Annotated in this window: 837 protein-coding genes, 3 tRNA genes, 1 other RNA gene, 17 pseudogenes, 2 riboswitches and 4 other annotated features (1 of these 864 running past the window's edge); of the genes and pseudogenes, 147 read left to right on the top strand and 711 right to left on the bottom strand. The window is 45.5% G+C overall.

The annotated features are described in order from the left end of the window. Window positions 1-48: 48 nt before the first annotated feature. The 25 genes from NSQ58_RS14615 to metH all read right to left on the bottom strand — a co-directional run bounded on the left by NSQ58_RS14615 (window position 49) and on the right by metH (window position 26,849). A complete protein-coding gene (locus NSQ58_RS14615; RefSeq protein ID WP_341057637.1) occupies window positions 49-1,110 on the bottom strand; it encodes a ThiF family adenylyltransferase in 1,062 nt (353 codons plus the stop codon). After that, a complete protein-coding gene (locus NSQ58_RS14610; RefSeq protein ID WP_076159169.1) occupies window positions 1,107-1,874 on the bottom strand; it encodes a thiazole synthase in 768 nt (255 codons plus the stop codon). Before NSQ58_RS14610 ends, NSQ58_RS14615 begins: the two co-directional genes overlap by 4 nt. A gap of 2 nt (window positions 1,875-1,876) precedes the next feature. Beyond that, a complete protein-coding gene (gene thiS / locus NSQ58_RS14605) occupies window positions 1,877-2,080 on the bottom strand; it encodes a sulfur carrier protein ThiS (protein ID WP_013310519.1) in 204 nt (67 codons plus the stop codon). Beyond that, entirely contained in the window at window positions 2,077-3,225 is a 1,149-nt protein-coding gene (gene thiO, locus NSQ58_RS14600) for a glycine oxidase ThiO (RefSeq protein ID WP_339200236.1), read from the bottom strand. The genes thiS and thiO overlap by 4 nt, the downstream gene beginning before the upstream one ends. A gap of 64 nt (window positions 3,226-3,289) precedes the next feature. Then, complete coding sequence (locus NSQ58_RS14595; RefSeq protein ID WP_053325602.1) at window positions 3,290-3,883, bottom strand: thiamine phosphate synthase; 594 nt, start codon at window positions 3,881-3,883, stop codon at window positions 3,290-3,292. Window positions 3,884-4,147: 264 nt separating this feature from the next. Next, a riboswitch (TPP riboswitch) is annotated at window positions 4,148-4,256 on the bottom strand. Between the two features lie 93 nt (window positions 4,257-4,349). Beyond that, a complete protein-coding gene (locus NSQ58_RS14590; protein WP_023988981.1) occupies window positions 4,350-5,903 on the bottom strand; it encodes an ABC-F family ATP-binding cassette domain-containing protein in 1,554 nt (517 codons plus the stop codon). Between the two features lie 183 nt (window positions 5,904-6,086). Then, on the bottom strand, window positions 6,087-7,076 hold the full coding sequence (locus tag NSQ58_RS14585; RefSeq protein WP_053325603.1) for a hypothetical protein: 990 nt from the start codon (window positions 7,074-7,076) through the stop codon (window positions 6,087-6,089). Then, window positions 7,063-7,617, bottom strand: a complete 555-nt coding sequence (locus NSQ58_RS14580; protein WP_053325604.1) for a hypothetical protein — start codon at window positions 7,615-7,617, stop codon at window positions 7,063-7,065. Before NSQ58_RS14580 ends, NSQ58_RS14585 begins: the two co-directional genes overlap by 14 nt. A 1-nt stretch (window position 7,618) precedes the next feature. Next, the gene (locus NSQ58_RS14575; RefSeq protein WP_341057636.1) at window positions 7,619-8,014 is read right to left on the bottom strand and encodes a hypothetical protein; all 396 of its coding nucleotides are present in this window, start codon (window positions 8,012-8,014) and stop codon (window positions 7,619-7,621) included. Between the two features lie 40 nt (window positions 8,015-8,054). Further along, complete coding sequence (locus tag NSQ58_RS14570; RefSeq protein ID WP_023988985.1) at window positions 8,055-8,534, bottom strand: hypothetical protein; 480 nt, start codon at window positions 8,532-8,534, stop codon at window positions 8,055-8,057. 51 nt (window positions 8,535-8,585) lie between these two features. Next, a complete protein-coding gene (locus tag NSQ58_RS14565; protein ID WP_341057635.1) occupies window positions 8,586-10,670 on the bottom strand; it encodes a hypothetical protein in 2,085 nt (694 codons plus the stop codon). After that, complete coding sequence (locus NSQ58_RS14560) at window positions 10,660-12,495, bottom strand: ATPase, T2SS/T4P/T4SS family (protein ID WP_341057634.1); 1,836 nt, start codon at window positions 12,493-12,495, stop codon at window positions 10,660-10,662. Before NSQ58_RS14560 ends, NSQ58_RS14565 begins: the two co-directional genes overlap by 11 nt. Continuing rightward, on the bottom strand, window positions 12,496-13,353 hold the full coding sequence (locus NSQ58_RS14555) for a hypothetical protein (RefSeq protein ID WP_028541720.1): 858 nt from the start codon (window positions 13,351-13,353) through the stop codon (window positions 12,496-12,498). It abuts the gene before it with no gap. Beyond that, window positions 13,350-14,063, bottom strand: coding sequence for a hypothetical protein (locus NSQ58_RS14550; protein WP_028541721.1), 714 nt, complete (start codon window positions 14,061-14,063; stop codon window positions 13,350-13,352). Before NSQ58_RS14550 ends, NSQ58_RS14555 begins: the two co-directional genes overlap by 4 nt. A gap of 22 nt (window positions 14,064-14,085) precedes the next feature. Beyond that, window positions 14,086-15,072: an SAF domain-containing protein gene (locus tag NSQ58_RS14545; protein ID WP_028541722.1), complete on the bottom strand. Its 987-nt coding sequence runs from the start codon at window positions 15,070-15,072 to the stop codon at window positions 14,086-14,088. 39 nt (window positions 15,073-15,111) lie between these two features. Beyond that, window positions 15,112-16,605 carry a serine/threonine-protein kinase gene (locus NSQ58_RS14540; protein WP_341057792.1) on the bottom strand — a complete coding sequence of 498 codons (1,494 nt, stop codon included), beginning with the start codon at window positions 16,603-16,605 and terminating at the stop codon, window positions 15,112-15,114. A 181-nt stretch (window positions 16,606-16,786) separates the two neighbouring features. After that, the gene (locus tag NSQ58_RS14535; RefSeq protein ID WP_075155058.1) at window positions 16,787-17,845 is read right to left on the bottom strand and encodes an SAM-dependent methyltransferase; all 1,059 of its coding nucleotides are present in this window, start codon (window positions 17,843-17,845) and stop codon (window positions 16,787-16,789) included. 22 nt (window positions 17,846-17,867) lie between these two features. After that, window positions 17,868-18,641, bottom strand: a complete 774-nt coding sequence (locus tag NSQ58_RS14530) for an ABC transporter ATP-binding protein (protein WP_341057633.1) — start codon at window positions 18,639-18,641, stop codon at window positions 17,868-17,870. Then, window positions 18,638-18,952: a thioredoxin family protein gene (locus NSQ58_RS14525; protein ID WP_341057632.1), complete on the bottom strand. Its 315-nt coding sequence runs from the start codon at window positions 18,950-18,952 to the stop codon at window positions 18,638-18,640. Before NSQ58_RS14525 ends, NSQ58_RS14530 begins: the two co-directional genes overlap by 4 nt. Beyond that, a complete protein-coding gene (locus tag NSQ58_RS14520) occupies window positions 18,949-19,287 on the bottom strand; it encodes a cyclic-phosphate processing receiver domain-containing protein (protein ID WP_025724126.1) in 339 nt (112 codons plus the stop codon). The genes NSQ58_RS14525 and NSQ58_RS14520 overlap by 4 nt, the downstream gene beginning before the upstream one ends. 72 nt (window positions 19,288-19,359) lie before the next feature. Further along, on the bottom strand, window positions 19,360-20,208 hold the full coding sequence (locus NSQ58_RS14515) for a deoxyribonuclease IV (RefSeq protein ID WP_341057789.1): 849 nt from the start codon (window positions 20,206-20,208) through the stop codon (window positions 19,360-19,362). Then, the gene (locus NSQ58_RS14510) at window positions 20,198-21,016 is read right to left on the bottom strand and encodes an Fpg/Nei family DNA glycosylase (RefSeq protein WP_028541727.1); all 819 of its coding nucleotides are present in this window, start codon (window positions 21,014-21,016) and stop codon (window positions 20,198-20,200) included. Before NSQ58_RS14510 ends, NSQ58_RS14515 begins: the two co-directional genes overlap by 11 nt. Window positions 21,017-21,086: 70 nt before the next feature. Beyond that, complete coding sequence (locus NSQ58_RS14505; protein ID WP_341057631.1) at window positions 21,087-21,935, bottom strand: TIGR01457 family HAD-type hydrolase; 849 nt, start codon at window positions 21,933-21,935, stop codon at window positions 21,087-21,089. Window positions 21,936-22,399: 464 nt separating this feature from the next. Next, a complete protein-coding gene (gene rnz, locus NSQ58_RS14500; RefSeq protein WP_076295952.1) occupies window positions 22,400-23,329 on the bottom strand; it encodes a ribonuclease Z in 930 nt (309 codons plus the stop codon). 79 nt (window positions 23,330-23,408) lie between these two features. Then, window positions 23,409-26,849, bottom strand: a complete 3,441-nt coding sequence (metH, locus tag NSQ58_RS14495; RefSeq protein ID WP_068942630.1) for a methionine synthase — start codon at window positions 26,847-26,849, stop codon at window positions 23,409-23,411. 283 nt (window positions 26,850-27,132) lie between these two features. On the opposite strand from metH, the gene NSQ58_RS14490 reads away from it, so the two are divergent. Next, window positions 27,133-27,675 (top strand): 1,2-dihydroxy-3-keto-5-methylthiopentene dioxygenase, encoded by a 543-nt coding sequence (locus tag NSQ58_RS14490; RefSeq protein WP_023989001.1) that lies wholly within the window; start codon window positions 27,133-27,135, stop codon window positions 27,673-27,675. Between the two features lie 99 nt (window positions 27,676-27,774). Here NSQ58_RS14490 and NSQ58_RS14485 read toward each other — a convergent pair whose 3' ends face one another. From NSQ58_RS14485 to NSQ58_RS14470, 4 genes are all read right to left on the bottom strand, one after another. After that, entirely contained in the window at window positions 27,775-28,569 is a 795-nt protein-coding gene (locus NSQ58_RS14485) for an HAD family hydrolase (RefSeq protein ID WP_023989002.1), read from the bottom strand. A 155-nt stretch (window positions 28,570-28,724) separates the two neighbouring features. After that, window positions 28,725-29,234 carry a hypothetical protein gene (locus NSQ58_RS14480; protein WP_023989003.1) on the bottom strand — a complete coding sequence of 170 codons (510 nt, stop codon included), beginning with the start codon at window positions 29,232-29,234 and terminating at the stop codon, window positions 28,725-28,727. 120 nt (window positions 29,235-29,354) lie between these two features. Then, entirely contained in the window at window positions 29,355-29,561 is a 207-nt protein-coding gene (locus NSQ58_RS14475) for a DUF896 domain-containing protein (protein WP_013310543.1), read from the bottom strand. A gap of 108 nt (window positions 29,562-29,669) precedes the next feature. After that, on the bottom strand, window positions 29,670-30,038 hold the full coding sequence (locus NSQ58_RS14470; protein ID WP_034095187.1) for a LysM peptidoglycan-binding domain-containing protein: 369 nt from the start codon (window positions 30,036-30,038) through the stop codon (window positions 29,670-29,672). A 188-nt stretch (window positions 30,039-30,226) separates the two neighbouring features. Here NSQ58_RS14470 and lexA point away from each other — a divergent pair, with 188 nt between their 5' ends. The 5 genes from lexA to NSQ58_RS14445 all read left to right on the top strand — a co-directional run bounded on the left by lexA (window position 30,227) and on the right by NSQ58_RS14445 (window position 33,207). Beyond that, window positions 30,227-30,853, top strand: a complete 627-nt coding sequence (gene lexA, locus NSQ58_RS14465) for a transcriptional repressor LexA (protein ID WP_013310545.1) — start codon at window positions 30,227-30,229, stop codon at window positions 30,851-30,853. A 279-nt stretch (window positions 30,854-31,132) separates the two neighbouring features. After that, window positions 31,133-31,435, top strand: a complete 303-nt coding sequence (locus NSQ58_RS14460) for a hypothetical protein (protein WP_341057629.1) — start codon at window positions 31,133-31,135, stop codon at window positions 31,433-31,435. 236 nt (window positions 31,436-31,671) lie between these two features. Beyond that, window positions 31,672-31,836 (top strand): hypothetical protein, encoded by a 165-nt coding sequence (locus NSQ58_RS14455; RefSeq protein WP_013310546.1) that lies wholly within the window; start codon window positions 31,672-31,674, stop codon window positions 31,834-31,836. A 40-nt stretch (window positions 31,837-31,876) separates the two neighbouring features. After that, on the top strand, window positions 31,877-32,017 hold the full coding sequence (locus NSQ58_RS14450) for a hypothetical protein (protein ID WP_167348633.1): 141 nt from the start codon (window positions 31,877-31,879) through the stop codon (window positions 32,015-32,017). Window positions 32,018-32,715: 698 nt separating this feature from the next. Beyond that, entirely contained in the window at window positions 32,716-33,207 is a 492-nt protein-coding gene (locus NSQ58_RS14445) for a PLAT/LH2 domain-containing protein (protein WP_023989006.1), read from the top strand. An 855-nt stretch (window positions 33,208-34,062) separates the two neighbouring features. Here the strand turns inward: NSQ58_RS14445 and NSQ58_RS14440 are convergent. From NSQ58_RS14440 to NSQ58_RS14415, 5 genes and pseudogenes are all read right to left on the bottom strand, one after another. Then, window positions 34,063-34,170, bottom strand: coding sequence for a hypothetical protein (locus NSQ58_RS14440; protein ID WP_023989007.1), 108 nt, complete (start codon window positions 34,168-34,170; stop codon window positions 34,063-34,065). Window positions 34,171-35,119: 949 nt separating this feature from the next. Continuing rightward, the gene (locus NSQ58_RS14430; RefSeq protein ID WP_023989009.1) at window positions 35,120-35,389 is read right to left on the bottom strand and encodes a CPCC family cysteine-rich protein; all 270 of its coding nucleotides are present in this window, start codon (window positions 35,387-35,389) and stop codon (window positions 35,120-35,122) included. A gap of 498 nt (window positions 35,390-35,887) precedes the next feature. Then, window positions 35,888-36,271 (bottom strand): hypothetical protein, encoded by a 384-nt coding sequence (locus NSQ58_RS14425; RefSeq protein ID WP_181016554.1) that lies wholly within the window; start codon window positions 36,269-36,271, stop codon window positions 35,888-35,890. A gap of 12 nt (window positions 36,272-36,283) precedes the next feature. Continuing rightward, window positions 36,284-37,426, bottom strand: a complete 1,143-nt coding sequence (locus NSQ58_RS14420) for a hypothetical protein (RefSeq protein WP_341057628.1) — start codon at window positions 37,424-37,426, stop codon at window positions 36,284-36,286. Window positions 37,427-37,578: 152 nt separating this feature from the next. Next, window positions 37,579-37,825: pseudogene (locus NSQ58_RS14415) on the bottom strand (YolD-like family protein). 884 nt (window positions 37,826-38,709) lie between these two features. Here NSQ58_RS14415 and NSQ58_RS14410 point away from each other — a divergent pair. Next, window positions 38,710-39,042, top strand: coding sequence for a hypothetical protein (locus tag NSQ58_RS14410; protein WP_023989013.1), 333 nt, complete (start codon window positions 38,710-38,712; stop codon window positions 39,040-39,042). A gap of 57 nt (window positions 39,043-39,099) precedes the next feature. Here the strand turns inward: NSQ58_RS14410 and NSQ58_RS14405 are convergent. The 10 genes and pseudogenes from NSQ58_RS14405 to NSQ58_RS14365 form a co-directional block, all read right to left on the bottom strand. Further along, window positions 39,100-39,384 (bottom strand): annotated as a pseudogene (locus NSQ58_RS14405) (Ig-like domain-containing protein); the annotation flags it as partial. A gap of 33 nt (window positions 39,385-39,417) precedes the next feature. Further along, window positions 39,418-39,669, bottom strand: a pseudogene (locus NSQ58_RS26775) (hypothetical protein); the annotation flags it as partial. Continuing rightward, the gene (locus tag NSQ58_RS14395; protein WP_341057627.1) at window positions 39,666-40,022 is read right to left on the bottom strand and encodes a kelch repeat-containing protein; all 357 of its coding nucleotides are present in this window, start codon (window positions 40,020-40,022) and stop codon (window positions 39,666-39,668) included. The pseudogene NSQ58_RS26775 and the gene NSQ58_RS14395, both read right to left, overlap by 4 nt. Continuing rightward, window positions 39,928-40,134 (bottom strand): kelch repeat-containing protein, encoded by a 207-nt coding sequence (locus NSQ58_RS26770; RefSeq protein ID WP_413630573.1) that lies wholly within the window; start codon window positions 40,132-40,134, stop codon window positions 39,928-39,930. Before NSQ58_RS26770 ends, NSQ58_RS14395 begins: the two co-directional genes overlap by 95 nt. A gap of 51 nt (window positions 40,135-40,185) precedes the next feature. Next, window positions 40,186-40,395, bottom strand: a complete 210-nt coding sequence (locus NSQ58_RS14390) for a hypothetical protein (RefSeq protein WP_068942639.1) — start codon at window positions 40,393-40,395, stop codon at window positions 40,186-40,188. A gap of 274 nt (window positions 40,396-40,669) precedes the next feature. Next, on the bottom strand, window positions 40,670-41,152 hold the full coding sequence (locus NSQ58_RS14385) for a hypothetical protein (protein WP_341057626.1): 483 nt from the start codon (window positions 41,150-41,152) through the stop codon (window positions 40,670-40,672). Between the two features lie 168 nt (window positions 41,153-41,320). Then, window positions 41,321-41,443 (bottom strand): hypothetical protein, encoded by a 123-nt coding sequence (locus NSQ58_RS14380; protein ID WP_256026491.1) that lies wholly within the window; start codon window positions 41,441-41,443, stop codon window positions 41,321-41,323. 112 nt (window positions 41,444-41,555) lie between these two features. Beyond that, complete coding sequence (locus NSQ58_RS14375; protein ID WP_445671670.1) at window positions 41,556-43,004, bottom strand: 6-phospho-beta-glucosidase; 1,449 nt, start codon at window positions 43,002-43,004, stop codon at window positions 41,556-41,558. 22 nt (window positions 43,005-43,026) lie between these two features. Beyond that, entirely contained in the window at window positions 43,027-43,452 is a 426-nt protein-coding gene (locus NSQ58_RS14370; protein WP_081819223.1) for a PTS sugar transporter subunit IIA, read from the bottom strand. A gap of 117 nt (window positions 43,453-43,569) precedes the next feature. Beyond that, window positions 43,570-43,707 (bottom strand): annotated as a pseudogene (locus NSQ58_RS14365) (PTS transporter subunit EIIB); the annotation flags it as partial. A 668-nt stretch (window positions 43,708-44,375) separates the two neighbouring features. Between NSQ58_RS14365 and NSQ58_RS14360 the strand changes: the two are divergent. Together NSQ58_RS14360 and NSQ58_RS14355 are read left to right on the top strand one after the other, a co-directional pair. Then, entirely contained in the window at window positions 44,376-45,281 is a 906-nt protein-coding gene (locus NSQ58_RS14360; RefSeq protein ID WP_341057624.1) for an EamA family transporter, read from the top strand. A 980-nt stretch (window positions 45,282-46,261) separates the two neighbouring features. Continuing rightward, a complete protein-coding gene (locus NSQ58_RS14355; protein WP_071558646.1) occupies window positions 46,262-46,507 on the top strand; it encodes an IS3 family transposase in 246 nt (81 codons plus the stop codon). 561 nt (window positions 46,508-47,068) lie between these two features. Here NSQ58_RS14355 and NSQ58_RS14350 read toward each other — a convergent pair. After that, a complete protein-coding gene (locus tag NSQ58_RS14350; protein WP_341057623.1) occupies window positions 47,069-47,848 on the bottom strand; it encodes a collagen-like protein in 780 nt (259 codons plus the stop codon). Between the two features lie 482 nt (window positions 47,849-48,330). Here NSQ58_RS14350 and NSQ58_RS14345 point away from each other — a divergent pair, with 482 nt between their 5' ends. Next, a complete protein-coding gene (locus tag NSQ58_RS14345) occupies window positions 48,331-48,888 on the top strand; it encodes a MepB family protein (protein ID WP_076264861.1) in 558 nt (185 codons plus the stop codon). Window positions 48,889-49,004: 116 nt separating this feature from the next. Here the strand turns inward: NSQ58_RS14345 and NSQ58_RS26765 are convergent, their stop codons facing one another. The 5 genes and pseudogenes from NSQ58_RS26765 to NSQ58_RS14325 form a co-directional block, all read right to left on the bottom strand. Continuing rightward, the gene (locus NSQ58_RS26765; protein WP_370671133.1) at window positions 49,005-49,229 is read right to left on the bottom strand and encodes a DNA methyltransferase; all 225 of its coding nucleotides are present in this window, start codon (window positions 49,227-49,229) and stop codon (window positions 49,005-49,007) included. Continuing rightward, window positions 49,183-49,401, bottom strand: coding sequence for a hypothetical protein (locus tag NSQ58_RS26760; protein WP_023989025.1), 219 nt, complete (start codon window positions 49,399-49,401; stop codon window positions 49,183-49,185). The genes NSQ58_RS26765 and NSQ58_RS26760 overlap by 47 nt, the downstream gene beginning before the upstream one ends. A gap of 404 nt (window positions 49,402-49,805) precedes the next feature. Further along, window positions 49,806-50,261 (bottom strand): DinB family protein, encoded by a 456-nt coding sequence (locus NSQ58_RS14335; RefSeq protein WP_023989026.1) that lies wholly within the window; start codon window positions 50,259-50,261, stop codon window positions 49,806-49,808. Window positions 50,262-50,317: 56 nt separating this feature from the next. Further along, window positions 50,318-50,575 carry a YdcF family protein gene (locus NSQ58_RS14330; RefSeq protein WP_075154283.1) on the bottom strand — a complete coding sequence of 86 codons (258 nt, stop codon included), beginning with the start codon at window positions 50,573-50,575 and terminating at the stop codon, window positions 50,318-50,320. A 282-nt stretch (window positions 50,576-50,857) separates the two neighbouring features. Next, a pseudogene (locus NSQ58_RS14325) lies at window positions 50,858-51,496 on the bottom strand (hypothetical protein). 135 nt (window positions 51,497-51,631) lie between these two features. Between NSQ58_RS14325 and NSQ58_RS14320 the strand changes: the two are divergent. Further along, on the top strand, window positions 51,632-51,958 hold the full coding sequence (locus NSQ58_RS14320; RefSeq protein ID WP_023989029.1) for a hypothetical protein: 327 nt from the start codon (window positions 51,632-51,634) through the stop codon (window positions 51,956-51,958). A 61-nt stretch (window positions 51,959-52,019) separates the two neighbouring features. Here NSQ58_RS14320 and NSQ58_RS14315 read toward each other — a convergent pair whose 3' ends face one another. The 4 genes from NSQ58_RS14315 to NSQ58_RS14300 all read right to left on the bottom strand — a co-directional run bounded on the left by NSQ58_RS14315 (window position 52,020) and on the right by NSQ58_RS14300 (window position 53,501). Next, window positions 52,020-52,145 (bottom strand): hypothetical protein, encoded by a 126-nt coding sequence (locus tag NSQ58_RS14315; RefSeq protein WP_341057622.1) that lies wholly within the window; start codon window positions 52,143-52,145, stop codon window positions 52,020-52,022. 170 nt (window positions 52,146-52,315) lie between these two features. Then, window positions 52,316-52,486: a hypothetical protein gene (locus NSQ58_RS14310; RefSeq protein WP_155613684.1), complete on the bottom strand. Its 171-nt coding sequence runs from the start codon at window positions 52,484-52,486 to the stop codon at window positions 52,316-52,318. A gap of 418 nt (window positions 52,487-52,904) precedes the next feature. Next, the gene (locus tag NSQ58_RS14305; RefSeq protein ID WP_341057621.1) at window positions 52,905-53,180 is read right to left on the bottom strand and encodes a hypothetical protein; all 276 of its coding nucleotides are present in this window, start codon (window positions 53,178-53,180) and stop codon (window positions 52,905-52,907) included. A 123-nt stretch (window positions 53,181-53,303) separates the two neighbouring features. After that, window positions 53,304-53,501, bottom strand: coding sequence for a hypothetical protein (locus NSQ58_RS14300; protein ID WP_341057619.1), 198 nt, complete (start codon window positions 53,499-53,501; stop codon window positions 53,304-53,306). A 471-nt stretch (window positions 53,502-53,972) separates the two neighbouring features. Here NSQ58_RS14300 and NSQ58_RS14295 point away from each other — a divergent pair, with 471 nt between their 5' ends. Both NSQ58_RS14295 and NSQ58_RS14290 read left to right on the top strand, forming a co-directional pair. Beyond that, window positions 53,973-54,407: a hypothetical protein gene (locus tag NSQ58_RS14295; RefSeq protein ID WP_023989036.1), complete on the top strand. Its 435-nt coding sequence runs from the start codon at window positions 53,973-53,975 to the stop codon at window positions 54,405-54,407. Beyond that, window positions 54,391-54,747, top strand: coding sequence for a DUF6199 family natural product biosynthesis protein (locus NSQ58_RS14290; RefSeq protein WP_254664506.1), 357 nt, complete (start codon window positions 54,391-54,393; stop codon window positions 54,745-54,747). The genes NSQ58_RS14295 and NSQ58_RS14290 overlap by 17 nt, the downstream gene beginning before the upstream one ends. A 229-nt stretch (window positions 54,748-54,976) precedes the next feature. Here the strand turns inward: NSQ58_RS14290 and NSQ58_RS14285 are convergent. From NSQ58_RS14285 to NSQ58_RS14205, 17 genes and pseudogenes are all read right to left on the bottom strand, one after another. Further along, window positions 54,977-55,111, bottom strand: a pseudogene (locus tag NSQ58_RS14285) (DNA polymerase III subunit beta); the annotation flags it as partial. Between the two features lie 215 nt (window positions 55,112-55,326). Continuing rightward, entirely contained in the window at window positions 55,327-56,655 is a 1,329-nt protein-coding gene (gene glnA, locus NSQ58_RS14280; RefSeq protein WP_013310575.1) for a type I glutamate--ammonia ligase, read from the bottom strand. Between the two features lie 117 nt (window positions 56,656-56,772). Beyond that, window positions 56,773-57,186, bottom strand: a complete 414-nt coding sequence (locus tag NSQ58_RS14275; RefSeq protein WP_007430683.1) for a MerR family transcriptional regulator — start codon at window positions 57,184-57,186, stop codon at window positions 56,773-56,775. Between the two features lie 83 nt (window positions 57,187-57,269). Continuing rightward, on the bottom strand, window positions 57,270-58,523 hold the full coding sequence (locus tag NSQ58_RS14270; RefSeq protein ID WP_053325618.1) for a methionine gamma-lyase family protein: 1,254 nt from the start codon (window positions 58,521-58,523) through the stop codon (window positions 57,270-57,272). Window positions 58,524-58,634: 111 nt separating this feature from the next. Then, complete coding sequence (hflX, locus tag NSQ58_RS14265) at window positions 58,635-59,921, bottom strand: GTPase HflX (RefSeq protein ID WP_264453672.1); 1,287 nt, start codon at window positions 59,919-59,921, stop codon at window positions 58,635-58,637. Window positions 59,922-60,034: 113 nt separating this feature from the next. Further along, window positions 60,035-61,018, bottom strand: coding sequence for an AAA family ATPase (locus tag NSQ58_RS14260; RefSeq protein ID WP_025718768.1), 984 nt, complete (start codon window positions 61,016-61,018; stop codon window positions 60,035-60,037). Between the two features lie 115 nt (window positions 61,019-61,133). Continuing rightward, window positions 61,134-61,829 (bottom strand): YdcF family protein, encoded by a 696-nt coding sequence (locus NSQ58_RS14255; protein ID WP_339200253.1) that lies wholly within the window; start codon window positions 61,827-61,829, stop codon window positions 61,134-61,136. Then, on the bottom strand, window positions 61,826-62,383 hold the full coding sequence (locus tag NSQ58_RS14250) for a DUF402 domain-containing protein (protein ID WP_013310580.1): 558 nt from the start codon (window positions 62,381-62,383) through the stop codon (window positions 61,826-61,828). Before NSQ58_RS14250 ends, NSQ58_RS14255 begins: the two co-directional genes overlap by 4 nt. Before the next feature lie 164 nt (window positions 62,384-62,547). Continuing rightward, a complete protein-coding gene (locus tag NSQ58_RS14245; protein WP_339200254.1) occupies window positions 62,548-65,208 on the bottom strand; it encodes a PBP1A family penicillin-binding protein in 2,661 nt (886 codons plus the stop codon). A 190-nt stretch (window positions 65,209-65,398) separates the two neighbouring features. Further along, entirely contained in the window at window positions 65,399-65,644 is a 246-nt protein-coding gene (hfq, locus tag NSQ58_RS14240) for an RNA chaperone Hfq (RefSeq protein WP_023989043.1), read from the bottom strand. Between the two features lie 20 nt (window positions 65,645-65,664). After that, on the bottom strand, window positions 65,665-66,645 hold the full coding sequence (miaA, locus tag NSQ58_RS14235) for a tRNA (adenosine(37)-N6)-dimethylallyltransferase MiaA (RefSeq protein ID WP_220025261.1): 981 nt from the start codon (window positions 66,643-66,645) through the stop codon (window positions 65,665-65,667). Further along, a complete protein-coding gene (locus NSQ58_RS14230; protein WP_339200255.1) occupies window positions 66,629-67,480 on the bottom strand; it encodes a class I SAM-dependent methyltransferase in 852 nt (283 codons plus the stop codon). The genes miaA and NSQ58_RS14230 overlap by 17 nt, the downstream gene beginning before the upstream one ends. A gap of 12 nt (window positions 67,481-67,492) precedes the next feature. Beyond that, on the bottom strand, window positions 67,493-69,667 hold the full coding sequence (mutL, locus tag NSQ58_RS14225; RefSeq protein WP_339200257.1) for a DNA mismatch repair endonuclease MutL: 2,175 nt from the start codon (window positions 69,665-69,667) through the stop codon (window positions 67,493-67,495). Window positions 69,668-69,730: 63 nt separating this feature from the next. After that, window positions 69,731-72,550, bottom strand: coding sequence for a DNA mismatch repair protein MutS (gene mutS, locus NSQ58_RS14220; RefSeq protein WP_339200258.1), 2,820 nt, complete (start codon window positions 72,548-72,550; stop codon window positions 69,731-69,733). Between the two features lie 110 nt (window positions 72,551-72,660). Beyond that, window positions 72,661-73,896: a putative amidoligase domain-containing protein gene (locus NSQ58_RS14215; RefSeq protein ID WP_339200259.1), complete on the bottom strand. Its 1,236-nt coding sequence runs from the start codon at window positions 73,894-73,896 to the stop codon at window positions 72,661-72,663. Between the two features lie 121 nt (window positions 73,897-74,017). Beyond that, the gene (locus tag NSQ58_RS14210) at window positions 74,018-74,575 is read right to left on the bottom strand and encodes an outer spore coat protein CotE (RefSeq protein WP_013310588.1); all 558 of its coding nucleotides are present in this window, start codon (window positions 74,573-74,575) and stop codon (window positions 74,018-74,020) included. 126 nt (window positions 74,576-74,701) lie between these two features. Continuing rightward, entirely contained in the window at window positions 74,702-75,598 is an 897-nt protein-coding gene (locus tag NSQ58_RS14205) for a LysR family transcriptional regulator (protein WP_341057615.1), read from the bottom strand. A 115-nt stretch (window positions 75,599-75,713) separates the two neighbouring features. Here NSQ58_RS14205 and NSQ58_RS14200 point away from each other — a divergent pair, with 115 nt between their 5' ends. Next, on the top strand, window positions 75,714-77,030 hold the full coding sequence (locus NSQ58_RS14200) for an amino acid permease (RefSeq protein WP_341057614.1): 1,317 nt from the start codon (window positions 75,714-75,716) through the stop codon (window positions 77,028-77,030). Window positions 77,031-77,052: 22 nt separating this feature from the next. Here NSQ58_RS14200 and NSQ58_RS14195 read toward each other — a convergent pair whose 3' ends face one another. The 5 genes from NSQ58_RS14195 to NSQ58_RS14175 form a co-directional block, all read right to left on the bottom strand. Beyond that, the gene (locus tag NSQ58_RS14195) at window positions 77,053-78,009 is read right to left on the bottom strand and encodes an aromatic acid exporter family protein (RefSeq protein WP_023989050.1); all 957 of its coding nucleotides are present in this window, start codon (window positions 78,007-78,009) and stop codon (window positions 77,053-77,055) included. 117 nt (window positions 78,010-78,126) lie between these two features. Further along, window positions 78,127-78,960, bottom strand: coding sequence for an ABC transporter permease (locus NSQ58_RS14190; protein WP_013310592.1), 834 nt, complete (start codon window positions 78,958-78,960; stop codon window positions 78,127-78,129). 8 nt (window positions 78,961-78,968) lie between these two features. Next, entirely contained in the window at window positions 78,969-79,781 is an 813-nt protein-coding gene (locus NSQ58_RS14185; protein WP_023989052.1) for an ABC transporter ATP-binding protein, read from the bottom strand. Next, window positions 79,778-80,869 (bottom strand): ABC transporter substrate-binding protein, encoded by a 1,092-nt coding sequence (locus NSQ58_RS14180; RefSeq protein WP_341057613.1) that lies wholly within the window; start codon window positions 80,867-80,869, stop codon window positions 79,778-79,780. Before NSQ58_RS14180 ends, NSQ58_RS14185 begins: the two co-directional genes overlap by 4 nt. A gap of 146 nt (window positions 80,870-81,015) precedes the next feature. Beyond that, a complete protein-coding gene (locus NSQ58_RS14175) occupies window positions 81,016-82,533 on the bottom strand; it encodes a carboxypeptidase M32 (protein ID WP_028540702.1) in 1,518 nt (505 codons plus the stop codon). 173 nt (window positions 82,534-82,706) lie between these two features. Here NSQ58_RS14175 and NSQ58_RS14170 point away from each other — a divergent pair, with 173 nt between their 5' ends. The 4 genes from NSQ58_RS14170 to NSQ58_RS14155 all read left to right on the top strand — a co-directional run bounded on the left by NSQ58_RS14170 (window position 82,707) and on the right by NSQ58_RS14155 (window position 84,985). Further along, window positions 82,707-83,270, top strand: coding sequence for a beta-class carbonic anhydrase (locus NSQ58_RS14170; protein WP_023989055.1), 564 nt, complete (start codon window positions 82,707-82,709; stop codon window positions 83,268-83,270). Between the two features lie 250 nt (window positions 83,271-83,520). Next, window positions 83,521-84,093 carry a PadR family transcriptional regulator gene (locus NSQ58_RS14165; RefSeq protein ID WP_028540701.1) on the top strand — a complete coding sequence of 191 codons (573 nt, stop codon included), beginning with the start codon at window positions 83,521-83,523 and terminating at the stop codon, window positions 84,091-84,093. Window positions 84,094-84,247: 154 nt separating this feature from the next. Further along, window positions 84,248-84,703 (top strand): hypothetical protein, encoded by a 456-nt coding sequence (locus NSQ58_RS14160; protein ID WP_023989057.1) that lies wholly within the window; start codon window positions 84,248-84,250, stop codon window positions 84,701-84,703. Between the two features lie 3 nt (window positions 84,704-84,706). Next, entirely contained in the window at window positions 84,707-84,985 is a 279-nt protein-coding gene (locus NSQ58_RS14155; RefSeq protein ID WP_013310599.1) for a YxcD family protein, read from the top strand. Between the two features lie 147 nt (window positions 84,986-85,132). Here the strand turns inward: NSQ58_RS14155 and NSQ58_RS14150 are convergent, their stop codons facing one another. The 11 genes and pseudogenes from NSQ58_RS14150 to NSQ58_RS14100 form a co-directional block, all read right to left on the bottom strand. Further along, window positions 85,133-86,047, bottom strand: a complete 915-nt coding sequence (locus NSQ58_RS14150) for an STM4011 family radical SAM protein (protein WP_341057612.1) — start codon at window positions 86,045-86,047, stop codon at window positions 85,133-85,135. Continuing rightward, window positions 86,044-87,462: an STM4012 family radical SAM protein gene (locus NSQ58_RS14145; RefSeq protein WP_341057610.1), complete on the bottom strand. Its 1,419-nt coding sequence runs from the start codon at window positions 87,460-87,462 to the stop codon at window positions 86,044-86,046. Before NSQ58_RS14145 ends, NSQ58_RS14150 begins: the two co-directional genes overlap by 4 nt. 69 nt (window positions 87,463-87,531) lie before the next feature. After that, window positions 87,532-88,314: an STM4013/SEN3800 family hydrolase gene (locus tag NSQ58_RS14140; RefSeq protein WP_023989060.1), complete on the bottom strand. Its 783-nt coding sequence runs from the start codon at window positions 88,312-88,314 to the stop codon at window positions 87,532-87,534. Then, window positions 88,307-89,647, bottom strand: coding sequence for an STM4014 family protein (locus NSQ58_RS14135; protein WP_023989061.1), 1,341 nt, complete (start codon window positions 89,645-89,647; stop codon window positions 88,307-88,309). Before NSQ58_RS14135 ends, NSQ58_RS14140 begins: the two co-directional genes overlap by 8 nt. Before the next feature lie 66 nt (window positions 89,648-89,713). Beyond that, the gene (locus tag NSQ58_RS14130; protein WP_023989062.1) at window positions 89,714-90,556 is read right to left on the bottom strand and encodes an STM4015 family protein; all 843 of its coding nucleotides are present in this window, start codon (window positions 90,554-90,556) and stop codon (window positions 89,714-89,716) included. A 222-nt stretch (window positions 90,557-90,778) separates the two neighbouring features. Then, entirely contained in the window at window positions 90,779-92,245 is a 1,467-nt protein-coding gene (locus NSQ58_RS14125; protein ID WP_023989063.1) for an efflux RND transporter periplasmic adaptor subunit, read from the bottom strand. Window positions 92,246-92,313: 68 nt separating this feature from the next. Beyond that, window positions 92,314-93,831 carry a DHA2 family efflux MFS transporter permease subunit gene (locus tag NSQ58_RS14120; RefSeq protein ID WP_023989064.1) on the bottom strand — a complete coding sequence of 506 codons (1,518 nt, stop codon included), beginning with the start codon at window positions 93,829-93,831 and terminating at the stop codon, window positions 92,314-92,316. A gap of 15 nt (window positions 93,832-93,846) precedes the next feature. Further along, window positions 93,847-94,500 carry an HlyD family secretion protein gene (locus NSQ58_RS14115; RefSeq protein ID WP_023989065.1) on the bottom strand — a complete coding sequence of 218 codons (654 nt, stop codon included), beginning with the start codon at window positions 94,498-94,500 and terminating at the stop codon, window positions 93,847-93,849. A gap of 357 nt (window positions 94,501-94,857) precedes the next feature. After that, window positions 94,858-95,670: a hypothetical protein gene (locus tag NSQ58_RS14110; protein ID WP_053325630.1), complete on the bottom strand. Its 813-nt coding sequence runs from the start codon at window positions 95,668-95,670 to the stop codon at window positions 94,858-94,860. Between the two features lie 20 nt (window positions 95,671-95,690). After that, complete coding sequence (locus NSQ58_RS14105; RefSeq protein WP_034095047.1) at window positions 95,691-96,149, bottom strand: flavodoxin; 459 nt, start codon at window positions 96,147-96,149, stop codon at window positions 95,691-95,693. Window positions 96,150-96,256: 107 nt separating this feature from the next. Beyond that, window positions 96,257-96,400 (bottom strand): annotated as a pseudogene (locus NSQ58_RS14100) (hypothetical protein); the annotation flags it as partial. 364 nt (window positions 96,401-96,764) lie between these two features. Here NSQ58_RS14100 and NSQ58_RS14095 point away from each other — a divergent pair. Both NSQ58_RS14095 and NSQ58_RS14090 read left to right on the top strand, forming a co-directional pair. Then, a complete protein-coding gene (locus NSQ58_RS14095) occupies window positions 96,765-97,628 on the top strand; it encodes a class I SAM-dependent methyltransferase (RefSeq protein ID WP_028540694.1) in 864 nt (287 codons plus the stop codon). Between the two features lie 9 nt (window positions 97,629-97,637). Beyond that, window positions 97,638-98,384, top strand: a complete 747-nt coding sequence (locus NSQ58_RS14090; RefSeq protein ID WP_023989069.1) for an RluA family pseudouridine synthase — start codon at window positions 97,638-97,640, stop codon at window positions 98,382-98,384. Between the two features lie 137 nt (window positions 98,385-98,521). On the opposite strand, the gene NSQ58_RS14085 is transcribed toward NSQ58_RS14090, so the two are convergent. The 22 genes from NSQ58_RS14085 to leuC form a co-directional block, all read right to left on the bottom strand. After that, window positions 98,522-100,024, bottom strand: a complete 1,503-nt coding sequence (locus NSQ58_RS14085) for a DHA2 family efflux MFS transporter permease subunit (RefSeq protein WP_028540693.1) — start codon at window positions 100,022-100,024, stop codon at window positions 98,522-98,524. Next, complete coding sequence (locus NSQ58_RS14080) at window positions 100,008-100,493, bottom strand: MarR family winged helix-turn-helix transcriptional regulator (RefSeq protein ID WP_023989070.1); 486 nt, start codon at window positions 100,491-100,493, stop codon at window positions 100,008-100,010. The genes NSQ58_RS14085 and NSQ58_RS14080 overlap by 17 nt, the downstream gene beginning before the upstream one ends. A 288-nt stretch (window positions 100,494-100,781) precedes the next feature. Continuing rightward, on the bottom strand, window positions 100,782-101,252 hold the full coding sequence (locus tag NSQ58_RS14075) for a MarR family winged helix-turn-helix transcriptional regulator (protein WP_013310615.1): 471 nt from the start codon (window positions 101,250-101,252) through the stop codon (window positions 100,782-100,784). 275 nt (window positions 101,253-101,527) lie between these two features. Further along, the gene (gyrA, locus tag NSQ58_RS14070; protein WP_341057609.1) at window positions 101,528-103,990 is read right to left on the bottom strand and encodes a DNA gyrase subunit A; all 2,463 of its coding nucleotides are present in this window, start codon (window positions 103,988-103,990) and stop codon (window positions 101,528-101,530) included. Window positions 103,991-104,012: 22 nt separating this feature from the next. Further along, window positions 104,013-105,992, bottom strand: a complete 1,980-nt coding sequence (parE, locus tag NSQ58_RS14065) for a DNA topoisomerase IV subunit B (protein ID WP_341057608.1) — start codon at window positions 105,990-105,992, stop codon at window positions 104,013-104,015. A gap of 98 nt (window positions 105,993-106,090) precedes the next feature. Continuing rightward, window positions 106,091-107,080, bottom strand: coding sequence for an ABC transporter permease (locus NSQ58_RS14060; protein WP_023989072.1), 990 nt, complete (start codon window positions 107,078-107,080; stop codon window positions 106,091-106,093). Beyond that, window positions 107,073-108,149, bottom strand: coding sequence for an ABC transporter ATP-binding protein (locus NSQ58_RS14055; protein WP_053325634.1), 1,077 nt, complete (start codon window positions 108,147-108,149; stop codon window positions 107,073-107,075). The genes NSQ58_RS14060 and NSQ58_RS14055 overlap by 8 nt, the downstream gene beginning before the upstream one ends. Next, complete coding sequence (locus tag NSQ58_RS14050) at window positions 108,149-109,096, bottom strand: GDSL-type esterase/lipase family protein (RefSeq protein WP_053325635.1); 948 nt, start codon at window positions 109,094-109,096, stop codon at window positions 108,149-108,151. Before NSQ58_RS14050 ends, NSQ58_RS14055 begins: the two co-directional genes overlap by 1 nt. 175 nt (window positions 109,097-109,271) lie before the next feature. After that, complete coding sequence (locus NSQ58_RS14045; RefSeq protein ID WP_076159244.1) at window positions 109,272-109,952, bottom strand: TIGR00266 family protein; 681 nt, start codon at window positions 109,950-109,952, stop codon at window positions 109,272-109,274. Between the two features lie 227 nt (window positions 109,953-110,179). Next, complete coding sequence (locus tag NSQ58_RS14040; RefSeq protein ID WP_341057607.1) at window positions 110,180-110,920, bottom strand: CAP domain-containing protein; 741 nt, start codon at window positions 110,918-110,920, stop codon at window positions 110,180-110,182. Window positions 110,921-111,127: 207 nt separating this feature from the next. Further along, window positions 111,128-111,589, bottom strand: a complete 462-nt coding sequence (locus NSQ58_RS14035) for a GNAT family N-acetyltransferase (RefSeq protein ID WP_013310623.1) — start codon at window positions 111,587-111,589, stop codon at window positions 111,128-111,130. Next, window positions 111,582-112,766: a formate-dependent phosphoribosylglycinamide formyltransferase gene (purT, locus tag NSQ58_RS14030; protein WP_341057606.1), complete on the bottom strand. Its 1,185-nt coding sequence runs from the start codon at window positions 112,764-112,766 to the stop codon at window positions 111,582-111,584. Before purT ends, NSQ58_RS14035 begins: the two co-directional genes overlap by 8 nt. 129 nt (window positions 112,767-112,895) lie before the next feature. After that, window positions 112,896-114,734, bottom strand: a complete 1,839-nt coding sequence (locus NSQ58_RS14025; RefSeq protein ID WP_068942685.1) for an ABC transporter ATP-binding protein — start codon at window positions 114,732-114,734, stop codon at window positions 112,896-112,898. Beyond that, window positions 114,731-116,506, bottom strand: a complete 1,776-nt coding sequence (locus NSQ58_RS14020) for an ABC transporter ATP-binding protein (protein ID WP_341057605.1) — start codon at window positions 116,504-116,506, stop codon at window positions 114,731-114,733. Before NSQ58_RS14020 ends, NSQ58_RS14025 begins: the two co-directional genes overlap by 4 nt. A 263-nt stretch (window positions 116,507-116,769) precedes the next feature. Then, the gene (locus NSQ58_RS14015; protein ID WP_341057604.1) at window positions 116,770-120,432 is read right to left on the bottom strand and encodes a dynamin family protein; all 3,663 of its coding nucleotides are present in this window, start codon (window positions 120,430-120,432) and stop codon (window positions 116,770-116,772) included. A 482-nt stretch (window positions 120,433-120,914) separates the two neighbouring features. Further along, entirely contained in the window at window positions 120,915-121,187 is a 273-nt protein-coding gene (locus NSQ58_RS14010) for a hypothetical protein (RefSeq protein WP_013310628.1), read from the bottom strand. A 56-nt stretch (window positions 121,188-121,243) separates the two neighbouring features. After that, window positions 121,244-121,918, bottom strand: a complete 675-nt coding sequence (nth, locus tag NSQ58_RS14005; RefSeq protein ID WP_023989081.1) for an endonuclease III — start codon at window positions 121,916-121,918, stop codon at window positions 121,244-121,246. Window positions 121,919-122,131: 213 nt separating this feature from the next. Beyond that, entirely contained in the window at window positions 122,132-122,782 is a 651-nt protein-coding gene (locus NSQ58_RS14000) for a GerMN domain-containing protein (RefSeq protein WP_023989082.1), read from the bottom strand. 45 nt (window positions 122,783-122,827) lie between these two features. Next, a complete protein-coding gene (locus tag NSQ58_RS13995; protein WP_023989083.1) occupies window positions 122,828-124,327 on the bottom strand; it encodes an N-acetylmuramoyl-L-alanine amidase family protein in 1,500 nt (499 codons plus the stop codon). Between the two features lie 293 nt (window positions 124,328-124,620). Continuing rightward, window positions 124,621-126,195, bottom strand: a complete 1,575-nt coding sequence (locus NSQ58_RS13990) for an N-acetylmuramoyl-L-alanine amidase family protein (protein WP_068942691.1) — start codon at window positions 126,193-126,195, stop codon at window positions 124,621-124,623. A 232-nt stretch (window positions 126,196-126,427) separates the two neighbouring features. After that, on the bottom strand, window positions 126,428-127,030 hold the full coding sequence (leuD, locus tag NSQ58_RS13985) for a 3-isopropylmalate dehydratase small subunit (RefSeq protein WP_013310633.1): 603 nt from the start codon (window positions 127,028-127,030) through the stop codon (window positions 126,428-126,430). Between the two features lie 20 nt (window positions 127,031-127,050). Continuing rightward, window positions 127,051-128,475 carry a 3-isopropylmalate dehydratase large subunit gene (gene leuC / locus NSQ58_RS13980; RefSeq protein ID WP_013310634.1) on the bottom strand — a complete coding sequence of 475 codons (1,425 nt, stop codon included), beginning with the start codon at window positions 128,473-128,475 and terminating at the stop codon, window positions 127,051-127,053. 604 nt (window positions 128,476-129,079) lie between these two features. Here leuC and NSQ58_RS13975 point away from each other — a divergent pair. Beyond that, the gene (locus NSQ58_RS13975; RefSeq protein WP_226887761.1) at window positions 129,080-130,558 is read left to right on the top strand and encodes an FAD-binding protein; all 1,479 of its coding nucleotides are present in this window, start codon (window positions 129,080-129,082) and stop codon (window positions 130,556-130,558) included. A 234-nt stretch (window positions 130,559-130,792) separates the two neighbouring features. Here NSQ58_RS13975 and NSQ58_RS13970 read toward each other — a convergent pair whose 3' ends face one another. Then, complete coding sequence (locus tag NSQ58_RS13970; RefSeq protein ID WP_196233322.1) at window positions 130,793-130,900, bottom strand: sporulation protein YjcZ; 108 nt, start codon at window positions 130,898-130,900, stop codon at window positions 130,793-130,795. 576 nt (window positions 130,901-131,476) lie between these two features. On the opposite strand from NSQ58_RS13970, the gene NSQ58_RS13965 reads away from it, so the two are divergent. Beyond that, a complete protein-coding gene (locus tag NSQ58_RS13965; protein ID WP_341057603.1) occupies window positions 131,477-132,478 on the top strand; it encodes a discoidin domain-containing protein in 1,002 nt (333 codons plus the stop codon). A gap of 412 nt (window positions 132,479-132,890) precedes the next feature. Here NSQ58_RS13965 and NSQ58_RS13960 read toward each other — a convergent pair whose 3' ends face one another. Continuing rightward, window positions 132,891-134,309 (bottom strand): helix-turn-helix transcriptional regulator, encoded by a 1,419-nt coding sequence (locus NSQ58_RS13960; RefSeq protein ID WP_053325639.1) that lies wholly within the window; start codon window positions 134,307-134,309, stop codon window positions 132,891-132,893. Window positions 134,310-134,628: 319 nt separating this feature from the next. Here NSQ58_RS13960 and NSQ58_RS13955 point away from each other — a divergent pair, with 319 nt between their 5' ends. After that, on the top strand, window positions 134,629-135,054 hold the full coding sequence (locus tag NSQ58_RS13955; RefSeq protein WP_023989095.1) for a MaoC family dehydratase: 426 nt from the start codon (window positions 134,629-134,631) through the stop codon (window positions 135,052-135,054). Between the two features lie 68 nt (window positions 135,055-135,122). Here NSQ58_RS13955 and NSQ58_RS13950 read toward each other — a convergent pair whose 3' ends face one another. Continuing rightward, window positions 135,123-136,175 carry a ketopantoate reductase family protein gene (locus tag NSQ58_RS13950; RefSeq protein WP_053325640.1) on the bottom strand — a complete coding sequence of 351 codons (1,053 nt, stop codon included), beginning with the start codon at window positions 136,173-136,175 and terminating at the stop codon, window positions 135,123-135,125. A gap of 202 nt (window positions 136,176-136,377) precedes the next feature. On the opposite strand from NSQ58_RS13950, the gene NSQ58_RS13945 reads away from it, so the two are divergent. From NSQ58_RS13945 to hydF, 8 genes are all read left to right on the top strand, one after another. After that, window positions 136,378-136,932, top strand: a complete 555-nt coding sequence (locus tag NSQ58_RS13945) for a TetR/AcrR family transcriptional regulator (protein WP_341057602.1) — start codon at window positions 136,378-136,380, stop codon at window positions 136,930-136,932. 624 nt (window positions 136,933-137,556) lie between these two features. After that, on the top strand, window positions 137,557-137,922 hold the full coding sequence (locus NSQ58_RS13940; protein WP_013310644.1) for a hypothetical protein: 366 nt from the start codon (window positions 137,557-137,559) through the stop codon (window positions 137,920-137,922). Window positions 137,923-138,049: 127 nt separating this feature from the next. Then, a complete protein-coding gene (fdhF, locus tag NSQ58_RS13935) occupies window positions 138,050-140,212 on the top strand; it encodes a formate dehydrogenase subunit alpha (RefSeq protein ID WP_028540678.1) in 2,163 nt (720 codons plus the stop codon). Continuing rightward, on the top strand, window positions 140,209-140,859 hold the full coding sequence (locus NSQ58_RS13930) for a 4Fe-4S dicluster domain-containing protein (protein WP_279832833.1): 651 nt from the start codon (window positions 140,209-140,211) through the stop codon (window positions 140,857-140,859). Before fdhF (NSQ58_RS13935) ends, NSQ58_RS13930 begins: the two co-directional genes overlap by 4 nt. Before the next feature lie 32 nt (window positions 140,860-140,891). After that, window positions 140,892-142,397: a [FeFe] hydrogenase, group A gene (locus NSQ58_RS13925; RefSeq protein WP_341057601.1), complete on the top strand. Its 1,506-nt coding sequence runs from the start codon at window positions 140,892-140,894 to the stop codon at window positions 142,395-142,397. A 65-nt stretch (window positions 142,398-142,462) separates the two neighbouring features. Beyond that, complete coding sequence (locus NSQ58_RS13920) at window positions 142,463-143,053, top strand: 4Fe-4S dicluster domain-containing protein (RefSeq protein WP_028540676.1); 591 nt, start codon at window positions 142,463-142,465, stop codon at window positions 143,051-143,053. After that, on the top strand, window positions 143,050-144,498 hold the full coding sequence (locus NSQ58_RS13915) for an aspartate ammonia-lyase (RefSeq protein WP_341057599.1): 1,449 nt from the start codon (window positions 143,050-143,052) through the stop codon (window positions 144,496-144,498). Before NSQ58_RS13920 ends, NSQ58_RS13915 begins: the two co-directional genes overlap by 4 nt. After that, on the top strand, window positions 144,485-145,738 hold the full coding sequence (gene hydF / locus NSQ58_RS13910; RefSeq protein WP_053325645.1) for a [FeFe] hydrogenase H-cluster maturation GTPase HydF: 1,254 nt from the start codon (window positions 144,485-144,487) through the stop codon (window positions 145,736-145,738). Before NSQ58_RS13915 ends, hydF begins: the two co-directional genes overlap by 14 nt. Window positions 145,739-145,885: 147 nt before the next feature. Here the strand turns inward: hydF and hydG are convergent, their stop codons facing one another. From hydG to NSQ58_RS13860, 10 genes are all read right to left on the bottom strand, one after another. Further along, entirely contained in the window at window positions 145,886-147,298 is a 1,413-nt protein-coding gene (hydG, locus tag NSQ58_RS13905; protein ID WP_013310651.1) for a [FeFe] hydrogenase H-cluster radical SAM maturase HydG, read from the bottom strand. A 49-nt stretch (window positions 147,299-147,347) separates the two neighbouring features. Then, window positions 147,348-148,400 (bottom strand): [FeFe] hydrogenase H-cluster radical SAM maturase HydE, encoded by a 1,053-nt coding sequence (gene hydE, locus NSQ58_RS13900; protein ID WP_257791715.1) that lies wholly within the window; start codon window positions 148,398-148,400, stop codon window positions 147,348-147,350. A gap of 256 nt (window positions 148,401-148,656) precedes the next feature. Beyond that, window positions 148,657-150,273: an alkaline phosphatase gene (locus NSQ58_RS13895; protein ID WP_338532503.1), complete on the bottom strand. Its 1,617-nt coding sequence runs from the start codon at window positions 150,271-150,273 to the stop codon at window positions 148,657-148,659. A gap of 117 nt (window positions 150,274-150,390) precedes the next feature. After that, complete coding sequence (locus NSQ58_RS13890; RefSeq protein ID WP_341057598.1) at window positions 150,391-151,530, bottom strand: amidohydrolase family protein; 1,140 nt, start codon at window positions 151,528-151,530, stop codon at window positions 150,391-150,393. Then, on the bottom strand, window positions 151,520-152,590 hold the full coding sequence (locus tag NSQ58_RS13885) for a pyridoxal-phosphate-dependent aminotransferase family protein (protein WP_028540671.1): 1,071 nt from the start codon (window positions 152,588-152,590) through the stop codon (window positions 151,520-151,522). The genes NSQ58_RS13890 and NSQ58_RS13885 overlap by 11 nt, the downstream gene beginning before the upstream one ends. Further along, the gene (locus NSQ58_RS13880) at window positions 152,577-153,359 is read right to left on the bottom strand and encodes an ABC transporter ATP-binding protein (RefSeq protein ID WP_341057597.1); all 783 of its coding nucleotides are present in this window, start codon (window positions 153,357-153,359) and stop codon (window positions 152,577-152,579) included. The genes NSQ58_RS13885 and NSQ58_RS13880 overlap by 14 nt, the downstream gene beginning before the upstream one ends. After that, a complete protein-coding gene (locus NSQ58_RS13875) occupies window positions 153,356-154,129 on the bottom strand; it encodes an ABC transporter ATP-binding protein (RefSeq protein ID WP_048481509.1) in 774 nt (257 codons plus the stop codon). The genes NSQ58_RS13880 and NSQ58_RS13875 overlap by 4 nt, the downstream gene beginning before the upstream one ends. Next, a complete protein-coding gene (locus tag NSQ58_RS13870) occupies window positions 154,114-154,980 on the bottom strand; it encodes an ABC transporter permease (RefSeq protein WP_023989108.1) in 867 nt (288 codons plus the stop codon). Before NSQ58_RS13870 ends, NSQ58_RS13875 begins: the two co-directional genes overlap by 16 nt. Then, complete coding sequence (locus tag NSQ58_RS13865; protein WP_226887757.1) at window positions 154,977-155,975, bottom strand: ABC transporter permease; 999 nt, start codon at window positions 155,973-155,975, stop codon at window positions 154,977-154,979. Before NSQ58_RS13865 ends, NSQ58_RS13870 begins: the two co-directional genes overlap by 4 nt. A gap of 4 nt (window positions 155,976-155,979) precedes the next feature. Continuing rightward, the gene (locus tag NSQ58_RS13860; protein WP_023989110.1) at window positions 155,980-157,581 is read right to left on the bottom strand and encodes an ABC transporter substrate-binding protein; all 1,602 of its coding nucleotides are present in this window, start codon (window positions 157,579-157,581) and stop codon (window positions 155,980-155,982) included. A 274-nt stretch (window positions 157,582-157,855) separates the two neighbouring features. Here NSQ58_RS13860 and NSQ58_RS13855 point away from each other — a divergent pair, with 274 nt between their 5' ends. Beyond that, window positions 157,856-158,773 carry a LysR family transcriptional regulator gene (locus NSQ58_RS13855; protein WP_025723122.1) on the top strand — a complete coding sequence of 306 codons (918 nt, stop codon included), beginning with the start codon at window positions 157,856-157,858 and terminating at the stop codon, window positions 158,771-158,773. Window positions 158,774-159,112: 339 nt separating this feature from the next. Here NSQ58_RS13855 and NSQ58_RS13850 read toward each other — a convergent pair whose 3' ends face one another. The 5 genes from NSQ58_RS13850 to NSQ58_RS13830 form a co-directional block, all read right to left on the bottom strand. Continuing rightward, complete coding sequence (locus NSQ58_RS13850) at window positions 159,113-159,253, bottom strand: hypothetical protein (RefSeq protein ID WP_023989112.1); 141 nt, start codon at window positions 159,251-159,253, stop codon at window positions 159,113-159,115. 82 nt (window positions 159,254-159,335) lie between these two features. Then, the gene (locus NSQ58_RS13845) at window positions 159,336-160,136 is read right to left on the bottom strand and encodes a hypothetical protein (protein ID WP_341057596.1); all 801 of its coding nucleotides are present in this window, start codon (window positions 160,134-160,136) and stop codon (window positions 159,336-159,338) included. Between the two features lie 71 nt (window positions 160,137-160,207). Next, on the bottom strand, window positions 160,208-160,627 hold the full coding sequence (locus tag NSQ58_RS13840; protein ID WP_341057595.1) for a hypothetical protein: 420 nt from the start codon (window positions 160,625-160,627) through the stop codon (window positions 160,208-160,210). A gap of 234 nt (window positions 160,628-160,861) precedes the next feature. After that, window positions 160,862-162,142 (bottom strand): helix-turn-helix domain-containing protein, encoded by a 1,281-nt coding sequence (locus NSQ58_RS13835; RefSeq protein WP_023989115.1) that lies wholly within the window; start codon window positions 162,140-162,142, stop codon window positions 160,862-160,864. A 22-nt stretch (window positions 162,143-162,164) separates the two neighbouring features. Further along, window positions 162,165-162,983, bottom strand: a complete 819-nt coding sequence (locus tag NSQ58_RS13830; protein ID WP_023989116.1) for a carbon-nitrogen family hydrolase — start codon at window positions 162,981-162,983, stop codon at window positions 162,165-162,167. 176 nt (window positions 162,984-163,159) lie between these two features. On the opposite strand from NSQ58_RS13830, the gene NSQ58_RS13825 reads away from it, so the two are divergent. The 7 genes from NSQ58_RS13825 (at window position 163,160) to NSQ58_RS13795 (ending at window position 170,538) form a co-directional block, all read left to right on the top strand. Then, window positions 163,160-164,341: a pyridoxal phosphate-dependent aminotransferase gene (locus tag NSQ58_RS13825; protein ID WP_068941622.1), complete on the top strand. Its 1,182-nt coding sequence runs from the start codon at window positions 163,160-163,162 to the stop codon at window positions 164,339-164,341. Between the two features lie 241 nt (window positions 164,342-164,582). After that, entirely contained in the window at window positions 164,583-165,788 is a 1,206-nt protein-coding gene (gene proB / locus NSQ58_RS13820) for a glutamate 5-kinase (protein WP_028540662.1), read from the top strand. A gap of 12 nt (window positions 165,789-165,800) precedes the next feature. Continuing rightward, a complete protein-coding gene (locus NSQ58_RS13815; RefSeq protein WP_023989118.1) occupies window positions 165,801-167,093 on the top strand; it encodes a glutamate-5-semialdehyde dehydrogenase in 1,293 nt (430 codons plus the stop codon). A gap of 39 nt (window positions 167,094-167,132) precedes the next feature. Continuing rightward, on the top strand, window positions 167,133-167,999 hold the full coding sequence (gene proC, locus NSQ58_RS13810; protein WP_076159285.1) for a pyrroline-5-carboxylate reductase: 867 nt from the start codon (window positions 167,133-167,135) through the stop codon (window positions 167,997-167,999). After that, window positions 167,996-169,207, top strand: a complete 1,212-nt coding sequence (locus tag NSQ58_RS13805) for a 2,3-diketo-5-methylthiopentyl-1-phosphate enolase (RefSeq protein ID WP_076159288.1) — start codon at window positions 167,996-167,998, stop codon at window positions 169,205-169,207. Before proC ends, NSQ58_RS13805 begins: the two co-directional genes overlap by 4 nt. Next, complete coding sequence (locus tag NSQ58_RS13800) at window positions 169,204-169,881, top strand: 2-hydroxy-3-keto-5-methylthiopentenyl-1-phosphate phosphatase (protein WP_028540658.1); 678 nt, start codon at window positions 169,204-169,206, stop codon at window positions 169,879-169,881. The genes NSQ58_RS13805 and NSQ58_RS13800 overlap by 4 nt, the downstream gene beginning before the upstream one ends. Further along, on the top strand, window positions 169,882-170,538 hold the full coding sequence (locus NSQ58_RS13795) for a methylthioribulose 1-phosphate dehydratase (RefSeq protein ID WP_023989122.1): 657 nt from the start codon (window positions 169,882-169,884) through the stop codon (window positions 170,536-170,538). Between the two features lie 202 nt (window positions 170,539-170,740). On the opposite strand, the gene NSQ58_RS13790 is transcribed toward NSQ58_RS13795, so the two are convergent. The 27 genes from NSQ58_RS13790 to NSQ58_RS13660 all read right to left on the bottom strand — a co-directional run bounded on the left by NSQ58_RS13790 (window position 170,741) and on the right by NSQ58_RS13660 (window position 197,250). Next, complete coding sequence (locus NSQ58_RS13790; RefSeq protein WP_028540656.1) at window positions 170,741-171,352, bottom strand: flavin reductase family protein; 612 nt, start codon at window positions 171,350-171,352, stop codon at window positions 170,741-170,743. Between the two features lie 164 nt (window positions 171,353-171,516). Continuing rightward, window positions 171,517-172,299: a hypothetical protein gene (locus tag NSQ58_RS13785; RefSeq protein ID WP_028540655.1), complete on the bottom strand. Its 783-nt coding sequence runs from the start codon at window positions 172,297-172,299 to the stop codon at window positions 171,517-171,519. Window position 172,300: 1 nt separating this feature from the next. Next, window positions 172,301-173,566 (bottom strand): multi-tm2 domain protein, encoded by a 1,266-nt coding sequence (locus NSQ58_RS13780; protein WP_103744916.1) that lies wholly within the window; start codon window positions 173,564-173,566, stop codon window positions 172,301-172,303. A 92-nt stretch (window positions 173,567-173,658) separates the two neighbouring features. Next, window positions 173,659-174,129, bottom strand: a complete 471-nt coding sequence (locus tag NSQ58_RS13775) for a hypothetical protein (protein WP_023989126.1) — start codon at window positions 174,127-174,129, stop codon at window positions 173,659-173,661. Further along, window positions 174,126-174,758: an RNA polymerase sigma factor gene (locus NSQ58_RS13770; protein ID WP_341057593.1), complete on the bottom strand. Its 633-nt coding sequence runs from the start codon at window positions 174,756-174,758 to the stop codon at window positions 174,126-174,128. The genes NSQ58_RS13775 and NSQ58_RS13770 overlap by 4 nt, the downstream gene beginning before the upstream one ends. Before the next feature lie 179 nt (window positions 174,759-174,937). Continuing rightward, on the bottom strand, window positions 174,938-175,666 hold the full coding sequence (locus tag NSQ58_RS13765) for a DnaD domain-containing protein (protein WP_023989128.1): 729 nt from the start codon (window positions 175,664-175,666) through the stop codon (window positions 174,938-174,940). A 3-nt stretch (window positions 175,667-175,669) separates the two neighbouring features. Continuing rightward, window positions 175,670-176,965 (bottom strand): asparagine--tRNA ligase, encoded by a 1,296-nt coding sequence (asnS, locus tag NSQ58_RS13760; RefSeq protein WP_013310674.1) that lies wholly within the window; start codon window positions 176,963-176,965, stop codon window positions 175,670-175,672. Between the two features lie 132 nt (window positions 176,966-177,097). Next, a complete protein-coding gene (locus tag NSQ58_RS13755) occupies window positions 177,098-178,294 on the bottom strand; it encodes an acetate/propionate family kinase (protein WP_023989129.1) in 1,197 nt (398 codons plus the stop codon). Beyond that, complete coding sequence (locus tag NSQ58_RS13750) at window positions 178,291-179,163, bottom strand: 3-hydroxyacyl-CoA dehydrogenase family protein (RefSeq protein WP_023989130.1); 873 nt, start codon at window positions 179,161-179,163, stop codon at window positions 178,291-178,293. Before NSQ58_RS13750 ends, NSQ58_RS13755 begins: the two co-directional genes overlap by 4 nt. 136 nt (window positions 179,164-179,299) lie before the next feature. Further along, window positions 179,300-180,802, bottom strand: coding sequence for an AAA family ATPase (locus NSQ58_RS13745; protein WP_053325659.1), 1,503 nt, complete (start codon window positions 180,800-180,802; stop codon window positions 179,300-179,302). Beyond that, on the bottom strand, window positions 180,795-181,328 hold the full coding sequence (locus NSQ58_RS13740) for a hypothetical protein (protein WP_053325660.1): 534 nt from the start codon (window positions 181,326-181,328) through the stop codon (window positions 180,795-180,797). Before NSQ58_RS13740 ends, NSQ58_RS13745 begins: the two co-directional genes overlap by 8 nt. Before the next feature lie 446 nt (window positions 181,329-181,774). Further along, window positions 181,775-182,299 carry a cell wall elongation regulator TseB-like domain-containing protein gene (locus NSQ58_RS13735; protein WP_076159301.1) on the bottom strand — a complete coding sequence of 175 codons (525 nt, stop codon included), beginning with the start codon at window positions 182,297-182,299 and terminating at the stop codon, window positions 181,775-181,777. Window positions 182,300-182,336: 37 nt separating this feature from the next. Further along, the gene (locus NSQ58_RS13730; protein WP_053325662.1) at window positions 182,337-183,638 is read right to left on the bottom strand and encodes an amidohydrolase; all 1,302 of its coding nucleotides are present in this window, start codon (window positions 183,636-183,638) and stop codon (window positions 182,337-182,339) included. Further along, entirely contained in the window at window positions 183,625-184,278 is a 654-nt protein-coding gene (locus NSQ58_RS13725) for a redox-sensing transcriptional repressor Rex (RefSeq protein ID WP_013310684.1), read from the bottom strand. The genes NSQ58_RS13730 and NSQ58_RS13725 overlap by 14 nt, the downstream gene beginning before the upstream one ends. A 44-nt stretch (window positions 184,279-184,322) precedes the next feature. Beyond that, window positions 184,323-187,190 carry an ATP-dependent DNA helicase DinG gene (gene dinG, locus NSQ58_RS13720; protein ID WP_053325663.1) on the bottom strand — a complete coding sequence of 956 codons (2,868 nt, stop codon included), beginning with the start codon at window positions 187,188-187,190 and terminating at the stop codon, window positions 184,323-184,325. A gap of 157 nt (window positions 187,191-187,347) precedes the next feature. Further along, the gene (locus NSQ58_RS13715) at window positions 187,348-187,980 is read right to left on the bottom strand and encodes a tetratricopeptide repeat protein (RefSeq protein ID WP_023989137.1); all 633 of its coding nucleotides are present in this window, start codon (window positions 187,978-187,980) and stop codon (window positions 187,348-187,350) included. 82 nt (window positions 187,981-188,062) lie between these two features. Continuing rightward, window positions 188,063-188,446, bottom strand: coding sequence for an aspartate 1-decarboxylase (gene panD / locus NSQ58_RS13710; protein WP_013371641.1), 384 nt, complete (start codon window positions 188,444-188,446; stop codon window positions 188,063-188,065). Further along, window positions 188,439-189,377 (bottom strand): pantoate--beta-alanine ligase, encoded by a 939-nt coding sequence (panC, locus tag NSQ58_RS13705; protein ID WP_023989138.1) that lies wholly within the window; start codon window positions 189,375-189,377, stop codon window positions 188,439-188,441. Before panC ends, panD begins: the two co-directional genes overlap by 8 nt. Next, window positions 189,374-190,273: a 3-methyl-2-oxobutanoate hydroxymethyltransferase gene (gene panB / locus NSQ58_RS13700; RefSeq protein WP_341057589.1), complete on the bottom strand. Its 900-nt coding sequence runs from the start codon at window positions 190,271-190,273 to the stop codon at window positions 189,374-189,376. The genes panC and panB overlap by 4 nt, the downstream gene beginning before the upstream one ends. 345 nt (window positions 190,274-190,618) lie before the next feature. After that, complete coding sequence (locus NSQ58_RS13695) at window positions 190,619-191,593, bottom strand: biotin--[acetyl-CoA-carboxylase] ligase (protein WP_053325664.1); 975 nt, start codon at window positions 191,591-191,593, stop codon at window positions 190,619-190,621. Beyond that, a complete protein-coding gene (locus NSQ58_RS13690; protein WP_053325665.1) occupies window positions 191,586-192,908 on the bottom strand; it encodes a CCA tRNA nucleotidyltransferase in 1,323 nt (440 codons plus the stop codon). Before NSQ58_RS13690 ends, NSQ58_RS13695 begins: the two co-directional genes overlap by 8 nt. Before the next feature lie 55 nt (window positions 192,909-192,963). Next, window positions 192,964-194,127 (bottom strand): N-acetyl-alpha-D-glucosaminyl L-malate synthase BshA, encoded by a 1,164-nt coding sequence (bshA, locus tag NSQ58_RS13685; protein WP_023989143.1) that lies wholly within the window; start codon window positions 194,125-194,127, stop codon window positions 192,964-192,966. Between the two features lie 206 nt (window positions 194,128-194,333). Beyond that, window positions 194,334-195,026 (bottom strand): bacillithiol biosynthesis deacetylase BshB1, encoded by a 693-nt coding sequence (gene bshB1, locus NSQ58_RS13680; protein WP_023989144.1) that lies wholly within the window; start codon window positions 195,024-195,026, stop codon window positions 194,334-194,336. Then, a complete protein-coding gene (mgsA, locus tag NSQ58_RS13675) occupies window positions 195,023-195,460 on the bottom strand; it encodes a methylglyoxal synthase (protein WP_023989145.1) in 438 nt (145 codons plus the stop codon). The genes bshB1 and mgsA overlap by 4 nt, the downstream gene beginning before the upstream one ends. Before the next feature lie 56 nt (window positions 195,461-195,516). After that, window positions 195,517-196,320, bottom strand: a complete 804-nt coding sequence (gene dapB / locus NSQ58_RS13670) for a 4-hydroxy-tetrahydrodipicolinate reductase (RefSeq protein WP_076295289.1) — start codon at window positions 196,318-196,320, stop codon at window positions 195,517-195,519. A 31-nt stretch (window positions 196,321-196,351) separates the two neighbouring features. Continuing rightward, window positions 196,352-196,870, bottom strand: a complete 519-nt coding sequence (locus tag NSQ58_RS13665) for a tetratricopeptide repeat protein (RefSeq protein ID WP_013310696.1) — start codon at window positions 196,868-196,870, stop codon at window positions 196,352-196,354. Window positions 196,871-196,920: 50 nt separating this feature from the next. Then, window positions 196,921-197,250 (bottom strand): nucleotide pyrophosphohydrolase, encoded by a 330-nt coding sequence (locus tag NSQ58_RS13660; protein ID WP_023989148.1) that lies wholly within the window; start codon window positions 197,248-197,250, stop codon window positions 196,921-196,923. A gap of 214 nt (window positions 197,251-197,464) precedes the next feature. Here NSQ58_RS13660 and NSQ58_RS13655 point away from each other — a divergent pair, with 214 nt between their 5' ends. Continuing rightward, complete coding sequence (locus NSQ58_RS13655; protein ID WP_023989149.1) at window positions 197,465-198,334, top strand: YitT family protein; 870 nt, start codon at window positions 197,465-197,467, stop codon at window positions 198,332-198,334. A gap of 77 nt (window positions 198,335-198,411) precedes the next feature. Here the strand turns inward: NSQ58_RS13655 and NSQ58_RS13650 are convergent, their stop codons facing one another. The 30 genes from NSQ58_RS13650 to mtrB all read right to left on the bottom strand — a co-directional run bounded on the left by NSQ58_RS13650 (window position 198,412) and on the right by mtrB (window position 224,711). After that, on the bottom strand, window positions 198,412-199,257 hold the full coding sequence (locus NSQ58_RS13650; RefSeq protein ID WP_023989150.1) for a sporulation protein YpjB: 846 nt from the start codon (window positions 199,255-199,257) through the stop codon (window positions 198,412-198,414). Window positions 199,258-199,337: 80 nt separating this feature from the next. Then, window positions 199,338-200,234, bottom strand: a complete 897-nt coding sequence (locus tag NSQ58_RS13645) for a GNAT family N-acetyltransferase (RefSeq protein ID WP_341057587.1) — start codon at window positions 200,232-200,234, stop codon at window positions 199,338-199,340. Window positions 200,235-200,236: 2 nt separating this feature from the next. Then, window positions 200,237-200,881 (bottom strand): DUF1405 domain-containing protein, encoded by a 645-nt coding sequence (locus NSQ58_RS13640; protein WP_341057585.1) that lies wholly within the window; start codon window positions 200,879-200,881, stop codon window positions 200,237-200,239. Between the two features lie 173 nt (window positions 200,882-201,054). Beyond that, window positions 201,055-201,234, bottom strand: coding sequence for an IDEAL domain-containing protein (locus NSQ58_RS13635; protein WP_013371655.1), 180 nt, complete (start codon window positions 201,232-201,234; stop codon window positions 201,055-201,057). 22 nt (window positions 201,235-201,256) lie between these two features. Then, on the bottom strand, window positions 201,257-201,763 hold the full coding sequence (locus NSQ58_RS13630) for a gamma carbonic anhydrase family protein (RefSeq protein WP_023989153.1): 507 nt from the start codon (window positions 201,761-201,763) through the stop codon (window positions 201,257-201,259). 52 nt (window positions 201,764-201,815) lie between these two features. After that, window positions 201,816-202,925: a hypothetical protein gene (locus NSQ58_RS13625; RefSeq protein WP_023989154.1), complete on the bottom strand. Its 1,110-nt coding sequence runs from the start codon at window positions 202,923-202,925 to the stop codon at window positions 201,816-201,818. 165 nt (window positions 202,926-203,090) lie between these two features. Beyond that, complete coding sequence (locus NSQ58_RS13620) at window positions 203,091-203,693, bottom strand: histidine phosphatase family protein (protein WP_023989155.1); 603 nt, start codon at window positions 203,691-203,693, stop codon at window positions 203,091-203,093. Window positions 203,694-203,761: 68 nt separating this feature from the next. Next, complete coding sequence (locus tag NSQ58_RS13615; RefSeq protein ID WP_341057584.1) at window positions 203,762-204,388, bottom strand: anti-sigma factor; 627 nt, start codon at window positions 204,386-204,388, stop codon at window positions 203,762-203,764. Then, window positions 204,385-204,981 (bottom strand): RNA polymerase sigma factor, encoded by a 597-nt coding sequence (locus tag NSQ58_RS13610; protein ID WP_013310707.1) that lies wholly within the window; start codon window positions 204,979-204,981, stop codon window positions 204,385-204,387. The genes NSQ58_RS13615 and NSQ58_RS13610 overlap by 4 nt, the downstream gene beginning before the upstream one ends. A gap of 809 nt (window positions 204,982-205,790) precedes the next feature. Beyond that, the gene (locus NSQ58_RS13605) at window positions 205,791-206,879 is read right to left on the bottom strand and encodes a prephenate dehydrogenase (RefSeq protein ID WP_068941606.1); all 1,089 of its coding nucleotides are present in this window, start codon (window positions 206,877-206,879) and stop codon (window positions 205,791-205,793) included. A gap of 26 nt (window positions 206,880-206,905) precedes the next feature. After that, complete coding sequence (gene hisC, locus NSQ58_RS13600) at window positions 206,906-208,009, bottom strand: histidinol-phosphate transaminase (RefSeq protein ID WP_341057582.1); 1,104 nt, start codon at window positions 208,007-208,009, stop codon at window positions 206,906-206,908. A 57-nt stretch (window positions 208,010-208,066) separates the two neighbouring features. Further along, a complete protein-coding gene (trpA, locus tag NSQ58_RS13595) occupies window positions 208,067-208,873 on the bottom strand; it encodes a tryptophan synthase subunit alpha (protein WP_023989161.1) in 807 nt (268 codons plus the stop codon). Beyond that, complete coding sequence (trpB, locus tag NSQ58_RS13590; RefSeq protein WP_013310713.1) at window positions 208,870-210,066, bottom strand: tryptophan synthase subunit beta; 1,197 nt, start codon at window positions 210,064-210,066, stop codon at window positions 208,870-208,872. The genes trpA and trpB overlap by 4 nt, the downstream gene beginning before the upstream one ends. Continuing rightward, a complete protein-coding gene (locus NSQ58_RS13585; protein ID WP_341057581.1) occupies window positions 210,063-210,734 on the bottom strand; it encodes a phosphoribosylanthranilate isomerase in 672 nt (223 codons plus the stop codon). Before NSQ58_RS13585 ends, trpB begins: the two co-directional genes overlap by 4 nt. Beyond that, the gene (trpC, locus tag NSQ58_RS13580; protein WP_341057580.1) at window positions 210,731-211,525 is read right to left on the bottom strand and encodes an indole-3-glycerol phosphate synthase TrpC; all 795 of its coding nucleotides are present in this window, start codon (window positions 211,523-211,525) and stop codon (window positions 210,731-210,733) included. The genes NSQ58_RS13585 and trpC overlap by 4 nt, the downstream gene beginning before the upstream one ends. Beyond that, window positions 211,515-212,561, bottom strand: coding sequence for an anthranilate phosphoribosyltransferase (gene trpD / locus NSQ58_RS13575; protein ID WP_075154393.1), 1,047 nt, complete (start codon window positions 212,559-212,561; stop codon window positions 211,515-211,517). Before trpD ends, trpC begins: the two co-directional genes overlap by 11 nt. A gap of 34 nt (window positions 212,562-212,595) precedes the next feature. Further along, complete coding sequence (gene trpE / locus NSQ58_RS13570) at window positions 212,596-214,146, bottom strand: anthranilate synthase component I (RefSeq protein WP_028540639.1); 1,551 nt, start codon at window positions 214,144-214,146, stop codon at window positions 212,596-212,598. A 386-nt stretch (window positions 214,147-214,532) separates the two neighbouring features. Then, complete coding sequence (aroH, locus tag NSQ58_RS13565; protein ID WP_013310718.1) at window positions 214,533-214,907, bottom strand: chorismate mutase; 375 nt, start codon at window positions 214,905-214,907, stop codon at window positions 214,533-214,535. Window positions 214,908-214,909: 2 nt separating this feature from the next. Continuing rightward, the gene (gene aroB / locus NSQ58_RS13560) at window positions 214,910-216,004 is read right to left on the bottom strand and encodes a 3-dehydroquinate synthase (protein ID WP_076264841.1); all 1,095 of its coding nucleotides are present in this window, start codon (window positions 216,002-216,004) and stop codon (window positions 214,910-214,912) included. Between the two features lies 1 nt (window position 216,005). Further along, on the bottom strand, window positions 216,006-217,175 hold the full coding sequence (gene aroC, locus NSQ58_RS13555) for a chorismate synthase (protein ID WP_028540638.1): 1,170 nt from the start codon (window positions 217,173-217,175) through the stop codon (window positions 216,006-216,008). 228 nt (window positions 217,176-217,403) lie between these two features. After that, window positions 217,404-218,204, bottom strand: a complete 801-nt coding sequence (locus NSQ58_RS13550) for a CheR family methyltransferase (RefSeq protein WP_023989169.1) — start codon at window positions 218,202-218,204, stop codon at window positions 217,404-217,406. A gap of 30 nt (window positions 218,205-218,234) precedes the next feature. Further along, window positions 218,235-218,678, bottom strand: a complete 444-nt coding sequence (gene ndk, locus NSQ58_RS13545) for a nucleoside-diphosphate kinase (RefSeq protein ID WP_023989170.1) — start codon at window positions 218,676-218,678, stop codon at window positions 218,235-218,237. 110 nt (window positions 218,679-218,788) lie between these two features. Further along, window positions 218,789-219,763: a polyprenyl synthetase family protein gene (locus NSQ58_RS13540; RefSeq protein ID WP_013310723.1), complete on the bottom strand. Its 975-nt coding sequence runs from the start codon at window positions 219,761-219,763 to the stop codon at window positions 218,789-218,791. Continuing rightward, window positions 219,760-220,626: a menaquinone biosynthetic enzyme MqnA/MqnD family protein gene (locus tag NSQ58_RS13535; protein WP_279832730.1), complete on the bottom strand. Its 867-nt coding sequence runs from the start codon at window positions 220,624-220,626 to the stop codon at window positions 219,760-219,762. Before NSQ58_RS13535 ends, NSQ58_RS13540 begins: the two co-directional genes overlap by 4 nt. Beyond that, on the bottom strand, window positions 220,583-221,242 hold the full coding sequence (locus NSQ58_RS13530; RefSeq protein WP_013310725.1) for a UbiX family flavin prenyltransferase: 660 nt from the start codon (window positions 221,240-221,242) through the stop codon (window positions 220,583-220,585). The genes NSQ58_RS13535 and NSQ58_RS13530 overlap by 44 nt, the downstream gene beginning before the upstream one ends. After that, window positions 221,242-222,114 carry a UbiA-like polyprenyltransferase gene (locus tag NSQ58_RS13525; RefSeq protein ID WP_028540635.1) on the bottom strand — a complete coding sequence of 291 codons (873 nt, stop codon included), beginning with the start codon at window positions 222,112-222,114 and terminating at the stop codon, window positions 221,242-221,244. Before NSQ58_RS13525 ends, NSQ58_RS13530 begins: the two co-directional genes overlap by 1 nt. After that, window positions 222,107-222,835 (bottom strand): demethylmenaquinone methyltransferase, encoded by a 729-nt coding sequence (locus NSQ58_RS13520; RefSeq protein WP_023989173.1) that lies wholly within the window; start codon window positions 222,833-222,835, stop codon window positions 222,107-222,109. The genes NSQ58_RS13525 and NSQ58_RS13520 overlap by 8 nt, the downstream gene beginning before the upstream one ends. 9 nt (window positions 222,836-222,844) lie before the next feature. Next, entirely contained in the window at window positions 222,845-223,714 is an 870-nt protein-coding gene (locus NSQ58_RS13515) for a heptaprenyl diphosphate synthase component 1 (protein WP_023989174.1), read from the bottom strand. A 116-nt stretch (window positions 223,715-223,830) separates the two neighbouring features. Further along, a complete protein-coding gene (locus NSQ58_RS13510; RefSeq protein WP_023989175.1) occupies window positions 223,831-224,382 on the bottom strand; it encodes a hypothetical protein in 552 nt (183 codons plus the stop codon). A gap of 98 nt (window positions 224,383-224,480) precedes the next feature. After that, window positions 224,481-224,711, bottom strand: coding sequence for a trp RNA-binding attenuation protein MtrB (gene mtrB / locus NSQ58_RS13505; protein ID WP_013310730.1), 231 nt, complete (start codon window positions 224,709-224,711; stop codon window positions 224,481-224,483). A gap of 37 nt (window positions 224,712-224,748) precedes the next feature. Between mtrB and NSQ58_RS13500 the strand changes: the two genes are divergently transcribed. Further along, window positions 224,749-225,042 carry a hypothetical protein gene (locus NSQ58_RS13500; protein ID WP_034095056.1) on the top strand — a complete coding sequence of 98 codons (294 nt, stop codon included), beginning with the start codon at window positions 224,749-224,751 and terminating at the stop codon, window positions 225,040-225,042. Between the two features lie 71 nt (window positions 225,043-225,113). On the opposite strand, the gene NSQ58_RS13495 is transcribed toward NSQ58_RS13500, so the two are convergent. The 5 genes from NSQ58_RS13495 to NSQ58_RS13475 form a co-directional block, all read right to left on the bottom strand. Continuing rightward, window positions 225,114-225,386 (bottom strand): HU family DNA-binding protein, encoded by a 273-nt coding sequence (locus NSQ58_RS13495; protein ID WP_013310732.1) that lies wholly within the window; start codon window positions 225,384-225,386, stop codon window positions 225,114-225,116. Between the two features lie 247 nt (window positions 225,387-225,633). After that, window positions 225,634-226,620 carry an ABC transporter permease gene (locus NSQ58_RS13490; RefSeq protein WP_013310733.1) on the bottom strand — a complete coding sequence of 329 codons (987 nt, stop codon included), beginning with the start codon at window positions 226,618-226,620 and terminating at the stop codon, window positions 225,634-225,636. Beyond that, the gene (locus NSQ58_RS13485; RefSeq protein WP_254347450.1) at window positions 226,617-228,134 is read right to left on the bottom strand and encodes a sugar ABC transporter ATP-binding protein; all 1,518 of its coding nucleotides are present in this window, start codon (window positions 228,132-228,134) and stop codon (window positions 226,617-226,619) included. Before NSQ58_RS13485 ends, NSQ58_RS13490 begins: the two co-directional genes overlap by 4 nt. A gap of 66 nt (window positions 228,135-228,200) precedes the next feature. Continuing rightward, window positions 228,201-229,316, bottom strand: coding sequence for a sugar ABC transporter substrate-binding protein (locus NSQ58_RS13480; protein WP_013310735.1), 1,116 nt, complete (start codon window positions 229,314-229,316; stop codon window positions 228,201-228,203). A 334-nt stretch (window positions 229,317-229,650) separates the two neighbouring features. Continuing rightward, window positions 229,651-230,583, bottom strand: coding sequence for a zinc-binding dehydrogenase (locus tag NSQ58_RS13475; RefSeq protein ID WP_341057575.1), 933 nt, complete (start codon window positions 230,581-230,583; stop codon window positions 229,651-229,653). Window positions 230,584-230,714: 131 nt separating this feature from the next. Here NSQ58_RS13475 and NSQ58_RS13470 point away from each other — a divergent pair, with 131 nt between their 5' ends. Beyond that, on the top strand, window positions 230,715-231,626 hold the full coding sequence (locus NSQ58_RS13470) for an MmyB family transcriptional regulator (protein ID WP_341057573.1): 912 nt from the start codon (window positions 230,715-230,717) through the stop codon (window positions 231,624-231,626). A gap of 330 nt (window positions 231,627-231,956) precedes the next feature. On the opposite strand, the gene spoIVA is transcribed toward NSQ58_RS13470, so the two are convergent. The 15 genes from spoIVA to NSQ58_RS13395 form a co-directional block, all read right to left on the bottom strand. Then, on the bottom strand, window positions 231,957-233,435 hold the full coding sequence (gene spoIVA / locus NSQ58_RS13465; protein ID WP_023989182.1) for a stage IV sporulation protein A: 1,479 nt from the start codon (window positions 233,433-233,435) through the stop codon (window positions 231,957-231,959). 420 nt (window positions 233,436-233,855) lie between these two features. Then, window positions 233,856-234,206, bottom strand: coding sequence for a 2Fe-2S iron-sulfur cluster-binding protein (locus NSQ58_RS13460; protein WP_028540631.1), 351 nt, complete (start codon window positions 234,204-234,206; stop codon window positions 233,856-233,858). Between the two features lie 39 nt (window positions 234,207-234,245). Beyond that, window positions 234,246-234,896 (bottom strand): hypothetical protein, encoded by a 651-nt coding sequence (locus NSQ58_RS13455; protein ID WP_068941592.1) that lies wholly within the window; start codon window positions 234,894-234,896, stop codon window positions 234,246-234,248. Window positions 234,897-235,074: 178 nt separating this feature from the next. Next, complete coding sequence (locus NSQ58_RS13450) at window positions 235,075-235,350, bottom strand: stage VI sporulation protein F (RefSeq protein ID WP_013310741.1); 276 nt, start codon at window positions 235,348-235,350, stop codon at window positions 235,075-235,077. A gap of 165 nt (window positions 235,351-235,515) precedes the next feature. Continuing rightward, on the bottom strand, window positions 235,516-236,556 hold the full coding sequence (locus NSQ58_RS13445) for an NAD(P)H-dependent glycerol-3-phosphate dehydrogenase (protein WP_023989185.1): 1,041 nt from the start codon (window positions 236,554-236,556) through the stop codon (window positions 235,516-235,518). Beyond that, window positions 236,549-237,157 carry a glycerol-3-phosphate 1-O-acyltransferase PlsY gene (gene plsY, locus NSQ58_RS13440; RefSeq protein WP_025723065.1) on the bottom strand — a complete coding sequence of 203 codons (609 nt, stop codon included), beginning with the start codon at window positions 237,155-237,157 and terminating at the stop codon, window positions 236,549-236,551. The genes NSQ58_RS13445 and plsY overlap by 8 nt, the downstream gene beginning before the upstream one ends. Window positions 237,158-237,168: 11 nt before the next feature. Then, on the bottom strand, window positions 237,169-238,491 hold the full coding sequence (gene der / locus NSQ58_RS13435) for a ribosome biogenesis GTPase Der (protein ID WP_013310744.1): 1,323 nt from the start codon (window positions 238,489-238,491) through the stop codon (window positions 237,169-237,171). Window positions 238,492-238,638: 147 nt separating this feature from the next. Next, the gene (gene rpsA, locus NSQ58_RS13430; protein ID WP_013371699.1) at window positions 238,639-239,865 is read right to left on the bottom strand and encodes a 30S ribosomal protein S1; all 1,227 of its coding nucleotides are present in this window, start codon (window positions 239,863-239,865) and stop codon (window positions 238,639-238,641) included. Between the two features lie 120 nt (window positions 239,866-239,985). Further along, window positions 239,986-240,579, bottom strand: a complete 594-nt coding sequence (locus NSQ58_RS13425; protein ID WP_069079974.1) for a lysophospholipid acyltransferase family protein — start codon at window positions 240,577-240,579, stop codon at window positions 239,986-239,988. Then, window positions 240,576-241,283: a (d)CMP kinase gene (cmk, locus tag NSQ58_RS13420; RefSeq protein ID WP_023989187.1), complete on the bottom strand. Its 708-nt coding sequence runs from the start codon at window positions 241,281-241,283 to the stop codon at window positions 240,576-240,578. Before cmk ends, NSQ58_RS13425 begins: the two co-directional genes overlap by 4 nt. A 128-nt stretch (window positions 241,284-241,411) precedes the next feature. Then, window positions 241,412-242,071, bottom strand: coding sequence for a flagellar brake protein (locus tag NSQ58_RS13415; protein WP_023989188.1), 660 nt, complete (start codon window positions 242,069-242,071; stop codon window positions 241,412-241,414). Between the two features lie 165 nt (window positions 242,072-242,236). After that, complete coding sequence (gene ypeB, locus NSQ58_RS13410) at window positions 242,237-243,622, bottom strand: germination protein YpeB (RefSeq protein WP_023989189.1); 1,386 nt, start codon at window positions 243,620-243,622, stop codon at window positions 242,237-242,239. A 264-nt stretch (window positions 243,623-243,886) separates the two neighbouring features. After that, window positions 243,887-244,582 (bottom strand): glutamic-type intramembrane protease PrsW, encoded by a 696-nt coding sequence (gene prsW, locus NSQ58_RS13405; protein ID WP_023989190.1) that lies wholly within the window; start codon window positions 244,580-244,582, stop codon window positions 243,887-243,889. Window positions 244,583-244,668: 86 nt separating this feature from the next. Beyond that, entirely contained in the window at window positions 244,669-245,283 is a 615-nt protein-coding gene (locus NSQ58_RS13400; RefSeq protein ID WP_013310751.1) for a genetic competence negative regulator, read from the bottom strand. A 197-nt stretch (window positions 245,284-245,480) separates the two neighbouring features. Further along, window positions 245,481-245,858: a hypothetical protein gene (locus NSQ58_RS13395; RefSeq protein ID WP_023989191.1), complete on the bottom strand. Its 378-nt coding sequence runs from the start codon at window positions 245,856-245,858 to the stop codon at window positions 245,481-245,483. Between the two features lie 94 nt (window positions 245,859-245,952). Between NSQ58_RS13395 and NSQ58_RS13390 the strand changes: the two genes are divergently transcribed. Next, complete coding sequence (locus NSQ58_RS13390; protein WP_075154396.1) at window positions 245,953-246,885, top strand: polysaccharide deacetylase family protein; 933 nt, start codon at window positions 245,953-245,955, stop codon at window positions 246,883-246,885. A gap of 140 nt (window positions 246,886-247,025) precedes the next feature. Here the strand turns inward: NSQ58_RS13390 and NSQ58_RS13385 are convergent, their stop codons facing one another. Further along, window positions 247,026-247,367 (bottom strand): hypothetical protein, encoded by a 342-nt coding sequence (locus NSQ58_RS13385; RefSeq protein ID WP_023989193.1) that lies wholly within the window; start codon window positions 247,365-247,367, stop codon window positions 247,026-247,028. Continuing rightward, entirely contained in the window at window positions 247,364-247,951 is a 588-nt protein-coding gene (locus NSQ58_RS13380; protein ID WP_025723057.1) for a type II CAAX endopeptidase family protein, read from the bottom strand. Before NSQ58_RS13380 ends, NSQ58_RS13385 begins: the two co-directional genes overlap by 4 nt. Before the next feature lie 185 nt (window positions 247,952-248,136). Beyond that, window positions 248,137-248,386 (top strand) — a binding site (T-box leader). A 261-nt stretch (window positions 248,387-248,647) separates the two neighbouring features. Between NSQ58_RS13380 and serA the strand changes: the two genes are divergently transcribed. Beyond that, window positions 248,648-250,240 carry a phosphoglycerate dehydrogenase gene (gene serA / locus NSQ58_RS13375; protein ID WP_028540623.1) on the top strand — a complete coding sequence of 531 codons (1,593 nt, stop codon included), beginning with the start codon at window positions 248,648-248,650 and terminating at the stop codon, window positions 250,238-250,240. 214 nt (window positions 250,241-250,454) lie between these two features. On the opposite strand, the gene NSQ58_RS13370 is transcribed toward serA, so the two are convergent. The 6 genes from NSQ58_RS13370 to NSQ58_RS13345 form a co-directional block, all read right to left on the bottom strand. Then, window positions 250,455-251,897, bottom strand: a complete 1,443-nt coding sequence (locus NSQ58_RS13370) for an ATP-binding protein (protein WP_023989196.1) — start codon at window positions 251,895-251,897, stop codon at window positions 250,455-250,457. A gap of 1 nt (window position 251,898) precedes the next feature. Further along, window positions 251,899-252,615: a response regulator transcription factor gene (locus tag NSQ58_RS13365; protein WP_013310758.1), complete on the bottom strand. Its 717-nt coding sequence runs from the start codon at window positions 252,613-252,615 to the stop codon at window positions 251,899-251,901. A gap of 109 nt (window positions 252,616-252,724) precedes the next feature. Continuing rightward, window positions 252,725-253,483: a pseudouridine synthase gene (locus tag NSQ58_RS13360; protein WP_013310759.1), complete on the bottom strand. Its 759-nt coding sequence runs from the start codon at window positions 253,481-253,483 to the stop codon at window positions 252,725-252,727. A gap of 78 nt (window positions 253,484-253,561) precedes the next feature. Next, the gene (locus tag NSQ58_RS13355; protein WP_023989198.1) at window positions 253,562-254,092 is read right to left on the bottom strand and encodes a spore maturation protein; all 531 of its coding nucleotides are present in this window, start codon (window positions 254,090-254,092) and stop codon (window positions 253,562-253,564) included. 7 nt (window positions 254,093-254,099) lie between these two features. Further along, window positions 254,100-254,843 carry a nucleoside recognition domain-containing protein gene (locus NSQ58_RS13350; RefSeq protein WP_068941584.1) on the bottom strand — a complete coding sequence of 248 codons (744 nt, stop codon included), beginning with the start codon at window positions 254,841-254,843 and terminating at the stop codon, window positions 254,100-254,102. Between the two features lie 57 nt (window positions 254,844-254,900). Further along, complete coding sequence (locus tag NSQ58_RS13345; RefSeq protein WP_075154397.1) at window positions 254,901-256,163, bottom strand: D-alanyl-D-alanine carboxypeptidase family protein; 1,263 nt, start codon at window positions 256,161-256,163, stop codon at window positions 254,901-254,903. Between the two features lie 208 nt (window positions 256,164-256,371). On the opposite strand from NSQ58_RS13345, the gene NSQ58_RS13340 reads away from it, so the two are divergent. Then, a complete protein-coding gene (locus tag NSQ58_RS13340; protein ID WP_023989201.1) occupies window positions 256,372-257,094 on the top strand; it encodes a protein-glutamine gamma-glutamyltransferase in 723 nt (240 codons plus the stop codon). A 91-nt stretch (window positions 257,095-257,185) separates the two neighbouring features. On the opposite strand, the gene ytfJ is transcribed toward NSQ58_RS13340, so the two are convergent. The 20 genes from ytfJ to NSQ58_RS13240 form a co-directional block, all read right to left on the bottom strand. Next, window positions 257,186-257,677, bottom strand: coding sequence for a GerW family sporulation protein (gene ytfJ / locus NSQ58_RS13335; protein WP_023989202.1), 492 nt, complete (start codon window positions 257,675-257,677; stop codon window positions 257,186-257,188). A gap of 129 nt (window positions 257,678-257,806) precedes the next feature. Continuing rightward, window positions 257,807-258,520: a DUF2953 domain-containing protein gene (locus NSQ58_RS13330; protein WP_023989203.1), complete on the bottom strand. Its 714-nt coding sequence runs from the start codon at window positions 258,518-258,520 to the stop codon at window positions 257,807-257,809. Window positions 258,521-258,686: 166 nt separating this feature from the next. Continuing rightward, window positions 258,687-259,298 (bottom strand): SMC-Scp complex subunit ScpB, encoded by a 612-nt coding sequence (gene scpB / locus NSQ58_RS13325; RefSeq protein WP_068941582.1) that lies wholly within the window; start codon window positions 259,296-259,298, stop codon window positions 258,687-258,689. After that, window positions 259,267-260,061: a segregation and condensation protein A gene (locus NSQ58_RS13320; protein ID WP_034095057.1), complete on the bottom strand. Its 795-nt coding sequence runs from the start codon at window positions 260,059-260,061 to the stop codon at window positions 259,267-259,269. The genes scpB and NSQ58_RS13320 overlap by 32 nt, the downstream gene beginning before the upstream one ends. A 172-nt stretch (window positions 260,062-260,233) precedes the next feature. Next, window positions 260,234-260,698: a 6,7-dimethyl-8-ribityllumazine synthase gene (gene ribH, locus NSQ58_RS13315; RefSeq protein ID WP_023989205.1), complete on the bottom strand. Its 465-nt coding sequence runs from the start codon at window positions 260,696-260,698 to the stop codon at window positions 260,234-260,236. Between the two features lie 79 nt (window positions 260,699-260,777). Continuing rightward, entirely contained in the window at window positions 260,778-261,461 is a 684-nt protein-coding gene (gene ribB, locus NSQ58_RS13310; RefSeq protein WP_075154398.1) for a 3,4-dihydroxy-2-butanone-4-phosphate synthase, read from the bottom strand. 60 nt (window positions 261,462-261,521) lie between these two features. After that, window positions 261,522-262,187 carry a riboflavin synthase gene (gene ribE, locus NSQ58_RS13305; protein ID WP_075154399.1) on the bottom strand — a complete coding sequence of 222 codons (666 nt, stop codon included), beginning with the start codon at window positions 262,185-262,187 and terminating at the stop codon, window positions 261,522-261,524. Window positions 262,188-262,518: 331 nt separating this feature from the next. After that, a riboswitch (FMN riboswitch) is annotated at window positions 262,519-262,692 on the bottom strand. A 68-nt stretch (window positions 262,693-262,760) separates the two neighbouring features. Further along, window positions 262,761-263,228 carry an IDEAL domain-containing protein gene (locus NSQ58_RS13300; protein WP_013310772.1) on the bottom strand — a complete coding sequence of 156 codons (468 nt, stop codon included), beginning with the start codon at window positions 263,226-263,228 and terminating at the stop codon, window positions 262,761-262,763. A 220-nt stretch (window positions 263,229-263,448) separates the two neighbouring features. Further along, complete coding sequence (locus NSQ58_RS13295) at window positions 263,449-265,737, bottom strand: thiamine pyrophosphate-dependent enzyme (protein ID WP_069079982.1); 2,289 nt, start codon at window positions 265,735-265,737, stop codon at window positions 263,449-263,451. After that, on the bottom strand, window positions 265,737-266,750 hold the full coding sequence (locus tag NSQ58_RS13290; RefSeq protein ID WP_023989209.1) for a 2-oxoacid:acceptor oxidoreductase family protein: 1,014 nt from the start codon (window positions 266,748-266,750) through the stop codon (window positions 265,737-265,739). The genes NSQ58_RS13295 and NSQ58_RS13290 overlap by 1 nt, the downstream gene beginning before the upstream one ends. 251 nt (window positions 266,751-267,001) lie before the next feature. After that, window positions 267,002-267,436, bottom strand: a complete 435-nt coding sequence (locus tag NSQ58_RS13285; protein ID WP_013310775.1) for a peptidylprolyl isomerase — start codon at window positions 267,434-267,436, stop codon at window positions 267,002-267,004. 163 nt (window positions 267,437-267,599) lie between these two features. Beyond that, the gene (gene lysA, locus NSQ58_RS13280) at window positions 267,600-268,967 is read right to left on the bottom strand and encodes a diaminopimelate decarboxylase (RefSeq protein WP_013310776.1); all 1,368 of its coding nucleotides are present in this window, start codon (window positions 268,965-268,967) and stop codon (window positions 267,600-267,602) included. Between the two features lie 110 nt (window positions 268,968-269,077). Next, the gene (locus NSQ58_RS13275; protein WP_028540616.1) at window positions 269,078-270,772 is read right to left on the bottom strand and encodes a spore germination protein; all 1,695 of its coding nucleotides are present in this window, start codon (window positions 270,770-270,772) and stop codon (window positions 269,078-269,080) included. A 26-nt stretch (window positions 270,773-270,798) separates the two neighbouring features. Continuing rightward, window positions 270,799-271,221, bottom strand: a complete 423-nt coding sequence (locus NSQ58_RS13270; RefSeq protein WP_023989211.1) for a stage V sporulation protein AB — start codon at window positions 271,219-271,221, stop codon at window positions 270,799-270,801. Next, window positions 271,218-271,871 carry a stage V sporulation protein AA gene (locus NSQ58_RS13265; RefSeq protein ID WP_013310779.1) on the bottom strand — a complete coding sequence of 218 codons (654 nt, stop codon included), beginning with the start codon at window positions 271,869-271,871 and terminating at the stop codon, window positions 271,218-271,220. Before NSQ58_RS13265 ends, NSQ58_RS13270 begins: the two co-directional genes overlap by 4 nt. A gap of 176 nt (window positions 271,872-272,047) precedes the next feature. Further along, complete coding sequence (gene sigF / locus NSQ58_RS13260) at window positions 272,048-272,803, bottom strand: RNA polymerase sporulation sigma factor SigF (protein WP_023989213.1); 756 nt, start codon at window positions 272,801-272,803, stop codon at window positions 272,048-272,050. 11 nt (window positions 272,804-272,814) lie between these two features. Next, the gene (gene spoIIAB / locus NSQ58_RS13255) at window positions 272,815-273,270 is read right to left on the bottom strand and encodes an anti-sigma F factor (RefSeq protein WP_023989214.1); all 456 of its coding nucleotides are present in this window, start codon (window positions 273,268-273,270) and stop codon (window positions 272,815-272,817) included. Continuing rightward, window positions 273,267-273,620: an anti-sigma F factor antagonist gene (gene spoIIAA / locus NSQ58_RS13250; RefSeq protein WP_013310782.1), complete on the bottom strand. Its 354-nt coding sequence runs from the start codon at window positions 273,618-273,620 to the stop codon at window positions 273,267-273,269. The genes spoIIAB and spoIIAA overlap by 4 nt, the downstream gene beginning before the upstream one ends. A gap of 96 nt (window positions 273,621-273,716) precedes the next feature. After that, window positions 273,717-274,910, bottom strand: a complete 1,194-nt coding sequence (locus NSQ58_RS13245; protein WP_068941575.1) for a D-alanyl-D-alanine carboxypeptidase family protein — start codon at window positions 274,908-274,910, stop codon at window positions 273,717-273,719. A gap of 213 nt (window positions 274,911-275,123) precedes the next feature. Next, window positions 275,124-276,767 carry a glycosyl hydrolase family 28-related protein gene (locus tag NSQ58_RS13240; protein WP_341057571.1) on the bottom strand — a complete coding sequence of 548 codons (1,644 nt, stop codon included), beginning with the start codon at window positions 276,765-276,767 and terminating at the stop codon, window positions 275,124-275,126. 205 nt (window positions 276,768-276,972) lie between these two features. Between NSQ58_RS13240 and NSQ58_RS13235 the strand changes: the two genes are divergently transcribed. Continuing rightward, the gene (locus tag NSQ58_RS13235; RefSeq protein ID WP_028540613.1) at window positions 276,973-278,184 is read left to right on the top strand and encodes an O-antigen ligase family protein; all 1,212 of its coding nucleotides are present in this window, start codon (window positions 276,973-276,975) and stop codon (window positions 278,182-278,184) included. A 123-nt stretch (window positions 278,185-278,307) separates the two neighbouring features. Here NSQ58_RS13235 and NSQ58_RS13230 read toward each other — a convergent pair whose 3' ends face one another. The 7 genes from NSQ58_RS13230 to NSQ58_RS13200 form a co-directional block, all read right to left on the bottom strand. Continuing rightward, window positions 278,308-279,132: a purine-nucleoside phosphorylase gene (locus NSQ58_RS13230; protein WP_023989218.1), complete on the bottom strand. Its 825-nt coding sequence runs from the start codon at window positions 279,130-279,132 to the stop codon at window positions 278,308-278,310. Between the two features lie 72 nt (window positions 279,133-279,204). Beyond that, window positions 279,205-280,149 (bottom strand): site-specific tyrosine recombinase XerD, encoded by a 945-nt coding sequence (xerD, locus tag NSQ58_RS13225; RefSeq protein WP_023989219.1) that lies wholly within the window; start codon window positions 280,147-280,149, stop codon window positions 279,205-279,207. 105 nt (window positions 280,150-280,254) lie between these two features. Next, window positions 280,255-280,497: a YqzK family protein gene (locus tag NSQ58_RS13220; protein ID WP_023989220.1), complete on the bottom strand. Its 243-nt coding sequence runs from the start codon at window positions 280,495-280,497 to the stop codon at window positions 280,255-280,257. Window positions 280,498-280,663: 166 nt separating this feature from the next. Beyond that, complete coding sequence (gene fur, locus NSQ58_RS13215) at window positions 280,664-281,161, bottom strand: ferric iron uptake transcriptional regulator (RefSeq protein WP_023989221.1); 498 nt, start codon at window positions 281,159-281,161, stop codon at window positions 280,664-280,666. 99 nt (window positions 281,162-281,260) lie between these two features. Next, a complete protein-coding gene (spoIIM, locus tag NSQ58_RS13210; protein WP_023989222.1) occupies window positions 281,261-281,914 on the bottom strand; it encodes a stage II sporulation protein M in 654 nt (217 codons plus the stop codon). 188 nt (window positions 281,915-282,102) lie between these two features. Beyond that, complete coding sequence (locus tag NSQ58_RS13205) at window positions 282,103-283,299, bottom strand: endonuclease Q family protein (protein WP_341057785.1); 1,197 nt, start codon at window positions 283,297-283,299, stop codon at window positions 282,103-282,105. A gap of 4 nt (window positions 283,300-283,303) precedes the next feature. Beyond that, the gene (locus NSQ58_RS13200; protein ID WP_341057570.1) at window positions 283,304-283,915 is read right to left on the bottom strand and encodes an NUDIX hydrolase; all 612 of its coding nucleotides are present in this window, start codon (window positions 283,913-283,915) and stop codon (window positions 283,304-283,306) included. A gap of 125 nt (window positions 283,916-284,040) precedes the next feature. Here NSQ58_RS13200 and mciZ point away from each other — a divergent pair, with 125 nt between their 5' ends. Beyond that, a complete protein-coding gene (gene mciZ / locus NSQ58_RS13195; RefSeq protein ID WP_076159536.1) occupies window positions 284,041-284,184 on the top strand; it encodes a Z-ring formation inhibitor MciZ in 144 nt (47 codons plus the stop codon). 71 nt (window positions 284,185-284,255) lie between these two features. Here the strand turns inward: mciZ and NSQ58_RS13190 are convergent, their stop codons facing one another. Next, the gene (locus tag NSQ58_RS13190; RefSeq protein ID WP_279832650.1) at window positions 284,256-285,389 is read right to left on the bottom strand and encodes a tripeptidase T; all 1,134 of its coding nucleotides are present in this window, start codon (window positions 285,387-285,389) and stop codon (window positions 284,256-284,258) included. An 85-nt stretch (window positions 285,390-285,474) separates the two neighbouring features. Between NSQ58_RS13190 and prli42 the strand changes: the two genes are divergently transcribed. Then, complete coding sequence (gene prli42, locus NSQ58_RS13185) at window positions 285,475-285,579, top strand: stressosome-associated protein Prli42 (protein ID WP_023989226.1); 105 nt, start codon at window positions 285,475-285,477, stop codon at window positions 285,577-285,579. A gap of 121 nt (window positions 285,580-285,700) precedes the next feature. Here prli42 and lipB read toward each other — a convergent pair whose 3' ends face one another. From lipB to NSQ58_RS13155, 6 genes are all read right to left on the bottom strand, one after another. Continuing rightward, the gene (lipB, locus tag NSQ58_RS13180; protein WP_068941567.1) at window positions 285,701-286,399 is read right to left on the bottom strand and encodes a lipoyl(octanoyl) transferase LipB; all 699 of its coding nucleotides are present in this window, start codon (window positions 286,397-286,399) and stop codon (window positions 285,701-285,703) included. 45 nt (window positions 286,400-286,444) lie between these two features. Beyond that, the gene (locus NSQ58_RS13175; protein ID WP_053325691.1) at window positions 286,445-287,836 is read right to left on the bottom strand and encodes a dihydrolipoamide acetyltransferase family protein; all 1,392 of its coding nucleotides are present in this window, start codon (window positions 287,834-287,836) and stop codon (window positions 286,445-286,447) included. An 88-nt stretch (window positions 287,837-287,924) separates the two neighbouring features. Further along, complete coding sequence (locus tag NSQ58_RS13170) at window positions 287,925-288,911, bottom strand: alpha-ketoacid dehydrogenase subunit beta (RefSeq protein ID WP_013310796.1); 987 nt, start codon at window positions 288,909-288,911, stop codon at window positions 287,925-287,927. 2 nt (window positions 288,912-288,913) lie between these two features. Next, window positions 288,914-289,942 carry a thiamine pyrophosphate-dependent dehydrogenase E1 component subunit alpha gene (locus tag NSQ58_RS13165; RefSeq protein ID WP_023989229.1) on the bottom strand — a complete coding sequence of 343 codons (1,029 nt, stop codon included), beginning with the start codon at window positions 289,940-289,942 and terminating at the stop codon, window positions 288,914-288,916. A 140-nt stretch (window positions 289,943-290,082) separates the two neighbouring features. Beyond that, the gene (lpdA, locus tag NSQ58_RS13160; protein WP_028540605.1) at window positions 290,083-291,504 is read right to left on the bottom strand and encodes a dihydrolipoyl dehydrogenase; all 1,422 of its coding nucleotides are present in this window, start codon (window positions 291,502-291,504) and stop codon (window positions 290,083-290,085) included. 126 nt (window positions 291,505-291,630) lie between these two features. Continuing rightward, window positions 291,631-291,864, bottom strand: a complete 234-nt coding sequence (locus NSQ58_RS13155; RefSeq protein ID WP_341057569.1) for a hypothetical protein — start codon at window positions 291,862-291,864, stop codon at window positions 291,631-291,633. A 207-nt stretch (window positions 291,865-292,071) separates the two neighbouring features. Here NSQ58_RS13155 and NSQ58_RS13150 point away from each other — a divergent pair, with 207 nt between their 5' ends. Then, window positions 292,072-292,668, top strand: a complete 597-nt coding sequence (locus tag NSQ58_RS13150) for a thymidine kinase (RefSeq protein ID WP_023989232.1) — start codon at window positions 292,072-292,074, stop codon at window positions 292,666-292,668. 171 nt (window positions 292,669-292,839) lie between these two features. Continuing rightward, complete coding sequence (locus NSQ58_RS13145; RefSeq protein ID WP_023989233.1) at window positions 292,840-293,616, top strand: sporulation protein; 777 nt, start codon at window positions 292,840-292,842, stop codon at window positions 293,614-293,616. A 108-nt stretch (window positions 293,617-293,724) separates the two neighbouring features. Here the strand turns inward: NSQ58_RS13145 and NSQ58_RS13140 are convergent, their stop codons facing one another. The 33 genes from NSQ58_RS13140 to NSQ58_RS12980 form a co-directional block, all read right to left on the bottom strand. Next, window positions 293,725-294,129: a hypothetical protein gene (locus NSQ58_RS13140; protein WP_341057568.1), complete on the bottom strand. Its 405-nt coding sequence runs from the start codon at window positions 294,127-294,129 to the stop codon at window positions 293,725-293,727. 350 nt (window positions 294,130-294,479) lie between these two features. After that, entirely contained in the window at window positions 294,480-295,034 is a 555-nt protein-coding gene (locus NSQ58_RS13135; RefSeq protein WP_341057566.1) for a hypothetical protein, read from the bottom strand. 112 nt (window positions 295,035-295,146) lie between these two features. Beyond that, window positions 295,147-296,847, bottom strand: coding sequence for a methyl-accepting chemotaxis protein (locus NSQ58_RS13130; protein WP_076159524.1), 1,701 nt, complete (start codon window positions 296,845-296,847; stop codon window positions 295,147-295,149). 299 nt (window positions 296,848-297,146) lie between these two features. Then, complete coding sequence (locus NSQ58_RS13125) at window positions 297,147-297,896, bottom strand: class I SAM-dependent methyltransferase (RefSeq protein WP_068941555.1); 750 nt, start codon at window positions 297,894-297,896, stop codon at window positions 297,147-297,149. A gap of 526 nt (window positions 297,897-298,422) precedes the next feature. Further along, window positions 298,423-299,226: a sporulation transcription factor Spo0A gene (gene spo0A, locus NSQ58_RS13120; protein ID WP_023989239.1), complete on the bottom strand. Its 804-nt coding sequence runs from the start codon at window positions 299,224-299,226 to the stop codon at window positions 298,423-298,425. Window positions 299,227-299,442: 216 nt separating this feature from the next. Then, window positions 299,443-300,603, bottom strand: a complete 1,161-nt coding sequence (gene spoIVB / locus NSQ58_RS13115; RefSeq protein WP_023989240.1) for a SpoIVB peptidase — start codon at window positions 300,601-300,603, stop codon at window positions 299,443-299,445. Between the two features lie 123 nt (window positions 300,604-300,726). After that, window positions 300,727-302,445, bottom strand: a complete 1,719-nt coding sequence (gene recN / locus NSQ58_RS13110; protein ID WP_023989241.1) for a DNA repair protein RecN — start codon at window positions 302,443-302,445, stop codon at window positions 300,727-300,729. A gap of 58 nt (window positions 302,446-302,503) precedes the next feature. Next, on the bottom strand, window positions 302,504-302,953 hold the full coding sequence (ahrC, locus tag NSQ58_RS13105) for a transcriptional regulator AhrC/ArgR (RefSeq protein ID WP_013310809.1): 450 nt from the start codon (window positions 302,951-302,953) through the stop codon (window positions 302,504-302,506). 16 nt (window positions 302,954-302,969) lie between these two features. Further along, window positions 302,970-303,446, bottom strand: a complete 477-nt coding sequence (locus NSQ58_RS13100; RefSeq protein WP_028540597.1) for a hypothetical protein — start codon at window positions 303,444-303,446, stop codon at window positions 302,970-302,972. A 155-nt stretch (window positions 303,447-303,601) separates the two neighbouring features. Then, window positions 303,602-304,453, bottom strand: coding sequence for a TlyA family RNA methyltransferase (locus tag NSQ58_RS13095; protein ID WP_023989243.1), 852 nt, complete (start codon window positions 304,451-304,453; stop codon window positions 303,602-303,604). Window positions 304,454-304,529: 76 nt separating this feature from the next. Further along, a complete protein-coding gene (gene dxs, locus NSQ58_RS13090; RefSeq protein ID WP_023989244.1) occupies window positions 304,530-306,428 on the bottom strand; it encodes a 1-deoxy-D-xylulose-5-phosphate synthase in 1,899 nt (632 codons plus the stop codon). A 107-nt stretch (window positions 306,429-306,535) separates the two neighbouring features. Next, entirely contained in the window at window positions 306,536-307,459 is a 924-nt protein-coding gene (locus NSQ58_RS13085) for a polyprenyl synthetase family protein (RefSeq protein ID WP_068941553.1), read from the bottom strand. Beyond that, complete coding sequence (gene xseB / locus NSQ58_RS13080; protein WP_013310814.1) at window positions 307,431-307,691, bottom strand: exodeoxyribonuclease VII small subunit; 261 nt, start codon at window positions 307,689-307,691, stop codon at window positions 307,431-307,433. The genes NSQ58_RS13085 and xseB overlap by 29 nt, the downstream gene beginning before the upstream one ends. Beyond that, window positions 307,681-309,045: an exodeoxyribonuclease VII large subunit gene (gene xseA, locus NSQ58_RS13075; RefSeq protein WP_341057565.1), complete on the bottom strand. Its 1,365-nt coding sequence runs from the start codon at window positions 309,043-309,045 to the stop codon at window positions 307,681-307,683. Before xseA ends, xseB begins: the two co-directional genes overlap by 11 nt. 12 nt (window positions 309,046-309,057) lie before the next feature. Continuing rightward, entirely contained in the window at window positions 309,058-309,915 is an 858-nt protein-coding gene (gene folD / locus NSQ58_RS13070) for a bifunctional methylenetetrahydrofolate dehydrogenase/methenyltetrahydrofolate cyclohydrolase FolD (RefSeq protein WP_071558532.1), read from the bottom strand. 37 nt (window positions 309,916-309,952) lie between these two features. Further along, complete coding sequence (nusB, locus tag NSQ58_RS13065) at window positions 309,953-310,402, bottom strand: transcription antitermination factor NusB (RefSeq protein ID WP_013310817.1); 450 nt, start codon at window positions 310,400-310,402, stop codon at window positions 309,953-309,955. Between the two features lie 135 nt (window positions 310,403-310,537). After that, window positions 310,538-310,771, bottom strand: coding sequence for a DUF2273 domain-containing protein (locus NSQ58_RS13060; RefSeq protein WP_023989248.1), 234 nt, complete (start codon window positions 310,769-310,771; stop codon window positions 310,538-310,540). Between the two features lie 15 nt (window positions 310,772-310,786). After that, a complete protein-coding gene (gene amaP / locus NSQ58_RS13055) occupies window positions 310,787-311,326 on the bottom strand; it encodes an alkaline shock response membrane anchor protein AmaP (protein WP_013310819.1) in 540 nt (179 codons plus the stop codon). A 73-nt stretch (window positions 311,327-311,399) separates the two neighbouring features. Continuing rightward, window positions 311,400-311,813: an Asp23/Gls24 family envelope stress response protein gene (locus NSQ58_RS13050; RefSeq protein WP_028540595.1), complete on the bottom strand. Its 414-nt coding sequence runs from the start codon at window positions 311,811-311,813 to the stop codon at window positions 311,400-311,402. Window positions 311,814-311,938: 125 nt separating this feature from the next. Further along, complete coding sequence (gene accC / locus NSQ58_RS13045; protein ID WP_023989250.1) at window positions 311,939-313,282, bottom strand: acetyl-CoA carboxylase biotin carboxylase subunit; 1,344 nt, start codon at window positions 313,280-313,282, stop codon at window positions 311,939-311,941. Between the two features lie 61 nt (window positions 313,283-313,343). After that, entirely contained in the window at window positions 313,344-313,835 is a 492-nt protein-coding gene (gene accB, locus NSQ58_RS13040; RefSeq protein ID WP_023989251.1) for an acetyl-CoA carboxylase biotin carboxyl carrier protein, read from the bottom strand. Window positions 313,836-313,973: 138 nt separating this feature from the next. Next, window positions 313,974-314,798: a SpoIIIAH-like family protein gene (locus tag NSQ58_RS13035; protein ID WP_023989252.1), complete on the bottom strand. Its 825-nt coding sequence runs from the start codon at window positions 314,796-314,798 to the stop codon at window positions 313,974-313,976. A gap of 62 nt (window positions 314,799-314,860) precedes the next feature. After that, on the bottom strand, window positions 314,861-315,502 hold the full coding sequence (gene spoIIIAG / locus NSQ58_RS13030; protein ID WP_023989253.1) for a stage III sporulation protein AG: 642 nt from the start codon (window positions 315,500-315,502) through the stop codon (window positions 314,861-314,863). A gap of 16 nt (window positions 315,503-315,518) precedes the next feature. Beyond that, complete coding sequence (gene spoIIIAF, locus NSQ58_RS13025; RefSeq protein WP_023989254.1) at window positions 315,519-316,289, bottom strand: stage III sporulation protein AF; 771 nt, start codon at window positions 316,287-316,289, stop codon at window positions 315,519-315,521. A 39-nt stretch (window positions 316,290-316,328) separates the two neighbouring features. Further along, complete coding sequence (gene spoIIIAE / locus NSQ58_RS13020) at window positions 316,329-317,519, bottom strand: stage III sporulation protein AE (RefSeq protein WP_023989255.1); 1,191 nt, start codon at window positions 317,517-317,519, stop codon at window positions 316,329-316,331. 12 nt (window positions 317,520-317,531) lie between these two features. Beyond that, window positions 317,532-317,921, bottom strand: a complete 390-nt coding sequence (gene spoIIIAD, locus NSQ58_RS13015; protein WP_013310826.1) for a stage III sporulation protein AD — start codon at window positions 317,919-317,921, stop codon at window positions 317,532-317,534. Window positions 317,922-317,929: 8 nt separating this feature from the next. After that, window positions 317,930-318,133 (bottom strand): stage III sporulation protein AC, encoded by a 204-nt coding sequence (gene spoIIIAC, locus NSQ58_RS13010; protein ID WP_010345636.1) that lies wholly within the window; start codon window positions 318,131-318,133, stop codon window positions 317,930-317,932. Between the two features lie 12 nt (window positions 318,134-318,145). After that, window positions 318,146-318,664 (bottom strand): stage III sporulation protein SpoIIIAB, encoded by a 519-nt coding sequence (spoIIIAB, locus tag NSQ58_RS13005; RefSeq protein ID WP_023989256.1) that lies wholly within the window; start codon window positions 318,662-318,664, stop codon window positions 318,146-318,148. Beyond that, window positions 318,657-319,652, bottom strand: coding sequence for a stage III sporulation protein AA (gene spoIIIAA / locus NSQ58_RS13000; protein ID WP_053325697.1), 996 nt, complete (start codon window positions 319,650-319,652; stop codon window positions 318,657-318,659). The genes spoIIIAB and spoIIIAA overlap by 8 nt, the downstream gene beginning before the upstream one ends. 411 nt (window positions 319,653-320,063) lie before the next feature. Beyond that, a complete protein-coding gene (locus NSQ58_RS12995) occupies window positions 320,064-321,317 on the bottom strand; it encodes an aspartate kinase (protein WP_341057563.1) in 1,254 nt (417 codons plus the stop codon). Between the two features lie 197 nt (window positions 321,318-321,514). Then, complete coding sequence (gene efp, locus NSQ58_RS12990; RefSeq protein WP_023989259.1) at window positions 321,515-322,072, bottom strand: elongation factor P; 558 nt, start codon at window positions 322,070-322,072, stop codon at window positions 321,515-321,517. Between the two features lie 33 nt (window positions 322,073-322,105). Then, window positions 322,106-323,179 (bottom strand): M24 family metallopeptidase, encoded by a 1,074-nt coding sequence (locus NSQ58_RS12985; RefSeq protein WP_053325698.1) that lies wholly within the window; start codon window positions 323,177-323,179, stop codon window positions 322,106-322,108. Window positions 323,180-323,260: 81 nt separating this feature from the next. Further along, the gene (locus tag NSQ58_RS12980) at window positions 323,261-323,842 is read right to left on the bottom strand and encodes a YqhR family membrane protein (protein ID WP_023989261.1); all 582 of its coding nucleotides are present in this window, start codon (window positions 323,840-323,842) and stop codon (window positions 323,261-323,263) included. Between the two features lie 285 nt (window positions 323,843-324,127). Here NSQ58_RS12980 and NSQ58_RS12975 point away from each other — a divergent pair, with 285 nt between their 5' ends. The 3 genes from NSQ58_RS12975 (at window position 324,128) to NSQ58_RS12965 (ending at window position 326,700) form a co-directional block, all read left to right on the top strand. Beyond that, on the top strand, window positions 324,128-325,129 hold the full coding sequence (locus NSQ58_RS12975) for an ABC transporter substrate-binding protein (protein ID WP_341057562.1): 1,002 nt from the start codon (window positions 324,128-324,130) through the stop codon (window positions 325,127-325,129). A gap of 250 nt (window positions 325,130-325,379) precedes the next feature. Next, entirely contained in the window at window positions 325,380-326,372 is a 993-nt protein-coding gene (locus tag NSQ58_RS12970; protein WP_028540591.1) for a DUF1385 domain-containing protein, read from the top strand. A gap of 7 nt (window positions 326,373-326,379) precedes the next feature. Further along, window positions 326,380-326,700 carry a hypothetical protein gene (locus NSQ58_RS12965; protein ID WP_023989265.1) on the top strand — a complete coding sequence of 107 codons (321 nt, stop codon included), beginning with the start codon at window positions 326,380-326,382 and terminating at the stop codon, window positions 326,698-326,700. A 117-nt stretch (window positions 326,701-326,817) separates the two neighbouring features. Here NSQ58_RS12965 and NSQ58_RS12960 read toward each other — a convergent pair whose 3' ends face one another. The 3 genes from NSQ58_RS12960 to mntR form a co-directional block, all read right to left on the bottom strand. Further along, window positions 326,818-327,807: a patatin-like phospholipase family protein gene (locus tag NSQ58_RS12960; RefSeq protein ID WP_023989266.1), complete on the bottom strand. Its 990-nt coding sequence runs from the start codon at window positions 327,805-327,807 to the stop codon at window positions 326,818-326,820. A 95-nt stretch (window positions 327,808-327,902) separates the two neighbouring features. Next, complete coding sequence (locus tag NSQ58_RS12955; RefSeq protein ID WP_341057561.1) at window positions 327,903-329,645, bottom strand: family 10 glycosylhydrolase; 1,743 nt, start codon at window positions 329,643-329,645, stop codon at window positions 327,903-327,905. A gap of 136 nt (window positions 329,646-329,781) precedes the next feature. After that, window positions 329,782-330,207 carry a transcriptional regulator MntR gene (gene mntR / locus NSQ58_RS12950; RefSeq protein WP_007430946.1) on the bottom strand — a complete coding sequence of 142 codons (426 nt, stop codon included), beginning with the start codon at window positions 330,205-330,207 and terminating at the stop codon, window positions 329,782-329,784. A gap of 252 nt (window positions 330,208-330,459) precedes the next feature. Here mntR and splB point away from each other — a divergent pair, with 252 nt between their 5' ends. Then, window positions 330,460-331,524 carry a spore photoproduct lyase gene (gene splB / locus NSQ58_RS12945; RefSeq protein WP_023989268.1) on the top strand — a complete coding sequence of 355 codons (1,065 nt, stop codon included), beginning with the start codon at window positions 330,460-330,462 and terminating at the stop codon, window positions 331,522-331,524. On the opposite strand, the gene NSQ58_RS12940 is transcribed toward splB, so the two are convergent. The 8 genes from NSQ58_RS12940 to adhE form a co-directional block, all read right to left on the bottom strand. Next, window positions 331,517-332,233, bottom strand: coding sequence for a cytochrome c biogenesis CcdA family protein (locus NSQ58_RS12940; RefSeq protein ID WP_023989269.1), 717 nt, complete (start codon window positions 332,231-332,233; stop codon window positions 331,517-331,519). The two genes, splB and NSQ58_RS12940, sit on opposite strands and share 8 nt — an antisense overlap. Before the next feature lie 157 nt (window positions 332,234-332,390). After that, window positions 332,391-334,409 (bottom strand): methionine--tRNA ligase, encoded by a 2,019-nt coding sequence (metG, locus tag NSQ58_RS12935; protein WP_339200314.1) that lies wholly within the window; start codon window positions 334,407-334,409, stop codon window positions 332,391-332,393. A 412-nt stretch (window positions 334,410-334,821) separates the two neighbouring features. After that, complete coding sequence (yidD, locus tag NSQ58_RS12930; RefSeq protein WP_023989271.1) at window positions 334,822-335,112, bottom strand: membrane protein insertion efficiency factor YidD; 291 nt, start codon at window positions 335,110-335,112, stop codon at window positions 334,822-334,824. Window position 335,113: 1 nt separating this feature from the next. Beyond that, a complete protein-coding gene (locus tag NSQ58_RS12925) occupies window positions 335,114-335,605 on the bottom strand; it encodes a Fur family transcriptional regulator (RefSeq protein ID WP_013310843.1) in 492 nt (163 codons plus the stop codon). Window positions 335,606-335,858: 253 nt separating this feature from the next. Further along, window positions 335,859-338,081, bottom strand: a complete 2,223-nt coding sequence (locus tag NSQ58_RS12920; protein WP_028540587.1) for a copper amine oxidase N-terminal domain-containing protein — start codon at window positions 338,079-338,081, stop codon at window positions 335,859-335,861. Between the two features lie 219 nt (window positions 338,082-338,300). After that, on the bottom strand, window positions 338,301-339,059 hold the full coding sequence (gene pflA, locus NSQ58_RS12915; protein ID WP_013310845.1) for a pyruvate formate-lyase-activating protein: 759 nt from the start codon (window positions 339,057-339,059) through the stop codon (window positions 338,301-338,303). Between the two features lie 51 nt (window positions 339,060-339,110). Continuing rightward, window positions 339,111-341,372, bottom strand: coding sequence for a formate C-acetyltransferase (pflB, locus tag NSQ58_RS12910; protein ID WP_025722256.1), 2,262 nt, complete (start codon window positions 341,370-341,372; stop codon window positions 339,111-339,113). Between the two features lie 328 nt (window positions 341,373-341,700). Then, window positions 341,701-344,313 carry a bifunctional acetaldehyde-CoA/alcohol dehydrogenase gene (gene adhE / locus NSQ58_RS12905; protein WP_023989274.1) on the bottom strand — a complete coding sequence of 871 codons (2,613 nt, stop codon included), beginning with the start codon at window positions 344,311-344,313 and terminating at the stop codon, window positions 341,701-341,703. A 258-nt stretch (window positions 344,314-344,571) separates the two neighbouring features. Here adhE and NSQ58_RS12900 point away from each other — a divergent pair, with 258 nt between their 5' ends. Next, complete coding sequence (locus tag NSQ58_RS12900; protein ID WP_013310849.1) at window positions 344,572-345,288, top strand: Crp/Fnr family transcriptional regulator; 717 nt, start codon at window positions 344,572-344,574, stop codon at window positions 345,286-345,288. A 139-nt stretch (window positions 345,289-345,427) separates the two neighbouring features. On the opposite strand, the gene NSQ58_RS12895 is transcribed toward NSQ58_RS12900, so the two are convergent. Further along, window positions 345,428-346,195 carry a DODA-type extradiol aromatic ring-opening family dioxygenase gene (locus NSQ58_RS12895; protein WP_075154407.1) on the bottom strand — a complete coding sequence of 256 codons (768 nt, stop codon included), beginning with the start codon at window positions 346,193-346,195 and terminating at the stop codon, window positions 345,428-345,430. A gap of 317 nt (window positions 346,196-346,512) precedes the next feature. Between NSQ58_RS12895 and NSQ58_RS12890 the strand changes: the two genes are divergently transcribed. Then, window positions 346,513-346,812, top strand: a complete 300-nt coding sequence (locus NSQ58_RS12890) for a hypothetical protein (protein WP_226887755.1) — start codon at window positions 346,513-346,515, stop codon at window positions 346,810-346,812. A 125-nt stretch (window positions 346,813-346,937) separates the two neighbouring features. On the opposite strand, the gene NSQ58_RS12885 is transcribed toward NSQ58_RS12890, so the two are convergent. The 7 genes and pseudogenes from NSQ58_RS12885 to NSQ58_RS12855 form a co-directional block, all read right to left on the bottom strand. Next, window positions 346,938-347,282 (bottom strand): winged helix-turn-helix transcriptional regulator, encoded by a 345-nt coding sequence (locus NSQ58_RS12885; protein WP_013371810.1) that lies wholly within the window; start codon window positions 347,280-347,282, stop codon window positions 346,938-346,940. Between the two features lie 246 nt (window positions 347,283-347,528). After that, window positions 347,529-348,260: a ThuA domain-containing protein gene (locus NSQ58_RS12880; protein ID WP_023989276.1), complete on the bottom strand. Its 732-nt coding sequence runs from the start codon at window positions 348,258-348,260 to the stop codon at window positions 347,529-347,531. Between the two features lie 20 nt (window positions 348,261-348,280). Next, window positions 348,281-349,249 carry a sugar phosphate isomerase/epimerase family protein gene (locus NSQ58_RS12875; protein ID WP_013310854.1) on the bottom strand — a complete coding sequence of 323 codons (969 nt, stop codon included), beginning with the start codon at window positions 349,247-349,249 and terminating at the stop codon, window positions 348,281-348,283. Window positions 349,250-349,326: 77 nt separating this feature from the next. Further along, entirely contained in the window at window positions 349,327-350,409 is a 1,083-nt protein-coding gene (locus NSQ58_RS12870) for a Gfo/Idh/MocA family protein (protein WP_013310855.1), read from the bottom strand. Further along, the gene (locus tag NSQ58_RS12865) at window positions 350,402-351,169 is read right to left on the bottom strand and encodes a sugar phosphate isomerase/epimerase family protein (RefSeq protein ID WP_023989277.1); all 768 of its coding nucleotides are present in this window, start codon (window positions 351,167-351,169) and stop codon (window positions 350,402-350,404) included. The genes NSQ58_RS12870 and NSQ58_RS12865 overlap by 8 nt, the downstream gene beginning before the upstream one ends. 18 nt (window positions 351,170-351,187) lie before the next feature. After that, entirely contained in the window at window positions 351,188-351,358 is a 171-nt protein-coding gene (locus NSQ58_RS12860) for a hypothetical protein (RefSeq protein ID WP_023989278.1), read from the bottom strand. 2 nt (window positions 351,359-351,360) lie between these two features. Further along, window positions 351,361-351,654 (bottom strand): annotated as a pseudogene (locus tag NSQ58_RS12855) (Gfo/Idh/MocA family protein); the annotation flags it as partial. Window positions 351,655-351,820: 166 nt separating this feature from the next. Between NSQ58_RS12855 and NSQ58_RS12850 the strand changes: the two are divergent. Then, window positions 351,821-352,639 carry an AraC family transcriptional regulator gene (locus NSQ58_RS12850; RefSeq protein ID WP_023989280.1) on the top strand — a complete coding sequence of 273 codons (819 nt, stop codon included), beginning with the start codon at window positions 351,821-351,823 and terminating at the stop codon, window positions 352,637-352,639. Between the two features lie 85 nt (window positions 352,640-352,724). On the opposite strand, the gene NSQ58_RS12845 is transcribed toward NSQ58_RS12850, so the two are convergent. The 5 genes from NSQ58_RS12845 to NSQ58_RS12825 all read right to left on the bottom strand — a co-directional run bounded on the left by NSQ58_RS12845 (window position 352,725) and on the right by NSQ58_RS12825 (window position 357,095). Further along, a complete protein-coding gene (locus NSQ58_RS12845) occupies window positions 352,725-354,209 on the bottom strand; it encodes an alpha-N-arabinofuranosidase (RefSeq protein ID WP_341057560.1) in 1,485 nt (494 codons plus the stop codon). Window positions 354,210-354,529: 320 nt separating this feature from the next. Continuing rightward, the gene (locus NSQ58_RS12840; RefSeq protein WP_023989282.1) at window positions 354,530-354,808 is read right to left on the bottom strand and encodes a hypothetical protein; all 279 of its coding nucleotides are present in this window, start codon (window positions 354,806-354,808) and stop codon (window positions 354,530-354,532) included. Window positions 354,809-354,904: 96 nt separating this feature from the next. Beyond that, entirely contained in the window at window positions 354,905-355,225 is a 321-nt protein-coding gene (locus tag NSQ58_RS12835; protein ID WP_023989283.1) for a hypothetical protein, read from the bottom strand. A gap of 72 nt (window positions 355,226-355,297) precedes the next feature. After that, window positions 355,298-356,242 (bottom strand): Gfo/Idh/MocA family protein, encoded by a 945-nt coding sequence (locus NSQ58_RS12830; RefSeq protein ID WP_053325706.1) that lies wholly within the window; start codon window positions 356,240-356,242, stop codon window positions 355,298-355,300. 163 nt (window positions 356,243-356,405) lie between these two features. Further along, on the bottom strand, window positions 356,406-357,095 hold the full coding sequence (locus NSQ58_RS12825; protein ID WP_023989285.1) for a TerC family protein: 690 nt from the start codon (window positions 357,093-357,095) through the stop codon (window positions 356,406-356,408). A 351-nt stretch (window positions 357,096-357,446) separates the two neighbouring features. On the opposite strand from NSQ58_RS12825, the gene NSQ58_RS12820 reads away from it, so the two are divergent. Together NSQ58_RS12820 and msrA are read left to right on the top strand one after the other, a co-directional pair. Continuing rightward, window positions 357,447-358,064: a TVP38/TMEM64 family protein gene (locus tag NSQ58_RS12820; RefSeq protein WP_023989286.1), complete on the top strand. Its 618-nt coding sequence runs from the start codon at window positions 357,447-357,449 to the stop codon at window positions 358,062-358,064. A gap of 170 nt (window positions 358,065-358,234) precedes the next feature. Then, entirely contained in the window at window positions 358,235-359,206 is a 972-nt protein-coding gene (msrA, locus tag NSQ58_RS12815; RefSeq protein ID WP_023989287.1) for a peptide-methionine (S)-S-oxide reductase MsrA, read from the top strand. A 105-nt stretch (window positions 359,207-359,311) separates the two neighbouring features. On the opposite strand, the gene NSQ58_RS12810 is transcribed toward msrA, so the two are convergent. Beyond that, entirely contained in the window at window positions 359,312-360,115 is an 804-nt protein-coding gene (locus NSQ58_RS12810) for a lipid II flippase Amj family protein (RefSeq protein ID WP_023989288.1), read from the bottom strand. A 151-nt stretch (window positions 360,116-360,266) separates the two neighbouring features. Between NSQ58_RS12810 and NSQ58_RS12805 the strand changes: the two genes are divergently transcribed. Next, window positions 360,267-360,656: a DUF2188 domain-containing protein gene (locus NSQ58_RS12805; RefSeq protein WP_341057558.1), complete on the top strand. Its 390-nt coding sequence runs from the start codon at window positions 360,267-360,269 to the stop codon at window positions 360,654-360,656. Window positions 360,657-360,722: 66 nt separating this feature from the next. On the opposite strand, the gene NSQ58_RS12800 is transcribed toward NSQ58_RS12805, so the two are convergent. Continuing rightward, entirely contained in the window at window positions 360,723-361,427 is a 705-nt protein-coding gene (locus tag NSQ58_RS12800; RefSeq protein ID WP_023989290.1) for a YitT family protein, read from the bottom strand. 463 nt (window positions 361,428-361,890) lie between these two features. Next, a pseudogene (locus NSQ58_RS12795) lies at window positions 361,891-362,780 on the bottom strand (DMT family transporter). A 307-nt stretch (window positions 362,781-363,087) separates the two neighbouring features. Here NSQ58_RS12795 and NSQ58_RS12790 point away from each other — a divergent pair. The 5 genes and pseudogenes from NSQ58_RS12790 (at window position 363,088) to NSQ58_RS12765 (ending at window position 367,378) form a co-directional block, all read left to right on the top strand. Continuing rightward, window positions 363,088-363,489: a hypothetical protein gene (locus tag NSQ58_RS12790; protein ID WP_023989292.1), complete on the top strand. Its 402-nt coding sequence runs from the start codon at window positions 363,088-363,090 to the stop codon at window positions 363,487-363,489. A 223-nt stretch (window positions 363,490-363,712) separates the two neighbouring features. Continuing rightward, complete coding sequence (locus NSQ58_RS12785; RefSeq protein WP_341057556.1) at window positions 363,713-364,405, top strand: spore germination protein; 693 nt, start codon at window positions 363,713-363,715, stop codon at window positions 364,403-364,405. 32 nt (window positions 364,406-364,437) lie between these two features. Next, a complete protein-coding gene (locus NSQ58_RS12780; protein WP_445671669.1) occupies window positions 364,438-365,178 on the top strand; it encodes a spore germination protein in 741 nt (246 codons plus the stop codon). Next, a pseudogene (locus tag NSQ58_RS12770) lies at window positions 365,171-366,369 on the top strand (GerAB/ArcD/ProY family transporter). The gene NSQ58_RS12780 and the pseudogene NSQ58_RS12770 overlap by 8 nt, the downstream one beginning before the upstream one ends. Continuing rightward, entirely contained in the window at window positions 366,257-367,378 is a 1,122-nt protein-coding gene (locus NSQ58_RS12765; RefSeq protein WP_023989293.1) for a Ger(x)C family spore germination protein, read from the top strand. The pseudogene NSQ58_RS12770 and the gene NSQ58_RS12765 overlap by 113 nt, the downstream one beginning before the upstream one ends. 14 nt (window positions 367,379-367,392) lie before the next feature. On the opposite strand, the gene NSQ58_RS12760 is transcribed toward NSQ58_RS12765, so the two are convergent. Further along, window positions 367,393-369,918, bottom strand: a complete 2,526-nt coding sequence (locus tag NSQ58_RS12760; protein ID WP_341057552.1) for a transglycosylase domain-containing protein — start codon at window positions 369,916-369,918, stop codon at window positions 367,393-367,395. Window positions 369,919-370,134: 216 nt separating this feature from the next. On the opposite strand from NSQ58_RS12760, the gene NSQ58_RS12755 reads away from it, so the two are divergent. Beyond that, window positions 370,135-371,403, top strand: coding sequence for a DNA polymerase IV (locus tag NSQ58_RS12755; RefSeq protein WP_341057551.1), 1,269 nt, complete (start codon window positions 370,135-370,137; stop codon window positions 371,401-371,403). Between the two features lie 149 nt (window positions 371,404-371,552). Here NSQ58_RS12755 and NSQ58_RS12750 read toward each other — a convergent pair whose 3' ends face one another. The 4 genes from NSQ58_RS12750 to NSQ58_RS12735 all read right to left on the bottom strand — a co-directional run bounded on the left by NSQ58_RS12750 (window position 371,553) and on the right by NSQ58_RS12735 (window position 376,704). Beyond that, window positions 371,553-371,840, bottom strand: coding sequence for a stage VI sporulation protein F (locus NSQ58_RS12750; RefSeq protein WP_013310877.1), 288 nt, complete (start codon window positions 371,838-371,840; stop codon window positions 371,553-371,555). A gap of 110 nt (window positions 371,841-371,950) precedes the next feature. Further along, on the bottom strand, window positions 371,951-373,999 hold the full coding sequence (gene recG / locus NSQ58_RS12745) for an ATP-dependent DNA helicase RecG (protein ID WP_069080003.1): 2,049 nt from the start codon (window positions 373,997-373,999) through the stop codon (window positions 371,951-371,953). Between the two features lies 1 nt (window position 374,000). After that, window positions 374,001-374,870: a DegV family protein gene (locus NSQ58_RS12740; protein ID WP_316243917.1), complete on the bottom strand. Its 870-nt coding sequence runs from the start codon at window positions 374,868-374,870 to the stop codon at window positions 374,001-374,003. Window positions 374,871-374,919: 49 nt separating this feature from the next. After that, on the bottom strand, window positions 374,920-376,704 hold the full coding sequence (locus NSQ58_RS12735) for a DAK2 domain-containing protein (RefSeq protein ID WP_076159465.1): 1,785 nt from the start codon (window positions 376,702-376,704) through the stop codon (window positions 374,920-374,922). A gap of 509 nt (window positions 376,705-377,213) precedes the next feature. Between NSQ58_RS12735 and rpmB the strand changes: the two genes are divergently transcribed. Next, complete coding sequence (gene rpmB / locus NSQ58_RS12730) at window positions 377,214-377,402, top strand: 50S ribosomal protein L28 (protein WP_013310881.1); 189 nt, start codon at window positions 377,214-377,216, stop codon at window positions 377,400-377,402. 224 nt (window positions 377,403-377,626) lie between these two features. Here the strand turns inward: rpmB and spoVM are convergent, their stop codons facing one another. The 19 genes from spoVM to NSQ58_RS12635 all read right to left on the bottom strand — a co-directional run bounded on the left by spoVM (window position 377,627) and on the right by NSQ58_RS12635 (window position 400,188). Next, window positions 377,627-377,707, bottom strand: a complete 81-nt coding sequence (spoVM, locus tag NSQ58_RS12725) for a stage V sporulation protein SpoVM (protein ID WP_010345573.1) — start codon at window positions 377,705-377,707, stop codon at window positions 377,627-377,629. 390 nt (window positions 377,708-378,097) lie between these two features. After that, window positions 378,098-378,766, bottom strand: a complete 669-nt coding sequence (gene rpe, locus NSQ58_RS12720; RefSeq protein ID WP_023989299.1) for a ribulose-phosphate 3-epimerase — start codon at window positions 378,764-378,766, stop codon at window positions 378,098-378,100. 4 nt (window positions 378,767-378,770) lie between these two features. Further along, window positions 378,771-379,688, bottom strand: a complete 918-nt coding sequence (gene rsgA / locus NSQ58_RS12715; protein WP_023989300.1) for a ribosome small subunit-dependent GTPase A — start codon at window positions 379,686-379,688, stop codon at window positions 378,771-378,773. Window positions 379,689-379,761: 73 nt separating this feature from the next. Further along, the gene (gene pknB, locus NSQ58_RS12710; protein WP_071558518.1) at window positions 379,762-382,032 is read right to left on the bottom strand and encodes a Stk1 family PASTA domain-containing Ser/Thr kinase; all 2,271 of its coding nucleotides are present in this window, start codon (window positions 382,030-382,032) and stop codon (window positions 379,762-379,764) included. Continuing rightward, on the bottom strand, window positions 382,029-382,805 hold the full coding sequence (locus NSQ58_RS12705; protein ID WP_025723490.1) for a Stp1/IreP family PP2C-type Ser/Thr phosphatase: 777 nt from the start codon (window positions 382,803-382,805) through the stop codon (window positions 382,029-382,031). The genes pknB and NSQ58_RS12705 overlap by 4 nt, the downstream gene beginning before the upstream one ends. Before the next feature lie 6 nt (window positions 382,806-382,811). Continuing rightward, window positions 382,812-383,852, bottom strand: coding sequence for a 23S rRNA (adenine(2503)-C(2))-methyltransferase RlmN (rlmN, locus tag NSQ58_RS12700; RefSeq protein ID WP_013310887.1), 1,041 nt, complete (start codon window positions 383,850-383,852; stop codon window positions 382,812-382,814). Between the two features lie 187 nt (window positions 383,853-384,039). Next, window positions 384,040-385,455, bottom strand: a complete 1,416-nt coding sequence (gene rsmB, locus NSQ58_RS12695; protein ID WP_076264817.1) for a 16S rRNA (cytosine(967)-C(5))-methyltransferase RsmB — start codon at window positions 385,453-385,455, stop codon at window positions 384,040-384,042. After that, on the bottom strand, window positions 385,452-386,411 hold the full coding sequence (fmt, locus tag NSQ58_RS12690) for a methionyl-tRNA formyltransferase (protein ID WP_028540562.1): 960 nt from the start codon (window positions 386,409-386,411) through the stop codon (window positions 385,452-385,454). The genes rsmB and fmt overlap by 4 nt, the downstream gene beginning before the upstream one ends. A gap of 6 nt (window positions 386,412-386,417) precedes the next feature. Further along, a complete protein-coding gene (gene def, locus NSQ58_RS12685; RefSeq protein WP_013310890.1) occupies window positions 386,418-386,915 on the bottom strand; it encodes a peptide deformylase in 498 nt (165 codons plus the stop codon). A gap of 132 nt (window positions 386,916-387,047) precedes the next feature. Beyond that, window positions 387,048-389,624, bottom strand: coding sequence for a primosomal protein N' (gene priA, locus NSQ58_RS12680; RefSeq protein ID WP_028540561.1), 2,577 nt, complete (start codon window positions 389,622-389,624; stop codon window positions 387,048-387,050). Further along, the gene (coaBC, locus tag NSQ58_RS12675; RefSeq protein WP_316243918.1) at window positions 389,624-390,928 is read right to left on the bottom strand and encodes a bifunctional phosphopantothenoylcysteine decarboxylase/phosphopantothenate--cysteine ligase CoaBC; all 1,305 of its coding nucleotides are present in this window, start codon (window positions 390,926-390,928) and stop codon (window positions 389,624-389,626) included. Before coaBC ends, priA begins: the two co-directional genes overlap by 1 nt. Window positions 390,929-391,018: 90 nt before the next feature. Further along, window positions 391,019-391,222 carry a DNA-directed RNA polymerase subunit omega gene (gene rpoZ, locus NSQ58_RS12670; protein WP_013310893.1) on the bottom strand — a complete coding sequence of 68 codons (204 nt, stop codon included), beginning with the start codon at window positions 391,220-391,222 and terminating at the stop codon, window positions 391,019-391,021. Window positions 391,223-391,344: 122 nt separating this feature from the next. After that, entirely contained in the window at window positions 391,345-391,917 is a 573-nt protein-coding gene (gene gmk, locus NSQ58_RS12665; protein ID WP_013310894.1) for a guanylate kinase, read from the bottom strand. Window positions 391,918-391,931: 14 nt separating this feature from the next. Beyond that, the gene (gene remA, locus NSQ58_RS12660; protein WP_005548256.1) at window positions 391,932-392,192 is read right to left on the bottom strand and encodes an extracellular matrix/biofilm regulator RemA; all 261 of its coding nucleotides are present in this window, start codon (window positions 392,190-392,192) and stop codon (window positions 391,932-391,934) included. 56 nt (window positions 392,193-392,248) lie between these two features. Continuing rightward, window positions 392,249-393,136, bottom strand: coding sequence for a YicC/YloC family endoribonuclease (locus NSQ58_RS12655; protein ID WP_013310895.1), 888 nt, complete (start codon window positions 393,134-393,136; stop codon window positions 392,249-392,251). Window positions 393,137-393,171: 35 nt separating this feature from the next. Next, window positions 393,172-395,058, bottom strand: a complete 1,887-nt coding sequence (locus tag NSQ58_RS12650) for a bifunctional homocysteine S-methyltransferase/methylenetetrahydrofolate reductase (protein ID WP_028540559.1) — start codon at window positions 395,056-395,058, stop codon at window positions 393,172-393,174. A gap of 155 nt (window positions 395,059-395,213) precedes the next feature. Then, a complete protein-coding gene (locus NSQ58_RS12645) occupies window positions 395,214-396,239 on the bottom strand; it encodes a hypothetical protein (RefSeq protein ID WP_023989310.1) in 1,026 nt (341 codons plus the stop codon). A gap of 207 nt (window positions 396,240-396,446) precedes the next feature. Then, window positions 396,447-397,280 carry a diaminopimelate epimerase gene (dapF, locus tag NSQ58_RS12640; protein ID WP_076264816.1) on the bottom strand — a complete coding sequence of 278 codons (834 nt, stop codon included), beginning with the start codon at window positions 397,278-397,280 and terminating at the stop codon, window positions 396,447-396,449. Window positions 397,281-397,389: 109 nt separating this feature from the next. Further along, window positions 397,390-400,188, bottom strand: coding sequence for a calcium-translocating P-type ATPase, SERCA-type (locus NSQ58_RS12635; protein WP_341057550.1), 2,799 nt, complete (start codon window positions 400,186-400,188; stop codon window positions 397,390-397,392). A gap of 229 nt (window positions 400,189-400,417) precedes the next feature. On the opposite strand from NSQ58_RS12635, the gene NSQ58_RS12630 reads away from it, so the two are divergent. Then, complete coding sequence (locus tag NSQ58_RS12630; protein ID WP_053325718.1) at window positions 400,418-402,163, top strand: Rqc2 family fibronectin-binding protein; 1,746 nt, start codon at window positions 400,418-400,420, stop codon at window positions 402,161-402,163. A 92-nt stretch (window positions 402,164-402,255) separates the two neighbouring features. On the opposite strand, the gene NSQ58_RS12625 is transcribed toward NSQ58_RS12630, so the two are convergent. From NSQ58_RS12625 to NSQ58_RS12585, 9 genes are all read right to left on the bottom strand, one after another. Next, on the bottom strand, window positions 402,256-403,125 hold the full coding sequence (locus NSQ58_RS12625) for a PHP domain-containing protein (RefSeq protein WP_254347472.1): 870 nt from the start codon (window positions 403,123-403,125) through the stop codon (window positions 402,256-402,258). Continuing rightward, complete coding sequence (locus NSQ58_RS12620) at window positions 403,125-404,081, bottom strand: selenium metabolism-associated LysR family transcriptional regulator (RefSeq protein WP_254347473.1); 957 nt, start codon at window positions 404,079-404,081, stop codon at window positions 403,125-403,127. The genes NSQ58_RS12625 and NSQ58_RS12620 overlap by 1 nt, the downstream gene beginning before the upstream one ends. Before the next feature lie 209 nt (window positions 404,082-404,290). After that, on the bottom strand, window positions 404,291-404,728 hold the full coding sequence (locus NSQ58_RS12615; protein ID WP_023989315.1) for a hypothetical protein: 438 nt from the start codon (window positions 404,726-404,728) through the stop codon (window positions 404,291-404,293). Between the two features lie 230 nt (window positions 404,729-404,958). Further along, window positions 404,959-405,219: a YlbG family protein gene (locus tag NSQ58_RS12610; RefSeq protein ID WP_023989316.1), complete on the bottom strand. Its 261-nt coding sequence runs from the start codon at window positions 405,217-405,219 to the stop codon at window positions 404,959-404,961. 39 nt (window positions 405,220-405,258) lie between these two features. Then, window positions 405,259-405,699, bottom strand: coding sequence for a YlbF family regulator (locus NSQ58_RS12605; RefSeq protein ID WP_013310906.1), 441 nt, complete (start codon window positions 405,697-405,699; stop codon window positions 405,259-405,261). A 108-nt stretch (window positions 405,700-405,807) separates the two neighbouring features. Next, window positions 405,808-407,832 (bottom strand): helicase-associated domain-containing protein, encoded by a 2,025-nt coding sequence (locus tag NSQ58_RS12600; protein ID WP_069080009.1) that lies wholly within the window; start codon window positions 407,830-407,832, stop codon window positions 405,808-405,810. 6 nt (window positions 407,833-407,838) lie between these two features. Beyond that, entirely contained in the window at window positions 407,839-409,662 is a 1,824-nt protein-coding gene (locus NSQ58_RS12595) for a DNA repair helicase XPB (RefSeq protein WP_076159447.1), read from the bottom strand. Between the two features lie 176 nt (window positions 409,663-409,838). Further along, entirely contained in the window at window positions 409,839-410,267 is a 429-nt protein-coding gene (locus NSQ58_RS12590; RefSeq protein ID WP_023989320.1) for a CBS domain-containing protein, read from the bottom strand. A gap of 84 nt (window positions 410,268-410,351) precedes the next feature. Further along, window positions 410,352-411,557, bottom strand: a complete 1,206-nt coding sequence (locus NSQ58_RS12585) for a M20 metallopeptidase family protein (protein WP_316243923.1) — start codon at window positions 411,555-411,557, stop codon at window positions 410,352-410,354. Between the two features lie 251 nt (window positions 411,558-411,808). On the opposite strand from NSQ58_RS12585, the gene ftsW reads away from it, so the two are divergent. Continuing rightward, the gene (gene ftsW, locus NSQ58_RS12580) at window positions 411,809-413,068 is read left to right on the top strand and encodes a putative lipid II flippase FtsW (protein ID WP_023989322.1); all 1,260 of its coding nucleotides are present in this window, start codon (window positions 411,809-411,811) and stop codon (window positions 413,066-413,068) included. 226 nt (window positions 413,069-413,294) lie between these two features. Here ftsW and NSQ58_RS12575 read toward each other — a convergent pair whose 3' ends face one another. Further along, entirely contained in the window at window positions 413,295-413,660 is a 366-nt protein-coding gene (locus NSQ58_RS12575; protein ID WP_013310912.1) for an Asp23/Gls24 family envelope stress response protein, read from the bottom strand. Between the two features lie 192 nt (window positions 413,661-413,852). Between NSQ58_RS12575 and cax the strand changes: the two genes are divergently transcribed. Next, window positions 413,853-414,923: a calcium/proton exchanger gene (gene cax, locus NSQ58_RS12570; RefSeq protein ID WP_028540551.1), complete on the top strand. Its 1,071-nt coding sequence runs from the start codon at window positions 413,853-413,855 to the stop codon at window positions 414,921-414,923. Between the two features lie 141 nt (window positions 414,924-415,064). Here the strand turns inward: cax and NSQ58_RS12565 are convergent, their stop codons facing one another. From NSQ58_RS12565 to NSQ58_RS12545, 5 genes are all read right to left on the bottom strand, one after another. Continuing rightward, window positions 415,065-415,355 (bottom strand): YlaN family protein, encoded by a 291-nt coding sequence (locus tag NSQ58_RS12565; protein ID WP_007431028.1) that lies wholly within the window; start codon window positions 415,353-415,355, stop codon window positions 415,065-415,067. Window positions 415,356-415,496: 141 nt separating this feature from the next. Then, on the bottom strand, window positions 415,497-415,739 hold the full coding sequence (locus NSQ58_RS12560; protein ID WP_013310915.1) for an HPr family phosphocarrier protein: 243 nt from the start codon (window positions 415,737-415,739) through the stop codon (window positions 415,497-415,499). Window positions 415,740-415,828: 89 nt separating this feature from the next. Beyond that, a complete protein-coding gene (locus NSQ58_RS12555) occupies window positions 415,829-416,944 on the bottom strand; it encodes an aminopeptidase (protein WP_013310916.1) in 1,116 nt (371 codons plus the stop codon). Window positions 416,945-417,020: 76 nt separating this feature from the next. After that, window positions 417,021-417,872 (bottom strand): hypothetical protein, encoded by an 852-nt coding sequence (locus NSQ58_RS12550; protein WP_023989325.1) that lies wholly within the window; start codon window positions 417,870-417,872, stop codon window positions 417,021-417,023. 195 nt (window positions 417,873-418,067) lie between these two features. Then, complete coding sequence (locus NSQ58_RS12545; protein WP_341057546.1) at window positions 418,068-420,053, bottom strand: sensor domain-containing diguanylate cyclase; 1,986 nt, start codon at window positions 420,051-420,053, stop codon at window positions 418,068-418,070. Between the two features lie 436 nt (window positions 420,054-420,489). Between NSQ58_RS12545 and rpsD the strand changes: the two genes are divergently transcribed. After that, window positions 420,490-421,089 carry a 30S ribosomal protein S4 gene (gene rpsD / locus NSQ58_RS12540; protein ID WP_025723468.1) on the top strand — a complete coding sequence of 200 codons (600 nt, stop codon included), beginning with the start codon at window positions 420,490-420,492 and terminating at the stop codon, window positions 421,087-421,089. Window positions 421,090-421,168: 79 nt separating this feature from the next. On the opposite strand, the gene NSQ58_RS12535 is transcribed toward rpsD, so the two are convergent. Together NSQ58_RS12535 and tyrS are read right to left on the bottom strand one after the other, a co-directional pair. Then, window positions 421,169-422,038, bottom strand: coding sequence for an AraC family transcriptional regulator (locus tag NSQ58_RS12535; protein WP_316243926.1), 870 nt, complete (start codon window positions 422,036-422,038; stop codon window positions 421,169-421,171). A gap of 201 nt (window positions 422,039-422,239) precedes the next feature. Beyond that, on the bottom strand, window positions 422,240-423,493 hold the full coding sequence (gene tyrS, locus NSQ58_RS12530) for a tyrosine--tRNA ligase (RefSeq protein ID WP_013310921.1): 1,254 nt from the start codon (window positions 423,491-423,493) through the stop codon (window positions 422,240-422,242). 66 nt (window positions 423,494-423,559) lie between these two features. Next, window positions 423,560-423,826, bottom strand: a binding site (T-box leader). A 135-nt stretch (window positions 423,827-423,961) separates the two neighbouring features. Between tyrS and NSQ58_RS12525 the strand changes: the two genes are divergently transcribed. Continuing rightward, the gene (locus NSQ58_RS12525; protein ID WP_023989330.1) at window positions 423,962-426,985 is read left to right on the top strand and encodes a penicillin-binding protein 1A; all 3,024 of its coding nucleotides are present in this window, start codon (window positions 423,962-423,964) and stop codon (window positions 426,983-426,985) included. A gap of 123 nt (window positions 426,986-427,108) precedes the next feature. Here NSQ58_RS12525 and acsA read toward each other — a convergent pair whose 3' ends face one another. Further along, the gene (gene acsA, locus NSQ58_RS12520; RefSeq protein ID WP_028540545.1) at window positions 427,109-428,824 is read right to left on the bottom strand and encodes an acetate--CoA ligase; all 1,716 of its coding nucleotides are present in this window, start codon (window positions 428,822-428,824) and stop codon (window positions 427,109-427,111) included. Window positions 428,825-429,070: 246 nt separating this feature from the next. On the opposite strand from acsA, the gene NSQ58_RS12515 reads away from it, so the two are divergent. Then, window positions 429,071-429,703, top strand: a complete 633-nt coding sequence (locus tag NSQ58_RS12515) for a GNAT family N-acetyltransferase (RefSeq protein WP_028540544.1) — start codon at window positions 429,071-429,073, stop codon at window positions 429,701-429,703. A gap of 12 nt (window positions 429,704-429,715) precedes the next feature. Here NSQ58_RS12515 and NSQ58_RS12510 read toward each other — a convergent pair whose 3' ends face one another. The 4 genes from NSQ58_RS12510 to NSQ58_RS12495 form a co-directional block, all read right to left on the bottom strand. Continuing rightward, a complete protein-coding gene (locus NSQ58_RS12510) occupies window positions 429,716-430,414 on the bottom strand; it encodes a 5'-methylthioadenosine/adenosylhomocysteine nucleosidase (RefSeq protein WP_341057543.1) in 699 nt (232 codons plus the stop codon). Window positions 430,415-430,528: 114 nt separating this feature from the next. Further along, the gene (gene ccpA / locus NSQ58_RS12505) at window positions 430,529-431,536 is read right to left on the bottom strand and encodes a catabolite control protein A (protein ID WP_023989333.1); all 1,008 of its coding nucleotides are present in this window, start codon (window positions 431,534-431,536) and stop codon (window positions 430,529-430,531) included. A 107-nt stretch (window positions 431,537-431,643) separates the two neighbouring features. Next, window positions 431,644-431,985, bottom strand: a complete 342-nt coding sequence (gene ytxJ, locus NSQ58_RS12500) for a bacillithiol system redox-active protein YtxJ (RefSeq protein WP_013310927.1) — start codon at window positions 431,983-431,985, stop codon at window positions 431,644-431,646. Between the two features lie 101 nt (window positions 431,986-432,086). Continuing rightward, entirely contained in the window at window positions 432,087-432,533 is a 447-nt protein-coding gene (locus NSQ58_RS12495; RefSeq protein ID WP_023989334.1) for a hypothetical protein, read from the bottom strand. Between the two features lie 338 nt (window positions 432,534-432,871). Here NSQ58_RS12495 and NSQ58_RS12490 point away from each other — a divergent pair, with 338 nt between their 5' ends. Then, window positions 432,872-433,408 carry a type 1 glutamine amidotransferase domain-containing protein gene (locus NSQ58_RS12490; protein WP_053325723.1) on the top strand — a complete coding sequence of 179 codons (537 nt, stop codon included), beginning with the start codon at window positions 432,872-432,874 and terminating at the stop codon, window positions 433,406-433,408. 187 nt (window positions 433,409-433,595) lie between these two features. On the opposite strand, the gene ptsP is transcribed toward NSQ58_RS12490, so the two are convergent. The 4 genes from ptsP to aroA all read right to left on the bottom strand — a co-directional run bounded on the left by ptsP (window position 433,596) and on the right by aroA (window position 439,282). Next, window positions 433,596-435,341 carry a phosphoenolpyruvate--protein phosphotransferase gene (gene ptsP / locus NSQ58_RS12485; RefSeq protein ID WP_023989336.1) on the bottom strand — a complete coding sequence of 582 codons (1,746 nt, stop codon included), beginning with the start codon at window positions 435,339-435,341 and terminating at the stop codon, window positions 433,596-433,598. Further along, on the bottom strand, window positions 435,338-437,221 hold the full coding sequence (locus NSQ58_RS12480; RefSeq protein WP_023989337.1) for a glucose PTS transporter subunit IIA: 1,884 nt from the start codon (window positions 437,219-437,221) through the stop codon (window positions 435,338-435,340). Before NSQ58_RS12480 ends, ptsP begins: the two co-directional genes overlap by 4 nt. 300 nt (window positions 437,222-437,521) lie before the next feature. Next, entirely contained in the window at window positions 437,522-437,956 is a 435-nt protein-coding gene (locus NSQ58_RS12475) for a CoA-binding protein (protein ID WP_013310932.1), read from the bottom strand. A 33-nt stretch (window positions 437,957-437,989) separates the two neighbouring features. Then, window positions 437,990-439,282, bottom strand: a complete 1,293-nt coding sequence (gene aroA, locus NSQ58_RS12470) for a 3-phosphoshikimate 1-carboxyvinyltransferase (protein ID WP_028540541.1) — start codon at window positions 439,280-439,282, stop codon at window positions 437,990-437,992. Window positions 439,283-439,551: 269 nt separating this feature from the next. Between aroA and NSQ58_RS12465 the strand changes: the two genes are divergently transcribed. Beyond that, window positions 439,552-439,857, top strand: coding sequence for a rhodanese-like domain-containing protein (locus NSQ58_RS12465; protein ID WP_010345522.1), 306 nt, complete (start codon window positions 439,552-439,554; stop codon window positions 439,855-439,857). A 246-nt stretch (window positions 439,858-440,103) separates the two neighbouring features. Here NSQ58_RS12465 and gndA read toward each other — a convergent pair whose 3' ends face one another. Both gndA and NSQ58_RS12455 read right to left on the bottom strand, forming a co-directional pair. Continuing rightward, window positions 440,104-441,510, bottom strand: a complete 1,407-nt coding sequence (gndA, locus tag NSQ58_RS12460) for an NADP-dependent phosphogluconate dehydrogenase (protein ID WP_013310934.1) — start codon at window positions 441,508-441,510, stop codon at window positions 440,104-440,106. 173 nt (window positions 441,511-441,683) lie between these two features. Then, a complete protein-coding gene (locus NSQ58_RS12455) occupies window positions 441,684-442,283 on the bottom strand; it encodes a hypothetical protein (protein WP_023989339.1) in 600 nt (199 codons plus the stop codon). A gap of 279 nt (window positions 442,284-442,562) precedes the next feature. On the opposite strand from NSQ58_RS12455, the gene NSQ58_RS12450 reads away from it, so the two are divergent. Further along, a complete protein-coding gene (locus NSQ58_RS12450) occupies window positions 442,563-443,195 on the top strand; it encodes a YktB family protein (RefSeq protein ID WP_316243928.1) in 633 nt (210 codons plus the stop codon). Window positions 443,196-443,220: 25 nt separating this feature from the next. On the opposite strand, the gene NSQ58_RS12445 is transcribed toward NSQ58_RS12450, so the two are convergent. After that, entirely contained in the window at window positions 443,221-444,504 is a 1,284-nt protein-coding gene (locus tag NSQ58_RS12445; RefSeq protein ID WP_071558511.1) for an MFS transporter, read from the bottom strand. Between the two features lie 187 nt (window positions 444,505-444,691). Between NSQ58_RS12445 and NSQ58_RS12440 the strand changes: the two genes are divergently transcribed. Beyond that, a complete protein-coding gene (locus NSQ58_RS12440) occupies window positions 444,692-446,167 on the top strand; it encodes an aminotransferase class I/II-fold pyridoxal phosphate-dependent enzyme (RefSeq protein WP_013310938.1) in 1,476 nt (491 codons plus the stop codon). 106 nt (window positions 446,168-446,273) lie between these two features. Here NSQ58_RS12440 and NSQ58_RS12435 read toward each other — a convergent pair whose 3' ends face one another. Both NSQ58_RS12435 and NSQ58_RS12430 read right to left on the bottom strand, forming a co-directional pair. Then, entirely contained in the window at window positions 446,274-446,579 is a 306-nt protein-coding gene (locus tag NSQ58_RS12435; protein WP_007431055.1) for a DUF1292 domain-containing protein, read from the bottom strand. 79 nt (window positions 446,580-446,658) lie between these two features. Then, window positions 446,659-447,216, bottom strand: a complete 558-nt coding sequence (locus NSQ58_RS12430) for a hypothetical protein (RefSeq protein ID WP_023989343.1) — start codon at window positions 447,214-447,216, stop codon at window positions 446,659-446,661. 201 nt (window positions 447,217-447,417) lie between these two features. On the opposite strand from NSQ58_RS12430, the gene NSQ58_RS12425 reads away from it, so the two are divergent. Continuing rightward, window positions 447,418-448,176, top strand: a complete 759-nt coding sequence (locus NSQ58_RS12425) for an MBL fold metallo-hydrolase (protein WP_076264810.1) — start codon at window positions 447,418-447,420, stop codon at window positions 448,174-448,176. A gap of 122 nt (window positions 448,177-448,298) precedes the next feature. Here NSQ58_RS12425 and NSQ58_RS12420 read toward each other — a convergent pair whose 3' ends face one another. Together NSQ58_RS12420 and NSQ58_RS12415 are read right to left on the bottom strand one after the other, a co-directional pair. Further along, window positions 448,299-448,535 (bottom strand): DUF3892 domain-containing protein, encoded by a 237-nt coding sequence (locus tag NSQ58_RS12420; RefSeq protein ID WP_023989345.1) that lies wholly within the window; start codon window positions 448,533-448,535, stop codon window positions 448,299-448,301. Between the two features lie 90 nt (window positions 448,536-448,625). Next, window positions 448,626-449,069: a GNAT family N-acetyltransferase gene (locus tag NSQ58_RS12415; RefSeq protein WP_023989346.1), complete on the bottom strand. Its 444-nt coding sequence runs from the start codon at window positions 449,067-449,069 to the stop codon at window positions 448,626-448,628. 141 nt (window positions 449,070-449,210) lie between these two features. On the opposite strand from NSQ58_RS12415, the gene NSQ58_RS12410 reads away from it, so the two are divergent. Then, window positions 449,211-449,282 (top strand) — tRNA-Val (locus NSQ58_RS12410). Between the two features lie 292 nt (window positions 449,283-449,574). On the opposite strand, the gene nirD is transcribed toward NSQ58_RS12410, so the two are convergent. Both nirD and nirB (NSQ58_RS12400) read right to left on the bottom strand, forming a co-directional pair. Then, entirely contained in the window at window positions 449,575-449,904 is a 330-nt protein-coding gene (nirD, locus tag NSQ58_RS12405; RefSeq protein WP_341057537.1) for a nitrite reductase small subunit NirD, read from the bottom strand. A 12-nt stretch (window positions 449,905-449,916) separates the two neighbouring features. Next, the gene (gene nirB / locus NSQ58_RS12400; RefSeq protein ID WP_341057536.1) at window positions 449,917-452,349 is read right to left on the bottom strand and encodes a nitrite reductase large subunit NirB; all 2,433 of its coding nucleotides are present in this window, start codon (window positions 452,347-452,349) and stop codon (window positions 449,917-449,919) included. Between the two features lie 446 nt (window positions 452,350-452,795). Here nirB (NSQ58_RS12400) and NSQ58_RS12395 point away from each other — a divergent pair, with 446 nt between their 5' ends. Together NSQ58_RS12395 and NSQ58_RS12390 are read left to right on the top strand one after the other, a co-directional pair. After that, complete coding sequence (locus tag NSQ58_RS12395; protein WP_023989349.1) at window positions 452,796-453,398, top strand: ANTAR domain-containing response regulator; 603 nt, start codon at window positions 452,796-452,798, stop codon at window positions 453,396-453,398. Between the two features lie 19 nt (window positions 453,399-453,417). Beyond that, the gene (locus NSQ58_RS12390) at window positions 453,418-454,491 is read left to right on the top strand and encodes an anthranilate phosphoribosyltransferase (protein ID WP_341057534.1); all 1,074 of its coding nucleotides are present in this window, start codon (window positions 453,418-453,420) and stop codon (window positions 454,489-454,491) included. Window positions 454,492-454,617: 126 nt separating this feature from the next. Here the strand turns inward: NSQ58_RS12390 and nasC are convergent, their stop codons facing one another. After that, window positions 454,618-456,798 carry an assimilatory nitrate reductase catalytic subunit NasC gene (gene nasC / locus NSQ58_RS12385; RefSeq protein WP_341057532.1) on the bottom strand — a complete coding sequence of 727 codons (2,181 nt, stop codon included), beginning with the start codon at window positions 456,796-456,798 and terminating at the stop codon, window positions 454,618-454,620. A gap of 86 nt (window positions 456,799-456,884) precedes the next feature. Next, complete coding sequence (gene nirB / locus NSQ58_RS12380) at window positions 456,885-459,059, bottom strand: nitrite reductase large subunit NirB (protein ID WP_341057530.1); 2,175 nt, start codon at window positions 459,057-459,059, stop codon at window positions 456,885-456,887. Window positions 459,060-459,478: 419 nt separating this feature from the next. Between nirB (NSQ58_RS12380) and NSQ58_RS12375 the strand changes: the two genes are divergently transcribed. The 4 genes from NSQ58_RS12375 (at window position 459,479) to NSQ58_RS12360 (ending at window position 465,966) form a co-directional block, all read left to right on the top strand. Further along, complete coding sequence (locus NSQ58_RS12375; RefSeq protein WP_076159425.1) at window positions 459,479-460,720, top strand: nitrate/nitrite transporter; 1,242 nt, start codon at window positions 459,479-459,481, stop codon at window positions 460,718-460,720. Window positions 460,721-461,100: 380 nt separating this feature from the next. Then, a complete protein-coding gene (locus tag NSQ58_RS12370) occupies window positions 461,101-462,819 on the top strand; it encodes an NAD-dependent malic enzyme (protein WP_023989354.1) in 1,719 nt (572 codons plus the stop codon). 98 nt (window positions 462,820-462,917) lie between these two features. Next, entirely contained in the window at window positions 462,918-463,877 is a 960-nt protein-coding gene (locus NSQ58_RS12365; protein WP_025718424.1) for an AEC family transporter, read from the top strand. A 325-nt stretch (window positions 463,878-464,202) separates the two neighbouring features. After that, window positions 464,203-465,966, top strand: coding sequence for a methyl-accepting chemotaxis protein (locus NSQ58_RS12360; RefSeq protein WP_023989356.1), 1,764 nt, complete (start codon window positions 464,203-464,205; stop codon window positions 465,964-465,966). 97 nt (window positions 465,967-466,063) lie between these two features. Here the strand turns inward: NSQ58_RS12360 and NSQ58_RS12355 are convergent, their stop codons facing one another. The 7 genes from NSQ58_RS12355 to NSQ58_RS12325 all read right to left on the bottom strand — a co-directional run bounded on the left by NSQ58_RS12355 (window position 466,064) and on the right by NSQ58_RS12325 (window position 476,616). Next, entirely contained in the window at window positions 466,064-467,116 is a 1,053-nt protein-coding gene (locus NSQ58_RS12355) for a glycoside hydrolase family 53 protein (RefSeq protein WP_341057529.1), read from the bottom strand. A 102-nt stretch (window positions 467,117-467,218) separates the two neighbouring features. Next, entirely contained in the window at window positions 467,219-469,306 is a 2,088-nt protein-coding gene (locus NSQ58_RS12350; protein WP_341057528.1) for a beta-galactosidase, read from the bottom strand. Window positions 469,307-469,334: 28 nt separating this feature from the next. Continuing rightward, the gene (locus tag NSQ58_RS12345; RefSeq protein ID WP_023989359.1) at window positions 469,335-470,213 is read right to left on the bottom strand and encodes a carbohydrate ABC transporter permease; all 879 of its coding nucleotides are present in this window, start codon (window positions 470,211-470,213) and stop codon (window positions 469,335-469,337) included. A gap of 27 nt (window positions 470,214-470,240) precedes the next feature. Continuing rightward, a complete protein-coding gene (locus NSQ58_RS12340; protein WP_025718416.1) occupies window positions 470,241-471,131 on the bottom strand; it encodes an ABC transporter permease in 891 nt (296 codons plus the stop codon). A 245-nt stretch (window positions 471,132-471,376) separates the two neighbouring features. Further along, complete coding sequence (locus NSQ58_RS12335) at window positions 471,377-473,059, bottom strand: extracellular solute-binding protein (RefSeq protein ID WP_028540528.1); 1,683 nt, start codon at window positions 473,057-473,059, stop codon at window positions 471,377-471,379. A 136-nt stretch (window positions 473,060-473,195) separates the two neighbouring features. Beyond that, entirely contained in the window at window positions 473,196-474,821 is a 1,626-nt protein-coding gene (locus NSQ58_RS12330) for a response regulator transcription factor (RefSeq protein ID WP_071558506.1), read from the bottom strand. Beyond that, window positions 474,796-476,616 (bottom strand): sensor histidine kinase, encoded by a 1,821-nt coding sequence (locus tag NSQ58_RS12325; protein ID WP_068941464.1) that lies wholly within the window; start codon window positions 476,614-476,616, stop codon window positions 474,796-474,798. The genes NSQ58_RS12330 and NSQ58_RS12325 overlap by 26 nt, the downstream gene beginning before the upstream one ends. A gap of 114 nt (window positions 476,617-476,730) precedes the next feature. Between NSQ58_RS12325 and NSQ58_RS12320 the strand changes: the two genes are divergently transcribed. Further along, window positions 476,731-476,883 (top strand): hypothetical protein, encoded by a 153-nt coding sequence (locus tag NSQ58_RS12320; protein ID WP_023989363.1) that lies wholly within the window; start codon window positions 476,731-476,733, stop codon window positions 476,881-476,883. A 5-nt stretch (window positions 476,884-476,888) separates the two neighbouring features. Here NSQ58_RS12320 and NSQ58_RS12315 read toward each other — a convergent pair whose 3' ends face one another. Beyond that, window positions 476,889-477,326, bottom strand: a complete 438-nt coding sequence (locus tag NSQ58_RS12315) for a NucA/NucB deoxyribonuclease domain-containing protein (RefSeq protein ID WP_023989364.1) — start codon at window positions 477,324-477,326, stop codon at window positions 476,889-476,891. A gap of 140 nt (window positions 477,327-477,466) precedes the next feature. On the opposite strand from NSQ58_RS12315, the gene NSQ58_RS12310 reads away from it, so the two are divergent. Together NSQ58_RS12310 and NSQ58_RS12305 are read left to right on the top strand one after the other, a co-directional pair. Further along, window positions 477,467-477,661 (top strand): hypothetical protein, encoded by a 195-nt coding sequence (locus NSQ58_RS12310; RefSeq protein WP_013310963.1) that lies wholly within the window; start codon window positions 477,467-477,469, stop codon window positions 477,659-477,661. 387 nt (window positions 477,662-478,048) lie between these two features. Further along, window positions 478,049-478,351 carry a hypothetical protein gene (locus NSQ58_RS12305; protein WP_013310964.1) on the top strand — a complete coding sequence of 101 codons (303 nt, stop codon included), beginning with the start codon at window positions 478,049-478,051 and terminating at the stop codon, window positions 478,349-478,351. A gap of 69 nt (window positions 478,352-478,420) precedes the next feature. On the opposite strand, the gene NSQ58_RS12300 is transcribed toward NSQ58_RS12305, so the two are convergent. The 11 genes from NSQ58_RS12300 to NSQ58_RS12250 all read right to left on the bottom strand — a co-directional run bounded on the left by NSQ58_RS12300 (window position 478,421) and on the right by NSQ58_RS12250 (window position 490,651). Further along, window positions 478,421-480,307, bottom strand: coding sequence for an Ig-like domain-containing protein (locus tag NSQ58_RS12300; protein ID WP_341057527.1), 1,887 nt, complete (start codon window positions 480,305-480,307; stop codon window positions 478,421-478,423). A gap of 120 nt (window positions 480,308-480,427) precedes the next feature. Continuing rightward, a complete protein-coding gene (locus tag NSQ58_RS12295) occupies window positions 480,428-480,850 on the bottom strand; it encodes a hypothetical protein (protein ID WP_023989366.1) in 423 nt (140 codons plus the stop codon). Between the two features lie 16 nt (window positions 480,851-480,866). After that, on the bottom strand, window positions 480,867-481,535 hold the full coding sequence (locus NSQ58_RS12290) for a uracil-DNA glycosylase (RefSeq protein ID WP_341057525.1): 669 nt from the start codon (window positions 481,533-481,535) through the stop codon (window positions 480,867-480,869). A gap of 274 nt (window positions 481,536-481,809) precedes the next feature. Further along, window positions 481,810-482,469, bottom strand: a complete 660-nt coding sequence (locus tag NSQ58_RS12285; protein WP_341057523.1) for an S-layer homology domain-containing protein — start codon at window positions 482,467-482,469, stop codon at window positions 481,810-481,812. Between the two features lie 123 nt (window positions 482,470-482,592). Continuing rightward, the gene (locus NSQ58_RS12280; protein WP_254347484.1) at window positions 482,593-483,879 is read right to left on the bottom strand and encodes an apiosidase-like domain-containing protein; all 1,287 of its coding nucleotides are present in this window, start codon (window positions 483,877-483,879) and stop codon (window positions 482,593-482,595) included. 71 nt (window positions 483,880-483,950) lie between these two features. Then, on the bottom strand, window positions 483,951-485,255 hold the full coding sequence (locus NSQ58_RS12275) for a PTS sugar transporter subunit IIC (protein ID WP_341057521.1): 1,305 nt from the start codon (window positions 485,253-485,255) through the stop codon (window positions 483,951-483,953). A gap of 45 nt (window positions 485,256-485,300) precedes the next feature. Next, a complete protein-coding gene (locus tag NSQ58_RS12270) occupies window positions 485,301-486,710 on the bottom strand; it encodes a glycoside hydrolase family 1 protein (protein WP_341057519.1) in 1,410 nt (469 codons plus the stop codon). A 44-nt stretch (window positions 486,711-486,754) separates the two neighbouring features. Beyond that, on the bottom strand, window positions 486,755-487,054 hold the full coding sequence (locus NSQ58_RS12265; protein ID WP_023989371.1) for a PTS sugar transporter subunit IIB: 300 nt from the start codon (window positions 487,052-487,054) through the stop codon (window positions 486,755-486,757). After that, window positions 487,051-487,410, bottom strand: coding sequence for a PTS lactose/cellobiose transporter subunit IIA (locus NSQ58_RS12260; RefSeq protein ID WP_023989372.1), 360 nt, complete (start codon window positions 487,408-487,410; stop codon window positions 487,051-487,053). Before NSQ58_RS12260 ends, NSQ58_RS12265 begins: the two co-directional genes overlap by 4 nt. A 178-nt stretch (window positions 487,411-487,588) precedes the next feature. After that, entirely contained in the window at window positions 487,589-489,538 is a 1,950-nt protein-coding gene (locus tag NSQ58_RS12255; RefSeq protein WP_028540520.1) for a BglG family transcription antiterminator, read from the bottom strand. A 42-nt stretch (window positions 489,539-489,580) separates the two neighbouring features. Next, a complete protein-coding gene (locus NSQ58_RS12250; RefSeq protein WP_023989374.1) occupies window positions 489,581-490,651 on the bottom strand; it encodes a LacI family DNA-binding transcriptional regulator in 1,071 nt (356 codons plus the stop codon). A 311-nt stretch (window positions 490,652-490,962) separates the two neighbouring features. On the opposite strand from NSQ58_RS12250, the gene NSQ58_RS12245 reads away from it, so the two are divergent. The 4 genes from NSQ58_RS12245 to glpK are packed head-to-tail and all read left to right on the top strand — an operon-like array spanning window position 490,963 to window position 495,794. After that, the gene (locus NSQ58_RS12245; RefSeq protein ID WP_068941454.1) at window positions 490,963-492,426 is read left to right on the top strand and encodes an L-fucose/L-arabinose isomerase family protein; all 1,464 of its coding nucleotides are present in this window, start codon (window positions 490,963-490,965) and stop codon (window positions 492,424-492,426) included. A 54-nt stretch (window positions 492,427-492,480) separates the two neighbouring features. Continuing rightward, window positions 492,481-493,326: a transketolase gene (locus tag NSQ58_RS12240; protein ID WP_025718384.1), complete on the top strand. Its 846-nt coding sequence runs from the start codon at window positions 492,481-492,483 to the stop codon at window positions 493,324-493,326. A gap of 2 nt (window positions 493,327-493,328) precedes the next feature. Beyond that, window positions 493,329-494,264, top strand: a complete 936-nt coding sequence (locus tag NSQ58_RS12235; RefSeq protein WP_076264801.1) for a transketolase family protein — start codon at window positions 493,329-493,331, stop codon at window positions 494,262-494,264. A gap of 12 nt (window positions 494,265-494,276) precedes the next feature. Continuing rightward, entirely contained in the window at window positions 494,277-495,794 is a 1,518-nt protein-coding gene (gene glpK, locus NSQ58_RS12230; protein WP_076264800.1) for a glycerol kinase GlpK, read from the top strand. 86 nt (window positions 495,795-495,880) lie between these two features. On the opposite strand, the pseudogene NSQ58_RS12225 reads toward glpK, so the two are convergent. Continuing rightward, a pseudogene (locus tag NSQ58_RS12225) lies at window positions 495,881-496,758 on the bottom strand (LysR family transcriptional regulator). A gap of 91 nt (window positions 496,759-496,849) precedes the next feature. Between NSQ58_RS12225 and NSQ58_RS12220 the strand changes: the two are divergent. Together NSQ58_RS12220 and NSQ58_RS12215 are read left to right on the top strand one after the other, a co-directional pair. After that, window positions 496,850-497,104, top strand: a complete 255-nt coding sequence (locus NSQ58_RS12220) for an MFS transporter (RefSeq protein WP_076264799.1) — start codon at window positions 496,850-496,852, stop codon at window positions 497,102-497,104. Between the two features lie 10 nt (window positions 497,105-497,114). Further along, the gene (locus tag NSQ58_RS12215) at window positions 497,115-497,297 is read left to right on the top strand and encodes a hypothetical protein (protein ID WP_175405281.1); all 183 of its coding nucleotides are present in this window, start codon (window positions 497,115-497,117) and stop codon (window positions 497,295-497,297) included. Window positions 497,298-497,466: 169 nt separating this feature from the next. On the opposite strand, the gene NSQ58_RS12210 is transcribed toward NSQ58_RS12215, so the two are convergent. Next, complete coding sequence (locus NSQ58_RS12210; protein ID WP_341057516.1) at window positions 497,467-499,527, bottom strand: glycosyl hydrolase 115 family protein; 2,061 nt, start codon at window positions 499,525-499,527, stop codon at window positions 497,467-497,469. A gap of 256 nt (window positions 499,528-499,783) precedes the next feature. Here NSQ58_RS12210 and NSQ58_RS12205 point away from each other — a divergent pair, with 256 nt between their 5' ends. Further along, window positions 499,784-501,727, top strand: coding sequence for a serine hydrolase domain-containing protein (locus NSQ58_RS12205; RefSeq protein ID WP_071558499.1), 1,944 nt, complete (start codon window positions 499,784-499,786; stop codon window positions 501,725-501,727). 185 nt (window positions 501,728-501,912) lie between these two features. Here NSQ58_RS12205 and aspS read toward each other — a convergent pair whose 3' ends face one another. The 20 genes and pseudogenes from aspS to NSQ58_RS12105 form a co-directional block, all read right to left on the bottom strand. Further along, on the bottom strand, window positions 501,913-503,682 hold the full coding sequence (aspS, locus tag NSQ58_RS12200; protein ID WP_069080030.1) for an aspartate--tRNA ligase: 1,770 nt from the start codon (window positions 503,680-503,682) through the stop codon (window positions 501,913-501,915). A gap of 64 nt (window positions 503,683-503,746) precedes the next feature. Further along, window positions 503,747-506,020, bottom strand: coding sequence for an ACP S-malonyltransferase (fabD, locus tag NSQ58_RS12195; protein WP_023989384.1), 2,274 nt, complete (start codon window positions 506,018-506,020; stop codon window positions 503,747-503,749). Between the two features lie 31 nt (window positions 506,021-506,051). Continuing rightward, window positions 506,052-507,005 carry an acyltransferase domain-containing protein gene (locus tag NSQ58_RS12190; RefSeq protein ID WP_076264798.1) on the bottom strand — a complete coding sequence of 318 codons (954 nt, stop codon included), beginning with the start codon at window positions 507,003-507,005 and terminating at the stop codon, window positions 506,052-506,054. Between the two features lie 61 nt (window positions 507,006-507,066). Then, window positions 507,067-507,942 (bottom strand): SDR family NAD(P)-dependent oxidoreductase, encoded by an 876-nt coding sequence (locus NSQ58_RS12185; protein WP_025718361.1) that lies wholly within the window; start codon window positions 507,940-507,942, stop codon window positions 507,067-507,069. Between the two features lie 60 nt (window positions 507,943-508,002). Further along, the gene (locus NSQ58_RS12180) at window positions 508,003-516,879 is read right to left on the bottom strand and encodes a type I polyketide synthase (protein WP_341057514.1); all 8,877 of its coding nucleotides are present in this window, start codon (window positions 516,877-516,879) and stop codon (window positions 508,003-508,005) included. 31 nt (window positions 516,880-516,910) lie between these two features. Beyond that, window positions 516,911-530,296, bottom strand: coding sequence for an SDR family NAD(P)-dependent oxidoreductase (locus NSQ58_RS12175; RefSeq protein WP_341057513.1), 13,386 nt, complete (start codon window positions 530,294-530,296; stop codon window positions 516,911-516,913). A 50-nt stretch (window positions 530,297-530,346) separates the two neighbouring features. Continuing rightward, window positions 530,347-550,035, bottom strand: a complete 19,689-nt coding sequence (locus NSQ58_RS12170; protein WP_341057511.1) for an SDR family NAD(P)-dependent oxidoreductase — start codon at window positions 550,033-550,035, stop codon at window positions 530,347-530,349. Next, entirely contained in the window at window positions 550,019-561,157 is an 11,139-nt protein-coding gene (locus NSQ58_RS12165) for an amino acid adenylation domain-containing protein (protein WP_341057510.1), read from the bottom strand. Before NSQ58_RS12165 ends, NSQ58_RS12170 begins: the two co-directional genes overlap by 17 nt. 221 nt (window positions 561,158-561,378) lie before the next feature. Next, entirely contained in the window at window positions 561,379-562,128 is a 750-nt protein-coding gene (locus NSQ58_RS12160; protein ID WP_023989389.1) for a polyketide synthase, read from the bottom strand. A 45-nt stretch (window positions 562,129-562,173) separates the two neighbouring features. Further along, window positions 562,174-562,935, bottom strand: a complete 762-nt coding sequence (locus tag NSQ58_RS12155; RefSeq protein WP_023989390.1) for an enoyl-CoA hydratase/isomerase — start codon at window positions 562,933-562,935, stop codon at window positions 562,174-562,176. Beyond that, a complete protein-coding gene (locus NSQ58_RS12150) occupies window positions 562,932-564,194 on the bottom strand; it encodes a hydroxymethylglutaryl-CoA synthase family protein (protein ID WP_023989391.1) in 1,263 nt (420 codons plus the stop codon). Before NSQ58_RS12150 ends, NSQ58_RS12155 begins: the two co-directional genes overlap by 4 nt. A 15-nt stretch (window positions 564,195-564,209) precedes the next feature. After that, entirely contained in the window at window positions 564,210-565,448 is a 1,239-nt protein-coding gene (locus tag NSQ58_RS12145) for a beta-ketoacyl synthase N-terminal-like domain-containing protein (RefSeq protein WP_028540509.1), read from the bottom strand. Next, window positions 565,445-565,684 (bottom strand): acyl carrier protein, encoded by a 240-nt coding sequence (locus NSQ58_RS12140; protein WP_013310983.1) that lies wholly within the window; start codon window positions 565,682-565,684, stop codon window positions 565,445-565,447. Before NSQ58_RS12140 ends, NSQ58_RS12145 begins: the two co-directional genes overlap by 4 nt. 49 nt (window positions 565,685-565,733) lie before the next feature. Next, complete coding sequence (locus NSQ58_RS12135; protein ID WP_028540508.1) at window positions 565,734-566,486, bottom strand: 4'-phosphopantetheinyl transferase family protein; 753 nt, start codon at window positions 566,484-566,486, stop codon at window positions 565,734-565,736. A 141-nt stretch (window positions 566,487-566,627) separates the two neighbouring features. Further along, entirely contained in the window at window positions 566,628-567,149 is a 522-nt protein-coding gene (gene loaP / locus NSQ58_RS12130) for an antiterminator LoaP (RefSeq protein WP_023989394.1), read from the bottom strand. A 496-nt stretch (window positions 567,150-567,645) separates the two neighbouring features. After that, window positions 567,646-568,323, bottom strand: a complete 678-nt coding sequence (locus NSQ58_RS12125; RefSeq protein WP_028540507.1) for an MBL fold metallo-hydrolase — start codon at window positions 568,321-568,323, stop codon at window positions 567,646-567,648. A gap of 881 nt (window positions 568,324-569,204) precedes the next feature. Beyond that, window positions 569,205-569,939: a hypothetical protein gene (locus NSQ58_RS12120; RefSeq protein ID WP_341057509.1), complete on the bottom strand. Its 735-nt coding sequence runs from the start codon at window positions 569,937-569,939 to the stop codon at window positions 569,205-569,207. A 20-nt stretch (window positions 569,940-569,959) separates the two neighbouring features. Beyond that, window positions 569,960-571,432 (bottom strand): NUDIX domain-containing protein, encoded by a 1,473-nt coding sequence (locus NSQ58_RS12115; RefSeq protein WP_341057508.1) that lies wholly within the window; start codon window positions 571,430-571,432, stop codon window positions 569,960-569,962. 26 nt (window positions 571,433-571,458) lie between these two features. Further along, window positions 571,459-572,526 carry a thermonuclease family protein gene (locus NSQ58_RS12110; protein ID WP_341057506.1) on the bottom strand — a complete coding sequence of 356 codons (1,068 nt, stop codon included), beginning with the start codon at window positions 572,524-572,526 and terminating at the stop codon, window positions 571,459-571,461. A 113-nt stretch (window positions 572,527-572,639) separates the two neighbouring features. Continuing rightward, window positions 572,640-572,974: pseudogene (locus NSQ58_RS12105) on the bottom strand (YolD-like family protein). A gap of 155 nt (window positions 572,975-573,129) precedes the next feature. On the opposite strand from NSQ58_RS12105, the gene NSQ58_RS12100 reads away from it, so the two are divergent. Continuing rightward, window positions 573,130-573,606 (top strand): DUF3862 domain-containing protein, encoded by a 477-nt coding sequence (locus tag NSQ58_RS12100; protein ID WP_341057505.1) that lies wholly within the window; start codon window positions 573,130-573,132, stop codon window positions 573,604-573,606. Between the two features lie 27 nt (window positions 573,607-573,633). On the opposite strand, the gene NSQ58_RS12095 is transcribed toward NSQ58_RS12100, so the two are convergent. Both NSQ58_RS12095 and NSQ58_RS26755 read right to left on the bottom strand, forming a co-directional pair. Continuing rightward, window positions 573,634-573,906: a hypothetical protein gene (locus NSQ58_RS12095; RefSeq protein WP_341057504.1), complete on the bottom strand. Its 273-nt coding sequence runs from the start codon at window positions 573,904-573,906 to the stop codon at window positions 573,634-573,636. Between the two features lie 78 nt (window positions 573,907-573,984). Then, window positions 573,985-574,068 carry a helix-turn-helix domain-containing protein gene (locus NSQ58_RS26755; RefSeq protein ID WP_445671674.1) on the bottom strand — a complete coding sequence of 28 codons (84 nt, stop codon included), beginning with the start codon at window positions 574,066-574,068 and terminating at the stop codon, window positions 573,985-573,987. A 2-nt stretch (window positions 574,069-574,070) separates the two neighbouring features. On the opposite strand from NSQ58_RS26755, the pseudogene NSQ58_RS12090 reads away from it, so the two are divergent. After that, window positions 574,071-574,271: pseudogene (locus tag NSQ58_RS12090) on the top strand (ATP-dependent DNA ligase); the annotation flags it as partial. A gap of 42 nt (window positions 574,272-574,313) precedes the next feature. On the opposite strand, the gene NSQ58_RS12085 reads toward NSQ58_RS12090, so the two are convergent. Together NSQ58_RS12085 and NSQ58_RS12080 are read right to left on the bottom strand one after the other, a co-directional pair. Continuing rightward, entirely contained in the window at window positions 574,314-575,573 is a 1,260-nt protein-coding gene (locus tag NSQ58_RS12085) for a Kelch repeat-containing protein (RefSeq protein WP_341057503.1), read from the bottom strand. 172 nt (window positions 575,574-575,745) lie between these two features. Next, a complete protein-coding gene (locus NSQ58_RS12080) occupies window positions 575,746-576,192 on the bottom strand; it encodes a NucA/NucB deoxyribonuclease domain-containing protein (protein WP_341057502.1) in 447 nt (148 codons plus the stop codon). A gap of 408 nt (window positions 576,193-576,600) precedes the next feature. Between NSQ58_RS12080 and NSQ58_RS12075 the strand changes: the two genes are divergently transcribed. After that, window positions 576,601-577,065, top strand: coding sequence for a hypothetical protein (locus NSQ58_RS12075; RefSeq protein ID WP_339200424.1), 465 nt, complete (start codon window positions 576,601-576,603; stop codon window positions 577,063-577,065). A gap of 453 nt (window positions 577,066-577,518) precedes the next feature. On the opposite strand, the gene NSQ58_RS12070 is transcribed toward NSQ58_RS12075, so the two are convergent. The 10 genes from NSQ58_RS12070 to NSQ58_RS12025 all read right to left on the bottom strand — a co-directional run bounded on the left by NSQ58_RS12070 (window position 577,519) and on the right by NSQ58_RS12025 (window position 585,301). Next, window positions 577,519-578,079, bottom strand: coding sequence for a phage holin, LLH family (locus NSQ58_RS12070; protein ID WP_341057501.1), 561 nt, complete (start codon window positions 578,077-578,079; stop codon window positions 577,519-577,521). A gap of 14 nt (window positions 578,080-578,093) precedes the next feature. Further along, window positions 578,094-579,014 (bottom strand): peptidoglycan recognition protein family protein, encoded by a 921-nt coding sequence (locus NSQ58_RS12065; RefSeq protein ID WP_341057499.1) that lies wholly within the window; start codon window positions 579,012-579,014, stop codon window positions 578,094-578,096. Window positions 579,015-579,017: 3 nt separating this feature from the next. Beyond that, on the bottom strand, window positions 579,018-579,419 hold the full coding sequence (locus NSQ58_RS12060) for a hypothetical protein (RefSeq protein WP_226000880.1): 402 nt from the start codon (window positions 579,417-579,419) through the stop codon (window positions 579,018-579,020). A 22-nt stretch (window positions 579,420-579,441) separates the two neighbouring features. Continuing rightward, window positions 579,442-579,663: a hypothetical protein gene (locus tag NSQ58_RS12055; protein WP_279832338.1), complete on the bottom strand. Its 222-nt coding sequence runs from the start codon at window positions 579,661-579,663 to the stop codon at window positions 579,442-579,444. A 57-nt stretch (window positions 579,664-579,720) separates the two neighbouring features. Then, on the bottom strand, window positions 579,721-580,074 hold the full coding sequence (locus NSQ58_RS12050; RefSeq protein ID WP_076158327.1) for a hypothetical protein: 354 nt from the start codon (window positions 580,072-580,074) through the stop codon (window positions 579,721-579,723). A 29-nt stretch (window positions 580,075-580,103) separates the two neighbouring features. Beyond that, a complete protein-coding gene (locus tag NSQ58_RS12045) occupies window positions 580,104-580,892 on the bottom strand; it encodes a BRO family protein (protein ID WP_279832335.1) in 789 nt (262 codons plus the stop codon). 183 nt (window positions 580,893-581,075) lie between these two features. After that, window positions 581,076-583,601 carry a hypothetical protein gene (locus NSQ58_RS12040; RefSeq protein WP_341057496.1) on the bottom strand — a complete coding sequence of 842 codons (2,526 nt, stop codon included), beginning with the start codon at window positions 583,599-583,601 and terminating at the stop codon, window positions 581,076-581,078. A 410-nt stretch (window positions 583,602-584,011) separates the two neighbouring features. After that, entirely contained in the window at window positions 584,012-584,671 is a 660-nt protein-coding gene (locus NSQ58_RS12035; RefSeq protein ID WP_341057495.1) for a Rha family transcriptional regulator, read from the bottom strand. After that, window positions 584,668-584,820 (bottom strand): hypothetical protein, encoded by a 153-nt coding sequence (locus NSQ58_RS12030; protein WP_341057494.1) that lies wholly within the window; start codon window positions 584,818-584,820, stop codon window positions 584,668-584,670. Before NSQ58_RS12030 ends, NSQ58_RS12035 begins: the two co-directional genes overlap by 4 nt. Window positions 584,821-585,037: 217 nt before the next feature. After that, on the bottom strand, window positions 585,038-585,301 hold the full coding sequence (locus NSQ58_RS12025) for a helix-turn-helix domain-containing protein (RefSeq protein WP_341057492.1): 264 nt from the start codon (window positions 585,299-585,301) through the stop codon (window positions 585,038-585,040). Between the two features lie 102 nt (window positions 585,302-585,403). Between NSQ58_RS12025 and NSQ58_RS12020 the strand changes: the two genes are divergently transcribed. Beyond that, a complete protein-coding gene (locus tag NSQ58_RS12020; RefSeq protein ID WP_341057779.1) occupies window positions 585,404-585,964 on the top strand; it encodes a helix-turn-helix domain-containing protein in 561 nt (186 codons plus the stop codon). Window positions 585,965-586,119: 155 nt separating this feature from the next. Here NSQ58_RS12020 and NSQ58_RS12015 read toward each other — a convergent pair whose 3' ends face one another. From NSQ58_RS12015 to NSQ58_RS11925, 19 genes are all read right to left on the bottom strand, one after another. After that, window positions 586,120-586,689, bottom strand: coding sequence for a 2,' 3'-cyclic nucleotide 2'-phosphodiesterase (locus NSQ58_RS12015; RefSeq protein WP_076264646.1), 570 nt, complete (start codon window positions 586,687-586,689; stop codon window positions 586,120-586,122). A gap of 64 nt (window positions 586,690-586,753) precedes the next feature. Continuing rightward, the gene (locus tag NSQ58_RS12010) at window positions 586,754-588,898 is read right to left on the bottom strand and encodes a phage tail protein (protein WP_341057491.1); all 2,145 of its coding nucleotides are present in this window, start codon (window positions 588,896-588,898) and stop codon (window positions 586,754-586,756) included. A 12-nt stretch (window positions 588,899-588,910) separates the two neighbouring features. Then, a complete protein-coding gene (locus NSQ58_RS12005; RefSeq protein ID WP_341057490.1) occupies window positions 588,911-589,549 on the bottom strand; it encodes a phage distal tail protein in 639 nt (212 codons plus the stop codon). Between the two features lie 15 nt (window positions 589,550-589,564). Continuing rightward, window positions 589,565-590,932: a right-handed parallel beta-helix repeat-containing protein gene (locus tag NSQ58_RS12000; RefSeq protein ID WP_341057489.1), complete on the bottom strand. Its 1,368-nt coding sequence runs from the start codon at window positions 590,930-590,932 to the stop codon at window positions 589,565-589,567. 9 nt (window positions 590,933-590,941) lie between these two features. Next, window positions 590,942-591,352: a phage tail fiber protein gene (locus tag NSQ58_RS11995; RefSeq protein ID WP_341057488.1), complete on the bottom strand. Its 411-nt coding sequence runs from the start codon at window positions 591,350-591,352 to the stop codon at window positions 590,942-590,944. Window positions 591,353-591,364: 12 nt separating this feature from the next. Then, complete coding sequence (locus tag NSQ58_RS11990; protein WP_341057487.1) at window positions 591,365-591,919, bottom strand: phage tail domain-containing protein; 555 nt, start codon at window positions 591,917-591,919, stop codon at window positions 591,365-591,367. Further along, window positions 591,920-597,322: a phage tail tape measure protein gene (locus NSQ58_RS11985; RefSeq protein ID WP_341057486.1), complete on the bottom strand. Its 5,403-nt coding sequence runs from the start codon at window positions 597,320-597,322 to the stop codon at window positions 591,920-591,922. It lies immediately after the preceding gene. A 376-nt stretch (window positions 597,323-597,698) separates the two neighbouring features. Further along, window positions 597,699-598,058: a hypothetical protein gene (locus tag NSQ58_RS11980; RefSeq protein ID WP_341057484.1), complete on the bottom strand. Its 360-nt coding sequence runs from the start codon at window positions 598,056-598,058 to the stop codon at window positions 597,699-597,701. A gap of 64 nt (window positions 598,059-598,122) precedes the next feature. Beyond that, window positions 598,123-598,911 (bottom strand): hypothetical protein, encoded by a 789-nt coding sequence (locus NSQ58_RS11975; RefSeq protein ID WP_341057483.1) that lies wholly within the window; start codon window positions 598,909-598,911, stop codon window positions 598,123-598,125. A gap of 45 nt (window positions 598,912-598,956) precedes the next feature. Further along, a complete protein-coding gene (locus NSQ58_RS11970) occupies window positions 598,957-599,403 on the bottom strand; it encodes a hypothetical protein (protein WP_341057482.1) in 447 nt (148 codons plus the stop codon). A 10-nt stretch (window positions 599,404-599,413) separates the two neighbouring features. Beyond that, on the bottom strand, window positions 599,414-599,848 hold the full coding sequence (locus NSQ58_RS11965; RefSeq protein WP_076294656.1) for a hypothetical protein: 435 nt from the start codon (window positions 599,846-599,848) through the stop codon (window positions 599,414-599,416). Then, window positions 599,845-600,423 (bottom strand): hypothetical protein, encoded by a 579-nt coding sequence (locus tag NSQ58_RS11960; RefSeq protein WP_341057480.1) that lies wholly within the window; start codon window positions 600,421-600,423, stop codon window positions 599,845-599,847. Before NSQ58_RS11960 ends, NSQ58_RS11965 begins: the two co-directional genes overlap by 4 nt. After that, complete coding sequence (locus NSQ58_RS11955) at window positions 600,420-600,995, bottom strand: hypothetical protein (protein WP_076158383.1); 576 nt, start codon at window positions 600,993-600,995, stop codon at window positions 600,420-600,422. The genes NSQ58_RS11960 and NSQ58_RS11955 overlap by 4 nt, the downstream gene beginning before the upstream one ends. Beyond that, a complete protein-coding gene (locus NSQ58_RS11950; protein WP_279832290.1) occupies window positions 600,995-601,429 on the bottom strand; it encodes a hypothetical protein in 435 nt (144 codons plus the stop codon). The genes NSQ58_RS11955 and NSQ58_RS11950 overlap by 1 nt, the downstream gene beginning before the upstream one ends. Next, window positions 601,419-601,805 (bottom strand): hypothetical protein, encoded by a 387-nt coding sequence (locus NSQ58_RS11945; protein ID WP_341057479.1) that lies wholly within the window; start codon window positions 601,803-601,805, stop codon window positions 601,419-601,421. The genes NSQ58_RS11950 and NSQ58_RS11945 overlap by 11 nt, the downstream gene beginning before the upstream one ends. A gap of 17 nt (window positions 601,806-601,822) precedes the next feature. Next, entirely contained in the window at window positions 601,823-602,836 is a 1,014-nt protein-coding gene (locus NSQ58_RS11940; RefSeq protein ID WP_279832284.1) for a major capsid protein, read from the bottom strand. Between the two features lie 15 nt (window positions 602,837-602,851). Further along, on the bottom strand, window positions 602,852-603,232 hold the full coding sequence (locus NSQ58_RS11935; protein ID WP_279832281.1) for a head decoration protein: 381 nt from the start codon (window positions 603,230-603,232) through the stop codon (window positions 602,852-602,854). A gap of 2 nt (window positions 603,233-603,234) precedes the next feature. Then, the gene (locus NSQ58_RS11930; protein WP_279832279.1) at window positions 603,235-604,515 is read right to left on the bottom strand and encodes a hypothetical protein; all 1,281 of its coding nucleotides are present in this window, start codon (window positions 604,513-604,515) and stop codon (window positions 603,235-603,237) included. Window positions 604,516-604,520: 5 nt separating this feature from the next. Then, window positions 604,521-605,981 (bottom strand): hypothetical protein, encoded by a 1,461-nt coding sequence (locus tag NSQ58_RS11925; protein WP_341057477.1) that lies wholly within the window; start codon window positions 605,979-605,981, stop codon window positions 604,521-604,523. A 310-nt stretch (window positions 605,982-606,291) separates the two neighbouring features. Here NSQ58_RS11925 and NSQ58_RS11920 point away from each other — a divergent pair, with 310 nt between their 5' ends. Then, window positions 606,292-606,867, top strand: a complete 576-nt coding sequence (locus NSQ58_RS11920; protein ID WP_341057475.1) for a hypothetical protein — start codon at window positions 606,292-606,294, stop codon at window positions 606,865-606,867. Window positions 606,868-607,032: 165 nt separating this feature from the next. On the opposite strand, the gene NSQ58_RS11915 is transcribed toward NSQ58_RS11920, so the two are convergent. From NSQ58_RS11915 to NSQ58_RS11880, 8 genes are all read right to left on the bottom strand, one after another. Continuing rightward, window positions 607,033-607,275 (bottom strand): hypothetical protein, encoded by a 243-nt coding sequence (locus NSQ58_RS11915; RefSeq protein WP_341057474.1) that lies wholly within the window; start codon window positions 607,273-607,275, stop codon window positions 607,033-607,035. Between the two features lie 241 nt (window positions 607,276-607,516). After that, window positions 607,517-608,260: a hypothetical protein gene (locus NSQ58_RS11910; protein WP_341057473.1), complete on the bottom strand. Its 744-nt coding sequence runs from the start codon at window positions 608,258-608,260 to the stop codon at window positions 607,517-607,519. Between the two features lie 617 nt (window positions 608,261-608,877). Then, entirely contained in the window at window positions 608,878-610,578 is a 1,701-nt protein-coding gene (locus NSQ58_RS11905; RefSeq protein WP_341057472.1) for a P-loop NTPase fold protein, read from the bottom strand. 490 nt (window positions 610,579-611,068) lie between these two features. Then, window positions 611,069-612,526 (bottom strand): DEAD/DEAH box helicase family protein, encoded by a 1,458-nt coding sequence (locus NSQ58_RS11900; protein WP_341057471.1) that lies wholly within the window; start codon window positions 612,524-612,526, stop codon window positions 611,069-611,071. Next, window positions 612,462-613,751 (bottom strand): terminase small subunit, encoded by a 1,290-nt coding sequence (locus tag NSQ58_RS11895; RefSeq protein WP_341057469.1) that lies wholly within the window; start codon window positions 613,749-613,751, stop codon window positions 612,462-612,464. Before NSQ58_RS11895 ends, NSQ58_RS11900 begins: the two co-directional genes overlap by 65 nt. 73 nt (window positions 613,752-613,824) lie before the next feature. After that, window positions 613,825-614,064, bottom strand: coding sequence for a hypothetical protein (locus NSQ58_RS11890; protein WP_279832263.1), 240 nt, complete (start codon window positions 614,062-614,064; stop codon window positions 613,825-613,827). A 386-nt stretch (window positions 614,065-614,450) separates the two neighbouring features. Beyond that, entirely contained in the window at window positions 614,451-614,708 is a 258-nt protein-coding gene (locus NSQ58_RS11885) for a hypothetical protein (RefSeq protein ID WP_076158417.1), read from the bottom strand. 132 nt (window positions 614,709-614,840) lie between these two features. Then, window positions 614,841-615,482, bottom strand: coding sequence for a hypothetical protein (locus NSQ58_RS11880; RefSeq protein WP_418026237.1), 642 nt, complete (start codon window positions 615,480-615,482; stop codon window positions 614,841-614,843). Window positions 615,483-615,615: 133 nt separating this feature from the next. Between NSQ58_RS11880 and NSQ58_RS11875 the strand changes: the two genes are divergently transcribed. Then, window positions 615,616-615,942, top strand: a complete 327-nt coding sequence (locus tag NSQ58_RS11875; protein WP_013310570.1) for a hypothetical protein — start codon at window positions 615,616-615,618, stop codon at window positions 615,940-615,942. Between the two features lie 278 nt (window positions 615,943-616,220). Here the strand turns inward: NSQ58_RS11875 and NSQ58_RS11870 are convergent, their stop codons facing one another. The 13 genes from NSQ58_RS11870 to NSQ58_RS11810 all read right to left on the bottom strand — a co-directional run bounded on the left by NSQ58_RS11870 (window position 616,221) and on the right by NSQ58_RS11810 (window position 621,414). Beyond that, complete coding sequence (locus NSQ58_RS11870) at window positions 616,221-616,754, bottom strand: hypothetical protein (RefSeq protein ID WP_341057467.1); 534 nt, start codon at window positions 616,752-616,754, stop codon at window positions 616,221-616,223. Then, window positions 616,751-616,954 (bottom strand): hypothetical protein, encoded by a 204-nt coding sequence (locus NSQ58_RS11865; protein WP_341057466.1) that lies wholly within the window; start codon window positions 616,952-616,954, stop codon window positions 616,751-616,753. The genes NSQ58_RS11870 and NSQ58_RS11865 overlap by 4 nt, the downstream gene beginning before the upstream one ends. 156 nt (window positions 616,955-617,110) lie before the next feature. Further along, the gene (locus NSQ58_RS11860; RefSeq protein ID WP_341057465.1) at window positions 617,111-617,461 is read right to left on the bottom strand and encodes a hypothetical protein; all 351 of its coding nucleotides are present in this window, start codon (window positions 617,459-617,461) and stop codon (window positions 617,111-617,113) included. Between the two features lie 45 nt (window positions 617,462-617,506). Next, on the bottom strand, window positions 617,507-618,052 hold the full coding sequence (locus tag NSQ58_RS11855; RefSeq protein ID WP_341057464.1) for a hypothetical protein: 546 nt from the start codon (window positions 618,050-618,052) through the stop codon (window positions 617,507-617,509). Then, window positions 618,045-618,272 (bottom strand): DUF7167 family protein, encoded by a 228-nt coding sequence (locus NSQ58_RS11850; RefSeq protein ID WP_341057463.1) that lies wholly within the window; start codon window positions 618,270-618,272, stop codon window positions 618,045-618,047. The genes NSQ58_RS11855 and NSQ58_RS11850 overlap by 8 nt, the downstream gene beginning before the upstream one ends. After that, window positions 618,262-618,672: a YopX family protein gene (locus NSQ58_RS11845; RefSeq protein ID WP_341057462.1), complete on the bottom strand. Its 411-nt coding sequence runs from the start codon at window positions 618,670-618,672 to the stop codon at window positions 618,262-618,264. Before NSQ58_RS11845 ends, NSQ58_RS11850 begins: the two co-directional genes overlap by 11 nt. Before the next feature lie 48 nt (window positions 618,673-618,720). Continuing rightward, window positions 618,721-619,098: a hypothetical protein gene (locus tag NSQ58_RS11840; protein ID WP_341057461.1), complete on the bottom strand. Its 378-nt coding sequence runs from the start codon at window positions 619,096-619,098 to the stop codon at window positions 618,721-618,723. Between the two features lie 50 nt (window positions 619,099-619,148). Further along, on the bottom strand, window positions 619,149-619,607 hold the full coding sequence (locus tag NSQ58_RS11835) for a hypothetical protein (protein ID WP_341057459.1): 459 nt from the start codon (window positions 619,605-619,607) through the stop codon (window positions 619,149-619,151). 55 nt (window positions 619,608-619,662) lie between these two features. Further along, window positions 619,663-619,962, bottom strand: a complete 300-nt coding sequence (locus tag NSQ58_RS11830; RefSeq protein WP_341057458.1) for a hypothetical protein — start codon at window positions 619,960-619,962, stop codon at window positions 619,663-619,665. An 85-nt stretch (window positions 619,963-620,047) separates the two neighbouring features. Continuing rightward, complete coding sequence (locus NSQ58_RS11825) at window positions 620,048-620,269, bottom strand: hypothetical protein (RefSeq protein ID WP_053324978.1); 222 nt, start codon at window positions 620,267-620,269, stop codon at window positions 620,048-620,050. Between the two features lie 33 nt (window positions 620,270-620,302). Beyond that, window positions 620,303-620,974 carry an HNH endonuclease gene (locus NSQ58_RS11820; protein WP_341057457.1) on the bottom strand — a complete coding sequence of 224 codons (672 nt, stop codon included), beginning with the start codon at window positions 620,972-620,974 and terminating at the stop codon, window positions 620,303-620,305. 72 nt (window positions 620,975-621,046) lie between these two features. Next, complete coding sequence (locus NSQ58_RS11815) at window positions 621,047-621,229, bottom strand: hypothetical protein (protein WP_076295332.1); 183 nt, start codon at window positions 621,227-621,229, stop codon at window positions 621,047-621,049. Beyond that, a complete protein-coding gene (locus tag NSQ58_RS11810; protein ID WP_076295331.1) occupies window positions 621,226-621,414 on the bottom strand; it encodes a hypothetical protein in 189 nt (62 codons plus the stop codon). The genes NSQ58_RS11815 and NSQ58_RS11810 overlap by 4 nt, the downstream gene beginning before the upstream one ends. Before the next feature lie 429 nt (window positions 621,415-621,843). Between NSQ58_RS11810 and NSQ58_RS11805 the strand changes: the two genes are divergently transcribed. After that, window positions 621,844-622,071, top strand: coding sequence for a helix-turn-helix domain-containing protein (locus NSQ58_RS11805; RefSeq protein WP_076295330.1), 228 nt, complete (start codon window positions 621,844-621,846; stop codon window positions 622,069-622,071). A 28-nt stretch (window positions 622,072-622,099) separates the two neighbouring features. On the opposite strand, the gene NSQ58_RS11800 is transcribed toward NSQ58_RS11805, so the two are convergent. From NSQ58_RS11800 to NSQ58_RS11745, 12 genes are all read right to left on the bottom strand, one after another. Continuing rightward, window positions 622,100-622,327 (bottom strand): hypothetical protein, encoded by a 228-nt coding sequence (locus tag NSQ58_RS11800; protein ID WP_076295329.1) that lies wholly within the window; start codon window positions 622,325-622,327, stop codon window positions 622,100-622,102. Beyond that, on the bottom strand, window positions 622,324-622,638 hold the full coding sequence (locus tag NSQ58_RS11795) for a hypothetical protein (RefSeq protein ID WP_179085381.1): 315 nt from the start codon (window positions 622,636-622,638) through the stop codon (window positions 622,324-622,326). The genes NSQ58_RS11800 and NSQ58_RS11795 overlap by 4 nt, the downstream gene beginning before the upstream one ends. Continuing rightward, window positions 622,589-623,107 (bottom strand): DUF1064 domain-containing protein, encoded by a 519-nt coding sequence (locus NSQ58_RS11790; protein WP_341057455.1) that lies wholly within the window; start codon window positions 623,105-623,107, stop codon window positions 622,589-622,591. The genes NSQ58_RS11795 and NSQ58_RS11790 overlap by 50 nt, the downstream gene beginning before the upstream one ends. Next, window positions 623,107-624,237, bottom strand: coding sequence for a DNA polymerase III subunit beta (dnaN, locus tag NSQ58_RS11785; RefSeq protein ID WP_341057454.1), 1,131 nt, complete (start codon window positions 624,235-624,237; stop codon window positions 623,107-623,109). The genes NSQ58_RS11790 and dnaN overlap by 1 nt, the downstream gene beginning before the upstream one ends. Before the next feature lie 116 nt (window positions 624,238-624,353). Then, window positions 624,354-625,310 (bottom strand): primosomal protein DnaI, encoded by a 957-nt coding sequence (gene dnaI / locus NSQ58_RS11780; protein ID WP_341057453.1) that lies wholly within the window; start codon window positions 625,308-625,310, stop codon window positions 624,354-624,356. 6 nt (window positions 625,311-625,316) lie between these two features. Next, window positions 625,317-626,327: a phage replisome organizer N-terminal domain-containing protein gene (locus NSQ58_RS11775; RefSeq protein WP_341057452.1), complete on the bottom strand. Its 1,011-nt coding sequence runs from the start codon at window positions 626,325-626,327 to the stop codon at window positions 625,317-625,319. A gap of 34 nt (window positions 626,328-626,361) precedes the next feature. Continuing rightward, window positions 626,362-626,769, bottom strand: coding sequence for a hypothetical protein (locus NSQ58_RS11770; RefSeq protein ID WP_341057451.1), 408 nt, complete (start codon window positions 626,767-626,769; stop codon window positions 626,362-626,364). Window positions 626,770-626,801: 32 nt separating this feature from the next. Then, the gene (locus tag NSQ58_RS11765; RefSeq protein ID WP_076295322.1) at window positions 626,802-627,473 is read right to left on the bottom strand and encodes a hypothetical protein; all 672 of its coding nucleotides are present in this window, start codon (window positions 627,471-627,473) and stop codon (window positions 626,802-626,804) included. Window positions 627,474-627,533: 60 nt separating this feature from the next. Beyond that, a complete protein-coding gene (locus NSQ58_RS11760; protein ID WP_264453482.1) occupies window positions 627,534-627,917 on the bottom strand; it encodes a hypothetical protein in 384 nt (127 codons plus the stop codon). Between the two features lie 5 nt (window positions 627,918-627,922). Beyond that, window positions 627,923-628,291 (bottom strand): hypothetical protein, encoded by a 369-nt coding sequence (locus NSQ58_RS11755; protein ID WP_341057450.1) that lies wholly within the window; start codon window positions 628,289-628,291, stop codon window positions 627,923-627,925. Window positions 628,292-628,396: 105 nt separating this feature from the next. After that, window positions 628,397-628,828, bottom strand: a complete 432-nt coding sequence (locus NSQ58_RS11750) for an ORF6C domain-containing protein (protein ID WP_341057449.1) — start codon at window positions 628,826-628,828, stop codon at window positions 628,397-628,399. Next, window positions 628,809-629,948, bottom strand: a complete 1,140-nt coding sequence (locus NSQ58_RS11745; RefSeq protein WP_341057448.1) for a ParB N-terminal domain-containing protein — start codon at window positions 629,946-629,948, stop codon at window positions 628,809-628,811. The genes NSQ58_RS11750 and NSQ58_RS11745 overlap by 20 nt, the downstream gene beginning before the upstream one ends. Before the next feature lie 83 nt (window positions 629,949-630,031). Here NSQ58_RS11745 and NSQ58_RS11740 point away from each other — a divergent pair, with 83 nt between their 5' ends. After that, window positions 630,032-630,418: a DUF2513 domain-containing protein gene (locus NSQ58_RS11740; RefSeq protein WP_068942303.1), complete on the top strand. Its 387-nt coding sequence runs from the start codon at window positions 630,032-630,034 to the stop codon at window positions 630,416-630,418. A gap of 228 nt (window positions 630,419-630,646) precedes the next feature. On the opposite strand, the gene NSQ58_RS11735 is transcribed toward NSQ58_RS11740, so the two are convergent. The 3 genes from NSQ58_RS11735 to NSQ58_RS11725 form a co-directional block, all read right to left on the bottom strand. Then, window positions 630,647-630,955 carry a hypothetical protein gene (locus NSQ58_RS11735; RefSeq protein WP_068942307.1) on the bottom strand — a complete coding sequence of 103 codons (309 nt, stop codon included), beginning with the start codon at window positions 630,953-630,955 and terminating at the stop codon, window positions 630,647-630,649. Between the two features lie 21 nt (window positions 630,956-630,976). Continuing rightward, window positions 630,977-631,258: a helix-turn-helix domain-containing protein gene (locus NSQ58_RS11730; protein ID WP_279834919.1), complete on the bottom strand. Its 282-nt coding sequence runs from the start codon at window positions 631,256-631,258 to the stop codon at window positions 630,977-630,979. Window positions 631,259-631,389: 131 nt separating this feature from the next. Beyond that, the gene (locus NSQ58_RS11725) at window positions 631,390-631,587 is read right to left on the bottom strand and encodes a helix-turn-helix transcriptional regulator (RefSeq protein WP_076158515.1); all 198 of its coding nucleotides are present in this window, start codon (window positions 631,585-631,587) and stop codon (window positions 631,390-631,392) included. A 101-nt stretch (window positions 631,588-631,688) separates the two neighbouring features. Between NSQ58_RS11725 and NSQ58_RS11720 the strand changes: the two genes are divergently transcribed. The 3 genes from NSQ58_RS11720 (at window position 631,689) to NSQ58_RS11710 (ending at window position 633,935) form a co-directional block, all read left to right on the top strand. Next, a complete protein-coding gene (locus NSQ58_RS11720) occupies window positions 631,689-632,117 on the top strand; it encodes a helix-turn-helix transcriptional regulator (protein ID WP_076158520.1) in 429 nt (142 codons plus the stop codon). Window positions 632,118-632,135: 18 nt separating this feature from the next. After that, a complete protein-coding gene (locus NSQ58_RS11715) occupies window positions 632,136-632,549 on the top strand; it encodes an ImmA/IrrE family metallo-endopeptidase (protein ID WP_254664495.1) in 414 nt (137 codons plus the stop codon). A 75-nt stretch (window positions 632,550-632,624) separates the two neighbouring features. After that, a complete protein-coding gene (locus NSQ58_RS11710) occupies window positions 632,625-633,935 on the top strand; it encodes a tyrosine-type recombinase/integrase (RefSeq protein ID WP_341057444.1) in 1,311 nt (436 codons plus the stop codon). Window positions 633,936-634,011: 76 nt separating this feature from the next. Here the strand turns inward: NSQ58_RS11710 and NSQ58_RS11705 are convergent. Then, a tRNA-Leu gene (locus NSQ58_RS11705) sits at window positions 634,012-634,097 on the bottom strand. 246 nt (window positions 634,098-634,343) lie between these two features. Between NSQ58_RS11705 and NSQ58_RS11700 the strand changes: the two genes are divergently transcribed. Both NSQ58_RS11700 and NSQ58_RS11695 read left to right on the top strand, forming a co-directional pair. Next, window positions 634,344-634,502, top strand: coding sequence for a hypothetical protein (locus NSQ58_RS11700; protein WP_013311032.1), 159 nt, complete (start codon window positions 634,344-634,346; stop codon window positions 634,500-634,502). 130 nt (window positions 634,503-634,632) lie between these two features. Beyond that, window positions 634,633-634,821: a hypothetical protein gene (locus NSQ58_RS11695; RefSeq protein WP_023989396.1), complete on the top strand. Its 189-nt coding sequence runs from the start codon at window positions 634,633-634,635 to the stop codon at window positions 634,819-634,821. Window positions 634,822-634,897: 76 nt separating this feature from the next. On the opposite strand, the gene NSQ58_RS11690 is transcribed toward NSQ58_RS11695, so the two are convergent. The 3 genes from NSQ58_RS11690 to NSQ58_RS11680 form a co-directional block, all read right to left on the bottom strand. Further along, the gene (locus tag NSQ58_RS11690) at window positions 634,898-635,050 is read right to left on the bottom strand and encodes a hypothetical protein (protein ID WP_023989397.1); all 153 of its coding nucleotides are present in this window, start codon (window positions 635,048-635,050) and stop codon (window positions 634,898-634,900) included. Between the two features lie 95 nt (window positions 635,051-635,145). Next, the gene (locus NSQ58_RS11685; protein ID WP_023989398.1) at window positions 635,146-635,472 is read right to left on the bottom strand and encodes a YnfA family protein; all 327 of its coding nucleotides are present in this window, start codon (window positions 635,470-635,472) and stop codon (window positions 635,146-635,148) included. A 52-nt stretch (window positions 635,473-635,524) separates the two neighbouring features. Continuing rightward, window positions 635,525-635,707: a hypothetical protein gene (locus NSQ58_RS11680; protein WP_023989399.1), complete on the bottom strand. Its 183-nt coding sequence runs from the start codon at window positions 635,705-635,707 to the stop codon at window positions 635,525-635,527. A gap of 353 nt (window positions 635,708-636,060) precedes the next feature. Here NSQ58_RS11680 and NSQ58_RS11675 point away from each other — a divergent pair, with 353 nt between their 5' ends. Both NSQ58_RS11675 and NSQ58_RS11670 read left to right on the top strand, forming a co-directional pair. Next, complete coding sequence (locus NSQ58_RS11675) at window positions 636,061-636,339, top strand: hypothetical protein (protein ID WP_028540506.1); 279 nt, start codon at window positions 636,061-636,063, stop codon at window positions 636,337-636,339. Window positions 636,340-636,370: 31 nt separating this feature from the next. Continuing rightward, entirely contained in the window at window positions 636,371-637,402 is a 1,032-nt protein-coding gene (locus NSQ58_RS11670) for a glycosyl hydrolase (protein WP_023989401.1), read from the top strand. 71 nt (window positions 637,403-637,473) lie between these two features. Here the strand turns inward: NSQ58_RS11670 and NSQ58_RS11665 are convergent, their stop codons facing one another. The 6 genes from NSQ58_RS11665 to NSQ58_RS11640 all read right to left on the bottom strand — a co-directional run bounded on the left by NSQ58_RS11665 (window position 637,474) and on the right by NSQ58_RS11640 (window position 642,068). Then, the gene (locus NSQ58_RS11665; protein ID WP_013311038.1) at window positions 637,474-637,689 is read right to left on the bottom strand and encodes a hypothetical protein; all 216 of its coding nucleotides are present in this window, start codon (window positions 637,687-637,689) and stop codon (window positions 637,474-637,476) included. 186 nt (window positions 637,690-637,875) lie between these two features. After that, window positions 637,876-638,979 (bottom strand): glycerol dehydrogenase, encoded by a 1,104-nt coding sequence (locus tag NSQ58_RS11660; RefSeq protein ID WP_023989402.1) that lies wholly within the window; start codon window positions 638,977-638,979, stop codon window positions 637,876-637,878. A gap of 133 nt (window positions 638,980-639,112) precedes the next feature. Continuing rightward, window positions 639,113-639,661: a GNAT family N-acetyltransferase gene (locus NSQ58_RS11655; RefSeq protein ID WP_279834936.1), complete on the bottom strand. Its 549-nt coding sequence runs from the start codon at window positions 639,659-639,661 to the stop codon at window positions 639,113-639,115. Between the two features lie 200 nt (window positions 639,662-639,861). Beyond that, window positions 639,862-640,848 carry a ketoacyl-ACP synthase III gene (locus NSQ58_RS11650; protein ID WP_053325753.1) on the bottom strand — a complete coding sequence of 329 codons (987 nt, stop codon included), beginning with the start codon at window positions 640,846-640,848 and terminating at the stop codon, window positions 639,862-639,864. A 31-nt stretch (window positions 640,849-640,879) separates the two neighbouring features. Further along, window positions 640,880-641,230, bottom strand: a complete 351-nt coding sequence (locus NSQ58_RS11645) for a hypothetical protein (RefSeq protein ID WP_013311042.1) — start codon at window positions 641,228-641,230, stop codon at window positions 640,880-640,882. A 184-nt stretch (window positions 641,231-641,414) separates the two neighbouring features. Then, window positions 641,415-642,068: a cell wall hydrolase gene (locus NSQ58_RS11640; RefSeq protein ID WP_069080406.1), complete on the bottom strand. Its 654-nt coding sequence runs from the start codon at window positions 642,066-642,068 to the stop codon at window positions 641,415-641,417. Window positions 642,069-642,525: 457 nt separating this feature from the next. Between NSQ58_RS11640 and NSQ58_RS11635 the strand changes: the two genes are divergently transcribed. Both NSQ58_RS11635 and NSQ58_RS11630 read left to right on the top strand, forming a co-directional pair. After that, window positions 642,526-643,191, top strand: coding sequence for a cupin domain-containing protein (locus NSQ58_RS11635; RefSeq protein WP_023989406.1), 666 nt, complete (start codon window positions 642,526-642,528; stop codon window positions 643,189-643,191). Between the two features lie 112 nt (window positions 643,192-643,303). Further along, window positions 643,304-643,534, top strand: coding sequence for a hypothetical protein (locus NSQ58_RS11630; protein ID WP_028540505.1), 231 nt, complete (start codon window positions 643,304-643,306; stop codon window positions 643,532-643,534). Between the two features lie 189 nt (window positions 643,535-643,723). On the opposite strand, the gene NSQ58_RS11625 is transcribed toward NSQ58_RS11630, so the two are convergent. After that, a complete protein-coding gene (locus NSQ58_RS11625; protein WP_013371969.1) occupies window positions 643,724-643,852 on the bottom strand; it encodes a hypothetical protein in 129 nt (42 codons plus the stop codon). Between the two features lie 168 nt (window positions 643,853-644,020). Between NSQ58_RS11625 and NSQ58_RS11620 the strand changes: the two genes are divergently transcribed. Continuing rightward, window positions 644,021-644,287 carry a DUF2642 domain-containing protein gene (locus tag NSQ58_RS11620; RefSeq protein ID WP_025719729.1) on the top strand — a complete coding sequence of 89 codons (267 nt, stop codon included), beginning with the start codon at window positions 644,021-644,023 and terminating at the stop codon, window positions 644,285-644,287. A 71-nt stretch (window positions 644,288-644,358) separates the two neighbouring features. Here the strand turns inward: NSQ58_RS11620 and NSQ58_RS11615 are convergent, their stop codons facing one another. Together NSQ58_RS11615 and NSQ58_RS11610 are read right to left on the bottom strand one after the other, a co-directional pair. Next, window positions 644,359-645,903: a GH25 family lysozyme gene (locus NSQ58_RS11615; RefSeq protein ID WP_023989409.1), complete on the bottom strand. Its 1,545-nt coding sequence runs from the start codon at window positions 645,901-645,903 to the stop codon at window positions 644,359-644,361. A 239-nt stretch (window positions 645,904-646,142) separates the two neighbouring features. After that, a complete protein-coding gene (locus tag NSQ58_RS11610) occupies window positions 646,143-647,168 on the bottom strand; it encodes a YeiH family protein (protein ID WP_069080405.1) in 1,026 nt (341 codons plus the stop codon). Between the two features lie 118 nt (window positions 647,169-647,286). Here NSQ58_RS11610 and NSQ58_RS11605 point away from each other — a divergent pair, with 118 nt between their 5' ends. Continuing rightward, window positions 647,287-648,174 (top strand): LysR family transcriptional regulator, encoded by an 888-nt coding sequence (locus NSQ58_RS11605; RefSeq protein WP_076158527.1) that lies wholly within the window; start codon window positions 647,287-647,289, stop codon window positions 648,172-648,174. Between the two features lie 64 nt (window positions 648,175-648,238). Here the strand turns inward: NSQ58_RS11605 and NSQ58_RS11600 are convergent, their stop codons facing one another. The 7 genes from NSQ58_RS11600 to NSQ58_RS11570 form a co-directional block, all read right to left on the bottom strand. Next, on the bottom strand, window positions 648,239-649,816 hold the full coding sequence (locus NSQ58_RS11600; RefSeq protein WP_076158530.1) for a glycoside hydrolase family 43 protein: 1,578 nt from the start codon (window positions 649,814-649,816) through the stop codon (window positions 648,239-648,241). A gap of 16 nt (window positions 649,817-649,832) precedes the next feature. Beyond that, the gene (locus tag NSQ58_RS11595; protein WP_023989413.1) at window positions 649,833-650,789 is read right to left on the bottom strand and encodes a pectinesterase family protein; all 957 of its coding nucleotides are present in this window, start codon (window positions 650,787-650,789) and stop codon (window positions 649,833-649,835) included. A 25-nt stretch (window positions 650,790-650,814) separates the two neighbouring features. Beyond that, complete coding sequence (locus tag NSQ58_RS11590; protein WP_023989414.1) at window positions 650,815-651,699, bottom strand: dienelactone hydrolase family protein; 885 nt, start codon at window positions 651,697-651,699, stop codon at window positions 650,815-650,817. A gap of 23 nt (window positions 651,700-651,722) precedes the next feature. After that, window positions 651,723-653,084 (bottom strand): glycoside hydrolase family 28 protein, encoded by a 1,362-nt coding sequence (locus NSQ58_RS11585; RefSeq protein ID WP_340858372.1) that lies wholly within the window; start codon window positions 653,082-653,084, stop codon window positions 651,723-651,725. Window positions 653,085-653,218: 134 nt separating this feature from the next. Further along, the gene (locus NSQ58_RS11580; protein WP_028540499.1) at window positions 653,219-654,739 is read right to left on the bottom strand and encodes an extracellular solute-binding protein; all 1,521 of its coding nucleotides are present in this window, start codon (window positions 654,737-654,739) and stop codon (window positions 653,219-653,221) included. 28 nt (window positions 654,740-654,767) lie between these two features. After that, window positions 654,768-655,391, bottom strand: a complete 624-nt coding sequence (locus NSQ58_RS11575) for a YesL family protein (protein WP_209942853.1) — start codon at window positions 655,389-655,391, stop codon at window positions 654,768-654,770. A 21-nt stretch (window positions 655,392-655,412) separates the two neighbouring features. Next, window positions 655,413-656,372, bottom strand: coding sequence for an ABC transporter permease (locus tag NSQ58_RS11570; protein ID WP_023989418.1), 960 nt, complete (start codon window positions 656,370-656,372; stop codon window positions 655,413-655,415). 269 nt (window positions 656,373-656,641) lie between these two features. Between NSQ58_RS11570 and NSQ58_RS11565 the strand changes: the two genes are divergently transcribed. Further along, window positions 656,642-657,541: a carbohydrate ABC transporter permease gene (locus NSQ58_RS11565; RefSeq protein WP_028540498.1), complete on the top strand. Its 900-nt coding sequence runs from the start codon at window positions 656,642-656,644 to the stop codon at window positions 657,539-657,541. Here the strand turns inward: NSQ58_RS11565 and NSQ58_RS11560 are convergent. Further along, complete coding sequence (locus NSQ58_RS11560; protein WP_341057437.1) at window positions 657,538-659,799, bottom strand: helix-turn-helix domain-containing protein; 2,262 nt, start codon at window positions 659,797-659,799, stop codon at window positions 657,538-657,540. The two genes, NSQ58_RS11565 and NSQ58_RS11560, sit on opposite strands and share 4 nt — an antisense overlap. Window positions 659,800-659,967: 168 nt before the next feature. Between NSQ58_RS11560 and NSQ58_RS11555 the strand changes: the two genes are divergently transcribed. Together NSQ58_RS11555 and NSQ58_RS11550 are read left to right on the top strand one after the other, a co-directional pair. Further along, window positions 659,968-661,464 (top strand): GDSL-type esterase/lipase family protein, encoded by a 1,497-nt coding sequence (locus NSQ58_RS11555; protein ID WP_341057435.1) that lies wholly within the window; start codon window positions 659,968-659,970, stop codon window positions 661,462-661,464. A gap of 283 nt (window positions 661,465-661,747) precedes the next feature. Next, window positions 661,748-662,080 (top strand): hypothetical protein, encoded by a 333-nt coding sequence (locus NSQ58_RS11550; RefSeq protein ID WP_028540495.1) that lies wholly within the window; start codon window positions 661,748-661,750, stop codon window positions 662,078-662,080. 209 nt (window positions 662,081-662,289) lie between these two features. Here the strand turns inward: NSQ58_RS11550 and NSQ58_RS11545 are convergent, their stop codons facing one another. Then, window positions 662,290-662,829 carry a GNAT family N-acetyltransferase gene (locus NSQ58_RS11545; protein WP_160790490.1) on the bottom strand — a complete coding sequence of 180 codons (540 nt, stop codon included), beginning with the start codon at window positions 662,827-662,829 and terminating at the stop codon, window positions 662,290-662,292. Between the two features lie 752 nt (window positions 662,830-663,581). Between NSQ58_RS11545 and NSQ58_RS11540 the strand changes: the two are divergent. Beyond that, a pseudogene (locus tag NSQ58_RS11540) lies at window positions 663,582-663,782 on the top strand (uridine kinase); the annotation flags it as partial. 101 nt (window positions 663,783-663,883) lie between these two features. On the opposite strand, the gene NSQ58_RS11535 reads toward NSQ58_RS11540, so the two are convergent. The 11 genes from NSQ58_RS11535 to lspA all read right to left on the bottom strand — a co-directional run bounded on the left by NSQ58_RS11535 (window position 663,884) and on the right by lspA (window position 675,136). Further along, window positions 663,884-663,957 (bottom strand) — tRNA-Ile (locus NSQ58_RS11535). 124 nt (window positions 663,958-664,081) lie between these two features. Then, complete coding sequence (locus tag NSQ58_RS11530; RefSeq protein WP_014282411.1) at window positions 664,082-664,246, bottom strand: hypothetical protein; 165 nt, start codon at window positions 664,244-664,246, stop codon at window positions 664,082-664,084. 146 nt (window positions 664,247-664,392) lie between these two features. Next, on the bottom strand, window positions 664,393-665,034 hold the full coding sequence (pyrE, locus tag NSQ58_RS11525) for an orotate phosphoribosyltransferase (protein ID WP_013311063.1): 642 nt from the start codon (window positions 665,032-665,034) through the stop codon (window positions 664,393-664,395). Next, window positions 665,031-665,825, bottom strand: a complete 795-nt coding sequence (pyrF, locus tag NSQ58_RS11520; protein WP_081327469.1) for an orotidine-5'-phosphate decarboxylase — start codon at window positions 665,823-665,825, stop codon at window positions 665,031-665,033. The genes pyrE and pyrF overlap by 4 nt, the downstream gene beginning before the upstream one ends. 67 nt (window positions 665,826-665,892) lie before the next feature. Next, window positions 665,893-669,108: a carbamoyl-phosphate synthase large subunit gene (gene carB / locus NSQ58_RS11515; protein WP_341057432.1), complete on the bottom strand. Its 3,216-nt coding sequence runs from the start codon at window positions 669,106-669,108 to the stop codon at window positions 665,893-665,895. 1 nt (window position 669,109) lies between these two features. After that, complete coding sequence (gene carA / locus NSQ58_RS11510; protein ID WP_075154448.1) at window positions 669,110-670,246, bottom strand: glutamine-hydrolyzing carbamoyl-phosphate synthase small subunit; 1,137 nt, start codon at window positions 670,244-670,246, stop codon at window positions 669,110-669,112. Between the two features lie 61 nt (window positions 670,247-670,307). Beyond that, window positions 670,308-671,630 (bottom strand): dihydroorotase, encoded by a 1,323-nt coding sequence (locus NSQ58_RS11505; protein WP_341057430.1) that lies wholly within the window; start codon window positions 671,628-671,630, stop codon window positions 670,308-670,310. 59 nt (window positions 671,631-671,689) lie between these two features. Next, window positions 671,690-672,604 (bottom strand): aspartate carbamoyltransferase catalytic subunit, encoded by a 915-nt coding sequence (locus tag NSQ58_RS11500; protein ID WP_023989427.1) that lies wholly within the window; start codon window positions 672,602-672,604, stop codon window positions 671,690-671,692. Beyond that, entirely contained in the window at window positions 672,601-673,167 is a 567-nt protein-coding gene (gene pyrR, locus NSQ58_RS11495) for a bifunctional pyr operon transcriptional regulator/uracil phosphoribosyltransferase PyrR (RefSeq protein ID WP_023989428.1), read from the bottom strand. Before pyrR ends, NSQ58_RS11500 begins: the two co-directional genes overlap by 4 nt. 504 nt (window positions 673,168-673,671) lie before the next feature. Beyond that, window positions 673,672-674,643 (bottom strand): RluA family pseudouridine synthase, encoded by a 972-nt coding sequence (locus NSQ58_RS11490; protein ID WP_023989429.1) that lies wholly within the window; start codon window positions 674,641-674,643, stop codon window positions 673,672-673,674. Between the two features lies 1 nt (window position 674,644). Then, a complete protein-coding gene (lspA, locus tag NSQ58_RS11485; RefSeq protein ID WP_023989430.1) occupies window positions 674,645-675,136 on the bottom strand; it encodes a signal peptidase II in 492 nt (163 codons plus the stop codon). 235 nt (window positions 675,137-675,371) lie between these two features. Here lspA and NSQ58_RS11480 point away from each other — a divergent pair, with 235 nt between their 5' ends. Beyond that, entirely contained in the window at window positions 675,372-676,106 is a 735-nt protein-coding gene (locus tag NSQ58_RS11480) for a TraR/DksA C4-type zinc finger protein (RefSeq protein WP_341057429.1), read from the top strand. A 22-nt stretch (window positions 676,107-676,128) separates the two neighbouring features. Here NSQ58_RS11480 and NSQ58_RS11475 read toward each other — a convergent pair whose 3' ends face one another. The 37 genes from NSQ58_RS11475 to NSQ58_RS11295 all read right to left on the bottom strand — a co-directional run bounded on the left by NSQ58_RS11475 (window position 676,129) and on the right by NSQ58_RS11295 (window position 717,617). Next, on the bottom strand, window positions 676,129-676,521 hold the full coding sequence (locus NSQ58_RS11475) for a DUF5665 domain-containing protein (protein WP_341057428.1): 393 nt from the start codon (window positions 676,519-676,521) through the stop codon (window positions 676,129-676,131). Window positions 676,522-676,660: 139 nt separating this feature from the next. Next, window positions 676,661-679,750, bottom strand: a complete 3,090-nt coding sequence (gene ileS, locus NSQ58_RS11470) for an isoleucine--tRNA ligase (RefSeq protein ID WP_341057427.1) — start codon at window positions 679,748-679,750, stop codon at window positions 676,661-676,663. A gap of 79 nt (window positions 679,751-679,829) precedes the next feature. Further along, window positions 679,830-680,111: a binding site (T-box leader), on the bottom strand. A 168-nt stretch (window positions 680,112-680,279) separates the two neighbouring features. Continuing rightward, complete coding sequence (locus NSQ58_RS11465; RefSeq protein ID WP_023989434.1) at window positions 680,280-680,789, bottom strand: DivIVA domain-containing protein; 510 nt, start codon at window positions 680,787-680,789, stop codon at window positions 680,280-680,282. Window positions 680,790-680,961: 172 nt separating this feature from the next. Beyond that, window positions 680,962-681,744 (bottom strand): YlmH family RNA-binding protein, encoded by a 783-nt coding sequence (locus tag NSQ58_RS11460; protein WP_068942336.1) that lies wholly within the window; start codon window positions 681,742-681,744, stop codon window positions 680,962-680,964. Between the two features lie 8 nt (window positions 681,745-681,752). Further along, on the bottom strand, window positions 681,753-682,010 hold the full coding sequence (locus NSQ58_RS11455; protein ID WP_023989436.1) for a YggT family protein: 258 nt from the start codon (window positions 682,008-682,010) through the stop codon (window positions 681,753-681,755). Window positions 682,011-682,017: 7 nt separating this feature from the next. Next, the gene (locus NSQ58_RS11450; RefSeq protein ID WP_023989437.1) at window positions 682,018-682,470 is read right to left on the bottom strand and encodes a cell division protein SepF; all 453 of its coding nucleotides are present in this window, start codon (window positions 682,468-682,470) and stop codon (window positions 682,018-682,020) included. Then, window positions 682,461-683,162: a YggS family pyridoxal phosphate-dependent enzyme gene (locus NSQ58_RS11445; protein WP_053325766.1), complete on the bottom strand. Its 702-nt coding sequence runs from the start codon at window positions 683,160-683,162 to the stop codon at window positions 682,461-682,463. The genes NSQ58_RS11450 and NSQ58_RS11445 overlap by 10 nt, the downstream gene beginning before the upstream one ends. Before the next feature lie 8 nt (window positions 683,163-683,170). Continuing rightward, on the bottom strand, window positions 683,171-684,055 hold the full coding sequence (gene pgeF, locus NSQ58_RS11440) for a peptidoglycan editing factor PgeF (protein ID WP_341057426.1): 885 nt from the start codon (window positions 684,053-684,055) through the stop codon (window positions 683,171-683,173). 82 nt (window positions 684,056-684,137) lie between these two features. Next, window positions 684,138-684,476 (bottom strand): YlmC/YmxH family sporulation protein, encoded by a 339-nt coding sequence (locus tag NSQ58_RS11435; protein WP_028540485.1) that lies wholly within the window; start codon window positions 684,474-684,476, stop codon window positions 684,138-684,140. Between the two features lie 118 nt (window positions 684,477-684,594). Next, window positions 684,595-685,377 (bottom strand): RNA polymerase sporulation sigma factor SigG, encoded by a 783-nt coding sequence (gene sigG / locus NSQ58_RS11430; protein WP_007431182.1) that lies wholly within the window; start codon window positions 685,375-685,377, stop codon window positions 684,595-684,597. A 96-nt stretch (window positions 685,378-685,473) separates the two neighbouring features. Further along, entirely contained in the window at window positions 685,474-686,214 is a 741-nt protein-coding gene (gene sigE, locus NSQ58_RS11425; protein WP_175405300.1) for an RNA polymerase sporulation sigma factor SigE, read from the bottom strand. Between the two features lie 105 nt (window positions 686,215-686,319). Next, on the bottom strand, window positions 686,320-687,306 hold the full coding sequence (spoIIGA, locus tag NSQ58_RS11420; RefSeq protein WP_341057425.1) for a sigma-E processing peptidase SpoIIGA: 987 nt from the start codon (window positions 687,304-687,306) through the stop codon (window positions 686,320-686,322). Between the two features lie 188 nt (window positions 687,307-687,494). Next, the gene (gene ftsZ, locus NSQ58_RS11415) at window positions 687,495-688,619 is read right to left on the bottom strand and encodes a cell division protein FtsZ (RefSeq protein WP_013311084.1); all 1,125 of its coding nucleotides are present in this window, start codon (window positions 688,617-688,619) and stop codon (window positions 687,495-687,497) included. A 67-nt stretch (window positions 688,620-688,686) separates the two neighbouring features. Then, complete coding sequence (gene ftsA / locus NSQ58_RS11410; RefSeq protein ID WP_013311085.1) at window positions 688,687-689,958, bottom strand: cell division protein FtsA; 1,272 nt, start codon at window positions 689,956-689,958, stop codon at window positions 688,687-688,689. A gap of 199 nt (window positions 689,959-690,157) precedes the next feature. After that, the gene (locus tag NSQ58_RS11405; RefSeq protein WP_341057424.1) at window positions 690,158-690,922 is read right to left on the bottom strand and encodes a cell division protein FtsQ/DivIB; all 765 of its coding nucleotides are present in this window, start codon (window positions 690,920-690,922) and stop codon (window positions 690,158-690,160) included. Window positions 690,923-690,978: 56 nt separating this feature from the next. Then, window positions 690,979-692,289 (bottom strand): UDP-N-acetylglucosamine 1-carboxyvinyltransferase, encoded by a 1,311-nt coding sequence (murA, locus tag NSQ58_RS11400; RefSeq protein WP_175405301.1) that lies wholly within the window; start codon window positions 692,287-692,289, stop codon window positions 690,979-690,981. Further along, a complete protein-coding gene (gene murB, locus NSQ58_RS11395; RefSeq protein WP_023989446.1) occupies window positions 692,279-693,184 on the bottom strand; it encodes a UDP-N-acetylmuramate dehydrogenase in 906 nt (301 codons plus the stop codon). Before murB ends, murA begins: the two co-directional genes overlap by 11 nt. Before the next feature lie 146 nt (window positions 693,185-693,330). Then, the gene (gene murG, locus NSQ58_RS11390) at window positions 693,331-694,440 is read right to left on the bottom strand and encodes an undecaprenyldiphospho-muramoylpentapeptide beta-N-acetylglucosaminyltransferase (protein ID WP_069080394.1); all 1,110 of its coding nucleotides are present in this window, start codon (window positions 694,438-694,440) and stop codon (window positions 693,331-693,333) included. Window positions 694,441-694,446: 6 nt separating this feature from the next. Continuing rightward, a complete protein-coding gene (gene spoVE / locus NSQ58_RS11385) occupies window positions 694,447-695,544 on the bottom strand; it encodes a stage V sporulation protein E (protein WP_023989448.1) in 1,098 nt (365 codons plus the stop codon). A 49-nt stretch (window positions 695,545-695,593) separates the two neighbouring features. Further along, window positions 695,594-697,015, bottom strand: coding sequence for a UDP-N-acetylmuramoyl-L-alanine--D-glutamate ligase (murD, locus tag NSQ58_RS11380; RefSeq protein WP_028540480.1), 1,422 nt, complete (start codon window positions 697,013-697,015; stop codon window positions 695,594-695,596). A 4-nt stretch (window positions 697,016-697,019) separates the two neighbouring features. After that, window positions 697,020-697,988 (bottom strand): phospho-N-acetylmuramoyl-pentapeptide-transferase, encoded by a 969-nt coding sequence (gene mraY, locus NSQ58_RS11375; protein WP_013311092.1) that lies wholly within the window; start codon window positions 697,986-697,988, stop codon window positions 697,020-697,022. A 22-nt stretch (window positions 697,989-698,010) separates the two neighbouring features. Beyond that, window positions 698,011-699,414: a UDP-N-acetylmuramoyl-tripeptide--D-alanyl-D-alanine ligase gene (locus tag NSQ58_RS11370; RefSeq protein ID WP_071558482.1), complete on the bottom strand. Its 1,404-nt coding sequence runs from the start codon at window positions 699,412-699,414 to the stop codon at window positions 698,011-698,013. Continuing rightward, entirely contained in the window at window positions 699,414-700,901 is a 1,488-nt protein-coding gene (locus tag NSQ58_RS11365) for a UDP-N-acetylmuramoyl-L-alanyl-D-glutamate--2,6-diaminopimelate ligase (protein ID WP_341057421.1), read from the bottom strand. The genes NSQ58_RS11370 and NSQ58_RS11365 overlap by 1 nt, the downstream gene beginning before the upstream one ends. Window positions 700,902-700,956: 55 nt before the next feature. After that, window positions 700,957-702,873, bottom strand: coding sequence for a stage V sporulation protein D (locus NSQ58_RS11360; RefSeq protein WP_043882263.1), 1,917 nt, complete (start codon window positions 702,871-702,873; stop codon window positions 700,957-700,959). A gap of 81 nt (window positions 702,874-702,954) precedes the next feature. Continuing rightward, the gene (locus NSQ58_RS11355; RefSeq protein WP_069080391.1) at window positions 702,955-705,309 is read right to left on the bottom strand and encodes a penicillin-binding transpeptidase domain-containing protein; all 2,355 of its coding nucleotides are present in this window, start codon (window positions 705,307-705,309) and stop codon (window positions 702,955-702,957) included. A gap of 61 nt (window positions 705,310-705,370) precedes the next feature. Next, the gene (locus NSQ58_RS11350) at window positions 705,371-705,751 is read right to left on the bottom strand and encodes a hypothetical protein (RefSeq protein ID WP_025721604.1); all 381 of its coding nucleotides are present in this window, start codon (window positions 705,749-705,751) and stop codon (window positions 705,371-705,373) included. A 24-nt stretch (window positions 705,752-705,775) separates the two neighbouring features. Continuing rightward, a complete protein-coding gene (rsmH, locus tag NSQ58_RS11345; protein WP_023989455.1) occupies window positions 705,776-706,726 on the bottom strand; it encodes a 16S rRNA (cytosine(1402)-N(4))-methyltransferase RsmH in 951 nt (316 codons plus the stop codon). A gap of 17 nt (window positions 706,727-706,743) precedes the next feature. Then, window positions 706,744-707,181, bottom strand: a complete 438-nt coding sequence (gene mraZ / locus NSQ58_RS11340) for a division/cell wall cluster transcriptional repressor MraZ (protein WP_013311099.1) — start codon at window positions 707,179-707,181, stop codon at window positions 706,744-706,746. Between the two features lie 332 nt (window positions 707,182-707,513). Beyond that, entirely contained in the window at window positions 707,514-708,779 is a 1,266-nt protein-coding gene (locus NSQ58_RS11335) for an adenosylhomocysteinase (protein WP_013311100.1), read from the bottom strand. A 64-nt stretch (window positions 708,780-708,843) separates the two neighbouring features. Next, window positions 708,844-710,475: a bacillithiol biosynthesis cysteine-adding enzyme BshC gene (gene bshC / locus NSQ58_RS11330; protein ID WP_341057419.1), complete on the bottom strand. Its 1,632-nt coding sequence runs from the start codon at window positions 710,473-710,475 to the stop codon at window positions 708,844-708,846. Between the two features lie 122 nt (window positions 710,476-710,597). Then, the gene (locus tag NSQ58_RS11325) at window positions 710,598-711,536 is read right to left on the bottom strand and encodes an ABC transporter ATP-binding protein (protein ID WP_013311102.1); all 939 of its coding nucleotides are present in this window, start codon (window positions 711,534-711,536) and stop codon (window positions 710,598-710,600) included. 11 nt (window positions 711,537-711,547) lie between these two features. Next, the gene (locus tag NSQ58_RS11320; RefSeq protein ID WP_013311103.1) at window positions 711,548-712,498 is read right to left on the bottom strand and encodes an ABC transporter permease; all 951 of its coding nucleotides are present in this window, start codon (window positions 712,496-712,498) and stop codon (window positions 711,548-711,550) included. A gap of 4 nt (window positions 712,499-712,502) precedes the next feature. Next, the gene (locus NSQ58_RS11315) at window positions 712,503-713,435 is read right to left on the bottom strand and encodes an ABC transporter permease (protein ID WP_023989458.1); all 933 of its coding nucleotides are present in this window, start codon (window positions 713,433-713,435) and stop codon (window positions 712,503-712,505) included. A gap of 197 nt (window positions 713,436-713,632) precedes the next feature. Then, window positions 713,633-715,333 carry a peptide ABC transporter substrate-binding protein gene (locus tag NSQ58_RS11310; protein ID WP_069080390.1) on the bottom strand — a complete coding sequence of 567 codons (1,701 nt, stop codon included), beginning with the start codon at window positions 715,331-715,333 and terminating at the stop codon, window positions 713,633-713,635. A 153-nt stretch (window positions 715,334-715,486) separates the two neighbouring features. Further along, on the bottom strand, window positions 715,487-715,876 hold the full coding sequence (locus NSQ58_RS11305) for a DUF3397 domain-containing protein (protein ID WP_013311106.1): 390 nt from the start codon (window positions 715,874-715,876) through the stop codon (window positions 715,487-715,489). A 4-nt stretch (window positions 715,877-715,880) separates the two neighbouring features. Next, a complete protein-coding gene (locus NSQ58_RS11300; RefSeq protein ID WP_341057418.1) occupies window positions 715,881-716,840 on the bottom strand; it encodes a ketopantoate reductase family protein in 960 nt (319 codons plus the stop codon). A 126-nt stretch (window positions 716,841-716,966) separates the two neighbouring features. Beyond that, window positions 716,967-717,617, bottom strand: a complete 651-nt coding sequence (locus NSQ58_RS11295) for an RsfA family transcriptional regulator (protein ID WP_013311108.1) — start codon at window positions 717,615-717,617, stop codon at window positions 716,967-716,969. Window positions 717,618-717,914: 297 nt separating this feature from the next. Between NSQ58_RS11295 and NSQ58_RS11290 the strand changes: the two genes are divergently transcribed. After that, complete coding sequence (locus NSQ58_RS11290; protein ID WP_341057417.1) at window positions 717,915-719,000, top strand: hypothetical protein; 1,086 nt, start codon at window positions 717,915-717,917, stop codon at window positions 718,998-719,000. A 100-nt stretch (window positions 719,001-719,100) separates the two neighbouring features. Here NSQ58_RS11290 and NSQ58_RS11285 read toward each other — a convergent pair whose 3' ends face one another. From NSQ58_RS11285 to NSQ58_RS11265, 5 genes are all read right to left on the bottom strand, one after another. Continuing rightward, window positions 719,101-720,432 (bottom strand): PhoH family protein, encoded by a 1,332-nt coding sequence (locus NSQ58_RS11285; RefSeq protein WP_023989462.1) that lies wholly within the window; start codon window positions 720,430-720,432, stop codon window positions 719,101-719,103. 299 nt (window positions 720,433-720,731) lie between these two features. After that, entirely contained in the window at window positions 720,732-721,793 is a 1,062-nt protein-coding gene (locus NSQ58_RS11280) for an LCP family protein (protein ID WP_023989463.1), read from the bottom strand. Between the two features lie 125 nt (window positions 721,794-721,918). Beyond that, entirely contained in the window at window positions 721,919-723,760 is a 1,842-nt protein-coding gene (gene typA / locus NSQ58_RS11275; protein WP_013311112.1) for a translational GTPase TypA, read from the bottom strand. A gap of 290 nt (window positions 723,761-724,050) precedes the next feature. Next, on the bottom strand, window positions 724,051-724,542 hold the full coding sequence (locus NSQ58_RS11270; RefSeq protein WP_023989464.1) for a LiaF transmembrane domain-containing protein: 492 nt from the start codon (window positions 724,540-724,542) through the stop codon (window positions 724,051-724,053). Window positions 724,543-724,636: 94 nt separating this feature from the next. Continuing rightward, a complete protein-coding gene (locus tag NSQ58_RS11265; RefSeq protein WP_023989465.1) occupies window positions 724,637-725,296 on the bottom strand; it encodes a TerC family protein in 660 nt (219 codons plus the stop codon). Between the two features lie 217 nt (window positions 725,297-725,513). Here NSQ58_RS11265 and NSQ58_RS11260 point away from each other — a divergent pair, with 217 nt between their 5' ends. Then, entirely contained in the window at window positions 725,514-726,209 is a 696-nt protein-coding gene (locus tag NSQ58_RS11260; RefSeq protein ID WP_025722107.1) for a TerC family protein, read from the top strand. A 73-nt stretch (window positions 726,210-726,282) separates the two neighbouring features. Here the strand turns inward: NSQ58_RS11260 and thiI are convergent, their stop codons facing one another. The 6 genes from thiI to NSQ58_RS11230 all read right to left on the bottom strand — a co-directional run bounded on the left by thiI (window position 726,283) and on the right by NSQ58_RS11230 (window position 731,091). Then, window positions 726,283-727,509: a tRNA uracil 4-sulfurtransferase ThiI gene (gene thiI / locus NSQ58_RS11255; protein WP_341057415.1), complete on the bottom strand. Its 1,227-nt coding sequence runs from the start codon at window positions 727,507-727,509 to the stop codon at window positions 726,283-726,285. 1 nt (window position 727,510) lies between these two features. Continuing rightward, window positions 727,511-728,659: a cysteine desulfurase family protein gene (locus NSQ58_RS11250; RefSeq protein ID WP_341057414.1), complete on the bottom strand. Its 1,149-nt coding sequence runs from the start codon at window positions 728,657-728,659 to the stop codon at window positions 727,511-727,513. Between the two features lie 158 nt (window positions 728,660-728,817). Beyond that, window positions 728,818-729,510, bottom strand: coding sequence for a lytic transglycosylase domain-containing protein (locus NSQ58_RS11245; protein ID WP_023989469.1), 693 nt, complete (start codon window positions 729,508-729,510; stop codon window positions 728,818-728,820). 222 nt (window positions 729,511-729,732) lie between these two features. Next, complete coding sequence (locus tag NSQ58_RS11240) at window positions 729,733-730,125, bottom strand: hypothetical protein (RefSeq protein ID WP_341057413.1); 393 nt, start codon at window positions 730,123-730,125, stop codon at window positions 729,733-729,735. Window positions 730,126-730,169: 44 nt separating this feature from the next. Beyond that, window positions 730,170-730,397, bottom strand: coding sequence for a DUF1540 domain-containing protein (locus tag NSQ58_RS11235; RefSeq protein WP_013311120.1), 228 nt, complete (start codon window positions 730,395-730,397; stop codon window positions 730,170-730,172). Between the two features lie 187 nt (window positions 730,398-730,584). Beyond that, window positions 730,585-731,091, bottom strand: coding sequence for a YpuI family protein (locus tag NSQ58_RS11230; protein WP_013311121.1), 507 nt, complete (start codon window positions 731,089-731,091; stop codon window positions 730,585-730,587). A gap of 185 nt (window positions 731,092-731,276) precedes the next feature. Between NSQ58_RS11230 and NSQ58_RS11225 the strand changes: the two genes are divergently transcribed. After that, a complete protein-coding gene (locus NSQ58_RS11225; protein ID WP_341057412.1) occupies window positions 731,277-733,157 on the top strand; it encodes a S8 family peptidase in 1,881 nt (626 codons plus the stop codon). 57 nt (window positions 733,158-733,214) lie between these two features. Here NSQ58_RS11225 and NSQ58_RS11220 read toward each other — a convergent pair whose 3' ends face one another. Next, window positions 733,215-733,445 (bottom strand): hypothetical protein, encoded by a 231-nt coding sequence (locus NSQ58_RS11220; RefSeq protein WP_071558470.1) that lies wholly within the window; start codon window positions 733,443-733,445, stop codon window positions 733,215-733,217. An 88-nt stretch (window positions 733,446-733,533) separates the two neighbouring features. Next, complete coding sequence (gene pdxR / locus NSQ58_RS11215) at window positions 733,534-735,009, bottom strand: MocR-like pyridoxine biosynthesis transcription factor PdxR (protein ID WP_053325778.1); 1,476 nt, start codon at window positions 735,007-735,009, stop codon at window positions 733,534-733,536. Window positions 735,010-735,125: 116 nt separating this feature from the next. Between pdxR and NSQ58_RS11210 the strand changes: the two genes are divergently transcribed. Continuing rightward, window positions 735,126-736,343, top strand: a complete 1,218-nt coding sequence (locus tag NSQ58_RS11210) for an aminotransferase-like domain-containing protein (protein ID WP_341057411.1) — start codon at window positions 735,126-735,128, stop codon at window positions 736,341-736,343. A gap of 418 nt (window positions 736,344-736,761) precedes the next feature. Here NSQ58_RS11210 and rnpB read toward each other — a convergent pair. The 12 genes from rnpB to NSQ58_RS11150 form a co-directional block, all read right to left on the bottom strand. After that, an RNA gene (rnpB, locus tag NSQ58_RS11205) (RNase P RNA component class A) lies at window positions 736,762-737,160 on the bottom strand. Window positions 737,161-737,262: 102 nt separating this feature from the next. Continuing rightward, the gene (locus tag NSQ58_RS11200) at window positions 737,263-738,378 is read right to left on the bottom strand and encodes a Nif3-like dinuclear metal center hexameric protein (RefSeq protein WP_341057410.1); all 1,116 of its coding nucleotides are present in this window, start codon (window positions 738,376-738,378) and stop codon (window positions 737,263-737,265) included. Then, on the bottom strand, window positions 738,354-739,115 hold the full coding sequence (locus tag NSQ58_RS11195; protein WP_341057409.1) for a tRNA (adenine(22)-N(1))-methyltransferase: 762 nt from the start codon (window positions 739,113-739,115) through the stop codon (window positions 738,354-738,356). Before NSQ58_RS11195 ends, NSQ58_RS11200 begins: the two co-directional genes overlap by 25 nt. Further along, the gene (locus tag NSQ58_RS11190) at window positions 739,112-739,951 is read right to left on the bottom strand and encodes a hypothetical protein (RefSeq protein ID WP_341057408.1); all 840 of its coding nucleotides are present in this window, start codon (window positions 739,949-739,951) and stop codon (window positions 739,112-739,114) included. Before NSQ58_RS11190 ends, NSQ58_RS11195 begins: the two co-directional genes overlap by 4 nt. Window positions 739,952-740,038: 87 nt before the next feature. After that, a complete protein-coding gene (gene rpoD / locus NSQ58_RS11185; RefSeq protein ID WP_007431230.1) occupies window positions 740,039-741,172 on the bottom strand; it encodes an RNA polymerase sigma factor RpoD in 1,134 nt (377 codons plus the stop codon). A gap of 43 nt (window positions 741,173-741,215) precedes the next feature. Further along, window positions 741,216-743,090 carry a DNA primase gene (dnaG, locus tag NSQ58_RS11180; RefSeq protein ID WP_341057407.1) on the bottom strand — a complete coding sequence of 625 codons (1,875 nt, stop codon included), beginning with the start codon at window positions 743,088-743,090 and terminating at the stop codon, window positions 741,216-741,218. Beyond that, window positions 743,083-743,559: a YaiI/YqxD family protein gene (locus NSQ58_RS11175; RefSeq protein WP_013311130.1), complete on the bottom strand. Its 477-nt coding sequence runs from the start codon at window positions 743,557-743,559 to the stop codon at window positions 743,083-743,085. Before NSQ58_RS11175 ends, dnaG begins: the two co-directional genes overlap by 8 nt. Window positions 743,560-743,680: 121 nt before the next feature. Further along, window positions 743,681-745,756, bottom strand: a complete 2,076-nt coding sequence (glyS, locus tag NSQ58_RS11170) for a glycine--tRNA ligase subunit beta (protein WP_071558468.1) — start codon at window positions 745,754-745,756, stop codon at window positions 743,681-743,683. Then, the gene (glyQ, locus tag NSQ58_RS11165; RefSeq protein WP_023989480.1) at window positions 745,749-746,636 is read right to left on the bottom strand and encodes a glycine--tRNA ligase subunit alpha; all 888 of its coding nucleotides are present in this window, start codon (window positions 746,634-746,636) and stop codon (window positions 745,749-745,751) included. Before glyQ ends, glyS begins: the two co-directional genes overlap by 8 nt. Before the next feature lie 117 nt (window positions 746,637-746,753). Beyond that, window positions 746,754-746,900: a hypothetical protein gene (locus NSQ58_RS11160; RefSeq protein ID WP_155613687.1), complete on the bottom strand. Its 147-nt coding sequence runs from the start codon at window positions 746,898-746,900 to the stop codon at window positions 746,754-746,756. A 136-nt stretch (window positions 746,901-747,036) separates the two neighbouring features. Next, a complete protein-coding gene (gene recO, locus NSQ58_RS11155) occupies window positions 747,037-747,789 on the bottom strand; it encodes a DNA repair protein RecO (protein WP_023989481.1) in 753 nt (250 codons plus the stop codon). A gap of 42 nt (window positions 747,790-747,831) precedes the next feature. Beyond that, a complete protein-coding gene (locus NSQ58_RS11150) occupies window positions 747,832-747,969 on the bottom strand; it encodes a YqzL family protein (protein WP_013372137.1) in 138 nt (45 codons plus the stop codon). A 75-nt stretch (window positions 747,970-748,044) separates the two neighbouring features. Here NSQ58_RS11150 and NSQ58_RS11145 point away from each other — a divergent pair, with 75 nt between their 5' ends. Then, entirely contained in the window at window positions 748,045-748,191 is a 147-nt protein-coding gene (locus NSQ58_RS11145; protein WP_023989483.1) for a hypothetical protein, read from the top strand. 174 nt (window positions 748,192-748,365) lie between these two features. On the opposite strand, the gene era is transcribed toward NSQ58_RS11145, so the two are convergent. The 21 genes from era to NSQ58_RS11040 form a co-directional block, all read right to left on the bottom strand. Further along, complete coding sequence (era, locus tag NSQ58_RS11140; RefSeq protein WP_013311134.1) at window positions 748,366-749,268, bottom strand: GTPase Era; 903 nt, start codon at window positions 749,266-749,268, stop codon at window positions 748,366-748,368. A gap of 49 nt (window positions 749,269-749,317) precedes the next feature. After that, window positions 749,318-749,692: a diacylglycerol kinase family protein gene (locus NSQ58_RS11135; RefSeq protein WP_023989484.1), complete on the bottom strand. Its 375-nt coding sequence runs from the start codon at window positions 749,690-749,692 to the stop codon at window positions 749,318-749,320. Then, window positions 749,692-750,189, bottom strand: coding sequence for an rRNA maturation RNase YbeY (gene ybeY / locus NSQ58_RS11130; protein ID WP_023989485.1), 498 nt, complete (start codon window positions 750,187-750,189; stop codon window positions 749,692-749,694). Before ybeY ends, NSQ58_RS11135 begins: the two co-directional genes overlap by 1 nt. A gap of 55 nt (window positions 750,190-750,244) precedes the next feature. Beyond that, window positions 750,245-752,491: an HD family phosphohydrolase gene (locus NSQ58_RS11125; protein WP_209942901.1), complete on the bottom strand. Its 2,247-nt coding sequence runs from the start codon at window positions 752,489-752,491 to the stop codon at window positions 750,245-750,247. Window positions 752,492-752,586: 95 nt separating this feature from the next. After that, entirely contained in the window at window positions 752,587-753,558 is a 972-nt protein-coding gene (locus tag NSQ58_RS11120; RefSeq protein WP_013311138.1) for a PhoH family protein, read from the bottom strand. A gap of 6 nt (window positions 753,559-753,564) precedes the next feature. Further along, window positions 753,565-754,758, bottom strand: coding sequence for a sporulation protein YqfD (gene yqfD / locus NSQ58_RS11115; RefSeq protein ID WP_028540459.1), 1,194 nt, complete (start codon window positions 754,756-754,758; stop codon window positions 753,565-753,567). Next, window positions 754,755-755,048 (bottom strand): sporulation protein YqfC, encoded by a 294-nt coding sequence (gene yqfC, locus NSQ58_RS11110; protein WP_023989488.1) that lies wholly within the window; start codon window positions 755,046-755,048, stop codon window positions 754,755-754,757. Before yqfC ends, yqfD begins: the two co-directional genes overlap by 4 nt. Window positions 755,049-755,429: 381 nt before the next feature. Further along, a complete protein-coding gene (locus NSQ58_RS11105; protein WP_023989489.1) occupies window positions 755,430-756,839 on the bottom strand; it encodes an amino acid permease in 1,410 nt (469 codons plus the stop codon). Between the two features lie 419 nt (window positions 756,840-757,258). Beyond that, window positions 757,259-757,837 (bottom strand): hypothetical protein, encoded by a 579-nt coding sequence (locus NSQ58_RS11100; protein WP_023989490.1) that lies wholly within the window; start codon window positions 757,835-757,837, stop codon window positions 757,259-757,261. 44 nt (window positions 757,838-757,881) lie between these two features. Then, window positions 757,882-758,883: a flotillin-like protein FloA gene (gene floA, locus NSQ58_RS11095; RefSeq protein ID WP_341057406.1), complete on the bottom strand. Its 1,002-nt coding sequence runs from the start codon at window positions 758,881-758,883 to the stop codon at window positions 757,882-757,884. A gap of 43 nt (window positions 758,884-758,926) precedes the next feature. Beyond that, window positions 758,927-760,294, bottom strand: a complete 1,368-nt coding sequence (locus NSQ58_RS11090) for an NfeD family protein (protein WP_341057405.1) — start codon at window positions 760,292-760,294, stop codon at window positions 758,927-758,929. 280 nt (window positions 760,295-760,574) lie between these two features. Beyond that, window positions 760,575-761,018 (bottom strand): GatB/YqeY domain-containing protein, encoded by a 444-nt coding sequence (locus NSQ58_RS11085; RefSeq protein WP_013311146.1) that lies wholly within the window; start codon window positions 761,016-761,018, stop codon window positions 760,575-760,577. A gap of 16 nt (window positions 761,019-761,034) precedes the next feature. Continuing rightward, a complete protein-coding gene (gene rpsU, locus NSQ58_RS11080; protein ID WP_005547957.1) occupies window positions 761,035-761,208 on the bottom strand; it encodes a 30S ribosomal protein S21 in 174 nt (57 codons plus the stop codon). Window positions 761,209-761,379: 171 nt separating this feature from the next. Further along, the gene (locus tag NSQ58_RS11075) at window positions 761,380-761,739 is read right to left on the bottom strand and encodes a histidine triad nucleotide-binding protein (protein ID WP_053325787.1); all 360 of its coding nucleotides are present in this window, start codon (window positions 761,737-761,739) and stop codon (window positions 761,380-761,382) included. Between the two features lie 162 nt (window positions 761,740-761,901). After that, entirely contained in the window at window positions 761,902-763,245 is a 1,344-nt protein-coding gene (locus NSQ58_RS11070; protein ID WP_341057400.1) for an aminotransferase-like domain-containing protein, read from the bottom strand. A 328-nt stretch (window positions 763,246-763,573) separates the two neighbouring features. Further along, a complete protein-coding gene (locus NSQ58_RS11065) occupies window positions 763,574-763,984 on the bottom strand; it encodes a hypothetical protein (protein ID WP_068942383.1) in 411 nt (136 codons plus the stop codon). Window positions 763,985-764,245: 261 nt separating this feature from the next. Beyond that, a complete protein-coding gene (locus NSQ58_RS11060) occupies window positions 764,246-767,641 on the bottom strand; it encodes an SMC family ATPase (RefSeq protein WP_341057399.1) in 3,396 nt (1,131 codons plus the stop codon). Further along, window positions 767,638-768,822: an exonuclease SbcCD subunit D gene (locus NSQ58_RS11055; protein ID WP_053325790.1), complete on the bottom strand. Its 1,185-nt coding sequence runs from the start codon at window positions 768,820-768,822 to the stop codon at window positions 767,638-767,640. The genes NSQ58_RS11060 and NSQ58_RS11055 overlap by 4 nt, the downstream gene beginning before the upstream one ends. Before the next feature lie 28 nt (window positions 768,823-768,850). After that, the gene (gene addA, locus NSQ58_RS11050) at window positions 768,851-772,870 is read right to left on the bottom strand and encodes a helicase-exonuclease AddAB subunit AddA (RefSeq protein ID WP_341057396.1); all 4,020 of its coding nucleotides are present in this window, start codon (window positions 772,868-772,870) and stop codon (window positions 768,851-768,853) included. Further along, window positions 772,867-776,433 (bottom strand): helicase-exonuclease AddAB subunit AddB, encoded by a 3,567-nt coding sequence (gene addB / locus NSQ58_RS11045; RefSeq protein WP_341057395.1) that lies wholly within the window; start codon window positions 776,431-776,433, stop codon window positions 772,867-772,869. The genes addA and addB overlap by 4 nt, the downstream gene beginning before the upstream one ends. A 237-nt stretch (window positions 776,434-776,670) precedes the next feature. Further along, the gene (locus NSQ58_RS11040; RefSeq protein WP_341057394.1) at window positions 776,671-778,050 is read right to left on the bottom strand and encodes a class I SAM-dependent rRNA methyltransferase; all 1,380 of its coding nucleotides are present in this window, start codon (window positions 778,048-778,050) and stop codon (window positions 776,671-776,673) included. A gap of 143 nt (window positions 778,051-778,193) precedes the next feature. On the opposite strand from NSQ58_RS11040, the gene NSQ58_RS11035 reads away from it, so the two are divergent. Then, window positions 778,194-779,216: a Na/Pi symporter gene (locus NSQ58_RS11035; protein ID WP_160789763.1), complete on the top strand. Its 1,023-nt coding sequence runs from the start codon at window positions 778,194-778,196 to the stop codon at window positions 779,214-779,216. On the opposite strand, the gene NSQ58_RS11030 is transcribed toward NSQ58_RS11035, so the two are convergent. From NSQ58_RS11030 to prmA, 5 genes are all read right to left on the bottom strand, one after another. Beyond that, window positions 779,206-779,640 carry an NUDIX hydrolase gene (locus NSQ58_RS11030; protein ID WP_053325794.1) on the bottom strand — a complete coding sequence of 145 codons (435 nt, stop codon included), beginning with the start codon at window positions 779,638-779,640 and terminating at the stop codon, window positions 779,206-779,208. The two genes, NSQ58_RS11035 and NSQ58_RS11030, sit on opposite strands and share 11 nt — an antisense overlap. Before the next feature lie 104 nt (window positions 779,641-779,744). Beyond that, window positions 779,745-781,088, bottom strand: a complete 1,344-nt coding sequence (gene mtaB, locus NSQ58_RS11025) for a tRNA (N(6)-L-threonylcarbamoyladenosine(37)-C(2))-methylthiotransferase MtaB (RefSeq protein WP_053325795.1) — start codon at window positions 781,086-781,088, stop codon at window positions 779,745-779,747. 1 nt (window position 781,089) lies between these two features. Next, complete coding sequence (locus tag NSQ58_RS11020; RefSeq protein ID WP_023989503.1) at window positions 781,090-781,854, bottom strand: 16S rRNA (uracil(1498)-N(3))-methyltransferase; 765 nt, start codon at window positions 781,852-781,854, stop codon at window positions 781,090-781,092. Between the two features lie 188 nt (window positions 781,855-782,042). After that, complete coding sequence (locus tag NSQ58_RS11015; protein ID WP_023989504.1) at window positions 782,043-782,735, bottom strand: site-2 protease family protein; 693 nt, start codon at window positions 782,733-782,735, stop codon at window positions 782,043-782,045. Between the two features lie 2 nt (window positions 782,736-782,737). After that, the gene (gene prmA / locus NSQ58_RS11010) at window positions 782,738-783,703 is read right to left on the bottom strand and encodes a 50S ribosomal protein L11 methyltransferase (protein ID WP_341057392.1); all 966 of its coding nucleotides are present in this window, start codon (window positions 783,701-783,703) and stop codon (window positions 782,738-782,740) included. 195 nt (window positions 783,704-783,898) lie between these two features. Between prmA and NSQ58_RS11005 the strand changes: the two genes are divergently transcribed. Then, a complete protein-coding gene (locus NSQ58_RS11005) occupies window positions 783,899-784,318 on the top strand; it encodes a hypothetical protein (protein ID WP_341057391.1) in 420 nt (139 codons plus the stop codon). 85 nt (window positions 784,319-784,403) lie between these two features. Here the strand turns inward: NSQ58_RS11005 and NSQ58_RS11000 are convergent, their stop codons facing one another. The 10 genes from NSQ58_RS11000 to hrcA form a co-directional block, all read right to left on the bottom strand. Further along, window positions 784,404-784,589: a YfhD family protein gene (locus NSQ58_RS11000; protein WP_023989507.1), complete on the bottom strand. Its 186-nt coding sequence runs from the start codon at window positions 784,587-784,589 to the stop codon at window positions 784,404-784,406. A 24-nt stretch (window positions 784,590-784,613) separates the two neighbouring features. Then, window positions 784,614-784,988 (bottom strand): hypothetical protein, encoded by a 375-nt coding sequence (locus NSQ58_RS10995; RefSeq protein WP_013311164.1) that lies wholly within the window; start codon window positions 784,986-784,988, stop codon window positions 784,614-784,616. A 179-nt stretch (window positions 784,989-785,167) separates the two neighbouring features. Further along, window positions 785,168-786,364 (bottom strand): NAD(P)-dependent malic enzyme, encoded by a 1,197-nt coding sequence (locus tag NSQ58_RS10990; protein ID WP_071558462.1) that lies wholly within the window; start codon window positions 786,362-786,364, stop codon window positions 785,168-785,170. Between the two features lie 62 nt (window positions 786,365-786,426). Then, a complete protein-coding gene (locus NSQ58_RS10985; protein WP_023989508.1) occupies window positions 786,427-787,773 on the bottom strand; it encodes a 2-hydroxycarboxylate transporter family protein in 1,347 nt (448 codons plus the stop codon). A gap of 121 nt (window positions 787,774-787,894) precedes the next feature. Then, window positions 787,895-788,602, bottom strand: a complete 708-nt coding sequence (gene dcuR / locus NSQ58_RS10980; protein WP_053325797.1) for a two-component system response regulator DcuR — start codon at window positions 788,600-788,602, stop codon at window positions 787,895-787,897. Beyond that, on the bottom strand, window positions 788,595-790,250 hold the full coding sequence (dcuS, locus tag NSQ58_RS10975) for a DcuS/MalK family sensor histidine kinase (RefSeq protein WP_071558461.1): 1,656 nt from the start codon (window positions 790,248-790,250) through the stop codon (window positions 788,595-788,597). Before dcuS ends, dcuR begins: the two co-directional genes overlap by 8 nt. A 155-nt stretch (window positions 790,251-790,405) precedes the next feature. After that, entirely contained in the window at window positions 790,406-791,536 is a 1,131-nt protein-coding gene (gene dnaJ / locus NSQ58_RS10970) for a molecular chaperone DnaJ (protein ID WP_023989511.1), read from the bottom strand. A 247-nt stretch (window positions 791,537-791,783) separates the two neighbouring features. Next, on the bottom strand, window positions 791,784-793,628 hold the full coding sequence (gene dnaK, locus NSQ58_RS10965; protein WP_068942392.1) for a molecular chaperone DnaK: 1,845 nt from the start codon (window positions 793,626-793,628) through the stop codon (window positions 791,784-791,786). A gap of 87 nt (window positions 793,629-793,715) precedes the next feature. After that, window positions 793,716-794,288, bottom strand: coding sequence for a nucleotide exchange factor GrpE (gene grpE / locus NSQ58_RS10960; RefSeq protein WP_013311172.1), 573 nt, complete (start codon window positions 794,286-794,288; stop codon window positions 793,716-793,718). Between the two features lie 121 nt (window positions 794,289-794,409). Continuing rightward, entirely contained in the window at window positions 794,410-795,441 is a 1,032-nt protein-coding gene (hrcA, locus tag NSQ58_RS10955) for a heat-inducible transcriptional repressor HrcA (protein ID WP_013372178.1), read from the bottom strand. A gap of 327 nt (window positions 795,442-795,768) precedes the next feature. On the opposite strand from hrcA, the gene NSQ58_RS10950 reads away from it, so the two are divergent. Beyond that, window positions 795,769-796,335 carry a hypothetical protein gene (locus NSQ58_RS10950; protein ID WP_341057389.1) on the top strand — a complete coding sequence of 189 codons (567 nt, stop codon included), beginning with the start codon at window positions 795,769-795,771 and terminating at the stop codon, window positions 796,333-796,335. Between the two features lie 82 nt (window positions 796,336-796,417). On the opposite strand, the gene NSQ58_RS10945 is transcribed toward NSQ58_RS10950, so the two are convergent. From NSQ58_RS10945 to gpr, 6 genes are all read right to left on the bottom strand, one after another. Further along, window positions 796,418-796,894 carry an N-acetyltransferase gene (locus NSQ58_RS10945; RefSeq protein WP_013311174.1) on the bottom strand — a complete coding sequence of 159 codons (477 nt, stop codon included), beginning with the start codon at window positions 796,892-796,894 and terminating at the stop codon, window positions 796,418-796,420. 164 nt (window positions 796,895-797,058) lie between these two features. Continuing rightward, window positions 797,059-798,246 carry a radical SAM family heme chaperone HemW gene (gene hemW / locus NSQ58_RS10940; RefSeq protein ID WP_053325799.1) on the bottom strand — a complete coding sequence of 396 codons (1,188 nt, stop codon included), beginning with the start codon at window positions 798,244-798,246 and terminating at the stop codon, window positions 797,059-797,061. Between the two features lie 409 nt (window positions 798,247-798,655). Beyond that, window positions 798,656-800,470 carry a translation elongation factor 4 gene (lepA, locus tag NSQ58_RS10935; RefSeq protein WP_023989515.1) on the bottom strand — a complete coding sequence of 605 codons (1,815 nt, stop codon included), beginning with the start codon at window positions 800,468-800,470 and terminating at the stop codon, window positions 798,656-798,658. Window positions 800,471-800,541: 71 nt separating this feature from the next. Next, complete coding sequence (locus NSQ58_RS10930) at window positions 800,542-801,054, bottom strand: hypothetical protein (RefSeq protein WP_023989516.1); 513 nt, start codon at window positions 801,052-801,054, stop codon at window positions 800,542-800,544. A 28-nt stretch (window positions 801,055-801,082) separates the two neighbouring features. Continuing rightward, window positions 801,083-802,342 (bottom strand): stage II sporulation protein P, encoded by a 1,260-nt coding sequence (locus NSQ58_RS10925; protein WP_023989517.1) that lies wholly within the window; start codon window positions 802,340-802,342, stop codon window positions 801,083-801,085. Window positions 802,343-802,568: 226 nt separating this feature from the next. Continuing rightward, window positions 802,569-803,570: a GPR endopeptidase gene (gene gpr / locus NSQ58_RS10920; RefSeq protein ID WP_023989518.1), complete on the bottom strand. Its 1,002-nt coding sequence runs from the start codon at window positions 803,568-803,570 to the stop codon at window positions 802,569-802,571. Window positions 803,571-803,768: 198 nt separating this feature from the next. On the opposite strand from gpr, the gene rpsT reads away from it, so the two are divergent. Beyond that, window positions 803,769-804,041 carry a 30S ribosomal protein S20 gene (gene rpsT / locus NSQ58_RS10915; protein WP_013311181.1) on the top strand — a complete coding sequence of 91 codons (273 nt, stop codon included), beginning with the start codon at window positions 803,769-803,771 and terminating at the stop codon, window positions 804,039-804,041. 141 nt (window positions 804,042-804,182) lie between these two features. On the opposite strand, the gene holA is transcribed toward rpsT, so the two are convergent. The 8 genes from holA to NSQ58_RS10875 form a co-directional block, all read right to left on the bottom strand. Next, window positions 804,183-805,214, bottom strand: coding sequence for a DNA polymerase III subunit delta (gene holA, locus NSQ58_RS10910; protein WP_013311182.1), 1,032 nt, complete (start codon window positions 805,212-805,214; stop codon window positions 804,183-804,185). 213 nt (window positions 805,215-805,427) lie between these two features. Continuing rightward, on the bottom strand, window positions 805,428-806,882 hold the full coding sequence (locus tag NSQ58_RS10905) for an anti-sigma factor (RefSeq protein WP_341057386.1): 1,455 nt from the start codon (window positions 806,880-806,882) through the stop codon (window positions 805,428-805,430). Next, the gene (locus NSQ58_RS10900) at window positions 806,879-807,427 is read right to left on the bottom strand and encodes an RNA polymerase sigma factor (protein ID WP_023989520.1); all 549 of its coding nucleotides are present in this window, start codon (window positions 807,425-807,427) and stop codon (window positions 806,879-806,881) included. The genes NSQ58_RS10905 and NSQ58_RS10900 overlap by 4 nt, the downstream gene beginning before the upstream one ends. Before the next feature lie 228 nt (window positions 807,428-807,655). After that, window positions 807,656-808,645 (bottom strand): iron-hydroxamate ABC transporter substrate-binding protein, encoded by a 990-nt coding sequence (locus NSQ58_RS10895; protein ID WP_341057384.1) that lies wholly within the window; start codon window positions 808,643-808,645, stop codon window positions 807,656-807,658. 169 nt (window positions 808,646-808,814) lie between these two features. Continuing rightward, complete coding sequence (locus tag NSQ58_RS10890; RefSeq protein ID WP_341057774.1) at window positions 808,815-811,352, bottom strand: DNA internalization-related competence protein ComEC/Rec2; 2,538 nt, start codon at window positions 811,350-811,352, stop codon at window positions 808,815-808,817. Further along, window positions 811,282-811,434 carry a hypothetical protein gene (locus NSQ58_RS10885; protein ID WP_252508906.1) on the bottom strand — a complete coding sequence of 51 codons (153 nt, stop codon included), beginning with the start codon at window positions 811,432-811,434 and terminating at the stop codon, window positions 811,282-811,284. Before NSQ58_RS10885 ends, NSQ58_RS10890 begins: the two co-directional genes overlap by 71 nt. Before the next feature lie 179 nt (window positions 811,435-811,613). Next, window positions 811,614-812,132, bottom strand: a complete 519-nt coding sequence (locus NSQ58_RS10880) for a deoxycytidylate deaminase (RefSeq protein ID WP_025723414.1) — start codon at window positions 812,130-812,132, stop codon at window positions 811,614-811,616. A gap of 88 nt (window positions 812,133-812,220) precedes the next feature. Then, entirely contained in the window at window positions 812,221-812,868 is a 648-nt protein-coding gene (locus NSQ58_RS10875; RefSeq protein WP_341057382.1) for a ComEA family DNA-binding protein, read from the bottom strand. A gap of 295 nt (window positions 812,869-813,163) precedes the next feature. Between NSQ58_RS10875 and comER the strand changes: the two genes are divergently transcribed. Next, on the top strand, window positions 813,164-814,009 hold the full coding sequence (comER, locus tag NSQ58_RS10870; protein ID WP_028540440.1) for a late competence protein ComER: 846 nt from the start codon (window positions 813,164-813,166) through the stop codon (window positions 814,007-814,009). On the opposite strand, the gene leuS is transcribed toward comER, so the two are convergent. Continuing rightward, on the bottom strand, window positions 813,990-816,428 hold the full coding sequence (gene leuS, locus NSQ58_RS10865) for a leucine--tRNA ligase (RefSeq protein WP_341057381.1): 2,439 nt from the start codon (window positions 816,426-816,428) through the stop codon (window positions 813,990-813,992). The genes comER and leuS overlap by 20 nt on opposite strands. A 61-nt stretch (window positions 816,429-816,489) precedes the next feature. Continuing rightward, window positions 816,490-816,747 (bottom strand) — a binding site (T-box leader). A 184-nt stretch (window positions 816,748-816,931) separates the two neighbouring features. Here leuS and NSQ58_RS10860 point away from each other — a divergent pair. After that, window positions 816,932-817,321: a tautomerase family protein gene (locus NSQ58_RS10860; RefSeq protein ID WP_028540439.1), complete on the top strand. Its 390-nt coding sequence runs from the start codon at window positions 816,932-816,934 to the stop codon at window positions 817,319-817,321. A 72-nt stretch (window positions 817,322-817,393) separates the two neighbouring features. Here NSQ58_RS10860 and NSQ58_RS10855 read toward each other — a convergent pair whose 3' ends face one another. From NSQ58_RS10855 to spoVAC, 15 genes are all read right to left on the bottom strand, one after another. Then, the gene (locus NSQ58_RS10855) at window positions 817,394-818,167 is read right to left on the bottom strand and encodes a class I SAM-dependent DNA methyltransferase (protein WP_023989528.1); all 774 of its coding nucleotides are present in this window, start codon (window positions 818,165-818,167) and stop codon (window positions 817,394-817,396) included. Between the two features lie 3 nt (window positions 818,168-818,170). After that, on the bottom strand, window positions 818,171-819,079 hold the full coding sequence (locus tag NSQ58_RS10850; RefSeq protein ID WP_023989529.1) for a CvfB family protein: 909 nt from the start codon (window positions 819,077-819,079) through the stop codon (window positions 818,171-818,173). Continuing rightward, a complete protein-coding gene (gene rsfS / locus NSQ58_RS10845) occupies window positions 819,076-819,423 on the bottom strand; it encodes a ribosome silencing factor (RefSeq protein WP_013311194.1) in 348 nt (115 codons plus the stop codon). Before rsfS ends, NSQ58_RS10850 begins: the two co-directional genes overlap by 4 nt. Beyond that, window positions 819,420-820,016: a bis(5'-nucleosyl)-tetraphosphatase (symmetrical) YqeK gene (yqeK, locus tag NSQ58_RS10840; protein WP_341057380.1), complete on the bottom strand. Its 597-nt coding sequence runs from the start codon at window positions 820,014-820,016 to the stop codon at window positions 819,420-819,422. The genes rsfS and yqeK overlap by 4 nt, the downstream gene beginning before the upstream one ends. Then, window positions 820,000-820,590 (bottom strand): nicotinate-nucleotide adenylyltransferase, encoded by a 591-nt coding sequence (gene nadD, locus NSQ58_RS10835; RefSeq protein ID WP_023989531.1) that lies wholly within the window; start codon window positions 820,588-820,590, stop codon window positions 820,000-820,002. Before nadD ends, yqeK begins: the two co-directional genes overlap by 17 nt. A gap of 17 nt (window positions 820,591-820,607) precedes the next feature. After that, window positions 820,608-820,904 (bottom strand): ribosome assembly RNA-binding protein YhbY, encoded by a 297-nt coding sequence (gene yhbY, locus NSQ58_RS10830; RefSeq protein ID WP_013311197.1) that lies wholly within the window; start codon window positions 820,902-820,904, stop codon window positions 820,608-820,610. A gap of 68 nt (window positions 820,905-820,972) precedes the next feature. After that, a complete protein-coding gene (gene aroE, locus NSQ58_RS10825; protein ID WP_023989532.1) occupies window positions 820,973-821,842 on the bottom strand; it encodes a shikimate dehydrogenase in 870 nt (289 codons plus the stop codon). 105 nt (window positions 821,843-821,947) lie between these two features. Then, on the bottom strand, window positions 821,948-823,075 hold the full coding sequence (gene yqeH, locus NSQ58_RS10820) for a ribosome biogenesis GTPase YqeH (protein WP_023989533.1): 1,128 nt from the start codon (window positions 823,073-823,075) through the stop codon (window positions 821,948-821,950). Beyond that, window positions 823,068-823,598: a YqeG family HAD IIIA-type phosphatase gene (locus NSQ58_RS10815; protein WP_013311200.1), complete on the bottom strand. Its 531-nt coding sequence runs from the start codon at window positions 823,596-823,598 to the stop codon at window positions 823,068-823,070. Before NSQ58_RS10815 ends, yqeH begins: the two co-directional genes overlap by 8 nt. 146 nt (window positions 823,599-823,744) lie before the next feature. Next, window positions 823,745-825,991: a transglutaminase TgpA family protein gene (locus tag NSQ58_RS10810; RefSeq protein WP_023989534.1), complete on the bottom strand. Its 2,247-nt coding sequence runs from the start codon at window positions 825,989-825,991 to the stop codon at window positions 823,745-823,747. Beyond that, the gene (locus tag NSQ58_RS10805; protein WP_028540433.1) at window positions 825,988-827,235 is read right to left on the bottom strand and encodes a DUF58 domain-containing protein; all 1,248 of its coding nucleotides are present in this window, start codon (window positions 827,233-827,235) and stop codon (window positions 825,988-825,990) included. The genes NSQ58_RS10810 and NSQ58_RS10805 overlap by 4 nt, the downstream gene beginning before the upstream one ends. A 3-nt stretch (window positions 827,236-827,238) precedes the next feature. Next, window positions 827,239-828,198: an AAA family ATPase gene (locus NSQ58_RS10800; protein WP_028540432.1), complete on the bottom strand. Its 960-nt coding sequence runs from the start codon at window positions 828,196-828,198 to the stop codon at window positions 827,239-827,241. Window positions 828,199-828,410: 212 nt separating this feature from the next. Next, complete coding sequence (spoVAE, locus tag NSQ58_RS10795) at window positions 828,411-828,767, bottom strand: stage V sporulation protein AE (RefSeq protein ID WP_013311204.1); 357 nt, start codon at window positions 828,765-828,767, stop codon at window positions 828,411-828,413. Next, window positions 828,764-829,786, bottom strand: coding sequence for a stage V sporulation protein AD (gene spoVAD, locus NSQ58_RS10790; protein ID WP_023989537.1), 1,023 nt, complete (start codon window positions 829,784-829,786; stop codon window positions 828,764-828,766). The genes spoVAE and spoVAD overlap by 4 nt, the downstream gene beginning before the upstream one ends. Continuing rightward, window positions 829,783-830,289 carry a stage V sporulation protein AC gene (spoVAC, locus tag NSQ58_RS10785; RefSeq protein ID WP_023989538.1) on the bottom strand — a complete coding sequence of 169 codons (507 nt, stop codon included), beginning with the start codon at window positions 830,287-830,289 and terminating at the stop codon, window positions 829,783-829,785. The genes spoVAD and spoVAC overlap by 4 nt, the downstream gene beginning before the upstream one ends. Window positions 830,290-830,474: 185 nt before the next feature. On the opposite strand from spoVAC, the gene NSQ58_RS10780 reads away from it, so the two are divergent. Further along, window positions 830,475-831,554, top strand: coding sequence for a M42 family metallopeptidase (locus NSQ58_RS10780; protein WP_341057379.1), 1,080 nt, complete (start codon window positions 830,475-830,477; stop codon window positions 831,552-831,554). A 99-nt stretch (window positions 831,555-831,653) separates the two neighbouring features. On the opposite strand, the gene NSQ58_RS10775 is transcribed toward NSQ58_RS10780, so the two are convergent. After that, complete coding sequence (locus tag NSQ58_RS10775) at window positions 831,654-832,370, bottom strand: metal-dependent hydrolase (protein WP_069080368.1); 717 nt, start codon at window positions 832,368-832,370, stop codon at window positions 831,654-831,656. A gap of 438 nt (window positions 832,371-832,808) precedes the next feature. Between NSQ58_RS10775 and NSQ58_RS10770 the strand changes: the two genes are divergently transcribed. Next, on the top strand, window positions 832,809-833,522 hold the full coding sequence (locus tag NSQ58_RS10770) for an expansin EXLX1 family cellulose-binding protein (protein WP_023989541.1): 714 nt from the start codon (window positions 832,809-832,811) through the stop codon (window positions 833,520-833,522). Window positions 833,523-833,746: 224 nt separating this feature from the next. Beyond that, complete coding sequence (locus tag NSQ58_RS10765) at window positions 833,747-836,008, top strand: helix-turn-helix domain-containing protein (protein ID WP_053325806.1); 2,262 nt, start codon at window positions 833,747-833,749, stop codon at window positions 836,006-836,008. A 125-nt stretch (window positions 836,009-836,133) separates the two neighbouring features. Here NSQ58_RS10765 and NSQ58_RS10760 read toward each other — a convergent pair whose 3' ends face one another. From NSQ58_RS10760 to NSQ58_RS10740, 5 genes are all read right to left on the bottom strand, one after another. Continuing rightward, window positions 836,134-837,675 carry an extracellular solute-binding protein gene (locus NSQ58_RS10760; RefSeq protein WP_023989543.1) on the bottom strand — a complete coding sequence of 514 codons (1,542 nt, stop codon included), beginning with the start codon at window positions 837,673-837,675 and terminating at the stop codon, window positions 836,134-836,136. Window positions 837,676-837,786: 111 nt separating this feature from the next. Continuing rightward, a complete protein-coding gene (locus NSQ58_RS10755; protein ID WP_013311212.1) occupies window positions 837,787-838,680 on the bottom strand; it encodes a carbohydrate ABC transporter permease in 894 nt (297 codons plus the stop codon). An 18-nt stretch (window positions 838,681-838,698) separates the two neighbouring features. Continuing rightward, complete coding sequence (locus NSQ58_RS10750) at window positions 838,699-839,694, bottom strand: ABC transporter permease (RefSeq protein WP_023989544.1); 996 nt, start codon at window positions 839,692-839,694, stop codon at window positions 838,699-838,701. 234 nt (window positions 839,695-839,928) lie between these two features. Beyond that, entirely contained in the window at window positions 839,929-840,705 is a 777-nt protein-coding gene (locus NSQ58_RS10745) for an NAD-dependent epimerase/dehydratase family protein (protein ID WP_028540428.1), read from the bottom strand. A gap of 229 nt (window positions 840,706-840,934) precedes the next feature. Next, complete coding sequence (locus NSQ58_RS10740; protein ID WP_028540427.1) at window positions 840,935-841,822, bottom strand: DMT family transporter; 888 nt, start codon at window positions 841,820-841,822, stop codon at window positions 840,935-840,937. Between the two features lie 217 nt (window positions 841,823-842,039). Between NSQ58_RS10740 and NSQ58_RS10735 the strand changes: the two genes are divergently transcribed. After that, window positions 842,040-842,789, top strand: coding sequence for a YdcF family protein (locus tag NSQ58_RS10735; protein WP_068942413.1), 750 nt, complete (start codon window positions 842,040-842,042; stop codon window positions 842,787-842,789). A gap of 102 nt (window positions 842,790-842,891) precedes the next feature. On the opposite strand, the gene NSQ58_RS10730 is transcribed toward NSQ58_RS10735, so the two are convergent. Together NSQ58_RS10730 and NSQ58_RS10725 are read right to left on the bottom strand one after the other, a co-directional pair. Further along, window positions 842,892-843,353, bottom strand: coding sequence for a DUF523 domain-containing protein (locus tag NSQ58_RS10730; protein WP_068942415.1), 462 nt, complete (start codon window positions 843,351-843,353; stop codon window positions 842,892-842,894). Between the two features lie 321 nt (window positions 843,354-843,674). Then, window positions 843,675-843,821 (bottom strand): annotated as a pseudogene (locus NSQ58_RS10725) (sigma factor); the annotation flags it as partial. Between the two features lie 203 nt (window positions 843,822-844,024). Between NSQ58_RS10725 and NSQ58_RS10720 the strand changes: the two are divergent. Both NSQ58_RS10720 and NSQ58_RS10715 read left to right on the top strand, forming a co-directional pair. Next, window positions 844,025-844,654: a TetR/AcrR family transcriptional regulator gene (locus tag NSQ58_RS10720; protein ID WP_341057378.1), complete on the top strand. Its 630-nt coding sequence runs from the start codon at window positions 844,025-844,027 to the stop codon at window positions 844,652-844,654. Beyond that, window positions 844,651-845,625 carry an alpha/beta hydrolase gene (locus NSQ58_RS10715; RefSeq protein ID WP_076295475.1) on the top strand — a complete coding sequence of 325 codons (975 nt, stop codon included), beginning with the start codon at window positions 844,651-844,653 and terminating at the stop codon, window positions 845,623-845,625. Before NSQ58_RS10720 ends, NSQ58_RS10715 begins: the two co-directional genes overlap by 4 nt. A 600-nt stretch (window positions 845,626-846,225) precedes the next feature. On the opposite strand, the gene sigK is transcribed toward NSQ58_RS10715, so the two are convergent. Together sigK and NSQ58_RS10705 are read right to left on the bottom strand one after the other, a co-directional pair. Continuing rightward, entirely contained in the window at window positions 846,226-846,927 is a 702-nt protein-coding gene (gene sigK, locus NSQ58_RS10710) for an RNA polymerase sporulation sigma factor SigK (protein WP_013311218.1), read from the bottom strand. Window positions 846,928-847,209: 282 nt separating this feature from the next. Next, on the bottom strand, window positions 847,210-847,539 hold the full coding sequence (locus tag NSQ58_RS10705) for a hypothetical protein (protein ID WP_226887735.1): 330 nt from the start codon (window positions 847,537-847,539) through the stop codon (window positions 847,210-847,212). A gap of 146 nt (window positions 847,540-847,685) precedes the next feature. Between NSQ58_RS10705 and NSQ58_RS10700 the strand changes: the two genes are divergently transcribed. Then, window positions 847,686-848,195 (top strand): discoidin domain-containing protein, encoded by a 510-nt coding sequence (locus NSQ58_RS10700; RefSeq protein WP_023989553.1) that lies wholly within the window; start codon window positions 847,686-847,688, stop codon window positions 848,193-848,195. A gap of 55 nt (window positions 848,196-848,250) precedes the next feature. Here NSQ58_RS10700 and NSQ58_RS10695 read toward each other — a convergent pair whose 3' ends face one another. The 4 genes from NSQ58_RS10695 to NSQ58_RS10680 all read right to left on the bottom strand — a co-directional run bounded on the left by NSQ58_RS10695 (window position 848,251) and on the right by NSQ58_RS10680 (window position 857,346). Continuing rightward, window positions 848,251-852,837 (bottom strand): fibronectin type III domain-containing protein, encoded by a 4,587-nt coding sequence (locus tag NSQ58_RS10695; RefSeq protein ID WP_341057377.1) that lies wholly within the window; start codon window positions 852,835-852,837, stop codon window positions 848,251-848,253. Between the two features lie 193 nt (window positions 852,838-853,030). After that, on the bottom strand, window positions 853,031-853,909 hold the full coding sequence (locus NSQ58_RS10690; protein ID WP_023989555.1) for a hypothetical protein: 879 nt from the start codon (window positions 853,907-853,909) through the stop codon (window positions 853,031-853,033). Between the two features lie 213 nt (window positions 853,910-854,122). Next, complete coding sequence (locus NSQ58_RS10685) at window positions 854,123-855,592, bottom strand: hypothetical protein (RefSeq protein WP_023989556.1); 1,470 nt, start codon at window positions 855,590-855,592, stop codon at window positions 854,123-854,125. 272 nt (window positions 855,593-855,864) lie between these two features. Further along, complete coding sequence (locus NSQ58_RS10680; RefSeq protein ID WP_341057376.1) at window positions 855,865-857,346, bottom strand: Ig-like domain-containing protein; 1,482 nt, start codon at window positions 857,344-857,346, stop codon at window positions 855,865-855,867. A gap of 307 nt (window positions 857,347-857,653) precedes the next feature. On the opposite strand from NSQ58_RS10680, the gene NSQ58_RS10675 reads away from it, so the two are divergent. Continuing rightward, complete coding sequence (locus NSQ58_RS10675; RefSeq protein WP_023989558.1) at window positions 857,654-858,142, top strand: hypothetical protein; 489 nt, start codon at window positions 857,654-857,656, stop codon at window positions 858,140-858,142. 58 nt (window positions 858,143-858,200) lie between these two features. On the opposite strand, the gene NSQ58_RS10670 is transcribed toward NSQ58_RS10675, so the two are convergent. The 3 genes from NSQ58_RS10670 to NSQ58_RS10660 are packed head-to-tail and all read right to left on the bottom strand — an operon-like array spanning window position 858,201 to window position 860,234. Next, the gene (locus NSQ58_RS10670) at window positions 858,201-859,031 is read right to left on the bottom strand and encodes a siderophore biosynthesis protein (RefSeq protein WP_341057374.1); all 831 of its coding nucleotides are present in this window, start codon (window positions 859,029-859,031) and stop codon (window positions 858,201-858,203) included. A gap of 10 nt (window positions 859,032-859,041) precedes the next feature. Continuing rightward, a complete protein-coding gene (locus NSQ58_RS10665; protein WP_339200562.1) occupies window positions 859,042-859,494 on the bottom strand; it encodes an AAA family ATPase in 453 nt (150 codons plus the stop codon). A 2-nt stretch (window positions 859,495-859,496) separates the two neighbouring features. Further along, on the bottom strand, window positions 859,497-860,234 hold the full coding sequence (locus tag NSQ58_RS10660) for a tRNA(His) guanylyltransferase Thg1 family protein (protein WP_341057372.1): 738 nt from the start codon (window positions 860,232-860,234) through the stop codon (window positions 859,497-859,499). A gap of 247 nt (window positions 860,235-860,481) precedes the next feature. On the opposite strand from NSQ58_RS10660, the gene NSQ58_RS10655 reads away from it, so the two are divergent. Then, window positions 860,482-860,910 carry a DUF4395 domain-containing protein gene (locus NSQ58_RS10655; RefSeq protein WP_043882279.1) on the top strand — a complete coding sequence of 143 codons (429 nt, stop codon included), beginning with the start codon at window positions 860,482-860,484 and terminating at the stop codon, window positions 860,908-860,910. Window positions 860,911-861,020: 110 nt separating this feature from the next. Here the strand turns inward: NSQ58_RS10655 and NSQ58_RS10650 are convergent, their stop codons facing one another. Continuing rightward, entirely contained in the window at window positions 861,021-861,368 is a 348-nt protein-coding gene (locus NSQ58_RS10650; protein ID WP_013311231.1) for a DUF2294 domain-containing protein, read from the bottom strand. A 119-nt stretch (window positions 861,369-861,487) separates the two neighbouring features. Then, entirely contained in the window at window positions 861,488-861,916 is a 429-nt protein-coding gene (locus tag NSQ58_RS10645; RefSeq protein WP_341057368.1) for a MarR family winged helix-turn-helix transcriptional regulator, read from the bottom strand. Window positions 861,917-862,072: 156 nt separating this feature from the next. On the opposite strand from NSQ58_RS10645, the gene NSQ58_RS10640 reads away from it, so the two are divergent. Next, window positions 862,073-863,383, top strand: a complete 1,311-nt coding sequence (locus NSQ58_RS10640) for an amidohydrolase family protein (protein WP_023989563.1) — start codon at window positions 862,073-862,075, stop codon at window positions 863,381-863,383. A 234-nt stretch (window positions 863,384-863,617) separates the two neighbouring features. Here NSQ58_RS10640 and NSQ58_RS10635 read toward each other — a convergent pair whose 3' ends face one another. The 8 genes from NSQ58_RS10635 to moaA form a co-directional block, all read right to left on the bottom strand. Next, a complete protein-coding gene (locus NSQ58_RS10635; protein ID WP_341057366.1) occupies window positions 863,618-865,153 on the bottom strand; it encodes a right-handed parallel beta-helix repeat-containing protein in 1,536 nt (511 codons plus the stop codon). 243 nt (window positions 865,154-865,396) lie between these two features. Next, window positions 865,397-866,062 (bottom strand): molybdate ABC transporter permease subunit, encoded by a 666-nt coding sequence (modB, locus tag NSQ58_RS10630; RefSeq protein WP_023989564.1) that lies wholly within the window; start codon window positions 866,060-866,062, stop codon window positions 865,397-865,399. Between the two features lie 27 nt (window positions 866,063-866,089). Next, complete coding sequence (modA, locus tag NSQ58_RS10625; protein ID WP_069080357.1) at window positions 866,090-866,911, bottom strand: molybdate ABC transporter substrate-binding protein; 822 nt, start codon at window positions 866,909-866,911, stop codon at window positions 866,090-866,092. 103 nt (window positions 866,912-867,014) lie between these two features. Then, window positions 867,015-868,100 (bottom strand): thiazole biosynthesis adenylyltransferase ThiF, encoded by a 1,086-nt coding sequence (locus NSQ58_RS10620; protein WP_338532664.1) that lies wholly within the window; start codon window positions 868,098-868,100, stop codon window positions 867,015-867,017. Window positions 868,101-868,162: 62 nt separating this feature from the next. Then, entirely contained in the window at window positions 868,163-868,894 is a 732-nt protein-coding gene (locus NSQ58_RS10615) for a molybdenum cofactor biosynthesis protein MoaE (RefSeq protein ID WP_341057363.1), read from the bottom strand. A 55-nt stretch (window positions 868,895-868,949) separates the two neighbouring features. Beyond that, window positions 868,950-869,198, bottom strand: a complete 249-nt coding sequence (locus tag NSQ58_RS10610) for a MoaD/ThiS family protein (protein ID WP_028542528.1) — start codon at window positions 869,196-869,198, stop codon at window positions 868,950-868,952. A 133-nt stretch (window positions 869,199-869,331) separates the two neighbouring features. After that, window positions 869,332-870,144, bottom strand: a complete 813-nt coding sequence (gene fdhD / locus NSQ58_RS10605; RefSeq protein ID WP_023989569.1) for a formate dehydrogenase accessory sulfurtransferase FdhD — start codon at window positions 870,142-870,144, stop codon at window positions 869,332-869,334. Between the two features lie 40 nt (window positions 870,145-870,184). Continuing rightward, window positions 870,185-871,198 (bottom strand): GTP 3',8-cyclase MoaA, encoded by a 1,014-nt coding sequence (gene moaA, locus NSQ58_RS10600; RefSeq protein WP_341057360.1) that lies wholly within the window; start codon window positions 871,196-871,198, stop codon window positions 870,185-870,187. Between the two features lie 640 nt (window positions 871,199-871,838). On the opposite strand from moaA, the gene fdhF (NSQ58_RS10595) reads away from it, so the two are divergent. Both fdhF (NSQ58_RS10595) and NSQ58_RS10590 read left to right on the top strand, forming a co-directional pair. Beyond that, a complete protein-coding gene (gene fdhF, locus NSQ58_RS10595; protein ID WP_341057358.1) occupies window positions 871,839-874,781 on the top strand; it encodes a formate dehydrogenase subunit alpha in 2,943 nt (980 codons plus the stop codon). Between the two features lie 12 nt (window positions 874,782-874,793). Continuing rightward, window positions 874,794-875,276: a DUF1641 domain-containing protein gene (locus tag NSQ58_RS10590; protein ID WP_023989572.1), complete on the top strand. Its 483-nt coding sequence runs from the start codon at window positions 874,794-874,796 to the stop codon at window positions 875,274-875,276. Window positions 875,277-875,358: 82 nt separating this feature from the next. Here the strand turns inward: NSQ58_RS10590 and NSQ58_RS10585 are convergent, their stop codons facing one another. From NSQ58_RS10585 to NSQ58_RS10560, 6 genes are all read right to left on the bottom strand, one after another. Beyond that, on the bottom strand, window positions 875,359-875,712 hold the full coding sequence (locus NSQ58_RS10585) for a hypothetical protein (RefSeq protein ID WP_013311244.1): 354 nt from the start codon (window positions 875,710-875,712) through the stop codon (window positions 875,359-875,361). A gap of 140 nt (window positions 875,713-875,852) precedes the next feature. Next, window positions 875,853-876,854, bottom strand: coding sequence for a 2-keto-3-deoxygluconate transporter (gene kdgT / locus NSQ58_RS10580; RefSeq protein WP_028542532.1), 1,002 nt, complete (start codon window positions 876,852-876,854; stop codon window positions 875,853-875,855). Between the two features lie 48 nt (window positions 876,855-876,902). Next, window positions 876,903-877,910, bottom strand: coding sequence for a tripartite tricarboxylate transporter substrate binding protein (locus NSQ58_RS10575; protein ID WP_023989574.1), 1,008 nt, complete (start codon window positions 877,908-877,910; stop codon window positions 876,903-876,905). A 129-nt stretch (window positions 877,911-878,039) separates the two neighbouring features. Next, the gene (locus NSQ58_RS10570) at window positions 878,040-880,481 is read right to left on the bottom strand and encodes an AraC family transcriptional regulator (RefSeq protein ID WP_081047523.1); all 2,442 of its coding nucleotides are present in this window, start codon (window positions 880,479-880,481) and stop codon (window positions 878,040-878,042) included. Between the two features lie 206 nt (window positions 880,482-880,687). Beyond that, complete coding sequence (locus tag NSQ58_RS10565) at window positions 880,688-882,352, bottom strand: methyl-accepting chemotaxis protein (RefSeq protein ID WP_028542534.1); 1,665 nt, start codon at window positions 882,350-882,352, stop codon at window positions 880,688-880,690. Between the two features lie 27 nt (window positions 882,353-882,379). Beyond that, complete coding sequence (locus tag NSQ58_RS10560; protein ID WP_069080350.1) at window positions 882,380-883,384, bottom strand: BMP family lipoprotein; 1,005 nt, start codon at window positions 883,382-883,384, stop codon at window positions 882,380-882,382. 284 nt (window positions 883,385-883,668) lie between these two features. Between NSQ58_RS10560 and NSQ58_RS10555 the strand changes: the two genes are divergently transcribed. After that, window positions 883,669-886,845 carry a bifunctional cytochrome P450/NADPH--P450 reductase gene (locus NSQ58_RS10555; protein ID WP_340959274.1) on the top strand — a complete coding sequence of 1,059 codons (3,177 nt, stop codon included), beginning with the start codon at window positions 883,669-883,671 and terminating at the stop codon, window positions 886,843-886,845. 94 nt (window positions 886,846-886,939) lie between these two features. Here the strand turns inward: NSQ58_RS10555 and NSQ58_RS10550 are convergent, their stop codons facing one another. The 6 genes from NSQ58_RS10550 to NSQ58_RS10525 form a co-directional block, all read right to left on the bottom strand. Then, complete coding sequence (locus tag NSQ58_RS10550) at window positions 886,940-887,527, bottom strand: restriction endonuclease (RefSeq protein WP_023989579.1); 588 nt, start codon at window positions 887,525-887,527, stop codon at window positions 886,940-886,942. 174 nt (window positions 887,528-887,701) lie between these two features. Continuing rightward, window positions 887,702-889,111, bottom strand: coding sequence for an aspartate ammonia-lyase (gene aspA / locus NSQ58_RS10545; RefSeq protein ID WP_013311251.1), 1,410 nt, complete (start codon window positions 889,109-889,111; stop codon window positions 887,702-887,704). A gap of 199 nt (window positions 889,112-889,310) precedes the next feature. Next, complete coding sequence (locus tag NSQ58_RS10540) at window positions 889,311-889,841, bottom strand: GNAT family N-acetyltransferase (protein ID WP_316243994.1); 531 nt, start codon at window positions 889,839-889,841, stop codon at window positions 889,311-889,313. A 109-nt stretch (window positions 889,842-889,950) separates the two neighbouring features. Then, a complete protein-coding gene (locus NSQ58_RS10535) occupies window positions 889,951-890,352 on the bottom strand; it encodes a VOC family protein (protein WP_023989581.1) in 402 nt (133 codons plus the stop codon). A gap of 115 nt (window positions 890,353-890,467) precedes the next feature. Further along, window positions 890,468-892,753: an S-layer homology domain-containing protein gene (locus NSQ58_RS10530; protein ID WP_341057351.1), complete on the bottom strand. Its 2,286-nt coding sequence runs from the start codon at window positions 892,751-892,753 to the stop codon at window positions 890,468-890,470. Next, window positions 892,743-893,870: a hypothetical protein gene (locus tag NSQ58_RS10525; protein WP_341057350.1), complete on the bottom strand. Its 1,128-nt coding sequence runs from the start codon at window positions 893,868-893,870 to the stop codon at window positions 892,743-892,745. Before NSQ58_RS10525 ends, NSQ58_RS10530 begins: the two co-directional genes overlap by 11 nt. 303 nt (window positions 893,871-894,173) lie before the next feature. Here NSQ58_RS10525 and NSQ58_RS10520 point away from each other — a divergent pair, with 303 nt between their 5' ends. After that, window positions 894,174-895,337, top strand: coding sequence for an aminotransferase A (locus tag NSQ58_RS10520; RefSeq protein WP_341057349.1), 1,164 nt, complete (start codon window positions 894,174-894,176; stop codon window positions 895,335-895,337). Window positions 895,338-895,853: 516 nt separating this feature from the next. Here the strand turns inward: NSQ58_RS10520 and NSQ58_RS10515 are convergent. From NSQ58_RS10515 to NSQ58_RS10485, 7 genes are all read right to left on the bottom strand, one after another. After that, a complete protein-coding gene (locus tag NSQ58_RS10515) occupies window positions 895,854-896,927 on the bottom strand; it encodes an ABC transporter substrate-binding protein (RefSeq protein WP_341057348.1) in 1,074 nt (357 codons plus the stop codon). Continuing rightward, the gene (locus NSQ58_RS10510; RefSeq protein ID WP_023989585.1) at window positions 896,924-897,745 is read right to left on the bottom strand and encodes an ABC transporter permease; all 822 of its coding nucleotides are present in this window, start codon (window positions 897,743-897,745) and stop codon (window positions 896,924-896,926) included. Before NSQ58_RS10510 ends, NSQ58_RS10515 begins: the two co-directional genes overlap by 4 nt. Beyond that, window positions 897,735-898,547: an ABC transporter permease gene (locus tag NSQ58_RS10505; RefSeq protein WP_023989586.1), complete on the bottom strand. Its 813-nt coding sequence runs from the start codon at window positions 898,545-898,547 to the stop codon at window positions 897,735-897,737. The genes NSQ58_RS10510 and NSQ58_RS10505 overlap by 11 nt, the downstream gene beginning before the upstream one ends. Then, window positions 898,537-899,646, bottom strand: a complete 1,110-nt coding sequence (locus NSQ58_RS10500; protein WP_028542542.1) for an ABC transporter ATP-binding protein — start codon at window positions 899,644-899,646, stop codon at window positions 898,537-898,539. Before NSQ58_RS10500 ends, NSQ58_RS10505 begins: the two co-directional genes overlap by 11 nt. A 75-nt stretch (window positions 899,647-899,721) precedes the next feature. After that, the gene (locus NSQ58_RS10495; protein ID WP_023989588.1) at window positions 899,722-900,858 is read right to left on the bottom strand and encodes an N-acetyldiaminopimelate deacetylase; all 1,137 of its coding nucleotides are present in this window, start codon (window positions 900,856-900,858) and stop codon (window positions 899,722-899,724) included. A 181-nt stretch (window positions 900,859-901,039) separates the two neighbouring features. Continuing rightward, window positions 901,040-901,753 carry a 2,3,4,5-tetrahydropyridine-2,6-dicarboxylate N-acetyltransferase gene (gene dapD, locus NSQ58_RS10490; RefSeq protein WP_076264709.1) on the bottom strand — a complete coding sequence of 238 codons (714 nt, stop codon included), beginning with the start codon at window positions 901,751-901,753 and terminating at the stop codon, window positions 901,040-901,042. Between the two features lie 212 nt (window positions 901,754-901,965). Next, window positions 901,966-902,874, bottom strand: coding sequence for a hypothetical protein (locus NSQ58_RS10485; protein ID WP_341057347.1), 909 nt, complete (start codon window positions 902,872-902,874; stop codon window positions 901,966-901,968). Window positions 902,875-903,107: 233 nt separating this feature from the next. Here NSQ58_RS10485 and NSQ58_RS10480 point away from each other — a divergent pair, with 233 nt between their 5' ends. Both NSQ58_RS10480 and NSQ58_RS10475 read left to right on the top strand, forming a co-directional pair. Next, entirely contained in the window at window positions 903,108-904,052 is a 945-nt protein-coding gene (locus NSQ58_RS10480; protein ID WP_190297661.1) for a DMT family transporter, read from the top strand. A 75-nt stretch (window positions 904,053-904,127) separates the two neighbouring features. Further along, window positions 904,128-904,991, top strand: coding sequence for a sulfurtransferase (locus tag NSQ58_RS10475; protein ID WP_075154534.1), 864 nt, complete (start codon window positions 904,128-904,130; stop codon window positions 904,989-904,991). Between the two features lie 161 nt (window positions 904,992-905,152). Here NSQ58_RS10475 and NSQ58_RS10470 read toward each other — a convergent pair whose 3' ends face one another. The 21 genes and pseudogenes from NSQ58_RS10470 to NSQ58_RS10370 all read right to left on the bottom strand — a co-directional run bounded on the left by NSQ58_RS10470 (window position 905,153) and on the right by NSQ58_RS10370 (window position 917,938). Next, complete coding sequence (locus NSQ58_RS10470) at window positions 905,153-905,779, bottom strand: class I SAM-dependent methyltransferase (RefSeq protein ID WP_341057345.1); 627 nt, start codon at window positions 905,777-905,779, stop codon at window positions 905,153-905,155. A 21-nt stretch (window positions 905,780-905,800) separates the two neighbouring features. Beyond that, complete coding sequence (locus NSQ58_RS10465; RefSeq protein WP_061829686.1) at window positions 905,801-906,256, bottom strand: DinB family protein; 456 nt, start codon at window positions 906,254-906,256, stop codon at window positions 905,801-905,803. A 235-nt stretch (window positions 906,257-906,491) separates the two neighbouring features. After that, window positions 906,492-907,046 carry a hypothetical protein gene (locus NSQ58_RS10460; protein WP_075154537.1) on the bottom strand — a complete coding sequence of 185 codons (555 nt, stop codon included), beginning with the start codon at window positions 907,044-907,046 and terminating at the stop codon, window positions 906,492-906,494. Window positions 907,047-907,184: 138 nt separating this feature from the next. Then, window positions 907,185-907,415, bottom strand: a pseudogene (locus NSQ58_RS10455) (methyltransferase); the annotation flags it as partial. Window positions 907,416-907,530: 115 nt separating this feature from the next. Beyond that, window positions 907,531-907,665, bottom strand: a complete 135-nt coding sequence (locus NSQ58_RS10450; protein WP_256703474.1) for a hypothetical protein — start codon at window positions 907,663-907,665, stop codon at window positions 907,531-907,533. A 211-nt stretch (window positions 907,666-907,876) separates the two neighbouring features. Continuing rightward, window positions 907,877-908,314 carry a protein export chaperone secb gene (locus NSQ58_RS10445; RefSeq protein ID WP_341057343.1) on the bottom strand — a complete coding sequence of 146 codons (438 nt, stop codon included), beginning with the start codon at window positions 908,312-908,314 and terminating at the stop codon, window positions 907,877-907,879. 70 nt (window positions 908,315-908,384) lie between these two features. After that, window positions 908,385-909,008 (bottom strand): hypothetical protein, encoded by a 624-nt coding sequence (locus NSQ58_RS10440; protein WP_341057341.1) that lies wholly within the window; start codon window positions 909,006-909,008, stop codon window positions 908,385-908,387. 309 nt (window positions 909,009-909,317) lie between these two features. Further along, the gene (locus NSQ58_RS10435; RefSeq protein ID WP_341057340.1) at window positions 909,318-909,713 is read right to left on the bottom strand and encodes a GNAT family N-acetyltransferase; all 396 of its coding nucleotides are present in this window, start codon (window positions 909,711-909,713) and stop codon (window positions 909,318-909,320) included. A 172-nt stretch (window positions 909,714-909,885) separates the two neighbouring features. Further along, the gene (locus tag NSQ58_RS10430) at window positions 909,886-910,335 is read right to left on the bottom strand and encodes a hypothetical protein (protein WP_341057338.1); all 450 of its coding nucleotides are present in this window, start codon (window positions 910,333-910,335) and stop codon (window positions 909,886-909,888) included. Between the two features lie 150 nt (window positions 910,336-910,485). Further along, the gene (locus NSQ58_RS10425) at window positions 910,486-911,115 is read right to left on the bottom strand and encodes a hypothetical protein (protein ID WP_068942471.1); all 630 of its coding nucleotides are present in this window, start codon (window positions 911,113-911,115) and stop codon (window positions 910,486-910,488) included. Window positions 911,116-911,295: 180 nt separating this feature from the next. After that, entirely contained in the window at window positions 911,296-911,577 is a 282-nt protein-coding gene (locus tag NSQ58_RS10420; RefSeq protein ID WP_068942473.1) for a hypothetical protein, read from the bottom strand. Between the two features lie 294 nt (window positions 911,578-911,871). After that, a complete protein-coding gene (locus NSQ58_RS10415; RefSeq protein ID WP_226887736.1) occupies window positions 911,872-912,456 on the bottom strand; it encodes a hypothetical protein in 585 nt (194 codons plus the stop codon). A 176-nt stretch (window positions 912,457-912,632) separates the two neighbouring features. Next, complete coding sequence (locus tag NSQ58_RS10410) at window positions 912,633-913,076, bottom strand: oxidoreductase (RefSeq protein WP_258296607.1); 444 nt, start codon at window positions 913,074-913,076, stop codon at window positions 912,633-912,635. A 228-nt stretch (window positions 913,077-913,304) separates the two neighbouring features. Then, window positions 913,305-913,841 carry a hypothetical protein gene (locus NSQ58_RS10405; RefSeq protein WP_075154541.1) on the bottom strand — a complete coding sequence of 179 codons (537 nt, stop codon included), beginning with the start codon at window positions 913,839-913,841 and terminating at the stop codon, window positions 913,305-913,307. Between the two features lie 196 nt (window positions 913,842-914,037). Beyond that, window positions 914,038-914,568, bottom strand: coding sequence for a hypothetical protein (locus NSQ58_RS10400; RefSeq protein ID WP_341057336.1), 531 nt, complete (start codon window positions 914,566-914,568; stop codon window positions 914,038-914,040). A gap of 194 nt (window positions 914,569-914,762) precedes the next feature. Further along, window positions 914,763-915,237: pseudogene (locus NSQ58_RS10395) on the bottom strand (hypothetical protein). A gap of 190 nt (window positions 915,238-915,427) precedes the next feature. Next, window positions 915,428-915,778 (bottom strand): helix-turn-helix domain-containing protein, encoded by a 351-nt coding sequence (locus NSQ58_RS10390; protein ID WP_068942485.1) that lies wholly within the window; start codon window positions 915,776-915,778, stop codon window positions 915,428-915,430. A gap of 172 nt (window positions 915,779-915,950) precedes the next feature. Next, window positions 915,951-916,364 carry a GNAT family N-acetyltransferase gene (locus NSQ58_RS10385; RefSeq protein ID WP_068942487.1) on the bottom strand — a complete coding sequence of 138 codons (414 nt, stop codon included), beginning with the start codon at window positions 916,362-916,364 and terminating at the stop codon, window positions 915,951-915,953. Between the two features lie 89 nt (window positions 916,365-916,453). Beyond that, on the bottom strand, window positions 916,454-916,903 hold the full coding sequence (locus NSQ58_RS10380; RefSeq protein WP_341057333.1) for a GNAT family N-acetyltransferase: 450 nt from the start codon (window positions 916,901-916,903) through the stop codon (window positions 916,454-916,456). Window positions 916,904-917,027: 124 nt separating this feature from the next. Next, a complete protein-coding gene (locus NSQ58_RS10375; protein ID WP_254347545.1) occupies window positions 917,028-917,240 on the bottom strand; it encodes a hypothetical protein in 213 nt (70 codons plus the stop codon). A 185-nt stretch (window positions 917,241-917,425) separates the two neighbouring features. Next, window positions 917,426-917,938 carry a TetR/AcrR family transcriptional regulator gene (locus NSQ58_RS10370; RefSeq protein ID WP_341057330.1) on the bottom strand — a complete coding sequence of 171 codons (513 nt, stop codon included), beginning with the start codon at window positions 917,936-917,938 and terminating at the stop codon, window positions 917,426-917,428. 239 nt (window positions 917,939-918,177) lie between these two features. Between NSQ58_RS10370 and NSQ58_RS10365 the strand changes: the two genes are divergently transcribed. Continuing rightward, a complete protein-coding gene (locus NSQ58_RS10365) occupies window positions 918,178-918,927 on the top strand; it encodes an SDR family oxidoreductase (protein ID WP_341057329.1) in 750 nt (249 codons plus the stop codon). Between the two features lie 367 nt (window positions 918,928-919,294). On the opposite strand, the gene NSQ58_RS10360 is transcribed toward NSQ58_RS10365, so the two are convergent. From NSQ58_RS10360 to NSQ58_RS10335, 6 genes are all read right to left on the bottom strand, one after another. Then, complete coding sequence (locus tag NSQ58_RS10360; RefSeq protein ID WP_209943032.1) at window positions 919,295-919,684, bottom strand: hypothetical protein; 390 nt, start codon at window positions 919,682-919,684, stop codon at window positions 919,295-919,297. A gap of 174 nt (window positions 919,685-919,858) precedes the next feature. After that, a complete protein-coding gene (locus NSQ58_RS10355) occupies window positions 919,859-920,323 on the bottom strand; it encodes a hypothetical protein (RefSeq protein WP_068942497.1) in 465 nt (154 codons plus the stop codon). A gap of 173 nt (window positions 920,324-920,496) precedes the next feature. Next, window positions 920,497-921,078: a hypothetical protein gene (locus tag NSQ58_RS10350; RefSeq protein WP_341057327.1), complete on the bottom strand. Its 582-nt coding sequence runs from the start codon at window positions 921,076-921,078 to the stop codon at window positions 920,497-920,499. A 186-nt stretch (window positions 921,079-921,264) separates the two neighbouring features. Beyond that, complete coding sequence (locus NSQ58_RS10345) at window positions 921,265-921,840, bottom strand: GNAT family N-acetyltransferase (protein WP_341057326.1); 576 nt, start codon at window positions 921,838-921,840, stop codon at window positions 921,265-921,267. Between the two features lie 233 nt (window positions 921,841-922,073). Beyond that, entirely contained in the window at window positions 922,074-922,442 is a 369-nt protein-coding gene (locus tag NSQ58_RS10340; RefSeq protein WP_165149845.1) for a hypothetical protein, read from the bottom strand. A 192-nt stretch (window positions 922,443-922,634) separates the two neighbouring features. Further along, a protein-coding gene (locus tag NSQ58_RS10335; protein WP_040103232.1) for a hypothetical protein crosses the window boundary here: on the bottom strand, window positions 922,635-922,746 show its final stretch. 260 nt of this gene lie beyond the right edge of the window; only the last 112 of its 372 coding nucleotides appear in the window; the start codon falls outside the window, past its right edge; its stop codon occupies window positions 922,635-922,637.

Genomic DNA, 922,746 nt, shown 5'->3' with positions numbered 1-922,746 from the left:
AAAAAGCAGAAAATCATTCTCCAAAGAATGGCTTTCTGCTTTTATGGTTTAACCCAAATAGCGATGATACAGACTTCTTGCTTTTGCCACGTCCTTTGTCCCATGGATCAACGCTCTGCCATCTGCAAAAACAACCAAGCGATGCTCGCTTGTACTAAAGGAAACCAAAAACGGATTCTGCTCTACTTCTCCTTCTCCCAAAGAAGCAAATCTATCTGCTATTTCCGCAAGATTCAGATGTGTCGGGTTTGCTGGTCTAATTTGAACGGTATCCCTGCCGCACAAAACATCTGTTTTCTGCCGATGAGAGGCCGACAAGTAGGGATACGTCGGTTGGTTGCCGCAAGAAGGACAATTCTCCTTTTTAACGCTATCTACTGCTATCGCTACATACTCATTTTTCCACAAATCAAACGAAAGCAGCTTTCCTCTCAAATCTTCTGGATATCCACCCAGAAGTTTGAAAGCTTCCGTAGTTTGGTTAGCCGTGACCATCTGTACGGCCTGCGGAATAATCCCGGCGCTATCACAGGTTTCACCACCAAACGGCACAGTTCCCAGCAGACAGTGAAGACAAGGCGTTTGACCCGGTAAAATGGTGTAGGTTACACCATAGCTGCCCACACATCCCCCATAAATCCAAGGAATCCGATGCTTTAGTGCCATGTCATTCATAAGAAGTCGGGTATCGAAATTATCGGTTGCATCCATTACGAGATCTACCCCCTGGATCAACTCTTCCAGCTCTTCCACCCTAACATCCAGTACATGTGCATGTATAACCGTTTCCGAATTAATATCCTTTAATCTTCGCTGAGCAGCTACTGCTTTGGGACATCTTTGCGCAGCATCACTTTCCTGAAAAAGCTGTTGGCGCTGCAAATTGCTCCATTCCACATAGTCCCGGTCTACGAGGCTCACTGTACCTACGCCCCCGCGAACAAGTGTTTCCGCAATACCTGTGCCTAGCGCTCCAACACCTATGATTAATACGTGAGAGGAAGCAAGCCGACGTTGTCCTGTCGGTCCAAAGGGTGTGAATCTTTCTTGTCTGGAATAACGGTCACTTGGATGTGTTCCTCCTGCACCGGATTTGTCAGATACCTTCATGCCTGAATCATGCCTTCTGTCGGACTGCTCGCTGAAGCGTAACGTTTTACAGGAATCATCCCCGCCTCAAAACCATATCTTCCAGCACGAACAGCCAGTTTCATGGCCTCAGCCATTTTTACTGGGTTCTTCGCTCCTGATACGGCTGTGTTCAACAAAACAGCATCTGCCCCCAACTGCATAGCCATTGCCGCGTCACTGGGTGAGCGAATACCCGCATCGACAATAACCGGGACCTCCGCCTGTTCAATAATTAGCTCTAATGAAAACGGATTGAGCAAACCATGTCCTGTACCAATCGGTGAAGCTCCAGGCATAACGGCGTGTACTCCAAGCTCTTGTAGCCTCTTGGCTAGAATCACATCGTCCGATATGTAGGGCAGCACGATAAAGCCTTCTTCTAACAGCTTTTCACTAGCTTTCAACGTTTCAAAAGGGTCAGGCAGCAGTGTCTTGCTATCCCCAATGACTTCCACCTTAATCATATCGCACAAGCCGGAGGCTTTTGCCAATTGGGCAATACGAATGGCCTCCTCTGCTGTTGTAGCCCCTGCTGTGTTGGGAAGAAGTGTATATCGGCTCAAATCCAGCATATCGAGAAAATGCTGCTTATCCCGTTCCTCCAAGTTCAATCTCCGTACAGCAAACGTCAATATTTCCGTCTCAGCAGCCTCTACGGCTTGGGATTGGATATCCAGATCAGTGAATTTTCCTGTTCCCAACAACAACCTTGAGGTAAAAGATGCTTTTCCAATGGTTAACATGATCAACCGCCTCCCACAAAATGTACAATCTCTAGGCAATCTCCATCCTTCAGTACTGCTTCATCATGATCTTCACGGGTCAATATACGCCGATTCAGCTCTACCACTACAGTTTTCACCTTTACATCAAGCTCATGTAGCAATTGATCCACATGAGTGATTCGATTAGAAAAGGTCAGGCTCTGGCCGTTAATCGTCAGCTTCATAAGCTTTCCTCCTTGAGGAGCTCAGAAGAAAATCTACTTATCCCAAGTTCAGCTGCACCAGCCCCATTAAGCATAGCTGCCAGCGCACGCCCGGTAGCATCACTCAGCAGGACACCGTTGCGATAATGCCCGACGGCAGCATATACGCCCTCGACCCCAGGGACAGTGCCTATAAAAGGATGACCTGATGCGGCCTGCGGACGTAAGCCCGCCCAAGTGCGTATAAAAGAAGCTTCACGGACGCGCGGCAGCCAAGCAGAGGCACGTGCCAGCAACCCCTCCAAGCCTCCTACGGTCACCTCTTCGTCATATTGATGCGGAAGGCTCGTTGCCCCAATCCAAAGCTCGTTATTCTGTTTAGGCACGAGGTAAATATCATCAGCATAAATGGTGTATTCTAACGGGTGATCCTTCAAGGAGACCGCTACCGCTTCGCCCTTGACCGGATAAAGTGGATATTCAAATCCAACCTGCGCTAGCAATTTCATGCTATCCAAGCCTCCAGCAATAATGACCTGATCGCAGGAAAAAAAGCCACTATGTGTTCGAACACCGCAAACTCGACCATTCTGTATGACCAGTTGCTCTGCCTGTGTACCAGACCATACCGTTGCCCCCAGCACCGCAGCAGCACCTGCATAAGCACGGCAAAGCTGGACAGGAGCCACTTGTGTCTCCTTTGAACGATATATTGCCCCGATCGCTTGTTCATCCAAACCTGGAATTCGTCGGGCCAATTCCCTCGCATCCCACCAGATAGGACAATCATCCTCTCGCGTTTTAGCAGCTTTCCAGCGTTTTTGGCCTTCAGTTTCCGTACGGAAAGGGGTCACAAATCCTTCTGTACGGAATTCCACCGAAATACCCGACAAACGCTCCAGATCACAGACAAGCTCAGGGAATGCGTCTCGACTTATGCGAGCAAATCGTGCCAGCTCAGAGTCGGTGAACTCTTCACTTTCCGCTGCCAGCATTCCAACCGCTGCTCCTGAGGCTCCCTCACCCGGGATCAATCGTTCCAGCAAGATCGTACTTCTTCCCTCCTTGGCCACATGATAAGCAATGGAACTGCCGATGACACCTCCACCTATGACCAAGCATTCAGCGTGTCCTATCGCTCTTGCCTCTGTGTGTATCTTTGGCATTTGTTTCGTGTCTCCTCTCCATAAACCATTCTGCTTTCAGCTTGCCTCTACTCTCGTTTTCTCGCTACAGGCTGTGAACTACAAGATCTGCCATTCGCCTATATTCCATCGCAGCTGCAACGGGCGACTCAGCCTTCCATATACCAGACATCACCGCAATTCCGCTTGCTCCGGCCCTATAAAGCTCCGGGATATGGTGCGGTTGTATGCCGCCCAGCGCGATCACCGGAATGTTCGACAGCCTGCAAATATGTTCAAGCTGAGCTAAACCCCGCGGTACAATACCGGGCTTACAATGGGTCTCATATACGTGACCATAAAGTACATAGTCCGCTCCTGCCCGCTCGGCAGTCTGCGCCTCCTCCAAGGAATGCACAGATACTCCACAGCGTGTACCCTTTGGAAGCAGGCTTTTCACATCCGCTACAGGTAATCCATTAGCTGGTAGCTGGACGGCTCCAACCAAAGTAAGTAAAGCTACATCCACACGATCATTTACTACAATTTGTTGCAAAGAAACTCCCTGCTCCACCATGCTGCGAGTCAAAGAAAGCAATGCAGAGGCACCATTCTGTTTTAAACGCGCGTGTACATAATGAACATACGGACAAATCACAGCAGCCACTTGGGCTGCTTGTGCAAAAGTGCCCTTTTCCATCGAAATTGCGTGTAATTCGATTTTGTCTTCACCTCACATTGGACTAATGGATCTAAGCTTAGTCAGCCACGTCTACCAGCAGTAATGAAAGGGGATTGTATGTGAATCGTCTACGGAAGCTCGAACAACTTAAAGTGAACGAAACGCAAAAAAACCACTTCCCCAAGGAAGTGGTTTAACGAACGTCCAATAATCGAACGGACAATGATATCCGTATACGTGTATCGTCCCACGCACAAACAAAAATAAGATGGTGTTGCCTTGTTTGTACGGCGCTCACTTCCCTACGCTGGCATAACCCAGATCAGGTGCAAAGGGTCCGAAATCCATTTATTCCGTCTCAGCCGCATGGGCGGCTCCCCTAGTGTGACTATTTTATTGTATAAGCTAAAGATAGCTTAGCATATTTTCCTAATTCTGCAAACCCCACTTCGTGTGAAATATGCAGAATTGGATTTAGTTGATGTTAGTTAACTTTACTTGACCACTCTTCCACATTCCACGTTTTGGTTACCCAATCCTCGTAAAAGTCCGGTTCGTGAGATACAAGCAATACGGTCCCTTTGTATTCCTTCAAGGCACGTTTCAGCTCATCCTTAGCTTTAACATCCAAGTGGTTGGTAGGCTCATCGAACAGTACCCAGTTGCTTTCACGCATTAACAGTTTGCAAAGACGGACTTTAGCCTGTTCTCCACCACTGAGCGCAGATAGCGGACGCGTGATATGCTCATTCTTTAAACCGCAACGCGCCAAATGCGCTCGTACTTCATGCTGGTTCAAATGTGGGAATTCATTCCACACATCGTCAATCGGTGTAATTTTCTCCGCCTTTACTTCCTGCTCAAAATAAGCGGGCTGCAAAAAATCACCTTGATAGGTTTTTCCACTGATTGGCGGTATTTTTCCCAATATGGTTTTGAGCAATGTCGATTTACCGACACCGTTGTAGCCAACAATAGCAATCTTTTCGCCACGTTCAATCGTCATGGACATTTTAGGCAAAAGGGCATGCGTATAACCAATCTCAAAATCAATACCCTCAAATACCGTCTTTCCGCTTGCACGTGCTTCTTTGAATTGAAAGGTTGGCTTCGCAGCTTCTTCAGGCTTATCTATACGTTCGATCCGATCAAGTTGCTTTTCACGGCTCTTTGCTCGGCCTGATGTAGAGGCACGCGCTTTATTACGCTGAATAAAATCTTCCTGTTTCTTAATAAAGTCCTGTTGCTTCTCATAAGCATCAATATGCTGAGCTTTGTTCAGATCCGCCATTTCAAGAAACTTTTCATAGTTAGCTGAATAACGGGTCATCTTGGCAAATTCAAGATGGTAAATAACATTAACGACCTGGTTCATAAACTCAGTATCATGTGAAATAAGAATAAAAGCATAGGGATAATCCTTCAAATAGCGCGTAAGCCATTCAATATGCTCTACATCCAAATAGTTGGTAGGCTCATCCAGCAGCAGGACATTTGGCTTTTCCAACAGCAACTTAGCAAGAAGCACCTTTGTCCGTTGCCCACCGCTAAGTGCAGATACATCCCGATCCAGTCCTATGGCCGACAGACCTAGTCCATTCGCCATTTCTTCAACCTTCACATCAATGAGGTAAAAATCCCCCATATCCAGTTGCTCCTGAATTTCACCCATCTGTTCCAGCAGCACTTCCAACTCTTCAGGAGAAGCATCCCCCATCTTGTCAGTAATCTGCATCATTTCCTTTTCCAATTCCAACAGAGGAAGAAAAGCGTCTTTCAAAACATCACGTACCGTTTTGCCCGGTGTCAGCTTGGTATGCTGATCCAGATAGCCGTAACGTACACGTGGAGTCCATTCCACTTTACCCTCATCCTTAAGCAATTTTCCAGTCAGAATGTTCATGAGTGTCGATTTACCGACACCGTTAGCTCCTACCAAACCTACACGTTCCCCCGCAAGCAATCGAAAGGAAACATTTTTAAATAATGCGCGGTCCCCAAAGTTGTGAGATACATTTTCTACAGTCAATAAACTCATAAGCTGTTTTTGGCTCCTTATTGTCATCGGCGCTGCCGACTGTTCTTATTTCATATGCATTTCGTTTCTTTCAAAGCTTTATTGTAGCACATTCTGCAACCATATCGGAATATGGAAAACAGCGATTTTTAAGGTTTTTGATATGGATCTGCCTAAAAAAAGAAAAACCACCCATGAAGGTGATTATTTTAAGCCATTATAACATTTGTACTCAAAGTATCCCGCAGCTGCTGCAGATTTTTCATCCGCAAAACGTTCACTCGCTTTAAAGGGAGCTGGACATGAATCTCTATAAAAATATTTCATCCCAGTATCTGGTTCTATGCCGCCTATAATGTCTTGCTTTCTAACGACTCTCCCACCACCAAATCCATAGTTATTGTAATACCTGTCTCCGACCGGAATGCCTTGGATAAACGCGATCAGACCCACATCATCTACTGTGTTGTACCACTCCTCTTGCGGAATGAGCGGTAGCGTGAACGTATAAGTTATGCCGTTACGTGCAGCTTTTTCGTTATGGACATTAATAATTCGCGCCAGGTCCTCTTGGACGCTGCGAACGATGGTGGAACGACGTATTTGCTCAAAAGTTTCTGAATTATTCAGTAAAGATATAGGGGTCTGGTCCTGAAGTTCCTTTTGAAAGCCCTCCACCCACCTGTGATTCCGCGCATCATATGCGTGCACATAATTATCCAAGGTGAACCCCACACTGTTGCCTACTGAATCAACATAGGCATATGGCTTTTTTTCGCTCCATTTGGGACCTATGGCAGCTTGTCCATGCTCGTCGGTATAGGCTTCTGAAGTGAACGCATAATAACCGTCATAATCTAGAATTACAATGGCTGGTATGTAATCCAATAATGCACGTTGTGCTACTATATCCCCATCAATGCCTACATTAAGAAAAAGGGTGTGCAGGAACGTGTGCAGCGCTGCTTCTTTATCTACACGAAAAAACTTATCCGATCCGTATCCGGCCTCGCGTTCTTGACGTTCATTCTGTGAGAGCATAACCCCCGCATCCTGAACTGCGGTACGGAGAGCCGACGTATATTTCATTTCTAGCTGCTGCACTTCACGCTGATTCTGGACCCGTAAGTCACTAACTACACCAAAGGGCAAAAACAAAAGTATAAATATGACTGCAAAATCAGTAATCTTCATTCAGAACCATGCCCCCGTAAGAAGCTGTAACTGCCGGCTTTCCGCTATCTGCCCCACCGAGAAGCCATGATTTGTACAAGTCCGCAGGAGTCCGATTCGTATTATGTAGCCGGACCGTAAAATAATCCCCGGCCATCAAGGTATACCGACGTAGCTGATCTGATTTTGGCTGCTGATTGTCAGGAAACAGTACAGGTAAGATTTGCGGATTATAGTACCCATCATATACAGTTTCATAATTGCCCAGAAAACTGTCTGGCTTCGCGGCATCTGCATAGTCCGGTACATACTTTTTGTGCATATGCTCCAAGTCAACTTCGTAGATATTGCCTGTCAATTCCAGATCACGCATAAAATCGTTATACATCGTCGGTGTAATGTAACCTTTGGTTCTTACCATATCAACAAAACGTACAGTTGAATGATATGTATTTAACCCGGATATATCATCCTGCCGTTCAGCAGCTTGAGCTGCGGGTACGATGTACAAAAGCAATACAGCGAGCAGTGCCCCCAACAGCTTGGATATTGTTTGAACCACTTCATTCCTCCTCCAATTTCTCAAAACGTACAGATGTTATGTCCCCATTCCCATTACGCTGTGGGTATATGGAATATAAAGAAGAAGCATCCAAGGTCGATACATCAGGCTCAAACGGTTCAGAATACGCATCGTACTCTGTTCCGTCGACATCAATCGAAATCCCCTCCTGTAAGTTCATGCGAATTGCCTGCATTACCTGAGTTCCTTTTATCCGTTCCGGCAACCCCACCCCAGCAGTACGGGCTATTCGCCCTTCAGAATGCTCCTCCTGCTGTGATCTTAATTCCAGTGCACCATCCAGCTGGCTGGACAAGTCTGCTGCCGTTACACATGCGGTTATGAACAGAATAACTGACACACCAAGCCGCAGCATGCTTGAAGCGTGATCAGACATACTCTCATCCCCCCTATGATTATTATCTTTACTGTAGTGCTTAGGACTGGGTAAACAACAATCCACGGACAACGTTCGATTTGTCCTTGACGATTTCAGCCTTGAATTTGCCACTTGGATTTACGTATTCATTCTCTTTCTCATTAAGCGTATTCGTGATTTTCCCAGTCTTATCACTGCCGCCATTCACGGCGCCATACTGTTCACTGTCTGGGCTAATGTTCAGAGCATTACCGTACCACTGGCCTGCCATATTTTTGCCGGTTTTAATCTGAATGCCGAATTGGTCCTTCCCCTGAAACTTCCGCAGCGCATTGGTCACCTGGGAACCGCTAATGGTTGTGCCATCATATACCGTAAAAGAGGCTTGCGACAATTCGGTCTGGATATCAGCAAAATTGTTTTGTGCCGTTTTAGTCGCCTCCTGGGCTGAAATAAACAGTATAACTACAATCGTAATTAGAGCGATGGTCAAAAATATCCCAGCGGCTACCTTTAAAGCTGTTGATGCGTTATTCATTGTTTTTCTCTCCTCAGCTTGTTATTTTGTATTAGTCATAATAGAACTTTTTTACTGAATTTTTTGTATTTGCTCATAATAGTTATCCATTTGAACAAAGCTCATACCGATCAACGGAATCACCAAATATAAAAAGATAAGACCATACATCGGGGCAAAACCAATCATCCTTCCCCAGATAGCCTTGCTGTCTATTATTTTTTCATACTCCTGTTTTCTTTGTTCGAAATAGTAGGACATATGGGATTCCAAATCATCGAAGGCCTCTCGAATCGTAATTTTACCCAAAGACAAATGGAGCTTGTCCACTAGACGTTGAAATTCCGGCAAAGGTGCCTCTTCTTTTAGCAAGTCGAGAGCTGCCTCTGGCCCGTGTTCATAATGAAGCAAACATTTTTGCAGAGGTCTTTTGAATATAACTGAAAATCTGTTCAGCCACTCCAATATCTCCTCGACAGACATTCGTTCCATAACCCGTAAAATGGAAATAACCGTTTGAAATTGATACACCTCATGCCTCATATCCAACCGACGCATTTTTCGTTGCAAATATAATAAAAGCATAGGCATTTGATAGGCTACATACCCAACAATCAAACTAATCAGTACTTCCCACCACTTGATGTATTCATCATTCCAATCTTTCAGCTTTTGGAGGATACGCCGAGTATTTGTGGATAGCTGTTCAGGAGTAGCAGTTCCATTAGCATTATGCTCTAAAACAACGTACGTTTGTTCGTATGTGCTGTTCGCCCTCATGTTCAGCGAATGCATGATTTTGCGATCAATCTCACTCTGCTTCGAAGCTTCTTTTTGCTCCACCGGACTTAAACGTCCAAACATTTGACCTGATTGTACTGGGGCGTGAAGGATATGCGTTTTCTCAGCTTCATGTAAAAAAAATATCGTACTGATGCTGAGCACCAATCCTACGATAAAAAGAGCCATTCTGCGTATGTAGAGCCACTCCAGCTTAACCTCCGCACCACTTTCCTTTAATAGACGGGTTATTTGGAAATAAGAAGACATATGCTGACGCGGAATTAAAGAATCCACCACATTACGAATGATGGGAAAACGGTATAGCTTCTGCTCCCAAACCCTCCGGCCTCTGCCCGCACGATATCCTGTCTCATCGGTCTGTTGCAGTTTCTGTAACAGGAAATAAGATACGATTATCACAATATAAACGGACAATTTCGTTATATAACCCAATTTTCCCTGATAAAACTCATCCATGGATGGAAAGCTGGATCTCGCCCATGTCTCGATTGGGGTCGTAAAGAAAACAGGTGCCAGTGCGATCACGTTTAGACTTTTTAACAGATAGTCCAGTTTATTTCTTCGCAGCAACTCCAACTGGATTTCGCGTGCGAGACTGCCGAGCCCCTTCAAATAAATGGAGCCCCCCTCATCAACCCGGTCACCAAACTCCATTACCATATATGAGATACCGGCAAAAGCTTTTAAAAATCGATTAGGAGCCGACTCATAGTATCTTTCCAATGCTTCGTGCGGATCAACATCTGTTAGCGCCTCATGGATGAGTCGTGCGTGTCTCCCAGCCTCTGCCTCCGCTAAATCGGCCGCTTCGGATATGGCTTCCTCCACCATACCGTGCTGATGGTAATAATGACGTACATTGGCGAATAATTCGATCATCTGTGCAAGTAGCCTTTTTTCCATCCGGCTAATGGCCATATCCAAAATAAGACTGTTGATTACCACTCCGCATAAAACAGCCAATATAGCAAACTCTATTCCTGGCTTCATCATGACCAGCACAACGCCACTGCAAGTAAAAGCCCCCCAGATGAACAGCGTCATCTTCATGGTCTGTAGGCGAAGCTTGTACTCATCGTAGGCATGCTGACCAGCTAGTCGCTTACGTACACTTGTGATGTATCCAGATAAAAAAGGCACCTTCATACACAGCGTGTACAACTTATGCAGTAAGGCTTGCAGCTCACGTTGAAGTACCGCTTTTCCTTTGCGACCTTCCTGAACAGAATGAATTCGTCCTCTGCGAACTGCATGACTACTTCGCTTACGCAACCCCCACAAAACTATATATAGAAGCGCAAAGCCACCACCTGATATTAGTAAAATCCATAATAAAATTTCTTTAAGACTCATAGTCTTCCTCCCAATAGCGGGTCAAAAAACTGCGGAAATCTCTGGCATCCTTTACATTCATCTGCTCACACATTTCTTTTGCACTTTTGGCAGTAAGGGGCTCCATCGGTATATAGCTTCCGTTCCGATATTCCATAATGTGGCGATAACTATAGCTCGTTGAAACATTGGAGCCTGCATCCGTATGATCCGGGTCACGCGGCACACATTCTGTGATCCGTTCGATGTAGCGTCGCCCTTCCGCATCACGTTTGAGATGCACATCAAAGTTAATGACATGAACTACCTGTTCCTCAGCGATGCCTTCATGCTGAAATACTCCTGTTTTGAGCAATGAATTACGAAGTGAAAACACGAGATCACGAAATGTTTTGGCATGATGAGTAAAAATGGTGAACAGACTGGCAACCTGCGACATTTGAATCATCCAAGCAGCTACTTCATCACTTGCTACTTCGCCTAGGATATTAACGGTTCCATCTGTTTTTTTCTGCAAGTCAAGCCCTTGTTGTCCTGAAATATGGTCCGTTTCTCGAAAGGTAAGAATGTTACGGCGACTGTAAATGCTGCGTAGATGCAGTTCAAAGGCCATTTCTTGAACACGAAGCGTATACGAAGCATAAATATGCTTGACCATCGCCATTAACAACGTCGTCTTACCTGAACCCTGCGCGCCTGTAATAGCAGTAATCCGGCTGCCTTTCATTAAATAAGAAAGTAACTGGATTGGAAAATCAGCATTCTGTCCCTTAATTAACTGTTCCAGCGATGCGCTTTGAATATCGAATTTACGGACAAAGAAAGCCCACGATTCTGAGAAAGGAGGGCGCACCACCACTACCCGTGACCCATCCTTCATTTCGTTGACCTTATAACCATTCGCTTCGGAAAGCTGTCCCGGGTAATTGTATTTATAAATATTTTGGCACACCCTTTTAAGTTCACGCTCAGATCCGAAGGAAAGGAACGAAAGATGGATAGTTTTACCTTTATAAAAGATCCATACGCTCTCATAACCATTGGCAGTAGGCGCAGATGTTTGTTCAAATACATACCTATCCGAAGGCCAGTCTGATGATGCAGGAATCCCACCTTCCGGCATACCACTGACGCCCCCACTTACACCGTCGATCCGCTGGTCACGAATATCATCAATGACGGAAAAGCCTTTGTAATGCTGATAAATCCGCTGGACAATAATATCCACTTTCTCCAAAAAGGAAAGAGGGCGGTACTCACAGTCATAGATATAACGAATATCCTCTGCGGTAACAAGATAACTTCCATCTTCTTCACCTTGCTGTGAATACCTCATTTCGGCCAAGTCATAAGTATCCAGTAAACGTGATAGTGCATCAGCGCCAAACTTCTGCTGGTATTGGTAAAATATAATTTCGAATTGATCCTGTATGCTAAACAACTCAGGTCGGGAGAATGGCATAACAATATCGACAATTTTCTCGTTTAAGCCGTAACCGTTAATCAGAAGCTCAGCCATCAGATTTTTAACAAAACGTTTATCACCCATGCTGCCATTGGCACAGTCCTTTAACGCCCTGCGTAGTTCCGCCCTTTGATGGATACGCCGTCTATATTCCTCTTCATGCAATCCGGCATCCGCCATCTGGCTATGACTTAGTTCATGAAGTGCATTTTTGATATACTCTATTAATGTTTCGAATGTGGCATCTTCGTTCTTTTTTTCTACCCGAAGGGTTGAATGTCGCGAGTGAAGATTCCCTCGGTATTTAACAATAATCAGTACGATGCACATCAGTACTATACAGGTAAGAATCAATCCGTTGATCATTTGAGCGGACAGCATTTAAGCGCCCCTCTCCAAAGCCTTGAGCCGAAGATCGGACTCTGCCGCCTCCAGAATAGCTTTGCCGATATGCCGTATACTCTGCGCCCATCTCACGGGCATAAAAAGCTTGCGGTGCTGCTCTTTTCCACTTCGCACCTCACGCTGCACATGGCCGATCACATCCCTGCGGTTCCATGCGTCCATAAATCCGGTGCTATAAGGGACTGTATACAAAGCACCTTTGTAGCCATATCTCCTGCGAATATTCGTTTCATTCACTTGAGAATGCACATCATATTTCCCAAGTACAATCAATAAGGGTAACGATGAATAGGTAGATAACGGAGACACAGATTCAAAATAAGCGTCTAACTCTCGCATATTCTGAGTGAGTGAAAGAACGGCCAGTTTGGCTCGTGCACATGCTTCATGCTGTACAGCCCCCCACCCTGCTCCACTTCCTGCATCAATCAGCGTTAAATCATAATATTGATTCGCTGTATCTATTACTGCCCGTACAAGCCCTGGAGATAGTAACGGCGGTGCAGCTCCAAAGCTGGAGGTTCCCTCAAGTACATCCAAAGTATGTTCGAGTACAGGCGTCGTATAATTACGAATATTTTCTTTAGACAGTGTCCCTCGCAGAACTAAACGTGCGGCAGCATCCCAGCCCCCTTCCTGAAGCTGTAGGGTTGGATCGTCCATACCATACTCTTGTATAGGTAATCCTGATTCAATACCGGTATATTTACGACCCAAATGAGTCAATAATAGTCTTCCTCGATATAGATTGCCTATGGTAATTGCTATTGCTGCCGCCAAAGAGCTACTTCCACTAGCCCCTTTAATGGGGCTCCAAAACAAAATGGTACTCATGCTCTACTCCTTTCCGCACGCTTTAGCGCACGACGACTCACTTTTAATTCCCAACTCATCCATTCCCCAATACAACGGCATAATTGTTTCTTATACATTCTGGATAGCGGTTTTAGTAGTAGCTGTTTTTTATGCTCATTTTCCAGTTTCAGAGCAAGCAGCCCCTCATCCCATGGCAGTACATATGGCTCTTGCTGCCAAGAAGCTGGGAAATGGTTCATGTATTCCCACAAGTACGGCTCCTCCACACCACAATCCACAGCCTGTAAAAAAAGCTTGTGAAATACAAGATCTTTAGGAAATTCAGGTTGACTGAATAAATGCTCAAGCCAATTCTGTCCGTTATGCATTAGCATGCGGCTATAATCACTGACCCAAACTCGCAGTTCTGCCCTTTTCCAAACAGAAATTGGGCAAAAATCAGGTAACTCTACATCCAAAATAACAATGTCATAAGCCTGCTCTGCCTTCTGATCAGCCGTCATACCTATATGCAGGTCTTCCCATGCTGTAAATCCAATTGCTACATCAAAACCACTAAACTGCGTAATGGGAAGTGGTTTGTCAAGCATCCCTATGCTATACCGATACCGTCCCCGCAACGTAGCATCTACAAGCAGTACCTGTTGGCCGGAAGCTGCTAATATGCTGCTGATGTATAACAAGGTATCGCTTTTGTCACAAAGCCCGGCAAATATCCATGTTTTCATACTTCCGTTCCTTTTCTCTCATTTATTTGGCATACGGATCAGAGCTTCCGTCCTGCGTCAGAATCTTTGTTTGTTCTTGATGATCCTGCTCGTTCTCATATTCATTTCTTGTATCATCAATTCCGCTTGCTGGGTTTTCTATAGTAGCACCCGCATGCTGAGCTGCAATTTCCTCACTCAGACTCCTTTCCACAGGTGTTGAAATCACACTGTTTGATGAATTAATTGCATTTTCAAGGGAATCCCGCAGCTGCTTGGACAGCTTTTGTTCAGCAATGTGTATCAAATTTGGATCACTATTCATTAACGCTAACACCTGCGCATTAGGCGGATAGGTCGGGATTGCTTTGGGCTGAAATTGGGGATCGACATATGTCAGAGCATAAATGGATGCTTTATGCAGATAGGCATCAACAATCGCGCTCGAAAGCGATAATATTTCCTGCTCATTCAAAGTGACCCAGACAATTGGACCTTCCAGTCGGGAAATCTTCTTTTTGGATAATAGAATGTAATCCTGACCTGTTGGAAATTGAATGCGAATATCCACTTCGTCCCCCGACTTCAGGCTGTTGGGTAGTACCACCACCTTTAGCTCACGGTTGCGTAAATCTTTAGGTATGGGTTCATCAGCAGTTATCATAGCCGATGTAAGCACAGATCCTTTTTTAAGCTCAATCTTGGCTGTGGTTCCGGAAACTTCACTTTTATCTGCCAGCAAATTTGATGGAGCCTGAGAACCGGGAACTTTAATTCCCTTCAAATCATTAGATGCAATCTGTTCACCTGGAGAAATGTCACGGACAACCACCCAGCCTTTTTTCGCGGTTCGTTGCTCCTGTTCATACACTTTCCATTTCAGTTCTGCCTCTACCTCAGCCTGTTTCCTAACCTCATTCATTTGATGGATATTAACCATAAGGTAGCCGGCAAAGATAATGCCAACAATCCCAGCGCCAATGCAACCGGCGTATAGTTTTTGTTTACTGCTTTTTCTTAGCTTGGACACACAACTTCTCCCCTGCCTCTTTTGATATATACCTTCTATCTAGCGCCGTCGCTTAAGGAATACGAAGCGTCTTCTCCGGGTATCTGGAATGACTCCGCGAAACAGCTCGTCCAACACCTGATCCATCTCATCATCCGGTTCGAAGGGGTCTGAGTGGAACGGTAGAGCAAATACTTTATCGTGATCCAGCTCCTTACGAAGCCTGCGGGCCGCCTCCGAGGTTGCCAATGGCAAGCAGTAATTCCATTTGTGCTGTGGATGGCGCTGAAGAGATCGGGCTAACCCTGCTATATCCTGAACTCTCCATTCGGCCCCTGAGCCAACGACGAGCGGATAATCGGCTCTCAAGAATTCTTCCAGTCGTTCATTGTCCTGCCCACTCCCCAGGTCCAGTACGATAAATCTATAGGAACCACCCAACAAAGAAATGACATCCGCACGAGATGTTTGTCGCCAGTAATGTACTCCATCGACTTCAAAACGCCGACTTGAACTCGATTGTCCAACAGATGTGCCTTCTACGACTTCTTGAAGTCGGGCAAATGCTTTGGCTGTGCTGTGCAGCTCAACCAAAGCTACGGAGCGGGACCTTCGAGCCAGATAGTGGCTCACCGCAATTGCTGTATGCGTAGCACCGGAGCCGGCAGATACACCCAGTACAGCCACTACCCTTGTACCTGCATAATCCATTGAGGCATCATTAACGGATATTCCTTGTTGAGCAGGCTGAAAATCAGCACTGCGCCGCAGTTCTCCAATGACCTCCCCGGCAGATTGAAATCGTTCCTCAGGATGCTGACGCAGCAGTTTTCGAATCACTGGGATCAAATGGCGGGGCAATTCTCCGCGAATATACCCTTCTACTCCCGCAGTCCACTCGCTATATTTGCCTCCTGTACAAAGATACAATAGCAGCGCTCCCAAACTGTATAAGTCTGAACGAGCATCCGTCTGACCAGCTCCATATTGCTCCGGAGCAGCGAAGCCCACTGTGCCCAGCTTTACCGTATCTTGATCCAGCTCAGCCTTATAGCTCCTCGCTATTCCAAAATCAATCAGTATAAATTCCATTTCCGGAGTCAGCATAATATTCGTTGGTTTCAGATCCCGGTAAATGACTGGCGGTTGACGGGTATGCAAATAGTCCAACACATCCAGTACCTGCAAAGCGAATGGGACGATTTGCTCCTGTGGAATATAGCCTTGGTAGCCCTTCATGTATGCTTCCAGCGTAATTCCTTCGATGTAATCCATGACCAGATATATCGCACCAGATGGAGGATGCTCAAAAAAATCAACAATTCTCGGTAAACGTGGATGGCTTAGCGAAATCAGCATCTCTGCCTCCGTGCGTACAAGCTTCATAACTTGTGGCCCGGCAACCGACTCCTTCACCGCCCATTGCTTGCCTGGCAGTTTTAAATCCTCTGCCATGAACACACGGCTCATTCCTCCCGAACCCAATGTGCGAACAATACGGTACCGCTCACCGATAATTGATCCGAATTCCAACTGTGATGGTTGCTTCATTATTCTCCTACCTCCTTTCTCAAGCAGACAACGCAAAAAAGGGAAAGCTGCCGCAAAATCAAATTTCCATGTCGTCATGAAAACCGTTTTCGCGGGATGCTTTCCCTTGATTTAAACGTGATTATTATTTTTTAAGGAACAATTTGGATTTATTATATAGCACACCTGTATCCATTGTAAAGTATTATTTTCCATACTTGATCATGTACAGGGTGATCTCATCTCGGTTATGGAATAGCTGCTTAGCTCGCTGAATCTGCATGCCGGACTCTTCAAATGAAGCAATTACATCATGAATGAGCGCCAAGGGCTTTTTATGCATTAGCTTGACCGTAACGATAGCAGTACCACCACTTCGCAAACTATATAGTAAATCAGTAACGAGCCTTGCCATTTGCTTAGGACTCCAGCTCATATCACAAACCAGCAGATCGAACGAATTCTCTTTAAATTTGACTTCACTTGCATTTTTACGCAAAAAAGTCAGATTGGCGTACTTCATCAGTGATGGCTCCATCTTTGCCGGATCAACCGCTGTAACTTTCAGTCCCCGTTCCAGTAAGAAGGAAGTCCATCCACCCGGTGCTGCCCCAATATCCAGTCCCTGATGGAAAGCGGCAAAATCTATGCCGAACGTTGCTTCTGCTTCCAATAGCTTGAATTTGGCACGAGAAATTTGTCCATCTTCTTTTTGAAAACGAACCGCGCCTCCGCTCCAATCCGATAGATTGTCCTCAGGACGCGATACACCTGCATACCACGTATCTGTATCTGCAAAAACGGACACAATAACATCGGCGCCTTGTACTGTCTGCTCCATAGGTAGATCACTTAATTGTTCACTCAAAGCCTGCTTGAGCGCACCTGCGCTTTCAATCCAACTGCTATTAGATCCTTTGCGCACTTGTAAAGAAACACGTTGATCAATCAGTTCCTTGCGGTTACGGATGAATGCAACCAGACGCTCCTGTACCTGAACCAGGTCCGTTCCTTCTTCCTGAAAATGAACAGGAAATAAGTGACGTAAAAACATCGGCGGCTGACCTGTAATTGTCCTCACTGCCTCAATTTCTTCCGCAGGTAATGTAGCCAGAAAAATTTCACCAGGTAAAAGCATCGTGCTTTTAACAGAGCCAAATATTCTTCTAAGCTCCTCTTGAGCATAGGGTGCAAAACCGTGATTGGCTGTACAAACAAATCTTGATGATGACAAAGTAGATTCACTTTGTTCATCTGTACTGATATATAGTTCCTCCAAAATAACATTACCCTCCAGTGCACACCCGAATCCAGGGGCGTTCTCCATCCCAATCCAGCTCAACCGGAACTTCATATGTGTGCATAATCAATTCTTTCGTTAAAACTTCCTTTTTCGGGCCAGCTGCTGCGACCTTACCATCACGAATCAATGCAACATGCGTAAAGAGGGGGACAATCTCCTCAATGTGATGAGTCACATAGACCACTGATAACTCCCGCTTGCGGAGCCGATCAATCTCGACCAGCATTTTTTCCCGCTCAAATAGATCCAACCCGGCACAAGGCTCGTCCATAATTAGCAGACGAGGTTCTGCCATCAGTGAGCGGGCCAGCATCACCTTTTTACGTTCTCCTTGAGATAACGTCCCCAGCGGGTGATGAATCAAGTCCCCTAAATTCATACCCTTCAGCAAAGATATGGCCTTTTCTTTTGCCTCTGTCGGAATTTCCTGATAGAAGCGCAAAAAAGCATACGCACCTGTAGCGACCACTTCCCAAACGGGATCTTTTAGCGCCAGCTTTTCCAACAAAGTCTGGCTGATATATCCGATTTGTTTGCGAACTTCCCGCACATCACATTGACCATACATTTGCCCAAGCACTTCAATCGTACCACGACTTGGAAACATATACCCTGTCATCATTTCCAGCAATGTTGTTTTACCGGAACCATTGCGACCCAGAATAGCCCAATGTTCACCTTCTCGTATGTCCAGGCTTACATCGTCCAAAATCCGTCTTTCTTCCCGCTGCAACGTAATGCTCTTCATGGATATCATTCCATCACGCTCCTTATTTTGCTCAGCAAGTGTTCTACAGATTCCATTTTGTAGATGATTTCAGGATTTTTGTTTTCACCATTATATATAATAAGCGCGGGAACACTGGATATCCGGTACTCCTGTACCAGTTCAGGAATATAGTTAATGTTGCTCTGCACCACTGCATCTTCAGGGAGCAAATACTCTGCTACCTCCAGCATTTTACGGGCAGCCGCGCATGTTCCACACATGGGAGTGTACACAAACAAAGCCAGCTTGCATCCCTCCCATATGGCACGGCGCACCTCTTTTTGTCCGATCTCTTTCATCGTTCAGACCCTTTTCTGATCTCTCGCATACGTTCCTCTGGTATGGGCCCGTTATGCACGGTGACTCCCTCTGGCTTATTCGCATAGAGTAGCTCGTACATGGCTCGCCGCCCCTCTGGACTGGAGGAATGCAAGTAAATTTCACGTGGATATAACCGTTTCCCTGCGATAGCAGCAGCCACATCCTTTCCCGTAGGCTGACCTGGACCCAAATCATAATCTAGCGATAGTATTGAAATAGGGTATTCATGAAGTAGCAGCAGACACTCATCCGCATCTCTTGCCAGCTTAAAGCCCGGAGGACAAGGCCGATAATCGTCCATAAACAAATACATCAACTTCTCCTCCTTTTTCCCATAAATGCAAGCTCACAAGCCTCAAAGATAGTTATTACCAATCAGACCGATTTACTCCCAGCTTAGAATCATTTGAATATCCTCCTGATGTGTCCCATCAGGTCCCGTCCCACTCTCCAAAACGATAGGAATACCTCTTACAGCATCCTGATCTGTCATCCAACGCATTCCTTGAGTACCAATGTAGCCTTGTCCCACACGGGCATGTCTGTCTTTTTTAGAGCCATATGGGTATTGAGAATCGTTCAAATGAACTCCGCACAGAGCTGACCAATAGCCGAGACGATTCCCTTTTTCGATCAAAGCCTCGTCCATTCCACCGTTCCATAATCCCGCTGCATACGCATGACAAGTGTCCAAGCAAAAGCCGATACTGTCAGGATTCTGGCACAACTGACGGATTTGCACCATTTCCTCAAGCGTGGTTCCCATGGGCCCGTGATCCCCCGCCTGATTTTCAATCAATATTTTAGCTTTTCCTTGCCAGCCTTCCAGCACATCATTAAAACAGTTAATAATGTTACGATAGCCCTCTAGTGGGTCTGACGAATGCATATGCCCAAAATGAACGACGATCCCTTTTGACCCACAGGCTTCAGCAATATCCAGATCATTGCGTAATGAAGCAATCGTCAGCTCATAAAGTTCCTGGCCACGCTCGGACCCATTAGCCGGATTAACGGGATATGGCGAATGAGCAATGGATTGAAGCTGGTGCTCTAAACAGTAAGCGTTGCAAGCAGCAGCATCAGTAGCACTCCATTCCTTCAGCCTAAGACTACGAGGATTTTTCGAGAAATATTGAAATGAACGTCCCCCCTGCTCTCGCGCACGCATAGCGGCTTTGGAAAAGCCACCACGCGTACTCACATGGGAGCCGATGAGCAATTTAGGCATCATGCTGCTGTACCGGGCAATAAAATGCTTTTTTCCCCGCCAGTTCAACCCTTACAATTTTTCCGCCACTTGGAGATTCTTCTCCTTCGCGGTCATATACTCGACACTGATGATCAAATCCACCTGTTAGCGTGTCCCCCTCCATTAGAGGCATTTCCATGTACCCGCCTTCCGCAGTAGCTTCACGTAGTACGGATTGAGTGGCATGATATAGCTTTTCCACTTTTTCTGGCGACTGCACAATGTTTTGTACTTTGGAACCCGGTGTAAATCCGGCGATATAAGCAATTTCGTCCGAATAACAATTGCCAATACCCGAAAAAATCTGCTGATTCACCAGCGTTGTTTTCAAAATCCCCCGGCGTCCCTTCAGCCGTGCTGTAAACTTTTCCAATGTCATGCGGCGGTCTAACGGATCAGGTCCCAGGTCTGACAAAGCCTCCTCTGTTTCTTTAGCCGTCAGCAAGTGCAGATAACCTAAGCGCAGTCCGATAAAATAAAGCTTTAATCCACTAAAATCTAATTCGATCTGAACTGTACGATCTGGACGCTGCTCCTCCGTTCCCAGATATAACAGTCCTCCCAACATCAGATGAAGTACGAGCCGCCCGCCCGTGTTTAAATGAAAAATCAAATGCTTGCCTCGACGCTCTAAATATACAACGGTCGTTCCCAGCAATTGCTTCTCAAACGTTTCCACTTCAGTATTAATGGACTTTTCACGGCTAACCGTCACTCCAGTAATCGGAATGTCCAAAATTTGTTTTGATAATAAGATTCTGTAGTTTTCCATTTCAGGAAGTTCCGGCATATCAACATCTTTCCTTTCGTAGCTACATAGCTTTTAATTCTCGCAAGTTTTGTAAGACATATACTTTCTATTATTTCAGCTCTTCTTTCATCCAGTCCTGCAGTTCAGCGAGATTTTCAAACATCAGGTCAGGTTTCACTCCAACGGTACGCACATGTTCATCCATATTAGCGCGGGTCGTCACGCCCGACAGGATCAGAGCTGTTTTACAACCTGCTGCTGCACCTGCCGCAATATCTGTAAGCATATTATCGCCCACAACCAGAGCTTCATCCGCCCTAATGTTTAAGCGGTTCAGCGCATAGTTCATCAATACGCTTGAAGGCTTACCGATGACAATAGGCTTTACCTGTGAAGCCGCTTCAATTGCAGCTCCAATCGTACCTGCACCTGGCGTTAGCCCATCATGTGAAGGCAATTGGAGATCCGGGTTTGTCAAAATAAAAGTTGCTCCTTCCCGAATCCAACGCATGGCAGCGGCCAGCGCATCATATGTAAATTGACGATCTATCCCCTGCACCACATAATCAGGATGGTTCTCAACAAGCTGCAAACCGGCTCCTGTGAGTGCATCGCGTAATCCTGTTTCACCAATACAATAGACACGAGCTCCAGGACTTTGCTGTGCAACATATTGTGCAGCTGCTAACGCCGAAGTATATACTTCATGGCTGGCCGCTTCAATTCCCATACCAACCAAATGCTCAGCCACCAATTCGGGTGTACGTGAAGCATTGTTTGTAACATAAGCATAAGGTATCTGGTCTGTACGCAATCGGGATATGAACAGATCCGCACCCTTGATCATCCGATTTCCATGATAAAGTGTTCCATCCAGATCAATTAGTAACGATTTTATCGCAATCCCCTCCCCCACTTCAAATCCATTCACATCAGAGCATTGAAAATTATAATTCATCCCATGAACGATGTTCTCCTTCTTATTTAACCACCTTAATTATTCAGGTCATAAAATAATCGGCCGTCTCCATTCATCTCATCTATCTTAAGTCAAAAATGCTTATGAAGTCCATGAATTGCTGGTAAACCCTCCAAAATGGCGCCATTCCTCGCTAAAAGCCGTCGCTTTCACATGACATAAGTTCACTTCTTCGTCGAAATCCATCGAAGGAGCTATTTCCTCAAAGGAAATCTCCTGTATTTCCTGGTCATACTCAAGAAATAGAATCCTTTAAATTCGATATATAGAAACTCGAATATGACACGCCTCTATATGTGGTAGAACAAATTCATCCCCCACCACCGTGTACGGGTTCTCATCTCTTGTCGCATCCTGCGCTTTCCCGGAAAATAATTTGGGTGAAAAACAAAGGCACCGGGGCAAGCCCCGGCACCCATGAACATATCTTCTCCAATCGTTTATTAACCGATATCGGGTACCGGTAACAACACATGCTGCTCCGCAAGCAATGAATTGGGAAATATGCTTCGCGCTTCCTCCAGCAATGGCTGAAGCTGCTCCTGATCTTTATACCTAGAACTAAAATGCGTCATGATTAGCTGACCCGCACCTGCGGCTTTTGCAGCTTCCGCTGCTTGAAGCGCCGTACTATGATGATACTCGTATGCTGTATCTGACAGTTCATGCAGAAAAGTGGCTTCATGAACGACGACAGTTGCATCTTGAGCCAGCACTACCGTATTCGGACAAGGTCTCGTATCCCCTAAAATCGTGATAATACGCCCTTTTTTCGGCGAACCCAGTACATCCTGAGGATGCAAAATAACTCCACCTTCTACCTCCACGCTTTCCCCACGCTTTAACTTACCGTACACCGGGCCGGGCTTAATACCATATCGCTCCAACAGCTCTTGGTTAAGCTTACCGGGCTTATCCATCTCTACAACTCGGTAGCCATAGCTGTCGATCCGATGATCCAGTAAAGCTGACTCCACCCGGAATTGACCGTCATCAAACAGAACCCCGCCCGTATGCTCTACAATATGTAGTTGGTAATTGATACGCGATTGGCTGATCCCTAAAGATAGCTCGATATATTGCTGGATTCCAGGCGGTCCATATACCGTCAGTGGTGTCGTTCCCCCCTGATACGCCCTGCTCGACAGCAGTCCCGGCAGACCAAAAAGATGATCCCCATGCAAATGGGTGATAAATATTTTTTCAAGTCTGCTTAGTTTGAGCGGCGAACGCAATACCTCTTGTTGAGTGCCTTCGCCGCAGTCGAACAGCCACATGCTTCTTCGTTCTTCCAGCAAACGAAGAGCGATGGACGTTACATTTCGCTGAATCGTAGGCACCCCTGCATTTGTACCGAGAAAATAAAATTCCATAACATTAACCTTCTTCCTGCTGACCAGCAAAAAACCTCCGAAGCTCGGAGGGTATTTGCTATCCTATCTGATAAAGGTGTTAAACCTTTTCGACGTTAAAATACTGCGCCTGAGGGTGGCTGAACACCATGGCTGATACAGAAGCCTCCGGTTCCATCATAAACCCTTCCGTCAGCTCAACGCCAATATCCTCAGGTTTTAACAACTGGAACAACGGCCCCTGATCCTCCAGATCTGGACATGCCGGATAGCCAAAGGATACCCGTATGCCTTGATATCTGGCACCGTGTCGCTGTTTCATTGTCATATCGGCAGGGTCTGGGAACCCCCAGCTATCCCTGATAATATGGTGAAGCCGTTCCGCTAACCCTTCTGCTACTTCGAGTGCTACCGCTTGAAGTGCATGCGAGCGCAGATAATCCCCTTTATCTTTCCACCGGGTAGATATCTGCTGAATCCCATGACCAGCTGTAACGACCATGAAACCTACATAGTCCATGACCCCGGATTCCACTGATTTCAAGAAATCAGCCAGACATAGATAAGGCTCTACCTGCTGGCGCGGGAATGTAAATGTGTGCAGTACCTTGCTCACATCCGACGGATCATAGATCAGAATTTGATTTCCTTGGGACTGCGCTGGAAAGAAACGATACATAGCATGTGCCTGGATGATTCCGTCCGTCACAGCTTCAAACATGATGCTGTCCACGGTTTCCTTCAACTGAATCGCTTTCGGATCTTCCGAAGCCAGCAGCTGCTCAACATTGCCTTTTAAACCAAGATGATGCCCCATTAGCATTTGCATATTCACGTAAGGCAAAATATAATTCAGTGGATAATTACGCAGTACATGACGATCCGTATCTGGTGGAATATAGACGGGCAGATCCTGAGCAATGTTAGAGCGCACAGCTCGAGTGAGCTTAGGGAGCGGCTTAGCTTCCACGACTATTGCCGCTTCAGCCTCCCGCTCAGCCTCCATGTCCTCAGCCATTTTTTTGCGGGACTCAGGATTCATAAGCTTGTTGGCAATATCCAGCCCATCCATAGCATCCTTTGCATAGGCAACCAGACCATCATACTCAGGACGGATACGATTTTTAGTGAACTTACGTGTTAAAGCAGCTCCACCAACCATTATTGGAATATCAATATTCGCATTTTTCAAATCCTGTGCGGTCAGCACCATTTGTTGTGCCGATTTAACAAGCAGTCCGGATAAGCCAATCATATCGGCCTTTTCTTCACGGTAAGCCTCAATAATGCGTTCTGGTGGTACTTTTATACCCAGATTCACGATATGGTAACCATTGTTGGATAGAATAATCTCCACCAGATTCTTACCAATGTCATGCACATCACCTTTGACTGTAGCCAACAAAATCTTACCTTTTACTGAGGATTCATTCTTCTCCATGAACGGCTCTAAATAGGCTACGGACGCCTTCATCACTTCAGCGCTTTGCAGCACCTCCGCAACAATCAGTTCGTTATTGTTAAACAGTCGTCCTACTTCCTCCATCCCCTTCATCAGCGGGCCGTTAATAATCTCCAGCGAAGAATATTTCACGAGCGCTTGCTCCAGATCCGGAATGAGTCCCTCCTTACTTCCCTCGACTACATAGGAAGCCAGTCGTTCTTCGAGCGAAAGGTTTGATATCTTTTCTTTTTTCTCCACTTTCTTGTTACGGAAAGCTGCTACAAAAGCGGATAAAGTATCGTCATTTGTTTTATAGATCAAGTCTTCCGCAAGTTTCCGCTCATGCTCTGGAATGGATGCATAACGTTCAAGCTTCTCAGTGTTTACAATCGCATAGTCCAGACCTGCTTTGGTGCATTCATATAAATAGACGGAATTGAGCACTTCACGACCCGCTTCCGGCAAACCAAAAGATACGTTACTGATGCCCAGGATGGTATGCACCCCGGGAAGCGCTTCTTTAATAATGCGAATGCCCTCAATGGTTTCCTTAGCTGAACCGATATATTGCTCATCACCTGTTCCTACTGGGAATACGAGCGTATCAAAAATTAGATCCTCCGCTGCCAAACCGTAACGGTTCACCAACAGATCATAAGAACGTTTAGCTACCTCAAGCTTATCCTCACGTGAAATAGCCTGTCCGCGTTCATCAATTGTTCCAACAACAACAGCGGCGCCGTACTTATGAATAAGAGGAGCCATTTTCTCAAATTTCTCTTCACCATCCTCCAAATTAATGGAGTTAATTATTGCCTTGCCTTGCGAATATTGAAGTGCTTTATCAATGACTTTAATATCCGTGGTATCAATCACCAAAGGTACCTTTACCTTGTTTACAACCAGTTTCAAAAATGCTTCCATATCCGTCATTTCATCGCGATCCGGGTCCTGCACACAAATATCAATGACATGCGCTCCGCTTTTTACCTGAGCACGGGCAATTTCAGATGCCTCTTCATATTTGCCTTCCACGATCAAACGCTTGAATTTGCGGGAGCCCAGAACATTCGTTCGCTCACCAACCATATACGGACGATTGTCCTGTTCAATATATACAGGCTCAATGCCCGATACGGCAGGAGGATGATGACCTACCAGCGGACGCGGCTCAAACTGCGCCATACTTTCACTCATAACTCGAATATGCTCAGGCGTGGTACCACAACAACCCCCAGCAATATTCAACCAGCCTTTTTCAGCGAAAGCAGCCATTTTACGTGCTAATGAATCAGGCGATTCATGGTATTGGCCATTTTCATCGGGCAAGCCAGCATTTGGATAACAGCTAATAGCTGCAGAGGACATTTCAGACAGAGAGCGAATATGATCACGCATAAACTCTGGACCTGTAGCACAATTCAATCCAATCGAAATTGGGTGCAAGTGTTCCAGTGATATGCAAAAGGATTCGATATTTTGTCCGGCCAACGTCGTTCCCATAGGCTCAATCGTGCCTGAAATCATTAGCGGAAGCTCGATACCTGTCTGCTCAAAAGCTTGCCGAATTCCGATGCTTCCAGCTTTGACGTTAAGCGTATCCTGTGAGGTCTCCAATAGCAGTACATCGACCCCGCCTTCAATAAGCGCCAAGGCCTGCTCTTGATAGCTTTCAATCAGTTCAGCAAATGTAACCCCACCTGTGACAGACAAGGTTTTCGTGGTTGGGCCCATAGCTCCTACTACAAAACGAGGCTTGTCCGCAGTGCTGTATTTATCCACCGCGTTACGCGCCAGTTTGGCCGCCACCAGATTAATTTCACGGGCACGTTCTGGTATATCGTAATCCGCCAAAACGACGGATGTTGCTCCAAATGTATTCGTTTCAATTAGATCTGCTCCGGCCTTCAAGTATGCTTCATGAATCCCTTGAATGACATCCGGTCTCGTTAAGACCAGCATTTCATTACAGCCCTCCAGCTCTTCCCCACCAAAATCATCGGGGGAAAGGTCTTCCTGTTGAATCATGGTGCCCATGGCCCCATCAAGAAGGAGTATTCTTCGTTGTAATGCATCCTGCAAGCTAACTTTATCCAAATTTCTTCACCCCCGCAAAACGTTAAATCCTAGTTTAGCAGAAACCGTATCATTTAGATAGATTGAAGTAAAAACATACGTTTTATACAGGTTGTTCTTTGTAAAAATGACTTCTCTTATCCATTTTTATAGTTTGTAGCATTATAGAGCGTACTTAACCCTGTATCCTTTAGCTATGGTCATTTGCATTATAAAATGTTGAAATCCTGTATTGTACAACGTTTCAAGACATGGTATTCTTTATACAACATTAATCCAAGTGGAAAAGAGGGAATATATATATATGGCCGAAATCTTAATACGTAATACCAATGAACGAATTAGCGGTGAAGAACAAGTACGTGAATTTCTGGAGAGTCACGAGATATTGTATGAACATTGGGATGCTTCCAAATTGTCTGGGGAGCTGCAAGAAAACTTTACCTTAACAGATGATCAAAAGGCCGCTGTTCTCAAAACATTTGAACCCGAAATCAAGGATTTAGCCGCACGTCGCGGATATAAAATATGGGACGTTATCACTTTATCTGAAGCAACGCCGAATTTGAACGAGCTGCTGGCCAAGTTTGAGCAAATTCACACCCACACCGAGGATGAAATCCGTGCCATTGTCGCTGGTAAAGGCATCTTCATCATTAAAGGCCCAGAAGAGATCGGCTATTTTAACGTAGAGCTTTCACCGGGGGACGTTATCTCCGTACCTGAAAATATACCTCACTTCTTCACTTTAATGGAGAATCAAAAGATCGTCGCAATCCGCTTGTTCATCGAAGAAAATGGCTGGATTGCCGAACCGTATGAAGATCCAACCTTCATTAAAGCATAATTACGAATTTATCCTTGTGTGAATAAAAAAACTCCCTCTGCTCTGTAACAATAGCGAAGGGAGTTTTCTTAATACTCGTTTCTAAAGACTATTGATTTCTTACTTTAACGATTGAATAATTCCGTCCAATTCAGACAGATGCTTGATTTGGAACTTCGGCTTGATCTCTGTGGTATTCGTTTTAGTGTTTCGGTTCACCCAGACCGAGTGTACACCTGCTGCCAACGCTCCTTGAATATCAGTCGTCAGTTTATCTCCTACCATTAAAGCATGTTCAGGCTCAATACCAAGAAGCCCCAAAGCATGCTGGAATATAGACGGATCAGGCTTGCCTCGACCAAATGAACCTGAAATGACAACATGATCAAAGAAAGGAGCTAATTGAGGAACTCCATCCAGTTTCTCCTGTTGTAGATCAGGGGAGCCATTTGTCAGCAATAACAGCTTGTAATGTCCCTTCAATTGTTCTAGAATCTCGAACGTTTCTTCATATACATGTGGACGCGCGCGTCTTTCCGAAGCAAATTGGGTAGCCAGCTTTTCCGCCAACTTCTCATTATCTATCCCTAGTTGCTGGAGTCCTCTGCGCCATGATTCCTTTCGATAAACAGGGGCCAACTGTTCCAATTGGCGGAATTCAGGTTGCTCACCTGCTGTAAAATTCGCCCACAATCCTTCAAACGGATTAATGCCGATCATTTGAGTAAAACTAAAGGTTTCATAGGATTCATACAAAGCGCGTGCTTCCTTACGTACGGCTTCCTCCAGAGTTTTTGGATCAACGCCTGCTTCACGGGAGCCTGTTTGACACGCTGCATCAAATGCCTCTTCTACACTACGTTCATCCCACAAAAGGGTATCATCAAGATCAAACATTACCGCCTGAATCGTCATCTGAATTATCCACTCTCTTTCCACAGTATATGTACGCCTATTTGCTTGATTAAGCATTTGAATCGTTATGTGTGCCCATATTAAGCAAGCGGCCGCAGCATGTTATATGAAATAACATCATACGGCCTTTGTTACAGAGCTACAGGCTAAATCAGTTATTTCTTGTCTACCTGTATCTGATTGGATAGCGCAAACTTCTCAAGTCGCTCTGCAATGGCATCCGTGTCATAGCGACCTAATGATTTTGTGAAAATAAAATTACCACCCTTACCTTTTCTTTCAACGGTTACGTAACCCTTTTCAATCTTGATGGCTTTCATGTCCCCTGCCGTCATTGGACGTTCTCTACCACCTTTCAGCATATAGAGAGTATCCTTTCCCACTTTCAAATAAGGACGACGGATGAAAAAGATAACAGCCAGCATCAAGTACAGGCCGAATACAAGCCAATCCATCCCTCGCATACCGGTCTTAGTCAAAAAGTAACTCATAAGCATGTACAATACAGAAAGACCAGCCAGCATAATTGGCACAGTAATGTTACGGCCACGGAAAATATCCATTGTAGAACCTGCGCCGCTAATGGTTTGAATGCCTTGCTTTTTGCGCGATTTATTTAAATGCGCTGTGTTTTTGCGTACTTTTCTTTCAAATGATCGGGCCATCTCTCAATTCCTTCCCAGATATATTACATTAAAACAATTGCCTCAAAGCTGATCTATATAGATACCATAAAAGGTACCTAAAACAAAAGGCAAATTGCAGGCTTGGGCACTTTAACAACATTAATGCTTCAGCCCGTCATTTCCTTTCGATGTATCATCGTCCACAAATTCAATCGTCTCAAGCTGCTGCCGAAAATTACGGCGAATGTTACCTAAATAAATTTCCCGAAGATTGGCGCGCTCTGTGGCTTCCTCTTCCGTCAAACCCTCGGATTTTGCTTTGCGCGCTAATTCATTAATGCGCTGTACCAAGCTGTCTATATCCAAATTGTGTCCCCTCCATAAAAGCAAAGATATAATACACTTTGACATGTAGAAAAGAGCTTGTCAAGGCTCCCGTATTACGCTCCCTGACAAGCTCTAATAGTCTATAGATCAGAAGTTAGGAAGCTTGAGTACCTGACCTGCCTGCACTCCCCGATCCTCCAAACCGTTAATCCGCACAATTCCTTCTATATATACCCGTGTATCCATTCGTTCCGGTTTATGATTTGCGGCAATCTCCCACAACGTATCCCCAGGTTGTACGGTCAGTTTAGTCACTTCTTCCTTGGAAGCTGAAGGTGCCGCGAAAACTGTAAGTACACCTGCCCCTGCAATCCAAGCAACAATCACTATAATAAGAAGCTTAAGTAAAAGAGTATTGGTAATAATCTGCATAAAACGTGCCCTACCCTCTTTTCGAGTCTCCTGTAAATTTTCTAAATTCATCGGAAAAATACTTTGATAAGTGCTATATTTCATCATTGGCTGTGTCCTCCAAACGTTTGTTCTTATGTTTTCACAATATAACACGAACATTTGTTTTGTTCAATAGAAAAGAGAACAAAAGTTCGTAATTATTTTTAGGGATTATTTAGAACTTATGTTTGTACGAACGGAGGTTCTATGCTATAATTTTCCCAAACGTTACTAAATGGGGTTGATACGGTATGTCTAAGATTTCGAGCCGCCAGCAGGCCATTCTTGAATTTATCCGCAATGAAGTGCGTCTAAAGGGATACCCCCCTTCTGTACGCGAAATAGGCGAGGCTGTCGGATTAGCCTCCAGTTCTACGGTTCATGGTCATTTGGATCGTTTAGAGAAAAAAGGACTCATTCGCCGCGATCCTACAAAACCACGGGCTATTGAGTTACTCGGTCAAGACGAATCGGATAACAGCAACTTGATTAATTACTCCATTAGTCGTGTCCCCGTCGTCGGCAAAGTAACTGCTGGCCTTCCTATTACGGCGACAGAAAATATTGAAGATTACTTTCCTCTTCCCCAACACTTTGTTGGTGAGGATAAAATATTCATGTTATCTGTTGTAGGCGAAAGCATGATTGAAGCTGGTATTGCTAACGGAGACTATGTAATCGTACGTCAGCAGCAGACCGCTGATAATGGTGATATTGTTGTAGCTATGACAGATGAAGACGAAGCTACAGTTAAAACCTTCTACAAAGAAAAGGATCATATCCGGCTTCAACCTGAAAATCCAGCCTTTGAACCGCTTCGCCTGACACACGTCAGCATTTTGGGCAAGGTTGTAGGACTCTTCCGGGACTTCCACTGATTTCTCGTTCTTTCTTCCCCGTTATTCTATCCACTAATACAAAACCGGCTGCCTAGGGCAAGCCGGTTTTGTATTGCTATTATGTTTATTATGTATCTCACAACTATTTCATTTCAGCAACCTATCCCTATTTTTTCTACTAAAAATCAGCCTCCTCATCTCAAATAATCCCCCACTGACCTTGAGCAGCTATACTGTCATGGGCAAAACTAATAGATCTTTCTTTGTTTTAGATAAATATGGTATATTAATTACTTATAGCTCTGTAGGAGGAATTAAATGAAAAAAATTATAATTTCAGCGTTTGTTGTGATATTTATCGCCATAAGCTGTGTAGTTCCAACAATGGATCATTTGAATGCAAAAGAGAACTCCCACATAACAACCTATGACCATATTAAGTATATACAAATACTTATCCATTTCAGGTATTTAGAAAAGCAACTCGAAGCTGTAATTTTCGAAAGAAATAATTATCCAGAAGACAGCCAAGAATATAAACAGCTCTCTGAACAACTGAATCATATTCTTGCTCAAGAGGCGTACTACGAGAAAAAACTTAACACTCTTAATAGTAAATAATTTTCATACTAACTGCCTATTATCTTTATCTACACTATTAGACTCATGCCGACCTGCCTGTAACATTCTCCTGCAACGTAAAGTTGAAAAGGCGAAGACAGGTTCGCATGAGTTTTTTTATTATCCATTAGGAATATAGGTACTAGCTTCTTTTTGCTTTTAATAGATTTATGCTGATACATTACTATCACAATTGACATATGTATATAGCAGAACTAAGCAAAGGAGATATGCAGATGATCAGAAATAGAGTTAAAACGTATAAGCATCGCATCGGGAAAAACAGATATCTGGTCGTTAAAGTCTTTCAAGCCGCAGCTGCTAAAACAGGAAGCGGAAATGCACTAGCAACCAATGCCTTGAATATCAAAATTTCCAAGCGTAAGCATAAACGCCACTAAGATTTAACCGTACCTTCATTTCTTGAAGGGAGGTGATATTATGAGCAGAAGACATTGCAAACGTGATTTAAGAAGAAGAAGATTAAACATCCGTTCCACTCAAAGAGCCATTGCGCGTGCAAGAGGTAACGCACTGGCTGTTAATCTGTTTAGCGTAAATGATAGACAACGCAGACGTTAATAAACGTTTTCAAGCAAAAGCGGGAAGGATTCTTCCTGCTTTTTTTGTGTTAAACGATACACCCAACTCCTAAATCCCATAGAACTGCTAAATTCAGTTGCCTTCCTTTTAAATACCATACATATTCAACTATGCTTTCCACTGGTTAAAACAGAAGCGAAATGGTACCCAGTCAAAAGCAGCAGCATTCTTGACTCAAATACTTTGTGTACAACTGACCACACCTATAGCCCTCAAACTTGCTTCAGCTTTTTTCACTTAAGTATTCCGGCTGTATATCCGTCCATGGTTTGTACGTTGCTGCATTGTTTGCTCAATTTTTTATTTTAAAACTTTATAAGGCCCCACTTGCCCACCACCGTATTCCACAAACTCCATCATATCCTACTCAACGGCTGGACTACAGATGCTCTTATCTGACTTAATGCAGCTGAAAACAATTCGATATTGGATCAACACTTCATATGTATGATTCATGTTGATCAACTCGACAATTCATTCTGGATAAGCGCTAAAAATCCTTCTCTAAATAATCATACCCTTACATGATTATTTAGAAAGCTAATATCCGACACATAAAGATAAAATACAACAAACAAAGACAAGAAAAAATTTCTCTTCACAACCAATGAACTATGTACAAATACATTACACATGTATAACATTAAATACAAATACTAGAAAGGTGGTAACAATTAATGAAAAAAGTATCTTTACTAGCATCAGTAGCAATGCTAATCTCATCTGTAGCTTTTGCTGCACCTTCTTTTGCAGATCAGGTCACAAGTGACACTTATAGTTCATTACAAGACTCAAATAGAAGTATAGAGTCTGTTACGCCTTTTGCTAATGTTGAATATGTCGTTACTGTAAATACGGCCAATCTCAAAGATGCCGGAACAGACTCGAACATCTCTATAACTCTGTATGGTTCTAATGGAGATTATGCTACCGCTACACTCAATGGTAGCTTTGAACAAGGAGATTCCGATACAACAAGAATCAGCACTAGTAACCTAGGTGACATCAGAAAAATTACTATTAGAACTGATGGATCTGGGTATAAACCAGGTTGGAAAATCGCTAATGTCAAAATATCTGGAAACGGGAAAACTTTCTCATTTGCAGGTCCTAACCGTTGGCTTGGTGACGGCGGTTCCGCAGATTCCGAAACACTTTTTCCATCCTAAAACAAATATTCATACAAAAGACTCTGTCGATATTTGGATAGAGTCTTTTAGTTTTGGATGAATAATCCTACTAAAATTGTATCGCCGTAATTATAACCCCATCTCAAGAATCAATTTTAAGAATAAACTCACTAATGGGAAAATGTTATGTAATTTTGCTATATAAACAAAAGCTAAGAAATGGCCGCTGGAAAAATATATTGAATCTACTAAGAAAATCATAGCTTTAAAAAGAATTCAAGCATCAAATCACAACACCTAATTTTTTCGATTTAGCATGTCTCTTTTAGTCTCAATACTTTTAAGTTGATCATGTACATTTTCGAATATTGGATTATTATTTCCATCTACCTGACTTAGCGTAGCTGCGAACAGTTCGGTATTCTACTTTACCAATTTGTACTTATGATCAACAGTTACATTACTCTCTTGTATTTTCACAATAATCTCATCCCCAATAGCCGCCAGTGAAAGCAATTAACCCTCAAGCCAATTCTCTTATCATAGGATACCTCCAAAGTATAATAAATCTTCTAAATACTATACTGAAAGATGTGTCAAAGTATCGTGCGTATTATCGCAAATAAAAGACTCATACCAGTTATTGTTGCAAACTAATAAGGCCCTATCTGAGATTAAATTTAGGTATTAGGAAGGATTGTACCCATTCAATGAAACATTCCCCTTCTTACAAAATACAATAAGCGCAAATCTATTATGGCAGGAAATCCACCAAGTATTCGCCAAAAGAGAAGCGAATACTGTAGCTATTGCCAAATAGCTTATGCGCTCATTGAGTTCAACTATTTGCCATCCATGAGTGAAGTGGTATTATCCAACAGTTCTTTTCACGAATTAAACCCAAAGTGATTTAGTGATGATAACTAAGAGAATAAAGAGCACTAAAATTGCCGCTGTAGAAGTCCATACACCGCCGCCACCTGCACCTTCATATGCACCCATGTCTTAAACCTCCTTTATTTGTCGTTCACCTTAATATATGTATAAATACGTTCAGTGATAGGGCATGCAGGTAAACAAAACAAAGGCTCACACCCAGATAAACCGGTAGAGCCTAATAATCTTTATAAAAGAATTAATTTCAAGATGATTACCAACAAAATGAAGAGTGCCAAGACAGCAGCTATCGATGTCCAAATCTTCCCGGCCGTCTCTTCGTAGCCTCTTTCTATTCCTCTCACACGTAACGCCTCCTTTGTTTACTCCACAGGCTATGCGAGGTCTTGTTTATGGGATGGACTTCTAGGAAAATAAAAACACTTTACCAGCGTATCCAGCAAGGTGCCACTGATGAAGAACTTTTACTATTGCCACAACTAAAGAACAACAAGAAGGACTCCTACAGCATTTAGCTGATAGAGTCCTTCTTTATATCTGCCTTAATTCAATTTAATTGCATTGAGTTATGGCTTCGAGTATATATTTTTCACTCCTCAAGACTCAATTAATGAATTCTACTATATTCCAAAACAATAAACATCCCGTCAGCGCATGCCAGTAGGGTATCACCCATTCTTTCGGATTATGCAACGGTTTGGTGATATTTCAAAAGAATTTATGTAAGGTCAGGCTGCTCGCCTTACGATATTAAACGTACTGTCCAGTTCCAAGTACCTTGGCTTGTTACTTTGATCTTATCCCCAACGATAAAAAAGGCCGTATTTGTGGTGGAATCCCCGAAGAAGCCCTTGTACCACTCTTTGCCTGGCTAATCGATTAAACCCTTCGGCGCGTTCCAGTGCCACCCCACATATCTATATTTGCTCCTTCAAAAACTTCAAGAAAATTCCTCTTAACATTAGATGGCAAGTATAAAGTAAAAAAAAAAGTCCCAGCTAGGTGCCGAGACTTATTTAATTAATAGAAATTCAATTTTGAACTAACGTTCCAGTTAGTTATAGGGTTCCCAGTTCGTATCGCGTATATCTTTATCTGAGGCTTTTCTCACAAACTCTATGCATTTTTCTTCGCAAGCGCCAAATACTTTATAATTTTGCTGGCCCTGTCTTAAAGATACTATGTTTGCCCCACCATCATAATCAGGATCTGCAAACTGAATACCATCATCTTCCCAAAAACAAATTTCACAAATATCATAGGTTCCAGGCGGTTCATCGTTTAAGGTTTTGTAACCACAGCAAGGACAAGTATATTTTCCCACCGCTATAAGACCTCTCCTTATTATGTATCTATTTTTTTGTTCCGTTAGCCAGTTAAGTGAGTCCTTCATTACTTGTAATTTAAGGAGATAGGAAGATCTCTTTCGGATAAATCGCTTTAAACATCAATATATCGGTCTGTATATCCTGTCTGTATCTGTATCAATCACATAACCAACCTCTGTGTCATCTTCAAAACGCAATCGATTAAAATTATGAAGTCGACAAAATATATCAGGTAAATCTCTAATATTAAGAGTTATCATTTTTGCTTGTATATACTTTTGATATAGTTCTTCTTGTGTGCATTGGTGACCAGTAATCAAATTTTGAAAAAAGTAACCTTCAATTTTAATAATCATAAAATCACCACTGGTGGTTAACCATTCTTTATAAATTTAGAATACTTACATAACAATTACTCAACTAAAGCGCATGTTAACTTAACCTTAGTGAACAAATTAAAGCTCCCTTTCTACCACATTTGCTTATGATAACTTCTATTTTTCCATTAATTTATTAAATATCTCTCTATCTTTGGAAGTAAAGTCGGAAATCCGTTTCTTTTGCTCGTACGTGTTGGTACTTGAATCCAATTTAATGAAGCCTTTTTCACCAATCAAATACACAATATTTTTTTTCATCTTATATGACACAATATTATCAACAGCATTTTCCAGTGGATCAGCAAGATGATTATAAAGTATTAAAGGGTCGTGTGGCCCCCCTCTGAAAATTTGAAAAGTCCCGTCACCAAAATATTCTACGGTATCTTTGCCTGATGGGTATTTATACTTCGTATTATCCCCAGAATTCACCAGGAAAATTAGAGTAGTAGTTGTAACTAGTATAGCTATCAAGATAAAGATGTATCTGTGCTTCATCCAATTCACACCTCACTTCCAAGCTTTTCTTGTATCAGTTACTGTAACATAAGATGTATACTCTTTGAGCGTTCCCCATGATTCCATTAAATTTGTTAGATTGGCCGCAGCCCAACCGAGTTTGTTGTGCCCAGTAAACATTTGTTTAAAATTATACTCGAAATTATATATATCATAATATATTGTAGTAATTTTCCATTGCCCGTTAACGTAATTTCCATTTATTTTATAATACATGTTGTGAAAAGCATTATATAAATCTCTATCACTTTCTAATCCCTCAGATCCATTATATGAAAAACTTTTAACTTTATTAGCATTAGCTTTTTTGACTGCGGCATTAACTATTGCGATGTGCTCTTTAGATTTTTTAACTTGCTGCGCCTCATATGACCACTCGTTAAAGTGTACATGTCCTGGTTTGTAATCAAGTGAATGCTGAAGTAAATTGGCTGTGATGTCTCCGTACTTCTTTCGAGCTATAGGAACAGCTACTAATGTAAATGCTTTACGATCAGGATAATGTATTACAGTGTCTGTCGAATCTTTTACCTTCTCTACGCCTCGCACCCAAGTCTTTTCTAGTTCTACCAGAGGATTTTCAAACGGAAAAGTATTATTTCCTGCACACACTAACATATTCTTACTGTATGCGCCTTCCAGTACTTTTTGCGAGACATCAGGCTGATCCTGTTCTCTTGTTTCCTTAGGTTCTAACTGAGGAGTGTACTGAATTTTTCCCAATTGATCTTCTTTTTGTTTTAAAACAAGTTCAAACTCAAGAATCTTTTTGCTGGTATCAATCTGTTCTTGATACTTATCTACATAAGCGTGTGTAAACGTAATATCACGGATCGCGTTTTCATTTCTCACGACTTGGATGTTACATTTTCGATAGTAGTCCTCACTATCAGGTTTATATTCTGCGTTTGCCCATGTGTACAGCATGTTGGAATTATCCGCATTGTATATAACTGAAGGAAGCGAATGAAGCGGAATTTTGCTTCGAATATGTAGCGAATGAGCCAAGTTTGTAGACTTAGCTGAAAGGTTTATGGAACTATTATTCTTATAAGTAAAGCCAGTGATCTCACCTTTTATAAACTCGATTGGTTCAACACCGGATTTGCGTTCTATTCTTAATGAAATGCTCATTGAGATAATCTCCTCTATTAATTCAATCTATTTTCGCAGGAAAAATTTATGAAAAATAATTTCCAAATATTAATATATACGAAAAATATTAAATAGTAAACATATTTTAACTTGGTAAAGGACGTAAAAAAGACCCGGTTACCTAGGGCCTTTTATGTACTTGCAGAAATAATATCCTCCAACTTAATCCAGCTAAAATCATCCTCACCGCGTGACAGCCGTACGTGAGTTGTAGGAATCTATTAGCGCTTGCTCGATTAGCTGCACTTCCTGATCATCCAACTCTGGCTTGCCGCGCCGTTGACGGTCTTTCATGAGCTTTAGATACGCTTCCTTATGTTCCAGTATGAAGATGCAGCTGCTTTCCCATAATCCATTACCTTCGAGTCTTTTTGACATGTATGTAGCCTCCTGATGTGTTATGCACAAATTATATTCTGAGTACAAAAAATAAACTCCCGATCATTGGAGGTTTAATACCGTATAATGCCTATTTCCAGACGAGGAAAATGTAATGATCTTTTGGTCACCATCCCAGCCCTCTATGATTACAATATAGAGCGCATATCGCTCTTGTTGTCCCCTTCTTCCCAAAGCCAGCAACCGCGCGCCTTTATGTCCACTACACTGCTACCTGTCTTTATCTCCAGTTCCATCATGTTGGGCACCCGTCTTCGCTCAGCAGAATTATTGTAGAGTATTGGAGTAGCGTTCGATATCAGGTAACAAAGCGTTCAACTTCTTTGTTACCCAGCGTTTCCGTATACTATACAGATCAGAACAACGAACGACGAAAGCGGACACAACTATTATGCAACAATAGCGGAATAGACGGTTGCCAAAGTTACACTAAACTTTTGCAGAAGTTTACGATGGCGCACGTAAAGCCATGGAAAGAATATGGGGGCGATATTCCTGAGCCAATAGGATAAGACAAGAACAGCAGTAAATTTAATGTGTGTATTCCTAAAAGCCTACTCGTCCAATGTCAAAAGGGGCTACTGCCGAAAATTCTCCCTTGAACCAGCATTGCCTTTACAAATTGAGCAAATGAGGGATTTACAATAAAGTTCGGACCTCCCCCCCATTAACCCAGCCTAAACAGACGTATCGCAGTTCGTGCCAACCTCAAACGGCAGGTCATTCACCCCATTGGTGCCAAGATGCCAAAGGCTGAGGATAGCTGCGAGTTCCCAAAAAACAGTGTTCAATAAAGCGTACAATCGCAGCACGTTAGTTACATTTAACTAATCAGGAAATTATCCAAGTAGGAGGAAATAACCATGGCATTTGAAGGTTATAGAGAAGACAAGCGAGAACATTGGTTTGACTGGCCATTCCCCTTGTCGGTATCAATACTGTATGTGGATGCGGATGTAGATCTAGATGTAGATGAAACAGAAACGAAATGGTACCTCATTGACGAACAAGAAAAACACTTGATCCGAATTAGGGATGAAAAACAAATTGAACTGCTTCATCACTGCATGTATGGAGTCTTGTTAAATGACGAGAAGATCAACTGGATTATTGATAAAAATGGCGGTAGATTTACCTATCATGATGGTGTGGAAGATTATATCAAATCCCAGAAAGAATACCTTGATACATTATAAGAGGCGTGAACAGTTAAAAGCTCTACCGACCAATTAAGGTTAGCAGAGCTTTTAAATTTATTTAGAATATTCACTTACTTCAAATGTTAGGATACGATCATATAGCATGTAATCCTTTCGGCTGCTGAATGGACCTTTATTATTATCGTGTTTATTAATAGCGTATGAAGCCGATCCAGAACCAGCCTGCTTGCCCTCATACCATGAGATAAAGTCATTAACCTCTTTCATGCTTAGGTCAAACTCCTTTTCCAAACCAGTTGTCATAGTAACCACCAGAATTGCACGGTCCCCAGTTGGTAGAGATGGATCAGTTGGTTCGGGAGTTGGTGCCGGCTCAGGTGTGGAACCGTCAATCTTCCCGAATATTTCTATAGTATTAACCGGAGAATTAGCCAATGTACTCTGACTTCCTCCAATAACGTAAATTTGTCCACCTAATGTTATAGCCCCAGCCCCACTTCTGGCTTGCTTTAAGCTAGCCTCAGGAGACCATTTATTCTGTTCAAATTCAAAGGATTCTACTGTATTAAGTTCATAACTACGTCCACCTGCTTCAGTTTTTCCAGCAATAGCAAATATTTTATTGGAATAAATGACAGCTTGGGCCCCTCCACGTGCTGTCAAAAGATTGGGTTTAGTTGACCAGTATCGTTATCGGGATCACATTCAAGAAATGTGTTTAGTGAGACATTTGAATTATTATCAATATGTCTACCTGCTACAAGATAGATTTTGTCCTTATGTACAACTGCAGAGGAACCATGAAGTGTATTCGGCATAGGTTTCTTCGTTGACCAGCTGTCGGAAGCCGGATCATATACTTGGACAGTAGCAACTGAACGCGTATTTGTTGTCATCCCACCAAACACATAAATCTTTCCCTTATACAAAACACTTGTCAACGAACCTAAAGCCAGCCTGCGGCATAGCTTTCCTAACACTCCATGTATCTGTCTGGGTATTGTAAACTTCAACATTATTTACTGAGGAGCCTCCTGTCCAGCTAAAGGCATTACCTGTATAGCCACCAATAACATAAATATCATTTCTATAAACAACGGAAGTTGCTGTAGAACGAGCCGTAGGCATGCTACTTCCTGAGGCCCATATATTATTTTTCGGCTCATAAATTTGAACATCCTAATATGGGTTTGATCCTGAAGAACCACCGAAAATATATATCTTGCCATTCAATTCAGAAACAGCACTTACCGCCTTAGGATTTTCTATAGTCGTTTTAATCGACCATTCATCGCTTACAGCTTCTGCTTTTACCTCTATAGCTGACATATTCAAGAACACTATCACTACAATTAAAATGCTCCATAATGCTTTAATTTTACTTATCACTCGATCTCTTCCTAGCAATATATTGAACTATTACCAATATAAATCATTCTTAAAAACCTGTCTAAACATAAACTTGCTGATCTTTAAATATAATCTAAATATTTTCATATTTATTTTTTATTGGGTATAAAAAAGACTCAGCCAGTACCTGGTTGAGCCTTTCACATCTACTCTAATTCAAACTGGTCAACGAAAAATCTCTGCCGACCAATTGTGGTTAGCAGAGATTTCTGTTTTATTTGAGCATTCACTTACCTCAAACGTTAAGGATTTTTTAATATTTAATTATAGCTGATCCTGCTTTAGCCCACTCTTTTGATTCTAATTGAATCCATCCATATACTTTTGAATCAGAGTTGATCTTTTGTTTTATCAGAGAAAGGTTCTCATAGCTACTGGAACCGTAAAGACTCCCTGTTTTTGGTGCAATTTTTACTGATAACGTATTTTCTATACTCGGTGTATTTTCATCACTTGTCCAGACCAAACGATTATAATAATTAGCATTAAAAGGATTTTCCAAACCATTAATTGAAAATTTCACTTTTTTCCCTGTAACTGATACATCTGTATATGCCGTGTCATCTTTAAATTTTACTGATTGTGATAAAACTATTTCTTGATTTGTGAAATTTTTGTAAGTGTCAAGCGTTACAGTTGCTGCATCTGCAGAAGCTGACAACGGAGCAATAACTGAAAACAAGAGAGCGATTGTGGAAAAACATAAAGTAGCTTTCCTTCCTAATTTCATTCTCATTTTTTTGTCCTCTCCTTCTTTTAATACTCATTAATAAACATACAGCTTAATGACTGTCAAAGTAAGGGGAGCTTTGTCTGACATGAAAAATACACATTTGATTAAGTCTCCTTTTTCGCGTCCACTCTAAATTCAAACTGCTCACGAAAGAAATAAGATCCGTTAATCTTAATTAACTCCGGTGTAATCTTCTCCAACTGCGCCGTAGTCCACAATATCTATCAAATCCTCGCCCAACGGTTGTATTACACCAAAGCCACTAAACTTGGTGATATAAACAAACAAATTCAATAAACAATATTTTTCACCCTAACTAAAGAAAAGAACATCAGTGTCTGATGCCCTTTCAATTTGCAGCAGTTTCAAAAATTTAAGATTATGCGGTCCATTACAGATAAAGTGATTATTTCTGAAAGTACTTTGTTCCATTACTCGCAATGACGTCTTTGTACCAATGAAAACTTTTCTTTCTAATTCTTCTAAGCGTGCCAGAACCGTCATTGTTTTTGTCCACATAGATGTAACCATACCGCTTCTTCATTTCGCCGGTACCGTTACTCACAAGATCAATCGGCCCCCAACTTGTGTACCCTATAATATCAACCCCATCTTTTATTGCTTCAGCAATCTCTGCAAAGTGAAGATCCAAATACGAGATGCGGTAATCGTCTTCAATGGTATCGTTGTCCATAAGAGTATCTTGCGCACCAAGTCCGTTCTCAACGATAAACAATGGTTTGTTGTACCTTTCATGCAACTGGTTGCAGGTAATACGCATGCCTTTTGGATCAATCGTCCATCCCCACTCGGAAGTTTCCAAGTAAGGATTGATTACGGAACCAAACACATTCCTATCCGTAAAATTTTTCAGAATTTCAGGATTAGCACTGGTACAACGGCTCGAATAATAGCTGAAACCGATGTAATCCACAGTATATGTCTTCAAAATCTCCAAATCTTCAGACTCAAGCTGTAGCTGAATTCCATTCTCGATGAAAAAGCGTTTGGCATAACCGGGATACTCCCCTTCGGACTGCACATCAATCAAGAAGTATGAATCACGCTCCATTTTCATTACTTCCCAGTAATCTTCCGGATTGCTACTGTATGGATACACATTTCCAGCCGCCAACATACATCCCATCATGGCGTTAGGAATAATTTCATGACAAGCCTTGACTGCTAGTGCACTTGCAACCAGTTCATGATGCGCTGCTTGATACAGAACTTGTTGTTTGTCCTCGCCTTCTTCAAAAATAATGCCCGCTCCTGTATAAGGAAGATGCAATAACATATTAATTTCATTGAATGTCATCCAGTATTTCACTTTATTTTTATAGCGTTCAAACAGTGTTTTAGAGTATTTTTCAAATAGTTTAATCATGATTCGGTTTTTCCAGCCGCCATACGTTTTCGCCAAGTTCACGGGTAAATCAAAGTGACAAATCGTAACGACAGGCTCAATATTGTACTTCAGAAGTTCATCAAACACGTCATCGTAAAATTGCAATCCTGCTTCATTTGGAGTTATATCGTCACCATTGGGAAAGATACGGGCCCAGGAGATCGACATTCGAAATGATTTGAAACCCATTTCAGCAAAAAGCGCGATATCCTCTTTATAACGATGATAAAAATCGATAGCTTCATGTGAAGGATAAAACTCGCCTTCCTCGGGTACAAATGAATTTAAGTTGCCAGTCGAAACCTGATTACGTTTGGGCCCCGTCGGCATCAAATCAATGGTCGTCAGTCCCTTACCATCAGCCAGGTAAGCTCCCTCAATTTGATTCGCAGCTGTAGCTCCACCCCACAGAAAATTATCCGGGAATTTAGTGATTTCATTAAACATTTTCACGTACCTCCCTATTTTTCTATACATATACTTTGATTAATTGTTCTTTTTCATTAACCATGTCATTTTTGGTCCCTACAATGACATCACTGACCTGAACACGATCACCATCCTTAACAAATGCATTGAAATGCTGACCTTTTAACTGAACCGTATCTTGTCCGATATGAATGAGTATTTCTACCCCGTCATCACTAATGAGACCAATGGCATGTTTAGTACGGTAAATCGTTTGTACAATGCCGTTCACTGGGGAAACGACACGTCCATTCGTGGGGCGGATGGCTATCCCTTTCCCCATATGCTCTCCTGCAAAAGTCTCGTCTTTAATATCTTGGAGTCTAACAACAGTACCGGTCATCGGACTAACAATTTCAAATGGTTGGTCATTCAATTGACTTATGTTGGGAATGGGTTCTTGTTTGTCGCCCATATTTGTTGACATTGTTTCTGTTGGATCTTTAAAACCAATGAAGTAGATCAAGACAATTGATACGTCCCAGATGTTTCAGTAATCCAACCGAAAGCAAAAACAGTTCATTGAATCCTTTAATCATTCCTGTCGCAGCCATTCCGTTTTGGACAATCCTTCGTCCTTCAATTGAAAGCGCAATCGTGTTACACAATGAACAATTCTGGTAACGCTTTCAATACCGCCAACTCGAGACAAAATCTCCTTGGCCAACTGGTCATAGTTCATGAATACTCTTCCTCTCTGGCTGTGACTTTGCATCAAAATAACTGAATAGCTGCCCCGTGCATAGATCTTAGGCAACATCACCATGCTGGAAGTTTAGCGATCCAGGTTTTGCCCTGCGACGGTTACAATCCTGTAAGGCTGTGTTAGCGATTTCCGATTTGTCACAGGCCTCAAATTTTGTGAAAGTTAGCTGAAGGTACGTCTTTTCTGGCCAGAAATGGTATTGCCTGATTGAACAGTCACAATCCAGTTGATGTACAAGCTCCCTTTGCGGACAATAATAAAACACTCTTTTTTGAAAATGCAAGGTTTTTTCCTCAGGAATTTAACTTGTAGAGAGAAATCCACATGAACATTCTTACATTTCATATATGAAGTAATTTTGGCCCAAATATTCAAAAAATAATTTGGGCTTGATTGCTATTTAATCACATTACTTTGTATTTAACTGTTACTGTCGCTTTGACCTACTTTAGATTTCATCCTGATTCTCTCCGAATCAGATTATTGACAAGAACAAACCTTTGCTTTTATACTGATACCGAAATGAACGAAATACTAAAACCCGATGGATGTGGATTTTTCTAGAGAGTCATCTCTATTTTCGCCACACGAATGCCTTTACGCATTTGTGTGGCTTTTTTGTATTCAAAAAAGGAGGATTGTTCATGAAGTTGTGGCATTATGCAGTTATTGTTTTCTTGGGAGGTTGTTGTTACGGCATACTTTCCACATTTGTTAAACTGGCATATAGCGCTGGTTTTTCAACACCAGAGGTAACTGGTGTGCAGTATTTCTTTGGTGCAGTTTTGAGCTGGATGTTTGTAATTTTTGTAAAAAAGAAAAACCTTACGTACAAGCAGGTTACAAAACTCCTTCTATCCGGAATTCCATTTGGACTGACAGGTATGTTTTATTATCAATCGCTACAGACCATAAATGCTTCCCTAGCTATCGTCCTTTTATTTCAGTTTGTTTGGATTGGGACACTATACGAATGGGTTCTCCAGAAGAAAAAACCAACCAGGGGTAAACTTATCTCGATTGGAATACTGCTCATCGGCTCGGTTTTGGCGGCAAACATTTTTTCTCAAGGTGATCTCTCGCTCTCGTGGCAAGGAACGATTTGGGGGCTATTGGCTGCTTCAACATTCGCTTTATTTGTTTTCCTCAGTGGTGCTGTTGCGAAAGAAACTTCGCCCATACTGAAAAGCGCCCTTCTTTCAACCGGAGCTGTTATTACTGTTTTTGTGGTATTTCCGCCAACCTTCTTATTTAACCTCGATGTGCTGACAGGATTGAGTCCTTTTGGATTAGTCCTCGGGGTATTCGGAGTAGTGCTGCCTCCGCTTTTGTACTCCATAGGTATGCCACATATTGGTTCAGGAATGGGTACAATTATGACTGCATCTGAATTACCCATGGCCGTTATTATGTCTTCTCTTGTATTAGAAGAATTTGTAGGCTGGTCTCAATGGATCGGTGTTATCATCATTTTATGCGGCATCGCATTTAGCAACATAAGACACAGAGGATCAAGACCACAGACTTTAGTTAAGAAGAACACAGTATAACAAGATATCTATAATTTTAATAGGTTAAATGGACAATGATTTCAGAATAAGATTTGAAGGATTTACAACGCTGTGTAAAATGCGGGACTTTTAACGCTCATCCCAGATTTCAAAATCATAGTCTTAGAAGATTCACCCGCTCTGTTCAAACAAAAAAGGACCTATCGGTCCTTTTTGAATATATGGCTAAACCTGTTTTTCATGTTTGAAAGGTTAAATTTTTTTTTCGCAGGATTAGATTCCTCAGTTTCAAATATAGCTCCCCAAATTTTCCAAACTCGTATGTTTTCTGTTTTTATTATCAAGCATAATCAAATTATCTTTAGGCTGATTAAGCTCCTCTTTTAGACTCTTAGCCTCATTATTATGCTCAATGAAAGTTGCTTCGATGAAGTGAAGCTCGTTAAATATTTTGTTCTTGTCATTTTTGTAAACTTCAAAGATTTGTTCAATATTTGGAAAGTATACATCATCATTTTCTGTTAATCCGATAGTCCTTGGGATTCGCTTGTTTAAATCATGGATTGCTTCAGGTATACGCCAGATCCATGTATTCTTGCCGATCCCGGTTTCCTTTTCTAAGAGAAGATAAGTAAGTTAATGGTCTAGAGGAAAAACGAGGCAAAGCAAAAGGGCCAGGCATCGGCAGACCTCGAACACGACCCGAATATCCGGAGGTCAAGCTGAAACGCCTCGAAGCGGAAAATGAAATGCTAAAAAGGCTCTTGCAAATGTGAAAGGAGGAATGGATGCTGTACCCAAGAGTAAAAAGTTTGCGGTGATCCAAGAATTGCTTAGTAAGGGACATAGCATCGTGCTACTATGGTAAGAAAGTAGCCTACGTTGTTTCTGGCAATCATCTGAACCGGGAGTTTAAGGCTGACCAGCCGAATCAAAAGTGGGTAACGGACATCACTTACCTCATGTTCAATGAACAGAGACTCTCCTTTCCGCGATTCAGGATCTTCTTAACAACGTAATTGTTGCCTACCAGATCAGCCGCAGAAAGATTTGAGCCTGGTGTTAGATACGGTGAAAAAGGCAAGGAAGCCACAGGACGCGCGAGGTCTTACTGCATAGCGACCAAGGATTTCAATATACCTCTCGCCTCAGCTCAACAGGTGGAGCATGCCATCCAGAAGTATATCCATTTCTACAACCATGAACGCTTTCAAGAGAAACTAAACAACCTGACTCCTTATGAGTACAGGACTCAGGCTGCTTAATTATTGCTTTTTGATAGCTGTCTGCTTGACAGGGGTCACTTCATGATTGCGGATGCTTCTTAATTTACTTTGCGAAGAAACCAAGATCAGATAGCGACTTGATGCAATGCCTAAACTTTAGGCCAATCGACCTCGGCCCGTTCTTCTGTAGCTTCCCATTTTTCGCGACCAATCGAAAAAGAAAATTTATATTGATTGCCGCTCATGAGTTGTCGTTTCTGACGGATCAAAGCAATAGTTCCTATTTTGTCACAACAAAAAAAGAAGGTAGGAAAAGTTTCCTGACCTTCTTAGCATCCATATTTCTATGTCTGAATAATATCATTGCTTTTTACCATGTTACTACGGATTTTCCATTTTAACTTTAAAGATAGGCTTTGGAGTAGTGGTAATGTTTAATGGATCTTATTACTACCACTACGTTCTCTTGCCATGCTACACAATCCCCCCCATAAATACGTCTGCTTACTATGAGTGTAATTAGACAAACTGACGATATGAAATCGTACAGTCTTTTCTAAAGCGGCTACATATAATGTTCTATATATCATTAAGAATGGCTTAAATAGTCAACTTTAATATAGTAAGAGTAGTATTGGTAAAGTTATGAAGTTGGGCTGGGGTTGCATTTGCATTTACTAATTGAATAGTTGTAGGAACGACCCCTACAGTAATAATGACTTCTGCCGAAGTTGGTCCGCCACCGTTACCCGTGAAAGGAACTGGGGTAACAGGGAATCCATTTACGGTAAGGTTAAAGTCAGCATTGCCTTGGTTATGAATTGTAAAATCTATTAGATAGCTCCCCGTTTCGTTGATTGTTATCGTTGGAGATGGAGGAGTGAAAGTAAATGCACCACCAACATTAGCCAAAACTCCAGTAAAGGTAATTGGTGAGTTACCCGGAACTGTGTCAGTTCCCGTACCAGGATCTGCTCGGAAAACACTTAAGAAGTCTGATATCCCGGCGCCAGCAGGCCCTGTTGCCCCCGTTGCTCCTGCTGGTCCTACCACCCCTACCGTTCCCGCTGGTCCTGCTGGTCCTATCGCTCCTGCCGGTCCCACTGGTCCTGCTGGACCTACTGCTCCTGCTGGTCCTGTTGGTCCAGGAATTCCTTGAAAACCTTGTAGCCCTTGCTGGCCTTGAGCGCCTGGAACTCCCTGTGGACCCGGCAGTCCCTGTGGTCCCTGAGGTCCTTGAGGTCCTTGAGGTCCTTGAGGTCCTTGAGGTCCTCGGATCCCTTTAACAATAACTTTCGGTAAAACTTTGACTTTTTTAACTACACATCTTCTAAATTTTCTCCGATGCATTTTCTTTTGCCAATAATAATGTCGAAACATATTTAATGATCACCTCCAAAGTCTAGTCAAATTAGTTTATTGTGCAATTAACCAAAAAGATTGGGCTGTTGACTTCATCTTGGGAAAATAGGCATAGGTCTGACTCTATCGTGTTAGCATTATTACAGCTCATCCTTCTGAAGCTTATATCCAGTTCAATCAACCGATCCAGATTCTGCACTATCTGCATTTTTATATTTCTAGCCTGTAGGTCTTTGACCCACTGAGCTATACCAGCCTTAACAATCTTTCGGTACTATACCATTGATCAAGGATACCCTCGACGAACTCTATTTCGCGCTGTAGTAGTGTCTCTTGCTATTCGTTGTCTGTCCCATTGTCATTGGGGAGACGTTCACACGTCTCCCTTTTTATTTATACTAGGCAGAATATACACAAACTTGTGAACCATCTGCGGTTACATTAATATAGTGAATGCTACGTTAAACAACGGTTTTATATATGGGGGAGAATAAATAACAATGGTTAACAAAGAAATATCTTCTGGTGACCAAAATTCTTGGACAGCATCTGATAAGATTCATACCGACCTGCTTGCCGCTAAAGTTTCAGTTTATAATCCTTGCAATTTTAAATGTACTGGACCAATTCCAGAAAAACAAAACTCTGACTATGGGGCCTACTTCTTTAATTTAAATGCCCACTCTATACGATTCCGTATTGCAAAGACAACTCCAAAAAAGATCGGGCAATTTGTGACTATATATAAGAGAATTGGGGATGGACCAATACAACCCTATGACGTATCAGATCCAATCGACTTTTTGGTTATTAGTGCACGTAAAGACAGTAGCTTGGGGCAATTTGTATTCCCAAAATCCATTCTGATTAAACATAAAATATTATCTAACAAAGGTGAAGGTGGTAAAAGAGCAATACGTATTTATCCACCATGGGACACGCCTACAAGCCTCCAGGCTCAAAAAACTCAGACATGGCAGTTAAAGTATTTTCTTAACATACCTGTAAACGAACCAATAGACATTTCTCGTGCAAACGTACTTTACGATTTAGAATAATGTGTTGCAACATTAGAAAGACGTACCGGCTCCATGCCGGTTGCCAGCTGATATCGCATTTTAATCACATCACAAAATACCGGGTCCAGTTCCATGGTCCTGCAACAGCGGTCAAGCTAATCACAGGCCATAAGGGTAGAGCCGCTGCCGCCAAAGAAATTGACAACTACGCCACTAAGCTGGCTACTATTCATAATGGGAATAGCTAGTAGATCAAGGGGCATCTGAGTGGGGTGAACATACTTATTTACATTGCCCCGTGAAACTTCCCATACTGTCCTAGGCAGCGGTTCCTCAACAGGAAGACCAGCCTTCCATACCGTAGTCTGTGTTCCGATCACCGTATCGGGCTGGAGCCTTGCTTTTCAGATGAGCGTAAAAGATCGGCTCATGTTTAAAACGATACTGTGCCCAACCAAAGGAAGCAGCATTCATAGCATCCTCAAATTTTCTTTCTACAATAACAAAAGTATGTTTCTTAGTAGAAACAAAAGCCTGATGAACAAGTGTCATCAGGCTTTGCTAAAATCAGGACGGCTGCTTTGGTTTAAATAGAGAGCGGTATTATGGTAAAGAAATATTTGAAAAGTTAAAGACAGGAGAACATATTTATAAGGGTTTAACGTACATATTTTTAGAATATTAAAAAAAATATAAATCGCAAATATTGGATTTTGGTACACAACTTTATTGTATATCGCACAGGGGAAAATAATTGTAGTTGACTCGCTAGTACACAACTTTATTGTTCGAAGAAAACTCCATAAAATAAGTTTTAGACTGACCTTAGAAATTAGAACAGCGACAACCAAGGATGAAAAAATAAAGGTCCTAGACTGTCGCTGTTCCATTAAACTAACGTGTCCCGTTAGTTCAATACCAATCCCATTCCGAGTAATGGTGATTATTAGGCCCTGTTAGAGCCTCGCGAACGTGATGTAATCGACTTGGGCAGGCTCTGCCGATTCGATCCGAAGTGCCCGGTTGATCTGCCCCCGGTGATATTGCCCATGTAAGAGGACCTGCGACAGGATGTCCCGTACGGACGTTCGGAACGGAACCCCGCTCTGGTTCGCATAGTCGATCATCTCGTCCAACTCGGATTCCTCGAACCCTTCGATATAGACGCGATATTGCTCGGCGTTTTCTTCGAACATCGTCCGGATCGCCGTCAGGTCTTCCGCTTCCTCCCACAACGAATATTGCGCGCTGCCCTTGCCCTGCAATCGGGACAGCCAGACTCGTTCCGCGACCGCGACATGCCGAACCAGCTTCAGAAGGTCCTTGTTCTTCACCTCACTCTTCTCAAGCACGTCCAAGATGCGTTCGTCCGCCCAGTACAGGTGGTCCATCATGCACTTGATCGTCTTCATTTCGGTTCCCCCCTCTTCGTTTCATCGATTACTTGAACCTACTGTTATTCGTTAGTTTAATCATTTGAATGAACTAAAACAACCTTTTTTGGATGAATTCCTTGTTGCTGTAACACTTCCAAGGAGAAACGTACATTTTCAAAGGTATTAGTTGCTTTATCTTCTTTAAGTAATGATTCTGAAGGTACTCCTAACGCTACCCCGACATTTTTTAGAAACTCCCATTCGGTTGTTTCTACATGAAGGGTCGTACCACCAGAAGGTAGAATAAATTGAGCGATACCGCTATGGTACAATGTTGCGACTCTTTCCATTAATTGTGGATGACTTGCTTCTGGAATTAATATAATGTCTGACTGTTCCAACTCCGTTTAGAAAAACATAAAATTACTAATACATTCAAAGGGGAATGACATATGAAGAACTCCTCAGTATTAACGCCTCTGGAATCCGGTATTTTCGAAGTATTCAAAGACTATCTATTCTCTTTTTGGTTAAATTTTCCTTACCGTTAGCTTAATGAAACATCGTAAGACTATTACTTTATTTTCTTCTGACACCTCAATAAAGACCGCAAAGGCTTAAGCCCTTACGGTCTAATTTAATTCTGGCATCCTAAGTCCGATTTCACCTTCCTTGTTGCGGCCCCGACCATAGTCAATAACCACAAAATCCAAAGTCCGATTAATTTTAAGACTGTTTGCTATATTTACAATCGCTCGTCGTCGTTTAACTGCAAATGTCGTGGCTGAGATACTAGGCACATCTTTTCTGTATCCCTTCTCCATATACTGCTGGGCCTTGAGGTATTTTTTACCGTCTATGAACAGCAGCTTAGCAGCAAGTCCCTCGTGTGGATCCCTCATGTTGTTTACGGCGAAGCGGACATTGTTTGTGATGAATTGATAGAATTTGTAATTCATATGCCGTTTGTCCTTTAGGATTACAGCGTTTGCTGTTACACCTGCCGTTAACTCCTGACCTGACTCTCGTTTTGCAATTGCCCCCTCGGCGGAAAGTAACTCATACGCATACATTCCGTTTTCAATCTACTGGAGAGCAAACTCATAGTTTTTGATCACCTCGATCATATCAACATACTTACTAAGAAGCCACTTTGTTTTTCGAATATCTTCCTGCTCAATGTCCGAAAAAAAGTTTACCTGGATTATCTTTTGTGTATCAGAAGACTCATCTTCAAGACTATTAACTATACACATTTGATCGTCATTCATCGTTTATCATTCCTTTATATAATGTGATAATTTGGTGAAATCGTTATTTTTGGTAGATATATGTAAATCAAAACACTATAATTACCTTACACCATAGTTTGCATACGAAGAAAACAAACTAAGGAGGCTTTACTTTTGAGAAAATCTATTATTGCTTTGGCTGCTGGCACAGTTCTTCTTGGGGCATTGTCTGTACCGTCTTTAGGTTTTGCAGAACAAGCCCCAACTTCAGCAAATATTTCTTCTCAGTCACCATATGATCCGCCTCAAGGGAACAAAAAATGGGTAAGTGGCATCAGAGGTGCAACAGTTAAAGAGGATATGAAATCGACAGTTCCAACTCAAAAATTTTACATGACAGGAGGATTTGGAGGAAATATTAATTTATATAAATGGCAACAAAAAGGCAACAACAAAGTATGCCCATTATATCAAGGCTACATTTACAAAATATTCCCTTAATAATAAAACTAACTTTAAAGTAAGCACTTTTTTTCAAAGGTGCTTACTTTTTTCATCGTTATTATTTGCCATATTTAATCCTCACCTCGCTTGCCGGCACAGTCTCAATCAACATATACCTATCTACTTGTAATACACCTATAAACAACAGTACAGCAGCTAATATAGTGGTATATGCGCGTATCATGTGGCATCCTCCTTGACCGCCGCATTCGCAAACACTTTAGATAACTCGATATTAATACACGCTTTGCCCTCTGCGTTCGGTGCATTAAAATAATCAGTCCACAGCTGGAAGGCTTTCATGAGTGACCCGTTTAGTCTGGCTATCTCTGCATCCTTTGTTGTATTAGGGATTCAGATTCCTTTTGAGTATCGACGAGTACCTTTATGTTTCCTTTCAATAATTTCATTTTCGGTGTTCGAAAAATACAACCGTTTTTCTATATCATCTACCCAACTTTTTTCTTTTTCGGCTTCCAGTATCCAGTAATCCATTCGCTTTTCCCAGTCTGGTTTATCTGTCATTGTTGTTCCTCCCCCAGCATTCGTCGTCTTCATCGTCTCCTATAAGATGTTCTGAGCAGCACGGACATAGACGATTGTAACAATCCTCGCATCGCCAAGTAGCCCGCGATTCAGGAGAATCCATCGCTTTCCACTCACTATAGGTTAATCTTCATCGCGATTGTTTCCCGTCGTATGAGTACCACAGTGTATGCATTCTCCTGTCACCCAATCGTCGTCTTCGAAATTTCAGTTCTTCTTCTTTTCGATCAATCTCTATATGCAGTTCTGACCAAAATAATCCTTCTGCCAAAATGCGAAAATCTTCTCCTTGCAAGTCTTCTGTGTCTTCTTGTTTTTCCTTTTCTGATTTGATCAAGTCCATGATCGAATATTCGTGTCCGTCTTGGAAGAAGCGACGCAGTCCGCTTCCTGCTCATTATTCACTACGATTTTCATCTATATATTCTCCCTTTGGTGCCGTGTGACCGACACCCTGTATAGGCTTAATATTCAAATCACGATATCTTATCCCATGTTCAATGGGGCTGCTGCCTAATTCTTCATGTTCATCATCACATTCCCGACAGCAAGCAAACTCCCCATCGTATAACCTGCCTGTAAGTTTTTCTCTAGCTTCGCTTATCGGCTTTCCGCAGTTGGCACATCTGGACTTACCATCTTGTTTAATAGCCGATATCGGCCACAGATTCATATCTATCATCCTTCCAACGTTCCTGGGTGAGCGTATTGTATTGGTGGTTACTCCCTACCCCATCCACGTAAAACCGCTCTATGTAGCGTTTGAGGTGTATTACCCCACTGTGCTTATCGCTCATTATAGGTATATTTGTCTAATATCTATGTCAATCAGTTCTAATCCCCCTAATTCTTCTATTTCTTGTGGGGTTATGATCATATTGGGCTTTTCAGACCGAATCTGCGCTCCGATCTCACGCATTCTATTCCCTTCGTATTCTCCTAGATATACCAACTGTCTCACCGCTACTGTTTCATACACTTTGTATTTACTCACGGGTTATCTCTCCTTTGGTATAGGGGATGCATTGTGTCTCTCTCCTTTATGGAAAGTTGCTCCTCCTTCTTGTCCCCTATGGGTTCAAAACTTTTTAATGCAATACTCCAAAATACTTTCATGGCATTGGCTTTGTATAAACGGTCTTCGCATCTTCATATGTCAGGCGAAAATATGCACTTTTCTCATCCCATCCGCCTCGTTTCGTAGCTAACCCTTTAGCAACAAGATCATTCCAAACCGATCGACCGTGTCACAGTAAAAATTGTTTTTGTCGGCTTCATGTTGTAGTTAAGCACAAAGCGTGCTCACACTCTCCAACTGTTTCTCGCTAAGTTCCATCTTGTATCCTTCCTCTCTACCCTTCGGGGCCGATAATGACGCAATACACCGCATTAGCTTAGAGGCATATCCACCAAGCCCTCAACACTGAATATCTTCTGCATAAACTATCAAAAAGGAGATGAGATAATGACTAGATTGTTAGATGCTCGAACATCTCAAAATGCAAGCTATGGTAATACAATCTCAATTCCCTTGCCAGCCAATACTCCTGTAGCCATTGCAGAGCTTGGCTTAGACGTGACGGGCGCTGGGGAAAATATGCGTGTACAATTATCTGGGATTGCTGAGCTTTCATTTCCCACTACTCCACCATTTGACTCCGTTATTGCTATTTCTATTGTTAGAGGCACTCTCGACTCTCCTGTTGCTTATGCCCTTTACTCTGTTAGTGTCTCCGAGGCAAATCCCAACGCTGTGCAGGTCGTCACCATTAATGCTTCCGATTACAATGTCCCTCTACCACCATCAAATGAATTGGTGTATACCTTATATCTATTTTGCACAGCGGATGCCACCCGAATAGGAATAGAAAGTTTTAACGCGGTTGCCTATTCAGATTAAAATTACACCTTCAGATGGAGGGCAAAGCCCTCTTATTTTTCTTCTATCCGTCCTTGAGGGACGATACTTTCCATCTGTCGTTCTTTTTTGGTATAGTTTACTTAAAGGGGCTGATCCAATGGGATTCATGCTTATTCTTATTGCGATTATTTTTTTCTCGCTTGGTATTTTAAGTAAACGAAATCCCACCTGGGGATGGCGTGCAAACGAAGCCTGGAAGATCAAAGGTGACTCAGAACCAAGTGATGCTTACATTGATGACATGAAATTTAGAGGCTCTGTATCGATTCTCTTTGGGTTCTTCTTTTTAACATGTGGACTTTTGGTTATATTCCTGTAAGTTCTACTATCTGTTTTCAATCCTCAAATTACCCACATCCATAAGGCACTTGCTGTTTGGCGGCGACTCCCAAAATGTCACTGCTCACGTTTTCAAAAACAGAAATCTGTCTCCTATCCATAGCTTTCAGCAATCGAACTTCCTTAATCTTCAAAGATCAGTCTGCCGCTGTAGTAAGTAGTAAAAATCATTTTTCTCGCATAGTATTTACTCATCTAACCAGCCCCCTTTAAAGAAGAACAATGTAGAAACTCGACTCATCACTTTGGAGTGTGAGTAGCTTAGAAGAGCCAGTATACCCGAGTGTAATGACTTCGTTTTCTAAGACTTTCAAGGCATCCAACACATATTTTGCATTCAACGTTAGTTTGAAATTTTTTCACAGCCTACGTTTATGCACACATTTCCAAAAATAGAGATGAATAGCATGGAGAAATATGAGTCTTTTACCGAGGGTCTATTTCAATAATATTTTTTGTGGGGAGATTATGGGGGAGAACTAATTAGTCTCAAATGACGGATGGATTACACACACAAAAAAAAATCCCTCAACGCTTAGAGCGCCAAGGGATTCCCATTTTAGTAAAGAGTCAGATATTGATCACGTTCCCATTGATGCACTTGGGTGCGATACATATCCCATTCAATTTCCTTAAGCTCATAGAAGTAGGCCAGAGCATGGTCGCCCAGTGCGTCAGAGATAACTTCGCTCCGAATAAGCTCAGACAAAGCTTCTTTCAAGTCTGCAGGCAGACTTGGAATGCCTTCTTCAATCCGCTCTTCCTCAGACATTACGTAAATGTTACGATCAATAGGAGCTGGCAGAGCCAACTGACGTTTGATACCATCCAAACCAGCTCTCAGCATCACTGCCAAGGCCAAATAAGGATTCGCTGCCGGGTCAGGGTTACGAACTTCGACGCGAGTACTCAGACCACGAGATGCGGGAATCCGAATCATTGGACTGCGATTGCTTGCAGACCAAGCCACATAACAAGGCGCTTCATAACCTGGTACGAGACGTTTGTAGGAATTTACCGTTGGATTCGTGATCGCTGCCATTGCACGTGCATGTTTAAGAATACCAGCCATATAGTGGCGGGCCGTCTGGCTTAATCCGAGTTCATCCGTTTCATCATAAAATACATTTTCATTATCCTTAAACAAGGATTGATTGCAGTGCATACCGGAGCCATTTACACCAAACAAAGGTTTTGGCATAAAGGTAGCATGCAAACCATGCTGACGAGCAATCGTCTTAACAACGAGCTTGAACGTTTGAATCTGGTCGGCAGCTTTAATTGCATCTGCATATTTAAAGTCAATCTCATGCTGACCAGGTGCAACTTCATGATGAGATGCTTCAATTTCGAAGCCCATCTCTTCAAGCTTAAGTACAATTTCACGACGGCAGTTTTCACCTAGATCCATCGGAGCCAGGTCAAAATACCCGCCTTGGTCATTCAGTTCTGTAGTTGGCTCGCCTTTTTCATCCGTTTTGAACAAGAAGAATTCAGGCTCTGGTCCGACATTCATCGAAGTATATCCCAACTCTTCTGCTTCCTTAAGTACACGTTTCAAGATCCCCCGCGGGTCGCCTGCAAACGGAACTCCGTCCGGCTTGTAAATATCGCAGATCAAACGGGCTACACGATCCGAGGTTACCCAAGGGAATACAACCCAAGTGTCCAAATCCGGATATAAATACATATCAGATTCTTCAATACGCACATAACCTTCTATGGAAGAACCGTCAAACATCATTTTATTATCCAATGCTTTTTCCAGTTGACTAACCGGAATTTCAACGTTCTTAATAGTGCCCAGCAAATCTGTAAATTGCAAACGAATAAAACGAACATTTTCTTCTTTCGCAATCCGAAGGATATCTTCTCTGCTATAACTCACTCTAACCTCTCCCTTTCTGTAACCACTATATACGAATCGGTTGTTATATAAATTACTTAAATGATGAGACCGGGTTTTAAAGTAAAGCGACCTTATGCCAAGAGGTAAGTCAAAGCATTATCTCTTATTGAAGAACCGTGATAATTCGCCTTGGATCAGGGATACCTGTCCTGGTCTTTTGCCTGCAACAAGTTGTTGTTTCAGCAAGCGGTGAAGCTGAGTATCGGACATTTCACGGCGTTTGACTTCCGTATCTGCTGTAATAACCGTAGCTTCCTCCGATTCCTTGGTAACCGGATTCATGACTTGTTTAATTCCCGCAATGTTAACACCCTTCTCGATCAACGCCTTAATTTCAAGCAGACGCTCTACGTCATTAAAAGAAAAAAGACGTTGGTTTCCCGATGTACGGGCAGGAACTATCAAGTTATGCTGTTCATAATAACGAATCTGACGTGCTGACAAGTCCGTTAGCTTCATGACAATACCTATTGGAAATAAGGCCATATTTCTGCGAATTTCGTCGCCCATTTGTCATCAACCTTCCAGTGATCTATTATTCACCTTATTGTACATTTAGCTGATGCAAAGTGTCAATGACATGTTAGAAAAACTCACAATAATTTACGTTCTTTCATCGTTTGCAGAGCCATAAGCACTCCAAATTTAACATGAGAGTAGGTTAAGCCCCCTTGCATGTAACCAATATAAGGCTCACGAATCGGAGCATCTGCGGATAGTTCCAAACTTCCCCCTTGTATGAACGTACCTGCAGCCATGATAACTGGATGCTCATAACCCGGCATATCCCACGGCTCCGGCACCACATGGCTATCCACGGCAGCCGCACGCTGAATGCCCTGTACAAAAGCAATTAGATGCTCTGGTCCACTAAAAGAAATAGCCTGAATCAAATCTGTACGCTCTTCATGCCAGGCAGGTTTGGTCTCAAATCCCATCTCCTCAAAGACCGCAGCTGCGAATACGCTCCCTTTAACCGCTTGCCCAACCAGTGTTGGAGCAAGGAATAGTCCCTGAAATATGCCTCGTGTAGTACCTAGCATGGCACCTACTTCTCCACCGATTCCAGGTGCAGTTAATCGGTAGGATGCTAGCTCTACATACTTTTGTTTGCCGGAGATATATCCACCCGTTTCTGCAATGCCACCACCGGGATTTTTAATCAACGAACCTGCCATCAAATCGACACCTACCTGAGTAGGTTCCAGCTTCTCGGTAAATTCACCGTAGCAATTGTCAACAAAGACAATGACGTCAGGTTTTATTTCCTTCACACGTGCTGTCATTTCTTCAATATCTGCTACACTAAACGAAGCTCTCCAATCATAACCGCGTGAACGCTGAATACCGATCACTTTGGTATTGGCATGGATCGCAGCCTCCACCGCTTCCCAGTCCACTTTACCTTCCTCTGTCAGTGCGGTTTCTCCATAAGTAACACCAAAATCCTGCAAAGATCCTGTTCCATCGCCGGGCTTACCAATCACTTTGTGGAGGGTATCATAAGGTCTCCCAGTAATGTACAACAGTTCATCCCCTGGACGCAGCACACCAAATAAAGCAGTGGCAATTGTATGAGTACCCGAGGCAAAATGCGGACGCACCAACGCTGCCTCCGCACCGAACACATCCGCATAGACTTCTTCCAGCACCTCACGTCCCCGGTCATTGTAAGCATATCCCGTAGAACCCGCAAAGTGAAAATCGCTCACTTGCTTCCGCTGGAATGCCTGAATTACCTTCCACTGATTTGAATCTACAATATGATCTATGTGCTGTATACGTTCTTGTATTTTATGTTCTGCAGTTTCCTGAATTTTCTGAATTTCTGGACTAAAAACTACCATTTACCTTCTTGACCCTCTCTCTTACGCAGCCTTAAGCTATTCATGTTATATTATTGTTCACTTTGAACGATGAGCATTTTCATTTTATTGACCCAAAAACATCATTAGATGTTAACCTTCTGTGAACTCGCTAAGTGCATGACCGTACTTTTCGTACTCGCCTCTTTGAATCTCAACCTCATAAATGACATCATTGCCATCATACTCTGTCAGCAGTACATCTCCGATTCGATAAAGCACCGAGGTTAAATCTCCACGTTCCGCGGGAATGCGAAATCTCAGCGTATCCCCACTCAGATGCTCTTGAATCAGTTCACGAATGCGCAGCAAATCCCCTTCATCAAAAGCACTAATTTTCAAATAGCCCTCCCCAGAAGGAAGCATTTCCAGTTGCTCAGGGGTACAGGCATCTTTTTTGTTAAATAATACGATCTGAGGCTTGTCCGCAGCCCCTAGCTGCTGCAAGATCGTCTCTACAACTTTCATCTGTTCGTCTCGCATATCCGAGGAAGCGTCCACGACATGCAAAATGAGATGAGCCTCATTCGCCTCCTCCAAAGTAGCCCGGAAGGAAGCAACCAAATCATGAGGAAGATTTTGGATAAAACCAACTGTATCCGTAAGAATAATTTCTTTTCCACTCGGTAGCTCCATTGTTCTGGAGGTAGGATCCAGCGTCGCAAACAGTTGGTTCTCAATATATACATCGGCTGCTGTCAGTTGCTTCAACAGCGTCGATTTGCCCGCATTGGTATAGCCAACAAGTGCAACCTGAACAATACCGCTCTTTTGTCTGCGCTCCCTGTGCAAATACCGGTGACGAGTCACTTCCTCCAGTTGGCGTTTCAGATCACTGATTCGGTCACGAATATGACGACGGTCTGTCTCCAGCTTGCTTTCACCAGGACCACGTGTTCCGATTCCGCCACCGAGACGCGAGAGATTTTTGCCATGTCCAGACAAACGGGGGAGTAAATATGACAACTGCGCCAGTTCAACCTGAATAATACCTTCCCGTGTTTTTGCACGTTGAGCAAAAATGTCCAGAATCAACTGTGTCCGGTCAATAATTTTGAGATCCAGACTTTCTTCCAGATTCCGTACTTGGGCCCCCGAGAGCTCCTGATCAAAAATAGCTGTATTCGCTCCCAATTCTTCAGCAACTGCACGCAATTCCTCTACTTTTCCTTTGCCAATAAACCATTTTGAATCCTTGGCTTCCTTATTCTGTGTCAGGACGCTCAGTACTTCAACTCCCGCTGTCTCAGCCAATTTCACCAGCTCATCCAACGAGTATTCCGTATTGATGCCAGATCGTTTGACTTCATCCGTAATCAGACTGACCAGTACCGCCTTGTCCTGCATTTCAGTTTGTGTATCATGAGTGGAGTTCGCCATATTGTTTGCTCCTTTATTTTCATGTCAACTCTCGAACAGAGACCGACCTGATGTTCAGGCCGGCCCCCGTTCGATGTCATACCATTCGATGTGATTCAGATTCCTATTATCGCCTATCTTTTGTCCATTTTCAAATCCTCTGGACGCAGCGTCATCAATTCCTGCTTGCCGGGTTGCCCGCTCCGGTACTGATTGAGCAACCTGACAGCTTGGTGCCGAATCGCTTTTTCAATCACGTTACGAACATAGCGTGCATTACTAAATGCATGAAGACTGTCATTACGCTCGTTTAGCAAATGCTCCTTCATTTTAATTATGGACTGAGGCATGAGAATATAATCCCGCTCCTTGGCCATCATCTCGGAAATTTGGATAAGCTGATCTACAGTATAATCAGGAAAATCCAACTGGATTGGAAAGCGAGAAGGAAGACCAGGATTCGTTCGTAAAAAAAAGTCCATTTCTCCCGAGTATCCAGCGAGAATCAAAATAAATTGATTTTTTTGGTCTTCCATGGACTTTACCAAGGTATCAATCGCTTCTTTTCCAAAATCCTTTTCCCCTCCGCGTGCCAAACTGTAAGCCTCATCAATGAACAACACGCCGCCAAGAGATTTCTTTACCAGATCTCGCGTTTTCTGTGCAGTGTGCCCAATATACTCACCGACCAGATCAGCCCTCTCCACCTCAATCAGATGACCTTTGCTCAGTACCCCCATTTTTTGCAGCATTTTAGCGATAATGCGGGCTACTGTCGTTTTCCCCGTACCTGGATTTCCTTTGAAAATCATGTGATATACGTGTGCATTGCTCAACAATCCCGCATCCGTGCGCATATGGGCGATTTGCAAAAAGGCATATACCTCAAATACCAGGTCTTTGATGTTATCCAAGCCGACGAGATGATCGAGTTCTTTCTGAATTTCCTGATAAAGACTGAGATACTGCGGTAGCGCCTGTGACTTGGTTGAAGCCACTGCTTCCGTCTCGTCCACAGTCACCGAAGCTATCGGCTCCGGGCTACGCAGCACGACATTAATTTGTCTGGAAGGTCTCTCCTCCGACCGCTTGCCCGCGGCGATTCCCCGTCCGTTCATGCATCCATCACCTCAACATTTCTTCAGGCACAGCTTACCCTATTAATGTATTCGGTCTGGCATGTCCTTATTAGCATAAAAGCAACGGGAACGTGCACAAAGCCTTTTCTTAAATTCAGGCAACCCAAGTTTGAGCGCTGATCCACCACCGTTGCAGCGTCCATTTAGCGTATGCCAATACTTCTCTTGATTGATGAATTGGCATATTCAGCACTTTGGATTCCGTCAGAGCCATCTGAGGATGATCAAAATTCAAGAATTGAGCAATCTCCATCGCCCGAGGGCCATGATAGCTATGTGTAATGATCACGGTGGAGGTCCATCCATATTCCTTCATAATGCGCTGGCTATAGAGCAGATTTTCGTAAGTACTGGTCGCATGGTTTTCCAACACAATATGCTGTACAGAGACCCCTTTACCTACCAAATAGCGTTGCATGCCCTCAGCCTCCGTATACGGAAAATCTGGTTTATCCAGTCCCCCACTTACAATTAGACGCTGTACCGTCCCGTTGCGGTATAAGTGCAGGGCTTCTTCCAGCCTTTCCTTCAATCCAGGGCTGGGCTCAGCTCCCCACATAGAAGCACCTAGTACGATACCAATTTGCACTTGCTGGAGCGGAGTGGTAGAGGCAGCCGTATTCATGTTCCACACTCGGATACCTGCCCATACCAATCCGACCAAAATGAAAATCATCAAACAAAGTACAAGACGCTTGGATACCATAGATATTTTCTTAAGGCGACTCTGCCTGCTTTTCAACTCAGGACGTTTGGGCCCAGTGTCTTTAATCCACTGCAAAACTTTCACCGTTCTCTCTTGAAATCACCGTTGTGAAACCATTCTGCCCGGTGTTTCAGTGACATTTTAAAATAGGGGAACACGTGGGCATCTATCTGATGTAACACATCAGCCGCTGTACGGTTAGCCAATTCTGCCTCTTGCGTTGAGATATGCCCCCGTTGTAACGCCTCCTCCAATTCATCCTCATCCACTAGGAAGATTTCACCGTTTTTAAGCACCACAACATCTAAATACAAATCGTCAAACCAAGGGACTCCTTGATCGGTCACACCCTGATTTCGGCAGGTATCAATATACCATTCAACGATTTGCTCCCGATTATCAAACATAGCAGTCACCACGTAGTGCTCACCTTTTGGATAATATTGCAGCCAGGAATATCCTTTATCGGCTATGCAAAACGTATGACCACCGTAACTTTTCCATAACGGCTCCTTGAGACTCAAAATTGTATACAGGGTCACATATCCTGTAAACGCGTCACTTTCTACATACCGGCAAGCAAACTTGCGATTGGTGATTCTGCGCCAGTTGGCCCGGTCTCCGAATTTGCGCTTCATAAATGATGTTCCTCTCCAACATTGGTAAAACCAGCTTACCATATTTAAACTGTACACTCAAAAAGAACCCCTTTAAAACAGCAAAAAAGGTATTCTCAGACCAGTTCACGGACTGAGAATACCTTTGATTTGAAACAAATTCAACTTGCATAAAGCAATACTTGCTAATTCCGATTGTGACGTCCACGATTGGAGTTCGAATGACCGTTGGAATTGCCTTCTTGAGTCCCATCCGTTGTGACTTCAGTCGTAGATGCATCCGTGTTTTCTGGATTTACCATAGTATCTTCATCAGAAATACCTGCATCCGGTGTAGTAGTCTGACCATTTCCCTGATTAGTATCGTTTCCATTGCCGGAATTACCACTATTGTTACCTGTGCCTCCAGCACCATTCCCATTAGTATCCCCAGGAGATGCCGGAACCTGACCTAAGCCATTATTGTTATTGATACCGCCAGGAGTTGTATTTCCCTGATCTGTACCGTTTTGTCCGTCTGTAGCCCCGCCATTATCCGGTAAGGTTCCATTCTCGTTTGGATCAGTCCCTGGCTGTGGATCAACCGGAGTAGTCTCTGCCGGAATTTCCACACGGATCGTATTAGAAGCCTCGGATTCTTTACCATCCGCCCCATAAGCTACTACATAATATTCATACGTGTTTCCAGCTATAGGAGACGTGTCTTCACCACTCGTGCCCTTCATAGCCTCCATGATTGCCGCAAAGCCTGTATCGGAAGTCCCTTTGCGATACACGCGGTATTGTACATTATCCCCCGTAGCCGCAGTCCAAGATAACGATACAATTTGGGTGTCCTGACTATAAGACCCGCTCAGTCCGCTCGGAGCGGTAGCCTGAACCGGCTCTTCTGGCTTCTGCTCAACTGGTGGTTCATATCCCTTCGGCTCGCTGAATTGCGTAACCGGGTGTCCCTTGAGAGCTTCACCCATGACCCTTCCGAAAAAGGCTGCCGACTGCCCACTGTAGTTTCTCAGCATATGCTTGCTGTCCGGCTTGTCATAACCCATCCATACCGCTCCGGTATATTCCGGTGTATAACCGACAAACCAGATGTCCCGGTTACCACTGTTACCGCTAATCCCACTTTGGGTCGTACCCGTTTTACCAGCTACAGGCCAGTCAATACGTGCTTTGCGACCTGTACCGCTATTGACTACATTTTGCATCATTTGTGTCATTTCATAAGCCGTTTTTTCACTCATTACAGATTTAGTTTCCTCTTCATGAGTATAAACAACTTGATCATCACTATTGTTAATTTGCTTAATAGAATAAGCTTTTTGGAATTGTCCTTTATTAGCAAAAGCGCTGTACGCCTGCGCCATTTCAAGGGTATTCGTTCCTTTGCTTAATCCACCCAATGCGATAGCAAGTGAGTGATCATTTTTGTCCATCGGAATTCCTACGCTCTCGGCAAATTGAACCCCTTTTTCCACACCGATTTGATTCAGCAACCATACAGGCGGAATATTTTCAGATTTCGTAATGGCGTCGAGCATGCTGATGGTCGACGAGTAACCATGCAAGTTTTTCGGACTGTATCCGTTAAAACTCTGGCGTTCGTTACTCAAAGGGGTATCCATCGTAAACTTACCGGATTCAAGAGCTGGCGCATAGGCTACAATCGGCTTAAAGGCCGATCCTGGCTGTCTGCGGCTCTGTGTCGCACGATTGAAGGTTCCCTTTTTGTAATCCCGTCCGGGTGCCATCGCGGCAATTCCACCTGTCTGGTTGTTAATAATGACCATCGAGGCTTGAACAGGCTGATCGTCCGGACTTTTTTCGAACATGTCATCATCTGCCATCGCCTGATCCAGCGCATTTTGAGCCTGGGCATCCATTGTGGTATGAATTTTATAACCACCAATAATCAGATCATTACCGCTAACTCCTGGCAACGCATCCTCTGCCTCATCCATGACGTATTCCATAAAATTTTGATACTTTTGAACTTTTTCCGGCTGTTTGTAATCGTAATTTACAGCCTTGGCCTCTTCCATCTCCTGCTTTCCAATCATTCCCTGCTCAAACATCAGCTGGAGAACCACAGCACGCCGGGCCTTTGAGTTTTCTGGGTTACTAATCGGATTATACTTGGATGGCCCTTTTGGAATAGCTGCCAGTGTAGCGACCTGCCACAATTTTAATTTATTCAAATCCGTTTGCCCAAAATAGCCTTCCGACGCTGCCTTAATTCCAGAATACGAGCGTCCAAACCAAATCCGGTTCAGGTAGAGTGTAATAATTTCATCTTTAGTCAAATTCCGCTCCAGCGCCATTGCGATGGATACCTCTGTCGCTTTACGGAAAAAGGTTTTGTCACGTGTCAAAAACAAGTTTTTGGCCAGCTGCTGAGTCAGCGTACTGCCACCCTCCACTGCCGAACGGGCCACGATATCCTTAACGGCTGCCCGGCCGATAGACCAAATATCAACCCCTTGATGCTCCATAAAACGCTTATCCTCGGTTGCGATAAATGCTTTTTTGAGCAGCGGTGGAATTTCTTCACTTTTGACAGGATCGCTTTTTTGCACAGACAACTCACCCATGAGCACACCGTTGCGGTCATAAACCTTCGATGTCTCGTTCACTGTAATTTTGTCCTTGTTGGCTTTGTAAATTTTTTCGCCATTAACCATGACAAATAAGTATCCACCAAGTGCGCAAAATATGGCTAACGCCGCTGTAATAAATAGCGTCCACCCCACTCGCTTACCTGTTATTTTCTTTTTCTTGCCCTTCGGCTTCTCTTTAGATGTGTTTCTATTGCGATTGCCGGATCTGGACAATGAATCGTTTGGCATTCCCCTGACTCCCTTTCGCGAATAATCATATGATACCTAACATAAGCTTAAAGCTTGCTGTCGGCAGCATGAAAGTAAACGGAATGAAAAGAACAACCCTGATCAGGTTGCTCCCGGTCACATTCCTATACAGTTAGACGAGACGGGCGCCTGAAAAGTTTCATGAACCCGGGCGACCGTCAAGCCGTAATCAGTTATCGCTAGCGTTATCCTGTTGCTGTACAAGCGATACATTGCGTTGCGGTGTAAAGGTGGAGATGGCATGCTTGTAAATCAGCTGTTGCTTTCCATCCGAGTCGATAACAATCGTAAAATTGTCAAATGCTTTAATCGTCCCTCGCACCTGAAATCCATTGATGAGGTATACCGTTACAGGTATAGAATCCTTGCGCAATTGATTCAGAAACGTATCTTGGATATTAATGGACTTGTTCATTTTAGCCGTACCCCCAATAATCATTTGGATTGTTTTGAAGTATATTCAAGGTCTGTCCGGAACTTTCCTGCTATAATTTCGTGTATTCGGGCTGCATGAGCAGAAAAATTTCCGAAATCAGTGACATCTACCCACTGGATATCCTTCATATGGCGAAACCACGAGAGCTGTCGCTTCGCAAAATGACGCGTATCCCGTTTTAGCCAAGTCACCGCCTCTTCCAAAGACACTTCTCCCCGCAGGTAGGAGGATATCTCTTTATAGCCTAGACCTTGCATGGAGATGGCATCGCTTCGCACTCCCCGTTCCATTAAGGAGGTTACCTCAGCAACAAGCCCTTGATCGAGCATCCCGTCAATTCGGTCTTCAATACGTTTATATAGCATTTGCCTATCCATTGTCAAACCTACAATGCAGAGTTGGTAGGGAGATTCCTTTTTTTGACTGGCAAGTTGAGAGCTAAGTGTCGTTCCGCTAACATGGTAAATTTCCAGTGCCCGAACGACACGACGACGATCATTAGGATGCAAACGAAGTGCACTTTCGGGATCAACCGCCTGTAGTCGCGCATGAAGCGCCTCAGCTCCAAACTGTTCGGCATAGTCAAGCTGTTCCTGACGAAAAGCTTCGTCAGCCCCTACCTCGGAAAACTGGTATTCATAGCAGACTGATTCTACATATAAACCTGTTCCGCCTACGATAAACGGTAGCTTTCCTCTAGATTGAATATCAGGTATGAGACGACGACAGTCTTCCTGAAATTGGGCTACTGAATATGGGTATTCAGGCTCATGAATATCAATTAAATGGTGCTTGATTCCTTCCATTTCCTGTTCGGAAATTTTGGCGGTTCCAACGTCCATATGACGGTATACCTGCATGGAATCCCCGGAAATAATTTCTGCGTCAAATTGTCGAGCCATCTCGATGCTTAGTTTCGTCTTGCCAACCGCAGTCGGGCCAACAAGAACAAGTAGTTTAGGCTTAGGTGCCACTGTCAATATCAATCACTCCGTACACTGTTTTCGTTGTGCCCCGCTGCTCCACACGGAAGCCGAGACGGGCAAATTCCCCGCTACCCCGTTTTTCTTTTAATACAATTGTTTTTCGTGCAATCCGTTTCGCATGAATAATACTTTCCTCACTCAACGCGTCTGGGTTAGCCAACCCTCTCAATGGACCGATTGCGCTGGAATCGAGCAACGGATCACGGAACATGGGGTCAAAATAAATAATATCTATACTGCGATCCGGCAAACTACACAAATAGTCCAAATGATGACCAAAACGAACGTCAATGTTGGAAAAGGCCTGATCTACTTCAGCGTTGCCGGAACGGTAATGCCTCATTCCATCCTTGATTAAAGCATAGACGGGGAAAGAACTCTCCACAGCCGTGACTTGTCCAGAGCTTCCCGTTCCAATTGAAAATAGAAGAGAATCCGTACCAAGTCCTGCGGTGCAATCCAGCACAGTATCACCCGGGACGATCCGGGCAGCCGTCAACATCGGGTCAGGTTCACCCTTTAATACTCGTTTGGCGCGAATGAAGCCCATACTCGGGTGAAAAACCATCGGTGATTGTTCTGGACTAATCAGCCTCACTCCGCCCTGCACCAGAACCAACGCTTGACGGACTCTGTGAGCCGCAATTAGCTTAGCTACCGATATGCCACGACGAGGGGCATACAGCACCCCTAACTCGGCTGCAAGCAGCTTCGCTCGCTCCATAACCTCTGCCGAGGGGGAATCCCCTGTCGTGACCAGTAATTCGACTTGCTTCTCCCGTAGCCTCGACCGCTCTTCTTCTTCACGGTTTTCCCGATCCTGCAACATATATATACTCCCTTACATTACTCTTTTAAACAGCTTCTCTAAATCATATGTGGAAAAGGAAACCACAATAGGTCGCCCATGAGGGCAAGTATATGGTTGTTTGCATGCTGCCAAACGCTCTAGCAGCACGATAGCCTGTCGGTCAGTCAGCTTCTGGTTTGCTTTAATCGAAGCCCGGCAGGAGCACATGATTGAGGCTGCTTCCCGCAGCTTAGCAAGATCAATGGCTCTTTCCTCCAGCACCCATCCGGCCATTTCCTCAATGACATCCGCTTCTTCCCCTTGGGGAAGCCAGTACGGGTAAGAGCTGACACGGAAGGTTTGACCGCCAAAATGCTCCAAATACACCCCCGCCTGTTCAAACCAGTGCAGCCTTGTTTTCAACTTTTCCGTCTCGGAAGGCGTAAAATCCAGTGTAATTGGCAGTAGCAGTTCCTGCGATACTGACGCAGGATTGCCGAATTTTTCATAATAAAATTCATAATTCACCCGTTCATGCGCGGCATGTTGATCAATTAAATACAAGCCCTGGTCGTTCTGCGCAATCAGATATGTCCCATGGTGCTGACCGATTAAATTCAGTTCAGGAAAAGTGGGCAACTCTGGAGCTTCTCCCGACACCGCTGCCAATTGCTCGGCATCTAGGCGTTGCTGGCGCGGCTTCTGATCCGCGAAATGACGGGAATCCGTAGCGTGTCCCGCAATCGGCGGCATAGAAGATGGGTAAGCAGCAGAAGCAGCCGTTTCCTGTATCCCTCCACTGTATAAGGAAGATGTGCCTATTGCGGCACTATCTCCTTCGGACGACTGTACAGTCGCTCCATCAGGGAGCGGCACGTCCCCTCCAACTTCACTCCCGCTGTTTTCTTCTACAAAATCTGCATCCAGTTCATCATCACTAATACTTTTACCTGAAAGGTTGTTTGCCCGTCCAATGACTGAGAGGCTATCCCTGCTCGGACGTTGCTCACGCTCCTGGCTACCTCTGTTATTCTCTTCGTTTCTGTTCAAGTAATTGGATTGGCGCGGTACCTGGCTCTCCGGCGAAGTCACGGAAAGTGGCAGTGCTCCCCCCCGGTCTTTGCCGGAAGGAGCATCCCCTTCCGCACCATTTCCCTTCGAGAAGTGAAACTGCTCCTGCACAAACGAGCCACTGTCCTTGCCACCGATCTCGCGCTTGACTGCCTTCGGAATCAGCACTTGCTGCCCTAAAACAGCTTTTACCGAATCTTCAACCAGCTGAAACAGTTCAGCTTCTTTGCTGAACCTTACCTCCAGCTTGGCAGGATGAACGTTAACATCCACCAAAGAAGGATGCATTTCCAGTTGGATCACAGCCAGCGGAAAACGATTGATCGGCAACAAGGTATGATACGCCTTGAGCAACGCCTGATTGAGCCCGTAGCTTCGCACAAAACGTCCATTCACTACCGTCGAGATCGCATTTCGATTTGATCTCGTCCACTCTGGACGGCTGACATAGCCGCTAATTCGATAATCGAGGCTCTCTCCTTCCAGCAGCAGCATGGATTTCGCCGCAGAAGTTCCGTAAATAGCAGCAATCACCTGCAGCAAATCACCATTACCCAGCGTTTGCAGCAATGTATTGCCATTATGCCGCAATGTGAAGGCTACTTCTGGATGCGAAAGCGCCATTCGATACAATACATCCGAAATGTGTCCCAGCTCGGTCTGGATTGTTTTCATATATTTCAGCCGTGCAGGTGTATTATAAAACAGCTCCCGTACGGTAAAATCCGTCCCTTGTCTACTAGCAGCATCCTCGTGAAGCAACAGCTTACCGCCCTCAATCACTAATTTACGGGCACGTCCGTCATCTCCGGCTGCTGTAAGCAACTCTACTTTCGATACAGCCGCAATACTTGGCAACGCCTCTCCTCGGAAGCCGAGACTTGTGATCTGAAACAGGTCGCGACCATGTCCAATTTTGCTTGTCGCGTGCCGATAGAATGCCGTCTCCACATCTTCAGGCTCAATGCCACTTCCATTATCCGTCACCCGGATACTTTGCAGGCCGCCCTCTTCTACCCATACGTCCACCCGCGTACCGCCTGCATCAATCGCATTTTCCACCAGCTCCTTCACGACGGAGGCTGGACGTTCTACGACCTCACCGGCAGCAATCTGGTTCGCAATATGTTCATCCAGTACCCGAATTTTAGACATCCTTTTAACCTCCTCCTGACTTCAAAGTGTGATGAAAAATAAGAATAATGTCACTTATTTTAACTACAGGCCATTGGCCTTGTTTTTAAGATCATTTAATAGCTGCATTGCCTGTAAAGGAGTCATATTCATGACATCAGCATTTTTCACCTTGCGCAAAATTTGGCGCACAATCGGATTAGCCTCTACTGTCTCTGCGTGTGGCTTGGAGGCGGCAAGCTCCTGCTCTCCGAAAATGGACAGCTGTACCACTTCGGTTGCTCCTTGCTCCAACGTGCTGAAAGTTTCCACCGTCTGCAGAGTATCTTCTTTTACCAGGGTGGCCTGCTGTGATAAAGACTGAGCTGATGATGCAGTTTCTCCGCTTTCTCGCAATGTCTGGCCTGAATTATATTCGGTCAAAGAAGAAATATCTTCTGTCCCTGAAACTGTACGAAGATCAGTCCCTTCCTTCCCTCCTACTACTGTCTCGGTACCTGCCGTTACTTGAGCCGCTGCCTGTTCAAAACCATTCAGCAGTCCATTCGCTCGCTCAATAATGTTATTGGGCAAACCTGCAAGCCGAGCACAATAAATACCATAGCTACTGCTAGCCGCTCCCGGTATGAGCTTGCGCAAGAAATTCACCTTGTCGCCGCTTTCCTGCACAGCCATAGAGTAATTTCGCAGCGAAGACAGGCCTTGCTCCAAATGCGCCAGCTCATGGAAATGCGTGGATACCAGTGCCTTACAGCCGATCGTGTCATGGACAAATTCGATGACTGCCTGTGCAATTGCCATTCCTTCACTGGTGGACGTACCTCGTCCCAGTTCATCAATAATGATCAAGCTTCGCGGAGTTGCCTTGTCCGTCATTACTTGGATATCTGCCATTTCGACCATAAACGTACTCTGCCCGCCGATGAGATCATCCGCCGCGCCGATCCGTGTGAAAATGCGATCCAGCATTGGCACCTTGGCACGTGCAGCAGGGACAAAGCAGCCAATTTGAGCCATAATTGCAATAAGTGCAACCTGACGCATATACGTACTTTTCCCAGCCATGTTCGGCCCAGTGATAAGTAGAATATGCGCATCGGCTTCCTCCAACACCGTGCTGTTTGCGATAAAACCGCCATCTTTCATTACGGCTTCCACCACGGGATGGCGCCCCTGCTCGACTACGAAATCATATCCTGTAGTCAGCTCAGGTTTCACAAATCCCCGTTCCGAGCTAACCGAAGCCAGCGACTGATACACGTCAATTTCAGCAACTTGTTCTGCCAGCTTTTGCAAACGTGGAATTTCAGCGTTCAGTTTACTGCGAAGCTCGGTGAAAAGCGTGTACTCCAGATCAACCATTTTATCCTCGGCTTCCAGAATTAGAGATTCCTTTTCCTTCAACTCCGGTGTAATATACCGTTCCGCATTCGCTAGCGTCTGTTTGCGTTCATATCGACCTTCTGGTAATGAAGCCAAATTGGATTTGGTCACTTCGATATAATAACCAAATACTTTGTTGTATCCAATCTTAAGTGACCGAATGCCGGTTGCTGCACGTTCCTTGGCCTCTAGCTCAGCGATCCAACGCTTACCGTTCACACTCGCCTCGCGCAGTTCGTCCAGACGCTGATGGTAGCCTTCCTTAATAAGACCTCCATCCCTTACGGAAATCGGCGGTTCATCCGCCACCGCTTCCTCAATCAACGCACACAGGTCTGTACAGCTATCCAGCATTTGTGCAATTCGTCTCAGCGTCTTCGAAGGAGATTCAGCGCACAATTCGCGTAAAGACGGAATTCGGGCCAGCGACAGCTTGAGGGCGATCAGATCACGTGCATTAGCACTGCCAAAGGCGATCCGTCCAACCAGACGCTCCAGATCATAAATCTCTTTAAGCTGAGCACGTACATCCTCTCGGAAAATAAACTGGTGATATAGCTTGTCCACCGCCTCCAAGCGCTCCTCAATAAGACTGCTGCTCAACAACGGCTTGTCAATCCAACGACGCAACAGACGCGCTCCCATGGATGTCTCTGTGCGATCCAACAGCCACAGCAGCGAGCCTTTCTTGGAGCGTTCACGTACCGTCTCCACCAGTTCCAGATTCCGGCGGGTAAATGGATCCAGAATCATAAAATGGTTTGGCTCATATACCGAGATTTGGGTCAATTGGCCTAACGATCTTTTTTGCGTTTCATTCAAATAGGAAATCAGGCGCGATACGCACCGTCTACGTTCCTCCGTAAGCCTTGCCCATGTGGCTTCGCCAAATTGATCCCGAACCAGATCATCCTTGGATTTGTCCCAAGCCGTATACACAACGCGCCGTCCAACGGGGGACATACGGGATGTCACAAAATCGAGCAGATGACCATCCCCCAACATTTCGGAAGGCTCATAAATGTTAATTTCATCTAGTAGCCATTCTTTCGAATCAGGCACAGAGGTCACATACAATTCACCTGTTGACAAGTCGCACGCCGCAAGTGCCAGCATCCCGTCCGTCTCTGTGACACATACCATGTAGTTGTTGGATTTGTCGCCCAGCACCTTGCCTTCCATTACCGTACCCGGGGTCACAACGCGGACAATATCCCGCCGCACCATCCCCTTCGTAGCTGAGGCTTCCTCCATTTGCTCACATATAGCCACTTTATAACCCTTCTCAATGAGGCGCTGTATGTAATTTTCCGCTGAATGATAAGGCACGCCGCACATCGGAATTTTTTCCGTGGCGCCACCCTCACGACCCGTAAGTGTAATTTCCAGCTCCTTGGATGCAAGAATTGCATCATCGAAAAACATCTCGTAAAAATCTCCCAGACGGAAAAATAAAAATGCATCTTTAGCCTGCTCTTTTATGGATAAATACTGCTCAATCATCGGTGTATATTTGGACATACCGTTTACTAACCCCCACACTTTGTTCCGTTTAAACTTATAATTATCTCTCATTATATCAAAAATGACAGTCGATAACATGAAACCATTCCTGGTGTCGACACTTGATTTTACGTAAGCTTCCAATACGGGCGCAAATCCCGTGATTCATCCCACTGTTTCCCCTTGCGGAGGCTGTCCAGCAATGGCGCTACATAAGCTTCATATTGCGAGTATATTTCCAGTGAAACCATGTCCAAAATTAGAGGTTCCATATACTCCTTAAGGACAAGTTGATTTCCTTCATAAAAGGCTCTGTGAGCCTCCTCCTCACCCAGCGGCCTACGTTGCAAACGCGGATATTGAGAGGCAATGAGAAACGCCATTCCAATCACACCTTTCGCCAGCTGTGGCGAGATAAGAAAACTGGGCAGTGTACGATATTCAAAGCCTCCATACGACTGACGGCGAAAATCACCTAAATTGCCATAATGCGGTCTGCGCCGAGCCGCACGCTTGTCTTCCAGTAGCGCTAAAGGCAGTGCCAAATAGTTATCCAGTGCCCGTAGCAAGGCACCGTTTAGCGAAACCCCGCTGAAATGCAGATGTCCGCCCAGCGGAAAACCCGGTTGCGGCATCCCCCCTGCCTGCCAGATGAGTGTGCGGTCGGCAATGCGCCGGGCTGCTGTTGCAAAAGCTTGACGCAGGTGCTTCAGCAGATGGGCCGGATCTCCACTCGGCGCAGGGCGAAGCTCAGCGACTGGATACAGTGTTCGTCCTCGACGAGTAACAGCATCGCAGCCGGCTATGCCGAGACGACCCAAATATCTTGAGGCCGGAACGACCCGTCCCTCGGGCATACGAACCAGCACAAATTCAGGGTCCATTCCGATGAGCAGTCGATCTCTCCCTCGTTGCGCTGAAAGATTCTCACCCTCAACATCCCCTTCGCGCGCAGCAATTTCATATAGCGTGGCCAAACGTCTATCGTTCAGCCATGGCTGTGCTGAGATTTCGCGCACCTGACAGTTGCGCTCCCCCAGCGGCGTCAGTACCACCTCACCACTGTCCAAACCCAGGGTGTACAACGCACGTACAGCCAGCCGCTCCATCCGGACATAGAGCGGTGAGTGTTGATCCAGTTCAGACAGATCGTATGCGCGGACTTTGGATGGGCCTTCGATGGCACGTCTACGAATTTCCAACACTCGCAGTTGATGGATTTGCACCGCGTAGCCTATCGCAAAATCTGCTATACTGCTATCCATCCACTGCACCGCTATGCCTGAACGCTCCAGTCTACGCTTTTTTTCATCATTTGGCATCTGTCTGAAGCGTATGAGCGACTGTCCCGGCTGCTGCATCATATTCCCCCCTACGGACTACGTACGGATTTCAACCCACAATAACAAAAAAGGAGGGCCTTTGCCCCCTGCGCAGAATCAGCCGGCGCAAAGAGTAAAGCGGCCCTCTTTTTGGTTACTTCTGTCAGAGCTCGTCGTCAATGAGGTCGGGGTCGAGCTCCTCATAGTCCCCCTCTTCCGCTCCAAAATCAAAGTCTTTGTCAAAATCATCGCTGCTACCATTCGGGAATACTTCTACAACAATCTTCGTTTCCGCCACCAGCTCCACCGCAAATTCCCGCTCGACCCGGATCATTACGCTGCCACCTCCAGAAGACACACTGGCCTCGACGCAACTCGGCTCCTGTGTAGCTTCGGCGGATACTTCCACTGTAGACGCCCGGTGCTTCGGATCAAGATACGAGAGCGGCACATTTTCCACGTACGACACCGTTTCCTTGGCCACATCGGTCTGCGAGTTTTTATCGTATGAGTACCAAATATTGATATCATACGTCCCGACGACCTCAATGCCGTCCCCCGCCGCCACAGCTTCATACTGGTGGTTAATAATCCATGCCCCTAAAATGCTCGTCGGATTATTCGGCGGAGTTACGGTATGGGTTACGGTAGAGAATCTGCGACCTTTACCACAGATCGCTTTGGTAATAATCTCTCTACGATTTTTATGACTTAATGCCATTCTTGAACCTCCTCCATACAATCAATCATTCCATACATATGTATGCAGGTTGTGGGCGAATGTTGAGTGAATAGGCGAAAAGGAAAAAATATTATTTGTATAAGCATATGCCGCGATGGCTTGAACTCATGCACGCCAATGTGTTACATGCTGCTCAACGATCTGTAAAAATTCACTAAGAGCCGGGGATTTCCACTTTTTCGTGTGATAGGCGACCTGAGTAGCCACCTGCTGTTCACTGTCATCCCAGGTTAAACGCGCCATTTTACCTTCTCGCAGCTCGTTTTGTACCGTTACCAGCGGAAGCAGCGCGATACCCAATCCAGCCATGACACACTGCTTGATGGCTTCAATACTCCAAAATTCCAGGCTAGGGTCTGAAAAAATACCGTGTTTATTCAAATACTGCTCAAAAAGGATACGGTACGTACATCCTGCCTCCGTATGCAAAATGGTTTCGTCTTTCAAGTCAGCAGGCTCTACCCGGGTATAGGTAACCAGCGAATGCTTAAGTGGAGCAACCAAGGCCATCGGCTCATGAATAAGCGTGGTGACATTCAGTTCTCTATCCTCCGTCTCAGGCTGAAGCAAAAAAGCCAAATCCAGCTCACCGGAGCGGATCAAATCGCGTAATTCCCAGCATTCGCCGGGTTTAAGGACAATTTTAACCTTCGGATACCGTTCTCTGTACTCACGGATCAGACTCGGTAGACGAAAAGCGGCCAGAGACTCTGGTGCTCCTATTTTCAGCGTGCCTGCCAATTCCGTTTCTGAACGAAGCGCATCCTTGGCCATAGCATGCATCTTGGAAATTTCCTGCGCATAGGGCAGCAAACGTCGTCCAGCATCCGTCAGCATGATTTTCTTGCCAATGCGATCAAAAAGCGGCGTACCCAACTCTGCCTCCAGCGTTTGAATTTGAGCAGTGATACTCGACTGTGCATAATCCAGTATACGCGCTGCTCGCGTAAAACTGCCTGCCTCAACTACATTTAAAAAGGTAAACAAATGCCGCGATTCCATAATCCGCTCCTTCAATCGGTTTTTCCGATGCAAGCAATCGTTATATTCCGTTTTTCCGATAGATTGATTATCTGATAAGCTGGAGAAAATAACAAGAGAAAGAAGGCTTTTCTGCATGACAAATGAAAGTAAACTTCAATCCACCATTGGTCTTCCACAGGCCATTGCACTCTATATCGGAGCTGTACTGGGTTCGGGGATATTGATTGTGCCTGGACTTGCCGCCCAAATGGCGGGACCGGCATCGCTGCTGGCATGGGGCTTTATGACCCTGCTCATCCTGCCAATGGCACTTTCCATGGGTCTTCTATCCGCCAAATTTCCGAATGCGGGAGGGGTATCGCATTTTGTCACGTTGGCCTTTTCACCACGTGCTGGTGCTTATATCGGGTGGTTTTTTCTTATGTCGGTTCCGATTGGGGCACCTGTTGCCGCACTCACTGGAGCTGGCTATATGACCGCAGCCATGGGCTGGGGAGAGGAAAGCCGCATGATGTTAGCCGCTGCTATGTTGGCGGTGGGCCTGATCATCAATTGGATCGGCATGAAGGTCGCGGGACGTATTCAGATCGCTGTCGTCATAGCTATCGTTGCCGTCCTCATATTCGCCATTGCCGCAGCACTTCCTCAGATGGAAACAGTCCATTTCACCCCGTTTGTTCCACATGGCTGGTTCCCTGTCGGTCAAGCGGCCGCGATTCTGTTCTGGTGCTTCATCGGTTGGGAGGCTGTGTCCCATATGTCAGAGGAATTCACCAATCCCCAGAGAGCAGCCGTTAAAGGCGTGACCATTGCAGCCGTCATTGTTGGTTTGCTTTATTTCTTAACTGCGCTGGCTACTGTGGGCACACAAAGTTACCTTGCAGGGGATTCGGATGCTTCGCTCGTATGGGTGATTAGTCGGGCTATCGGGCCATGGGGCGCGATAATTGCAGGCTTGACAAGTATCTTTATTTGTACCGCTACTATTATTGCTTATGTTGGTGCCGCTTCACGTGTCGCTTATGCTTTATCCCGGCAAGGACAGGCCTTTCGCTGGATGGGCATGTTATCCCAACGATTCCATACCCCTATCGGTGGCATTGCTTTTCTTAGCGTCTGCTTCGTGATCATTATGGTGTTGTACGGTAGTGGTACTGTTTCACTCACTAACCTGATCCAGTTCCCGAACGCCACCTTTATTCTGACCTATCTAGGCGGTTGTGCAGCAGGAATTAAGCTTCTGCGTGGTAGTCGCTGGGGCGTTGCCATTAGTTGGATATCGTTCATCTCTACGGCGATCGTTTTCCCCTTTGTCGGATGGGCTATGCTGTACCCTTGCCTGATCACCGCTGTCTTATGGATCACAGACCGAATTCGGCACAAACGGACTTTGAGTCATCCGGCTTCTACCATCACTGAACAAGAAAAGGCTACTGTCCGTCATGGATAGTAGCCGCTCAAGGCCTTTTACTCTAATTTTTCACTGGAGTAGGGGCCTTGTCCTTTTTCGCAATTTTCAAATACTGATGAAGCTCATGTGTAAGCTGCAATAATGCCGAACGAATCTCAAATTCCTCCCGGGTTGCGGGAAGCTCCATTGCTTTAAATTCTTCACGAACCTGCTCCAGCAGCTTCTCAGTCTGTCCCGTATAATGTCCAGCCAAAACGTCATTGCTAAGCTGGTCGAACAGCTCGGCCAGAAGCTTGGCCTGCGGCATATGCTGATACATTTGTGCGATCAACTGCATCATGTTTTGGATCGAATCCAGCTGCTCTTTTCGCATATAAAAATACACATTCCAACCCTCTTGGGGACGAAGCATCTGATTTTCCAAGGAACGCCCCGCCTCAGTGACCCCTTTGGCTATCACGCTGTTCGCTTCAATAACTTCCTTGCCATCCCATATGTATGCTGGACTACGCAGCGTATTGGCCATATTTCTGAATATAACAGAAAATGTCCGATCCACTTCCTGCCGAATTTGTTGCATTGTATTATCAGAACCCGGCATATAGGCTAAATTGACAATCATCGCGGAACCCAGTCCAATCACTAGCAGAGCTAGCTGGGTCAGCAGTACCTCCATATCAATCACGCCGCCGCTGAATACACGAAAAACCACGACCGAGCCGGTGACGATCCCTTCTTTAAAGCCCACCCGTACAATGACTGGAAACGCCGTTAAAATATATAATGCTAGTACCCAATCATGAAATCCGAATACCACAAACAAAACACAAGCAAAAAGAAGCCCCACGACGGATGCAAAAAATCTCGCCGAAATGGTACGGAGACTTCTCTTGCGTGTGACATCCACCCCCAAAATCGCTAAAAGCCCTGCTGAGGTGGCTCCATGAATGCCAAAACCCTCCGCAATAAGTACGGCCATTAATGCGGCAATAGCCGTTTTAATCGTACGAAAGCCCATGAAAAAATTCTGTCCTCTCTAGATGAAATCTGTTTCCACATTTTCATAAATATTAAGTATTTCATTTTCATGGTACTTTATTTTCACGTTTTACACAAATGTTCAGAAATTTTATTATTACCGATGAGGACGACCGGAAAGCAGACGATGCTCCACATACACGACCGCCTGATACATCAGTGTAGCTACGACAGCAATGATCAACAAACTGGACATAACCAGCGTGAAATTGAACACCTGAAAACCATAGATAATCAAATAGCCTAAGCCGTTTTTGGCCACCAGAAATTCACCAACTATCACGCCAACCCATGCCATACCGACATTCACTTTCAGCGTAGAGACGATTGCAGGAAAGGATGCAGGTAAAATCACCTTTTGAAACGTATCCCGGCGTGATCCGCCAAACGTACGAACCACTTTGATCAGATTCGAATCAACTTCCTGAAAGCTGTTGTATACGACTAGTGTCGTAATAATGACCGTAATGGAGAGGGTTGTCATTAGGATAGCAGTAAATCCCGCCCCAAACATGACGATAAAAATTGGACCTAGCGCCACCTTAGGCATACTGTTGAACACGACCATATAGGGATCAAGCACCCTCGACAAAAACGGTGACCACCAAATAAGTACAGCCAGCAACGTACCTAACAGTGTACCGAGTAAAAACCCCGCCATCGTTTCTCCCACGGTGACACCTACATGTCCCCATAATTCACCACTGACCGCATCCTTACCGATCTGGGTGAAAATTTTGCTCGGATAGCTGAACAACAGTACATCAATCCACTTCAAACGGCCTGCAATTTCCCATAGCACAAACAAAAGCAGTAAAATAGCTGTCTGTACACCTGTCACTAACCATCGCTGCGAACGCCTGCTGCGTAAATACGCCTGATGTAGTCCTTGAATCCAACGTTGCTCAAGCTGATCCGCTTCGTCCTTCATACGTTAACTCACTCCTTTGCTCCCGAAGCCTCCAGTTCACCCCATATTTCATGAAAAAGCTCATTAAAACCCGGCTGCTCGCGTGCATAAAAAGGCTGAGCTTTTCGGATGCAATCCGGAATCTCGAAGGTACGTCGGACATGACCAGGATTTCGACCCATCACTATAATCCGGTCACTGACCGCAATGGCCTCGGCCAAATCATGTGTGACTAAAATAGCCGTCTTTCTCCGCTCGCGCAAGGTTTCCGCAATCAGATCTTCCAGCTGTAGCTTGGTTTGATAATCCAGCGCGGAGAAAGGCTCATCCAGCAGCAGCAGCCCCGGATTGGTCGCCAGCGTCCGTACCAGCGCCACGCGCTGACGCATTCCCCCAGACAGCTGGGACGGATGCAGATGCTCCTTCCCTCCTAGACCCATGCCTTCCAGCAACAGCCGTGTCCGCTCACGCGCAGCTTCATCCACTCTATTGCCTAGCTCCAAACCCAACAATGCGTTATCCATTATCGTCCGCCACGGGAACAGATAATCCTGCTGCAGCATGTAACCGACCTCTGGACTCGGACCACTTACCGGCTGACCTTGCAGCATGACTTGGCCTGCCGCTGGACGCAGTAGCCCCGCGATCATGGACAGGATCGTCGTTTTGCCGCAGCCGCTTGGACCAACCAAACTGACAAACTCCCCTGTCTCTACAGAAAAATCAATATTCTCAACCGCCAGCGAAGCTTCACGATCCGTTACATAGACATGCGTCACTTTCTCCATTCTCACCATCGGGATGGTCGCGTCCGAAGTGAGGCCACTCCGTTCCTCCATCATGACGAACCTCCAGCACCGACACCTGCATCCGTAGATTCAGTTGTGCTCTTTTTCACAGGCGGTTCAGTATTCCCGGTAGAGTTTGATGAAATCGCTTGTTGTGCAAAGCTTGGGTTCACTAGCTTATCTAGTACAACCGGACTTTTAAGCTCCCCTGCCGAGGTCATGACATCCTGTAAGTTCTTCCATTCCTTTTCCTCAATCATCGGGTTCAAAGCATAGGTACTCTGTTCCTTATATCGTTTGATACTACTCGTCAAAACAGCTAAATCTGTATCTTTAAAATAGGGCGTGATTGCTTCAGCAATCTGTTCAGGTGAATGCGTAGCAATCCACTGTTGTGCCCGATATACAGCATTTGTAAATTTCTGTGCAGCCTCGCTATTTGTGTTCAGGTAGCTTTGCTTAGCCATATATACCGTATACGGCAACTCGCCGCTCTCCACACCGATAGAGGCAACTACCCGTCCACGGCCTTCCTTTTCAAAAATAGATGCCTGTGGCTCAAACAGCTGCACATAATCCCCTGTACCGGAGCCGAAAGCAGAGGCAACATTAGCAAAATCAATATTTTGAATCAGCTTCAGATCCTTATGAGGATCAATGCCGTGTTTGCGAAGCGTAAATTCAAGTGACATTTGCGGCATTCCGCCCTTGCGTTGCCCCAAAAAGTTTTGTCCTTTCAGCTTTTCCCATTCAAAGCTATCCTGCGTTTGACGGGCAAATAAAAAGGTACCATCCTTCTGTGTCAGTTGGGCAAAATTAATGATAGGGTCCTCTGCTCCTTGCTGATACACATAAATAGATGTTTCCGCGCCGATCAGCGCGATATCTGCCTGATTGGACAATAACGCCGTCATCGCCTTGTCACCCCCGGGAATCGTTGCGAGTTGGACATTCAGTCCCTCCTGAGCAAACATCCCCTGGCTCAAGGCTACATACTGCGGCGCATAAAAGACCGTACGGGCTACCTCGCCCAGTCTGATCTCAATCGTCTGCTCCCCTCCTTTAGGGGTGCACCCACTGAGCAACAGTAATCCGAGTAGTGCCGCAGCCACCACAGCTTTGAAACGAGCGCCGTTTTTCATCCTTGTTCCCTCCCCACCTTTTTACATCGGTTGACTTCATATATTGTTATGCGACTGTCGTTATAATGGTTAATCGCACAAAAAAAACCCGCGTTCGCCTAGGAACGCGGGGTAGATGCATATATGATTATTTTATAGTTTCTAAATTACAGCTTGTATATGGAGGTATATTTCTCTTCCAGATAGTCGGCGAGATAATCCGGGTTCAGCTCCTCACCTGTAATGGCTACAATCAATTCGGATGGCGTCCGACTCTTGCCGTAACGGTAAATACGTTCGGTCAGCCATTGCTTGATCGGCTCAAGTTCCCCAGCAGCAATTAATTCATCCAGATTGGGCAACTCTTTGCGTAATGTCGCCAAAATTTGCGCTGCATACATATTGCCAAGCGAGTAGGAAGCAAAATAACCAAAATCACCACCGGACCAGTGAACGTCTTGAAGTACGCCCAGTCCGTCATTCGGTGGTAGAAGCCCCAGGTAGTCCTTATATTTCGCATTCCACACCTCGGGGAGACGCTTCACATCCAGCTTTTCATTAAACAGCATTTTTTCAATTTCATAACGGATAATGATATGTAAATTATATGTTAGCTCATCCGCTTCAATACGAATCAGTGAATTTTCCACACGGTTGACTGCCCGGTAGAATTGCTCTGCCGTAACCTTCGCCAAACGATCAGGAAAATGCTGTTGCAAATCATCGTAATACCGATCCCAAAAAGCACGACTGCGTCCGATTTTATTTTCCCACAAGCGCGACTGGGATTCATGAATCCCCATAGAGGTTCCTCCAGACAGTAGTGATCCTGCCAGCTCTGGAGCAATATTTTGTTCGTACAGCGCATGGCCTCCTTCATGCAACGAACTGAAAATAGCGCTGGTTACATCATCTTGCAGATAATGAGTTGTTATACGCACATCACCTGGATTTAATCCTGTTGCGAAAGGATGTACACTCTCATCCAAACGACCTGCGTCAAAGTCATACCCCATCTGTCCTAAAATGAACAGGCTGAACTTCTCCTGCTGCTTCACATCAAACACACCATCTAAAAAGCTCTTATCCGGCTGGTTCGATGAAGCCTGAATTTTAGACAATAGGGGCACAAGGCGCTTTTTGAGACGATCAAACACAGCATCCAGCTTTTCAACCGTCATCCCCGGCTCATATTGATCCAAAAGCGTGTCATACTCTGTATCCTTAACACCCCAGTAGCCGATAAACTCACGCTTCATGTCGACGATTTTAGACAAGTACGGTTCAAATCCGGCAAAATCGCTATGTTCCTTTGCGTCCTCCCACTTGCTCTCTGCCTGTGCTGCAAGAATGCTATACTGCCGATATCGGTCTGCCGGAACCGAACGATTCAGTTCATAATTTTTACGGCATTCCTCCACCAATCTGCGATCATTATCCTCCAGTTGCTTCAGCTTGTCTTCTGGGGCAAAAAATTGCAGCAATTGTCCCATTTCATCCGAGATCATCAGCTTGAACATTTCAGTGGACAGCATACCTAACGTCTCCGACCGAATGTCAACGCCCTTTCGCGGGGCACCAGTCCGTAAATCCCAGTGCAGCAGACCTACTGCTTCGCCATAACTACTAATTTTGTGTGCAAGCTCCTTTAAAGCCGTCAATTGATCCAACGTCTGTTGCGCCATATTTGAGGTCACCTCTTTAACTTAAAATGGTTAAAACTTTACAATACCTATACTTGATGATACTTATATTAAAAAGTATAATCAACACACAACATGTACGACCAGCTCCTAAGACCTGAAATAAACGTTGGGCTGTACATATCAAACTTTATGAGAATCTGGAGGGAACAATCGTGGATCACATCAAAGACATTTTAGAGTACAATCGTGTTTTCGTAGAAAACAAAGAATACGAGGCCTATAGAACGGGCAAGTTCCCCAATAAAAAAATGGTCATTATCACCTGTATGGATACACGGCTAACAGAGTTACTCCCTAAAGCCATGAACCTGCGTAATGGTGATGTGAAAATCATCAAAAATGCGGGTGCGATTATTTCACAGCCCTTTGGAAGCGTAATGCGCAGTGTACTAGTCGCCCTGTATGAGCTGGGAGCAGACGAAGTAGTGGTCGTGGGCCATTATGAATGCGGCATGGCTGCATTAAATGCAGACCACATGGTCAATGAAATGCTCGATCGCGGAATTTCTCAGGAAGTGCTGAATACATTAGAAAATTCAGGAATTAAGCTAAATAAATGGTTGAAAGGTTTTGACAACATTGAAGAAGGGGTAAAAACTACCGTGAAGCTTATTAAAAATCACCCGCTTCTCCCCCCTAATGCCCCCGTTCACGGCATGGTTATTCATCCAGATACAGGAGCGTTAACGCTTGTCGTTGACGGGAATGAACAGTAAATAGGATACGCTTCGGCAGAAAGTTACTAGGTAGTTTAAGCTCGTACATACGAGCTTAAACTACCCTTTTTTATGAAAAAAAGCGCATATACGTGGAAAATGACAGGAGCCAATTTTGGCTAACCTGTGAACGACCTGTCTGAAAGTTGTCAAACCATACAGTTTCAGTGTACACTTTTCATGAAGCTGCAGAATACCTGCCGCAGTGCTGTTACAACCGTTACTATGATGGATGAAGGAGATAAGATCTATGAATTTACTATCGTATGGTCTGTTGGGGCTTCTCGCAAGAGAGGAATCCTCCGGCTATGATCTGATGTTGCGTATCCAGCCTTTTTGGCAGGCCAAGCACAGTCAGATCTATCCGCTACTGGCCCGTATGGAGGGCAAGGAACTACTAGCCTCCCGTTGGATTCAGCAGTCCGACAAGCCTGATAAGAAAATGTATACCATTACCGACAAGGGAATCCATATGCTTCAGCAATGGTCCCAGGAAGCGTTAGCTGCTCCGGTTACACGGGATGAATTAAGTCTTCGACTGTTCTGTCTTTGGTTGACAGACAAAAGTAGTGCCAATCGTATGCTGGAGGAACGCAAACGTCATTTTATTCAGAAAATCCAGCATCTAGAGGATATTCTGAACAACATTCCCGCAGAGAATTTACATTTTGGCAGTAAAAACTTTGGTGACTATATTTTAGTACAAAAAGGGCTTTTGAATGCTAAAGCAGGTCTGGAATGGTGCCAAATGGTTCTGCACATGCTGCTTGCCGGTGATGTCAGTGTGGACACTAATCCGTTTGCACTTAAGCCGCAAAGCTGAATGCTTTTGCTAATCCATGCATAGGATTTAAGGAACGTTATTATTTAATTTTTTAAAAATTAAAATTCTTCGAAACCCTTTTCCATGCCATTCGTATTACTAGTAAGCGGTTGTTTGACCTATAAAACAATTTACTAAGGGGGATTATATTTACATGAAAAAAACATTCACTTTGAAAAATATGATGATGCTGATGATGGCTTTTACCCTATTCATTGCTATGATCGCACCATCTACTGCTGACGCAAGGCGAGGCGGCGGGTTTAAATCCGGGCCTAAATCGTACCAATCTACACCAAGCAAGGCGAATGACAGCAATGGCATCAATAAGTCAGATAGCGGAACCAAGTCAGGGGCAACTGCCGGTAATACAAGCAGAACTGGTGGATTCCTTGGCGGTGGCGGCGGATTCCTGAAAGGTATGATGCTGGGCGGTTTGGCAGGTATGCTCTTCGGTGGATTGTTCGGTAACATGGGCGCATTAGGCAGCTTGCTTGGCCTTGCCGTTAACGTTCTCGCCATTTATGTCCTGATCATGGCCGGAGTAGGTATCTACCGTGCTATTAAAAATCGTCGCAGACCAGATGATTCCCGCGGAGGACGTTACTAAGCTATGATTTTGAGTATGGATGAGATTGTCAACGCTATTTGCTTGCATATGGCTGAGCGCAAAGGTGTCCAGCCCACTGATGTGACAGTAGAATTAAGCTGGGAAGAGGATACAGGTTATTCAGCAGAAGTCCATGTACAGGGCCGCAGTCAATATCTGGTGGAAGCCAATATGATTGAAGCAATTCTGAGATACCTATATTCCGAATACAATATTCGTGCCTATCGTGAACAAATCAGATTGGATCTGGATGAAGAAATTACTGCTATTGTCCAAACTTGATTATTTCGCATAAGATCGTTGCACAAACTTATTATAAAACGGAAGAACCGACCTTTGCTTGAGGGCAAGGGTCGGTTCTTTTTTGTTGCTCGTTTCTCTAGTAGATCAAGGTGCTATAGTATTACATATAGACGTGGACGTCCCTTGCTATATGGATTCATTTGCTCTATGAATAGCCTGTCTGCCAAATGATGGAACTGGAGCTACCTGTACCCGCGGCACCCTTTCGAGTAAGCCACTACCGTACATTTCCCGAAACGGCTGCTCTTCCATATGAATATAGCCTATATAGCAGCCGCATTCTTTCATTCGGCACGGACGTTTGCCACTCAGACCCTCAAGACCATCCCTGTATAAGTGTCCAAGCACCCGTCGATCCTGATAGCAGTGTTTTACTCTTCCGTCACCCTGGACATAAAATACATCTTCACCGGCGCGACATCCCCGCCCCTGACTGCTATAATCCTTTAAATTCCATTGAAAATAGGGGTCTATCGCAGTTAATTCAGTAACCTCAGCATCTGTATAATAATGTGGACGATCCTTGTAGGCGTTGATCCACAAATAAACATCCCTTGGAAGTTGCGATCGCAAGGAACGAATAGCCGGAAATGCCTGTCTTAACCCGACGGTACCGACACTATAGGATATACCAAGTTCATATAGCTTTATAGCCTGCGATATAAAAACTTGCTCTTTCGTCTCTCCAGGGTGATATGTAGCCCACAGCGCAGCAGTCTCCGGGTTCAGTTCTTGCGTCCAATCCAGCTTAGTCGATAGATTCGTCTGTACCGCCACTTTTTCCACATGCGCCATGTGGGAAAACTCAATCATGGTCTTGCGATACCAGGAATGAATTAAGGCTTCTCCATACGGATTAAAAAAAATAGAGAGACGATGCCCCAAAGCGCCCTGTTCCCGTACCCAATCAGCAAAACGTTCCAACTGGGCCCGATCCTTGTTCAACGTTTCCCGACTATCAACGTTTTTACTGAACGGGCAGTAAGGACAAGCATAGTTGCAAGAGGTCAACGAACCACGATAATATAAGGTCGCTCTCATGCGCCTACATATCCTTCCATGCGCTCACGTACTGACGTGGAGATCATCCAGTCCCCAATCGCATCGGAATAGGCCATTCCTTCCTCTGTAAGTCGCAGCGTACCCTCCTCGACGACAGCCATACCAGATTCCAGCAGCAACGACATTCCTGTAAAATCGTCCGACAGGGATACACCGAAGCGCTCTGCATAGGCCGATAGCTCCAAACCTTCACGATGAAGAAGCGCCTTTAAGATAAAGCGTCGCTTACTCTCATCCACATTTAAAATAAAGCCGTAGTCAGCCAGATCATGACGTTCCGCAGCAACATAATCTGCGATAATACTACGCGTAGCTGCTGCACTAACACCATAACGGCTAGCATAGTGGACATTGCGTGTATAGGAGCGTGCACCACACCCAAGACCGGCCATACCTTCCTCCTGACAACTATAGGGCAAAAGCTCTTTGCTGGATATACCATCATTTTTAGCAAAACGGCGCATGGAATATTGTACATATCCTGCCTGTTTGAGCTGTTCACGCGCCACTTCATACAAAGTAAGGCGAATATCATGATCCAGCCCGGTATAGCCTGGCTTTAAAATCGTATTTTCTCGAATATATAACGGGTAAAGAAAAATCTCTCCTGGCGAGTAAGACAGTGCTTCCTCTAAAGAATACAGCCAGGTTTCCACCGTTTGACCAGGCAGGCCATAGATCAGATCCACGTTCAGCAAAGGAAAGTTGTATTCCACCAGCCGCTCAAGTGCTTCTCTAACAAGTTTTGGCTTCTGAGGTCGGTATATGGCGGCACTTTCAGATTCCACAAAGCTCTGAATTCCCATGCTGACACGATCTGTCCCGCGGCGCTTGAGCACCTCCAACCTATCCTCAGTCACAGTATCGGGAGAGGTTTCCACCGAAATAGAAGCTCGTTTAGGGTCCAGTCCCATTATATTTTCCGCAATGTCAAACAAGCGCTCCACCAAAGGAGCCTCCAGTAAGGTCGGTGTACCGCCGCCAATCGCAAAACGCGAAAAAGGCCGACGGCCCATAATTGGTGCCCATTGCTTGGCTTGTCTTTCTAGCGCATCCACATACTCCTTATGTACATCCAGACGCTTGTCCGGCAAAGTGAAGAGGTTACAAAATCCACAGCGAGCCGCGCAAAATGGAATATGCATATACAAAAAATAGCTTTCTAACTCCTCCTTCTCCCACAACTCCTGCAATGAGAGCGGTGTATCAAACGGACGATAGGCCGTTTTATGTGGGTAAGAGTACAGATAGGAGCGATAGGGAGCTTCACGGATCGTGCGTGCCCATTCAACAGGAGTTTCAGGCCACTGAAACCTAGACGGTGTTAAGTTTGTATCTATCTCCGAGGCTGCCGCACCCGTTGGATGCGAGTGATTCAGATTCATGGCTTTCATTTCTGCTCCTCCCTCGCGCTGGATTGATTTCTTGATATTTTACCAGTGCAATCTATATTTCTATTTGCTCTATAATATAAATTCGCGGTAAGGCACATTCCAGACTACCTCATGCGCCAGACGATGTCCTTCATAGCCGTCTTCCCCATAAGCTGTACCATGATCGGAAAAAACCATACAAAACGTTTTACCCCGATTTCGTAAGGCATCAAACAAACGTCCAAGTTCACCATCCACATACCGTAAGGCTGCCCGTTGAGACTCCACTGAATCTTTAGCAGAGCCCTTCACAAAATAATGATTAGGCCCATGAATCGCTGATACATTCAGAAACAAAAACAAGCGCTGCGACGGGTCTGTATTCCCCAACAGTTTCAGAGCATGATTCACCTGATTCTCCGTCGAACGAGGGTTGGTAACGCCAAAGTTCATACGCCAGTAGCTTTCTTGAAAATATCCAGGCAGCACCTTCGCAAGCTTATTTTTCTTCGTGAAAAAAATAACGCCGCCGATACAGATGGTCCGATAACCTTCACCCTCTAGCCCGGACACAATATCCGGGGCATCGAACAGCCAGGTATGTGGATGCGTACGCAGTCCCGTATCCTTTGTGTGAAACAGTCGGATATGTGAAGTCTTATCCGTATTCGCCGGAGTCGGCAAAAATCCGCCAAAAAAAGCATGATGTGCAGCATAGGTAAAGCTACCCGGTGTATGGCGTTTTTCCCACGAGCCGGAGCCGCACAAATTCGGACAATTCTCTTCCTCCAGCTTTGCTACATCATAACGCAGGGTATCCAGCGTAATCATGACAATATCATGAGAGCCGACAATTTGGTTCATATCAGTCATATCTGTCTTTCCTTTCCCTAACCACGCTCCTATTAGCTAGGTGCTGCATTTCCCATTCATACGGATTCCAACCCTGATGTTCAACCCGGTACAGCAAATCACCGAACGGATTAACATCCAACACATAGGGACGACCCCCATGAGCCGGAACCAGCACATCCAGTCCAGCAACCATAGAGGCTGGAAAAACACTCATAGCAGCTTTCGCAGTAAGCTGGACCGATTCCACCGTACTCTGTGGTAATCCGGCTTCCTTCAGCGAGAGCCGCTCATTACGCAAATGCAAATTCGTAATGGGACTATGGCTCAAACGCAAAACCGCATGGCAAGCTTCTGATCCGCACACGAGTTGACGCACATCATAAACACGCCCGTTCAGGGTCGCTTTGGGAATCCAGCGCTCCACATGTACCCCTTCCAGGCATAGCCAGTTAAGGATAGCATGAATGTCCTGCTTATTCGTATAACGACGCAATCGTCCGGCATTATAATACACGCGCTGTCCGCGTATGATTTCCGTTCCAATCGTGGTCACCGCCAGTTCCGCGTGTGTATGGGGATGTACCTGATAGGCCATGACACCAGAAGCACCGGACCCACAAAATATTTTCACAAATACGCGGTGAAACCCGCTCTCCTTCATTGCCGTGTGCAGATCATCAACATCACGAAATGCACCACCTGAAGATGCAAGTACTGGCGGGACCCTTATGTCTGCCTTGCCTAAATCGGCGCTACAACGCCGTTTGTCGAACATTACGGCCACTTCCGCCGGATCATTCATCCAGTGTGACGAGGGCCAGAGCAGAGCCACTTCATCCCGCAGCCAGGCCAGCAGACGGCAATAGCCCCGGAACCATTGTGCCGGGTGCCAAATACGACCGTGCTGCTCCTGCAGACGTCGCGCTTCTGCCGCCGATATACCTGTGCCTCGTGTCCATTCGGGCCATGGCAACAGAGAATCGTCTCCCTCAACATCCGAGGCGCCCAGAGCAATCAACTCACGCTCTACCTCAAAGTTTTCGCCCGGTGCATCCAGACGAAGCAGCGGACCACTGTCCATCTGCCCCGCCAGTAACTGATCAATGCTCTCTTGCACAAAAGAACTGCCATTCACGCTATCCTGCGTAGCTCGTGCAGCTATTCGCAACATCAGCTCGCTCAGACCTTGTTTCTGCCGAATAGCTTCCAGCACATTCTTATAGGAAACCTCCAGAGCGGGCGGAAGCTTTAATCTGCTTCGCGCCTCCTGCAGCCCGGTAGTTCGACGATTCCCCGGATTACCGAACAAGATAAACGGCTCGCTGACATTACAGTCTGACATCCTAACCATAGAGCCGCCTCACTTTAGATCATTTTAATTTTGAAAACAGTCCGTTTTAGAAATCCATTTAACAAATTACTCAGTCAGTGATGGATAGCGCCAATCATCTTCCTCATCCGCTTCTTGTTGATCTTCCACGTTCACAGATAGACCCGAGCTTTTCCAACGTTGCATCATTTCACTAGACATATAATGATAGCTCAAATCCAGATGCTTCAGCCCTTTTATACTTTCACTAGCCAGCAGCGCTTCTGCACCTTTATCAGACAACGTACCTTGTGAGAGATCCAGCACTTCCAGCTGTCCAATCACAGGGGCATTAGCTGCTGCAATTGCAATTTCATCCTGTATTTCACTATCTTTGAGTCCCAAGTATGTAAGTTTGGGAAAAGGATTGCTGTCCAAGAACGGCAAAATATCATTGAGGTTACCGTCAAAACCATAGTCCTCGACACCCAAATACAGTTCCAGCTTGCGCAGTTCAGGCAGTTCGGCATTACGTATTTGCTGAAGAACCCTCGCAGGCAGGCCACCACAGATAATAACCAATTCCTGAAGATGGCTATGACGAAGCGGCTCCAAGCTCAGGTCCTGGCTTCCTTTGATATGAAAGGACTCCAATGCTGGAAACGCTTCTAACAACGGGGACAGATTCGTCTGGTTAATCCATGAAACCTCACACTCATCATATTCCATATCACCAATAAACAGTTTGCGTATCTTAGGGAATTGATCTTTGAGCTTCACTAACACTGGGATAAAATCCTCTGGTGAACTTTCATAGGCGCCGCCCCAATCTCCAATGATGAGATCAGTAATTTGCGCGCTCTCCGGCTTGGCTGCCAGTTCCTCAATAGATTTAGCCATCGTTTGGCCATTCTCATAAGCTTCATAATCCACTACCAATTTCACTTCCATCTTACAATTCCTCCGATCGCTTGTCTGAGATCTCGTAAACTATCTATTTCCAATTTAGTCTATCCTATTCTACCAATGTTCGTCAAAAATAGTCCCGCTTCGACATCAATCCTATGTAAAATGTGCTCAATGAAATAAAAACAAGACAGCCCGCTAAGCAGGCTGTCTTGCATATTCACAATAAACTTCTACTATTATATAGTACGTGAGTTTAGAGCCAAATTATTGGCTAATTGTAATCGGTGAGTTATCGGACAGCAATGCCAGATTATTCACGATCACATTCTCCTCATTGCTCAAACCACTGGTAACGAGTGTTTGGGAACCTGCCGTCTGAACAGTCTTCACTTCCTTACGTTTCGCATGGTCTCCGTTTACAACATATACATATTCTTTTCCTTGATCCTTTTGAACTGCCGCAGTAGGAACCACAATGCCTTCTTGTGCATTGGCAGCGACAAAGCTGATATCAGCCAACATACCGGATTTCAGTTTCGTGTCTGGATTCGCTACTGAGATTTTTACAGGATAGCCTTTTCCACTTGCATCCAACGGGCTTACATTTTTAACTGTACCTGTTGTTACAATGTTGGAAGCTGCAACACGAACCTGTACCTTGTCACCTGCTTTTACATTGTTGATCTGTTCCGCTGGAACATAGATCAAAGTATTGACTGTACTCAGATTAGCGATGACCAGTGCAGGAGACTGAGCGGATACCATTTCGCCCACTTCTGCATTTTTCGTACCCACAATACCATTGATCGGTGATGTAACAACGGTGTCATCCAATGCATCCTGAGCAATGTTCACATTCAGCTGAGCCTGCTTAAAAGATTGTTGGCTGGACTCGATAACCGCAGTATTTTGAGATACTTTGAGCTGATTTTGCGCATTACTGTAACCGCTATTGGCATTACTATAGCTATTTTTTGCTGAATCATAGCTGTTGCGAGCTGTAGTTAGGGCCTTCTGCGCAGCTACCAACTGATCTTGCGCATTAGCCTGAGCATTTTGTGCATTATTGTAAGCCGCTTCCGCATTCACAACTGCTGTTTTGGCTTGTTCTAATTGTGCTTGGGTACTCGCACCTGCATCAAATAGACTTTGTGTACGTGTTACATTTTTCTGTGCATCTGCCAAAGCTTGCTGCGTTTGTTTCACCGTATTGGCTGCTGAGGAGACACCATGTGTTGCTTGTTCTACGGCTGTAGTGGCTTGATTAATAGCCCCCTGTGCCTGATTGATTGCGCTTTGGGATTGAATCACGCCGCTCTTGGACTGCACTAAGCCCGAGTTTGCTTGAACCATCGTAGATTCGTGGGATGCTTGAGCGGTGCTTACTCCGGCTGCTGCCGCAGCTGCTGCGGCGCGGGCTTTCGCAACATTATTCCGCATGTCCTTATCATCAAGCTTGAACAGTACTTGACCCTTTTTAACCTCGGTGCCAATATCCACAGGCAGTTCAACCACTTTGCCGCCCACTTTAGGCACGATGTTCACCGTCTCCGAAGGTGTTACGGTTCCTGTATAAATATTTCCCTGTCCGATAATTCCCTGCTGTGCTTGGCTGATTTTAACCGGAACGACCATATCCTGAGCCGCCCCGCTATTACTGGAGCAGCCTGCCAGCACTGCGCCGCCGAGCACTAAAGCCGCTAATGTACTTTCTACTCTCAATATTTTCATGATAATTCCCTTTCTTTCTGTCCGTGGAAATAATGTAAGCCATCCAGTCGTATTTTATAGTTCTTTGGTTATGCTTCCGGCTGTGTCTTTGCTTTCTTCCTCTGAATAAACAAAAAGATTAGTGGAATCGTGCAAAACAGCGGTATGGATGAAATGAGGAACGTATCCCCAATTCCTCTTGATGTAGCATCCAGTGTGATTAAACTACTTATGGATGACATCCATGAGCTGCCCAATGTCGCTTGTAGCGTATGAGCCGAGTCTGGTGTAATGGACTCCGAAATTTGCTGGGCATGAGCAGCCGAACGGCTTTGCATAATGGCGGTTAGCACCGCAATCGCCATAGATGCAGCCACAGTACGTACCAGATTGGACGCTGTAGACGCATTGGCTACCTTGCTAGGATGAACGGCATTCATGCCGACCGTGGACAATGGCATCATGCAAATACCAATTCCCAGACCCCGTAATGCCATTACGGTTTCCAACCAGGCATGCGAAGTATCTGGCGTAAGCTGGTGAAGATGATAGGTCATAAAGCTGGTTAGCGTCAGGCCCACAAGTCCCAAAGGCACAATGCCGAACTTATCGAACAGCTTCCCGGCAATAGGCATCATAGCCGCCATGGCAATGGCCTGTGGAATGAGGATAATACCGGTATCAATCGGTGACACACGCTGGATATTTTGCAAAAACAACGGTGTTAGGAACGTTCCTCCGTACATCCCCATCATGACCAGACTGGAAGCAATGACACTAATCGTATATTTTGAATTCTTGAATAATGAGATTTCAATTACCGCATTATCCTTGCCGCTTTCTACATAGATCAGAAAAACAAGTGCCCAGAAAGCAACAAACAGCAAGGATACAATTCCAAAAGAAGTCCAGCCATCACGCTGTCCGTTTGTCAGTGCGTACAAAAGTGTTCCGGCACAAGTTGCGGCCAGCAAAAAGCCCGGTAGATCAAACGGCTTCGGCTCTACTTTAGGCGGTTCTTTGATTAGAAGAATAACCATTAAAATTGCAAATAAAGCAACTGGCACACTGACAATAAACAAGAACCGCCAGTTAAACCACTCAATTAAATATCCGCTGAGCGTAGGCCCTACAGCCGGCGCTGCCATTGCGGCGATCCCCCATATACCAAGGGACATACCGATTTGTTCACGCGGCATAATTTTGTAAATAATCGTCATACTCAGCGGCATAATAACACCACCGCCCAGACCAGCCAGCACCCGTGCTGCGATCAGGGAAGAATCACTCCATGCAAAAATACATATTCCCGTTCCCAGCGAAAACACGCTGAGCGCAAGAATCAAAAACTTTTTGTATCCGAGGCGCTGCTCCATATATCCGGTAATCGGTACAATTACACCAGATGCAAGCGTGTAACCTGTAATAACCCACTGAATACGTGTCGTCGTAGATCCTAAATCCGTCGTCAATCTAGGAATGGCGACATTGATCAGACTGTTGTTCAGAATGGCGACAAAGGCGCCTAAAACGATAGCGAAAAAGGCAAGCCAGCGTTCTTTGGAAGAATCTGTCGAAGGAGCAGCAGCAATATCATTGGCAGCCACATGGACCCCTCCTTTTTAAGGTGTATGAATTTTTACTTCCACGTTCGTTCCAGGGATAAGCTTCATATCCTTCGGCTTGTTCACAGCAATCTCTACAGGCACACGCTGAGTCACCTTGTTAAAGTTACCACTTGTGTTCACTGCAGGAACGAGTGAGAACACGGCGTTGGAGGCTTCGCCCACTTTACGAACTTTACCCTGAATCACCTGGTCACCTGCTGCATCAAGCGTAATATCAACAAGCTGTCCTGGTTTAATACGGTTAATATCGGTTTCTTCAATGTTCGTGGATACGTACAAGCTGTTCATATCCACCATAGTTGCAACAGCACTACCCGGCGATCCGATTTCATGCTCTTTCGAATAAATCTTAATAACGGTTCCGTTGATCGGCGCGCGCAGTACGGACTTGCTGATCATACTCGCATCCAGCCCCGATACATCCTGCTCGGCAATCGGTTCGTTACGCTGAACAACATCTCCTTCTTCCACATCAATGTGGCTAATTTCTCCGGAGATTTGCGGCATTACCTTATATTGATCGGCTTGAATGCGCGCATCGTCACTTTTAACAAAGTGTGTTGCCTGATACCAATAATAGTAGCCAATAGCTCCACCGCTCAGAATGAGCAGTACAATGAGGATTGGCAATACAGTTTTCTTACTCACTTCTTCCACCCCTGTTGTCCAAAAAATTTTATTATTCAACGCTAATATTTTAAAATTGAAATATTAGGCCATTAAACCAAATAGAGAACGTAAATAAACACATGGCAACATTCCATGCAAAAGACAGGACTAACTTTATGTACATAGGACAATCTGATCCATGATCCACAAACCGTCTTTTTATATTTAAATATTTTCATATAACTATTGTACATTGAAATATTATAGATATATTTATCTATTCAGGCAACATAAATTTTCAGTTTTTTCATAATTTTTTTTCATAAAAAAGAGCCTTGTTTCCAAGGCTCTTTCACGAAAAGGGATAGTTTACAATTAAAGGGTTACACAGTAACGTTATGAGAAAGGCGTAGGTACAGCTGACCGTTGTTTGCAGTTTTTCGCCCCCTGCCCTTCCTTCGTGTTCCTATTCATTCTATTCCCTTGAGAAGCTTGCTTTTCCATGCAACCCCCGCAACGGCAGCGTTCTGTTGTCCCATGTACATACTCTTTGGAATCCCGTAATAGCAGCACGTAATCCAGAGATTGCTGTAAAGAAGAAGGTCCCGGAATGAAACGGACCTTCTTGCCTTCTAGCAGACAATATACCTCAATAAGCTGAGGAAGAGCTCCAAATGCATAATAACAAAATACATTTGTCATATGTTGGAACGTACTAATAACGTTAGGGTTATAGTCAACGATGTACTTTTGAATGAGCAGGGAATCTGCTTCTGCTGATAGTTGCCAAGCAGCCTGAACAATAAGCGAAATATTGACCTCTAACTCAGGCACAGACGTACAAAATTGTTCATACAGCATTACAGGTACCAGCAAGTCATTATTTAAGCCACAAATTTTTGACAACTCACCTGACACTTTATTTTTGACATCCCAATAATGGAACAAAGATTCAAAGCTGTCTGACTGCTTGGGCCACCATTTCTCCAGCACATACTGGACAGGGACTTCCCGCCGCACTTCTACTTCCATTCCAAAGTATTCGTTCAGCGCATGCCCTATTGCATATTGAACCCGTTGCCGCCAATTCCAACCCTCACGCCCTCTTTTCCTCTGTGATTGACGAATTGGCTGTGGAGTTCTCCACATCTCCTCAAGCTGATAGTCGTGCAGAAGAGGAAAGGCGCTTAAGCCATCGCTATTGCGCATACCTATCCCTCACTCTCTTCTCAGGACACCCCAATACCCGCCTGTGCAAATTGTCTTCCGTAAGCTCGGCAATTCTCCTTATCATCATCCAATGGATTAAATTCAATCTTCAGACTCTCCTGAATGACCGATGCGCCGCGTTCTTTGACTTTTTCCTCTACCAAGTCCACTGCGCCACAGAATTGCGTATAAGATGTATCTCCACTGCCAAATACTGCGGTCTTTTTACCAGACAAATCAAGCTCGTCTAGTTCCTCGTAAAAATCCAAAAATTCATCAGGAAGCTCACCATCTCCCCATGTATATACACCCAGTAGGAACCCGTCATATGCGAGCAGTTCTTGCGCGCTGCAATCATACGAAGCCTTCAACTCCGCCTCGTGCCCTGCCTGACGGACGCCCTCGGCGATCAATTCCGCGATTTCCTCTGTATTACCTGTCAAACTGGCATAAGCAATCATGATTTTACCCAAGTTCATCCCTCACCTTTATTTGAAATATGGGATGCTTTCACTCCCTGTTACTCAAATAATATTTGATAATGATTCTCATTGTCAAATGTTAATTTCAAAAACTAGGTTTAATCTTATGGAAATATACGCAAAACAGCCGCATTACATGCGGCTATTGGCAGATAAACTCTATGGATAAACAAATTATTAGTTACAACATAGGTCATTACCTTATAATGCGCTCCGCCAACATGAATCCACGCTTCGGCAGAAGCTTCGAACGAAGGCTTCGTCTACCACAAAACGCTGGCTACAGGTAGTTTAGGCAGTTTGTGTTTAATTAAGTGGAACTTCAGCTGTGTTGATAAAAAAATATTATGTACGTACAATACAATCCGTTTTTCATTATTATGATAAAAAACGGATGGTTGTACGTACAAGTGGGATTGATTTCATTTTAATATGGAAGCGCTATAATTACAAGTACATCCTAGAAAAAATATTTTGGACCATTTGACTACTTACTTATTTATGTAATCATTCGATTGTTGCTGAGGTTTGTTGTACAATAGACTCCATATGGGGATTTCTGTGCAGCTTGCTGCCTGAATCCTGAATTGACTGCTGAAGGATGGATTGTACATGTATGTAGCACAAGAATGGAAAGACTATGAAGTAATGGATACAGGCGGTGGTGAAAAACTGGAACGTTGGGGTGATATTGTCCTGCGTCGTCCCGATCCGCAAATCATATGGCCTTTGGCCCAGGAAACAGCCGAATGGCGTAATGTTCATGGACATTACCACCGTAGTTCCTCCGGTGGTGGCAACTGGGATATGAAAAAACCTATCCCCGAGCGCTGGACAATTAGCTATGGACCGCTTAAATTCCACATTAAACCGACCAGCTTCAAGCATACCGGTCTTTTTCCAGAGCAAGCAGCGAACTGGAGCTGGATGATGGATAAAATCAAAGGCGCAGGCAGACCAATTTCCGTACTGAACCTGTTTGCATACACGGGAGGAGCCACGACTGCTGCTGCGTATGCTGGAGCTAGTGTAGTTCACGTGGATGCCGCCAAAGGCATGGTGCAGTGGGCAAAGGAAAACGTTCAATTGTCCGGTCTGGCTGACCGTCCGGTACGCTTCATTACGGACGACGTATTCAAGTTCGTGCAACGAGAACAACGTCGGGGCAACCGTTATGATGCCATTATTATGGACCCTCCTTCTTACGGACGCGGACCAAACGGAGAAACTTGGAAGCTTGAAGAAAGCTTATACCCGTTTCTCGAATCCTGCATGAGCATTATTTCAGATCAACCGCTGTTCATGCTGATTAACTCTTATACTACAGGTATTTCGCCTACTGTATTGCGCAACATGCTGAGCATGACCATGCAACAAAAGTACGGCGGCCAAATTAGCGCTGGTGAAATTGGATTGCCGATCACACGCTCGGGATTGAATTTGCCTTGTGGTATTCTCGGACGCTGGGAGGCTTAAATTCCTCTTATGACTCAAAATGAACTTACCCGGCATGAGCATGCACAGCCGAATATTCCTGTCCTCTATGAGGACAATCATGTTTTGGCGGTTGTAAAGCCTGTCAATGTTCCAACGCAAGAGGATGCCAGTGGTGATCCTGATCTGTTGTCTTTACTCAAGGAAGATCTAAAAATTAGACACAATAAGCCTGGTAACGTTTTTTTGGGTTTAGTTCACAGACTGGATCGGCCTGTAGGTGGAGCCATGATTTTTGCTAAGACGTCCAAAGCTGCTTCTCGCCTGTCTGAGTCGGTTCGAAGTCGTCATTTTCACAAACTGTATACAGCAGTTCTGAATGGCGTTCCTACGGCCCCACAGGGCCGTCTAACCCATTATCTGCTAAAGGATAGCCGTACCAACACGGTTCAAGCGGTTCGGCCTGGCACGGCTGGTGCGAAGGAAGCCATTTTGGAGTACCGCATGATCGGACAAGCAGATGGACTCAGTCTCGTGCAGATTAAGTTGCACACCGGACGCTCACACCAAATTCGTGTGCAAATGCAGGCGATCGGCTGTCCCCTCTACGGTGACCAAAAATATGGCGGTAATCTGAGCCGGCCCGGTCAACAGCTCGCGCTCTGGTCCTTACTCGCTGGAGCACCGCATCCGGTTAGCAAGGACGATATGAGATTTCACTCGTTACCTCCAGTCCAATTTCCATGGAATGAATGGCCCCGGTCGCTTTATGAGAACATGATTACGTCTGAAATTTGAACCGGAAAGCCCTGCCCTATCTGGATATCAACATCTTCAACCCCATTTGCACAAAGAACCTGCAACGCATGTAAACAAACATGCATTGCAGGTTCTTTTTTTTGCAGAAAATTAAATTAATGCGTCATCCCATCCTTTTATGACGAGGAAGCCACGGACTGCCCCTTCTTGCTGTTTACCAGCTGTTGACGGGGATGGGCGTTTTGTGCATTCGTATTTTTGATGAAAAACGCTAAAATCAGAGCGGCCACACTCAACACTGTTGCAATGATAAAAGCCGAGTTAATCCCATAAATTGTAGCTTGGTTGCCTGCAGCCAGCATCCCCGCTTTATCTGTCACGGTCAGTCCCTCAGATGTAACAATCGATGTCAAACGGTTGCTGCTCTGTGTTGACATCACTGTCACCAGAATTGCCGTCCCAATCGAGCCAGAAATCATACGCAGCGTGTTACTCATCGCCGTACCATGTGCATTCAATCGTTGCGGAAGCTGATTCAACCCGGCTGTTTGGATCGGCATCATCAGCAACGACATCCCGAACATCCGCACCGTATAATTAATTAACAGTGTCATATAGGTGGTTGTTTCGGTCAACCGTGTAAATTCCCAAGTCGTTATAGCCATGATCAGCAAGCCAATTACAGACAACCAGCGTGCTCCGATTCGGTCAAAAATAGCCCCCGTTACAGGAGACATGAGCCCCATCAGAATCGCTCCCGGTAACATTAGCATACCGGACTGGAGCGGTGTAAACCCCCGAATATTTTGCAAATAAATCGGAAGCAATATCATACCGGCGTACAAAGCCATCGTCACAATCACGTTAATGATTGTCGTCAAGCTGTACACATCGTATTTAAAGATACGGAACTCCAGCATAGGCTCATCTGCCTTCAGTTGGCGAACAATAAACAAAATAAGCGCAATAGTCCCAACGATAAGCGTAGACAGGACCGGAATACTTCCCCAACCCGATGTTCCTGCATCACTAAAGCCGTATAATATTCCACCGAAACCGAGCGTAGACAAAATGATGCCGGGAATGTCCAGCTTTGGCTTGGACTGCTCCGTTACATTTTTCAGAAAAATAAATCCGATCACAATCGAAATCACTGAAATCGGCAGGATGATCCAGAACAAAACCCGCCAGTCATAATGCTGTACTATATAACCGGATAAGGTTGGCCCAATGGCTGGAGCAAAACCCATCGCAATCCCCAAGGTTCCCATCGCCCGGCCACGACGCTCTATTGGGTAGATGTTCAAGATAACCACCATCATTAAGGGCATCATGATACCTGCTCCCGCGGCCTGAATAAGCCGACCGATCAGCAATATGCTGAAGCTTGGAGCTACAGCACATAACAGCGTGCCTATTGAAAAAATAGTCATCGCGCTAATAAACAATTTACGAGTGGAGAAACGGGCAATCAAGAACGCGGTCACCGGGATCAATACCCCATTCACGAGCATAAAGCCCGTACTAAGCCACTGAGCTATATTGGCATCTATATTCAAATCACTCATCATTTTCGGTAAAGCCACACTGATCAACGTCTGATTTAATATCGCTACAATCGCGCCAATCAACAGAGCGGCCACAATGGGTGCTCTGCGTACATTACCTGGTAGTGTCATTTGAGGACTGCTCAAGTTGATTCATTCCCTTCGGTGTTAATTTCATGATCATTTGTTTATGGATATCCAGGACCATCTCTAGCTGCTCCTTCGGGATGTCCAGAATGGGCAAGACGCGCTCCATCCACATGGCGTCTACTTTTTGCATGATATCTTTTCCTTCTGGCGTAAGCGTCAGCACTAAGGATCTACGGTCATGCTCATGCCGTCCGCGAGCAATATATCCCGCCTTGGTCAAGCGGTCAACTACCCCACTCATAGAGCTGCTTCCCACATGCGCTATGTCTGCCAGCTCGGATAATCCGATGTTGGGGCGTTTATTCAGAATTGCCAAAGCCATATGCTGAATGGCCGTCAGATCCAAATGCTGCTCCTCATTCCAGAAGGAATAAAATATCGTTTTGTTAACCTCCCTTACCGATTGAATAATCCGGTACACCTCAAGTCTGTCTTCCTCTCTATCACTCACTGGAACCATCCTTCTTTCTAATATCCAATTGACAATCCATATACATATACATATACATATACATATACATATACTAGAAACTATTTGCATACGAAATGTTATTTATTCATAACTATTATTTTATCATCTCTTATGTAAATGTCAACATTCACCCAAATATCACCTATACTTCAACACAAAAAAGCGCGGTATGAATACCACGATAGGTATTTACATCCGCGCACTCCTACTTACCTTAAAATGATAATCTGCTGCGTACAGCTACTTTTCATGTAGCCGCCATTCTAGTTATTCTGCTCGCTCTATTGGTTCCTTTACTCCCTCAGCCTCACTTGTCATTACTGAAGTTTTCGCCTTCGTTGTAATTTTCCCCAACAAATAAACCAGCAAATTTTGATTGTGCTGAGAAATTCGGTTTAGTGCAGAACCCAGAAAATCATCCCGGATTCGCAATCCACGCTCTACTTCTTCTCTCCCTTGATCCGAGATAACAATCCATACAATTCTACGGTCCTTTACGTCTCTGAAACGGGTGACCAGTCGATTCCGCTCCATCCGATCCAGCAGCATCGTAACCGCGGCTGGTGTGGTGGCGAGATATGGGATTAGTTGAGACGGTTTCATACGGCCGTATTCGTTCAAAACCTCCAGCACCGTAAGTTGAGCTTCCGTTAGTGATGGAGCCAGCTGCTGCTCCATATGAACCTTATAATCCTTAGCCATTCTGGACCAGATTTTCGCAAATTCGGTCGTTTGCATTTTGCCTCACTCCTTTAAATAACAGGGTCAGTAAAAGCATCAAAGTTACCGTATGGGCCACCGTCCGGATTGTATTTCATCACATTAAATTTTCGCCATTCAGCCCCGGTTTCCTGCCGTTTTTGGAGCACGAAATGAAAAGGGGAAGGAAGTCTCACTTCGGTTTTGAAGGCTGGTCAGGGTTCGACAGCATGACGGCAAAAAGGTCCTCATTCGTGCCGGAATGGCATGAGAGGACCTCTCTTTTTCGAGCTAAAAAGCGCTTGACTTTCCTATTATTCTATGGGCTGAGAAGCTTGCGGCTCACTACGCAGCAGCACATTCACAATTTCGTCCTTCTTCTCCACTGGAGCTAGCAGCTTGCCTGTATCCTTTCGGTCGGTCAAAGGGGCCTTTTCCGAAAGGAAGGACATCGTTTGTCCTTCTGCTGTGATTGCAAATAATTGAACAGCTTCACGGCAATAGAAGGCAGCCACGATTCGAGTTCCATTCGAACGTACTCGTTTGCCTTCCTTGAACTCAAAGGTGGTGATACCTTTGCCGCCTCTTCCCTGTGTAGGATAATCCAGCAGAAGCGTACGCTTACCATAACCGGACTCGGTCAGCACCAACACTTCTCCTTCATCCTCTTCTACCCACAACGCCGCGATAATTTCATCGCCTTCGGCTAGCTGTATACCTTTGACACCAGCCGAGACGCGCCCCATCGCATTAACCTCTTGCTCCTTGAAGCGTATACTCATACCCGCGCGGGTAATCAGCATAATATCCTGGGTACCCTCGCTTAACGTTACCGATAACACCTCATCGTCCCCTGCTACTTTGCAGGCGGCTACGGCACTGGAACGTTTTGTAGCATATTCTTTTAATTCTGTACGCTTTACTTGGCCCTTCTTTGTTACAAATACCAGGCTTTTTCCTATTTCCTCGATGTTTTTGAGCGGAATAACACTTACGATACGATCTTCCTTCGATAACGGAATAACGTTGACAATTGGTGTGCCCGGCTCTTTCCACTTATACTCTGGCACCTGATGTACAGGCAATAAAAAGTATTGTCCACGCTGGGTGAAGACGAGCAATATGTCCAGCGTATTCACATCAAGCAATTGGGTAACGTAATCCCCTTCTTTAACACCAGAACTTGAACGTTCCCCGCCTGAACGAGTGAATGACAACATACTTGTGCGTTTCACATAGCCATCTTTCGAGAGTGTCAGCAGCACATCCTCTGCTCCCACCATGACTTCCAGGTTCACCTTAATCTCTTCTACCTCGCCCTGGATATCTGAACGACGGTCAATGCCGTACTTTTCGCGAATTTCCAACAGTTCCTTGCGAATCAGGCTGATCAGCTTGCGATCACTTTCCAGAATAGAACGATATTGCGCGATTTTTTTCTGGATGTCCCCCAGTTCTTTTTCAAGCGTGGTGATTTCCAGATTGGTGAGACGGTACAACTGCAAAGTCAAAATAGAATCTGCCTGACGTTCGCTAAAACCAAACATCCATTGCAAATTATTTTGCGCGTCCTGGCGATTTTTGGAAGCTTTAATGGCTGCAATGACCTCATCCAGAATGTTCAGCGCCTTGACCAAACCTTCCAGCACATGGGCACGATCCTCTGCCTTTTCCAGTTCATACTGGATACGGTGAGTGACAACTTCGCGTTGATGGGCGATATACGCTTCCAAAATGGACTTTAGCCCAAGCTGATGTGGCGCTTTGTTCACAATAGCTACCATGTTGAAGTTATATGCCACCTGTAGGTCGGTTTTTTTCAGCAAATAAGCTAAAATCCCTTCCGCATCGGCTTCCTTCTTCAGCTCCACAACAATGCGCAAACCATTTCGTCCGCTTTCGTCACGAACCTCGGCAATCCCTTCCACCTTTTTCTCCAGACGGATATTCTCCATGGCGGTTACGAGCCTTGATTTGACGATCTGGTATGGGATTTCGGTAATGACTAGCTGCTGCTTACCTCCGCGCAAGGACTGAATTTCCGTTTTGGAACGAATATAAATACGTCCTTTTCCCGTACGGTAAGCGTCCTTGATGCCTTCGCCACCCATAATGAGTCCGCCAGTCGGGAAATCAGGACCTTTGATAAAGGTCATAATCTCTTCCAGCTCAATCTCTGGCTTTTCCATCACCGCAATGCTGGCATCAATAACTTCGCGTAAACTATGTGTAGGGATCTCTGTCGCAAATCCCGCCGAGATCCCACTGGAACCGTTCACCAACAAATTTGGATAACGAGACGGCAACACAACGGGCTCTTTGGCCGAGTTATCAAAATTGTCCTTGAACAAAACCGTACGCTTTTCAATATCGCGCAGCATTTCCATTGCGATCGGAGACAAGCGAGCCTCCGTATAACGCATAGCTGCCGCCGGATCATCATCCTGGGAGCCCCAGTTACCGTGACCGTCCACCAGCACGTGACTCATTTTCCAAGGCTGCGCCATCCGTACCATGCCGTCGTATATCGACGAGTCACCGTGGGGGTGGTAATTACCCATAACGTCCCCAACGGTTTTGGCCGATTTACGATATGCTTTATCCGGCGTATTGCCCGAATCGTACATTGCATAAAGAATACGACGTTGTACGGGTTTTAATCCGTCCCGTACGTCGGGTATCGCCCGATCCTGAATAATATATTTGGAATATCGGCCAAAGCGGTCACCGACCACTTCCTCCAGAAAAGCTGGCAAAAACTGCTCCGATAAGCTCATGTATACACCTCTTTTGATAGCACTACTCTACGTATTCCGTAAAATCTACGTTTTCCACGATCCAGCGCTTGCGCGGATCCACCTTATCACCCATCAAAGTGGACACCCTGCGTTCAGCCTTGGCTGCATCCTCTATCTGAACGCGTAGCAAGGTGCGTGAATCGGGATTCATCGTTGTTTCCCATAACTGATCAGGGTTCATTTCCCCAAGTCCTTTATAGCGCTGAAGCTCAAAATTTCGTCCAAATTCTTTTAAATAATTATCAAGCTGCTCGTCAGTCCAAGCATAACGCACCGTTTCGAGCTTACCCGACTTTCGAGTTATTTTATACAATGGCGGTTGAGCAATAAATATGCGTCCTGCATCAATAAGCTCTTTCATGTACCGATAAAAGAACGTCAACAACAGCACTTGAATGTGCGCACCATCTGTATCTGCATCGGTCATAATGATGATTTTGGAATAATTGCTGTCTTCCAGCGAAAACTCTGTTCCTACTCCCGCACCAATAGCTGCTGTAATAGCACGGTACTCATCATTCTTCATAATATCCGCCAGTTTGGATTTTTCCGGATTCATCGGCTTGCCCTTTAGCGGCAATATGGCCTGAATTTTGGAATCCCGTCCCTGCTTGGCTGATCCTCCAGCCGAATCGCCTTCCACAATAAACAACTCATTACGTGTAAAATCCTTGGACTGCGCAGGCGACAATTTACCATTCAAATTGGAACTTTCACTGCGTTTTTTGCCGGAACGCATTTCATCCCGAGCTTTACGTGCAGCTTCACGCGCTCTGGATGCTTGAACTGCCTTCTTGATCAAAGTTTGTGCTATCTGCGGATTTTCTTCCAAAAAACGCTGCATCTGCTCAGATACGATGGCATCCACTGTACTCCGTGCCGAAGCGCTTCCCAGCTGATCCTTTGTCTGGCCGACAAATTCAACCTCAGCCATCTTGACACTGATTACAGCCATCATGCCCTCACGTAGATCGTTGCCCTCCAAGTTTTTATCCTTTTCTTTCAACATCACCGTTTTCCGGGCATAGTCGTTCATGACACGAGTGTAAGCGGTTTTGAATCCCGTTTCATGCGTACCTCCTCCACGTGTCGGAATGGAGTTAACGAACGAAGCAATCGTCTCTGTATAACCAGCATTGTACTGGATGGCAATCTCTACTTCAATGTCTTCTTTCTCGGCATTAAAGTGAATAACGTCATGCAGCACATCCTTGCCCTCATTCAGAAAAGCAACAAACTGACTTGCGCCACCCTCATAAAAATACTCATCTGACTTTCCGCTGCGTTCGTCTTTAAGTTGAATACGAAGGCCCGAATTTAGAAAAGCAATTTCCTGAAGGCGCTCAGCCAACGTATCGTAGTTAAAATGAATGCCTGCCTGAAAAACACGAATATCCGGTTTAAATGTAATTTTCGAGCCCGTCTTGTTAGTATTGCCCAGCACTTCAAGGCCTGTGGTCGGTTCCCCGACATGCTCCACGCCCTTCTTGTCCTGCCAATATTCAAACCGCTGACGGTGAATCTTGCCGTCCCGGTAAATTTCTACTTCAAGCCATTCCGAAAGAGCGTTCGTTACAGACGCACCTACACCGTGCAGACCCCCGGATTTTTTATATCCCGAACCGCCAAACTTACCTCCGGCGTGCAAAATGGTGAATACAACCTGAGGCGTAGGAATTCCCGTTTTGTGCATTCCCGTAGGAATACCGCGCCCGTTGTCTGATACTGTAACGGAACCGTCCTTATGGATTGTAATATCAATGCGAGAGCAAAACTTGGCGAGATGTTCATCCACCGCGTTGTCTACAATTTCCCATACCAAATGATGCAGCCCCGAAGAACTGGTGCTCCCGATGTACATGCCCGGCCGTTTGCGAACTGCCACAAGCCCTTCGAGCACTTGAATGTCGTCCGCGCCATATTCCGAAGCTCCGCTTTGTGTGCCGGACACTCCCGCAGACAAGTCGATTTTGTCGACCATTCATGCTCCCCCTTTGTCTAATCGTAACCGTGTTTTGCCTTATTCTTGATGATTTTCACCAAAAATGCAAACAGATGTTTTCTTTTACCTTGTCCATTTTAATTCAATATATCCCGTTTCGTAAAGACGGCGAATGAAACAATCAATGCCGCAGCCCCCCAAATGCCCAGTACAGCTAAAGAAAAGGGTAAGGTCATTCCCTCAATGGGGGCGGGGCTTCCAGATAAATAATCGGTTAATTCGAGGTTAACCATAAATAAATATTTAGCACTCTGCCAAGATGAAGCCATGTTTGTCAAAATAGTGCCCGAAATAAGTGCAGCCATCATGACCACGATACTTGCCGCCGTACTTCGTACCAGTACAGATACCATGAAGGCTAACGAAGCTACCACAAGACTGACGAACCAGATCAATCCGGCTTGCAGCATCAGATAATGCCATTGTGGAATCGCGTGTACAGCAGACAAATCCACCGTCGATCCAACAATTTGAAATCCGGTAAATACCGGAACATTAAAACCGCGAAAACCAAAAAACAAGCCTGATATCAGATAGCTAATTACAAATACAGCTAAAATGATGAGCGAGACGAACATATACAATGTCAGCAGCTTGCTCAGCAGTATTTTCCACCGCCTGACTGGGCGAGTCAGCAACATTTTTATCGTGCCTGTCGTCCGTTCTCCAGAAACCAAGTCGGAGGCAATGGCCATAATCAACAGCGGAACGAACAGATTAATGGAATTATCCATAAACTCTCTGGTAAAGGTGACACCACTCGGCTCATTAGGATTCACATCATTTTCCAAATAATATTGCATCTGCTGCACAAAGACCCGACGGTAGGTCTTCCATTCCTCGGGAACCCGGTCACTTCCCAGCGAGTTTTGATTATCGGTAATCGCCTGACGCAGTTCGAGTCGCCAATCATTGCCGAATTTTTCGCGATTGTTTTCTGCCACTTTCATCTGAGCGTACGTAAAAATCGGCACAAGCACAAGTAAAACAAGTAAAATGACATAAAATCGTTTCTTCTTGATAATTTTGAGCGTTTCATTTTGTACGAGCGGTAAAATGTTATTCAAGTATCTCACCTTCCGTCATTTTCAGGAATAGCTGCTCCAGTGTAGGATTGATTTTGGTTACACCTTTAACGGAAATACCGGAAGCCGTCATTTGTGTCACCAGCTCCGCAATATGCTCTTCATCCATTTCTGTAAAAATTGCATCGGCTCCGCTGCCTGCCACAATGCTGTCATCAATTAATTCATCGGCGTTCGTAATTATTTGCACATGCGGAGAATTTTGCAATATGGCAAGACCCTGATCACGAGGCTCCAGTTGCCATACTGCCATGTGCGAGTGCGTATCAACCAATTCCCGCACACCACCTACAGCTAGCACCTTTCCCCGACTTATAATTGCCACCCGATCACATAGCAGCTGGATTTCGCTGAGCAAATGGCTGGAAACAAATACAGCCATGCCTTCTGCCGCTAGCAAACGGATAAAAGCTCTCATTTCCTTGATCCCCTTGGGGTCTAACCCGTTCGTCGGTTCATCCAAAATGAGCAATTTCGGTCTACCAAGCAAGGCTTGGGCTATACCAAGACGCTGGCGCATTCCGAGAGAATACGTACTTACTTTATCATGGATACGGCGATCGAGCCGAACCAGCTCAACGACTTCGCGGATACGCGGCTCGTCTACACCAGGCTGCATACGGGCAAAATGCTCTAAATTCTCCCACCCTGTCAGGTAGCTGTACACCTCTGGATTTTCCACAATAGAACCAATATGCCGCAAAGCCTGCTCAGGGTCACGATTTACATTATGTCCACAGACAGTAATCGTCCCTTCCGTAGGCTTAATTAAATCGACCAGCATACGAATAGTCGTCGTTTTTCCAGCCCCATTAGGACCGAGAAATCCGAAAATTTCACCCGCACGAACGTCGAATGTTACATCATGAATGATCATTTTGCGTTTGATACGTTTCTTAACGTGCTGAACAGAGAGAACTGTTTCGTTATTGCTTCTGTCTCTGCCTGCGCTGCCAACCTGATTGGCGGAATGGAAACTGGACACTGCATCCCTTGATGTCGGATTTTGGGTTATTCCAGCCCCGGTCTTGTCAGCAGATTGGATGCTCATTACTTGTTCCCTCCCTTTTTCACTTCAGCGGGTTGGCTACTTGTAGACTGTTGTTCATTATCCACTTTATCGGCATCCTTCGTGGTTGCAACTGCAAACCCTTGCGCGATACGTTCAGCGATTGCCTGATAGCCCTGTCCGTTTGGATGAAAATGATCGGAAGATAAATAGACAGGCAAATTTTGCTGGAACAAATCGAAAGTTGGAACCAGCGTCATATTGCTGTTTTGGTTGGTAATTGCCATGGCAGCCAGATTCCATTCTGTGACCACAAGATTACCGGGAATTTTCATTTCCTGCAGATCACTGAATGGATTATATAATCCGACATAGATAATTTTAGCATTCGGATTGATTTTCCCTACCTTTGTCAGCACTTTTTGCAGACGTTTGGCGGCATCAGGCACAGCTTTACGCAAACCACTGAGTGTAGGTGGCTCTTTGCCAGTTTGGGCAGCCTGAGCCCCCTGAAATAAATCATTTCCGCCAATCGAGACAATAATGACGTTAGCCTTTTTCAACACATAAGAAACACCAGGCTCATCCAGCTTGGTCAATAGTCCTTGAGTCGTCAGTCCATTAATCCCCAGATTATTTATGAGCTGAGCCTTATGGCCTTCCTGATTATTTAACAAGCTCACCGACCGACGCACAAAACCACTTCCGGAGTCATCCCCTGTGCCTTTGGCTAGCGAATCTCCAATGGCAGCTACCCGAAACTCTCCCGTCTGATTTGTAGCGGATGGCGCAGTTTGTGTCTGCGATGAACCGGAATGCACAGGTTGAGTGCTAACCATTGGCTCTGGAGCCGTGATACTTTGTACTGCTGTAATAAATCCGTACAATAATAGCAATGTGGCGGCAATGGAAACGGAACCGACAGACCGCCAAATCCATTTTGATGAATTCACTCGTGTTCCCTCCTGATAGCTTAGTGAAATAAACATAAGGCTTCTCATATCATTTTGCAAATAAACCGTTCGGAATAAAAGCGCAATAAATGCTTAGAGTCACACATAATTTCCCATGAACATGCAAAAAAAGGATGGCAAATGGCCACCCTTATATTATACTTTCTTGTGCGAATAGTTTATCCTCTCAACTCTAATCAGACGAACCAAACTATTTACTATCAGGGATGAAACTTTTGATCCATTGTCCAAAACTGCCTGGATTTCGACTTTGAATCAGTACCGTCCCTTCACCGCGAAAGCGGCATACAAGCGCTTCTCCACTCGTTACGCTGGACAACCAGCCTTTAGATGCTTTTTCAATTTTATAATCCATATAATCCGGCCATGCCACCAGATGAGCATTATCAATAATACGCTCCTCTCCTGGCGCGATGTAAATGGGATGAATGGCTCCATAAGAGGACAGGAATACCGTACCTCGACCACTGATTTCTACGATAAAAAAACCTTCACCGGAGAATAAACCTTTCATCAGGTTTTGCATTTTGGTGCTTACCTCAATGCCTTCCGTACAAGCCAGAAAACCGTCCTTTTGGACCAACAGTCTATACGTGCCATCCAGTTCCACCGCTTGTACATCACCTATACTGGCAGGGGCTAACAACACTTCAGCCGGTCCCCGGGCTGCCCTCAGTTCTTGAAAAAAGAATTTTTCTCCGCTCAGCATTCTGCCTAAACCACGTAACAGTCCACCGTCTACCGTCCCCTTTATATCTACACTGGAAGACATGGAAACCATCGCTCCCATTTCCGCTTTAATCATTTCCCCGGGGTTCAACTGCACCTTGAGCATAGCAAAGGCACCTTCATGCACGATTTCGTAGCTCATTTGTTCACCTGGCTTTCCATAAGTAGTCTGCAATCCATTCAACTTGCTGCTATCATACTATAAATACGTCCCTTATGTCTTTTCTGGTATAAAGCAATGGTTATGCCACTGGAGGAATAAGAGACACCAAAAGACCCGCTGAACGTGTCAGCGGGTCTCCAGATTAACGTCACGTCACTATCTTTTCGTAGCAGCGACATGACGTTGTGAACGTATTTACGATCATCTTAGTTACGTGTGAACTCTTGTACCCAATATCCATTGTAGTAAGCCACACCAATTTGTGTATATTCTGCCTTCAAAATATTCTCACGGTGTCCCTGGCTGTTCATCCAGGCTTTCATCACTTCTTGTGGTGTTTTTTGTCCCATGGCAATATTCTCACCCGCATACGTATAAGTTACACCGAATTTTTTCATCATATCAAATGGTGAACCATAGGTCGGAGATGTATGGGAAAAGTAATTGTTCGTACTCATATCCTTCGCCTTGACTAAGGCTACTTCTGTAAGCTTCGCATTCGATGCGAGGGGCTTCAGACCTTTTTGACTGCGCTCGTTATTTACAAGCTTTACAACCTCAGCTGCAAATTGGGACTTGCTCAGTTGTGCATCCGATCCTGCTGACTGACCCGCGCCTGAGTTTGTGCTTTGTTCTTGGGTCTGTTGCTTGTTACTAGACTGCGAAGCCTTTTGGCTACCCTGTTTGGTTGTTGCTTGTTTACCGGATGAAGGATTTGCTGTTTTGTTTTTAGCCTTGTCCTTTTCAGAAACATCCTTAATTACGGTCTTTGTTATCGTAGTCGTCCCGTTGGACATATTGACGGTATATCCGTTATTTTGAAACCATTGTTGCAGTTGGGCAGTCAAATCGTCAGCTGGTGAAGCTGATGCCGGAACGATGAATCCTGCGGATAAAATGGCGCTTAGACTTCCCATCACCAGTGTTTTTTTCAACATATTCTTCATTTCGTCATCTCCTTGTTGTATAAATGCCTTGGTGTGAACGCGTCTGGTTACAACTTTGTAATCTTTACTCTAGCAGTATATCATGTTTTATAGAAGGATCAATGGTATAAAAGTTGGAAAAAAATAGCCCCGCTCGGAATTGACCCATGCGGAACTAAGTTAAAAGTAGTGAGGCTTTAAGTATTAGATTGTCTTGTTATAGGCTGATTATCTAAGCTTTTTGCTGAAACGGTAGCCTTGCTTTTCAAAGCCGATTCGATTGTAGAATGCTCGGGCCTCTACTTGTTTGATGCGGTTATTCGCTCCGGTAATGAATAAATGATAGCATCCTTGCGCACGTCCCCACTCCTCACCACAAGCCACCAGGCGCTTGCCAATGCCCTCGCCGCGATACTCCCCGCTCACGACCAGCATGGTGATTTGTACGGCAGGATCAGGATAAGCCAAGCTTTGAGCCGTATGCATGCCGATTACTCCGACAACACGACCATCCATTTCTGCAACCATCATATTCGCTTGACTGTCCTCCCGCGTTGTTCCCATAACTTCTTTCATTACACCACAAGTCATCGGGTATCCGACTTCTCTTAGTAGTCCAGTTACGGCTTCGCAATCGCCAAGCTCTACGGAACGAATTGTCAGTACTGGAATCATCACATTGTTAGACATGATTTACCTCCACTTTCAGCATATTAGCAGCTTCTTTGGCCGTCTTCCGTGCTGTTTCCACATCTTCTGCAGCGCTAAGCGCTACAGCCATCCGGCGTCCCGGCTTGGTTTCAGGCTTCCCGAACACTCGCACCTGTGTCCGGGGTAGCAATAATGCATCATGCAGACCGCTTATTACGAAATCCCGCGTAGCCACTTCTGCCTTCAAGGTAGCTGAAGCTCCTGGTGTTAGCAGCGTGACGGATGGCACCGGGAATCCGAGAATGGCCCGCACGTGAAGCGCAAATTCCGACAAATCCTGCGTGATCATGGTCACCATTCCTGTATCATGCGGACGAGGGGATACTTCACTGAATATGACGCCATCAGCTGTTAAAAACAGCTCTACGCCAAACAATCCGTAACCACCCAGTTCATCCGTAATCGTACGGGCAATGTTCTCCGCCTCCGAAAGCTGCTTGTCCGTCATGCCATGAGGCTGCCAGGATTCGACATAATCCCCATCTTTCTGAATGTGGCCAATCGGTGGGCAAAAAGTCGTACCCGAAACCGATCTGACGGTCAATAAGGTAATTTCGCTCTCAAACGGGACAAAAGCTTCAACAATGACACGTGTTGTTTTGGCACGCGCGCCTTCCAGCGCCGTATTCCAGCAGGATTCTGCATCTTCGAGTGCCCGGCATACAGACTGCCCTTTACCCGACGAACTCATCAAAGGCTTGACCACACATGGCGTGCCCAGCTCATGAACCGCCGACCGCAACTGGTCAAAATTATCTGCAAAACGATAGGCAGCAGTCCGAAGCTGTAATTTCTCGGCAGCCAGCCTGCGAATACCTTCCCGGTCCATCGTAAGACGGGCGGCACGGGCCGTTGGTACTACGTGAAATCCTTCTTGCTCTAATTCTTCCAAAGCACCCGTAGCAATAGCTTCGATTTCAGGTACAATTATGTCGGGCTTTTCCTTACGAATTAGTGCCTTCAACGCCTCAGCATCCTGCATATCCAGACAGTGAGAGCGATGGGCCACCTGCATTGCTGGAGCCAGTTCATAGCGATCTACCGCAATACATTCCACGCCAAGCCGCTGAGCTTCAATAATGACTTCTTTTCCCAATTCGCCGCTACCCAGCAGCAGCATCTTCTTAGCTTTGGCAGAAAAAGGAGCACCCCACATCTTGAACTCTTCCCCCTCTGACGAAATTGCTCTGATCTCTTTTCATCTTTATTTTCAGGGTTTAGCTCCAAGAATGCAATAGTGCTCGGCATTTAAATTTACAAAAAACGCGATTTTTTGATCTTTTTTTTACAAAAATCTGAACTGTGCTTCCACCAGCCCCCGATATATTCCATGTTTTTTCATCAATTGTTCATGATTACCACTTTCTTGGATTTCCCCATGATCCAGTACAACGATATGATCAGCATTCCGGATGGTGGACAAACGGTGAGCGACCATAAAAGAAGTTCTGCCTTCCAGTAAAACCTGAAGAGCCTCCTGAATTTTCAACTCCGTTTCCGTATCAATACTGGCTGTTGCTTCATCCAGAATAAGAATTCTTGGATTTGCCAGCAAGGCACGAGCAAAGGATAAGAGCTGTCGCTGGCCCATGGACAACATTCCCCCCCGCTCCTCTACCTCTGTTTCATAGCCAGCTGGCAAGTGAACAATGAACTCGTGAGCATTGACCGCCTTGGCAGCCGCTTCAATTTCCTCATCCGTTGCATCCAATCGGCCAAATCGGATATTATCGCGTATCGTCCCCGAAAAAATAAATGTATCCTGTAGCACGATGCTAATCTGGCTTCGCAAGCTCTCCACCGTGACATCACGCACATCATGACCGTCAATCGTAAGCCGCCCTGACGTAATGTCATAAAAACGGCTTAGCAGATTAATAATTGTACTTTTACCTGATCCGGTATGACCCACAAGCGCTATAGATTGGCCCGCCTCGACAGAAAGATTAATACCTTTAAGCGCCTGACGTCCCTTTTCATATTCAAAAATGACCTTTTCAAATTGGATATCGCCCCGAATGGACGGCAAGGCTTTTGCTCCCGGTTTGTTTGCAATATTCGGCTGTTCATCCATAAACTCAAAAATTCGTTCTGACGAAGCCATCGCAACCAGTAACTGATTATACATTTGGCCCAGTCGATTAATCGGTTCCCAAAAGTTCCCAACATAGTTAGCAAACGCAACCAGTAATCCCACCGTAAGCTGATCTGTCTGAATTAAATGCGCTCCAAACCAGAACAGCACAAGCGTACCAAATCCTCCGGTAATATCAATAAGTGGGCCAAAGACCTGATTCATGGCAGAAGCCTTATCCCACGATTTTTTGCTAGAGCTGTTCATGTCGTCGAAATAAGCCATGTTTTCCTGCTCCTGCGTATACGCTTGTGTCACACGAATCCCCTGAATGGACTCATTCAAATGAGAGTTGATACGTGAGTTCTTCATACGCACTTCTTGCCAAGCACGGCGGATGCGTACGCGCAGCTTGGTCGAGATCAAAAACATGATCGGAACGGTCACAATTACCGCCAAACCGAGCTTCCAGTTAATAAGCAGCAAAATGACAATAATTCCGATAAGCTGTACGCAGTCAATCAGGACATTCACTGCACCGTTCGTAAAAAGATCCTGTAGCGAGTTAATGTCATTTGTCACGCGCACTAATACAGAACCTGCTGGTCTCTTATCAAAAAAGTTAAAGGATAGCTTTTGAATATGCTTGAATAAATCTTCACGCAAATCGTAAATAACCCGTTGACCGATAATATTGGTGAATTTAATGCGGTATGTGCTGGCTGCCCATTGAATTAAATATAACAAGAGCACGGCACCCGTGATGAGCAGCAGTAACTTTACGCTGGGCAGTGCAGGCCATGCGGGAGCAATTGCCTTATCAATGGCCAGACTGATCAAATAAGGAACGGTCAGCTTGGTAATGGTGCCGAGAATCATCATGACCAGAAGGATCGGCAGAATCTGACGGGCATAAGGCTTCATGTATGCCAGCAAACGTTTGAATTCTGACCAGTTAAACGGTTTGTCAATGACATCATCATCTTGATAGACAAAGCGTTCATTCGTTGGCTTTTTTAACGGTTTGACTTTTTCTGCGGGTATATTCATGGTCTCACCTGCCCTTCGGATACACCGTCTGGAGCCTGAGCTATGTAATCGGCGTATTGAATATGATACACATCCTGATATGGACCTGGAGTAGCAATGAGCTGTTCATGTGTTCCACGCTGGACGATTCGTCCTTCCTCAAGCACCACAATCTCATTGGCATGACGAAGTGAAGAGATTCGATGAGCAATTATAAATGTTGTTCGACCACGCATAACCTCTTGAAAACCGGTCTGTATTTCATGCTCTGTCTCCATATCAACCGCACTGGTAGCATCATCCAGTACCAGAATTTTCGGATTTTTGAGTAGTGCGCGCGCGATGGCGATCCGTTGTTTCTGCCCTCCGGACAGTCCCAATCCACGTTCTCCGACGACAGTGTCATATCCCAGCGGTAGTTCAGTTATGAATTCATGTGCCTGAGCCAGTTTGGAAACGCGTATGATGTCATCCATACTGACATGACTTAATCCATATGAAATATTGTTGCGTATAGAGGACGAAAACAAAAACGTCTCCTGAAACACGGAAGAAATTTGAGCACGTAAATCGCGAATCTTCAAGTGACGTATATCCTTGCCATCCAACTTGATACTTCCTGCATTCACATTATAAGCGCGCATGAGTAATTGAATAATGGTAGACTTCCCTGACCCCGTTCCGCCTAAAATTCCAATGACTGATCCCGGAGGTGCGTCTAAATTGATGTCAACAACAGCAGGGAGCTTATTTCCGTAAGCAAAGGTAACATGTTCAAACGTAACATGTCCTTCCACCTGATCGGCATCGAGTTTAAGTGCTCCGGCTTCATCGGTTACATCTATGGACTGATTTAGCAGTTCCAAGACCCTTTCACCAGAAGCTTTGGACTGCGTATAGTTATTGATATGAAAGCCAATGCTCCAGATGGGGCCGATAATATACCAAATTAAGCTAAAGAAAGCGACGAGCTGCCCCAAGGTCATTGACTTCTGAATGACCAGATACCCCCCCATGCCCAACAGCAGGACCACACTGACAGAAGCTATCAGTTCCATTGCGGGGAAGAACCGACTCCATAAGGAAGCAGCCTGAATTTGATTACTTTTGTATTGCTCATTACGTACTGAAAATTTCTCAACTTCATATGATTCGCGGGCAAAAGATTTGACGGTTCGCACACCTGTTATATTTTCTTGGACCGCTGTCGTCAAGGCGCTAAGGGCAATCCGCATTTCCTGAAAGGTGGGATGAATCCGGGATTCAAACTTGAATGTGACGAAGAGTAGCAATGGCATGCTGATCATCGTAATGAGGGTGAGCTGCCAGTTAATATACAGCATCATCATAGAGCCGAATACGACCATCAGTATCACATTGAGGAGTTGGGCAAAACCAAACCCGATAAAGTTACGAATTGCCTCCAAATCACCAGTCAGTCGGGACATGAGATCCCCCGTTTTGGCAGTGTCATAATATCTGAAGGACAGAAATTGCAGCTTTTCGTAACAAGCATTGCGGAGTCGGTACGCCAAGTAGTTACCTAGCCGTCCACCAAAAAAACCATGTAAAAATTGCATGAACCCTTTGATGATGACTACTCCCAGCACAGTCAGAGCCAGCGCCGGGACTTTCCCGAAGTCACCGGGGATGATAGCGTTATCAATTAGCCTTTGGAGCAGGTTCGGATACACCAGTCCCAGGGCCGTCGCTATCGCAAGGCATAAAATAGAAAGAAACAGATAGTGTCTCCTCTCGCGAAAAAAAACTTGCAGTTGCCTGAGCACTTCCATGTCAATGTCCCTCCATTAGTTGCACGACGTTGTTATATGGCTTAGTGAAGTTTACCATTCGCTTTCCAAGGGGGCAAAGAGGATAACAAGCCGTATTCAGGCAGGTTATCAATTGGTGGGTGATTAGACAAATTAAATCGCTTTCTTATTATTGAATATGGCTATTTACTCAGTATTGCTTTCTTTTTGGAGCATGCATAAAACACCGGGTTGTCCCACAACCCGGTGTCCTGAACTTAAATAAATGGTGTACTTATTTATCTTTACTCCAAAGCCGCAATCTTGCCAGCAAGCTCTTCCCAAACCTGTGGCTGCTCACCGCCCATAAGGGCATGCTCCATGCCACGAGTCGTCTCCAGCATTTGCTCTCGAAGCTGAGCTTTCTGCCACATTTGTTCCTCCTGCATCAGCGTAACGTAAAAAGAAGACATTCGTTCTCGTTGCTGATCCACAGCTTCCCCGATTCGCTGGCGTAATATCGGCTCCAGTTTGGTTTGTAGATTCGCTCGCCCAGTTCCTTCAAAAAATAGCTTTGGATTTTTAAAGCTATTCCAATAGTCCTTCCAATGAATAGACTCCTGCAGGGAAATTTCATTCAGCTCGGGAACAGCCCAGTTTCTGGATTCAGGAATCGTACAATCTAGTCCTTGCAACTGGTGGTTCATGTGTTCTACGCACTGTTGTATAGTCTTGTGTACCAAAATTTGGCCCGTTTTTTCCAGCCGGAGTGTGGTTGCCAGCAATTCCTGAGACAGCTCCAGTTCGATTAAACGCATCAGCTCACGACCACAAGATGCAAAAGCCGAACGAAGATCACCTACTCCTTCACGCAGAACAGATGGATGAAAAGCCTCTGCCATAAATTCTCCAGTCCGATAGGACAGCCTTTGACGTACATGATACAGCAATTCATCGGTTTCACCCGATAACACAGATGCACCGTTGCTGTCAGTCAGGCCTAGGAGCGTATGCTCCAATTCTCCACGGATGCGAGTTAATCGCTCTAATCGAATCTCACGTTCTTCCTCGCTATACCGGGCATCGGTTGCATGTTGCTCTATGCGGTTCCGCAGCCGACCCAGTTCCTGCATAGCAGAAGCAATGGACAAACCTGCCAGCTCTTCGGCTGCAAATGCTGAAAAATCATCTTCAAATGCATCAAAACGTGAAGCTGAACGCAGCGAAGCCTCTCCCTGTTCGGCAGCTTCCAACGCCAGCATACTGGAAAGCGGATAAATACGTGGTTTTCGGATTCCATTCGCCTGTAGTTGTTCCTGTACATGCCGGGTAACAGAATGCAGTTCTTCTTCAGAAGAAGCCAGATCTGATGCATTAACTATAAAAAACGTCTGATCCAGCGCCAAGGTCTCTTTAACTCGACCTAGTTGGTTCAGGAACTGGCGATCACCTTGCGTAAACGCATGGTTATAATAGGTGACAAATACAAGAGCGTCCGCATGCTTCATATAGTTGAAAGTCACGCCTGTGTGTCGTGCATTCACAGAATCCGCTCCTGGCGTATCCACTAGCACGATGCCCTGACGGGTCAGAGCGCAATCATAATAAAGGTCGATATGCTCCACAAAGCATGATTTGTGCTCAGACGCAACAAAATCCCGATACTGCTCTAAATCCACCTGAAGCTGTTGTCCCAGCAAGCTTTCAGCTTCTTCCCATCCGGCTGCGGCAGCCTTCAAAAAACTATAATGAGGCCTACCCGCAGGATGGATGCCTTCCGGAGATAAAGCATGAACGGCTTCTTGCCAGCCCGCTGCCGCGGGTTCCCCCAATCCTAATAACCGAAATGAGTATTTAAGATCTTCCCGCAACGCGTCCACTGGTTTCATATGGACGTCAGCCGTGGCATGGCGCTCAGCACTTGCAGGCGCCATTATGCGGTTAATCGCCGCTGTCGTTGGATGCGGCGATACGGGCAACACAGCTTCACCCAGCAAAGCGTTGGCGAAGCTGGATTTCCCAGCGCTGAACGCTCCAAACAGCGCCAGCGTAAACTGCCCGCCCTCCAGCGCAGCGGCGCGGGCATGTAAATCCCGTACCGCCGCTTGCATGGCAGGGTACGGGCTTACCAGGGCAGCGGCAGCCTTCAATCGGGCCGCTGCTGCATCCAGCCGCGTGCGGCGGCCTCCGGCGGCAGGCTGTGCTGACGCCGTTCCTGCTAGCGGCTGCGCCGATGCGTTGCGCGAGCCAGCGATGTCAGAACGCGCAACGCCCGTTGGTGCCGCAGCTGGCGGGGCAGCAGCGGCGGTATCGGACGCCGGTGCAAGCGCGTCCGCACGGGGCAAGCCGCCTGGCGCGGACGCCTGCGGCAGCAAGCTGCGCAGCAGGCTGGCGTGCGAAGCCGAGGCCTGCACGCGGGTGCTGTAGCGGCTCGCCGCGTCCGCCTGCGCCAGCAGCGCAGTGCGTGCATCCGCGAGAGCCGCGCGGCGGGCTTCGGCTCGCACTGCAAGCTGGGCCAGCAGCTGGTCTACCAGCGTTAGCGCCTTACGGCGACAATCGGCGGTCACAGCAGCGCGTAGATCCTTGCAATAGTTCAACGTATACTCCGGCGACAACGCATTTTCCTTCACCGTCTGCTCTACCAGTTGCCGGTCCGTCACAGGGCGGATGTCATCCAGCTCCTGCTCCATCGCAGCGGACCACAAACCCTGACTGTCACCCCAAGACCTCAGTAGCTCCCGTACATGGGGAAGCAATTGTCCCTCCACCTGATCAGTCAGCATTCCTGCCAGCCGTTCCAAGCGGCTTTCCTTTTCTCGCTCAGTCTTTCCTCCTGCAAACCATATTCCTGTTTTGAAGCCCGGCTTGCGGCTCTCTAAGTATTCGCCTGCGGCTTCACGTAGCTCCGCTGGCGTCAAATGTGCGTGTTCCAGTAAATGATCCAGCTCTTGACGCAGTCGTTTACGCTCCTGCTCCGGAAGCACCTTCCAGTGTTCATCTTCTTGCTGCAAGGTTTTCTGCTCTATATCCAGGCGCAAAATGGCTTCTTCTCCACCTGCTTCTTTTAACAGTGTGTTCAGTTCCTCTTCTTCAGCTGCCTGCACAGTCTCCACATGTTGCTCTACCAAATGATGCATAGAGGACACTAAACTGTATGCCAAAAGCTCTGTTTTTCGCTCCAGCAAATTCGGAATCAGGTACGTCAACTGTTTCCACTGGTTCCATGGATGATTCTGCTCCTTCAAGGAAGTAAAGAGGATATCCGTATAATGAACCTGCCAGGCATGAAAGCTGGTCTCCACCTCATTACGATAACGTGTAAATGAAAGCTCTCGCTCCCGGTGTTTATCGATTTGATTGATGATCAAATATAATGGCTTGCCCCAATCCGACAAACTTTTGGCAAAGGACAAATTATTTTCAGATTGGACATGATTGTAATCCATCACATAAAAAACAATATCTGCCCAATGTAAAGCAGAATGTGTCGCCAGCGCATGTCCGTGGTCTGTGGAATCTACGCCTGGTGTATCCAGCAGCACTCCTCCGCTAGATAATATCGGAACATCCTCCCACACTTGAACCGATTCATAGGCTCCACCATTTTTACAATACTCAGCAAGCTCGGACAGGGAGGCTTCCATGCTTTCCGGCTCTGGATTTTCCGCTGATTTGGCTGGATGAATGAGCGCTCTCGGACGTCCATAACGGATGGACACTACATTAGCGCTCGTAGGCACCGGTCCAGACGGCAGCACAGTTTTACCACACAGGCTGTTAATCAAGCTCGATTTACCCGCTGAAAAATGTCCACAAAAGGCAATGGTCAGCTCCTGCGCATATGCTTTTTCCAGCAGATCACCTATCGCCTTCGCTCCCGCTTCATCCTCGGCTTTACGCAATGTACTCTGTATCTGTTCTATCGTATCCAACCACTTTCCCGCATCTCCTGTAATCGTTTGCATCATAAGCTACGGTTCCACTCCTTATCACTTGTCTGCACCAAATAGCTATATTGTAGCATTCCTAAGCCGTTGTGAGAATCATCACATCAAAAAAACTAAACAGCGCTCCCCTCCAGTACTTGGCATTAGGGAACGCTGTTTTCGTACATGATAATAATAAGTTCATTTTATTCTGTTCAAAACGGATCATTAAAAATAAATATTTAGGCAACCGAATGCAATTCATCAAAGCTCTCAAAGAGCACCGACGAAGCAAGATATGTATACAACGGGTGAGCCTGCTCATCACGTACATTCACCTTTTAGAACATGGGGAACGCGACACCATAATTCAGGGTCAAAATGTATGCACACTTCATTGGAACGAGGCTCTATCCATATCAGGATGGTCTGCAAGGTTCGTGTATATATGCGCCTTCGGGCTGGTTAAACCAGCCGAGCCGCCTACACCGGAACATGCAACGCATGTCGTCCGCGAATTGAACTTAATTGGCTGCAGTCTCAAGCACTGGCAGCAAAATTTCAAATACTTGACCATGCTGTAAAATCGTAATCCCACGGGATTTGTCCTTCATTACGACCACTTCTGGCTTTTGTGACATACGCTCCAGATAATGTTCAGGTACATCACCGGAATGACTAACTGTGATTCCCTCAAGCTCGCGCTCTTCGTTTTCAGCAAATTCTGTTGTTACAATTTGCTCAAAAATATCAGAGAACGCTTCAAAATTGTCTGTATATACCGAAATGCACTTCATACTCTTCATCCTTTTCTACACATAAATGGTTAAACCCTCTGTTACTCTGTGGGTCTTTAAGCTCTACGTTCCTTATCTTTTCTGATAAGAGACGTTTTCATACGTTTCTTGCCTTCCCTGCACACATCAAGTAACGGACATACCTGACATTGAGGATTTTGAGCTTTACAATGGTAGCGTCCGAAAAAAATAAGCCTGTGGTGGGTCAAAGACCATTCATCCCTAGGTACCCTCTTCATCAGCTTTTTTTCCACCTCAAGCACTGAATCATCCCACCCTGCAAAACCGAGCCGTTTGGAAATACGCTCTACATGCGTATCTACCGCAATAGCCGGTACATTAAAAGCAGTAGATACTACGACGTTAGCCGTCTTACGGCCAACACCGGGTAGCTTAACCAGTTGATCGTGCTCCGAAGGTATCTCTCCCCCGTACTGGTCTATTAAAATACGACAGAGGTTATGAATATGCTTGGCCTTGTTTCGGTACAAGCCGATTCTGCGAATATCCTGCTCCAGTTCCTCAAGAGGAACAGCCAAATAATCCTCAGGTGACTTGTATTTTTGAAACAGGTCTGCCGTTACTTTATTGACCATCTGATCGGAGCATTGAGCAGACAATAACACGGCGATCGTTAATTCAAAAGCATTGTCATGGTTCAACTCACAATGGGCATCCGGAAACATCGTACCGATGGTGTCCAATATATGACGTGCGGTTGCTGCATTCACGGAAATCCTACCTCCTACCAAAAAAAACGTCTTGATACGGGATAGCCCGCATCAAGACGGTCACTCTAAATAATCATCCGGAAAGAAACGAATACTATTTGTGCATGACTGCCTGCATAGGCGAGAAATACACTCCTATATTATCATTATCTGTCACAGATTGCACGTGAAAAGTGTGTAAATCTCCAAGAAATTTTCATACTGTCTGATCGGTTAGCGGCTCATGGGATGATCCAAATCTACATGTCCCATTAAGGACTCTAAAGATTGACCATCTACGAGCAAATCCAGCGTTTTGACTTCCTTGAATTGGAACATCGTTTTCTTCAAGGCATCGATAGCTAATTCCTCGCCACCAGCTCCCAATCGAGCCTCGTCCGGCAGAGAAATATCAAAAGTCAATGCACCGTTATCTAATTTGATCTTATGCACGGAAATTTTCTCGGACCACAACGGGATAAGAGCAGAATCCCCACTCTTTTGCAGAGCTTCAAACGCTTTTTGCAATTTTTCCAGCTCGCTTGGATAGGTAATTTCCTTTTTCTGTTCTTTCAAGCCGTTCTCTTGTGTATCCGTATAGTACACCGTAATCTGCTGTGTTTGTCGATCTCCTGAATTTTCCGTGTCCGTCTTGGTCTTTGTAGGCTCTGTTGACGGAGATGCAGGTGTTTGACTCGCCCCATTATTTTCAGCAGATTGAGCCGAAGGTTCAGGAGTCGTCTGTTCAGGTGTACTATTTTGTGCATTCGAAGTTTGTGTTTCCTGAGATGGAGTCGCAGGAGCCGTTGTTTGCTTAGAGGCACACCCTGCACCTGCAATGGCAAACAGTGCCAGCAGACCTGCAATTACGATTTTCTTGTTCATATGTCCCCCTCCTTGCTTGACGTTGACAAGCGATTTGTTGAAGATCTATTTTACGTCGAGATACTCTGTGATTCCATCTGCAATCCCTTGAGCTACCCGGTTTTGAAAATCTTCATCAAACAGTGTGGCTTCCTCTTTTGCATTACTCAGATATCCTACTTCAAGCAATACGGCTGGCATAGTCGTTTCCCGAATTACATGGAAATTGCCATAACGAATGCCTCGGTCTGTCAGACCCGTCGCAGGAGCAAAGTACTTATGCATAACGTTAGCGAACGCTTTGCTTGCACTACGCTGGTAATACGTCTCTGTACCGTTGGAGGCTGAGCTACCGCTGCTGTTAGCATGAATGGACACGAACACGTTAGCATTAAGGTTTTCAGCTACTTTTACGCGCTGTTTAAGCTCCAAGAATGTATCATCACTGCGTGTCAGCACAACCTCAAGCTTGGGGTTCTGCTTTAATATGCTTTCTACTTTCAGAGCCATAGCTAAGTTGAAGGTCTTTTCATAATTTTTTCTTGAAACACCAACTGCTCCAGAATCTTTTGCTCCATGGCCAGCATCAATAACAACGACCTTTTTACCATTGCTGTTAGTTGGTGATGTCTGCGTGTCATCCGGCTGTGAGCCATCTGGTAACGTTGCGTCTGGCGTGGTATTCACAGAATCTTTGGAAGCCAGATCGACGATAACACGATTCGAACCATCATTATATGCGGTATAATTCATGGCATGTTTCAAATCAATAACAACGCGCACCGTTGAAGGTTCCTTTTGGAATAAAGCATAACGGATACCGGACACATCCGCTTCATTCTCAATGTCCAGCGAACCATTTAAGTTGCTATCCAGCTTTTGCTGCTCTCCGAAATTGTCAGCAAACGCAGTCGCTGGCAAATCCACCACTACCCGATCAGGGCCTGCCATCGTAAACGCTTTCGGCTTGACGGCACTGGCTGTTGTGATGGTTAAACGGTTTTGGCTGAAACTAACTCCCTGCACCTGTGTAACACCTGAGTTCGCATTATTCGTTGGTGCAGTAACACTACCAGTACCTGTACTGTTATTTCCGGACTTGGGAGGTGTAAATTCCCCGTTTCCAGACCCGCTACTGCGGGTATATAATTTTACGGACTTGGAGCTGCTGTCCCATTTTACGTCCAGTCCCATTTGCTCGCCGATAAAACGAAGCGGTACAAGGGCATAATTGGAACGCAGCAGAGGCGAAGCATCCAGACTAATGTCGCTTCCATTGACAGTCGCCGTCTTACTTCCGATTATCATTCGGATCGAGGTACTGTCTTTCTCAATCGTTATGGTTCGCGCCTGCTGCTTCCACGTCACGTCATATCCCAAATTTTCAGAAATTACGCGTAGCGGGACCATTGTACTTCCGCCAATTACTTGTGCCTTAGCACCACTAGGGACACTTAACTGTTGATCGTCGAGATAGATTTGTGTTCCACTCGAAGCCGCATGTCCATAACCCGGAACCGCCCACATGAAGACAAATAATAACAACAAAAAACCAAATTTCTTCATTCGTCACCCTTCCATTCATAATTTTTTTGCCACATGCTCCGGTGCGGCGACCTGATATACGCGCTTATGTAATATCAGACAACCTTATAGACGTTATCTCACACCAAAAGTTGCGAATATATTCCATCATAACAGAAATATACGTGCCAAAGAACTATTTTTGTCGAATTTTGACTAAAAATATAGATCATTCGCTTTCCGTCAAAAGTCACAGCCAAAAAAACTAAAAAAGCTACTTTTCACCCCATGAATTTTCATTAAAAGGTGGAAAGTAGCTTTTATTGTAAACATCCTTAGTTAAGTGATTCAGTTGCTCCTGTGCCTGTTCCAAGATACTCCTTCAACCCATCGACAATACCTTCGGCGATCTTTTCCTGTGTTTCTTCTGTGAACATGGCTGCTTCATTTGATAAATTACTAAGGTAGCCACATTCCAGCAATACAGCGGGCATTTGTGATTTTCTCGTCACCACATGGTTTGCCACCCTGATGCCATTATCCTTAAATCCGGTAGCCGCTACAAGATATTTATGCATCGCCTTTGCCAGTGCCAAACTGTCCTGGCGTGCATAATAGGTTTCAGAGCCATTGGTTTTTCCTTTATCTGAAGCTAGCATACTATTACCATGAATGGATACAAACACGCTTGCCTGTTGACTATTAGCCAGTTGTGGTCGTTCATCCAGCGTGGGATACGTATCTCCATTGCGAGTCAATACGATTTGAATGTCAGGATCATTTTGTAGAAGCTGCTCGACCTTTAACGCTACCGCCAATGTAAATTCCTTCTCATGTCGCCCAGTCACACTACCTGCCCCAGGGTCCTTGCCACCATGTCCGGGATCAATGACAACGATTCGCCGTCCTTCGACATTCGTTGGTGTTACCACTACCGGATTCACACTACGCTCACGCAATTGAAGGGTGATATCGCCTAGGCCATTGGTTAAAAGGTCGTAATCACGTGCTTGATTTAAAGCAATGACAATGCGTACGCCCCCATTTTGTCCATCTGTGGGAGCAAATCTAATTTCCTGCACATCCTCACTGTCACTATTCGTCAACGCCCGCGTGCCATCGGTGCGAATCGGGAACGGCTGAAGAAAATCAGTCGCCAGTGAAGCCCCGGGTAAATCTACAACAATACGATCATTCCCCGTCATTTTGGATACTTTAGGGGTAACATCTTTGTTCAGAGAAATCTTTAACGTTTCACCCTCAAAAGTAATATTTTGTACAAGCAACGCATTTGCTGTGGTCTGTTCTGTATTTTGCTGCTTGGCTGGTGAAGATGCGGCTTCAGTATGCTTGTCTGCTTCAACTGGATTTATTGTCGTCGCTGTTGCTGAAGACGTTTTATTGGTGCTTGTTGTACTCTGTGTTGACGTTTGCGACGATGGTTGGGATTGAGACTGTTTACTCACTTGTTGAGTTACAGCCTTTTGACTGAGATTAACGGATTTACTTTTATTATTCCAATCTACTTTTAGCCCCATTTGCTCCCCAACAAAACGCAATGGGACCATGGTCGAGCTTCCCCGAAGCACAGGAGGTGCATCCAGACTAACTGTTTTTCCATTCACATCAGCCGATGTACGGCCTACATACATGGACATATCGGTACTATTTTTTTGAATTGAGATTTTATAGGATTGTGGTTCCCACTTGAATTGATATCCAAGCTGCTCCCCAACCACCCTTAGCGGTACCATGATTTTTCCATTGACCATTTCAGGCTTGGCATCTGCAGGCGCTTCCACCCTTTTGCCATCTAAAAACAAATCTGCTCCAGCCGCATTCGCATGAGGGGAGGACGGCCACAACCAAATCAGGATAGCCGCTAGTATCACCCAACCATATTTCTTCATTCTCATTCCCCTAACTTATATATGTATTTTTTGGTATTTCTCACAGACACAGTCCTTCAATCATTTTACATTTACAATACCATGCTGAGTCGAACCGTCAACCCCTTATTTTCCAATTTATTTTTTGAGCATGATAAAAGCCCGCAGGCAAAAGTAATGCCAGTACGGGCTTTCTGTCTAACAAATGAGCTAGCTATATGACTACGTATTGAAACTGAACTGGGAATTAACCCTATGCGCCTTGTTTCGCAGCACGTTTTTGTTCATAAGCCAGAATTTCAGATTCATGCTGGAGTGTCAGGCCAATATCGTCCAAGCCTTGCAGCAGGAACTGGCGGCGATGTTCATCCAAATCGAATTCAATTTTCAGACCATAATCGTCAGTGATCGTTTTATCATTCAGGTCGATGTTTAATTGGTAGTTATCATGCTGCGCCGTGCGCTGAAACAATTCCTCTACTTGCTCTTCAGACAGCTTGATCGGCAATATACCGTTTTTAAAACAGTTATTATAGAAGATATCCGCATAAGACGGAGCAATTACGCAACGAAACCCATAGTCCATAATCGCCCACGGCGCATGCTCACGTGAGGAGCCACAGCCAAAGTTAGCGCGAGAGATCAGCACAGACGCCCCTGCATAACGAGGCTTGTTCGGTTCAAATTCAGGATTGATATTGCCCGCTTCATCAAACCGCCACTCGTAGAACAGAAACTGTCCAAAGCCCGTACGTTCAATTCGTTTCAAAAACTGCTTAGGAATAATAGCATCTGTATCCACATTCACCCGATCCACAGGTGCTACAATTCCTTTTAATGTTGTGAAAGCTTCCATCGTAATTCCTCCTCTGTATCCTAGCGGACTACTTCTTCCTGCTTGAATTTCCAATCCCGTACATCAACAAAATGTCCATGAATCGCCGCAGCGGCTGCCATTGCTGGAGATACCAGATGAGTCCGTCCTCCGCGTCCCTGACGACCTTCAAAGTTACGATTAGAAGTCGATGCACAACGCTGTCCCGGTTGCAGTACGTCTGGATTCATCGCAAGACACATACTGCATCCCGCTTCACGCCACTCAAATCCTGCTTCTGTAAAAATGACGTCCAGCCCTTCTTCTTCAGCCTGAATTTTCACACGCCCCGAACCTGGTACGACGATGGCCGTTACTTTGTCAGAAACCTTGTAACCTTTGGCAACCTCAGCGGCTGCACGCAAATCTTCAATCCGCCCATTGGTGCAGGAGCCGATAAACACATAATCAATCGCAATATCCGTGATCGGAGTACCTGGCTTCAAATCCATATATTCAAGCGCTTTTTCAGCTGCTTTACGTTCGTTTTCGGTTGGCAGTTCTGCCGGAATCGGTACGGTTGAGGAAATATCTGTACCCATCCCCGGGCTGGTGCCCCAGGTTACTTGCGGAATCAAAGCATCTACGTCAAACTCCAGCACGACATCAAACTCAGCGCCTTCATCTGTGACAAGCTCTTTCCACTCAGCAACCGCTTGCTCGAAAGCAGCTCCTTGTGCTACATGTTGACGTCCACGCAAGTAATTGAAGGTGGTTTCGTCCGGTGCAATCATTCCTGCTCTGGCTCCGCCTTCAATAGACATGTTACACACAGTCATGCGCTCTTCCATGCTCAATTCGCGGATAGATTCACCTGTGTACTCAATAACATAACCTGTGGCGAAATCTGTACCGTATTTGGCAATGACACCCAAAATCATGTCCTTTGCTGTCACACCAGGTTTGCGGCGGCCTACAAAGCGAACTTCCATCGTTTTGGCTTTAGCTTGCTGGAGACATTGTGTTGCCATTACGTGCTCTACCTCACTGGTTCCGATACCAAAAGCGAGTGCTCCGAACGCCCCGTGTGTGGAGGTATGGCTATCACCACAAACAATCGTTTTGCCCGGATGAGTCAGACCAAGTTCAGGCCCCATAACGTGAACGACACCTTGATCCACCGTATCCAGATCATACAGTGTAACACCGAAATCACGGCAATTTTGAGTTAATGTATCAATCTGCTGCTTGGAAATCGGGTCCGTAATATTGTAACGGTCCTTAGTCGGCACGTTATGATCCATCGTTGCAAACGTAAGCTCTGGACGACGTACCTGACGTCCGCTAAGACGTAATCCCTCAAACGCCTGCGGCGATGTTACCTCATGTACGAGGTGAAGATCAATGTACAAAATACTCGGCTTTCCCGCTTCCTGATAGATGACATGGTTATCCCAAATTTTCTCGAACATGGTCTTTTTACTCATCATTATTCACCCCTGTGTTTTTCGAACCTAGTGGAGAGAAGCTAACGGCTCTCTCTTGAATGTCAACAATATACCACGGGATGTTTGATTGGTCTAAGATATGATATCTATAGAAGTGATAGGTTAAGGCTATAAGGATGGATACTATGAACTCTGTCGCCTTTTCTAAGGTACTGCCAGTTATTACATTAAGGATTTGTTTGAATATTCATACTGCGAAAGCTGAGTCAATTATATATTCTCAGATAATGTTGACAATATAAGGAATAAACTTGTACAATTAGGAAAATATTTTTTTGGATTCCATTCTTCGTTGGTAACAAGGATATTGGAAATCGTAATAAGAATCATCTTAGCGATTGCTATAATGGTTCTTTTTTTCCTCTACTTTTGCAAAACTGTTCGTATTTGATTTTGTTAGCTCTTAATAACTATATAAAGTATAAAACGAAATATAGTTATATAATTTGATATAAATTACAGGCAATTAACAACGGAGCAAGAATTTTATGAATATCATCATGATGCGTTTTGTTGCAACAAATAGAAAACTGACTACGAGATTCAGCCGAAGATAACATTCACATCCTAAAAGGGAGTTGGAATGATGAAACAAAATGGAATATCCGTTGAAAACTACACTCCAATTTTGATTGTCGGTACGGGGATCTCAGGGCTTACTGCTGCTTATTATTTGTCGAAAAATAATATTAAGTACACGATTGTAACAAAAAAGAATGCACCCAAACAAAGCAACTCCTTTCTTTCAGCCGCAAATACTCGGGTTCCATCAGAGAATGAAGTTAACAATATTATTAATCTTACTATTGATAAATGTGGAGCAGATCGATCAGTAATTGAAGCGCTATATAGGAATTCCAACATAATTATAAATTTCTTCAAAGAATTAGGAATTCCTTATGAGAAAACATCCTTTGGTATCATGCCTGAATGTTTGATTAAATCACATGGGGGAAAGAAATTAATCAATTGTTTGTTACAACATATTGAACAACCGATGTGTAATAAAATTTTGATTCATTTGGAAAAGTACGATCAAGGAATTATCGCAATATTTTATGACACACAATCAGATCAATTTATCAGAATATTTACAAATTATTTGGTATTAGCTACGGGAGGATATGCAGGACAATTCTGTTTCAATGATAATTCGCCGGGTTCAACTGGTGAAACGCTTATCTTAGCTAAAAAAATAGGTGCAAGATTAAAGGGAATGTCTACAGTAATGTGTCATCCTTGGTCTATATATAACGGAAGGCAAATTTTATTGGGCGGGGTTGTATCTTTGAGTCAAGGGAAAATAATAGATGAGGATGGAGTTCAATTATTAAAAGATAAGTATATTTGTGATGCAATTGCTCGAGATGATTACCACGAGATGATTGATGAGATTTTAAAATTCCAACTTGAATGTATCAAACAAAAAAAAGACATGTACTTGGATATGAGCCATGCTGATGAAAATGTTTTAAATGAAAAATTCAAAAAATATGGATTTAGTCCTAAGGTAGTTAAAAATAAAAGAATTAAAATTACACCAACGATGCACTATTCTTCAGGAGGAATCGAAATCAACGCTAATGCTGAGGCTATAAACTTGAATCGTGTTTTTGCTACTGGAGAAGCTCAATTTAATGGTGATCTTGGTATAGGAAGAATCCCTGGGCAAGCATTCGCATCGGGGATCGTTTTTGGTAAATTAATTGCGGACAAAATAGCTAATGAAGGTGTTTTCAATACTCAATATCAAACTTCATTTAAAGATCCACCTGAAACGATGCATCTGTATTCAAAAGAAAATAATGACTTTCCGATTGAAGAGTTTCAGAAAAAGTTGTCAACTCTAATGATGGATTTGATCGCTTCCAATCCACCTGTGGTTTCTCTATCATTCCTTAGAAAAAAAATACAAGAAAGTCAAAACATCATATTAAGTAGAGCAAGAGGATCAGGAAAACGATACGAGGATATTTTAACATTGTCTTTTGGATATTTTGTTGCAATGGAAATTATAGAAGATCTTGAAGCAAAGTCAGGCTTGTTGAGTATCCAAAAATAGGATAAAAAGAGTCGCCTTTTTGGCTAATGGAAAGCACCACGCAACCATTCCAAAAAGAGGCGACCCTCATGGATTAGCCTAGGGCCGAACGGCGAACCTTATAGATTCCTTAGGAACTGATGTGGCTATGCTTAAGAAATTAAATTCAGCACGCTTTAGTCATTATGACCAAAAGGATAAAAAGCACAGGGCTAAGCAGCAATTCGAAAAAATGCCGGTGGAGCTTAAGAATCTTTATAAATGAATTAATTTCAAGATGATTACCAGCAAAATGAACAATGCCAATACAGCAGCTATCGATGTCCAAACTCTTCCGGTGATTCCCTCGTAGTCTCTTTTCATTTCCCCCACACGTAACGCCTCCTTTACTTTAGGGTACTATACTCCATAGGCTATGCGAGGTCTTGGTTAAAGGAAGGGCTTCTTAACAAAAAAAAGCTCCGCCGACCATTTAAGGTCAGCTGAGCTTTTTGATTTATTTAGTGTATTCACTTACTTCAAATATAATCTAAATATTGGCATATTTATTTTTTATGGGTATAAGAAGACTCAATCGTCTGCTAACCAGTGGCGTCTCCCATCCTTATTTCACAATAAATCCCACTTTTGTTCCATCTACATATTTATAACTGATGACTTACCCGTGATCCTGCTCCCCTGTTATCACTTGGACTTATGACACCTCCAAAGTATATTAAATCTTCTTAATACTATATTGCGAGGCGTTCGAAGTATCACATGTGTTGCCGCAAAACAAAAAAGTCTACCAGTTATAGAGCGGCAGAGATAGACATTATTATTCTAAAAAATTAAATCCACAATTAAACTTATATTTGAATATATAGACATTAATGTTTAGACATTCCTCTTTAACTTTTGTAAGCTTTCTAAGCAAATAAAACAAAAAGGGGCTTTAACATGAAAAAAATATTTTTTTCTTTACTATCTATCTTTCTATTAACATCAGTGTTTGCAAGTTCTTCTTTCGCTAGCTCAAGTGAGGAAACAAACCTAATCCCTATGATGACTTCCAATACAACTCCTTCCGGCATTGCAAGTGCAAGTTCTGCTTGGAGTAATGGTCATCAACCATACAGTGTGTTTGATAGAAACCCTACTGATTATGGTTGGGCAACAACTACAAATTCTAAGACTGGCTGGATTGCTTATGAATTTGAAAATCCTGTAGTTGTCAACAAATATGTATTGACTGCACGTGCATCTAATCTAAACGAATCGCCAAAAGAGTGGACGTTCGAAGGATCGGACGGTGTTTCATGGGTCATTCTCGATACACAAATAAATGTTACTAACTGGAACCAAAAAGAGAGAAAAGAATTTTCATTTACCAATGAAACAAAATATAAAAAATACCGTTTGAATATCACTAGTAATAATGGTAATTCTTTATTTTCACTTGGGGCCTTTGAGATGTACAATAATTTGCCTGTAACACCAACACCAGATCCGTCAACAACACCTGGTTCGTCTACAACACCTGGTTCGTCCACAACACCTGGTTCGTCTACAACACCTGGTTCGCCTACAACACCTGGTTCGTCTACAACACCTGGTTCGCCTACAACACCTGGTTCGTCTACAACACCTGGTTCGTCTACAACACCTGGTTCGTCTACAACACCTGGTTCGTCTGATTCAGATGGTTCCTCACAACCAACTGGTGACCGCGCTATTCTGACTGTAACCATGGATAATGGGTTTGACAAAGAATTCGATCTGAGCAAAAAAGAATTGAATGCTTTCATCGCTTGGTATGACGCAAAGGATGCTGGTAGAGGTTCTTCATTCTTTGCCATTGATAAGCACAATAACAACAAAGGACCATTCAGCAGCCGTAAGGAATATGTAATATTCAACAAAATACTCACCTTTGAAGTAAGCGAGTATTCAACTAAATAAACAAAAGAAGGGCTCTTTCGCGGCTACAAACCGTTGGAGTCCTTTTTTTCATCTACTCTAAATTCAAACTGTTCTATAATAAAGAAGACTCCACAGGCCAATTAAGAGATTAATCCCCTTACTGTAAAAGCATTACTTTAGATTTATTCATTATAAAAATATCGGTGAATTATGTTAATAAGGATAAGTGACTTGGGTAATTATGTAAATACTTATACTTATATGTATGGTTCATGCTGATCACATCAAGATAGTTATTCTGTGGTATGTGTGGTAATTCCCGCACTGAAGAAAGCTCTGCTAGCCTTATGGTCGGCAGAGCTTTCTTTTGCTTTAGAATCCCCCAATTTGTACAAGGGTCTGAATAAGCTGATCATGAATGTGAGCGGGTACGGTTATAAAAAATAAAAAGCTACTCGCAACGATTAACAATGCCATTTTTTTCAACATTACTTAACCACACCTTTTCAATTAGATTGGAGAACTCTGTTTTGATTTCAGGAGTCGCATGGACTTGGAAACGCATAAACAGACCAATACAATTTATAAAGTAAGTTTCATTACTTATTATATGTGACTTTACCATTGCATACATCAAGTATTTAAAGCCATCACTGTATTTCACCCGATGTAAATAATAATGAGCCATTTCGTAACCAAACCATGCGAAATAGTCTGGTATTACTTGTTGGGTATATATATCAGATGATGTTGGGAGTTGAGCAAATGAATTAATATTCGTTTCAAAACGTGAAAGGACATCATCCACATCTATTTCATATCGGTTAGCCGCTATCATAACGTTTAACAGCTTTGAGAGTTTCTCATTTTCGTTAGCAGTTGATGTTGCTGCAATATATTCAACATAATCTTGAAGCACACTAACATCTCCAGACAGGAGCTTATTAACGTACGTGTTACCTTCTGCCCACTGACTGAACAAGTTTACCCAGTGTTGAGTATCTTCGTCAGTCTCTTTGACCCAATCTAAATCCGCATAGGCGTATGTATACTGTAGAGCTTGTTGATAATCACCTTGGGCTTCACAAACACTAGCACACAACAAATCGGCGTAAGCAATGTATCCAAATAACGGCCCTCTGGTTTCCTTTTCATGCTCGCTGTTCTTTCGACTCTTCTGCTGATGCTTTATGGAATATTGTACTTCCGCTTTCCCTCTCATTTGCCTTGCCATTTCTTCAACCTTGTCCCACTTACGCAAAGACCTGTACACGTTCGCCAAATCCTTCAATGCGTCAAGTTGGTCCATTTCATCCAGACGTTCAATGTAAGGCTCGAACAATGTAGCTGCCTTGAGATTACGGCTTTGATCGTCACCAACCTGAATCGTGAACATTCGATACTGACAGGTCGCCAATCGTTCAGAATGTTGGTACTTCTCCGTTTCAGCTACACCCTTATAGAACAGCAATGCAGCATCATGTCGTCCCTGTGCTATTAGCACTTCTGCCATATCAAATAGTTTAGGCGAATAGAGTAGGTTGTCCATAATGGTCCCCACCACTCGACGGATCGCATCCAGCTTGTCCAATTCCGCACAACGATACAAAAATGGCTCTATTCGTCTCATATTCGGGGGGGTATCGATGATGTAGTTTTCTATAAATAGGTCGTAAAAGTAGCCTTCTGGTAAACCCATAGCCTCGGTAATGCGATCTATCTGGTTAACAGACATAGATTTATTGCCTGACACTATGCTACTTACTATCCCCCTATTCATGCCTGCTATATGCCCAAACTCCATCATGCTCAAACCTTCTTGTTTAAGATATTGTTCCAATTCTGCTCTAATCGTGGGTGTAATTTTCATGGATAAACCACCCTCCATACAGAAGTACCAATATTTATATATTATTGCATTCTATTGTTGTCCATAATTTAACAGTTGTCAATAATTTTTATTGATTTGCAACACTTACATTGATCTGACTGTACAAAAGTACGGAGGGTTACTTGCTGAGATAGACTCTTTAAATTAGTTTTGTTGCTATAACGCTACGGATTTTAAAGGGAAATATTAAGTTGTAGACTGACAATACGTCATTAAGCTAACAGGCAGTTTAACTTGATTGGTGATATTATGCTACTCTAATATAAATAAGCAAATAATTGAATCAAGAGGTGCAATAATGCGATTTCATGAATTTTATATCGGACAAGTATTTAAAACCAAGTCTTTAAAATTAACTAATGAGGATATCACCAGATTTGCAAGGGAGTTTGACCCGCAATATATGCATTTAGATGAAGAGAAAGCATTGCAAGGTAGATTTAATGGAATTATCGCTTCAGGAATTCAAACATTAGCTGTTTCTTTTAAGCTTTGGGTTGAAACAGGCAGTTACGGTGATGAGGTTATTGCTGGAACGGCTATGAATAATATTAAATTTATCAAACCAGTGTATCCAGGCGACGAATTGTACACTATTGTTGAAGTGATTGGAGTAAAAGAGAAGCGGAATGAAACAGGACTCGTTACTGTATTGCTGTCGACTTTCAACAACAAAGAGGAGAAAGTTTTTGAAGGGGATTTATCCGTTCTGGTTAAACAATAAAGCTTTATAAAAAATCAATTGATAATGGTTTGAAGAGGTCCATGCATTCTAGCACGGACCTCTTCTCTTTATTTTAACGTGGCTTGACTTGCGGCTTCATGTTCAGCCACACGTTGCAGTAATTCCTTCAAAGCCTTCATTTGGCGACCTTGACGTTGCCCTTCTACAACTGAATTTCGCATAGATTCTACATCCTGAGTCCGCACTTTACCACCATGATGAAAACGATTGAACGCTTGATAATCTAACGGAAGCATATCTCGTTCCATTTTAAGATGTATTTTCGCCGTCATGCGTGACCCCATCATTAAACCCATGATTTTACCGACAACACCATGCTTTGGTAGAGTTGCTATTTCACCTTGTGCTCGGCAAGCAAGTTGCCAAAGTTCTTTATTGGCTACAACGGTCGAGAAGTTAGGCCAGCCTAAAATATCGCAAGCGGCGTATACAGGAAAGCCGACACTTGAGAAAATATTGAACATCGCCGGGCTTACTTGACCACAACGTGAAACTTTAGAGCGATTGTACAGTGTGATAAATTGCTTTGCTACCACTTTATTATTGGTCTCGACTTGAAACCCAACGCCGTTTGTCGGGTGTTTGTAACAGACAATGGCTTGGGCAATCTGATTTGGATCCGTTGGTTTGTGTACAGGCAAAATAGCGTTGGATTGATGACTTAGCGTACCCAGTATTCCTCTTAGCAACTGGTCTTCCGGAATTCGCATAACCTGAAGATAATGTTCACGAATGCCACTTCCAAACCCACACATAATCACGGTAGTTGCAGAATCACGTACGATATCACCCATTTGGGATAACATATCTATGCCTTCTGATGTTCGACTAGCATTTCCGTCCAATGTAATAATAATAAATTGATATTGCTGAGGTTTTATTTCTTCTAGATCTTCAATGACATTAAAATCGCTAAAATTTTTCAATGTAGCATCATCATAGCAATATAGTTTTTGTGGAGAATCGAATGTTGCTTTTCGTCCTTTTCGCACAAGAAAGGTAATATCAGTACCGGATAAGTGAAGGTGGTATCCAACAGAAAACCCTACAGCTCCTGCGCCCACAATGAGTATTTTGGGTTTGTTTGAGTTGGTTTTCATGTTTTATTTACTCTCCTTGTATGATTGAAATACATTATATTTTTTAATCATTATCATCAAATGAACATGTGTTGATTTAATGTCGCGATGTAAGTATAATCTACTCATCTCTGCAATCACAATAATCAATACATGAGTTAGTGTTATGAATTCAACAGTTCAGCTTGAGTTTGTTGAAAAGATGAAAAAAGAGGGGTAACATATGGTTGGAGTCAAGAATAATAGAAGAACTAAATATACGATCGATCTCATTAAAGAGAGTTTCCTCAGTCTATTAGAAACAAAAAAATTGCCTCAAATAACGGTTACTGAAATATGTAAACAGGCAGATATCAACCGTGGCACTTTCTATCTGCACTACAAAGATCCTTATGAACTATTTGAAGTAATGCAACATGAATTTAATCGAGAAATAATGGAAACGTTACAAGAAAGAGACAGTCCCTGCGCAACAGAAGAATCAATGATCAACCTATTGAACATCATTCGAGATAAGAAAACGATGTATAAAATCTTAATTTCGGAGACAGGAAAAAATGATTTTTTATCACAAGTCTTGCTTGAAGATCATGTGCAAAGAAATGGAGAAGAACCAAACAGGAAGGAACCATGTACAATGGACTATTCTTTCACTTACATGGTTCACGGTTCCATTGGAGTCATTAATCAATGGCTCGAGTTAAATGGTAAGGAAAGCCCGCAAACGATTGCCCATATCATTTCTTCCCTGGGTCATCAGAATATTAAGTTTAAATGAGTCGCTAATATAGCGGCTTTTTTTATTCCAACTAAACATTAACATATGACTTCTATTCTAAATGTAGCTCCTGCGAGTGCTGCTTCTCTTGCAGCGTCAAACCAAAGCTTTTCTCGATAAAAGCATCAATGCTGCCATATTTTTTCTGCTTTACCGTAACTAAAGTACAGGCGGCACTGTACAGTTTCAGGTTTCGACTTGACGGATCGAATGATGCGTTGCAATCATATAAATGAATAATTTACTAAAAACCTCTGAGATTCGCACTGTGCTATTTTAGTATAGAGGGCTTTGAGAATGCCATTTACTAATCTCAGCCCATAGCTTGTTATTCAACTGCTTTTGTATTGGATCTGGACAAACAACGCGATGGAACGAGAAGCATCATACAAACCATAGAGGTATAGTTGCTTCAAGAGCGGTCTAATCTATGTAAAATTTTGGTTCAGTGTAATGAATTTCACATCTTTCCGGGTCAACCTGTTCTACCATAGAAGGGTGATACGCCGTGCTGGGCAGACCACTTTGGTCGGGACGGTTACGTCTTGTTCTAAACCAGCTACACAGGCTGTCTGGCATGCGCGGCAAGTACGCCTTTATTTTGATTCGAAGCGGAGTGTCCAGATGTTGAATACCGAATTGGAATACCGTGAGCGCATCAGGAAGTTGGCCGTGTGTATTGTCAAGCACTACCGGGGAAAAGGACCGGACAACGTCAAGGTTTCACTGGATTCGCCGCTCCGGATTACGGTAGAAATTCGAGGTACATTGTCTAATTTGTCCGAAATTCTCGTTCATGAAGGGGCTGAGGACAAGGTCAGGGAATATTGGGACGTCCTTCGTCCCTATCTAGAAAAGGAGTTTATGAACGAAGCCGAAAAAACACTCGGCAGTCCCTTCACTTATACTTGGGAGGTCTGCCCCTCCGTCCATGGAGACGGACACATTATCATTACTCTAGAACTACAACACATACACCGGTTGGATTAGCGGGAAGGAGCTTGTCTCCTCGCTCGCGGATAAGCCAGTACAGGATGCAGCGTAAAGCGGCATTTTTGTATTGGCTTTTTTTATGTTACGAGTTTCATCTATTTCATATAAAAGAGGTGCTGCACTTATGGCAGACAAGGTATTGACCGTATGTCCCTACTGCGGGAGCGGTTGTCAGCTTCATTTGCTGGTGGAAAAAGGACAGGTAATTGGCGCAGAGCCGGCTGGTGGTCGTACGAATGAAGGAACACTGTGTCTGAAAGGACACTATGGATGGGATTTTTTGAATGACCCGCAAATTCTGACTGCACGCTTGCGCAAACCCATGATTCGCAAAAATGGAGTAATGGAGGAAGTGGAGTGGAAAGAAGCCATTCAATATACTGCCGAACGGCTGTCAGCAATTAAGGAAAAATACGGACCCGACTCCATTATGGGAACGGGCTCCGCACGCGGTCCGGGAAATGAAGCCAATTATGTCATGCAAAAGTTCATGCGGGCGGTCATTGGCACGAACAATATTGACCATTGCGCTCGTGTATGCCACGGCCCTTCTGTGGCAGGTTTGACTTACTCGCTCGGAGATGGAGCTATGTCCAACTCTATTCCTGAAATTGAACACTCTGATCTCATTTTCGTATTTGGATATAATGCACCCGAAACACATCCGATCGTCGCAAGACGCATTGTAGCTGCCAAGCAAAGAGGCGCCAAAATTATTGTATGCGATCCGCGCATGACCGAAACAGCTCGTATTTCGAATATGTGGCTACCCTTAAAGGGCGGTTCGAACATGGCTTTGGTGAACGCTTTTGGTCATGTACTTGTGCATGAAGGACTGTACGACAAACGATATGTTGAAGCAAACACAGAAGGCTTTGCCGAATACGTAGACAGCATTAAAAAATATACTCCCGAATATGCGGAAGGCATTACGGGGGTCAAGGCGGCCGATATCCGGGCGGCTATGAGGGAATATGCAAAGGCCCCTACCGCTACAATTTTGTACGGAATGGGCGTATGTCAATTTTCACAGGCCGTTGATGTGGTAAAGGGGCTTGCTTCCCTTGCACTGTTGACTGGAAATCTGGGCAAGCCGAATGTGGGAATCGGACCTGTACGGGGACAAAACAATGTACAGGGTTCCTGCGACATGGGTGCTTTGCCGAATGTGTATCCTGGCTATCAGGATGTAACAGATAACACAGCTCGCAAAAAGTTTGAAAAAGCATGGGGTGTTGAGCTGCCACGTAAAAAAGGCTATCCACTTACGGAGGTACCACACCTCATTCTGAAGGAGAACAAGCTGAAAGCTTATTACATTTTCGGCGAGGACCCTGTACAAAGTGATCCGAACGCCGCCGAGTTGCGTGAAGCCCTAGACCAATTGGAATTTGTCGTGGTTCAGGATATTTTCATGAACAAAACAGCGTTGCACGCCGATGTCATCCTCCCTTCTACTGCCTGGGGCGAGCATGACGGTGTATATTCTTCGGCAGATCGGGGCTTTCAGCGCATCCGTAAGGCCGTTGAGCCACAGGGTGATGTTAAGCCAGACTGGGCCATTATTAGCGAGGTTGCTACCGCCATGGGCTATCCTATGTCCTATGCAAACACAGAAGAAATTTGGGATGAAATGCGCAGTCTCAGCCCATTATTCTCCGGTGCCAGCTACCAAAAAATGGAGCAGCAAGGCGGCGTGCAATGGCCCTGCCCTACTGAGGATCATCCAGGTACACCGTATTTATATAAAGGAAATCAATTTTCGACACCTAGTGGCAAAGGCAGATTATTCGCCTGCGAATGGCGTCCACCACAAGAACAACCGGATGCAAAATACCCGCTTGTCTTGTCCACAGTCCGTGAGGTAGGTCACTATTCCGTTCGTACCATGACTGGCAATTGCCGCGCGCTGCGCCAGTTGTCTGATGAGCCTGGCTTTATTCAGATTAGCCCAGAAGACGGAGCAGATCTGAATATTCTGGATGGCGAAATTGTTGCCATATCCTCCCGTCGGGGACGCATCATGGCACGGGCACAAATCAGTGACCGTGTGCAACAAGGTGCGACCTACATGACCTATCACTGGTGGGTTGGAGCATGCAACGAGCTGACCGCTGATTTTCTCGATCCGGTATCCAAAACCCCGGAATTAAAATACTGTGCCATCCGTCTGGAGCGGATCGCCGACCAAGCGCAGGCCGAACGTGATGTACATGAATCGTACCAACGGATTCGCAGACAGATGAACGTCCAGGAAGCTGTTTTGGCTGATAAGGTGACGAGATGAGCGGCACAGGGAATATGATGCACCGTCTGACAGATTACCGGTCAGCTTCGACGAGTAGAATGGGAGCAGCCAGTAGAACAAGCGCTGTTGCTTCTTCTTTTGTAGTCGCAGACGCCGGACAGTGCATCGGTTGCAAAGCCTGTGAAATGGCGTGCTTCGCCGTTCACAGTCAGGCTAACGGCATAGGAGCTTCGGTCGGAACCGTCAGCGTACCTGTTGTACCCAAGGTGTATGTTGTACGTACAGGGGATATGTATGTGCCGGTGCAATGCCGGCATTGCGAAAATGCCCCCTGCGCACATGCCTGTCCGGTGCAAGCCATTCGTCAGGAGGACGGCGTCGTCATGATTGATGAGGAGCGATGTATCGGCTGTACCTCCTGTGTTTTGGCCTGCCCCTTCGGGGCAATTGAGGTGTCTCCGGTCTACCGGGCAGGACACGTTGTAACGCAGTCCGGCCTGACTCACCGTGCAAATCGAGTCGCCCTTCCCCGCACCGCAGCAAGCAAATGCGATCTGTGCGCGGAAACAGAGAACGGACAGCCTGCATGTGTAGAGGCCTGCCCGAATCATGTCCTACGGCTGGCCAAAGGTATATCCGACTCACCTCCAGAGCCTCGGCGGGAAGTCTTTTTCCCACGCCTATAAGGTCAAAATCAGCCGCAGAAAGGTAGAAAACCATGTCAACCACAATAGACAAGATCTCTTCGCCTCCTTGTATGAAGACGACTGATTGCACAGACCCTGTCATTCATATTGACCCTACGCTCTGCACAGGATGCAGACGTTGTGCTGGGGTTTGTCCAGTAGATGCCATAGAGGGATTGCCCGGAGAACCGCAAACCGTTAATGCAGACCGATGTGTTATTTGCGGTCAATGTGTACAAATATGCAGCGTATACGCATCTGACTGGGCAGGTTCATCTCCACAGGAAGGCGCCGCTAGACGGCTGGAACGTATCCAAGAACGCGATATGCCTTCCGACATCAGAGAGCCGCTATTCGCTGCCTATTATAGCTACAACTTGAATAAGGTAGCCGATATGATGACCAAACCTGGACAGTTTCGGATCGTCCAATGTGCTCCGGCCATTCGTGTTTCACTCGCGGAGGAATTTGGAATGCCGTTCGGCACCTTGACGCCTGGGAAAATGGCTGCTGCTTTACGCCGCCTTGGCTTCGACCGGGTATACGACACCAACTTTGGAGCTGACGTGACCATCATGGAGGAAGGCACTGAATTGATTCGTCGCGTGACCGAAGGCGGTCCCTTACCCATGTTCACATCCTGCTGTCCAGCATGGGTCCGATTTGCAGAAATAGAATATCCCGATCTGCTAGACCATCTATCCAGCTGCAAATCTCCGATGCAAATGTTAGGAGCGCTAATCAAATCTTATGGCGCACAACTGGACGAGGTGGAACCTGCGAATATATACAGCGTTGCCATCATGCCCTGTACCTGTAAACAATTTGAATGCGATCGTCCCGAAATGGAATCTGACGGTTACCGTGATGTGGATGAGGTACTGACCACACGTGAACTTGCATACTGGATCAAGCAGCGCGGAATTGATTTTGCAAACCTGCCTGATGAAGAATTCGATTCACCGTTAGGGCAATATTCAGGTGCAGGCTCCATTTTTGGAGTCACCGGAGGAGTCATGGAAGCTGCCATCCGTACAGGTTACGAGCTGCTGACAAATGAAAAACTGCCGAAGCTCCAGCTCGATTTTGTACGTGGTGAGGAAGGCATTCGAGTAGCTGAGGTTCAGGTAGGCAAGCTGCAGCTCAAGGTAGCGGTCGTCGCCGGGCTACAACATGCCTATCAGCTACTGGATCGTGTCCAGGCGGGCGAATGTGATTATCATTTTATTGAGGTGATGGGCTGCCCTGCTGGATGTATCAGCGGAGGGGGACAACCCAAGCTCATGTTAGAAAAGCAACGAATTGAAGCTTATCGGGCACGTAAATCCTCCATCTATGGACATGATGCTGCACACCAGGTACGAAAATCGCATGAGAACCCTCACATCATCAAACTTTATGATGAATTTCTAGGTGAGCCGCTGGGTCATGTGTCGCATCATCTGCTGCACACCACCTTCCAACAACGGGGGCCCGGCAAGCAAAGCCGCAGCAACACTATTTCCACCAAAGGGGATGCGGATTACTCCATTCATTAATACATTAAGTTATTTTTATGCTGTATACATTATTTTTGTCGTAAGTTAGAGAGGAGTCGAATTGTATGAACCGTTTTGTTTTAGCTGATCCCGATCAATGTATCGGCTGTCGTACCTGTGAAATCGCATGTGTCATCGCACATTCAGCGGAGAACCCTTTTATCTCGCCGGATGATGAGTTTCATTTTCACCCTCGTCTGAAGGTTATCAAATCATTTGGGGTCACTGCACCCGTTCAGTGTCGTCACTGTGAGGATGCTCCATGCGCCAACGCTTGTCCGAACGGCTCTATTACGAACGCAGATGGCTGCATTCTCATTAATAGCGAAAGCTGCATTGGCTGTAAAACCTGCATGATCGCCTGCCCTTACGGCGCGATTAACATGGTACCCGAGTATCGAAACGGGCAGCCTGTCGTGCAGGATGGATTGTATACCAATATGTCAGGACGCTTGCAACCCAAAGAGCGCATGATTGCCAGCAAATGTGATTTATGCGAAGGCGTGGACGGCGGTCCGGCCTGTATTGGTAAATGTCCAACACAAGCCCTCAAGCTGGTCGAGCCAGATCTGGTTCATGCCCGGGTTGAAGAAAAACGCGCTGCAAGTGCACGTCAGCTACTGCATATGACACGCATTCCGGCAACGGGTCTATGACCGAAGGTTTCCCTCTGTCTACAAATACGCGAACCGAACGGGATGCGCTAGGAGAGATGGAAATTCCCGCAGATGCCTTTTACGGTATTCACACCGCACGCGCGATGAACAATTTTGCGGTCAGTGGCAGACCCGTGAACCAAAACCTGATCCACGCTCTTGTGTTGGTAAAAAAAGTAGCCGCTCAAGTGAATGGTGAGCAGAAACGGCTCCCTGCCCAACGGGCCTCTGCCATTGTAAATGCCTGCGACGAAATACTCGCCGGGAGGCACCAACATATGTTTACCGTGGATGCCATGCAAGGCGGCGCAGGCACCAGTACCCATATGAATGTAAATGAGGTCATTGCTAATTTGGCCATCGTACAGCTAGGAGGCAGACCAGGGCAGTATGAGATTATACATCCTCTGGATGATGTGAACTGCTGCCAGTCTACGAATGATGTCTATCCCACAGCGCTACGAATTGCAGCAATACGGCTGCTTCGGCCTTTATGTGACACGATGTCTTCGTTACAGGATGCTTTACAGCACAAAGAAACGGAATATGCTGACCTGCTCAAACTAGGCCGCACTCAGCTAATGGATGCCCTGCCCATGATGGCCGGGCAGGGCTTTGGTGCCTACGCAAAGGCTATAGCGCGCGACCGCTGGCGTCTCTATAAAGCTGAAGAGCGGCTGCGGGAAATCCCTATTGGAGGCACGGCGATTGGCACAGGTATGAACGCGCCCCGCGCTTACAGCTATCGGATGGTCGAAAAGCTGGCGGATGAGACTGGTTTTGGACTGAGTCGCAGCGACCACCCGATGGACCCGATTCAAAATATGGATGTCTTTGTGGAGGTGTCCGGTCTACTCAAATCAGCCGCCGTGAATCTGTACAAAATATCTGGCGATTTTCGCCTACTGGCCTCTGGTCCTTTCGGTGGTATTGGCGAATACACGCTGCCTCCAGTTCAGGCCGGATCCTCTATTATGCCTGGCAAGGTCAATCCGGTAATAGCTGAAATGGCAGGACTAACAGCCATGCGTGTGATAGCCGAAGATGCGGCTATCACTATGGCCGCTGCCTCCGGTCAGTTGGAACTAAACGCATTCCTGCCGCTGATTGCCGAATCGCTGCTGGAATCGCTACATATTCTGAACAGCGCGGTTCGACTATTCGAGGAAAGATGCGTACGCGACCTGATCGTGCGTGAGGAACGCTGCACTACAAATCTGCGTAACTCAGCCGTGATGGCTTCTGCGCTGGTCGCGGAGCTTGGCTATGATGAAGCTGCCTCCATTGCATCTGCAGCCATTGTGCAAGGTCGCACACCAGAGGATATTGCAGAAGATCGCGGCCTACTGACCCGTTCGAGGATTGACCAATTATGCCATCCCTATACAGTAACCAAACCCGGAATTCCGGGGCAGGAAGAAGGAACTCACCATGGGAATGAATGATACCCCTCGTAGCAACCGACCACATATTGTCCTGCTCGGTCGCCGCAACGCAGGCAAATCCAGCATTCTGAACACCCTGACGGGTCAGCCCGTCGCTGTGGTATCTCCTGTAGGAGGAACGACCACGGACCCAGTTTTCAAACCGATGGAGCTGCTCCCAGCGGGTCCCATTGTTCTGGTGGATACCGCCGGACTGGACGATGAGGGTGAGGTCGGGGAGCTGCGCCGCAACAAAACGCTAGAAATACTTAATAGTACAGACTTGGCCTTGCTCGTTATCGACGCCACCGTTGGAGTCGGACCATTCGAGCATGAGCTACTCGAAAAGCTCCGCAACAAAAAGATTCCTGTTATTGGGGTATTGAATAAGGTAGATACCCTTACTGAATCAGATAAAACGGCTACAAAGCTGGCAACTGAATTGGATCTCACCCTAATTCCTTTCAGTGCATCTTTGCTCCGGGGAGACACGGAACTGAAAAAGGCTATCACGAATACTCTCCCCCAAAACGAGGATCGTTTCCGTATCGTCGGTGACCTGTTGTCACCCGGCGATGTTGTTGTGCTGGTCGTCCCAATCGACAAAGCTGCACCAAAAGGCCGATTGATCCTGCCACAGCAGCAAACAATCCGCGATACACTAGAGAGCGATGCCATCGCCGTAGTGACCAAAGAACATGAACTACGATTGACGCTGGAGAGATTGGGACGCAAGCCTCGCTTGGTCATTACCGATTCACAGGTTTTTATGAAAGTAGCGGCCGACACGCCCAAGGATGTGCCTCTCACCTCTTTTTCCATCCTGTTTGCCCGTCATAAAGGCGATCTGGACGAACTGGTACGAGGTGCAAGAGCCATTGATCGCCTCAAGGATGGAGACCGTGTACTCATTGCCGAAGCCTGCACTCACCAATGCCAATCTGACGATATTGGTCGAGTGAAAATTCCCCGCTGGCTCCGCCAAACGATAGGCAAACGTCTCATCATCGAGCATGCATCCGGCTCCAGCTTCCCTGATGATCTGAGCGAATATGCACTGGTTATTCATTGCGGTGCATGCATGCTCAATCGGCGTACGATGCTTCATCGAATGTCGGAAACGAAAGCTGCCGGAGTGCCGATTGTGAACTATGGTATTTTCATCGCTTATGTACAGGGGGTCTTTCCCCGTGCTATTGAATGCTTCCCATCTGCTATGCTGGCATGGGAGCAAGCTGTAGAAGCCGGCAGTTATTCCTAAAAGACCTCATCTCATCATTAATATTTTTTTCCAGACGCACAAAAGCAGTCGCGCTGATTCCAACGCGACTGCTTTTTATTTTCAAGTTCTATTATAAATCATGAGAATTTTCATAGTGTGAAATGATACTACGAATAATATAAATTGCTAAAAATACAAATCACGTTCGCCTGCTTCCAGTCGCTCCAGTCTGTCAAGCGTCAAACGGCGCGTCGATTCACGTGGTATACGCTCCAAATTCTCTCGCAGAGCGGCAGCTCCCAGTTCACGCGCCTCCTCATCCCCATAATCCAGCAGATATTCTTGGAAGGTTAGCAGCGAATTCGGCTGGCACACATTATGAATTTGTCCTGATTTGGCAAGCTCCATGAAACGATCTCCAGTTCGCCCCTCACGGTAGCAAGCTGTGCAGTAGCTCGGCATATATCCACCACGGCACAAACTTTTAATAATTTCCGATGGTGAGCGATGATCCCCTACCTCAAATTGAGGCTTATCATCAGTTTCCTGTTTTGCATATGCCCCTACGCCTGTAGCTGAACCTGCACTAATCTGCGACACGCCTAGACCAATGACGCGGTCCCTATATTCCGGCTCCTCGCGTGTGGACAGGATCATACCAGCATAAGGGACAGCCAGTCGAAGAACGGATACAATTTTCATAAAATCCTCATCGTTGACCAGGTACGGATATCGCTCCAGGTCTACATTTTCAGCCGGACGCAATCGTGGAACTGAAACCGTATGAGGGCCACACCCAAAGGCTTCTTCCAAGTGCTCGGCATGTTTCAGCATCGCTACGGTTTCATAACGGAAATCATACAGACCGTACAACACACCGATCCCCACATCATCTATACCCGCACGCATGGCTCTGTCCATTGCGGTGGTGTGCCAATCAAAGTCCCGCTTTGGTCCCTGCAGGTGGAATTTACGATAGCTTTCCCGATGATACGTTTCCTGAAATAAAATATACGTACCAATGCCCACCTCTGCCAGCTTCCGATAGTCCTCCTCGGTTGTGGATGCAATATTCACATTGATCCGCCGAATGCTGCCGTTATCTACCTTGACCTCATAGATCTGGCGCAGACAATCGACGATATAGTCAATGGGACAATGGACTGGGTCTTCCCCCGCTTCCAGCACGAGCCGCTTGTGTCCCAGTTCTTGAAGCACTCTAACCTCCTCCACCAATTCCTCCGGTGTCAGACGGCTACGAGTAAAGCTGTCATTGGTATGTTTATAACCACAATATTCGCAGTTATTCACGCAGTGGTTGCTTACATATAAAGGGGCGAACAGCACAATCCGGTTGCCATAAATTTGTTCTTTGACTGCTCTCGAAGATTTGAACATCTCTTCCAATAATTCAGGATCATCCACATGCAAAAGAGCCGCCGCTTCACTCGCACTCAGTCCCCGGCAGGCTCTCCCCTTTTCTAAAATTTCTAAAATACGGTGTCGATCTGTTGCCTCTTGTTTCCCCTGCTCCACTGCTGCCATAATCTCTGCTTCATTAATAAAATCCGCCGACACTTTCTCCCGTACTCCACTCACGTATACCCATCTCCTTATTTATGGTTACTGCAATGTTTCCGTTATGGCCTCACAAAGTTTCCTGTCTCATAAGCTGTCGTTGCACCCTCAAACTATCGCCACGCCCCATATCGACTTCAAATCCTGCTCCACGGATTCGCAGCTCCAAGCAATGTCGACATTGGGCAGACTCATCGCCCAAACATATTTTATTCTCATAAATCGCATACTTAGGTCTCACCGCTAGTGGCGACAAATTGGGCATCACCACATTGGCCCCTGCCTGAAGCGCCTTCTCCCTGCCTTGGGGATGAATCGTTCCCATTGCCGTGGACGCCGGAATAAGTGCATCTGGAACGACCAATCGGGATAACGAAATAATATCGAGTGCCTTTTCCATACTCCCCTGACTGGCATCCCGAAGCGGCGTGTTGCTATGCGGTAAAAAGGGGCCAATCCCGATCATATCTGGTGATAGGCTGTGCAGATAGACCAAATCGTCTGCTAATTCACTATTCGTTTGTCCTGGTAACCCCACCATACATCCGGCCCCGATCTGAAAGCCGATTCGTTGCAAAGCCAGCAGACGGCTGCGCCTGCTTTCCATCGTCATCGTCGGATGCAGCTTGGCGTACAAACGGGGGGAAGCTGTCTCATGCCGCAGCAAAAAACGGTCCGCGCCCGCCTCGTATAATTGCTCATAAGTTTCATCATCCCGTTCACCGATGGACAGTGTAACCGCCACATCCGCAAAACGGCTTTTAATTTCGCGAATCAATTTCGTCAGCCGTGCTGCTGTAAACCAGTAATCTTCCCCACTTTGCAGCACAAAGGTCCGATAACCGAGTTCATACCCCTCCGCACAACAGGCCAGAATTTCTTCTGGCTGCAAACGGTAACGATCTGCCTGTTTATTCGAAGCGCGCAGCCCACAGTACATGCAGTCCTGACGACATATACTGGAGAATTCAATTAATCCCCGTAAAAAAACACCTTTGCCATAGCGCTCCAATTTGGTGCGAGCTGCCAGGTGGCGCAGTTGAGCCCGAAGCGTTGGCTCATCATCCAGACGTGTCAGCAGCTCCATCATTTCCGTATGCGTCCATTCCTTGCCGTCAGCCAGACGCAGTAATAATTCGTCCGTGACTCATCCCTTCTTCCCTCGTCCATCCGGACTTCACATCATCAGCGGCTTGTACCGTACATGTATTATTCTAGCAATATCGGAGAGGATGTAACGTGATTAGTTTCACAAAAAATCCCATTTTATAAAAACCTCCTCCAACTTCTGCCCCAAAAAATACACATTTATATCAACACACAAAAAAGCTGTCTCTTCCTCTAATGGAAGAAACAGCCCTTGTCGATGGTTCTGCTTATTACTGAATCAAATCAATCGCCTGCTGGGGTACAAAATAATCAACGCCGTTAAATACAACTACACCGTTGAGCGTGGTATTTTTACCATTCAGCGTAGCGACATTTTTGTATACCGGAAGCTCCAGCTTGTTACTGCCTTTGGTCACTGTAATAACTTTCGTGTCCGCAGAAAACTTGGCTCCTTTAGCTTCAAAAGCGGCTTTTGCAGGAATAAAAAGCTGCTTGCTGACCGTATCCAAATCCAGTCCAAGTACACGTGTCATATATTTATTCACATCAGTATTGTCGATTACACCGGTTGGACGGTCTCCGTTCGGCGCATACGTGTACAACACGACATCGCCTCCTGTATGTCCGCCTGTAGTCCAGCCAATATTCGCACGTTTGCTAATGATCGGTCCGACAGCATAGTTCATGCTTCCTTCTTTGGCATCCTTAATGGTTTTTACTTCTTCGTCTGTCAAATCGGTGATGCCAAAATATGTGGAAAGCACCTCTTTAATATTGCTGCGATCTGCATTCAGCTTGGCTTCCAAGCCCTCACCCGTCAGCTTCGCTTTTTTCAGCGGGTCTATAAAAGAAGCTAAAGGTGTTTTGTCATAATTGCTAGTTGTATCGCTGCTACCAATCGTCAATCCACCGTTTCCGTGGTCTGTCACTGCTACGACGACTGTATTTTGGTTTTGTTTGGCGTAATCCACAGCAACTTTCACTGCATCGTCAAACGAAAGCACGTCACTAATAATTCCGGTTGGATCATTTGCATGGGCGGCCCAATCCACCTTACTGCCTTCTACCATTAAGAAGAAGCCTTTATCGTTTTTGGACAACACATCAATGGCTTTCGATGTCATTTCTGCCAGACTAGGTTCCTTGGATGCATCGCGATCCAGGTTATACGCAAGGGCTTCAGGAGAAAAGCTGCCCCAGAGCTTGCTGGAGGTCGAATTTTTCAACCCTTCAGGTGTCGTGACAAAGTCATAACCCTGGTCTTTAATTTGGGCTACCAAATCTTGGCCATCTTTACGCCCTGCTGCCTCCAAAAACTTGCCGCCTCCACCTAACACTACATCAACCCCGTTGTAGGCTTGCTGCATGCTGAGTGCATCATAATTTTTACGATCAGGATAATGTGCGGTAAAATCAGCTGGTGTCGCATGCATAATCTCCGAAGTCGCAATAATTCCAGTCGATTTCCCTGCCAGCTTGGAAGCCTCAAGAATGGAAGCTACAGGCTTTTTGGCGTCACCCGCTGCAATGGGTTGTTGTCCGGGCATTGTCGCTTCATCAGGAAGGACACCTACATACCCAGTATGAGATTTATGTCCTGTGGCAAAAGCAGTACCCGCTGGAGCAGAATCGGCAATTGGAGCATCCGCAGAATGCGTACGCACCATGCCGCTTGCCATGCTGTCTAACGTTAAGGAAGATCCTTTGTACCATCTAGCCAGTGCAGTGGCGTCATTAGCCATACCGTCTGGAATCAAAATAATTACGTTTTTAATCGACGTGTCCTTTTCGACTGCCATCGCCGTCCCAACGCTTACTGCTAGCATCATAGTCGCTACGAGTGCTGCCACCGATTTTTTCGTATGTATCCCCCAACATTTTAGCATTCAATTTCCTCCCAGACACTTTATTGTACAATCAGAACTAAGTCTAATCATACTTTGTCAGGAGAATGTTAAGGGGATTGTCTAACTATATTAAAGATGCTCTCTGGAGTATTGGTCTCACTCAAATTGTCCCTGAATTACCGATACGATACTTTCACGGAGTGCTTTGGCGTTTTGTGACTTATACGGATCAGCATTAAAAAGGATTGTATCTGCTGTGTAGTTTTCTTTTATACGTCCCAATCTGTCCCCATATCCCAAAATTTCAGCGGCGAACTCCGTGGCAGCCTGCCAGGCCTCTTTTCGAGTTAATCCACAGTCTATGAGTGTGTCTAATTCCTCAAGGTTACGTCCATGTAACGAAGGTGTGGCAAAATCTGTACCGAACGCAATTCGTACGCCTGCTCTTTTGGCATAGCTAACGGCTTTAGGGTGGGCTTCGGCGGCGCGGGCGGCACGATCACAAATTTCCCTGTCGAGTGAAAGAACTCCAGACGGGTCTGCAGCAATACGATAGATGGAAGCAGTAGGCACAAAGGCTGTCCTGGATTGCGCAAGCCGGTTGGCTTGATCCTCGGTCAAATACATTCCATGCTCTATAGATTCCACTCCAGCGTCAATAGACCAATCCACAGTAGGTCCACCCCAGGTATGAACCATGACTTTTATGTTGCGTGCATGGGCGCTACGCACAATAAAAGAGAATTCTTCCTCAGAAAAAATCGGGTTCAGCACTGTATCTGGCGACGAGCCTAGTCCCCCCGTTGCAAGAATTTTAATCCAGCTTGCCCCGCAATCAATAATTTCTGTTACCCGCCGTTCCAAATGCTTAAGACCTCGTGCGTCTCCGGCTCCGAGCATATCACCACTGGTATAAACTCTTAAAGGCTGGCTATAATGCTGACCTATATGCTTCACCGTACTTGGCAAAAGCCCACCTGCATCACGCACTGAAGTCACTCCAGCCTGGAAAGTAGCCTCAAAGGCTTGCGCCTGCATCACTTCGATCTCCAGTTCATCGCGCTTCTCCTGGTCAGTATGATTAAAATCCGTCCATGCCAAATGCGTATGAAGATCAATTACGCCGGGGCTAATCCATAAGTCGCCATCTGGACCATTTTGTTGAGTATGCGAGGATAAGGACTCTGCAATGGACGAAAAACGACCATTGGTGATTGTTATATCAAATCGTTTCCCATCAATCCCCGCCACAAATATATTTTTATAGGTTAACTCTTTTTGAATTTTATTTTCCATCTTCATTCCCCCAAATTAACCTTTGGGCGGCAAGCGCATGATAAGGGTCTTGATGTACAAGCTCAGCAAGCGTTTGGATAGCTTCTTCAACGCTTTGTTGATTTGCCTTCGCCCCAAAATGGTTAATGCGTAAGAGTTTATTATGCAATTCTCCATCTCCGGGTGCGACAATGCCTATGGGCTGTTCGATATTGAAATTACCGCCTTGAGGAATCCGAACCGTTGTAGTCAACGTTGAGTAGCTATCTTTATTCCGCTGCCACGGTTCAAGGCCCAAGGCTTTAATGCCAGCAATTGCAGCAGATGTAGTTAAGCGATGGCGGCGGTTGACTGCTTCCAGACCTTCTTCTTCAATAAGCTTTAATGACTCTATAAGCGCACGGGCTTCCAAAACAGGGATGTTGGCAGGAACTCGCACGGGCGTCACATGATTAGGGGAACGCTTTAAGTCAAGCAAAGACAGTATGGAATTGCGCGGCGCATTTTTGTTGGAGGCCAGAAACTCCCAGCCACGGGGAGAAATCCCCACAGCGCTGATCCCGTTAGGCCCGGATAGTGCTTTTTGCGCCCCCACAGCTACAAAATCAATTCCCCACTCGTCCATGAGCACCGGTTCGCCCCCGATTGCAGAAACTGAATCTATCACGGTTATAATGTTTGATCTACGCGCAAGCTCCATGATTTCCCTTGTTGGATTAGAGCCTCCTGTGACCACTTCCGCCTGCACAAAAGAAAGCGCACATGGGTTATATCGCTCAATCGCTGCGGCGACTTCATCTACAGTTACCACATCATCAAAAGATGTTTTGAGTTCGATGACTTCTGCTCCGCCACGCGCAAGCCAGTTACCAAAAATCGTTCCATATGGACCTGTCACAATGTTTAGAATTTTACGGTCGGGCGCAGATATGCCTGCTGCTATGGCTTCAATTCCCAGGATCGCCTCGCCCGGTATGATTACCGGGGATTCTTGGGTGGACAGGAGTTTGGAGAGCAAGTTAGTTAGCGTATCAAACTCCGATATTGTAAGAGGTACAAATCCTTTATTATTTTGACTCATAAATACCTCCTGCAGAATGGGATATTGGCATTTTAGGAACAGCGGACAAAAGCTCACGGCTATAAGGCGTTTCAGGACGAGAAAAGAATTTCTCCTTGGGGTTGATCTCAACCAGCTTCCCCTGCCGCATTACAGCAACAATATCGCTTATGGCATTTATAACTCCCAAGTCATGAGAGATAAAAAGCATCGTAAGATTAAGCTCCGATTTGAGTGTGCTCAACAGTTCAAGCATACTCCGTTGTACCGAAACATCCAGTGCGCTCGTTGGTTCATCTGCGATAAGTATGCTTGGCTCAACGCTTAATGCGCGGGCAATTGCTATCCGCTGACGCTGACCGCCGGAAAATTCGTGAGGGAATCTGCCAAGGGCGCTTTCATCGATGTGAACACGTGTAAGCAGTTCCCTACATCTCTTGTCCACTTGAGCTCGGTCAACAATCTTGTGAAAAAGTAAGGCTTCAGCAAGGATTTGCCTGATCGTATGCTTTGGATTTAGCGAGGAATCCGGGTTTTGAAAAACCATTTGTATTCTTTTATGCTGCTCCCGGCTCCGTCGCTTGCCCAGTACCTGAGAACCCAGCATGATCCGGCCCTCATCCGGGGCGATCAGCCCGGCTATTACCCGCGCGAGGGTAGACTTTCCTGAACCCGATTCTCCCACAAGACCAAGCGTGGTACGCTCCTGCAGCTCCAGGCTTACTTGATCAAGCGCGGTGAATTTACCATAAGCAACCGTTATATTTTCTATCCGCAAGGCTGTTTTCATAAATCCGCGCTCCTTTCAAGATCCGGGAGAGGAAGCACTGAGCTTATCAGCAACTGTGTATACGGATTTTGCGGGTTTTGTAAAAGGGGCAAAGTGTCTCCCCGCTCTATGATTCTTCCCTCTTTCATAACGCAAAGCTTTGAGCACATCGAAGCAGCTACGGCAAGATTGTGCGTAACAAACACCATGGCAAAACCCAACTCCTTTTGAAGACGTGAAATAACGTCAAGTATTTGCCGTTGAACCGTTACGTCAAGCGCAGTTGTTGGCTCATCACAAAGAAGGATGCCCGGCTTGCACGCCAAAGCCATCGCAATAACAATACGTTGACACTGGCCGCCTGAAAGCTGGCGGGGGTAACGGTCAGTATGCTTTAAGGAATCGGGAAGACCGAGCATTTCAAGCAGTTCCAAAGCTATTGTGCGCGCGACCTTCCGACTCACCTTCTGCCTGTAGTACACAACCTCGGCAAGCTGCCGGGCCACCGGGCAGAGAGGGTCAAGTGCCCTTATCGGGTCTTGAAAAATCATTGCGCATCTGCCATTGCTCCTAATATGCCCGCCAACTTGTTCAATACCGGAGGGAAGCAACCCTATGATGGAGCGAAGCGTGAGCGATTTTCCAGATCCGGATTCCCCCACAAGTCCTATACTTTCGCCCGCTTCAACTTTGAGACTCACATTAGTGACCAATTTATGATTCGATTGCGTCGCGAGCGACAAATTTTCCACTTCTAAAATTGGATTCATAGCATTCATTTTCTTCTCCATATATCTGCTAGCCCATCGCCCACAAGGGATAAGGCTATCCCTGTATATACTACCGCAAAGCCTGGGATTGCTGAAAGCCACCACTTAGTAGATATAAAGGGCTGCCCATCAGAAATCATAGTTCCCCAATCCGGAGTTGGCGGCGCAATGCCGATACCTAGATAGCCTAGCGTAACAATGGCTACAAGCAGAACAGCCATGTCCGTCATAAGCACTACCACCGCTTGCGGTAACACATTCGGCAGAAGATGGCGCAGTATGATTTTAATATCCGGGATTCCCAGAGTTTTTGCAGCGGCTATCCATTCCTGCTTGCGAAACGATGCGCTAAGACCCTTGACCACGCGCGCGTATACAATCCAGCCAACCAGGACAAATGTAATGTATATCCCCTGTTCACCCGTACCGCTTGCAAACGCCACTATAATTACAATCAAATAAAAAGGGAACGCAATAAACGTATCGGTCAAAAGCGTGATAACCGTATCTACCCATTTACCATAATACCCGGCAAGCATTCCCAGAAACACCCCCATACAAAAAGGGATGATCTCCGCCAGCACCATAATCTTCAAATCAGTCCGTGCGGCATAGATCAGCCGTGTAAACAAATCACGCCCCAGTTGATCGGTTCCCAGCCAGTGTTCGAAGGACGGGGGTTGTAAAGTTGCCGAAATATTTTGATCAGAAGGCTGGTAGGGGCTAATAACCGGTGCGAACACTGCAATACCTATGAGTAACGCAAACATAATACTGCCCCATAAAAGAGATGGAGTATTTAGTATTTTTCCCCAAGAGCGGTTGCTATGACCCGCCTTCTGAATCTGAAGATCTAATTGCGTGCGTTTCATTGTTCTCCTTTCGTCCTGGGATCAAGATACCCAGAAGCAACCTCAATCACGAAGCCGATGATGACCACAGATATCGCACAATAAAGAGCAATCCCCTGTATAACAGGAAAATCCCGGTTTGAAATGGCTGAAAATAACAGGCTTCCGATACCCTTGAGGCCAAAAACCTGTTCAATTACCAACGTGCCGCCCATCAGGTAGGCAATGTTTACGCCAAGCAGCATAAGAGCGGGAAGAGCGGAATTGCGCAGGACATGCTTTACCAATATAACCCGGCCGGGGATTCCCGCTGCCTTCAAGGTTACAACAAAATCAGATTCCAGCACTTCCAGCATCTGCGCTCTTAAAGAACGAACAAGCGAGGGAATTTGCGACAATCCGACAGTGATCGCAGGAAGGGCGAGACTGTACAAGATTCCAAGCCAGCCCTCGCCGACTCCCCCAACGGGGAACCAGCGAAGCCGAACGCTAAATACCAGAATCAGTAGCAGTCCAACCCAAAAAATCGGCATACCGAGCGTTACAGCAGGCAAGATGCGTATAATGTGGTCAAGCAGTCCGTCTTTATGTGTTGCCGCAAGGGTGGCCAGCACCAGCGAAACAATGATGGAAAAAAGACAGGTCATTGCAATGAGCAGCAGCGTCACAGGGGCCCGCTCTGCAATCAACTCTCTTGAAGAAGTCTCAAAAACAATCGAAACGCCGGTATCACCGTGTGTAAAGAAATTGTGCACAAAGCCTATAAACTGCTCCCAAAGAGAACGATCCAGCCCCAACCTATGGCGCATACTCTCAATAGCCTCAGCTGTGGCGTATTCCCCCAGAATCATTTTGGCGGGGTCTCCCGGCACCAGCCTTATGATGAAGAAGACTGCCACCACCACACAGATGACTACTGATGCCGCTCTTATCATAGCGCGCACAAGCCATTTGTGTGGGGAAGTTAGATTTGCAGACAATCCGGCAGACTTTTTAAATAAATTGTGGGCCGTCAAGGATCTAATTACCTTTCACACGTACATCTTCAAAACGAGCACTGTTATTGGGAAGCACGACCAGGCCATCAATGGAAGAACGAACACCTTTCAGAATATCCGGATAATAAAGCGGGATGTAAGGTACCTCGTCTGCAAGGATTTGTTGAAGCTTGGCGTAAATTCCCGCACGTTCTTCCCCATCAGGTGTTTTTTGCCCCTCGTGCAGGAGCTTGGTAACTTCATTGTTCGTGTAATGAGTCCAGTACGACTTGCTAAAGCCTTCCGGGTCTGTCTGGAAAGCGAGGATCGAGTTGGCTTCTGGAGAATCCGCCTGTCCGCTGTTGATCATTGCCGAAAAGTCATAGGCAAAGAAACGCTCGCGAAATGAGGCCAACTCAACAGATTCGATTTGAATGTCTATGCCGATCGTTTTGGCGGCCGCCTGAATAATCTGTGCCTCCTGAGTTCTTGAGTTGTTACCAGAGGCAATGAGCAATTTTGTAGAAAACCCATTAGGGAACTTTGATTTTGCAAGCTCTGCTTTGGCAGCGTTCGTATCAAAGCTGAGCGCTTTAATCGTATCGTTCGTGTTGTAGGGAATGGCTGGCGGCAAAAGCGAATTGGCTGGCTTTGCGAAACCAAAGGTAACCGCATTGGTCAATCCATTACGGTCAAGTGCCAACGCCAACGCACGGCGAACGTGCACATCCGAAAAATGCTCGTCCAGGGTATTGAAGAACAATTGCTCTGTCACCCAGCTTCCATTGGTCGCCACTTTGGTATCAGTTCCTTGTTTTAATTCATTTACATTTTCAAGAGCTACAGACTCAATAGCGTCTATCGCGCCAGCCTTCAGCTGGTTAATCGCTTGGCTGTCATCTTCAATGAGCTTGTAGACAAGTTCATCGATATATGGCTTGCCTTTCTGCCAATAGTATTTATTTTTGCTGAAAGTAAGATCACCGGCAGAATCCCATTTCTTAACGACGAAGGGACCGGTACCGACCGGATTCTTAAAGAATTCTTTTTCCGAGACACCGCCAAAATCCTTTGGAAGGATGCCATTGGAGAAATTTGAGAGTTCAGAAATAAACGGCGTATACGGCGCTTTAAGCTTAATTACAAGTGTTTTTTCATCTTGAGCCGAAAGCGAAGCCACCTGTGCCGCTATTGCAAGAGGACCTCCTACATTCAAATGACGCTGAATTGAAAAAACCGCGTCCTCGGCAGTAACTCCTTTGCCGTCTGAAAATTTCAAGCCATCGCGTAAAACAAAAGTATAGGTTAATCCATTCGCGCTAATATTGTGCGACGCCGCAAGCCAATCCACAATTTTTCCATCACCGTTAAAGGCAACCAGCGGCTCAAATACTTTGTCGATAGCAAAAGCATTATTTGATGTAATCTGATTATGCAAATCAAACGAGGTTACGGAAGCCGGGCGGCCATATGTAAAGGTTCCCCCTTCCGCGGGTTGATCAGCGGTTGTGCTTGGGTTAGTTGCGTTTGTATTTTTATCTGCATCATTTTTGGAGCCGGAGCATCCTGCCACGAGAACCAATAAAAGAAATGCTAAAGATCCAACCAAAAACGGTTTCCTAAAAGATACAATAAGTTTGGACATCTCATTTTCCCCTTTTCTCCAATAAAACATATTGTTTTAATATGAATAATATTATGGATGAACCCATTTGCCATGTCAAACAGAATTAAATACCATAATTTATAAAATCAAAGATAAAAGTAAACATAGGGATTTTCCAGCTTGTGAACACATGGAGTTCATATGGGATTGGGAATTTCATTATATTATTGTATAATCAGTCTATGAAGTAATAGGTAAAGCTTATAAGACGACAACCATTATAAAAGCGTATATAAAAGGGGTTTAAAACTCGATGGAATTCAGACAACTTCAATACACCCTGCAAATTGCAGCGGAAAAAAACTTCTCACGCGCAGCAGAAAAACTGCATATTGCTCAGCCCTCTTTGAGCCAACAATTGTCCAAACTGGAAAAAGAACTTGGGGTACTTCTATTTCAACGCAACACCAGCACGGTGGAATTAACACATGCAGGAGCAAGCTTTGTGGAAAAGGCAAAAAAAATAGTCGATGCAGTTGAGCAGCTCCGGCAGGAAATGGACGACATTTCTCAACTGCGAAAAGGGAAGGTTGTGGTTGGCAGTATGCCCATCACAGGTTCTCATTTGCTGCCGCATGTGCTGCCTGTATTCAAGAAAGCTCATCCGGACATTGAAATCGTGTTGGTCGAGGATTCATCCATGAATTTGGAGAAAAAAACTGCCAGTGGGGATACAGATCTCAGCCTGCTATCTCTTCCATTAGTAGAACCTACACTTTCCTATGTGCCGATCGGTGAAGAGTGGATTGATCTTGCCGTTCCTCCAGGTCACCCCCTAGCCCTGCGTAAAAACGGAGACCATCCGCAGCCTGTGCATATGGAAGAACTGAAAGATGAGCCTTTTGTCGTTCTGAAAAAAGGGCAAGGCTTTCGCAAGCTGACGATGGATTTGTGTCATCAAGCTGGCTTTGAACCCAATGTGGTGTTTGAGAGCACTAATATGGAGACGCTCCAATCGCTTGTAGCGACAGGTATGGGAGTGACACTCGTCCCCCGTTTTATCGCCCGGGCCGCCAGCAGCGAGTTTGTTCCAGCATTATTGCCACTCGCCGAACCTACCCCTAGCCGTACCCTAGCCATTGCCTACCGAAACGGACGTTATTTGTCTAAAGCTGCCGAAGCCTTTATTGATACCTTCCGAGAAACGGTCGAGCAACTTTCTCAAAAGTAGCTTCGAATGTGAAAAGGACCGTCTTCCTCCTCAGCCAAAGCCAGAGAAGAAGACGGTCCCGGGGCTTCGCCCCTATGCTTTCAATACTTCATTTACTTTACGGGTTCGATTACACTGTTGCGATGTTGCTTCCATCTGTCTTTAACGAACCACATTTCATGTTCATTTGAATTTCATGTCAGCCTCGCCTGATTACTTTACGCTTGCTCGGAAACTCCACTTTATCCATCCCGCATCACTTCTTTCCTTAAGGTCTCTAGCCTTGGTCTCCCAAGAATGTCCTACCTCAGTTCCAATGTGCTGTGTGATCCCAAAGTGCCTGTCCTCGCCTTTTTGTGATCAGGGTCTCCCTAAATCTGGTGGACTTTTATCCTGATCATAGCCCATTTCATAATTGTTTCCGACAACCTGTCTATTTAAGCCTCTCGGCCGTGACAGGCCATCCCTATTCGCCAGTTCGGATCTACTTTGGTTATCCATCGTTATTAACCTCCTGGTGTCGGGATACTATTATAATACACCTATGGGCTGTATCTGAAACAGGTATCAGAAAACTTTTTTATTATCGAGAAGAACCAAATGCTTGCTGTACCTCGGCTTCACTCACTTGTGTTTTAAAGACCAATTTCGAAGGATCTTGAGGTGAATAAATGACCTCTATAATACTTCCCTGCTGCAGCTTGGATAGTTGGGAAGAAAAAACAACCTTTTGCGTGGTTACATTAAATGTATCGCCGTTGTTTTTCGTAACACTCAGCGTAAATTGAAGCTTAATTTTATTAGGTCCTGCTTCCCCCATGGGTGTAACATCCAGCACCTTCGCATATGCCTGCTTACCGGTTTTGGCAATTTCCATCAGCTCAGGCGATACGCCCTGCTTGACCATTTGCTCATTCATTAACGCTTGTAAATCCGTCTGCGACACCTGCCCTTTCAGGTCAAGTCCTACTTTCAGTTTATCTTTCTCCGATACGACCAACGGAATGATCGAGCCTGGCTGAAATTGAGCCATGGAAGTCAAAGGAATAATCGTCGTCAAAGCAGTATCATATTTGTCTTCTCCATGTTTGGTTACGGTCAACCCGAGCTTTACCTGCGGCTGATTGTTTACATAAGTCCCTGTTAGCTGAACACTTGTAATAATCCCAACCCCAGGAACACCCTTCTTAACCTTACCGCCTTCAAAAAACACACCTAAAATTCCAGGTAGAAAAATAAGCGCAAAGCCTATATAAATTAACGGCCTATACCACGGGGCATCCATAATCACAAATGGATCATCCCATAAATAGTTAGCCAAAAATGGTGAGAAGCCTACACCAAACACCATAAGTACCCCGATAATACTCAAAAATCCTTTCATCCTCCAAAACCCCTTTTTCAATCATCTGTTCAAATTATATGTCAGCAAGAAAGGTGAAACGACCTGCTCATTTACACTGTCACCAGACCCATATAAATCAGCTCCGATGGATTTACCGGATTGCTCCCCAGACCCACCGTATCTCCAGGTCGCGGAATTTGCAGCTTGGATACGAGCGTTTCCAACGTTTTTGGATATCGATTACCGTTTACTTCTGTCACATCTAGCATTAGCACCACAATCGGATCAAAATTCACGAGCTTCCCGGTATCTGTTACCGAAATAACAACCGCAGTCGCCGACATCGACAAACTACTGTTAGCTGCCGTTTGAGCTTGTCTTGCCGAGTTTAGGCTTTGGTTAATCTGTTCCCGATGCTCTTTGGGTACCAAGCCTTTCATAAATAATCCTGACAGGCCTTTATTCATCAGTTGATCTGCTTGTTCTATCGCATCCTGCTGTTTTTTCTTTTTCCCGAATAAGTTCATCATGTGGTTGCACCTCGTATTTTGTATTGTCGTACCTTATGAATTCAGTATAGAAGACGGTATCTGACATCACAATACGTTTTGGCGCATACAAAAAAACCGGAAAAACAGGAGCTTTAACCTGTACTTTTCCGGTTTATTTTGAACTCTGGGACGGTTCACACAAAATTTTGCGCACTTTGGAGTATTCTTTTGCACGCTCATCCGATAGTTTTGTGAAAAGCGAATGATTTCAGGTTATTTTTTTCGTAAAAGATAGACCAGTTTGCGATAATAAGCCGATGATTCTTTATAACGACGACTGTCCTCAGACACAACAGCCAGCGTTTCATATAATTGTTCAAGCCGTGCTGGATGCTGGATAGCTTCAAAATAAGGCAAGCATTGCAAGGCATGCGTCCAAAAGGCATCCTGATTCCCTTGCGCAAGCGCAAGCTGGCTTTCATAAAAATCAAGTCCCATTTGCTGATCTATTGTCAGATTGGTTTGGCGAAGCTGATCCAAATGCTGTGACAGCAGCCCCCAGTTTTTCCAGGTAAATGCGATTTCACAACGATATATCAGCGTAACGGGCAGTATCATCTGCTGCATTTCCTCCCGCTCCCGGCTCACCAGCGCTTCAAAACGTGCTACTTCCTCCAAAGCCTTATCCAGCTCGCCAATCGATGTTAGCATAATAATCCGGTTGTTCAGGATGGTCGTGAGCATATCTGGTGCATTTTCCAAATACACCAAATTGGCCTCAGCCATAGACAACGTTAACAGTGCTTCCTGTACAGAACCCATGGCGAAACAATATCCGCTGTAAGCCACATACAGGCCCGTCAAACGGTGAAAAAGCCGATCATCATATACCCTGCGCATCGTCTGCTCGAATACCTGCTTCGCCTGATCAAATTGCTTGACCTGAATACAGGCCTCCATCATAATGTTTTGCGCATTCAGCCAGTTTTCCGTCCCCTCTTCCACCAGACGGCTTAGCTGCTTAACGTTATTCAGCACATCATAATAATGGTTTTTCGAGCGGAAATACTGGATTTTATAAAATAATATTGCTTTTTTTAGCGGTGCGGGCAGCTCCACCTCATCCGAGCGACCAAACTTCTCCAAATAAAAATTCAAATAGGTTTGATGTAAATATTCATAGGCCGTTGGGTCATTTAATTGCTGATAATAAACGGCCTTCATCAAATAAGTCGTCATTTCCACCACAAGCGAATCGTTGCGATCCTCCAGTAGATCCACATAGCTTTCCGTGGCAGGATTAGCCAGCTTGGACAGCTCTGTGAAAATCTTATCCGCTGTAGTCAGCGTCTCTTCATCCTCTGCCGCTGCACGCAAGAGGTAGGAGGGATTTACACCTAAACGCCCAGCAATTTGCTCGGCCAAATCCTCTGCCAACGGGTAACGGTCAGCCAGTATATTTGCGAAATGTGCTGGTGTCACCAGCCCGTCTACCAGCTCTTTACGGGACAGATTTTTCTTTTTACACAAAAATTCAATGCGTTCCTTAAGCATGGAGTATTCCTTTCTACACTGATTATCGGTCATACAGTGAGGGACGCCGATCTTCAAACACCGGAATACGACCACGTACGTCCTGCACTAAGGCAGACTCAATCGTTCCTGTGATGATCCCCTCCTGCTCTCCGCCCTCAGCAATGATTTCTCCCCATGGATCAATAATAAGCGAATGCCCGAAGAAATCAGTATCTCCACTGCGACCTACCCGGTTACAAGCAATAACATACATTTGATTTTCTATAGCACGTGCGGTTAGCAAGGTACGCCAGTGATGAAGCCGGGGATGAGGCCATTCTGCGGGTACGATCAGCAAATTTGCGCCCGACAGGGCCAAACTACGGGCTAGTTCAGGAAAACGAATATCATAGCAGATCGACGCACCTGCCCGAATCCCGCCATCCAGTGCGAATAAAACCTTTTCTTCGCCAGGCTGCAAATATTTTTCTTCATCCATAAGTCGGAATAGATGAATCTTGGAATACGAAGCAACCTCTCTGCCTGTTCGGTCAAAAACGAGCATCGTATTATACACATGACCGTCGCTTTTTTTCTCTGCGATCGACCCAGCTACTACGTTCACTGCATGGGTGGCAGCGAATGCTGCTATCCATGCCCGAGTCTCCGTCCCTTCCTTGTCCGCCAGCTCATGAATGCGATCTAAGGCATAGCCTGTGTTCCACATTTCCGGCAGGACAATCAGATCCGGCTTCAGTTCGACTTTCATCGCTTGTTCCATTAAAGCTCGGATATGACTGCGGTTTTCCGGGGGATTTCCTATCTCTATGTGAGCTTGTATGAGTGCAACACTGAACGGCTGAGCTTCCTGATACGTCAAAATCCTTCATCCTCCTTGTGAGCCAGAGCTTCCCGCGACCCATTGTCCGGTATTTTCCCCCATCATAGCCCGATCAGTCTGGATTACGCAACCATGCAAGCTTAATTCCCCCTATACAACTCGGTAAAATCGTGATAGATTATTTCTTAAACTATTCCAAAAGGTCGTGTGAATTGATGACTCATTTTTCTATTCCCTCCGCTGACGTCATGAAACAGTTACCCACTCAATTTTTTGCCACACTTGTACAAAATGTAAACCGTGAAATCGCGGCGGGGCATGATGTCATTAATCTTGGACAGGGGAACCCCGACACTCCCACTCCTTCTCATATTGTAAAAGCTTTGCAGGAATCAGCGGATAATCCGCTGTATCATAAATATTCGCCATTTCGTGGTTACAGCTTTCTCAAGGAAGCCGTTGCCCAGCGCTATCAGGAGGATTACGGTGTGACGCTCAACCCTGAAACCGAGGTCGCCATCCTGTTTGGCGGAAAAACGGGTTTGGTTCAGCTGCCGCAAGTCTTACTCAATCCCGGGGATGTGTGTCTCGTCCCTGATCCCGGCTACCCGGACTACTGGTCTGGTGTAGCCTTGGCTAAAGCGGAAATGTCTTTTCTCCCATTAAAAGAAGAGAACCGTTTTCTGCCCGATTATGAAGCCATTTCCGAGGAAGACCGCCGCCGCGCCAAGTTAATGTTCCTTAACTATCCGAATAATCCAACCTCGGCAACGGCTCCACTTTCCTTTTACGAGGATACAGTTGAATTCGCGCAACGTAACGGTATTGTAGTTGCCAGTGATTTCGCCTATGGCGCTATTGGATTTGATGGCGAACGTCCGGTAAGCTTCCTACAGGCTGAGGGTGCTAAAGAGGTGGGGATTGAGTTCTATACCTTGTCCAAAACGTACAATATGGCGGGCTGGCGTGTTGGTTTCGCGCTCGGTAATGCCGAAATCATCTCGATGATTAATCTCCTACAGGATCATATTTATGTAAGCTTGTTTGGCGGCATTCAGGCAGCGGCGGCGACAGCCTTGACGGCCTCGCAGAACTGCGTAGGCGAGCTGGTAGCCCGCTATGAATCACGCCGTAACGCTTTTTATGATGCACTTGGGCAAATAGGCTGGAAGGCGACCCGCCCAAGCGGCTCCTTTTTCAGTTGGTTGCCTGTGCCGCAGGGCTATACTTCCACTTCTTTTGCCGATCTGTTGTTGCGGGAAGCCAAGGTGGCTGTCGCTCCAGGGATTGGCTTCGGGAGTGGCGGCGAAGGATATGTGCGAGCGGGACTGCTGAGCTCAGAAGCTCGACTGACCGAGGCAGCTGATCGAATTGGCAAGCTAAACCTGTTTGGTTAAGCCGTATTTTCCAGCTACAACTTCTTTGCCAAACCTGGTCTTTTCGTGGTATTCTGTATCCAATATCATTTAGCGCGTTGAAGGGACTATTAAGAGAGACTCGGTCCTGTTCAGAGAGTAAATTCCGATAGGCTGCAAGAATTTACCTGGACTCTCTCCCAACTCCTATCCCCGAGCGCCCTGCGCAATCAGGCGGTCCCTGCCGTTAACAGGTTTCAAGTGGGATGATCATGAATCATCAATGAAGGTGGTACCGCGGAAGCACAAACTTTCGTCCTTTGCATACAAAGGATGGAAGTTTTTTTGCATTAAAAAGAGTAAAATTAAGGAAGTGGACGTCTTGTCAACACGAATCGTCATTAAAATCGGAAGCAGCTCTCTAACTGGAGTGGAAGGTGGCTTGAATCGGGAAGCCATCGCTTATTTTGCCCGGGAAATCAGCTTGCTACGTGCAAAAGGTCATGAAGTGCTGCTGGTTACATCAGGTGCAGTAGCCGCCGGATTCAGAGAGATTGGGTACCCGTTTCGCCCTAAGCTACTACATGAAAAGCAAGCGGCAGCGGCTGTTGGCCAAGCCCTTCTCATGCAGGCCTATGAGCAGGCTTTTAAAGATTTTGACCTAGTGATCGCGCAGGTTCTACTGACCCGTAGTGACTTTTTGAGCCGCAAACGGATGAATAATGCCGGAATGACCGTAGAAGAATTGCTGCGCCAGCAGGTTATCCCGATCTTCAACGAAAATGATACTGTATCGATTGACGAATTGAAATTCGGCGATAATGATATGCTGTCCGCGCTGGTTGCCAATCTGGTCAAAGCGCAGCATCTAATTATCATTACGGACACCGATGGCGTATATACGGCAGATCCGCGCAAGCATCCGAATGCCGTACGTTTTGAACGTATCGAGGAAATTACAGAGGAGATTTATGCATTAGCTGGAGGTTCTGGATCATCTGTAGGTACTGGCGGCATGCGATCCAAGATCGAAGCTGCCAAAGTCGCTACACGCGGCGGTGTGCCTGTATATGTGGGACGTGTAAGCGCGAATGGCGATCTAAACGCAGCCGTCGAAGGACACGGACCGGGAACTTATTTTGACACTCACCTCTCTTCACTTCCGATGAAAAAACAGTGGCTTGGATTTATGTCCACCCCTCTGGGCGCGGTGCATGTAGACGAAGGGGCCGAGGAAGCGTTGGTTCACGGAGGACACAGTCTACTTCCGGTTGGCGTACGACGTGTCGAGGGCAGCTTTCATGCCGGAGATGTCGTTGAGGTGCTCGGACCGGAAAATAAAGTTTTAGGACGCGGCATCGTCAATTATGACGATGAACAGCTCAGAATTGTACAAGGATTATCCAGCGGCGAGGTTGTGGGCAAAATCGGTCCCATTCACCGGCTTGAGGTGATCCACAGGGATGAATGGATTACATTATGTATGTAGGGAGGCCGTAACATGAGTGATTTAACGACTAACACAGCTACAACCGAGGAGAATCAGTTTAGCGAAGTACGAACCAAAGCCAATCTTGCCAAAAAAAGTGCCGGGGTCATGAACCGCCTGACTACAGCACAGAAAAACGAAGCATTGCTTGCTATGGCTGAAGCTCTAGTAAATCATACTGAAGAGCTGATTGCAGCAAACCATAATGACCTGAAACATGGACGGGAACAGGGAACATCCGAGTCGCTGCTCGACCGCCTCAAGCTGACCGAGGACCGAATCGGAGCTATTGCCGAAGGATTACGCCAAATTGTGGCACTGCCTGACCCGGTCGGCGACACCCTTGAGCAAATTGAACGTCCAAACGGTCTGAGAATTGAGAAGATACGTGTGCCGCTGGGTGTCATCGGCATTATATATGAAGCGCGTCCAAATGTAACCGTGGATGCTGCGGGCCTGTGCTTGAAAACAGGCAATCCGGTTGTGCTACGCGGTGGTTCAGCCGCCCTCTTCTCCAACCGCAAGATTATCGAAGTACTCCAGCAGGCACTAGACGCAACAGCTGTGCCACGCGAGGCGCTTCAACTTGTTGAAGATTCAGACCGTGCCTCGGTCAACGAAATGCTCACCTTGAACGGCTTGCTGGATGTAATTATTCCACGCGGCGGGCGTTCACTCATTCAAAATGTTGTTCAGAACGCTACCGTACCTGTCATCGAAACCGGAGCTGGTGTATGCCATACCTTTTTGGACGCTACAGCGGATGCAGCAATGGCCGAAGCGATTACACTGAATGCCAAGGTGCAAAGACCGTCCGTGTGTAACTCGATGGAAACATTGCTCGTACACTCGGATTATGCAAAAGCACACTTAACAGGATTGGCAGAACGCTTTCGTGATGCGGGGGTTGAGCTACGCGGCTGTGCACGCACACGAGAATTGGCCCCTTGGGCTATTCCTGTTACAGAAGAGGATTACGGCACCGAATATAATGATTACATTATGAACATCAAGGTCGTAAACAATTTGGACGAAGTACTGGAGCATATTGCCCGTTACGGTACAATGCATTCTGAGTGTATTGTCACCGAGGACAAAGCCCATGTCGAGCGTTTTCTGCAAGAAGTGGACGCGGCAGCCGTGTATCACAATGCATCCACTCGCTTCACGGATGGCTTCGAGTTTGGGTTTGGTGCCGAGATCGGAATCAGCACACAAAAATTACATGCCCGCGGCCCAATGGGATTGCCTGCCTTGACTTCAACCAAATATCGCGTGTACGGTACTGGACAAATCAGGGAATAATAACATAAATCAATCTGTATCCTTGGAGGTTATGAATCTATGTGTGAATCACAAACAAAAGTTTTAATTAATGAGCAAATTACATTTTTCGGGGCAGGATCAATGGCAGAGGCTATTATTCGCGGAATGACGGCTCGTTCTGTCGTCAAACGTAGTGGTATTACCGTCATCAACCGCAGTAATCAGGCTCGCCTTGAGGAACTTCAAAAGCGATATGGAGTCTTGTTCCAAACCGAGGATGCCGCCAAAACCGAGCTTCTGCGTCGTTCTCCGGTCATTGTGCTTGCCATGAAGCCCAAGGATGCTGCACAAGCACTTGGGCAGCTCGGCCCACTTCTGTCTGATGAGCAGCTGATTATTTCGGTAATCGCAGGATTGTCCATTCGTACGATGCAAACGTTGCTGGGTCGCAAGCAGCCGATCGCACGGACGATGCCCAATACATCCAGCTCGATTGGGCTGGGAGCCACAGGCATTAGCTTTTCCAAGGAAATCAGCGAAAACCAGCGTAAAAACGTGCTTACGATGTTCGAATCTGTAGGTACGGTAACGGTTATAGAAGAAGAGAAAATGGATGTTTTGACCGGGATATCTGGAAGCGGCCCTGCTTATGTCTACTACCTGATGGAAGCCATGATTGCCGGGGGAATCCGTGGTGGCTTGACCCCTGAGCAAGCGCACGAACTAACGGTGCAAACCGCGCTTGGAGCGGCACGCATGGTGCAGCAAACCGGAGAGGAGCCTTCTGCCCTTCGCCACAAAATCATGTCTCCTAATGGCTCTACGGTAGCTGCATTGGAAATGCTGGACAAAGGTGACTTCTACGAAACGGTGATTGCGGCGGTGCAGCGGTGCGCTGAACGATCCCGCGAGATGGGAGCTGTACTCAAGGAGGGAATTGAATGAGCTATTGCTTGGCGACCTACCGGGTATACGATGACAAAGCCGATTTTAACCAAAAGGCCCAATCTATTGCCATCGGCATGACGGTGGGCAGCTGGACTGAGCTCCCGCAAGCCAAACGGGACGCGATGCAAAAGCATCTTGGCTCGGTTCATTCTGTGGATATTCACGATGGAGGTCCCGGTAAACGGTACGCCGACCTGACCATCGCTTACCCGGATGTCAACTTCAGCCGGGATATCCCCGCACTGCTGGTCACAGTCTTCGGCAAAATTTCGATGGACGGCCGAATTAAGCTAACGAAGCTGGGTTTCTCGGAAGCATTCCGCTCTGCTTTTCCGGGACCGAAATTCGGTATCAGTGGCTTGCGCGAGCAGCTTGGCGTGTATGATCGTCCCCTGCTCATGAGCATTTTCAAATCTGTAATTGGCCTCAATTTGGACGAACTTCGTGAACAGTTTACCCGGCAGGCTCTCGGTGGCGTTGATCTGATCAAGGACGACGAGATCTTGTTTGAAAACGCGCTGACGCCGATTGAAAAACGTGTCGAAGCCTGCATCAAAGCCGCCGAAGCGGCTGAGCGTGAAACCGGTAAAAAGCTGCTGTATGCCGCTAATTTAACGGGGCCGACCTCGCAGCTTAAGACGCAAGCTCTCAAGGCCATTGATGCGGGTGCCAACGCGTTACTGTTTAACGTGTTGGCCTACGGTTACGATGTGCTACATGAACTTAGTAGCGATCCTGCCGTCTCGGTGCCGATTGCAGCCCATCCTTCGTTGGCGGGAGCTGCTTATCCATCGCCGCATTATGGTATTTCGGCGTCCGTCCTACTCGGTCAGCTTATGCGGCTGGCTGGCGCTGACCTCGTCCTCTTCCCTTCTCCCTACGGCTCAGTGACGATGCCGCGTGAGGAAAACATGGCGATCCGCGATGAGCTGATCACCCCTGATCTACCGCTGAAGGCCAGTATGCCGGTCCCTTCCGCAGGGATTCACCCGGGCCTCGTGCCGTTAATTGTACGTGACTTTGGTACTGACGTTGTTGTCAACGCTGGGGGCGGGATTCACGGTCATCCGCTGGGTACAGAAGCTGGTGGGCGCGCCTTTGTGCAGGCGATTGAAGCGGTACAGCAAAATGTCCCTCTGGCAGAATACGCCCGTACTCACCCCGAGCTGCAATCTGCGCTCGACACATGGGGAGGTGAACGATGAGCACAGCGAAGAAGCCCGTCATTTTTTGCGATTTTGACGGGACAATTACGAACAGCGACAATATTGTCGCCATTATGAAGCATTTTCAACCTACAGGCTGTGAGCCCATCATGCATCAGATCGTAAATGGGCATACATCCATTCGTGAAGGCGTAGGTGCGATGTTTGCCCTCATGCCTTCGGAGCAAAAGGACGAAATTATCTCATATGTACTTGGACAAGCTGGTATACGCGAGGGCTTTGCACGCTTTTTGGGCTATGTACGAGAGCAGCAGATTCAATTTTTCGTCACCAGTGGCGGCATTGATTTTTTTATTGATCCATTGCTAAAACCCTTCGATATTCCACACGACCACGTCTATTGCAACGGAGCGGATTTTTCCGGGGATCGCATCCAGATTACTTGGCCGCATCCATGTGAGGAACCGTGTACAAATGATTGTGGCATGTGTAAAACGACTGTGATTCGTCAATACCCTTCCGAACAATACGAACGGATTTTGATCGGCGACAGCCTGACCGATTTTGAAGGAGCTAAAATTGCCGATCTTGTGTACTCCCGTTCGCATCTGACTTTAAAGTGTCAAGAGCTTGGCGTACCACATGTACCCTTTGAAACATTTGATGACATTATCGAGGATTTAAAGCAAAAACAGGAGCAAGGGGTGCTGTAAATGAGTTTTAACTTGGCAGACATTTCATTGGAAGAAAAACGCCGCGCACTGGAAGAACTCGCTGATGTCAAAGAACTATTCGCATCTCGCAACTGGTTCCCCGGCACGAGCGGCAATTTGTCGATCCGAATTGGTGACTTTCATCCCGAACAATTTTATTTTGCAGTCACCGCCAGCGGCAAGGATAAAACCAAGCGTACTCCGGAAGATTTTCTATTCGTAGACCAGTACGGAAAAGCGGCAGAAGCGACAAACCTCAAGCCAAGCGCAGAGACGCTTATACATTGTGAAATTTACCGCCTAACAGGCTGCGGAGCCGTTTTTCATGTGCATACCGTGTTTAACAATCTGATTTCCGAATATTACGGTGAGCAAGGCGCTGTACCTATCCAAGGTATTGAGCTGATCAAGGCTTTTAACATTTGGAAAGAAAATGCTGCCATTGATATTCCTGTGCTGCCTAATTACGCGGATATTGCCTCGATTGCCAAGCTCGTACCTGGTGTGCTGAATGATCAGGTGCCTGGAATTTTATTGCGTAACCACGGCATTTATGCGTGGGGCCGTGATGTATTTGAGGCTAAAAAGCATTTGGAGGCGTTTGAATTTTTGTTTGAAACGACCTATCGCTCCCTGCTGCTGAAAACTTTGAAGTAAATAAACTCATAAATATCAAAGATGCGTATCCTTATTTGTAAAAGTGGTCATTGAATATCGAGAACGGAGCCTAAGCGATAGCACAGGAACGTTCTCTTTTTTTATAATAAGGGTATTTCTATTCTACTAGCGACATAAAAGGAAATATGATGAATAAGAATCCTCCTGATATAATTTTGGATATGCTGTAAAAAAACGCCCCCTATTGGGGACGCTCCAGCGTGAATTGCTCTCCTAGCTTCGCATAGTTGTTCCCAGCCAAACGACTTACTGGACGCAACTCCTTAGCAATCACATACGTATTTTGATACGCTTCCTCGGACAAATGATACTGCACTACGCGTCCGATTAACAGATCACAGGCAGGTGTGTCCTCCTGACCTCCCAACGGTATAACCTGTTCCAGAATACATTCCATACGTATTTTCGCTTCTGCCACACCGGGAACTTCGATTTTTGTACTTTTGACCGGGGTAAGGCCTGCCAGTGTAACCTCACTCTCCTGCGGCAACAGACGGGAAGCCGTCACATTCACCGCTCCCACATTGTCCTCGTCTGTGATATGTACGACAAAAGCCTTATGCTCCATCGCATTACGTGCTGTATCTTTGGGTACTCCATCAACACGTTGTACGGATACAGACAGCAGTGGCGGTTCAGAAGCTACGATGGAAAAATAACTGAACGGCGCACCATTCAGCACCCCTTCGCTGCTCAAAGTCGTTACAAAGGCTACCGGCCTTGGGATGATACTTCCGGTCAACAGCTTATAATTTTCACGCCCTGTAAGCGTGTCAGGATTCAACGAAATCATTTTTCTCCCTCATTTCCGATTACAATCGCTATTCGACTGCACATCATCAAGTTTCGCCTGATAAGCAAATGCACCATTAGTTAGCGACATGGATGACATCTCAGGCTTCCCTTTCAGTATCGCGTGAATGATACGAAATGTAAAGTTGGAGCCGGAAGATCTCCCTATTTTTCAATTATATTTCCTCGGCTATCGCGCACAGTAACCGTAATTCCCTCAGGTACAGCAATCGTAACATCAAGCTGCTGCTGAGTCTGCATAAACCGTGTCGGAATTTGACCCAGTAATACATACAAGGTATCGCCGATTTGCTTGGTCTGATATAAATCTTGCCCCTTTATTTCGTCCTCTTTGCCTGTGTATACATAACTCCCGAACACATGCACCTCCGGTGAGGTGGTTGCATCAATTTTGACCGCATAAGGATCTTCTCCCTGTACAATCACCTTGGTCACTCCGGCAGGCAGTTTTTCATGCCAGTCTGGGAGAAGCCTTGTTTCCTGAACCGAACTCATTATTTCTCTGACTTGCGGAGTGATCCCCAATGAACTGACCAAGGCAAATCCGATACAGCAAAAAACCAATACCGCCGTAATAAACATACTGAATAAATCATAACGAATGCGCTCACGCGTCCCTTTCCAAGCAGTATACATTAAAATTTCCAACCCCAGCAAAACAAAAACGACAGGCCACCAGGTCAAAGCCTGGTCCAGTATGCCCGCTCCCCAAAACTTGGAGGCAAACGTTATGCCCCCCAGCAGGACGAGGAAAAGTCCCATTGACAGCCTTCCGACTTTCCACACCCCTGCCGGAGCGTTTGACGCTTTAGAGGAACTATTTTTGTTAGACGATGTACCAAATATACCTGTGGAGCCTCCTCCATCGCCATGAGGATGATGGGCTCCCTTAAAGGGAGCCTCACTCTTTGAAAACTCAGTATCCATTCTATTGCTTCTCCTTTACTCGTTTAGATTTGGAATTCCCAATCATCATCCAAATACCACCGCCAATCAACAATAAGGATACGATAATCGTCCGTAGATACATGTCAACCAAATTATAAATCTCTCCATTCGGAAACAGACGATCCAGAGTAGGAACTAGTACGTTGATTAAGATGTAATAGGCGCCCAGCAATAGCAACCCCAAGCCTACCCAGCGGTGATATTGTGCAAACATACCGATCACAGGCTTGTCGATCAGCGGCTCCCGTCCATAACGGCTTACTTGCTGCAACGCATCAAAAAAGCTGTAAAACCAAACCACCGGAATCAGGAACAAAAAGAGTGAAAGATATAGCACGTCCAGTACATAGATGCCTCCTAAAAACAGAAGCATAAGCTGGAGTCCACGCTTTTGCAAACCGATATACATATGTCCAGCACCGGGAAATACCGATAAAATGGTAGCCAGCATTTTACTCCGCCGTCCCTCGACTCTTCCATGCTCCAGTTCCTCAAACAAAGTCCGGTCCTGAAGCATTTCTCCCGCTTGTTTGCGATGTACATGCTGCACCGCATCAAACATGCAATACAGCCAAATGATCGGCAGCACGCCCGCAAACGCCAAAAATCCGGATTCGTTTGTAATGCTGGTAATAAAAACGAGGATCGCTCCAAAGCCAAAGAAAGATAGCAGAAAAGACAAACCACGCTGCATCAGCCCCAAATGAAGGTGTCCCAATCCAGGAATGAACGACAGCAAAATCGTAAAAAAGCGTTCATTCTCCGATCCTTTTTGAAAAGCAGGTGATCCTGCCATACCATAGTGTCCTTGTTGATAATGGTTATAGCCCGGGCCATATCCCATTCCTGCTCCCGGTGCATCCACATCCGCGTCTGTTGCCCCCTCCGGTACCTCTCCCGTTGAACCAGCATGTCCATAAGGCCCACTTTGCGAGTAATAACCATATGGATTGGGTCCTGCATGTGGGGGATATGGAACAGCAGCTGCACGAGGATCATAACGTAATAAGCTAATAATGATATGCAGCATACTCAGCCCCCAAAAAAGAGCGGCAACAAACATACTGGCCAATAAAGGTAATTCGTCTCTTGAAACCACTGAAAAAAATAATCCTCCCGCCAGACATCCGAAAAACAAAATGGTGTATACAAACGCATTGGCTTTTCTGGTCCAGTAATAGTGACCAACACCGGGAATGATGTTCAATAGAAATGCCAAGAGCTTGCTTCTTTCCGTATAAGGCATCGCTACACTTCCTTTCTATTTATGGGATTTGATAAAGTCCCCATTTGAAGGTTGTTGTTTGAGTTTTTTCATCTCAGCCTTTATCCGATGATTTAGGGCTTTAATTTATCGAGCCAGGTTGTTGTAGCTCGCATGACCTCTTCACTGTAAGAAACGCGTTCTTTTGGAGGAATCGGCTTTCCATCTGTTTGCGGCATCATTTTGTCAAAGGCTCCACTGGACAATAAGATCAACGTTAGGCTTGCGGCGACAACGTAGTGAAACACAGGTTTTTCAAACCAGCGGCGTTTTTTAAACAGAACTTGATTCGGTTCAGCTTCTATCTCGGGAAGAACGGCCATTACCTGATCTGTGAAGCGCTCCGTATCCATCCAGGCAGAATAATCTTTCATAGTTGACTCCAGTTGCTCCAGTGCGACAAGATATAGCATCAGCGCCTGTTCGTCTTCCAGCAGGAGCTTTTCCAGCCGGGCAGACTCCTCTATCGTGCAAGTTCCTGCAATGTAAGCATGCCAGTCATTCGATTTCCCTTCAATCCACGGTTTATCCTGTTGGTCAGTCATTGCCATTCCTCCTCCTTCCAGTGGTTTCGAATCCATAGCCGCGCCCGATAGAGCCTCGACTCTACTGTTTTTAAAGCTACCTGCGTCTCTTCTGCAATTTGGTCGTAGGTTTTGCCCTGCATATAATAGGCTTGAATAATATCCCGATGTTGCTGGGGCAACTGGGCGATTTTTTGCGATAGTTCTTCAATTTGCTCCTCGCGAATGAGACGAGCCAGCACATCCTCATCCCGGGAAGGGAGCTGTACAAGGGATTGTGCGACGTCTATAAGCTCTGCGGGTCGTCTGTCCTGTTTGCGCTTAATATCCAGCGCTTTGTGGAGCGCAATTCGGCTCAACCACGTTTTAAATCCTTCGTTCCGGTACTGGGGGAGAGACTTGTACACCTGAACGAATGCCTCCTGCGCGGCATCTTCTGCTTCCTTGCTGTCATGCAGTACCGAATAGGCGACATGAAATACATGCTTGCTGTACAGCTCTACGATCTCACGGAACGCCTGCCGGTCACCGGACCGTATTCGTTCAATGATTCTCTCTATATCAATGACGCTCTCCCCCTTCCCAATACTATAGACGCCAGGAAATTTCCTTCCCCTGCATATTTTTAAAAAAATATTTAAAAAGGACACACCCTCCTGACGGAATGGTGTGTCCTCTATCATTAAAGCCTATTTACTCGCTTTCATTTCGGCTTAGTTCACGCGCACAGGCGATATTCCAGATTGTTCTCATTGCACATTAGCCAATTTGCAGTGACAACCTCGATACATAAGTCTACTGCTTAGCCTAAAAGGCTTAGACCGATATATCAATTGCGTCCGCCACCACGGAATCGCTGGGCGTATTCTTTGGCATCCTGTGCATTACGAACACGGTTTCGGCTCCACTCCAGCAAAATACGGTCTATATACCGGAAATGTACCTTCCCTGCAAATACCGCTTCCTTCAAAGCCAGCAAAATCAGCTCCTCGGGATACCGATCCTGATCCACCCAGCTGGTGATCGTCTCGTATTCCATCGGTGACAATGGTCGCCCGAATTCTTTCTCAAAAATCGTAAACAAATTCCGTTCTTCTGTAAGCGGGGATTCTGCTATTCCATTCAGTAAATCCGGCTTTCCAGCAAACAAAATGTCATCTTCATCGTGCTGCTCGTTACGCTCAGCGATCATACATTCTGCCAACTTACGATACAGCCCCGTCAAATTGTAACGTTCGAATTGTACGGATGAGCTGCGGTCTTCTACGGAATCGATTCTCAAAAATCCTTCTTTCATGAGCTTACTGAAATAGAGTGCGATTTCGTTCGCAGTACATCCGATGCGGGTCTGCAATTGTTCCCATGTCGGAAATTCATTACGTTCCGCTTGTTTAAAGGCAAGCAACTGCATCAGTAGCAGCATTTCAGCATCTGTCAGCCGAAGTGTCCGATAATGCTTGAGCAGGGCATAGGGAATCTGGACCATTCCGGCTTCCATAGCAAAGGCTACTCCCTCCGCCCATTCTGCCGCTGATGTCTTGTCGAATGATCCGGTCATCGGTTACGGATACAAACGATACAGCATACGTGGGAACGGAATCGTTTCACGTACATGATCGAGTCCACAAATCCATGCTACTGTACGCTCCAGGCCCAGACCAAAGCCGGAATGCGGAACGGTACCATAGGTGCGTAGATCCATATACCATTGGTAGGCTTCACGAGCCAAGTTATGCTCGTTAAAACGTTCTTCCATCAATGCTGGATCATCAATCCGTTGGGAACCCCCGATAATTTCACCATAGCCTTCAGGAGCGATCATATCGGCACACAGAACAACCTCTGGACGGGTTGGGTCTGGTTTCATATAGAATGCCTTAATGTGAGTTGGCCAATGTGTAATGAACACAGGTTTGTTATATCTTTCAGCAATCGCCGTTTCATGAGGAGCACCAAAGTCTTCGCCCCATGGGATATCGAAACCTTCACCTTGAAGGAAGGCAATCGCCTCATCATACGTAATACGTGGAAATTCGCCTTGAATTTGCTCCAGCTTCGAAACATCGCGTCCGATTGTTTCAAGCTCCTTCGCACAGTTTTTCAGGACAGATTGCACGATATGGCTTACAAACTGCTCCTGAACGCGCAAGGATTCTTCATGATCCACAAAAGCCATCTCAGGCTCGATCATCCAGAACTCAATCAGGTGACGACGTGTTTTGGACTTTTCCGCACGGAAAGTTGGACCAAAGGAATACACTTTGCCCAGCGCCATTGCCGCGGCTTCCATATACAACTGTCCGCTTTGTGTCAAATACGCATCTTCATCAAAATATTTAATGTGGAACAACTCTGTTGTACCTTCTGCAGAGGAAGGAGTCAAAATAGGTGGGTCCACCTTCGTAAAGCCGTTGCCGTTAAAGAATTCCTGTACAGCACGGATAATTTCCGCCCGTACGATCAGAACAGCACGTTGCTTGGCGGAACGCAGCCACAAGTGACGATGATCCATCAGGAAATCTACACCATGCTCTTTGGGTGTAATCGGGTAGTTTTCGGTCAAATGAATAATTTCAATGCCTGTAACCGTTAATTCAAAGCCCGATTGGCTACGCGGTTCTTCACGCACCACTCCAGTAACGTAAAGGGAGCTCTCTTGAGTCAAGGATTTGGCGTCATTCCAAATATCCTCGGACACTTCGCTTTTCACGATAACCCCTTGAATATACCCGCTACCATCGCGCAGTTGCAGGAACTGAATTTTACCACTAGATCGTTTATTGTTTACCCAAGCGCCGATTGTAACCGTTTCCCCTACATGGCGGCCCACTTGGGCAATCGTACTTTTATTCGTCATGACCGTCTCTCTCCTCTTAACCGAAAATCAAACAGCCCTTCCCCCTGGGTCAGGCTGTTTGCTCTCGCTGTTTGGTGCATGCGGAACTCAAACAATAGTCCGCATGCATAAAGTTTACACTTTCGAACCGAACTACTGAACCAGACGGAACGTGTCGCGGGCAATAACCAGTTCTTCGTTCGTTGGAATGATCAGTACTTCTACCTTTGAATTTGCAGTTGTAATCCGACGAGGCTCGCCAGAACGAATAGCATTCAACGATTCATCCAGCTCGATACCGAGGAATGTCAATTGCTCCAACACTCTCTTACGCAGAACAATGGAGTTCTCGCCTACACCTGCTGTAAATGCAATTACGTCTACCCCGTTCATTGCGGCAGCATACGATCCAATGTATTTGCGCAGACGGTATTCATACATTTCGAATGCCAATGTAGAATTAGCTTCGCCTTTTTCCATACCTTCTGTGATTTCACGCATGTCACTGCTGATACCAGAGATAGCTAAAAGTCCACTATGCTTGTTCAACATGGAATTGACTTCATTGACAGTCAATTCTTCTTTGTTCATGACATAAGGTACGATTGCTGGGTCCAAATCACCACTACGAGTACCCATCATAAGACCTTCCAATGGAGTCATACCCATGGAAGTATCAACAGACAAACCGCCTTGAACTGCTGTTACACTACCACCATTACCGATATGACAAGTGATAATCTTCAGGTCTTCCAAAGGACGACCAAGGAATTTGGCGGCTTCCTTACTTACAAAATCATGGGAAGTGCCGTGGGCACCGTAACGACGAACCTTATACTTATTGTACAACACTCTTGGAATGGCGTACATATAAGCTTTTTCAGGCATCGTTTGATGGAACGAGGTATCAAATACCACAACCTGTGGTACATCTGGCATATTCAATTCAGCCGCTTTAATCCCCATCATGGAAGCAGGGTTATGCAGTGGCGCCAGGTCAAACAAGCGACGGATTTCACTCTTCGCTTCAGGCGTTACAACTGCTGACTGTTTGAAGATTTCGCCTCCATGAACCACACGATGGCCCACAGCCTGAATTTCACTAGTACTGGAGATTACACCATGTTCAGCATCTGTGAGTACGTTCAGCACTTTACGGATGGCTGTAGTATGTTCCAAAATCTCGCTAACTTCAGTGTATTCTTCTTTATTGGTTGGCTTATGCGTCAGAATGGAGGAATCCATACCGATGCGCTCTACCAATCCTTTTGCCAGAACGGACTCGTCCGTCATATCATACAATTGGTATTTCAGGGAAGAACTCCCTGCATTGATTACGAGAATTTTCATATCCGGTCACCATCCTTGTCGTACTTAAAGAAGCCTTCGCCCGATTTCACGCCCAGATTACCTGCACGCACCATTTTCTTCAGTACGATGGACGGACGATATTTCAATTCGCCGAATTCACGGAACATACGCTCCAGAGCAGCCAAAACGGAATCCAGACCAAAGCGGTCAGCCATTTCCAAAGGGCCGCTTTGGAAGTTATATCCGATTCGCATAGCGTCATCGATATCATCAGCGGAAGCCACGCCTTCTTGAAGTACATGGGCCGCTTCGTTAATCAGCAGACAGATAATCCGGCTTGTTACGAATCCAGGAGATTCATAAATCATGACTCCTTTTTTCTCCACTATCTCTTCCACGAACATTTTAGTGTTTTCAAATGTATCGTCCGAAGTTTTCAAACCACGAATAATTTCTACAAGATCAATACGGGATACTGGATAAATAAAGTGCATACCAATAACACGCTCAGGATACTTGGTCGAGCTAGCAAGCTCGGTCAGGCTCAGCGTGGATGTATTACTTGCAAGAATAATATTGCTTGGACACACATGGTCTAGCTCTTGGAACACTGCTTTCTTCTCGTCCAGATTCTCTGTAATAGTCTCAATGACCATATCACAGCTGCCGAGCTCCGCTAAATGGATTACTTTTTGAATACGGGATAAGATCAATTTTTTCTCAGCTTGAGTAATTGCCCACTTTTCCAGTTGTTTGTCCAGACTCGTTTCAATCATATTGTAGGCGTAGTCTAGTTTCTCTGGTGTCTGCTCTACCAGCAGCACATCGATTCCTTTGGACGCGAGCATTTCAGAAATCCCCTGTCCCATAGTGCCGCCGCCGATGACGCCGATTTTTTTAAATTGCATGATTCTTTACTCCACCCTTTCCTGGTCACTCTCATATATTGTATCCTTCTTTGTCGAAAAATACATGTTTATGTCCCAATAGATAATAATATCTTAGCACGGACTAAAAGTAAAAAAAAATAACCAGCATAAAAAATTATGCTGGTAATAAAGCATTTTCACTAAATTGACATCTAAATTGGTCTCCAGACAGAGTTTCTTCCTTCATCAGGATGTCAAGTGAGTTGTCGAACACAGGACGATGCTTTTCCAGCAGCTCCAAAGTTCGGGTATGCAGGTCAGCCATAATCTCGCCATTTTCCCGCATGAGTTCTTCTTTGGTTACCATTTCCATGTTAATAATGCCAAGTGAAGTCAAACCGGAAGTCATCATCGTATGGACAATGTTCAACGCTTGCTCAAAATCATTACTTGAGCCGGTACTGCGACCGCCATAGTACATTTCTTCCGCCGTAGCCCCTGCGAGCGAGATCATAATTTGCTCCTCCAGGAACTGCTTGGTGTATAAATAATGCTCTTGCTGTGGATTGTGGCGCACATATCCAAGCGCTTTTCCACGAGGGCTGAGTGCTACCTGGCTTACGCTACCGGGACGAACAATTTCGGCCATAATAGCATGTCCTAGTTCATGAATCGCTACACGTTTTTTCTCTTCCAAGGTCGATTCCCGATCTGTCTTTTCACCCATCATCACTTTATCAATTGCCATCGACAGATGCTTCTGCGCAATCATTTTCTGATCCTGTCTCATCGCGTAGATTGCCGCTTCATTCATCACGCTCTCCAGCTGTGCGCCGGAAAACCCGTAAGATTCCTCAGCAATTTTGTCCAGATTCGCATCTTCCTGAATCGGTTTGTTTTTGGCATGAATTTTTAGAATATGAAGACGGCCCTTCTTGTCAGGCAGATCCACTTGAATATGACGGTCAAAACGCCCTGGACGCGTTAAGGCGCTGTCCAGCATTTCTTTACGGTTTGTTGCCGCAATGATCAAAATCCGCGGTGTATCTGCCGAATAAATACCATCCATTTCTGTCAGTAACTGATTCAAAGTCTGATCATATTCTCGTTGCTGTCCACCCTCACGTTTACCACCAATTACATCAATTTCGTCAATAAAAATAATTGCATTTTCCTTCTTTTCCTTGGATGCACGAGTACGCGCCTCCCGAAACAACTCACGGACACGACCTGCTCCAACACCAACGTACATTTCAACAAATTCACTACCTGAGGCTGCAACAAATACAGAATTAGTGTAGTGTGCCGCTGCCTTCGCCATCAGCGTTTTTCCTGTTCCCGGAGGACCAGTGAGCAAAACGCCTTTTAATGGACGGATACCAAACTTGGAAATTTCATCATGTCGATTCAAAAAATCCAGGGCCTCGCGCAGTTCCTGCTTAGCGCTTTCTTGCCCACCGATTTCCTCAAAAGTCAGCTTGTCCGGACCATTTTTTTTACGTTTACGCTCTTGCCCAGCACCTACGGCCAAACCGCCACGCGCATGCATAAGCATTAACAAGCCGCTGAACATCACGCCAGCAACCAGAAGAGGGATAATATTTACCCCAATAAAAACGAGAAATATAATGGTTACCGGCACAATGCCGATTAATATTTCCTTAATCCATCTAGGCATTAGGCCATACCCCCATTTGCTGAGATTGACGTGGCAAAACGATAAACTTGGTCGCTTTACCTTCGCTGAGTCGGATATAGACATTGTTCGAATCCATGTCGGTATCAGCTTTGATACCCGTCTTTTTCTTTTTCATCTGCTCAACTGTAGATGAAATTTGAGTATACTTTTTATTTTCCATCGCTTCGGCCACAGGAAACATAGCCTCAGACCACCATTGATTCAGTGCTGAATTGGAACGATCTGCGATATCCAACTTAATGGTGCGGCTGCCAATGATGGATTGTCCTTTTTGCTTAACCACATCGACCAATCTGGCCACATCCGCCTGCGGTTTGAGATCTAGTTTCAATACAACCTGATCCTGTTTAATATCTATTTGAGCGCTTGTCACGCCTGGATATTGAGATACCAGTTTTTCCAGAGGACTTTGCATTGTAACCTGACGGTAAATGAACCATCCCCCAAATAGCAGCAAAGCTGCCAAAACTGCCGCCACAACGATAGGAACTACACGCAATTTCAAACAACATCCTCCTCTCAAAATGTAAAACCCAGAAGAAACGGGACGAATGTCAACAAACAACCAAATTGCATGATCTTATAGTGATCAGCAATTCTTTTTTCTATCATTTTTGTCTATCACTTATAAAATATAGTATATCATAACGTATATCTAATATCGAAGGCAATGTGTGGAGGAGTTGTGATGAGGCAAAATCTTTGGTTATGGTGGAGGCGAGACGCTGCGTGTAGGATTTGATCTTACGATCGCTGTTGCCCGCCACAAAGATGAATTTGACCTAGGAGAGAAGATGGATAGGTAAAGATGCTTCACTGGCTTTCAGCCAGCTTTACGGCATAGCAAAACTAAAAGACGTAAATACGAATTTCATCGTATTTACGTCTTTTTCTTGAGCTTTTAATCATTTACTAGTCATTCATTCCACATTTGCCAATCCTCACACCAGCTCAGTTATTGGGCAAAGTATATTTCACACCCGTCGCTACCCCATCTGAGAAACGATAAAAGGTGTAGTAATGATGACTTCCATCATCGTAAAACAACTGCCACACATATTCGCCATTGAACACACTCGGCTGAAGCCTTACAATTTTTGCACCTGGAAGCTGCTGCTGAATTATTGCCGTCATTTTTTGCTCATCGACTCCGTTCTTCAGCAACTCGGTGTGAACACCGCTATTATCTGCGGCAGGTACGTTAGGTTGTCCTTCCACTTTTTGAAAAGGAACCCACACCATTATATTTTCATTCTGTGCATTTTTCCCTTGAACCACCCAATATACCTGATCCCACACAGACTTCCATGTTTGAGTCGTGCTAACCAGACCAGCTGATTGCTTGGCCTTAATGATAGCGGCATTTTTCTCAGCCACCTGGTCTTGAGTAACATAGGAATAATACCAGAAAATGCTGACCAGGATCAGTATCACGGCCAAAATGGCGACCGCTATCCATTTTTTCTTATTTTTCAAACCTGTGCTTCCTCTCTAAGGGGATGTGACACCTAAATTAGCGCGACAGCAGCCCTTCAAAGGCGGCTTGTGCCTCATGTTTGATACGTTCCTCGTCCATAGTCAGGCATTCGCCGTTTTTCACAACCTGGCGACCGTCTACCCACACATGAGCCACGTCCTTGGCGCTTGCAGAGTATACCGCATGGGAAATAAGATCTGTACGCGGCAAGAAATGTGCCTGATTCAGATCCAACGCGATAAAGTCAGCCTTGTTGCCCGCTGCCAACGCTCCTACTTCTTTTAAACCAATCGACTTTGCACCGTATTCTGTTGCCAGACGCAGCGCTTCACTTGCAGGAACTGCCGTAGGGTCACCGGATACACCCTTGTGAATAAGTGCCGCCAGACGCATTTCCTCGAACATATCCAGGTTATTATTGCTGGCAGGACCATCCGTTCCGAGAGAAACAGTAACCCCTGCACGCAGCAATTCAGGCACTCTTGCCACACCACTTGCCAGCTTCAAGTTGCTACCCGGATTATGCGAAACCGCTACACCACGTTCAGCCAGTAAAGCTATTTCTTCGTCGTTCAAATGAACGCCATGGGCAATAAGCGAAGGACGGGAGAAAAAGCCAAGCTTATCCAAATGTGCAACTGGACGCAAACCGTAGTCGCGTACGTTTTGCTCCACTTCGGCGATCGTCTCAGACATGTGCGTATGCAGTGGCAAGTCCAGATCATGCGCAGCTTGTACGAATTTTTCAATAAACGCAGGTGGACATGTGTATGGCGCGTGCGGAGACATCATCGTTGTAATACGCCCGTCTGCTTTACCATGCCAGTTACGCGCAAAAGTCACGGCCTCAGCCAGCTTGATTCGCTGTTCTTCTTCCGAGCAAAGTCCAATTGCTCCACGCATCAGACTTGCACGAATACCTGACTCTTCAGCTACACGAGCCACCTCATCCATATGATCGTACATATCCAGGAAGGTCGTTGTTCCACCTTTCAGCATTTCCAGCACAGACAAGGACGTACCCCAGTACACGTCCGTAGATGTAAACTTGGCTTCCATAGGCCACATTTTCTCCTGAAGCCATACTTGAAGTGCCAAGTCATCTCCATGCCCACGCAGCAGAGACATCGCCGCATGACCATGAGTATTAATCAGACCAGGTAAAAACAATAGCCCCTTACCATCGATCGCTTCCGTCTCTTCCTCACCCGCAGGCAAAGTTTCGCCAATATAAGTAATACGGCTATCCTCCACAATCATAAAACCATGGACTACCCCAGCTTCTGATCCATTTACGGCAAAAGAGCCGTTTTTAATCATCCATTTATTCACTGTCATATTGTGTTTCTTCCTTTCCGTCCTCCAAATAATAAGCGAGGCTAAGCAAATCAGTTGTAAAGTCTGTGGCATGAATCCGAATGTTGGCCGGTGCCTTGAGAGTAGTCGGTGCAAAGTTCAGGATCGCTCCAATTCCGCTCTCAATAAGCCTGTCAGCCACGTGCTGTGCTTCAAAATCAGGTACGGTAATAATCCCGATTCGAATGTTTTTTTCTTTCACAGTCGCTTCCAGTTCATCCATCGGTTGAACGACCAATGTATTGATCTTGGTCCCTACCTTATCCGGAAACGCATCAAATACTGCGACAATCTTCATATTGTCTTTTAAATAAGCGTTATAATTCGAAAGGGCTTGCCCCAGATTACCCGCACCGACCAATACGACATTAATTTGCTGGTCGATTTTCAGGATATGGCGTATTTTCTCAATTAGATAAGAAACATCATAACCGATACCCTTCCGACCAAAATCTCCAAAATAGGCGAGATCTTTACGGATTTGGGCCGGGTTCAAATCTAGCCTCTGTCCCAACTCTTGAGAAGAGACCGTAGCCACCTCCCGTTTGTGAAGTGCATTCAGATAACGTAAATATACGGGTAACCTCCGTACGACAGCCTCTGAAATTTTATCTGATTTCATACTTGCTCCCCCTAATTGTAACGAACATACTTAGTGTCCGTCCGTTATGCCTCTGTCTCCGGGGCGGATTGGAGCCATTCGGCGATGCGGGGCACCATTTGCTCCGATGGCATATGCTCCATTTTTGGTCCCGGTAACGAGTACAAAAAGTGCTTTCCGTAATAGGATTCGATCACACGCGTATCGTAAACGATAACGACCCCGTGGTCGCTCGCTGTACGTACTAACCGACCAAATCCCTGTTTGAAGCGAATGACCGCTTGTGGTACAGACAGCTTCATAAATGGATTCTTCTTCTGCTGCTGAAGCAGCTCGCTTTTTGCCTCCAGCAACGGGTGATTCGGCGGTTGAAACGGCAAGCGAACAATGGCCAGACAAGTCAGAGCCTTTCCTGGAATATCGACGCCTTCCCAGAAGCTGCTGGTTCCCAGCAATACAGAAGCTTTGGCTTCCTGAAAACGGCGGGTTAGCTTGCTGCGACTCCCACTGTCCACACCTTGTCCCAGCACAGTAATTTCGCTGGATGCTAAGGCCTCTTTGAGCGGCTCATACACTTGCCGGAGCATCCGATAGGAAGTAAACAGAACGAGCATTCTCCCCCGCGTCGCCTGAGCAGTCGCTCCTAGAGAGCTAACGAGCATATCTACAAAGTGTGCATCTCCTACACTGCCCTTCACGCTTGGGAAATCCCGTGGAATGACCAGCAACACCTGATCCCTGTAATTAAAGGGTGACGGGAGCTGCGAAGTCATCAGCCGCTCTTGATCTGCGGCCTCCTGCAAGCCGAGCTGATCGATCATGTACTGAAACGACTTATCTACCGATAAGGTAGCAGACGTCAGAATAATGCTTCTTTTTTTGTCAAAAAACATTTCTTTCAACTGGCGGCTCACATCGACGGGCACCGCATAAAATTGCAATGATTTACTACGGAATTGCCCACTCGCTTCGAGCCAGTATACGGTTGTTTCATCATCGAGTCGGATAAAAAAGCGCAAATTTTCTCGGATTCCCGCCAAATCCTTGAGCAGACCCGTGATATCTGTAATAAGGCTATCTGCCGCATAATCGTCATGTTCTTCCTTGACGTCCAGCATCAGCTTGTCGCCCTTACGCAAAATTTCGCTCATCGTTACATATAGCTGATTTTCCAAAGCACCCGCCTGATCCCACTTTGCAGGCTTGGCCGAAGGTTTGAGACGGGAAGAAAACTGTCCTGTTTCACCCGGTGTCGCATCGCTTCGCTCTGGCAACATGCCAAACAGCTTGTCGCTTAGCAGGTCCCAAGTTTCCTTAACCTCTAACACGAGCGGATACATCTGGTCGATGGTTGAAGCCCAATCCGCCGACTTCTCGTGCCCCGATTTTGCCAACTGTTGACGAAGTGAAGGCAGTTGTCCATTCTTGCTGTCTTTGAACAGTCGCGTCAGTGTATGCACGAGTGTGAAATATTTCATATGCATACCTAGGTGCTTACCAGCTACTTCCTCCAGGTGATGGGCTTCATCAATCACCAGATGTTCATAGCTCGGCAACAACTGGTGACTGGCTTTGACGTCTGTGAACAACTTAGAGTGATTCGTAATAACGACATCCGCTATCCCTGCTTCATGGCGTGCACGATGATAATAACATTTGCGGAACCATGGACAAGAACGACCAAGACAGGACTCTGAATCACTCGCCACCGTTTCCCAGAAATCCCCTCCACGGTTGCTCAGATTCAGTTCTTCATCATCACCGGTTTCTGTTAGCGTCAACCAGACGATCATCTGAGCCGCTGTAATTAAGTCTTCCTTCGGTGTCGCGAAGTCTCTTCTGTTTATTTTATGTTCAAACTTACGCAGACACAAATAATGTCCCCGACCCTTGAAAATAGCAGCCCGGAACGGAAACGGAATCACCTTGGTCAGCATAGGAATGTCGCGCTCGCGTAATTGCTCCTGCAGGTTGATCGTATGTGTACTTACCATAACGCGCTGTCCTTTTTTTACACTGTGATACAGCGATGGGAGCAAATAACCGAGAGACTTTCCTGTTCCTGTACCTGCTTCGATCAGCAGATGCTTGTCTTCACTCAGTGCCTGATTTACACCCTCAATCATCTGTATCTGCGCCTCGCGCTCCTCATATTGGCTCAAGGATGAACGCAAATTGTCCCGCACATCATCCATGTACTCCTCAAAGGAAACACCTGAAAGTGGATTCGGGTCATCTTCTCTACGCGGTGCAGCTAGCTCCGTCCAATCTTCCACTTTTAGCGCAAGCTGACGAAAAAACTGATGTCCCTCCAAATCCTGAATAGGATCAAGCTCTTTCTCTTCACGCACCCCATCAAGAAACCATCCAAGGTCACTGTCTTCCTCTGCAAACAAATCACTAAGCCGCTGTATCGTTATCAGAGGTAATGCTTGAAGCTCACCCAGACACTTTAAAAACACCTCAGCCGTAGCCAACGCGTCGCTGTCTGCTTGGTGAGGGCGATCATGCGCCAGCCCGAACTCAGAAGACACAAAACCCAACTGATACGAAGATAGCGATGGAAACATAATTTTCAGAAAATCCATTGTATCCAAGATTCTTCCGCTAAACGGTAAATATCCGCACCGATCCAGAGCGTTTTGCAAAAAATTAAAATCAAACGCCACATTATGACCGACCAGCACAACATCGTCCAGCATAGGCACGAGCTCCATCATCATTTCTTCAAGTGCAGGAGCATCCTTGACGTCATCGTCTGTAATTCCGGTCAATCCAGTGATAAAAGGTGGAATAGATCTGCCAGGGTTCACATAAGAGCCGTAAACACGGGAAATGCTGTTATCATGATCTATAATTGCAAGTCCGACTTGAATGATGTCATCCGCGGACTGGGTGCCTGTCGTTTCAAAATCCAATACCGCAAATTTCATTCGGGCTTAATCCTTTCTTATGACACTTACAAAAATAATAACTCTATATATTAGCATAGCAGAAGATCGCCTGTTTGGAAATTAAGACAGCCAAAAAAGACGATGCACACGCCGCCTGAGGAGGTGGGCATGCATCGTCTTACTCGGTGTCTGACAACTACATCCAGGTCATCATGGAGCTGTCGTATCGAAGCATTTCGGTACCGGACAAACAGGCTTCCATATTGTGCAGCGGCTCGGGTAACGCAGGATCGAACTGATGTGCGAGAGCAAAACATTTTTGCGCCTCCTCTACGTCAGCCTGCTTTGCCAACAGACAGCCTAGCGCATTATAGATGACCGCCTTTAGTCCTGCCTGCTCAGTCAGGTCCAGCACCTTCTGAAAATGGCATACAGCCTCTGCTGGATCATCCAGTTGAAAATAGGCCATTCCCATATACATGCGACTCTGCCAGCTGTTCGGAAAATGCTGTAGTACCTGCTCAAATTGTTGGATCGCCTCAGGGTACATAAGTAATCGATAATACCCTTGCCCCCGATTAAAAGCTGGCAGCTCTTTTTCAGGCAGCTCAGTGTCAGACATATCGGTCTCTGCGGAAAATCCGGCCGCACGCAAGCAAACCATTTTTTCCTCAAAGGCCAGCCACTCATCCATAATTCCGTCACTCATTCTCCGCAGCAGACTCCAGTGCTGTAGCAGCTCCTGCCTGCGGGAGCCCTGGGCTGATGGGTAATGCTTCACGATATCATCTAACATGCTGTTCATTTCTGCGAATACATGCTGGAACATGTGCATCCCGCCCTTATGAAAGATGGATTAATACACTCACATTTTTCGCTTAAAAGACGGGTTTCATCCGCACTCCCATTCATTACATGATCGTCGCGTGTACTTCTTTGTTCATCGTTTGGGCTGGTTTATTATGTTCATCAACAAATACCACTGTTGGTTTGTATGTTTTGGCCTCTTCATTCGACATGGAAGCATAGGAAATAATAATGACTGTATCACCAGGCTGCACCAAACGGGCTGCCGCACCGTTGAGACAGATCACTCCGCTCCCACGCGGTCCGGGGATAACATAGGTTTCCAGTCGAGCTCCATTGTTATTGTTTACAATTTGAACCTTTTCATTCTCCAACAGATCCGATGTCTCCATGAGATCTTCATCTATAGTGATACTCCCCACATAGTTCAGGTTAGCTTCCGTAACGGTAGCGCGGTGAATTTTGGATTTCATCATGGTTCTAAACATGGGAAAGCACCTCCGCCTTCTGTATTCTTATATTGTCAATCAGTCGGGTATTGCCAAATTTCACAGCCAGCGCTACGATGACGTCTTCCTGAACATCACATAGCCGTTGCTCGGGAAGAAGGGGCTCCAGACCGGGAAAAGTTAATATTTCAATGTAATCAATGTCTGCTAAAGGAGAGGAAGTAATGGTGGACTCCACCATTTGATGTAGCTGACGAATCGTAATTGTGTTTGTTACAATATCTTCGCTCACTTCTTGCACCTTACGCAGTGACTGGGACAGCACCAACGCCTGCTCGCGCTGTTCTGCACTTAAATACACATTACGGGAGCTGAGGGCCAAACCATCCGCCTCTCTGACGATGGGACAAGGTACGATAGTCACGTTCATATTGAGATCAGTCACCATCTGCTGGAGCACAGCAACCTGCTGCGCGTCCTTCATTCCAAAAAAGGCCAAATCAGGACCTATCATGTTAAAAAGCTTGGCTACCACCGTAGTCACACCATCAAAATGGCCGGGACGGGAGGCACCGCACAAGCGATCTGTCAAAGCGGATACACGAATTTTGGTTTGGGTTGGTTGTGGATACATTTCTGCTACAGTTGGCAAAAATACAATATCCACGCCCTCGCGCCGTGCTACCTCCAAATCACGAGCTTCATCGCGGGGGTAGCTTTCCAGATCTTCATTCGGTCCAAATTGAATCGGATTTACGAAAATGCTAAGCACCACCGTATCTGCCATTTCACGCGCCTTGTGCATCAAGCTCGCATGTCCTTCATGCAGGTATCCCATTGTTGGTACAAAGCCGACTTTATGTTGCTGTAAAGAAGCAGAATCGTTTATTGTTTTTGCTCCGTTTGTCCCAAGCTGCCGACGTTCAGCAATAATCTTGCGCAGCTGAGCCACTTCTCTTACGATGATCATGACCGAGATTCCACCTTTTCCTTAGCTTGTTCCTGTGTCTGTCCTTTTGCCTTACCGTATAGGGATTCCACAACGCGGTCATCCGCGCTGAACACATGCTCTGCGGCCGGAAATGCCCGCCCTTTCACATCACTCACATACTGCTCAATGCTGCTGCGGATCAAGCCGCCTACATCGGCATAGGTTTTAACAAAGCGTTTGCTGAAATAAGGCGATGCGTACTGAATCAGATCGTGATAAACAAGTACCTGACCGTCACATCCACGTCCAGCACCAATTCCAATGGTTGGAATGGAAAGCTCTTTAGAAATCGCTGTTGCCACTTCCTCAGTTACCAATTCCAGTACAACGCCAAAAGCACCCGCCTGCTCCAGCGTCTTGGCGTCCGCCATCAACCGGCGTGCGTCCGCTTCGTCCTTGCCTTGAATGCGATAGCCGCCAATTTGATTAACCGATTGCGGAGTAAGCCCGATATGTCCCAATACAGGCACACCTGCCTGAACAGTTGCTTTTACGACATCGGCAATTTCAGCTCCGCCCTCCAATTTAACAGCATGCACATGTCCTTCCTGCATCAGACGGCGGATGCCCTGAAGACTTTCTGATACGCTGCTGTGATATGTCATAAAAGGCATGTCCGCTACGATAAATGTATGTTCCGCGCCTCTTGCGACTGCCCGGGAATGGTACACGATATCATCCAAGGTTACAGGGATGGTTGAATCGTAACCAAGAACTACGTTACCCAGCGAGTCACCTACGAGAATCATGTCAATTCCCGCCTCCTCGGCTATTTTAGCCGATGGATAATCATAGGCGGTCAGCATACTGAGCGGAATGCCCTCTTGCTTCATTTTTTTCATTTTCACAATATTCAGTGCTTGTTTTCCTGCCATTGCGAATGGCTCCCTTCCATCTTTTTTTGGCACAAAAAATAACCTTTTATGAACGCCTGTACATCTGCGTCATCAAAAGGTCCGAACAGCCAAAAAAGACACTCATTTTGAGATCGTCCCTTCTGTCTCGGTCCTGTTCGGCTCAGAGCAGAATCCAACGTAACCTTCAAATGAAGTTATGATGGTCTTACAAACTTGCTAAAGTAGAGCATGTGCCCCTGGAGTGCAGCTCGGACCGTCCGATGCCGCCTCCTGCACAGTATAACAAAAAACATCAGCTTTTTCACGTGAAGTTTTGCACAGAGAATAGAACGATTTCGGTCGTTTTCATAGCTAAGGTCGCTTCTATAATTGTATATCCCCTGAAATGACCTGAATTCGCTCTCCCTGATCCGTTTCTATCACGAGTGCCCCGGAAGGGTCCAAGCCAACAGCTGTACCTTCTACAGTTATCCCTTGTCCGGTATGTGCCCGTACACTACGGTTCATAGTCACGGACAAAGCCTCCCACAGCATGGCTATAGGCTGGAACCCCTGCTCGGCATACAACTTACTTAGCTGTTCCATCTCTTCCAGCACTGAGGCAATCAGCACAGTACGGTCAATTTCACGCTCTGCTTCTATTTTCAATGACGTTCCCACCTGCGATAACTCTTCCGGGTAATCTTCTTTATTCAAATTTACGTCAATGCCGATCCCTGCAATACAATAGCGAACCCGTTGATCCTCTGTTGCAGATTCCAACAGAATACCGGATACTTTGCGACCATGAATCAGCAGATCGTTTGGCCATTTGATACCAGCCTCCACACCCGTCAGCCGACGAATGGCTCTACACACTGCTACACCTGTAAGTAGCGTTAGCTGGGGGGTAAAAGCCAAAGGCTGGGTAGGGCGCAACACAATGCTCAACCAGACTCCTTTGCCACGAGGTGAATACCACTTCCGCCCCAGACGTCCCCGACCTGCCGTTTGTTCCTCTGCAAGCACTACTGTCCCCTCTGGCGCGCCCTCTTCTGCCAAACGCATGGCATCCTGCTGAGTGGATACCGTCGAATCCAGTACAACGATACGCTGGCCAAACGATTGGGTATTTAATATATCGGCCAATTTGGAGACTTCTAGCCGATCCGGTCGGGATATCAACCGATAGCCCCGACGCGAGGAGGCATCAATATTGTAGCCCAACTCACGCAGTTTGTTGATCTGCTTCCATACTGCTGTTCGGCTAACCGAGAGCCGTCGGCTGATTTCCTCCCCTGATACGTAATCGGATGTACCTTCCTCCAGTATGCCTAACAATCTTTCATGATTATTCACTACTCATCACCCGTTTCGCTTCCTGAAGCAATGTTTCTGTTTCATTCGGAATATCTCCACAGGCAACAGCTTGTAAAAGCTGTTCCATCATCTGACCCAGCCAAGGTCCGCCTGGTCGATTCATCTCCTGAACCAGTTCATTTCCTGTAATATTTAAATCTTTGATACGAACGACTACAGCCTGCTTTGTCCACAAGCTTGCCAGTTCGGCTGTTTTCGCCACATGCTTTTCTACCCATGGCGGTAATCCGCGGAATGAAGCAGGCAGTGTATTGTAAAGATCAAGCCAGTCTGAAGCTGTATCCTTTCCCAGTCTAATTAGCAGTCGAATCCAGCTACGACGCAGTGCCTCATCGTTGATAATGTCAGACTCCTCCGTAACGGAGTCGCCAGCTATGACACTAGTACTGTAGATTAATTCGGTCTCCCATTCCAGCAAATGAACCAGCCGAAGTCGTACCGCGTTGGAGAAGGTCCAAGCTCTTAGTAGCTCGTCAGCTACCTCTGAGGTAAGTCTACAAGACATTAAGAGCAGGCCCCACCGCAGTTCTTCTTGCAGTTGAACGATCCCCTTGAGCGCTTGTGCTTCACATTGCTCCCAGGGAACCGGAACCTTCGTACAGCCGAGCAATCCGCTACGCCCCAGCATCTCCAACCCACGTAAAGGGTCAGGGCCCGCCAGCATCTTTTCCAGCTCGACCCGCACACGTTCCATGGCTATGTAACGAAGTCCCTCTCTGCGCCGAATCATACCTTTCCAGGTGTTGAATGCAACGCGGAACCGAAATACAGAGGCAAAACGGATGCAACGCAGCATCCGCAACCCGTCCTCCTCAAAGCGTTCCTCGGCTCGGCCTACACAACGAACGAGAGCAGCTCGTAAATCGGCTTCTCCCCCAAACGGGTCCACCCGCTCTCCGTGTTCTGCCATCGCAATCGCATTCATAGTAAAATCCCGTCGCATCAGATCCTCACGGATATCCTTCACGAAGGCAACTTCCGTTGGACGGCGGTGATCGGCATAACCGCTTTCCGTACGAAAAGTGGTCACCTCGAACGCATGACCACCCTGCATGACCGTAACCGTCCCATGCTGAATCCCTGTCGGAATGACGTGAGGGAATAGCGCTATGACCTGTTCAGGCTCAGCCGAAGTGGTCAAATCCATATCATGAATAGCTCGTCCTAATAGCTCATCCCGCACACAACCACCGACCCAGTAAGCTTCGTGTCCTGCTGCTGTTAGTGTATGTATGACCTCTCTACCATGAAGAGCCATCTCTTGGTCAGCATATTGCCAAGTATTTGTATTCACAGGGTTTCCCCCTTTGCAAGTATTCAATATAAAAAACGGACGCGAGTCCGCCCCCTTAAACGCTGATCGGTTTAAGATCCGGCACCTCGCGTCCCAACACACGGTAATATATCTCTTCATATTGACGGGTAATCAGCTTATCACAGAAAACTGTACGGGCGCGTGTCAGACACGCTTCACGGAAACGTTCCGCCATCGCTTCATCGGACAACAGCTCTACTGCATAATCAGCCATTGCCTCCGTATTACCGATTTCAGCAAGATACCCTGTAGTTCCATGCACAACGAGTTCAGGTACTCCCCCTGCCTGAGAACCGATAGTCGGCACTCCACAGGCCATTGCTTCCAGCGCAACCAGACCAAAACTTTCTTTTTCCGAGGGAAGCAGCAGTACATCTGCCATAGAAATCACTTCTGCGATCTGATCCTGCTTACCTAAAAAGAAGACCTTATCTTGCAGACCTAAAGTCTCGATTTTGCAACGGATTTTTGGAAGATCCGGTCCTTCCCCCACCAACAGAAGCTTCGCAGGTACTTTACGTTGCACTCTTTCAAATATATCCAACACATCTCCCACCCTTTTGACAGGACGGAAATTGGAAATATGCATCATTATTTTTTCATGCGGTTGGGCAAAATCACTTCTAAGCGCAGCGGCATCTCGTGGATAATATACCCGTTTATCTACAAAATTGTAGGTTAAATCAATAGGCCGTGTAATTTCCAACGCATCTATCGTCTCCCGAATCAAATCCTTGGAAACTGCTGTCACAGCGTCACTTTTGTTAATAGCCAGCCGAATCAGGTCCTTCAACGACTCATCCTGTGCCAACACGGTAATGTCCGTACCATGCAAGGTGGTTACCACCTTCAGATGATCACCCACCATTTCCTTCGCCAAGTAAGCGCATACTGCATGTGGTACCGCATAATGAACATGGAGTACGTCCAAATTCTTCATTTGTGCGACTTGGGCCATTTTGGTCGCCAGTGACAAATCATATGGCGGATATCTAAACACGTAATAATCGTTAACTTCAACCTCATGATAAAAAATATTTTTTTGAAACGCCCCGCCTAATCTGAACGGAATGCTATTGGCAATAAAATGGACCTCGTGCCCTTTTTCTGCCAGCAACTTACCCAACTCAGTAGCCACTACGCCGGAGCCACCCAGCGACGGGTAACAGGTAATTCCAATTTTCAGTTTGTCATTCAAGCTAAGCTGCCTCCTTCCGCCCATCAGTGATAACTTTTCTGCCGATTTATTTTAACATTCTGCAAAATGCTCAAGTATAGAATTCTTATGTCAGGATTTTGCAAAATTCGATTCCAATCGCTCCGAAGTACAAGATATAGACAAACTAAACCATTTCGATCTATATCTTATCATTGGAAGTCGCTTATTGGATTTTTGCAAAATCCTTATGTGAATAGCTTAACCAGGTATGGCGTTTTGGACGCAAAGCCTTCTGCATACGAAATCAGTTTGCGCTGACCCAACAACGAGTCGCGAGCTTTTACGCGTTCTACATATCCCTGATTTAATGGTGTGGATACTGTATCCTTTCCAGGCGTTGCCTGAAATTGCGAAGCATAACTCAACAACGACTGTTCCTTGGCTTCATAATGCTCGGTAATATCCACAATCAAATCCGTTCTGCCAATATCATTAATAAAATAAAAATATAATTGCTCTACCTGTACCGCAGGATTTTCTGGCATAAAACGTCGCAACTTGGCGTTAAATACCGCTTCCTCCACCAACTTGCTGCACATGACATGGTCTGGATGCCGATCCTCCCAATAAGGAGCGAATACAACTTTCGGTGCATGGCGTCGAATTTCTGCTGTAACTGCAGCTACATGTTCAGGAGTCACATTTAATCCACGATCAGGCAGACCCAAATTCGTACGCACAGCAAGCCCGAGCACTTTCGAAGCATGTTCAGCTTCTGACATACGAGTATCCACATCACCATTGGATGACATTTCAGCCCGCGTCAAATCGCACACGCCCACCTTTAAACCAGCGGCTGTATGCTTGGCAATCGTGCCACCCATTCCTATTTCTGCATCGTCGGCATGGGCTCCGAAAATCAGGATGTCCAGCGTCATTTTACATCACCCTGCTGGTCAATGCCCGGTTTATATTTATGTACCAGCTCACGCCAAGCAAAATCGCCACGGTCTAGTGCTTTGACCAGTATTTCAGCAGTTGCAACGTTAGTTGCCAAAGGGATCCCCTGCACGTCACACAAACGTAACAAGGCGCTAATGTCCGGCTCATGCGGTTGTGCCATGAGCGGATCACGCAAGAATATAATCAAGTCCATGTCATTTTGCGCAACCATAGCCCCGATTTGCTGATCTCCTCCAAGCGGCCCGGACATGAAACGGTGAATTTGAAGCTTGGTTTGCTCCATAATGCGCAGACCTGTTGTACCTGTTGAAAATAATTGGTGATCTGTAAAAACATGCTCATAGGCCGTTATGAAATTCACCATTTCATCCTTTTTTCGGTCATGCGCTATAAATGCAATCTTTAACATTCAAAGTTCCTCCTGCCTCATTCTATAATTTCATTCGTCAAATCATTCGCGTATTCTTAATCGATGTAATGCTCAAATCCATATACAAGCCCTGGCTGCTCCATGACCTTCTGAATACCGATTTTAACACCAGGCATATAGCCCGCCCGTTCATAAGAATCCTGACGAATTTTCAGAGATTGTCCAAATCCTCCGAATATAACTTCTTGCTGTGCGAACACACCGGGAAGACGGACACTGTGGACACGGAACCCTTGATAGTAACCCCCCCGTGATCCTTCTAACGTTTCTTCCTCTTCCGGGTTACCCTGTCGTAACTCTTCACGCTGTTCGGCGATCAGCTCTGCGGTCTTAATGGCTGTGCCCGATGGCGCGTCCAATTTTTGGTCACCATGATATTCGATGATTTCCAGATGTGGGAAGTATTTCGCTGCCTGAGCCGCAAACCGCATCATCAAAATGACTCCAATCGAAAAGTTTGGCGCGATCAGACCGCCAATCTGCTGCTCACGACACTGCTTGTCCAGTTCATCAATCTGTTCGGGGGTAAACCCTGTCGTTCCGATAACCGGACGAACTCCATGCTTGATAGCAAGCGCTGTATGTGCGTACGCAAAACGCGGCCCCGTAAAATCGACCATGACATCCGCTCGACTATCCAGTAATGCCTGCTCCACATCCTCCACAATAGCGATACCCGCTTCCGGTAGTCCGACGAGAAGGCCGGCATCACTGCCGGCATGTGTTCTGTTCACTGCGGCCACAAGCTGTAGTTCCTCATCCTGAAGAACCAATTTGATAACTTCACGGCCCATACGCCCTGCTGCTCCTACAACAGCCACTTTTATTGGTTCTGACATATCCCTACAACTCCTTATGCATCCATTTGTGTTAGATCTGTTCATTCATCTGCTGGCATAACTTCTTCATGAGGTTGGCAAGCTGCACATTGTGAGGAAACAGTGCAGCCGCCTCACGAGCAGCCTGCACAGCCAGCTTATACTCATTCAATTCGTCATAAATCAATGCGAGCAGCAAAAAAGCATCCCCACATAACGGATCGAGGGCTATTGCTCGTTCCAGTAGTAAAATCGCATCCTGACGCACCTGTGGCGTAGCTCTGTCGACATCCAGCATTTTTCTGGCCTTCTCCGTATGCTGCCTGGCTTCCTGTGCATGCAGATGGAGAACATATTCATCCTGCTGTGGAGCGAGACGAACCGCATGCTCTGCATATGCAAGAGCCTGCTCCAAACGACCACTGCGAGCATAGGTAACCGAGCACCGGAAATAATGCTCCGCATGATCAGGCTGGGCTGAAATTGCTTTTTCAAACCATTCCACGGCCTGCTCAAAATCGTTCTGCAAAATGCACTGATAAGCTTTCTGAACGTATTCCTCCGCCTTCATGACACTGCACCTCCGGGTAACCGGTTTGGTACAGCATATGTACAAAACGCCTAATCGGTGTCCTTTTTAGTCCAACGATTCGCGTCACGCGTGTTAAATTTTTGCATGACCTTATCATGAGCCTCGGTCAAATTTATACCTAGTGAGTTCGCAAAGCAAACTGTGATGAACAAAATGTCCCCCAGCTCCAGCTCAATGGAATTGTCCGCCTCATCCGTTTTTTTCGGTTTCTCGCCAAAGGAGTGATTAACTTCCCTCGCCAGTTCCCCGACTTCCTCAGACATCCGGGCCAACATCGCCAAAGGGCTAAAATACCCTTCCTTAAATTGAGATATATACTGGTCTACCTCACGTTGAATTTCATCTAATGATTTTTCCATGAAACACGCAATCCCCCCATGTGCAGGTTTATTCATATGTTATCGTAAAGCACATTTTAAAACAAATTTTTTTTAATTGTGTACTTATGATCCCAACTTACAGTCATCAGTCTTTTAAAGCTACCGTAAAAAGGTATACTACATATAAGGAGCTGCGATTTAGCAAAATCAGCATGAAGTCGTTCTTCCTTAAACTGCTACTGCGAGGGATTATATGAAGATATCCAAGTCCATGGAACAGCTTAAAATGATTTTATCCATTGTGCTCGGGACCGCCATTTATGCATTCGGTCTGCTTTATTTTATTATACCCAGTAAACTGATGGAAGGAGGTATTACAGGGATCACCCTGCTGCTTAATTATGCTTTTTCGATTTCACCCTCTCTCTCCACATTACTTCTGAACATTCCTTTATTTTTAATTGGTTGGAAAATGCTTGGGGGCAAGCAAATTCTATATACAGGGGTAGGTATCGGGTCGCTCACTTTTTTTCTGTGGTTATTTGAAAAAATGATTCATTTCGGATGGATGGGAACGTTTCAGACTGAACACGATTTTATACTTTCTTCATTATATGCAGGGGTTACGCTTGGGGCCGGGTTAGGTATTGTGTTCCGCTTTGGCGGCACCACGGGCGGCTCGGATATTATCGCTCGTATTCTAAACCGGAAGTTTGGCTGGAGTATGGGAAGGATTCTGCTGGTCATTGATATTGTCATTATCGGTGCTTCACTACTTTACATACCAAAAGAAAAAATTCTATATACATTAGTCGCCGTGTTCATCGCGTCCAAGATTATTGATTTTATACAAGAAGGGGCCTATTCCGCCAGAGCCTTTATGATTATCAGCGACCACACGATGGACATTGCGGATATTATTATTAGGGACATGGATCGCGGAGTTACTATTATTCCGGCTGTAGGTGCATTTTCCAAGCAGGCCAAGCATGTTGCCTATTGTGTCGTGCCTCGTCAGGAAATACGACGTTTGCACCAAATTGTTAAATCGGTTGATCCACGGGCGTTTATTATCATACAGGATGTGCATGATGTACATGGAGAGGGGTTCAAAGAGGAATAGCCCGGAAATCCGGGCGATGGGCTAACCTATATGGATGGCTCAGCAGCCAACGACGCGAATGTTTGAATTTTGCATCGTTATCCAGAGAGACCAGCTCGATATTTACGATAACCTGCATAGACCAGCGCCAGCAGAACAATCATGCCGATTGCCAATTCTGCCCGGCGCTCACTTTCACGCGGGATAAATGGCGCCAGGGCAGTGGCGTCTTTTTCACGTCCAAACAAGGCATTAAACGTCGGATTCCCCTGATCCAACGCCCCTCTAATCGCTGAGGCATCTGCATTTTGCTGATCCCCCAAACCTTTGACGTAGGAAATCCATGAATCAGCCCGGACAACTTCACTTGTTCTGCCATGAATCAATGCTGCTGTACGGATCGTCTCATAGTGGTCCTCCAGCACTGCGGCTCCAGCTTTGAAACCCTTCATGTTACCTTTAGCAAACTGGCTGTTCAAGCCACTAACATCTTCTTTTAAAATCTTATAATACTGCTGCCATAAAGGCTGACGCGGATGTGCAAGCGCATCGGTCGCAAGTCGTAAATTGGCCGCAGCCTTCACCCACTCATCCGGTGATGCTTGGACGGACTGTGTAGCTTGCTGCACCTCAAGGATGCTGCCGGACAAAGCATGAATGGCCTCTACAGATAACGCTGCCTGCACCTGTCCGGTGCCAAACCATCGACTCACCTCGGCTACATCCGCGCGCGCTTTTTCAATGTTCCCGTCCATGACATCCCGGTACAGTATCGCAGCTGCATGATCTAGTTCCTCAATTTCTTTTGTATTTCCTATGGGTTTTGACTGATCACGCGCTTCTGCCACACCTGGAGGGACGCAGACAGATAGCAGCAGGACCATAGATAAAACAACACTCGAAACAATACGTATCATAATTTGAAACGCCTGACCCCTAAACATGGGACATCCCTCCTCACCTTACTGTATGGCAAGGTTACCGGGACTAGAACTTGCTTTAGGACGAATCGTTTGAAGCCGGGTTATGCCCGGGACAAAATAGGAAACATTCGTTGGTTTTCTTTACATGTGTTTTGATCTTTAGTTTTATAAAATAGCGTCGTATCTTCCTGTTTCAACAGAGAAATATTGCAGCCTTCCTGTTCTCTTGGTGTAAAGCCAAAAACAACCTTCTTCGTTTCTTGTTTCGTTACCGCTGACAGTATGATATCCATAGGAATTTCGCCCGTTCCATAAATATCGTAACAATTCATCGTATCCCCTTCAAAATCTGCAACCACAATCGTATCGTATTGAGGTATATACCAAAATTTATCATTAAAAAACGAGATGGCATAGAATAAGACCAGCCATTCACTACTTTTCGCAGCAAAAAGTGAATACGGATTTAATCTAGCACTTTTATTTTTCAGTAAATTTAAATCCGACTGCTCTTCCATGTTCAATTTCTCAACTTTAATGTCTACGTTGTTTGCGGTTACTTTCCGGTTTAATTGATATTCTTGTACCGAAACAAACCCGAATTTAGGGTAAAAATTCTTCACACTATCATTTGCGAACAAATACATAGCATCACAGTTGCCCTGCCAATCTTCTAATACACGTTCTATTAAAAACCGGCTCAACCCTTGATTTCTATAGTTGGTATCCGTCATTACAGTTCCGATTTGGATATACTTTCTTATTTCACCCGACAAACAAAAATCCATCAGACTTATAGATACATTCGCCACAACAGCCTCCCCATCTAAAAGTACGTAAGGGATATATTTATCATTCCAAAAGCCCAATTGATACCAAGCCTCAAAATCAAAACCAAAGCTTTGTTTGGCTAATTGATTAAAGCTCTTTCTTATTTTAAGATCATCACGGATTCCTTTTTTAAATATATATTCTTTTTGGTTTATAACAATATTCATCTCTATTTCTCCACTTCTACTCCCATTCGATTGCGCCCAAACATGGCAAGCCATGTCGCTATGATACTGACAAGGGTCAGCATATAGGTAAAAGCGCGCACTTGCGGTACATCATCCGTTAGCGTCTTCGGAAGATACGGATATATGCCAAATGTATAATCCATCGTATCATTTAACAATGTCCAGAGTGCAGCTAGGCATAAAGCAGTCCATTTGCAGGTGAAAAAACGCACGAACAGTAACACTTCGACCGCCATTGCCGTGTGAGATGCCACCAGCATCCAATCCTGCCATATCATGTGTCCCCCCTGCGCGACTCCCCAAAAAATAATAGCCGAAGCCCAGATGCCATATTTTACACTCGTGACAACAGCCAACGCCTCCATGATCTGCCGAATGACCTTTAAGCTCTTAAGACGCGGAGGATAGAGCAAAAATGCTATAGAGATCGTAAAAAACAGACTCGCCGTCGGACTATCAGGCACAAATACAATCTGCCACAACGGGTGATAATTTAGTGTATATTCCAACTGTCCCCCATACCATATGTACCCATACACTGTTCCCAGCAAATTACACCAGAACAGCAGCCACAAAAAAGGCCGGCTCGTCAAGAACGACCGGCTCCACAAATAAGATAACGACACGTCCTTCATCCTCCGTTCATACGACAGTTACCTTGTACAGGCTCCATCCTACAAAGACTATATCATATCCAAGCGTATCAAAAAAACCTGACCGCCGCTACAGTCAGGTTTGATGATTATAATCTCGAACTAACGATTTGTCTGAAATCCAACTTAGGGTTCCTAAAATTGTTCTAACTCATTGCTTTCAGCTCATCCGTAAGATGACGAAAAGCTACTTCATCTCCGGAGGCTAGCGCCTCATCAATATCCTTGTAGAGTTTTTCACTCCGGTGTTTACGTAATGCCTCGTCCAAAACCATCTCAGCAGACAGGCCCAACATTACTTCATAAGTAACCTTCATTTTATCCATAGGATGCACCTCCAACATGAGTTTAAGAGATCCTATATTCTTTTCCTTTCGCCACATAGCTGAGTGCCGTTCGTGACATCCGCTGCAAATCTGCATCTGTCAATTCGCGCACCACTTTGGCAGGTGTACCGAGAGAAAGAGTATAGGGTGGTATTTTGGTATTTTCCGTAACGACCGACCCTGCTCCTATTAAAGCATATTCACCAAGCTCCGCTCCGTTGAGTACAATGGCCCCCATACCGATTAAAGTGCCTTTGCCTACCGTACAACCGTGGATTATTGCAGCATGACCTACCGAAATGTCATCCGCCAGCAACAGGGGCTGATCCGTGTTCACATGTCCCACGACACCGTCCTGAATATTGCAGCGTTCACCGATGATGATAGGCGCCATATCTCCGCGCAGTACGGCATTAAACCATACAGAGGAATCTTGACCGATCGTTACTTTTCCGACAATTTTTGCTCCTTCTGCCATATAGACAGATGAATGGAGCTGTGGCATGTTTCCGTTATAGTGAATCAGCATCAACTTCACCCTCTCATTTTGGGTGAAATTCTATCAACATGTGTGCTGCTTGTCAATGGAGCCGTATACCCGAGTCGTTCCGCCCAATGCGGCACTCTCCCGCCAACTTCAGCCCCCAGGCCGTCATCTGTACAGATGGTCCTGTCGAATGATCACCCTGACGAAGCATACCCAAGTGAAGCATCATTCGTATAATCCTCTGATCAAAGACCGAACGGGGCGTATCATAGTAAAACGGTCGAATCAGTGGGCCGATATGTACAAAAAGCGACTCTGAGGACGTCCAAGGCCTGGCACATTCTCCAATCCAGTAGACTAGAGAGAGCAAATTAGGAACGGCTCCTTTATACAATCTTAACCAAAACCTGAATAGCTGTATCATTTCCTGCTCAATTGTATGCTCCTGATGCGCTTCTCCCTTTGCTGTCAGCACAACTTGGTCCCCTTTCTCCTCAATGTACTTGGAGTGACGGGCATAATCATACAGTAGTGCCATTCGGTCTGGATAAAACTTAAAAGAGGAGCCATACCCGAAACGCCATCCTCCCTTACCCAAAAGCGGCTCCGCAATGTGCAAATGCTCCATCAGCTGCTGCTGATTGCGACGATACCAAGCTCCCTCGGGATTTAGCGGAACCTCATGCTGCCCCATGTATTGAAGGAAAAGTCGTAAATCCTCTGCCAGCAGATGCCCTTCATCCCGGTACGACGACGGTTCGCTCACCCGGGTCATTCCGCTTTGGAAGTCATGTACCATAACACGTCGAAAGCGCTCCTTCATATCCAACGGAATTTGGAACAAATACCTCGTATTGTGCGTCGAACCATTGAACAACCAGCCACTAGAACGCAGACGGGTCACAATATCCCTTGGCCGCTCACCAGGACTTTCGTCCTCCTCAACAGACTGTTTGGCTATTGCAACCAATTCCTCCATGCTGAAATACGGTCGGTCATCGAACAGCAGCGCGTTCAAAAACCTTACCTCTGACAACCTCAGCTCCTTGACCTGCGTCTCAAAAAAACTACTGCTGCCGAGCTTCGTCAAAATCCCCTGGATCAACTCATGCTTGGAATTAGGTTTACAGTCACAATCGTAATACACCGCGATTCTGTTCAAATGCACAATATCCGCAAATGTCAGCATATCCGCCAGATTCATTGTTCCATCGCCTCGTCACTGGACTGTCATCCGGAATTGATTCTTACCTGTTGTACCCACAGCTTTGACGGATTGTTCAGACTCTAAACCTCTTTTTTGCAAAGGTATAATTAAAAAACAAAAAAGACCACGACTTCTACGATAAGTAGAAGCCTTGGTCTTTTACTAACTTTTTGAGTTACAGTCACTTTTCTCTTGCAAATGCTTCGTGCAATTATACAAAAGTGGTGCCCAATCCATATCCTCACGCTGGAGTACGCTAAGTGACAAATTGCCGATTCGTTCCGTGAATTTTTCCTGATACAGAGCCTTATACAAATTAGCCAAAAAACCGCCGTGGGAAACGACCAGCAGATTCTTGTCCCGATTTCCCGTCCAAATGGCCTCCATAAAAGCTAGCCCACGAAGCTGAAGATCCGCATCGCTTTCCTGCCCTAGATCCAGCAGATGCCAGTCGACTCCCCACTTCTCTTCACGCTCGGCCTGTGTCATGCCCTCGACCTGACCATAAGCACGTTCTCTTAGTCGATCATCAGGCTCTAACAACGGGAGATGCAGAGCAGAAGCAATAATCTCCCCAGTCTCTTTCGCTCTGGAGAGACTACTTGTAATAAGCCCGTCCCAATGATAAGGCTCTTCCTTTAATCGTTCTGCTAGCAGGCGTGCCTGTCTGCGCCCTTCCTCATTCAACGGAATATCACTGTGGCCCTGGATTTTCCCTACCGCGTTCCAATCCGTCAATCCATGTCTGATCAAGCCAATAAGCATCGTGTCGTTTCCTCCGCTGTTTTGTTATTCAGTCATTGTTATGAATTCATATTGGACCAGCTGTCCTGCTAATTTCTGACCCTTCTCGCCCGATGGATCCAGCCCAGAGAAAATAAAGCAAGCGCAAGTGCCAATACAGACAACAGCATCCAGTATTGCGGATAAGTAGGAACAATGCTAGCAACCAGCGGGTCCATAATGCCACTATTCACATCTTTAATGTGGTATTGATATTGTCGAGATGTACTTGTAGTTTCCAACAGGCCTGTCGGTAAAATACCAGTGTCCATGACAGGAGCTGCTTGAGGGGGATTTTCCTGAGAGGAGCTTCCATTCCAGTTCAAAAACAAAAAGCTGCATAAAAATACGGCCAAGAAGCCGGCGATCCATACAGACATATACTTACGGGCTGCTGGGTTCACACGCGCACGTCGATGCTCGCCCGGAACAAGCCACGGTGATTCTTCATAAATTCGATCCATGACCCTGCGATTCATTGCCTCTAGCTTATCATCTGTTATTTCAAAGGAAATATCACGAATGGCGGATCGATTTTCTTTTGACAAATCCAACTCTTTTTCTTCCGAACCATGCTCCCACCCAGCAGACGAGCTTTTGGCCCGTCTGCGCTCCGAGTCTTGTTTCGATACATTTTTGCCTGTAGCGAACAAATCCTCAGTGTCCCTGGATTTCATTGGCTGCTCATCCCTTCGTTTTCCTCATAGAGAGGCTCAAAAAAATAAGGCTCCAACTGCGTCTTCACACTGGTTCTTGCCCGGAAAAGCAATGACTTCACCGCACTGACCGTCTGTCCTAAAATAGTCGCAATCTCCTGATAATCTAATTGCTCATATTCACGTAAAATCAGCGCAGATCGCTGCTTCTCAGGCAATCTATTGATCGCTTCACGAACCATCTCTACCTTCTCGCCGCGAAGGACAGCCTGCTCCGGAATTACATCCGATGGAGCTACCGGTACATAACCGCTCTCCTCCAATGGAACCTGACCGCTACGGTGCTTGCGAAGCTCACTTAGCACCGTATTGCGTGCAATTGTATATAACCAAGTGGAGAACGATGCGTCTACCTCGCGAAAAGAGTGCAGGCTCCGATACGCTTTATAAAACGTTTCTGAGCATAAGTCCTCAGCAATCATTTCCAGGTTCGAACTTTTCAGCATATGATAAACAAAAGCTAAAATTTTACGTTGGTGCCGCCTCATTAATTCTGAATAAACCTCAACATTACCTTGTTTGATTTCCTGAATCATCTGGGAATCTGTCATCATCCGAGTGAGACCCTCCTCGCCCATACATGTGCTGTTTTCCCGTTCGATTCTGTCTATATATACCGAACAGGTCAAAAAAAGTTGCGCACTCTGCGCAAATGGATGAAACAGCATCATGGAACATTTGTTATTTTCTTACCCTATGTAGTGCCAACATTAACGGTGCTATCCCCAACAATATTCAACATCCAAAATGGACTTACCCATTGTACCACAAAATGACCGCCAGTAAAAAAGTCCAAAATCCCCACGATTTCCATCAATGCCTCCCTAACGCTGGCAACTAATTCATTTATACAGCTTTTCAATGGATTTTAAATTTTTTCAAGATTAAATGACTAACCGATTGAAAGTGTTCTTTTCAAATGCACCAATAAGGATAAATACACAAAAAGAAAACGCTTTAAAAAAATATTGACAAAATGAAAACGTATACATATAATGAAAGTACAGTATGGTTTCTCTCCACTCCTATCCTACTCAGCTACTTCACTAAAAGTAGCTACCACCCGGGGCTTTACCCGGGTGGTCTTTTTTTTATTCAAAAAAAGGAGCTTTAAAAAAAGCGGACGAAGAAACCTTCGTCCGCTCTAGATCTTTTCTACTACTTCACTCCCAGAAAGTGTGTGTTGCTTTATAGGCGGTCAGTAGCGCAGAGGTTCATTTGAATCTGGAGAAGCGGAGCGTTCGCCTTTGCCGCCGGATTTTCCCATTAAAGAATCTGATCGAAAAAAATCCGGCGGCAACAGCGATCGTAAGATCAAATGAATCGCGAAGCGGCCTCCTTAACGAACATCTCACTTTCCTTCCTATACCACCACTTTATAGCCCATCGAATCCAGCAGAGTCTTAGCACGCTCCCAATCCTGCTCTTGACGGAAGGAAAGCCGCATGATGCCTGGGACATCCTCCCGGCTTTCAATGATTTGCATATTGCTCAGATTAATGCTGTGATTACCGAGTTCCATAGCAATTCGCCCGATAATCCCTGGGGTATCCGGTACATCAATATACAGATCAAACGTGGAGACGATGACTCCTTTGCGACGCTCTGGCAGTTCACTGCGGAAGTGCCCAGCTGTCAAAAACTCGTCAGCTATTCCCTCACCGTCTTGTATTCTCAGTAAATGGGTAAAACGCTCAATCTGTCCGTTCCATTCTTCCAACAGACCTAGTAAAACTTCACGATTGCTCAGTAAAATGTCCCGCCACACAACCGGATCACTAGAGGCTATCCGTGTAATATCACGGAACCCACCGGCAGCCAATGTACGGTACAACGGATTTTCATCATTGTGCTTTCGCACCTGATTCACCAGCGCCGCTGCAATAATGTGCGGAAGATGGCTAATCGCGCCGACAATGTCATCGTGCATATCAGGTTGGACACGCACAACATGAGCACTAGTATATTTTAACAAACGTTCCAGTGAACTGTATGCTTCCTCTGGCACACCCTCTGCCGGGGAAAGCACATAATATGCGTTTTCAAACAGCAACGCGGAAGCAGCCTTTACACCGGAACGCTCTGAACCGGCCATTGGATGACCACCGATAAAGTAAGCGTTGCGCAAAGAAATTTCTGATGCTTTCTTGGCAATTGCCGATTTCGTGCTGCCTACATCAGTGATAATACAACCCGCTTTAAGCGGTAACTTGCTTAACAGTTCGAGATAATGCTCCAGTAAGCCCACAGGTACGCATAAAAAAATAAAATCGGCATCCGCTGCCGCTTCTTCAACCGAGAGAGTCGCGGTGTCCACGACACCACGGCTTAACATCGGTTCCATCAGTTCAGGGAGATGAGCATGGCCGACAACAGTAATATTCGGCTTCCCTTTAAAACAAAGTGCGAGGGACCCACCAATCAGTCCCACGCCGAAAATGGCAATCTTCATCAATTATCAAATCCCATCTGCGGAAATTATAGGCGTACTTTCGCCGCTTCCGCCCCCAGGACCTGTTCCAGCGCACGAATAAACAACTCATTTTGCGGCTGTGATCCAACCGACACCCTAATATATGTCGGATATTTGTGATGACCTGCGCGAATAATCACACCTTTACGAAGCAACTCCTGGAATACTTCACCGGATGGACGACGTCCATCCAGCATAATAAAATTACCATGTGCCGGGAAAGACTCCAGTCCCAGACGCTTCAGCTCATTTTGCAAATAAGCTCTGCCCTCTGCATTACGATCCCGGCATTCTTGAACAAATTCCTGATCTTCCAAGGCAGCAATGGCCGCAGCCTGTGCTACCCGTGATGTATTAAACGGTTCACGAACCTGATTTATCAAGCGAATGATTGACTCAGCTCCCATACCATAACCAATGCGCAACGAAGCAAGCCCATAGATTTTGGAGAAGGTGCGTAGTACAACCAGGTTTTCATACGCTGGCAACAAACGAATGCCGTCGGGATACGAGCGATCCGTCACAAACTCGGCGTAGGCTTCATCCAGTACAACCATGATATGCTTTGGTACTTGGTCCAAAAACGCAATCAGCTCTGCTTCGGGTACAATCGTGCCCGTCGGGTTATTTGGATTACAGATCCAAATAATTTTCGTACGGTCATTGATGTGGGACAGCATAGCATCCAGATCATGTACACCGTCACGCAAAGGCACCTCAACTGCAACCGCTCCCTCAATTTCTACGTTACTTTTGTATACGGAAAATGTCTGATCGGCCATAATGCTTTCTTCCCCGGGAAGGAGAAAAGCACGCGTAATCAACGCAATTATTTCGTCAGATCCGCAGCCATAGATAAACTGTTCCTCTTTTAAACCCGTCCGTTTAGCTAGTGCCTGTGTCAAAGCTACGGCACTTCCGTCAGGATATACACTAATGTTAGCAAACTCCTGCTGAATGGCCTGCAACACTTTGGGAGAGCTACCATACGGATTCTCGTTCGAGGCGAGCTTGATGACTTCATCGAGTCCCAGCTCACGTTTTACGTCTTCAATCGGTTTACCGGGCTGATATACTGGCAAATGTACAATATGCGGTTTAGGTTGCATGCCCCTACCTCCTCTATCCAATCAGAACATATTTATTACTTTCTATTTTGACAGCCATTACTGCTTTAATTGTGCCACAAAATTATGAATTTGCAAAAGACCTTCTTGCCTGCGCGCAGAATCATTCAGCAATGGAATGGCTTCTTCCACCTGACGTACAATAGCACTGCCGACCACAACTCCATCGCAAATGTTTGAAAACCGGGCTACCTGCTCTTGAGTAGAGATCCCAAAGCCGACCGCTACCGGAATATCCGTATGCCGTTTGACCTGCGCGATAAAGCCCTCTATACCTTCAAAAAAGGAAGCTCTTTCCCCGGTTACACCCAGCGAGGATACACAGTATACAAATCCTCGGGCCTGACGGACAATTCGCTCGATCCGCTGTTCAGAAGTTGGAGCCACCAGAGGAATCAGATGCACACCCACCTCTGCTGCCCGTCCTCCCAGCTCCTCCGCTTCCTCAAGCGGAAGGTCCGGAATAATCAGACCGCTGATACCGTGCTCCTGCAAGCCTGCGAAGAAAGCATCCATACCCATCTGTAATACAGGGTTATAATACGTGAACAGAATAAAAGGCAGGCTTGAACCTGCCGCCCTAGCCAGAGAAGCTGTCTCCATGCACGTGCGGATGGAAATTTGCCGTTTCAGTGCACGCTCAGACGCGCGCTGAATTACAGGACCGTCAGCCAGCGGGTCGGAATAGGGTACACCCAGTTCCAATATGTCAGCTCCGGCCGACTCTAACTGCCGAATGATCTCTATTGTAGTATCCACATCCGGGTCACCTACCGTCAGAAAAGGAATTAATGCCGTTTTGCCTTCATTTTTAAGGCGACCAAACGCCTGATCAATTAAATTCATGACGGATTTCCTCCCAAATACTTGATAATGGAGTCCACATCTTTATCCCCGCGTCCAGACAAACAAATGACGATAATATCATCTGCCGTCAACGTAGGTGCCAGCTTGACGACCTGTGCAACTGCATGTGCCGACTCTAATGCAGGAAGTATTCCTTCGGTACGGCAGAGAAGCTGAAGCGCATCCAGCGCTTCCTGATCGGTAATCGGAACATACTTGGCCCGCTCAATATCTTTCAGGTATGAATGCTCCGGTCCAACACCTGGATAATCCAGTCCAGCCGAGATGGAATGCGCAGGCTGCACTTGTCCGTACTCATCCTGAAGCAGATAACTCATAGATCCTTGGAAGACCCCTTGTGTTCCCTTGGTCATTGTAGCTGCATGGAATTCCGTTTCGACACCTTTTCCAGCGGCCTCCACGCCAATCAAAGCGACGCCCTGATCCTCAATAAAAGGATAAAACATGCCGATGGCATTGCTTCCGCCACCGATCGCTGCCACGATGACATCCGGAAGTCTGCCTTCCTTCTCTAGGATCTGGCGACGTGTTTCATCACCAATCACACGTTGGAAGTCCCGCACCATCATCGGATACGGATGCGGGCCGACAGCTGAACCCAAAATATAGAACGTATCATGGACATGGCTGACCCAGTAACGCAAAGCTTCATTCCCGGCATCCTTAAGTGTACGTGTACCCGATGTCACCGGAATGACCTCTGCACCCAAAAGCTGCATCCGAAAGACGTTCAGCTGCTGGCGCACAGTATCCTCTTCGCCCATAAACACCTTGCATTCCAATCCGAGCAACGCAGCCACAGTCGCTGTCGCGACACCATGCTGTCCTGCGCCTGTCTCAGCAATGACCTTCTGTTTACCCATACGCTTCGCCAACAAACCCTGAGCTAATGCATTATTGATTTTGTGGGCACCGGTATGATTTAAATCTTCGCGCTTCAAGTAAATTTTAGCCCCGCCCAAATGCTGACTCAGACGCTCCGCATGATAAAGCGGCGTTTCCCGACCAGAATAGTCCTTTAGGAGCCCGTTCAACTCTGCTTTAAACTCGGGATCATCCGCGTACTTACGGTAGGATTCCTCCAATTCAATCAGTGCGTTCATCAACGTTTCCGGTACAAAACGTCCTCCAAATGTTCCAAAACGTCCGTTGTTATCAGGTAATTGTGTCATGCCTGCTTCACCCTTTCTACGAATGCTGTGATTTTTGCAATGTCCTTGACTCCGTTCGTCTCTACACCGCTGGATACATCCAGCCCATCGGGATGATACTCATGAACTAGCTTTTCCGCATTATCGGCAGTCAGCCCGCCGGCTACAAACAAAGGAATTCCATGTTGATGAGTCCAAGCCTGATAGGCAGGAATTCGATCCCACGCAAACGTTTTTCCGGAGCCGCCACCATACAGGGGATCGTATGTATCCAGCAGTAAAGCGTCAATTGCCCCGACATAGGCATCCAATTCGTCCGCCGAGCGTTCTAGCTGTCCTTGACTGTCCACAGACCATGCCTTGAATACCTGTATACCAAAATGCTCCCTGATCTCCCGACAGCGCTGCGGACTTTCCTGCCCATGCAGCTGTATGACATCCAAGGGTGCTTTCTCCATCACATCATTTAACAGTGCATCACCAGGGTTCACAAATACACCCACGCTGCGCGGTCTGCTGCCTGAGGTCCATTCATCCAATACGCAAAGCAGCTCTCCAGCCTGTACGCCGTCAATCCGGCGCTTGCTGTCGGCAAACACAAAACCTATATAATCGACCGGTAAGTTTATCATAGATTTTAGCACTTCAACGCTTTGAAGTCCACAAATTTTTACGCCCGTTTTGTTCATGCTTTAACCCCGTCCATCAATTCGGCTACAGCCTGTCCTACATCTTCCTTGCGCATCAGATGCTCCCCCACCAGGATACCGTGTGCACCTACCGAATGCAGATACTTAACATCTTCCGGTCCCGCAATTCCGCTCTCACTGATGAACGTAATCCCTTTAGGAATTAGTGAGATCAGCTCCTCTGTCGTCTGGAGACGAGTCTCGAATGTCCGCAGATTTCGGTTATTTACACCAATCAAGGTTGCTGTCCCCAGCTCCAGCACCGCTTTAAGCTCCTCGCTGTCATGCACCTCTACCAATGCGTCCAGCCCGAGGTCCTTGGCGATCTGTAAAAAGGACCCTAATACACGCGGTTCCAGGATAGCGGCAATCAACAGCACCGCATCCGCTCCCAGCAGACGAGCTTCATATATTTGCTGTTCATCAATGATAAAATCCTTTCGCAGCAGCGGAATCTTCACCTGATCGCGAATTTGCTGTAAATATTCAGGGCTCCCCTGAAAATACGTCACATCTGTCAGTACAGAAATGCAATCCGCTCCTGCTCCCTCATATGCACGTGCAATGTCCACAGGATGGAAATCCGGTCGAATCAACCCTTTGGATGGGGAAGCCTTCTTCACCTCAGCAATCAGTCCGAGCGGACGGTTGCGTCCGCTCGCGATCGCATTTTCGAATCCTCTCGTCGCAGGTAAATCAGCAATTAATCGTTCAGCTTCACTTATTTGAAAATGCTTCTTAAGCTGCTCCACTTCTTGTCGCTTCGTCACCACAATTTTATCAAGATACATATTGATATTCCCCCGTTGCCTGTATTAATTGATCCAGCTTGGAGAGTGCCAGTCCCGAGTCAATGGCTTCTGCCGCTCGTGCTACTCCGTCCGTCAAGGTGTCTGCTGCCCCTGATACATAAATGCACGCTCCTGCATTCGCTAGCACAACATCCCGATAAGCTCCATGCTCTCCGTTCAAAATTCGTCGTATGATATCTGCGTTAACCTGTGCGTCGCCACCCAGCACCTGATCGAGAGAATGCGTCTGCAAGCCCAGATCCGACGGATGAAGCTCGAACGTGCGAACCTTGCCGTCCTTCAGCTCGGATACTCGTGTCGCAGCTGAAATACTAATTTCATCTAGCCCATCCAGACTACTGACAACCATGGCCCGTTTGGAGCCAAGCTGGTTCAATACCTCGGCAATGACTTCCGTTTTGTTGGCGTCATAAATGCCCAACAGCTGCCGATCCGCACCAGCCGGATTCGTCAATGGACCAAGCATATTAAATACCGTCCGTACACCCAGCTCGCGACGCGGCGCGGCGGCATGCTTCATAGACGGATGATACAGCTGCGCGAATAAAAAGCAGATGCCGATTCGGTCCAGACATGACCTAGCCTGATCACTCGTCAAATGAATGTTGACTCCCAATGCCTCCAGGACATCAGCGCTCCCAGCACGGCCACTTGCAGAACGATTGCCATGCTTTGCTACCCGCACTGACACCGAAGCTGCGATGATCGCGGATATCGTGGAAATATTAAACTTGTGAATACCCGAACCTCCAGTGCCACATGTGTCCAGCAAACGACCACTACCTTCTTCAGCTTGCACTGGACTAGCGTAGCTACGCATAGCCTCGGCAAAACCAGTGATTTCATCTACCGTTTCCCCTTTGAGGCGAAGAGCCGTCAGCAGCCCGCCAATTTGCGCCTGTGTAGCACTTCCACTCATAATCTGTTCCATTACGCTACGGGCCTCCGTACGCGAAAGATGCTGTCCCTCAATGATCCGGCTTAACCCCACTTGCATCATGTCATGTCGTTCCATTGTCGTCTCCTCCTCAAAATCAGATTTTTGTGTGTTACGGAGTATACAAATAATCCTGGTTGATGACGCTGTTATAGGGCTGTGTCGTTGCCGGGAACATCACTTCTGCCGTGCGGATTGCCTTCAGCAATGCCTTTGCTTTGTTTACCGTCTCCTGATACTCGCTTTCCGGAACCGAGTCCCACACAATTCCAGCGCCTGCCTGGACATAGGCCCGGTTCTTTTTAAACACAATCGTGCGAATCGTAATGCAAGCGTCCATATTGCCCGAGAAGCCCAAATATCCAATCGCCCCTGCATAGGGTCCGCGTGCTTCCCGCTCCAACTCAGCAATAATCTCCATGGCCCGTAGCTTCGGAGCCCCCGATACAGTGCCAGCTGGCAGACAAGACAGGAAGGCATCGAAGAAATCTTTGTCCTCACGTAGCTCACCCGACACATTGGAAACAATGTGCATGACATGGGAATAGCGTTCAATTTCCATAAACGTATCGCATTTGACTGTGCCAAACTGTGATACACGGCCCAAATCATTTCTTCCCAAATCGACCAGCATCAGATGTTCTGCACGCTCTTTTTCATCGTTTAACAGTTCTTCAGCAAGTGCCGCATCTTCTGTCTCCGTTACCCCACGCGGTCTCGTTCCTGCAATAGGACGGGTTTCTACCCGGCCGTTTTCCACCTTGACGAGTGCCTCAGGCGAGGTACCTACGATGATCTCGTCATCCATTTTCAAATAATACATATATGGCGACGGGTTCATCGTGCGCAGCACGCGGTATACCTGTAAAGGAGAGGCCTCTGTATCAATGTGAAAACGCTGGGATAGTACAACCTGAAAAATATCACCGGAGCGGATATACTCCTTTGCCTGCTCTACGTTTGATATAAATTGTTCCTTCGTCATATTGGATTGGATCTCACCTAGTTCCACATCATCAGGAATGGAAGCCGATCCTAATCGCTCAGGCGGGGTCTGCTTGCGCAGATACTGCGCCGTTTCCTCCAACCTGCGTTCCACATCAGCATAAGCAGCACGAATGTCCTCATCGCGAAACCCTTCGCCTATATGAACATTGCCGACCAGCAAAATTTGCTGTTTCACATGATCAAAGACAATTACTTGATCGCAGAACATAAAACGAATATCATCCATATTCAAATCATCTACCGAATGCTCTGGCAGCTTTTCATAGTATTGAAGCAAGTCATATCCAAAAAATCCGATAGCCCCGCCTGTAAATGGAGGCATTTCTTTCAGTTTCGGACTACGGTATTTACGAAGCAATGCTTTGAGCGCTTCAATCGGCTTGTCGTTTAATATTTGCCGTTTACCGTGTTGCTCCAATATCAAACGTCCTTTTTTACCCGAGACCATTAGGAACGGGTCTGTACCGATGAATGAATGTCGCGCCCACTGTTCGCCTCCCTCTACACTCTCTAGCAGAAAGGCACGGTCCCGCTCGGCATACCGACGGAAAATCCGAATCGGCGTCTCCATATCAGCCAGCACTTTTTTGTACACAGGAATCAGGTTAAATTCACTCGCCATCGTTATCACTTGCTCCACATGCGGCGTTAACATGAGATCACTTCCTTTCCAAATTGGCGCAGAACCAAAGGAGAGAATATAAAAAAGCCTCTACCGGTAAGGTAGAGGCTGTCAGTTATCGAAATTATAAGAATGCTCCATATGTAAAATGACTACAGCAAATAGATAAGTATACACTCATCCCTTTTGTATAACCGCACAGGTTGCCTCAAATAAGCTTCTCTGTAGAAGAATATCTCTTCATAGACAAAAGCTTACCCGCTACCGCCGATCTCTGTAATCTCATATGGAATTGGCTAAGGCTGCACTCTTCTCATCTCAACTCTGTCTCTGGCTAACTCTACTCTACTTAACTCTGCTACACACACTATATCTCATGGGATGTTACTTTGGCAACCATCAACTTTAAAAACGGGCACTTATTTCCCTTGGGAAGCCAGATCCGGTCTTAACGCCTGTGCTCCGTTCAAATATACATGTTTAATTTCCCGCTGGGATTTATCGGTGTTCACCTGTACCATCAAACGGATGCACTTGGGTAAACTGCCTGCCACAGGAATTTCTAATGCACACATGAGCGGAACCATATCCCAGCCATCAAGCTGACGAATGGCCTTGGCTGGAAAGGCAGTATCCAGGTCATGGGTCACCGTAATCCATACGTTACTAATATCCTCTGGCTGAATTTCATTGTAGGATACAATTTCCTCCAGTAGTTGGCATGTTGCTTCCAAAATTTCGTTTTCTTCATTATTCACTACGGTCGTCGCGCCACGAATTCCCCGATTGTACATCGTTACGCCCCCTCTTTTAACTGTTCAATAACTCGTCGGATGTAAGAGACGGAAATATCCTTCACAACCTCCACGTGCCCGATGCTACGTGGGACGACAAAAGTAATGCTGCCTTCTTTGAACTTTTTGTCATGCATCATCGCGTCCAGCAGCCGATCTGTATCGAGATGTGACGGAAGGGAGGTCGGTAGCCGTAGCGAAGACAACATATCCTTCGTTTCATCTACCAAAGAAGGATCCGCCCCCAGCTTCACGCCCAAAAGTGCGGAGCCGACCATACCAATAGAAATGGCTTCCCCGTGTAAAAACTCACCATATCCCGCAATGGCTTCAATCGCATGACCAATCGTATGACCTAGATTTAGAATAGCGCGCAAATCATTTTCTCGTTCATCACGCGACACCACTTCGGCTTTTACGGAACACCCCTTTTCCAGTCCGTACTCCAGGGCTGCCGCATCTAGCGCAAGCAAATCAGTCGCATGGTCACGGCACCACTGGGCGAAATCAGCATCCCAGATCAAGCCATGCTTGATCATTTCAGCAAGCCCCGCAGATACCTCACGAGGAGGTAAGGTAGACAACGAATCTACGTCATATAACACAAGTTCCGGTTGATGGAAGGCTCCTATCATATTCTTCGCCAAAGGATGGTTGATGCCGACCTTACCGCCCACGCTACTATCATGGGCAAGGATCGTAGTGGGGATCTGTACAAACTTGACACCTCTCATATAAGAAGCTGCCACAAATCCAGCCAAATCACCCACCACACCACCACCAAGTGCAATAACGGCTGAATTGCGATCCAAACCGCCCTCAATGGCTGCTGTTATGACCTGCTCAAATACAGCAAGCGACTTGGAGGTTTCACCTGGCTTAACGACAAAGGACACTGTCTTGTAGCCAGATGCCTGAAGATTGCTCTCCAATGTTGCCAAGTAGAATCCCGCTACATTTTCGTCAGAAACAATCAACAACGGGCTTTTTTGCGCAATTCCTCGTTCCTTCAACAACTCTCCGGCTCGATGTAACAGCCCTCGTCCGATATGAATAGGATAAGAACGTTCGCCAAGTTGTACCGTCAGCGTACTCATCTTAGTACCGCCCCAGTTGTTCTTCGTAGGATGCAATATTCGCGCGAATCTCTTCAATCGAATCCCCACCGAATTTTTCTAGCAAAGCTTTCGCAATCTCCCAAGCTACGACATGCTCCATGACTACGCTTGCCGCTGGCACTGCACATGCATCCGAACGCTCAACCTGTGCGGTGAACGCTTCCTTTGTATCAATGTCGACGCTTTGCAACGGCTTGTAGAGTGTGGGAATCGGCTTCATTACGCCACGAACCACAACTGGCATTCCATTCGTCATACCACCCTCAAAACCACCCAAACGATTGGTACGACGGTGATATCCACGTTCCTCATCATATAGAATCTCGTCATGCACCTGTGAACCGCGCAATTCCCCTGCTTCAAAGCCGATGCCAATTTCCACGCCTTTAAATGCATTAATCGACATGACGCCTTGTGCGATACGTGCATCCAGTTTCCGATCATACTGTACATGACTGCCCAGACCAATCGGAACACCTTCTACAATACACTCCACTACCCCACCGACTGAATCACCTTCTTGCTTGATCAGATCAATGTATGCTTCCATTTTCTTTTCGGTTTCTGGATCGGTTACTCTCACCGAGGAGGCTTCTGTCACGGCAATCAGCTCATCAATCGGCAAATCACGGTAAGGAGCTTCGATTTCCCCAATACGGATGACCTGACCTGCCACCTTGATTCCGAACTCAGCCAGCAATTGACGGGCCAAACCGCCGCATGCCACACGAATTGCTGTTTCACGTGCACTGGAGCGCTCCAGCACGTTACGAAGGTCCTTCAGGTTGTATTTCATTCCGCCATTCAAATCCGCATGACCCGGACGTGGCCGGTGAACCCGACGCTTGTCTTCATCACTGCCTTCAATAGGCTCAATATTCATAATGTTCTGCCAGTGCTTCCAATCGTTATTTTCCACAACCAGCGCAATCGGTGCACCTGTGGTATAGCCGTGACGTACGCCTCCGGCAATCTTCGCCGTATCTTTTTCAATCTGCATACGCCGACCCCGTCCATACCCTTTCTGACGACGGTGCAGCTGAAAATTCAATTCCTCAAAATCCAATTTTAAATTGCTCGGCATACCCTCTACAATGGCAGTTAGCTGGGGACCATGCGTTTCCCCCGCGGTTAAATAACGTAAACTCATGACGCGTTCCCCCTTTAAACTGTTAAACTGTGCATCGCTAAAATCTTTAACTGTGCTTCATTATAGTATACGCACCTTTCTTTGACAAGAAAAGCCACGTGTATGCAGATAAACAAAAACACGCCTCTTAGCCAAAGGGGCTAAAGGACGTGCTTTGCTGATAAGCCAACCATCAATTACTCAAGGATATAAATAAGTTCCTACAAACTTTGGATGATATATGCAGGCTTATGCTTTTTTGCGATAAAAAAAGGTTTCCGTCGATTCCAGACCATATTGGTTAGGAGAAAAGATTTGCTCTGTACTACCGACAAATAACACACCGCCGGGACGAAGACTGGCTGCAAACTTTTGATACAACGTATGTTTTGCCTCTTCTGTAAAATAAATCATTACATTTCGACAGATAATGAGATCATAACCATCCTCAAACCGATCCAGCAGCAAGTTTTGCTTTTGAAATTTCACGGCTTGTTTCAAACGGTCATCAATTCGATACATCGCACCATCCGGCTTAAAATATTTGCTAGCCACCTGCTCAGGTACATCCTTGAGCGAACGCTCCAAATATTTGCCTTCCTTGGCTTTTGCCAATGCACCGTCATCAATGTCGGAAGCTGTAATGGAACAATTTCCTAAAATCCCTTTACCGTCGAGAACCATAGCCAGGCTATAAGGCTCTTCACCAGTCGAGCAGGCAGCACTCCACAGCTTAAGCTTCTGCTTCCCCACAAGCAGCTGTGGCAAGATTGTATCTCGCAGCACTTCCCACCGATTGGGATTTCGCCAAAATTCCGAAACATTGATCGTCATTCGATCCAGAAATTCATAGAATAGAGGTTTTTCCTTCATCATGGCATCATAAAAAGAAACAAAACTGGGAAACCCGTTTTTGTTGCGAAGCGTAGTTAACCGCCTTTTCATCTGTGCTTCTTTGTATTGTGCAAGATCAATACCTGTGCTGTCCTTGATTTTGCGGATAAACGCTGTGTAATCGGGGTCCGTCTGACCCAGTTCCATATCCGTCATGCTACCATCCTTCTTCATACGTAATTTAACTTACATCCAGGTCGCCACACTTTTTTCATACCGAATGGATTCTTCCGGCATGAAAAAATTTGCAATCTCGCGCTCTGCGCTCTCCGGTGAATCTGAACCATGAATGAGGTTAAACGGTGTATGTGCTGCAAAGTCTCCACGAATTGTGCCCGGAAGAGCTTCAGTTACTTGTGTTTTACCAATCAACAAGCGGGAAAGCGTAACGATGTTATCCCCTTCCCATACCATAGCAAACACAGGGCCTGATGTGATAAAACCTACAAGCTCTTCAAAAAAAGGCTTGCCCACATGCTCCGCATAATGCCGTTCTGCCTGTTCTCTAGATACTTGCACAAGCTTGCCAGCCGTCATTTTGAAGCCTTTGTCTTCCAGTCGACTGATGATACGTCCAATCAATCCACGTTGTACACCATCCGGTTTAACCATCAAAAAAGTACGATCCATCGGCTCACTCCCAATCCAATCTAATGTATTTATACAGTACTAAACTGTATTGTAACAGAAAGCTTGGAACCGGTTAAAGCATTTTGTCACAGCAAACCCAAAACACAACTTTAGTAGGAGCGGCGTGTTACAAAATGAGCAATATCGCGTAGCGTCTTTTTTGTTTTGACATCTGGTAGTAAGTCCAGCGCGTTTAGCGCTTTATTAATATATCGGTCGGCGAGAATTTCAGCTTTAGCGATTCCTTCACTTTTTTTGATCATATCCACCGCTTTGCGTGCGTCTCCTTGCCCATCTCCATCCTGAATGCGGCGGATTTCAGCCAGTAGATCGGCACGCAACTCAGGCTGTTCAAGCGCATAAATCACCGGAAGCGTAATATTCCCCTGTCTCATATCGCTGCCCGGCGGCTTGCCAATCTTTTTTTCCGTGCCACACAGATCAAGCAGATCATCCTGAATTTGAAAAGCCATACCTACGTTATAGCCATAGCTGTACAGCAGGGAATTGACACTTTCTCGTGCCCCTGCAGCCATAGCTCCCAGCTGGCAACTAACCGCAATCAACAATGCCGTTTTTCGCCGTATGCGAAGCAAATAATTCCGCACACTCTGATCCACATTAAAAAAATCACGAATTTGTTCCATTTCACCAATGGACATCTGCACCAGCGCTTTAGACAGTACCCGGTGAATGTCGGGATTCGGCAGTCCAGCAGCAATAGACAGCGCACGTGCATATATGTAGTCTCCGGTGTACATAGCCACCCGATTGTCCCATTTGGACTTCACGGTGGGTTGACCGCGTCTCATTTCCGCATCGTCAATCACATCGTCGTGAACGAGAGAGGCAGAATGAATCAGTTCCAGAGGTACCGCTATACGCTTGAGCTTGTCCAGATCATATTCTCCAAACTTGCCTCCCAGCAATACAAATACGGGACGCAAACGCTTGCCCCCTGCTTTAAGCAGATGAAGCGACGTATCATTAATCAACGGCTCCGTACTGTCGATACTGCGATACAACTCTTCTTCTATAAAGTTCATATCCTTCTTTAATAAACCGAACAAATCCAATCGTTTCATTCTTTCACCCGTGTCAGCGTATTGTCACTCCAGAGAAGCGGCTTCACTCGTCGGTCAAGCAGCCCCAGTTCATGCGCATACTGAAAATAAAGCTCTAAACCTTGTTGTTGCTTCTCTCCAAAATCATAACACAGATTAGTAAAGTAGCGCTCCCAATAATCTCGCAGACCTCCAATTTCCTCGCATGCTTCAGAAATAACAGGCGTCAGGTCCGACAGACTATGCTGCTTGCTTGCGCGGAACGCACTTGCAATTTCAGCCACCGCCGCAGGATTTTGAGCAGCAACAGCACGTCGTACTGCCCATACAGCAAAAGTCATACTATAGCCCGTCCAGCGCTTCCACTCTTCTCCGAGGTCCGTAACATACAGACCTTCGCTTCGCCAAGATGCCTTAATCGCGTGATCTCCAATCAGTAGCCCTGCATCTGCCTGTTCCAGCATCAAGTCAAGATCCGGTTCACAGTCAAAATAGGAAGGCTGACCTTCCCATGCCTTTTGCATCAAAATTTTCAACAAATTCACGGATGTAGCAGACGTATTCGTTAGTGCAATGGTTCCGTTTTTGATTTCGTCCAGCGGCTTGCGTGAAAATAGTAAAATGGATTGCACAGGACCATCTGCACTGACGGATAAATCCGGCAACAATAGCATTTCCTCAGCACCCGATGCATACGCAAATGAGGACATCGCACTGATATCCAAACTCCCATTCAGCATACCTCGATTCAATTCAGCCGGAACTTTAGAAACCATCTCCGCCGAATGGAGAAGCTCAGAAGGATTAAAATAATGAAAAATAGGCCAAGCGTTTGTATATTTAATTTTTCCGATTGTGATTGTCTTGGTGTCCGGCGTCGGCATCGGAATCCCCCCATCTCGTAAACAGTTGATGTTCTATACGCAAGCTGTCCAATACTTTGCCTACGAGGAACAGCACAATATCATCCAGCGTCTTCGGATGAAAGTAAAAAGCCGGCATAGCCGGAATCATTTTGACGCCGAGTCTCGCAAGCTTAAGCATGTTTTCCAAATGAATGGCATGTAGAGGCGTTTCACGAGGCACAAGGATCAGCGGACGACCTTCCTTCATCATCACGTCCGCTGCTCTCGCCATAAGGTTATCGGACGAGCCGTGTGCTACTGCTGACAACGTCCCCATCGAGCATGGCATAATAATCATCGCATCCACCAAATAAGAGCCGCTCGCAATCGAAGCTCCAATATCTGTGAACGGATGGTATACAAGAGAACCGGGACGGCCTCCGAATTGTTCATTCAAAGCCCCTTCCCGGTCAGTCACATTCCAGCCCAACTCCTCTTTCAATACCCGCCAGCCAGCATTGGAAACGATCAGGTGAACTGTGTATTGCAAGTCCAGCAAAGTCTCTACCAGTCGCACACCATAAATGCTTCCGCTCGCGCCTGTAATGCCAATAACGATTCGTTTGCCTTGATGTCCGCTCACCTGATTATTCATTAGTATTGACGCACCACCAAATCAATCAGTGTAAAGGCAAACACGACAGTGCTAAGTACACCGTTCATAGTAAAGAATGCCGTCTGCAAACGACTCAAATCTTTTGGAGATACGATATAGTGTTCATAAAATAAAATAATGTACGAAATAATCATGCCCGCCAGATACCACCAGCTTAAATCTGCAATAAAGAACAGTACAATAAATCCGATTGCCGTAATGACGTGGAATGCCCGAGCGATGTTCAACGCACCTGCTACACCAAAACGGGCAGGAATAGAATAAACTCCTTCGTTTTGGTCAAAATCTATATCCTGACAAGCATAAATTACATCAAATCCCGCCGTCCAAAATGCAATCGTGAGATATAGTACGATTGCAGTCAAATCTATTTGTCCCGTTACTGCAACCCACGCGCCGAGTGGCGCCAAACCAATGGTCAGACCAAGCACAATATGGCAAAGCCAAGTGAAACGCTTGGTGTAAGAATAAAAAACGAGCATAAAAAAGGCCAGCGGGAACAGCTTGAACGCCAGCGGACTTAACTTGAATGATGCCCAGAATAACAACACCAAACTGACGATAATGAAAATCACCACTTCGCTCGATTTGAGCAACCCCGCCGGGATAGCGCGTCCTGCTGTGCGCGGATTTTTCCCGTCAATCACCCGGTCAATCATACGATTGAAGCCAAAAGCCGCGCTACGTGCGCCAACCATAGCTAGCAGAATCCAGCCGATCTGCGGCCAAGAGGGAAGGTTGCCTGTCACGATAACAGACCCCAATACAGCCCCCATGAATGCAAATGGGAGCGCAAATAACGTATGTTCAATTTTAATCATTTCCAAAAAAATAGCAATTTTCTTAAACATGCTGACTCTCCTTGATTCCAATGTGCAATGCCGCAATGCCTCCGGTGAGAGAATGAGCCTGAACATCCTTCAATCCGACTTCACGGAAGATGCCAGCCAACTCATCCCTTCCTGGAAAAAGCGCCAACGAATCAGGGAGCCATTTATACTGCTCATAACGTTTGGCGAACAATTTGCCGAGCATGGGCAAGATGTGTTGAAAATATGTGTAGTAAATTCCCTTGAACGGCTGCCAAGTAGGTTTGGACAATTCCAAACATACGACCTGCCCGCCAGGTTTGACGACTCGTTGCATCTCCTGTAACACGTGGCGCAGATCAGGCACGTTGCGCAGACCGAAACCAATCGTCGCATAATCAAATGAATTATCTTCAAAAGGTAGTTCCATCGCGTTGCCCTGAACAAGCTTAATTTGCTTTTCACGGGATTCTGATGTAATCTTACGCTCGCCAACATTGAGCATGTTCTGACTAAAATCGAGTCCTACGATGTGACCACTTTCACTTGCTCGTGCCATCGCAAGCGTCCAGTCACATGTACCACAGCAAAGATCAATTGCCGTATCGCCGCGATGCATGTTCATTTTTTTCATCGTAAATTTCCGCCAAGCCTTATGTCTGCGAAAGCTCAGTATATCGTTCATCAAATCGTATTTACCTGCTATGCTTTCAAACACGCCATGAACGAATTGCTCTTTCGGCTTGGTGTCGCTTGATCCCATCACGTTCACCTAACCTTCCCTCACAACTGGGTGCGGACTATTTAGCAGCTTCAGGAAAGGCTCAAGCATGCGTTCAAATTCCTCGATCCCCGTATTTTGATCATCTGACAGGATCTGCCGGATGTGTGTAACAGCCGTGCGAAGCTTGTCCAGTATCGCATCCTCGGCTTTGTATTTCAGAACAAGCTTACGCCATGCTTCAGTGTCAGTACCACTCTCTGAAAGCAATGCCTGCTCGTTCCGGTCCCCGTTACCATAAATATGCCAGAACATATATCCGAAACGGGACTTGTCCGGTTCTGTCCGCTTGCCCCATTCCTCCACCAAGGTGTCACAGAGGGCAAATTTGTTGAGAAGCTGCTTCCAAATTTCCTGATCCTGTTCTGCTACAAGTGAAGTGAATGATAAAAAAAGCTCCTTTTTGAAACGAACCATCTGAGTTAAATACTGAGTTGCATCCAATCGGAATTGCTTCATCCCCCAGTACAGACTCATTTTCCCTGCGTTCACTTCACATACAGCATCACTCAGCTTCGAAATGGCCGTGATGCGGCCTGCCAGTGCAAGTAGCTGATAGAAACGACTGCTAAAATAGTCCCCAGCTAACACTTTCAGCTGTCTGGAACGCATCTCCTTCGGGCTCCGTATACCCGATAAAGTATCAATCATATCATGCGTATCCAGCCCCATCTGCACAAGTGAGGTTACCAATGCGTACAGTTCGTCCTCACTGGCATGCAGCTCCTGCGCATTCCGGTTCAAAAACACAAACATCAAACGGGTACGGCTGTCAGGAAAAGCCGGCATTTCCGTATGTTGTTGAATCATGTCGTATTCCACATATTTCCTTGCTAATTGGGGTACGCGATACGGTTTCATCCTAAGCCTCCGAGACATGACTTTCTGCTATATTCAAATAATTGCAATGCCTTATATTATATCACAATTTAAAATGATTCGCGACTAAAGTACTGTAGGTCCACCGGCAGAAACATCTAATCTGTATATACACCGTTAAACCTGTTTTGCCACATGGGCGTTACTGTAATGCGGAAACGGGACTTCAAATCCTCTGGCAATTCCGCGCCTTCCCGGCTTCTCAGCTGTTCCAATGCCTCGTTCGTCCACTCGTTCCGGCGTATATCGGATGCAAGCAGCAGATGACGTTCTCCTGACCATTCGTCCTGTGTCACCACCCGAAGCAGCAATTGCCGTACATTCGTCGTTCCGTAAAAGCTAAAAGCGGCAAGCTCCGCCATGTTTTGATAAATCTCTAGTGGGGCAGTTTCTTCCTTGGACAGCTTGACATCCAGGGTCAGGACTGAATGTTCCCAGCTTGCGCTTGCAATCGGTGTGGTCAACGGCAGCTCATTCAGCGTATCCACCAGATTGTCATCCGACAGCAGCACCCGTTGCTGAGGCGAAATCGTCGCCTGTGTCTCGCGAACTGCTGCGGTTCCTGAGTCCAGCACCTGTAAGGACGGCAGCAACACAGCTGCTGCGATGGTTATGAGAATGGAGCCACCGAATACAATCCAAGGTTTCATCAGAGCCTCCCCTGACCTCTACCTCATAATGTGGGTTTGCTACGGTAAAGGTCCTCACTCTCATTCTACAACAAAAAAAAGCAGGCTATGCCTGCATTTTAATCCTCCGTATCTACTACCCCGTGCTTGGTCATCACAACGGCTTTGCCGCGAATTTTAATAGCAGAAGTATGATCCGTAAATTGGACGATCAGTACTTCGCCCTTGTCCAATTTTTCTGAATGATGCAAGCGTGTATCCTGACCTCTGGTCAGACCAAAAACCTGACATCCGTTGCTTTTCGCTTTAATTACGACGTACTCACTACTACCCGTCACGTTATCTTCCATGTCCTTTTCCTCCCTGAGAGCCGAAGCTATACTTTTTATGATGGAGATTCAAGCTTGTTTTGTCAACTACATGCTTCCTTCGCTACCTGCAACAATTAGCGTGTCCCGAGCCATACTATCCGTGCAGTCCCATCCATTAAAGAAAGGAACGGATTTGATGAAAAACTATCTTCCCGCCAATCTCAGTCCTGCCCAAATCGAACGACTTCAACAGCTGGAGCATGAATTTGCTGAGCTAACAGGTGAACCCCTAGTGCTGATCGCTTATGCCTCGCGAAACGGCAGAACAGCTTCCTCTTCTCCAGTCCATAGCACCTCTACCACGAAGTAAACAGGACAAAAAGAAAAGGCCGTGAATCAAATTCACGGTCTTTTCAGCGCATTGGGAATATGTAAGAAATCTTATTTAATTCCGTCTTTGAGCGCTTTACCCGGTTTAAATGCCGGAATTTTGCTCGCAGGGATTTCGATTTCTTCTCCTGTTTGCGGGTTACGTCCTTTACGTGCGGAACGTTCACGAACCTCAAAGTTCCCGAAACCTACCAGTTGCACCTTATCTCCGCTTTGCAGCGCTCCAGAGATCGCCTCAAATACTGCATCGATTGCTTTGGTTACGTCCTTTTTGGACAATTCAGTGCTTTCAGAAACCTGATTGATCAAATCCGTTTTATTCATAATATTCACCTCCCAATTCAAGTGTAGTCCAGCATTAAGGTTATCGGTGTTAATGACCGATATGAGGTCGCCTGTATAAAATAACCCGGGCGGCGTACTGCCTTCCATAATGTTATCATCTGTTTCCGTTTCGTCGTTAAATATACATAGAATATACCTAACCTCCGCAATATAGGCCGAAACTGGCGTTTTATGGCACCCTTCTTGCGTGGAACAAGGTTTATAGTAATACAGTCCACAGACAATTTCAAGTACGACGACGGTTTAACACGTAAAAAGTAACGGCCAGCGCAAGTACCAGCACTACTCCTTTGACAATATCATGGGCAAAATATTGCACATTCATCATCGTTAGTCCATTAACCAACACACCGATCAACACTGCACCAATAAATGTACCAATGACATTGGGTTTACCAGCACCAAAGACCGAAAAACCGACGAATACTGCAGCTACCGCCTCCATGAGCAAGGGGGACCCCGCGTCAATTTGGCCTGAGCCTACTCGCGAGGCATACAAAATACCGGCAATCGCCGCAAATACGCCTGAAGCAACATAGGCTAGAGTACGGACTTTTTTTACCCGTATGCCCGACAGACGAGCAGCTTCCTCATTTCCACCCGTTACATACATTTGACGCCCATGCTTTGTATAGGTCAAGAAAACATGCACCGCTGCCACAGCCAGCAACAGTAAAATAACTGAAATCGGGATACCCAACCATTTACCTTGCCCCAGCAAAAGAAATGCAGGAGATATCTCCCCCGGCGCCTTGCTGCCATCGGGAAACTGCATATGATTGTATATGGTATAGCCCTGGGCGTACGTTTTGTGAATCCCGCTTACAATATACATGATTGCAAGGGTTGCGAGCAAATCAGGAATACGCAGTTTAATAATCAGTAATGAATTCAACAGTCCTACCAAAGCACCGACAACCAGAGACACAATAATGACCACCGCAACAGGCTGCTCATACCAGACCATCAAAGAAGCTGAAACGACCGTTGTCAAAGATACTGTAGCTCCCACCGATAGGTCAAAACCGTCCACAATAAGTGACAACGTCACACCAATGGCAACGAAAGTCACAATGGCAATTGAGCCAAGAATGTCCATTAAATTATCATACGTCCAGAAATAAGGTAATGTAGATGAAAAAAACGCTAACACACCTATAATGACAACTACGGCACCGTAACGAAATGAGACGTTTAACCATTTTTCCTTCATGAATGCACCTCTTCACCGCCGCTGGCATACAACAGAAGCTGTTCCTGTTCCACTTCGCCCCGCGCAAATTCCTTTATAATTTTTCCATCATACATCACTGCAATCCGATCACCAATGCCAATCCCTTCAGCAAATTCACAGGTTAGATAAATGATCGCTTTTCCTTGCTCCGCCAACTCGCCAATGATACGGAAAATATCACTTTTTGCCCCTATATCTACACCCTTGGTTGGCTCGTCAAAAACAAATACATCCGCTCCAGAATGCAACCATTTCCCAATCGCAACTTTTTGCTGATTCCCACCACTTAAATATTTAACATTCTGGCGGAGCGATGGCGTCTTAATACCGAGAGAGGCGACAATTCCATTACCGTTATTTCGTTCTTTACGCCGACTGATGAAACCAAGGACACTCAGTTTGCCCAAAAGCGGAAGGCTGAGGTTTCTTTCCACACTCTCCTCAATTAATACCCCCTGCTTACGCCGCTCCTCGGGTATGGACACAATTCCTTGAGCTACCGCGTCCGCTGGCTCTCTCAATCGAATGGAGCGACCTTTAAAGGTCAACTCTCCCTTATCCGGCTTGTCTGCTCCTGTAAGAAGTCTTGACAGCTCTGTCTTGCCTGCACCAACCAAACCCACAATAGAGAGAATTTCACCACATCGGACTTGTAAATCAATGCCGTGCACTCGTAATCCTTTGTGAAGCCCTTTCGCTTCCAATACCGTTTCACCAATCGGTACCTCTGTTTTTGGGAACTCCTCTTCAAATGTTTTCCCAAGCATATGCGTAACGATGTCGCCTACACTTAAATCAGAGGCAGGCCCCGTGAACACGCGCTCACCATCACGCATCACTGTAACATGGTCACTGTGTTCGATAACCTCCGGCAATCGGTGTGTGATGAGGATACATGCAACTCCCTCATCCTTGAGTGTATGGATTGTGCGGAACAAACGTCGCGTTTCTTCCTCGCTGAGCGGCGCCGTAGGCTCATCAAAAATGATGGTATTTGCTTGCTGTGTCAGAATGCGTGCAATAAGCACAAGCTGTTTTTCTGCCAACGTCAATTCAGACACATATCGTCTTACGTCAATATCTACCTCCAGACGTGCTAATGCCTCACGCGCTCGTCTGCGCATAGAACCCGGTGCAGCCCACCATCGACCATCAGGTGCAGACAAATCGTCCATTACAATATTTTCAGCGACAGTTAACTGAGGTACAAGCGCTGAATCGACCTCCTGATACACACAGTGAATTCCCGCTCTTTTGGCCTCCCACGGTGAACTAATGTTCAGTTCCTTCCCACCAACTACGATAGCTCCCTGATCGGAACGATACGCACCGGACAAAATCTTCATCAATGTGCTTTTCCCTGCCCCGTTGGCGCCCAGCAGAGCGTGAATTTCGCCACCCTGCACCGTAAAATCCACGGCTCGCAGCGCATCTACACCAGCAAACTGTTTGCTGATTTTTTTCATTTCCAATGTATATACTTGTGAACTCATGGTGCCCCCTCACGCCTGCTTATGATAAAAGCGCGCCGAAGCGCGCCTTTGCGTTATGCAAACATTTTATTTGGACGTTTCATATTCCTTCATCCAATCCTTATAGCCCTGCTCGCTTTGGCCCCATCCCTTCACATATTGGGACAGCTCGGATGTGGAAATTTGCTTATCTGGCAGCGCTTCGCGTTGCACATATACAGCCTTCAGTACAACTTTCTCCTCCGGATTATCCCCATGCAACTTCTGATATGCATAGCGCACTTGTACGCGCCCGATATCTGTTGGATCTACGGCTGCCGAGGCCACCCAAGGATTTTTCGGGTCCTGGATCATTTGCAAGTCCTCGTCGCTCATGTCAATGCCGTAGACTTTAATTTCCGTACGTCCCGCTTGTTGGATGGCACGGGCTGCACCTTTGGCAAACTCATCCCACGCCGCCCAGACGGCTGTAATTTCGCCCTTAGGATATTGCTTTAATACAGCTTCCATTTTGGCTTGCGTATCCAACGCAGGATTCTGAGCCGAACCAAAAGTCGCAATTTCTTTAATATCTGGATTGGATTTCAAAAATGCACCATAAGCAACCTGACGACGTTCCATCGGTGCAAATCCGGCAACCCATACTTTCACAATGTTGCCTTTGCCACCGATATCCTTTTTCATTTGCTCCAGCGTCAGCTCAGCCATGCTTTGGTCATCCTGTGAGAGCACTACCGCACCCGGAACATTGACGGCAGCATCAAACACGATAACCGGAATATTGCGGGAAATTGCCTTTTTCAGCCCTGTCTCCAGCAATGCATCACCGTGATCAGTCAAAATGACATCAAATTGCTGGTTAATCGCACTATCAAGCAGAGAAGCCATTTTAGCCTTATCGTTATCTGCCACAAACTTAGTCAGCGTACCGCCAAATTTCTTAACTTCCTCTTCCACACCTTGAACATACTGTTGCGAAAATGTGCCCGTGTTAAACTCCATGATCAACGCAACCCGTTTACCCTTTAGATTTAAATTGTCCGTTTTTCCGTTTGTTGTATTCGATCCTGCAGTGCTTGTCCCTTGAGTGCCGCTCTCTGTCTTCGGCACGCCACATGCAGTGACCAGCAAAACCAGCACCAGTAGCATGATAGCCCCCAGCCCTAGCTTTTTGTTTCTTTGGAGCTCTTTTTGGATATTCATGATTTCATTTCCCCCTCGTTCAATCCACAAAATAATTCAAATTTGATACTTAATATATCGCTTTAAACCAAGTATGTAAATAGGTTTTATGAAATATAGAAAAAATTCCGACTACATATGACAAAATACGACAATTCCAAAAAAAAAATTAAACAACCGCCCCCGATTGAATAACGGGGAACGGTTGCTGCATAGAGGTGTCTTTTTAGTTCTCTATTTGACAGGGTACGCCACAGGGTCGATTTTTGCTTATGCTTAAAATGTGAACATCATGAGCGGAGACTAGCCTGGAGATACAATCTCCTTGTCATTTTCAATATGAGGACGCTCCCATCTAACTTATTTGGAGCACTGCTTTACCAGAAAACTTCCGATCTATCAGTTGTTGAGCAATAGTTCCAATTTCCTTCCACGATGCCTCCACTTCGATCCTTGGTACTAACTGGCCTTTTGAAACAAGCTCACCTAGTAATTTCAGATCTTCCGCTGGCGAATAGCGATTTATCTCCTCACCTAGAAAGAAGCTGTACAAGGTCCTACCCCCTAAGCCCCTGATATTAATCGTTGCGTAAGGTGAGGACGAATGTCCCATGGATACACAAATCCCTTCTGGCACAAGCTGAGGTAGTAATGCAGCTAGCGTATCACCACCTACTGAATCCAAAATTAGATGATAAGGTCCAAATGTATCAACCGATGAAATCGCCGTATCTCCAACGATAACCTCATTAGCACCAGCCTCTTGAACAAGTAGAGCTTTTTCCTTGGTTCTGGCTACACCTACTGTAAAAGCTCCTGATTGCGCTGCTAGCTGGTGTGCAAAAATCCCCACTCCGCCAGTCGAGCCAGTTATCAATATTCGCTTACCGAGCAGCATTCCTCCTTTTCTAAGCGTATAGAGCGCTGACAGACCGGCTACCGGTAAAGTAGCAGCCTGGGCGAAGGTAATATCATCGGGAAATTCAGCCAGTAATGAAGTAGGGGCAGCAACTTGTTCGGCCCATGCTCCCATTTGGAGAAGGCCTACCACACGGCTTCCTTGTTTCGGACCCGTGCCATCTTTGGCCTGCTCGATGACAATCCCAGCAAAATCCCAGCCTGGTCTGATCTGTCTTCCATTATTCCTTGCATCTACAACTTCACCCCGATTAAGAGAGAAGGCCTGTACTTGAACGATCGCTTCCCAAGGCTGGGCCTGTGGGGCGACAGCTTCCTTTATCGCGAAATATCCTGAAGCAAACGGATCTGTTACAATTGCACGAATCATACGATCTCCTCCATGATTATCATTGAGAACCTCTTGTAAATAGCTCACCTTTTTCACAATGTAGTATACTGTAGGGAATCATCTGCACCAAGTGTAGAACTACACCTCATTATGAAAAGGATTGAAAAAGGATGACCATGCACAAGGACGAGGACTTCCAATATAAACCATTAAAAATCGTATTGGGAGAGATTGAAGCTGTTCGCATGAAACGTCAACGGGAATATACTGAGCTATCTCACCCGTTATTGAAACGATTTACTCAGCAGGAGCTTAATGATGAGGCATGTCCTACGTATAAAAATCTATTGGTTGGACGGTCTCGTCGAATACCGGATCGGCAAACGATGATCCATATTGCTGAGTATCTGGAGTGCACTTCAGATGAGCGCAATGATCTTCTCCTCGCCGCTGATTATCTTCCGATCCATTACGAATTGGAGGGACGGTCTCTGGAGCTGGCTCTGGAGCAAGCGCAGCAGATCATGAGTAATTTGCCATTTCCGGCAATGATCGTTACTCATACCTTAGATATCAAGGGGTTAAATGAGCCGTTTCGCCATTTATTTGATATCCCCTCCGATTCTTTTATGAATGGAAAACTGAATAAAGTTGATTTTCATTTTAACTCCGATTTTTCCATTCGTCCCCGTTCTACCTTCGATGCTGAGTCGTTCGAAGAGTGGGAGTCTCATGCTATTTACGGGATACAAGCTTTCAAAAGATATAACATGTTTTCCCGATACGACCATTGGTATAAAAAGTTAATTGACAGATTTCGAAAATACGACGATCTTAATAAATATTGGAGTATGCAGCCAAAGGACTCATCAAATGAAGTTGAGCACTCTAAAATCATTTTGGCCAGAATGGGAGCCATGGCCGATTTAGTCCCCATTCGCTACAAGCAAATTCATCTTTCTGTAAGCAGCCACATGTATCCTGGAATTGAAGTGTACTTACCGATTGACGAACCTGGACGCAGAGTATTTGAATATTTGGGGTGTCCTGCCGAATGCCAGAACAACGCTTTTAATAAATAGCCAGTCAATTGCTATATCGATTATAAGAATCGTTCATTGCAAATTAAATAAGCCTCGGTGCTACGTTGGAAGAGACCAAATATGAAAATGACTACCAGGGTAATCACGTTGTGAAACTCATTAATCGGATTGTTACATTTGAACCTAAATCCCGCTAGGAGAAACGAAAAGCTCAATAAAAACAGAGGTAGTCTAGGACTTTATTTTCTCGTCCATGGCTACCCCTGTCTGGTTTTAGAAGTCAGTCTAATATTTTGTTTTTGCGAACCATAGAGAGCCAATTGCTCTCCACGGTATTTCTCATATACATTTTTTGGGTGTGGCTTAGCCTTAAAGAATAATAGCAATGAGACCGCCGGATCCTTCATTAATGATACGACCCAGCGTTTCCTGCAGCTTATAGCGTGCATTGTCCGGCATCATAGCGATTTTACCCTGAATGCCTTCCCGTACAATGGAATGCAGCGAACGTCCGAAAATGTCTGACTCCCAAATTTTGATTGGGTCATTCTCAAAATCCTGCATCAGATAGCGCATAAGCTCCTCACTTTGCTTCTCTGTTCCGATAATCGGAGCAAATTCCGATTCCACATCCACACGGATCATGTGTATAGAAGGTGCTGTTGCCTTGAGCCGCACACCAAACCTTGTGCCCTGACGAATCAACTGCGGATCGTCTAGTGCCATTTCGGACAACGACGGCGCTGCAATGCCATATCCCGTTGTCTTGACCATTTCCAGCGCCTCGGCGAAGCGGTCGTACTCCCGTTTGGCATGGGCAAAATCCTGCATCATTTGCAGCAAATGATCCTTGCCGCGAATCTCTACCCCGACGACTTCGACCAAAATCTGGTCATATAGCTCATCGGGAGCATACAGATCAATTTCAGCTACGCCCTGCCCCATATTCATCCCGCTCAATCCGGCCCTGTCGATGAATTCATATTCCATAAACTGGCCAACCACTCGATCTACATCACGCAGACGTCGAATATCTTTAACCGTATCGCGAACGGAATTTTCATAATTGCTACGCAGCCAGTGCTCTTCGTTCAGTACCATGACCCAGCTCGGCAGGTTTACATTCACCTCATGCACCGGAAATTCATACAATACTTCACGAAGTACGCCTGTAACATCATCTTCCGTCATAGTCGCCGCGCTGAGTGTCATAACTGGTATATCGTACTTGGCAGCCAGCTCACTGCGAAGCTGGAGTGTTTCATCACTGCGCGGATGCGTGGAGTTGATAACCAAAACAAATGGCTTGCCAACTTCCTTCAACTCCTCAATGACGCGTTCCTCCGACTCTACATAAGAGCTGCGCGGGATTTCCGCAATCGTGCCGTCTGTAGTGACTACCACACCGAGCGTCGAATGCTCCTGAATAACCTTGCGTGTACCAATTTCCGCCGCTTCCTGAAAAGGAATGGGTTCTTCGAACCATGGTGTGGAGATCATCCTCGGACCATTTTCATCCTCGTACCCTTTTGCTCCTTCTACTGCATATCCTACACAGTCAACCAGACGTACATTCACGTCCAGTCCTTCCGTTACTTTGATCTGGACGGCATTATTCGGTACAAATTTAGGCTCCGTCGTCATGATCGTCTTGCCTGCCGCACTTTGCGGCAACTCGTCTACGGCGCGGGCACGGTCCGCCTCACTTGTAATGTTCGGCAGAACAATCGTCTCCATAAACCGCTTGATAAACGTTGATTTTCCTGTTCGGACTGCGCCGACGACCCCAAGATAAATGTCTCCTCCGGTGCGTTCGGCAATGTCTTTAAAAATGTCCACTTTCTCCATTGAAATCCCCTCCTCAAAAGTCTCCGAAGGAAAAATGCTTAAAGAGCATCCGCTTCGTGTTCAACCAACTGCTTGATCCCAGATGCGGCAGAACAGCCTTTAAAATGCCCGGAAGTCGTCCGCCGCCGAGATTCAGGAGACTGATGGAATCGGCGAAACGGCGTAAACTCGTACATGCATTTGGACTGATACCATCATATGTATCCCCTCCGTAAAATATGTTTAGTTTTTTAAAAAATAGATTACGACACAGCGATCATTGCAGAAACGATATTTTACGTTTGGGTCCACTCACCTAATATATGCGGGGCAAGACTCTCCCATGACTTCGTCGCTAGACTAAATAAAAAAAGGATGTTTCTCCTGACCGTTTAGAGTCGTCGGAAACCATCCTTTTTTATTCTCCTGATATAATCGGCATTACCACAGTTCATCATCCATCGCCTGACGCTCCAGTTGCCGCCTGATAGCCGCCTTAAGCCTATCCTCCGGTACGGTTACCTGCATATCGCCTTGGACACGCGCCTGGCAGGATAAGCGTATTCCTTCATCCAGTAAAGGTCCCAGCTTACGCTGCTCTGCATCGCTGGGTTGGCCTGCGAATTCAGCCCATTCCGGTGATATCTGTACCTTACACATCAGACAGGCTGCTTTTCCGTCACAACGAGTGGGAATATATACACCCGCTTTACGGGCAGCCTGAAGCAATGACGTACCCTGACCGACCTGTACGCGCCTGCCTGACGGCTTGAACATAATCTGCACATTCATGAACGGTCCTCCAGTCGTCTTTCTCCTAACACACACAGCTTATACTTCATTGCCCATCAGGATGACGGAGTGCAACTCTGGCCAAGGCAGAAGTTCTGCAAGCTTGTCCAATTGCTCCTCATTCCAAATATTACTGACTAGTAGCTGCTTCAGTACAATGATATGACGTCGCGGGTCGCGCTTCATAACATCTGCAATCGCTTTATATCGGTCGGGTCGATTTCGCAATATATTGAATAAAAGTTCATGACTGAGCGGCATCAGACGCAGTGAAGCACTCCCCAGCTCAAGCTGAACCCCAGCCGACCAAAGTAGTCGCTCGATCTCTAAGCGGTATAACGCTCCGCCACATAATACCTCAAATCCCCCCACCAACTCGACTGGAAAACCCTCCAAGTCATAGTGGCTCAGCAATGAAACGTAAGAGCCGCTACGGTCAACCTGCTGTCGATCTATACTCATACCCAGGGGGTGCGCATGGAGCTGCTTTGCAGCATGAATATCCGCATAAATATCAATGTCCCGAGGCAGGCGATCCAGTTCAACTTCTTGCACAAGTAGTGAACAGCTCCCCCCCAGCATCCACGGAACCGACACTTTTGACCAGCTCTCAGCCAAGCTACTCAGCGCAACTGCCAGATTGTGAGGAAGCCTGTCTACTAACACTGATGATATTGCCTCCTTCAACATCGTTTCCTCCTTTGCTGTCTTTCCTTCCGTTTCCTGATGGGCATCATTATAACATGTTCGACAGGGCAGTTCGATATTTTGTGTACTGAAAAAGAGGTTAGCTGCTCCAAAATATAAAAAAAACCGCGAACCTTCCCGGTTCACGGTGAATAATACTAACCGGCGTGCGGCCAGCGGTCTATTTTTTCATCATCATTTTCATCAACGCTTCCATATTGGAAGGATTCATTCCGCTCTTTTTGACGGCACCAACGATATCCCTTACTGTATCTTCCGACACCGGAATGTTGGCCATCGCAGACACCTGCTTGATAAGCTGACGCAGTTGCGCTTCGCTTTGAAGCGTGTCCGCCTTTACCGTGCCTGCCAGCTTTTTCACTGCATTTTCGGATATGTTTTTGCCACCTTTTTTGTTAATGGCCTTCAATGCATCTTTCGGAAAGTTTTTATTCACAATCTCCCCTCCTCCGCCATTGCTCAACTCAGTCTATGAGTGGCGGAGACAAAAGGTGATTAAGCGTACATAAGACATGCCAAACGCCTAACTAAAAAAGGCTATCTCATTATAGAAAAAATCTACCATGAGACAGCCTTTATATTATTAAAGCTCATCCGACCCTTAAGAATGCCATTGCTCCCAAGTTTGAAGTGGCATGACTTCCATCTCGGTCTTAGGATCGCGACCCATCAGCGCCTCAACGGCCTTACGGACGTCACGTCCTTCAAACAGTACTCCATACAGCACCTCTGTAATAGGCATCTGAACACCTAATTTTTGAGAGATGGCGTATGCAGCTTTTGTCGTTCGAATACCTTCTACGACCATGCCCATCGATTCTAGCACAGCATCAAGCTGCTGGCCCTGTCCCAATAGGGACCCTGCACGCCAGTTGCGACTGTGACGACTCGTTGCAGTGACCACTAGATCGCCAATACCAGCCAGGCCGGCAAAGGTTAATGGATTAGCACCCATCTCAACTCCGGCACGGGTAATTTCAGCCAATCCACGAGTCAATAAAGCCGCTTTGGCATTATCACCGAAACCAAGTCCGTCTGACATTCCCGCACCCAATGCGATAATGTTTTTTAGCGCCCCGGACAGTTCCACGCCGAGCAAATCACGGTTTGTATAGACGCGGAAATAGGAGTTCATGAACAGCCCCTGTGCGGCCTGTGCAGCCTTCTCATTGGAGGAAGCTACAACGACCGTTGTAGGACACTTCTTCACCACTTCTTCCGCATGACTCGGACCAGACAGCACGGCAATATCGCCCTCCGCGACTTCCAGTTCTTCCGAGATCACCGTGGACATACGTTTAAGCGTTTCAGTTTCAAAACCTTTAATGGCATGCACTACCAGCATATCCTTGCTAAAATGAGCTTTCAGACTACGTGCTACCTGACGAGCAGCAGCCGAAGGAGATACGATAATCACTGCTCTAGCACCAGATACCGCAGTCTGCATGTCAGTTGTAGCTGAAATGCGATCAGACAAAATGGAGCCTGGTAAATAATGCTCATTCGTATGCTTCTCATTGATTTCAGCTGCTTGCTGCTCGTTTCTCGTCCAGACAGAGACATTGTTGTTATTGGCCGCAAGAACGGAAGCCAGGGCTGTTCCCCAACTCCCCGCGACCAGCACAGCTATTTTCTCAGACAAGACGATCTCCTCCTTTGGAGCCAAGCTTATTCTCATTCCCCCGTACCAGCTTGACTATGTTGGTACGGTGTCTCCACACAGCGAACAGACAAATGATTAGAGCCGTCCAGAATAACGGCCATGCATAACCAAGCACGAGTAATATCCAGGGGGTCAAAATGACAAAAATGAGCGATCCCAAGGATACGTAACGCGTCATTACGATTGCAAGTATCGCAATGATTCCGGCATATAGTGCGGGCAGTAAGGCAAGCGATGCCAATACACCAATAGCAGTCGCAATACCTTTTCCTCCACGGAAGTGAAAATATACCGGCCAGTTATGGCCCGCAATCGCCGCAATGCCGCACAAACCCGGTACCCAGGATGATTGTCCACCTAACCAGTGCCCTATTAGCACTGCAATAACCCCTTTAAGTACGTCCAGCAGCAGCACCAGAATAGCTGGGCCTTTTCCAAGCACACGCAGCGTATTCGTCGCACCGGCATTGCCGCTTCCATGCTGGCGAATGTCGATTCCTTTTAATTTTCCATACAGCAAACTAAAGCTGACAGAGCCAAGCAAGTAACTGAGTACGATGGCAACGATTTGTAAAATCAACCTATTCGCTCCTAACTTTCGTCAGACTTGCGCCGTGTAAAGATACGAATTGGAGTTCCTTCAAAATTGAAGGCGGCGCGAATTTTGTTCTCCAGATAACGCTCATACGAGAAGTGCATTATTTCTGGATCGTTTACGAATACAACCATCGTAGGCGGCTTAACAGCAACCTGGGTCACATAGTTAATGCGCAGACGACGTCCCTTGTCTGTTGGTGGAGGATTGATGGCAACCGCATCGGAAATTACATCATTCAGCAAATGTGTCTGAATACGCAACACATGCTGCTGCGCCACATGCTGTACAACAGGAAGCAGCTTTTGCAGGCGTTGCTTCGTTTTTGCAGACAAGAACACAATCGGAGCATATGTCATAAACAGAAAGTGATCGCGAATTTTCGTTTCAAACTGGTGCATCGTTTTATCGTCCTTGTCCACGACATCCCATTTGTTAACGACAAACAGTGATGCTTTACCCGCTTCATAAGCATAGCCAGCAATGTGCTTATCCTGCTCAATAATGCCTTCCTCGCCGTTAATAACGACCAGTACAACATCTGCACGCTCAATGGCACGCATGGCACGCATTACACTATATTTTTCGGTCGTTTCATAAACTTTACCACGTTTACGCATACCTGCCGTATCAATCAGCACATACTTTTGACCGTCTTTTTCAAAAGGTGTATCAATTGCATCACGCGTCGTGCCTGCAATGTCACTAACGATAACCCGTTCTTCTCCCAAAATGGCGTTAACCAGTGAAGATTTACCTACATTTGGGCGGCCGATCAAGGCAACACGAATAACGTCTTCATCATAGTGATCTTCTTCCAGCTCAGGCAAATTGGACGTAATGGCATCTAACAAGTCGCCTATCCCTGTTCCATGACTACCAGAAACAGCGATTGGATCACCAAATCCATAAGAATAAAACTCATAAATCAGATCGGCGCGACTGAGGTTGTCCACCTTGTTGACAGCTACGATGATCGGTTTACCCGAACGATATAGCATTTGAGCTACCTCTTCATCTGACTGTGTAATTCCTGCTTTCGCATCACTCATGAATACAATTACATCTGCTTCTTCTATTGCAAGTTCGGCCTGCATACGGATGGATTTTAAAATGACATCCTCACCATCAATCTCAATGCCGCCGGTGTCAATAATACTGAAGGATTTACCATTCCACTCCGATATACCGTATATACGGTCACGAGTGATTCCGGGTTTATCTTCCACGATGGACAAACGATCCCCGATAATCCGATTAAAAATAGTGGACTTACCCACATTCGGACGACCAACGATAGCCACAACGGGTCTTGCCATAAATTCACTCCTCCTGTCAATTCTTCCGCTATCATCATAGCAAAAAACATACCTATTGGCGATATGGTCACGTAACAACAATCGGCGAACCCTCTGGGTCCGCCGATGGTGTACGTTATGCTTATTATAAAATGTATTGATTTAAACTCATTTAAATTTGTTCAGCTTATCGCCAAAACGCTCGCCGAGCGTAATGCTCAGACCGGAATTATTGAGGGAAACGTTAGGATTATTCAGTTCCTCACGAGGTGCACGAGATGCACGTGGTGCTCTTTCTGCTTTAGGAGCAGCTTCAGGAGCTTCCTCAGTTTCTTTAATGCTCAGGCTAACACGTTTTTCGGAAGGATTCATTTCAAGAATTTTAACTTTCACTTCTTGTCCTTCTTCCAGAACTTCTTGTGGAGTTCCAATGTGTTTGTGGGAAATTTGGGAAATATGAACCAAACCTTCCACGCCAGGAGCGATTTCAACGAATGCGCCGAAGTTAACCAGACGTTTTACAACACCTGTTACGATGTCATTGTTGTTGAATTGTCCAGCAGCCGATTCCCAAGGACCAGGCTGTGCAGCTTTCATGCTCAGGCTGATTTTTCCTTTTTCAGGATCTACTTTCAAGACTTTCACTTTTACTTGATCTCCTTCAGAAACTGCATCAGAAGGCTTATCGACATGAGTCCAAGCAATTTCAGATACGTGAACCAGACCGTCCACGCCGCCAACATCTACGAAAGCACCGAACTGTGTAAGACGTTGAACCGTACCTACGATTTCTTGACCTTCTTTCAGCTCAGCCATTACTTTAAGCTTGTTGGCTTCGAATTCTGCTTCCAGAACGTCTTTTTGAGAAAGGATCACTTTGTTATTTTCACGATCCAGTTCTTTTACAACAACACGCAATGTGCGGCCTTTGTAATCACTGAAATCTTCAACGAAGTGACGTTCTACCATGGATGCAGGGATGAATCCGCGCAGACCTACGTCTACCACGATGCCACCTTTAACGACATCATTTACAACGACTTCAAATACTTCTTTGCTTTCGAACAGTTGCTCCAACTTTTCCCAAGCATTTTCACTGTCGATTGCACGTTTGGACAGAACAAGTTTTTCTTTGCCATCGTCGATGCTGATAATTCTAGCTTCAACCTCTTGGCCTACTTGTACTGCTTCTTCTGCGTTATCCAGACCAGAAGACAACTCGCGAATTGGAATAACTCCATCGTATTTATATCCAATGCTTACTACCGCTTGGTTATCTTCCAATTTCACGATTGTACCCTTAACGGTGTCACCTTTTTTCAGGGAGACGATTTGATCGAGCTCGTCTTGATTTGCCGCTTCAGCAGCTTCTTGATTTTTAATTTCTTCCGACATGTCAATACCCTCCTCAATTCAAAAAAAACCATTTATTTAAACCTGCGCATGGCAGAGTTCAAAACATAAATAAACTTTTGTTCTAGTTTTCCGAGCTTAGACACAATTCATGCAAGCCTTTCAGTTATTCGTAGGCTTACCCGTTTCCTTCATCGTGCGAATACGAGACATAATTGCTTCTGTTGCCAGTTCAAGCGGATCTCCTGCGATATCGGCACCCTTTTGGTAAGCGTCCAAATTGACAGGTTTACCGTATAACACTTTCGTTTTACGGAAAAGCTTGTAATCACCAATGATGGCGACCGGAACGGCAGCCGCTCCACTGCGTAGCGCAAAGCTTGCAGCACCCTTTTTACCGATTCCCCCAGCTCCTCTGGAGCCTTCGGGAAAGATCCCCATAACCTTACCGTCACGCAAAATGTTCAATGCCAGCTTAATGGATTCCTTACTTACACCACCGCGTTTGACTGGAAAAGCTCCCAGTTTCCCAATTAGTGGACCTAGTACAGGAACATTAAACAGCTCGGCTTTTGCCATAAAGTGAACCTTTCGCTTCAACAAAATACCGACTGTAGGAGGGTCAAGATTACTAATATGATTAGAACACAACAGTACTCCGCCCTCGGCAGGAACATTTTCCCTGCCTACCGCCTCAAGTCTAAACAGAACGCGGTAAATGAGACGCAAAATACTGGCGCATACAGTATATATCATTGGCTGATCTCTCCATCCTTCTCCGTTAAGCAATAAGATACGATCGTATCAACGACATCCTGAATGCCCATATGGGTCGTATCGAGCACGATGGCGTCCTCACTGCAACGAAGCGGGGATACCTCCCTCTCCTCGTCAAGCTTGTCACGTGCCGCAATGTCACGTTCTAGCTGCTCCAGAGTGATATCATCAGTTTCGCTCAGTTCTTTAAAACGGCGAGAGGCACGTTCCTGAACACTTGCGGTCATGAACACCTTGACTTCCGCATCGGGAAGTACAGTTGTTCCAATATCGCGACCATCCATAACGACACCCTTGCGTGCAGCCATTTCACGCTGGTTTTCAGTCAAACGTGTACGTAAACCAGCAATACTTGAATACTGTGACACGTTGCTAGTCACTTCCATCGAACGGATCACAGTGGTTACATCTTCCCCGTTACAATAAACCTTTTGGCCTGTGGGGTCCGGTACTAATTCAATCACCAGCTCAGGTACATGCTGAAGCACTTTTTGTACATTTTCTGCAGGAATTTCCTTACACATCATGTACCACGTTGCTGCTCGGTACATGGCGCCGGTATCTACATATACATAAGAAAGTGCTTTCGCCACCAGGCGGGCCACTGTACTTTTCCCTGCACCAGCAGGTCCATCAATGGCTACATTTATTTTGTTACTTGAAGATACATGTTGCCTTGCCAACAGGGAATTCCTCCTAACCTAACCTCAAGAAAAAAGCAGGCATTGCCTGCGACGTGAAAATTATACCACACATTTATAGGCGATGCAAAATAAGCGACAGGTTACTAAAAAAGAAAAATTTCGGATGATTAAGATTTTTCCCGGAATTCCAGCTGCCGTTCAAAACAATATTTAATCAGTTTTTGGCGCTCCTGATCAGCAATTTTCTCATATTTCAGCATAATGAGTCTGCGGCCGTTTTCCATCTGCTGAATACGTACAATTTCAGATTGGAACGGAACATGCTCTTGAGTTCCGTTTTTATAAGGGACCAAAATCCAGCAAGATAATGATTCTCCTTCTTCAAGATGATGAGCTCCCTGGGTCTGAAAAGAAACGCCTCCGCCTCCCACATCATGCGTCTCTGCTACAAATCTGGACTCGTTCTCACCATGCTTTACCGCAATTTCCAAGTTGGCCTTAACCCGAAGAAAGTTTCGGCGCTGAATTTTGCTGATGCTGTCTGGAGCAGGTTTGTGGATGCGAACCATCCGGAGGATATCCTCTTTAAAACCCGTAACGTGGGTATTGAAATAATTTTTAATACCTCCCTCGCTCATAAAAAATATAGACAGCTCTTCCCCTAGAAACAATTTTTTCAAGTGTCCACTTGTTTGTGACATAGGAATTTCAATTAGAAAGTTCTGTGACTCCTCTTCCGCAATACGAGACTTAAATTCAAAAATCTCGTCCTTATGGTCAGTACCAGCCACTTGTATGTATAACACATCATTAATTTTGGGAAACAAATGATCCACCATCCTTGTCCATTAAAAGCTCTAATTAAGGTATATAATACCACGACTTTATGCCTATATTAAGCATTATATTTGTTCGAGCTATGACTAAAGCACAAAAAACCTCCTTCATGAAGGAGGTTTAGAGTGACTATTGATTCATTTTCATGTAATCAACTACGCATTACTTGCAGTAACCTGAGGTTCATCTGAATCTTTAACCTCTTCAATCGTTTCTTCCATCCCTGTATTGGCGTTAATGTATATCCGGTAAACGGAACCATTGATTTTACCACCAAATTCATAACACAGAACTTCATTCGAAAGTTCATTTTCAATTAAGGCTTTACGGTGGTAAGTTTCACGAAACTCAGGATTCAATTTTGCTCGTGCTGCATTCAAATTCAATTTCGCTTGCGGAATGCGGCGGAGATGACTATGCTCATACACATAATCACTGGATTGAAAACCGATCACTTGTCCGTTATCAAGGCCTGATCTGACTGTGATTTTTTCTGGATAGATAATCACGTCCCCTTGTTGGCTCGCAAATGTAATGTTAGCTAAATTCCCGCTTTCATCATATGCAACTGGCTTCATTCCTTTGTAACCTTTTTGTTCAAGGTATTCACTAGCATAGCGAATCGCTTCATTACGTGTTGCTTTTTTAGGACCTACTGCCCTCATGTCATGATAAGAAATAAGCTTGCCGCCTTTTTTCGTGAAATCCATACTGGCCACGGGTTGCTTCTTATTTAGCAGGGTAGCTGTATAAGATGCCCATTCCGTTCCTTTACCGTTTTCGTTCACACGAATCTGACTTTCCGGTTTTCCTGTAAATTCAGCGGCATTTCGTTTAATTTGTTCTGCATTCACTGCCGGGAGACTCAATTTTTTCACAGAGCGTTTATCATAGATGCTGGCTACAGACGGTCCCCAATCCAGCTCCTTGTAGTTTTCCACCTTTTTGTCCACGGTTTTAAAGCCATCAATAATGGTATTGTCCTTCGGCCCAGTTTGAGAACCTGCCGCCATATCTACATCCATCCATCGCAAATTTTTACTAAGGACCTTTTGCTGCACTTCCTGCATGTTTTTCGAAATTTCTTTGGAATTGTTATATAACGTTTTCAGGTTCGAAATTTCTTTCTCGTTTAAAGGCTCGTGATCCAGATCACGAACAGCGGTCTGATACGAAAATGCGGATAGATGTGACAGCAAATCCTTGGCATGATTAAAAGGCATTACATTGAGAGGCAACTGATTAACCTCATTTTGGGCCTCACTTGCAATCCTCCACACGTTCATCAAACATTTGCGGTGCATCGAGTGTGAAGTGTTATGGACAGCAACCGCGTTACCGAGTTGAGAATGCAACTGATCCATATGAAACGACAAATCGTGAAACGCACGCTGGTATTGATTTTCCGCTTTAATCGACATGTTATCTGCCTGAAGAGACACCTCTTTTCTCATCTGGCTTTGCTGATAACCCCACACAAATGCTCCTATCATCATCAGGGTAACCACCGGGAACAATACGGCACTAAGTCGCTTATACATATTGGGAGTCTCCTTTCTTCAAGTACACTACCGATAGTGTGACAAGAAGAAAGCTCTCTTATGCATGCTTTTCCATGACTTCAACAATAAACTCACAGTTATCGCAAATGCAGCGCTTAAAGCCGGTCTGAATCTGTCCTTGCTCTATGCGTCCTCTTAGCACAAAGCGTTCCCCGCATCTTTTACAATGAATTCTTACTTTTATGCGCAAAAAAAGACACCTCTTTCTCTAACAGGTTTGTCAGATCAGTGTGTCCCATTTCGTTACATATTAACCTTTTCTTCCCGCTTTAACAAGCGAAAAGGAGAACGGTTATTGGCTCGACTAATCTTCGCCATTCCCCCATACCATAGAAATGCCATCAGTGGAATGATAAACCAGATCCAGTCATGCGAAAATTTCGTCAAAATCAAATCGTATACTCCGTGCCAGAACCATGGAAGCACCAATGACAGCAACAACATGTATTTGCTCCTCAAGCCCTTTGAAAACTTGGCCTTCCCCATGTAGTAGCCCATCATTACGCCAAACATCGCATGACCGGATACCGGTAGCAATGATCGCATCAGCATCATGCTAATCGAAGCATGCCCCGCCCAGGCATATAACAGATTTTCAACCGTTGCAAATCCGAGTGAGACTGCGGCTGCATACAAAATACCATCATAAGGCTCGTCGAACTCGGTATGATTATAGATGATGTGATACAACAGAAACCATTTAAAAAACTCTTCCACTCCGGCTGAAATGCCGAATACCTGGATTAACGTGTGATCCCCTAGCCAAAGCAGCAGCCCGCGTTGAAAAATCATGACAGGAAGAACCACCAAAAAGCCGAGCAAAAACACTTTAATAACCATGTGCAGTGGCTCCGAATCATACCTGTCCTTCAAGTAAAAATACATCAATAAGGCGAGACCCGGCGCTGTGGCTGCCGCTAAAACCGAAAACAGAAGCACCGATCATCCCTCCATAAAAATGAGTCGGCCCTGCTTTCAGCGCAGAGCCGACAAATTCACTTCGATATCACTTTCAATAGAACGAATCAAGAACGGCTGTCAAAATGAGTGCAGATGACAGCAACTGCCTGTTCAGGAATGACCAGCTTGCCGTACTCTTCCAACATAGCTGGTGTAACGGATGAGCCTTCTCCAAATTCAGCAAGAACCGCGATTAAAGCCGCAAGCTTGGACTCCTCTACTTCTTCTGGTTCCAAATGCAGAATCCATTTTCCTCTATAATGATACAGCTTACCTGCTTCCGTAGTGTTGCTACGAAGCATATGAGCCGCTTCTATGAGAACTTCGAAATCGCTAAACGCGTAAACGATGGAATCGCTATGCTCCAGCGTGACTTCCATTTCGTAGACTTCTTCTGGAAGCTCCTCATCGGGACCCGAACCATACTGTTGATGGTCATATTTTCCCCGGGTGACGATAACAACCATTCCTTGAGCAGGAAGCGCAAAGACTTCGACAGCTAACGGTCCCGTGGCGTCGAAGCCCAGTTCACTGTATGCCTGATCCATCATTTCGGTAAACAGCTCATGAACTCTTGGAATTTCTTGCCACATATCGTCTTTTTGAATACCGCGTTCGCTCAAATCGTCAAAGGTAAGGAAAATCCGTATCTTGTCCTGACTTAATCTTTCTATTTTCATACTGGACCCTCCTCCTGGCAGCCGAGTGTTATTAACAGATTATGATGCAATTATGATGCCTGTGATGAAAATGGTTCTATGTAATCATGTTATCATTTTATAATCGTAAATGCACGCAATAAAAAGATAAAAAAAAGAATCATTTGAACGGCTTTTACAAAAAAGCCGCAAAATGATTCGGAATAAAGGTTTCTGGGTTACAATCCCGGTACGGCTGTATGAGTTTCTTTCAAAATTTGCTCGACCTCACGTTTAACATCGGGACTTGTGCTGATGAAGTCTTTAATCAACTTCATATTCTCTTCTTTGTTCTTGGCAGTATGGGCGTTATGAGCGGTTTTATCTGTTTGTAAATGATGGTCTTGATCCTTATGGGTGTCTTCTTTATTGAGCGTTATCTCGCCCATTCCGGGGAATGCCGCGTCCATCATTTTAGTACGGGCTTTCTGCACTAAATTGCCGCCTTTTTTTCCACCCATGTCCATAGATAAGCCCAACATGTTGCGGTTGCGGGAGATCAAAGAGCTTGCGACAGCGCCCAAGACGATTCCCAGGAAAAATGAAGATGTTTTCACAATTAGAACCTCCCTTTGTGGTAGAATCAAGCATAGTGTTCGTCAGTAGTGACAAACTCATACGGTATAAAATACAGGAAGGTGAGATGAAATAATGGGTACAAAAACAGCAGCCATTTTGTTCACCGCATGTCTGCTGCTTAGTGCTTGCACTGCAACCAAGCCGGAATCTGCGGCAACAAGCAACCAGCAGGATTCGGCAGCGTCTGACTCAAGTAACAGCGCTAAAGATCAGAGCAACGTCTCTTCCCCAAAAAGCAGCAGTAAGCAAGCAGGCAGTGATGATCATAACTCAGCGGGTAAAACCAATGCACAAAATGATAAAACCAGCGAAAGCAACGAAACAGGAGCTGCGACATCTGCAACATCTGCAACTACCAATAACAAAATGTATCACTTGGATAAAGCCTACAATGTAATCCCTAACCAACAAGGTACCGAAAAAAAAGTCGTGTTACTGACCTTTGATGATGGTCCTAAGGAAGCAGCCATGATTAACAAAATCATAGATGTACTGGACAAACACAAAGCGAAAGCAATTTTCTTCGTAAACGGTTACCGTGTAAAAGAGCATCCTGAGTTGCTCAAGCTTATCCATGACCGTGGGCAGCCCATCGGCAACCATAGCTGGGATCACATCGTGCTGAAGAATAAATCTGAGCCCGAGGTCAAAAAACAGATTGAAACAGTACAAAAAGCTGTTAAGGACATTACAGGACAAGCCCCAGTATTCTTCCGTCCCCCTCATGGTGCAGGCGGAGACGTAGGTCGCAAGGTCGCTAAGGAAAACGGTCTCCTATACATGACATGGTCCGTCGGTTCTCTGGACTGGACAATGAAAAAGTATCAGCCTAATAAAACGGAGGCACTCCTCAAAAACGTAACAGAACAACTTCATCCAGGCAGCAATATTTTGATGCATGAACTGCCATGGACAGCTGAGGCGCTGGACAGTATATTGACGCGTCTTGAGCAAAAGGGTTACCAATTTGTCGATCCGCAAGGCATTGAGGTTCCTGCCAGCTAATAGACACTTGCGTATACTCCGGATTAACTATAGAAGATGCAATAAAGGCCTCCATTCTCCGCTATTCATGCGGAGATGGAGGCCTTTACCGTATCATTACGCGCCTTGACCTAAGCACAGACGTCCATAATAACTTTATATTACCAAAGCATTTCACTGATGGGTGGTGCACCCTTGATGCCCCACCACAGTAACGCTGCAGTAATCAGCACAAAAAGAGTGCTCAAAAAATTTAAAAACCACTTACTTACCCGAATACGGCGGGAAGGAAACATTTCCGCCCGCGTTCGATACTCACTGGCAGGAGTGTCATTCTCCATCGTCACAGCAACTTCTGGTGCAGCGGCAACGTGAGCCAATTCTGGCACGGGCCGTGAAGCACGGGAGCGAACTGGTTTAGATTTTGACCTGTCCTCCTCCTTGCCTTTGCGACCATTTCGACGGCTACCATAGGTCTGCACTCTGCTAAGTTCCTGATTCATTCTTCATACCTCCGAAAACGTAACGCTAAACCAGATATAAGGTCAATCACAAAATGACAAATGATCGGTGCCCACAGACTACCGGTCTGCACATATATGTAGCCCAATCCATAACTGCTAAGAAAAACCCAGCCAGTGGGAATCCAATGCCGTAAATATCGGATATGAATCACCGCAAACAAAATGCTTGTCCAATAAGGACCAAAGCTGTACTGAATCGCACCTCTGAACAAGAGTTCCTCACAGATGGAGACGATAGCTGCTATACAAATAATATGCCAAACCGGACGATTTTGAAACAGCATTTGGTTAATACCACCGTCATCCATAGCATCCTCAGGCATAATCCGGGATAGCAACAGATCCACAAGTAACATAGCGGCGGCCAAGCCCAATCCCCACCATAAGACGTGCAGAGTGTTCGGCAATGCAAATAGTTCTAACACATTTCTTTTCTGAAAAATAATCCAGATTGCGCCAATCAGCAGGGTCAGGCCCTGAGTTAGATACAAATTGTAAAGCAGCAAGCGGTCATTCAATTCATGAATTTGCGCTCTTTTCCATTTCACTTTAAGCTTTTTCATAGTTAGTTAGTCCTCTGCATAGTCTTCTTTAGCATCATAGCCAAAAAGTCGGACGGATTCAAGAAGACTTAAATCTTAATTTTCCGCATTCTGTAGCTATATATCTAGCCGGCTATCCACACATGTCGCATGTCCTATTGACATGCCCATGTAAGCCATGATACATTATGAAAAAATTATTAGCGACAACAACAATGATGGAGAAAAGGTATTGATTTCGTCCTCAGAGAACCGGTGCTTGGGTGGAAGCCGGTGACGAAGTAACTACTTTCAGCGCTCCTGAGTTATTGCACCGAGGTCTGGGGAATATTTCCCGGCATTAGATGCAATCGGCAGAAAACCGTTATCCTTTCGGTCATTTTATGACCGCTGAAGGCAGTCCATTGCGAAATGGCTGCGAATTAGGGTGGTACCACGATAACTCTCGTCCCTTACTATGGAGATAGTATGTGATTCGGGAGTTTTTTTGATGCCCGAAAACCGCAAAGTGTCTCCGCATAAGACTTTTGGTCGTTAGTTTGGTGCATAATGCTATTCCATCCCTTTTCTGCGTCAATGCGTTATCACACTAGTATTTCACACCGCTCTCCTGTACTTTTAGAAGCATTTCAAGTTTTTTCATGTTCTTTATGGAATGTATTTCAGTTTGAAGTACATCCTGTCCATAAAAGAAGTTAACTTTGAGGAGGAAACCAAATGTTTAAAGTGTTAGTATCCGATCCGATCAGTGACCTGGGCATCCAGCAACTGATGGATGCAGACGATGTCACGGTGGACAAGAACACAGGTCTCAGCGAGGATGAATTGGTTCAAATTATTGGTGATTATGACGCGTTACTCGTTCGAAGCCAAACTCGGGTAACCGAACGAATCATGACGGCAGGTAAGAACCTCAAGGTTGTAGGGCGAGCTGGGGTCGGAGTGGACAATATCGACCTTGAAGCAGCAACACAGCGCGGGATTATCGTTATTAACGCTCCTGACGGCAACACGATTACGACATGTGAGCACACTTTTGCGATGATGATGGCTCTAGCACGTCATATTCCACAGGCGTATGCCAAAACCATTGGCGGTACATGGGATCGTAAAACATTCCTCGGTGTCGAACTGCGTAACAAAACACTTGGAGTCCTCGGCATGGGACGTATCGGCAGTGAGGTGGCTAAACGTGCCAAAGCATTTGGCATGAGCATCCTCGGCTATGATCCATTTCTAACGGAAGAACGCGCTGAGAAGCTGGGCATTAAGCTGGCGAGCGTGGACGAAATTATCCGCAACGCAGATTTTATGACCGTACACACACCATTAACACCGGAAACGAAACATATGATTGCTCGTCCACAGTTTGAAGTGATGAAAAAAGGAATGCGCATCATCAACTGTGCCCGGGGCGGAGTTATCGATGAAATGGCTCTTGTTGAAGCCATTGATGAAGGTATCGTTGCCGGTGCAGCCTTTGACGTATTCGAGTCAGAGCCGCCAGCACAGGATCACCCATTCCTGAGTCATCCGAAAATTATCGTCACACCACATCTGGGTGCCTCAACTGTCGAAGCTCAGGAGAATGTAGCTATCGATGTGTCCGAGCAAGTGCTGCATATTTTGCGTGATGAGCCTTTTAAAAATGCGGTCAACATGCCTCCAGTACCATCCAACGTCATGACGCAATTGCAGCCATATTTCTCGCTTGGAGAGAAGCTGGGCAGCTTTGCCGCTCAGATCACGAATCAGGCTGTACGTGAAATTCAGGTAGATTACGCTGGTGATTTGTCCTCTGTGGATACACAGCCGCTGACACGTTATATTTTGAAAGGTGTACTTAGCCGTCATCTGGGCAGCGATGTGAACATTGTAAACTCTGTACATCTGGCCAAAACACGTGACATCCATCTTGTCGTGTCTCAGGCGCCCGCCACCAAGGGATTTACCAACCTGATTACCGTTACACTCAAAACCCAGAGCGGCGAAGAGCAACGTGTATCTGGCACCCTGCTGGCAGGCTATGGCGAACGTATTGTTCGGTTGAACCAGTTCCCAGTAGATGTGGCACCGGAAGCTCATTTCCTGCTCATCTCCCACAATGATAAACCAGGCATTATCGGTCGTGTCGGCACCTTGCTTGGGGAGAACGGCGTCAATATCGCTTCCATGCAAGTAGGGCGTAAAATTGTCGGCGGAGAAGCCATCATGATCTTGACCGTCGATAAAGCCGTGCCTAAAGATGTGCTGGTTCAACTCGTTGGTTTGCCAGAACTAAATACTGCCCAAGAAGTAGTGCTAGATTAGTTCCAGACAGTATTGAGAAGTCCAAGGTTTATAATAAAGAGAGGCGCCTGGCTACCAGGCGTCTTTTTCTTATACCGTTATCTATCATGAGAGCAATTATCTTGAAACAGGATGTTCCACGTTGAACAAGATAAATGTTGATTTTTCAACAAAAAGCACCCTCTTCCGAGGATGCCTGCAAACCGGGGTATATCAGTTGGGGCTTATAAGCCTGTTACAGACCCAGCTTTGTTTTGTTGGAGATCGGCAGCAAAATAGTAAATTCCGTCCCTTCCCCCAATGCGCTGGCAGCAGAGACAGAGCCTCCGTGAGCCTCTACAATATTCTTGACAATAGCAAGCCCCAAACCAGTCCCTTTATCCTCACCACGTACTCTGGCCTTATCTGCCTTGTAGAAGCGGTCGAAAATATAAGGTAGATCCTCGCTGGCAATGCCTACACCTTCATCCTTAATCCGAATACGGATTAACTCATGCCGTTCTCCCAAAATTCGATCCGCCGCAATAGTAACCTTTTTCCCGCCGGGTGTATGTCTGAATGCATTATCCAGCAAATTGGTCAATACCTGCTCCAGTCGGTCTTCATCTGCCTCAGGCAGCAGCAAACGTTGGCCTTGCTCATGGTAATCGAGTGTCAGTCCCTGTTCCTTCGAACGTACCGTAAATTTACGATGAACACGCTCGATCAGCTCATTCACATCCACTTCCTGTCGGTGCATGTCTGTATGACCAGCCTCCATTCGGGCCAGATCAAGCAGATCTTTGACTAATCTTCCCATGCGTAATGATTCATCATGGATGACCTGTACCAGCTCCTCGGATTCTTCAGGTGAACCCGCCATACCATCCAGCAACGCCTCGCTGTAGCCCTGCATCATAGATAAAGGTGTACGGATTTCATGAGAGACGTTGGCCACAAAATCACTCCGCATCTTCTCAAGCTTCACTTCTTCCGTAATATCTCTAAGCACAGCTACTGCACCGCGGATTGCATTATCCGTATACAGAGGCGCCATCTGCACCGACCAGGAGCCCTTCTTGACATGGATATAGTCTCCGACATCCTCTCCCCTGTCCATAACGGTATGGAACAGAGACTGCAAAGGCTCAGGTACAGAAGCTCCAAACTCCTCCAGATCACGCTCCTGCCACTCCAGCTTTTTCCAGATATCCAACAGACTTTGTGCCGGCGGATTCGTCAAGATGATTTGTCCGCTTCTGTCGAAGGTGATTACTGCATCAGACATGCTTCGCAGTACACTGGATAAATGGTTTTTTTCCTCATTCAGACTGCGGATCGTTGCTTCCAGTTCCGTAGACATATGATTAAAAGTTTTCGCCAGTTCTCCAATTTCATCACTAGTCACCAGCGAAAGCCGAGTATCATACCTTCCCTCACGAATCGCATTCGCCGCCTGAATCAACAGCTGCATAGGCTGTGTGATTTTAGTAAAAAGGAATAGGGCAAAAAAGGTCGTCAATAAAAATCCGACAATGCATGTATAGGTGAACAAATGCTTGATTTCCGTCGATTCATACGCCGCAAAATTTCTGTTGATGTACGGCAATAAAAAAAGCCCTAGAAAAATAAGCACAGAGCCTACAAGACAAATGATGGTGATCCACAGCTTGCCCACCAGCGATCTCCAGAAGTTCACGTTATTTTGGAACCTCCAGCTTATAACCTACGCCCCACACGGTCGTAATCATAGCCGCTGCCTCTGGCGATACCTTATTCAGCTTTTCACGAAGCCGTTTCACATGCGTATCCACAGTGCGCAGATCACCAAAAAATTCGTAATTCCAAACGTCTTTCAGCAGTTCTTCGCGCGAGAAGACTTTATCTGGTGACACCGCCAAATAATGCAACAGCTCGTACTCTTTAGGCGTGAGACTGATTTCAATTCCACCCGCAGTTACCCGGTGCGCATCATGCTCAATGATAAGATTCGGAAAAACAATACTATTGCTTGGTACCGCCTCTTTCGTTAAAAAGGCAGTTTCCGACGAACGGCGTAAAATCGCCTTCACCCGGTAAATGACTTCTCGCGGGCTAAAGGGCTTAACCACATAATCATCGGCTCCGACTTCAAAGCCTTGTACACGGTTCACTTCCTCGCCTTTGGCAGTCAGCATAATCACAGGTGTAGCTTTGGTCTGACGCAGCCGTGTACATACCTCAATTCCATCCATCCCCGGAAGCATTACATCGAGCAAAATAATGCTGTAATCGCTTGCAGTCGCTTTTTGGAGGGCAATCTCACCATCCTCAGCTTCGTCAATTACATATCCTTCTTTTTCCAGATACATCCGCAGAAGGCGGCGAATGCGTTCTTCATCGTCTACAATTAATATGCGGTTGCTTTGTTCTGACATATTCCCAGCCCCTTCGCTAAAAAAAGCATTCTCTCTATTTTACTATTTTCCTGTGCTTGGTCAAACTTTACTCTCATCCAACAGTCTCTTTACACCAAAAAGGCCGGGGTTATGACCCCCGTCCTGTCCGTTTCTTTTTCGTGTTGTCTGATTTGGCAAGTTGAATGAGACGGTTGATTTCGTCCTTAGTTAGGGGTCTGGTCAGACCGCGCTTCAAGTTTTGTAGCAAAAGATCTCCGAAGGCAATCCGCTTGAGTCTGATGACTGGGTGTGAAATGGCCTCAAACATCCGTCTTACCTGGCGATTTCTGCCTTCATAAATGGTAATCTGGATCACAGACTCCTTACCATTCGGATCTACATCTTTATATTCTACCTCGGCTGGTGCAGTAATTCCATCTTCCAGCACGATTCCTTTTTTCAGCTTGTCCAGCTCAGTACCATGCGGAACGCCTTTGACTGTTGCCACATATGTCTTGGGCACATGATGCTTGGGATGGGTGAGCAGATTGGCGAACTCGCCATCATTGGTAAGCAACAGCAGTCCTTCGGTGTCGTAATCGAGACGTCCTACCGGATATACGCGTTCCTTAACGCCTTTCAGATAGTCTGACACAATTTTACGGCCTTCCGGATCGGAAGCACTCGTAATAACTCCTTTAGGTTTGTTCATCATCAGATAGATTTTTTTCTCGGTTTTGATCGGGCGTCCCTTTACCGTAATCATATCTTGATCAGGGTCTGCCTTCGTTCCCAGTTCAGTTACGATAACCCCGTTCACTTCCACGCTACCCGCCTGAATAAGCTCCTCACATTTACGTCTGGAAGCTACACCAGCTTGGGCCAATATTTTCTGCAATCTTTCCATGTTCGCTAATTCACCTCATGCTAATGATACCCATCCATGAGCAAAATCACAACCCCCGTTCAAAAAACGATACAGAAATTAAAATATAAGCAGGCAAATCGCAATGGCTGCCACAAAACCAACCACATCTGAAAATAGTCCTACCTTCAAAGCATACCGTCCATTGCGGATACCTACCGCACCAAAATATACAGTTAGCACATACAGCGTCGTGTCTGTGCTGCCCTGAATCGTTGAAGCGATCCGACCGATCATGGAATCCGGGCCATAGGTGCGAATTAGATCCGTCGTAAACGCAAGTGAACCAGTGCCCGTCAATGGACGAAGCAAGCCTAAAGGCAATACCTCACCGGGGACGCCCCAGTGCTTAATCCATGGCGTTACCCAGGAGATCAAATAGTCCAAAGCGCCGGATGCTCGAAAAATGCTAATCGCCACCATCATGCCTACGAGATGAGGAATAATGCTGATGGCGGTAGAAAAGCCGTCTTTAGCTCCATCCACAAAAGAATCGTAGACAGGCACCTTTTTGGCATATGCATATAAAGGAATAAAAGCGAGAATAACCGGGATAGCCCAAGTTGATACGAGGTTAATAAAATAAAGCATGCCTCCCTCATCCTTTCCAAGTGGTGTCCCTGCCCTTGGCAGCCGTGATTCCCGTTCGCGGAACGGCAGGTGAAGATACGGACGACGTTGTTGAAGAGGCAGCAGATGTTGATGCTGGTGAGGTGAGTGGCGCCAAGGATGTCTGGGACGGCGGAATCGCTGGAGGACGGCGGCGCAATTCTCGACTACGGTACCAACGGTCCGCCGCAATTGCGGCAAAGGTGGCTATTGCGGTCGCTACCAGTGTTGTACCGACGATTTCTGCCGGATGTGCGGAATGAAAATTAAGCCGTATCGCGATCAACGTCGTAGGAATAAGCGTAATACTGGCTGTATTCAGGGCGAGCAGCGTACACATGGCTGGTGTGGCGGTTTGCTTATCTGGATTGAGCGTCTGCAACTCTTGCATCGCCTTGATTCCCATCGGTGTGGCTGCATTCCCCAGACCCAGCAGATTGGCGCTCATATTGGACAAAATGTAACCCATAGCGGGATGATTACGCGGAACATCAGGGAAGAGAAAGGCAACCAAAGGAGAAAGCAGCTTGGATATTTTCTGTAAGAGCCCGCCATCTTCAGCCAGCCTCATCATGCCCATCCAAAACACCAGCACACTTATCAGTCCAAAGCACACTGTAACCCCCGTAGTTGCCCCGTCAAAAGCCGCTTTCGTCACCACCTCAATATTTCCCTGCGCGGCAGCAAATACAAATCCAATACAAATCAAAGCCACCCATATGAGATGAATCATGGCTGATTCCTCCTTTACCCAATGATGTGACACGTGCAGCTCTATTTCCTGCTTGCCCTAGGCTCCAAACAAATTTTTAAGAATTTCGTTCCATCTGCTCGTCCAACCTCGTTGCTGAGTATTGTTCGCAGGATCTTGTGCAGTTGGAGCCTCCTGCCGTGGCCGTACGGTACTTTGAGCAGGCAGCTTACTCCCTTTTTCATACACAGGAACGGAACCAATAAGTTCACCATCCAATAGGAATTCGACCCGTCCTCGTAAGCCAAAAGATATGTCCGCTCTGTCTACAGAGGCGGAATTTTTATACAACACTAGTCTTTTGTGCAACTGGGTCTTCTCACTATCATGTAAAGGATATGCAAAGCTTGTACCTGTTAATAGTGGGTAACCATCGATAGGTTGCTGCTTGTCCGTAATCGGAATGAGCGGATAATATCGAAATCCGTAATCAAGCATACGGGCATGATCGTTCCAATCGTCCCCGTCATTCAAGGTAACAGCAGCGAGCTGGCGACCGTCCCGTGTGGCCGAACTGACCAGACAGCGAAACGCTTTTTTGGTAAAGCCTGTTTTCACCCCGTCAGCTCCCTCATACAGCCGCAGCATTTTGTTTTTGTTGTGCCATGAGTAGTCCCAAGAATCGTTGGGATTCGGTGCTTTTTTCAGTTCTGTTTTTACGATACGGGCAAAAGTTGGATTATGCAGCGCATAAGCAGTAAGCCGGGCCATATCATTGGCTGAGGAATAATGTCCCTCGGCATCCAGCCCGTGCGGATTAGCAAAATGTGTATGGCTTAGCCCAAGCTGAACCGCCTTGTCATTCATCAAATGGACAAATCCCTCTTCTGTCCCCCCCACATGCTCAGCAATGGCAGAAGCGGCATCATTACCAGAACGGAGCATTAAGCCGTACAGCATATTTTCCAGCGACATTTGTTCACCCATTTGTAGAAAAAGCGAGGACCCTTCTTTGGCATACGCCGTTGGACTCACCTTCACCCGGTCCTGCAAGCGTCCATGTTCAATGGCCACGATCGCTGTCATAATTTTGGTCAGGCTGGCAATACGTAGCTCCCGGTCACCCTCGGTAGAATAAATGATTCTTCCTGATGTGACATCAATTAAAGAAGCAGCCTGTGCATGGGTTCCTAATGCGGGCGGTGCTGCTTCTGTTTTTATCGCTCCCCGAACGGGCTGCGGACTTAGCAACGTAAGCGGCAATGACGAAATAAGCAGAAGTACCAGCGGCAAAACAAATGCGCGTGCCTTATTCAAGAAATGGCTGTGGTCCGCGTGGATGTGTTGCTTTTTTTTAAACATTTGGATTCCTCCGGTTTTGAGCAAGTCTTGTACCATTCTATGTCCAAGCTGTTCAAAGTATGTCCACCTTTATAACAGAAAATTCCTTTACAGGACAGCCATTAGCTGCTCCTTTTTCGCTTTCTTTCTACACAAACTAAGCAACATCCCTTCCTGAATACATATATATTAGTTACTAAACGTTAAATATGGATCGAGGGGTTATAACATGCAGCGACTACAGTTTGAAATGATTTTAAGATCGCGGATTGTAGAGTCCGCAGAAGCATTACACCGTAGTGGTGTATCCTTTGCCACGTTTTCTACCGCACGTTGCAACCAGCAATTTTGGGATTTAACGGAAAAAGGTGGCTTTCAGATCAAAGCAGGTGTCACACCGGCACAGGGGATCAGAGATATCTTTTTAAACGGACATCAATACGCTTTTGAATGTGCAACAGCTATGGTTATTGTGCTGTACAAAGGAGTGCTGGATTCCATTTTGGAAAGTGAGTTTAATCGGATTTTTGCAGATATGCTGCTGTATGACTGGCACTATGACAGCGACCTCAGGCTCATACAGCAGGAAGGAAGTCATAAAGCGGCTCCTGGCGATATTCTGTATTTCAACAATCCGGATGTGTCGTCTGAAACATTGGAATGGAAAGGAGAAAATGTCGTTAAGCTGAAGGAAGACTTGTTTTATGGACATGGGATTGGCATCTTGCCGGCGAAGGGTATAATCGATTCCCTGAATCAACATCGTCGACCGGAAGCCACGGTATCTGCTTATTTGACGGATGAAGTGATCTATCCGGACTTCATCTACCTATCCCAGTTTGCTGCCGAAGGAAATCGAAAAAATGAAATCTCGCTGCATACTTTGTATCAACAGGAATACAGTCACCATATACATACTGTCATTGGGAGAAGGCAGTATATTCGGGGATAGGGCCAAGTACAAGCAGAAAAGAAGGTATTCCTTAGCCTATACTCGGCTTTGGGATACCTTCCTGAGAGAACGCTTTTAATTTCAATAACTTTTACAAGTAAGCCGGGCCAGAATTACTGTGATCCGTAGCAACATCTACAGGTACCTGTGGGGGTGGAGTCTGCAAGTTGCCGCCTGCGTTCTGGAAGATAGACTGAACCTTATCAATCAGGTATGGCGTGGAGTCAATGAGCTTCTCAATCAGATGCGTTTGATTGTCCAATGGAACGATTTGTGCCCCCTGTTTGCCAACAACCAGAAAAGCAATGGGATGAATAGATACACCACCACCGCTACCGCCTCCAAAAGGATGCCCTTCCTTCCCGCTATGATTACCCGACGCCGAGGAAGTATGAAGTGCCTCTTCGTCTACGTTAAAATCACTTCCTCCGGCAGCGAAACCAAATCCTACCTTACTGATTGGCAAAATAACGGAACCATCGGGTGTTTCCACTGCGTCTCCTACAATCGTATTCACATCTACCATGGCTTTGATGTTTTCCATTGCGGTTTGCATGAGCCCTTGAATCGGGTGATCTGACATGATTTATTCCTCCTCTGCTTATCTCAAGCGTAGACTGCCTTTTCTTTCGCTATTGTGCGCAGGGGTTCAAGGAAATATGTATGTCATTCGATAGTTCAGAAAGGATTGAGTCTCACCTCACTCCACTGTTTAACTTTCACTGGTAGCTTGAGGATCCTCAGTTTTTTTGGAAAAAACCCGTTTCCACGCCTCCGGTCCACCCGGAACGCGCCATATGCGGTAAGCTAACATGAGCATAGAGAAAATCAAATAACCAAGCGACATATTTGCTTCACAGGTCAAGGTGGTAGTAAAACGCAAGCGATCCACCCAATAGGGCACGACAAACAGCTTCGGGATACAGTCCACACGTACAAAGCTGGTAGCAAAACCGATCAAGGTCGTTTTCAATCCCCATAAAATACCGGTTGAGGTAGCTGTATAAGCCGCATCAGCAAGACTTATATTGGTAGACCATTCCATTTTGGACAACGTCACATGCGCCAAGGTATGTCGCAACCATCGCTGTAAGGATTTCGTTCCCTTGAGCAAAACCCGGATATCATGTATAAATTGCTTGATTTTTTCTGTATCAATATTTCCGCTATCTACGGAAGCATCCGTTTTATGTATGTTTTTATTGCGGTCAAGCCGATAGAGAAGCCCTTTTTTTAAACCTGTTACGAGAATGGCCGGAATATCGTAATTCATTTTAATCATCCCGTATAGAAATCTGATCTCTAGATGCGCCCGATCATCATTGTCATGTTTGGCAATATCCAGCTTCAATCGAATACGAGAGAGCAGAATAGCCAGCACAAGTAATATAACGACGATGATGGCGATACTGATCCATTTCCACACTGGCGAGTCCTCCCTACCTTTTTGCTATAGATATCATGGCAAAAATAGTATGACCGTTCGCCGGAAAATCATGCATCTTAAAATACCAACAGCCAGCCCCCAACTACGTGAGGACTGGCTGTCTGTTTGAGCTTTACATAAGTGAGCCGCAAGATCCGGAGCAACTTTATTGGGATTCAAGATCTAGATCGTTGGCCGCAGGCAGGCTGCTCTCCAGACGCTCGAACAATAATTGAGTCTCTTCCTCCAAATTGTCCGAATCCTCGAACAACTCCGGTTGCGGTAGATCTGCCAAAGAGCCCAGACCGAAATAATCCAAAAATGATTTCGTCGTTCCGTACAATATTGGCCGTCCGATGGCTTCAGCTCGACCTTTCTCTTCAATGAGCTCCTTGTTGACCAGTGTATGTATGGCCCGCTCGGATTTGACACCCCGAATCTCTTCGATTTCAACTCTTGTAATGGGCTGGCGGTAGGCAACAATGGCCAGCGTCTCCAAAGCAGCTTGAGACAGTGAGGCACGTGCCGGAGAGTATGCGAGCTTTTCAAAGTAAGGTGCATGTTCGGATAAAGTTGCAAGCTGATAATGACCGGCAATACGGACAAGTTGCAAGCCCCTTCCCCCCTGCTCCATGTCCTGCTTCATATCTTCCAAGCACTGTTCAACCAGCTCTTGCTGCTGCTCTACAATGTCGGCGATCTGCTTGGTGGACAACCCTTCCTCTCCTGCGAGAAACAGCAGTCCCTCAATAATTGATTTCAGCTTCAGATAATCCATTAACCCGTAAATCCCCTCTCCACTCCATTACAATATCATCGAAAAGCTTCTCCTGATAACAGAAAATTTGTTTCATTTTCATCAGTTCAAGGATAGCCAAAAAGGTCACAACCACCTCATGCCGATACATATCCTCATGCATCAGCTTGGAGAACAGTAGCCGTCCTCCGTTCCCCAGCATCTCTAACGCCCCGATAACTTGCCGGATACGGTCCTTAACTGAAATTTCGTCTCGATGAACACGGGTTACCGTCGTACGTCGTTCTGCTTTGCGCAAAGCACGCTGAAAGGCCGCGACCAAATCGCTTGCATGCAGCCCATGCACCGGATTTGCGGGTTCAGTGGGCAGGAATGCGCTTAGATCTTCTGGCTCCTTGCCATAAATTAGACTCCGCTCCCACTCACGTTCACTTAGATGGCGAGCAATCCCTTTATATTTACGATACTCCACCAGCTTGCGGACCAGTTCCTCACGTGGATCATAATCCTCTTCCTCATAAAAATCCAAATCGTCATATTCCATCACAGGTGGCTTGGGAAGCAACAATTTACTCTTAATAGATAAGAGCGTCGCCGCCATCACCAGAAACTCGCTCGTAATGTCCAGTTCCAGCTCCTGCATACTGTGCAAAAAAGCCATATACTGATCAGTAATATCGCTAATCGGGATATCCTGAATGTCGATCTCGGCTTTATCAATCAGATGCAACAGTAGATCCAGCGGACCCTCGAATGTTTCCAGCTTGTAGTTTACGACTGTCAATGTGCTTCCCCCTGCCTTACTCCAATCATCATTCAACAATACCTTTCCCTATAGCACTTATGCTCTACGTTATCAATCCCTCTTTCTGTAGTATATACGTCATCGCCTTGCTTAACAATCCAATCCCTTTTCACCTTGCAGTTTATTCCGTTCTATTCAGCTATTCCTATAATTAAAATTGCTTGCCGAGATTGGCCATTTCAATCGCAGCCAATGCAGAATCCCAACCTTTATTACCAGCCTTCGTACCTGCTCGTTCAATAGCCTGTTCAATGTTTTCTGTCGTCACTACCCCAAAAATAACGGGTACTCCCGTTTTCAGACTGCTTGCTGCCACACCCTTGGCCACTTCATTGCAGACGATATCATAATGTGAAGTAGAACCACGGATGACCGTACCCAGCGTAATTACGGCATCATATTTGCCGCTTGCAGCCATTTTTTGTGCAATCAGTGAAATTTCAAATGCACCCGGAACCCAGGCTACATCAATTTCATCTTCCTGCGCACCATGTCGTTGAAGTGCGTCAATTGCGCCGCTTAACAGCTTGCTCGTAATAAACTCATTAAATCTGCCCACCACAATACCATATTTTAAACCGTTTGATACGAGATTACCTTCTAGAAAACGTGCCATGTTTAATCAACCTCTCTTAGTTTAATTATTTAGGGACTTCGGATAATACTTCAGATTTACTTGGAACCGAGATGTATTTTTACAATGACAAACGACGACGGTAGGCCACCAAATGCTGAATACTGATCAGCTTCAATTGATGTCGCTTGGCGACCACTGCCAGATCAGGCAGGCGGGCCATTGAGCCATCTTCCTTTATAATTTCGCAAATGACCCCAGCAGGCTTGAAGCCACTGAGTCGGGCCAGATCAACAGCCGCTTCAGTGTGACCAGCACGCTGCAAGACACCACCATCGCGAGCAATCAGCGGGAACATGTGACCAGGCTTGCGGAAATCACTTCCTGTGACTGCTTCGTCTGCCAAGGCGCGTACAGTCAAGGAGCGCTCGGCCGCTGAAATACCCGTTGTTGTCTCCATATGATCTACCGATACCGTAAAGGCAGTACCGTGGAAATCTGTATTTTGCTCTACCATAGGATGCAATTCCAAAGCCTCGGCTCTTTGTCGTGTGATTGGCACACAGACCAACCCGCGACCTTCTGTAATCATGAAATTAATGACCTCAGGCGACGCTTTTTCAGCCAAAGCGATAAAATCGCCTTCATTTTCGCGCTGTTCATCATCCACTACAATAACGACTTTACCGTTTTTTAAATCCTCCAACGCTTCTTCGATGGAATCCAAACGAATCTCTTCGTCATGTTCCAACTCGCCATGCTCTATGACGTTCGCCATTGCACTTGTTTGGCTACCTCTATCCATAACACTTTCCTCCTTATGTCTTGTGCCACGAATGCTCCTAAACAGGCTTACCATTCAAAATCAGGCAAAGCCGTGTTTCGCCAAATAGTCCAAACTGAGAGGAGCTTCTTCTACTCTCTCCGCCTCCGCTGAACCTCTGTAATTTAAAAGCTGTTCTACATATTTGCCCAAAATATCACATTCGATATTGACGGTATCCCCCTCACGTTTGGCTTGTAAGGCCGTTTCGGATAAAGTGTGGGGAATAATAGATACGGCAAAGGTATCTCCCGTACGCTGTGCGACTGTGAGGCTGATACCATCAATTGTGATTGACCCTTTGAGTAGAATATATTTAAATAATGTTTGATTTTTAGGCTCAACTTCGAACACAACTGCATTCTGGTCTGATGTCACCCCGCGAATCGTTCCCGTCCCGTCCACATGTCCTTGCACGATGTGTCCTCCGAACCTTCCACTCGCCGCCATTGCTCGCTCCAGATTGACTCGGCTGCCGGATCTCAACTCTTTCAGATTAGTGCTGCGAAAGGTTTCCGGCATCACATCAACCTTAAAGTCTTTCGAACCAATCCGTATCGCCGTCAGGCAAACGCCATTCACCGAGACACTGTCTCCTATTTTCAAATCGCCCAACACCACGGAACCCGAAATCCCCAGCACCATCGCTTCACCGCTTTTGGATATAGTTTGAATGCGACCCACTTCCTCAACTAATCCGGTAAACATGCCTTCACTCCTTTCCACTACATTTCAGTTTATCCCTAATTCATCAGCTATAAGCGCAAAAAACCCCCAGTTCGGATTCAATCCGTCATGGGGGTGATGAGAGTCACATTTGTAGTATACAAGCGCAGTTCATATGCATCTTAAGACGACATGAAATCATAGGTTTGCCAATAGAAAGCATGACTGAGGATACAACCAAATACGCTCAGAACACCCATCAAAAAGAAAGCTTAAGAAAGCTATCGCCCGATGCTATCCTACAACGAAATAAGTCGTACGCACAATTGGGTATGCTAAAAATCGGCACATGTCACGTCATGCACATGCGCTTCGTATCCTTCTCCCATCCAGACTATACTGTCGGTCCCGGATTTGCACCAGGTCCACCTTCTGCTGATCATTCAGCATCCGGGTCACGGACTAAGCCATGCTGTTTCTCACAAAAACGATCCACAAACATGTCATCACCGCCGGTGGGGAATTTCGCCCCGCCCCGAAGGATCTTGCTCTTATTTAATTGAATTAACATTAAACTTGTTACGTATATTAGCACCGACTTCTAAAAAAAGCAAGTTATCTAATAGAAGCGCCTGCTTTGGTTTTGACATATTGGCTGGAGAGTTCTTCAAACCAGGTTTTATCATTCATATGAAGCGCCAAGTCAATCAGATCGGCCAGCTCCTCGACTCCCAACTCTGTTGCATGATCAAAGGTAATTACGGCTGAAGCAACAGGTCCCCGCCCTTCCTCAGAACATGCTTCATAATCCAGTCGTACATCAACATGTCCGTCAATAAACTCGCATTTCAGAAAATAAATAATTTCGCACATTAAAATGGGGCGTACCTGTGTTTCTAACACGCAATCCATCACCTTGGCAGAATAGTGCTGGTTCGTCAGCGTGAATTTGTGTTCTGTCGCTGCTAGCGATGCCCGTCCAAAATCGTCTGTAAACTTTAGTTCTACTGGCTTGATGTTCATAACCTTAGGGATCTGCTTCTTTATAATTTCGATTATTTCAACTGTATTCAGCTTAATCATTACCTGCACCTCATTGCATCTTAAAATTCAGAAGAAAACTTTTTAACGTGCCTCTTATAGGCCTCCACTCCTATATCGGAAATCATTACCTGTTTTTTTATGCTTCAACCCATAAACGACAAAAAAGATTCTTTGCACAATAAGCGCAAAGAATCTTGATCGAACCACTACAGTAACAGCGGCTAACAGTGCTAATCGATGATTATGCAAAAAAACAGAATTATAGCTCTGAAATTTCATGTTTCTTTTTCAGGGTAGTCCAGCGACGCTCAATCTCCTGCTCAAAGGTAGCCAGCGTAGCCTCCTCCTTGAGAAGATGCTTCGTTTTACCCATTAATTTCAACCATTCTGCAGCTGGAATCCGTTTTCCCTTGTCTTCCGGATTATACGTAATCGTCGTACTGCCTTGCTCGATTTCGTACAAAGGAAAGAAACAGGACTCGACTGCGGCGCCCACAATGCTGGTGCCCAGTCTGTCTTCGGATTTCCAATTCAGCGGGCAGGCGCACAGGATCTTACCATAGGCCGTACCCACGTTGTTCGCATACCATTGAGCTTTGGCTGCTTTACGCAGCATATCCTGCGGATGACTTTCAGCTGCTGTAAAAGCATACGGAATGTTACAAGCAGCCATGATTTGCACGGTATCCTTGTGATGCCCTTGCTTTCCTTTTTGCATTTTCCCTACACCCGACGTACTGGTCATGTGACCGAGCGGAGTGGAGTACGATTGCTGTGAACCTGTATTCATGTACCCTTCGTTATCATATTCCAACATGATCAGCTTATGATTACGCAGAGCCGCACCAATCGCAGAACCCATACCAATATCCATCCCACCGTCACCACTGATCATGATAAAGGTCGGATCGTCCGACATCTCAATTTCATTGCGGCGCTTCATTTCCATATAAGCTTCCAGCGCTCCCGAAAGTGTAGCGGCCCCGTTTTGAAAAAGATTGTGGATCATCGGTTGTTTGTGTGATGTATATGGATACCCTGTCGTCGTCACATATACGCAGCCTGTCTGGAACAGCACGACAATATCCCCTTCAATACCTTTGAAAAACAGTTCCAGCGCAGACAATGCCCCACATCCTGGGCAAGCCCCGTGACCTGGTGTAAGACGGCGTGGTTTGGTCGTCAACGATCGCAGGGGTGGTACCTTGACTTTGAGCTTCCCGGTCGCCTCGTCCGGCGTAACCTGAATCAGACCCGTACGGTATGCATTGCCACGTGGCGGTTGCATAACTTGCGGCATCACCTTGTCCGGTGAACCCGGATTAATTCCGTAATAATCAAAGGGCTTCTCGGCTCGTCCGGCCTCTGCCGCCTCAATCGCAAGCTGGAAGAACGCCTCTGCATCTTCCGCATAAAAATCCTTGCCGCCCAAGCCAAATATACGACTCAACACGAGTGTCCGGTTCAGCGGGTCCTCCTGCAAGGCCGCTTTAATTTCATGCGTTAAATTACCGCCGTCTGCCCCATACGAATCTGCACGTTCACCTACCAGCAGCGCCTTGACATCGCGTAATGCTTCCCGCAGTTGTGCGGCTGGGAACGGTCGGATGATATTCGGACGTATCACACCAGCTTTAATCCCGCGCGCGCGGAGTTGATCCGCCACATCCTTGGCCGATTCAGCCGCCGAATTCAACAGGAATACCGCGACCTCAGCATCCTCCATATGATACAGATCCAAAATCGGGTATTCCCGACCGGATAAAGCGGCATATTCTGCTGCTACCTGCTCATATACTCCTTCTGACAGCTTCAGTGCTTCAGATAGCTGAACATGATTATTCGTCAGGTCATCACCGTTCATATGCGCACCCACGGTAACAGGATGTTCAAAATCCGTAATATTCGGATAATTCAAGTTCGGGTTAGGACCTACAAAACCGCGCACGGTCTCAGCATCGGCAAAATATTGCACTTTACGTTTTTGATGGGACGTATAAAAACCGTCATATGCGACCATTACAGGCAGCCGAACATCGCTATGCTCTGCGATTTTTAGTGCCATGATGTTCATATCATACACAGCCTGTGGTGTACTTGCCGTCAAAATGACCCAGCCTGTATTCAAACCATAGTACAGGTCCGAATGATCCCCGCGAATATCCAGGGGACCACTAACAGCTCGTGTCACCAGATTCATAACCATTGGAAAACGGGTACCTGACTGAACAGGTAACTGCTCCAGCATGTACAGGAAACCTTGCGAACTAGTGGCGTTCACAACCCTCGCTCCCGCTGCGGCAGCTCCATAACAAATCCCTGCCGATCCGTGTTCTCCGTCTGCTGCAACCAGCTTAATATTATGCTGACCTCTCGTTCTCATCTGATCCAGATACTGCGCTACCTCGGTAGATGGAGTAATCGGGAAATATCCCATCATATGATAATTAATCTGCGCAGCCGCCGTAGCTGCCATTTCATTACCGGATTCGAACGTTGTCACTTGCGCGGCGCCTGTCTGTTTGAGTTCTTCCTCCAGTTTTGCCATTACGCACGCCCTCCTTCATATGCCGGAAATTGGTGGGCAACTCGATTCTGTTCCGCCCATCCCCATTGTTCGCGACGCGAGCTTAATGCCCCTGACGGGCAAATATCTACACATTTCAGACATCCTTTGCAATACTGGTAATCAATTCCTTGCAAAAATGGCATCATTCTTCCGCGTTTGTCTGCTTGCTCTTCCCATACAAAACAGTAATCCGGGCAAATCGAATCACACTTGGCACAATGGGTACATTTATCAGCTTCATATTCAGGCACATACCCCTGACGTGAACCACTAACATCTCTCGTCATGCTGTTTCCCTGAGTTGCAATAACGCCCCCCAGTAGTTGGGTTTCGTATCCCAGCAATGGCTGCGGACGTTCAAAAACCCGATCCTCTGCGTCATCAGTAACTGGATATACGTGCAGTTCCATTTCATCATAACCACGGTTAAACGTACGCAGATTAGGTTCCACTAACAGTGGATTTTTCTTTTCAAAGGTACTGCGTATAACCGATCTCATCGCTTCCGGGTCCAGGAAATCACAGACACGGAACAAGGCACCGAGCATGGACGTATTTAGTTTGGTTCGCTCTTCCAGTGCGATGCCCATCGCATCCACCACCGCTAATGTACCGGATACCAGTCCCAAATCAGCCCGTATTTCTTCTGCTGGACGCGTGGAATTAACCACTACAATCCCATCCGCTGGCAGTCCGCTGATTACATTTACCGTTTTGTATAACGTTTCATGGAAAATGCCTACCACATGCGGTTGCTCAATCGGACTGTGATCCCGAATATCGACCTCCGGCTCACAGAAGCGGACGAAGCTTTTAACCGGAGTTCCCTTTTTTTCCGAACCATAGGACGAAAAATTTGAAGCATTCAGCCCCAGACCAAGCACCCCGGTTTCGGCCAACATTTTGCCAGCCAGATTAGCGCCGAGTCCACCAATGGATTCCAGCCGGATTTCAAAAAATCCGAGTCGATTTGTGCGCGTTAAAATAGACAATGTGATAAGCCCCCTTCTTTTCCAATCCTTACTGAGTTTGAATACTCATATAAAATAAATGGAAAATGCATTCTTATGAGAAGGCTATCACAACACTTACTTTTCGAATGTGATCTTACGCACTGTAATGCCTACGTGATTGCGAAAATCAATAAACCGTCAAACAAAAGACAACAAAAGCCGCCCTGTCCAAAGACAGAACGGCTTAGGTGCAACGCTATTTAAAAAAGATCATGTAATTAACGGTAAAATTACACGTCAAATACTTTAACCTCTTTCATTTTGTCGCCTTGTTTTACAGCATCAATGAATTCCATACCTTTGGTTACTTTACCAAATACAGTATGTACTCCATCTAAATGTGGTTGTGGAGCGTAGCAGATAAAGAATTGGCTGCCACCTGTGTTGCGACCTGCATGAGCCATGGACAGAACGCCTTTGGCATGCTTTGTTGTATTCGTAGCTGTTTCACAGTCAATCGTGTAACCAGGACCGCCTGTACCGTTACCGATTGGACAACCACCTTGAGCCACAAAGCCCGGAATGACACGGTGGAAGCTCAAACCGTTGTAATAACCGCTGTTTGCCAGCTTTTCAAAGTTAGCAACGGTGTTTGGAGCTTCTTCTGGGAAAAAGTCAATTTCGACGATACCGCCGTTTTCAAGATCTATTCTACCTTTTTTCATTGTTTGTATCTCCTTTTCAACCTGTTTTGAGAACTAAATAACATCAAGTTCCAGTTTACTATGAATTGCCGCGCTTAGCAAAGTCTTGTCCAAAAAAAAAGGGCCATTGTCCCCGGTGTATTATTACCGACTCAATGGCCTGCTTGATCTTACAATGCTAAAATCAGGACGAAACCGTAATCTTGGCGTTAGGCTGAACCGCCGGACTGGCTTGATCACGAATCAAGCGCTGTGGCACAACATCGTTGCGTACGATATCCTCGTAGGTTTCCCGACGCACCACCAACTCGGCCTCACCGTTGTTGACAAATACAACTGCTGGTCGACGTATTCGGTTATAATTACTCGCCATGGAGTAATTGTAGGCTCCGGTTGAGGCAACAGCGAGCAAGTCGCCGCTATTTATACGAGGCAGCTCTACATCCCAAATAAGCATATCGCCGCTTTCGCAGCATTTGCCCGCAATGGACACCGTCTCTTCGTTCGTATCCTGCGCTCGATTAGCCAGCATCGCTTCATACTTGGCCTGATACAGTGCAGGACGTGGATTATCTGTCATCCCGCCATCTACCGAGACATATTTACGTACCTGCGGAATATCCTTGATGCTCCCTACCGTATATAAGGTCGTGCCTGAATCGCCTACAATACTGCGTCCCGGCTCAATCCAAATTTCTGGAAGTTCATCGTAAAGTCCTGAAAAATAGGTTTTCACCGCTTCGCCGATAGCCTGCACATAGGTGGATACTTTCAGCGGTGTGTCCTCCTCTGTGTAGCGAATGCCAAATCCCCCACCCAGATTAATCACTTTGAAAGAAAACTGAAGCTGTTCTTTAATTTCTCTGGAAAAAGCTGCAACCCGTTCAGCAGCCATTTGAAAGCCATTCACTTCGAAAATTTGCGAACCGATATGAGAATGTACCCCTAACAGGTTAAGATGGTCCAGCTCGATAGCCTGTTCCACTGCTTGGCGTGCTGTACCATTCCCAATGTCAAAGCCAAATTTCGAATCTTCTTGACCTGTGGCCATATATTCATGCGTATGCGCCTCAACCCCTGGTGTAACACGCAGTAAGATATTCACCTGCTGTTCTTTCTCGGAGGCAAGGGCCTGCAACAAATGCAACTCCATTTCGCTATCAACGACGAAGCAGCCAATTTGCGCATCTAACGCCATTTCAATTTCTTCCGGTGTTTTGTTATTGCCGTGAAAATGGATTCGCTCTGCCGGGAACCCTGCTTGTAGCGCAGTAAACAATTCTCCACTGGAAACTACGTCAAGCGACATTCCTTCTTCAGCAGCTAAAGCACACATCGCCATAACACAAAACGCTTTGCTTGCATAAGCAACTTGAAACTTCAATCCAGTTTCACGAAAAGCTTCTATGAATTCCCGGCAGCGCCGGCGGACTAACTGTTCGTCAACAATATATAGCGGCGTGCCAAAACGCTCTTTCAAAAGCGTTGTATCACAACCGCCGATCTCCAAATGTCCATTGCTGTTAATTTTACTGCTTCCATGCAAATACATGTTCTGGCGCCTCTCTTTCTGGAACAAGCTAGTCATATTCCATCGAATGTTTACACCAGTATAGCAAAAAAAACATCAAGAACAATGGATTTTTATGCAGATCATTTATATTAATGCTCCTGTCCATTGCCTGAGTTCGAATCTGTGTCGGCATCCGTATGGGGCATACGCGTATTGTCCCTCGTTTTGTTAGATGACGGGCGGTTAGGCGCATCTAGTACAGGCATACGGAACAAGATGGAAGCTAACGCTTTGGCATTAAAAGGAATGAACGGCCACAAATACGAAGAATTATATGACCGATGCAGCGTCAGCATCAAAATGATCAGTGTCGTACCCACGACAAAGCCCGGTACGTGAAAAATTGCAACAGCAACCAGCAGGAATAGTCGAATCAGTCTATTCGCTAACCCCAGCTCATAGCTCGGTGTTGCGAACATTCCTATGGCAGCGACAGCCATATACAGCACGACCTCATTCACGAAAAGTCCCGTCTTAACCGCTATATCACCGACCAGAATCGCTGCGATCAAGCCCATAGCGGAAGCCAGTGGTGTCGGAGTATGCACAGCCGCCATTCGCATTAGATCGACCCCTAGTTCTACAATGATAAACTGGGCAATCAGCGGAAGATGTGCTTCCTTTTGAGGACCAATAAAATCAAGAAACGCCGGTTTTAATTCTGGATTGATGACCATTAGCAGCCACATCGGAAGCAGAAACATCGAGGCGAATATACCTATAAAACGTACCCACCGCAAATAACTTCCCATAAAAGCGGTTTGCCGATTCTCTTCTGCATGCTGACACAAGTCAAAAAAAGTGGTAGGCAAAATCATCACGCTGGGTGAGGTATCGACGAAAATAACGAGCCTTCCTTCCATGATATGCGATGCCACGACATCTGGTCGCTCCGAATATCGTACTAATGGATATGGATTCCAACCTTTATTGATAATCGTCTCCTCTAATTGCTTGTCGGCCAGCGGAATACCATCCAAATTAACATTTTTAATTTTATCTCGTACAGTATCCACCATCACCTTATCCACAATATCGTCAATGTAACCCAAACATACGTCTGTTCGGGTTCGACGTCCGACCTGCATAGCCTCAAATTTAAGCCCTGGGTCGCGCAAACGCCGGCGCACCAGACCTACATTTGTAAGCATTGTTTCAGTAAACCCGTCGCGAGCACCGCGCACAACCCGCTCCAAAGAAGGTTCCTCCGGATTACGCACCGGGTAATTACGAGTATCCAGAATAAGGGAAAAACGCTCGCCTTCCATGAAAAAGGCACTCAGTCCCGTCAGCACCTTGTTAATGACCACAGACATCTTATCCGTCTTCTCCACCTGAATATGTGGAATAAAATTTTCAAAATACGCTTGTAGTCCATCCGAAGAGAGATCATCCGGCGTCAGATAGGTGAGCCGCTTTAGCACTTCAAGCATGATCTGATCCTTCGCAAAGGAATTTAGGAACAGATATCCAGTATGACGCCCACCCAGTGTCATTTCCCTGAATACGACATCAAAGGTCTCCCCCAAACCTAATACTGTTTCAAGTGTATTCTTATTATCCTTCATCCTCGGCGATATATCATCTTCGGCCTGCCAGTAGCGAACGGACTCCTCTACGTTATCAGACCGCTCACTCTCTTTTTTGTGTTTAAAACGTGCTGATTCCTGCGCCTGCTTTTTCTGCCATGGACTCAACTCTTCTCCGCCGGTATGGTTTTCCTTTCCAATTCCCCCGTCTTCTTGATGCTGCTCCTGATGCTCTTGATCCGCTCTGTGATCCATATCCCTTGCCCCCTTCGCTTTCGTTGTTAACGGTTGTATACAAACCAGTCAAATAAGGAACCCGTCACCTTGCCAAGCACCATTGCCATCAACAGACCGAGCATATACACGGTCATGTGGAGTCGCTTGGCGAGTATAGGCAGGAGATTCAATACCTCCGTTAGAGCCGCGGCGAGCAAGCCAATAAACACTCCGCAAAATAACCCAGGTATCCATGTAAATATGCCCGGTAGTGGCAAGCAAATGTTCCAAAAATCGACCACAGTTCCCAGTACTGAGCCTACAATCATTGCCTTTTCGTATGCACGTGATTTTTTATACGTACGGGTAAGTTGTGCTAATCGCGGCATGATATCCAGCACAATAAAAAAAGCAATTACACCGCTACCCACCGCAAGGCCCCCAGCAATACCTAAAATAATCTGAAGTGCAGCCTGTACAAATATCATGGTTTCTTATCCTTTGTCTGCAGACGGGCCATCTTTTCATATTCCTCTGCCACAACATACTGATCCACATTTTCCTGATACAGATACATTTCCACCTCCAGCGGCGTCGGCTCCTCGTTCCAATTTTTCTTGAACAAGTGATTAAAAAAAACGATCATGCCAAAGCCGATGCCGATCGAGTAAGCAATTTGAAACAGGTACGGATGCTCATCCTTATGTCCCGTAATCATCTCCACAATCCGAACCTGTACCTCCATCATGCTAACGTCGGCATGAAAATTCATAATTGTCAGCGCAGAGCCAAAAAACAGAAGCACCCATACCAAAACAAACAGTATTTTGGACGGCTTACGGGGTTTCTCCACAAGTTCCACAAGTACATGCGGCTTCCCAAGAGATTCAACTACGACCCCCGGAATATGATCTCTAATTTTTGCTATAATCTGCAGCATGTCTATCAGTATCAGATTACCGTCCTGGTGCTGCGGCCGCTTGAGAACAAGCTCAAGCAAATCCTTTTCCCATTCAGGATTAGTCAGCAGTTGGGCTACATCACCCAAATGTAAATCCTGCCCTTGTATCATGCGGACACGGCTGCGGAGCCGCAAGTAGACAATAGGAGCTACTGTAGGAGCCGGACTATGAGTCATCCGATCCCCTCCTTATCCTCGTAATTATCGATTAGTATGGAACGAAGCAAGGAAACCTATTCTGTGTATTGTCTTTTATCCCACGCAAAAAAGAGTACCCCTTGCCATTAAAATGGCTTTGGAATACCCTTTAGTAATACGTAAGCATAAGGATGTCACTAAGATCCTGACTGTTATTATTGGGCAATCTGATCGCGGATCAGTTGTAAAATCTTTTTTTCCAGCCGTGATACCTGCACCTGAGAAATACCAAGCCGACTTGCAACCTCTGATTGAGTCTGATCCCGGTAGTAGCGCAGGTACACAATCAACCGCTCCCGCTCAGATAGTCCGCCAATGGCCTCATTGAGTGCCAGCTTGTCGAACCATCTTTCCTGTGATTCGTCAGCAATCTGATCCATAAGTGTAATCGGATCACCGTCATTTTCGAACACCGTTTCGTGAATTGAAGTAGGCGGCTTATTGGCCTCCTGCGCAAAAACAACATCCTCCGGTGTCACTCCCAGCTCATCAGCAACTTCCTTGACTGTAGGCAGGCGGTTGAGTCGTTTGGATAGCTCGTCCTTCATTTTGCGGACCTTATTGGCCGTTTCCTTCAAGGAACGGCTAACCTTGAGTGTACCGTCATCACGCAGAAACCGTTGAATCTCACCGATAATCATCGGTACTGCATATGTTGAAAATTTGACTTCGTAGCTGAGATCGAATTTATCCACCGATTTTAACAAGCCGATGCAACCAATTTGAAAAAGATCGTCAGGTTCATACCCCCGGTTCATAAAGCGCTGCACGACAGACCAGACGAGCCGGATATTACTATTGACCAGTGTCTCACGAGCCTCATTATCACCAGATTGACTCAGTGCAATAAGCCGCTTGACTTCCGCATCCTCCAAATAGCTGTGCGAAGTTTTTTTTCCTCCTGCTTCCATAGGATCAACTCCTAATTATATAAAGCTTTCTTGGATTCAATCCTTTTCTTCATCCGGACCGACGTGCCTCCGCCCGGCTCACTGACTGCTTCAAACTCATCCATGAAATTTTCCATAATCGTAAAGCCCATGCCGGAGCGTTCCAATTCAGGTTTGGACGTATATAGAGGTTGCTTGGCTAGCTCTATATCCTCAATTCCTCGCCCTGCGTCCTCAACAACCAACGTGATCACGTCCGCTTCAATCCCGACTTTGATCGTTACGACACCTGACGGATCGCTGTCATAACCGTGAATAATACTGTTTGTCACCGCTTCAGACACCACGGTTTTCAAATCGCTTAGCTCATCCATTGTGGGATCAAGCCTGGAAATAAAGGCCGCGACAGCCACACGAGCAAATGCTTCATTCTCCGATTTGGCAGCAAACTGCAAGCTCATGAAATTGTTTCCCGTGCCTTCTCTCATGACACAACCTCCAGTTCCGTGAGCGCATTTCCCTCGTTGTCATATATGGGCATGATTTTGAACAGCCCTGACATATCCAGCAGTCGGTGTACTGGCGGATTGACATCACAGACTGCCATTTTTCCGCCCTTTTGCTTGATCAGTTTGTACCGTCCCAAGATAACGCCAAGGCCGGAGCTATCCATAAACTGAAGATTCTTCAGGCTGAGCACAATATGCTCGCATTGCCGGCGCTGAATCGCCTCGTCCATTTGCATACGGACCATGTCCGACGTATGGTGATCAAGCTCACCAGACAGCCTTACAATCAGTACCCCCCGGTGATGCTCCATTTCAATTTGCAGGTTCATGCTTACTCACTCTCCTCCCGGTCTTGGACAAGGATTTCTACGTAGCCGCAGACGATTCCTGCCCTCCGACAAAACTAGAAGAAAACCCCGTAAAATCTACAAAGAAAATAGGTTCGACATGGTACGTTTAAACAATTTCCACCATCCGGCCTTTTCGATAGCCACAGGCGAAGTGATATTAAACTCCTTAAGCTGTTGTCCATCCTGATAGACGACCAGCTTACCGATTGGGTCACCAGCCCGGACAGGAGCTTTGAGGCTTGGGGCCAGTTGCAATTCATGACGCAACGTTTGTTTGTTGCCACCTTTTTTCACCAGTACACTGTAAGAACGGTCAGCCTGAATTTTCAGCTCTGGCAATACGCCTTTTTCAACTTTTACGCTGCCCAGCAATTCACCCGGCTTGTATATGGATTTCATTGTATATTGAGAAAATGCATAGTCGAACATGGAAGATACTTCATTGTTGCGTATCTTCGTATTTGGCTCCCCGAGCACCACAGCTACGACACGCAAGCCATCACGCTTCGCAGTAGCGGAAAGACAGAACTTTGCTTCTGCCGTATAGCCTGTTTTCAGCCCGTCTGCTCCAGTATAGAAACGGACAAGCTTATTCGTATTCACCAGCCAAAAGGGTTTGACTGAGGATTTGCGCAAATAGTCCTGATAGGCTCCCGTATATTTCGTAATTTGCGGGTATTTCAACAACTCTCGGCTCATAACCGCAATATCATGCGCAGAAGAATAGTGATTCTCTACGGGTAAACCGTTGCAATTGGCAAAATGCGTATCCTTGAGCCCGAGCTGTTGCACCTTCGCATTCATCATCTCGACAAAAGCCTGTTCAGATCCTGCAATTTTCTCAGCCATCGCCACAGAGGCGTCGTTGCCGGAAGCCATTGCAATTCCCTTCAGCATCTCATCGACCGTCATTTCTTCACCGGGCTCCAAGAAAATTTGCGAGCCTCCCATTGAAGACGCATATTCGCTGGCCCGAACTTTATCGGTCAGCTTGAGCTTGCCATCTTGAATAGCCTCCATTGTCAGCAACATCGTCATAATCTTGGTGATGCTCGCTGGAGGAAGCTTTTCACGACTGTTTTTTTCATAGATGACTGTGCCCGTATCTGCATCCATCAGGATCGCCGAGAGAGCCTCGGGAGCCAGCTCAGCCGCTGATCCCTCTTTGGGTTTGCTTTCAGGTCTGCTTTCTTCGGCCCAACCGCCGACAGGGACGGCAGTCAAGGCTACCAGACAAGCCAGGATGAACGCCACCACTTTTTTCTTCACAATCGGTTCCCTCCTCAACATATTGGCGTAAAGCACCGGAGCCCATTTACTTACCCCTCCGGCCTATTCGCGTGCTGCTAACCATTGTCGTCAGAATGAAAGAAAAATATTCCATATGAATAAAAACATCAAATAGCACCAAGCTGAGTCAGCATGGTGCGCATTTTCCAATATATAAAATGACAGAACATCTATCGTCTGTGAAATAATTGTTTAAATTCGGCTTATAGTGAGATATGTGATTCCTCCACCGGGTAGAATATCCATCGTATTTTGACTGAACACCCGTATATCAATAAAAGAATTCGCTTCCAATCTAAGTTCCATAGCTCCACTCAATGCACTATAGTTCAGTCCGCCAATTACCCTATCATCGAGATACGCATAGGCGGAACTTCCGGTAAGCTGCTCATCATTCAGGTGAAGTGCCAGCCGTGTGCGATTGCCATCCACTTGGGGATCGGTCGAAATGTAGACTTGTATTCTGTATTTCCCAGCTCGCTTGGCTCGCCATCGGCTATTCACCGCATCGAATTCGATCAGCTCATCATGGTTGATTTGATTAAACTTCACCTTCTGCCAGCTACCTGCGGGAAGATTTTGCCTTGCTCCCAGGTAGGCTTTAACAAAGGTTTCGTCCAAATGCTCAATCCCGTTGTTTGAGTATTTCTCGACAAGCAGCAAAGCCTGCCCTGTCCCATTATTCTCGCCATAACGATTATTGCTATAGCTAAAATCCAAATGTGAGCGAAGTGTCACCTGCTGTGTGGAAGAGCTACCAGAGAAAGAAATAAGCTTCTTTAGATTACGGGGATAACCTCCCACCTCGTCCACCAAAACTTTTTTGCCAATGACCACATCCACAAAATAGTTACATACGGATTGGGTGTCATCGAATTTGTCCGCTATCGCTAAAATAGAGTCACGCAAAGCCACATTTTTTGTTTCTTTGGTAGCCCCAATTTGAATAAAAGAAGGCACTGTCATCTTATGCTCTCTGCTTAGTCCCTCAAACCAGCAACCTATAAATTCAGCGTTCATAAAATCATTAATTAGAATGGGAATATCTTTGGAGCTTCCATCCTTAATGTGCTGGCTAGCCAAAAATCTGGCCCCATTGGAGCTATTCAGATCCAATGCCGTATCGTTCCCCAATGTAAAAAGCGCTATGCTAGTAAACTGTGAACTTCTGTTCTGCAAGTGAATCCCTGTTTTATTGTAATTAATCTCCGTGCATTTAAATAAATTCACATCACTTTCATAGCCCCAAAAAGCCGTTTCAAAATGCTCAATTAGGACGTTATCCAGGACAACTCCGCCACCCTTCCAATCCTGAATACCCAAAGTACCTTTGCCATAATATCCACGCTTCACTGACTGCGAAAACGGATTATTTAATGTGCCTATGTCAGCCCCCTCGTACCGGATCGATAAGTCATGAAACTGCACATTTTGATATCCGCTAAACGATGGTAAACTTTCATCTCCAATTTGAAAACAAGGACCCGTACCATAATATTCAATCGACGTAACACCTTTGCCTTGTCGGTATCTGCCCTTATGAATGCCAAAAATGCGCACACCCTGCTTGCGAATCTGTAAGGTAGAGGTTATTTTGTATCGTCCACTGGGGATGTGAAGAATGGAATAATCGGGGGTCTTATTAATCAATTCCTGCAAAGCTGCCGTGTCATCCTGAATACCATCACCAGCAGCTCCAAACCAGCTTACGTTTACACTGCGTTCAATGAATTCTTTTTCAATGGTTTTAAAATTTTCATTTAATTGCTGCGGCGTTAACTCTTTGCCCGTACCACTCAAATTCAACTTCAAACGGTCTGTAAAATGATCCGCCACCCGAACACCCCCATGTTTAAAAACGTAAATAGTTCCTTTTTTGACCAAGCCGAAGAATTCTTCATTTTCTTAGCATGGACTGAGTATATGCACAAGAGGGCTTGCTCTAGGCTTGAGAAAAATGAAAATAAATATTTTATTATTATTGTACAAGAAGATACGTTTTGTATATTATAGATACATAATGTATCCAGGTGGTGAAATCGTGAAACATGTACTTACAGTAGCTGGTTTACTGGCTTTTTCGATTCCTTATGCTTGTCAGGGTTTGTCCCCCAGAGTTATCACGATTTCCGTGCTTATCCTGTTGTTCAGCTATACCATGCTACTACCTTCACTCAAGTCATTGATCGCAACCTTAGCCGACAATCCGTTACTGACTCTACTCACGCTGTACATCGCTGCCTCCTGCTTATGGGCTGAACAAGAACAGACCTCTTCCTTGCTGATGGTTCTCAAATTCCTTGCCTTCTCTACCTTTGGGCTCTATTTGGTCACCCATTATACAACTCAGGGCTGCATTCGCCTCTTAGTCGTTACGTTAAGTATTTTGAGCATACTCAATCTACTCGCCGTTTTGCTCGTTCCCTCCTTTGCCATTCATGGTGGAGTAGAACATACTGGGCTATGGAAGGGCATCTCTGGTCATAAAAATACACTTGGAACTCTCTCTCTGTTAAGTTTTGTTTCACATGTCATTTATTTTTTCAGGGGTAAACGTAAAGTTTTGCATATTGGCTTTATCTTACTCAATGCCCTATTGCTCATCGAGTGCCAATCTACCACCTCTTTGGTACTGACATCTTCGCTCTTCGTATTTATATTGTTTATACTGCTATTCAAGAGAATCCGAAGCATTGCGTTGCGCGGTTTCTTCATTAGCTGTTCCTGCTTGCTCGTTCTTTTGGGTTTGGTACTCACCTTTACTTATGGAGATGCGATTGCGTCGGAATTCGGAAAAACAACGACCTTAACTGGAAGAACGGAAATCTGGCAGGGGATTGGTGGTGCTATTCAGAGCCATTACTGGTTCGGACATGGTTACGGCTCCTACTGGGCAGCCCGACCCAGTATCTATGCGAACGGCATCCGATTTGATCTGACAAGCAGCCATAGCGGTTTCCGTGATCTGTGGATCGATGTGGGCCTTACAGGACTACTGGCAACAATTACACTCGCCATAACAACTTTATTTAAATTCAGAATTGGCAAAGCAGATATGTATACATGGCTGACGGCAGTGGTTTTTTTCCTATTTATCGTATTGAACAATATAACGGACAGCCGTTTCCTGAACTCGCTAGCCATTTACTGGATCATTTTTATGGTTATTGTGATCAAGGTGCAAGAACGACATAAACTGGCTGTAGCAGAAAAGGCGAATTCAACTGCATTGAGCACACCCCCTCTTCATTAGGAGATCATACTCAGCTCAACCGTTGATGTAAAAAAGAACCCCATATCCACGCCATCAAAAGGCGATCGGATATGGGGTTCTTGGGATATATGTCCACCGCTTCGGTTGAACATGATCCCCAATCTACATTTGTGGAATAATCGCTAGCACAAGTTTTAAAAATTGCTCACGTACTTTCTCTGCCGTCTCCATCACTTCACCATGGGACAAAGGCTGATCCAGAATGCCTGCGGCCATATTCGTGATACAGGAGAAGCCCAGTACCTCAATACCTGCATGACGGGCTACAATAACCTCAGATACGGTCGACATACCCACCGCATCTGCACCCAGTGTACGCAGCATAACGATTTCAGCAGGCGTTTCATAGTTAGGCCCCAGCAATCCAGCATATACACCTTCTTGCAGACTGAAGCCCTGTTGGTTAGCCGTTTGCTTGGCAATTTCACGCAAGCGGCGGCTGTACGCCTCCGACATGTCTGGAAAACGAACGCCTAGACCAGCATCGTTCGGTCCGATCAATGGATTTTGTCCTGTCAGATTAAGATGATCCGAGATGACCATCAGATCGCCTGCTTCGTAGGAAGTGTTTACACCACCTGCTGCATTCGTCACCAGCAGACTTTGAATCCCCAATTGCTTCATCACCCGAACTGGGAAAGCCGTCAGCTGCGGGCCATATCCCTCATACATATGAAAGCGCCCTTTCATCATGACGACAGCGCGACCTTCAATCGTGCCTAACAGTAATTCTCCCTCGTGACCTTCTACCGTCGATACAGGAAAATGGGGAATATCCTGATAAGGAATACTAATTCCATCCTGAATTAAATCGGCCAGAATACCGAGACCTGATCCCAGAATAAGACCAATCTCTGGACGTATTCCGCTCTTGGCACGGATATAATCTGCTGCTTCCTGAATTGTAGATTGGTTGGCTGTTGACATTAATATCTCTCCTGACTTGTACAATCGTAAAGTTATAGTCATTATCACATTTTCTATGAAAGCAAAGTATCGTTACGTTCGATCTTTGCTTTCATGAGAAGTGCGGTTGCCGCCGTGCGGGTGATGCTTTTCATATACTTCCTTCATATTCCGTCTGGCCGTCTGCGCATATACCTGCGTCGTTGACAGATCAGCATGACCCAGCATTTCCTGTACAGAGCGTAAGTCCGCTCCGCCCTCCAGCATATGTACCGCAAAGGAATGCCGCAACGTGTGGGGCGTGATATCCTCGCTTATGCCTGCTTCCTGGCCGTACTTCTTAATCATTTTCCAGAAGCCCTGTCTACTGAGACGCTGACCAGATACGTTCAGGAACATGGCTTCCTGCTCTACCTGAGCTTCTTCACCCTGCCCGGATCTCAGCAATAGTAGACGCTGCTCGTCCATGTAGACTTGTGCCCACTGTGATGCCTCACGGCTGATCGGTACAACACGCTCCTTGCCTGCCTCGCCGCCACAGTGCACAAAGCGCAGATCGGTGCGGACATCACCCACGTTTAGGGCAATCAGCTCCGATACACGAATGCCCGTCGCATATAGCAACTCCAGCATCGCCTTGTCTCGCACCCCTTGCGGGGCAGTCACATCCGGCGCGTCCAGCAAACGCTCTATCTCATCCTGCGTTAGCACCGAGGGCTTCTTTTTAGTCGCTTTGGGCAGCTCCAGCAGAACGGACGGATCATGGATCGTAATTCCCTCCCGAATAAGAAAATGAAAAAAGGAGCGAATGGAGGCGACGCTACGTGATATCGTCGCCGCAGCTTTTCCCTGTTCCTTCAAACGGCCCAAATACAGTACCAGATGTGACCGTTGAACGTTATCCGGCTGCTCAATACCACAGCTTTCTGCAAACTCGGCAAACTGCTGTACGTCCCGTTGATACGCTTCCAATGTGCTGCGCGACAAGCCCTTTTCCTCTTCCATATATTGAACGAAAGGTTGAATGTACATTTTCATGAGTTCCAAAAGTCTCCTTGTTCTGCATACAGCGGTTCAGTCTCAGCCTCTGCTTCTTCGTGTGCTGCGTTCATATCATAAGCTCATCAAGACCGATTACTTAGACTATTCACCATACCAGTAAAAGAAACGTAAACGTTCCAACACTGCTATTCGATGCTCGGACCCTTCATTTACTTTTTGCCCGCCAAATACCTTAACTGCATGTCCTTCCGGTATTCGGTAATGATCTACAGGTGTTATCCAATCTGTAAACAGCCTGAGGCTATAAAAGAACATACATGCCAGCACCCCGAACAATATTACCAAACGCAGCCATTTTAGTCCTCTCCGCAACGATAGTACCATGTGAATCAGCCGCCTTTTCCCCAGAATATAGTCCCTATTAGGACTCTCTATGGAAGGGTATGACAAGCTATTCCTTTTTATACCACTTAATCTCGAACAACAGATTCCTAACCAAAAAAGCTCTCCCGAACGCATCTTCGTCGGTGAGAGCTTGGGTAGTCAGCTTTTAGTCCTGAGATTTGTGTTTTCTGGATTTGCCCAAAGATTTCTGAGCCGTCGTATCGTTCTTCGCCTTACAACGATAACAGATACCGTGGAAGTCCAAACGATGATCCACTACGGTAAAATTATATTCCCGTTCCAGACGCTCCTCCAATGGTCCAAGCCAATCTTCCAGTATTTCATCTACACTGCCACACTGCACACATATCAAATGGTGATGGTGATGTTTGGTTGTATCGCCGCGCAAATCATAACGCGCAACGCCATCACCAAAATTAATTTTCTCCACGACATGCAGTTCACTTAGCAGTTCTAGGGTACGGTATACGGTTGCCAGACCGATTTCGGGAGCTTTCTCTTTGACGAGCATAAATACATCTTCCGCACTCAGATGATCATCTTCGTTCTCAAGTAAAACTCTGACGGTGGCTTCCCGCTGAGGCGTTAGTTTGTAGCCCTGGGATTGCAGCTGCTGCTTAATTTTTTCGATCCGTGCTTCCATGTGTCTCCCTCCCCCTGCAAAGCTACTGCCTACTGCACTTTTTTCACTCCTATTATTATAGGGGGTCTATACAAATAAAGTCAAACATTTTGAAACGGATCAAGATGATACGGAAGCTGTCAGCATAGGAGTGACCCATTGCATCATAACCGGGGTGATCCAAGTTTCAAAGGACGCGCTACCGATAAGAAGCACCATCATCACAGCAGTCAATCCTGCATAAGACAGCAACGGACGCAGCATCCCGTCTGACGGCCGGGTAGCGAGTATTTTGGTTTTGATCATATGGATGGAAAAAGTCATCGCAGCCACGCTGCAGACGAGCAGTACCGGAATGACGAGCAGGTTATGGGGAGCAACTGAAACCAAAGAAAATAGCAGTCCTTTCCACGAATATTGCCCCACCATATAACCTACTGAAAATCCGATTAGCACACCCTTGAGGAAATTCAATACAAGAATGCCCGGTAGACCAATAACCGAAAGGCCACACACCCAAATTAGGCCGACCCATTTCAGATGTAAAGATACGCTATCCCAAAAGGTCGAAGCCGCCTGCGAATCAGCGAAGCCCTGTTCGTTTTGATTGACTGTTACAAAAAAATCCTTCAGGTAACGGGACAAATCCTGTAACTGCTCCAGCGAGAGTGCGTTTACCATAAGTGCGCCAAAGACGACTCCCACCAGAAACAGCACAGCCAAGAAAACATAATACGGCGTCTGATCTTTTAACGTATGACGAAACCATTGCATCGGCGTCCTGCCCCTTTCATCTGCTTGTTTGTCCAAAAAACAACCGTAATCCGACGGCTGATGGCTAGAAATGGGGCAGCTTTCACTGCAGATCAAGCATCACGAATGATGTGCCAAGCCAGCGGCATAGATAATTTATGGTTATGAACAAGCAGACGCTGATATGCCTTTAGAGGGACAAGACTTTACTAGGACTTAGCTATTTTGCCGTATGTTCCACCACCACCGGATACAAGCGACAGTCTCCCCTCACGTGAAAGCACAATTTGCTCTGCCAGCACTTTTCCGACGACTGCTGCTAACTCCTCCTGTGTAACCTCATGTAAAATATTCATTTCTGTTCCAAATGCAGCCAATAGCTGGTTCAGCTTGGCTTTACCCAGACCTGGAATAAACTCCAGGGGAATCTGGTAAATGTACGGCGGACGATGGGAAGGAATCATGGGCTGTTCACGGTCAGCAATGCTCCATATTCGATCCAGCACACCTCTCACCAGCTTGGTATGACCACAGTCAGGACAACGTTCATCCGCCATCTGTTGCTCGTCAATAATCGTACCGCAGCTTTGACAGTAAGAACGATGGTATTTGCCCAGTTTCGGATTTAATCCGTAGTTGGCACGCACCCGTCGTCCTTCCCGCCGCTCCAAAGCCATTCTGAATTCATCAAAACACGGCTTTGCCAGTGATAATTTGTTGTATTCTCGTCCGATTTTCCCAAGTGAATGGGCATCTGAATTCGTGAGAAAGCTGAAGCGATCCAGTTCCGAAATCAAACCGGCCATAGATGAATCTGCGCTCAGCCCCAGCTCCACCCCGCTAACGAGCTCCATATCCAGCAGTTCCTCCATACGGGCCGCTGAGCTGCCGTATATGCCCTTATGAGGAGTAAACACGTGCGCAGGCACCATAATGCCTCCACGTCCGTAAATTTGCTGCTGCAACTCGCGTGGCGGCGCATAGATTCGTTGTGAGCTAAGATTAACATTTTTCATATGCCGGGCCAGCCATTGGGTAAAATCCTCCATCGCCGCCAGATCTGGAAAATAGGCCAGTACGTGCGCCTCAGGGCGACCTTCAGCACGTATTTCCAGCTCCGTGCCAAGGAGAATAACCGTATCCCGGTAAGCGATACCGCCGCCGCTGATTTCCTTCATTTCACCCGTATGTAAATAGGTACGAATATCCTCCTGTACATTAAGTGCATGGCAGTCAATGATACCGATCAGCCCAATTCCTTTACGACCGGAGGCTTCCTTAGCTATGTTGGCAAAGGTCAGATCGCGGCTGCCACTAATTTTGATCGGATTTCCCTTCTCTGTTCTGCCAATATGAATATGCAAGTCTGCAAAGTAGTCGTTAAGTTCTACTATATTTTCATCCATCCGCTTAGAAGCTCCCTGTATGTTGGCGGTGTTGCCACGCATAGACGGCCAGAATCGTTTTGGCATCACTAATCCGTCCTTCACGAATGAGCGTCTGTGCTTCTTCCAGCGTCACCTCAAACAACTCCAGAAATTCATCCTCATCCGGTTCCATCTCACCTAACTCCAGTTCTTCGGCAACATACAGATGAATGATTTCATCCGCAAAGCCAGGAGAGGTATAAAAGGAGTGCAGCAGCTTCAGCGACTTGGCAGTATAACCTGTCTCTTCTCTCAGCTCACGCCCCGCTGCTTCCATCGGATCTTCACCCCGCTCTAGCTTACCTGCAGGAATTTCTACCTCACAGCGCCCCATCGCCTGTCTGTACTGGTCCACGACCAGCATTTTTCCTTCATGTAGAGCCAAAACAGCCACCGCCCCTGGATGCTTTACGATCTCACGCTTTCCAGTGGAGCCGTCGGGAAGCTCTACCGTGTCTACCTGTAATGTAATGACCTTTCCCTCAAAAATAGACTGTGTGGACACGGTCTTTTCCTCCAGCGCAGGATTGGAATAAGGCTTGCGATGTGCATCGTTTGTTGGATTGTTCAATTGTCCGTTCGTTTGCTCGTTCATCGGTAAGTTTCCTCCTTCATATCTATCTTTCTTTATTAATTATCACCAAAGTTAGTCTAACTTGTCCACTTTGTACATATGCTGGTGGTAGAATAACAAACTTCCTGTCATGAGGAGATGCAGAAATGAAAAGCTACCGTACTGAAAGCACCCTCCATATCGTTGGTAAAGCCTGGCAGATTCAAGCACTTTTGCGTCAGTGGCAAAAGGAACACGGACCTACCGCCACCATCGCTTCGCTAGCTGTTCCAAAAAAGGTTCAGGTCTAAAGACGAAGGAACGCTGTTCCTGTCTTTAACCTGAACCTTTTTTCAGTATGTTGCAAGTGTATGATACAAGTTTATTTTGTGGTTTCTTGAATCAGAGCTATGACAACTTCAGCAACCTTCACCAGGTCATCGGCCTTGATTTTTTCCTCTGTTGTATGGATGTTCTGGTAGCCCACAGCCAAATTCACCGTTGGAATTCCAAGCCCGTTGAATACATTAGCATCTGAGCCACCACCGGAATGGAAGGTCGACGTTGCCAGTCCCAGTCCTTGAATTGCACGCTGCGCAACCTGTACAACTTCGTCATGCTCCGTAAAGCTGAATGCTGGATAGATGACTTCACTGCGGAACTCTCCCTGTGCACCAAATTCGCGTGTGGTGGTTTCCAGCGCTTCACGCATATGCTGGATTTGATGATTAACCTTTTCCTGCACAATACTACGTGCCTCTGCACGGATCAATACAAAATCGCATACCACATTCGTCGCGCCGCCGCCCTCGAAACTGCCGATGTTAGCGGTCGTTTCCTTATCAATCCGTCCTAGTTTCATTTTAGAAATGGCTTTAGAAGCGACCTGAATGGCACTAATGCCATCTTCGGGATTTACCCCCGCATGAGCGGACTTCCCAGTTATCTTCATTTCAATACGTGCCTGCGTTGGGGCAGCTATACAAATAGAGCCAACTTCACCATTCGAATCCAAAGCATATCCGAAATCAGAATCTAGCACTTCCGGCTTCATCGCCCGTGCACCCATTAAACCAGATTCCTCGCCAGCTGTAATCACGAACTGGATTTGACCATGGGGAATATTCTGCTCGCGCACGACACGAATCGCCTCGAACAAAGCAGCAATTCCCGCCTTGTCGTCAGAACCCAGAATCGTTGAACCGTCACTACGAATCCAGCCATCCTCACCCAACTGTGGCTTAATGCCTTTACCCGGAGTAACGGTATCCATATGGCAGGTGAAAAATAATTTGGGTGCTTTCTCCACACCTTCCGCTTTCCAGGTGACGATCAGATTGCCTGAACCATGTCCGGTTCTTTCACGAGAATCGTCTTCCATTACTTCCAGCCCGAGTGCATTAAACTTTTCTTTTAGAACACGTGATATTTCCTGCTCATTTTTCGTTTCACTATCCACCTGTACGAGTTCCATAAATTCCTGTACGATTCGGTCTTTTACTACTTTTACTGTCATTAAACTTTCCTCTCTTTCCCGATTACGCTACAATACGGATAGATGTTCTTATCTATGACTTAAACCTATCCTAAAGGAGTTACACATGTCGAACAAAAAATGGGTTCGTTTTTTCGTCTACATTATGCTCGCAGCTATGATTGGTTCTACGCTGTTCATGGTAATTGAGCCGTTTATTATGCCACTATAATAACTATACCGCTCAAGGTATCCGGCTGCTCTAAGGCACTATTGAAGCCTTGAGTGGACGAGCTGTTACGTAAAGCAAACAGGCGGGCTTTCGTGTACATACACAATAGCCCGCCTTACCTTTATTGGAAAGAATGCGTTTGCCATTGCGCAGCAAATGAAAATTGCTGTTCAAAGAACGGTACAATTTCCTTCGCAATCTGCTCCACCGACATAGGCTTCTGTATGCAGTCCTCCAATGATGTCACACCGTATTCCTGAATTCCGCACGGGACAATGCCCTCAAAGCCCTCATGCTGTATCCCTGATTTGATGTTAAAGGCAAAGCCATGGCTGGTTACGAAGCCCCGACGGTGCTTACACTTGTTGAATTTGACGCCAATGGCCGCAATTTTTAGATTCCCGATCCATACCCCCGTATATTCAGGCTTACGGCTTCCCTCAACCCCATAAGATGCCAACAACTGGATGATCACTTCTTCCAGACTTCGAAGGTATCCGTGCAGATTCAGCGCCTCCCGGTTGCCGAGCATAAGTAGAGGATATCCGACAAGCTGCCCCGGCCCATGATATGTAATGTCTCCCCCACGGTCAATCTGAAAGACGCTGATTCCCTGCTCCTTCAGTTGCTCTGGTGTAAGGAGCAAATGTTCAGGATGCCGCTGAGATCCAATCGTATAGGTCGGCGGATGCTGGAGAAGCATAAGCGTTTCTCTTGCCTCTCCCGCATCCAGCTTTCCCACAATCTCCTTCTGGACATCCCATGCATGGGCATATTCCATCCTATTCGTATAGGTTACATCAAGCGGTCGTCTGTTCACGGCCTATCACTTCCTCTCCGTACATTTCCCCCACTGTTCGGATGATTAGTACAGCTTCGTATCCAAAGTGTAGCCTTCTAGATTTTCTTTAACCCGTTGCAGGAATCGTCCGCAAATCACTCCGTCCAAAATGCGATGATCCAGCGACAAGCACAGATTAGCCATCGAGCGAACCGCAATCATATCATCAATAACCACTGGTCTTTTAACAATGGATTCAAAGGTAAGAATTGCAGCCTGCGGATAGTTAATTACCGGATAAGATAAAATCGAACCAAAGGAGCCTGTGTTGTTTACAGTGAACGTTCCGCCTTGCATGTCGTCCAGTTTGAGCGTGCCTTCCCGGGTTTTACGTGCCAAATCGTCAATTTCACGAGCTAATCCAGCAATATTTTTCTGGTCCGCTTTTTTAATAACAGGAGTAAGAACGGAGTCCTCTGTACCCACGGCTAGCGAAATATTGATATCTCTTTTGACGATAATTTTGTCCACAGCCCACACCGAATTCATGATCGGATATTCTTTGATTGCATTCACGACTGCTTTCATGAGGAAAGCCAGATACGTAATATTAATGCCTTCTTTTTGCTTGAACTCGTTTTTGATCTTGTTGCGGAGCATTACCAGGTTGGTCACATCCACCTCAATCGTCGTCCATGCATGTGGAATTTCGGAAACGCTTTGTCGCATATTGCGAGCAATTGCACTGCGAATGGGTGTAACATCAATAAAATACTCGGATCTGTTATTGTTGCCACCCTCAACTTCGATCACAGGAGCCTTTGGAGCCTCCGTCAAATGAATCCCACTGTTACGAACCGGAATAGCAGGGTCCATATTTTGAATCGGTGTGCTGTGCTGAGTGGCAGACTGCTGTCTTCCTGCAAAAGGAGATCCTTGTCCTGATGTTGTCGCAGTCGGCTGTCCAGATACTCCAGTGGGAGCAGAACCGCCCTGCTGCACATAATTCAGCACGTCTTTGCGGGTAATTCTTCCCCCCATGCCCGTGCCTGGTACTTGGCTTAAGTCGACATTATGCTCAGCAGCCAGGGTTTGCACCGCTGGGGAAAAACGTCCTCTCATGGACTGGTCCGATCCAGCACTCTGCTGAGATTGTGTTTGTACGGTACTTTGAGATGCTGGTGCAACAGGTGTCGCTCCTGTTGCCGCCGAAGGTGCAGTCGACTTCGTCTGGATACGGCAAATTAAATCGCCTACCGCTACTGTCTGACCTTCCTCTGCCAACAGATCACCCATAATGCCGTCCAATGTGGATGGGATTTCTGCATTCACTTTATCTGTAATAACCTCGCAAATCGGCTCGAATTGCTCTACCGTTTCACCAGGTTGTTTGAGCCATTTGGCAATTGTCGCCGATACGAGCGATTCTGCCAATTGTGGCATGGTCACGTCGTTCCATTGTGTTTGGTCTGACATTTTTTCAACTCCTTAACATCATAGGAGGGCGCGTTTTACCGCTGCCCCCGCTATACTTTTGGAATGCTTTCGTCCAATCTAGCTTTTATTAATACATTGCAAGACGGCGCATGGCTTCCTTAACTTTATCCTTGTTTAACATATAAAACTTCTCCATCGGTGGACTGATCGGCATGGCTGGTACATCAGGAGCACATAGACGCTCAATCGGCGCATCCAGCTCGAACAGACACTCCTCATTAATAATTGCCGATACCTCGGCACCGATGCCGCCCGTTTTGTTGTCCTCATGCACGATTAATACCTTACCTGTATGTCGTGCAGCCTCAATAATGGCTTCGCGGTCCAGCGGTTGGAGTGTGCGCAAATCCACAACATGTGCGGTAATGCCCTCTTCCTTCTCCAATTCCTCAGCAGCCTGCATGACAAAATGCAAAGGCTGGCTATATCCGATGACCGTAATATCGTCACCCTCACGTAATAGATTAGCCTTGCCAATCGGAACGATATAATCATCCTCAGGCACTTCACCCTTGATCAGCTTGTAGGATTTTTTATTTTCAAAAAACAGCACTGGATCAGGGTCACGAATGGCTGCTTTCAGCAATCCTTTTGCGTCATAAGGTGTAAATGGAGCAACAATTTTCAAACCCGGCGTACCAAAAAAGATAGATTCTGGACACTGAGAGTGATACAAACCACCAAAGATACCACCACCGATTGGCGCGCGGATTACCACAGGACAGTTCCAATCGTTGTTAGAGCGGTAACGGATTTTAGCTGCTTCACTAATAATCTGATTTGTCGCCGGAAGCATGAAGTCCGAATATTGCATTTCGGCAATCGGCTTCATTCCGTACATGGCTGCACCAATCGCAACCCCGGCAATAGCAGACTCAGCCAATGGCGTATCCATGACACGTTGCTCACCGAATTGGTCCATAAGCCCCTTTGTCGTTGTAAAGACGCCGCCCTTCACCCCGACATCCTCACCTAATACAAAAACCGTTTCATCCTGCTCCATCTCTTCTTTCATGGCAAGACGAATCGCATCAATATATTCCATAATCGCCATTGTTACCGGCCCTCCCCATCGCTATCTGCATACACATGCAGCAGCGTATCTTCGGGCTTTGGAAAAGGCGCTTTATCTGCATATTCAATCGCTTCCTTGACTTCGAGCAGCAGCTCAGCCGACAGATCCGCATCCTTGGCCTCATCCCAAATGCCGCATTCAATCAAGTAGTTTTTCATACGGGCTACGCCATCCTTGGCCCAGTTCTCATCCACTTCCTCCTTGGTCCGGTAAGCCAGATCATTATCCGAGGTGGAGTGAGGAGACAGACGGTACATCATGGCTTCGATCAGCGTAGGACCTTCACCGCGGACAGCACGTTCCCGTGCTTCCTTCACCGCCGCATATACCGCCAACGCATCATTACCATCGACTCGAATCCCTGGAAAACCATATCCCAAAGCACGGTCGCTTACCTTGCCTGCCAACTGTTTATGAATCGGAACCGATATCGCATATTGATTGTTCTCGCACATAATGATGACTGGCAGCTTCTGTACACCAGCAAAGTTACAGCCTTCGTGAAAATCTCCCTGATTGCTGGAGCCTTCCCCAAACGTAACAAACGAAACAAAATCCTTTTTCTGCATTTTGGCAGCCAAAGCTACACCTACTGCATGCGGAACCTGTGTCGTTACTGGGCTGGAGCCAGTCACAATACGCAGCCGTTTACTACCAAAATGTCCTGGCATCTGACGACCACCGCTATTGGGATCATCTGCCTTGGCAAATGCCGACAGCATTAGTTCGCGCGGCGTCATTCCTACCGCAAGCACGAATCCATAATCCCGATAATAGGGAAGAAAATAGTCCTTTTCCCGGTCAAGGCCGAAAGCTGCACCTACTTGTGCCGCCTCCTGTCCAATGCCAGAAACGTGGAAATTAATTTTCCCTGCCCGTTGCAGGAGCATGTTGCGCTCGTCAAATCTTCTTGCGAGCAACATATATCTGTACATATCAATAACTTGTCCGTGAGTAAGTCCCAGCTGTTCATGTCTGAAGCCAGCGTCTACAGCGCCTTTAGAACTCATTGAGGCACCTCCTTAAGTGTCAAACATCCTACTTCCAGTACCTAGTACCATCTTGTCTTAAAACCTGGTACTAAACTCTGGCTAACCCCATTATAATCCTTTTCTCCCCAAAAAGAAAAGCACCGATTTATTTGAAACGTTTATATGCCAATCGCCTGTCCATCAACGGCCAACATCGCTTCTCCCAAAATCTCCGACAACGTCGGATGCGGATGAATAAGTTGTCCGACTTCCCATGGCGTAGCATCCAGCAGTTGCGCAAGAGCGGCCTCGCTGATCAGATCCGTCACATGCGTACCGATCATATGTACACCGAGAATATCATTGGTCTTCTCGTCGGCCACTACTTTGACGAAGCCGTCCCGACTGCCGTATACTAGCGATTTTCCGATAGCTTGAAAAGGGAACTTCCCTGTCTTCACCTGATGTCCACGCTCACGGGCTTCTTGCTCCGTTAAGCCGACGCTCGCGGCTTCAGGACGTGTATAAATACACCGCGGAATCAGATGGTTAGGTACACTGTGAAACTCTTCGCCCGCCATATGATGAACCGCCTGCAAACCTTCATGGCTCGCCGCATGCGCCAGTTGTAAGCCGCCGATGCAATCTCCAATGGCGTAAATATGTGGTTCATTCGTCTGCAAATGCTCATTAACCGAGATAAAGCCACGCTCTACGCGGATATCCGTATTTTCCAGCCCGATATTTTCCACATTTGCCTGACGCCCTACAGAAATGAGCAATTTGGAAGCGCTGAGGGTTTCGGTTTCTTCCCCTTTTTGCACCTCAATCTGTACGCCTTCCTCATCTTTGCCGTATGTTTTAGCCAGCACTTGTGAACCCGTCAGCACCTTGACACCACGCTTGGTTAACAAGCGCTGCATTTCACGCGAAACGTCTTCGTCTTCCGTGGGAATAAGTCGATTCGCGGCTTCAACCACCGTAACCTCCACGCCAAAATCATTTAGCATGGAAGCCCACTCTACGCCAATAACACCACCGCCCACGATAATCAGGGATGCTGGTAGCTCCTCCATAGTTAACGCTTCGTCACTGCTCAGGATAAATTCGCCATCTGGCTCCAGTCCGGACAGCACACGCGGGCGTGATCCCGTTGCGATAATGAGATGTGTAGGAACAATCGTTTCCATCTCACCATCTTCTAGTTCCACAGCAACTGCCCCGCTTTTTGGAGAAAATATAGACGGCCCAATCACGCGTCCCTTACCGCTCAGCACCGTAATTTTATTTTTACGCATCAAAAATTGAACGCCTTGATGCAGTTGCTCCACAACGGCTTCCTTACGCTCCTGAACCTTAGGAAATACAAGCTGTGCTCCCGATGTCTCAATACCGTATTGTGCACTTTCCTTAATCGTCGCATATACTTCCGCACTGCGCAGCAAGGCTTTACTCGGAATGCAACCACGGTGCAGACAGGTTCCGCCAAGCTTGTCCTTTTCGATGATAACCACTTCCTTGCCTAGCTGGGCGGCACGAATGGCTGCTACATACCCCCCGGTTCCTCCACCCAAAATAGCGACATCACAATGTATAGTCATGTTTCTCCTCCATTAACAATTGATTATATATAGCTTATTGTACTCTCTTTATTTCACTGTACAAAATATAGCATTTAGGCATAGGCTACAAAAAAGATAACCCTTTAATCCAGATATCTTTCCATATCATTCATACAGCGCATCTCGTAATTTAGTAGACATCCTTGGACTTTGTGCTGATTTGGCTCGCAGCGCCTTGCGAAATGATTCATTTTGCTTGCGCAGAAAGCTCAGCTCTGTCTCCAGCTCAGTGATGAGTTCTAGAGCTTGCGGGCTGATCAGCCCTTGCTCCAGTAATGCTCCTTTTTTGGCACTATAATCCGTATTTTTTTCGTCCATGCCTTTCACTCTTCCCTTCATTCCACTACGCTTCACCATATCATGCCAGAGGCGGCAGAGCAATGACGACCACATTTACGTTTTAGGAATAGACATACACAACATGTCGAAAAACAATATATTTTCTCTAGTCTGTATGCGGCTGGTTATGGTAATCTATAATGGCGTTTTCTTTCGGAGAAGAAGATTTACAGTGTTATGTACATGTTACAGAGAGGGGAATTCGCTTTGCCTACAGGACGAATTACGATTATTACAGGCCCCATGTTCAGTGAAAAATCCGGCGAATTGATTCGCCGCTGTCAAAAACTAATCCAATACGGGCATCGTAAAGTGGTCGCTTACAAACCCGCTGAAGATAACCGCTATGCCGAGGACGAAATAGTAAGCCGGATCGGATATCGGCTGCCCGCTATCTCTATCCCCAGAAAACTCACAGATGAGCTCGTTCAGCGTATTTTACAAGAAACAAAAGATGCCGACGTGGTTGCCTTTGACGAAGTCCAGTTTTTCAGTCGTCATATTATGTCGCTTGTACAAGAGCTAGCTTATTGCGGCAAGCATGTAATTGCCGATGGGCTGAATCTGGATTATCGAGGCAAGGAGTTCGGCTATGTCGGTGGTCTACTCGCCATGGCGGATGATATCGAGAAGCTGACTTCCTTTTGCGCTGTATGCGGTAGCTCGGAAGCAGTATTTACGCAACGTATGGTAAATGGTAAACCTTCCACTGTAGGACCTATTGTGATGATCGGTGACTCTGAGGCTTATGAGCCTCGCTGTCGAAATTGCTTTATACCTCCTCATAAAGTGAACTGCGATTAGTAGACAGATAGATCGACAAGCTGCAATATGCCTACGTGAGTACCAGTTACTTTTTTCTTGCATTTTTTTGGAACGATTCGAACCATTGCCCCGTATATCCGGTTAAGCTGTACAAGTTTTTAGTTTTCGTTTGTATATCATGACCATGAGGTTATCTGGGGGGACGGAATAATGAGTTTTTTCAACAAAATCTTAGCAAGCGCAGGAATCGGTTCAGCTAAAGTCGATACACTGGTAGATCAAGCCGTATATGTGCCTGGGGAAGAACTTAGTGGCATCATGCGCATCAAAGGCGGCAAAATTGATCAGGAAATCGGCAAAATTGACATTGAGCTCAAGACTGAATATATCGTGGAGCACGATGATAAAAAAACTACCACCACCTGCTGCATTGCACGGATCAAGGTATCAGATGGCTTTCATCTACAGCAAGGACAGGAGCTTGAAATTCCTTTTTCCTTCAGATTGCCGTTGGAAACTCCTGTTACTCACGCCAAACAGCCCGTCTGGCTGGAAACAGCATTAGATATTGGCATGGCTTTGGACCCAACCGATCGTGATTCACTCAAAATCGAGCCACATCCCTATATGAATACAGTCTTTGAGGCGGTTCACCTGTTGGGCTTCCGATTCCGTTCCTCCACCTGCGAACGTCACCCTAAGCTGGGACGCGGTGTTCCGTACGTACAGGAATTTGAATTTACGCCCGGATCAGAGTATGCACGTGATATCGAGGAGCTGGAGCTGATTATGCAGTTGGAACCCGAGGGTGTGCATGTGCTTGTAGAAGTAGACCGCAGGGGCAGAGGGTTATCTGGTTGGCTGGAGACTGCCTTTGATATGGATGAGCGTCATGCCTGGTTGAGCTTAAGCCGAGAAGAGCTATCCTATGGACCAGATCACATAGCAGATGCGCTTGAGGAATTGATTGACAGGCAAATTAGATAACAATGTAAAGCACAAACAAAAAAACTCCTAACCAATTTACTGCATCGGTTGGGAGTTTTTATTAATTATAAGAATTTTTTAATGATGGTCCTCAATCGTCTGTATAAACTAAAGTGGCAACATATCCTGTCTTTCCGCCTTATGCTTACACTCTTTACACACCCCGTACAGCGAACCATTGTCATCCGCATAGAAGGTTAATTTGTCTTCTTTTTTACAAAAGGAGCATTTTTGCTTGCCTGTACCCTGGATAGAGTCAGACAGTCCAAATCCAGTTGGGGCCTGAATACCTGCTGCTTTTGCATTCGCGCGTGAACCGGAAGACACTTTAGACTTAGGTTCATTTCCGGTGCGGGATTGTCGAGCGGACTTACGAGGACGAAATTCAACGACATTACTGCCCCGCTGTTCATTCACTTGTTTGTTGCTGCTGCGACTACGCCTTGCTTTAACAATCCAACCCAACGCCACCAACAACACGCCGAAGAACACCCAAGTCAGACTATTCCACATGCTCTCATCCCCGCCTTTGCTTTAGAATTAATTGGGTTAATACCACTAGCCCGTTCAATGCGATGACTTAGCCTATAGCTTTATTCATTGAAATATACCCGTTATACAGCCTCTGTGCTGTTCATCCGATTGTCTACCCATATAAAAATCGTACCCTCCATTGCAACATCCGACTCGCCTCTAAGCAAGAAATTGAGCATGTTAGATAAATCATCTTTTCCTGAGGGGTACATTGATCCGTTTTACAAATTGTACATCATCCTTTTGAAAAACGATAATATCCCCTCTATGAAGATCGTTCTCCTTATCATAGCCCAATGGTGAGAATAAAAATGGCCCAGATGGCTACATTACTCCCCTTGATAATAAAAATCAATGAATCTTTTCGTCAACGGATTAAACTTATCAAAGCGTTTGCGATGCGGTAAAAAACCTGACTTATGTACTTGTTCTGCTAGTGTTTCTACATGTTCGAATCGCTTGAAAAAGGGCAACGCAAAAGCGTAGATATCTTCAACGATCTCTTGGATCACTCGTTCTCTTTCTGCTTCTGTGGACACAAGGTAATCCCTGTTTTCCGTATATTTCTTGGTCAGAGCAATCAATTCACTGTGAAAACAAGCCCCAGTACTATACTTCTTTTTTATTTTTTTGGATTCTACGACAATATAAACTTTTAATGCACCATATTTAGTCGCACCAAAACTAATTTCAAATATAAATTCCTTGGTTTCTTTTTTCAAAACTTTTCTGCTTTTCAGATATTTAAAATCACTCAAAAATGGTGTAGCTATAATTTTGTCTATCGCTAACTGACGTAGTTCACTTGCTTTAAGTTCAGTCTTATTATCCATCATGTCACTCCAACCCAAAGAATTTCCCACCATTATATCATATCTTTCCAATTACAGATTCCTCATATCTACACCCTTTAATCACAATATATTAATAAAAAAGAAAAAAGCCGCTCACAATAGAGCAGCTAGTTCCTCTTAAACATAAAAAGCAGTATACGAATTATACTTTGAATTTACCAATTTGCCCTTGCAGATCCTCTGCCATCGTAGACAGGTTTCTTGCAGATGAAGCAATTTCCTCCATGGACGCCAGCTGTTCCTGAGTTGCGGCAGATACGTGTTGTGTCCCTGCTGCGGCTTCCTCAGCAATCGCTGAAATTTGTCTGACAAAACCAACAATCTCATCTGTACTTGCAGACATTTGTTCTGATCCGGCAGAAACCTCTTCAATTTCACTGGCCACTTTATTTACGGTTTCCTGAATTAGTTCAAAGGATGCGCCTGCATTTTGTACAACTTCACGACCTGTCATGACATCCTTCCCGTTAGACGCTACCGCCTCAATAGCATGGGTAGTATCCTTTTGAATCAATCCCACTAGCTCCGTAATTTGTTGAGCTGAATGAGCCGATTGTTCAGCCAACTTGCGAACTTCGCCTGCAACTACAGCAAATCCGCGACCATGTTCTCCTGCACGGGCCGCTTCAATCGCAGCGTTCAAGGCAAGAAGGTTGGTCTGACTAGAAATATTGGTGATAACATCAATGATCTTGCCAATTTCGTCTGAGCGCTCTCCCAATCCAGCCATGAGATCTGCCAATCCATTCATCGAATCATTCACGGCATTCATCTGCGTAACTGCCTGTTGAATCATCTGGTTACCTTCAGCCGATTTATGGGCCGCATCTTGCGCAGATGCGAATACATTTTGCGCGCGGATGGCGATTTGCTCAACACCGATAGACATTTCCTCAATAGCTTGGGACGATTTCGTCACCATATCTACCTGATCTCCTGTTCCAGTAGCTACTTCTTGCACCGTTTCGGTTATTTGTGCAGAAGCTTGGCTATTTTGCTCTGCGCTGGCCGTCAATTCTTCTGAGGAAGTGGTTACCAACTCAGTCGTCTTACTCACAGATTGAATCAGTTGACGAAGGTTCTCAACCATGACATTGAAGGAATGTGCCAACGTACTGATCTCGTCCTTGCCCTTCACAATGATAGCTTCACTTGTAAGATCACCCGATGCAATACTTTCAGCAGCACGACTGATCCGCAAGATAGGTTTAGAAATAATTTGGGCTATGATGATTGCCATGATCAATGCTAATATAACGGCTGCTATACTCAAAACGATGACCAATTGTCTCCCTGAAATAAAGTTGTCAACAGCTTCTTTCGTAGTCTGTTTAGATCCATCTGCATTCAATTTAATGAGCTGACTGATCATATCGTTTGAACTATACCATAACTTATAGGACTCTTGATGAAGGATGCTTGATTGAGCATAATCATTGGCTTTACCTGCTTCGATCACTTCAGGCAACTTAGCCAAATACTCCGTATAATTTTTGGAGAATTCTTCGTACATTTCGCGTTCTTTAGGGGTAGCAATTAATTTTTCGTATGTTTTGCGGCCGTCCTCGACCTTTTTTAAAACCTTATCATATTCGGCCTGAACCTTCTCCATTTCCTCTGGGTCACGTTCTACAATAATGTTTAATGAAATCCGCTCTACATCAGATACATCACCATTTAGTGTTCCCAGTATGGTCACACTTGGCATCCAATGGCTATCAATTGCCATCGAAGTGTCACCTAGGTTTTTCATTTTTGAGATAGATACTGTACTAATCACGATCAGCAGGATTATTACCGCAAGAAAACCCAATATCAATTTTGTTCGAATGTTAAATTTCATATATTCGCTCCTCAGTTCTCTTTATATTAGATACTATATCGACAAGAAACGACACTTTGTTTATATCAAAATTAAAGAGAAATTCAGAACTGTTTACAAAAGGAAAATTTCCCTTCGTGATGGTTGGTGCAACTGATTCAGGTTTATTTTATAACCTCGTGGAGAGCATTATGTTTTAGAATCCCCAACAATTGTATCGTCATATAGCGAGGGAGATGCTGAAAATCTTTATTCACTTATTCCATCAAACTTATAAGTTCTAAAAAAAGGATACCCAGAAACGGGTATCCCTTTATGTTTTACTTCCTAGCAATCACCATAAATCGTTCTGAATTTGTTCTTATTCCTATTTCGGTTTGATTGTCCACAATAAATTGTTGGAGTATTTGAAAATCAATTTCTTTTTCTCCGAAGTTAGGAATAATTGGAGTGTGTTTCAAGAGGAATATTAAGTCTGCAGGAGTCTGATAATATTCGTTTGCATTGAATTCAAATGACTGTATATCGTTAAAGCCCGCATCACTTAATTCGGTAATATATTTAGCTTTTAACGAGTCTTTCTTAGCACCCCATGCCTGTCCTCTTCCAAACGCTTCTTTAATATTTAATTTGTCGTTTTCGCTTACTTGCTGTGTCAGGAACATACCACCCTTTACTAACACCTTTGCTATTTCTTTTGCATAAAAACATGAATGTCGAGAAGAGGTTACATTAAAGAAGTTCTCAGGAAAATTCAGATTTTCAGCATCCATCTGGAGAAAACGAACATTTGCTATGTCTGATTCAGCAGAATTCTTGGTTGCTGTTTCAATCATTCCGGTGGAATGGTCAATCCCAACTAGAAGTAATGCAGAATCTGCTATTGATAAAATTGCTTCCCCGCCGCCAGTACCGATATCAAGCAATATATCCGACTTCTTGCATGTCTTCGCCACTTCATTGTAGAAGTCCCATTTTACTCCTTTGGAGATACATTTCACATTGCTGAAATCCCATCCGTTGATTTTTCCAACCTTATCATAAAACTCTTTATATTCTATTGAATTCATTTTTCTTCCACCTTCCAATTAAGGATAAAAACTACGAGTTAGCAGACCGATATCATTCAGAATTTTAGTTTTTGTAGCCAAAAGGATAGACTTCTCCCTTGACGGCTGGTACGCGTTTTTTCCAGCCCGGAAACTAAATACCTCGAACAATACGGAATGACATCCGATTCACCTCATTTGAAAGATTGTTTTAATTATATTTCTTATAGAGCTTGTCGATCAAGCAATAGTTCAATAACAATTCCAACTCTCTCCCTTGGTAGAACGACGACTGATAGCAATGAAATGACGATAATTGAAGAAAACTTTAAATTGTCCAGTTGAAATTGAAAATCGTTCATAAAAAATACCGCTCCTTTACTGGTTCTTGGAAGAACCAATAAAAAGGCGGTATTAGTTTTCTACTATTCAGAAGTTTATCGGTAATCTGGGCGGCTGTTTTGGAGATTAGAAGCCATCCCTGCAATTATCATTGATAAACGTCAAACCCCAAAAATCCCTTGCTTCATCAATCATTCTGACTCTTTCAGGACACCTTATTCTCAATCCGCAGCTTATCTGCCACCATCGCTATGAATTCACTATTGGTTGGTTTGGACTTACTGATATTAATGGTGTAACCAAACAGATGTGAAATGCTGTCGATATTTCCTCGGGTCCATGCTACCTCGATAGCATGACGAATGGCGCGTTCTACGCGAGATGCCGTCGTTTTGAACTTTTCGGCGATTGCCGGATATAATGTTTTGGTGATGGCTCCCAAGATTTCGATATTATTGTACACCATCGTAATGGCTTCGCGTAAATATTGATAGCCCTTGATGTGAGCTGGTACACCAATTTCATGTATGATGGCCGTGATACTGGCATCCAGGTTTTTCGTCTTACCCATAGGTACTACGTTGGACCGCATGGATGAAATGGTTACCGGACTGCTGCTAACTAACTGCGGTCCCACCAATTGGCGAACACGGTTAGCCAGCACTTCCATGTCAAACGGCTTCAAAATATAATAAGATGCCCCGAGCTGTACGGCCCTTTGTGTAATATTTTCTTGACCGAATGCAGTCAGCATAATGATTTTCGGCTGTGGAGTCAGGTTCATTTCTCTCAAACGCTCCAACACACCGAGACCATCCAGGTGAGGCATAATAATATCTAAAATAAGTACATCAGGTATGTTGCGGGATTCTGCGATGCGTTGGAGCACTTCTTCGCCGTTATAGGCGATTCCCGTAACTTCCATATCCTCCTGATCGGAAATATATTCAGCAAGCAAATTCGTAAATTCCCGGTTGTCATCAGCCAACAATACCTCAATTTTTTGCAATGTACTTCCTCCTCATTGAGTGATATTCCATTGTGATATCTGTTTACAGTATATAAATATTTCTTGTCGGAGTATATGATTTCGACATCGAATTATGAATTCCTTCTGTCGAAAATTATTTTTATTTATTTTTTTTAGAGTTTCTATTATAATTGATTCTTTATCTTGCAATTATGAGTTATTCCTCTGCTTTTCGACAAAAAAATCTTAAGGCCACTAGCTCGCCTTAAGATTAGAAGATGATTTCAAGCTTACGTTATTCTGCATGATTCCTGCATCGCGCAGCATCCATTCGATAAAACAACCGTAACCTGATTTAGGATCATTCACAAATACATGTGTCACAGCCCCGATAAGCTTACCATTTTGGATAATCGGACTACCGCTCATTCCTTGCACGATTCCCCCGGTCTTATCCAGTAGCTTTGGATCTACAATGCGTATCACAAGTCCTTTGGTTGCTGGTTTGTCCTGCTGAGAGATGTGTACAATTTCCGCCTGAAACCGCTGAATTTGTTGACCTTCCAGCACAGTTAAAATTTCTGCCGGTCCTTCTTTTACTTCATTCGCAAGAGCCACTGGAATAGGAGTCGAATACAATCCATATTGCGGCTCATCTGACATTTTCCCAAAGATTCCGAAATTCGTATTTCGTTCAATATTTCCTAATACCCGATGATCTTTGAGAAAATGAGCGCGTTTTTCTCCTGGTTCCCCACTTTGGCTTTTCGCAATTGACGTCACATTGGATTGCACAATCTCTCCGCTCCCCACGACAATAGGGGTTTGGGTATTCATATCGGTAATTACGTGACCCAAGGCCCCGTATACACCCTGGTCCGGTGCGTAAAACGTTAATGTACCTACACCTGCAGCCGAGTCCCTAATATACAACCCAAGCCGCCACGCTTTATCATCTTGATCATATGCTGGTGTTAACTTGGTGGAAATGGTCTGCTCCCCTCGACAAAGCGTGATGTCGAGCGGTTTTTTGTTCTTACCTGCTTCGTCTACTGCCTCAGCAACCCTTGCCAGGCTATTGAGTGGCTTGCCGTTCATGTGTGTAATTCGATCCCCTAGGCGAATCCCTGCTGTTTCACCAGGTGACACCTTACGATCATTACTTTCCTGAATGATATGGTGACCGACGACAAGCACTCCTGAAGATTTTACTTTGACCCCAATCGTCTGCCCCCCCGGGTATACTTTTAAATCGGGGACTACACTTTCTTGGGTTGTCCTCATGCTTTTAGAGCCGAACAAATCCAAAGAAGCTTGTGGAGGCAGCGCTGCTTGCACATACTGAGCGTTACCGATAGAACACATAAGAAAAACAAGCAAAAGACCGAGCAATTTGATCCTGGAGTAAAAATTCAATGGCTGTCACGCTCCCTTTGCTTCTTTCGCTTGACGAGTAAAGGTGGTCGCCAATTGCGTACCTATAAGGTAACCTTGCCCCCAGGCTTTTATAACTGTTAAACATTACGCCAGCCGCTCTTTTCAGGCTTTCTTTCCTTCCGCCAAATTCAGCATTTCCTGTGCGTGATGCAATGTTTTTTCGGTAATTTCCACGCCGCCCAGCATCCGTGCCAATTCCTTGACACGCCCGTCCTCCGTAAGTCCCTCAATTTGAGTCATGGTCCGTCCATCATGAACATTTTTCTCAATAAGGTACTGATGATCTGCCATACATGCCACCTGTGGCAAATGAGTAATGGAAAACACCTGACAAACGGAAGATAAACGATATAGCTTCTCGGCAATGGATTGAGCTGCACGACCACTCACCCCGGTATCCACCTCGTCAAAAATGAGTACTGGAATTTGATCATGACGCGCAAAAATACTTTTCATCGCCAACATGATACGTGATAGCTCACCGCCTGAAGCGATCTTACCAAGTGGACGTAGTGGCTCACCTGGATTGGGGGAAATAAGAAATTCCGCATTATCTATGCCTTGCTTGGTAGGTCTTACCTTCAGACCTTTATACTCATATCCGCGTGGATCTTCAATTGGATCAATGCGCACCTTGAGTGACGTTCTTTCCATCTGCAGGTCTTTTAACTCCTGCTCCACTTGCTCTGCAAGCTCTTCAGCACAAATTTCACGTGCTTCTGTAAGCTCTTCCGAAATCTCCAGCAAATCGGAAAGCAACTCATCCCGTTTTGCAATGAGCTGCTCCAGCCGCTCATCTTTATTTTCCAGCAGATCGGTTTCCTGCTCAATACGGCTATAGTATTCCAAAATCTGCTCTATACTATCACCATATTTTCGCTGTAATCCGGTAATTTGATTCAAACGTTGCTCCACTTCATGCAGCTTGCCTGGATTAAATTCAATATCCTCACGATAAGAACGTAATTGGAATGCTGCGTCCTCTAACTGGTAAAAAGCAGACTGAATCTGCTCCGCAATGGGCTGAAGGCTTTTGCTGTCATAGCTTTGGACATCGTTCAATCTAGACAATACGTTATTGATCGTATCCAGCCCACCTCTGCCGCTTAGCAGTTCGTATGCTCCTGATATCCCATCCATCATTTTCTCACTATGGGATAGCTTGACCCGTTCCTCTGCCAATAATTCATCTTCTCCCAATTTCAACTCCGCCGCAGCGATCTCTTCTAATTGAAATCGGTACATATCCAAAAGCTGATAAGCCTTTTGACTGGAGCTTTGCAGTTCTCTTACTTCTTTTTCCGCTTTGACAAAAGCATTGTAACGCTCACGGTAAAGCGTTTTGACTGGACCGATCACCGAATCACCGAACGTATCCAGCAGCGCCAGATGGCGATCTGCACGTAGCAGGCTTTGATGCTCATGTTGCCCGTGGATATTGACGAGCTGCTCACCTACCTCACGCAGCATCGTTAAATTAACCATCTGACCGTTAATTCGAGAAGAGCTTTTCCCCTGAACCGTAAGTTCGCGACGAATCAGCAAATGCTCCTCCGCATTGGCCTTAATCCCTTGTTCCTCAAGTGTTTTCCAAACTGGATGTTTTACCGGCAGCTCAAACAAGGCTTCCATCTCTGCTTTATCACAACCGTAACGCACTAGATCAGCAGAGCCCCTACCGCCTGCAATCAGGCCAAGCGCATCGATAATAATGGATTTACCAGCACCTGTTTCCCCGCTCAAGACATGAAACCCTTTATAAAAATGAACATCGACGGCCTCTACGACCGCCAAATTCCGTATAGACAAAGTGACCAGCATCGTTCTTTCACCTCTATGATGTACAAATTAAAACGCCTAATATGCGTAGCCATTATAATTAGGAAATGTAGCCCATAAGACGATTCACGATAGCTTCGCTGTTTTCTTCCGATCGGCAAATAATCAAAATGGTGTCATCTCCGCTAATCGTACCCATAATCTCGGACCATTCAATATTGTCCAATAAAGCAGCAATCGAGTTGGCTGTTCCCGGCAGACACTTCATCACAATCAGATTGGTTGTGTAGTCAATATGCAAAAAGTTATCGACCAACGTACGTTTCAGTTTCTGGGCCGGATTGTAGCGCTGATCTGAAGGCATTGAATATTTATATCTGCCATCGTCCATTGGAACCTTGATCAGCAGCAGCTCCTTGATATCACGCGATACGGTCGCCTGTGTGACCTGAAAACCAGCCTTACGCAATGCTTCAACCAGATCATCCTGCGTCTCAATCTCATGTTGTGAAATAATTTCCCTAATTTTAATATGTCGTTGACCCTTCATATAATCCTCCTATGGATTAACCTTCATATTCCTCTTCTTCGAGGTCTTCCACTAATGTAATAAGGCGAATACTTCGCTCGTCCGTATCAACGTACAATACACCCGCGCAACCCGGATAGAGCAACAAATACGGCATGAGCCTGTCCCGTAAATCAGGACCACTCCACTCCATTGGTTTCTTGCGGCGTGACGTTTTGACCATATATGTCGAACCGTTTCGTACAGCCACGTAGTCTATAAACAAACGGCTATACACGGTATGTCCATTCACTTTAAAAGCAAGCGGTATTTTCATTTTCCCACCCACTACTTCATAACCTGCTTCTTCGAGTATATCTATAGCAGGCCCTTCATCCAAATCCTCGTTAATCGGTATTGTCTTTAGCACAAGCGGCCCTGGCTCCTTCAACCAGGCACGCAGGCTATATAAAGCCCATATCCCTAATATCACCCCGATTACAGCGATGATAATCGTATCATATCTTGTGTCCATGGACCGATCACCTCATGGACATATTCTAGGACAAGATGTAAAATTCCTTTTCCTTTGTACATCTCATTATAGGCGAACGTGAGTTCTATAATCAATCCCTCACACCAAAAAGAGGTTCCCTTAAGTTCACAGAACTCATGGAGAACCCCTGAATGTTACTTACGCGATGGACCATTATTAAAAGTCTGACCTGCTTCCTGAACGGTACGTTCAATTAGTGGTCTGAAATCCATCTTCTCCAGCTGCGATTCTGCAGCAGGAAGCCCATCCAAACGCCAATGCGCTAAAAATTCAATATTGCCTTCTCCACCTGTAATAGGCGAATAAGCCAAACCTTGCAGCGTAAGTCCAAGCTCATGCGCAAACATCAGAATGGTCTGCAACACTTCTTTATGCGTAGCAGGATCACGGACCACACCGGATTTTCCAACCTTTTCGCGTCCAGCTTCGAATTGCGGCTTGATTAGAGCTACAATATCAGCAGGTTGATGCAATAAGGCAAGCAACGGGGGCAAAATAATACGTAATGAAATAAACGAAACGTCAATACTTGCGAAATTCGGGACAGAACCATTCAAATCCGCAGGTGTCATATATCTGAAATTCGTTTTTTCCATTACGCATACTCGTTCATCATTACGAAGCGACCAATCCAGCTGATTATAACCCACATCAATGGCGTATACGTATTCCGCTCCATGCTGAAGTGCACAATCCGTAAAACCTCCAGTGGACGAACCAATATCCAGCATTGTCCTGCCCTTCATATCCAGCTCAAATTGACGAATGGCCTTCTCTAGCTTTAATCCTCCACGGCTTACATACGGATGCACCGAGCCCTTAACTTTAAGCTCGCTGGCGCGTGGTACCTTCATACCCGCTTTCTCTATCCGTTCGCTGTCCGCCAGCACTAGACCAGCCATAATCGCAGCTTTAGCTTTTTCACGGCTTTCAAAAAAGCCTTGTTCTACAAGTAATACATCAATGCGTTCCTTCGGAACAGACATGTTAATCTCCCTTTAGGCAGCCAGGCTGCTCTTGTCATACTTTTTATAAACGTCATGGTCTTCGCTTCAAGTTACCCTATACGGACTGTCCCATGCCATATGCTGGTTCAGCAGCCCATTTACGCAGCTTTAAGCATACATCTTCAATGGTAAGCCCTACTTCAGCACGCTGCTCTTTAATGGAGCCATGCTCCACGAACAGATCGGGAATCCCCATTAGGCGCACTTGCGCCTCTTGTATTTCGGCTTTGGCGTAAAATTCCAGTACAGCGCTACCCAAGCTTCCTGCTTCAGAAGCTTCTTCCAATACGATCAGCTTCGTATGCTGACGAGCCAGCTCACGCAACATATCCTCGTCCAAAGGCTTCAGGAAACGGGCATTCACTACGCCCACTTGCAACCCTTCACGTTTCATCGCCTCCGCAGCCTCTGTCGCCACCTGGAGCATCGGTCCTGATGCAATTACAGCAAAGCCCTCACCCTTACGCAGGAGCTCCCAACTGCCGATGGAAATAGCCTGTAATTCTTTATCCAACGGCACGCCAACCACATTAACACGCGGGTAACGATAAGCAATTGGACCGTCTTCATAATCGAGCGCTGTTTTCATCATATGGCGTAGCTCGTTCTCATCCTTTGGCATCATAAGCACAAGATTCGGGATATGACGTAAGAATGCCACATCAAACACGCCATGATGAGTTTCTCCGTCAGCCCCAACAAAACCTGCACGGTCAATCGCGAACATTACGTTCGCATTATGACGACAGATATCATGCACAATCTGGTCATAAGCACGCTGCATAAAAGTCGAATACACCGCAAACACCGGTTTCAGCCCTTCCATTGCCAACGCAGCACACATGGTAGCTGCATGCTGTTCAGCAATGCCGACGTCAATCATACGGCTAGGAAACTCTTTACTAAACGGTACCAGTCCTGATCCACCAGGCATAGCAGGCGTGACCGCAACGATGCGCTCATCCTGCTCAGCCAGCTCAATCAGCGTTCGGCCGAAAATTTCCGTATACATCGGATTACCTACAGCTTTGAGTACCTGACCCGATTCAATCTTGTAAGGGCTGATTCCGTGCCATTTGTGTGAATCTGCCTCTGCAGGTTTATAGCCCTTGCCCTTGGTGGTTACGACATGCACCAATACAGGGCCAGTGACATTATCAGCCTGCTGGAAGGTTTCGATTAGCTTCGGCAAATCATGCCCGTCCACTGGACCGAGATACGTAAGTCCCAGTTCCTCAAACAGTACACCAGGCACCATCATATATTTAAGACTGTCCTTGACACGGCCAGCCGATTTGGCAAGTTTACCGCCGATCGCGGGTATTTTTTTCAGCAAAACTTCCAGCTCATCTTTTGCTCGCAAATAATGACGGTCCGAGCGGATTTTACTCAAATAATTATGCATGGCCCCCACATTAGGTGCTATGGACATTTCGTTGTCATTCAGAATGACCATTAAATTTTTGCGCTCATGTCCGATATGATTCAACGCTTCGAAGGCCATCCCCCCAGTCAACGCGCCGTCTCCGATCATTGCAATGACTTTATTGTCCTCGCCCTTCAAATCTCGAGCCAAAGCCATTCCCATTGCGGCCGACAGAGAAGTGCTGCTATGACCGGCTTCCCAAACATCATGCTCACTCTCGCTTCTTTTTACAAAACCACAAAGTCCATCACGCTGACGAAGTGTATCAAAACGATCCATTCGCCCTGTCAATATTTTGTGTACGTAGGCTTGGTGCCCAACGTCATAAATCATCTTGTCCTTCGGACTGTTATAGCAATAATGCAGGGCGATCGTGAGCTCAACCACTCCCAGATTCGATGCCAGATGCCCCCCAGTCACGGACAGCTTCTCAATCAAAAAGCTCCTGATTTCCTCGGCCAGAGAAGCCAACTCCTCAACCGACAGTGATTTCAGATCGCCTGGTTGCTTTATGTGTGGAAGCAGCACGCATATCTCCCCGCTTTCCTTCAAGTTTGTGTGTAAAGTTAACAAGTATTATATCACACTTTTTGACTGTGCTTAAACGCAGACAAGTCAAAACAGCTCTAAGGCAACTAATGATCACGCTTCATCAGGTAATCGGCTATCTCCAGCAAACGAGAAGAATCGGGAATACCGCTCTCTGTTATCACTTTTTTAGCAGATGCGGTGAGTTTCTCCACCTGCTGCAAAGATGCGTCCATACCAATGAAATACGGATAGGTAACCTTCTCCTGTTCAACATCACTTTGCGTTTTCTTACCCATTTTGCTCTCATCGCCTATGAGGTCCAGTATATCGTCCTGTATCTGAAAAGCCAGCCCCAAGTCTCGTCCAAAACGGCGAAGCGCCTCTAATTGACTCTTGTCCGCCCCACCAATCCGTCCACCTGCCAAGAGCGAGAAAATAATCAAATCAGCAGTTTTATGAAGATGGATATATTCCAGTTCCTCGATCCCCGTCATTCCTTGCTCGCCTGACATATCGGCAACCTGTCCGCCTACCATGCCCCGCGCGCCACTCATTTCGGACAAATCCTCGACAATGGACAATAGCGCATCGGATGAAACACCGTGACGCCGTCCTGCTTGCACAATGCTGTAAAAGGCATGGGTCAACAAAGCATCACCCGCAAGGACAGCAACCGCCTCGCCGTATACCTTATGATTCGTCAGCTTACCTCGCCGATAATCATCATCATCCATGGCTGGCAAGTCGTCATGAATGAGGGAGTACGTATGTACCATTTCTACCGCACATGCCACTGGCAGCGCAGCTTCCCTACTTCCACCGAATGCTTCAGCAGCAGCGATCACAAGCAGAGGCCGCAGCCGTTTTCCGCCTGCGGTGAGTGAGTAATTCATGGATTCTCGAAGAACAGCGGGAATGTTCCAATCGACCGGGAACTGCTCGATCAGTGCGGATGAAACTACATCCGTCGTCCCGGTCAAATATTCCTTGAACGACGGTCTATTCAAGCCCTTCACCGCCGTTTTCATCCAATCCACCGCCAAAAGGCTTCTTGCGCAAATCTCCATCCTCTTCCACGATCATTTCAATTTTACGTTCAACCTGCTCCAGCTTCTGACTGCAAAGCTGAGACAGCTTCATCCCCCGCTGGAACAAATCAATGGCTTGCTCCAGAGGAACGTCTCCATGCTCCAGTTGTCCGACAATTTCTTCAAGAGCGGCCATAGCCGCTTCAAAATTCAATTCCGTTTCATTCGCCACCGTGCTTCGCGTCCTCCTTCATTCCCCATACTTGGCAGTCCAACTGCCCATCACTTACTTTAATCTTGATGGAATCTCCCGGCTGTACGTCTTTGAGCGACTTAATCAGCCGTTTCTCCTGCTCATCGTATACCAAGCTATAGCCTCGGGCCATGACTTTGAGTGGGCTCAGCGCATCCAGCTGACGAATTCCCGTGTGCAACTGCTGCCGTCCCGTTTTCGTAATAGCACGCATCGCAGACTCCAGCTGACGTTGCGCCATATCCGTCTGCTTGCGTGCCGAACGAATTTGTTCACGCGGATTAAACCGCTCTAGTACCTGACGCATACGTGCGTTCTTTTCTGCGTTCAAACGCGAACGGTTACCCGCTGCGCGAATCAGCCGCTGATGCAGCATGTCCATTCGCTCTGCATGCTGTAGCATATAACGGCGTGGGTGCAGCAGAACTGGCGAACGCTGAAGCCTCGCCAAGCGTTCACGGCTGGTTTCCAGCCGCTGCCGGAGGGCGTTGCGCAACCGTTGCTCACGTTGGAGCAGCTGATCCCGTAGCTCTGCCTGATTAGGCACAGCCAACTCGGCTGCTGCGGTTGGCGTTGCCGCACGCAAGTCAGCCACAAAATCGGCAATAGTAAAATCCGTTTCGTGTCCAACTGCCGAAATAACCGGAATGACCGATGCGTAAATGGCGCTCGCAACCGCTTCCTCATTAAAAGCCCACAGTTCTTCCAACGAGCCACCTCCCCGTCCGACGATCATCACCTGAACCTCTTGCATACGATTCATAGCTTCAATTGCCTTGATTATCGAGGGTGCGGCACCTTTTCCTTGTACGAGCACAGGATACAACACAATTCCAGCCTGCGGGTATCGCCGTTGAAGTGTCGTAATAATATCACGCACAGCCGCTCCGGTCGGTGACGTAATCACGCCAATGGTTGCCGGATGGGCAGGGAGATTACGCTTACGAGCAGTATCAAACAGTCCCTCTGCATCCAGCTTTTGCTTGAGCTGTTCGTAAGCCAGATAAAGGCTTCCTATGCCGTCAGGCTGCATTTGAGTTGCATAAAACTGATATTGTCCATCTCGTTCGTACACGGATACGTTTCCCCGGGCAATAACACGCGTACCTTCTTTCGGTACGAAAGGGAGCCGCTGATTATGGGTTGCAAACATAATCGAACGTATGCGACTCCCCTCATCCTTGAGCGTAAAGTACATGTGACCACTCGAATGATGCGTAAAATTAGAAATTTCCCCGCGTATCCATACATCAGACAGCACCTGATCCGATTCCAGTTTCATCCGGATATAACGATTCAGGTCCTTTATAGAGTAAATACGTTGTTCAGCCACAGGCAGCTGCCCTTATGCCAAACCGTGCGACCGCTTGGCCGCTACAAGCGTATTTTGCATCAGCATCGTAATTGTCATCGGGCCTACTCCGCCGGGAACAGGCGTAATCGGACCAGACACTTGCTTCACGCTCTCAAAATCAACGTCCCCCGCCAACTTTCCGTTCTCCAGACGGTTCATCCCCACATCTATCACTACCGCTCCGGGCTTCACGAACGAAGCATCAATAAAGTTGGCTTTGCCGATCGCAACGACTAAGATATCCGCTTGTCGACTTAGATCCGCGATATTCGCTGTACGGGAGTGGCACATCGTAACCGTAGCATTTTCACGCTGCAACAATAAAGACACTGGCTTGCCTACGATATTACTGCGACCAATAACTACCGCATGTTTACCAGCTATCTCCACTCCAGCACGCTTGATTAACTCAATGACTCCAGCAGGAGTACAAGGCAATAGACTATCGTCACCGATGACCAAATTTCCTACGTTCACCGGATGAAATCCATCCACATCCTTCTCCACTGCAATCGCGTCAATGACAGCTTTTTCATGAATATGCTTTGGCAACGGCAGTTGTACCAAAATTCCATGGATAGTACTTTGATGGTTCAGCTTGTCCACCAGTTCCAGCAATGCTTCCTGCGAAGTATCTGCTGTTAACCGGTGAACCTCTGAGTAATAGCCGAGATCATGGCATGCCTTTTCCTTGTTTTTAACATATACCTGCGAAGCGGGATCTTCGCCTACCAATACAACAGCCAGTCCCGGCTGAAACCGGTGCTCTTTCAGACGAATGACCTCTTGCTGAATGCTTGCGCGAATATCCTGAGAGATTTGTTTACCATCAATGATCGGTGCTGACATGTTTATCCACTCTCCAACCTGATTCAGTAGTCTCTACTTAAAAACGTGCTTTCAATTGCTCCAGTTCTTGAATCACTCGTCCCAGTACACCATTAACAAATTTACCGGATTCCTCGGTACCAAAGTGCTTCGACAATTCAATCGCTTCATTAACAGCTACCTTAGCTGGAACATCCTCACGGAAAATCATCTCATATGCCGCAAGTCTCAAAATTTGACGATCTACACGTGAAAGTCTGCTGATCTGCCAGCCTTTAAGATAATCCACCAACAGCCCATCAATGGCTTCCTTGTGCTCCCACGTACCCCGCACATGCTCCAAAACATACGCTCTTAAAACTGCCGCGTTTTTAACGACAACTTCCGCTTCGTTTTCCTCAGCGGCTTCCTGAAGCAACATGTCCACGGCTGCTGCCGCATCCACTTCATTCATTTCCATATGGTACATACTCTGTACCGCTAATTCCCTCGCCAGACGTCTTTTCATGCCCTGCCTCCTACGCTTGCCTATATCTATTTTTCATTCTAACCAATTTCCACAAAAAAACCTGTGAACGCATCCTCCAAAACGTTGGGCGCAAAGAAGCTACAGCTCTATTTTGGAGAACACGTATCACAGGGTTCATTTAAAAGGACGCCAACGCTGCGACAACCAATCGCCCCATTCCTTCCAAGGGAGGAATGAACCAAGCGCTGAATCGCTACGTCTTCCTAGCGTATATCCGATGAACACCATCAATGCAAAGAACAACATATTCCAAAAGCCTGCCCACAAATAAATAAAACCGAAAAAAATACCAGCCGTGATCCCCATGATCCGGCCCTTGTAACTTCCCCATATTTCTTTCCAGGGCATCAGGGAAAATCACCTCTATTCCACACGACTCTTAAAGCTGGGTGACTGAGAAACATTAGCGATGTACACCGACACATTGGACACAGGAATTCCTGTAATTTCTTCCACATGATCGTGTACCCCCTTTTGTACCTCGGAGGTTAACACCGGAATGGAGCTTTCCCCGTCTACAACCGCCCGAATCGTAATATCAAGTCCCGATTCCAACACGCGAACGCGTGCTTTCAAATCCTGCATCCCGCGAAATCGGGAAGCTGCTTTGAGGCACAAATTTTCAATGGTGTCCACTGAAATCTGAATGTCACCATATTCCGTTCGTTGATCAATAGAATGCTGTACGGTTTGGTTCCGTCGAATAGAGATATAAAAAAAACGAAGACTCAATAACAACAGAACCCCTGCAATAATCAGGCTGGTAAACCACACCACTCGCTCATCCTCAATACTTAAAACATACGGAATGGCCCCGCTCAGGAGGAGGATGGCGAGAATGGAAATAATTCCGATACTTAAGCTGTACAAGAACAGCAGAAGTCTGTCCATAACTTTAGCCACGAAACGCACAGCCTCCTTAAATTAGAGTAAACCCTCGACCCATAAGGGTCGGGGGTTTGTACAAAGTATCGCTCTATTTAACCCGTCCGGCGCCCAGCACTTCCGGCTCTTCTACTTTTTCGGCACTTTTGAATTGAACATCATGAATTTGCACGTTCACTTCAACAACATTAAGACCTGTCATGTTCTCAATCGAACGCTTAACATTATGCTGAATAGCAGCAGCCACCTCAGGCAGACGGTTACCGTACTCAATAATGACGGAGACGTCTACAGCAGCTTCACGCTGTCCGACTTCCACTTTTACACCTTTAGATAAATTTTTGCGGCCTAGCAATTCGGCAAACCCACCAGCAAATCCGCCACTCATTCCCGCAACGCCCGGTACCTCAACGGTAGCCAGTCCGGCAATGACTTCAATAACTTCTGGGGCAATTTGAATCTCCCCAATTTCTGTACGTTCGAATTCGGTTGGCACTGTGCTCATACCTTCAACACCTTTCGGTCAAAATAAGTTTCATTCCAGCTTTGGATTTCAAAGCAGACATGCTCACTTATTATCCATACTATATCATTTGGCGTTCATTATGACAAACTGAGGAAATATACCGATTAAACTTCGTTTTCCTCCAAAAATTTAATATCAAAATCGCCTTTAATAAAGGTAGGATGCTCTAGCAAGCGCTGATGAAAAGAAATCGTTGTGGGTATGCCCTCAATAGCAAACTCAGACAAAGCCCGCTTCATTTTGGCAATTGCATCTTGCCGTGTAGGTGCCCACACAATCAGCTTGGCGATCATAGAGTCATAATAAGGAGGAATGCTATAACCTGGATATGCTGCGCTGTCTACCCGTACTCCAGGACCGCCTGGAGGCAGATAAAATCCGATTTTACCCGGTGCAGGCATAAAATTACGATCCGGATCCTCAGCATTAATACGACACTCTATCGCCCAGCCATTGATGGTGACTTCTTCCTGCGTAAAGGAAAGCGGATGTCCTTCAGCGACAGAAATCATTTCCTTAATCAGGTCTACACCAGTAATCATTTCTGTTACTGGATGTTCTACCTGAATACGTGTATTCATTTCCATGAAATAGAAATTATTGTCCGGGCCAAGCAAAAATTCGAGAGTACCTGCACCAGAGTATTGAACGGCCAAAGCTGCACGAACAGCTGCCTGACCCATTTCTTCACGAACATCCTGCGATAGTACAGGACATGGTGCTTCCTCCAATAACTTCTGACGACGACGCTGCACAGAGCAGTCCCGTTCGCCCAAATGGGCAACATTACCATGCTTGTCCGCTATGATCTGTATTTCCACGTGTTTCATACCGGTCAAGTATTTTTCCAGGTAGACACCCGCATTGCCAAATGCTTTTTGCGCCTCCTGCTGAGCGGTAGTGATTTGCTGAATGAGGTTATCCTCATCTTCGGCGATACGAATACCTTTACCTCCGCCACCTGCTGTGGCCTTGATAATTACCGGATATCCGATATCACGTGCGATGCTGATCGCATCCTGCAAATCCTCAACCAGCCCGTCTGAACCCGGAATAACCGGAACTCCGGCATCCTTCATGGTCTGTTTGGCTACGGCCTTATCTCCCATTTTGTTAATGGCTTCAGGAGAAGGACCAATAAACGTAATATTACACGATTCGCAAATTTCAGCGAAGTCTGCGTTTTCCGCCAAAAATCCGTAACCTGGATGAATGGCATCACATTCAGTCAATGTAGCAACGCTCATCAGATTCGTAAAATTAAGGTAGCTGTCCTTAGATAGCGTCGGTCCGATACAGTAAGCCTCATCTGCGAGACGCACATGTAACGAATCCTTGTCAGCTTCCGAATATACGGCAACTGTCGAAATATTCATTTCGCGGCAAGCGCGAATGATACGAACCGCAATTTCTCCACGATTCGCAATCAATACTTTTTGAAATGTCATGACTTTATCCTCCCTGGGAGTAGTCTTGCCGAACCCTCAAAAGAGGGTTCAAACAAGCTTTTTACTCCGGTTTCACAAGGAACAATGGCTGGCCATACTCGACCAACTGTCCGTTTTCGGCCAAAATTTCCACAATTTCGCCCTTCACTTCAGCTTCCAGCTCGTTCATCAGCTTCATCGCTTCAATGATACATACCGTTGTTTTTTCGCCCACTTTGCTGCCGATACTCACATACGGAGCCGTATCCGGAGATGAAGAACTATAGAAAGTGCCTACCATCGGAGATACGATTTTATGTAGATTGCTTGCATATTCCCTCGATTCCCCAGCAGTTGCAAGTCCAACATCGGACTGTACTTGTGGATTTGGAATAACAGCTTGTGGTGCGACTGCATAAGCAGGTGTTGCCACAGGAGCCTGTACCGTAACGATCTCGCTTTTGCCCGGTTTCCGGATCAACAGGCGAGTTCCTTCATTTTCAATTTCAAGCTCATGCACAGACGTTTCATCCACCAGCTTGATCAATTCCTTAATCTCGCTTAATTTAAACATCTCTATTAATCACTCCTTCAGCATTTTGCCGGTTGCTGATAACATTGTTGAAACAGCTTTATGTATTATATCACAATCATTAAAAATAGAAAGAGCCCGGAATAATGCAGAAATCCGGGCTTTTTCGCGTTTTTTGTCTTATTGTGTAACATACTGGACACTGATCTTATCCTGCGTTACATTCAGTTCCTTCATGACTTTATCGACAATTGTTACCGCTTGCTTAGCATCCAATTTTTCACTCAGAACCACTACTTTGTATTTATCAGCATCTTCCTCACGGACGACCGCATTGGCGAACTGCTGCTGAAGCTCTTCTTCAATTCCAGTAATTTTAGCCTGTTTATCTTCAAGTACATGTAATTCCTTTTGAGCCTCCGCAGCTTTCTTTGGTGTGCTGTCGTTCATTGCGGTAGTCAGTTCATCATTTTTCTTCTGATTTTCCACATCCCGTTCCAGCAAATAGTTGTCAATCACTGCTGCTGCTGTAGGTTGGGCAGCTTGATCGGTTGCCACTTGATCCAGTACCTGCTGGTCGGTTTTGGCTGTAGAGGTTGCTTTGTCGTCACTTTGTGCTGTCGCGTCCGTTTTAGTCGCAGTTGTGTTTTGATCGGATGTCGCCGGTTCAGTAGTAGGGGCAGCTGCCGTATCTTTATCGCCTTTTGAGTTTTCCGTTGTTGGATCAGTTGTGGAAGCCGTATCCGACTTTGTAGAAGTTGCCGATGCTCCATCAGTTACTTCTCCATTCGTCACTACTTCATTTACCTTCAGTTCGTTCAATTGTTCCTCTGCCTTCGTCGTTGCTTCCTGTGCGGCATCCTGCTTAACCTTGCTCACTTGCTCACTATCGGCTACTGGTGGATTTGCAGGGCTCGAGTCCTCCGTAAACAAATAATACGCAGACAGCACGACCATTAAACTCAGCATGGACACCAGCCAAACGGTTTGTCTTTTATTATTCATGTTCCGTCCTCCATATTCATTAATGGTTTAAAATATAAACTTCTTTGTTCCTCAATTCCATATTATCCCTGCTTGCGCGGTACGACTGAAATTTTGTAGGAAGGTACATTTAGTCCCTTCTGTACAGCATCGACAATTAGCTGCTTCACTGTAGGGTTTTCTGCCCCCATAGCCACAACAAGCACTCCCCTCACCTGCGGTTTTACTTTTTTTGTCACAATCGGGGTGTGCTGACCACCTGATGACTCATAGGTGACAATCTCGCCATCACGTGTATATTGAGTAGTGTGCCGTTGTCCACCATTGGCGTCCGTCTCGTTGTTCTCTTCCTGCATATCTTTTACATTGCGTTGAACGATAACTTCTTCGGTGGAATCTACCGTAACCATGACATCGACGGTTCCTACGCCAACAATCTGCTCCAGCATCTGTTTCATATTGTCCTCAAAAACCTTCTCGATCCCGGCAAAGGAACTTTCTTCACCTGTTGTTGTCTCTAATGTAGGCTCATTTTTCATCACGCCAGGCGGCTCACGCCCTACGTTTTCTGGATCGACCTTTTTCACATTAACGAATGAATTAAAAAGCATGATCGCTACACCGATAAGGCCAAGTATAAGCAGCCAACGAAATGAGTTGAATCTTTTCGCCCCATCCGCCCCTCCACCCAGCCATCGCTCGAGCTTTTTCAGCCATTTGCTCATTTCTGCTCACCTCCTGTTACCATTCATGTGTTCCATCCTGCGAAGAAACCACCTGAACATTTTTGCTGTCTATCCCCCATTTTTCACGTAGAAGTCCTGTAATTAAGTCAAAAGCTTTCGTATCCGTTGGCTTTCCGTCCTCAGCAGTTTTATCAGGATTACGATCATCTTCTCGCGTTCCTTCATTAAAATCTGAAGTTTTTGTATGTGTCGGCTCCACACGAATATTCACTGTCTTTTCGGCCACAGGCTCCACCATAATCGGCTTAGCATCTGCACCAGGCGAGACGTCTGTGTTTTTCTTTTCTTTTTCTGGCTGCTGCTCCGCCAATTTGACCACTACCGACTGGACACCCGTTCCTGCCTCCAGCCCCGATTCCTTCTGTTGAATCTTTGCAAGGGTAACCTGGACCGACTGAATTGCTAACCCAGTATACTGTTCCAATTGTCCTTTCATTTCCTTAGCTACCTCTTTGCCAGCCCATTGCATGGAGCTTTGTTCTTGCTGTTGCTTTAACTGGCTGCCTTTTGCCAAAATCTCCTCCAATGTCGGTTCCCTCTTGCCTGTCTCAGCCTGACGTTGAAGATCCAATGCTCGCCCTAAAACCTCGGAGGGGCTGCTGCTCAGTAAGCGCACGACCGGAGACAGCAACGTCAGCAGAATAAGCAGGCTGAGAACGAGTTTGACATACCTTTCCATAGATCGGCTCGGTAAGATCATATCGACAAAAGAAGCCAGCAACACGATTAGCACCAGTTCCTTAAGCCAACCTCCCAGCCAGGTCACGTCACTCCCCTCCCCCCTTGTTGGTTTACGTACATTGGTTCACCTCATCATGACCGTCATATTTCCTGCTGCGAGCATGATTGTAATCGCAAGGAAGGACATTAACCCCACTGCCGCCAGTGCCGCGAAAACATAAATCATGCTCTTGCCGATCGCATCGAGACATTCCACGATAGGCGTATCACCCAAAGGCTGCATGATCGCTGCTGTCACTTTATAAATGAGAGCCAGTGTCAGAATCTTGAGAGCAGGAAATGCGCACAGGAACAAAATAATAATGACTCCTACCAGACCAATGGCATTTTTAACGAGCAGCGAAGCCGAAATGACTGTATCTGTCGCATCTGCCAACGCCTTGCCGACCACCGGAACAAAGCTACCTGTAATATATTTGGCTGTGCGGATCGTTAATCCGTCAGTAACTGACGATGTCAAGCCTTGTACCGAAATGACTCCTAGAAATATGGTCAGCAACACTCCCAGCACTGCTACTCCAGCGTTCCGCAACAGATCGGCTAGCTGGGTCAGTTTGTATTTGCCTGTCAGCGAGTTGACCAAGTACAGCACAGCCGAGAAAAACAGTAGCGGGAAAACCAGCGTATGAATGACTGTTCCGACTGTGTTGATCATAAATACAATCAGCGGGTGGGTCACCGAAACTGTTACGACGTTACCCATCGAGGCTAACATGGTAAACAACAAAGGCAACATTGCCATCATGAAGTGAATCATACTATCAATCGCTTCTTTGGCATAACCAATCGCTACACTAAAGCTATTAATCGCCAGAATGATAATGACCATGTATACGATAGCGTAGGCCACTTTGCTGACCTGTTTGCTTTCAAAAGCACTTTGCAGCGTTTCCAGCACCATACTCATAATGCTGAGCATGACGATGGTGACGAGCAACTTGGCATTTACCCGGATTTCATGGATGAAAAAATCAGCTATAGCGCTCAATACACCCTTTATGCTGAACCCTTCACCGCCTGGAAGCAGCATGTCCATGAAGGAAGGCGTTTTCTGATCAGGGAAAAATCCGCCGTATTGCTGCATGAGCCCGTCCCAATAATGTTCTACTTCATCTTTGGGCATTTGCTCCGCCTGCTGTCTGATCCATTCGTTTGTCGGTGTATCTGCAAAGAGGACCGCAGCTGAGGCACACCAGAGACATAGCAGCAACATTGCAATTACTTTGAGATTCGGCATGCCCCCTAGCCTTTTCATGGCATCACCCCCTCAGGCGGGCATCAGCTTCAGAATGGTATCAATAATAATGCTGATAATCGGGATTGCTAGCACCATAATGAGTACCTTTCCGGTAAGCTCAATTTTGGAAGCAATCCCGTCTTGTCCTGCATCCCGAACGATTTGCGCTCCAAATTCAGCAATATAAGCGATACCGATTATTTTCAATACGGTTTTAAAATAGATCATATCCATGCCTGAAGACCGGGCCAATCGCTCCAGTACAGCAACCACAGATCCGATCTTGCCAATCAGCAGCAAAAAAATGACGATTCCCGCAGCTGTTGCAATCAAAAAGGCAAACATCGGCTTCTGTTCCTTAATGACTAAAATGAGGACTGTGGCAATGAGGGCGAAGCCCACCACCTGAATGATTTCCATGTGTCCACCTACTGAAAAAGAAAGATAGATTTGATCTCTTGCAGAAGGTTATCCAGCATTCGCACCACCATGAACAGGACCACGACGAAACCAATGACCGTTACCCAGTGGGCCATGTCTTCTTTGCCCATTTGCTTTAATACGGTATGAATCATAGCGATAATAATGCCAATTCCGGCAATCTGGAAAATTGCGTTCACTTCTAAATTCATTCGAGCACCCCGCTAATAGATCAAAATGACGATCAATGCTCCGATCAGCAGTCCCAGGCTCCTGCTCATACGCTCGTACCTCACCTGATCTGCCTGCGCCTGCGCTTCCTCATGGGATAACTGTTGGATGGTCAGCGCAATGTGCTTGATCTGGTCTTCACGGTCGCTGGTTCCAAGACTGTAAGCAAGCTGCCGCATCGCTTCCTTCTCGGCTTGCTTCATAGAGGAACGGTTCCACGAGTCTTCAATAGCTTTATGCAAGCTTTCTCTGGCAGTCAGGCCAAAAGAGGGGTGCATCCAGCGTGAGGCTTGCTGAAACAGAGTGCGCAGCGGCTCTCGCAAGGGCTCTCCTGTCTTGGCGAAAGCATCTGGTAGCGGAGACACCCCGTAGGAAACCTCGGTGGTCAATCTTTGCAGCGCAAGAATCAACTCCCTGATTTGCCGCGGCCTCATCGCAAACTGTCTTGCCCGCTGCCAGCCTGCCAGCGTAGCGGCCAGTATAACCAAGGCTGCACCTAGCAGCTTAAGCATAGGAGATGCCCCCATTCTGCCCTTCTCCAGGCAGTGTAAGCCTGCGCTGCTTGGCATCTGCCAGCCGAAATGAGACGCCCCGGCTCGTCCGCTCCAGCATGACGTAGAGTTGAAACAGCTCTTGTCCTGTAGTTAATCCAGCAAACGCAGACCGGGTCGCCATTTCAGCCACATCGCGGCCATGTGCGGAAGCAATGACTGCAATGCCTGCATGAAGCGCTTCGCGCACCGCCTCCGCATCTTCCGGTCGTCCGATTTCATCAACAATGAGGACATCCGGTGACATCGAGCGGATCATCATCATCATGCCTTCTGCTTTCGGACATCCGTCCAATACATCGGTGCGAGGCCCGACATCAAAACCGGGGATACCTTTGTGACTACCAGCGATCTCAGAGCGTTCGTCTATAATGCCTACCTTGAGTCCATTCCGTCGCCCCCCGTTGCTTTCCATCCCTCCGTAACTGAGTTGCCGAGCCAAGTCCCTAAGCAGTGTCGTTTTGCCATGCTGAGGAGGGGACAAAATGAGGGTGTGCCGGATTCTCCCGGACATTCGATCTGCTACATAAGGCAATATCCGATCAGCTATGCCGGGAATTGCACGAGCAATTCTTACATTAAAGCTGCTTATATCCCTCAAATGCTCCACTCGTCCTCGGTTGAGCACGGTTCTCCCTGCCAAGCCAATACGATGACCGCCAGGGATCGTAATAAACCCTTTACGAAGCTCCTCTTCCATGGTATACAGGGAATGATTGCTGATAAAATCCAGCAGTCGGTGGGCATCCTCACGGTCAGGCTTATAGGCTTCCACATGGTTCAAAGTCAGCCGACCAGCAGACGTTACAAAATGATGATCACCATTTGCATTAATTTCCAACGGCCTTCCTTCCCTGACCCGGATTTCTTCCAGTTGCTTAAATACCGTTTCTGGAAGCCTTCCGAGTATACCGTGCAACGGTTCGGGAAATAATTCCAGCCATTCCATACCGATGCCGCCCCCTCACAGTTGTCCTTTTTCTTTAAGACAAGTCTATGGTTGACTCTCGCTTTTTATGCCGAAAATATATTGAAAACCTAGGCAAACTTTTGCTAACTCCTATCAACACTCAACAGACCTTTCTCCCGCTTGTTTAAGCACCATTCTCTAATTCGCACAAATAAAAAAGGGCCTCTCAAAGCCTTGTCGGCTAAGGGATACCCTTGGGTAGAAAAGATAGATTCAGCAAAAAAAGAGGCTGCCCCTCAGTCTAACTCTCACTGATGGAACAACCTCTTAACCTACTGCTGTATTCTATGATTTATCAAACTATAAATAGAGGGCCTGTATCAACCTTTACCTATCATAAGCATCGTTCACATTAGACATATTCAGTGTCTAGATCTCACGTTGCAGTTATTAACGACGGTCCTGCGGTCCACCCACAAACGCTTGCTCCTCGGTGTCCAGGTTATAAGCTGTATGCAACGCCTGAATAACCTCATGAAGTTTACCCGCTTCAATTACACACGATACTTTGATCTCAGATGTGCTTACCATTTTAATGCTAACGCCTTGCTCTGCCAGTACGGCAAACATTTGCGCAGCAACACCCGGATGGCTAACCATTCCTGCACCTACAATGGACACCTTCACCAGGTTTTCCTCAGACGTTACTTCACGGTACGGAAGCTCTCCACGAATACCTTCCAGCGTCTTCAGTGCTGCTTCACGATCCGTCAGAGCTACTGTAAAGGAGAAATCCGCTTTACCAGCTTCAACCCCGCTCTGTACAATAATGTCTACATCAATTTTGGCTGCCGCCAGTGTTCCAAATACTTTCGCCAGTACACCGGGGATATCGGCGACGCCCAAAATACTGATTCTTGCTACATTTTTATCATATGCAATCCCACTGACTACAACGCCTTGTTCCATTATTGCATCCTCCTTTACGACCGTTCCTTCATTATGGTTAAAACTGGACCGCACAATCAGCGGTACCCGGTTATGTTTGGCATATTCTACCGCACGAGGATGCAATACAGCTGCACCCAGATTAGCTAATTCCAGCATTTCATCATAAGAAATTTCTTTTAGCTTACGAGCAACCTTCACGATCCGTGGATCTGTTGAATATATGCCGTCCACATCCGTGTAAATTTCACAGGCGTCCGCTTGAATCGCCGCCGCCAGCGCAACCGCCGTCGTATCAGATCCACCACGTCCCAGCGTCGTAATGTCTCCCTCTGCAGACATCCCTTGGAAACCAGCTACAACAACGATCTTGTTGCTGCTCAGTGCATCCAGCACACGCTGAGGTTGAATATCCGTAATCCGTGCTCGACCAAAGTCAGATTCAGTACGGAAACCAGCCTGCCATCCCGTAAACGATACCGCTTCATGACCCAACTGCTGAATAGCCATCGACAACAAGGCGATTGAAATTTGTTCACCTGTCGTCATCAACATATCCAACTCACGTGCAGGCAACTGCTCATTCAACAATTTGGCCTGGTCAATCAGTTCGTCTGTCGTGTCTCCCATTGCGGAAACAACCACTACACATTGATGCCCTTCACTCTGTTTCTCCACAACGCGTTTTGCCACGCGTTTCATGCGCTCCGTGTCACCGACGGAACTGCCTCCGAATTTCATGACATACAAAGACAACGATATTCACTCCCTCAGACTCAACAGTATGTAACCTTGAGATGGCACCAAACGACTTGAACGTGACATCCTGCGGCATAACTTTAGTACAGTATAATACGAAAGTGCTGTACGGAGCCATTGTTTTTTAATATTAGTGCTTATAAAAATATCCCCTGCCCTTAACAAGGACAGAGGAAATCTAAAAGCTGCAAAATTTATGCGCGGGAAATGTATTTACCATCGCGTGTATCAATCAGCAATACGTCGTCCTGGTTGATAAACAATGGAACCTGAACGTTCAGTCCTGTTTCAACTTTTGCATTTTTAGTAGCACCTGTAGCGGTGTTACCTTTAATACCCGGCTCAGTGTCAATAACCTTCAGCTCTACGCTGTTAGGCAGGTTAATCCCGAGAATTTCACCATTATAGCTAATGATGTTTACATTCATGTTTTCTTGCAGGAAGTTAAGTTCCCATTTCAGTTGATCGCTGGAAAGTGTGAATTGATCGTATGTTTCGTTATCCATGAATGTATGCTCGTCTGCGCTCGCATAGAGGTAAGACACACCACGGTTTTCAATTTGCGCGCGGCCGATCGTTTCACCCGCACGGAATGTACGTTCAACAGTGTTGCCGTTACGCAGGTTTTTAAGCTTGGAGCGCACGAATGCCGCACCTTTACCCGGTTTTACGTGTTGGAAATCCAGCACCGTAAAAATATCTCCGTCTACCTCGACGGTCAATCCTGTTTTAAAATCATTAACGTTAATCACTAAAATACCCCTCCTACAGGACTGTTATCGTTATTAAACGACTGTAAATTCTTTGCTCGAATGTGTTAATACCTTGATGCCGCTATCTGTAATAACGATATCATCCTCGATCCGTACACCGCCCAATCCAGGCACATAAATACCTGGCTCGACCGTTACCACCATACCCGGCTCCAGAATATCATCGCTTGCCTTAGACAGGCGTGTTGATTCATGTACTTCCAGACCCAGACCATGACCTGTGCTGTGACCGAAATTGTCTCCATAGCCATGGCCAGCAATAATATCCCGGGTCAGTGCATCCGCTTCACGGCCTGTCATGCCCGGCTTAATATGTTCGAGTGCGTGAAGCTGCGCCTTAAGCACAATATCGTAGATCTCACGCAACTGAGGCGCTAAATCCCCTTGTGTGGCCACTGTACGTGTCAAATCGGAGCAGTAGCCATCCAGCAACGCACCAAAATCAAACGTAATTAGCTCGCCTGCTTGTACTAACTTAGCACTGGCTACGCCATGAGGCAATGCCGAACGAACCCCGGAAGCCACAATTGTGTCAAATGAAGAGGATGTAGCTCCCTGCTTGCGCATGAAGAATTCCATTTCCAGATCCAGCTCACGCTCGCTGACACCCGGCTTGATGTAAGGTAAAATGTGTGCAAATGTAGCATCTGCCAAATCCGCTGCCCGCTGCATCACTTCCAGCTCTTCTGCATCCTTGTACACCCGTAGCTTCTCCACAATGCCCGACACCGGAACCAGTGAAATAGGTGACAAATCTTCGCTATAAGCTTTATGCGTCGCAACAGTTACAGCGTCTTGCTCGAAGCCTGTTTCGCTGATCTGATGGGAAGACAGTAATTCTTTCACCGTTTCCATGACCTGTGCAGCGTGCTGCACCACCGTGAAGCCTTCGGCTTGTTCGGTCGCTTGTGTCATATAGCGAAAGTCAGTCAGCAAATAGCTATGGGATTCCGTAATCAGCACATAACCCGCCGAACCTGTGAAGCCTGTCAAATATCGACGATTGACAGGGCTAGTAATCAGCATAGCCCGCAGATTATGCTCGCCCAGCGCCTGCCGCAGCTTTAACACCCGGTCATTCTTCATCTTTCATTCCGCTCCCCTCTGTCAAATAACCAAATGCTATTTTAACACAGGGGATAGGCGCTTGAGAAGTTTTTGTTACGTTCAGCCCTCAGCTTTCTCAGGCTCGCGCTTTCTTTCATCCGTATACTCGACAGCAACGGTATATCCGATAAATAGTCCCCACAGTATAAACACACAAATTTCTGTATATAAGGAATTCCATGTTAACCGATCAGGAGCATTCATCATTCCTAGCTTAGGACCTGTTAATACAAATAAAACAACCCACCAAATCAGACCATACACAATTCCGGGTATAGGACCCTTAAATCTGCGCAGCAACAGAGTGTACACCAGTGAAGCTACGACGGATAATCCAATAAAAAAAAGTAGCCCTACCAGATGTCCCGCCATGGTGTTCATAAACGAATGCTTGAAAAAAGGCTCCGCGAGAAAGCCAGGCGCTACTACCGTAAAATGCAACTTATAAAACAGCCAGCGCAGCAATCCCCAGAGTAAACCCGCAAAAAAACCCAACTCAAGTGCAAAAGGAATGAGAGGCGTATGTATTTTGCCTGACTGCTGCCTGCCTCTACCACTGTCGTTATGATGACGTTGATCCTGAGATCCGCGAGACTGCTCCTGTTCATGTCCTATCTTGGGTATAGAGTAGGTTTCACTCATGTTGTTTAATCCCCTTTCAATATGCAAACTTTTCCCATCGTAAAGACAATTGCAATCGGAAATGCATGTACGTCCATCGGATTCTGCATTCCATTTTGCTAGGTAGTATGCTCCAAGGGGGAATAGTTTAACAATGAACAGGAATGCTGAATAATGGCAGCTTTCCAATTGAGGGTACGGACCCGTTTTTTACATTGACAAAATTTCAATCCTCTATCATAATATAATGATGAAAATGATAATCATTATCATTTCCTAAAAACATATATACGGGAGAACGCTTCTATGAAAAAGGGATTAATCGGGATTTTATTGTTAATGGTTTTTACGCTCACTCTGGCAGGTTGCGGAGCAGCCGACAAAGCATCGGATAAAGATCAGACAGCCACGTCGGGTAGCAAACCGACTGACACAGCGACTGGTCCTGTGACGGTAAAGCATAATCGTGGTGAGGTCACGCTCAACAAGCCCGCACAGCGTGTCGTAGTGCTGGAATGGACATTTACAGAGGATTTGATTGCGCTGGGCGTTCAGCCGGTTGGTAATGCAGACAATGCCAACTACAAGGTGTACGTGACACCGGAGGCGGCTCTCGATAGTAGCGTGGTCGATGTCGGCACGCGTAACGAGCCGAATCTGGAAGCGATTGCTGCATTGAAGCCGGATCTGATCATTTCAAATGTTGATGGAAATGAGGCTATCTATGAGCAACTCAAGGCCATCGCTCCAACGATCGAATATAATCTGAACGATGGTAACGGCTACGATCATGATAAAATGGTAGAAATTTTTAATAGTATCGCAGGTGCTCTTGGAAAAGAAGACAAAGCTAAGCAGGTGCTTGCCGAACTGGATCAGCATTATGCTGAAGCCAAAGAAAAGCTCACCGCTGCTGGCAAGTCGGATTATCATTATATACTGACACAGGCTTTCACTTCGCAAAATGCGGCCAGCCTTCGTATGTTTTCAGATAATTCAGTCGTCGTGGCAACACTGGCGAAGATCGGCATGATTAATGATTGGAAACCGAGCAAAGTTGAACAGTATGGCTTTTCAACCGTAGGCATTGAAGCTCTGTCTGCCGTTCAGGACAGCAACTTTATCTATATTGTTCAGCCGGACGATAATGTTTTCGGCGCACCCATGAAAAATAATTCGGTCTGGAACGGTCTGAATTTCGTTAAAGAAAAACGTACCTATTCACTGAGCGGTACGACATGGACATTTGGCGGCCCTCTCTCTTCAAAAGGGCTGGTTGACCAGGTTGTCGAGGCAATTACGCAATAGGTTGTTTCCGAATATTCATTCGGTTTTATAATGAGTAGCATTTATGTGAGCAGTCTGAGCTCCATAAATGCTTTTTTTATAAGCCTGTGGCATGAGCTTTCTCCACGATAAGAATTTCTACCGTCTCCTTTAAAAGCAGAATCTTAGCTTAGAGCGGCCTAATTACTACACTCAGTTTCATCTAACTAGATATTCCCTTCCAAATTCGATACAATATACAAAAAAGCATGTATTAAGAGAGGTGAGACGGTTGTCACAAGCATCCAAGCCTGTAAGCTACGGCGGTCAGGCAGTCATTGAAGGTGTCATGTTCGGCGGCAAGCGTGTCAATGTCACGGCAGTTCGCCGCAAAACTGGCGAAATCACATATTTGGAAGTACCACGCAAGGAGCAATCCTGGGTATCCAAATTCCGCAGAATTCCTTTATTGCGGGGGATTGTAAGCATCATCGACTCCAGCGCCAAGGGTACCAAGCATTTGAACTATTCAGCCGATGCGTATGCTGATGATGAAGTAGATCCGGAAGAACGCGCTGAGCAAAAGAAAAAAGAAGAATCTCGCTGGAGTCTGAGTATGATGATCGGTGTGGCGGCAGTCGGTATTTTGTCATTCCTGTTTGGCAAAATTGTATTGACTCTCGTTCCGGTTATTGTAGAGGATTTCCTATTCGGTAGCTTGTTTCACAGCCAAATTTTGCATAACCTCGCAGAAGGAGCTATTAAGCTGATTCTGCTACTGGCTTATTTGTGGGGTATTTCCCAAACTCCGTTAATTAAGCGACTGTTTCAATATCACGGCGCAGAGCATAAAGTAATTACAGCATTCGAAGCAGGGGAAGAACTAACCCCGGCCAATGTACAAAAATACAGCCGTCTGCATTACCGCTGCGGTAGTAGCTTTATTATGCTGACCGTGATCATCGGAGTACTTGTCTATTCCCTATTTACCTACGATAATCTGTGGGAGCGCATGGGGCAACGGCTTCTACTGCTTCCGATCGTACTGGGGCTTTCTTTTGAATTTCTCAAGCTGACCAATGCTCTTCGTGAAATTCCGGTACTTCGTTATTTAGGTTACCCCGGTCTGTGGCTGCAACTACTTACCACCAAAGAACCGACTGATGATCAAGTGGAGGTATCCATTGCCTCATTTAAGCGTATGCTTGAATTGGATGCTGAGTTGGAAAACGTACCTGTAAAGGAGACCTTCAACAGTCCGGTCCTTGATCCTGTGAAAGGATGAGTGAATAATGAACAGACATGCCGTTATTTTCTGGCTTACCCTTGCTTTGGGTGCATATGGGATTGTGGATATGCTATGGAGAGGAAGCTGGGGCTTTCTCATGAGTTTACTAATTCCCGTCCTTGTTTTTGCAGTTATATTTCTGCTATACAAATACCTGCCAGGGCAACGCAATCGTACTCCCAAAATCAAACCCTCTGTGCGCACCATGGCCAAAACAGCCAACGCACGTAAGCAGCAGACTACAGGCAAGCGCAAAGCGTATCCTTTTCATGTAATTGAAGGTTCCAAGGGCAAAAATGAAGAAGAACAACCTAAATATCATTAATGATAATCATCCTTTAAAATGTAGCACAAAGGAGCCATCACCCGCGTATTCAAATATGACCGGGAAGAGGCTCCTTTTTTACACCCTTTTAAATTAACTTTAACTGCCAGTTAGTGTTTATTTCATAGCGTACATGGTATCCTTCATCAATTGGTACTTGCTATACTGCTGCTGGTAAGAAGTGATGCTCCATTTGTGGAAAAAAGCATCCCCTGCCTGCACACCGGAAGCATACAACAAATCACTTTGCTCTGTAGAAATGTTAAATTGTGCAGTGCGGATACCCAATGTTGGAATTTTAATCGTCCGATACCGATTCTCCTGCTCAATATATCGTTCATCGTGTGCTGATAGCATGGTATCAAAAATAGCCTGCAGCATGGTCAATGGACCCCGTATATAAGAAACTTTGGTCTCCGTCCCCGTTTTGCCCACCATTTGAAACCCTACCGTTGGAATCGTTTTGGCCTCACGTTCATTTACAGGCTCATCAAAAAGCCACAACGGCAAATTGCTTAGTAAAGCCCCATCAACTACAAATACAAATTGCTGAGAAAAAGTCTTTCCCTTGGCAAGTGCAGAATCAAGCCTTAACATAACGGGATCAAAAAAATAAGGGATACTTGTGCTCATCCGAATGGCTTTAGCTACCTCCAGTGAAGAGGGATTGATACCAAAACGTTTGATATCCTCAGGAAGCACCAGAATGCGTCCATTCGTGATATCTGATGCAATAATGCGCAGTTTGCCAGGAGGTAAATCCGCGAACGTACGCACTCCCTTAGCTCGTAACAGCTCACGTACCCAGTGCTCCAGTGCCTCCCCTGAGTAGAGCCCTTTTTTAAGAAAGATACGAGCTGCTGGTCCAACCCACTTAATATTGAACACTGGAGAACGTCGTAACAACTTGACCAAGGGGGTTTTCTCAATTACGGCTTTCATTTCATCCGCAGAGTATCCCGCAGCCAATAAAGCAGCTACAATAGCACCTGATGATGTACCTGCCAAACGATTGAATACAATTCCATGCTCCTCCGCAGCCTTAACTGCACCCGCCAGCGAAATTCCCTTAACCCCTCCACCCTGGAACACAGCATTGATCAGCATAGATCAAAAAACCTCCGTTCTCTTGGGAGTAAGCAGTTCTACTGCTTATGTATGAGAACGGAGGCCCAAATAGAACCTATATGATCCAATTTATATCACATTTGATAATAATTTTGAAGAAGCTGAATGAGTCCGTATGGATTTTTACGCAGATGCTGTGCACTAAAGTAAATATCCCCTTTGACCTGTTTATAATCTTCGTTCAGTTCAAGCTGCTTAATTAGCTCTTGAGCCGTTTGCCAGCCCTTTTCAGGGGTGCCGATCTTATAAGGAGAATGACCGATATACAGCTTAACATCTGAGTTTTTGACCTCATTGGACCACCATGCGACAAGCTTGTCATATCCCGCCGCTGGGAAACCGATACTCCAGTAAATTTGTGGAGCTACATAATCAATCCATTCTTTGTTAATCCAGGTTCTTACATCCGCAAACGTCGTATCATACGCTGTAACGCCTGCCTTCGTGTCTGAACCCGTTAAGTCCTGAGATTTGTTACGCCATACCCCAAAAGGACTAATTCCGAATTGAACTTTAGACTTGCTGGCATGAATGCTTTTGCCCAAATCGCGAACAAAACTGTTCACATTATCTCTCCGCCAGTCGCCCTTGCTAGAGATTTTGTTGGTATTATATGCTTTGAAGGTCGCATCATCATCAAAAGTCCCGCTGTAAGGATAAAAATAATCGTCCAAATGGACGCCGTCAATGTCATATCCGTTCACGACCTCCATAATCGCCGTAATGACATGCTGACGTGCAGCCGGAATTCCTGGATTGATGTACAATTGGCTACCATTCTTAACAATCCAGTCTGGATGTTGATTAGCCACATGATTTGCAGCCAAGCCGCTGGTTGTTCCTGTAGAATTCGCACGGAACGGATTAAACCAGGCATGGAATTCCATCCCTCGCTTGTGCGATTCGCTAATCATAAATTTCAAGGGATCATAGCCTGGATTTTTACCTTGGGTGTTGGTCAAATACTTGCTCCATGGTACAAGACTCGACGGATAGAGCGCATCGCCGCTGGCACGAACCTGAACAAATACCGCATTGATGCCCATCCCCTGCAAATCATCGAGCATTTTAGTAAACTCCTGCTTTTGCTTCTCGGAGCTGCTTCGGGCAGCGGAAGAAGGCCAATCTCCGTTAATGGTAGAAATCCATGCTCCACGCATGGAAGTTGAAGCCTTTACCTGAACAACATTTGCCTGTGAAGAACTTGAACCGTCCTCACTAGTAGACGTTGACGGTGAAGTGACAACCGCCTGCTCATCATCGATGGCTCCCTGATCTGTACTTACACTCTCCTGATTGCCAGATGCAGGCGTATCTGATATAGAGCCGCTGCTTCCTGCAGAAGTGTTCCCGCCAGTAGAGACACCTTCCTTACCACTGCTTAACGTAATAACTCGCTCTGAAGCTTGCCAATCCACTTTTAATCCCAACTCTTCCCCAACAAAACGCAGAGGCACCATGACTCTCCCGCTTGTCATACGGGCAGATGCATCCAGTCGAACTGACTTGCCATTCACCGTAGCGCTTTGTGCACCGTTCTCCATAGTTATATTTTTGTTCTGTGCTGTAATCGTTACCGTACCGGACGATTCCGACCAGTTGACCTGAGCGCCCAATCCCTCACTAATCACTCGCAAAGGAACCATCGTAACATTGGCTCCCTGTACAATATACGGTGACGCGTCACTTTGCAGGGACTGTCCGTCCAATATAATTTCAATATTACCAGTTGGAGCTGCTTGAACTCCAGGAACGATGGCAGTCTGCACTGCTAAGAGTAGGCCAGCAGCCAATGCCACTATTTTCTTTCGATTCATATTATTACAATCCTCCGCTAACCCTGTTAATTTTAACCCCTATCTTGTCCTGCTATATAATGGATAGACGCTAATAACCGGATATTTGTTGCGGTCGGGACAAATAAAAAAGCATCGTCCGTAAGGACAGATGCTTTTAGGAATCTCCACTCAATTCCTTGTGTATGTCATGAAGCTGGCGCAAGCGATCTTCATCCCGACGAAAATACTCAACCAATGTTTCGATACGGGTGATGGAATCCCAGCTCAAATGATGCTCAATACCTTCCACATCTTTATATATCAGGTCCTTGTCAACCCCAATCATATCCAGAAATTGCTCTAATAACTGATGGCGATCAACCAACCGTTTGCCGACCTTTTTCCCTTTCGGTGTCAAAATCAGTCCCCGATATTTCTCATATACAAGATAATCGTCCTTATCCAACTTCTGAATCATTTTGGTGACGGACGAAGGATGCACCTCTAACCCCTCTGCGATATCCGAGACACGAGCATAACCCTTCTCATCAATCAGTTGGTAAATGCGTTCCAAATAATCTTCCATGCTTGGCGTTGGCACTTGTTTCCCTCTTTTCTGTTATTGAACGGGCGCTTACCGCCTTCATTTCCTGCGTTAAACCTACTATGTAATGATACATGTTATCATTGCCCATTGGCAAGTCTCATCCCTTCACTCACAGCTATTGCCACGATTTGTTCAATTTAAGCGGGGCACACTAATATCGTCGTCCCTGTATCGTTTATTTCTGCGGCAATATGTTAAAGTTGGACACCAGAGCACTGTGGATTTATTTCGAAAGGAGCGTTAGTCATGTCTACGCTTGAGCGTACTCCTGTCCAAACCAGAGGAACCAAGCCATTTTTGCCTGATCTGGTGTTTTTTGAGCCAGACGCACTGAATTATCCCAAGGGCCAGCGTATTATGGATTGGGTTAAAGCCAAGGATATTCCGTATCGGATGACTACCTCTCACAACCGAATTACCAATTTACCAGGTGAAACTGAAGTTGAAAAGTACCGAATGGCAAAAAAAACTTTGGTTGTCGGTATCCGTAAAACGTTAACTTTTGACCAATCCAAGCCCTCTGCCGAATACGCCATCCCCATTTCGACTGGTTGTATGGGGCACTGTCACTACTGTTATTTACAAACAACCTTGGGAGCAAAGCCGTATATTCGTGTATATGTCAACACTGACGATATCTTATCAGCAGCTAAAGCTTATATCGAGGAGCGTGCGCCTGAAATTACCCGTTTTGAAGCAGCTTGCACCTCCGATCCAGTTGGTTTGGAGCATATCACCGGAACGCTTGGAGACTTGATTCGTTTCATGGCAGATGAAGAATTTGGTCGTCTGCGTTTTGTTACTAAATATCATCATGTTGATCCATTACTGGATATTAAACATAATGGTCATACTCGCATCCGCTTTAGCATTAATTCCGATTATGTTATTAAACAGTTTGAACCTGCAACTTCACGCTTCGAGGAACGTATTGAAGCCGCTGGCAAAATCGCACGAGCCGGTTATCCACTGGGGTTCATCATCGCACCCATCATCTGGTATGACGGCTGGGAAGAAGGTTACGGCGAGTTGCTGCGAAAATTGGGAGAAACCTTGCCACAGCATGCTACAAAAGATTTGACGTTCGAATTAATTCAGCATCGCTTCACCAAAACATCCAAAGCTGTCATCGAGAAACGTTATCCGAAAACCAAGCTGGAGATGGACATAGAGAAACGCAAGAAAAAATGGGGCCGCTGGGGACAAAACAAATATGTTTATCCCGATGAACAGCAAAATGCACTGCGAGAGTTTATCACAGAGCGCATTTTTGAACATTTCCCTTTAAGTCGTATTGAATATTTCACATAACTAGCATCCAATCTGGGGTAATCCGTTGTAAAAATAGCGTTACATGGGTCATATGATCCGTTACCAGTAAAATGCCCGTAATAACTAGTAGTATGCCACCTGTCTTGATGAGGATGGAGGTATAGCGAGAGGATAGTCGAACAGAGCCTACCAGCAAAGCTAATACAAAAAATGGAATCGCAAAGCCAAGCGCATAGCCTGTAATCAGTTTGAACCAAATGTGATGCTCTACTGCCGCCAAAGCGATAATAGCTGTTAGCATGGGACCGATACAGGGCGACCAGCCTGCCGCAAATCCAATTCCGATTACAAAGGAACCGGCGTACCCGGCAGGCTTCCATGTCCAGCGAAGCTTATGCTCCCTCATTAGAATCAAAGGACGCACCACACCAAGAGATACCAGCCCCATTAGTAAAATAAGTGATCCCGCTACCATTCTTAGCGTGTCCCCATAATTGGCAAACCATTCTCCAAGCAACCCGACACTTGCACCCAGTGAATAGAAAACGACCGAAAAGCCCAATACAAAAGCAAGCGTATGTCCCATCGTACGATAACGAACCTCAGCCTTGTGCCGTCCTTCAGCCAGTTCACGCGCAGACATCCCTGTCATATACGATAAATAAGATGGATACAGCGGTAAACAACACGGTGAAAAAAAAGAAACCAGTCCGGCTATGATCGCCAACCCAGCGTTGATATTTGTCATCATCATTTCCTCCCACCTGTCTTAAGTGAACACAAGCAAACAAGCCCTGCCTACTAAAACATACGTATAACGGGAGCAAAATATGATGCAAGCCAAAAAGCGCATGCCCAGGAAGAATAATTCCTGGACATACGCTCTTTTATTTTTACATAGCGTTCTACTTTACAACCGCACCATTCGGCATACCTTCCGGTACGGTGGCCAGCGTAAGCTGATCTCCATGTGATGCTGCCAAAATCATACCTTGCGACAGCTCTCCCCGAAGTTTTACTGGCTTCAGATTGGTCACACAGATCACCTTGCGCCCAATGATATCTTCAGGTGTATAAAACTTCGCAATCCCTGATACTACTTGCCGCTGCTCATAACCAAGGTCAAGCTGGAGCTTCAATAGTTTATCGGCCTTCTTCACAGGCTCGCAGGCGACGACCTGAGCAACGCGCAGTTCCACCTTGGCAAAATCCTCAATGCCAATCTCTTCCTTTGCCTCCGGTGCTTCCTGACTCGTCTCAGATGCATTCTGCGGTTGAGCTTGTGTCGTAGCTTCCTCCGGCTTCTTACCTCCAGTCATCGCTTCCACGATAAAAGCAACCTCTTGCTCTGAATCCAGACGCGGGAAGATCGGATTACCTTTGACTAGCTGCGTTCCTTCCGGAATACGACCGAACTGTTTGCCGCTATCCCATGTAGTCAACTCACCTTGGCTAATACCGAGCTGCTCCCAAATTTTATGAGGAGCACGGGTTAAGAATGGCTGGAGTAAGATGGAAGCGATGCGCAAGCTTTCTACCAAATGCAACATAACAGATGACAATTCGCGACGTTTTGCCTCATCCTTAGCCAAATTCCATGGTTGCGTCTCGTCAATATACTTGTTGCTACGGCTAATAAATTGGCTAATCGCCGTTAATGCCACGGAAAACTCCATGTTTTCCATGGCTTCTTCTACTTTACTATAAGTCGATGTTGCCATGTCTTCCAAAGCTCCGTCGAATGCTGTTACATTCGCTTCATAAGCTGGAACCTTACCATCAAAATATTTATCTACCATCGCCACGGTACGATTCAACAAGTTGCCCAGATCATTTGCCAAATCCGAATTAACTCGATCTACAAAACTTTCTGGTGTAAATGTTCCGTCTGCCCCAAAAGGCACTTCGCGCAGTAAGTAGTATCGTAGTTGGTCCAGACCATAACGGTCAATCAACGTCACTGGGTCTACAACATTGCCTTTAGATTTCGACATTTTACCGTCTTTCATGAGCAGCCAACCATGTGCAAATACTTTTTTAGGCAACGGAAGATCCAGCGCCATCAGCATGATCGGCCAATATATCGTGTGGAACCGTACAATCTCTTTACCTACGATATGCACATTTGCAGGCCAGAATTTATCATACAGCTCGGTATTGGAAGAGCCATAACCCAAGGCTGTGATGTAGTTGGAAAGTGCATCAATCCACACATACACGACATGCTTCGGATCCCCCTTCACCTTAATGCCCCAATCGAAGGTAGTACGGGATACAGCCAAATCCTCCAGACCCGGCTTGATGAAGTTATTGATCATCTCTTTTTTACGTGATTCCGGCTGGATAAACTGCGGATTCTCTTCATAAAATTGCAGCAACCGATCAGCATACTTGCTCATACGGAAAAAGTAACACTCTTCCTTGACCAGTTCTACAGGGTGTCCACTATCCGGGCTTTTTCCTCCAGCCACATTGCCTTCGGCGTCCTTCACCACGTCAACCAGCTGAGTTTCTGTGTAGTACGTCTCGTCAGGGATGCTGTACCAGCCTTCGTATTCTCCCTTGTAAATATCGCCTTGCTTCAGCAAACGATCAAAAATTTCTTGTACAACAGCCTTATGACGTTCCTCCGTAGTACGGATAAAATCGTCATTGGAAATGTCGAGCTTCCGCCACAGTTCTTGAATACCTGCCACAATATCATCTACGAAACGTTGCGGCGTTTTGCCTACTGCACTTGCTTTCTGCTCAATCTTCTGACCATGCTCATCCGTTCCTGTCAAATAGCGCACTTCATAACCGCGTAGCCGCTTGTAACGGGCCATTGCATCTCCCGCAACCGTCGTGTAAGCATGACCTATATGTAGCTTGTCGCTCGGATAATAGATCGGTGTCGTAATGTAAAATGTGTTCTCATTGGACATGTGTGTTGCCTCCTGTTTTGTTCACGGCAGCTATAAGACCTGCTGACATGATGGTACTCCAATTCATGTATTTGGCACAAATTGGGCACAAAAAAGACCCCCGCCCCTATGGGACGAGAGTCACCTCACGCGTTACCACCCAATTTTCCTGTATCCTCGCAGACTACAGGCTTCACCGGTCACATCTGACCGCCCATTAACGCTGGAACACGCCTCCCCCTTACGATTGCCTCCCAAGCACTAATAATTGTGGCAAATACGCTCGAAAAAGGTTCCTCCAGGACCATATTCAGGCTTCGCTCCAGACCGGTTTGCAGCTAACCCCGGCTCTCTGTACTGGGCGTTTTACCCTACTCATCCCTTCGCAGGAAAACAATATTAACCAAAATATAACCAAATCCGCATAGCGCTGTCAAGTCAGACCCTTTTCAGAGTGGGTAGCCAAACGATCTTCGCTAGACCTATCTGTTCCCTTTTTTGCAGGAGGGACCAAATCTACGCCGCCCGGATGAAAGGGATGGCACTTGGCTATACGCTTAGCAGCAAGCCATGAACCTTTGAGCGCACCATGCATCTCTACCGCCTCCAACGCGTACGCCGAACACGTTGGATAGAATCGGCAGGTAGCCGGCTTTAACGGTGAAATATAGGAACGATAAAACTTAATCGGAGCCTGTACCACTCTGCGTGTGGTGATTTTCATTTCAGTAGCCCCCGTGGCTGTGAGTGTGACTGCTCGTCTGTCTGAATCCCCCATCCGAATTACTGTCAGTATGCCCATTCTTCTGTTGACAATCTTTGCAATAACCAAAAATTTCAAACTTGTGCTCGACGATTTGGAATTGATCCGTTGTATCCGTCATTTGCATTGGGCAAAAAGAAATCGGTAATGTTTTCTGACAGCTCAAGCAAATCATATGGTGATGGTGATGATGTTCATTACAGCTCACCTTGAACTTCATTCCATCCTCAAAAGATACCTGTTCCAGTACACCCAATTCCTGCATTACACGCAGATTACGATAAACCGTATCAAAACTAAGTCCACTGTACTTCTTACCCATATATTCATAAACGTCTTTGGGGGACAGATACCCTTCATTCTCGGAAAATAACGTGGCCAACGTCTTGCGCTGATCTGTAATACGCAGCCCCTGAGCGGACATTGTTGCAATAATTTCATCCTTTGTCAGCATGCGTTTCACCCTCCCCTGTCTGTAGTTTCAGGTTTTCTGATGCAGGCTTAGGCTTGCATCTATTTATTATACCACGATTAAAGTCAATATTATAAGAGATATTCGTATCTATACATAAGAAAAAGACGCTCTCCGGCGCTACGATTAAATTCGCAGCAGGAGAACGCCTATATTCTGCAAGTGACATCGACTTTTAAACGGTGAATGACGAGACCCAAGGTCTAAGCCGGTAAACAGCACCGGTTAATTCATATTAATTTTTAATAGCTGGTAAAGGCATAACTACTACGGAAACTGGCAAGTTACTTCCTGCAGCAGCAGTGAAATACATCTCTACACTTTCCTCGATATGCCCTGTGCGATACAGCACACTCATCTCATTTGGAGCCCATACCGCGCCGTTCGTCGGGATACCCACAACCTGATTGTTTACCATCGCATAGCCGGAATATTCGCCTCCACGCGGGTTGAACGTAATCAGTGAATACGGCGCTACATGATCCAATTTAACTTTATATACAACACCAAAATTACCGGCATTGGAAGCAGAAGAGCCGTCCAGACCGTCCGTACCAATCAGGTTCGGGTCTACCTTATTATCACCAAGAACGATACGTTGAGCTGTTTTACCAACCTCTTCGGTATAATTGAGCGAGATATCAGCATTAGCATACGTTCCACGGTTGTGAATACCGTCCTTAGGCAGTTTTGCCAGAGTAGGCATCACGGTCAACGGATCTACATTTGCATCTAACACAATAACCGTGTATTGAATAGGTTGATCCGTATATAAATCGGATAACAGAGAAATGACCTGTTTTTGCTTGATTTTTTGTGCATTCAAATCCTCTAAAATAATGCGATTTTCGCCAGGATTTAGAACTGTGCTAGAACGCTTGCTTCCATCCTGCATGGATTGAAAATATCGTTGAATCGAGACTTTACCCGCAGCCGTGGCAAATTCAGATGGTCCAGCAAAACCGGAATTTTCGACATTTATATTGGCAGGAGTGATATTGTTGTTGGTCGCAATCACGTACATCTTCACATCTCTACCCGTTTCATTGACATGATGGACGAGTATGCGCGTGCTGCCTGATCCGGTTTCTTGATACACGATACCATCCTGGAACACACGTTCTGGGCTGTTAGCACGGATCAAAAGACGCGGTGAAGAAGTACTTGTCACTGGAATAGTAGCCATGGTAGGCACCTGACTGCCGTCTACTGTATATTTATCACCATATGGTGTGAAGATTTTATTGAAATCATCTTCGTTGTACAGCAATTCATTCGTAATTTTAATTGTTTCACTTTTGGTACCTGTTGCGCCGTGCTTATCAGTCACGGTGAGTGTGATTGTTACATCACCTGGTTGGAAAAAGGCAAGTTTCTTATTCTCCCAATCACGCTTAGTGATAGCATTCTCATCATCTGTACTCAGGTCGGTAATGGTGATTTTCTCGCCCATCTTGTACTCTTTTTTATCAGTTGTAAACAGAGCCACTGGCGGCTGATTTGGTGGTCTTACTGTAATTGTAACTGAGTAAGGATCACTCCAGTTCCCAGCAGAGTCAAGAACAGAATAGGTAACTACATATGTACCCGGCTCCTGAAATACGTCCTGCTTACCTTCCCAACGTTGGTTCACAATCGGAAGACCTGTAGGAGAAGATTCCTTCGTCAAATACGTAACTTGGGTTTCGCCCGCATAGATATCTTTTTGCTGAACCGTGAAGGAAGCTTTAGGTTTCTGATTCAAATCCATGATAACTTGTTTAGTCGTATTATTCACAGTATAAGGAATATTTAAGGCCTGTGTAATCGAGGTCAATGGCACCATAAATACGTTCTTTTGCTGAAAAGCCGGTCCCTTCATTTGTCTGGCTTCACCGTTAACCGTATAAACCTTGCTGTCTGTTTTGAAGCGCATGACATTTGTTCCTTGTGTGATTACGGTTTCTTTGGTGGCAGTGTCATAACTAAACTGCAATCCGACACGGCTGACAAGAGAACGGATAGCTACATAGGAAACTCCGTCCTTAACAGTCATCGGCTGAGTTGCTGTGTACACCTGTCCGTTTTGTTCCATTTTCGCGCTGTTTAAGTACAAAATCAATTGATTAGCACCCATGGATGTTGGAGCTCCACCAGGATTGGTGATCGTTCCGTCTCCACCGTATACATCATTGGAAACGTTCGATCCGTTGGTTGTATCCGTAGGCAGGCCAGTCAATGGATCATTGGATACGCCTGTGTTATTAGGTGTAACCGTGTCATTTTGTGTGCTAGTTCCATCTTGATCTCCGATGCTATTCTGAACGCCTGAATCAGCAACATTGGCCTGAGCCTGCTGTGCGCTAACCGAATCGGTGGATTGAACGGTTGTTGATGCTGCTTCTGCTCCTACAGGGGCTACTGCGGCCACCTGAGCCACCGCAAGGGCGGTGAGCATGGTCCATTTCTTGAAATTCATTGTCTGTCTCCTTCTATCACCAAATTATTATCATTCCCGTAAAAAGTCATACTATTAGACGCGTCAGTTGTTAAAAAGTTTCTGGAAATTTTGCTGATCATGAAAAAAAGGGAACTTTCTCCTGTGACTGCAAAAAATTCAACAACAAAAAACCGCCGCCCATCTGACCTGATGTGGCGGCGGCTTCATTACTAGGAAATAGCTTTTGAACCATTTACATTATGATGGACGGCAGACAGCATTCTTTCCTGCAGTCTCCAGACGACCCTCTTCAATGAGTCGGTAAGCACGTTGAACTTCTTCATCTGTAGGAGATGGAACTCCCTCCAACGGATACTCCTTACCGAGCATTTCCCACTTGTAAACACCCATTTGATGGTAAGGTAAAATTTCGAATTTCTCGACTCCGTTCAACGTTCCGATAAACCGTCCCAAATTCAATAAATCTTGCTCGTCATCATGAATACCCGGTACAAATACGTGTCTAATCCACATTTTGCGCCCTTGCTCAGACAACCAGCGAGCCGTACTTAACATACGGTCGTTAGACTTGCCTGTAAGCTTAATATGCTTGTCATTGTCAATATGCTTAATATCCAGTAGCACCAAGTCTGTTACGTCCAGCAGTTCATGGATACGGCCCGCGTCATTAAAGCCGTTACTGTCCAGTGTCGTGTGCAAATTCCACCGACGTTTCACTTCTTTGAACAGCTCTGCGACAAAATGAGCTTGCAGCGTCGGTTCTCCACCGGATACGGTCAATCCGCCTCCTGAAGAACGGTAATAGGCTAAATACGGCTCAATCTCAGCCAATACCTCCTCCAACGTCATCGGATTACCTTCATTCAAGGCCCAAGTGTCCGGGTTATGGCAATATTGACATTTCAACAAGCATCCTTGCATAAAGAGCACGAAGCGGATGCCGGGACCATCGACGGTCCCGAAGGTTTCCAATGAGTGTATGTGACCTTTCAACATGTTGCATCATCCTTCCCGCATCCGCTATGCGTGCGTCATTGTAATACTTATTTACATTGTACCGTGGAAAGTACGGTTAATAACATCCAATTGTTGTTCACGAGTCAGCTTGATAAAGTTAACGGCATAGCCGGAAACACGAATCGTCAGCTGTGGATAGTTTTCTGGGTGCTCCATTGCATCCAACAGTTGTTCACGAGCAAACACATTGACATTCAGATGATGTGCGTGGCTTCCAAAGTAGCCATCCATCATCGAAACAAGGTTTGTTTTGCGTGTTTCTTCTTCTTTACCCAGTGCTTTAGGCACGATGGAGAAGGTGTTCGAGATACCATCCAGACTGTGTTCATAAGGCAATTTGGCTACGGAACTCAGAGATGCCAAAGCACCTTTTTTATCACGGCCGTGCATTGGGTTTGCCCCTGGTGCAAACGGTTCGCCTGCTTTACGTCCATCCGGTGTTGTACCTGTTTTCTTACCGTAAACCACGTTGGAAGTAATAGTCAGTACAGATTGAGTAGGAACCGCATTACGATAAGCTTTATGCTTGCGAATCATGCTCATGAAGCTTTCTACCAGTTCCACAGCGATGTTATCTACACGGTCATCGTTGTTACCGTAGCAAGGGTATTCGCCTTCGATTTCAAAGTCAACAGCAATCCCTTTTTCGTTACGGATTGGTTTAACTTTTGCAAATTTAATGGCACTCAAGGAGTCGGTAGCAACTGACAGACCCGCAATACCACAAGCCATGGTGCGGAGAATATCACGATCATGCAACGCCATTTCAATGCGTTCGTAGCTATATTTATCATGCATGTAGTGAATAACATTCAAAGTGTTCATGTACAGTTTTGCCAACCATTCCATCATAGGTTTGAAGCGGCTCAACACTTCTTCATATTCCAGAACTTCACCTGTAATGGCTGGGAATTCAGGCCCTACTTGGACGCCAGATTTTTCATCTTTACCACCGTTAATTGCATACAGCAGAGCTTTAGCCAAGTTGGCACGAGCACCAAAGAATTGCATTTGTTTACCGATTTTCATTGCCGATACACAACAAGCAATACCATAATCGTCTCCATAAATCGGACGCATCAGATCGTCATTCTCGTACTGAATGGAGCTAGTTTCAATAGAAACTTTCGCACAATATTTTTTGAAGCCTTCAGGCAATTTTTCCGACCACAGTACAGTCAGGTTCGGCTCCGGTGCAGGTCCCAGATTGTAGAGGGTGTGCAGGAAACGGAAGCTGTTTTTAGTTACCCGAGTTTCTCCAGTTACGGACATACCACCAATGGACTCAGTAACCCAAGTTGGATCTCCACTGAATAGTTCATTATAGTCAGGTGTGCGCAAGAACTTAACAATACGCAATTTCATAACAAAATGATCGACCAGTTCTTGAGCTTGTTCTTCTGTCATTGTACCCTCTTCCATATCACGTTGAGAGTAAATATCAAGGAAGGAAGATACACGTCCTAAGGACATTGCTGCACCATTTTGTTCTTTGATTGCTGCAAGATATCCAAAATATACCCATTGGAAAGCTTCTTTCGCATTGTTAGCAGGTTTTGAAATATCAAAACCGTGCTCAGCAGCCATTTGTTTCAGTTCATTCAAAGCACGAATTTGTTCGGAAATTTCCTCACGCAGACGAATTACGTCTTCTTCCATGGAATCAACTTCAAGGCTTTTCAGTTGCAGCTTTTTATCTTGGATCAAGAAGTCTGCACCATACAAAGCTACACGACGATAGTCACCGATAATACGACCACGACCGTATGCATCTGGCAGACCAGTAATGATACCAGCTTTACGAGCTGCTCTCATTTCATCTGTATAAGCGTCAAATACACCTTGGTTGTGAGTTTTACGAATATGAGTGAAAATATCAATGATACTTTCTGGTACTTCAAAACCATAGGCTTTACAAGCGTCGATCATCATCCGAATTCCACCAAACGGCTGCAAAGAGCGTTTGAATGGAGCATCTGTTTGCACACCGACAATTTGCTCTTTATCCCGGTCTAGATAACCCGGTTTATGTGAAATAATAGTGGATGGCGTATTCACGTCTACATCAAGCACGCCGCCGTTTGCCAACTCTTTTTTGGTAAGATCGGATACAATATCCCACAATGCAGTTGTGTTGGCGGTAGGACCAACCAAAAATTCTTCATTGCCAACATAAGGTAAGATATTAGTTTCAATAAAATCGTTGACGTTGACTTCTTTAGTCCATTTGCCTTTTTTAAAACCTCTCCAGCCAGATTGTTGCTCTTGTAATTCTCTCTCAATCACCGACATGTAAATCCCTCCAAATTGTTTGGTCTTCCGGACTTGTGATTTTTTTCACGATAAAGCTATTTCTTGAGCCCGGCCTGTTCACCGATGCCTTACGCTCAGTGTCGGGACCTTTCTTACACCCTTATTGTAGAATAATGATAGAGTGTAGTATGTGATAAAAATCACAATATGAGTGATTTTTATCACTTTATTTTCCCTAGCTTCACGCCTATATCCTTAGCCTTGCCGTTCACCTCCCTTCCCAAACCAACAGGCCCTCTATATAGAGAGCCTGCATCGGTATTGAACGAGAAAATGCTTTTTCACAAGCCTCTTCGTACCTATTATATTATTGGTCAAAACGTCCGTAGAAGGCATTGCGATAGACATCAGCCAACTCAGTAACCAGCGGCAACTTCGGATTCGCAGTTGTACATTGATCTTCAAATGCGCGGTCAGCCAGATAGTCTACACGTGATTCGAAATCCTTCGCATCGAAACCGATTTGTTGGAACGATTCCTCGATACCGAGTGTTTTGTTCATCTTACGGATTGCTTCGATCAAGCTGTTAACCCCTTCTTCGGTGGTGCGTGCAGGCAGTCCCAGTATGCGCGCGATTTCTGCATAACGCTCATCCGCAACAAAGTGCGAATATTTAGGGAACGAAGCAAATTTTGTCGGTTTTTTCGCATTATAGCGAATAACGTGCGGCAGCAAAATGGCATTCGTGCGGCCATGCGCTGTATGGTATTGTCCACCCCATTTATGTGCAAGACTGTGGTTAATACCCAAGAATGCATTAGCAAACGCCATACCAGCAAGTGTGGAAGCATTATGCATTTTTTCACGAGCCAGCTTATCACCGATCAGAGCCGATTGTTCTAGGTATTGGAATACCAATTGAATGGCTTTAATTGCCAGACCATCTGTGTAATCATTAGCCATTACGGACACGTAAGCCTCGATAGCATGTGTCAGAACGTCCATACCTGTGTCCGCTACAGCTGTTTTAGGCAGCGAATATACAAACACTGGGTCAATAATTGCCACATCAGGAGTCAACTCATAGTCAGCCAGCGGGTACTTCGTGTTACCCAGGTTTTTGTCCGTAATTACTGCAAACGATGTAACTTCGGAACCTGTACCCGAGGTTGTAGGGATAGCTACAAATTGTGCTTTTTGGCCCAGACGTGGGTACTTGTAAATCCGTTTACGGATATCCATGAATTTTTGTTTTAAGTTATTGAAATCAGTATCTGGATATTCATAGAACATCCACATGCCTTTAGCCGCATCCATTGGCGAACCGCCGCCCAGTGCGATGATGCAATCCGGTTGGAAACGTCTCATCATTTCTGTACCACGTTCTACCGTAACTGTCGATGGATCTGGCTCTACTTCAGAGAACACTTCGATAGCTACCGGTGTTTGGCGTTGATGCAGATAATGAATAACACGATCCACATATCCCAGTTTTACCATCATAGGGTCCGTGATAATGGCTACACGTGTGATATCAGGCATTTTAGCAAGATACTGTGTCGAATTTTTTTCAAAATAGATTTTGGAAGGTACTTTGAACCATTGCATATTCACCGTCCGTTTCGCCACCCTTTTCACATTAATCAAATTGACTGCCGATACGTTCGACGAAGTCGAGTTACGACCGTACGAACCGCAACCGAGTGTCAACGAAGGAAGGTTGGTGTTGTAAATGTCGCCAATCGCACCATGTGTGGAAGGTGCATTTACAATGATACGTCCTGTTTGCAGACGGTTTGCGAAGCGAGCGATAACGTCCTCATCGTTCGAATGAATAGCGGACGAGTGGCCCATGCCCCCGAATTCCACGACTTCAGCAGCGCGTTGAATACCTTGTTCCGCATTTTTCACTTTATAGCAAGCCAATACAGGACTCAATTTTTCCGCAGACAATGGGAATTTTGTTCCTACCCCTTCAATCTCAGCGACCAAAATTTTAGTTCCTGCTGGTACTGTGATACCACTCATTTCAGCAATTTTCACAGCAGACTGCCCGACGATTGCTGGGTTCACTGCACATTTCTCGACATTCATAGCTCCTTGAGTGAGCTTAGCTGCTTCTTCTTTATTTACAAAATAGCAGCCGTTAGCGATCATCAATTTTTTCACTTGTTCGAAGATTGGCTCTTCGATAATAACCGCTTGCTCGGAAGCACAAATCATACCGTTGTCAAAAGATTTAGAGAGGATAAGATCGTTCACGGCCTGCTTGATGTCTGCTGTTTTTTCAATAAAGCAAGGCACGTTACCTGGGCCTACACCCAGAGCAGGTTTACCGCAGCTATATGCCGCCTTAACCATGCCTGATCCACCAGTTGCCAGAATCAGAGCCACATCCGGGTGATTCATGAGTGAATTTGTCTTATCCATCGATGGAGCTTCAATCCATTGAATACAATCAGCTGGAGCACCATGTTTGACGGCTGCTTCGAGCAAGACGCGGGCTGCTTCCGCACTACACGATTGAGCAGATGGATGGAAACCGAAAATGATTGGGTTACGTGTTTTAATGGCAATCAACGCTTTGAACATCGTAGTCGAAGTCGGGTTTGTCACTGGAGTGATCCCCATGATAATGCCGACTGGCTCTGCTATCTTTTGAAAACTGTCAAAATCATTGTCTTCAATGACACCGACGGTTTTTTCATTTTTGATACTATGATAGACATATTCTGTTGCAAACATGTTTTTGGTGATTTTGTCCTCGTACACACCGCGTCCTGTTTCTTCAACAGCCAACTTCGCCAGGTACATGTGTTTATCCATCCCTGCGAGTGCCATAGCTTGTACGATTTCGTCAATCTGTTCCTGATTCATACTCATGAAAGCTTGCTGTGCCCGGTTCCCCCGGTCAATCAGCGTTTGAATATACTGCTCTGCGCTTTGCTCTTTTTGGATAACCTCGTTTTTAACAGCCATTTCCCTCATCCTCCTGTTATCTCGTGTACTATCTCTTGTTCACGCACTGATCGTAACACAGCTTTTCAAGATATATTGTGATTTTTTTCACAATCTATTTAAAATTTTATTTTATGAAGTGAATTAAATCACAAAGTTTGGAATTCTGCCACTTTTACCCCCTCTTCTTGCCCCAAAAACGCATTGCGCAGGTATATAATGAATTTGAATTGATCAAGTTGCAGATAAAAAACATAGGATACAAAGGGGAAATGGACGATGAGAAACCCTACAAATGTAATGGAAGCCCGCGGCAACACCTGTTGCTTCTCGGAGGCCAGCTTCAACCGGTTGCAAGTGATGATGAAAGATCGAGTTATGCCAGAAAGCTCGCATCTGTTCTGGGAAGGAGATACAGCGGATAAGCTGTTTTATATTAAGCGCGGACGCGTGAAAGTAACCAAAACAACGGATGAGGGTAAGGAACTTATTCTATATATGTATCAAAGCGGCGATCTTGTTGGTCAAGCCGATCCATTTTTCGGTACTAAGCATTCCTTTTCTGCTGAGGTTCTGGAAGACAGTGATATTGGCGTAATCGATCATACAGATCTGGAGCTACTTATTTGCCAGCATTGTGATTTTGCGATTGACTTTATGAAATGGATGGGTTCGCATCATCGCATTACTCAGACTAAGTTCCGCGATTTGATGATGTACGGCAAGCCTGGCGCTTTATGTTCAACACTCATCCGTCTATGCAATACCTATGGTGAGCCTCACGGCGAACATATCCTGATTCATAAAAAAATTACTCATACTGACTTATCAAATATGATCGGTGCGACTCGGGAAAGCGTAAACCGGATGCTTAGTGATCTACGTAAGAAAAATGCAGTTGAATATGATAATGGCATGATTGTTGTCAAGGATTTGGAAATGCTGCAAGGCGTATGTCATTGTGAATTGTGCCCTCGTGAGATTTGCCGCATATAATAAATCGTTTTTTACGTAAAAGGGAGTGTTATAAGCCATTATAGCTTATAACACTCCCTAATTTATTTCCACTCCTCTACTTATACAGAAGCAGTTGCGAAGCATTTTAACAATAGTCCTTCTTCTGGCAACACACTTTTTAAAACTGTAAGCATAGATAACTTAAATTCCCCATCTCATAGCTTCTATGGATGACCTTGGCTTTGTTTGCAGGATTGCCACTCCCCATTGCAATAAACAACGGTACAAAGTGCTCTGCTCTTGGTACGGCCTGGCGAGCATACGGTGCTTCGCTTTCATAGTGATCCAAAGCCTCTATATCTCTACTTTGCACTTTTTCAATAATCCAATCATCAAAATCTATAGCCCAAGGTTCTGTTTTCGTTTCCCCCCATTTGACGATACGCAGATTATGAACAGTCACTCCACTGCCAATGACCAGAATATCTTGTTCTCCCAGTCCACGCAGCACTTCACCAATGGCATATTGTGCTTTGGGCGAAAGATATGGATTTACTGAGATCTGAACTACCGGAATGTCTGCCTCAGGATACATACGATGCAACAATGTCCAGGATCCATGATCCAGTCCCCTCACCCGGTCAGTTTGTACGTCAATGCCCTTTTCTTCATATAATTTTTCCAGCTTATTGGCCAGTTCCACAGAACCATGTGCTGGATATTTCACCGTGTACAGTTCCGGTGGGAAACCGCCAAAATCATAAATGGTATCGTACACGTCATCCATCGAACTGATCGTCAACGTTTGCGCTTCCCAATGAGCAGTAAAGATAACAACCGCTTTAGGGCGAATGCTTTTCCCCAGTTGCTCTAAAAATGAAGTATAGTCCGTCTGTTCAATAGCAAGCATCGGTGAGCCGTGGGCCAAAAATAAAGATGGCATCATATAAAGATCCCCTTATCAGTAATAGTTTATTTTATTCATTAAGTAACTTTATGTAAGTAATAATACATAAGTAACAAAGTAATGTCAACACAGATTTCAACATACACTTAAAGATCAGAGATTCCATAAATAAAGATTGATATAGGTATAAGGTCATAGTAATATATAACTAATAAATTTAAAATTTCACTATGTTTCGATACAAAGGACTGGTTTCTATGGAGATACATACTTCTAATTGCCCAAAATGCGGTTCCGTTTTTCGTCAAAACCTTAGAAACCTGTGTAGTTCTTGTATTCAGGAAGAAAATATATTCTTGGACCGCTGTTCTAACTATCTATGGAAGCATCCTTCTACTCATACTCGTCAGCTCAGTGACGTAACCGGCACACCTATAGAATTGCTCACAGATTGGGTAAGAGCAGGCAAGTTTCCCTCCACATACAGTCAGCTTGATTATCCTTGTGAATCCTGCCGTTCCCCCATTTATGCAGGAAGACTTTGCCATTCCTGCTTGGGTACATTCCGTTCGGCCGCGCTGGATATTCAAACCCGTGTGCCCCGCCGTGCAACAGCAGGATTATTCTCAGTTGCAGGGCGCGTCAAAGGCTATTAAGCCGTCCTGCCTATGCAGATCATTTCTGTAAAATGGATAAGTAGTCCTATACACAAAATAAAAAAACAGCCTTTTTCCTAGGAAAAGGCTGTTTTGCTATGAGAAACGCTTATTTAGTTTGGTGCTCATCTAATCCATTCCTCAGCCCAAAATTGAATCTGTTCCATAACCGGCTGAAGCGCACGGCCTTTGGTTGTTAGCTCGTATTCAATGCGGACAGGAGTTTCCGGATATACATGACGTGTAAGTATTCCTTCATTTTCCAAATCTTTCATCCGCTCTGATAACATTTTGTCACTCATTGTGGGAATCAGATTGGAAATATCCTTAAACCGCTTAGGACCGCTCATCATGGATTGAATAATTAATCCATTCCAACGCTTACCCAAACATGAAAAGGCGGTTTCAAAACGCGGACACATTTTTGTAAATTGCGGTTGACTCTCCAAATTTTTCACCTTCTTTTGCATTTCGGTTTGATAAAGCTTTCCTTTTGTTAGTATATATCATTTTAGCATACTTTATCCCGAAAGAAAACACTTTCTTCTTAAATTAAATACCTGCGCTGATAAAGTTGCCATGACCAAAACTGATTATACAACAAACCAACACAGCAGGTATATGTCTAAATCGTTAAATACAAAAAGGCGGAATCCCTAGAGGTTCCGCCTATCAATCTGTTCATTATACAGCTCATCAAAATGTGATGATTGTTATTATACCAACACTCCACCGAGAGGTCTTACAGGTTCGCTTCTTCCATATATTGGTTTGTTAATATTTGTCGGAGAAGTCCAACGAATGCTGTTGGCGATAACTTTCAAAATATCAGGCTGGTAATAAGTCGGATAGGTCTCATGACCTGGGCGGAAATAGAATATCTTACCGCTACCTCGGCGGAAAGTACATCCGGTTCTAAATACTTCGCCGCCTTCAAAGTTACTAACAAATACCAATTCATCCGGCGCTGGAATATCAAAGAACTCGCCATACATCTCTTCCTGCTTCAACAAAATTTTGGCGTCTATGCCTTCTGCAATAGGATGTGACGGATTCACCGACCAAATAATCTCCTGTTCACCTGCCACCCTCCATTTCAGATCACAGCTAGTGCCCATTAGGGCTTTGAATGGCTTTGAAAAATGGCCCGAGTGTAGCACGATCAAGCCCATTCCTCCCTGCACTCGCTTTACAACACGCGCCGTAACTTCATCGCTCACCTGATCGTGGGCTTTATGCCCCCACCACAGCAGCACATCTGTGGAATTCAGGATCTCTTCTCCCAAACCATGCTCGGCATCATCACGAAGAGTAGCTGTTCGAATGGCAAATCCCTCTCCTGCCAGGCCGTCAGCCAACGCTTTGTGTATCCCGTCAGGATATATCTGTTTGGCTTCATCATTCAACTTTTCGTTCAAAAATTCATTCCAAATGGTGACGTTAATCATCAACATTTCCCCCTATTAGGTTAGACCCACCACATCTCGCTCAGCGGTTCTTCAATTAATACCTGGCGAAGATTGTGGACAGCCTTAGTAAAGCCTTCCTCCACGGACATCAGACCATCTTCATGCTCAATACTCACTACATAATCGTATCCCACCAGACGCAGAGCACTGATAATATCTGCCCAGGTTTTTACATCATGTCCATAACCCACAGTACGGAACTGCCAAGCGCGATCTAGCATTTTGGTATATTCCTGCATATCGGTAAGTCCATATTTATTTACATTGACCGGATCAATCGTCGTATCCTTGGCATGAAAATGGTGAATGGCTCCCTCTCGGCCCAAAATTTGAACCGCCTGCACTGGGTCAATTCCCTGCCACCACATGTGGCTCGGATCCAGATTAGCACCAATGACCTCTCCCGCAGCTTCACGCAAACGAAGCAAGGTCGCTGGTGTATGAACGGAGAAGCCTCCGTGTAGCTCCAGCCCAATTTTAACATGATGATCTGCTGCAAATTTTCCCGTCTCAGTCCAGTAAGGAATAATTTTATTCTCCCATTGCCACTTCAACACTTCCTGAAAATCATTAGGCCACGGAGCCACAGGCCAATTTGGATATTTCGCATCCTCATGATCACCCGGACAGCCAGAGAAAGTGTTCACAACTGGAACTTCCAGCTTTTCTGCCAATCGAACGGTTTTAAGAAACGTTTCATGATCAGCTTGGGCTAAATGCTTTTGCGGATGAAGAGGATTGCCGTGACAGCTAAGCGCACTAATCGTTAGTCCACGGGACTCTACTGCCTTTTTAAAATTTTTGAGCGCTGTATCATTCTCCAGCAACTCATCCGGCTTACAATGCTTATCTCCTGGGTTGCCGCCTGTACCGATTTCTACAGCATCTAATCCTTGAGAAGCCACATAATCCAGCGCCTCCTCCAGCGAACGTCCGCCGAACAACACCATAAATACTCCAAGTTTCAAAAGAAATCCCTCCCTGTATCATATGTGAAAAAAGCTGCTTTCATTATAATGATGGTCTATTCGAGATAATTACGGGCTTAGTCAAAATAGACAGCTTTCCCGGTACGGGCCGATTCATAGATAGCTTCCAAAATTTCAGTAACAACCAGTGCCTGTTCCGGCTTCACAAGAGGTTCTTTGTCGTCCAGAATAGATTCGATCCACAGACGAGCTTCGCGGTCTGCTTCATTTTCCGTTTCTCCAGAGTAAAAGGCAACACCACCTGCATCCAGATCTATTTTCGTATCAAACAAGCGGCTGTTCTTTTCCCCGTTAATGCGCAATCCATCCTGCATATCAGCTCCGCCTTCGGTTCCGCATAACAGCGTCTTCGCTTCGCCAAACTCTACAACGTTCAATGCCCAGCTGGATTCCAGTACAATCGTAGCTCCATTTTGCATCGTAATAAAACCAAAAGCTGAGTCCTCTACCTTAAATTCCTCAGGATTCCAAGGCCCAAAGGCATTTGCCGCATCTTTACGATCCCCTAGCTTATGGAAGGTTGAACCTAGTACACTTTTAGGCTTGTAATTATCCATCAGCCAGAGTGTCAGGTCGAGTGCATGCGTGCCAATATCAATAAGAGGACCACCGCCCTGCTTCTCTTCATCCAAGAATACTCCCCAAGTCGGAACCGCGCGACGGCGTAGAGCAATGGCTTTGCCCAGATAAATGTCTCCAAGCTCTCCTTGCTCAACCAATTGCTTCAGATACAAACTGTCATCACGATATCGGTTTTGATACGCAATAGACAGCTTCTTACCTGTACGGTTGGCTGCATCGAGCATCTCCCGTGCTTGCTCAGCAGTTTTAGCCATCGGCTTTTCACACAGCACATGCTTACCTGCCTCAAGCGCCGCTACGGTAATTTCTGAGTGCGAGTCATTGGGTGTACACACATGTACGACTTCAATGTCTTTATTTTCTAGCAACTGACGGTAATCACTATAAACTTGCGACCCTTCAACTCCAAACTTTTCTGCTGCCTCTTCAGCGCGCTCCTGAATGATGTCACAGAATGCAACGATTTCTGCACGCTTCTGCTTGGCAAGACTCGGCAAGTGTTTGCCGTTGGCAATGCCTCCACAACCAATAATCCCGATTTTGAGTGTTTTAGACATGAATATTTCCTCCCTGAGCTGCGTATTGTTGGAGCCATTTAATGCTGGTTTCAATGCTTTCGATTGGAGGGTTTGAGCAGAAATCCTGTTCCACGACGACCCAATCCACACCTGCCTGAATAGCGGCGTCTGTAATGGCCTGAAGCTGCACTTCGCCTTTGCCAAGCTCTACAGTCACTGCTTTTTGTTGCTCGTCACGTGCCATATCCTTTAAGTGAATGATAGGCAGGCGTCCATTATAACGTCCGATGTATTCCACTGGATCATAGCCCCCATAGTATACCCAACAAGTATCCATTTCGACCTGTAACAAATCATCGGAAACCGCATCATATAAAGCATCGAATACCGGGCGATCATTGATTTTTTCTGTCAATTCAAAATCATGATTATGATAAGCCAGTATCAAGCCCTGTTCTTTCACTTTTTCACCAATACGATTCAAATTAGCAAAAATTTCATCCCACTGTCGCTGTTCTTCGGTTAAATAAGGAACGATTAGGTACTTATTGCCCAATTCTTTGTGGTATGCAATCTCCTCATCCAAATGATCCAACAAACGAGAATATTGTATATGAGTTCCGACAACTTCCAGATTTAGCTCATCCAAAAGCGCTCTGACATCCTTGGCATTGCGTCCGAAAAAGGTATGAAATTCTACCCCTTTATAGCCAAACTCAGCTACCTTGCGCAATGTACCTTCAAAATCCTGTTCAAGCTCTTCCCTTACTGTGTACAATTGCAATCCTACTTTAGCCATTACCCTTCACCTCTTTAATTAGGATGAATTTTCCATTATATCTGTTCCATAATACAAATCCTCGTCCGGCTTGAACGTGCTTTCCAGCGTAATGTGATTGCCTTCCAATGATGAGCGCTGAAAAGCATGCATGGCTTCTAACACATGGTAGGCCAGCTCAGCATTAGCACGATGGTCCGTGAATTTCAATGCGCCAAAGGCTTTTCACTGTACACATGCTTGCCTGCCTCTAGTATCGCCACATCTGTCAGTGCATGGCTGCCAGGCACGGTCAGATTAAATACAAGCTCAATCTCAGGCTGACGAAGCAATTCATCCACCTTGTATACGTTTTCAATGTTGAATTCATCGGCCCTCTCCTTGGCCCTCTCATCTAGTAAATCAGCGACGGCCACTACTTCAATAAGTGGGCTCTTTTGGAGATTTTCAAGATATACCGAGCTAATAGTACCGCATCCGATAATCCCGGCCTTCATTCGTTCCACGTCGTCACACTCCTTGGCCTCCAACATGTACTTTCTCATCTAACATGTAAGCTTTACAGTTCACATAGTATTCTATTTCTGTTTCGTTTAAAATGAATAATATGATTAAAACATGAACAATCTGGTCAATATTTGAAACAGCCATATGTCCAAAGGAGTCATCATCATGTCTATCGTCGAGCCTTGTCAGGTTCTTACCGCAGGCTATTCCTTCCATCGAAAGCCCTTTTATTCGAACCAGCCTGATGGGATTAAAAATTATTTATTCCGTTTGCAAACAGATGGACGCTGCCAGGCCCGCATTAACGGGGAAATGACACGGATTGAGGCGGGTGATCTACTGCTATTCAATCCTACCGAGCCTTATGAACTGGATATTCATAGTGAGTTGAATCCCATGGGAGATCTGGTCGTGGAAAGTGGAGATTATCACATTTTTTTCGGTGGTTCCTGGGTAGATGAGTGGTGGAACCATCATAAACGACCCAACAGAATTAAGGTTCAGCTCACAGAAGCCCTGCTTGGCCTATTTCGTCAGCTTGTGATGGAGCAACGACGTATTTCTAATCCTTACCCGGAAATATCAAGTTATTACATGCGCATTTTATGTTTGGAGTTTGACCGTATGCTATCCGATCATCCTATCGCTACTCATCATAACTATCTTGCGTATCAGATTAAAAATTATATTGAAGAAAATGCATCCTCTAACTTCAAGCTGGATGACGTGTCTTCACACGTAGGTATCAGCGTATCCCGAGCAGTACATCTGTTTAAGGAAACATTCGATACGAGCATTATGCAGTACACGCTGGACATCAGGCTTAACATGGCGAGAGAACGAATCATTTTCAGTCCCATGTCACTGGAACAAGCCGCCGAATCGTCAGGATTTGCAAATTACACGTATTTTCATCGTGTATTTCGTTCCCGCTTCGGTATGTCGCCCAAAGAATTCAGGGTGATTCACCGCGAGCAATTGTAGGTAAAAGAGAGCGTTCACCTGAACGCTCTCTTTGTTCATAACCAATAATAATGAAATTGTGCTTACATACCACAACCCAGCTTTTTTACGGAGCAATTGTCAGCATCACTACCGACATTGGTGGCAGTGTAACATCCAAATGCTGACCTTGCAGCTGATAGGATGTGAAAGCTTCCTTTTTCACACGCTCTGGCTGATCAAACGTATTATGTGCCTGCATATCGTCGCTGGCAAGAACAACACCGCTGATCTTTTTAACCTCTTCCAGTCCTCTTAGCTCCAAACTCAAGTTTGCCGACTCGCCCGGATGGATGTTGCAAAAGCTAATATGAATATTGTCATCCTGCGCCTTGGAGGCGGACACGCTTACTTGTGGGATGGAATCCCCATCATATTCATAATCGCCCACCTTTACATGAACAGCCAGTGCTTGTGCATCCTGATGCACCTTAAACATTTCAAATATATGGTATGTCGGCGTCAACAGCATAGCAGGGCCTTCGGTCAGAATCATGGCCTGTAAAACATTGACCATTTGAGCGATATTCGTCATCTGTACTCGGTCATGGTGATTATGGAAAATGTGTAGGTGCAGCCCAGCTACCAGCGCATCGCGCATCGTGTTTTGCTGATACAGGAAGCCCGGATTGGTCCCCGGCTCAGTCAGGAACCAGGTTCCCCATTCATCGACGATCAGTCCGACCCTTTTGTCAGGATCATATTGGTCCATAATGGCTGAATGACGAGTAATCAATTCATCCATATGCAATGATTTTTTCATCGTCTCGAACCATTCCGCTTCATCAAAGCCGAGTGCTTGCCGTTTCCCTTCCCAGTTTCCCGGGATCGTATAGTTATGCAGGCTCAAACCGTCCATAAGATGCCCAGCTTCACGCATTAACACTTCGGTCCAACGATAATCATCCACATTCGCCCCCCCTGCAATCCGATAAATGCGGTTCTCGCCATAGTTACGGACATATGTCTGATAGCGGCGATACAGGTCGGCATAATATTCTGGGCGCATGTTACCGCCACAACCCCAGTTTTCGTTACCCACTCCAAAATATTTGAGCTTCCATGGTTTCTCACGACCGTTTTCCTGACGCCATGCAGCCATAGGGGACTCTCCATCGAAGGTCATGTACTCTACCCACTCCGACATTTCCTGAACTGTACCACTGCCGACATTTCCACAAATATAAGGCTCTGCATCTAACAGTTCGCACAATTGAAAAAACTCATGTGTGCCAAAATGATTATTTTCAACCACACCGCCCCAATGCGTATTTACCATTCTCTTACGGTTTTCTTTTGGTCCGATACCATCTTTCCAATGATATTCATCGGCAAAACAGCCTCCCGGCCAGCGCAATACAGGAATGTTCAGCTTTTTCAGGGCTTCCACTACATCATTTCGAATTCCGTTTGTGTTTGGAATCGGTGAGTCCTCTCCAACCCATATGCCTTCATAAATGCAACGTCCAAGATGCTCAGCAAATTGTCCATAAATATTTTTATTAATAATGCCTTGTTTCCAATCGGTATTAACAACAATAGAACCCTTCACAACAAACCCTCCCCAAAATATTAAGATTGTTGGAACACCCTTACGAATGTTTGCGCTTTCATTTTTGGTCTAAATATCACTCATACCACCGATCTTCTTCCGATCTTAATTTTTACGCAACATCACATCTAGAAAATATTAATATAAATATTAATAATTAAATAAAAACATTTCACGTGTTTAATATATTTTATTGCCTACTTTTTGTCAATCGTTAAGAAAAGGTCCAATCAAACCAAAAAGCCTGCCATTAGGGCAGACCAAGGTATGACTACTTTAACCCGTAATCCAAGTTCAGCCGAGCCTGAGCATTGTATCTTTTAGGCTGTTCCTATCCAGCGTGAACCATGGTAACTGGGACAATTTTGAGCTGCCGCCAAAGCACGTACACGAACAATACTTCCGCTGATGCCACATGTATGCCCGGACATTAACTCTTCACATTGTGAGCAGGCCAACAGTCTGGCTTCGTACACTTCATCGTTTACACATTCCATTTTGGGTCTCATGTTGGTTAGAATTCTGGTAATTTGCTCTTCCGATATCGAGATATCTCTTTCACAGCCTTTACAGGTACTTGGCATAGGTATATCTTCCATCGTAAGCTTACCCTCCCCATCAACAATGTCTTAAGTAAATACAGTGAGTCCATGATGCCATAAATGACAACAGTATATTGTTTATTCTGGCTAGCCCTATTTCCGTTCCGACGAAAGGCTGGCAGCCGCCTCAGATACGACCATCGCCAAGTCCTCATTTCCGAACATGGACAGTACCCCTAATACCGTATCCAGCGGAATATCACCCGCTTCTTCACGCGATACAGTCAACTTGCGTACTCGTAGCAGACGCTCGTTACTATCCTGATGCGGATACGCTACACGATATAATTCCTCTGGCTCCAACCCGTGATTGATACACCATTGCGCAAATACAAGGATCATCATATCTTCTTCTTGCTTATAATTTTCAATGATGGCTTCTTCTAGCTGTTTACCACGGTTATCTTCTTCCATTCATTCATTTCTCCTTCAACCTAATTCTTGATGTCTGTCTGGACTGTTAAGATCACGTTCGGACGTTCCATATTAAACACTCAAACGGCTGATCAGTTCGTCAGCCAGCATATGGCTTTCCAATACTTTTCCAGCCCGTACAGCACACTCCTCCGGACGATGAATATGCTCCAGAAAATGATTCACGACTCCGGTGAATCCCCGTCTTTCCAAAATCGTATCCCAGCTTCCAAATGTTTGCGTTAGTGGTGAATGATTTTTTTGCATAAAAACAGCCTGTTCCATATTTATTACTTCAACAGACCGTCCTGCCCCGTGAAGCTCCAGCTTCTCTATGTCAGCCCCTGCCTGTCTACTCATACTGTAGCTTCCGGTAGCATTCCCCAAACGTACGGTCCCGAACGCAGCATCCATATATCCATCACTCGTCGTATTCATACTACTATGCAGCAGCTCATAATCATCGCCACCCAACCACAAAAGCAAATCAAGCATGTGAATTAAATCATCATAAACCGTCTGTGCCGCCGGTCCTCGATCATATCCAGTACGGTGTTTAATGGCCGCACATTGACTGAATCCACCTGCTTCCTCTAACCATGCTTTAGCAGCTACATAATGCGGGGCAAAACGTCGATTAAAGCCTACCGCCAGCAGCACGGCCTGCGCTTCCGCAAAAGCGGTCATTTCCAGATTCTGACGAACATCATAGGACAACGGTTTATCCACATACACAGCAATCCCTTTTTCAATACACGCCATAACTAGATCAAAATGAGCTTCGGTCGCGGCATGTATAAATACAGCTTCCGGTTCCCATGCTAGCATCTCCTTCACATCAGTCGTTCCTCTTGGCAACCTATATTGCTCCATAATGGAACTCACCGGCTCCTGTGAACGGTTCATGACACCTACAATGTCTACACCTTGGTGTGCTGCCAGTAACGGTAAGTATACTTTTCGAGCAATACCACCCAGTCCTGCAATAGCTACCCTTGTCTTCGTTTGCTTGTCCATTTCGCTCCCACCTTTAATCACTCATTCATCTGTTGTCTAGTTTACATGGAAGTCTGCTGACAAGCAAAGAAAAGAGACTGCTCCGGGTCCAGTTGGACCTAACAGAACAGCCTCTACGGCATGAATGTTCAGCTTCAGCTAAGTTTACTTAATGTAAGTTAGCTTAGGCGTGCTGCGCTTGCTTTCTTGTTTTTTCACTTTTAATTTTTTTAACACGCATCCCAATGGCTACAACCAGAACCACAACCAGAACCTCAAAGCCGTATTTAATGACCCCGTTCATAAACCAGTGTGCAATCAGCGGTTCCGCCACCACCATTTTGGCGGCAGTGTAAGCCAGTACAGCAGCACCAATCGTAATAACTACTGGGTAACGTTCAGTCAGCTTCAAGATAATCGTACTTCCCCACACCATGATTGGAACGGAGATTGCCAGACCCAGTATAACAAGCAGCATGTTTCCATGAGCTGCTCCCGCAACAGCAAGTACATTGTCGAGGCCCATCATCGTATCCGCGATAATAATCGTGCGGATCGCTGCCCACATTTGATTCGTAGCTGAAATTTCATGTTTTTTCTCTTCGACCAGCAGCTTATAGGCAATATAGATAAGTGCGAGTCCCCCAATCAAACGCAATCCATAAATTTGCAATAAATACGTGACCAGCACTGTAGCAATCACACGAATGATGACCGCTCCGACCGTCCCCCAAATAATGACCTTCTTTTGATTGGCCTTATCAACATTGCGAGCCGCCAAACCGATTACGATGGCATTGTCACCAGCTAGCACCAGATCAATGATAATGATGGATACTAATGCGGTTAAAAACTCAATTGACAAAAAATCCATACGTTTCTCCCACCTTTTTTATTTATTTGTTATACTGTACATAGTTCAGCGCTTTATACTAAAAAAGCGCCATTTCACGGAATCCGGAAACGGCGCTTGACCCAAATTTGGCATCAAAAAAAGACCATTTACCCGGATTCCTAAAATCCTGGCAAAGGTCTCGCTTACAACATTACGTTGCCAATAAAGCCGGGGATTAAAAATCCCGTAATGACGACTTTACTCGTTGAGCTACTCCCCTTTGGGAACTATTCTATTAGTGGCAGTATAGCACACATTATTGGGAATGTGAACCCTATTTTTTTCTGTATAAGCGATAAGCCGAACAGGGATATTGAAAGAGGTATGTAAATGAAAAAATGGCTACTCGTCGCGGCTTATGTTTCGCTGCTTTGCATCGCGTTTATCTACAGATATGATTGGCTCGCCTGGGCGGACAAGCAAACCTCCTTTCCAGTTCTGCTACTGCTCGCATTTTTATTCGCGTTAATACCGTTTGTGCCGTACAAGCTGATTATCGCTTCTATTGCTTATGCCGCAGGCCCCTGGCAAGGTGCTCTGATCTGCTGGCTGGGCACTACCTTGGCTGCGCTGGTCGTTTATAGTGCCGTACGTACCCTGTTCCGTGACAAAGGACGTGCCTATTTGGAGCGGGTTCCCGCATTGGAGCGCTTCAATCGGGTCATGGAGAGGGAGCCTTTTGCTGCTGTGCTGCTGGCTCGCCTGATTCCGGTCATCCCCCAGGCAGCGGTAAATGTATACGCTGGAGTAGCAGGGTTTCCGTTCTGGAGCTTTATCCTAGGTACAGCTATTGGCAAGCTTCCCGCAATTGCGGTGTATGCTTATGCAGGCGGCACCTTTGCAGAACATCCAATCACCGGTTTGCTCATTTTGGTGCTATATACTGCACTGGTGGGCGGCGGCTTTATACTCTACCGAAAAAGGCTTCAACGCGCCAATAGAATATAATGCGATAGTTTGCCACCGTCTCTTTCGTTGCGATTTTTGAGGACAGAGCCAGTTACACTGCTGTTTGGTTTCTGACGTTTCGTTGGATTTTGCAAAAATCTCGTATATAATTTAATTGTAAGCTATTTAAATAACAACTAATTAAACATTCTCAGATTGGAGTGACAAATATGAGCACCAACAATCCACACACAGTAGAAAAAGCAACTTTTGCAGGTGGCTGCTTCTGGTGCATGGTTTCCCCTTTTGAGGAATTACCCGGTATTTTGAAGGTTAGATCTGGATACACAGGGGGACATACCGAAAATCCTACCTATGAAGAGGTGTGTTCTGAAACAACGGGACATGTGGAAGCCGTACAGATTACATTTGACCCACAAGTTTTCCCGTATGAAAAACTGTTGGAGCTATTCTGGCAGCAGATTGATCCGACGGATGAAGGTGGACAGTTCCACGATAGGGGTTCATCCTACCAAACGGCTATTTTCTATCATAATGAAGAGCAACGAATCAAGGCAGAAGCGTCTAAAGAAGCTTTGGCTCAAAGTGGCCGCTTCGACAAGCCCATTGCTACACCGATCCTGCCTGCGGCCACTTTTTATGAAGCAGAAGAATATCATCAGGACTATCATAAGAAGAACCCCGCTCATTACAAGCGCTACCGCAAAGGTTCGGGACGTGAAGATTTTATCGAGCAAAATTGGTCCGGCAAGGTTGATAAATCCGATCTTAAAGATCGGCTGACGCCTATTCAATACGAAGTAACACAAAAAAACGCGACCGAGCGCCCTTTTCAAAATGAGTTTTGGGATCATGAAGGTGAAGGCATTTACGTGGATATCGTATCAGGAGAGCCTTTGTTCAGTTCATTGGACAAATTTGACGCAGGTTGCGGTTGGCCCAGCTTTACCCGTCCATTGCGCAGCTACAATGTCAAAGAAAAAACTGATCTCAGCCATTTTATGATCCGTACCGAGGTGCGAAGTCGTGAAGCTGACTCCCATTTAGGGCACGTATTCGATGATGGTCCTGGTCCAGATGGTTTGCGTTATTGCATAAATTCCGCCGCGCTCCGCTTTGTGCCTCAAGAAGACTTGGAACGTGAAGGATACGGAGCATATAAGTCATTATTTGAACAGTAAATAGCCATGGAATCATTGGGGCTGACCCGCGATCTATCTTTAATAGATGATCACGGGCCAGCCTTTTTTGGGATGTGGCAGCACATCATTACGTAAGCTAGCCATTTAACTCATTACCCATCCAAGCCAAATGGCTAGCGGTACTAGCAATAGCTGGGCTAATAAAGTACCTGCCAAGCGCGAGATGATCATCCAGCCGTACATGCTGTTCATCCGAGTTAAGGGTAGCTCCCCTCGTAGCGTTTTCTCCGACAGAACCGCCAATCTTGGATCAATTAACAAGGTTAATAATACCGTTGCGACGCCATTGATTAGACCTGACGACATTGACATTGCTGTACCTTGAGCAGGCCACAGGAATGATGCATATAAAGCAGATACTACTCCTGTTGTATAAATCGCAGTGACAGCTATATTCAGAATAATTAGACGCTTGGGTATCGCTCCACTAATCAGTGAAGTAAGCATTGACCAGGTGGGGCGCTTTATGTAGTAGCCTGCATGTTTCCAGCGACTTCGCAGCATTAAATGACGCACCAAAGCCGGAATAGATCCGGTATGCTCCAAATGCACAATCCATCTGGCTGACATGCGTACCACTGTTGGATACAGTAATATAGCAAGCATAGTTCCAACGGTTGCTGCCAGCAGTACCCCATGCATATATAGTTCCAGTCTAATATCCGTTCTGCCCACTTGTGTTGCAGCTTTAGCCTGATCGACCATCCCTCCAAGTAAAGGCCCCTGCGCCATGTTAGAGGTGCGTGAAACCAACAGCAGCATCCCCGCAACGGTTAACGCCAATCCAATCCGACGCGCTCGCAAACCACCAAGCCGAAGAGCATAGGACAAGCTATCTGTAGTATGAATGATGATAGTCAGCAAAAAAACAAAACCCCAGGCAAGCAAATACTTCACTCCTTTTTCTGGTATTCTGCACACCATTATACGCTTTTTCTCAAGATACATTTTACAATATATTCATTTTTTTGATTTCCGTTTGTTTAAGCCGACAACGGGTAATACATAATACATCATCTGTTATAAGGAGTGTGCAACTATGCCTTGGAACAAACATGATTACCCTCCATCCATGAAAAACCTGGAGCCTCGTGTGCGAGAAAAAGCCGTCGATATTGCTAACGCCCTACTCCGTGACGGCTATGAAGAAGGGCGCTCGATTGCGATTGCCACTTCCCAAGCCGAGGAATGGAACGAAAATCTGCACAACCATCATTCCGCTTCTTCCGATGCAAAGGAACCCATTCATGTGGTGCCGCACGAGGATCGCTGGGCAATCAAAGAAGAGGGACACAACCAGCCCATTTCAACCTTTAAACACAAAAATGAGGCGATTGACGAAGCTCAAAGTTTTGTAGAACACCAACAGATTTCTGCAATTATTCATGACCGGAATGGACGCATTCATTCAACTTTAAAGCCTTCCTGATAGAAGCTGAATACAGCGAAAGGGTGTTACGTAAGAAGATTTCTCTCCTGACGTAACACCCTTTCCTTATTGACGAAGGCTGTGGACGACCGGCACTGTTTTGGCAACCACCTTTTTAGCGGGAATAGCCGCTGGCAGTACCTTTTTCACAGGTCGGTGCAGTTGGAACGTGGTCGTCCATGTAATTATTTTTCCGGCAAGCCACACAGCCAGTATTGTAAACATTGTTTCCTTCATAGGCAGATACAACAATGATAATCCCAGTACGATGATGTCACTGACAATAAACACGTTGCCGATTTTCCACCCGCGCCACTCACTGATCAGCAGAGATAAGATATCATCGCCCCCGGTTGCTCCACCGAATCGCAGTACGATTCCGGCTCCCAAACCTGTAAGCACCCCACAAAGTAGAGCAGCTATCAGCAGATTTCCATGTAGATCTATAACCAGAGTCGAATACTTCTCAAATCCTGCATAAAACAGTGAAAAAGCGATGGCTCCGATTAACGCAAGCAGCATAAATCTTCTGCCCTTCAGTACCCATGCCAGCAATATGACGGGAATATCAAGCAGCAACATACTCCATGCTGGAGATATGCCAAACGCGTAATGTCCCAGCAGGGCCAAGCCTGCAAATCCGCCTTCTGACAAATGATTTTGAGCATTAATGTGATAATACGTAAAAGCTAAAATGCATGTTCCGAGCAACATGACAGCAATCTGTCTCAGTGCTCCATTGTTCACGATAGATTCGTAAGTTTTCCTCATACAGGCTCCCTCGGTTTCTCGTAAGTTTAGATGTGGATGAACCCACTCTTACGGAAGCTACCGGGTAAGATGTGCCTGGAGGACTTGGTCCTTCGCATGTACAATCCCCTCTTCCGCAGAGTTGGCTTTCGCAACTTGACGTTACTCCGCGGAAAAGCTAAGTATAAGACAGATCAAATCGTTTCCAAATCGTCCTTTGGGGAAGTATCCTTCGGGGACACATGGTATCCTGATCCTTTCTTTTGTGGAATAAAACTCCGACATTTCTGTGGTACATATAATTCTATAATTTATTATACCACACCTTGTCACCTGCTAAACAGCTTGCTTTTTTGCTGCACCATATTTTATTTTATGTGTGAGCATGCTTTATTGTATGTGCGAATTAACGCATTATACCGTAGGTTTGGCGAATGCACATTTAATATAATAACCAAAGCGTATTTTATTTCTGTTTAGATTATTATCCACTTAATTTGGCGGTTCTACGCTGGTTGGCCATAAACACGCCTTCAAGTATAAGGACCAGCCCGGTCAGAACGTTCCAGCCGATATGTTCATTCAAGAGCAAAAAGCCCCATACGATGGCACTTACTGGTACAAAATACGTCACCGAAGAAGCAAATTCCGCACTCCCCCGCAAAATCATGTAGTTGAACAAAATATATGCTACCCCTGATCCCAAAACTCCCAGTCCTATAAGAGAACCCAATACACCTGGGTCAGAAACAATCGACAAATCAGGTCTCTCCACAATTGCCATCATAATGCCACCCCCTACCGCAGCACCAAACAGTGTCGAAAAAGTAGCCTGATACATGGAAAGATTGGAGAGAAAACGTTTGGAGAGCTGTGTTCCAAATCCGTAGCAGAGAGTCGCAAGCAGCATACATCCAAAACCCACAGGATCAACAGAAATAATAGATGCAGGATTAATACCCAATAAAATAATGATTCCTACAAAAGCGAGACCCATTCCTAACCACTGCATTCGATGAAAAATAGCCCCGAAAAAACAAGCCCCACCAACATGGTCCATATTGGCGTGGTGGCATTCAATACAGAAGCCATGCTGCTAGCTATTCTGGTCTCGCTAAAACCGATCAATGTCCATGGCAAAACCATGTTGACCAAAGCTACCAGAATAACCGATTTCCACGGAATGCTTTTGATTTTAAACGGCCTGCGCATAAGTAGCATTAATAAGACGATAAAAATAAATCCAAAGCTGGATCTGAGAAATACAATCGTCCACGGCCCTACTTGATGTAGCAACAACACCTTGATAAACATAAACGAACCGCCCCAAATGAGGCTCAACAATAATAAAGCTGCATATAACGAACGTGACAATATGTATACCTTCTTTCTCCACTTTCTTAAGTTAAATAGTAAAGGCTGACCGCAGCCAGAACGATCTCTCCTTTTATGTAAGTTTTTATCCAATAGCTTAACATAAACTCTGTTTGACTGTCATTGGCGATAAACGCATGAATTCTTTACACAATGGCACATAGGATATCGCTCCCTACCACTTTTCCAATAATTGATGATTGCTTTAGTAATGGAAAAATTCCTATGATGAGGGAGGTATAAACAGAACATACGTTCTATATACTGATTATATATTGTATTCTTACTCGGAGTAAAGGAGATTTTTATGCCAAACCAAAAGACACTAAACCACAAGAATAAAGCTCCTTTGCCTTCTGAAGAAGACGCAGGGCTGATCAAGATCTGTGTACTTCTAACTCTTGTGCTGGATGTGCTGGAACGAGACATTCGTATTATAAATACCTCTCCTCTAAAAATGCCCGATTTGTATGTTCGTAGCCTGACTGGAGTACAACAGCGCGTAGCTGTTCAATTAGCAGAGACAAAGGCGCGAATGAAAACACTAGGGGTTAAAATTTACAGCGAAATCCGAAATCATGAAGGCATAGAGGTTTTGTATGTATGCCGCGGCTATCAAAGGCGTTTTTTCATGCTTTCATCCTTTGCCCGCAGCGAGGTCCGACGGAAACTGGGACATTATCTGGGAATTGACCCCACCCAAGATTAAGCCCCCTTGTAATCTCGTCTCTGGTTCTTGCACGATTAATTTTCATTCCCTGCAAAATAACCAACCCACCTCCCATTTATCAACCTAAATTAAATTCTAGTATAAAACTATTGCGTTACGTGAAGTGAAGGTGATTCGAGAATGGATAAGTCACCATATCATGGATAAACTCAATCCATTTGACACACATTATGCCTATCTCATCCAAAAAGGAGGTGCTCTCTTGGCTGGACATGACGCAGCTTCCGTTGAATTAAGTAGGAATGTTTCCTTTATTGAGCAAGCCCTTTTTTATACGGATGATTTAAAAAAGCAGGCGATTTCCGTTGACGGCAAAGACGGTATGCTGCTCTATATTGATTCGCTCGTAGATCAGGAGATGATTCAAACTCATATCCTGAGTGCCTTATATGAGAAAACCGATGCAGTCTCTCATCAAATGTTCACCACCTTAAGCAGTCAAAAAGACACCGACCTTCAAAATGCTGCCGATTCGCTTATTCAGGGATATTGCATTTTTATGATAAATGGAGCGGAAGAATTTTTTATCCTTTCTTCCGAAAAAACGTATGCTCGCAGTACGGACGAACCAGAAAACGAAGGGATTATTCGCGGACCGCACAATGGATTCATTGAGCAGTTATCCATCAATCTGAATCTGATTCGCAAACAAATTGTCACACCGTCACTGGTTGTACGCTACTTTTATGTGGGATCTAAAACCCGGACTAAAATCGCTATTGTCTATGTTCAAGACTTGGCTAATCCTGAGCTAGTGGAAGCAGTGAAAACGAGAATTAAAGCGATCTCCTCCGATATGGTGCTCCCCCCCCCGGTTTTATTCAAGAGTTTATTGAGGACAACCCTTTTTCCCTCTTCCCTCAACAGCTCAGCACGGAACGACCGGATCGTGTGACCGCCAATCTAATGGAGGGACGCATAGCGATTTTGGCTGAAGGTAGCCCAACTGCTCTAATAGCTCCCGTCTCTTTTTTTGCATTTTACCAAAGCCCAGATGATTATCACGGTCGTTGGATTATTAGTTCATTTCTAAGAACGATTCGAATGATGAGCTTTTTGATCGCTTTTACGCTACCTGCCATTTACATTGCGACAATTGCTTTTCATCCAGCTATTTTGCCATTAGAGCTGGCTCATACCATCAAAAAATCACTGGAAAACGTTCCATTCCCAGCGATTGTGGAGGCTATGCTGCTTGAATTGATCTTTGAGGTGCTACGAGAAGCCGGGGTTCGTCTACCCAGTCGGGTTGGTCAAACTATTGGAATCGTTGGCGGTCTCGTCATCGGAGATGCTATCGTTCGGGCTGGTCTCGTGTCGTATACGATGATCATCGTCGTCTCGTTAACAGCCATTTCTTCTTTTTTAGTGCCTTCTCATGAAATGAGCTCAGCGGTTCGTATCCTTCGTTTTCCGATGATGATTGCTGCAGCCTTGTTTGGATACATTGGCATTGCTTTCGGTTTACTTTTTCTTACCATCCACCTTTGCAAGCTGGAGACCTTTGGTACGCCCTACTTTGCTCCTCTTGCACCATTCCGGCTCGGTGATATGAAAGATGTTTTTATCCGCTTTCCGATTTGGACATTCCATCAGCGACCATATGATTCCCAAGCCCAAAAATTGAAGCAGCAGAACGACTCTAGGAGCTGGAAAAGACGTGAATAAAGAAAGTACCATTGCATCGGGTCAACTGTTTTTTCTCATCATTAAGTTTGAGATTGGCGTAGATATTTTGTCACTTCCCTATCAGATGCACCTTTCAGCTAAAGGAGGGGGTTGGATATCTGTCATTATTGGTGGCCTTTTGATTCAACTCATTATTTTGATGTGCTGGCTCCTGCTAAGACGTTTTCCCTCCTCTTCGATTTATCAAATATTAACCCAGATTACTGGTTCTGGATTGGAAAAGCATTGACTGTGGCTTACATTGCTTACTATCTGCTCATGGGTACCTCGGTTCTTGTGAACGCTTATGACGTCATTAATCGCTGGATGCTGCAATATACTCCCCGTTGGGCTATACTTGCCCTGTTTTTGTTCAGTAGCATATATCTGGTTCGCGAAAATTTAAGAACGATTGCCCGAGTACTTGTTTTAATTTCATTTCTGATTTTTCCCATGATGCTGTTAATTAGCTATGGTATAAAGCAGTCCAACCCGCTTTATCTGCTACCTCTGACTGAGGCGGGATGGCCCCGTATTATTGTCGGTTCAAAAGAAACGCTCCTAGCGATGTTTGGTTTTGAGTTCATTCTTGTCGTCTTTCCCATGGTTGAGGGCAAAAGTACAAGCAAGCTCAAGTCAATTCTGGCAGCTAACGCGATCGTGGTACTATTGTATTGTTTTACCGTATTTACCTGTACAACCGTATTCAGTCCCCAACAGCTTGAATTAATGCCGGAGCCAGTCATTTATTTGCTCAGATCCATTCCACTGGGGACGATGGATCGGGTCGATTTTATTTTTCTGCCGATTTGGCTCATTTCGATCTTTGGCGCTATAAGTGGATATTATTATGCGGCGTCTTACGGAATAAGCTATCTATTCAAGCAAAAAAGTCACAAAAAGGCGGTTCCCTTTGTTGTGCTCGCCTCATGTTGTATTGCCTATTTGCCTCAACGAAGAGAAGATTTCGAGCTTATTGGTTCCATAGCCAATAATTCTGCTTATATTTTCCTAATTGTGTTCCCTTTTCTGCTGCTGATCCTATCCTATCTCTTCAAAAAAAGGAGGGACCTGAAACATGAAAAAAAAGAGCAGAGCGCTTGGAATGCTAACTCTACTCATTTTTATAACAGGCTGCTGGGATCAGGACAATTTGAAGGATGCCCGATTGGCAAATGCATCGGCTTATGATCTCACTCCTGAAGGCATGTTGTTGCAAACGCTAGAGGTTGTAGACGATTCTCAAAGCAATCAAGGTAAAAGCACCAATGAAATTCACTCAGGCACCGGCCATTCCGTTCGGCAAAGTACAGACAAAATCCGAGCCAAAGTAACCGGGGATATCCGCTTTTTCAAATACGGAGTTATTCTGTATGGTACAAGCTTGGCCCGAAAAGATTTATATCCCTATCTGGATGTGCTGTATCGTGAGCCTGACCATCCGACTTCCCATGTCAAGGTAGCTATTGTAGATGGATTAGCTGGGGAAATAATAGATCAAAAAAGCATAGGTAGCCTCTTGATTGGCGAATTTATAACCAAAAAAATCAGAAGCCTTGAGGAAATGTGTATGTTCCCGGAAATGACACTGGAGACACTGCTCCCCCCAATGCTTGATCCGGGTCAAGATTTTGTACTCCCCTATCTTTCCAAAGAAGGAGAAGATATTACAGCACGTGGAATTGCCTTATTTCACGGACAAAAATTCACAGGAAGCCTAAGTAGTGAGCAAGGTGTTTTATATGTCTTAATGACTGGAAAGTGGAAAAATACAGCTCGCTTTGTAAAAAGGATACATCCCGGACCTGTCGGTGATGTGCAAAACTTTATTACGTATCAGGCTAAAATCCAGAATGTCAAACGTAGCCTTAAAGTGAACGTTCAGCGCGATGGACAAATTGATGTGGAGCTTAACCTAAAATTGCCTGTCGATATTGTTGAATATGCACGAAACCATCTTCAAGATAAAGCTAACGTACAGCGTCTGAACCGTCAACTTTCCGAAATCATGACCCAGGATGCGGAACAAATTATCCGTACACTTCAGGAAAATGGATGTGATGCCTTTGGCGTAGGCAGACAGTTGATCGCTCATTATCCAGCAGTATGGAAAAGTGTAGATTGGAATAAAGAATACCCCAATATCCGTTTTCATCCGCAGGTCACTGTAGACATTGTCGGGAACGGCATTTTAAACTAGGCCGTTCCTGCCGTTTAGTTTTTGGGTTGATCAGATATTATTTCAGGATAAATAACTTCGTCAGATTTGGTTTTTGGAGTCTCACTCTGGCTTTGTGATTCAGAAGGAGTCACCTGCTCGTTCTCAACAGAAGGTTGCGGAGTATCTGTAGATGGCAAATCTTTATTCTCATCAGGCATATCTATCTCTGTGTCTGCGTCAGGAACAGTAGGATCCGTTTCCTCTGGTGGAATTTTCTCTCGATCTATTGCAGGTACCTCAACCTCTGGGACTTCTTTTTCCTTGATATCTGGTTTAGATGGGACCACTGGTCTAGCAGAACGCGGAAGCTGTTCTCTTCCAACTTCGGTAGGCACATACTTTTGATTAAACCAGTCAGTCACGAGTTGACCCGATTGACGGGAATAACGCCCTGGCAGCTTACCTGTAAGGCTAGAAACCGTAACTCTTACAACACCTTCCGGCCGTATAAAGTGCTTATTCTTAAAAAGCTCAGGCTGGTCCTTGACCGCCTCATTCATGATCAGTGCCCACACTGACTGTGCTCTGGAATGGCCTTCTTGAGATAATGTATTAACCTGTTGGCGGTAACCAGCCCAGACGCCTAGTGTAACGTCAGGTGTGTACCCCATAAACCACACATCACCAAAGTTTTGTGTCGTACCGGTTTTACCGGCGATATCAATGGCACCGTAGCTTTTAAAAGCATTTTGCAGGCGTTTGCCGGTTCCCCTCGGATCTGATATAACCGTTTTGAGCATATCCGTCATCAAAAATGCGGTTTGCTGCGAATATACACGCTTCGTCTGCGGTTTAAATTCATATACGATCTTCCCGTTGGCATCCGTAATTTTGCTGATCAGATGAGGTGCATTATATACACCCATATTGGGAATCGTTCCATATGCTGCGGTCAGTTCCTCGACGGATACCCCTTTGCTTAGTCCACCCAAAACCCCTGTCTGAGCATGTTCATCCTGCGGCTGAATCGTCGTAATTCCAAGAGAACGCACAAAATTCCAAGCATTTGGAATTTTAACTTCATATAGGAACAGCCTCAGCGCAGGGATGTTGATTGACCGATTGAGTGCTTCACGGGCTGTCATAAGCCCCTCGTACCGTCTGTTATAATTTTTAGGAATATGATAACCTTTACGCCCGTCTTTCAATATGATTTGTGAATCATCAATAAGACCGGCTGGCTGAGTGTAGCCCTTTTCCAAAGCAGGTAAATAAGCAGCAATAGGCTTCATGGCAGAACCAGGCTGACGTGTCATTTGAGTTGCATAGTTCATTTGCTCGGTATTAAAATCCCTGCCCTCGATCATACCGAGTATAGCCCCTGTTTTATGATCAATCATGATTGCTGCAATCTGCTCTAATCCCTTCTTCTTACTGTATGGAGAAAAATTTTGTGGATTGGCTGCAATCTGCCGCATATTGTTATAAATTTTCTTATTTATCGTTGTATAAATTCGATAGCCGGACCGTTGCAACTCTTCTCGCGTATTTTGAAGAAGCTCGGCATGCTCAGGCTTGGAAATCTCGGCTGCCGTGATATCGGGATTTTGCTGGAGCGCTAACAATTGGGCGGCTTCCCGCTCTGTCTCCAGCATCAAATAAGGGAATGTGTTATAACTTTTTTCGCGATGTGGCGCAAGAGTGGCTTTCACATCAAATTGAAGCGCCTCGTTATATTCGGATAGCGTAAGTTTACCTGTTGCCAGCATTCTTCCCAACACGACACGTTGGCGCTCCATCGCTTTATTGAAGCCTTCTTCATCGAAGTTCCCTTTACCATCAAAAGCGGAATAAACAGATGGCAGTTGCGGGAGACCTGCCAAATAAGCCGCCTGAGCAATATGAAGCTTATGTAGATCACTTACATTGAAAATCCCTAACGAAGCAGACTTGATTCCATATAAATTGTAACCAGCGGAACCATTACCAAAAGGCATTTTGTTTAAGTAAGCCGTTAATATTTTATCCTTGCCCATAAACCGCTCCATACGCAGTGCCAGCAGCATTTCCTTCACCTTGCGACTGTCCGTCTTATCCAGACTGAGAAAAACCCTTCGGGCTACCTGCTGCGTCAGTGTGCTGCCGCCTGTTTGGCGGTTTTCATTCAAAAGCTTCTGCTTAACGGCACGAGCAGTTCCCTTTAAATCCACACCACGATGCTCATAAAATTGGCTGTCTTCCGTTGAAATGAGGGCGTCCACAATAGACTGAGGAACATCCTTCAGATCAACGAGCTGTCGATCCTCCTCCATGCGCATTCTTCCAACCGGAGTTACCTGATCATTAAAAAATACAAAGCTGGTCAGAGCGTTCTCATTTACCTTTTCATATATCAACTGACGTGATCGTACAGGTTCATCATGAACCAGTGCCGCCACATAACCGGATATAAGACCTCCAGCAAACAGCACTCCAAGTACACCCGCAAACGAGAACCACTTGATATTAATCAGCAAAACTCTGCCAAAAATACGCCACCTACTGCGTTTTTGAGATGATGGTCGACGTTTTGGGTTCATAAAAATGGTTTTCTCCCCTCAATATTCATTCATTTCCACTTGTTTTTGCTCAAGATATTATGATACGCCATGTTAGGTTTTCCGTAAACTGTAACGTTCCAAAAAATACATTTGTATTAAGAACACTTGTTCTGTATATAATACTACTATAAGAGTATACATTCAAGAATATTTTGGAAGGATGATCCACACATATCAGGAGAGGAGGTCGGATTTTTGAAGGAACGCAGAAATAGAACCATATTCTTATCGGACTGCCAAAGTTTTTATACCAGCATTGAAAAAGCAGATGATCCCAAATACCAACATAAGCCACTCGTTGTGGCCGGTGACCCTGCACTTCGTTCAGGCATTATTTTAGCTGCGTGTCCGCTGGCCAAAAAATACGGTATATCTACAGCAGAACGTCTGGGAGAAGCGGTGAAAAAATGTCCTGACCTTATCATTGTACGCCCACGTATGCAGCATTATATCGATGTCTCATTAAAAATAACAGAAATCTATAATGAATATACGGATTTGGTTGAGGTTTTCAGCATTGATGAACAGTTTCTGGATATGAGCGGAAGCCTCTCCCTGTTCGGGGATCCGGTGAGTATTGCAAGTGAAATTCAGCAAAAGGTACTGGCACAAACAGGAGTATGGATTCGAATTGGCATCGGCTCCAACAAAATGCTAGCTAAAACCGCAACAGATATATGGGCTAAAAAAAATGACAGTGGCATTTTCTTGTTGCCTACATCCGATATTGCAGCGTTGCTGTGGCCTCAGCCAGTACGTCTTATGTTCGGCATCGGTTCGCGCATGGAACGGCATTTGGAGAAGCTTGGACTACACACCATTGGAGATATTGCACGTACTCCCTTACCCCGGCTACAGGACAGATTCCGGTCTCATTTCGGCAAGCAGTCCGATATTCAGGCAGAGGTGATATGGCGAACTGCTAACGGGATCGATCACAGCCCGGTCAAGCCGGAAACATTTAATACACCTCCCAAATCCATCGGTCATATGATGACTCTTCCCCGCGACTATCTCCAGCCTGCGGAAGTGGAAACCATCCTGCTTGAACTAACAGAGGAGGTGTGTCGGGACGCCCGTCGCAAAGGATATATGGGCTCGGTTGTGACTGTTCATTGTATATGCAGTCCCTACGAGGCACCAACCGGATTCTCCCGACAAATGAAGATACCCGATCCTACAAACCATACCCAAAAGGTATATGAAACCGTTAAAAAAATCTTTTATACTTTTTGGAATCATATGCCCGTGAAGCGCGCAGGGGTTACTTTAAGCGGATTGGTGGATGATCAACTGTATCAGCTGGATTTTTTTGAGGATCAGGAGCGATCCCGTGCTTTGGAAAAGGTGACGGACACTTTAAAGGATCGGTACGGTCAGTCCATCATCATGCGCGCATCGTCGTTAACAGATGCCGGACAGGCCATGGAACGGTCTATCAAAATTGGCGGTCATTACAAATAAAAGTCTCATGATAAGCACACACTAGCTATTGCCCGGGGAATGAACTAATACAAACCAAAAAGGATCGCCTGATATCAGGCAATCCTTTTTTCATCTGTGCTTCACAAAAAAACATGGAGAGCGCTTTGAAGCACCTCTTCAAATAGCAATCAACGGAACATTCCCCACAGCTTGATTAGATGGAATGTATTGGACGGATCAATTTTTTGTGCCAATACGAAGGCGGTCAATTGCTCCTCCTGCGCAGCTGTCAAACGCTCGTTTAAAATAGCAGAAGTGGACTTCACAAGATGACGCACCTTAGCTTTATTTTGCAGGTCCGCTTTAGTCACACCTTCAATCTGCTGCTTAACCCGCTCCTTGAGCGCACGATTCTTCATTTTCAACTTAATCCGCTCCACCAGTTGCGGACTGATTCCATATTGCTGATAGCTCAATGTTGCCACACCTCCCATATCATTCGGTCATTCCCAAATATATGACGGCCAGCCTGTCCATTGTGCCTATCTGTTTAAAACGTTTAGAACAACCTCATGATTCATGTGGATTAGTCGATGAGATCCCCCTGGAAAATCTGTTCTTTTTGCAAATAACCGCGCAGTGCTTCATACTGCGGAGATGTCCAAAAGGACGAATCCTTAATCAGATCGGTTGCATCCTCCCGCGCCTTTTCCAGCACCTCAAAATCCGCTACCATATCTGCTAAACGAAACTCGGGTAGCCCACTCTGCTTGGTGCCAAAAAAGTCACCCGGCCCTCTCAAATCCAGATCGCGTCTAGCCACCTCAAAACCATCGTCCGTATCGGTCATAACCTTCATCCGCTCCTGACCAACCTCCGACTTAGGATCAGCGATCAGTACACAATACGAGGCATGTGCTCCCCGTCCGACACGTCCACGTAATTGATGTAACTGGGACAGCCCAAAACGATCCGCGTCCATAATGATCATTAGCGTCGCATTGGGAACGTCTACCCCCACCTCCACAACCGTCGTTGAAACGAGTAACTGAACCTCATTCGCATAGAAAGAACGCATAACTTCTTCCTTTTCTGCGGGAGTCATTCGTCCATGTAATAGCCCAACGCGGTAATGTGGAAAAGCCTGTTGCATTTGAATATGCAAATCGATGGCATTCTGTACGTCCAGCTTCTCCGACTCTTCAATCAACGGGCAAATCAGATAAGCCTGCCGTCCCTGATCTACCTCGCGGGAAATAAAACCAAGTACCCGATCCATCAGTTCGTGCTTCACCCAATAGGTGGAAATTGGAATACGCCCCTTCGGCCGCTCTGACAACGTAGAAACATCCATATCGCCAAACGCAGTGATGGCCAGCGTACGGGGGATCGGTGTGGCCGTCATCGTCAGCACATCGGGATTATAGCCTTTGCGACGCAGTACACTACGCTGATTCACTCCGAATCTATGCTGCTCATCCGTTACAACAAGCCCAAGCTGGCGAAAATATACATCCTCCTGAATGAGAGCATGGGTGCCTACTACAATGTCCAGCAGACCCATTTGGAGAGCAGCTAGGAGCTCCTTACGCTTCTTCCCGGTTGTACTCCCAGTCAATAGGCCCACACTGATTCCAAAGGGCTCAAACAGCTTGTGAAGCGATCGCATATGCTGCTCGGCCAATATTTCGGTTGGCACCATCAGCGCTCCCTGAAAACCGGAACGTACTGTGGCAAATAAACCGATGGCAGCAACAACTGTTTTACCTGACCCAACATCTCCCTGAAGCAGACGGTTCATACAATAAGGTGAGCGTAGATCGTGCAGTATTTCAAGCTCTACCTTCTTCTGTGCATCCGTTAATTCAAAAGGCAAAGCCCTTACAAATTCACGAATCGTGGCGTTATCCACCGTATGTACCACCCCGTCCGCTCGACCACGATTTAACGCCCGGAATGCCTGCATTTTCAGCTGAAATAAAAATAGCTCCTCATACACCATCCGCCGACGAGCCTCTTGCCCCTCGCGGTTGTCCTGAGGCTGGTGTATACCCGCAATAGCCTGCTTGCGCGGCATCATACTATATTTACGCACAAGCAACTCAGGCAATATTTCGGGGATCATTTCACCAAACTGCTGGAGTGTCTGGCTCATTGTTTTTCGCATCCAGCTTTGCGTAATCTTGCCGCCTATAGAGTACACCGGTTGAAGTGTCCCCGAGCGGGCTACTCCTTTATCAGGAAACTCAGAATCTGCAACAGTCATCTGCATCCGTTTGAGATCCCATTTACCAGTCACCACAATTTCACGACCAGAGGTTAGCTGCTCCTTCATGAAATGCCGATTAAACCACGTCGCGGTAAACATCCAATCCTCGGCCATCAATTTACAAGTCAACCTTGATTTGCGCCCGTAACGCTGAAGCACCGGAATGCCCATAATTTTGGCCTGTACTGTAATCTTATCTCCATCCTTCACTTCGCTTAGCGAGCGCAGTCGGTAATCTTCATACCGAAACGGATAATATTCCAGCATGTCCTGTACGTTAGAAATGCCAAAAGCGTGAAGCTCTCCCTCTTTGAGAGCACTCACGCCATGTATTTGTTTTAAAGGTATTTGATCCAATTGCAGCATATTACCTCTCATCTCCGGCCGGCCATACAAAAATGCCAATCGTTCCTGGCCCTACATGGGTCCCAATCACAGCGCCAAGTTCAGTATATATTCGATCTCCCAGCTCAAAATGCTCTGCCAGCTGAGCCACGAACGCTTCTGCCGCTGAGCGATCTGCCGTATGACCCACAGCAATATTAATTTTTTGGCCTTTTAAATCCCGCTCCAGTAGTTCAATTATACGTGCTGTCGCTTTTTTATGCCCTCTCGCCTTATCAACCGAATAAATAGTGCCTTCTTTGTCAATCGAAAGAATCGGCTTAATGTTAAGTAACGTACCAACCATTGCCGCTGCCTTGCCAATACGTCCGCCTTTTTGTAAGTATTCCAGGGTATCCACCAGGAAATACAAACGACGGCGCTCCCCACGACGTTCCACAGCCCGAGCGATATCAGCCGGGGAATGCCCGGCAGCCGCCAGCTCTGCCGCATAAACCACTAGCATGCCGTATCCGTATGAAGCTGATTTGGAATCCACCACAGTCACTCTATGTTCATGCTTCTCCAGCATGGATTTGCCCAGCAGAGCAGACTGATACGTTCCGCTCACACCCGAGGATAAATGGATAGAGATAACCTGGCTCTCGGGGTATTGCTCCAACAGCGTCGTGTATGTCTCCAAAAAACGGGCTGGTGAAGGCTGTGATGTCGTAGGTAGCTCATCAGCCCGTACTAGTTCGCTGTAAAACTGCGACGCTGACATCTCAATGCCGTCCAGGTAAGCTGTGCTGCCGAACATCACTGTCAATGGTACAACAACTATACCGAGACGGTCTGCTAATTCCGGTGGAATATCAGCCGTGCTATCCGTCAAAATGATGGTACTCCTCATCAGTCAGACCTCCTTTTGTTGTGGACTTCCATGGGCGTGCTAAAGCACATCAGGTTTCCACTGAGAACAAATAAGGATAAATCGGCTGACCACCTTCATGAACTTCCACTTCAGCATCCGCATAATTTTCTTTAAGCCATGCAACAAGCTGATCTGTGTCTTCTTGATTCGCGTCTGAACCTGTGAGAATCGTAACAATTTCATCGCCATTCACCAGCATTTTCGCTAGCAAAAGACGGGACGTTGCCATTAAGTGTTCCTCGGTCGCTACAATTTTGGAATCCTGAATACCGATGTAATGCCCGGCTGTAATATGCAGGTCATCCAGTGTCGTATCCCGTACCGCGTAGGTCACTTGCCCAGACTTCACCCGGGTGACTGCGTCACGCATATTGTCCTGATTTACCTGAAAAGCCTCTTCCTCCTGGAAGGCAAATGCTGCCGCAATGCCCTGAGGAATTGTTTTGCTCGGAATAACCGACACCATACGTTCCATCTCTAGCAGTTCACGTGCTTGTTCTGCCGCCAAAATAATATTGGAATTATTCGGAAGAATAAAAATATGTTGAGCCGCAATCGAGCGCGCCGCATTAACGAAGTCCTCTGTGCTCGGATTCATTGTCTGGCCGCCAGAAAGGACAACATCGACGCCTAAACTTCTGAAAATATCAGCAATTCCTTCACCGGAAGCCACAGCTATAAAACCAAAGGATGCCAGTTCATGAGCGGGGGGCTCAGACGGCTCTTCCTCACGTGCAGGCTCTGTTGGTATTTCAGCAAACCACTCAGGCTCAGGAGCAACATCCATACCCGCAGACAACAAATCACGATGCTGCTCGCGCATATTTAAAATACGAATCTGTGTAATTTCTCCGTAGCGCAGTGCCAAATTCAGCACTTCACCAGGAGCCTTAGAATGCACGTGAACCTTGATGACATCATCGTCTGAAATTACGATAATAGAATCACCATCTACTGCTAACGCTTTCCGGAAGGCTTCCTCATCAAAATCGGTACCTTGCGCTTCGCCCAATTGTCGATTAATAAAAAACTCCATATCATACAAAAATTCAATATTATCCGTTTCGAGCTTCGCTTGCGCAGAAATCGGCGCATCTGGGGAAGGAACAACTGCAGTAGCAGTAGGTCTCTCCGATACGTGAGGAGCAAAAACCGTGCGTACATTATCACTTTTTGCAGTTGAAGACGTCACCAAGCCGCTTCCAAGATGCTGCATAAAACCTTCATAAATGTACACAAGACCTTGCCCACCCGAATCTACAACTCCTACTTGCTTCAATACAGGGAGCATGTCCTGCGTCATGGCAAGCGTTTCCTTCGCTTTGGCAAGCACTTCTTCCATCAGTTCCGTGATGTCGTTCGTCCGGCGCGAGAAAAACACAGCATGCCTGGCCGCTTCCTTCGCCACGGTAAGAATTGTACCCTCCACCGGCTTAACAACCGCCTTGTAGGCCGCATCCACCCCGCTCTGCAATGCCGATGCGAACTGAAGGGTATTCAATTCCTCGTATGGGGCAGCGTAACGGCTGAAGCCACGAAACAACTGAGACAGGATAACCCCTGAATTGCCGCGGGCTCCCATCAGCAAACCTTTGGATAATATGCCGGACATGACACCGATGGAGGAAGAGTCCCCCCTCTTTAATTCCGTTACGCCCGCGCTCATCGTCAAATTCATGTTGGTTCCCGTATCACCGTCTGGCACTGGGAATACATTTAGTGAATTGACATGTTCCGCATGCTGCTGTAATTGTTCCGCCCCGGCTAAAACCATTGCGGTAAAATCTGTTCCATTCAAAGAACGATTACTCAAGAGAATTCCCCTTCCTAGCTTAATACACTTGTTTTACTATCAACCTTCACAACACCTTATTCAACTGTGCGTACAGGTTCAATTGAATTATACTAAAGCCAGACGACGAATACGAATATCACACTTTCGTAAGCTCTTGTACTCACGTCTGGTCGTTCTTCTACAGGTCATATAAAATGAAAAACCAGTCAACTGCCTAACAATAAATCATCGGCTGGAATGATGACTATAGTCCCGCCTCTGAACTGCCGGCATGACTGGAATAAGAATTCACATTCCATTTTAATACAAAATAATCGCAGCAATAACTATCCCATATTGTACTATAATGCGAAAGAGAAATAAATAAAGTTTTTGAATCAGTTGACGGAGCTTTTTTGACTATGATATTATATTTAAGTATTGTTTTGTTCAGGTTAGTGACTTACAAAGTCCGGCTGACCCAGTCGGCCTGAAGAGAGACCCGTTCCGTATGGAATTTGGTTATTTTCAGAATAGGAGGTGGAATCATGTCTCGTAAATGTTCTGTAACAGGCAAAAAGCCTGGCAGCGGTAACCACGTATCTCACGCTAACAACCGTAATCGCCGTACTTGGGGCGTCAACGTACAAAAAGTTCGCATTCTCGTTAACGGTAAACCGAAACGCGTTTATGTCAGCACTCGTGCATTGAAAGCCGGTAAAGTGACTCGCGTGTAGTCGTAAAAAAATATCGTTATAAGCAAAAGGCACCTCGTTTTAAACGGGTGCTTTTTTGGTTATTCGAAAAGTAATATCCATCTGGTTCAGGAGAACAAAATGTCAGGCACCTTCCCGTGCGTTCCTATCTTTTACTGCCGAGCTACCTATCTGTTGTGCCCGGGAAGCATGCCCTGTGTACCTCCAGCTTTCATCCTACATCCTGTGTTTACATTACGTTGAATTCAGTTTTTCTGGAATGTATTCAAAATGGCTTTAACGAATCCACCCAGAAATTTTGGCAGCTTGATTGTGTAAAACTTCATGCCTCACCCTCCCCATCATCCTCCTGCATCCGTTCTCTGTAGTTTATGCAACCTGTCAAGGGTTGTTGCCCCACAAAAAAAGGCTACATGAGAATCCCGCTCATGTAACCATATTTATGCACAACCATCCCAGGCTATACCATCAGACAAGTCCGCGAATATAGAGATATGCTGAGAGTATGAAAATAAACAGGATATAATAAAGTACGCTGCACACTACAAAACCTATTCGTAAACCACGCCGTTCATTTTTCCGAAAATAAAACAGTACAATTAGAACAGCCAAAAGTGAAAGAACAGCATTCCAAGGAGCCTTCACTAGCGAGAAACAGCTAAGGGTCAACCCCGTCGCCATGCTCGCTACAGTCATCCACAATGCTTCGGTCAGCTTCACTTGGACAAACGTGCTGCACTGTCCCGAATCGCAGCTATAGCCGCAGCGCGGTCTGCTCTGCCAAATACCGCACTCCCAGCCACCAGCACGTCAGCCCCCGCTTCAAATACGGCTGGTGCCGTCTCCTCCGCAATACCTCCGTCTACCTCGATATGTACGTCTGGACGACCCAGTTCGTTCAACCAAGCACGGATTTGTCTGATTTTATTTAACGTCTCTGGAATGAAGGACTGACCTCCAAAGCCAGGATTGACCGTCATCACCAGAATCATATCCACATTTGGCAGCACTTCCTTGATCGCGTATGGTGAAGTACCCGGATTGAGAGCCACTCCAGCCAGAGCGCCTTGCTGCTTGATCAAGTGAAGGACACCATGCAAATGAACACAGGCCTCAGCATGAACAGTGATGATGTTGGCTCCTGCTTTTACGAAATCGCCAATATAGCGTTCAGGATGCTCAATCATCAGATGAACATCTAAGGGAAGAGTCGTATGCGGACGAATAGCCTGAACGATAGGTGGGCCCAGTGTAATATTGGATACAAAATGTCCATCCATTACATCCACATGAATCCAGTCTGCCCCTCCTGCCTCAGCTTCCGCAACTTCACTGCCCAAGCGAGCAAAATCAGCGGATAAAATCGACGGTGCTATTTTTAACATATACTCAGTACCTCCGCTTTTTTTCTTTTAATTCCTGATAGAACTGCAAATAGCTATCATATCGTCCCTGTGAAATATGGCCTTCTTCCAGGGCCTCTCTTACTTTACAGCTAGGCTCGTGAATATGGGTACACCCCCGAAATTTACATCCTTCCGCATACTGCTGGAATTCACGAAAACAGGGAGATAACTCATCCACACCTAGCTCCAGAAAATCCAGCTGGCTAAACCCCGGTGTATCTGCTACAAACCCTCCGTTGTCTAGAGGAATCAGCTCCACATGACGAGTTGTATGTTTTCCTCGGCCCAGCTTATTGCTTATGGCGCTCGTCTCCAGCGTTAACCCAGGCTCCAGAGCATTAAGCATGGAAGACTTTCCTACACCTGACTGCCCGGAAAACACGCTGATTTGACCAGCCAACAGCTTCTTAAGCTCAGCCGTCCCTTCTCCGGTACGGGCACTGGTTACCAGCACCTCATAACCGATCTTCCGGTACATTTCCTGAACGGCCAGCACGGTGTCATCCTCTGAAGGACTGCCTTCATACAAATCGCGCTTAGTCAGACAGATAATCGTATCCAGTCCGGCGTGCTCAATATGGACTAAAAATTTGTCCAGTAAAGGCAGGTTTAAATCCGGCTCACGCAAGGAAAACAGTAGCACGGCTAGCGTGGTATTAGCTACTGGAGGACGAATTAGCTCTGTCGTACGCTTTCTAATCTCCTCGACCATACCTTCCCCGTTCTCAGTCAGTTCGTAAACGACCCGATCACCGACAAGAGGCGTAATCTCTTTTTTCTTAAAAATGCCGCGTGCTCTGCATTGTACTGTAGCTTCGCCAGATACCGGACGCCCATCCTGATCCAGGCTGGAGACATAATAATATCCGCTAAGCGCCTTGACGATCAGACCTTCAGGCATGTGTAAGATGTCCTCCTTCATAATGTTCAAGTTTCATTGCGTATAACAGGTTGAGCATCTTCCTATTGCAAGTTTACTGATGCTGAACAGCCTCAATCACTTTTTCCTTCTTTGCGTGGCCTGGGTTGTTTTTATGACTAACCGCCAACTCACTGCGCGTACTCCCCGTGGAATTCGTTCCAGGAACAAAGGCGGAAGGGTCACCATTACCTCCTGTGCCCTCCTGATTGTTCGAGTCGCCTCCACTATTGCCAGTATCATTAGAAGATCCCCCGCTATCACCTTCCTCGCCGTTTCCACTTCCATTCTGCGAGGAAGTACCATCAGGTGTATCCGTTGGTGAAGTTCCAGCAGGCGGAGCAATTTGGGGCATCGTCACCGTTCCATTTTTCGCCTCAATATAAGAGACTGGATACGTATCAATAAAGTCACCATCTCTAAATACTGAGACAACACTGTCTTTGTTCGGAGCCATTAGCAGATTGATAGTGAACATCTGTGTCGTATTAATCGTACGGCTTCCCCATTCCTGATTTTCTCCACGCGCATCCGTATAAGTGATACGAATTTTGCTGTTTTTGCCCTCTTCCTTCGGCGCAACAGGCACATTAAATGGTAGTGTAATAGCTTCTGGCGGGTAACCCGTGCTTACATAAAACGTAATTTCCGTATTTGGTGGCAACTCACTGCCTGCCTCTGACGGCCACTGTTTGGTTACTCTTCCTTTTTCCTGCTCATAGCTAAATTCTTCTTTAATCGAGCCAACCTTCAGCCCTGCCTTTTTAACCTCATTTTCTGCTTGGTTCTGCGTCTTCCCTACCAGGCTTGGCATTTTCACAGTATCAGCGCCCTTGCTGACTGTGAGCACAACCTGGACTGAGTCCTTATCAAATGGCTCATTTGCAGCGGGTGTCTGACTAAGGACGGTCCCCGCGGCCTGATCACTGAACTGCTCATTTTGCTGAATCTGCGTCTCCTTAATTTGCTGGGCGGTCAGCAGCTTAACAGCATTCTCGTAGCTTTGGCCTTTGACATCCGGCATCGGAGTGAGCGGCTTGGCAATCCCGACTTTCAGACTAATCTTGGTTCCTTCCTTGACTAAAGAATCTGCAGGATAGCTTTGATAAAATACAACTCCTGGCGCGATTCCCTCTTTGTATTCATGCTGTATTGGCTCCTCAATGAGTAATCCCGCTTTACTGAGATTAACCTTCGCTTGGTCTTCTGTTTGTGTCAATACACCTGGTACTTTTACCTCAGGCACGACAAGTACACTTTGCACATAGTACACCACTCCGCCCATGCACAGAAGTAACACCAACACTAGTGTTACCCACAAGATCGCTTTTTTTCTATTATTTTTGGACGATTGCTTGCTCGGAAGCTGTTCAGACTCACGCGGTTGAACAGGTACATCATCGCCACTAGAAGACATCCCTAATTGTTGAGGCTTAATAGCCGGAATAACCCGTGTTTGATCCTCATCATCCAAATGTGTAAACTCCAGCTTGGATTCATTACGCCGTCCCGGCAGCAAACAGGTTTCCAGATCTTTTAGCATTTCGTCTGCCGATTGATAACGCTCTTCTGGATTTTTGCGCATGGATTTTAGAATGACATTTTCCACACTTTGCGGAATCAACGGATTAATTTTACGTGGTTCCTCAAATTCCTCTTGCAAATGCTTGAGCGCTACACTAATTGGACTTTCTCCCAGGAAAGGGAGCTGCGCTGTCAGCATTTGATATAAGACAATACCTAAAGAATATAAGTCCGATTTTTCGCCGGTGACGACACCCTTTGCATGCTCAGGTGAAAAATAATGAACAGAACCCACAACAGAACCCGTCTGGGTAATGGTCGTTGACGTAACAGCTCTAGCAATCCCAAAATCAGTTACCTTAACCCGTCCATTACGTCCAATTAATATATTATGAGGCTTAATGTCTCGGTGAATGATCTGATTTTGATGGGCATGCTCCAGCGCATCACAAATCTGGGAAGCAATCCGTACTGCTTCATCCACTTGCAATGGTGCACGTTCTTTAATAATCTCATTCAAATTTTTACCTTCGATGCACTCCATTACAATATAATGGATTTCATCCTCTTGGCCGACATCATAAATACTGACCACATTCGAATGCGAAAGCGAGGCCGCAGACTGCGCCTCACGCCGAAATCGGCGAATAAATTCCTCATCATGAACAAATTGCTGGCGCAACACTTTAACTGCGACATTGCGATTCAGCAAAATGTCTTGAGCCTTATACACCAGCGCCATACCGCCGCCACCGATACGCTCAATAATTTCGTATCTTCCCCCTAGCAGGTGCCCGATCATGCGTCACACCCCTTTTCACTCAATGAAACCGTGTCGTCGGGCAATTCAAACAAAGCTACAGTAATGTTATCGTCTCCTCCGGCAAGCAACGCCAGATGTAGCAGACGATCCGCGCGCTCCTCCAAAGGATTCTCTGCGGCACCTACTACTTTGCTGATTTGTTCTTCCGTTACCAGATTGCTTAATCCGTCGCTACACAGTAACAGTACATCGCCTTTTTCCAGCGCAATGGAGTCAATATCCACTTTCACCTCGGAATCAGTGCCCAGCGCCCGTGTCAGTACATTGCGACGAGGATGGTTCTCCCGTTCTTCCTTACTGATCTGACCGTTTTTGAACAGCTCATTAACCAAAGTATGGTCTTCTGTAAGCTGACGTACCGCTCCTTTAGAAATGACATAGGCACGACTGTCACCGATATGTCCGATAATTCCGGATGCGTCGTTTAATAAAACCGCAACAACTGTCGTTCCCATATTATGATACTTTTCATCGCGTGCAGCCGTCTGGAAGATGACTTCATTGGCATGCAAAATAGCGTCGCTGAGCGCCGCCGTCAAAGAATGTGCGGATAATCCGCTCTCCAGCGTCGCCAAATCAGCGGCAAGTGTCTCTACCGCAAGGCGGCTGGCCGTATCACCGGCCAAATGCCCCCCCATACCATCGGCAACAATCCCAAGGATATAGCCTTGCTCCAAGTGCCTGATCCAGGCAGAATCCTCATTCACCGAACGTACACGTCCGACATGGCTGACATGAACTGTTTTGATCAAATGGTTTCACCCCAACTCCATATGCTTTGCACGCAACTGACCGCAAGCAGCGGCAATATCGTGACCCTGTTCACGCCGGATCGTCACATTGACGCCTTTTTCGGCAAGAATACGTTGGAAATTAAAAATATCACTGCGTGATGTGCGTACATACTTGCGCTCAGGCACATGATTGACTGGAATCAAATTGACGTGACACAGCATGTCCTTTAACACATCCGCTAGCTCTTCAGCATGTTCTGCCTGATCGTTTACCCCACCAATCAGGGCATATTCAAACGAAATTCTCCGCCCCGTCTTAGCAAGATAGTAACGTAGAGAATCCATAACATCCTTAAAGGGATAACGCCGATTTACAGGCATCAGCTTCGAACGAAGCGCATCATTAGGCGCATGAATGGATATTGCCAGATTAATCTGGGTATCCTCGTCGGCAAATTTATAAATATTCGGTACAATACCGCTGGTCGACACTGTGATATGACGTTGACCAATGTTCAGACCTTTTTCATGAACCATTGTACGTAAAAACGTCATGGTCGCTTCATAGTTTTCAAAAGGCTCGCCCGAGCCCATAATCACGATGCTACTCACTCGTTCATTGGTTTTATCCAAAATTTTCTGAGCCTGCACCACCTGTGCAGTAATTTCACCAGCCGTCAGGTTCCGTTTGAGGCCTCCGAGCGTCGAAGCGCAGAAAGTACAACCAATCCGGCAACCCACTTGAGTCGTTACACAAATGCTGTTTCCGTAATTGTGTCTCATAATGACCGTTTCAATGGCATGATCATCGTGCAAACCGAACAGGAATTTTACTGTACCGTCCTTCGATTCCAACTTTGTAATTTCACTAAGCGTCACAAAACTAAATTGCTCCTCAAGCTTCTCTCTCAGCGCCTTGGACAAATTCGTCATCTCGCTGAAATCATTGACTCGCTTCACATACAGCCAGTCAAAAATTTGTCCTCCACGAAAAGCAGGCTCGCCATTGTTCTTGGCCCAGTCCTGAAGCTCCTCCAGAGTTAAATCATATATAAAAGGTTTCATCAATGTTTGCACCCGTTCCTTCTTCATTAAGTTCTGTTTGATCGCAGATAGTATTTTTCATTCTTCCTATTTTAGCACAAATCCCTGAGGGGGTAAAAATTTTTCGTCTTCATGCAAAAAACCGCCGGAAATGTTCCGGCGGAATGTGGAAATACTGGTGGAAAGCTGCCTGGAATTCTCTTCCGCGCTATTTCACCCGACGCAGGCGCGCGATATAAAATCCGTCGCTGTGGAAATGCTGCGGTAACAGCTGTACCGAGCCTCCCTGTATACTATCCTTTTCGCGGCTCACGTCCGGGAAGGAATGACCCTCTGCCAATTCATACTCTGGATGTTCGCTTAAAAATTGAGTCAATTGTCCTTCATTTTCGTCCGGTTCAATCGTGCATGTGCTGTATACCAGAATACCACCTGGCTTCAACAGTCCCGCCACACTATCCAGCAGCTCATGCTGAAGCTGTGTAATGTCGCGAACATCCTGCGCAGTTTTGCTCCAACGCAGGTCCGGTTTACGACGAATCACTCCAAAGCCAGAGCATGGCGCATCCAGCAAAATACGGTCAAAAGAAGCTGGAGCATATCGTTCCTTCAGTTCTAGCGCATCACCAGTGACTGTTTCCACGGCATCCAGACCAAGTCGATTAGCCTGTTCACGAATTAATTGATGCTTATGGGCATGCAGATCATTCGCAACTATCCGTCCGTGATCCTTCATCAGCTCAGCCATATGAGCTGTTTTGCCACCTGGAGCGGCACAGCAATCCAGTACCAGCATGCCAGGCTCAGGAGCGACTGCTTCGGCAACGAGCATGGAGCTTTCATCCTGTACGGACAGCAAGCCGTCCGTATACCACGAGGTAAGCGCCATATTTCCACCGCTACGAACAACAATCCCATAGGGACTAACTGCCGAAGGAACGGCATCAAGCCCTTTTGAGTTCATCTCGTCCAGCAGCTGATCACGGCTGATCATTGTCGTATTCACCCGTACGCTGACCGCAGGGGGCTCATTATTAGCCTGACAGATAGCCTCAGCAGTATCTGCACCGTACTGCTTAATCCAGCGCTTAACCAGCCACTGTGGATGGGAATGTTCTAATGAAATCCGTTCCTCCGGTGACAAATTGTCAGGAATACGCAGCTTGTCCGGCTCACGCAGCATGCTGCGGAGCACGCCGTTGACCATACCGGAAATACCCTGATGCCCACGCCGCTTGGCAATGGTCACCGCTTCACTAACGACTGCATGATCCGGAACTCGATCCAGATACACCACCTGATACACACTCATCCGCAGCAACGAACGTACCCAAGCCTGAAGCTTGGCCGTTCCTTTTTGAACAAATTTATTCAAAAAATAATCTAGTGTATTTCGGCGTGCGACTGTACCGTATACAAGTTCCGTCGCCAAACCAGCATCACTTGCAGACAAACCTGCCTGCTGAAGCCGACGATTTAGCTCAAGATTGCTATACGCACCCTCTTGCTCCACACTGGTCAACACATCAAGTGCAACTTCCCGCGCCGTCTGATTGCGAGTCTTGCCGGTTCTGGCACCCACTCCCTTGCCTTGGCCTCCCTGGCGGGAGTGACTCCCGCTCATCCGAGCACCATGCCTGGCTTCATCTGTCCGCCGCGTGCAAAGGTTCCAGCATCCATAACTTTTTTGCCAGCCGGTTGAACCTGAGTCAGCCAGAGAGTTCCTTCGCCTGTCTGCACCTCAATGCCACGAGCGGTCAATTGAAGAACCGTCCCGGGTGCTGGAGCATTTGAGACACTCACTTCATTATTTATGAAAGGCTGCTCAGCAGCCCATATTTTAAAAACATTTCCCTCCCAAAGCGTAAACGCGCCGGAAAAGGGAACAAGGCCGCGAATCCGGTTGTATATCTGCTGTGCATTGTCACTCCACGAAATGCGCTCATCGTCGCGGTTCAGGTTAGGGGCATAGGTAGCCTCGTCCTCATTTTGCGGCGTACGGTCTGATTGGCCTGCCAGCAACTTAGGCAGCTCGTCCTGCAAAAGCTTTGCTCCAGCTACGCTTAACTTCTCAAAAATCGTACCGGAGGTATCCTCCGGCTCTATAGCAACCTCAACTCGCGATATCATATCGCCAGTATCCAGTCCTTCCGCCATATACATCAGCGTCACACCCGTTACGGTCTCACCGTTAATAATCGCACGCTGGATCGGTGCACCTCCCCGATAACGGGGAAGTAACGAACCATGCACATTCAGACAGCCGAACCGAGGCAAGTCTAGTACGGACTTAGGCAAAATTTGCCCATAGGCTGCGGTTACGATCAGATCAGGACGCAGCTCTGCCACCTGGGCCACCGCTTCTGGCTGGCGCAGGCGGGTCGGTTGCAGTACAGGTAATCCGCGTTTTTCTGCCGCTTCCTTGACTGGTGTAGGCGTCAATATTTTTTTTCGTCCCTGTGGCTTATCGGGCTGTGTAATCACACCGACCACGTTATAACCGTTGTCCAGTAACATGTTCAGCGATGGCACTGCAAACTCAGGCGTACCCATAAAGATAATACGAATGTCTTGACTCATCGAACCTCACTCTCCTATCTGACGGTTCGGTCCTGGCTGTTCCAGCGCAACCTCATATACTTTTTCTGCAATATCCGTGAATAAAATTCCATTTAAATGGTCAATTTCATGCTGAAAAGCACGAGAAAGCAATCCTGTCGCTGTAACGGTAATGGCCTTACCCTCGCGGTCCAGTCCCTTGACTGTAACCTTCTCGGCACGACGCACATCCCCGTTCAACCCAGGTATACTCAGGCAGCCTTCAGGACCCAATTCCTCCCCTTCTTCGGCCACGATCTCTGGATTGATCATTTTAATCAATCCATGCTCATCTCCAGCATCTACAACAATGAGACGCTTCAAAATACCTACTTGCGGAGCAGCAAGACCTACTCCCTCCGCTTCATACATCGTATCTGCCATATCGTCGAGCAGCTTTTGCACGTTAGGCGTAATTTTAGTGACTTCCTTTGCTACTTTGTGCAATACGTCATCCGGCTCCAACACTATAATTCTAATTGACATGACAACAGAACACCTTCCTCTTTATGTTTCATTTAGGCTTAACTGTATTCATCACACACGCGACTGCTACATTATCCTATGTACGGACGGCTTGTCCGCATTAATTGTGATAATAACTTTTGTGGCAACACTCTACATAAGCATTTGCGGATCAACATCCAGACTAATCAGCAACTTTTGTGCCTGTGCGGATTCGGCCATTTCATCAGCTACTTGCTGAGCCAAACTAATCGCATCGATATTTCCACGCCATTTTATCATACATTGAAATCGGTATCTATTCTTGATTCTCGAAATGGGTGAAGCTACTGGCCCCAAAATGTCGAGTACATCCGATGTAAGACGATCCATATTCCCGAACCAGCCCCGTTGTCTGGCCCGTCCCTGTAGTGTTGCTGAATAATTCTCAGCCAATCGGACCAGCACCGGGAGTTGTTCATGAGAAAAGGTCACCAAAATAAGACGACAATATGGTGGATAGTGCAAATTGCGGCGGTGTTTCAATTCTTCCCTCACAAAAGAAGCATAATCATGGCGACTTGCGTGAATCACCGAATAATGCTCTGGAGTATAGGATTGTACGAATACTTCCCCCGGCAATTGATGTCTCCCAGCCCGTCCAGCTACTTGTGTTAACAGCTGAAATGTCTTTTCCGCAGCCCGAAAATCCGGTAAATTGAGAGCCGAATCCGCAGTAATGACACCAACCAGTGTCACATCGGGAAAGTCCAGGCCTTTGGCAACCATTTGAGTACCGAGCAGCACGTCCGCTTTTTTATCACGAAATTGCTTGAGAAGCTTTTCGTGGGCATTTTTTTCTGTCGTTGTATCAACATCCATTCGAACAACACGTATACCGGGGAATAGCTTCGCCAGCTCTTCTTCCACTCGCTGGGTACCTGTACCGAAATAACGAATATGCTCACTACCGCACTCAGGGCAAGTCTGAGGCACGGGCTCGGAATAACCACAGTAATGGCAACGTAAATTGTTCGACCGCTGATGATACGTAAGGGAAATATCACAATGCGGACAACCCGCGACATAGCCACAGCTACGGCACATGACGAACGTGGAGTGCCCACGCCGATTCAACAGTAGTACCGTCTGCTCCTTACGCTCTAACCGCTCTGCAATTCCATTATGCAACGCACGGCTGAACATAGAGCGGTTGCCAGCACGCAGTTCCTCACGCATATCCATGATATGTACTTCGGGTAACGTGTTCCCCAATGCGCGAGTTGGCATTTCAAGCAGCAACGGCGCAAACTCGTCGTTGCTTTGTGAGCGAGCCGCATAGTAGCTTTCCAGCGACGGTGTTGCCGAGCCGAGAATAACGACAGCCCCATGCTGATGGGCTCTGCGAATGGCAACATCACGCGCATGGTATTTAGGTGTCTCTTCCTGCTTGTAGGACGTTTCGTGCTCCTCATCCATAATAATAAGACCTAACTCACGAAAAGGCGCAAATACTGCCGAGCGAGCACCAATCGCCACTTTCACACGGCCTTCGCGTATTTTGCGCCACTCATCGTACCGTTCCCCCCCGGACAACCTACTGTGCATCACTGCTACCTGATCGCCAAAGCGGCCTTTAAAACGTTCTACCATTTGTGGGGTTAACGATATTTCAGGTACCAGTACAATGGCCTGACGATTCTGCTCAATACAACGCTGAATCGTCTGTAGATAGATTTCCGTCTTACCGCTCCCTGTGACTCCATGCAACAAATAAGCTCCCTGCTCACGCGTGTCCAGCTGGCGAATAATCCGTTCATATACCGATTGCTGCTCTGCCGTGAGAGGGAGTGGCTCTGTAGGCTTGAAGTGTCTGCCCCGGTATGGGTCGCGGAACACTTCGACATCCTCCAGCAACACGTAGCCCTTATCTTCCAGCGCCTTAACCGTTGCTGCCGATACACTCAGTGAGGTCATGACCTCCTTCAGCGACAGAGGCAGAAACTCGCTACGTTCCAGCAAAAAAGCAAGTACCTCCCGCTGACGCTGCGCTTTGGCAGAAAATTGCTCCAGCGCCGTTGATGCCTCGTCTATGCCGATAGCCAGATCAACGGATTTCATGGTCTTTTTGCCGAGTTTGTCTTTAATAACTTGACTTTCCTGAAGCACACCCCGGCGTAACAGTGATTTAATAACCTCTGCTTCCTCAGGGAAACGTCGACTGAGTTGCTGCAATGGGACTTGCTCCTTCTCCTGAATGAAGCTAACAATCCGACGCTCCGTCGGATCACTCATACCATCGTCGGTCAGAAGTGCCCATTCGAGTTCATCGCCCTGATTCGGTTGTATAGTACGCTGTGGATGCGTTAACTCATGCTGTTCGGCAATTGAGATATAACGTTCTGCTTTGCCCTTGAGCGCGGTAGGAATCATCACTTGCAGTGCCATAATTTGATTACAAGCATAACGTTCGCTCATCCATTTGCCCAGTTCGACTAGGTCGGCAGATAAGGGTGGTACCAAATCCAGTAACTCCTGGATCGCTCTCATCCTGTATTTCGGTGGATCATCAGCTGGGACTACCGAGATGACAAAAGCCTGCACCGTCCGTTTGCCAAATGGCACAGCTACCCGGCTACCCGGCTCAATCCAAGGTCTCATTGAGTCTGGTATCAGATAATCGAAGGTGCGGTCCGTATCCTTGGCAGGTACATCGACAATGACCTTGGCAACTAAATTGCCCGTCTCCATTAATGCAGCACCCCACCCATGCGTCCCGCGGCTATAGTAAGCAACTTACGCGCAACTTCTTCCTTTGACTGTACAGGAATACGCTCTACGATCCCGCTTCGGTCATAAATTTGAACAGCATTCGTATCGACGCCAAAACCAGCACCATTCACAGTTACATCGTTTGCCACGATCAAATCACAATTTTTACGTTCTAATTTATCTATCGCATACGTCTCCAAATGTTCGGTTTCAGCTGCAAAGCCAATTAAAAATTGATGTTTCTTACTCTGTCCGAGTGATTCTAGAATATCGACGTTCTTCACTAGCTCTAGCGTAAATACACTATCTTTTTTCTTGATCTTGGTCTGTGCAATCTCACGTGGTCGATAATCTGCAACTGCAGCAGCCATAACGACCATATCGCTCGTTTCCCATTGCTTTAATACAGCGGCGTACATGTCTTCAGCTGACTGGACTCTTTCAAGCATAATACCAGCAGGCGGTTCCGCGCTGGTATTGGCAGCAATCAAGTGCACCTCTGCACCCATCTCCTGAGCCACTTTTGCAATGGCAAAGCCCATTTTGCCAGATGAATCATTTGTGATATAACGCACTGGATCAATTCGCTCTATCGTGCCTCCAGCCGTTACAATGACTTTTTTGCCTGAAAGCACCGATTCATTCTCATTCACAAGTGACTCAGGCACTTGAGCCTCCATAGATTCGCCACCAAACCATCGTGGTTCAGACTTGATGTTGGTTTTTTGTTCCTGAGCTTGCTGATCAAAAAAGCGCTCTATGGTTTGCACAATTGTGTCCGGCTCTTCCAAACGTCCTTTGCCAACGTAACCGCAAGCCAGTAATCCTTCACCAGGCTCAATCATCTTCACGCCACGTGATACAAGCGTCTCCATATTTTGCATGACTGCCGGATGAGTGTACATATGTACGTTCATCGCAGGGGCCACCATAATAGGCGCTGTTGTAGCCAGCAGCGTTGTAGACAGCATATCATCAGCAAGACCATGCGCCATTTTCCCGATAATATTCGCAGTTGCAGGAGCAACAAGCACCAAATCAGCCGCATCCGCCAGATGAATATGGGATACGACTGACGGCTCTCTTTCATCAAATGTGTCACTGTACACCGGATTACGAGAGAGCGACTGCAACGTAAGTTCGGTAATAAACTCCTTGGCAGAGGCCGTCATAATCACATGAACCTCGGCTCCCTTTTGCGTCAACCTACTGCACAGCGCAGCCCCTTTGTAAGCAGCAATTCCGCCAGTTATACCAAGAATAATAACTTTTCCCTTCAACATCGTTAACTCCCCCTGACCTAAAAAAATAACAACCTTGCGGTTGTCAAAGGAATTGGCATTGCGCCCGGTTATAATAGTTGTGTATAATTCTTACTCGTCTTCGCCGCTTTCAAGACGCAGATGATCCGCGTAAATCTCTTCCAACGCCACTCCAACCTGTTTGTGGGATTTAGGATTCTTGAGAGTCGTCTTTTCACCCTCGCGCAACTGTCTGGCACGACGTGAAGCCGCTACAACCAACGAATACTTACTATCTGCCTTTTTCATCATTTCATCAATGGAAGGATACAGCACGAATAGACACCTCTTCATGTAGTTTTGGGACTGTATAAGCTGAACTCCAGTGTACACCTTCAAGCTCAGCTTATACAGTATTATTTCTCTTTAGGTACGCTTGGCATATGTAAAGCCCTCGTTTAAGGATGAACCTTACAATGTTCGGCGATAATAATGGATTCTATTCGTTTACAAGCGAAATCAATCTCATCATTGACGACCGCATAATCATAGTGACGCAACAAATTCATTTCATCCACAGCTACCGACATACGGTGGTCTATGGTCGCTTGAGTTTCTGTGCCCCGTCCCCGGATTCTATCCTTTAATTCGTCTAGCGAAGGCGGAAGCAGAAAAATGAATATGCCTTCTGGAAATTTTTCTTTAACCTTTAGCGCTCCCTGAACTTCAATCTCCAGAAAAATATCTTTTCCCTGCGCAAGCGTCTGATCTACAAAATCACGTGGAGTACCATAATAGTTCCCTACATACTCAGCATACTCCAGCATTTCATCTCGTTCAATCATACCCAAAAATTCTTCACGCGTTTTAAAAAAATAGGTCACTCCATCCTGTTCGCCTGAACGAGGTGTTCGAGTTGTAGCAGAAACGGAGTATGTTATCTCTGGTAGCTTATCACGCAATGCGTTGCCTACCGTCCCTTTACCGACACCCGAAGGTCCGGATATTACAAATAATAATCCCTTAGCCATAGTACACTCCATTTTTATTCGTCATTGTCATCATCTTTAGTGGATAGGCGATGAGCGACCGTCTCCGGCTGCACCGCAGACAGGATTACATGATCACTGTCTGTAATAATAACAGCCCGCGTCCGGCGGCCATAGGTAGCATCAATTAGCATATGACGGTCCCTGGCTTCCTGTATAATCCGCTTGATCGGAGCAGACTCCGGACTGACGATGGAGATAATTCGGTTGGCCGACACGATATTGCCGAAACCAATATTGATCAATTTGATTGCCATATTCAGGTCTTTCCCCCTATACATGTGACTCTTGCAGCCGTGCCGCTACCAGGTAGCTACTCAATATTTGCAGCCTGCTCACGAATTTTCTCGAGCTCTGCTTTCATCTCAACGACCAAATTAACCAATGTGAGATGATTAGCCTTGGAGCCGATCGTGTTGACTTCCCTGTTCATTTCCTGGATTAAAAAATCTAATTTGCGACCGGCCGGCTCGTCTGACAGCAGCAATCCCTTGCACTGTCCAAAGTGACTTTGAAGCCGGGTAAGTTCCTCATCAATATTGCTGCGATCCGCGAATAACGCAATCTCCATTCCGAACTTATGTTCATCAAGCGTAAATGAACCGTCCTGAAGCTCTTTAAGCCTGTGTTTCAGCCTGTTACGGTAGTCGCTCACAACATGAGGAGCCAGCACCGTCATTTCATGATGCAGGGATTCCAGCCGTAAAATACGGGATTCCACATCTTGCGCCAAATGCCCGCCTTCTCGCCTTCTCATCTCCAGTAAACCTTGCAAAGCTTCATTCAAAGCTCGCTGTAGTTGCTCTTCCCAGTCCTCTTCGTCTCCATGGCAAGCCTCTCCAGGCTCACCCAGAACGTCAGGCAAAGCAAGAATATCGCTTATCCCTAACGTTCCTTTCACTCCATAACGATCCGCCAGCTGCTCCGCTGCATGCAGGTAAGCCTGCACCACAGTGTCATTCAACCGCGCGGCGGGCATCTGTTCTTCATCACGTTCTCTGTGGATGAAGACATCGATACGACCGCGTTTAATCTGCTGTTGAACCGTTCTTCTCAAGCCATCTTCGTAACGAGTCCATTCGCGCGGAATTCTCATCATCACTTCGCAATAGCGGTGATTCACCGATTTCAATTCCAAGCGCACTTTATAGCCCTCATAATGAAGGATGGCTTGACCGTATCCGGTCATACTCAATGACATCGGCATCACATCCATTATACTATTGTAATTGATTATTATAGTCGAAACAAGGGGGCCTGTACGCGGCCTGATTTTTGCCATACGTAAGAAGTCAATTCAGCTGTCATTTCATAGAACATAAATGGAGTCATAAAATAGATACCATTAAAATGTTCCATTGCCGTATCGAGTAACTCCTTGGCAATAGACACGCCCATTGCTCGTCCTTCCGGACCCTCAAGACCAGACATACGTGCACGTACCTCATCGGATAACTGAATGCCTGGCACTTCATTGTGCAAGTATTCTGCATTGCGCCCACTAGCCAGCGGCATAATACCGATAAAAATCGGTACTTCCAAATGTCGTGTCGCTTCCGCGATGGCTGCAATGAGCTCGTGGTCGTAAACGGGCTGAGTCATAACATAATCAGCTCCGGAGGCAATTTTCTTCTCTAATCGCTGCACGGCTTTACCCAAATGCTTGACGTTAGGATTAAATGCGGCACCTACCACAAAATTAGCCTTCTGCTTCAGTGGCTTACCGGAAAATGCAACACCATCATTTAATTGCTTGATCATGCGTATGATTTCAAAAGAGGTCATATCATACACCGAACTGGCGCCTGGCAAATCACCGAACCGCGCCGGATCGCCAGTAACCGCCAGTACATGGTCAATACCGAGCGCGTCAAAACCCATCATGTGGGATTGAGTACCAATCAGATTGCGATCACGACATGCTATATGAATTAATGGGCGCAAACCTGTTTCAATACTGACCAAATGTCCAAGCGCCATGTTGCTCATACGAGTAACTGCAAGCGAGTTGTCAGCCAGTGTAAGTGCGTCGGCCCCGGCTTTCTTCAACGCATGAGCACCTTGCATAAACCTCGTAATGTCCAGATCGCGCGGAGGATCCAGTTCTACAATGACCGTATGTCGTTCCTTAACCAGATCCACAATGTTGGGCTCGCTGGTATGTCTGCCATTTCCTCGTTCCCCTTCATCTGCAATCTGCTCCGCCACTTGAAAAGACTCTTTCGACAGAGCTTCTTTTGAAGCCAGCGGAGGCGGTTGCAAACGGTTCAAAGCTTTTGAGATAGCTGCAATATGGTCCGGTGTAGTTCCGCAGCAACCACCGAGCAGCCTCGTCCCCAGGTCTACAAAGGACTTGGCACATTCTCCAAAATATTCAGGTGATGCACCGTATACATAGTGACCGTCCACATAATCTGCTAGTCCCGCATTCGGATATACGGACAGCGGTACAGACAAAGGGCCATCCAGCTGCTCCATTACACTCATAATTCCCTGCGGACCCGAGTGACAGTTAAATCCAAGGATGTCTGCCCCCTCATTACGCAGCACCGAAAAAGCTTCCGCAACTAAAAAACCATCCTGGGTGCGACCAACCTGATCAACTGCAAACTGACAAATTACCGGAATGTCACTGTATTTACGTACACTGTGAAGCGCAATGCGTATTTCATCCAGTGAATAAAACGTTTCGCACAGAATGCCGTCGACTCCTTCGGAGAGAAGGGCATCAATTTGCTGCTCATAGTTTCTTGCCAGCTCCAGCTTGGATATGTTAAGCCGTTTGCCCCCACATATGGAACCCACCGCACCTACCACATAATGTTCAGGTCCGGCCGCAGCTCTGGCAATTCTCACACCGGCACGATTGATCTCTTCTACCTTAGATTCCAGTCCAAACCGGGCTAACTTATAATCATTTGCAGAAAATGTATTAGTCTCCAGCAATCGAGCTCCTGCACTTAAATATTGACCATGTACGTCTGATATAACGTCAGGCGAAGTGATGTTCAGTTCTTCGAAAGACGTATTTACTGGAAATCCTAGCTGATATAAAAAAGTCCCCATTGCGCCGTCTCCGACAATAATTTCACGATTCAGCACAGTACGCAAATCCGGTTTCATGTCCTCTGCTCCACCCCGCTCTTTATTTTCATACTAATGTAACATAAAGAGACTATAAACATAAGCCAAAAACAAAAAAAGCCGCCCCACTCCCCGACAAAATGATATCAGGAGTGAAACGACTTGATTTATCTTTTCTATTTCCTACTACATTTTCATGGCATTTTCCCATCAGAAGAATGAAGAGAGTAAGCGTAAAAAGTCCCTTTTTTATTCACTTTAGCCACAATAGAATCCGTTCCCTTTTGCTGCTTCGAGAACGTATATTGATTCCCTTGAACTTTCACTTTATAGCCCGACAAATTGATATTAAACAACATTTGAGCCTTGGGCTTGACTAGCTTCAAAGCTTCTGAGGCAGTATATTTCGGGCTTGCAAATGTTTTTTTGAAATCTGCGTCATCATTCCAGTCCACCCCATAGGTGGATACGGCCAGCACTTTACCGGTTACCGCGCTAATTTTGACCTCACTCGCCTCGTTTGCATCCTCGAACGACCAATATGAAAGTCCCTTCGTCTCGTCCTTGTACCGTGAAGCGTGCTGTACCTTGATTCGCTGTCCACTCACACGCTTAAATGTGTTCATTGCACGGTTCAGTAACAAAGGGTCCACCTGCTTCAGCGCATAGTCCGCGTTGATGGTAATAGCGTTACCTCGATCCACATCCACATACAACGAGGAAGCTTGTTCTCCTGCGCCCCAAAATACCCAGTAATTTGAAGGCTTGTTGGACTGATAAGGGGATTTGACCCGCCAGAATGCTTCAAATTGCAAAGGACGCTTGCTGTCAAACGCTTTGGCGCTGTTTAGCACTTTCGTCTTGAGTGGCGCGTTCATCGCCTTTCCTAAGCTGCTTATTTTATATCGTATGGTTGTAGAATCCACTCTGTTTTTTTCTTTATTATATTCTGTCTGCAACGTAGCAGTTCCATCTTCCAGTTCGCCTTCTACAATCCAAGTTTTCCCCATATCTGTCACATCGTCAAATTGAAATGCTGTCTTTGAACCGATGAGTTCTTGCACCGCTTTTTCTAAACGGCTTACCACTGTCGGAGTTAGCGAGCCAACCTGCTTGTCCGTCGTTTCCGCGCCAGCAGGGATGGTCGCCGCCTGAACCGGAAGCGCGGTGGCTACAAATATGAGGACTGCAACTGCTGAAATCCAACGAAATTTCCGCACTATGAACGGCCTCCTTATTGTTTTCTCATTTTCTATATTATACATCGTTCAGGCGCCAAAAAAAGACAGAATGTTGCTTTGTTCATCGTATTCCTTGTATACAGTGGCATGTAAGTCCAAAAAAAGAAGACCTACTAAGGTCCTCTTTTCACTCACTTCTATACGATTCATAGCCCAGTTGCACGCTATTTTTAAAGTTCACATGATTTAGAACAGACGACCTTCGTACACGATCTCAGCCGGGCCCGTCATATATATGTGATTATCGTCCTCGCTCCATTCGATATCCAGATCGCCGCCCTTCAGGCTTACAATGGCGTGGCGGTCGCTGTACCCGTTTAGTACAGAAGCAACAAGTGTAGCACAGGCTCCGGTTCCACAAGCTAGCGTTGGTCCGGCTCCCCTCTCCCATACTCTCATATCTATATGCTTCCGGCTACGTACCGTGGCGAACTCAACATTTGTCTTTTTAGGGAACAGCAGATGGCATTCCAGCTTCGGCCCCCAGGCTTCCAGATCAAAGCTTGGCGCATCCTCCACATAAATGACACAGTGCGGATTCCCCATAGATACAGCCGTAAAACGAAAACCACTTCCGCCAGCTTCAATGGGCTCATTAATTACGCTAGACAGATCCAGTGTAGTTGGAATCTTCAAACCCTCAAGAATCGGCTCTCCCATATCCACCTTCACCATACGAACAAGTCCGTTCTCTACAGTTAGTTCGACCTGCTGTACCCCTGCACCCAGTGTCTCGATCGTGATCTGTTCACGGTTGATGTGCTTACGGTCATATACGTATTTAGCAGCACAACGGATAGCATTACCGCATTGCTCGGCCTCCGAGCCGTCCGAGTTAATGATACGCATGCAGAAATCCGCTTTTTCTGACGGCAATATATATACCAACCCATCGGCACCAACACCAAAATGTCGATCACATAGCCGAACAGCTAATTCCGAGGCGTCAGACGGCAAATCCTGATGCCCAAACCAAACGATAAAATCATTACCTAGACCGTTCATTTTTGTGAATTCCATAGCTTACCTCCGCCGTTGCTGCTGATATCATGTTCCTCATGAAGCTTTGATCCCATGATATCATACAGGGCAATAGTGGGAAAGCGATGCGGTATACATGACCTGATTTCTAGGCTGAAAACTTCGTACGTCCCGCTGAAAAGTGTGTATTTCCGCCGCGACGACGGTTGCGTCGACCGCCCCATACACTTCCCGCTCCCATCAGAAACGTGGGAATCCCGGCTGCCACAATGGATAGCGCCCACTCACGCAAACCGAGCGGTACCGTTTTGAAAATAGGTTGCAGCATAGGCACGTACATAACCACCAGCATTAACACTACGGAAGAAAGCACGGCAAGCACGAGATAACTATTTTGAAACGGATTACGATGGAAAATAGAACGGGAACTACGGCAATCAAATACATGAATTAACTGTGCCAGAACTAGCGTAGCAAAGGCAACGGACTGTGCTTTGATCAATTGTCCTGCGTCATCCGGTGCAATACGTAATGTCAGCCAGAAGGCCGCTAGCGTACATAAACCAATCAACAAGCCACGACTAATGATTTTCCAGCCCAGTCGACGAGCAAAAATATTTTCCTTTGCGCCACGAGGTTTGTGCTCCATGAGATCCTTTTCTGGCTGGTCCACCCCCAGAGCCATCGCTGGTAGGCCATCTGTCACCAGATTCACCCATAAAATCTGGATCGGTAACAAAGGTAATGGCAGCCCGGCCATCATGGCAAAGAACATCGTCAAAATCTCACCAACATTGGAGGCGAGTAGATAACGGATAAATTTACGGATATTCTCGTAAATATTCCGTCCTTCCTCAATTGCGGCTACAATCGTTGAGAAATTATCATCACTCAGTACAAGCGCAGCCGCTTCTTTGGTCACGTCCGTCCCGGTAATGCCCATCGCAATACCGATGTCCGACGCCTTTATCGCCGGAGCGTCATTGACGCCATCACCGGTCATGGCTACGACATGTCCGCGTCTTTGAAGTGACTTGACGATCCGTAGCTTGTGCTCCGGCGAAACCCGTGCATACACAGAGACGGTATCAACGGCTTTGTCCAGCGCCGCATCATCCATCACAGACAACTCCTGTCCTGTCAACACATGGGAGCCGCGCTGAAGAATGCCCAGCTGCTGTGCAATGGCCTCTGCAGTTGTACCGTGATCTCCAGTAATCATCACAGTGCGAATGCCAGCACGACGGCACTTGCCAATGGCTTCGCGAACCTCGCGACGTGGCGGATCAATCATGCCTGTCAGCCCGATAAAGATCAGCTGTGCTTCAGCCTCCTCAACCGTGGAGACACGCTCATGCGAGCGGATATCACGGTAAGCGACACCAAGTACACGCAGCGCCTCTGAGGCCATTCCTTCGTTAGCTGCCAGTACCTTTTGGCGCAGCGTGCCCGTTAACGGAACGACATTTCCTTCCCATAAAATGTAGGAGCACTGACCCAGCAGCACATCCGGCGCACCTTTGGCAAAGACGATGTGTCCTCCCTGGTGGCGTACGAGTACCGACATTCGCTTCCGATCCGAGTCAAAAGGGAATTCTCGCTCCCTTGTGTACAGCTCATATAGCCCTTGTCTCGTGACCCCGCCCTTGGCAGCTAACGTGACCAGTGCTCCTTCCGTCGGGTCACCCTTCAGCTCCCAAACGGCGGACGGCGTCGGCTCTTTGGTCTTCTTTTTCGAACGCAACTCCTCTGTATCAGCTTGAACAATTTCAGCATTGTTGCAAAGTACACTGGCTTGTAGCAGTCTACGCAGAGATTGTCCGTTTTTAAGATCAGCAGGAAGGTCTCTATCCATAATATGCCCGTGTGGGTCGTAGCCCTCTCCCGTAACTACCCAGAAGCGACCGTCCAGCCATAGCTTGGTGACTGTCATTTTATTTTGGGTCAGGGTGCCCGTTTTGTCGGAACAAATGATAGATGCACAGCCGAGCGTTTCAACAGAAGGCAGCTTACGCACAATCGCCTTTCGTTTAATCATACGCTGCACACCCAATGCGAGCGCAATCGTCACAATAGCCGGCAATCCTTCCGGTATAGCCGCCACAGCCAAGCTCACTCCGGCCAAGAACATGCTCATGGCTGGCTGTCCATGTAAAATGCCTGCTACGACAACGAGCACCGTTAGCGCCAACGCTACGATAATCAAGATTTTGCCCAATTGCTCCAATCTGTGCTGCAACGGTGTCTCCTGCGACTCCGTATTTTCAATCAAGTCTGCGATCTTACCCATTTCGGTACTCATACCTGTACGTATAACCATTCCTTTTGCGGTTCCTCTGGTCATCATCGTGCCCATAAAACCGATGTTTTTTTGATCCCCGAGTGGTACTTCGGCGGCATGAATAGGGCGGCAATGCTTACTCACCGGAACTGATTCCCCCGTCAGGGCAGACTCCTCTACATCACAGCCGTTCGTACTCAACCACCTTACATCTGCAGGAATGCGATCACCACTTTCCAGCAGCACAATATCACCCGGAACCAGCTCTCTGGCCTGAACTTGAATTCGTTTGCCGCCCCGCAACACTTTGGCGGTTGGAGCCGACAGTTGTCTCAAAGCTCGCAATGAACGCTCAGCTCTGAATTCCTGTACAAAGCCGAGAATTCCATTCAGTACAACAATAGCAATAATGGTAATCGCGTCCAAATATTCGCCAAGCAGGCCGGATATCAGGGTCGCTCCCATCAATACGAGCATCATAAAATCCTTGAACTGGTTGAGCAGCAGCAAGATTGCCGAAACTCGCTTCCCCTCGCTCAGCTCATTCCATCCTGACCTTTCTCTTCGTTCCGCAAGCTGTTCCTCCGAAAGACCCTGCTTCGGGTCGACTTCCAGACTTGTTGAAAGCTGTTCATTGCTTAATTGGTGCCAGTGTGCTTGTTCCATTCTCCCCAATTCCCTCCCGGTCAGATAGTCCGTTTCCGTCGGTTGTGCGTAGGATGGCTGCCCGTTATTATATTTTTGTGCCGCGATTGCTGATAAGCTGGACAGACTTTCTAGATTCAATCTATTCGGACAGGACCTGAAATATCACAAAGCCGCTTAAGTTTTGTCCCAAAGTTATGTATCATAGAAGGAAGGCGAAAATACATTTGCTTCAAAGGAGAACATAATTATGGCATTGGACGGAATCGTAACCCGCGCTATCGTACACGAACTGCAAGGCATCCGGGGCGGGCGCATTAATAAAATACATCAGCCAAATGATCGCGATATCGTGCTGAATCTGCGGGCACAAGGCGGAAGCGTAAAGCTGCTGCTGTCGGCTAATCCGACCTTCCCGCGTGTACATTTTACAGAACAAAGCTTTCTTAATCCGACAGAAGCCCCTATGTTTTGTATGCTACTTCGCAAGCATTGCGAAGGAGGCGTTATTGAGAAAATCACGCAGGTGGGCATGGAGCGTATTATTCACATGGATATACGTCAACGTGATGAACTGGGAGATATTTCACTCAAACGAATTATCATTGAACTGATGGGTAGACACAGCAACATTATTTTGCTTGACCCGGAAACAGGCGTGATGCTGGATGGCATTCATCATGTCACACCGTCTATCAGCAGCTATCGGGTCATTATGCCTGGCTTTCAATACACGGAGCCTCCTGAACAAAACAAGCTGAATCCACTAGAAACGGAAGAGGCAGCCTTCATATCCTCGTATCAAACAGCGATCGAGGCAGAAGAAGCTCCCAAACGCTGGATCGTGAACACTTTTACTGGACTCAGTCCCCTCATTGCTGAAGAGATACTAACTCGAGTAACTAATGAAGTATCTGGTGATAGTGATCGTTCACTATGGAGGACATTCAGTCACATCATGGGTGACGTGCGGAATCATCGTTTTCAGCCGGTATCTGGACTAAACGCACAAGATAAAGTGATATTCTCAGCCATTCCACTGACGTTGATCCAAGAAGGACGTAAGGAGTACCCTACTATCAGTGAGTGTATGGAGGACTTCTTCGGTGAAAAAGCAGAAAGGGATACGGTTAAGCAAAAGGTTAGTGACCTACTGCGGTTTCTGCAAAACGAGCGGAGTAAAAACCTAAAAAAACTCGACTATCTCCATCAGGATTTGGCCGAGGCGGAAGATGCCGATCAATTTCGCATTTATGGAGAGTTGCTGTTCGCTTCGCTGCATGAGGTGAAAAAAGGGGACAAAGAAGTGACGCTCACTAACTTTTATGATGAGGAACAGCGTCCAATGACCATCCCACTGGACCCACTACTCAACCCGTCGGATAATGCACAACGGTATTTTAAAAAATACAACAAATATAAAAACAGCTTGGCTGTCATTGATGAACAACTGGAGAAAACGCACGAAGAAATCCGTTATATGGACAATCTTCTTCAGCAGCTAGCCCATGCCTCTATGAATGACATTGAGGAAATACGTGAAGAACTGGTTCAGCAGGGCTATCTCAGAGATCGGGTCAAAAAAGGAAAGAAAAAGAAGAAAAACGACCGTCCAACCCTGCACGTCTATACATCATCCGAAGGTATCGAGTTACTGGTCGGCAAAAACAACTTGCAAAATGAATATGTGACAAATCGACTGGCCGGACCAAATGACACCTGGTTGCACACAAAGGATATTCCGGGGTCACACGTCGTTATACGTGCTGAGCAATTCGGGGATACGACGCTGGAGGAGGCAGCTCAACTCGCTGCCTATTTTAGCCAGGCCAAGCAATCCAGCAGTGTACCTGTGGACGCCACCCTGATTCGGCATGTACGTAAGCCCAGCGGAGCCAAACCCGGCTTTGTCATCTACGACCATCAGCGTACGCTCTTCATTACACCCGACGAGGAGCTGATCAAAAAGCTGCCGAATCGCATCAAAAACGGCTAAGTCTCACTAGCCTATTGAATCCAAAAAAAGCCCTTTGTTCTTTTGCACGGTACACTTCTTGTGTTCCATGCATAAGGCAAGGGGCTTTTTATTTACTTTTGACCAACAGCAGCCTTCCTCAATTCCTCGACAACCTGACCTTCCACACTACGGCTACCCAGATCACCGTGGAAAACAACACCTTGGCGTGCGCCGTGAAAATCCGAGCCGCCAGTTGCAATGAGCCCATATTGCGCCGCCATCACAGTATATCGGCTCTCAGCCTCAGCATCATGGTCCGAATGTCGCACCTCCAAGCCCACAGGCTTCGCCTCCTCTATAATTGAGCGAACCAGCTCATCATTTCCGTACAAGCCAGGGTGGGCCACCACAGGTACCCCTCCTGCTTCACGAATCCAGTTTATGGCCTCCGCAGGCTCTACACGGGGTACTGACACATATCCAGGCGCTCCTTCCGCCAAGTAACGGTCAAACGCGTCTCGCATATCCTTCGCATATCCCTTTTGAACCAGCGTATCCGCCATATGCGGACGTCCAATGCTTTCATCTGGTGCCAGCGGTCTGCCCATCGTAGCCACCACTTCATCCAGTGTGATTTCCACGCCCAGACTACGCAATTGACTTAAAATCAAATCATTACGGGTATCCCGCGCCTGGCGAAGCTTTTCCAACCGCTCCAAAAACACTTTATTGCGGTAATCCATAAAATAACCGAGTATATGAATATCCTTACCGCCAGCTCGAGTACTAATTTCCACTCCTGGCACCACAGTAATTCCTATGCGTTTTCCCTCCTCCAGAGCTTCTTCCAGGCCAGCTACCGTATCATGATCTGTAATGGCCACACCTGCCAGTCCTTTTTCCTTGGCCCAGCGCACATTATCTACAGGTGGCTGCATACCGTCAGATGCTAGGGTGTGTGTATGTAAATCATATCGTTTTACGCTAATCTGCTCCTTCATTATGCATCCTCCTTCTCTTTCAGCTTTGCAAGCTCGTCCTGCGAGTCCATCTGCACGTCCGTTCCCTGATCATGACGACGCAAGTAAGACAGGAAGGTTACTACCGGAATCGGCAACAACGCCGACTTTAAATGAATTGCATAAAATTCTCGTTTGAACGTGATATCTGAAATGTTTACAATTTTCAACAATCCGAGCGCAACTTCATGCTTCACCGAAGAAGGTGATAGCATGGTAATACCCAGTCCAGCCTCTACCGCCGATTTGACCGCTCCAGTGCTCCCCATCTCCATTACAATACCAAGTCGGGAGGCATCCACACCACGACTTTTCAGCTCATCTTCTATCACTTGACGTGTACCAGATCCCTTTTCTCTGGCTACAAAAGGATGCTTAAACACATCTTCCAGAACCACTTTTTTTGCCTTGGCCAGCGCATGGCCTGAAGGCACAATCAGTTTCAGTTCGTCCTGCATCACAGGTTCCACCACGATATCTGGATGCTGGACTGGGGCCTCAATCAGTCCTAAATTCAACTGATGTTTTAGTATATCATCCATAATTTGAGTCGTATTCATCACATTCATCGCCATACGTATATGAGGGTATTCCTGGCCAAACGGCCCCAACATTCTTGGTACAATATACTCACCAATCGTTAGGCTGGCGCCAATATGCAATCTTCCCTCCAGCATGTGAGTAAAAGCAGACATCGCCTCGTCAGCTTCCCTGATCAGTTGCATGCTTTTTTTCGCAAAAGGTAATAGTGTCGCTCCCGCCTCTGAAAGCTCGATTTTTTTAGTCGAACGTTGCAGCAGCTTCGTGCCGAAATAATCTTCTAAAGACTGAATTTGCATCGTCACCGCAGGTTGTGTCATATGCAGCGCTTGTGCCGCCGCCGAGAAGCTTCCGCGCTCCGCTACGGTATAAAAAATGTGCAACTGATGAAAGTTCATACTGACAGCCCTCTCCCCTCTGATCTCCCTATTTTAACATAAGAAAAACATCTGTCGAAGCATTTCCAAGTAAACTTACCGAATTGGAGAGTTATATTGTTGGAAATAAAAAAAGCATGCAGCTAATAACTGCATACTTTCTACTTAAAGTTGACGGTAATCATAAGTTCGGAGATTTTTTCGCCTAGGGCCGACCGCCCAATCACCGTCTATTTTTGCTTACGAGTGCTTTTCATCAGTGTCATGCGCCGCGAATGGCGTAGCCATGAATAGTATGACTTCAAATCCCTTAATTCAATGGTCTCCGACATCCGGCCCAAAAAGGTAATGACAATCATCTTGTGCAGCGGATTCCCCGCAATATCCATCTCGCCGGGCAACTCTCCAAATTCGGCCACGACGACCAGATCACCATCAATTAAATATACATCCTCTTCGTTATGATAGTAGGACTCCATCCTGTTTTGCTTCAGGCATTCCCAAAGCCAGGCGGCGATATGATTCGTCTCGGACTGTTTCTGCTCTATCCGATCTAAGTAGCGAGTTTTCGCATGATTTGTAATCACGATATCGGCGACTTTTTTATCGCCCATCTCCACGTAGAACGGTTCGTATGTACTCCATCGCTGCATTGCTTTGTCACGCACGGGATCACTCTCCCCACCAGATAGGTCTTTATATCTACCAATATATTCATATGTTACCTCAACAGACCCGGGACTACAAGTTACAAAATTGAAGTTTATAGGCGGTTTTTAAAGATTTTTTAGGTCTAACAGCATTAAGACCATTATGCAAAAGTCCTGACTTTACAAAAAAAAGCCAGCCCGTAGGCTGACCTTTTAAGAATATTTTACAATTTATAGACATTAGAAACTTATATTTCATATTCTTTCATCTTTTCCTTATCGTCGTTGTACTCCGTCCTAATCTCATTTCGAAAAGAGCGCTCGACCTTACGCACATAGGAAAGTCTGCGAATATTTTTAACGGTATCTTCTGCCCGATCCGCATTCATATATATAACTACATAATGCATACGCTTTGAAATAAAGTGGACATTTCCGTATTTCTCCAGATTGCGGGCAGCCTTGATATCGCTTACCCAAATGATGTACCCTGTCCGCTCGGCAAACATTCGCTTCATCTCCCCTCCACTCGGTATCATTCCTATGACCTATCCACAGGAGCATTTCCCTCCGCTGCCACATCCGCCCTTTTTCACATTCGGATCATTGCTCGGCACCTTAATGGTCTCGGACACGGAATATGCAATCGTTTCAGACATGGCATGAAGCATATCATCCAGCGCCTTTTCGGCTCGTTTGAACTCCTTAACATCCACGAATTGTTCCAGTTCCAGCTCAACGACCTGCACTGCATCCTTCGCTTCATGATAGTTCGGATGAAAATGCCCAAAACGCTCCGTTTCCGCGAATAGCTCCTTTTTGGCATCCAGCTTGCGTACACACGCCTGAATAGACGGGTTCAATTCCACACGCTGTTTCCAATATAAATAATCCGATACCTCAAAGGATCGGTTGACCATATCGCCCAATTCATAGGCGTTAATAAGCACTTCTGCCATATTGACCGTATTCAATTCGGCTACGCTCATGAATGTTCATCTCACTTTATATAAAGTTCTACCCTGTAAAAGTAGACTCATTTATCATACCACATCCTTCTTTTGAGAAGAAGGAGTTTCATGCACTTCCTGGCTCTACTATGTAAAAGGAACCAGCAGCCGCATGTCTGACCATTCACTTGGCTGTAAAGTCGCAGGAGAAGGTGCTTCGTCATCCATTCCTGAGGCGTACCAGCCTGTGACACTCCATGGTGCACCGGGAACCACCGCCTCCGGTATCCATTTAACCTCTTTCCCACCGATTCGCAGTCCCACAGCAGCCTGCCAACGAATCGCTTGCTCGATCAACTGCCGGGCAGTGGAAGTATGGTAACTCCTCCATTCTTTTGTCCATGAGGAGGGGACTGTAGATCTTTCTGGAAAATAGTCAGACGGATCAGGCAGCGTGTGCTCTTGTTCGTAAAAATGCAGCGTGCGCCCAGTATAAACAAAACCTGCTCTTCCCTCTTGGGAAAATATAGAACGGGCTTGAGTAGGGTCGGACTCCATTTCACTGTTGGGACTGCCTGAACTTATGTTCTCTGGTTCCAAAATCAATGGATAATGATGAGTCGGATCGTCCAAACCTTCCAGTTCACGACGTGGACCTAATCCAACTGCAGCAAGCGTTTTTCGTATTTTGACAGCAGAGCTCGCCGGAATAATAAAGTCCCTGTCACCGAGCCGTTCCAGCAATCCTTCCAACGCGGGATGACGTGCAACCATGTCTGCATCCTCCTGTGTGCCACATCGCAAAAGTGTTACCGTTGCAAAAGCCGTCCGTCCGACATCGCCTGCCCACTGTTCTACCGTCATACGTACATGATCAGGCACACCTGTCCGGCTGAACTTGTCCAGAAGAGCCGGAATTGCTTCGGCTTCCATTCCTAACTCGATTGCCTCTGTAACACTTTCTCTGGTGATCCGGTATACTACCATCCGATCTCCTGTCACACGTTCACAGCAGCATTCCAGTCGCCAGCGCACATCATATGCCACATCTGGTGGAACCAATATTTCAAAATCAGGTTGTACATAAAAAGTACCTTGTTCTTGATGTGTATCCTCGTAATTATTGGGACGAAGCATATCTATCACAGATACATCCCAGCGAAAACACAGTTCGCCCGATGCAGTCTGGCCCCAATCGCCCATTCCAAAAGCAGTCAGTGCCTTCAGCCAACCCTTCAATTCCTCCATGAAAGGTCCATTGAAATTAAAATCAGATACCGTTTCTCCCGCAAACCCTTCCGTATTTGAGATTGTAGGAACAAGGTCTAAAAGGGCACCGTTCTTGGGATCAGCTCCGTTCGTACTCTCCTGCTGGATCAGACCTACCTGAAGCATCCATTGCAGCAAACACTTGATAGATATCCACCCTTCTGATCCTACATACTGGGAGACGGCACACAGCATATAGCGAAAATGCTGCATAGACGCTTCGGCCTTGCCGTATCTTTCCATGAGTGTAGCAAAAATATGCTTGCGCATTTGCCAAGCAGACAAACGAATCCAAGTCTCCAGTTCCGTTTCCTGAACGCGAAAAGACACAGTTTCCTTCACTAACAGACCCAAACTGAGTAGCAAATCCATCATTACCACCGTTTGCACTGGATACAGCTCTGCATGCGCATAATGCAACCCAAGACCTATCAGGTCCTCTGGGCGAAAGGGGGTCAGTTCATTCAATTTTTGCAATGACCGCTTATGTATGGTTCCTTTGGCCGTCAAAGGAACGCCCTGTACCGCAATACGTGACAACGCATGCAGCAAATCCGACTCCAGGCCTGTCATTGATTCATGTACCATTATCGGATGATCCGAATGCATCATGTTCATTGGATTTTGCTCTAACAACATATCGTACAGATCCGGTAGCCGATGAACCGGAATATATAAAATTCGTTCGCCCCACGATTTGGTAACAGCCTCCAGCCAGCCCCGGGCACGTAATCCACGCAGTGCCAGTTTCGTTTCGACTCCGCTTAACGCTCCCCGGGTAAGCTGTATAGGTTCTTCTTCCTTCATGGGCTGTCCCGCGTACCGGATAAAGCATTGTCTAAGCACCAGCAGCTCATCTGATGAAAGCTCATTCCAGCTGTCTTGCGTGTTCGTTACGCCCATTCTTGATTAGGCCTCCTTTTTCTTTCCACGATCTCCAGGCTTATCATCCCGGCCTACGATAGCCTCTGTCACACTAAATCTGCGAACCGCATATTCATAGCCTTGCTCAATCAGAAACAGCTGACGACGAGCTGCAAAATCCGTCTCCTTGCTATTCTCCGTCACTAGCGCATAAAAATAAGCTTTATTCTCGCCCGACTTTGGTCGCAAAATGCGGCCCAGTCGCTGCGCTTCTTCCTGACGAGAGCCAAAGCTACCCGATACCTCTATGGCTACTGCCGCATCCGGCAGATCCACCGCAAAGTTTGCAACCTTGGATACCAATAGGGTCCGAATTGTACCCTTGCGGAACGCATCAAACCAACGCACCCGCTCCGTCTGGCTCATTGAACCCGTAATCAGTGGGACACCGAGCTCCTGAGCCAATATACGCAATTGGTCCAAATATTGACCAATAATAAGCGTGGGCAAGCCGCTGTGCTGCTGCATCAGGCTACGTACCGCCTCCAGTTTGACCGGATTTTCGGCTGCAATTCGGTACTGCTGTCTACCCTCGGCACGCATACTGCGCTCCAAAAGTTCAGCTGTCATTGGAAGCCGTAGCTCCACACAATCGACCTGAGCGATCCAGCCCTGTCGCTCCAGTTCCTTCCACGGCATATCATACCGTTTGGGTCCAATTAAAGAGAACACATCGCGTTCACAACCATCCTCTCGAACCAGCGTGGCTGTTAACCCCAAACGACGGGTAGCCTGAATGTCAGCCGTCGCCCGGAATACTGGCGCGGGCAGCAAATGAACCTCATCATATATAATGAGTCCCCACTTCCGCTCACTCAGCAGTTTCATATGCTCAAAATCCCCATCTTTGGTGCGACGGTGTGTCAATATTTGGTAGGTCGCCACCGTAATCGGACGCACCTCTTTTTTCTGACCACTATATTCCCCAATGGAATCGGGAGGAATATCCGTCTTTCGTTTTAACTCTTCTACCCATTGCCGTACAGAAGTAGTATTAGATGTTAGAATAAGCACCTCGCACTGAAACCGATTCATTACCGCCATACCTATCACTGTTTTTCCGGCTCCGCATGGAAGTACCAGTACACCACTCCCCCCTAAGCCGTTCGCTCCTTCAAACGCATCAGCGGCCTTTACTTGATAATCACGAAGCTGCAACTTCGTTTGTCCCTTTCCCAAGGTAAAACTAAGCTGATTCCCTTCAAGATAGCCTGCCGTATCCACAACGGGATATCCCAAGCGCGTTAATTCCTGCTTGAGCAAGCCCCGATTTTCGGGCGGGACCGATGCGCTTACCTCATCAACGCGAAGTAAACCAAGCTGTTTGAGCTCTTGCTTGGTCAGTAGCTCACCCAGTAAAGCGGGGGTCTCTGCTGCCAAGATCAAGCGATCACCCATTGTATAGCTGTTGGCTTTCCCTGTCTTTATACCTCCGTCTGGCTCATGCTCAGCACGGTATGCGCCAATCGTATCTGTGCTATAAGTTCGCTTTTCTTCCGTACCCTCCCGTGAAAGCGTCAACGTCCCATAACGAGAAACGAGCTGTTCAATATCCTTCAACAAATCACGTGGAATATCCCAACGGGACATGGAGTGCAAACTATTTTGAATGTCCTCAGCACTCCATCCGAGGGCAGCTGCGTTCCACAAAGACAATGGAGTGATGTGGTATGTATGAAAAGCGGACGGGCTTTTAACCAGCTCCGCATAAATCTGCAACTGTGAACGAGCCCATTCTGAACCGGGCAAGCCCATCTCCAGCAGAACGGTAAAATCACGTTGTACAATACAAGGATGATCTGGATTCATAACTACCTCCTGATAATCTAACAATACATCATTTTAAACTTATATAATAAATAGCTTATCCGTTTATTGGCATATCAACCAGAATAGCAAGGAGCCCAACCCATATTCGGGTTGAACTCCTGATTAGAAGCTCGGGGTAAAGATCTCCCCAAACTAATGCTACCTTAATTATTCTTCTAGTGGACCTGCTCGGAAATATGACTAAGCGCCTCTCCAGCGTTGTCTGCAAAAATATTACGAACAGCCAAATCCCCGATCGAGACAATCCCGATCAGACGGTCTCCTTCCGTTACGGGCAAACGACGGATTTGCTGTTCTGCCATCAGTTCAGCTGCTTGGTCCACCGACATGTCCGCACTGGCTGTACGAATACCTGTCGTCATGACGGTATCGACCGAACCCGAACCCGAATTTTTAGCCGCATAACCGCGAACGACAAGATCACGGTCCGTTACTACACCGATCAACTTATCACTGCCTTCGCTTTCCACAACCGGAATAAAACCAGTATCATTGTCCTTCATTTTGACCGCAATTTCATAAATATTGTCCTGCGGGGTAACCGTTACGCATTTTTTAGTCATAACTTCCTGAACCTTTTTCATGGGTACTCCCTCCTTTTCAACAGTAGGGTACCCCATTTCATTAACCTCATACTCCAGATTGAACCGTTCCCAATTCAACTCATTTTAGCCCTTAATTGCCCTTGCGTTTCGTTCCGCAGCGTATCCCATAGACATCGCAATAAACAAACGAACCGCGTTAATCATAGCATCCTCATCAAAATCAAATTTTGGATGATGGTGTGGATAAACTGCTCCTTTAACTGGGTTACCCGCTCCTACGAACATGAAGCAACCTGGCACACGTTCCAAATAATACGCAAAATCTTCAGCAGGCATCAACTTCGACGCTTCCTGCACATTCTCCTCGCCGAAAACAGATTTTGCTTCATTAAAGAAACGAGATGCTTCATGTGTGTCATTGACAACTGGTGGGTACCCCATAATATAGCGAACCTGTGCTGTTGTACCGTATGTTGCGGCTGTAAGCTCCGTCACCTCATGCAGTCGCTCCTTCATTACCGTTCGTGTCTCCTCATCAAACGTACGAATCGTTCCACTCAAGCGACACGTTTCTGCGATCACATTTTGCGCAGAGCCCCCTTGGATGGTTCCCACCGTCAGCACGGCAGGTCGTAATGGGTCGACTGAACGGCTTACAACACTTTGCAGTTGCATAACAAGAGCTGAACCCGCCACGACACTATCATTAGTGGACTGGGGCATCCCACCATGCCCACCCTTACCTGTGATTTCAATATAAAAATCGTCTGCCGCCGCCATCAACGGCCCTGCGCAACTCGCGGCCGTCCCGACCGGAAAAGGTGTCCATAAATGGATGCCATAAATGACATCCACACCTTCCAATATACCATCCTTTATTACACTGACCGCTCCGCCAGGCAGCAATTCCTCCGCAGGTTGGAACAACAACCGAATTTCTCCTTGCAGCTCGTCCCGATTCAGACTGAAATAGTAAGCCGTTCCAAGCAACGCGGATGTATGTCCGTCATGGCCGCAAGCATGCATGGCTCCGTCCACGCTGGAGCGATATTCACATTCCTTTTCATCCTGAATAGGAAGAGCATCCATATCGGCGCGCAGCAAGACGACAGGCCCAGGTTTAGCACCACGAATGGTGCCTACAACACCGTGTCCCCCTACCTGACGGCGAATCTCGATTCCCCAACTCTCCAACTTATCCGCCACAAAAGCTGCGGTTTTGCTTTCTTGAAAGGAAATTTCGGGATTCTTATGTAAATGTCTACGCCACTCCACCATGTTTTCTTGCAATCGATCAAACCAGATCTTATCTATCGCATGTTGTGTCAATTCTGCTCCACCTCTCCTTTTAAAGCACCGGGCAAGTTCCCGAATTAATCATGCAGCGTCACCACGTATGCACCGCTGCTCTCAAGTCTTCATTTTCATCCTATTGTAGCAGATATGGAATTGTTGCGATATCTGTTGCTCCAGGGAGGTTGCAGAAGCCCAACAAACATAATATGATAAAATGGATAAACGATAAAATGATAACCGTCTGCGAGGAATATACCTTGTGGCGAATACCGGGGGAAGCTGATATGAGAAATACGAAGCCGGAGACTCGAAGAAGAGGCACACCGGATTTTCAATTGCTGATCCTCACTTTGTTATTGGTTGGATTCGGTGTAATTATGGTATTTAGCTCCAGCTCCAGCGTAGCTCTGCTGAATAAAGAATACAATTTTGACTCTTTATATTTTGTGAAGCGCCAATCTGCATTTGCTGTACTTGGACTTTTTATTATGTTGGTAGCTATGAATATTAAGATGGAAAAATATAAAAAGCTTTTTGTACCTTTATTTTTCATAACTATATTACTGCTAATCATCGTTCTTTTTACAGGCTCACTTAACGGCGCAAAAAGCTGGCTCAGGTTTGGTAGTGTTGGCTTCCAGCCAACGGAGCTTGCGAAAATTTCCATCATTCTTTACTTATCCGCACTAATCGTCAAAAAAGGAGATCGCTTTAGAGATCTGCGGACTGGCTACATACCTGTAACAGTCATTGTAGGCTGTGTTGCAGGACTCATCATGCTTCAACCTGATTTAGGCTCCTGCTTCATTTTGGTTGCTACCAGTGGTCTGATTATTTATGCCGGTGGAGCCAGTGTCAAGCATATTACAGCATCAATTGTTCTGCTCGTGCTAGGCGCTTCCATCGTATTTGGCATTGGGTCGTTGTTTGGAGGAGATTCTGGAACCACAGATGGACAAGCTGCTGCCAAGCAAGATTATAAAATCGGACGCTTTCAAGCCTTTCTTAATCCCGAGAAATATAGACAAGGAACAGGATACAATCTGGTACAGTCCTTGCAAGCTATAGGTGAAGGCGGTTTAAACGGGGCAGGATTTGGTAAAGGTATTATCAAGCTTCACTATCTTCCTAATTCATTTAATGATTTTATCTTTTCTGTAATTGGTGAAGAATTCGGATTTGTCGGAACAGCCATATTCCTGATGCTATATTTGTATTTCATTTGGCGAGGCATGATCATTGCTCTGCGTTGCCATGATCCGTTCGGAACGTTGGTAGGCACTGGCATCATGGGTTTGATCGCTATTCAGGCCTTCATTAATATCGGCGGTGTAACCCAAACGATTCCAATCACTGGCGTAACGCTTCCATTTATCAGCTTTGGTGGCTCCTCCCTACTTGTCATGATGTTTTCCATGGGCATTATGCTCAGTATTTCTCGTGAGAACACCAAACAAGCGGTGCAGGAACGCACCACAGGGGTAGCTGTCCGTAATGAAGTACCCAATCGCTTTCAAACGCGTAGAACCAACCGTTTTCGTTAAAAAAAGAACTTCCATGGACCACTTACAACGGTGGCTTTGGAAGTTCTTTTGGTTATGTATAAAAATACGGGAATCCTCTGTAAAAATGGCTATACTGTTGATTCACAAAACGAAAACTGGCGATTCTATAACCACCAGTTTTCGTGTTTTTATTCGGGTTATCCCACGGAATTCCCGGCATGTATACAATTGGTGAAAAACGTCAATTTATCGGTTCCTGATTCTTTTACACTGCGTCGTCCTTGAACGCGACACCTTCCACTTTTACGTTCACTTCCACGACCCGCAAACCCGTCATACTTTCGACGGCTTCTCGCACATTTTGCTGAAGAATTCGGGACACCTCATGAATAGGTGTTTCGTAGAGCACGATAATACGTAGATCAATGGCAGCTTCCAGCTGTCCAACCTCCACTGATACGCCTTTTTGCACATTTTTACCGCTCAGCCTTTTGGCCCAGCCTTCCGATAAACCGCCTGACATTGCAGCAATGCCCGGTGTCTCTAATGCGGCCATCCCGGCAATTTTACCTACGACATCGTTGGAAATCTTGATGTTTCCTGCTTCCAGTTGTTGAATTTGCTCTGCCATGACCTATGTCCCCCTTCATCCATCCTTTATTTGTATTGTAAAGCCTCAGCCACTCCAAATGCAAACCCTACGTATGAAAAACAACTTTCGTTTACAACCTATATCATTTTGGGTATATTAATTTAGAAAATCCATACAAGTGACAGCTTTCACCAAACTTGTACACATCTATTGATATCGAGGTGCTCTTCATTGAAAAAATGGTTATCTCCCGCTTTGCTTATAGTGACATTTGCTCTTAGCGCAGTCGCTCATTACACGCATTGGAACGCTATAGCCCAATTTGTCATTTGCGCAATTTCTGTTGTATTCGTAGCCGGTTTTCTCGGCAGGGCGACCGAAAGTGTCGCGCATTATGCTGGCCAACGTTTAGGCGGATTCTTAAATGCCACCTTTGGTAACGCAGCCGAACTGATCATCGCCATCTTTCTTGTTAAAGAAGGTCTTTACGATATGGTAAAGGCCAGTCTTACCGGTTCCATCATCGGTAATCTGCTGCTGGTGCTCGGAGCAAGTCTGTTCGCTGGCGGTTTAAAGTACAAAGTGCAAAATTTCAATATATCGCTGGCTGGATTAAGTGGTTCTCTGATGATTGTGGCTGTTATTGCCTTGTTCGTTCCAGCTGTCTTTCTGAACACACACGTTATCACGGACAACGAATCAGATACGCTCAGCCTCATTGTCGCAGGCACGCTCATTGTCGCGTATATTGCGTGGCTTATTTTTTCTATGATTACGCATAAGGACTATTTAGCTGATGTGACCGAACAAAAAGATGAAGAATTGCCACATGAGCATGCCCCTGTATGGTCCAGAAACAAATCCATTGCCTATTTGGTACTCGCTACCGTCATGGTCGCTTTTGTCAGCGAATGGCTGGTAGGTACACTGGAGGTATTTACGACCCAATTTGGGCTCAGCGAATTGTTTGTAGGTGCCTTCCTCGTCGCTATTATTGGTAATGCAGCCGAACACAGCGCTGCTATTTTACTGGCGATGAAGAACAAAATCGGTGCATCTGTCGAAATAGCTATCGGCAGCAGTTTGCAAATTGCACTATTTGTTGCCCCTGTGCTGATTTTTATCAGTTACTTTATGGGAAACACGATGAATATTGTTTTCACCACAATTGAGCTGGTTGCCATTGCTGTCGCTGTATTTATCGCCAAATCCATCACCCAGGATGGCTCAACCAACTGGTATGAGGGACTCATGCTACTGGTAGTGTATGTATTGTTAGGTGTATCCTTCTTCCTTGTGTAGCTTTTAAGGTTTTAAAATGTGCATTAGGATGGTGGAAGGGCGATGCGCTTTCACCATCCTAAAAGAACATTTTTTCAAAAAAAGGCATCAAAAAAAGCATGCTCTCAAACTCCGCATGCTCTCATCAATTCAACCGTCTTCCTAATTGGCCTTATTATTCATGGCCTCATATAGAATAGCCAGATTGCGTTCCAGCTCACTGACCAGCTGTTTACCTACCATTTCCGGAAGAAGTCCAGCGCGAACCGCAAAATCCACTTCCTTGGAAAATCCGTACATCTGAGTATCCAGCACTTCCTCATAGAGAGGGCAATAACGGGTTGCCAGATTCTCCATCTGTACTTCAATAAGCTTCTTTATTTTATCTGCATCTTCCTGAAGCAGATTAATAGCCTTGATATTCAATTGTTCCTGCAAATCAGATGAAGTCATGGATTCTTCCCCCCTATGTCTCAATGTCGCACAAGACGTCCTATCCTTAATATTAGACCAAATTGCAGGCTAATACAAGAACCTGACAAAAAAAGCATCCCTACAGTTACAGGTAGGGATGCTTTTGCTTCAAGAATAAAGTTAGCTGGCTACTGAAATATGAAGTCCGTGCTTCTCGAACACCTCGATGATCGCTTTCTTAGCTTCCTCCGCATCTGGTCCATGAACGTGTAGTTCATAGCTATGGCTGCTGACTAGGGTCGTAAACAAGCCCAGTATACTTTTCACATCAATATACTTATTTTCGGAATGAAGGACGATGGAAGAGGTGAACTTGCTCGCCGTCTGTGCAATTTCAACAACAGCCGCGTTATTATTGGACATAGAGATCCCTCGCTTTACTGAATTGTCATGTATCGTTACTCATCCATAATAATACATTGAAATCGCTTTCTCAGCAAGAACGGATATCGTTATTTTAAATTTTCAGGGTTTAATGGCTCCAGCTCAGGCAGTACAAAGATGCCGTCTTTACGAATCAAAACATCGTCAAAATAAATTTCACCACCGCCATATTCTGGACGCTGAATCAACACCAAATCCCAGTGGATGGATGAACGATTACCGTTATCCGCTGTTTCATAAGCTTGACCTGGTGTAAAATGCAAGCTGCCAGCGATTTTCTCGTCAAACAAAATATCCTTCATTGGATGTAAAATGTGCGGATTAAACCCGATGGCAAACTCGCCAATATAACGTGCTCCCTCGTCAGAATCAAGAATATCATTCAGCCGCTTCGTATCGTTACTCGTCGCTTCCACGATCTTACCATTTTCAAAACGGAATTTAACATTTTCAAAAGTAATACCATTATACAGGGTTTGTGCATTGTAGCTGATAGTTCCGTTAACGGAATCACGTACAGGTGCGCTGTATACTTCGCCATCCGGGATATTGCATTGACCTGAACACTTGATAGCTCCGATTTGCTTAATAGAGAAATTCAAATCCGTACCCGGTCCGCTGATCCGTACCTTGTCCGTCCGATTCATCAGGTCTGCCAATGCATCTTGAGCTTTGTCCATTTTTGCATAATCCAGATTACACACATCGAAATAAAAATCTTCGAATGCTTCTGTGCTGATATTCGCCAATTGAGCCATGCTGTCATTCGGATAACGCAGCACTACCCATTTGGTGTGTTTCACCCGTTGTTCGCTATGTACCGCATGCTGATAAATGGAATTATACATTTTCATTTTATCTTCCGGCACATCTGACAGATCATTTACATTTTCCCCTGCACGAATTCCGATGTAGCAGTGCATTTGCTTCATCCGGTTAAGGTCAATCTCAGCCCAGGTCTCCAGCATCTCCTTTGTCGCGTGACGAAGCATGGCGCTCTGTACCTTACGGTCTGTAAGTTGTACAAAAACATTTCCACCTTTTTTACCAACTTCATGAATGATGGCGTTAAGCAAGTCGCGCTCTGTACCAATCATTTCGATCAATACATTTTCTCCAGGCTGCACCTCAACAGAGTAACCTACCAAATTTTCCGCCAGCTTAAGTATTCTAGGATCTTTCATGTAGTGTCTCTCCTTCTCTATTTCATTCTTTTTGAACAATGGTTAATTCAAAATTCATTGTATCACGCCCGCTCCGTTACTTGTAGTCCTCAAAAGTAACTCTGGTTATCAAAGCCTCTTGATGCAGCTCTTCATTCACTCCCTGTCGGGAAATCCTGCATTCCGATGAAAGCTTTAAGGGTAAACCTGTTTGGCGATCTATGGTCAGATGATACACAGTACGCACAATGGATTGCTCCAACTGGTTGCTCATATCCTCACAACTTTGTGACCATACTTGAGTCAGCTTCTTTTGCAGTTCTCGATTCGTTCCTGTATGCTGCGTTTTTAATATCCCGATTTGAGGGTTTAACGTATTCATTTCTTTTATTAAACGATCTTTCAACCAGCGCTTTGCCGAAGCAGATTCCGGTTCAATCCTCAACATCCAAGTTCCCCGGGCAGCTCCCGTTTCCATACGAATGCTCTTATTCAGTGTATTTAATTCCTCAAGCTCCTGAATCGGATTGAAGCGATTTAACATACCATTTCCACCCAGAGGGGGATAACCGGATGTCAGCGCAACCCATTTTCCACTCTGACGAAGAAAATGTTCTTGTGTAACATCATGCTCGGACTTACCTTGTTGCAGGGCTACGTAGCCACCTTGCTTACGAAAAGCTTCTGTAGAGCCCCAATGCATGATCAATTCATCGTGATTTCTTAGCCTACCGCGATATTCAAACTGCTTATTCGTTGGCAGACCACTGTCAGCTCTAATTGCAGTCCGTCCAGTAAACGTTACCATCTCTTTGCCAGCCATTCCTGCAACAGATCTCTTAAAAATCTGCTCAGGAGTATATTGTCGATCCAGTGCACAACCACTTAACACACCTATCACAAGGAACACACCACAAACCTGCATCACCCATTGCTTTCTCCAATGCATCCCATCATCCGTCCTATCCTGAACATTACTGTACTCATGAGCAATAATCCTGCTTCAAGGCAGTTATGCTACCTGGTTCACTTTATCGTGTTTTCCCTATAGTTCAAACATACACACGATAAAGCTACGTTTAGGATTACCTGTCTGCAATGGGTTATGCAAGACAAAAAGAGAACATTCCCTAAGGAATATTCTCTACACATTGGCTACATGATCAACAACTATTCGATTGCGTCCTTCATTTTTCGCTTCGTACAAGGCCATATCAGCCCTATAAAATAAAGATTCAATACTGATCTGCTCGTCCAGCCAGTTCCATTCAGCAATCCCGCAAGAAACAGTCACCTGAGGCTCGGTTTCATGCTGTACACGGTAACGTATTTTTTCTGCATATCCGAGCGCCTGCTGTACCCCCAGCTGCGGTAAATAAATGGCAAGCTCCTCGCCGCCCCATCTGGCACATACATCCTCATCGCGAGTCGCCGAACGAACGATATTGCTGACGCTTTTCAGAATTTCGTCACCCGTCTGATGCCCATACGTATCGTTCACCTGTTTGAATTGATCAATATCTACCAAAATAAGAGATCCACAGAAATCCTTTTCCTGATGTTGCTGAATGATTTGGTCCACATAATGACGTACATACAGACCTGTTAACATATCCATATTAGCCAAACGTCGCACCTCAGCGTGCAGCATAGCATTGGTTACCGCCAACCCGATGTGAGGGGCTAGCATTTGCAGCATTTTGTAATTATCATAAGAGAAAAAGTGTGGAAGCTTGCTGGACAATAGTATAACCCCTCTAGGAGTACCACTGGTCTTCATAGGTACAGCCATCAAAGACTGGGAGTCCGTCGCATCCATAAAATGAGAGGTTATCTTTCCATCCTTTCTATAGTCCGACACAATCACTGGTTCTCCTGTTTTGCGTATCAGTCCAGCAAATCCCTCTTCATGAGGGTAACTTTCTAATCTTAAGCTTTCCACATTACTCGACATGACCTTAAAACAGCTTCCATCCTGATCAAGCTGTACAATACAACAAAAGTCAGCCATGAACATTTTTAATAACTCCTGCACGGCAAATTCAAATATTTCATTTAACTTCAGGCTCTGATTTAAGCGCTGAACCAGTTCATTAATGAGACGCAATTCATGAATAAGTACATTAGATTGCTCAAGCAGCTTCGCATTTTCAAATGCAGTGCCAGCCGTATCCGCCATCATGGCAATCAGCTCTACATCCACTTTTTTCATACTATCCGCACCCGATGGAAGGATCATATGGAAAACACCATATACACCCTGCTTGCCACGTAATGGGATGGCGATTTCAGTCATTTCATCTTGTGTACCGACAGGCTCATTCACAGCCATTTGCCCTTTCATAAATGCACGGACGCATACATCTTCGTCCCGTTCATGCAGCAGCAAAGGTTTGACCTGCGGATTGCGACTGTGTCGATCCTGACTCATATACAAGGTGATATCTACATGGGGAAACAAATAGGCGATGCTCCCGAATACCTCATCCAGCACGCCTTCCACGTCAATTTTGTCATGCATCCGTTTTACAATCTGAAATAAAATAGAACGGCGTCTACCTTCACGATCGCTTCGATTCTGCATCCCAAGGATATCTTCCATAAATATATACTCAAACTTCGAGTAAAAGCAGGATTTAAAATGTAAAGCAGCTGCTAACAATGTGTCCTGATTTGAGACAGAATGTTGAGCAGGCCGTGTAAAACGAAGAGCGGCAAAGGGCTCCCTCTTGTAATTACGGCATAGTATGGGAACCATATACACAAACGCAAGGCTTCCATCACGAAGTTTGCGCTGACTCACTTCCATCTCTCTAGATATGCAACAACGTTCGACCAAATCCAAATCCTCGTCATCATCTTCTTCCCTACCAGCAACACGAACACCTATAAAATTAAAAACAGCAGTATATTCTTCGTTAATCCAGGATATACCATTGCTCTGCTGTAACCAACTCCGATATCCTTGGACAAGCAGCTGGTTAATATAGGGGAAATCATAGGGTGTCATATCCATGTTCTGGAGCCAGGCAAAAGACGTATATCCTTTATCATCAAACAGCGGAGCACCGCCAGCCTGGACTGTTTTACTGTCAAGCATTTGCTGATCCGTTGTTGAAAATTCCGACATATTAAGGCGCTCCTTCACAGCAAAATTAGCTGTACCAAGACAGCGGCTATACACCACTATAGCTCATAATATGATCTATTTTACTCTCAACTCTAGAAATTTGCATCCATTTTTCAGAAATTCGTCCCACTTTTTTAGTTCTTAAGCCCTATCGACAAATTCTGACGTTTTCATTCTTTTTCTTTTCTTGACATTGACCCACTCTTACATATAGTATATATTAATGAAAAAGACTGTACGGCAGAACTATCTACTGTGCGGATCTTAAATTTTGGGCGTAACAGTTTGTGTCACCCTCATCTTTTTTGTTGCTGACAGGACAGCGGCTGAACTTTTCTGTCAGTAGTGCGTCTTACCTTAATTGGTAGCGCCGAACAAATTGGAGCGCAAAGAGAGCCCCAACTCAAATTTTAATTATGAAGGAGTTAACTCTATAATGGCACGTTACACTGGTCCTAAATTTAAATTGAGCCGTCGTCTCGGTATTTCCCTGAGCGGCACAGGTAAAGAATTGAAACGCCCTTTCCCTCCGGGACAACATGGTGCAAACCAACGGAGAAAAATCAGCAACTACGGTATGCAGCTTCAAGAGAAACAAAAGCTGCGTCACATGTACGGCTTGGGTGAAAAACAATTCCGTACCCTGTTCAACAAAGCTCAACACATGCACGGTATCGCTGGTGAAAACTTTATGTTCTTGCTGGAAAGCCGCCTGGACAACCTTGTGTTCCGTCTTGGCTTTGCTAATTCCCGTGCAGGCGCACGTCAATTGGTAGCTCACGGTCACGTTACTGTGAACGGTAAAAAAGTTGACATCGCTTCTTACCAAGTAAGTCTTGGCGACGTGATCGGTCTTCGTGAAAGAAGTCGTTCCCTGTCTTCCATTAAAGAAGCTTTGGAAAACCGCAACCACTTGGCAGCTTACCTGGAGTACAATGACGCAGCTCTGGAAGGTAAATTCATTCGTTTGCCTGAGCGTGGCGAATTGTCCCAAGATATCGATGAAAAACAAATCGTCGAATTCTACAACCGCTAATCCTTGTATTAGCACCAAAAAGCACCCGAATTTATTCGGGTGCTTTTTTTATATTCCCTATGCATCGAGCCTGAGGGTTTTATTCAATGGGGATGTATACCTTCATACTCAAGTGATCTGGATAGGAGGAATTCATCACGTCCGTAATTTCAAAATCAGGCCCCTCCCTCCGTTCAAAATTAGAATTAGGAAGCCATGTGCCATAGATAAAGTCTCGTATATTCTGAACCCGTCCATCTGAACCCGAAGCGTCAAACTCAGCATACTTCCCTGCTGGAATCTCCATATATACGAAACCCTCTGCCAGTTCTTTTGACTCTTCTTCAACTGCCTCGCCCACCACAAATGAAAATGCACCGTTGTCTTCAAATCGACAGGCAACCCCATATGACATTCCCGGTGCAATTTTGTTCGGGATAAACATAAAATATTCATTTGCTCCAAAGTGCCCATAAAACCCTGGAATTTCTTTATAGTGCTGCTCATTATTCAGATTTGTTTTATATTCATATCCTACAATTTTAACTGTTTCGAGCTGCAATATCACCGGCTTATTCACATCCAAATCCCCCATCTTATTTTTTTGGTAATCCAGAAAATTGATTTTACTTTGCGCAGGAAACTCGATATCACCGTTACGATACTTCCCAGGGGTGATCCCAAAATTCTTTTCAAAAGCGCGGGTAAAAGCTTCTTGTGAGTTGTACTGATACTCAATAGCAATGTCCAACACTTTTTGATTGGATTGTTTTAGCTGTTCAGCCGCCTCGGACAATCTTCTCCTTCTTATATATTGTTGAACCGTAAAACCCGAAATGGCCAGAAAAACCCGTTGGAAATGAAAAGCTGAAAAACAGGCCTGTGAAGCAATCTCGGCAATTTTTAAATCCTCCCGGAGATTCAATTCAATAAACTCAATCGCACACTGAATTCGTTTAAAATAGTCCATATAATCCTTCCCCGCACTTGTAATTGTTTTGGTTATCTATCCTACACCCAAATTGTGCAACCCACGTTTTCATTATGTATAACTCTTTACCTACATGTTTGATTATTTGTGCTAAGTTTACCATGACTTTTCACTTGGCAGAAATAAAAAAGCAACGCTGAGATCGATACAATCTCAGTGCTGCTTTTGAATATATTTTCATTATCCAAGCTTGATTTTAGCAAATTTCCGTTTACCTACCTGCACAATGTCGCCTTCCTTCGGCGTGTATGCTTCGTTCACATCGGTCCATTTCTCTTCGTTAATTTTGACCGAACCCTGCTGAATACTGCGCTTGGCTTCACCATTAGATGCTGCAAAGCCCAGATGAGTCAGCAACTGGATTACACGAATGCCACCTTCTTCTAACTGATCAGCCGTCAAGGTGAACTCTTCAATATCGTCAGGCAGCGCACGTTGCTGGAATACGGTCACAAAATGCTGCTTTGCTGCTTCCTCTGCTTCTTCACCGTGGTACATGCGCACTAACGTTCCAGCCAGCTTCATTTTGGCATCACGTGGATGTACTGAGCCGTCCTTAACACCTTTCGCCAGCTCTGCCAGCTCCTCGTTGTTGATATCCGTTGCAAGCTCAAAATATTTCAGCATCAGCTCGTCAGGAACGGACATGGATTTCCCGTATATTTCGTTCGGCTCCTCATCAACACCAATGTAGTTCCCCAAACTTTTGCTCATCTTCTGGACGCCATCCAGCCCTTCAAGCAATGGTAATGTAATAGTAGCCTGCGGCTCAACTCCGTATTCTTTTTGCAGGGTTCTGCCCATCAGCAGATTAAACTTCTGATCCGTCCCCCCCAATTCAATATCGCTTTGGAGAGCCACGGAATCCATGCCCTGCATCAGCGGGTAAAAGAACTCATGGATGCTGATCGGCAATCCGTTTTGGTACCTTTTTGTAAAATCATCTCGTTCCAACATACGGGCAACCGTTACTTTGGCCGACAGGGTTACTACATCAGCAAAAGACATTGGCCCTAACCATTCGGAATTGTAGAATACCTTTGTTTTTTCAGGATCGAGAATTTTAAAAATTTGTTCCTTGTACGTTTGTGCATTACGCTGTACATCTTCCTCAGTCAGTTGCTTACGAGTCTCCGATTTACCTGTCGGATCACCAATTCTGCCTGTAAAATCTCCGATAATCAGTTGCACTTGATGGCCTAATTCCTGGAACTGGCGCAGTTTGTGCATAACAACCGTATGTCCGATGTGAATGTCGGGCGCAGATGGATCAAGACCCAGCTTAATTTTGAGCGGCTCGCCGCTAACGACCGATTTAATTACCTTACGCTTCAGCTCATCCTCCGGTACAATTTCCGCCACACCCCGCTGTATCACCTCTAGCTGTCGCTCGACCTCTACCTGTTGCTCCGGCTTCAATTCTTCCCACTTCATCCTGTATACCTCCTATTTTTCATCCAAAATATTACATATTAGACAAACCAAAAAGCCCCTTTCATCCCAAGGGACGAGAAGGAGCTACTCGCGTTACCACCCTAATTAAAGAAACGCATGTCAAAGACAGACATTTCTTTCACTTCATTCCTATAACGGGCCTACACCCGGTACTGGATTACTATGGTAGCTTCGCAAACCTGCAAATGCTTTCCATTCATCCAGACAGCTCCAGACGGTAATTCAAAGGAGGGACGCTACCGATTCACACCACCCATCGGCTCTCTGCACAACGTGATTCCGCCTTCTACTGAAGTCTTTCTCTGCTTTTCACGATATTTACTTTGACCTATTTATAACACACTGCTTTTATGTAGTCAACGACACCAAAAGACAGGCTTTTTAGCATATGGGTTCATTTTGTAATTTTATGCTATAATAATGGCTGTTATAAAGGAGGAAGACTTAATGGTTGAAGAAAAAAACAATGTATCAGCGCCAAAGCCTTCCCGCTTGAGGACAACCATGCGAAGGCTCGGCCGTGTCATAAAGTGGGTCATCATCATCGGTTTTATGGGGGCACTATTTGCAGGGGGGGCCGCCGCTGGCTATGTTGCTTCTATTGTAAAAAGCGAACCCGTGCGTTCCAGATCCATGATCCTACAGGAAGTAGATAAGAATGCAATTACAGGCTTCGCTTATTTCAATGATGGCTCTCCCATCGGACAACTTCGGACAGAAGAAGATCGAAGACCTGTCACGTTTAAGGAGATTCCACAACTCGTCATTGACGCAGTCATTGCCATTGAAGATAATCATTTTTATGAGCATAAAGGTGTCGATTTGTCGGGAACGCTGCGTGCTGTGAAGCAAAAGGCGCTGCATGAATCCGTACAAACCGGGGGTAGTACCCTCACCCAGCAGCTTGCGCGTCGTGTCTTTCTAAATCTCGATCGCACGGATGACCGCAAGGTCAAAGAAATTTTGCTGTCTCTGCGCCTTGAGCGCTTCCTGAGCAAGCAACAAATTATTACGGCCTATCTCAATAAAGTACCTTTTGGTAACGGTTCAAGCGGTTACAACGTCTTTGGCATTAAAGCAGCGGCCAAAGGTATTTTTAATGAGAATGATCTGAACGAGATTAATGTAGCCCAGGCCGCCTATCTGGCAGGTTTGCCACAGCTTCCTTCTTCTTATTCTGCTTACAACGGTAAGGGCGAGTTTAATGAAGCTGGCTTTAAAAGAGCCATCAACCGCCAGCACCTGGTGCTCAGTCGAATGCTGGAGGAGAACAAAATCAATAAAGCACAGTATGATGAAGCGATGGCTTTTGATATCAAAAAATCTCTCGCACCACGCACTGTTAAAGCTTATAACACCTATCCATACCTTATGATGGAAACAGAACGACAGGCTGCGCAGGCACTCATGTCTGTCACCAATCCGGGTCAAGCAGCTAATGCCAGTGCAGATGCCAAGACCAAGGACGATAACGATTTACTCAAAGAAGCTGAACAGCAGCTTCGCACAGGCGGTTATATGGTGTACACCACCATTGATAAGAGCGTCTACAAATCTATGCGTCAAATTGCAGAAAATAAAAACAACTTCTCTGCCACTAGTAAAACCAAGGGTGACGAACAAGCAGCGGCTATTCTGATTCAGCATAAAACAGGCGCCATTCTTGGAATGATGGAAGGTCGGGACTTCCAAAAGGAGCAGATGAATTATGCCACGCAGATGGTACGTCAGCCAGGTTCGGCAATGAAACCGATTGCTGCCTATCTCCCTGCATTGGACAGCGGTCTTGTGCAGCCTGGTAGTATCGTGGATGATGCCCCTATTATTTTGAAAGATGGCAGTAATGGATATCACATTCCGAAAAATGCTAACAACCGCTATCAAGGATTGGTTACGGCGCGTTATGCACTGAATCAATCGCTAAATACGATAGCACTCAAGCTGTTTAACGAAAAAGTAGGGATTAGCAATGCTTGGGCTTTTGCTAAAAAACTGGGTATCACCACCTTGGAATCCAGTGATAACAACGCCCAAACGGGTGTACTTGGCGGCTTGGCCCATGGGGTGACCGTCGAGGAACTCACGAATGCATATGGAGCCATTCCAAATGGCGGTGTGTTTAATGACGCCTATATGATCGAAAAGATTGTGGATTCGCAAGGCAATATTGTATATAAGCATCAGGCTAATCCTGTGCAGGCCTTCTCACCGCAAACCGCCTACCTGATGACAGATATGTTGCGTACAGCCGTGTCGGAAGGCACAGGCAGACTGGTGAAGCGGAACTTTGATCAATCCGGCAAGATTCCGATTGCCGGCAAGACAGGCACTACGCAATCCTACACTGATGTTTGGTTCGAGGGCTTTACACCTGACGTCACGCTGGGTGTATGGGTTGGTTACAAGCAGCCTGTCAATAAGCTTGAAACGAAAGTCCAAAAAGAGCGGGCTCGTCGCCTATGGGCTCTAATCATGAATGAAGTAACAGCTAAAGATGCTCAGCTGTTCCAAACGGACAGTTTCAAGAGACCTGACGGCATTGTAAGCCGTACAGCATCCGCGTATGGTTCGGACATTTATAACAGTAAGTATCCACCTAAAAACAGTGAAAATGGTGTGAGCCGTGCGAAATATATTACCTACCAAGGTGTGAATTATATTCCACGCGATGGTACACCGGATGATATGTTATATGAACGGACCGTTAGGAAACGGGAAAAGCCAATCTCAGAATTGATTAAAGAGCTTCAGCAAGCCTTTAAGGTGATGAGACGACATAATTCGTTGTCCTACTATCTGCCTCAGGATGCAGATAAGGAAGCTCCTACTCAGATTGATCCACGCAAGGACGATGGAGCAGCCCCTAACGCTCCATCTAGCATCAACGTAAGCTATAGTGACGGCAAAGCCATAATCAGCTTTAGCCCAAGCGGAAACAGCGACGTCGTAGGATACCGTCTGTATCGTTCTACAGATGGGGGCAGCTTCCAACGGCTTGGCAAGGTTGTTATGGCTGACGGCTCCAAGGTGTTCTCTGACAGCCCTGGGGGCAGCAGCTCCAGCTACTACGTGACCGCCGTTGATGTAGGCGGCCATGAGTCTGGGCCAAGCACGAAAGCAAGCGCAGCACCTGTGGTGCCACCTGCAGATTCTGAGTCTCCAGACGTTCCGGGCGAGGGAGATGGAACAGGTGCACAGCCTACAGAGGTTCCTACTGCCCCTGGACAGCCTCAAGCTAAAGCCGCTGGCTCATCCGTAGCGCTCCAATGGAGCGCAGGTAAGTCTGCGGACGCTATTACAGGCTATAACGTGTATTACAGCGAAAGCGGTGCGGAGCCTTTTACAAACATAGGCTCTACCGCATCTCCCAGCTTTGAATATAAGTCGGGGAAAAAGCCAAAAGGCTGGTTTCGTGTCACTTCCATGAATACCATAGGGGAATCGGCTCCTTCCGGAGCCGTCCGTCCATAACTGAAGACAAAAGCAGAAAGTGATAGGTTGGGTGAATATGAGATTCACCCTAACAAAAAGGGAGTCCCCTTAGCCATTAAGGCTTTGGAGACTCCCTTTTTTAATTCTAATATGCACAGCACTTCAATCCTCTATGGTAGATAAGTCACCTGTAGGAAGGTTAAGCTCCCAGGCTTTCAACACGCGCCTCATAATTTTACCGGAACGGGTTTTGGGTAGCTTTTCCTTAAACTCAATTTCGCGTGGAGCAGCATGAGCAGACAGCCCTTCCTTAACGAAGCGATAGATGTCCTGCTGTAAAGCTTCAGACGGTGCATAGCCTTCACGCAGTGCAACAAAAGCCTTGATAATCTCTCCCCGCACGGTATCTGGTTTTCCAATGACTCCGGCTTCCGCTACTGCAGGATGCTCCAGAAGCTTGCTCTCCACCTCAAAAGGGCCGATTCGCTCCCCGGAGGAGTTAATGACATCATCAATCCTACCCTGAAACCAGAAATATCCGTCCTCATCCATGTAAGCTGAATCACCCGATACATACCAACCGGGAAAGCGGAAATATTCCTGAAACTTGTTCGGATTGTTCCATATACGATTCATCATGGATGGCCATGGTGTACGGATCGCCAAGTGGCCCATCCGGTCAGGAGGCAACACCTGCCCTCTGTCATCCAAAATAGCAGCCTGAATACCTGGGAGTGGCTTTCCCATCGAACCCGGCTTAATTGGCAGCTCAGGGTAATTACAGATCAACTGTGCTCCTGTTTCCGTCATCCACCAAGTATCATGAATGCGCTGTGTATACACTTGCCATCCCCATCGCACCACTTCTGGATTCAGCGGTTCCCCAACGGATAATACATGCCGCAGACTGCTGAGATCATATTTGGAAACAACCTGCTCCCCTGCGCTCATCAGCATTCGAAACGCTGTAGGAGCACTATACCATATGGTCACTTCGTGACGCTCAATCGTGCGGTACCAGTCTTCCGGGCTGAAACGCCCCCCACGAATGACATTCGTCGCTCCATTTAGCCATGGAGCAAAAATACCGTATGATGTTCCCGTGACCCAGCCAGGATCAGCAGTACACCAATACACATCATCTTCCCGCAAATCCAGCACCATTTTGCCAGTATAGTAATGCTGAATCATCGCATTTTGCACATGATACACGCCTTTGGGCTTGCCTGTTGAGCCTGATGTATAGTGAATAATTAATCCATCTTCACGATTCAACCATTCTGGCTCAAGTTCCTCTGAGGACATAAGCATTTCTGTCTCGAAATCGATAATTCCCTGCTCACGTGCATCCATATCACCAACCACAAAAATATGTCGCAGCTCAGGAAGCTCCTCACGTTTTACCCGTGACAGAAGCGCAGGTGTGGTCACTAATGCCACCGCCCCACTATCCTCCAATCGATCCTTAACCGCAGTTTCCATAAACGCCTCAAATAATGGACCGACAACAGCTCCAACCTTTAGAACACCAAGTAAACTAATAACCAGCTCGGGTGAACGTGGCATGAAAATAAACACCCGCTCCCCTTTACCAATACCGTATTTCCGCAGCACATTTCCGAACCTGTTAGAACTAGCACGAAGCTGAGAGAAGGTGTAGGTTTCGTGACGGTTTGCGTCACAATACAATAGTGCCGCTTTCTCACCTCGTCCTTCCTGTACATGTCGATCAATGGCTTCATGTGCCATATTGACCTTGCCTGTTTCATACCACGTAAAATGACGCTCTGCATCCTCCCACTGAAAGTTGTTGTAAGCTTGTTCATACGGGCCCATGTTGGATGTGGGAACTACAGTCTGGAGTTCTTCAATCTTCATGCGTTAAGCCTCCTCACAATGGATTAATGAGAATCACACAGGACAAGATAACGCTTACAAAATCAATAAAGCAGATGAAGTCCTTTGGTGTACTGGTTGATTTAAGCACTTAATTGTGAACATTTTATGTCTAAAACAGTATATCATAGGTCAGGATGTGACGACCATCCTTTTCATTTAATTGTTTTTTTGCTATAAGTAGGGGATATGAGGAACGAGCTCATGGCGAACAAGGAGGGCGTACACATGCAGCATTTAAAACTGTACCACTTGGACACGCTGGATCATAACGGACAAACAATCTATGTAGAAGGCCCCGTATCCGCGGATCAACTGCGTTCATTTCAAATGCACAAGCAATTAGATGCCTTTCGCAAACCAAAGGAACAGTTCGACGCGTTGGTGGATATTTCAGAACTGCCAGAAGGCAGAATTATCATTGCCCACAACGGGGAAACCCTTCTGGGATATGTTACTTTTCATTACCCAGATGAGATGGAGCGCTGGTCGGAAGCTGGCATGAAGGATTTACTGGAACTTGGAGCTGTTGAGGTAGCCGATGACTATCGTGGTCTGGGCCTGGGTAGCCGAATGATTCGGATTGCCTTTGAGGACAGACAACTTGAATCCTATATTATTTTTACCACCGAATACTATTGGCATTGGGATTTAAAAGGCAGCGGTCTCTCCGTATGGGAATACCGCCGCATGATGGAACATCTGATGAAAACTGTAGATATGGTCTGGTACGCCACGGATGATCCTGAAATATGCTCACATCCTGCTAACTGTCTGATGGTACGAATGGGAAAGGATGTGCCCCTCGCATCACAGGAGCAGTTTGACCATATCCGGTTTGTCCGAAGATTCATGTATTAAAAAATTATACCCTTATCCCAAATGCTTGAGCATGAACTCCACAATACGATGCGAACGATGTGAAGCTTCTACCGTAAATTCAGCATAATTAACGTGAGCCGATCCATCAGCCTTATCTGACATAGATCGTAGGACAACATAAGGCACAGCGTTCATATGAGCTGTCTGAGCCACAGCTGCACCCTCCATTTCGGTACAAGCACCGTCCATTTCCTGATGCAATGCAGTCACTAACTCACGATTTGCAACAAATTGATCGCCAGAAAGTACCTTGCCGACAATATACCGATCGCCAAACGATTTGCAGGCTTGCTCAGCTAGACTTACAAGCTCGGGATCAGCTACAAACTCTGAGGTGTCCTGATAAGGAATGACCCCTCTGGCATAGCCCAAAGGCGTTACATCCATATCATGCTGCATACATGTTGATGAGATGACAATATCCCCAATGTTTAAATCGGGATGAACTGCCCCTGCCACTCCCGTAAATATAATCTGTTCTACACCAAAATGATCAATCAGGATTTGTGTTGTTACCGCAGCATTAACCTTGCCTACACCGGATTTGCAGACAACGACTCTTTGCCCGTGAATGATTCCTGTAGTGTACGTGATTCCAGTCTTGACCGTCTTGCTCGCTTCCGTCATCGCTGCCAGCAGCAATTCAATTTCTTCATCCATAGCACCGATTAATCCATAAAGTCGGCTCATTACGCATCCCTCTATTCTTGGTTTGATGATGATGTCAATAAGAAGCTTTATATCCGCGAAAAAAGCTCCATCAAAGGAGCTTTCATCGAAGGTATATCCTATTCAGCACTGCGTCTAGTCTAAATAATTAACTGACAACCGCAAAATAGTTTCATGCGGCAAAATAACGCGAGGGTTCTCCACGTTTTCCTTTTTCATCAGCTTGGTCAGCAAACGCATCGCTACCGCACCCAAATCGTACATCGGTTGCGCGACGGTTGTCAGCTGAGGACGAACCATAGAGGCCATACGAATATTGTCAACACTGATTACCGAAAAATCATCAGGAACTTTCAATCCCTCATCCTGAATACTGTGGATCGCACCAATTGCCATTTCATCCGTAGCAGCAAAAATCGCACTTGGCTTCTTCTTCAGGCCGAGAAAATATTTCATTGCTTCGACACCAGATTCATAACGGTAGTTCCCGATTCGCACGAGATCCTCCTGATAATCAATTCCGGCTGTTTCCAGTGCTCTCTTGTAACCTTGGAAACGCGCATAGCCGTTTGCAGGGTCTTGAAGCGTACCACTGATCATTGCGATTTGACGGTGTCCATGGCGGATCAACGTGTTTACTGCATCAAAAGCAGCGGCTTCATGGTCGATATCGACCGAAGGATAGCTTCCTTTTTCATCACTCGTTGCACATAGAACAATAGGGACCGCAGCTGTATGGAACGCCTGAATATGCTCGTCCGTTACTGTACCACCCATGAACAGAAGACCATCCACTTGCTTTTCAAGCAATGTGTTGATGACACGAATCTCTTTTTCTTTTCGCTTGTCGGCATTACACAAAATAATATTATAGTGATACATATTCGCTATATCCTCAATACCGCGCGCAATTTCTGCAAAAATTGAGTTCGATATATCCGGTATAACCACGCCGACGGTCGTTGTCTTCTTGCTGGCCAGACCTCTAGCGACCGCATTTGGGCGATATCCCAATTGTTCAATCGCTTCGTACACTTTCTTGCGGGTCTGAGGTTTCACATTAGGATTATTGTTAACTACGCGGGACACTGTGGCCATTGAGACACCAGCTTCGCGAGCTACATCATAGATCGTTACCGTCACATTCCTTCTCTCCATTGCCAATAAATTTTCAACCGAATCCTAGATCAACTAATTAGAACCATGATACGACAAAATACTACTTTATGCAACGACAGCACACATTCTATCTATGTGAGATGATCGTGGAGTGCACGGGCTGTAATATTCGAATGGGATGTATGCCAAACAGCCTCTCCGCCCTTGATTAAAATGGCCTGCGGGGATTCATGCTTCACCTGAAGCCTGTCCGCGGTTTCATTGGACACCGGCCGATCTTCTACTACATAAATGATACCGTATTCAATATTTTCGTTGGGAGCGCCATGCAAATAGGACTCCACTTCCTGATATGCGCCTGCACTTATCGGACAACGTGTGCTATGTTTAAAGAGAAGCAACGGCTTGTCTGATGACGCTTCCAGAGCCGTATTTAATTGTTGAACAGTAGTCATTTTTGTCATCGTCGCCATTGGATATACATTCCTTTCTGTGTCTTGTCGTATGGCCTATTCACATCGTAACAAAAAGAACATGTAAAATCCAATGGTGACCATGAAAATTTTCATATTTTTTAATTTTTTGTATTCGTAAATACCGATTCACTGGTAAAACCGGATAATTGAACCAATTTTTTCTCTACATCATTCATCCAATCTTCGTCTCCCAGACTTCTCGCATAGCGATAAAGATCCAGTAAGAGATTAATTCGAAGCTCCATGCGCTCCTCCAAAGCAGATTGCCAATCCACATTGGGATTGTCCGCTTCCTCCAATACAAGCTTGCGAATTATTTCTGCCAGTTCATTGTTGCGAGCAAAAGATATTCTCCGTGCCGTAGGTTTGCTCCCTAGACTTTGTAATAGTGCCTTAATGTCCTTCGTCACATGCTGCAAAACCTCACTGGAAAAGCATGACGAGCATGAGAATACAGGGACGTGCAAAATTTCAACCTTGCCCGCATAGATTACCTTTCGCAGTTCCAGTCCCATCGGTTTGCCACATTGACATTGCTTCTGCATTTAACCACCTCATTACGTAGGATCAAACTATACGAGGATCTCATCAGAATCCAAATATATCTATCTACTAGTCTAATAAATAATTGTTAACTCCATTAAATCTATCATACCTTGTTTTATTTCGACTTTGGGACCTCAAATCCTTCCACTGATTGCAGCTATGAACAAATTACCAAAGCTTTGGCGGGTCAGAAAATGACGACAATTGCTGTCAAAGAGCAGACTACTAACATAAGAATCTGCGAAGGAATGGACTTCGAGCGTTCTTTTTCTTAAGATGTAAAAGTACAGATTACAAAACAGAGGTGTCATCATGTGACGCACGAAAGGATGGTTGGATGTCAAGACTTGCCGGAAAAAAGGTTATCGCCCTGGTGGATGAGGAATTCGAGGATCTGGAGCTGTGGTATCCGATTTACCGTGTTCGTGAAGAAGGCGCAGAAGTGCATTTAGCCGGTGCGGAAAAAGGTAAAAAATATATTGGAAAATATGGCGTACCTGCTGAAGCGGAATATGCCTTTGAGGAACTGAATAGCAGTGATTATGACGGGATTCTCGTCCCTGGCGGTTGGGCACCTGATAAACTGCGCCGCTATCCCAAGGTAATTCAACTCGTACAGGAGTTTCATGCTGCTCATAAGCCGATTGGACAAATCTGCCATGCAGGCTGGGTACTGATTTCTGCTAAAATTTTGGATGGTGTTACGGTAACCTCCACACCAGGTATTCGTGATGATATGGAGAATGCAGGAGCTATTTGGAAGGATGAGGCAGTTGTGACGGACGGACATATTGTATCTGCTCGTCGGCCGCCTGATCTTCCACCTTACGGAAAAGCGTTCTGCGATTTGTTAGCAGATAACACCCAGAAATAAGAGATTAAGTTAATTTTCCGTAATCTCAAGAGGCTGTCAACAAGATGAAAAAAAGAACCTTCAAAACCATGAATAAGTGGTTTTGAAGGTTCTTTTTCGTCCAAGCCGTGCTACGCCATTAAGGTTTGCTACGACAAGCTCAACAGTACGGGGTGTTGGCTGTGCAAAGCTTTGCGGACATTATATATTACTGCCGTCCAGGCCCGGCCGGAGTGCAGCTGACATTAGCTGCAGTCAGCTTGTCTTCGATCGCTGCACCAGTGGACATGCCAAAGCAAACCTGAGCGACTGTCGTTGCCTCAGATGCAGTCGTATTCAGCACACGATGCTTGACCCGCAATAACGATTGGGGAGACATGCTGAGTTGGTGTATCCCCAGTTCCAGCCAAAGAGGAACGGAACGTTCATCTCCAGCCATCTCACCACATACACTTACATCAATTCCTGCTTGATGTGCCGCTTGTGCAGTCATGCGCAGCATTCGAAGTACAGCTGGATGGTATGGATGGTACATATGTGCAATCTGCTCATTCATACGATCTACAGCCAGCACATACTGAACCAGATCATTCGTTCCGATACTAAAAAAATCTGTTTCAGCTGCCAATAGATCAGCGATCATCGCTGCAGCCGGTACCTCAATCATAATTCCTCGCTGAATGTTCGGATTATAGGCAAGCCCTCTTGCATCCAAATCCGCCATAGCCTCCTTCAAAAGAGCATCTGCCTGGCGGACCTCCTCCACGGATGAGATCATCGGATACATTACCTTGATATTTCCCGTTGCACTGGCTCTTAAAATTGCAGTCAACTGGGTTTTAAACAATTCCTTCCAATCCAGACTGATCCGTATAGCACGGTAACCTAGAAAAGGATTTTCTTCCTCTGGTAGTTGAAGATAGTCCAACGGCTTATCTCCACCGATATCCAATGTACGGATGACTACAGAGTGGTTTCCTGCCTTTTCTGCTATCAGCCGATATACTTCATACTGCTCCTCTTCATCTGGAGCAGATTTGCGATCCATGTATAAAAACTCCGTGCGGAACAGTCCCACACCTTGAGCGCCATGCTTCAAAGCTGCCTCCAGCTCTTTAATCGAACTAATATTGGCCGCCAGCCTCAGGGTGGTTCCATCCTTGGTCACGGCATCTACAGAAGCAAGTACCTGAAGCTGCTCTTTTCTGCGTCGCTGCTCGTCACGCAAAATTTTATAATGATCAGTTACCGTTTTTTCCGGATTCACATAAACTTTGCCCAGGTCTCCGTCCACAACCATCATATCTCCCGTTTGAACGGGCAAATTCAGATTGCTCTCCAGTCCTGAAACGAGTGGAATACCAAGTGCGCGGGCCATGATCGCAGAATGTGATGTTTTACCACCATTCATAGTTACAATCCCTAAAACATAGCTAGGATTCAAGTGTGCCGATTGGGAGGGTGAGAGCTCCTTGGCTACCAGAATATAGGGCTGTGTATCCTTGGGAAGAGTCACTTCCGGTGCACCCAGCAAATGCTTGAGCAGCCGGTTTCCCACATCTTTGATATCGATTGCCCGCTCCTTCATATATTCATCATCCAGTAAATCAAACATTGTTACAAAATGATCAATGGCTTCCTTCACGGCCACCTCAGCCGCCTTATACTGACGCTCAATAATTCCGCGAATTTCATTCATGAATTCTGGATCTTCCAATATCGCAAGATGAGCATCAAAAATGCTGGATTCCTCCGGCCCCACCATCTCTCGAAACTCATCCTTAATAAACTGGATCTCACTTTTGGATGTGCGTATCCCTTCATACAACCGTTCAAATTCCTTTGCAAGATCTACCGCATCCATTTTTTGATCAGGTAAATCCCACTCCCAGCTCGGCAGGACAAATGCCTTCCCGATTGCCACACCTGCTGCGGCGCCGATGCCTTCTATCATGTTTCTACCCCTCCAACATTCCTGTCATGCAGCACAACGGACATTACCGAGGCCTGACCTTTTTTCACTGTTTTAAACGGAGCAAAGCTCCACGACTTGACGCGATCCGGATTCGTGATGACCATAGGAGTCACCAGTGATGGAGCTTGCTCTCGCAGCGCCTGCAAATCAAATTTGATCAGCAATTGCCCCGGTTCCACCGTATCGCCTGCTTCTACCATAGCAGTAAAATTTCCTTTTAGCTGTGAAGTATCAATCCCTATGTGGAGCAGAACCTCAAGTCCCTCTCGTGTGGAGATGCCTAAAGCGTGCATAGTCGGATACAAGTGCATCACAGTACCATACACTGGAGACACAAGTTCACCACGTTCAGGAACAAAAGCAACACCGTCCCCGACCAGCTTCGTCGCAAAAATTTTGTCAGGCACTTCATGAATCGGGAGCATTTTTCCATGTACAGGAGCGTTGAACAAAATTTGAGGGAGATCACGCTCCATCAGCTTCGCGATTTCCTCACGAATCAGTTCTGAATACGTTCCGAATACAACCTGCAAGTTACCTCCACCCAGATTGATAAGCCCGGCCGATCCCAAAGCCTTCATCGCTCCGGTATCGATCAGTCTGTCATTGTGGACGGTCAGCCGCAAACGTGTGATGCAGGCCTCCACCTGCACAATATTTTCCTTCCCGCCAAGTGCTTCCAAAATAAGCGGAGCACTATAAGGAATATTGCCGGCCCAATCCTCCAGAACCGAACCTTCCTCGCGCCCAGGAGTTGGAATACGGAACCGCCGGATAGCCCATCGAAACAATACATAATACACAAGCCCGTATGCCACTCCCACTGGAATTAACAACCAGGCGTTATGTGAGAGATGAAAATTAAGGACATAATCTATAAAACCCGCCGAATAGGAAAATCCGTGATGAATATCCAGCTCAAAGGTAAGCCACATGGCCAGCCCAGACATAACCGCATGAACGAGGAACAAATAAGGTGCTGCAAACAAAAAGGCGAACTCGATCTGTTCCGACACTCCGGTAAAAAAGCAGACAAGCGCAGCCGTCAAAAATGTTTTTTGCACCTTTGGCTTCAAATCTTCACGCGCTTCCTGAATGATCGCCAGCGCAATGGCAGGGATCGCAAACATCATAATGGGGAACAACCCGGACATGAAATAGCCCGCTGTCGGATCGCCAGCAAAAAACCGGGGTAAATCTCCCTGCACAACGTTGCCAGACGGCGTTTTATATGTACCCAGTTGAAACCAAAAAATATTATTAAGCAGATGGTGCAGACCAAAGGCCGCCAGCAACCGATATAGAATACCGTAGATAAACAGTCCAAAGCCGCCCAAGCTCGATTCCAGACCTACTATAAATTGCAGCCCTCTCTGTATGAGTGGGGCAATAATTAGCATGAGTCCTGCAAACACAGCCGAGAAGAGGCCAATAAGCAGCAGAACAAATCGGGTACCCCCAAAAAACTGAAGCACCTCGGGCAATTTGATGCTTTTGAAGCGATTATAAGCCACCCCTGAAATGACCCCCAAAATGATACCAATGAGCGTCGCCGGTTGAATGAGTCCGTTTCCAAATCTCAATGTGACCTGATCATATATAGCCATACCAGCTAATGCTGCCAGTCCCGCCTGACCTGCCTGATTCGACATCCCCAGTGCAACACCAACCGCAAATAAATATGGCAAAAAATAAAAAATCCCATGTCCCGCCGCATTTGCCATATCAGACACCATAGGGAATCCCCATGTGGACCAAGGAAGGCTGCCGAGACTTAGCAATATTGCAGCGGCTGGTAGCACCATCGTCGGGAGCATGACAGCACGACCGAGCTGTTGTAAGGATCCGAGCCAATTCATGGCATTCCTCTCCTTTCTATCCCTGATGGTAAGCCGAATAAATACTTTTGTCAAAGCAATGATTCCATCTGCCAAAATATTTATTTACGCTTCTACAGGTCAAAAAACTTTATCACCACAACAGATAACACTATGAATCCGTCTAGACCATTTTCATCATCAGGCATACATACATTATATGGATTGCTAAAAGTATAATATACTTTACCATATTCCTCATTTCGCACCAAAAACCTTCAACCCTGTGAAGCAAGGGAAGAAGGTTTTCATGTGCGTATAGCACGGGTCACTGATCCTTGTTTATCCTTTACGTACAGCCTGGGTCACTGAGTCCTCCACCTTAATGCAACGATCCATAATAACCGTCATTCCATGCTCCTGCGCAATGTCAGCGGCTTCCTGGCTTATAATCCCCTGTTGAAGCCACAAAATCTTAGCTCCAATAGCTGCTGCTTCACGCGCAACCTCTGCACAGTATTCACTGCGGCGGAATACATTGACCAGCTCCACAGGCTCAGGTACTTCAGCAAGACTGGCATAACAAGTCTCCCCAAGAATCGTTTGCCCTGCCGCCGCAGGGTTAACCGGAATAATCCGGTATCCCCGCTTCTGCATGGCATAAGAAACCATATAAGAGGTTCGATCTGATTTATCAGACAAACCAACAACCGCAATATTGCCTACTTGTTCCAAAATGGTTTTAATCTCTTCTCTCGACGGATTTTCAAAAGCCATCCTGTTCCCTCCTATTCGCATCTTCGTTTGCTTTTATTTTACCCATTCTACAGAAGCACCAAGCGTCGTTAGATGATCAAAATACTGCGGATACGATTTGGCGACATGATGTGCATCCTTGATCACTAACGGCTTCTGTGAACGCAAACCTACAATCGTCAAGGCCATAATAACACGGTGATCAAAATGCGCGTTAATTTCCACGCCACCTTCGACACCTTCCGGTCTGCCATGTACGATAATTTCCGCTTGGCGTTCTTCTACCCGAGCTCCAGCCTTGGTCAGCTCATTCAAATAATCGGTAATGCGGTCGCATTCCTTATACCGTAAATTCTCTACGTTATAAAAGCGGGACGTGCCTTCAGCAAATACAGCCGCAGCCACCATAGCAAGCACAGCGTCTGTTGCAGCATCACCGTCAAACTCGACAGCTTTCAATCGACCATTGCCCTTCACGACAACGGTATCGTTCTCATGTGTCAGTGGCACTTCCATCATACGCAACACATCTACGATAGCGCGTTCTCCCTGTTTGCTCTGCTCTTTAAGACGATGAATGGTAACATCAGAATTCGTTACTGCAGCAGCCGCTAGCACCGCTGCACTCCCTGGATAGTCTCCCTGTACAGTATACGTACGTGGCTGATAGGATTGCCGCCCCGGGACACGGAAAGACATGTAATCATCGCTTGCATGAATGATAATACCAGCCTCTTGCAATACCTCCAGGGTCTGCCCAATGACCACCTTGGATTTCAAATCATGCAGCACTTCGATTTCACTGTCTTCCTCTAGTAAAGGCGTAAGGAATAGCAAGGCGCTCAAATATTGTGAGCTAACCGAGCCGGACACCTGAATTTTACCGCCTTTCGCCTGACCACCCTGAATACGAATTGGCAACTTACCTTCACGATGATCTACTTTCACACCCAGTTGCCCCAGTGCATCGATTAGATCATCATGTGGTCTCTTACCCAATGAGTCGGGATATGTATTAACAAATGTAACATCCGGACATAGAGATGCAATACCCATCAAAAAACGGAGCACCGCTCCTGCGTTTCCCACATTCAATTCCTTCACAGCTTGAGGATGGCTACCAAAACCTGTAATAATTATTTTTTCATCATCCTCTTCCAGTACTGCACCCAGATCGGCGATACAACGACGCATAGCATCACTGTCTTCACTATGAGCTGGATAATAAATGGTACTTTGTCCCTCAGCAAGTGCCGCAGTGAGCAGATAGCGAGTAGTGTAGTTTTTGGAGGACAGGGCCCCAATCTCTCCTTGCAAGGAAGGGGTAGGTCTAACGATAACATCCATAATGTACATGCTCCTTTTCGGTTCAAACCATCCTATTTTACGTTAATTATACAAGTTGTAGCATTCATTTCTCCACCCAAAAAATAAGAAATATTAATCTAGGTCGCCCGAGTGAATCCCGTCGGTTAATTAATCTATACCTGCCTTTAGGATTAAGCCAATTGACAGCCTAGAGATAGCTTAGCTATCATACATAGAGTATGTGTGACATTTTGCACACATCAAAAACATACGCAGCACCCATTATTTATCAGAAAAGAGGTCCGGCCATGACGCAAATCGCCCTGATTGAACCTTCTGAGTTGCGCGCACGTCTGCAAGCAGGAGAGCAATTGCAATTAATCGACGTCCGCGAAGCGGAAGAAGTAGCGGAAGGCATGATTGAAGGTGCCAAGCACATTCCGCTCGGACAGCTTCCGGGTCGTCTTGAAGAAATTGAACGCACCGGTGAAATTATCTTTATTTGCCGGAGCGGTTATCGCAGTGAACGAGCCTGCGAATATCTACAGCAGCTAGGTTATGAAGGCTGTACTAACATGACCGGCGGCATGCTGCAATGGTCACAGGAGCAATAGAAAACCTACTTAACAAAAGAGACGGGAACTTCCCGTCTCCTTTGTTTTAACTCAAAGCTTAGACGCGGTAATGCATTAAAATATTCTGTTCCTATCATACCATAGCCTCAAAAGATTACACAATCCTCTACTACCCTAGAATGATATCCATAATTAAAAATTAAAAAACGGAAGCTTCTTCTACCCATAGGGCAAAAAAGCTTCCGTTGTATTACATAATGCTATTCATGCATATCCGTCCGTTCATTAGAACCATTGATGATGGAATACGCCTTCTTTGTCCACACGTTTGAACGTATGGGCACCGAAGTAGTCACGTTGTGCTTGCAGCAGATTTGCTGGCAAACGCTCAGTGCGGTAGCTGTCATAGTATGCAAGCGCGCTGGAGAAGCCAGGCACTGGAATACCTTGAGATACAGCCACGGAAATCACTTGACGCCATGCATCTTGATACGTTTCAACTACATTTTTGAAGTAAGAATCCAGTAACAGGTTTTTCAAGGCAGGGTCGCGGTCATATGCATCCTTGATGTTTTGCAGGAATTGCGAGCGGATAATGCAACCGCCGCGGAAGATCATAGCGATTTTTCCGTATTTCAAATCCCAATCATATTCATCGGAAGCTGCACGCATTTGAGCGAAACCTTGAGCATAGGACACAATTTTACTTGCAAACAGTGCTTTACGTACGCTCTCGATAAATTCTTTTTTGTCGCCGCTGAAGGACTCAGCATTAGGACCGCTCAGCACTTTGCTTGCCGCAATGCGCTCGTCTTTCATAGCAGACAAGAAGCGGGAGAATACGGATTCGGTAATCATGGACAATGGCACACCCAGATCCAAAGCGCTTTGGCTTGTCCATTTACCTGTACCTTTTTGACCAGCAGCATCCAAGATAACGTCTACCATTGGCTTGCCTGTTTCAGCATCGTATTGGGAGAAGATGTCAGCTGTAATTTCGATCAGGTAGCTGTCCAGTTCCCCTTTATTCCATTCCGTGAAGATTTCATGAAGCTCTTCCGCATTCACGTTCAGGACTGATTTTAACAGGTGATAAGCTTCACCGATCAATTGCATGTCGCCGTACTCGATACCGTTATGCACCATTTTTACATAGTGACCAGCACCGTCGGGACCGATATATGTACAGCATGGGTCGCCTTCCACTTTGGCAGAGATTGCCGTCAGAATCGGCTCTACCAGTTTATAGGCACTTTCTTGTCCACCTGGCATAATAGCAGGACCATTCAAGGCACCTTCTTCACCACCGGATACGCCTGTACCAATAAAGCGAAGTCCTTTTTCCTCCAGCTCCTTGCTGCGGCGCTGTGTATCAGGGAAGTAGGCATTGCCTCCGTCTATAATAATGTCGCCCTTGTCCAGATGAGGCACAAGCTGTTCAATCGTGGCATCTGTAGCTTTACCAGCTTGAACCATGATCAGGATTTTACGGGGTGACTCCAATGAGTTCACAAATTCTTCAATAGAGAAAGTACCCGTCAGTTTTTTACCTTCTGCTTCTTTGATAAGATCGTGCGTTTTTTCTGGAGAGCGATTAAAAACCGAGACGGTGAAGCCTCTGCTCTCAATATTAAGGGCTAAATTCTTACCCATTACCGCCAGGCCGATCACACCAATTTGCTGTTTTGCCATCTGGTTCCTCATCCTTTGCAACATATTTTGTCTTCTACATCGCCGCTTTACCGCATTACACTTTATGTGAATCGGAACACGTGCACTTCTATTTTAACGTTTTTGGTGTCAGAAGTGAACCCCTGTCTATTCACAGATCAAAACACCCCATTTTCATGAGGTGTTCAGATGTATTACACTTCCATCATCAACAGTTGGTGGGATAGCGTTTGCAGGCGTTCATGGCAATTCCCGATTTTAGCCTTATCTCCGTCTGTCATCGCTGTGAACAGTTTCTCCAATTCATCGTCTACTTCCATTTTGAGCAGCAGCAGCCGGGTTTCCCCTTCATTGGAAGCGTACATATCCTCCATTTCCTGTGCGGACAGCACCGGTCCTTTCTGATAAATGACACGCTGCTTAAAGCCAGTAACCTCGACCAGACGAATAACCTCACCGAACAAAATATTTTCTACTAAAATATGATGATCCTTAACTCTTTTGACAATGGCATGACCTCGGGTGCTTCCAATCAGCTTCTCCAACCACTCAGCCAGCTTGGCATCGCGGATTACATAATCTCCAGCCAACTTGTAGTGTCCTGTGCGCAGCTGTTGAAAACGGAGCTTCACCAGCTTGCGCCCGGTTCTCACCGACAAAACCAGGTACGACTCATCCTCGCTCCAGTACAGCGAATACCCTTCCGATATCAAATCCTTGATCAGATTATGGATATGCCGACGGCTAAACCGGAGCTCTAGATTGCAATATTCTACCTCACAGCCCTTGTTCACGGCATTCCCTCCTTTTTCAAGTCCGATTCAAGAAGTCCGGCTACAGCAAGCCTGCGGCTTTCCCGCTTGATCTTCCCTTGCTCTATTTTATACTTCATTTTATGTAAGGGTACTTGGTTATTTGACCTATTTTTATGAGTAACAGCGCACAATCCTACTTTTGCCTTATATGCTTGTTTCAAACCTGGTCTAAAGTCGGCCACGCCCGGCGGCATTATGCTATAATCGGACATATTACGCCACACGACATGGCTTAACCCAGTTACAGGAGGAAAAGGAATGACATTTAGTGGATTTACTGCAAAGGACTTCGATGTTTTTGAAATACCGGGGTTGGAGCCTCGTATGGAAGTGCTGATTCAGCAGGTTCGGCCCAAGCTGGAGGCAATTGGCGAGGAATTGGCCCCGTTCCTGACAGACTTATGTGGGGAGCCTATGCACGTTCACGTTGCCAAGCATGCACGACGGAAAGTCAATCCCCCCAAAGATACTTGGGTTGCCTGGGCGGCAAACAAGCGCGGATACAAGGCGCTGCCGCATTTTGAGGTAGGCATGTTCGCTTCCCATCTTTTCGTCATCTTCGCAATTATTTATGAAAGCCCGAACAAAGCTACATTTGCCCAGGCGCTCGAAGCCAACCTGGGTGATGTACGTTCTAACCTACCGGATCATTTTTACTGGTCCATGGATCATATGGCTCCAGAAGGCACAGAACAACAACATATGGCTAATGAAGATTTTCAAACGATCATCCACAAGCTGCAACAGGTAAAAAAAGCGGAGGTCATGTGTGGAATCCGTATTGACCGAGAAGATCCACTCGCCAGCGACGGGGCTGCATTATTACAGGCTGTGCGTTCTACCTTTGAGCATTTACTGCCGCTGTACCGAATGTCTTTCTCGAAAGAGTAGCCCTCGCCGCTTTTCAAGGTGCTGTTCAGGCCTCCACAGTCTTCCTGCGTGGATTACGCGCCAGAGCCAGGTGGCAGCCAAACATAAGCAGCATCACGACCCCACTGATGATAAATGGAGCTGTGTGTCCGGCACGGTCCCATAGCACTCCTGAAACGAGCGGGCCTATAACCATGCCGGAGCCTTGAAGTGTTAAAAAAAAGCCCCATACCGTTGCTCGCTCGCTTTCCGGAATCAGTCGGGCAAGAAATGTGTTCCATGCAGGCAAAATGAGCGCATATCCCAAACCAATAAGCGCTACGGATACAAACACCAGCGGAATAGATCGAACGATTGAAAAGAGAAACAGTGTAATTCCGGCTAGCAAAAAACCAACATGTAGAAAATACTCCGTTCCAAGTCGGTCGACCAACTTGCCGCAAGGGATCAGTGCCAGCACAGTCACCCCACCGCCTGCAATCAGGAGGACGCTGTACAGGTTTGGTGAAATCCCGAGGTCCGTCCGAGCGTATAGCGTCAGTACCGGGCTGATTAAACCGATAACAAAAGACTGCAAAAACAGCGCCGGGTAAATTAACGGATTGACGTTAAGCTTTGTTTTGAGCACGCCGATCGTCTCCTGGATTCCTTTCAGAACTCCCCGCTTTTGCTTTATGTGCCCATCAGACGACACTAGAGCGCTCTGTTCGAGGTCACCTTTGTCAGCAGACCTTTTCGGTCCTGGCAGCATGAGAGCAACCAACAACAATACAACACTGCATCCTATCAAAATCATGAACACCATGCCGTAAGAATGCCCATAGTGGGATATGGCGAAGTTCATAATGAGCGGACCCAATCCCGTTCCGCCCATAGACGCAATTTCCAGTGTGCCCATCGCCGCGCCATTGCTGTTATTAGGCCCGGACATTTCGGTCGTTCCGGTCATAACACAAGGCCAGAGCGGAGAAGTACCCAGACCGAGCAGCAGACACGCGACGACGAGCCACACGGGCTCTGACAGTACGCTCAGCATAATAATAGCTACAAGCGTAAACAACAGTGCGGTCGACATCGTTCCACGGTAACCAAGCCGTTCAGCCATCCAGCCCGCCGGTGCCCGGAACGCATTGTCTCCAAAATATTGAAGTGAAAAGGCTAAACCAATAATCCCGGCTGACAAACCAAGCGTTTCTCCCATATATACCGGAAGGATGGATACCAGAAGAGATCCTTTCATAAATTCGACTAGAAATACCAAAACCCACAATTTGCTAAAAAAAGGAGTCCACAGCCGCTGCGGAGCTTCTTTTCGTCCTTTTTGCCACATCTAATCCACATCCTCCACCTTCGTTTTTTGGCTATAAAGACCGGGTTCTCCGCCTACTCCACTCTTTCGCAAATAAATGCGCCCTCAATCGCTTGCATTCCTACTTCAAACTGCTATACTCAATTTTGTTCTATTATCACTTGCACAGGATTGTCGAAATCCTGCACGAAAGGTTGTGACAACACTAATGAATCAAAGCAACACCCCGCTTTTTACTGCTTTGAAGAAGCACGCTCAGAGCAACCCGGTTCAATTTCACATCCCAGGTCATAAAAAGGGAGTCGGAGCAGATCCGGAATTTCGCGAATTTATGGGGGATAATGCCTTTTCCATAGATATGATCAACATCGCTCCATTGGACGATCTGCATCAACCAACAGGTGTCATCGAAGAAGCCCAAAAGCTTGCAGCAGATGCCTTCGGAGCAGATTATACTTACTACAGTGTACAGGGGACAAGCGGAGCCATCATCACCATGATTATGTCCATTTGCTTGCCAGGTGATAAAATTATTGTACCCAGAAACGTACACAAATCTATAATGTCTGCCATTATCTTTGCTGGTGCAAAACCAGTATTCATTTCTCCAGTCAGTGATGAAAATCTCGGTATTCACCACGGGGTTACAACCAAGTCCGTACGCCGGGCATTGGAACGCCACCCTGACGCCAAGGGCGTCCTTGTTATCAACCCGACATATTACGGTGTGTGCGCCGACTTAAAAGAAATTGTAGATCTCGCTCACAGCTATAATGTGCCGGTCCTGGTCGATGAGGCTCACGGGGTACTGATTCATTTTCATCCTGATCTACCGATGTCCGCCATGGAGGCGGGAGCAGACATGTCAGCTACAAGTGTCCACAAGCTGGGCGGTTCCTTGACACAAAGCTCGATCTTGAATGTAAATACGAAAAACGGATACGTTAACCCACAACGTGTACAAACGATTTTCAGTATGCTGACAACGACATCCACTTCGTATCTCCTGTTGGCTTCCTTGGACACATCCCGACGCAACCTAGCACTTAACGGTCATGAAATAGCACAACGAGCCCTTGATTTGGCTGAATATTGCCGCTCAGAGGTTAACAAGATTGAAGGATTATATTGCTTTGGTAGTGAAATTCTCGGCACGGAAGCTACCTACGATTATGATCCAACCAAAATTACGGTTCATATCCGTCATTTAGGTCTTACCGGATACGATGTGGAAAATTGGCTGAGAGATCACTACAATATCGAGGTTGAGCTTAGCGATATGTACAATATTCTCTGTTTGGTGACCCCTGGTGATACCAAAGAGGAAATTGAAATTTTGTTGAAAGCTCTGCGTGAGCTGGCTTCTCTGCACTATTCCACAGGTCAGGAGCATGAGCTGGTTGTAAAGATACCGGATATTCCTCAGCTCTCCCTTATTCCAAGAGACGCTTTTTATGGAGATACGGAAATCGTGCCTTTCAAGGAATCTGCTGGCCGCATTATTGCAGAATTCATTTATGTGTATCCACCTGGTATTCCGATTTTACTGCCAGGAGAAGTTATTTCGCAGGACAATATTGATTATATTGTTGATCATGTAGAAGTAGGCCTGCCTGTTAAAGGACCTGAGGACCGAACAGTACATCAGGTGAAGGTTATCGTCGAGACTGACGCTATTTCATAATATTGAACTGTCAACACATGCTTACAAAATATGTTGATAGCCAACAAAAAAAGCCCCCATTTGGGGGCTTTTTTCTTGAAGAGCTATGCAGCTGCTACATCCAATTCTATTCGTATTGGGCAACAAGCTCGCTATATGCGGCTTCTACACGTTTCCACTCATCTTCGTCCTCAATATTGTAAAGCACCATTTCTTCGTTTTCTTCTTCCATACGAAGAATAATGCCATCCGCTTCGGGATTGCCTCGCTCAAGCAGAAGAGCATAAACGTGATCTTCTACGTCAAAGGTCTCTACAAGCACCATTTCTACATCTTTACCATTTTCATCAGTTAGCGTAAGAACCATTTCTTCATGTTCGTGGTCATGATCGTGGTTGCAGGCTTCACCGTGTTCATGTTTGTGATCACTCATGGAAATACCTACCTTCAAATTGTTTTATTTTCCCCCGTATCGTAACATGATCAAGGGTGCAGGTCAATTTGTGGTATGCCTAATTTATCGCTGTAATGACTTTTTCGGACACCAGGGTATAGCTGCCGTCTTTGCTCTCTTTAATGTAGAAACCAACCCGGTAATTCCCTGCTGTTTTGAAATCATACGTAAAGTCGTTCGTACGGAACCAGAAGTTATCCTTTTGCGCTCCTTTGATATCTTGAGACTGAATATCCTTCACGTTGCCTGAAGGGTCGGTGATCGCTACCTTCACTCCGGAGATATCTGTTTTCAAGGTATCAATTTGACTGAATACATTAAATTTCACTTTATTGCCTTTATTCACGTTACCAAACACCGTATCTCCCTTGAACAGGAACATATGCACGTTAGGCTGGTCGAAAACAACTTTTCCACCGGATGGATCAAAATTTACAAGTCCGTTAAAATCACGGATGGGCACATAGGTTTTCCCATCAATGACAACTGCGCCATCTTTTGACACTTCTCCATTAATAATCAACTGCACTTGGTCCTTGGCGGATTCCGCCGAAATGGCGGTCCCTCCCATTATTGAAAAGGCCATCACTAGGGCCATCACTTTTCTCCATTTCATCACTACTAATCCCTCCATCGTTATCTGTTTAAAACCTTCTGTCGTACATTTATACCTAGCTCAGCCGCACAAGTTGCGCTGTGTTTCACAAATTGTCCAAAGTTTTTACATAAGGAGCCAAATCTTTAGTTCCAGCAGCATAGGTGATAAAATACGACTGTAGAATGTCCTAGTACACAAAGTCCGGAGGGATAATCCATAATGAGCCTAACGATACAAATGCTTGGCACAGGCAGTGCCTTTGCCAAGCATTATTACAACAACAACGCGCTGCTGGACAGCGGAGAAGGCAAACTGCTGATCGATTGCGGTACAACCGCTTCTTTAGCATTACACCAAATGGGCGTCCCTTTGCCTGATATTGGCGCAATTTTAATCACACATATTCACGCAGATCATGTCGGAGGTTTGGAGGAATTCGGTTTTCAAATGAACATTCTCCATCGTCGCAAGCCTCTACTTTATATCGCCGAACCACTAATTCACCCTTTGTGGGAACATACGCTCAAGGGCGGAATGTCACAGCAAGGTATGATTGACAAGCTTGAAGATGTATTCGAGGTAAACGTAATAACGCCTGGTGTACCCACTACATTAGTATCGGGTATCCAGGTGGAGCTAATCCCTACAAGGCATATTCCAGGTAAAAACAGTTATTCCATATTCATTAATGACCGCCTTTTTTATAGTGCAGATATGGTTTTTGACCCTGATTTGCTTCATCATCTGGTGCATGAACGAGGATGTCGGGGTATTCTGCATGAGGTTCAATTACAAGGCGCTGGAGAAGTCCATACGACGTTGGACGAGCTGCTAAGCTTGGCGCCATCTCTTCAAGAGCGGATTCATCTGATGCACTATAGTGATGATATGGAACAGTTCAGGGAGAAAGCAGGAGTCATGTCCTTTCTGGAGCAGCAACGAGTATATCAACTTGCAGAGTTGGAACGTGCAGAGTAGCATGCTAAATACAGTTTGAACAATTAACAAAAAGCCGCCTGGCTTTCCTACAAAGGATAGCCGAGCGGCTTGCTGTTCTTGAATATAATGATGAACTTGCATTCTAATATTGCGAGTTAAGGTCAGAACAATGGCAGTTGATCCAGGTTATTAGATGGATCTCCATCGGCATCTCCCCGAATTCGTTTGCTTCCATCCTTGGCCTTGAAAACGTTAACGCCTGCAATTGAGCCTGCTTCAATCTCGTTCAATGCTTGGTTATAATCTAAAACCCGACCGGTAGATGTCTGAAAAGACGTAAGGTCGCCATCCCCGTCTTTACGTACTGCTGTAATTTGCTCTCGTTCTGTATCAGCCATACTGTATCGCTCCTTATCCATAGTATTATAGTGGAGGAACTTTTACTAGCATGCACATTGTACAGATTTGTATGCACCTTACGCTGTCGACTACAACTTTTTGCGCATACGTACATGCGGTATTCCCGCATCGTCAAAAGGTTCATCGGAGATCGTCTCATAACCGAGCTTTTCGTAAAACCTCTCGGCTTGACATTGGGCATCTAGCAGCGAGTATCTTAACCCCAATTCACGGGCACGTTCCTCCAGTGCTAGCAGTAATACACGTCCATAGCCTGCGGCACGATGCTCCTTGAGAACGGCAATACGTTGCATTTTAGCTGTATCTTCCTCATAGTATGTCAATCGACCAGTGGCCACCATTTCACCATGTTCACAAATTAGCAAATGATGGGCCGTATCTCCCAGCTTGTCATAATGGTCAATTTCTAAATCAAGAGGAACCTTTTGCTCTTCGACAAACACTTTGGTACGGATCGATATTGCCTCCTGTAGCTGTTCCTCTGTTGTTACACTTATAATTTCTGCGGCCATCATCTGTTCCCCCTATCATTAATTCCAAATTGCAAACTCGCTAAATTCGAATTATATATATAAATGGTCATGAAGTACAGGCTGACTTCTATTTTTTCACTTTACATATATGGTTAATACATGATATTATCTAGTAACCGCAGGACGGTAGCTCAGCGGGAGAGCATTATCTTGACAGGGTAAGGGTCATGGGTTCGATCCCCATCCGTCCTATTCGTCAAAAGCCTTGATTCTCAAGGCTTTTTTTATTTGTCTAGAGATAAAGCGAGTTATCCTGAGAAAAGAAGATAGGTCATTGACTAAGACTTAGTCAATAACCTATTTTTTAATTAAAATCATACTTATAAGATAAAAAAGCCGCCCGGAAAAATAGGGTCGACTTTTCTGTATACTCAGATCATTTGCACTTTAACAGCACCACTTCTTCAACAAAGCCTTTCACCTTGATCCTTCTATTATATAGAGGAAAAAAAGCAGAACCATCAGCACAATACGTATAGAACTCTTAGATTACGATATAAACCGCCCCGCTCTCACTATCAATCTCCGTGGGGTAAGCAGTCACACATCCAGTATCCGGCTCTTGCACCCGGCCAGTGGAAAGGTCAACTTTCCAGTCATGGAGCGGACAATAGACCGCTGAGCCACATATCATTCCTTCGGATAACCGCCCCCCTTTGTGCGGACAACGATTCTCAAGCGCATGCACGCTGCCATCGCTCAGACGGAATACAGCTATCTCTGTATTATGAATGCGAACTGTCCTTGCTCCACGTCGGTCAATTTCGTTCAGATCAGCTATTCTGACTCTGTTGGTTGTCGTATTGGTCTCCATTTTGTCAGCCCCCTATTCCGTTACTGCCTTAAGTTCCGGCAACTGTACAAAATTTTTGCGCAGCTCTTCGTTGTGAATAATTTCGTGCCACGGATCAGTCGTCGTGCTTAACGTCTCTTCAATTCTGGTCACCAGTTGTTTCCTCGTCTCTGCATTCGCGAGTGCCTGTTTGACGGATTCAACTCCGACCCGTTCCACCCAATGGGCTGTGCGTTCGTTCCAATTGGCCTGCTCGCGATAATACTGCAGATAGGCACCGGTCCATTCCATTACTTCATCCTCGGTTTTAACGGTACAAAGCAGTTCAGCTGCCCGAACCTTAATACCGCCGTTACCTCCAACGTAGATCCCCCAGCCACCGTCAATAGCAACGACGCCTAAATCCTTTATCGTCGCTTCAGCGCAGTTACGCGGGCAACCAGATACAGCCAGTTTGACTTTGGATGGCGCATTCAGCCGTTCAAATGCCTTTTCCAACCGAATGCCCATACCCATAGCATCCTGAGTGCCAAAGCGGCAAAAGGTGTTACCTACGCACGTCTTAACCGTTCGCAGCGTCTTTCCATAGGCATATCCAGACGGCATATCCAACTCGGCCCAGATCCCCGGCAAATCCTCCTTTTTCACACCAAGCAGGTCAAGACGTTGGCCACCCGTAAATTTAACCAGAGGCACATTGTATTTTTCTGCGACAGCAGCAATTTTCTTCAGGTCGGCAGGTGAAGTAACTCCTCCATAAATGCGGGGCACGACAGAATAGGTGCCATCTTTCTGTATATTGGCATGGTACCGTTCATTCGTGAATCTGGATTCCTTCTCATCCTCATAATCCATCGGCCATACCATACCTAGATAATAATTGAGGGCCGGACGACATTTCGTGCAACCTTCCGGTTCGTTCCATCCCAGCACATTCATCACTTCTTTAACGCTCTTCAATCCCATCTCTCGAATGCCATCAATGATCGCTTCCCGGTCAAGCGTCGTACAACTACAAATCCCCTCTTTCAGCGTTTCTCCGGCTTCTGCACCTGCGTATAGCTGTAAGAGTCCCTCCACTAATGGCTTGCAGCCGCCACATGATGCCGATGCCTTCGTACATGCCTTAATCTCCCCGACACTCCGGCAGCCAGCCGCAACCGCCTCTCCAATGTCACCCTTGGATACACCATTACATCCGCATACAATTTCGTCATCAGGCATCTGCTCCAGCATCATGGCGCCACTAGCTTCAGGTTGACCGGGATTGAAGCCAAGTAATAACTCTTTCTCTCGGCCAACCACCGACTCGCCACTTTTGATCAAAGAAAACAGCATGGCTCCGTCAGACGTATCCCCAAACAGAACGGCTCCGATCAGTTTTTCGTCCTTGATCACGATTTTTTTGTAGACGCCGCCAATATCATCCTGATACCGCAGGGAACGTGTTCCCGGTTCATCCTTGTAATGCCCTGCTGAAAACACGTCGACACCCGATACCTTCAACCTTGTAGAAGTGACGGAACCACTGTAGCCGGGAGTCTCCATTCCCGCGAGCCGCTGAGCCAGCACACCACCCTGCTCATATAATGGAGCTACCAGTCCGTAAGTGATTCCCTGGTGTTCTGCACATTCGCCAACGGCGTATATGCCAGGGACATTCGTTTCCATGTAATCATTTACGATGATGCCACGGTTTACAGGAATTCCCGCCGACACCGCCAGTTCAATGTCTGGTCTGATGCCTACCGCCATAACGATCAAGTCTGCTTCCAGCTCACTGCCATCGGCAAATTTCAATCCTTCCACGCGACGACGGCCCGTAATAGCCGCCGTTCGCTTATTGACCAGAAAAGTCATTCCCTGCTCCTCCAGCTCGCGCCGGAGCATAAGGGAAGCAGCCTCATCCAGCTGCCGATCCATAATATATCCGTTAATATGAATAACTGTGACGTCCATCCCCAAGTTAAGCAGCCCCCTAGCTGCCTCTAGCCCAAGCAATCCGCCGCCGATAACAGCTGCTTTTTTGTGCGTCTTTGCCGTCTCCATCATCGTTTCACAGTCACGAATATCCCTAAAACCGATAACACCCTCCTTGTCGGCCCCTGGAAGCGGCAGAATAAAGGCTTTAGAACCTGTTGCCAACAACAACAAATCATAAGAGATGCATACGCCGGAGCGCGACGTCACCTGCTGCTTTTCCGTATTGATGGCTGTGACAGGATCATCGGTATACAATCGAATATTGTTGTCTTCATACCAACTCCAGTCGTTAATGACAATATCCTGCAAACCAGCCCCTCCCGCCAGAACGGAGGACAGCATGATCCGGTTATAGTTTGGATGGGGCTCGGCCCCGAATACCGTAATCTCATAGCTACCTGGTGCAAGCTTCAGCAAATGTTCGAGAGTGCGTATCCCCGCCATTCCGTTGCCGATCAACACTAACTTTTGGATATCGTTCATCAGGTCACTTCCCTTCCATTTGTATCCTCAAAACATAAAAAGCCTGCTTCACATATGGGGATTCAAAATATCCCTCCACATGAGAAAACAGGCTCCATTGCCGTTTCATCGAATACGCCGTTGTATCCATCAGAGTATGGAATTAAAAAGTATTGTAGCTAATATATAATGCTTCAAATGATATGTCAACATTCCTTACGCATTAACTTATAAAAAATTATATTTTATCACCATGTAACATATCTATGACGTATAAAATATCACTCCCCTACAAAATTAGGATTGATTTTCAGTCCAAAACACGCCAAAATGGTTTAAAAGTCCGTTTTAGCTTGATGATGATGAAAAAAATAAGCAGGCAGACAAAATTTTATGTCATATTTGTTATCAATGATTACTATCCCCATCGCTAACTACCCTTCATGTTACAGAGAGGAGGAGCCCGCTTGCGTTCCTTGTTGGTAATTCACTTACATTCTGACTATGTATCTGAGCAGACACACGCCGTTTCCTCATGGCAGGCAGGACCTGAGCACCTTTTAGAGTCCAACGGATACCTAACCCTGCCCTGCCGCAATGAATCTGAAATCAAACAGCTAATTCTTAATGCAGACGCGGCGGTACTAAACATACCTGTCGGCACTATCAGCATATGGAGTGGCAGGCTGGAGCAAGCCAAAGCGATCCCATTGCTCTGGTGGTGCAGCGCAGAATCAGCGCTATCATCGACAGAGGCCTGTGAAGCTGATGTCACTGTCGATGGCATTCTAACCCCTTCTATGGCAGCCCATGAGCTGAATTGGGCTCTTCATTTTAGCGCCAAACGCTTTTTTGAACGCCAGCACTGGCAAAGTGAACGCAAGCAACTGACCGCTCGGCTGGAAGAACGCAAATGGATTGATATGGCGAAAGGAATACTTGGGGAAGTAAACGGTATCCCGGAAGCGGAAGCATATGATGTGCTACGCAAAAAAGCAATGAACGAACGCAAACGTATCGTTGATGTGGCCATCTCCATCGTCAAAGCACAGCAAATGCTAAAAGCATAAATCTGAAAGGGGCCCGAACATGAATATCATTGAAATATTAAAAGAAGTTGGTCGCGGCAAAAGGGGCGCCCGGGATCTGAATTACGCCGAAGCCGAAGCTGCTGCCGAACTTATTATGACCCAGTCAGCAACCCCTGCTCAAATCGGAGCTTTCTTTGCCGCGGAGCGCATTAAAATGGAGAGTGTTGCCGAGTTGGAAGCATTTGTAAACATCTGCCGTAAATATACCCATCGCTTTCCGATGCAGGAAGGGATTGATTTCGCCGGTCCGTACGATGGCAGAAAGTCTTCATTTATCGCCACCTTCGCAACGGCCTTTCTACTCGCCTCATGCGGAATTCCTGTAACGATGCATGGCAGTGCACCTCTCCCTCCCAAATGGGGTGTTACGCTCCCGCTTTTACTGCAGGAAATGGGGGTAACGTCCCGGAACATGACACGTGAAACCGCCATTCATGCCGCGAAGCTGACTGGTGTACTGTTCGTTGCCTCCGAACAGTGGTGCGCGCCCCTGCGAGATATGCGGCCCATTCGCGAAGAGCTGGGGCTTCGCACAGTGCTGAATACTGCCGAGAAACTGGTTGATTACGGTTCTTCCCCGTATATTGTATTCGGCGTTTTCCACAATACTGTGTTCGAGAAGACGGCAAAACTCATGCAAAATCTGAATTACCGCAGGGCTCTGATCGTCCAGGGGAGCGAAGGATCGGAGGATCTGTTCATCGATCGGCCGACCCGGACTTACCTGCTTGCTAACGGCGAGGTATCACTACAGGTTATTGATCCGGAAATGTACGGGCTGGATTCGGTGGTACCAGAGCATAACTGGACCCCCGCTGAACAACTACGCATTACGGAGGAAGTGCTACAAGGCACAGCTTCTATAGCCTTTTCGAATCAAGTGTTACTCAACAGTGCGGTCCGACTGTTCGTTGCAGGGCGAGTCGACTCCATAGAGGAAGGTTTGTATACCTGCAAACCGCTGTTAGAAAACGGGGACGCCTGGGGTTTGTATTGTCACTGGCGGGAAGCTATGCTCAGAAAAGAAATAAAAACGGGAGCAAGCATATCCGAAACCCGATTGCATTTATAATTATTGGCGTCACGCAGTCTAGGGATTGCGGGCCCTAAACTATCCAAGTCAAATAGGCCAGCCCCTCACTCATACAAAGGGGGCTGGCCTTTTATGCAAAGAAAAAGTCACTTACTCAGTCCTGCTCTAGAACTCAGACCATTCCCCATTATCTGCACTTGTTGCAACTGCAGCCAGATGAAGGGGACGGATACGCACAGCAGCCGTTTTGAAGCCAGGCATCCGGCAGAACGGATCAAGATCGGGTCGAGTCGCCCGATTTACATTTTGTATCCCACCCCAATGCATGGGCACGAAGAGCGTATCTTCGCGGATATGTGGTTTGATCCGGCTGCGGACAGTGAAGCTACCGCGCTGTGATGCTATTTCTACCCACTCCCCGTCCCTGATATGCCAGCGTCGCGCTGTCCGCGGATGAATTTCCACATAATTTTCAATCTCTCGCGCGGCCAGCGACGGACTTCTGCGCGTTTGTGCACCGGTCAAATAGTGAGCCAGCACGCGGCCGTTCGTCAAAATAAGCGGGTACTCCTCTGATATCTCCTCTCCTGCTCCACAGCTTTCAACCACCGTAAAAACAGCCTTTTGATCGGAATGGGCAAAGGTTTCCCGAAACATCGTATCCATACCGGCTCTGTCCGTAGACGGGCATGGCCAATATACCCCTTCTTCACGACGCAACCTGTCATATGTGATCCCATAATAATCGGCAGGACCGCCCCGGCTGGCAAGCCGCAGTTCTTCAAAGATATGCTCAGCATCCCTGTACGAGAAATAGCTGCCCTTGTTTAGCTTTGCAGCTACCTGACACAAAATGTTCCAGTCATCTCTAGCCTCGCCTGGTGCGGACCTCGCCGCTTCCCGTAGCAGAACGCGGCCCTCCAGATTGGTCATCGTCCCCGTATTCTCCAAATAAGACGTCACAGGCAAAACAACGTCGGCCATCCGCGCGGTTTCAGTGAGAAACATATCCGCCACAACCAGCAGATTCAGCTTTTTGAGGGCTTCCTCCACCAGCCGGACATTCGGGTTAGATACAACAGGATTAGAGCCCATCACGAACAAAGCTTGGATTTCTCTCTGATGGACAAGCTCCATCATTTCATAGGCGGACACTCCCTTACCCGGTAAACTGCTTGGTTTTACTCCCCACACGGACGCCACATAGGCTCGATCTTCTTCATCCTCAATTGATCTGTAACCAGGAAGCTGGTCAGCCTTTTGGCCGTGCTCTCGCCCCCCTTGCCCGTTTCCCTGACCTGTAATAGCTCCATAACCGCACCCTTCCCTTCCAATCTTGCCAGTGGCCAGCACCAGATTAAGAAATGCACGCACCGCCATATGTCCATCTGTCTGCTGTTCAACACCCCTGGCCGTAAAAACGATGCCGGTCTCCACACTGCCAAAGGCATGTGCTGCCTGCTGGATCATTTCTACCTCAATTCCGCACAACGCAGCCGATTCGCTCAGATCCACACCCTTCAAATGAGTCAACAGCTGATCATAGCCGTTGGTCCGCTTGCGGATAAACTCTTCATTCGCAAATCCTTCGTCCACGATGACCTTTAGCATGGCATTAGCCAGCACAGCATCCATACCTGGCTTGATTTGCAGGTGCAAATCGGCAGCCGCCGCCGTTGGTGTCGCGCGCGGGTCAATTACAATGACAAACGCGCCGTTTTCCTTCGCCTGATGAAAATAAGGCATTAAGGTCGGCTGGCATTCAGCGATATTCGTGCCTGCAAGCACAATACAACGAGCCAACGGAATATCAGCTAGTCTGCAGGTCAGTCCGCGATCAACGCCAAACACTTTACTGCCAGCGGATGCCGCTGCCGACATGCAGAAGCGCCCGTTATAATCGATATATCGCGTACCTACAGCCACCCTGGCAAATTTACCGAGTAAATAAGTCGTTTCATTGGAGAGTGAACCTCCACCGTAAATTCCGATTGCATCGGGACCCTGTGTGGACAGTAGCGTAGAGAAACTGCTAGCTATAGTATCCAACGCCTCCTCCCACTTGACGGGAACAAGTTTGCCCTCTTTGCGTATGAGGGGCTGTACCAGCCTTTCCGCATGAGTCGCATGCTGATGCGCATTCATTCCCTTGATGCACAGCCTACCCTGCGAGGCTGCATTAGCCTTCCCTTCCGCCTTATACACTGTACGGATGATACCCGCAAGTGTCTCCGTACCCGCACTAACGGTCATCTTACATTGCACGCTGCAAAACGGGCACTGCGTATCCATTACTGACGATACATGTAGCCCAGCTTCCGGTTTGCCTTCTCCTGACTGACACATCAAAGTCACCTCCCCTTCGCCATTTTTCGGAATTTTATTGTCTGCACACGATAGAATATCGCCACAACTGAACTCAACCCATCACATCATCCTGTCAGCATTGTGGTCCGCAGGCTACCCGCCAGTCCACTTCGAAGAGCAGCGTCAAGCACACTTTCCCGTAATGCCAGAACGCCAGTCCTTTCAATCCACTCCCACATTTTCTCCCCATACCGGGCACTATGTCGGTATATTTGCAAGCAGGCTACAGCCATCAGGACCGCTTCTGCCGGGTCTTCCTCCAATCCAAGCAGCTGCCCCTGGCGAACTGGATGCTCTGCATGGCCACCGGCATAAACCTCCCAGCCTACTGGAGATCGGGATATTCCAATATCGTGGACAAGTACACCTGCCGGATACGCCGATCCAGGACAAATAGCAACTGTAACCAACGCGGGCAATGCGAGACTTCCCCATAAAGTTACCAACCGCTCTCTGAGCCAGGCTACTTCTACAAATGCCTGATCCATCAGGTCCGACTCAACAAAAGCCCGATTCTCGGCATTTAGGTTCGTAACGCGCAGATCCGCAGAGGGCGCTTCTCCTCCGTACTGCGGTGTGACCTGAACCACAACACCAGCACCTAATGGATTTGTCGCAGATCTGTCGCGCAACCCAAGGGATTCCAAATAATAAAGTACAGCCGGCCGACACAATTCACACCCCTGCTGTCTAGTCCAACCGAGACGGGACACTACTTCATCTGGAGTCTGACAGGCTGCGTCCACCATAGCTGTTTTAAGCGAGTCATGATCGTAATGCGTACATCCACACACAGGGACTACTTCTTGGGCGGTCGGAGTAACTACAGGTCCGGAAACTGTCGATTGGGACAAACTATTTTTGACCAGTGCAGCCACCAGCGGCCGACAGCCCCCACAGGAACCGGATGCTTTGGTCCGGCTCTTCACCTCTTCCACCGTCTTCAGCTTATCCGTAGTGATCGCTCGCAAAATAGCCCCCTTACTCACGCCGTTGCACGCACATACCGTTTCCTCTTCCGGCAGTGCGGCTGCCGCATCCTCCGCTTTGCTTCCGCCGTTATCCCGGGATGTTAGCTCTGTAGCGGGTGCGCCGCGCTGTACCATTCCGAGCAGCGAGGTGCTTTCCGCCGTATCTCCGAACAAAATGGCGCCAGTGACAGCACCGCCGTGCATCATCACTTTTTTATAAACCTTCAGCATCCCGTTATATTCCATGACTGCTGTCTCGTTTCCCTCATCACGAATGTCTCCTGCGGAAAACACATGGATTCCCGCTACCTTGAGCTGCGCATACGGAACCGTCCCTTCATAGGGAGCCGTTTCACGACCACAAATAACTTTTGCCAGCACTTTGCCCTGCTCATATAGCGGCGCCACTAGCCCGTATGAAATCCCGCGGTGCTCAGCACATTCGCCGACGGCATAAATACCAGGAATACTCGTGCGCATATAATCATCCACGACAATGGCACGGTTTACGGTCAGACCGCTGTCCTGAGCTAATTCGATATTCGGTCGGATACCAACCGCCAGCACAACCAAATCCGTTTCCAACCTGTCCCCGTCCGCAAACATCAATCCTTGCGCCCTGTTTCGGCCTATGATGTTGACCGTTTCCTTCGCCAAATGAAACCTCATGCCCTGTTGCTCCAGCTTTCGCTGCAGAAGCACAGCCGCCGTCCGGTCAAGCTGACGGTTCATAAGACACTGCGCATTATGAACAACCTCAGTTTCCATCCCTAGATTCAGTAGGCCTTGAGCGGCTTCAAGTCCTAACAGCCCCCCTCCGATAACCGTGGCCTTGCGGTATGTTTTGGCATATCTCGCCATGGTTTCACAATCATTCACATCACGAAAAGCGATTACTCCCTGTTTTCGAGCTCCGGGAATGGGCGGCATGAAAGGCAATGAGCCCGTTGCCAATATGAGCATGTCATAAGGTTCTTTCATACCGGATTCCGTTTCCACCATCCCGGCTGCAACATCAATACGACAGACGCGTTCACCCGCGTACAACTTTACCCCGTTCTCTTCATACCAGTCCCAGTCATGGGTAACGATATGTTTAAATGAGCTCTCCTCCTGAAGCATTTTGGACAGGAGCACTCGGTTGTACCCGGGACGGGGCTCTGCACCAAATATCGTGATTTGGAACCGCTCTGGCTCCAAAACGAGTATTTCCTCCACACATTTGATGCCTGCCATACCGTTGCCGACGACGACCAGTTTTTTCATCATATTAAACCAGCCCCATTCTCCGAATAAAATAAGACAGAAAAAGCCCTTCTCCATTCAATGGAAAAGGGCACCGTTGCCGTAAATGTCGGCACATCATTGTGCCGATATGTATCTAAGATTACTGAATTGTGAATGTCATGTCAATATTTAATACATGAATGCTATATTTTTTGCCTTATATTTAATTTTTTTGCGATTTTGTGTTACGTATATTGACATAAAACAGATCCTTTTTTATAATTTGATTAAAATCACTCCAACGTGATCATACCAAGTCGACTCACAATGAGGTGTGTCAACCACGGCAATGAAGCCGCAAACCGTTTCCTAGATACCATGTAGGGGCGATTTGCGGCTTTTTCATGTTCAAATTACATTTTGCAGACAAAGAACAACAATTAGAACAGGAGAGATGGAGAATGAACAAAAAAAATTTCTGGAAAAGCGGACACAAGCCCACCCTATTTGGCTCCTTTCTGTATTTTGATATCAGTTTTATGATATGGGGAATGATCGGACCGTTGGCCGTTGTAATTGCTAATGATTATCCAATGGACCCTGTACAAAAAGCCAATCTTGTTGCCCTACCCATACTCGGTGGTTCCCTGCTGCGGCTCGTGCTCGGATTCATGTCGGATTATATCGGTCCGAAGCTCACAGGGCAGATTGGTATGCTTGTTACGATAATCCCTCTCTTGCTCGGCTGGCTGTGGGTTGATTCGCTGGAGCACTTGTACGTTGTTGCCCTGCTCCTGGGTGTAGCCGGAGCATCATTTGCAGCTGCGCTGCCGTTGGCAAGTCAATGGTACCCCAAAGAGCATCAAGGCTTGGCTATGGGAATTGCCGGTGCTGGTAATAGCGGTACCGTCCTTGCGACTTTGTTCGCCAACCGCATTGCTCAACATTTTGGCAGTTGGGAAGCCGTTTTCGGATTGGCTATCCTCCCCATCTTAACCGTCTTCATTCTGTTCAGTATTTTTGCCCGCAACAGCCCTCACCGCCCGGCACCAAAAAGTCTGTCGCAATATGCTTCGGTGCTCAAACAGAGGGATGCCTGGGTATTCTGTGCCTTTTACTGCGTGACGTTTGGCGGATTCGTTGGTCTTTCTAATTATTTGACTATTTTCTTCAATACCCAATATGGCCTCTCCGCGGTACATGCCGCCGATTTTGCAACCGTTTGTGTGATTGCCGGAAGCTTCTTTCGTCCTGTAGGCGGCTTTTTGTCCGATCGGATTGGTGGTTCACGCATGTTAATGTACTTGTATGCGGGAGCCGGGATTATGCTCGCTGGCATTGCGTTTTTACCGCCACTTACCGTGGTAGTTGTGCTGCTGTTCGTAGGCATGATGTGCCTTGGCGCTGGCAACGGCTCCGTATTCCAGCTCGTTCCGCAGCGGTTCGGCAACGAAATCGGGCTCATGACCGGCATTGTCGGCGCTGCTGGTGGCATAGGCGGGTACTTCCTCCCCCTTATACTGGGTCATCTGTACAAATCAACGGGTTCCTATATGCCGGGCTTTATCTCTCTGAGCCTAATCACGTTCTGTGCCTTTACCCTCGTCATCATCATGCAATTGAAATGGCGTAACAGCTGGATGCGACGCTCTGCTACAGTTACTGATGAAGCCGTCAATCGCATCGGAGAATTAAATGCCTGATGTTCATTAAACATTGAGCTGCGAAGCATTGAATTTTGTCCCTCAACCATCCCTATAGCCAAAAAATAGCTTAACTTCGTTTATATAAAATGAAGTTAAGCTATTTTTCATGCACGCTTAATCGAACTACACCTAAAAAAACTATGATAATTATCACATTCAATCAAGATTTTCCGAAAATATCATGAAAATTAAATGAAATTTTCATTCAAAAAACATTGAAAATCGCTTTCATTTTCATAATTTTTCTTATGTAAACACTTATATAACCATTTTTCACACAACATACTTGTTCACTTGGTTTAAAATAAGGCGTATACTTGTTCACGAATTGTTCAAGGATTAATTAAATGTAATTTTTTAGAAAGAAGGAATTGGAAATGCGTGCTTTTCATTTTACGGAAGACGGATCTATCGAAACTAAATTAACCGGAAAAGATCTACTTGCCAACCCACTGCTGAATAAAGGAGTAGCTTTTACCCTGGAAGAACGGAAACAGCTTGGACTTGACGGTCTCCTTCCTCCTACGATATTAACTATTGAGGAGCAGGTTCAGCGGGTTTACGAGCAATTTCAGAGCCAACCGGATAATTTGCGTAAAAATGTTGCGTTAAATGATCTTTTTAATCGGAATACCGTTCTTTATTATCGTTTGCTCTCTGAGCACCTAAGCGAAATGCTCCCGATTGTTTATACACCAACAGTAGGCCAGGCTATACAGGAATACAGTCATGAATATCACAAGCCCGGTGGTATGTATTTATCTATTGATAATCTGGCGGGTATTGGAGAGGCTTTTAAGAATTTGAACCTAGACCCTGATGATATCGACCTGATCGTAGCCACAGATTCCGAGAGTATTTTGGGAATCGGGGACTGGGGAGTCGGAGGTATTAATATCTCTATTGGTAAGCTTGCTGTGTATACTGCTGCTGCTGGTATAGATCCTAGCCGAGTACTGGCAGTTGTTCTTGATGCAGGTACAAACAACGAGAAGCTATTGGAAGATCCTTTATATATGGGGAATCGTCATAAACGTGTACGTGGAGAACAATATGACCAATTTATTGACACTTATGTTCAAGCTGCACTTTCCTTTTTCCCGAATGCCCTGCTGCACTGGGAAGATCTGGGCAATGTCAACGCACGGAACATTATCAATAAGTACGGAAATAGTATTTTGACTTTTAATGACGATATTCAAGGTACTGGAGCGGTTACGCTCGCAGGTGTAATGTCCGGTGTTCAATTGTCCGGAATCCCACTGAGCAAGCATCGGGTTCTAGTCTTTGGCCCAGGAGCTGCTGGAATCGGCAATGCAGACCAAATTAGCGCAGCCATGATGCTGGAAGGACTGTCAGAAGCAGAAGCAAGACGTAACTTCTGGGCTTATGATTACCGTGGCCTGCTTACCAACGAAACAGAAGGACTTTTTCCATTCCAAGTCCCTTATGTGCGTGATGTTGCAGAATGCCGTGACTGGGAACATGCTGAGGATGGCAAAATCCCACTGCTTGAAGTCATTCGCCGCGTAAAACCGACGATTATGATTGGTACTTCCGGTGTTACTGGGGCATTTAGTGAGGAAATCGTTAAAGAAATGGCCAAACATACAGAACGTCCTATTATTATGCCTATGTCCAACCCGACTCCACTGGCAGAAGCAACTCCGCAAGATTTGATCCACTGGACCGAAGGAAAAGCCCTCATTGCAACAGGAAGTCCTTTTGAGCCGGTGATCTATAACAATATTAAGTTTGAAATTGGGCAATCCAACAATGCTTTCGTGTTCCCGGGTCTTGGTCTTGGCGCAATCGTGGTAAAATCCAAAATTATAACAGATAGCATGTTTGCAGCAGCTGCCCATGCAGTAGCTCAAATGGTTGATTTGTCGCAGCCTGGTGCTTCCCTGCTGCCAAAAATCAATGAATTACGCGAAGTATCTGAAGCGGTAGCCGTGGCTGTGGCCAAGGCAGCAGTTCAGGATGGAGTAGCGCGTCATCAACCGGACGATATCGCACAAGCGGTTCGAGATGCGATGTGGGACTGCAAATATAAACCAATCAAACAATATGGTCAGGAAGCGGTCCTGGTTTAAAAAATAGCGACAACATCAAATTTGTACTTGCATACGCAAAGTGATTATTTAACTGATGTCCGCCATTTTTGGCGGACATCTTCATTGGAGGCGACATCATGGCTACAGGTCATATTTTTATTATCTTAATTCCTATTTTCTTTGTCATTTTAATTGGTTATTTCGCAGGATTGTTTAAGGCTTTTAACCCTGCTTCTTCTAAGGGATTAAATACACTCGTGACGAAGTTTGCTCTACCTGCACACTTGTTTATTGGTATTACGACGACACCAAGAGAGACATTGATTCAAAAGTGGCCCTTTCTTGTGGCTTTGCTACTTGGTGTAATCGGCTTTTATATTGTATTGCTCATTGTTTATCGCTTAATTGCCAAAAAAGGCCTGACTGAATCCTCCATGTTCGCATTGAATTCAACACAGCCTTCTTTCGCATTCATGGGAATTCCGGTTCTGGGAAGCTTGTTCGGAAGTGCGGCAGTCGCCATCCCGATTGCGATTACTGGGATCGTCGTTAATGCCATTCTTGATCCGCTTGCAAGTATTTTGGGAACGGTCGGTCAGCGCAAAACAACAGAATCTGACGGCACTAAAGGCAACTTATTTAAAGTCACTATGAAATCAGTCCTTCATGGACTCAGCGAGCCGCTTGCCTGCGTACCCTTGTTTGGTGTCGTATTGACTCTATGTGGATTCCACGCTCCGAAACTTTTGCAATCCATGTTTGATCAAATCGGCAATATTACTGCTGGTACAGCCCTATTTGCCATCGGGGTAACCATTGGTATCAAAAAGATTACGTTCAGTCCAAAAGCACTTAGCATCGCTGTGCTGAAAGCCATCGTAATGCCTATAGTTATGCTCGGTATTGCTGTTCTGATAGGACTATCCCATGAGGATGTAACCAAAGCCGTACTGCTTGTCGCTTTTCCCGGCTCGGCTGTCGCCGCTATGATTGCTACCCGTTATGAAACACTGGAAACGGAAGCTGCATCTGCATTTGTTATTAGCTCAGTCTTATCGCTCATTTCACTACCCTTGCTCATTTCACTTCTTTTATAAGGGACAGAAACTTAAGAACCCTCAATGCAATCCAGGTATTTATAGGTATAAAGCATACCCGTTCGCTCTCATTTATCTTATTTTTTAAATATTGTTTGAACAATAAAATGATTTAGTAAGATTATTCGGAAAAACAACATAAAATCCAGTTTTGCCGACAAGCGGCGGTCCCATCGTTTCATTCTCTAGGGGGCCGCCGTTCTTTTTAAATAACCTTCTTCTCTCCCTTTTAATAAATACCTAACATTTAGAAAGCAAATTGTCGAAATATATATGGGGTAGGTTGTATATGAAACTAAATTGCTAATTCAAAGGAGAAGAAAACGTGAAAAACTTGAAGTGGAGAACTATGTCCTTTTTTGGTAAAAATCTATTAATCTCTTTTCTTAACATCGTATTAATAGGTGCTATTCTCATCACATCCAGCTATATACTTCAAAAGAACATTCTCACCACGCAGCTGCAAGACCAAGTTAAAGTATTGACTAAAAAATGGGCAGAAGATGTTGACAAAACAAAAGTACAACAAGCATTAAGCGAAAAAGATTATAACGGTTCTGCTCAACAGGATTTACGCAAATTCCTAGATTCTATCCACACATTTTATCCTAATGTTGCCCAAGCTTACATATTTGGCACAGAACTAACAGAAGGAAATCAAACTTCCATTATTGGCGTTCCCACAAATTTAGTCCAAGCTTTCCAAGACTTGAAGTTGGATATTGGGGATATGTATACTCTTCCTGACGAAAATGCACAAGCTGTAAATAAAATGCTTCAATCCAATAAATCATCATTGAGCAGCTTTTACTCGGACGAATATGGTACATGGACTACCATTGTTTACCCAATTACAGATGAAAGCGGTAAAATCACAAGTGCGATATACTTTGACGTAGACGCGAGCTCTGTACCTACCGGACTTCATAAATTGCTTGTATATGGTGTGTCATTGCTCATTCTGTTCCTTGCGATCTTCTTAACGATCCAATATTTATTGGTAAAACGGACCCTATCCCCGATTCGTAGCTTGATGAAGGGAATTGAGGAAGTCAGCGAGGGTAATCTGAATGTAAAAATCAAGACAGGCGAGGACGACCTTGGCATTATCAATCAAAAATTCAATTCTATGATCAAACGCCTTAACGATACAATGGTGAAAGTACAGGATACGACACAAGAGGTTACGGGATCTGCCCAGGAATTATTAAGCATTAGCGAGAAAAACAGTACGAATACGAACGTCATTAACAGCAATATTCAGGAAATAACCCAGGGACTTGAAGCTCAGGATCACGCAGCACTTGAAAGTTCCAGATCTATGAATGAAATGTCGACAGTTATCCAAACGATTGCCGAAAGCTCCTCTTCCGTAGCGGATCAAGCTTATTCTATGGAAAAACGCTCCGTTGAAGGCAATCAGGTAGCCCAGAAGCTTTCCGCTCAAATGGACTCCATCTCCACTACAATGGAAAGTACAGCTGATTCCGTTAATGCGCTGCAGAACCGTTCTAACGAAATCAGTAATATCGTCAGCATCATTACAGGCATTGCCAGTCAAACGAATCTGCTTGCATTGAACGCTTCTATCGAAGCTGCCAGAGTCGGTGAAGAGGGCAAAGGTTTTGCAGTCGTAGCGGGAGAAGTGCGTAATTTGGCTGAACAGTCTCAAGAGTCTGCCAAACAAATTGCAGAGCTCATTGAAGAAATCCAAAGAGAAATTGAGCAGACTGTAAAAGGCATCAGCCTTGGTACAAAAGAAGTTCACATTGGGCTGGAAGTTACGAAGCAGACAGGCGAAATGTTCTCTGAAATTTTAGATGCGTCTAATAAAGTGTCGTCACAAATTCAGGAGGTATCCAGCGCAACGGAGCAGATCTCGGCCAGCACGCAGGAAATGTCAGCTACCTCTGACGAGCTGTCTTCGACAGTTAGCAAAACAGTCGGCAGCAGTAAACAAATCGAGCATACCATTGGAGAACAGGCTGAGTCTATGGCTTCTATTGTCCAAGCTTCTGACAAGCTTACATTGATGTCCGGGGAGCTGGAAGAGCTCATTTCGTTCTTCAAGGTGAACCGGGAAGCCTAATTTTATAACTTCCAACTAATTCAAGATAACAATAAAGAACCTCTAGTCTGCATAGACAGCGAACTAGAGGTTCTTTGATATACTCTTACATACTTCTTTAGTTTAAAAATCCTTCCAAAGCTGAGGTTGGTTTACCGTCAGCCTGCCAAGCACCTTTGTTATAACCTTGATTGTAACCTGGAGTTGCAGCCGGCTCCCAATAAAATACCCCTGTACCTTTGCCGCCTCCGATGTTCCGAACCTTTGTTTTGATTGCAGAAATAAATGCCTTGGAAGCTGCAGGTTCGTTATATTCCATCCCGATTTCACTGATGACAATACCTTTACCGTATTTGGCAATGAGGCTATTGGCATTGGTAATCGTCTGATCCACCTTGCCCTGCCAGTCAGAAGGAGACGGATACAGAGACAGCCCGATGAGATCAAACTGAGCTCCATTATCAATCAGCCCGCCGATATTCCAGTTCAACACGGAACCGTTATCCCCGTTGGCTAAATGTACTATCGTTTTAGTACTGCTGCTTACCGATTTTACAGCATTATTACCTGTATTGACGAGCCAGGCATAGTTTTTCATGTTCACCGAAGCTTTGCCGTCTTCCCAGAGCATTCCATTGTTCGTCTCATTACCGATCTGCACCCAGTCCGGTGTTACCCCCTTGCTTTTCATCGTGTTCATAACATAAACCGTATGAGACCAGACTGCATCCATGAGTTGTGTAAATGTAAAATTACGCCACGCATAAGGTTTGTTCTGTTGCCCTGGATCTGCCCAGGAATCACTATAATGTAGAGTCAGCATAACGCTCATACCCAATTTTTTAGCTCGCTGCGCTAGTTCTGCTGCCTTTTCGGCATTCATGTATCCGCTTGCATAATCTTTCATGTCAGGATTTACCCACACACGGATACGTACCGAGTTAATCTGATAGTCATCTCGCAAAATTTGCAGTATATCTCGACGAACACCCTTTTTATCCTTCCAAGTCATACCTTGCGCTTCCATTCCTGCTACCCAGCTTATATCTGCTCCTTTGGCGAAAGCAGGGGCGGCCGAAGCCGCACCCAACCCTACAGAGCCGAACGGATACAATAAGCTGGATAGCAAGATCAACATCGCAAATACCATCGTGCGGTTACCTGTTTTCATAAGTCATCTCCCATCCGAATTGTATACTTCTCATTGCCTCTGACCAATCTACCAGTTCCCTCACTCGGGAAAACGACAGAGATCACACTTTAATATCATGTTCTATTTATTGCGCTCTGTCTTTAAAACCTTAACAGCGTAGGCATCCAATTGAACGCTGCCGTCTTCTATCGCATGATTTTCAAGCATATCCACATAAGTTCGTCCATCCAACGTAATCTTTTGCGGCTCATGCGTGAAATTTAGTATAAAAATATAATCATGAACCCCATCGGTACGAATCGCCGTATTCACTCCATGAGGCAACTTCACATTGAGCGCTTTACTAATTCCTGCATCATCAATTAAACTTCTGTAAAAATGACTGTGGAACAGTCCGGTGTTGCGTGATGCGATGTAATAAGCCTTTCCCTCTCCCAAACGGTTCACCGTCAAAGCCGGGCGTCCTGCATAAAAGTCTGAGCCGTACACAGCCAGTACCTCTGCACCCTCCGTATGAATGAGATCACACAATTCTACAGCTTCATACTCCCCTTGCAGATCCAGCTCATTGCCTTCAAGCGGCAAAATGTGATTACGGTCATGATCATGCAATCCGTCAATCTCTTCCGACCAGATCCCCAGCGTCTTACGAAGCGGGCCCGGAAAGCCTCCAAGGAAGCACAAATCATGTTCATCTACAATACCAGACCAATAAGTTGCTACGAAAACACCACCGTTTTCAACAAACTTCTGTATACGCTCCCCCACACCGCTGCGGACCATATACAACATCGGAGCTACCAAAAGTTTGTATTTGGAGAAATCTGCATCCATATGAATGACATCTACGGGCACTCCCTGCTCCCAAAGTGCCAAATAATGCGCTTCAGCTGTCTCCTCATATTTCACACCCTTGTTCCGCGGTCCCTGTGAATCGTTGATTCCCCAACGGTTCTCCCAGTCAAAAATGACTGCGGCCTCCGCCGGTACAGAAGTACCGATAACCTCCTCCAATTTTTCCAGCGCATTGCCAACCTCTGTCACATCTCCGAATACACGAGTGTGCTCATGTCCAACATGATCGACGACTGCACCATGCAGCTTTTCACTCGAACCGCGGCTTTTCCGCCATTGAAAATATTGAACGGTGTCTGACCCGTGTGCCACAGCCTGTAAAGACGATAGCAGATGCATTCCCGGCCGCTTCAGCTTGCTAACGTCTTGCCAATTCGTCAAACTTGGTGTACTCTCCATGAGCATCCAAGGCTTTCCTCCCTTAATTGAGCGAATAATATCGTGCATCATGGCCACTTTAGCAGCCTGACGGCTATCATCTCCCTCACGGTCATGCCACGTTGGGTAACTATCCCAGGATATAACATCGAGCAGATCAGCAAACTTCCAGTAATTCAATCCTTCAAAAAACTCCATTAAATTGGTTGTGACCGGAATTGCTGGATTTGCAGCCTTGAGCGGCACAATCTCATGTTTGATAAAATCTGCGGTCTGATCGGTCACAAACCGTCTCCAGTCCAAATTCAGGGCATGGACCTGTGTTTCACCGTGAGGTGCCGGGGACTCAACTTGGCTCCAATCCGTAATCGTATGACTCCAAAAGGTCGTCCACCATGCGTGATTAAGCTTGTCCAGCGTACCGTATTTATCCTCGACCCAAGCGCGAAATGCCTCCTGACAATAATCACAGTGGCAATCTCCACCAAATTCATTGGAAATATGCCAGCCAATCACAGCAGGATGGTTAGCATAACGCTCGGCCAGCTTCGTATTCATGATACGTACTTTTTCCCGGTAAACAGGCGATGTAGAACAGTGATTATGGCGAAACCCGTGCAGATTACGGACACGGTTAGCCTCCACACGCAGCACCTCAGGATATTTTTGTGACATCCAGGCTGGTCTTGCTCCACTAGGAGTGGCCAAAAAAGCATAGATTCCGTTCTCAGCAAACGAATCCAGAATACGATCCATCCACTCAAACGTAAATACACCTTCCTCAGGCTCCAATGAAACCCATGAGAAAATGCCGACAGACATCACGTTGCATTTGGCTAGTTTCATTAGACGGATATCCTCCGCTAACACGTCAGGGTAATGCTGCCATTGCTCCGGGTTATAGTCCGCGCCATGCAGCATACGTGGAACTCGCTCACTAATGGGAGGGTACTTGATTATGTTTTGCTTCGTCACTACAAATCATCTCCTTCTATGAATTCTGTTACTCTTTGACGGAACCTAGCGTCATACCTTTAACAAAATACTTTTGTAAAAATGGATATACAATGAGAATAGGCGCTGCACCAATGAAAATTTGCGCAGCATTAACCGTCGTTTGAGAAAGTAATTCCATCTCTTTGGGACTCATGCTCATGGAACTCATGTCCTTCTGAATAATTACAGTTTGCAGGAACGTCGCCAGCGGATAGTCCTTTGCATTGCTCAAATAGAGCAGACCGTCAAACCAGGAGTTCCAATGAAATACCATACTAAACAGCGCAATCGTGGCAATGGAAGGCAGGGATATCGGTAAAAAGATACTAAACAATGTCCTAAAATGTCCTGCTCCGTCGATCAATGCGGCCTCTTCCATCTCTTTAGGAATTCCTCTAAAAAAGTTCAACATAAGGATGACCAAAAATGTGTTGACCGCTCCCGGCAAAACAAGTACCCAGAAGCTGTCCATAAGATGGATCTTTTGAATAACCATATAGAATGGAACCAGACCACCGTTAAAAATCATGCTGAATACGAACAACCATGAATATACGTTTCTGCTACGGAACACAGATGTTTCCTTTGAAAGTGGATAAGCAGCTAAAAAGGTAATAAGCAATGTTAAGCCGGTTCCCAATACAGTCCGACAGACAGAAATCCAGATAGAGTGCAGAAAAATTGGGTTATTCATCGTCTTCTTATAGGCTTCTAATGAAAATTGCACCGGCCACAGCCCAACCAGATTGGCATCTGCTGCTGATTTAGCACTAAATGATACCGCCAACACATGAATCAGCGGAACGATACACATGATGGACAAAATCACAAGCAAGCAAATGTTAAACACATTGAAGATGCGATATGGCGTTGTTTTATGATACATGACTCTCCCTCTTTCAGCCTCGTGGAATCAAAATATGCGGTAACCTGCCCATTTGTAAGCAAGTCGATAAGATATCAGAATGAGAATCATACTGATAACGGATTTGAACAAGCCGATTGCGGTGGCAAAGCCCATTTCCCCATTGATTAACGCTGTCCGGTAGACGAATGTATCAATAATATCGCCTTTTTGGTAAACCAGCGGATTATAAAGGTTGAAAATCTGGTCAAAACCAGCATTCAGTACATTGCCAAGTGCAAGCGTTCCAACAACAACTACCATCGGAATTAACGAAGGTACAGTGATGTGCAGCGTCTGTCTCCAGCGGCTCGCTCCATCCATTTCAGAAGCTTCATACAACGAAGGATTAATACCCGCTAGTGCAGCAAGAAATACGATGGTGTTGTATCCGAACTCCTTCCATATATCCGATACAATGACAGTAAACCGAAACCAGTTATTTTCTCCCAGAAAAAAGATAGGCTGGATCCCGAAACTACCGAGAATACGATTCATAAATCCATCTGTAGCCAACAGGTCAATCAGAATTCCGCCCAAGATGACCCACGAAAGAAAGTGTGGCAGATAAACCAGTGTCTGAATGGATCGCTGAAGGCCGACCTTGCGAATTTCATTCAGCAGTATAGCAAAAACAAACGGAACCACCAGATTGAAAAACATCTTTAACACAGCAATAATTAGTGTATTCCAGACGACTTGAAGACTGTCCTCCCGTTGAAACAAAAAGCGGAAGTTATCCAGTCCAACCCACTCGGAACCAGTTATGCCTAGCCAAGGTTTGTAATTTTGAAAGGCCATCACGATGCCGCCCATCGGAATGTAGCTGAATACAATTAAGAAAATGATGGCTGGCAGCAGCATGATATGAAATGGCCACGTACGTTGCAGACTTCTCATTGCAGTTCCTCCTGTAACTCTCATGGTATACTTCAATTATAAAAGCGTTTTCGCTGTCCCAACAGTTCAAAAAACCAACATACATGGCACAAAAGCAATCATTTTTTAAGTTCGCCAAACGAATGAAAAATTTTTTTTCACACACATCATAATAGCGCATTCATTTCTACTCAATCCTGATAAAGCTGTAGTAAAAAGGCTGTCCACCTTGGGACAGCCCTCCTAACTATTACAACATCATGATTTTACTTTTCGACGCTTTTATACCATTCGTTTACTTCATTTGTAATTTGTTCGCCACCAGCTGTTTTCCACGTCTGTACAAAGGTATCAAAAGCAGAGATCGGCTGCTTGCCATAAATAATTTCATTGAAGGTCTGACTTTCAATCTTATCCAGATAGTCCTTTTTAGCCTTCATGGTTGGCGTAGTAGGGCCCGTGAACTGATCTTTCATGGAGATATCCTTCTGTTCCATAAGCACTTTGGCAGCTGCAGGAGTATCTTTCCCGTAATTCACCATTACATCTTTCTCCAGACGGGTCTTCGGTTCTGCGCCGTTAGCCAAACTTAACAAAGCCTTCATTTGGGCATCAGGTATACGCGCGCCATCACGAACCAGCAAATAACGAAAAGAGTTTACATAACCGCCTGGTATTTTATCGATAGACATTAGCTTTCCGCCCGCATCCAAATCATAATCGTAGCCCTTAAACAGCCCATTCGACAAATCACCGTCCGGTTTAGCATTAGCATAATGGTCAAACAAATAATTTTGATAAGTGAAAAAAGCTTCAGGATGCTGCATTTGTTTGTTGATTAGTACAACACCATTGGTATATTGCGTTCCGTGGCGCATGGCTTTGTTGTCAGGACCCGCTGGAATCTTGATCGGCTTCCACACGGCACCCGGCGCATTTTTGACTGTATCCTGAAGCGGCCAGCCGCTCATCCAATATGGTCCAGGAATCATACCGGCTGTTCCTGCGACTGTAGGTTCTGACGTTTTATTTTCATCCCACAATGCTGCTTCCTGAGGAATATATCCCTTTTTGAGCCACTCGCTCAGCTTTTGCAAACCCGGCTTCATGCCAGGCTGCACGGAGCCATATTCCAAACTGCCATTCGTGCCTTTGTTCCACTGCTGGGGTAGTGTGCCATATGCCCCGAAAATCCAGGACGGGTCACCCATCCAAGTGTTCATGGATGTTTTGAAACCGATGCTGAGCGGAATCACTTTGTTCGGAGCCAGTCCGTCTGGATTTTTATTTTTAAAGGCGTCCATCACTTTTTCCAAGTCATCCATCGTCTCTGGAGCCTTCATACCCAGCTTATCCAACCAATCTTGTCGTACCCACAATACATAATCATGGTTATAGGCAAAATCAAGCACAGGAATGCCCATTTTTTTGCCATCTCGGCTATACTGATTCCATACGTTCGTATCCTGATTCATCGCCTGCTTCCAGGAATCCGAAGCGTACTTGTCAAACAACGGACCAGCCTCTGCAAACATACCGGAATCAATCATGTCCTGTGCCAGTTGCTCATTCTCCGTCCCCAATACAACCACGTCTGGCATCTCCTGACCGGAGGACATAGCCAATCGCAGCTTCGTAGCAAATGCACCATTCGTATCTGTGACGGACCAGAGTGATTTGATATTAATACCGAATTTCTCTTTAGCCCATTTTGTCGCAATGTTATTTTCGATAGATTCACCATTTTTAAATTTTAAGGCGGGATCTACACCCCATACCGTGGAAATTGTGACTTCTGGATTGTATTTTTCTTTGTATACGTTTTCAGTTTTAGCTGTGCTGTCCGCATTCCCACCATTTCCTGCTCCTGAGCAGCCCACAAGGCCAACTCCTAATACCATAGTTGCGGCGAGCAACGACAGCAACTTTTTTTTCGAATGAACTCGCATATTGTTCCCCCTCTAAAAATCATTTTCTACTCTTTTATTATAAGAGGGCTTTTCTTCGCAGCCTATGTCACAAAATAAATATTTCTGCACCTTTCCCAACTGATCTTTGTTGGTTTCGTCCTTACTGGTCCCATCTTTACTGGTCCCGAAATTCATGCGGAGTCATTCCGTAATGCTTTTTGAACATCTTACTGAAATATTGGGGATTCTGATAGCCCAGTTCCGTCGTAATTTCGTATATTTTTTTGTTGGAATATTTAAGCAAATAAAGAGCCCGCTCCATTCTCATTCGGATAATGTAGTCACCCAAACCTTCTCCGGTTTCAGCTTTATAAATTTTAGACAGATAGACTGGATGAAGATAAACCTGATCGGCAATCGTCTTAACAGACAGCTCCTGACCTTTATCCTGGGAGATGAGCTCCTGAACTTGCTTGACCACATAGCTTTTAGCGCTTTGCTCGCTTGCGGACCATTCAGATTTAAGTTTGTTCATCATGGAAAGTATCCACTCTTTGAGGTGGGGAAACGAATGAACCATTTTCTGCGCATGTAACGGATCGAAGCCTACTTGGTCCATCTGTGTAATGAAACGTCCTTGTTTGTGCGCTGTATACATAAAGGCACTCGTCACCGAAATAAACAGCTCATATAAATGTTCGCGTGTATATCCCACCTCTTCCATTTTTCCAAATACACGGTTCACTTTCGCTTCGGCCTCTTCCCATTGCCTGGACTCTAGCAGATGAGTAAGCGTAGGGTGCATATAAAGCCCCTCCAGTGACTTAACTGAGCTGTGTGGCTGTTCTGCCTGTTCTTCTATGAATAGCAGTGTATCCGTCTCCTCGTGATGGTTCCAGTATAAGGATCTAATCGCTGTCTGATATAGCTTAGGCAGCTCCTCTGGAAACTTAAACCATCCGGTTAATGCAACGTAAATTTCCCCTTTCAAGTAATTGCTCACATTTTTTCGAAAGGTCTCAATCGCCGCACTCAAAAAACGATTCTGCTCATCCGCGCTCCGTTCAGGAAATGAATTCCAATTACCTTCTATTAATACAATTAAGCAGTCATGCGGCGCTTTGCAATGCCAAACGTGAAAATCAGGTGCGAACACTTCTTCGGCAATATTTCCAATCGCATACTCAATTAAGGAGACTGAATGATAGTCCATATCAGAAAAATGCTTCCCTAGCTGAATAAGCAGCATACTGGCAGGATGTCCCGTGCGTAGCTTGATTTCGTACTCAGACATTTTGCTCTCTATTTTTGGTACTGGCAAATCACGCCCGAGTAGCAAATCATGCATCAAATGGGTCCGCAGTACACCAAAATCGTTTCTGCGGCTATATTGTAATTGATGAACCTTGTCAAATGCTTCCCATTCTTCCTTTAGCGAATCCATGGCAGCTGACACACATTTGATAAACTCTTCATCATCCACCGGCTTTAAAATGTAATCAAAAGCCTTAAGCTGGAGCGCTTTTTTAGCATATTCAAAATCGGCATAGCCTGTCAGTAACAAACTTCGGATATGTGGCCATCGTTCGTTTACCTCAACAATCAACTCCAGTCCCGTCATGCCAGGCATACGAATATCCGTAACCAGAATATCAATATCGTACGCTTCCAGCACATCCACCGCTGCTAATGCGGAAGCCGCTTGATGAACCCTCTCGATGCCTAGCGTCTCCCACGGAATGGTAGCTGCCAGACTTTCTGTTACATAACTCTCATCATCTACTAGTAATATCTGAACCATCTGGTCCCTCCGTTTTAACTATATTCGAATTTGGCGAAGGCTCAATTAAACCATTCGCATGCTCTCCTTCTGTTGAGATCGACCATTTTAAAACTGCACGCAATCCTCCCAATGGAGACAAAGAGAATTCCAGTCCTGCATCTTCCCCAAAATGTAATCGCATGCGTTGATGCACATTCCACAAACCGTATCCATGATCCTCTTCCACAGGCTTGTCAAGCGTTGACGTCAGGGCAGTTATAGCCTCTCTACTCAAACCGAGTCCGTTATCATCCACAATCAGGTACATATACGAGCCAACACGCTCGGTTAAAATATGAATTATACCATCCTCCGCTTGAGGCTCTATCCCGTGCAGCACCGCATTTTCCACCAGTGGCTGCACTACAAGCGGCGGAATCAGTAGACTGCTGGCTTGTGATGAAACATGAATTAAGAACGTTAGCCTTGGCATACGCATCTGCTGTATGTTCAAATAATATTGAACAAACTCGACTTCCTCTGACAATGGAACCAAATCCCGCTCCTGTCTTGTCGTATACCGATAATACCTGGATAAATTATGGGCCATGGCTACAACCGCCTCATGATTGCGCAGCTTTGCCATACTTGTAATAAACGAAAAACAATTATAAAAAAAATGCGGATTGATTTGTGATTGGAGTTGCTTTAGTCGCGCTTCCTTGACATGCAGCTGCTCAACATACACCTTCTCAAACAGCTCCTGAATCTGTTCGACCATCAGATTAAATTGACTAGACAGGAAAGCAAACTCGTGACTCCCCCTTAGACTTAATCGAACAGCATAGTCCCCATCCTTTAGTCTCCGAAATGCCCGCACAAGCTGAAGAATCGGCACTTGTACCTGTGAATGAAGCAAGTAAGCGCCAATCAAGCCTACCAGCAGCGAGCCAACAACAGTTATATAAAACAGTCGATTCGATGAGTAAATCGGAGACATCATATCGGACAAAGGCATGTAATCAATCAAATACCAACCAGTCGTTTGCGAAAGAACGGCATGAACCAGGTAGCTTTCTTCTCCAATTTTCACAGTCAGATTATCAACTTCATGGAGTCCCATTTTTTCCAATTTAGAAATCAGCTTTCCAGACAGCTCTTCATTTGCAGTACGATTAAAGATCACTCCTACGCCTTTTTTATAATAAAAAGGCTCCTTTCGACCATCACCTTTGAAGCGGTCAAGCATGTCCTGAATATTACTGCTGTCAAATTCAACCTTAATAATCGTGTTAGCGGTTTCTGGATTACCAAGTGAAGAAAACGGGGATAATGTATACAATGAAAATATAAATTGGTCCTTCCCGTATGATCTTTTTTTGGATACCTGCCAGCCGTCTTTTATCAGCTGATTTAGTTTTTTCTGGTCATATAAACCTGCTCCATTCTCCGATACAACCCGTCCAAGCGAAGGAGAATAGATACTCAGCCCGGTTCTCCAATTAGAAGAGCTTTCCTGAAGCCCAAGCTTGGTTTGGATCCGTTTGACAAGGTTAATTCCATCCAGATTGAGAACCTTGTCCTTCAAAAAAATCGCTTGAAAACTGGCTACATCGGGATCATGAATCAGCAGATGCGGCCAGGAGGAAATCATTTCAATATTCGTATTCACCTGGTTTTGAAAAAAAGTCAGCTGATTATAATTAGATTGATTCAGCTCCTCACGTAATACACCTGTCGTTGTCTGATTAGAATAGACATACAGGATCAGCATAGGTATAAGCAATACGATAACGATGGAGACGATTTTAGTATAAAAATTAAATTTAAACATGAGTTCTACACATCCTCTGCACAAAAAACAAGCATACTTAAATGGTATGCCAGAGCCCTGACCTTCGTTGCCGTCAGTACATACTATACATTATCAATGGTTGGCGGTGATAATATGTTTGATGCTAAGCAAATGGAATGGTTTAACCAACTATCCGCTGAAGACTTGGCCATTTTAGGTGCCGGCTTCAATACACTAGGTGATTTTTTTGATTTTCTGGCGTTGATTAAGGCCAGACAGGAAACAGCGCAAGGTAATAAAAAGTAATAGCACTATTTCACAACAAATTTCACACGAGTTCCATCCTCATACTCATCCAATTGGTGACTGACCCATGATCCTGCCCCACGATTATCCTTAGGGGCTATGTATTTGATATTTGCACCTTTGCCACCTTCTGAGCACATAGCCATCGGCCATTCGTCACGATCGTATCCTTTACGAGTGGGAACACCTGCAAGCGAATGCTTGCGATTTTGCTCGGCTCCTTCACGGTCAATTGTGCATACCGGTGATTTTCCCGCCTGAATGGCTTCCTTAATATGCTGCGCCGTTTCAGGGTAACGACCTGACGGGAATTGCAGCGTAACCTGAGCCGATGAAGGCGGGTTCTCTCCTGTCATTTTTGTAAGAAGATTGCCTCCTTCAAACCAGTACGCGCCCAAAGCTAGCAGCACTAAAGCTATAAAACTTAGCAATTTTTTCTTCAATTTCCCTCTTCCCTTCAAGCTATTCCAGTAGATGCCTTCAACTAAGGTAATCCCTGGATTTTATTTTTTGTAACCCCTTACTGACTATAAAAAAAGGTTGAATATTCGACGACAAATAGTATAGAGAGGAGGTTGTACGAATGAACGATGAGATCAAACTGGCCGTGAGCCAAATGCAAGCCGTTGTAATCCGATTACTGAATGGAAGTACCGTAATTGGCTGGCCTAAGCTCCTATCTGACCAAGAAACTCAGCAATTCAAGCTCTATGATGACGAACACGTATATACGATTTCCGTTAATGACGTGGATACAGTCGCAAGAGTTATTGTATAAGATACAGGAAGCGACTTAATGAGACATCCAGCGGACAAGCCCAAACAAGGCACACCACAGGAGAAGACTGATCAGAATCCCCCAAAATAAACCTTTAAAAAGCTTCATACCATACTGACAACCTTTCCTACTGGGCTTTCCCCCCATTATAACATGTCAGAAAGACAGCTGTCGCAGCTTACTCTTATATCATCTTCGTGTCATATATATTAAATTTTAAAATCACGACACAAAGGAAAGAATGAAATAATTCCGAAAATTAGGCCTGATCACCAGTGAAAATGCAATCATGACATAATAAAAGTCACATTTTAATCAAAATTTAATGAAAGTTTTCCGAAAATAATGTATAATTATTGACATAACAAAACGCACGAGGTGATCATCATGGCATTATTAAACAGAGTTCATGAATTAAAATTGCAACTGCCTAACGAGCATCATAGCATTTCCCAATACGTGGAGCATGCATTGCATTCGATTGACAGTTTTGTGGAGCAACATCGTCAATTTATAGCCGCTCAGGCTCTATATGGTGAAAAAATCAATGGTACGGAAGAAAGACTGTTCCGAGACACAATTTCTGAGATTAAAGCCCAACTGGTAGCTACTTTGGAAAAGACAGTTGAAGACTTCGCACACAAAGGCGATAAGCACTGGAAAAATCATTATCAGGACGGCGTAGAATAAGCTGAAAATAACCCCCGGTCTTTGGACCGGGGGTTATTTTGTATAAGTGGATGTGGCAATATGCGTAGACTATTTTAACACTCTGGCCGATGTCGCTACAGTCTTACCACCATAGACTACTTTGATACTGGAACTTCCGGTATCAATCGCCTTCACCTGACCGCCAGTAACTTGTACGATCGACGGTTTGGAAGATGTCCATACCGCTGAGCTTGTCACATTGGTAGTAGCGCCTGAATCATAAACTGCATTCACACTAAGCACTTGAGAGGAGCCTTTAGGCAGCTTCAGGTTTTTATTGCTCAATACCAGTTTGAGCAGCTTAGGTGTGACCTTGATCTCAACGTTAAACGACTTATCCTGATATGTGCCCGTAATTGTTGCTGTTCCAATTCCAACGGCTTTAATGGAAGAGCCTTTTACGATCGCTACGGAAGCATTCGATGATGTCCATTTCACTTTACTGCTCAGCGTAGCTTTTTTACCATCCGTATATATGCCGATGACTTTGATGGACTTACTTCCTTTCAAATTCATATCAGCACTCGAAAAGCTTGGTGTCAATGTAGAAATGGCTCCTTCCACAATGACAGGTACTTTCACATATTTGTTCATATACATAGCCTTGATTCCAGAGTTACCGCCATTTACCGCTTTTACTTTACCATTTGCTACTGTAATTGCGGCTGTTGTACCTACCCAGCTTACCTGATTGGTAACATCCAGGATTCCGCCACCAGCCATGTGTGCTTTTACTGTCGGAATACTTGCTTCTTGGCCTGCAACCAATACATATTTTTTCTCAGAAGCGGTCAGCTTGAGCACTTTGTATTGCACAGTCACTGGAATATCCAGTTTGAGTGCACCTACCGTTGCTGTCAATGTTGCACTGCCTGGGTTCACTGCAATCAGCTTACCATTTGCTATTTTAACTGCACTTTCACTGCCTAAGCTCCATTTTACATCGGATTGAACTGCTTTTTTAGCCCCATTGACCAAATAAGCAGATATACTCGGAAGAGAAGTTTTGCCTCCTGTTTCGAGAGTCAGACTGGCTTTGCTTGAAACCAGTTTTTCAACCGTCGGAAGTACATTAATCTTCAGAGTCTTGCTCAAACCGTGATAGGACGCTGTAATCGTCGAATTGCCTGCATCCATCGGTGTGATTTTACCTTGCTCGACTGTGGCAACCAACGGATTGGAGGAAGTCCATTCTGCCGTGTTGGTCACATCTGTCTTGCCGCCAGTCAGGTTGACATCGGTTGCACTAACCTGAATTGGGGAGCTACCCAGAAAGACCGATTTGGACCCAGTTGCATTCAATACTAATGCCTGAGAAGAAGAACGCACATACACAATCGTTTGTGCTTTGAGTTCATCTTTGCTTGCTTTAATGTAAGTCACGCCTTTGGCAAGTGGACGAACCAGACCATCTTCAACGGTAGCAACAGCCGCATTCGAAGAAGTCCATTCGACACCGGATACATTTTCCGTCCCACCTCCAGTAAGTACACCTTGAGCAGTCAATTGCTTTGATTCTCCACCAATCGTCAAATTAATGGGACTAGACGGATTTAATTGCAGCTTGCTGTAAGGCGATTTTACTGTAATCGTTGTACTTACCGTTTGCTGCTCATATGTGGCAACAATCTTAATCTGCCCTTTTGACACAGGAGTAATGAGTCCCTTATCTACCTTTAAAATGCTTGAATCCCCAGAGATCCATTCTGCTTTTTGTGTAACATCTTCTTTGCCCTTTTCTGTCAATGACCACACTTTTAATTGAGCGGGGCTTCCACCCAGATTCAATGTAGTCGGATTTTGACTGTCCCACTGTACCGTGGAAGTCGTGCTCTCCTCAGCCCGGATCAAACCCGCTGGCCATGCTGCAAATACAAACATCAGCAAAGCAAGTAAGAAGGTACTCCGTTTGCTCATACGTTTCATACGCTCCATTCGTTTCTCTCCCTTAGTTTCATCTCTATAAAATAGGATATAATTAACAATCCCATTACTTTTATCGGTTAGCAGCTAACTAAATTGAACCCTTCATCAAAAAAAGGTGAATAATTACAGTTAAAGTTCTCCACGTAGTGACCTTACTACAAACAAATGCTCTTCTTTAGATAAGGTTTGTCCATCTTCAAGAATTACATCGTGTGCCGAGTGGCTAACCAGCTTTACATTATAAGCAATCAGCTGATCCTCTCTCCAAATCGTCACCGCCGACTGAAAATGAATGGCATTATCAAACTGTAACGGAACGCTCATTACATAACCGATAGCGTTCAGCTTCGCCGGATGGCGGCTTCTACGTTCACGCCCCGGAGGAAGCATGGTAATATGCGTAATATTTTCAAAAGGAATAGCCAGCATTTTCGGGCCTAAAATAACACACTTTCGTATATCATCCCATTTTTCAAGCGTGCCGCGCACCTTCTGGGTATGACCGTTGTTGCCGTGATATAAAATGACCTGACGTCCCTTCCACTGACGCATGTCCTCACCTCCAGTGCTAGCGGTTAGGAATCTCCCACCGAATAGGCTCCATTCCATGCTCCTGCAAAAATGCATTGGTACGCGAAAAAGGCTTGCTGCCAAAAAAGCCTCTGTGAGCCGCCAATGGACTTGGATGAACGGATTTCAGCACCAAATGCTTGCTGGTATTCACGAAGCTTGCTTTTTTCTGAGCATGGCTCCCCCACAAAATAAACACTGCTGGCTGCTCGCGTTCATTAATCGCTTCAATGACAGCATCCGTGAAACGTTCCCAACCTATTCCCTGGTGAGATTGCGGTTGTCCTTCACGCACGGTTAACACGTTGTTTAGCAGCAGCACACCTTGCTCAGCCCAAGGCACGAGGTATCCCTGATTCGGAATGGGAGTGCCGATATCATCGCGAAGCTCCTTGTATATATTTAGTAGAGATGGCGGTGTTCGCACACCAGGTCTAACAGAAAAGCTCAAGCCGTGGGCTTGTCCCTCTCCATGATAGGGGTCCTGTCCCAATATAACCGCTTTGGTCAGATGATATGGTGTTAATTTGAGTGCGGAAAACAAGTCTTCCTTTGGAGGGTAGACTTTATGTATCTTGTATTCGCGTGCTAATGTATACCTCAATTCATTGAAATAAGGCTTTTCTACCTCTTCTCGTAAAACTTCATCCCAATCATTACCAAACATAACTCCCGTCTCCTCTCACTATATAGGTCCCGAAATATTTAAACGTTTTATTCACAAAAAAATAAGCTGGTCTCCCTCATCCGGAGCCAGCTTATTTATTCGTTACCTGTGTTACATGCCGAAGGACCAGGATAGAAACCATACGATAATCAGCTACCGTTGGATCTAAATTCGATTTCCTTATTATAGCATTAACGATAAGGGTGTCAAGTAACTGTAAGCCCAAATCCGCACGTTACCTCGTAAAAATCAAGGGGTTGCTCAGAACAGTCGGTTAAGCCTTATGAGTGTTCAGATACTCCAGCGCATTATATAACATAACAGCAGCTTCGGCACGTGTAATCTCGCTTTTTGGATGAAACTTTTCATTTGCATCCAAGGTATTGACCTTGTAGACTAGCGAGCGTTGAATGCTACCTTGGTAAGAAGGCTCCAGTTCGCTGTCATCCGCAATATTCGCAGGTGCGATTTTAATCATCGGAAGAGCGCCTGCTTTTTCCATGCCCTGAATCAGCATGTGGGTGAACTCTTCCTTAGTCAGGGTTTTTGAAGGAACGTTATCTTTTGGAATCTCTACGCCATTATAATGCGCGTTGATAAAGGCTTCGGCATACCATGCAGTATCCTTAACATGGGTAAACAGTCCGCTGGCCTGTGGCGCCTTATTAAAATCAATAGCGGCCAAACTGAGCTGGAGTCCGCCGGAGATCAACTGAATGCCCTGGGCAGCGGTCACTTTAGATGACGGGAGAAACTGCGTGTCAGAGGCACCTTTGAGCAGACCCTGATCTTTAAGGGATATAATTTTTTCTTTGCCGCTTACGTTGTCCAAATCCTTGAATTGACGGTCTGCCGCAGACATTTGACCTCCAACGGAGAAGGACAAAATGGCTACAGTTGTAATGGCTGCAAATGCACTTTTTCTCATGTTCATGTCAAGTTCCACCTTGTAGTTGAATTAGGCCGCCTGGCCATTAACAACCTCTTTGACGTAGTTCAGGATGGAAAGGTTGCAAGCGATATCTAACAGAGATTTGGATGAAGATTGCCCGAACGCTCAATTCTTATCTTTAACGCCAATCACGATGACATCCCCCTCAAAATTATGCATATCAATAACCGTTACATTGCCCTGAAACGCTACCGAAGCTGCTGCAAATCGGCGGTATTCCAGGTCGATAATCGTAAAGTCATATTCTCTGAGATCGGCGTCTAGCTTCAGGACCGTGTTCACCGGCACATAAATAGCAATTTTTTCGAAGCCTCTGGTTGAGGCAACTCGAATCTCTTCCGTGTTTTTAAGTACTATGTTCCAAGGCTGCAAATCTACCAGTCCGTACATCTGGAACAGCCACTTCGCGAATCCATAATCCCACGCTCCCTCAAATTTAAGGGCAACCTGCCATTCATAGGGGCTATCAAAACCTTCCCCAGTAACTCCAAATCGTTTCCCTTTTTTGTGCCAGCTCCATATTCCATGTGCTCCGTAGGTTACGCCGGCTTCCGCACCGGACAAAAGACTTTGCCATGCAGCTTTACGCACGTCGGCACGGCCGAAACGACCGTATTCTCTCCGGCTGTATCCCATCATCTCGTAGCAAGGTTCCGAGTTTAGCACAGGCCGTGTTACCCGCTTGTTGTAGAAGTCCAACGCCAAGGTGTAGGCCTTGGACTGAAACTGCGAATTGTGACCTGATTGGTACATGTAAAAGTCCAAATTAGGATCGTTAATGAACTCATCCGGCAGATCCGCCAGTCTCCCCTGAATGTGGAGAGTAGTCAAACACTCCGGACTATGTGTCTTCACAACGTGAAGTGTGGTGCGGTAATACTCGTTCGCTCGCTCTGACGGGAAGTCGGTATCCCCGCTCACAATATAGATAGGGTGATACTTTGAGAATCGGTCTGCCGCGTAACGCACATACGGTTCTACCGCCTCCAGAGGCATCTTTTTCTCATCACGAAGCTTGGCCGCCCATGTATCCGGGATATAATTGCACCAAAGCAAAACAAGCGCGGGTACAAATCCCTTGCTCACCGCCATCTCGACCATTGTCTCCGCCCTGTCAAAATAGTCTGGATTCAGCGAATAAAAATCGTAGCTCCCGTCCTCAATCCGTTCGAACGGTTCGTAATCCAAATCACTGCCGCTGGCATCCCACTGCCGCAGCAAATTGATTTGCAGAACATTAAACCCCTGGCTACTTCTGTAGTCAAGATAATCAGCCCATTCCTCCAGTGAGATGTTGGTAAATGCGCTCCAGACGGTATCGGCCAGATAAAAAAATGGAACTCCTTCATTGACAAAGTAACGTTTGTTCTCCGCTATGCCAAGCTTTATCATACGGCATCCCCCTTATTGCTGTAATGACAGAAAACGGCGAACAGTTCGCCGCTTTCCCTTTTATTGCTCATTTATGAAGTAACGATACTAGTTTGGGCTCCAGCCGTTCCCTCCTGCTCTGACTTCTCCTGTGCTTCGCGTTCCCTGTTCAACGCTTGTTTATCAAGCGTTCTAAAGAACGGATAGTAAATCAACATACAAACGGGAATGAGCAAAAGCTGTGCAGCTGCAAGTCTCCAGCTCCCCTCAATAAAGCCAAGAGCAAAAATCGGAGTGCCAAATGCCGGGTAAATTCCGATGGGTGCGGGCAGCAAGCCCGCAGTTGTCGCAAAATAACCGAGGACGGCGCAGACGATAGGAGAAATGATAAACGGAATAGCCAGGAGCGGATTCAAAACAACTGGAATTCCGAAATTGAGTGGCTCGTGAATCGAGAAGAAAGTCCCCGGAAGGCCGAGCTTGCCAATCGTGCGTAATTGCTTGCTCTTGGCCAAGAAGACCAGCAGGAGAGCGAAGCCCAGCATCGGCGCATAGTTTGAGAAGATATACCAGAAAGCCAGCCCGATAATGTTCGGTAGCGGAGCTCCCGCCTGGAAAGCGTCGAGATTGGCAAGATCCAGGCTCATCCAGATCGGTTTGACGATGGCAAGCGTTACGATTGCACCGTGGATTCCGAACATCCAGAGCACCTGCATAATGATGAGGGCGACAATCATAGCCCCCAGTGATCCACCCAGTCCTTCCAGTGGCACTTGCAGATAGGTATAAATAAACTCATGGACCGTACCGAATGACGTATGCATGAATAGACCGGAAACGATAACGAATACCATAGCTACGAGTATCGCCGGAATTAATCCTGAGAATGTTTTGACAACGGTAGGCGGTACTCCTTCGGGCATTTTAATGGTCCAGTTGCGATCGACAATCCAGATATACAATCGGGAAGCGAGCAAGCCAACCAACATGGCGACAAACAAACCCTGCGCACCGAGCCACTGAAGTGGAAGCGCCCGGACTTTATCGAATGTTTGGATCGGCGTCAAAATAAGAAACGAGAGCAGTGCCGTTGCTGCGGGAACCAGTGGGTCCTTGTCAAAAGATTGCGCCAGTCTGTAGGCAATGAAGAAGACTGCATAGAGGGCGACGATGCCAGTTGTCATCGTCGATCCTAATCCGATAATACCCTTGATGGGTGCGATGAGGTTCTGGTAAGGCTCCCAGGCAAGTGCGGAGAAAAGCGTCGAAAATGCTCCAATAATCAAAAAAGGAAGGGTGGACATCAGTCCATTTGATATAGCGCTCATATAGCGATTTTGCTGAATTTTCCCAGCGTATCTTTGCAATTTATGCGATAGTTTTTTTTCGTTAGCCATATTCCTTCAACTCCTGTTTTAGAGTTTCATCTGTTGAACAATAATCTAGAGAGCGCTTCCATTTGAGGAAATCATATTTTTGTACCAATGGAAGCTGTTCTTGCGAATCCGCCGCAATTGTCTCAGGTTGAACTCATCCCGGTCAACATAGACGAATCCGTAACGTTTGCTTACTCCCTGGTGGGTGCTGACCAGATCAATTGCGGACCAAGGACAATAACCAAACAGCTCCACTCCGTCCGTAATAGCCAGCTGGCATTGCTCGATATGCTTGCGCAAGTAATCGATGCGGTAATCATCTCTTACAACATCGCCCTCTTCCAAGGAATCATAAGCCCCCAGTCCATTCTCGGTAATGATCAGCGGTAGCTGGTAGCGGTCATAGATCTTCCTAAGAGTAACACGCAGGCCTGCCGGATCAATTCCCCAGCCGAACTCCGTTCGCTCCAGGTACTCATTTCCACTCCCAGCAAAAACACCCACTTCTCCAACTGAGATTTGCTGATCTCCCATCCCGCCTTTTTCTACCGAATTCTGGGTACTGGCTTTGACCGTTGCAGAGCTGTAATAATTAAAAGCGATAAAGTCTGGCTTCGCGGCGGCCAGAATGCTCATATCCCCTTCTTGAATCTCAGGCGTATAGCCTTTTTCCTCGAAGTAACTCCAGACCAGCGTATTGTAACGGCCAAACACCGCCATATCAAGGTATAACCAATTGCGGATTGCGTTGAAGTTATCAGCCGCCAGCACATCTTCCGGACGCGAAGACGCTGGATATACGCACGAGATGTTAGGGGCCGGTGCCACTTTAGCTTCAGGTAACATTTCTTTGCACAGAATCATCGCCCTGGCTTGAGCCAGAAGCATATGATGATTTTGCTGATACAATTCCTTTTTCGGATTCTTCAGGTTCGGGTCCAACGTTCCCAAAGCGGAACCGTGCAAAATCATCATGTTTTGTTCGTTAATAGTTAACCAATATTTCACCCGGTCCCCAAAGTGTTCGAACAATGTCTTCGCATACGTTTCAAATGCGTTGATTGTACTACGGTTCGACCATCCGCCTTCTTTTTCCAAAGCTGCCGGAAGATCAAAATGATACATGGTCACGATCGGTTCGATCCCGTATTTTAATAACTCATCAATTAAATGGTTGTAAAACTGTATGCCTTTCGGATTCAATTCCCCTGTTCCCTGCGGATAAATGCGGGTCCAGGCCACCGAGAAGCGATAAGCCTTAAAGCCCATTTCTGCCAGTAAGGCAATGTCTTCCTTATAGTGATGGTAATGATCGCTTGCCACCTTATAATCAGTGATCTCTTCCCGGGGCGGACGGGTGTCAATAACAGACGGCCCTTTTCCGTCCTCGTTCCATGCTCCTTCAAACTGATAGGACGAGGTCGATCCACCCCATAGAAAATTGGAATCAAACGCTTTCAATTTATGATATTTCATTTAACACCTCCAATGAAAAAGTGTTGATCTATATGTACAGACGATTATAGATTTAAGGCTTCGGCAAGTACTTTTTCACCATTCATCATGCCATAATCCATTCTGTCGATTACGCTTACCTTGATGCCTTTAGGCTCGTATTTGGTTTTAAAATCGTCTTCCAAGTAGCCAACCTGCGGTCCTATCAGCAATACGTCCGTTTTGTCCGCATACTCTTTAAAAGAGCTTTCGGAAGTAGCTCTGATTTCAACCTCAACATTTTGAGCCTGTGCAGCCTTCTGCATCTTTTGTACCAACATACTTGTAGACATTCCTGCTGCGCATACAAGCGTAATTTGTTTCATTGGTTATTCCTCCCCGATAATGGTGTGATGGATACTGTTGCTTCGTAACGGTTCAATCTGCTGTAAAGTTCCACGATATGTCTCGCCAGATCCTTGGTCGTAATGGCAGACATGAGATGGTCTTGTGCATGCACCATTAGCAGTGTCACTTCATGAGCTGTCCCACCCGCTTCCTGCTGGATCAGTCGCGTCTGCGATTTATGCGCTTGGACCAGCTCGTTCTTGCATTCTTCAAGACATTCTGCTGCCTGCTCCGCATTACCCTTCTCGGCAAAGCTGATAGCTTCCATAGCTTTACTCTTCGCAATACCCGAATTTGTTATAAGTCCCATTATGATTTCCTGATACTCATCCATTGAATTCACCTCATGCATTTCATCTCTTTAGCTTACAGATTCAGTGTATACGATTCTTGCCGACTTCTAAACGCAACCCTTTTCCACTAGAAGCGGAAATGCTTACAATGGAAAAAAATAGAGAAGCTCTGCACGATGCTTGTTCAAAATCCAAGCAGATGTCGTGCAGAGCTTTATTTTAATACAGTTTATGTTTGACAATAATTTGAGCAAAATCCCCGTAGGTTTTGCATTCCAGCATTTGCTGGATAATATCCGAGTCGTCGAGTAGTCCCATCAGATGCTTATACATTTTCGCCGGAGGCTCGTCGCCGTTTTTGTTAATACTGAGCAGGCAGACGAACTGCACGGGCTTGCCGGACCAATCTATGGGAGATTTCAGTGTACAGACCGCCCATACCGTCCGGTTGCTTTGCGGAATAATAGGATGAGGAATGGCTATCAGATTTCCGTAAGCCGTAGGAGCAGCATTTTCCCTTTCCATCACCAATCCGATGAATCCCTCGGAAGAGCGGATCAATCCGGAAGCATGCATTCTTTCTCCCAAAAAAGTAATAACCTCTTCTTTTGTAGTAAAGTTATGTCTCAGAAATACAAGCTCTTCCATAATGTAGCGGAAAGTAAATTCGTTTTCATCCGTCAGCAGCTCTTCAATCTTATCGATGTCACCGCCGCCAAGCAGAGTCTGAACTACCACGACCGGAACGGATAATGTCTGCGGGATTGGAACTGTGCTTACCACAAAATCAATGCCATGCAAAGGAACCTGCTGCAACTTGTAATACTCGGTCGTGCCAGCAACCTCAAGCCTTTCACCGAACTTGCTACGTAGCTTGTAATACAGCAAGCGGGCACTTCCAACACCCGAAGTGCATACGACAAGGCAGCGTTTAGGTCTGTTGTTCATCTGCTGCCTTTCCATGGCGGCCCCGATATGAATCGCCAAATAACCCATTTCTGTCTCTGGTATGGTCAAATTCAGTTTGCTCTCGATTAACTTGGCACCTATGACCCCCGCCTGAAAAGCCAAAGGATAATTATTCTTCACATGATCCAGCATCGGATTACGGATATTCATCCTATATTTTACGCGGTTTAGCGCCGATTTCAGATGAAGACATATGCCCATTAACAGTTCTTGATCCCGGCTGATATTCAGGTTAAAGCCCCTGTCAATTTCAGCCAGCATTTCTCTGCCAAGCTCATAAATTCCCCGATCCAAGAGCTTCTGAGGCCCTGTCTCTTCTGTCTGTTGCTCCGTAACTCCCTCAAACCACTTGTTCCCGGCCAGATGCATGGCGATATAAGCAACCTCATCCTCCGGAAAGGTCAAATCCATTTGCTTTTCAATGTGGCTAACAATATGTTCAGCGGCTCGAAATTCCTCGGTAGCCCGAAAATCTTCCCTTTCATCGGAAAGCATCGCGACCCGGTTCCCATCGCGAATACGCTTGCAAGCTATAGCGATATGAATGGACAGGTTATTGAAGGCAACATCCGACAAAGTGACCCCGTGGTTCTGGATTTGCTCCAGAATAATACCTCGAATGAGTGTCATTTCCCAAGGGGTAACCATTCTCGATGCGGCCTCCACGCCCCCAGCCCTTTCTTCTTCAGAACGGTTGACGATGAATTCAGACATGCAGAAACGTAAGCGAACCTCGTCGCCCCTCAGCTTGACACCGTAATTCGGGCGCTTATCAATGCCGATTCCGTAAGCCTGTAGCATATGCTTAACCTCTTTGAAATCATTTTGTACGGTGGATTTGCTAATGTATAACTCATCCGCCAACTCTTCGAGCTTCAAATAATTTTCTGTAAGCAGGAGGCGCGAGATTAAATAACGCTGTCGGTATTCAGGAGAATTGGGATCATCCGGTTCGTTATACAGGAACAACTGCTGTAGGAGCGTACGAAAGCTGCGGTCGTCCGTGATTTTCAGTTCATACCCCCTTGAACGAACAGGCTGAATCGATGCTCCATGCTTGGCCAGAAATTCATCCAGTTCTCTGATATCGCTACGTACGGTACGTGAAGTAACCTGGATCAACTTTGCCAGATGCTCGCTGTTGACAGGAGTGTCCGCAGCCAGCAAATGCTGTAGAATCGAAACCATTCGCGTATTCATTCAAGGTGACCCCCCGTTCTTTTGTCAAAATCTATCCTCTACTCAGGCCTGCTCGGTTAGCTCGCCTTTAGGTACGAAAGTGGCAGGAGCAGCACAGGAATTGCGCTCTACAAATTTCGTATCCACTGTGATTTTTGCTGTAACCTGCGTTCCCTGCTCAATAGTATCGGTCAGGAGATCGACAGCCAGAACGGCCATTCTTTCTTTTTCTACATGAATGGTCGTTAGCTCCGGCGTAACAATGACCGATTCCGTAATGTTGTCAAAGCCGATAATTGAAGTATCCTGCGGCACCCGGATGCCAAGCTCGCTCATGGTCTTCATAGCGCTGATAGCAATATAGTCGCATTCGCAGAACCAGGCCGTCGGCAAAGTTTTCCCGCTCTCCAGATAAACGGTTAACTGCCGATTCAGATCCTCCTGCGAAGTAAGAATGGTTGGCGCTACAGCCAGCATTTGTGCCTCCGGAATCTTCAGCCCCCGTTCCATGAGTGCCGCCAAAAATCCGCGTTTACGTTCCTCAAAATTATGAATTCGTACATTTGAAGCAATATAACCGATTGAGGTATGACCCATGTCGCATAAATAAGCTCCTGCCTGATAAGCACCCATAACATTATTAATCTGGATAAATTGTACGGGAAGCGTATCAAAGCAGGTATCCAGCACAATCAGATTCGGCAGCTTGCCATGAATATCACTGATCTGCTCACGGGTCAGATTGGTTCCCAGAACAATGGTGCCTGCACTGCGTTTCTCCTCTGCAACCATCTGGATATCCCTCTGGAAAAATTCTACGTCGACCGTCGAGAAGATCAACGAATACCCTTTTTGTCGGCAACGTTCCTCAATAAACTGGATTAATTCTTTAAAAAATGGCTGTTGATAGTATTCCTCAAGGACAATGCCCGAATTTGTACACACGAGAAAAAGCAAGGACTTATCACTTCTTGAAGCCGTTATCGTCTTGCTTTTGGGACTGTATCCTGCCTCGTGGGCTACCTGGAGAATACGTTCACGCGTATCCGGGCCAATACCCGGCTTGCCGCTGAAGGCCAGTGAAACAGCTGATTTGGATACGTTGGCCAGCTTGGCAATGTCTTCCATTTTCATGCCCTAATTCTCCATTCTAAATAAGATGAACACAGCAGTGAAGTGAATAAATGAAGTTTACACCGATTTGAGATGCGATGCAATAATTAGCTGAATTTATTTATATTTATTTAGTTATTTTTTTAGTTTTTATAACTAAATATCACTAAATAATTAATTGACACCGTTTTAATTCGATGTTACTATGGCCTCGACATAGAAATAGTCATTGAATTTAGTTTTTACAACTAAACTAATTTGATTTTGTTTAGTTTATTTATTCTATTTTGTTCAGCAAATGTTGTTTATTCAAGTACAGAGGAGACATGATCATGAAGAAATTAAAGTTGGGTTATGCTCCGACGCGCCGATTTACGTTCAGCGCCGACGATGCCTTTAAGTACAAAGTGGAAATTCGCAAGAAAATTGAGAGTTTAGGCATGGATATCGACATTGTAGACCTGGAGGGCCTTAATGAGGAAGGCTTGCTGTATGACGACCATATAAACGCGGATTTAATTGCAAAGCGATTCAAAGAAGAAGAAGTCGACGCTGTTTTTTTCCCACATTGCAACTTTGGTACAGAAGATACTGTAGCTCGTGTAGGCAAGGCGCTCGGCAAGCCTGTCCTGCTGTGGGGACCGCGGGATGAAGCGCCGCTTGCGGACGGCATGCGCCTTCGCGACACCCAATGCGGTATTTTCGCCACAGGTAAAGTGCTGCGAAGATTCAACGTTCCCTTCACCTATGTAACGAACAGTTGGGTGAATGATCCGGTTTTCGAAAGAGGCTTTACCAACTTTGTGGCGGCCGCCAACGTCGTGCGCCAATTCAAGAGCTTACGCATTCTCCAGATTGGCCCCCGCCCCGCTTCATTCTGGACGATGATGTGCAATGAAGGCGAACTGCTGGAACGCTTCGGCATTGAGATTCATCCCATTACCATTGTCGACATTCAGCTTAGAACCAAAAAAATCGCCTCCAGCAATAGCTCAGAGCTTCTGGAAACGATGGATTACATTAAAGAAAAACTCGATTACAGTGAAGTGACCGAAGATGATGTAAGACGGATAGCCGCTTTAAAGGTCGCCATGAAATCCTTCGCCCGTGAGACGGGAAGCAGCGCTATCGCAATTCAGTGCTGGTCCTCTTTGCAGGATGCCATATCTATTATGCCGTGTCTGGCCAATGCAATCCTGACTGACGAACAAATTCCGGTTACTTGTGAAACAGATATCCATGGAGCCATTACTTCCATTATGGTGCAGGCTGCCTCCATGAACACATTGCCAACCTTCTTCGCAGATATTACTGTTCGACATCCTGAGAATGATAACGGCGAACTTCTCTTCCACTGTGGCAATTTCCCGGTCTCGCTCTCCGTAGAGAACAAACCGAAGTTACGCAAACATTTTCTCTTCGACGACCATTCTCCCGGAACTCATGAAGGCGAAATCCGCGGTGGCGGTATGACCATTGCCCGATTTGACGGCGACCACGGTGAGTACTCCATGTTCCTCGGGCGTGCCCGGGGTATTGAAGGTCCTTATACCCGCGGCTCCTACGTATGGGTGGAAGTAAACGATTGGCCGCTGTGGGAGGAAAAACTCGTAAAAGGGCCTTACGTCCATCATTCCGTAGGTATCCACGCCAATGTGATCCCGGCCATTTATGAGGCCTGCAATTATATACCCGGCCTGACGCCTGATCCGGTCGATCCCACGGAACAGGAAATTCAAAGCTGGCTTAGAGGATCCGATCTCGCCCGTAATAAGCGCCCGAACCTTCACGTTTGAGACGTCTAAAGCGACAAAGCCCATCCCTATAATACCTATCTTGAGGAGGACATTATGGAAATCCAGGAACTGAAAGTAAAAGCCGCACAAATCCGCATGGACCTGCTAACCATCATTCACCGCGCCAAAACGGGACATACGGGGGGATCGCTGAGCAATACAGACATTTTAACGGCTTTATATTATGAAATCATGAACGTTGACCCTGCTAATCCAAAATGGGATGACCGTGATCGCTTTATCGCCAGCAAAGGGCATTCCGTAGAATCTCTATGGTGTATTCTGGCCGACCGGGGCTTTTTCCCAAAAGAAGAGCTGGAGACCTATAGCCAGTTCGGCACCCGACTCATTGGCCACCCGAACAACAAGGTTCCAGGGATTGAAATGAACACCGGGGCCCTCGGCCACGGCCTGCCCATTTCCGTAGGCATGGCACTAGCTGCCAAGCGGGATGACCGTCCTTACCGTGTATTTTGTTTAATGGGAGACGGCGAACAGGCCGAAGGCTCCAACTGGGAAGCCGCTATGGCAGGCTCTCATTATAAGCTGGATAACCTGATCGGCATTATCGACCGCAACCGACTCCAGATCAGCGGTGCTACCGAAGAAGTCATGGGACTGGAGCCGCTGGAAGAGAAGTGGACTGCCTTCGGCTGGAACGTCGTCTCTATCAACGGCAACAATATGGAAGAATTGCTTAAGGCATTCAGGTCCGCCCCTGAAGTAGCCGGAAAGCCAACGTTAATTATGGCCAATACCACCAAGGGCAAAGGCGTATCGTTCGCCGAAAATGTCCCGGCATGGCATCACCATGTGCCTAATGATAAAGAGTTTGAGCTGGCTCTCACAGAGCTAAAGGCAACGATCGAAGAATTGACGCAGAAAGGGCAGGTGCATTAAGCATGAATAAAATTCCTAATCGCCAAGTAATCTGTGACACACTGCTGGAGTTGGCCAAAGACGACCGTGATATCATGGTACTGGCCAGCGATTCGCGCGGTTCTGCTGCAATGGCTCCCTTTGCCAATACGTTCCCGGAGCAGTTCGTCGAGGTCGGCATTGCCGAACAGAATATCGTAGGCATGTCTGCAGGCCTGGCCCACAGCGGTAAAAAACCGTTTGTGACTTCACCAGCCTGCTTCCTCAGTATGCGCAGTATTGAACAAGTCAAAGTTGACGTTGCTTATTCACGGACAAATGTGAAGCTCATCGGCATTAGCGGAGGGGTCAGCTACGGGGCGCTTGGCATGTCACACCACTCCGTGCAAGATATCGCAGTAGCCCGGGCAATTCCGGGACTGGCGATTGTCCTGCCTGCTGATCGTCACGAAACGAAGAAACTGACTGAAGCACTTGTAAAATATGACGGCGGCGTATACGTGCGAATCGGGCGTAATCCCGTTGAGGACGTTTACGAAACCGATGATTACCCATTCGAAATAGGCAAAGCTATAACTGTGAGAGAAGGCAACGACGTTACAATTATTGGTGTCGGTGAAACCGTGCGAATCGCACTCGATGCCGCCAAGGCACTCAACGACGAAGGCATATCCGCCCGGGTAATCAACATGCATACAATCAAGCCGCTGGATGAAGAGGCGATCATTACCGCTGCACGTGAAACTGGACGCATCATTACCGTTGAGGAACATAGCATTTACGGCGGTCTCGGCGCAGCCGTGGCAGAAGTTGTTGTGCAGAATCACCCGGTTCCTATGAGAGTGCTCGGCATCCCGGATGAGCCGGCGATTGCCGGTAAATCGGCGGAAGTTTTCCACCACTACGGCATTACGGGTGACAATATCAAACAAATTGCATTCGAATTGATTAATAAGTAGAGGGCGAAGCATATGGAGCACAATCAACAATATATATTGGCCATCGACCAGAGTACTTCAGGCACCAAAGCACTCCTTGTAGACCATCAGGGTACAGTAATCGCCCGCAGCGGGATGGAGCATAAGCAATATTACCCCCATCCCGGCTGGGTAGAGCATGATCCGCTCGAAATTTATGAAAATGTCAAAATAACGGCCCGCAGCGTATTGGAGCAAGCCTGCGTCCACCCGTCCGCACTAGCTGCGCTGACAATCACCAATCAACGCGAAACGGCATTGGTGTGGGATAAGACGACTGGTCAGCCAATATATAATGCTGTTGTCTGGCAATGCCAACGTACGGCGGACCTGTGCGCCGAGCTGAAGCAAGCTGGCCACGAAAGAACCATCCACGCCAAAACAGGGCTTATGCTTGACCCTTATTTCTCCGCTGCCAAGTTCAAATGGATCATTGAACATGCGGAAGGAGCTGCCAACCTGCTGGCTGAAGGGAGGCTACTTGCAGGGAACATGGACAGTTGGCTGGTCTGGAAGCTTACCGGCGGTAAAAACCATACAACCGACTTTACAAATGCCAGCCGTACATCGCTGTTCAATATCCACACGCTGGAGTGGGATGAAGAGCTTGCCCAGCTGTTCTCCGTTCCTTCTTCCCTGCTGCCTGAGGTTAAACCATCCGACGCTATTTTCGGATATACGGCAGATTGCGACCTTTTCAATGAGAAAATACCGATTTCGGGCGTCATTGGGGATTCACAAGGGGCATTGTATGGGCATCTGTGTTTCAAGCCCGGAACAGCCAAAGCAACCTTTGGCACGGGTACCTCTGTATTAATGAACGTAGGGAATCATCCGGTGGATGGCGGTGACGGACTTGTAACCGCTATCGCCTGGGGGGCCGGCGGAACTGTTACGTATGCGCTTGAAGCCATCATCCGGACAACAGGCGACAGCATCAAATGGACGCAGGACAACTTAGGACTGTTCTCTACCTTTGAGGAAATGCAGCGCTTAGTCGAAAGCGTTCCTGCAAACGATGGCGTCTATCTTGTGCCTGCCTTTGTCGGAATGGGCGCTCCCTATTGGAATCCCTACGCCCGGGCGGCAATTATCGGTATGAACCGTGGAACTGGCAAAGGACACATCGTCCGGGCTGCGCTGGAGAGCATCGCTTACCAAGTACGGGACGCTATAGAGTTTATTCAGGAACAGTCCGGGATTGAGTTGGTCGGCCTGCGCACGGACGGCGGGGCTTCCTCCAACACTTGGCTGATGCAATTTCAGGCCGATATTCTGGGCAACCTTGTGACCCGATCCACATGTGCCGAGCTGTCGGCCATGGGTTCGGTCTATCTCGGTGGGCTCGGCACAGGCTTTTGGTCCGATCCAGAGCAAATCGCTTCCAATCTTAAAATGTATGAAGCATACGAACCAAAGATGGATGAGGCTACCAGAGAGAAATATTATACTGGCTGGCAGCGGGCTGTTCAGTCTGTATTGCAACAACAGCATGAATCTCCCGTTTTATAAATAATCTCTGTACTCCACTCCTCATATCTCCCCAATACAAACCAAACAAAAAGGGCCCTTGCTTTTACAAAGGCCCTTTTATTAAGTTACTCACTCGAACGATATAACTGACCCAACGCTTTTACAAACTCACGGGCTGCCGGGGTCGCTTCATCAAAAGAATGCGCGATAATTCCGATATCCCGCGAAATTTGGGGAATGATCTCTTTAACGATTAGTGTATGGGACACCGAGGAAAGCGTAAACTTCGATATAATGCCAATGCCCAACTTTTTTTGGACCATATGGACTAAGGTTTCAGCCGTTTGGACCGTGAGACTCTCCTGGAAAGGAATTTGCTGCTCATGCAAGGTGTTTAATACAGCAGATTCATGTCCTCCTTTACAGAAGATAAGGTCGTTCCTGTTCTGTTCCAGAGAAACCTCATGTTCTGCTTGCAATGGATGATTCTCCGGCATGATAGCAACCATGGAATCGTGTTCAAGAATATGGACGTCATAATGATCGAAAGGAGAAGCTACTATTCCAATTTCAACAGTGCGATCCTCCACCCATTGTTTAATTTGATTCGAGTTTCCTTCCATCAGTTCAATGGTGACATCGGGGTATTGGGAGCGGAATAAGCAGATCGCTTCTGGAAGCAAGTTCGTAGAGGCTGCCGGGAAGGAGCCTATTTTTACTTTACCGCGTAAAAGCTTATTCTCCTGACACGCAAGCTGAACCATTTTATCTTCGATTTCCTTCATTTGTCTGGCCAGACTCAGCATTTCTTTTCCCACTTCGGTCAGTGCGAGTCCATTCTGCTTGTCGCGAATAAACAATTTCACTGCAAAGTATTTTCAAATTGGATCAAAGCCTTGCTAACCGCAGGCTGGGAAATAAACAGCGCTTTGGAAGCCTCCGTCATATTCATTTTCTCCGCAACCTTCATAAACACTTCAAGATGATTCATATTCACAGACATACACCCGTTATAACCATACGGTTATTCCCTCCATGAAATAATAGTACTTCAGTTATATCAAAATATACCTTTAACTGTCGTTTTAATTTGGGTGCTAGCGTATAATATTCTTTACACCTATATCGCTCCCTATCTAAATCAAGCTGGACTGGCTTCCCAAACAGATGTGTTGCTGCTTATTTTTGGAATAACTTCGGTTGCCGGAATCGGGTTGATCGGTGTATTCATTGACCGCTGGCTGCGTCTACTGGTACTTGTGAGTACCTTCGGCTTCGCTATCGCATCTTTGGCGCTGGGAATCGGAAGTCACCAACCTGCTGTTGTCTATTTAACTGTTGCCTTGTGAGAGCGCGGATGTGGCACAGTCTATGCTTGTAACCGCTTGGAATTTGGCCATTGGTGGAGGCGGTTTGCTTGGCGGAATTCTTCTGGAGACACTTGGAAGCAGCTCTTTCCCGTGGGCGTTACTGATTCTTATGCTACTTGCCTTCATAGTTTCGTGGCGTGCTAAGAATCACGAGTTCTCCCCCAAGAAATAGACCTATTGCCCTATAAAAACATTGACGGTTAGATGGCTGAGAATCACATCCACACTTGGCAAGAAGCTCAACGAATATGTAGATCAGGTTATAAAGAACCTTCCTGTCCATCTAACTTCATGGATTGGAAGGTTCTTTTATCAGAAGTCATAGAAGTTCTAAGATCCTTTTAATATAATACCTTCTCCAGACAGCGTGCCAACTCATCATCGGGAAGGGGCTTGCGATGCGTATTCTCCAGGTAGATATATTTCTCTGTTTCTGGCATTAAATATTGTTTGGACCACAGGAACATATCCGGACTGTCTCCCTGAAGACGAAGAAATCTCCGCACAGTGTCCGCATGAGAAATAGTGTTATCTAGATTGGTTAACCAATCTGCCCGGTAGAAATGCTCCCATCTTCCAGTTCCTGCGAGCGACAACGCTTCTTTACCCATCCGGTAGCTCCAAACGGCATGAGAAGCTTGTATAAATGCTCTTGGGTAATCTTTTTCAAGGAACAGCCCATAAGCGCTACATAAGCTTGCCAGTCCACGTGAACCACTCAGATGCAGTTCAATCTGCACAAGCAGTTGATTATACAGCCTGCGACATTCATCTTCAGACAACTGCTTCATGATTCGTAGACACCGCTCTCGTAGTTCAACCCAATCCGGGATTGCCGACTCGGCTTTTTCCTTGAACCAGCGTACCTGTTCAGGAAAAGGCCTTTCTCCAGTAGCCCAGTACAGCCGTTCATCACTGCTTTCTTTGCCTTGTAGCCAATACCCCATAATTTGCCGAGCCGGATGGTGATAGAATTCCTCCCCTGCTCGATCATCCTTATGCGGGCCATAAACGATAGTGCAACGGGAATAATCCCGGTATAATTGGGAAATCTCTTGAAGCTGACTACTGTACAGCCGTCCGATAAAATCAGTAAGCTGCTCTTCGGCATCCACGTTACCATTCGTCCATAAATTTGCTACTAAATCCAGCGTATATACATGCGGCAAAATATTACCTGAATTGACCAGCAGGTACTCGTCCGCCCCTGTAGTAAACGCTGATGTTAATTCCTCTACAATCAAGCTGGCTGAGGAGGGAAATTGGGTAAGATGGTTCGACGCTTGCAAGTCGTGGAAGGTCACATGGTAATATACTCCATTCTTGCCCCCATCCTGCGCCTCAGGCAATGCTGGTACACGATAATTAAGATTCCCATGGCGCCGAGATACCATTTTACCGTAACCATTGTCCGCCCATATTTTGATCACCCCTTTGGGTACCTTAATATGCCCCTGCTTGTATAACTCGGCAATCTCACCATACATCGCCATACAGCACACGGGCTGCTCCACAAATTCACAGATCATATTGTACTGCTTGCGAACCACATACGAGATTAATTGTCCGCGTTTGTCCGGCGTATTAAAGGAAGGATCATCTTCCCAAAAAGGCTTGTCACCCTGCCCGCGAAAAGATAGTACCCATACAATTTTCTCTTCCTTCTGCCGTTCAATCGCTACCTGCCACAGCTGTTCAAACAACTCGGGATGCTCTCTGTAGCTAGCTTGTTTACCCGGAAAGGCGCGCAAAAACATCTCCGCCCCCAACGGTTCAGCATGATGATGTGTGATCCATAAGCCCATGTCTGCTGCAAGCTTATGATGGATACCTGTGCGTGGTAAATCGGTTCCGGGAATCACCATATTTCCACCGCAGCGCAGTAACGCTTCAAAAACGGGCTGCCACACCTGCTCCGTCGGTGGATAATCATCCTTCCAGCCAATCAAGCATACCTCATCATTGACAAACCATCCCCGATATCGGACCTTGGACGGTATACTGTCAACATTCAGACTCGGCAAAACGATGGTATCCCGCTTAGGAGGGAGAAGCTCCGCCCAGAACCAGAACGGCTCCACACCCAGAACGAAACGGCTGTAATGAAGCAGTCCATAAATGATTCCCAATTCATCACGGCCGATAATTTGGAGTACCGTTCCCTTGCTACCAGCAACAAAACGCAGACAATAGCCCTCTGGCCAATGCGGGCAGCTATCTCCTTCCTGCGCATAACGGATAATGATCGAGGGATCTACTTCTGTTTGCAATGGCTCGCGGCCAAACACTTGCTTATGATCTCGCGCAATCATGTTCCAAGCGTGGGCAATTGGCACACTTTCATCGGTTTGAAGATTGTATCCGCTTTCAGATGAAATAGTTAGAGGTTCACAGGCTTTCATTTATTGTCATCTCCTATTTTTTTCAACTATGAGGATTCTTCTTGTCTTTATTTTATAGGTTGGCAACATACATATAAAGCTGTTCCAACGTAAATATAGCTTTTTTCGGTAAATCACTTGAGAGTTGAAGCTTAATTCGAGAAAGAAAAAAGTAAGGAACAGGAGAGAAATAAGAAAGACTTGATTGCTACACTAAAAATGTTCCAAAAAACAGACTGCCCTTAAAGATTCAAGTGCAGCAAAAAGGAGACTTGATATGAAATTGAAAAAACGATTTGCCTCTTTGTTCCTGTTGGCATTGATGGCATTTATCCCGGTCCAGGCATATGCTTCTGGGTCCGTTCCAACCACGCCCTCTGGAATTCCGATTTCCGAAATCGAAAACAGAACAGATCAAATTATGAAAAAATATATAGGAACAGCGATTCCTGGTGCTGCGGTTTCCATAGTAAAGGACGGGAAAATTGTTTTTTCAAAAGGTTACGGATACTCAAACATCGAGAAACAAACACCCATGAGTACGAAAACAACCTATATGGAGGCCGGTTCAGTATCGAAATTGTTCACCTGGACGGCAGTAATGCAACTGGTTGAGCAGGGAAAGCTGGATTTGAATACGGACATCCGCACATACTTGCCTGACGGCTTTCTCAAGCTTTCTTTTGATAAGCCTATTACCCTGAAATCACTGATGAGCCACACGGCAGGTTTTGAGGAGCACCTGGAAAAACTTTTGGTTCATGATCCTGCTGATCTTAGGTCTCTCAAGGAGCATATCGCACCCAGAAATCAGCCTGAACAGATTTATGAGCCTGGAACAGTGATTGCTTATTCCAACTATGGGACCAACCTGGCCGGTTATATTATAGAACGTGTATCCGGAATGCCTTTTGAAACCTATATTCAGAAACATATATTTGAGCCTCTAGACATGAAACATTCTTACTTTACACAACGATATGATCTTATCCCGGAGGTTATCGAACATAAAGCAACAGGCTACTCCAAGAAGGATGGAAACTGGGTGGCAAAGCCCAATGTTTTCTTTAATGATGTGCCGGCGGGTGCGTTAAACATTACTTCGGAGGACATGGCTCATTTTATGCTTGCTCATCTGAACATGGAGCATTCCTTAAAATATTCGCTATTCAACAAGAATGAAACCCTGCGAGAAATGCATGAGGCTTCATATACCCACTATCCCGAGCTTCCGGGGAATGCCCATGGCTTTTGGGAACGGTTCGCGGGAGATTATCGTGTTATCGAGCACGGTGGAAATACAGATTCATTCTCCTCTCTGGTCTCTATCGTGCCGGATCAAAACTTTGGGATCAGCATCCTGACCAATGTGGAAAATGAAATGTCCGGTGCAAGAAGCGAACTCATTGACCTGTTTGTTGGGGATTCCCACGCTACTCCGCAAGCGGATAGCACGTTGAAGCATAGCGCGGATGTGGCGGGAAAATACCGTTCTGCTCGTGCAGTATCATCTGGTATATTGAAGCTTATACCCGTATTATCCAATGCGGAAGAAGTGGTCACAGCCAACGGCAATGGCGGAATCACTCTGAGTATTCCATCCATGAATATTCATGTTGATTATGTAGAAACCAAACCCTATTTTTTTGAACGTGTGACTCCCGGGAGCACTTCTTATGATTACGCGGGCTTAAACATCAGTCGTCTTTTTTTCTTAACCAATGCCGATGGTAAAGTGACGCAATTGTCATATGGAGTGATCGATGACCAATTGCCGATATCCTTCCTGCAAACATCCATTTTCAGTTATATTCTAGTGGGGGCATGCGGCATTTGGTTTGCGCTTGGGTTTGTTTTTGGTATTACAGGGTGGCTGCGGAAGCTCAAGGACGCAAGAAAGCAGAAGAATACTTCGCGGCTTCCCTTCCCTGACAGTGTAACCGTAATACCATTGCTGGGTCTGCTTGTGATCGTCAATCTCATTGCTTCCAGCATCCAATTGATAGGCGACCCCTTTCAGCCTATGTCCAATTTCAATTTGAATATTATCTTTTTCTGGGTACTTGGGCTTGCCTTTGTACCGGCTGCCTATCTTGCTGTAAGAAAATGCAATATTTCCAAAACAACATTGTTAAGAAAGGTATACATCGCGACGCTGATTCTTTCGTTTCTAGCTATTTCGATTTTCCTGTATTCCTATAATTTCTACTTTTTGGCATAGCTCCACTTGATAAGCCTGCCATACCTTCTAGTATACCGATGAAGATTGTCATCGTGAACAACCCCAATCTGAGCTAAATAAAAAAACTCTCCTCTGCATCTAGCAGGGAGAGTTTTTAACACACTCAATGAGATTCAAATACGTGCCGATTTCAGCCTTTGCTTTCAGTATGTTGTTGAATCTGTTTATTCTGTTTCTGGCTGAGTATTTACCAATTTTATATGAACATCTCTCAATTGTTTCTCAGTAACCTCCGAAGGTGCTCCCATTAATAGATCCTGCGCTTTGCTATTCATTGGAAAAGCAATAACCTCTCGGATATTCGATTCATTTGCAATGATCATAACAATCCTATCAATTCCAGGTGCTATACCTGCATGAGGCGGCGGCCCAAATTGAAAAGCATTAAAGAGTGCAGGAAATTTACTCTTGATATCTCCATATGTATAACCTGCAATCTCAAAGGCTTTTACCATAATCTCCGTATCATGGTTACGGACAGCACCCGAGGACAGTTCAATCCCATTACATACAATATCATATTGGTACGCTAGGATATCAAGAGGATTCATATTCAGCAGCGCATCCATACCACCTTGTGGCATCGAAAAAGGATTATGACTAAACCCAATTTTATGAGTATCAGGATCCAATTCAAACATAGGAAAATCAACTATCCAGCAAAATTTATATATATCCTTTTCCAGCAAATCCAGTCTTTTTCCTAATTGATTTCTGACAGCACCGGCTATTTTTTCGACATTTTTAAGTTGGTCAGCAGCAAAAAACAGTGCATATCCTGAACTAGCTTGCGTAACATGTATTAATTCGTTTTTCACCTCTTCAGAGATGAATTTTGCAATAGAGCCACTAAGAGACATATCATCGTTGAACTTAATCCATGAGAGGCCTTTCGCTCCAGCCTCAATAGCAAAGTTTACTATATCGTCATAAAAGCTTCTTGGCTGTGCTCCACAACCAGGAACAGCAATAACTCTTATCGTTTTATTTTTAAATACTTTAAAATCAGTCTCTGTAAACAGCTCTGTAACATCATGGATAATTAATGGATTTCTTAAATCAGGTTTATCGCTCCCGTATTTGAGCATGGCTTCTTGATATGGAATCCTGGTAAAAGGCTTTGAGATTTTAAAATTTGTAAATTCAGAGAAAACTTCATATAGCATATTTTCAACTACATTAAAGACATCTTCCTGTGTTGCAAAAGCCATTTCCAAATCCAGCTGATAAAACTCGCCGGGTGATCTGTCTGCCCTTGCATCCTCATCTCTAAAGCACGGAGCAATTTGAAAATATTTATCAAAGCCCGAAACCATTAATAATTGTTTAAATTGTTGTGGTGCTTGAGGCAAGGCATAAAATTGGCCTGGATGCACTCTACTAGGAACTAAATAGTCTCTGGCGCCCTCTGGAGATGAACTTGTCAGGATAGGTGTCTGGATCTCTAAAAAATTCAAATCGATCATCTTTCTTCTGATACTTTGAATTACTTTAGAACGAAGTATAATATTATTGTGTATTTTTTCATTCCGTAGATCCAAGAAACGATACTTTAATCTTAAATCTTCCCGAGCTTCATTTGCTAAAGATACTTCAAAAGGTAATGGATTCACTACCTTCCCTAAAACTTCTATCTCATTAGCAGCTAACTCGATATGCCCGGTTTTCATAGTGGGACTAATCGTATTTTCAGATCTGTTACATACAGTGCCTGTAACAGAAATGGTTGACTCCCTGCTGATCTTTGATACAAAATCTTTCAATTCGTTATTATCAGAAACAACAATCTGCGTTACTCCATAATGATCCCTAAGGTCAATAAAAATAACCCCGCCATGGTCACGCATATTTTTTATCCATCCTGCAATTCTCACTACTTCGCCGACATGTTTTTGATCCAATTCTCCACAGTTATGAGTCCTATAACTATGCATGAAAAACCCCACTTTCTTTTATCCCTATCATCTTAATGATTTCTATTTTTCTCCACACATATACTCACATTATCGTTAAAGCTTTATACCTCTCATTCAGGTATTCCGCAGTTTCAACCATTATTTTTTGTCCTATTTCATCAACATGCCTGTTCTTCCAATTCTCAAAGACTGTTCCCTTGACCCATTGGTTAAAAGCGCCAAGGGCTGGTCCGCAGTGTACTTGATAATCAACCTTACTGTGTTTGTCTCCATTCATTGCAAGTCGTGTAGAATAAGTAAAGTACCATCTAAATATCAACGCCATCTTACGTTTAGGAATTCTTTCAGCTTTTTCAATGATCTCAGCCGGGTAATAAGCTTTAATATCTTCATATACTTGTTCAATACTCTTCTTAAAATATTTTTCTTCGATATATTTTTTGGTTCCGCTATCAATTTCATCTATGGAGTTATAATTACGGTAAAGATCATATAATTTATTCGCCCTGGCCGGGAAAAAAACTCCTTTTTTCATAACCTGAATTTTCGCTCCCATTTCAAACATATCCCCTGCGGGAGCGTAGTCTGTATCCTGTATATTTAACTGCTGGAGCAAATCCTTTACATCATCACTTGTCCCTGCTTCAACCGTACATTGGTTGATTGAGCCTGTCATGATAAAATCCGCACCCAGTATAAACGCTGCCGCAGCAGCTTGTGGAGTCCCTATCCCCCCGGCTGCCCCTACCCTTATACTTTTATTGTATTTATACTTAAGTAACGCTTCATCCCTCATTTTAAGCATTAACGGAACCAGTACATATGCAACAGCATGATCAGTATGCCCGCCTGAATCAGCCTCGACACACAGATCGTCTACCATAGGAATTTCCATCGCCATCCGGGCCTCATCCCGGCTTATCCTATTTTCCTCAAGCAGTTTATTTACGATATTCTGAGGCGCAGGACTCAAGAATGCCTCCACAACCTCGGGTCTTGATACTTTCGCTATAATCCTGTTCTGCGGTGTTACGATCCCCTTTTCATTTCGTTTCAAACCTTTCAATCTGTACCTTACCAAAGAAGGCGTTATACTCATAAAAGCAGAGGCTTCAATAGTTCTAACACCGTATTTTATGTACAAATCAACGATGTTATTTTCTATTTCCAGGTGATCGGGAACATGAATAAGATTCATTCCATAGGCTTCGCCTTGGTTCAATTCTTGCTGAATATACTTTATAGCTTCCTCAAGGGCCCCAATCTTGACTCCCCCTGCCCCAAAGAATCCCATCATTCCTGCCTTACCTGCTTTTACGACCATCTCTTTTGAAGATATTCCCTTATACATCGAACCCATAAGATACGCGTATTTAAGTCCATAATATTTTTTGAATTCGCTATGACCAAGAGACTCCGCCGTAAATCGTTGGCCGGATATACTATTCTTCGACTTTACTTCCTGTACCTGCTCGCTACGTTCCTCATCCTCCCTCACAATCAGCGGTTCTGCGTCTCGTTGTATTGCGTTAACCAACCCTGTTATGACTTTTCCAGGCCCAACCTGTATGAACTGGGTTACATTTTTACCCATTAGATATCTTATACTTTCCGACCATTTGACTGGACTTACGATCTGGTTGATCAGCGTACTCCTTACATCTTGCTGCCTGTAGGGTCTGGCATAGATATTTGAAATGACTGGTATTTTCAATTTTGAGAATTCGAACTGTGACGCATAGGCCTCAAATCTCTGTCTGGCATCTTCCAAATACCTGGAGTGAAATGCTCCACTTACATTTAAAATCACATAGTTTGTGGCTCCTGCATCCTCAAAAATTGGCTGCGCCTGCTCAATCATGTCCTTCGGTCCTGAGATGACAATCTGGCTTGGCGAATTAAAATTAGCAACATCAATCTCCCTTAAATTATTTTTCTCGATAACTTCTCTAAATACTTCCTCGTTCAAGCCTATGACCGCTGCCATACCACCACCAGTAGCCTTGACCATCAGTTCTCCTCTTTTTTTAACCAGCTTCAAGCCCGTTTCAAAGTCAAATGCCTCTGCGGCAAATAAGGCATTGTATTCACCTAGGCTATGTCCTGCAACATAATCGGGTTTTCTTCCAGTCTCTTTTAATTTATTAAGATAACTCAAAGCGTTTACGACAAATAGCGCCGGTTGGGTAAAATCCGTTTGTCCTAGTTGATTGGCAGGATCTTCAAGACACAGTTTCTTAATAGAATAACCAAGAATAGCATCCGCTTTTGCAACCAATTCCTGAAATTCGTCAAATAGTCCTACTCCCATGCCTTTGGCTTGAGCCCCTTGTCCAGGGAACAGATATGCGATCATTTGTGTCCTCCTTTTTGCTAGTGAATGCATATTAGTCGAATATTTCAAATAGACGATCCAAATTTTTCATATCGTTTTGAAAAGGTGAAAGAATAGAACAAATACTTGCCATTTTCTTGTTACCAAAATTGTACTTCACAAAATTAGCAAGAGTGCCCGAGGGGCCAAGGTCAATATAGATGACCCCGTCCCCGTCTCCCAGACATTTTAAAGCGTTCCGAAAACGGATAGGTTTTCTAGTGACATCCCAAAGAAAACGGTTGTCAAGGGATGTCGCCTTTCCTCCGTACATAGATGAAACCATATTTATAGTCGGATTCCTTAGGGGCTTAAGCTTTAAATACGCTGTATATTCCAAGGCTATAGGGTCCATTAAGGAAGAGTGAAAAGCAAACTGGACCGGTAATCTTTGACATATAATCTCATTTGCTATCAAGTAGCGTTCAATTTCTTCCAGTTCCTCATAGCTTCCAGAAATGACAAAATGCGAGTCATAGTTGATTGATGCTAACTCTGAGTTGGCATTCAATACGGATATTTGGTCATACAGACTGAGGTCGCCAATTACGGCCAGCATGCCACCCTTTGGACAGTAGGTTTCTACCATTTCTGCTTGCTTGACAAGGCATTGAAGAGTATCTTCATAACTCATACAACCAGCCGCAGCAACAGATGCAAACTCACCGAGGCTGGAACCCAAAACGTAATCAGGATAAATCCCCTTTTCCAGTAATACCTGTGTGAGGGCATACTCCACCATGAAAATTGCGGGGTGAGTATATAACAGACTATCAAACAGGTCTCCTCTCCCACGGTTGTCGTCGTACAGCATTTTTAATACGGACCTTCCTGTAATATCCGTATGAATATCATCCAGCTTCGTCATCCATTTTCGGAAAACTGGATTTAACTTAAATAATTCTCTTCCCATGCCGTAGTATTGTGAGCCTTGGCCTGAAAACATAAAAATCACAGATCTGTCCATTCTAACCTCCCACAACATACTCATTGATAAAATCCCAATAACTCCATTTAAAACGAATATTTCACAGTAAATTGCGAACTAATTGCATTTGGGAAGGTGTGGGATTGCTTTCGTTAAGAACATTCTCCATATGTTGTCTTATTGCAGGTTTGAATTTCGGCTCTGTTATGATATATAGCTGCCCTTTTTTGATTCCCTCAAACATCTGATTTGCTACATCCTCTGGAAGTATTCCATTCTGGACAGCCTTGCGGGCCAATTGATTAATGACTTGTCTTTCCGGGGGAAGATTTCCTAGTCCGGTCTGCTTACTCAGCTCCGTCGGTCGGTTTCGTTCCGCATCCATAATTTGGGTGCGTACGAACCCGGGGCAGACAACTGAAACCCCTACATTGGAACCTATCAATCTGAGTTCTTGGTGTAGCGTTTCAGACAAGCTTAAAACGGCATGTTTTGACGCGCTATATATGCCATTACCAGGGCCGGACAATAGCCCGGCGATGGAAGCTGTATTCACAATATGACATGCGGTTTTCTGTTTCAGCATAATAGGAACAAAAATTTCAGTTGCAAAGAGAATCCCCCATATGTTTACGTTTATTACCCACTGCCAATCCGCCACCGTATTTTCCCATAATAAGCAGCCCGTTCCGGCGTCCACTCCTGCATTGTTGAACAAAAGATGCACAGCTCCAAATGTCTGAACCGTTTTTTGCGCTAATGCACGTATATCAGCTTCTTTGGAAATATCCGTCACCACAGATAACGTTTCTGCGCCCATGTCTTTCAATTGTTTTTCGGCCCTTAGAAGGGCCTCCTCCTCAATATCCGCGAGGACGACCTTCATGCCCTCATTTACACATCGGTCCGCAATAGCACGGCCAATCCCACTGGCGGCTCCCGTCACTACGGCTATCTTATCTTTAAATTCCCTCATGATTTACCTCCAGAATATTTTGTATTTTCCATCTGATAGTGATCGGTTCCCTGTTTATGTTTAAAACAGGGTTATCGGTAGGGGGATTCTGCGGACATCTTTATCCTCATGAAGTGCCTCCCATGAAATCCTGCCCCCCTGGGTCCAATACATCGCTATATTTTCCATATTTTTCTCCTCTAGCAGCAATTGAGAAACGGTCTCTCCTATTTTCCCTGAGAGAAGCGCACTCGTATTTGAGTCTTCTGCACTTTCTCCTATAAATAACGGAATAGATGCCCCTTCGGGCCCGTTGCCGCTATCGGCTATTTCGAGAAGTTCCCTAAGACCCGTGAGTAGATCCTGCCGCGTATTCGCTACGATTGCCGCCCGGCATGTCATCGCTTCGCGGCCTGTCTGAAGTGTAAAGGCAATATCTTGTAAGGCATCATCGCTCTGCTGCTCCAAATATCCCAGTAATTGATTGGCAAGCGCCATCAGTCTCTCCCGGTTTATGTCCGAGAGAATCACCACTTGGGGCTGATCTGCCACTCGCAAATGAATGTTGTCTTTTTCTGAAGGGATATATTCTTCCAGAATGAAATGCACATTAGAGCCTCCCGCACCAAAGGAGCTTACGGTTGCCCGCAACGGGAATTCCCGTTCTTCTCCCTGAATCTCAATTACAGGCCGCTCCCATTCCTGAACCTCCCGTTGCAAATAAAATGGAGTATTACTGAAATTAATATTAGGGTTAAGCTTCTCGGCTTTAATGGTAGGAACCAGTTTTCGATGCCACAATTGCAATATGACCTTGGTTAGCTGTGATATTCCCGAAGCCGCTTCTGCATGCCCTATATTGGATTTGACTGAGCCAATGGCACAAAATTGCTGCTCAGTCGTGAATTTCTGGAATGCTTTATTCAAAGCAGCAAGTTCAATAGGGTCTCCCAATGTAGAACCATTTGCGGCTGCCTCTACATAACTGATCGTCCGGGGGTCTATACCGGCTTTCAAAAAGTTTTCTTCGACTAGTTGCGCCTGCGCATTGGGGTTAGGGATTGTATATCCATTGCTATGTCCCCCATGATTGGTTGCCGTGGATTTAATAACCGCTAAAATGCAATCTCCATCCTGTACAGCCTTATGAAGCGGTTTTAAGAGTACCGCTCCAACTCCTTCCGCTGGAAGGTACCCATCCCCATCTGCAAAGCTTCTGCTATCTTCATGACTTCCAATCAACTGATTTTGACTGGATTCAATATACTTTTTGGGACTAGTCAATAGATTCCCCCCGCCAGCTACCGCTATTTGACACTCTCCCCTGATCAGGCTTTCACATGCCATATGGACAGCTACAGCTGAGGAAGAGCTCATCGTATCAATGGATATGCTCGGTCCCTGGAAATTGAAATAATGCGACATGGGATTTGCGACTGCAACAGACCCAAATGATGTTACCCGTTGGGCAGAGTCCGGTTCGATATCACAGGAGCAGTATTTGTGATACGTAGCGCCCACATAGACGCCAACCTTGTTCTGGTGCTTCTTCTGTAATGCCTCTCGCGTATATCCTGCACTTTCAAGCAAATTCCATATTATTCCCAGGAAAAGTTGCTCCATCGGGTCCATTAAACTGATCTCATAGGGGGTGAGATGAAAGAATGCTGGCTCTGACAGGCTTATTCGTTCCATGAAACCGCCCCACTTGCAGTAGGTTTTTCCCGGCTTGTTTCTCTCCTTGTCAAAATAAAGATCGTGCTCCCAACGGTCTTTTGGAACTTCGGTAATGCAGTCCTTGCTATCTTGGAGATTGCTCCAGAACTCCTGAAGATTTTCCGCCCCTGGATATTTCCCGGACACCCCGATGACAGCAATGTCCATCGCTCCTGTTTCTTGTTTCTTCTCCTCCTGAGCCTCTACCTCGGTTGCCGAAAATTGGGGACGACGGAATATCGGAGAAGGGGCTTTTACCTGCTCCATACCAAACCATTCAATCAATTCGCCTCGATGCGATTCCAGGAAATATTCTATTAAACTCTGGATATTCGGATATTCAAAAAGTAAGGTCCTCGATAGCGGGCCGAAGTTTTTTTCCAGCTCATCGGTTAATTCCATTGACTTTATGGAGTCAACACCATAGTTTTCTAGATTTTTGTCCTCTTCAATGCGATGTTCCGGCAGTCCAGTGGACGAAGAGAGCAGGCTCTTTAGGTAACTTGCCATTTTTTCACGCAGTAGCTCTTCTTCCTGGCTGGACACTGCCTTATTTGTTATAGAAGTTGGTTCGGCATTTTCACCCGCAGCTGTTGCCTGATCTATGCCAAACAAAGCGATTAATTGGTCTCGATAGGCTTCCACAAAATATTCCGTCAAACTCCGAATATCTGGATATTCAAAAAATAGAGTCCTCGACACCTGATCGAATGTTTTCTCCAGCTGGTCGGTCAACTCCATAGACTTTATAGAATCAACCCCATAATTTTCAAAAGGTGTATCCTCTTCGATTCGATATACGGGCAGTTCGATGGACGTTGAAAGCAGGGTCTTCAAGTAATGGACCGTCTTTTCACGCAGCAGGTCCGCTTCTCTGCCGGACACTTCCTTGTTTGCTGCAAAAGTTGTGTCGGTTTTCGCGCCTGCAACCGCTACCTGATCTATGCCAAACAAAGCAATCAATTGGTCTCGATAGGCTTCCACAAAATATTCCGTTAAACTCCGGATATCTGGATATTCAAAAAATAGAGTCCTCGACACCTGATCGAATGTTTTCTCCAGCTGGTCGGTCAACTCCATAGACTTTATAGAATCAACCCCATAATTTTCAAAAGGTGTATCCTCTTCGATTCGATATACGGGCAGGCCGATGGACGATGAAAGCAGAGTCTTCAAGTAATGGACCGTCTTTTCACGCAACAGGTCTTCTTCCTGGCCGGACTCTGTCTTCTTTGCTGTGGAGGAAACGATGTATGCTTCAGCTTCTGATCCGAGCGCCTGATCCCGGGATGCTTTGCCGCTTTCTTCAAGCTGTCCCTCCATGATCATCATGTTGCTGATTAGCTCTACGTCTCCTTCGATCACCATGACCTGATCCGAAATACAGGCTATGCTTTGGTACAGGGCGCTCATTCCTGTCTCTGTCCTCATCGCATACATACCCACCTTCTGCATGGCCTTCTCCGTCTCCTGGTCAGGCCGCATTCCGCCATCTTTCCATAACGGCCAATTGATGGACAGCGTTTTGCCTGTACGCTCCATGGAGGTTACCAAGGTATTGCGGTACCAGGCATATGCGTCCATAAAAGCATTCGCGGCAGCATAGTCAGACTGACCTGCATTACCACCCACTCCCGAACCTGACGAAAAAAGGATAAAGAAGTCAAGAGCAATGTCCTTACTGGCTTGGTCCAGATTTACCAGTCCCGCAACCTTGGGCGCCAGCACTGCCCTGAATTCCAGGCTAGTCTTTTTAATAATATAGTTATCCTGGATTATTCCAGCACTGTGCAGGATGCCGTTGATTCCGCCGTATGTCTGTTTGATATCTTCAATTAAGCCAACCACAGCTTCCTTCCGCGTGACATCCGCCTGCTTGTATTCTACCCGGGCGCCCAATGCCTTCAATTCCTCCAATGAAGTCTGCTTGTCCTGATCCAGTAGGGAACGTCCAGTAAGAATCAAAGTCACTTCCTTGGCCTGACGCGCAATCTCTTTAGCAAAAATAAGACCTAAACCCTTTGCTCCTCCAGTAATCAAATAAACCCCGCGGTCTTTCCATGGAATATCCGGTGTCTCTGACGGCATTTCTGCTTTACTCCAGACAGGAATCCAACGTTTGCCTTCTGCAAACCGGATGCGGCTATCCGCAGGGTGTCGGCTGTTCGTCTTTAGTATTTCGATGAGCCCTTCCATTTTTTCTGTATCCTCAACTTCAATTAACTGACCATAGATCTTTGGATTTTCCTTTTGCGCAGTTTTGAGTATGCCGCACAGCCCAGCGAAGAGCAGCTTTTCATGCTGAGGCATCGTTACAATCTGCACCAGCACCTTGCCTTTGGGTTTGTCATCCAGGATACTTTTTATTTTTTCAAAAACCTGGACGGCATACTTTTCGAAGCGGCGATCAACCTCTTCCATACCGGATTGCAGAGTGATACATTCCACTCCTGCCAAGGAGGACTCGATATCTCCTGCAGCAATGGTATCTGTTTCGCAAAGCATTACCACATGTCGTTCGTAAATGGGAACCATCGTGTCCTCCGCAACCGCCTGTTCTTTCCAGAAGGGTTGGAGCATCATTACACCAAGTGTTTTCTCACATGCGTCCACTTCCTTGTAGGAGCATCCTTTTATACGCACGCAGACTTGGCCTGCCTCATCACACAAATCAATGTCATACTTCTGCGTATTATGACCAGCCCCGCTTCCTCTGCTATACCGGATCAACGCCCACATTTCACAGGGACATTCCCGAAAAATTTCGAGTCTCTCAATGGCAGTCGGCCGTATTTTCTGTAGAGGGTCAATGCCTGAAGGCCGCATGATATTTTCATCATTCGAAAACAAGTATGCCGGCGGCATTTGCAAAGCAGCATTTATTATAAAGGGATGCAAAACAAATAAGCCCTCAGTATTCCTAATACCGGAAGGCAACGATAGCTTGGTCAGCACTAACCCCTGTCCTATATGCACTTGTTCATTGGCCTGATGTTCCGGACTGTAGTCGGCTCCCATGCCCCACACTGCTTCATCGTCTATCCCAGGCGAAACATGCTGAAAGCACTCCATCTGCAAAGCCTGTATATCCCACGTTTCCGCTTCATTTAACATCTTCAGTTCGGCACTACCCTGGCTGTGTAAGACAGGGTCCCCGGCTTCTGTTAATCTGCTATAGATTTTGAAGCCAATCGCTCCTTGATCTCCCGGAAAGAGCCCTATATGTATTTCTAACGGCTGATCTCCTATAGCGGGAGCATGTGTCCATACAATATCTTTAATAATGATGTTTGCCTGACCCTTCTCCTGTACTGTTAACGACTGCTCCACCGCTGCCCGCACCATTTCAAGGCATGCCGCTTCTGACAGGACAAGCTTTCCGTCAACTACGGAGTCCTTCAGATAAAACTCCTGGCCGCTAAAGGTTGAACTAAATCTTTGCTCAGAAAGTACGGAGGTGTTTTGATGCAGTAATGGATGTAGATGTGCAGCCACATTGGCGAACGGCTTTTCTTCATCTACATGTATCCAATAGCGTTCTCTGGCAAAAGGATATGTGGGTAAAGGGATACGGCGGGGCTGGACATTACCGTAAAGTCTGCTCCAATCAATACGGACACCCTTGACCCACAAGTCTGAGATTCTGCCGTACTTTTCCGCTAGAATCTGTAAATCAACCGTTTCATCGAGCGTTTTCTCCTCTGAGGCCATGTTCAAGCTCTCCTTGTCCCGCTTGGCCTGTCCCCGGTAAAGGTGTGCAATACTCTGTTTTCCTCCAATAAAGTCCCGCAACTTGTTTTTAAGTTCCTCCACTGACTCAACGACCACAGCGAGGCGCTCTTCCATCGCCTCACGTCCTGTCTGCAAGGTATAAGCCACATTCACCAGATCGTGATCGGAAAACTCATTCCGATCCATTACAGTAGCCAATTGGCTTACCTGCTCCTTCAATGCTCCATCACTTTTTGCCGACAGAACTATGACGACTGGTCTTGGAGGAGTAAAGGGATTTTGAAAGTCATCCTGTTCCACAGGGAGGTATTCCTCAAGGACGATATGAGCATTAGCCCCACCGGCTCCAAAGGAAGATATCCCGGCGATCCTCGGGTATTCCCGTTGCTCGCCGTCCTCCTCCACTATCGGACGCTCCCATTCAGAAAGCCCCTGTTGGACTACAAATGGCGTTTTGGAAAAGTTTATATTAGGGTTCAGTTTTTGGGAATGCAGGCTAGGGGCAATTTTCCGGTTTTTCATTTGCAAGATGATTTTAGCGATGCCTGCAATCCCTGCGGCCGCCTCTAAATGGCCTATGTTTGATTTTACCGAGCCGATAGCACAAAACCCCGTGTCCTGCGTATCTTTCTTAAATGCCTGGGTAAGCCCGGTGACTTCAATAGGATCACCGAGCTCCGTTCCAGTACCGTGGGCCTCAATATAACTGACTGCCCGGGCATTTACGCCTGCTTTATCAAAAGCCTCTCTAATCAGTTCACCCTGTGCTACCGGGTTAGGCACGGTATACCCGTTTGTTTTTCCTCCATGGTTGATACGGGTTCCCCGAATAACCGCATAGATATGGTCCTTGTCTGCAATGGCTCGTGACAAAGGTTTGAGCAGCACAACCCCTGCACCTTCGCCAGGGACAAATCCATTCCCGCCTTCCCCAAAGCTTTTACACCGCCCCTCAGGCGATAGCATTCTCATCGTACTGAGAAAGATATAGCTTGAAGGATGAAGATATAAGTTGACTCCTCCAGCAACAGCCATTTCGCATTCACCGTTAAAGATATGCTCACAGGCCTCGTGGATTGCAGTTAATGAGGAAGAGCACATGGTATCAACCGGGATACTGGGCCCCTTTAAGTTCAAGAAATAGGATATTCTGTTGGCTACCGAGCTGAAGGAGGTTCGCGGAAATACGGGTTGTCCTTGTTCCCACAGCTTTGGTCCATATAGATTGAACCCCGTTCCGGTAATTCCTGCAAAGACGCCAATCCGGCCATTATACTGTTCGGCGAGCTGTTCCCTGCTATATCCTGCATCCTCGAAAACCTTCCAGCATTCTTCCAGGAATATTCGCTCCTGAGGATCCATACTCATTGCTTCCCGGGGAGATATATTAAAGAAGAGAGGATCAAAATCTGCAAAACCCTCCACGAATCCTCCATATTTACTATAGCTTTTGCCCTTCTCAACCGCTTCTTTGATGTCGGAACAGTAGAACCCTTCCCTCTTCCAGCGTTCCGCAGGGATTTCTGTTATACAGTCTTTGCCCTGTTCCAGGTTGCTCCAGTACTCTTCCATATTTTTGGCCTGCGGATATCGTCCGCTTATACCAATGATGGCTATTTGCTCGTGTTTCACACGGTCTCTGTTAGCAGCCGTGTTGCGGATACGATTGTTTTCTTCCTTTGGCAGGGTTGACAAAGAAAACTCGCTGGCAGCATGCAAGGTTGCGGAAATGGAGACGGATTTCTCTTCCATCTTTATCTGGCTTCCGAGTCCTGTCCACCGTACGCATTCCTTGTGATAATCAGCAATAAAATATTCGGCCACTGCCTCCAACGTCTGATATTCATAAAACAAGGTCATTGATATTTCTCCAAAAATGCCCTGCAGCTTTTGATTAAGCCTTGTAATCATGATGGAGTCAATGCCATAGCTCTCTAAAGGCTCGCTGACATCAATCTTGTCAATGCTCAGCTTGGTAACTTCTCCAAACAATAGTTTTAGCTGATATAAGGTTTTTTCCAGAAGCAGTTCAAGATTCACCTCTGAAGAAGCTGACTCTTCAACATATTCTTTCTCCTGTGGTTGGGACGCCAGGAAATACTTTTGCAATTTGGATTGCTCACCTTCTAATACTAATAACTGATTCAGGCCAGCGGCCAGACCGTTATATAAAGCCTGGATACCGTTTGAAGCTTGCATGGCTACCATGCCAATACTTTGCCAAGCCCTCTCCGTGTCATCGTCCACATGCATCCCTCCATCCTTCCAGAGAGGCCAATTGACAGATAGCGTCTGCCCTTTGCGCTCCTTTGAGGATACAAGGCTGTTTCGATACGCGGCATAGGCATCCATAAAGGCATTTGCGGCAGAATAGTCGGCTTGACCGGGGTTGCCCATAATCCCAGCTATTGAGGAGAAGAGAATAAAGAAATCCAGATGTAGCTTCTTGGTCGCCTGATCTAAGTTCACCAGTCCGGCAACCTTTGGTGCCATTACTTCCGCGAACTCTTCCTGTGATTTATTCATAATAAAACGATCCTGTATTACTCCAGCACTATGAAGGATACCATCAAGGCCTCCATACTCTTCCCTGATCTCAAGGATCAATTTGGAGACCTCTTCCTTCCGTGCTACATCTACCTGTCTGTACTCAACGCGGGTCCCCAGTGCCTTCAACTTCTCCAATATGGCCTGTTTGCCTTCGTCTAGATTTGAACGGCCTACAAGAACTAGCGTGGCTTCCCTGACTCGCTGGGCGATATCCTCCGCAAAAATAAGTCCTAAACCTCCTGCACCACCCGTAATCAAATAAGTCCCCCGATCCTTCCAGGGTACTCTTCCCGTTGTCTCAGTGGGTTTCATCTCGTTCCAACCGAGAACCAAACGTTTACCATCCTCATACCGTATCCTTTTATTCTTTGGATATTGACTGTTCTCTTTTAATTTCTCAATCACCTCTTCCAGACCTACAGATTCCAATTCTACGAGTTGCCCTACGATTTTCGGGTTTTCTTTCTCAGCTGTCTGCAGTAATCCCAATAGTCCTGCGAAAGGTTGCTGAACGCTTTGTGCGGAAACTGCAATCTGTATCAGTACGCTACCCTTGGATTCCTCTATGAGAACCATTTGCACTTCCGTGAGCAGCTGGAGGGCATACGCCTGAAAGCGTTCATCCATGCTGCTTTGGCTGGCATGCAGCTTGATGCAACGGGTTCCTTTCATGAGCGATTCAATGCTGCGCTCCGCGAAATGATCCAGTTCGCAAAGCACCACCAGATGCTGGCTAAATTCAGGGCGTGCCACTTTCTGATGAGCAACTTGCTCTTTCCAGAAAGGCTCAAGCATAAGGACTCCCGTATCCGCCAAGGACCCCGCAGTCCCTGTTCCACTTTGCGGGGCCTCATGTGAAACCATTTGAGCTTGAAATTGGCGTATTTTTACAATGGCATCCTCTTTCTGTATTCGTCCGCTTTTTACCTCGCCTAGAATATATTGAAAAAAATCCTTCATCTTCTATTGCCTCCCAGCACGTAGAAACTTCTCATTTACGTATACATATATTGAGGATTTCACTGGCAGCCTCATCAACAGACAGGGTATCGTTCATCATTTCATCCAAGAGTCTGCCGCACAATATATCATCAAAGTCTACATCGCTCTCACCTTGCGAAAATAATGCATAGGCTTTTACTTGATCCTTGCTTTCAGAAGCCCAGTAATGCTCTTTAGCAAAAGGGTAGGTAGGCAGGCTGATACGGTGAGGCATCTTCCCTGTGTAAAGTTTTTCCCAATCCAAATTTATCCCTTTGGCCCACAGCTCCAAAAGCTTGGTATATTTCTTTTTGGAAATCCAAAGATCGATCATTTGTTGCAAGTCTTCGTCCCCCGAAAAAATAGACAACGATTCTCTGTTACGTTTAGCCTGTCCCCTATATAGGTTGAGCATGTTATGGCGTCCATCCACAAAACTCTTTAATTTTTCCTCAAGCTCTGCGGTAGATTCCACAAGTATGGCTAAACGCTCCTCCATCGCTTCGCGCCCCACCTGAAGCGTGTAAGCAATATCCGATAGGCTTGCGGAGAATAGCTGACCCTGAAGAGCATTCAGCAGCTGCCTTCCCTTTTCCTTAAGCTGCTCCTCGCTCTTGGCTGACAACACGATCATGACAGGTCCCTGAGAAGCGGATTCTGTTCCAGACTGTTCCTGATACTCGGGAATATACTCTTCAATCACGATATGGGCGTTTGCCCCGCCTGCACCAAAAGAAGATATTCCAGCCCGTCTTGGATATTCTTTTGTGATTCCATCGGTTGTAATTACCGGTCTCTTCCATTCCTCCAGGCTTTGCTGAACGATAAATGGAGTATTGTTGAAATTAATTTCAGGGTTCAACTTCCTTGAATGTAAGGATGGTACTAGCTGGCTGTGCTTTAGCTGCAACAATATTTTAGTCACTCCTGCAATGCCTGCTGCACTCTCACAATGGCCTATATTGGATTTGACCGCCCCTATGGCGCAGAACTGCTTATCCTTTGTGAATTTTTCGAAAGCCCTTGTCAGTCCTGCAATTTCAATAGGATCTCCCAGAGCTGTACCGGTTCCGTGGGCTTCAATATAACTAACTGTCCTTGCATCGACATCCGCACGCTGGAGCGCTTCTTCAATCAACCAGGATTGAGCTTGAGGGCTAGGTACTGTATAACCGCTGGTTTTACCTGAAGCATTAAGCATGCTCCCTTTGATTACTCCATAAATATGGTCGCCATCTGCAATGGCCTTCTCCAACGGCTTCAACACGATCGCGCCGACACCCTCTCCGTCGACGAATCCATCTGCCTGATCTCCGAATGACTTACATTCACCCGTTTTAGAAAGCATCGTCATAGCCGACAGCTTGATATAGTGGATAGGGTCTACAATCAAGTTGACTCCCCCGGCAATGGCACACTCGCTTGTACCGCTATACAGGCTTTCCAAAGCCAAATGGATCGCCGTCAATGAGGAAGAGCAAGCGGTATCTAAGGACATACTCGGACCTTGGAAATCCAAATGATAGGAAACCCGATTCGAGATGGAATTATATTGAGGTCCCAAACCGTAATTCCCGTTCATAACGCCTGCAAATACACCGACTCTTCTACTCTCACAAAGATTGGCAGGGGTATACCCAGCATCCTCTATGCTTGCATATGCTGCTTCCAGGAAAAGTCTTTCCTGCGGATCCATTGTTTCGGCTTCTGCGGGAGAAATCTTAAAAAATAGCGGATCGAATAAATCAATGCCTTCGATAAAACCGCCCGATTTCGTATAGATTGTGCCCCTTTTCCCTTTTTCTTGGTCAAAGTAGGTCTTCCAATCCCAACGGTCTTTCGGAATTTCAGTTATGCAATTTTTACCTTCTCTTAGATTATTCCAATATTCCTCTATATCACGAGCTCCCGGATAGCGTCCTGACATCCCAACAATCGCAACATCCCTAATTTTGGAGGATCGTGTCGTTGGCTTTTCCTTTGTGCTGTCAGAAGGCTTAAGGAAATGCCCTCCCCGGTCAAACTTCATTGGGACAGTAGCGAGTAATTGTGAAGCAGGGACCTCTTCAACTCTGGAAGTCTCTTCGGTCAACTCCTGTTCCTTCATTCCTACCAGCTTCTTCAACGAGTCCTTTTGCGTTTGAAGAAGGTATGCTACTAGATCATCTATGGTGTTGTACTCAAAAAACAGCGTGCTGGCAAAATCCTCGATGACTTCACGCAAAACATTTGTGATTTGCACAACCAATATCGAGTCGATTCCATACTCTTCCAGGGCAACCGTTGAGTCGATACTTCCCGGTTCCATTTTTAGCGTCTCACCAAGCAAATGTTTAAAGTACGCCGTACTTTTTTCACGCAGCACATGTTCTACCTCTATTTTGGGTTGAGTTCGTTGCTTCACTGATACCGTTTCTACGGTTCTTTTCTCTATCAATATTGATCTTCGTTTGTGCTGTCGCTTTTGCCGAACCAAGCCATCGCTTTGGGCTGCAACAATCTGCTGGCCCCAATCATGCGCCTCTTGCGCCGGGAAGAACGCTGCATGGAAACCTTCTTTGTCCAGTACGGTTTCCCATATTTGAGGGTGAAGCCCTGGGCATCCAGGAATACGCCATTCCGGATCCTCATACGCCCACCAGCCATCTAGCAATCCGAAGGTAAGGTGGGTAAACACGCTACTACCTGTGATTTCATTGAGCAGGAGCAAGCCGTTGCTTTTCAAAACCGCTTTAGCATTACGTAACGCCTGGCGGATGTCTTTTGCGGTATGAAGTACATTAGCGGCAATGACAATATCATATTTACCCGTCTCAACACCTTGCCCAGCAATAGGTTCTTCAACATTAAAAATCTGGTAGCTGAGATACGGATTATGCGGCCCATACTCTTTTTCCGCGTGCATCAAAAAGGCTTTGGAAATATCGGTATAGCAATATTCCTGAATGTGTTTGCGGTATGGGCGCAATTTCAGGAATAGCGTGGCACTGGTTCCTCCGGTGCCCGCTCCGATTTCCAGAATTCTGATTTTCGCAGTGGAGTCGGCCATAATCCTCTCCTGAATATAAGCGGCAGTAGTATCGGCAAGTACTTCATTAAAGTAGTCCACCACCAGATTGTTCTTGTAAATTCCTTCCACTAGTTCCATTGAGGAATTGGGAAAGATGACTTCAGTCGCAGGCGATTTTCCGGTAAGCACTTCCGGTAAAGCCCGTAGCGTTGTCTCAACCAAATTAACCCTTGCTCTCATCTGCGGATATTGTAGCCATGTACGCTTGCGCTCTTCCCATTCCTGCCAGACATCATCTCGATCCGTCAAGCTGGAGTTTCTACCTGATAGGTCGTTATCCATCTGTGTCAAAATCTCCATGCTCTCTTTCAGCCATTTGCCATATAGCTCAGGTAGTCCGAGTTTATTTTTGAACTCGTCGACGGACTGACGATCTGTCCCTGATAACCCCATGGACAAGAGCTGCTCCCGCAACAACCTGCTTAGGAGATGTTCCATCTCCCTTTCCTGGAGGTCGCCCATATCGTCTGCAGCATAGTTTTCGATAAAATGGCTTCTTGATTGTATTGCTGTAGCAATATTTTCCTGTATATCCCTGAGATTCGGATCCGAATTAGGCGGGTAGAGATCAATCTCTTCCGTCGGATTAGTCCCTTCCATCTCCAAATGTCTTGTTGTTTTCATAAGCCCCATTTGGTCAACTGGTGAGGCAAGAAGCGTCTCAAGCGCCTCCATCCCCTCCTGCGGGTCAATGAGCCCAACACCTATTTGCGCCAGTCTGGAGTAATTTTCTACCTCCTGCCCTCCATTTTGAGAGGCATTGTTTTCGCCGCTCCCCCAGTATCCCCAGTTCATGACCTTCACCGGACAACGCCATTCCTGCGAAAGACGATGCGCAAACGCGTCTTTAAAGGTACTTCCGGCAGCATAGCTACTTTGTCCCGGATTCTTTACATAGGTAATCATGGAAGAGAAGAACAATACGAAATCCAACGGCTCATTTTGGAAGACCTGAGCCATGCGTACACTTACATCAACCTTTGCTGAAAGCCCTGACCGGAGCTCTTCCTCCGTCAAATCTTCCAAGCCCTTCTCCAAAAATGAAATGGCTGAGTGGACCACTCCGTTTATGTTGGAGTACCGCTGTTTTATTTCCTCATATGCCCGCTGCAGCTCCCTTTCGTCTGCTACATCCGCCGTGATATAGCATGGAACAGGTCCCAGGCCTTCAAATCCGTCCAGTTTGGCCTGGATAGAGGCATCCTTTTGCCTTCTGCCTAGCCACACCATCTGGGCCTGGTAGGTACAGGCCATATACTTGCTCCAAGCCTCTCCGATAGTGCCGGCACCCCCGATGACCACATAGACGCCTCCGGTTTTGTATAGCGTCTGTCCTTTTAAACCTGAAGTCTGTTTGAATGGGACCAAGTGCTGCCGGTACCACTGCCCATTTCTGTAAACCCACATCCGTCCTTGTCGGTCCGAAGGCAGCGTAAACATATCGGATAGCGGCCAGTCATCATCGGATTGCAGGTCAAGGATACGGATTTTCCAGTTCGGATATTCTTTGGCCATGGTGCCTACCAGCCCATGAAGACTTGCGTGAGTCGGGTTGACTGTATCGTTCTGATCCATCGGCTGAGCTTGATTGGTTATCGTTGTCCAGCCTAGCTTTTTCGTCCCGTATCCCAATAGAAGCATCGCTTTGACCATTCTAAAGAAGAGAAGGACTCCCTGCTCCTGTTCCTTGATCAAGGACTCGGCAGTCACCGATTCGACGGAAACACAGGGTGCAATCCACAGGATATGGTCAACGGCTCCATATTCTTCTACCTTTGAGGCAACTGTTTCAATGGAATCGTGCGCTTGAAGCTCCAAGAAATGCGCCCTAGGATAATACTCCCGGATGGCCTGTCTGTCTTTGTCAGTACCACCTGCAATGACCAATCGGTCTGTCGGTGACGGGGAAACGACATCTTTTTTTACAGCAGCCGGGTCCCATTTCGGGATGAGCATTACGGATCCTACAAGCGGGTCGGCGGCACTTTCTCCTGCCGCTGCGCCTTGTGCATTTTCAATGCCGACTTCTCCTTCCAGCGCCCGGGTGGATAATCCTGTTATTCTGACGCAAATAGTTCCTTCCTCATCACACAAGTCAATATTAAGCTTCTGTACCTTGTCTTCTTTCTTGCTGCCCTCGCTGTATTGAATCAACGACCACATGGTCGGGGTGCATGCCCCATAAATCTCAAACTCTTGGAGGGCAAACGGCATGTGAGGCGTAGCTGGTACAGCGCTACCCGGTAGCCCTCCGTTCTCTTGGCCCATGATTAGCCCGATCGATGCATGCAAGGCCGAATCCAGCAAGCTGGGGTGAAGGACCAAGCTGTCCGTCATATTAGAAATAAAGGAAGGCAATGCCAGCTTGGCTAGCACCCTGCCCGGATGTGTATATACCTTCTCCACACATCTGTATGCCGGGCCATAATCCATTCCCATTTCCTCGAAGATTTCGTAACATTGCGATCCGTTAAACCTGTGTTGACCAAAATCTGCCTGTAACGCCTTAAGGTTTAGTGTCGGTTTTTGCTCTACGCAAACCTGCACCGCATCACCTTGGCTATGCACGGTATGCCCTCTTTCGCTTCCTACTTGCCCGCTATACACTTCAAAGCTGATTTTTCCGGTGTCTTCCAGAGAGAGCCTGGTGTGTACAGGAACTGGCTGGTTGTCCACCACAATGGGCCGAATCCAGTTTACATTTTTCAAACGGATTCCTGTTGTGCTGTTGTCCATATCTCCTGTGGAACGTTCTACAGCCGCCCGTACCATCTCAAGATAGGCTACGCCAGGCAGAACCTTTTGGCCTTTCACAACATGATCCTTGAGGAAAAATTCCTCGCCTGTAAACGTTGAACTGAACCGCTGCTCCAGAAAGTCTGAAGTGTTCTGATGCAGTAAAGGTGTCAAAAAGGATGATTGGGACGAAGCGGCTTCTGTTATTGCGGCGCTCTTTTCCTCATGTACGGGTATCCAATAGCTTTCTCTGGCAAAAGGATAGGTTGGCAGACTCATCCTGCGAGGCTTCACATCCTCATAAAGCTTGTTCCAATCCAAAATCAGTCCCGTAACCCAAAGTTCAGCGAGCTTTCCATACTTCCCTTTGTCCACCCATGCATCAATCATTTTAGCCATATCTTCATCGACTTCCTGAGTGACAAGCCCTCCTCTATTACGCTTTACCTGTCCTCTATACAGTTCTTCTACGCCTTCCTTTTTTTGTAGGAAGCCTTCCAATTTCCAGTCAAGCTCTTGGATGGATTTTGCAATGATCGCCAGACGTTCGTCCATCGCTTCTCGCCCGATTTGCAGCGTGTAGGCGATATCTGAGAGACTTGTATGCGGGTCATTCAGCTCTCTGAGTGCAGACAGCAATCTTTGCACCTGCTCGTCCAGCCTTTCCTTATTTTTGGCCGACAACACGACTATGACAGGATTCAGGGATGCAGGAGCAGCTTGCTGCTGACTAGCTTCTTCTGGAATATATTCTTCGATGACCACATGAGCGTTAGAGCCCCCAGCACCAAAGGCCGATACTCCTGCTGCCCTTGGGTATTCTCTGGTTTCACCGTTGATGGCAATTACTGGTCTTTTCCACTCTTCTAACCCCTGCTGGACTTTAAAGGGACTATCGCTGAAGTCGATATTGGGATTTAAGGTGCTTGCATGCAGCGAAGGCACGATTTGTTTATATTTCAACTGCAAAAGAACCTTTGTCACCGCGGCGATACCAGCAGCACTCTCACAATGCCCGATATTAGACTTCGCCGACCCGATTGAACAGAACTGCTTATCGCCGGTATATTTCCGGAAGGCCTTTTGTAAGCCTGCAATTTCAATCGGATCTCCCAGTGGAGTTCCTGTTCCATGGGCTTCTATATAGCTGATGGTTCTGGGGTTGATTCCTGCCTCCTTAATTGCCTGACCAATCACACGGGCCTGTGCGTTGGGGTTAGGTACGGTATAGCCATTGGTTTTCCCCCCGTGGTTCACTGCAGTTCCTTTGATAACTCCATATATCCGGTCTCCGTCTGCTATGGCTTTGGCTAATGGCTTGAGCAGCAAAGCCCCGACTCCTTCTCCCGGTACATATCCGTCTCCCTGTCCGAAGCTTTCACATCTCCCATTGCTTGATGCAAAACTTCCCTGTCCCAACAATAGGTATTTGTTAGGATGGATGGAGACGTTGACCCCTCCTGCTACTGCCAGTTCGCATTCTCCATGCTGTAGTCCATGACAGGCCATATGAATTGATGTCAGTGACGAGGAGCACATGGTATCTACAGCGATACTTGGCCCTTGAAAATCACAAAAATACGATACCCGGTTGGCAACCGCCGAGGCATTCCCGAGAAGTCCAATCATCCTTCCCTTGGCTTGTTCCTGGGCTCCATAGAGTTGATACTCATGGTACATCACTCCGACGTAAACCCCGACATTGCCTTCTATGCCGCCAAGCTCCCGCTCTGCACAAAGAATTTCTCTCGTATAACCCGCATCCTCTATCGTTTCATAAACGCATTCCAGGAATAAGCGCTCCTGCGGGTCCATCGTTTCCGCTTCCCTTGGCGAAATATTGAAAAACAACGGGTCAAACCAGTCCACTCCATCGATGAACCCTCCCCACTTGCTGTAGGTTTTTCCGGGCTTGCCTCTGTTTTCATTAAAGTACAGACTGTGATCCCAGCGTTCTTTAGGAATCTCTGTAATGCAATCCTTTCCATCCCTTAGGTTGTCCCAGAACTCTCGGATACCTAATGCTCCCGGATATCTCCCCGACACGCCAATAATTGCAATGTCTAATGCCTTCTTCTCCTGATGTGGTTGTATACCTGTCGGGAGAAGCCATGGACGCCTACGATTAGCCGATATCGAGGCTAAAGGCTCTATGGTTGCTTTTATAGGTACTTTCGGGCCTGCATCAGGAGCCGTATTCTTCTCTGTCGCTTCTACAGCATCAATCAGCCGACCGCGATACGATTCAAGGAAATAACCCGTCAATGACCGGAGATTCTGGTATTCAAAAAATAATGTTTTCGGTAATGAGCCGAAAGTCTTTTCCAATTCATTGGTAAGCTGCATAACCAGTATGGAGTCAATCCCATACCTGTCCATTGGTGCATTTACATCTATACTTTCAGCGGGCAGCTTGATCACGGTTGAAAGTACCGTTTTCAAATAACCCTCCGCTTTTTCCCTTAGCCATTCTTCTCCGATAAGCGGTGCTCCTCCGCTTTCCATTACAGATCGGCCTGAGACATCAGTTTCCGAGAGCTGGCCTAAAATTGCCGCTTTAATCCTTTGGGGATACCCTTCGATCACCATAACCTGACTTCTGCCGGAAGACAGGCTTTGATACAAAGCTTTGATTCCATTCTCCGTTTGCATGGCAATCATGCCCAGGCCTTGCATCGCCCTTTCCGTTTCCAGGTCGACATGCATGCCTCCATCCTTCCACAGAGGCCAGTTTATCGACAGCGTTTGCCCCTGGCGCTGCTTTACTGTCACCAAAGCATTTCGATAGGAGGCATACGCATCCATAAAGCCATTAGCAGCGGAGTAGTCAACCTGCCCTACATTGCCAAGGCTTCCTGCGCCAGAAGAAAATAAGATAAAGAAGTCCAGAGGCAGGTCTCTGCTGGCCTGGTCCAGATTCATCACCCCTGAGACCTTCGGAATCAGCACTTCTCTAACCTCTTCTTTAGTCTTCTTGATGATGAAGTTGTCCCGAATCACTCCGGCTGTGTGCAAAATACCGTTAAGGCCGCCAAATTGCTCGACGATGCCATGAATTAGCCCGGTAACCGATTCGTTGTGGCCCACATCTGCCTGTTGATACTCTATATGACCGCCCAGCGCTCTCAGTTCGCTTAACAGAGCCTTTTGGTCCGCAGAAAGTGATGACCGACCCACCAATACGACGGTGGAGTTTTTCACATTGCGCACAATGTCTCTGGCAAAAATAAGCCCCAGGCCACCTAAGCCACCAGTAATGAGATAGATCCCACCATCTCTCCACGGCAGGTCTGCATCTTCACGTAAGGCTTCAATTTCTTGCCACATTAAAGCCTGTCGTTTGTCCCCTTGGTACCGTATCCGTTCGTTATGCAGGCCACTCCGGTTCCCTTGTAGTTTCTCAATGATTCCTTCGACATTATCCTCTACATCAAGCTCAAGCAGCTGACCCATGACATTCGGATTTTCTTTTTGAGCGGTTTTCAGCATTGCAAAGAGCCCGGAATAAACCTGTTGGTCCTTCCGAGCGCGGGTTGCAAGCTGTATCAAAACTTTCTGTTTGGGGATGTCTAGCAGGATGCTTTGCAATTCTTCAAATATCTGAATGGTATAATCTTCAAACCGACTGTCCATATCCATGCTGGAGGACTGTAAAACAAGGCAGCGAGTACCATCCATGTGGGCTTCAATATCCTCCCCGGAGATACCATCCACTTCACACAGGATCACAACATGCTGGATATCTTCGTTAGCGTTCACCCCTGTGGTGACAGGTGTCTCCTGCCAGACAGGCTCAAGCATCAGTGTACCCATATCCTCAGTGATGCTGGCTTGCCCCACATCTCCTTCCAAAGCTCTGGATAAAAGTCCTTTGAGCTGCACGCAAATCTTTCCGGTCTCATCGCACAGATCAATATCCACCTTGCTTAATCCATTCGACGTCTCTTCACTCCCATCGTGAGAGATCCGGGCCCACATCACTGGAGTGCATTTTTCGGAAATCTTCAGTTCCTCCAAAGCAAAGGGTAACGCTGGCTTGCCTACAGGCAAATTTTCTTCCGAACCCATTACCAAGCCGATTGTGGCCTGCAAAGTTGAATCCATCAAAGCTGGATGCAGTACAAATTCAGTTTGAGTATGGAGTACAGAGGATGGTAGGGACAGCTTGGCCAGCACGTAATCCTTTCCTCGAAAGATTGCCTCAATGCCACGGTGTGCGGGTCCATAGTCTATCCCCATGGCTTTGAAAGCTTCATAGCATTGGCTCGAAGAAAGTGGTGTGCGGGTACAGTCTGCCCGTAAGACATTCAGGTCCAGATACTGTAGCTCGCCAGCCCTCTCCAGCACAGCCATTCCCTGACTGTGTATAATACCTTCAGCGTCGGCCCCTTCCATCCCGCTGCATATTTCAAACGCAATCTCTCCATTGTCCTGGGGATATAGACTGATGAGTACCCTGACCGGTCCGTCTGCTACAACCACAGGCCGAGCCCATACGATATTTTTCAGCTGAATATGGGTCTCGCTTTCTACTACGGCCCCCACTGCCTCTTCTACAGCTGCTCGCACCATTTCGAGGTAAGCCACCCCGGGTAATGTTTGTTGACCCTTGATTCTGTGGTCTGACAGGAAAAATTCCCGGCCTGTAAAAGTAGAGCTATAACGTTGTCCGGAGAGATCGGAAATATTCTGATGCAATAAAGGATGAATTTGGGCAGTCATAGCCAGATTTACACTGCCTTGTCCAGTGTCTGTTTCGGATAACCAATAGCGTGCCCTTTCGAAAGGATAGGTCGGCAGACTGATTCGTCTGGGCTTGATATCTCCATAAAGTGCGTCCCATTCAATGCTTGCGCCATTGGCCCACAATTTGGCTACCTTATCAAGTCTTTTCTTCTCAGTCCAGGCCCGAACCAGGGTTCCGGTGTCTTCGTCCGAATCCAAGAGTTCGATTCCGCCACCTGGATAGTTCACACGGCCGATCAGCACTTTTTCCGACGAGTTTCCGTTAATAAAATGTTCAAGTTCATCTATCAGATTTTCTCTTGAATCCGTCAAAAACGCGAGACGCCAGTCCATGGCCTCTCTTCCCACTTGCAAGGTATAGGCCAGGTCCGTGAGATTAACGCTTTCGTGCAACTTAACAAAATTCATCATATCTGCTGCATAGGTTTTCAAGGATTGTTCACTTTTAGCGGACAGCACAAATAGTCCCGGGTTGTCTTTACCCACTGGGGGTAGATTCACCGCAGAGACTACAGGAACATATTCTTCAATAACCATATGAGCGTTAGTGCCGCTAAATCCGAAAGAACTTACGCCCGCACGCCGGGGTACTCCCGGTTCGGGCTCCCAGCTTTGCAGACTGGTGTTAATATAGAACGGGCTATCCTCCAGAGAAATATGCTCATTTAAGGATTCGAAATGAATGGTAGGCGGCAATTGGTGGTGCTTCATGGCCAGCAGCACTTTCATCACACTGGCCACTCCGGCCGCAGTCATCATATGACCCATATTGCTTTTCAGTGACCCCAATGCGCAATAGCCCTTCTTGCTTGTATAGGATCGGAATGATTCCGTAAGTCCCTCCACCTCGATAGGATCACCCAGCTTTGTTCCTGTTCCGTGGGCCTCTATCATGGAGATGGTTTCGGGATGAATGTTAAACCGTCGATATACGTCTTTTTCCAGCGAGATTTGTGAATTTACACTTGGGGCAGTTATTCCGTTGGTTTTTCCATCCTGGTTCATTCCCCATCCCCGAATAACTCCATATATGGAGTCCTTGTCTCTGACTGCATCAGAGAGCCGTTTTAATAAAATGACCCCAACTCCTTCTCCGGGGACAAACCCGTTTGCACGGGCATCAAAGGTAAAGCACCGTCCATCCTTGGACAGCATTCCTGCCTTGCTAGTCATAACATGCATCCCCGGACCAGCCATAATCATGACTCCGCCTGCCAGAGCAAGGTCACTTGTTTCTAAAAGGAGACTGTTGCAGGCTTCAGCAATAGCCACCAGAGAGGAAGAGCATGCGGTATCAATAGCCAAAGAAGGACCTTTCAAATTTAGCAGATACGAAATCCGAGCGGATAGAATTGAAGGAGACCCTCCCATAAGAACCTGCGCATTTAACCCCTGCCCACTCATGGACCTCCCATAATCACTGGCTGCACAACCTACAAAAACACCGCAGCGGCTCTCCGACAGTGAGGCTGGATTTAATCCGGCATCTTCAATGCATTTCCAGCTGCTTTCAAGAAACAGGCGCTGTTGAGGATCCATCATCTCTGCTTCTGCAGGGGATATATTAAAGAACAACGGGTCAAATTTATCTACATCCTCTAAAACACCCATCCATTTGCTATAGGTTTTTCCCTGAGCCTTGGGATCGGTATCGTAATATTCATCGATTGACCATCGCGTTGAAGGGATTTCCGATATACAATCCCTGCCCTGAGCCAGATTGTCCCAAAATTCAGCCAAAGTCCTGGATTCCGGGAATTGCCCTGCCATACCAATAATTGCGATAGACTCCTTATGTTCCTGACCGCGCGGCATATCTAGCATAGCTTTTTTAGAATCAGCATGCTTGACCGTTTTGTGGGAATCATTGCTATTCGGCAGCTGTCCATAGGCGAATTGAATCCGTTCTTTAACTTCTTGCTGATTCACAAACGTTTTATCCTGCATTTTTATTTCTTTTTCAATAGTAGCCGCCAGCTTTTCTCTTATCGATTGGGCCATATGGTTTTTCAGCTCAATTAATGACTCCCTGGGAGACTCAGACAGTTTTCTTGCCAGCTGCATGGCGTGCGGCACCACTTCATTCCTCGGTACAACCGGAAAAGGAACCCCTTTGGTTTCCAGTTCCGAACCACTATATCTAGTACCTGTAAATAGAATTTCCTGTGCCATACTAACCCCGAATTTCTCAGGGAAAATCAGGGTCGAACCCGCTCCGGGAGTAAAGCCGTACTTCATAAAGTTAGTAGTATAGATGCTTTCCCGACTCATCACGATAAAATCGCAAAACATCCCCATGCACCAGCCAGCACCAATCCCATGTCCCTGCATAGCAGCGATGACGGGCAGCTTGCAATCCAAAGCAATCTTGTAAACATTGGTATCGCTATATTTCGCCTTTCCCTCATGGATAGCCAGCAACCCCTCTTGGGTGCCTCCTGTGGCAAAGTAGGTGTCATATCCCGTCAGAATCACAACTTTATAATTCTCGTTAGCCTGCACTGTCTCAAACGCCTGATTCAGGCCGATAATTAGTTCATCGGAAAATGTATTTTTGTGCGCCGTGTCCTTCATTTTCAACAAGACAATCCCGTGCTCAAATTCCTGCAATTCAACCACAGACTGTACCTTCATTTGGGAGGCGCTTATCTCCTGCCCATCCTCCGACGTGTGGAAGCTGTCCAATGGTTGCAACGTGAAAGCCCGTCCTTCTGATAATTCCTGTGGACTGGCTTCCAATGATTCATCCGGGAGCTCGCCAATAAATTGAAGCAATTGTTTTTCAGCATCTTCATAATTGATTTCCCCTGCTTGCACCGCACGAAAAATATCTTTTGAATCCATAAACATGTCCTCCTAGCTGTATGAAATAGGACAAATATCGTGTTGGCTGTCTACGAGTGTAATTGGTTGAATAACTGGTCGGCCTGTTCAAAATCTAACTCACCCTGCAGTACTTTCTGTAACAAGACTTGCATGGGCTGCTTAGGCTTCGGCTCTGTAGGAGCCTGATTTGTATCTCCCGCCGACTTGTTCAATTCCTTTGCCAAAAATTTGGAAAATTCTTTAATGTTAGGATAGTCGTACACTCTGGTTGCTGGAATAGCTGTTCCAAAGCGTTTATTCACAGCCTGCACCCACTCTACGCCTATAATGGAGTCCAGTCCCATATCAATAAATTGATCATCCCGGCCAATATCCATTTCATTCATACTCAAGGATTTCGCAAGACTTTCTACCAGTTCCTTCTCCAATGTTTCTATCCGTACAGCCGTTGGCGCATATGTCGACCGCTTTCCCTCATCCCTGGCAACAACGGGCGGCGGCGAAGAAGGCTTGGCCTCAGGTTGCGGCGGGGCAGGCTTGGATTCTGCCAGCACAGCTGACTTTTCTGGCTTATCTGCTACCATCTGGATGTTGGAAACGGAGCTTAGCAAAATGCCCTGCGGTTTTTCAGGTACTTTCGCCAAAGCCTGTCTCTGCACATTATCGTTGCTATGGTTAACTGCAGGAGGGCTGGAAACGAACTCTTGTACCGACACATCGACTACAGGAGTTTCCGCCTCGACGTCCCGGGATTCGCCCCCACGCGCGAAGATCCAATAGCTCTCCTTGGCAAATGGATAAGTTGGCAGACTAATCCGACGAGGGCTGGTATTCTCATAAAGTCTAGTCCAATCGAAGAGTAGCCCCTTCACCCAAAGCTCCGCCAGCTTTGTATACTTCCCCTTGCTTATCCAACTATCCACCATTTTTGCCATGTCTTCGTCTGCCTCAAGAACAGCTAGGATGTCTTTATTCTTCTTTGCCTGACCCAAATACAGCCCGTCAATATCCTCATTCCCCGCTAAAAAACTCTCCAGCTTTTCTGTAAGCTCACGGGTAGACTTAACTATGACTGCTAACCGTTCTTCCATGGCTTCCCGTCCCACCTGCAGAGTAAATGCTATATCCTCCAGGCTGGTTTGCGAGTATTCCGGCGCTTTGAGTTCAGCAAGCAGTCTTTGCACCTGTTCATCCAGTCGATCTTTATTCCTCGCCGACAGCACGATCATTGCCGGATTTTGCAGTGGAATGGTAACTTGTCTAGTCTCCTGCTCCTCAGGGATATATTCCTCAATGAGCACATGTGCGTTGGAGCCTCCGGCGCCAAATGAGGAAATACCTGCGATTCTTGGGTATTCAACTGTCTTCCCATTCATTGTGACGACGGGTCTTTTCCACTCTCCCAGCTCCTGCTGAACTATAAAAGGACTATCGCTAAAATCGATATTCGGGTTTAGTGTTTTTGAATGCAATGAAGGCACGATTTGTCCGTATTTGAGCTGAAGGAGCACCTTTGTAACTCCGGCGATCCCTGCCGCGCTCTCACAATGCCCAATATTTGATTTTGCCGATCCGATTGCGCAAAATTGCTTATCCTCCGTATATTCCTGGAAAACTTTTTGCAATCCGGCGATTTCAATGGGGTCACCTAAGGATGTCCCGGTGCCATGCGCTTCGATGTAACTAATGGTTCTGGGGTTAATTCCTGCTTTCTTAAAGGCCCTTCCAATTACACTGGCCTGCGCATTGGGATTAGGAACTGAGAATCCGTTTGTCTTCCCTCCATGATTCACCGAGGTCCCCTTTACGACCCCATATATATGGTCGCCATCTGCAATAGCTTTGGACAGTGGTTTGAGCAGTACGGCTCCTACGCCTTCTCCTGGCACATATCCATCTCCGCCTTGTCCAAAGCTTTCGCACCGTCCTTTACTCGATACAAACCTGCCTTGCCCAAGCATCAGGTATTTGTTCGGATGAATGGATACATTGACGCCGCCAGCAATGGCAAGCTCACACTCGCCTTGTCGCAAGCTTTGGCAGGCCAGATGAATGGTCGTCAATGAAGAAGAACACATGGTGTCCACAGCCATGCTCGGACCGTGGAAGTTACAGAAATAAGATACCCGATTTGCGATGGAAGCCGGATTGCCAGGAACGGCAATCATTCTGCCCCTAGCTTGTTCCTGTGCCCCATAAAGCTGGTATTCTTCATACATGACCCCGACAAAAACACCCACATTCCTATCCTGCCCAAGGCCCCGCTCTAGTCCAAGCGCTTCCCGGGTATAGCCTGCATCCTCTATCGTTTCATAGACGCATTTCAGGAATAGACGCTCCTGAGGATCGATTATCTGTGCTTCTCTAGGAGAGATATTGAAAAACATGGGGTCAAACTGATCCACACCTTTGATAAAGCCTCCCCACTTGCTGTAAGCTTTTCCGGACTGGTTCCTGTCCTCGTCAAAGTGCATGCTGTGATCCCAGCGATCTTTGGGAATTTCCGTAATGCAATCCTTCCCATCGCGCAGATTGTTCCAGAATTCCCGTATGTTTTCTGCATCGGGATACATGCCCGACAAACCGATAATGGCAATTTCCTCTGATTCGCCTGCTCTTTTCGGTTGCGGTTGGAAACTTGCCTGAACTGGCATGAAACGCGATTGCTTCCGACTATCAGAAAGTGACCTTCCCGGGTCGTTTTCCATCGTAGAAGGCTTGAATTCTTTCGCAGGGTTGACCTCTGTCTCGATTCCAAGCAATTTAATCAGCTGCTTCTGGTGGACTTTAAGGAAATATTGGGTCAATTCCCGGATATTCTGGTATTCAAAAAATAAAGTTTTGGGCAGTGTTCCAAACGTTTTCTCCAACTCACGGGTTAGCTGTTTAATCATAATGGAATCAATGCCGTACTTCTCCATAGGGGCATCGGTTTCAATCTGCCTTGCCGGCAGCCTGATGGATGTAGCGAGCAATTGCTTTAAATAATTTGCCGCTTTTTCGGCAAGCAGGTCTTGTCCGATGACCGAACCCATCTCGCTTTCCCTTATCATAGAGGAGGCATCTCCAGCCTGATTCAGGGACGGTTGCTGCAGGAGCGTTTCTCTTAGCTGACTGGCATGCCCTTCCAACACCATGACTTGATTCTTTTCGGAAGCCAGGCTCTGATACAAAGCCCGAATTCCTGCACCAGTCTCCATTGCAAACATCCCCATCCCTTCCATGATCTTTTCTGTTTCCCCATCAATACGCATTCCGCCTTCTTTCCAGAGTGGCCAATTGACTGAAATCGTCCGCCCCTGGCGTTGTTCTCGCTCTACCAGCGTATTACGGTACTTGGCATAGGCGTCCATAAAGGCATTGGCAGCAGCATAGTCAGCCTGCCCTATATTCCCGAGGCTCCCTGCAACGGATGAAAAAAGGATGAAGAAGTCCAGCGGGATTTCCTTGCAAGCCTGATCCAGATTCACCAATCCCGTAACCTTTGGTGCCAAAACGTTTTGCAATTCCTCCCGTGTTTTTTTAATAATGAAATTATCGCTAACCATTCCTGCGCTGTGCACAATTCCGTCCAGCTTCCCAAACTCTTCCTGAATATCCCGAATCAAAACTTCAACGGCCCTTTTATCGGCGACATCGGCTTGTCGGAATACTACTCTTGCACCTAAAGCCTCTATCTCCTCAATCCTTGCTTTGGTGTCACCACGAAGCGGGGAGCGTCCGACAAGAATTAAAGCGGTATCCCTGGCCTGTCGTGTAATTTCTTCGGCAAAAATCAAACCGAGACTTCCGGTTCCGCCGGTAATTAAATATACTCCCCTGTCTTTCCACGGAATGCTGATCGCTTCCCCGGAGGCTTTAATTTCCGTCCATACGGCAACATGCCGTCTACCTGATTGATAGCGGATATGTGGTTCTATAGAACCGCGACTGTTTTCTTGCAGGATATTTATCAGACCTGCTGGATCCTGCTCCACATCCATTTCTATCAATTGGCCAACCAGTACTGGATTCTCCAGCCATGCTGTTTTTAAGAGTCCGGAAAGTCCCGAGAATACCTGTTGGTGATCCTGCACCGGAACGACAAGCTGAACCAATGTTTTGCCTTTGGATTCCGTTTTAAGAATATGTTGAATTGCCTCAAACACCTGTGTCGCATAAGTCCTAAACCGTGCATCAATGCTCTTCTCTTCGGATTGGAGAATGAGGCACTGCACCCCGTTCATTTGCGATTCAATAATTTCCCCGGAAATATATCCCGGTTCGCATAAAATTACCAGATGCTGTTGATAGTCAGGTGCTGTTCCTTCCAGAGCAATCGCTTGTTCTTCCCACACAGGCTCAAGCATCAAAGTCTCCGGTGCAGTCCATTCCTCTGGTGCCCCTGTCCCTCTTTCAGCAACTCGTGATAAAAATCCCTTCATCCTCACACAAACATTCCCCTGCTCGTCACACAAATCGATATCTAACTTTTGCAGCGGGCCATCCTGCCTGCTGTCTTCACTATTACGAATCCAGGCCCACATCTCTGATGTGCATCTGTTAAATACCTCTAACTCTTCCAATGCAAATGGTAAAGCTGGCTTAATGGAAGCTTTGCGATCACCTGCACTCATAATCAAGCCTATCGTCGCCTGAAGAGCGGAGTCCATCAAACTGGGGTGCATCACATAATGCTCCATCGTATGGTAAACGGAAGAAGGCAAGGACAACTTGGCAAGCGCTTGACCCACTCCGACATATATTTTCTCAATTCCCTGATGTCCCGGCCCATAGGAAATCTGCATCGCCGCAAACGCCTCATAGCACTGACGGGATGAAACGGAGCCCAGACTGTACTGCTCCAGCAAGGTTTTAATATCTATAGCAGGGACCTCTGCCACCGGAACAATTACTGCCCTGCCTTCACTTTGCACCACCAGCTCGGTGTCCGTTGCTCCAGACTTGCTGTAAATTTCATAGGCGATCTCCCCGCCATCTTGCGGATAGAGCCCAATACTGACATCAACCGACTCCTCCCCAACCACAACTGGACGGATCCAATCCACATCTTTTAACCGGATGGACGTCCACTTATCTTCTGGAGATCCTGCAACCTGCTCTACTGCCGCCCGCGCCATTTCAAGGTAGGCCACTCCAGGCAAGAGCTTCTGCCCCCTTATCACATGGTCAGACAGGAAAAATTCCTTCCCCGTAAAAATGGAGCTGAACTGCAGTCCATAAATATCGGACGTATTACGCTGAAGTAAGGGATGAATGCCGACTGCTGTCTCCCGTTCCAACACAACACCGCTTGCTCCCGTCCGTTTATTGATATCGGTTATACAATATCGTTCTTTGGCAAAGGGATAGGTTGGCAGACTGATACGGTTTGGTTTAGCCTCTCCGTACAACAGGGCCCAGTCAATTGCGACTCCTTTTACCCAAAGGTCTGCGATTTTTCCATAGCTGCCTTCGCTAACCAAAACATCAATCGTCGTGCCTGCACCCTCTCCGTCTTCACGAGCTCTAATTTCTTCTTTATGGCGTTTGGCGTGTCCCACGTGTAAGCCGTGGATACCATCCCGGCCTTCCACAAATCCTTTCAATTTCTCTTCAAGCTCCCGGAGAGAGCCTACAACGAAAGCCAAACGTTCTTCCATTGCTTCGCGCCCCACCTGAAGGGTATACGCTATATCTACCAGACTGCTGTCTGTGAACGGATGCTCCCCGATTGCAGCAAGTAATAGCTGCGCCTGCTCTAGCAGTTGTCCTTCACTCTTGGCTGACAGCACCACAATAGCCGATTTTGGGGTGGTAAGGGTAATAGAATTCTGCGCCTGCTTTCCAGGAATGTATTCTTCGATTATCAAATGGGCATTGGCACCCCCGAATCCAAAGGAGCTAACACCCGCTCTTCGAGGAATATTTTTCCCTTGAGTATCCCGCTGTGGCTTCCACTCCCGCGCCTCCTGAACGATATAGAACGGACTACCTTCAACTTTTATATAGGGATTAATTGCCTCGCAATGAAGGCTTTTGACCAGCTTTTTATGCTTTAACTGAAGCAGTACTTTTATGACACCCGCGATTCCAGAAGCCAGTTCCAGATGTCCGATATTGGTCTTCACCGAGCCCAATCCGCAATGGGATTCTGTGATCCCGGGTCCCTCTGTATTCTCATAAAGCTCTTTGAAAGCTGCTTTCAGTCCGTTAATTTCAATCGGATCGCCCAGCTCGGTGCCTGTCCCGTGGGCCTCAATGTAAGAGACAGTCCTTGGATCGATTCCGGCCTTTGTATATGCATTTACCAACACATCCGCCTGAGCCCTCGGATTAGGAGCTGTCAGGGAATTGGCCCGGCCTCCGTGATTGACGGCAGTACCCCGAATTACACCATAAATATGGTCTCCGTCCTTCTCTGCATCCTTCAGCTTTTTCAGGAAAAGCATGCCGGCCCCTTCACCACGCACGTAGCCATTGGCCTTATCGGAGAAGGTTTTGCACCGACCGTCCTCACACAGCATTCCTGCTTTGTTGAAGCTGATATGGAGTTCAGGCGTGATAATCACATTGACACCGCCTGCAATCGCCATCTCGCAGCTTCCATCCTCTATGGCTCTAACGGCTCGGTGAATGGCCACCAGCGAACTGGAGCAAGCCGTTTCGATAGGCTCACTCGGACCATGAATATTAAGGAAATAGCTCATTCTATTGGGCCCAACAGACGGTGCCATACCGCTGGAGGAATACGCCTCGACACCCACATTTCCCTGATAGATCATACCGCTGTAGCCGCTGTTCGCGGTACCTACAAAGATTCCTGTGCGGGTTCCCGACAGACTCCCTGCCTGAATGCCTGCATCTTCAATCGCCTTCCAGATATAGGTCATCAACAGCCGTTGCTGCGGGTCCATGAGTGCGGCTTCCCGTGGTGAAATTCCAAAGAATAGCGGGTCAAACTCATAGATCCCGTCAATAAACCCGCCCCACTTGATGTTTGTTTTATTGGCCTCCTGCTCAGGGTCACCGTAATACGTCTTCCAATCCCACCGATCTTCAGGGATTTCAGTGATACAGTCCCTGCCTTCCTCAAGATTTTTCCAAAACTCATCCACATCCCGAGCCATGGGAAATACACCGCTCATTCCCACGATGGCAATAGGTTCAGGAACAGCCTGAGTCTGTTGCGGCATGGACAACACATTCCCGCCTGCAAACCGGAAACGCTGCCGTCTAACGTGGGTACTGTCTTCCCTATCATCCTCCACGGCCTGGACAGCAGGCTCAATCCGGGCATGCACGGCAAACTGCTCGCCAAGCACGGCATCATATTCGTCCACCAAATACCTGGTGAAGTCATGAATCGTTGTGTATTCAAAAAATATGTCCGGCGTCAGCTCAAGTCGGTATAAGTGATTGATGTTGTTGGTAAATTGTGTGAGCAGGATGGAATCGAAGCCATACTCACTCAGTTCTACATGTTCATCAATATCTTCAAGTTTGACTTTCAGCAATTTTGACACGGCCTGTATCATAGCGGCCTGTACCTTGTCCAGCAGATCCGGTACGGCATTGCTTTTAGGGGAAGCTTCTGAAATTCCTGTCACCTTTTCAGGCTGCCTAATCTCTGGAGTCGTGATTAAACCCATGCTTTTCTTCATTTTTGCGAGATTGCCTTCCATCACCATAACCTGATCAACGCCCGCGATCATGCCACGATACAAGGCCTGAACGCCGGAAGAGGTTGACATGCCGCTCATGCCTGTACGCTGCCTTACCAGCTTCTCCGTTTCCTCATCAATACGCATCCCACCCTCTTTCCATAGCGGCCAATTGATGGATAGCGTTTGACCCTGGCGCTGCTTAGATGCTATCAGAGTGTTCCGGTATCCGGCATAAGCATCCATAAACGCATTAGCTGCAGAATAGTCTGCCTGTCCCTGATTACCTAATCCTCCGGCTACAGACGAAAATAGAACAAAGAAGTCAAGCGGCAGATTCTTGCTTGCCTGATCCAGATTCACTGTCCCTATTACTTTGGATGCGAGAACCTCCAGCATTTCCTCGCTATTTTTTTGGAGTATGCGGTTGTCACGAATGACTCCTGCACTGTGAATGATGCCATTGATGTTTCCGAATTCCTCCTGAATTTCCTGGATTAAATCGGTCACCGCCTGCTCCTGAGTCACATCGACCTGTCTGTATATTATTCGCGCCCCTAATGCCTCCATTTTCTTTATCTCAGCCCGTTTGCCCTCATCCAGCGCGGAACGCCCCGTTAAAATCAAGACGGCTTTATGGACTTTATCCGTAATCTCTTTGGCAAAAATGAGTCCCAATCCACCGGCACCGCCAGTAATCAGGTACACTCCGCCATCCTTCCACGGGTTACCCGCCGCTTCCTGAGAGATGTGAACTTCGTTCCAGCAGGAAACCCACCGTGTGCCTTTCTCGTACCGAATCTGGATATCCTCGAGGCTACGGCTGTTTTCTTTTAAAATGTCTATGATTGCTCCCCAGTCCTCATCCTGTCCCAGTTCTATTAACTGACCTACCAGTTTTGAATGCTCAAGCCGGGCCGTTTTTAAAAGACCGGAAAGTCCCGAGAAAAGCTGCTGCTCCTCCTGTCCGCTTATGGCAATCTGGATCAGCACCTTGCCATTGGGTTTTTCCCTGAAAATGCTTTGAATCTCTTCAACCACCTGGACGGCGTAATGCTGGAACTGTTCCGCGATTCCGTTTCGGTCGGGTTGCAGTACAATGCATTGCACGCCGTCCATCCGAGCTTCAACTTGTTCACGGGAAATCTCGGACGGCTGGCAGAGTAACACGACATGGCGATCATATACAGGCATTTCAGCCCCTAGAGCAATCCCTTGCTCTTTCCATACGGGTTCAAGCATCAAGTTACTGGAATTTGACTGAACATCCGAGGAAATCAAGTCCCTATTCAGAATTCTTGATGAATATCCTTTTATCCTGACACAGATGGCTCCAGTTTCGTCGCTCAGGTCAATATCCAGCTTCTGTGCCTTTTCCTCAGCTAGACCGTCTGCATTGTAGCGAATTAGCGCCCACATGATGGAGCTGCAATTTTTTATAATTTCAACTTCTTGAATGGCGTAAGGCAAAGAAGGTTTGATCTCGCCAGACCCCAGCGTCAAGCCTACGGTTGCCTGCAAGGCCGAATCTATCATACTTGGATGCAGGACAAATTTGCTTTGGTTGTCAGAAACGGAAGCCGGCAAGCATAACTTAGCCAGCACTTGACCCTCTCCCGCATACACCATCTCAATCCCTTGATGTCCAGGGCCATAATCCATTCCCATATCCCTGAAAACTCCATACAATTGTGTGGGGTCGAAGTTCCGACTGCATACATTCTGCAAGTCTTTAATATTCAGTGCTGGGACCTCCGCAGCCGATCTTCGTGTAGCACTGCCGTAGCTATATATCACAATCCCTGCATTAGCTTCTGCGCTCTCCCCATATATTTCATAGGAAATCTCTTGATGATCATCCAGGAAAAGTCCAATGTGTAGCTGTAGTGGCCCATCTTCTACGATAATAGGCCGTGCCCAAACCACGTTTTTAAGGCAAATCCCGGTTGGCCCGCCCTCATCATATCCTGTTGCCTGATCCACGGCCGCCCGGACCATTTCAAGACAAGCAGCCCCGGATAGAACCTTGCGTCCATTCACCACATGATCCTTCAGGAAAAACTCCTGGCCTGTAAAAGTCGAACTGAACCGCTGCTCCGAGAAATCGGAGGTGTTTAGATGCAGTAAAGGATGGAGCGAAGCAGCAGTGACAGAAGTCATGCCTTTGCCTGCCTTGCTGTCAAGCTCAGGCGCCCAGCAGCGTTCTCTCGCAAAAGGATAGGTCGGTAGACTGATCCGGTAAGGTTTGATGTCCCCATACAGCTTGTTCCAGTCAATAGTTAGCCCCTTTACCCACAACTCCGCTATTTTTTTCAGTTTTCTCTTCTTGATCCAGGTTTCAAGCAACGATTTGGCATCTTCATCCGCCTCAAACATCACAATCCCGTCTTTGCTCTTTTTCACCTGCGCCGTTAGGACGCCAGAAACCAGATCATGATTCGCAAATCCTTCGAGCGCTTTTAGCAATGCCTCTTTTGAATCTGCCACAAAAGCCAGCCGGTAATCCATCGGCTCGCGGCTCACTTGCAGCGTATACCCCATATCCGAGAGGTTAAGATTTTCCCGGGATGCAATAAAGCTCCTCATTCTTTCGGCATACGTTTTTAGTTGCTTTTCACCTTTAGCAGACAAAACGAAGAGAACGGGATTATGGATATCGGCGGCTGCTGGTGATGTCGCAGATGTTCCAGTCCCGGGACGATATTCTTCAATAATAAGATGGGCGTTCGTACCGCTAAATCCGAAAGAGCTCACAGCGGCGCGCCTTTTGTTCCCGCGGGAAGGTTCCCAGGTGTTCAATTCTGTATTGACATAAAAAGGAGAATTATCAAAATCAAAATGCTCATTCGGGTTCTTGAAATTCAGTGTCGGTACTAGTTTTCTATGCTTCATGCATAGCAACACCTTTTGCACGCTTGCTATGCCCGCTGCTGCAGAAGTATGCCCGATATTGCTTTTTACCGAACCTATGGCACAGTAGTTCTTCTGATCGGTTTTCTCTTTAAAGGCGGTTGATAAAGCTTCCAATTCAATAGGGTCTCCCAGCTTGGTTCCTGTCCCATGCATTTCAACATAGCTAATGCTTTCAGGCTCAATCTGATATTTGTTGTATATTTCCCGCTCCAGCTCAATTTGGCTGTTTGTGCTTGGAGCGGTAATCCCGTTGGTTTTTCCATCTTGATTGATTCCGGACCCGATAATAACTCCGTATATATGATCCCGATCAGCTTCAGCATCCTTCAGCCGCTTCAGAACCAGCGCCCCTACTCCTTCCCCCGGAACAAAGCCGTTGGCGCTATTGTCAAACGTTTTACACCGGCCATCTGGCGACAACATTCCGGATGCAGACATGCCTACATACGATTCAGGAGTCAGATATAGCGACACCCCGCCAACCAACGCCATTTCTATCTCTCCGTTAGATAACGCCTGGCAGGCCAGATGGGTTGCCACCAGCGATGAGGAGCATGCCGTATCTACGGATATGGCCGGACCTTTCAGATTGAGGAAATAAGAGATACGAGCCGCTGCAATAGCGTTACTGTTCCCAGTAGTATTGGTGAACTGCGCTTGATGCTTGTACCGCAGCATACTATATTCATTATTTAAAATTCCAAGGTAAACCCCGCATTTTTTATTTCCCAACTGTGAGCCACTATAGCCTGCATCCTCAATTGCCTTATATGCTTCCTGCATAAAAATGCGCTGCTGGGGATCCATCCCTTCCGCCTCGGTAGGAGAAATATTGAAAAATAACGGATCAAAATATTCCATATCCTCTAAAACACCCAGCCACTTGCAATTGATTTTCCCCTCTTGCGCTGGACGAGGATCGTAATATTGGCTTACATCCCAACGGTCCTTCGGGATTTCAATAATGGAATTTTTGCCTAGAGCGAGATTATCCCAATATTGCTGCACATCTTCCGCACCAGGATATCTTCCCGAAATCCCGACAATTGCAATTACGTCTTTATTTTCCAAAGGCATAGGCGATGAATCCTCTGCTACCTTTACCAGGTGGAATGGCTCGGAATCCTCCTTAGGCGATAGCCTTGGGGAACATTGCAGCGTGTCAGGTCCCTTCGAATGGACTTTCGCAATAGGCTTGTCCGTGTCCGGGACTGTGCTCAAGGACTGTTGATTGGAGCTTCCTCCACGCTTATTGATTTCTTGTGCCAAATATGCAGCGAATTGGTGAATGGTCGGATAGTCGTAGACCTTGGTCGCTGCTATAGATGTACCATATCGTTTATTAATATTTTGAACCCACTCTACGCCTATAATGGAATCTAGTCCGGTATCTATAAAGTTTTTATCCGCCTCAATCTCGCTCCGTTCCATATACAAAGCCTCAGCCAGGCTTACCGTCAGCTCTTCCTGTAACAGCTCTGCAGAGGCGCTGCACTCAGCCATGCTGGCCTGCGCCTGCTTTTCAAACGAAATCGGCATCAAATTCACCTGAATGGAAGCCTCTGCCGATTTCTCCGGCTCTAATGCAACGGATGACGGTGAATACTCTGCTGGAGAATGATCCGAAATAGACTGGGCAGAGAATGGCGCAATTGATTTGCTCAACAATTCCTTCTCAACAAATTTGCTAAAATCCCGGATGGTTGGATAATCGTAGACTTTTGTCGCTGTTATGGCTGTATTGTAATGCTTATTAATGCTACGAACCCACTCTACGCCTATAATGGAATCCAATCCAAGATCAACAAAGTTTCTATCCGAATCGATATCGCTCCGATCTATATATAAAGCCTGCGCCAGGCTTGTTGTCAGCTCCTCCTGCAATATTTCCGCCGATATTGCAGGAGGAATAGACGACAGCGCTTCCGTTTTCTTCTCATCCTCAAATGTGTGCGATGTCTCCTCCAGTGAAGTTAACATGATCGTTGTCCCCTCCTGGTTGGCAGACTTGCTTAGGTGCGGCTGACGGTCCAACAAATTCGGTAAGGATATGGCGCTTGGTTTTTCAGAACTATTCAAAAAACCGGGTTGTATTAGGGCTGTTGGCTGCATCGCATGAGTCTGGACGGGAATTGCCTTTTCCTGAGCTTCCGTAACAGCTCTTTCTACAGAAGAGACTCTTTCTACAAATGGGCTCATAATATCCGTGATCCAGTACCGCTCCCTCGCAAAAGGATAGGCCGGCAGGCTGATTCGCCGCGGCTTGGCATCCCCATAAAGCATGTTCCAATCCATTGCCAGTCCCTTGACCCAGAGATCAACAACCTTCGAATATTTCCTTTTCCCTATCCAGGCAGCGATCGTTTTGTCCATGTCTTCATCTTCTACCAGCGCCGTCAGCGCCTCCTTATTCCGTTTGATCTGGCCCCGGTACAACTCAGGGATTTCGTCCCGTCCTTCCAGGAATCCTTCCAGCTTGTCCACCAGCTCCTGCATAGACCCTGCAATCACTGCCAGGCGCTCTTCCATGGCCTCGCGTCCCACCTGGAGCGTGTATGCCACATCGGCCAGACTGCTTTCGCTTAGCTTTCCTTCCCGCATAACGGCTAGCAATCTCTCGGCCTGCTTTTTCAGTCGTTCTTCATTTTTGGCCGACAATACGATGATCGCAGGCTTTTGAGCCGTAACGCTCATTGGCATCTTCTCTTCTGCGATATACTCTTCGATGATGACATGTGCATTGGAGCCTCCCGCTCCAAACGATGAAATCCCGGCAATCCTCGGGTATTCCCGCGTCTCTCCATCGATCTCAACCACCGGCCGCTTCCATTCCCCCAGCTCCTGCTGGACGACGAACGGCGTCTGACCGAAATGGATATTCGGATTCAATTCTTGGGCATGCAGGCTGGGAACCAGCGTCTGGTTTTTCATCTGCAAGATGATTTTCCCAACCCCGGCGATGCCCGCTGCCGCCTCCAGATGTCCGATGTTGGACTTCACAGAGCCTATGGCGCAGAATCCCGTATCCGGCGTATCCTTCCTGAATGCCTGGGTCAGACCCGTCACTTCAATCGGGTCTCCCAGCTCCGTGCCTGTCCCGTGGGCTTCAATATAGCTGACCGTCCGCGCATGGACCCCCGCTCGCTCCAATGCCGCCCGAATCAGTTCCCCTTGGGCTGTCGGATTCGGCACCGTATAGCCGTTGGTCTTGCCTCCATGGTTGATGCTCGTCCCCCGAATCACCGCATGGATGAGGTCCCCATCAGCGATCGCCTTGGACAGCGGCTTTAATAGGACGACCCCCGCGCCTTCTCCAGGGACAAATCCATTGCCTCCTTTGCCGAAGCTCTTGCACTGCCCGTCTGCTGACAGCATGTGGTTGGCGCAAAGTCCGACATAGCTGAGCGGATGGAGATACAGATTTACTCCGCCTGCAATAGCCATTTCGCATTCTCCACGGTACAGATGCTCACAGGCTTCATGAATCGCGGTCAACGAGGACGAACACATCGTATCGATCGGCATGCTTGGCCCTTGCAAATTAAAGAGATACGAAATCCTGTTGGCCACTGAACTAAAGGATGTGTGAGGGTATATTTGCGTTCCTTTTCTCCATAAATCAAGTCCGTATAGATCAAAACCCGTTTTGGTAATTCCGGCAAATACGCCTACCCGGCGGTTATGCCGCAACGCAAGCTGTTCCCGGGTGTAGCCCGCGTCCTCCAGCGCTTCCCAGCAGGCTTCAATGAACAACCTTTCCTGCGGGTCCATACCGAGTGCTTCCCGTGGCGCAATATTGAAAAAGCGCGGATCGAAATCCGCAAATCCTTCGATAAAGCCCCCCCACTTGCTGTAGCTTTTTCCATTCGCCACCGCTTCCTGTGAATCAGGATGGAAGAATCCTTCCATCGTCCAACGCTCACGCGGGATTTCGGTGACACAGTCCTTCCCTGCTTTTAGATTTTCCCAATATTCGTTCATGTCTCTGGACCAGGGATACTTTCCAGCCATCCCAATGATCGCTATCGGTTCACGCATTTCCGCAGGGGCAGACCCCGCCAAGCTTCGGACGGGCTTCGCTTCCGCCTTTGCCGCAGATGGCACGGCTTCTTCTTCGACATACAGCGGTGCCACAAGTGTTTCCTCCACAGGCTGTATGTCATGGCTCATCCCGGTCCACTGCATGCACTCCTGCGGGTATTCCGCTACAAAATATTCCGTCAAGGCGCGCAAGGTCTGGTACTCATAAAACAGCGTCTGGGACAGCTCTCCAAAGAAGCCCGCCAGCTTGGCATTGAGCTGGGTAATCATGATCGAGTCGATTCCATACCTCTCCAGCGGCTCATGGGCTTCGATGCTGCTGACGCTCAGCCGAGTCACCTCTCCCAATAGCACCTTGAGTCGATATAAGGTTTTATCGTAGAGCAAGTTCGAATCCAGCTTAGGCGCAGTTGCCTGGATAGCATGGACATCGGGCTGTGAAACGGCTTTTGCCAGGTAGGCCTCAATTTTCTCAGGTTCTCCTTCCATGACCATCACCTGCTTCTTGCCAGAGGCCAAGCTTTGGTACAACGCCCTCATTCCCGACCAGGTCTGCATGGCTGTAATACCCATGTTTTGCGTCATGATCTGTTCCGTGTCCGCATCGATCCGCATTCCGCCCTCTTTCCATAGCGGCCAGCGGATGGATAACGTCTGTCCCCGCCGTTGCGTGGCCCCTACCAGGGCATTCCGGTATTCGGCGTATGCGTCCATAAAGGCATTGGCGGTCGAATAGTCAGCCTGTCCCGGATTGCCTAGGCTGCCCGATATGGAAGAAAAGAGCACAAAGAAGTCCAGGTTCTGACCACTGCTTGCCTCATCCAGATGGACCAGTCCGCTTACCTTCGGTCCCAGCACCTCCATAAATTCTTCACTAGTTTTTTTAATGATAAAATTATCGTGAATCACCCCTGCGCAGTGGATGATCCCATGGACACGTCCAAATTCCTGCTGAATGCTGTCCAATAAATCGATAACGGTGTTTCTATGGGTGATATCCGCTTGCCTGTACACCACGCTGGCGCCTGAAGACTCCAGCTCCTGTAGCCTCGTCTGCTTGTCTCGGTCCAGCGGCGACCGCCCCGTCAAAATGAAGGTCGCTGCTTGCGTCTGCCGGGCAATCTCTTCTGCAACCAGCAGTCCCAGACTGCCGGAGCCGCCGGTGATCAGATAGACCCCACCATCTCTCCATGGAAGCCCCTCTTCTTGCCCAGATGCTTCGAGCCTGCTCCAGCAAGCGATTGTCCGTTGTCCGTTCTCATAGCGAATCCAGCTATTCATCGGGCTACGGCTGTTGTCCTCCAGCTTCGCCAGGATGCCTTCCGCATGTTCTCCCTGATCCACTTCGATCAGCTGCCCGATGAATTTCGGGTTTTCCAGCCGGGCTGTCTTCAACAGTCCCGAAAGTCCCGAAAAGAGCCGTCCTTCCCCGGCGTTCCGCACCACAATTTGGACCAGCACCCTCCCCTCAGGCTTGTCTTTGAGTATGCTTTGAATGCTCTCAAAGGCCTGAATAGCATAGGCCTGGAACCGTTCATCAACCCGGCTCTTCCCGGATTGAAAGGCAAGCACCTGCACAGCTCCGTTCAAACTCGCTTCGAGGCGCTCGTGCAAAGCTTCGTCTGGCTCACAAAGCAAGACCATTCGCCGATCATAGGCAGGGACTTCGGCTTCCAGCGGTACATCCTGCTTTTTCCATGTAGGCTCAAATAGCAGTGTACGGCTACTCGTAACGGCAGGCGCTTCCGCAGCTCTGGCGGCCGTAAATTTTGGTTCACGCTCTACCGCTCTGCCGCCTGTAATTTTGTCCTCACTCCCAGGCGCCCAATACTGCTCTTTTGCAAAAGGATAAGTTGGCAACGGAATCCTAGAGTACTGTTCATTTGAAAATAAACACTCAAAGTCTAACGAATATCCCTGAACATACAAATCTGCAATCGTAGTCAAAAGCTCCAAATACTCGCGGGTATCGCTTGCGTTTTGACAATTGTAAATACATTCATCCCCGTATCTTTTCAAAGATGTTTGTATGCGTTGATCTTTTTCGTGCAGTTCAGAATGATAAACTTGAGAAGCACTGCCTTTTTCCAGCCACTTTTTAAGGGACATGGCAAGCTCGCCTTGATTACGGGCAACACAGGCAAGACGATGATTACAGTGCTTTCTCCCAAGCAATAATGTATAACTCATATTACCGCAATCCGCCTTAGGCTTCTGTTCGCAATAGGCAAGCAGTTGCTCTACCTGCTGGCGCAATTGTTTTGAAGTCCGTGCCGACAGTGGAATGAAATAACCTGGCTTTTCGGAATGTGTCCGTTCCGTCTGTGGAGCCTCTTCTATAACCATATGAGCATTCGTACCGCTGGCACCAAAGGAGCTGACCGCAGCACAGCGTCTGGCTCCAGGCTCAACCTCCCAGTCCTGCAGATGCGTATTGACATAAAAAGGACTATCCGCAAACTGAATATTTGAATTGCCCGACCGGAAATGAAGTGTAGGAGGAATTTGCTTATTCTTTAATGACAATAAAAGTTTGATCATTCCCGTAATTCCTGCCGCAATTTGCGTATGGCCAATATTCGTCTTAATGGACCCTATGGCGCAATATTCCTTCTTGTCGGTATACTTTCTAAAGGTTCGAGTCAGTGCCTGATATTCAATGGGATCTCCCAATTTGGTGCCAGTTCCATGTGCTTCCACCATCTGGATTTGCTCTGGGTGGATATGAAATGTATCGTATACATTTTGCTCGAGTCGCTCCTGAGATTTCTGGCTTGGCGCAGTAAGTCCATTCGTGGTGCCGTCCTGGTTGATCGCTGAGCCTGAAATCACTCCATAGATGTGGTCTCCATCAGCAACAGCTTCATGAAGACGCTTGAGCACAATCGCGCCAAGCGCCTCTCCCGGAACCATTCCATCTGCCCTGTCATCAAAGGTATAGCAGCGTCCCGAGCGAGACAGCATCCCTGCCCTGTCACCATACAAATAGCAGCGAGGGGTCGTATGAATATAGACACCACCCGCTAAAGCCATATCCGTTTCTCCGGTCCATAAGCTTTGGCAAGCCAGATGAACTGCAACTAACGAACTGGAACAAGCTGTATCTACAGCTATTGCTGGTCCGTGAAGATTCAAGTAGTAGGATATTCTAGCGGGAATCACGGAACCCATATGACCCCAAAGCGCTTGTGGAGGCAGGTCTTCACCCAGCAATTGTTGGTAATCTCCCTCGGCACAACCCACATACACTCCACAGCGGCGACCCTCCATCCCTGTACCTGCATAGCCAGCATCCTCCAGAGCATGCCACGCTTCCTCCAGAAACAATCGCTGCTGCGGATCCATATAGGTCGCTTCCAGTCCCGAGATATTGAAAAAAAGCGGATCAAACTTATCAATATCCCCCAAAAAACTGCCGTGATTGCAATAGCTTGCATGTTTTTCCTGGTATTTCGAAAGATCCCATCGGGTTACCTCTTCCACTAAATCGTCACCGTTCTTAAGGTGATTCCAAAGCTCATATACATTATCTGATCCAGCAAACCGCCCGCTCATTCCAATAATCGCAATGGGCTCCCTTGGTGTTAAAGCTCTCTCTTTATCCTTCTTATTGGGTCTGTCCGGCTCAAAGGATATACTTGCCGTTTCAACAGGATGAATCGTATAATCCGTGTCTTTAAGTTTTTGGATGTCGCGACTTGCATCTTCCATGTTGTCTATTGGATTAGCGCTCTGGTCCAAGACTTGTGAAACTTTATCTCCATATTGGCTTAAAATGTATAGCGTCAGTTGTTTTACCGAACTGTAATCGAAGATGTCGGTGGTTTGCAAATGAATCCCCAGCCCCTGATTGACAGCCTGCACAAAGTTGACGCCAAGAATGGAGTCCAGGCCATAATCTGCGAAAGACTCATGAATATCAATCATAGTAAAGTCCACATTCAAAGCCTCTACCAGCTTCCCTACGATAAGCTCCTGGACATACTCTTCAGCCATCTCGCTTGTTACATCAATATCTGATCGAATTCCTTCGTCACGCTGTTTCATTTGAGATTTGCCGTGTTCAGGCTCCTGTTTGTTCCGAATCAGACCATCGCTTTCCGCCACAATAATTTGTTGACCTATATCATGCGCTTCCTGAGCAGGGAAGAAAACGGACCGGAAACCCTCCATTTCCAATACCTTTCGCCAACTTTCGGGATATAGCCCGGGAGAGCCTGGAATGCGCAGCTCCGGATCATTATAAAGCCACCATCCCTCTAAAAGGCCAAAGGATAGATGGTTTAACAGAGAGTTACCGCTGATTTCATTTATAAGAATCAGACCGTTTTCTCGCAGCACCGCTTTGACATTGCGTAACGTTTGGCGAATGTTCCGGGTGGCGTGCAATACATTGGTGGCAATCACAATATCATATCCACCTGTATCAATATCTTGTCCCTGAGCCGACTCTTCCACATTAAAAATCTGATAAGTCAGGTAAGGATTTTTCGGACCGTACTCTTTTTGTGCATGTAATAAAAATGCTCTGGATTTGTCGGTATAGCAATATTCTTGAATATGCTCCCGATAAGGTTCGAGCTTCTGGAAGACCAAAGCGCTAGTACCTCCAGTGCCTGCGCCAATTTCAATGATTCGAATCGGTACCGACGGGTTATGCTTAATCCGCTCATTCAGATAGGAAACTACGATATCTCCCAGCACTTCATTAAAGTAATCCGCTGCAGGACTGTTCTTATATATACCTTCTACCAGTTTCATAGAGGAATTAGGAAAAATGATATCGGTGGCTGGTATTTTCCCGGTTAAAATTTCCGGCAGCTTGCGCAAGGTTGATTCTACCAAAAATACCCAGGCTGAGAGATCCGGATTTTTCAGCCATGCCCCTTTCTTCCATTCCCACTCCTTCCATACAGCCTGCAGATCGACCGAAGCGGTACCCGCTACGCTATATGACTCTCCATTGCAATACAAATACTGATTCCGTACCAAAATCTCTATGCTTTCTTCAAGCCAACGATCGTATAAATTCAGTAAGGCGGTTTTTGTTTTAAAATCTGCGATCATAGCTTTCTTTTCCATTTGCGCATATGGACATAATCCCATCAAGCGCAAATGGCTCCATAACAGCCTGCATAAGATATCATTCATTTCCTTCATCTGTAAGCCTCCATTCCCGTTCAGCCCCTCGTGTCGCTCCGTCCTGTTCCGAGTAAGCTTTGCTGTCGACTGTAGTCGAGGACATTGTCTCGTATGCAGCCGCTAGGTAAGAAAGATCTGGCATCTTCTTTATTTTTACACTGGCAGAAATATGACTCTGGATGTTTTGGATATACGAAGGAATAGCTTTGGCATTTGAAGCATCGATGTCTTCCTTATTCATTTCCGAAACATTTGCCATTTTGGCAAGTGTCTTTTGGGCAATGAACGAATCTGTTGGCTTTACAGCATCTGCAGATTCATCGGAAGCCGATTTAGTTTTAATATCCGTGATCCAGTACCGTTCTCTCGCAAAAGGATAGGCCGGCAGGCTGATTCGCCGCGGCTTGGCGTCCCCATAAAGCATGTTCCAATCCATTGCCAGTCCCTTGACCCAGAGATCAACAACCTTCGAATATTTCCTTTTCCCTATCCAGGCAGCAATCATTTTCTCCATGTCTTCATCTTCTATCAGCGCCGTCAGCGCCTCCTTATTCCGTTTGACCTGGCCCCGGTACAACTCAGGGATACCGTCTCGTCCTTCTAGGAATCCTTCCAGCTTGTCCACCAGCTCCTGCATAGACCCTGCAATCACTGCCAGGCGCTCTTCCATGGCCTCGCGTCCCACCTGCAGCGTGTATGCCACATTGGCCAGACTGCTTTCGCTGAGCTGTCCTTCCCGTATAACGGCTAGCAATCTCTCGGCCTGCTTTTTCAGTCGTTCTTCATTTTTGGCCGACAATACGATGATCGCAGGCTTTTGAGCCGTAACGCTCATTGGCATCTTCTCTTCTGCGATATACTCTTCGATGATGACATGTGCATTGGAGCCTCCCGCTCCAAACGATGAAATCCCGGCAATCCTCGGGTATTCCCGCGTCTCTCCATCGATCTCAACCACCGGCCGCTTCCATTCCCCCAGCTCCTGCTGGACGACGAACGGCGTCTGGCCGAAATGGATGTTCGGATTCAATTCTTGGGCATGCAGGCTGGGAACCAGCGTCCGGTTTTTCATCTGCAAGATGATTTTCCCAACCCCGGCGATGCCCGCTGCCGCCTCCAGATGTCCGATGTTGGACTTCACAGAGCCTATGGCGCAGAATCCCGTATCCGGCGTATCCTTCCTGAATGCCTGGGTCAGACCCGTCACTTCTATCGGGTCTCCCAGCTCCGTGCCTGTCCCGTGAGCTTCAATATAGCTGACCGTCCGCGCATGTACCCCCGCTCGCTCCAATGCCGTCCGAATCAGTTCCCCTTGGGCTGTCGGGTTCGGCACCGTATAGCCGTTGGTCTTGCCTCCATGGTTGATGCTTGTCCCCCGGATCACCGCATGGATGAGGTCCCCATCAGCGATCGCCTTGGACAGCGGCTTTAATAGGACGACCCCCGCGCCTTCTCCAGGGACAAACCCGTTGCCTCCTTTGCCGAAGCTCTTGCACTGCCCATCTATCGACAGCATGTGGTTGGCGCAAAGTCCTACATAGCTGAGCGGATGGAGATACAGATTTACTCCGCCTGCAATAGCCATTTCGCATTCTCCGCGGTACAGATGCTCACAGGCTTCATGAATCGCAGTCAACGAGGACGAACACATCGTATCGATCGGCATGCTTGGCCCTTGCAAATTAAAGAGGTACGAAATCCTATTCGCTACCGAACTAAAGGATATTTGGGGAAATATTTGCGCTCCCTTCTTCCATAATTCCGGCCCATAGAGTTCGTAGCCCGTCTTAGTAATTCCGGCAAATACGCCTACCTGGCGGTTATGCCGCACCGCAAGCTGTTCTCGAGTGTAGCCCGCGTCCTCCAATGCTTCCCAGCAGGCTTCAATGAACAGCCTTTCCTGCGGGTCCATACCGAGTGCTTCCCGTGGCGAAATATTGAAAAACAGCGGATCGAATTCTGCAAATCCTTCGATAAAGCTCCCCCATTTGCTGTAGCTTTTTGCATTCACCACTGCTTCCTGTGGATCAGGATGGAAGAATCCTTCCATCGTCCAGCGCTCACGCGGGATTTCGGTGACACAGTCCTTCCCTGCTTTTAGATTTTCCCAATATTCGTTCATGTCCCTGGACCAGGGATACTTTCCAGCCATCCCAATGATCGCTATTGGTTCACGCATTTCCGCAGGAGCAGACCCGGCCAAGCTTCGGACAGGCTTCGCTGCCGCCTTTGTCTCAGCCGGCACGGCCTCTTCCTCGGCGTACAGCGGTGCCGCAAGTATTTCCTCTACAGGCTGCATGTCATGGCTCATCCCGGCCCACTGCATACACTCCTGTGGGTATTCCGCCACAAAATATTCCGTCAAAGCACGCAAGGTTTGGTACTCATAAAACAGCGTCTGGGACAGTTCTCCAAAGAAGCCCGCCAGCTTGGCATTGAGCTGGGTAATCATGATCGAGTCGATTCCATAGGTTTCCAGCGGTTCATGGGTTTCAATGCTGCCGACGCTCAGCCGGGTCACCTCTCCAAACAGCACCTTGAGACAATGCAAGGTTTTGTCGTAGAGCAAGCCTGCATCCAGCATAGGTACGCTTGCCTGGTAAGGTACAGCTGCCTGGATGGCACGGACACCGGCCTGTGAGAAGGCTTTCGTCAGGTAGGTCTCGATCTTCTCGGGTTCCCCTTCCATGACCATCACCTGCTCCTTGCCGGAGGCCAAACTTTGGTACAACGCCCTCATTCCCGACCAGGTCTGCATGGCTGTAATGCCCATGTTTTGCGTCATGATCTGTTCCGAATCCGCATCGATCCGCATTCCGCCCTCTTTCCATAACGGCCAGCGGATAGATAACGTCTGTCCCTGCCGTTGCTTGGCCCCTACCAGTGCGTTCCGGTATTCGGCGTATGCATCCATAAAGGCATTAGCGGTCGCATAATCAGCCTGTCCCGGATTGCCCAGGCTACCCGATATGGAAGAAAAGAGCACAAAGAAGTCCAGGTTCTGGCCACTGCTTGCCTCATCCAGATGGACCAGTCCGCTCACCTTCGGTCCCAGCACTTCTATAAATTCTTCCCTTGTTTTCTTGATGATGAAGTTATCTTGAATCACCCCTGCACAGTGGATGATCCCATGGACACGCCCATATTCCTGCTCGATGCTGTTCAGTAAATCGATAACCGTCTTCCTATCGGTGATATCGCCTTGCCTGTACACCACGCTGGCCCCTGAAGCCTCCAGCTCCTGCAGCCTCGTCTGCTTGTCTTGGTCCAGCGGCGACCGCCCCGTCAAAATGAAGGTCGCTGCTCGCGTCTGCCGGGAAATCTCTTCTGTAACCAGTAGCCCCAGACTGCCGGAGCCGCCGGTGATCAGATAGACCCCACCATCTCTCCATAGAAGCTCCTCTTTTTGCCCAGATGTTTCGAGCCTGCTCCAAAAAGCGGTTTTCCGTTGACCTTCCTCATAGCGAATCCAGCCATCCATCGGGCTTCGACTGTTGTCCTCCAGCTTCGCCAGGATACCTTCCGCCTGTTCTCCCTGATCCACTTCGATCAGCTGCCCGATGAATTTCGGGTTTTCCAGACGGGCTGTCTTCAACAGTCCCGAAAGTCCCGAAAAGAGCCGTCCTTCCCCGGCGTTCCGCACCACAATTTGGACCAATACTCTTCCCTTCGGCTTGTCTTTGAGCATACTTTGGATGCTCTCAAAGGCCTGAACAGCATAGGCCTGGAACCGCTCATCGACCCGGCCTTTTCCGGATTGAAAGGCAAGCACCTGCGCAGCTCCATTCAAGCTCGCTTCGAGTCGCTCGTGCAAAGCTTCTTCCGGCTCATAAAGCAAGACCATTCGCCAATCATAGTCAGGGGCTTCGGCTTCCAGTGGTACGTCCTGCTCCTTCCAGGCAGGCTCAAATAGCAGTGTACGGCTAATCGCAGGCGCATCCACTGTTTCGGTTCTTACTGCTCCGGCCTCAACCTCAGGAGCCCAACAGCGCTCCTGAGCAAAAGGATACGTAGGTAGACTTATTCTTTTCGGTATGACATTGGAATATAGCAATCGCCAATCTATATAGAAGCCTTTGGTCCACAACTCTGCCAGCTTGTTCATTTCACGATTTGCAATCCATTTGCTCATTAATTCCTTGAAAACTTCTTCCTGTTCAAATAATTGCACTGAATCTTTTGACTGATTGTTTTCTCCCCTCCAGCAGTCCTCGATAGGTTCTTGTTCATTCGTGAACGATTGGAGCTTTTGTACCAGCTCGCTCGTATTCTTTACGATAAAAGCTACCCGGTTTTTCATTGCCATTCGTCCTGTCTGAAGCGTAAAGGATACATCCGACAAATTAATGTCTTCAGAAGCTATCAAAAAATCTGAAAGCTCTTGTGCATACACTTTAAGCCGATGATGATGCCTTGCAGATAATGGAATCAGATAGACAGCTTCTTCGTTCACAGAACTATCTTTAAATCGTTCTGATTCAGCATTGACTGCAAATTGTTCAAAAATGGCATGAGCGTTAGTTCCGCCTATTCCAAAGGAGCTTAACGCCGCCCGATGAGGAGACGACGCCTTCTCCCATTTTTGGAGACTATCAACAACATAAAAGGGTGAATCAGGAAAATTGATATCAGAGTTTGGTTTTTCGTAATTAAGTGAAGGAGGAATCTCATTATGGTATAAGCTTAAAGCAACTTTAATGCACCCCGCCAAACCTGCTGCAGTATCCAGATGCCCGATATTGGTTTTGACCGATCCAATACCGCAAAATTGTTTTTTGGTTGTATACTGCCTGTACGTTTCATTTAAGGCGGCAAATTCAACAGGATCGCCCAATTTTGTTCCAGTTCCATGCGTCTCGATATAACTGATAGATTCGGGATGAATTCGGGTTGATTCTATCGTCTTCTGAATAACCTCAGCCTGACCTTTGACACTTGGGGCATAAAACCCTAATTTGTCGGTTCCATCGTTGTTCACACCTACTCCCCGTAAAAGCGCATAAATATGGTCACCGTCTCTAATGGCATCTGGCGCTTTCTTCAGTAGAACAACCCCAACCCCTTCTCCGCCAATCATTCCATCTGCCGACTCGTCAAAGGCTTTAATATGTCCGTCACTGGAAAAATTCAAGCCGGGTTGATGCACATAGCCTACACTGGTAAAAGGAAAGATCGTGGATGCTCCGACTAAAGCGTATTTGGCTTCACCGGATAACAGGCTTTGCGAAGCCAGACGCAATCCTACTAATGAGGAAGAGCAGTTCGAGTGCACAAACAGACTCGGACCTTTAAATCCCAATTTATGAGAGATCATAGTAGGAATTGTCCCACCCTGTGCTAAAATCCAGGTTACATATTCATCCGCGTTCTTCAGGACATTAGGTGATTGCGACGCCAAATTTGGGATAAATGCTTGATAGAAACTGCTGCTTGCCGACATATACACGCTGGTTTCAGGAATTTCTTTGCTAATATAGCCAGCATCCTCAACGGCTTTCCATGAATGCTGCAACAGCAATTTCATTTGAGGATCCATAAACTCTGCATTTTTCTGTGATAAGCTGAAAAACTCAGGGTCGAAATACTCTTTTCCTTCAATTGTGCATCGTCCGGGAACATAGCCTCGATTCCCGACGATTTCTTTTTCCAGCCCTAATCCAACCAATTCTTCCTCGGAAAAGAAGCGGACACTCTCCACCCCTGCCCTCAAATTGCTCCAAAACTCGGCATGGTTTTTGGCCCCCGGAAAATGGCATGAAATCCCTATAATTGCGAGACTATCCTCAAAATAATCTGGGTAGGATAGCTCGAGGTCATCTTCGCCTGAAACCATTTTCGGTAAGGCTGTATTTTCAGCTGTATCTGTTTGTTCCGGTGAATGTGATTGTTCCGTTTGAGAATCAACATTCTCGCTTCTTGTTTCTGTAATGTAGGCACTGAGTTCCTTAACTGTCGGATACTTGAACAATGCTGTCACCGAAATATCGCATTCCAACAATTCCTTGACCCTTCCGATCATCTCTGCTGCTGAAAAAGAATTCCCACCTACGTCAAAGAAAGCATCATCTGTACTTAGATCATCAACATTCAGAAGTTTTTTCCATACCGTTAGAACCTGATGTTCAACATCCGATTGTGGTAAATGGATCTTTCTTGTTGTTGCTAACTCGATCCTGCGATTCATTAATTCTTTTCGATCTATTTTCCCATTAGGGGTCAAAGGCAGCTTATCTAGCTCTATAAAAAATGCTGGTATCATATAAAAAGGCAAGAAAGTTTTTAAATAGTTTCGCACTTCCTTCGGATCAAGAGGAGGCTTACCGGACTCGGAATTGTTCAGCAAACAGTAGGCAATAAGCTGCTTATTTCCCTCCTGTTCCTTGGCAATCACGACACAATCATCGATTCCTGGATATGTTCTGACCTGACCTTCAACTTCACTCAGCTCGATCCGAAACCCGCGAATTTTCACTTGATAATCCATCCGTCCCACATACTCAATAGAGCCGTCCGAAAGCCACCTGCATAAATCTCCAGTTCTGTAGAGCTTGGTTTCCGGATTGAATGGGTTGTCTATGAACTTTTCAGCCGTAAGCTCTGGCTGGTTCCAATAGCCTCTGGCCAATCCGCTGCCCGAAATAAAAAGCTCTCCCGGAAGACCAACAGGCACAGGTCTAAGATGTTTGTCCAAAATGTAAATCTGGGTGTTTGCAATAGGCTTACCGATCGAAATAGGCTTATCAGCGTCGATCTTTTGAATTGTAGACCAAATTGTGGTTTCAGTCGGACCGAACATATTCCATGCGTCACAGCTGTTATGAACAAAATAAGATTTCAACGTTTCCGAAAGGGCTTCCCCTCCGCAGAGAACTTTCATGTTCTCTTCGTTCTTCCAGCCGGCTTGAAAGAGCAGGGTCCAAGTCACAGGAGTAGCTTGCATAATTGTCGGTTTTATTCTTTGAATTTCCCGCTTAAGTCTTTCGGCATCCTTTATGTTTTTGGAGCTGCAAATATAGCATTGAGCCCCCTTAATCAAAGGCAGATATAATTCCAGTCCCGCTATATCAAAGCAATACGTTGTCACCGCAAGTAGTTTGTCCTGCTCTGTTAAACCGGGCTGCTCTCCCATGGAAATAAGAAAGTTGGTCAACGCTTTATGTGAAATCATGACCCCCTTGGGTTTCCCTGTACTTCCAGAGGTATATATCACATATGCCAAATGGTGAGGTTGCACTTCCCGTTTGATTGTCTTTCTACCCTTCACATCACTTTTCAGATGATCCCAGTCTTTATCAAGGACAATACAGCTAACGTTGTTCCCTTCCAAGCGTGATACTTTCTCCAACAACCCCGATTGCGTAATAACCAGTGAAACATTGGAATCCTGAAGCATATACTCCAATCGGTCCTCCGGATATTCCGGATCGAGCGGTACGTAGGCTCCACCGGCCATCAGGATTCCTAACAGCCCAATCACCATATCTAAAGAACGTTCCATGCAAATCCCCACAAGAGTATCAGGAGTTACCCCATGTTTCTGCAAATATAAGGCCAGTAAAGTGCTCTTTTCTTTTAGTTCCCCATAGGTAAGCGATTCCTTTTCATATACAACTGCAATAGCTTCAGGTGTTTTTCTTGCCTGTTTTGCGAATAATTCAGGGAAGCACTTATCAGGATAACTTGTTCCGGTAGCATTCCAGTCATTAAGGATGATGTCCTTTTCCTCTGGTAAGAGTAAGGAATGCTCCTCCAAGGGCCAAGCGGGATTCTCCATAAGTGCTTCCGCTAATTCTATATAACGCTCTGCCATCTGTATGATGGTTGAATGATCGAACAAATTGGAGCGATATTTAATATTTAATATCATTTCCTCTTCCTGCTCTTGCAGTTCCAATACCAACTCGTATTCGCCTTCCTGGTGAATTTCTTCAACCAATTCGACGAAAAAGATATCTTTATATGGCTTGCAAAGCTGCTGAAAGCTTGAAGTTGGAAGGAAGTTTTGATAAGAAAAGGCTGCTTGGAAAACAGGTGAGCTCGTCTGCTTCCGCGGCACATTCAATTCTCGGACCAGAGCCGGAAAAGGATACGAGGCATGATCCATTCCATCGACTACTGTCAGCTGCAATTTTTTCATGAAATCCAGGAATGTCTCTGTTTCCGATATCTGACTCCGGATTGGAAGCATATTGACAAAATAGCCGATTAAATTATCAAAACGCTGCTCCGGGCGCACCATAACTGGCATTCCAACAATGATATCTTCCTGTCCCGAATACTGGTTAAGCAATACCGTATACATACCTAACAAGACTGTAGACAAGCTCGTATATTGCGCTTGGGCAAAAGACTTTACCCGTTTGACCCATTTAAGCGGAAGCGGCTTGGAATATGTTTGTGCTTCCATGCTTTGAGCCGGAAAACCAGAGCGGTCATATGGCAGCTCCAGGGTCGGTAAAGCACCTGACAGCTGTTGTGTCCAGTAGGAACGATACTTCTCCCCTTCTGCACTCGCTAACATCGTTTGCTCCCATTTAACAAAATCGCCGTAGCTCGCTGCGGGTGGAAACACTGTCGATGTCTTTCCCTGTACCACGTTTTTATAGGCATCTAAAAAGCTTTGTGTAAACATGCCGAAAGAACTTCCATCAAAAATAATATGGTGGATGACAACCAGTATGAAATGTTCCTGTTCAGATCTGGACATAACATAAATACGCATCAAAGGATCCTGTTCCAGCACGAATGGTTGCTTCGCTTTATCCCTAATAAATGGAATAATCTCATCTGCTTCCAAGGCTGAAATATCCTCCACTTGCACATGAAGCGGCTGCGTGGGCTGCAGCTTTTGATAAGGTATCCCATTTTCCTCTTCAATCACACTTTTTAAAATAGGATACTGTTCTAAAACGATGTGAAAAGCCCGTTTAATGCTCTCAATCTCAATCTTCGTATTAAACCGGAGGCATATTGGTATATTGTAAGCATTCATCTCAGGGGACATTTTATGTAATAGCCACAACCCTTTCTGAACTTCAGAAAGCGGATTCCTTCGGAAACTGAGCGAATTTTTCTCAGTATTGACCTGTACAGTGGATTTATCTTCTTCCACCTTTTGGGCTAAATATGCCGATAATAGTTGAATCGTCGGGTTCTCTAAAATTTCTCTTGCTTTGACCTTGATCGGATAGGACTTCTCAAGGCCGCGTATAAGCTTCATGACAAGAATAGAATCGATGCCATAACCATGAAGATTTGTATTCAAATTCATTTCCTCGTGCTTGAGATTCAGTTCCCAACACAAAAATTGCACTATATACTCCTGAATCTTCGATTGAACCAATGAAACGGCATTTATGGTACTGTCATGGTTTTCTGCGGCGGTTTCTTCCATATTCGAATGTGATAGTGAGAACGCACTCCGATATTGATAAAGTGCTTGAAGCTCTTGTTTGATATAAGCATTGCGGCAGATCTTTCTTTGGATTTTCCCACTTCCCGTTTTGGGTATACTTCCCTTAAGCAGCAAATAGATATCGTAAATTTCAAGTTGATGCGTATTGGATACGGCATTCAGTATGTTTTCGACCAGACGTTTATATTCCTGCTCATGAAGGGGCGCTTCAATTTCCTGTACGACGATTACTTTTTCCTGACCATTGATTTCAGAGGAAAATACAGCGATGGGCAAGGTCAACTCTGGCATATTTTTTTGGATGGTCCATTCAATATCGACGGGATGATGGTTTTTGCCGCGAATAATGATGACTTCCTTCTCTCTACCGATGACATAGATATGATTATCCGCAATAAAGCCAAGGTCCCCGGAACGAAAAAAGCCGCCTTCTTTTGTATCTGAAAGGGCTACCTCAAAAGTGCTATTCGTTTCTTCCTTCCTGTTTAAATATCCCTCTGCCATCCGTGCGGATTTAATCCAAATCTCGCCGACTTCCTCCGGTAAGCATTGTGTATGCCTTTCAGGATGAACAATTCGTATTTGCGTCGGATCTTCAATCTCCCCACAGCTCACTACGGACTTCGATTTATTCTTTTCATCCGTGTATTGGACTCTTCGTTGCTCCAAGCTAGGGATATCCAAGTTAAGGAATCTCATCGACTGACCTGGTTTTATACTGGCGACAGGGCACAGCTCCGATAAGCCAAGGAGGGGACAAAATATATCCTCTTGTAGCCCTAATTCCCGGAATTTATGGATGAAGTTCTCGTAAGTTTCCTTCCGGATGGGCTCACCTGCACATATAATCGCTTGGAGATGGCGAAGTGAATATTGCTTAATTGAAGCTATGTCCAGTGTGGAGCAGCAATAATCGAACGCAAAATTTGGCGCTGCCGTATGGGTAGCCTGATACTTGTCAATCATATGAATCCAATTTTCCGGATTTTTAGCGAAGCTTTCTGGCGGGAGAATAATGCTCGACGCCCCGTTTAAAAGTGGGACTAAAATATTGTTATGCAGTCCAAAAGCATGAAATTGCGGCGTCCAGGAAACGACACGACTATTCCGGTCAATTCTCCATTGCTCGGCCTTGGCCTGATTCATCACACAGCTGTGACTGAGGATTACGCCTTTTGGCAAGGATGTCGAGCCCGATGTATACATCAAAAGAGCAGTATCCTGCGGCGCTGGCATTCTCATCTCTATCTCAACGTCAACGGTGTCTTCTTGAAAGATTTCATCAATATTCAGGATACGGATTGAATTAAACTCCCTCCGTGTTTGGAGAAATGCTTTGAAGTCCGTATTGGTTATGATACATACGGCTTGGGAATCCCTATAGATAGGCATCATCTTCTCAAAGATTTTTTCATCCGGCTCCGAATCTGTAATAGGTGTAGGTATGGCCACGATATTTGCATAAAAACATGCCAGCATGCTGCTGATATATTCCAGACCCTGAGGAAATACAAGAAGTGCCCGTTCCTGCTCAGCCAGTTCTTTCAATAGGATATTGCCCAAAGCCTGTATTTGATGTAGAAGCGTATTTCCGGAAAGAATTTGAGGACTCTGGCCTTCTTTCTCAAACGTAAATAACTCTTTTTCAGGAAATTTCCGGCAAGTTTCAATAAAAGAAGCGATCGGAATATCAAGGTTCCATGTTTGGTCATGTTTTCGCATCATTCTCCACCAACTCCTCAAAACACAAAGTTTATATAACATGAGCTAAAGGCTTATCACCCTGTCCATTTTGAGCTATTATTCACGTTTGAAGCATTGCCAGGAGTTGCCTGCTAAAATATATCAAAGAAAAAACGAGTGATGAGGAAGGCTATATGCCTCTTTCACACTCGTTGCTGGTTCGCATGAACAACCGCAAAGGCGTTCAACGAATCTCTATTTGGTTATTTTCCAAACAAGTTGATAATTCGTTCTTTAACCTCCGCTTGATGAAAGGTCTTCTCATGCATGATAAGCTCTTGTTCTACGATTTTGGGAAGCTGTTCCCGGAGTGGAGCAACCAAATGATCCTTTAGCGTGATTAAAGAAAATCTGGGTTTCTCGGCTAGCTGCCGGGCAAGATCCATTACATAGCCCATCACTTCTTTGCGGGGCAGGGTCGGAAATGGAACTCCCCGTTTTTCCAGTTCAACACCTCGATAATTGCCCCCATTTAACAATAACTCTTCTCCCAAGCTGAACCCTAGTTTTTTAGGAATAATATACGTGGCACCCATTCCCGGTGTGAATCCGTATCTCATAAAATTAGTCGTGTACACACTTTCCCTGCTTAGGACTACAAAGTCAGAAAATAGCCCCATTACAAAGCCTCCGCCCACCGCATGTCCCTGCATAGCAGCTATCACTGGAACTTTACAGCCCAATGCAAGTGAGTAAATATTTTCATCGGTAAACTTCGAGATTCCTTCATGTAAAGCCAACAGTCCCTCTTGCGTCCCACCCGTGGCAAAGTAATTATCGTATCCTGTTAGAATTACGACTTTGCAGGTTGAATCTTCTTGGATCGTCTTGAACGCTTGTCTTAGTCCATGGGTCATTTCAAGCGTAAATGTATTTTTATGAACTCTATCTTGCATTTTCACTTGAATAATACCTCGTTCGATTTCAAGTAATTCAACCACGGATTGTGACATTATGATCTTCTTCCCTCCTACATCCCCATCTTGTGGCGTAGACCATCAGTCCATCCACGGAAATTGCCCCGTTTCAACGTATCGGAAAATGCCCTTAAGATTTTGAGCGTCTGAAAACACCTCTTGATTGGACGCCAACGCTAGTGGTTTACACTGACGCAAATCGTTGAGTTCATCCATAAAGCGCTTGTAGCGTAAAATCCCATGCTTGCTCAATCGTCTGAGGCGTAATAAATGCTTGCGTAGCACCATCTCACTCTGAGCATCGTACGCATCAACCAACCCCCATACATGGGCCTGTTGAACCGAAACGAGCTGCGTCATTAGTGTTAAATAATGCGCTTTTTGGAATCCAATCCTGCGGACTAAAAATGGTAGAACGCAAGCAGGGAAAAGTCCGAATAGCAATTCTGACAAGCTGAACTGTGCCGTCTCGTCGGCTATCACAATATCGCTGGCAGCAATAAATCCGACGCCACCAGCGTTTGCTTTTCCTCGCACATGAGAAATCGTGATATAGGGCCCAGTTGCTAATTTTAACCACAGATCATACATAGGCTCTGGACTCATTGCATGTTCTTGTCCACTTTCCACTTTTTCACGCATTCCCTCAAAATCCGCGCCAAAACAGAACACCTCCGGCAAACCTTCCAAAACTACGATCGTAACTGACTCCTCACACAGTGCAAGTACATGCAAGCACTCCTCGATGAGGGTATTATTAATCGTATTATTTGCCTCCGGTCGGTAAAAGCGAATATAACAAATCGATTCTTGAAACCGAACCTGAATCGTTTGATAACTCATGATTCCCACCTGTATTTACGGTGGAATTCATAGATTTCTTCCAAATACAACCGCTGTCTCCCTTTCCCGGAAGCTATCACCCCCGGAATCAATTGAAAATCCAGCTTGGCGTTGCGGGTTCCAAACCGTACAGCGCCACTGCCTTTTAGCAGGGATTCATATTCATCCATAGTTAACTGATAGCGATCATTCAAATTACGCTCAATTTCAAAACGCCGCAGATGTTCCTGGCTTTGCGGCATAACAACCCCGCTATAAAATTCAGAGCAGCAGCCTGACCCGTAGGAAAAACAGCCGATTCGCTTTGGAGCATCGAATGTACCCTGATCAATCGTACCTGCCAAGGAGAGGTACAAAGTCGCCCCCATAATATTACCGACTCGTTGGCAATACGCCAATCCGGGCTTAACACGTTGTAAATAATCTGCCTCAATCTCATTTGGTTTGGATTTAGTCAACCTTCGCATCATCGTGCGATGCGCTCCTTTTACCATTCCGCCAAAAGGAGTATGAAAGGCAAGATACTGAAAGGTATCTTTATAATCCACTCCTTGCACCCGTTTTTGGTATTCCAAAAACGCTTGCTCGCAACAGTCCAGATAGGACATTAAAGACAAATCTGCATCCCCAGCCTCGCTATCTGGAATCGGCCGGCAAGTATCCATCACCTCATAGCCGTAATATCCATTAGCGCCTGCATCGATTTGAAAAACATGAGGATTTTCACTAATGAGCATTGCCACGGCCCCTGCGCCTCCACTTGGCTCAGCATAAGACCAATCCTCACTCAAGACATCCCCGCCTTCAGCAGCAATAAATCGTGAAATATCACTGGCAATTACAAGCGCTTTTGCTCCTGGCGAGACCTGAGAAAGAATAAAATTCACCGCCATTTGGAGTCCAGCAGTACCGGAATAGCAGGCTTGCTTGAGCTCGAATAATCTGCAATTCCGATTCAACCCCAAATAGTGGTGAATATATGTACTGATTGATTTCCCAAAATCAATACCTGATTCCGTACAGGTGATAAGCATTTCGATTCGGTTTTTTTCCGCTTCTGAAAGAGCGTCCACCAGCGGTTTTGCCGCATTTACTCCAAAGGTAACTGGATCTTCGTAAGGTAGGGCAACCGCCTTTTCTTTCATTAATAAATTTTCGAACCTTGCAGGATCCAATTGCCTGTGTTGGGCTAATTGCATAACATCCAGATAGGCAGAGCCACCAAAAACGTTCATTGCCTCAATTCCCACGACAACCATAATCGTCCCCCTCTCTCAAATACGCGACTCACATTTTTGCATACAAATGGCAGTATTGATTCCACCAAAGCCCATGCTCAGATTCATAGTATTGTGAATAATTGCTGGTACGGACTCATTCTTCACCCAATTGCAGTCCAATTGGATAGGCTCCTCCAAATTACGGGTAGGGTGAAGTCTCGACTCCGACATTTGTAAAAGAGTAGCAATAATTTCAACAGTTCCTGCCGCGCTCAAGCCGTGACCGATAATGGATTTAGTTGCATTGATATAGGCATGTGACAATTTACAATCCTGTAATGCCTTTATTTCTATCTCGTCTCCAACGACCGAGCCTGTCCCATGGGGATTAATATAATCAATCTCTTCCGGTAGCAGCTTTGCTTTCTCCAAAGCTCTTCTAATCACTCGGGCTTCGCCTTCGTAGGAGGGATTGGGATTCCGGTTTCGATCCATTCCCATATCCCATCCTGCAAGTTTGGCATAAGGTTTCTCCCGAAGCCTCACGGCAGAATCGGCCCGTTCTATGACTACAACCCCGCAAGATTCCCCATAGATGAACCCGTCCCGCGACTGATCAAATGGTCGACACGCCATTGCAGGTTCATCGGCATATCGGTCGCTTCCCATCGCTCCCAAGGATCGCAATGCCTGGCATTCCATATACGAAATATCCATCAATGCCCCCATTGCAATGCAAACATCAACACGATCTGCTTGAATTGCCTCAATTGCTTGAATGATTGCGACTTGTCCACTCGCGGATGCACCACCGACGGTATAAGCTAACCCCTGAATACCGAACTGTTCGGTACATAGTCCGCACAAATCAGTATCCATAAAGGAAACCCCATAGGTCGGCGGTACAAAGCACATTTTGTCCCGATAGGCCTCATAAGTCTGAAATAGCTCCCGTTGCTGAAAATTGGAGCCTCCAACCACCAGTCCAATACGGCTAGGATCAACGTTATCCAATTGAGCATCATCCCAGGCTTCTTGAAGGGTTACCATGGCCACCTGCCCCGAAAATGATGCTGTACGTAACATTCGTTTGGATAATGCATTCGGATAAGACAAGGGTGGCAGCTCCGCACCTATAATTGAAGCTTCGCCTCTTCTGCCCGGGCGTTGCATGACGCCAAATGCATGCTGCCCTTTGAACAACGCTGAGGCAAAAGCAGCCTTCCCCTGCCCAATCGCCGAAGTCACGCCAATCCCCGTAACGACTAACTCAGGTTTTTCATAATTTTTCATAATTTCGCATAAAGTGCATCTGTCAATTCCCCTATATTTTTCACGCCAGACAATTCGACGCGCGGAATATTAAGAGATAATGTTTCCATCGTCTTGTTTACAATTTCAGCCCGATCTACTGAATCTGCACCCAAATCCACCAATCGATCTCCATACTCGAACGTGTGATCTTGTAATTCGGGAAGCACTTCACGAATACAACGTTTAACGATATCGAATACTTCTTCCTTATGCATGGGTATCCTCCTAAAAAATAAATGATTTAAAACTCAACAAACCTGGTGTTCAGTAAACATGATCTACAAACGGATTTCGATGAAAACTTGCATTGAATTTTTCATAAAGCCGAGAAGTATTCATACTCCATTCCGTCTTCCTCGGTGCTACAATCGTGCAGATATAGTCACCTAACTGGTAAGACTGGGCAGCATATTGTGGAAAATGTGAAAATGTACTTTGGAAGCATCCATCCACAAACCTGGTCTCATTCATTTCAAGTACATGCAGCGATGTTGTAAAACCTGTTCGCAATATTTTCGACAGGGCCTCCTTCACTGTCCAAAAAACCGTCAATAAAGCTGAGTACTCCCCTACTCCCCGCACGACAGAGATTCTTCCTTTTTCTTCCGCCGTCAGTTGGCTTTCAATTGTCTTATTTCGCTTAGAATCAATCCTCTCAATATCAATGCCCATGGGATGTGCTTCGGGAAAAACAACAGCCGCTCCGATATAGTCGCAGTGGGCAATGCTCACCTGATAGCTGTGGACACCATTGATTCGAAGCATGGGCTGGCCGAAGACACCTGACTCCACACTTACGTTGCGCAGGTCTGGCTCGCTTAACAGCACCGAAACTGCTTGTTTGGCACTTAGCCTGCCAAGCACAAAGTTGGATTTCCGCCGATGGAATACCAAACTCTCGAAGTAACTACACTCATCCGAATGAAAGACTTCTCGATCAAGGGGAGCGTCTGCGTTATAATCTGCATGGACAAAACTGACGGCCGCCTTCATCACGGCATCTTCCCGCTTCAACATTAGTTGTTCTGCATACGAGGCTACGCATATCCCCCCTAGTAAACTACTAACTTAGCAGTCCAAATCAAAAAAGGCCTTCAAATCCCTTAAGGGTTCTGAAAGCTTCCTCATGGAGTATGAACTCGTCACGAGTTCTCCACTTTAAACCTTACTTATAATTTCCAAAGCTACTCTCACTAACCTGATATCACCCATAAATTCTAACTGAATGACCGCTTGTCGTTTATGTCTATCTATTTTCTTAACTATACTCCCCCTTCCTTTAAGTGGGCCATCTAGGATACATATATTGTCTCCTTCAATAATTCCAGTTGATGATTCTATACAATAGCTATCATTGCATAGACTTTCTAACATTTGTTTCTCCGAATCTCTCATTGAAGCTTCAAACTTCGAGTATCTCAATAAACGAATGATATCACTAGAAGTGCAAATCATTGAATTTGTACTGGTTACGAACTGCAAGTCAGGTAAATTCGACTCAATAAATACATAGCTTGGGAACAAAGGAGCCCATTCTTTCTTTACTATTCCTGCTACTTTAAAGAGTCTTTCTTGGAGTGGTATAAAGGGTTTGTAGACTTCAGAATCCAACCACTCATTAATAAGCTGCTTGACCTGTTCTTCCCTACCCGTTCGCACAAAAAACACGTACCAGCTCACTTAACTCATCTCCTATAAAAACGTACTGCCAAATCATCTCCTATAATGTCTACTACTACCCATATACATAGCTTCGCCCTTTCACTTATCCTACTTGATAAGCTACAATCTCTCACGATATATCCCTCTTTGATGGTTAACGTGACCCGCCAGCGATTAACCACAGAAAAGTTCCTTTATTTTTCATATAATCATATAATTGGAATAATGTTTTTCCATTATAATCCTCTACTCAAACCCTGTCAATTCACAGTTGATTGGAAACGGCCAAGTTCATGATTGGATTCGCAAACCTTTCTGAAAATGCTAAATTTGAAGTCATTATTATCTTTCGAATACAGCTTCAACGTTTCTGGCGGCTTATAAAAGAACTGATCCGAGTGTTTTACTCTAGTTAACTTGAGCATCTGGGGCACAGACAAATGATAGATCGTTATGTATTATTTTTTATATTCAAGATTTTCTCTCACCATTAGAACTGGGCCACAATACAGACTCATTTGAAATCGAACAGGCCCTTTTGGTTCGGACGCATTCTAAATTTAATAAAAGATTCCTTACTCGTAAATTGAAAATAAATATTTTCATCCATGAGGTGATTGAGTGTAAAACCAGGCGCTTTACCAAATGAATGAGCAGGATAAATTTGAATAAAGTCATCAATTTCTCGCTTTATTTTTTGAACACTATTATATAATTCTATTGGATTTCCTCCATTTGGGTCACAAAAGCCACAACCTTCAATGAATATTGTATCCCCAGTAAATAAGCGATCTGATAAAAGATAGCATACACTTCCCGCGGTATGTCCGGGAGTCAAAAGACTTTTGATTTCTGTTTCACCGACCTGGATTGAATCCTTGTCTTTAATTGAATGTAAATTTCTACATCTAAAATGATAAAAATCGATTTCGTTTGTTGACATGAATACCTGCGGGTTATATTTTTCCAGGAGTGGATTTACCAAATTAATATGATCCCAATGTGAGTGAGTTAATAGTATCGCTTTGAGATCGCCATTCAAATGTTGAAGATAGGACTCTACCTTTAATAAATCCCATGATGGGTCAACAATAGCTATGTCTCTTGTTTTCTCATCCATTACAAAATATACATAATTGATGAAATTCATAAAACAGACTCTTAACTGTTCCATATGAAAAGTCAGATTCATATCAGCTTCACCGAACCACCTTCCCAATGGTTAATTAAAAACAATAACATTCTGATTTAAGGTTTTGGGCCCCTTCATTTTTTAGAAATACTTACTATTTAATTATAAAGGCCTAATTTCATTGTCCTATGATTATAACAATTGATGCAATAGAAAGGCTCCAACTCTCTGTTACAAGATCGCTTAATTTTTCCAAAACAAAAAACGCCTCTCCGTATGTTAACGGTGAGACGTTTTTTTGTTGATCCTACATACCTGTTACGGAGTATTCCGCAGGTACACAGAACCTCGCGTTATTTACGTTCATTTAACTTTGATGTGTCCGTTATAAATCAAAAATGCCGAGGACCGGGATCGAACCGGTACGGTAGTCACCTACCGCAGGATTTTAAGACATGAGTTTTTAATATACTATAGTAGCATACAGTTCCAAAATCCAGTATCCTCAAGGCTTTTATGTGTTCGTATATGTTCTCATTTGAACTGTATTCTACACAAAATACTACAGTCTGTCCCCAATTTGTCCCCAATAAAAAGAGCAGAAGGATTAATTCCTTACTGCTCTTTTTTCCATCTACTCTTTTGCCGTATGTGTTGTCCTACCTATATGCCACTATCGTTTATTGTATCTTAATCTAATTTCTATCCTCCAACGCATCCTGGGAAAAAGCCAGTTTATTATGAACCGTGATATTTATTCCGAAATTAAAAAAATGATACACGGATTAGGGGACTCCGTTCCAACTTCTGCTGGCAATTCCATATTGAAAGCAATCCAATTGCCATGAATAAACATGTTTTGATAACATAATTAGAAAAAGGGAACGGCTCCGCCGCCCCCTACACGACTTATCGCTATAAGAGCGGTCAGCAATTGAGGTTTATTCGGAAACAGACCGTATCCTCGTCAGGGCGTACTTTAAGTCATATTCATAACCTTTTTGTTCTGAAAATAACTCTATAAATTTGTTAATGTTTTTTTTCAAATCATTCATATGGATTCTTCTGATTAGCTTTATCTCTTCACCAATTGTCCATTTATCCTTAATATACTCCTTATCATTAACACCTTCATTGTGTACAATAACATTTCTAATGCTTCTAATTTCATTAGCAGACTTTTTCCATGAATTCCATTCAATATTATTTGGCATATGTTTAATAAGTTTTTCTAAATTATCTTTTTTCCCTATAACTCTTTGAAGATATACTTCATAAATGGATACAATATAAATATAAATAGTATAATTATGAATTTTATAATCGGGTAGAGTCTCTTGAATTCTTAGAAAATCATTAAATTCTGCAACTTTTCTTTTAATTTCTATAGTTGAATTCTGCATTTTCAGAACTGTTTCATCAATATGTGATACAATATACTCTTCAGGTAATATTTTTTTGGTCTCATCAGATTCTATATGTTGTGTAAGCATTTGAGTTGCTGCCTCTAGCCTTCGTATTAAATCTTTCGCTCTGCTTACTATTTTTTCAATATCATTTATTTTCTCTCCCGCTTCTATATACTTCCCTTTAAGGAAACCTTCAGTATAAAAATCCAAAGCTTCTAAACGTCTTAATAAACCATCTGTTAATGCACGAAAATCTTCATTGTTCACAAATTTCCCTACTTTCTTTTCTATTCAGTAGTAAAAAAATTATTATAATTACGTAAGGAGCCTATAAAAGGTATATCAGCAGGTGAAAAATCATACAAACCTAAGTCTGCAAAATCAATCCATTTAATCTCGCTATGTTCATTTACAACAATTTCTCCACCACTCCATTTTGCCCAGTAGGCAATTAATTTAATAACACCGTCAGAGTACTTGTAAATGCTGTTATCAAAATGATGAATTACATCAATATGCATTCCTAATTCCTCATAAATTTCTCTTTTTAAACACTCTTCAAAGCTTTCTCCAGCTTCAAGCTTTCCGCCAGGGAACTCCCATTTCCCCTCAAGTTTCATACCTTTTCCTCGCTTAGCGATAAGTATCTTTCCTCTATCTACTATAAGAGCAGCAGTAACAATTTTTGCTTGTACACCAAAGTGTTCTTCTCTGTGACAGTTGGGGCAAACAGCAAATGCATTCTCGACTGTATCGTCTCCTCCGTCTGCTAACGGGACTTCATGATGTACTTCTAAATATGGAGATAAATCGCTCGCTCTAAGAAATGGCGCAGGTTGGTAGCATATTTCACAAATACCATTAGCTCGCTTTAAAACTTCAACAATTACATCCGGATTCCTTTTATATGCTGTTGTGATAACAGGTACACTTTCGGGTTTTTTAGGAGCATTATTTAACCTAGCTTTACGATCCTGATCAGTGGATCTTTTGGCTTTCTTAACTTGCTTATCAACTTCATGTAAATATTCTTTTGTAGTTACCGAACTCTGCATATTTAAGGAATTTAACTTATTCAGGATAAACCATCTTGAACCATCTTCAGAGTTGTAATGGTGTGATTCAAACTCATATAAGCCATTCAAATTAAGAACAGTTCCATCTTTGGTAAACAAGTATATTGGTGTCTTGTTTTGAGCAGAGTTAATTATTGAAGCATTATATTTGTAATTTGGATCGAAATTGCCTCTTAAGCTATAGAAATAATATTTTATCTTTTCATTCTCTACAATCCATTCATTCGGATACTTTCCATCTGAGAAAGTTGATTTTATGAAGATAGCCTGTAATCTATCATTATTACCAATAAGATAAATACCTGACTGTGGATCATAAGTACGAGCAAGTATGGATATATCCCATGAAGTATAGTCAGCCCCGATCACGAAATCGTTAAGAACGGTAACATCATCTAGTTCATCCTTAAATTCTTCACAAAAACGAGGATATAAATCTTCGTACGTTTCCAAGCCAAGGTTTTTAAACCGTTCGTATAGCGCTGTTCCTGGTGAACTTGAAGGTTGTACAATTTCAAAACGTTGAAGATATCTTTTAAGATCGCCCACTCGTTTCATATTTCGAACGACAGTTCTAGAACGTATAACTTTGTTTTTAAACTCTTTTTCAAGTTCAGGATGATCTAAGGCAGGCGCCTCCACTTCGCGGATAACAAAGTTTATAGCTTGTTGAATTCTTGACATATAACACTCTCCATTAACTAAAATTCTTATCTTTCACATCCCACTCCGTCACCATCACGATCCAGTTTCCTACTATAACCTGGTTCACCTTCATAAATTGGATCGGCACCAGCAGCACGAACCGCAGAACAGTTTTTATAGTATACATTGCTTGATGATTCTCTTGGTTCAGAATAAGTTTGGACGACTTCCTTTTTAGGAGTAACTACTTTAGGCTTAGATTCTTTTACACTTGAATCATTACTTTTAGATTCAGTCTTTGCAGTTGCCTTTTGAGCTGCCTTCTGATTGAATCCATCTTCTTGCGCATAGTTTTCAATACTCCAGATGCCTGTTCCACTCTTTTGAGCAGTAGCTTGAATCTCCTTGAATTGATCGACATATTTAACGTTTGGAGGATTTATGTAGGCCACCCGAGCATAACCTTTCTCGATTAACATTTCATTCAACATCTTATCTCCAACCCATACATAACCAAGTAGACGACCATACTTATCTCGTTCTGAAACATCAAGCTCTAGGGAAAGATTACCCTGCTTTAATTGCTTCAGCGTAAAAGCCGAAGCTTCTTTTGCGAACGGTTGGACTGGTGTACCCTGTTTTACGCTTTCTGGCGTATCTACTAGGAGTAGTCGAATCTTTTCCTCTTTCCCTTGAACTGATGCTTTAAATGTATCTCCATCCGTTCCCGCTATTAAAGTTATAGAAATACGTTTTGGTTGTTCAGAATCCGCCTTTTCGTTAGATGCTGAGGTAGAAACAATGTTTGAAGTTTGCCCAGATTTAGTTGTAGTAGGCACCGCAGAAGTTTGTTCTACTTTAGCTGGAACAGCTGGTACTTTATTCGCTAATTCCTGCTGCTTAACAATAGACAGATTGCCGATGAACGCTAGAAAGAAAATTCCGGCAAGTGAAAATAAAACTATAGCTAGTTTGCTTTTTTGATTTGCTCTCTTAGCATTCTGATATTTTTTATAACCCCAGTAGCCAAGCCCTCCTGCGATAATAAGCAATCCTAAATACTTAATAATCGCAACAGCTATAATTACTGCAAAGATAATTCCTATGATCTTTCCCTTTCCATTACTTCTCATGATATCCCCCTAGGCATTTAGTTCTAGGATAAATATACCATGAACAATTTCCAATATATATAATTTTATTACAAAAATCGCACGAATATTTTGCTATTCTCAAGATTTATCTGCTAGTTACTTGCTGAAATGATCTCCTCCAACTTGATCCAACTAAAATCATCCTCACCACGAAACAGTTTTACTTCGCGTCTTGCGGTGTTAATTGACGTAACTACGCCAGTCATAACCGTATCATCAAACGGGCTGAATACGGTAACTGAAACGCTTGTACGTGAGTTGTAGGACTCTATTAGCGCCTGTTCAATTAGCTGTACCTCTTGGTCGTCGAGTTCTGGTTTCCCCGGCGCTGACGATCCTGCATGAGCTTTAAATAAGCTTCTTTATGTTCCGGTATGATAATGCGCGAGCTTTCCCATAACCCATTTTCCTCAAGCTTTTTACCCAACTTAACCGCCTCCTGTATTCTGATGTACAAATTATATAGCGAACATTTGTTCCTTACAAGGGTTTTTATCTGCCATATCTGAAACTTTTGTACTAGAAAAATATTCCTAGGTTTGATAGACTGCTGTAATATAGATTGAATCAGGGGGTTGCGCATTGGCTATATTGGCAGTGTTGTGTTTTTTCGCTTTTATCGCATTCATTGTATTAGGCGTAATATCTTTATTTAGAAAGACAGGAAGAGCGAAATGGATGTTTTTCTCATCTCTTGGAACGTTTATTTTAGGAGTTGTCTTCTCTATGTCGAACAGTCCTGAACTAATGCAAAGTAATGATTATTCGCCCGCAAAAACTCAAAGCTACCACACGGAACCTATGGAAAAAGAAATCATCGAAAATAAACCAACGATAAGTGTTGGGGAATTCAATCGTATTGAAATAGGAATGAATTATGAACAAGTAACCGATATAATCGGGGATTATGGAGAGCTTGTTTCTGAAAGTGAGGAAGCCGGCACTCCATTTCATACAGTCTTATATCAGTATGAAGGTGAAGGTTCACTTGGAGCAAACGCTAGTATGATGTTTCAAGGAGGAAAATTAACAAACAAGACCCAATATGGACTTAAATAAAAAATAGCCCCGGAGAAATCCGGGGCTTTAATATTCTGTATAGTATCTATTCGCCGCACCTGGAGGCGTAACGATCTTTTGATCGCGATCCCAGCCCTCTATTATCATGATGTGGCGGGTATCGCTCTTGTTATCCCATGCAATATAGTTGTCTTGTTCCAAAGCCAGCAGGCCCGCCTTTATATCCGCTACACTCCTACCTGTCTTTATCTCCAGTTCCTTCATAGTGGGCATCCGTCTGCGGCCTGCTGAATAGTTGTAGAGTATCCGCAGTAATTTTCGTTCGATGTCTGGTAACATGTTGATCACCTCTCTGTGACTATTATATGCAAACAAGCGTTCGTTATTCAAGACGCAAAAAAAGGAGCAGCGAGGATATTACCCCTCCTGCTCCTTTACATACTCAATAATATCGTTTGGCTGCACATCGAAATATGCGCACAGCTTTTCAACGACCTCCAATGATACGTCCAGCTGGTATTATCGAGTTTGGCGCCAACCCAACTCATAAAAAGGCGTTTTCTGGTGTGTCTAAAGCGCTGATAACCGGCGAAGACCAAGAGTATGTTTACGTGGAGCCGCGTATAAGAGCCCGTGTTAAAATGCGGAACTGGACAAAGGCGGGTCTGCTGCGGAGTCCAGTGTTCACTGAATTTATCGTCTAATAGAAAATCCCCGCTAACCTTTATTGGTCGGCGGGGATTGTTTTATTTAGAGTATTCACTTACTTCAAACGTTAGGATACGATCATACAGCATATAATCCTTACGGCTGCTGAATGGGCCTTTATTGTTATCGTGCTTGTTGATTGCATATGAAGCCGATCCAGAACCAGCCTGCTTACTTTCGTACCATGAGATAAAGTCATTGACCTCTTTTATGCTTAGGTCAAATTCCTTCTCTAAGCCAGTTGTCATGGTGACTACCAGAATAGCACGATCTCCCACCGGGTTATTGGGTTGAGAGGTTCCTGGATCTCCCGGTTGACTTGGAGAGGTTCCTGGATCTCCTGGTTGGCTTGGAGAGGTTCCATTATCGCCAGGCGCATATTTCTCAAAGTCTGAAAAGTATACGGATTTATTAGATCCGCCTGCTACATATATTGTATTATTCAAGCTCACTGCCGATAAAAGCCCCCTTGCAGTTAGTATGCTAGGTACTTTAGACCATGTATCTGTCTTGGGGTTATATTTTTCAACTTCATCCGTTGCTGGCCCGCTTATCTTTTCAGTAGCAGTATTACCTCCAATGACATATATTTCATTGTTTAACACTGCAGCTGACAGCCCCATACGTTTGGTGGACATTGGTGACTTTGTTGTCCAAGTATTAGCTTGAGGATCATATTCTTCTATAGAAGAAAGCAAGCCTTTTGATTCATCGAAACCACCTATTGCATATACCTTTCCATTAACTAAAGCAGATGTGATATATCTACGAGGAGTGGATAAGCTAGCTTTTGTAGTCCAGCTATCGGTACTTGGATCATACTCGTAAACATCTGCGGATGCATTGTTATAAATATTGAATCCACCTATTACAAGAAGCTTTCCATTTACAAATTGAGAGGCGTGACCAGCTACAACCTTGGGAAGTGATTTCCCCTTCTTCCACTCATTTGTTATGGGGTCGTAGATATCCAGTTTGTCATTAATAGGCTCGCCTCCTGTAATATATATTTTCCCATCATATACAGCAGCGCTTACCGTTCCTCTTGGTGTCGGGAGTTTTCCTTTTTGCGTCCATGTTTTAGTTTCAGGATCATAAACATCAATTGTGTCATAAAATTTATTCGGATCATGTCCGCCAATTGAATATATCTTGCCATTAACGGTTACTAGGGTTACTCTGTCAATTTTATTATTCAAATTGGTCTCGCTTATCCAAGCATTTTGTTCAGCAAATATCTGTTTTTCTGTTGAGAAAAAAGCTATGCAAATAATAAGAAACATAAATAATCTTTTCAAAACAATTTCTCCCCTTTTTGTTTTTGTATGCTAAGATTACTCGATTCGATCTAATGAGTCTAAACATAAACTTGCTTATCTATAAATATGTTCTATATTCTTGCATATTTATTTTTTATTGGGTATTAAAAAAGGACTCATGCCAGCTTCTATACTGGTTGAGTCCTTATCTTTATTTCACTATGAATCTTACCTTAGTTCCATCAGCATACTTATCTAGCTTATGACCGACCCATGATCCAGCTCCACGATTATCCTTTGGACTTATGTACTTAATGTCCGCACCCTCTCCACCTTCGGAGCACATCGCCATTGGCCACTCGTCTCGATCCTTACCCTTTTTAGTTGGTACGCCTTTAAGAGATAGTTCTCGGTTATGATCAGCTCCTGCTCGGTCGATGGTGCATACTGGTGACTTTCCTGCTGCTATAGCCTCTTTAATGTGCTGGGCCGTTTCTGGGTACTTGGCTGACGGAAATTCCAGCTTGACCGTATCGGCAGATACCTGCGTTACCGGAACGGCTACAGGGTCGCTCTTAGTGGTCTTTACAACGTCTTGTTGTACACTGCATCCAGCTAATAGGACTGTTATCAACACGGTAAATATCCATCTAAACATATGTGTTCCTCCCCCTATAAAACAGAAAAATACCCCAGCAGGGTGTCACTGATGCTTCTATATAATATCGTTCTTTCTAAAAATGCACATAACAAAATGCTAAATAGGCATTTACTCCTATATGAAATTTACATTTTATTCTTCATAATTACAAATATAGTTAAGATATGACAGGGGGTTGGCTCTCTAATGAGGAATTAATTAGATTTAGTAACATAATCAGTAAGAATTGAGACACTGCTTTGCCGCTTCAGACAGTGACGTGGCTTACTACACTACGTATCTGTTCAGTTACGATGATTTTAGAGTAAATAATAACCCGGTTGATAAATAGACCTGCCTTTTAAAAACAGGATAAAAAAACAACTAGATATCTAATGCGGGAACAACTTGAGAGGATGAAATTAAATGAGAAATAAATGGTTTTCAATTTTATTAATGGCAATGATTACTTTAGTCACCATTCTTCCTAGTTATCCTGAAACAGTTTCGGCAGATACCTACCATGTAGGCCAAACGTGGGAAGTTAAAGATGGAGGTACGTCTTACACCTTTGACCTAGGAGATCCTGGAGTTCCGCGAGACATGTATAGCATAAAGAGTGTTTACAATGCGAAAACAGAAAATACTGGAGATCGTCCTGAGTGGGTTTCCCTGTACTATTCTCAGGATGGAGTAAAATGGTACTTAGAGGATTCGACACCGTTGTATTATGATAGATATGATGGTGTTTACACTATTCCTTGGACAATATACAAGAGTAAACACCCAGAAGTGAGCCATATCCGGTACGTTAAGATAGAAGCTAACTCATGGCAGGTGTCTATCAAAAACATTCGCTTAGAAGTAGTGGACAGATCTGTAGCTAACTAGTACATGTTTAATTGTCTGATGACGAAAAGTAGCGTTCAGTGTTTCAGTACACTATTAAAAACGGTTGCTGGGCAACTTTAAACATGTCTGAGTGGGCTAGTCAACAACATTAGAGAAAAGTAAAAATAACAGGTGGTTGTACTGTATAATTATAAAAAATATAAAGCGCCTCTTTAAATTCATTGTAAATGATCAAGAGGCGCCTTATTCTCAAGAAAACTGCCAACTAATTCAGCAAATTACTGACCCTACTAATGGTTACGATTATTAAGCTCGTCAGTCCCCGTAACTCCAGCCGACTGCCATCCACACAAGCCTCGGCCAAGATGTACCCAATCACCGCCTAAGATACATCATTTACACCAGTTACTTAATAACCATATTGCTATCCGCTCTAAAAATAATGAGCACAGTAGCGCTTCACGTTTCAGATTATACAACAGTTCTATTGCTCTATTCAGTGGATGTAGGTGCTTTAACAACTTCTGCCGGTGCTGAAATAGGCTCGAATGTAGGTTGAACCTGCGCAGAAGCAACGGTTCCCGCCTCTGCTGTAGCCTGAGCCAAGAAATCATTAAGCTTTGCAGCTAGACCAGATACAGCTTCCTTAACTGCTACCTGTGCTGCATCCTCGTCCGGCTGTGCTTCAGTAGCGAGTACCGCTTTTGTCTTAGCCTTATACTCCAGATATGCCTTCTCTATTGCAGACTTTAACTCTACTTGGGATACTACGATACCTTGACTGGTAAGAGTAAGTGAGGCATACTGCAAAGCCTCCTGAAGCCTACGTTCTCCCCCGGCTTCTTTAAATGCTGTCTGAGCAAAAGCAAAGCCCTCTCCTGCTATCTTATGGATTACTTCCCGTTGAGCCGCCGTTGTACGTGCCTCCAGCCATGTATTTACTTTTACCTTCACTGTATTTAGTCCAGCAAGAACGAACGTTGTAAGTACGCCTATGGCGGCTGTAGCAATAGTTGTTACGTATGGTTGTACAGTTTCGATAATAGTTTGCATATAAAATCCCCCTCTTATTGTGTTGGCAAACCTGCAGCACGCCGCAGATAGTTGGCCAGATTATTGAAATGTTGCATTTGTTCCTTGTCAGCCGCTTGTTTCGCTTTAAACCAAGCTGGTTGGAGCCAGCGGAAAATAATTTCTTGAGCATTGGATTTAAACAGCTTCACAGGTCCGGCAAGCGGCAGATTCTTTTCATTCAGTCCGGCCGCAGCGCGAAGGTTATTGGCTAGGTTATGGAAATGTGTCTTGCCCACATCGTCTCCTGCCTTTTGAGAAGCGAACCAAGCCGGAGATACATAGTTATCAATCAAGGATTGAGCGATATACACAGGTAATGGCGTAAAGTCCAACGAAGCAGGAGCCACAGAAGCGCCTTTAAGCTCTGTTTCCACGTCATAAACCAATTCCTTTAGCGTCTTACCTACCGTCGATAGAGCTTGGTCTACGTCCCTCTTACGTGATGGGTCAAGCTGCTTATGGCTCGGTATGTGTGTACGTGGGTTAATCCCCCATTTATTGCAACAGTAGGCCAGGTACCACACAAAGCGTTTGTAAGCCTCCAGCGTGTTGATTTTGCCGCCAAAACACAATTCCACGCCTAATGCGATATCGTTCGCATCGTCGCCAAACCGCTCGTTATCCGTGGTGACGTTGTACAAAACGTGCCAAGCCTTCTCAGCTGCGTCTGGTCCGGTACCAGTTGGGATAATCTCCAGTATCTTTTTATCATCCACAAACACCTGAGCAGACGCGGACTGGTCTTTTAGATTTTGGAAATAGGTGAAATGATTATCCGCAGGCGCACCAGGATTACCTGTATCGTGTGCAACCAAAAAGACCGGCGCACCCGATGTTAATCGAGTACCCGGTCTTACGTTATGGCGCTTGTTTATGTAGCGCCGTTCTATCGTGTATTTGGTTTGATTAAACAATTATCACAATCCCCCTTTTACGAATACCGCTGTAACGATAGCAATTATGGTGCCGCCCAATACAAAGGTCAGAAAGTTAAACCACTGTTTATTATTTGTGGTTCGTTCCTTAACACTGTCCTGCTGAGTTTGTTGGAGCCAGCTAAACAGTTTCATTTCCAACGTGTCGATCTTGGTCATTACTTGATCAAATTGCAGTTGCATCATCCGTGTGGAATCCTTCAATTGTCGAATCTCATCATCATGCCGCCCTGTCGTCTGCTCTATCAGTTTAAAACGCGCCCCATCCGATACAGCCTGAGCGGATAACCTAGCGAATTCACCACTTAGATTCTGTAGTTGAACTGTTAACTCTTCTGTTTTCGTGTGCAATTGTTCAATCGCCATCACGTCTCCTTCCGGCATACCCTTTCCCCCGTCTCTCCGTTCAGGAAACTTTTCCTGAGCTATCATCATTTGCTTTTTGATCCTTTTCTTCTTGGGCCTGTATCTCTGCTAATGCATTTGCTACCGCAATATCCAAACCTATAAGAATTTCCTTCCGGCGTGCTGGATGTGAAGCAATTACAGCAGAAATGACCTCAGTCAAATCCTCAACAGGTCTGGTTAGATCTAGTTGTATATCCAATGTGGATTTTATCTTTGCCATGGGTTCAATCACCTCCTTCGAACGAAAAAAAGACACCTTATTAAAAGTGTCTTGCCGTCATTGTTTTGCTATGGAAATACCTTCTGGCGGAATTACACCGCTATTGAACCAAACTGCATATCCCGAGCCTACAATACATATGGTGAACTGCATCTCGGAAATATATTTCGAAAATTTATGTTTTTCGATTTCAAAAGAAAAAGTAGTGGCTCCAAGTTCTAAAGCTATTGCAGCTCCAGTACCGTCTCCTTCATAAAACTCAGGAATGATTTTTTCATCAACCATTCCCATCAGCGGATCGGCTTGTCCCTCAATTTGAAACTCCAAACTACAGGTCGATCCGAACTGATTGATGATTTCAAACAAGCGAACAAGTTCCTTTGGGTTAGACTCAATCATTTTATCTGACATTAAGGTCATCGCCTTTCTTGTGAGTTTTACTATCTTGCGTTCAATTCATACAGTTCCTGAGCAAGCTCTTTCACATCGTTCTCATAGAGCTTCGCCGCAATTTCATAAAGCTCTGGAATCTTTTCCATCACTTTGTCAATGTATTCAATTTTATTTTTCAATTTCGGCTTATTATTTTCGTTATAGCGATCCAACCGAGCAGATAAATTGATGTGATATTTCATCTCGAATTGTTTGTACAGCTCACGCCAGCGTTCTTGATACCTCTTCCCACCTCTACGGACAACTCTATTTAAAATTTGTCGCTTGGCAGCAAGGTCGATATCATCAACTAACCCGACAATGACCGTCTCTTTATATTCAATTTCTTCACGTTGGGATATGATTACTTCGTTTTGTTGTCGCACAACCGCTAAAGTCTGTTTGAACATGGCTCTGGTCTGGTCGTCAGCAAAAGGGAGATATGTTTCAATGAATGCATTTTCGTTCGCTATGTATCCTCCGGTCTTTCTAATAGAAGGTAGTACCTCATCTGCCACCTTAGCCTGAAATGCTTCAGCTACTTCACTTTTTGCCTTCATTGCAAGACGATAGAAAACATTCTCAGGTATATAAGATTCTTTCGCCCACTTGTGGTCGAAACCAAACTCATCCAGGTATTCAAAAATGCGTTCCCACCGGATGCTGTTGTATTCCTTCCCGTTTTTGGTTTCGCACTTAGTAAATCCAAGGCCGCGCACCGTATCTCCTAAATTCAGTTGAGCTGTACCATTCCCATCAATAAAACCTCTTACTCCGTGAATTGTAAGTATATCCATTACTGATCTCACCTTTCTTTGTACGCAAAATAAGCCTCTGAGTTATCAGAGGCTTTCATACTTATATCTTAAATTGGTTTTGTTACTATAAAGCTACGGATTTTAAAGGGAAATATTGTTCAGTGAAAATGAAGCATTAGACTGACTATACGTCATTAAGCTAACGGCAGTTAAGCAGCAATGCTACAAACGGGGAATCCAATCTCTCGGATCGGGAACCCACTCGGACGGATCAGGCAAATGTCCGCCCGGCAGAGTCAACTTTAGTTTCGTGATGTCAGGTTGAGGAAAACCCACTTTTTCCATTACTTTAATAATTTCTTCTGGCTTCAGATCTAACTGATTTCCAAGGACGTCGCCCATCTTTTCTATATCCCATTCCCACTTGATTTTTGCATGGGAAGCGATTTCCTCTGCTGAAAAACCGATATCATTAAAATACTTGGCCATAAATTCGTTTGGAAGTTTTTCATATAAGCTCTCGATCCCAATCGTGATATCATCTATTTCGGGAAATTGCGTTTTAAGTGCTATTCCTACAGTTTTATAAGCATCACTTTCATTGTTCCACCTTAGGGAATCCTGAATGCCTTTGGCCACCTCCCGGATAGAGTAGCCTGCTTGGTTAAGAATTGCAGCCATGGCGTTGGGTTCAATATCATCCCATACTGCGCCTAATGCTGTAGTCACTTCGCTTACATCTGGAAAGGCCGCTTTTAATGCTATCGTTGCCTCGTTACCATTTAATCCGAGCTTCTCATTTAACCCCCTCGCGATGTCAGAAGAGGTATGGTTAAGATTTTTTAGCTTCATGGCTATTTGATCCGGATTCCAACCGTCTAAATTGAGCATATTCACTAGAGCAAGTGGATCAAGTAGGGTTGGATTGTAGGTTTCTTCTACCCCTCTCCTAATAGATTTTAAGATCTCATCTCGAATTCCTTCTAAGTTGGTAATAGTATTGTTAAAATTTAAATTCATGTTTAGGATTGGAAGGCCAGGTAGTTCCAGCGTTGCAGCGACCTCTAGAAGAAATATCTCCCGATTGAGTGAAACATACAGTTTTCCCGTTACTCTTGTACCCAACGCAAATGTAGCAATGGTTATATCATTTACCTTCAATTCAATATTTTCGTTCGAAAAATCAAATATCAGATCCGCCTGACCTACAAAGCTATCCTTCCCTGACAACTGACAACGGAGCTGAAAATCAGAAAGTCCCTGCACTTTGAATGCTAGCGAACACTCAAAGGTATTCTTCGCCGCTTTAATCTCCACACTTTGCGTTAAGCCGAATAGAGACATATTTGCAGAGAGATGTATATATCCGACTTTCTCTGTCCACAAACTAGTTTGAGTTGAGTCGATGATGAAAAAAGGACCTTTCGTACCCGTTTGGTCGGTAATCTTTAGGACCCCGCCCAAGTCAATGATCCCTAGCTCTCCTTCTGCTTTAACCCCTTTATTTTGCTGAAATTCGATTTTCGATCTGCATGCCAAACCGAATAGTGACACCTCAGCATTCATCGTTAAACCATGATAGATCTTACCGGGGTCTGATGGCGGCCGAAAACCATTAGGATCAGCGACAACATACATTGTTAAGTCTTTAATCTTAACTTCTTGAAGCAGAATGAAGTCCCCCACTGGCATCCTTGTGAAATGTTCAACCAGACGTGAAAGCGGAATCCCGTTTTGAGAGGATGACGACGCCCGAAGGGAAGCGAGTAATGCGGATGGGAGTTGGCCATTAATAAACTTGCCCCCTGCCTCCATGATGATCTGATCAGCTGAACCTTCCTCTCCTATGGCAATTTCACCAGATAAGCTAATTTCAGTTCCTCTTGTGCCCATAGCAATACCTACGCCAAGCTCTTGTATGGTAAAGCCAGAAAAGCCAAAGGGATCAATCCAGCCAGTTGTATCTGCCTTCTCTTGACCATGTTTTCTAACCCCGGTTAAAGCAAATGTGAATTCAAAAGTTCCGTTCGGAAAAACAGTTCCCCCGCCATCTAAAAATAAAGTGTCGTTTTGAATGTCTAGTTTGAGTGTTGTCTGAAGCTGAAGAGAATCCGTCATAATGATAATCCGAGGATTCGAAAGTTGGAGCGAACCAATGGCGGGAGGATCACTCGGTACTTTAACCTCAATAGGTCCTGTAAAAGTCCCAGTAGGCAGAGGCGTATTCAGAGCAAGTGGATTTAGTCTGCCGAAGATGCTTTGCAATAGGGAAATCGGTTGACCTTGAATATCCAGTGTAGAAAAAAAGGAAGTCCCTTGGGTTACGGACTCTGGATGGACAGTAAAAAGGGTTGGTGGAAAGGGTACGTTTTCGACCGAGGCGAAAACAAGTCCCGAGTTATACAAGTTATATGAAGATTGAAAGATGGAAAGCGTATTTTGCAACCATGTAGCTACATTTGCTGGCTCCCACCCATCAGGCAGCTCAACCCCAATCGTACACTCCGGCTTATCAGCGACGAGAAAAAATTCTAGCACCAACAAAGGTTGGGTTAGCCCTAGAATTTCCACTCTACTCTGTCCCCGAATTAGAATGCTGCTTTCATTCTGCATTTGTATAGAAGCGTCGTTCAGCACCAACCTACCAGAAATGAAGGTCTGTATTAACGCATTGAATTCATTGGGCAAGGTAAATTCTTCGCCACTCATCCCCGTTTGCAAAGTCGCTTCGAGCTCTGTAATCAGCATGCATATTCACCAACTTTTCTTTATTTTAGTTAAAATGATTCCCCCAGTCTTATCGGAATATGCTTTTTGGCCAATAAAAATAAAGTGAGGTTGGGCGTTCAACTAACGGGAAATGATAGTCCAATAGAAGTTCGGCAGTCTAGGATTTTGTTTTCTCGACCATGGCTACCGTTGTTTCTATTATCGAGGACAGTCTAATACTTATCTACCTTATAAAAAAGTAAAAGCCCTCCGTTTAAGAGGGCTTTTTGTGTATCTATAATTTATTCTCGTTTTAGTACCTCTGCACTACAATTTTAAGTCACGCACTCTATATGAGTTCGACTTCAACGCAGAAACACGTTGAATGATTTTAGTGCTGTCCGTTTAGTGGACAGTATCTTTTTTTGTGGACTTATCATCTTTAATTACTAAGCTATTAACTTTTTACTTAACACTAATCTGTTAAAGTAATCAGAAAGAATTTTCTTTCTAACTTGAAAGTCTGGTGTAGAGATAATTAAACCTATATCAACTCTTTGAAGAGTTTCAATACTCTTTATTTGTTCTGCTGAGAGATAAGGTCTAATTGACTCTCCTGCCTTTATTCCTTTTTCTTCTCGAACTTGTTTCGCACTAACTCCTAGAACAATTCGATTAATCATGTCAATTTCATTTGTAAAGTGATAACTCTTAGGTAATTCATGTGAATCACTAATAGCATTAGTGAAAGCAGGAAACTCAAGACGAGCAGTTTGAAGAGATTTAATGAAATCATCCATAAGATTGAATCTTCGAATGTATTCTTCTTTAAATCTTGCAGCTTTCTTTCCTCGGTATCCCATGACAAGAAATATAAATCCATCTTTATTCATAAGAATTTTAGGAAGTAATTTATTTTGTTCGCTCCTATATGAGGACAACGCAAAGTTGCGTTCTCTAAATTCCTTACTACAATCTAATTTCTCAATGTCCCTTAAAGCATCCGCATGTCGTTTCTTAAATTCCTCAGCAACCTGAAGACTAGAACAATAAGCTCTTCCACTCTTCTCATAAAGATTGAATTCAGTGTTGAGAATTAATTTACTCATAATTCTTCTCCTCCTAGTTCAATGAGACTATCTAACGTAACAATAAAATCTTTGCAGGAAACATCATTTAGTTCAGAAATTTTATTTCTCAACGCAAGATACTGATCTGGAGAAGAATTCAAAAAAACTTCCACAACATTTTCTTCCATTAAAGTTTAGCCTCCTAAGATTAGGGGCATAATACTTCTATCTCGTCACAATTAATACTTTAAACCCAGGCAATAAGACCTAAAATTTTGACTATAAAGTATTATTAACACGTTTATATTTGTTAATAACTGTGTTACAATTGTGACTAAGTTATAGGGTATTAACCCCTAATTTCTGCTAAAGTCACCTATCTTCTTGGTCGGAGCGAGGTGACTTTTAACTTGCATTATTTTGGACAGTTGTTTGTACATTCGCATTGTTATACTGGTCATTTCCTTCGTTTCGTTGAATAATATCACTTACTTCACAATTGAAATAATCGCATAGTATTTCAAGAGTGTCATAGTTAATTCCTTTCGTTTTGTCATATTTCATAGCTGTCAATGTTGTTCTGCTAATACCTGTATCTTGGGATATTTTACCGACATTTAGCCTCCTGCTTTTTGCCATTAAAATTGCAAGATTATTTTGAATACTCATTCTTTACACCTCCTTTTGTTGTTTTATGATTCATTTTGTTCAATTGTCTGAACAATTTGATTGTATAACTTTTATTTTGGTAAGTCAATATTCTTTGTTCAAATGTTGTCGGCAATTGTTCAGAGTACAATACATTTAAAGGTGATTTATATGATAAAGTGCAATTTAGCAGTTATTTTAGCTGAGAGAAACATGAAAATTAGTCAACTCGCAGAAGAAACACGTATATCTAGAACAACTTTAACCGCCTTGGCTTATAATCATGGTAAAGGTATCCAATATGATACTTTAGACACTTTGTGTGAATACCTAGACATCTCACCTGGTCAATTACTAACTCGTTATTCTCTTTTCTTCGAAATATTAGGCAGAAAAGAGGATAGCAAAGAAGACTATACTTACAGCGTGAGAGTTTTCTTAGATGATGAGATTTTTGATTCTGAGATCTATCTAGTATTCAAGAATGACTCTATAGAGGGTGGTATTCAGTATGACCAAGATTTCTATAATAAATTGGCTGTACTCCCTCAAGAGAAAATGATAGAAAAATTACAAAAGGACTTGTTAGATTATTTATCCAGACATGAAGAAGAAACCCTCAACAGACTTATGAGTGAATCAATTCGCTTAATAATAAAGAACAAAAACAAAAAGGACTCCTAAAACTTAGGGAGTCCTTTTTGTTTTTGTTCTATTTGAGCGATTTCTAAACAACTACTTTTCTAGTTCAGCTTTTTGCTTTTCATTTCATTCCACGAACTCATGTAGAGTGCGACTTTTAATTTGAGCAATACTGTCTTATTCCTTTTTTTCATGAGTTATTTAAGTGAAGCTATAGCTTTATTTATTTCTTCTAGTTCAGTCTTATATTTAGCTATATTAGTTTCAGCTTCTTGTATGCCGATTTCTGTATTCTTCTTGGTTTCACTTCTGATCGCCAAAATATCATCAGACACTGCGGTATTCATGTTCGATATCTTCTGAAGGTTAGAAACAGCCTTGTCACGATCTTTTTCGGTATCGGATAAATATTTTTCAAGTTCGGCCTTTCGCCCATTCAGCTTTTCTTTGGACCACCCTTCATATTTTCCTGTTGAAGCCGTATTTACAGGTTCCGTATCGGCAGTTCCATTAGTAATCTGAATTGTTTTACCATCCACTTTTAAGTTCACTCCTAGAGAGTCAGACACAGCTCTCAAAGGTACATGTGCTTTTCCGTCAACTACTATCGCACTTTCCGACAGAGAGTTTCCATTGACCTTCACAGTGTACTCTCCTGCTACTGTTTGCCCGACTAAAGATTTTAGTTGATCCGCAAATGCACTTCCAGCCGTAGCGACAACCGCACCAATTAACACACCGCTGAGTAAATAAGACCATTTTTTCATTATCCGTACCTCCTACATAGTATATATGTCCTAATATTACCATCGGCAGGAGGTTCAGTAAACATCATGTTGTCGAACTACTAGAGTTTCCTCCAGCAGGAATATTAACTGTAGCCACAGTTTTACCCCGACTAAATAGTTTCAGATTCCTAGAACTTGGATCGAAAGAGGCATTAGTGATTAAACCATTAAACAGATCACCGCGAATCTCTGAAATATCATTCTGCAAATTACTGATAGTTTGCTTTAAGTTCATTATTTTATCTATTTCCAGTCCGTTAACTGTCGCGTCATTGAAGTCAACTTCTCCTTGAAAATAAACCATATCATCTATAGATCGTAGAATCATACCAGCCATATTTCCTAAATGGAATCCATTCGAATCAGCAAAAATACTTCCTCTTGGTGAGCCATTATCCATAAAGAGTAAGGCTCCACCATCATTATATTGTCCTAATGAAATAGCTTCTCCACCGCGTAAGTTATAAGCAGTAAGACCATTAGAGTTTATCTCTATACGCCTACCCTCTTTGGCTGTACGGAATAAGGCTCCTGTAATAATACCGCCCTCGATCTCATTACCGATTAACTTACTCCCTCGTATCGTACTTGCATTAACTGTACTAGCCCTTATATCTGAAGCGTTCATTTCTGAGTTGTCTATCTGCCCAGTCAACTTAATCGAACGAGCTACAACATTCCCCTGCATGTCTACTCGGAATGGCGCAATGGTATAGTCGTCATTCCCTGCACTTATTCCATTCGTATTGATTTTGGTTACATTATTACCACTACCAATCACCAAGGATACAAAGTTACCGAGTTGCCCGACAATCTGTTCAGCAACAACGCCACGTGCTGTAATTGCTGTCCTTGCTGTTTTCCCTCCATCTGTTGTTAGGACTACCCCGTTTGAAGTCATAATAACTTGGTTCTGAGCATTGGTCTTGTCCTGTAGGATTATTCCGCGTTGATCGTACTTGATTTCTGTTTTGGAATTATCAATATCAATCACGGCCTGCTTTGCAAAGGATTCAAATACTTCCGTTCGGATCTTTCCATTACTAAACAAGTTATTGATAATATTTTTGTTCCGCTCCAGGTCAGAAATGATATCGGCATAGTCCCGTAAATTGACATTGGATATCGTAGGCTCGCTGTGTTTGTCACGGCTATACGGATATTCTGTAAGTTCTGTAATTCGGGCTTTGAGTTTGTTCATATCCATAGCCGGGTCAATGCACATTACATTGTCGCCCAAAGCTGGTTTAGGTTCAGTATTGTCTATTTTGAACAGGTCCGCCGTCGATACGGTTACCTCCAGCGTCACGTTTTCCTGTTCAGCAAGCGCCTTACGTGTAGCCTTTAGCAAGTCCTCTGGTTCCTCTAGGTCCTGTTCAATGATTTCCCCATCGTAAAAAGGAACCGAATCGCTAGCCCAATACTGAGCATAAGGAGATATCAAATAGTTCACCGCCATCTTTCCATTTACAATCGTTCCTGGCACGCCGGAAAGCAAACTCCGCTCCTCGTCGGTCAGTTTGGACGCATCCATTCCAATAAATGTGCGTCCATCCTTCATCTGAGCGAACATTCGTGTGACCAGAGACTCACCCTTGTCTTTAAAGCTACTGGATACGATATTCTTTTTAAGCCGGTACTGTAATCCGCTGTCGGTTCCGATCTTTTTTCTCAGGTTAATAGTGAAGTTGTCTGGTTCGACCTCACACTCATACAACTGAATGATCTTATTTAGTGCTTCAAGACAAGTGCCGCGTCCGAAGTCCTTAACGTCATGAAGGTCGAATGTGTCGTGTATAACAAACTTGAATCTTCCACCTGTAGCCGTTGTAATCAGGTCAGTAAGCTGGCTAATATGGATACCATAGGCTTCTGCGATATAAGACGCATAAGGGAATTTGAAATCATTTAATTTAAACATGACATGGTTACAATAGATATTCGCCGTTAGCTTCCTTCCCTCACGTGATCGGCTACGAGACTGAATGACATAAAATTGACCACGCTCATCTCGAACGTGGCCCTTGATTGCTATTTTCTCACGGTAATCCTCACTGGTCATCGGTACCATAAATGTTAATTCGTAATCACTGTTAATCCTGCGCCGCCGCTGAATGTCATAAGAGTCCACCAGCGTCCCAACGCGCCGCATGTTTTTATCAAACACTTGCATAGTTGGAGTAGGCATAATCCACCTCACTTAATATAAGAATTTATCTCGGTGTGTAATGCGGAACAAAACCGTCCGACCTGTCTCCGGGTCCGTCCAGGTCAGGTTATTATTGCCGAGATTCAAATCGAAGAAATCACCATTGTAAAGATGCGAGACGTTCTGACCATTTCTCATAATTTTGAATTTCCCTGCATCTATAGTAATGACTTCACCAGGACGGAATACGTCCGTAAACTCAATATAATCTGTATGGAATCGGCTGGCCTCGGCTGGCTGCAATCGTCCCTCTCCAGACATAGGTACAGCTCGCATTAAGATTTCTCGGACGTAATCAGCGTTCGACATTCGCCCATCACCGGACATAGGCACTGCTTCCAAATCATAAGACCGGACAAAATCAGATTGCGCTCGGCCTTCGCCTGACAATTCCGCGCCTGCGGTCATATCCAAGTTAAAATCTAAAATGTATTCGATTGATACGCTGGAGTCTGGAGTATTGAAGGACATAAGATTGAATGCATTGTCAGTTTCGGCGCCGCTAATCTCTTTACGCCGGGAATACATTTGAGCCTGACCCGATAGATGCGCGGACAGATCTATTACATTCCCATCCGCTGAGCTGCCCGAGTTAAGAGCAAGGCTGTTGAATCCTGTTGTATTGAACATGACCTCCCTCCTAAATTACGTTCTTCTCTGCCCGATGCATGTAAGCCTCATTTGAGTGTTATATACATTATGGTCTACCGAGTCGCTTTGAAAAACTTTAAATGATATAACGTCTCCAGATACTAGGTATTGTTGATCATCCAACGTCAAAAATGTGACTAATCCAGTACCTAGCCCTGCGCCTTGTCGGGATGTTAAATTCGCTCCATTCTTCTGTACTGTCAGGTCTGCGATTTTGGTATTAGGCAAGCTTTCTATCGTGACCAGTGAATTAATATGGTACCACCCACTTTTATTGATCACTACCGTGTTTCCATCACGCACAGAATAGCTGTCTTCCATTATGGTAGTAACTGGTACATCAGTAGGAGTGGAATTAGCTGGCAATGTATATCCCCCGCTTCGTAGGTACACAAAAGGCGTATTCCCGAAAATTTGACCTGATAATGGAGATTTTTCATCCGTTGCACCTTTTGGAACAGTTCCAGCCACGACGATGATAGAACCAAGCTGCGATTGTATACCTGTAACGTTCCCGGACCCTGTACAATTTTCGATATAGAACCAAGAACGGGCATCAGCAGCTATACCAATATTGCGATTAGAAATTTTACAGTTTACGATCCGTGCGTTAGCGTCATAACTACTAATACCATGCTGGCTTGTTGAAGCCCCTTCAATAACAACGTTCTCAATCAAAGTTCGATTACAATAGACCAGAGATATACCAACCTTTTCAGTCGTTGTGATTGTCAGGTTGTAAATCCCTGCACGGTTCGTAAAGTTGTCTAATGTTACAGATTTAACCTTGTATAAGCTGTTATCCTCTGTTTCACCCTTTAGTTCTAGCGTCTGTGCACGTAGTTTATGCTTAATCTCAACGTCTTCATCATACGTTCCTGGTAACAATACAATGGAGAACCGGGACAGGCTTATAGGCCTCATTACGCTTACAGCTTTAGCGATGGTTTTAAATGCCTTGGCTTTAGTCAGACCATCATTTGAGTCTGATCCGTTAACGGCATCCACGTAATACACATAAGCGTCCGTAAGTTCCATGCCTCGCAATTTGTCGTCAAGATCTTCAATATTATGCTGCGCCGCTCGAAGGTCGGACGCGGTAAAATTACGTGCTACCACAGCACCTGATGCCCAAGCACGTGCTACGCCTTCAAAGCCCCTGACGCATCCTTTAAGCGTGTTATCCTCTATGTTTGTATATGTTATTGTCTCCGCTACATCTCCGTTGCCTATAACCGCTATACCCTCGCCTTGTAATAGTACAGCAGCATTCGTTACCTTGATTTCAGTTTGAGTCGCAGTGATAAGTTCTGCCAACTCTGTACGCGGCGAATTCACCACCGGGGCATACATTTTTTCCATGTTTAGAACCTACCCTTCATCTATGCTTATCTGACCAGCCATAAAACGTAGCGTGTCATTTGTTTGTACCGTACGCGGCGTTTTTACAGCTCCGTGATATATCAGATATCCTCCCGCCGCTGCCGTTCGGATGCCAATATGTGTTACCAACCCCCACTCAGACGTTGCAATTGGAAAAGACACATCCGCTGTACTGGAAGTCACTGCCCTTCGATCGGTAATAACTGGCGCACCAAACGTCACAGCTTGCCGTACATAGCTGCTTCCGTTAACTTCCTGCCCTGTATCTGCATCCGTTGGATTGCTTGTGTATAGAGCGATATATACGGTCTGAGGGGCTGTAAAGTTTGTTCCCCTTAAGGCTGCATTAATACAGGCCGTTTTCCACCAATTACTTTTACTTAAAAGTATGTCCGCCAATGTAAAGACCCCCTACTCAATTAGATATTCATTTGTAATTCGAAAATTTCGTATGTCGTTTTCACCAATGTTGGTCAGAACGATAACAGGACTTGCCCGTTCGTCTCCAACTGACGTAACTGAAACGGTTTGCGGCGACTGTGTGATGGTCACCTCTTTAATGTTCTCCTCACTCTCGGGAAACGGATGTTCACCCATTTTGATTGGTATGGTTAACTCTCCATCCCAAAGTATTTTTTCGATATCTAAGGTTCCGGCATAGCGTCCAATATATCGCCTTCCTGGTAAGTCCGAAAAGGTGAATACGATATCCCCTTTTTTGGCATTAAAAAGAGCCGCCACTTGGGCGACTCTCCTATGGTAATCAAGGGTTGTATCATCTGCCATAATCACACATTCAAGGGGAATTATCCGTGCTCCATAGGTACTACCAAAATCTAGTTCTCCATCCCGTTCAGCAATCTCAAGACTGTTATCCTTTGTCGGTGGCAAAACGGGTATGTTATGCTTTTTAAGCCCTAACCCAATGGAACTGAACGACTTACCGTCAGCAGTAGCCTCAATCATTTAGGATTTACCTCCCCTCGCTTGCAGTCTTCGCACCAGGTTGTCCCTTTCGGTCCAAAATACCTTTGCTGCGGATTCGTCTTCAATATAAGTATCTCCTGAAGTTACTGTGTAGTAATTGTTGTTATACTGCGGATTTGTCCCATCCCCCGAAGCCATAGAGAAACTCGGCATAGAGAAATCAAGCCTTGGCATTTTGAAACTTATGAGGTTAAACAGGTTACTTTGCTGTTGATCGTTCAGATACATTTCACCGGCTCTTGCGATTACTGGAACCTCTGCGCCCCGGTCCCCTTGGACGATCCCACCAGAATGGAATTTTTGAAGCTTGCCTGTGTCCTTCTTGATGCCATATTTATTCCGTAGAGCAGCATTCTCCTCATGCAGCTTGGCTTTCTCGGCGGTGCCTGCCGAGTACCATTTATCAATATTGGAATTGTATCGCTCCAGGTCGCTATCCTTTTGTGAAAATGAAGATCCAGTATCCAAGGAAGCAGATATTGAAGTAGCATTGATTTCAGCCATTTTCATCTGATAGTCTAAGATGAATTGATCCAACTGGCGCAAGATTTCTGCGTTCTTCTCAGATTCCTTTGAAATCTGCGTATTTTTCAGATCTTCGGATTTGGATTCAACGCCATCTGAATACTCATCGAACTTACTGGTGAGTTCATCATAGTGCTGTTTTGCTGCTTCAATCTGGTCATTGTAATCCTTTTCTCGCTCAGTCTTCTCATCTTGAAGCTTTTTCTTTTGGTCCTCCAAGCCACGCTTTGCCAGCGTCCGGTTATGTTCCCGTTGCATATCCTCAATGTCTTTCTCGGTTTGTTTGCGCTCAGCGATACCCTCGGGACCAACGGCGGATTGGAGCAAGGCAAAACGTGCTTGTTTCTCCGCCATAGCACGATCATAGTCCTCGTCTTCATTCGCGGTTTGCATCTTGGCAAGCAAGTCGTCTATGGCCTTGATTTTAGCATCCTGAGCTTCGACAAAAGCATCCCGCTCCGCTTCAATCCGTTTGACTTCCTCATCACGAGTCTTTTCAAGCGTTTCCTTTTCCTTCTTGGCAGCTTCAGTAGCGGCCTTCTTCTGATCCTCCAAAAGTTGCTTCTTCAAGTCATGGACCTGTACATCAATTTCCATGCGTTGCTCTGATCCCTCTTTATAAAGAGCCTGCATTTTTGTCCATGCATTGAGCTGATCAGAAACAGAAATGGCTTCCATGCTTTTTTGGTAATTAATACGTTTCTGAAAATCGGATAGGAATTCATCTTCCAATGCCTTGCGCTTCTCATAGATTTTCTGTTGTAATTCAAAACTCTGTTCGGCGGTACGATCTTTAGCCTTACTCATGCGGATATAAGCATCGTATTCCATTTTTAAAATAGCAATTTGGCCTTGTCCTGCCATTTCCATTTTGGAAGTCTCTTTATCAATCCATTTTTCTGAATTTTGATATCGAAGCTCATTGTACTTGACAGTAAGATCGTAAATTTGCTTTTGGATATCTCTCCGGTTTGCTGGCAGCAGGTAGGCTTTATTTTGTTCTTTGGTATAGAAATCAAGAGATGATCTGGTCATTTCGATTTCTTGCTTGTTGGCCTGCCGCATGCGTTCGTTTTTCTTTTCTAGGTTGGCGACATCTTCTTCGTAGCGAGAATCATTCAATTTCTGAATGTCTCGTCCCCACTGCTTTAAGGCATCCTTGTCTTCCGTGAGGAATTGCTTATGCCGCTGCCCCAAGCGTTTGTATCCTGCAACCTGTTGATCTATAGACCATTCATTACGTTCAGCGATGTATTTGAAGTTGTCCATATCATCGCTGTAAGAATCCTTACGAGCCTCAGCAGCTTCCTTGGCTGCTTTTTCAGCCGATTTTTCTGCATCACTCTTTCCTTTTCCCCCTTTTTTATCTTTGCTTGATGAATCACTAACTCCAAATTTAGGATCTTTGTAGAGCTTCGATAAAGCGTTAATCCGAGTGTCAAAGGATTTTGCTTGATTTTCATATTCAGTGTATATTTCATCAAGCTTTTTTTTGTTATCCAGTTTTTTCTTATCAACATCAAGTTGATTCTTGAAAGGAGCGTTTAAAACTGATCTAATGCCAGTCATGCTATTAAGTTCAGTTTGTCTTTTCGCAACCTCCAACGAACTCTGAGCCATCACACCATTAAGAGCAGCTTTTAATTGAGCTAAATTTCTAATAGCCTCTGCTTCAATGCTATAAGCTTTTAATCGTTCATCGGTGGATACTTTTGTGTTAAACGCTGAAGCCTTCTCGGATTTCAAATCGTCGATTGCTTTCTGAATTTTTGCTTTTCGGAGAACTTCCACAGCATCTTTTTCAAACTTCCATCCATCGCTCGTCTTATATATCTCTGCTGCAAGTTGAGGATATTTTAATATTAGGTCCGTGGCAGCAGCGGCGTTGAGAGACTGTCCTTTTGAAAGGTCGCTCAAGAGATTATTCATCTCAGATACAGCAGTGCCATTGCCTTGAATTTGCTCTCTTAAATCTGCTAATGCTTCCGCCTGAGCTTTGGCACTTTCAGCTGCTGTACCCGACTTCCCTGCAAATTGATCAACCGCATCAACTGCAACTTGGCCTAGCTGCACTGCGACTTCAGCGGCAGAGGCAGCAAGTTTATGGTTCTCCTTCTCTAAACCATTTACTTCGTCCTGGAGCAGCTGAACGGAGTTAGAAGCTTCGTCCAAACTCTTTCCAGTAAAAACGTTTTTAAAGAACTCTCCCATTTGTGAAGCTAGGCTGTCTTTAACTTTAAGGAGTTTCTCTTTTGTTTGCTCCAATTCTTCGGTGTTCTTTTTCAACTGATTGTTAATCTCATTTTGTTGATCGGTAAGCATGTTCTTTCGCGCTTCATTTTGCTTTGTAATCAGTGTGTTCAAAGCGTCAACTTGTATTTGTACGGCCTTTTCACTAAAGTTAGCGGATTCAAGCTGTTTAGCTCCATCCTTGCCTACTGTTATAATTAATGCTTTTGTGACCTCTTCCAGTTGTTTTTTTATTTGAGTTTGCCTCTCGATTGAGGTACCGCTAATTTTAAGCGAATCAGAAAGCGATTTATGAGCATTAACAAGTTTGGGAAGCAAGTCAATTTGTCGCTGATACTGACTTATCATTTGTTGAGCTGCCGAATCTTCATCTTTCAAGTTTTGCGCTCTTTCACGCGCTGCTTTTTCTTCTTTTCCACTTTCCCAAATGACAAGAGCAATTGCCCCAGCCAGCAAAGTCAAACCTGCTGTAGCAGCAGCCATCGTTACAGTGGATAACGCTTGCGCCCTAGTCATAGCTGTAGTTGCAATTGTTGCCTCTGTTGTTGCAGCAGTGGATGCCTGAGTTGCTGCGCTACGTTGGACGGTAGACAATGTTGCTCCTTGAGAAGAAACAATATTCACTTCATTGGCTGTAGTGTTGGCAGCAACAGCCACCGTTTCTGCAACCTTAGCTGTTGTAAGTACTTTCACAGCAGCTACTACATTCATAATTGGCCCGCTGAGGGCTTTATAAGCTAGAAGTAAACCTCCAATAGCTGCCGTACCCTCAAACACACCAGACGGTACTTTGGTAAGGCCAATAAGCAGTTGGTCAATCGCGTCCAAGACATTCTTGATCATTCTTCTTAGCCCGTCGTCGCCTGCATTGTTAAATATCTCAAGCAAAGATGCCTTGGTTTGTGCTGCTTTACGCTGAATAGTATCCATTTGAACCTTCAGGTATTCCATTGTCGATCCGGTTGAGCCTATAGAGGCTGCTGTACCAAGTAAAATATCCCCGGCATTAAGGGAAGCTGCCAATTTGGCATACTGATACACGCCGCGAGAGATATCTGCATATGACTTTGTAAGGTCATAGTTTTTGTCGATTACTTTAGTAGAAAGATCCAACAAGATATCTTCTGCTTTTCTCCATTGCTCTGATCCATTAACAACTTCCTTGGTTGCAACGCCCAAGCGTTCAATTTCTCCCACAGCCTTGTCGGTACGAATCGTACCCAAGACTGTCTTCCACATGTTACCGAGATTTTCACCAGAGAGCGCTGTGTTACGTACACCGGCTGAAATAAGACCGTTCATGAAGTCGAAGCTTACGCCTGTTTCAGCAGCAATCTTACCTGTACGCTCGAAGGCTGCTCCCAAGTCTTTAGCTGGTGCCATCGTATCATGGGCAACCTTGGACCAAGAATCCAGAACGCGCCCACCCAACACCATAGCGTCATTACTGTCCTTGATTTGCACTCCATACTGAGCAAATGTAGACTCCATTGATTTTGTCGCATCTTCTAAGGACACAAGGTCAACAGTGGAAAGCATTGTAGACTTACGCACCATTTCCTGTACTACGCCTGCATCCTTATACATCCGGCCCCAAAGACGTGCTGATTCGGTAACATCCATGATTTCCGAGCCAAGATCATGAGCCGTTCGAATAAATTTGGTTGTTTGGTCATGAAGCTTTTCAGTATTCATAACCATTTCTTTAGTGCCTTCGTTATATTCTAAAAAGTAATGTTCGTTTGTTTGGATATAACCCGCCATGTTGGATTCTATCCCAACCAATCCTTCTTTAAGTGCTTCCTGCACTTTGTGCATGGCTGCATACATTGTGTTGAATACAAGCGCATGCGTAGCCATGTCTCCTACTCGGCTCATCCAATTAGGCGTTGTAGTGAAGGTCTGTTTCATCTGTGCTTCGGTTTGGCTCAGTGAACGACGGATCTTCTGTTCTTCTTGAAGCACCTTTTCGCGAACCTGTGCTTCTTTCTGTTCTCTAGCACGCAGAGCGTTTATCCAGAACTTCTCATAATCCTGAGCGTTCTTCCTTGCTTGTTGTGCTTCCTTATCCGCCATTTGTTGCAACTTCATACGGATAGCCTGTTCTTGCATGAGGACACGTTCACGCGTCTTATCATCCGTTCCTACCCCTGAAACTTTAGCGGCTTTCTGTCCGGTTGATGTCGCCTTATTTTGAAGGGCCTCCATCCGTTTTAGATGCTCTCGTTCCTGCTGCTCAATTGCATCCTCACGCTTTTTTACAATGGCCTGCTGTGCTCTGAGTTTATCGTCGGTTATCTTATTCGCCTGGTCCAGTTGATTCTTCCGAGCATTATTTAATTCTGCCTGTGCAGTACGCTGCTTTACAAGAGCTTCGGATTCAGCGAGAATCTTCTTCCGTCTGTCTTCTGCACTCAAAGCAAACTTATCCGCACTACTGGCTAAGGATTTGAAATTTTTCTCGCTGATTCCTAATTCAGCATTTAGAAGTTTAAACGATTCAGCATTGGCTCTTGCTCCATTGTCGATAACCTTGAATGCAGGTAATATCTTGCTGGTATCCAGGTTTATTCGTGCGCCTACTACGTCCTTATTTAAGTCTGCCACTTAACTCACCTCACAAATGGTTCAGGAAAAGTTTCCTGACCTAAATACAGAAAAAGAGGCATCCTGCATGATTGCGGATGCCTCTTAGTTTTACTTAGCGAAGAAACCAAGATCAGATAACGACCTGACCTTCTTCGGTTTTTTGTTCTCCACATTGCCACCGTGAAGAATGATTTCAAATTCCCGGTTTCTGTTCTTGGCTTTCATGAGCGCTCTAATCTTTGGAATGGTCATATTAGGCCACTCTGAATCAGAAATACCACTACTCACGCATAAAGCCCAAAGTTCTATCCAGTCCGTTTCCCGATCATCCTCAGTAACCTCTTGGTCGTCTTCGTCGTCAGGCTCATAATCTTCATCAGGTGGAAACGACTCCTTATAGAAATCGTTCTAAGAGGCCGTCCAACTCCTTAATGCCCTCTTCGTCTACATTCTCGTATTCTTCCTCCGTCAGTCCTTCTACCAACACAAGATTAAAGGCTTCCTTATGCAATGCCTCAACTTTAGGCCAATCGACCTCGGCTCGATCTTCTGTGGCATCCCATTTTTCACGTCCAATTGAAAAAGAGAACTTATACTCATTTCCACTCATAAGTTGCCGCACCTGACGGATCAGAGCAATAGTTCCGATTTTAACGTGTTTTACAATTCCCTCACCAAGAGGGATTTCCGTCCCGATATTAAGTGTTTTATCTAACTTATTAAGTGTTTTATCTAACTGTTTGTCTGTACTCATTAAATTTCCTCCTCAATGTATGTAACCCCCTACCTGAGCGATAGGGGGTTGGGTTAGTAATTGATTAGATACCGAAAATGATTTCTACTGCATATCTGTTTGGATTCTCTGGCGTGATATCCGGTTCCATAATCTCCAGTGCCAATGTGTTAGTGGTTGGCTTTTTGCGTTCTTGGGACACGTCCAAAGTTCCACCCCCGAGAGCCTTCCAAATAGTGAGCTGGCAAGGGACTTCTTTACCGTTCCGATCATCGGTTAAGGAAAAACGGTGTACCAGTTTAAATGGTTTCGGACGGCGTTTACCGCTTAAACTACTTCTTGTAGCATTCTCCTTTGACCATTTGAACGTAACAGTGATTAACTTCCCTTCGTTTGCAACATCAGATGTAATTTTTCCATCAGCTGTAATTACGTACTGTTCTGCTGTTGGAGCAGATGCTACTCGAGTCAGTTCAGTGAGTTCTCCTGTTGCTGTGTCTTTTAAATAGACACGGTCACTCTTAGCAACAAAAGTTCCACTATACTTTGAAGGAGCTTTTAGCTGGTAACCATCCGTAGCAGTCAAGAATCCTTGCTCTACTTCGTCAAATTGAACCGTACCTTTTTCTGATTCGGCCCCTTGAGACAATTCAGCGAGGATGTCAGAATAACGAGGAACCTCCATAGAAGCCTTATCCCCTAAATCCTTAGCAGTATAGTGGAATGCATATCCACTATCGCCGCCCATTACTTTGTCCCAATCAAACTGTAATTGCAAAGTTACTTTTGTGATTTTATCATCAAGAAACTTGAGCCTTCCGCCTTCTTCATAAACCTGCGCTGACCCCACACCATCAAATACTAAAGGTTGCATATAGTTTCATCCTCCTTATGTGTGAACATAAAAAAACTGGTCAGCTTATTTGACCAGTTCCCATAAACGCTTATCAATTTCTGCAATACGGCTGTACTCGTTGGTTAGCTTATAGCCCTGTTTTGGATTCCAAACACCCATAATACCCAATCCTTTAGCAAGCGTGATTTTTTCAGCAATCAGCGTATCCCACTCGGTAGGTTCTGGTTTAGGAGGATTAGGTTGAGTCCAATTCAATTCGGCTTCATAAGTTATACCAGCAAGAGTAACTACATTAAATTTGTACTTTTTGGTTGTATTTGCTTCGCTAAACCATAGAGTTTCTTGGTCATCCGGTTCAATTTTAACCCCATCTTTTTCAATGCTGGACACATTTGTTTTAGCCAAGGAAACTCGCTTTTGCGCTGAATCAAGCAACTCATATTCAACGTGGTTAACGCCATTGTGTTCACCGGATCTTCCCGTTACTTTCCATATTGCTGCTTCTGCCATTCTGTTCACCTCAATTCATTCTCAAGTAATCAACATCGAAAATTGCTTTGTACCCCTTGGCCCCTTGTATACCAGTAGCAAAGTCTGCGTCATAGGTTAGAACACACAGATATGAAGCAAAGCCCTGAGCTGTCAGTCGTCTGTCGTGCAAAATCTTGAATGAACGTTCAAACAGTAATTTCGCTTCACGTGCTGTCTTCCCGTAGAAGTCGATACAGAACTTGCCCTCAAAGACTAACGGATTAACTGCATATCGTCCCGGCATGACGTACTGGCAGATATGAGGAATTGTATCCTTGCTAACCGTTATTTCAGGCTCCATGCCTTTGGTGAATCGTTTTACGACTTCGTCAGGAGATGATGAAGAAGTGAGCTTCAGCATGTACATAAGCTCTGTATCTGCTTTCAAGGCACTCTGAACGGCATCAATAAGTTGCAAACTCACTCCTTAACCTCCCTGAAGTATCTGTGATATGGAAACTCAGTTATTACACGGCTAATGCCATCCAGAATACGTTTCCGGTTAGACTGAATTGCAATACGCAAAAAGTAGGTTGGCGGTGTGGCCCTGAATGAAGGATCAATATCACCGCGCTCCGCAAGCTCCTCCAAGTTTACTCCAGCATAGCCCCCACCTGATTCCTTCATGGTCCCGTCAATTGCCAGGTACTTTCCACGGGAACGACCTACAATAACACGATCACCTTTGGACCTCAGTCGGTTCCATGCTTCACTGTTCATATAGGTCACCAATCCGGGGTTTTGACTGCTGTCTGCCATCTTGGACCCTTTGCCAAACTGTTCAAGCCATGCCTGCCAATAGTCCGCGATTATATCTCCTGAAATCATTTGATTAGCAAGTACAAACATGTGCATTTCCAAATGGTCCCGAACTGCCGGATAGTACCGTATGCCGCTTTTGGCTGTCAGCATGACCAGTTTCGTTAGCCCGGTAATTTCAACAGCGAGCTTATTCTCCAGATCCTTCGCCGCTTTCGCTGAATCATACCCTGTAATCATCGGCGGTCCTCTGAAAGCTGGACATGCAGCAGATTAGGATACTTTATCCTATCTACCACATCTACCTGGTATGTCTTCCCGCCCATTACAATCCGGTCAGGCGCGGATAGACTTGAGTCTTGAGGGTCTCTTACATCGACTGTCGTCTGTAACTGCAAGGTAAACACAGTACTCGGCAGCAAGCCCGGCTCCTGTTGTCGCAATTGTGCTGTGACATACTGTGTAAAGCAAACAACATCAGCAGCGACCGACGTGAATTCCACATTGCCCACCGGATTATCGTTTACATCGTAAGCTTGCTGGTATCTTTGCACCTCGACCATGGCGTTCGTTTTAATCAGAGAGCAATATTTATCTTTCTCCGTTGTTGGACGCAATGTCTGAACTAAAAAATGATCGTCATTCTGGACTATATCTCCCTGCTTTACAGGTGATTTCGATGAAAACAGACCATTGTACATATATTCTTTGCCAATGATCGTTGTCGCCTTGGTATCTCGGGACAGAATGACAATGTCCGGTTCGCCGTTTACGGTACATGGTGAATGCCGATGGGCAAAATCTTTAAACATCAGTAACGCCGCCCTTCTTTCGTCCGTGTTGGCCCCGCTACACCGAATACCGGAACATTTGTCCCCTGCTGCACTGTTGATATGGACTCGATAAACTCATAGGCTTCATCAACAAGCTGAACAGCGTACTTTTTCCAATCAACAACCTGATTTTCAAAAGAGAAGTCAAAGTCCTTTTTAGACTTCTTGATTCTCGCTGTCATGGAAGGGGCCAGTATGGCAGCAACCATACAAACGGCTGCTGCATACACATAAGTTTGATCATCACCAGTTAACTCAGCATAATCAGGAATGGCTTTCACAATCCTCGATTCTCCAATGGGTAAAACAGAAAGAGCGTCTATGTCAGCATCGGATATTACATCCTCACCAACGCCTAGACGCCCTCTAATTTCCTCGTGATACGTCTCCGTAGTGAGGATCTTATTTGCCATCTGCTCCACCGCCAGCAGCACTGATAGCCTGTTTCAATTCTTCAATACTCATTTTGGTGTATCCGGGTATTTTCAATTCCTTAGCTGAGGCTTTCAATTCTTTCAACTCACCATCGGACTGAAGAATATCAATTTGCTCAAGTAATTCTGCTTCTCGCGCTTTGGACTGTTCTAATTCGGCCTGAAGTTGTAACTCCCGTTCTGAAGGAGAACCATCAAGAGCCCCACCATCTACAATCTCCGCAAGCAATTGTCCAGTTGCCGCATTACGGATTTCTTTCTTTGCGATATCTACAAGACCATCAGGGGCATCTGTTACGATGTCCCCCGAATTGTATTGCCCAACAGCATCAACCAATACTCTTACAGTTGTCATAAATTAGATCTCCTCTCTTACGCCACTGTTGCGAAGATATGCCAGTTAACGTATTTCAGACGCGGTAGCACTGTTGCACCATTGATGGCTTGCCATTGATCGGGGTCTCCTTGGATCAACTTAGTCAGTGCAAACTTTCCTGTATGACCGGTGAAAATGTCTTCATAGTTATTCGGGCCGGTCACAAGATCCATAATTGAGCCTGTCATACCATGGCCGATTATGATTACTGCATTATCTGGAATGAACGGATAGAATACGCCAGAGTCATCAATGTAACCACCATCGTAAACTTCATACTTAAGACCATTCAAATTTTGGCTGACAATTTCAGCAAGCGAACCGTCAGTGACAACATCTTTACCAAAAGTGTACTTGATCAATTCGCGGATTTTAGCATTCTGCTTCAAATAGATATCGACTTTCTTATTAACAATAATTTTAACAGGACGAGCCCCACTTCCTCGGAATCGAAGTGACCAGCCATCCAAGTCAGCCAATGGATCTGCTGTTTCGGTATTACTCCACAATACGGAAGCTGTTGGCTTGTTATTAGCTGGAACACCATAGTCAATCGTTCTGGCTGGTTTGGTGGATGTGGCTGGTACAATAAGTTTTCCTGTTAATGACTGCCATCTCATCCACTCAAACCGAGTTTCGAGGCGAAGGTTCAGACCAACCATTTTCTCAATCATGTATTCTTCGCCCCACTTTTGCTCAAGACTGTTGCCTGGCTTTCTCAAAGTAGCAATCTTTTCACGGTCGATAACAACCTTTTCTCTCCATTCTTGGTTTGTGAAGTTCATGTGTTTCACCACAGGTGGAGTATGAATAGGTGAAGGATCATTCAATCCTGTAGGTGGCGTCATACCCGTATCGTCATAGGTGATGTCGTATTCAATAGTGAGTCCAAGTTCCGGTTTGAAGTCAACTCCATTGGTTAGCAGTTGAGCCCCGCGAAAACTGTTAATATCCGTCCGAATGTTTTGGACGACTTCCGTAAGAAAATATGGATCAAGTACGTTTGCCATGTGTGTTTATCCCCCTTATACAAAGTAACAAAGCTTCAGCGCTGTCTTAGCCGCTGCATCAATGCCAGTCAATTTAGATTCATGGAAAATGCCAGCAATCCACGCCGAAGCGCCAATATCTGAGATTGTTGTATCATGGTCGTTATCCAAAATGCACATGGCTACTTCGGAACCATTGGTTGCCGATGCGCTATACGCCACCGCTTTATCCTTATCCACCCCGGCCGCTGTTATCTTGCCGATAACTGTCCCTTTTTTCAGGATTCCTTGCCCTTGTTTCAGCAAAATACCTCCGGGAAGCTTTGCCTGAAGGTCAGTAGACGCTAGAACCTCCGTAAACTCTTGAGTAATAACCTGACCGGGACCAGGAGCGCCATTATACTGAGATTGCATCATAATTATTTATCCTCCTTCAGCAGATTACCTCTGCCTGTATTCTTAAGTGCCGCTCGAGCTTCTTCACGAGCTAACGCTTTAAGTTGTTCCGGTGTTTTCTCACCACCATCATTTTGTGAGTTAGCTGGCGGCGCTCCATTCAGCGCTCCTTCAGGAAGGTTTACATCGTCACCTTGTGTATGGCGACCACCGCCACCCAAAGCAGCTTGTGCCTGTGCCTCATACGTTGCGCCGATCTTTTCAATTTCAGACACCGGCAGATGAGAGAGTGCTGTTTTCATCGCCTCTACATTAAAGGCTTCACCAAGAGCACGTACACCAGCTCCGCATGCTTGTTCGGTGACCTTCACCTTATATGTCACTCCATCAGCGGCCTGAGCGCTCAACGATGTAAGTTTGCTCAAGATGTCAGTATCGTTTTCCACACTTAGCGCTGCCCGGATTTGTCCAAGTACATTATTAGCCGCTGCCAACGCAGTTGCTTGAGTTTGTGCTGCTGCTAATACAGCTTTTTGTTCGTCTGTCACAGTGTCATCTCCTTTGGCCTGTGTTTCGGCCTCATTGTTTTTGTTTTGCTGTAATACAAATCCATCCAAGCCTGATTTGCCGCTAAAAGAATAAAAGACGCGTCCGCCACTTGGTAGTGACTTCGCATCTTCAGATAAAGCTTCACATTTTATAGCAGATTGCAGCTCAGATGTATTGCTCATTCCGACTACTCCGGCACCTGGGTAAGCTCCGTCAAAGACTAGAGAGTTTTCCATCAGGTCGCCGTCATTAATGTCTACAGTGCAGAGTTTGGAATCATACTCCCTTCCGCGAATGTGAGGGCAATTGCCGCCAAAATACTCCTGTCCGCAGATGGAACATGTTTGACTGGTTACCGTAAATCCGATTGATGTATCAAATATAGTTCCGGCATCAATACCTTCAGCTATTTGGTCAATCTTGATATCCCCGACCTCTTGACCCAGTTTCATGTAATGATCTGCATAAAGTGCCAGTTCATCGCCATCCATCTGTAATCGACTGTCAAAAGTTCTACCGAGTGGTATTGTCATGACACCCATGTTGGCCCATGAGTGATCCAACAGCAAGGATACACCTTCTCTTGCTTGGACAGCCATCTTTCTTAGAAAATTAGGGGTCAAACGATAAAACCGACGAGGTATGATTTGATCCCCTACAAGCTTTGCAGGGAAAACATACGCTTCATCCTCAGTAAGAGGAACACGTGCCAACTGATTAATCTTTGCTAATTGTTCGGGTGTAGGTTTACCCATATTCTCTATTCACCTCCCTCCGGTGGAGTATTTTCTTCATTCGAATCAGGTTCATGCTTCTTTACAAGCAAAGGAAGTAATTCAGCAGGAATTTTGGCATTTATACCAAGTGTCCAACGTATTTCCTCAGCAGCTTCCAACGGAGTGATATAGAAGTTCTTCTCCGCTGTGATGTAGTTATCGATCTTTGAACGTCGGTCACGTTCAATCTCATTTTCAGAACGTAAATCAATGGGGAGATAGTCAGCTTCAACTTTTGTTTGAGTCCCCTTTACTCTTGCAGACAACGAAAAAGCCCGCTGCCAGAAACGTTTGGTTACGCTCCGCGCGGACTCTACATTTTTGATATATATTTGAGTGTCAATCGAACTGTATGTTTCAGTTGAGCCTTGATGCCTGGAAAGAATGGTAAGTAGTGTTTTGAGTGAAGTCGCCATTTGGGTATCAATGATATCAATTAACTTTTTGATATCAATCATCGGCCCCGAATTGCCACCTTTGAGATATTCCACCTTTACACTATCCCAGTGGACAAGAGCATCATCTGGATTGAGTGAGTTGAAATGGTTTAGCATCTCATCCATTCGCTCTTTGAGCCATTTTTGTTGACCATCGGGATTACTCTTTAAGTTGTTTGGCATATTCTTCAGCATGATTTCTTCCAGCATCGAAATATCGAGCCTTGGATACCCCTGGTTATGAACTACTGCTTTTAGATCTGCCAACACCTGAAGATGAAAGAATACTACTTGCAGTACCGGAAGCATAGGCGTTCGTCCATAAGGATCATCAACCATAGGATCAAACTCTTCGTAGATGAATGTTGGTGTGTCAATCTTTTTGTAATTGCCGAACCATTCTTCATTTGCGCTCCTCCGCGGGTTCTTTACATACTGCCACGGTGTAAGCCGATTAGTATCCGGTTCCCTTCGGAACCAAATTAGAGCTGGATCAACTGGAACGATATCAATTACATCATTACAATGCTCGTTAAGTACAACTTCACCAGCACAAGCCCCACGAACCATAATCATCATTCGCTGAATGGTGTCCAACTTTTCCAGCGACCGTCCGTGTTGATACCCCGGCGAAGGTAAGGGTGTATTCAGCATGGCCTTTAGTTCGTCCAGCACCCGTTGTCCACTCTTATCTGCGTTTCCGTTTGGCTTCTTTGCAGTAAACGTTAAATCCGTATCTCCCATACGCAAGTATGTGTACAAGGCATAGGATACGTCCGGATGAACGGATATAAGCAGTTCCAATAATTCCTCTGCTGTATAGCTCTGCAACTTGGTAAGGTCAATATTGTGGGCTTGTTGATGCTTTTTAGGCAGCCAATTGAATATTCCCCATGGATTGGAGTTTTTGGGCCCTGTTGTCCTGCCTATGCCCATCATCTGCCGTTTTACCGCTGCCGGGAGAACTGAATTCACAAATGAATATACAGCTTTATGATACCATTTCAAGATTTCACCGCCTTTCTTGGCAAACTTCTATGAATACAGAATAACATCAGTTTTGTTCGGATTTACTACTGATTTTTGACTTACAAAGTAGTACTGTTCACCAAAATGTCCAAGCTTGGGATGCCTTTAGAAGCCAAGGAAACTTTTCCTGCCTTCTCAGGGTTCATTCTTCTACGTCTTCCCGCTCGGGACTGCGTTCACTTACCACGCGCTATAGAATCATCACCAGCATCTTCCTATTATTTATTAAAGAGCCAAGTTTAGCCGATAAATATTACGTTTGATAATTGTCTCAAGGAAGGTGATTACTATGAACCCAACAATCATGAATATAGTAATATTTTTTAGTATACTGCTCTTGATATCCGTATTTATAGATTGGTTAAAATTTTCAAAGTATTTAGATAAGGTTTCGGATCTTACAAAGAGTAAAGAACGATGCGAGATTAAATTTGATCGTGAAAGTACAAATGATTTATATCAACTATACGATAAGTTCCCTCCACATTTAATGAAAATTAAAAAACTCAGTTTACAAACTGAGCAAAAAACGGAGAATATTTTCGAAAAATCGATTGACCTGTTTCACAAACTTTTTCTTACCGTAATGTTTACTTTCATTGCATTCATAGGAACGACCTCCGCGACGATGATTAACTTCCTTAACGGGAGACGCCAAGATTATAATGATGATGAATGGATTAGTAATGTCCAAAAATTTATTGATACTTTTGGGAATGGATTGAATTTTTTTGGCTCTTTAACACTAATCTCACTTTATGTTTGTTTATTCACAATAAACCATCTAATCATAGTTTCTTTAAAAAAGAAAATCATACACCATCATTTATCGATAATTAATGAAATAGAAAAAGAACGATCTTAAAAAGCATCTTTCTGTTGCAACTTAATCCCCAGTTCAATCAGCCAATCCAGATGCTGCGACTTTGATTGGGTCTATTGGTATTATTCTGATGTTTATACTCACTACCCTCCAATAGTTTTGTGACAATAAAAAAAGATCAGCCGCTAAAGCTGATCTTTTTGTAGTCTAATTATTATTTTTTCTTAGCGCGTTCTCTAAATGGTTGATCAAATCACCATACCGCTCCTTGGCTGTATCATCCGCTTCAATATTTAAAATTCCGTTCAAATTCCAGACAATAGCCTGTAGCTGAACCGCCTCAACATTTAGTGCTTCAAAATAACTTAAGCCAGATTGTCTAATTAATGCTTCGATATTAAAAAGATCGCCGCCATTCAAGCCTAATGTTTCTTTATCAACGAGTTTCATTTCTGTATCGCCTCTTTTCCAAAAGTATCATACACAATTATTGGAAATGGGACAACAAAGATTGAATTGAGTTGGTTCCCGCTATTCGGTAGTAGGCTAATATGCTATCAGAGCGTGTGTATGCCCTCTCTCTGCGTTTATCTGCCCCCTTACGGCATTCGTCCGTATAACAGAAAGAACGCTTAGAATAGCTCGCATATTGCCATATCAAGGCAAGAGAAAAAGCACCCTAAGATGCTCATCACTTCTTTAATTGTCCCTCTTTGGCCTCTTTCTTAACCTTTTCCCATTCCTCCTTTAAGTAGAGACCGGACAAATTAACAAGTTTATTGGTGAGAGATACTAATTCGTCTCTGCTTCTGTATCCAAATTCCCTTTTAAAATCGTCATTAATTAAATCTATAACATGTTTTAGCACACTTACAATTTCGCCTTCATCAGATAACAAGTCTTCTACTTTTAATGAATGCTTCTCTAAAACTTGATGAATCATAGATTCTAATTGCTTATTATGATCAAAATAATTTTTTATAGCAAAACTTAATCTATCCTTTTCTGGAATTTCCAACATTTCCTGAGCTCTATAAAAATTGAATAATTTATCGTTTATTTTCTCAATTAGGCTGTTAATTTCGTTATCTTCCTTACCCGAGTGATTTAAATGTAGTTTTATTCTATGTTTCAAAAATATCAATCTTTCAAAAAAACTATTCATTCCTTCTCCTTTTAGGAGGGGCTTTTGGTCATAGTAAGTGGTAAGCATTAGATATTCAGAAATTAGTTCTCTGAGCTGAGCCATCCACTTTACCCTTTCAGAAGTAACTGCATTTACAAACGTTGTTCTCTTGTTAGTGTGTAAACTACTAAACAAATTAATCATTCCAACAATAAGTGTGGCTATAACAGCGCCTAATGTAACCCATTGAGAAATTGTTAAACCATAATAAGCTACCGCATCTGATGAATCTTGAAGTGAAACTTTCAATGTTCATTCCCCCTAATATGTAATATCACATCAGGGATATTTTACCTCTTTCGTACAAGCAGGTCGAGAACAAAACTGTTTAACTTTGTCCCACCTACCCCATATTCTTCAACTGTTTTGGTGGCACTTTAAATGGGAGCAATTTTCCTTTTCCTTTCTTCTGCTCCTTCAAACCTTCATACGATCTATTCCCACTAGCAGGATGTAAAACGCTGCTGTTGCAAAAAGCGTTTGTACTTAGTTACTAGAGAGGAATGAGAAGACCGTTTTAATGAGATACCAAAAAACAATTCAATATACAATATTTTGATGTAGTATAGTAATAGCGAAACAACAGGACAAAAGCTACTATTTGCTCACTATTTCAAAATAATAGCTAAGTGTCGGGAAATTGAACCCAGAGAAAGGTTTCTGACCAGATCTGTTATTATGTTTTCGCTGGTTAACTATTTTCCATCAACCTGTTCGCGCCGCAAGAAGTTGGATTATTGGTAATACTAATATATGCTTATTTCAAGCATTTTATTAAGTCAAGCAAATGTTTCGAACCTTGCGGCAGTTTTTCTCTGTGCTGTTGGATTTGCTTATAATGATCAACTTAGGTTCAAAATAGGATTTCACTTCCTAGCAAAAAGTAATTTCAATCTATGTTGAAGCATTTTATCTGTTTCAGTCATTTCACAGCTACCAACATAAGATTTAAAATCGTTAAAATAATTCTCCACTCCCCAATGCATTTCAATTTCCCTTATTAGATTTTTAATATTACGACACCAAGTCCATTGTTGTTCGGTGATCTGGCCAGTAGGAATAGGAAAATAGTAATAGTTATCATTCAAATCTCTCAAAATATTTTTTCTAATTGATTCTTCGGAGACTGAAAAAATTGATTCAATTAGATGTTTTAAATAAGAATTCTCATGATAAGATTTTTGCTGAAAAAGATTTTTAATTTTTAATGATAATTGAATGAAATATTCAGATTTCAACCTCTCATTTATTAGATTAATTAGATTTCTTGCTTTATCATTTTCAGTTGGAAAATCCCATGGATCTTGATACCAATCTTTCGTTATGTCGATTTGTAATGAAATATTTGTACGTATCAAATTTAAAATTTCTTCATTGCTAATCCCTAAATCGACTGACAGTATTTCGCACCACGTAATTGTCGAAGATAGATAAGCAATAATCTCTTGAATTTGTTCAGTGCCACTTAGGTTTCTAAGGTACTTTCTAGTATTATTGATCATGTTACGTATTTCTGTTTCCGACGAATAAAAATTAAGTGGCTTCTCCTTATAATTATTAATTGAAGAAATTAAATCAATTATGTCCCTTTTAGAGTATGTACCACTTTCATACCATTCTTTTATTTCAGGTAAAACATTTTTGCACATATCATTTTCCAATGAATTTTTTAGTATAAGATTACACATATATAGTATAACTCCACTTTTTTCAGTAGTATAATAGATATTCATTAGGTCACTATGTGTTTCCTTGGCGTCTAATAATACCATTTCTCCTTTATGTTCAATATTAAAAAACACAGTTGCAAAACACATCCGATAAAGATCATCTCTTGTAAATTTTTCAGTAAAAATCTCCTCTCCAAGGGTTAGGGCTACTTCTTTAATAAAATAATTAGTTTTTTCAAATGTCCTCAAATTTTTAAATTCAAAGCTATCAGCAATAGGTCCAATAACTTTCCATACCTGTTCACCCATAATTTTCATGGGGGCTTCAGCAGCATACTCCTTTATGGTATAAATACGATCGATAGCCTTTTCCTTATAATTCATAAAGTTCTCTTTATCATTTTTAATATGATCTACAGCAGCAACTAAAACTATTTTTATATTATTTATTTTAGAAAGACTATCTACAATACCGAAGATCTCCTTAATATCAAGTTCATCGTGTTTTCTTTCTAGATCATCGAATACAATTATAAATGTATCTTTTTCACTTAATTCTTTATTTAGAGTCCTAAACATATTTTGTATTACTGGAATAGACAGCGAAACCCCAAAATAGGATATATCAAGAGTATTCATTTTTTGTCTTACCATACTAGTGAATTTCTTTATTTTTCCTTGTGGTGCTTTGTCTAAAATTTGAAAATAAATTTCCTGAATTATAGTATTAACATCTTTTTTTCCAAACAATGATACATAACAAGCATTAGAGTGATCTTTCATAAAATCTGATATGTACTTTGTCTTTCCAATTCCCCATTCTCCATCAATTAGAATATTTTTATAACTCGAATCTTTAAATTGTCCAAGAACTTTTATTATCTCATTTGCTTTCATTATTTATCCTCCAATCACATTTGAACAAGTACTAAAATAATAGCACATGTAATAATAAATTTAATCTAATACTTATAGGAACTTGATTAAAGCTTTTATATCTTGCAACCCTCTAAGAACCGCATTGTCCTGTTCATAAAATCACTTAATTTTCAGCGTGTTAGCATACTTTCAACTCCATCTCAAAGCTTGAGCCAAATCGTGCTATCACTCAGGCTATTATGAAGAAGAAAACTCTTTCTTTGTATTAAAGACCCCTAATAAATCTGCACTGCCCCCATACAGACATCAGGGTCTTTAATCTCACACATACTCTCATGGCCCACATGTATAAATCCATACCGATTGTACATTTGGTGATGCTTTTCAAATATGACTTGGGCGTTCCAGTCTTTGTTCGCCTATAGATCAGATGCAGTGTACTATTTCTCCTTCTCTCCCAGATATTACTGCAGACTTGTCAGATATCTTACATAAGGTTAGCCAAAGGTTATCTTTTTACTACCACACTACCTATAGATGGAAGCATAATATGTGTATCTGGTTCCATCAAATATTCTCCAAATGTCAAAACAAAAGCGTCAGCTCTGTCCGGTGACTTGAGCCCACGCTTTTTCATATCCTTCTTACTTTCAAGCAGCATTTTACCTTTGCTGGTCATGTTCCATTTACGTGCTGTAAGTTGGGTTATAAGAACATCATCATCAGGCAATTGCAGAACGCTCGGATCTCCATTCATAAAATTGCTCATATTCTGTTCTAATTGTTCCTTTATGGATGCCCACATTTCAGTAACCAGGTTCCCATAGTGCTCATCTAAAGAAGAAGAACCATTGTTAATTGGAATGATTTCATATGGTAACCCTTCTTCAGATACAACCTCATTTAATCTATCTGTTACGCCTCCACCTACGCCGCTATCATCTACTCTTATCCTGATTCGGTTCAAATATGGATGCGCCAAATGTAACTCTTTAGCCAGGCTAATCACCCACCCCGCAGTTACCATTGTGTCTTTCTTGAAATGATGGTGTTCTCCTACAACTCTTGGCCCTATACCAGCAAACATTGAGGTTTCATCATCACCAAATCGTGCAACGTCAACGCCTATGGTTAGCATATCTCCAGTAGGTTCCAATTTCACTTCTTTAGCTGCAAATTCAGCTACTTCCAGCGAAATAAATGTATCCGATTCTCCACGGGGAAATTCACCTTCAACCCGGACCCTCCATACATCGCTGCCTTCACCATACTTACGCTTGAGCATGGCGATATTATCCTTGCTGGTTCTCGGGCTGTCTAAGCATGACACCTTGCGTGTTTTATAATCTGCTCTATCCTTATTGTGCGAATCATAAAAAACACCCGACGTTTTTGTCGGGTTGCCACACATCAATATTTTATTGAACTCACCCGACAACGTACCTAAGATGGCTTCCATGATTGGTTCAGCAACACCCGATGCTTCATCCACAATAAACAGCATGTAGTCCTCATGAAAGCCCTGCATATTCTCAGGCTTAGTAGCTGTACGAGCTGTAGCGAACCAGCGTTCCTCATAGTTCTTCATGTAGATTTTGGTCTTTGTCCATTTTAGAATCCGTTTCAATACCGGACTTTTAGATTGCCACTTATTAATCTCAGCCCATAACACATCATGTAGCTGCTGTCTTGTAGGAGCTGTGCAAATCACTTTTGGATATGGGAAACAAGACAGGAACCATAAAGCTGTCGCTGCTTCTAAGCCTGTTTTCCCGACGCCCTGACCTGAACGAACTGAAACACGAGGATTATTTGCTAAATCCATAAGAGTGCTTGCCTGCCAATCGTCAGGAAAGAATTTAAGCATCTCTTGGCAGAACAATGTGGGATTCTTGCGATACTCAGGAATCCGTTTCTTGAATGCTTGCAGCCTCCGTTTCGTCTCCGGTGAATCCTTCTGTTTCATCACCTACCACCGCCTTTACCCAATCGTCAATTAGATCATCTTCTGCATCGCCTTCACCAGATACCTTTGCCTTTTCAAGCTCAAGTTTCTCACGCTGCATCTTGAGTTTTTCGTCTTCAAGCATCCGCTTATGTTTATCCGGCAACAAATCCATGTATTTAGTCAGCACGTCTAAAGCCTTTGTTTTATCGTGAAGCTTAACACTTACGCCATCCTTGCCCTGCTTTACTTCTGAAACAAGCGTGCCGTCAATTTCATCACTGTTCTTGAAAGCAACAAAATTATATCTGTACTTCTTCGTTTCTCCAGTGTCAGGATCAAACACGGGGTCTCCTTCTAAGCCTAGAACATCCTCTTCCTTTTGACCGAATTCCACGTAGTCCGTTATGTCTGCAAAAGCAATCTTCATGTACTCCATTAGAACGCGCTGAGCATTTAAACCTATCTCGTCGATCATAGATTCCTTGTGCTGTCGAATAATGTTTTGAATTTCAACTTTCTTCAATAGAGCAAAGCCAATCTGATAGGCAGTTTTTTTACTGTATCCCGCCGCAATGGCTGACCTCGTGGCATTGAAGTCTCGAAGGTACTCATAAGTGAATATCCTTTGCTTAGGCGTTAATCCATCTTCATCAGGAATTTCAGGTTCCAGTTCTTCAACAACAATTGGAACGCTCTGTGCTTTTTTGGAACGTTCCATATTACCGGAGCGTTCCGATACCTTTTTCGGAGCGTTCCGTATTTCTGGAGTAGCAACTTTTAGTTCTTTAGAGAGCGCATCAACTGTCGGTGGGGTAGCATATACCTCTCTTGGCTTATCACCTTGATATGTACCAATGAATTTGCGCCGCTCCATTTCATCAATCAGTCGGGCCGCTCTGCTATAACCTATCCTCATTCTGCGTTGCAATAAAGAAACCGAGGCTTGTTTGGCCTCGGCTACAATTTGAACAGCTTTTAGAAAAAGCTCATCAGGATATGCTGTTGGATCTTCATCTTCATTCGAAGTTTTGTTATTTTGATCCGTTCTATTTTTATTAGAACGTTCTGTATGTTCCGTAACGTCAGCAAGTATGTCCTCCCACTTATCTTTTGCCTTCCATCCTCTTACCGTACCTTCAGATACACTAAGTTGAGAGGCTATATCTGTGAGACGTATTTTGCTGGAACTGGCTTTGTATAGATTAAATGCTTCGTCCCGTTTCGGGTCTCTCTTTCGTCCCATATTTTATTATTCACCCCTTTTGATAATGTATCTAGAAGCTAAGGAAAAGTTTCCTGAACGAATAAAAAAGCCACTATTTAGCAGCTTTCTCTTGTCTTTCTTCATATTCTCTTAGATAGTCCACTTTAATGTGAAAAGATTTTTTATACCAATTTCGTCCAAAGAATTCCCAGTAGCCTTCTTGAATGTGAAATTCATTTTTCATATCTGTCCAATACAAATAATTCATGCCAAGGGGAAACCATATAAACCATGTTAAAAATATCGGTACTACTAAATACAACATTATTCCATCCTTTATCTTCTGCTTCACTCAAATTCATCTCCTATATTGTTCCATACGATTGTATCGACATTAAGGATGCAGAATTTTATATATCAATACAGCCTTTCATCCAAAATTAAAAAGAGCAGCGACTTTACGCTGTTCCTATTGTAGTGATCGGTAATTTATAACATGCGGTTACCGCTAATCCGCCATGCCTGGAATAGGCCTTCAATGGACATCCTTCTTGCTCCGGGTTTATATTACCCTCTGAGTCCTGTCTCCAATATTTGATTGTAGTTGTGGACAAGGGCCATTCTCCCCTGTATATCGGTTCTCTTCGGGCGTGTGTGACATACCGATAAATCCATGGGCCTTTCACCCAAGCAATACCCCGACAAAGTGCGTCTCTCTTCCGCCACCACGTTCATTAATTACAGAAGTTCTGCTGCGAGCTGCTTGAGCACTGGCGGTGTAGGAATGAGCTTACCGTCACCCTTATTGCCCTTGATATAAGATTTGTCTTCTCGCGGGTAGTAGACAACACCCTCACCCTCAATGACTGGATATCCACTCTCATCATCCGTCAAGGATGTCTGTACATGCTTTCCATGTTGAGCTGCATGTTCTTCATCATGTAAGTGCAAAATACCGTCAGAACTGAGAAATGCGAAACGTGGTTGTTTAGACATAATTTGTGTTCCTCCTAAAATGGGTTTAATTTGTTCTGAATAAAGTGTAAATCCTTTCTGCTACGGGCCTACTACGGATTTACCTTGCTCTCCATAACAAATAAAGACCGCAAAGGCTTAAGCCCTTACGGTCTAATTTATTTCTGGCATCCTGAGTCCAATTTCTCCTTCCTTATTCCGCCCTCTCCCGTAGTCGATAACCACAAAATCCAAAGTCCGATTAATTTTAAGGCTGTTTGCTATATTTACAATCGCTCGTCGTCGTTTATCTGCAAATGTCGTAGCTGAGATACCAGGCACATCTTTTCTGTATCCCTTCTCCATATACTGCTGGGCCTTGAGATATTTTTTTCCATCTATGAACAGCAGCTTGGCAGCAAGTCCCTCGTGTGGGTCCCTCATGTTGTTCACGGCGAAGCGGACATTGTTTGTGATGAATTGATAGAATTTGTAATTCAAATGCCGTTTGTCCTTTAGGATCGCAGCATTCGCTGTTACATCTGCCGTTAACTCCTGACCTGACTCCCGTTTTGCAATTGCCCCCTCGGCGGAAAGCAACTCATACGCAGACATTCCGTTTTCAATCTGCTGGAGAGCAAACTCATAGTTTTTGATCACGTCAATCATATCGACATACTTACTGAGAAGCCACTTTGTTTTTCGAATATCTTCCTGCTCAATGTCTGAAAAAAAGTTTACCTGGATTATCTTTTGCGTATCAGAAGACTCTTCTTCAAGACTATTTACTATACACATTTGATTATCATTCATCATTTATCATTCCTTTATATAATGTGATAATTTGGTGAAATCGTTATTTCTGGTAGTTAAATGGAAATAGAAACACTATAATAACCTTACACCATAGTTTGCACATGAAGATAAACAAACTAAGGAGGCTTTACTTTTGAAAAAATCTATTATCGCTTTGGCTGCTGGCACAGTTCTTCTTGGGGCATTGTCTGTACCGTCTTTAGGTTTTGCAGAACAACCCCAAACTTCAGCAAATATTTCTTCTGAGACATCATATACTCCGTCTCAAAAGAACAGCAAATGGGTCACTGGTATCAGAGGTGCAACGGTTAATGAGGATAAGAAATCGACAGTTCCAACTTCAAAATTTTACATAGAAGGAGGCTTTGCAGGAGATCTTTATTTGTATAAATGGCAACAAAAAGGCAACAATAAAGTATGCCCATTATATCAAGGCTTCGTTTACAAAATACTCCCTTAATAATAAAAACAACTCTAAAGTAAGCACTTTTTTTCATAAGTGCTTACTTTTTTCATCGTTATTATCTGCCATATTTTATACTCACCTCGCTTGGCGGCACCGTCTCTATTAGGATATACCTATCTATACTGACTACACCCACATATAACAGTAATGCGCATAATATAGAGGTATAGGCTCTTATCATCGACTTTTCCCCCAATAGGTTGTACATACACAGAAGAAAATCCACATCCAAAATGCCATCCAAGGGTGAGCCATCATCCAATCAGCTATGGTCATAGCTTGTTTCCTTTATCTCGCAGGAAAGACGTATGTTCAGGTTGCACACGCGTTGACCTTTCTATTTTGGTAATCAGCTGTAGGCCTTCTATAGACTTCTTTAGCCTCGCGATCTCTGCATCCTTTTGTTGTATAACCTTTTGTAATCTAATCATTTCCTTGCCTTGCTGTTCTAGGTCATCTCCCAATCCTTTAGCAACCTCTGACCAGCGTATACGTCCTCTCAACTCTATGTCATATTGTTGGAGCCAGTAGATAGTAATGTCAGGTTGATCTGCGATAAATAATTCCCTTGACCATGCTTCATCCACTTTCAAGCACAGATTCATATCCTCTTGCCAGTTACGTTCCCCTACCTGTATATCTGGCTGCTGTGGTGGGTCTGGATCAAAATCACCGTCATTGATAGACGAATACAACGATTGATAGAATACACTCCTGCCACCAGCTCCTTGGCGCCGACTCTCTTCCCTGTTGAACATCCACTTAAGCAGCTTATCTGCATCTATTAAGCGTGGTTTATCTGTCATTGTTGTTCCTCCCATTCGGTAATATCGTCCCCGTCTTGCCCAGTGCCACATTCTGGACAAATATACTCCAAGCCCGTTTCCTTTAACTCAATGGGAACTATGTCGCGTCCTAAAGTATTTTCTGTCTCTTCATCCCACTCAGCAGCAGTGAAGTATTTAAAACATTCAACACACTGGAAATAACGTGGTTTATCTGTCATTATTGTTCCTCCCTTTAATGAAACCGTTTTGTGTCAGCCATATGCCCACACTAATCCCAATTCCAAAGGGCAGTGATAGTATGGCTATTAGTGAAAGTGCCTGACCCATCTATATATCCTCCCTTAGTGGGTGTAGGTCCTACACCCTGTATTGGTTTAATCCTTAATGGATAATGTTAAATAGGCAGCCTCTGCCCTTTCTCGGGGGCTGGCGAGTAATAGACGTTTAACTTCAATGAGTGCTATAAGGTCGTATTTCTCAACCTCTTCATATGTCGCCCCGTATACCTTCGTTGACAAAGTTTTCAAATATAACGCTGCATCTACCTCTATAGCCTTTGCCTGTACCTCCAGAGAGGCAGCAGGGTCAGTGCAGTAATCTTTCGGGCTGGTAGAGTAAGTGCCCTTTATGACGTTGCCTTCACGGTGTCGGTCCTCTTTAGCCCCCAAGAGTATTTCAAGTTGCAAATTTAGTTGCTGGTCTGTCATATCCAACATATCTATCATCCTTCCAACGCTCCGTCAGGGTGACTGAGCGTATTGTATTGGTGGTTACTCCCTACCTAATGCCTTCATTCTTTCTTCTTCTCGCAGTTTCTCAACCGCTAACAAAACATCTTCTATATCGTCTGTGTCAAGTGTTGAAAAATCTCTATCGTCATTATCTATTTCCAGTTTGATCATATGGAGATAATCAAAATCTAAGACATGATATCCTGTTCCACTGGTTTCGCGCGGGAATTTCTCCAACCCTTTCATTTCCGCTGTGAGCAGGGCTATTGTCTGGTCCCTCTCTGCCAACTGTTTGCCTCTCTCAGCAGCCGTTTGAAAGTTAGCTAGGCTTTCCTCATTCAAGCCATTTACCTGCTGCTGGAGTGAGTCTACCAGAGCTGATACATCTACCTTTTGTAGAAACTCAGTTGAAAACGATCCACTAAAACCCTCAAGGAATATAGAACCGTAATCGTGTCCTTTATGCTGGAATTCATCCGATCGGCATGTCCAAATCTTGCCGAAGTTGTCAGGGTGGTCATGTTCCATACACGTATGCATTACAACCTGATCGCCCTTTTGCAGCTTATATGTCCGTTCACTCACCTTTACCGCCTCCAGTCAGCCTTTTAATAGCCTCTTCGATTTCAACCGTATTGGTAGGGTAGAAATCAATATACTGTGAGGCATCTTCCCATATAGCTTCGTTTATCATTCGGTCGATTTCTTCCCTGCTCTTACCTTCTATGTCTTCGTCGTCAATCTCAACCGCTCCCTCTCGACATGCGTTGGGATAGCCGATAGACATTTTCCACTCAATTAACATCCTTGTTCCCTCCTTGGGGCTGTAGCAGCTCCGGGTTATCGTGGATGTTGCCTATTACCACAGCATTTTCGTTTTCGAAATAGAGCAAAGTAGTTCCGAACGGATGGTGACCTATCAATTCGGCGTAAAATCCACCTTTCTTGTAGGTCACCTTGTAATGTCGCTTGACCATCTCGCCAGACATAGGATTTTTGTAGCTACCATCCAAAATAGAGTCTTCGTAAATGTCCTCGCCTTCCCGATCAGGCAGACCAGCATATTGACCTACTGTTTCAGGGTCTACCGGATGTGATTGCGCTCTATCGTCTACAATGTCCACCCTGCCGTTGTGCTGCCAGATATCTCCGAATACCCATTCGCCGTTATCCAGTCGTTTACCACGGAATTTAATATCTCTCATGCTTATCGCTCCTTAGGGGTATAGGGTAAGAGGCCAGAAGGCCCCTGTTTATGCGCTCGGTCGATCCAGTGTGTCGATAATTACTTCTGGACCGTCTAACATCCAATATTTTGTTACGTGGTCGCTTGCGAATGCATCGTTAAGCACTGCCTGAATCCGGTCGTAATGTTCTTGTTTCAAGCATTTTGATGCTCTTTCTTCCCAATCTTCGTACAATTCTTCACTCTCGTACTCAATCCATTGTTTGAGCATTAACTTAGCATCTGGGCGCCAGTGTCTTTCCTCAAATGCGTACCACGTATGCGACGCCAAAATTTCATCATCTCTTACTATTTCTCGCAGTTCCCCAGCCGTGTACACACACGAGGAATCCTCATACCCTACCTTCGTTTCATTTGGCAGTTCAGACAATTTCACGTTTTCCATTGATAATCGCTCCTTATTATTTGTTTAGGGTATGGGGTAAGAGGCTGAAATTACTTTCGGTACGCTCTTAGTTGCTCTTGAAGCTTCGGTATAGCGGCTACAACCTGTCTGACTTCTTCCCGTAGCTCCTTCGGTACATCTGTATGATCGAGCACCGTAAATGCCCAGGACATCAGATGTGATGCATTTCCCATGTGGGAAAGAGACTGGTACACATAATCATCCAGCACTCCAAGTTTCGCAAATCCCTCGTAGTTTGGTTGGTGTGCTGCGTAGGTTCCGAATTCGGGCTTGACTACTTTGGCGGTAGCCTGCATATTTTCCAAGTAAGGTATGCGCTGAGTATAAAAATTAAGTTCTTCATTGATGCTTTTAATTGCTTCCTCATCGCCAACTTGTTCTGCCACTTCTAATCGTTTTTCTATATCAGGAATTCTAATAGTTTTGATGTGGTCGATTTCCTTTTGGATTTTTCTAAATCCCTCTTCAGTCAAAATTGTTTTACTCATGCTTCATTACTCCTTTAATATTTGTATTGGGTATAGGGTAAGAGGCTGTTATGCCTCACCACTCATTGCGTTCGCGGACTATCTTTAATTCTTCCTGTGTCAGCACTACTGGTATCGGATCATAATTGTCCTTCACAAATTGAACGTCATTGCTAATCGGTAAACTGGCAAAGAATTTGTAACAATCTTCAATGTCTTTTTCGCCTGGCTCCGTCAGATCATTGCGTATAATGAGAAACGCGTCAGACAATATTGTTGTATCAAGGTTCTCGTCGCCCCAATCTCCACAATCGATGCCGTCACATAGATAACGTCCATCCTTACCCTTTGCTTTGAATGCAATAGCTTTAACCATGTAATATCTCTCCTTTGGTATAGGTAGTAGGGGGTGTATCCCCCTTATGGAGGGCTAAGCCCCCTCCTTCTTATTCCCTATGGGGCTAAACTGTGCGGTTCTTTCTGAACCACGCCCGACCTTCATCCGTGTTTAAAAATACTTCTGCCTTCTTGGTATGGTCTATCCGTCGTACCAAACCTTTTTCTTTCAACTTAGCTACTGAACAAAATCCCCGAAAACCACCGTTTTGGTCATGAACCTCATATGTTCCAGCTCCAAACTTGAAACCCGTTGCCCAACAAACTATTTTCAGTTGCATATCCATTGTTATGTCCTCTCTGCCCTTGGGGGCTATAGATCAATCCTCGAACCGCTCACCATAACCATAAGAAGGTGCTGGTACGCTGAAATTTTTCAAAGCATCAGATATCATGTTTGTAAAAACGAGCATTTGCTTATCATCCATAGCTTCCAACAGCCGTATCTCTTTAGCCTTCAAAGTTCGGCCTGCCGCTGAAGTAATCAGTTCCATTACTGGCTTCATGTAATCTAGATGCTCTCTCTTCTCAGCTTCCATCCGTTCACGCGCCGCCTGCTTGCGGTTGTACTCTTCCCAATCTTGTTCGTCAAACCAAAATCTAGGTCCATAAGTTAATGAATATGTCGTTATCCATCCTTGGAGTTCTTCCTCGTTTGTCTGGATACGATCATGACAGGTATCGCAGACACGCATAGCATTTGTCTTTACACCGCGTCCGCTTCTTCCTCTTGGAATTACGTGATGGGTTTGAGTGGATTTACGACTACACCCACATTGGCAGAGGCCTTGTGTTTCTTCTATTAATTCAGTAACTACTTCTGCCGGAAATTCAGCTCGGTCAGCCCGAGAAGGACGTGACTGGTGGTGAGCAAGAATGTCCTTCTTCCATTCTGGAATCGGCTTTTTGCTTTTCTTACGCTGTCTAAGGCTGCTGAACGATTTCTTTTCTTTGACTTTTTTCTCCGGTTTCCAGAATGTTTGATGAGACATTCTCCTCGCCACCTTTCCAACAATTTAGTTTCGTATTTCCTGTGCTTATGCTTATATTTTGTACCTAATCCGTTACGGCTCCACTGCGGATTTCAGAGGTTCAAGCAGCCCTGCTTCTTCTAAAACGGAATAATATTTATATCTTTCTTTCGTTGTTACGTGCACTTTGCTTATTGTGTGAGATGCATAGAAGGCCACGGCCTGCTGCACTTCGATCGGCTCTTCATCAAGCTTGTTCAAGTCGAGCTTTTTCACGAACTACTCTCCCTTACAAGGTGATCATATTTTTCTTCAAATCCACTCTTTATATCTGGTGGTAAGGTTTCAATAACTTCTTCCCACAAACTCAACAATTCATTGTTATGAGAGTTAGATTTTTGAATCTGAGCGTATCGCTCCGACAAAGCCGTGGTAAATTCGTCAGCCTCTTGTTTCGTCATATCCGCCCTCCTATATGTTTTCAGTTCCAGTACAAGGTTGCTCGTTCGGATACAGAGTTGCGTAGTCGAATCATTCAGCGTAGGAAAAGTTTCCTGAACTGATCTTGGCTTGTGCCAACCTCACCGGATGATCCCGGTGAACGCTCTGAGCTTAATGACCTGTTTATACTCGCTCAGACGAGTTTTTAATTCTTTGATCCAAATTGTGAGTAGGATGAAACTCCACTCGAATTCCCAAAACCCATCTTGCCAGAATACCCATTGCTTGTATGTTTTTCTCATTGATAATTCACTCCTATTTATTATCTAATTTAGTTAAACTATTTTCGATAGGATTAATATATAACGAATTTCGTTAGTAGTCAAGGAAATTATAATCTTGATTCGTTTAACTATTTTTGATAAGTTAATGTAAGAGAGGTGGCTGCTATGTTTCGTTTAAAATTAGATCAGATACTTGAATCTAAGCCTGACTGGACTATGTATAAATTACATATTCAAACGGGCATTAGGCCAAATACTATAAGTGACATGGTGAACAATAAGGCTAAACAGTGGTCACCAGAAAACTTAAACAAGATATACAAGGCGTTGGGTTTGGAGTCAGTCAATGATTTAATAGAATATGTTGATGAAGCGGAGCAAGAGGAGAAATAACCTCTATGCTCCTTTTTTTGTTTCCCGCTTAGATCGGATTAAGAAGCCTTTCAAGTCGCATAACTTCTTTCTGAAGGTATTGAATCAAATCAGCTGCCTCTTCCAAGGCCATGAGTTTCCAGTCATAGGACATATCTGATACCTGGTCTATGGTGGTTCCATACTTCTTTAGACCTTTCTCGTTTTGCTTGTCCAGCAATTCTATGATCCGTTGTGTTACTTCTGGACGTTCAATTTCATTTTGAGAGTGCTTCATTTAATCGCCTCCTCCGTCTCCGGTAGAATAAGCATATCTCCGTCATACTTCAACTCCGCCTGATTAGGGTCAATCACTGGTCCCCAATGGTTATTAGCCTGCATGATGCGGACTATATCAGCCGCATATGTTTCGTCGGTGTTAACTACCAGATAGGTATTTAAAGCTGGCTTTCCATTCAGATGTCGCAACTCTTGGATTTTCCAAAGAATGCGGGACAACTCACTTTTATCCCGATCATCAAGGTAATTTTCAGCATCCTCATTTTTGATTACGGTAAATCTGACTTTTATTCCGGCCAGTTCTGACATTTTTAATCTCTCCTTCGGCTCGTTTTACTAATTTATTGATTGCTCGCTTTCGATCTGCTCGTTCTTTCTTTGCCTGCTGTGTAGAAACAAATTCCCCACGCCTTTTTACCAGTATTTCAATTGGCAAAGTCGGGTATTTTAGTTGGAAAAGCTTCAACTTCACTCTAAAGGTAGCCGTTTCAACTCCCTTTATGTCAATTACTCGCTGGCTTCCGTCAAGATCAGTAACAAGGAAATCTGCAATGTAGGTCACCTTCGGGCTTTCCTGTAAGACGTATTTGGGCTGACAGACAAAGTCCTTTATTTCCCCCAGCTGCTTCTGCAAGAGCAATTCCTGATAGTACTCACCTTCCATTTTGCTGTCGAATCGAATACCAGTTACATCAAGGTTATATTTCTTTACCAACCATTCCTCAAATAGAGTTCCATCGGCTGTAACAATCACTTTTTTAGCATTGTATTTACTCATTAATCTACCGTCCTATACGGTAGTACCACATGAATGCTTTGCTTATCCTCGCCGCTTAGAAAGAAAATAGGCTGCATTTTCCCGGAAAAGATCAGTGTTACTCGTTCTCCATCCAAAGCTTTCAGAGCATCCATTGCATATTTAGCATTTAAAGAGATTGTAAAATCCTGACCAGTAAAATTGATAGGAACAATACTTTCACTTGCCTTACCCGTTTGTTTCCCTTTACCTCGAATGCTTACTTCTTTCTCAGCAATGTCCAGCCTAATCATATTACTCTTTTCTTCTTTTGCCAGAGTATAGATAAGTTCAATGGAATCCAAAAGTTCCCGTTTATTTACCTCGACTTTTGTAGTACCTTCCGGTACAGCGCTCATTCGCTGCGTGTCAGGATAGACACCCTCTAGAACGCGTGAATAAAACGTAAACCTCTCCGTCCGAGCAAATGCATATACTACCTGACCATCATCAGACTTCGAGAATCCGAATTCTACATTATCCTTATCCGTTATGATCTTTTGAAGCTCCATAAGACCTCTTGCTTCGATTACAGCATTTCCGAATTCGCCTGACGCAATATCTTTTTCGGTTTTTGATAGCCGATGCCGATTAGTAGCTTGCATTCCTACTTTTCCGTCTTTGAGATAAACATTGGCGCCTGTTATGATCGGCAAGTCTTTCGCGTCAATATTTGCTGCAAAAACAACCTTTTTGAATAAACCCTTTAAATCTTTCCCTGATATCTCAATATGTTCATTTTCAGCAATCGCGGGAGGCAAAGGGAATTCTTCTGGATCTAACCCAGCCATTTCGATTTCTTTATTCTGTGATGTGATAATCACATTGAAACCAGCATTAGATTCAATTCGGACATCCCCGTTAATTTTCTTGAGCATTTCCAAGCACAGTTTAGGCAGAACTACCTTTCCACTCCGTTCGATTTGAACATGCTCGTCGAAAATATACGATTGTATCGTAGCTCTATCATCAGTTCCTGTTACTGTTAGCCCCTTGTTGTTGGCTTCGATTAAGAAGCAACCGAGTATTGGCATGATACTTTTAGCTGAAATAGCTTTGCTGGCATCTTCCAGAGCTTCAACCAGTAAAGCACTGTCCACTACTATATTCATAAGGTTTGATCTCCTTTTTCGCATTAGAATTGCACTCCGGGCAAGGTCCCAGCATTACGATGGAGCCTTTGAACTGATATGCCACCTTACTGCCGCTGCAAGTTCTACACATACCCTTAATCCCTCCGTCTATTTCTACCACCCACCGGCAGTATCTTTACAAATGGTTCTATTCGCTCAATGATCCGGGCCGCTTTTTTGTCATTCTGTTTCTGTTCGCTCGGCTTGCTATCTTTCACATTCGCCAAGTGCTGTTTCAACTCACTCATTGTTAAATTAGATGTGTAGATCGTCGTTAAGCGTTCCATACGCCGCTGAAGTATCGGTCCCAGCACTTCATCCCTTGTCCATGTTGTAAGGGACTCAGCTCCAATATCATCTAAAATTAAGACTGTAGCAGTCCTCAATGCATCCAATTTGCCCTCTACTGTTTCTGTTTTGGAACCAATGGCATCCTTGACCTCCAGTAGGAAATCAGGAACATAGACCATCAGTACGCTTACGTCACGCTTAGCCAACTCTTGGGCAATGGCTCCAACGATCCTGCTTTTGCCTACACCCATTTGACCGTAAAAGTATAGTCCTGTTGTCGTTTCTCCGGGAACAAATTCATCACAGAAGCTTATTGCCGCTGCAATTGCAGATATCCGCTGCGGGTCAGGTTCAATGTCTTCGAAGGTGGCATTCAGGATGTGAGCCGGGATGTAATGGCTCTTGATCCTCTGACCTATTCCTTGTTCTCTTTCGTGAGCGACCAACAATGGGCATTTCCGAAGTCGGAAGACCAGTTCGTCAGCTTTGGTCGGGTTAGGCTCCGCAACGCTTGCATGCCCCTTCTGTTCGTTCCGGCAAGCAAGCAACCCTGGACACTCGCTGCATTTATCGCAATAGGATATATGCTGTGACAAATCTCTATATCGTTTGGGTTCGGTCAGATCCTCAGTTCGGTCAGGAAATTCGCTTTTTAATCTCTGAACCTCAGGATGGTTTGTTAGACGTTCCAGCACCGCAGCCTGTTTCTTGGCAAAACCTGCGGGTATTAATGCCTTTAGCTCTTTGCCGAAACTCTCCATACGGCATCAACCTCCCTGTTTAGCCCTTAGTTTTGCAAGCATGCTTTGAATGTCCGACTCGGTGTATTCGCTTGGCGGCACATCTATTTGTGACTCAGGTTTATAAGGCAAAGGACTTTCGACCCTCTCCCCCTTACCAACATCTTCACGTAAGGCGTGTAAGGAGAAAATAATAGTCGCACAATAACTCAGACTCCGTATCCCATCGCGCTTATGCTTAGGTTTAAATTTGTCAAAGGATTGATCAATTCCGTCCAAAGCGGTTTGAAGCGGTACACCAGCAGTCAGCAATTCATCAATGCTCGTTTCGTCGGCTGCTGTAATGTCTAATCCTTTCCCCCTGCGCTGTAGGTACTTGTTGGCAAGGGTGTTGCGATAATCAATATCCGAAGATGATACTTCATTCTGTCCAGAGTCGGCATCTGTTTCAGGATTGACAGGAACGGCATCCTGTCGGGTGAACGGTATCCCCTCATCTTCGGATTTGATTTCAGTCTCGGGCGTTAAACAACAACTTTCTTTTTCTAGTTCTAAATCTAATTCTTTATCTGTTTCGTTACCGACCGTTACTGTAACGTTACCAGTAACGTTTCCTGTAACATGAGGATCATTTCCACCTGAATCAAGCTGCTTTTGCTTGTTCCGGTAATTTCGAACCCTCTTTTTAGTTTGTTCCCTGACCTTATCCATTCCATCTACATTCTGATGTTTCTCCCAGTTAGGCAGAAAGAAAGCTCCTTGCTCAGAAACTTCCAGCATCCCGAATCTTTCGAAGATGGATAGAGCCATTTTTATAACCGGCAGCGGCCTTTTGATCACTGAAATCAACATGTCCTCTGTATATGGAATAGTTTCGGTCAGCATGATGTAACCGCCCATATTTGATCTTCCTGTCATAGTCATTAGCTTGAGCCATATAACAATGATCGTGTCAGCTTCGGGCATATCTTCGATGATTTTAATTTTTTCGTCGTCAAACATGCCAGTACTGAGCTTGATCCATTTTATTTCTGCCATGTTTCAACCTCTTCTCAGCTTTTGAATCATAAACCTACCTGTTTGCGCTGGCGTTGTTTCCAAACTCCGCCAGCAACACCTTTAGGCTGTATTTTAAAGAGTTTATTACCTGGTCATTACTTTCTACAGCGTTACTCCAGCGAACCTTATCAGCTTCTGCATCCGCTTCTTGGTTGCGAAGTTTGATTACCGCCAACTCCGCTCGCTGCTCCCTAAGATTCTCTGCTGCAATATACGCTTCAGCATAAACACGCTTCCTCTCAGCATATTTCTTCTTATAATCCCTTACGGCCTCAGCTGCCTTGCGCCCCAAAAGAATCTGGACTTCGGTCAGTAATTCAATCTTACGTGCCAGTGTAGCAGGGTAATCATGGCTGCATTGATCCGCAAGACTATAAAGCTCTCCGAGCGTATATTGTTTTTTTAGAGACAATGCAACCACTCTTTCTTACTTATTTGTCTGTTCAATTTCAATTAGTATTCGCTGTTTTCGTAATAGAGGTTTATTTCATCCTCATCAATGACTAACTTAGAACCATGAGCATAAATCTTGAATAAATCCTCTGCAATTCCATGTAAGCCGTACATCATATCTTTTGATTTAATTTCGCGATCATCTATTTTCAGGCAAAATAATGTACCATCATCGCGAATAAGCATTCCATATTTGCATTGATACTTACCCTTATCCGGTTCTGGATCAAGGTGAATCCACGTACTATAATCCTTGTCAATATGAAGGGAGAACTCATCACTGTCATCATATTCATCATCTTCGTTTTCACTTTTTTTCCAGCTGTTGATAAGCTCTGATAGTTTATACTCTGGCTTAACATCAGCAAGCATTCTATCCATCTGTTCCTTCAATTTTTCTACACCCTGTATATGAGTAATCTCATCCAGTTTTTCTTTAATTACTTGCGCGATTAATGTGTTGTAAGACGGTAAATCCAACACGCCAAGATTGATAGAAAAATGTTGTTTTACATGTTCTTTTAATTGCTTCCCAAAGTCTCCATAGGAACTAAAAATATCATCAATAATAGATTCAATTGTTTTTTCAAGCTTATTTCTAACGATTTTTTCAACTAACCCCTCACTATGAATATTCGTTAGCGCCTGGTTTACCATATTATTCAAATCCATATTATTACACTCCTATTTTCATTTTTTAGAATCCATGATATACTGCCGTTGAAATGTTTCTTAAATGATCGTGTTGGTAGCACGATTGTTTGTCAGGGCTTCTCTGTCTTTTCTTTTGCGGTATAACTTACGGCAATAGTAATTACAGAAAAGTCCTTCTTCTTTTGGATTAGGAATTATTTGTCCTTCAAAGACTTCTTTTTCACAATGCTTGCAGCATCCTATTTTTTTACCGGATATCTTGTATCCAGATTTCTTAGGAGACTCTAGCCCTTCATATTCTTCATTTTTAAATTCCTCAAGTTCACTTAATTCAGCAGTAAGCAAATCTATTTGAGCATGAATTTCGTCAGTCGGTAATCCGAATTTGACAGCGTCAATGCTGTCTTCATATAACTCACGTAATTGCGCTCTAAGCACTCTAGATCGTTTATGATCGTCCAACTCTCTCAGCTCCATATCTCCGCCTCAAGTTCGGATATTTTAGCCTTCAATTGCCTTTCTTGTTCCTTCAAAGGTTTCATCTTCTGAATACATACGTGATTAGGCCATGGACTATCTGTAATAGCATATTGAGTTTTATAAATGGCCTGAAGCTTTTGTTCAGTTAGTTCTTTTTCCTTTTGAAGAGAAAGCTTTTTCTTATCCTGCTCTGTCAGCTCTAGCATCTCAATATCTACTGCATGTTGACAATTCAACCAGCGATGCATGAGTAATACAGCGGCTATAAGTGAGTCTGCTGGTTGATCTAATGTAAACTTGATCCCTTCATCATCCATGATTGGAATTGAATAAGTGGTTTGAGTTTGGTAACTCATTTTGCCTTCGCCTCACGCTGGATATTACGAACGATAATGGCGTGCTGCAAAGAATTTTTAGACCACAACTCAGCCAATTCTTCAAGCGTCATAGCCAACTCCCCTTTAAATGTAGTCTTCTGGACGAAACTCTTTAACGAAGTAAATGGAATCATCAAAATCTATGCGCCGGATGTGACTGTACTTTGCAACTGAGAACAAAACTTTTAACTTACTCCAAATCATGCGTCGGTATTTGCCAACCGTCTCATTAAACTTGTCGTCTGTTTCCTTGTGACGGTCTTTCGTGAGAGAAACTGATCGAACTCGGACAGCATTCTGTAACTGATAGCATTCAGCATCCGTCAGTGTAACGCTGTCTCGAACCTCTTGGACCATCATCTGGACTTCCTCAACCTTCTCAGAAACATCCTCCTGCATCTTCTTCATTCCGTCCCACAGGCCTCGAATGGCAACTCCTTGAGATTCTGTAAGTTGGAGTTGCTTTTCCACCAGCATCATATAATCCGGTTGTTGATTATTGTTTATCAATGTCATATACTTCTACCACCTTTCTGCCGTTTACGGCTGGTCTAACTTGGTCTATAAAACGTTGCAACATATCAAGGCTTTCCCCCAAGCGCTTTTTCTCCCCCATGTTTGCAGCCCCAATTGCACCTAGCATGAATGAAGTGATTCCAACCGTTTCAAGAAATCTTTTTACATGGGTATTCAGTTGTAAGGCGTTGATATTAGACTCAGAGCGAAGCTTCCTCATTTTCAATTCCGCTTGCTGCTCATCAAAATCATCTGTCTTCTGCAATTTCATCGCTTCCAACTCTTCTTTTTTCTGTTGGTAGCCAGATTTCAACTGCTCAACTTTTAAACGCTCCAGTTCTAAATCTTCATTGAGCTTATTCTTCCAGTATTCATCTCGTTGTTTAAGTTGAGCCTCAGCCTCTTTTTCCTTCTGCCGGATAAACACGTTCGTTTCTTCTTCATGGCGCTCTACCGCAGCAGCTACAGCCTCGTCAACCTGGTCAACAGGAACTGTGTTTTTGTACCGGCGTTGCAGAGCAAGTTTCTCTTGTTCTGCTTGTTCGGCCCTCTCTTCGGCTTCGCGGACAGCAACTTCTAGGCGGGCTTTGGTTTCAACAAAAGCTTTATGGGTACTGATTAATCCCTCATCAAGCTGCTGAATAATCTCAGGAGTGGCATTTTCAGCGATGAATTTCGCCTTATCGTACTGTCTGCCAGAGCCGAACCCTGCTTGATCCGCTACAATGTCTCGTACTTGCCCGGTAGGTTGGTCAGGAAAATTTTCCGTACCTCCAGCCATGCGCTCTTTGGCTTTCAAACGTTCGGCCTCTTCAAGTCGCCGCGCCCATTCTACTCGTTCAGAAAAAGTGAACTCTTTACGATGTTCATTTTCAGAAATCTCAAGCTGAAGCTGATGTTCAAAGTCTTTGATTTCCATAATTCTTACTGTCACTTCTGAGCGTCCAAGGAACTGATGCGCTCTCAAACGCCGCTCTCCGGCAATAAGCTGATAATCCGGTGTTACTACAATAGGGTTAATGAGTCCGTTTTGTTCTATATCCTGGGCCAGTTCTTCAATACCGCCGAAATCTTTGCGAATGCGGTCACTGACTTTTATTTTGTTAATGTCAATTTGCAAGTTAAATCTCCTTTCTAAAGGTTTTTCTGCCCCTATACCGAATTTCAAAGTAATGATAAATTACAATGAGAGGACATGTGATTATGAAGTTAAACAAAGACTGCATAAGAGATTTACTTTTAGCCGTAGAATCTGAACCATTCGGTAACGAAGTAACTAAACACACATTCAATAGCAATCCTTTTACTGAGCCATATTCGTTTGAAGAAATAATTTATACAACTCAAAGATTAATTGAAGCAAATTACATTAACGCCCAAGTTCAGTATGCTGGCGATGAGGTGCATAATTTTTATATCTCAAGCCTGACTTGGGAAGGACACCAATTCTTAGATAACATCCGAGACAATGGTGTTTGGATAAAATCCAAGGACATTGCTAGCAGGTTCTCCAGCGTTTCAATCTCCATGCTTTCTAGCATTGCTTCAAATGTTATTGCTCAAATTATCAAGAAGCAGATAGGCTATTGATAGTTGTCATTCAAGAAATGCTGAAACTTGTTCAAGAACGCCTCATATTTAGCTGGGCTGCAATCATTGCTAGTAAACATCAATTCAATAGTTAATTTACTTTGGACCATTTTTGATGGAATATCCGACTCGGTTGGTTGATTGATAGAATATCCCGAAACGATAACGTGAGTCATTGCGTTATCTCTTTTAATGGGATGATGATAAAAAGACAAGGTTTACCCTCCTTTAGCTCTGTCTTTGGGACCTTTCGATAAGATCAGATCGCTCTTGCCAAAATCTCTCCACAGTTCCTAATGAATCTTCTGTTTTCAGATTTGGTAGTACAACAAGAACCTCCTTTGCTTCTACATAGATATCCTCATCAGACAAATGTTCTTTATGATATTTTCTTTTAAGTTCAAAGTGTTGGTATGATCCAACGGATATCTTTTCAATCCCTGGTCTAGTTGCCAGTTCATTGATCAAATCATTCGTGCTTACATGCTTTAAATCAGGCAGTCGGTTATTCAGTTGTTCAATATTGGGTGTAGTCATTTAGTTTTGATTCTCCTTTCTTCATTTCTTAGCTCTTTGTTCAGCTCTCCAGGCCTCCAAATCAGATAAACGAATCTTTATTGTCGGTCTCCGAGAACCGGAAACTCCATATCTTTCATGAGGAATATCATTTGTTTTGCATAAGCTATAAATCAACTTTTCTGAAATACCAATATGTTTCGCAGCTTCACGGACATCTAGAGTTCTATCTACATGAGCTGGAAGCAATGCCATAATTCGTTGTTCAGCTGCTGCTACTTCCTCAGCGACAATTGCGCGAATTGCATCTTCGATGGCTGTCATTACCATTCACCAACCTTAAACTATCACTTTCTCGATCGTATTTAAAATACAGTTTTTACTCAAAAAAATTTCCATATTTCATTGACTCCCTAATTAAAATACGGTATTATACAATTGTCGTATTGATAATACTATTTTAGATCAGGGAAAAGTCTTTCGGGCGAGTCTTTATAAAGTTCACAGATCCTAAACATTAATTTTAGGCTAGGATTTACGCGACCATACTCAAGACTGCGTATGTGATCGACATGAACACCTAAAGACTCAGCGGCTTTGATTTGGGTAAGGCCTTTTGATAGCCTTCTTTCTTTAAGTGCCGCACGTTTCATTTAGCATCACCTCCGATATGTCCCTAGTATAAATCGTATTTTAAATACAGTCAACAACTAGTTTGTATTTACAATACATTTTTTCGGGAGGACTCACTTTTATGTCACTTGGTCAAAGAATCAAAGCCTTACGTAAACAGGCAAAATTGACTCAAAAACAAATTGCAGATCAATTAGGGATGGGGAGTTCGAACTTCGGTCACATAGAAAATGACAGAGTTACGCCTTCAAGTGCAGATCTTCAAAAGATTGCGGATATCCTCGATACGACAACAGACTATTTGTTGGGTAGGACAAATGACTTTAAGAGCGATCCGTACTACGCTCTAACAGACCAAGACGAACGTGACATCGCAAAAAAACTTGAGGCAATGATGAATGATCTTGATTCTGATTCGTCGTTATCTTTTATGGGGGAACCAATGGACGAAGAGGATCGAGAGTTGCTTCGAATTTCTTTAGAGAATACTCTTCGTATGTCGCGTGAGATGGCGAAGAAGAAATTCACGCCTAAAAAATATAGAAAATGAACTTCCGGGGGCACCGAGATGATAGAAAAGAAAAAAGCTCGCGAACTCATTCTAACCCACGGAACCAATTCACCTTTAGAGATTGCAACTGAGAGAAAAATTGTGGTTCTTTTTGAACACTTAGGGAAACAAACATGGGGGTATTATTCTAATACTAATCGCTTACCTGTCATACACATCAACAATCGACTTAGTCGAGAACAAGCCATTTACACAAGTGCGCATGAGCTTGGACATGCAATTCTTCACCCAGGTATAAATACGCCGTTCCTTAGAAGCAACACTTTTTATTCAGTGGACAAGTTGGAACGGCAAGCGCATCGGTTAGCTGTCCACCTGCTAATCGGTTTTAATGCGCCGGAACAAGGCGAGACGAAACAACAATTCCTGCTTAGATGTGGGATTCCTGAAATATTTCATATTTTTTATTAAACTTTGCGCTTTCCAGCCGCAAGGCTGTTTAATCATAAATAAATATCGAACATATGTTTGTTTGGAGGGATTATTTTGAAGGGTAGTATTGAAAAAAGAGGAAAGTATACATGGAGGCTCCGGGTTGATCTTGGGTATCACGCTGACGGTACTCGGAACCGGCCTGATAAGACCCATGAAATCGATGACCCATCCCTGATGAAGCTGTCTGAGAACTGCCCGAAGTACAAAGACGCAACACGAAAACTTAAGGATTATTTGGACGATCAATTAGCTGCTTTTAAAATTGAAGTATTAAGCGGTAACTACATCAAACCCAGCAAGCTGACGTTTAAAAATTTTTTTGAAAATGAGTGGGTTCCGAAGTACGCCGTAATAGAATTAAAGAACGGAACTACCTTGGAATCTCACTGCTCCAAAATCAACAATCACGTTCTGCCGAAAATTGGCCATATGCCTATTGATGAAATTACAACCATGATTTTAGTGAAATTGTTCGCTGATATGAGAAAGCCCGGCGCCCGAGTTGATAAAAAAGGTAAAAAGTCTACTCTTGCATCGCGTACAATCCAGTATGCTTACGATGTAACAAATAGCATATTCCAACGAGCTGTAGAATGGCGTGTACTGACCAAAAATCCCCTGGAAGGTGTTAAACGTCCACAAATTAGCAAAGAGGATAAAAAGGCCCGCAAAGACCGCAAAAATTACTTTGAAGAAGATGAGGCAGTCGAGGTAATTGATAAATTACTTTATACAGACTCTAAATGGAGGCTTTTTTTCTTGGGGGCGATAATGGGAGGATTCCGGCGCGGTGAGTTAATCGCTTTAGACGAAGACGATTGCGACTTTGAAAACAACAGATTGAGGATTGACGAGAGCATTTCAAGCACCAAAAATGGCCAGGCGGACATTACAGATACAAAGAATGAAGCATCTAACGATTATGTAGATATGCCACAATGGTATATGGAGGAACTGACCGTCCATGTTAAAGGCATGCGTAAACTAAGGTTTGAGGCAAAGGCAAATGGGACATGGCAAGGCGGGGATCGCAACTTTGTTTTTCACTCAGGTACAGGGAAACCCTATTACCATACAACGCCGTCCCAGCAGTGGAAAAACTGGTGTGAGCGGCACGGCTTCCGTAATGTATCACTTCATGGTCTCCGCCATACAAATGCAACGTATTTGCTTGGCCAGGGAGCATCTATCAAGGAGATTCAACATCGATTGCGACATTCCACATCTCAGGTGACTTCAGATACCTATGCTCACGTCACCAAGAAGCTTAGTCGTAAAACAACAGCACACCTCGATGTCTTCGATCCAAAAGTTCGTCCCCAATCCGTCCCCAAGAGCGAAAAAGGCGCTCGCTCCCTGTGATATGGAAGTCATGATTTCAATCACTAAAAAATAAAAAATCCCTTGATAATCAAGGGATTCAAGAGAAAAACCATAGTGCCGAGGACCGGGATCGAACCGGTACGGTAGTCACCTACCGCAGGATTTTAAGTCCTGTGCGTCTGCCAATTCCGCCACCCCGGCATAAATTTAGGAACGCTAATCTTCACACTTACTTGTCTTACAAGTATCTGAGAAACACGCATCTGATTAAGAAGTGTTCTCATTATGTAAATGTCGTTCAATTGGGCACCAACATATAATACGATAATTTTATCGAATTGTAAAGTGTTTTTTAAAAAAATAATAAAATTCTCTTTTTGTATAACTTGTGCACATTTGAATTACACTAATAAACGTCTTTCCAAACTACCAGAAGGGGTGTTACGAATGCGTGAAGGTATGATTCCAGCTGTTCTTGGAACGGTAGTATCGGCTTCAGGCGCTGTGTTGCTGAGCAGTAAGTACAAACTTGCAGCTACAGGCATTCTCGGTTTCGGACTGGCTCATGTTGTTCTGGGAGCGATTGATCTGATTGAGCATCGCTAGTTGTTTGGGAAGTACCGGGCGGGATTTACTCCCTCCCGGTTTTATTTTTATCAACGTTTAGTCTGGAGCACAAGCGTTTATGTAAAGTATAGAAGCTGAATATGCCTAATAAAAGGAGCTGTGATGTGCTATGAGAGATAATAACTCTGAAAAGAATCGTACTGACGATCAAATCGAACATAAACAATCCCTGGACAAGCGCGAGCCAGGATTTAATCGCATTCCTGACACCGATGCAGATACACCTGCTGCTACTGATATGATTGATGAAGCCATAGGTCGCGGGATAGACAAGTTACGTAACGATTTCACAAAATAAAGCATGGGTAATAAGACACAGGTTTGTGAGCAGTCCTTAATTCATTTGTTTTGATATGTACAGTGATTTCGTAAAATCACTTAAAGATCAGCATGATCCAGCCAATGATTGATATCCACAGCACGATGCTGATTAAGAGTCCACACATGATACCAAAAGAGAAATTACCTTCACTCTTCGGTACAGCACTACCAAATTTCAATCTAAGCTTCATTTGATTCCAGTTCATAGAACCCCCTCCTTAAGTTCTATTTCGGAATATGAAGCTTATTTTTGTAGACCTATAGTCATGTTTTCAAAAATAAAATAGGGTTTTTCGTCCTATCATCCTGATCGCGGAAATAGGATTACAGCTATACCGACCAAACAAATCAATCCACCAATGAAATCGTACAAGTCGGGTGTCTTTTTATCAATCCACCAGCCCCATGCAATGGAAAGAACAATAAAGACACCTCCGTATGCTGCATATACACGCCCAAAGGAGGAAAAAACCTGAAAGGTAGCAATGATTCCATACACAGCCAAGATTACTCCGCCGCAAAGTCCGACATACCATGTCTTTCCTTCACGCAGCCACTGCCAAATCAAATATCCTCCTCCAATTTCAGCGATGCCAGCCAATATAAAAAGTAAAGCTGCCTTTAACACCATTTCACATCCCTAATTCTTCAAATTCTTTTCGATTTTTTTGGATATCTCATTAGAGCACTCGACCTAAAAGGATAATCAATGCAATCACGCCAACCAGAATCAGCAGGTTGCTGACCTGACGCCATAAGCTAGGCACTCCCTCGGAGAGAAGCTTCCGCTGATTGGCATCAAAGTTCGCTTTGGCTCCTTCAGCATCTGCTGACCTAGAGAATGGTCTGTTTTCTTCATTCATAAGAGCACCTCCTTTTCAATCCACTTTAATCATACCAAACTTTTCCGTCGATTTCGCGTTGCTCTTATGCATATACTTCACATATATTTCTGATTGCATCTTCATATATGTGAAGTGTACATCCATATGTCAATATTTCGCTGAATATAAAGTATGATGTCGAATCAAGGTAGAGTGGGTATTTAGACGTCTTTCATTGCAGGACGGTAGTTATGGTATAATTTAGTCAACTTGTTCAAGATCGTAACCAGCGCTCATTTGTTTACTCAACTTATAATTAAATTGACATCTAAGAATCCACATCCCGGTTACAACCTGCATATTCTGTTTGTAAACCCAGGAGGAGGATACCGATGTCCCCAATCTTTATAGCAAGTTTAATGATGATGGGCATATTTTTATTTCAGGCAGCCATCGTTCTCGGCATCATACATTGGATTTCAAAACGAACCCAACGTCCAGCACAAACCAAAATGTATCTTGCAATGGGTTTGCTCGTTGTAATTTTAGGTTTCCTTGTGTGGGACAACTGGATACACTTACAGGAATTCAATGGATGGGCCACGATTAGTCTGCTGGTGATTATTATTAGCGCCTATATACAGCTTAGAAAGCAAAAAGAAAAATACTAATCCCATTACCATGCATCAAAGGAGGAGCGCCATGAAATCTCACTCAACACGCTTTTGGTTACAGAGGGTGCTACTGCTAATGCTTGTTTTACTCTTCAGCGGCTCTCAGCAATCATTCATTGTTGCCGATGCCGCCCCGCCAATTAATGTTCAGGCCTCTGCCAAAGCCAAGCAATTACTTGCCTACCTATCTAATGTACCGGATGATATGCTAATTTCCGGGCAGCATGATTACTTAGAGGCACCGGATGAACAAAATAACAAGCTACAACAAATCAGCGGACAATACGCAGGACTTCACGGCTATGAGTTTGGAGGATTGGCTAACCAGTCCCGTACAGCCCTACGAGAGCAACGTCAGCATGTTGTGAATAGTGCTATCCAATGGAGTCAGGACGGCGGAATCGTAGCTGTTACCTTCCATCAGGCGCTTCCTGGCAAACCCAAAACGTGGAAAAACGTACAAGCAAAAATTACTCAAGCTGAATTTAATCGTTACATCACGCCGGGTACCCCGCAATATAAACAACTGATCGCTGATCTGGATGAGGTGGCTTTGTCCCTTAAGACCTTACGAGACGCGGATGTACCTGTTTTATGGAGGCCCTATCATGAAATGAACGGCAACTGGTTTTGGTGGGGAAACAAGCAAAATTATGCTAAGTTGTGGAATCTAATGTATGATCGGTTCACTCATGTCCATCATCTGGATAACCTGTTGTGGGTGTGGAGTCCCAATGCTCCAAACGCATATAGCACTCCCTATAATTTGTCCTTCCCAGGTATTAACCGAGTAGATATTCTTGCAGCTGATATCTATAACAATGATTACAAACCCTCCTACTACACCGAATTGCTAAAGCTTGCGCAGGGCAAGCCTATGGGAATCGGAGAAAGTGATATTCTGCCAAGTGCGAAGGTGCTGCAAAATCAGCCAGCCTGGGCCTATGCCATGACATGGGGAAAGGAGCTGTCTGCAACCAATTCACAAGCAGCAATCAGACATTTTATGAACCAAAATAATATCATCACACGAGACCTTCTTCATGAGTCCCTACGCTGAAAGAAAAAAGCTTCCACTTCGCTCTAGGAGCAAAGTGGAAGCTTTTTTATACCAAATCCAAATAAAGCACTCTAACTATTTCTAATAACCTCTTCTAGATCAATATCGGCATACGCCTCTTCACCAAGATGTACGGATACAATGGTGTAGATCCGCTTGGACAGTCTAGACATCAGCCGATCACCCGGTGCTACAGAATATTCTTCCCGATAATCTCCAATTTTGTGAAAACCGCTGGACATATGGATGTACAAGTTGCCCCTACGTGTTTTACCATGCACCAACATCAAATCTCCTCCTGCTGTGTAACCAACCTAATTTCCCTGTTACATGTATATCGGTCAGAACAAGATAGGATATAAGTCCCTGGTACCCTCTTTCGTTTCACATGTTAGTGCACGTAAACGAAACGGGTCTGCCAGTGATGTGACAGACCCGTTTTTGTAAACCCATTTTCGTGATTTAGGAAGAAACTATTCTTGATAGGATTCTGCTATTGCATTCGCTGCAATGATTGCATTGTACACGTCAGCAGGACTAACCGGGAACGGCATGTTGACCATTGTATCATTCGATGCACAAGCAGCTTCAGCCACTTGGCGCCATTCAGCCTCAACAAATTCCTCTACACCCAAGTCACGAAGCGTCAATGGAAGGCCTACATCCTTAACCAGTTTAATCACGGTTTCCAGTTCTTCTTTCGGTGCATTTTCCAGCACTAGCTGGGTTAACAAACCGAATGTAACTTTCTCACCATGCTGTGCTTTATGAAGCGAAGGAACAGCCGTCATGCCGTTATGAATGGCGTGTGCTGCTGCCAACCCACCTGATTCTGCACCAACACCGCTCAAATAAATGGTAGCTTCAATCGTATCCTCCACCGCACGAGTATATACTTTCCGATCCACAGCACGTTTGGCCTTCACAGCATTTTCCAGCAACGTATCATAACAAAGACGAGCAAGTCCCAATCCTGTAGTGGAAGGCTTGTTCAGAACCAGGTTATCCCCGTTAGCCTGATAGCAAGCACGAGCTTCAAAATAAGTGGCCAGTGCATCACCGATTCCAGCTGCAAAGAAACGTGCAGGCGCTGCTGCCAGAATGCCTGTATCCGCCAGTACAACGTCTGGATTAGTAGGCAGGAACAGATATTCATCAAAAGAGCCATCTTTTTTGTATATAACCGCAAGCGCGGTACAAGGAGCATCTGTAGAAGCAATCGTTGGGAAAATAACAACAGGCAGCTTTTCATAATAAGCGGTTGCCTTGGCGGTATCCAACGTTTTTCCCCCGCCAATCCCTATGATAATGTTCGAACCATGTTTACGCACCAATTCACGGTTACGATCAATCTCTTCTTTTGTACATTCATATTGGAATTTCTCGAAGACCACCTGGTTACCAGCTGCTTCAATTGAAGCACCTGCCTCCTTTTGAGCCCTTTCAAGTATGAACTCATCACAAATGACAAAGGCTTTATCGCCATAATCCTTAATATAGTCATTTAACGACGAGAGTAGATTTTGTCCAGAAATAAATTTCTTGGGTGAAGTAACGGACCTTACAACGTTTGCCATGTAAATTCCTCCTCAGCTTTGACTCATACTCAAATTAATAATGATTTGGGCATGTGACCCTTTAACTATAAACCTCTTTTCACGTTATTAAAAGGCTTATTATGGAATATTTTATGAACAAATTGTGTATCTATTATACTTGAACAGTCGAGCGCCATTCAGAATACAGGATACCCATCATGATACGATCATAACTGTTACCATCACGAAGAACAGCAGAACGAACTCTACCCTCAAGCTGGAACCCCGCCTTCTCATAAGTTCGGATCGCTTGTGTATTGTACTCAATCACATCCAAGCCGACCCGATTTAAATTGAGCTCATAAAACGCATAACGAAGAATGAGACCTACAGCTTCTGCCCCAAAGCCCTTGCCACGGTAGTCCGTATTACCTATACCTATTGCCAGCTGCCCGCTACGATTATTCCACTCAATTCCGTGGATAGCAACAAATCCGATCAAGACATCATCTGCCAATGTTCTTAATCGAAAATAGACCTCGTTAGAGCGGGGAGATCCTTCTGACTCCATCTGTTTCAACGTGTAAGGGAGCGCCAAATCCGTATCTACATTTCGCAGATACTTCGCATCCTCACCCCATTTGAACATCACTTCGGCATCTTCTTCCCTGACTGCGGCCAGTTTTATTCGTTCTCCATAAAATAAATTTTCGATCTTAATGACTCTTCAGCTCCTATTATGAATTGTGTGCCATGTTTTCCGTCATAATTGTCATGCTATCCGATGTCCGCAATATAAGCTCTCCCTTTTAATTCAATGTTTAAATTTTACAAAATAATCAAACATAACACAACCAAATCATTACAGTTGTCATTGTGTGATACACAAAAAGACCTTGCAGCTGCAAGGTCTTCATATTCCTAGTATTTAAATAACATAGCAACCAGTTGATATCCAGCTCCAATCGTCCAGAACAGTACATAATCACCGCGCCGGATACGACCCGATTCAATACCTTCATATAGAGCAATGAACGGGCTACTGGTACCTGTGTAACCATATCGATCACCCACATAAATCATTTGGGCATCCTCTAGCTCCAAGTGATCCTGAATCTTCAATACATTTGCTAACGAGAACTGAGACAGACAATAAGCCCGTACATCCCGAGGCGTCAGCCCATTCTTTTTTAAAATGCGTTCAAGCAGATCAAATGTAGGAGGCAAGGCCATATTGGCGTCGAACGGAAGCCACTGAATATATTTTCCGGGGGCGTTCCTTTGGAGTGTCGCCGCTAACCCCTGAGCCGGGTACAAAATTTTATCTATATTGACTGGGTCCGTAAAATACATAGAATCTATAAATCCGGTGTCTTCTTCTGTACGCTCCAAAATAGCCGCACATGCAGCATCTCCATAGTTCGCATAAGTAATCTCATCCTCCGGACCGGAAATGAGTGAATTATAATCCGAACCGATAATAAGCGCTGTCCGCACGTCAGGATTAGATAACATCGACCGACTGACTTGATCGACAGCGACTGTCATCCCTGCACAATTCGCGTTGGAATCCATCACGGCCACATCATGTCTGGCCCCAATCGCCTGGTGAACAAACAATGCATTCATCGGAAACAGTGACTCAGGAACTTGAGTGGAGAACACGATCATATCCACGTCACGGCCTGTCATACCAGCCTGTTCCAGAGCTTTTTGCGCAGCCGCAATTCCCATTGTTAGACCGTTTTCGTTCGGATCATCAATGATATAACGCTGTTTTCTACCCATATGCTCCATGAAGCGTCGAATATCTTTGCCCCGCTCGTCAAAATGGCGAACATAGTATTCGTTATCCAACGAATGGGACGGATGGTACACACCCAGTGCTTTTATTTTGATATGGCTCATCAGGCTTCCCCCTTACACATACATCAGCGCATTATTGTACAACAATATCTACGTTGTTTAATCCTGCTTCGCGTGCTACTCGACCAAGCTGCATTTTAATAATGGTTTGTTGAAGGCTGATGCCAAAGATTACTTTGGTAAATCCAGTTTCTTTATAACGTACAAATGAGCCCTTCAGTTTTTCCACTTCTCCCGGACCCAAAAGTGCCATCTGGGTACAATCTACCTTGAGTGTAAAGCTGGACGCCTGAATGGATGAGGTTTTGGCTACATAATCTTTTACAAAGCTATCATACTCCTCCTGGCTAAAAACTCCATTCACCGCCATATGTACCGTTTTCATGGCTTGATCTACTTCGATAGTGTAAGGATGTTGACTCATTTTAGAAGGACTCCTTTAATTTCATTTTTTTGTCTATTAAGAGTATCGGAATAATAGGTAGAATTTTTAATATTAAATCAGATAAATCACCACTAAAATATTACAAATTTGTGAATATAAAAAACCGTCACTGCTCCTAGAAGAAGCAACTGACGGCTAGAAATTTGCGTATTCTCATATGAAATTAATTCGTAAACGTATGGCGACCGAGTGAGATGACAGCCGGGCGACTTTTACTCCATTTGGCTGTAGCAATGGCCGGGTTGTAATAAAACAAGGACCCATTGGTCGGATCAGCACCATTAAGTGCCTGTCTGGCTGCACGGTACGCAGTCTTGTTGGGTTTCAGGCGGTATTGACCATCCTGTACAGCGGTGAATTGACCAGGCTGCAAAATAACGTCCGGGATCGAGCTTGGAAACTCACCGGACTGAACACGGTTTAATACGACAGCGCCGACAGCCACTTGACCTTCAAACGATTCCCCGCGAGCCTCAGAATAAATGATACGAGCCAGTTGATCCAGCGCGGTTACGCGCACCTCTCCGAAGGATTCCAGCTTGGCTTGTGTAGCCGCTCCGGCTACTCCATCAGGTGTCAGACCGTTATCCCGTTGAAAACGAGCCACCGCTTTACTGGTCAGAGAACCATAGTACCCAGTAAACCCAGCCTTGAAATAACCGAGCGAATGAAGCTGCTGTTGAAGCTCCAGCACCCGTTCGCTTTGAACCCCTATCTTCAAAGCTGACGTTTGTGCTTGTGCTTGTCCTGGTGCGACTGACAATACAGTACCTAACATACATGCGCAGGACAGGATTAAAATAGATAACTTTTTCATATTCCAGACAACCTCCTCTTTCATGTTCTGTCCGGTGCAACCATTCCGGCCTGTACAACTCAGGGACGTTTATCCGATGATGTTTCTTATGACATAACTTATGCCTAGCTGCAGAAATGACGCGTGGCTACATACGGAATGGGACAATCATGCTTTCACACGTCCGTTGCAGTATACCATAAGCCGCATTTACGTATCATCCGGCTCTGGTCCTAAGACTACCCAAGCAAATAAAACGCCATCCCTAAAGGGATGACGTGTATTAAGAACAATGGATCATGTTCTGACCACACTTGAATACGTGACTTTTTTCGCTATTTTTCGCTTCAACTTGCCCGGGACCGGAGCCTGATTTCTACTAATTCAAATCACATATCCGCGCACACATACATGGGCGTATGCATAGGGTAGCGTACGATCATCAAATTTCGAATAATAGAAAGGCAGGAAACGACGCGTGGATTCATATATGGATTACACCTCCCCTACTGTACAATTTACCTATGATTTAAGAGACAATGTTTTGTTTCAGAAGGATGCTCAAAACTCGATCAACGAGCTGTCGATCCAGCAGCTGAATACATTGGCGAATGTATCGCTGCTGGATATTCGCCTTAGCACAGCTAATGTTGTGGAGCCTCACTATCACCAAAATGCCACAGAACTGGTATACTGCATCTCTGGAGCAGTAACCGTGTCACTGATTAACCCCTTCACCCTCGAGTTACGACATTTTCCGATCACACCTGGCCAAGTGGCTAACGTTCCTCAGGGATGGTGGCATTATCTGGTCGCCACGATGGACAACACTCATTTGTTGACCATTTTTAATGCTCCGACCCCTGAATTCATACTGGGCTCCGACATTTTGCGGCTAACGCCAAGTAACATTCTGGCTCATACTTACTGCCTGAATGAGAATAAGATTCAGGAAGCACTCGCCCCAATTAAAAAGCCTGTCATCATCGGTCCTCCCAATGACTGCAAGCAGCAGCCCCCCCGAAAACCTGGGATACATGTAAGGCTTGCCGATACTTCACCCCACCCTCAGGTCGCCCCCCAAAGAGGTTACGCCCATACCAATGGATATCCTGGCTTCTCTTTTAATCCCTATCAAGAATAGGCTAACTCTAGTCAGGCCTTAAGTTCGAGGGAATACCTTTTCCCTGTATGTTCGCCGTTACCATAAGACCGTCCCTCTCATAAAATGCCAATGTATAAGAGGGGGTGATGGAATGGACGCTTATTACAACTGTTTGAACTGCATGAATAAAAAAGTGCGTATTCTCACCGTTGACGGAAAACAGTACGAAGGAACCATTATGGATGTGGATCGTAATAATGTGTACTTAAAAACAGAACGGAACGGACGTGTACAAACGTCTGCCTTTTATCCTGGCTACGGGTATGGGAATCAAATCTTAACTTTGAGCTTGTTCACCCTGCTGGCGATTGCGTTAATTTAATCTCTGTTCCATTGTCCGTTCCTGTCTATAGATGCCAATGTACCTCAAATGACAGCTGCCCAGCCCGGCACAGTTTGTGTAGGGCCTGTACGCTGTTATTTGAGGTGTTTTATCATACGTTCCATCCTCTAAAACACTTAACCCCCCATCGGTTATATACCGATGGGGGGTTAAGCTACTCATTTCAATTTAAACCCATAAAGACTTAGTAATGATAACGAGCAAAATGAACAGTACCAGGATAGCTCCTGTCGATGTCCATACTCCTGGGTAGCCCCCTACTGAACCGCCACCACAACCTCTTTCACATTCACTCATGGTCATTGCCTCCTTCAATTCAAGGTACAACATAGCTTATGTATTGAGCTTTCCTATGGACCGGGCTTTTCGGCAATGTTATGAATGTTTTCGCTGATGGGCATTAGCCTACACCTTTCCTAGGCAGGAGCATAGGATAACACAACTAATCTTGAAGGAGTGAAGCAATTGAATTCAAATCAAATGCTCAATTACAACGTTAATCAACCTTTTCCTCACCATCCTACCTCTCACCACGTCGTGGTGCACCCTGTAGATCCATACGTCGTAGAAACATTAAAATCGGTGATCGGCAAGTACGTTGTACTTGAGACAACACGTGGCAGAATTGATGGATGCGTAGTCGATTGTAAGCCCGACCATGTCATTTTAGATGTATACGGAAAAAAATTCTTTGTTAGAATCAGCGAAATCGTATGGATCATGCCCAACTAAACAAATCAGACATTAAAAATCCTCGCAGATCCCGTTCCGGATTCGCGAGGATTGATCATGATATGATTTTGCTAATCGAGCTCTCCTGCCAGTGAAGCCCGGAGTTCATCTATCGTTCCGTTGTATTCATCCAAATCGACTTGGCCTTGAATACCCGGAACACTGCCTGTGCTACTGTACTGCCAAGCCCACCAGTTATTCCAAGCTGGAACCGCGGTCGGCTTTTGCGTAGTGCTGTATCGGGCTACCCACAGTTTATACATAGAAAATGTAGGATCAAACTTGGAAGCAAAAACATTGCCCGTGTATACGATTGGCTGACGCCCGGTAAGCCTCTCCATTTCATCCAAAAAGGCATGAGCCACTTCACTAATTTGTGCAGGAGTAAGACCTTTGGGGTTATTTTCATAGTCCATCACAGGGGGCAGATCTAGCCTGCCTCCTGCTGAATCTATTGCCCTGGCAAAATTAGCTGCTTCCTGACGAGCTCCATCCGCGGTAGTAGCATTCAAAAAGTGGTAAGCGCCAACCAAGATGTTAGCATCTCTGGCACCCTGTACATTTATCAAAAATTGATTATCTTGATATTTTGTGCCCTCTGTAGCTTTAATAAAAGCAAATGTCTTACCTGCCGCTGCCACTTGCTGCCAATCAATATTGCCATTATAGTGTGAGACGTCAATTCCTTGCGCGTGTCCATCAGAAGAAATCGCAGGTACAACAGGTATGGTAGGTATAACGTCCTCGGTAGTTGATGGCTCCTCCGTTTCCTGATCCAACGCTATAACAACCTTACCATCATCCGCATTGAGTACATGAAAGGGTGTGCTGTGATTAAGATCAACCACAATACGTACCGATGCGGGGGTTGTACTAAACATGGAGTATCTTACTTGGGAAACATCTGGATCTTCAGTGACTGGAAAACTTCCTTGTCCACTACTGTCAAATGATTGCGATGCTAGAAATTCCTCAGAAAACGTTGAACTAGGTATGTCTACAACAATACGGTCTGCATGAGTCAACGTAGTTACTTTGGGGGTTGCTTTTCCATTAACAGCTATAGTCAATTGGTGATTAGCGAAGCTAATTTGGTTTATAGCTGTACGCGCACTCTCTTTAGGATTACTTACAGCTGGAGTAGCAGAATGATCATGAGTGGACTCGCTATTGTCGCTTGAAGTAGGCGGAGTCGTCAGGAACACAGTTTTAAGCTCGTTGTTCCAGGCCACATCAATCCCTGTCTGTTCAGACACAAAGCGAAGCGGAACATAAGTCGTCCCCTCTCTAAGCAAAGGCGCTACAGCCAATCCCATTTGATGATCATTGACAGAGGCTATGGGATTGTTGACCTGAAGACTGAGGTTAAGATTTTGCTTATGTATAGTTATGGTCCCTGTCTTGGACTCCCAATTCACGCTATAACCCAATTCCTCTACAATGAGACGGAGTGGAACCAGTACATTCCCCTTTACTTCTTGAATCTGAACACCTTTGCCAACACTTATATCTTTACCATCCAACTGAAGATGTGAACTCGAAGATGCAGCATGACTTTCTCTTGGAAATGCTAGTAGAAACAGAAACAAAAAAGCAAATAAACAAATTTTCTTCATTATGTACCCTACCATTCTCTAAATTTTCGCTTATGAAATTCTTGCACTCTATGATTCTCAGGACCTCCATTTTGATAGACGCGAATCATATGTAAAAAGTTACGATTGATTCAGTATATATTTCAGTCTTATCATACAAAAGTACTAAAAAACTCTGCCAGCTATACAGCAAGCAGAGCTTTTTCCAGTTTTATTAATCTAGTTTACTAGCAATCTTATCACAAACGAATACTTCATGCTCACACTGTTAAAAATGTTAACCCTGTAAGAATGATCGAAGTAACAGACAGTACCAGTAAGGGAAGCATTGCTTTCTCCCGCAAAGCCTTAAAGCTCACATTCAGCCCCATGCCTACCATAGCCATCGTTAACATAAAGGTGGTAACTTGAGAAATTCCGTTCGTCAGACTAGATGGAACTACAATATATTTTCCAAAAACATAGCTGCCCACAATACTTGTAGCCATAAAGCCGATGAGGAACCAGGGGAACTCCACTTTAGCGTCTGTACGAATTTTTCCAGTTCGTTTCATCCAATACATTAAAACAAAGCTGAGCGGTATGAGTAAGAAAACACGCCCCAGTTTGGCTAATAAGCCCATTGCAAGTGCATCCTGTCCGGCAGGCGCTGCAGCTAAGGCCACATGTGCAATTTCATGTAAACTGATACCCGACCAGATTCCATATTGCATATCCGTCAAAGGGAGCCAGGGCCGAAGCACAGTAAACAAAATGGCAAATACCGTTCCAACCAAGGCAATGAGTCCTACCCCTATGGCTGTATCCTCATCTTTGGATTTTAACAAGGGAGAAACCGCTGCAATCGCTGCTGCACCGCAAACTCCTGTTCCAATACCAAGAAGAAGTGAAAGCGAAGCATCTGCCTTGAAACGTTTTGCCAGCCAAACCGTAAAAAAGATGGAAAATACAACAGTGCCCACATCACGCAAAAGTAAACCAAGTCCATGATGAATGACAACATCCATGTTCAACTTCAGCCCAAATAACACAATAGCTCCACGTAGTATTTTCTTTGATGAAAACTCAACTCCCAAGCGCACAGCTTCAGGGTATCCCCACAACTGTCGGTACAGAATAGCGAGAAACATGGCACAAGCCAATGGACCTACATAATGAAAGCCTGGCAATTCGTTCAGGCCATAGCCTGCCAAAGCAAATAACATCGTGAGGACAATGCCAAATATACGCTGGAATAATCGACCTCTGTTCGAAAATAATTTGGTGTGTTGTGTATGACTGTTCATGGTGAACCCCTCCAATTCTACATGCATCCAGCTTAATATGGTTTTTGTCATAAGAAAAATAAATCATTATAATAATGATAATAAGCAAATAGATATGATGAATTTGGAGGAATGGGCCTTGGACCAATCTTTAATCGTATTTGTTATGGTCGCGGAGAAACAAAATTTCACACGAGCTGCCGAGGTGTTACACATGACCCAACCTGCGGTAAGTCAATATATTCAAACGCTGGAACGTAGCGTAGGAACCCGCCTCCTGGAGCGTAGCAATAAGTATGTACGCTTAACCAAAGCAGGTGAAATTGTGTATCATCATGCTCAGGAGATTATCCGTCTCCATACACGGATGCAGTATTTGGTGGACGAGCTGATGCATACAGCAAAAGGAAACCTGTCGATCGGCGCAAGCTACACGTATGGCGAATATGTGCTGCCGCATGTGATCGCGCAAATGAGGGTCCGGTATCCACTCATTCAGCCCTCCATTACCATCGGCAACACCCAGGAAATTGAAAAACTCATGATCCATAATCAACTGGATGTAGGCATTATCGAAGGAGAATTTCAGCATGACCATTTACACATCGAATCATTTGCTGATGATAGAATGTATATCGTCGTTCCGCAAAATCACCGTTTGGCTGGTAAATCTCAAGTGGATGTAAGTGAGCTGCAAGAGGACATCTGGATTCTGCGGGAAGAAGGTTCTGGAACCCGGGAAGCGGCTGAAAAAATGTTTACACGGTTTCAGTTCTCCCCTTCTCATATGATGAATTTTGGCAGTACACAGATCATCAAAGAGTCTGTAGAAGCAGGCTTGGGGATTTCTTTGCTGTCCCAATGGGTCATTCAGAAGGAACTTGCTCTGGGAACATTAAAAGTACTGGATATTCGTAATCTTCCGGTTATTCGAAAATTCTCCTTCCTAACTCCTTCTTCGACATTTGAAACGAAAGCAAGCACCGCTTTTTTGGAGATTTTGCGAAGTTATAATGTGAAAAGGTAAAGTGCAGAAACAACGAAAAAAGCACCCATTAAGGTGCTTTCAACATAATCATTATCATGTTTTTTTATGAGGAAAGATGATCCTTACCATGATAGAAGAAATGAGAAAAATCAGCGTAGCTTCCTTGGAATTGTTGCATATCATGAGCAGCAATACCTACAAAATTTCCTGTAAAACCCCCGGATAAAAAGCTGATATCCTGCATTTCAAAAAGCCGCTTCCAAGCAGGTTTGTCTCCGACTCCATAATAAAATTGCCCGTGGGATGCATGGACTTCCACAGCTAAATGTATAGGAAGATCGTCCTGAAGCGTAATTGCTTGAGGAACTAAGGTAAATGTATTGGCTTCACATCGCATCATGCGCAGTACCTTCCCTTGCCCCTCCTCATAGCTAATATAGGCGTACAAATAATCTTCTTCATTAAGGTACAGTAGTAGCCCCGCCATTTGTAAATAGCTTGTCGGCTTATACTCCAATGCTGTTTCTACCCGGAAATGATGATCCGTTTGCCGAATGGCAAGCACGTGATGCTGGAACAGACTTTGAATGGATTCTCCAGCCAGAATGCGAAGGTAGCCTGGGCGCTGGCTTAATGAACACCAGCTATCGTCCGCCAGGATACGCAATGTGTTCCACGTTTTATCTAATGTGGGTCCCTCGAAAAAATCCTCAAAAACATAACTCTGCTGCTCTTGCTTAACCGAGAATATCCCTTGAGGTGCGGGTACCTCCAATTGAGGTGTATGGCCCCCAGCAGTTAATCGGAGCCAGCCTTCATCATTCCAGTACACTTGCTGCAAGGCTGTTTCCCGTCCTAAAATGGCATATTTCCCCTCTACTGGACGTGTGCATAAATGAGCCATGTACCATTCGCCGTCTGGTGTTTGTACAAGACTGCCATGCCCTGCGCATTGTAACGGGAAATCAAGTTGATCACGTGACGTAAGCATTGGGTTGTGCGGGTCTACTTCATATGGCCCGGATATCTGCTTCGAGCGTGCTACGGTAACGGCATGCCCCGTACCCGTTCCGCCTTCCGCTGTAACAAGATAATAATATCCGTTTTGCTTGTAGATGTGAGGCGCTTCTGTTTTCTTTAAAGGAGTACAATCAAAGATTTTAACAGGCTCGCCAATGAGCTGTTGTTGCTTGCTGTCATACTCCTGCATGACTATACCGGAAGATTTATTGCTTTCCAACATGCGGTAATCCCACAATGCGTTCAACAGCCATTTACGTCCGTCCTCATCATGAAATAAAGACGGATCAAATCCGCTACTGTTAAGATAAACGGGGTCCGACCACGGTCCTTGGATCGTAGGCGCCGTCATCACAAAATTATGAACATCCTTGAACGGACGTTTGGTGCTTTTCACATCCGTATAGAGCAGATAAAAAAGGTCATCTGCATAGCTAAGCTGCGGTGCCCAAATGCTACAATTTTTAGGATTACCTCTTAAGTCAACCTGATCGGTCAAAATATCTGTGCAATGCTCCCAATTTGCCAAATCTTTGGACTGGTACACCCGCACTCCAGGCAGCCACTCAAACGATGACACCACAATATAGTAAGTATCTTCGACACGTGTAATACACGGATCGGGATTAAAGCCTTTTAATATGGGATTTTGGATCATCATGAGACCTCACTTCTCCTTACTTCCAAAATGTAACTTCAGCAAAAACCTGTTCCTTGCTCCATGCTTCTGTTCCCGCTTCAAAACAATCCGCCCACGGAACACGCTGCTTACGTAACGTAGCAACTTCATCGTGTCCGTTATATTCTTGATAACAGACGGTTTTCTCGTTCGCAACATTGTCCCAATTGTCCCAGCCACGTGGGTCAATATGATCGCCCATTTTACAATCGACAAATACGGTCTTGGCATATTCCCGCCACGGACGCCCCAAAAAAACCGGAGTAATATCAGGCTCTGCAGTTAGGTAGCAATGGTTGAATACATAACCATACGCTTGTCCTTGCGGCGTAGAGGCAGCTGTAACGTAGCTCGTTTGGTTCTTATGATGGCGTAAACTGCGAATTTCGCAATCTTCAAAATACGCGGTAGCCCCACCAAAAATAAAGTCCACCGTACCCTCTATATAACAATGCTGATAGAGCTGCCGATAGTGCCTATGATGCTCCTTCAAATGGATTCCACCAAACTGGAGTCGTTCTTTCGGTGCAGGAGGTAGAGGGCCTGTAAATAAAGTATCCTGGTGTCCTTTAAAGGTACAGTTTCTAAAGACCGTTTCATCACAATGAGCGTATACCGCAACGGCCTGCCCAATGGCTTCTCCCTGTCCTGCCGTGTTGGAAATCGTGAGATTTTCCAAGATCAGATGGCTACCGCCTAAAAATAAAGTAGGTGTCGCAAAGGTCCCTATTTCCTCACCCGCTTCATCCCGCTCCTTGGCATACCGATCCATTCGAATCTCTACCTGCCCAATGCCTATAATATGAAGATATGAACGGTAAATTCGTACCTCTTCCTCATAAGTACCTGATAAAATAGTTAGCGTTTCCATTTCGTTGGAAGCCGACTGCTCCAATACAGCAATCGCCTCCTGAATCGTATGGAAATCACAAAAGGATTCTTTTCCAACTAGCATGGTTACCCCGATCCCTTCATTTGATTTACAGGTGTTCAGCTAAAAATGACTGCCACGCCGTTCGCATTTCCAACGTCTCCATATGTCCACCGCCCGCAATCACAGGCTGCCAATGCTCAGGGTGACCTGCCTCCTGGTAAGCTTCCAGCAGCCCTTTTGCCAAATGCTCGACTCCTTCAATAGGACACATCCGGTCATTTTGACCTGTTATACTCATCCGTGGACGAGGTACGATCCGCTTTTGAATATCCAAGGTGGTAAAATGCTTCAGCAAGCCGGGGACATAGGAGTAGAAGCCATGATGGTCCAATCCCCTTTTGGCGATCAGCGTATGGGCATCTACCTGTCCACAAATATCAACCGTGACCTGTATCCGTTCATCTAACGCAGCCATCCACCATGCCATGAGTCCACCCATCGACATACCGATTGTTCCGATACGAGAAGCATCAATGTCCTCACGCTGGCACATATAATCCACCAAACGACGGTTATCATACAGCATCATGCCCCACAGCACTTGGCCCTGCCAGAGCATTTCCTTTACCAGCTCGCTCTCGGTTTTGCCTCCACGTTCATTAAATCCCCACATGTCAATGCAGCATACACAGTACCCCATGTCTGTCAGAGTTGTAGCAAACGAGGGCTGCTGTAAGTAAGAACTGCTATGGATCAGTTCCTTGCGCCCGTTCGTATAATTGCCTCCATGCGAATGGTTAAAAACGACCAATGGGAACGGACCGTTCCCTTGTAAGGGTGTAGCTACATAAGCGGGTACAGACTCGATCCCGTTCAAGTCCAGCAGGAGACACTCCAGTCGATATCCCTCACGCTCTTCTTGATTCAGCAGAGTTGCCGTTACAGGGCGATCTGCCGGAAGGTCTCCCAACAATGCTTGCAACTTATCCACGTTGTACCTCCTTTCATGCCCTCCTAATTCATCATATTTTGTTCAGAAGGTTGTATCGTTACTTGTTCTATCAGCTTTTCGGGCTGAGCTGTATTCTTCGAATGGCAACGATTGATTTCAACGTCTTCCCCATTTTCAATATAAAAGGCAGGACCTTCATGATTCTCAATCGTCACATGTTGAAAACGAATATCCTTCACGTTACCTAGATAAAAACCACGGTTGTTCATATCTTCTATCCCTGTCATCATGGCCGGACGACCGGGAATTGCATTTTTAGCCATAGAAATATCAATATTGGAAAATGTGATTTCAGCAATATATCGTTCTGCAAGTCCGTATAAGAATCCAGCAGCCGCATGAACCTGTCGTGCCGTAATATCGGAAAAATGGATTCGTCTAAAGCACGGGGTTTCATCGGTAATCGGATAGGGATTTTTGTCCCACACATATTTGTCTTTGCCCCGAGGGCCGCAGAAATAATAAAGATTCAGAATAAATGGACAAATTACATCTTCCATCACAATGTTGCTGACGCGAATATCCTCGATGCTTCCGCCACGTCCTCGTCTGGATTTCAGACGTATGCCCCGATCCGTTTGCTTGAACACGCAATTGCTGATCGTAACATTACGAATGTCACCACTCATTTCGCTTCCCAGTACGACTGCGCCATGTCCATGCACCATCGTACAGTTGGTAATCGTAATATTTTCACATGGAATTCGCTCTTGTGTATCTTCGGTTCCTGCTTTGATCGCAATACAGTCATCGCCCACATCTATATTGCAGTTGCTAATACGAACATTGGAACAGGATTCAGGATTAATGCCATCCGTATTGGGGGAGTCCGCCGGGTTAAGAATGGACAAATTATCAATTGTAACGTTATAGCAAGCGATGGGGTTTACAGTCCAACTGGGGGAATTTTTTAACATAACATCTTTAATGGTAACCCGCTGACAACGGTCAAAGCTGATTAATTTGGGTCTCGGATACTGTAACTCCTCTGGATGATTGCGGTGCTTTTCCCACCACGGCTGACCATTTCCATCCAGCGTTCCGCTACCTGTAACTGAAATATTCTCAAGGTTCTGCCCATAAATGCATGACGCATGCACTTCCCGCTGAACGCCTTCCCATCTGGATTCTACTACAGGGTAATCAGCCAGTTCCGTACTAAAGGACAGAGTTGCGCCAGGGCTTACATGCAGCTCAATGTTACTTTTCAGAAAGATAGCACCTGTCAGATACGTCCCAGACGGAACAAAAACGGTTCCTCCTCCAGCATTGCTGGCCGCTTCAATCGCAGCCGCAATCGCTCCCGTAGCCAGCGTCGTGCCATCCTGAACTGCTCCATAATCTACAATGTTATACAATTGCATTTCGTTCTCTCCTGTCTTTATATTTTGTGAATGTTAGATCCATTTTGTATTGGGAAGAAAGCATAAGCTGCCCCCGGATTTCAACATCCAAGAAATCATTCAAGGAGTCAGGGGGCAACAGCCATGCTCAACTATTATTTTTTCGTTTTCTTATACGCTTCCTCGTACTCAGCAGTAATCCGTGATCCACCGGAGTTTTTCCAGTTTTCTACGGCTGCTTTAAATCCGGCTTCGTCAAGCTCACCCATAATAAATTTGAAGGAGGCGTCGGTAATGATTTTCTCCAGCTCTGTTCCTTGCTCATTAGCGGTGACTGAATCCAGTGGCACGGTTGGGTCCAGAACAGCAAATTCATTATTTTCTCGGACTAATTCATTAGCCAGTTCCTTCTCTGGATTGGCATCTTTTAAGTTGTAGGTCACTTCACTTGGTCTGGAGCTTGAAAACGGCTGAACATCTGCTTGCCACAAATCTGTATTCGTAATTTTGAAGGCTCCATCTTTTTCGATCTTATAATGAGTGCCTTCTATACCGCCGGTCATATACATATATACATCTTTGTCAATTAAATCATCTACAAATTGCAGCAGTCTCTTCAACTCAGCTTCTGTTTTTACTTCGGATTTCGGAAATGCCAGCAAACCTCCTACCCCGCTTCCCTCAGACCATACGTGGTATTTGCCATCTCCATTCGAAATCTTGTTAACCGGTACCAGCTTCAGTCCCTTTTGTAAGCCTTGGGACAAGGTTCTGAGGTTAGAGATATCGATCATGCCTGTATAAATACCTGCTTTACCTTGTGCAAATTGTTGCTGCTGGTCCGTTTTAGCGGTTACAGCAAAGTCTTTAGAGAGATATCCATTTTTGTATAATTTATTGGAATACTTTAAGGTCTCCAAATATTGAGGAGTATCAAATTCCGGCGTAAATTTTCCGCTTTCATCTACTTTCCAGCCATTAGGTGTGCCAAAGTAGGAACTTAAAGTTTTGAAGCTACTGTAGCGTAGATCCGATCTGTCAACAAACCCAGTCGTATCATTTTTTCCATTTCCATCCGGATCATCTTCTGTAAACGCTCTCGCAACTTCATACAACTCATCCAGTGTCGTCGGCACCTTCAGTCCCAAGCGATCCAGCCAATCCTGGCGAATGACCAGACCCGCCCGAGCCAGATTCTTCTGGAACGGAACGCCATACAGTACCCCTTCAATGGATGCGGCTTCCCGAACTTCAGGCGGGATTTTCTTCAAATTTTCATAATCATCCAAATACTTTCCTACATCCCAGAATAGCCCTGATTTCAAAGAGCTTCGTACTGAAGAATTTGTCATCATCGTCAGGGTCACCATATCGGCCAATTCGCCGGATGCAAGCGCGGTAGTGATTCTCTCTTCTTTGGAAGCGTCAGGCACCCAATTGAACGTGATTTTAGAATTGGTGTATTCTTCAATTTTGCTTTTGATCGTTTCTGTAGGCGGAGAAGCTGTATGCAATACGTTTAACCAGGTAAATTCCAGTTTGGACTTCGGATCATAGGTTTGGCCGCTTTGATCCTCAGCTCCCTTGTCACCGCAAGCAGCTAAAAAAACACTCATGACCATTAGTACAGCAAGAAGGCCCGATACTCCCTTTTTCGTCGTGATTCCCTTTTTCATCGTGTTTGCTCCTTTTCTGTTTATATATTTATGCCATATCTTCCTCTTTCACCAGAACCTCTCGCTCTATTTTGCTGAACACCTGATGCGTCATCCACATCACGAGATAACCAATAATACTTGCTCCGGCAAAAGTTAGAATTCCTGGGTACAAGCCTAGAATCACTGCAAAAAGCACGACAATGGCTACAAAAAGAACAAGCGTATATTGTAAATACGAAAATCCAATCACTATCGACATTTTGACCTTCAGTCTGATACCTTTCCAATCATAGTGAGCCAGCAGCGGGAAAATGTAGGCCAAAGAGATGAGATACAAAAAGGCTCCAATAAGCGTCACCACACGAACATACCAGGACGAGACGTTGACTATATCCACGTAGAGCACGTAACCCACAAGGCTGTAAAGCCCGCCAATGATTGCTGCTTCTTTAAAGCTTTCTCTAAAGTAACGTACAAACGTCGAGAAAATGGCGACTTCCTCATTGCCCCGAATCCACTGCCTTAAAATACTAAGCATAGCAACGGTTGCAGGCCCAACGCCTATAAAACCCAAGCCCAGAATCGTCGCAACCGTCCAAAGCAAGTTAAGGTAGACCAGGCGCAGCAGGCGCATGCACCATTTGTTCATGTTTTCTACAAACCGTACCATTTTGCATCCTTCCCGTCGTCATTAGTAAACGCCGTCTTCACCAAATTTCTTGGCCAGTCGATTGGAGCCCATAATCAGGATTAACCCTACTACACCTTTAAAAAGTCCTACCGTCGTACTGAAACTTAATTGTCCATTCTTTAAGCCCGCAGTATAAATGTAGGTGTCAAAGATTTCGGCAACCTCGCGGTTTAATGAGTTCAATAGCAGATACATATGCTCAAAGCCCAAATCCAACGTGCTACCGATCTTCAAAATTAATAATGTAATAATGACTGGGCGGATCGCAGGCAAGGTAACGTGCCATGTCTTTCTCAGGCGTCCAGCTCCGTCCATCTCTGCTGCCTCATACAATTGCGTATCTACCACTGTAATCGCAGATAGATAAATGATGGTAGACCAGCCAAGTTCCTTCCAAATCACTTGCCCGATGTAGACGGTTCGCAGCCATTGAGGAGAAGTTAAGAAGCTGATCTTCTCACCGCCCAGCGCGGCAATCATTTCATTCAGCACCCCACCGTCTACGGTTAGGAATACATAAGAAATCGAAACAATGATAACCCATGACATAAAGTGCGGGATGTAGATGATGGTTTGAATAATGTTTTTAAAAAACATCTTCCTAACCTCGTTCAACATGAGTGCCAAAATGATGGGCAATGGAAAAAAGATTACAATGTTCAGCGCAAACAAAACCAGTGTATTACGAAGCAGCATAAAAAACGTAGGCTCGGTAAACAAACGAATAAAATGCTTCATTCCTACCCATGGACTGCCCGTGATTCCCTGAAAAGCTTGATAATCCTGAAATGCAATCACCAATCCCCCCATAGGAAAGTACTTAAAAATAATGAAGTACACCAGTCCGGGTAAAACCATTAAATAGAGCAACTTGTGTTTCTGCATTCGTAAAAGGCTTTCTGTCGTTCTTTTGTTCTTTTTCATTTTCATGTTTGGTGCGGGGACACTTGAAACTTTCATTAGTTCGACCTCCTTCAAACGTTCCTGTATACGTTTTCAAGAGTACGCGATTTTCAGCATTCCGCATATAATCATCAAATGATAGCGTTTACAAAATTGAGTATACAGCCTACTTTTCAACCTTTTCACCTTAGCTAATGATTACAACACAACCTAATGATCATCCGCTTTTCTCCATGATTAGAGAACACCTCAAGATTTGATTATATACGGAATTCTTTCCTCTTGATAAGGTTGACATGTAAACGATTACGAGGAGGTCAACCACATTGACGCAACCATTACGAAAACAAAAGTTACGAAAAAAAGAATCGCTGGGCAGCCGTATTTTCAACATTGTAAACAGTACACTATTGATTCTCATTGCCCTCACTTGTCTCTTACCTTTTTTGAATATCATCGCCAGCTCTTTTGCCTCAACTGAAGAAGTGATAGCCAAGAAGTTCATTTTATTCCCCGTTACTTTTTCCTTGGATGCCTATCGCTATATTCTGTCGACTCCCACCATTTTTAGAGGTCTCGGGGTTTCGGTTGGAGTAACGGTCGTCGGTACAGTTGTAAGTATGATATTTACTGCTTTTATGGCTTATGGATTATCCCGAAGATATCTACTTGGCCGCAATACGATTAACTTCATTGTAGTGTTCTCTATGTTGTTTAGTGGGGGGATGATTCCGACATTTCTGGTTGTAAAAAGCATGGGGCTTATCAATTCGTATTGGTCCTTGATTCTTCCCGTGGCCATTAATGCGTTTAACCTGATTATCATGCGTAACTTTTTTCAGGCGCTGCCAGATGATTTGGAGGAATCAGCCAAGATGGACGGGTGCAACGATTTTGGTATCTTCTTTAAAATTATGTTGCCGTTAGCCCTGCCTTCTATTGCAACCATCTCTCTATTCTACGCTGTTGCCTACTGGAATACGTATATGCACGCCATTCTCTATATTAATGATTCTGCAAAATGGCCGATTCAAGTCTTGCTACGTCAAATTGTAATCGTTTCCAGTGGTATGCAGGCAGAAGGTACTGCTGTAGATGTCATCCCGCCTGCGCAGACGATTAAGATGGCAGTCATTGTCATTGCGACCGTTCCGATGTTAATCGTGTATCCATTTGTGCAAAAGCACTTTGTCAAAGGAGCTTTATTAGGAGCGGTTAAAGGCTAATTGGCTTGCTTCATCTTTCGGTAAGCTCCCGGTGTAACCTGTTCCTTTTTCCGAAAAGAGCGGATAAAGTTTTGCGAATTATGATATTGCAGTCGCTCAGCGATTTCTTTAATCGTCATATCGGTCTCAACAAGCCATTTCTTGCCCATTTGTAACCGGTAGCCCATTAGATATTCACTAAACGTCGTTCCGTATTCTTTTTTGAAAATACTGCTTAAATAATTCGGATTGTAATGAAGTCGGTCTCCAATGAGTTCTAATGATAATTCCTGGTCATATTCAGCACGGATAATAGCAGCAATTTTTTCCGAGAGACAGCGGAATTGCTGATTGGTCTTCTCCTTCATGCTTTTTACCATAGGGAAAATAACTTGCTCTATCAGCATACGTTCTATCTCTTCCGGGTTACGGATGTCCAGCAAACGATGATACAAGGCATGATTGTCTTGCGTCAGCAGCACTTCAATCCCTAATAGCTGCTCCAATTGGATGAGGTTATTCACAAACCGTACCAACAGCACTTCAAAGTTCATGGAATGATTGTTTTTTATCATCATTTCCTCCAATAAAGAGTGCACGGTATGGTATACCTGCTCTTCGTCCCCTATTCGGATGGCATCAAACAGTTTTGATTCCAATTCCGTAGGATAATGAAGCAGCACCGGACCTGAAATGACCATGGAAATATCTTCATAAAAAATAATTGATTCTTTGCCTAAATTTAAACGGTGATGCAAAGCTTGCTTGCTCATCTCACAGGCTTCTTTACTTTCTAATAAGTTATCATACGCCGTACTAATGCCGATGCTGATGGATACATTCAAATACTCTTTTACGTTTTGAACCAAAAGGGTCGCATCATCTAGGACTTGCTTTCTCATTTCCTGTTCGCTCTTACCTGTCAAAATTAATATGGTGGCCTGAGTGTTATCGTTCAAAATGATGGGAAGCATTCGCTGCTGCTCTGGAATCGTTTCTTCTACGATTTTATTAATAGCCAGCAGCAAAACATCTTTATCCGAGGGCTCTCGATCTCCCAGATTATCCAGTTGGACTAACAAGGTAATATACATTTGATTCTCGATCTGCGGATAACCCAAGCGTGGCATTTTTCGTGCCAATTCCTCTGCAGAAATACGTTTGCGGAACAGATTGAGAATCAATTGGGTCTCCAACTGTGGCATTTCGGACTGAATGAGACTTTCCAAGCTTTCTTTCTCGGTTACAATGTTATCGATTGAATTAATAATCCATTCAATTTCATTTTTAGAAGGTTCATTTTTGAAAGCGAAATTAGGATTTTTAGGCAAGCTGCGTTTTATTTGCTGAAATGGCTTTGTAAAGTAAATGGCAATGAAGTACGCCACTACCACCATTAAGAGCGTTAATACAAGTCCCATCATGATGATCCCAAATTTGGTCGTTTGAAAGGCATCCGCAATTTCTTTCTTATCTAATACCGTTAAGTAAGTCCAATTGTTATAGGCAGATTTGGCATAAATGACTTGTCGTGCAGGCTGCTGATCCGTTTTCTCCAAAGTTAACATACCTGTGTTGTTCGGCTTCACTGCAGCTTCTGAAATGAGCTGAAGCTGTTGGGTGGACAATAATTGTTCAGCAGGCTGGGTTTCATACATTAAATCGCCTTGTTTATTCAAAATAAAAACAGCCATATGATCCTCGGTTTGAATCGTATGATTTAACGTTTGCAGCGAAATATCCGACAAAGCAATGGCTTGCTTCTTCTTAGAGAATACAGGCAAGGTATTAACAAAACGAATTCCTTTATCTGTTTTAACCCAGAATAGTCCCTTCTCTTGGTGGTCGATATAGGTACTAATCAGCTTTTCTCGTTCCGTTTTCGTCAAATAGGACAGGCTTCCATTGGAGATTCTCCAATTCTGATTTAGACTGATTAGCGAATATTCCGTTCCCTCTAATCCCATCGTAGCAATATAATTGAGCTGAGTATTCACATTCCGATACGCTATAAAATCTTTTTCTGTAATGGGATTTTTCACAACATCACTAAAGGAACTGGTCGTGCTATACGTATTAAAAGCATATTCAATCGTTTGAATTTTCTGCTCCAGACTATTTCTGATCTGTGCCATGTAGCTTTGCTTGGTATTGGAAACTCTCTCCACAACGGAGCTAATTGTTGTAAAATAGATATAGCTGCCAAAACTGGCCACCAATCCTATTCCCAAAACCAGAATCGTAATAAAAATAGTATAGAACATTCTTCCTTTTTTCATTGCGCTCCCCCTCTGGCTCTTTGCATCACAACAAAATTATAGCGCTTTCATAACAAGGTTTAAATCATTTTTTTCACGTGTGCATTATTTTTTACATCCGTATCATTCCAATTTAAGTCGATTTTGTTTGGTTTGCGGCAGTTAAAAAGAAATGTGGAGGAGTTATTTATGTTACATGTTATTAGTCCTAAAGAACCGATTATAAAAGAAGAATTTCCGTCAGACACTTCCTTTCTCTCCCTCTATCCCGTAGCAGCTCATGAAGCTCGTCCTTTTATATTGGTATTACCTGGCGGTGGATACGAGCATTTGGCCTCACATGAAGGAGAGCCTATAGCTCGGTGGTTGAATGATCTAGGTATTCATGCGGGTGTGCTGGAGTATCAAGTCGGCGATTTCGAGATTATTTCCTTGTTGAAGGATGTAGAACATGCTCTGCAATGGATTCGCCAAACACCGCATGATTGGCTAGTCATCCCTGATCAAGTGGGGCTCATCGGTTTTTCAGCAGGCGGTCACTTGGCCTCCATTGTCTCCACTATAGGGACGGTAAAGCCCGATCTTCTGTTGTTGGGATACCCTGTAATTTCATTTCATGAGCCTTATACACATATCGGAAGCCGTACACATTTTTTAGGGGAACAGCCGACGCTGGAGCAGCTTCAAGCCTTTTCATCCGATCGGCAAGTAACTTCACAGACACCTCCAACTTTGATGTGGACTACAGCCAATGATGGCGCTGTACCGGTAGAAAATAGCCTGTTGTTCGCTTATTCATTATCCAGAGAACGTATTCCGTTTGAACTGCATGTATTTGAGGAAGGGCGACACGGCTTGGGACTGTCAGAGGACAACCATGAATGCCATCAATGGCTTAATCTGGCGGAAACTTGGCTTCAAAAACATGGATATGCTCAGGCAAGGCAACAGATGACAACTCGACTGTTTATCGCTGGGGACTCCACTGCAGCTCAAAAAGGGGCTACCGAAAAACCGATGACAGGCTGGGCCGAACACTTGCAAAGCTACTTGGCACCGTCTGTTCATGTGGACAATCGTGCCGTCAATGGACGAAGCACCAAATCTTTTTTAGCAGAAGGCCGGTTAGCTGATATTGAAAAAGATATTCAAGCTGGAGATTATCTGTTTATTCAATTTGGACACAACGATGAGAAAAAAGAAGACCCCACTCGCTATACCGATCCTGATGGAGAGTATCGTCAAAACTTAATTCAATACATTCAGTCCGCTCGGGAGCGTGGTGGAATTCCAGTGCTATTGACCTCTGTAAGCCGCCGCCGATTCACCGCAGACGGTGAACCTGATCCGCTGGCTGTAGGAGCCTATCCTGCTGCCATGAGACAAGTAGCCGCGGAAACCAAAACACCCCTGCTCGATATTTTTAAAGCTTCTCAGCAGCTATATCGTTCAATGGGTGAAAAAGAGTCACAGCAGCTATTTATGCATTTGCCTGAAAAAGCGCATCCTAATTACCCCGCTGGTGTAACGGATAATACCCATTTTTCTGACGAAGGAGCAAAGCAGGTCGCCCAGCTTGTAGCGGAAGCAATTCGACAGTGTGCGGAACTGTCTGCATTAAAACAACGTATGGTAGAAAGGAATCTAGACAGCGATGAGAGGCTTGCACACCAACTTGTCAACTGATATCAAGAACTAAATAGATACAAACACAAAACGGACTTGGAGCTAATCACTCTGACGTCCGTTTTTTATTTCGTGTGATCAAAGACTATACAGCTATGAAGAATAGTTCAAAAGTATGGTAAATAAAAAACTTAAATTGTTATATTTTAATTCTTTTGTATTTTATAGGACTTTAGAATCGTTTTGTTGTATTATTTTGACAACATTTGTCGAATTAAGTGAAATCCATAACTTTACATGGTATATTTTAGGAGCTCAGATCATACATAAGGAGGATTTTTTTATGAAAACTAAGAAAATATTATTATCAACAGCTATGTCTCTGGGACTTATTGGGAGTATTATCGTCCCTAGCGCGTCCGCATCTGTAGGCCCTTCTCCGGTAATTACGCCTGTCGTAGAAGTTAACGGAGTATACTACAGAACGGCTACGTTGCCACGTAATTATTCCTATGCGTTGTCAAATTACCCAGGGGATACTTATAAAGTGGCGAGCGGAAATGTCACCGTCTCCGCTTCCGGGGTGGTAACAACTAGTACTGCAACGACTGCAAGAGTTGAGATTTACGGCGGTAACGGTAAATTGAGAATGGTGTACACTGTTAAGGTATCCTAAGATAAAAGCAGTATAAATAGCACTGTCCGTTTATTCGGGCAGTGCTATTTTTATGAGACGAAAAGAACTCATATTAGCTTTTTTATCAGCGGAACCCTTTATTAGTTTTCATTGAACTCTATTAACCGACTCTTGTGAAGTTTTATTTAAATGCTCCTCAAATTGAGTGCCAAATGCTCGAACTTCCTCTTTTCTAAACTTTCGTGAGATCAATAAAGATACCCCAAAAAATCTAAGTCTCCCTCACTCCAATCCATCTTTCCTACTTCTTTAATCATTATTCCATCAATTTTCTCAAAGCCTATTCCATTTGTAATAATTTTTTCATTATCAATTTTTAACCATTTAATTTTGTTCTTTACAGGCTTATATCCATTTCTTAAATACAAGTTCATATTATCAGCAAATAAAAGTATAAAATCAATATTTCGTGTAACGGATAACTTTTCAATTTCTAAAAGCAGTGCTGAAGCTATTCCCTGTGATCGAACATTTTTTGAAACACACAAATCAATTAAACCCAGTACTCTTATGGTTTCTCCGTTTAGATTCATTATCCTATAATCTAATCCAACATGCCCTATAAGTTGATAATCATGGTTAAAAGCTAGAAGTCTAAAATGTGGAAGTTGCTTGAAATAAATTCTATCCGTAGGGTAGATTTCTGAAAAACTGTCGATTAATAATGCTTGTATACTGGCTGCTAACTCTTGACTTATGTCATGTTCAAAAACTTGATCTATTTTCAAAATACCACTCCCATCCTTTTACCTACTTTAGCACTCTTCTACATTTAAGTGTGACAACTGTACGTGAATTGCGAAAGAATACTTCCTACTTACTGAAGCGGGTGATTTTTTTCTTGTTAATTCTAAAGGGGCTGTTGTATTAATTAACACAAATATAATTAGTGATGAATTTTTTGAACAGCCTACTATTCAGATTTATCAAGTATCCAAAAAAGAAAAGCACATAGCAATAACGTTTGAATATGGACCATCAAATACACTGTTTTATGCTTATCAATATAAAAACGGTACATTATTTAATAAACTTTCCATTATGGGCGATCAGGGTGTACAAGTTGATATAAAGGGAACCGTTAAACAATATTGGAAAAAGTACAGACCTGAGGGAGGATGGAATTTAGCTATAGCGACGTATTCATGGAATACTTCAAAGAATAAGTACCTCGGAGCAGGACAGCTGCCTTAGTTAAACATCTCTATTGAAATGCTCACGTTTAAAGTCATCTAAGGAAATACACTGGGACTCACACCAGCTTTCAGTCAGTGGAGTCCTCTTTTAGATCTAAAAGTAAAACTCACTAGTCCCTAATATTTTCTAAAGTAGCGCTTCCCATCTCCTGTAGGCATAATAACCTTCTGGTCCCTACCCCGTCATTCTACCCGAAATGTAGACCCTTCCGTCCACACAATATAGTCAAATCAGGCATCGAAAAGACGATATAACGATCGCAAAATGATTTCTGAAAGCTGTCCGTTATCAAAGGTATGACTGGGAAACCGATAAGTTATCGGAATGGCATACTGTTCCTGCTGGCGGCATTGTCATAATCGAAGGAGTATATTCCATCCGAAAGGAACTAGAAGACAAATATGACTTCAAAGTTTGGGTTGATTGTCCACGAAAAATTAGGCTTTCAAGAGGTCTTGAAAGAGACGGAGACTGTACTCGTGGGAAGGATTATAATCGCTCCCTCATAAAGGGGCTACTTTCCTCCATTTTCTCACCCTCTATAAACAACAAAAAACCCTTGCTACGCAAGGGTTTTTGAGGAAATGGGCCCTGAGGGACTCGAACCCCCGACCAATCGGTTATGAGCCGACCGCTCTAACCAACTGAGCTAAGGGCCCTCAAAAAAATATGTATATTCACGTCACATATTCATAACAGCAACGTTAATTAATATACAACATTTTCTTGTGTTTCGTCAATAGCCTTTCGAAAATTTTCTTTTTAAAAATTATTCTCGTGGACTTACGGAATAAATCGGACACCATAACGACCTTTGCGCGAGCGGTACACCTCCACTGCGCGGGGATCATTGTAGCCATACATCCAGCCGTCGTGCTCCAACCTTTTTGCCAGACATCCTGCCTGAAATTTAGTCGTGTACAGTCTGCCATAGTAAATCCAATACATCCGAACTCCCTCTTTTCACATGATGGTAGGAGTTAGTGTAACCGGATCGAATTCGATTTACACGGCCTGAGCCATAACAATCTACAATGGTTAGCACGAGTGCGAATCGCTCTAATCATTAGCTCTGTTGGCCCCTATAGCTCATCTTATTTGCCAAAGGAAGCCGGATCCTGACGCCAGGAACGCAGCAGTTCCATCTCTTCTTCCTGAATAGTTCCTTCACGCAAGGCAACGTTCATCAGGGCTGTATAATTGGACAGGCTTTGCAGCTCCACACCTGCTTCTTCAAAGGCTTGAGTCGCTTTGTCTAGCTGGTAGCTGAAAATAGCTAGTACCGCTAACGGCTGAGCGCCTGCTTGTGCTACGGCCTGTGCTGCTTTAATGGAGCTGCCTCCTGTAGAAATGAGATCCTCGATGACCATAACCTTTTGTCCTGCGCTGATGCGGCCTTCAATTTGGTTCTCTTTCCCATGTCCTTTGGCTTTGTCCCTCACATAGGCCATTGGCAGATTTAGCTTTTGCGCCACCCAGGCCGCATGAGGAATCCCTGCTGTAGCTGTCCCTGCAATGACTTCGGTTTCGGGATATTGCTCACGAATGAGGGCAGCAAATGAGTCTGCGATCAGCTCGCGTACCTCCGGGTAGGACATGGTCAGACGATTGTCACAGTAGATTGGCGATTTAATGCCGGATGTCCATGTAAAAGGCTGTTGCGGGCGCAATGCCACCGCCTGAATACGTAACAGATGGGATGCGATTTGCTCGGGGATACTATTGAATGTGGTCATACTTGTATCATCTCCTCAATAATGTGTTCCGCTGCGGCACGTGGGTCTGCTGCTGCGGTGATAGGACGTCCAACAACAATGTAGCTGCTGCCTTGGGCAATGGCTTGCCCAGGTGTAAGCACACGCGACTGATCGCCTGCAGCACTACCTGCCGGGCGTATGCCAGGAGTTATCGTCTTAAAGTCTGATCCACATACAGCACGAATGGCAGGCACTTCCAAAGGTGAAGCTACCACACCATCCAGTCCCGCCTCACGGGTCAGTTGTGCGTAACGAACTACTGCATCCTGTACCGTACCAGGAATACCTAACTCCTTATTCATGGTCGTCTGATCCGTGCTGGTCAGCTGTGTGACTGCAATAATGAGCGGCATGGAAAGCGAACTGTCTGTGGAAATAGCTGCTTCTGCACCAGCTTTAGCGGCTGACATCATATTAACGCCTCCAGCAGCATGTACGTTGAACATATCCACACCTAGGCGGGTAATGCTCTCTGCCCCTCCCCGCACCGTGTTAGGGATATCATGCATTTTCAAATCCAGAAATACGGAGTATCCTCTGGACTTTAGCTGTTCTACAAAAGCTGGCCCTGCATTATAAAACAGTTGCATACCTACTTTTATATAACAGGGAATTCCCTCTAGCTGCCGAATTAACTGCTCAGCCTGTTGTGCATTGGGATAATCTAATGCAACCATCAGCCGTCCTGCCATCTGCTGAAATGCTCCATTCACCGTTCTACATCCCCTTTTCACGTCAATTCGGGTACATTTGCCCGTGATAAAGGACATCCGTCAGCCGAAGCTGATGAATGTCCTTCCCTGTGCTACTTATTTCCTCACATCTATTCGTAACGCATTAGTTGCTTAGGACCGGCATGGATTCGGATGTGAAATTGATCGTTTCCAGCATTCTTAGCAAAGCGCGTACTGTATCCAGTGAGGTCATGCAGACGATGCCATTCTCAACCGCTTCACGGCGGATACGGAATCCATCACGCTCTGGCGTTTTGCCTTTGGTCAGCGTATTGAAGACAAAGTTGGCTTCACCCGTACGGATCATATCCAGGATGTTCGGGTTACCTTCGCTCAGCTTGTTGATCGTGTTCACCGGAATATTGGCCTGCTTCATAGCAGCCGCCGTTCCACCTGTTGCAATAATTTTATAGCCCAGTCTGTAAAAGCCCTGCATCAACTCGACAGCTTCTTCTTTGTCCTTATCTGCCACTGTAATGATGATTGCTCCAGTAGATGGAATTTTCATGCCAGCCCCCACAAGTCCTTTGTACAGTGCTTTGGCATACTGAATATCGCGTCCCATGACTTCACCTGTCGATTTCATTTCTGGGCCCAGCGTCGGCTCTACACGGCGCAGTTTGGCAAAGGAGAATACCGGAACCTTAACCGAGACATAATTACTTTCAGGCCAAAGGCCTTCTGAATAACCTGCATCTTTAAGCTTACCGCCCAAAATAGCCTGTGTAGCCAGATTCGCCATCGGGATATTTGTGACTTTACTCAAGAAAGGAACCGTCCGCGAGGAGCGAGGATTAACCTCGATCACGTACACCTGGTCTTGATGAATGACAAACTGGATATTTACCAGACCGATCGTTTTTAATTCTTTGGCGATACTGATTGTAATTTCCACAATTTTTTGTTTCAGCTCGGCAGACAAGTGCTGTGGTGGATACACCGCGATCGAGTCACCTGAGTGAACCCCGGCCCGTTCTACATGCTCCATAATGCCTGGTACCAATACTGTCTCGCCGTCGCAGATGGCGTCGACCTCAACTTCTTTACCCAGCATATAACGGTCGATGAGCACCGGATGCTCTGGATTGATTTTAACCGCTTCTTCCATGTACCGCAGCAATTCCGTATCTGAGTACACGATTTCCATAGCGCGCCCGCCCAGAACGTAGGATGGACGTACCAGGACCGGATAGCCTAGCGCCTGTGCGGTTCCTACTGCTTCATCTACCGATGTGACCGTGTTGCCTTTAGGCTGTGCGATAGCCAGACGAGACAAAAGTTGCTCGAACTTTTTCCGGTCTTCCGCTTCATCGATACTTTCCAGACTCGTACCCAAAATATTCACGCCTGCCGCACTCAGCGGAGCTGCGAGATTAATGGCCGTTTGACCACCGAACTGGACGATAACCCCAATCGGTTTTTCCTGCTCGATGACATTCATTACATCTTCGAAGAAGAGCGGTTCAAAGTAGAGGCGATCGGATGTGTTAAAGTCCGTAGATACCGTCTCCGGGTTGTTATTGATAATAACTGCTTCGTAGCCTGCTTTTTGAATAGCCCATACCGCATGTACGGTGGAGTAATCAAATTCAATCCCTTGCCCGATCCGAATCGGTCCGGAGCCGAGTACGATAACTTTCTCTTTGTTAGATGGAATAACTTCATTTTCCACCTCGTAAGAGGAGTAGTAGTACGGAGTTGTGGCTTCAAACTCGGCTGCGCACGTATCTACCATTTTGTAGACCGGACGCAGGTTTTGAGCTAGACGGAATTCACGTACCTCACGCTCGGTTGTCATACTGTCGTTTTGGCCCATACTGCGAATCTCGGCGATAGAGCGGTCGGTAAAACCTTTACGTTTGGCCTGATAGAGTGTTTCGTAGGTCAGCTCAGACTCTCCAGCGATGATGGCTTCGAACTTGACGATTCCCTCTACCTTATCGAGGAACCACCAGTCAATTTTCGTCAAATCTTGAATCTCCTGCTGCTGCCAGCCGCGACGGAACGCCTCGGCTACCAAGAACAAACGCTCATCATCTGCTTTAATCAGGCGATCCTTGAGCACGTCATCAGACAGCTGTTCGGCTCCCTTAAGATGCAGACGGTTTACACCGATTTCCAACGACCGTACCGCTTTATGGATGGACTCTTCGAATGTGCGTCCGATGGCCATGACTTCACCCGTTGCTTTCATTTGCGTGCCCAGCTTGCGGTTGGCAGAAATGAATTTGTCAAATGGCCAGCGTGGTATTTTGCTCACGATGTAATCCAGTGTTGGCTCAAAGCAAGCATACGTTTGTCCCGTTACCGGATTCACAATTTCATCCAACGTGTAGCCCAGTGCAATTTTGGCAGCCATTTTAGCAATCGGATATCCAGTTGCCTTGGAAGCCAGTGCCGAGGAGCGGCTTACGCGCGGATTTACTTCAATTACATAGTATTGATAGCTGTACGGATCAAGCGCAAACTGTACATTGCAGCCGCCTTCGATATTGAGGGCGCGGATAATTTTCAGAGAAGCGGAGCGCAGCATCTGGTATTCGCGATCTGACAGCGTCTGACTCGGAGCTACGACGATACTGTCACCAGTATGCACGCCGACTGGATCAAAGTTCTCCATATTACAAACAACGATGCAGTTATCATTGCCGTCACGCATGACCTCATACTCGACTTCCTTCATACCTGCGATACTTTTTTCCACCAAACATTGTCCGATTGGACTGTATCTCAAGCCAGAGCTGACGGTTTCACGCAGTTCTTCTTCTGTAGAGCAGATACCACCGCCTGTTCCCCCTAGCGTATAAGCAGGGCGAACGATAATTGGATAACCGATTTCGTTAGCAAATTCTAACGATTCCTCTAAGGTTGTTACAATTACACTCTCCGGTACAGGCTGTTCCAACTCTCGCATCAAATCACGGAACAGATCACGATCTTCGGCTTGTTCTATCGAATTCAGTTGAGTTCCCAGCAGCTTGACGTTTTCACGCTCCAGCACTCCGGCGCGAGCCAGTTCCACTGCCATATTCAGACCTGTCTGTCCTCCCAGCGTAGGAAGCAGACCATCTGGACGCTCTTGACGGATAATCTGTGTTACAAAATCAAGTGTGATCGGCTCGATGTATACTTTGTCTGCCATGTTGGTGTCTGTCATGATGGTTGCCGGATTACTGTTGATCAGTACTACCTCGACGCCTTCTTCTTTGAGCGCTTGACAAGCTTGTGTACCAGCGTAATCAAATTCTGCTGCCTGACCAATGACGATAGGACCGGAACCGATCACAAGTATTTTTTTAAGTTCTGTATTTTTCGGCATATTAGCGCTCTCCTCTCACTGCGGCGGCGATAGCAGCCTGACGCGGTTGCTTTGGATGATTTCTTTTGTGCTCACGGATCATGTCCAGAAAACGGTCAAACAGGTAGCCATTGTCGTAAGGTCCTGGCGCAGCCTCTGGATGATATTGAACCGAAAACGCGGGATACTTGGTATGTTTAAGACCTTCAATCGTTTTATCGTTGTTATTAATATGCGTCACTTCAAGCTCAGTTCCTTGGATCGAATTCTCATTCACCGTGTAGCCGTGATTTTGTGATGTGATAAAGCAACGTCCGCTCTCCAGTTCTTTCACCGGGTGGTTACCACCGCGATGTCCGAATTTCAGCTTCTCCGTATCCGCTCCCGAAGCTAAAGCGAACAACTGGTGTCCCAAGCAAATTCCGAAAATCGGGTATTCCCCTAACAGTTCAGCTACCGTACGAACGGCATGGGGTACGTCTTTTGGATCTCCAGGGCCGTTAGACAGCTGGATACCGTCCGGGTCCAAACGGCGAATTTCCTCAGCCGTCGTATCATGTGGAACGACAACCACATCGCAGTCCCGTTTATTCAGTTCGCGCAAAATGCCGCTTTTTGCACCGTAGTCAATCAGTACGATCCGCTCTCCGTTGCCAGGACTGCTGTACGGATGAGGTGTGGAAGTCATAGGAACCTGATTACGCAATTCTTCAATGGTGAGGTCAGACATCATTTCTTTCAGTTCTTCCAGCGGCTGGGAACCAGTCGTCAAAATGCCCTTCATCGTGCCGTGATGGCGAATAATCCGGGTAAGCATGCGGGTGTCGATGTCGCTAATGCCAATGATGCCATATTCCTTCAGCAAATCGCCCACGCTGTATTGAGCACGCCAGTTACTTGGCGCCGGCTCGTAATGTCGAACAGCAAAGCCATGGACATAAGGCCGTACCGATTCAAAGTCATCCCGAGTAATTCCGTAATTGCCAATCAGCGGGTAAGTCATCGTTACGATTTGTCCGCAATAAGAGGGATCAGTCAGCACCTCTTGATAGCCTGTAATCCCTGTGTTGAAAACGACCTCGCCTGTTTTTTCACCTTCCGCACCAAATGATGTGCCTGTAAACAGCGTGCCGTCCTGAAGTAACAATCTTGCCTGCATCCCGTCTCACTCCTCTATATTGTTTCCTGCTATTAGGTTCTATTTATTTAGTGGTTTCTATTTATTTTGCTTCGTCAGCAGACCATACCAGTTTGCCGTCTACCCAAGTTTTCACGGGCCAGCCTTTGAGCTTCCAGCCTGTAAAAGGAGTGTTGCGTCCTTTGCTGGCAAACGTTTGCGGATCAACTGCCTGCTCCTGCTCCAGATCAATCATGGTCAGGTCAGCTGGAGCCCCTTCTTCCAGGCGTCCCGTATCAAGGCGGAAGACACGCGCTGGATCAGCAGTCATACGACGCACTAGAAAGTCCAGCGTCCACTGTCCGGTAGCTACGAATTTTGTGTACAACAGCGGGAAGGCCGTCTCGAATCCAACGATTCCGAATGGCGCCAGCTCCATACCTCTTGCCTTCTCTTCCTCACTGTGCGCTGCATGGTCGGTTACGACGATGTCAATCGTACCGTCTTCCAGTCCCTCGATGCATGCCTGCACATCACGTGGGGAGCGGAGCGGAGGATTCATTTTCCAGTTCGCATCCAGCCCAGGGATGTCCTCATCTGACAATACCAAGTGGTGTGGGCATACCTCAGCCGTTACCTTGATGCCAAAAGATTTCGCGTGGCGGATTAACCGCACTGACTGCTCCGTGCTGACATGGCATACATGATAGTGTGCCCCGGTTGCCTCGGATAGTAAAATGTCTCGTCCGACGTGAATGGCTTCGGATTCGTTCGGAATGCCTTTAAGTCCGTGGCGCTTGGCAAATTCTCCGTCCGTCACCGCCGCTCCTTCAACAAGCGTGTTATCTTCACAGTGTGCAATAACCGGCATATCCAGTGCTTTGGCCCGCGCCATGGCATCCTTCATCATTTGCGCGCTTTGCACCCCGACACCATCGTCAGTAAAGCCGATTGCACCCGCTGCTTTGAGCGCTTCAAAATCTGTCAGCTCACGCCCCAGTTCGTTTTTCGTAATGGCTGCGTAAGGAAGAACCTTGGCAAGCCCGGCTTCCTGTCCCTTTTTCAATACCAGCTGGACTGTGTCCACATTGTCAGTCACTGGACGTGTGTTTGGCATGCAGGCAATCGTCGTAAATCCGCCTTTCACCGCCGCACGGCTGCCCGTTTCAATCGTTTCTTTATATTCAAAGCCAGGTTCTCTCAGATGCACATGCATGTCGATTAAACCGGGAATGACCAGTTTTCCCAGGGCGTCGATTTTTTCAACTTCGCGCTCCTGCTCAGATGCCCCTTCTTCTATAAGTAGGCTGACTCCAGCATCTGCATTTGCGATAGCCAAAATTTTTCCGTCGGCGATTAGGATGGATTTCAATTCAGCCTCGCCCTGCTCGTTCAATACGCTTGCATTCATTATTAATTGTTTCATCTGAAATATTCCTCCGCTCAGTTTTCTGCAACTTTTTCCTACGATCCAATTGACAGCTTCTACAGCTTCATTGCCCGTTCCATAACCGCCATGCGGATCGGAACTCCGTTTGCCATTTGCGGAAAAATTCGCGATTGTTCGCTTTCCACAACTGCACTATCAATTTCCACATTCCGATTCACTGGAGCTGGATGCATGATAATCGTTCCGGGCTTCAGGTTCGCTGCTCTTTTTTCTGTCAAACCGTACTGCTCTCGGTACTCATCCGCTGAGCGCAACATCCCTTCAGCATGCCGTTCCAGCTGTACCCGAAGCATCATGACCACGTCCGCCTGTAGTGCCTCTTGCATCGGAACATAAGGCGCGTACGCCGCAAGATCAGGTGCTTGCATATTATCAGGAGCGCAGAAGCTAACCTTGGCTCCGAATTTTTGCAAGGCCCACAGATTCGAGCGAGCGACACGGCTGTGCAGAATGTCTCCTATGATGGATACTCTCAAGCCTTTAAGCTCACCGAAAGTTTTGCGCATGGTGTACAGGTCCAGCAGAGCCTGCGTTGGATGCTCATTGTTGCCGTCCCCCGCATTAACCAGTGGGACACTGACCTTCTCGGCGAGCTCTTGCAGCACACCGGCTGGCTTTAACCGAATGACTCCTGCATCAATGCCCATGGATTCGAGCGTACGTACTGTATCGTAAATGGACTCCCCTTTTTCCACACTGGAAGCCGCAGCGGAAAAGTTCAAAACCTGAGCGCCCAGCCGCTTCTCTGCCATTTCAAAAGAAAAGCGGGTGCGAGTGCTGTTTTCAAAAAACATGTTGGCCGCAAAGCGTGATTGCAGTACTGGAACCAGTTTTTCTGGTTGAGACTCCCAATAATGAGCGCGATCCAGAATGGACTCGATTTCATTTCGGCTAAGTTCCTTTAACCCGAGCAGGCTACGTTCTTTAAGTTGACTGGCTGTTGTGATCATAGCTGTTCCCCCCGGTTCTGAATGATTGTCACTTCGTCCTTACCGTCCGTCTCTTGAAGGGCTACTACGATTTCCTCAGATTTGGAGGTCGGGATGTTCTTGCCGATGTAATCCGGACGAATCGGAAGCTCACGGTGTCCGCGATCCGCTAGCACTGCCAGCTGAATCATTTGCGGTCGTCCGCAGTGCATCAATGCATCCATCGCCGCGCGGATGGTGCGGCCTGTATACAGCACATCGTCAAAGAGAATGACTTTCTTATCATGAACCGATACGTCAGCAGGATTCATCAAAAGCTCTTTTCCATTTCCTTTAGCTTCGGCTACGCTGCTCCGGTCATCCCGGTAGGCTGTAACATCCAGCTCTCCCCATGGAATTGGTGCGCCTTCAATCTCAGCAATTTTTTCAGCCAGACGTTGCGCCAAATGAACTCCGCGTGTTCGAATACCTACTAGCACACAATCGTCAATACCTTTGTTTTTCTCCAAAATTTCATGTGCAATCCGTGTCAATGCCCGACGAATCGCAATTTCATCCATCAGTACATGTGTTTCATGACTCATGCTTCCAGCCTCCTCAGGTGATGTTCCCTTCAGACCTGGTCCCGTGTTCGGATACAAAAAAGACTCCTTGCCCAAGTTTGGCAAGGAGTCTCGTGTGAACAGTCTTCTACTGTTCTCCGATCTCTCGGACACACTGAAGACATACCGCCGCAGCGGATGCACTGATCAGTGATCCATTCACGTTACCTTGCCAGCCTCACGGGACTGATTTAAAGGTGCTATTCAGGATTTCCTTTGTCCTGCTTCTCATAGTGTGAGATGGTTAGCCATCTCTTGGACAAAGTTCATCGCAACTACAAGAAGTATGACAGATTGAAAATCGTGTGTCAACACCCGTTCAACCGGAACCACCGGAAGCACTCTAATAATTATACAACTTCATTGTATAATTATCCATAGTTGTTTTTACCCATACCTTATCCCACAATAAAAAAACCGCCATTTAGGCGGTTTAACTTAATAATTTATTCAGGTTTGTGAATAGGAATGCAAATTGTCATTGTTTTAGCGACTACGCAAGGATGCTAACACATCCTCCATATCAGGAGGGATCGGTCTGTTGAATTCCATGTACTCTCCAGTGGATGGATGCTTAAAACCCAGTACCGCCGCATGCAGCGCCTGACCATCCATACGAACCCCTTTACTACGTCCATACATAGGGTCGCCAACCAATGGGTGTCCAATAAATTTCATGTGAACACGAATTTGGTGTGTGCGTCCTGTTTCCAATTGAAGTTCAAGCAGGGTATAATCCCCCAAACGTTCAATGACGAGAAAATGGGTGACTGCATGCTTGCTGTTACGTTCCGTCACTGTGAACAATTTGCGATCACCCGAATCGCGGCCAATCGGAGCATCTACCGTTCCCTGATCGTGGCTCAAATGACCGTGAACTAAGGCTATATATTTTCGAGTCACACTATGATCCTTAAGCTGTGCTGCAAGTGATGCGTGAGCCTGATCATTTTTAGCCGCCATTAGCAGTCCTGATGTATCCTTATCAATACGGTGAACAATACCAGGACGTAATTCCCCGTTGATGCCGGAAAGATCGTGGCAGTGGTACATCAGTGCGTTAACCAATGTTCCCGAAGAGTGTCCCGGTGCAGGATGCACGACCAGACCACGTTGCTTGTTAATAACAATAACGTCCGAATCCTCGTAAACGACATCCAACGGAATATTTTCCGGTACAATATCTACACTTTCTGGCTCCGGTACCGATAATACAATACGATCTCCTTCAGCCAGCTTGTAGTTCGCCTTGATCGCCGTACCGTTCACCAACACCCGACCATTTCCGATCCACAGCTGTATCTGAGAACGAGACACTTCCTTCATTTCTTCGGCGATATATTTGTCTATACGTGTTTTGGCATCCACGGAATCCGCTGTCCATTCCAGAGATTCACTCTCCAGTTCGTCTTCATAAGACAGACCTGCGGCTTCGCCGTTTTCATTCACTTCGCTCATGCTATGACTTCCCTTCAATGCTATCATTGCCATTTCCTTTTTCCCGACGCGATTCCAGCAATGTATCCAAAATAATCAGTGCTACACCGATGACAATCGCCGAATCTGCCACATTAAAAATCGGGAACGTATAGCTTCCAAAATTGAATTGCGCAAAATCAACCACTTCACCTGAAATAGCCCGATCCAAAAAGTTACCGACTGCTCCCCCCAGCACCAAACTTAGCGCAACAGGAAGTAGCTTTTGTCCAGCCTTGACTGTTTTTCGCAGGTACCAGACGATACCGATCACCACTACAATTGTAATCACGATAAAAAGCCAACGTTGACCTTCCAAAATCCCAAAAGCGGCTCCACGATTACGATGGGAGGTGATTAAAAAGAAATTGCCGATGACTGGTATTTGCTCGTACAATTCCATCCGCGTAGCCACCAAATATTTGACTCCCTGATCAATCAAAAAAATAATTAGCGCAATACCAAAATAAATCACAGTCCTTCGTCACTCCGATCCGCTTATATCCGTTGTTGAACCCATTTATTGTAGCATAAGCGTTCTCAGATCGTCCACGAAACCCGCAAGCATCAAGTACAGATCATCTATAAAATGAACTCCACTGCATTTGATTAGAATTTCCTATGTAAAAGAGGCCTTCCCGGTGCAAACTACAAGGAGCATACTCGACACAACGCATGCGCATGTAAACCTAGAACAAGGAGAGGATTCCATGTCCCCATTGACGGAGCAACAATTGCAGGGCTTGCGTAACGAACTGCTGGAACGCAAAAAAGAAATTGAGCATCGTTTGCAGGACAACGGCCATTACGGACTCGGCGATTCCCAACGCGATCAAACCGGCGAGCTTTCTCCTATTGATAACCACCCAGGAGATCTGGCTACTGAAACCTACGAGCGAGCCAAGGATATTTCCTTACTGGAGCACGACGAATTCCAATTAGAACGCATCGAATCAGCTCTGATGGCCATGGAAAAGGGGACGTATGGCATTTGTGCCGCCAGCGGTAAACCCATTCCCTATGAGCGCCTACTGGCTGTTCCCTATACCATTTACTGTAAAGAGTACAGTCCCGAAACAGAAGTGTCTAACCGCCGCCCAGTAGAGGAAGAATTTCTCGCTCCCTCGTTCGGCAGAACGAGTCTGGATGAGCGTGATGATCAAAACGGCTTCGACGGTGAAGATGCCTGGCAGATCGTCGAAAATTGGGGTACCTCTAACACACCAGCCATGGCCGAAAGTGGAGAAATCCACAGTTATGATGATATGGAAATTGAAGCAGGCGATGATAATATGGGCTTCGTAGAGCCATACGAAAGCTTTATTGCTACTGACATTTATGGACAAAATGTATCTGTTATTCGCAGCTCCATTTATCAGCGTTATATCGAAGATGGCGAGGGCGAAGGTCTACTGGAGCCGGATACGCACGAAGACGAATCATGAACTTCAAAGTGGAGATCGCTGCCTAATAGGTGGTAAGCTCCAATTGTCGCTGTACGATCCGTACAATATCAGCGATATAATCACCGATAATCGGCAAATTCAACGCTCCGAGCACTTGCAGCACATAAATAATGGTAGCGGCAAAAAAAGTAAAACCTAGCGCGATGCCGATTCCCCGGGAAACGCCTGATATTAGATTTAGCCAGAGTAATCGCCAAGGCTTATTCAGCAGCAAAGCGTAATCTGCAATACGTGTCCGTTCCATCTGCTCTGACACAGCACGTATCAGCTTTTCAACACGACTTAATTGCTCTGCCTGATTACCTGTTTTGCTTTTATCTGCGGCTACGGCAGCCCCTTCTCCGTTCACCCCTCGGAGACTCCTTCCCTGTCTACGCCTTGATCGTGCCGTCATATGCACAATCCCCCTTTCCCATGGCTGCCCTGAACGCAGCAAACGAGCCGAAGCACGTAACGGAGAAAACCCGTTTCCGATGCTTAGGCTCGTTTTTATATGCTGCCTGTTATTGTATTATGGGACAGGGGGCTTGTAATTATTCCCCAATATGAACGCCGATGGTTTTACCGTTCACTTCCACATGTTCTGCCGGTTCGGCTTGACCAAATGTCACAGTAGTAACCAATACGTTCTCACGCAACACAGAGTCGAAGCTTTCGATGGCCAGACGCAGCTCATTATCTACATCCAACGTCAACGCCACATACTTTTCAATCGGCAGATCCAGTTTTTTACGATAATCCTGTACCGCACGAACCACTTCACGTACCCAGCCCTCTTGCTCCAGCTCCGGCGTAATGTCTGTGTTCAACGCTACCGTTAAGCCATAACCGGAAGCAGAAGCGAAGCCTTCTTTCGCTTTTTTCTCCACCAGCAGTTCTTCGGCCGTAACTTGCAGCTCTTCACCTTCTGGAGAAGCGACGTTTAACACTCCTTTTTCTACAACAGAACGGGTATCCTCAGCAGACATTCCTTTGAAAAAGTTTTGTAGGAAACCGACATTTTTGCCGTATTTCTTGCCTGCTACTTTCAAATTCAGTTTCAGTGTAAAATCTACAAAGCCGCTATCGTCCGTCTCAACATGAATATGCTTCACGTTAATTTCATCTTTGATGATTTCCTCATAGCCACTCAGTTCAAAATCCTGATCCATGGACAGAATCAACTCGGACAACGGTTGACGCGTTTTCAAACCCGTTTCGTTGCGGACGTTACGCGCCAATTCGACGACACGACGTGCCGTTTCCATGTCTCGTTCCAGTTCCAGATCGATCAAGGACTCATTGGCAGTCGGATAATCATCCAAATGAACACTTTCCCCGTTGCTCAGATTGAGGTAAATATCCTCTGCAAGCAGTGGTGTAAACGGCGCAAGCAGTTTGGCAGTCGTTAACAGCACCTCAGTCAGTGTACGGTATGCATCCAGCTTATCTTCTGTAAGACCATTGCCCCAGAATCGGTCGCGTGAACGACGGATATACCAATTGCTCAGCTCATCAACAAACGATTCAATTGCTTTAGATGAGTTCAGGAAGTCATTTACAGCCAGCGCTTTGTCCACTACCAAAATGAGGCTGTTCAGACGGGACAAAATCCAACGATCCAACTTATGAGCCGATGGTTTGAACGGATGCTGTGCCGGATCAAATCCGTCGATATCCGCATACAAGGTCAGAAAAGCGTGTGTATTTACAAGCGTATCCACCAGCTTCGATTTAGCCTCACCTACAATGCCTTTGGAAAAACGTTTGCTATTCCATGGTGCACTATCAGACAGCAATGCCCAGCGGAAAGCATCTGTACCGTACTCGTCAATCACTTCCCACGGATCAATAACATTACCCTTGGATTTAGACATTTTCTGCCCCTGCTCATCCAGTACATGGCCTGTCGCCATGACAGCTTTATAAGGAGCTTTGCCAGTCAGCATAGTCGAAACCGCAAGCAAGCTATAGAACCAGCCACGAGTCTGGTCAATCCCTTCACAGATCATATCTGCCGGAAATTGCTGCTTGAACGTTTCATTATTTTCAAAAGGATAATGATGCTGTGCAAACGGCATGGAGCCACTATCGAACCATACGTCGATTACTTCCGGTGTACGAGTCATTTCGTATTTACCGCATTGGCTACGAACCTTAATATCATCTACATATGGTTTGTGCAGCTCGATGTCCGCTGGTACATCGCCAATCGCACGTTCCCTCAATTCAGCAATACTATGTGGAGCGAACTGTTCTCCAGTTTCTTCACAAACCCAGATGTTTAGCGGTGTACCCCAATAGCGATCGCGACTGATGTTCCAATCCACCAGTTCCTCCAAAAACTTGCCAAAACGTCCTTCACGTATATGCCCCGGGTACCATTCGACTTCGCTGTTGTTGGCAATCAGTTGATCCTTGATCGCAGTTGTTTTGATAAACCAGCTGTCCATAGCATAGTACAATAATGGAGTATCGCAGCGCCAGCAGAACGGATAGCTATGCTCGTATTTTTCCTTGCTGTACAGCAAGCCTTTTTCGGACAGCATTTTAACAATATCTACATCACAGTCTTTCACAAAACGGCCTGCAAAATCAGTGATTTCCTCTACATAGTTACCTTGGAGATCCACTACGTTGATGAATTCAACACCATTTTCACGACATACCCGGTAATCATCCTCACCATGCGCTGGAGCCATATGAACGATACCTGTACCACTGGAGTCTGTTACGAACTTCGCACCCAGAATCTGATTACCCTTCTCAACCTGAAAATACGTAAATGGCGGGGTATACGTTTGGCCAACCAGTTCTGAACCGGATAGTGTGCCAATCACTTCATGATCGCCTTTAATTACGTCCTCAACCAGATTTTTAGCAACGATGTATACACCGTCTTCCTGCTTCACACGTGCATATTCCAGTTCAGGGTTGACGGCGAGCGCCACGTGACTCGGCAAGGTCCAAGGTGTTGTCGTCCAAGCCAGTACATATTCACCACTGCTATGCAACTTGAATTTCGCCGTGGCACTCAGATCCTTCACATCTTTGTAGCCCTGCGCTACTTCATGAGAACTTAGCGTCGTCTGACAATCCGGGCAATACGGACTCACACGATGACCACGATACAACAGATCTTTTTCATGAATTGTCGCCAAAATGTTCCATACGCTCTCGATGTAGTTATTATCCAAAGTAATGTACGGGTTATCGAGGTCTGTCCAGTATCCGATCGCTTCGGTTAGATCACGCCATTGTTGCTCATACTCAAACACGCTTGCCTTACATTTCTTAATAAACTTTTCAACGCCATATTCTTCAATTTCAGGCTTGTGGGAGATTCCCAGTTGCTTTTGTACACCCAATTCTACTGGCAAGCCATGCGTGTCCCAGCCTGCCTTACGTACGACGCGGTATCCCTTCATTGTCTGATAGCGGCCTACAAAATCCTTAATTACACGTCCCAGCACGTGACCGATATGCGGTTTACCGTTAGCTGTTGGTGGGCCCTCATAAAATACAAAATTTGGCTTTCCTTCACGATTTGTGATGGATTTACGGAATGTGTCCTCTTGTTTCCATTTGCTCAGGATGCGCAGGTCACGGGACCGTGCTTTTTCTTTAACATCCACTCTGTTCATACTGTCATACTCCCTCTCTGCTCATCATTGATTTCCCTAGCATTTCCTAAAAAAAGCAACAAAAAAAGCCCCATCCCTGTAAAGGGACGAGACTGTGCTCGCGTTACCACCCTGATTCCGTAAAAACAGACCATTCTAAAAATACAGTCTCATCACGGCTCTCTGAGCCCCACTCAACTACAGCAGGGCGCCATTATAACGCATGGCAAACGGTGATTGCTTACACACGCCATAAATCTTAAGCGCTTCAGCTCACTTCTCCGGGAGGATCTTCGGTCATGTTCTGAACGTTGGCTTGCACCGGAAGGCCAACTCTCTGAGGGACAAATCATGACGTACTCGTTCCCATCAACGAATTAAACATGTTAAATTCATCGAATATTAAATCAGCAACATCGTTGCCTTGAATAACAACCATCAGCCGACGGACGGATAATCATTGAATTCAGTATAGTATTTACAGTTATAGCCTGTTTAAAGACAAAAGTCAACCCTAACAAAGCCTAATAAAAGCTTGTCAGAAATGAAATTAGTAAATTTCTTTCATCTCACGCTCGCGCTCCAGTACTTCGCGTTCCCGGTTTTCAAGGGCTTCCCAGCCGTCTTGGCTTAACAAGTCAAGCTGCGCTTCCACCAGTGTACGAAACCGTGCTCGGTAAATCGATGCCTGCTTCTTCAGTTCTTCAACCTCCAACGCGATCTTGCGGGATTTAGACAATGCTTCGTTCACAATACGGTCCGCATTTTTTTCCGCTTCCTTCACGATCAGTTGGGATTCTTTCTTGGCGTTGTTACGAACTTCATCAGCCGCTTCCTGCGCCACGATAATCGTCTTACTCAGCGTATCCTCAATGGTCGCGAAATGATCGAGCTTCTCCTGTACGTTCAACAACTCGGTGCTCAGTTCTTTATTTTCACGAATAACGCCCTCGTAATCTTTGATCACCTGATCCAAAAATTCATTAACCTGATCCTCATCATAACCGCGAAGCCGGCGGGCAAATTCCTTGTTATGTATATCCAATGGCGTTAATGGCATGCCGTCCACCTCCTATAAGATTGACAAAAATTACATTTTCCGCGTCACGACGCTCACTATCATCTATCGGTCATCATACCCCGTTTTGTGAATACTGTACAGAGCAAAATCGTTCCAGTTCTTCGCTATAGCTTAATTCTTTCGACAGAAAGTTCGTGATTCCTGCCTACAGCTATACAAACTTACCAATTTTGACACGGAATCTTCCCTTTTTTGTCATCCCGTCTGTTTCTAGCACTTTGAAACGCCCAAAACCCTGCATGGAAATAACGTCCCCAGCTTTAAGTGGAGTGGATGGATTCTCCTCCACCTTCCAATTTACCCGGCACCGTCCCGCCCGAATCGGTGTTAATATTTTACTGCGGCTTAGCTTGTACACATCGCTGGCAATACCGTCCAGCCGCAAAGAAGCGACCGTCAGATCTAGCGCCTCTAATGCAACTTCCTTCGTTCGCAGACTCGCTACAGGCAACAGTTCTGTCCATACATGAACACGATGTACCTGCTGCAAATGCATCGTCATAAAATCACCGATCTCTGAAGCTACCAATACATGGCACCCATCATCAAGTACATGAATGTCCCCGATTTTCCCACGTTTGATTCCAAGTCCCAGTAGGGCACCTAGATAATCACCGTGTTCAAGGGTACCTACTTTATGATCGTCAGATGTGATGGAAAGGACCTGAATCCCCATCTCCTCACCGTCCAAATACGAATAATCGGGCGCAATAAGCGCCCGCTTTCGTTCTGAAGCCATATATCCGCCATCTACCCTAATCGTGACCTTGTCTTCCTTCGAAGCAAGTGTCTCCAATATGTACTGTTGGCGCGGGTCCAAAAAATCAGTCAGCTTCTGCTCATGATAAGCTCCCGCATGACTGATCCATTCGGAAGCGCGATCCACATAATCCCGTTCATCCGGGTGAAAATGCTCATAAATCTCAGTTCGCATAACTCCTCCTAGACGAAATTACCAATTAAAGAAATCAAACCGTATGACGCAAAACGCAGAGCAATCAGCGCAACGATGGGTGAAATATCAATCATCCCGAAGATTGGCGGTATAAACCTGCGAAAAGGAGACAAATACGGCTCCACAAACTTGGCAAGTAAATCGCCAATTACACTCTCTCTGGCATTAGGAAGCCATGACAGCAGAACATATGCAATGATCATGTACGAATAAATCTGAAATAGCCAGTAAATTACCTCGATCAAGAAAAGTTCACCTCATTCTGTTAAGTTCTTGTTCAGTGTCAGCCAGTATTTCCGTAATAGAGCCTTGAATCTCAACCGTGTCTGGTGTACACAGAAAAATATTGTTCCCGACCTTGGAAATACCACCACCCAGTGCATACACAGTACCACTCAAAAAATCAATAATGCGCAGCGCCTGATCCTTGCGAATTCGTTGCAAATTAACTACGACGGTACGATGGGAACGGATATGGTCGGCAATTTCCTGTGCTTCATCATAAGAACGCGGCTCATACAGGACAACTTTCACATTTTTCTGTGAATGGATGCTGACAACATTAGTGCTCTTCTGGTTCTTACGTTTATCAAAGCTTGGGGTTTCAATTTCTTGATCTTCCGGCGTATTCATAACCTCTCGCTCTATAACTTCCTCTTCTTCCTGAAGCCCCAGAAAGTTCATGAACTTATTCATTACGCCCAATGGAAATCCTCCTCTCGTCCGACCAGTACGGAACCAAGCCGCAGCCAGGTCGCTCCCTCTTCAACCGCCACTTCAAAATCATTGGACATCCCCATAGACAAGTGAGCGATGGGTTCTCTGGTCAAGGCTTGTCCATTTAACCTATCCCGTAATTCACGTAATCCCCGAAACACAGGCCGAGTTTTTTCCGGGTCTTGCTCATGAGGAGCCATCGTCATCAAGCCAATCACGTCCACATGCTCCAACTCGCGAATTTGTTCCAAAAAGGGGACAACCGCCTCAGAGGACAAGCCATATTTGGATATTTCCCCAGAAATATTGACTTGCACAAAAGCTTTAACTCGCAGTCCCAGAGCGGCTGCCTTCTTGTCCAATTCCTGAGCGAGCGATAAGCGGTCAAGCGAATGTATAAATTTAAATTTTCCAATCACATCTTTAACCTTATTCGTTTGGAGATGACCAATAAAATGCCACGTTCCCCGGTCACCCAACTTGCTCCATTTATCCGCAGCATCCTGCCAGCGATTTTCGCCCACATGCTCTAAGTCGCTATCCAATACCGATGTCATTGTCGCCGCCGAAACATATTTCGTGACAGCGATCACATTAACTTCATCACGCGAACGTCCGCTTCGGGCACATGCCGCTTCTACACGGGCATTCACTTCTTTAATTCGTTCCTCCAAAGACACGGGAGGACTCACCTCTCTTCCAGACCAATCCAACTCGCCATTCTTCCTGTGACGCCGCCTTCTTTGCGATATGAAAAAAACAAATCGCTACGGCTACTCGTGCATAAGGTAGTACATTCGATATGGCTCGGCAATATTCCTGCTTTCATCATAATGTGTCGATTGCATTGTTTCAAGTCAAGTAGTGTTTTTCCGTTGGTTAAGGGGAAGTAAACAGAACCTTCCCATTTATCATTACCCGGGCAATCATGCTCCAAAACCCGAATTTGGCTCATCACATGCTCATCCACCTCATAGGATTCAGAACCAATGGAAGGACCAATAGCTGCTAGTATATCAGACGGCTGAGATCCATATTCGTTTTGCATGGTCTGTACCATTTTCAATGCGATTTCCGCAACGGTTCCCTTCCAGCCTGCATGCGCCAACCCAATCACACGGCGCACTGGATCACAAAAATATAATGGTACACAGTCTGCATAAAAGGACGTCAGCAAAATGCCAGGTACATTCGTCAAAAGTCCATCTGTGTCCTGAAAAGCGGATGCACGATCCATAAAGCCTCGCCCGCGATCAGCAGCCTTGACCACGGCAACATGATGACCATGAACCTGTTCACCGCACGTCCACGCTTCAGCAGCAAAGCCAAGCTGCTCAGCAATGAGCCGACGGTTACGAATAACTTGCTCGGGGTCATCCCCTACATGGAACGCACAGTTCAGACTAGCGTAGGGCACCTCACTGACACCGCCATGACGACCTGTAAAACCCGCTGTTAATCCCTGAACCTGCCGCTCCCAAGATTGAATATATAACAACTCCGGTACGGGACGTCCGCCATCTTGCATAAGCGCAGCCCCCGTAGCCTCGGTGTTCACTACAAATGGTTCCATTCATTCTCACCTCTACTGCCCAGTGTACCAAAAAGCCGCCGCCGTGTCTTCACAACACACTAAAATACGTAGATCTGCAAGTTCAGAAGCCCCGTCGGTCACTCCGCTCTTGACGTTCGATATACAACTTTTCCTCACCTTCACCCGACGGCTCATGCAATCCTTCCAGTCGTACAAGCACAACATCCGAACCAATTTTCACAATGTTGCGCCACGGAATGACCAACTCGCTTCCGCCTCCAAACCAGCCCATAAAACGACTGCTGCCTGGAACCACAATGGCTTCAATTTTCCCCTGCCGCACGTCAATCTCCAAATCACTGATTTGTCCCAGACGTCGTCCATCTACAATGTTAATGACATCCTTGGTTTGAAACTCGGAAATTTTCATTGCTCTTACTGACGTTTCTGGTGCACTCACACGCATCACATCCTTTATTTCACTATATGAGCGGAAGAGCCCAAAAAATGTCCTGTAAACGCAAAAACGATCCGGGTAGGATCGTTTTTATCGCTGAATCATTCAAGCATTCATTTCATTAGGACTTTACATGTTTTTGCATTTGCTGTATAGCCGACTTCTCTAATCTTGAAACCTGGGCTTGAGAGATACCGATTTCGTCGGCAACCTCCATTTGCGTCTTTCCTTCATAAAAACGCATAGACAATATCATCTTTTCACGCTGGCCCAGGCGATGCATCGCTTCCCGCAGAGCGATTTCCTCAATCCATGAGACGTCTTTATTTCTGTCATCACTGATCTGATCCATCACATAGATTGGGTCGCCCCCGTCGTGATATATCGGCTCGAACAGCGAAACCGGATCCTGAATCGCATCCAACGCGAACACAACGTCTTCTTTGGGCACATTCAATGCCTCTGAAATTTCAAAAATCGTTGGTTCTCGCGAGTTCAGATTCGTCAGACTGTCCCGCACCTGAAGCGCCTTATATGCAATATCCCGTAACGAACGAGATACACGGATCGGATTGTTATCCCGCAAATAACGGCGGATCTCTCCGATAATCATCGGCACCGCATAAGTGGAGAACTTTACGTTTTGCGAAAGGTCAAAATTATCAATCGCCTTCATTAGGCCGATACATCCTACCTGGAACAAATCGTCCACAAACTCTCCCCGATTGTTAAATCGTTGAATCACACTCAGGACGAGTCGGAGATTGCCGTTGACCAATTTTTCTCTGGCTGATCGTTCATTATTTTGCTGAAGTGATGTGAACAACTCGCGCATTTCTGCATTGGTTAATACCGGCAGTTTGGCGGTATCCACACCGCAAATTTCCACTTTATTTCGGGTCATCGTGTCTTACCTCCCAAGGAGCAACATTAATGTACATTATCTCCTGAGGGCATTTTTTTATTCGCCGTTTCCATCGCTTCCGGATATACCCATGCATTATACCATTTTATTAAATTCTTTTCGTAAGCGCTTTATAATTCGCTTTTCCAGACGCGAAATATACGATTGCGAGATACCCAACAGGTCAGCAACATCCTTCTGTGTCTTCTCTTCTCCGTCTTGTAAGCCGAAGCGCAGCTCCATAATCAAACGCTCTCGATCCGTCAACTTATCCAGTGCCTTATGCAATAATTTACGGTCCACCTGCTCCTCAATATTACGGTAAATGGTATCATTTTCCGTCCCCATCACATCGGAAAGCAATAATTCATTACCGTCCCAATCAATATTCAGAGGCTCATCAAAAGAAACTTCCGTTCTCGTTTTACTATTGCGACGCAAATACATCAAAATCTCATTCTCAATGCATCGAGACGCATATGTCGCAAGTTTGATTTTCTTCTCTGGATCAAAAGTGTTAACCGCTTTGATTAGTCCAATAGCACCAATGGATACGAGATCCTCAATGTTGATTCCCGTATTCTCAAATTTACGGGCAATATATACGACTAACCGCAAATTTCTTTCGATTAGCATCGACCGTACTGCTGCATCTCCAGAAGAAAGTTTCCCCAGCAAATATTCTTCTTCGTCTCTCGTCAGCGGTGGGGGGAGCGCCTCGCTGCCGCCAATATAATAAATTTCTTCACTTTTCAGCCCAAATAAAAATAAAATACGATAATATTGCAATTGCAACGCTAGCCTAATTTTCATCTTCAATTTCATCTGTTCCCACATATCATTCTCCCCCTTTTGAAAATAGTGCAATTCCAGCTGTGCTCCGCCCATTTCACCATTGGATATTTCTCGTCGCCTTCAAACATCATTTTGTGTTTATGCTCGTCATCCTGATTCCGTAAAATGCTCACTAAAATGTGCATCTCGTTTCTGGTTGGTATCAGCACTGCCCTCTTCTTGTGCCGTTACATCCGGGTGGATGATGGCACGATACTTACCCTCTGCTGACAATGTTCCCCCATCCAAGCCAATCAACACTCGATGATGTACAAAATGAGCCCCATTCATCACCACCTCTACTCGGTCTGGTTTGAGGGCGAGCATAAAGGAATGACTGCGGTTAATTCCACGATAGGGGACGAGACGAACACGATCCTGCCAGCTAAACGATTCGTCCCCCAGTTCCATCACCAGTTGGTCAGCATTACCCTCAGAACATTTTCGAAGCCAGGAGGCGGGCAAATACGATTCCCACAAGGCCGCCTCCATGACCATCACCGGGGTTCGGGTCAAAGGATCATAGAGCTGGTTACCTGTATCCAACAAGCCTGTACACTCAATATGATCCTGCCCAATCCACACCTGCACTTGTCCCAGAAACCCACTCATCCTTTCTGTGCGCTGCTTTGAGGACTGCACAATACGAAAGAAAAGCATCACTCCGCCAAATGCGAATAAAATAAACCAGAATGCGATTTTCAGTTCAAAAGACATTCCTCCCGAAGCGGTGTACCAGATACCATTAAACAATTCCCCCGTATTTTGGAGAAAATAATGCATCCCCAAAATGCCACCTGCAGCTACAAAATTGATCATGTAAAAAGCACCCATTGTACGAAGATACTTTTGCATGCTGCCAAATCCAAAAGCCACCAGCAGCATTATGACCGATAATGCCAGTTTGATCAGGAACGTAAATAAAAAGGACAGTTCCGGCACAAACATCATGACCACGTACATTGCGCCGATTCCAGCTGAAGCCATCAACCTCCACCACACCGGACGAATTTTTCTCATCCAGGCGGTGACCATCAGCAGCACAGCATCAATGAACAAATTGGCCAAAAAAATCAAGTCGATATAAACAACCAAGACTTCACCCGCCCAGCGTTTGCAGGATAGGCTTAAGTATAGTAGTCATGCTGTTCAAAGTCTGTCTAACGGTGGGGACGGTGACCGACTAATTTTGTCGGAAAGAGGAGAAGTGCCTGAACTGCAGGATGCGGAAAACAGAAAGAAGCCCGCATCTCCAGGGAGAATGCGGGCAGTCTGAATTGAAACTAGTTATCGTTATTATTATTGCGCGAACGGTTACGTAAGAATGTAGGAATGTCTAATTGGTCACTGCTTTGAGTGTTACCAAATGGACGCAAGTTAGGAGAGCCTTTTTCCGCCGATTCGGAAGTAGCCGGGTTGGCTGCCGGTTTACGTCCCGGTGCCGGTTGACTTGGCTTGCCTTCAAAGCCAGTGGCAATGACGGTAACCTTGATCTCTTCTTTCAACTCTTCGTCAATGATAGCACCGAAAATCATGTTTACTTCCGGATCGGAAGCCGATGTTACAATTTCAGCCGCCTCATTAACCTCATATAGAGACAGGTTGTTGCCACCAGTGATGTTCATAATCACACCACGAGCACCTTCAATGGATGTCTCCAACAACGGGCTCATGATAGCCTTGCGTGCTGCTTCAGCCGCACGATTTTCACCAGTTGCTTCGCCAATCCCCATCAAAGCGGAGCCACGCTCCGTCATGATCGTCTTAACGTCAGCAAAGTCGAGGTTGATTAGACCCGGTACAGCGATCAAATCTGAAATACCTTGTACCGCCTGACGCAGAACATTGTCTGCTTCACGGAATGCTTCCAACATTGGGGTTTTCTTATCCACAATTTCAAGCAAACGGTCATTCGGGATTACTATCAAAGTGTCTACTTTTTCTTTTAATCCCTCAATACCAAGTTCAGCTTGATTGGAACGCTTACGCCCTTCAAACGTGAATGGTCGGGTTACCACGCCTACAGTCAGCGCGCCGCATTCCTTGGCAATTTCAGCAATGACAGGAGCCGCTCCGGTTCCAGTACCGCCACCCATTCCCGCCGTTACGAATACCATATCCGCACCTTTGAGCGTATTCATAATGAGCTCACGCGATTCTTCAGCCGCTTTTTTACCCACATCGGGGTTAGCGCCGGCACCTAGACCGCGGGTCAGCTTATCCCCAATTTGAAGCTTATGCTCAGACTTCGCTAAATGAAGTGCCTGGGCATCTGTATTGACTGTGATGAACTCCACACCCTGAACACCATTTTCGATCATTCGGTTAACCGCATTGCTGCCGCCGCCTCCGACGCCGATCACTTTAATTTGAGCCAAGCTCTCCATTTCAAAATCAAATTCCAACATACTATTCCATCTCCCCCTCAATGTGCATGGATGGCCCGTCCATGATTGGCATAATTAGCAATGAACGTTATATAAATTCACTGAACATATTTTTTAAGCGTTCAATCAACCCCTGCTTTTGCTCGCCTTCCGCAGCGGGACTACTGCTTTTGGTTCGGTTAGTCGGCTTCTTGGTACTTCCGCCACTGTTGCTAACGCTAGTCGATCTTCCGCGATAGTAACGAATAGCATTATGCAAGATTCCAACTCCGCTCGTGTAACCCGGATCCCTTACACCGATAAAATCAGGTACGGCGATCCTTACGGAAGCGGCCAGTTCGCTTTGTGCCACCTGAAGTACACCAGGCATGGAGACGGTGCCTCCGGTAAGTATATAACCTCCCGGAAGCTCTGTGTAACCCAAGCGCTTAACTTCCGCCTGAATGAGTTGAAAAATTTCCTGCACTCTCGGCTCAATAATAGCAGCCAAATCCTGCTGGTTGAACTCCTTATCCACGTTACTGCCGATACGCGTCACTTTAAAGACGACATCGGCTGCCGCATCATCATACCATGCGCAGCCGTACTTAAGCTTTACTTTTTCGGCTTGATCGGTAAGGGTTCTCAGTCCGTAGGCAATATCATTGGTTACAAATTCTCCACCAATCGGAAGTGTAGATGTGGCAACAATCGTTCCTTCCTGGAAAATGGCAACATTCGTAGAACCTGCACCAATATCCACCAGCACCGAACCCATCACCTTTTCATCCTTCGAAAGAGACAATTGTCCGGCTCCAAGAGGCAGCAAGACCAGATCTTTAATCCTCAAGCCGGCTTTCTCAACGCAGCGCAACAGATTATGTATCGGGGTCTTGCCTCCAGTAACAATCGTAGCCTCTACTTCGAGACGAACTCCAATCATACCGCGAGGGTCCTGAATGCCTTCAAGGCCATCCACGACATACTGCTTGGCTACCACGTCAATAATTTCTCTCTCCGGTGGTACGGCAATAACCTCAGCTGCCTTCAGTACACGCTCAATGTCCTCCTCACCGATTTCACGGTCCTCGTTGGACACGGCTACTACGCCATGACTATTTTGCAGGCCAATATGATTGCCTGAAATCCCCACATACACTTCTGTTATTTGAATACCAACCATGCGTTCAGCGTGATCCACGGCGTTACGGATTGATTGCACGGTTTGATCAATGTCTACAATTGCACCTTTGCGAATCCCTTCCGAGTCGGCAGATCCAACTCCAATAATATTAAAGGTTCCATTATTCATTTCCCCAATAATAGCCCGAACTTTGGATGTACCGATGTCCAAACTAACAATGATGTCATTGTTGCTCAAGTCTGTGGCACCTCCTGACTCCAAAATGAATTTCGTTCTTTAAACACACTCTGTACATATTCAACAAACTCCATGCTTTCCCTCTTTTTTCTACAAATTTTTTAGAAGCCAATTTATGGTTGCAGTCACATAAAAATTTGAAGAAAAAAGAAGGAGGCAAGTCTATTACCCATAAAATCAATTCTAGCATTTTTTCACATCACTGAGTAGTATCTTTTTCTTGGCCCTCTTCACTCGTATCCGGTTTGAACGGAACGTAGGAATCCGCCTCCAACATGGTGATCAAACCTGGATCTTCTGTTTCTAGCACCTGGTTCAAATAGCTGATTTTAGAATTCAGTAGAGAAACGGTTGTAATAACCTCAAACTGGGAACGTGTGTACATTTTGATGCGGTCCGGAAAAGAAGGAATCGGCGCGGGAATAATTTCCGAAATATCGGCTGTCCATTCCCCCGGAATGCGCGATAAAGCATCACACAGCTTCGCTTTGTACGGATCATCAGATTTCCATTTGGTCAAAATAGGCTTCTCAACGGCTATTCCGCTACTCCCCACGCCCACGCTTGTCCCGTTCGCTAGAATAGCACGAAGGCTCCCGTCACTCTGCAACTCGTAAGCGACCGTAGCAAACTCTTTAATGTGAATAGCAATAATCCCCGGAAACTGCTTGTCCACTGTGACTTGCTGTATCGATTGAATTTCCCGCAGTTTCTCAGAGATGTCGGATGAACTGACTCCGAAATACTGATCTCCAACAGCCAGACCGCTTCGATTAAGAAGCTGATCTCGGGTCGAAAATACATTACCATCAAAACGAATTTCAGAAACCCGACTCAACGAAGAACGGAAAAAGAGAACAGAGAGCAGTACGATAAACAACAAAATGAGAAGAATAGCAATCTTCCGGCTTGTACTTTTTTTCGTTCTGTTCTTTTTAAGAACAGGTATTTGAGCATTTGGCATAGCTTCTCTCCACAAAAGCCTTTTGTCCCCCCGTTAACGGAGGGACATTACAGGCATTAATTTACGAAATCCAGCTGCTCCGGCACCGGAGACTGACGGCTCATTCGGGCACCCAGTCCCTGGAAAAGACGTTCGATTCGGTCATACCCTCTGTCAATATGATGAACCTGCTCGACAATGGTACATCCTTGAGCCGCTAGACCCGCTATGACCAGCGCAGCCCCTGCCCGCAGATCGGTAGCCTCTACCGTAGCCCCGTACAGACGAGAAACTCCTCTTATAAAAGCAGCATTTGCATCAACCGTAATATCAGCACCCATTACATTTAGTTCATCTACATGTTTGAATCGGCTTTCGAAGACAGTCTCTTTCATGACACTGAATCCGTCCGCCAAGGAAAGCAGAACCATGACCTGAGATTGCAAATCCGTCGGAAAAGACGGGTAAGGGGAGGTAACGATCCTTTCCACTGCTTTGGGACGACTCATACAACTTACGGTCATTATATCATTCAAGATGCCGATTTGAACACCAGCCCGCCTGAGGACATGAATCAGAGCAGACAAGTGGGATGGATTGCAGTGGGTCAGCGACACACTTCCTCGTGTAGCTGCAGCTGCGATCATAACCGTTCCAGCTACTATGCGGTCAGGAATGACCTCATACGTACACGGATTGAGGCGACTGACCCCCGTAATTGTAATCGTGTCGGTTCCAGCACCGATAATGTGGGCTCCCATGGCATTCAAGAAGTTTTGTAGATCCTGAATTTCCGGTTCCCTCGCTGCATTGGTGATCGTTGTTCGTCCTTCAGCCAACGCAGCAGCCATCATAATATTTTCCGTTGCACCTACACTCGGGAAATCCATGTGGATGTCCGAGCCGATTAGCTTGTGGGCTCGAAATGTAATTTGCTCGTCTTTTTCCTCTATCTCTGCGCCAAGAGCTTTTAAGCCCTCTAGGTGAAGATCAATTTTGCGCTCGCCTATGGCGCAGCCTCCGGGCTGGTAAATGGAAACTTCTCCATATCTGGCGAGCAGCGGTCCCATCAGAAAGATAGATGAGCGCATTTGCTTCATCAAATCTTCTGGAATTTGGAACGTTCGGACGGACGACGTATCCACGTATACCGTTTCCTCTTCATGTCGGCATGTACAGCCGAGTCTTTCAAGGATGTGCAGCATGACCTTAATGTCTAAAAGATGGGGCACATTCCGAATTTCTACCTTACCTTGTGCTAGTAAGCTCGCTGCAAGAATAGGTAGTGCCGCATTTTTTGCCCCATGGATACGTATGGTGCCTGACAGGGGACGGCCTCCCTCAATCACCAATTTGTCCAATGTATCACCTCCGAGTTTACCGCTCACCCACTACGAAAACCTCCGGAACTAGCTTGATGCCGGTTTGAGATGATATTGTACTTTGAATATGCTTCATTAGGGTAAGCACGTCCTCTGCTGTCGCTTGACCGGTATTTACAATGAAATTGGCATGCTGTACAGATACCTCTGCGCCTCCCGCCTTCAAGCCCTTGAGACCTGCGCTCTCAATAAGACGAGCAGCATAGTCTCCTGGAGGATTACGGAATACGCTTCCTGCACAAGCTAACTGTAACGGCTGGGTCAGCCGGCGGCGGTCTTTAAAAGCCGCAAGTGCTGCTGAAATTTCCTCGCGGTCGCCCCGCTTCATCCGAAACACTGCCTCTGTCACCATTCCGCGTTGCTCATGCAACACGGAGTGACGATAGCTGAAATGCATATTCTCGGCATCGTACACAACCAATTCCCCTGTATCCAGCACAATCTCAGCGGACTGGAATATTTGTGACACATCAGACCCATGGGCACCGGCGTTCATGTAGACAGCCCCACCGACTGATCCTGGGATACCACCAGCAAATTCAAGGCCGGACAGGCCCTGCTTGCTGGCCATAACGCACAGTTTGACCAGTGAAACGCCTCCTCCAGCAACGATCTGTTCATCTTCAAAATGAACATAATCAAATCCTGGCCCCAGCTTGATCACAAGTCCCCGTATCCCTTTGTCAGAGACGAGCATGTTGGAGCCCCGACCCAACTGCATCCAGGGAATTCCATGCTCGCTAGCCAGCTTCAATACTCTTGCCAGCTGCTCTTTGGTATCCGGGATGACAAGTGCATCCGCAGGGCCTCCAATCCTCCATGTCGTATATTTGGACAGCGGCTCATGCTCCAGCACTTTTCCGATATCATGCTCCGCTAATAATGGCATCCATTGCTGCATTGTACTGAAACCTCCTTGTTGCTTGCCCCGCATGGTTATAAGGCTCTCACCTGACAACCGGCAGCCTGAGTGATGGTCACAATCTATAGGGTATCCTATGTAAATACCATCCGGTGTGTGACAACCGCCCAATTCTGCGCTGCAGACTACCTTTTATGGGCAAGACGTTCCATTTCTTTTACTAAAATATCTGCTGAGTCAGGCTTGCCAAGCGCAGACGCCGACTCTGCCATACGACTCCGCCATGCCTCATCCTTCATAATTCCCGCTATAGATTGAAACAGGGCCGGGCCACTCAGTTCCTTTTCTACAATCATGACGGATGCGCCTGCCTTTTCAAGTGTACGAGCATTAGCCTCCTGATGGTTATTCGTCACATTAGGTGATGGGATCAGAATGGACGGAATGCCCAACGATGTGATCTCTGCCAAGAAGGACGCACCTGCGCGATTAACAATTAATGAGGTACAAGCCAGCACCTCTGGCATATTGTGAATATAGGGAAGCACGTGTAGATGATTGGGCAATGAGCCGATCTGATTCCGTATGCTATCCAGCGTTTGCTCATAATAAGATTCACCGGTTACATATACAAAATGGACGTCTTTCAGTTGCGAAAGTTGCGGAGCCATTGCAATCATGGCGTCATTAATGGCCTTCGCTCCCCTGCTGCCACCGACCACAAGGACGACCGAGCTGTTCATCGGAACCCCAATAGTAGCAAATCCCCGATCCCGGTTAGCCAAACGAACTGTTGTAGCACGCGGGTTCCCGGTGTACAGTACATTTTTAGCTTTGGGGAAAGCTCCTTCTGAGCCTTCAAAACTAACAGCCACTGTATCCACATAGCGACTCAGAAATGTATTAGTCAGCCCTGGAATTGCATTTTGCTCATGAATAATGCTGGGAATTCCCAACTTGGAAGCTGCATAAACGACGGGACCGCATACATATCCCCCCGTGCCAATAACGACATCTGGCTTAAATTTCTTTAATAATGCTTTGGATCTGCGAACCCCTTTGAAAAAGCGCATGATCGTTTTTATATTTTCCACAGACAAGCTGCGACGAAATCCTGTGATATCAATAGCCTCAAATGGAATTTTTTCCTGAGGAACCAACTTGCTTTCGAGTCCTCGTTGACCGCCAATGTATAAAAATTCAGCGTCCGGATCAATCTCTTCGCACTGTCTGGCTACGGCCAGCGCCGGATAAATATGCCCTCCGGTGCCGCCGCCGCTCAACACGACGCGCATAAACGTTCACCTCGCATAACGTGATAAATTTAGTAAAATGCCCAGAGCAGTTAGCATTAAGGTCAGAGAAGAACCTCCATAGCTGATTAAGGGCAGCGTTATTCCTGTCACCGGCATTAAACCGATAACGACACCAATATTAATGACGACCTGTACGGCGACCATTGCGACAATACCCACCGCAAGCAAACTACCATAGGTATCCGGAATGGTTATAGCAACACGCATACCTCTCCACACGAGAACCAAAAAGAGCCCCAGCACCGCCATTCCACCGATAAAGCCAAGTTCCTCCGCCAAAATAGAAAAAATAAAATCAGTCTGCGGCTCAGGAACGTAGCTATATTTTTGTCGACTCATGCCAAGCCCCAAGCCCGCCAGGCCGCCAGGACCAATCGCATATAGCGATTGAATAATTTGATAACCTGCGCCAAGCGGATCGGACCAAGGGTCCAGAAAAGCGGTGATGCGCTGGAGCCGATAAGGTGCAGCTGCAATCAGTGCAGCAAACCCTGCTGCTCCCGACAAAGCCAGCAGACCGAGATGCTTCATACGCGCGCCTGCCGTAAATACGATGAGCATGGACGCTCCCATCATTACCGTGCCAGTGCCCAAATCGGGCTGGAGCATAATAAGCCCAAAAGCCAGTCCCATGAGTCCAAGCGGGGGCAACAGGCCGCGCGTAAAAGAGCTAATATCATAGTCAGGACGACTGAGCCAACGAGCGAGAAAAAGAATCATACCCAACTTCATAAACTCGGAAGGCTGAATGCCGAAAGAGCTAATACCGAGCCAGCTTCGTGCCCCGCCTCTTACTACACCAATGCCGGGAATTAATACGGCAACCAGCAACGCAAGACAGATCAACAACACAACCTTGGCATATTTCTGCCAGATCCGGTAGTCCGTTCTGGCAGTAAAGTACATCGCTACAAGACCGAGCCCTGCAAATAGCAATTGCCGCTTTACAAAATAGTAGGAGTCCCCGTACTCGTGAAAAGCGAGGACGGCGCCCGCACTGTATACCATAACCATGCCGATGGCTAATAAGCTTACAATACAAACGAAAAGCCATAGATCCGGCGCTGGACGAGATTGCTTCATCAGGAGGCCACCCCTTGCATAAAAGTAGGGGCTTATCCAACCCCCCTACTTACAATTTATGCGCCGCCTCTTTAAAAATACGTCCACGCTCTTCATAGGATCGGAACATATCCCAGCTTGCACAGGCGGGTGAGAGTAATACTACATCTCCCGTCTCAGCAAATTCAGCAGCCTTGTTCACAGCCTCCACGAGCGTAGCGGCGGCATCCTCCCCATTATCGACGACCTTGACATGCTCTATTCCGGCCTGCTGGGCGCGCTCAGCCAACTTATGCCGTGTCTCACCCAAGAGCACAACGGCTTTCACACCTTCCTGCAAGGAAGGTACGAGCTCTGTATAATCAGAACCGCGATCCAATCCTCCGGCAATGAGTACAATGGGTTGCTTAAAGGAAGATAAGGCCATCATTGTTGCTTTCGAATTGGTTGCTTTGGAATTATTGTAATAAGCTACACCAGCGTGTTCTAAAACATATTCAAGCCGATGTTCGACGCCGCGAAAAGTACTTAATGGTTCCGCCAAATTCGCTGGTTCTGCGCCTGCAGCAATGGCGATTGCGCAAGCAGCAAGAGCATTTTCTACGTTAAAACGACCCGGAAGTCCAATCTCAGCTACGCCTATAATGGGATGCAGCACACCATTTCCATCGCGGTATACGATGCTACGTTCAATATCGTCCGTCACATCCGGTATGTATGGCGGGTCAGCAAACAACCCTTCCTGCAAACGTTCTGTCATAGAGAACGGAAGCAGCTTCGCTTTTATATAGGGTACGAGCTCCCGGCAGACGGGGTCATCCCAGTTCACCACCGCAGTATCCGCCGCCGTTTGATTGGCAAATAGACGCGCCTTGGATGCAACGTAGTCCTCCATGCCTCCGTGGTAGTCCAAATGGGTCTCAGCTACATTGAGCAGGCAGGCCACAGCGGGCTTGAAATCCTTTGTTCCTTTTAACTGAAAGCTGCTCAGCTCCACAACCATCCACTCGTCCGACTTGGCGTCCACAGCCGCCTCACATAAGGGCGTACCGATATTACCAGCCACGATTGGATTCATGCCGGATGCCTCCAACAGCTTGCCTACCCAAGTGGTCGTGGTCGTCTTTCCGTTGGAGCCAGTAATTCCGATGATCGGAGCTTTACATAGATGGTAGGCGACCTCAACCTCGGTCACGACCTCAATGCCGAGCTCGACAGCTTTCTGTACGGGAGGAGCCGTATAAGGAATCCCTGGATTTTTAACAACCAGCTTCACTCCAGGATGAATTAGCCCCTCTGGGTGACCCCCGCATAAAACGGAAATTCCCAAAGCCTCTAATTCAGAAGCTTCGGGACATTGTTCCCTATCTTTTTTATCATTGACTGTCAGCTTGGCTCCGGCCTGGTGCAGCACCTTGGCAACTTGCACGCCGCTTTTGGCCAGCCCGATAATGACGACTTCCTGATCTCTGTATGCGTCTGGATGGTTCATTTGTCTACAACCCCTTGTTGAGATAAAGTCCGAGTCCTGCCAACAACAGTCCTACAGCCCAGAATGTAATAACTACGCGCCATTCGGACCAGCCGGACAGCTCGAAATGATGATGAATCGGGCTCATTTTGAAAATACGCTTGCCACGTGTTTTAAAAGAAGCTACTTGCAAGACCACGGACAGCATTTCAATTACGAATACACCACCGATAATGAGGAACAAAATTTCGCTTTTCGTAACGATGGCAATGGCACCTATGGCGCCGCCGATTCCCAGCGAGCCTGTGTCACCCATAAACACCTTGGCAGGATGAGCATTATACACGAGAAATCCGAGTACAGCGCCAATCATAGCCGCTGAGCATACTGCTGCCGGAAGCGAGGTCGCCTGAATCGCGACAATGGCATAAGCAGCAAAGGCAATGGCACTTGTACCGGACAGCAGCCCGTCCAGCCCATCCGTGAAATTGACAGCATTGCTAATCGCCAGCATCATGATAATGATGAACGGATAATAAAACCAGCCGCCCCAATCAAATGACCATGACGTTCCAGGGATGCCGATCGCAGTACTATGATCATTACTAAGCAGAAGCCAGCACATGATCGCGCCAAACAATAATTGCCCAAACAGCTTTTGACGCGCCGTCAGACCTAACGAGCGTTTGAATACAATCTTGATATAGTCGTCCAAAAAGCCGATCAGCCCAAAACCCAGCGTAGCAACCAGCAGAACGTAAAAGTCCGTATTTTTGATAGCTGAAAACTTAAGAAAGGTCAGCGTAAAAGCCACCAGAATCACGATACCGCCCATTGTAGGCGTACCTATTTTTTTAAGATGGCTTTGTGGCCCGTCATCCCGGACCTGCTGGCCGAATTTCATTCGCCGCAGCAGCGGAATGAGCAGTGGAGCGGCAATGACCGCCAATATAAACGATACGACGATCGTCAGCAGTAATAATTGAATATCCATGGGAGTCTCCCTCTCGTCAACATCAGTTCTGTAGCGGACCGTTTTTCAGCGCATCCACAATTTCTTCTAGTCGCATCCCTCTGGATGCCTTAACCAGCACAATATCATTGGCGTGTAGATGAACCAGCAAATACTGGATCAGCTCTTGCTTATCTGTATAAGCGTGCACGTTAGCAGTTGGCATCAACCCTTGCGCACCCTGCGCAATCGAAGTGCCTAACGCACCGTAGGTAAACAGTACTTCTACGTCATGCTTTGCCGCGAAAATTCCAATTTCCTCATGGAATTGCTTTTCCTCAGGTCCCAGCTCCAGCATGTCACCAAGCACGGCGATTTTACGTCCGTCCGTTTTATACGCAGACAACGTCTGAATTGCTGCCTTCATTGAAGCCGGACTGGCATTATAAGCGTCGTTTAGCACGGTAAGTCCATTAGGACAGTTCACGACCTCAATGCGCATGCCCGTCAGCTTTAAAGACGACAACCCTTTACGTATATGGTCTGCATCGACATTGAAATGACGCGCTACCGCCAGTGCTGCCAAACCATTTACAACATTGTGCTGTCCAAGCAAGGGAAGCCGAAAAGCCTCTTTGCCATATTGGGCTGTTATAAATAAGCTGCCTTCTCCATCGGAAGTGATTTCAGTTGGATAGTCATCGTTACCTGCAACTAGCCCGAACGTAAACAATTTTAAACCTTCAGGCTTGACCGTTTCAGACTCCGCCAACACTTGTGAAAGCAGTGGTTCATCTCCGTTGTAGATCAGCAAACCACCAGCCTTAAGGCCACTTGTGATCTCCAACTTTGCACGAGCGATTTCCGCACGAGAACCAAGCTGCAGCAAGTGCGATTCGCCTATGTTCGTTATGATAGCTACATCTGGTTGGGCAATATTAGCCAGCAGACGAATCTCTCCACGTCCACTCATGCCCATCTCCAGAATGAGAATATCTGTATCCTGCGGCATGGACAGTACCGTTAAAGGCAAACCGATATGATTGTTATAATTCCCTTCGGTTTTGTGTACTTTAAAAGTCGTGCCCAGCAGAGCGTTTACGATGTCTTTCGTTGTCGTCTTGCCGTTGCTTCCCGTGATCCCAACGACAGAAACGCCGGTTTCGCGTAAGTATGCAGCTGCTAGATGCTGAAGGGCTTCTAACGTATCCTCTACCTCAATAGCGTTCTCAGCCGGAGGTGCTCCATGATCCTTTTGCCATAAAAATGCAGCTGCACCTGCCTCGCTTACGATCTGCTGCACATAATTATGCCCATCAAACCGTTCGCCCACGAGTGGAACAAACAACCCTTGGCTCTGCGGCCTGCGAGAATCTGTAAAAACGCCTTCGACCATCTGTTCGGTGTCCGCTTCTCCGTGAAGTATTCCTCCACACATAGATGCAATCTGACCGATTGTTCTTTTCATCACTTGGATAAACCCCTTATCGCTTCTTTGGCTACGATGCGGTCATCGAATTCATGCACCGTTTTTCCGATCAACTGGTAAGTCTCATGACCTTTTCCCGCAATCAATACTACATCGTCAGGGCTTGCCATTTCAACAGCTTTATGAATTGCAGTTCTGCGATCCACGATCAATTCGTATCGTTCTGCGGGTACACCTTCGTCGATCAACCCTTGTTCGATGTCTTTCAAAATCACTTTCGGATCTTCTGTTCGCGGATTGTCGGAAGTAATAAACGAGTGATCGCTGTAACGCGCAGCAATTTTCCCCATCAATGGGCGTTTCGTACGATCTCGGTCGCCGCCGCATCCAAATACACACCATACTTTACCGACCGCAAATTCCTTTACGGTGCGAAGGACATTTTCCAATCCGTCCGGTGTATGGGCATAATCTACAATAACAGCAAAGGGCTGACCCGCATCTACAGGCTCTACCCGCCCATCTACGCCTGCAATAGACTCTAGACTGCGCTTGATATCCACCAACGAGATTCCTTCCAGCAAAGCAGCGGTAATGGCCGCCAGTGCGTTGTACACATTGAACTTGCCTACCATTCGAAGCTCAATATCGGTATCTCCTTTAAAAGTAGACACATGAAAGGAGGTTCCCTTGGAACCTATAGTGATACGAGATGCCTGCACATCAGACTCCTTTTCCACGCCGTATGTAATCACTTGGGCCGCAGTTTGAGCCTGCAAATAGGAAGAAGCCGGATCGTCTGCATTCAGAACAGCATATTTGCTATCTGATGCATCCCGCGAGAAAGCATTTCCCAACCTAGAGAATAAAAGTCCTTTTGCAGCACGGTACTCCTCCATTGTGTTGTGGTAGTCCAGGTGGTCCTGCGTCAGGTTTGTAAATATAGCGGTGCGAAAATCAGTTCCTTTGACGCGGCCCTGCTCCAACGCATGTGAGGATACTTCCATGACACAGCATTGAACCCCCTGCTCTGCCATATTTCCGAGATAACGTTGCAGTTCCACCGCTTGGGGCGTAGTGCCAGACATTGGGTAAGACTGACCACCGTAACGCATTTGAATCGTACCAATCAGTCCGGTGTTCACCCCCGCATCCTTCATGATCTTTTCAATCAGATAAGTTATCGTTGTTTTACCGTTGGTTCCGGTTATGCCGATCATGCGCATGCGTCGGCTCGGTGAATCAAACATATAATCTGCCAAAACCGCCATGGCATGTCGTGCATCCTTAACTACAAGCTGCGGAACAGGTACATCCAGTTCACGTTCAACGACCAAAGCTGCCGCCCCGGACGCAATTGCCTGCTCAGCATAGTCATGTCCGTCCACTGTAAAACCTGGCAAACACAGAAATAAATCCCCCTGTTGCACTCGACGTGAATCCGCCCCGATTCCTCGGCAATCCACTGTACCGTCACCCACCACACGGGAGACGGCCAGCAGTGAAGCCAATTGTTGAAGCTGCATCTTTCATTCCTCCATTGCTCTCTCGTTATTCATAGTATGGTATAAAATGAACCTATCAATCCCCCATGTAAATACGGATCGTTGATCCCCGCTCCAATCTGGAGCCCGGCTTCGGCGCCTGACTCACGACCGTTTTGCCTGATCCAGATTTCACGAGCATAAAGTTCATATTCATATCTTCGTACAAATCAGCTGCAGTAGCACCTACCAGATCAGGTACCGTTTCGATCGGATTTTCTCCATACTTGTACTCTTTGGCTATTTGATTGGTGCGAGGCGGTATTTTCAAGGCAATCAGCGCGTCCTTTAAAATATTTTGCACGATTGGCGCAGCAACCACCCCGCCGAATTGAATGCCCTTCGGGTTATCGACAGCGGTATAGACGACGATTTGCGGATCATCCGCCGGCGCAAAACCAATAAAGGATACAATATGCTCCGAGGAAGAATAACGTCCGTTAATCACCTTTTGTGCTGTCCCCGTTTTACCTCCTACCCGGTAGCCTTCAATGAAAGCAGGACGACCTGTACCTTTAGCAACGACGCTCTCCAGCGCTTCTCTTACCTGTCGGGAGGTCTCCTCTGAAATGACCCTACGTACTAGTTCTGGTTCTACTTTTTCCAGCACTTTTCCGGTTCCCGGCTGAACCCAACCTTTTGTAATGTGAGGCTTATAAAGATTACCGCCATTGATTGCCGCCGATACTGCCGTTACCTGCTGGATCGGAGTGACAGACACCCCTTGACCAAAAGCGGTTGTCGCCAGTTCTACAGGACCGACCTGAGGTAACTTGAACAAAATGCCGTTGCCCTCACCAATCATGTCGATTCCCGTTTTGCTGCCGAAGCCGAAATTCCGAATGTACTTGAAAAGTGTTTCTTTACCTAACCGCTGCCCCAATGTTACAAAACCGGGGTTGCAAGAATTCTCCACCACTTGAAGGAACGTTTGGCTTCCATGTCCGCCTTTCTTCCAGCAACGCAGGCGTGCTCCACCGACTTCAATATATCCCGGATCAAAAAAACGGTCATTTTTGAGATTGACCTTCTTTTCTTCCAAGGCAGCCGCCAGTGTAATAATTTTGAAAGTAGACCCAGGTTCATATGTCATCCAGATAGGCAGATTTCGATTATAGATTTCAGGCGCATACTGCTTGTATAGTGCTGGCTCATAGCTTGGTCGTCCAGCCATGCCTAATATTTCACCCGTCTTGGGGTTCATAGCAATAGACAACGCGGACTTCGCCTGAAATTTGACCATGGCTTGGTCAAGCTCCCGTTCCATAATGGACTGCACAGACTTATCAATGGTTAATTGTAAATTCAGTCCATCCTTCGGTTCAATGTATTTTTCAGAAGAACCAGGCATCAGACGACCACCTGCATCTGATAAATACGCAATGCTTCCGTCGATTCCCCGAAGCTTACTGTTTTGCTGCTTCTCTACGCCTGTCAGCCCTTGATTATCAATTCCTGTAAACCCAAGAATATGAGCCGCTAGATCACCATAAGGATAATAACGTTTGTTGTCTTCAGCAACAACGATACCCGGCAGCTTCAAATCACGAATTTGCTGCGCTTTCTCCATCGTAATTTTTCGTCCGCCGGGCTGAAGTTTTTGGCTTGCTGTTCGTTTGGTAATCAGCTTGAGCACTTTATCCTCACTCATATCCAGCAAGGGCGCCAGCCTGCGTGCCGTTTCTTCCGGCTTCTTAATTTGCACTGGTATCGCCATGACTGTCGGCGAACTGACATTGTAGGTCAGCGCCGTACCCTGCCGATCCAAAATTTCGCCGCGCTTGGCGGCAAATGGAATATTGCGGCGCCACGAATCCTCAGCCTTGGCCGAGAGCTCGCCTCCTTTACCCAATTGAACATAGGCGAGCCGGATCGACAAGGCCGCAAACAGTACAAATAATCCCATTAGCCCCCATACCAGCCTCCGCCGCATGGTCACGTTAGATTTTTTCAAACGCGCTCCCTCCGTTCCTCAAATACTCATGACATGTCTTACCTCATGAATATTCAAAAGAACGGACATTAGAACAAGCTATCAGTTATCCTCGCCTTTAATCGCAGCAGCACTTTTCTCATCTGCAACAGCAGATATTCCTCCCTTAGGAGCTCCCGCGTCTGTTCCAGCATCAGCAGTAGTACTGGATTCGGTTTTAGTATCGGCCTCCGTTTTTGTTGCGCTGCCGGTCTGGTTAGCTGCAACTCCATTGGTCGAGTCCTGTGTTTCCTCCGGTTTCACTCCGGTCACCGTTTCTTTGGCCGGCTGAAGCGTCACGCTGACGATCCGCTTTCCATTTACCATTTGCGCCTTTTGAGAGACAACATAACCTTCGCCGCTTACCTGCACACCAACCTTCATAAGGGTCAGAACTTGAAGTGTGTCACGCAACGAAACACCTGTAAAATCAGGAATAGTCATGTTGGCACTATCCTCAGTCAGCAAGTAAATGCGTTGTCCGGGTTTCATTTTGACGCCTGCTTCAGGATATTGGCGAACAATTTTGGAGCCTTTGCCTACCGTTTCATAGGCAATTCCCTGTTTGAGCAATGCATTTTGCGCATCTTTCTTCACCTGACCAGTTAATGTTGGTACCGTTGGCAAATTCACTGTTTTTACAACAGCGCCACCTGATTTATTCGTTTTAGTTCCCGTTTTTGGAACCCCCATATATTGCAACGATTGGGATACGATTTTTTTAAATACAGGCGCTGCTGCTGTACCGCCGCCTACTGATTTGTTAGGTTCATCCATAACAACCAAAACAGCTATTTTCGGATCATTTACTGGTGCAAAACCTATAAAGGACACGACATCCTTCGAATGGTCATATACTTTTCCGACGACCTTCGTCGCTGTACCTGTTTTACCAGCTACACGATATCCGTCAATATAAGCAAGGCGTCCCGTACCAATTTCTTGGTCAGATACGACCTGCTCCAGATAGCTGCTTGTCTGGACTGCCGATTCCCGAGTAATCACTTGGCGGACTTCCTTCGGTTGAATCGTCTGAACTTCGCCTGTATCTGGGTTCATGATTTCTTTCACCAGATGAGGTTGCATCAGCTTCCCCCCGTTAGCAATTGCCGAAATTGCAGCTACCTGCTGGATTGGCGTTACCTGAACACGTCCGTGTCCATACGAAGCCGTTGCCACCTCGGATTTGTACTGGGTATGGAAAGTAATAGCTCCGGTAGACTCACTCGGAAGATCAATGCCTGTTTTCACGCCGAATCCAAAGTTATTAATATATTTCTTCAGCCTTTCGCCACCCAACTTATCCAATCCCAGATGGACGAAACCGACGTTACTTGAACGCTTGACCCCCTGAAGATAGGTTAACGTTCCCCAGTTACGGCTTACGTCACGAATATCCCAGCCTCCGACCCGAATCATACCAGATTGGTAGGATTCATTTGGATTGAACACCTTTTCTTGAACCGCAGCTGCCAAGGTGACAATCTTAAACGTGGAGCCAGGCTCGTAGATAGATTGAGTAGCATTATTACGGAAATATTCCAAGGGTGTACTCCCATATGTATTGGGATTAAAATTCGGGTAAGTCGCCATACCGAGAACATCCATCGTTTGGGGATCAGCAGCTACTACAGTCATCGTTTTCGGGTTGTATTTTGCAATAGCTTCCTGCATGGCATCCTCTATATAATACTGAATCGTATCGTCAATCGTCAGCTTTAAATTTTTACCATTTTGTGCCGGCTCATAGACACTTTCCGATCCTTGAAGAGGAACTCCCTTCCGATCCCGCTGATACAGAAGCTTTCCAGCCGTCCCCGAGAGCTCTTTATTATAATAAGCTTCCAACCCCATACCTGCTGTGCCATCTTTTCTTTGATAGCCAAGAACATGGGAAGCCAGCTTATTTTCCGGATAATAGCGTTTGGATTCTTGAACGGTGTCCACAGCTCCAATTACTTCATACTTATCCTTCAAATACTCTTTGAACGTATCCACTTGTGCCTTGACCTCAGGATCTACCTTCCAGCCCCCATTACGAATCTCGCGATTTTTTAAGTAGTTCCCCTTTTTATCCTTTGCAGAAAGATGTCCTCTCAGCTCATCCTCAGGCGTTTTGAGTAACTGGTGCAGCTTAGCTACAACCTCATTCTCCAAATCATACTCCTGAATGATGCTAGGATTGACAACTACCGTATAAGCCGGTGCATCCGTAGCTAATACGTTTCCTTTACGGTCCGTAATGGTTCCACGCTTGGGCTGAATCACCTGATCTCTTTCTACTTGATTAACTACCAGGTTATGCCAGTACTCCCCACTCACAACTTGAATCCAAAATACCTTAAGTAGCAGAACAAGAAAAAAGAGGGTAATACATCCCCCTATTAGCAGTGTGCGAAGCTTTATTCTTTTGACCATAGCTCAAACCTCTCTGCAAAAAAAATGTACGTCAGAGCATAGCTTGATGCTATGCCCTTAACTATTTGGCAGCCTGCTTTTCCACACGAATGGGCTCTCTTGTTGGTTCGATATATCCCTGTTGCTTTGCAGTCGGCACGATCTGATTTTCCAGACGCTCCTTTTGAATCTTCAGTTGGGCGATATTGGTCTGTAATTTGGAAATGTCCTTGCTTGCCGTATTAATCGAATAATTGATTTGATAAATGTGAGCGTACCTGCTAATCAACATACCAGCAATGACAATGCACGCTACAAGTGTCAATAGATACAGCAGCTTTTCTCGAATCGGCAGCTCTCTGCGGCGTGTAACGACTTTGGTGGTCTCACGATACCGTTGTTGCTGAACCTGTTCCTGACGGGCTCTTTCTTTTACAGCCAAATTACCGCGTGTATAAGCCATGTCGCCTCTCCTTCTCCATTAAATTTACAATTTTTCGGCAACTCTCAGCTTCGCTGACCGGGACCGTGGATTAAGCTCCAATTCCTGCTCTGACGCCACAATCGGCTTACGGTTCACCAGCTTCAGATCGCCTATCATTTTGTCCTCCAAAATAGGCAAATCAGATGGATAGATGCTTTTCGCCAAATACTCCTTGAAAATATGCTTGCATATCCGATCCTCCAGAGAATGGAATGTAATGACCGAAATTCTGCCTCCTGGAGCCAGACATCTTATTGCCTGATGCAAAGTATCTTCCAGTGCACCCAACTCATCATTCACAGCAATCCGCAAAGCCTGGAAACTGCGTTTAGCCGGATGTCCCCCGGTTCTGCGTGCCGCAGCCGGAATTCCTTCTTTGATAATATCGACAAGTTCCCCTGTTGTGTGAATAGGCTTGTTCAATCGACGTTCAATCATGATCTTTGCGATCCGCCGTGAAAACTTCTCTTCTCCGTAATGAAACAAAATACGCGCAATCTCTGCTTCCGACCATTCATTGACAATTTCGTAAGCCGTAAGCGAGCTACTCTGATCCATCCGCATATCAAGCGGTGCATCATGATTGTAGCTAAATCCCCGTTCCCCCTCATCGAACTGGGGCGAGGATACACCCAGATCGAACAAAATACCCTGGACTTGCGGGACGCCGTCTTTTTCGGGCAATCCCAGCTCGGTCAGCTTGTCCTGCAAGTGGCGGAAGTTGGATTTCACTAAGGAAATCTTTCCTTCATAGGCTGACAGCTTCTCACGCGCATTGTTCAATGCCCAGTCGTCCTGATCAAAGGCAATGAGCCTTCCCTCAGGGCCAAGCTGTGATGCAATGACGGAACTGTGTCCTGCCCCTCCCAACGTGCAGTCCACATAAATCCCGTCCTGCCTGATGTTTAGTGCCTGTGTTGCTTCTTCTTTGAGTACGGTAATGTGGTGAAACAAACGGCTGACCTCCTAAATTACAATTCAAAGTTGAAATCAACCAATTTCTCAGCAATGTCGTTAAATGCTTCTTCTGATTGGTTGAAATATTGCTCCCAAGTATGCTTGCTCCAAATCTCTACACGGGTGGACACTCCCAATACGACGCACTCTTTAGTAAGCTTGGCGTATTCGCACAAATTCCCCGGTAAATTTACCCTGCCCTGTTTGTCCAATTCGCATTCAGTCGCCCCCGAGAAAAAAAAACGGGTAAACGCCCGCGCATCGGCCTTCATCAGAGGCAGTGCTTTAAGTTTTTTCTCCATGACAGCCCACTCATCCATGGGATACACGAAGAGGCATTGGTCCAGCCCGCGGGTAACCACGAACGAGGCACCGAGAAGTTCACGAAACTTGGCCGGTACAGTAAGCCGACCCTTCTCATCAATGCTATGTTGGAACTCCCCCATAAACATTGGTTTCGTCACCCCTTACCCCATTCTCCCACTTTGGCCCACTTTCCACCACCTAAGCATAATAGATTCGCTTTAAAAAATCAAAGACCTCTTTTTCATTACCAAAAAGTGATAGAAGCCGGATCCATACCCTTATGTCTGTTATTGTAGCCCTGCGTCACAAGATGCAAAAAAGCCCCTTACCCCATGAAGCCGGCCCCCGACAATATGCATCAGGTTTCGAAACAACACGGAATAAAGGGCTTACTCTCTGTCCATTATGCCAACCTAAACAAACACTTGCATTAAAAACGCAACACTTTTGCAGCGAAAATCGTGATGAAATAATCCGATTACGCGTTCCAGCTGTCCAAATAGATCTTTTGGTCTTCAGTTAACGTGTCAATTTGGATTCCCAGACTATCAAGCTTGAATCGAGCTACCTGCTCATCAATTTCATAAGGTACATTAATAACAGCTTTGCCTAGCTCATTGTAACGATCATTCACATATTTCAAGCCAAGCGCCTGAAGCGCAAATGTCGTATCCATAATTTCCGCAGGATGACCATCAGCAGCAGCCAGATTCACGAGGCGTCCTTCTGCCAGCAAATACATTTTACGTCCATCTTTAAAGCGATATTCCTCGATATTGCGACGCACCGTACGAATGGATTCGGAACGTTTAGCAAGCTCAGGCTTACTAACCTCCACATCAAAATGCCCTGCGTTACACAGCACAGCTCCATCCTTCATCACATCAAAGTGTTCTCCTGTAATTACAGCCTTGTTTCCAGTTACTGTAATAAAGAAGTCACCCAGTTTGGCAGCTTCTACCATCGGCAAGACATGGAAACCATCCATATGGGCTTCTACTGCCTTGATTGGATCAACTTCGGTTACAACAACGTTGGCTCCTAGCCCTTTCGCACGCATTGCAACCCCTTTGCCACACCAGCCATAACCTACCACAACCACTGTACTTCCGGCTACAACCAGATTAGTCGTACGAATAATGCCGTCGAAAGCTGACTGTCCTGTACCATAGCGGTTATCAAACAAATATTTGCAGTAAGCATCATTAACAGCCACCATCGGAAAGTGAAGTTGCCCTTCTTTTTCCAAAGCCTTCAAACGAATAATTCCAGTAGTTGTCTCCTCTGCTCCCCCACGGATCGTAGAAATCAGATCAGGCCGTTCGGATTGCAACAGAGTAACCAAGTCACCACCATCATCTATAATGAGATCCGGCTTTGTTTCCAGTGCCTTGATTTGCAAATTTTTGAATTCTTCCGGGTCCGGATTGTATTTAGCTAATACTGTAACGCCATCTTCAACTAATGCGGCGCAAACATCATCTTGTGTGGACAACGGATTACTACCCGTAATAGTTACCTGCGCTCCACCTGCTTGTACCACTTTAGCCAGATAAGCCGTTTTGGCCTCCAGATGTAGACAGATGGTTACCTTCAGACCAGCAAAAGGCTGCTCTTGCTCGAATTGTTGACGTATACGGTTCAATACTGGCATATGGGCTTCTACCCAATCAATTTTCAAATGACCTTCAGGGGCCAATTTAAGATCGTGAACTATGCTATTTTGCAGAGAATGGGAAGTCATACTTTGTTTCCTCCTTCATATTGGTTAAATTTGAACCATGATAAATCCTATATAAAATAATAAATCATACATAAATAACGCGATGCGTACCCGTCAGATCCAATGGTGCACTCATAATCATATCAATCAGGCTGAGACCATGACGGTTCAGAAAATGATAGATCGTATACGCCCGCTCCTGCGGCTGTCCAAATGGAAAAAGCGACCACTCAATACGATCCCACTGGCGAAGTGCTGTTTCATTTTGCCGAAGCAACGCTTCCTGAACTTTTGCCTCCAGATAGGCGATCTGTGCCAGAATCTTATCGCGGTTGGTTTCTCCGAGCGATAGCAAACCTTTTTCAATCAAACCTGTCTGCTGCACAAGCGGTTCGTACATGCGGACAAAAGCTTCCTTAGCCCCGGAAAACTGATCCTGCATTCCAAGCTGATCTTGAGTGGCGATCCATTGCTTTTTCCGTTCCTCAAGTCCGTCTCTAACTTGACCAAAACTCAATTCATACTTAAGCATATGCTTCTCCACGCCTGGCTCTACCAACGTAAAAGACATTCGTGGCAGCAGTATCGGCATCTGCATCTCCAACACCCCGAAAGCATCCCGTGTAATCGCCCAGTAAGCAATCTCTCCTAGACCCAGCACAGATGCCAGCACCGGAAACAGTGAATCCTGCATTAGAGGACGAGTTAGCACATTGTTACTAAAACGTTCGGGATGTCTATCTATCTCTTCAAGCAGTTCATCCACAGTAAACACCACCAGACCGTGTCGATCCGTGAATAGTCCAGCTTTTTTGAAAAGCAGCAAGCGTTCATCTTCATGGATATAAAAGAGATTCGCGCCACCTTCATGCACATCCGCTTGTAAATGATATCCATAATCTACGATCCGCGCAGCAGTCGTCCGGTAAGCCTGCTCCAACTCATCATTGTGCTGAACCAGTTGCTTAAAAACGGATGCTTCCAGCTTGCGTAGCGAAGGATCTGCTGAATCCAAGAGTACTAATCCATAGGTGCCGAACAAAAGGCCCAGCAACTTGGCAAAGGCTTCACTCAGTCCATATGAATCCGTTAGCCCGTTCTCAATCATGCGCATTATTTCAGCCTTATGTTCTGAATCTGGCAAGCTTTGCTCTATATCCGCTATCGCTTGCTTCCACTCAACAGCCTCAACTTTAATGGCACTAACCGAAGAACGGCGTTCAGGTTGCTTATTCAGCTTGATTTTGACGGCTTGTGGGTCATTTGCCATTACGTATGTATGATTGACCTCGTCCCAGTCATGATCTTCGCCAGCAATCCAGAAGACGGGAATAACCGGACGTCCAAGCCGTTCCTCAGCTTCTCTCGCCGCCTTAATTAGGGTAGCAGCTTTGTAAATGACCAGCATCGGACCTGTGAACAATCCGCTTTGCTGCCCGCCAGCTACTACTAAGGCATCTGGACTTTCCAGACGGTCCAATGAAGCACGAACCGCCTCATACGAATTGTATTTCTCATTGTATATACGAAGACATGCTACGATATCCTTACGGTTTAATCGCAGATGCCCCGTCTTATCCAGCCACTTCGCCCGTTGGGCATAAGCATCGGCGTGCAGCACATTATATTCATACAAGTCGCTTGCGCGTCCTGTACCCTGTATATAATCTTCTGCCAAAGCCGACCCTCCGCGAAGCGTTTCCGGAATTATCTTCATGGGTCTGCCTCCTGTCTCCACCAAAACCTTACTGCTTGATTGTACCGAAAGCCCATGTCCACGTCAAAGCTTCCTACAAAAAAAACCGCCGAATAACTCGGCGGTTGGTGCATAAAACAAGATCAGGCGTAAGGCTCAGCTACAAAATGTCCTTTAGACACTTCGATGAGCGTGGCATTTTCCAGGTTATAAGCCCCTGTCTTGCTGCCAGATGCATCATGAATCGGGCCTGCTTGGTCGCCTGGCATAATAATCCGTTTTTTGTTGGCTTCTACTTCTGGATCAGGAAGTGGGATCGCCGACAAAAGCATTTTCGTATAAGGATGGATCGGATTTGCATACAATTCAGCACTTTCTGCAAGCTCGACCATTCTACCCATATACATTACAGCTACCCGATCACTGATGTGCTTGACCATCGACAGATCATGCGCAATGAACAGGTATGTCAGACCCAAACGTTCTTGAAGCTCTTTTAACAGGTTGACAACCTGAGCCTGAATAGATACGTCAAGAGCTGAAATCGGCTCATCACAAATGATGAATTTAGGATTAACCGCTAGTGCGCGTGCAATGCCGATCCGTTGACGTTGACCACCAGAAAACTCATGCGGATAGCGTGTTGCATGGTCAGGGTTCAAACCAACCAGATCAAGTAACTCTTCAATCCGTTTCTTACGTTCTGCACGGCTACCCGCCATATTGTGAATATCCAGTGCCTCACCAATAATATCAGAAACGGTAAAACGCGGGTTCAATGATGCATACGGATCTTGAAAGATCATCTGCATATCACGGCGCATTGCTTTCATTTTACTTGGTGATAATTTGTAAATATCCGTACCGTTAAAACGCACGCTACCTGCTGTAGGTTCATACAAGCGCAAAATCGTACGACCCGCTGTAGACTTACCACAGCCGGATTCGCCAACCATACCCAGCGTTTCACCCTCGCGAATATAGAAATTCAGGTTGTCCACCGCTTTGAGCACACGGTTTTTGCCAACATTAAAATACTTTTTAAGACCTTCAACCTCAATTAAATTGTTGCTACTCACCATGATCTCACCTCCTATTTCTTCAACTTCGGATCAAGCGCATCACGCAAGCCGTCGCCAAAAAGGTTGAACGCAAGCATAATCAAACTGATCAAACCTGCTGGGAAAAGCATCCGCCACGGGTAATACATCCACCCGGTCAGAGCCGATTCAATCATTGAACCCAGCGACGCCTGAGGAGCCTGTACCCCTAATCCAAGGAAGCTCAGGAATGCCTCAGAGAAAATAGCACTTGGAACTGTCAAAGTCAGTGTGACAATGATTGGTCCTACCGCATTAGGCAACAAGTGACGGAACAGCAAACGACCTGCACCAGCACCCATTGAACGGGAAGCAAGTACGAATTCTCGGTTTTTAAGTTGTAACATCTCACCACGTACAATCCACGACATGTTAATCCACCCCGTTACACAGAGCGCAATAATAATTGTAGTGATACTTGGCTCCAGTACAACCAGCAACAGGATCGTAACAAGCAAGTAAGGAATGGAGTACAAGATTTCAGAAAATTTATTCATGATTTCATCAACGCGGCCACCAAAGTAACCCATAATTCCACCATAAATAACTCCAATCATCAAGTCAATCATTGCAGCAGCCAAACCAATAATCAAGGAAATCCGAGCGCCCATCCAAGTACGTACAAACATATCACGTCCCAGATCATCTGTTCCGAACCAATGTTCCGCCGAAGGAGGAAGATTGGTGCTCAACAAATCATTGGTGCGGTCATCGTATGGGGACAGCATCGGCCCAACAATTGAAGCAAGCACAATGAGAACCAACACACTCAAGCTCGTCATTGCCAGTTTATTTTTACGAAGTCGTTCCCAAGCATCTCGCCAAGCGGACAAGCTTTCGCGCTGAATAACTTCAGACTGCTTTTCATCCGCCCCGACCTTCTGGAAATCTTCCGGTTTTACCTGAAGCTTATCCAAGTTCACAGCATTATCTTTAACAGACATAAAGTTATCCCTCCTTCCCGCCAGTAAGCTTAATCCGCGGATCAATAAATCCATATGCAATATCTGTAATAAAACGCGCCACCATCAGCAAAATACCGTAAAAAATAGTAACTCCCATAATCATGGTATAATCGCGGGTTGTAATACTATCTACGAATACCTTACCAATACCGCCAATCCCGAAGATACGTTCAATAACAACTGAACCCGTAATAATATTGGCCGTCATGGGTCCCACATAGGTAACAACCGGCAAAATAGCATTACGTACAACGTGTTTGAACATAATTGTAATGGATTTCAAGCCTTTAGCTTTGGCAGTCTTAATGTAATCCGCATGAAGCACTTCCAGCATGCTGGAACGCGTTAGTCGAGCGATAAACGCAATTGGGGAAGCAGATAAAGCTGCAACAGGCAGAACGTAGTCCATCGGACCGTCAAAGCCCATAACATTAAACCAACCTAACTGTTGAGCGAAGAAAAATTGAATCAACGATGCTAGAACGAAGCTGGGAACCGCAATCCCCATGATAGCTAATACCATTGCAACGTTATCTATTAGCCTACGATGATACAAAGCTGCCAGCATACCTAGCAAGAGACCGACAATTATCGACACGATTATGGCAACAAAACCTAGTTTGAGGGAAACCGTAAAAGTTTGTCCGATAATGTCAGTTACACTTTGATTCAGCTTTTTCATAGAAATACCAAAATCACCTGAAGCAATATCACCTAAGTATTTAAAATATTGGACATATACAGGCTTATCCAGCCCATATTGTTCCATTAACCGGGCTTGAATCTCAGGAGAAGTCGCTTTTTCACTCATGAAGGGGTTACCCGGAATTGCTTTCATGAGAAAAAACGTCGCAGAGATCAGAATGAACAAAGATAGCAGCATATAGAAAAATTTACTGATCAAATAACGCGTCATTGCCCGTTTACACCCCCCATAAATTTTTTTCGACACCATTCGATTTTATCGAAATAGAATTGGACTGTCCAATCTACTTATTTGCATGGTTACATGATGATGGAAAAGACCATGACACACAAAAAAAACGGGATATATATGGTTCTATCCACATATATATCCCGAAGTAACTATCAAACTTCAGAATCGAGCTTCAGTTACTGTGTAATATACGCTCTTGTGAAATCAACTGCTCCACTAAAGTCAAGCCCAATGTCTTTTACATTCGGTTTCGTTAAAGAAACATTTGAGTAGTAGTAGATCGGAAGCATTACCATATCGTCTTGAACCAGAATTTTCTCCGCTTTCGCAAAATCTTCCATGCGTTTTGCTGGATCAGTTTCTTTCTTAGCTGCTTCAATCAAAGCATCATATGCTGGGTTAGCATAACCTGCATTGTTGTTGCCATTGCCTGTTGTCCACATATCCAGGAATGTCATTGGATCATTATAGTCAGCAGACCATCCACCACGAGCGATTTGGAAATTCAGCTTGTTACGTGTTTGGATAAATACGCCCCACTCTTGGTTTTGAGTTTTGATGTCAACACCAAGGTTTTTCTTCCACATATCAGCAACTGCCAAAGCAATCTTTTGGTGACTCTCGCTGGAGTTATACAGCAATGTTACCGGAGGAAGTGTAGTTACGCCTTCTTCCTTCATACCTTCTTGAAGCAATTTTTTCGCTTCAGTGAAGTCTTCTTTGAAGTAATCATCTTTATTCTCAGTACGGAATTCTTGAGATACTCCTTTGATACCTGGAGGTACAAAGCCGTATGCAGGAATTTGACCGCCCAATGTTACTCTTTCAACGATTGGTTGGCGTTCAATAGCCATCGCAAACGCTTTACGGATTTTAACATTGTTAAATGGTTTTTCAGTTACATTAAACAGATAGTAGTACGTACTTGCAATCCCTTTTGCCTTAAATTCGTTAGGCAGTTCTTTTTTCACAGCCGGAATTTGGTCGGTAGGAATTTCACCGTTTGGCATACCTGCGTAATCGAGTTGTCCACTTCTATAAGAAGCCAGCTCTGTTGCACCGCTATTTACAAGGGACATCGTAATTTTATTCAGCTTGATATCATCTTTACCCCAATAGTTTTCACTTTTGGTTACTTCGATCTTTTGACCGCTGTCCCAAGTCGTTAATGTGTAAGGTCCGTTAGTGATCATGCTATCTTTCTTAACAGCCCACTTATCATTACCTTTAACGGAAGGATTTACAGGGTAAAAAGTGTAGAAAGAAGTCAATCCCAAGAAGTAAGGAGTTGGGTGCTCCAGCTCTACTTGCAATGTATGGTCGTCAACAGCTTTAACACCTACATCTTTAAAGTCTGTAACTTTAGTGCCTTTAAAAGATTTCGAAGTGCTCAGGTTGTAACCCTCAGCATTTTTGATATAGTACAATTGGTAAGCATATGGAGGTGCAGGAGCCGTGGAAGGATCCAATACCCGTTGCCAAGCAAATACGAAATCGCTTGCTTTGACTGGGTCGCCATTACTCCATTTTGCAGTATCACGAAGCTTGAACGTATAGGTTTTGCCGTCATCGGAAATTTTCCAAGATTCAGCTACGCCAGGGATTTCTTTGCCGTCAGGACCCATACGTACGAGACCTTCATACAAAGTTTTCAGAACCGTGTTAGTTTGACTATCCTGAGCTTGTGCCGGATCGAACGTTGGCGGCTCGGATGCAAGGTTAATGCGCAAAATTTGTTTGTCGGCCGCAGCCGGCGTAGTCGAGGTGTTTTCTTGTGCGCCCTTACCATTGGTATCGTTCTTGCCGCCGCAACCTGCGAGCAGTGCGCCAACTGCAAGAATGAGTGTCAAAAGGACTAAAAAGCTTTTCCTTTTCATCTAGCGTTTTCCCCCTAGTTCTAAAGTGGTATATGTTTATAGATTATACAACCAGCGGTCAAAAAAATCTACATTACATTTCTTCAAATTGAGCTTTTTTTTCAAAAAAACATGATTAATTCATATTTTTTCACCTTTTCATGTCACCTTATATCACATGATGTTGAATATATTCTTAAATATACCAACAACAGTCAACAAAATATACGCCAATGTCATCGCTATAAAAGTTAATCTCCAGACCGCTCTACATAATCTTTTACCATCAACCTTCCCTTTTATTCGATTTTGGGCTCCTCCAATTAAACCCAAGGCCAGTAATAGGAGCAGTAGAATCAAATAAAAACCGAATCGAGATGTAAAAATGACGTTAAAGAGTGCTGCGACGGAAAATATCAGAAAAAACGTGGTAATATCCATAGAAGTAAGTAACGATTTCTTTTTTTCCATTTTAAGAATGTAGCGACAAACCGCAAACACGATCAAAAACGGAAAAAAGGGAAGAATACTGAAAGTGATAATAGTACCTTGTATAAGACTCAACTGATCACCCCTCTTTTAGCCGCATGCCTTCAATTAATTGCCACAATACCTCATGAGTTGGTGCAGTAACTCCAGCCCGATCTGCCATCTGCACCAGTTGTCCGTTAATTGAAGCAACTTCCGTCATGGACTGTGCAAGTACATCAGCTAGCATGGACGAGTGATTTTCTGCCGTTGCCCGGCATACATTCATAATTTGCTCCCACCATGCGTTTTCCCAGTGGATACCATGAGCTTCATACACTTGAATGCCTTCATCGTACAGCCTGCGCATCATATGTATTCGAATAGGGTCCGAAAGCAGCTCGCCATTACGAACTCGCCATACCGCTGTCAGCGGATTGATCACAGCATTGATCAACAACTTGCGATACATACCGTTCTCGATTTCTTTCGACAAGCAAACGTCAAATCCTGCTGCAAGCAGCCGATTTAGCACACATTGATTAAAATTATTGTTCTTCGCCTCCTCCTCTTCCTCCGAACTACCAATTTCAGTAACACCTGATCCTGCATGTACAATAGATGCTACTCCCTGCCTCTTGGCTCCTTCAGTCGTCACAGCAGGGTATACCACAGCTTCAGGCCAAGCCTGTCTAATGCGTTCTATATGGCCGATTCCATTCTGCAAGCAAACAATTCCTGTATCTCTATCCATTTGAGCTGCAGGCTGGATCTGTTCTAATACTTCCTCAATCGCCCCCTGTTTGGTCATAAGCATTATCCATCGTGCTGGAGCCTGTGAATTTAACCGTTGCCAATCTGCCAATGGCGCTACCTTCAATTTATCCCCGGAAACATATACTGCCGTCTGTCCCTCCTTATCAAACACAGTAATCCCTTCACGAGCAATGACGCGTGCCTGCTCAAGTGTACGCGTCCACAGCCTTACTTTTGTACCCGAAGCAGACAACCTCCCGGCAAACAACAATCCCAGCGAACCCGCTCCAATAATATCAATCACCTTTGTATCGTCTCGCTTCCATCTTTTTTTCTACTATATCATATGCACTCTAAAGAAATACAAAAAACGCCAACTACGGCAAAGCGCTAGTTGACGTCTTATTTCAATATTGCAGAAGTAATCTTGTTACTCAATGCGCTCCAGATTCCCATTGGCGTCCATTTTGAATCTGGATTTAAGCTCTTCCTCATCTTCAGTGATTAAAGCCAAGCGCCGAGCTCGGTCCATAATCTGAATCAGAGCTTTATAATCATCATTCACAACACGATAGTCGGTTTGTACATCATTCACTTCTTTGGACAGCCGGTCATTAATGGAGCGAAGCTGATTCAATTCTTCTTCCTTTTCCCGTAAATCTTTCTCCAGCATCTTAATCTGCCGATTCGTTTCCTGGACGGATCCCTTCCATTGGCGCAAGAAGCGAATTACTGCATCAATAGATAATGTATCCTCACTCGCACCATCCGTTCTGTATCCACCTTCGACTGTATCAAGCGAGGCAAAAGCCGCAACCTGTGATACACCCACCGGGTTCTGCTTACGGATATAACTGCGCTTCTGGCGCTGTGCTTTGGCAATACTAATCGCTTCATCGTAACGTTTGCGCACGCAGCTATTCCAACGAAAGCCACATGCTGCAGAGGTTCTTCCTATTTTTTGTCCAACCTCCTCAAACGCAGCGAGCTGCGTTCCACCTTCACGGATATGCCGCAATGTCACCTCCGCCAATATCAAGTCATCTTCCACACTCCATGCATCTTGTCTTATTGCAGTCATGCCTCTAGCCCTCCTAACAACATCCTGAAATAACCGTCTTCATGAACCGATCTTGCCGGTATTTGAATAGGGTATAAAAGCTGTTTATTCATTCCTATGCCTCTCGTAGAGTTCATAGAATCTATTTGATACTAAATTGTATTTCCATTTCTGCAAGAACTCATACGTGAACGTAAACAGTTTCGGGTTTCAAGCATGCTCAGACTGCTGTACAATAAAATGAATGGTTAAAGAAACAGAAAGGATCATATACATTACCATTAGTTTTTTTCGGGAATACATAAAAGGGGAAACCAAATGAACAAACGAATAAAAATCACAATCAGCACCCTGCTGACCACCATTATGTTGCTAACTTTCATATATGTACGTCCTACCCTGGCCGCTCCCTCCAATGAAGAAAGTCAGATTTTACAAGATAGCCTGTCGATTGTAGAGATAGACCATGAAATTGAGCGAATCAGTCAGGAGCAGCATACCCTTTTGCAGCGTCAGCAGGAACTGCGAAGTAATCTCACCGTTCAGCAAGAGCAAATGACCATACAACGGAAGCGTGCAGGTTCTGTGCTGCGATCTTATTATATGGGGGAAAGGGACAAACTGTTGAGTGTGGTGCTAGGGGCGAAAAGTATAAGGCAACTTCTCTCTCTGTACGATTACTACTTATTATTGATTAGTCACGATCAGGATGTGCTTCAAGAATATGAATCCAATTATCAATCTATGCGAAAAACAGAACAACAAGTCACCCAAGCCTCAATGGAACTGGAGACTGTCAAAACAAACTTACTGGCACAACGTAAACGCATTGCCCTGCTTCAGTCGCGTGTAAATGACGGCGTTAACGCCAGTAATGACCCGGATACCCTACGCAAGCTAATTGGCGAAATGACAGCTTATTGGGAGAATGTAGGTGTCTACGAGGTAAATAAGCACTTTAAAGCATTAGCTCAAGCTATGCAGAATTTACCACAATTCATTCAACAACAACAAGGTGCCATGGTTACAAATGGAAAAGTCATTACGATAAGCATTCGTGAAGAGGACTTTAACCGTTTTTTAAAGTCAGAAAATGAATTGTTTAATCACTTCAACTTTACATTTGCGCAGGATCGAATTGTGGTAGAAGGTCAGCAGGGAACGATGAAATTAAGGGTAGAAGGTCACTACACGCTAGAGAATGAGCCGAAAAATGCAATTTTATTTCATGTGGATCGATTGGTATTTAATGGTCTGGAGCTACCTGATACGACCCGCAACAAGCTGGAAAAGGATTTTGATCTGGGTTTCTACCCACAGCAGCTTATTTCATATGTCAAAGCCACAGAAGTACGCACTTTAGCAGGAATGCTTGAAGTTAAGCTCGAATTAAACTTTAAGTAAAATTTTGCTCACCTTTCATTGTTCTGAATTTTTACGTGTATAAAACAAGAGACCCCGGGAGATTCCCGAGGTCTTTATTATTGTAATAACGGTAGGGATTTTATAGTAGATCGGCTGCCAACTGCGCGAGCTTGGAGCGTTCTCCTTTTTCCAACATAATATGCCCGCTAATCCCTTCTTGCTTAAACCGCTCCACCACATAGGTTAGACCGTTACTGGCTGCATCCAGATAAGGGTGATCAATCTGCTCCGGATCTCCCATCAAAATGATCTTGCTCCCCTCACCCACCCGGGACACAATCGTTTTGATCTCATGTCGGGATAAGTTTTGCGCCTCATCGACTATAATAAATTGCCCAGGTATCGAACGCCCGCGAATATAAGTAAGTGCCTCCACCTGAATACTGCCCAAGCCCATCAAAATTTTGTCGATATCACCTGATTTTTTGGCATCAAACAGATACTCTAGATTGTCGTAGATGGGTTGCATCCACGGGCGAAGCTTTTCATCCTTTTCTCCCGGTAAATAACCAATATCCTTACCCATAGGAACAACAGGCCGAGCAATCAGCAGTTTCTTGAAGCGATGTTCATCCTCTACCTTAAGCAAACCTGCCGCCAGCGCCAGCAGCGTTTTGCCCGTACCCGCTTTTCCTGTAATGGTCACGAGGGGGATATCGTCATTAAGCAAAAGCTCCAATGCCATCCGCTGTTGAGCATTACGCGCGCTGATTCCCCACACCGATTCGTTACTTAAGTACAGCGGCTCTAATCGCTCTGCCTCCTGATTCACTTTCAGCAAAGCTGATTTTCCAGTTCCCATTTCATCTTTCAGAATAACAAATTCATGCGGATACAGCGTATAAGGTAGTTCCAGTGGCTTGATTGGTAAAAAACGGTTAGAGTAAAATTCATCTATGATGGACGGGTGCACCTGTATTGCCGAGTATCCGGGATATAGCTCACTTAGATCGCCTGTTCTATCGGAGAGGTAGTCTTCGGTCAGCAGTCCCAGTACATCTGCCTTGATCCTGACCAGCACGTCTTTACTGACCAAAACGACCGAACGTGGTTCAGGCTGCTCCTGCTCTTCCAGATGATAATTCAAGGCGACCGCCAAAATCCGGTTATCGTTCGAAACCTCCCCGAACATCTCCTGAACTTTCAAAAAACTTCGGTGGTTTAACTCAACCTTAAGCCTCCCACCTTGGGGAAGTGGAACGCCACTGTGCAGATGACCTACTTCTCTTAACCCGTCCAACAATCGCGATACATTGCGGGCATTCCGTCCAATCTCATCCGCGTTGCGTTTTTTGGAGTCGATTTCTTCCAGAACAACAGCTGGAATGACAACTTCATGTTCTTTGAAGGTAAAAATGGCTTTCGGATCATGCAGCAGCACATTCGTATCCAGCACAAAAATTTTCTTCATTAAATCCCCTCCAAAGCGGCGTGGACAATCTCGTGTTTCATACCTATACCTATTCACCGGGTACCCAATACTTGCTGATTCCCTGAAAAAAGAACCCCAAAGCAGATAAAGCAACGAAAAGTTGTAGTGAAGATAGCTCTGAGCCTGTACATTTTTAAAATTAGACACAAAAGGCCCAGTGATTGCTCACTGGACCTAGACTTGGTTCACTATAACTTTAGACATACCTCAACCCCCTTATGTTATATAAGAGCTTTACTCGCTGCGAGTATAACATAAGAGAGGAGAAAGATACATACTCAGGAATTGGAAGAAGCTGCAGTAGTGTCGCTTGCTTTTTTAGCTAATTCCTCTTGTAGCGCTTGTTTGGCCAAATCGAGCTGTTGCTCATCAATGTACACATACGGGCTACGCCACGTTCCTGCCACCGGATTGTATTTCACATTTTGCTTGGAAATATTCCAATAGGTTTGTACGATATTTTTCATTTGCTGTGACTCGATATCTGTCATCATATTCTTATCAACCGATTTAATAATTGCGCTAAACTTGGTCAAAGCGTTAAAGGATTGCATTTGGTCAATTAGGGAATGAAGCACCTGATTTTGTCGACGATTGCGATCAAAATCGTCAGATTCAGCTGTTCTTGGACGACAATTCGATTTGCGGTAGCGAACAAAATCAAGAGCCTGATCACCGTTCAAATGCTTGGCTCCAGCTGTCAGGTTAATATCGGTACCATCTGCACGGTCACGATAACACATGTTTTTATCAACCGTCACATCTACGCCACCCAAATTATCTACTACATCTCTAAAGCCCTGGAAGTTAATAACCGTCACATAATCGATATCAATGTTTAAATATTTGCCGATCATCTTCTTCATTTGTTCTTCAGCAACTTCACCAGATTCTTTCTCTCTAGCCTTAAACACTGGATAATACTCATTCAACTTGCGTGGTTTATATCCATCCATTTCTAGACGCGTATCGCGCGGTAAAGACACGATGGTAGACGATTTGGTATTGGGGTTTAATGTAGCTACCATAATAACGTCTGACAAATAAGTCGGATGATCAGGGCGGTAATCGGTTCCCAGCAATAAGATAGTCAAAGGCTTAGCTTCAGCCAATTGTGTTTTGGGTACTTCCTTGTTGATCCCCGTATCCAAAACTTCCTCTACCTGATTGTAAATATAGTAGGTATAACCACCTACTGCCAAAATACCTATAATGAGCAAAAACAAGACAAACTTCATAAACGATCTGAAAAAGCTTTTTTTCTTTTTCGTTTTTTTCGGTTTGGCGGATTTTTTCCCGCTTTGTGTCCGGGGAGGCAATCCGTTCGAAAGATTACTCATGCTTCAACACCTTTTCCTGCGTTTTGAGAAATATCGCTTTCTCCAAGTTTACAATCCTAAAACACATACAGCGGCGCATCCCGTTCCCGGGCGTCGCCGCTGTGGCCAAAGACCAATCCAATCAATTACGTATTTGCTTGTGCTGTTTTACGTTGTTTCTCCGCACGCTCGCGTTCACCTTTGTTCAAGATCTTTTTACGCAAACGGATGGCATTAGGTGTAATTTCGCAATACTCATCATCATTCAGATATTCGAGCGCCTGCTCCAGAGAGAAGATAACAGGTGTTTTCAGTTTAACTGTATCGTCTTTTGTTGCTGAACGAACGTTTGTCAATTGTTTTTCTTTACAAATGTTAACGACGATGTCGTTATCACGTGTGTGCTCCCCAACGATCATGCCCTCATAGATTTCAGTACCTGGCTCCAGGAACAAAATACCGCGATCTTCTACGCCCAGCATACCATAAAATGTAGAGCTGCCGTTTTCCGTTGACACGAGAACACCCTGATGACGTCCACCTACTTGACCGCCAACAAATGGTCCATAGCTGTCAAACGCATGGTTCATTACGCCGTAACCACGAGTCAAAGTCAGGAAGTTTGTAGTGTAACCGATCAGACCACGTGCAGGGATCAGGAATTCCAAGCGAACCTGTCCGGTGCCGTTATTAATCATGTTAACCATTTCGGCTTTACGGGAGCCCAAACTTTCCATAACCGCGCCCATGCTTTCTTCCGGAATATCAATGAGGAGACGTTCGATTGGCTCCATTTTCTTACCGTCAATTTCCTTGACGATAACTTCCGGTTTGGACACTTGCAGTTCGTAACCTTCACGACGCATGTTTTCAATCAGGATACCCAGATGCAACTCACCACGTCCGGATACAATAAAGGCGTCCGGGCTATCTGTTTCATCAACACGTAAGCTGACATCCGTTTCGAGTTCTTTCAGAAGACGCTCACGCAATTTACGGGATGTTACCCACTTACCATCGCGACCTGCGAATGGGCTGTTGTTAACCAGGAAGGTCATTTGCAGCGTTGGCTCATCAATCTTCAGTACAGGCAGCGCTTCAGGATGATTTGGATCAGCAATGGTTTCACCAATGTTGATATCCTTAATTCCCGCAATCGCCACAATGTCACCAGCGCCCGCTTGGTCAGTTTCAATACGTTTCAGACCTTGGAAGCCGAACAGCTTCTCAATACGTGCTGATTTACTGCTACCATCACGCTGCATAACTGTGACTGCTTGCCCCTGTTTAATGATACCGCGGTTTACACGACCTACTGCAATTCGGCCAAGGTATTCGTTATAGTCCATCAGTGTTACGAGGAATTGAAGAGGCTCATCTACTTTCTCAGTTGGAGCCGGAATGTGCTCTACAACTGTTTCGTACAATGCTTGCATGTTGTCGTCTTGCTTTTCAGCATCCATGCTGGATGTTCCGTTCAGCGCCGAAGCGTACACAACAGGGAATTCCAGTTGCTCATCATTCGCACCCAGCTCGATGAACAAATCCAGTACTTCGTCAATGACTTCTGCCGGACGAGCTGCCGGACGGTCAATTTTGTTCACTACAACGATAGGCGTCAGATTTTGTTCCAGCGCTTTACGCAGTACGAATTTCGTTTGCGGCATGCAACCTTCGTAAGCATCAACGACGAGCAAAACACCGTCAACCATTTTCATAATCCGTTCCACTTCGCCACCAAAGTCGGCGTGTCCCGGTGTATCTACAATGTTAATCAGGTAATCTTTGTAAGTGATTGCTGTATTTTTAGCCAAAATCGTAATACCGCGTTCACGCTCCAGATCGTTGGAGTCCATGGCGCGCTCCTGAACAGCCTCGTGTTCTCTAAATGTTCCGGACTGTTGAAGCAGCTTGTCGACAAGCGTCGTTTTTCCGTGGTCGACGTGGGCAATAATCGCAATATTGCGAATGTTTTCTCTTGCATGCATGGTTTGTATCCATATCCTTTCCGTATATCAAAATAGTGTCTCTATCCTGAAGCAGTGCTAATTCAAGGCTAACAATCGTTCTTTAGGCCCACTCCCTGCCAGCCTTCTATATGTTTCAGGCTTTGTACAGACAGCTTCTCTCTCCGATTCGCGTGAAAACCTTAAAATAAGCGTCAGAAATCTCCGACGCTCTTATCATATCCATTATATTATAGTTGAAATATGTCATAAAGCAAGACATTATTGCCTGTTCCGTAATTTACCGCCATAAAATCTCACAGCTTGTCGTTTTACCTTTTGCGTTTGCCACGGTTGTTTAGGACCAACCAGGTTCCAGCTCCGATCAGTAAAACTGCAATAACATATATGATGCCCGTTCTTAGCAGGGTAATGACCAATAAAAACACCGATATCAACCCCAATATCACGCCCCCTGTATAAACATTACGAGAAAGCGAAATATCATTAATGGCGTACTGCCATAATCCAATCGCCACACCTAGAAGTAGCAAAGGCCATAAATAGGCCATTAAATGCCAGCCCCAAATATTGCAGAGCAAAAATAAGAAGCCATAAACCGACAAAATCCCTGCCGGCAGCAACATAAAGGGTGAAACTTTACGCTTCATGTACATTGCATGCAGTACGATTCCAGGTATTAAAAACAGCAAAGGCCAAAAGTTTCGTCCCAAGAAGGAGAACGTCCCCAGTTTCCCCAACAAAATAATCAGTCCTACGGCAACAATGCCCACTCCGATCATACGCTCTTTTCCGGAATTCATCGTGGTCTCCTTTGTTTGCTGAATTTGTTTTTAGGTCTTTTAATGTGATTGTTTTTAAGTATATTTTAGCCGATGTTTTCCAAAAAAACTACGTTCAAATATGGCGAGCTCGTAACTGACGATATATTCCTACAATGACAACTGCTGCGGCCAAAAGTCCCGGTAACCATGCATGTATTAGCTCCCCCGCACCTGCTAACCACACACCCAATCGGGGATCACGGAGTAGCATTTCTCCTGCCGTAAAAGCCAGGATTGCAGATCCAAGCAAAACAAGTACAGGGAACCGATGAAGCCAGATCGCAATCACGTTGCTGCCCCAGACGACAATCGGAATGCTAATTGCAATACCAATGACGATAATGGCGATATCCCCATCTGCTAGGGCTGCAATAGCTAATACGTTATCTAGACTCATCACAAAGTCCGCTACCAGAATCACCTGTATAGCCTTCCATATGGTTGTTTCTGCTCTGACTCCCACATGATCCTCATTCTCATAAAGCAGCTTAAACGCAATCCATAACAGAAGTAGACCGCCTGCCGCCTGAATAAAGGGTATGCCCAGCAAAATGACAGCTACAAAAGTCAAAACACAGCGCAGGAGGACTGCACCGACTGCCCCCCACCATATAGCTTGACTCCGCTGCCTTGCAGGCAAGTTTTTGCTCGCCATGGCTATAACAACTGCATTATCACCGCTTAATACCAAATTAATCATTAATATTTTCAACAGCAAAATGATATGCTCCATGTGTACAAACACCCCCATCCTACTTGTATGCGAAATAGGACGAGGCTATGCTTATAAGCCTTGTCAAATAAGTCATCATTTATTAAAAATTGATGTCAAATTTGTTGAGTAAAGACCTTGAAATCAATAACAAACAGCAATATAATGAATCGTATTTCCGAAAAACGGGTATTAAAATAAACAACATACAATGATTTTAGGATGTTTAATCAGGGAGATGAGAACGATTGATATGTCCGGACTTCAGTTCTTTTGGCTACTGCTTAATGTGATATTTATTGATCTTCTGCTCGCAGGAGATAATGCGATTGTAATTGGACTTGCCGCCAGAAAGCTGCCTCCTGCCACGCAAAAAAAAGCGATACTGTACGGTACCGGTGGTGCCCTGCTCATTCGCATAGCAGCCACCATTGTGGTACTCTGGTTGCTTCAAGTACCGTGGTTGTTACTCATCGGGGGTGTCATGTTAGTCTGGATCGCGTATAAGTTACTCGTAGACCAGGAGGACCATACCGAAGTCAAAGCGGGAACAACGTTATGGGGTGCTATCCGCACGATTGTTGTAGCCGATGCGGCTATGGGTCTGGACAACGTGATTGCGGTTGCTGGCGCGGCCCAGCAGCATTTGCTACTTGTAGTGCTGGGCCTGTTAATTAGCGTACCGATCGTTGTATGGGGTAGCACTCTTTTTATCAAACTGATCAATAAATTCCCCTGGATTATCTATTTGGGATCGGCTGTTCTTGGTTATACAGCCTCTAATATGATTACTGAAGAACGTAAGCTGGAACCCTATTTTACCGAGCACCCTGCGCTGCGTATCTTGTTTATTGCCGCAGTTATGGCTGGTATTTTGCTCACAGGATATCTTCAAAATCGCAGAGCAGTATCCAGTCGAGAAAAAGCCGTCTAAAATGATTCAAAAACTGTTTTTAACTAAAATAAAAAGGCAGACCCAAATTAGCTGGTGGGTCTGCCTTTTTAAATTAAAACCAATCTTCCTGTATAACTTCCTCTTTACGCCCCTCTATAGCTCCACCTGCCTCCAGGACAAGTGTCTCCGTTTCAGCCACAGCCTGTTCAATCAAGGCATTTAAATCCCGAATAGAGGCTTCAATCTTTTGAACAACCCACAAATTCGGATTAGTGGTTGGGGATTTGGGAACAAACAATGTGCAGCAATCCTCATATGGAAGGATGGATAGATCGTAGGTGCCAATTTGCTTTGCGATTTCCGTGATCTCCTGCTTATCCATCATTACGAGAGGTCGCAGCAATGGTAATTCTGTCGAACGGCCAATCACATTCATGCTGGATAACGTTTGACTAGCGACTTGCCCCAGACTGTCGCCCGTCACGAGTGCCAGTGCTCCTTCACGCTCAGCCAGCATCGTTGCAATTCGTAACATAGACCGTCTCATTAACGTAATAATCAGATTATCCTGTCCAGTGCGCGTAAAGGCCGTCTGCACCTCTGTAAACGGCACAAGGTGGATTTTAATCCGACCCGCATAGCCTGCTAAGACCCTTGCCAATTCAATGACCTTTTCTTTCGCACGCTCACTTGTAAACGGATAGCTATAAAAATGCACACATTCAATTTCCAATCCTCTACGCATGGAAGACCACCCTGCTACCGGGCTATCAATTCCACCAGACAGCAGCAGCATAGCTTTACCGTTCGTTCCTAACGGAAAGCCCCCTACAGCCATAATAACATCGCTGAATATATAGGCCGCCTGCTCTCTAACCTCCACACGTAACTCAATATCTGGTCGATGTACATCGACCCTCAACGCTTGAAACTCTCGCAAAATAGGAGAACCAATTAAATGGTTCATCTCTTGTGAAGAATGGGCAAATTCCTTCCACACTCTGCGGGCATTTACCTTGAAAGTCGTTCCCTCGTCCACATTCAGCTCACGCATCAAAGCTACAGCGGTCTCAATTATAGCACCAAGCTCGACAGGAGCCATTTTGACAGGACTTATTGTCGTGATGCCAAACACTTTTTGTAACACTTGAATGATCTGTTCATAAGGCTCTCCTCCGAGAACCACATAAATCCGTCCAAATTCCTTCCGCAAAGAAGCACCGGGAAACGGTTTGAGTAGCAGCTTCACGTGATTCAGTACTGCCTTTTCAAAACGAGTCCGATTCTTCCCTTTTAATGTAAATTCACCGAAGCGAAGTAACAACATATCATAGTGCATTTTAACGTTTCCACCTTTCAAGGGATTCCAGCTTGGCTACAGCCTGTCGCAGTGCAAGTATAAGCTCATCGATATCCTGTTCCGAATGCTCATCACCGAAGCTGATACGAATGCCGCCAGACGCTTCCGCCTCATTGCATCCCATCGCCAGCAGCACCCGACTGGGTTCAGCCAATTTCGAAGAGCAAGCCGATTTGGTGGATACTACCACACCCAATTGCTCCAACGTATGCAGCATTACCTCGGCCTTCATGCCCGGATACGAAAAGTGGACAATATGCGGCGCTTCTTCCCCGCTGTTCAGCCGCAGTTGACGGATTGTCTTCACTTCTGCGACCACCCGTTCTCTCCACTCGGTCATACGGCGTGCTGTCTCTGCTTGCCGTTCGCCCGCCAACCTTACCGCCTTAGACATACCGACTAGCAGCGGTACATTTTCCGTACCTGCACGAAAACCCTGCTCCTGAGAGCCGCCACTATGCAGTGGGAAAAGCTCCACACCTTCCCGAACGAATAGTAGTCCAGCACCTTTGGGTCCACGCAGCTTATGCGCAGAGAGGCTGTACAGATCAGCCTGCCAGCCCCGGATATCAACCGGTAGCTTTCCAAACCCCTGTACACCGTCAATATGAAATAGCACACGGGGGGACTGTTTCTTCAACGCAGCTCCGATATCATGCAACGGTTGCACCCTTCCCGTCTCATTATTGACATGCATGATACTGACTAAAATCGTATCTTTACGGACAGCGGCACAAACCTGTTCGGCGCTCACATGCCCCTCCGCATCGACAGGTAAAAATGTAACCTCGAAGCCCAGATTTGTCAGTTGTCTGCAAGCTTCGTACACAGACGGGTGCTCTGTTGATACAGTAACAATATGCTTGCCTCTGGTCTGATACTGCAAAGCTGCTCCCTTAATAGCAAGATTGTTGCTTTCCGTTGCTCCGGATGTGAAGACAATCTCTGATGGATACACTCCCAAAGCCGCAGCACATACTTCGCGCGAACGCTTAAGCAACTTATCCGCGTCCTCTCCATACCGATGCATTGAAGATGGATTCCCATAGTGGCGTCTCATGACCTCGGCAACTGTTGTAATCACCTCTTCAAAAGGTGGAGTTGTCGCGGCATAATCAAAATATTTCATTGCACTCCCCTTTTCCGCCCTATAACTACTGCAACAAAAAAAGACCAAAACAGGGAAAGGCTGCTACATTATAGCGACACGCTTTCCCCATATTGATCCTGTCTGCGGACCTAATCTAATTGAAATTACGCACTTTTTTTCGTTATAAGCTATAGGGCTTAGATCGTATATTTTTCACGTGCATTTTGAATTTTGGTAATATATCTTTGCGTTTCCAGCGGAAGCTTGTCCAGTACAGCCATTAACTGTTCATCACTATTTACACCAAGCCGCTGCACCCGTCCGGGACCTGCATTATATGCAGCCAGCGCCATATTTTCTTGTCCGTTAAACCGTTTAATCTGGTAAGACAAATAACGAACACCTGCATCAATATTTTGAACAGGATCATATGGGTCACTGACTCCCAGACCTTGAGCCGTAGCATCCATAAGCTGCATAAGCCCTTTGGCTCCGGCCGAAGAAGTGACCGACGGATTGAATGAAGATTCCGTATCAATAACTGCTTTAATCAACGCTACTGGAATGCCGTATTTCTGACTAGCCTCGTTAATCAAATCATCATATGCTGTAGGTGTTGTGGGTCCGTCTGTTGCTGTACTGGAAGGAGCGGGATACAGTGACGAAGCCGTTCCCCTGGAAGGTCCCAATTGAAGCCATAGTAAACCGTTTTCGTCTCTGGTAACATCACTTGAATTTTCTCGAGTCACAGCACCATCTGTTTCCAACTGACCTACTTGTTCCAGTAATCCGGAAAAAGCGTCCGTTGTACCCGTCTGGGTTGTAGCACTCATATTATTTAACAGCTGCATGTCTAACATGGACTTGGACACGCGCGGATCAATTTGCATGTGGTGTTCCCAACTTTCTATAGTTGTTGTATCCCAAATAGCTTGTCATTACTGCTATGATACAACTTTTTACTATGTACTTCCATACCTTTTAATGAAAAAAAGCTCCGTTTCTGTCGAAAAGACAGCGGAGCTTTATAGATCAGCTTTAATGTAATTATATCACTAAGATGATTTTTCTCGGATATACAAAAGAAAACTGAGCTTTTTCCTCCAGTAGGGTCAACGAACGAACGGGATAAAAGCAAAATAACTCAATGTTGCCAGCGCCCCAAGACCAATCGACCAAATGCCGGTCGTTTTGCTGCCATTCACATAAGCAAAAAAACCTAAAACTGCAGCAATAGGCCCCAGCACAATTGACCACATAAACAATGAGGCAATTCCTGCAGCCAGACCAATATAGCCAGAAATACGACCACTATTGTTTATAACCTGCTTTTCACCCTTGACCTCATGTCGAGTCACAACTGATCCGGGAGCAACCTCTGCTGCATATTCTTCACGATCATTACGGCGCTTGGCAGATCGTTCATGAATGTGACGGGGGTAATCTACACGTTTGCGGCTAACATGCTCTTCATTCTGATGCTTGTCGTTTTCATGATCTTCCATAATAAACTGCACCTCCAAATGCGAAATGAATCGCGTAATAAAATTCACACGGACTTCGGCTTAAAAGTGTGGCAACAGGTTGCGGCTGACGTGGCAGCCTTATCACGTTCTTCTGAACTGAAGCTTTCTCCCGCATATTCTTCTTTAAATTTCTTTCCGGCATGACCATCAACTTCAATCATGATCAAATCTGCCTTGCACAAGTTGTTTTCTCCCCAATAATGGCAATTGGCTACGCTACACTTAACGATTGGCTTGGCCTCTTGGCTCATGATCATCACCTCGGATTCATTGTCCCCCCGCTACCCTGCACCTATGCGTTCATGGTATATGGCAGTTGGTGACATACGAAAAAAGCCGCTTCCTTCACCTCCTCCAAAATGGCAGGAAGCAAGTAGAAAACGGCTTGCTTGTCTTGTTTTAGTTTTTGATTAGAAATGATCTTCCCCGTTGAATGCTTTAGGCATGAGTACGTCGAGTCTGCATCCGGCGCTGAGTCAAATAGTCACTTTCATAATAAGTCAGATCATCACGCAATTCTTCAAAATTTTTCGTAATGTCCATGATCACTTCGCGAGCGGCTGGCACTGGCGTTTTACGGAAGCGGATAGCATCTTGTCCCGTATACGCATAGCGTCCATCCTCTGCGTAAGATTCATTTTTGGGATAAAAAAAGCTGTTCACGCAGTCATGGTAAACGTTATACAATGCCTTTTCCGCAAAATCGACGTCAAAATTGGCACGGCGTAAAGCCACACCCAGCTTTTCATAAGATACTTCGGAAAAAACAAGGACATGACGGAGATCCGACAAAAAGCCTTTGTAAAAAAGTACGGACTCCTCATTGCCATCTGCAACCAGTTGCGGCAGAGCATGCTCATTGAGGAATGTTTCCACCCGTTTCACGGCAGTTTTCAGTCTCTCCTGCGCCGACTCACATAATTTTTGTACGTTGACTGCTGACATCAAGGCAGCTCCCCCTTATTTGTTGCTTGTTCATCAATTTGGTTACCCGAAAATAGTCCTTCTAACCGAAAGAGCTGTAATTTTCAGTATTTATCCTACCACAAATGAGCATTGAAAGGTATAAAAACATGCCAACCTCCTCACGCTAAACCATAAATTTATGAATACTCAAGGAGGACGGTCCCATGTCTCGGCGAAAATGGTTAAAACCCCTGCTAGGAGCAGCTGCCGGGGTGCTTCTCATCACACTGATGCTGCCTTCCCGTGATCATCGCCCTACACCGCAACCCGAATATACGGCCAAGATGGTGCCACAGCAAGAGAAGCAGCTCAAAAAAGGAATGTTGGCTTTGGACCTGTCCGCTACGGATACCCTCACACGCATGGATGCAAGGCAGGATATTCAATACGTGATGCGGGAGCTTGATGGTAAAACTGCTGATCAGAAAAGACAGTTTACTCGCACACTGCAGCAATCACACAGTCATCTTCATACGTTACTGTGGATTCACACACGCGACGGGAACACGAGCACCTATACGGGCAGCAAAGCACAAACTCGTCTGCTCAGTCATCCTCAAATCAAAAGCAGCTTGGCTGCGGCTCGCCGTTCCGTCATGCAAAATAAATCCTACGAATCTGCTGCATTTCAGGCTGAAGGCGGTAAATATTTTGTCATGGCAGAACCATCGGCTGACGGAACATGCGGCGTTGCTGCCCTGATCAGTCAGCAAGTATTGCGTGACGTGGAGAAGCATCAGCGGAAGAATTTGCGTTTGATTCCCTATCCAAAAGAAGGCAGCTACAAAATCGAATCCGTACATCCCGACACATTGCACGATATAACTGTCAAGACGGGCCACGACAACGAAAATGCAAGCCATTATTTCGAAAACGAAATTGTCGTTCGCTTCCGTCACAATCCTGATTCACGACAACTGCAGGAAATCGCAGCAGATTTACACTGTGCGCCAGGCCGCAAGCTTGGTTATACCTATGTATTTCATTCGGATAGGATGAACTTCAAGGAACTAAAGCAATATTTTTCAAGAAAGTGGAACCCGCTTTATACTGAGCCTCACTATATGTATCTAACCAATGAGAAAACACCTATCAAAGCGGACAGCTCTATCCCCAATGATTTGCTCTTTTCCCGCTATCAATGGAATCTGCCGGCTACTGAAACCAACCGGGGTTGGAAATTAAGCAAAGGCAGCAAGGACGTAATTGTCGCTGTCGTAGATACGGGAGTAGATTTGGATCACCCCGACCTAAAAGGTCAAATCCTTTCAGGTCATAACGTGGTAAATCCGTCTGAAAAGCCTTATGATGACGTCGGTCACGGAACGCACGTCGCTGGGATCATTTCTGCACTCGTGAATAATGGTGAGGGGGTCGCTGGCATGACATGGTACAACAAAGTCATGCCGATTAAGGTTCTTGACCAATCCGGCTCCGGTACGACTTACTCGGTTGCAGAAGGTATTATATGGGCAGCTGATCATGGGGCCAAGGTCATCAATTTGAGTCTGGGCAATTACGCACAAGCTGAATTTTTGCATGATGCAATCAAATACGCCTATGATAAAGATGTCGTATTAGTTGCAGCTACAGGTAATGACAATACGGAACGACCTGGCTATCCAGCAGCGTATCCTGAAGTATTTGCCGTTTCCGCTACAGATTCTTCTATGCACCGTGCATCCTTTTCTAACTATGGAGATTATGTAGACGTCATGGCTCCAGGTGCAAGTATTGCCAGTACGTACCCAGGGAACCAATATGCTGCACTGTCGGGTACTTCAATGGCCAGTCCCCATGTATCAGCGCTTGCTGCACTGATTCGATCCATTAACCCCGATCTGACCAACAAAGAGGTTATGGATTTAATGAGAAGCAGCGTAATTGACTTGGGCACACCCGGGCATGACAAATATTTCGGATATGGTCAAATTGACGTGTATAAAGCGTTGAAAGCAGCACAACGTCCATATGTTCCTTTGCAATTCTATCCACAGCATTTAAGTGACAAGTTAAAATCAATATTAAAGAAACTGGAAACGTAAGATTCCTTATTGGAAAAAAGCAGCCATGTTGCTCCATGGCTGCTTTTTTGGGCTTTATTAACGCTTGGAACTGCTGCGAACAGGACGCTTGCCATGGCTGCGAGTATGACAGCAAGGTTCTCCAGGGTCCTTTATACTCACCGGAAATACGTGATGAGGTACAGGTACAATGTGCGTCTGATTAACAATTTCAATCGGATGAACCACAGGCACGACTTGTGGGAAAAATTGATGATTTACAAATTGGATCGGCGGGCACACGATCGGGTCGTAGGGGCAATGACTCATAATGTGCAACTCCTTTCGGTGAATTAGTACAGCATATTAAGAAGGCGTGTGCTGTGCTTGGATGTTTACCCCCTAATACAAATATCCCTTATAAAATAGGCTTCCGTTCAACAATGACCGAATGATCAAGCAGTTCGCCCAACAAACGGCACAGTTTGTGAAGACCTGTTTTAAGTGTTTCCTTGTCCGCATACGAAAAAGAAATACGGATATGATTACTGTCCATACCACCTGCATAGCATACTGCACCAGGTAAAAAGGAAACTCCTTCTCGGTCAGCCAGCCGCTCCAATTCTGGAATATCAACATTAGGTGGAAGCTTAATCCACACATTTAAGCCGCCTTCGGGAGCATACCAGCTGACCTCTGGCGGAGCATAGCGCTGGAGCGTATGCAACGCGACTGTCAACCGATCCCGCATTTGTTCCCGCAACCTAACAAGATGCTGATCAAGTCGGTTCTTGATAAAGGGCAATAGCGCTTTTTGCGTTAATAGAGGGCTCCCCAAATCCGTAGTAGACTTGGCAGCCACCAAACGATCCATTACACTGCCAGTGGCCGCTACACAAGCTATACGGCAGCCGGGAGCAACGGTTTTGCTAAAGCTTTTGATATATATCACATGTCCGGACTGATCATGCGCCTTGATAGAGAGTGGCGGCTTTGTTTTATAGTATAGGTCGGAAAATGGATCATCCTCAACAATGAGGCAATGATAACTTTGAGCTAGATCCAGTAATTGTGTGCGTCTGGCCATCGTTAAAGTTACTCCGGTAGGATTATGAAAGGTGGGTATCGTGTAGATTAGTTTTGGGGGATGAGTGTCACAGAGACGTGTGAGGATATCAATCCGCATGCCCTGCTCATCCATCGGAATCATAATTACTTTGGCACCACGACTGGTAAACACATCAATGGCCCCCGTATATGTAGGAGCCTCCATGTAGACAACATCACCAGAACCAACAAAGGTACGTGCCACCAAGTCAATGCCCTGTTGGGCACCACTAGTCACGAGCAGCTGTTCTGCCACTGTGCATATACCGCGTTCGTTCAGGTGATCTGCAAACACTTCCCTCAGCGCTAAATCACCTTCAAAAGTCCCGTATGCTGCCATTGCATCGGGATTTCCAGAGGATAGACGTTGAGTATCAGCGATGATTTCGCGTGTAGGAAGAAGCTCCGGTTGAATTGCTGCTATATGAAAAGAATAAGGAAACTGTCTGCTATGGTTAAAGTTTCTCCATAACTGTGCGCGCGGCAAATAATCGATCAGCGACATTTGCCATGACAAGTCCTGTGCTCCCTCACGTTGAACAGCTACCGAAGGCTCCGCTACATAGCAACCTTTTCCCTGTGTACAGGTAACCAAATGAATAGACTCCAACTCAGCATACGCCTTGCTTACAGTTACGGGACTTACCGCAAGCAGACTGGACAAATGACGGACAGAGGGAAGCTTTGTGCCCTGAGGCAGCAATCCAGACTGGATGCGATCTGCTAATGTTTTGGCAATCTGTAAATATAATTTGACACTGCTATTGCGGCTGAGATCAATATGCATCGGAACCGTCCCCTCCAAAAATCAACTGTTACATTTAGACGTTTACTGTTATACTTCATTATCGATATAATACAACAAATTTCATAGTACAGTATAGAACACAGGAGATGATTGGATTGGAACACAAATTTTCGGGTATGGCTCGTACTCAGGGCTCGTCCATGGTAAGGGACATTTTAAAGCTGACACAGGGAACAGATGTGTTATCTCTGGCAGGCGGCCTTCCGGCCGATGCCTTTTTCCCCATCGAAGCTGTTGCTAAAGCCTATGAGCGGGTATTTCGTCTCGGCGGTACTACCGCTCTTCAATACGGCCTAACCGAGGGCTACATTCCTCTACGGGAACGTCTTGCAGCAATCATGTCATCCCAAGGCATCTCCGTCACCAGAGATAATATCATCATGACGACGGGCTCACAGCAGACCATTGATCTGGTTTCGCGTGTGTTGCTCGATCCGCAGGATACTGTATTGGTGGAGTCCCCTACTTATTTGGCAGCTCTTCAGGTATTTAATTCCTATGGTGCCAACATTGTAAGTGTAGATACAGACTCTAACGGTATGCGATTAGAAGATCTTGAAGCCAAGCTCAAAAAACATCAGCCTAAATTCGTGTATGTCATCCCCACCTTCTCCAACCCGGCAGGAAGTGTTTGGAGTATGGAACGCAGAACGGGCGTTGTTGAACTATGCCGTAAATACGGCACTTTGATTTTTGAAGATGATCCTTACGGACGTCTTAAATTTGACGAAAACCTTAACTTTCCATCCCTTTTCTCAATTGATCAACAACTAGGTGGAGACGGTCATGTGATGTACACTTCTACATTCTCTAAAACCGTTGCTCCTGGTGTTCGCTCTGGATGGTTGGTAGCCGATCAAGCTATCGTCGTTAAAGTCGCGAATGCCAAACAATCTGCCGATCTGCACTCCAGCAGTATTGATCAACGTGCTTTGAATGAGTTATTGGACTTTTTTGACTTGGACGGACATATTCGTACCGTGTCCGCCGAGTACTACACTCGTATGCTACGTCTCACATCGCTGATGAAAGAACGTCAATGGGAAGGAATCACCTGGAATGATGCACTCGGCGGTATGTTTATGTGGGTTACTCTACCCGAGGGCTTCCGTTCTGATCGGTTGCTGCAACTCGCAATTCAGGAAGGAGTCGCATTTGTCCCCGGACAAGTCTTCTATGCTGACCTAAGTGGCAGCAACCACATGCGGATCAACTTCACGCATACGGATCCTTCCCTGCTGCCTAAAGCGGTTGACCGATTGGATCGAGCACTGAAGATGTACACAGAGGAAAGTGTGGTAAAAAGCGTGTGATGATGGAGTTGGCAGGATATGTACGTGAGGCCGCTTCACGAATCATTTGATTTTACGATCGCTGTTACCCCCTGATTCGTTTGGAATTTGAATAGTATGGTGGAATCTGGGACAAAGGTGCAGGCCTCGCTTCTACAGATTCAAATGCGTTGCTACGCTAACTACGTGCCTCATCCTCGAACGGTTTTACGGTAGAGGAAGTAAAAATTAAAATGAAAGCCCCCAGTAATTATGCTGGGGGCTTCATTCTAAGAAGGCACTATGTCTGCGTAATACGGTATGTTAAAAAGGGTGTGCCATGATTCCCGTTGGAATATGACACACCCTTTTTAATTCAATAAATACATTTGGATTAAAAGCTTTCATGCAAACAGGTCATTTACAAAAGTTAAATTTATACATTTTAAGGTGTTGCAGTGGGGAAAGTTTTCCGTAAGCCGGGTTCTGTGCTATTCGTGGTACAGACGGGAACTACCCTCCCACTACAAGCGACAATCATCTATCTAGGCCGAACATTGCTATCCAGCTCCAGCGACCAACCTAGACACGCCTCGGGCTAAGGCTGCTTCGCGAAGAAGCTGTGTCCCATTAGGTCTTGCTCCAGATGGGGTTTACCAGGAACGAAGTCACCAGCGTTCCTCGGGGTCTCTTACACCTCGGTTCCATCCTTGCCTGTGCCGCAAGCGGCCATCGGCGGTCCATTTCTGTGGCACTATCCTTCAACTCGCGCTGACTGGACGTTATCCAGCATCCTGCCCTATGGAGCCCGGACTTTCCTCTCGCGGCTCACGCCGCCAGCGATTGTCTGTCAAACTTTCCGAACAACATTACATAGTATACAGGGAACGCGCGCATGATACAACCCTGAAAATATTGTAAAAAGTAGAAAGCTCCCTTTATTTTCTCATAGGCGTTGGTTTTACAAAAATTGAAAAGGCTCGGTTTCTACCTGAGATACATGTACTTCCGTTGAATAACGACCTTCTGCCAAGCGTTTGCGCATCCATTCTACGGTTTTAGGCTTCATAATCTTTTCAGCGTTATGTCCAGGGTCAATAATAGCAATCCCCGCCATAAGGGCATCCTGAGCCGTGTGATAGTCAATATCCCCCGTGACTAATACGTCAGCTCCCTTAAAGAGCGACTTGTTCACATAACGGCTGCCAGAGCCCCCAAGCACGGCTGCCTTTTTGATCGTACGATCTAAGTCGCCCACCACACGTACATGCTCGACGTTGAGACCGTTTTTCACAACATCGACAAACTCCCGTAACGTACGGGCTTCCTTGAGCTTGCCTACCCGCCCCAGACCAAAGCTACGGCCTTGCAAATCCATATGGTACAGGTCATAAGCCACCTCTTCATAAGGATGAGCCTTCAGCATCGCTTGAACAACTTTACTGCGTACACCCTGCGGTACAATGGTCTCGATACGAACCTCTTCACTACGTTCCATTTTACCCGGCTCACCCAAAAACGGCTGTGTGCCTTCACCCGGCACAAAAGTTCCGTAGCCGTCAATGTTAAAGCTGCAATGGCTGTAGTTGCCGATATGTCCAGCTCCCGCCCCTAATACGGCATCCAGTACCCGTTGATGATGTGTTTTGGGTACGAAAACAACAAGCTTGAATAATTGCTCGGTGTGAACATCCTCCAGCGTACCCTCACTTTGAATACCCAGAGCTTCCGCCATCCAGTCATTCATGCCGTCCTCAGCCGTATCCAGATTCGTATGACTGATGTAGACAGCAATATCATTCTTGATCAGCTTTTCATACAATCTGCCCGCAGGCTGATCCGTGTTCAATGCTTTAAGTGGGCGGAATATAATCGCATGATGTGCAATAATGAGATCAGCTTTTATGTGGATTGCCTCTTCGACAACCTCATCATTAACATCCAGGGCTACTAATATGTTTTTGATTTCCTTTTGCAGACTACCCAGCTGAAGCCCGATTCTATCGTCCGGAACTGCCAAGTATTTCGGAGCCAGCTGCTCCATGTAGCTAATCACTGTCTGTCCTTTGGCAAACATGCAAGTACCTCCTCTAGCTGTTCAATTTGCTTGCGCAATTGCTCCCGCTTATGCTGTGCGGATTCCTGATCTGATCGTGCCACTTGTGCCAGCACATCCTCAAGCTTGCGAATCTCCAATTTCCATTTATAAAAAAAGATTTCATTCGGTGCTTTGACCAATAGCGGTCCGAGTTGCATTAACAAATCCTGTGTCAGTACCAGCGAACTATCGGGAAGTTTCCATGGTTGATACAGCTCATCCTGTTTCAGTGGGCTTACCGAATCAGGTACGGCCGTCAGAATTTCATATATTTTTCCGTCTTCTTCCATAATATGTTCACTTGTTAGTACCCATTGATGTTCGATGAGCCAACGGCGTAAGATATCCTCGCCTACGTTAGGCTGTAGAACAAGCCGTTTCACTGAAACAAGCTTGTCTTTCCCTTGCTCTAAAATGGAAGCGATCAAGGCACCACCCATGCCGGCTATCGTAATAACATCAACCTCATTGGCCTTAATTACAGCCAAGCCATCTCCCTTTCTAACCGCAATGCGATCAGTAAGACCTGCTTCGGCCACCTGCTTTTGAGCCGCACGTAACGGACCATCGTTGACCTCACCCGCCACGGCTTGCGGTACTCTGCCACTACGCACTGCAGCCACAGGGAGTAGTCCATGATCCGAGCCAATATCCGCAAGTCTGCTCCCGGCAGGAATTTGTTCCATAATATATTGTAATCGTTGAGAAAGTTTCATGACGTCACCCACGTAATCCATTTTTTTCGAGTCCAAAATAAAATTCCTACAACAAATGCCAACTTCAGTATGCTGTAAAATACCACATCACCCGCCGCTTGATGGCGCAGGATAATCATGTCTGCTTCAGCCATGAATGCTAGTGTCATGCCTATAGCGAAATAAATCAAAGCGAGACCCGGAAAGCGGCGATGTACCCACCAGCTTAGCCAGATCAACAATACTGAGTGCAAAATCCAAAATGCCTCAAGCATCACTAAAGTTGCTGTAGGCCAGTGGCGGCCTATAAGGACCGCGTACACTAAAAGCAGCCCAGCAAGACCACAGTAATGAAGTAAGCTGATCCGCAAAGTTAATCCCACAAGACACCATACCACACCGCATAGGCCTACGAGCAAAAGAAACCAAACCCTAGCTTCACCTTGATGGAGCTGAATGATCCACACACCCGAACCCAGCATAATCGCACTGCCTAAAGTGCTCAACAACGCACTCATACTCTTTTCGGAAGACCGCCAAAATGCGGCCACTCCATAGCAAATCGTAGTAACTGCACTTGCCGAGAATATTTGCATTGCCAACGGAAAAGCGGTAAAATAAAAACCGATCAAACAAATGCAGGAAATAATGACAAAACCAAGAAGCCAGGCGATCCCATGCCCGTGTCTAAGATATGTAAGCAGCCCGGTGTTGTTACGGTTCTGGCTCTGCGACGGATCTTCGTCCTCCCGATACAGGTTAGACAAAAAATCGCAATATTGCTCAGGGAGCAGCCGACTTCGCCGCCAATGCTCAATTTCATGTAACAGTATTGCCCGTTTTTTCTCCTGGTCCAAGCTTCTTCCCCTCCACCAAGGCTGCCATGAGATAAAAAAAGACCTCCTGCGCGCTTCAAGCCGCAGAAGGTCCGCAATGTTACGCTTCTATTCGAGGAAATCCTTCAGTCGCTTACTGCGGCTTGGATGGCGCAACTTACGCAGCGCTTTGGCCTCAATCTGACGAATACGTTCACGTGTAACACCGAACACTTTACCCACTTCTTCAAGGGTTCTGGTTCTTCCGTCGTCCAGACCAAAGCGGAGACGCAAAACATTCTCTTCCCGTTCGGTTAACGTATCCAGTACATCCTCGAGCTGTTCCTTCAGAAGTTCATAGGCAGCCGCATCTGCAGGCGCCAATGCTTCTTGATCCTCAATGAAATCCCCCAGATGTGAGTCATCCTCTTCACCAATTGGTGTTTCCAATGAAACAGGTTCTTGGGCAATTTTCATAATTTCCCGTACTTTTTCCACGCTCAGCTCCATCTCGGCAGCCACTTCCTCCGGCGTAGGTTCGCGCCCCAACTCTTGCAACAGTTGACGCGATACGCGAATCAGCTTGTTGATCGTTTCCACCATATGCACCGGAATACGGATTGTTCTCGCCTGATCGGCTATTGCGCGCGTAATGGCCTGACGAATCCACCAAGTTGCATACGTACTGAATTTAAAGCCTTTTTCGTAATCAAATTTTTCTACTGCCTTAATCAAACCCATATTACCTTCCTGAATCAGATCCAGGAAAAGCATTCCGCGACCAACATAACGTTTGGCAATACTTACAACCAGACGCAAGTTCGCTTCTGCCAACCGACGCTTAGCTTCTTCATCGCCGTTATTGATCCGTTTGGCAAGCTCCACCTCATCATCAGCAGAAAGCAACGGTACACGACCGATTTCCTTCAAGTACATCCGGACCGGGTCATTAATTTTAATACCGGGAGGCAGGCTCAGATCGTCATCGAAATTAAAATCATCCCCATCATTGTTTTCCGGGTCGTCATTTTGACGCAATCTGGTAACTTCTTCGTCGTTGTCATTCACAACTTCAATCCCCAAGTCACCCAGTTGCTCATAAAACTCATCCATTTGCTCGGGGTCCTGATCAAACGGCGACAGTTTTTCCATGATATCTTTGTAGTTCAGAGAAGAACTTTTTTTACCCAACTCAATCAGTTGATCTTTGACCTGATCCAGTGTTAGTTCCGTCTCCAGTTCAGTATGCTGATCATTCGCCATCTTTCGACTCCCTCCTCCCTAGAAACATCCGACCTCTGTGTGTTCATTGTCTCTCTAGGGCTATAATCTCACTTGCAATTTGTGCTGCGCGCAAAAAGTCACCCAAGCGCTCAGCGGCTCTCATTTCTTCCCTTTTCAAATCCAGTTGCTCCTGCAATGGAAATTTTCGCACCTGATGAATATAATCATCCAAAATGTGCGGTGCCCATACGCCTGGAGCATCCATCATCATGATCGAACTTACGTTCTTCTCCAGCCGGTCGTCTTGCAAAGATGAAATAAAACGGCTTGTATCTGGTAACTTCCCTTGCGCGTAATAGGCATATAGATAAGCAGCAATTGCTGCATGATCCTCAATATTAAAGGCGTCGCCCAGATGCTTTTCTACATACTCTGCAGCTTCTAAATCCTGCATCATCCAGTGAAGCAGCCTGCGCTCAGCCACATGGTAAGCCGGCAACAGATTAGGTGTGGAGACCTGCCCTTTTTTATGCCTACCATTATTCCACCCATTTTCGTTATTATCCCCAAAGTTCTGTTTTTTTTGCAGGGATTGACGCAGTAAATTGCATTCTTGCTTCAAGGTTTCAAAATCCACCTTGACTTCGGCTGATACTTCGCGCAGATACACTTCCCGCTCAGTCGGGGATGACAGAGGTGCAATGACATTTAATGCTTCGCGGGAATACGCGATTCTTCCTTCTTCCTCTTGCAGTATATGGTTTTTTTTCAGATATATAAGCTTAAATTTCACCGTTGAAACAGCACTTTCGATAATTTGACGCTGGAATCGTTCGCCGCCGTATTGCCGGATAAAATCATCCGGGTCCATACCGTCACTGACCAGCGCTACTTTCACGTGAAGTCCCGCATTTTCCAACAGCGGAAAATTTTTAAGCGCAGCAGCTTGTCCTGCCCGGTCACCATCATAACAAATAATGACCTCATCGCACAGTCCTTTTAACATCGTAGCATGGTGCTCCGTTAGAGCAGTGCCCATGGCGGCCACCCCATTTTGTACGCCAGCTTCCCATGCCGAGATGACATCACCGTAGCCTTCAAAAAGAACACTCTGGCGGAGCTTGCGAATTGAGGTTTTAGCATGATGAAGATTGTACAGCGTTCGGCTCTTGTTGAATAGCTTGGTCTCCGGTGAATTCAAATACTTCGGCTGTCCCTCACCAAGTATACGGCCTGCAAAGGCAATAACTTTTCCGTTGCGATTCCAAATGGGAAACATGATACGATCTCTGAACCGATCCACATATCCATCACCCTCATGCCGGGGAGAAATAAGCCCTCCCTTTTCCATCTCCACGAGATCAAAAGAACGCTTCTCCAGAAACTGAACGATCGTATCCCATCGGTTGGGTGCATAGCCAATTTGAAATTGATCAATGATCTTGTCACTGAATCCCCGTGAACGCAAGTACTCCATCGCTGGTTTGCCGTGCTCCGTATTTTTAAGCAAAAAATGGTACATCTTAGAAGTTAACTCATACGCTTGCAACAGCCTGTCCAACTCAGGATGCTGATGCGATGAATCACGTCCCTGCCATTCGCCGAGCGGGATATGACTTTCTTCTGCCATTGTCCTGACAGCTTCGGGAAAGGATAGTCCTTCGATTTCCATCATAAACTTGATGGCATTGCCTCCCGCGCCGCAGCCGTAGCAGTAAAAAATCTGACGATCCGGTGTCACGGTGAATGAAGGGGTTTTTTCGGAATGAAAAGGACAGAGGCCTTTCATATACTTCCCCTGCTTGGTCAAATGCACGTACTTGCTTACCGTATCTACAATATCATGATGTTGTAAAACCGACTCAATGATATCGTCCGGTATGTTACCTTGTCCGGCACTCATATTAACCACCTTCATCTCTTTAGCACGTAAATATAATTCGATACCGTTACTCATTCTCCTGCAAGCGAAGTAAAAGTTTTGTCAGTTTATGTTGAAAAACTTCACGATCCTCTAATGTAAACGGTTTAGGACCTTTTCCATAACGTCCTTTTTTCCGTTCTTTGGCAGAAGTATGACGTCGGTCAAGCATGAAATCTATCGAATCGTTTCGATACATAGCTCCGCGAAAAGACATCACTTCACAACCTTTTGCCAAGGCAAGTGCAGCAAGACCATAATCATTGGTGGTTACAATATCGCCGCGGCGGATATGATTGGCAATATAGAGATCGGCACTTTGGTCGCTTCGGTCTACTTTAACGATGCTTACGCCTTTGCTGCCCTGAATGAGATGATCATATGAAGATACCATAATAACCTCAATATGAAAACGGGAAGCTATCTCCGCAATTTCACTTTTAACAGGACAAGCGTCCCCGTCAACAACGATCCGCACATCCAGTAAAGTTCCGGTTCCCTCCATGAGCATCCCCCATCTCCATCCGCATTCGAGTAAAATACGGAACGGCTGCAAGATTACTCTTACACCGTTCCGTATATTTATACCCATTTTTTCAAGTTGTTCATACTACCACAACTGACGTTTAAACTACAAGCTTGGAAAAATCGGCAAAACGCTTCAGTTCTGAGTCAATAGCAGCCAGCAATGCCAAACGATTATTACGAACAGCATCATCCTCAGCCATAACCATAACGGAATCAAAGAACGCCGTCACCGCAGGGGTAATGGATGAAGCAAGCGCTAACGCCCGTGTCGCATCACCTTCCTGTAAAGCTACGCTATAAGATTCATAAGCGCTATACCATGCTTCGTAAAGCGTTTTTTCGCCTTGCTCCGTAAACTCACCTGTATTAACTGACTTATGAACTGCTTTAGCAGCCAGATTACCTACACGATTAAAGGACTCAACTGTTGCTTTGAATACCTCACCTGTTTGAACGGCAGTCATTAACGCAGTTCCGCGGTTAACAACGGAAGCGACGTCGTCATATCCAGCTGCAAGCACTGCATCCACAACGTCATAACGAAGTGTCTCAGACAATAGTTTCTTCACGCGTAATCCGAAAAACTCATGTAATTCTTTACGTATTTCATCCGCGGAACGTTTCATATTTCCAAGGTTGCCGTGCACATCGAGCGCGATATTGAACACATCAGACAACGTAGCCGAAAGCTTGCGATCCAACAATATCTGCACAATACCTGCTGCCTGGCGACGAAGCGCGTAAGGGTCCTGTGAACCTGTTGGAATAATACCGATGGAGAAGCAGCCTGTAATGGTATCTATCTTGTCTGCGATACTTACAATCGCTCCAGCATTCGTTGAAGGAACTGTTTCTCCTGCAAAACGCGGCTGGTAATGCTCAAACACCGCTCTTGCCACTTCTTCCTTCTCTCCAGCCTTACGAGCATAATCCTCACCCATCACACCTTGCAGTTCCGGGAACTCATATACCATTTGTGTTACCAGGTCAAATTTACAAATATCCGCTGCACGACTAACCGATTCCTGTGTATCTGGGGAAACGCGAAGCTTCTCTGCCAGAGCATCAGCAATACGGCGAATCCGGCGCACTTTGTCTCCAACCGTTCCCAGCTCTTCGTGGAAAACGATACTTTCCAATTTGGAGAGTGCATCCTTAATTTCCAGCTTCTGATCTTCTTCATAAAAGAATTTGGCATCAGACAGCCGCGCACGCAATACTTTTTCATTCCCTTTAGCAATGACTTCCAGCGATTGACTTCCTCCGTTACGTACCGTAACAAAGTATGGCAATAGCTCTCCTGTGTGATCCAGCACTGGGAAATAGCGTTGATGTTCGCGCATGGAAGTAATGAGTACATCCTTCGGAATGTTCAGGAACGCAGGATCAAAACCTCCGAACAGTACTGTTGGGGTTTCCACCAAATACAGCACTTCTTCCAGCAAATCATCCTTGACCGCAATCGTCCAATCTTTTTCGGCAGCCAGCGCTTCAATCTGCTTTACAATAAGCGATTGACGTTCCTCAATGTCCACAATGACATGCTGCTTGCGAAGCACTTCAACATAGTCAGCTGGACTTTCTACTACGGCATCCTGTCCCAGGAAACGATGCCCTCTTGTCACATTTCCTGACTGCACGCCGGCAATCTCCAAATTAACAATATCGCTACCAAACAAGGCAATCAACCAGCGGATCGGACGAACAAATTTAAAGTCATAACTTGCCCAGCGCATGAATTTAGGGAATGTCATGGCATGTAAAATGTGCAATAAACCTTCGGACAGTACATCCGCTGTTGGTACACCTATGCTGCTCTTAGTTGCGTAAATATATTCCACGCCTCCAAGCTCCTTGAACGTGAACTGTTCAGGATCAACACCTTGGCTGCGAGCAAAGCCTAGTGCAGCCTTGCTCCAGTTACCAGCCTCGTCGAGTGCGATTTTGCGGGAAGGACCTTTAACTTCTTCGTTAATATCTTCTTGCTTCTCCGCTACTTCCTTGACAAGTACCGCCAAACGGCGAGGTGTAGCATAAACCTCTACAGCACCATAAGCAATACGCGAACTGTCAAGCCACGCCGTCATACGCTGCTTCAACTGCTGAATTGCATTCGGGATAAAACGTGCAGGGACTTCTTCCAACCCGATCTCAAACAATAAATCCTTAGACATTTGCCGCACCTCCTTTCTTCAACAGCGGGAAGCCCAGCTTCTCGCGCTCCTCCAGATAGGTCGCAGCCACCTGACGCGCCAAATTACGCACTCGTATAATAAACCCAGTCCGTTCCGTCACACTGATCGCTCCGCGAGCGTCCAGCAAGTTGAACGCATGAGAACATTTCAGCACATAATCATAGGCTGGAAATACAAGATGCTGCGCCATCGCTTTATTTGCCTCTTCTTCGTACATATTAAAAAGAGTAAAGAGCATTTTGACGTCAGATACTTCGAACGTATACTTGGAATGCTCAAATTCAGGCTGGTGGAAGACATCACCGTACGTAATTCCATTGACCCACTCCAAATCGAACACATTCTCCTTGTCCTGGATGTAGGAAGCAAGACGCTCCATACCGTACGTGATTTCTACAGCAACCGGACTGGCATCAATACCGCCCACTTGCTGGAAATACGTGAATTGAGTAATTTCCATACCGTCCAGCCATACTTCCCAACCTAAGCCCCACGCTCCCAGCGTTGGTGCTTCCCAGTTGTCTTCAACGAAACGAATATCATGCTCCAAAGGGTTAATGCCCAAACGGCTCAAACTCTCCAAATACAATTCCTGAATGTTATCCGGTGAAGGCTTCAAAACTACTTGAAACTGATGATGCTGATACAGGCGATTCGGGTTCTCACCATAACGTCCGTCTGACGGACGACGAGAAGGCTCAACATAAGCTACGTTCCACGGCTCAGGTCCGATCGAACGTAAATACGTCATCGGGTTCATCGTGCCTGCCCCTTTTTCCGTGTCATACGGCTGTACAATAATACAGTTGTGTTCAGCCCAAAATTGTTGCAGCGTTAAAATCATCTGCTGAAAATTCATTGGTACACGCTCCCTTTCCAATTCCCTCAAATGTTGGTGATTTCTTCTCATAAGCTCGTATGTACAGGACTATTTTATCCCAAAAGCCTTGCTAGAGACAGCAAAAAGCCCCCGCCTCTACGCCTGTACAGACGTAGGGACGAGAGCTGACTCCCGCGGTTCCACCCTACTTGATTGCGATCCTACATCACCAATCAGATCGTAATCCTCTTTTCCGTGTCCATTCAGACGCTCCCGAGTGCCTTGTTCACGAAGAATTCCCACTGGGCTTACACCGTCCCCAACTCGCTAATTACAGAGAATACATCCCGCTACTTTCTCGTTCAATGCATCTGCTCCCGAAGGAGATATAGTAGGATATTACACGTTTTCAGCAATACAGTCAAGAGAATAGGGCGTTTCACATATCGTACTTGTCGAGCTGATCCAAGAAATTGCGGGATTTCAGCTTGACCTCCAACTGCATATCCATGAACTGACGCATGACATGTTTGATCTCCAGCTTTGTGGAGTCCTTTACGTCAATGTTGCCGAGCCGATTCAAATCCATTCTGGCGAACAAGCGCAGCAACTTCAATGTACGTGGAGTCACGCTCAATGCAGCTGGATCATAATGCTTGTAGCTCCGACACAAAACTCCGCCCAGCCTCGGACTGACAAACATATCTTCATCAGCACATTGTTGACCACTTGAAATACATGCATCAAGCTGAGGAGCATATCCGGCCGCCTGCAATATTTTAAATTCATAAATACTCATGACGATCAGCGGATCTTTGCCACTCTCCAGCGCCTCCAAACATGCTTTAAGCTGCTTAAACCAGAACGCGCCTGTTTCCTCATCCTGTAACACCCGATCGAGTAATTCACAAGCATAAGAAGCGTAAGCAGCTTTAGTAATATCCTCGCGTAATGTATGGTGGGATTGGATGATTTCACCGGCATTCAACGTGCCTAAGCCTGTGTTTCGAAAAAAAACGAATTCACCGTACGTAAACGGCTGCGTTAAAGCAGCGTGACGGCTTTTGGACTTTTTTGCACCTCTGACCAGCACGCCTGCTTTGCCTCCGCTTTCGGTGCAAAGCGTAATAATTTTGTTCCCCTCACCGTAATCCATGCTGCGGATGACGATTCCTTCCACCCTGTAAAGCATGCCTCTTCCCCCAAACATTCGCGAAGAAGCCAGTGGCTTGTACTATTCACGGGCTTCTTCATGCTCGTCCGACTCTCCCTCATCCGTGTCTTGCTCCCTTGTCACGGCGCTCTCCCGATATAACAGATACGCACCGACATCTCCAGTCATCGCAAAATACTTCCACGAAAAATCTCGCAATCGTATTCATCCTTTCTTCGGAAATGACGTTTGCATCTCAAAAATAGGATGATGCGAAGAGGGGAGAAGTATGCGATGAAATTAATGGATTACGTTGAAAAAGGCTACTGTATGAGGGTTATAACACCGCTCCGCTACAATGTGCACACAGTTACAATAACTCTTTTAAAAGCACTCCTTATTTCATCACTGGAAGAAAGGGGTAAAAAGAGCAAGAGTTAAGCGCCGCATATGCGCGGCGCTTTGAATGACCAAAAAACTGTTACTTATCTCAGTCATAGAGATCGGTACGGCCTTTTTATGATGCTTACAACAACTATACATATTTATTTAATATCAATTTTTTTAGCCTCAATAAACCCTTGAACTAAAGTGACGTAGAATCAAGTTCTGTTTTTAAGCGTCGCGATGGAAGCCAAGGTCACGAAGGACGCGTTCCTGGTTGCGCCAGTCTTTTTTGACCTTAACCCAAAGTTCCAGGAAAATCTTGGAGCCTAGCAGGTTTTGGATATCCTGGCGGGCCTGTTTGCCCACTTCTTTGAGCATGGCTCCCTGTTTGCCGATAATGATCCCCTTCTGGGAGTCACGCTCTACAAAAATAACAGCCATAATATGCACTACCCCATTATCCTGCACTTTCATGTCTTCAATCATAACCGCAATAGAATGGGGGACTTCCTCACGTGTCATATGCAGAATTTTTTCCCGAACCAGTTCGGAGATGACAAACTGTTCTGGATGGTCGGTAATTTGATCATCCGGATAATATTGCGGACCTTCTGGCAAGTATTTTTGCACCTGCTCCAGCAGGGTGTTTACATTGTTGCCCATTTTGGCCGAGATCGGTATGATTTCTGCAAAGTCGTACAACTTGCGATACTGCTCAATCAGGGGCAACAACGCTTCCGGCTCAATGCGATCAATTTTATTCAGCACCAAGATAACTGGCGTTTTTACTTGTTTAAGCTGTTCCGCAATAAAACGGTCGCCACCGCCTAGACCCTCAGCAGCGTCAATAAGAAAAAGTACCGCTTCTACTTCACCCAACGTATTAAAAGCAGTCTGATTCATGTAATCCCCTAATTTTGACTGGCGCTTATGAATCCCGGGTGTATCCAAAAATACAATTTGTGTGTCCTCTGTAGTAAATACGCCGTGAATTTTGTTGCGTGTAGTTTGTGGCTTGTCTGACATAATGGCGATCTTCTGCCCAATGACGTGGTTCATCAGTGTTGATTTTCCGACATTGGGTCTGCCAACAATTGCGACAAAGCCTGATTTAAAGTGTTTCTTAGCCATTTCATTTCCTCCAGCGCGATTAAGCACCTATTTTATTTTGGTTTTTCCATTAAAACAGCGAACTAATTAACGTTAACATAGGCCTATAAAACACAAATATACCAATAATTACAGCAAAAACCGCTGCCAGGAGCACGGCTCCGGCGGCGGTGTCTTTAGCCGCTTTGGCCAGCGGATGAATATCAGGTGAGATGAGATCCACCGCTGCTTCAACAGCGGTGTTGAACAGTTCGGCTACAATGACTATAGCGATAGCCACGCAGACGAATAACCAGTCGAGCCGGGAGATGTGCAGAGTTAAGCCTGCTACAATGACAAAGAGCGCCATGGCCACATGTATCCGCATATTTACTTGCGTACGCAGAGCGTACATCACGCCTTCTGCCGCATAGCGAAAGGTCATTCTCCAAGGCTGACGTCTCATTACCTTGTCAACCCCGCTTGAGCCAGTACAGCTTCCTGTTTGCCCATCATTTCAGCTTCACTCACATCATCCTGATGATCATAGCCTAACAGATGCAGAAAGCCGTGAACAAACAAAAAACCGATTTCACGCTCAATCGAATGTCCGTATTCTTCGCTCTGAGCTTGCGCTGTCTGTACAGAGATTATAATATCCCCCAGAACATCCGGTACATCATTCATTGAAGTTTCTTCATTCGGTTCGTAAATAATTTCAAGCTCTTCATCCAGTGTCTCCTTCATAGCAAAAGACAACACGTCGGTGGGACGATCAATTCCCCGATAGTCCCTGTTCAACTCATGAATTTGCTCATCATTAACGAAGGTAAGGGCTACCTCACCGTCTGTGACTCCTTCCACTTTGCCTGCCTCCTCCAATAAGGTGTTCAGCAACGTAATCAAGGATTCGTTAATTACCATATCGTTTTGTTCATTATTCCAAGCTAATTGAAGGCCCATGCCAACCGCTCCTTTTAATTCTAGTGCTCTAACCGTGCTTCGTGCACAAGTTATATTAAGCTTTTCCGTTTTCAGACTTGGGCCTTTCCTCTGGATACTCAATACGAGAATGGAAAATCCCCATTACTGTTTCCTTGAGGGTTTGAGCCACGATATCAAGCTCCCGCATGGTCAGCTCACAGTCGTTAAATTGGTGATCATCAAGACGGCTCTTAATAATTTTCTCAATCATGGATTCTACCTGTTCCACCGTCGGCTTCCGTAAGGAACGAACTGCTGCCTCCACACTATCAGCAATTCCCACCACAGCAGACTCTTTAGACTGAGCCTTCGGTCCCGGATAACGGAAATCATCCTCCGTGAAGTCAGGCTCCACCCCTCGCTCTTCAGCCTCACGCAACGCCTTGTGATAAAAATAGTGTAAGAATGTCGTTCCGTGGTGCTGCTCGGCAATATCGCGAATTGGCTTGGGTAGCTTGTAATCCAATTGCATTTCCACCCCGTCACGAGCATGGGCGATAATGATGGATTTGCTCAGCTTGGGCTCTATTGTATCATGTGGATTTTCCAACCCATTTTGATTTTCAATGAAGTACGAAGGCCTCTTGGTTTTACCAATATCATGATAATACGAACCAACCCGGCACAACAAGCCGTTTGCTCCTATAGCCTCCGCTGCGGCCTCTGACAGATTACCCACCATTACACTATGATGATACGTTCCCGGTGTCTCCGTAAGCAGCTTGCGGAGCAAGGGATGGTTGGGATTCGACAGCTCAACAAGCTTCAGTGCCGACAAGATACCAAAGGTAGACTCAAAAAATGGCATTAGCCCAATAACAAGTATTGCTGTTATCAGACCGCCTGCAAAAGCAAAAGCTACCCCATAGAGCGTCGTCGTTTGAGTCCAATTCCCTTGGTCAATCAGTGCCAGAGAAAAAACAGACAGGGCCCCGAACAGGCATACCATGATCGCCCCTTTGAACAGTGTTGAACGCTGGCTGGCTCGATGGGTAGAGAAAATCGCTGCCAGACAGACCACAAGAGCAAAAAACCCAAAATTAAAGTCAAAAATTTGTCCCTGACGGACATTCAAAATAACACTTGCCAATATACTGAATATAACGGCACATACGAAAGCCAACGACATATCAAGCAACAGCGTTACGAGCATAGCTCCAAGCGCGATAGGCGCCAGATAGCCGAGATAGGAACGTTCACTGTTCTGCAGTATGGAAATTAACATCATTGCCCCCACTGTAATCACAAAGATTAATACTAGCATGAGCAACTGCGCATTATTATACTTGAAGTTTCGTGTTCGTGATTGGAATTGACGAATATACATAAACAAGCCCAATGCAAGCATCATAGACATCATCAGTAGACCAAATTGTGGCCAATAATTGATTTTATCCTTGAGCAATTCATTTTCATCAAGCAGTGTATAGATTTCCTGGGTAATAATCTCACCCTTCTTGACGAGTACTTCACCCTGTTTAATGTAAACTGTCGGTGTATCTTCACGAGCCTGTACCTTGGCGTCCTTCGTAGCTGTATCATCATAAAACTTGTTGGCGGTAATCACAAGCCTTGCAAGTTCCTGAACAACCTCCCGTGAGGTACGTTTGGTAAGCGAGCTTGTACTAACCCGCTCAGCTACCTTGGCTCGAGCTGTCTGGGCATCCGTAATTTGATCATTCATCAACCCTGTCACAATCTCACGGGCAACAGGCCGCATTTCAGCAATATCCTCAGATGTAAGGCGCGGAATTTTAATGAATGTCTCCTCTGGAATTCGGTACGTTTGCTCTTTCGTTTTTTCCAGCACTTCATCCAGCAACTTATCTGGGTAGGCATCCGCATTACGGCTGTTATTCACAAAATTTTGCACAAATTCCCGTGCACGTTGCGGAATCTCATCCTTATAAATCGAAATCTTATCTGCTCTGGAAACCTGATCATCCTGATTGAGCCGTTCAATTCGATCCAAAATACCAGTAATCAGGTTATCGTTGCGAACTGGCACAATGGTATACATGGGCTGCACACGTTCAGCTGATTCCTCTTGAGCCTTCAAAGTCGCCTTACTGTTAGGAAGCTGCATCGGGGCGACAATTTCCTTTTCACTCGGTTGATTTACCCGAATGTCATAACGCTCGGGAAGCAGCTTGGACGCAAAGCCTACATAAAAAAGAACCACCAAAAATAAAAACAGAAGATAGCGTGTCGCCACGCTATACTTCCATCCATTCATTCTATGCTGGAACGTTTTCCCTTTAGATAATTCCTTCGAGGTCATCTAAAACAATCCCTCTCCATCATCTTTTTCAAGGCAGCTACACTGCTCATTTTATACTTTTTCTGATCGTACACACCATACTCGTGATTGAATGGCTATCCATGATTTTCGGCAATACGGTCATAAGCAACAATGATTTTTTGAACTAGGGAATGACGGACAACATCCTCTTCTGCAAACTGGACAAAGCCTATTTCTTCAATCCCTTGTAAAATCGCATTCGCTTCAATCAGACCGGATTTTTTGCCACGAGGCAAATCAATTTGCGTAACATCGCCGGTAATGACCATTTTGGAGCCGAAACCAAGTCGAGTCAAAAACATTTTCATTTGCTCGGGTGTGGTGTTTTGCGCTTCGTCCAAAATAATAAATGAATCATCCAGCGTACGTCCCCGCATATAAGCCAAAGGAGCAATTTCTATTAACCCGCGCTCCAGTGCCTTTGCAGTCTGCTCTGGGCCCATCACATCGTATAGGGCATCATACAATGGGCGTAAATACGGATCAACCTTTTCCTGCAAATCCCCTGGTAAAAAACCTAAATTCTCCCCTGCTTCGACCGCAGGACGAGTCAGTACAATGCGCTTGACTGAACCTTCCTTCAGGGCAGCTACAGCCAGCACTACAGCCAGATAGGTTTTACCCGTACCCGCCGGGCCAATTCCAAATACAATATCGCGTTTCTTAATCGTGGTTACATAGTGCTTTTGTCCAATCGTTTTGACGCGAATCGGTTTCCCCCGGAACGTCGTCGTAATTTCACCCTTGAACAAATCGAGCAGCTGATCAGCACGCAAATCTTTTGCCAATTCAATCGCATAATGGACGTCCCTTTCGGTCAGTATATACCCATTGCGAATTAACTGGAGTAATACATCGAACAATTGTTCGAGCACTTCCACCTCGTGAGCATTACCAAAAACATTAACTTCTGCCTCACGAGATGCTATTTTTGCTGGAATAGCGGCTTCGATTAATTTTAAAAAGGAATCCTGCGGGCCAAATAACGCCTGTCCTTCTCCCGCATTGTTCAATGCAATTTGTATGCTGCGTTGTTGTTCTGCCAAATAGCCTCATTCTCCTTGGTTATGAACTAACGGAAGTTCTTCCGCAATATCCTGCTCCACTTCAAAAAGCACTTTCATATAAACTTTACCATTCTCTCTCTTCTCATGCAAAATTTTTTGGCTCATTATTTTCGTTCCTTTGCCGTATTTAGCTAAAATATCAGCTCGCGCGCCTTCTATTCCTGACATTTTCGCTTCTGCTTCCGTAAGCTTCTGCTCTTGTATCTTTGTCTCCCTCACACTTTCAGTCATCCAACCCATCGGAAGTTTGAAGGAACGCCATGTTAGCGGATCATGTTCAACTGTTGTTTTATGTGTAGAATAAGGTATTTTCCCATATCCCCACAATTGTATCGCACGATTGCCTAACACCAGATACAAGCGGTCGTGACTGTTACCTGTATACGTGCTGCTGCGTTGCACCGTAGGACTGCTAATTTCGTATTCATGCCATACAAGACCCTTAACCTCTCCTTTGGCTACGACCTGCTGCTGATTCTCCTCATCTCCAAGCGTTCCCGAGATGAGGATGGCTCCTTTTTTGACACGTGTATTTTTATGCACGACAGGACGACCCTGCTCGGCAAAAATCTCAGTGACTACCGCGTCTGCCTTACTGATGATATGACGTGGGCTGTAGAGCGGCGCAGGGGTAGGCTGTGAAGCTTCAACAACCTGAATCGTTACCAAAGTACCCTGCTTTTCCACACCGATCCAGGATGCCTCTGGAAGCTTCTGCATGAGCGCACGGGAAAGCTTGTCTTGACTGGAAAGACGAAAGCTCCATTGAAACGGATACAGCCCCTCCTGTCGGGCGGCTTTGAGAACGGAGTCCGTCGAGAGCTTATCATTCCCCTTCACTTCAATGTCCCAGATAAGCGAAGACATCAGCAGGAGACCTATCCAGAACAAAGCCAATCCAGCCATAAAAAATTTACGTTTGGCAAGCCGTATAACAGTAAAGGGAAGCCCTTGCCGCTTCAGAACATGCATTTTACAGCCTGTCCTTCTCAAAAGCGGGCGTAGGAGGAAGACGTGCGGCAGCAGAAGGTTCATTTCTGCATGTCTAGTACCCATCGGCCGCACGTTCCAAACAGGTATATGGTGATCGGTGAGTAAATTAATGAAAGCTTCCACACTTTCGCCCTTGACAGCAAGGGTAACCGTGCCACGCAGCATTGCTAAAGCAGGATGTTTCACGAGCCTTCCTCCGTTCCTTCCATTTGGATATCTGTTATATGTCCCTCCACACTTACCTGCTCTGGCAGAATAGACGTAATGACTAAATCATGGCCGGACACCCTCAGCCTGCCTTTCTCAAGTGCAAGTACGAGCTGATTCGGTGTGAAATCCACCACGCCCCGGTGATTCTCCACATAAAGCTGGCGGCTGCCGATGAGGGTTAACCGCGGCAGGTCAAATAGAATGTCCTGCGGAAGCTCCAGCGTCTCGCTGGCCCACTTTCGCAGTTTGCGGCTCATCCGGCTCATACGGCGAAATCTCCTTTCCTGTCATCAAAACATCTGTTATCCAACGGCTAATCGTTGTTTCGATGACAGCACGCTGCTATTTTTTCATCTTCTGTTATTGCCATTCGGTACCCATAGATGTTTCATGGCAGCTACGCTGCTGGCTTTTCATCTTATATTCTTATTATCAGTGAACGCCATTACACCAGCGCCACAGATATCTGTACTGTACATTTTATGATCCAGTCCCCGCATTTATGAGGCTAAACTTACAATTCGCAGCAGCTGCTATATTGCAGAGGAAAAAGATGTGTCCTTTCAAAATTTACAACAAAAAAGACAGCCTCATTTTCATATCGAAAACAAGGTTGTCTTTTTTTTGATTTTCATCAGATGACACAGTTATTTTTCGGTATCTCGATTCAAAAGAGAGTTTTTTCTAGAGTATAAGAAGTAAACCGCCATACCAATGACAAGCCAAATAATAAAGCGAATAAATGTCTGGCCATTCAGATTAAGAATGAGCACCCCACATGAAACGATAGCCAGGATCGGAATATACGGAACTCCAGGACATCGGAAGGCCCTGGGCAAATCAGGTTGTGTTTTTCTCATAACGATGACGGCGACCGAAATCAGAATAAATGCTGACAAGGTTCCAATGTTCACCAAACTAGCTAACTCATCCAGCGGGATCAGCCCACCCATTAATGCAGATAAAGTACCAAAAAACAACGTGTTAATGTAGGGCGTTTTATATTTAGAATGAACCTTGGATAATACTTTGGGGACTAAGCCGTCACGTGACATAGCAAACATAATGCGAGTTTGACCATAGAGCATTACCAGCATGACCGTTGTCATCCCTAAGATAGCTCCTATATCTACAATACCTGCAACCCAGTTCTGGCCCGCAACCTGCAATACCAATGACACTGGGTGAGAGATACCTTCAAATTGCATAAACGGCACAATACCTGTCATAATCGCGCTAACAATAACATACAAAAACGTACAAATAACGAGTGAGAAAATAATGCCTCGCGGTAGATCACGAGCGGGATTTTTGGTTTCTTCAGCCGCTGATGAAACAGCATCAAAACCAATAAAAGCAAAAAACACAAGTGCTGCGGCTCCAAACACCCCACTGAACCCAAACGGCATAAATGGTGTCCAATTATCTGGCTTCACATATTTAAAAGCAACGATGATAAATAATAAAATAACAATAATCTTTACAATTACCATGAAGTTGTTTATCCGTTTTGATTCTTTTATCCCAAAATAAAGCAAGAACGTGATACCCATCAAAATTAAAAAAGCTGGGAGATTAAAATAAGTAGTTTGGTCTTTTAAAGTCCCCGGTGCGGCAGTGAATTCAAGCGGAATGTGAAGGCCAATTCCATTCAAAAATGATACAAAGTAACCCGACCAACCTGCGGAAACGGCGCTGGCTGCCAGCATGTATTCCAAAATTAAATCCCATCCAATAATAAAGGCCAATAGCTCCCCCATCGTAGCATATGTAAAAGTGTAAACAGAACCGGATACTGGAACGGTGGATGCAAACTCCGCATAAGCCAATGCCGCGAATAAACAGGCGAGTCCCGCAATCACAAAAGAAAGTACCAAGCCTGGACCAGCCGTAACTGCTCCCGTACCTGTCAACACAAATATCCCCGTTCCGATAATGGCTCCAATCCCAAGCATCGTTAAATCAAACGCACCCAGTTCCCTTTTGAGTGCTTTTTCCCCCCGCGTAGCGGCAATCAACTGATCAATGCTCTTCTTTCTGAACAAGCTATTTCCCATCTATCCCATCCTCCTAGAAATTAATTTTCCATTTTTATAATCTTGTTTTATCACCTCGATATAAATCAAATTTTAGCTAAATTTGGAGTAAATTTCATAAGTATCTATCATTGAGAACATTATATATAAAAAAGAAAAAATGAAAACTGCTTTTGGAAAGCTCCATTCATATTGTTACATTTGATCATTTTTCACGAATATATTTTCATAAACGAGACCCTAAATTAGACAAAATGCCACCATTTTAGATGACAACAAATGTGAGAAACCTAGGGCGCACAAGGGATTATCACATTCGTTGTCAGGTAATTAGAGCATTTGTCGTTAATTCATTTTTTATTCTGAGCATGCTTATGTATTCCTAAAGCTCACAAAAAAAGATCCGCCACAGCCAAAGCCGTGACGGATCCACTATCATTTTAACGTCTTCCTCCACCCATATAGCGCTTGGAACGCGGAGGACCTAATATTTCTGCCCAAATCACACCTCTGCGCAGATCAGCCGTATCCACCGTATTACGGTCTTGCGAAGCTATCTCTGGCGCATCTGTAATTTCCCCTGACTCCCTCGCGTTGGATATACGATCGAGACGGGCTAAAACCAATCTGCGTTCTTCTTCCATAGCACGGATCCGATCCTCTAGAGTCGAACCGTTATCTAATGAATCCCGGTCCATCCGTTCTTCCGTTTCTGACCGATCGCCCACTTCTTCTATACGACGAGCTTCCATAACCACCCGTCGTTCATTAGGAAATTGACGTTGCAACTCCCCAGCAACATCCTGTTGGCGCTGCTCTTGCCCATGTTCCGTTGTGAAGGGTCTGGATGACGTCGAGGGCCCACGAGAACCATGATCACCACCAAAGGTGGGCATACCTTTTCGTGGCGGAGATTTCCGCCCTGTGCCTTGGATGCTTTTCCCCAAAAAGGACACCAAAGCAAAGCCAATCACGATCAGGATATACAAATGTTCAAAGATCCAGCTGATAAAGTTCATTACTCACCACCTAGCTGCCGTAATTCATCGGCTATGTCCCGTTATTAATCCCGGTTCTTGTTATCATACCCCGAGTTCTCATTCGGTTTGCCTAAGGAGCCACGCATTTGCGTATCCGCCTCAATATTTTTCAAATTCATATAGTCCATGACGCCAAGTTTCCCGCCACGCAGTGCTTCAGCCATTGCCAGCGGCACTTCGGATTCGGATTCCACCACGCGTGCTCTCATTTCTACGACACGTGCCTTCATTTCCTGCTCCTGCGCTACAGCCATCGCACGCCGCTCTTCTGCTTTTGCCTGCGCAATACGTTTGTCGGCTTCCGCCTGCTCTGTTTGCAGAAAAGCACCGATGTTTTTACCTACATCAACGTCCGCAATATCAATGGACAAGATTTCAAATGCTGTCCCGGCATCCAAACCTTTGGACAATACAGTTCTCGAAATTGAATCCGGATTCTCCAGCACGTCCTTATGCGAATTACTGGAACCTACGGTTGTAACGATACCTTCACCGACCCGTGCAATAATCGTTTCTTCTCCGGCACCCCCGACGAGTCGATCAATGTTGGCACGCACGGTAACACGAGCTTTAACCTTCACTTCGATACCATCCTTGGCGACCGCTGCAACAGTAGGTGTCTCAATAACACGCGGATTAACGCTCATTTGGACCGCTTGCAGAACATCCCGTCCCGCAAGGTCAATCGCTGCCGCACGTTCAAATTCAAGCGGAATGTTAGCACGCTGGGCAGCAATCAACGCATTGATCACTCGGTCTACATTCCCTCCTGCGAGAAAATGGCTTTCCAGCTGGTTAATGTTCAATCCCAGACCCGCCTTGGTTGCCTTAATGAGCGGATTGACAATTCGGCTTGGCGTGACGCGCCGTAACCGCATAGCTACCAGCGTAATGATGCCAATACGCACACCCGAAGCCAATGCTGAAATCCACAGCATCACCGGGAAGAAACTGAAAAATACGCTCAATACAATAATCACTACAACGGCAATCAGCAAAACGCTGACAATACCCGATTCGAACACTCGCATCATCCTCCATTAATCTAATTCTTTGTTATTTACTTGTTTAGACGCTAGTGTCAGCCTTGACCACAATTCGCCCACCTTCTACTTTGGATACTATAATCGGCATATCTGTAGCAATAAACTCGCCGTTCGTTACAACATCGACTCGCTCATCAGCGATCAGCACCGTTCCGGCTGGACGAAGTGGTGTCAGACTGACACCCCGTTGACCTAATAGCATTTCCCGGTTCACAACTGAGGAAAAGCCTTGTTCAGCCGTTAAACTTTCTTTAAGTATAAAACGGTTCCATATCCCTCGGTCCTTGAATACAACCGCGATAATCGCCACAACAGCAACTGCAGCTGCAAAGGCAATGCCCAAAGATATAAACGCATGCTGCATGTTGTATGCTGCCCGAACAACTCCGGCGACAAGGCTGACTGAACCCAAAATGCCCAAAATACCAAAGCTTGGGATGAACATTTCAAGTATAAGCAGAGCCAGACCGATAATAAACAACAACCACGTCTCCGAACCTGCAAAACCAGCGATATAATTGCCAAAAAAATACAAACCAAATCCGAGTATGCCCAAAATTCCCGGTACACCAAAACCGGGTACGAGCAGCTCAATAACGACACCCGCGATACCGATAAATAAAAGCAACGTCTGCACAATTGGGTTAGTCAATATCTCGGCTGCTTTTTCAGCCCATGTTCGCTCCACATGAATTACATCATCCGTGCTGTAACCCATCCACTGGATAACTTCTTGTTCGGAAGACGCGATGTGATCCGCATAACCCAACTTCAGCGCTTCCTCACTGGTTAAAGAAATGATCTGACCATTTTCCTTATTAAAGTTCATCTCTGGAATAGATACGGTCGTTTTGGAGTCAACCATACCTCTGGCAATATCTGGATTACGTCCACCAGCTTCTGCGGCAGATGCCATGCTACTCTTCCACCAAGCTACCGTTTTTGGATCTGTGATAGCCTGCCCCCTACCGTCTACTAACGCTGCTGCTCCGATAATACTCCCCGGTTTCATAACAATCTTGTTTGCGCTCAACGCAATATAGCTACCCGCTGAGGCCGCTTCGCCCCTTATATAGGCTACGGTCGGAATTGGACTGTCTTTAATCAGTTTACCCAGCTTCTCCGCTGTATCTACCCGTCCACCGGGAGTGTTAATATCCAGTAAAATCAGACCTGCTTTGGAATCTGCTGCTTCTGCAAATCCACGTTCCATAAATTTGCCTAGACCTTGCTCAATTTCCTGATCAACTGGTATAACAAACACAGCTCCACCTTTAGTTTGGGCCGCCGCTGATTCAGAATGAACTAAGGGTAACAGCAAAACGGTTACCATAATCCACAACGTTAAAAAGATCAATTTGCGACTGGAGTGGTGATGTTCTCTATGCATTTCTCTCCCCCCTTTCGACCTTTCTATGTTACAGCATACCAAACTTTGTTAGACAAACTATACAGTTTTCAGGATTTAATGTGAAATTATTGGGTATATTGCTAATCCTGACGGCTGTCAGATACTTTACGCACCCAACGGACATCACGTTTCATACAATTAACGATAGCGCTTACATATAAGAATCTTCTCACCATTACATTCTATGGTAGGCATCGCATATATAGAAATAACACCCTCTGTAAACAGAGGGTGTTGTGTTTTCCTGTTTGTCGCAGGTTTATTGCAGAAATTGCTGAACCGCTTGGTTCACGAGCTTACCGTCAGCGCGGCCTTTTACCTTAGGCATCAAGGCCGTCATTACTTTCCCCATCTCGGCTTTCGAAGAAGCACCGGTTTCCTGGATGGTCTGCTGTACAATAACTTTAATTTCTTCCTCAGAAAGTTGTTCGGGAAGGTACTGAGCGATGATCTCTATTTCTGCTTTAGTGCTTGTCGCAAGTTCATCACGACCGGCTTTTTCAAATTCATGGAGGGCATCTTTTCGCTGTTTGATCTCACGACTCAGAATATCAAGCACTTCGTTGTCGTCCAAATCCCGTTTCAAATCTATTTCAAGATTTTTAATCGTAGAACGAACCATTCGAATGGTGGAGAGTTTGAACTTGTCCTTACTCTTCATTGCTTGCTTCATATCTTCGTTCAATCGTTCGCTCAAATTCATGATTGCTTAGATCCTCCTAGAACTTTCTCTTACGAGCAGCCTCGGACTTTTTCTTGCGCTTTACGCTTGGCTTTTCATAATGCTTGCGTTTCTTCACCTCAGCCAATACGCCATCCTTAGCAATGGAACGTTTAAAGCGACGAAGTGCAGCATCAATTGTCTCGTTTTTGCGAACTTTAGTTTCAGACACCAGTTTTCCCTCCCTCCGACCAGACCGTCCAAGAGCAATAACACGGTTCATCAAATTTTATTATAGGTGAAACGGAAACCAGGTGTCAACCTATAAGAAAAAATGAATACATAAAGGGCCATTTTTCTCCATTCACATCCGTATTACTGAAAAGACAAGCTCTGTCATTTTTTAAAAATGTGAGTCCGAAATACCTGTCAAGGCACCCAATTTGGCGCCGCCCAGTAAGTGATAATGCAGATGCCCCACCGCTTGTCCACTATCTGGGCCACAGTTGTTAATCAACCGATAGCCAGACTCGGCAATTCCTAACTTTTTCGCAACCTCAACCGCAACACGATGAATCTCCGCGATAAGAGGAAGATCCTCCTCTGTCACAGCGTTCATCGAAGGAATATATTTTTTTGGAATAATGAGCACGTGTACTGGCGCCGCAGGCTGGATGTCATGAAATGCGAGCACATTGTCGGTTTCCAACACCTTCTTGCTGGGGATGGTTCCATCCACAATTTTCAAAAACAGATCGTCCATTCAAAACCCTCCTTTGGCAGTGAGCCGATCATAAGCAAATAGACAAAAACAGCCCTTGCTCTCGGCATTCAAAGTTATGTATTTCCCACACTGAATAGAAACATATACAGCCATGTTTGGTTATACTTATGTTTCTTTATGTATCATAACGGAAAAAGGGTCTTAATACCAGTTTCCCTTACTAACTTCCTCTATAATAGCTCTCACCCCTGCATCAATTTGATCCAACTGTGCGCGCGAAATACTTATGCGCAAAAATTTCTCTTGTTCCCTATAGCCTGATAAATAAAAGCCTTTGCCAGCTACAACCTGGATGTTCCTCGCGGAAAGACACTGTACCAAGCGTTCCAAATTCACCGTCCGAGGCAGTTTAAACTGCATATAAACTCCTGAAGTTACAGCTGAAGTCTGAACGTATCCGGCCTGATTGTATCGTTCCACAGCCTTGTTAAGAGCACGAACGCGCTCCGAATACAGTTTATATATCGTGTGCTTGTGGCGTTCATACATTCCATTTTTAATATAAATATCAAGCGCCGCCTGAGACAAAATAGATGTGTCGACATATCTTTTATAAGTGTTAAACGTCTTCAATAGGACTTCTGGCAATACCGCAACTCCTAATCGCAAACCGGGAAAAATGATTTTCGAGAAGCTTTTCAAATAAATAACATGGTGCGTCTGGTCGTATGCATAAATGGGATCAAAAAGATGATCGGCCCCCAAATCTGCCATATAGTCATCTTCTACGATGTACACATCATATTTGGCGGCTAAGGCAGCTATCGCTTTTCGCTCCTCTGTGTTGTAAGAGACTCCTAATGGATTATGATATCTTGACATGGTATAAAAAAACTTGATGCTCTCGTTCTTAAATTGATTCTCCAATTCGTGAAAATCCATACCTTCCGCTGTCCGGACGATGGTACTGACGGGTATGTTCTCTTCCTCCAGAAAACGCAAATATATATCGTAACTTGGCTGCTCGACCAAAACCTTTTCTTTGCCATTGGGAAACGGCATTTTAGCGAGTATCTCCAATGCCTGCTGAACACCCGAAGTAACGATAATCCGATCCATTTTTGCAAACACCTGAGTATCAGCCAAATGGGAAACCAACGTATGACGCAGTGTTTCCAGCCCTTGCGAATCGCCATAAGTGAACAGATGATATTTGTAGGTGTCAATAGCCTGATTCAAACAATGTTGGAAATCCAGATAAGGGAATACATTCAAATCCGGGGAGGCCGAAGCAAAATCAACGGAGTCTTGAATATGGCTATGGTGTAAATCGCCCGAATTTTCCACTACATAGTATCCACTTTGCGGTATGGAATAGATGGCGTGTTTCTTTTCAAGTTCAGCATATGCCCGCAGAATCGTGCTTTTGCTGCACCTGTATAATTCAGAAGCCTCACGGACCGACGGCAACTTGTAACCTGATTTATATTGTCCCTCGCGAATTTTAAGTTCTATATCCAATAAAATTGAAATGTATTTTTTCACAATATCCTCCCACCTGCTCTTTACATACTCATTACATGCTCATTTCATTACATGCTTATTCCGTCTTATGTTTCTTTACACGCTAGATGTTACCATGGTTTATGAATAAACAGGATACCTCATTTCATTGAACTGTACTAATACAGTTTCAATCATTGAATCATATTCGGGATGTTTTACGTGAAAAAGAGGCTGTTTCTTCATAATGGAAGAAGCAGCCTTGCATGGTGATAATGTATGGATGCGCCTTAAAGTCACTTGTACTGCACAAGAACTGTAGGCGGGAGAGAGCAGGAATTCACTATGTCTGACGACTAAGAAAATAGGATTAGTAATAAGGCAGCAAGCTAATCGCTGTCAACGCTGCAAGTGGCAGAATCAAACGATTAAAGCGACGGCGTCCGTATGGGAACCCATATGCATAAGCGGGTGCTGGATACGGGTACGGGTACGGGTACGGATACGGAGGATAAGACGCATAGCCACCATAAGCACGGGAGCCGCAGCCACAATTATTAGGCGGATATGGGAGATTAACATTGACATTCTCCATCTCGTCTCCACCCATAGGAACGGCTAAGTATATCTTTTCATCATCCACATGCTCTACAATGCCGTCATACATTGTCCCGTCCTTCACCCATACGCATACATAACGATGCATATGCTTTTGACATAGTGTTTTAGCATCCGTCTGTTCCGGTGCTGTAACTTTTTCGGTTGTCATGCTTTTTTCCATGGTTGTTTCCTCCTAGGCTCTTGCATGTATACCGTATGTTATTCAAAAACGGGCTATTTGCTACATCAAATTGGGCGAATTCCGGCTTGCAAAAAAAAGAAGCACCCCGGGAGCTCTTGGCAGAGCCCCTCTGAACGGACGTATGATGGGAAGATTTCTTCCGCAGCATACGTCCGCCGGGGTGCTGTATGATTAACTTGTCGGCTTGGCTGTATTATAACAATAGTTTGAAACTGTATCTGTGACCTGTATCACATTGCTTCAAAAAGTTTCCATAACCACACGTGAGCCGCCTCCAGCCTGCTCTGCTGGCAGAACAACTAGCTTGCGCGGAAGACGGGCCCGTAGTTCAGGCACATGACTAATCACACCAACAGACAATTGATCATGGTGCAGCTTTTCCAGTGAGGTGATCACTGTGTCAAGCAGCTCAGGGTCCAACGTTCCAAAGCCTTCATCCAGAAAGAAAAATTGCAGAGGGTATTGGCCCCGCAATTGAATTTGAGCCGACAGCGCAAGCGCAAGCGACAAGGAGGTCAGGAACGTTTCGCCACCAGACAAGGTCGATACCGGACGTTTGACCCCACCGTTGGCATCGTCACTAATGACAAATCCACCGCTGGAATCTACCTCTAGCGCGTAACGCTGCTTGGTCAGAAAACGCAGGCGGCGTGAAGCCGACTGACTGACCTGCATGAGCTGCTCCTCGGCAATATATTCAACAAAGGCATTGCCACGAAAAACAGACTGGAGCTTGGACATTTTTTCCGCTTCGCTACGCAAATGTATACGATTGGACTCCAGCTCCATCCAGCGGACGTGCCGATGCTGCAAGTCCTCTAAATCACGCTCAGCCTTGGCGCGATTCTGAAGCGCCTCTTCATCGCGTGCACGGCAATCACGTAGCTGTGTAGTGGCCGTTTCCCACTGTTCCTCTGTTACCGTTGTTCCATTCAGCTGCTCTTTGACATGTTTTAATCGGGAAGACAGCTCTTTTTCCCGTTCTCGATGCAAACTCACTTCACGCTCATAGCGTGCGGCTTCTTCCGGTCCCAGGCAGCATTCCATAACCTCTGCTTCCGTAGCGAAGGAGGATGCTTCCAGACGGCTGCCCCAACGGGACTCTGCCATCTGCCGTCTTTCTTCTGCCGAGTCGGAGGCCTGCCGGGCAATCAGTGAAGCATGAACGGCTTGCTGCTTGCGTTCTTCCGCTTCGGTACGGCGGCGTGCCGCGGCTTCGGCTCCGTTTTTAAGTCCCAACAGTCGCGAGGTCGCTTCTTCCAGCAATGAAGCCGCTTGGCCATCTCCAACCCACTTTCGGAGCTGTGCTAGCTTTTCACGAAGCGAATCATCTTTGCTTTGGAGCCCTGTACGGCGGGCAATAATGATTTTGTCCTCCTCGATGATACTCTGCTGTATCTGTTGAACACGCGCCGCCTTTCCTTCGAGGAAGGTCACACTCGTCTCCAGCCGGGACCGCAGCTCTTCCGCACGCCCGTCGCGCTCCTGCATGGCGCGGTAACGCTCTGCAGCTTCGCTCGGAGCGACATCCATTAGCTGCACCGCCCATTCGGCGCGCAGCCCCTCGCTGCGCGTGGTGCATGCCTCGCGCTTGCTGCGTGCCTGCGTCAGCGCTGCAGCTGCTGCCTCCTGCTCGGCGGCAGCACGGATACGCCGCTGCTGTCCGGCCGCGTCTGCCTCGCGCAGCGCCTGTGCCTCGGCAGACAGCATATGCGCACGTGCGGCTAGCTCTGCCGCAGCACGATCCAGCGCCGTGCAGCGCTCCGCCCAAGCGGCGGCACCGCGCGGCTCTGCTGGCGCTGCCGCAGGCGTGAAAGGCTCGCCCGTGGCGGCAGCGCCGCTGTCTGCGGTGGCGGGCTGGGCCAGCAAGCTGCGCTGCTCGTGCAGCTGCTGGCGCAGTGTGAGGCGCAGCTCCTGCAAACCAAGCCGCAGGCGGTGCAGCTCATCTGGCGCAGCGGCATCCGCGCTATGCGCCGCGACGACGGCAGGCGCGGGGTGATGCAACGAGCCGCACACTGCGCACGGCTCGCCTTCGCGCAACTCGGCAGCGAGATGCTGAGCAAGACGGCCCAGCTCCTCGGCACGGAGCTCGTGGCGCAGTTGCTCTTCCTCGGAGGCCAGTGACGACATATCGACGGTGATCTCTGCCTCCAACGTCAGCAATGCCTCAATGCCATCAGCTGCCTGTGCAGCAAGGGCAGAACGCCGTGCCTCTGTCTCCTGTGTCTCCTGGTCCGTCAGCTGTAAACGTTCGTCAGCTTGCGCAAGCCGATTCTCCTGAGCGGTGTACTCCAGTTCAGCTTCACGCAATTGCTCATTCGCGACTTCCAGCTGTTGCAGCCGTTGCACAGCCTCTTGCAGCATACGCCGCTCATCTGCCCGCACTTCATTTTGCTTTAGCTCCTGTTGAAGCTCTTGCTGTCGCTTCAAGCCTCGCGTCTGTAGCTCTTGTTCCTTTGCGAGTCCTTCTGCATGTTCAGCAAGGGTTTGTTCGCTTTGCACAAGCTCGGCCGCCAGACGTTCCCGTTCGGTCCGCAACGCTTCCGTATCACGCTCCAGTTGAAGCGCCTGCTCTAGTTGGTCGATCCGAAGCAATAGCTTCGGTTCTTCGGCACTGAGTGCTTGCCGGGCCTGCTCATCTGCTTGCGCAGACACAAGCGCAGCCTCCTGCGCGGTAGCGGCCAGGACTTCCATTTCTTCGGCAGTCTTTTGCCGTTTTTCCGCTTCAGCAATGGCTTCCTTCCAATCCGTCAGCGCAGGCAGCAATGCCTCGGCTGCAGTTGCTTGTCGAAGCTTGCGCTCCAGCAAAGCAATGCCCGGCTCCTGTGCTGCCAACTGCTCCAGCTCGTTCGATCTTTGGCTGAGCTCGATGACCAGCTCACGGGTTTTGTTTAGCGCCTCCGATTCACGTGAGACACGCTCTAGCTCGCGACGCGAAGCTTCTGCATTGGCAATCGCCTCTTTGAGACGCAACTCTACATGTTCAAGCGCTTCAGCACTCGCATCCCCCAGCCCTTGCTGCTCCGCCTCTAACGCTTTCAGTGCGCTATCGTTATCTTTCACACGACGGCTTAGCTTCTGTGCAAGTTGATCTCCGTACTTCTCCAGATGGAATAAACGCTGTAGCATCTGTCTACGTTCACTACCTTTTAAGGACAAGAATTCCGCAAACTTTCCCTGCGGCAATACAACAGCTCGTGTAAAATCGTCCATTTTCAGGCCGATATACTCCTCTACACAGCGCGTCACATCCTGCACCTTATCGGCAAGCACTTCCTCGCCATCCTCTGTTAACGCAATAAAACGGCTAAGCGTATTATTAACCGATACGCCTCCAGCACGTTTGAAACGTCGTTCTACACGGTAACGACGAGGCCCTTGAGCTGACATTAATTCAAACGTAAACGCAACAGACAACGTATCCTCAGCATGATTCATAATGCCTTGTGTACCATTCACTGCCCGCTCCACTTTACCGTACATAGCCAACGTAATGGCATCCAGCAGCGTTGATTTTCCACTACCCGTTGGACCAAAAATTCCAAACAGTCCAGTTTCGGTCAAATCGTCAAAGCGAATTTCCTGTGACTCCCGGTAGCTTTGCAACCCCGCCAGTTTTAGAAGGATTGGTTTCATGCGTCATCCTCCTCAGCGTGCTCTCTTGCATCATCCTGTTCCACCAGTTCCAGAAACAACTGCACTAATCCGTCATCTGGCTGTGCTCCACCTGTCTGCCGCTGATAGAATGCCCGGAACAACTCATGCACTGGCAGTTCTGATCGTTGGTGCTCCAGCTGTGCGGCAGCCATTTCTGGATACATTGGGCGAATATGAATGATGCCTTCACGGCTTTTGCGCAGCCGCTGAATATCTCCCATCGACATCGCTTCATCCAGCGTAATTTCCAGATCAATAAAGGCATCGGCATCCAGTCCTTCGTCCAGCCAGCGATATACTTCCTCCAGACCTCCCCGTGCACGCCACCTCACTAATGGGCGTCCACTGGTAATATACAGTTCCTCGACCTGAGCAGGCTTGCCAGCAACCACGTCAATTAACGTAACCGATTTGGCTTGTCCGGCTTCGGAAAAGCTATAAGCCAGCGGCGAGCCACTGTAACGCATCAGCCCGTCTCCCTTCACATATTGGGGACGATGCAAATGTCCTAGAGCCGTATACTGTGCCCCAATGCTCAAAGCAGACGGATCTACGGTATACGCCCCCCCGACCTGAATCGGACGTTCCGAGTCCGATTCCAGCCCGCCGAGCACATAAATATGGCTCATCGACAAATTAACGGTGTCAGGCCGAAATGCTGTACCCAGCTGTGACATCAGCAAGCCCACACGGCGGCTGTATGCCTCGCGCAATACTGTTTCATCTCCGTCTTCAGACAATAGCTCGTTCAGACGAGACTCGGAGGGATATGGCAAGGCTGCAATGCATGCCATTTCACCCGTTCGCGGTGTATGAACGCGTACCGCTTCCCCATGGGGCAGTCCCAGCAATGTAATTCCGCGCCCGCTCACCAGCGGTGTGACCGAGGATACCCTTTCCGGCTGATCATGATTGCCCGCAATGACGACTAGTGGTCTTCCTCCAGCCGTAAGACGGGCAGACGTTTCATAAAACAATTGCTCGGCTGCGGCCGATGGATTGACTGAGTCGTATACGTCTCCAGCCATCATAATCAAATCGGCCTGCTGATCGTCAGCCATTTTCGCCAATTCTTCCAAAAACGCCTCCTGCTCCTTTAAACGGCTGCGTCCTTCCAACGTGCGGCCCAAATGCCAATCACCTGTATGCAAAATCCGCATGCTATTCCTCCTCTCCCTATCTATATAACTACAGCCGTACACTCTCTCCAGCTTCTAAAAAATACAGCCACTTCTCAGCAACCTTTTTGCCTGTAATCTCTTCGATCACACGGGCATACAGCTCCAATTGAAATCGATATTGGTCTGTTAAATGGGACAGTGTACGATATTCAGATATCCGATCTGTTTTATAATCTACCAGTACGAGTCCTTCAGGAGTTTCAAATAGACAGTCAATAATCCCGTTCATCAGCACCTTATCGCCGTCCTGTCTACCTTCCGAATCTGTTTCTTGTCCTGGTGACATCGATGGTAAGCTGTGGTTCCAGTAATCGGTTGCCCGCATGGTATAAGTGAACGGAAGCTCTCTTTGAACATGGGATGCTCCCAGCATTCTGCTACCCAGCTCACTAGTGAAAAAGCGTAATATTTTATCCGTATCTAGCGCCTCTGCATGAACATCCAATAACATACGCTGATTGAGCAAACGAGCCTTGGTTTCCTCAATAACTTCGGCGCTCATCCCCCCATCTAGTGGCAAATGCAGCATCAACGTATGATAGACTGTTCCTCGTTCCGTTGGAGTCAGACGCTGATTCCCCATAAACTTAGGTCTGCGCAAGTGTAATTGACTTCCCCCAGTGTGAGAATCCTCCCGATCCTCCGGTAACTCTGCTAGTAGGGAGGTAGATAGATTCAGCCAATCGTCCGAACCCATCTCCTGCATTTCCAGCCATCTTTTCATCTCAGTAACCGATGTATTGGCTGCCGTCTTGCCAGCCCGTTCATACGGATAAATCCAGGAAAGAGCAGCTTCAATATCCGTTTCACTCTCTTCGTTCAAGTCGATTACCTCCGCATTTCTCAGTGCTTCTGTCTTCTTTTGGCGCTCTTCTCCCGACACCTCTTCCTCATGATCTGAGTTCACACGAGAGCCGGAAAGTGTTTCCGAGGCCACGATTTTAAATAACCAGTCTGTTCCCGGCATATGTTCCAGCCTGTGATAGTACCCATCCTGATCACCTGCGGCTTCCCTCAACAAAGTAGCAGAAGGATGCCGAATCAAAGCGGGACCTACCCAGTCCAGATAGCTGCGGCCTGCCGCCAGCATATAGTCTGGTAAGACAATTTCCGTATGTTCTTTGGCACGTGCCCAACCCGCTGCGCGCGAAGCGAGATCCTTCACGGTTCCGGTCATAATCAGCTTTTCGCGCGGACGTGTAAGCGCCACGTATAACACCCGCATTTCCTCAGCCAATAGCTCCAGCTGTGAGCGTCGGCGGATCGCTAAATTAGGCAGCGTAGGGTAGCTGACACGATTTTGTTCCTCCACATATTTAGGACCAAACCCCAACTCCTTGTGCATAAGAAACGGCGCATTGAGATCCTGTTGATTGAACATTTTTGCTGTCCCGGCAATAAACACGATAGGGAATTCAAGTCCTTTACTTTTATGAATGGTCATAATGCGGACAGCCTGATCGGGTTCAGTCCCTCCGCTAATTGATCCTAAATCACCGCCTCGCTCCCGTAGACGGGAAATGAAGGTCAGAAATCGGAACAATCCTCGGTTGGACGTAGAAGTCTCATACTGTCTCGCTCGGTCATATAGCGCCCGCAAATTGCTTTGGCGCTGTGAGCCGCCAGGCAGTCCACCGACCCAATCCAGATATCCTGTTTCCTCCAGCACATTCCAAATCAATGCACTTAAGCTGCCTTGTCTGGCTTCATGCCGCCAGGCTTCCAAATTACGCAAAAATGAACGTAGTCGGGCAGACAACGTATTCCCGTCATTTCTATTACCAAAGTCAGATGAAGATAAAGAGTCCTCTGGGAAAATATCCAACTCCATGATCTCAGCTGAAATCCCTTTTTCGCTTTCTTCCAGTGGGTCAGCCTCAGCCGCCGCCAGCAATGCGCCATAAAACAATCCATCCGGCTTCTCCAACCGAATTTGTGCCAGTTCATCTTCGGTCAAGCCGACAATCGGCGAACGAAGCACTGATGCAAGCGGGATATCCTGCTGCGGATTATCAATAATGTGCAGCAGAGACAACATTACCTCAACTTCCGTTGCTTTAAAAAAGCCTGTCGTCTGCTCCCCGGAGGCCGGAATGCCCTCAAGCCGCAGTTCCTCCACAATTAGGGGGGCCCACACGCTTGCGGAACGAAGCAAAATGACGATATCACCGTAGACTGCCGGACGCATCGCTTTTAATCCTCTGTCGTAAATCAACAGTGGTTGTCCAGTGTCTCCGGTCAGTTCTTTAATCCGTTGCGCGATCGCACGAGCCTCTAACTGTGCCGTTTCTAACTCCACAAGCTCAGCCAGCTCACTTTCCTGTAAAGCAGATTCGTCCCCCGTTTCGGACAGCTCCGAAGCCTCAGAAAGACCATGTCCACCCTTATCAACTAACAGCAGCTCAGGTGCATATACAGATGCAGGGTCTTGATCCGACTGGTCGGGATAGGATGCGCCGTGTACCAGCCATGCTCGTTCATCGTACTCAATTTCCGCCACATCCACACTCATAATCTGGCGGAACACCAAATTGACCGCATCGACAACTTCCTCCCGACTGCGGAAATTACGCGCCAGATCAATTAATAAGCCATCTTCCTGCTCCTGCATGCCGTACCGTTGATACTTATTCAAAAACAGACCCGGCTCCGCCAGCCGAAACCGATAAATACTCTGTTTCACGTCGCCCACCATAAAACGGTTACCCGGTTCCTCCCGTGATACCAGCCTGACGATATCTTCCTGTACGGTATTCGTATCCTGATACTCATCCAGCAGCACCTCGTCGAATTGCGCCTTGTATTCGAGCGCAGCGTCGGAAGGTAGTAGCTTGTACGGAGTAGAATCGGGATGTCGTAATATTTTCAGACAGTAATGTTCCAAATCCCCGAAGTCCACCAGCCCTTTTGACTGCTTGTGATGTTGAAATCGTTCCCCGAATACAATCACGGTTTCTATCAATTCGTCCATCAGCGGAGCCGCGGCGTGCAGCTCCTCCCAATAGGCTTCTGCTCTCCTGCCAAACAGGGAAGCCTTCATATCTGTAATCATTTTTTTGGCTGCTTCACGCAGCGTTTTAACCCGTTCCTGCAATGCAGGCTCGGTCTGATCTTTTTTGACGGGCTTGAGCTTACCGAAGGAAGCTGTCTGAAAATGATCATATAGAGATGCCCACGGCTGTGTCTCCAGCTCCTGTAACAATCCCTTCACCATCGCCGCATCCTCTTGCAGCGTCACGGCATAAGGTGCAGGACCGCCGGGCTGCATAGCTGTTTCATGCGCCTGTTCCAGCAAGCTCGCTGCTCCACGCAATGAAAGTGCAGCATCCGCCAAAATGCTGCGAACCCAGGGAGTCTCTCCCAAAGCGGCTACATCCTGTACACGAAATGCTGCCGCTGTCTCCCGCAGCCAATGTTCTGGCCACGGATGACTTTGAGAAAAATCATACAGCCGCTGAACAAGCACGTACATTGCATCATCGGTGCGTTCTCCACTAAACCAGTCGACCAGTCTGCGGAATGTACTGCCTTCATCATGAGCCTCATATTTCTCCTCAAACAGTTCTTCTAGAAGCTCCTGACGCAGCAATTCTGTCTCATGCTCATTCATAATCCGAAAACCGGGATCAAGGGGAATGGCCTGATAATGCCTGCGGATGACCTCCATACAAAATGAGTGAAGCGTCGTAATCGAGGCCCGATTCAGCAACGATAGCTGGCGGCGTACATGCTCACTTTCCGGTTCCTGCTCCAGTACACGTTCCAACGCTTCGCGTATCCGTTGACGCATTTCGGCGGCGGCTGCCTTCGTAAAGGTCGCTACCAGTAACCGATCCACACTGAAGCCGAGCTGGGGATCGACGATTTTACGAATAATACGCTCTACGAGCACCGCTGTTTTACCAGACCCTGCCGCTGCCGCGACCAGCATGTTATTACCAGATTCCGAAATTGCACGCCACTGGTCATCACTCCACATACTGCCTTCCGGCTTCGGCATGCCTTTAGTGTTTGACGTGCCTATCATTGGTCCATTCCTCCTTTCCCTTCCTGTGTATGACCCAGCAGATTCCAGATCTGATCCTTACCGGGTTTACCCCATTGATTGTAGCCACTACCGTCCAGACTGTCGTCAAATTGACAAACAGGCTTAAAAGAACAGAAGGTACAAGCCGTCTCTTGCTGGATACGATAAGGTTCAATGGCCACATCGCCCTCTGTCATCCGTGTGCCAATCGTCCGGATATTATGACGTACCGAAGCTAGCAGGCTGTCCCACTGTTCCGGCGAAGCAACCGAAGCACTGCTATAAAAACTGCCGTCTGCTTTCACCGCAACAGGTAAAATAGAGGAATATCCCTTGTCCAATGCTGTATCCATTTGCCCAACTACATCCCGATCCGCGAGCAATAATCCCTTCATCTTAAAACGTTTTAAAAGCTCCTGACGGGCCTGTTCTGCGCTAAGACCGTTAGGCGACTGCAACATCGGATTGTGGACGTGAAAATACAGTGTACCCGCTGGATAAGCCGTCTCGCCCAACCATTCCTCCGCCGCATTCAGCAGCACATCCAGGTAGGTGAGCATCTGCAAGGACAGGCCATAGTACACTTCATGCAGCTTGAGATCCTTTTGGCTAGATTTGTAATCGATGACACGCAAAAGTAACCCCTTTTCTCCCTCTGCCACATCTACACGGTCAATCCGTCCGACAATTTCCATCACAACGCCGTTATCTAACCGGAAGCTTAACGGAGGAAGCTGCTGACCCGGCCCAAAGTCCAACTCCAGCCCAATCGGCTCAAAGCTACCTCTTCGCGCATGTTCACCTAAAATCAACGAGGCACGGCTCACGATGTCTTTCAATTTACGCAAAATGTAGCCATACCGCTTGGAACTCATTAAAATCTCGCCTTGCAGACGAGGAGCCAAACGCTCCACTGTACTTTCCGCCTCTTGGCGGCATTCCTCCGTGCTGAGACTGCCCCAGCTGACATTGCGTTTACGCAAATTGATCGCCATCTCTCCAAGCGCTGCATGGAATAATTGTCCGATATCCGGGGCCTTCAGGCGATACATTTGACGTTCCTTCAAACGAAGACCGTGAGAGGCAAAGTGCGAAAATGGACATGCCACAAAACGTTCCATACGAGATACGCTGGTACGCAGCTTGCTGCCGTACAGACGGCGGCTCGTTTCTTTCTGCATTTCGGCATGGTTCTCGTAAAAAAGTGAGGTCAACAGCTGACGCAGCTTGTCTTTCTCACGCCCTTGCTGGCTTGCATACCAGTTATATACCTCCCACCAAGGAGATAAAATGTCACCGCCACGTCGCCAATGCCGTAATTGCGCAATGAGCTGCGGTAAAGCCTCGGACGGATGAGAAGCATACTCCCATTGCGTCGTCCAAGCATCCCCAGGCAAAGGGTATCCAGCCAGTGGACGCTCGTCCAGACTAGGAAACAGGTGCCGCACATGTCGTACTAACTCAGACGGCAGCAACGACTTCCCTTCTTCATCAGTCACTGCATAGCTCATCCACAGGCTTTTACCGGCTGAGGTAAGGGCCGTATAAGCGAGAAAACGTTCGTCCAACAGACGTCTTGTCATATCCGGCGCCAGCTCTACGCCTCGTTCGTTTAATGCCGTACGCTCCTGCTCATTCAGCACACCGTCCTCATGGAACACAGCCGGCATCACACCTTCGTTCATACCTAGTACAAAGGCATGTTGAATACCGGACACACGTGTACGGTCCGTGTTTCCGACTAGAACCTGATCCAGAGCTGGCGGAACAAGTCCCATACGGAACTCAGCCAATCCCGTTTCCAGCACACCCGCAAACAAAGAGGTATCCAGCCTCTCATCACCCATCATTTCGACAATTTGATCCAGTAGTTCAAGCACCGCATCCCATACTTGACGATGCTCCTTCGCCTGCTCAGGTTTTCCTGCTTCCTCTGCCTGATGAATGAAGGCGTCCAGCTTGTGGCCGATTTCTGCATCCTCCAGTAACAGATATACCGCTTCACACTTCTCAAGTGCAGTTCGTGCCTTGCCGACACGTTTCTCAAACGCACGTAAAGGCGTCACGATCACATCCCGGCACAGTTCCATCAAATCCAACGTTTCATCCCGTTGACGGCTCCGTTCCTGCTCCTCCAGCTCCAGTGACAAGCTGGGCACAGCCTGCCACGGGCGACCGTCTGTCCAACGGCTGCCTTGTATTCCGCAGGCTAGTACATAGTTTTCCAAACGGTCCATCTCCTCACGACTTACCCGACCATCCAGCGGCAGGAGAAGGTCTGTTTTGACCGCACGGAATACATCCTCATATCGCCAACGACGCTGCACGATATCCAGCGAAGCCCGAATCAATTCCACTAAGGGATGATGCAAAACACTTCTCCGCTGATCCAGAAATACTGGAACCTCATATTGTTTGAATATCGGTTCCACCCAGGGCTCATAATCTTCAATATGACGTACAAACAGGGCCATCTCCCGATAACGAGCGCCCTCATCTCGGACCAGACGACGCATTTCGCGTACAGCCCCTTCCAGCTCTGCACGGCGATTAGCCGCAGTGTACAGTTTTATGCCTTCCGGCTGTTCTTCTGTCCACTGCTCTCGTAGCTGCTGCAGCCGCATCCATTGTTCCTGATTCCGTAACCCTGTACGATGTTCAAAGTTAGCCTCCAAATACGCCAACGCCGGACGCTCCTTAAATCTCGGCAGCGGATCAGGGCGCAGTAATTGTGTCTGCGTCTCTATCATCAGCTCGTCTGCCATTCCTTTGAGCTTTACATACGTAGCCGCTGAGGGATGAAACAAATCCAGCTCATGCGGAAGCTGTCCGCTCTCGTAGCTGCGGTTGCAAGTCAGCGCCACCGTCAACGAAGAAGCGTGCAGCATAAGCTGCTCCACCACCTTGTATTCATGTGGTGTAAACCTGCGGTAGCCATCCATCCAAATATCTGCCCCACGCACAAGGGAAGACTCAGCAATCTGTTCTGCCAGCATGCGCAGCGTATCTTCACCGTCAATATATTTAAGCGTCAGCTCTCGTTCAAAATCCTCATAGATTAGACTGATATCTTTGAGCTTGCCGCGCAAAATCGGAGTTGACTCTCCAGCAGCGTTCATTCGCTCCAGTTGCTCCGGTACAGACCGAGTATCATTTCCATACTGCTTTAGCTCCGTAAACAATGTATTCAACCGATCCACAAAGCCGAGCTGGTCTCCCGAATCCTTAAACAAACTCAGTTCATCCTTGCGACGACGAATAATTTTATATAAAAGCATCTTCTTGCCTTCTTCCGTTACAGGCACCAGTGCTGAACCCCCGGTTTCCTGCATAACTAAATAGGCAAGACGATGAAATCCCATCACTTGGGCGCGCACCGACCCCTGAATACCGTTTCCGGCTTCTGTAAGTAACGCATGCTCAGAAGCAAATGACGATTGCTCCGGTACAAGTAACAGCATAGGCTTACCTAGCGGCTCCTCGCGTAACATAGACGTCATTTCATTGCGGATTAACGTACTTTTACCACTCCCAGAGCGGCCAATCAACAAGCGAACCGACATGATGCGGCCTCCTTTCCAACGAACAACATTCTATTAAACAGTATAGCATATCAGGCAAGGGAGAAAAGAACGTACGTTTGCCATGTTGTAGCAATTCTTCCTCCCTCTAAAAAAACAAATCAGTCCCGCAGATTGGCTTGGTGCATGCCTTCTCTACAGGACTGATTTATACCTAAACGAGTCTATTTTACCTATTTAATCACCAAAAAGGCGATTGACTTTGACCTTGTATGAAACCTACAGCTGTGTCCGGCTGCGCACCTCAAAGATGGCGAATTTCAAGTAATGGCCTTCCTCCACACCCAAAATTTGAGGATGGTCCTTACCAGCCGCTCTCCAGTCTACCAGACGAAGGATTTTGCCGGCATCTGCCGCCGCTTCCTTAATGGTATCTAAAAACAACTCTGGCCGCATATGGAACGAGCAGCTCGCAGTCACCAGATAGCCGCCCTCATTGACCAGCTTCATCCCGTGCAGGTTGATATCTTTATATCCACGTGTAGCTCCTTTGACAGCGTTCTTCGTTTTGGCAAAGGCTGGCGGATCAAGAATGACCACGTCAAAGGTGCGTCCGCCACCTGCTGTCAGCGGCTTGGATGTATCTCCTTTGCCCCCGGCTCGTGCATTGCGTTCCTCTACACCTTTCACTTGATTGCGCAAATATTGAAAAGCATCGTCGACGACAAACTCGACGCGTTCCTCAAAACCGTTCAGCTTGACATTATCCCGCGCACTTTCAATCGCATGCTCAGAAATATCAAGACAAGTTACTTTTTTAGCACCATGTTTACATGCATTGAGCGTAAAGCTTCCCGTGTGCGAAAAACATTCCAATACGGTTGCGCCATCCCAGAATGGGAATTCAACAACCTTACCACTTTTATTCACTGGCTTCATGACCGTTGTGCCCGCATCCCCTGAGTCTGCAGCTACTTCTTGTAGCGTAATTCCACTACGTGCTCCCCAACCTGTCATCAACGGTGCTATGGCCGCACGATTTTCACGCTGGTCAAAGAAATAACCCGTCTTCTGGCCCTCTACAATATCAACCTTGATTTGCAGGCCATTTTCCGTCACTACCACATGACGCGGACAATCACCGTACAAAGGACCCTTCGTTTGTTCCAATCCTTCCAGCTCACGGATGGATACATCACTTCGCTCATATATACCAGCAGGACCCACTACTTCAACGAGCGCATCCCTGATTTCCTCCCTGCGCCGATCCATGCCAAGCGTTAACAACTGCACGACTAACACATCACCAAATCGATCTACAATCAGTCCAGGCAAAAAATCAGCCTCGCCGTACACCAACCGATAAGCGTTTCCCCCGGTCACAAAACGTTCGCGGTGCTCCAGACATTTGCGAAAGCGTTGGGCAAAAAAGTTTTGATCCATTGCTTCCAGCGGCTCGTAGGACATCACACGCACTGTAATTTGTGAAGCTGGATTATAGTAACCTGTCGCCAAATAACGCCCCTGATGGTTAACGATACTGACCAAATCGCCTGCCTCTGGGTCCCCTTCGATCTTGGCTATTTCGTTTTTAAACACCCAAGGGTGTGCGTGCTCCAGCCTTTTTTTACGGCTGCGTTCTAATATTACTGAAGGCAAAATCCTTCACTCCCATTCTTGGATTACTCAAAGTCCTTAATATCGTTCCGTAAAAAAGAGCTCAGCCATGCTTGTCATGGCTGTCCCCGACAGATCATAGGCTGTTACATAAGTATTTTCACCTAGAAAAGGGGGCTATGCCCGTGTTTATACATGTTATACTCCCACTGTGCGGCGGGCTGTTTATTTTTTTGGGCGGGATGAAGCTGATGGAAGCAGCCCTCCGGCATTTGGCCGGTCCCTTCCTCACCCGCTGGCTGAACCGCGCCACAGTTTCACCTTGGCGGGGCATGCTGTTCAGCTCAGGCATTACGGCCCTGCTGCAAAGCAGCACCGCCGTAACGGTGCTGACGATCGGACTGGTCAACGCCGGGCTGTTGACCTACGGCCGCACGCTCGGCATCATTCTCGGCACCAATATCGGCACCTGCCTGACCACTGAGCTGATGGGGCTCCAGCTTGGCATGCTGGCTGTTCCGCTGCTGTGCGGCTCACTGCTATGCTGGAGCACTGCCGTCCTGTGGGGTGAAGCTGTCCCCAGTCGCCAGTATGCGTCCGCTGGAGCTTCACCCGGCTCCAATGGGCTTAGCCGTCCGCAGGCTGTACAATATATCAGCCTCGTCTTTGCTGGATTTTCGCTGATTCTGGCAGGTATCCGCGTAATGCAAACAGTCGGCCCCTGGATTGAGCAGGCCGGACTATTCCGCTGGTTTCTTGATCACGCTGCGGCCAACATGTGGTGGGCCTTCGCTGCTGGAGCCTGTCTGACCGCGCTGGTTCACAGTAGCGCAGCCGTCATTGGCATGGCGATTAGCCTTGCCGCTGCGGGAGCCTTGCCAGCCGATGTGGGGATCGCCATCGTCATCGGCTCCAATGTAGGCACCTGCGTAACCGCCCTGATTGCCGCTGTTGGCGGCAGCGTGTCCGGCAAATTTGTGGCCTGGTCCCACGTGCTGCTGAACGTAGGCGGAGCCTTGCTCTTTATGCCGTTGATCCCTGGTCTGGAGATGGCCGCTGCCTGGATATCTACCGAGCCCGGAGCCAAGGTAGCCCATGCCCAAACTCTGTTTAACGTTATTAGCTCTCTGCTGGTTTTGCCTCTCTGCTATCTACCTGTGTGGACGCGTTTAGAGGATCGTATATCTCCCGACAGAATCAAACGTTAATTCCTAGCATGGACAGCGCCTTGCTTAAAATGACATCATTATTGTCATATCCACCCTGGCGCTGGAGACGCCATGCTTCCTCAGGCGTATGCCACGCAACTCCTTTAATTTCTTCGATCTGTGCCTGTAAAACCCCATCCAGTGCCTCTACGAGATAATAGTGTACTTCTTTATCTACTTCCCCAAATTCTGGATGCTGATACGTATAAGCAATCATATCTACATGCTGGATAATCCGCCCGTTCAACCCTGTTTCCTCGCGAATTTCACGTAAAGCCGTCTGTTCGATTGTTTCTCCCAACTCCATTTTCCCTTTAGCCAAGGATACCTTACCATATCGGTCAGTAATGAGCTGAATTTCAAGCTGCTCCCCCTGTTTGCGAAACACAACGCCGCCTGCGGAAATTTCCTTTTTTGCTGCCATCCTGTAATCTCCCTTCCTTGCGCAACAAGGATTCCGTCCTCTCTGTAAGGAAAGGCGAAATCCTTGTTTGCCATCTCTATTGCCTATTCAGGCTTTTTTTGTTCTTACAGAGCTGTTTGCAGCCCATTCTCTAGTACGCGGACCAATTGGCCCTCACTTTCATTAATACCTGCCTTCGTCAGCTTCACGCGGCATACCTTGCCAACCAGATCCTCAGTACCTTCAAACGCCAGTTGAATATAATTGTCACTATATCCATGGAGTATGCCGCTATCTTCGGTCCCTTTCGGCGCAACTTCCGGAATGACCTCCAGCACCTGACCTACAAACTTCTCAGCATACGCCAGTTGCATTTGCTCTGACAGTTGTATCAGCTCATGCACTCGTGCATTTTTCACGTCTTCGTCCACCTGATCCTCCATACGCGCCGCAGGAGTTCCACTGCGCTTGGAGTATGGGAACACGTGCATTTCCGAAAAACCGATTTTTTTCATCAGCTCATAGCCATTGCGGAACATTTCATCCGTCTCCCCAGGGAAGCCGACAATCACATCCGTTGTAATCGCTACATCCGGCATTGCTTTGCGAATCATAAGCATTTTGTTATAAAACTCTTCTGTGGTGTACTTGCGACGCATCCGTTTCAACACGGTGTCGTCCCCCGCCTGAAGCGGTATGTGAAAATGACGAACCAGCTTGGTGGAACGGTTCAGTACATCAAGCATTTTTTCATCAATCTGGCTGGCTTCAATCGAACTGATACGGATACGCTCCAGCCCTTCCACCTTCTCCAGATCCCACAACAGATCAGATAGGTCATAATTATCCATGTCGTCACCATAACCGCCAGTGTGGATACCTGTGAGTACAATTTCCTTGTAGCCTGCGTGTACCAGTTGACGCGCCTGTGCAATAATACTCGCAGCATCACGACTACGGGATAGACCCCGCGACCACGGAATGATGCAGAAGGTACAGAAGTTATTGCACCCATCCTGAATTTTCAAAAAGGCCCGAGTATGATTAGCAAAATCAGGCACATCCATTTCCTCAAATACACGCGTTTTCATAATATTGCGCACGGCGTTCACCGGTTGACGCGTTTCTTGAATTTCCTGTACGAACGGAATGATTTTGTCTCGATCCTGAGTCCCGATAACGAGATCAACGCCAGGAATATCCATAATTTCGGCAGGAGAAGTTTGGGCGTAGCAGCCCGTCACTGCCACAATGGCATCTGGATTCCGGCGAATCGCGCGGCGAATAATCTGACGACTCTTTTTATCACCGGTATTCGTAACGGTACATGTATTGATAAGATAGACATCAGCAGTCTGCTCATCAAAGTCCACCTGTTCATAACCTTCATTTTTAAACAGCTGCCAGATCGCTTCTGTATCATAAAAGTTTACCTTACAGCCCAATGTGTAAAATGCCACTGACGGCATATTAAACCCCTCCCATTTCTCCTGTCTCATATAAAATGCATGCCAATGCAGCCATTCCTGCGGTCTCCGCACGCAAAATACGTCTTCCCAGTCCTGTAGACTGTGCCCCGGCCTGCTCGGCCTCCAGGCTTTCCGCTTCAGTAAAGCCGCCTTCCGGGCCTACCACCAGCAGAACACGCGGCATGTCCGTCGACGCCCATTGTCCTGCCAAAGGCTGGATTACATCCCGTAGCTGTTTACCCTGCTCTTTTTCATAACAATAACATATCAAATCATACCCAGCAAAAGAAGCCAGAAGTTCTTTCCACGTCATGGGCGCGCTAATTTCTGGAATCCGGTTACGGTGGCTTTGTTCAGCCGCTTCCTTCACAATCTTGCGCCAACGCTCCAGTCGCTTGCCTTCTTTTTTGGCATCATACTGCACGACCGTACGCTCGGACAAAAACGGTACAAACCCGGTTGCTCCGATTTCTGTACATTTTTGCATCACCGTCTCCATCTTGTCTCCTTTAGGAAGACTCTGAGCGATAGTGACCTGCACATGCGGTTCAGAGGTCATCTTCAGCGGCTCAATAATCGTCGCCGTAACATGATCCTGCTCAATCGTATCCAATGCAGCCAGCGCTTCCCTAGATATCCCGTCACTAACTATAATTTTGTCACCACTACGGCCCCGCATGACTTTAGCGATATGCCGCGCGTCCTCACCCGCGACAATCACGTGATCTTCTAGAAATTGCTCTGCCGGAATAAAATAACGCTGCATTCTCTCTCACACCTATTCCTGGATTTTGCAAAATCCTCATTCTAAAAATAACTGTTATCCACTAACGTTCCGTACAAAATCCGAATAAATCACCAAGCAACATCATATCATCTTTTGCGCCTGTATGACCAGTCTGTTCCCTCTTCTATTCAGGTTATACCTACCTATTCTCGTAAAAAAAGGAGCCCTTAGGCTCCAAACAATCCAGTGATATAAAAAGAGAACTGCAAAAACTGTATATAAATCATCTGGGCCAGCGTGTAAAGAGGTTCAATTGTTACAGCTCGAACCTGCGGAATGACCAGGATAAGCAGAAAAATAAAGATCGACCACTGTTCAAATTGCTGAAGCTTACGGCGTACAGGAGTGGGGGCCACATCTTCCACAATCCGGTATCCATCCAGTGGAGGCAGTGGGATCAAATTAAAGATAAACAAAAATAGATTTAAATTGATCAGAGCATTGATAAACAAATAGATTGCTTGAGCTACCCGTTGGTTCTCCATCCCCGGCAATACTTGAAAATGAAGGAGCACGGCATAGATCAAAGTAGTAACAAATGCAAGCAGCAGATTGCTCAGCGGACCCGCAGCCGATACGATAATGCCCATGAGGCGCGGACGGCTAAAATTGTCACGATTAACCGGAACTGGCTTGGCCCAGCCAAAGCCTCCGATCAACAGCAGCAGCGTACCCAGCAGGTCAATATGCACTGCCGGATTTAAAGTCACGCGCCCAAGTAGCTTGGCCGTAGGGTCACCAAATTTATTGGCATAATACGCATGTGCAAACTCATGAACCGTGAACGATATGATCACAGCCAGTAAATAAAAGGGAAGAACATTTAAATTTACACGAAAAATATTTTGTAGAAAATCCATACTTACCTCTTTCTCGCCACAAACGCCAGCCAATCTTCATCCCGGCTTATTTCGGCAATCTCAAAGCCAGCTGCTTTCAAAGCAGTTTCGACAACCTCTTCTTTGTTCTTCCAAATCCCTGAAGCAATATAAATACCACCTGGTTCCAGGGCTTTATATACATCATCAATGAACAGCAGAATAATCTCTGCCAATATATTAGCTACCACTAGCTTGACCGGTAACTGGATACCCAGCGTTGGATCGCTTGCATTAAGCACGGATAGCAAATCACTTTCTTTAATGGTGATGCGTTCCTCCAGTCCGTTCAAACGCGTATTTTCCCGCGCACTGGATACTGCCACCGGGTCCAAATCCAAGGCAAGTACATGCTTCGCTCCCAGCTTTACAGCTCCAATGGCCAAAATACCGGAACCCGTGCCGACATCAATAACTTCTTCTCCACCCTTAATCACAGACTCCAGCGTTCTCAGACAAAGGGATGTCGTAGGATGCGTTCCGGTCCCAAAGGCCATACCAGGGTCCAGCTCAATGATTTTTTCCTCTTCACTCGCAGGCTCATAGTCTTCCCAAGTGGGTTTAATCGTCAGACGGTCCGACACACGCAAAGGCTTGAAATATTGCTTCCAAGCATTTGCCCAGTCATCCTCATCAACTGTTTTCAGCTCATACTGAACCTCACCAGGATCAATATCGAAAATTCTCAATTCTTCGACGCGCGGCTCAATCTGCGAACGAATACTTTCCATGTCCACTTCTTCGGCAAAATAGCCTTTGATGATCGCTTGTCCTTCAGGTATGTCGTTCAAAGGCCGATCATACCACTGTCCATAGGACGTATCCCGCGGCTTGTTGAGCGAACCGGATTCTTCAATGGAAACCCCTCCTGCACCTGCTTCGTGCAGAAAATTCGAAATCATTTCGATGGCTTCTTCGGTTGTATGTATTGTAATTTCATTCCACAACATGGTTTTCATTTCCTCCTCATTTCACATGCATACATTACATTGTACTATATACATGCACAGGAGTTCAAAAAAGCTAATATTATCGAAGTTCAAAATATTTTTTGTAGAGCTTGTATATATTGTCCACTCTTTTAGTCCAAGCACCCTTAACTCTAGTACATACAATACAATATACTAGAAAAGGAGTGATTTAGTATGGCAAAGACGGTGTTAGATTATAATGCCAGTGTTATTACACCTATCACTAATGGTATAAATCTTCCTGTTCCGATTTCTCCAGCCGGACTTGGAATTGCTACGACGTCTGTATTTATTGATCCTGCTATTTCTGGAGCTGTCAACAACCGAGTAGAGTTAAAAGCCTCGATTGGACTACGTTTTGTCGGTACCGGCAACATTAGAGTGCTTGTACGGATTTGGAGAGCCGGCAAGGAAATTTATTACGGACTGGAATCCAATGTCTTCGATAACAATATTATTCTTAATGTCGAAACGGTAGACGTTGCGCCTCTGGGCGTACAAAACTACCAACTGATTATTGAAAATCAAACGCCTGCGACTACTGCTTTCGTCGCCGGTCCTCTTGTTTTTAGTGCAACAGCATACAGCGGATAATGAATAGAAAAAGGAAAGAACACAAATAAGACGGGCTATCCCACAAATCATCCTTATTAATGGAGATAACCCGTCTTATTAAATTCTACTCATTGTCGATTATGATACGCTGCTGACGACGGTCAGCTACTTCGCTACGCCGGATCGCTTCTAGATCCTCAGCATCTGCCTGATCTGCCGAGAACTCTACATCTTCATTTTTAGCAGATTGCATGCGTTTGATTTTCTCCGTTTTGGTCAGCACTTTATCAAACCGTTTGTTTTTGGACATCGGTCACTACTCCTTCCAAACTTTTCACAGCATTCCACCCGCTTGTTCCACGATGGACATCGCCTGATGATGAATGGATTCATCCACCACAGCAGTCAACAAAATATCACGGCCCGTCGGTCCGCCCTGTCCTCCATCACTCATGCCACTGGCGGACGGATCAGCTGCAGCCAGTATTGCTGGAGTTGCATCTGTAAAGTCCACGCCCTGTGTCAGTGAGGACAAGCTGCTAATCTGTCCTGAAAATACAGGCAATCCGGCGTTGCCAGTAGACTGCCGCGGATACCGGCTAAATCGGTCTATCGACACATCGGCTACCCGGAGAGCTTCCAGTTTTCTAGCGGCTCCCTGTGCTTCCTCAGGACTTTTGAAATACGCCAAAATATTTTTTTCGCCCATCTCAAAATCTCCCTGTGTAGTATTGAGCGCAACTGCTCTTCAAGAGCATAGAGCGTTACGCTTTGTTATATCCTGCTCATTGGCACGATTTTATATTCCCTACGAAGGCTAGACGGATCAGGCGGTATCGAGAACAGCAGGCCAAGACTGTGAACCATAGTTTGTGAAGAATATAACTTTTACGGGTGTAAAGTAGCAGCCGGAGCTTCACCTGACTTGGCCACTCCTGTCTCCCATGCAGCACGAATGACAGCATCCCGTACCTTTTGAACCACCTTCGGATTAAAAACATTCGGTATGATATAAGTTTCACTTAGCTCCTCAGGACAGATCGCATCAGCGATGGCAAGTCCGGCAGCCAGTTTCATTTCCTCATTAATCGTCGTAGCATGGCAATCTAGAGCACCCCGGAAAATTCCCGGGAAGCACAGCACATTGTTAATCTGATTTGGAAAATCGGAGCGGCCAGTAGCAAGCACACGTACATGAGGTGCGGCTACAACCGGATCAATTTCCGGCTTCGGATTCGCCATGGCGAACACGATAGGATCAGTTGCCATGCTCTGTATATCCTCCACAGTCAGTATATTCGGGCCTGACACACCGATGAATACATCAGCTCCCACAATCACATCGGATAAACTTCCACTTAAATTGTGCGGATTAGTCATGTTCGCATACTCTGTCCAATGCGGGTTACTGTACTCCACGTCACGATGAATAGCTCCCTGTCGATCAACGCCAATCAGATTGCGTACACCTGCCTTAAGCAGCATACGGGAGCAGGCCATACCCGCCGCACCGATCCCTGCAAATACAACTTTGACATCCTCCATTTTTTTGCCACATACCTTTAATGCATTGACCAGACCCGCTAATACAACGACTGCCGTACCATGCTGATCATCATGAAATACTGGAATGTCCAGTTCCTGCTTCAACCGTCTCTCGATTTCAAAACAGCGTGGCGAAGATATATCTTCCAAATTAATGCCGCCAAAGGCAGGAGCAATCATTTTGACAATTTGAACAATTTCATCAGCGTCCTTCGTGTTGAGACAGATCGGGAAGGCGTCAACACCTGCAAATTGTTTGAACAACACTGCTTTACCCTCCATCACAGGCATAGCGGCCTCCGGTCCGATATCTCCTAATCCAAGTACCGCAGTTCCGTCTGATACGACTGCTACTGTATTCTTTTTGATTGTTAATTGATACGCTTTGGCTGGGTCATTGGCGATTTCCATACAGATTTCAGCTACACCCGGCGTATAAACTTTGGACAGCCCCTCCATCGTTTCAATTGGCTTCTTTGGTAAGGTCTCCATTTTGCCACCTGCGTGTAATTCTCTAATTTCATCTATTAAACTGCTCATATTTTTCTCCGTCCTTCCATGTCTCTATTTGGAATGAATCTCAGTCCTGTGTATAAAACTCATCAGCTCCATAATTGGAGTAACAAAGTTGCTAAAATGACCGTGCCTGCCCCTCCAATACGTGTTGCAATTTGCGCAAAAGGCATCAGTTCCATCCGATTGGACGCAGACAGAATGGCTACATCTCCCGTGCCCCCTAATCCACCGCGACAGCTAGTCACTAAAGCAGCTTCTACGGGATACATGTGAATCCATTTTCCTGTGAAGTATCCGGTAACAATCAATGCAACTACAACAGATGCGCAGGTGATGGCATAAGGAACCGTTAAAATCCCAACTACACTATCCAAAGGTACATACAAAATACCCAATCCCACCATCAAGGGCCACGTCAGACTTGCCGTTATACATTTGTACAAGTGAAAAGCTCCCTGCTCCAATGTGTTCGGCATGATCTGAATACACTTAATTAATGCCGCCGCCAGAATCATGAGGATCGGGCCTGGAATATGGAGATACGGCTCCAGCAACTTACCCACAATAAAGAAAGTGCAAGCTAACAGCAGACCTCCTCCCATCAATGGAAAAGAAATCGATTGCTCCAAACTTGCCGGAGCTAACTTATCTGCATCTTTCTCCAGTTTTAATAACCTCCCGTTACCTGAAGTTTTCGGATTTTTCTCTGCTAATCTCTTCAGAACACCCGCACCTATGATTGCAACAATGTTCCCGATAATTGCAGCCGGGATAAACTGGGATACGAATACTGCGGAATCCTTGCCCAGCACCAATCCATACGAAATGGACAACGGTAAAATGCCTTCCCCAATCCCACCGGAGATAATCGGAATGATGATGAAAAAAAATGTATGATAGGCGCTATAGCCAAAAGCCATCCCCACCACCATCCCCACGGCAACAGCTGCAATAGATCCTATAATAATGGGGGCAAAAATTTTGACAATTCCGTTCATCAGCATTTTCCGATCCATGCCAAGAATACTTCCCGTTACTAGACATGCGATGTAGAAGTAAAGAAAATTCGAGGTTTTCATAAGCGTGTGTACAGCACCCATCGCAGATGGACTGAACATATTCCAAAATACCATTAACGATGGAACCATAAGAGATAAAATGGCCGGCCCGCCAATATGCTTAAGCAACGGAAGTTTGGCCCCTAGATCACTGAGAAGTATACCTAAAATCATGATGACGGCAAACCCGCCCAACAGATCGTTCGGAAGTCTTTCAGTAATTGCAGCTGCATAAACAATTAGCGCGATCACGGCATAGAGTGGAAGAGGAATAACCCCCACCTTTACCCTACCCAGCATTCTGATGCCATCTACAAAATTTTTACTCCATCTTTGCCCCTTTTGAATGACAGGCTGATTCGTAGCATTTTCCATAAATCTCCCTCCATAAAGTGAAGAATGATGATCATGTTTCCATTCTACACCTTGGAAAACGCTTTATTTGGTTTTAAAACTAATCATTCACTTTTGTAATTAAAGTAATCAGAAAGAAGATTTAAATAAAACTATTCATGATGCCTTCTGCCTGTGGCAATATTCGGTATTGGTAAACAGGACGCCCTATGGTACCGTATATGGTTTCCATGGAAAGAGCCTCAATCTCTGTCATAAAAGCCAGGTACTTGCGCATAGACACCCTGGATATCCCTGCGCTCTCCGCAATATCCTCGGTGGAAAATAGCACCTTATTATGCCGCTGGATACAATTCCATATCATAGCCAGCGTGGATTTAGTTATGCCTTTGGGCAAACGTGCCAATTCTTTAGTCAAGCTTTTATGATAAATCAGTCGGTCCAGTTCTTCCTGCGAAAGTAGGCTGCGCTCACGCACGATGCTAATGTGCTCTCGGTACCCCGTGAGGGCCTCCAAAAAACGGTTAAAGTGGAACGGCTTAATCAAGTAATCCACCGCACCGAAGTTCATCGCTTTTTTGACACTGTTCATGTCACTTGCAGCCGAGATGACAATGACATCTATATTTACACCTGTCTCCCGTATGAATGACAGTAAATCGAGGCCATTGCTTTCCTGCATATACACATCTAGCAATATCAAATCAATGGCTTGTTCAGCTATATATTTCTTAGCCTCTTCCACAGAAGAAGCCCAACCCCCACATCGAAAACCTTCTACCTGCTCCATATATTTGCGGTTAAATTCCGCAACCATCGGATCATCTTCTACAATCAGGACATTAATCATGTTCATCATTCCCCGCTATAATGTATGGAATCGTAATCTGAAAACAGCACCCTTGCTCGGCTGGGATCAACTTTATACTTCCCTGTAATCTTTTCACGCTTTGCGTCACCAGATAAAGACCCATCCCTCGTGACTCTCCCTTGGTCGAAAAACCTTTTTCAAATATAGCCTTCACAAGCCCTTCCGGTATACCCGGACCATTATCGCACATGATACAGGTCAGATAGCCGTTCTTCTGGCTTTCCTCAAAATAAAGTGAAAGGGTAATCCGTTTGTGCTCCAAAGATTCCATCGCCTCCACCGCATTATCAAACAGATTGCCAAGAATAGTAATCAGTTCATGCGTCGTCTGAGTTTGACTGGATTCGGGCAAGTAACTACCTGGAGTCAGTTCAAAATTCACCCCTACTTCTCTGGCCCGGCTTAATTTCCCCAACACAAACCCTGCCATAACTGGGTCCCTGATCTGCCGAGTGATGGAGCCAATCTCCACTTGATGATGCTCGACGGCATCCATAATGTAATGCTCCAGTTTATCGTACATTCGCAAGTGTACCATCCCCATAATGACATGCAGCTTGTTCATAAATTCATGAGCCTGCGCACGTAGTGCTTCCGTGTACAGGGACACTCCTGTCAAACGTTCCGCAAGCTGGTTCATCTCCGTTTTATCCCGAAAGGTTACAATTGCTCCCACAATTTCCCCTTTGACCCGTATCGGAACACTGGTGGTCAGCAAGGTTATTCCACCCAGCTCCATTTCCTCATCCATCTGTGGAGTACTCGCTTCCAAGACCTCTTGCAATCGAAAAGCGGATAGATAAACGGTAATCTCCTGTCCGGAGAATGAGAAATCTTCAATCCCCGCTTGCCTAAGCAGACGTATCGCTTCTGCATTCATCAGCATGACGCGACCGAATTCATCTACTGCAATAACCCCTTCCTTGATGGATTGCAACATAGCGCTGCGTTCCTCCAGCAAGCGTGCGATTTCCGGCGGCTCCAGTCCGACTAGCATATTTTTGATTTTACGAGCCAGCACAACCGCACCTCCAGTGCCAATCAACATTCCAGTGCCAATGGCGATAGCAATAAGACGGTTGTTGCCTTCCTGAGCCATCTGTACATCTTGCATGGATATACCAACAACAATCGCCCCTACCTGTTTCCCCGTTAAACTGAACACGGGGGAAAAGGCTCGCATGGACAAGCCCAATGTTCCCTTCGCAACGGACACGCTCTCATGGCCATGAAGTGCAGTATACTCGTCTCCGCCGACAAAGGCTTTGCCGATCATCCTAGCATCCGGGTGCGTTTTACGAATTCCCTTCATATCCATAGCCACGATAAACTGGATGTGATTTGCTGCTGAAACCCTCTTCACATACTCCTGCATAGAAGGAGACGAACCCGTCCCTTGCAATTGCTCGACAATAAGCGGCGTATGGGCGAGTGTACGCGCGATGGACATTGCCTTTTCTTCCAGTCCCTTCTCAGTTTCATGTTCCACTCTCTCAGCAAATAACAGGGTTACAGGCAGAAGCACAAGTGCCATAACTAGACATACTAGCAGTGTAATTAGGCCTCTGAGCTTTAATAGCGGTTTACCCCGACGTAGCTTGAGCTGTACATTTCCGATGGAACTCACCCCTTTCTACTTGATATTAAGTCTCAACAGTTCAACATGCCTATACAAAAATGGTTATGTATGTGTTTACGTGAATATAAAAAAAGGAACTATCCCGCAATTGCGGAATAGTTTCCTTTGATTCATGGTTGAAGCTCCGCGATTCCTAATTGGGCTTAGTCGCCTCGGAAGGCGCGCTTCACACGGTCAAAAAAAGACTGCTCATTCTCATGTGTCTGCTCTCCGCTAAGCGAAGAGAATTGACGCAGCAAATCCTTTTGTTCTTCACTCAGCTTACTAGGCGTTACCACAACGACCTTAATATGCTGGTCACCCTGACCTACGCCACGCAGTTTTGGCACACCTTTTCCTTTAAGACGGAAGTAAGTACCTGTTTGCGTACCTGCTGGAACTTTCAGCTTCACTTTCTCGGTCAACGTTGGGATCTCGACTTCATCTCCCAATGCTGCCTGTGAGAACGTCAGCGGAATTTCACAGTAGATATCGTCTCCCTCACGCTCAAAGAAGTCGTGCGATTTCACACGGAACACGACGTACAAGTCACCTGCCGGTCCTCCGTTGACACCGCCTTCGCCTTCACCGTTAATACGCATTTGTGCGCCGTCATCTACACCCGCTGGAATGCGGATATGAATTTTACGTTGCTTGCGTACCCGACCCGAACCGCTACAAGTCGTACATTTTTCTTTAATGATTTTACCGGAACCGCCGCAATTGGAGCATGCGCGTCGATTAACCATGCGACCAAACGGTGTATTCTGCACCACTTCTTCCTGTCCGCTGCCGTGGCAGACGGAGCAGGTCTGTGGTTGAGTACCCGCTTTGGCTCCCGTACCGTGACACGTATCACATGTTTCCGTACGTTCAATATGAATGTCGGTTTCTTTACCGAACACCGCTTCCTTGAATTCAATCGTCATCGTATATTGAAGATCGTTCCCACGCTGCGGTGCATTCGGATCACGTCGACCGTTGCCGCCGCCACCAAAGAACATATCAAAAATATCGCCAAACCCGCCACCGAAGTCGGCGCCACCACCGAAGCCGCCTCCCATGCCCTGGTTCGGGTCTACATGACCATACTGATCGTATCTTGCCCGCTTCTGACCATCGCTGAGAACATCGTAAGCTTCTTTCACTTCTTTAAATTTAGTTTCCGCGTCCGCAGCCTTGTTCACGTCCGGATGATACTGACGCGCAAGCTTACGGTAAGCCTTTTTGACTTCTTCATCCGAAGCGCCCTTCGCGACGCCCAGCACCTCATAATAATCACGCTTATCAGCCAATGTTCCACCCCCATGCCTACAACGTGTCTGCACTACATATAAAAGGAAAGCCAAAGGCACGGGATGACCCGGCTTTGACCTTCCCATCATTTCAAGGCAGTACAACCCGTAATATGCTTATTTATCTTGGAAATAACTGTTACCCTTCGGCTAATTGTTATTTATCAAGGCAGCTACGCTGCAATTACTATTCAGTATATCATAACGCATCGGTGTACCGTAAAGCTACCACTACCCGATCCGTAGCTTAGTCTTTCTTCTGGTCTTCGTCAACAACTTCATAGTCCGCGTCAACCACATTGTCGCGGCCTTTGCTGTCTGCTGCGCCATCTTGAGCTTGTTGAGCCTGTGCTTCTTGAGCAGCTTGCTCATATAGCTTCACAGACAATTGCTGAACGATTTCAGTCAGTTCTTCAGTAGCTTTTTTGATGTCTTCCAGGTTGTCGGTTTCCAGCATTTTTTGCAGATTTTCTTTAGCTGCATTTGCTTTTTCGACTTCGCCTGCATCCGCTTTTTCGCCCAGATCTTTAATCGTTTTGTCTACAGAGTAGATCAGTTGATCCGCAGCATTTTTCGCTTCTACCAAATCTTTGCGTTTTTTATCTTCTTCCGCATGCAACTCGGCATCCTTCATCATACGTTCTACTTCCTCGTCGCTCAAGCCGCTGGAAGATGTGATCGTAATTTTTTGGCTTTTGCCTGTGCCTTTATCTGTAGCGGATACGTTCACGATACCGTTCGCATCCAGATCAAAGGTAACTTCGATTTGTGGTACACCACGTGGTGCTGGAGGGATATCTCCCAATTGGAAACGACCCAGTGTTTTGTTGCCTGCTGCCATTTCACGTTCACCTTGCAACACGTGAATTTCTACGCTAGGCTGATTGTCGGCATATGTCGAGAATACCTGCGATTTGCTCGTAGGGATCGTCGTGTTACGATCAATCATTTTAGTAAACACGCCACCTGCGGTTTCAATACCGAGGGACAGTGGAGTTACGTCAAGGAGAACGACGTCTTTCACATCACCAGTCAGTACACCCGCTTGAACTGCCGCGCCCAAAGCTACCACTTCATCAGGGTTTACGCCTTTGTGTGGCTCTTTACCTGTCAGCTTTTTGATTGCTTCTTGTACAGCCGGAATACGTGTGGAACCGCCGACCAGAACGATTTTATCGATGTCGCTGGCACTCATGCCTGCGTCTTTCATTGCTTGACGAGTAGGTCCTAATGTACGTTCTACCAGACCTTCAGACAATTCTTCAAATTTCGCACGAGTCAGGTTCAACTCCAAATGCTGTGGAACGCCATCAGCTACTGTGATAAACGGCAAAGAAATCGTCGTTGTCAGTACGCCGGACAGTTCTTTTTTCGCTTTTTCCGCTGCATCTTTCAGACGTTGTACAGCAGCTTTATCTTTGCTCAGGTCGATGCCTTGATCTTTTTTGAACTCATTTACGAGGTAATCAATAATCACTTGGTCAAAGTCATCGCCACCCAGCTTGTTATCGCCGCTTGTTGCTTTAACTTCGAAGAAACCGTCGCCCAGTTCCAGAATGGATACGTCAAATGTACCGCCACCCAAGTCATACACGAGGATCGTTTGGTCTTCGGATTTTTCCATACCGTATGCCAATGCAGCTGCTGTTGGCTCGTTGACAATCCGCAGAACTTCCAGACCAGCAATTTTACCTGCATCCTTGGTTGCTTGACGTTGACCGTCATTGAAGTAAGCTGGAACAGTAATAACAGCTTGAGTAACCGTTTGTCCCAGGTAAGCTTCAGCATCGGATTTCAGCTTTTGCAAAATCATAGCGGAAATTTCCTGTGCGGAATATTCCTTGCCGTCAATGCTTTCTTTATGGTTTGTACCCATGTGACGCTTGATGGACATAATTGTACGATCCGGGTTCGTAATTGCTTGGCGTTTTGCCGTTTCCCCTACAGTACGTTCTCCATCTTTTTTGAAACCAACAACGGAAGGGGTTGTGCGTGCGCCTTCCGGATTTGGAATAACGACCGCTTCGCCGCCCTCCATAACAGCCACACAAGAGTTGGTTGTACCTAAGTCAATACCGATTACTTTGCTCATCGGACAATTCCTCCTTCTGTATATACGAGGCCCGCAGGCCAGAATGGTTGAATCAAAATGATGTATTTCTAATGTATATTGAAAAAGCTACATGCTCACTTTTACCATCGCTGGACGAAGCACCTTGTCCTTCAGCATGTATCCTTTTTGTACCTCTTCAACGACGATGCCTTCCTCATGCTCCTCGCTCTCCACCTGCATAATAGCCTGATGGAAATCCGGATTAAACGGTTGTCCCACCGAATTCATGGCCGTTACACCCTCTGCCTGAAGCACACTCTCAAACTGGCGGAAAATCATTTCCACGCCTTTGCTGAATGACTCAGACTCCGCTCCTTGCGGTGCTGTTGCCAGCGCACGCTCGAAGTTATCCAAAACAGGCACCAACTCGGTAACCAGCTTCATAGATGCATATTTGGCAAGGTCTTCTTTTTCTTTCAGCGTACGACGGCGAAAATTATCAAAATCCGCCTGAGCGCGTAAAAACCGCTGTTGATGCTCTTCCGCCTGTGCGCGAAGCTTAGTCAGCTCTGTTTCGCTTTCTTGGTCTTCCAGTGCTGCCGCTTCATTAACCGGCTCTTCCTGCTGGCTCGTTTCGGCGGCTTCCTCTGTGCTTACATTTTGTTGTTTTTCTTCTTGGAACGCTTGTTCTTCCTTCAAAATGTTTCACCTCCTTCAAGTCATAACTACCTTTACAAAAACACGCAACAATGCACCCGCGCAGGATACAAACCGTATCCCGGCGCGGAACATGTAGTACCGCAACCTATGCGGTCTTGTTCTATTTAAACCGTTGCGTTAGCATTGCGGTCAAATCCTTAGACAGGATACCCAAAATATTAATAACTCTCGCATATTCCATCCGTGTCGGACCCAGTATGCCTATAGTGCCCAACGCTTCTCCATCTACTGCATACGTAGCAGTAATCAGGCTGCAATTGGCAAACGCCTCATGATCATTTTCAGTGCCGATGCGGACTTGAATTTCAGGTGCCCCGGCAACAGGTGTCATTAGTTTAAGCAGCGTTGGTGTTTCCTCCAGCAGATCGAGAATATGTTTAACCTTTTCTACATCTTTAAATTCAGGTTGATTGAGCATGTTCGTCGCACCGCTCAAATACAAGCGCTGATCCGATTCATTATCCAGTGCTTTATCCAGCACCTTCATAGCGTCCTCAAAATGAGACACATGCTTCTCCATCTCCTGACCAAGTGCGGTGTAAAGGCGCGATTTAAGCTGATAAATCGGCACACCGACCAGCTTGCTGTTCAGTAAATTCACAACCTTCTCCATCTCGGAAATCGAAATTCCCGGTGGAATATCTACCGTTTTATTCTCCACCTGACCGGTATTGGTCACGATAATCGCTACAGCCGTCGTTTCGTTGAGAGGCAGCAGCTGAAAATGACGCAATGAAGTATGAAAAACCTCCGGCCCAAGCAGGATGGAAGTATAATTGGTCATATGGGACAAAATGCCTGACGCATGCTGGATCACTTGCTCCATTACATTCAGCTTTTCGGCGTAAAAGGCTTTCAGTTCCCGCATTTCCATAGGCTTCAGTGTATTCAGTGGCACCAGATGGTCCACATAATAACGATAACCTTTATGAGACGGGATGCGTCCCGCAGAAGTATGGGGTTGCTCCAGATAGCCCTGTTCCTCCAAATCCGACATTTCATTACGGATCGTGGCCGGGCTGAATCCGACATCCTGCCTTTTGGATATGCTGCGGGAACCCACTGGCTCAGCCGAACGAATGTAGTCATCAATAATCGCATTCAGAATGAGTCTCTGACGTTCGGTTAACAAGCGAATCCCCCCTTGTTGTTTATCCATAATAGCATGATTGTTAAATGGAATCATTAGCACTCGTTCGCGATGAGTGCTAACCGTTAATACAAAAATACCAAACCGACCTGATCATTGTCAAGTCAGTTCAGTATTTTCAATAAACAAGATTTATCACAACAGTTTAGTTTACTGGAATGAATCCACAACGTTTACACTTTTTCACGAAAAATCTCAATATCCAGCGTATAAAAACCGTATTTATGTATAGTGACACAGAAAATAGAAAAATTCGAGACTATGTCTCCATACCATTATAGCTTCTTTGTCCTTGAGGAGGAATTAAATTTGAGAACTAATCGCCGCAATCTTTTATACGCATCGATCGCACTTTTACCTACAATTTGTATGTTTCAGATTTTAATCAAGTTGTTTCCGTATACAGGACTAGGAAAAATAGCTGCTTTGCCATTAGTTTTCATCCTCAATGCAGCCCTTATTATTTCAGTCATCCATTTAATTCGTAAATTAAGACCCCTATGTTATGCCTTGGTCTTGATTCCTACAATACTTTTAAGCATGTGGAATACCATTTTATTTTACCCTCAAGAATTTAGTCCAAGTATTCCCAAGCAAATAAAATACAGTATATCGGCTATACAACATTACGATGATTTAACACTAGGCGATTGGGAAGGATATACATATAGTCCAAGCAGAACCGGAGAGTCTGAAAGATATGTTGTAGCCTTGTATAAATATAAACACCGGGTTCCATTAGACGGCACTGCATACTTTTATAATGATACTGATTATCATAAGGACCATCCCATAAGAAGCCTGAATGGAATACCTTCCGAACTGGAGCCTCATCATCAATTCATTTGGTGGTTGCTCAAAGCATATGAGAAATGAACCAGGATTAAACAATGTAGGCTGTATAACAAACGCACGATTATGGCCTGATGAAAAAAGAACTGACCTCATTATTGACAGGTCAGTTCAGTACTTTCAACACTGCGATTTCATCACAATTGTTTTGTTTACTACAGTGAATGCAGTCGGTCCATACCTTTTCAGGGAAAATCTCTTTACTTACTACATCAAAACCGTTTTTTATAAAAAAGGAGACCTCGTAGGTCAATGCCATAATTTTAGGAATACGTTGCCGCCGTGCTTCTATAATAAGGCCCTCCACGAGCTTGGAGCCAATACCCATACCTTTATGTCCCTCAGAGATGCCAAGGGAGCGAATCTCTACCAGATCAGCGCCCAATTTGCATAAAGAACCACAACCAACAACTTCGCCGTCCACCTCTGCAACAATAAATAGCTCCAGTTGGCGCGTAAGCACTTCCCTCGAACGTGGCAGCATAATCCCCCGCTCTGCATAGCCGCTAATCATTTGATATAAAGGCTCCACATCCTCAGGAACCGCACTTCTGCACAATACATCTTTACACACTGAAGCCATCTTGCTCTCCTCCTGCCGCTTGCCGCATATAATGAATAAATATACAACATCACGCATAGAATCGCAATACTCCATTTACCCTGCTTTGACAGAATGTTGTTATAAAATGATTGTCCCAGCTTACGAAGTTGAAACGTGCTGTATTGAAGCCTACGAATTACGACTTATGAATTTACCGTGATTGAACCGATGAACTCTGCAAATACATCATTTCCGAACAAAATGCCGCGTTCACTCAAACGATAACCGTCCTCAATTGATTCGATTAACCCCGCATTGAGCATTTTTCCGAGAGGAGCAGTAAACGTATCCTCCAATGCCTGACCGAATTGAGCTTCAAAGCGGGACTTGGATACGCCCTCTAGCATTCTCAAACCGACCATAAGAAAATCCTCCATGGCTTCCGCCGCCGGCACCTCAAAGCTATCCAGACGTGGTAAACCATTACGACTAGCCTCCACATAAGGGTTAATGCCTTTAATGTTCATATGACGCTCTCTGCCAACATATCCATGTGCCCCAGCGCCGAGACCGTAATAGTCCTCATTTCGCCAATAGGTCATGTTGTGCTTGCTCCCCAAGCCTGGTTTTGCGAAATTACTAATCTCATACTGCTCATACCCCGCTTCTTTCATGCGACGCATGAGGAGTAAATACATTTCCAGTTCGTCATCCTCATGTGGAAGTGGCAGCTGATTTTTCTGGTACAGTGTATGGAAGAGTGTGTTTTCTTCAACCTTCAAGCTGTAGATAGAGTAATGAGGAAGCTCCAGCTCTAGCGCTCTACTGACGCTTTCATGCAGCATCTCCACCGTTTGGTTCGGCAAACCGAACATCAGGTCAATCGACAGGTTGTCCAAGCCAACCTTACGAGCGTTTTCCAAACTGCGATATACGTCATCTGTACTGTGAATACGACCTATGCCTGTGAGTAGCTCATTCTGAAAAGCCTGTACACCAAAGCTGAGTCGATTGACGCCGCCTTCTTTCATTACAGTGAGTTTTTCAAAATCAGTGGTGCCTGGATTGGCTTCCATGGAAAACTCAATATCTTCCGCCCAATGTGGGAAGTAAGTTCGGACGCTCTTCAGGAAATATTCCATTTCTTTCGGGTTTAGAGTAGTTGGTGTTCCGCCCCCGACAAAAATGGTTTTAATCTCTCCTGGCGGGTGAAGCTTGACTGTATGTTCCATCTCCCGTTCCAGTGCATACAGATATTCCATAACAGGTTGATCCTTGAGCACATAAGAGTTGAAATCACAGTAAAAGCATTTATTCGTGCAAAAAGGTATATGCAGGTAAACCGCTTGAGGCGCGGATGAATGTTCATGTTTTTGTATGGATGCGGTCATACCGATCCTCCTTGTCAATTCAGTGTGTGGTGATTGAAAAAAATGGCGAAGAGGGGGGAGAACGCTCCGTGGATGGATCATTCTTCCGATCGCTGTTACCCCCGGATTTTTTCTTTGTAAATAAACTTAATAGGGTAAAATCCGGGGATAAAGGCGAACTCTAACGCTTCTTCAGAACGATTCCATCCACTCTGCTGCTGCCCACCACCATCGGTCATTTTTTGTGATGTAGGTGTTGCAGTAAGAGTAAAGCATCTTTAGAAATACGCTAAAGCTACTGTTGTTATACTATTTTTGCAACCGAGATAACAAACATTCCATCTCTGGATAGCTTGCTCAAATAAATAACGTCCATTCTCCATGCACGGCAAATGCCCCATGAAAGAATGGACGAATACTTCAAGCAGCTTTACTCATCTATTTTCAGTACCGCCATAAATGCTTCCTGTGGTACTTCTACGTTACCGACCTGCTTCATACGCTTCTTGCCCTCTTTTTGCTTTTCAAGCAGCTTCCGTTTACGGGAAATATCGCCGCCGTAGCATTTGGCCAAGACGTTTTTACGCATCGCCTTAACGGTTTCACGCGCCACGACCTTTGTTCCCACAGATGCCTGGATTGGCACCTCGAACATTTGACGCGGGATTAGCTCGCGCAGCTTCTCACAGATAATACGTCCGCGATGATAAGCCCGATCTCTATGCACGATGAACGACAGCGCATCGACCTGCTCGCCATTCAACAAGATATCCATTTTCACCAGGTTGGACTGGCGATAGCCTGAAATCTCATAATCAAAGGAAGCATAACCTTTGGTACTTGATTTAAGCTGATCGAAGAAATCATATACGATTTCAGACAGCGGAATTTGATACGTAATGGTTACCCGTGTCGTATCCAAGTATTCCATATTTACGTACTCACCACGTTTGGTTTGACAAAGCTCCATCACCGTACCTACGTAATCATTAGGGACGATAATACCTGCTCTTACATAGGGCTCTTCCACATGTTCAATCCGTCCGATTTCCGGATAATTCGATGGATTGTCGATCTGGATCGTTTCCCCATTCGTCAACTTTATGCGGTAAATAACGCTTGGTGCCGTTGTAATCAGTGGAATGTTAAATTCACGTTCAATCCGTTCCTGAATAACGTCCATATGAAGCAGACCAAGGAATCCACAACGGAAGCCAAAACCCAACGCGCTTGATGTTTCTGGCTCAAAGCTGAGCGAAGCATCGTTCAGTTGTAGCTTTTCAAGCGCCTCACGCAGATCGTTATACTCCGATGTTTCGATTGGATACAGACCGCAATATACCATCGGATTAATTTTTCGATAACCCGGCATCGGTTCTAATGTTGGATTTTTTGCATCTGTCACCGTATCCCCGACACGCGTATCACCCACATGCTTGATACCAGCAACGATAAAACCAACATCACCGATGTTCAGCTCGTCCACGATGCTCATACGTGGCATGAAAGCACCAACTTCAATAACCTCAAACGTTTTGTCAGTTGCCATCATTTTAATTTTGGAACCTGCCTTGATGCTACCATCTACGACGCGGACATACACAATAACGCCTTTATATGGATCATAATGCGAATCGAAAATAAGCGCCTTCAGCGGATTATTCGGATTCCCTTGCGGAGCAGGTACGCTTCTGACCACCTGTTCCAAAATTTCCTTGATACCGATTCCAGCTTTGGCCGATGCGTGGACAGTCTCGCTCGTATCCAAGCCGATAACATCCTCGATTTCCTGCTTCACCCGTTCAGGATCGGCACTTGGCAAATCAATTTTGTTAAGCACTGGCAGAATTTCCAGATTGTTGTCCAACGCCAAATATACGTTAGCCAATGTCTGTGCTTCAATACCCTGTGCCGCGTCTACAACTAGCAAGGCCCCTTCACAGGCCGCCAAGCTTCGGGAAACCTCATACGTAAAATCGACGTGTCCCGGTGTATCAATCAGATTCAAAATGTACTCTTCGCCGTCATCGGCCTTATAAGTGAGTCGCACTGCCTGGAGCTTGATTGTAATCCCGCGCTCCCGTTCCAGATCCATCTGATCAAGCACTTGCTCCTGCATTTCACGGGATGTGAGTGCACCGGTGTATTCCAAAATCCGGTCAGCCAGCGTGGATTTACCGTGGTCTATATGTGCAATGATACTAAAGTTCCGAATTTTACGTTGTCTTGCCAATATGTCAGTCATGCCTTACCCCCACACAATGCCTAGTGTCAATCAGCTTATTATAGCAGTTGTATAGGGGGTCAGCAATATTTCTATTCTGTCACTCCGTCAAAAACAGACACAACCCATCGAATCCCCTGTCTTGATAGGTTTTGCAGCAGCCCAGCCGTTTTGTCCGCCATGGTATCCACCGAAGCTTGTTGTCCCTTGACGGCTAACAGTTCACGCGGTGTCTCCAGGTCCTGAGTATTGACATGCTGCGCAGTCGTCGAATACCACCTGGATGCCCCGAGTTCCGTCTGCTCCTCATTTTCTTCCCTTCCACTAGCTTCATTTATACCCGCTCCCGTTTTCGGCTCAACCTTAACATTTCCACTTGTGCTATACGTACCGCTATATGCACGAGCGTTAGCTGCGGGTGTATCCTCAATAACCGTCTGTTCATATCCGACTTTCTGTTGATTTACCGATTGAATCGTATCCCCGTTCCATTCCGGTCCATACACTGAACGCAGGCCAGATCCTGCCAGTTGCATACCCAGTAGAATACCTGCCCCCATGAGCAATACAAATCCAAGTGCTTTATTACGAAAATGTCCAGACATTACCTTCCCCCCCTTACCGCTACCTCATTTAATTGCCGCTGTTGCTCTTTTTTGTATCCGAAACGTTAGTGCCCGCTTTCTGAGCTTTCTGATCTTCCCAATACACTTCACCGATCATGTCCGCCAAAACGTCTGAGGTGCGTTTCAACTCCTCCTCGGTGTTGTCAATACCCCCGATTTCAATTAAAATGCTATGCGAAGATAAGCTTTGATTGTATTCACCGTTGTTGCCTTTGCCACCATCTTTCCCCCATACACCACGTGATACGCCATGATACGATTTTTCCAGCTTTTCATGAATACGAGCAGCAAAAGCTTCATTTTCGCGCCAATTTTTGTTGTCATGTCCGATAATAAAATACACCTTGGCATAAGAGAGCCCATTAATGGTTGCTGTTGTTTTTCCGTGACGTTGTGAATCTCGATGGATATCAAGCAAATAAGTTAAACCTTTATTTCCAGCTAAAGCTTCCTTGACTGTTTCGCGTGAATATTTATAGGAATAGTTCCAATTGTAATTTTGAACTGTAGTGGCATAATCTTTGTTTACATGCAGTGTGGATATCCCTTGCTTTTCCAGCCTCTTCTTTACGAAGTCCCCTACCCTTGACACATTGGCTGATTTAGAACCTGAATTGGGGTTGGAACTGGTTTTGCTGAGTAGTGGGTTATATGCTTCTCTGGGATGAGAATGGTAGATTAATATACGCTTGTCCCCTTTGGCCGTATCACCTGGATGATCTTCACGTGCCGGATCTGTTTGCGGTGTTGTCGGAATATCCGGCGTAGTAGTCGGTGGGTTCTCAGATGCATCTGAGCCACCAGGGGCATCCGTCGTTCCCTGATCGGGCTGATAATCCGTAGGACCCTCTACCTTTGTGTTCCCCGAACCCTTGCGCAGCAAGACAGGCGCTCCCGCAGACATGCCAGGAATTTCACGAGAAATGAGACTTTTGGGATCCTGCGGATTAATACCTGTAAGCATCTGAAAAACAAAAGGCGACCATTGTTCACCCGACAACGAAGATTGCTGCTTCTTTTGTGCCAAATGAGGTACTTCCATACCTAGCATATCCGCAAAAAAACCGCTAGACACCGAACCTGCCAATCCTTTCATCGAAGAAACAGGAGATGTTTGTAGACGATTTTCTGCCAATCCCCCTAGCCCCAAAACGACAAATAAAAGCGCCGAGCCCATGATCAGCAGCACAAGCGTATGTCCCATCGCCAAAATTTCGATACCTTTTCTTCTCCATCTTCCGACGTTCCAGGTCTGAATTTTTTTCATGTGAGCCTTGTCCTCCTTCGTCCCGTCGAAACCCGCTTTATATTCGGAACATAGGGTTCCTATCTGCTGCGGAAATCTCTTATACTTCAACTCTATGAACGGAGAACAATTGCTAGAACACAAAAAATCTCTACTACAGGTATATCACCTCCCTTTTTGAAAGAGAATTAGATTCCTGTTAAATAGAGACTTTCGTGTATCGAAATACGATTTTACCAACCCTTGATTAATGCGTATACGCGGCGACATTGCCAGGATCAACAGCTTCGTGCAGAGCAGCGTTCAATCCAGTAGCAATGATGTTCGCGATATCTTCAATAAATTCATCGATCTCTTTAGGAGTCACAATCAGATCATGCCCCAGCGGCTGCAGTACCTCTCTCACCAGCCCAAGTCTCTCAGGTTCTGAAATATCGTCCAACATCCCCAGGATTGCTTTTGTAGAAGCCTTTTCTTTGGTAAAATGTGTTTTCATCAGTTCGATTACGTTATTGACAATGGTAGAAGCGTAGCATACCGTCGGAACGCCGATAGCGATACACGGAACACCCATAATATCCTTGGTGATACCGCGCCGCTTGTTGCCAATACCTGAACCTGGATGTATCCCGATATCAGCCACCTGAATGGTCGTATTGACGCGCTCCAGTGAACGTGACGCCAGAGCGTCAATTGCAATAATCAGTTCTGGCTTTGTGCGATCCACGATGCCTTGAACGATTTCACTGGACTCGATCCCCGTAATACCCAGGACGCCCGGTGCAATTGCGCTCACATCTCGATAGCCCGGGTTGATTTGATCAGGTGTCAGTTCAAAAAATTGACGAGTCACCATCAAATTTTCAACGACAAGCGGCCCCAGCGAATCGGGAGTAACGTTCCAGTTGCCCAGACCTACCACCAGTACCTTTGCCGTATTAGAGATCCCTATTTTTTGTATAAAATGCTCCATTTCTTTTGCAAATGCAATAGCTACACGTTGCTGGAGCCCCGTGTCGCCTTCACGCAAGCCGGGTACTTCCAACGTGACGTAATGCCCTTGTACCCGCCCAATACGGTTGGCTCCTTCTTCATTCAGTACGTCCAGCCGTGTGATTTTGATTCCGTTATCTTCCTCCACGTTCTCACTTATGCCCGACAGAGGTACAGGCTGATCCCGTTCGGCCAGTTCTCTTGCCTCTAATGCCAAATCCGTGCGTACCGCATACTTCTGCAAATCCAGATCCATCTTTTAAGCCTCCTTGGATACCATCTTTGACTATAGTGTGCGAGACACCCAACAGGTTTATGCACATCCATTTTCATCCTGTAATTCGCATCGCCTCAGAATGTTTTCTTATTGCAATTTGAGGTGTGGCATGCTAAAATATTTTAAGTTGTGAAACGTTTGTGTTCATAAGTAATGCCTTTACAGGAGGTGAATGTAATGCCAAACATCAAATCCGCTATCAAACGCGTTAAAACTAGCGACAAACGCCGTGCGTTGAACGCTTCCCAAAAATCCGCGCTTCGTACAGCAGTAAAAGCTGCCGATACAGCGTTGGTAGGTAACGAAGCTGAAACTGCTGCTGCTGCTTTCAAAGTAGCTTCCCAAAAGCTGGACAAGGCTGTAACTAAAGGTCTGATCCACAAAAATGCAGCTGCTCGCAAGAAATCCCGCTTGGCGAAAAAACTTAACGCTCTTACAGCTCAAGCGTAAGCAAGAGCTACTTTCATACGTTAATGAAAAAAACCTGACCAGCCTTGGCTGATCAGGTTTTTTTAGTTTATAACTTTTGTTAATTTATAGAGTCAGCTTTCCACGCTACATGAGCTGACTCTATAACAGCACATGGGGGGATTAGATTGAAGCCCCCGCACCCATTTTCATCAAAAATAGCTCCAGTCCCAGTACCTTGTCAACGACACCTGTTTTCATATGATAATCGAGCTCGCCCAATTCGTAGAGAAGCTGACGCAGCTGCTCAGGACGGAACCTCCGCGCTTGGTCCCCTGCAACTTTCACCCCATAAGGATGCAAACTAAGCTGACTCGCAATTTGTTGCTGGGAATAGCTTTGACCTGCCAGCTCTTTGACCTGCAACATAATACGGAACTGTCGCGTGATCAAAGCGGCAATCTTGATCGGTTCCTCTTTTTGCTTAAGCAACTCATAAAAAATACTGAGCGCCTTATCCAGCCGCAAATTAGCCAGATCCTCAACCATCGCAAATACGTTTTGCTCTGTGTTACGAGGCACCAGGGATTCTATATCAGCGGATGAGATCGTTCCCTGTGCTCCTGCGTACAAGCAGAGCTTGTCTATCTCGGCAGCCAAGGATTGCAGCCCGGTACCTGTGAATTGAATGAGGCTTTCAGCAGCTCCTGCAGCCAATTGCACTTCTCTTTCTCCTGCACGCTTATGGATCCAAGCTATAAGATCATCTCCACCCATTGGAGCAAAAGCAATAACCGAAGCATCACTTTTCAGCTTTTTGACAATCTTTTTCCGTTCATCCAACTTTTCAGCCTGAACCGTAAAAACGATGACGCTATAGTCAGTCGGGTTATCCATATAAGTCAACAGCGTCTCAAGCCGGTGCTCTATCTTACCGCTATCTTTGCCTGCTGCAAATACACTGGTATCCCGTACAATAATCAGCTTCTTTGGCACCAGAAAAGGCGCTGTTTCCGCCTCCTCCACGACCACCTCAATTGGCGTTTCGGTTAAATCATAAGGAATGATGGCGAAGTCACGATGCTCCTCTTCCACCACTTTCTCTTTAAGCATCTCAACAAACTGCTTCATTTGATATTTTTCACTGCCGTATAGCAAATACACTGGCGAAATGTCGCCTTTGCGAATAGCCTTAGAGGCTGTTTTTACATCCATTTTCCGTTCCCCCCACCCACTGATCGTACCCGACATCCGACCGGAAGGCAAGTCATGATACAAACGAAGGGACCCTGCCTATAGACAGGATCCCTTCACCACCATCTATATCAACACGGCAGCAGAAAGCTCTAGAAACTTTCGGCCGTCGGGATACGACGTCGGTTCATATAGTATATTCTCTGTTTTTAAAAGTGTGCCAACTTACGGAAACTATTTTCCAGTGCTGCGCGGGACGGTGTACGTATATTTACTTGCTGTCCCATCCTGCTCCGTCTCATACATAAAGGTCTGGCTGTCTTCTGACCAGCTTCCTTTGACCCAGGCACCTTTTAGAGTACGGACTTCCAGTGTTGTTCGGTCTACACCGTTATCAGAAAGCTTATACACTTTCAGCTTTTTGCCCTCAATAGCCACCGCATAGCTACCATCTGGCGAGTTGAGCTGATCTGTAGAGGCAGATTGGGCACTATAGCTGGAAGCATTATTGTTGTCCGGAGAGACCAGTGAATTAGATACAAATCCTTCTTTACGAACCGGGTCTTGCGGCACGGATGATTGCTGATCATTAGAAGCTGCATTGCTGCTATCCGTTCCCAAGGCATTGCCCGAATCCTTTGTGATGCTTTTGGAAGTCGTTTCTTTCGACGTTTCATTTGACGCAATTCGATCCTGTACCTTCAAATCCTGACTAAGCGACGAAGAAGAATCATTCGTACTTGTATTACCATTATTATCGTCCTGAGCGGTACCCGTATCCGCTAGGGGTGCTTTTTCCATTTTCGGTTCCACCTGTTCAGCAGGAGCAATCGTGGATCGATCAGATTTTTCCTGACTTAACTGTTTGTCCTCAGATTTAGGAGCATCTCCAGCAGACGGATTTTCCTTTGTCACCTGACGATCCATACGTAGCTGCCCCTGCCCTTCATCCTGACGAGAAGAATGTTCAGCTGGTGCAGACTTCGTCGAATCTTCCTCCCCAGCTCGCTGATCGTCACGTTTCCCAGCATCCCGTTTGGAAGAGTTCTTTTCATCGTTTGCACCTTGTTTGCTCAGGTCAGGATCTTTATCCGCAGGTAGCTGAGATGCATCCGTTCCTTGCCCCTGCTCTGACGGCTGCTGTGTAGAATCCGAACCAATGGCTGCATCACGGCCTCCACTGCCATTGGCTGTACCTGGAAGAATTTCCGTCTGATTCTGCGGATTCGTCACTTCGGGCGTCTGGGTTGTAAGTATGCCTTCCGCATCCTGCACTGTTTTAGGCTCGAAGTTAAACACTACAATCCCCAGTACAACAGCAGCGGCAGCCACGCCCATGGCAGCGCGTCCAGCCATTCGGTTCCACCAAGGTGTAGGCTGGGTACTTTGTCTAGGCACTGGTCCAGGCTCTACAGCCACAGGCTGCATTTCCTGAAGCGCACTTCCCTGCTCTTCACGTGCGCGGTCAATGGCATCAAGCTGAGGCATGATGGAATCCACCAGGCTGAACGCCGGGGAAACCGCAGGCAATTCCTCCAGCTCGCGAGAGAGTGTCTGAAGAATAAGAAATTTTTCCGCACAGTCCGGGCAAGTCGCAATATGGTTCATTAATTGGGACGTCTCTTCTTCGCCCAGCTCATGATCCACATAACGCTGCATCCAATCCATCACCTCTTCCCCACACTTCATCCTGATACACCACCTTTCTGATATTCCTGAAGTAGCCCTTGCAATTGCTGTCTTGCACGATATAAGTATGACTTGACCGTATTTAGCGGCAAATCCAGAGAATCTGCAATCTCGTTATAGGAGAAATCCTGCAAATATCTTAAGACAATTACCGTCCGGTGGTGCTCCGGAAGTTGTTGTATAGCTTCACGAACATCCTGTGCCATGTAAGTGGTCAACACCTCGACCTCCACGTTTTGGGGATCGTTGAATATCATGTCGTGCTCGTCAATGGAAACCGAGGGCTTCGTTCTTCTGAATTTGTCGATGCATATATTCGTTACAATGCGTTGGACCCAGGTTTTAAACTGCGCTTTTTCCTCATAAGAGTTAATTTTGGAATAGATCCGTATGAGGGCTTCTTGTGAAGCATCCATGGCGTCCTGCTCATTGTTTAGAATGTAATATGCCGTACGGTATACATGCTGTTCTATCTCTCTTAATAGGGTAATGAGAGCGTCGCGATCGCCCGATTGAGCGGCTCGAATGAGTCCCTGCTCTACCACAAAGGATCCCCCTCTCCCTGCAATATTACAGACGTATCCCTTTTGCAAATTGTTGCAGGATAGACGTCTGACACTAATTTTATTTTTTTAACAAAAAAAATTATACCAAAAAGCCCAGAATCCCCAGCGTATCCTCCCTTAGAATAACAGAAAAAGGGAAGGTAGTCACCTTCCCCTAGCTCCTACATACATCTAAATGCTAGCCTATCGAGCTGCAAGATCATATTGTTACTTCTTGGAAACCAAAAAATCAGATATGAGTTCTAATTGATAAGTCAGAGCAATCGGATCTTGAAAATAAAAATCGTCGATTGAGTATTGATATACTTTACCTGATTTAACTGCAGAAAGGTTCTCCCACACACTTTTAGATAAAATATCTTTTCCTTGGTCTGTTCCGTCGCCTCTAATACCCAACATTAAATAATCGGCATCGCCCAGCATCTCCGGTAAAGCCTCTATTGAAATGCTGGCCCATCCCTTCTCGAACGCTGCCTTTTCTACCTTCTCAGGAGCATGAAGTCCCAGCTCATCATAAAGTATGGCTCCTCCACGTCCATAAGATTTTCCATATAGATATAATTCTTTTCCTGTAATCTCAAAAATAGCGATTTTTTTACCCGAATCAATGACGTCAGACAAAGCCTGTTTCTTCTCAGCAATCTTGGTTGCAAAATCAGCCAGGCAATTCTTCACTTCCTGCTCCTTGTTTAACACTTTGCCCAGCTCCATCAGACGGTCCTTATATTGATATTTACCATATGGAATATATACTGTAGGTGCTATTTTTTTCAGATTTTCATACGCTTTCTCATCATAGGTAATGATCAAATCCGGCTTCAGGGTGATTACCTTTTCAAGGGACAATGCGGAGCTGTCACCGATATTTGCAACACCATTCAAATATTTTTTATAGTATGGAGCATCAAATACAGTGTCTGGAGCCCCTACAGGTGTAATACCAAGTGCTAGCACATCACCTACATAATCATCGACTGCCACTACGACACGCTGGGGATGCTCAGGAAGAGTAATTGTACCTTTATCACTTTCATATGTACGTGTGGCAGCTTCATCTCCAGTTGATGTGGTCTTGAGAGCAGTCGATTGACCGCTTTCTGTTACAGTCCCACCCCCACTTGTAGCGCATGCGCTCAATATCAGCATTAACGAAATGATGAACAAACAAGCTGATGCTCTGAATTTAAAATAACTCACAATATTCCTCCCATTAATAATGATTCTCATTTTCATTACTCATATGATTCTATCAAAGCTTACAGCTACTGTCCATGCAGATTGGATTCAAAGCAAACAGCCCACTCCTGAGAGTGAGCACCCATTTTAATGTGTTGTTGTACTGATAAAAAAGGATAGAAAAAACTATTTAGCGTTGGTACCGCACACTCAGTTTTCCTTGCTGCGCTCGAATCTGTATCTCTCCCATCGTATCTGTTCGATATATAGCAGAATTAACTGCTGATAAACGTTCCAATACCGCTTCATTCGGATGTCCGTAAGTATTGGTCGCACCGACCGAAATAACAGATACTTTCGGTCGCCAGTAGGATAACCACTCTTCCGAGGTGGAGTACTTGCTGCCGTGATGTGCTATTTTCATGACATCTATAGCTTTCCTAACTTCCCCCGTTGCTCCCCCATCTTTCACACTTGATGAAAAACGAGTTAATTCAGAGAGCAACGACGACTCTGCTGCATCATCCATATCTCCTGTGAACAAAAAAGAGGCTCCCTCCATCTCCAATATCATGGCAACAGAGTAATGATTCTGTTCCTTCATAACAGGCAACTGCTCAGATTCGTTCTCCGGTAGTGTAAACGGATAGAGAAAGCGGATTTTCGTAGCCTGGTCTGGTTCCCATTCCATACTATGATGTGCACCATACAGCTTGATCTGCTTGTCTAAAGCCGTGTTCAACAGCTTACGGAATGGGGTTTTATCTGTCAGGGTACCGTTAAAAAACAAGGTAGATACAGGAATCTGGTCAAGCACAGCCTGTAGTCCTCCGGCATGATCATGATCTCCATGCGTTAAAATGACAGCGTCCAGGCGATGCACACCTCGTTGCTTTAGCAAGGGTACAATCGTATCTTCACCCACCTCGTAGGGATCTGCACGCTTGCGCCAAGCATTTTTCCCTGTCGCAAAATCCATTGTACCCCCACCATCAACCAAGATATGTTTCCCGCCCGGCGTTGTAATTAAAATGCTGTCACCTTGGCCCACATCCAGATATTGAACAATTCCCGTATTTGCCTCACCAGGAGATTGGTAACCTGTATACAATATTCCAAGCCAAGCAATAACACTTAGAGCCAGTGCCAAATGACGATAACCATTCCACTGTCGACGAGCAAATTTCCCTGCTCCCTCAGGTTCAGGAGCCGTATGCAATATAGCCGCCCATTCTGGAGAAGCTGCTAATCCTGTATATATAGGTGATGAAATGGCAGTAGAATTCAAGACGGTAATGTCGTTCGTTTGCCTGCGGGATGTCAGCCACCTTTTGAGCCAGTACAAAACACTGTACAGAGCTGCGTAATACGCCATGACCCACAGGATGGAAGAAGACGGCCAAATACTCACATAAGCATCATCTACATTCAGCCATTTCACTAGTAAAAAGGTCAAATCGTTCAATTGCTCTGCCGGCCACGCAAGAATACGAGCCCCATCCCCCCACAAAAAGGAAAGCCCCATCGCCACCGTACCTAATGGAAGCACGATATATGTAATAAGGGGTACAAGCACAAAATTGGCCGCAAATGATAACAACGAAAATTGATTAAAGTAGAATACCGTCATTGGAAACGAAACAAGCTGTGCCGTAATTGTAATCGCAACTTCACCGCCGATTAGGAAAGGCCATTTGGCGAAAAACGGCTTCATAAGCGGCATATAAATGAGCAACCCACCTGTCACCAAAAAGGAAAGCTGAAAGCTGACACTAAGTAGATAATATGGATTCCAAATCAGCATGAGCAACGCGGATATACTTAGAATATTAAGTCCGTCTTTGAGCATACCTCGTCGGGCTGCAAACAAGCCGATCATCGCCATAATTCCCGCCCTCACAACAGAGGGAGAAGCACCTGTCAGCAGGACATAAGCCGGAATGAGTATCATCACGACCGTAAGAGATGTCTCGCGGCTAACTCTTAGTAGCTTGAGTAAATATAATAGTGTAGCTGCATATACCGCCACATGCATCCCCGATATTGCTAAAATATGCGTTAAACCAAGCTGCGTAAACTCGTTATACGTTGCTGGGTCCAACTCATCTGTTACCCCAAGTACCAGTCCTTTCATATATCCCGCGTGATGAAGTGATGTAAATGCCGATTCCATTCTCTGCCCTAGCTGCTCCCTAAGCTGATCATTCCATCTGAACAAAGTGTAGCGGTTCCAAAGTGAAGCCTCCTGCTTCTGTAACGAGGCTGCCCCATCGCCTTTGAAAAGCCAGTGGATTTCCTGTGTGTGCAGGTATTCACTGTAATCAAAGCTACCAAAGTTCCCCGCTTTTGCAGGAGCCTTTAAGGTGCCACGCAGTAGGATTGCATCTCCACGTTGCCACGCTGCCGCAAGTTGCTGTTCCTGCTTGGCAGCCAACTTGATATGAACAATGACCTGTTCCGAAATTAGTGCACGATTCTCGTCCTTTTTCGAATGACTTCCGTAGTGATTGATTGAGGTGACTCTCATCTCAAACTGTGTTCGATCACCATCTACCTGTACTTCAGAAGCGATAAGCCCTGCTGCTTGAACAGACATGTCTTCCACCATAGAAGACGATACATGGAGAGCATCGGGAATACTGCTAACATTATGCGTATCATGCCAATACCAATGAAATCCACCACCGCTGAATGCAAGCCAAAGTAATACCATATGCCGGATGGGGATTTTCATCCATAAAGCTATAAGCGGAAAGATCAGGGTAACCCCCGCCCAGAGCAACAAAAGCATCCGTCCAGAATACAGACATGCCCCTGCACTTCCTGTAATCCAACAAACAGTAAGGGTCAATATAGGTCTAGTTAACACAAGTTTAGCTTGAATACAATCACCTTCCGGTAGGAAACATTGCTTTCTGTCCAAAAAACACAAAACAAAAAGAACCTCTGACAAAATAGCATTTGTCAGAGGTTCTTCCTCGTTTACTTTTTAATTCATTACATCCATCAGCGTTTCTTTCGGTGGATGATAGGTCTTCAGCATACGAAAGGCGATTCCCTTTTCCTCCATCATAGCACGAACCTTGTCGGCATCTTTGGGATAAGGTCTGTGGTATACAATCTCCACAATACCGCTGTTCGCCAACATATTGGCACACGTCCAGCATGGCTGGTCGGTGACATATACTGAAGAGCCTTCACGATCAATTCGGTCAGTAAACAGTAGCAGGTTCTGCTCCGCATGAATAGTACGAATACAACGCTGCTTCTTAACCATTTCCTCGCGCCCATCACGGTGAACGACCTCATACTCCTCTGAGATCATACAGCCTGCCTCAGAACAGTCAGGCACCCCGGATGGTGCTCCATTATAGGCCGTCCCCAAGAGCTTTTTACCTTGTACAAGTACGGCTCCAACATGACGCCGCGCACAGCGCGAACGGGTGGATACCATATAAGCGATATCCATGAAATAGGTGTCCCAGTCCTTGCGTACATCTGCACTCATTTCCATCTCTCCCGTATAAACAAGTTAAAACGTAAACCATATCCGCTACCGCCGTTCTCAGGGCCTGTACATTGTAATCTTATATAAGTTACAAGCTGACATACGGCTTCATTTTCGCCAACATTTTAGCTCCGATTCCCTTTACATGATCCAAATCGTTCACACGTTTGAACGCCCCATGCTGATTACGGTAGTTCAAAATAGCCTCGGCTTTTTTAGCCCCAACCCCTGGTAGCTCCATTAACTCGGCAGCAGTCGCCGTGTTGATGTTTACCTTTTTTTCGCCGGAAACGGGTGTAGTAACCGAATCACTTACCGTATTGGTCCTACTCGTCGTTGCACCACTCGAACTAACAATACCTGTGTCTGAGCTCGGATTCGCAACACCTGACTGCTTTACGGTACTTGAATTTCCCGCAATAGAGTTTTCGCTCACAGCAGCAGATACACCAGTAGAAATCTGCACAGTATCACGTTTCACATTGGCAGCGGCTTCGGTATTCGTACTGCGCTCAGCTTTGTCTGAGGGTTCTTTTACAGCAGGCTTTTTCTGGGCATAGTCACTGCTGCGCTGCGACTCATTTGGCTCTGAATCCATCGCCACAGCCTGCTCCACCTTATGGTTAAGTAAAGTCCACTCTTCTTGCGGCTCAGAGCGCTGTCCTCCGGCAAATAAAATAAGTCCACTCCCGATTACAGCAAGCGTTATCGCTGTTCCTGTCCATACGCGTTTCATTTCCGTATCGTCCCCTACTCCACATGGATTTCGGGAAATTGAGCCGACTGAAAACACCGTCTCAATCAAACAGAGCAAGTCTGTTCAATTCCCGTTAAACCGGAGGGTGCAAACAACCTCCATACGGTCTCGCTGTGAGCATTTTTACAAAAAAGTGGTACGACCCCGGGCACGATCTAACATGCTCAGACATAAAATTCGTCATGTCGGCCAAGACCAGGCGCATACACTAAGAAGAATGACAGCTGACAGCACAGCGTCTATACCGCAAAGTATGAAAGGAGGACGTTGAACAATGAAAGTTGGATTTATCGGGACTGGCAGCATGGGAAGTCTGCTAATTGAGTCTTTTATTAATTCTAACGCACTCAAGCCGCAGCAAATATCAGCAAGCAATCGAACGCATTCCAAGGTAACCGAGCTAGCCCGTCGTTATCCAGGTTTGCATGCAGCCCAAAGCAACCGTGAAACGGCAGCGGAAAGCGATGTTTTGTTTATCTGTGTGAAGCCGCTGGAATCAAAAGCCGTAACGGATGAAATACGCAACGTCATTACAGAAGAGCAAATCGTCGTATCTATCACAAGCCCGGTGCAGATTCGTATTTTGGAGCATGCACTGAAAGCCAAAGTGTCCAAAATTATTCCCAGTATCACCCACCAAGTGGGCAGCGGAGCCTCACTATGCATCCATGGAAGCCGGATTACAGAGGAGGACCGCACCCTTCTGGAAGAGCTTATGTCCCACATCAGCAGGCCGATTCGGGTTAAAGAATCTTATACTCGAATCACGTCGGATTTTTCGAGTTGCGGTCCTGCTTTCTTGGCCTTTTTTATGGACCAGTGGATTCAAGCCGCAGTTCAAGCTACAGGTATAGACCGTACGGAGCTATGCGCCCTGGCCGGTGAAATGATCATCGGCACTGGAAAGCTGCTCACGGAAGGCGGGATGACACCAGCCGAGTTACAGGCCAGAGTAGCGGTTCCCGGAGGTATTACTGCCGAAGCTCTCGCACTGTTGGACATCAGCCTGCATAGTGTCTTTCCCGAGCTGATACAGGCCACGCACAACAAGTATGAAGAAGACATGCAAAAGGTGGATGTCTCCTTCGGCTTAAAGCCAATTAACCGGCAACAATATTAACCAGCTTACCTGGAACAGCAATTACCTTGCGGATCGTTTTGCCGGCCAGTGCCTGCTGAACATTGTCCAACGACACAGCGAATGCTTCCATCGCTTTACCATCAAGATCCTTGGCAATCGTTGCACGCTGCACAATTTTACCATTCACTTGCACAACAATTTCCACTTCGGCGTCCACCGTCCATGCTTCATCATAAGCAGGCCAGGCCGCGTAGGTAATGCTATCATTGTGCCCCAGCAGCTGCCACAATTCCTCGGCCAGATGGGGTGCAAGCGGCGACAGCATTTGCACGAAGTTTTCCATTGCTGCACGCGGCAGAAGGTCTGCTTTGTATGCATCGTTGGTGAAGATCATCAGCTGGCTGATCGCTGTATTGAAGCGCAGTGCATCCAGATCTTCGGTTACTTTTTTCAGCGTTTTATGCCAAGTACGATTGAACTCATCGCTAACGCCGTCATTTGTAATTTTATCGTTCAGGCTACCATCCTCGGAAACAAACAGGCGCCATACGCGGGACAGAAAACGATGTGCTCCCTCTACCCCATTCTCATTCCATGGCTTGGTCGCTTCCAGCGGCCCCATAAACATCTCATAAATACGCAGCGTATCGGCGCCAAACGTATTGACAATATCATCAGGATTAATGACATTACCGCGTGATTTACTCATTTTTTCATTGTTGTTGCCCAAAATCATACCCTGGTTGACCAGCTTATAAAAAGGCTCTTTCGTTTCCACTACGCCGATATCATACAGTACCTTATGCCAGAAACGGGCATACAGCAAGTGAAGAACCGCATGTTCCGCTCCGCCAATATACAAATCAACAGGCATCCATTCACGTTGTTTCTCTTTGGATACAAGCTCTTTGTCATTTTTCGGATCAATAAAGCGCAGGTAATACCAGCAACTGCCTGCCCATTGCGGCATTGTATTTGTCTCGCGGCGTGCTTTCATACCTGTCTCAGGATCAATGGTTTCGATCCAATCTGTTGCGTTCGCCAGCGGGGATTCACCTGTACCGGAAGGCTTGATATTGTCCATCTCCGGTAGTACGAGCGGAAGTTGGTCCTCAGGAACCGTTTTGATCGTTCCATCTTCCAGATGAATTACCGGAATCGGCTCGCCCCAATAGCGTTGACGGCTGAACAACCAGTCACGCAGGCGATAGGTGACTTTGCCGTGTCCTTTGCCCTCAGCTTCCAGCCATTCAATCATCTTCGGAATCGCTTCCTCGTTGGTAAGTCCATTCAGCGGGCCGGAATTGACGTGCGGTCCATCCTCAGTATATGGCTCATTAGCCACATCTCCACCTTGGACAACCTCAATGATATTCAATCCGAATTGCTTGGCAAATTCCCAGTCACGCGCATCGTGAGCAGGTACAGCCATAATCGCTCCAGTTCCGTAGCCTGCAAGTACATAGTCAGCAATCCAGATCGGCAGCTTTTCGCCGTTCACCGGATTCACTGCATAAGCTCCTGTGAATACGCCTGTTTTATCCTTGGCCAGATCCGTACGCTCCAGATCGCTTTTACGAGCAGCTTGTTCACGGTACTGTTGTACAGCATCCTTTTGCTCAGGCGTAGTGATAATATCCACCAATTCCTGCTCTGGTGCCAGCACACAGTAGCTTGCGCCGAACAGTGTATCTGGACGGGTTGTAAACACTGTGAGTTGCTCGTCATAGCCTTCAATTGGAAAACGAACCTCTGCCCCGGTAGACTTACCGATCCAGTTCCGCTGCATATCCTTAATACTCTCAGACCAATCCAGTTCCTCCAGATCCTCCAGCAGACGATCCGCGTATTCCGTAATTTTCAGCATCCATTGACGCATTGGTTTACGGACGACCGGATGACCGCCACGCTCACTCTTACCGTCAATAACTTCTTCATTCGCTAGCACCGTTCCCAGCGCCGGGCACCAGTTCACAGGTACTTCAGCTACATATGCAAGGCCGCGCTTGTACAGCTGGATGAAGATCCACTGTGTCCATTTGTAATAATCAGGATCCGTCGTGCTGATTTCACGATCCCAGTCGTAGGAGAAGCCGAGCGATTTGATTTGACGGCGGAAGTTATTTACATTTTTCACCGTAATTTCGCGTGGGTGCTCCCCTGTATCCAGCGCATGCTGCTCGGCAGGCAGACCGAAGGCGTCCCAACCCATCGGATGCAGTACGTTGTAGCCGCGCATTCTTTTATATCGTGAAACAATATCCGTAGCTGTGTAGCCCTCTGGGTGGCCTACATGTAGGCCGGCTCCAGATGGGTACGGAAACATATCCAAAGCATAAAACTTCGGTTTGCCCGGCTCTTCCCCGGTACGGAACGTCTTGTTCTCATCCCAATATTTCTGCCATTTTGGTTCAATACTTTGCGGTTGATAGCCGTGCTTCGGCTGTGTGTCTGTCATTGTCTTTTCCTCCTCAAACGGTATGCAACAAAAAAACCTCTGCATCCCGTAGCGTGTCAGCGCTAGGGACGAGAGGTTATATTCCCGTGGTACCACCCTAGTTAGCAGAAAGCGTTCTTCGCGTTCTACTCCCTTTGCACCTGATAACGGAGGTGATCCGATGCGGGTTAATAACAGGATACAAGCACCTGTATAGGGCGTTCCTGCGTTGGACGCATATCTCCGAGGCGAGTTCACTTTGCACTGTCAACCGGCTTGCACCACCCGCCAGCTCTCTACATGTCCAGACAAAGCTACTATTCCTCATCAGCGATTGTTTAACCGTTAATAATGGCACTATTATATTGAAAACCGCGAAAAAAGTCAAATAAGGACTACCTTTGGTGTTAAAGACCCTCTTCATACTAATTGTTCATGACACATGCATACGAATGTTTTATAATGATTTCGAATTAAATCGCTTCAAGTTGAGATGAGTTGAGATAAGAAAGGTGAGCTGAGAAATGGCACAGATTAAAATTTACGGAATAAAAGAAACTCTAAATCCAATCAAAAAGCAACTTTCAGAGGTGATTCATTCTGCTGTGGTGGATGCGTTCAAATATCCTCCTGACAAGAGGTTTCAACGTTTTTTTCCTATGGATCAGGAAGACTTTATATATGCCGATGGTCGCTCTGAGGCGTACACCATTATTGAAATCAGTATCTTTGAAGGCAGAACGACAGAAGCTAAGAAGCAACTCATTAACCTGTTATTCCAAAGAATTAACGATCTTTTGGGTATTTCTCCACAGGATCTTGAGATTACTATATTTGAAACACCCAAACAGAACTGGGGCATTCGGGGTGTACCGGGTGATGAGCTTCAGCTGAGCTATAAAGTGAATATATGAGTGCAAAAAGACGCCCTTCATGTCATCATGAAAAGCGTCTTTCTTTTCCCATACTCGCTAAATGAAGCCTTGCTATTTTACAGCAACATAAAACAGTCTCGCCGCGTCATCTTCTGCTTCTACCCATTCAAAATCCGCATATACCTTCACATCACGAAAACCCGCTTTGGACAATTCTGCCTTCATCCAGTCTGGGTCATAGGCACGTTGAACATGTATTTCCTCGAAACGCTGGTATAGATCGCGTCCTTCTTGTTCTGCTTTCGCAAAGATACTAAGATGATGCTCAATTTCACAACGGGGAGTGTCCAACGCACATGTCCAGATATACGAGATAGAGCGTTCATCCAGTACGAAAGGCTGCTCTTCATCATAACGTAAAAACGTCTGAGGATGATGTACATCGAACAAGAAGGTTCCGCCAGGCTTTAGACCAGCATGCGTTCTGCGAAAAGTAGAAATTATATCTTCTTCCTCCAACAAGTAATTCAGACAATCGCAAAAAGAAATTACAGAATCCACAGGCTCGGGTAAAATCCATTCTCTCATATCCTGCTGTATCCAGCGAACGCTTCCCTCACGAAACAATCGCTGTCCCTGTGGAGTGGTTTCCATTTTGCGACGGGCTACTGCCAGCATGTCAGAGGATAAGTCGATTCCAGCCACCTCGAAGCCCGAGTTAACCAGGGGGATCGTAATTGAACCCGTTCCGCAGCCCAGCTCGGCCACCGTATGAGGCATACCGTACTGATCCCAAGCCTGCCGTGCAAAGCGCAACCAGTCCGGGTACGGCATGTCCTGCATCAGCTCATCATACACATAGGCAAACTTCCGGTAAGAAGCCATTTTTTATTCCCCATTCCCGTCCTTCGGTTCAGGTATATTCTCCACCAGGTAGGTCCAGTTTTCCTTTTGTGTAACCAGTCCTTCCTTCATCAGCTTGCCCATCGCACGCTTGAAGGCGGATTTACTGATACCAAACCGTTGCTTGATAATATCCGGCGGTGTTGCGTCGGAATAAGGCATGCCGCCGCCCGGACGCTCTTTCAGAAAAGCAATCAACCGCTCCGCATCCTCATCACGGCCTACTTCCTTGCGTGGTGACATCGCCAGATTGACCCGACCGTCTTCCCGAACAAGCGTGACCCGTACCTTGACCTCTTCGCCCAAGCGAAGCATCCGGTTACGCTCCGAGGAATGAATCATTCCAATCGCGCCAAAACCAAGCACACCTCCGTTCACCAGGACGAATGTGCCCATCTGAAGCGGCTTGTACACAGTCGCCTGCACCCACGTATTCAGCCACGAATCAGGGGCGTGGAAGCACAACGGAGCCAGCTCCTGTTCCCCTGCCAGCTTAGCCCGCAGTCTGCCTTGCTTGTCATGCTCCATAATGGCATACACGTAGTCGCCCACACGAGGATGCAAATCTCGGTTTTCTGGCAACTCACGAATCGGCAGCAAAAGCTGACGACCCAATCCCATCTCCAGGAAACAACCCAAACGCGGATGCACATCGGCCACCTCAAGCTTTGCCATTTCGCCCAACGACAAGAACGGCTTTTTCATAGTTGCGGCCAAACGGTCCTCTGTATCGTGAAAAATAAATACCTCCAACCGTTCACCAACTTCGATTTCACGTGTCAGCTCCGTATAATGCAGCAGCACATCCTGCTCACCAACAGTGAGAAAATAACCGAAAGGAGATACCTCACGATCCACCATAATGGTGACATAAGTACCGGCGATCAAACTCATACCTTTTCCACAACCTTAGCATCCGACCAGAGTCGTTCAATGTTATAGTATTCGCGCTCGTCGCGATGGAAGACATGCACTACGACATCCCCCAAATCCATTAGCACCCAACGGGCGGAATCCATTCCTTCGATTCCTTTGATGGTTACACCTTCATCATGAGCGCGTTTGCGAATTTCTGTTGCAATCGCCTGTACCTGTGTATCCGAATTACCGTGGCAGATGACAAAATAATCAGCTACTAGTGATATTCCCCGCAAATCCAGTGCGACAATATTCATTGCCTTTTTATCATTTGCAGCATCAACCGCTGTTTGCATTAATTGCTCATTAGTTAGGGTCATTCATGAACCTCCGTTTTTCTCTGTTTTAGTTGTTGAATCAAGTCATTGCGCGACAAGACTGTCAGTGGAAAAATAACCTTTTTCTTTTCCAGCAACAATGTAATCGTGGAGTCAAATCCAGCGATAAGGCCCTGCTCCAAGCTTTTCTTTGCCTGTTTACGGATATGCTCAACCCCCGGAAAATCCCGTCCCGGTTCGATGTAATCAGCGAGACACACGACTTTATCCAGCAGGCTCATACCTACGCGTCCTGACGTATGCCAGCGGATCGCATTCCTTATTTCCGGATCATCCACTCCGTAATCTCTTGCTGCAACGCAGTATCCTACCTCTGAATGCCAGAGCTGCTTGTCATGTTCCAAAAGCTCCTGATCACATTCGGGATGACTGCGAATCACCTCTTCCATCTGCTGGACAGGCCAATATTTCGCTACATCATGCAAAATAGCCGCCAGTTCGGCCTTATCCGGATCTGCTCCATATCGCTGCGCAAGCTCAACTGAGGTATGCATAACACTTAGTGTGTGCTTCCAGCGCTTTTCAGGCATTTGACCAGATACGGCTTCCATTAATTGCTCACGGCTGTACTTCATACAAACCGCCCCTTGTAATATAGTCATGCACACGATCAGGCACAAGATAACGGATGGTACGCCCTTCCGCAGCACGCTCTCGAATATCCGTCGACGAAATGTCCACCACTGGCATATCCGCCAGCAGTACCTTGTCCTGCAAATAATGCGGCAACTCATCCAACGCAAGCTGGAACCCTGGGCGCCGAACACCAATAAAATAAATTCGCTGCGCCAGTTCCTCAATTCCCTGCCAATGAGGCAAGTAGTTCACCATATCCGCACCAATAATAAAATAAAAATCCACAGCAGAGTGCAACTCCTGAAGCTCCTTGATCGTGTCAATGGTATAGGATACTCCCCCGCGAAGCACTTCAATATCCAGCACTTCAAAAGCAGGATGACCCGCTACCGCTTCACTCGTCATCTCCAGACGCTCCTTACCGCTCGCCCCCGCCTGATGCTTGTGCGGAGGAATATGAGAAGGCATAAACCATACTTGATCCAGATCATAGGCATCTCTTGCCGCTTCTCCAGCCAGCAGATGTCCAATATGAATTGGGTCAAATGTACCACCCATAATACCGATTTTCATAATTTTCTCCCCGCGTGTTATCCTCTAGGCAACTCGATTTCCTTATGATCACGGGATTCTTTGTACAAAATAATAGTGCTCCCGATGATCTGAACAAGCTCAGAACCTGTCTCCGCGGCCAGTTCTTCCGCAATTTCATGTTTGTCGTCCAAACAGTTGTTCAAAATTTGCACTTTCATCAGCTCACGCTTTTCAATCGCATCGTTGATGTGACGCATAAGATGCTCATTCGTACCGTTTTTGCCTACTTGAAAAACCGGGTCCAAATGATGCGCCATTGAACGCAAATATCTTTTTTGTTTACCTGTTAACATGTATATTTAACCCCTTCGTCGCCACATATGCAATGCAGCATTTCCATAATTTTAATGTACAATCTTACTTACGACAGGCTACTCAGCACAGCCGCTCTCATTTGCTCTACAGCAGGGACAACCCCTGTGAAATACTCAAAAGCCACAGCCCCCTGGTACACGAACATGCCCAAGCCCCCATGTACAGTGCAGCCGCGCTGTTCACGGCTTTCCCGTAAAAGTCTCGTTTCCAGCGGATTGTAGATCAAATCACTCACAATGATTCCCTCCGGAATCAAGCTCGTTTCCAGTGGAAGTTCATCCGATAAAGGGGACATTCCCACCGAGGTTGTGTTAATCAACACATTCACTGTGGCGAGCACGCTCTTGGCATCCTCGTTAGAATAACCCCTCACTGGGATCGCCTCCGTCGTCCACTCTAATGCCAGTTGCTCAGCTTTGTCACGTGTTCGGTTCAAAATAATAACCGATTCCGGTTGCTCCTCCAATAGAGCATGAATTACGCCACGAGCAGCCCCTCCGGCTCCAAGAACAGCAATTCTTGCGCCCTTCAAATCGACAGAAGTCTCTTCTTTGAGGGAACGTACGTAGCCAATTCCGTCCGTGTTATAGCCCTTGAGCCGTCCATTGTCATTCACTATCGTATTGACAGCGCCAATGAGTCTGGCCCCTTCATCAATCTCATCCAGATATTTCATAACCTCGACTTTATGGGGAATCGTCACATTGACTCCGCGGAAATGCATAGCGCAAATCCCCTTCATGGCATCTTCCAGCTGATCCGGTTTGACATGAAGAGGTACAAAATCTCCTTCAATCCCCGCTGCCTGTAAAGCTATTTTATGCATAAGAGGCGATTTGGAGTGCTTGATCGGATCACCCAATACGCCCAATAGTACAAGACCTTGTTCGGTCGCTTCAGACTCCCCGCTGTTCATCGTTGCTCTCCCCCATATTGCAAAATATTAGGCCGCACAAATACATGAATGGCGGCAGGAACCAGTACCTGTTCCTTGCCGCCCTATAACATGGTTACAGCAACGTTATATCAACGCAGGCCGCAAAAGCACACGGACTCCCCGAGGAGCATGAACCGCAACCAGAGCTCCGTTCTCGCTATTCACTCTGATCCATCCCAAACCGGAAATGTAGATGTCCGATGGAGATTTGCGTGGAACGCGGAACTCATGTCTTGTCCATTCCGGCATTTCTGCCAATTGATCGCGTGTTGGCGGAGATAACAATTCCCCGGCATGATCAGCGAACAACTGATCAGCCCGCTCCAGCTTCGTGCGATGTATTTTAAGACCACCGTTAATGTAGCAGGTAAATGATTGGTGCTGACCCTCCACAAAATCAAATCGAGCCATACCGCCGAAAAACAATGTTTGTCCGGCATCAAGCTGATACGCAGCAGGCTTCAGCGGCTTGTCCGGCATAATAGCACTCAAGTCCTGACGGGAGACAATCTCACTGAATCGCCAAGGGTATACAATACCCGGAGTATCAATAATGTGCTTGCCGTCGTCGAGCGGAATATTCACCATATCGAGTGTAGTCCCCGGGTAACGGGACGTTGTAAGTTCCTGCTCCATATCGCTATAATCACGAATCAAGCGGTTAATGAGCGTGGATTTACCCACATTTGTCGCTCCGACCACATATACATCGCGGTTACCACGGAGCTCAGATACCACATCCAACAGACGGTCAAAGCCCTGATTTTTCTTAGCTGAGCACAGTACGATTTCTTCTGTGCGTAGTCCTTGCTCCTTCGCTTGCTTTTGTACCCAGTTACGCACCTTGTTCCAATTCGTTACCTTAGGCAGCAAATCGGTCTTGTTCACAGCCAGTATAACCGGATTGGAGCCTACAAAGCGTTGCAAACCGGAAATCAAGCTACCTTCAAAATCAAAAATATCTACAATGTGGATGACGAGCGCATTCTTGTCACCAATTTGACTGAGCAGCTTCAAGAACTCATCTTGATCCACCGTCACTGAAGACGTCTCATTATAGTTTTTGATCCGGAAGCAACGCTGACAGATGACAGGTTCGCGAGTAAGCAATTTTTCAGGAATATATCCCGGAAGCTCCGGGCTAGTGGTCTGCACGGTGATACCGCAACCACTACATTTGACGGCAGTGCCGCCGTCAGGTCTTTCAGTCATTCTTCTTTTCCTCCTCAAGCCATAAGCCTTTCTTACGTAACCTTGTGAGCGCGATTCGCTCCAACCGCCGATTAAATCGGGTCATGACTCCTTCATCATGAATGGATATCGGTAGCACCAACACCGTATGCAATCCCAGTCGGTTACCTCCCAATACGTCCGTCAACATTTGGTCTCCGACCATAATAGTCTCTTCCGGAGTCAGCCCCATCATACGGATGGCTCTACGAAAAGACGAGTTGGAAGGCTTCCGTGCGGCATGTATAAATTCAATGTCCAAAGGCGTAGCAAACACGGATACACGGTCCATATTGTTGTTAGACACGATGACAAGCTTAAAACCCGCCTGTTTGACCTTCTCAAACCAGGCCACCAGCTCGGGAGTCGCATTCGGCGCTTTTGCGCCGACCAGCGTGTTATCCAGATCCGTAATAATGCCGCGATATCCTTGAGCATACAAGCCTTCGAGATCAATATCAAAGACGGTATTCACCCGTAATTTGGGCATCAGCATTTCAAACAACGTCGGTCACCTCAGTTTCATACGACAAACTATACCATATTACTATGGCTTAGTAAAAAGCTATCCGCAACAAACGGACAGCTTTTTCACTAAATATATAGCTAAAGATTAAAATAGACGGCAAATTGAACCAAATCAAAAATAGACTAGTCTTGATCCTTCTGATCCGTCGCAGCTTTTCGTCCAGCCCATCGTTTTATCCATCCTTCTTTGTGTAACAGAGAGGCCTGCTGGCGAACCATATGCCAATCTTCTGCGGTTACGGATGAGGGACTATAACGCGCTTGTTCAAATCGTCCAAGCAGCTGATGTAAAATAGAAGCTTGTTCCGGTACTTCTAGCGACCATCTATCAACTGATTCCCTCAGCGTCTCGTGACTGGCGCGGACAAATCCCTTTCTTCGCATGTACCTTAACCAGTGCTCAGTTTCGACGACCACCTTTTCATCCGGGGTCAGCGGCTTACCTCTGCGTAAACGCAGCAGATAAAAGTGAATGTCTGCCCGATTACGCCAGACGATATAAGCAGCCCACAGCAGCAGAATTGCAGCAGCAGAACCTATGATTACAGGATGAATCTTTGAACCTTCCTCCGGATCAGTCTGCGGGTTCTGCTCAGGCTGTTCTGGTTCAGGCTGATCTTTAACCTCTGGGGCTTCTGGAGTCTTTGAATCCTCCTGTTCCGTAAGCAGCGGCATATCAAAGCCAGGCGTAGCTTCTACAGGAACCCAACCGTATTCACCTAAATATACTTCCGCCCAGGAATGAGCATCCGCATTTGTCACGGAGTAAGAGGACATATTTTCGTCACCTTCGCCCGTTGTTGCATCATCTGAAAACGTCTGCTGACCAGGTGCATACCCTTTAACCCAACGGGCTGGAACCCCAACAGAGCGAGCCATCATGACTAATGAGGTGGAATAATAATCGCAATAGCCCTCCCGAATCTCAAACAGAAAGGCATCCACAAAATCTCTGCTTCTTTTCCGTGAGAGGTCCGGATTGTTCGTATATGCATAATTTTGCTGCAAATACTGCTGTAGTAATCCGACTTTTTCATATGGCGTTTTCGCCGTTGACGTTACGTTCTGAGCCAAATCACGAACCCGCCGTGGTAACTCATCTGGAATTTGTAGATAGGCTTCCTGTTTGTTTTTTCTGTACAACTCATTAAAAGTTTTTGTGCGTAGCTCTTTCTCAGGGATCACAGGGACATGTGATACCAGAGTATACGTTTTAGGATAAGCAGTTCTTCGGGAGGATGGATTCCAAAGCAGTTCCGCCTGTTCCGGGTTCCAATGTAACCCATCTGCCCGTGAATCTCTGTCCACCGATTGAACACGCTGCACCGAATAGGCGCCAAACAGAACAGGATAGCTCTGGTCATTTTGCATCGTAATGGTCTGAACGACCTGCTCAGTCGAATGCCGCGTTTCTTGTGTGTTTTCAAGCTCTGCGGTCATCGGCACATCATTTAGCGTTTGATCATCGTTTCCCCCGTCACTCCAGCCTGTACCGGAATAGGTTCGTTTCGTTTCCCCCCGCCAATAGCTTCGTTGAGTGGTCGTGATGGTCATGACAGGAGAATAATCAAAATTAAAACCTCCACCCAACCGATTATCCTGGCGACTATACCCTGATGCGGTGTTCATCCGCTGATTCAGTGCCCCAGATCCATTGCTAATCCCGGCGGTGGTTGAGCTATTTCTCTGGGTCCACGCTGTATAGGGATCCGTCAAAGCTGGCTGTACCTCGGGCATATTGACACCAGCCATAATAATGAGCGCAAAAATGACCGCAATATTGGCTGCTATTTTATATGGATAGCGTCGAATATGCTTCCACCCTTGAGGATAATGCTGCCGAAAATACTGCAGATGCTGTGTCACTAGCCAACCCATACCAGCAAAGACGATCCAGGCAACCTCCTCCCACAGCACAGTTGGCGTAAAGGAATCAAGCACTGCCAGCGCGGCGATATTAATACCCACAAAAACAAGAATCCGCTGTTTCGTTGTAACGATGAGCGGCACCATTTCAATAACTAGCCAAGCGATGAGGGAAAACCAAATATAAGGAGACATATTGGATATAAATTGGTCCAGGCGATTGGCTACCCCTCCGAAGGGGATAATGATGGAGTAAGACACCAATGTCCGATACAAAATAAAAAACAGCGCCGCCGCCTTAACAATAAATTCAATCCAAGGACGAAATGGTAGTACAATCTTCACCAGAGCCAGCATTGTAATGGTCATCAGTACAAGTGCTCTTGTCTCTTCCAGCCATAATTCGGAAGCAAAAGAAACCCATTGCATGGCAATAATAATAATCCATAAAAATGTAAAAGCGGGGGCCCAGGAACCCTTTAACGATTGTAACCAGCTCTTCATAGTGTCCCTCCCCCCATTACAGCCGGGAGCTCTTCAAGGCTCTCAACATCGTAGCCCTTGATTCCCCTTGCACGAAGCATGCTCATCCATTTTTCAGCTTCTCCCTCAGCAGAACCTTCTCCGATATAGACATGGCACGGAGTCATCCCTCGGGTATCGGCCCAACGAAGAAGCTCCATCGCCTGATAATCATTCAGCGGACTAATCAGTATAAAATAACAGCCTTGCGGAAACTGGCGCACACTGCTTTCTACAGCGGATTTCAAGCTACCTTGTGAAGTTGTGTGTATGTCTACCAAGTGATGCATCATTCGTTGTCGTTCCATTGTCTGCTCACTTGGCTGAAAGACAGTGCCTTTTTCTCCAGCTGTGCACAATCCAACCCCCATTCGCTCCCGTCCACCATATTCCAGCAATGAAGCGGTGGAGGATACAGCTAGCTCAAACTGTTCGGCGTTTACATAATGCTTCATGTGTACGTCCAGCACAAGCATCGTTTTTGGAACGGTCTCATGCTCAAATTCCTTGGATTTCCAGCTACCTGTACGAGCCGTCGCATTCCAATGGATGCGCGAAAACCGATCTCCATATACATAGTCCCGTACACCGTTAATTTGTGTCGTCTCACGCCGCGTTCGAGTTTGAACGGTCTGCGGTCCAGACATCCTTGAGCGACGGTCATTCATCTGCCAATACGGAATGAATACCGTTCGGGGCAGCACCCGAAATTCACCGCGTGCGTTCAAGCTGCCTTTGTGCTCCAACAGACCGAAGATGTCCTCACTCACACATTCAGTTTCCTCAAAGTGGTAGCTTCCTCGCTCTAAAGCGGGAGTCTGAAATGTAAGCTGACCGCCCCCTTTTAGACTAGGAATGACACTGTCCTCAAACGACCAGGATTCACCTGTATGCCGCTTGAGGACCTCACGGACAATGACATAGGGTAACGGAAGAAAACCAGGAATGCTGAGGCTCAGCTTTACATGCACCTGATCTCCCGCATGCAGCAGTTCTCCAAACTCCGAGCCTTGCGAAAGCTGCCGGGAGCCTTGCACACGGCGAACTCCACTCAGACCAACGATCCCTAAATAAACGATTAACAGCGTAACCATAGACAACAGCATGACCGACGTCTTGCCGCCCTGAAACAACAAATATAGCAGGCACACCACCCATATGACCACCAGAAGCCAGATGCGGCCTGACAGCCGGGGAAGCCTGCGCTTCCTTTTGACCATATTCATTCCCTAAGGACGCTCCATTCGTACGGGTACATGAACCTGCCGAAGGACAGCTTGGAGCACGGACTGGGCATTGGAACTGTCCAGACGCGCCTCGGGACGCAGCAACAAACGATGCGTTAGCACATAAGGTGCCAGCGCCTTGACATCATCAGGCAGCACATAGTCACGGTTGTCCAGAAAAGCGTATGCCTTCGCAGCCATTACAAAAGCAAGCGCCGCCCGGGGGCTAGCTCCCAGCAGCACGGATGGATGTTCTCTTGTCGCACGCACGATATCAAGTAAATAGGACGTCACTGCTTCGTCCATATAAATTCCTCTAATTTCCTGCTGGATGTCAGCAACCTGCTCCATATGAGCTACAGCCTCCAGACGGTCTGCTGGCTGGCCTGCCTGATGATGAAGCAGCATGTTTCGCTCCGTCTCCATGTCAGGATAACCCAAGCTGATTTTGAGCATAAAACGATCTAACTGTGCTTCCGGCAGCATATAAGTGCCTTCAAAATCAATCGGATTTTGTGTCGCACACAGCATAAAAGGATGAGGCAACATATGCGTGTCCCCATCCACCGTCACACTGCGTTCCTCCATAACCTCCAGCAGAGCCGACTGGGTTTTCGTCGTCGCTCGGTTAATTTCGTCCGCCAGCAAAATATTAGTCATCACAGGACCCGGACGGAAATAAAAACGCTCGTCCCGTGGATGAAATATGGATACCCCTGTAATATCACTCGGGAGAATATCAGGATTACATTGAACACGGCGGTAATCACCGCGCATGGATTTGGCAAGCGCCTTGATCATTTGCGTTTTCCCCGTACCCGGAACGTCCTCGATCAGAATGTGTCCACCCGCCAGCATAGCCGTAAGCAGTAATTTTATTTCAAAGGATTTACCTAATATACATGATTCCAGATTAGAACGGATTGCAGATACAATCTGCACAGATTCTTGACGTACGGGCATAGCTCTGTAAACCTCCTAGATAGCAGCATGTTTCCTATTATTGTACATGAAGGCGGGCACAGAGTACACTTAACCCCCTGCCCGTATTATTCAAACTCCATCCTTCTTTCGATCTTTCATGTGCAGAACAATTAAAAACCCTTCGGTCATTAGATCCGAAGGGCACATGTATATAATCATTTATTTTTATGTCATTTCTAAGTACGCTGCTTCTATATGCTTCCTTTTGGACGAACAAACAAGCATGCCAGAAAAGAGAAAATAATCGCAGAGGAAATTCCTGCACTTGTCAGACTAAAGATCCCTGTAATGACACCCAACCATCCGTCCTTCTCCAATTCCGTTAATGCGCCGTGTACAAGTGAGTTACCAAAACTGGTAATTGGAATGGTCGCACCCGCCCCTGCAAATTTAATAAGCGGATCGTATATCCCAACAGCATCAGCAATTGCACCTGCAACTACCAACGTACTCATCGTATGTGCCGGCGTCATTTTGAACACATCCATCATCAACTGGCCTACGACACAAATGGCACCACCCACTAAAAAAGCCCATAGAAATATCATACCGTTCCTCCCGCTTCAAAAGCTACAGCATGTGCAACACAAGGAATGCTTTCACCCTGCTGTGTAGTCAAAGGAGATAATAACGCTCCGGTCGCCACGACCAGTACCTTTTGCAGCTCTCCTTTTTCGATCCGCTTCAACAAATGCCCGTAGGTTACAACAGCCGAGCAGCCACAACCACTGCCTCCTGCAATGACTTTCTTTTGCTTATTGATATCGTAAATCAGTAAACCGCAATCATTAAATTCCGTCTGATTCATATCGAACCCATCTTTTTTGAGCAGCTCCTTGGCAATCGGTAGCCCCACTGAGGCTAAATCGCCCGTTACAATGAGATCATAGTAACCAGGGTCACGGCCAGTATCTCGAAAATGAGACAACAGCGTATCCGCAGCCGCGGGAGCCATTGCTCCACCCATATTAAAGGGGTCTTTAATGCCCATATCCATTACACGTCCAATGGTAGCACAATCCACCACCGTCCCTGACTTGGCATGTCCTACAATTGCGGCGCCGGAACCGGTAACAGTATACTGAGCCGTAGGGGGCTTCTGTGATCCGTATTCATTAGGATAGCGGAATTGTTTTTCTACAGTACAGTTATGGCTGGTCGTACCCGCCATCACGTAGTCACCGGCCTCTGAGTCCACAATAAGTGCGGCTAAGGCTAAGCTTTCCATTGATGTTGAGCAGGCTCCAAAAACACCCAAATAGGGAATGGCCAGCTTGCTAGCCGAGAAGGAGCTACTGATAATCTGATTCATCAGATCACCACTAATAAAAAACTGTACTTCTTCTTTGTTCAAATTCGCATTAATTAGCGCCAGCTCTGTAGAATGCTCAATCAATCTACGTTCCGCTTTTTCCCACGTTTTCTCGTTGATTTCTATATTGTCATAAATATAATCAAAATCTGTGGATAACGGTCCCTCTCCTTCATCCGGGCCCACAACGGTGGCACTTCCAATGATGCGCGGTCTTGATTCAAACTTCCAGGTTTGTCCTCCCTGTCTTCTCATAAGTGATTGCCTCCCACACCAAGGATGGCATATATAACGCCTACGATAAATGCGGCCACCACCCCGAATACGATAACTGAGCCTGCCAGTTTGAACATATTCGCGCCCACTCCGAGCACCAGTCCCTCAGAACGATATTCCAATGCAGCCGAACACATGGAGTTAGCAAAGCCTGTAATTGGCACAGCGGTTCCCGCGCCCGCCCATTGGGCAACCTTATCGTAAACCCCGATACAGGTTAATATGACCGCCAGCAAGATCATCATGGATGAGGTTGGCGGGGCGGCCTCCTTGGCTGATATGTGCATTCCTGCCATAAAAGCCTCTTGAATCGCCTGTCCAATCACACAGATCCCGCCTCCAACCAGAAAAGCGCGCACACAATTGGCAAATACTTTCCTCGAGGGTTCATGCTTTTGTGAAATATTCTGATAGTCCTTCTCATTTATGGACAGCGGCGACGTATTGGTACGAAAACCGCGCTGCCCTGATTTAGCTGGCATCATTCACCACCCCTTGTCTGTAAGTTTTCGCGCTTGGCGGTTCGAATTGCTTGGGTCTTTTTCATTATGAGCTTTTTGGAGAAATGTTATGTCAGGAAAATGATATCGTGGACATTCGATACAAATCCATTCATACTGAATACATGACGACCACTGGTTAATTAATAAGGAGTGAGGTATACATCATGGAATCAAAAACATTGGAATTGTTTAAAACCTTAACGGAGTTTCCTTCCATTCCTGGACATGAGCGTGAATTGCGGGCATGGGTTAAGGAACGGATATCCGGTTATACCGATGAAATCGTGCAAGATCGATTGGGGAGTCTTTTTGGGGTGCTACGCGGTCAAGAAAGTGGACCACGAGTAATGGTGGCAGGCCATCTGGATGAAGTCGGTTTTATCGTGAATGGTATTACGGAAAATGGAATGATTCGTTTTCAGCCGGTTGGAGGCTGGTGGAGCCAAGCCATTATGTCACAACGTCTTCAAGTATTAACTCCAAAAGGCCCAGTTATCGGTGTAGTTGGCTCTGTCTCGCCTCATTTGCTGGATGAATCGCAACGCAGCAAACCTATGGACATCAAGCATATGTATCTGGATATCGGCGTAGACAGCAGACAAGAAGCGCAAGATCTGGGGATCGTACCAGGAACGGCCATTGCGCCGATCTGTGATTTCACTCCACTGGCAAATCCTAAAAAAATCATGGCTAAAGCGTGGGATAACCGCTACGGTGTAGGCTTGGCTATTGAACTACTTGAAGCGTTACATAAAGAAAAAGAAAAGCTTCCCAATACATTGTATGCGGGGGCCACTGTTCAAGAGGAAGTGGGACTGCGTGGTGCACGCACAGCGGCCAATCTGATTCAGCCGGATATATTCTTTGCACTGGATTGCAGTGCGGCTAACGATATGGGCGGCGACCCGAATGCTTACGGGCACCTTGGTAAAGGCGCACTGCTGCGGGTATTTGATCCGGGTATGATTCCACATCGCGGGATTGTGGAATACGTGCAAGACATGGCGGAAACTCACAAAATCAAGTATCAATATTTCATCTCCACAGGGGGAACCGATGCAGGTCAAGTGCACTTGAGCGGAATTGGCGTGCCATCCACCGTCATAGGCATCTGTGGACGATACATCCATACTTCCTCGTCCATTATTCACACTGATGATTATGATGCAGCCAAAGAGCTGATCATCAAGCTGGTTCAAAATCTGGATCGTACAACGCTGAATACCATTATTGAACGAGCCTAAGGTGTAACAGAGAATCGCAATCTATAAAAAAACAGTCAAGACACGTACAACGTGCATTGACTGTTTTTTTAATTTAATAGAAACAAAAGATAGAACATATCAAATCAAATGCTTATAACGAAGCAAAGCAATCACTACAAGTACAGCAGTTAAAGCAACGCAGACGTTTTCTACCTTAGCTCCCTTCCGGGTTCCAGTACTCATCAATTTAAATCGCAGCTTCCATTTAAACGGCGGCAAAGGTTTAATTCCATTATTCGTCAAGGAATCTGCCAGTAAATGCAGCAAATACGCCATACCTCCAGCCAACCATATGCTGTCACCGTGCAAACGTGTCGTACCATAAAGCAGCGCAGTCCATGCGACTGTCCCGTATACCGTATGTGTCAGCCCCCGGTGTGGGACTAACGTACAAATGATCAGCAGACACCCGGCGATATAATTCCAAGGTGCATATGATTCTCCATACCAGGCTAGGCCGATACCAATTAAAAAGATAATAACCTTGCGCATGGATCGTGAAGGCATAAAAGAAGCACTGATCATCAGCAAAGCCAACACAAGATTCCATGGAGGTGGAGCCAAACGGGTAAAAAATACCCAACCAGCAGCCCCAATCATTAGAAGCTGTACGAGCCTAAGCATTTTGGTTGGTAGCGCTCGGCTCACGAGCATGGAGTTAGGCTCGTCAATATCCGGCAACAGTGAACCGACCACAGCAGCTGCCACGGCAGCCGGGGTCACTTCGTATCCACTTAGAGCTAATACCGACAGGGAGACCCCGGTTCCAATAATCAAATGGGCTCTTCCCATCATGGTGCAAAACATCCTTTCATTGCAGCATACAACAGAGTTCAACATCACTCCATTTGAATCAGCATAATTCGATTGTATACGACAAACAAAAGGAGAACAATAGTTCGCTTATTCTATTTAAAAGACTTCATTCAAAAGTCCTAGTTTCGTCCCCATTATTAAACCCCTCCTCTGTGCTTACTCTCCAGTCAGCCCTGCCCTCTGTTATAAGGCTACATCTTCCTGACCTTATCGCGGCTGCCCTGCAAACTTTCTGCGAAAAAGAGCACAGTTCAACCATTTCCCAAAAAACAAGACATATGGCCTATGAGTATGTTGACAAACATCTTCAATATTTTCTTTTTGCCTCAAAGTCCTATTGTACAATTTGAAATATTAGGTAATATAGTGTTTATATTTACTATATGAATCTATTAAATGAATAAGGAGGAAATGATTATGCAAAAAAAATCGACGTTCCGAAAGTTCAAAACCATCGGTCTGACATCGTTGCTAAGTCTTGTATTATTCGCCCTTCCCGCTTCAGCTGCTTGGAATGATACATACACGGGGTACGCCACATATACGGGATCAGGTTACTCTGGAGGGGCATTACTGCTTGATCCCATCCCTTCGGATGCCAAAATTACAGCGCTTAACCGCACACAACTGAATTATAACGGAATCAAAGCTGCATTAGCTGGAGCCTATTTGGAAGTTCAAGGTCCCAAAGGGAAAACAACCGTATATGTAACTGATCTTTACCCTGAAGGTCCAAGTGGCGCGCTCGATCTGTCCCCAAACGCGTTCAACCTGATTGGAAATCAAATAGACGGAAAAATCAATATTTCATGGAAAGTTGTCAAAGCTCCGGTTAACGGCAATGTCTCCTACCGCATTAAAGAAGGCAGCAGCCAATGGTGGGCAGCCATTCAAGTACGCAATCATAAATATCCGGTCTTGAAGATGGAAGTCCAACAAAACGGACAATGGCTCAATCTCGAAAAACAGGATTACAACCACTTTCTAGGTACTAACTTAGGAAAACAACCTCTGAAAATACGGATTACGGACATTCGTGGTGTCGTGCTGAACGATACAATCCCAGCTCTAGCGGAAAATGGTACAGGCGGAGCCTATATCGTTAAAGGTAACGTTCAATTTCCTGACTAATTGTAGTACCGTCATCTTTCTTCTTTTATTTGAATAGACAAACCCGGCCGGGAACCGACGCAATCCAATGCGTATAAGTGTTCCTGGCCTTTTTACGAAAAAATTATTATTTTTCACAAAGAATCGGTTTGTTCACTGTCCTGTTCACAAGATCACACGTATAATGAATACATAAATAGGGTGTACTTTACAGCTACGTGCACACAGACAGGAGGCCTGTTCATATGAGCAATTTCAAAAAGCATCACAAGCTTCACAGCAAATTGCTGGTCAGCATTACGTTATGTATTACGCTAACGTTGCTGGTATCCACCACTGTGTATTATTTTTACTATATTCGCGTGGAAAAGGAGCAGGCATTCGAGGCCAATCACAACAGCTTGACGTTGAGAAGCAGAGAGGTTATTAACATGACATCTATTGCTCAGTCGTTGGCATTCCAAATGTATCGCAGCAGTACCCTGTCCAAGTTGTTGTATTATCCAAAACCTAATGTATATGATGTAACCGCTGCCATGACCGAATTGAACAATTATCTTAACTCCATGCCGTATATCGAATCCATCTACGTGTTTAACCCTAAAAGCGGCACCTTCTACATTGCTTCCTCACAAGGTCAAAACGGGCTATTCAGCAAACATGAACTGGCTGATACAGATATCATTCGCGTGCTGGATCATTATCAGGACTATAAACCCTTTACGCCTATTCCACGCACGTATCCACTGCTGTCTGCCTCAGACTCCAGAGCTGAAGTAGAGCAAGCAAGCCCAGATATCCCAGCCTATACGTATTTATGTTATGACGCAATTAACTCGAACGAAGCGATAAATTCGGCTGTGATTGTGAATGTGTCGGCGGCCTGGATGAACAAGGAAATGGCGGCGAATCCAATCTCAGGCGGGACCGCTTATATTTTAGACGATCAGGGCAGACTGTTGTCTGGTACAACATTGACAGACGAAACTTTGAACGAAAAAGAACAGCTATGGCTGCACACGAGAGTCAAAAAACAAGAAACAGGCTATTTTGTAGAAGACTTTCATGGTAAAAGATCACTCATTTCCTACACCTCTCCGGATGGACTAGGTTGGCAGTATATTAGTGTCACACCGTATGAAAGCGTTATCAAAATGGCAAGTGTTATTCGTAATGCGATGTTACTGATAGCCGCCATCATTGCATTGGCAGGATTCGTGGCTTCGTGGCTGCTGTCCAAAATGCTGTATACGCCTATTGGCCAAATTGTTGTGCATATGAATTCACTGGAATCAGAGAAACGAAACAGTATGTACACGATCCGGCAAAACATTTTAAAAAATGTGATCCGGGGAATCCGAAATCTTCCTACCGGTGAAGAACCGGAACGATTGCGCGAGCTTGGGATTACGTTCCAGTTTGACAAAGACTACCGCCTTGTGCTGCTGCGCATAGATGAATATACCCGATGGCAAAGCGAACGTGGACCTGATCTGCTACCCTATAAGTTTGCAATCATGAACATTGCTTCTGAAATATGCGGACAGACGTACCAGGTGGAGACCGTTGATATGGATGAGGACAGTGTACTGCTGATGCTTAACATTCTCGATCCCGCAGAACATACAGACACTGTACTGCTAGAAACCTTATTACGCCAAATACGTGAAGCTTGCTTTGAATATTTGAAGCTGAGTGTTTCATTAACTTACAGTGCCATCACGAGTCAACCAGAACGGCTGCATCTGCTGTACCGCCAAGTACAAGACGCATCTATGCACCGATTTTTTCAGGGGCACAGATGCATTATTAATGCGCAAAACACTACAGAGGAGGATATCCAAAATACTTACGTATATCCAGCCGATAAAGAGAAAAAAATGCTAGATATGCTACTGTCTGGTCATACGGAGGATGCACACAGTATGTTCAAAGAATTATTGATGCATATGGAAAAATATCCTTTTTCCTCTGTTCAAGTGGCGATATCCCGGCTCATCATGAGTGTAAATAATGCTGTTCGGCATATCAGTGAGCTCAATGGATTTGCTATAGAATCTAAATCTGAATTACCATCCGCTGATCGGTTAGAGACCGCTGAGAATCTTATTGATCATTATCAATTGGTCTTTGATCATATTCGCTCCAATCTATCGGAAAAACGAAACACGAAGCAGGAACGACTGGTACGGCAAATTAATGAACGAATGGAGCAAGCCTATACGGATCCCAATTTTTGTCTCAATCAGATTGCGGAAGAACTGGATATGTCGCCGATCTATGTCAGTAGGCTATATAAGCAACAGACCATGTCAACTATCGTGGACGTCATCCAACAACTTCGTATTCGCAAGGCCTGTGAGCTGCTGGAACAGACCGACTGGTCCGTAGCTGACGTAGCAGAACAAACCGGATTTGCGAGTAGCTCTTATTTCCATCGTATGTTCAAACGTAGCTTGGGTGTAACACCGACAGATTTTCGCCGTTCTAAAGCAAATGCGCAATAAGTAAACTGCTCTACACGCCTGCTCCGAGAACGGAACATTGCTCCCAAAAAATAGACTGACATTAAAAAAGCAAGCCTCCAACTTTCTGGAGACTTGCTTTTTTCTTTATCACAATTCTTTATGTTTTATTTAATCCCCTTCTCCTTTACATAGGCTTCCCATTGTTTTGTATATTCGGTTTGAATTTTCTCCAAACCAGCTTGGTTTGCCTTTTGCAAGAAGGTCTGCAAGCCTTGATCTACATTGTCGATCAGTCCAGCTTGGAGCGGATACAGATATTGCTTCTCAACCTGTTCTAGAGCTGCTTTTTCTGCTTGATATGTCGTGTAGTCCTCTGCAAAGCCTGTAAACAGGTCAGGCTTCTGGATTTTATCCAGCTCGGCAAAAATTTTCTTCACACGGTCAAAGCCAGAATCAAACAGCATGTATTCCGGGTTACGCCAAGCCCAACTATTCATACCTTCGCGTGAAAATCCATTAGTACTGCCGCTACCTATCATTTGGTAGTAACCATCTTTGACTTCGTAGTTTTTGCCTTCAATACCATATTGCGTGAGCAGGTTATAGCGTTTGTCCGTCACCAGCTTTTCATAAAAGGCCAATGCGCGCGCTGGATTCGGGCTGCTTTTTGGAATCGCAAAGCCGTTATGAATCGGATGCACTGGAGTTGCATAACCTGTCGTCAAAGGGAATGGGTAGTACTCGAGCTTCCAGTCCGGGTGAGATGCTTTGAGCTTAATGACCATATCATTAAACCGGGTTGGATTGTCACCGAAAATACTCGCTGCTTTACCAGAAGTCACTTGATCCTGAAGCGTATCTTTTACGTTTAATACGTTTTTGGGAATGAATCCTTTATCGGCCCAGCGTTTGTAAGTGTTCAGCTCTTCCTTTTGTTCATCCGAGCCCCAAAATTTATATACCTCTGTTGGTTTTTCGTATTTAATACCGATACCGTAAGGCAGTGTGCCCACGCTCTTCGTTACTAATTCAGTATATCGATCATGCAGATTTCCCTTAATATCGCTGTTCAGAGATACTGTTTTCATATTTGGCTCATGCTGACGTATCCCATCCATATAAGCCTCATAACTTTTCATATCTGTCGGTTTAGGCAAATTGTACTTCTCACGTAAATCCTCACGCCATACAAAACCGTTTGTGACATATTCTTTATACGTGCCAGGCACGGTATAAATTTTGCCTCCGATTTTAACTCCATCCCACATGTCCTGAGGCACAAATTTTTGCAAGGCAGGTGCAGCCTTAGGCAGCAGATCGTCTAGCGGCAGGAATGCGCCCTTTTTGGCATAGGCCTGATACTGCGTCCAATCTGCAGTGAAGATCAGGTCGATAGGCTGACCCGAAGACAATAACAGCTTATATTTTTGATCCCAGTCTGTCCACGTCGTATAGTTAAATTTGACGGTGGCATTCAGATCTTTTTCCGCCAACTTATTGATCTCTGTCTCAATGGTAGGCAAGTCCTTAGGAGCATCCCCCAGCATATAAAATTGCAGCTGTACTTTCTGGGATTTATCATCCTCTCCATTTGCTTTTTGAGCGCTGTTTCCACTACCTCCTCCACATCCGGCTAATAGCGCCGTGATGACCATTACTGCAATCAGGATGGACATGCGTTGTTTTCTTTTCTTTGTGAATGTCATGTGAATCCTCCCTTTGAAATGGTAGTCTGATTAAATAAAACGCTTACAAAGAGTGCTATTTAGATGGCACAACGTCAGCACGTCATGCCATCACAGTCCTTGAGTGCCACTTTAGCCTTTTACCGCACCAATGGTCAATCCCTTAACAAAATAGCGCTGTACGAACGGGTACAGCAGCAAAATAGGTCCGGTAACCACGATAGCCATTGCCATTTTGGTCGACTCTGTCGGCATATCGTTGGAAAGGGTTACGCCAGTACCTGCACCCATTTGAGCGATAAATTGCATGGAGTTAATTACATTATACAGATAATATTGCAACTGGTATTTATGCGGATCGTTAATAAAGAGTGAGGATGAGAACCAGTCATTCCAGTAAGCCAAGGCCAGAAACAGTCCCACAGTGGCAATACCCGGTGTAGATAAAGGCAACACAATTCGATAGTAAATTTTAAAATCACCCGCACCGTCAATTTTAGCGGACTCGAACAGCTCTTCCGGCATGGAGGAACGAATGAAGTTTTTCATTAAAATGATCAGAAACGGAGTCATCAATCCCGGGAAAATAAGCACTGTATACGTATCAAGCAATCCTAAATACTTCGTCAGCATAATGTACCAAGGTACCAAACCGCCTCCGAACAGCGTCGTAAAGTAAATATAGAATGAAAACGCATTACGGTATTTAAAATCTTTGCGTGCCAGCACATATCCTGCCATCGTCATCAGGAACAGGCCCAACGTCGTACCTACAACCGTGGTAAAAATCGTCACCCCGTATGCCCTTAACACCTCTTCAGGAAAGGTGAACACCGTCCGGTAACCTTCCAGTGAGAATTGCTGTGGTATAAAGTGATAACCATCCCTGATAATCGATTCATTACTGGTCAGTGAAGCCGAAATAATAAGTAGAAACGGGAGTAAACAAGCAATGGAAGCAATAATGATAATCACATAAGAGATAATTTTAAAAATTCGAGTGTATACATCCTCTTTGATCGCCATCCGTTTGGGTCCTCCTTTCTAGAATAAGGCATACTCGTCGTTCAACTTGCGGATGATATAGTTCACGGTCATGATCAGTACAAAGCCGAACAATGATTGGTATACGCCTGCCGCCGAAGCCATCCCCACATCAAAAGTTACTTTCAGCGAACGGTACACATAAGTGTCCAAAATATCCGTCGTATTGTACAGCACCCCATTGTTTCCGATTAACTGATAGAAAAGATCAAATTGTCCTTTCATAATACTACCAAGCGCAAACAACAGCAGCACAACGAATGTCGATTTGAGCATAGGAACGGTAATGTACCAGATTCGTTGAAAAATGTTGGCCCCATCCATTTTAGCTGCCTCATAATATTCGTCACTGATACCTGTAATCGCTGCTAGATAGATCACCATACTGTAGCCGAGATTTTTCCATAAATAGAACAGGATAATCAGGAAAATCCATACCCATGGTTTGTTGTATACATCCACGCGTTCACCACCAAATTGCAGCAGCAGCGTATTCAGGAAACCATTATCATAATTAAATATGTTATACACGATAACACTTAGAATAACGAAAGAAACAAAATAAGGCAGGAACATCACGGATTGAGCGATCTTTTTAAAGTAGCGGCCTCGCAGCTCATTCAGCAAAATAGCGAGAACAATCGCTAGCACGTTACCGAGTAAAATAAACGCTGCATTGTATCCGACCGTATTCAATGTCAGTTTTGTCAGCGTGCCGGATTGCCATAGAAAGCGAAAATTTTGGAGTCCGACGAACTTGGCATCAAACAGGCTGGTATTAAAGTCGAACTGGGTAAATGCATAATAAATACCCACCATAGGAATGTAGGAATTAATGAAGAAAAAAATTAAAGTGGGCAACAACATCAAAAATAATACCCGATTGCGGAACAGTTCATAGAAGAACCCGTGTTTCCTACCCGTTCCCAGCCTCTTACCGTTCAGGCGGGAATCCGTTGTAAGCATTGCAGAATTTTTGGGCATAGGCTGATTCAATGTGAGTCACTCCCCCTCTGTATACGTTACCGACAGCAAAGTTTGTAGCACCGCCGCCGTATAACTATATTTTATGTAAGCGCATTCAAAATGAAAAGTGAAGCCTCTCATGCTTCATGAACAAAGGAGTGTCCTGAGGAGTGAACAATTCGGATATTTGTGAAGTTTTGTGTAATATGAGGCGTCTAATCGACGCCTTAAGCCTATTCATAAAGCATATTTGAACGATCTAATCTACTCCTTTTGCCCACCCTGGAATGTGGTTTCATCCTGTTTTACCCAAAATCCGATTTTCTTTGCCTGCTCCAGCAGCTCGGCGGCGTTATCCTGCGGCTTATATCCGATTTGTTCTTCCAAGTAGCCAATGTCATAATAATTATCCGTATTGGCTGACGTACCGTACAAATTAAGATAACTCATCTCCGGACGAGCTTCGATACAGCAGACGGTCAGACGGATCATATCGCGATCAGAGATCCAAATATGAGCGGCGCGCTCCGAATGGGGCCGATCATCTCCAGGAAAATTTCCGATACGGATATTCATTGAAGATATTTTGCCCTGATCGGCATACAGCCGGCCTAACAGTTCAATGTAGCACTTACTCAATCCATAAAAACTGTCTGGTCGGTAGGGATCTTCTACATCTATGCTTTCGCCTACTTTATAAAACCCTGTGGCATGATTGGAACTGGCAAAAACAATGCGTTTTACCCCATTTTTCACCGCAGCTTCATACAGCTTGTAGGCTCCACTAACATTGCCAGACAGCACTTTGCCGAGGAAATCCCCTTCATCCTTGATCCATGCAAAATGCAGTACCGTATCCACTCCGCGTGTAAGCTCAGCCAGTCGTGCAGCATCATGTATATCCATTTCCACAATCCCTGCCTCTTCATCCCTCTTCACATCAGCAGCGATTATTTCATATTTACCTTCCGCTTTTAGCCCTTCATACAATACTTTCCCAATTGTACCTGCTGCACCTGTAATCAACAATTTTCGTGCCATCGTCCGCATCTCCCTTCTTTGCTTGGTTGTATGCTGTCATCCATATCATAATCTTAACCAACTCCCCAGGGAGGAAACCCCTTAAACTCTCGAATTAGGCAGGTCAAAGCCCACGTTGCTGTGTCTCCTGTCGGCATATAAAAAGGGACCCTGCTACTGTGCAAGAGTCCCTTGTTGTTACTATAGTTTCAAGTTCTATCTTTCAATCTCTTGGTTTCAACTACTACGCTCAAGCTTGTCGTACTACTCTCGCTCTGCGATTAACCAAATAAATGCTAAGCCCGATTAAGATTAACCCGATAAGCAGGAAAGCCGTAATCGCTTCGCCCAGCACCAACGAGCTGACAAACACCGAGATCACAGGCACCAAAAACGTATAAGACGCAACCTTACTCGCATCCCCTGAATTAACAAGTGTGAAATACAGCAACCAGGAAAGTGAAATTCCCAACACCGTGCCGAATATCAGCCCTGACACATACGGGACATTCCATACGATATCCGACCAGTTTTCCGTCACCGTTCCAGCTCCCGTCAGCACGATGCCTCCCAGTGTACATTGGAATGCAACCAGCCACAGCGAATCCACACGCTGGTTTACCTTTTTCACATATACCGTTCCCAATGCCCAGCTCACGGCTGTAATAATGGCGATGATTACACCTGCCACAGCCACATGCCCTGAAAATCCGCCCACACTGACAGCTGCAACGCCCAAAAATCCGATGATCAATCCAATCACCTTGAGTCTGGACATCGCTTCCCCTAGCCACATCCATGCAAAAATACCGACCAACACAGGCTGGAGATATACCAGCACAGAAAACAAGCCGGAGGGGACGTACATCAGTCCCACTGTTTGCAGGCCATAAAACAGTACCACGTTAAAAATACCTGAAATAGCATACACCCGCCAATTTTCTTTCCAACGAATGCGATTCCATCTCGGTACTAAAATTGCTCCTAATAGCAGACCGCCCAGCAGTGTACGTAGCCCTGCAAACAACAATGGAGGTGTGAATTCCAATGCCACTTTATAAATGGGCCAAGAAATGCCCCATAATACAACCAGCAGCGCGATCATCATTATCCGCTTGGCTGTCGTTAACTCTCCCATGACGCTCTCGCTCCTCTATGAAAAAAATCACTAGACTTTATATACTACGCCTACAGAACAACTTTATCAAACAAAAAATATGTATTGGAAAGCTCCACCTTTCATGCCCGCTTGTTCATCGAGGTATGTCTTCGGACAGAGGAATCCAGTCATTTTCCTATGTTACAATATACCAAAAAGATAGATAAAGCTTATAAGGATAGGAGGTTGTCTGCACTTGATTTATATCATCAAATTTTTGTACAGCTTTGTGCTCCCTCCCGGTTTGTTCATCCTGGTGATGGCAGGGCTCGTGATCTGGCTATGGAAAAGGGCACGTATACCTGCGGTCGTATTGCTTCTTGTCACATTGCTGCTGTATGTTTCCTCGACCAATTTGGCTGGAGATTTGTTAATCAGTAGCCTGGAAAAACAGTACTCACAACCCCGTACCGTTCAAGGCGATGTCATTGTCGTACTTGGGGGCGGAGCCACACAGGGAACCCCCGACATCAATGGACAAGGCAATCTGCTAGGATCTGCGGCTAATCGACTGCTCACTGCGGCCCGACTGCACGAAGCAACAGGCTTACCTATTCTTTTCTCCGGCGGGCAAGTGTTTGGAGACAGTGGTAATGAAGCAAATATTGCGCAGAGGCAGCTACTAGGACTCGGTATTCCGGCAAAGGACATTCTGATCGAAAACCGTTCTTTGAACACACAGCAAAATGCCGTATATACATCGCAAATTTTGGGAAAACATCAACTCACTAGACCTGTTCTGGTGACCTCCGCTTTCCATATGCCACGTGCTGCACTGGAATTTCAGCGTGCAGGCATGCAGGTCATAGCTTATCCTACCGACTATCTGGCAAGTGAAAAGCTGGCACTGTATGCTGGCAAGCTCTCGCCGTCTGCTGGGGCCATGTCTACAACCGGAACAGCCCTCAAGGAATACCTAGGAATTCTTGCATTAAAGCTTAAATAATGTGATGTCTAATTGTATAGCGACACACAGCACAAACAAGCGTCTTGCGCTCGCAGGTATAAGCCTGTAAGCTAGCAAGGCGCTTGATCTACCATTTCATATTTAATCCAAGAAAATATCCGATATTTGTTCTTCCGATATGACCTTAAAGCCTTCCTTTTTTAACAAAGCCGAGGTTACCCCGTTACCTGCTATTTTACGGTTTTCGAATGACCCATTATATATTGCTGCTGATCCGCAGGACGGGCTATTTTCTTTTAAAACAACAAATGTTGCGTTAACCTCTCTGGCTATATTCAGGGCTTCGTACGCACCTCTAATGTACATATTGCTGACATCGTTGCCTGAAAACTCGACCACCTTGGCTGTGCCGTTCAGCACATCCTCCCCTGTCCCTCCAACAATCTCAGCAGGCTCTCTCGGAGTCACAAAGCCCCCCAAAAGCTCAGGACAGATTGTCATAGCCTTCTTTTCCTCTACCAACTTCTGAATATGTACATCCAGGCTATCCGTCCCGTTATATCGTACCTTCATGCCCGCCAAACACGAACTTACCAGAATCATTAGTTCCACCTCATATCCATTGCATTCACTATTAAGTAGTTAAAGTATAAACAAATTTTCTCGTAGAGTCATCGTGCGAAAATTTAGACTCGCCACTACGTCCGCGTTCCGTAAGGTTATTCGTCCAGCTGATGTCATAATCATGATCCTGCGCTCTACCCATACCCTTTTGAATTCTGTTCGAAATACAAGTAATGAAAAAAGGCCCTGATTAGGGCCTTCAAATACTGCGGGAGTTCAACGTATCTCCTTATCCATTACCCCTTCTGTTTGTAAAACTCATGGTACAACTTCATCAGCGCGCGCTTTTCAATTCGTGACTTCCTTTTCAGTCCCTATAGGATCGTGGAGAGATACGTCTTTGCGTGTTTTTTTCAGAGATCGCAAATGCATCAGGATTTCATTTTCTATACAACGGGCTGCAAATGTTGCCAGCTTGGTGCCTTTCCCGGTCCGAAAGCTTTCAATGTACTCATCCAAAATAACCTGATAAAAACAAGCCGGAGGCGCATGTTGGGCAGCACTACGGCTTATTTTTATTGTTGAGGTTCACCCTGCTCGTAAGTAAGATAAATTCACTCTTGCTATAAGTCGTAATTTAAGATATATTATTAATTAAATAATCAATCATTTAATTAATCAAAGTTTAGTTTAAAGAGAGGGGAATACATTTGGCAAGACCCATCAATGAAGAAAAAAAACTGGAGCGGCGTAAACGTATCCTAGAAGAAGCTGTTGTCCTGTTCGCAGAAAGTGGATATTCTAATACCACAACGGCAATCATTGCGCAGAGTGTGGGAGTGACTCCTGGAACCATTTTTCAATATTTCCCTAGCAAAGAAGCTTTATACTACGCCGCTGTTCTTGAGCCGCTTGCTGATATTCAGGCGAAATCGCTTGCTTGTCTACAACAAGAGGAGACGCCGGGCGTATTGATTAAGAACATGGTGGCAGAACAATTCAACCATATCTACTTCTATATAAATGAATTGCGGCTTGTTCAATCTGTCTTAGGACAACGAATAAGATTCCCTGAACTTACACAGAAGGTCCTTGAAAGTATAAAGGTAATGACAGATGCGATCGAATGCGTCTATGCCAAGGGACAGTTAATGGGAGAATTCAACAAAAGCTTTTCTCCAGCAATGATCTCTCGTGCCTATATCTCTTTCTTAAATGGAGTGGGCTTAACTCTTGCAGAAAGTATTATTCATCATCCCGAGTGGGAAAATCTGAAGGGGCATGCCTTTTATTTGTTCGCACCCATACAACCTAAAGAAAAACTGGAGGAGTCTGAATGAGTCAGGCATCATTACAACCCGATCTAACATTTAACGTTCGTGTAAAAAAACGAAAGAAAATTTTATGGAGCCTAGGGATCGTGCTTTTGCTTGTGATGGCTCTTGTATTTTTTATATCTTATAAAGTAGTAGACACCTTGTTGCACCATCCTAGAGACACTAATGTCAGCTACGAATTGAATATGGATAAAACTCCCTACGAAGAGGTCGAGTTCAAGAGTTTGAAAAATGATAATACGATTAGAGGTTCCTTCTTTCCTGCAAGTGGTCTTCCTGGTAAATCAAGTAATAAGACGATTATTGTCGTCCATGGATATACGAGCAATCGTTTAGTCAAAGGGCGGACCCAAAAGTTAGTAGAGCATTTCGTTCCGAAAGGCTACAATGTATTGGCATTTGACCTCAGCTCACAAGGTAAATCCGATGGTGATTTGATTACACTGGGCTTCAATGAAAAATACGATTTGCTAGGAGCTGTAAGCTATTTAAAATCCAGAGACCATATGGGTGATAAGATTGGAGTTATCGGCTTTTCAATGGGTGCTGCTACTTCTTTGCTAGCCGCTAGTGAAAGTGATGACATCAAAGCCGTAATTGCAGATAGTCCTTTTCGTAATGCTGGTCTATTTCTGAGAGAGGGTTTGCCCTTCTTTTCAGGTTTACCTGCGTTTCCATTCAGTTATACATCGACATGGATGGCAAATTGGGCCTTTAAGGTTGATCTTGATTCCATATCTCCTATGGATGCGGTAAAAAAGATGCAAGACAAGCCAGTTATGCTTATTCATGGTACTGGAGATCAGCAAATTAGTTATAAAAATACAGAAATTATTTACGAGTCCTTAAAAGATAACCCAAAAGCAGAAGTATGGTACCCGCAAAATACGGAGCACATCGATGCCATCAACCATTACCCCACTGAATATTTCAAAAGAGTAGATCGCTTTTTGGATGAGTATGTAGGAAAATAAATTCAATCCAAGAGAGCCAACTAGCGAAGGAGCTTGTCCTGATGAAGTGAAAATACCCAATATATCAAGCATTTTTATCCTGTAGTGTAGAAAAACACTACAGGCTTTTATTTGCGTTTTAAATGAAAATACATAGCAAAATAGTTATTATTTAAGCGAAAAAAAACAGTGTACGAGTACTGAGCATGTTGATTAAAACAAAAAGACAAGCGTATGCTGTTCACTGGTCAGGAGAAGATCCTTTATAGAGATCATTTGAACAAAGACCCGGAATCGAATTAATGAACTAGAAAACAACGCGTTCTCTACATGAGCAACAAAGAATAGTTCATCTGATATTCCCCATCTTGACAGTATTAAAGATATTCGGGAATTAAAGCTTATTGAACGATTAACCACACTTATAGAAAAATTGCCTAGCGCTTTTCAGCGTAAAGGAGCAGTTATTTTTATAGGATAGCTTTATATAAGAATATTGGATGGGCAGAGGGGGATGCAATTTAAACACGCCTCTGAAAAGAAGCAAGTAATTGAACTATGAAAAAGACCTAAAAAGGCCCTGTTAAGGGCCTCAAGCGGCTTCATATATCTCCTTATCCATTACCCCTTCTGCTTGTAAAATTCATGGTACAGCTTCATTAATGCACGCTTTTCAATGCGGGACACATACGAACGCGAAATCCCCAGCTCTCTGGCAATTTCCCGCTGTGTTCGTTCCTCTCCTCCGGCTTCCAGACCGAAACGGCCAATCACCACTTCTTTTTCACGCTCATCTAAAATATCCAGGTTGCGATAGATTTTACTCTTCTCGATTTTAAGTTGTACTTTATCTACAATATCGTCCGCCTCGGTGCCGAGGATATCAATCAAAGTAATTTCGTTTCCTTCCTTATCAGTCCCTATAGGATCGTGGAGAGATACGTCTTTGCGTGTTTTTTTCAGAGATCGCAAATGCATCAGGATTTCATTTTCTATACAACGGGCTGCAAATGTTGCCAGCTTGGTGCCTTTCCCGGTCTGAAAGCTTTCAATGGCCTTGATCAGTCCGATGGTGCCGATGGATATAAGATCCTCCAAATCTTCGCCGGTGTTATCGAATTTTTTCACAATATGGGCCACCAGCCGTAGGTTATGCTCAATGAGTGTGTTACGGGAGTGTGCATTGCCTTCGGCAAACAGCTTTAGGTGTCGAGCTTCCTCTTTCTCAGTCAATGGCTGCGGAAAGGCGTTGTTTTTCACGTAGGAAACGAGTAGCGTCAATTCCTTGATGAACAGAGCGATAGCGCTAAATAGTCCGGGCACGGATGACACCTCCTGAGGTAGTTGCGAACTTACCGGCCTTTGTTACTTACCGGGCTTGCGGTCTGTTTATTGTATGTAGGCAGGTGCCCATCCGTGCCTGTACTCCGAAAACTGCTCCGTAACAATTTGCCGGATATCTTTCTGGAGCAACCTCCAATACTTAATTCGAAGCATAGAGATCTCTTCGACACAAATCAACGCACTCCATATAGCCAGAGGAAAACCCGGGATACGCTTTACATTATTCATCACTTGGTTTCCCCATTTTCTTTCAGTAGAGTATTAACTTCTTTCTAGATATGACAATGGAAGTGGCGAATAGACCATTGTATCTCCATCTTCATCTCGTTTTAAAATAATAGCAAACTCAGCACCATTACTTTCATCGCCTCTTGGCAACGGAAATATCATAGCCGGACAACGCAACTCATAATTATGAGGAAATTCTTTTCGAAAGTTCTCTAAAGCATAATTCAGAATCGCATCTATTTTGTCGGTAAGCACATTAAATCCACCTATTACAAAATCATTATATTCTTGGGAAGCGGTGTACTTCTCAAATAATTTTCTTTTATATTCCTCAACAGTACTAAAACAAACTTCCCAATCCAAAGGGAAGATGCCATCTCCCAAATAATAAGTGTATAACTAGTATGCATTCCATCATCAAGGAATATATTCATAGAGAGTTTCATATAAATGATATGAATCAACCTTTTCGACACATTCAAAAATTAAACTTAAGGAGGAATTTCAACATGGCAAAATTCAGTCAAAATCCAGACGACTATACTTTTTCCGTGGATCCTGTTGTTATAGCAGAGGAAAATGTTTCAACGAACGGAGATTCTAAAAATACTTTTCCGAAAAATGTTTTAATCGATAATAATCTATATTGGGAAAGTAGTTTAAGCGGTAAAGGTGGAGAAATCATCTTCAAATTAGATACAGGTAAGACGATCAATGATATTCTTTTAGCTCAACCATCTTCTCGAGCTTTTATACTTTCATTTTCTTTTTACGGCTCTAATGACGGAGAAAATTGGTTTAGGTTAGGTGAAGTCGAAGCTTTGCCAACCACTGCAAAAACAACCTATCAATTTAGTAATGAGATTCCTTTTTCATATTATAAAATAACTGTACTTTCATCTGGGATGAGTAGTACAACCTCCTATTATGGTATACGATATATTCAGCTAAAAACCGCACTCATTAATGGTGTTCCTGCCTACAGAGCATCCAATATAAACCCCGCTATTGCGGAATAAGTTAAGTTAGTACACACAAAAAAAGGGGCTGGCCAACGCCGCCCCTTGATTGGTTCTATTTCATTTGAAGCATGTTATAAATCATCTCAGCCGCTTCCGCACGTGTGACCTCCTGCTTGGCCCGAAAGCTACCATCTGGATATCCTTGTACTAAATTTATCTCCGTTAGACCAAGTACATCCTTTCTGGCCCACTCGACAATTTGAGAGGAATCCGAGTATGCACTGCTTTCTTGCTGTGGTGTAGCCTTGATAATGTTATTCACCATTTTAGCCGCCTGCTCACGGTTAATGACCCGATCTGGGCCAAATTCTCTATTACTAAACCCGCGAGCGACCTGATCTTTAATCGCCGTTTTGAGAAGATCAACGTACCACGCCGATGGATTGATATCCTCGAAACCTAAAGTCACATCTGTTTCGAGCGGTAATTTCAAGGAACGGACCAGCATAGAAGTGAACTCCATACGCGTTACAGGTCTGTTCGGCTCAAACAGCGTGTGGGTTATTCCCTTTACTATACCCAAATCGGCAAGCACATTTATTTTTTCTTTATTAAATATCCGATCAATGTCACTAAAATGATTTGGCTTCTTCTCAACGGTTGAATCCTGAATGTGCTCTGTTTCTATCGGTTCCTTTATAACAGGCTGAATCGGTTTTACACTCTCCGCCCCTCCTGCTCCGCCACCTACGTCCACAGTATTACCCGTTGTTTTTCCATGCGCTTGTTTTGCCTCTGTGCGTTTTCCTTGACTATTTTCTGCCCAAAGTTGAACTGTATACAACTGCTTCTCTTTAAGTTGTCTCCAGATATAGCTTCGATCCTTACCACGATATAGCTCTGTTCCTCCTTCACTGGCAAGGACGAAAATATCATTCTCATGGTCTGATTCCCAATGGATGATAAATTCACTATTCGTTGTTTCCGTCTTCAAAAACGCAAACGCTGGAGACGGCAGCGTCTCGACCTGACCTTCTGTCTGCTTACCTTCACCACTTGTGTTCACTGGCTTAATGGTAATACGATACACTGTAGAACTGTCCAATCCATCTACTTTAAATTCATGGGTGGTCGTATGACCGATAAGCACCTCGTTTTGGTAGACATTGTAAGCATCTGCACCCGAAGCTTCTTTCCACGTAACAACCAAATCGGTATCTGTTACTTCTTTCACTGTCAATCTATTGTCTGGTATTTGACCTGGTAAAGCGCGATACGTGAAGGGAGCTGTATTACCTTCCCCCGTTGTATTCACAGCCTGTATACCAAACGAGTAAATCATACCAGGCTGGATATCTGAAAGTTTAATATGAGCATCTCTGGTGTTAAAAACTTCCCCCGTATCTTTACGGGTTACAGTATATTGATAAGCGCTCTTGATTTCTTCCCAGCTCAGTGAAATCTGGCCACCCTCAAGTGCTGTAACATTAACATTTTGTACTTCAGGAGGAAGTGTCAGCAGGTCACCCAACGCTGGCTGGCTGAAACCACTACTGTTCCCACTGCTCACTTGAAAATCATAGTTTCTCCCACCTGTTAAACCAGAAACAACCACACGTGGTTCCGTACTATAATAATTTTGACCGTTGATCGTTACCTTATATTGAGTTGCCCCATCAACTGGGGCCCATATTAATGTGGCATCGTGCTCGCAAACATCTACAGTTGCAAGTTGTATAGCCGAATCAGGTAGTGTTAATGCGTTGATAGATGTATCTTTACCCGTGCCACTTCGATTGTAGGCTCGTATTTTAATATTGGCAGATCTACCAGCAGGCAAGCCCTCAAAAGTATACGAGTGGATACCACGCGCAACCCGCACCTTCGGTTCATCGTTAACATTCAAGATGTATCCTTCAGCCCCCTGCACATCCTGCCACGAAACACCGATAGCATACACATCCTTCGTCACACTCGATAATGTAGCTACTCGATCAGGTAAAGTGATGACTCCCAGATGAGCATAGTCTCCGAATCCTGTTGCATTTTCAGCGGAAACGTTATAACCATACTCAGTTCCCGCCTGAAGATCAGTGTCGGTGAATTCTGTATACACATCTTTATAAACCGATACTTCGTCACGTTCTAGGGCGTAGTAGGTGGCAGTGATTACAGAATTCCACTTCAAGTCGATTCCATCTTCTCTTACAGTTACATTTCGGAATCCGTTCGGGCTGTCTGGTAGACTTAGAAAAGATACATGCTTTGCTGTACCCTCTCCAGTGTCATTAATAGCTGATACAGAAACATCGTAATATTTACCAGGCTTGATTCCCGTAATTGGATTATACACATCCTGTGTAACCGTATCCTTAAATATGATTTCTCCCGTACTTACGTCTGCTGCTGTAATATTATATTTGTTAGCTGATGAGACTGGCGTAAAGTCAGCCATGATTTCTGCAGAATGACGAGAGACAGGTCGTAACTGGATATGCTCAGGGGCATCAGGTAACGTTAATATATGGACTCGATTAGAATACGCATTACCTCCCACATGATTACTAGAACGCACTTCATATTCGTATTGCCGTCCTCCTTGTAGCCCTCTATCTGTAAAAGAATTTGTCGGATGCGTAACATCCCAAACCTCATTAGTTGTTAGATTTCGGACTGTATAAACGTAACCATCATCAAGACCAGACGGGAGAGTCCACTGCAAATCAGCTTCTGTATTTCGTATGGATGTCGCAGAGAGCACAACCGACTGGGGCTGCCTTTGAATGCGAAGTGCACTGCTGACCGTTTCATAAATGTTACCCACCCTGTCTTTGACCTTGGCATGAACATACCATTCACCTTCATCTAAAAGATCCATCTGGATTGTTGTATCGGCTGAAGCATCCCAGTTTTCTGGTGAATCAGGGCTGTTCGTGATTTTATACTGCATTGTGGATGACTCAATCCCCGAATGCTGATCGGCATATCGTATCCTCACATGAATATGGGTATCTTTCCATTCACGCGAATCCGGCGTCAGTTGAATCGTCGGTGGTTCCAAATCAATATAAGATATTGCGGATACTGGATCACTTCGATTCCCAGCTGCATCTACAGCTTGAGCAGTCAATTTTACGATACCCGAACCATTTAATATTCCAGACGAACCAGACACATAGGTGCCAGAACCCAATTGATATTCATAATGTACTGCTGTAGTATCCGTCGCACCCGATAGAGTAAACTGCACTGGCTTATTGGTATATCCGGTAGGTATCGTCACCTCGGAAAACGTAACTTTCGGAGGCGTTGGCTTGGTTCGATCAATCATGACCGATTGAGTCACGATTGGACTAGACACGTCGAGATTATTGATCGTCCGCGCTGATAATTCGTAAATCCCTTCTGCATTTAATGTAAAAGTACCCTTGTAGGTCAACCACTCCCCTGATGGAATCAAGCGATACTGTGTCATCTTAATTCCATTTGTAAGGTCACTTCCTGAATCAATGGTAATATTCACATCATGGTTCGTTGGGCCTGTTTCACTAGCCCGGATGACAGGAGCAGTCGGTCCCTTTTTATCAATGGTGACTTCTTTGCTTACTTCTTGGCTCACATTACCGACGCCGTCAATGGAGCGTGCATGTACCGTGCTTTTGCCATCTTTATTCACATGAAACACTCCATCATAGTCCTGCCAATCTTGATTCACAACGCCCGTCAAACGAAATTGAGTATGGGCTAGTCCAGAATAATCGTCTGTTCCCGGTTGTAATGAAATCGTATAGTCATTACTGTTTCCCGTTGCGTTTAGGATGGGTGGAGTTGGTGGCATCTTGTCTATTCGGACATTCCCGGAAGAAAGACCACTATACTGGTTATTCACGTCTACTGTCCGGGCATAGATCGTATTTACACCGTGATCATATACAGTAAAGGGACCTGTGTATGGCTGGAATGCTCCTCCATTCAGGCTATATTCATAGTATTTTAGCCCTTCAGGAGCCACGTCCCCATTTATCCACACGGTTACAGGTTCTTTGGTCCATTCTGTGACAGCCTGGCCCTCAGCGCCTGCATGAATCTGCGGTGGTTTAGGCATGAAATCCGATTTGGGAATAACACGGATTCCAAACTTGGATATTTCATTGCTTGTCTGTTGGTTAGTTCCCATCGCTCTGAAATATCGAACATCCCTTAATGTAATAGAGTCGGTGATATCTATCCATTTTCCCTGGTAAAATCTATCGGCATAGAATTTCGTTACATTAGTCCATGTGTATAAGTTCGTTCCGTTAGGCCTCCAACTGTCGCCTGCTGCGTTATTAGATGTATATATATCAGTATGATACGACCCTTCAATGTAAACAAAAATTCTATAATCAGAAGTCTTAATAGATCTTCCAATATCAATAAAACGATTTGTCGGCTGCGTAGTACCATCACATTTATACCTGGCCGAACCCATGCCAGTGTATACTTCCGTTGCTCCTATCCCACTTCCTGACCAAGAGCCCCAACTGTCGCCTCCACCCGGCAAATTGTTTTGGCAAAAAGGTCCTCCCATGATCTCCTGAGTAGCAGCTGATACCCTTTCCGGAAATATGGGAATTATCGTTAATAGTAGGACTACAGCCAAAAATCCGTACACCCACTTCCTATACTTCCTTACCTTTCGCTTATTTTTTCGATACATACACTTCTCCTTACTTTATTTTATTTTCAAAGAGTTTTACAAACTCGCTTCGGATAAAATAGAAAAAGCACCTCAAACGAAGGCGTTAATGCCTAAGTTTGAGGTGCTTCCTCTATATCACGAGTATGTTTTGAAGCTATTATACTTCGTTCCGAGCAAGTTGTAAACAGAACTGACAAATTATTTGAAAGTGTTAATGGACCTGAACGCCTAAGTTCCGAAAAAATCCTCGCATATTCTGCATGTAAGAATCCTGAGTAGCGGAAGATTCCTTAAGAAGATTTTGCATACTGTTCATAAAAGCAGAAGCTGATGTCGTATCCGCTTTGTCAAACCGATTGTTTAGCGGTGTGTTATTGAGCAACTCTGCGTTCTGTCCCGTACGTTCCTTGTATTTCTCAATCCAATCGGGATGTTGAGGAACCTTTTGCGCAAAATTTAACAGTTGGCTCAGCCCATTTCCTCCACCTTTAATATCATTCATGTACGCAGTATATTTTTGAGGATCAACCTGCTTCATCACTTCCGACAGCTTGACATAATCCTCAGGAGCACCTGACGGACGATCTATTGGAGTCGTGTAGCTAATATCTCCGGTCTCTGGATCAGTGGATCGTGTCAAAGCAATACTAGCAATCTGGTTCATGGTTTCCAGAAACTCTTTGGCCTTGTCGCCTTCCATGTAATGATCGGCAATATACTTGGATTGAGTAACTCCCATCTCCAGCAGCACAGCTCGTTGACTCTCATCCGTTACTGTTCCGTCGACGATAAAATTAGATTCAATCATACTGTACACTGCATTAGACACTTCTTCTGGCTGACCTTCCAAAACCCGGTTTAATGAATCATTGATCTGTGTTGTACCGAAATACTTGGCAGCCTGTGATACAATAGCTCCTTCCGCCAACTGTCTACCGGCTTCACTAATCTCCACGGAGTCTTGAACTACCACTCTGGAGACCTGTTCTTCATGAAGCTGGGGTGGTGGAGCTTGCTTGCTTGTCGGATTGATCCGTAAGCTACTTGCATTAAGAATCGCTTGCTGTGCTCTAAGAGGTCCAAAATTCATTCTATTTCCTCCTGTCATGTTTGTAACAGGCAATCTAAGGCGTATGTATAGTGTAATGTGACCCTGTTTCTATATATATCGGACAAAGCATATATGGAATGAACATATGCTTTGTCCTAAAATTGAACAAATATTGAAACGAACTACTTTTGTTTCAGATATAAAATATTCAAGCAACAAGTTACCTTAAGTGTTAGCTTAATAACCCGTCCATCAGCCGCCATAAATACTATAGGCAAAGTGATATACAATATCTGTGTCTATAATCGAAGTACCTGACACCTGAACGGCTACCCCTGATAGATCATAGTAGTGTGTAAAACTGATGGCTCCAGACAGGTATTCCGCTATACTTCCAGTGGAAGATGGCAGGGAAAGAGTCACACTAAAGGCTCCATTCTGGTCCGTATAAGCTGTGCCTGTACGAGTACGATTTCCGCTGCTTTCAGTCCAGTTCTGATTCAACCAAGTCACATCAACAGGCGCATTTGCCACTGGATAACCATCAGTTGTCTTAACTACCCCCTTCACGGTAAGGTTGCTGCGTTGATTAACCCGATAATGACGACCATATGAGTAGTTCGGATAATCATTAGGACCATTAACAGAATCATAGCCGGTAATTTCAATTTTGCCAGCCCGAAGCACTGGCTTCAGTGTAAGTGTGTATAAATGATTGGGTGAATACTGATTGGTTGTGTACACTCGCACATAGTAGGTTCCTGTATTTAAGCTGACATTATGGTTCGTTTGCGGCAAAAGCGCCATTTGGTTTCCTGTAAGAGCTCCGTAGACTTCCGCTTTGTAGCCATAACCGTCCGAAACACTATCAAGCTTTACGTTCAAAGCATCATAATTGCGGCTGGCAGGGATCGTAACTTGGTACCAGTCATTATCAATGCCTGAATGAATGGAGCGTGAATTAAGCGATGAACCGCCCGTACTAAAGGTAAAGTTATAGGCATGGAAAGCACTCTCATCTGGTTCATATGCATCGTAGCTGGAGCTTGTATCGACCGTTAGATAGAAAGGATCATTGATGCTGGAACCCTTTTTGGCATGAACAGCAATCGCATATGCCTTTTCATATCCGGTAGCGTTACGGGTTCCTACGTTCTCAGGAAGTGAGGCAGCCCCCTGTTCATAATTGTTAAAATAAGTACCATAGGTGGATGCGTCAATGGCATTAGGATTAATGTCACCTGTCGTCATATCAAACTCATATAAGTATAAGTCATAGTCAAGCTGGGCTGAAAATGGACCATCCAACTGGGACTGCAACAATTCACCAGGCTGCAAATAGATCGGATATAAAAATTGTGTGCCTCCCTCTTGCGTAATCGTACCGGAATACGTAGCAGAGGAAACTGTGGCTGATGCAGCCATTGGGTTTGCCTTCAGCGAAGAAATGGGTTCCCTTTTCAATGATGTTGTCTCTGGTGTCTTGAAGTTGAGATTTTCTTGCATGACATAAACCGAAGACGTAACGTTGTCTGGCTTGTCTGCTCGCGTTAAACGCTTAATCACGTCTTCATTTCCAGTTGTTAGCTGAATATCGGATTCCACTTTAATCGCTTGATCCGATGTAGCCTCCGTACTTTCACTCGCATTCGCAGTCATTCCGAAAGCAAACAGGAGCATCATGCTTAACATAACTGCAATAGCCTTTTTGAACCTCTTCATACTGAAATCCCCTCTCAAATGGTTTAAGGAATTCCCGCTATCCCCGGATAAACCAGGGTGATTTCTAGGCTGTATGGCTCTATCATAAATCATCTTTGGTTCTATTGGAATATATTATGCAAAACAATTTCTATTTGTAATCTATGAAAACAAGACCATTTTCTTATTCTTGGTGAATAAACATGAAAAGTCGCTCTTTCAGAAATGGAAAGCCTCAGCTAACCATTCAAAAAAAGCGACTCTCATGAATCAAAACTACATTAAAGCATATCTTAATTTCGCAAGCTATAAGCAAACAGATAAACAATGTCCGTCGCACTAATCGAAGTTCCATCGACCTGAGCGGCAACTCCTGTAAGATCATAGTAGTGTGTGGAACCAATTTCACTTATATAATCTACATTTTTTCCTGTCGATTGTGGAAGAGAAAGGGTCACACTGAATTTACCGCTATCATCGGTGTACGTAGAAGCCGTTCTCGTACGGTTACCGCTGCTCTCGGTCCAGTTCTTATCCAGCCATACGACCGTGACAGGAGCATTGGGAACCAGTTGACCATCTGTTGTTTTCACAACACCGTTCACGATCAGACTGCTGCCTCCGTTAATACGATAATGACGACCGTAAGAATATGTCGGATAATCATAATAGCCATTGGAGTTATAGCCGGTAATTTCAATTTTGCCAGCTCGAAGCACTGGTTTAATCGATAGTGTATACAAATGGTCGGCTGAATACTGACTTGTGCTGTGCACTCGTACATAGTAGATCCCTGTGTTTAGGGTAACATTATGATTGGTTTGCGGTAGAAGCACCATTTGATTGCCAGTAAGAGCTGCATATACTTCCGCTTTGTACCCATAGCTTTCCGAAGTGCTGTCCAGCTTCACATTTAATGCATCATAATTACGGCCGGCCGGTACTGTAACTTGATACCAATCGTTGTCTATAGCGGAATGGATGGTGCGGAAGTTAATCGAGGAGCCTTTGTCGTTAACAGTAAAATTATAAGCATGAAAGGCACTGTCATCCGGCTCATAGGCATCATAGTTGGAGCTTACTGCTACAGTTAAATAGAAAAGGTCATTAATGCTAGCCCCCTTCTTGGCATGAACCGCAAGCGCGTAAGCCTTTTCAGCTCCGATCGAGTTGCGAGCTCCTACGTTTTCAGGAAGAGAAGCAGCTCCTTGCTCATAATTGTTAACATAATTCCCGTAGTTGGAAACATCTATTGGATTGGAATTAATATCGCCTGTCGCCATATCAAACTCATACAGGTATAAGTCATAGTCAAGCTGGGCTGAAAATGGACCATCCAACTGAGCCTGTAACAATTCACCCGGCTGCAAATAGATCGGATATAAAAACTGTGTGCCTCCCTCTTCTGTAATCGTACCGGAATATGTAGCAGTGGACGCTGTCGCTACGGTCGCTGCGGCTTTAGATGATACTGAGTTTGCACTGGCTTTGAGCGAAGGGGTAACTCTCTTTTTCAATACAGATTTCTGTGGTGTCGCCAAGTTAATATTTTCTGTAATGGTGTACACCGAATCTGTGATACTGGCAGGCTTGTCCGCGCGTGTTAATTGTTCAATAACACTTTCCTTATCAGTTGTTAGCTGCACATTGGAAACTGCTTGAATCGTTTGATCCGTCTTCACCTCTGGGCTTGCACTCGCGTTCGCCGTCATACCGAATGAAAGCAGGAGCATTGAGCTTAGTGTAACTGAAACCACCTTTTTAAATCTTTGCATACTGAAATCTCCTCTCAAATGTATTAAAAAAAATCAACCATTCTCCAAATATATACAGGGAAATTCTAGGATGTCCTTTTCTATCATAAAGTAATTCTGGTTCAAATGGAATATACTTCTTAAAACATTCTTATTTGTAATTCCATGTGAATAGGTTTAGGTTAATCAACTTAATTTCGACACTATTTTACCATAAAAATCCTACCATTCTCTTATTTATACGATATAATCAAATAATATGGATAGTTCTTTAAGACTATTAAATAAATCGAATTACCCATAACATACATAAAAAAGGGGAATACAGATGAAAAAACTTAGCGTGTTTATGTTAGTATTATGTTGCTTCTCCATTTTGGCAGCCTGCTCTACCGATCCGATAAAAAAAGATTTAATCACGTATGTAAATGATGGAATGCTTCCTTTGGCACAAGATGAAAAAGCAGTTACTGATAAGTATGAAGCTGTGACTGGAGATAACTTTACAGATGATGTTACACTATATAATGCTTTAAAAGACGATATCATCCCGGAATACACCAAATTTGTTGATAAGTTAGAAGCTGTAAAGACGGAAACTCCTGAGGTAAGAGCCGTCCACGAAACCTACATCAAGGCCGCCAGTACTCAAAAGGAAGCCTTCATTAAGATGCTCGATGCGTTGGATAAACAGGATCTGAACTTAGTCAATGAAAGTAACACCAAGCTCAGCGAAGGTAGAAAGCTATTCAGAGATTTTGGTGAACAAGTCAACACACTTGCTAAAGAGCATGATGTGGAGATGAATAAGAAATAAATAAAAAACTCCCTTTATGGGAGTTTTTTTATACTTCAGGATTTTGCAAAATCCTCACTTATGAATATTCGAAGCAAATTACCGCTTTACTTAATTCTTGGTCGTAAAATAAATAGACGGTATCCGCCCCACACGCTTGAAAATAATACCCGGTAATGGAACCGATATAGGCAAAAGTCTCACCATTGGGACATTTAGGCACATGAAGCAGATTGGTTTGCTCGAACTGGAGCATCTCTTCCAGAGATTCGTCATATTCCTTGATATAACTTTGAGCCTTGTCAGACTGAAAAGCGATATCATCCAAAATTCCGTTAACTTCAGGGAAACTCAGCCCCCAACCGCTGGTTTGCTTTTCCTCAAAATCACGGGTGAGCTCTTCTACAGACTTTTTGGCCTCCCCAAAGGAGGAATATGGATAAAGTTTATTGTTTTCCAGGAAAAATGCTTTGCGAGCTTGGTAGTCTTGTTCATTAGCCATATACACCTGTTCCAGTCCGTCCAACGCCATAACTTCTCTCTTCATACGTAGGTACGCTTTATCCCCGGTAGACTTCAGCGCTTCATAGGTGGCTTCCAATTGCTCTTTCTGATGAAGACTAAAATAATTCCAGTCTGCTTCGAATTTGTATTTGCCGTCAATTACATCGAATCCCAGCATATCTTCCTTGGTAAATAAGGTATGAAATTGCTGAGTATTTTCACCTACACAGCCTTCGTGGATTTCTTTTACGGAAACAAAATGAAGCCACTCATGCTGCTCTGGAAATAAGAACTGGAGATTAATTGAGCAGATTGGCAGAAAGTGCTTGCGGTGATGTTCAAGATTACCAATAAATACGTCCTCATATGCTGGAAACCGTTTGATAAATCTCTCTGGTATGTTCATGATACTCCCCCTATATTGTATAGTTTTCCGGCAGCCTTTTGATCTGAAACGTTCCTTCAATGGAAATCACACTATAGAGTTCATCAAATCCTTCTTCGTAGCTTGGGACCTCTAGTTTACTCATTACACTTTTAATACCGATTTCAGGAATATACTCTTTGCCTGTGCGCTGCTCATTACGCTTAATAGATTCTGCAAAATCGGGCTCAAAATAGTAGCCAATAATTTTAAACCCCTTATTTTTACAAGCATCTATATATTTCTTTCGTTCTATAACAGTGGCATTTGTATTGTCTACAACAAAGCGCTGCATGGTTTCGATGGAGGCTTGTAGATAAATATTTTCCCTATTCCGTGTTTTAAGCATATCAAGGTTTATTCGCATATGTGTTTTGAAGAAATGTTCTTTATAAAATGTCGACTTGCCCGAAGCCTGAATTCCTATAAAAATGACACACTCCAAATCTACACATCCTTGTCCAAGTATACATATTGGTTAATATAATCTCTATTCTGTGAAAAAATCGGTGTCTCATGATCAACATCCCACTTGCTTCTGACGGCTTCGCCTTTGTTGTACTGTTGTTTGGTAATGCAAATTCCCCGCTTTTGCCAGACCGGAAGTTCGTTCCAGTTTATCCCTTTTTCCACAAAAAGCTTGTCTTGGAGCTGATTTCCGTTCAATCCTTCTAATTCTGAATGCCTGAAATGGGCTTGAGCTACCATAGAAATGCTATTTTTAGTAGCATCTTGTTGTCTCCATAGAAAGTAGTTTGTAACCTCATCCTGGGGCAAGACCCATGCTCTCGCATCAAAAGTGGCTAAAGGCTGACCTGGGTAAACCTTTTGGATTTCCTCATTAAATTTGGCTGTAGCCAGAGAAGCAGATATGGACACCATCTTTTGAAGATTATTTTCAAACCAGGATTGCGTCGTTAATTTGTCATAATTCGTAAGAAGCAGTGAAATTTCATCGCTCTGATGATACACCAGTTTACATCCCATAATGTTATAGGCCAAATATTTACACGTCTCCCATAATGCAAAAATTAGTTTCTCATCAAAAGGTTTCGTCATCCCACGTGTAAAGGTATGAAAATGCGCACCATCAATTCTGATGATTACGGGTAAACGGCGTGGTAGGCTTAATCTATAGGCATTTTCATATTCCTTCATCCTATTTCCAAAATCATTTTTTTTCATAAACTATGTAGGTTCCTTTCATGATCCGTGATTTGCGCATAGAGTAAAACAATGTCTATCTTCCCCAATTGACATATATAAGAATTGTAACAAATTGGCTGATACATCGCTAGGAATTAAGAAAGACAAAAAAACTTAGCAGATGGACTTGCAGAGTCTTTCATTTTTTCTTGGTATCTATTCTCCAAATGTTAGGCTATAATAATTTCAGTTTTTACTTTATTCCGATATGAAAAGGATGATATATATGAGCCAAAATCCATCTTCCATTCCGCGTCCGTTAGTCAGGGCTAATCAATGGGTAATTGTTTTATCTGTAGTTTTTACTTGGATTACAGGGGGATATGGGGTGCTAGTTATTCCTCTTATCGCGGGGTTGCTCGGCGTCCTTTTTAACTTCAATCCAGTAATGCGGATAGCCAAGCTTTTCTTGAAGAAAAGCCCCTCCTCGTATGTGCAGGAGGACCGAGAGCAGCAAAGGTTTAATCAGCTTCTTGCCGTCTTTTTTCTGTTGGTCGCTTGGGTAGGATTTATGCTCCAGTGGAGTATTGTCGCTTATGTATTCTCGGCCATGGTCCTGGTGGCGGCCTTGGTGGCTATCCTTGGTTTTTGCATAGGATGTTTTGTTCTCTACCAATGGTCCCAATATCAATATCGAAGAAGAAAACATGTGTAAACAGAAAAAGCTTTCTATTCATTCCATTTCAATTAGGACATCGTTAATTAAATCGAAGGTGCAGCCGAACTCTCCAACAATATGGATGCTATGTCGGTTCCGCCTTCTTTTTATTTTGCAGTAATATTATCTTCAAATACAAAAACGGAGATGGCTATATCTTCCTCCACTTTAATATCTGAAAAGAGGTGCAGCAGCCGGGAATCCATGTAATCCTCCAGTTCTTTATTGAAGTGTGTGGGATATATTTTTTGAACCATTTTGGTTCGGGCTGCATGCACCATCTCTTTCCCGGATTCTTCTTGTGCCAGGAACTTTTCAGATGGGGTTAAATTTCCATACAGCATCGTGATGGCCATATTATCTACAAAGGTCGTATGTATGCGTTCCGGGCCTTTCCCAAACAGCTCTTTACGTACTTTTCGAATAATTTCGTTAAAACCCGTTTCCCTTCTCATATCGCACCGCTCTCCTAAAATCTACTAAAATCCCTATTACTATTTCCATCATAACCGATTCCTATCATATAAAACAGAGACTAGCGAAAGTGATTTTTGGAACATGATTTTATCTGCAATTATAAGCGTTCATTAATTTTGAGTAACATTTCCTCTAAAATTTGCTTCTCCTCTTCGGTCAAGGCTTGAACAATTTCCTCCTCCACCTTTTGGAAAGAGTCACTAAAAGCTTCAATCAATTCAATGGCTTTTGGTAAAACATAAATATTTTTTTGCCGTTCATTATTGGCCGGGATTTTGCGCTCGATGAATCCTTTTTGCTCAAGACCTTGAAGTATGCTTGTAATGCTGGCTCCGCGCAGATGAAACCGATCGGCAAGATCCTTCTGAATTAAATCATTTTCTTGATTCTCGTAGATATATTTAATCATTTTTCCTTGTTGAGCATTTAATCCCAACTCTTTTATGCTCTCGTCCGCTCTTTTCTTTAACTTAAGACCAATAATCTGAAACAAATCCAGATAAACCGTATCCTTTTGGGTTTTCATAATCGTATCTCCTCAAATTATTAGAAGTCTAATTGTCAGTAAATAAACTATATAAATCTCTAAACTGTTTGTCAAATGAAAATTAGTTTATTGACAGTTATAAAACTAATAGTTAGAATTCTAAGTGTTTAAGATTGAACACTAAGGAGGAACGACATGAAGAATGTAACTCAAAGCTCTACGGTAGAAAAAGTTACAGCGATTACGAATGTACGTATTTTCGATGGTGAAAAAGTTATTGAGCCCAGAAATGTTGTCATCCATGGCGAAACCATTATTTCGGTAGGCGGAGACCTTCCGACACATGCAACGATCATCGATGGGGAAAATGCGACATTATTGCCCGGCCTGATTGATGCGCATGTCCACACTTCAATCGGTGGGTTACGAGATGCTTTAAAATTCGGCGTCACGACAGAACTCGAAATGAACGGCAGTTTTACAGAAAGAGGGCGCAAGATCCAGTTAAAAAACGTGAATGACGTCGCCGAAGTCCGTTCTGCCGGCACAGCGATCACTGCTCCAGGTGGTCATCCGGATGAATTATTGCAGGATGAGGATGAAATTCCGGAGTTCGTATTAAAGGAATTGGAGAAGTTACCCAAGGAAGACCGGGAAGCTATGCTAGCCGCCTACGCTCACGATCACGAAGAGGTGCCCCAAGTGACGACAGTGGAAGAAGCGATCAAACATGTGCATACCCAGGTGGAGAGTGGCGCCGACTATATTAAAATCATGATTGAAGAAGGGACGGTCTTGGGTGCCCCTGGACTACCTATTTTAAGCGACGAGATTTTAAAAGCAGCCGTGGCAGAAGCCCATAAATTCGATAAAATTGTCATAGCCCACGTCTTGACGGCTGATTCTTCGCAAACCGCCATCGATATGGGAGTCGACGGATTGGGTCACTTATTTCTCGACAGGCCCGAATGCACATCCGAGTTGGTGAAATCCATAGCGGATTCAGGTGCATTTGTTATACCGTGCTTAGTATTGAACTCATCCATTCTGGGAAATCCGGCATCAGAATTGGCGAATGATTCACGTGTTTATTCCAAATTAAGTCCAGAATGGATCGATATTTTGAACTCAAGCTTCCATACTTTCCCGCAAGGCAATTTGGAGAATAGCTTTAAAAATGTGATGGATCTTCACCGTGCCGGTGTGGATATTCTGGTCGGGACGGATGTCGCCCCCGTTCCTGTTCCCAATCTTGGCGGTCTTGCTCATGGAGCCAGCGTTCATCATGAAATGCAATTGCTGGTTGAGGCCGGATTTACTCCCATAGAAGCGCTTCAGTCGGCTACTGCGAAACCGGCCCGTTGCTTTGGGCTTTACGATCGCGGCTGTATTACCGAAGGTGCGCTCGCTGACCTTATACTAGTAAACGGTGATCCGACAACCAACATCTCGGATACCTTGTCGATCAAGTCCGTATGGTTCAAAGGTGTACAACAACTATGTTAATCAGAGCCTCTCGAACAGAAACAACCATCTAATCTCATTTGTACGACTTCCATTTTTACTTTCCGAGGATAGCTTAATCTTGTTGCCAACGCAAAAACACCTCCAAAGTTTATCCTCATATCTTACGACATGGGGATTCTCTTTGAAGGTGTTTTAATTGCAAGGAACATTGTAAAAACGTACAAGCAGCGGCCCCACATAGATTCGCTATGCACTAGTCATAAAATATAAGGCTTACTCGTAGGCACCGATGTTCACCGCGGCTCCCTGTACTCTGGGCTTCCCGTCAATATCCAGTGTTCCAATGATGGCACGGTCCGTGTTCCCGGCATCGATCGCCGGTGACGAAGACTGCAAATGGAAGTCGCTGTTCGCGGCATTCACGAATTTAGGATCGGCAAACAGAGAATGCGTATCGTTGCCGGTCCCCGATTTGTACGCGGAGAATCCCGTATACTCTTTATTTTTCCAGATCCAGTTAGCTTCCGAACTGCCGCTCGGAGCAAAGTATAAGTTATAATCCACAACATTGCCGGAATTTTTGGTGTATCCATTGGAGATCAGCATATCTGTGGAGCTGGCCACGAAAATATTGTTTTTGATCACATTGTTTCGCGTATCGTACTGAACCAAAAGCTGGCCGCTTCCGTCGTCAAATGTATCGTTCTTGTATAGCGTATTGTTCACGATCTTGCAGTTTACCGTTGAGCCGCGCTCCTCATTGTAACCGCCCATGGCAATACCAGTCAGCCGGTTGTTATATATCACGTTGCTGCGGACTGTAATATTGCTGGTGGCTTTGCCGGCATGCTCGGAGGCCATTTCGACGCCGATGTCGTTGTTGTAGCTGTAATTCTGCTCGATAATACTGTCCTTGCCTCCATCCACATAAATACCACCGGCCGAGTTGTCATCGCTCTTGTAAGATGGGTTATTTTGAACAGAATTATTGTACACCCGGTTGCTCTTCACCAGCCCGTTTCGCGCCTGATCGTAAGCAGTATTCGGCGCAGTTCCCTCAAAGCCGATCAGATCAATCCCGATGTTGTCATTATCGTGAATGCGGTTGTCGGTCACCGCAAAGCCGTCCACGTTGCCGTTTAAAACGAGCGATTCGCTGGAGCCCAGCACGAGATTGTACAGCTCATTACCGCTGATCGTAAGGTCGTGAATCGAAGCCGGAGCTTTCGTGCCATAAACAGCGATACCGTGAGCGTCCCGGCCCAGCCGATCTTTGCCGGTCGGGGTGACCGTGTTTTTGATGTCATGGATTTTGTTGTTGGACAAATTAATGAAGCCGCCCGAACCGTGGACATAAATACCTACGGGCACCGTGTTCTTGGAAGCAGTGGTAAAATTACGGATTTCAAACCCCTGAACGGTAACGTGATTGACATCGGCCAGTTCGATCAGCCCTTCGTTCCCGCTGACCAAAAGTCCGCTGCCATCAATAATGGCGGTCTCTGTCCCATAGTTGGTGAACACAATTGGACCCTGCGAAGCGGAGCCAGAGCGGGTGATCTTCAGTTTCTGCTTGTACACACCGCCCCGGACGTAAACCGTGCTGCCCGCAGGAACCACGTCGGCCGCGTGCTGCAGCGTCTTCCACGGCGCGTCGCTCGTTCCTGCGTTGGAGTCGCTGCCGCTCGTGGACACATAATATTCTGTATCGGCCGCGGAGGCGGCGGGAAGCTCCACATTTCCTACCGCCAGACCAAGCCCCAAAACCATGGCTAAACCTACCAGAAACATTTGCCCGAATTTCTTCATGTTCCTCATCCCCCTTTATTTTCCTTGTAAATTGTACCATATTTCCACTAAATCTGTTCTATAGCATCGGCCATTAGTGCAACCTAATGCGCCATACCAAGGACCGGGAGGTCACCGTAATCGCTGTCGAAAAAAACAAGAAACCCTGCGTTTTAGTAATCGCAGGGTTTCTTGGTGATCTAAGCTGCTGACGTTGCCGCAGCTGCCCTATCGGCAGACTACGCATGTTCTTACTCCAACGGACTAATCCTTTACCAGTCGATTTGAAAGCATCAACATGATAAAAGAGAATAAAATGATGACAGCTACCCAGCTCCAAGAGAGTGTCATATTTCCGACCTCGGACGCGGTGTAAATCGCTGTAGGCAGGGTTTGGGTCTGTTCAGGAATATTACCTGCAAGCATCAACGTAGCGCCAAATTCCCCTAACCCTCGGGCAAATCCGAGAATGTATCCTGAAATGAGTGGTCGGTAGGCAAGGGGCATCGTAATGTGGCGAAACACTTGCCATTCGTTGGCACCTTGCGCACGTGCAGCCTCCTCTACCTCTGGGTCTACAGCTTCAAAACCTGCTTTAATGGTACGGTAAGCCAGTGGAAAAGCAACAACCACGGCCGCCACCACTGCAGCTCCCCATGTAAATACAATCGTCTGCTGGAACAGGCTTTCGAAGGCTGTGCCGATCCAGCTTTTCCTTCCCAGCAAGATGAGCAAAATAAAGCCGACAACAGTGGGAGGCAAAACGAGCGGAAGAAGTAGGACGGTCTCAATCACGCTGGTTCCCCTCCGCGGCGTGCAGTTCGCCATCATCCGCGCTACCACAGTAGCTAATAAAAAGACGATGATGCTGGCGACGACAGCAACTTTAACAGATACGATAACCGGAGGAAGAAAAGCTGACCAATCCAACGGAACCCCCTCCTTTATCTGTGAATTCTATTTTCCCGTCATTTCTGTAGGGGCTGAAAATCCATCTTTACTGAACACACTCATAGCTTCATCTGTCCGTAGAAAATTAAGAAACTCGCCTGCTTCCTGGCTGTGTTTGGTTGCTTTTACAATGCCTTCAGGATACAGGATGGGTGCATGCAATTCCTCAGGCACTTCCAGTGCTATGACCGTTTTATCAGATGATTTGGCATCCGTCAGATAGACGAGTCCTGCATCGGCGTTGCCTGTTTCAACATAATTTAATACCTGTCTTACGTCCTTGGCGAATACCATCTTAGGTTCCAGCTTGTCCCATAGTCCAGCCTTCGTTAACGATTCTTTGGAATACTGTCCGGCGGGAACGGTAGTAGGCTCCCCAACAGCCACTTTCAGGTAAGAAGGACCCATCAAGTCATTGAGCGTAATGCTTTTGTTATCTGTGCTTTTCGCCTTATCTTGCGGAACAACCACAACCAGTTTATTTTGAAGCAACACGTTATCCTTTTCCACCAATGAAGCATCCGTTAATGCCTTCATTTGCTTCATGCCCGCCGAAATAAATACGTCAGCGGGTGCGCCTTGCTCAATTTGTTTTTGTAATGTACCAGATGAAGCGTAGTTAAAGGTGAGTTTGATATCTGGGTGCTGTTTCTCATACTGGTCCTTGAGCGTATTCAGACTATCTTGAAGACTTGCAGCGGCAGATACGACTAGTTCTGTCTTGGGTGCAGACTGTGCCGACTGTACAGCAGCCGGAGACGAGCACCCCGCCAGAACCCATGCCAACAATCCAACGAACGTGAATATGTACCCAAATTTCTTTTTCAATTTTTTCTTCCCCTATCCTATAAATTCCAAAATGGGATGACGAAAATGTGATAGCGAAAATGAGAAAGCATTGTACATCTCATAACGGGTCGAATCTATTGGGTCAACCCAAATATTTGTGATAAATCGATCTCGCCTCAGCGATGTCCTTCGTCCCATGAATTAAGACGCGTCCATCCTGAAAAAGAACGATTCGATGCGTTCCGATAACAACGGATACCAGGTATGGATTATGCTCCACCTTGCCCCCCTGACGGGATAACAAACGTGCCGCTTCATTCAGATCACGTACAGTACCCGGGGCCGGGCGGATTTGAACCGTATCTCGTCCGCACAAGACAGCCGTTTTAGCCTGATGCTCCGATTGTAAAAAAGGATACACAGGGTACTCACCACATGTTGGACAATCAGCTTTCTTCATGGCGCTGATTTGGATCGCCTGATGCTGATTGTTCCACAGATCGAAGGAAATCAGCTTACCCTGTAAGGCTGATTCGTTCCCGGTGAGCAGCTTCAATGCCTCGGCGCTTTGATAAGCCGCCACCATCTGTACAGCCGGGCTAATCACACCGACCGTATCACAGGTCGCACCGCCGAGCGGTACGGTTCCGAGCAGGCAATGCAGGCACGGTGTCTGCCCTGGCACAATGGTAAAGGTTGTCCCATAGCTGCCCACACACGCCCCGTAAATCCAAGGGATTCGATGCTTGACCGCATAATCGTTCATAAGCAGACGTGTATCGAAATTGTCGGTGGCATCTACGATGAGATCCACCCCTGCTGCGATATCGTCGATTTCATCTAGCGAGACGTCCCGGACTAGCGCACGAATGTCCACGTCCGAATTAATTTGCTGCAATCGCTTCTGCGCGGCCACTGCCTTGGGGATCTGATCACGGGCATCCGCTTCGTCATAGAGCTGTTGGCGCTGCAAATTGCTCCAATCTACATAATCACGGTCTACCAACGTCAGCCGTCCGATGCCCGCTCGCACCAGCATGTCAGCATTGGCAGTGCCCAGTGCGCCGGCCCCCACCATCAGCACGTGCTTACTACGGATATTTTGCTGGCCTGTCGGTCCAATTTTCGAGAATAATTCCTGTCTAGAATAACGGGCATGAGACGCATGCGCATGCGCATGTGCTTGTGCAGCAACTTCTATTTTCTGGATTTTGTCCATTTCTGACATCGTTGGTTTACCCTCCATACTTATCCATTGATAGCTACAAGTTGATCAGACAAGCTAAAAGCTCAGATGTCCTCACCCTTATTCGAAAGCTTTGGGGTATTTTGAGGATTCCAGCCACCCAGCTGATGCCCCTTCCATTCTGAGCCGTCCTCCCACACTTCCTTTTTCCAAATCGGTACGATTTGCTTTAACTGTTCAATGGCATGGCGGCTGGCTTCGTAGCAAGTATCGCGGTGTGCAGCAGAGACAGCAATCACCACACTCGTCTCTCCAATTCTGACCGTGCCAAGCCGATGTGTAATCGCAGTACGTGTAGAAGGCCAACGCTCTGCAATTTCGTCACCAATCTGCTTCATCGTGTTCATGGCCATCGGGACATACGCCTCATATTCAAGCAGCACCGTTCGCTGACCTTGCGTGAATTCCCGAGTCGTACCATTAAAGGTCAGCGAGGCGCCATGAGAAGGGTCGAGCACCTTTGAGGTTACTTCATCGGCATCAATCGGGTCGTACGTAATGGCAAATAAACCACATTTTGAAACGACCGTCTCCATCCCGGGTGCTGACTGATGAAGAGCAATTGCATCTGATGGAAGCACAAGTTCATCTGGAGAAGCCAGCTTTTTATGATGGGTAAAAAAAGAACCTGGCAGTTGTGAAGTCACTTCCGGGTACAGCTCATTCAGCCTTTTTCGAATGTCTGCCATGGTCACCGTTTCATGTGAAAGTTCTACCGTGATCACATCACTAAGTTGCTCCGCCATACCTGCGAATAGCTGAATACGGTATTGCATATGATCTGCCCCCTTGCACCTATTCTATCGAATTCATCTATCTATATAATAGAATTTACCCTCCTGAAACCGGAGGAATAATCGCAATCTCATCATATATACTCACGAGGTCCTCAGGAGCGGCGTAGGCTTGATTTCTGGCAACAAAAGAACCCTGCAACTGAGCTGCCGATTCAGGGAAACACTCGGATAGCAAGTCTTTTAACGCGGCAACGGTCATCGTTTCTTGCTCAGTAGGCACCATAATTATAGGCCCTCCCATCTGTTCCGCAAGTCCGGCAAATACTTGAATATGATAGTTCATTTAACATGCCCTCCTTTTCAGTACAGTGAATGTCCACCACATATGTACCAAGAAAAACCAACATGAATGAATACCCCGAAAGGTTTTATTCCATGCTGGTTAACTATGACGGTGTACATTGTAGATTTTTATATTATATTTTAGATTCGACCAGTTCATCAATCCGTTCAGTATGCGTATACACATTCAGAGAACGACTGCGTATAAAGCCGACGGTCGTAATCCCCAGATCCTCAGCCAACTCAAGTGCAAGCTCTGTAGGAGCTGACTTGGACAAAACAACTTCACAGCCAATCTTCGCAACCTTCAACAAAATTTCAGACGAAATGCGTCCGCTGAATACTATGATTTTGTCTTGTAATACAATATCATGTTTTAAGCAATGTCCATAGATTTTATCCAGCGCATTGTGTCGGCCGATATCTATTCTGGACAGGATCATCCCGTCTTTATCGCACAACGCTGCATTATGAACACCACCGGTCTGTTGGAACGTAAGTGCCGAGCTTTGCATTAAATTCATCAAGCGGAAGCAATCGTCAAAGGACAGCGTAACATGGGTGTCATTCATTCTTTTTGCCACTTTGGCATCATTCATAAAATAAAAGCCCTGTCTACTTTTTCCGCAGCAGGAGGTAATGTACCGTTTGGAATGAAAGTTTTGATAAAACTCATTCATTCGACGGGTTTTAATATGAACAAAACCTTCTTTTTCCTGAACCCAAATATCTTCGATATCATCGTACCGTTGAATGACGCCTTCAGAGGCCAAAAAACCTACCGCCATATCCTCCACATACTCCGGTGTACAAACCATGGTAGCAAATTCCTGCTGATTGATTTTGATGGTCACCGGATGCTCCGTCACCACAGTGTCTTCAAAACGCTTGATCTGACCGTCACGATAACGTAGAATCTCACGTTTTACCTCAGCTGGCTTTTCCATGTGCTCCACTCCCTTGTTTCTGACAGGCTGGCTCTTCGGCTCACCCGCCGATGTGTGACATTTCAATTTTAGATGTTGCTTGCTGTGTATGATTCAGCCGTTCCTCTGAATAGCGATCGGTACGTTCTCTCCAAACACGCTCAATGTAAGCTCTAATCTCGTCATCGGACTGTTCGGAACGCAGCATCGCGCGAAGCTTGTACCCTTGCGAGGCAAACAGGCACGTGTACAAGGAGCCTTCAGCAGAAATTCTCGCTCGTGTACATGTGGAGCAGAAGGCGTCCGTAACAGACGAAATAATGCCGATTTCCCCGTCTCTGTCCTGATACCTGTAGCGCGTCGCCACCTCACCTTTGTACTGGGGTGGGACAGGCTCTAACGGCATATGCTCGTGAATGGCTTCGATGATCTGCTGCTTGGAAACGACCTGATCCAATTTCCAGCCATTGGTGTTGCCTACATCCATAAACTCAACAAAACGTAAAATATGCTTTCTCTTTTGGAAATAATCGGCCATGGGAACAATATCCTGATCGTTAAAGCCCTTTTGCACGACCATATTTATTTTCACCTGCATCCCTACTTGAGCCGCAGCCTCAATACCATCCAGCACCGCCTTTACACTGCTTCTGCCCCCGTTCATTTGGCAGAACCGATCATCATCGAGCGAATCCAGACTAACCGTCACTCTCTTTAGTCCCGCCTCTCGCAGTGCTGCAGCATATTTAGGCAAAAATACGCCGTTTGTCGTCATTGCAATATCCTCAACCCCATCGAGTTGAGTTAACGAATGAATAAGCGAGGATAAATTTTTCCTCAGCAACGGCTCACCGCCAGTAATGCGCAGCTTCGTAACACCCAGCGAGACAAAAATACGGGAAAGGCGCGTAATTTCCCCAAAGGTCAATATTTTTTCTTTTGGCAAAAACGGATAGTCATGGCCAAATATTTCTTCCGGCATACAATATCGGCACCGAAAATTACATCGGTCTATGACGGATATTCTTAAGTCCCGTAACGGACGATTCCATTGATCGTCGCTCCGGTTCGCCATCCTGTTCACCTCAATCCGTCTTCATTAATAAAACTCTTTACACTCTAAATTGGGACGGTATTTCCATTCATTTTATACTGAACCAAAAAACCGGCATCACAACAACTTCTTCGCTTATGAATATCGAAGAATCTGCTAAATGCCGGTTAATTTATCTACATCAGGATTTTACGAATCCCACATCATGTGATATAGAAAAATCAAACTAACAAGCGCTGCGACAAATAAAATATACGCGATTCCCACGTACACTCCATTTACGATTGCTCTGAAATAGATTACATTCCTATTGTTAGCAATCCTGGAACGTTTGTCAATGATTTTTCGATTTCTCAGACGATAATCATTATCAATTAAAAAATTAATAATGTACCGTTGAACTATCTTAAATTTTACGTTATAGTTACACGAGATGACATGCAGAAAATGACATATCTAAGTTATTCAGAAGTTATTGATATACAGACGGTGCGTACTGTTTGTTATTAATACATATACAAATGGCGGATTGGCCTCCAGGACCTAGAGCTTGGTCACTACTCCACCATAAACACAAGTGCTGGAACACGAGCACTTGTGTTTATGGTGGAGTTTTTTTATTCCTAATTTTTAAATTTAAAATCTGAAAGGAGCCTGAACCGTGACTGATAGTGCGATCAAAATTACATTAAACGGACAGGAACTGAAAACGAAGAACAGCGCAACGATTCTTGAAGTGATTAACGAAAATAACATCGCCCATCCCCAGCTGTGTTACGTTCCCGAAGTCGATCCGATCCGTACCTGTGACACATGTATCGTGGAAGTGGACGGAAAACTTATGCGTTCCTGCTCGACACTGGCTTCCGATGGAATGAATATTCATTTACATTCGGATCGCGCGAAAGCAGCTCAAACCGAGGCTATGGACCGATTGCTGGAAAATCATCTCCTCTACTGCACAGTGTGCGATAACAACAACGGTAATTGCACTTTGCATAATACAGCAGAGCTAATGGAAATTGAACATCAAAAATATCCGTACCAACCGAAAGTTGACCCGACAGAAGTAGATATGTCTCATCCCTTCTATCGATATGACCCCAATCAATGTATTGCATGCGGCCAATGCGTAGAGGTATGCCAAAACCTTCAGGTCAATGAAACGCTGTCCCTCGACTGGGAAGCTGAACGCCCTCGCGTCATATGGGATGACAGGGTTGCGATTAACGATTCCTCCTGCGTCAGCTGCGGTCAGTGTGTAACCGTCTGCCCATGCAATGCCTTGATGGAGAAATCCATGCTGGGAGAAGCAGGCTTCATGAGTGGCATGAACAAGGATTTATTAAATCCGATGGTGGATTTAATAAAGGAAGTGGAGCCGGGCTATAGTGGGATTTTTGCTATTTCCGAAGCCGAAGCAGCGATGCGTGAAACCCGTACGAAAAAAACGAAAACCGTCTGTACGTTTTGCGGTGTAGGTTGCAGCTTTGAGGTTTGGACCAAAGGCCGCAAAATTTTGAAGGTACAACCTACCTCTGAGGGACCTGTTAACGGTATCTCGACATGCGTAAAAGGGAAATTTGGCTGGGATTTTGTGAACAGCGATCAGCGTCTGACCTCCCCTTTAATTCGTCAAGGGGACGAATTTGTGGAAGCTACCTGGGAAGAAGCCTTGAGCCTGATGGCCAGCAAAATGGGAGCTATTCAAGAAACTTACGGTGGCGAAGCACTCGGCTTTATTTCTTCGTCCAAATTTACCAATGAAGAAAACTATTTGATGCAGAAGTTGGCTCGTCAGGTCTTCCAAACGAATAACGTCGATAATTGCTCACGGTATTGCCAATCTCCTGCGTCATGGGGGCTGCAATACACCGGAGGCATCGGTGGGGACAGCGGTACGATTAAAGACATTGCCAAAGCAGGTTTGGTCATGCTGGTCGGTTGCGCGCCGGGAGAAGGACATCCAGTGCTGGCTACTCGTATCAAACGTGCGCATAAGCTGCACGGTCAAAAGTTTATCTCGGTCGACCTGCGCAAGCATGAAATGGCAGAACGCGCAGATCTGTTCATTCGTCCGAAGCAAGGTACTGATTATGTATGGTTATCCGCTGTAGCCAAATACATCATTGAGCAAAACTGGCATGATGCAAAATTCATTGAAGAGCATGTAAACTTCTATCCTGAATATTTGAAGTTGCTAGAGCGTTTCACCCTGGAATTTGCCGAACAGGAAACTGGTATTTCCAAAGAGACACTGATTGAGGTAGCGACTTTGATTCACGAAGCCGACGGCACTGCCATTTGTTGGGGCATGGGTGTGACGCAAAACATCGCAGGCTCTTACACTTCGATTGCAATTGCCAACCTGCTGCTGGTGACTGGAAACTTTATGCGTCCGGGTGCAGGCGCATATCCGCTTCGCGGACATAACAATGTTCAGGGTGCTGCCGATATGGGTACAATGCCGGATATTTTCCCGGGCTATCAGCCCGTGACGAACGATGTCGTTCGTGCCAAGTTCGAAGCGGCCTACGGCGTACAAATTCCAGGTCAACGCGGACTAGACAACATTCAGATGCTGGAAGCTATTGAAACAGGTAAGCTCAAAGCGATGTATATCGCTGGAGAAGAGATGGCATGGGTGGATGCTGACTCCAACCATACCCAAGAAATGCTGGCGAACTTGGATTTCCTTGTCGTTCAGGATGTATTTCTAAGCAAGACAGCTGAATTCGCTGACGTTATTTTGCCAGCCGTACCTTCACTCGAAAAAGACGGAACCTTTACGAACACCGAACGTCGTGTTCAGCGTTTATATGAAGCACTCCGCCCTATAGGAGACAGCAAACCAGATTGGTGGATTTTCAGCCAATTTGCCAAGCACATGGGATATGATTGGGATTACAGCCATCCAAGTGAAATTTTTGAAGAAATGGCGTCGCTCACTCCATTTTTCTCCCAATGTAATTATGACGTATTGGAAGGCTGGAACAGCTTCCACTGGGGATCGCCGGATGGTAGCAATACACCGTTGCTGCACACCAACGGCTTTAACTTTCCGGATAAAAAAGCGCGTTTGGGACTTTTCGAATATGTACCACCGAAAGAGTACCCCGTTGAATTCGATTTGACCTTAAATAATGGTCGACTGCTCGAACAGTTTCATGAAGGAAATATGACGACCAAATCAGCGGGTATTCAGCTCAAACTTCCAAAAGTATTTGTGGAAGTGTCACCTGAATTGGCTGAGGAGCGCGGAATCACTAATGGATCGCTGGTTCGATTGGAATCCCCTTATGGTGCGGTCAAACTACGCGTTCTGGTTACAGACCGCGTGCAGGGAACTGAAATTTATGTGCCAATGCACTCTACCAGCCATGATGGTGCGGTCAATCTGTTAACTGGTGGAGCGTTCGATGTGGTCACCCGTACACCGGCCTATAAACAAGCCAAAGTAAGGATGCAAATTTTGGAGGTAGACGGTCAAAATCCACTGCCACGTATCAATCCGCGTTACAAAAAACGTCATCCGCAAAATGGGGTTGAAGTGGACCGTAAGTGGAATCGTCCCGGTTACGTCGATTTGGTGGATCAAAAATAAGGAGGTCAAGCCGTGGCTAAGCCTATTTCAATTGTGAGAAAACGCGTTCTGACAGAAGAAGAACGGCAAAAACAATCGCTGGATCAGCTTACTGCTGATCTGGCGAACAATGGGGCGGCATTGCAGAAGACGCTTGAAATCGTACGCGAGCTACACGACAGTGGTCTTCTCGAAGCAGCTCAGTCTATGCTAAAAGCCAAAGAAAGCATCGCCAAAATCGCTGTAGGACAAGCGACGCGTAAGCCTGTGACAAACATCATCAATAATCTCATGGGAGCAGCAGGGATGCTGTCTGAGGTAGACCCCGAGCTGGTGAAAAAGCTGACAAATAGCGTTACTAATGGCCTGAACGAAGCCGAAGAACATCTAAAGCAGAATAAAAAGACTCGTCTGCGCGATCTTATGAAGGCGATGAATGATCCAGATGTAAACCGGGCAATGGGATTTGGTATTCATTTTCTCAAAGGAGTGGGAAAAAGTTTGTCTGATAAATAATTCATAGAGCGTGAAGATGGAAGACTAGTAACAACAGACAATAAAAAGAGCTGGCTCCGAAAACGGGGGCAGCTCTTTTTATTTATTTTTTATCCACCTGCAATAGCGTCACCGTTTTAAGAGAAACGGCATCTTTTATTTGCTCCTCTGCGATGACCTTGAGCTTAAGCAAACTGGCAATCTTCGACGTATCCGGCTTGGAAAACAAGCGCCATAGCTGCGGATCAGGCAGTGAATCATACAGCTTTGTATGATCGTATTCCTTGCGGTGCTGCTGTATAATCTTGACTCGGTAGTTGCCAATTTCCCAATCTGATACTTCCTGCTGTGCACAATGAGCGGTAATGTCATTACGCAAATCAGTCAGTTCACCTTCAATTTCTTTTTGCTTTTGCTTTAACTGGTAATAGCGACGTACCTTGTTTTCCAATCCCATCACGCTCCTCTGCTTACATATGTATGTTTGCAGAAGCGTTTTAGGACAAGTTTTGTAATGTTAGGATTGAAGGTATAACTGCAAAAGCATTTCCCGGGTAATGGAAAGGTCCATAAGTTGAGAGCATCATCATCCAAACTTTATTTAGGTATATTCGCCCCTGGATTTACAGGCCCCGCTTCTTGGGATTTCCCCTTACGCTTCATATAATTGGCCCAGTATGCCGTCAGAATAGGTACCAAAATCGAGGTCACAATGACCGAAGCAGCAACTAAGGCCGTTGCAGATTGCGCAACAGGCAGGAACTCAGGCTTGATATTGGCGACAATGACTGGATTGGCTACTGCTGCTCCTGCTGTACTAGAGGCTGCAATTCCTGCTGTACCGTTGCCACCACCGATATATTTGTCCGCCAAAATCAGTGGAATACCTGTAACGATAATTACAAAAATACCCAATAAGATACCAAGCATACCTGTCTGGACAATGACACTCAGGTCAATGGAACAACCAAGTGCAAAACCGAAAAATGGAATCAAAGCTTGCGTTGCGTTCCCAAAATATTTTCGGAAATCATGATCCAGATTGCCCAACATAAAGCCGACCAAAAATGGTAATACCGCCCCCACAAATGTCTGCGGTTCAAAAACGGCCAGCCCGGTGCTACCTAAAATAATCATGGTCACCAACGGACCCGATTCCAGTGACATCAGTACAAATGCTCCTGCCTCTTCCTTGGAGCCATACTGCTGCATAATGGAGGCGTATAACCCGCCGTTCGTCATATCCATAGCCGAGATCAGCGCCAGCACTGACAAACCTGCAAATAGTCCACTTTCTACACCACCAACAGGCAGCAATCTGGATGCAATGATCGCCACTACCCACGCGACCGCGATTTTAGTCAATACGAGCGTTCCTGATTTACGCAATACAGTACCCGTCGCTCGCACATCTATAGAAGCACCCATACAAAAAAACCACACTGCTAAAATGGGTACCGTACCTGTCATCAGCCCCTTGGTAAAAGATCCAAAATAGTCGCCTGCCCATGGAGTAAATGTATGAAAAAGTGCGCCAATAAACAGCGGCACCAGCATAATGCCCCCTGGAATTTTATCAATGTTTTGTTTGATTTTCATTACTTCGTTCAACCCTTTCGTTTTTGCCAATGCAAAAACAAGGCCGTATTACTTGCGGCTCAAGCCGAGCTCGGGAATCAGTCTTGCGAAGGTATCATGACTCTCCTTCAGTTGCTGCGCGAATGCCTCTGCATCCTGGACACGCAATCCCAACCCATGCTTACGCATTTCCTCCCTGAATTCCTCGTCTTTCGTCCCCTTGATCAGTGCATCCGTCAGCGTTTGAGCAACTTCATCCGGTGTATCCTTGGGTACAGCCAGCCCTCTCCAAGTGCCAATAAAATGTACACGCAGCCCAGTGGCTTGCTGTAGTGTCGGCACTTTTGGAAACGCTTCCGAAATAGTGTCTGCCTGGATCGCCAGTATGCGAAGTTTCCCTTCGTCCACGTATTTCTTCACTTCTGCGGGACTGACGGGTACAGCATCCACAAATCCGCTCATCAAAGCGGAGACGGCTGGGCCTGCTCCCTCATAAGGGATATGGGTAAAGCGGACTCCGCTTTTCTGCTCCAGCATTGCGGCAGCAAGGTGCCATATGCTCCCTGTGCCTGCATTCCCCATTTTGAGCTTGCCGGGATGGGCCCCAGCATCCTCCAGAAATGCCTCCGCTGTCTTCCATGGTGCATCCGCCCGGACCGTAATGGCGGAAGGGTCCATATTGGTTTGAAGCAGCGGCTTAAATCGCTCATAGGTGAGCGGTAGCAGTCCCAAATGAGGCAACGTAGTCAGCTCAGCGACCAGATACGTTACGGTATAACCGTCCGCCTGCGCCTCAGCCCCTTCCATCAGCCCGACAGAACCGCCTCCTCCCGTTCGATTAACGACGATTATCGGCTGACCGAGATGCTTTTCGGCGGCTTTCGCCAACGCTCTCGCGGTAATATCTGTACCGCCTCCAGCCGCATAAGGAACGACGAGTGTTATTGGCTTCGTAGGAAATATACGGCTGTGATCCTGCAGGGTGCGGTGATCCACATATTCACTGATACTCAAGGCAGAGAGCATAGCTACTCCCGCCGCAACCAGCACATATTTTTGCCATGGCTTTTTCTTCATTATGTTTCCTCTTCTCCAAAAATGAACTGGGCCCGTCATGCGCCCGTTTTCACCTCCAACGTTTTCGGTCTTGTTGTTTGCGTTTACATGAAGTCAATGTACCGCAACGTGGAGGGCTACAGCTATCGCTTAATCTTCGTATTTATCTTCTATTTCGCCAAAGTATCGGCCTTTTGACCGATCTGCATATTCATTGGAAGATTTGCTGATTTGTCTGAATTTCCCTGGGGTCACTTGTTTGTGCTTGCGGAATACCCGAATAAAGCTGTTCTCATTTCGGTATCCGACCTGTTCTGCAATTTCACCGATTTTCAAATGGGTTTCACATAGTAATGTGCATGCCTTTTTTACGCGTAATCCAGTCAAATAATCGTAAACGGTGGTCCCCGTTTCTTCCTTGAACATGCTGCTCACCGAGGACACGCTCATGTGAACATGATCCGCAATTTCCTGAAGCCCGATGTTCAAATGCAAATGATGTTCCATATATTCGATCATCTCTTGTACACGCACAAAATCTTTGGACTGAATGCGACCGTGCCATTTTTCTTCGATATCAGTCAACATAATGACCAGCAATACCTCAATGTCTTGAAGGTCTAGTGTCAGAATCTGATTCCAGTGGTAATCAGCAAGCTGATCCGGCGGCGTCACACTCTGAGTGGTACACCATTTTAGCAAATCTTCCAGCAATTCATGAACAAACAAGTAGACCTGGGCTGGGGATGTTCTGTGGAGTCGAAGTTCTTCTACCCAGTGGCTGATTAGCTTTACACTTGCACCAGGTTCCTGTGACTCCAGGGCACGAATCATTTCCACACGCCGATTGTCCAGCAATGTTGAATCCTGAATCTGCTCCTTTGACTGTTCATCCACTGTGTTATCCTTTTTCACACTTATGCTGCTGTCTATATTCGTATATGAACTTCCATACCCCTCATACAAACGCAAATTAAGGGCCTCTTTTCCTTTTAAAAAAGACGCCCGTGCCTCTTGAATATCCGTGACCATGTGACCAATCCCTATAGAAATAGTCAAAGGAAGATACTCACCGACAACCTGAATCAGCCTATCCACACTTTTCTGAAGCAAAATGCTCTCTTGGAGATCAGTCTCTGTACCAACTTCATTCGAACTCTCACTGAACTGTAACAGCACAATAAAACCACTTTCCTCCTCCGGCGAGCATACTGCTTTCCAGTGAGGTTCGAGCATCTCTAGCAAAATATTGTTCAGCGCATACTTGAGCAGCATTTTATCTTCTTCTGGAAAGCTTGCAGCCCACGCAGAATACCGGTCGATGGACACGATCATGACAAACAAAGAATGGCCGTCCCAATCAGAAAAATACTGTTCCCATTTCATACGCATTTCCTGTATGCCCATTCTACGCTGGATGACATCTTCCATATATTTGGAACGCAGCTCCGGCAGGCTTCGCTCTACCACCAATGATTTGCGGTGAAACTCTCCAACCAGTTTGCTAATCACAGGTTCCAGGTCATACAATCCTCCTTGGCGCGTTCCCTTATTGCCCGAATTTAATAGGCTATTAATTTTTTTCATGGGGCGAAAAGCTGCATAATTGTAATAGTAAACTGCTGAGCACCCAGCCAGTATGGAGATAAAGGCCAGCCACAGCATCATATTGCGCGCCAGCTTTACATTTTTCAGCAGCTTGTCCATCGGAACGAGCGATACTAGACGCCAGCCCGTTACATCTGAAAAGGTTTGGTTGGCCATATATTCCATGTCCCCTATCTCCACATAAGCATAGGGACTCACATCCAGTTCTTTCAAAATCCTGCCCATATCATTTAAGGGTAAGGACGATCTCAGCTTGGGATAGATTAACTCGCCCTCCAGATCATACACGTATTGTGAGTTGGATAAATGAATATAGAGTTTGGAGAAAAAACGGTCATAATCCAGATTGATTAGCACCGCACCCATGACCTGACCATCCTCTACTATGGGCCTGGCCAGCGAAAGCAGCTCTACTGTCCCCTGCTCACGATCGGTGCCGTACCATCGCCGCTTAATCAACAACGGCTTTTTTTGAATGTCCTGAATCCAGGGAACCCATGTGGTATCCGGTGCCTGCTTCCAATCAGGCCTGTAACCATAATTGCTGGATACGAGAGCATGATTGTCCAAAGAAATAACTTCAACCGAATAAATTTCTTCGTGCGAAGAAAGGGTTTTCAAGTATTTGTGAAGCCGATCTATGACGGAGGCCTTGTCTTCCAGCGATTTCCCGTCCGTTTGGACACGTACAAAAGCCTCTACATCCGGATGATAGGCTGCGTCCAGCGCCTTGTTATCAGACTCACGAAAAGCCCGATTGGTCACATCCAGATTGATTTGCAATAATTCTATATTGGGTGTGTTCAGCTCGGTATCCAAACCTTCACGGTATCCTGAATACGATAGCAAGCCGATCACGCTAATCACAAGCGACACGCACAGAGTAAGCAGTAGAATCAATCTTGTCTGTTTATTTTTCAGTATCAATCGAAGCTTAAGTCGCAGCATTCCCGTAACTTCATCCTTCCGGACTTCGTTGTCCATCTTCCTCTGACCCATATAATGGTGACATATTCTCCCTATTACTATTTGACGCAAGAGTCGGAATTCCCTGCCTATGTAATTCAAACTTAATATAAGGAACAACATTCATATAAAAAAGAAGAGGTCTCCCTGTACAAGGTAGAACTTCTTCTTTGGCACTGCTTGTATTCATTATTCAGCAAAAACAGATACTTGCTTCACAGGTTTTAGCTTGTCTTTTCCACCTGAAAACGATCTAGCTCCCGCTGCATTTCCTCGCGAATCTGACGAAGCTCTTTTACCTTCTCAGCCGATTCCTCAAATGAACGCTTCTGCTCTACCGTGGAAGCCGTAATCTCTTCACTGCCTGCGGCGGATTGCTGAGTGATTGCGCTGATATTTTCGATAGCTTGCTGTACCTGTACGCTCAGTTCTCGCGATACATTCATGTCCGTTGATAACTTGCTGACTTGGCCGGCAATTTGCTGCACTTTGCCACTAATCTCTGTAAACGATTCTCCGGTTGAGGAGGTTGCCTTCTCCTGCTCACGGAACAGCTCCTGACTTTGCGCCACAGAAGTCTTCACCTTATCCATAGCCTGCGTGATACTGTCAACAGCAGTATAAATTTTCTTTACAGCAGACTCTGATTGATTCGCCAGCTTTTTCACTTCATTGGCAACAACAGCAAAACCTTTTCCTGCTTCACCTGCACGTGCAGCTTCAATAGAAGCATTCAAGGACAACAGCGATGTTTGGCTGGCAATTTCGGATACGTATCCAGTCATGGTTGTAATCTCGGCTGCATTAGCCTCCAGCTCCTTGACCGTCTGCTCCACTTCGGACATGGCTGAACGATTTTCTGCAACAATACGCAGTTGATCGCTCATGACCCGCGTACCCTGCTCAATGACACGCAAAGCATCCTCACTATACGCGGTCGATTGTGTGGTTTCCAGTAGATTCGATTCAAACTTCTGCTGCATCTCGTCCACAACGCCAACTGTCGACGACAGATCCTCAGCAATTTTCTGACTGCCTATTGCCAGTTCCTCTGTTGACGTGCTGACTTGTGTCACAATTTCCTTCATGGCCTCATTATGCTGATCAATATCCCGAGCCATCAGATCGACACGATTACCCGCCTGATCAATGGAGAGTACAATGCTGCGCAAGTTCCCGATCATCACCCGGAAAGATTCATTGAGCTCGTCCAGCTCATCGCGTCCCTTGGTTTGGGCAAGCTGCACTGTCAGATTTCCCTCAGCAATTTGCTTTGCGGCATCCGTTAATTTGCGTGTTCTAAGGGCAAGCTGCCTGGATGTATATGTATTATATAGCCCAACCGCCACCAGAAGTATAACTGCACCTGCCAAGGCCAATTGCCATGTAAAACGAATGCTCTTGGTCAAATCTTCTGTGTATTGGTCATAACGTGCCTTGGTCAGCAGATCCAGCATAAATACATCGTTCTGAATCCCTTGGGCACGCATGGCCTCCCGCTTGGACTCCGGGCTGTTTTGGGTACTCATGGCTTTCTCCGTTGCTACTTTCAATTGGCTGAATTTTGTTTTAATCGTATTCAGTCGCTTTTGCTGCGCTTCGGTTTGCAACATGCCCTGTGAAAGCAAAGCAATCGTCTTTTCAGACTGAGTCAGTTGATTTTGCACATCGGCTTTGTTGCTCTCCGTCATGGAAGCTGAATAATTTTGCAGTGCCTGCCCTGACTGAATCAAATAGGCATTGAGCTGCTGTACATTCAACATAGCCGGAACCAGATTACTACTTTGCGAGTTAATACGAATTAATTCAAAAATGATATAAGCCACTAAAGCCAGGCAAGCGATCAAGGAAATCATCGCGTTCAGCACCAGTTTACCTTGCAGTTTCATCAGCTTTCATCCTCCGTTTGCGAAAATTTATTGGGTGGGAACAGTCAGTGTGCCGGATTTGATTTTTTCCTTTAAATCATCCAACAACTTTTGCTGATCCGGACTCAGTGTCACGACACGAATAGGCGCTAAACCTACACCATCTTCCGCAAGACCAAACACCATATCCTTCTCCGTAAATTTTCTTTGATGATCTGCAAAGCCTTTGACTGCTGTATAAATTGCAATGTCTACATTTTTAAACATCGAGGTCACTACCGCTTTTTCCGCAATAAAAAACTGGTCGCTATCGACCCCGATGGCGAATTTATGCTGCTTTTGCGCTTCCTGCAGCGCACCTACACCCGTAAGACCTGCGGCTGCAAAGATGACATCAATCTGATCCTGATTAATCATGTCATCTGCAATTTCCGTACCCAGTTCCGGCTTTCCAAAATCTCCTGCATACGTTGCAGTAACTTTGGCATTTGGCTTGACTGATTGCACCCCTGCGCGATACCCAATTTCAAATTTTTTCAACAAAGGAGATTCCGCACCTCCGAGAAAACCCACCTGTTCGGTGCGACTCGTCAAACCAGCAACGACTCCAGCCATAAAACTGCCCTCTTCTGCTTTGAAGCTAATAGAGGCCACATTCGGTAAATCTGATTTCTCATCCACGATTAAAAATTTACGGTCTGGATATTTTTTAGCAATGGATTCCAAGCTGTCCTTCACCATGTAACCCAGCCCAATGATTAAATCAGCTTTTTCTTGAGCAAGCTGTTCAAAAGCCGCATCATACGTCTTGGTCTCCGTTATTTCTCGGTATTCAAAAACAATTTTCCCCTCATCCCGTGCTTTGACCAAACCTCGAAAAGCAGCGTCGCTGTAAGATTGGTCACCCAGACCAATATCTGACAGTACGATTCCCACCTTAATGGGCTGAGCCTTGGTTTGTGCTGCCGATTGCCCACATGCACTTAGCAATAATGCAAAGATTGTGACAATGGGAATCCACCTAAAATTTAATAATTCAGCTCGCTTTTTCATGACATATCACCTCAGCATAATTTGGAAATCCCCAACATCTTTATATCGGTTATAAAAGCATATTTTTTCATAAGAGTTTCTGTAAATTCATTGTAAATAGAACATGATAAATAAGATTATTTTTCTCTATATGTAAAAAATGTATATTTTTATGCTTCTTTTATTATACGAACTGTCCAAATTCACTTATTTTCGTTTATATCGTAAGAATAAAGTGTAATTTGGAAAACATAGGTACTCTGAAACCATCACTCTATTTCAATTCGAAAGGAGCAACATTAAAAATGACTTCGACAGATTTAATTCCACAGCCCAAAACTTATGGTCCCTTAGGTAATCTGCCCTTGATCGATACACATGCCCCTGTCCAGTCTTTGGTTAAGCTTTCTTATGAGTACGGTCCAATTTTTCGCATGGATCTGCCTGAAGGAACGAACATTTATATTTCCGGTCATAAGCTGGTCGCAGATGCTTGTGATGAATCCCGTTTCGACAAACAAGTGTGGGCTCCATTACAAAAAGTACGAGCTTTTGCAGGAGACGGACTATTCACAAGCTGGACTGAGGAACCGAACTGGCGCAAGGCCCACCAAATTTTGCTACCAAGCTTCAGTCAGAGAGCTATGAAGGGTTACCACAATATGATGCTTGATCTTGCTGTTCAGCTGATACAGAAATGGTCTCGGCTTAATCCCGATGAAAGTGTAGAGGTACCGGAAGATATGACCCGGCTGACTTTGGATACCATCGGATTATGCGGCTTTAATTATCGTTTTAACAGCTTCTACCGCGATCAGCCCCATCCGTTCGTGACCAGCATGACACGCGCATTAGATGAAGCGATGGGTCAGCTGCAACGCCTTAATCTGCAAAACAAGCTGATGTTATCGAAGAAAAAGCAGTTTAAAAACGATATCGAAACGATGTTTTCTCTGGTAGACAGCATTATTCAAGAACGCAAAACCCTTGGCAACCAAGGAGAAGAGGATTTACTGGCACGTATGCTGGAAGGCAAAGATCCAGAAACTGGTGAGACGCTGGATGATGAAAATATCCGCTATCAGATCATCACCTTCCTCATCGCCGGTCATGAAACGACCAGTGGGCTTTTATCCTTTGCCATTTACTATTTGCTTAAGAATCCGCGAACGCTAACCAAGGCTTATGAAGAAGTGGATCGCGTGCTCACCGATTCGCTGCCTTCTTATACTCAGGTTCGTGAACTCAAGTACATAAGGATGATACTGAATGAAGCTCTGCGACTATGGCCGACAGCGCCCGCCTTCTCTCTCTTTGCCAAAGAAGATACGTTGCTCGACGGAACCTACCCACTTAAAAAAGGTGACAGCGTCAATGTACTCATTCCAAAACTGCACCGTGATACCGAGGCTTGGGGCGAAGATGTTGAGGAATTTCGACCGGAGCGCTTCGAGGACCCATCCGCCATTCCGCAAGATGCCTACAAACCGTTTGGCAACGGTCAACGCGCCTGTATTGGACAGCAGTTTGCCTTACAGGAGGCCACTCTTGTGCTGGGTATGGTACTGAAACATTTTGAGCTGATTGATCATACTCATTATGAGTTGAAAGTCAAAGAAACGCTCACACTCAAGCCGGAGGGCTTCACCATTCAAGTACGCCCGCGCAGCACACAGACTGCCGTTATGCTGCCAGGTGCCGTTCAAGAACTTCATGAACAAGAGGAACAAAAGGTTGCACCCCCCCATGCCGAAAAACATGATACTTCTTTGCTTTCTTTGTACGGCTCGAATCTGGGTACAGCTGAGGGACTTGCAGGTGAACTAGCCGATTTAGGTCGAAATTGGGGTTTCAACAGTAGCATAGCAACTCTGAATGATCGTGTGGACAATTTGCCTAAAGAAGGCGTGGTACTTATTACGACCGCATCTTATAATGGGCATCCGCCAGACAATGCTGATGCCTTTGTACAATGGTTGGAGCAGGCAGGCGAAGGGCAACTGGCAGGCGTAAGATATGCTGTATTCGGCTGCGGCGACCGCAATTGGGCCAGCACGTATCAGCGTATTCCAAGGCTGATCGACGAGCTGATGTCTGCCAAAGGGGCAAAGCAACTGTATGACCGGGGTGAGGGCGATGCCAGCGGTGACTTCGAGAAGGATTGGGAAGCCTGGAACCACGGCTTATGGCCGGATTTGTTGAATGCTTTCGGGGTAGAGCACAATGATACAGAACCGCAGGACAGCAACAGCCTGAGCATAGAGTTCGTCAGCGCCATACTCAGTACACCTCTTGCAGACAACTACGGAGCAGTTACCGCCGTCGTTACAGCGAATCGTGAGCTGCTTGCTGCTGAAAGTGAACGTAGTACACGACATCTGGAGCTCAAATTACCAACCGGATTGTCCTATCGCGAAGGTGACCACCTTGGTGTGTTGCCGCGTAATCCTGCTTCGCTGGTCAAAAGGGTGATGCAACGCTTTAAATTACAGGAACAGGATTACATCGTATTGAGAGGCAGTGACCGGGATGCGGCGCATCTCCCCTTAGATCGGCCTGTCAGCATAGAAGATTTGCTCACTCTCAGTGTGGAACTGCAAGAACCGGCAACGAGAGCCCAGCTACGGCAACTGGCATCCTTTACAGTGTGTCCACCGCACAAGAAAGAAATTGAAGCTTTGCTGGAGGATACTACCTTTGATCGAGAGATACGACAGAAGCGCGTCACGATGCTGGATATTCTGGAGAAGTATCCAGCCTGCGAGCTGCCATTCGAAAACTTTATCTCGCTGTTACCACCACTAAAGCCTAGGTACTACTCCATCTCAAGCTCTCCGCTTGAATCGGATAATTCGGTGAGTATAACAGTGGGCGTCGTGCGTGGACCAGCCCGTAGCGGACAGGGCGAATACCTAGGAATTGCCTCTAATTATTTGGCACAGCTCCAACCAGATGATCCTATTGTCATTTTTGTGCGTAAGCCTCAGTCGGGCTTCCGTTTACCGGAAGATCCAGCCGTGCCTGTCATCATGATCGGTCCGGGTACTGGAGTGGCACCATTCCGCGGATTCCTACAGACACGCTATGTACTTAAGGAGAGAGGAGAGCAGCTCGGCGAGGCTCATCTATACTATGGCTGCCGTAATCCTAAGCTCGACTATCTGTACAAGCAAGAGCTGCAAGCCTGGGAGCAAGAGGGAATCGTTACGCTTCATACAGCCTTTTCACGTCTGCCCGATCAACCCAAAAGATACGTGCAGCATGTCATGAAGGAAAATGCGGACGCTCTGATTCACTTGCTTGATGAAGGAGCGCATCTGTATGTATGCGGTGATGGTAGCCGGATGGCTCCCGATGTAGAAGACACCCTTTGTGCTGCTTACGCGGAAGCACACCATACCAGTAAAGAAGAAGCACAGCAATGGTTGGATCGTCTCCAACAGGAAAAACGCTATGCCAAGGATGTCTGGACAGGCATCTAATGATAACAGTATAAGAGCAAGCATTATGTTAAAAAATAAAAGGGACTGATTACTGGGCTTCGATCTCGTCGCAGTAGTTCAGTCCCTTTTATGATTATCTTTCACTCCATTTGGAAGCAATCACATCTACTTTGCTTTCTATTAGGTCCATAACCTCCTCGCGCTGCCTAGCCTTGAATAAATCAATCATGTCGATCAAGTCGTTGCGGTCTAATAATTTAACCCCGTTGACAGCAGCAAGTGTTTTACAGGATTCCGTATAACGGCCGGAGGTGATGACGAGGGACTTGTCAGCTGCATAATAACGCATAGAGGTATAAATCTCCTGCACTGCTCCCAAGCCTACCGGATGTTGTACCCCATAACGTTTGGCCTGTATGACAACTCTGACGCCTTCACGGTCTGTAAAAACCAGATCCGCTCCAAAATCCCGGCTACTGGTTGTTTTATAGATGTCCTTATAGCCAAGCGCGGATAATAACCGTTGCAAATAAAGTTCAAATTCCGAGCCATCCTCCATACGATCTATATCCTGAATTCCAATTTTGCGTGGGTCCAGATCACGTAAAATCCGATTTCTGCGACTACGTATCAGTCCTCTGATGATGAGCGCAAACAACACTAAAAGTACAATGAGTCCTATTCCTAATTCCTTGTATGCCAATAATTTCTCTAGCAACATCCAACTCTCCCTTTTCTACCATAAGCGTAGCCATATCATCCTTGACAGGACACTCCCCTATGCACGCTGGCACCCGTATTACATCTGTGTTATCACATAACAATAGCCCCGCCAGATTCGACGGGGCTATCTTCGTCTTGCCTCAAAGCTGTCTAAACTCCATACTCCGCATCATTATTCGCGATTCAGCAAAGATTCTCCGGCAATACCAGGCTGAGTCATTTGGTACGGGTCCAATATAATGTCCAGCTCCTCCTCGGTCAGTACATTGTACAGCAAGCACAACTCACGCACCGATTTCCCAGTCGTAATTGCTTCGCGAGCAATACGTGATACCACCTCATATCCAAGATGCGGATTAAGCGCTGTAATAATGCCTACACTGTTCTCTACATATTCACGACAACGCTCCACATTCGCTTCAATCCCTTCCACACAATGAATGCGGAAGACGTGGAAGCCCTGCTTCATAATTTCCAGCGATTGCAGCAGATTGTAGACCAGTACAGGCTCCATCACATTCAGCTCGAGCTGACCAGCCTCTGAAGCCAAGCAGATTGTATGATCATTACCAATGACCTGAAAAGCAATTTGGTTAATGACCTCACACATCACCGGATTTACCTTGCCCGGCATAATGGATGACCCTGGCTGACGAGCAGGCAGACTCAGTTCTCCCAGACCTGCACGAGGTCCGGAAGCCATTAACCGGATGTCATTTGCCACCTTAGACATATTCATCATACAAATTTTCAAGGCAGCAGACACTTCAGTATAAGCATCCGTATTTTGTGTAGCATCTACAAGATTTTCGTCAGCTTCCACAGGGAAGCCACTGACTTCTGCCAGTACCTCTGCGACACGCTGAATATAACGACGGTCTGCATTCAGGCCAGTACCCACCGCAGTTGCGCCCATATTAATCGTTAGCAGGTGCTGCTTGGTCGCACGGACGCGTCCGATATCACGACCCAGCACACGCGCATAAGCCTGAAACTCCTGCCCTAATCGTATGGGCACTGCATCCTGCAAGTGAGTCCGGCCCATTTTAATCACACTATCAAACTCATTTGCCTTCCGGGAAAATGCTTCCTGAAGCTCACTCATGGTGGCTAACAGCTTATCAATCATACTTAATACAGCCAAGTGTACGGCAGTAGGAAAAGCATCGTTCGTCGATTGCGCCATATTAACATGATTATTAGGACTGATCTCCTGATAATCTCCGCGTTGCTTGCCAATCAGCTCCAACGCGCGGTTCGCAATCACTTCATTTGTATTCATATTAATGGACGTGCCTGCGCCGCCCTGAATCGGATCGACGATGAAATGATCATGCAACTGTCCTTGTATAATCTCATCAGCAGCCTGAATAATGGCCTCTGCTTTGGGGCGATGTAAACGGGTTAGTTCCATATTTACCGTCGCTGCTCCCTTTTTCACGATCGCCATGGCTTTAATCAACTCAGGGTGCAGTCTTTGGCCTGTAATTGGAAAATTTTCTTTTGCTCTCAGCGTTTGTACACCGTAATAGGCATCTGATGGCACTTCCTTGGTACCTAAAAAATCATGCTCCAACCTCATATTCTCTGATTCCTCCGCTGTGTTTGCTACGTTCTTCAATTCAGTACACCCAAATTGACATAAAAAGACCTTTTCTGATCCCCTCTTTATTATACGTTTCTATTCCCGTGCTTTTCCAGTCGAATAAACGCGGAAAAAACTATGTAATCCTATGACAAGTTATGATTACCCGTATATACCACAATTATTCGGTAAATGCTCAGCTATGACTAGAATACAGATTTAATGGCTTATAATAATATCGAGTGGCATGAAGCTGACCATCGGCTGATTGAGCATAACCCGGAATAACACCAGCTTCTACGAACCCGATCGATTCGTATAGTCCATTGGAGGGGTCACCCACCCGCGTATCGAGCACCAGTAACGTTCTATCCTGACTTAGTGCCTCTTCTTCCGCTACCTTCATTAACTGTCGTGCGATCCCCAGTCTGCGTCCGGACGGATGCACCATAAGCTTTGCAATTTCCGCACGATGAATAGCGTTAGCTTTTTGAGCCAAATGCAGCTGGACCGTCCCTACAGGTACTCCGTCCTTCTCGGCAATCCACAGAACTACGCCATCCCCAAGTACATTGTTCCAATAAGCTGCTGCTTCCTCATAACCTAATGGGGGTAAGAAACCTATAGATGCGCCGTCTGCAACCACGTCGATTAACAGTCGACTCAGTGAATCTGCCAGGGCTTCGCTCAGAGCTTGAACAGGGTAGACTCTTATTTCGTTGGACATTGTGATTCCTCCCGATGAGTTCGATAACATACAATAAAGAAAGCAAACTATCTTTTGAGGATAGCTTACTTTCCATGATACTTCGTTTACTTCATCATTCTTATTTCCATTACTGCTCTGCCATATAAAAGAACTCCCACAAATGACCATCCAAATCCTGAAAGCTCCATCCATACATAAAACCATGATCTTGAGGTTCGTTCGAGGGCTTACCGCCCGCTTCCAAAGCCTTGTGGACGATCTCGTCCACCTTTTCTCGGCTCTCTACCGATAAGGCAACAATCGCTTCTGTACTTTTTGTAGCATCTGAAATTTCTTTTGTCGTGAACGCTTTAAAACGTTCTTCAACCAATAACATGACAAAAATATGCTCACTAACAACCATACAGGTTGCATGTTCATCAGTGAACTGAGCGCTGAATTCAAATCCGATGGTAGTGAAAAAATCAATGGACTGTTGCAGGTTTTTAACTGGTAAATTCACAAAAATTTGTTTAGCTGTTACTCCCACGACATTTCACCTCTTCATTCGTAATTCATTCTACTTTTTCATACTACCTCTCCACAAAAGATAACTTAACTATCGTATAAAGTCAATCAATCTGACATTTGTGTAATGAAGTCTCCTATTCCCAATGTAGCTTATCCAGTGTGCGTGATAATACAATCGCTGCTTCTGCCCTCGTCACAGATGTATCCGGGCCAAAACGGCCTTTCTCGTCTCCCTTCATAATACCTAGTCCAGACAAAGTCTTCACAGCCGGAGCTGCCCATGTAGAGATCTCCTGCGCATCCGATAATGATACAGATATACTTTCACTCACTTCTCCTGTATGTTCTTCTGTGTTCCCAGCGAAGCGCAAGGCTCTCTCTATGATCACAGCCAGTTCCTCCCTCGATACCGGTGTATTAGGACGGAAGCTTCCGTCAGCATAGCCGTTGATCAGCCCGGCTGCTGCTGTGGTACGTACGGAATCCGCATACCACGATTCGGTTTGAACGTCGTCAAAGCTCGTCAGCGTGCGATCTGTACGCTCCAGTCCAAGCACACGAACCAGCATCGCTGCCAGTTCAGAGCGTCGCATCTGGCCTTCAGGCTCAAAATGCATGTTCGCTAAGTCCCTTTCACGAGTCGCACTAGCTGTAGACGCTGTTGAATCGGTCCCCGTCACAAGCAGGCGAGTCGCCAGCCGTGTAATGTCTTGCTGCGCCCAATGGCCGGATATATCCATGAACGTTCTGACTTCACCAGAAGCCCCGCCATCAAGCACAGCGTAAGTCCCTCCCGAACGTCCATACACGGTTATTTCCTCACTCGCAGCGTGAAAAGGAACAGGTTGATAGGACAGCTGTCCGGCTTGGTTGGTCGATACCTTCACTACAGCAAGCTGGTCTGCATCGACCGTTGCAGGAACACGTAACAGATAACGTTCATACCCACTACCAGAGTCTCCGTTACCTGCCAAAAGCTGTTTCCGTCCATCCTCACTTCTCAGTTCAGCTGTGATATCCAAAGCCTGTAACAGTTTGCGCCCTGTCGGAACATCCAAGCGTTTAGCCAATTCTTCGTTCAAAGCGACGGAAACATTCAAGGAAATTTGTTTTACAGGCACCTGCCAGGTATCAGCCAGTTTCTGAAGAGACAAACGACTTGTTGCTACTTCATATCCACCCTGTGGCGTTTCCACTCGAAGAGTACGAATACGGTCGTTCAAGACGGCTCCCAAAGCTTCACCGTTTAAATGAACCTCGTACGTCCTCGCTTCTACTTGCTCCCCTGCACGGATCACAAGCGTACCCTTCGCGCCATTTTGAATGGCCTTTTGTATTTCAGCAGCTGTTACTTGAGCAACTGCCTTTTTCAGTCCGTTTTGTTCCACTCCGATCATTACAGACTTGACTTGCACCACATTTGTACCAGACAGGCTGCTTCCATTGGGTTCACTACTGGCAGTCTGACCCTGCCCATTTACCGTTCCATTCATGTTACTGCTACTGCTATTCCCAGCGTTGGCGTTTCCAACGTTATCCTGCTGATCCTCATCGTCATCGTCATCGTCATCGTCATCGTCATCGTCATTTCGGCCACTCCCACCCTCTGTTGGTGGTTCTTCCGTTTTGCGCGGCAAATCTATTTGCGCAACCAACGGATCATGATCGCTGACCCGCCCGTCTGCCGTACTAAAGTCTGCATTCATATGAACAATATCCAGCACGGATGTTTTGCTTAGTGACGGGCTGACCAGCATATGATCCAATGTTTGCGAATTACCTTCATAAATATAGGAGTACCGTTCCTTTTCATCCAAATTGTCAATCAGATTGGTCAATTCATGCCCCCGTAGCAAAGCCAGCGTTTCAGAAAATTGAAAATCATTCAGGTCACCGAGCACCACCATATTGGCCTTAGGGTTTACTTGCAGTACCGACTTTACAAAGCCATTCACAATCGTTGCAATCTTCGCACGCTGTATTTCGCTGCTTCGCACAGGCGGCTGAATTCCTCCAAATGGCGCTTGATCGCCCCCTTTGGAATTAAAATGGTTAGCGACCACAATCACCTGCTGGCCTTGAAACTCAAATTCAGCGGCCAACGGCTTGCGCGAGTCTTCAAATGACGCATTCAGGGGATCAATCCGACCCGGGTTGAGAGAGAGTCCCTGCACTCCATAAGTGACAGACGTAACTGAATCCCCCTTGGGCTTGTCGGTCAGCGTAACACGTTGCGGATTGTACAAGAAGCCAACACGGATGTTGCCACCGGGGGCACCGCCATCCTTATTATTTTCAGGGGCAATATCTGTAAAAGCGTACTCCGGGCCTCCATGAGCACGAATCGCCTCTATGAGCACTCGGAAGCTTTCGGAAGCGTCTGTGGTGCCATCGTCTTTCTCACCGTTATTATCCTGCACTTCCAGCAATCCTATGATATCGATGATTCAAATTTACGGCAATAGCCTGCCCCAGCTGATCTATTCGTTTTCCATCACCGGGATCGAAGTTTTCCACATTAAAAGAAGCTACTGTCAGCTTACGATCATCGCGTAACAAACGCGTGTTGGCTGGCTGGAGGCCGCCAGGTACAACATCCGGCATACGCTCTGGCAGCAGCTTATAATTGCTAAAGCTATAGCTCACCACACCTGTGATAGGACCCGCAAAACGATCGCCTGTCTTCAACGATGTCGAAGGCTTCGCATCAATCAGAATCCGTTGCGGGTTCAGACTTCTTTCTGTCAGCATGAGTCCGCCTGCCTCCGTTACAACCTCACCTGTGTTTGGACCGTTATCAATTCGGACTGGAATTTCATAACCATAAGGACCAATCACAGTGGCATCCTTCAACTCTACACGCATGCCTTCCAGGCTTTCGAAAAAGTCCAAGCCATCCTCCTGTGGATCAAACACCGTCATTCCGTCATGATCCACAACAGATGTCGGCATCACACGTCCCTGTTCACCTAGCAAAATTGGAGATGGCAATGGACGGTCATTGGCAATTACCTTAACCGAAGAAGCCACAATTTCTGTGGTCGTCAAGTCGATTGGCTTACTTCCATATGTTCTTTCCGTGTATTCCTTCACCGAACCGCTAACCCTTACCTCATCCCCTACCTGTGCACCGTGACTAGGCTTGTACACTAGAATGGCCTCGGATGTTTTTTCATCCTGATCCACTTGATCATCCATCTCTTGGATATAGAAGCTGCTCCCCTTCACCATTGTGACAACGCCTTCAATATCCGCTACTTTTTGTCCTTCATATGGAGAACGGTGTGCTACCCCCTGTATATCGTGGATGCGAAGCTTTTTAGGAAAATAGACATCTGCATATACACTTGCCCCTACAGTTACGGGTGAAGGTTGCACCTCTTTTCCTGCAAAAGATGCAGGCTCTGCCGAAGCTTTTCCACTGGACAACCCTACCGGCCCTCCAGCCGAAAGCACCAGTATGACACTGAGCCATGTGATTCCGAACCTTTTTAATTTCGTGGGTAATATTTTTACTATGTATTCTTGTTTCATCAAAAGATACTCCCCTCCCCATTTTTACTATGATTACGCTTACAAATATATTCTTCTTTTAAGATACCATAAATTAGTCAATTTAGTACCTTAATTATGTAAGGATTTTGCAAAATTCGATTCCAGTCGCTCCAAAGTGCAATATATAGACGCACTAGACCACTTCGGTCTATATATTGTTCATTGGAAGTCGCTTATTGTATGTTTGCAAAACCATCATATAAAAATGAATTCTTCTTGCCGTAGCATATTCAGATCAAATTATTGTAAACTTGTTCTAATACAGAAAAAGGTGGCACATAAGCTATGGAGCATATGCTTAACGATCAGGTTAAAAACATTCAAATCAGCGGCATCCGCAAAATCGCCAACAAAGTTGCCGCATTACCCGGAACCCTGTCATTAACGATCGGACAGCCGGACTTCCCTACCCCTGCGCATATTATGGAAGCTGCCCATCGGGCGATTAACGAAGGACGCACCTCCTATACACCTAATCCGGGACTGCCGGAATTACGAGAAGCCGCAGCGGCGTTTGTAGCTCGTAAATACGGCCTAAATTACCGTGGACAGGATGAGGTTATCGTAACGAACGGAGCCAGTGAAGCGCTGGATATTACCTTACGCACGATTTTGTCACCCGGCGATGAAGTCATTCTGCCAGTGCCGATCTACCCAGGGTATGAGCCATTGATCCGTTTGTCAGGCGGCATTCCTGTGTTTGCCGATACCCGCAGTAGCGGCTTCAAGCTCACGGCCGAGGTGCTGGAGCCTTATCTGACCGAACGGACAAAAGCAGTCATTCTCGGATATCCTTCGAATCCAACCGGACGAGTGATGAGCCGTGAAGAACTGGAAGCGGTCGCGGATTTACTGAAGAAGCGTGATCTGTTTATCATTTCGGATGAAATATACAGTGAACTGATTTACGATACCCCCCACGTGTCCATTGCAACTCTGCCAGGTATGCGTGAGCGCACCATCGTCATTAACGGTCTGTCCAAATCACATTCCATGACGGGATGGCGCATTGGTTTTACACTTGCACCCGCTGAAATTACACAGCACATGGTCAAAGTCCATCAGTACAACGTAACCTGTGCCAGCTCGATTAGCCAATATGCTGCCCTGGAAGCCTTGACCACTGGTGTCGATGATGCACTTCCGATGCGTGAGGAATACCGCAAGCGTCGTGATTATGTACATGGAAGGCTGACAGACATGGGTATCCCGCTGGAGAAACCCGAGGGAGCCTTTTACCTTTTCCCTTCCATCGCGCATTTTGGATTAAGCTCTATGGATTTTACCTTGAAGCTGCTGGAAGAGCATGGAGTGGCTGTCGTACCTGGAGATGCCTTTTCTTCCTATGGCGAAGGATACATTCGCTTGTCTTATGCTTACGGGCAGGATGTGCTTGAGCAAGGGTTGGATAAAATAGAGAGGTTTGTTAGGGGAATTGTGAGGAGTTAAGGTGGGGGAGGCGCTACGCAGTCCATTTGATCTTCCGATCGCTGTTGCTGGGGGATTCTTGGATTGGATAAAACATTTATAGGTAAGAATCCCTCAGCAAAGGCGAACGCTACCGCTTCTCCAGATTCAAATGGCCCGCTTCGCTCACTGCCCACCTTAAAGTCCCTCATTACGCTAACATGTGTGTAGAGTAAGGGGAGCAGAAGTACAATACTCACCGCTTTGCGCGGTGAATAAACAAAACAGGCCCTTGAACCACCTGTACGGATGGTTCAAGGGCCTGTTCGCTCTTCCTCTACTCCCTCATCTGGTGTGGGATTAATGGGTGCGTACCTTTAAGCACGGTGCAGCGGAGGGGGCGGAATGGTGCTGGACAAGCGGAGCGGTCGCCTTTAAATTCCGATTTTCACCTTTAAATATTCAATCATAAAAATCGGAATTTAACAGCGATGGTAAGCACCATCCGCCACCGCAGCGACCTTTAAAGCACCAACCCCTAATCCCAACGCCACTCCCCTACTTTAAATGCATTTTGAATTGCAGGAACAATTCATTATAATGAGCGAGCATGCGCTTGCCTAGATTGTTGTATACTTCCAGCTTATCTGTAATTTCGGACGGAGGGTAAAAACGCTCGTCGCCAGAGATATCTTCAGGCAACAACTTCTTTCCATCCTCGTTGGGTGTGGAGTATCCTACAAACTCGGCATTTTGAGCGGCTACATCGGGCTGCATCATGAAATTGATGAACTTATGGGCCGCATCCACATGCGTAGCAGTTTTTGGAATAACCATATTATCAAACCACAAGTTGGAGCCTTCATCTGGCACGATGTAATCGAGCTTCTCGTTCTCATCCATGATTTCAGACGCATCACCGGACCATACAACCCCGGCAGCAGCTTCCTCGTTTGCCAGCAGCATTTTAATCTCGTCACCGACAACCGCTTTGACATTAGGCGCTAATTTCTCCAACTTCGTCAAAGCCTGCTGTAAATGTGCCTCATTCGTATCGTTCAAGGAATAGTGAAGGCTGTTCAGTGACATCCCTACGACTTCCCTCGCACCATCAACCAACAGTAGGTTATTACGCAGCTTTGGATTCCACAGACCGTTCCAGCTATGAAAATCAATGCCTTTCGTCAGCTCCGGGTTAAACACAATCCCGACTGTACCCCAAAAATATGGTACCGAGTATTCATTATTCGGGTCAAACGAAAGGTTTAGATAATGAGAATCCACATGCTTCAAATTCGGCAGCTTGCTGTGGTCCAACGGGAGCAACAAGTGCTCCTGCTTCATTTTAGCCAAAGCATATTCCGAGGGAACCGCTACATCAAACGAAGTTCCTCCCTGCTCGATTTTCGTCAGCATCGCCTCATTGGAGTCAAAGGTCTGATAAATGACAGTAATCCCCGTCTCCTTCTGAAACCGTTCCAACAGCTCGGGGTCAATGTAGTCTCCCCAGTTGTACACCGTCAGTGTGTTGCCACCGGAGTAGCCTTGACTGGAATTAAGCCATGCTGCAACCCCCATCAGACCAAACGAGATGATGAAAATGGACAGAAACACGCGCACAAGTGACTTCATCTAGGCACCCCCATTTCTGCCGCAGGCTCTTTTTTACCATTACGATTCGCCTTGCGCATAATAAAGTAGTAACCCACCACCAGCAGCACAGTAAACAGGAAAATGAGCGTGGATAGCGCATTGATGGACAAGGAAACCCCTTGACGGGCACGTGAGTATATTTCCACCGATAAGGTCGAATAGCCACTACCTGTCACAAAAAAGGTCACCGCAAAATCATCCAGCGAGTATGTTAACGCCATAAAGAAGCCCGCATAAATCCCTGGCTTGATAAAGGGTAGAATCACCTTGGTCAGCACATCCATTCGGCTGGCACCCAAATCACGCGCGGCATCGACCAGAGATGGACTCATTTCCTGCAACCTCGGCAAAATCATAATGACCGCAATCGGCACACTAAATGCAATATGGGATAATAAAACGGAGTAGAAACCCAGCTTAATCCCGACCATCGTGAACAAAATGAGGAAGGAAGCGCCAATAATGACGTCCGGGTTCACGATCAATACATTATTGAGCGACAGCATCGTGTTTTTGACTCGACGGTTCTGCATCTGATGAATAGCCAGTGCCCCCATAATGCCAATAATCGTAGCCAACGCAGACGACAGCAAAGCAATCACCAAGGTGTTAATGACAATAATGATCAAACGGGTGTCTGCAAACACCTCTTTGTAATATTGGAGTGTAAAACCTTCAAACTCATGCATCGTCCCGCCACTGTTGAAGGAATAGTACATCAAATACAAAATAGGTGCGTACAACACGAGAAAAACAATCACCAAATAAATATTCCCGAATCGGTTTTTATTTACCATGCCGCACCCTCCGTTTCGTTCCCGAGGTGAGCAGCATAATGATCCCCATCGCCAAAATCAGGAACACGGCAACCGTAGAGCCCATACCCCAATCCTGAGTAACCAGAAAATGCTGCTCTATCGCCGTCCCCAGTGTAATCACACGGTTACCTGCAATCAGGCGGGTAATCATAAACAGCGACAACGCTGGAATAAACACAGCCATGCAACCGGATCGCACACCCGCAAGCGTTAACGGGAAAATAACCCTGCGAAACGCGGTCCATTTGGAGGCTCCCAAATCACGGGCTGCGTCCAGCAATGACGGGTTTAACCCTTCCAGCGCGTTATAGATGGGCAAAATCATAAAAGGCACAAAAATATAAACCGACACAAACACAAAGCTGGAGCTGGTAAACAATAATTGCTGACCACCCAACCCAACCATACCTAACACCGCATTCACCGGGCCATAGGTACCAAAGATCCCGATAAAAGCATACGTTTTGAGTAGCAAGTTAATCCAGGTCGGCAAAATAATGAGCAACAGCCACAGTTGCTTATGCTTGGTGCGTGTGAGCAAATATGCTGCCGGGTAAGCAACTAACAGTGAAAATACAGTGATCAGAAATGCATACCAGAACGAGCTAAGCGTCATGCTCAAATAAACAGGTGTCAGAAACTGAGCGTAGTTGTTGAAGGTGAGATGACCATCCACATCAAATAATGAATAGTAAAACACAAGTACAACCGGAGCTGCCACGAACAGCACAATCCATAAATAGTAAGGCAGCAGATACGCTGCTCTTGTATTACCGGACATGCTGATCCACCTCTTCATAGGCTTCCAGACGCCGATCAAATTCTTCCTCTGTTTCCCCGAACCGCATCACATGGATCGCTTCCGGGTCAAATCGCAGACCGATTTCACTGCCCAGCTCCGCCTTTTTGGTAGAATGTACGAGCCACTCCTGACCCGAATCATCATAGCAGCTTATTTCATAGTGAACACCTCGGAACAATTGGGTATCTACTTTTACACGTAGCTTGCCTTCAGCCACACTCGTAATCTCCAAGTCCTCTGGCCGGATCACAATTTCAATGGGCTCGTTCGGACGTAATCCTCCGTCAACACATTCAAACTGTCGACCGTTAAATTCCACTTGGTAATCCGCAATCATCCGTCCTGGGACAATATTGGATTCGCCGATGAAATCAGCAACAAACCGATTAATCGGCTCATCATAAATATCATTAGGCGTACCACTCTGCTCAATCTTACCTTTGTTCATGACAAAAATTTCGTCCGACATGGCCAGCGCTTCCTCCTGATCATGCGTAACGAAAATAAAGGTAATTCCAAGGCGCTGCTGCATTTCGCGCAAAATGTACTGCATTTCTGTACGCAGCTTTAAATCCAGTGCAGACAACGGTTCATCCAACAACAGAACATCAGGCTCATTGACGATAGCCCGTGCGATGGCTACACGCTGACGCTGTCCCCCGGACATCTCAGAAATTTCTCGCTCACCGTAGCCTTCCAGATTGACAAAGGACAACGCCTGTGTCACCTTCTCCTGAATGTCCTTTTTGTTCATCTTTTTGATGCGCAGACCAAAGGCTACATTTTCAAACACATTCAGATGCGGAAATAGCGCATAATCTTGAAAAACCGTATTGACCTGCCGCTCATTGGCTGGAACACGATTAATGAGTTTTCCATTTAAATAAATAGAGCCTTCTGTCGGCTCCGCAAAACCTGCAATCATACGCAGAATCGTTGTTTTACCACAGCCGGAAGGACCCAGCAGTGTATAAAATTTACCACGCTCAATCTCAAAGCTGACGTCCGCCAGCACTGGGGGATCGTTGTCATATTGCTTGGTCACCCGTTCAAATCGGATGATGGTTTGCTCTCCCATAACACCCTCCTTCAAAAATTCGACTTCATTCCATTTCATTCTTTTCATTAAACATAATTATTCAGGGCGTATCATTTACCCTTGAGACTTCCATGTAAAATAGTCTGTCAGCACACGAATGGCTACACCAATCGCTTCCTCCGCAGGTTCCAGCTTCGCATGATGCAAACCATAAGGCGTATCAACACCAAGCCAGAACATCAGACCGGGAATTCGCTCCAGAAAATACCCAAAGTCTTCTCCGGTCATCGCTTCTCCGCATTCAATAAGCTGCACATCCTGCCGATTACGGACCCAGTTCATAAATTCCTCGGTCACCTGAGCTTCATTGTACACTTGCAAATAGTTTGAGCCATAGTGAATCTCTGCATGGCATTCAAATCCAGCTTCAACACCGCGTACCAGCGCTTCAATCCGTGATTTAACCAGCATCATTGTATCGGCTGACAACGTTCGAATCGTACCCTCCAAACGGGCGGTTTCCGCGATAATATTTTGCTTCGTGCCTCCGCTAACCTTACCCACGGTAATGACCGCTGCATCGAGTGGATTCACATTACGGGCTACAACCGTCTGTAATTGTCCCACCAGTTGGCAAGCAGCTACTACCATATCATTCGCCTTGTGTGGATACGCAGCATGCCCGCCCATACCCTTCAGGTCGATGAAAAGCTCCGACGTATTGGCAAATAGGATGCCCGGGCGAGTCGCAATTGTACCGACAGGATATTCAGGTGCAACATGCAGCGCGACAATTTCATCGGGTATCCAGTCTGCCAGCTCCATGCTGTCCCGCATAGGCAAGGCTCCGCCCGGCCCTTCCTCAGCAGGTTGAAACAGCACAACCAGGTCATCCTTAATCGGATGGCTTGCAAAGTGAGTAACAATTCCCAATCCAATCGTCATATGTAAATCGTGTCCACAAGCATGCATATAGCCGGGATGGTTCGAACGAAAATCGTACCCTGTCTCTTCTTCAATCGGTAAACCATCCATATCACAACGATATCCATAGCGGCGTTCAGGAGCTGTTCCATGAATGAACACTAACACGCCCGTACGCCATGTACGAATTTCCAACCGCTCCTGAGGGAGCGTTTCCAAATAATCCAGCAAATATTGCTGTGTTTTGTATTCCTCAAAACCTGGCTCGGGAATTTGATGTAAATCTCTTCGTATTTGGACAAAAGAACGATAGTCGACCGTACTCATTACCGCTACGCCTCCTCTTTATAGCTCATCAGCTCTTATCTGGCAAAAGAACAAAAGGACAAAAGCCCGGCGCAGCCGCCGAGCCTTGTCCGTTGTGCTTCGTCCCTAAGTTATGCTGTCAGTGCATCATGCTTCTGACAAGGAATCGTTCACCTTTGGTACATAAAAAACTTTTGCCTTCTTACAGAACGCGCAGTTCTTTCAAAATCTCAGTTTTAGATTTGGTCTTATCGTCGACCTGTTTGATCACACGTGCAGGTGTACCCGCCACTACGGAGTATTCAGGCACATCTTCAGTTACGACAGCTCCGGCTGCAACAACTGCACCTTTACCAATTCGCACGCCTTCCAATACGACCGAATTCGCACCGATCAATACATCGTCTTCTACTACAACTGGCTGTGCAGATGGTGGTTCAATGACACCCGCCAGGACAACGCCTGCACCGATGTGACACATGTTACCTACTTTAACACGACCGCCCAGCACAGCATTCATATCAATCATCGTGCCTTCACCAATGGTGACACCGATGTTAATCACTGCACCCATCATGATGACTGCGTTGTTACCGATGCCAACCATATCACGAATATATGCGCCTGGCTCAATGCGGGCATTGATGCCTTTCAGATCGAGCATAGGAACAGCAGAGTTACGGCGGTCATTTTCCACCACATAGTCTTCTTCTTTCGCGTTTGCGCTATCCAGTACAGGCTTGATATCAGCCCAATCCCCAAATACAACACCACTGTCTCCAGAAATAAAAGCTTGAACATTCTCGCCAAAAGATGCGGTAGCCAAAGCTCCTTTTACATATACTTTAACAGGCGTCTTTTTCTTGCTGTTTTTAATCACGTTGATGACTTCTTGTGTATTCATTTCGATGGACATAGTAAATCTAACAACTCCTTCATCGCTTCATACGACTTCGCAAGCCGGAATGATCTTATTCTCTCATCCTTTATAGCACAAAAGTGCAGGTCTCGCAATTATAGATTAGACCCTTATAGCTCTAACCTAACCCTTAAAATAACAATTTTCAGCGGCATGACTGCCTTAAATTCATGATTGTAAGCCGCCGACCACCCCAACACCAAAGAGGGTTATTTATTAGCTTGCAGGCTCTCCAGCGATGTATAAATGAAGGATTCGAATCCTTCAGCAGGTTCACCTTGTGGAATGTTCACTTTCACGATGAAACCGCCTGTTTTATTTTCTACAACAATATATTGCTGTGTCATCTTCGAACCGCTCACTTGCAAGAACAGACGGCTGCTGGTCAGCTCTTGAGGGACGGATGCTTTGTCCAGCTTTTGCACCTTGCCGATGGAAGCTAGATCCTTTTCGCCTTCTTTTTGAAGCTCATCCAGATTAAAATCGGAGGGCAGCTTTGTAATTTCAGCATAATAGTTATCATCTACAGCCAAGGCAACACGGTTTTGATCGGGAAACAGGGACATCGGATCAAACACATACAGTGAATATCCCTCTCCTTTTGCCAATGTTGCTGTCTGCTTTTCCTTTTTTCCTTCAAGGGTAAGCTCAAAAGCTTGAGTTTTCGAGCGTTCCCCGCCTGCTTGTTGACTGGAACTTCCGTTTTGACTGCTATCTGTTGCAGCCTCTGTTTTTTGTATTTTCGTTAAAGTCAGTTGTTTCGCCGTCGCGTCGCCCTCTACTGCTTTCTCGTTATATTCAAACGCCACTGTATCGCCTTCTTTAAGACCAGCTATTACCGTGTCCAGTCCCTCCCCCAATTGGAAGGATTGGGCTTCGCCATTGGTTTCAATCTCTACCGTATGCGGGTCAGCAGCTCCATTGTATACACCTGTGCCTTTTTTAACCTCCGGCTCAGCGACTGGCTCCGGTTTAACTTGCGGCTGCTGTTGCGTTTGCGGTTGGTCTGCCCCTTGAGGTGCGTTGTTATTGGTTTGCGGTTTCGTTCCACAGGCTGACAGAGCCAGCACTGCTACTACAGTCAGTAGTATGATTGAAAATGTGTTTTGTTTTTTCATAAAATCCACCTCCACTATGATAGACGAGCTTGTGCAGCAAAAGTTCTACGCAACGTCTCACTTAAAATCCTACCTCCTGCTCCCGTTTATAATATTCTCAGGATTTTGCAAAATCCTAATACCACGGGAATGTCAGGTACGGTATAATGGGCTGTATTAAACCTATTTTTCGAGATACCGCTTGGAAGGAACATAGACGTATTTACTTTCTTCCATACGGATGGAGCTGCCACATGAATCAAGCACACAAACCGTCGTTTTCCTTTGAATTATTGTACATCATAGGTATTATCGCTATTTCGTTCTCCTCGATCTTCGTAAGATGGTCTGAAGCCGAGGTGTCCGTCATCGCTATGTACCGTTTGTACCTAACCAATCTGATCATGCTGCCTTTGGTCTGGAAATACCGCACTGAGCTGTTTAGCCTGACCCGCAAGCAGTGGATGCTGATCCTCTGGTCCGGCATTGCGCTAGGGCTGCATTTCTTGCTCTGGATGGGCTCACTGCGACTAACCACCGTTGCAAGCTCTACCGTTATTATGACATTGGAGCCGATCCTTGTCATGCTCGGTTCTTTTTTGTTTTTCCGGACGGGCACGAATCGTGCTATGCTCATCGGAATGGGTATGGCTTTTATCGGCTCACTGGCCATCGGAGCTGGAGACTTCCATGTCTCGGGACAAGCCCTGCTCGGGGACGCACTGTCCTTCTTGGGTATGGTAGCCGTGTCCATCCATATGCTGATGGGCAAGCATCTGCGCGAGCATTTGAGCGCGTTTGTGTATAATTTTTGGGTTTTCGCCATCGCAGCCACCTCACTTGCGCTGTATAATGTGGTCAATGCCATTCCTTTTACCGGATACGCTCCACGGGAATGGGGACTGTTCCTGCTGCTTGCCATTGTGCCTACGCTGTTCGGACATTACCTGTTTAACTGGCTACTCAAATACATTAACGCCACCGCGGTGTCGATGGCGGTACTCGGCGAACCCGTTATTTCTTCCCTGCTAGCTTGGGTGCTGCTCGGGGAAAGGTTGTCTACTTTACAATTTGGTGCAGGCTTTTTCATCCTGTTCGGGGTATGGATTTTTATCCGATACGGAGCGGATTTTAAAAAGAAAGTCATCCACCAAAGTGAGTTGCCCGACACTGAGCATCCCCTGAAGGCCAGCTCTTAACTTATTTACCCCATTTTCATAAACCATACTCAACGGATTAAATTTACTGTTAAATAAAGGAAGGCGGAATCCTCTATGAAATCCATCGTATCCAAACGCTGGCTGCTGGCCCGATTGTATGAGCCGGACATGATCATTGCTGACTGCCGTTCCCTGCTCGGACAAGCCGGGGCTGGACGGACTCAATTTAATGAAGACCATATTCCAGGGGCGGTTCACTTCGATTTGGAAGAAGACCTTACTGCTCCTCTTGGTGAGCATGGTGGTCGCCATCCATTACCTGATGCGGATACACTTGCCGCACGTCTGAGTCGTGCCGGGATCAACGCATCTTCACGCATCGTCGCTTATGATGACCAAGGCGGTATGATGGCTTCCCGCTTCTGGTGGCTCCTGCGCTATCTCGGGCATGAGCAGGTGTACGTACTGGAAGAAGGCTACAGTGCCTGGAAGGAAGCAAAATTCCCCGTTACGGCAGATCAGCCGATTCGCATTCCCTCGACCTTTGTGGCAAATGTTCAGCCACAAATGCTCACAAGTATGAAAGAAGTACAACATATATCCGAAGATTCTGCTCCTGTTGGCTCCTATATCGGTTTTTCACCTATACTGATCGACTCCAGAGAGCGGCCGCGCTACCTGGGACTGGAAGAGCCCATAGATCAAGCTGCGGGGCATATCCCCGGTGCGGTGAATTACTTTTGGAAAGAAGTATTGGACGAAAAAGGCAGCTTTAAAAATGCGGAACAATTGCAGCAGCACTTTGCCGACCTTGATCCAAACGCAGAAATTATCGTGTATTGCGGTTCTGGCGTATCCGCCTGTCCCAATGTACTGGCCCTGAATGAAGCTGGATTTAGTAAGGTCCGTTTATATCCGGGAAGCTGGAGCGACTGGATCAGCTATGAGGAGAATCCGGTGGCGACCGGAGAGGAATAAAAAGTTTTCAACGGATATACAGGTTCTAAAGACAAATACACTGTCCTAAGCGATTAGGCTTACGGCAGTGTATTTGCTTTGTTCAAAAAGCACAAAAAATCAACTTGAGCTGAGTGAAGCAATAAAACGATGTAGTTGAAGTTACTTGCTTCTTAGAATAGCTATCCAATCTTTTGAACAAATATATATCTTAATTCATATTTTTTCTGTTTTTTTTCTGCATATATCAGAGTTTCTCTTATGGAACCCGTTTCTAGTATAATCAAATCATTAAAATGTTCTATTAAATCTTCTTCAGTAAAGAAGTGAGCATATTTACCTTTCTTGTATTCATATGTTCCTTCTTCAATTTCCCTACCCACACCATTATTAAAATCACAATCAGAAAAACATGTGAAATACATTACTCCCAATTCCTTCAAATGCTTCACGCAATTCTGTATCAGTTTTTTTCGATCTTCTAACAAAAATAAATGCAATAAATCATAACAATATATTCCATCATACCTTTGGCATGTACTAAACTCTAATACCGATTCTTGAATAAAATTCGTTTTTAAGTCCCATTCTTTTGCTAGATCTATAGCTGAACTAGATATCTCAATTCCATCAACCTGAAAATAAGAAGAGAACGCCTTCGTATTTCTTCCATATCCAGCACCAGGAACCAAAATATCATGTACATTATTCTTTTTGAACAAATCTATAGCTTGGGTTACAGTTTGACTTGGTTCACAACCCCAAATCATCCCTTCTTCAGTAAATCTTTTGTTCCAATAATCCCCCACATGATTCACCCGCCTATATACTCACATAGCTTTTCTTTTAAGTTCATCAATCTGTCTGATATGATGTTGATCATGCCAGATAAAATCTCTTAAATATGATATTACAGTAAACTTCCCGTTAGCATATTCTTTAGTAAACTTATCGTCTTCAAAACTCTCTATACTCTCCAATATCATGTTACGGTACTGAATAGTCATTTTAATTAATTCTTCTTTCGTTTTTGTTTTTCCATATTCAATAGCATCCTGATTAAATTGTTCAAAATCCATATGTGTTAATGTCAAAGGTTTATTGTTTAATATCGGATTTATTGCTGCTTCAAAAAAGTATTTATCCCACAGCAGTATATGACTTACGACATCCTGAACTGACCATTTACCTTCAGCAATCGTTATTTGCCAATCCATTTCACGAATCTCAGAAACAAAACTGATCCATTCTTTGAACTCCTCTAGTAACCGTGACTTCTCATTCATGGTATCACGCTCCTTTTTTCAAATTGCAATTATTTAGGATAACGTTTTTGTATTCACGCTCCCCCAAAGGGGTTGTCTGCTGAAAATCCTTTTTCGAGACTCCTTCTCGCAGACCTAGGCTCCGTAAGGAGATGCAGTTGAATATTAAGTATAGGATATCCACCACATTTTTTTGAGCTACTAACATCTTCTAATCCCACATAACTCACCTGATAAATAAGACGAATATTCTGTCCTAACCAAACCAGAAAATCACTCTTACATCTTCAGCATTCCCTAATTTCAATAATTTTGGAATTGTTTCATTGATGAAGTTCGAACATGTATTCATAATATTTCTGTATTCCATAAATTGATCACAATAATAATTTTCATCCCATTTAAAATTAATTAAATCCTTCAATAATAGCCAACTGTGGTCATAAAAATCATCTTTATCCTCGAATGCAACTTCACTCAATTGAGGGGAAATATCCACTGGAAGACCTCTTGGCAAAGATATAAACTTTAGATTATGATCATTCCTAGTATTCGATAGAATACTAAATAAATCATAGTTTCTATCCCCACTGTAAAATTCATAAGGATCACTTGGTTTCAATTTAGAAGTCTTGTGTTCTGGATACAGATAGTAATAAGGGTTAACAGTCCACTTATCTACACTTAACCAAGTAGCAGTATCATTTAATTCTTGCTTACTCTTTTTGATTTTTCTCCAAGTACCATCAATCTGTTCACATTCGTCTCTGAAGTACCTTTTCTCTACAAAAAACCAAATGTCTGTACCCACATATAGCCTCCCACAATGTTTTTTGCATACACCCTACTTTAAAAGTCTCTGTACCGTACCAAAGGAAATCTTCATATTAGGTGTTATACTAACCAAGATTTATCACTGAACTCTTTAGAAAAAGTTGCTTCTGCTTCATATTGTTTTTGATATTTTATTGGCTTGCTTAATTAATTCCATGCCTTTGTCAATGCCAGTATATGTTGATCCATTTGGTAGCAATGGAAGAAGCTTTAGTCCTAAATATCCAAAATCGCATCCATAATCTATGATCTTTACAGGTTTATTTATCTTCCAAACCCTTTGTATAAGAAATTCCAAGTAATCATCGTTATAGTACAACCAGCGGGTATTTCTTAGATAATCAATTTTATTGTCCCAGTAATATCAGACATAAAAATCCCCCTTGTTATTTAATTTGGCGATTTTCAGCTAACGTTTATGTATTTATCCCCCGAAAGGATTAAGGTGCTTCAGCACCGAGTCAAATACTTAGCCTTGCAAGGTTGATCGCCTGAGCCCCAGAGAGATAGCTTGGAGAAGTATAAATTTCCGAATTTTCAATTCGAAGATGTACATCTGCCCAACCAATATTACTTAGTGTATAAGTAAATTTCATGTATACTCTCCTTTTCAATATTACGGTTATTTCGGCTAACGTTTGTGTATTCACGAACATGAGAACCTTAAGGCTCTGAAGGAGCTGCCCGCTACATGGTTAAGTTCTCAGACGGTCCACTGAATTTGCTTCTTGAGCCGCATCTAGTGGACCAAGGAAGCGAAAGCGACTACAGTGTGAATACGATGTTAGGTGGAATGCACTGAAATACTCACATAATTAATTCAATTTTCCCTTTAGGCTCTACTCGAACTAATACCTCTTCTATAGTCATTTCTGGAGTTATAATTATCGTTTTGTTTAGGTTCCGACTTAAATCTTTTAGAAAGTTCATGAGTACATCTATTTTTTTCTCTGAGTCTATCTGTATTGGTGAAATATCAAATTCAATAACGCTTCCTTCATAAAAATGCCCACAAATATCAATTTCACTATATTCAATAGTTATCCCAATACTTGCTTCTTTTTTAATTCTTAACAATTCAGCAATATCCCTAATTCTAGTTAGTAGCCCATCTATAGTTACCTGATAATTAATCTCACTACTTTCTAGGTAATTAAAAATTAAAGCCCATACTTGGATGTCTGTATCCAATATATAAATATCCCTTAGACTTCCATCTTTAAAGAATACTTCATCGTAATTCATTCAGGCCTCCTAACACTCCGTATTTCACCTAACGTTCTTATATCTACAAGCCCTCACTATCTATTAGCTTCTAATCTTCATTCATTCTATCTGCTCGTATCCAGCTCATTTCCTCAATGTTTAATAATTCTTTAAACTCTTCTACTAACTGATGCTCAGATTCCAGTTGTGTATAGTAATTATTATTCAAAATATCGTCTAATTGTTTTATTCGCTCATTATCTAGTTCAAAAAATCTAAATGTTTTTAGATTGCAATTTGTAAACTGTTTTGCATTTTTCTCATTGTATTCATTAGATCTCAGAACTTCTTCAATTAATTCAGTTCTGATTTTGTCCTCTCTAGGGTCTACATATAAAAATTCAATGTGATCTTCCTCTGGATATCTTTCTTCTGCAAGCTTAATAATTGAAGTATCTAATAACACATATGATATATGAAGACTTGCTATCTCTTGTGAATTATAAACTACACGGTATCCCCAACAGTGATCTTCAAAATTATAAAAATATAACACTGGGATTTTTTCTGAAATTTGAAATAGACTTTCTGGAATTTCTTCACTTTCTTCTGTATCTTTGGTTACGAAAACAAACCATTTGTCATTTAAATCCTCCGCGTATATAGGATCATGCTCAAGAATTGCTTCTTTATATTTCAATAGTGATAAGCTTCCTGAAGTCAATTCACTCATTGTTTTGGCCCCTTTTTGTTTTTTAGTCATATTTCAGCTAACGTTCTTGTATTCATGAACCCCTAAGGGGTTGTCTGCTGAAATTCCTCTCCGAAATCCACCTCGCAGACCCAGACTCCGTAAGGAGCCGCTGCTTGAATATGATGTTAGGCGATACCCTTGATCTCTTTTGAGTTCCTTAAAATAATCCCTATTACTACTGTATTTTAACTTCTCAAATCAACAACCATCGTGATTGATGAATCAACTTTCCCAACTTCTTTAAATCCGAATCTCTCGTAGAGTTTCATTGCCGCTGCATTGCTCGGATCAACACTGAGGGATAATTTTTTTTATATTCCTCTTCCTAGCTTCTTTAAATAATTCATCCATTAAGGCCATTCCGATTTTTCCTCCCCTGTATTCTTTTAACAAAGCCATTCCTAGTTCGGGTACATCATTATCAATAAATCCAAATCCCTTATTATCCTCGTTAAAATATCGAACTGTTATTGAGCCGACGGGTTCACCCTCATGGTTCATTGCTATAAATCCAAAATCCCCATCTCTTCCCCAACCTTCAATATACTTTGATATATGAGGGTCTTTTATTATCGCTTTATCGAATGGCTCTTGACCTTCTGGGACAAATAATGATTCATATAACATCTCCCATAAAAAAAACACATCATCTTCTATTATTGGTCGGATTCTGTATTGCATCATTAAAGTTACCTCATTTCTAGATTCTCAAAGGTTTCACCTAACGTTTCTGTATTCATGAACCCCAAAGGGGTTGTCTGCTGAAATCCCTCTTCGAAATTCAACTCCCAGACCTAGGCTCAATTGTGGACGCAGCTTGAATATAATGTTATGCGATTCCTCTATCCTCTCCGAATCAACGTTCCAAAGATTTGCTTGCTTCTGTTAATTCATCATTTACCTCTAAATATTTCAATGTTTTTTCAATATCGTCGTGGTCCATTGTATTCGTTATAATTAGATGTTTAATATTAAATCCTGGTATTTCCATTTCTTTTTTAAAGTGATTTACTAATTTTTGAGGGGTTGTCACCAAACTCCACCGTTCACTTCCATCCGAAAAGGTAAGGGTCACCTCCACCAAATCAAACTCCTTTGGATTATCATCAAACTTCCATCTTTCTAAATAAGGCACTTCTATATTTCCTTCAATAAAATGAGCTTTTGATATCCAAACTGCTTTTCCATGGTTTCCAATAATTCTATACTTGTCCCTATCTTCTTTTTTTACGATGTATTTATTGCCTCGTGTAAGTGCATGGGCATAAACGCCTATACTTATACAAGTTATGATTGTTCCCTCCATCAATTCACTTCCATACCGTATTTAATTTACTGAGATTTCGCATAACGTTCCTGTATTCATGAACCCCAAAGGGGGTGTCTGCTGAAATTCCTCTTCGAAATCGACCTATCAGACCAAGGCTCCGTCAGTAGCTGCTGCTTGAATATGATGTTAAGCAATGTCATTGCCTTCCATGATTATTCTGACACATCTGTTCCAGTCTTTATCATCTGTATTGATTTCTCTTGTAGGCACTTTCGATTGTTTGGCTTGTTCTCTTAACATATTTTGTGTTTCCAATAATTCGTTTACTGACATTTTTACTGCTTCAGGCTTGTTTATCCATTCACTTGGATTTCTGCTTATAATTCTTTCTTCAGCCATTTCAGGAGAAATAGTTAGCAATATGCACTCTGCACCTAGAGATACGAGTTTTTCTTCAATTGTCATGACTTCAATGTGGTCTGAGTTGGAGAAAGCTACCCTGTGATTAAGGTGGAATCTTTCTAAAACGTAAAATAGTCCTCTGGCCCTTCTTGATGCAGGCCCTAACTGTACAGCCCATTCATTGAGCTTTGTTAACATTTCTGTTCTTTCCTTCAGTAAGGTTAAATGCTCTTCTTGAGATAATCTTAAAAACTTCCCATGCTTGTTATTCAATATTTGTGTGTAATGTTCACCAAGAATAACTACACTTCTCTCTGCCGATTCATCCTGTGATTGGTACTGCTTAATAGCCCTCAATACCGATGTCTTACCCGCATTAGAAAATCCCTCAAGAATTACTCCTTTGATATGCATGCTTTTCCCTCTCTATACCCAGCAATGACTTCGCTTAACGTTCCTGAAATCATGAACCCCTCAAGAGGTTGTCTTTGTCTGCCTGATCAAACCTCCCCGGAATGCCTCTTGCAGACCAAGGCCGTCAGGCTTGCAGCAATAATAGTTTGTTATGAGAATTTACATTGAGTTACCTACACATTATCTACTCAAATCTTCTAAAAGCCCTCTGATATTCTTTCTAAAATCTTCAACCTTCATTTTGTTTCCATAATGGTCTAATATGTCTTTAAATATCCCACTTTCGACACATAACTCAAAATCATTCAGTTGGTCAATTAATTCATTAATGACTTCACCTGATTCCATTTGTTTATAGAGCTCTGTATATTCTTTCAACATTTTTATATCTGAATCATAATTGCTATAAAACATTGCGAAAAAATGCTCTAATGTAACGTACTCTTCATCCGTTGTATTCAATGTTTGTCACCTCATAAAATGTAGTGTAACTCCTATTTGTTTTGATTTTTAATGTCCTTCGCAATTTCTCATAACGTTTCCGCATTCATGAACCCCAAAGGGGTTGTCTGCTGAAAACACCTCCCCAAAATCCTCCTCGGTTAGGCAGTAAAGGGTTATCGGCGAATATACTCTCCTGCTAATAAATCTACTTCTTCGAAACCGCTACTTTAAACTTCGCTCCGGACCAAGAAGTCATAGCCACACAGCGTTGAATATGTTGTTATAGGATAGGGACGCCTACTGATATACTTACTAATATTCTTCAAATTTGTATTTTGTTAATTTATTTATTTCAATTACTTGTTCTTTATTAAAATAGCCCATTAGGCAACCTTGATCTAAAATTGAAATATACAATTTCATGGATTGTTCAGTCTTTATTAGTTCGTTAAATTTCTTGAATATCTCCATATCCAACCAATCATCATCTACTTTCATTTCCCATCTGATAAGTTCATTCATATATTCAAAAGAAACCCATGCAGTACCATTCTGAATATCTACGTAATCCGTTATATTATTTAAATTAAGTTTTGTCATATTCTCTAATCGTATTATTATTCTTGCATAGTCTCCATGGTCCTCAATACATTCAGTATCTAAATACCAAATTTCCTCAGATACATTTATAAATTCACCATTCACTTCAACTTCTCCACCTAAAGTAAGTAGTAGCAAGTTGTAGGGATCTTCTTCATATTCATTTCTCGAAAATTCTTCCAAAAGTAATTCTTTCTTTAAATCTGCACTCATGAAGATGCCCAATTCAGAAAGTTTGTTTAGTTGATTTTCAAATATTGTTTTCTTTTTCTTAAATAAACCAAACAACTTAAACACCTTCTTTTTATGGTTTGCGTCCCTTTTCTATAACGCTTGTATTCATGAGCTCCGTCAGGGGTTGTCTGCTGAAATGCCTTCTCGAAATCTATCTCGCAGACTAAGGCACCGTAAAAGTCGCTGCTTGAATATGATGTTAAGTGATGTCTTTGCCTTCTACAAATCAGTGTACATTATTATTTTTCTATTATTCTAAAAGTATTATTAATAACTCTTTCATAGTTTTCCCATTCAAAATAAAAGGGACCTAGATTTATTGATTTGTTCTCATGCTCCAACTTGAAATCCTTCCATATTACAATTTCTTCTTCCCTGTCAATTTTCACTGAGATATAACCACACTCTTCATCTCCACACCAAGGACATACAAGTATTGGATATCTATAATACATATGCTCATGTGGTTTCTTTAGCAAAAAGTATTGAATCATTTCTTTTTGATGATCTTCGCTTCCCCATCCTAAGGATGGAACCATATCGTGCTTCTTGAGCATTTGGCAAAGTGATCTTCCATCAATAATTAAATCTGCAAATTTTGTGTTCTTATTCCCATCTTGCTCTGGGTCAAATTCATCATATCGGCTGGAAAGTTTAGTTTGTAGAGTATTTATCGTTGTCATTGGTTTCTCCTTGTTGATTATCATATATAGATTTCACTTAACGTTGATGTATTCACAACCCTCACCGACTTAAAGGCCGAAGGCCTGGCGTGATGCGCTTAGTCGGTGCAGGCTTGTCCTATCAGTCACTTCCTCGCCTAATGCTTCTTGGACCAATGGTCGACTTGCCTCGGCCCTTAGCGTTGAATGTAATGTTAGGTGAAGCATTGTAACTTCTTTGAATCTGCTTTAATTATTATTTTTCTGATTTGCTCGCTCTTTTATCGTTTTAATTACTCCTCTATATCTTTCTACATCATATTGAAAATTCAAGCCATGCGTAATCATTATGCTCTTTAGATCATCAAATTTATGTATTAATTCTTCTAAAAAATCTATTATTTGGTCCCAAGAGAAAGCAAATTTATTAGAAGTCTTAACGAATTGTTCCTTAAAAGGCGATTGCTCAGTTAACCAAAACAATCTATCATCCTCATGACTGACTTCAACATTGTATCCCCCACAACCAAATATACCGCAAGTACAAGTGAACATAGGATACTTTCCTGGACAAATTAATGATTTTAAAAATTCGTCTTCAACAAACACTTCATCTTCGTGCAACTTATTTCCGTTTATATATAAAGCTATCCTCCAATCAATAACATGGACCATTCGCCCATTGTGTCTTGTTATATTTTTGTATTCTTTTCTTATGTCAATTTCCATATTTACTGACAGTACATCAAGTTTATTTTCATCTACTTTTTTTAAGAAAATCTTCATCGCTCTCCCCGAACTTCATTGTATGATCACAATATTTCGCCCAACGTTTCTGTATTCATGACTCCCTCAGGGATTGTCTGTCTGCTCCTGCCTCTTCGAAATCCCTCTGGCAGACCAAGGCCATTGCAAGACCCGAAGCATGAATATTATGTCATATGATCATTACATCTTCTATGGAATACCTACAGTCCTTAATTCAGCTTCCATTATTGCAAAGTATACATCCATGGCAATTTAAATAGATGTTATGCTTTTCGCATTTGGGATACCCTCTTGGAATTGTAGGATTATCATCCTCCTCTTCAATTTCTGACCATTCTATATAATTGTCCATGTCAACATCTTCTTTATTAAATACTTTAATCATTAAGCCAAATTGATTCAAACAATTAACAACCCAATCTTGACGTGGTTTATAGCTTAATTTGTCCCACCCTAAGCCATCTGCTGCATTTGAAATCGTATCTAGTATAAAATTTTTCTCGCTTTCAAAGGAGTCTATAGTCCAAGGCATTTCATCAATATCAAAACCAACTGTTCCTATTCCAACTACAGACTGATCCCTTTGTGCTAGCCAAATAATTATTTCTTTTTCTCGATTCGTTTTAGCTAGTATTGATCCACTAATAGCTAGAACTTCAATAAAAACTGAAGTTAATCCGTTTGACATACCTATGGGTTCAACTACATCATTTAATTCTTTTGGTAATGAAATGGTGTTCGCCATACTATGCTCCCCACTTTTCAACTTGGTTTATATGGTGATTTTCATCTAACGCTTCTGTATTCATGAACCTCAAAGGGGTTGTCTGCTAGAATGCTCTGCGAAATCCATCTCGCAGACCAAGGCTCCATTCAGAGCCGCAGCTTGAATATTATGTTATATGATGTATCTGCCTTCTTGAACTGCTGGCATAATACCTATATGGTGTTATAATAGATGTTCTTTATGTATATATGATCCCCATAAGGAATCTCTTTTGGATAATCTTCACTGTTGATATCCAACTTCAGTAAATCATCATCACTCTCATTTATTTTACTTTTAATCTCTGCCCTTAAGTGAATATTATTGAAGATATCCCTTATTCGCTTATCATGATTAATTTCACAGCGTACTCCTAATTTCACCATGTTATGCTGATCAGTAAAGTCATTGAACAAATCTATTAATATAAAAATATTCTTATCAATATTTCGTGAAAAACACAAAAACATCTCCCTTCCCTACTCTGGAAACACCCTCTCCATATGATAAATACTGGTTATATAATTCCATAATATTAAATCTTATATTTAGTTGTCTCATTAATTCCTCTAAACTAAACACCCCATCTGTATCATCTATCAAATCAAAAAACGGTAAATAGAAAGAAAATTCAATATATCTCTTCATTCTTGCTTCCTTTCTTTATTTCACAAAGTTAACTTTTGCATATATTTCATATAACATTCTTGTATTTATGAACTCCAATAGGGTTGTCTGCCGAAATTCCACTCCGAAACCTATCCCTCAGACCAAGGAACCTCAACGATGCAGCTTAGATATATGTTATCTGATGTACGGCCTTCTTCGAGTGCTTTCTCTAATATTGTGTTCTCTGTGTTGTGGACTCCTTTAACCATTCATTTAATCCATCTGTACTTATATAAATATCAGTTCCAATTCTAATAAGGGGAAACATCTTACCAGAATATGAACCAGTGGTCTCTAACATATTTTCCTCACTAGAAATGATTGTCCTTACTTGGGGTTCAGTTATATTTAAGTATTCAGCTGTTTCTTTGATTGTCATTAGTGGTTTATATTCTTTATGATTTGTTCCGTTTTTGTTCAGTTCTCTGTCCCCGGAATGACTAATAAACAAGCCAGTAATAACAATAGAGAGACCTAATATGAAAGAACTAATTATTGTACTTAGATTTAGTCGATTCATTGCTCTTGCCTCCTATAAATAAATCAATTGTCGTATTTCAGATAACGCTTCTGTATTGGGTTGTCTGATGAAATCCCTCTCCGAAACCCATCCCGTAAACCAAGGCTTCAACGGAGCCGCAGCCTGAATATTATGTTGTCAGATGTCAGTGCCTTCCATGATTTACTCAACGTCAATTTTTGTTCAACTTCTTTGTCAGTATTATTTCCAGAGGTTCGTTCTCAAGCATTAAACTTCCAGCATCCCTATATCCAAGCTTTCTATAAAAATGTTGAGCTCCTTCATTCGACTGTGTTGAGGTCATGACCATTTCAAATCCTTTTTGTTTCATCAATTCTTCCCAATAGTGGACAACTTTTTTACCAATACCTGTTCCTCTATACTCCTCATCTATCCATATCATATTCATAAATGGTGTGTTGTCCCAAAAAAATCCGTATCTCATCCAGCCTATTTCTTGATTGGATTCCCTGACTATTAGAATTTCATTTTCTTTTATTTTTGGTCTTATCAGTGTCTTATGTATGTGCTTGTCTTTTAACGAGATATACTCATAATCTGATTCAATCGCAAAATCAATCTTCATTGTAAATCCTCCCTTTCACTCTTCTCATTAAATATCTTCTTGGTAACACTTAGCACTGATGTCTCATAACGTTTGTACATTACATAAGTTTATAGAGTTTTTTCAAAAATGTATAAGTCACCTTCTTCTCTAACTTTATTAAACCCACACTTTGAATAGAAGTGATGATTCTTCACACTCCAGCTAGGAGTATCCAGCCACCATTCAGTGCTGTCTGGAAATTTACTTTCAATTTTCTCCATCACCTTCGTTCCGATTCCTTGATTTTTATAATTTGGATCAATAAAGAGTCTTCCTAGATTATGCACTTGATTACATTCTACGAATATCAAAGCTCCCCCGATTATTTCTCCATTAAAGAGCACCTTGAAATATTCGCAATTTTGCATCATCTCTTCTTGCCAACTTATGGAGTCATATCCTATTGGCCCAACGATTTCGTTGTTATTAAAATGCTTTGATTCATCCTCAAAACTGGCCTTTTGTATTTCAGCAAGTTTTTGTGCATCATTTTTTCTAGCTTTTTCTAATGTCAGCACCAAACATACCTCCATTGTCTTTTTACTTTTTTCCTTACACAGGATTCGATGCTTGAATTTTATGTTATCAGAAGTTACCGAACTTCTTCACTATGCATTCAAAATCAATCCGCAAATTTTTTAATCAGTGAATTTTCTTATATGGTCTTTTTTCATTTTGTAGTTTGATTATTAGTTCATATGCATCTCTTTCACTTTTCTGAGCTTTTAGTGACTCTTCTTCTGTTATTTCTATTTCTATCATTTGAACCACTATTCCACCAGCATCAAAAATAATGAATATTCTCCCATCTCTTCGAACTATATTAATCCCATAATTGGCAAAGAGTATATCCATAAAGTGACCTCCAGTTCTTTCGCGTTCTTTATACTATAGCTTTTAGTACTTTTGAGATCTTATTATTATGTTTTAGTAATTCAAGAATTTCTGATAACGTTTGTGTATAAAACCTCTAAATTAGAGACTCAAATGGACGATGTTCGTTCGTGTTCCTCGACACCACGGTTCAGCAAATTCCAAAATTATTCAACCATGACCGATGCCGGATATGGCATCGAACGGGTAATCCACCATTCCACTACCCCCACCGCTGCTGAAATTAAAAATTGCACCGTAATGTCCCTGTTCATTTCCTGATCGAGGTTGATCGAATCCAGATGCTCGCTCAGACTTTGCCGAAACATTGTCCCCATTTGGTTCCGAAAGACCGTACTTCCCTTGTTCGTTAGCATTCTAGAGTAGAATGAAGCATGCTGCTCCAAATATTCAAACGTGCGCAGTAGTGCGGTTTTGGAAGGGACATGAAAGAAGTTATCTTCAGACATACAATTGCGTAGTAACTCGTTAATTTGAGCTTCCATGCATTGATCGCGCAGATCGTACTTGTCAGCGAAATGCAAATAAACCGTTCCGCGATTGACATTCGCTTCCTCCGCAATTTGATTGATCGTAATTCTCTCGAATTCCTTTTCTGACATCAGCCTCATAAAAGCATCAATAATAGCTTGCCTCGATTTTTGAATACGCCTGTCCATATCCTTCTCCCCTTTGTACTATCCGAAAAAATGAACACTTCGAAGTCCTCTGTTGAAGAATCAACAACCACGCTTGTTTTAACCATTGAACCCCATATACCGCTCTGATACATTCACTTTATAAAATTTATGTTGATGATTCAACATATGTTCAATTTTAGAGGAGCCATACTCATGAAAGCTATTGCTTTACAATCTTTGGAATGATTTAATTCACATGAATTAGGAGGGTTTAAAAATTGAAACTTACAGGAAACACGATTTTTATTACAGGCGGCGGTTCGGGAATTGGACGTGCGTTAGCAGAAGCTCTCCACAATCTTGGAAACAAAGTTATTATCTCCGGTCGACGTAAAGAGCGTCTGGAGGAGACAATCAAAGCGAATCCTGGCATGTCCGCAGTGGAATTGAATGTACAAGATCCTGCCAGCATAAAGGCGGTCGCCAAGCAGTTAATCGAAGAATACCCGGATGTTAATGTCTTGGTTAACAACGCCGGCATCATACAGTCCGATGACGCGGCGGGCGTGATCGATGAGGATGTTTTGATTTCGACTGTCACTACAAACTTGCTAGGTCCCATTCGGTTGACTTCTGCATTCATCGAGCACTTGAAGTCCAAAGAAGAAGCGGTTGTCATCAACACGACTTCAATACTTGGATTTGCACCATTAGCGACAACTGCTGTATACTCCGCGACGAAAGCAGCACTTCATACCTATACGCTGTCCCAAAGGTACATGCTTAAAGACACATCGGTAAAAGTAATAGAAATTGTGCCCCCATGGGTTCAAAGCAACAACGATGAACCGCGTGCGATGCCACTTGATTCATTCATTGATGCAACAATAAAGATACTTGGCACGGATACAGACGAAGTTCTGGTGGAAGAAGCGAAAATGTTTCGAAATAACCCTGGCCCGAACGAAGGTGATTTTGTGACTCAGCTTAACGATAGGATGAATTCTGAACCTCCAAAGATCCATTGATCCACCTGTAATTCAATTTTCAAAAGTTTAAGCGAACATGAAGTAGACACTCAGCTCCGTCTACTTCATGTTCATTTTATTGCAACTTGCTCGTGAAGTAAGAAAAAGCGCCAAGCGATCACACCCATGTTTACCTCTTAAATAATTTTGTTGATTTCACATAGCGTTTGGGTATTCCTGAAGTTCAAACAGCTTAAGGTGACCATCGGGAATGCTCGTCCGAATTAGCAGGTCTAATGTGTCCGATGAATCCGCTCCTCCGAAATGCCTCTTCCAGGCCAAGGGCCGGGCTTGTCCCGGTCAGAGGCGTTGAATGCGATGTTAGATGACGTTAACCCACTTCTTCGAGTTGCATTCAAAGTAATTATTATTCTTGTTTCCATTTATGTGTTTCGAGTAGTTTTCCAGTTTCATAATAATACTTTATTACTTCAAGCATAGGAATTAATTCTATACAAATGTTATCGCAATAATTGCCTAACTGACCACCAGCAACCAGAAGAATTTCATTGTTTCCCTGTTTATCGTTCATAAGAGTATATATATTACCATCAATTGTAATAGACACTATGAAATATTCCGGTCCGCCTCCAACTAATGCTGAATCTGTGTCTGATACCTCAAAAAAGACTAATGTAAATTTATCTCCATCGAGTTTTCTTAAAAATCTTAAAGTGTCTGCCCATGTAGGATTCATAACTATTTCTTCATTGAATGTGGTCCCATTCCATTCATCAATACTAATAGATTTTATCATTTTTTCTTTTCATCCTTTATAGATGGTTTTATTTATTTAGGTGCTTTCATCTAACATTTCCGCCTCTATGACGTGACCTGACCCTAGATAGCTTATCTTAGGTCAGGTCGTGTGTTATCTGAATATGCTTCTGTGCTTGACACCTAATAACTTACTAGAACTTCTTTCAAAGTGTCAAATCCCTAGATGTAATATTATTAAGTCGTCATTATCTTCAACTAGATTACATAAGGTAATTAGTTCAGAGAGAATTTTTAATAAATTAGCTTTTCTTACTTCAATTTTTTCATATTCACCTTTATCGATTTGGTCTCTCCAAAAATAATTCCCTGTTAACTTTATTTCATTTGGAGCATTTTTAAATATCTCATACCAACCTGTAATAATTTTCTTTAGTACACTCGCTCCATTTGAATACATAACTGTTAACCCACAGTAATTCAAACCGAATCTATTTTCAGTTTCATTTGGTATCCACTTTAATGTATCTGAAAAATACTGAAAGAGTTCATCATCTAATTCAACTAAATAATCGATACCTGATTTTCTTTTATTAATTCTCCCATTGTTATTCCTAACAATTTGATTTAATTCAAAGCCAATTTTAGGAGCTATAAGAAACTCATGAATTAATGGCATTCTATTCACCTGTTTTCTTAAATGCTAGTCTTTCAGATAACGTTTCTGTATTCATGAACCCCATTAGGGGTTGTCTGCTGAAATACCTTTTCGAAATCCACCTTGCAGACCAAGGCTTCACAGAGTCGCTGCTTGAATATATGTTAGCCGAAGTACTGATCCTCTTCGAGTTTTCACTCAAAATACTCATCTTTCTTTTGCTTGTATAAGACTTTTCCAAACTCTTTAGTTGGTGAGATAACCCGAATGATTCGACTAGCATTTATAGAATTCGGCAAAACAAGTTGACAGTCCTCTAGGATGTATTCCATGAATGCTGCATCTGTTAAAGTTTCCTTATAATCATCTGGATTTTTCTTAATTACTTCCTTCCCCAGCTTTAAAAAATCCTGATCATGGTTATGTACTTCGATATTATTCCATACAGCTCTTTCTCCGATCCTCCAAATGATTGTATTCTGTATTTCCATACCTAATTCAATTAGCGTTTTTATAGGTTTTTCGCTTCTGTCACTTGTCATGTGTCCTATAAAATGACCAAAATAAGCAGGAAAATCAGACTCTTCCACTCTAAATACAAATCCATTATATTTCTTTCCGTCTTTTCTAAATCTCTTTAATGCTTTCATCCACCAACGATCCAATGCAATATGTCCTGTTAAAGGAAAACAGTAAACCCCGTTCCGACTTTTTCTAATTCCGTTTTTCAAGATGTTTTTTGAGTAATTCACAGGTGACCAGTGAACAACAAGCACATAAACAACCCCTATAATTATGAATTTACAAGTATATCGGCTAACGTTTCTGTATTCATGAACCCATAGGGTTGTCTGCTGAAATGCCTCTCCGAAATCCATCTCGTAGACCAAGGCTCCGAAGGAGCCGTGCTTGATTATTATGTTATAGGATGTCAGTGCCTTCCCGAATTAGCTCACCATATTTCAAAAATCTATCTTATGAATTTTATAATGGTTATATACTTCATCATCTATTTCTATCTCTCCGACAAACTTAAAATTACTTTTTTGAATAACTCTATTCGATGCACCATTCTCTAGTAATGCAATTGCATTTAATTCTTTGATCTCCGTGTTATCAAATAAATACTGAATTATTCCCTGAACTGCTTGAGTCGTATATCCTTTACTTCTATGGTCTTTTGAAATACCATACATGATTTCTCTGTTTGATGCTGGAAGATCGTCTTTTATTCCTGAACAACACCAGCCAATAAATTTTCCCGTTTCTTTAAGTACGATCCCTAGCCTCAGTCTAAGATCACCAACTTTCAGTCCTTCTTCTACACGTTTAAGAAATTGATTGTTTTCTGGTATTTCATAATTCTTCAACCAGTCTAGTCTGACTTCTTTTTCAACATTCCAACCTGGTAAGAACTCATAAATCTCCGGTTGCCATGTAAGTTCATGTAATTCATTTAAATCTTCTAATTGATATTCGCGAAGGATAATGTCTTTACATTCTATTGTCAGGCTGTACGGGTTCTTTTCAGAGTGCATATAAATCCTCCTTTGTTTGTATTGATATTACGATGATTCGCACTGATTTCCGATAACGTTTCTGTATTCACGAATCCGAGAGGCTTAAGGCGCAAAGCGCCGGGTCCAACGGACTTAGCCTCGCAGGGTTGTGAGCTGATCCCGGATTCTCTGCTTTCCACTTCTAGCGAACCAAGGGCAACGCCCGCAGCGTAGATGCGATGTTATGTGAGGTCAGCTCTTCTTCGAGTCAACTAATAATTATGCTTCCTTGCTAGTTTCCACTTCATAAATAAATTTATATCACTTATAGCATCTAATATTATTCCTTTATGTTCTATATTATTTTTTAATTCTTTCAAAATGATTGGTTTTACTAGTCTTTTATCTAACTGTTTTTTAGTTCTTGCTATATGTGCTAATCCCAATACAGAATTCGCTCTTACATTTGGATTATCATGTTGCGCTGATTTAAGACATATATCTTGAGCAAACTTCCAATTGTGATGATACATTCCAACTGAAAGTGGTAAATATATAAGTTCTTCTACTTCTTGACGAGTTAAAATATCTTTTATTTCCTGATCTGTGTATTCTTCGATATGCTTGTAAATTCGCTTCATAGTACTTGCTCCTAAATATAATCTTTTTATTCCTAGCTGATTTCACATAACGTTTCTGTATTCATGAACCCCGAAGGGGTTGTCTGCTGAAATGCTTCCCTGAAATCCTTCTCGCAGACCAAGGCTCCAAAGGAGCCGCTGCTTGAATATTATGTTATGTGTAGTTATCACTCCAATGATTTACATTCTAATTTACGCCTTCCAACCCATCTCTTTATACAATCTTCTAATCTGTTTTATAAAACTATCATCTTCTCTTCCCTTATTTATAATCTCTTCATCGGTGGTTACAGCCCATCTAAAA

It is taken from the genome of Paenibacillus sp. FSL M7-0134, assembly GCF_038007865.1.
GTDB classification, from domain to species: Bacteria; Bacillota; Bacilli; order Paenibacillales; family Paenibacillaceae; genus Paenibacillus; species Paenibacillus polymyxa_B.
This window is presented reverse-complemented; position numbering and strand designations above follow the sequence as displayed.

Coding starts and splice junctions, on each gene's coding strand:
- NSQ58_RS14615 (WP_341057637.1), bottom strand. CDS start 1,110: ATGAAGGTATCTGACAAATCCGGTGCAGGAGGAACACATCCAAGTGAC.
- NSQ58_RS14610 (WP_076159169.1), bottom strand. CDS start 1,874: ATGTTAACCATTGGAAAAGCATCTTTTACCTCAAGGTTGTTGTTGGGA.
- thiS (WP_013310519.1), bottom strand. CDS start 2,080: ATGAAGCTGACGATTAACGGCCAGAGCCTGACCTTTTCTAATCGAATC.
- thiO (WP_339200236.1), bottom strand. CDS start 3,225: ATGCCAAAGATACACACAGAGGCAAGAGCGATAGGACACGCTGAATGC.
- NSQ58_RS14595 (WP_053325602.1), bottom strand. CDS start 3,883: ATGGAAAAGGGCACTTTTGCACAAGCAGCCCAAGTGGCTGCTGTGATT.
- NSQ58_RS14590 (WP_023988981.1), bottom strand. CDS start 5,903: ATGAGTTTATTGACTGTAGAAAATGTATCTCACAACTTTGGGGACCGC.
- NSQ58_RS14585 (WP_053325603.1), bottom strand. CDS start 7,076: ATGAAGATTACTGATTTTGCAGTCATATTTATACTTTTGTTTTTGCCC.
- NSQ58_RS14575 (WP_341057636.1), bottom strand. CDS start 8,014: ATGTCTGATCACGCTTCAAGCATGCTGCGGCTTGGTGTGTCAGTTATT.
- NSQ58_RS14570 (WP_023988985.1), bottom strand. CDS start 8,534: ATGAATAACGCATCAACAGCTTTAAAGGTAGCCGCTGGGATATTTTTG.
- NSQ58_RS14565 (WP_341057635.1), bottom strand. CDS start 10,670: ATGAGTCTTAAAGAAATTTTATTATGGATTTTACTAATATCAGGTGGT.
- NSQ58_RS14560 (WP_341057634.1), bottom strand. CDS start 12,495: ATGCTGTCCGCTCAAATGATCAACGGATTGATTCTTACCTGTATAGTA.
- NSQ58_RS14555 (WP_028541720.1), bottom strand. CDS start 13,353: ATGAGTACCATTTTGTTTTGGAGCCCCATTAAAGGGGCTAGTGGAAGT.
- NSQ58_RS14550 (WP_028541721.1), bottom strand. CDS start 14,063: ATGAAAACATGGATATTTGCCGGGCTTTGTGACAAAAGCGATACCTTG.
- NSQ58_RS14530 (WP_341057633.1), bottom strand. CDS start 18,641: ATGATATCCATGAAGAGCATTACGTTGCAGCGGGAAGAAAGACGGATT.
- NSQ58_RS14525 (WP_341057632.1), bottom strand. CDS start 18,952: ATGAAAGAGATCGGACAAAAAGAGGTGCGCCGTGCCATATGGGAGGGA.
- NSQ58_RS14520 (WP_025724126.1), bottom strand. CDS start 19,287: ATGTATTTGTTTATGGACGATTATCGGCCTTGTCCTCCGGGCTTTAAG.
- NSQ58_RS14515 (WP_341057789.1), bottom strand. CDS start 20,208: ATGATGCCTAAATTGCTCATCGGCTCCCATGTGAGTACGCGTGGTGGC.
- NSQ58_RS14510 (WP_028541727.1), bottom strand. CDS start 21,016: ATGCCGGAACTTCCTGAAATGGAAAACTACAGAATCTTATTATCAAAA.
- NSQ58_RS14505 (WP_341057631.1), bottom strand. CDS start 21,935: ATGAATTATAATTTTCAATGCTCTGATGTGAATGGATTTGAAGTGGGG.
- rnz (WP_076295952.1), bottom strand. CDS start 23,329: ATGGAATTTTATTTTCTCGGTACAAATGCAGGGGTGCCTACGATTCAG.
- NSQ58_RS14490 (WP_023989001.1), top strand. CDS start 27,133: ATGGCCGAAATCTTAATACGTAATACCAATGAACGAATTAGCGGTGAA.
- NSQ58_RS14485 (WP_023989002.1), bottom strand. CDS start 28,569: ATGACGATTCAGGCGGTAATGTTTGATCTTGATGATACCCTTTTGTGG.
- NSQ58_RS14480 (WP_023989003.1), bottom strand. CDS start 29,234: ATGGCCCGATCATTTGAAAGAAAAGTACGCAAAAACACAGCGCATTTA.
- NSQ58_RS14470 (WP_034095187.1), bottom strand. CDS start 30,038: ATGAAATATAGCACTTATCAAAGTATTTTTCCGATGAATTTAGAAAAT.
- lexA (WP_013310545.1), top strand. CDS start 30,227: ATGTCTAAGATTTCGAGCCGCCAGCAGGCCATTCTTGAATTTATCCGC.
- NSQ58_RS14460 (WP_341057629.1), top strand. CDS start 31,133: ATGAAAAAAATTATAATTTCAGCGTTTGTTGTGATATTTATCGCCATA.
- NSQ58_RS14455 (WP_013310546.1), top strand. CDS start 31,672: ATGATCAGAAATAGAGTTAAAACGTATAAGCATCGCATCGGGAAAAAC.
- NSQ58_RS14450 (WP_167348633.1), top strand. CDS start 31,877: ATGAGCAGAAGACATTGCAAACGTGATTTAAGAAGAAGAAGATTAAAC.
- NSQ58_RS14445 (WP_023989006.1), top strand. CDS start 32,716: ATGAAAAAAGTATCTTTACTAGCATCAGTAGCAATGCTAATCTCATCT.
- NSQ58_RS14440 (WP_023989007.1), bottom strand. CDS start 34,170: ATGGGTGCATATGAAGGTGCAGGTGGCGGCGGTGTATGGACTTCTACA.
- NSQ58_RS14425 (WP_181016554.1), bottom strand. CDS start 36,271: ATGAAGCACAGATACATCTTTATCTTGATAGCTATACTAGTTACAACT.
- NSQ58_RS14420 (WP_341057628.1), bottom strand. CDS start 37,426: ATGAGCATTTCATTAAGAATAGAACGCAAATCCGGTGTTGAACCAATC.
- NSQ58_RS14410 (WP_023989013.1), top strand. CDS start 38,710: ATGGCATTTGAAGGTTATAGAGAAGACAAGCGAGAACATTGGTTTGAC.
- NSQ58_RS14395 (WP_341057627.1), bottom strand. CDS start 40,022: ATGTTGAAGTTTACAATACCCAGACAGATACATGGAGTGTTAGGAAAG.
- NSQ58_RS26770 (WP_413630573.1), bottom strand. CDS start 40,134: ATGCCTACGGCTCGTTCTACAGCAACTTCCGTTGTTTATAGAAATGAT.
- NSQ58_RS14385 (WP_341057626.1), bottom strand. CDS start 41,152: ATGAGAATGAAATTAGGAAGGAAAGCTACTTTATGTTTTTCCACAATC.
- NSQ58_RS14375 (WP_445671670.1), bottom strand. CDS start 43,004: ATGTTTAATGAAATCACTAAATTCCCGGATAATTTTCTGTGGGGTGGA.
- NSQ58_RS14370 (WP_081819223.1), bottom strand. CDS start 43,452: ATGTCAACAAATATGGGCGACAAACAAGAACCCATTCCCAACATAAGT.
- NSQ58_RS14360 (WP_341057624.1), top strand. CDS start 44,376: ATGAAGTTGTGGCATTATGCAGTTATTGTTTTCTTGGGAGGTTGTTGT.
- NSQ58_RS14350 (WP_341057623.1), bottom strand. CDS start 47,848: ATGTTTCGACATTATTATTGGCAAAAGAAAATGCATCGGAGAAAATTT.
- NSQ58_RS14345 (WP_076264861.1), top strand. CDS start 48,331: ATGGTTAACAAAGAAATATCTTCTGGTGACCAAAATTCTTGGACAGCA.
- NSQ58_RS26760 (WP_023989025.1), bottom strand. CDS start 49,401: ATGACACTTGTTCATCAGGCTTTTGTTTCTACTAAGAAACATACTTTT.
- NSQ58_RS14335 (WP_023989026.1), bottom strand. CDS start 50,261: ATGAAGACGATCAAGTGCATGATGGACCACCTGTACTGGGCGGACGAA.
- NSQ58_RS14330 (WP_075154283.1), bottom strand. CDS start 50,575: ATGGAAAGAGTCGCAACATTGTACCATAGCGGTATCGCTCAATTTATT.
- NSQ58_RS14315 (WP_341057622.1), bottom strand. CDS start 52,145: ATGATACGCGCATATACCACTATATTAGCTGCTGTACTGTTGTTTATA.
- NSQ58_RS14310 (WP_155613684.1), bottom strand. CDS start 52,486: ATGACAGATAAACCAGACTGGGAAAAGCGAATGGATTACTGGATACTG.
- NSQ58_RS14305 (WP_341057621.1), bottom strand. CDS start 53,180: ATGAATCTGTGGCCGATATCGGCTATTAAACAAGATGGTAAGTCCAGA.
- NSQ58_RS14295 (WP_023989036.1), top strand. CDS start 53,973: ATGACTAGATTGTTAGATGCTCGAACATCTCAAAATGCAAGCTATGGT.
- NSQ58_RS14275 (WP_007430683.1), bottom strand. CDS start 57,186: ATGGGCGACGAAATTCGCAGAAATATGGCCTTATTTCCAATAGGTATT.
- NSQ58_RS14270 (WP_053325618.1), bottom strand. CDS start 58,523: ATGGTAGTTTTTAGTCCAGAAATTCAGAAAATTCAGGAAACTGCAGAA.
- hflX (WP_264453672.1), bottom strand. CDS start 59,921: ATGGCGAACTCCACTCATGATACACAAACTGAAATGCAGGACAAGGCG.
- NSQ58_RS14260 (WP_025718768.1), bottom strand. CDS start 61,018: ATGAACGGACGGGGAATCGCCGCGGGCAAGCGGTCGGAGGAGAGACCT.
- NSQ58_RS14250 (WP_013310580.1), bottom strand. CDS start 62,383: ATGAAGCGCAAATTCGGAGACCGGGCCAACTGGCGCAGAATCACCAAT.
- NSQ58_RS14245 (WP_339200254.1), bottom strand. CDS start 65,208: ATGCCAAACGATTCATTGTCCAGATCCGGCAATCGCAATAGAAACACA.
- hfq (WP_023989043.1), bottom strand. CDS start 65,644: ATGAACAAGTCCATTAATATCCAAGATACGTTTCTGAATCAATTGCGC.
- NSQ58_RS14230 (WP_339200255.1), bottom strand. CDS start 67,480: ATGTTGCAGGATCGGGAAAACCGTGAAGAAGAAGAGCGGTCGAGGCTA.
- mutL (WP_339200257.1), bottom strand. CDS start 69,667: ATGTCTAAAATTCGGGTACTGGATGAACATATTGCGAACCAGATTGCT.
- mutS (WP_339200258.1), bottom strand. CDS start 72,550: ATGTCCAAATATACACCGATGATTGAGCAGTATTTATCCATAAAAGAG.
- NSQ58_RS14215 (WP_339200259.1), bottom strand. CDS start 73,896: ATGATGCAGCAGCCGGGACAGTCGCTCATACGCTTCAGACAGATGCCA.
- NSQ58_RS14210 (WP_013310588.1), bottom strand. CDS start 74,575: ATGGCATTAAGTCATAAAAATCGTAGAGAGATTATTACCAAAGCGATC.
- NSQ58_RS14205 (WP_341057615.1), bottom strand. CDS start 75,598: ATGGAATCGCGGCATTTGTTTACCTTTTTAAATGTAGTTGAGGCAGGC.
- NSQ58_RS14200 (WP_341057614.1), top strand. CDS start 75,714: ATGACAAATGAAAGTAAACTTCAATCCACCATTGGTCTTCCACAGGCC.
- NSQ58_RS14195 (WP_023989050.1), bottom strand. CDS start 78,009: ATGGGCTTTCGTACGATTAAAACGGCTATTGCCGCATTAATGGCCGTA.
- NSQ58_RS14190 (WP_013310592.1), bottom strand. CDS start 78,960: ATGAAGGACGAAGCGGATCAGCTTGAGCAACGTTGGATTCAAGGACTA.
- NSQ58_RS14185 (WP_023989052.1), bottom strand. CDS start 79,781: ATGATGGAGGAACGGAGTGGCCTCACTTCGGACGCGACCATCCCGATG.
- NSQ58_RS14180 (WP_341057613.1), bottom strand. CDS start 80,869: ATGAAAAACGGCGCTCGTTTCAAAGCTGTGGTGGCTGCGGCACTACTC.
- NSQ58_RS14175 (WP_028540702.1), bottom strand. CDS start 82,533: ATGGCGCAACAGACGTTGGATCAATTGACGGCTTTAAAGGAGCTTGCA.
- NSQ58_RS14165 (WP_028540701.1), top strand. CDS start 83,521: ATGAATTTACTATCGTATGGTCTGTTGGGGCTTCTCGCAAGAGAGGAA.
- NSQ58_RS14160 (WP_023989057.1), top strand. CDS start 84,248: ATGAAAAAAACATTCACTTTGAAAAATATGATGATGCTGATGATGGCT.
- NSQ58_RS14155 (WP_013310599.1), top strand. CDS start 84,707: ATGATTTTGAGTATGGATGAGATTGTCAACGCTATTTGCTTGCATATG.
- NSQ58_RS14150 (WP_341057612.1), bottom strand. CDS start 86,047: ATGAGAGCGACCTTATATTATCGTGGTTCGTTGACCTCTTGCAACTAT.
- NSQ58_RS14145 (WP_341057610.1), bottom strand. CDS start 87,462: ATGAAAGCCATGAATCTGAATCACTCGCATCCAACGGGTGCGGCAGCC.
- NSQ58_RS14140 (WP_023989060.1), bottom strand. CDS start 88,314: ATGACTGATATGAACCAAATTGTCGGCTCTCATGATATTGTCATGATT.
- NSQ58_RS14135 (WP_023989061.1), bottom strand. CDS start 89,647: ATGGTTAGGATGTCAGACTGTAATGTCAGCGAGCCGTTTATCTTGTTC.
- NSQ58_RS14130 (WP_023989062.1), bottom strand. CDS start 90,556: ATGGAAGTGAAATTGGTAGTGGATTATGAAGCTTATGAGAATGGCCAA.
- NSQ58_RS14125 (WP_023989063.1), bottom strand. CDS start 92,245: ATGAAAATATTGAGAGTAGAAAGTACATTAGCGGCTTTAGTGCTCGGC.
- NSQ58_RS14110 (WP_053325630.1), bottom strand. CDS start 95,670: ATGCGCAATAGCGATGGCTTAAGCGCCTTTCCTCTTCTGCACGACTAT.
- NSQ58_RS14105 (WP_034095047.1), bottom strand. CDS start 96,149: ATGAACTTGGGTAAAATCATGATTGCTTATGCCAGTTTGACAGGTAAT.
- NSQ58_RS14095 (WP_028540694.1), top strand. CDS start 96,765: ATGTATGTAGCACAAGAATGGAAAGACTATGAAGTAATGGATACAGGC.
- NSQ58_RS14090 (WP_023989069.1), top strand. CDS start 97,638: ATGACTCAAAATGAACTTACCCGGCATGAGCATGCACAGCCGAATATT.
- NSQ58_RS14085 (WP_028540693.1), bottom strand. CDS start 100,024: ATGACACTACCAGGTAATGTACGCAGAGCACCCATTGTGGCCGCTCTG.
- NSQ58_RS14075 (WP_013310615.1), bottom strand. CDS start 101,252: ATGCAAACGACCGAATTTGCGAAAATCTGGTCCAGAATGGCTAAGGAT.
- gyrA (WP_341057609.1), bottom strand. CDS start 103,990: ATGAGCTTATCGGAGCAGTTTTTGCCAGCTTTTCTGGAGGAAGTGGTC.
- parE (WP_341057608.1), bottom strand. CDS start 105,992: ATGGTCGACAAAATCGACTTGTCTGCGGGAGTGTCCGGCACACAAAGC.
- NSQ58_RS14055 (WP_053325634.1), bottom strand. CDS start 108,149: ATGAGCATCCAATCTGCTGACAAGACCGGGGCTGGAATAACCCAAAAT.
- NSQ58_RS14050 (WP_053325635.1), bottom strand. CDS start 109,096: ATGTTTATTTCACTAAGCTATCAGGAGGGAACACGAGTGAATTCATCA.
- NSQ58_RS14045 (WP_076159244.1), bottom strand. CDS start 109,952: ATGAGCTACGAAATCGTGCATGAAGGTGCCTTTGCTATGCTCAAGGTG.
- NSQ58_RS14040 (WP_341057607.1), bottom strand. CDS start 110,920: ATGAAGAATATGTTGAAAAAAACACTGGTGATGGGAAGTCTAAGCGCC.
- NSQ58_RS14035 (WP_013310623.1), bottom strand. CDS start 111,589: ATGTCTAACAATGTGATGATTCCAGTACTGACAATTCGTTCCGTAGAG.
- purT (WP_341057606.1), bottom strand. CDS start 112,766: ATGTGGGGTGCTCCTTTTTCTGCCAAAGCTAAGAAGATGCTGCTGCTG.
- NSQ58_RS14025 (WP_068942685.1), bottom strand. CDS start 114,734: ATGAATATACCCGCAGAAAAAGTCAAACCGTTAAAAAAGCCAACGAAT.
- NSQ58_RS14020 (WP_341057605.1), bottom strand. CDS start 116,506: ATGGAAGTGCTCAGGCAACTGCAAGTTTTTTTTCGCGAGAGGAGACAC.
- NSQ58_RS14015 (WP_341057604.1), bottom strand. CDS start 120,432: ATGATGCAAACGATTACAGGAGATGCGGGAAAGTGGTTGGATACGATA.
- NSQ58_RS14010 (WP_013310628.1), bottom strand. CDS start 121,187: ATGAAGTGCATTTCGGTATATACAGACAATTTTGAAGCGTTCTCTGAT.
- NSQ58_RS14000 (WP_023989082.1), bottom strand. CDS start 122,782: ATGAACAAGAAAATCGTAATTGCAGGTCTGCTGGCACTGTTTGCCATT.
- NSQ58_RS13995 (WP_023989083.1), bottom strand. CDS start 124,327: ATGAAGAAATTTGGTTTTTTGTTGTTATTATTTGTCTTCATGTGGGCG.
- NSQ58_RS13990 (WP_068942691.1), bottom strand. CDS start 126,195: ATGAAGAAATATGGTTGGGTGATACTAGCGGCTATCCTGATTTGGTTG.
- leuD (WP_013310633.1), bottom strand. CDS start 127,030: ATGGAAGCTTTCACAACATTAAAAGGAATTGTAGCACCTGTGGATCGG.
- leuC (WP_013310634.1), bottom strand. CDS start 128,475: ATGAGTAAAAAGACCATGTTCGAGAAAATTTGGGATAACCATGTCATC.
- NSQ58_RS13975 (WP_226887761.1), top strand. CDS start 129,080: ATGATGAAACAAAATGGAATATCCGTTGAAAACTACACTCCAATTTTG.
- NSQ58_RS13970 (WP_196233322.1), bottom strand. CDS start 130,900: ATGAAAAGAGACTACGAGGGAATCACCGGAAGAGTTTGGACATCGATA.
- NSQ58_RS13965 (WP_341057603.1), top strand. CDS start 131,477: ATGAAAAAAATATTTTTTTCTTTACTATCTATCTTTCTATTAACATCA.
- NSQ58_RS13960 (WP_053325639.1), bottom strand. CDS start 134,309: ATGAAAATTACACCCACGATTAGAGCAGAATTGGAACAATATCTTAAA.
- NSQ58_RS13955 (WP_023989095.1), top strand. CDS start 134,629: ATGCGATTTCATGAATTTTATATCGGACAAGTATTTAAAACCAAGTCT.
- NSQ58_RS13950 (WP_053325640.1), bottom strand. CDS start 136,175: ATGAAAACCAACTCAAACAAACCCAAAATACTCATTGTGGGCGCAGGA.
- NSQ58_RS13945 (WP_341057602.1), top strand. CDS start 136,378: ATGGTTGGAGTCAAGAATAATAGAAGAACTAAATATACGATCGATCTC.
- NSQ58_RS13940 (WP_013310644.1), top strand. CDS start 137,557: ATGTTGAATACCGAATTGGAATACCGTGAGCGCATCAGGAAGTTGGCC.
- fdhF (WP_028540678.1), top strand. CDS start 138,050: ATGGCAGACAAGGTATTGACCGTATGTCCCTACTGCGGGAGCGGTTGT.
- NSQ58_RS13930 (WP_279832833.1), top strand. CDS start 140,209: ATGAGCGGCACAGGGAATATGATGCACCGTCTGACAGATTACCGGTCA.
- NSQ58_RS13925 (WP_341057601.1), top strand. CDS start 140,892: ATGTCAACCACAATAGACAAGATCTCTTCGCCTCCTTGTATGAAGACG.
- NSQ58_RS13920 (WP_028540676.1), top strand. CDS start 142,463: ATGAACCGTTTTGTTTTAGCTGATCCCGATCAATGTATCGGCTGTCGT.
- NSQ58_RS13915 (WP_341057599.1), top strand. CDS start 143,050: ATGACCGAAGGTTTCCCTCTGTCTACAAATACGCGAACCGAACGGGAT.
- hydF (WP_053325645.1), top strand. CDS start 144,485: ATGGGAATGAATGATACCCCTCGTAGCAACCGACCACATATTGTCCTG.
- NSQ58_RS13895 (WP_338532503.1), bottom strand. CDS start 150,273: ATGCTAAAATGTTGGGGGATACATACGAAAAAATCGGTGGCAGCACTC.
- NSQ58_RS13890 (WP_341057598.1), bottom strand. CDS start 151,530: ATGGAAAATAAAATTCAAAAAGAGTTAACCTATAAAAATATATTTGTG.
- NSQ58_RS13885 (WP_028540671.1), bottom strand. CDS start 152,590: ATGAGTCAAAATAATAAAGGATTTGTACCTCTTACAATATCGGAGTTT.
- NSQ58_RS13880 (WP_341057597.1), bottom strand. CDS start 153,359: ATGAAAACAGCCTTGCGGATAGAAAATATAACGGTTGCTTATGGTAAA.
- NSQ58_RS13875 (WP_048481509.1), bottom strand. CDS start 154,129: ATGGAGAAGAAAATGAATGCTATGAATCCAATTTTAGAAGTGGAAAAT.
- NSQ58_RS13870 (WP_023989108.1), bottom strand. CDS start 154,980: ATGAAACGCACGCAATTAGATCTTCAGATTCAGAAGGCGGGTCATAGC.
- NSQ58_RS13860 (WP_023989110.1), bottom strand. CDS start 157,581: ATGTCCAAACTTATTGTATCTTTTAGGAAACCGTTTTTGGTTGGATCT.
- NSQ58_RS13855 (WP_025723122.1), top strand. CDS start 157,856: ATGGAATTCAGACAACTTCAATACACCCTGCAAATTGCAGCGGAAAAA.
- NSQ58_RS13850 (WP_023989112.1), bottom strand. CDS start 159,253: ATGGATAACCAAAGTAGATCCGAACTGGCGAATAGGGATGGCCTGTCA.
- NSQ58_RS13845 (WP_341057596.1), bottom strand. CDS start 160,136: ATGAAAGGATTTTTGAGTATTATCGGGGTACTTATGGTGTTTGGTGTA.
- NSQ58_RS13840 (WP_341057595.1), bottom strand. CDS start 160,627: ATGATGAACTTATTCGGGAAAAAGAAAAAACAGCAGGATGCGATAGAA.
- NSQ58_RS13835 (WP_023989115.1), bottom strand. CDS start 162,142: ATGCTTAAGGAACGCATTGAATTTTTGTGTAAAAAGAAAAATCTGTCC.
- NSQ58_RS13825 (WP_068941622.1), top strand. CDS start 163,160: ATGACTCATTTTTCTATTCCCTCCGCTGACGTCATGAAACAGTTACCC.
- proB (WP_028540662.1), top strand. CDS start 164,583: ATGAAGGTGGTACCGCGGAAGCACAAACTTTCGTCCTTTGCATACAAA.
- NSQ58_RS13815 (WP_023989118.1), top strand. CDS start 165,801: ATGAGTGATTTAACGACTAACACAGCTACAACCGAGGAGAATCAGTTT.
- proC (WP_076159285.1), top strand. CDS start 167,133: ATGTGTGAATCACAAACAAAAGTTTTAATTAATGAGCAAATTACATTT.
- NSQ58_RS13805 (WP_076159288.1), top strand. CDS start 167,996: ATGAGCTATTGCTTGGCGACCTACCGGGTATACGATGACAAAGCCGAT.
- NSQ58_RS13800 (WP_028540658.1), top strand. CDS start 169,204: ATGAGCACAGCGAAGAAGCCCGTCATTTTTTGCGATTTTGACGGGACA.
- NSQ58_RS13795 (WP_023989122.1), top strand. CDS start 169,882: ATGAGTTTTAACTTGGCAGACATTTCATTGGAAGAAAAACGCCGCGCA.
- NSQ58_RS13790 (WP_028540656.1), bottom strand. CDS start 171,352: ATGATTTCGTTGAATCCTGACACGCTTACAGGGCGTGAAAATTATAAG.
- NSQ58_RS13785 (WP_028540655.1), bottom strand. CDS start 172,299: ATGGATACTGAGTTTTCAAAGAGTGAGGCTCCCTTTAAGGGAGCCCAT.
- NSQ58_RS13780 (WP_103744916.1), bottom strand. CDS start 173,566: ATGCCTTATACGGAAAGAAGCAAGCTCTTGGCATTTCTATTGAACATC.
- NSQ58_RS13775 (WP_023989126.1), bottom strand. CDS start 174,129: ATGACTGACCAACAGGATAAACCGTGGATTGAAGGGAAATCGAATGAC.
- NSQ58_RS13765 (WP_023989128.1), bottom strand. CDS start 175,666: ATGACCGGATCATTCGACAAGACATCAGCGGCAGAATGGGCGGAGGGA.
- asnS (WP_013310674.1), bottom strand. CDS start 176,965: ATGACGAATAAAAGTACGATTGCCCAAGTGGGCCGCCATGTAGGGGAA.
- NSQ58_RS13755 (WP_023989129.1), bottom strand. CDS start 178,294: ATGAAAATTCTCGTAATCAATGCAGGGAGTTCTTCCCTGAAATACCAA.
- NSQ58_RS13750 (WP_023989130.1), bottom strand. CDS start 179,163: ATGCAATTTAAAAAAATCGGCGTCATCGGCGGCGGCACTATGGGACAG.
- NSQ58_RS13745 (WP_053325659.1), bottom strand. CDS start 180,802: ATGCCTAGATGGATTAAGGAAATATTAATCGGCATTGTGCCGGTAACC.
- NSQ58_RS13730 (WP_053325662.1), bottom strand. CDS start 183,638: ATGACAGTGAATAAATGGATGATTAAAAACGGCTCTTTTGCCGTAAAT.
- NSQ58_RS13725 (WP_013310684.1), bottom strand. CDS start 184,278: ATGAAATCAGATAAAATTTCAGAGGCTGTCGTACGGAGGTTACCCGTA.
- dinG (WP_053325663.1), bottom strand. CDS start 187,190: ATGAAATTTGCGGTATTGGATTTTGAAACGACAGGCACCCAGTCCGCG.
- NSQ58_RS13715 (WP_023989137.1), bottom strand. CDS start 187,980: ATGTTCCAGCATGTATTCGCAGAAATGAACAGCATGTTAGATGATATC.
- panD (WP_013371641.1), bottom strand. CDS start 188,446: ATGTTTAGAACCATGATGAAATCCAAAATTCACCGCGCTACCGTTACG.
- panC (WP_023989138.1), bottom strand. CDS start 189,377: ATGATCATCGTAAGAGAAGTGGCTCAGCTGCGCAAGATTATTGCTGAA.
- panB (WP_341057589.1), bottom strand. CDS start 190,273: ATGGCAGGAAAACAAGCACTGAATATTGTGAAAATGAAAAAAATGAAG.
- bshB1 (WP_023989144.1), bottom strand. CDS start 195,026: ATGACGCTGGACATCCTGATTTTCGGAGCCCATGCCGACGATGCAGAA.
- mgsA (WP_023989145.1), bottom strand. CDS start 195,460: ATGTTAAAGATTGCATTTATAGCGCATGACCGAAAAAAGGATGAAATG.
- dapB (WP_076295289.1), bottom strand. CDS start 196,320: ATGTCAGAACCAATAAAAGTGGCTGTTGTAGGAGCAGCAGGGCGTATG.
- NSQ58_RS13665 (WP_013310696.1), bottom strand. CDS start 196,870: ATGAAGGCGGAGGAATACGTTCAGAAAGCTTATCAGTGCATTTTGCAG.
- NSQ58_RS13660 (WP_023989148.1), bottom strand. CDS start 197,250: ATGGAAAAATCATTAGATGAAATTCAACGTGAGGTAGACCAGTATATA.
- NSQ58_RS13655 (WP_023989149.1), top strand. CDS start 197,465: ATGAAGATATCCAAGTCCATGGAACAGCTTAAAATGATTTTATCCATT.
- NSQ58_RS13650 (WP_023989150.1), bottom strand. CDS start 199,257: ATGTTTAGGGGTCAGGCGTTTCAAATTATGATACGTATTGTTTCGAGT.
- NSQ58_RS13645 (WP_341057587.1), bottom strand. CDS start 200,234: ATGAATATTGTTATAAACCAAAAAGAATATATATTTAAAAAAGGAATC.
- NSQ58_RS13635 (WP_013371655.1), bottom strand. CDS start 201,234: ATGGATAAAATGAAGGTTACTTATGAAGTAATGTTGGGCCTGTCTGCT.
- NSQ58_RS13630 (WP_023989153.1), bottom strand. CDS start 201,763: ATGCTGATTCACTATAACGGAAACATGCCACAGCTCCATTCATCTGTC.
- NSQ58_RS13625 (WP_023989154.1), bottom strand. CDS start 202,925: ATGAATCTGGCGGATATGCTGACATTTGCGGATATTGTGCATTTGAAC.
- NSQ58_RS13620 (WP_023989155.1), bottom strand. CDS start 203,693: ATGCTTATTGGCTTGATCAGACATGGATTGACGGATTGGAACGCGGTA.
- NSQ58_RS13615 (WP_341057584.1), bottom strand. CDS start 204,388: ATGAAATCCAGGGACACTGAGGATTTGTTCGCTACAGGCAAAAATGTA.
- NSQ58_RS13610 (WP_013310707.1), bottom strand. CDS start 204,981: ATGATGACAGATTCCCAGATGATTCAGGAAATCAAACAAGGTAATGTT.
- NSQ58_RS13605 (WP_068941606.1), bottom strand. CDS start 206,879: ATGAAGATTGCCATTTTCGGCGTGGGACTGATTGGTGGGTCCCTCGCA.
- hisC (WP_341057582.1), bottom strand. CDS start 208,009: ATGCAACCTAAACCGCATATTGTACATTTGCCAGTATATCAGCCCGGT.
- trpA (WP_023989161.1), bottom strand. CDS start 208,873: ATGAATTTAATTGATCAGGCGTTTGGTCGCCTTAAAAATGAAGGCAAA.
- trpB (WP_013310713.1), bottom strand. CDS start 210,066: ATGACACAATTACCTGATAACAACGGACGTTTTGGAACATTTGGAGGA.
- NSQ58_RS13585 (WP_341057581.1), bottom strand. CDS start 210,734: ATGAACAAAACGGGCGTAAAAATTTGTGGACTTCAAAGCGTTGAAGTG.
- trpC (WP_341057580.1), bottom strand. CDS start 211,525: ATGTATCTTGATAAAATTGTGGTGACGAAGCGACAAGAAGTGGAGCAG.
- trpD (WP_075154393.1), bottom strand. CDS start 212,561: ATGGAACGACATGACATGATGCAAGTGGGGTTAAGCCGGATCATTGAG.
- trpE (WP_028540639.1), bottom strand. CDS start 214,146: ATGTTAACGCCGCATGTGGAGCAAGTGATAACGATGGCGAGTGAATTT.
- aroH (WP_013310718.1), bottom strand. CDS start 214,907: ATGTACAATCGGGGAATTCGTGGCGCGACGACCGTAGTGAATAATGAA.
- aroB (WP_076264841.1), bottom strand. CDS start 216,004: ATGAGTACGCTGACGGTACAACTTGGCGAACGTTCTTATCCTATTCAT.
- aroC (WP_028540638.1), bottom strand. CDS start 217,175: ATGAGTTTACGTTATTTAACCGCGGGGGAAACGCATGGTCCCCAGCTA.
- NSQ58_RS13550 (WP_023989169.1), bottom strand. CDS start 218,204: ATGACGGATATGGAACTGGGTCAGACGGACCCCGATTACACAGCGTTT.
- ndk (WP_023989170.1), bottom strand. CDS start 218,678: ATGGATCGTACTTTTTTGATGGTTAAACCGGATGGTGTACAACGTGGA.
- NSQ58_RS13540 (WP_013310723.1), bottom strand. CDS start 219,763: ATGAAACGATTGGATTTGTTCGGTTTATTAAAGAAGGATATGAACTTT.
- NSQ58_RS13535 (WP_279832730.1), bottom strand. CDS start 220,626: ATGCCGACGCCGGACACCAAGACAATCACAATCGGAAAAATTAAATAT.
- NSQ58_RS13530 (WP_013310725.1), bottom strand. CDS start 221,242: ATGAATAATCAGGTGAGCGGACATCAAGGCAAACGAATCGTTATTGGC.
- NSQ58_RS13525 (WP_028540635.1), bottom strand. CDS start 222,114: ATGTTTAAGAAAATTGCTATTTTTTTGGAAATGATTAAAATTGAACAT.
- NSQ58_RS13520 (WP_023989173.1), bottom strand. CDS start 222,835: ATGGGATCAAGCGACACCAAGCCGAAAGAGCAATTCGTTCATGGCGTG.
- NSQ58_RS13515 (WP_023989174.1), bottom strand. CDS start 223,714: ATGAAACCGTATCGCGTACCCCAATTAGCAAGGAAATATGTGGAATAC.
- NSQ58_RS13510 (WP_023989175.1), bottom strand. CDS start 224,382: ATGAAACCTTGGATTGTATTCGGTGGCTCCATTCTCATAACCATCGCA.
- mtrB (WP_013310730.1), bottom strand. CDS start 224,711: ATGGAAGATAACGTGACGGGTAGTAGTGAGTACGTCGTAATTAAAGCG.
- NSQ58_RS13500 (WP_034095056.1), top strand. CDS start 224,749: ATGATGGAGATTCAAGCTTGTTTTGTCAACTACATGCTTCCTTCGCTA.
- NSQ58_RS13495 (WP_013310732.1), bottom strand. CDS start 225,386: ATGAATAAAACGGATTTGATCAATCAGGTTTCTGAAAGCACTGAATTG.
- NSQ58_RS13490 (WP_013310733.1), bottom strand. CDS start 226,620: ATGAAGGAAAAATGGTTAAACGTCTCATTTCGTTACGGTGCCGTAGTT.
- NSQ58_RS13485 (WP_254347450.1), bottom strand. CDS start 228,134: ATGAGTTCACAAGTATATACATTGGAAATGAAAAAAATCAGCAAACAG.
- NSQ58_RS13480 (WP_013310735.1), bottom strand. CDS start 229,316: ATGAATATCCAAAAAGAGCTCCAAAGAAACAAAAAGCTAGGGCTGGGG.
- NSQ58_RS13475 (WP_341057575.1), bottom strand. CDS start 230,583: ATGATTCGTGCAATTGTAACAGATCCGTTTGCTTCAGGATATTTCGCG.
- NSQ58_RS13470 (WP_341057573.1), top strand. CDS start 230,715: ATGACCATGCACAAGGACGAGGACTTCCAATATAAACCATTAAAAATC.
- spoIVA (WP_023989182.1), bottom strand. CDS start 233,435: ATGGAGAAAGTGGACATTTTTAAAGACATTGCCGAACGCACCGGAGGA.
- NSQ58_RS13460 (WP_028540631.1), bottom strand. CDS start 234,206: ATGAATGTGCAGATTATGTTCAAGCCGTCAGGCAGGCGCGTACAGGTC.
- NSQ58_RS13455 (WP_068941592.1), bottom strand. CDS start 234,896: ATGTTGAAGGAGGCAATATCATCAGTGTTAGTAGACAGGCTTCCTCAC.
- der (WP_013310744.1), bottom strand. CDS start 238,491: ATGGCAAGACCCGTTGTGGCTATCGTTGGTCGTCCGAATGTGGGTAAG.
- rpsA (WP_013371699.1), bottom strand. CDS start 239,865: ATGTCGGAAGAAATTAAAAATCAAGAAGCTGCTGAAGCGGCAAATCAA.
- NSQ58_RS13425 (WP_069079974.1), bottom strand. CDS start 240,579: ATGATATATACTGTATGCGCCAGTATTTTGCGTCTCATTTACCGCGTT.
- ypeB (WP_023989189.1), bottom strand. CDS start 243,622: ATGTATAAGCGACTTAGTGCCGTATTGTTCCCGGTGGTTACCCTGATG.
- NSQ58_RS13400 (WP_013310751.1), bottom strand. CDS start 245,283: ATGAAAATAGAAAGATTAAGTCAGGACAAGATACGGATTTTCCTTACC.
- NSQ58_RS13390 (WP_075154396.1), top strand. CDS start 245,953: ATGGGTACAAAAACAGCAGCCATTTTGTTCACCGCATGTCTGCTGCTT.
- NSQ58_RS13385 (WP_023989193.1), bottom strand. CDS start 247,367: ATGAATCAGGAACTTAGCAGAGTGCAGACCTATGGTAGCCGTCGAAAT.
- NSQ58_RS13380 (WP_025723057.1), bottom strand. CDS start 247,951: ATGAAAAAGCTTAAAGTGAAATGGAAAAGAGCGCAAATTCATGAATTG.
- serA (WP_028540623.1), top strand. CDS start 248,648: ATGTTTAAAGTGTTAGTATCCGATCCGATCAGTGACCTGGGCATCCAG.
- NSQ58_RS13365 (WP_013310758.1), bottom strand. CDS start 252,615: ATGTCAGAACAAAGCAACCGCATATTAATTGTAGACGATGAAGAACGC.
- NSQ58_RS13360 (WP_013310759.1), bottom strand. CDS start 253,483: ATGGAAAGATTGCAGAAAATATTGGCCCAAGCTGGTGTAGCTTCCAGA.
- NSQ58_RS13355 (WP_023989198.1), bottom strand. CDS start 254,092: ATGCTTTATTTTATTAACCTCGTATCAACTTGGGCTATCCCGGTTATT.
- NSQ58_RS13350 (WP_068941584.1), bottom strand. CDS start 254,843: ATGATTCATCTCATATGGGTGGCTTTGATTTGTATTGGATTTGTATTT.
- NSQ58_RS13345 (WP_075154397.1), bottom strand. CDS start 256,163: ATGTTTAAAAAAAAGCAACACATCCACGCGGACCACAGCCATTTCTTG.
- NSQ58_RS13340 (WP_023989201.1), top strand. CDS start 256,372: ATGCAGCGACTACAGTTTGAAATGATTTTAAGATCGCGGATTGTAGAG.
- ytfJ (WP_023989202.1), bottom strand. CDS start 257,677: ATGTCAGATCACCCGATTCAAGGGCTCATGCAAACCGCAATGGAAAAC.
- scpB (WP_068941582.1), bottom strand. CDS start 259,298: ATGGATTATCTGAAGCTGAAATCAATTATTGAGGGACTGCTGTTTCTC.
- ribH (WP_023989205.1), bottom strand. CDS start 260,698: ATGGCACGTTTTCTAGAAGGTAATCTCGTATCAAACGGTTTAAAATAT.
- ribB (WP_075154398.1), bottom strand. CDS start 261,461: ATGGATAGAGGTAGCCAAACAAGTGCAATGGCGAACGTCATAGAGCAT.
- ribE (WP_075154399.1), bottom strand. CDS start 262,187: ATGTTTACCGGATTAGTTGAGGAAGTGGGTCGCATTCAAACTATATCC.
- NSQ58_RS13300 (WP_013310772.1), bottom strand. CDS start 263,228: ATGATTAAGCTGAATACAGTTGAAATAATCGAAATTATAAAGAAGCAG.
- NSQ58_RS13295 (WP_069079982.1), bottom strand. CDS start 265,737: ATGGCAAAACTGGAGGAAGAACTCAAACAGACAGGCGCCGCGCAAGTG.
- NSQ58_RS13285 (WP_013310775.1), bottom strand. CDS start 267,436: ATGAAAAAAGGTAGAATAGATCTTGAAAACGGCGGTATCGTCGAAATT.
- lysA (WP_013310776.1), bottom strand. CDS start 268,967: ATGTATTTGCATGGAAGCAGTAAAATTAACAGCAATGGACATTTGGAG.
- NSQ58_RS13275 (WP_028540616.1), bottom strand. CDS start 270,772: ATGGATCACAGAGCGGATCAAGAGCATCAGGAGCAGCATCAAGAAGAC.
- NSQ58_RS13270 (WP_023989211.1), bottom strand. CDS start 271,221: ATGATATTTGTACAGGCTGCACTTCAGATTATTTTAGGTATTGCTGGG.
- NSQ58_RS13265 (WP_013310779.1), bottom strand. CDS start 271,871: ATGACTCATAGTCCGGCTCCTACAGTAGCTCCTATTGTCTACTTGCGG.
- sigF (WP_023989213.1), bottom strand. CDS start 272,803: ATGGAAGCAGGAGGAAAAAAAACTTCGCACAGCTATTTGGAGGATGCG.
- spoIIAB (WP_023989214.1), bottom strand. CDS start 273,270: ATGAGAGAAGGCACGGGAAACAATTTCATGAGCTTGCAGTTTGCTGCC.
- spoIIAA (WP_013310782.1), bottom strand. CDS start 273,620: ATGAACCTGCAAATTGAAATGGAGCATCACCGGGGGGTACTGATTGTA.
- NSQ58_RS13230 (WP_023989218.1), bottom strand. CDS start 279,132: ATGTCAACAGCCAACCAATCTACAATTCAGGAAGCAGCAGATTATATC.
- xerD (WP_023989219.1), bottom strand. CDS start 280,149: ATGAAAATGTACATTCAACCTTTCGTTCAATATATGGAAGAGGAAAAG.
- NSQ58_RS13220 (WP_023989220.1), bottom strand. CDS start 280,497: ATGGTACTATCGTTGCGGAGAGGACTAAAATGGCTGCGTTTGGTAATA.
- fur (WP_023989221.1), bottom strand. CDS start 281,161: ATGGAAGCACGGATCGAAAAAATTAAGCAGCAGCTGCAATCCCAGGGC.
- spoIIM (WP_023989222.1), bottom strand. CDS start 281,914: ATGCAATGGTTTCGTCATACGTTAAAAGATCAGACGCCGTATTATGTT.
- NSQ58_RS13205 (WP_341057785.1), bottom strand. CDS start 283,299: ATGGATGAAAATATAGTAGAACTTAACGACTACTTTGCAGACTTGCAT.
- NSQ58_RS13200 (WP_341057570.1), bottom strand. CDS start 283,915: ATGAACGAGCAAACGAACGGACAATTGAACAATCCAACAAACGATGCA.
- mciZ (WP_076159536.1), top strand. CDS start 284,041: ATGAAAAGCTACCGTACTGAAAGCACCCTCCATATCGTTGGTAAAGCC.
- NSQ58_RS13190 (WP_279832650.1), bottom strand. CDS start 285,389: ATGACAGTAAAAGTAGTAAAAGACCGAATCGTACAGGAATTTATGGAA.
- prli42 (WP_023989226.1), top strand. CDS start 285,475: ATGTCGAACAAAAAATGGGTTCGTTTTTTCGTCTACATTATGCTCGCA.
- NSQ58_RS13175 (WP_053325691.1), bottom strand. CDS start 287,836: ATGTCAGACCAAACACAATGGAACGACGTGACCATGCCACAATTGGCA.
- NSQ58_RS13170 (WP_013310796.1), bottom strand. CDS start 288,911: ATGGCGATTATGGAATATATTGATGCGATTCGTCTTGCCATGAAAGAA.
- NSQ58_RS13165 (WP_023989229.1), bottom strand. CDS start 289,942: ATGAGTTCTAAAGGCGCTGTAGACGCTGGCTTCAGACATGAACAGCTG.
- lpdA (WP_028540605.1), bottom strand. CDS start 291,504: ATGACTATACATTGTGATGTCGCTATTTTGGGTGGAGGAACCGGGGGG.
- NSQ58_RS13155 (WP_341057569.1), bottom strand. CDS start 291,864: ATGAAGGGAAGAGTGAAAGGCATGGACGAAAAAAATACGGATTATAGT.
- NSQ58_RS13145 (WP_023989233.1), top strand. CDS start 292,840: ATGAGTTTTTTCAACAAAATCTTAGCAAGCGCAGGAATCGGTTCAGCT.
- NSQ58_RS13140 (WP_341057568.1), bottom strand. CDS start 294,129: ATGTGGAATAGTCTGACTTGGGTGTTCTTCGGCGTGTTGTTGGTGGCG.
- NSQ58_RS13130 (WP_076159524.1), bottom strand. CDS start 296,847: ATGAAATTTAACATTCGAACAAAATTGATATTGGGTTTTCTTGCGGTA.
- NSQ58_RS13125 (WP_068941555.1), bottom strand. CDS start 297,896: ATGAATTCAATAGAATATAAAGAGTTTTATGATAAGGTTGGAAAAATC.
- recN (WP_023989241.1), bottom strand. CDS start 302,445: ATGCTGGTCACTTTGTCTATACGGAATTTGGCGGTCGTAGAGGCCGTC.
- ahrC (WP_013310809.1), bottom strand. CDS start 302,953: ATGAAGGGTCAACGACATATTAAAATTAGGGAAATTATTTCACAACAT.
- NSQ58_RS13100 (WP_028540597.1), bottom strand. CDS start 303,446: ATGGACACAAGATATGATACGATTATCATCGCTGTAATCGGGGTGATA.
- NSQ58_RS13095 (WP_023989243.1), bottom strand. CDS start 304,453: ATGTCTGTTCCGAAGGAACGCATTGATGTATTACTTGTAGAACAAGGC.
- NSQ58_RS13085 (WP_068941553.1), bottom strand. CDS start 307,459: ATGAAAACGGCGGTGAAGGGCTTGAATAGACCGTCGTTCAAGGAATAT.
- folD (WP_071558532.1), bottom strand. CDS start 309,915: ATGTCAGCACCGATCATTGATGGTAAACAAATCTCTCAGGATATTCGC.
- nusB (WP_013310817.1), bottom strand. CDS start 310,402: ATGAAAAGACGTCTGGCGAGGGAATTAGCGGTACAGAGTATGTACCAT.
- NSQ58_RS13060 (WP_023989248.1), bottom strand. CDS start 310,771: ATGCCCTGGAAAGAAATATGGGGAAGTTACAAGGGCCGGATCATGGGG.
- NSQ58_RS13050 (WP_028540595.1), bottom strand. CDS start 311,813: ATGAGCACAGTGCCAACCGAATTCGAACGTACAGAAATTGGGGAGATT.
- accC (WP_023989250.1), bottom strand. CDS start 313,282: ATGACATTTCAAAAAGTATTGATTGCGAATCGTGGAGAAATTGCGGTT.
- accB (WP_023989251.1), bottom strand. CDS start 313,835: ATGTTTAAATTAAGCGAGATTAAGGAATTGATCAAGCTGGTGGATGAA.
- NSQ58_RS13035 (WP_023989252.1), bottom strand. CDS start 314,798: ATGAATAATAAAAGACAAACCGTTTGGCTGGTGTCCATGCTGAGTTTA.
- spoIIIAG (WP_023989253.1), bottom strand. CDS start 315,502: ATGAGCAAATGGCTGAAAAAGCTCGAGCGATGGCTGGGTGGAGGGGCG.
- spoIIIAE (WP_023989255.1), bottom strand. CDS start 317,519: ATGAAAAGGCTAGGGGGCATGCCGAATCTCAAAGTAATTGCAATGTTG.
- spoIIIAD (WP_013310826.1), bottom strand. CDS start 317,921: ATGGAAATCATTCAGGTGGTGGGCTTCGCCCTCATTGCCACAGTCCTC.
- spoIIIAC (WP_010345636.1), bottom strand. CDS start 318,133: ATGAATTTAGAAGTGAACGCAATTTTCCAGATTGCCGGAATTGGCATT.
- spoIIIAB (WP_023989256.1), bottom strand. CDS start 318,664: ATGCTTAAGCTGCTAGGTGCAGCCTTGGTTATACTGGCCGCTACGCTG.
- spoIIIAA (WP_053325697.1), bottom strand. CDS start 319,652: ATGGAATGGCTGGAATTATTTCCCGAACCGTTGCACGGTATACTCGGA.
- NSQ58_RS12985 (WP_053325698.1), bottom strand. CDS start 323,179: ATGAAGAATGACCGGGTGTTAAAGCTGCGGCAGGCGCTGGGCGAGCAT.
- NSQ58_RS12980 (WP_023989261.1), bottom strand. CDS start 323,842: ATGAGTGAAACCTACTCTATACCCAAGATAGGACATGAACAGGAGCAG.
- NSQ58_RS12975 (WP_341057562.1), top strand. CDS start 324,128: ATGAAAAAGGGATTAATCGGGATTTTATTGTTAATGGTTTTTACGCTC.
- NSQ58_RS12965 (WP_023989265.1), top strand. CDS start 326,380: ATGAACAGACATGCCGTTATTTTCTGGCTTACCCTTGCTTTGGGTGCA.
- NSQ58_RS12960 (WP_023989266.1), bottom strand. CDS start 327,807: ATGCTGATCAATGCTGTGTTCCAGGGTGGAGGGGTTAAGGGAATTTCG.
- NSQ58_RS12955 (WP_341057561.1), bottom strand. CDS start 329,645: ATGAATCGAAAGAAAATAGTGGCATTGGCTGCTGGCCTACTCTTAGCA.
- splB (WP_023989268.1), top strand. CDS start 330,460: ATGTCTACGCTTGAGCGTACTCCTGTCCAAACCAGAGGAACCAAGCCA.
- NSQ58_RS12940 (WP_023989269.1), bottom strand. CDS start 332,233: ATGACAAATATCAACGCTGGGTTGGCGATCATAGCCGGACTGGTTTCT.
- metG (WP_339200314.1), bottom strand. CDS start 334,409: ATGTCCAATGAGAACACATTTTACATTACGACACCGATCTATTATCCG.
- yidD (WP_023989271.1), bottom strand. CDS start 335,112: ATGAAAATCACCACACGCAGAGTGGTACAGGCTCCGATTAAGTTTTAT.
- NSQ58_RS12925 (WP_013310843.1), bottom strand. CDS start 335,605: ATGCTGACAAAGGATGAAATTATTGCAACAATGTCCGCTCAGGGGCTG.
- NSQ58_RS12920 (WP_028540587.1), bottom strand. CDS start 338,081: ATGAATTTCAAGAAATGGACCATGCTCACCGCCCTTGCGGTGGCTCAG.
- pflA (WP_013310845.1), bottom strand. CDS start 339,059: ATGTTGAAAGGTCACATACACTCATTGGAAACCTTCGGGACCGTCGAT.
- pflB (WP_025722256.1), bottom strand. CDS start 341,372: ATGTCGGTGATTGAGAGAGAATTACAAGAGCAACAATCTGGCTGGAGA.
- adhE (WP_023989274.1), bottom strand. CDS start 344,313: ATGGCTGTTAAAAACGAGGTTATCCAAAAAGAGCAAAGCGCAGAGCAG.
- NSQ58_RS12900 (WP_013310849.1), top strand. CDS start 344,572: ATGAGAAACCCTACAAATGTAATGGAAGCCCGCGGCAACACCTGTTGC.
- NSQ58_RS12895 (WP_075154407.1), bottom strand. CDS start 346,195: ATGATGCCATCTTTATTTTTGGCCCACGGCTCACCGATGCTTGCTATT.
- NSQ58_RS12885 (WP_013371810.1), bottom strand. CDS start 347,282: ATGCAAAAGAAGGTGAAAAATTTGGAGAGTCAACCGCAATTTACAAAA.
- NSQ58_RS12880 (WP_023989276.1), bottom strand. CDS start 348,260: ATGATTAACGTCACCATTTGGAATGAATTTTTGAACGAAAAGTTGAAT.
- NSQ58_RS12870 (WP_013310855.1), bottom strand. CDS start 350,409: ATGTCTAAAACACTCAAAATCGGGATTATTGGTTGTGGAGGCATTGCC.
- NSQ58_RS12865 (WP_023989277.1), bottom strand. CDS start 351,169: ATGGCTAAAGTAGGATTGCAATTGTACACAGTAAGGGAAGAGCTTGAA.
- NSQ58_RS12850 (WP_023989280.1), top strand. CDS start 351,821: ATGTCTATCGTCGAGCCTTGTCAGGTTCTTACCGCAGGCTATTCCTTC.
- NSQ58_RS12840 (WP_023989282.1), bottom strand. CDS start 354,808: ATGGAAGATATACCTATGCCAAGTACCTGTAAAGGCTGTGAAAGAGAT.
- NSQ58_RS12835 (WP_023989283.1), bottom strand. CDS start 355,225: ATGGAAGAAGATAACCGTGGTAAACAGCTAGAAGAAGCCATCATTGAA.
- NSQ58_RS12830 (WP_053325706.1), bottom strand. CDS start 356,242: ATGGACAAGCAAACGAAGACAAGGGTAGCTATTGCAGGACTGGGTGGT.
- NSQ58_RS12825 (WP_023989285.1), bottom strand. CDS start 357,095: ATGGATTTTTTGTCAATTGAGTTTTTAACCGCATTAGTATCCATCATT.
- NSQ58_RS12820 (WP_023989286.1), top strand. CDS start 357,447: ATGAAAAAATGGCTACTCGTCGCGGCTTATGTTTCGCTGCTTTGCATC.
- msrA (WP_023989287.1), top strand. CDS start 358,235: ATGAGCACCAACAATCCACACACAGTAGAAAAAGCAACTTTTGCAGGT.
- NSQ58_RS12805 (WP_341057558.1), top strand. CDS start 360,267: ATGCCTTGGAACAAACATGATTACCCTCCATCCATGAAAAACCTGGAG.
- NSQ58_RS12800 (WP_023989290.1), bottom strand. CDS start 361,427: ATGAGGAAAACTTACGAATCTATCGTGAACAATGGAGCACTGAGACAG.
- NSQ58_RS12790 (WP_023989292.1), top strand. CDS start 363,088: ATGCCAAACCAAAAGACACTAAACCACAAGAATAAAGCTCCTTTGCCT.
- NSQ58_RS12765 (WP_023989293.1), top strand. CDS start 366,257: ATGAAAAAAAAGAGCAGAGCGCTTGGAATGCTAACTCTACTCATTTTT.
- NSQ58_RS12760 (WP_341057552.1), bottom strand. CDS start 369,918: ATGAACCCAAAACGTCGACCATCATCTCAAAAACGCAGTAGGTGGCGT.
- recG (WP_069080003.1), bottom strand. CDS start 373,999: ATGCTGCAATTGGATCAAATACCTTTAAAACAAATACATGGCGTGAGT.
- NSQ58_RS12740 (WP_316243917.1), bottom strand. CDS start 374,870: ATGAGGAGTACCATCATTTTGACGGATAGCACGGCTGATATTCCACCG.
- rpmB (WP_013310881.1), top strand. CDS start 377,214: ATGTCTCGTAAATGTTCTGTAACAGGCAAAAAGCCTGGCAGCGGTAAC.
- spoVM (WP_010345573.1), bottom strand. CDS start 377,707: ATGAAGTTTTACACAATCAAGCTGCCAAAATTTCTGGGTGGATTCGTT.
- rpe (WP_023989299.1), bottom strand. CDS start 378,766: ATGTTAAAAATAGCACCGTCGATTTTATCCGCTGATTTTGCTCGCTTG.
- rsgA (WP_023989300.1), bottom strand. CDS start 379,688: ATGCCTGAAGGTCTGATCGTCAAGGCGCTTAGCGGATATTATTATGTC.
- pknB (WP_071558518.1), bottom strand. CDS start 382,032: ATGATCGGGCACCTGCTAGGGGGAAGATACGAAATTATTGAGCGTATC.
- rlmN (WP_013310887.1), bottom strand. CDS start 383,852: ATGAAACCTTTTATATATGATTTAACTCTGGAGGAGCTTCAGGACTGG.
- rsmB (WP_076264817.1), bottom strand. CDS start 385,455: ATGAGCGGGAGTCACTCCCGCCAGGGAGGCCAAGGCAAGGGAGTGGGT.
- fmt (WP_028540562.1), bottom strand. CDS start 386,411: ATGAGTCAAGACATTCGTATTATCTTTATGGGTACGCCTGAGTTTGCA.
- def (WP_013310890.1), bottom strand. CDS start 386,915: ATGTCAATTAGAATTATAGTGTTGGAGCCGGATGACGTATTGCACAAA.
- priA (WP_028540561.1), bottom strand. CDS start 389,624: ATGGAGACGGGCAATTTAGTTGCCAAGGTCATTGTCGATGTACCTGCC.
- coaBC (WP_316243918.1), bottom strand. CDS start 390,928: ATGTTGAAGGGAAAAGTTATTATTCTTGGTATAACTGGCGGAATTGCT.
- gmk (WP_013310894.1), bottom strand. CDS start 391,917: ATGGCTAAGGGATTATTATTTGTAATATCCGGACCTTCGGGTGTCGGT.
- remA (WP_005548256.1), bottom strand. CDS start 392,192: ATGGCAATCAAATTGATCAATATTGGTTTCGGCAATATCGTGTCGGCC.
- NSQ58_RS12655 (WP_013310895.1), bottom strand. CDS start 393,136: ATGTCATTGAGTATGACCGGATACGGTCAAGCCATCCTTCATTATGAG.
- NSQ58_RS12650 (WP_028540559.1), bottom strand. CDS start 395,058: ATGAAACCGGATTTGCGTACTGTGCTGAATCGTGAAATTATTGTCGGA.
- dapF (WP_076264816.1), bottom strand. CDS start 397,280: ATGGAATTCACAAAAATGAACGGTCTAGGTAATGATTTTATCGTTTGG.
- NSQ58_RS12635 (WP_341057550.1), bottom strand. CDS start 400,188: ATGGAACAAGCACACTGGCACCAATTAAGCAATGAACAGCTTTCAACA.
- NSQ58_RS12630 (WP_053325718.1), top strand. CDS start 400,418: ATGGCATTGGACGGAATCGTAACCCGCGCTATCGTACACGAACTGCAA.
- NSQ58_RS12625 (WP_254347472.1), bottom strand. CDS start 403,125: ATGAAGGAGCAGATTAGCGTAAAACGATATGATTTACATACACACACC.
- NSQ58_RS12620 (WP_254347473.1), bottom strand. CDS start 404,081: ATGAACTTTCATCAGTTGCACATTTTTTATACCGTAGCGGAGCGCGGA.
- NSQ58_RS12610 (WP_023989316.1), bottom strand. CDS start 405,219: ATGTTTGCCGAGCGGACAGGGTACATCATTTGGGTAAGCGATATCAAG.
- NSQ58_RS12605 (WP_013310906.1), bottom strand. CDS start 405,699: ATGAGCGTAGCCGAATTGAATACGGTCAATATGGCAGAAGTGCTTATT.
- NSQ58_RS12600 (WP_069080009.1), bottom strand. CDS start 407,832: ATGGGCGTAACGAACACGCAAGACAGCTGGAATGAGCTTTCATCAGAT.
- NSQ58_RS12595 (WP_076159447.1), bottom strand. CDS start 409,662: ATGAATCCAGATCATCCTTGTATTGTACAACGTGATTTTACCGTTCTG.
- NSQ58_RS12590 (WP_023989320.1), bottom strand. CDS start 410,267: ATGAAAAAGGTTCAGGAAGTTATGACTAAAAAATGCGTAACGGTTACC.
- ftsW (WP_023989322.1), top strand. CDS start 411,809: ATGAGAAATACGAAGCCGGAGACTCGAAGAAGAGGCACACCGGATTTT.
- NSQ58_RS12575 (WP_013310912.1), bottom strand. CDS start 413,660: ATGGCAGAGCAAATTCAACAACTGGAAGCAGGAAACATCAAGATTTCC.
- NSQ58_RS12565 (WP_007431028.1), bottom strand. CDS start 415,355: ATGACTTCATCTGATTTGCAGGAACAATTGAATATCAAGGCTATTAAT.
- NSQ58_RS12560 (WP_013310915.1), bottom strand. CDS start 415,739: ATGTCCAATAATAACGCGGCTGTTGTTGAAATTGCACAGACGGCGAGC.
- NSQ58_RS12555 (WP_013310916.1), bottom strand. CDS start 416,944: ATGAAAGATCCTAGAATACTTAAGCTGGCGGAAAATTTGGTAGGTTAC.
- NSQ58_RS12550 (WP_023989325.1), bottom strand. CDS start 417,872: ATGCATTGGAGAAAGCAATGGGTGATGCAGGTTTGTGGTGTGTTCCTT.
- NSQ58_RS12545 (WP_341057546.1), bottom strand. CDS start 420,053: ATGTCGGAATTTTCAACAACGGATCAGCAAATGCTTGACAGTAAAACA.
- rpsD (WP_025723468.1), top strand. CDS start 420,490: ATGGCACGTTACACTGGTCCTAAATTTAAATTGAGCCGTCGTCTCGGT.
- NSQ58_RS12535 (WP_316243926.1), bottom strand. CDS start 422,038: ATGGACTATTTTAAACGAATTCAGTGTGCGATTGAGTTTATTGAATTG.
- tyrS (WP_013310921.1), bottom strand. CDS start 423,493: ATGAAGTGGGAAGAATTGAAGCCGGAGCAACAGGTAGAGGTCGAGCGA.
- NSQ58_RS12525 (WP_023989330.1), top strand. CDS start 423,962: ATGGTTGAAGAAAAAAACAATGTATCAGCGCCAAAGCCTTCCCGCTTG.
- acsA (WP_028540545.1), bottom strand. CDS start 428,824: ATGAAGATTGAAGAACTCCAGACTGTAGTTCCCACATCCAACATGGGC.
- NSQ58_RS12515 (WP_028540544.1), top strand. CDS start 429,071: ATGCAGCATTTAAAACTGTACCACTTGGACACGCTGGATCATAACGGA.
- NSQ58_RS12510 (WP_341057543.1), bottom strand. CDS start 430,414: ATGAGCCGACTTTATGGATTAATCGGTGCTATGGATGAAGAAATTGAA.
- ytxJ (WP_013310927.1), bottom strand. CDS start 431,985: ATGGCGACGATGACAAAAATGACTACTGTTCAACAATTAAATACGGCT.
- NSQ58_RS12495 (WP_023989334.1), bottom strand. CDS start 432,533: ATGCAGAAGCAATGTCAATGTGGCAAACCGATGGGACTGGAACTGCGA.
- NSQ58_RS12490 (WP_053325723.1), top strand. CDS start 432,872: ATGTCAAGACTTGCCGGAAAAAAGGTTATCGCCCTGGTGGATGAGGAA.
- ptsP (WP_023989336.1), bottom strand. CDS start 435,341: ATGATAGAAGGCATCGGCGCCGCAGCAGGTGTGGCAATCGGGAAGGCA.
- NSQ58_RS12480 (WP_023989337.1), bottom strand. CDS start 437,221: ATGAATTGGCTCGGATCCTTACAACAGCTCGGTCGTGCTGTCATGCTC.
- NSQ58_RS12475 (WP_013310932.1), bottom strand. CDS start 437,956: ATGGCTTTTGAAAATCCGTCGAGAGAAGAGATTAAAACCATTTTGGAA.
- aroA (WP_028540541.1), bottom strand. CDS start 439,282: ATGGATGTTATCGTTAGACCTACCCCTTCCTTGCAAGGAGAGATTGGG.
- NSQ58_RS12465 (WP_010345522.1), top strand. CDS start 439,552: ATGACGCAAATCGCCCTGATTGAACCTTCTGAGTTGCGCGCACGTCTG.
- gndA (WP_013310934.1), bottom strand. CDS start 441,510: ATGGCAAAACAGCAAATTGGTGTGATCGGCCTGGCGGTAATGGGTAAG.
- NSQ58_RS12450 (WP_316243928.1), top strand. CDS start 442,563: ATGACATTTAGTGGATTTACTGCAAAGGACTTCGATGTTTTTGAAATA.
- NSQ58_RS12445 (WP_071558511.1), bottom strand. CDS start 444,504: ATGTGGCAAAAAGGACGAAAAGAAGCTCCGCAGCGGCTGTGGACTCCT.
- NSQ58_RS12440 (WP_013310938.1), top strand. CDS start 444,692: ATGAATCAAAGCAACACCCCGCTTTTTACTGCTTTGAAGAAGCACGCT.
- NSQ58_RS12435 (WP_007431055.1), bottom strand. CDS start 446,579: ATGAGTGATCACAAACATGAACACGGTGAAGCCTGCAACCACGATCAT.
- NSQ58_RS12430 (WP_023989343.1), bottom strand. CDS start 447,216: ATGAAATGGAGAAAAGTGATGGCCCTAGTGATGGCCTTTTCAATAATG.
- NSQ58_RS12425 (WP_076264810.1), top strand. CDS start 447,418: ATGAGCCTAACGATACAAATGCTTGGCACAGGCAGTGCCTTTGCCAAG.
- NSQ58_RS12420 (WP_023989345.1), bottom strand. CDS start 448,535: ATGGCTGATACAGAACGAGAGCAAATTACAGCAGTACGTAAAGACGGG.
- NSQ58_RS12415 (WP_023989346.1), bottom strand. CDS start 449,069: ATGGCCGCAGAAATTATAAGTGTAACAACAGAGGAACAGCTACAGGAG.
- nirD (WP_341057537.1), bottom strand. CDS start 449,904: ATGGAGACCAATACGACAACCAACAGAGTCAGAATAGCTGATCTGAAC.
- nirB (WP_341057536.1), bottom strand. CDS start 452,349: ATGAACGATATCCAAAAGTTAGTGTTGATCGGCAACGGAATGGCGGGG.
- NSQ58_RS12390 (WP_341057534.1), top strand. CDS start 453,418: ATGAATATCATTGAAATATTAAAAGAAGTTGGTCGCGGCAAAAGGGGC.
- nasC (WP_341057532.1), bottom strand. CDS start 456,798: ATGTGTCAGTCAGGAGAAGGCAAACCGGAAGCTGGGCTACATGTATCG.
- nirB (WP_341057530.1), bottom strand. CDS start 459,059: ATGATGAAAAAACTGGTCGTCGTCGGCAACGGTATGGCAGGCATCAAA.
- NSQ58_RS12375 (WP_076159425.1), top strand. CDS start 459,479: ATGAACAAAAAAAATTTCTGGAAAAGCGGACACAAGCCCACCCTATTT.
- NSQ58_RS12370 (WP_023989354.1), top strand. CDS start 461,101: ATGCGTGCTTTTCATTTTACGGAAGACGGATCTATCGAAACTAAATTA.
- NSQ58_RS12365 (WP_025718424.1), top strand. CDS start 462,918: ATGGCTACAGGTCATATTTTTATTATCTTAATTCCTATTTTCTTTGTC.
- NSQ58_RS12355 (WP_341057529.1), bottom strand. CDS start 467,116: ATGAAAACAGGTAACCGCACGATGGTATTTGCGATGTTGATCTTGCTA.
- NSQ58_RS12345 (WP_023989359.1), bottom strand. CDS start 470,213: ATGTATCATAAAACAACGCCATATCGCATCTTCAATGTGTTTAACATT.
- NSQ58_RS12340 (WP_025718416.1), bottom strand. CDS start 471,131: ATGAGAAGTCTGCAACGTACGTGGCCATTTCATATCATGCTGCTGCCA.
- NSQ58_RS12335 (WP_028540528.1), bottom strand. CDS start 473,059: ATGCGAGTTCATTCGAAAAAAAAGTTGCTGTCGTTGCTCGCCGCAACT.
- NSQ58_RS12330 (WP_071558506.1), bottom strand. CDS start 474,821: ATGGTTCAGATATTACTAGTAGATGATGAGAGTTATGTAACAGAAAGT.
- NSQ58_RS12325 (WP_068941464.1), bottom strand. CDS start 476,616: ATGTTTAAATTTAATTTTTATACTAAAATCGTCTCCATCGTTATCGTA.
- NSQ58_RS12320 (WP_023989363.1), top strand. CDS start 476,731: ATGTTTGATGCTAAGCAAATGGAATGGTTTAACCAACTATCCGCTGAA.
- NSQ58_RS12310 (WP_013310963.1), top strand. CDS start 477,467: ATGAACGATGAGATCAAACTGGCCGTGAGCCAAATGCAAGCCGTTGTA.
- NSQ58_RS12305 (WP_013310964.1), top strand. CDS start 478,049: ATGGCATTATTAAACAGAGTTCATGAATTAAAATTGCAACTGCCTAAC.
- NSQ58_RS12300 (WP_341057527.1), bottom strand. CDS start 480,307: ATGGAGCGTATGAAACGTATGAGCAAACGGAGTACCTTCTTACTTGCT.
- NSQ58_RS12295 (WP_023989366.1), bottom strand. CDS start 480,850: ATGCGTCAGTGGAAGGGACGTCAGGTCATTTTATATCACGGCAACAAC.
- NSQ58_RS12290 (WP_341057525.1), bottom strand. CDS start 481,535: ATGTTTGGTAATGATTGGGATGAAGTTTTACGAGAAGAGGTAGAAAAG.
- NSQ58_RS12285 (WP_341057523.1), bottom strand. CDS start 482,469: ATGAACATGAGAAAAAGTGCATTTGCAGCCATTACAACTGTAGCCATT.
- NSQ58_RS12280 (WP_254347484.1), bottom strand. CDS start 483,879: ATGATAAAGCTTGGCATAGCGGAGAACAAACGTTACTTTGTCAATGAA.
- NSQ58_RS12275 (WP_341057521.1), bottom strand. CDS start 485,255: ATGGCTAACGAAAAAAAACTATCGCATAAATTGCAAAGATACGCTGGG.
- NSQ58_RS12270 (WP_341057519.1), bottom strand. CDS start 486,710: ATGAAATATCATAAATTGAAAGCGTTTGATTCCAATTTTCTATGGGGT.
- NSQ58_RS12265 (WP_023989371.1), bottom strand. CDS start 487,054: ATGAAACAAATTACGCTTGTATGCGCAGCAGGAATGTCTACAAGTATG.
- NSQ58_RS12260 (WP_023989372.1), bottom strand. CDS start 487,410: ATGGATGAGTATCAGGAAATCATAATGGGACTTATAACAAATTCGGGT.
- NSQ58_RS12255 (WP_028540520.1), bottom strand. CDS start 489,538: ATGAATACGCGAATGGTTTCGATTCTACAGCATTTGCTGGCTGCGGAC.
- NSQ58_RS12250 (WP_023989374.1), bottom strand. CDS start 490,651: ATGAAAATGGAAGACATTGCCAAGCTGGCCAACGTATCCAAATCAGCT.
- NSQ58_RS12245 (WP_068941454.1), top strand. CDS start 490,963: ATGAAGAAATTAAAGTTGGGTTATGCTCCGACGCGCCGATTTACGTTC.
- NSQ58_RS12240 (WP_025718384.1), top strand. CDS start 492,481: ATGGAAATCCAGGAACTGAAAGTAAAAGCCGCACAAATCCGCATGGAC.
- NSQ58_RS12235 (WP_076264801.1), top strand. CDS start 493,329: ATGAATAAAATTCCTAATCGCCAAGTAATCTGTGACACACTGCTGGAG.
- glpK (WP_076264800.1), top strand. CDS start 494,277: ATGGAGCACAATCAACAATATATATTGGCCATCGACCAGAGTACTTCA.
- NSQ58_RS12210 (WP_341057516.1), bottom strand. CDS start 499,527: ATGAAAGCCTGTGAACCTCTAACTATTTCATCTGAAAGCGGATACAAT.
- NSQ58_RS12205 (WP_071558499.1), top strand. CDS start 499,784: ATGAAATTGAAAAAACGATTTGCCTCTTTGTTCCTGTTGGCATTGATG.
- aspS (WP_069080030.1), bottom strand. CDS start 503,682: ATGCATAGTTATAGGACTCATAACTGTGGAGAATTGGATCAAAAACAT.
- fabD (WP_023989384.1), bottom strand. CDS start 506,020: ATGATCGCATATCTGTTCCCTGGACAAGGGGCTCAAGCCAAAGGCATG.
- NSQ58_RS12190 (WP_076264798.1), bottom strand. CDS start 507,005: ATGGACAGATCTGTGATTTTTATGTTTTCAGGCCAAGGCTCACAATAC.
- NSQ58_RS12185 (WP_025718361.1), bottom strand. CDS start 507,942: ATGAGGGAATTTAAAGATAAGATAGCCGTAGTGACGGGAGCCGCCAGT.
- NSQ58_RS12180 (WP_341057514.1), bottom strand. CDS start 516,879: ATGAAGGATTTTTTTCAATATATTCTAGGCGAGGTAAAAAGCGGACGA.
- NSQ58_RS12175 (WP_341057513.1), bottom strand. CDS start 530,296: ATGGATTCAAAAGATATTTTTCGTGCGGTGCAAGCAGGGGAAATCAAT.
- NSQ58_RS12170 (WP_341057511.1), bottom strand. CDS start 550,035: ATGAAGGAAATGAATGATATCTTATGCAGGCTGTTATGGAGCCATTTG.
- NSQ58_RS12165 (WP_341057510.1), bottom strand. CDS start 561,157: ATGATGCGAAAACATGACCAAACATGGAACCTTGATATTCCGATCGCT.
- NSQ58_RS12160 (WP_023989389.1), bottom strand. CDS start 562,128: ATGTCACAATCCGTGGTTGAATTACTTGAAATCGAACGAGGTATTATT.
- NSQ58_RS12155 (WP_023989390.1), bottom strand. CDS start 562,935: ATGAGTTATCAAACGATTCAGGTTCGGTTTCAAGAATCGATTTGTTAT.
- NSQ58_RS12150 (WP_023989391.1), bottom strand. CDS start 564,194: ATGGTTGTCGTGGGAATTGAGGCAATGAACGTTTTTGGTGGCTCTGCC.
- NSQ58_RS12145 (WP_028540509.1), bottom strand. CDS start 565,448: ATGAAAAATTATGAAAAACCTGAGTTAGTCGTTACGGGGATTGGCGTG.
- NSQ58_RS12140 (WP_013310983.1), bottom strand. CDS start 565,684: ATGCATAAGGAAGAAGTATTCGATATCGTTAAACGTTGTATTCGTGAA.
- NSQ58_RS12135 (WP_028540508.1), bottom strand. CDS start 566,486: ATGTTGAAGCGGGAAGATGCCGTGATGAAGGCGGCCGTCAGTTTTGTC.
- NSQ58_RS12125 (WP_028540507.1), bottom strand. CDS start 568,323: ATGAATCTGACTTTTCATATGGAACAGTTAAGAGTCTGTTTTATGAAT.
- NSQ58_RS12115 (WP_341057508.1), bottom strand. CDS start 571,432: ATGTCAAGAATTCAACAAGCTATAAACTTTGTTATCCGCGAAGTGGAG.
- NSQ58_RS12110 (WP_341057506.1), bottom strand. CDS start 572,526: ATGAGAAGTAATGGAAAGGGAAAGATCATAGGAATTATCTTTGCAGTA.
- NSQ58_RS12095 (WP_341057504.1), bottom strand. CDS start 573,906: ATGTTACCAGACATCGAACGAAAATTACTGCGGATACTCTACAACTAT.
- NSQ58_RS12080 (WP_341057502.1), bottom strand. CDS start 576,192: ATGTTTAGATGGATATTTACCGTGTTGATAACAGTCCTATTAGCTGGA.
- NSQ58_RS12075 (WP_339200424.1), top strand. CDS start 576,601: ATGAGAAATAAATGGTTTTCAATTTTATTAATGGCAATGATTACTTTA.
- NSQ58_RS12070 (WP_341057501.1), bottom strand. CDS start 578,079: ATGCAAACTATTATCGAAACTGTACAACCATACGTAACAACTATTGCT.
- NSQ58_RS12060 (WP_226000880.1), bottom strand. CDS start 579,419: ATGCCGGAAGGAGACGTGATGGCGATTGAACAATTGCACACGAAAACA.
- NSQ58_RS12055 (WP_279832338.1), bottom strand. CDS start 579,663: ATGGCAAAGATAAAATCCACATTGGATATACAACTAGATCTAACCAGA.
- NSQ58_RS12050 (WP_076158327.1), bottom strand. CDS start 580,074: ATGTCAGATAAAATGATTGAGTCTAACCCAAAGGAACTTGTTCGCTTG.
- NSQ58_RS12045 (WP_279832335.1), bottom strand. CDS start 580,892: ATGGATATACTTACAATTCACGGAGTAAGAGGTTTTATTGATGGGAAT.
- NSQ58_RS12040 (WP_341057496.1), bottom strand. CDS start 583,601: ATGCTGATTACAGAGCTCGAAGCGACTTTGCAAACGGGGATGAGTGGC.
- NSQ58_RS12035 (WP_341057495.1), bottom strand. CDS start 584,671: ATGAGTAAATTAATTCTCAACACTGAATTCAATCTTTATGAGAAGAGT.
- NSQ58_RS12030 (WP_341057494.1), bottom strand. CDS start 584,820: ATGGAAGAAAATGTTGTGGAAGTTTTTTTGAATTCTTCTCCAGATCAG.
- NSQ58_RS12025 (WP_341057492.1), bottom strand. CDS start 585,301: ATGAGTATTCAAAATAATCTTGCAATTTTAATGGCAAAAAGCAGGAGG.
- NSQ58_RS12020 (WP_341057779.1), top strand. CDS start 585,404: ATGTTGTCGGCAATTGTTCAGAGTACAATACATTTAAAGGTGATTTAT.
- NSQ58_RS12015 (WP_076264646.1), bottom strand. CDS start 586,689: ATGAAAAAATGGTCTTATTTACTCAGCGGTGTGTTAATTGGTGCGGTT.
- NSQ58_RS12010 (WP_341057491.1), bottom strand. CDS start 588,898: ATGCCTACTCCAACTATGCAAGTGTTTGATAAAAACATGCGGCGCGTT.
- NSQ58_RS12005 (WP_341057490.1), bottom strand. CDS start 589,549: ATGTTCAATACAACAGGATTCAACAGCCTTGCTCTTAACTCGGGCAGC.
- NSQ58_RS12000 (WP_341057489.1), bottom strand. CDS start 590,932: ATGGAAAAAATGTATGCCCCGGTGGTGAATTCGCCGCGTACAGAGTTG.
- NSQ58_RS11990 (WP_341057487.1), bottom strand. CDS start 591,919: ATGATTGAGGCTACTGCTGACGGTAAGTCGTTCAGTTCCATTGGGTTA.
- NSQ58_RS11980 (WP_341057484.1), bottom strand. CDS start 598,058: ATGAGTACAGACAAACAGTTAGATAAAACACTTAATAAGTTAGATAAA.
- NSQ58_RS11975 (WP_341057483.1), bottom strand. CDS start 598,911: ATGCAACCTTTAGTATTTGATGGTGTGGGGTCAGCGCAGGTTTATGAA.
- NSQ58_RS11970 (WP_341057482.1), bottom strand. CDS start 599,403: ATGGCAGAAGCAGCAATATGGAAAGTAACGGGAAGATCCGGTGAACAC.
- NSQ58_RS11960 (WP_341057480.1), bottom strand. CDS start 600,423: ATGATTACAGGGTATGATTCAGCGAAAGCGGCGAAGGATCTGGAGAAT.
- NSQ58_RS11955 (WP_076158383.1), bottom strand. CDS start 600,995: ATGTTTAAAGATTTTGCCCATCGGCATTCACCATGTACCGTAAACGGC.
- NSQ58_RS11950 (WP_279832290.1), bottom strand. CDS start 601,429: ATGGCAAATAAGATCCTCACTACGGAGACGTATCACGAGGAAATTAGA.
- NSQ58_RS11945 (WP_341057479.1), bottom strand. CDS start 601,805: ATGACAACTGTAAGAGTATTGGTTGATGCTGTTGGGCAATACAATTCG.
- NSQ58_RS11940 (WP_279832284.1), bottom strand. CDS start 602,836: ATGGCAAACGTACTTGATCCATATTTTCTTACGGAAGTCGTCCAAAAC.
- NSQ58_RS11935 (WP_279832281.1), bottom strand. CDS start 603,232: ATGATGCAATCTCAGTATAATGGCGCTCCTGGTCCCGGTCAGGTTATT.
- NSQ58_RS11930 (WP_279832279.1), bottom strand. CDS start 604,515: ATGGGTAAACCTACACCCGAACAATTAGCAAAGATTAATCAGTTGGCA.
- NSQ58_RS11920 (WP_341057475.1), top strand. CDS start 606,292: ATGAACCCAACAATCATGAATATAGTAATATTTTTTAGTATACTGCTC.
- NSQ58_RS11915 (WP_341057474.1), bottom strand. CDS start 607,275: ATGAAACTCGTTGATAAAGAAACATTAGGCTTGAATGGCGGCGATCTT.
- NSQ58_RS11905 (WP_341057472.1), bottom strand. CDS start 610,578: ATGAAAGCAAATGAGATAATAAAAGTTCTTGGACAATTTAAAGATTCG.
- NSQ58_RS11900 (WP_341057471.1), bottom strand. CDS start 612,526: ATGAAACAGAAGGATTCACCGGAGACGAAACGGAGGCTGCAAGCATTC.
- NSQ58_RS11895 (WP_341057469.1), bottom strand. CDS start 613,751: ATGGGACGAAAGAGAGACCCGAAACGGGACGAAGCATTTAATCTATAC.
- NSQ58_RS11885 (WP_076158417.1), bottom strand. CDS start 614,708: ATGTCTAAACAACCACGTTTCGCATTTCTCAGTTCTGACGGTATTTTG.
- NSQ58_RS11880 (WP_418026237.1), bottom strand. CDS start 615,482: ATGATGAATGATAATCAAATGTGTATAGTAAATAGTCTTGAAGAAGAG.
- NSQ58_RS11870 (WP_341057467.1), bottom strand. CDS start 616,754: ATGACAGATAAACCACGCTTAATAGATGCAGATAAGCTGCTTAAGTGG.
- NSQ58_RS11865 (WP_341057466.1), bottom strand. CDS start 616,954: ATGACAGATAAACCACGTTATTTCCAGTGTGTTGAATGTTTTAAATAC.
- NSQ58_RS11860 (WP_341057465.1), bottom strand. CDS start 617,461: ATGATAGATATGTTGGATATGACAGACCAGCAACTAAATTTGCAACTT.
- NSQ58_RS11850 (WP_341057463.1), bottom strand. CDS start 618,272: ATGTTAATTGAGTGGAAAATGTCTATCGGCTATCCCAACGCATGTCGA.
- NSQ58_RS11845 (WP_341057462.1), bottom strand. CDS start 618,672: ATGAGAGATATTAAATTCCGTGGTAAACGACTGGATAACGGCGAATGG.
- NSQ58_RS11840 (WP_341057461.1), bottom strand. CDS start 619,098: ATGGAAAACGTGAAATTGTCTGAACTGCCAAATGAAACGAAGGTAGGG.
- NSQ58_RS11835 (WP_341057459.1), bottom strand. CDS start 619,607: ATGAGTAAAACAATTTTGACTGAAGAGGGATTTAGAAAAATCCAAAAG.
- NSQ58_RS11830 (WP_341057458.1), bottom strand. CDS start 619,962: ATGGTTAAAGCTATTGCATTCAAAGCAAAGGGTAAGGATGGACGTTAT.
- NSQ58_RS11825 (WP_053324978.1), bottom strand. CDS start 620,269: ATGGATATGCAACTGAAAATAGTTTGTTGGGCAACGGGTTTCAAGTTT.
- NSQ58_RS11820 (WP_341057457.1), bottom strand. CDS start 620,974: ATGTCTCATCAAACATTCTGGAAACCGGAGAAAAAAGTCAAAGAAAAG.
- NSQ58_RS11810 (WP_076295331.1), bottom strand. CDS start 621,414: ATGACGAAACAAGAGGCTGACGAATTTACCACGGCTTTGTCGGAGCGA.
- NSQ58_RS11805 (WP_076295330.1), top strand. CDS start 621,844: ATGTTTCGTTTAAAATTAGATCAGATACTTGAATCTAAGCCTGACTGG.
- NSQ58_RS11800 (WP_076295329.1), bottom strand. CDS start 622,327: ATGAAGCACTCTCAAAATGAAATTGAACGTCCAGAAGTAACACAACGG.
- NSQ58_RS11795 (WP_179085381.1), bottom strand. CDS start 622,638: ATGTCAGAACTGGCCGGAATAAAAGTCAGATTTACCGTAATCAAAAAT.
- NSQ58_RS11790 (WP_341057455.1), bottom strand. CDS start 623,107: ATGAGTAAATACAATGCTAAAAAAGTGATTGTTACAGCCGATGGAACT.
- dnaN (WP_341057454.1), bottom strand. CDS start 624,237: ATGAATATAGTAGTGGACAGTGCTTTACTGGTTGAAGCTCTGGAAGAT.
- dnaI (WP_341057453.1), bottom strand. CDS start 625,310: ATGGAGAGTTTCGGCAAAGAGCTAAAGGCATTAATACCCGCAGGTTTT.
- NSQ58_RS11775 (WP_341057452.1), bottom strand. CDS start 626,327: ATGGCAGAAATAAAATGGATCAAGCTCAGTACTGGCATGTTTGACGAC.
- NSQ58_RS11765 (WP_076295322.1), bottom strand. CDS start 627,473: ATGGATTTGAATAATATGGTAAACCAGGCGCTAACGAATATTCATAGT.
- NSQ58_RS11755 (WP_341057450.1), bottom strand. CDS start 628,291: ATGAGTTACCAAACTCAAACCACTTATTCAATTCCAATCATGGATGAT.
- NSQ58_RS11750 (WP_341057449.1), bottom strand. CDS start 628,828: ATGACATTGATAAACAATAATCAACAACCGGATTATATGATGCTGGTG.
- NSQ58_RS11740 (WP_068942303.1), top strand. CDS start 630,032: ATGAAGTTAAACAAAGACTGCATAAGAGATTTACTTTTAGCCGTAGAA.
- NSQ58_RS11735 (WP_068942307.1), bottom strand. CDS start 630,955: ATGACTACACCCAATATTGAACAACTGAATAACCGACTGCCTGATTTA.
- NSQ58_RS11730 (WP_279834919.1), bottom strand. CDS start 631,258: ATGACAGCCATCGAAGATGCAATTCGCGCAATTGTCGCTGAGGAAGTA.
- NSQ58_RS11725 (WP_076158515.1), bottom strand. CDS start 631,587: ATGAAACGTGCGGCACTTAAAGAAAGAAGGCTATCAAAAGGCCTTACC.
- NSQ58_RS11720 (WP_076158520.1), top strand. CDS start 631,689: ATGTCACTTGGTCAAAGAATCAAAGCCTTACGTAAACAGGCAAAATTG.
- NSQ58_RS11715 (WP_254664495.1), top strand. CDS start 632,136: ATGATAGAAAAGAAAAAAGCTCGCGAACTCATTCTAACCCACGGAACC.
- NSQ58_RS11700 (WP_013311032.1), top strand. CDS start 634,344: ATGCGTGAAGGTATGATTCCAGCTGTTCTTGGAACGGTAGTATCGGCT.
- NSQ58_RS11695 (WP_023989396.1), top strand. CDS start 634,633: ATGAGAGATAATAACTCTGAAAAGAATCGTACTGACGATCAAATCGAA.
- NSQ58_RS11690 (WP_023989397.1), bottom strand. CDS start 635,050: ATGAACTGGAATCAAATGAAGCTTAGATTGAAATTTGGTAGTGCTGTA.
- NSQ58_RS11680 (WP_023989399.1), bottom strand. CDS start 635,707: ATGAATGAAGAAAACAGACCATTCTCTAGGTCAGCAGATGCTGAAGGA.
- NSQ58_RS11675 (WP_028540506.1), top strand. CDS start 636,061: ATGTCCCCAATCTTTATAGCAAGTTTAATGATGATGGGCATATTTTTA.
- NSQ58_RS11670 (WP_023989401.1), top strand. CDS start 636,371: ATGAAATCTCACTCAACACGCTTTTGGTTACAGAGGGTGCTACTGCTA.
- NSQ58_RS11665 (WP_013311038.1), bottom strand. CDS start 637,689: ATGTTGGTGCATGGTAAAACACGTAGGGGCAACTTGTACATCCATATG.
- NSQ58_RS11660 (WP_023989402.1), bottom strand. CDS start 638,979: ATGGCAAACGTTGTAAGGTCCGTTACTTCACCCAAGAAATTTATTTCT.
- NSQ58_RS11650 (WP_053325753.1), bottom strand. CDS start 640,848: ATGAGCCATATCAAAATAAAAGCACTGGGTGTGTACCATCCGTCCCAT.
- NSQ58_RS11645 (WP_013311042.1), bottom strand. CDS start 641,230: ATGAGTCAACATCCTTACACTATCGAAGTAGATCAAGCCATGAAAACG.
- NSQ58_RS11640 (WP_069080406.1), bottom strand. CDS start 642,068: ATGAAAAAGTTATCTATTTTAATCCTGTCCTGCGCATGTATGTTAGGT.
- NSQ58_RS11630 (WP_028540505.1), top strand. CDS start 643,304: ATGGACGCTTATTACAACTGTTTGAACTGCATGAATAAAAAAGTGCGT.
- NSQ58_RS11625 (WP_013371969.1), bottom strand. CDS start 643,852: ATGAGTGAATGTGAAAGAGGTTGTGGTGGCGGTTCAGTAGGGGGCTAC.
- NSQ58_RS11615 (WP_023989409.1), bottom strand. CDS start 645,903: ATGAAGAAAATTTGTTTATTTGCTTTTTTGTTTCTGTTTCTACTAGCA.
- NSQ58_RS11610 (WP_069080405.1), bottom strand. CDS start 647,168: ATGAACAGTCATACACAACACACCAAATTATTTTCGAACAGAGGTCGA.
- NSQ58_RS11600 (WP_076158530.1), bottom strand. CDS start 649,816: ATGATGATCCAAAATCCCATATTAAAAGGCTTTAATCCCGATCCGTGT.
- NSQ58_RS11595 (WP_023989413.1), bottom strand. CDS start 650,789: ATGCTAGTTGGAAAAGAATCCTTTTGTGATTTCCATACGATTCAGGAG.
- NSQ58_RS11585 (WP_340858372.1), bottom strand. CDS start 653,084: ATGCAATTGTATAACATTGTAGATTATGGAGCAGTTCAGGATGGCACG.
- NSQ58_RS11580 (WP_028540499.1), bottom strand. CDS start 654,739: ATGAAAAAGGGAATCACGACGAAAAAGGGAGTATCGGGCCTTCTTGCT.
- NSQ58_RS11575 (WP_209942853.1), bottom strand. CDS start 655,391: ATGGTACGGTTTGTAGAAAACATGAACAAATGGTGCATGCGCCTGCTG.
- NSQ58_RS11570 (WP_023989418.1), bottom strand. CDS start 656,372: ATGAAAGTTTCAAGTGTCCCCGCACCAAACATGAAAATGAAAAAGAAC.
- NSQ58_RS11560 (WP_341057437.1), bottom strand. CDS start 659,799: ATGAAAAAAGGAAGAATGTTCTATACTATTTTTATTACGATTCTGGTT.
- NSQ58_RS11555 (WP_341057435.1), top strand. CDS start 659,968: ATGTTACATGTTATTAGTCCTAAAGAACCGATTATAAAAGAAGAATTT.
- NSQ58_RS11550 (WP_028540495.1), top strand. CDS start 661,748: ATGAAAACTAAGAAAATATTATTATCAACAGCTATGTCTCTGGGACTT.
- NSQ58_RS11530 (WP_014282411.1), bottom strand. CDS start 664,246: ATGTATTGGATTTACTATGGCAGACTGTACACGACTAAATTTCAGGCA.
- pyrE (WP_013311063.1), bottom strand. CDS start 665,034: ATGACCACATTCAATAGTATCCCCGAGCAAATCGCATCCCATCTGTTA.
- pyrF (WP_081327469.1), bottom strand. CDS start 665,825: ATGTCCTTTATCACGGGCAAATGTACCCGAATTGACGTGAAAAGGGGA.
- carB (WP_341057432.1), bottom strand. CDS start 669,108: ATGCCGAAAAATACAGAACTTAAAAAAATACTTGTGATCGGTTCCGGT.
- carA (WP_075154448.1), bottom strand. CDS start 670,246: ATGCAGGCAAGATTGTTACTTCAGGACGGCACGCTGTTTACAGGCACA.
- NSQ58_RS11505 (WP_341057430.1), bottom strand. CDS start 671,630: ATGAAACAATTAATAATGAATGCAAGCGTATTGAACGAGCAGGGCGAG.
- NSQ58_RS11500 (WP_023989427.1), bottom strand. CDS start 672,604: ATGATCACAACAGCCAGTCAACTTAAAGAACGTAGCCTGCTCGGGTTA.
- pyrR (WP_023989428.1), bottom strand. CDS start 673,167: ATGAGTCATGAAACACATGTACTGATGGATGAAATTGCGATTCGTCGG.
- NSQ58_RS11490 (WP_023989429.1), bottom strand. CDS start 674,643: ATGAGCGAAGTGAATGAAAACGGCGAAGCCGCAGGTCTGTCTTATGAA.
- NSQ58_RS11480 (WP_341057429.1), top strand. CDS start 675,372: ATGTCCCCATTGACGGAGCAACAATTGCAGGGCTTGCGTAACGAACTG.
- NSQ58_RS11475 (WP_341057428.1), bottom strand. CDS start 676,521: ATGACGGCACGATCAAGGCGTAGACAGGGAAGGAGTCTCCGAGGGGTG.
- ileS (WP_341057427.1), bottom strand. CDS start 679,750: ATGAACAGAGTGGATGTTAAAGAAAAAGCACGGTCCCGTGACCTGCGC.
- NSQ58_RS11465 (WP_023989434.1), bottom strand. CDS start 680,789: ATGCCATTAACGCCATTGGATATACATAACAAGGAATTTGCCCGCCGG.
- NSQ58_RS11460 (WP_068942336.1), bottom strand. CDS start 681,744: ATGCGAACTGAGATTTATGAGCATTTTCACCCGGATGAACGGGATTAT.
- pgeF (WP_341057426.1), bottom strand. CDS start 684,055: ATGGAACCATTTGTAGTGAACACCGAGGCTACGGGGGCTGCGCTTATG.
- sigG (WP_007431182.1), bottom strand. CDS start 685,377: ATGACCCGAAATAAAGTGGAAATTTGCGGTGTGGATACCGCCAAACTG.
- sigE (WP_175405300.1), bottom strand. CDS start 686,214: ATGTGGGAACAGATGAAATTGAAGATGAAAATTAGGCTAGCGTTGCAA.
- ftsZ (WP_013311084.1), bottom strand. CDS start 688,619: ATGTTGGAATTTGATTTTGAAATGGAGAGCTTGGCTCAAATTAAAGTG.
- NSQ58_RS11405 (WP_341057424.1), bottom strand. CDS start 690,922: ATGCCAAATGCTCAAATACCTGTTCTTAAAAAGAACAGAACGAAAAAA.
- murB (WP_023989446.1), bottom strand. CDS start 693,184: ATGCAGCAATGGATGCCATTATTAGCGGAGCATGATATCGGAAAAGTG.
- murG (WP_069080394.1), bottom strand. CDS start 694,440: ATGCGCGTCGTGTTGAGCGGCGGCGGCACCGGAGGGCATATTTATCCG.
- spoVE (WP_023989448.1), bottom strand. CDS start 695,544: ATGAAGCAATCTCGTCCAGCGCCGGATCTATGGCTTTTCGTTTGTATT.
- murD (WP_028540480.1), bottom strand. CDS start 697,015: ATGAACCATCCAGACGCATACAGAGATCAGGAAGTCGTCATTATCGGG.
- mraY (WP_013311092.1), bottom strand. CDS start 697,988: ATGGATATTCAATTATTACTGCTGACGATCGTCGTATCGTTTATATTG.
- NSQ58_RS11370 (WP_071558482.1), bottom strand. CDS start 699,414: ATGAAAAGAACAATCGGTCAGATTGCATCTATGTGTGGAGGAATACTT.
- NSQ58_RS11365 (WP_341057421.1), bottom strand. CDS start 700,901: ATGCAGCTTCAACAATTGGCTTCACTGCTGGCCGTCTCCCGTGTGGTG.
- NSQ58_RS11355 (WP_069080391.1), bottom strand. CDS start 705,309: ATGGTCAAAAGAATAAAGCTTCGCACACTGCTAATAGGGGGATGTATT.
- NSQ58_RS11350 (WP_025721604.1), bottom strand. CDS start 705,751: ATGGCTTATACACGCGGTAATTTGGCTGTAAAAGAAAGAGCCCGTCAG.
- mraZ (WP_013311099.1), bottom strand. CDS start 707,181: ATGTTTATGGGGGAGTTCCAACATAGCATTGATGAGAAGGGTCGGCTT.
- NSQ58_RS11335 (WP_013311100.1), bottom strand. CDS start 708,779: ATGACTTCCCATTCTCTGCAAAATAGCATAGTTCACGATCTTAAATTG.
- bshC (WP_341057419.1), bottom strand. CDS start 710,475: ATGAAGATAATTCCGGAAACGCTTCGCGGAGGGTCGGCTTTGGCAGAA.
- NSQ58_RS11325 (WP_013311102.1), bottom strand. CDS start 711,536: ATGGTGAGTAGCAACAATTTAATTGAGGTTGAAGGTCTTAAAAAGTAT.
- NSQ58_RS11320 (WP_013311103.1), bottom strand. CDS start 712,498: ATGTCTGTTAAAGATAATGCTGTGAACTTGGATAAGCTTCAGGTAAAA.
- NSQ58_RS11315 (WP_023989458.1), bottom strand. CDS start 713,435: ATGACGCGTTATTTGATCAGTAAATTTTTCTATATGCTGCTATCTTTG.
- NSQ58_RS11310 (WP_069080390.1), bottom strand. CDS start 715,333: ATGAAAAGGAAAAGCTTTTTAGTCCTTTTGACACTCATTCTTGCAGTT.
- NSQ58_RS11295 (WP_013311108.1), bottom strand. CDS start 717,617: ATGACTGCAATAAGACAAGATGCATGGAGTGTGGAAGATGACTTGATA.
- NSQ58_RS11290 (WP_341057417.1), top strand. CDS start 717,915: ATGAACAAACGAATAAAAATCACAATCAGCACCCTGCTGACCACCATT.
- NSQ58_RS11285 (WP_023989462.1), bottom strand. CDS start 720,432: ATGAAGAAAATTTTTGTGCTGGATACGAATGTGCTGCTGCATGATCCG.
- NSQ58_RS11280 (WP_023989463.1), bottom strand. CDS start 721,793: ATGAGTAATCTTTCGAACGGATTGCCTCCCCGGACACAAAGCGGGAAA.
- typA (WP_013311112.1), bottom strand. CDS start 723,760: ATGCATGCAAGAGAAAACATTCGCAATATTGCGATTATTGCCCACGTC.
- NSQ58_RS11270 (WP_023989464.1), bottom strand. CDS start 724,542: ATGAATTCCGGAAAAGAGCGTATGATCGGAGTGGGCATTGTTGCCGTA.
- NSQ58_RS11265 (WP_023989465.1), bottom strand. CDS start 725,296: ATGGAGCATATCATTTTGCTGTTGAAAATATTAATGATTAATTTGGTA.
- NSQ58_RS11260 (WP_025722107.1), top strand. CDS start 725,514: ATGAGAACGATTGATATGTCCGGACTTCAGTTCTTTTGGCTACTGCTT.
- thiI (WP_341057415.1), bottom strand. CDS start 727,509: ATGCACTATGATATGTTGTTACTTCGCTTCGGTGAATTTACATTAAAA.
- NSQ58_RS11250 (WP_341057414.1), bottom strand. CDS start 728,659: ATGAAATATTTTGATTATGCCGCGACAACTCCACCTTTTGAAGAGGTG.
- NSQ58_RS11245 (WP_023989469.1), bottom strand. CDS start 729,510: ATGCAAATTGATCCGCGCGTGTCCAAGTCCATGTTAGACATGCAGCTG.
- NSQ58_RS11240 (WP_341057413.1), bottom strand. CDS start 730,125: ATGGAAGATCATGAAAACGACAAGCATCAGAATGAAGAGCATGTTAGC.
- NSQ58_RS11235 (WP_013311120.1), bottom strand. CDS start 730,397: ATGAGCCAAGAGGCCAAGCCAATCGTTAAGTGTAGCGTAGCCAATTGC.
- NSQ58_RS11230 (WP_013311121.1), bottom strand. CDS start 731,091: ATGTCAGCAGTCAACGTACAAAAATTATGTGAGTCGGCGCAGGAGAGA.
- NSQ58_RS11225 (WP_341057412.1), top strand. CDS start 731,277: ATGTCTCGGCGAAAATGGTTAAAACCCCTGCTAGGAGCAGCTGCCGGG.
- NSQ58_RS11220 (WP_071558470.1), bottom strand. CDS start 733,445: ATGAGTCATTGCCCCTACGACCCGATCGTGTGCCCGCCGATCCAATTT.
- pdxR (WP_053325778.1), bottom strand. CDS start 735,009: ATGCATATTGATCTCAGCCGCAATAGCAGTGTCAAATTATATTTACAG.
- NSQ58_RS11200 (WP_341057410.1), bottom strand. CDS start 738,378: ATGTTTGCCAAAGGACAGACAGTGATTAGCTACATGGAGCAGCTGGCT.
- NSQ58_RS11195 (WP_341057409.1), bottom strand. CDS start 739,115: ATGAAACTTTCTCAACGATTACAATATATTATGGAACAAATTCCTGCC.
- rpoD (WP_007431230.1), bottom strand. CDS start 741,172: ATGGCGAATGATCAGCATACTGAACTGGAGACGGAACTAACACTGGAT.
- dnaG (WP_341057407.1), bottom strand. CDS start 743,090: ATGAGTAACGGTATCGAATTATATTTACGTGCTAAAGAGATGAAGGTG.
- NSQ58_RS11175 (WP_013311130.1), bottom strand. CDS start 743,559: ATGGAGGGAACCGGAACTTTACTGGATGTGCGGATCGTTGTTGACGGG.
- glyS (WP_071558468.1), bottom strand. CDS start 745,756: ATGTCTAAGGATTTATTGTTTGAGATCGGGTTGGAAGAAGTCCCTGCA.
- glyQ (WP_023989480.1), bottom strand. CDS start 746,636: ATGAATTTTCAGCAGATGATTTTAACGCTGCAACAATTTTGGGCTGAA.
- recO (WP_023989481.1), bottom strand. CDS start 747,789: ATGCTTTACAGGGTGGAAGGAATCGTCATCCGCAGCATGGATTACGGT.
- NSQ58_RS11145 (WP_023989483.1), top strand. CDS start 748,045: ATGAAATTAATGGATTACGTTGAAAAAGGCTACTGTATGAGGGTTATA.
- era (WP_013311134.1), bottom strand. CDS start 749,268: ATGGCTAAGAAACACTTTAAATCAGGCTTTGTCGCAATTGTTGGCAGA.
- NSQ58_RS11135 (WP_023989484.1), bottom strand. CDS start 749,692: ATGAGACGTCAGCCTTGGAGAATGACCTTTCGCTATGCGGCAGAAGGC.
- ybeY (WP_023989485.1), bottom strand. CDS start 750,189: ATGGGCCTTCAATTAGCTTGGAATAATGAACAAAACGATATGGTAATT.
- NSQ58_RS11125 (WP_209942901.1), bottom strand. CDS start 752,491: ATGACCTCGAAGGAATTATCTAAAGGGAAAACGTTCCAGCATAGAATG.
- yqfC (WP_023989488.1), bottom strand. CDS start 755,048: ATGAGCCGGATGAGCCGCAAACTGCGAAAGTGGGCCAGCGAGACGCTG.
- NSQ58_RS11105 (WP_023989489.1), bottom strand. CDS start 756,839: ATGGGAAATAGCTTGTTCAGAAAGAAGAGCATTGATCAGTTGATTGCC.
- NSQ58_RS11100 (WP_023989490.1), bottom strand. CDS start 757,837: ATGAACTTTATCAGCTGGATCTTTGAACATTTGTATATCCTGATCGTG.
- NSQ58_RS11090 (WP_341057405.1), bottom strand. CDS start 760,294: ATGCATAGAGAACATCACCACTCCAGTCGCAAATTGATCTTTTTAACG.
- NSQ58_RS11085 (WP_013311146.1), bottom strand. CDS start 761,018: ATGAATTTGAGCGAACGATTGAACGAAGATATGAAGCAAGCAATGAAG.
- NSQ58_RS11075 (WP_053325787.1), bottom strand. CDS start 761,739: ATGGACGATCTGTTTTTGAAAATTGTGGATGGAACCATCCCCAGCAAG.
- NSQ58_RS11065 (WP_068942383.1), bottom strand. CDS start 763,984: ATGGAAAAAAGCATGACAACCGAAAAAGTTACAGCACCGGAACAGACG.
- NSQ58_RS11060 (WP_341057399.1), bottom strand. CDS start 767,641: ATGAAACCAATCCTTCTAAAACTGGCGGGGTTGCAAAGCTACCGGGAG.
- NSQ58_RS11055 (WP_053325790.1), bottom strand. CDS start 768,822: ATGCGGATTTTGCATACAGGTGATTGGCATTTGGGCCGCACGTTGGAA.
- addA (WP_341057396.1), bottom strand. CDS start 772,870: ATGATAGGCACGTCAAACACTAAAGGCATGCCGAAGCCGGAAGGCAGT.
- addB (WP_341057395.1), bottom strand. CDS start 776,433: ATGTCGGTTCGCTTGTTGATTGGCCGCTCTGGGAGTGGTAAAAGTACG.
- NSQ58_RS11030 (WP_053325794.1), bottom strand. CDS start 779,640: ATGGCAGCAAAAAAGGAAATTTCCGCAGGCGGCGTTGTGTTTCGCAAA.
- mtaB (WP_053325795.1), bottom strand. CDS start 781,088: ATGCCGTCAGTGGCATTTTACACATTGGGCTGTAAGGTAAACTTTTAT.
- NSQ58_RS11020 (WP_023989503.1), bottom strand. CDS start 781,854: ATGCAGCGTTATTTTATTCCGGCAGAGCAATTTCTAGAAGATCACGTG.
- NSQ58_RS11015 (WP_023989504.1), bottom strand. CDS start 782,735: ATGGATTTTCTACAAAATATTTTTCGTGTAAATTTAAATGTTCTTCCC.
- prmA (WP_341057392.1), bottom strand. CDS start 783,703: ATGTTGTGGAATGAAATTACAATACATACAACCGAAGAAGCCATCGAA.
- NSQ58_RS11005 (WP_341057391.1), top strand. CDS start 783,899: ATGGCAAAGACGGTGTTAGATTATAATGCCAGTGTTATTACACCTATC.
- NSQ58_RS11000 (WP_023989507.1), bottom strand. CDS start 784,589: ATGTCCAAAAACAAACGGTTTGATAAAGTGCTGACCAAAACGGAGAAA.
- NSQ58_RS10995 (WP_013311164.1), bottom strand. CDS start 784,988: ATGGGCGAAAAAAATATTTTGGCGTATTTCAAAAGTCCTGAGGAAGCA.
- NSQ58_RS10990 (WP_071558462.1), bottom strand. CDS start 786,364: ATGAGCAGTTTAATAGATGAAATTAGAGAATTACACGCAGGTGGCAAA.
- NSQ58_RS10985 (WP_023989508.1), bottom strand. CDS start 787,773: ATGGAAAATGCTACGAATCAGCCTGTCATTCAAAAGGGGCAAAGATGG.
- dcuR (WP_053325797.1), bottom strand. CDS start 788,602: ATGATTAATGTCCTGATTGTAGAAGATGATCCGATGGTTGCGGAATTT.
- dnaK (WP_068942392.1), bottom strand. CDS start 793,628: ATGAGCAAAGTAATCGGTATTGACTTAGGTACAACCAACTCTTGTGTG.
- NSQ58_RS10945 (WP_013311174.1), bottom strand. CDS start 796,894: ATGGCTTCAGTGTGTAAAGATGTATTGTGCAGAAGTGCGGTTCCTGAG.
- hemW (WP_053325799.1), bottom strand. CDS start 798,246: ATGACCGCATCCATACAAAAACATGAACATTCATCCGCGCCTCAAGCG.
- lepA (WP_023989515.1), bottom strand. CDS start 800,470: ATGACTGACATATTGGCAAGACAACGTAAAATTCGGAACTTTAGTATC.
- NSQ58_RS10930 (WP_023989516.1), bottom strand. CDS start 801,054: ATGTCTGGACATTTTCGTAATAAAGCACTTGGATTTGTATTGCTCATG.
- NSQ58_RS10925 (WP_023989517.1), bottom strand. CDS start 802,342: ATGAAAAAAATTCAGACCTGGAACGTCGGAAGATGGAGAAGAAAAGGT.
- gpr (WP_023989518.1), bottom strand. CDS start 803,570: ATGGATCTGGATTTGCAGAAGTATGCGGTACGCACGGATTTGGCATTA.
- rpsT (WP_013311181.1), top strand. CDS start 803,769: ATGCCAAACATCAAATCCGCTATCAAACGCGTTAAAACTAGCGACAAA.
- holA (WP_013311182.1), bottom strand. CDS start 805,214: ATGGATGTAAAAACAGCCTCTAAGGCTATTCGCAAAGGCGACATTTCG.
- NSQ58_RS10905 (WP_341057386.1), bottom strand. CDS start 806,882: ATGAAGTGTGGGGAAGAGGTGATGGATTGGATGCAGCGTTATGTGGAT.
- NSQ58_RS10885 (WP_252508906.1), bottom strand. CDS start 811,434: ATGTCTGTATTCTGGACGGATGCTTTTGTTGCTCTGGGCGGGGGTTAC.
- NSQ58_RS10880 (WP_025723414.1), bottom strand. CDS start 812,132: ATGAGTGCAGATGTACGCAAGGACTGGGACACCTATTTCATGGATATC.
- NSQ58_RS10875 (WP_341057382.1), bottom strand. CDS start 812,868: ATGAAACGCGTATGGACAGGAACAGCGATAACGCTTGCTGTAATCGGG.
- comER (WP_028540440.1), top strand. CDS start 813,164: ATGAAAGTTGGATTTATCGGGACTGGCAGCATGGGAAGTCTGCTAATT.
- leuS (WP_341057381.1), bottom strand. CDS start 816,428: ATGACAGACACACAGCCGAAGCACGGCTATCAACCGCAAAGTATTGAA.
- NSQ58_RS10860 (WP_028540439.1), top strand. CDS start 816,932: ATGGCACAGATTAAAATTTACGGAATAAAAGAAACTCTAAATCCAATC.
- NSQ58_RS10855 (WP_023989528.1), bottom strand. CDS start 818,167: ATGGCTTCTTACCGGAAGTTTGCCTATGTGTATGATGAGCTGATGCAG.
- NSQ58_RS10850 (WP_023989529.1), bottom strand. CDS start 819,079: ATGAGTTTGATCGCCGGTACTTATGTCACCATTATGGTGGATCGTGAG.
- rsfS (WP_013311194.1), bottom strand. CDS start 819,423: ATGACCCTAACTAATGAGCAATTAATGCAAACAGCGGTTGATGCTGCA.
- yqeK (WP_341057380.1), bottom strand. CDS start 820,016: ATGAAGTACAGCCGTGAGCAATTAATGGAAGCCGTATCTGGTCAAATG.
- nadD (WP_023989531.1), bottom strand. CDS start 820,590: ATGAAAATCGGTATTATGGGTGGTACATTTGACCCAATTCATATTGGA.
- yhbY (WP_013311197.1), bottom strand. CDS start 820,904: ATGTTAACAGGTAAACAAAAAAGATATTTGCGTTCAATGGCGCATCAT.
- aroE (WP_023989532.1), bottom strand. CDS start 821,842: ATGAACAGCGGGGAGTCTGAAGCGACCGAACAAGGTCTTGTACTATTG.
- yqeH (WP_023989533.1), bottom strand. CDS start 823,075: ATGACTGAAAGACCTGACGGCGGCACTGCCGTCAAATGTAGTGGTTGC.
- NSQ58_RS10810 (WP_023989534.1), bottom strand. CDS start 825,991: ATGAAGAGCTGGTTACAATCGTTAAAGGGTTCCTGGGCCCCCGCTTTT.
- NSQ58_RS10805 (WP_028540433.1), bottom strand. CDS start 827,235: ATGAATATGGTCAAAAGGAAGCGCAGGCTTCCCCGGCTGTCAGGCCGC.
- NSQ58_RS10800 (WP_028540432.1), bottom strand. CDS start 828,198: ATGCCCGTACGTCAAGAATCTGTGCAGATTGTATCTGCAATCCGTTCT.
- spoVAE (WP_013311204.1), bottom strand. CDS start 828,767: ATGATATTTCTATGGGCTTTTTTAGTGGGTGGTGCCATTTGTGTCGTA.
- spoVAD (WP_023989537.1), bottom strand. CDS start 829,786: ATGAGAAGACAGGGAGGACAAACCTGGAAGTTTGAATCAAGACCGCGC.
- spoVAC (WP_023989538.1), bottom strand. CDS start 830,289: ATGCCAGCTAAATCAGGGCAGCGCGGTTTTCGTACCAATACGTCGCCG.
- NSQ58_RS10780 (WP_341057379.1), top strand. CDS start 830,475: ATGGAATCAAAAACATTGGAATTGTTTAAAACCTTAACGGAGTTTCCT.
- NSQ58_RS10775 (WP_069080368.1), bottom strand. CDS start 832,370: ATGATGGGAAGAGCCCATTTGATTATTGGAACCGGGGTCTCCCTGTCG.
- NSQ58_RS10770 (WP_023989541.1), top strand. CDS start 832,809: ATGCAAAAAAAATCGACGTTCCGAAAGTTCAAAACCATCGGTCTGACA.
- NSQ58_RS10765 (WP_053325806.1), top strand. CDS start 833,747: ATGAGCAATTTCAAAAAGCATCACAAGCTTCACAGCAAATTGCTGGTC.
- NSQ58_RS10760 (WP_023989543.1), bottom strand. CDS start 837,675: ATGACATTCACAAAGAAAAGAAAACAACGCATGTCCATCCTGATTGCA.
- NSQ58_RS10755 (WP_013311212.1), bottom strand. CDS start 838,680: ATGGCGATCAAAGAGGATGTATACACTCGAATTTTTAAAATTATCTCT.
- NSQ58_RS10745 (WP_028540428.1), bottom strand. CDS start 840,705: ATGGCACGAAAATTGTTGATTACAGGTGCAGCAGGTACAATTGGGAAA.
- NSQ58_RS10740 (WP_028540427.1), bottom strand. CDS start 841,822: ATGGGAGAGTTAACGACAGCCAAGCGGATAATGATGATCGCGCTGCTG.
- NSQ58_RS10730 (WP_068942415.1), bottom strand. CDS start 843,353: ATGATTCTGGTAAGTTCGTGTTTGGCGGGCATGAAGGTACGATATAAC.
- NSQ58_RS10715 (WP_076295475.1), top strand. CDS start 844,651: ATGAGTCAGGCATCATTACAACCCGATCTAACATTTAACGTTCGTGTA.
- NSQ58_RS10700 (WP_023989553.1), top strand. CDS start 847,686: ATGGCAAAATTCAGTCAAAATCCAGACGACTATACTTTTTCCGTGGAT.
- NSQ58_RS10695 (WP_341057377.1), bottom strand. CDS start 852,837: ATGTATCGAAAAAATAAGCGAAAGGTAAGGAAGTATAGGAAGTGGGTG.
- NSQ58_RS10690 (WP_023989555.1), bottom strand. CDS start 853,909: ATGAATTTTGGACCTCTTAGAGCACAGCAAGCGATTCTTAATGCAAGT.
- NSQ58_RS10685 (WP_023989556.1), bottom strand. CDS start 855,592: ATGAAGAGGTTCAAAAAGGCTATTGCAGTTATGTTAAGCATGATGCTC.
- NSQ58_RS10680 (WP_341057376.1), bottom strand. CDS start 857,346: ATGCAAAGATTTAAAAAGGTGGTTTCAGTTACACTAAGCTCAATGCTC.
- NSQ58_RS10675 (WP_023989558.1), top strand. CDS start 857,654: ATGAAAAAACTTAGCGTGTTTATGTTAGTATTATGTTGCTTCTCCATT.
- NSQ58_RS10670 (WP_341057374.1), bottom strand. CDS start 859,031: ATGAACATACCAGAGAGATTTATCAAACGGTTTCCAGCATATGAGGAC.
- NSQ58_RS10660 (WP_341057372.1), bottom strand. CDS start 860,234: ATGAAAAAAAATGATTTTGGAAATAGGATGAAGGAATATGAAAATGCC.
- NSQ58_RS10655 (WP_043882279.1), top strand. CDS start 860,482: ATGAGCCAAAATCCATCTTCCATTCCGCGTCCGTTAGTCAGGGCTAAT.
- NSQ58_RS10650 (WP_013311231.1), bottom strand. CDS start 861,368: ATGAGAAGGGAAACGGGTTTTAACGAAATTATTCGAAAAGTACGTAAA.
- NSQ58_RS10645 (WP_341057368.1), bottom strand. CDS start 861,916: ATGAAAACCCAAAAGGATACGGTTTATCTGGATTTGTTTCAGATTATT.
- NSQ58_RS10640 (WP_023989563.1), top strand. CDS start 862,073: ATGAAGAATGTAACTCAAAGCTCTACGGTAGAAAAAGTTACAGCGATT.
- NSQ58_RS10635 (WP_341057366.1), bottom strand. CDS start 865,153: ATGAAGAAATTCGGGCAAATGTTTCTGGTAGGTTTAGCCATGGTTTTG.
- NSQ58_RS10620 (WP_338532664.1), bottom strand. CDS start 868,100: ATGTCAGAAATGGACAAAATCCAGAAAATAGAAGTTGCTGCACAAGCA.
- NSQ58_RS10615 (WP_341057363.1), bottom strand. CDS start 868,894: ATGCAATACCGTATTCAGCTATTCGCAGGTATGGCGGAGCAACTTAGT.
- NSQ58_RS10610 (WP_028542528.1), bottom strand. CDS start 869,198: ATGAACTATCATATTCAAGTATTTGCCGGACTTGCGGAACAGATGGGA.
- fdhD (WP_023989569.1), bottom strand. CDS start 870,144: ATGGAAAAGCCAGCTGAGGTAAAACGTGAGATTCTACGTTATCGTGAC.
- moaA (WP_341057360.1), bottom strand. CDS start 871,198: ATGGCGAACCGGAGCGACGATCAATGGAATCGTCCGTTACGGGACTTA.
- NSQ58_RS10585 (WP_013311244.1), bottom strand. CDS start 875,712: ATGGGATTGGAAAACAAGGTACGTCGCTATTACCAGTTAAAGCAAAAG.
- kdgT (WP_028542532.1), bottom strand. CDS start 876,854: ATGAAAATCAAACAAAACATTGATAAAATTCCAGGGGGCATTATGCTG.
- NSQ58_RS10575 (WP_023989574.1), bottom strand. CDS start 877,910: ATGAAGAAAAAGCCATGGCAAAAATATGTGCTGGTTGCGGCGGGAGTA.
- NSQ58_RS10570 (WP_081047523.1), bottom strand. CDS start 880,481: ATGGACAACGAAGTCCGGAAGGATGAAGTTACGGGAATGCTGCGACTT.
- NSQ58_RS10565 (WP_028542534.1), bottom strand. CDS start 882,352: ATGAAACTGCAAGGTAAACTGGTGCTGAACGCGATGATTTCCTTGATC.
- NSQ58_RS10560 (WP_069080350.1), bottom strand. CDS start 883,384: ATGAAAAAGCGAGCTGAATTATTAAATTTTAGGTGGATTCCCATTGTC.
- NSQ58_RS10555 (WP_340959274.1), top strand. CDS start 883,669: ATGACTTCGACAGATTTAATTCCACAGCCCAAAACTTATGGTCCCTTA.
- NSQ58_RS10550 (WP_023989579.1), bottom strand. CDS start 887,527: ATGTTGCTAGAGAAATTATTGGCATACAAGGAATTAGGAATAGGACTC.
- aspA (WP_013311251.1), bottom strand. CDS start 889,111: ATGAGGTTGGAGCATGATTTTTTAGGTACCAAGGAAGTGCCATCAGAT.
- NSQ58_RS10540 (WP_316243994.1), bottom strand. CDS start 889,841: ATGTCCAACGAAATAAGAGTCTACCCTGTTCAAGCTCTGAGCGAAGCC.
- NSQ58_RS10520 (WP_341057349.1), top strand. CDS start 894,174: ATGGAGCATATGCTTAACGATCAGGTTAAAAACATTCAAATCAGCGGC.
- NSQ58_RS10515 (WP_341057348.1), bottom strand. CDS start 896,927: ATGAAGTCACTTGTGCGCGTGTTTCTGTCCATTTTCATCATCTCGTTT.
- NSQ58_RS10510 (WP_023989585.1), bottom strand. CDS start 897,745: ATGGTAAATAAAAACCGATTCGGGAATATTTATTTGGTGATTGTTTTT.
- NSQ58_RS10505 (WP_023989586.1), bottom strand. CDS start 898,547: ATGTCCGGTAATACAAGAGCAGCGTATCTGCTGCCTTACTATTTATGG.
- NSQ58_RS10500 (WP_028542542.1), bottom strand. CDS start 899,646: ATGGGAGAGCAAACCATCATCCGATTTGAACGGGTGACCAAGCAATAT.
- NSQ58_RS10495 (WP_023989588.1), bottom strand. CDS start 900,858: ATGAGTACGGTCGACTATCGTTCTTTTGTCCAAATACGAAGAGATTTA.
- dapD (WP_076264709.1), bottom strand. CDS start 901,753: ATGTCCATCGAAATGAATACACAAGAAGTCATCAACGTGATTAAAAAC.
- NSQ58_RS10485 (WP_341057347.1), bottom strand. CDS start 902,874: ATGAAAAAACAAAACACATTTTCAATCATACTACTGACTGTAGTAGCA.
- NSQ58_RS10480 (WP_190297661.1), top strand. CDS start 903,108: ATGAATCAAGCACACAAACCGTCGTTTTCCTTTGAATTATTGTACATC.
- NSQ58_RS10475 (WP_075154534.1), top strand. CDS start 904,128: ATGAAATCCATCGTATCCAAACGCTGGCTGCTGGCCCGATTGTATGAG.
- NSQ58_RS10465 (WP_061829686.1), bottom strand. CDS start 906,256: ATGAATGAGAAGTCACGGTTACTAGAGGAGTTCAAAGAATGGATCAGT.
- NSQ58_RS10450 (WP_256703474.1), bottom strand. CDS start 907,665: ATGAAATTTACTTATACACTAAGTAATATTGGTTGGGCAGATGTACAT.
- NSQ58_RS10445 (WP_341057343.1), bottom strand. CDS start 908,314: ATGAATTACGATGAAGTATTCTTTAAAGATGGAAGTCTAAGGGATATT.
- NSQ58_RS10440 (WP_341057341.1), bottom strand. CDS start 909,008: ATGAGTGAATTGACTTCAGGAAGCTTATCACTATTGAAATATAAAGAA.
- NSQ58_RS10435 (WP_341057340.1), bottom strand. CDS start 909,713: ATGATGCAATACAGAATCCGACCAATAATAGAAGATGATGTGTTTTTT.
- NSQ58_RS10430 (WP_341057338.1), bottom strand. CDS start 910,335: ATGGAGGGAACAATCATAACTTGTATAAGTATAGGCGTTTATGCCCAT.
- NSQ58_RS10425 (WP_068942471.1), bottom strand. CDS start 911,115: ATGCATATCAAAGGAGTAATTCTTGAGGGATTTTCTAATGCGGGTAAG.
- NSQ58_RS10410 (WP_258296607.1), bottom strand. CDS start 913,076: ATGACAACGATAAATACTCTACAAACTAAACTTTCCAGCCGATATGAT.
- NSQ58_RS10405 (WP_075154541.1), bottom strand. CDS start 913,841: ATGAAGATTTTCTTAAAAAAAGTAGATGAAAATAAACTTGATGTACTG.
- NSQ58_RS10400 (WP_341057336.1), bottom strand. CDS start 914,568: ATGGCGAACACCATTTCATTACCAAAAGAATTAAATGATGTAGTTGAA.
- NSQ58_RS10390 (WP_068942485.1), bottom strand. CDS start 915,778: ATGAATCGACTAAATCTAAGTACAATAATTAGTTCTTTCATATTAGGT.
- NSQ58_RS10385 (WP_068942487.1), bottom strand. CDS start 916,364: ATGAAGATTGATTTTGCGATTGAATCAGATTATGAGTATATCTCGTTA.
- NSQ58_RS10375 (WP_254347545.1), bottom strand. CDS start 917,240: ATGGATATACTCTTTGCCAATTATGGGATTAATATAGTTCGAAGAGAT.
- NSQ58_RS10370 (WP_341057330.1), bottom strand. CDS start 917,938: ATGGACAGGCGTATTCAAAAATCGAGGCAAGCTATTATTGATGCTTTT.
- NSQ58_RS10360 (WP_209943032.1), bottom strand. CDS start 919,684: ATGATAAAATCTATTAGTATTGATGAATGGAATGGGACCACATTCAAT.
- NSQ58_RS10355 (WP_068942497.1), bottom strand. CDS start 920,323: ATGCCATTAATTCATGAGTTTCTTATAGCTCCTAAAATTGGCTTTGAA.
- NSQ58_RS10345 (WP_341057326.1), bottom strand. CDS start 921,840: ATGCACTCTGAAAAGAACCCGTACAGCCTGACAATAGAATGTAAAGAC.
- NSQ58_RS10340 (WP_165149845.1), bottom strand. CDS start 922,442: ATGAAGCGAATTTACAAGCATATCGAAGAATACACAGATCAGGAAATA.